This is a genomic window from Kosakonia sp. SMBL-WEM22 (assembly GCF_014490785.1).
Lineage (GTDB): Bacteria > Pseudomonadota > Gammaproteobacteria > Enterobacterales > Enterobacteriaceae > Kosakonia.
In genome coordinates this window covers 3,788,402-4,704,494 of the sequence record NZ_CP051488.1, presented here as the reverse complement: position 1 = coordinate 4,704,494, position 916,093 = coordinate 3,788,402, and the positions used below count along the sequence as shown (strand labels likewise).

The following is a 916,093-nucleotide window of genomic DNA, read 5'->3' as shown; positions in this document are numbered from 1 at the left end:
TACTGGATCACGGCGCAGTCAACCTCGCCGAGAAGTGGGATCTGATGTACGTCGGTATGTATCAGGATACCGACCGCGATAACAACCGCGGCAACACCTGGTACACCGTGGGCGTGCGTCCGATGTACAAATGGACGCCAATCATGAGCACCCTGATGGAAGTCGGCTACGACAATGTGAAGTCTCAGGAAACGGGCGATCGCAACAGCCAGTACAAAATCACCCTCGCACAACAGTGGCAGGCAGGCGACAGCATCTGGTCTCGTCCGGCTATTCGTGTCTTTGCCACCTACGCCAAGTGGGATGAAAAATGGGGCTATATCAAAACTGACCCTAATGGCAACGTCTCTTCATTTGCTGCAAGCAATGGCACCGTGACGCCGTATGGTACCTCCAGCCGTGGTGACAATGACGAGTGGTCCTTCGGTGCGCAGATGGAAATCTGGTGGTAATCGAGTCCTACCCGCTGTAATGCATGAAAAGAGGGGCGCAAGCCCCTCAATTTTAGGTGAAGCGCGCTATTGCCTGGCTACCGCTCACAACGAAATTAAGGTGATAACAATGAAAATGAAAAAGAGTCTTCTCGCATTGTGCCTCACAGCTGGCCTGCTGGCTGCGCCGATGACCAGCTTTGCGGCGATTAACATCGTGCCGCAGGATCTCTCTGCCGCGCCCGCCATTCCGGCCTCCGCGCTTCAACAACTACAGTGGACGCCGGTGAATGCCTCACAAACCGTGACTAACGATATCTCTGTTGCAGGGCAGCGCCTGAATGTCAGCGGCATCAGCGGCCCGGTGATGGCCTACAGCGTGCCGGCCAATATCGGCGAACTGAATATTACGCTCAGCAGCAAAGTCAAAGATGAAAGCGTCTTCGCGCCGAACGTGCTGGTGTTGGATCAGAATCTGTCGCCAGCAGCCTTTTTCCCCTCCAGCTTTTTTGCCTACCAGGAGCCGGGCGTGATGTCCGATAACCGCCTGGAAGGCACCATGAAACTGACGCCTGCGCTGGGTCAGCAAAAGCTCTACTTATTAGTCTTCACCACGGAAAAAGATCTGCGTCAGACCACACAAATGGTTGACCCCGCTAAAGCCTTCGCCAAAGGAAACGGTAACGCGGTGCCGGATATTCCGGATCCAATTGCCCGTCATGCCTCCAGCGGCACACTGGCGCTGAAAGCCAGCACCTCTTCCGCATCCAGCATCCTGGTCGGCCCGCTGTTTGGCTCCTCGGCGCCGAGTGCGGTGACGGTCGGCAACACCGCCGCGCCTGTCTATAACACGCAGCCAGCACCAGCACCGGTTGCTGCGCCTGCTCCTGCGCCAGCACCTGCCGCGAAAAGCGAGCCGATGCTCAACGATACCGAGAGCTACTTTAACCGGGCAATCAAAGAGGCGGCTGCGAAGGGCGATATCGATAAAGCCCTGAAATTATTGAATGAAGCAGAGCGTCTCGGGTCGAAAACTGCCCGTGCCACTTTTATCAGCAGTGTAAAAGGCAAGGGGTAAACTCTCCCCACGTTGTTGATACTTGCAGTAACTGGTGCGTCGCCAGACGCACCTTTTTTTCCTCCGCGCGGTCGCGTTGTTGCGCAACTGTTGCACAGATGAAAAGCGAATAAAGTTTCCCGCCACTCGCCAATCGGTTCTGCGATACACTACTGCCATGTTATGTACCGGAGAGTAAGGCATGTCACATCCTGCGCTTACGCAATTGCGTGCGCTTCGCTACCTGGACGCCATCCCCGCGCTGGAACCGCAACTGCTTGAGTGGCTGTTGCTGGAAGATTCGATGACCAAACGTTTTGAACAACAGGGCAAAAAGGTTACGGTTACGCTGATCCGCGAGGGGTTTGTCACGTCTGACGAGATTGCCGAAGAGCGCGATCACCTACCCGATGAAGCTCGTTACTGGCTGCGGGAAATCCTGCTCTGCGCCGACGGAGAGCCCTGGCTTGCCGGTCGCACCGTGGTGCCCGAGTCAACCCTGAGCGGGCCGGAACTGGCGCTGCAAAAGCTGGGCAACACGCCGCTGGGGCGATATCTTTTCACCTCTTCTACACTTACGCGTGACTTTATTGATATTGGACGCCACGAGCAGTTATGGGGGCGGCGCTCCCGCCTGCGTCTCGGCGGTAAACCGCTGATGTTGACCGAACTGTTTCTGCCCGCGTCACCGCTGTACTAAGAGGAATTGAAAATGGAGTGGAGTCTCACGCCAACTAAACTGTTGGCCTTTCATCGGCTAATGCGTACGGACAAACCGATTGGTGCGCTGTTACTGCTGTGGCCGACGCTGTGGGCGCTGTGGGTGGCAACGCCTGGCGTACCGCCGCTGTGGATTTTGTTAGTGTTTGTCGCCGGCGTCTGGCTGATGCGCGCGGCGGGCTGTGTGGTGAATGATTACGCCGATCGTAAGTTTGATGGGCACGTAAAGCGTACTGCAAATCGGCCTTTGCCGAGCGGCGCGGTGACGGAAAATGAGGCGCGCGGGCTGTTTATCATCCTCGTGCTGCTGGCCTTTGCGCTGGTGCTTACCCTCAATCTGATGACGATCCTGCTCTCGGTCGCGGCGCTGGGTCTGGCGTGGATCTACCCCTTTATGAAGCGCTATACGCATCTGCCGCAGGTGGTGCTGGGCGCGGCGTTTGGCTGGTCGATACCGATGGCATTTGCCGCTGTCAGTGAATCTGTGCCGCTGAGCTGCTGGATTATGTTCTTCGCCAATATTCTGTGGGCGGTAGCCTATGACACCGAATACGCGATGGTCGATCGCGACGATGATGTGAAGATTGGCATTAAGTCGACGGCGATCCTCTTTGGACGCCATGACAAGCTGATTATCGGCATTTTGCAGATAATGGTGATGGCGATGATGGCGGCAGTTGGCTGGCTGAACGGGCTGGGGTGGATCTATTACGCCACCGTACTGATCGCCGGGGCGCTGTTTGTTTATCAGCAGGTGCTGATTGCAGACCGCGAACGCGATGCCTGTTTTAAAGCCTTCCTGAACAATAACTACGTTGGCCTGGTGCTGTTTCTGGGGCTGGCGGTGAGTTATCTGCACGTATAGCGCGGGGGGCCGGGGGCGTGACTCATGCGCTAAGTTGCCGGATGGCGGCTGCGCCTTATCCGGCCTACAAAAACAGCAGCGCCGAAACAGCGTAGGCCGGATAAGCGCTTACGCGCCATCCGGCAGTGAGCATACAGTTCAGCATTCTCCTGTAGGCCGGATAAGCGCTTACGCGCCATCCGGCAGTGAGCATACAGTTCAGCATTATCCTGTAGGCCGGATAAGCGTTTACGCGCCATCCGGCAGTGAGCATACAGTTCAGCATTACCCTGTAGGCCGGATAAGCGTTTACGCGCCATCCGGCAGTGACCATACAGTTCAGCATTACCCTGTAGGCCGGATAAGCGTTCATGCGGCATCCGGCACTTCCATCACTCCGCTTGCGTCGCGCTCTCAATCGTTAAACGCACATCCGACGTCATCAGTTCTGCCAGCATCTGGTAGACGCCAAGCGTGCGTGACGGATCGGCGTCTCCGGTATCGCTGATATACCCCTCGTCGCGCAGCGTCAGCACCAGCGTGCTGAAGACCGCTTTATCGAAGAACTCCGGTGCATTAATACCGTGCAGCACCGACAGGCGCTGCGCCAGCGTACGGCTCTCTTTCTCCAGCGTACTGCGGTTCATCGCCGGATTGGCACTCAGCAGCCAGAAGGTGATGGCATAACGCTGCAGCGTCTCGCGCGCGCCTGCGGCCAGCAGCTGCAGGGTGCGTGAATGCGCCGGATTAATACTGAGAAGCTCCTCTTTCAGAGTAATCAGCCCCTGGCGCACCAGCTCCTGAATCAGCTTATCCAGTACCTCTGCCAGCTCTGCATTTTCCCAGCGCAGGAACAGCTCGGCTTTCAGCATCGGGTAGAGCAGTTCCACATGACGCAGAATTTCACCGCGTGAGATGGCGCGATGTTGAGTCACTATCGCTGCGATCAGCGACGGCAGCATCAGCATGTGCGCAATGTTGTTGCGGTAATAGGTCATCAGCACCGCCTGCTCGCGCGGCAGGATGATGATATCGCCGATGGTGTCCTTCTCGACCTCAAATTTGTTCATCTGCAGCGCGTGAGCGATAAGCTCAGCGGCGCTGGCTGATGGCGCGGTAGAGTCCGGGGAGTAGGGCACATTGCGCATCAGCTCAAGGTAGCAGTCGAGCTGCTCGGTCAGCTGCTCACGCGTCAGCGAGCGCTGGCGTGAAGCCAGCAGCGCCGTACAGCAGAGGTTCATGGCGTTTGCCGCACCGGCATTGTTGATGCGAACCATCAGATCGGCAGCGATGCTATTAACCGTCGGCGTCAGCCATGCCGGACGGATCGCTTCAATCGGATCGATCGACTCACGCCACTCCGGCACATGGTGGTTCAGGTAGTTCATCAGCGGGATTGGCTCGCCGAAGTTCACATAGCCCTGTCCGAGGTTACGCAGTTTGCTGAGGCCGCGCAGCATCTGCAGCAGGCTCTCTTTCTCTTTCGTCGCGCCGCGTAGCTCTTTGGCGTAGGTACCGACCTCCATCACATGCTCGTAGCCGATATAGATTGGTACCAGCGTGATGGGGCGCGTACCGCCGCGCAGCATCGCCTGAATGGTCATCGACAGGGTGCCTGTTTTCGGATCGAGCAGGCGCCCGGTGCGCGAGCGGCCGCCCTCAACGAAATATTCCACCGAATAACCGCGGCTGAAGAGCTCGCCTAAATATTCACGGAACACCGTCGAGTAGAGCTTATTGCCTTTAAAAGTACGGCGAATAAAGAAGGCGCCAAGACGGCGGAAAACCGGACCGGCGGGCCAGAAGTTGAGGTTGATCCCGGCTGCAATGTGCGGCGGCACCAGACCCTGGTGATACAGCACATAGGAGAGCAGCAGGTAGTCCATGTGGCTGCGGTGGCAGGGGACATAGACAATTTCGTGGCCTTCATGCGCCAGCTGACGAACGCGCTCGGCGTTGTGCACGTTGATCCCCTGATAGAGCCGGTTCCACGTAAAGCCGAGGATACGGTCAGTCAGGCGAATCATCTCGTAAGAGAAGTTAGCGGCAATCTCTTCCATCAGCGCGATAGCGTTTTGCTGCGCCTTATCATGGGAGATCTTTTTGCTGCGTGCTTCATCTTCCACCGCACGGGCAATCGCTTTCGACGACAGGAGCTTATTGAAGAGATCCTGACGCGCGGGCAGACGTGGGCCAACAGCGGCCAGACGCTGGCGTGCGAAGTGCATACGTGCCACGCGAGCCAGTTTTTGCGCGATGATCTTATCCGTACCGTGTTCGGTCGCCATGCGGCGCAGCGAAACGGGCGGGGAGAAGCGCACAAAGCTGTCGCGACCAAGCCACGAAACAGCGAAGAATTTCTGAATACCGTTGAGCATGCGCAACGGCGGATTGATTTCACCCTTTTCACGCCCTGGCGAGCGACCGAACATCACTGATACCGGCACCATCTGCACATCCAGATCGGGATGGCTACGGTGTAAATCCAGGTAGTCATGGAACAGTTTTATCGACTCTTCTTTCGGCGTGTAATAGGTAAATACGCGCGGGCCGCCGTGAATGAACACATAGCGTGGCAGCAGCGCGCCATCGATCTCCAGTGGTTCGAGGGGATCGGGTAATTCATGCGCCAGGCACTGCTCGCGCAAGGTCATTAAGTCTGCCTTTGAGTTATAAGGCAGCACATACATAATAGGTCGTGATGTGTCGAGCCCCAGTTCCTGTGCAGGTTCTGCGGGGATCGATTTACTTTTTACCAGCACGCTTAATGGTAAGTTCAGTAATTTGTAGTAAATTCGTGGCCAGCCGGACATAAAGGGTGTAAAGCCTCTGGTTATTAATAGTGCCATTGCGCCGCAAGAATATCAGAAAGCACGCATAATTTCTGTGGTACCGCTGCGTGTACCACTACTCATTGACGCTTAATAGTTAAAAAGGTTCTTTTCATGGCCAATAATACCACCGGTTTTATCCGGATCATTAAAGCCGCAGGATATTCGTGGAAAGGTGTACGCGCAGCCTGGATCAATGAAGCTGCTTTTCGCCAGGAGGGCGTAGCTGTTGTTGTGGCTATTATTATTGCTGCATTTTTGGATATAGATGTCATTACTCGCGTCCTGCTTATTGGCTCGGTCACGCTGGTGATGATTGTCGAAATCCTCAATAGCGCTATCGAAGCGGTTGTGGACCGTATCGGCCCTGAATTCCATGAGCTTTCCGGCCGGGCAAAGGATATGGGCTCGGCAGCGGTGCTGATGACAATTTTACTGGCGCTCTTTACCTGGATCTCGCTTCTTTGGTCACATTTTCGATAGCGTTTCCATAATTCGATAACGCTCTGGTTTTTTGCTTAAATGTGGTTTCAAAATCGCCGTTGACTGTATATACTCACAGCATAACTGTATATACACCCAGGGGGCGGGATGAAAGCATTAACGGCCAGGCAGCAAGAGGTGTTCGATCTGATTCGCGATCGCATCACCCAAACCGGTATGCCACCGACGCGTGCGGAAATCGCACAGCAATTGGGGTTCCGTTCCCCAAATGCAGCCGAAGAACACCTTAAAGCGCTGGCGCGCAAAGGGGTGATCGAAATCGTATCTGGCGCATCGCGCGGTCTTCGCCTGCTGCTGGAAGAGGAAAACGATGCCGGTCTACCGCTGATTGGTCGCGTCGCTGCGGGTGAGCCGCTGCTGGCGCAGCAGCATATCGAAAGCCACTATCAGGTCGATCCAAATCTCTTTAAACCCCATGCTGACTTCCTGCTGCGCGTTAGCGGGATGTCGATGAAAGATATCGGTATCATGGATGGCGACCTGCTGGCGGTACATAAAACGCAGGATGCGCGTAACGGTCAGGTTATCGTTGCCCGTATCGAAGATGAAGTGACGGTGAAACGCCTGAAAAAACATGGCAACACCGTTGAACTGCTGGCAGAAAACAGCGACTTCTCGCCGATCGTGGTCGATTTGCGCAAACAGAACTTCACCATTGAAGGGCTGGCGGTCGGCGTGATCCGTAACGGTGAATGGCTGTAAAGCCTCTTTTCTTTGCTGTGGCGCCACGTTGCGCGCCGCAGCGCCACGCTTCTCCTCTTTAATGTAATGATGTTCACGCTATGGCGCTGTTAACCGCATCCGACAAAGCTCTGTGGCGGCTTGCGCTGCCGATGATTTTATCCAATATTACCGTTCCACTGCTGGGCTTAGTCGATACGGCAGTAATCGGTCATCTGGATAGCCCCGTCTACCTCGGCGGCGTGGCGATTGGTGCAACGGCAACCAGCTTCCTCTTTATGCTGCTGCTGTTTCTGCGTATGAGCACCACCGGGCTGACCGCCCAGGCATTCGGTGCGAAAAATCCCTCAGCGCTGACGCGTGCGCTTGTGCAGCCTCTGCTGCTGGCGCTCGGCGCGGGTGCTGCCATCGCGTTGTTACGCTCGCCGCTAATCGACCTGGCGCTGCACATTACCGGCGGCAGCGAGGCGGTGCTGGCGCAGGCGCGCCGCTTTCTTGAGATCCGCTGGCTTAGTGCACCAGCCTCGCTGGGTAATATGGTGCTGCTTGGCTGGCTGCTCGGCGTCCAGTATGCCCGCGCCCCGGTGATATTATTGGTGGTGGGTAACCTCTTCAACATCCTCCTCGACCTCTGGCTGGTGATGGGGCTGCATATGAATGTGCAGGGCGCCGCACTCGCCACGGTTATCGCGGAGTACGTCACCTTCTTTATCGGCTTGCTGATGGTGTGGCAGGTCTTACGCCGGCAGGCTATCTCGCTCTCAATGCTAACATCCGCATGGCGCGGCGGCGTTCGCCGTTTGTTGGCTCTCAACCGCGATATCATGCTGCGCTCGCTGCTGCTGCAACTCTGTTTCGGCTCCATCACCGTGTTGGGCGCGCGCGTTGGCAGCGAAACGGTCGCTGCCAACGCGGTGCTGATGATGTTTCTCACCTTTACCGCCTATGCGCTGGATGGCTTTGCCTATGCCGTTGAGGCCCACTCCGGGCAGGCTTACGGCGCGCGCGATGGCAGCCAACTGCTGCATGTCTGGCGTGCGGCCTGTCGTCAGGCAGGGTTTGTGGCGCTCGCGTTTGCTCTTGTCTACGCGCTGGCGGGCAGCATGATTATTGCGCTGTTGACCTCCATTCCTGAACTGCAGGCGGTGGCCGGACACTATCTTATCTGGCAGGTGGTACTGCCACTGGTGGGAGTGTGGTGCTATTTGCTCGACGGCATGTTTGTGGGCGCAACGCGCGCGGCTGAAATGCGTAACAGTATGGCGGTTGCCGCTGCCGGTTTTGGCCTGACCCTGCTGACGGTGCCGTTGCTTGGCAATCACGGTTTATGGCTCTCTCTTACGGTGTTCCTCGCGCTACGCGGTATCACACTGGCGCTCATCTGGCGGCATCACTGGCGCAACGGCAGCTGGTTCGCTAATGCTGAGGGTGCATAACGATCTGCGGTTTCGCCAGGAGTGAATGGTTAAAGATTCCGAATAAAAAACCGAACGCCGAATCCTTATCTACAATGATTAATACGTTCAGCACGCAAGAACGTCATTTTAACCGAACGATAAGGAGTCAATTATGAACAAAGACGAAGTCGGCGGTAACTGGAAACAGTTTAAAGGTACTGTTAAAGAGAAATGGGGCAAGTTGACCGATGACGATATGACCGTTATCGAAGGTAAACGTGACCAGCTGGTAGGTAAGATCCAGGAGCGTTACGGTTACGCGAAAGACGAAGCGGAGAAGGAAGTTACGGATTGGGAAACGCGTAACGAATACCGCTGGTAGCCTACACTTCCCCCTCAAGTGTATTAACCCTCACAGGCTACCCTGCCCATAGGTACAAGGATGTACCTCCCTAACCACCCCTTATCTTCCACGTTTTATCTGCAATCCCTTCATATTTCACCTTTTATTCGCGTTGGCTGCACTCGCTCACATAAGTCACATACTTAAGTATGCTCCCTATGATTCACTCATTTGCCGCCTTGCTAAAACGCGAAATCTTTTGGGATTGCCTTCTACCTTGTAAAAGAGAAACAGAAACAGAAATTTTAACGTGGTTTTTTCTTCACCTGCAGGCTGTGATCGTGCTGGCAATGATCGTGATGACGGCAGGCTTCCACTTCCACGCAGGCTGCGCATAAGCCGTGCGCTTCAATTACGTTGTGGCGCAGGGCAAAGCCCATCTTCGCCGCCAGCGCGTGCATAATATCTTCTGCCCCTTCCGCCTGCTCCTCTTTAACCGCGCCACAGCGATCGCAAATAAACATGGCTGAGGTGTGCGTCGGCTGATCGAAGAGATGGCACAGCACGTAGCTGTTGGTGGACTCCACCTTATGCACAAAACCCTGCTCCAGCAGAAAATCGAGCGCGCGATAAACCGTGGGCGGCTTCGCCTGGGGTTCGCTTTCGCGCAGCAGGTCGAGTAGGTCATAGGCGCTGATGGCGCTCTTTTGCAGGCTCAGTAAACGCAAAACTTCCAGACGCTGTGGAGTCAGGCGCACGTTGCGCTGTGCGCACAGCTTTTCAGCCTGCACTAACATCTCTTGCGAAGTGGTCTTATCCATAGGCGTTCTCGGGTTGGTGAAAAGATGGAGGCTGACACTTTACCATGTCCTGCCTGAAACGCCGAGACCGCCAACTTTAAAGACACTTTCGGAACTTTCCTTCCCGAAACGATTTTCCTCTTCTATAAATAGTGTGTGCCATCACAATAAATATGAACCGGCCGCCATTGAGCGTTCGGAAGAGATAGTGCCTTTTTCTACTGTTATTCACAGCAATATAACTTCCTGTTTATGCGCAAACTAACAGGCTTAAATACTCATCTGGCTACGAGAACATACTGTGAAAATAAATGCGAAACTTTCGGTGGTCGCCGTTGCTGTCTCCTTTTTTATGGCAAATCAGGCGGGAGCAGCCAATACATGGGCAGAGGCGCGTAACGACGCGATGGGCGGAACGGGCGTTGCATCAGCAAATTATGGTAGTGGAGCGCTGATCAACCCGGCGTTGCTGGCGAAGGGGCAGCCGGAAGATGACGTCACCGTGATCCTGCCAAGCGTACAGGCGCAAATTTCAGATAAGGATAATCTGCGCGACGAAATTGACTATATCAATGACAAAGTCGATCAATATAACGATGTGATCGATAATCTGACGCCTGGAGGAATTATTGCTGACCTTCCTGGCACTATCGATCAATTCCAGAACGCGGCCAAAGATTTGGGTGACGAGCTGGTTAAACTGCGTGGAAAAACCGCGCAGGCGAAAGCGGCAGCTGGTATTGCGGTTAGCATCCCTAACGACGCGCTCTCTGCGGCTTTCGTCACCAAAGCTTATGCTCACGCGCGCGTAAGCTCCAATATCGATCAGCAGGACATTGATTACCTGCGCAGCATTCAGAACAGCGATGCCGTTGCGGTGCGTGAAGCTCTGGGCGCGGCGCTGTCACCAAACGGCAGCGATGAGATCACCCGTAACCTGAACTCCACCGCTTCCGGCCGTGGCGCAATTGTTACCGACTTTGGCGTGGCGCTGGCACACCAATTTGACGCGGGCGGCATTCCGCTCTCCGTTGGCGTAACGCCGAAGCTGCAAAAAGTGTGGGTCTACAACTACACGGCGTCGATTTATGACTACGACAGCAGTGACTGGAACAGCAGCCGCTACCGCCGCGATGACACCGGCTTCAACGTTGACGTTGGCCTGGCCGCCGACCTGAATGAAAACGTGACGCTCGGCTTAACCGGCCAGAACCTCATCTCGCGTAATATCGACACCCAGGATGCCATTATCCGCAACGGCAGAACGGGCGAAGTGCGTAACTACAAAGATACCTACCAGATTAGCCCGATCGTCACCGCTGGTGCCGCCTGGCATAACGATCTGGTCACCCTGAGCGCCGATGGTGATTTAACCGAGACCAAAGGCTTTAAGAGCGAGAAGAATTCGCAGTATGTCGGCGTGGGCGCTGAAGTACGTCCGCTTAACTGGCTGGCCGTGCGTGCCGGTTACCGCGCTGATGTGAAAGGCGACGACAAAGATGTCTTCACCGCCGGTGTTGGCTTCTCGCCATTCAACCGCGTTCACCTCGACTTGATGGGGCTGGTTGGCGAAGATGAAACCTGGGGTGCCGGTGCGCAGCTTAGCCTGACATTCTAAGAATTAACCGGAGGCGCTGCGCCTCCGGTTTTCTGCTGCTATTACTGTTTATTGTGGATGTTAAAGCTGGTCATTAGATTGCGGTAATCAGGAATATGGTTGGCGAAGAGCGTTCCCAACCCTTCAACATCATTGCGCCAGTCGCGATGTAATTCACAGGCGACGCCAAACCAGTTCATCAACTGCGCCCCAGCCTGCGACATGCGATTCCACGCCGAATACCGCGTAATTTCGTCGAATGTTCCTGACGCATCGGTCACTACAAATACCTCAAAACCCTCTTCCAGCGCTGACAAAGCAGGAAAAGCGACACACACCTCCGTCACTACGCCAGCAATAATCAGCTGCTTTTTGCCTGTAGCTTTGACCGCATTTACGAAATCTTCGTTATCCCAGGCATTGATATTGCCCGGACGCGCAATATAAGGCGCATCGGGAAACTGTGCCTTTAATTCAGGAATGAGAGGGCCATTTGGCCCGGTTTCGAAACTGGTGGTGAGGATCGTGGGAAGCTTAAAATATTTTGCGAGATCGCCTAACGCCAGCACATTATTTTTGAATTTGTCGGGGTCGATATCCCGCACCAGAGAGAGTAAGCCTGCTTGATGATCAACAAGCAGAACAGCGGCATTATCTTTATCGAGGCGAACATAAGGTGTGGTCATGTTTCAGCTCCTGTCACCCGCAGAGGTGAAATGAATAGTACGATTAATTGAAATAGAACTACCCGAACTAACAAAAAGAATAGGCCACGGTTAAATATTGACCAGCGGGACGGGTAATCGCGGCGGTATGGGGCGTCGTACACCATCGGATTTAAGCCATTCCTCTATGCTAGAATGACGGCCCGCAATTTCTGGAGCCGGTTTTTGTCCGCGCCTGATGCGGAAGCGATGACGATAAATTGATTTTAAATGCCCAAAAAATGCACGGTAATCCTGATATGACAAACACCACTCAAACCCGCGTAATGTCTGCCGATTCGGCTTCTCACTTGCCCGGGCGATTCTCGATTGCCCCGATGCTGGACTGGACAGACAGGCACTGCCGCTACTTTCTGCGTCTGCTGTCGCGCCACACGCTGCTCTATACCGAGATGGTGACGACCGGCGCGATTATTCATGGCAAAGGTGATTACCTGGCGTACAGCGAGGAGGAGCATCCGGTGGCGTTGCAGCTTGGCGGCAGCGATCCCGCGCAGCTGGCTCACTGTGCGAAGCTTGCCGAAGCGCGCGGCTATGACGAAATCAACCTTAACGTCGGCTGCCCCTCCGATCGCGTGCAGAATGGCCGTTTCGGCGCCTGCCTGATGGGCGAAGCGCAGCTAGTCGCGGACTGCATTAAAGCGATGCGCGATGTCGTCTCCATTCCGGTCACGGTCAAAACCCGTATCGGCATTGATGAGCAGGACAGCTACGAATTTCTCTGCGACTTTATTGGCACCGTAGCCGGTAAAGGGGAGTGTGAAAGCTTTACTATCCACGCCCGAAAAGCCTGGCTCTCCGGCCTTAGCCCAAAAGAGAACCGCGAAATTCCGCCGCTCGATTACCCGCGCGTCTACCAGCTGAAACGCGATTTCCCGCACCTGATGATGTCGATCAACGGCGGTATCAAATCGCTGGATGAAGCAAAAGCGCATCTCGAACATATGGATGGCGTGATGGTCGGGCGCGAAGCCTATCAGAACCCAGGTATCCTTGCGTCGGTGGACCGGGATATTTTTGGCGTTGATACGCCAGATACTGATCCGGTGGTGGTGGTGCGCGCGATGTACCCCTATATTGAGCGCGAACTGAGCCAGGGGGCTTATCTCGGCCATATCACTCGCCATATGCTGGGCCTCTTCCAGGGCGTGCCGGGCGCGCGTCAATGGCGTCGTTATCTGAGTGAAAACGCGCACAAAGCGGGCGCGGATATCGATGTGGTGGAACACGCCCTCAATCTGGTGGCGTCAAAACGCTAAGGCGTGCAGGTTTATTGCGCAATCAGGGACGTGGTTAGCAAAGGAGTGAGCGCTTCGTCACATCCTTGAAACATTTCCGCATACACCCCGGTGAAGCAAATAGGATTTAGCGCGTAAATCTGTCACTATCCCGGCGTAACGAATTCATCGCGCTGTACCCTACATACAGCCGAACTAAAAAAGAAAGGGCTTCCTGCGGGAAGCCCTAATTCTTTCTGCACCATTACTTATGGAATCAGCAGGCTTGATCCCTGAGTCGCCCGGCTCTCCAGCGCTTCATGGGCGCGCTGCGCATCGGCAAGCGCAAACTTCTGGCTCTCAGCAACCTCGACTTTAATCACGCCGCTGGCGATCAGCGAAAAGAGCTCATTGCTTGCCTCCTGCAACTCTTCGCGCGTGGTGATATAGCCGTTCAGCGAAGGGCGGGTGGCATAGAGCGATCCCTTCTGGTTGAGAATGCCCAGATTGACGCCGGTCACCGGCCCGGAGGAGTTGCCGAAGCTGACCATCAGGCCGCGACGGCGCAGGCAGTCGAGGGAGGTCTCCCAGGTATCTTTACCGACGGAGTCGTACACCACGCTCACTTTTTTACCGCCAGTCAGCTCTTTCACTCGCTCAACTACGCTCTCTTCACTGTAGTTGATCACCTGCCAGGCGCCCGCCTGCTGGGCGCGCTGCGCTTTTTGCGCCGAGCCGACGGTGCCAATCAGTTTTGCGCCGAGCGCTTTTGCCCACTGGCAGGCGATCAGGCCAACGCCGCCCGCCGCAGCGTGAAACAGGAACATCTCATTGGGCTTCACTTCATAGGTTTTGCGCAGCAGATAGAAAACGGTCAGCCCTTTGAGGAAGGAGGCAGCGGCTTGTTCAAAGGAGATGGCGTTGGGCAGGACGGCGACTTTATCGGCGGGGACATTATGCACGGAGCTGTATGCGCCCAGCCCGGACTGGGCGTAGACCACGCGGTCGCCAACCTGCACATCCGTGACGCCAGCGCCCACTTTGCTTACCACACCGGCGGCTTCGGTTCCCAGCCCACTTGGCAAGCCCGGCGGCGGATAGAGTCCGCTGCGAATGTAGGTGTCGATGTAGTTAATGCCGATGGCTTTATTCTCGACCTGCACCTCATTTTCTGCCGGTTCGACGGGCGTGAACTCTACCGCTTTTAAGACTTCAGGGCCGCCGTGCTGTTGAAACTCGATTCTTGTCGCCATGCTTCCTCCTGATCTGTGATAATCTCTCAACCCATTCATTACCCGGATAACTCCATTCACTATGGCAGGAAATAAACCCTTCAACAAACAGACTGAGCCCCGCGACCACAAGCTTGAGGGGATGAAAGTGCCTCCGCATTCGATCGAAGCGGAGCAGTCGGTGTTGGGCGGTTTAATGCTGGATAATGAGCGCTGGGATGACGTCGCTGAGCGCGTGGTCTCCGAGGATTTTTATACTCGCCAGCACCGCCATATCTTTACGGAAATGCACCGCCTGCAGGAGATGGGCAAACCCATCGACCTGATCACCCTCGCCGAATCACTGGAGCAGCAGGGCCAGCTCGATATCGTTGGCGGCTTCGCTTATCTCGCTGAGCTGTCAAAAAACACGCCAAGTGCGGCGAACATTAGCGCTTACGCCGATATCGTGCGTGAACGTGCGGTAGTGCGCGAGATGATCGCGGTAGCGAATGAGATCGCCAATGCCGGTTTCGATCCGCAGGGCCGCAGCAGTGAAGATCTGCTCGATCTGGCTGAGTCGCGCGTGTTTAAAATCGCCGAAAGCCGTGCCAATAAAGATGAAGGGCCGAAGAACATCGCCGATGTGCTCGAGGCGACGGTGGCGCGTATTGAACTGCTGTTCCAGCAGCCCCATGACGGTGTGACCGGCGTAAATACCGGTTATGACGATCTGAACAAAAAGACCGCCGGTTTGCAGCCGTCGGATCTGATTATCGTCGCGGCACGCCCCTCAATGGGTAAGACGACGTTTGCGATGAACCTCGTCGAAAATGCGGCGATGTTGCAGGATAAGCCGGTGCTGATCTTCAGTCTCGAGATGCCCTCCGAGCAGATTATGATGCGTTCCCTCGCGTCGCTGTCGCGCGTCGATCAGACCCGTATTCGTACCGGGCAGCTCGACGATGAGGATTGGGCGCGCATCTCCGGCACGATGGGCATTCTGCTGGAAAAACGGAATATCTATATCGATGACTCCTCCGGCCTGACGCCGACGGAAGTGCGCTCTCGTGCGCGGCGAATCGCCCGCGAGCATGGCGGTATCGGCCTGATTATGATCGACTATCTCCAGCTGATGCGCGTGCCGTCGCTGTCGGATAACCGTACGCTGGAAATTGCCGAGATCTCCCGCTCGCTGAAAGCGCTGGCGAAAGAGTTGCAGGTGCCGGTGGTAGCGCTGTCGCAGCTTAACCGCTCGCTGGAGCAGCGCGCCGATAAGCGCCCGGTCAACTCCGACCTGCGTGAATCGGGCTCTATCGAACAGGATGCCGACTTAATCATGTTTATCTATCGTGATGAGGTTTATCACGAAAACAGCGACTTAAAAGGCATCGCTGAAATCATTATTGGTAAGCAGCGTAACGGTCCTATCGGCACGGTACGTCTGACATTCAATGGGCAGTGGTCACGCTTCGATAACTATGCCGGGCCACAATACGACGACGAATAACGTTTCGTTACTCTTCGCGCCGCAGGTGCCTTCAAGGCACCTGCACACGAACGATCGACAAAATTGTTTTGAGGAAAAACATGCAAGCGGCAACCGTAGTAGTTAACCGCCGCGCTCTGCGACACAATCTGCAACGTCTGCGCGAACTGGCTCCCGCCAGCCGACTGGTTGCGGTCGTGAAAGCGAACGCTTATGGACACGGTCTTCTCGAGACCGCGCGAACGCTCCCCGATGCCGATGCTTTCGGCGTCTCCCGTCTTGAAGAGGCCCTGCAACTGCGCGCAGGGGGCATTACTCAACCGATTCTGTTACTCGAAGGCTTCTTTGCCGCCAGCGATTTAACGTTGGTGGCTGAGCATCAGCTGCATACGGTGATCCACAGCGTCGAACAGCTTGAAGCCCTTGAAGCCACCACCCTGAGCGCGCCGGTGGATGTCTGGATGAAGCTCGATACCGGCATGCATCGCCTGGGCGTACATCCCCACGAAGCGGAAGCTTTCTACGCCCGCCTGAGCCAGTGCAAAAATGTACGCCAGCCGGTGAACATCGTCAGCCACTTTGCCCGTGCGGATGAGCCAGACTGCGGCGCGACCGAGCGCCAGCTCGATCTCTTTACCACCTTTACCGAAGGCAAGCCGGGCATGCGCTCGATTGCCGCCTCGGGCGGCACGCTGCTGTGGCCGCAATCCCACTTCGACTGGGTGCGCCCGGGCATCATTCTCTACGGCGTTTCGCCGCTCGACCATAAGCCGTGGGGCAGCGACTTTGGCTTCCAGCCGGTAATGACGCTCACCTCGCAGCTGATTGCCGTACGCCAGCATGCGGCGGGTGAACCGGTCGGCTATGGGGGCACCTGGCAGAGTGCGCGCGACACCCGTTTAGGCGTAGTGGCGATGGGCTACGGCGACGGCTATCCACGCGCGGCACCCTCCGGTACACCGGTGTTAATCAACGGGCGCGAAGTGCCGATTGTGGGGCGCGTGGCGATGGATATGATTTGTGTCGATCTGGGGCCAGAAGCGCAGGATAAACCCGGCGATCGCGTGGTGCTGTGGGGCGAAGGCTTACCCGTTGAGCGCATCGCGCAGGCAACAAATGTGAGTGCTTACGAACTTATTACGCGCCTGACCTCAAGAGCGACCCTTATCTATATCGACTAAAAGGAACGCCCCGTGTCGCCGATGGAAATCACCGCCTGCCTGGCTTACGCCCTCTCCGTGTGGCTTGCCGCGCGCAACAATGTGCATACATGGTGGACGGGCATTATCGGCTGCGTGCTCTACGGCTGGGTCTTCTACTCCGTGCAGCTTTACGCGGATGTCACCCTGCAACTCTTCTTTATCGTCAGCAGCATTGCCGGGTGGATCAACTGGCTAAAGGGCAATCACGGTCATCAGCTGGCAGTGCGCAAAACGCCGCTGCAACATATTGCCCTGTTGCTGGTGGGTGCGCTGATTGTCGCGGGCGGCTATGCCTGGCTGCTGCACCGTTTTACCAACGCCTGGTCGCCGTGGCTGGACTCGGCGATTATGGTCTTCAGCATCCTTGCGCAGTTTATGCTGATAGGACGGCGGCTGGAGAGCTGGTACTTCTGGCTGCTGGTCAACACTATCGCCGTGCCGCTCTATGCTGCGCGCGACCTGTGGCTGACCGCCGGGCTTTACCTGATCTTCTGGTGTAATGCCTGGCATGGCCTTTACCAGTGGCGCAAGGCGCTGGTTAAGCAATGAAACCCTTCGCCAGCGGTCTGATTGTCGGCAAATTCGCGCCGCTGCACTGCGGCCATGAACGGTTAATCAACACCGCGCTGGCGCAGTGCGAACGCCTGTGGCTCATCAGCTACTCCGTCCCTGAACTGCCGGGCTGCGAGCCGGAAAAGCGCGAACGCTGGCTGCGGGCGCGGTTTCCGCAGTGTGAAATCCTGGTACTGACGCCCGCGCGCGCTGCCGCGCTGGGTTTAGGCCCACTGCCGCATAACGACGCCGAGGGCGATCTGCATCGTCACTATGTTGCGGATCTCTGTTTGCAGGTGCTGGGCTGCCAGCCTGACGCGGTCTTTACGGCGGAAGCGTACGGCGACGGTTTCGCCCGCGTGCTGAGCGAACGCTTTTCCCGCCCGGTGACGCATGTGCGGCTGACGCGCGGGCAGGGTGAGGATGCGCCCTCCGGGACGCTGATCCGCAGCGATGTCCACCGCTGGCGGCAGATGCTGGCCCCACCGGTCTATCACGACTTTGTTCAGCGCATCTGCCTGCTCGGCGGCGAATCGACCGGCAAAAGCACCCTCAGTGCTGCGCTGGCTGACGCGCTGGGAACGGCGTATGTGGCGGAGTATGGCCGCGAACGCTGGGAGGAGCAGGGCGGCGAGCTGGTGTATGAGGATATGCTGGCGATTGCACAAACCCAAGTGCAACGGGAAGAGAGCACGCCTACGGTGCGCTGGCTGGTATGCGATACCTCGCCGCTGACCACGCTCTTTTATACGCTGACAATGTTTGGCAAAGCACCAGCGGCGCTCTACGCGCTGGCAGAGCGGCACTATCACCTGGTGGTGTTATGTGAGGATGACTTCCCGTTTGTGCAGGATGGCACCCGCCAGGATGAAACCTTTCGCCAGCGCCAGCAAGCCTGGTATCGCGAACAGTTGACCAAACGCGGCGTGCCGTTTATTCGTGTCAGCGGGCCGGTGGCTGCGCGCGTCGCGCAAGTGCGGGCTGCTCTGGGCCGCTAGCCCTTATTTCCTCTTCGTTTTACTGCCCCCTCGACCTTCTCCGGCTTCCGGTTTATTGTGGTGCTTCGCCCACTGTAAACCTGGAGAATACACGCGTGTTTCAGAAAGTTGACGCCTATGCTGGCGACCCGATCCTCTCATTGATGGAGCGGTTCAAAGAGGACCCCCGCAGCGACAAAGTTAACCTCAGCATCGGGCTCTATTACGACGAAGAGAGCACTATCCCGCGTCTACAGGCGGTGGCGGAAGCTGAAGCGCGCCTCAATGCGCAGCCGCATGGCGCGTCGCTCTACCTGCCGATGGAGGGGCTTAACAGCTACCGTCAGGCTATCGCGCCACTGCTGTTTGGTGCCGGGCATACGGTGCTGGAGCAGCAGCGCGTCGCCACAATTCAGACCCTCGGCGGCTCCGGCGCGCTGAAAGTCGGCGCAGATTTTCTGAAACGGTACTTCCCTAACTCCGGCGTCTGGGTCAGCGATCCGACCTGGGAAAACCATATCGCGATTTTCGAAGGCGCGGGCTTCGAGGTTGCTACCTACCCGTGGTATGACAACGAAACCCACGGCGTACGTTTCGCTGCGTTCCTCGAAAAATTAAACACGCTGCCTGAGCAGAGCATTGTCCTGCTGCACCCCTGCTGCCATAACCCGACTGGTGCCGACTTAACGCCTGCACAGTGGGATGAGGTGGTTGAGGTGCTGAAAGCCCGCACGCTGATCCCGTTCCTTGATATCGCTTATCAGGGCTTCGGCGCAGGAATGGAAGAGGATGCCTATGCGATCCGCGCGATTGCTCACGCCGGGCTGCCAACACTCGTCAGCAACTCCTTCTCAAAAATCTTCTCTCTCTATGGCGAACGTGTCGGCGGGCTCTCAGTAGTGTGTGAAGATGCCGATGCCGCCGGGCGCGTGCTCGGGCAGTTAAAAGCGACCGTGCGCCGCAACTACTCCAGCCCGCCGAACTTTGGCGCACAGCTGGTGGCGACCGTGTTGAACGACGCCGGGCTAAAAGCGTCGTGGCTGGCGGAAGTGGAAGCGATGCGTACCCGCATTAAGGCGATGCGCCAGACGCTGGTTGATGCACTGAGCGCTGCGATGCCGACAGGCGATTTCACCTATCTGCTCAAGCAGCGCGGCATGTTCAGTTATACCGGGCTGAGCGCCGCGCAGGTAGATCGTCTGCGCGAAGAGTTTGGCATCTACCTCGTTTCCAGCGGTCGCATCTGCGTCGCCGGGCTGAACAACCGCAACGTTCACCGCGTGGCGCAGGCCTTCGCGGCAGTGATGTAAGTATTCACTTACTTCTCTTTTCACCCTCTGCGAAGCGGCAGAGGGTGACCCACCAAAGCTGGCGGATTTGCCAGAAAAGACTTTGTTTCACCCCGCGCTGCGGTTATGGTCACTCAGGTTTCAGACTATTCACCTCTTTTATAAAAAACAAAGCACTGATAAGCAGGGAAAATTATGCAAAAGTTCAGACACGTGCTCGGCGCGCTCTGCCTGTGGGCGGCCTTTAGCAGCGCGGCGGTTTACGCCTCTGCGCCGACGCCGGTTGCAACGGGCACTAACGTTGCAAAACTCTCTGAGCAGGCGGCGGTACACTGGGTTTCCGTGGCGCAAATTGAAAGCTCGCTGGTTGAACGCCCGCCGATGGCGGTAGGGTTTGATATCGACGATACCGTGCTCTTCTCCAGCCCCGGCTTCTGGCGCGGCAAGAAAACCTGGTCTCCGGATAGCGATGCCTATCTGCACAACCCGGAATTCTGGGAAAAGATGAATAACGGCTGGGATGAGTTCAGCATTCCCAAAGAGGTCGCGCGTCAGCTGATCGCTATGCACGTTAAACGCGGCGACACCATTTTCTTTATCACCGGCCGCAGCCAGACCAAAACCGAGACGGTGAGTAAAACTTTGCAGGATGATTTTCATATTCCCGCCGCTAATATGAACCCGGTGATTTTTGCCGGCGATCAGCCTGGCCAGAACAACAAAGTGCAGTGGCTGAAGGATAAAAAGATCCGTATCTACTACGGCGACTCAGATGGTGACATTACCGCCGCGCGTGAAAGCGAAGCGCGGCCAATCCGCGTGCTGCGCGCCGCGAACTCCACCTATCAACCGCTGCCGCAGGCCGGTGCGTTTGGTGAAGAGGTGATTGTCGACTCTGATTACTAATCGATCGCCCTTTTTTAGATAAAAAAAGGGCGTCGGGTTTCCCCTTTTGGCCACATGCTGCACACTTACAGAGGTTCATTTTTGATAAGGAGCAGTTTATGTGGCATCAACAGACGCTTACGCTTAGCCAGAAATCGCGCGGCTTCCACCTGGTCACCGATGAGGTTATCGGGCAGATTACGGCGCTTAAGAGCGTGAAAACCGGTTTGTTGCACCTGCTGCTTCAGCACACGTCCGCTTCTCTCACCCTGAATGAAAATTGCGATCCCACGGTGCGCCAGGATATGGAGCACCACTTTTTACGTGCTGTGCCGGACAATGCCCCCTATGAGCATGATTACGAAGGGCCAGATGATATGCCTGCGCATATCAAATCCTCGACGCTTGGCGTGTCGCTGATGCTGCCCGTGCAAAATGGGCGCGTGTTGCTGGGGACATGGCAGGGGATCTGGCTGGGAGAGCATCGCATCCACGGCGGTTCGCGGCGGATTATCGCGACACTACAAGGGGAATAAACGATGACAATTTCGGAGTTACTGCAATATTGCATGGCCAAGCCCGGCGCGGAGCAGAGCGTGCACAGCGACTGGAAAGCGACGCAGATTAAGGTCGCCGACGTGCTGTTTGCCATGGTGAAAGAGGTAGAAGATCGCCCGGCGGTCTCGCTGAAAACCAGCCCGGCGCTGGCGGAGCTGCTGCGCGATCAGCACAGCGATGTGCGCCCCAGCCGCCATTTGAATAAGGCGCACTGGAGCACGGTCTATCTGGACGGCACCCTGCCGGATTCGCAAATCTACTACCTGGTGGACGCCTCGTATCAGCAGGCGATGGAGCTGGTACCGGAGGGTGTCCGGCAACAGCTCTCCGTCTGACTAGTTGAGCAGCGGTTTCAGGAACCGTGCCGTGTGCGATGCTTCGCATTCGGCGACGGTTTCCGGCGTGCCGGAGACGAGGATCTCCCCGCCGCCGCTACCGCCTTCCGGGCCCAGATCGACAATCCAGTCTGCGGTTTTCACCACGTCGAGGTTGTGTTCAATCACCACGATGGTGTTGCCCTGATCGCGCAGCTGATGCAGCACCTCAAGCAGCTGCTGAATATCCGCAAAGTGCAGACCGGTGGTCGGCTCATCGAGAATATAGAGCGTCTGACCGGTGCCGCGTTTTGACAGTTCACGCGCCAGTTTCACGCGCTGGGCCTCACCGCCAGAAAGGGTGGTCGCCGACTGGCCGAGACGAATATAGGTCAGGCCGACATCCATCAGCGTTTGCAGCTTACGCGCCAGCGCCGGAACCGCATCAAAGAATTCACGTGCTTCTTCAATGGTCATATCCAGCACTTCGTGGATGGTCTTGCCCTTGTATTTAATCTCCAGCGTTTCGCGGTTATAGCGCTTGCCTTTGCACTGATCGCACGGCACGTAGATATCCGGCAGGAAGTGCATCTCGACTTTGATGACGCCATCACCCTGGCACGCTTCGCAGCGCCCGCCGCGGACGTTAAAGCTGAAGCGCCCCGGCGTATAGCCGCGTGAACGGGACTCCGGCACGCCGGCGAAGAGTTCACGCACTGGCGTAAAGACGCCGGTGTAGGTTGCCGGGTTGGAGCGCGGCGTACGGCCAATCGGGCTCTGGTCGATATCGATCACTTTGTCGAAGTGCTCGAGACCCTGAATGTCGCGGTACGGAGCCGGTTCGGCAATCGTCGCGCCGTTAAGCTGGCGCTGGGCGAGCGGGAAGAGCGTATCGTTAATCAGCGTCGACTTACCAGAGCCGGAAACGCCGGTGACGCAGGTGAAGAGTCCCACCGGCAGCGTCAGCGTTACATCCTTCAGGTTGTTGCCACGCGCGCCGCTCAGTTTCAGCACGCGCTGCGGATCGGCTTTCACGCGCTCTTTCGGCACTTCGATTTTGCGTTTGCCGCTCATGAACTGCCCGGTGAGGGACTCCGGCACCGCCATGATCGCCTCCAGCGGGCCTTCCGCGACCACCTGGCCGCCATGCACACCGGCGCCAGGGCCGATATCGATCACGTGATCCGCTGCGCGGATAGCGTCTTCGTCATGCTCAACCACAATTACCGTATTACCGAGGTTGCGCAGGTGCACAAGGGTGCCGAGCAGACGTTCGTTATCGCGCTGGTGCAGGCCGATAGAAGGCTCATCGAGGACGTACATTACGCCGACCAGGCCTGCGCCAATCTGGCTTGCCAGACGAATACGCTGCGCTTCACCGCCGGAGAGGGTCTCTGCCGAGCGGGAAAGCGTCAGGTAGTTCAGACCGACGTTAACGAGAAATTTCAGACGATCGCCAATCTCTTTGAGCACTTTTTCAGCGATTTTTGCACGTTGACCGGAAAGTTTGAGGTTGGTGAAGAAGTCCATCGCATGGCCGATGCTCATATCAGAGATGGTCGGCAACGGCGTATCTTCAACGTAAACGTGGCGCGCTTCGCGACGCAGACGCGTCCCTTCGCAGGTGGCGCACGGACGGTTGCTGATAAATTTCGCCAGCTCTTCGCGTACCGCGCTCGATTCGGTCTCTTTGTAGCGGCGTTCCATATTGTGCAGCACGCCTTCAAACGGATGACGGCGCACGGAGGTGTCGCCACGATCGTTCATATATTTGAACTCAATCGACTCTTTGCCGGAGCCTGCCAGAATCACTTTCTGCACGTTGGCGCTGAGGCTTTCCCACGGCGCTTCGACGTCGAATTTATAGTGCTCAGAGAGCGACTTCAGCATCTGGAAATAGTAGAAGTTACGGCGATCCCAGCCGCGGATCGCGCCGCCGGCCAGCGACAACTCCGGGTTCTGAATCACACGGTCAGGGTCAAAATATTGCTGGACGCCAAGACCGTCGCAGGTCGGGCAAGCGCCCGCCGGGTTGTTGAACGAGAAGAGACGCGGCTCCAGTTCGCGCATGCTGTAGCCGCAAATTGGGCAGGCGAAGTTCGCCGAGAAGAGCAGCTCTTCGGCGTCTGGCTCATCCATATCGGCCACAATCGCCGTACCGCCGGAGAGTTCCAGCGCGGTTTCAAAGGATTCTGCCAGGCGCTGCGTGAGATCGTCGCGCACTTTGAAGCGGTCAATCACTACTTCAATGGTGTGTTTCTTTTGCAGCTCAAGGCTCGGCGGATCGGAGAGATCGCACACTTCGCCGTCAATACGGGCGCGGATATAGCCCTGACCTGCCAGGTTTTCGAGAGTTTTGGTGTGCTCGCCTTTACGCTCTTTGATCACCGGAGCCAGCAGCATCAGGCGCTTGCCTTCCGGCTGCGAGAGCACGTTATCCACCATCTGGCTGACGGTTTGCGCTGCCAGCGGCACGCCGTGATCCGGGCAGCGCGGCTCGCCAACGCGTGCGTAGAGCAGGCGCAGGTAATCGTGAATTTCGGTTATGGTGCCGACGGTGGAACGCGGGTTATGCGATGTCGACTTCTGTTCAATAGAGATGGCAGGCGAGAGACCTTCAATGTGGTCAACGTCCGGTTTTTCCATCAACGACAGGAACTGGCGGGCATACGCAGAGAGCGATTCGACGTAGCGACGCTGCCCTTCTGCATAGAGCGTATCGAAAGCCAGCGAGGATTTACCCGAACCCGACAGCCCGGTGACAACAATCAGTTTGTCGCGAGGGATGACGAGGTTGATGTTTTTGAGATTATGGGTGCGCGCGCCCCGTACTTCTATCTTATCCAATCCATTCACCTTTTACCCGGTGGAACACGTAATGCCCGGTGTGTTTGAAGGACAACCGGCGATCACAAACGGCTAATTATGACACAAATTAACCTGAATGAATATACAGTATAGGAATGCAACTTCCGCGTAAGTGTGTAAAATACGCACTTCGCGGATGATGTCTGGAACCTGCTTCGCAGCTATCAAAATGCTACGTGGAAATGGTACACTCGCGCGTTTACACTACTACGAAACGTTTTCAGGAGACACGATCATGGCCAGCAGAGGCGTAAACAAGGTTATTCTCGTCGGTAATCTGGGCCAGGACCCGGAAGTACGCTATATGCCGAGTGGTGGCGCAGTTGCCAACATTACGCTGGCTACGTCCGAATCGTGGCGTGATAAAGCGACCGGCGAGATGAAAGAGCAGACCGAGTGGCACCGCGTTGTGCTGTTCGGCAAGCTGGCGGAAGTCGCCGGTGAGTATCTGCGTAAAGGCTCTCAGGTCTATATCGAAGGCCAGCTGCGCACCCGCAAATGGACCGATCAGTCCGGCCAGGAAAAGTACACGACCGAAGTGGTGGTGAATGTTGGCGGCACCATGCAGATGCTGGGCGGTCGCCAGGGCGGCGGCGCACCGGCAGGTGGTGGTCAGCAGCAGGGCGGTTGGGGTCAACCTCAGCAGCCGCAGGGCAACAACAACCAGTTCAGCGGCGGCGCGCAGTCTCGCCCGCAGCAGTCAGCCCCGGCACCGTCTAACAACGAACCGCCGATGGATTTCGACGACGATATCCCATTCTAGGATTTAGCTGTACTGTTTGTAATAATTATCTACCAAGCCTCTGTTAATACAGAGGCTTTTTGTTTTTCTCGTCCTAAAATTAAGTCTCAATACATCTTCGCCTATTGCATATCTAGCGCTTACGTTAAGTGTATGGAATATGGGCGCATGAAGGATAAATACAGGCTACAACTTTTGTCACCGGCAGTAGAGAGCGATACTGCATGGGGATAGATCGCGCTTCCCGCCTTCCGTTTTCTTGGTCACTCGTTTTTAATAACTCAAATCCGCAACAAAGCGGCATGTTTTTCAATTAAGCCACGCTCAGGTTAAAGGGTAATAACACCTGTCTGTACTTAACTGTGCGGTCCCGGTTGCGGGCTGTGGCATAGTCGACTTTAGGCGTAGTATTCCTTCAGCCATGATTAACAGCTCCTGACAGGAGGTTGTGGCGGCAGTCTGATGTGTGGCAAGCGCTTCAGCTAAAATGAGCAAACCCGCCCAGGTCTTGTGAAATCGAAGTTGACGGGGAAAACATCAGAGCCAAATAGCGCTACAAGCAGCTGGCGCGTCGACAGCCAGGACGAGCACGCGAAAATCTTTCGTCACATGGAGCTGCACGGTCTACCAGACAGCGTGATCGATATGACGGCAATACCGTCTGGCGCGGAGCCTCCGCCGCCCTGCGGTAGCCTGCGTGAAAGCATGCCGGTTACTGAGACTCCACGCAGAACTGTGCTTTCAGGGCCGAAACCTGGACCGCGAAACGGGCCAACACTACAACACCTTCCGCTACTACACGCAGATGTCCCCGCCAGGGCTGGAGGGGGTAATAACTACGCTTACAGGCCAAACCCTTCAATTTGGATCGATCAGCTGTGCCTAAAATGTTCCCTTTTTGCCAGAAATCCGAAGCAACTTCATGCTTCAATTAAAGATAAATGGGATCACGGCATGGCAAAAAGAGATATGCGTGAACTTCAAAGCATCGTAGATAGAATTAAATTGAATAACCCCGTTATTCTCATGATGGAATTCCTTTCCGTGATTCCTATACTATGGGAAATCCTGATATTCAGCGTTTAAATTCAGGTAGTGGTCAATATAAAGAATGGGCGGCGCAAACGCCAGATATAGCTACCAATGGAGCACAAAGAATATTCGTTAATAGCAAAACAGGGCGAGCTTACTACAATTATGATCATTATTATTCTTTTGTTGAGATTGAGCTAAAAGGGTGGGGATAATGCAAGTAGAACAGTCTATTACTTTAAATTTCTCGTCTATAAAGACTATTGACGACCTCTATGATGAATTAGCCTTTCATCTTGGTTTTCCTGATTTTTTTGCACATAATATGGATGCTGTCATTGATTGTATGTTTGGTATTAGATATCCGGATGAAGGGATGACGAAAATAAGTGTCAGTCAAAGTGGTTATTTATCTTTAAATATAAAAAACTTCTCTCGAGCTAATATAGAATTAAAAGATTCTATAATATATATTGTGGAGTTTGTTAACTATAAATATCAGTTCAAAGGGTTGGAACCCGCAATTTTATTGTGTTTTATTAAATGACTCTCTATTGATGCTAATAGATGGAAGCGGTCACGACGATCCTTCCGGTTCACGTTCGCCGGGTTCAGATAACAGAAAGTCAGACGATAAATGCAGCACAATTCTATAAGGTATAACCTGAATGTGTAAAAATATCCATTTACTAATATAATTGATGTGGCTTTATAAAAAAAGCTCTGTCTCCATCTGATGTGGTGTAAATATGACTGTAATGACAAGAAGATCAGCACTCAAAATATTCTCTATATACCAAGTGGCTTTATTGTCTAAGGTGGATATAGATAGCCTTTTATTTGCAGAGTATAATGATAAGGAATCTGGTGAACCTATTATGTATGAAAGTATATATAATGATGAAGTTCAGGATTTTCTTATTGATTCCCATGCTGATGTTATCTTTTTTGGTGTATCAAATGAATATCTACTTTCCTTCCTGAAAAAACGCTTTAATTGCGAGTTTGTAATTTTAGGTGATGAGCCCGAGCTTAATAAGTGTCCCTGCTGTGGTTATTTAACTCTACCACAACGAGGGCAATACGATGTATGTCCAGTTTGTTTATGGGAGGATGATGGGCGATCGGAGGAATGGATAGATTCATACAGCACAGCTAATCATTCCTCATTAAAAGATTACCGATTGTTAAAATTGGGTGAGATATCAAAAGAAGATGTTTTTTACAGGAGGGGTAGTTAGTACCTTGCAATAAAAGGAGGGAAAACAATTAATTCTTCCCGGTTTTTTATTATATATTCTCCATTTAATCCACTAAACCAACATGTGCCTCATTTACTACATAACCCCGGTATAGATTTTCGCGCAATTCCTGCATCTCGTTATTCATACGTCAAGTGGTGACAATAATATTGTTCAAGTAATAGAGAGTTCAATTCTAAAAATACGCTCTAACAATTTTATGATTTTTTTACGGCCTTAACCTCTAGAACAGTGATGTTAGTATAGAAGTAATAAAGCAAACAGTATTGGATACTTTTGGGAGAATTTAAGCGTGATCACTAAATCAAGCATTCTTATCAGTTATAAAAATAAAGAAGTGTTAAGAGAAAAAATAGCTAATCTATTAGGGGCGACTGATGTTGACTTTACTATCATGGAGTATGATTATTTTGATGTTAATGAATATAAAAAGCGTATTGAGGCAAGTAGCATAAGCCCCGATGAAAATTCAAAATATATTGAAATATTAAGCAATGTGTTTTTTATCTATGAAGTTGACTTTGGCACATCAGCCACTTCTGTTGAAAGTAATTATTTTCCTGCATACATTGATTTTATTTCCCAAGTGCTTTCTCTACAGTTACAGTGTGATGTTTTGACGAGTTTTAAACCATTAAGTGGTGATGAGTATTGTCCTGTAACTTATTTTTCAAATGGCAAAGAGATTGTCAATTTTATATCTGATTCATCTAATTTCTGGGCTGGGGTCTTATGGGTAAAACGTCAATTGCATAATTCATAAGTCATTTGAAGGTGTGAATTTTTTCTGGTGTAATCAAAATCACATTATCGAAAAGGATAAAGATCTTCATTTGCTATAAAAATTATGGTGGTATGTCTCTTGATGGTGGGCATGGAAGACATAAATACTTCAAATATGAGGTAGCATGCAGGTAGGAAAGAAGCTAAAGAACAGGAGGTCATTAGAGGTAGTAATGATATGAGCAATTAACATTAAAGCAGTAAAGCAAGAGTAGGATGTAGTTCTAATCTTGATTAACCTGTTTTTTATATCATTATCGGCGATGTTTGATTTTTTTGATAAGGAGGGGGGATGAACTATCCGTATAGTATTTATAGTGAGTCAGAGGGTTTATTATTTAAATGCAAAGAGCTTATAGAATGTCAGGATTTTACACATGCTGGGAGTTCATATCTCTTTGCTATGGTGGGATTATCTAATGAAAATATAGTGTTATCGCCTGGCGTTGAGGAGTACTCACTGAAGTTCTCAGGGTTTGATAGTCGGCTCGACTTTGACTTTACTATAAATAAAGTCATAAAAGGAGATGGCGTATTTTACTTAGATTTAGTTGTAATGAATAGCATGTATGAGTTCGGTGCGCTCTCTTTATTGAAAGTAATTAATAAAGACGACAAACGTATCTGGTTAGATATGGTAAGAAATAGCAAAAGGATATATATATCTGCATGTTACATCGCTAATGGCATAAGAAACAAAATTGAAAAGGATTGCATAGTAATAGAAGGTAAGTATATTCATGATTATTACTCATTTTATTGTGAATTCGGGTATTCTTTTTTTAATACGCTTGGTTATATGGGTAGTAATCTCGATGCGTTTGAGGACTGCCTTATTGGAGTAAAAAAACACACTGAGAATTTGAGGGTGATCTGGAAGGATAGTTCAATTTCCTTTAAGGCTATAGATAACACCATTCCTAATGAGATATATAAGCTATCTTCAGGGGATATAATTGAAATCATTAAAGAACATTGCGATTTGACGCTTCAATAAAAGTTAATGTACATTTTGGATTTTATATTTTTTTTATCAGTCTCTAGAGAGCATCTGGCATGAAATTAACAGGATGTTAATTTTTCAAAAAAATTCGTATACAAAGTTATTTTGTTAGATAAGATTATTAATAGGCAGTGTTATTAATGATGGGGAGGTCTACATATAACTATGTGATGGAGAAATAGAAGGCTTTGTTACTCATCTGGAGATATTACATAGATAATTTAAAAAACTCAGAAGAGGCGACATATTAGGGCGGCACAAAAATCGCACAGGGGCTTAAGATACAAGATATCCAGCGGATATAGGTGCGCTGAAGGGATTATTCGAAAATATTCTGATAGTGCAACTAAATGACCAAATCTCCCATCCAGATGGTGAGTACTTCTGTAATGCCTTGATTAATGATTTTTTTTGCTCAGATTCATCATTTTTGCTGTTAGGTGCCAATGGAACGTTTCTCATGTAATATATTGAAGAATATTTTCCGGCAAGATAAGTAAAAGATAAGACATGCTGTAGAAATAAAAGATGGGTTCGATATTTTGAATATATGTCTTACGGGGTGTTTTAGAAAGGCATTGCGTATCATCTTTGCTAATTAAAAAAGAGGTATATAAAATGGACAAGGAACTTTTGAGAGATGGTTTGCTTTTCATAAATGAAGATAATCCAGGCGAATCCGTAATAGTTAATTTCTACACTTTTGTTTGTCTTATCAAAGGGATAATTATCGCTTATGGTAAAATATCAGAAGCTGAGGCGAAGTCTATAATTAATAGCACGCCTATGCTTACCGCGCCACCCAAAAATTACCTTGCAGCTTGTTTACTGGGACATGAAGAGGAATATTATTGGGCTATGATTACTGCTCATGGTGAACGGTATTTTGAAAAGGGCTTTAGTTATGCTGTACCTGACGGTTACGATGAGTGGGAAAGCAAATATATAAAAGATCACAACCTCAAAACGCATAGTTTGGTATATAAGGATCCGGAGTGATGGAGTTGCTGGCAATCAAAAAAAGTTTGATTCTAAAGTTAATGATGAATCAACTTAATATCTCTGATTTTATGTGCCAGTTTGGTGATTGCTCTGGAAACGTAGACCTATGCAAAGAGTTAACCATTGCGCGAGAAGCCGAAGATGCAGAGCTGGTTGACCTTCTTCTTTACCTCAGCGCAGTAGTGAATTATTGTTACTACGATGTCGACATATTAAATCAGCTTGTGACTGATCCCTGGCATCAGAAACATGAAGAGGTCGTAAGATTGTTAGCGTATTATAAGCAGCCTTCCAGCGTGAACCATCTCTATGAAGCTGCGTTGCTCAATCTTGATTACAGGGATTATGACGAGGATTTCGTACTGGCGAATAAATGCATAAGGGCGCTAGAGAAAATACAAGATCAAAATGCTATTGAAAAAATGGAATTATTAGCTAACGCTGATAATAAGTTAATCCGCCAATATGCACAAAAACACTTAAATAGGGTCAGGCACCAGGAAGAAAAAGGTCATGGGAACGGTTCAACTTAAACGCGTTAAGGCGCGCTATCCGCAACATCTCGCGCTTCTAACGGCTTTATACATTCCTCCTGGTCAGCCGGTATGATAAGCACGCTCGCCACGTTATCTCTTCAGAAAAAGTTCAGGAAGTAGCTGAAAGTCATAGAAAGCTGGCTGTACTTTCTACTGTGGATGAGAGGCTAACAATTTTACATGAAGTCCCCCTTACCACTACTTTATTAGAACGCTTAGTACAAGGCCAATACGATCTCGGGGGGATGTGTATATTATGCCGGGATCTTCTATTCCAACTACCTGGGCAGAATATAGCAGCATTTGAGATATTATAAGGCTGGTAAAATGAAAAATACTCTTAAGATGGTAAAATCATCCTGGAAGATGGAAAGCGTTACTGAGCCATTTTTCAAGTATGATGATGATGGGTTAGAGGTTTACTTTATGGTGTTCATGGGTGAAGACGCTAGAAATAAAGACTTAAATGAATATGTGTCCAAAAATAACTTGGTTTCTCAGGATGATATTCCTGATGAAGATTATAATAATGCCGGGTATAGGATTGTGCATATTAATTTTCGTTCTGTTAGTGATTTCTATTTCTCTGATAACTCATCAGGTTTATCTTTTTATGAGGAAAGTTCCACTATAACTCCCGGTTTTTATGAGGCTATAGACGGAAGAAAGGATAAGGTCGGTTATGTAATTATAGGGCACGATCTATTCGTATCGATAAAAGGTGGACATTTCACTGAATATTTTACCTCTTTATAAAAAAACAACAATAAGATAGTAAATATCTACTGGCTCAAATCGGACAGAACGTGCGCCCAGAGATTTTGGTATAATCTTTTTACTATTGAAGGTCTGCCTGTATGTGACTACTGTAAACATAGCATTGAAATATGGCTAAGAATTTGGAGACAGGCGATTTTTATTTTTTATGAAAATTTACTGACCTTACTTATAGGTTTCAAATTGACGTTTTGATTCCTGTTCGTAAATGAGATAAAGCATTTAAAAGGTATAAGATGAGATGAATGAAGTGTATATGCCTGTCAGAATTGACATTGACATTGGCAATGACGATAACGGTGATGACTTTTTCTTGTTAAGGTCTTTTTTATTATGATAAAGTCATTCCTCACACCCGGTGTTGTGTCGCGATAAATAGAAGAGCGCCTCACTTTTTTATATAGAAGCAGATGCTCAGATCTTTGGGCTTAATACTGAAAAAATATATAATTGGCAATGATATATTTTCATTAGCCCTTATTGATGAAAGCATTATTTATCGGGATAAATCAAAAAACAATCAACATAAAAGTCGATAGAAGCGAAGCTACTGAAATAGAAAAGGGTCTGGAAGTTATTTTCGATATTCAAGCAATAGCCGAATAAGGCATAAATCGTGGCGGCTTTTTTATTGTGCAACTCTGGGTCAGTACGCTAAACGGCAAGTTCTTAATACCTTGAACCATCTGTTTCGTTGATAAAGCTGATTGAACAGCTCCCGTACCTCGTTGCAGTCACCATCAGCACAATGCATCCCCTTTGGACTGCTGAGAAGATTCCGGCAGCTTCTGCCTTACCCCATCTGACAACCACTCGACTTGCAGACAAGTTCAGGCGCGATGGCACAAGATCATGCTGCCAGGGCGAGTCTATGGTACGTGATGAATAAGAGTTACTATAAACAGATGCACTCCTGATGCCCTGGGAACAGTGAATTATCAAGGGTATAAAGTAACTAAAGAGATTATTAATGATGAATGACAAATATAATATTTATATTAACAACGAGCTTTCATTACAGGCCTCGTCTGTGATGGCCTCTTGCTTAGAAGGGGCGGGTGATAATTTTATTTTGATCAGATTAAGTGATATTTCTTCCTTCTGGGAAGATGGGTTTGATGCAAGAAAAGGAGATTCAATTTCGATAGGGTACTTTATTAATGACATATGTGTGTACGAGTTCGAAGGTGATTTGTTGAGTGAGCTTACACAAGATAATAATAGGCAAAATATTAACTTGGTTATTAGAGTAATTGAAATACCAGATTTACCTCTTATCATGGTCTTAAATAGTTGGGTCCGGGAACATGAAATCCTAAACTGGAAGAAGACCAGAGCAAAAGAAATAAAAGAGTTATGGCTTAATTCATGTCTTTACTGGCAGGGCGTTTTTCCTCCTTCGGGCAATGGCATCATTGAGGCGACTTTATCCATAAAGGATGTTTATTGTTATGAAGATTTTTTCTGTATGCTTGGTGAGTCATTTTTCGGATTTAGAGGCTATATGGGAAAAGGGTTTGATAGTTTTTATGATTGCCTCTCTGGATTGGTGATTAATAATGTCAGTGTAACGTTAAAAGATGTTGAGCAAACTGCGCATTTTTTGAAAAGTATTAGCCCAGCAGATACAGACTATTATGATGTTTTTATAAATATGCTAACTGAAAATGGATGCGTAATTCATTACTGAAATTTATTTAACTTGAGGCTTACAAAGGTGAATATATGCAGGCAGATGTACATTTTTGAATAATATTAACGCAACTGCGTATAATGATGGCCTGTGATAATTTCTATATTTCACTTTACGAGAATGGATACAAAAGCATGAAAAGAGTCGGTTGAAAAAATAAAACTGCAAGTGGGAATGCTAAAAGAGTATATGCAACAATAATCACAATCTATAAGTACCAACGCAAGGTAATGCCTTAAAAAGCGATAAATCGAGCATCTGGCCCGGGTTGTGAAGGGATAGAGCTTAAAAGCCATTAACAGTGATTATCAGCTATAAAGACCGTTACAATTTGCGGTTCCGGTTGATAAGGTATTTCAGCGCACGGAATGGTATTGCTGAAGGACGAAACACAGTGCAAGCGGAAATTGATTCTAAAACGTATAGGATTGTTCAATGAGAACGCAAATTTCTACACTCAAAGATTTTTTGGGTCCGGCAATAGAACAGGAGAAGGGGCGGAAAATCAGAAAGGATATCATGGATAATTTTAGGCTGCCGTATATAAAAAAAGATATGACTTCTCATGGTCCCTTATGGAGCCAATACTCCTGTCCGCAGGGAGTAATTACCGTTTGTGATTTAAATCTACAGGAAAACGTTTCTGGATATATATTTGCAGAGTGCAAAGGTAAAGAGGTTTGTATTTTTTGACGCTACCCTAATAGATTTTATTAAATACCTTGAGAATCGAGAGGATGGTTTGTTCCCAGCCGTTTACTTTGTTAACAATACATTAGCTTTTTGCCTTTGTGAGAATGGAGAAAGAGGTTCGATGAAACCCATCTATTTATATCTGGCTGGTAATATATAACCGGGTTGATTTGAAGGAGCCTTCTCACGTTTGATTGTCCTGTACTTGGTGAGTGAAACCTACTGTCAGAGCCCTATATGAAACCGCTTCCAGCCGCCAGGGCGTGTTAACGTCCACGGCAAGCAGGCGTAAAGCTTTTGGTATCATCCTGGCCCCTATCGTCTGCCAGACAGAGCGTCTGGCGGTAGTGTTGACATCGTTTGGGGTGGGTCCTCAGGCGACAGGGGGAGGCAGCACTCGGGCACCTTCCGGTACTATTTTTTTTGATGAACAGAGTAAAAGCATAAATGCTTATAACAACCTATGGATGTCAGTTTTGGGTTATTGTCTCTGACACCAAAAAATAAAGATGCAAGCATTATCTTAGTCCCGCCACATCCGGTCTCGAACTCTGCCTTTTAATGGCCGTTGCGTTCAAGGAGTATGCCTGCAGGGCGCAAATATAATGCAGGAACTTTGTTTATGCTCGACGTGAGAGATGTCTGAATAGCTGCCTTTAAGGCTACATCAGGTTTTGGAACATGTAGCTTCTGGCATAATATCGAGCCATCCACAATTAACTCCCTCTGAGGGTTGGATAGGAGCAGCGGGCTGAAACGGCGTAAGCGCGTCAGTTTCACATTAGCGATGTTACTTTGCCCGCGGTGTAACGCCTCGCTATGGTCCAGTCTGCAGAGGATGGGATAAACCAGCAACCAAAGCCTGTATACGACGGTGAAGTATATTTACACCGAAATAGCTATGAGTTTTTGACGCGCGTTGACAGTGAGCGCGCGGAAACCATTTGGTATCACATGGACTTATGCGGCCTGACGAATGCCAGGCCAACAGCAACGTCAACACCGTCTGGCACCCGTTATCTGATGCCAGAGGCGGTAGCCTGCGCGTAAGCACGCCGGTCACTTCGATATCCGGCAATACCTGCATTTCCTGAATTTGTACACAGACGGTGAATAGGGTCTGCAAAACGACATCTTCCGCGGCTTTACCCCGGCGGTTAGAGGCTATAGGCAGGTGAGTCCGATTTGGCTCCTGGTCGGATGTAACCGGTGTACCCTTATAGCGGCGGCCATCAAAGAGCTGGCTTTCAGGGTTCGATTCAGAGTGCGAAAGGTAGCTGTCTCAAGCTGCCTGAGGTACTCATTCATTCTGGCCTGATTTAAATCACTTACGCCGCGATGTGCTCGAATAATTGTTGGTTAAAGTCGCAAAGCCATACAAGCATTATTATATGCATCAGAGGAGTATATAAAAAATGGCATATCATATTAGTATAATTAAAGTTGAGGACAGAGGGGAAAGTGTAAGGTATAAATTCGGACCCACATCTTCCAACTATGATGCATACGATCATGGGCTGTTTGAGATAAATACAAAAACAGGTGAGATAACTCTTTTGAAAGGCGTGACTGGCGATGTGAAAAATAATTATTACATGAGAGCGAGTTTTAAAATATTAACTTGTTGGCGAAAAGCAAGCCTGCCAGAAAAGGAAGAGTGGGCGTCATAATCTTTAGCCGTATGCTAAATATATGTATAATTGCGCAGTTTTTTATTTTACCGGTTAATTGTTTAAGACTCTTGTTGTTATAGTTGAAGTAAGTTCGTCTATCAAAATAAAAAAAGGCTACCTTTATAACAGCTTTAACAGCGGCGCACAATGGAGCCAAGTGTGTTATAGGTGATGAGCGAGCGCATAGGCCAGTTCTATCTATTACAGGAAGAAATTATGATTTCAGTAAAAACATATATTAAGAATAAGAATGAATTTGTAGAGTTTAGCCATTATACTGAAGCGTTCAAGGATTCTTTCTATATTGAAGGAGCTATCGAATTAACAATTAATGGTGTGGTTATATTTGATAAAGAAATGTGGGACTATATAGATCAGCTATGGTCATATATTGCCGATGGCATTATATGCATCCAGGCTAATCAACCATTTGAAACCTATTTTCCAGATCAGCCGATCAAAGTTAGTTTTATGCCAATAAAAGAAAGTGTATCTGTGAGCGTAACCTGTGATGAAGAAATGAAAGTTAACGTTGCTAAAAAAGAGTTTGTGAACGAAATATCAAAAAATGTAATTTCTTTTTTTGATTACCTTAGGAAAAAAGATTCATCATTCAATAGAAGGTATGACGAGTTAGTATCTTTATTGGGTAAGGGTTAGAATATACATGTTTGTTTTACGACCCAAACAACTCTCTACTCACGCCCTTTACTACGCGTAGTTTCTTTTATCTTAAGATATAAATATTGATGAGCTATAGAGTAAATGTCAATTCGGGTATTTAATGACTCACGATGAAACTCATGAATGACTTATATAAAGTTGATGGGGAAACCGAAAGTAAAATTATATCGTTCGTTGAAAGTGGTACTGTCAAACATGACAGCCAGAATTTAAATGAGGCGTTGGCTTTGTATCTCGATGCCTGGTCTTTAATTCCGGAACCAAAGTTAGAACGGGAGATTTCAAATTGGGTAGCAGCCTGTTTGTATAGTGCCTATTTTGATTTGGAAAGTTACACTACAGCGAAAAGGTGGGGTGAGATCGCACTTAAAACATGTAGTTCAGCTATTGATACCTCCCCAATGATCGATCTTGGCATGGTTTGTTATGAGCTTGGTCAATACGATGAAGCTATAAAGTATTTTGATGAGGCATATAGTTTCGGAAAAAAGAGAGCATTTCAGGGAAGGCCTAAGAAATATTTAGATTACTATCTTAAAAAAAGAATAGAGCAATAATTACATTTTGCACGCCAGCCTGGCAGCATGAGCGAGACATAATCACTTACTGGATTTGAGAACAATGCTTAAGCTGGCGACCATGTTGACGTTGCCACTTCAAAGTCATGATCTGAAGCAGGAAACTACTCTATGCTTCACACTGGATGCTACTGAAAAGAGGCGCATGAGTGCTAAACCCGGTAAAGCGGATTGAATTGCTGGTTGGGCTGATCCACGGGCAAGTAGTGTCATACGTCTGTTCTTCGCATCAGAGACCTCATCATGGAAAATATTGATAAATTATTAAGCGGAAAAACATTGCTCAGAGAAGTTAGTCCCTTAATGCCCGAGTACAGAACATGGGTGGAAGTTTCATTGACAGATGAACTAAAGCCATCCTATCCACTCAGAGTTGATGCTTATGCTATGGTCGGGCACTCCCCTTATTTTAATCAATGTAATAAAGAACATGCTAAATTCAAAATCCGAATATCATCATTTTTATCTTCTGACAAAGAAAATGAGTATGACCCCTCATATAACTATGTTGGGAAATATGAAGAAGTTTCTTCTATCGATGAACTGAACACCAGGTTGAGCAACCTTAATATAAATCTGGAAGAATTTGTAGACTCGTCGCAAGATACAGCGTATCCATTGTAATCAATGCAAAACAGTGCCATTGGAATATGAATGAATATTGAAAAAGATAATCTTTTAGAATTATTTAAAGAAAAGGTCACCGACTCTATTTATCCATTAAAAATGGGAGGGCACATTGATGAGAAAGCATTTAATGAGCTTTTATTGGTAGCAGAGGAAGCTACAAAGTTATTAAAGGATGATGATTTGGTCCCTAAAAAACTTCTACTGGAAATATATTTATCTTCGCTAGCTATTGCTGGCGACAACGAATACTTTAAAAATGAATTTTTATCAGAGGTTTCGGCAAGGTTGTTAAAGTGCTTTAATTTAATCATAGATGAAAGATCCGTCGAAGACCAAAGGTGTGATGGACCAAGGATTATATAAAGCGAATGATAAATTTTATCTTAATAAATAAACAGATTGCTACTTCCGTATGATTCAAAAACCTGATCTTTTTTTAATAAAAACATTCTTAAAGGCGGAGTGCAGCTCAATCTGTCTGGGGATTAACCCGCCAGGATACGGGCGTACATTAAGCATAATAGATAGTTTTTCTAACTTTCTGTTCTAAAAGGAGCACTGTCGGAACGTGCTTTCATAGGTTTTGGCTATGATATGTTGAAATGAATCAGATTAATGACTTTGGACCAGAGTCATCACCGGGAGGGAAATGTGAGAAAAATATACGCTTCTATTAAACTTCTGGATAAGGAAAACGGCGGGAGGGCTAGCCCTATACCACCGGTACAGTTTCGCTGCTTATTGTTGTTTGCAGGAGTAAAAGAATTATCTGCATACCCATATGATTGTCGTATATTTTTTGAGGAAGGTGACAAAGGAGTTGATCCTGGTGAAGAGATAGATAATGTTCCTATAGCTTTTTTATCGCCAGAAAAAATATTTCCATACATCCAGGTTGGAACAAGTTTCACTATACGAGATGGGAAGATAATCGGTGATGGGGTTATCACTTCGATAGATAGTTGCATTTAAATCACCAAGGCTATTTTATAGTGAACAAGCGCATTACACGACATAAAATAGAGTTGCAGACTTTTATGGAGCGAGCCAGTGAATGTGGATGCAAATACAAAAATGTTGCTTAAGCTGATAGAGAAATTTATCAATGGTGATATTTCCGCCTGTGAACTTGAAAAAAGATATATGATCACATGGCGAAATCTCAGAGACAGTGATGGCTACAGTAAGCTTAGTGAAGCGCAACAACTTTTTTTCGATAGGATTTTTACGACTCTGGATGCCTACTGCGCTGAGTCTGAGTTAAGCGAGGCTAGCGATCTGGATGATGAGGGGGTGTTTACCGAGGTGGTTAGATTAAGTAACGCATTGAAACGAAATCTGTATTAGAGTTAATTAAGAAATAAACAGCTACAGGATACTAATTTCCCACCCTATATATAAGAGAGTCTTTTTTACATGGATGACCTAATCCAGGCATTATATATCAGAAATGGAGTGGTTTTTTGTGAGAAAATCATCTCTTTGAGCTTGCTGACTATAACTAATCCATCAGCAGGCCTTACTGTGTGCGGTATGATTTAAGAATGTATTATACGACTAATTGATTTGGCAATAACGCTTCTACAGCAGCGATAAACCTTGCAGGAGGGATGATGAAGATTGAATTTACTTATAAGGAAGTAATGGATTTTATAAGGCTTCATACCTTATTTTCAAAGAGTGTAGAAGAACGGGTCGAGGCTCTGGTTGAAAACGGTGTTATTGAGAACAATTTACCCTTAGAGGCATTAAAGCACTCCTACAATAAATATATCCATAGCAACATTATTTACTCCAGGTTAATAAAAAATTCGTTTTGGGAGGCGGTCGTAAAAGAAATATGCGATAGCGATATCATCATAATTGATCACTCTGATTTTGAGATAAGAGGCGTGTGCTGCGAGGCTTGCGGTTATATTGTTTTCGAAAGTTATGACGATGCTCTTTTTGAGATATGCCCAGTATGTTTTTGGCAAAATGATGGCACGAAGGGCGGGCAGTTCAGCGGTTGTAACCATTGTACGCTGGATGATTATAAGCGTACTGATGAATTTGAAGCGAGAATTATGAATGGGAAATTAAGGTATGTATCCCATTCAGGTAAAGGTGACGAAAAGAGATGAGTTTTGATATTCAATTGATCAGAAAAATCGGCTATTACGAGGATGCATGGGTTTATTAACACATCGTGCTGCACAATAAGGAGCATTCTCTAACACAGCAATGCACTCTATTAAACTCAGGGCGTTGTATAGTTACTCTATTTCTATAGCGGTATTTTACTAGCTTGCTACTCTCGACACCATACGGCACGACATTAAGAGAGCGTTATATAAATAGACAAAAATCAATTGCGATAAAGCGCGGCAGGGTAAAAAATATTAGGAGTTATTCTTAATTGCATGCAAAACTGTTTAAACACCCATTCTCACTATCTGGCAAAAAGTTACTAACAGCGATCGTCTTATGCTGCAACGAAACTTTTTAAAGCTAAATTTGTCGGGTGATAATTATTACATAAGAATATTAAGATAAGGCTTTGCTTGCCCATAATTCTTCAAGCGTAATAGAGTTTGTTAATCGCAGGCGATTATTATGCATGCTCGTCACTATAAACAGTAGGAAGATGTGCCAGATGGATGAACTAAACCTGGTAACCAAGCTTGGTAAAATTCCATTACTTCACCAGGGCTGCATTTGCGCTATGTAACGTGTCGCACAAGAGGATAGTATTAATGAGAGGATCTATAATTGATGAAAGCGAGGCATTCGCAGAGTTAAAGAAGAGACTCCGATCATGGAATGATAAAAGTCCTGATAAAGCACGGGAAGAAGTAGATGATTTATTTACTGTGTTAGTTAATTCAAAATGGGACAGGAATCGGATATACAAATTCGTTTTCATTTATACAAAAGAGAAATTATCAGATTCGGATTATGATGGAATACCAAAGGAGGGTTTTGATTATTTAGGTGATATAGAGTCTTCAATTATAGGTCATTGCTGCTGGGAGAGTTTTTTGAAGATACCGGATGAGCCTCAAAACCAGGATGACTCGGTTGCGTATGTAAGAGGTGGAAAGTGGAAGTCTTGATGATATAGAGCGCGATGCACTATCCCTACGCCGTTCATACCGATGAAAGGGTATTGTGAGTTGGCAGCCACGGTGAGCGTGTTCAACTTTACTGATACCATAGCAACACTATGCCTTTCCGGGCTGCATGACGTGCCAGGAAGGTAACTTCTTCCAGCGTTGACACCATCGCTGGTGCGGTAGCCTGCGCGAAAAGATGCTGATGGTTGAGACACTTCTCAGTAGATGTGCTTTCAGAGCAACTTTCTTGCAGGCTGAACACTCTTGCTCAACTTTCATAAGCAATTCAGCAATTTTTCAGACTACTAAATTCAGTAGGTGATATGACGGCATCAAACTTAAAACGGTCGCACATATGCGCATTGCACTGTAAGGAAGTCCTGACAGCAAAGATTCGTTGCTAATAAATCCTACTTCAAGCCTTTGTCATTGGATCCTCCTTTTTTATCGGTTGCAGATTAATAGAAATGCTTTGAACAACTCATAATTGTAGATAATGGTCATGAAATTTAAGGGCTATCATATACACTAGTCTAAGCTGACTATAATTCACGACCTTTTATGCATGGACCTCCTTCCATCGCAAACTCTTTTCTGCAGGAGACGCCGTAACCTCATTGTTCTACTCTCACAAATGTGTGGGTAGTAAGAATATGCCGCGTTACTGTACCGAACACCTGCTGGGTATATAGCTCTTCCTGAGCAAAACAATATCACCGAGCATCGGGTTACATGAATGGCTGTTATAGTCGAAATGATGGCACAATTTTAAAGGAAAACATAATGGTTGATATTGTTAATTATAATAGTCCTGCCAGCAACGAAGAAATTATAGCCTTTGAGAAAGAAAAGGGTGTTTTGTTTCCTGAAGATTATAAGTCGTTTCTGAAGGCGTATAATGGAGGTCAACCCATACCGAGCGCATTTAGCTTTTTCTCTAAGCAAGAAGATGGCTCTGCGATTGATTGGTTTCTTAGCCTGGGGAAAGACAGGTATAGCAACTTGAGAAAATATTATGAGAGGTATAAAGGTAGGCTGCCTGAAGACATGATACCTATTGCGCACGATGCTGGGGGTAACCTTATCCTGATTGGTGTTAACGAGAAGCAGGGAATCTATTTTTGGGATCACGAGTTTGAAGCTGAGGAGGGAGAAGTTCCTGACATGACGAATGTTTATACTATTAGTCATTCATTTACGGACTTCCTTAACAATCTTCATGAGATAGAGTTGTGAAGTTAGGAAAGCTAAAAAATATAGATTATATTTTTATGCGCTATTAGCTCATGTTCTCTTTGCGGTGCTCTATTTATGCGCGAGAGTACGGATATCAACTATAAAACTCTCAAATATAACCCTGGCGTCGTATATGCCAGTCTCTTAATTAAAGAGGAAGGTAATGAAAAACAGCTATATTTTTGAACCAATTGATTTTTTATTTTCCGGTTCTCTTTTTAAAGGTTTTTCTGTAGAGGCAGCCCAAGATGTTTTATTATTAGATACATTGCCGGAAGCTTATCGGTTTGCATTTGAGCAAGATTTGCCTTCTCCTTATACAGTTTGGAACGATATTATCGAAAACTTTCGAAGTCAGTTGAGGAGTGATGGCAAGTTCGATGATGCAGAGAAAGTTATCAATAAGTATCTGGGAGAACAACAAGCCCTATACGCTGGGCAATTGATTGAATACAGAAAGAAAAGAATTAGGAAAAATAACACTCAATACGATGATTTTTTATTTTCTGATGCGCGAGAAGATGCCTACTTTGTTCTTTCAACAGTAGCTATAAACCGGTTATTGGGCGATTGCTTACGTAACGGTCTACTGGAGAAGATCTTTGCATGTTATAAGCGTGGTGGTTGGCCATGCGGTGTTAAAGGCCAGCAACTCATCGTATTCAATCCCTCGGTGTTAACTGAATTATAGTCGGAGGAGGATTCCCAGAGAACAAAGGTTCAGGCTATGTTGATGTTGGTAGAGTGCATAACAAATGAAACCGGTGAATCTAAGAGGGTCCCCTATTAGTGATTACCGGTAAAGTGGCCTTCTGGACAGCAGAAGATTGGTGACTATAGTTAAAAAAACGGAATCACTATTCTTAAGCAATAAAAGGTATGGTGTTGAAATATTTTAAGTATTTACTAAAAAGCGTGTAGTTATGAAAAGAAGATGGTTAAGGTTTGTGTTGCTTGAAGATTGTTCTTTTGCTGATTTACTTATTAAACTATCCATTGCTTTTAATCAACAATTCCTAATGCGTGATGATAAAGGGCGTTATATCGCAGAAACTGATTTTGATAATTACAAAGTTATAGTTGTGGATAAAGTTGATAGATTGAGTGAAATATTATGCGATGATAATTATACGCTGGATGTTGTTATAGATTCTGACGGATATTTCAATGCATCTTTTGAGGGAATGATTAAAAATATTCTTAGTAAACACGCTATCAAATGGGAACGTTCAATTTGGGCTCCGTATCCCCTATCCACGCATTAATTTTATGGGGCATTCTGCCGAAACACCATTGAAATTAATTACATTTATACCTTGTCAAACAGGGGGAGCGCTTCCACGGTCCTATAGACAGCTTGATTGAAAAAAATAGAGGGGATTGATATTACCTAAGTTGCTGAGGAATGCATGATTAGAGATAAGCTTGTAGAATTAAAATTTGAGCTGGAGAGTGCTGGTTGGAAAATTAAGAATGAGTCAGAAGCTTTCTCAGTAGCAGATGACAAAATAGAATGGCAATTAGATAATGAATATACGTCAGGCAAAGAAACTTTAATATTTTTTCTATTTGATGATCTTGGAAGAAGAACAGACAAACTATCGGATCTCTTTTATGTTATGCGAGTTAAGGATAAAGTCAGGCTCTATATAGATGATAACAGAAAAGAGTGGGCTTCCAGATTGAAAGAATTTGTTTATACTATTAAATAAATGCAACCATTCCATAGCCTGGAATCTATCTCCGATATACTCTAAATTCTTATAAAAGTGTCCCACAGATATTCAGTGTAGAGATAGCAGAACCAGGCTTTTGAGGGATTAATATGTTTTGGAACGAACTTGAAGGTGCTTATCTTTTTAATAAAGTCTTTTCAAAGCCTATATCTATAGGCAAAGTAGATCTTTTCTCGGTTAAAATTGAGCGGGACGGGCCCTCGGTGCTCATCGAATTTGATTTACTTGAGGCACTGCCAGATAATCCATTACCTCGCTGGCAGTCCCATTATAATAGATGTAGGTGTGGTCTTATCTGCGCAGGGGTTAAGACAATGCAAATATCCGGTATAGCTACAAATATGGAAGTAGATGTAAGTATCCAGGATAATAGCAAGCTCATTATGAAAGGCCTTGGCTTCAGTTTAGACCTGGAGTGTATCTACATGCATTTATCTGGCCCTTCGGTCTATTTAACTGGTCAATAATACCAATTAAAGACTATAACTTTTTGCTTTTATGTATTTAAACCAAGAGCCTTTATTTTGCCGTCTGCACATAATATTTTTTTAACTGCTTTAATCATGGTGAGAGATAATGACGTTAAATGAAGAAGTTAAAAAGAAGATAAATGATCAATACGGAGCAGAGGCAATTGTTGAAGATTGGAGCTTCATTGTAGATGATTTATCTAAATCCTTTCAGTGGTCGGGATCTAAAATACAGTGGTCTATGGTATCTGGACATGAATACCGGAAATTAGACGGCAGATATGACGACTGGCTGATGCAAATCAATGCTTTTATTTCAGGCGGCGCTGCCAGTGACGCCATTAACACCAGTAGTCTTTTTTACTATATAAATGATTCTTCGTTAGATTTTGCTGTACTTATGGAGACATCTCAATTTTACGGCTTCCTGAATTATGTCATTAATACTATTCCTCAGCATCATTATTTTACTGACGAAAAGAAACGATGGTGCTTAGTAATAAGCTCGGAAGGTTATATTGATTTTGGTTATTCAAATAAGAACTTCTAAATTCTTTTCGTGATTTTTGTTTGCTCATTTTTGACGTTTTTAAAATTTAGTAACTTTCACAGAACCAGTATTATAACGTCAACTCGCCCTGCAACAACCTTTGACTCATCACAGAGTGTCCCACACGCGAAAAAATTTGAGCTGAGAAATAGAATGAATGATATCTGGACTAAACTCCAGCCTCTGCGTATAGCTAGCGGTTGGTGTATCGATGTTAACAATTTTTATGCATTCGAACCTAATGCAGAAAATATGAGATGGTTTTATGGCTCCATATTAATAAGTGGGCATAATCGAAAAGGTTTATGTTTCGACTCAAGATATGAGCCTGAGGGTGATCCTGATGGGGAGTTTGTCCTTGACTTCATACAGCTCCCTCAGGATGGTAAGGCAGAAATTTTTTTAGGCACCACTAAAACCCGTTCTAGATCTGAGTTTATAACTCTAATCGAAACCTTCATGTTTACAGAAAAAGCGCCTGCCTGAGCGTACTGTTTATAATCCTTGTGCTGTTTCGAATAATTATACAATTCCGAAAGGATATCAGTTATGAAGATTTATGAGAGTGGTGCTTTCTCAAGAGAAGAGGCAAATGCGTTAATTAAAGCGATTCTTTATATCAAGTTTACATGCCACGACCCTGACTCACTGCTCTATTCTGGAAGCCCTTTAATAAACTCTGCTCTTGATAAGCTTTTTGAAATGCATGGTCATAAGGCTGATTGGGATAAAGTTTTTGACACGCTGCCTGAGTTCAATAAGCAAACTGTGCTCGATAAAATAAAGCTTTCTGAGATGAGTGAGGAGCAAGCGTTAGATGAAGAAACCAGGCAACTGGTCATTAACTGTTGTCTTCATCCATATGAGCTTTGATAAAAAATCAATAAGGATTTAGATTTAATGTTGAGCGTAAAAGCGCGCTTTATGCAGAGTACGTTGAACGCTGAAATAACATAAACAGTTGTCTATCTACTTTTGATTCAACTTATCGCACACCGGGTATGACTATAGTGCAGGAACATACCCATTCAACTCTTTAACGCGACTGTGCGGTGTCAGAGCGTGTGGCAGAGGCGAGGACCGTACCAGTCAGAATGATAGTTAATGCTATGCTTTGAGGAGCCCTGGTGACACCTGACATGATAGGGAGCCCTTACTGAAGATTGGGCATCGATTAGTACCCGGCTCACCCTAAGCGGCATAGCTGCTACTGAAGTTACGCTCCTCCTAAAGTCGGATGTCATGCCGAGCCGTTTAAGCAACAGCGACGGTTGCATTATTTTGCGCCAATTCTCAGATGCAAGAACCCCGCTGCGTATGAGCCTGTCAGAGGCACAACATGTCACACGATTTATGCCTTCAGCTTGCTCCGGTTCGTAAGGTGAGAGAGGTAGCATACTCTTCGCTAACATAACTCGCTGGAGTAGGAGCAGGCTTACACCTACTGGATGACGGCATAGCGAATACCTACAGACTATTTCAAAAAGGTGATATATGCAGGATGTGCTTAAGTCTATTGATGAAGCAATTAAAAAATCTCATTTAGATCAATCTTCGCTCAATCAAATCAATAAGTTGTTTTTTTTAAGAAAATTAGCCATCTATCTAATGACGCGGGATATGTCATTGGAGATTGACAGTGTCATTCAGATAGAAAACGAAAGCACTGGCTATTCGGAGTACAGAATTCTAAATGACTGTGAAACGGATAACAGGGATTTGTGGGTCGAATACAAGAACGGAAGCGTCAGACTAAATTCTGGTGATTTATTGATAAAAATGAAGTGATGGTTACTGTATTTGATAAAGCGAGGGTCCAGGCCTTATGTGCATATATTCATCTCAAATTATTGAGAATAATATGATCTGTCATTTTCTAACTCAACAGAATTGAAATCATATGGATTATAATTTAGATGTCATTCTACCCCGTTCACTCAATCTGAAAGATATTGATATAGATGAAGACTTAATTGAGTGGGGATCAGAGCATTACTCTCGAAACCCTGCTGTTTATAAATGGCGTAATAACCTTAAATTAGAGAAATGTGCATGGCCTGTGATTTACACGCGAATGCTGGATGATTATATCAATGCCGCACAGTATGATGCTTTAACGCTTAAAGGCAATCCACTATCTGAGCTGGAATGGGTAGTGAATAGTGGGGGCGACATACATGGGAACCCAGTAATCGAATTTATAAATACCCTGTCCGCAAATGTAGAGGGCTGGTGTTTGATATTATCGTTCGACGATGAAAAAATAGACATCGTCAAGCGTGTCAATAAGCCTCTTCTTTGCTCAGATAAACTGGTAGACGCATTGCATTGGAATCATGCTTTCGGGCTTATACTTTTAAATAATTTTGACTTCGCTACGGGCGATATAACGGCATGATACTCTTGTGCCAACCGCGATAAATATACATGTCGTTGCGTGGGTTAAATCTATATCTAGCTATCATATTTAGGGCTTTTGGTAATGATGTCAGCTATGAATGATTTATTAATTAGTATAAATAGTGGGTGCGATGGGCTTATACGGGAAATTAAATTCAACTCATTTGATACTGCCAGTATTACTATATCTGCAATGAAATATCCGGAAAAAAGATGGGTCAATATAAGATTTATGCTGAGTGAAGTGAAAGAGTTTACCGTCAGGCAAAAGTTGCATTACTCCAACGTTGTAATCTCTAATGGAATAGCTTATGACAACTTTAGCGGTTTACATTATATCGATTTTTCTCCGTACTCAGAAATCATGGCGAATGTAGATGATTTTAGAGCTTCCGACCTCTATTTCGCCGCGGTGAATATTGATTTTAAGGTTTTATCATATTGTGAGTAAAAGCTGTTATATGGAGCACGTCAGAACTGCATCAGAAGGTGTGCTTACAACGTTACGTAAATGACACGCATAGGTCCCCGGTAGGCTCAATTCATCACTCATGCTGCATGGCGGCTATGCTTTACGCAGGATTTTCTTCTATATGAAAATGAGCGCAATACAAACAAAATATGGTGTTCTGTATGGAAGGAACGCTCTAATCTTAACCGATGCAAAACTTACTTTCTATCCCTGGGAGCTAAGATTAACTACATCCTTATCTTTGTCAGCCTGCAAGCCGGCAATCATGAACCGGGATAATGTAATAGTGGATTTTATATTTCGGGATATCGAGAGTTTAAGCATTTTTAAAACAGATGATTACCCTTATGAAAAATATACTTCATCATGTTTTGATATGGTTATAGGAGAATACAAAAATGAAAATGAGAGAATCGTTCTTAGCACGTACGATCAGGTTTTCGATATTGTTGGTAAATACCTTGTTACATATAGATAGTGCTAAGTTAGCGTATGGCGTTAGGTAAATATCTTTATACAGTTATCTTTCATTGTTGTTCAACTCCCTTCACGATAACAATCCTACAAGTAAGATCTTTTTCCGTTTAACTCATACTTAAGCTATTTAATGAGCCGGTACAGGCATGTTTTTTATAAATAATAAGATGGTGAGGATGTGAATAAATCAGAGAAAAAGATAAGAGAGAATATTGAAAAAGGATATCGGTATCCACATGATATTGAGTCGGTAGCATCTGCTATATACAATTTAGAGAAGAAGGGGGGAGTGACTGATAAAACATTAATAAATGATTTCATAGAGAGTATCAATGCTTCTCAATATAGTGACATCGTTAATACTACTTATGACTATTTTAAGCGGCTGGCGCAGGATGAATATTCATTGATAGGAGAGGAAAAGGAAAAAATTTTAAAATTGTATGAATCGATAAATATTTTGCTCTATTTAGGTGCCGAAGCCGGGGATAGTGTACCAGATGATTTGGAAACTATAATTATTGGTATGTTAGCGCGGCGAAAATTAGTCTTACCTCCTGTGACGGAAAGTTCAAGCCCCTGGTGGAAAGCATTACTCGTCAAAAGTCGTCAGAGTTGATTAATTGATGAGTACTGGTTAGCGTGAGGTTATATGTTCATCAATAAACCCGAAGATGTGCTGGTTATCATAAAAAAAGATCAACTTTTTTACTGGTTCGCCGCGTTTAAAGAAATGTGGATAATGGATAGGGTTAAATGGGTGGCGGACTTTATTCAAAACGGAATTGTGGCCATAACTGAGGGAATTCATGAGGAAAGAAATAATATCCCTATTCTAAATGAAAGGAATGGTGATGTATTTATTTCACTCCTGAAAAGAGACCACGCTCTCTACAATCGTGATGAGATAGCTAATGAGTTTTATGAAAGATTAACAGCAGACACAACATGGTGGAATATTGACGATCTTATGCCTGATTTGTTTATCGATTTTGATAGCAAAGCACTTTATTCGCAATATGTTGAAAGTATGCATTATGAAAAGTATGTACCGAAAGGGTGGAAGGGACAGAGAATTGATTTCTGTGATACTCGTTTTCTTGACATCCATGAATGTTATTGGATAAAGAATGGCCTCAATTACAGGGCAATGATCATGACGCGAACCTGATACTGCTATCATCTGGTTATAAGTCATAAGGTGGTCGATTATGGCACTTCTTCACCGCCCAACCACATAGCGAGAGTGTTAAATTAACTCTAATGAGTCTTCCTTTGATGGTCTGTAGGCATATATATTTTACGAGGGCGCGGATGGACGTAATATCAAAGATATGTCATGACCTCGGTTTACCCACCGGCGATGGTTATACTCAAGACTGGGCGTACGAGCTTCCTGATGAATACCGCACAAAAGAGTGGCTAGCGAAGTATATCGTAGCTTATTCAAATTTTAGTGACTCTTTAGAGGCAAGGCGTGAGTTGATGGCGCTGTCTCTTGACATCATAAACGATTTATTAGCATCTGGATTGAGTACGGCTGATGAACACGTGGTTAAGACGCTGGGCTTGCTTTTCGAAAATTATCCTGTTCACAGTGATCTTATTACTTATTGGGAATGCGGTGCCGATTCTCCAGAAGATTGCTTCGCGTTGACGCCGGAGATAAGACGGCTAAAAGAAAGTTGATCGATATTGCATTTTAACTTTTGCTACCAAGGCTCAGGACTGGTAGCGAACAGATTTTTATTTATAAAAGACAATAGAATGAAATCAAATAGCTTTTCTAATGAAAACCACGAAGTGATGGAGATGTTATCTGAGGCCATTTTAACCTCATGGTGCTATAAAAATCAGTCTCTCGAAATTCATTTAACATCTTACAATGATGATGAAATCGTCTTGACGGCTTCAACTGACACAGTTATTTCGGAAGCCATGAGCGAACAGGCTTTTTTGAATACATGCCACATTGAAATCATTAATTTAAAAGGCATGCTGGAGATTGAAAATGGATACTACGTGCCATGCAAAAAGTTTAATGACATGATGAAGCTGAGTAGGTTATCTTTCTTATATGGTAGAGACACCTCTTTTGTGTATTGTATATCATTTGTTGGTTATAAAAATCTTTTGACATTCCCTGTAAAAAGCCTTTCTGATATCGCATTTGATATTAAATAGATTATCTCGTTGCAGCTGTCGCTGTCTTAAAAAATCATCATCGCATGCTGGTTATAAGATTTATTTCGCATCCTCTTTTTGAATGCCGCCAACGTTGTGGTCCCGCTCAAGAGCATAAACTCCGCTTAGGGGAAAATACGCTTATCGTAATTCAAATAAATTGATATTGCGGGGGCGGTCAGAGACGTTTTTTCATCGCCTTATAGTTCAAAGCCAGTTTCCAGCCTTGAACGTATCAGTATTATATGGAAGATCCTAATGAGGGTGTTTTTAGAAAGTAATCAATATGATAATAAATTCGCTGCAGTATATGCGATGAGTGAAATATATTTGTATGCGCAAAAGCAGGAGGTAGAACTATGCTGGATCAGTTACAGGAGTGGAGAGTCAAAAATGTAAAAAACAAACGAAAAAGAAATTTTAGAATGCTTTGATCATATCTTGTGCGGTTGAAAAGCTTTCATAAATGCTTTTAATCCTTTGATAGAAGAAATGTTATGGTGCAATATTTTAAGCATGGATCTGTCTATTCCCTGCGGGCACTGCTTCATAATCGTGAAACGGTGTAAAAAGCCTCTATATTGAAATGATAGATACTGTTAAAAATAAACATATGCTAATTCATAGGCATTTTGATGAAGAAAACTCTATTTTCTACTTCTGAAGGTTTTTCGCAGAAACACGGCATCGTCAACGTCGAACCTGCTGTTTGTATGGCCTGGGTATTTGATGCGCATGAGAAAGAACTTTTTGTTAATGACTTCACAAGGTTTATTAACCAATTCCACTCAAAAAGATTGATCATCTTCGATGATGGTTACTATCCAATTTTTTCAAAACCACAAATAAAGGTTCTTCAGCGTGCGTTAGGAGGCGTTGGTTTACCCCAACTTAAGCGCTTTTTAGTCAATAAAAATGATTTTATCGCGCATGATGGGAGCCGGATCTATCTCGATGACATTATCATTAATGAATGCCTCGATAATCGTTTAATTACTCATATACTTGATAAAATATACAGCGGATTTTATATCGATTTTTTTGTATCCGGTGATGGCACCTATAACTCTTTAAGCGCTGAAACTATTTTACTGGAGATGGAACCGATTAAAGAGATTGATGGTTGCAGGTTTTTGTTTGGAGATTTGAGAAATGGAGCGCGCTTTGCCATTGCTGCCTGCTTAAATGGTTCCGATGCTCATTTCAGATGTGAAGATGTGTGTAACAGAAATGAGGACTTTATCGATTTCTTATCTGAGAGCATAGTACATTTCTACCCAGTAAATTTTAAGACAAAGATGGCGTGCTTGATTGCAAGAAAAAGCGAGTAATCTTTCAAAAGTAAGTTGAACCAACGGGTACGTAAAAATTCGTCCAGGCCAGAGCATCTTTTTATGCAAGCACATAATCAGGATGCAGTTAGCCTGGAAAGGCTTGTGCGAATCGATCTTAGTCATACTCACAGGCTCGTTCTGGCAAGTTTTGTGAGCCCATTGTGTCGTGTCGAGCCCACTCAAACGAATTGAGTGCTGTTATTCACTACCCGTAACCCAAGCCATGAGCCCTTTTAAATGACAAACCAGAAAAAAGAGAGAGTAATCAAGTTCCCACTTTCAGACTGGATTGCAGGTATCAATAAATTTCCAGATCACCTGCCAACTTGCGCATATTGTATCTGCTATCAATGTGACTGGAATGAAGCTAACTATGGGCCTTATGGTTTTACCTCCGCCTCATCAAAAAAGCTGTTAAATTTTTTATTTCATGAGCTACATTTCTACAATCAAAATAGTCTCTCTCTACAACCCGTTTTAACTCCAGGAAATAGTGGCCTGTATTTTTATGGAGAGAGTGTAGAGGCATTCAATCGTCGGATAGTTGAGTATAAAAAAGAAAAATTGAAAAGAAAGCTACAGTCCGGGCTACCGCAGCTACCTGGCTTGTCTATTGAAGCGTCAGAGATTATTAATCTCTATAACAACGATAAGGTCAGTACGGCTCTTTTAACCCACCTTGTTAAAAATAACTATTCCTTTTTCTTTAGTTGTTTCTTAACTCCGATGGCAGGTCAAACAGTTATTCTTTTTGAGAATGCTATATGGGAAAAGGCTAAGTCCTTTTGCCAGCAGAGTGGGATTCAGGTTTTCGAAGCAGATTCAGTTAATGAACTTACTTCATGGTAAAGCTTTACTCGCCGAAAAGCATTTCAACCTGGTGCATTCCGCTGATATGAATATAACGGACAGTTTCAGCCAACAGAACGGGGAGGGTTATGAAGGCAACTTTTGTGATAGATGAAAACAAATATCCTGTGGCGTGGCGTTTCAATTCAAAAGATTGCCAGCTATCAGTTGAGGATAAGAAAAAAATCATCATGCTGGGCGAAGATGATTCCGAACTTTTATGGGATGCTTTTTTTCCATTTGAAATATTAATGCAGATAGATAGCTCGCATTTTGAGATCCTTGAAAAAAAGGTGCTTGATTTTGATGATGTCGATGCAGGCAGATCTTTTTTTCAGGATAAATTAAGATCTTATGATGCGGTCATATTCTTTTGGGGACGAAGGTCATCAGCACTAATATCCTCACCTGCCATTATAGTAAAAGCGTGGGATGATTTTTTCTATCCAGGTGATGAATCAAGTTTGATATACATCCCAAATGATAAGAGAATAATTTTTTCATATGAAGAAACGTTTTTTTTGGCCAGAACGTATAGGTAGAATTTTGCAGCATCTACTTTCTATTTGACGCTGGTTTCCATACCCACACAACGACCAGTTTCGTCGTTAATTCAATGGGTTATGCTTTGGTGAGTCGGTGATTTTACATCATTTTAGCTTTAACATTTGAAGTGTAACGCGAGCTGGCAATGAGCCAGAAAGAAAGTTACGTTTAATATAGGTTAGCGAGAGAATATGTGGTTTGATCACGCCAATGGTAATGAAAAAATTAGATTCATGTTCAATAATGAGTTAAGCATAGAAAGAGTTGAGTTTGAAAATATTCTTTTCTATGACCTGTCAAAGGTGAGAATTCGATTTAATTCAAAAATAATACCTACCACGGTGCCTGAAAAATGGAAGGGAGTTAACTTTAACGCCATTTCTATAGGTCTTGTTTTTATCGGTTTAAAGCAGTTAACGCTGTCAGGTGAACGCATCGGTTTTGAGTGTTCTCCTGAACTCTGTCATTCTGGCAATATTACCTCATTGAGAATTGAAGATGAGAGAGGAGTTCAGTTCATGACGCTGTCTGCGGAAGCAATGGTTATTGATTCTATCGAGCCTTATTTAGATCAACGTTGGCGATAGTGCTGTGGCTCCTACGATGCATCCTCTTTATTCCATAACATATAGACAAGAGTTCAAAGGTACTTATGCCGCTGGATTTAGATATAAAATGCGCAGGTAAAACGCACCATTTCGAAATTAGCGAGGCTTTACATCAATCCATCTTCGTAAATACAACAAGATGGAGTTCTTATAGACATCTGCGAAAAATAAAGGATTATTATCGTGCTGATTGCTTGTTGAGAAAGGACGACGCTATTACTTTTATTAATGAATTACTGACTATTAGTGAATTACATAATCTTTCATTAGGCACACTCGAAGAGCTCAAAACTTCTGTTGCGTTAGACAAAATTGAGTGCATAAGAGTAAGTAGCGATTAATATTCAACAGCGAGAGTACAAGCAGGGCTGAGTTCTGCCTGCTAACTGAGGCAATTGATATGTTTTTTTATGATTTATATGCATTTTCTGGAGAAAGTTTAAATCAGGCACGTGATTGGCTTGAAAAGGAATTTGATATTATTTTCTACGAGCACGATAGCGCCTATCAAGGAGGCGTGTATTATATCGCTGGAGATAAAGGGAACGAGCACCTCGTGCTGAAAGAAAATATCGATCTCCTTGATGGTGAGCCTGATGAAATAGACTACCCGCATTACAAGTTCCTCCTCTATATAAACCGCACACCGAGGCCTGAATTTTTTAAGCACATACTATCAGCATGCGATAGCTTTAAGTTATTAAAATCCGAAGGTTTATAGATATACGCATCTATATTACTACTGAGCCGATCAAATGAGTCTGCTAATAACGGTTCAAAAGGCCGGGAGGCATATCTATGTTCCTAATTCCTGAGAAACTTCATTTCAGATTTTCAACGCCCGTCTTCAGGTAACCTATGCTTCAACATAAGAGTAGTGAGTGAATATACTCACTATCAATAATCTGTTTTCCGGCGTGTTTATAATGAGGATTGCGCTAAATGGACGATTCAATGGTTTCGCTGATCATTACAGCTGTAAATAACGGTAAGGTTAGAGGCTTCAGTGAAATTAAAGAGGTTGATGGGCGGTTGTTTTTCTATCAATATGCGATCAAAAAAGAGGCGGGTAGCTATTTATCTTATCAATTTTGCATACCTGAAGATAAGATAGAAATGGTTGAAGATTATGGTAGTGAAGAGATAGTTGCGCATAATAGCATTACTGATGCGTTGTTTTATTTTCAGAGTAAGGATGTGAAAATAGAGTGCTTTTCTTCTTTTAAGGGGGTGCTGCCTTTCTGATTTTTTATCCTTATTTTTCTTAAAATTTACAAGTCGATGGCTATGGTAATCAATTTTAAAACATTCCATATTAGCTCCCTTAAAACCTCACGGCCTGTTAAATCATGATTGATTTCAATGCCAATATTATTAGCTTCAACTCCCTTGCTAATATCCACCTGGGGCATTGCGTGGATGATTATCTTGAGGAGATGCTTAATCGTTTTGATGTCGAGACAAAGGAGTACCCCTCTGCAACGCAGTTGGGCGACATGCAAGGCTATTTCCTTGATGGCAATACGGTATCGATCTTCACCGATGCAAACGACATTATCGTCTCTGTCACCTGTAACCAGAACTATCGCGGTAAGTACAAGAACAGGCTCTATACCGGTATTACCATGGAGCAGCTTACGCTCCGCAGCAACAGCGTCCTGCTGATCAACGGTGCGCTAATTGTGGATGGTGATTACGGGCTCATTTTTCCTCTTCCTTCACCCTATGACGAAATTGCCGATCATCTCCATCACATCCCGGGCGATCTGCAACTTTTTGAGATTGTAGTCAGCGACTACTCTTCGTGGGCACCGCAAGTTTCACGAAAACGAGGTAAAAAAAGATGAGTAACACCCTGTTGCAGGCCACTCTGGACGCCTTCAAAACTACTCATCACCTGACGTTACCGGAGCGTTACGCACGCTTTCTCACGGTGCAGCGCGACGCTACCGAAATCACCACCCCCGAAGGTGATGTGATTTACCTTTTCGCCCATGGCGATCTGTTGGAGCGAAACAACACCTATGCCATCCAGCAGGTGGAGCCCGAGTATCTGCTGATTGGGCAGGATGGCGATCTGGGCTACTTTATCCACGGTAAATCGCGAAGTGAGACAATCTACAGACAGGATCTGGGCGCCCTTGGCGCGCTGCCGCTGGAGCCTGTCGCTAAGAGCATCGACCAGTTGCTCACCTGAGTGTTTTGCCTTTGATTTTCCTCACAAAGCGATTTCCAGCGCATCCCGCTCGCGTGACAGACACAAATTTAATTTAAAAGCGGTATAACTTTTGCGCACATTCGTCCGATATATCCGTCATGCGCCCCGCGCCAAGCCATATCGGAGAAGTTATGTCAGTCAAAAGAAGCACCGGGAAAAAGCTCAAAGCCAGGACGCTGATGTTGATATCCATCTTTGTCACAATAACCGCCGGTTTTCTTGTGACCATTGGCCTGCTGATATGGCAAGCGATGGCGCAGCAGGAGGCGGTGGCGAAGAAACATCTGCAGCAGATAGCTCAAACCGAAACCCTGCAGGTGAGCCAGCAGCTTGATTCCGCCCTGGTTGCAGCGCGCGATGTCGGTAATAGCGCCTGGTCACTGCGTGAAGCAGGCCTTGCGGATCGCAAAGGGCTGGATCAACTCCTGCGCGACTACCTGCATGCGCACAGCGATTTCCTCTCAATGTCGTTGGCGTTTGAACCGAACGCTTTCGACGGTAAAGATGGCGAGTTCGCCGGCAAACCGGAGCAGGATCCCGCCGGGCGCTACGCCCGCTATGTCGATCGTGACTCGGCAGGCAACCCGTCTCTGCACAACTTGCTCGATTACGAAACGCCGGGCAGCGGCAACTACTATGTGCTGCCGCGCCAGCGCCAGAAAGAGGTGATTATCGAGCCCTATATCTACCCCTACAACGGGGTCGATGTGATGCTTACCTCCATCGCCGCGCCGATTATGCGCAACGGCAAGTTCCAGGGTTCGGTCACGTCCGATTTCTCGCTGGAGACGCTGCAAAAACGAATTGGTGCCATCAAACCGTGGGACGGCGTCGGCTATGCCGTGCTGCTGTCAGCGGAGAATAATGTCGTCTCCAGCCCCGACAAAGCGGCGATCGGCAAGCCCTACAAGGGCACCATTACGGGCAGCGAGGTGGTGCGTTTTGACGATCCGCAGCTCGGCGAACCGGCATTTATTACCTGGCGCACCATTGCGGTTGGCAACAGCGGCACGCCGTGGAAGCTGGCAATTATCACGCCGGTCAGCGTGGTGATGGCGGAAGCCTGGCACTTCCTGATGAACGCGATTGTGATGATGGTGCTAAGCATTATTATCGTCAGCCTGGTGGTGGCGCTGGTCTTTACCCGCAAAGTCGCACGCCCGGTGGGCGGTGAGCCATCGGAGGCGGCAGAGATTGCACTTTCGGTTGCGCAGGGCGATCTCAGCAGCACCATTCCCGTGCAGAGGGGCGACAGCAGCAGCATCTTCTACGCGCTGCACGCCATGCAGGGGCAGCTGCACCGGATTGTCAGCACCATCACCGATGCCAGTAACTCAGTGCGTGCGGGCAGTAGCGAAATTGCCGCCGGTAACCTCGATCTCGCTTCGCGCACCGAAGAGCAGGCGGCGGCGATAGTGGAAACTGCGGCGAGCATGGAGCAGATTGCCGTCACGGTGAAAAATAACGCCGATAACGCCCACAAAGCGACGCGTCTTACCGAACAGGCGACTGACATCGCCGGGCAGGGCGAAGCGCTGGTTGATGAAGTGGTCGAGGTCATTAATAAAATCGACGAAAGCGCGCAGAAGATCGGCGATATCAACAGCATCATCGACGGCATCGCTTTCCAGACCAATATCCTTGCGCTGAACGCCGCCGTGGAAGCGGCACGCGCCGGTGAGCAGGGGCGTGGTTTTGCCGTGGTTGCAGGCGAAGTGCGCAGCCTGGCGCAGCGCAGCGCCAATGCGGCGAAAGAGATTTCAACGCTGATTGATGAGTCGACCGGGCGCGTCAGCAAAGGCGTGGCGCTGGTGAATCAAACCGGCGCGATGATGAAGCAGATCATCGAGGCGGTCTCCAACGTTCACCTGGTGATCAACGAAATCGTGCAGGCGCTCGATGAGCAGACCAAGGGCATCAACCAGGTCAGCGTGGCGGTAAACCAGATGGATAGCGCCACCCAGCAGAACGCCTCGCTGGTGCAGCAGATCTCCGCCGCGGCCATGTCGCTGGAGGAGCAGGCGAAATCCCTGGAAGAGACGCTGGCCTTCTTCGCCGCGCGTCAGGTGTAATACAAAGGCCCGCAATGAGCGGGCCTTTCTCTTCAATCCTTCACTTTGCCAGATCGTCGAGCAGCGCCCGGTGAAACGTCGCCGGGTCCTGCATCTGCGGCGCATGGCCTAAGCCATCAAACTCCACCAGCCGGGCATCGGGGATCAGCTCCGCCGCCTCTTTGCCCAATACCTTGTAGTTGCCGACCGCCTTTTTCACTTCCGGCGGCGCATCATCGCTGCCGGGCGCGGTCGTATCACCGGTCCCGATAAACAATGTGGTAGGCACGCGTAAATCCTTGAACTCATAGAAGACCGGCTGGGTGTAAATCATGTCGTAGATCAGCGCTGAGTTCCACGCCACGCGCGTTTTGCCCGGACCGTTATTTAACCCCGCCAGCATCTCAACCCATTTATTGTATTCCGGCTTCCATTCACCCATGTAATAGGTCTTCTGCTCGTAGGCTTTAATGCTCTGCGCGGTGGTTTTCAGCTCGCGCTGATACCACGCATCCACGCTGCGATAGGGCACCCCCTTCGCCTTCCAGTCCTCAAGACCAATCGGGTTAACCATCACCAGCTTCTGCGTCTCTTTCGGGTACATCAACGCATAGCGCGTCGCCAGCATGCCGCCGGTGGAGTGCCCAATAATCACCGCTTTTTTCACTCCCAGCTTCGCCAGCAACTGATGGGTGTTCTCCGCCAGCTGCTGGAAGCTGTACTGGTAATTGGCCGGTTTAGTGGAGGTGCAGAAGCCAATCTGATCGGGGGCAATCACCCGGTAACCGGCATCATGCAGCGCGGTAATGGTGCTCTCCCAGGTGGCGGCGCAAAAGTTTTTGCCGTGCAGCAGCACCACGGTTTCGCCGTTCGGTTTATCGGCGGAGATATCCATATACCCCATGCTTAAGGGCTGGCGCTGGGACTGAAACTCAAAGTGCATCAGCGGCCACGGGTAGGTGAACCCTTCAAGCTGGCCACCATACTCCGCGGACTGCGCCGCACCGGTGAAGAGCAACGCGAGCAGTAGCGCGCGGCGGGGAAAACGTCGCATACAACCTCCTGGCTCGTTTAAACGATATCGTCCACCACGCCGCCATCGACGCGCAGCGCTGCGCCGGAGGTCGCCGACGCCTGCGTTGAGCAAACATAAACCACCATATTCGCCACCTCTTCAACGGTGGCGGCGCGCTGGATAACCGATGAGGGGCGATTCGCCATCACAAACTCTTTCGCCAGCGTCTCCAGCGACTTACCGGTTCTCTCCATCTCTTCCTGCATCATGCCGGCGAAACCGTCGGACATCGTTGGCCCCGGTAATACGCTGTTGACCGTGACGCCGCTGCCGGCAACAAACTTCGCCAGCCCGCGCGCCAGCGACAACTGCGCCGTTTTGGTCACGCCATAGTGGATCATATCTGCCGGAATATTCAGGGCAGACTCGGAGGAGATAAACACCACGCGGCCCCAGCCTTTATCGACCATTGCGGGCAGCAGCGCGCGTGCCAGCCGCACGCCGGACATGACGTTGGTCTGCCAGTAATTCTCCCAGGTCTCGTCATCGGTGACGTAGAAATCCTGCGGGCCATAAATACCGGCATTATTGACCAGGATATCAACCCCGGAGGCCGCCTCAAGCAGGGAAGCCACGCCTTCCGCCGAGCCAAGATCGGCAACAGCGGTACGCACACGAGCGCCGCTCACGTGCTGGGTTAACGCCGCTTTGGCCTTGTTGACCGTCTCGTCGCTGCGCCCGTTGAGGATCACCTCTGCACCGCTCTGCGCCAGCCCGGTCGCAATTGCGAAACCAATCCCGCCCGTCGAGGCGGTAACCAGCGCTACTTTTCCGCTCAGATCAATCTTCATCATTCGCTCCTTATCACGTGGATTTGGCAAATAAATAAGCCTGGCACATGTGGCGCCGTGCGGGCGAAAAAGCATCAGCTGTGGGTATGGTGGTCCTGCGCCAGACACTGTAAATGGCCGTGGCGCACGCCGCGCTGGGCGATCACCTCATCGGCGAAATGCTCAATCTCGCCGCGTTTGCCTTTTAGTACGGCAATCTCAAGGCAGTCGTCATGGCTGATGTGCACGTGCAGGGTGGCCACTGAGAGATCGTGATGGTGGTGCTGAGTGGCGACAAGGCGGCTTGCCAGCTCGCGCTTCTCATGTTCATACACGTAGGTCAGCACAGCAAAGCCCTGCTTCTGCTGATCCGCCGGAGCCTCTTGCACCAGTGCGCCGCGCAGCAGATCGCGTGCGGCTTCTGAGCGGTTGTGGTAGCCGCGCCGCTGGCTTAGCGCGTCCAGGGCGGCGAGCAGATCGTCATCAAGCGTTAGGGTAACGCGTTGCATAGCGGGTTCCTCGGGCGAAGTGAAGGGAGGGCGGGTAACACCGCCTGTTGTAGCGCCCGGCCCGCAATGGAGCTAAAGCGCAGCGGCGCACTGACGGTGACGTTTTCGACGATCTGCCCGGCATCCATCACCAGCACCCGCTGGCAGAAGCGCTCCACCAGGCGCAGATCGTGGGTGATAAACAGGCACGCCGCGCCGGAGCGCTGTTGCAGGCGTTGCAGCAGGGCGATGATGCCGCTTTGCACCACGCGATCGAGGCTGGAGACCGCTTCATCCAGAATCAGTAACCCCGGCGCGACCGCCAGCGCCCGGGCGAGGCAGACACGCTGCAGCTGACCGCCGCTCAGCTGCATGGGGCGTTTCTCTAATAAATCTGGCCCCAGCTCGACCTCTGCAAGCAATTGCACGATGCGCTGGAGCTGCTGCGCTTTGTTGAGCCTGGCCAGATGGCGGAGTGGTTCGCACACGATGTCGCGCACCGTCATGCGCGGGTTGACCGCGCTAACCGGGTCCTGAAATACCATCTGCACATCGCGGCGAAAATCGCGGCGCGCGGCGCGATCAAGCGTCGAAAGTGGCGTTCCACGCCAGCAGACGTGGCCTTGCTCTGGCGCTTCCAGCCCGACCAGCAGGCGCGCCAGCGTGCTCTTGCCGCAGCCGCTGCGCCCGAGCAGGGCGACGGTTTCACCCTGCTGCAGCGTCAGGGAGATCTCTGTCAGCACCCTTTGGTGGCGGTAGGAGTGTGAGAGTTGGTTAACAGTGAGAAGGGTCATTGCGCAAGCTCCATACCGTAGAGCGCCAGGTGAGCGCTCACTAGCTGGCGGGTCAGCGGATGCTGCGGCGCGTGAAAAATCGCACTGACCGGGCCGCGCTCGATAATGCGCCCGTTATCCATCACTGCCACCCGATCGGCGAGGCGTGCCACTACGCCCATATCGTGCGTTACCAGCAGCATTCCCGGCTGGTGCTGCTGCATCAGGGAGTCGAGCAGGTCAAGGATACTGGCCTGGGCGATGGCGTCGAGATCGGTGGTCGGCTCATCGGCGATCAGAAAGGGCGCGTCGGCCAGCAGCGCCAGCGCAATCATCACCCGTTGCAGCATGCCGCCGCTCATCTCAAAAGGGTGAAGGGCGAGAATGCGGCGCGCATCGCGCAGGCCGACCGCCTCCAGTGCGGCGATGGCATGCGCTTCACTGAACGGTTTACCCAGCGCCAGGCAGCTCTCCCGCGCGTGGTCAGCCATGGTTCGCAGCGGGTTGAACGCGCTGCGTGGGTTTTGCATCACCGTCGCCACCGTCACGCCGCGCAGCGCCTGGGGGCAAACCGGCTGGCCGTCGATCAGCACCGCGCCCGCCGTCTGTCGAACGCCTGCGGGCAGCACGCCAAGCGCCGCCGCGCAGGTGAGGGATTTACCGCTGCCGCTGGCACCGACCAGCGCCAGCACCTCGCCGCGCCGTAGGGTAAGAGAGAGATCGTCAACCAGCGTTCGCGCGGCCGAAAGCATGAGGTGTTGCAGGCTCAATTGCGTAGCCATCAGTGGGCGTGCTCCGTGACTAAATGCGGATCGAGATGGTCGCGCAGCGCGTCGCCCACCAGGTTGAAGGCCATGACGCTGAGAAACAGCGCCAGCCCAGGCCACAGCATTTGCAGCGGCTGCGTCCAGATAAACTGCCGCGCGTCATTGATCATCACTCCCCACTCCGGCGTCGGCGCGCTGACGCCGAGGCCGAGAAAGGACATCCCGGCGACATGCAGCATCATATGGCCGATATCCAGCGTCGCCAGCACCAGCAGCGATGGCACAATCGCGCCCGCGAGGTGGTCACGAAACAGGTGCAGATAACCGGCTCCGCTAAGGCGCGCCGCCAGCACGTACTCGCGGCTGCGCAGCGACAACACCAGGCTGCGCACCATGCGTGCATACCAGGCCCAGTGGGAGAGGGCGATGGCGATAATCACATTGCTCAGGCCGGTGCCGAGCACGCCGACCATAAAAAACGACAGGATCGAGGTGGGAAAGGTCATAAAGAGATCGGCGATACGCATGATGAACTGGTCAACGCGCCCGCCAAGCAGCCCCGCGCAACCGCCGGCGCTCAGCCCGAGGATCAGCACCAGCAGCAGGCAGCAGAGCACCGACCCGAGCGACACGCGGGTGGCGCTCAGCAGCCGGGAGAAGATGTCGCGCCCGAGATGATCCGTGCCGAGCCAGTGCTGGCTATCGGGCGGCAGCAGCCGCGCAGGCAGGTCGATAGCCTGCGGATCGAAGGGCAGCCACCACTGGCAACTCAGAGCGATGATAAACAGCAGCGCCAGTATCAGCAGGGCGAGGCGCACCGGCCAGCGCGCGGTGTGGAGAAAGTGCATCAGCGTGCTCCTTCATGGTGACGGACGCGCGGATCGAGCGCGGCGCTCAGCAGATCCACCCCCAGGTTACAGAGGGCGAAAACTATCACCATCACCAGCGTAAAGCACTGGATCACCGGGTAGTCGCGGTTGAAGATCGCCGAGACGGCGTAGCGGCCAATGCCTGGCCAGGCGAAGATGCTCTCTATAATCATCGTGCCGCCAATCAGCTCGCCAATGTGCATCCCCAGCGCGGTGATCACCGGCAGCGAAGCGTTGCGTAAAATATGCCGCCGCTCGGTCTGCTTCTCGCTAAGCCCGCGCAGCCGCGCCCAGGTGACGTGGCGCTGCCCGGCGGCCTCCAGCAGGCTGGCGCGCAGCAGACGCGCATTGATGGCAAGCGACATCAGCGCGATAGAGACGGCGGGCAGAATCAGGTGCTGCCAGCCGCCGTAACCGAGCGCGGGCAGCCAGTGCAGATGCACGGAAAAGAGCATCACCAGCAGAAAGGCGAGCCAGAAGTTGGGCATTGAGACGCCAAGAAACGCCACCGCGCGGACAACAAAATCAGGCCACTTATCGCGGTGTCGCGCCGCCCAGATACCGAGTGGTAGCGAGGTCAGCAGGATCAGCACCAGCGCAGCGCCCGCCAGCTGCAATGTGGCGGGCAGAAAGCGCAGCACATCCTCCAGCACCGGGCGCTGGGTGGCGTAGGAGAGGCCAAAGTCGAGATGCAGCGCCCGCCACAACCAGTGGGCGTACTGATCAACTAACGGCTGATCCAGCCCCAGCGCCACGCGCGTGGCAGCAATCATCTGCGGCGTCGGCGGCAGGTTGGACAAGCGCAGGTAATCGAGCGCCGGGTCGCCCGTGCCGAGGCGCAGCAGCAGGAAAATGCCCCCCGAGGCGGCAAGGATCATCGGGATCAGCAGCAGCAGGCGCTTTATGATGTAGCGGCTCATTGCGCGCTGCCCGATTTGATCTGATCAAACGGGATCTCAGCGGCAACGGGCGCAAACGGGATCGCCCCCAGCTCCGGCTTCGCCACCACCATCGTCGACACATAGCTGATGGGCAGATAGACCGCCTCGGTATGCAAACGGGTAAGAATATCGCGGTAGAGTGCCTGCCGCGTCGCCTCATCGCGGGCGGTAAGCACCTCGCTAATCTCTTTGTCGATTAGCGCCTTGTCAGGCAAACCCTGCTGCGCCTGGTAATCGGCATGCGATGGCACACGCATCGAACTGATAAACGCGTGCGGGTCGTAGGGCGCGCCCCAACTGCGGTTGAAGATCATGCCGAAACGCCCGTCGCGCTGGCGGGCGTAGATGCTGCTCTCCTCTTCACCGACCAGCGCAATATCAACGCCGACCTGGTGCAGGTTGGCCTGAATAATCTCCGCCATCGATTTGCTCAGCGCGTCGGTGCCTGTGAAGGCCAGCTCAATATGCAGCGGCTGGCCCGCTTTTTCGCGAATGGTTTTCCCGGCGGGCAATAACCAGCCCGCTTTTTCCAGCAGTGCCCTGGCGCGGGCAGGATCGTACTGACGCGCTTTAAGGCCAATATTGGCGTAGGGCACGCCCGGAGCGAACAGTGTGTCGGCGACCTGCTGCGTACCGTACAGCGCGCCGTCGATAAGGTTTTTTTTATCCACTGCATAGTTCAGCGCTTCGCGCACCGCCAGCTCGTTGGTCGGCGCGCGGGCGGAGTTGAGCGCCAGCATCACCGTTTCCACCGGCGCGGAGAGCTGGGTGCGCCACTGCGGGTTCTGGCGGTAGCGGGCGAAGGTATCGAGCGTCAGCAACCCTTCGTTGCCGTAGAGCAGGTCAATCTCGCCGGTTTCAAACGCCACGGCGCGGCTGGTGGCATCGGGGATCACCTTAATCACCACTTTTGCCAGCGCCGGTTTTGCGCCCCAGTAGCGCTCGTTGCGCACCATTACGTCATATTGATTCAGGCGTGATTCCTGTAAAACCCACGGCCCGGTGCCGATGGGGGCGACAATGCCGTTCAGGGTTTCATGGTTTTTAAACTGCGACGGGGCGATAAAACGAAACGGGCGCGGCAGGGCAAGCTCTTGCAAGAAGGGGTAATAGGCACTTTTGAGCGTGATTTGTAACTGATTGGGGCTTAAGGCTTTCACTTCGCTTATCTGGTTTACCAACTCCAGCCAGGCGTGGCGCGAGCGGTTATCCAGCACCGCGCGAAAGTTTTCCGCTGCCGCTTCGGCGTTAAAGGGTTCTCCGTTGGAGAAGGTCACGCCGTCGCGCAGGGTAAAGACCCAGCTTTTGCCATCCGGCGAATGGCGCCAGCCTGTTGCCAGCCACGGGCGCACGGTACCGTCGGCCTGGTATTTCACCAGCGGTTCGTAAACCATACTTTGCGCGAACATCTGGTTCGGGGTGTAGAGGTGAGGGTTGAGCGGGCCGACATTCACCGGCCAGGCGGTGGTGAGGGTCTCCGTTGCCGCGAAAGGGGCAAACGATGCGCAGAGCAGCAGCAGAGCGCCAGCATAACGGTAGAAAAACACGTAAGCGTCCTGACGAAACGTCATTGGCGGGAAAGTATGACGATTTTAGTTATTCATCATACGAATGATATGTTTTGGATCAAACGGCGGGCGGTTGGGCGGGATTAATTTCGGCGGGCGGATTGCCGGATGGCGGCTGCGCCTTATCCGGCCTACGGGTGTGGGGCGGTTTGTGGGCATGATGGCTCATTGTGCTTTAAACAGCTGCAGCAGCATCTCTACCTGCTCATCAAGCGGGGCGAGGTCTTTTTTAACGATCAGATGCAGCGGCGTGGCACGGCGTGCGCCGTGCTTGAGCGGCAGCGCTTTCAACTGACCGCTTGCCAGCAGCGGCGCAATTCGCTCCTGCGGCAGCCAGCCGTAACCGACCTGATACTGCACCGCTTCGATGGCAGCATCGATGGTGGAAAAGGTCCATGCCTCCTGCGCCACCGGCGTCTGCCGGGCATCGCTTTCGGCGATGCGGATCTGCGGCCAGGCGGCGAGCATCGCTTCGCTCACCTGCTGCGCCGCGCTGAGAGGGTGATCGCGATGGGCCACGCAGACAAAATCGATATTCATCAACCACTCCCCCCGCCCGGTCATATCCTGGCGGCGGGTCAGTACCATCACATCCGCCTGCGCGTAGCTTGGCGCGTCGTCCGGCGCGGTTTCCAGCACTTCGGTCAGACGTACCTGGGTTTGCGGGTAACAGTGCTGGAACTGGCGCAGGATGGCGAACAGCCGCGCGCGGGGAAAGATGCTATCAACGACCAGATCCAGCCGGGTGCGCATACCGTTACGCAGCGTAGCGGCGCGAGTCTCCACCCACTCAAAGGCTTTCAGCAGCGGTTTTACCTGGCTGAGCAGCAGTTCGCCTGCAGGCGTCAGTACAGCTCGCCGTCCCTCCGGCACCAGCAGCGCGACGCCGAGCCGCTCCTGCAGGAGCGCCAGGTTATAGCTGACAGAAGACTGGCTGCGGTGCGTCTCTTCCGCTGCCCTGGCAAAGCTGCCCAGCTCGACCACTTTTTGCAGCAGCGACCATTGTTCCAGCGTGCTCTTATGCATAACTCATCTAATTTATGAATGAATTTGATGCAAATATAGCGTTATTCATTGGTTTTTTGCAGAGGTACGATCTCCTCAACAACAAGAGGAGATGAGATATGAGCAGCTTTGATAAACATGATTTGAGTGGCTTTGTCGGTAAACATCTGGTCTACACCTACGATAATGGCTGGAACTACGAGCTGTATGTCAAAAATGCCAACACTATTGATTACCGCATTCACAGCGGGATTGTGGCGAACCGTTGGGTGAAAGATCAGCGGGTCTATATCGTTCGCGTTGGCGAAAGCATCTATAAAATTTCCTGGACTGAGCCGACCGGTACCGATGTCAGCCTGATTGCCAACCTCGGCGATCGCCTGTTCCACGGCACCATCTTTTTCCCACGCTGGGTGATCAACAACCCGGAGAAAACCGTCTGCTTCCAGAACGATCATATTGCGCTAATGGAATCCCTGCGCGAAGCAGGCCCGGCTTACCCGACGGAAGTGATTGATGAGTTTGCCACCATTACGTTCGTGCGCGACTGTGGCGAGAATAATGAGCAGGTAATTGCCTGCCCGGCCAGTGAATTACCGGCTAATTTCCCGCGAAACTTATCAGAATAGTTTCATATTAATGACGTTATTAACGGTGTGGCTAATGAAATAATTGTTTGCAGAAAAATAAGACTATTTGTGATTCGTTGTCATTCCGTTTAAATAATTAAGATAACGCTCATTCATTGACTGAATGGGCGTTTTTTATTGCACTTTTTTGACAGTAATCACAGTGTTAAATACTCTATGTATTATATGTTTTTTGTTTTTACTGGTTTTTGTATTTTTATCTGTAAATTAATTTCTTAATCTTGTCCTAATCTTTTACTGCTACTCTCATCATTATCACTTTTTCGGTAAAAAGTACTGAAATCGTGCATTCATTCTATTTCCATTTAAGTTTTGTGCGCCATTTTATTCCCATTACATGTTTCACTGTGGCAGGTTTCTAATATGCCGTTGATGCCAGGAAAAAATGATGAGTGAATTTTTACCCTTTTCACGCCCATCGATGGGAGAGGATGAACTCGCCGCCATCCAGCAGGTGCTGGCGTCGGGATGGATCACCACCGGCCCGAAAAATCAGGCGCTTGAAGCGGCCTTTTGCACGCTGACCGGCAACCAGCACGCCATTGCTGTCAGCTCGGCAACGGCGGGGATGCACGTGACGTTAATGGCGCTGGGCATTGGCGCGGGCGACGAAGTGATTACCCCCTCCATGACCTGGGTCTCCACGCTGAATATGATCGTGCTACTGGGCGCGAAGCCGGTGATGATCGATGTTGATCGTGACACGCTGATGGTGACGCCTGAAGCGATCGAAGCGGCGATCACGCCGCGCACCAAAGCGATTGTGCCGGTGCACTACGCTGGCGCGCCGGTGGATATCGACGCCATTCACGCCCTTGGTGAAAAGTATGGCATTCCGGTGATTGAAGATGCCGCGCACGCTGCGGGCACTTACTACAAAGGCCACCACGTTGGCGCACGCGGTAGCGCGATCTTCTCCTTCCACGCCATCAAAAATATGACCTGCGCCGAAGGCGGGCTGGTGGTGACCGATGACGAAGCGCTGGCAAACCGCATTCGCAGCCTGAAGTTTCATGGCCTCGGCGTTGATGCCTACGATCGCCAGACCCACGGCCGTGCGCCGCAGGCGGAGGTGATCTCACCGGGCTTTAAATACAACCTGGCGGATATCAACGCCGCTATTGCGCTGGTGCAGCTCGATAAACTGCCGATCGCCAATGCCCGCCGCCAGGAGATTGCCCAACGCTATCTGACTGAACTGGCCCAGACGCCGTTTCAGCCGCTGGCGCTGCCTTCCTGGCCCCATCAGCACGCCTGGCATCTGTTTATTATCCGCGTCGACGAGCAGCGCTGCGGCCTCTCCCGCGATGCGCTGATGGAGCGGCTAAAAGCACAGGGTATCGGCACCGGCCTCCATTTCCGCGCGGCGCATACCCAGAAATACTACCGCGAGACATTCCCGACCACTCTTCCCGACACGGAGTGGAACAGCGCGCGTATCTGTTCCCTGCCGCTCTTTCCGGATATGACCCATGACGACACAACCCGCGTCATTGACGCACTTAAACAGATTGCAGGCTGCTGATATGTTCACCCTTCCGCTTATCGAAAAAGTCTCGGTGGTGATCCCGGTTTATAACGAACAGGAGAGCCTGCCGGAGCTGATTCGCCGCACCACCACCAGCTGCGCGCAAATCGGTATCGATTACGAAATCCTGCTGGTGGATGACGGAAGCAGCGATGACTCCGCGCAGATGCTGACCGACGCAGCAGAGCAGCCCGACAGCCATATCGTCGCGGTGCTGCTTAACCGCAACTACGGTCAGCACTCGGCGATCATGGCCGGTTTCAGCCATGTCTCCGGCGATCTGGTCATTACTCTGGATGCGGATCTGCAAAATCCACCGGAGGAGATCCCGCGCCTGGTGGCAAAAGCCAACGAAGGGTATGACGTGGTGGGTACCGTGCGGCAAAACCGGCAGGACAGCCTGTTTCGCAAGCTGGCGTCGCGCGGCGTTAACCATCTGATTCAGCGCGCTACCGGGAAAGCGATGGGCGACTACGGCTGCATGCTGCGCGCCTATCGCCGCCATATTGTTGACGCCATGCTGCGCTGCCACGAGCGCAGCACATTCATTCCGATCCTCGCCAACACCTTTGCCCGCCGGGCGGTCGAGATCCCGGTGCAGCACGCCGAGCGTGAGTTTGGCGACTCGAAGTACAGCTTTATGCGCTTGATTAACCTGATGTACGACCTGGTGACCTGCCTGACCACCACGCCGCTGCGCCTGCTCAGCGTGTTTGGCAGCATCATCGCGCTGTTTGGCTTCTCGCTGTCGCTGCTGCTGGTGATCCTGCGGCTGGCGTTTGGCGCGCAGTGGGCGGGGGAAGGGGTGTTTACCCTCTTCGCCATTCTCTTCACCTTTATCGGCGCACAGTTTATCGGCATGGGCCTGCTTGGGGAGTATATCGGGCGCATTTACAACGATGTGCGCGCCCGTCCCCGCTACTTTATTCAACGCGTTGTCCGCCAGGATCATGACGTTTCGCAAGAGGAAAAGAACCAATGAAAGCCGTTGTTTTTGCTTATCACGATATGGGATGCGTCGGTGTGCAGGCGCTACTGGATGCCGGGTTTGATATCGCCGCGATTTTCACCCATGCCGACAACGCCCAGGAAAACGCCTTTTTCGGCTCGGTGGCGCGCCTGGCCGCTGAACGTGCTATTCCGGTCTATGCCCCGGATGACGTTAACCATCCGCTGTGGGTCGATCGCATTGCCGAGTTGAAGCCAGACGTCATTTTCTCGTTCTACTACCGTAACCTGCTTGGCGAAGCGATTCTGAGCAGCGCGCGCATTGGCGCGTTTAACCTGCACGGTTCACTGCTGCCCGCCTATCGTGGACGCGCGCCGCTCAACTGGGTGCTGGTGAATGGCGAAACGCAAACCGGCGTCACGCTGCACCGCATGATCGCCCGTGCCGATGCCGGAGCGATTATCGCCCAGCAAGCGGTCGAGATTGCCGACGCCGATGATGCGCTGTCGCTGCACCGTAAACTGACTGAGAGCGCAAAGCATCTGCTGGAAGGGGTGTTACCGACGCTGAAAAGCGGTACCTTCAGCGAAACCGCGCAGGATGAGAGCAAGGCGAGCTACGTGGGCCGCCGCACGCCGGAAGATGGGCGGCTGGAGTGGGAAAAACCGGCGCAAACCCTGCACAACCTGGTGCGCGCGGTGAGCGATCCGTGGCCGGGCGCGTTCAGCTTTGTTGGCACGCACAAATTTATCGTCTGGAAATCCCGCGTACGCAATGATGTGGCGCCAGCACGTGCCGGAACCGTTATCTCCGTCGCGCCGCTGATTATCGCCTGCGGCGAGGGCGCGCTGGAGGTGATGACCGGTCAGACTGAAAAGGGTGTTTATATGCAGGGCGCACAGCTGGCGCAGTCACTGGGGCTGGTGGCCGGGGCGCTGTTGAGCAGCAAACCGGTCGTTGCGGTAAAACGCCGCACTCGCGTGCTGATCCTCGGGGTAAACGGCTTTATCGGCAACCATCTGACGGAGCGCCTGCTGCGCGACGATAACTACGAGGTTCACGGCCTCGATATTGGTTCTGACGCCATCGGCCGTTTTCTCGACTGCCCACGTTTTCACTTTGTCGAAGGCGATATCAGCATCCATTCCGAATGGATTGAGTACCACATTAAAAAATGCGATGTGGTGCTGCCGCTGGTGGCGATCGCCACGCCGATTGAGTACACCCGTAACCCGCTGCGCGTCTTCGAACTCGATTTTGAAGAGAACCTGAAGATCATCCGCGACTGCGTGAAGTACAACAAACGCATCATCTTCCCGTCGACCTCGGAAGTGTACGGCATGTGCACCGATAAAGTGTTTGATGAGGATAACTCGAACCTGGTGGTCGGGCCGGTAAGCAAGCAGCGCTGGATCTACTCGGTGTCGAAGCAGCTTCTTGACCGCGTGATTTGGGCGTATGGCGAGAAAGAGGGGCTGCGATTTACCCTCTTCCGTCCCTTTAACTGGATGGGGCCGCGTCTGGATAATCTCAATGCTGCGCGCATCGGCAGCTCCCGCGCCATCACCCAGCTGATCCTCAACCTGGTGGAAGGTTCGCCAATCAAGCTGGTGGAGGGCGGAAAACAGAAGCGCTGCTTTACCGATATCAGCGACGGCATCGAAGCGCTGTTCCGCATTATTGAAAACCGCGACGGGCGCTGTGACGGGGAGATTATCAATATCGGCAACCCGGATAACGAAGCCAGTATCAAGGAGCTTGCCGAGATGCTGCTGGAGAGCTTTGAGCAGCATCCGCTGCGCCACCGTTTCCCGCCTTTTGCTGGTTTCCGCGACGTTGAGAGCAGCAGCTATTACGGCAAAGGCTACCAGGATGTTGAGCACCGCAAACCGAGCATTCGCAACGCTAAACGCTGTCTGCAATGGGAGCCGACGGTGGCGATGCGCCAGACGGTTGATGAGACGCTCGACTTCTTCCTGCGCACGGTCGAACTGACGGATGAGCAATAAGCATGAAAAAAATCGGCTTACGTATTGATGTTGATACCTTCCGCGGCACACAGCAGGGCATGCCGCGCCTGCTGCAGCTGCTGGAGAAGCACCAGATCCAGGCGAGCGTCTTTTTTAGCGTCGGCCCGGACAATATGGGGCGGCATATCTGGCGTCTGCTGAAGCCGAAATTTTTCTGGAAGATGCTGCGCTCGCGCGCGGCATCGCTTTATGGCTGGGATATTCTGCTGGCCGGTACCGCATGGCCGGGGCGCATCATTGGTGATGCCAATGCCGGGGTCATTCGCCAGACGGCGCGCACCCATGAAGTCGGGCTGCACGCCTGGGATCACCACGCCTGGCAAAGCTGGAGCGGCATCTGGGATCAGGCGCGGCTGGAGCGGGAGATCGCCCGCGGCCTCTCGGCGCTGGAGCGGATTATTGGCCAGCCGGTCACCTGCTCGGCGGCGGCGGGCTGGCGGGCGGATCAACGTGTTGTGAAGGCGAAAGCAGTTTTCCCGTTCCGCTACAACAGCGACTGTCGTGGTAGCCAGCCTTTTCGCCCGCAACTGACAGAGACAACCTACGCCGCGCCACAAATCCCCGTCTCGTTACCCACCTGGGATGAGGTGGTTGGCTCCTCGGTAAGCGCTGAGGGTTTCAACCGCTTTATCCTCGATCGCATGCATCACGTCCAGGGCACGCCGGTCTACACCATTCACGCAGAAGTGGAAGGGATTATCGGTGCCGATACGTTTGATCAGCTGCTGGCGATGGCGGCGCGAGAAGAGATTACGTTTTGCCCGCTGGGGCAGTTGCTACCGGACGATGTCACGACATTGCCGCCCGGCAAAGTGGTACGCGGCGAAGTGGTTGGACGCGAAGGGTGGCTGGGATGCCAACAACTGTTGAGTGCACAACGATGAAACCTGTTCACTATGGTTTAGCGCTGCTGGCGCTGTTTGCCCTTTATTACCTTGCGCCGCTGGAGTACCGCCTGCTCTGGCAACCGGATGAGACCCGCTATGCGGAGATCAGCCGCGAGATGCTGCAGAGCGGCGACTGGATGGTGCCCCATTTTCTGGGGCTGCGCTATTTTGAAAAGCCGATCGCCGGATACTGGATCAACACCCTCGCGCAGTGGATGTTTGGTCACAATAACTTCGCGGTACGCTTTGGCGCGGTCTTCTCTACCACCATTTCTGCCCTGCTGGTTGGCGCGTTAGCATGGAGGATGTGGCGCGACAAAGCGACGGCGCTCCTCTCCGGTGTCATCTACCTGACCGTGCTGCTGGTGTACGGTGTTGGTACCTATGCGGTGCTGGATCCGATGATCGCCTTATGGATGACGCTGGCGATGTTCAGCTTCTGGCTGGCGGCGCAGGCCAGCAGCCGACGCGGGAAAGCGGGCGGCTATCTGCTGCTCGGTATCGCCTGCGGCATGGGGGTGATGACCAAAGGGTTCCTCGCGCTGGCACTGCCGGTTATCGGCGTACTGCCGTGGGTAATTGCGCAGCGGCGCTGGAAAGAGGTGCTGAACTGGGGCTGGCTGGCCGTGCTGGCCTGCGTACTGACGGTGCTGCCATGGGGGCTGACCATTGCGGCGCGCGAGCCTGATTTCTGGCGCTACTTCTTCTGGGTGGAGCATATTCAGCGCTTTGCCCAGGATGACGCCCAGCATAAAGCCCCGTTCTGGTATTACATCCCCTGTTTACTTGCCGGCTCGCTACCGTGGCTTGGGCTGCTGCCCGGTGCGCTGAAAACCGGCTGGCGCGCGCGCAGTGATGCTTTCTACCTGCTCGGTTGGGTGGTAATGCCGCTGATCTTCTTCAGCATCGCGCAGGGAAAACTGTTGACCTATATTCTGCCCTGCTTTGCGCCGCTGGCGATATTGATGGCGCGTTACGCCCGCACGGCCGCGAGCGGAAAAGTGCTGCGCATCAATGCCGGGATCAATATCGCTTTCGGGGTCACTGGCGTGATCGCCGCGCTGGTGGTGTCGCCGTGGGGATTATTGAAGCACCCCGTCTGGCTGCCCATCGAAGAGTATAAAGCCGCGCTCGCCGCCTTTATCTTTCTGATGTGGGCGCTGGTCGGGCTGTTTACTTTCAAGGCTTGCGCTGAACGTTGGCCCTTCGCCGCGCTTTCGCCGCTGGCGCTGGCATTGCTGGTGGGGTTTGCCATTCCGGATAAAGTGATGGATTCCAAACAGCCGCAGTTCCTGATCGCCTGCATTGATGACGCGCTGGCCGAGAGCCGCTATGTGCTGTCAGATAATCCCGGCGTCGCCTCCGGGCTTGCCTGGGAGCTGAGGCGCAGCGATATCATGCTGTTCGGGTCGCGCGGTGAGCTGGCTTATGGCTTAAGTTACCCCAATGGTAAAGAGCGTTTTGTCGCCGAGCGTGATTTCACCGACTGGCTGGCCGGGCATCGCCAGCAGGGGATCGTCTCTCTGGTGCTGCACCAGTCGCAGGCCGATGAGTTTATGCACCTGCCCATTCCGAAGCCGGATAACGTCTATCAGCAGGGGCGAATGGTGTTACTACAGTACTTTCCGCAATGAGTAGCTGGATCTGGCTCGGTGCTGCCAGCCTGTTGAGCTGCCTCGGTCAGTTGTGCCAGAAGCAGGCGACGCGCCCGGCGCGCGGTGCATCGCGCGGCAGGCACGTTGGCCTGTGGCTGGCGCTGGCGCTGCTGGCGCTGGGGGCGGGGATGGTGCTGTGGCTGCTGGTGTTACAGCGCATTCCGGTTGGCATTGCCTACCCGATGTTGAGCCTCAATTTTGTCTGGGTGACCCTCGCGGCGAGGGCAATCTGGCATGAGCAGATCACGCTGCGCCATGCCTGCGGTCTGGTGTTGATTATCATCGGTGTAGCGCTGCTCGGGAGTTCATTATGAAGGGGCTGCACTGGGCGCTTCTCAGTGTGCTGCTGGTGAGTGGAGCACAACTGTTACTGCGTGATGGCATGCTGTCGCTGCCACCGTTAACCGATCCGCGCGCCTTCTTGCTGGCGCTGCTGCATGGTCAGACCGGCACGCTGGCGCTGCTGTTGGGGTTGATGGGCTATGTGGCCTCGATGGGCTGTTGGTATCTGGCTCTGCACCGGATGGCGCTGAGCAAAGCTTATGCTCTGCTCAGCCTGAGTTACATTCTGGTGTGGGCTGCCGCTATCTGGCTGCCTGGCTGGCATGAACCCTTCACGCTGCGCGGTGCGTTTGGCGTGGCGCTGATTGTGGCGGGCGTGCTGGTTATCTTCCTGCCCGCCCGCAAGAGAGCTTAACCGGGTAACCGCGATTTCGGTCGGCCTGGGCCAAGCATGATCGCCAGCTTGCTGCCGCCGGTGGTGGTCTCCATCCAGATTTTGCAGACGCTGGTGAGCGGCACCGAGAGTAGCATCCCCACCGGGCCGAGCAGCCATCCCCAGATTAATAATGAGAGGAACACTACCAGCGTCGACATGCCTAGGCGGTGGCCCATCATGCGCGGCTCAAGGATATTGCCAATCAGCATGTGCACCACCAGGAACAGCGCGCCGACTAACAGGCATTCGTAAGTGCCATTGAACAGCAGGGCCTGGATCATCGGCGGAATAGCGGAGATCACCGACCCGATATTGGGCACGTAGTTCAGCAAGAAGGCGAGCACGCCCCACATCAGGGCAAACTGCACATCCAGCGCCACCAGCCCAACCCAGACAATCAGCCCGGTCCAGACGCTGAGCAGCGTTTTCAGCGCCAGGTAGTGCGAAACCCCTTTCAGCGCGCGGTGCAGCCCGGCGATATGGATCTGCGGATTATTCAGGGAGAAGCGCATTTTGTAGGGCACGTGGCGCACTTCGAACAGCATAAAGACCACCGTCATCACCAGCAGCACCACACTTGCCATCGCATTCGATAACTGTGTTGCCATGGTAGTGGCGAAGGACATCATGCGGTCCGAGTCCATGCGTTGCAGCATACGCTCCGGCGAGAGATGCAGATGCAGGAACGGCAGCGCGTCCTGCAGTTGCAAAAACTTGCGTGTCAGCTCGCGGTTATACTTCGGCAGCAGGGTCATAAAGTCGTTCATCGACGCGGCAAGCACGGCGAATAACGCTGTCAGAAAGACCAACATCACCACCACCACAATGGCAATGGCCGCCGGTCGCTTGATGCCGCGGCGGAGAAACCAGGTCACCAGCGGATTGAGAACGATGGCGAAAAAGAGCGCCAGCAGAAGTTGCACAATAATATCGGCTGCGGCGTGGATACCGGCGAGGATAATCACCAGTGACGCCAGTTTGAGAAGAATGTGGAGGCCCGCCCGGTCTGGCTGAGGTTGCATCATGAGTAATTCCTTTTTTTTCTTATTGCCAGTAAGTGTAGTGCGCCGCGCGACCTTCGCCTGACAGAGATAATCTTAAAGTCGTGCTGCTTTCTACCTTGTGTCGTGGTAATAGTGAAACACTGTTGTAAAAATCTGAGTAAATCCTGATGCCTGAACACCGCGCTGAAACGGCGCCGAGCGGATTGCGCCTCAATCTGCGGATTTTGTCCGTCGTGATTTTTAACTTCGCCAGCTATCTCACCATCGGTCTGCCGCTGGCGGTATTGCCTGGTTTTGTCCATGACGTGATGGGCTACAGCGCCTTCTGGGCGGGGCTGGTGATAAGTCTCCAGTACTTCGCCACGCTGCTCAGCCGCCCGCACGCCGGGCGCTATGCCGATCTGCTGGGGCCAAAAAAAGTGGTGATTTTTGGCCTCTGCGGCGCGTTTCTCAGCGGGCTCTGCTATCTGCTGGCGGCAATGGGACAGCAGTCGGGTGTGTTAAGCCTGGCGCTGCTCTGCCTTGGGCGGGTGATTTTAGGTATCGGCCAGAGTTTTGCCGGCACCGGCGCGACGCTGTGGGGCGTTGGCGTGGTCGGCTCGGTGCATATTGGGCGCGTGATCTCGTGGAACGGCATTGCCACCTACGGGGCGATGGCGCTTGGTGCGCCGCTCGGGGTGTTCTGTTATCACTACGGCGGCCTGCAGGGGCTGGCGGTGACGATTATGGCCGTCGCGCTGCTGGCGGTGCTGCTGGCGCTACCGCGTGCGGCGGTAAAAGCGAGTAAAGGCAAGCCGCTGCCGTTTCGTGCCGTGCTTGGGCGCGTCTGGCTCTACGGGCTGGCGCTGGCGCTCGGTTCGGCGGGCTTTGGCGTGATCGCCACCTTTATTACCCTCTATTACGATGCCCGCGGCTGGGACGGTGCGGCATTCGCCCTGACGCTCTTCAGCGTGGCGTTTGTTGGCGCGCGCCTGCTCTTTCCCAACGCTATCAACCGTCTTGGCGGCCTCAACGTGGCGCTGATCTGCTTTGCGGTGGAGACCTGTGGCCTGGTGCTGGTCGGCCTGGCGGTCGATCCGTGGATGGTGAAACTGGGCGTCTTTCTGACCGGGGCCGGCTTCTCGCTGGTCTTCCCGGCGCTGGGCGTGGTGGCAGTAAAAGCGGTGCCGCAGCACAATCAGGGCTCGGCGCTGGCGACCTATACGGTGTTTATGGATCTCTCGTTAGGCGTGACCGGCCCGCTGGCAGGGCTGCTGATGGCCTGGGCGGGCGTCTCTTCCATCTACCTTGCCGCCGCCGGGCTGGTGGCAGTTGCGCTGCTGTTGGCGTGGCGGTTAAAGCAGAGAGTACCGGATAGCGCGTAAACGGTTATCCGGGCTGGCATAAAAAAAGGGAACCCGCAGGTTCCCTTTCTCTTTTTGATTGTTGCGGCGTTATTTCACCACGATGGTGTTGATAATGTTCTCGGCAGCGGTCTGCGCCTGCTGCTGATTATCCGCCGGCAGCGTTACCTGAAGGGTCACCAGGTGGTTATCAATTTTCCCCAGCACCACGGAGGACCATGCGGTCTGGCCTTTGGCGGAGATCACGCTGTCGAGCTGTTGCAGGGTCTGCCCTTTCAGCTCAACAGAACGGTTGGTTACGACCTGCAACTGCGGATCGCGGCTGCGCTGCTGATCTTCCAGACGCTTCGCCAGCACGCTCAGATCTTCCTGCGTGTTGTCGCCAACAATCACAATTACCGCTTTCTGGCCGGTGGCGTCAGAGTAGACGTGCATGTTGTTGGATTGCGTACCCAGCTTGCCGCTCTGATCGGTCATATCCGCAGGCAGCGAGAAGCTCAGTTTACCGTCGAGCAGGGTCACCGGCTGGCCGGAGGCGTTGCTCTCTGCGGCAGCACCCTGCACGGGCTTTTTGCTATCGCTGTTATCACAGGCAGCCAGCCCCATCACCAGCAGGCCAATACCGACATATTTCACCAGATTGCGCATTGACTTCATCCTTTCAATAAACAGCCATAATGGCTCGTTGTTCCATATTATCACAACTGATAAGTCGTACCTTTAACCCGCCTGTAATGCGGAGATTTCAGATTTGTCTGCCAGCCTTTTCAGCAACATATTCAACAGCACACCGTACATCGGCAGGAAGAAGACGATGCTGATAAGCACCTTGAAGCTGTAGTCCACCAGCGCGATTTCGGTCCAGTGCTGCGCCATAAAGGGATCGGGGCTGCGCCAGAAGGCGATAAAGAAGAAGGCTACCGTATCGCTGGCGTTACCAAAAATGGTCGAGGCCGTCGGCGCAAGCCACCAGCGGCGGCTTTGGCGCAGGCGGTTAAAGACGTGCACATCGAGGATCTGCCCCAGCGCATAGGCCATAAAGCTGGCGGCGGCGATACGCGCCACAAACAGGTTAAAGTGGGCGAGCGCGCCGAAACCTTGCCAGCTGCCCATATAAAAGAGCGACGAGATAACGTAGGAGGCGAGCAGGGCGGGCACCATCACGGCAAAGATAATCTTACGTGCCAGAGGCGCGCCGAAGATGCGCACGGTGAGATCCGTTGCCAGGAAGATAAACGGAAAACTGAATGCGCCCCAGGTGGTGTGGAAGCCGAAAATGGCGACCGGGAGCTGCACCAGATAGTTGCTGGAGATAATCACCAGCAGGTGGAAAAGCGATAGCCAGACCAGCGCCTTCATGCGCTGTGCGTTGGAAAAGTGCGTCATATTGTGACCTTTTTGGTAAATGGGGTGAGGGAACCCAGTTCAATTTATGCTCTGCCAGGCAGAAGCCGCCGCATGATACTGCAATCATCGCGCGATGCAACGGCTAATTTTAACGCAATCGTTAACCTCCCTTGCGCCCGAAAAATGGCAGCGTAAACTAGGGCGGTTTTTTCACTTGTGAGATGAAGATGAGCGATCCGTTTTCTACCGCCGACCACACTCTTGACGCCCTTGGCCTGCGCTGCCCGGAGCCGGTAATGATGGTGCGCAAAACCGTGCGTAATATGCAGGTTGGCGAAACTGTACTGATTATCGCCGACGATCCGGCAACCACCCGCGATATTCCCGGCTTCTGCCGTTTTATGGAACATGAGCTGGTTGCCGACCAGACCGAAACGCTGCCCTACCGCTATTTAGTGCGTAAAAGCCACTAATCGTTGCGGCGTAACAGGCGCAGCGCGTTGGCAGTCACTAGCACCGTTGCGCCGGTATCCGCCAGCACCGCCAGCCATAATCCGGTGATCCCCAAAAGTGTGGTGACCAGCAAAACCCCCTTCAGCCCCAGCGCAATGGCGATGTTCTGACGAATATTACGGTGCGTGGCGCGCGCCAGGCGGATCATCTGCCCAAGGCCGGAGAGCCGGTTATGGGTTAACGCCGCGTCGGCACTCTCCAGCGCGACATCGGTGCCGCTGCCCATCGCAATACCAATTGTTGCCGCTTTCATCGCCGGAGCATCGTTGATGCCGTCGCCGACCATCGCCAGCGGAGCCTCTTCATTCAGGGCGCGTACGGCGCTGACTTTATCCTCCGGCAGCAGCCCGGCACGGAATTCCAGACCCAACTCACCGGCAATCGCTGCCGCTGCCCGCGGGTTATCGCCGGTGAGGATCACGCCCGTGATGCCAAGAGTATGCAGCTCGGCTACTGCGGCTTTCGCATCGTCGCGCAGGGTGTCCTGTAGCGCCAGCGTACCGATAACGGCATTATCGCGCAGAACCACTACCACCGTTTGCCCCTGCGCTTCCTGCTGCTCAATCTGCTTGCGTCCTGCGTCATTAAGCAGGCCCGCTGGCACCTTTTCCGGTGCGCAGATGTGAATGTTATGCGCGCCGATACGCGCTTCGATACCTTTCCCGGCCAGCGCACGTTGCCCGTCGGCCTGCGGAATAGCGATGCCACGACGCTGCGCCTCCTGCACAATCGCCAGCGCCAGCGGGTGTGTCGAGCCCTGCTCAACCCCGGCGCTGAGTGCCAGCAGCTCCTGCTCTTCTGTACCCGAAAATGCCTGAATGGCGACCAGCTGTGGTTTGCCGAGAGTCAGCGTGCCGGTCTTATCAAATGCCACTTGACGCAGGGTGCCGAGCTGCTCCAGCGCCGCGCCGCCTTTAATCAGCGCCCCGCGACGTGCTGCTGCTGCCAGACCCGAGGTGATGGCCGCAGGGGTGGAGATCACCAGCGCGCACGGGCAGCCGATCAGCAGCAGCGCCAGCCCTTTGTAGATCCACTCCAGCCACGGAGCGGAAAAGAGCAGGGGCGGAACCACCGCCACCAGTAGCGCCACGGCCATAATCGCTGGCGTATAAATGCGGCTGAAGCGATCGATAAAGCGCTCAATGGGGGCGCGGCGCTCTTCCGCCTCCTCAATCAGTTTCAGGATGCGGTCGATGGCGCTTTCGCCCGCTTTTGAAACGACTTCCAGAGTAATGAGCCGATCGACGCTGGTGGCACCTGCGGGCACGCTTTCGCCCGCACTGCGCTCGACGGGCAGCGATTCGCCGGTTAACGCACTCTCATCAAAACTGGCGAACGGCGAGATAAGGCGGCCATCTGCCGGTAAGCGCCCGCCCGCGGGAACTTCAATGGTATCGCCGGGTCGCAGCTGGCTGGCAGGGATAGTTTCACGCACGCCGCTGCGCACGCGAATGGCGCTATCGGGTTTAAGTGCCATCAGTGCGCTCACGCCCTTGCGCGCGCGGCTGGCGGCCCAGCCTTCAAGCCGCTCGCCAATTAGAAACAGCAGCAGCACCATCGCCGCTTCGGCGGTCGCGCCAATCACCAGTGCGCCAATCGCCGCCACGCTCATTAAGGTTTCAATGGCGAACCAGCTGCCGCTTCTTATCAGGCGCACGGCCTGGCGGGCAATGGGCCATAAGCCGACCAGCGTGGTGAGAACAAAAGCCGCCTGGCCGAAGGGGTGATTGAACTGCTCCAGCCCCCAGCTCAGAATCATCATCACGACGAGCAGGATCAGCGGCAGGTTGTCGCGCAGGGGAGAAGATGCAGGCGGGGGAGCGCTGTTTTCGCTGCGAAGCTGGTAGCCCGCCTGCATAACGGCTTTTTCTACGTGCTCGCGCACATCACTTTGCGCGATGACTATCAGCTTTTCGGTGGCAAAGGCGACCTGCACCTGGGTGATGCCTTCGAGCTGGCGTACCGCGTTTTCCACTTTACGGGCGCAGGCGGCGCAATCCATACCGCTCACTTGCCAGCTAAAGCGATCGCCTGCGGCGTTTATTTCCGGTGCGGAACGGCTTTCACAGCGTGTATCGCCGCAGCAGGGGGTATTGTTTTCAGCAACGGGGCGCAGTTTGAGTGCGGCAAAGTGCGGCGTTTTCTTTAGCTCGGGTGCAGCCATCGCATCCTCCGGGGAATGATAATTTTCTCATTAACCGGAGGATACACTCTGGAGTCGACTCCAGAGTCAAGCGCTTTAGATATAGAGCGAGCGGACGATCAGGAAGTGGCCGGCAAAATAGCAGGCAGAGGAGATGGCGTTATCCGCGCTAAAGCGTTTACGGTAGTGGCTGCCGAGCCAGACAATATTGCCGATAAGCAGCAGCGACGCACCGATAAACGCCGACAGCGCCTGGCTGGTCGGGCGGAAGAACCACAGCTCACCGGCCAGCCACACCATCACCAGCGTCATGGCGACAAAGGTGGAGACGGCCATGCGCAGCTCTTCAAGACGCGTCCAAATCACCGCCAGCAGTAGGGCACCAATCACCAGTAGTACCAGCGGCAGCGGCCAGAAGAAAGTCAGCGTCATCTGGCTGGCGAAATAGATAGTGTAAAGCAGATGGGCCAGGAAGAAGGCGCCGATAGCGTAAAGTAACTTTTGCCGCGGCAGCAGCGTCAGGGCATCACCCACCAGCGAGGCACACAGACCCGCCAGCACCAGATAGCTGATGGCATCAAACATGGGCGCTTGCCAGGCGAGCAGGAGTAACAACAGAAGGGTTACGGGTTTAAACACCCAGCGTTGCCACACCGGGCCACGATAGGAAGCGTCGACGTATAACCAGCCGGAAAAGCAGACAGCAATAAATGACCACAGCATAATTAAGTCCCTGTAACTGTTATTGTTGCGTAAAACTCTCCTCTCAAGTGTAGTGGCGTAAAAAGGGGGATGACAATGCGAACTTCCCCCAATGCCCTGCAATTCCGCCTAATCTGACAGAGTTATCTCTTTGCTTTCAGCTTCTTCTGCCACACCAGCAGTTCAAAGACGCCGAAAAGAAAAATGCGCAGCTGCTCGACTTTGGTCATCTGCGGCCCCTCTTTCGGCAGCGCGGTTTTCATCATCGTCGCCTGCAAAGCATGCATAAAGAAGGTAAAAACCAGCGCGACGTTGACGAAAATATTCAACGGGCGCGGAAAGGGGTGGATCAGATTGAAGATCAGAAAGGCCCAGATGCAGAGCATCATCAGGCGGCCCAGATTAATCAGCAACGGCATGCTTCTCTCCTTGTGCTTCGCGGTGATACAAACGGTAAGCCACCTGGCCCGCGACTTTTTCCCGGTGTAAATGCCAGTGCGCAGGCACCGACGGTAAGCCATTTTCCACTTCGCTCTCGATATAAATGAGCGCGTCATCTGCCAGCCAGCCGTTGTTCTCCAGCAAACGCACGGTCTCATCCAGCATCCCTTTGCGAAACGGCGGATCGATAAACACAATGGTGTGCGGCGTGCCCGCAGCAGCTAAAAAGCTCAGTGTGTTGCTGTTAACGACTTTGGCGTTGGTGGCTTTAAGCGTAGCGAGGTTTTGCTGGAGCTGCTGGGCGACGCTGCGCTCCATCTCGACAAGTGTCGCGCTGGCGGCGTAGCGGGAGAGCGCTTCCAGCCCGAGCGCGCCGCTGCCGGCGAAGCAGTCGAGACAGCGGGCGTCAACCATTGAAGGTGCCAGCCAGTTAAATAGCGTTTCGCGCACGCGATCGGTGGTTGGGCGCAGGCCTGGGCTGTCGGGAACCGGCAATTTACGGCCCCGCCACTGCCCGCCAATAATACGAATTTGTCCGCTGGCGGCACGGTTGGGTTTCTTCATGGTCTTCGCTTTGCTCATCATTTCGGCCTGCTATTCTAGCGGGCGGATGAATTGCGTTAAACCCTAATCCTCAGGCCGTGATGAGAGATAAGGAAAGTGTTAGACTATCCGACTAATTCACCAATGATTTCAGTCCTGGTCGAGCAGACAGGCTGCGCTATAGAATCAACAGCGAGGAGTGTAGTCGCCAATGGCAAATGAAAAGAAACGTGGCTTTTTTTCCTGGCTGGGCTTTGGGCAGAAAGAGCGGGCCGATGAGGCGCAAGCTGAAGAGCAGAAAACGGCTGAACAACCGCCAGAAGAGACGCCGGTTGCCGAGCCTGCCGCCGACAGCGAAAAGTTCGCTGAAGAGGTTGTCGAGGTTAGCGAGCAGCTGGCACATGAAGAGGCCCAGCTTCCGGTCGTTGAAGAGCGCGTTGCAGAAGAAGCGGTTGTCGAAGAGCAGGTTATCGACGAACCGGCTGTTGAAGAGCCCGTCGAAGAGATTATCGACGCTGCACCCGTTGCCGCCGTTGAGCATGAAGCGCTGCTGCTGCCGGAAGAGCTTGCCGAACAGCGTATAGAAGCTGAAGAGTGGCAGGCCGAAGCCGAGCCGCTGGTCACCGCGAACGTAGAAGCCGACGAGCCAGAAGTTGAAGAGATAGAAGACGAGACGCTGCCGAGCGAAGAAGAGCTGGATGCGCTGGCGGCTGAAGCGGCGGAAGAAGCGGTGATGGTTGTGCCGGTCGACGAGCCGGTTCAGGAGCAGGAGAAGCCGACGAAAGAGGGTTTCTTCGCGCGTTTAAAACGCAGCCTGCTGAAAACGAAAGAGAATCTCGGTTCCGGATTTATCAGTCTGTTCCGCGGTAAGAAAATCGATGATGATCTCTTCGAAGAGCTGGAAGAGCAGTTGCTGATTGCCGATGTCGGCGTTGAGACCACGCGAAAAATCATCACCAACCTGACGGAAGGGGCCAGCCGCAAGCAGCTGCGCGACGCTGAAGCGTTGTATGGCCTGCTGAAAGAGGAGATGAGTGAGATCCTCGCGAAGGTGGACGAGCCGCTGAATGTCGAAGGCAAAACGCCGTTTGTCATCCTGATGGTCGGCGTGAACGGCGTCGGTAAAACTACCACCATCGGCAAGCTGGCCCGTCAGTTTGAGCAGCAGGGCAAATCGGTGATGCTGGCGGCGGGCGATACCTTCCGTGCGGCGGCGGTTGAGCAGCTGCAGGTATGGGGTCAGCGCAATGATATTCCGGTGATTGCCCAGCATACCGGCGCGGATTCCGCTTCGGTTATCTTTGATGCTATTCAGGCAGCGAAGGCGCGTAATGTCGATGTGCTGATTGCGGATACCGCTGGCCGTCTGCAGAATAAATCGCACCTGATGGAAGAGCTGAAAAAGATTGTGCGCGTGATGAAGAAGCTGGATGAAAATGCGCCGCACGAAGTGATGCTCACGATTGATGCCAGCACCGGGCAAAATGCGGTAAGCCAGGCCAAACTGTTCCACGAAGCGGTCGGTTTAACCGGCATCACGCTGACCAAGCTTGATGGCACCGCGAAAGGTGGGGTGATCTTCTCGGTCGCGGATCAGTTTGGTATTCCCATCCGCTATATCGGTGTTGGCGAACGTATTGAAGATTTGCGTCCGTTTAATGCGGGCGATTTTATTGAGGCGCTTTTTGCCCGAGAGGATTAACAATGATTCGCTTTGAACATGTCAGCAAAGCCTATCTCGGTGGGAGACAAGCGCTGCAGGGGGTGACCTTTCACCTGCAGCAGGGCGAGATGGCGTTTCTGACCGGGCACTCCGGCGCGGGGAAAAGTACCCTGCTGAAGCTGATCTGTGGGATTGAACGGCCAAGTGCCGGGAAAATCTTCTTCAGCGGCCACGAAATTTCCCGGCTGAAAAACCGCGAAGTGCCGTTTTTGCGCCGCCAGATCGGCATGATTTTCCAGGATCACCATCTGCTGATGGATCGCACGGTGTTTGATAACGTCGCGATCCCGCTGATTATCGCCGGTGCCAGCGGAGATGATATCCGCCGTCGCGTGTCGGCGGCGCTGGATAAAGTCGGTCTGCTCGACAAAGCGAAAAGCTTCCCGATCCAGCTCTCCGGCGGTGAACAGCAGCGGGTGGGCATCGCCCGCGCGGTAGTGAATAAACCCGCCGTACTGCTGGCGGATGAACCGACCGGTAACCTGGATGAAGCCCTCTCTGAGGGGATTTTACGTCTGTTTGAAGAGTTTAACCGCGTTGGGGTGACGGTACTGATGGCGACGCACGACATGGGGCTGATTTCCCGGCGTTCGTACCGCATGCTGAGCCTGAGCGACGGCCATTTGCATGGAGGCCTGGCGGGTGAATAAGCGCGACGCAATCAATCATATTCGGCAATTCGGCAGCAAGCTCGACCGTTTTCGCAAATCCTCCTCATCGGCGGGCGAAGGCAGCCGCAGCGCGCCGCGGCGTAACAAGCCGGCATCCCGGCCGCCTTCGCGTAAAACCAATGTTTTCAACGAGCAGATGCGCTACGCCTGGCATGGCGCGTTGCAGGATCTGAAGAGTAAACCGCTGGCGACGTTCCTGACGGTGATGGTGATTGCCATCTCGCTGACGCTGCCGAGCGTCTGCTATATGGTCTACAAAAACGTCAGCCATGCGGCGTCGCAGTACTACCCTTCGCCGCAGATCACCGTTTACTTCGATAAATCGCTGGATGATAACGCCGCGCAGCAGGTGGTCGGGCAGCTTCAGTCCGAACCGGGCGTCGAGAAGGTGAACTATCTCTCCCGCGAGGATGCACTCGGCGAGTTTCGTAACTGGTCCGGCTTTGGCGGCGCGTTAGATATGCTGGAAGAGAACCCGCTGCCGGCAGTGGCGGTGGTGGTGCCGAAAATCGATTTCCAGAGCACCGAGGCGCTGAACACGCTGCGCGATCGCATTACGCGTGTGCAGGGTATTGATGAAGTGCGCATGGATGATAGCTGGTTTGCGCGTCTGTCGGCGCTGACCGGGCTGGTTGGGCGCGTTTCGGCGATGATTGGCGTGTTGATGATCGCTGCCGTCTTCCTGGTGATTGGCAACAGCGTGCGTCTCAGCATCTTTGCTCGTCGTGACACCATTAATGTGCAAAAGCTGATTGGCGCAACGGATGGATTTATTCTGCGCCCGTTCCTTTACGGCGGCGCGCTGCTTGGCTTCTCCGGCGCGTTTTTATCACTCATTTTGTCTGAAATTTTGGTGATGCGACTCTCGTCGGCGGTGACGGATGTGGCGAAGGTCTTCGGCACGCAGTTTGAGTTAAGTGGCTTATCTTTCGATGAATGTTTGCTGCTGTTACTGGTCTGCTCGATGATTGGCTGGATTGCCGCCTGGCTGGCGACGGTTCAACATTTACGTCACTTTACTCCGGACTAACGATTCTCTGGTATACTCCTCCCCTGCAATGACGAATGCCGTTGCAGGGAGAGCGTACCCAACTATCTTGCTGTTCCCCGCGTCGGCTGTTCATCCGGATGTCACAATTTGTGCGTAATTTATTCACACGCCTACAAGGAACTTGTGGATAAAATCACTGTCTGATAAAAAAGTGAATGCTATTCTCGTTGCTCAAAAATGCTGGCATGTTTGTTGCCTGATGGGGACAGACCGCCGCCAGTGGAAAGTGAATTGAGAGGATTTGAATGACCAAAGAAATGCAAACTTTAGCTTTAGCCCCTGTTGGCAACCTGGAATCTTACGTCCGGGCCGCTAACGCATGGCCGATGTTGACGGCCGATGAAGAGCGGGCGCTGGCTGAAAAGCTGCATTACCAGGGCGATCTGGAAGCAGCGAAAAAGCTGATCCTGTCTCACCTGCGCTTTGTTGTTCATATTGCTCGTAACTACTCGGGCTATGGTCTGCCGCAGGCAGATCTGATCCAGGAAGGAAATATCGGCCTGATGAAAGCGGTACGCCGCTTCAACCCTGAAGTCGGTGTGCGTCTGGTCTCTTTCGCCGTGCACTGGATCAAAGCTGAGATCCACGAGTATGTGCTGCGCAACTGGCGTATCGTGAAAGTCGCGACCACCAAAGCACAGCGTAAGCTGTTCTTTAACCTGCGTAAGGCCAAACAGCGTCTCGGCTGGTTTAACCAGGACGAAGTCGACATGGTCGCCCGCGAACTGGGCGTGACCAGTAAAGACGTGCGTGAAATGGAGTCGCGTATGGCGGCCCAGGACATGACGTTTGATATGTCTTCCGATGACGATGCGCAGGACGGCCAGCCGATGGCACCGGTGCTCTACTTACAGGACAAAACATCTAACTTTGCTGACGGCATTGAAGATGATAACTGGGAAGAGCAGGCAGCCAACAAGCTGACCGATGCGATGCAGGGCCTCGACGAACGTAGTCAGCAGATCATCCGCGCCCGTTGGCTGGACGAAGATAACAAGTCCACGCTGCAGGAGCTGGCCGACCGATACGGCGTCTCCGCCGAACGCGTACGCCAGCTTGAAAAGAACGCGATGAAAAAACTGCGCGCCGCTATCGAAGCGTAAGCGCCAGCCGCAAACAGACCGGGTCAGCGAAAGCTCACCCGGTTTTTTATTATCTGAATTTCCTCTTACTCCCGGTGCTGGTTAAAACGTCGACTTAACGAAGGCGCTATATACTTACTCTGTGGGTTGGCACAGAGAGGGGAAAAAGGTGAAGAATAGTGAATTACATCAGCGGCGTGTAGACGCGACGCCGCGCGGGGTTGGCGTGATGTGTGGCTTCTACGCCGAGAAAGCAGAAAACGCCACGCTGTGGGATGTGGAGGGCAATGAGGTGATTGATTTTGCCGCCGGGATCGCGGTGTTAAACACCGGCCATCGACATCCGAAAGTAATGGCGGCAGTCGAAAAACAGCTCCAGGCCTTTACGCACACCGCGTATCAAATCGTTCCTTACGAAAGTTATATCACGCTTGCCGAGCGTATCAACGCGCGCGTCCCCATTGCTGGCGCGGCAAAAACCGCCTTCTTCTCTACCGGTGCCGAAGCGGTTGAAAACGCCGTAAAAATCGCCCGCGCTTATACCAAACGCCCCGGCATTATCGCCTTTGGCGGCGGCTTTCACGGTCGTACCTTTATGACCATGGCGCTGACGGGAAAAGTCGCGCCTTACAAAATCGGCTTCGGGCCGTTTCCCGGTTCGGTTTATCACGCCCACTATCCAAATGAACTGCACGGCGTCAGCACTGAACAGGCGCTGCAAAGCCTGACGCATCTGTTCAAAGCCGATATCGCGCCCGATCAAGTCGCCGCGATCCTGTTAGAGCCGGTACAGGGCGAAGGGGGCTTTAATATCGCTCCGCCAGAGTTTATGCAGGCGCTGCGTACGCTGTGCGACAGCCACGGCATTCTGCTGATCATCGACGAGGTGCAGAGCGGTTTTGCCCGTACCGGCAAACTCTTCGCCAGCGAGCACTATGCCATCAAACCCGATCTCATCACTATGGCGAAAAGTCTGGCGGGCGGTTTACCGCTCTCGGCGGTTGCCGGGCGTGCCGAGGTGATGGATGCGCCCGCGCCGGGCGGCCTGGGGGGGACTTATGCCGGTAACCCACTGGCGGTGGCGGCTGCACATGCGGTGCTGGATGTGATTGAAGAGGAGAAGCTGTGCGAACGCGCGAACCAGCTGGGTAAAGATCTGGTAGAAGTGCTGACCCATGCGAAAGCGCACTGCCCGCATATTGCCGATATCCGTGCACAGGGCTCGATGGTGGCGGTCGAGTTTGGGGACCCGCAAACCGGCGCGCCGTCGCCGGAATTCACCAAACAGGTGCAAGATAAAGCTCTTCAGGCCGGGCTGCTGCTGCTCAGCTGCGGGGTCTATGGCAACGTTATCCGCTTCCTCTATCCGCTGACCATCCCTGACGAGCAGTTCCGCAAAGCGCTGGATATTATCCAGCGGTCGCTAAGGCAGTAATTATTCAGCCGCCTTATGGGCGGCTTTATCACGTTCTGGCATCGCTCTGCAGCATAACCTGCAAAATTGCTATTCCTTATTCCATAAAATGGGGTATGTTTTAGCAGAGTATGCTGCTTACAGGGCACTATTCTGCACAATAACAAATATCATATTCTTTGCTTAGGGTAATAAGCGAAGCAATATTCCAGATAACAACATCACAACAATTGCAAAAACCATAACAATGGGGAAACTCAGGATGAAAATGAAGGGCAAAGCGTTACTGGCAGGATGTATTGCGTTAGCAATGAGCAACGTGGCATTCGCCAAAGATATCAAAGTTGCCGTTGTCGGTGCGATGTCCGGTCCGGTTGCGCAGTATGGCGATCAGGAATTTACCGGTGCTGAGCAGGCCGTTGCCGATATCAACGCCAAAGGCGGCGTCAAAGGCGACAAACTGGTGGTGGTGAAATATGACGATGCCTGCGACCCGAAACAAGCGGTAGCGGTAGCTAACAAAGTGGTTAACGACGGCATCAAATATGTTATCGGCCACCTCTGCTCCTCTTCCACTCAGCCAGCGTCCGACATTTATGAAGACGAAGGCATCCTGATGATCACGCCTGCGGCCACTGCCCCTGAGCTGACCGCGCGCGGTTACAAACTGACGCTGCGTACCACCGGCCTCGACTCTGACCAGGGCCCGACCGCGGCGAAATACATTCTCGATAAGGTGAAGCCGAAGCGCATCGCCATCATTCATGATAAGCAGCAGTATGGCGAAGGCCTGGCGCGCGCCGTGCAGGATGGCCTGAAAAAAGGCAATGCCAACGTGGTCTTCTTTGACGGCATCACCGCCGGTGAAAAAGATTTCTCCACGCTGGTTGCACGTCTGAAGAAAGAGAATATCGACTTTGTTTACTACGGCGGTTACCACCCGGAAATGGGGCAGATCCTGCGCCAGGCACGTGCGGCTGGTCTGAAAACCCAGTTTATGGGGCCGGAAGGTGTGGCAAACGTCTCCCTCTCTAACATCGCCGGTGAGTCTGCCGAAGGGATGTTAGTCACCAAGCCGAAGAACTACGATCAGGTACCGGCGAACAAACCGATTGTGGATGCCATCAAAGGCAAGAAACAGGATCCGAGCGGCGCGTTTGTCTGGACCACCTACGCCGCGCTGCAGTCGCTGGCTGCGGGCCTGAACCAGTCTGACGATCCGGCGGAAATCGCCACCTACCTGAAAGGCCACTCTGTTGAAACCGTAATGGGGCCGCTGTCGTGGGATGAGAAGGGCGATCTGAAGGGCTTTGAGTTCGGCGTCTTTACCTGGCATGCGAACGGTACCGCGACCGACGCGAAGTGATGAGTAACCCATAGTCGCCTTGCGCGCCGCAGGTATTCGCCCCGGTCGCTTACGCCTGTAAGCTGCCGGGGATAAACGGCTGCCTGCGACGCGACATTCCGCTCAAGCATTACCCACACAGCCCGTTTTTTTAGCGCTTTTCCCAACCATCTTGCTGCGCGGTAAAGCCGAGCGCTTGGGCAAAGGCAGCCATCACGGCGCGATCTTCAACACCGGTATCGGCGATCCACCAACTGGTCATTGCCGGATTATCGCGGATCACCTCTTCCACCAGGTATTGCCCGACGCCGCGACGGCGAGTGACATCCCGCACACGCAGCGAATCCAGCGCGCCTTCGGTGCCGCGCAACGTCACACGCACGGCGGCCAGCAGGCGGTCATTAAACCGCGCGGCGTAAATACGGTGCGTGTCGTCAATATCAAGAGCGGCGGGGGAATATTCCGGCCAGATTTTCGCTAAATCGATCTGATCCTGCTCGCTGAAACTGGTCAGCCGGATAATGGTTAATTTCATCTACCGTTTGTCCAAAACATGAAACAGGGTGTGAGTGTAAACAATTTCACCCGTCGTGGTCTGAGACTTTTTTATTTTTAATACAACAGGTGAATAGTTTTAACGCAGCGACTGGCATAGCCAGAAACGTCAGAGATCGAAAAAGATACAGCATTTTAACCTGACGAAGGGCGTTTTCTTCCGCGTATAATCCCATTATTTTATGCTGGAAGCTGCGCTTTTAGATGTTTATCTCGCGCTGAATACAGAATATTATCTCTGTTTAATCGCCTGAAAAATAGAGTATTTAGTGTGGTTTACGCCAAAAAACCGCGCTAACTCATTAAAGGCACTGGTAAAAATAGCATTGTGCATTAAAAGTACAGAATGCTTTTTGACCGTATAAAAACAATATTTTCACACAACATCACAAACGGGGTAGCAGACATGAAAAGGCACGCGAAAAGATTTGTCGCGGGAATGGTTGAAAGCCGGTCATGGCAACGCGGTCTTGTTTAAAGGTACTACCGTCAGGTAACGAGTTTTTTCTGCGCTTCACGCACATCTAAAAAAAGAAAATATCGTCTTTGTCTACTACGGTGAATATTAACCGGATAGTAGAGAGATGCTGCGCTGGGCGCGCTGAAACGAGCCGCTGACCTGATTAACGCATTAAAAGCCAACGGGGCTAAAACCGAGACAGGGCCGCTGAACTGGGATGAAAAAGGCGATCTGAAGGGATTTGAGTTTTGTGTCTTCCAGAGACACGCCGATGGTTCGTCTTGTGTGGCAAAGCCACAGTCATCCCTCTCTTTGGACGAAAATCTTTAGAGATTTAAGAAGGTTAAGTTATGTCTGAGCAGTTTCTCTATTTCTTGCAGCAGATGTTCAACGGCGTCACGCTGGGCAGCACGTACGCCCTGATCGCCATTGGTTACACCATGGTGTACGGCATTATCGGCATGATTAACTTCGCCCATGGCGAGGTCTACATGATCGGCAGTTACGTCTCCTTTATGATTATCGCCGCACTCATGATGATGGGCATCGACTCAAGCTGGCTGCTGGTCGGAGCCGGTTTTGTCGGCGCGATTATCATCGCCAGCGCCTACGGCTGGAGTATCGAGCGTGTCGCCTACCGCCCGGTGCGCAGCTCCAAGCGTCTGATTGCGCTTATCTCCGCCATCGGCATGTCCATTTTTCTGCAAAACTACGTCAGCCTGACGGAAGGCTCGCGCGACGTGGCGTTGCCAAGCCTCTTCAACGGCCAGTGGACTATTGGCAGCAGCGAAAACTTTGCCGCCTCCATTACCACCATGCAGCTGGTTATCTGGATCGTCACCTTTGTCGCGATGCTCGCGCTAACCCTTTTTATCCGCTACTCCCGCATGGGGCGCGCCTGCCGCGCCTGCGCTGAAGATCTAAAAATGGCGAGCCTGCTCGGTATCAACACCGATCGTGTTATTGCGCTGACTTTTGTGATCGGCGCAGCGATGGCGGCAGTGGCTGGCGTGCTGCTCGGCCAGTTCTATGGCGTGATCAACCCTTACATTGGCTTTATGGCGGGTATGAAGGCCTTTACCGCCGCGGTGCTTGGCGGTATCGGCAGCATTCCAGGCGCGATGATTGGCGGGCTCATCCTCGGAGTAGCAGAAGCGCTCTCTTCGGCATATCTGAGCACGGAGTATAAAGATGTGGTCTCGTTCGCGCTGCTGATTGGCGTCCTGCTGGTGATGCCGACCGGCATCCTTGGTCGCCCGGAGGTAGAGAAAGTATGAAACCGATGCATTTTGCGATGGCGCTGCTCTCTGCCGCCATGTTCTTTATCCTCGCGGGTGTCTTTATGGGCGTTCAGCTGGAGCTGAATGGCACCAAACTGGTGGTCGATAATGCGGCGGATATCCGCTGGCAGTGGATCTTTATCGGCACTGCGGTGGTCTTTTTCTTCCAGTTACTGCGCCCTGTTTTCCAGAAGAGCCTGAAAGGCGTTTCGGGGCCGAAATTTGTTCTGCCCGCTATCGATGGATCTACCGTTAAGCAGAAGCTTTTCCTGCTGGCGCTGTTGGTGATTGCCGTAGTGTGGCCGTTTATGGTGTCGCGCGGCACCATTGATATTGCCACCATGACGATGATCTACATCATCCTCGGTCTTGGGCTGAACGTGGTTGTTGGCCTTTCTGGGCTGCTGGTGCTGGGTTATGGCGGTTTTTACGCCATCGGTGCTTACACCTTTGCATTGCTGAACCACTATTACGGGCTTGGCTTCTGGACCTGTCTGCCGCTGGCGGGGCTGGTCTCTGCCGCTGCCGGTTTCCTGCTGGGCTTCCCGGTGCTGCGCCTGCGCGGTGACTATCTGGCGATTGTGACGCTGGGCTTCGGTGAGATTGTGCGCATTCTGCTACTGAACAACACCGAAGTGACCGGCGGGCCAAACGGCATCAGCCAGATCCCGAAACCGACGCTGTTTGGCCTTGAGTTTAGCCGTACAGCGCGTGAAGGCGGTTGGGATACCTTCAGCAACTTCTTCAATGTGAAATACGATCCGAGCGACCGCGTAGTGTTCCTCTATCTGGTGGCGCTGCTGCTGGTGGTGATAACGCTCTTCGTCATTAACCGCCTGCTGCGTATGCCGCTGGGCCGCGCGTGGGAAGCACTGCGTGAGGATGAGATCGCCTGCCGCTCGCTGGGCCTTAACCCGACGCGCATCAAGCTGACGGCATTTACCATCAGCGCCGCGTTCGCCGGTTTTGCCGGGACGTTGTTTGCCGCGCGCCAGGGCTTTGTCAGCCCGGAATCCTTTACCTTCGCCGAGTCCGCCTTTGTGCTGGCGATAGTCGTTCTGGGCGGGATGGGCTCGCAGTTCGCGGTGATCCTCGCCGCTATCCTGCTGGTGGTCTCGCGTGAACTGATGCGTGATTTCAATGAGTACAGCATGTTAATGCTGGGTGGTTTGATGGTGCTGATGATGATCTGGCGTCCGCAAGGCTTGCTGCCGATGACGCGTCCGCAGCTGAAATTGAAAAACGGCCAGGCAAAAGGAGAGCAGGCATGAGTCAGCCACTGTTATCGGTAAATGGCCTGATGATGCGCTTCGGCGGTTTGCTAGCGGTTAACAACGTCTCGCTGGAGCTGCGCCCGCAGGAGATTGTCTCGCTGATTGGCCCGAACGGCGCGGGAAAAACGACGGTCTTCAACTGCCTGACGGGGTTCTATAAACCTACCGGCGGCACCATTATGCTGCGTGATCAGCATCTCGAAGGGCTGCCAGGCCAGCAAATCGCGCGTATGGGCGTTGTGCGCACTTTCCAGCATGTGCGTCTGTTCCGTGAAATGACGGTGATTGAGAACTTACTGGTGGCGCAGCATCAGCAGTTAAAAACCGGGCTCTTCTCTGGCCTGTTGAAGACGCCGGCGTTTCGCCGTACGCAGAGCGAAGCGCTCGATCGCGCCGCGACCTGGCTTGAGAGGATCGGTTTGTTAGCCCACGCCAACCGCCAGGCCAGCAATCTGGCTTATGGCGATCAGCGCCGTCTGGAGATTATTCGCTGCATGGTGACGCAGCCGGAGATCCTGATGCTGGATGAACCGGCGGCAGGGTTAAACCCGAAAGAGACCAAAGAGTTGGATGAGCTGATCGTCGAGCTGCGTAACCATCACAACACCACCATCCTGCTGATTGAGCATGATATGAAGCTGGTGATGGGGATTTCCGACCGTATCTATGTCGTTAACCAGGGGACACCGCTGGCCAACGGGACGCCGGAAGAGATTCGTAACAACCCGGACGTGATCCGCGCTTATCTGGGTGAGGCATAAGATGGAAAACGCAATGTTATCTTTCGACAAAGTTAGCGCCCACTACGGCAAAATCCAGGCGCTGCACGAGGTCAGTCTGCATATTAATCAGGGAGAGATCGTGACCCTGATTGGTGCCAACGGTGCAGGGAAAACCACCTTGCTCGGCACGCTGTGCGGCGATCCGCGCGCCACCAGTGGCCGCGTGGTGTTTGATGGTAAAGATATTACCGACTGGCAAACGGCGAAGATTATGCGTGAAGCAGTCGCGATCGTGCCGGAAGGCCGCCGCGTCTTCTCGCGGATGACCGTGGAAGAGAACCTGGCAATGGGTGGCTTCTTTGCCCACCGCGATCAATACCAGACGCGTATTAAATGGGTGTATGAACTCTTCCCACGCCTGCATGAACGCCGCATACAGCGCGCCGGCACTATGTCCGGTGGCGAGCAGCAGATGCTGGCGATAGGCCGTGCGCTGATGAGCCAGCCGCGCCTGCTGCTGCTGGATGAGCCGTCGCTCGGGCTTGCACCGATTATCATTCAACAGATCTTCGACACCATTGAGCAGTTGCGTAAAGAGGGGATGACCATCTTCCTCGTGGAGCAAAACGCTAACCAGGCGCTGAAGCTCGCCGATCGCGGCTATGTGCTGGAGAACGGGCATGTGGTGCTCGAAGATACCGGTGATGCGCTACTGGCGAATGAAGCGGTGAGAAGCGCTTACCTCGGCGGCTAACACGTTGAAGTAAAAAAATAAAAACCGGCCTCGCAAGGGCCGGTTTTTTTCTGAAAAATGCACTTTAGCCATACGCAGCGAGAGGGGCCGGAACAGGATGCGGGGGCGCTTGAGGCTTTTTGCCTCATGACTGTGCTTTAAGACGTTATGCAGAAATGATGTGAGGCAGAAAGATGAAAGCCCCGAGTCAATTTTTCAATTAACCCGAGGCTACACTAACGCATCAGCAACGTCAGCGTAGCCTTTTACCTGCTGAAAGGCAAGGAAGTGAGGCTGCGCAAATAAGGGCTTCCTGGTTCGCCGGGAAGCCCTTATTTATTAGTGAAAACAGTAACATCAGCGATCGGGTTTAAATCTGAAAAACATATTTCAGCCATGAAGTATGGCATGTGACCGGGATATGATGCGGGCGGCGCTTGAGGCTTTTTGCCTCATGGCTGTGTTGTATTAAGACGTTATGCAGAAATGTTGTGAGGCAGAAAGAGGAAAGCCCCGAGTCAATTTTTCAATTAACCCGAGGCTACACTAACGCCCAAGCAACGTCAGCGTAGCCTCTTACCTGCTGAAAGGCAAGGAGTTATAGGCTATGAAAATCCCGCAAACTTTTATCTGCTGCGTGTTTATTCTCTGCTTCACGCTGTTGATATTCACCTACCTGACCCGTAAATCCCTGTGCGAGCTTCGCTACCGGGATAAGGAGAGAGAGGTGGCGGCTTTGATGGCTTACGAATCCGGTAAGTAGCGACCTGGGGCAGGGAGCAATCCCTGCCTTTCAGGTGCGATGATGTTGTTGCAGCGTTGCCTTCGAGCGCCGCTTAAAGGGCTTCCTGGTTCGCCGGGAAGCCCTTTGTCTGGGTCGCCATTTTTCCTTCATCTTTCCATCACGTGTGCGACACATCCCTGACGCCTGGCTGTCATGTTTTTGTAATTAAAAAGTTATTTTTCTGTCATTCGAGCGTGTCATGTTACCTCGCGAGCACAAAACGCGTGATATCGCGCATCCCGTATAACAAGAGAGAGCACAATGACGACGTTACGACATACAGCTTTGGGTCTGGCGCTGGGATTTGTTTTTGCTGGCAATGCCATGGCCGTAACCACTATCCCGTTCTGGCACTCCATGGATGGCGAGTTAGGTAAAGAGGTCGACTCCCTGGCGCAACGTTTTAATGATACCCATCCCGACTACAAAATCGTTCCGGTCTATAAAGGCAACTACGAGCAAAACCTGAGTGCCGGCATTGCCGCCTTCCGCACCGGCAATGCGCCAGCGCTGCTGCAGGTTTACGAGGTTGGCACCGCAACGATGATGGCTTCTAAAGCGATCAAGCCGGTTTACGAGGTCTTTAAAGATGCGGACATCACCTTTGACGAAAGTCAGTTTGTGCCGACCGTTGCGGGTTACTACACCGATTCAAAAACCGGTCATCTGCTCTCTCAACCCTTTAATAGCTCCACACCGGTGCTTTATTACAATAAAGACGCTTTCAAAAAAGCGGGCCTGAACCCGGATCAGCCGCCGAAAACCTGGCAGGATCTGGCGGCTTACACTGCAAAGCTGAAAGCGGCGGGCATGAAGTGCGGTTACGCCAGCGGCTGGCAGGGTTGGATCCAGATCGAGAACTTTAGCGCCTGGCACGGTCTGCCGGTCGCCACTAAAAACAACGGCTTTGACGGTACCGATGCGGTGCTGGAGTTCAATAAGCCGGAGCAGGTGAAACATATCGCCATGCTGGAAGAGCTGAATAAGAAGGGCGAATTCAGCTACTTTGGGCGTAAAGATGAATCCACCGAGAAGTTCTACAACGGTGATTGTGCTATCACCACCGCCTCATCCGGCTCACTGGCAGATATTCGCCACTATGCGAAATTCAACTACGGTGTCGGCATGATGCCGTACGATGCCGATGTGAAAGGCGCGCCGCAAAACGCCATTATCGGCGGGGCCAGCCTGTGGGTAATGAAGGGCAAAGATGACGCGACCTACAAAGGCGTGGCGCAGTTCCTCGACTTCCTGACCAAACCAGAAATCGCTGCCGAGTGGCATCAGAAAACCGGTTATCTGCCTGTCACCAAAGCCGCATACGATCTGACACGTCAGCAGGGTTTCTACGATAAAAACCCGGGGGCGGATATCGCCACACGTCAGATGCTAAACAAGCCGCCGTTGGCCTTCACCAAAGGGCTGCGTCTGGGCAATATGCCGCAGATCCGCACCGTGCTTGATGAAGAGCTGGAGAGCGTGTGGACCGGTAAGAAGACGCCGCAACAGGCGCTGGACTCAGCGGTTGAGCGCGGTAACCAGTTGCTGCGCCGCTTCCAGCAGTCGACCAAGTCTTAATGTATTAAGGGCCGGATAAGCGCAGCGCTTGTCCGGCCTGTAACTCGGTCAATCTATCGCGTCGCCGCCCTCCGGCATTTTCAAAAAGAGTCTCACTATGTCCTCATCCCGTCCGGTGTTTCGTTCACGCTGGCTACCCTATCTGCTCGTCGCGCCGCAGCTGGCAATCACGGTGATTTTCTTTCTCTGGCCCGCAGGCGAAGCGCTGTGGTACTCCGTGCAGAGCGTTGATCCTTTTGGCCTCTCCAGCCAGTTTGTCGGGCTGGATAACTTTACCGCGCTGTTTCACGACAGCTACTACCTCGACGCCTTCTGGACAACAATCCGCTTTAGCGCGATGGTCACCTTCAGCGGCCTGCTGGTTTCGCTGTTCTTTGCCGCGCTGGTGGATAACGTGGTGCGCGGCAGCCGCATCTACCAGACCTTGATGCTGCTGCCCTATGCCGTTGCGCCTGCGGTTGCCGCCGTATTGTGGATCTTTCTCTTCAATCCCGGACGCGGGTTGATTACCCACTTCCTTGGGCAGTTTGGCTACGACTGGAACCATGCGCAGAACAGCGGTCAGGCGATGTTTCTGGTGGTGTTCGCCTCGGTCTGGAAGCAGATAAGCTACAACTTCCTCTTCTTCTTCGCCGCGTTACAGTCTATTCCCCGCTCGCTGGTGGAAGCTGCCGCCATTGATGGTGCAGGGCCCATTCGCCGTTTCTTCAAACTTTCACTGCCGCTGATCGCACCGGTAAGTTTCTTCCTGCTGGTGGTCAACCTGGTTTACGCCTTCTTCGATACGTTTCCGGTTATCGATGCGGCGACCGCCGGTGGCCCGGTGCAGGCAACCACCACGCTGATTTATAAAATTTATCGCGAAGGGTTTGCCGGGCTGGATCTCTCCACCTCTGCGGCGCAGTCGGTGATCCTGATGGTGCTGGTGATTGTGCTGACGGTGGTGCAGTTCCGCTATGTCGAAAGTAAGGTGCGCTACCAATGATTGAGAATCGCCCAGGGCTGACGCTGTTCAGCCATATCATGCTTATCATAGGCGTTGCGGTGGTGCTGTTTCCGCTCTACGTCGCCTTTGTCACCGCCACGCTTGATATCAACGCGGTGTACGACACGCCGATGACGCTGATCCCCGGCGGCCATCTGTGGGAGAATCTGCGCGCGATTTGGGTTAACGGCGTCGGCCCCCACAGCGCACCCTTCTGGCTGATGCTGACCAACAGCTTCATCATGGCGCTAGTGATAACCGTAGGGAAAATTTCAGTTTCCATCCTCTCGGCCTTCGCCATCGTCTGGTTCCGTTTCCCACTGCGAAACCTCTTCTTCTGGATGATCTTCAGTACCTTGATGTTGCCGGTAGAGGTGCGCATCTTCCCGACGGTGGAAGTGATCGCCAACCTTAAGATGCTCGACAGCTATACCGGCCTGACTTTACCGCTAATGGCCTCTGCCACCGCAACCTTTCTCTTCCGCCAGTTCTTTATGACCCTACCGGACGAGCTGATGGAAGCCGCGCGTATTGATGGCGCTTCGCCAATGCGCTTTTTTCGCGACATTGTCCTGCCGCTGTCGCGCACTAATCTTGCGGCGCTCTTCGTCATCACCTTTATCTACGGCTGGAATCAGTATTTATGGCCGTTGTTGATTATCAGCGATGTCAACCTGGGCACCGCCGTGGCGGGCGTTAAAGGGATGATGTCGAGCGGCGAGGGCACGACGCAGTGGAACCAGGTGATGGCCGCGATGCTGCTGACGCTGATCCCCCCGGTTGTTATCGTTTTAACCATGCAGCGCGCCTTTGTGCGCGGTCTGGTCGACAGTGAGAAATAAGATGTCATCTCTAAAATTACAGGCAGTGACAAAAAGTTGGGACGGCGGTAAAACGCAGGTGATTGAGCCGTTAACGCTGGATGTTGCCGACGGCGAATTCATCGTTATGGTGGGTCCATCCGGGTGCGGAAAGTCGACGCTGCTGCGTATGGTTGCCGGGCTGGAGCGCGTCTCCGGCGGTGATATCTGGATTGACCGCCAGCGCGTCACGGAGAAGGAGCCGAAAGATCGCGGCATCGCGATGGTATTCCAGAACTATGCCCTTTATCCGCACATGAGCGTGGAGGAGAACATGGCCTGGGGGCTGAAAATCCGCGGCATGGGCAAAACGCATATTGCCGGACGCGTGGCGGAAGCGGCACGCATTCTGGAGCTTGAGGGGCTGCTGAAGCGTCGCCCACGCGAGCTCTCCGGCGGTCAGCGCCAGCGCGTGGCGATGGGGCGCGCCATCGTGCGCGATCCAGCGGTGTTCCTGTTTGATGAACCACTCTCTAACCTGGATGCCAAACTGCGCGTACAGATGCGCCTTGAGTTGCAGCAGCTGCACCGCCGCCTCAACACCACCTCGCTCTATGTGACTCACGATCAGGTGGAAGCGATGACGCTGGCACAGCGGGTGATGGTGATGAACAAAGGCGTTGCCGAGCAGATCGGTACGCCGGTTGAGGTATATGAGAAACCGGCCAGCCGTTTTGTGGCAAGTTTTATTGGCAGCCCGGCGATGAATTTACTCGATGGGCAGATCAGCCAGTCGGGTACTCACTTTGAGCTGGCAAGCGGCATGGCGCTGCCGATTAACTGGCACTATCGCGGCTATGCCGGACGGAAAATGACGCTGGGTATCCGCCCTGAACATATTGCGCTAAGCTCACAAGCCGCAGGCGGCATACCGCTGGTGATGGATACGCTGGAGATGCTCGGCGCGGATAACCTGGCCCATGGTCGCTGGGGTGAGCAGAAGCTGGTGGCGCGTCTGTCGCACCAGGAGCGCCCCGCGCCCGGCAGTACGCTGTGGCTGCATCTGGCGGAACATCACCTGCACTTATTCGATGGTGAAACAGGACAACGCGTATGAATAACTGGCCCTATCCCCGCATCGTCGCCCATCGCGGCGGTGGAAAACTGGCTCCGGAAAATACCCTTGCGGCGATCGATGTCGGTGCCAGATATGGCCACACGATGATCGAATTTGACGCCAAGTTATCGAAAGATGGGCAGATCTTCCTGCTGCATGATGACAACCTGGAGCGCACCAGTAATGGTTGGGGCGTGGCGGGCGAGCTGGCGTGGAGCGATCTGCTGAAGGTCGATGCCGGGAGCTGGTACAGCGGTGAGTTTAAAGGCGAGCCGCTGCCGCTGCTGTCAGAGGTCGCGCAGCGCTGCCAGCAGCATGGCATGATGGCGAATATCGAAATCAAACCGACAACTGGCACCGGTCCGCTGACGGGCAAAGTCGTCGCGCTTGCCGCCCGCGAGTTGTGGTCAGAGATGACCCCGCCGCTGCTCTCGTCGTTTGAGATCGATGCGCTGGAAGCGGCGCAACAGGCCGCACCGGAACTGCCGCGCGGTCTGCTGCTTGATGCCTGGCGCGATGACTGGCAAGAGGTGACTGACCGTCTGGCCTGCACCTCGATTCATCTCAACCATAAACTGCTTGATGAGGCGCGCGTTCGCATGCTGCGCGACGCCGGTCTGCGCATTCTGGTTTATACGGTGAATCAGCCGGCGCGCGCGGCGGAATTGCTGGCGTGGGGCGTCGATTGCATCTGCACAGACAATATCGACGCTATCGGGCCCCACTTCGGTGCTTAAGGCGTGGGCGGCGTGCTGTGCAGCATGCCGCCGCTTTGCGTTTGGGTCTGCGGCAGCATATGCGGCTGCTGCAGGGTCGAACCGCTGGCGCTGTTTTGCGGATGTAACATCCCGCCGCCGCTACTGCTCTGCTGGTTTAGCATCCCGCCACCGCTACTGCTGCCCTGGCTTAACATCCCGCCGTTGCTGTTGGGGAGCACTTGCTGGTGGGCGGGGTCGGGCTCCCCCGGCTGAGCCTGCCTTATTCGCTGTGAATTATCGTTCATCTGCATTTGCAGGTTCTGCTGCTGCTGGCGGCTCTGTGTCTGCTGCTGCTGTTTCAGTAACCCTTGCTGCTGCTGTTGCTGGTTGAGCATTTGCGTCTGCATTCGCTGCTGGCTGGGCACGACATACCCCGGCTGATTCGGGTTATTGGTCGGGTTAAGCGGCTGTGCGAAAGCGGTAAAAGGCAGCAGAGCTGCCACAATCACAAGGCGTTTCATTCTCATCTCCTCCCGTTGAGGCCTGCCCTTAAGTTTAGTCGCATTCCTGCATGACCATGATTTTTTGCCCATTGTGAACCAGACTTAAGCGGGAACTGTAACCCCTCTTTGTGGAGAACGACGATGATCAAACAGCAGTTTGCGCGTTGGGCGGCGATTGCCGCGCTGACGGCGGGAGCATGTTTCAGTGTCGGCGCAGCGCCGCCGCCTGCTCAGGCGCCCGCGCCAGCCCCCGTTTCATATGGGGTAGAAGCCGATGTCTTTCATCCGGTAGTGGCCCATCAAGGGATGGTGGCCTCGGTGGATGAAGCCGCGACCCGCGTGGGTGTAGAGATCCTCAAAGAGGGGGGTAATGCGATCGATGCGGCGGTTGCGGTCGGCTATGCGCTGGCGGTGACCCATCCGCAGGCGGGCAACCTGGGCGGCGGCGGGTTTATGATGATCCGTACCAAAGAGGGTAAGGTCACGGCGATCGATTTCCGCGAAATGGCACCTGCAGCCGCCACGCGCGATATGTTTCTCGACGATCAGGGCAACCCGGACAGCAAAAAATCGCTGACCTCCCATCTCGCTTCCGGCACGCCTGGCACGGTCGCCGGCTTCTCGCTGGCGCTGGAGAAGTATGGCTCGCTGCCGCTGAAAAAGGTGGTGCAACCCGCCATTAAACTGGCGAAGCAGGGTTTCACGGTTAACGATGCGCTGGCGGACGATCTCAAAACTTACGGCAGTGAAGTGCTGCCGAACCACGACACCAGCAAGGCGATCTTCTGGAAAGAGGGGGAGCCGCTGAAGAAGGGCGACAAGCTGGTGCAGGCCAACCTCGCGAAGAGCCTTGAGCTAATCGCGGAAAAGGGGCCGGATGGTTTTTATAAAGGCACAACGGCAGAGCAGATCGCCCAGGAGATGAGCAAAAACGGCGGGCTGATCACCAAAGAGGATCTTGCCAGCTACAAAGCCGTTGAGCGTACGCCGGTGAGCGGCGACTATCGCGGTTATCAGGTCTACTCTATGCCGCCACCATCGTCTGGCGGGATCCATATCATTCAGATCCTCAACATCCTGGAGAGTTTCGACCTGGCGAAATATGGCTTCGGCAGCGCCGATGCGATGCAGGTGATGGCGGAAGCGGAAAAATATGCCTACGCCGACCGTTCTGAATACCTCGGCGATCCCGATTTTGTGAAAGTGCCATGGCAGGCGCTGACCAGCAAAGCGTACGCCAAATCCATCGCTGAGCAGATCGATGTGAATAAAGCGCGCCCCTCCAGCCAGATCCGCCCCGGAAAACTGGAACCTTACGAGAGCAACCAGACCACCCACTTCTCAGTGGTGGATAAAGAGGGTAACGCCGTTGCGGTGACCTACACGCTGAACACCGTGTTTGGCAGCGGCATTGTGGCCGGTAATACCGGCATTCTGATGAATAACGAGATGGATGACTTCTCAGCCAAACCGGGCGTGCCCAATGTCTATGGTCTGGTAGGTGGTGATGCGAATGCTATCGGGCCGGGCAAGCGTCCGCTCTCATCGATGTCGCCGACGATTGTGTTGAAAGATGGCAAAACCTGGCTGGTCACCGGTAGCCCTGGCGGCAGCCGGATTATTACTACCGTGCTGCAAATGGTTGTCAACACCATTGATTATGGAATGAACATTGCCGAAGCGACCAATGCGCCGCGCTTCCATCATCAGTGGTTGCCGGACGAACTGCGCGTGGAGAAGGGCTTTAGCCCTGACACCCTGAAACTGCTGGAGCAGAAGGGGCAGAAGGTGGCTGTGAAAGCCTCTATGGGCAGTACGCAGAGCATTATGGTTGGGCCGGATGGCACGCTGTATGGTGCGTCCGATCCGCGTTCGGTAGATGATTTAACCGCAGGATATTAAAGAAATTTCCCTCTCCCGCACGGGAGAGGGATAGTTTTACCGCTTCATACGCGCCATATAGTACGAATCGACATATTCGCCGTTACGCAGTGAATGGCGTTTCGCGGTGCCTTCCACTTCAAAACCATACTTACGGTAGACCGTTAGCGCGGGTGCGTTATCGGCATATACCGACAGCTCAATGCGGTCGATGCGCAGCCAGTTATCACACAGTTGCACCATCTCGTTGATTAACGCGCTGGCGATACCACGGTTTTGAAAATGAGGCGCAACCATAATGCCAAAGCTGGCGACGTGGCTGCGGCGCGGGTTTTGCTCAACCATCAAACCAAGATGGCCTGCCACCTGCTCATCAAGCGTGGCGATCAGATCCCGGCGGCCCGGCTGCGGCGTCAGGCGTTTATGCCAGTGGTCGGAAGAGGGATGAGGTAGCTGGAGTAGGTTTTGATACACCTCGGGCTGCGCGTAAATCTGTCGTAACGGTTCGACATCGTGCATTTCAGCGTGGCGTATCACTATCTCGCTCATCCTGCTTCTCCTGTTGGTTGGGTTAGCCTTCACATTCCGGTCTTTCAGGCGAAGCGTCAACTGCCATTTTTTGTCACAGGGGGTAGACAAGTGCGAATGATAATGATTATTATTGCCATGCATTCAGGGGAACCGTACGGCAATCCTGAAAGCACGACATTGCTCACATTGCTTCCAGTATTTCTTAGCCAGCCGGGTGCTGGCTTTTTTTTACCTGTTATTCAGCGGCTCGCTTCTTCTCTTTCTCAACGCTTAATTTCGCGATTGGCGCGGTGAGTTTCGCCTGGCCTGAGAAGGTACCGCCTTTCTTGATGGTCAGCGCGCTGTAGGTCAACGTGCCGTTGATGTTGCCATTCTCTTCGATATTCAACATTTCGCTGTTGCACTCGCCGTTCACCGTGCCGTCGATAAATAGCTCGCGGCAGACAAGATTACCTTCAACCACGCCATTACGCATGATACGGATAATGTTGTCTTTTGCTTCGATATTGCCGGTAAGCGTGCCGTAAATATGCACTTGCCCGCTTGAGGTAATATTGCCGACAAAGGTGGTACCGCTGGCGACAACTGTGTTCTGCTTCTCATCGCGCAGCGTCTCTTTTTCATTAACCAGTGAGGGCGTAATCGGTTGTAGTGGAGGCGTTTTTGGGGTTTTCTCTTTACCAAACATAGCGTTAACCTGATGTTGTACAAAATGTAAGAAGAAGCCGAGAAGCGTTAGCGATGCCGCAACTTGTGCCCAGAGCCGTGCATCAATGCACCAGCTCCCCAGCGCGAAGGCCCAAAAAGCAAGAGCGAGATTTAAATACCAGTAGTGCTTATCCATGCTGTATTGCGCGCAACTCCCTGCGTGGTGGGTGCTTCTGACTCATGAAAGGGGCAAACGGATATTGCCGCGTGTTTTATGCGCGAATTAGGGGAGGCGATCAAGAGCGCGAAAGAAAAATCGGAATTTATAAATGGCTAAAAAACATAACAATAATCGATAAATAAGACGTTCTTGTTTCAGCTCTCGCCGGGCCTGGTCTAAGGTAAAAAGAGATATTCTGCAAAGGACGACACGATGACTCTACATTGCGCATTTATTGGATTTGGTAAAAGCACTACCCGATATCACCTGCCTTATGTCCTCAATCGTAAAGCCAGCTGGCATGTGGCGCACATTTTCCGCCGCCATCCGAAGCCACAGGAGCAGCACCCCGATTATCAGCACATTCACTTCACCAGCGACCTGGACGAGGTGCTTAACGACCCGCAGGTCAAACTGGTGATTGTCTGCACCCATGCCGATAGCCATTTCGACTATGCGAAACGCGCGCTGGAAGCGGGGAAAAACGTGCTGGTCGAGAAACCTTTCACGCCAACTATGGCGGAAGCGGTCACGCTGTTTGAGCTGGCGAAAAGCAAAGGCCTGACGGTAACGCCCTATCAGAATCGCCGTTTCGACTCCTGCTTCCTCACCACCAAAAAGGTGATTGAGAGCGGCAAACTGGGCGAGATTGTTGAGATCGAAAGCCACTTTGACTATTACCGCCCGGAAGCGGAAAGCAAGCCGGGTCTGCCGCAGGATGGCTCGTTTTACGGCCTTGGCGTGCACACTATGGATCAGATTATCTCGCTGTTTGGCCGCCCGGATCACGCCGCCTATGACATTCGCAGCCTGCGCAACAAAGCCAACCCTGACGATACGTTTGAAGCGCAGCTCTTCTATGGCGATCTGAAAGCGATTGTGAAAACCAGTCACCTGGTGAAAATCGATTACCCGAAATTTATCGTCCATGGCCGTAAAGGCTCATTCGTTAAATATGGCGTCGATCAGCAGGAGACCAGCCTGAAAGCCAATATCATGCCGGGCGATGCGGGATTTGCCGCAGACGACAGTGTGGGCATTCTGGAGTACGTCAATGACGCGGGCGAAACGGTGCGTGAAGAGATTGCGCCTGAGCCAGGCGACTACGGACGCGTCTACGATGCGCTGTATGAAACGCTGACGAACGGCGCGGAAAATTACGTCAAGGAAACTGACGTTCTTACCAACCTTGAGCTGCTGGAACGCGCCTTTGAGCAGGCGTCGCCTGCAACGATAACCCTCGCCAAGTAAGGGAATATGGCTCCTCTGCGCTTGTTCACTTTTTTTGAACAGAGGAGTCAATTTTCCCCCTCTATGATTGGGCAATAATTGCGTCCACACTTACCCCATCGAAAACAGACGGGGTAAAAAAAGATGATCTTCTTACGCAAAGCAAATGACCGCGGCCACGCTAACCATGGCTGGCTGGACTCCTGGCACACCTTCTCGTTTGCTAACTATTACGATCCGAACTTTATGGGTTTTTCAGCGCTGCGCGTGATTAACGATGACGTTATTGATGCGGGGCAGGGCTTTGGTACCCACCCGCATAAAGATATGGAGATCCTGACATATGTGCTGGAAGGCGCGGTAGAGCACCAGGACAGCATGGGTAACAAAGAGCAGGTTCCGGCGGGCGAATTCCAGATCATGAGCGCCGGCACCGGAGTGCGTCACTCTGAGTACAACCCGAGCAAAACCGACCGTCTGCGCCTGTACCAAATCTGGATCATCCCGGAAACTAACGGTATCGAGCCGCGCTACGAGCAGCGCCGCTTCGACGCCACGCAGGGCAAACAGCTGGTGCTTTCACCGGATGCCCGCGACGGTTCGCTGAAAGTGCATCAGGATATGGAGCTTTACCGCTGGGCGCTGCTGAAAGATGAGCAATCTGTGCATCAGATTGCCGCCGAGCGCCGCGTCTGGATCCAGGTTGTGAAAGGTGAAGTCACCATTAATGGCACCAAAGCGACCACCAGCGATGGCCTCGCTATCTGGGATGAGCAGGCAATCTCGGTTCATGCGGACAGCGATAGCGAAATCCTGCTCTTCGATCTGCCACCGGTGTGATGTGGCGTAAATAAACGCGCAATCCTGGGGTTTTTGACCGCAAGATTGCGCATTGTCCGTGATAAACTGCGCACCCCCTCTCTTTTGCGTAAATTATCAGGGCGATGAAAAAGAAAAGACCCGTACTACAGGATGTGGCCGATCGCGTAGGCGTGACCAAAATGACGGTCAGCCGTTTTTTGCGTAACCCGGAACAGGTTTCCATCGCTTTACGTGGCAAAATCGCCGCCGCCCTTGATGAACTGGGTTATATCCCTAACCGCGCGCCCGATATTCTCTCTAACGCTACCAGCCGCGCCATTGGCGTACTGCTTCCCTCTTTAACGAACCAGGTTTTCGCTGAAGTGCTTCGCGGCATTGAAAGCGTTACCGACGCGCACGGCTATCAAACCATGCTGGCGCACTACGGCTACAAAGCGGAAATGGAGGAGGAGCGACTGGAGTCGATGCTCTCATGGAACATTGATGGCTTAGTCCTCACTGAACGCACCCACACGCCGCGCACGCTAAAAATGATCGAAGTGGCAGGCATTCCGGTCGTTGAGTTGATGGACAGCAAATCCCCCTGCCTCGATATTGCCGTCGGCTTTGATAACTTCGAGGCCGCCCGGCAAATCACCGCCGCCATTCTTGCGCGCGGCCATCGTCGCGTTGCCTATCTCGGTGCACGTCTGGATGAACGTACTATCATCAAACAGAAGGGGTACGAGCAGGCGATGCTGGATGCGGGGCTGACGCCGTACAGTGTGATGGTGGAACAATCCTCCTCTTATACCGCCGGCATTGAGTTGATGCGCCAGGCGCGCCGCGAGTATCCGCAGCTTGATGGGATTTTCTGTACTAACGATGACCTTGCCGTCGGTGCTGCCTTTGAGTGCCAGCGTCTGGGGCTGAAGATCCCACAAGATATGGCGATTGCCGGGTTCCACGGGCATGACATTGGTCAGGTGATGGAACCGCGTCTGGCAAGCGTGCTGACGCCGCGTGAACGCATGGGGCGCATCGGTGCGGAACGGCTGCTGGCGCGTATCCGTGGTGAAGAAGTTACGCCAAAGTTGTTAGATTTAGGTTTCACTTTGTCACCGGGTGGATCTATTTAGTCTGACAAATTTGACGTAGCTCACACTTATTTATCTCTGGCCACTGTGAATATTGCTTCTCTGGGATCGCGGCAGGACAATGTTACCGATAACAGTTACCCGTAACAATCACTCTTGCACCCGTGGGGGCTACCCTTTGAGCACAACAAACCTTGATCACCATGTTTTCGTTCTGATGGGCGTTTCAGGCAGCGGCAAATCTGCGGTTGCCAGCGAAGTCGCGTATCAGCTTAAAGCCGCATTTCTTGACGGCGACTTTCTTCATCCGCGAAGCAACATCAATAAGATGGCCTCCGGCGAGCCGCTGAACGACGACGACCGCAAACCGTGGTTGCAGGCGCTGAACGATGCCGCCTTTGCCATGCAGCGCACCAACAAAGTGTCGCTGATCGTCTGCTCGGCGCTGAAAAAGCACTACCGCGACCTGCTGCGCGCCGGTAATCCTAACCTCTCCTTTATCTACCTGAAGGGCGAATTCGATGTTATCGAAAGCCGCCTGAAAGCGCGTAAAGGCCACTTCTTCAAAACGCAGATGCTGGTCACCCAGTTCGAAACGCTGCAGGAGCCGGGCGAAGATGAGCGCGATGTGCTGGTGGTAAACATTGACCAACCCCTGGATGGCGTGGTCGCCAGCACCATTGAAGTGATTAACCAAGGCCGTGAGCAGTGAGTACATTAACGCTGGTATTAACCGCCGTCGGTTCTGTTTTACTGCTGCTGTTTTTAGTGATGAAAGCGCGAATGCACGCTTTCGTTGCGCTGATGGTGGTCTCGATTGGCTCCGGGCTCTTCTCCGGCATGCCGCTGACGAAAATTGCCCAGACCATGGAAAAGGGGATGGGCGGTACGCTCGGCTTTCTCGCCATTGTGGTGGCACTCGGTGCGATGTTCGGCAAAATCCTGCATGAGACCGGCGCGGTGGATCAAATTGCCGTTAAAATGCTTAACTCCTTCGGTCACAGCCGCGCGCACTATGCGATTGGTCTCGCCGGGCTGATTTGCGCTCTGCCGCTCTTCTTCGAAGTGGCGATTGTGCTGCTGATAAGCGTCGCTTTCTCAATGGCACGCCACACTGGCACCAACCTGGTCAAACTGGTGATTCCACTGTTCGCGGGTGTGGCAGCGGCAGCGGCATTTCTGCTGCCGGGGCCTGCGCCGATGCTGCTCGCCTCGCAGATGCATGCCGATTTTGGCTGGATGATCCTCATTGGCCTCTGCGCTGCGATCCCGGGCATGCTGGTCGCCGGGCCGCTGTGGGGCAACTTTATCAGCCGCCACGTTGAGTTGCATATTCCGGATGATGTCAGCGAGCCGCATCTCGGCGAAGGCAAAATGCCATCGTTTGGCTTCAGTCTTGCGCTGATCCTGCTGCCGCTGGTGCTGGTGGGGATGAAAACCATCGCCGCGCGCTTCGTGGCTGAAGGGAGCACGCTCTATCAGTGGATGGAGTTTATCGGCCACCCCTTTACCGCCATTCTGGTGGCTTGTCTGGTAGCGATTTATGGTCTGGCGGTGCGTCAGGGCATGGAAAAAGATCGGGTGATGGAGATTTGCGGCCAGGCGCTACAACCGGCGGGGATTATTCTGCTGGTAATTGGCGCAGGCGGCGTCTTCAAACAGGTGCTGGTCGATTCCGGCGTTGGCCCGGCGCTCGGTGAAGCGTTAACCGGCATGGGCTTACCTATCGCCCTGACCTGTTTCGTGCTGGCGGCGGCGGTGCGCATTATCCAGGGTTCCGCAACGGTCGCCTGTCTGACCGCGGTCGGTCTGGTAATGCCGGTCATTGAACAGCTGCACTTCAACGGCGCGCAGATGGCGGCACTCTCCATCTGTATCGCGGGCGGTTCGATTGTGGTGAGTCATGTGAATGATGCCGGTTTCTGGCTCTATGGCCGCTTTACCGGCGCGACAGAAGCGCAAACCCTGAAGACCTGGACCATGATGGAAACCATCCTCGGCACCACCGGTGCGATTATCGGGATGATCGCCTTTACGCTGCTGAGCTAAAGGCAAAAGAAAACCCGGTGGTTGCAGGCCACCGGGTTTTTATCTTAACGCTTAAGACGCGAGCGACAGTTCCGCTTTGTTATTACGCGTCAGCCACTGAGCCACACGCGCCTGCTCCTCTTCACTCAGCCACATACCAAGTTTCGTGCGACGCCAGATGGCATCGTCGAGGCGGCGCACCCACTCATGTTCGACCAGGTAACGCAGTTCGGCTTCATACAGCTCATGACCGAAGTGCTCGCCCATGCCATCAAGGCTGGTGATACCCGACAGAATCAGTTCACTGTTGCTGCCGTAAGTACGGGCATAGTGGCGCGCCAGCGATTCGCTGATGAAGGGGTATGTACGGCGCAGTTTTGCTGCGTAATCCTCACGATCGCCGTTGATATCGCCGCCGGGCAGAACACACTCTTTGGTCCACGCCGGGCCGATACCTTTATAGTACGGCGTCAGTTTTTCCAGCGCATGCTCCGCCAGCTTGCGATAGGTGGTGAGTTTCCCGCCGAATACTGACAGCAGCGGCGCCTTACCATTTTCATCATGAATATCGAGCGTGTAATCACGGGTGATCGCCTGCGGTGAATCAGATTCATCATCGCAGAGCGGGCGCACACCGGAGTAGGTCCAGGCGATATCGTCACGCGTCAGCTGTTTCTTGAAGTGATCGTTATAGACATTGAGCAGGTAGTTGATCTCATCATCGTCGATCTTCACGTTTTTCGGGTCGCCGTGGTACTCAACGTCAGTGGTACCGATAATGGAGAACTCATCCATCCACGGGATCACAAAGACAATACGTTTATCTTCGTTTTGCAGGATGTAGGCCTGCTTCTGCGCATGGGCGCGCGGCACCACGATGTGGCTACCCTTGATCAGACGAATGCCGTATGGCGAAGGCAGCTTCATGCCGTCATCGAAGAACTCTTTCACCCACGGGCCGGTAGCGTTAACCAGACCGCGTGCTTTCCAGCTAAATTTCTCGCCAGTATCGATATCCTCCGCTTCCACTACCCAGAGGCCGTTTTCACGACGCGCGCTGGTAGCACGGGTGCGGGTCATTACTTTCCCACCTTTACGCTCAACCATCTGCGCATTAGCCAGCACCATGCGCGCATCATCGACCCAGCAGTCGGAATATTCGAATCCGCGCACGATTTCCGGTTTCAGCACCGATTCTGAGCCAAATCGCAACCCTTTAGATGCCGGCAGGCTGGTGCGTTTACCCAGGTGATCGTACATAAACAGACCAATGCGAATCATCCACGCCGGGCGCAGATGAGGGCGGTGCGGCAAGCGGAAACGCATCGGAAAGGCGATATGCGGTGCCATTTTCAGCAGCACTTCACGTTCGGCGAGCGCTTCGCTCACCAGGCGGAATTCGTAGTGTTCAAGGTAGCGCAGGCCCCCGTGAATCAGTTTAGAGCTGTTGCTGGATGTCGCGCAGGCGAGATCCTGAGCCTCAAGCATGAGCACGGATAAACCACGCCCTGCGGCGTCAACCGCGATACCGGCACCGTTAATGCCCCCGCCTATCACAATCAGATCTTTGGTTTCCATGTTATCCTCACGCACTTTCGTAAAAGCTCAAAAATGTTCGATATCGCTCATAATAGCAAAAGAACGCGCTTTTGGTAACATCAAAAAAACAATTTAGAGTGATATGCATAACATAATGGCGCTTCACCGGGGTCACGACGTACACTTGTCGCAGCCTAGCCATAATTCGTGTCAATAAAGAGAACGCCATGGATCATTTTGAATGTATTAATGTCGAAGAGACTCATCAGAAATTGCAGCAGCAGCAGGCCGTGCTGGTCGATATCCGCGATCCGCAGAGTTTCGCGATGGGCCATACGCCGGGTGCGTTTCACCTTACCAACGATACGTTGGGCGCGTTTATGCGCGACAACGACTTCGACACGCCGGTGATGGTCATGTGCTATCACGGCAACAGCAGTAAAGGTGCCGCGCAATATCTGTTGCAGCAGGGCTTTGAAGAGGTCTACAGCGTCGACGGCGGTTTCGATGCGTGGCATCGCCACTTCCCGGCTGAAGTCGAGCACGGCACGCTTTAGGCGAAGCGCGACTCTCCGCTATACTGTCTCTCTTTGTATGGACTAAGCGACGCCCGTCATGTTGATGATTACCTCTTTTGCTAACCCCCGCGTCGCCCAGGCGTTTGTCGACTATATGCAGACTCAGGGCGTCATCCTGACCATCCAGCACCATGAGCAGACCGACATCTGGTTGGCGGACGAAAGCCAGGCCGAGCGCGTGCGCAGCGAGCTGGCGCGCTTTCTGGAAAACCCCGCCGATCCGCGCTATCTGGCGGCGAGCTGGCAATCCGGGCAGACCGACAGCGGTTTGCACTACCGTCGTTTCCCTCTTTCAGCCGCCCTGCGCGAGCGCGGTGGGCCGCTAACCATTGCCGTCTCCCTGCTCTGCATTATCGTCTTCCTGCTGATGAACGTGATGGGCGATGAAGTCGTCATGGTATGGCTCGCCTGGCCGTGGGATGAGAGCCTGCGCTTTGAAGCGTGGCGCTACTTCACCCATGCGATCATGCACTTTTCGCTGCTGCACATCCTCTTTAACCTCTTCTGGTGGTGGTATCTTGGCGGCGCGGTGGAGAAGCGGCTCGGCAGCGGAAAGCTGGTGGTGATTACGCTGATTAGCGCGCTGCTGAGCGGTTTTGTACAGCATCAGCTTACCGGCCCCTGGTTCGGCGGTTTATCCGGCGTAGTTTACGCGTTGATTGGCTATGTCTGGCTGCGCGGCATACGCGATCCGGAACCGAAGGTAGCGCTGCCGAACGGCCTGTTTATCTTTACGGTGTTACTGATGGTGGCGGAATGGTTCGGCTTAACCGGTTTCGCTATTGCCAGCGGCGCGCATACGGCAGGGATGGTGATTGGCCTGGCGATGGCGCTGGTGGACTCGCAGAATGTGCGAAAACGAACATAATTATCCAGGGACACATCATGAAACAGACACAGCGTCATGACGCGATTATCGAGCTGGTTAAACAGCAGGGATATGTCAGCACCGAAGAGTTGGTCGAGCAGTTCTCCGTCAGCCCGCAGACGATTCGTCGCGATCTGAACGATCTGGCCGATCAGAACAAAATCTTGCGTCACCACGGCGGCGCGGCACTGCCCTCCAGTTCGGAAAACACCTCGTGGCACGATCGAAAAACGACGCTGGCGGCGGAAAAAGAGCGTATTGCCCGCCGCGTTGCTGAGCAGATCCCCAACGGCGCGACGCTGTTTATCGATATCGGCACCACGCCGGAAGCGGTCGCCCATGCGCTGCTCGACCACAGCGAGTTGCGGGTTGTTACTAACAACCTTAATGTCGCCAATACGTTAATGAAGAAGTCTGATTTCCGCGTCATTCTGGCGGGGGGCGAACTGCGCAGCCGCGACGGTGGTATTGTCGGCGAAGCGACCCTCGACTTTATCTCCCAGTTCCGCCTCGATTTCGGCATTCTGGGGATTAGCGGTATTGATGCTGACGGCTCGCTGCTGGAGTTTGACTATCATGAAGTGCGCACCAAGCGCGCGATCATTGAGAACTCGCGCCATGTGATGCTGGTGGTGGATCACTCGAAATTTGGCCGTAACGCGATGGTTAATATGGGCAGCATCAGCCTTGTCGATGCGGTCTACACCGATGTGATGCCGCCCGCAGGCGTAATGCAGGTAATAAGCCACAATAACGTGCAGCTGGAACTCTGCTAGCCGTTATACCCCGTAGCCCATGATTTTCAGCAGCCGCTGGGCATGCTGCACCGCATCCTGACGGTGGGCGACGCCCAGCTTTTGATAGAGGTTGCGGATATGGGTTTTGATGGTCGTCGCGGCGACAGCCAGCTCGCCGGCGATCTGCTCGTTACTGTATCCGGAATAGATAAGCCCCAGCACCTGCCACTCGCGCTGCGTCAGCGGGCTGGTACGGATCAGCTCCGGCACCTCCGGGTGCGTCAGTAAACGCTCGACAAAGCTCTCATCAAAGTGGGCGAACTTATGCCGGTGATGCTGGTTAATTTCGCGCAGAATACGCTGGGCGCGATGCTGATCCAGCTCCGGCAGCGTGTTGAGCTGAATGAGCTGGCGCAGCTGCTGCGCCATCGGTTCACCCTCAATCACAAAGTGGCTGATAAACCCGGTGCGGTTGGCAAGCTGCAACGCTTCAAGCAGCACGCGCTGGGCATCGTTTTTGCGTCCTGCATGCCAGTAAAGCTGATTGAGCAACAGCAAATTACGGTTGATATCGCTCATCAGGCGCAGGCTGCGCGCGTTTTCGTTTAACTCCTCCAGCACTATCTCCGCCGGGCCAAAATCCCCCAGCAGGATCTGCGCGCGGGCAATGTTGCGCCACTGGCTTTGCAGAAAGTGGTTATTGGCAAAAGCCGGTTTCGGCGTCTGGCGCAGCCACTGCGCGGCGGCGTTTTTGTCGCCGGTCATTTGCCAGTAGATCATCCGCACTTTATCGGCGTTCGATACCCAGTCGCTATGATACTGACCGTTGCCGAGCAGGTTCTCCAGCCGGTGCAGGTGACTGCGGGCGTTATCCAGATCGCCACGTGCCAGCGAGACCTGCACAATCAGCGCCAGGCACTGCAACTGCTGCTGCGGTTGCATCGCAGAGAGCACTTCCATACCCTGACGGGCGGCAGCTTCCGCCTCGTCGAGCCGCGCCCATGCCCACAGAAGCTGGGCGCGGATGCGGAGTAAAAATTCATGCATCGGCAGCTGTTCAAGGTGCTGCTCGCGGATAAGCGTGAAAGCTTTCTCCTGCATCTCCCACGCGGCCTGCAAAAAGCCCTGGGCAAAGAGAATTTCGCTCTGCTGGATCAGGCTCCACAGCGCGTAGTGCCAGACATCGTGACGGCGCGCCATCTGCTCGGTTTGCTGCATCACCGCCAGCGAATTGGCCAGCTCGCCTTTGCAGTGCAGCACTTCGCCATGCACCGACGTGGCGACAATCCGGCTGTAGTAGTTAGCCAGCGGCAGTTCGTCGAGCGCCACCATCGCCAGCCGTTCCGCTTCCACCGGATCGCCATCGTTAATCGCCACCTGTGCGCGCAGGGCGTTGAAGTCGCCATGTAGCGAGGCATCCATCTGGGTGGTCATCTCCTGTTCGGCGCGCGCCAGCAGGGTGTTCACTTCGCTATAGCGATGCTGGCTTTGCATCAGCCACGCCTGCAGCAGCACCAGCCGCGGATTCTCCAGCAGGCTCTCCCACGGCAGCGCTTTTAGCGACTCCTCCAGCAGGCTCAGCTCGCTGTGGTTAAACAGGCCCCACGCGTGATTGAGCAGAATATCGCGCAGCATAGCGCCATCGCCCGCTGCCAGAGCATGATGGATCGCTTCGCTCGGGAAGCCTTGTGCCATCCAGCTCTCAGCCGCTGCGCGGTGAATATTGGGCAGCTCTGTGGCCAGCTCCCACTGGCAGCGCTGGCGCAGGAAACTGCCGAACAGCGGGTGGTAGCAAAACCACTCGCCGGAGTCATCCATGCGCTGCAAAAAGAGCCCCTGACGCTCGATCTCCTCCAGCCGCATCTGCCCGTTCTCTTCGCCGGTGACGCGCACAATCAACGCATCGTTCATTGAGCGCAGCAGGGCGCTTTTCAGTAGAAACTGGCGGGTGGCAGGGTCGACATTATCCAGCACCTCATCGACCAGATAATCGGAGAGATGGCTGGCGTTAATGCCCGCCAGGCGGCGCGCAGAGTGGTGCGGCGCGCTATGATTTTGCCGGGCGGAGAGGGCGATGAGTTGCAGCGCCGTGGCCCAGCCAGCCACATCATCACACAAGCGGCTGCTCTCCGCCGCTTCAATCGGCGCATTCAGTCGGCAGTCAAAAAACTGCTTTGCCTCCTGATGCGTAAAGGCCAGCTGTTGGCTGCCCACTTCAAGCAGCTGTTCGCGCACGCGCAGGTTAGCAATCCCGAGCTGCGGCAGGTTACGTGAGAGCACAATCAGGGTCAGGTTTTCCGGTTGATGGCGCAGGAAGAAGCGCATCGCATCGTGGATCACCGGGTTAGTAATCAGATGGTAATCATCAATTACCAGGTAGAGCGGGCGCTGCCATTCGGTGAGTTCGACAAACAGCTGCGAGAAGAGTGAAGGCAGGCTGGCATATTGGCGCTTTTGCGCCATCACTTCGCTGCTGGTGCAGTGTCCACCGGTGGCTTGTTGCACCGCGGCGATAAAGTAACTAGCGAAGCGCTCCTGCTGATTATCCCCCTCATCAAGCGAGAACCAGCCGACGTCGCTTTTCCCCGCTGCCCATTGTGAGACGAGGGTGGTTTTACCGTAGCCCGCCGGGCTGGTTACCAGCGCAAGCCGATAATTGTTGGCGCCGGAAAGTTTCGCCAGTAGACGTTCGCGCACCACCGTATGGTCGAGACGAACCGGGCGACTTAATTTGGACGGAATCAACATAGTTATCACTTCACTGTGAGGAGAACTGAGATGCGATTTTTTTTGTGCTTCGTAATTAATCTCAATACGTTCGAACAGATGCGGAAATATTGCAAGTTATGTCCGAATCTGACGATTGTGAATTTGCACTATGTCACAGTTCTATTTTTGTGCCGAATAAATTCAGCCCAGATGCGGCGGGTTACCGGCTAAAAACGGATAATCTTTCCGCAGAAAAATAGACCATATTAATGAGTCGCGTAACGTCGGCGTGCAATTAACAAAATGGTGGCGTTGCCGCGGGCAAAATATTATTTCGTGCCATTTTCACCGCGCGTAAAAACAATTTATTACCGAAACGGTATTTCATTATCCTCTTACCATGCGATAAAAACGCCAGGTGGCGGGGATCACATTTTTTCGCTCATCCCCGCTACTCCTCCCTCTCTAATCCCCGCCAGGATGAGGAAGTCATACCCGTAGATCTGCACACTAGCGCTAATGTCGATTATCTTCACACAGGACCCGGATTTTTATGACAAAGCCAACATTTGATAAAGCGCAATTTGAAGCGGCCCTGACGCGCCAGTGGCAGCGTTTTGGGGTTCACTCTGCAACGGAGATGACAACTCGCCAGTGGTGGCATGCCGTGAGTGGCGCGCTGGCGGAACTGTTGGCAGCGCAGCCTGCGCCCAAAGCGGCGAAAGAGCAGCGCCACGTTAACTACATCTCGATGGAGTTTTTGATTGGCCGCCTGACGGGCAACAACCTGCTCAACCTCGGCTGGTATGAGGCGGTAGGCGAGGTATTACAGGCGCACGATATCCAGCTGACCGATCTGCTGGAAGAGGAGATCGATCCGGCGCTCGGCAACGGTGGCCTGGGACGCCTGGCCGCCTGTTTCCTCGACTCGATGGCGACCGTCGGCCAGCCAGCCACCGGGTATGGCCTTAACTACCAGTACGGGCTTTTCCGCCAATCCTTTGTCGACGGCCAGCAGCATGAAGCACCGGATGACTGGCATCGCCGTAGTTACCCGTGGTTCCGCCATAACGAACAGCTGGATGTGCAGGTCAACATCGGCGGCAAAGTGAGTAAAGAGGGGCAGTGGCAACCCGCCTTTACCCTTGTGGGCGAAGCCTGGGATCTGCCTGTGATTGGCTACCGCAACGGTATTACCCAGCCGTTACGCCTGTGGCAGGCGACTCATGCGCATCCGTTTAACCTCACCAAATTCAACGATGGCGACTTTCTGCGCGCGGAGCAGGCGGGCATTGACGCTGAAAAGCTCACTAAAGTGCTCTACCCGAATGACAACCACCAGGCCGGTAAGAAACTGCGTCTGATGCAGCAATATTTCCAGTGCGCCTGCTCGGTAGCCGATATTCTACGCCGCCATCATCTGGCCGGGCGCAAGCTTGCCCAACTGCCGGAGTACGAAGTGATCCAGCTGAACGATACCCACCCGACCATCGCCATTCCTGAACTGCTGCGCGTGCTGCTTGATGAGCATCAGCTGAGCTGGGATGACGCCTGGGCGATCACCAGCCGTACCTTTGCGTACACCAACCATACGCTGATGCCGGAAGCGCTTGAGCGCTGGGATGAGTCGCTGGTGAAAACGCTGCTGCCGCGCCATATGCAGATCATCAAACGCATCAATGAGCGCTTTAAAGCGCAGGTTGAGCAGACCTGGCCGGGTAATAAAGCGGTGTGGGCAAAACTGGCGGTGGTGCATGACAAACAGGTGCGCATGGCCAACCTCTGCGTGGTTGGCGGCTTTGCCGTTAACGGCGTGGCCGCGCTGCACTCGGATCTGGTGGTGAAGGATCTCTTCCCGGAATATCACCAGTTGTGGCCGGGCAAATTCCACAACGTCACCAACGGCATCACGCCGCGCCGCTGGATCAAACAGTGCAACCCGCTGCTGGCCGCGCTGCTCGATAAGACGCTGAAAAAAGAGTGGGCCAACGATCTCGACCAGCTGATCAATCTTGAGAAGTACGCCGACGACGCGGCGTTTCGCCAGCACTATCGCGACATTAAGCGGCAAAACAAAGTGCGGCTGGCGGAGTTTGTCAAAGCGCGCACCGGCATTGTGATCAACCCCGAAGCGATATTCGATATTCAGATCAAGCGCTTGCATGAGTACAAACGCCAGCACCTTGGCCTGCTGCATATCATTGCGCTCTATAAGGAGATCCGCGAAAACCCGCAGGCGAACCGCGTACCGCGCGTCTTCCTGTTTGGCGCAAAAGCGGCGCCGGGTTACTACCTGGCGAAGAATATCATCTACGCTATCAACAAAGTGGCAGACGTAATTAACAACGATGCGTCGATTGGCGACCAGCTGAAAGTAGTGTTCCTGCCGGATTATTGCGTCTCGGCGGCGGAAAAACTGATCCCGGCGGCGGATGTCTCCGAGCAGATCTCAACCGCGGGCAAAGAGGCTTCCGGTACCGGCAACATGAAGCTGGCGCTCAACGGCGCATTAACGGTCGGCACACTGGATGGCGCTAACGTTGAAATCGCTGAGCAGGTGGGCGAAGAGAATATCTTTATCTTTGGCCACACCGTTGAGCAGGTGAAGGCGTTAAAAGCGAAAGGTTACGACCCGGTCAAGTGGCGTAAAAAAGATAAGCTGCTGGACGCGGTGCTGAAAGAGTTGGAGAGCGGAAAATATAGCGGCGGCGATAAGCACGCCTTTGACCAGATGCTGCACAGCATCGGCAAACAGGGCGGCGATCCCTACCTGGTAATGGCGGATTTCGCCGCCTATGTCGAGGCGCAAAAGCAGGTTGATGTGCTTTATCGTGACCAGGAGGCCTGGACGCGTGCGGCGATCCTCAATACCGCGCGCTGCGGCATGTTTAGCTCTGACCGCTCGATCCGCGATTACCAGACCCGCATCTGGCAGGCAAAACGTTAAGGAAGCGCAATGCAGAGTAAACGTCTGGAACAGGCCGCGCTGACGGCAGGAATCAGCCCAAATTACATCAATGCGCACGGTAAACCGCAATCCATCAGTGCGCAGACCAAACAGCGGTTACTGGATGCGATGCACCCTGTCCCGGCGGTGGAAAGTGCTGCGCCTGTGCCGGCGGTGCAGGTGTTTATTCACGGTAAGAAGAAGCGGCTGGTGGCCTCCGGTAAAGGACAATACCAGTGGCAGCTGACCACCGAAGCGGGCAAAACCTACCAGGGCGAGGTGAGCGGCGGCAACGATCTGCCGCTGCCGGGCGGCCTGGGGCTGGGTTACCACTCCCTGACACTGACGCAGAAAAAGCAGCAGTGGACGTGCCGGGTGATTATCGCGCCTGCCCGCTGTTATGAGCCGCAGGCGCTGCGTGACGGTAAAAAATTGTGGGGTGCCTGCGTGCAGCTCTACACGCTGCGTTCTGAAAACAACTGGGGGATCGGCGATTTCGGCGATCTGAAACAGATGCTCACAGGCGTCGGCGAGCGCGGCGGCGCATTTATCGGGCTGAACCCAATTCATGCGCTCTATCCCGCTTACCCGGAGAGCGCCAGCCCCTACAGTCCGTCATCTCGCCGCTGGCTGAACATTATCTATATCGACGTTAACGCGGTAGAGGATTTTGCGCAGAGCAAAGCGGCGCAGGCGTGGTGGAAAAAAGCCGCCACCCAGAAGGCGCTGCGCGCGGCCCGCGAGAGCGAGTGGGTCGACTATTCGGCAGTTACCGCACTCAAACTGACGGCTTTGCGCATGGCGTGGCAAGGCTTCAGCCAGCGCGGCGAGGGGGATGAGCAGTTTGCTGCCTTCCACGCATTCGTTGAGCAGGAGGGCGACAGCCTCTACTGGCAGGCGGCGTTCGATGCGCTGCATGCGTTCCAGGTGCAGGAAGATCCGCTGCGCTGGGGCTGGCCAGCCTGGCCACAGGGCTACCAATCAATCGACAGCCCGGAGGTGAAAGCCTTCTGCCAGCAGCATGCCGATGAGGTCAATTTCTACCTCTGGCTGCAGTGGCTGGCGTTTACCCAGTTCGCTGAGTGCTGGCAAACCAGCCAGGGTTACCAGATGCCGATTGGCCTCTATCGCGACCTGGCGGTTGGCGTAGCGGAAGGCGGCGCGGAGACCTGGTGCGACCGGGAACTTTACTGCCTGAAAGCCTCCGTTGGTGCACCGCCGGATATTCTCGGGCCGCTGGGGCAAAACTGGGGCTTGCCGCCGATGGATCCGCACGTTATGCAGGCGCGCGGTTATGCGCCGTTTGTCGATCTGCTGCGCGCAAATATGAAAAATTGCGGCGCGCTACGTATCGATCATGTGATGTCGATGCTGCGCTTGTGGTGGATCCCCTATGGCGAAACGGCGGATCAGGGGGCCTATGTTCACTATCCCGTTGACGATCTGCTGGCGATCCTCGCCCTTGAGAGCCATCGCCACCAGTGTATGGTGATTGGCGAAGATCTCGGTACTGTTCCGCAGGAGATCGTCGGCAAGCTGCGGCGCAGCGGCGTTTACTCCTACAAAGTGCTCTATTTCGAAAACGACGATAAGGTGTTCCACGCTCCCGAAGCCTGGCCGGCGCAGTCGATGGCGGTTGCCACTACCCACGACTTGCCGACCCTGCGCGGCTACTGGGAGAGTGGTGATTTAACCCTCGGCAAAACCCTGGGCCTCTACCCGGATGAAGAGCTGCTGAGTGGTTTATATGAGGACCGTGAGCAGGCCAAACAGGGGCTGCTCACGGCACTGCATCAGCATGGCTGTTTGCCGCAGCGTGCGGGGAAAAAGGCGTTACGCATGCCGATGTCGTCAATTCTCAATCGCGGTTTGCAGCGCTATATTGCGGACAGCAACAGCGCCCTGCTGGGGCTGCAACCGGAGGATTGGCTTGATATGTCCTCGCCGGTTAACGTGCCCGGCACCAGCGATCAGTATCAGAACTGGCGGCGTAAGCTTGCGGTTTCGCTGGAGGAGATGTTTGCCGATGAGACGGTAAACAGGCTGATTAAGGATCTCGATCGTCGCCGTAAGGCAGCCGGAAAACGGTAGTAAAAATGCCCGGCCGCGTGATGCGCCCGGGCATGTTGCCGGATGGCGGCTGCGCCTTATCCGGCCTACGCCGTTTCAGTAACTTAGCAGGCCGCATAAGCGAAGCGCCATCCGGCATTCGGTTTCAGCCACACCGAAGCTTATTAGTAGGCCGGATAAGCGAAGCGCCATCCGGCATATGGTTTCAGCCACACCGAAGCACATTCGTAGGCCGGATAAGCGAAGCGTCATCCGGCATTCGGTTTCAGCCACACCGAAGCACATTCGTAGGCCGGATAAGCGAAGTGCCATCCGGCATTCGGTTTCAGCCACACCGAAGCACATTCGTAGGCCGGATAAGCGAAGTGCCATCCGGCATTCGGTTTCAGCCACACCGAAGCACATTCGTAGGCCGGATAAGCGAAGTGCCATCCGGCATTCGGTTTCAGCCACACCGAAGCACATTCGTAGGCCGGATAAGCGAAGCGCCATCCGGCATATGGTTTCAGCCACACCGAAGCACATTCGTAGGCCGGATAAGCGAAGTGCCATCCGGCATTCGGTTTCAGCCACACCGAAGCACATTCGTAGGCCGGATAAGCGAAGCGCCATCCGGCATATGGTTTCAGCCACACCGAAGCATATTCGTAGGCCGGATAAGCGAAGCGTCATCCGGCATTCGGTTTCAGCCACACCGAAGCATATTCGTCGGCCGGATAAGCGAAGCGCCATCCGGCAATTCCTGCCTCAGACCACCATGCCTAACAGCAAGCAACCCACCAGACCACATATCGAAATAATGGTTTCCAGCGCTGACCATGAACGCATGGTTTCACCGATGGTCAGGTTGAAATACTCCTTAAACAGCCAGAAACCCGGATCGTTAACGTGTGAGAAGATGACGCTTCCTGAGCCAACGGCAATCACCATCAGCTCCGGGCTGACGCCGGTTGTGGCGATCAGTGGTGCTGCTATACCCCCTGCGGTAATCGCTGCAACAGTCGCGGAGCCGAGCGCAATACGCAGCACGGCGGCAATTGACCAGGCCATAAACAGCGGGGAGAGGTTGGTGGCGTGCATCATCGAGGCGATGTACTTATCCACGCCGCTGTCGACCAGCACCTGCTTGAACGCGCCGCCGCCGCCGATAATCAGCAGCATCATGGCGATAATTTTGATCGAGCTGGTCAGCGTATCGTTGATGTCGTCCATCGAACGGCCACGATTCAGACCAAAGGTAAAGACCGCAATCAGCACCGCAATCATTGTCGCCATCACCGGGTCGCCGAAGAACTCGGCGTAGGGCAGCAGGGCATGACCCTTCGGCAGCACCATCTCCGCGACGGCGCGCAGCGCCATCAGGATCACCGGCACCAGTGATGTCCAGACGCTGACGCCAAAGCCCGGCATCTCTTCTTCGCTAAAGGTCTTTGAGTTGTAGAGCCCTTCCGGGATCGGTTTATCGATATTTTTCAGGAAACGGGCATAGACCGGGCCGGCGAGAATCACTGTCGGAATGCCAAGCAGCGTACCGTAGAGCAAGGTTTTACCCATATCGGCATGGAAAATGGTGGCAATAGCGGTTGGGCCCGGGTGCGGCGGCAGGAAGCCGTGCGTCACGGAGAGCGCCGCAGCCATCGGCACACCAACGTAGAGCAGAGGGATGCGCGCGGAAGCGGCGACGGTAAAGACCAGCGGCAGCAGTAACACGAAACCCACTTCATAGAAGAGGGCGAAACCGACGGTAAAACCGGTTAATACGATCGCCCACTGGATATGCTTACGACCAAATTTTTCAATCAGCGTAGTGGCAATGCGTTGCGCGCCGCCGCAGTCCGCCAGCAGCTTACCCAGCATGGCACCGAAGCCCATGATTAGCGCAAGGCTGCCCAGCGTTCCGCCAACACCGGCTTTGATCGACTTAATCACCGCATCCAGCGGCATGCCCTGCATCATCCCTACGGCAAGCGCGACGAGGATCAGAGCGATAAATCCGTTCATTTTGAAACGGATCATGAGTAGCAGTAGGAGAGCAACACCGATAGCAACGATGACTAATGGCATGATTTACCTGGCCTTTAATTTGTTATGGGTAACGTCAGTGTTTTCGGGCAGCCGTTTTCAAAAGGTGAAATCGCGCTGCGGCACCGTTTCGGCTTACATCCATTGCTGAAAATTGTAGTCGGATGTTTTTTATCTTGTCGGTGCCAGCCGGGATGATACGGGTAACATCCCGATAAAGAGAATCACCCGGCGGATCAAAATGTAAGAAGTGAGAGCTTCGTCATACTAACAGCCGAGCAAAAGCAGAGGGTATTTGCCGGATGGCGGCTACGCCTTATCCGGCCTACGGGGCAGGTCCGGAGCAGCTTTGTAGTGTGGAGAGGTTTGACTGCCGGATGGCGGCTGCAGCTTATCCGGCCTACGGGGCAGGTGGAGCAGGCTTGTGGGATGGAGAGGTTTGACTGCCGGATGGCGGCTGCGCCTTATCCGGCCTACGGGGCAGGTCCGGAGCAGCTTTGTAGTGTGGAGAGGTTTGACTGCCGGATGGCGGCTGCGCTTTATCCGGCCTACGGGGCAGGTGGAGCAGGCTTGTGGGATGGAGAGGTTTGATTGCCGGATGGCGGCTGCGCCTTATCCGGCCTACGGAGGCGGGCGGAGCAGGTTAGCGGATTGAGGTGATGCAGAGAACGGGTGCGGGCTTATATCAAGGAGTAGGCCCGGTAAGCGAAGCGCCACCGGGCAATATACTCAAAGCGCAGAGAGGCTTAGTAGTAGGAGTGCTCGCCGCGCTGGTGCTCGGTGAGGTCGCGCACGCCGGCGAGTTCCGGGAACTCGTTCAGCAGCTGCTTCTCGATGCCTTCTTTCAGAGTTACGTCAACCATGGAGCACCCGTTACAGCCGCCGCCGAATTGCAGAATGGCGTAGCCTTCATCGGTGATCTCCATCAGCGTGACGCGACCGCCATGGCCTGCAAGCTGCGGGTTGATCTGCGATTGCAGTAAATACTCCACGCGCTCCATCAGCGGGGCGTCGTCGGAGACTTTACGCATTTTGGCGTTCGGGGCTTTCAGCGTCAGCTGGGAACCCAACTGGTCGGTGACAAAATCGATTTCCGCATCTTCCAGATACGGCGCGCTCAGCTCATCGACATAGGCAACCAGTTGTTCAAATTTCAGTGCGGTATCGGTGGCTTCGACCGCATCCGGCGGACAGTAAGAGACACCACACTCTGCGTTTGGCGTGCCTGGGTTGATCACAAATACGCGGATTTGTGTCCCTTCTTCCTGATTCGCCAGCAGTTTGACAAAGTGCGCTTGGGCAGCGTCGGAAATACGGATCATAGCAATGGCCTAATAGTTGACTATTTTACTCGGTTATAATACGCCCATCATCGAGGGTCTACAAGGTTCGACACAGGCACCAGACCTGAACAGTGGCTGCGCCGCTGCGTAAAAGCAGCTGGCTGATCTCTGCGACCGTGCTGCCGGTGGTGACGACATCATCCACAACAACGATATGGAGACCCGCTACCGGCAATTCAAGACGGAAGGCGTTTTTCACGTTCCTTTTACGTAGTCGTGCCGCCAGCTGATGCTGAACCGGCGTCGCCCGCCGTCGCCTGAGCGCCGCGCGCGGATAAGGGCAGCGCAGCCAGTGCGAAAGGCTTCTGCACAGCAGATCGCTCTGATTAAACCCTCTACGCCACTGACGTCGCCCGTGCAATGGCACGCTCACCAGCATATCCGGCGGCGGCAGGGCGTTGATGCGCCGCGTGCTGTGTACCGCCAGCAGCAGACGCGCCAGCGCCGGAGCCATCTCGGGGCGCGGATGGAATTTAAACTGATGCACCAGCAGACTAAGCGGCGGTGCATAGCGGCTGACGGCAATCAGCCGCTGCCAGGGCGGCGCGCGGCGTAAACAGCGCCCGCAGGGAAGCCGTTCACAGGCGGCGGGTAAACCGCACAAAGGGCAAACTTTTTCACGCCTTTGCAGGCTTCGCGTACAGCGCGAGCAGATCCCCCAGTGACTGAGCATTAATGGCATCAGGCATAGCCAGCATAATCCCGGCACTGTTAGCATGTTGCACCTCCTTGTGTGAAAGAAGAGAACGATAACTGATGAGTGACATCTGGTGGCAAACCAAAGGCGAAGGAGATGCGCATCTTGTGCTGCTGCACGGCTGGGGGCTGAATGCACAAGTATGGGATTGCATTACGGCGGAACTCAGCTCGCATTTTACGCTGCACCTGGTCGATCTTCCCGGCTATGGCCGCAGCCTCGGTTTTGGTGCGCAGACGCTGGCGCAGATGGCGCAGTGTGTTTTAGCGAAGGCGCCGGAAAAGGCGATATGGTTAGGCTGGAGCCTCGGCGGGCTGGTGGCAAGCCAGATCGCGCTGCAAGCACCGGAACGGGTAAGCGCGCTGGTGACCGTTGCCTCCTCACCCTGTTTCAGCGCGCGGGAAGCGTGGCCGGGGATTAAACCTGAAGTACTGGCCGGATTTCAGCATCAGCTTAGCGAGGATTTCCAACGCACGGTTGAGCGCTTTCTGGCGCTGCAAACTATGGGCAGCGATACCGCGCGACAGGATGCGCGCCTGCTGAGAAACGCCGTCTTATCGCTGGATATGCCGTCGACAGAGGTGCTGAACGGCGGGCTGGAGATTCTCAAGACGGTCGATCTGCGCGAGGGGTTACAGAACCTGTCGCTGCCGTTTTTGCGTCTGTATGGTCATCTTGATGGGCTGGTGCCGCGTAAGATTGTGCCGCTGCTCGATGAGATGTGGCCCGCAAGCGAGTCAATTATCTTCCCGAAAGCGGCGCATGCGCCATTTGTGTCGCACCCTGAAGCCTTTTGCGACGCGCTACTGGCGCTGAAAGCGACGTTATAGAAGGGGAAAAGCGCTTTGCCTGACGGGCAAAGCGCTACAGGTTTACACCTCTTTGAGCTGTCCGTTCTGGCGCACGACAGGGATCGGCAGCCAGGCGCGGATACAGAGCCCACCGCGCTCGCTGGTGCCCAGTTCCAGCAGCCCGTTATGGTTATCAACAATACGCTGCACAATCGCCAGACCTAAACCGGTGCCGCTGGTGCTGCGGGCGCTGTCACCACGCACAAACGGCTGGAAAAGATGCTCGCGCTGCTCCGGCTTGATGCCTGGACCATCATCTTCCACCTGGAACCAGGCACGGTTCAGCTCCGTGCCGCTGCTGACTTTGATCCAGCCATTGCCGTAGCGTGCCGCGTTGACCACCATATTGGCGACCGCGCGTTTAATCGAGAGCGGGTGCATACGCACGATGATCTCACCCTCTTGCAGACCGGTGTCGATTTCGCGTTCGTAGCCGCTCTCCGCCGCAACCACTTCCCCGAGCACCGCGTTGAGATCTGCTGCTTCCATCGGCATCTCCTGGCCGGTACGCAGGTAGTCAATAAACTGCTCGATAATCGCGTTGCACTCTTCGATATCTTTGTTAATGGATTCCGCAAGATAGCCATCCTCTTCACCCATCATCTCGGTCGCCAGACGAATACGCGTTAACGGCGTGCGCAGATCGTGGCTGACGCCTGCCATCAGCAGCGTGCGGTCATCCGCCAGCTGTTTGACGCCCGCCGCCATCTGGTTAAAGGCGCGGGTCACCGAGCGCACCTCCGATGCGCCATACTCCCGCAGCGGCGGCGGGATCTGCCCTTTCCCCACTTTAAGGGCGGCATGTTCGAGGTCAACAAGGGGTCGGTTCTGAATACGGATAAAGAGCCACGCGCCGCCGATTGCCAGCAGCATGATTGCCAGCGTATAGCGAAAGAGGGGGGAGAAATCGCCCTGATGAATTTCCGTGAGCGGTACGCGCACCCAAATATTGGGCGACAACCAGGTTTTCAGCCACACCACCGGCGAGCTTTTGTTCACCTCAACGCGGACTTCAGTCGGGCCGCCGAGCTGCTGCGCCATCTGCTGGCTCAGGAACTCGTAGTGCTGCGCCCAACGCAGGCCGGCATCTTCTGCCGCCTCGTTGGAGTAGAGAGAAATGCCTAATTCGCGATAGATCTCGCGGCGAAATGCCGGGGGCACCACCAGCTGCGTGCCATCCTCCAGTTGCAGTTTATCGGTCATCAGCATACGTACTTCGTAGGCGAGGACTTTATTGAACTGCTGAAGGCTTGGCAAAATGGCGAAATTCAGTACCACCAGGTACGTCGTCACCAGGCTGACGAACAGCAAAGTGACGATGAGCAGCAGCGTGCGGGCAAAGGAACTTCGCGGCGAGAAACGCACTCGCATCATTTAGCGCCGTCCGGTACAAATACGTAGCCCAGGCCCCAGACGGTCTGAATATAACGCGGATGCGCCGGATCCTCTTCCACCATGCGGCGCAGGCGGGAGATCTGTACGTCAATGGAGCGCTCCATTGCCGAGTATTCGCGACCGCGCGCCAGGTTCATCAGCTTATCGCGCGACAGCGGCTCGCGTGGGTGGCTGACCAGCGCTTTCAGCACCGCGAACTCACCGCTGGTTAACGGCATCGGCTCATCTTCGCGGAACATTTCGCGGGTGCCGAGATTCAGTTTGAACTTACCAAAGGCAATAACTGCCTCTTCCTGGGAGGGTGCGCCCGGCAGCTCATTGGCCTGGCGCCGCAGCACGGCGCGGATACGCGCCAGCAGCTCACGCGGGTTGAAGGGTTTGGGAATATAGTCGTCGGCACCAATCTCCAGCCCGACGATACGGTCAACCTCTTCGCCTTTTGCCGTCACCATGATAATTGGCATTGGGTTGCTCTGGCTGCGTAAGCGGCGGCAGATAGAGAGACCATCTTCGCCCGGCAGCATCAGGTCCAGCACCATCAGATGAAAGGATTCGCGGGTTAACAAACGATCCATTTGTTCCGCGTTAGCCACGCTACGAACCTGGAAGCCCTGCTCAGTAAGGTAACGCTCGAGCAATGCGCGCAGACGCATATCGTCATCCACGACCAGAATCTTATAATTCTCTTGCATTGTTTTTACTCCCAAAGGTTCCGACAATAATGTTTCCGTATTCTAAAAAAGTGCGCGTTAACGACCAGCGAAATCTGGTATACATTCTAGTCGAAATTGTTACAAAGCATATTTAACAGCAGCTTATATGCATAATGCATCACATAAAGCATGATTAATCCGCACGTTACCGCGTTCCGTTTGTAAAGTGCAGCGAAGACATTAATAAGGCCCATCAATGAAAACGCCCCTGATTACCCGTGAAGGTTACGACAAACTGAAGCAGGAACTCGATTTTCTCTGGCGTCAGGAGCGCCCGGAAGTGACAAAAAAGGTCACCTGGGCGGCAAGCCTTGGCGATCGCAGTGAAAACGCTGATTATCAATACAACAAAAAGCGCCTGCGCGAAATCGATCGTCGCGTGCGCTACCTGACTAAATGCCTCGAAAATTTAAAAATCGTCGACTATTCGCCGCAGCAGGAGGGAAAGGTCTTTTTTGGTGCCTGGGTAGAGATTGAAAACGACGATGGCGACACCCTGCGTTTTCGCATTGTCGGCTACGACGAAATTTTCGGCCGCAAAGATTACATCTCCATCGATTCACCGATGGCTCGTGCGCTGCTGAAAAAAGAGGTCGGCGATGTGGCGGTGGTGCAGACGCCGGGCGGCGAAGCGACCTGGTACGTCAACGAGATTGTCTACGTAAAATAAGTGCCCGGATGAGTCTGAGAGCGCCCGCTGACGGCTGGCATTTTGCTGTGTCAGTCCGTATAACTGTCCCCTGATTTTTTGTTCAGAAGATGATGAAAGACATGATGAATGATTCGCTCTGCCGCATTATTGCGGGTGAACTTAAGGCACGAAACGAGCAGGTGGAATCCGCCGTTCGCCTGCTTGATGAAGGCAACACGGTCCCGTTTATTGCGCGTTACCGAAAAGAGGTGACTGGCGGTCTGGACGACACACAGCTGCGTCAGCTGGAAACCCGCCTCGGCTACCTGCGCGAGCTGGAAGAGCGTCGCCAGGCGATCCTGAAATCGATTGGCGAGCAGGGCAAATTGAGCGATGAACTGGCGCAGGCGATCAACGGCACCCTGAGCAAAACTGAACTCGAAGATCTCTACCTTCCCTATAAACCGAAACGCCGTACGCGCGGCCAGATCGCCATTGAAGCGGGCCTCGAACCGCTGGCCGATTCGCTATGGAACGATCCGTCGCAGGATCCCGAAGCGCTGGCTGCCACCTTTGTGGACGCCGACAAAGGCGTTGCCGATAGCAAAGCGGCTCTCGACGGCGCGCGTTACATCCTGATGGAGCGCTTCGCGGAAGATGCCGCGCTGCTGGCGAAAGTGCGTAACTACTTGTGGAAAAACGCCCATCTCGTCTCAACGGTTGTGGCCGGGAAAGAGGAGGAGGGCGCCAAGTTCCGCGACTACTTCGCTCATCATGAACCCCTCTCCACTGTTCCGTCACACCGTGCGCTGGCAATGTTCCGTGGGCGTAACGAAGGCATTCTGCAACTTTCGCTGAACGCCGACCCGCAGTTCGATGAGCCACCAAAAGAGAGCCACGGTGAACAGATTATTATCGACCACCTCGGTCTGCGCCTGAATAACGCCCCGGCAGACAGCTGGCGTAAAGGCGTGGTGAGCTGGACCTGGCGCATCAAAGTGCTGATGCATCTGGAAACCGAGCTGATGGGCACGGTGCGCGAGCGTGCAGAAGATGAGGCGATCAACGTCTTCGCCCGCAACCTGCACGATCTGCTGATGGCGGCACCGGCCGGTCTGCGCGCTACCATGGGTCTCGATCCTGGTTTACGTACCGGCGTGAAAGTGGCGGTAGTCGATGCCACCGGCAAACTTGTCGCCACCGATACCATCTACCCACACACCGGGCAGGCGGCAAAAGCGGCGGTAGCCGTGGCGGCGCTGTGCGAGAAGCATAACGTTGAGCTGGTGGCGATTGGGAACGGTACCGCCTCGCGCGAAACCGAACGCTTCTTCCTCGATGTGCAGAAGCAGTTCCCGAAAGTGACGGCGCAAAAGGTGATTGTCAGCGAAGCGGGGGCGTCGGTCTATTCCGCCTCTGAGCTGGCGGCGCTGGAGTTCCCGGATCTTGACGTCTCCCTGCGCGGCGCGGTGTCCATTGCCCGTCGTTTACAGGACCCGCTGGCTGAGCTGGTGAAGATCGACCCGAAATCTATCGGCGTCGGCCAGTATCAGCATGACGTCAGCCAGAGCCAGCTGGCGCGAAAACTTGATGCGGTGGTGGAAGATTGCGTGAACGCCGTCGGCGTTGACCTCAATACCGCCTCAGTGCCGCTGCTGACGCGCGTGGCCGGGTTAACCCGCATGATGGCGCAGAACATTGTCGCCTGGCGCGATGAAAACGGTCAGTTCCAGAACCGCCAGCAGCTGTTAAAAGTGAGCCGCCTCGGGCCGAAAGCCTTTGAGCAGTGCGCGGGCTTTTTGCGTATCAACCACGGCGATAACCCGCTTGATGCCTCTACCGTTCACCCGGAAACCTACCCGGTGGTGGAGCGCATTCTGGCGGCGACGGAGCAGTCTCTGCGCGATCTGATGGGCAACAGCACCGAGCTGCGCAAGCTGAAGGCGTCAGAGTTTACTGATGAGCAGTTCGGCGTGCCGACGGTGACCGACATCATCAAAGAGCTGGAAAAACCGGGCCGCGATCCGCGTCCGGAGTTCAAAACCGCGACCTTTGCTGAAGGCGTTGAAACCCTCAACGATCTTCAGCCGGGCATGGTGCTGGAAGGTGCGGTGACAAACGTCACCAACTTCGGCGCGTTTGTAGACATCGGCGTCCATCAGGATGGTCTGGTGCATATCTCTTCGCTGGCGGATAAGTTCGTCGAAGATCCGCATACGGTAGTGAAAGCGGGCGACATCGTGAAGGTAAAAGTGCTGGAAGTGGATCTACCGCGCAAACGTATCGCCCTGACGATGCGTCTTAATGAGCAGCCGGGCGAAAGCGCGCCGCGACGCGGTGGTAACGGCAGTGAGCGTGATAACGGCAACCGCAACGCTGCCCGTCCGGCAAAAGCGGCGCGCGGCCGCGACACGCAACCTGCCGGCAACAGCGCAATGATGGATGCGCTGGCAGCAGCGATGGGTAAGAAACGCTAATGGAAAAGCCCTCTTCTCCTGAAGAGGGCTTTTTTCTCCCGCCCGTTATTTTCCCGTTGCGCTTAGGGTTTTATTTTTGGCTGAATAAAATAGCCAGTAAATTGAAGCTATTCCGTGCAAAATTAGTGGTTCAGCTAATATTGATGTCTTTTATTATATTTCGATGTGCTATTCAAGCATGCTAATAAATATAAACCACCTCTTATTATTCTGATGATGCGGTCGCTATTTGTTCCTGAAACTTCTTAAGTATCAAATATTGCGCTACATCAAAAATAGCGTAACTTTTTAATTATCCCCGCCGGAAGCGCACGCTTTGGATTGCTGATAGAAACCATTCTCATTATCATCGCACCCAATGATTCACTCCTCCTCTCTTTGATGGCCAACTCTGCCTCTCACAGACGCATGAGTGATATTGATTCGCAGAAAAGATAAGTAGGTTCTATGCAATTCTCTCCTGATAGCGCGTGGAAAATTCTCGGTTTCTCGCCAGAAATAAGCCCGGCATGGCGGCAAAAACTTTTATCCCTCGGCATGTTGCCCGGCTCCTCTTTTAATGTTGTTCGCGTTGCCCCGTTGGGCGATCCGGTGCATATCGAAACGCGCCGCGTTAATTTAGTGTTAAGAAAAAAAGATCTCGCCTTTCTCAAATTAGAAGTGGTTTCACGTTAATCGCAACGTTTTCGCGGGGTGCGAAATAAAATGAAAAAAATGACCATTGGCTTAATTGGCAACCCCAATTCAGGCAAGACAACGTTATTCAATCAGTTAACCGGTGCGCGCCAACGGGTCGGGAACTGGGCCGGGGTCACCGTTGAACGCAAAGAGGGGCTCTTTACCACTACCGACCACCAGGTCACGCTGGTTGATCTGCCCGGCACTTACTCGCTAACCACCATCTCCGCGCAGACCTCTCTCGATGAGCAGATTGCCTGCCACTACATTCTGAATGGCGATGCCGATCTGCTGATAAACGTGGTGGATGCCTCTAACCTTGAGCGCAACCTCTACCTGACGTTACAGCTGCTGGAGCTTGGCGTGCCGTGCATTATCGCCCTCAACATGCTCGATATCGCCGAAAAGCAGAAACTGCGCATTGATATCGATGCGCTGGCCAGCCGCCTTGGCTGCCCGGTGATCCCGCTGGTCTCCACGCGTGGACGCGGGATCGAGGCGCTGAAACTCGCCATCGATCGCCACCGTGCCAATGACAATGTCGAGCTGGTGCACTACGCGCTGCCGCTGGCACGCGAGGCGGATACGTTAGCCGGACTGATGGGCGACGCGCTTCCCTGGCAGCAGCGCCGCTGGATGGGGTTGCAGATGCTGGAAGGGGATATCTATAGCCGCGCCAATGCCGATATTTCCGACAGCCAGCTTAATGCCGCGCTTTCGCGTTTGCAGGCGGAGATGGACGATCCGGCGCTACATATCGCCGATGCGCGTTACCAGGCCATCGCCGCGATTTGCGATACCGTCAGCAATACGCTGACCGCCGAGCCAAGCCGTTTCACCGCCGCTGTTGACCGCATCATTCTCAACCGCTTTCTCGGCTTGCCGATCTTCCTGTTTGTCATGTACCTGATGTTCCTCTTCGCCATCAATATTGGCGGGGCGTTCTCACCCATTTTTGATGCCGGGTCCGTGGCGATCTTTATCCACGGCATTCAGTGGCTCGGCTATACGCTGCACTTCCCGGAGTGGCTGACAGTCTTTCTCGCGCAGGGGCTGGGCGGTGGCGTCAACACCGTGCTGCCGCTGGTGCCACAACTGGGGATGATGTACCTGTTTATGTCCTTTCTTGAGGACTCCGGTTATATGGCGCGTGCCGCGTTTGTGATGGACCGCCTGATGCAGTCGCTCGGTCTGCCAGGCAAATCCTTTGTGCCGCTGATTGTCGGTTTCGGCTGCAATGTGCCATCGGTGATGGGCGCACGTACGCTCGATGCGCCGCGCGAGCGGCTGATTACCATCATGATGGCGCCGTTTATGTCCTGTGGCGCGCGGCTGGCAATCTTTGCCGTCTTTGCCGCTGCCTTCTTCGGTCAGCAGGGGGCGGTGGCGGTCTTCTCGCTCTATCTGCTGGGCGTGGTGATGGCGATCCTCACCGGGCTGATGCTGAAGTACACGCTGCTGCGCGGTGAAGCGTCGCCGTTTGTGATGGAGCTGCCGGTCTACCATGTTCCGCATCTGAAAAGCCTGTTGCTGCAAACCTGGCAGCGGCTGAAGGGCTTTGTGATTCGTGCCGGGAAAGTGATTATCATCGTCAGCATTTTCCTCAGCGCGATGAACAGCTTCTCGCTAAATGGGCGCACGGTGCATAACATCGACGACTCGGCGCTGGCCTCCATCAGCCGCCTCTTTACCCCGCTGCTAGAGCCGATTGGCGTGCAGGGCGATCACTGGCAGGCGACGGTTGGGCTGGTCACTGGTGCGATGGCAAAAGAGGTGGTTGTCGGCACGCTCAATACGCTTTACACCGCGGAAAATATTGCGCAGGAGGTATTTGATCCGGCGACGTTCAGCCTGAGTGATGAGCTGATCGCCGCGCTGGAAGAGACCGGCAACTCCATCAAAGAGACTTTCAGCCTGAGCGTGCTCGCTAACCCGATTGAAGCCAGCAAGGGGGACGGCGAGATGGCGACCGGCACCATGGGAGTGATGAGCCAGAAATTCGGCAGTGCGGCTGCGGCCTACAGCTACCTGATTTTTGTCCTGCTCTATGTGCCGTGCATCACGGCAATGGGCGCGATTGCCCGCGAAGCGAGCCGCGGCTGGATGGGCTTCTCGGTGCTCTGGGGGCTGAATATCGCCTACTCGCTCTCCACGCTCTTTTATCAAACCGTCACCTTCCATCAGCATCCGCTCTACAGCCTGACCTGCATTCTGGCGGTGCTGGTGTTTAACGTGCTGGTAATTGGTGTGTTGCGCCGTGCGCGCAGCCGCGTGAACGTCAATCTGCTGGCGACGCGCAGAACGGTGGCCAGCTGCTGCGACAGCCCGGCAAGCGATTGTCATTAAGGAGCGAAGTGATGGCATCGCTTATTGAAGTACGCGATCTGCTGGCGTTGCAGGGGCGGATGGAGGCAAGCCAGCTCAGCCTCGCCCTGCACACGCCTAAAGCGCTGATCGACGCCATGCTGGCGCGGTTGGAGGCGATGGGGCGCGCAGTGCGTGTAAAAGAGGAGGCGAGTGGTTGCCTGAGCGGCAGTTGCAAAGCGTGTCCGGAAGGCAAAGCTGCCTGCTCACGCGAGTGGTGGGTGCTGCGCTAATCGATTAAAAATCATAAAAAAACCCGCCGTTCGGCGGGTTTTGTCTCTCTTGCGTAACCGGATTACAGTTTCGGCCCGGCGCTGACCAGCGCAGCGCCCGCGGGCGTATCGGTATATTTCTCGAAGTTCTCGATAAAGAGTTTTGCCAGCTGCGTGGCTTTCTCTTGCCACTGTTCCGGCGATGCGTAAGTTCCGCGTGGATCGAGAATACGGCTCTCAACGCCTGGCAGCGAGGTCGGGATCGCCAGGTCAAACATCGGCAGGGTGAAGGTTTCGGCATCGTCCAGCGAACCATTGAGAATGGCGTCAATAATTGCGCGCGTATCTTTGATGGAGATGCGTTTGCCGGTGCCGTTCCAGCCGGTATTGACCAGGTAAGCCTGCGCCCCGGATGCCTGCATGCGTTTTACCAGCACTTCGGCATACTGCGTCGGGTGCAGCGACAGGAACGCTGCGCCAAAGCAGGCGGAGAAGGTCGGCGTTGGCTCGGTGACACCGCGCTCGGTGCCGGCCAGTTTAGCAGTAAAGCCTGAGAGGAAGTGATACTGCGTCTGGCTGGCGGTCAGGCGCGATACCGGCGGCAGTACGCCGAATGCATCCGCCGTCAGGAAGATCACTTTGGTGGCGTGACCCGCTTTCGAGACCGGCTTAACAATATTCTGGATATGGTAAATCGGGTAGGAGACACGGGTGTTCTCGGTTTTCGACGCATCGTCAAAGTCGATGCTACCATCGGCGCGTACGCTGACGTTTTCCAGCAGCGCATCGCGGCGAATGGCATGGAAAATATCTGGCTCTGCCTCTTCAGAGAGACGAATGGTTTTCGCGTAGCAACCGCCCTCAAAGTTGAAGACACCATCATCGTCCCAGCCGTGCTCATCATCGCCAATCAGGCGGCGTTTCGGATCGGTTGAGAGGGTAGTTTTGCCGGTGCCGGAGAGGCCAAAAAAGACGGCAACATCGCCTTTTTCACCGACGTTCGCCGAGCAGTGCATTGAGGCAATGCCCTGCAGCGGCAGCAGGTAGTTCATGATCGAGAACATCCCTTTCTTCATCTCACCGCCGTACCACGTTCCGCCAATCAGCTGGATGCGTTCGGTCAGGTTGAAGGCAACAAAGTTCTCTGAGTTGAGGCCCTGCTCTTTCCACTGTGGGTTGGTGCACTTCGCGCCGTTCATCACGATAAAGTCCGGCGTGAACTCTGCCAGCTCTTCGTCGCTCGGGCGAATAAACATGTTTTTGACGAAGTGCGCCTGCCAGGCCACTTCCGTAATAAAGCGCACGGCGAGGCGGGTATCCGGGTTGGCGCCGCAGAAGGCGTCGACAATAAAGAGACGCTTACCAGAGAGCTGTTCGGTGACGAGGCCTTTCAGGTGCTGCCACACTTCCGGCGAGAGCGGCTTGTTATCGTTCTTGCCTTTGCCTTTATCAGACCACCAAACGGTGTCGCGGGTAGTGTCATCACGAACAATGTATTTATCCTTCGGCGAGCGACCGGTAAAAATGCCGGTATCGACGGCGACTGCGCCGTATGTGGTTAATACGCCGCGCTCATACCCTTCCAGGTCCGGACGAAGTTCCTCTTGATACAGCGTTTCGTAATCGGGGTTGTAAACGACATCCTGAACATCGTTAATTCCATAAGCCTTGAGATCTTGCGGGGTTAAACTCTTAACACGCATGTCACTGCTCCTTAGCCAAATGTACTGCCTGAAAGTGTAGGGGTGATTCTTTGTCGCAACCGGGACGAGGTTCATAGATTTACCTTGCTCAAAACCCAGCCTGACGGAAAACGCTGTGATTGAGGTCACTTAACGGCACGGATTATGCCAAAATTTATTACATTCATCGGGGAAATGTTCTTAAAACGGCGCGGGACGGCATTTTTAACCTTTGCTTTGTGACTGTAATCGCTTTCATGAAAGAGAATTACGTAACACTTACAGGCAGGCTTTTAACGGAAACGTGATTGGCGGGATAAAACGCCGCCCGGAAGGCGGCGATTGATAATTGATATCAATGAACCTGCGGGTCGGCAGGGGAGGCGTTATTGCGGATCTCCGCAATATCCATCGCATTGAAGAGGTAGTGGTTGCCGCAATAATCGCAGTGCATATCGATTTCGCCCTCTTCCGCAAGGATGCTGTCCACTTCTTCATCCGGTAGGGTTTTCAGCGCGCCAGCGCAACGCTCGCGCGAGCAGGTGCACTTGAACTCAACGTCCTGCGGATCGTAAAGGGTGACCTCTTCTTCATGATAGAGACGCCACAGCACTTCGTTTGCCGGCAGGGTAAAGAGCTCTTCCGCTTTGACGGTTTCCGTCAGTACGGCCAGGTGTTCAAAGTCTTCTGCCTGAGTATCCTGTGCGGGCAGCACCTGCAGCAGCATACCGCCTGCCGCCGGTTGGCCCTCGACATCGCCGGTGCGGATGAACAAGCGCGTCGGCAGTTGTTCGGAGCGCTGGAAGTAATCTTCCAGGCACTCGGCCAGGGTTTCGCCTTCGAGGCCAACCACGCCCTGATAGCGCTCGCCCTCTTCAGGCGTAATGGTAATCACCAGATAACCGTTACCCACCAGCGTTTTCAGGCTTGCATCATCCGCAATCTCGCCCTGTACGCGTGCGACGCCGCGCATCTGCTGACGGTTGTTGCCGTTGATCACCGCGAGGCTCATCGGGCCATCGCCCTGCACCTGCACGGTAATGTCACCGGCGAACTTCAGCGTCGCGGTCAGCAGGCTGGTGGCGACCAGCAACTCGCCGAGCAGGTTCTTCACCGGCAGGGGATAGTTGTGGTTTTCCAGCACCTCTTTCCAGGTGTTGGAGACGGTTACCAGCTCGCCGCGCACGGCATAGTTTTCAAAAAGGTAGCGGTGTAATTGGTCTTGATTGGCCATGTTATTCTCTCTTGCGGGTGCGCGTTACTCGCTGCCACCGGATTTAAATTTCATCAGATCGCGGCGCTCCTTCTTATCCGGGCGGCGATCGGGGTGCGGCATGGTCAGCGCATTGAGCTTGCGGGCCTGCGCCATTTTTTCGCGTTTCTCAATGCTCTCGGCCGTCTCTTCATACAGTTCAACGGCTTCACTTGCCGGACGGCGCTGATCGGTAATCCCTTTGACGATCACGGTTCGTTCATCATTGCCCTGACGTAAGGTCAGAGTGGCATTCAGCTCGACGATTTTACTCGGCTTGCTGCGCTGCCCGTTATAGTGCACCTTCCCGCCGTCGATCATTTCGCGGGCGAAGGCGCGGGTTTTATAAAAACGCGCTGCCCAGAGCCATTTATCCAGGCGGACCTCTTGCGCAGGCTGCTGTTTCATTACATCTCCTTTAAAAGCGAGGGGAGTAAGCGGCGGTAGTCGTTCATGGCCGGATGGCGCAAGTAGCGCTTATCCGCCAACCCGGAGTCTGGATTGGCGACGCCGAGACAGTAGCGAATACCAAATGTCGCGGCGGCATCGAGAATCGGCTCGCTGTCATCAATGAACAGCGTCCGCGCGGGATCAAGGCCGGTATGGCTGGCGACAGCTTGCCACAAGCGCTGATCCTCTTTCGGATAACCAAATGTATGGGTGGAAAGTAATAAATCAAGGTGCGCCGCCAGACCCGTATGTTCAAGCTTTACCGCCAGGTTATGCGGATGCGCGTTGGTCAGCAAAATGCGGCGCTTACCGCTTTTTTTCAACGCATCAAGAAACGGAACCGTATCTTCACGCAGTACGGCACGCGCCCCTTGCTGAGTGGTCATAGCGCAAATATCCAGCCCAAGCCGTTCGCTCCAGTAGTCCAGACAGTACCAGTTTAGCGTATGCTGCACGTCGTGATAGGCCTGGCTAATGGCACTTTGCGCCTCTTGTGGTGTTAAACCCACCTTCTCGCCATAGGTTTGCGGCACCAGCTGCTGCCAAAAAAAGTTATCAAAAGCGAGATCAAGAAGCGTACCGTCCATGTCCAGCAGAACGGTATCAACGTTCTGCCAGGCAATATCAATGTGCATGAAAAGGGCTCCAGCCAAAGGAAAATCTGCGCGAGAGGTTAACACAGCTCGCGCGGCAGATCGTTATCAGCCGAGGCTATCTTCGCCAGGGATCAGGCGGGGATTGAGGCAGCTCTCGTAGTACTGCTGAATCTCTTCGATACGCGTGCGGTTACGTTGATAGCGGCGCAGTGCCAGCACACCGTTGTAGATGCTGGATAAGAGCATTGCTGTCAGCAGCAGGGTCGTGGCGGCATAGCGCCATAAACCAGCGGCATCCGGCATGCGGTGTAGGCTGATATGTTTGGTGCCGTTGGCATCGGTCACCAGGCTGGTGATGATCCCTTCAGCGTGGAACGGAGTCTGCATCAGCATCTGTGCCAGACGCTGGAATTCGGCCCACTGCTCCTGCGCCGGATAATCGTAGAGCGCCATCGGTGGCCAGGGTTGATCGACCAGCTCATTACCCTCTTCACTGACAATCAGGAATCCGCCCGGCGCTGGGCTGTTTAGCGCCTGCGCCGCGCGCGTGGTTTCACGCATGATAAACGGCGCGGTGGAGGTGGTGACCAGGTTATCGAGGGACTCTGCGCTCACCGGGCGCAGCAGCACATTTACCCCGGTAAGCTTGCCTTCGCTGGCGCGCTTGGTCAGCGTTTCCCAATCCTTGCTGTTACCGAGGTTCACCAGCGCATTTTTCAGGCGCAGACACTCATCTTCAGCAGCACAAAGCTCCTGCGTTTTCAGCACGATATCAGCGAAATCATCCAGCAGGACCATGCCGGATTTTTGAATGGCGGAGCGTAACACCGGGCTGACGCGGGAATCCTCTTCCGTTGTTGGATGCAGCTGCTGGCTGACCGCCTGCGCCAGCGCAGTGGCTTTGGTCACAATATCCGATTCGGGCAACGGCAGGGGCGGCGCGTTGTTCCAGATAATCTGCGAACAGTCGAACGGCGTAAACGGTGATGTCTGACGTGATGCCCAGTTGTTTTGTGTATGGATATTACACATCCCGGTGCCGCTGATGCGCAGCGTATCGCCGATGCGCAGACCGGCTGCTTCGAGTTGATTGACGCTGCTGGCTTCAACGGTCTGTGCGCCTTTAATCCACGAAACGGTGAACTTAATCGGCATATCCAGCGGCACCCAGATCAGCAGCATCGCCAGCACCACCAGCGAGCCGAGCGAGATCACCGCACTGCGCACCCAGTGCTGAAGCGGAAAATTTTTCACCTCATCGTGCAGCGACAAAAAGCGCCCCTGGCGCACGACGTGACGATCGAGATAGATATCAATATCGGTTTGCTGGCCCAAATCGCGGGTAATAAAGGGCTGCCAGTGCTTTGGATAAATCAGGTCGATAATACCGAGCGAGATATTGTTCATCTGCTCCTGATTATTTTCACCGAACAGCCCCCAGCGCTTTGGCGTCCCGCGCAGGCAGTGAATTTCGCGTAGCGTGTTTTTCGCCGGTGGGGCATAAAGCCCCCACAGCCCGGCCGCCAGCAGCAGCACACCGCCGCCGGCCATCCACGGCACAAAGACTTCCGGCGAGGCCAGACAGAAGAAGAACATCAGGAAGGAGGCACAGATTAGCAGCGCTTCACGCATGCCGTCCGGACGATTAAGGGTATGTTCATAGGGGGTTTCGCGGCGAATATTGAGCAGTTCAATCTGCTCACTCTCTTCACCGCGGATCGCCGAATGGGTTGAGCTAATATGCTGCAGTTCACTGCCGCGCTCTTCATACATACATTCGCTGAGCGTGTGTCCATTAAGAGCAATCACCAGCGGCATGGAGTCGGTGCGAATCAGCTCAACATTATTCTCATCATTAATGTATTGCTCCCACGATGGCGGGAGGTGGACCTCAACGGAGTCCAGATAGTAGCGCCATTTATTTGGCGCGTCGGTGGTGATGCCATAGCGCGTGATGGGATGGGCGACGAACAGCACCGTATTGCTGTGCGCATTAAGTTTAATAGAGACCGGAGCAGCAGTGGCACCAGTTGGGCCCGGGGTATTTTGGGTACGGGAGAGCGTTTCCAGATAGCGTTCAACGGCGTCGCGCTCCTCTGGTGTCAATTTGCGTGCCGTCGCGCCGGAAAATGCCGGTAAATAAGGTAATCGGTATCGACGTTGCGACCTGTACCTGTAAATCCACCCGGCGAGGAATGCGCAGGCCAGCATAGCAGCTAAAAAAATCAAAATGGTGCTCATGCTTTCCCCATCATACTTTTTCAAACAGGTGTAGTCAGTTGCACCCTTCCCGTAAATATCTAATGTGGTTGGCCGCGATAAGCAAGAAATTAACTTGAGTATTTTTAAGCGCATACCATCGCCTGGAAGAATAGCAAAAGCGCCTTCATGGGAATATCAGCAAATTCTTAGTTTTATTTCAAGCTATTGACTTTTTAGTGAAAATGCGAATTGATTTCAGATAGGTTGCATGAATGTAAATAAGCGGCAAAGGAGATTGCCCAGGGCGTGCGTAGTGTCGCACAATATAGAAAGTTTCTCTGCAAAGACCGATAATAATGAGCGAATCATTGCAAAAACCCACCATTCTCAACATCGAAACCGTGGCTTCGTCACGCCTTTTTAACGTCGAAAGCGTGGATCTGGAATTTAGCAACGGTGTGCGTCGGGTCTATGAGCGCATGCGTCCCTCTAATCGTGAAGCGGTGATGATTGTGCCTATCATCGACGATCACCTGATTCTGATCCGTGAATATGCGGTGGGAACCGAATCCTACGAGCTGGGGTTCTCCAAAGGTCTTATCGACGAGGGTGAGAGTATATATGAAGCAGCCAACCGGGAGCTAAAGGAAGAGGTTGGATTTGGTGCGAATGAACTCACTTTTCTGAAAAAACTGAGCATGGCCCCCTCCTACTTCTCCAGCAAGATGAATATCCTCGTGGCGGAAAATCTCTATCCCGAATCCTTGCCGGGCGATGAGCCTGAGCCGCTGCCGCAGGTGCGCTGGCCTTTAAAGCATTTGATGGATCTGCTTGAGGATCCCGACTTCCACGAAGCCCGCAATGTCAGCGCGCTCTTCTTAGTGCGTGAGTGGCTCAAAGGGCAGGGGCGGCTTTAATCGGAATAGTAAATTAAAGAAAAGGGCGCGAAAGCGCCCTTTTTATATCGCTATTGAGCTGTTGCGTTAAAACAGCTCGTGCGTCTCACCATTGTCGATAAGCGTAGTGCCCGCTTCATGAACCGCCTGCTGCGTCGGCTGCGTTCCTTCGATAAAGTACTCCTGACGACTGCTACCACCGTTGGCTAACTGTCCGGTGCTGCGGTCAATATTGACCGTTACCACGCCCGGAGGCGGCGTGAGCGGATCTTCCGGGACGCCCTCCAGCACCGCTTTCATATAGGCATCCCATGCTGGCTGCGCACTCTTTGCGCCGCCTTCATAACCGGAGATCTGATCCTTAATCGCGCCAGACGCGCTGGTGCGGCCAAGGTTGCGGCGATGATCGTCAAAGCCAATCCACACCGATGTCACCACGCCCGGACCGTAACCTGAGAACCAGGCATCTTTCGAGCTGTTGGTGGTGCCGGTTTTGCCGCCGATATCATTGCGCTTCAGATCGCGACCCGCGCGCCAGCCGGTACCTTGCCAGCCTGGTTCACCAAAGACGTTACTGTTCAAAGCACTCTTAATCAGGAAGGAGAGCGGCGTACTAATAACATGTGGCGCATACTCCTCCGCACCGGTGCGTTCAACCAGCGCCTGGTTTGCCTGCTCCAACTGCGGCATCGGGACAGCAGGGTTTTGTTGCTCCTGCGAGGTCGCGACATTTTCCATGTCCTTATTTTCCAGCACGTTTGACTTCGGCGTTTCACCGTAAATCACCGGAATATCGCAACTGGCACAGGCGACTTTCGGACGCGCTTCAAACAGCTTATCGCCCTGAACATTCTCGATTTTGCTGATGAAGTAGGGATCAACCAGGAAGCCGCCGTTGGCCATGACTGCATAACCACGCGCCACCTGCAGCGGAGTGAAAGATGCTGAGCCGAGCGCTAAGGATTCGGTGTGAACAATGTTTTGCGCCGGGAAACCGAAGCGCTGGAGATACTCCGCCGCGTAATCAACGCCCATCGCACGCATCGCACGCACCATCACGACGTTCTTCGACTGCCCCAGACCCTGTCGCAGACGGATCGGCCCGGCGTACTCGTCCGGCGAGTTTTTCGGTCGCCAGTCGGAGCCTGCACCCGCATCCCAGCGTGAAATCGGCGCATCGTTAAGGATGCTCGCCAGCGTCAAGCCTTTATCCATCGCGGCGGTATAGAGGAACGGTTTGATGTTCGAGCCAACCTGGCGCAGCGCTTGCGTGGCCCGGTTGAACTTGCTCTGGTTGAAATCAAAACCGCCAACCAGCGCCATCACTGCGCCGTTATGCGGGTTGATCGACACCAGTGCGGAGTTGACGTCCGGCACTTGTCCCAGCCACCAGCTGTCGCCAACCTTGCGAACCCAAATCTGCTGGCCCACCTGCACTGCGTCGGTCACTTTGCGCGGCGTTGGGCCCTGCTGCGTATCCGAGCGGTAAGGGCGCGCCCAGCGCACACCTTCCATCTTCAACGAGACTGTCGAGCCGTCCGCCAGCATGGCTGTGGCTTCCTGCGGATCGGCGCTGGTGACAACGGCAGGAGCCAGCGGCCCGTAAGACGGCAGCGCTTTCAGAGAGTCAGTGATTTTTTTACTCTCCCACGCCGCTTCGCCCACTTTCCACAGCACGTTAGACGGCCCGCGATAGCCGTGACGCATGTCGTAATCCATCACGTTATTGCGCACCGCATCCTGCGCGGCCTGCTGCACTTTGCGCGTGACGGTGGTGTAAACGCGGTAACCATCTTCGTAGGCTTTATCACCGTAGCGGCTCACCATCTCCTGGCGCACCATCTCGGAAAGATAGGGGGCAGAGAAGGCAATCTCCGGCGCATGGTAATTGGCGTCAATAGCTTCGCTACGGGCTTCGTCAGCCTGCTGCTCGCTGATATACCCTTCGCTCTGCATACGCGCCAGCACCACATTGCGTCGCGCCGTGGCACGGTCGAGAGAGTAGAGCGGGTTAAAGGTAGATGGTGCCTTCGGCAGCCCGGCAATCACTGCGATCTCGCTTAAAGTGAGCTGGTCGACGCTTTTACCGAAGTAGACCTGCGCCGCCGCACCTACGCCATAAGCGCGGTAACCGAGGTAAATTTTATTGAGGTAGAGCTCAAGTATTTCGTCTTTACTCAGCAGCTGCTCAATGCGGATCGCCAGGAACACCTCTTTGATTTTACGCATCATTGTGCGTTCCGGGCTTAAGAAGAAGTTACGCGCCAACTGCTGCGTAATGGTACTTGCACCCTGCGAGGCATGGCCGGAAAAGAGCGCCACGCTGGCCGCACGGAAGATGCCGACCGGATCGACGCCGTGATGCTCATAAAAGCGGCTATCTTCCGTGGCGATAAAGGCTTTCACCATGACCGGCGGAATGTGATCCAGCGTCAACGGGATACGGCGCTTTTCACCGTACTGCGCGATCAGCTCGCCGTCGGCGCTATAGACCTGCATTGGAATCTGCAGCCGGACATCCTTCAGTGTGGCGACGTCAGGTAGCTGCGGCTCAATATATTTGTACAGACCGTAAATCGAGCCTGCTCCCAACAGAATGCAAAAGACTGCAAGGATGAATAAATACTTTACGAACTTCACTGGAGATTTCCCATTCAGAGTCACTTGGGCAGTTTATAAACAACCGCGCGGTAGTATAAAGGCAAGCCTTGAGCATTGATATAGCCTCCACCAGCGAGACGATAAGGAGATCGTAATTTATGACATTCAGGCACTGGCAAATTGGCTTGCATATTCAACAGGATGGCGTCTTTATCGTGGCGCTTTCCGCCGGGCGTTACGGGCGGGTGCTGCGCCGCTGGTGGCATCTTCCGCTCCCTGACGGCACGGTGATTCAGGGGCGGATTAAAGCGCCGGAACAACTGCTTGATGCGCTACGCCCCTGGCGTCGTGCCTTGCCGCAGCGCCACTGCGCACGTATCGCCTTTCCTGCCGGGCAGACACTGCAGCGAAAGTTGCCGCGCCCGGCGGTGACGCTGCGTGAACCCGCGCTGACCGGCTGGGTTTCACAGGCGATGGCGCGCGAACTGGAGATGGCGCAAAGCGATCTCTGCTTCGACTTTACCGAGGATGAGCCCGCCAGAAGCTACGGAGTGACTGCCGCTCAGAACCGGGATATCGCCGCGCTGCTGGAGATCGCGCAGCAGCTTTCACTCCACCTCTCCTCCATCACACCCGATGCCTGCGCCCTCCAGCCCCTGCTGCCTTTACTGGCGGCACCGGCGCGCTGTCTTGTCTGGTGCGATGAGCGACAGTGGCTTTGGGCGACAAAAGAGAGCTGGGGACGGCGGGCGCGCGAAGAGGCGGAAAATGTCACGCGGCTTGCCGCTCTCCTCGCACTACCTGCGGATGAAATCATCCAGTGTGGTGAAGGCGCGGGTGAGTTTGACTGCTGGGGCGCGGTGCCGTCGCGCCACCCGCCGCTACCGGGCGCGAGCCAGCGCTATGCCGTTGCGCTAGGTCTGGCGATCGCCAGGGGGTACTGATGCGTCCTTTGGTCAATTTTATGCCGTGGCGAGAGCTTCAGCGGCGGCGCTGTTTGCGCTTCTGGGTGGTAATAGCCGCGGCGAGCCTGGTAAGCCTGGCGGTGGGGGGCACATTGTGGCACGCGCAGCACGCGCAGGCCGGGCGTAGCGGTTCACTCTGGCTGGCGGCAGATCGGGCCCTGCTGGCAATGCTGCATGCGCAAGAAGAACCGCATCGTTTGCGGCTACAGCAGTGGCGGCTGGCGCAGGAGAAAGCGCGTCGGCGGCAGGTCACAACTGCCTGGCGGCAGACGTTGCTCACGCTTGCAGCCGCGCTGCCGGAAAACGCCTGGCTGACACAACTGCAATGGCGGCAGAATCAGCTTGAGATTAACGGGCTGGCGCGCGCCGTTAGCGCCCTCAAAGAGCTCGAGGCGCGACTGCAAAAGCTGGCGGGGTTTCACCTTCAGCCGATGGGGAGCACCTCGCGTGATGGGCAGGGGCTCTGGCAGTTTACCTATCAGCTGAGCCGGGAGCAGAGCGATGGCGATAAATCCTGAAGTCTGGCTTGCCCTTTCGCCTCGCATGCGGGCGGTCTGCTGGCTGGTCACAATGTGTATCGGCTTATTGCTTATCGGATGGTTCGCCATCCGACCGCTGAATCATGCGCAACGCCTTACGCTCCACCAGCTGAGTGTGCTCCAGCCGGAACGACAGGCGCAGTGGCGAAAGCTTCGCGCGCTGGCACCGCCGGAAGAACAGGTTGCACTCTCAGAAGCATACCGCTTTAGCCCACTCGACTTTCACGGCCAGGCGCGGCAGCTCTTGCGCTGGCAGCCGATGCAGGGCGGTGGGGAACTGGTGCTGGAAAGCCGCTGGCCGCAGGCTGTTGAGACCTTTTTACTGCTGGCGGAGCGCGGCATGCGGATCCCGGCATTTTCCCTCTCCGTCAGCGAAAATGGGCTGCGCTTTACACTACAACTGGAGCATGCCGATGATCCCTAAACGCCTGCTTTTAACCCTCGGGATCGTCAGTGTGCTGTGCGGGATGCGCGATCCTTTTCAGCCCGCGCCGGATCGCTGCCAGCTTATGCAGCTCCGCGCCTGGCAACTGCACGGCGTTATCGAAGGCGGGCAACGGCTGGCCATCATCCGCGATGCAGCCGGGCACTGGCATCGGGTACGCGTGGGGGACACGCTTTCCACGGGATGGCGCGTCACCGCCATCGAAGCGCACGAAACAGAGATAGCGACAGGGAAGATGTGCGCCCCCTCAACATGGCGCTGGAAACGAAAAGGAACTCAGGATGCGAAAATGGATAGTGAGCGTCATGCTCTTTAGTGTGCCGCTGGCCTGCGTCAGGGCAACGGCCCTGGTGACAATGAGCGTTGACGAGGTGCCGGTGGCGCAGGTGCTGCAGGCGCTGGCAACGCTGGAAAAGCAGAACATTGTTATCCCGCCGGAGGTGAGCGGTGTGGTCTCCCTTAATCTGACGGAGGTACCCTGGTTGCAGGCGATGCAGACCGTCACCGCCAGCGCAGGGTTGACCCTGAATCAGCAGGGGGCGATTTGGCTGGTGCATACCGCGTCGTGGCAACAGCAGAAGCAGGCAGAGCAGGAGGCGGCGCAGGCAAGGCGTAAAAAGAGCGCGCCAACGCTGACGCGCGGCTTTGTGCTGCGTCATGCGAGCGCCGCCGAGCTGGCAAAAGCCGCTGAGAAGTTAATTAGTGCCCAGGGAACCATCACCGTCGATGCGCGCCTTAACCGGTTACTGGTGCGCGATAATAAAGAGAGCCTCGCTGCGCTGGAGAAGTGGGTCGCGCAGATGGATATCCCGGTTGAGCAGGTCGAACTGGCTGCCTGGATCGTCACTATTAATGAAAAGAGCCTGCGCGAGCTCGGCGTAAAGTGGGGGCTCGGGCAGGAGCCTGCCGCAACGCGCGGGCAGGTGAGTAACCTGGCGGCAGATCATAGCGTTGCCAGCGCAACAACGCGCATCGGCTTTAATATCGGCAGTATTAATGCGCGGCTGCTTGAGCTGGAGCTCTCTGCGCTTGAGCAAAAGCAGCAGCTGGAGATTATTGCCAGCCCGCGCCTGCTGGCCTCACATCTGCAGCCCGCAAGCATTAAGCAGGGGAGTGAAATTCCATACCAGGTCGCTAACGGTGAGAGCAATACGGCAGTTGAGTTTAAAGAGGCGGTGCTGGGCATGGAGGTGACGCCAACGGTGCTGCCGGACGGGCGGGTTCGCCTGAAGTTGCGCATCAGCCAGAATATGCCCGGCCAGGTGCTGCAACAGGCCGGCGGCGAAGCGCTGGCGATTGATAAGCAGGAGATTGAAACCGTGGTAGAGGTGAAAAGCGGTGAAACGCTGGCACTGGGTGGCATCTTCTCGCAAAAGAAGCGTAACGGCAGAGCTCAGGTTCCGGGTCTTGGGGCTATTCCCGGCTTCGGTCGGCTGTTTCGCCAGGACGCAAAAGAGGGGGAGCGTCGCGAACTGGTGGTCTTTATTACCCCCAGGCTGGCAGCGGTACATTAAATCTGCCGTAACGCCCCTTTTTCGCCGTAACTTGGCCCAGGTGTTTGACGTGGGAGATGATTTAGCTTACAAGGAGTACCGATTTGAGTGTCAGCGGTCTCCGAATAATAAAGGGCGGTAAGAGGGATAACGTGTTTATTCAGTTGCCAAACAAGCCGGAGTACTGAGATAATTTTCGATCTGACTCTCGCACTATCGCATATGAGGTTTCAGTTCATGTCCTGCTACGCCGCACGTTTGCGAAGCGGGTTTATCATCAACGAATAGTCTTAGTAGTACCGAAAAAATGGCAGAGAAACGCAATATCTTTCTGGTTGGGCCTATGGGTGCCGGCAAAAGCACTATTGGGCGTCAGTTAGCTCAACAACTCAATATGGAATTTTACGATTCTGATCAAGAGATTGAGAAACGAACCGGAGCTGATGTGGGCTGGGTCTTCGATGTTGAAGGTGAAGAAGGTTTCCGCGATCGCGAGGAAAAGATTATCAATGAGCTAACGGAGAAGCAGGGCATCGTTCTGGCGACCGGCGGCGGCTCTGTGAAATCCCGCGAAACCCGTAATCGTCTCTCCGCCCGCGGTGTAGTGGTGTATCTGGAAACCACTATCGAGAAGCAGCTGGCTCGTACTCAACGTGATAAAAAACGTCCCCTGCTGCAGGTGGACGCGCCGCCGCGTGAAGTGTTGGAAGCGCTGGCCGACGAACGCAATCCGCTTTACGAAGAGATTGCCGATGTGACCATTCGTACTGACGATCAGAGCGCGAAAGTGGTGGCAAACCAGATTATTCATATGCTGGAAAGCAACTAAATCAGGCTTAATAGACGGCCTGCAGGTTTTAGCAACTAAGGTGGATGTCGCGTCATGGAGAGGATCACCGTTACTCTCGGGGAACGTAGTTACCCTATCACCATCGCGGCTGGTTTGTTTAACGACCCAGCTTCCTTCGCGCCCCTGAAGTCTGGTGATCAGGTTATGCTGGTCACCAACGAAACACTGGCACCGCTCTACCTTGATAAGGTGCGTGGCGTGCTGGAACAGGCCGGCGTAAATGTCGATAGCGTGATCCTGCCTGACGGCGAGCAGTACAAAAGCCTGGCGGTGATGGACACGGTGTTCACCGCACTGTTGCAAAAACCACATGGGCGCGATACCACACTGGTCGCGCTCGGCGGCGGCGTAATCGGCGATTTGACCGGTTTTGCTGCGGCCAGCTATCAGCGCGGCGTGCGCTTTATTCAGGTGCCGACCACGCTCCTTTCTCAGGTTGACTCCTCCGTTGGCGGTAAAACGGCGGTAAACCACCCCCTTGGCAAAAACATGATTGGCGCGTTTTATCAACCCGCGTCGGTTGTGGTCGATCTCGACTGCCTTGCAACCCTTCCTACCCGTGAACTCTCCTCCGGTCTTGCGGAAGTGATCAAATACGGCATTATTCTCGACGGCGCGTTCTTTAGCTGGCTGGAAGAGAATATGGACGCTCTGTTGCGCCTTGATGGCGCCGCGCTGGCTTACTGTATTCGCCGCTGCTGCGAACTGAAAGCGGAGGTCGTTGCCGCCGATGAGCGCGAACATGGCTTGCGTGCTTTACTCAATCTTGGTCATACCTTCGGTCATGCGATTGAGGCGGAGATGGGCTACGGTAACTGGCTACACGGCGAAGCCGTTGCTGCCGGGATGGTGATGGCGGCACACGCGTCAGAGCGCCTCGGGCAGTTTAGCGCAGCAGATACGCAGCGTATCAAAGCGCTGCTGAAACGCGCCGGTTTACCCGTTGAGGGGCCGCGTGAAATGACAGCGCAGGCATACCTGCCGCACATGATGCGCGATAAAAAAGTGTTAGCGGGAGAGATGCGTTTAGTGCTTCCGCTGGCCATAGGGAAGAGTGAAGTTCGCGGCGGAGTGTCGCACGACGTAGTACTTAGCGCTATTGCTGATTGCCAGCAGGCGTAACGATAAGAAAGGTCTGTTCACGCGCTGCGTGGCGTTTAACTTCGGGCGATATGCATCAGTGGCATACGCCTTTGTGTGGGGTGTTAAATGGATGAATTCAAACCAGAAGACGAGCTGAAACCCGATCCCAGCGATCGTCGTACTGGTCGTTCTCGTCAATCTTCCGAGCGTGTCGATGAGCCGCAAATCAACTTTGATGATGTTGATGTTGATGCCGACGATCGCCGTCCTGCGCGTACGCGCCGGGTGCGTGATGAGCGCGAAGAGGAGAGCTATCAAGAAGATGAAGCCGCTCTGGACGAGGAGCCGCAGGAGCGTCGCCCGCGTAAGCGTAAGAAAGCCGCTGCCGCTGCGAAGCCAGCCTCCCGCCAGTATCTGATGATGGGCGTCGGTATCCTTGTGTTACTGCTGCTGATTATCGGCATTGGCTCTGCGCTGAAATCCCCCGCGCCTGCTAACAACGAACAAAACACGTCGGGCGAGAAAAATATTGATCTCGGCGCGACGGATAACGCTGCCGGTAACAGCGGCAACGCTGCCGATCAGGCAAATGGCGCACAGCCTGCACCGGGCGCGTCGTCGTCTCAGGCACAGAACGCAGGCGCTCAACAGGATGTGACGCTGCCGCCGATCTCCTCGACGCCGTCGCAAGGCCAGCCGTCCGCTACGCCGGAAGGGCAAAACCGCGTTGAAGTGCAGGGCGATCTCAACAACGCACTGTCGCAGCCGCAGAGCCAGACGCAGCTTGATAGCGCGGCCAGCTCAACGCTGCCGACCGAACCGGCAACGGTTGCACCGATTCATAATGGTAATGGCAACAGCAACTCCACTACCGCGCGCAATCAGCAGCCTGCTTCCGGTGAAAACCGCACAACGGCGCCGCGTAACGAACGCAAGCAGATGGTGATTGAACCTAAACCGACCGCGAAGACGCCGGTAGCGAAAAGCGAGTCGAAAGCGGAGTCCCGCCCGGTTGCTCAACCGCCGAAACGCACGGAAAGCACCGCTTCTGCGCCAGTGAAAGCGCCTGCGTCAACGTCGACAGCATCATCGTCAACGTCCACGGCGGCATCCAAACCGGCGCAGCCGAAAACCACCGCACCGGCGGCAACCGCAAGCAGCGCGCCTGCTGCCAGCGGCACGGCCTCAACCGGCAATGTCGGTGCATTGAAATCGGCACCGGGCAACCACTACACCCTGCAGCTGAGCAGTTCATCGAACTACAACAACCTCAATGCATGGGCGAAGAAAGAGAACCTGAAAAACTTCGTGGTCTACCAGACAACGCGTAACGGCCAGCCGTGGTACGTGCTGGTGAGCGGCGTCTACGCCTCGAAGGATGATGCTAAACGCGCGGTCTCCGCGCTGCCAGCGGATGTGCAGGCGAAAAACCCGTGGGCGAAGCCGCTGCATCAGGTTCAGGCCGATCTTAAGTAATGTGTAAAGCGCAGGATGCTGTCGGAGCTTTCTCCACAGCCGGAGAGAGTGTAAGTAATCAGTCAGCATGAAAAAGAATCGCGCTTTTCTAAAATGGGCAGGGGGGAAATACCCCCTGCTCGACGATATCGGAAGGCACTTGCCCAAGGGAGAGTGCCTGATCGAGCCTTTCGTTGGCGCGGGCTCGGTGTTTCTCAACACCTCCTACTCCCGCTATATCCTTGCAGATATCAACAGTGACTTAATCAGCCTCTATAACATCGTTAAAGATCGGCCTGATGAGTATGTTCACCACGCGCGCGCGCTGTTTGTGCCCGCGGTGAACCAGTCCGAAGTCTATTACCAGCTGCGTCAGGAGTTTAATCAGTGCCAGGAGCCGTTCCGGCGCGCGCTGCTGTTTTTATATCTCAACCGGCATGGCTACAATGGACTGTGCCGTTACAACCTGCGCGGGGAGTTTAACGTGCCGTTTGGGCGCTATAAAAAGCCCTACTTCCCGGAAGCGGAGTTGTATCACTTTGCAGAAAAAGCGCAGAATGCCTTCTTTTACTGCGAATCTTATGCCGAAAGCATGGCGCGTGCGGATGCGAATTCAGTGGTTTATTGCGATCCGCCCTATGCGCCGCTCTCTGCAACAGCCAACTTTACGGCGTACCATACCAATAGCTTTACCCTTGAGCAGCAGGCTCATCTTGCCGCGATTGCGGAGAGTCTGGTGCAGAACCGAATCCCGGTATTGATTTCCAACCATGACACGCTGCTGACGCGTGAATGGTACAGTCAGGCGAAATTGCACGTGGTGAAAGTGCGACGCAGTATCAGCAGTAATGGCGGGACGCGTAAAAAAGTGGATGAGTTGCTGGCGCTCTATCGTCCGGCTCCCGCGCCTCGCTAACCCTGCGTTCACCGCGCCGCCGCCTGCCGAAACTTAATTTCTCAAGGAGATGCGGATGAAACAGTATTTAATTGCCCCTTCGATTCTGTCGGCTGACTTTGCCCGCCTGGGCGAAGACACCGCCAGCGTACTGGCCGCGGGCGGCGACGTTGTCCACTTTGACGTGATGGACAACCACTACGTACCGAACCTGACTATCGGCCCGATGGTGCTGAAAGCGCTGCGTAACTACGGCATCACCGCACCTATCGATGTGCACCTGATGGTGAAACCGGTCGACCGCCTGGTGCCGGACTTCGCCGAAGCCGGGGCAAGCATTATCACCTTTCATCCTGAAGCTTCTGAACATATCGACCGCACCCTGCAACTGATCAAAGAGCACGGCTGCAAAGCGGGGCTGGTGTTTAACCCGGCGACGCCGCTGAGCTATCTGGATCACGTTATGGACAAGCTGGATGTGATCCTGCTGATGTCCGTTAACCCCGGTTTTGGTGGTCAATCCTTCATTCCCCACACGCTCGACAAGCTGCGCGAAGTGCGCCGTCGCATCGACGCGTCCGGCCTTGATATCCGTCTCGAAGTGGACGGTGGGGTGAAAGCGAGCAATATCGGCGAGATCGCGGCAGCCGGCGCGGACATGTTCGTGGCGGGCTCGGCGATTTTTAATCAGCCGGATTACAAACAGGTTATTGATGAAATGCGTAGCGAACTGGCGAAGGTAAGTCATGGATAAATTGCAGTCGATTCGGGGTGTCGCGTTCGATCTCGATGGCACATTAGTGGATAGCGCGCCGGGGCTTACCGCTGCCGTAGACAGCGCGCTGTATGCCCTTGAGCTGCCGCAGGCTGGCGAAGCGCGCGTGATTACCTGGATTGGGAATGGCGCCGATGTATTGATGGAGCGCGCCTTCAACTGGGCTCGCCAGGAGCGAGCCATTCAGCGCGCCTCGCAGGGCAAGCCCGATATTGATACTGGCGACGTGCCGCAGGCCGAGCAGATCGCTATGCTGCGCAAGCTCTTCAACCGCTACTACGAAGAGACCGTGGAGGAGGGCAGCTTCCTGTTCCCGGACGTGGCGCAAACCCTCGCGGCGCTGCACGAAAAAGGGCTGCCGCTGGCGCTGGTGACCAACAAGCCGACGCCGTTTGTCGCGCCGCTACTGGACGCGCTGGAGATTGCCCACTACTTCACCTTTGTTGTCGGCGGCGATGATGTGGTGAATAAGAAGCCGCACCCGGAGCCGCTGTTGCTGGTGTGCGACAAGCTGGCAATTCAACCCCATGAGTTACTCTTCGTTGGCGACTCGCGCAACGATATCCGTGCCGCACAGGCGGCAGGCAGCGTCTCCGTTGGCCTGACTTATGGCTATAACTACGGTGAAGCGATTACCCTAAGCGAGCCGGACTACGTCTTCGACCGCTTTAACGATTTACTGCCCGCGCTCGGGCTCCCGCTCAGTGAACATCAGGAAATGAAAAATGACTAAGCCCATCGTTTTTAGTGGCGCACAGCCCTCAGGTGAATTGACCATTGGCAACTACATGGGTGCGCTGCGTCAGTGGGTGAACATGCAGGACGACTATCACTGCATCTACTGCATCGTTGACCTGCATGCCATTACCGCCCGTCAGGATCCGGAGAAGCTGCGCAAGGCGACGCTGGATACGCTGGCGCTCTACCTGGCCTGCGGCATTGACCCGCAGAAAAGCACGATCTTTGTGCAGTCCCACGTTCCTGAGCATGCCCAGCTGGGTTGGGCGCTGAACTGCTACACCTATTTCGGCGAGCTGAGCCGCATGACGCAGTTCAAAGATAAATCCGCACGCTATTCAGAAAACATCAACGCCGGTCTGTTTGACTACCCGGTGCTGATGGCGGCAGATATTCTCCTCTACCAGACCAATCAGGTGCCGGTCGGCGAAGATCAGAAGCAACACCTTGAGCTGAGCCGCGATATCGCCCAGCGCTTCAACGCCATCTATGGCGATGTGTTTAAAGTGCCTGAGCCGTTTATTCCGAAGTCCGGTGCGCGCGTGATGTCGCTGCTGGAGCCAACGAAGAAGATGTCCAAGTCGGATGATAACCGCAACAACGTCATTGGCCTGCTGGAAGATCCGAAGTCAGTGGTGAAGAAGATCAAACGCGCCGTGACCGACTCCGACGAGCCGCCGGTTGTGCGTTACGATGTGGCGAACAAAGCGGGCGTCTCTAACCTGCTTGATATCCTCTCCGCCGTGACTGGCCAGAGCATCGCCGAACTGGAGCAGCATTTCGAAGGCAAGATGTATGGCCATTTGAAAGGCGAAGTAGCTGATGCGGTTTCCGGCATGCTGACCGAGTTGCAGGAGCGCTACCATCGCTACCGCAATGACGAAGCCTTCCTGCAGCAGATCATGCGTGAAGGTGCGGAAAAAGCGAGCGCGCACGCTTCAGAAACGCTGAAGAAGGTGTACGAAGCGATTGGGTTTGTCGCGAAGCCGTAAGCAAAATAAGCTCGGTTTTGTAGGCCTGATAAGCGCAGCGCCATCAGGCATTGTGCCGGGCGCTGATTGCCGGATGGCGGCGTAATCGCCTTATCCGGCCTACGGGTTAGCGCGTTTTGTAGGCCTGATAAGCGCAGCGCATCAGGCATTGTGCCAGGTGTCGATTGCCGGATGGCAGTGTACGGTTAGCTGTTTTTTGTAGGCCTGATAAGCGCAGCGCCATCAGGCAACGTCTTTAAAACCACTTCAACTTCTCGCGTAATGCGACAACCCTGCCGACGATAATCAATGATGGGCTTTTCACCTGCTGCGCCAGCTCGCCAAGCTGCGACAGCGTGCCGCTGACGACCCGCTGCTGCACCGATGTACCATTTTCCACCAGCGCTACCGGCATATCCGCCTGCATACCGTGAGCGATCAATTGCTCCTGAATCGCCGCCGCCTGATTCAACCCCATATAGAACACCAGCGTCTGCTTCTCTGCTGCCAGGTTAGCCCAATCCAGCTCGCCGCCGGTCTTCAGATGGCCCGTGACCAGCCGCACGCTCTGGGCGTAATCCCGGTGGGTGAGCGGAATGCCCGAGTAAGCTGAACAGCCGGAAGCCGCGGTAATTCCAGGCACGACCGAGAAGGGAATACCCGCATGGCAGAGCGTTTCCAGCTCTTCGCCCCCGCGCCCAAAAATGAAGGGATCGCCGCCTTTTAACCGCACCACGCGCTTCCCGCTTTGCGCCTCGCGCAGCAGGATCTGATTGATCTCCTCCTGCGGCACGCAGTGATAGCCCGCGCGTTTACCCACAAACACGCGGTCGGCGTCGCGGCGTACCAGATTCATGATCTCATCGGACACCAGCCGGTCATAGACCACCACATCCGCCTGCTGGATTTGCTGTAGGCCTTTCAGCGTTAGCAGCCCGGCATCGCCAGGGCCAGCGCCCACCAGCACCACTTCACCGCGATTATCCAACGGCTCGCTCAGCATCTGCTCGGTGATGCTCTCTACGGCAGTCATATTCTGATTCGCCAGCGATTGTGCCAGCCGATCGTTAACGAAGAGCTTCTCCCAGAAACGGCGGCGTTCGCTCATGGTAGCGAAATGGCGTTTTACGCGGCCACGCAGTTGCCCGGCAAATTTCGCTACATGACCAAGATGCTGCGGTAGCAGCGACTCCAGCTTCTCGCGCAGCAAACGCGCCAGCACTGGCGATGTGCCGCCTGAAGAGATCGCCACCATCAGCGGCGAGCGGTCGATAATCGACGGCATGATAAAGCTCGCTTCCTTCGGTGCATCGACCACATTACAGAAGATGCGACGCGCTTCTGCCGCATCGCTGACCCGCTGGTTCACCGCGTCGCTATCGGTAGCGGCAATCGCCAGCCAGCACTCATCAAGCAGCGTTTCGCTAAACTCGCCTTCGACCAGCGTCAGCATGCCTTCGGCGGCCCAGGCGGTAAATTGAGGAATAAAGGTGAGGGCATTGACGGTGAGCTGCGCGCCCGCATCAAGCAACAGGCGCGCTTTGCGCTCCGCGACGTCGCCGCCGCCGACCAGCAGACAGGCGCGTCCCCGTAATTGACAGAAAATTGGCAGGTGATCCACGACATTACCCCGGTATTGTAGTTATAGGCTGAAGCGGGCGCCGCGCAGCGAGAGCCGCGGGCGCAGAGCATGAGCCGTAGCATAACAGCAAGCTGTCGCTACGGCCGTTGAGAGGGCAGGGGATTATGCTTTGATCTGCACCTCACCATCTTTCACTCGTGCTTCAAAATGGGCAACTGAACGGCTTTCATCTTCCATGCAGAGGCCATCGCGCAGACGGAAGCGCTGTTTTTTTAACGGGCTGGCAACCCACAGTTCGCCCTGATGTTCAGCAATAATGCCGCGAGAGAGCACGCTCGACTGGAAAAAGGGGTCGATATTACTGATGGCGTAAACCTGGTCGTCATGGCGCGGGCGGAAAATTGCTACCTGCTCGCCATTGACCAGCGCACAGACGCCGGTTGCCGGGACGATCTCATCAATATTGCAGACGCTGTTCCACTGGCTCATGCGTTCTCCTCCACTAACATCACCGGAATACGTTCATAGGGTGTCGCCGGGCGATGCTGCGCGCGCTCCGGTACCACCTGCACGTTCGGGTCGCGGCGATCGCTGTTGATAAAGTGCTTGAAGCGCGTTTGCGCTGCCGGATTGTTGACGGTTTCCGTCCATTCGCAGATTACCGCTTCGCGCAGACGGGTCATCTCCGCTTCCAGCTGTGCATCAAAGCCCAGCTTGTCGTCAATGATGACGCTGCGCAGATAGTTGATGCCACCTTCCATCCCCTCAAGCCAGGAGGCGGTACGGGTCAGTTTGTCGGCGGTGCGAATGTAGAACATCATAAAGCGGTCGAGGTAACGCAGCAGGGTTTCGCGGTCGAGATCCGCCGCCAGCAGATCCGCATGACGCGGTTTCATGCCACCGTTACCGCACACATAGAGGTTCCAGCCTTTTTCCGTGGCGATAATCCCCACGTCTTTCCCCTGCGCTTCCGCACATTCACGGGTACAGCCGGAGACGCCGAACTTCATTTTGTGTGGAGTACGGATACCTTTGTAACGGTTCTCCAACTCAACGCCGAAACCGACGCTGTCGCCAACGCCATAGCGGCACCAGGTCGAGCCGACGCAGGTTTTCGCCATCCGCAGCGCTTTGGCATACGCATGACCGGTTTCGAACCCGGCGTTGATTAACTGACGCCAGATCTCCGGCAGATCGTCTTTTTGCGCGCCGAACAGGCCGATACGCTGCGAGCCAGTGATTTTGGTATAGAGATTAAATTCCCGCGCGATGCGGCCCACTTCCATCAACCCTTCCGGCGTGATTTCGCCGCCCGCCGAGCGCGGGATAACGGAGTAGGTACCATCTTTCTGGATGTTGGCGAGGAAGTTGTCGTTGGTGTCCTGCAGCGGCGTATGCTGCGGTTTCAGGATGTACTCGTTCCAGCAGGAAGCGAGCAGCGAACCCACGGTCGGTTTACACACTTCGCAGCCGTAGCCGGTGCCATATTTCGCCAGCAGTTCGTCGAAGGTTTTAATCCCCTCCACCTGAATGAGGTGGAATAACTCCTGGCGGGAGTAGGCGAAGTGTTCACACAGGTTATTGGTGATTTCGATACCCTGTTTCGCCAATTCGGCGTTCAGCACCTGTGTAACCAGCGGAATACAGCCGCCGCAGCCGGTGCCGGCTTTAGTTTCCGCTTTCAGGGCGGCCACGGTATGGCAGCCTTTATTGATGGCGCTAATCAGGTCACCTTTGGTGACGTCGAAGCAGGAGCAGATTTGCGCGCTGTCCGGCAGCTTATCGACGCCGATTGAGGGTTTACCGCCGCTGGCGTGCGCCGGGAGGATCAGCGCGTCGGGGTTTTCCGGCAGTTCGATGGCGTTGAGCACCAGTTGCAGCAGATTACCGTAATCACTGGTGTCGCCCACCAGTACCGCACCGAGCAGCGTTTTGTTATCCGGGCTGACAATCAGGCGTTTATAAACTTCTTTGCTTTCGTCGAGATAGACGTAGCTGCGCGCGCCTGCTGTACGACCGTGGGCATCGCCGATACCGCCAACATCAACGCCAAGCAGTTTTAGCTTGGCGCTAAGATCCGCACCTTCAAACGCGTTTTGCGTGCCGAGAATATGGTCAGCCGTCACCTGCGCCATTTTGTAGCCTGGCGCAACCAGACCATAGACGCGGTTGTTCCAGCTGGCGCACTCGCCGATGGCGTAAATATTGGGATCGGAGGTCTGGCAGCAGTCGTTAATCATAATGCCGCCGCGCGGGGCGACTTCAAGCCCGCACTGGGTCGCCAGCTTGTCGCGTGGACGAATGCCGGTAGAGAAGACGATAAAATCTACTTCCAGCTCGCTGCCGTCGGCGAAGCGCATCGTTTTGCGCGCCTCAACGCCCTCTTGCACGATCTCGTTGGTGTTTTTGCTGGTGTGCACGCGCACGCCCATGCTTTCGATTTTACGTCTTAACTGCTCGCCGCCCATCTGATCGAGCTGTTCAGCCATCAGCATCGGGGCGAATTCAATAACGTGGGTTTCGACGCCTAAGTTTTTCAGCGCGCCTGCGGCTTCCAGACCCAGCAGGCCGCCGCCAACCACCGCGCCACGGCGGCTACGGCGCGCGCATGACTCAATGGCATTTAAATCTTCGATAGTGCGGTAAACAAAGCAGTCCTGCGTTTCGGACCCTTTGATTGGTGGGATCCAGGGGTAAGAGCCGGTGGCCATGATCAGCTTGTCGTAATAGACCGTACGGCCCGCGCTGGAGTGGATCACTTTCTCCTGGCGGTTAATGGTGATGGCGCGTTCGCCTACCAGCACTTTTACGCCATGTTTTTCGTAGAAGCCTTCGCGAACTAATGACAGCTCTTCAGCTGTATGGTGGGAAAAATAGGATGACAGGTGGACGCGGTCGTAGGCTTTACGCGGCTCTTCACAGAATACGGTAATGTCGAACTGGCTGGCGTCGGCTTTGTCGAGAAGGTCCTCGATAAAGCGGTGGCCGACCATGCCATTACCGATGATAGCGAGTTTGACTTTGCTCATTTTTGCCTCGATTTCTTTTTTACTACCTCCTACCTTAACGATTCAGCTTGCACGGTTATTGATGTATATCAATTACACCTTAGCCTACTCCTTAATGAGTATACTGCTGATTTTTCATGGTTTTTATAAGTATTGGATATCATTCATATTTATATGTTGAGGAATTTCTATACTGAAAGTGACGTTTTTTAGCACGAGGTTCGCTACGACATATCTGAGGGAGAATGAGGAGATAATGCGATGTCAGCAACACCACTATGGCTTGTGCAGAATGTGCACTTACCCGATCGCGAAGGAGTCTGGCAAATCGCCATTGAGAACGGGCGATTTGGTGAGATCACACCGATGGGCGACACCCAGAGCGAGACACTTGATGTCCTTGATGCTGGCGGCGGTCTGGCACTGCCGCCGTTCGTCGAACCGCATATTCACCTGGACACGACGCAAACGGCAGGCGATCCCCGCTGGAACGAGTCCGGTACGCTGTTCGAGGGGATTGAGTGCTGGGCCGAACGTAAAGCACAGCTCTGCCATCAGGACGTGAAAAAGCGCGCCTGGCAGACGCTGAAATGGCAAATGGCCAATGGCGTACAGCATGTGCGCACACACGTTGATGTTTCCGATCCGCTGTTAACGGCGCTGAAAGCGATGCTGGAGGTGAAAGAGGAGGTCGCACCGTGGATCGATCTACAGATTGTCGCTTTTCCACAGGAGGGGATTCTCTCGTATCCGAATGGCGCAGCGCTGCTGGAAAAAGCGCTTCAGCTGGGGGCCGATGTGGTCGGAGCCATTCCGCACTTTGAGTACACACGTGAATATGGCATCGAATCGCTGAATATCGCCTTCGATCTGGCGCGTGAGTATGAGCGCCCGCTGGATATCCACTGCGATGAAATTGATGATGAGCAGTCGCGCTTTGTTGAGACCGTCGCCGCGCTGGCGCTTGAAATGGAGATGGGCTCGCGTGTTACCGCCAGCCACACCACCGCTATGCACTCCTACAACGGTGCTTATACATCCCGTCTTTTCCGCCTGTTGCAACGTTCCGGCATCAATTTCGTGGCCAACCCGCTGGTCAATATTCACCTGCAGGGTCGGTTTGATGACTACCCAAAACGGCGGGGCATTACACGGGTGAAAGAGTTGATGGCGGCAGGGATAAATGTCTGCTTCGGTCACGATGATGTATTTGATCCCTGGTATCCACTCGGTACCGGCAACATGTTGCAGGTGCTGCATATGGGTCTGCATGTTTGTCAGCTGATGGGCTATCCGCAGATTGAACAGGGGCTGCAACTGATCACCCATAACAGCGCGAAAACGATGGGCCTGAGTGAGTACGGCATTGCGCCGGGCCTGCCTGCCAATATGATAATTCTGCCTGTTGAAAACGGCTTTGAGGCGGTGCGCTGCCAGTCCCCGGTACGCTGGTCGATTCGGCACGGACGCATTATTGCCAGTACGCAACCGGCGCAGAGTTGGGTACGGCTGGAGCAGGGATGTGAAGAGGTACATTTTCACCGGATGCCGCAAGCGTAGCGGCGTGCCAGGCCGTTAAGACGCACAAATTTGGCGGTCTGGCGTTACATCTGTTACCAAATACGTAAAATTAAGTAAAAGGCTGGCCTGCTGGCTGACTGCTCTTTAGAATCAATCCACTCGCTTTCGTTACTGCACTTCGTTAAGGAAACCTTATGGTTAAATCGACTCTGGCGGCTATGGCGGCTCTACTCGCCCTTTCTGCTCTCTCCCCTGCTGCGCTGGCCGCAAAAGGCGATCCTCATGTTCTGCTCACCACCTCCGCCGGTAATATCGAACTGGAGCTGAACAATCAGAAAGCCCCTGTGTCGGTAAAAAACTTCCTTGATTACGTGAATAACGGTTTTTATAACAACACCACTTTTCACCGCGTGATCCCTGGTTTTATGGTGCAGGGCGGCGGTTTTAACGAGCAGATGCAGCAGAAGCAGCCCAACCCGCCTATCAAAAATGAAGCGGACAACGGCCTGCGAAATACGCGCGGCACCATTGCCATGGCGCGCACGGCGGATAAAGACAGCGCTACCAGCCAGTTCTTTATCAACGTTGCGGATAATGCCTTCCTTGACCATGGTCAGCGCGACTTTGGCTATGCGGTCTTTGGCAAAGTGGTAAAAGGTATGGACGTTGCCGATAAGATCTCTCAGGTGCAGACGCACGATGTTGGCCCGTACCAGAATGTCCCGTCAAAACCGGTTGTTATCCTCTCTGCGAAAGTGCTGCCATAAGTTTTCCCCCGCACGGGCTTTGCAGCCCGTGTTTTACCGCTTCCCTGCGTAACCTGAATTTACTGCTTATAATTTTTTGGGCATGTACATCATTTGGGTATGTATATCGCTTAACTGGGAGGCGCTATGCCGAAAAAACTCACCGACAGGCAAAAATCCCGACTCTGGGAGCAGCAGCGCAATATCAATTTTCAGGCCAGCCGCCGGCTGGAGGGCGTTGATAGCGAGCTTGTTACGCTGAATGCGCAAGAGGCGACTTTACGTCTTGAAGAGCTGCGGAGGCAATATGAGCGATAAATTCGGCGACGGGCGCGACCCGTATCTTTTCCCCGGCCTGAAAGTGATGCGCAACCGCCTGGGGATTCGCAATGCTAAGGGTCTTGAGAAGGAGGCGTATCAGTTCACCGCGCTGCGCGCCGCAACCCTGGATCTGGGGCCGATTGCTCGCGGCCTGCCACATCTTTGCGCCATTCACCGCCATCTCTACCAGGATGTGTTCGACTGGGCCGGGCAGATCCGCGAAGTTGATATCTATGAGGGCGATACCCGTTTTTGCCACTTCGAGTATATCGAGAAAGAGGGCAATGCCCTGATGCAGCAGCTTGAAGATGAGGAGTGGCTCGTTGGGCTGGAGAGAGAGGAGTTTATCGCTCGCCTGGCGCACTACTACTGCGAAATCAACGTCCTGCACCCGTTCCGGCTGGGTAACGGCATTGCGCAGCGTATCTTCTTCGAGCAGTTGGCGCTGCACGCAGGTTTCTCTCTCGACTGGCGCGATATCGATCCCGACGACTGGCGCCACGCCAACCAGGCCGGTGCGATGGGCGATCTCGAACCGCTAACCGCCATCTTTAGTAAAGTCGTAAGTGAGGCGCGTGAAGGCGAGTAAACCTTTTTGTCGGATGGCGCTAACGCTTATCCGACCTACGAAACATTGTAGGCCGGATAAGCGTTAGCGCCATCCGGCGTATCCCATCCCGTAAACCCGTTTTTTATCTTTGCGAAGTGCCGTATAGTTTTGCGCAAATTGCATGAAATCTGGCACATCCATTGGTTGAATTCACATGATCCTGCTTATCGATAACTACGACTCCTTTACCTGGAACCTCTACCAATATTTTTGCGAACTGGGCGCGCAGGTTGAGGTGAGGCGTAATGACGAGTTGACGTTAGCGGACATTGAGACATTAGCGCCGCAGAAAATTGTTATCTCGCCGGGTCCCTGCACACCGGATGAGTCGGGCGTTTCGCTGGCGGTTATTGCGCACTATGCGGGCAAGCTGCCGATCCTCGGGGTTTGTCTCGGTCATCAGGCGATTGCACAGGTATTTGGCGCTACTATTGTACGCGCAGCGAAAGTGATGCACGGCAAAACCTCTCCCATTACACATGCTGGCAGCGGTGTGTTTAGCGGGTTAAATAATCCGTTAACCGTTACGCGTTACCACTCTTTGGTCATCGATCCAACTACCTTACCTGACTGCTTCGAAGTTACTGCCTGGAGTGAAAGCGACGAGATTATGGGCATTCGCCATAAGTCGTGGGATCTGGAAGGAGTGCAGTTTCATCCGGAAAGTATTCTGAGCGAGCAGGGACATCAATTGCTGCGAAACTTCCTTTCGCGCTGATTTGTGGTTGCCATTTAGTGATTTTTTATGCATATTTCGTGATTATATTTTCACTATGAATGTAACATAACACGGGATGGGCAACCTATGGCAACTCAGCAAGACGCGGTGACACGTGCAAACTTCGATGACGTTATTCTGCCAATTTACGCACCGGCCGAGTTTATCCCGGTAAAGGGAAAGGGCAGCCGCGTCTGGGATCAGCAGGGTAAAGAGTACGTTGATTTTGCCGGCGGCATTGCGGTAACTGCCTTAGGCCACTGCCACCCGGCGCTGGTGGAGACGCTGAAAGCGCAGGGCGAGACGCTTTGGCACCTGAGCAACGTCTTTACCAATGAGCCCGCGCTGCGTCTGGCGCGCAAGCTGGTGGATGCCACTTTTGCCGAGCGCGTCGTGTTTATGAACTCCGGTACGGAAGCCAACGAAACCGCCTTCAAGCTGGCGCGTTTTTATGCAACCACGCGCCACAGCCCGCACAAAACCAAAATCATCGCTTTCCACCACGCTTTTCACGGGCGCTCGCTCTTTACCGTGACCGTTGGCGGCCAGCCGAAATACTCCGACGGCTTTGGCCCGAAACCGGCCGACATTGTGCATGTTCCTTTTAACGATCTTCACGCGGTTAAAGCGGTGATGGACGATCACACCTGCGCCGTGGTGGTGGAGCCGATTCAGGGCGAGGGCGGCGTTACTGCCGCCACGCCTGAGTTTCTCAAAGGCCTGCGTGAATTGTGCGATGCGCACAACGCGCTGCTGGTGTTTGATGAGGTGCAGTGCGGGATGGGGCGCAGCGGTGAGTTGTTCGCCTATATGCACTACGGCGTGACGCCGGATATTCTGACCAGCGCCAAAGCCCTCGGCGGCGGTTTCCCGGTCAGCGCCATGTTGACGACGCATGAAATCGCCAGCGTCTTCCATGCCGGTTCCCACGGCTCCACTTACGGCGGCAATCCACTGGCCTGCGCAGTGGCCGGCACCGCGTTCGATATCATCAATACCCCTGAAGTGCTGAATGGCGTCAGTGCCAAGCGTCAGCACTTTGTTCAGCATATGCAAAAAATTAATGAGCAGTACGACCTGTTCAGCGATATTCGCGGTATGGGCCTGTTAATTGGTGCCGAGCTGAAACCGCAGTACAAAGGCCGTGCGCGCGACTTTCTGCATGCGGCTGCCGCAGCGGGCGTGATGGTGCTGAATGCCGGTCCGGATGTGATGCGTTTTGCGCCGTCGCTGATTATCGAGGAGCAGGACATCGATGAAGGGATGCAGCGCTTTGCGCAGGCCGTGGCGAGCGTGGTTAACGCGTAAGGCGTCGACGTAGCCAGATGCCATGATGCGGGCGCTGACGCCATGCCACCGACGAGATGGTGTGCATGGTGCTCAGATGCCCGAGGATGCGCTGCAGATGCTGCTCCAGCGTGCTCATTGGTCCATGGGTCAGCGTCTCCGGCCCTTCCATCACATTCACATCCCCGGATTCTCCCGGTCCGTCATACTCCAGCCGCTGCTGGCAGCGTTGCAGCGCAATTTCACATGACTCGAGATAGCGCTGCGCCAGATCCGGCGTCAGCATGGTGTGCTCGCGCGCCAGCGTCGTCATAGCGTTGATATGTTCAACAATAAACTGGCTGTGGGTAACCCACAGTTTCATATCGCTCAGGTAGCGGCTGTTAAAGCCGGGCTCCTGCATCGCCTGGTTGAGGGAGTTGAACAGGGCGTTATGCGCCTGGTTAACCTGCATACGCTGCCATGCCAGCGGCGTTGCTTCTGGATTGTTGCTGAGGATCAGGCGAATCGCATCCTGATAGGCCTCCAGCGCATCGTGCGCATTCTGGCGCAGCAGGCCGCTTTGCCACTGCGGCCACAGCCACACCATTCCGCCGAAAGCAATCAGGCAGCCAATCAACGTATCGACAAGCCGGGCGAGAATAAACTGATCGCCATTGAGCGTCAGGATTTGCAGGGTATAGACCGCCGTAATCGTAAAACCGACCGTCGCCCAGCCGTAGCTTTTGCGGATAATCAAATAGCTGCTCAGGGTGATCATCAGCATCGCCGCCAATGTAAAGCCGAGCGGCACATGAAAGTGCAGCGTCATACCCGCCACCACTAGCCCGGCCAGCGTGCCGGCGGCACGGTTGACGATGCGCACCCGCGTCGCGCCGTAGCCGTTCTGCGTTACCACCATCACCGTCATCATGATCCAGTAGGGTTTCGGCAGATTTAATGCGCTGCCCATCAGACTGGCGATGCTGAGCATCACGCTGATGCGCGCGGCATTGCGCAGGGCGGTTGATTTCAGCGACAGATAACTTTTCAGTGCCGGGATCAGCGGCAGACGCTCCTGCTTATCCTCCATCAAATCGCGAATATAGAGCGGGCGCTGGGTGCGCAGCACGCGGGCGATACGGCTAAAGTGCCAGGCGCAGAACTGCCCGACCGGATTATCCGGGTGCTGACGGGCAATTTTTTCCAGTGCGCCAACCTGCTTCTCCATGGTGAAGCGGGTCGGGTAGCGATGGTAGAGGATGTCATCCGCCAGCACGCGCAGGCGAGCTGCGACAGTTTGTGCATTCCAGCGAATCACCTGCTCGGCGTGGGTCTGTTCGACCAGTTTCTGCACCTTTTCCGGCTGATGCAGGCTGACAGAGATATGTTCCTGCAGATCCAACGCGACCTGGAAGACACGTAGCAGGCGCTTGTAGTCATTGTTCTGATTGGCTGCCAACATATGCAGCTGCTGGTAACACTGGCTAATCAGATCCACCGCTTTCTGCTGGCGGTCAAGCAGCGGCGGCAGCGCGGTTTCCGGATCGACATGCTGGGTTAACAGGCTATATTTCGCTTCGCAATACTCCGCCAGTTGCCGGTAGAGCAAACTGAGAGATTCACGCAGCGGCTGTTCGCGCCACAGCCAAAACCAGAACCAGTTAAAGAGCCCGTACCACAAGGTGCCGAGGGTGTAGATCAGCAGCGGCTCCCACACCGGCATGTTCCCGGCGAGGCTGAGGGTAAAAATGGCGGCAATGAGAGACGCGGGAAGCAAGCGGCCATGCAGCGCGCTGATTTCGCCCGTCACGCCCAGCAGCAGGGTTAACACCGTCATGATTACCGGTAGCGGAAGATTCTCTGCCAGCAGAAGCTGCACCGCCAGGCTACAGCCGGCAAACAGCGAGCCGCCGATAATCAGGCGTTTGAAGAAGCGTTTATGTGGGGTATCGAGACCCGCAATATTGCAGCAGGCGGGAACCAGCGAGAAGAGAAGCCCCTGTTGCAGATGACCAAGCAGCAGCCCAACCGCCACAGGCAGGCATAACACCAGCGTTTGTCGCAGTGCGTAGTTGATTTCGGGGTGGTAAATCAGCCTGCGCCACATGGGAAAACAAAAATGGCGCACCGCATGAGCGATGCGCCATTTTGCAGATTAACGCGTACCGTAGACGACGATAGTTTTACCGTGGGCGGAGATCAGGTTTTGATCTTCGAGCATTTTCAGAATGCGACCAACCGTTTCGCGGGAGCAACCGACGATCTGACCGATCTCCTGACGGGTAATTTTAATTTGCATACCGTCCGGGTGGGTCATGGCGTCCGGCTGTTTCGCCAGGTTCAGCAGAGTCTGAGCAATACGGCCGGTCACGTCGAGGAACGCCAGATTACCGACTTTCTCCGAGGTCACCTGCAGGCGACGCGCCATCTGCGAGGAGAGGCGCATCAGAATATCCGGGTTCACCTGGATAAGCTGACGGAATTTTTTGTAGGAGATCTCCGCCACTTCACAGGCGGTCTTGGCGCGAACCCAGGCGCTGCGCTCCTGACCCTCTTCAAACAGGCCCAGTTCACCAATAAAATCGCCCTGGTTGAGGTAAGAGAGGATCATCTCTTTACCCTCTTCATCCTTGATGAGCACTGCCACTGAGCCTTTAACGATGTAATACAGCGTTTCCGCTTTTTCACCCTGGTGAATCAGCGTGCTCTTCGACGGGTACTTATGAATATGGCAATGAGACAAGAACCATTCGAGAGTCGGGTCTGTTTGCGGTTTGCCAAGCACCATGCGCGATTATCCTCTGTTATAAGCTGGCTCCAGAAACGGCGTGAATCATTCAGCTTCTGGGGTTGCAATCAAAGCTTCCCAAGTCCCGGGAAGTGGACCGTCAGCGACATCTGCGGTCTCTAATGTATGATATCCCTTGCGTACATTCGTAACGTCAATGTTTCTCTGTAGCATGTAGACTGTTTTAGCATAGCTTTTGGCGCCTGTCTCCTGGTGTCTCGCTTCAGCATGACGCAGGTCGCCTTCCGTTGCGCGTTTTGTTATGTACGCGTAATCTGTGAAAAAATTTGCCATACCGGAGTGATGAAAATGCAGGCACGAGTGAAATGGGTGGAAGGGTTAACGTTCCTTGGTGAGTCCGCATCCGGCCACCAAATTTTGATGGATGGCAACTCCGGGGACAAAGCTCCCAGCCCGATGGAGATGGTCTTAATGGCCGCCGGGGGTTGCAGCGCGATTGACGTAGTGTCGATCCTGCAAAAAGGGCGTCATGACGTCACCGATTGCGAAGTGAAGCTGACCTCCGAGCGCCGGGAAGAAGCGCCGCGCTACTTTACCCATATCAACCTGCACTTCATCGTTACCGGCAAAGCGCTGAAAGACGCTGCGGTATCCCGCGCGGTCGACCTCTCGGCTGAGAAGTACTGCTCCGTGGCGCTGATGCTGGAAAAAGCGGTTAAGATTACCCACTCCTACGAAGTGGTAGAAGCCTGATAAGCTCGCCCGGCGGCGCTTTCCGCCGGGTTATTTAATCTTTTTACCTTCCATCAGCCGTTGCACCAGCGGCGTCATAATCAGCTCCATCGCCAGCCCCATTTTGCCACCCGGCACCACCAGCGTATCCATGTGCGAGATAAACGAGCCCTGCAACATCGCCAGCAGCCACGGATAGTCGATCCCCTCCAGATTGCGGAAATGAATCACCACAAAGCTCTCATCCAGAGAAGGGATGCCTTTGGCGGCGAAGGGGTTGGAGGTATCGACGGTAGGAACGCGCTGGAAGTTGAGATGAGTGCGGGAGAACTGCGGCGTGATGTAGTTGATGTAATCCTCCATTGAGCGCACTACCGAATCCATCACTGCTTCCCGGGAGTGACCGCGCTCGCTGGTGTCGCGGATCATCTTCTGGATCCACTCCAGGTTAACAATCGGCACCACGCCCACCAGCAGATCGACGTGACGCGCCACATCGTGCTGCGGCGTCACCACACCGCCGTGCAGCCCTTCGTAGAAGAGCACATCGGTCGGTTCCGGCAATGGCTGCCATGGGGTAAAGGTTCCTGGCACCTGATTCCACGGCACGGCTTCATCGTAAGTATGGAGATATTTCCGCGCCTGGCCCTGGCCGCTCTGGCCATACTCGCTGAAGGTCTGCTCCAGCAGGCCGAAGTCGTTCGCTTCCGGGCCAAAATAGCTGATGTGCCGCCCAAGATCGCGGGCTTTGCGGATCGCCATGTCCATTTCCGGACGGGTATAACGATGAAAGCTGTCGCCTTCCACCTCCGCCGCGTGCATGTTGAGTTGGGCGAAGATCTTACGAAAGGCGAGGCTGGTGGTGGTGGTTCCCGCGCCGCTGGAGCCAGTGACGGCGATGACCGGATGTTTGGCGGACATAGCAACTCCCTGAAGAAAAGCTGTTGTTCAGTATCAAAGCCGCCCGGCACCCGGTTAGTCGTGGAACTGCCCGCGCGGCATAATGTTCACCGTTTCGTGCAGCTCTGACCACACCAGTACGGCCTCGCCGCGCTGCAATTGCCGTTTTACGTCGGCGACCTTTTGCTCAAGTGAACGCTCATGTTCACCATAATCGGTGCCTTCGCGCAAGACAAAGCTCTCAATCAGATTGTCGAGCGTGTCGGCGTCGACTTCTTGCCACGGAATAATCATGATGCTCCCAGATAAGCGGATAACCAGTCCGGAATGCGCGTTTCAAGCCACATCTCCGGGCGACGCAGCGTGCCGCCGACAAAGCCGACGTGCCCGCCATGTTCCGTCAATTGATACTCAATATTAGCGGGTAATTGCGCAAGATCGGGAATGACGTGATGATCCATAAACGGATCGTCCTTGGCGTGAATGATAAGCGTCGGTTTACGAATCTGCGGCAGCAGCGGCATAGCACTACAGCGGCGATAGTAATCAAGCGCATCGTCGAAGCCGTGGATTTTTGAGGTAATCACATCATCAAAATCGCGGATGCGCCGCATTTTACGCAGCACCTCCATGGTGGTTGGCAGCGAACCGGGATAGGCGCGCAGTTTGCGCGCGGCATTGGCCTTTAGTAGGTTGAGCAGATAGCGCTGATAAACGCGTGAGAAGCCCTTATCCATATGATAGCTGCAGGCTTCCAGCACCAGCGGCGCGGAAACAATCACCGCCGCGTCGAGGGGGAGATCGTCATCCGCTTTCGCCAGCAGGCAGCCGAGCATATTTCCGCCCAGCGAATATCCCACCGCTGCGGTTGGCGCCTCGCCAAGCTCCTGACGCAGCCAGGTGAGAAACCAGGTGCCATCTTCGGTTTCGCCGGAGTGGTAGATGCGGTTCAGGCGATTCGGGATGCCGCTACAGCCGCGAAAATGCATCACCACGCCCAGCCAGCCGCGCTGTTTCGCCGCATTGATCAGGCCGTGCGCATAGGGGCTGTGCAGGCTGCCTTCAAGGCCATGAAACACCACCAGCCGCGGTTTATGCCGCGCCTGGTTCGGCTCTTCGCTCCACGCGAGATCGACAAAATCCCCGTCCGGCAGCTCGAGGCGCTGCCACCAGGGTTCAAACGCGACGCGACGGCGAATAAGACGCGGCAGCATGGTCTGAAGATGTGGATTGCTCGCGCCACGCATCGGGCGAAAGCCATGCATATCATCTTTCAAATGCGCAAGTTGTGAAGGTGTAATGTCTGTCATAGCACAAGAAAATAGATAAAAAGTGGGACAACTATAAACGCACGCGAGGCACCCGTTTATTCATTTAACGGGAAATCAGCGAGCTATGCTTCAATCCGCCAGCAAGTTACGTGAAAAAAGGTGGATATCGACATCTGCTTTACGTCGCCACAAACGCGCTTTTCGCGCCCCGGTCGCCACACTCTCCCCGGTCTCTTCAAACATACCGGAGGCTTCAAAACGGCGGATCAGACTTTTGCGCTGGATCGGCTGGCCGAGGATAATCTCTGTCGCTTCTTGCAACTGGCTTTGGGTAAACGTATCAGGCAAACAGTAAACGGGCAGTAACGAATACATCGTTTTCTGCCGTAAGCGGCGCAGCGCGGCGTGGATGATCTCGCCGTGATCGAAGGCCAACTGAAGATCATCGAGGCTGGCAACCGGCACCCATTTGGCATCGCTGACGCTTGCGATATGGGGCGCGCAGGCGACCCACGAAATAAGCGCGTACCAGGCGACGGTCAAACTCCAGCCGCGCGGATCGCGTTCTGGGCCGGAGAAGGTATCAAGCTGTTCAAGCCATGAGGGCGAGACGCCGGTTTTTTCCGTCAGCTTGCGCAGCGCCGTTGCACGGGTAGAGCTATCCTGCGCCATATCAATAAAGCCGCCGGGCAATCCCCAGCACCCTTGTTGCGGCTGGCTGGCGCGCTCCACCAACAGTACGCAGAGCGTCTGCTGATGCAGGCTAAACAGCACGCTATCGACCGTCACTAGCGGCGAGGGAAAACGGCTGGGATCGTAAGAATCCAGATATTCTGCTTCACTGATCATCACTGACTCATCTCGTTACACACGCAGCAAGTTTATCAGTCCGTCCAGGAGCGGCAAGCGAACTTTTATTTTATGTATTTTCATCGGCTTATATATTCAGTATAAAAATAATCCAGACGGGGGGCTTGCTTAATAGTGTCTTATGGACAATATTAATTGTGTCCAAGGGACATTAACTAATGCAGGTGAGGTGAATGATGGCGAGCAGAATCGAACTCTTTATCGATAATCAACATGTTGAAATCGACCACGGCGTATTCCCCGATGGTGCGGTCTGGCTGAAAGTGACGGGCGAACTGCCCGTTTCCGCCCAGCTGATGCGCATCCGCGTCGCCGCCATGCGTGATATGAACGATTTTATGCTGTTGGCACAACTCGTAGACGCGGTACGCCATGTCAGCGATATCGCAGTCAGTCATCTGCAGCTCGCCTGGCTGCCGTGGGCGCGCCAGGATCGCCATATGGTGGCGGGCGACAGCTTCGCACTGAAAGTCTTCGCCAACCAGCTCAACACCCTGAACTTCGATAAAGTCTTTATTCTCGATCCCCACAGCGATGCCGCCGCAGCCGCCATTAACAACTGCGTCGCCATTCCGCAGGAAACCTGCCTCTTGCAAAGCGAGACGCTGCGCCGCGCCATTGCGCACGGCGAACTGATGCTGGTGGCGCCGGACGCAGGCGCGCTGAAAAAGATCCATAACGTGGCGAAAGCTACCGGCGCGAAAAATTACGCCATTCTCACCAAAGAGCGCGATGTTGCCAGCGGTAATCTGACCGGCTTTGCGTTAGTGGCCGGTGAGGTGGCGGGGAAAGATCTGCTGATTGTCGACGATCTCTGCGATGCGGGCGGCACCTTTATCGGCTCGGCGCAGGTTCTGCGTGAAGCGGGGGCGCGCAGCGTTAGCTTGTATGTTACGCACGGTATCTTTTCGAAAGGCGTTGAGAACCTGCTCAATAACGGGATTGACGCTATCTACACCACCACTTCGTTTACTTCGCCGACGCTGGCTTCGCCGGGCGTTGAATTGATCGACATTGCCACGTTATTTCGCGCTTAAGGGGACCACACCATGAAACTGAATCCGATTCTCGCCATCGACGGCTATAAAGTATCGCACCGCGTGCAGTATCCGCAGGGCACAACAAAGGTTTACTCCAACTTCACACCGCGCAGCGATCGCTTTTTCCAGTCTCCCGTTGCCGACGGCAAACTGGTCTTCTTTGGCCTGCAGGGTTTTCTGAAGTGGTTTATGGTCGATCTTTTCAATGACGCCTTCTTTTCTCGCCCGGAAGAGGAGGTAGTGAATGAGTACAAAGAGGTGATGGATAGCTACCTCGGTAAGGATAGCGTGGCGGTCGATCATATCCGTGACTTGCACCGTTTAGGCTACCTGCCGCTGCACATCAAATCCCTGGATGAGGGGAGCAAAGTGCCGATGAAGGTGCCGGTACTGACCATCACCAATACCCGCGAGGAGTTCTTCTGGCTAGTAAACTACCTGGAAACGGTGCTCTCTGCCGAGTTGTGGAAAGCTTCGACTAACGCCACCATCGCACACCACTACCGCAAAATTTGTGAGCAGTGGGCGGCAAAAACCTGTAGCGATCTCACGCACCTTGACTTCCAGTGCCACGACTTCTCCTTCCGCGGCATGGCGGGCCTGCACGATACCGCGCAGGCGGGCGCGGGTCACCTGCTGAGTTTTAAAGGCACCGACAGCATCCCTTCGCTGCTCTATGCCCGCGATTTCTACACCGGGGGCGAGGAGTACTTTATCGGCGCAAGCATTCCGGCGACTGAGCACAGCGTGATGTGCATGGGCGAGCATGAGCACGAAATTGAGACCTTCCGCCGCCTGATTGCCGATATCTATCCGCAGGGCTTTGTCTCTATCGTTTCCGATACCTGGGATTACTGGCGCGTGATTACTGAATATACCCGCGAGCTGAAATCGTTGATTCTGGGGCGTGAAGGACGCGTTGTTTTCCGCCCGGACAGCGGTGACCCGGTTGAGATCCTCTGCGGCACCGGTGCAGATGATGACACGCGAGTCGATCGCACCCCAGAGGAGAAAGGTTCCGTTGAAGTATTGTGGGAGATTTTCGGCGGCACTGTTAACGAGAAGGGGTACAAGGTGCTGGATCCGCATGTCGGCCTGATTTATGGCGACTCGATTACGCTGGCGCGCGCCAATCAAATTCTTTCTCGCCTGGAAGCGAAAGGCTTCGCCAGCTCCAACGTCGTATTTGGCGTCGGCTCTTTTACCTACCAGTACAACACCCGTGACACCTTTGGCTTTGCGATGAAAGCGACCTGGGGCGCAGTAAATGGCGAAGGGCGGATGATCTTTAAAGAGCCGAAAACCGACAGCGGCCTGAAGCGTTCGGCACGTGGCCTGTTACGGGTTGAGCGCGATGGTCAGGGTGAACTGCAACTGCACGATGAGCAAAGCTGGGAGCAGGAGCAGGGCGGGGAGCTTAAAACTCGTTTCCTCGACGGTAAGCTTTACGACACCGAGCACTTTGAGACCATTCGCCAGCGCCTGGCGAACCAGCGTTAAGTGTTGACTGGCGGTACGGCTGTACCGCCATTAACTTTACCGCATCGCTGGAGGCTGTTACTCCGCCTGCAGCATCGCCTCAAGCTGCTCCTGCGCATCAAGCCACGCCATTTCACACTCCTCAAGGCCCGCTTTCGCTGTTGCCTGCTGTTGCAGACAGGTGGTCAGCTCTGCTTTACGGCTCTGATCGTACAGGCCGCTGTCGCTAAGCTTCTCTTCTGCGTCGGCCAGTTGCGTATTGAGCTTCTCCATCTCTTTTTCCAGACGGGCGATCTCTTTACGCAGCGGCTGCGTTTGTGTGCGCAGCTCCGCTTCACGACGCTTCTGATCTTTACGCGCCTGGGCGCTGTTGGCGTTCTCTTTTGCGGCGTCCGTCGGCTGGCTCTCCTGCTTCTGCACGTCGCTCAGCCACTGCTGGTAATCATCCAGATCGCCATCGAACGGCTCCACTTTGCCATCGTGGACAAGGTAAAGGTCGTCGGTCGTTGAGCGCAACAGGTGACGGTCGTGCGACACCACGACCAGCGCGCCTTCAAACTCAATCAGCGCATCGGTGAGTGCCTGGCGCATATCGAGATCGAGATGGTTGGTCGGTTCATCGAGCAGCAGCAGGTTCGGGCGCTGCCAGACAATTAACGCCAGCACCAGCCGCGCTTTTTCGCCGCCGGAGAAGCGCTCCGTCGCTTCGGTGACCTTATCCCCCTGGAAGCCGAAGCCGCCAAGATAATCACGCAGCTTCTGCTCCAGCTCCTGCGGCGCCAGCCGCGCCAGATGCTGCAATGGTGATTCGTCGGCGCGTAAAAATTCCAGCTGATGCTGGGCGAAGTAACCGAGTTTGATCCCCTTCGCCAGGCCGATTTCGCCGCTCTGTGCTGCCAGCTCGCCTGCCAGCAGTTTGATCAGCGTCGATTTACCGGCACCGTTACGCCCCAGCAGGCCAATGCGTGAGCCGGGCACCAGGTTGAGCTTGATGGCGTTCAGAATGGTGCGATCGCCATAGCCCGCGCTCACCTTCTCCATCTTCAGGATCGGGTTGGGCAGGCTTTCCGGCGCGCGGAAGCTGAAGTGGAAGGGGTTATCAACGTGCGCGGGGGCTATTAGCTCCATACGCTCCAGCATCTTGATGCGGCTTTGCGCCTGCTTCGCTTTACTCGCTTTCGCTTTGAAGCGATCGATAAAGCTTTGCAGATGGGCAACGCGCTGCTGCTGGCCTTCATAGGTGGCCTGTTGCTGCGCAAGACGCGTGGCGCGCTGGCGCTCAAACGAGCTGTAGTTGCCGGTGTATTCAAACATTGATTGCTGCTCAATGTGCAGGATCTTATCGACTACCGGATCGAGAAAATCGCGGTCATGCGAGATAAGGATCAGCGTGCCCGGATAGTTCTTCAGCCACTTCTCCAGCCAGATAACGGCATCGAGATCGAGGTGGTTTGTCGGTTCATCAAGCAGCAGTAAATCGGAGCGGCAAATCAGCGCCTGCGCGAGGTTTAAGCGCATGCGCCAGCCGCCGGAGAAGGCGCTGACCGGGCGGTCGAGCTGCTCGTTAGAGAAGCCTAAACCGTGCAGCAGGCTGGCGGCGCGGGAGCGCACCGTCCAGGCATCGATTGCATCAAGCTTGCCGTGAACCGTGGCGATAGCATTGCCGTCGTTGCGCTCGTTGGCGGCCTTAAGCGCCGCTTCCAGCTGGCGATATTCACGATCGCCGTCTATCACATAATCTATCGCTGCTTCGTCCAGCGCCGGTGTTTCCTGGTTGACCCACGCCAGCTGCCAGGTGCCGGGGAAAGTGGCGCTGCCGCCGTCGGCGCTTATCTCGTTTTTCAACAGCGCGAGCAGGGTCGATTTGCCGCAGCCGTTTTTACCCACCAGGCCCACTTTCTGGCCCGGGTTGATGGTGGCTGTGGCGTTGTCCAACAGGACACGCACGCCGCGACGAATTTGTAACGAGGAGAAAACAATCATAAGACGCCGTATGTTCAGACTATGTTAATTTGTCTTTATGGTAATGTAAGGCCACGGCGAAATGCCGCACCGGGGCCGCAATGTTAGCCCAAAATGAAGACGATAGACAAAAGCATTCTGGCCACGCCATCGGGCGCTGGTTTGCAGAGAAGAGAGAATTTAGACCCGGGAGGGGAGTGATGTCGCAGGCAGCAAAAGTGTTGCTGATCTATGCCCATCCGGAATCACAGGACTCGGTTGCGAACCGGGTTTTGCTTAAGCCGGCCACGCAACTGGAGAACGTAACGGTGCACGATCTTTACGCCCGTTACCCCGATTTTTTTATTGATATTCCCTATGAACAGGCGTTATTGCGCGAGCATGACGTTATTGTTTTTCAACATCCCCTTTATACCTACAGTTGTCCGGCGCTGCTGAAAGAGTGGCTCGACCGCGTGTTGAGCCGCGGCTTTGCCAGCGGAACAGGTGGGAACCAACTGGCGGGAAAGTACTGGCGTAGCGTGATCACCACTGGTGAGCCGGAGGCGGCTTATCGTCATGATGGTCTCAACCGCTACTCCCTCAATGATGTTTTACGCCCTTTTGAGTTGACCGCCGCGATGTGCCGTATGCACTGGCTCAGCCCAATTATCATCTACTGGGCACGTCGCCAGTCGGCGCAGGAGCTGGCACACCACGCCAAAGCTTACGGCGACTGGCTGGCTTCGCCGCTGCCGCCGGGAGGCCGTTAATGGAAGGTTCCGCACTCTTACTGGCCGGCGTGCTATTTCTCTTCGCGGCGGTAGTCGCTGTGCCGCTGGCCGCACGTTTAGGGATTGGCGCCGTGCTGGGTTACCTGCTGGCGGGTATTGCGATTGGCCCATGGGGACTGGGGTTTATCAGCGACGTTGATGAGATCCTCCACTTCTCAGAGCTGGGCGTGGTGTTCCTGATGTTTATCATTGGGCTCGAACTTAACCCGTCGAAATTGTGGGAGCTGCGTCGCTCGATTTTTGGTGTCGGTGCGGCGCAGGTGCTGTTAAGTGCGGCGATCCTCGCAGGCCTGCTGATGCTGACGAAATTCTCCTGGCAGGCGGCGTTAATTGGCGGTATTGGTCTTGCGATGTCCTCTACCGCGATGGCGCTGCAACTGATGCGCGATAAAGGGATGAACCGCAGCGAGTCCGGTCAGCTTGGTTTCTCGGTGCTGTTGTTCCAGGATCTGGCGGTGATCCCGGCGCTGGCGCTGGTGCCGCTGCTGGCGGGCAACGGCGACGATCATCTCGACTGGATGAAGGTGGGCATGAAGGTGCTCGCCTTTGCCGGGATGCTGATCGGCGGGCGTTACCTGCTGCGCCCTGTGTTTCGTTTTATCGCCGCTTCCGGCGTGCGCGAAGTCTTTACCGCCGCCACGCTGCTGCTAGTACTGGGGTCGGCGCTGTTTATGGATGCCCTCGGCCTGTCGATGGCGCTGGGTACGTTTATTGCTGGCATTCTGCTGGCGGAGAGCGAATACCGCCACGAGCTGGAGATTGCCATTGAGCCGTTTAAAGGGCTGCTGTTGGGGCTGTTCTTTATTTCGGTCGGCATGGCGCTGAACCTCGGCGTGCTCTATACCCATCTATTGTGGGTAGTGATGAGCGTTGCGGTGCTGGTGGCCGTAAAATCGCTGGTGCTGTACGGGCTGGCGCGCATTTACGGTCTGCGTAGCTCTGAGCGGATGCAGTTTGCTGGGGTATTGAGCCAGGGCGGTGAGTTCGCGTTTGTGCTCTTTTCCACCGCTTCCTCGCAGCGGCTGTTTAAAGACGATCAGATGGCGCTGCTGCTGGTAACCGTCACGCTGTCGATGATGACCACGCCGCTGCTGATGCGCGCCATTGATAAGCTGCTCTCCCGACGTTTCAACAAGCCGGAGGATGAAGATGAAGCGCCGTGGGTCGATGATGATAAGCCGCAGGTGATTGTCGTCGGTTTTGGGCGCTTCGGGCAGGTGATTGGCCGCCTGCTGATGGCGAACGAGATGCGCATTACCGTGCTGGAGCGTGATATCAGCGCGGTGAACCTGATGCGTAAATATGGCTACAAAGTCTATTACGGTGATGCGACGCAGCTGGAGTTATTGCGCTCGGCAGGGGCGGAGGCCGCACAATCGATTGTCATCACCTGTAACGATCCGGTCGATACCATGAAGCTGGTGGAGCTTTGCCAGCAGCACTTTCCCCATCTGGCGATTTTGGCGCGGGCGCGGGGACGTGTCGAAGCGCATGAGCTGTTGCAGGCGGGCGTGACGCAGTTCTCGCGCGAAACCTTCTCCAGTGCGCTGGAGTTAGGGCGTAAGGCTCTGATTTCACTGGGTATGCATCCGCATCAGGCGCAGCGGGCGCAGCTGCACTTCAGGCGGCTCGATATGCGCATGCTGCGCGAGCTGATGCCGGTGCATACCGATACGGTACAAATTTCCCGCGTACGTGAAGCGCGCCGCGAGCTGGAAGAGATTTTCCAGCGTGAGATGCAGCAAGAGCGGCGTCAGCTCGACGGCTGGGATGAGTTTGAATAAGGGGAGTCGAATGGCTGTACGTAAACGTTTTATTGCCGGTGCGACCTGTCCGTCGTGCCAGGCGAAAGACTCAATGGCGATGTGGCGCGAAAATAACGTCGATATTGTTGAGTGTGTTAAGTGCGGGCATCAGATGCGCGAAGCGGATAAAGAAGCACGCGATCATGTTCGCAAAGATGAGCAAGTTATCGGGATTTTTCATCCGGACTAGCGATATCAGGCAGGATTTTTTAAGCTTAAGGGTACACGGGTGCAGAATTCCGTTACAATCTGCGCCAGTAATTTTCCCACGCTCAGGAGATATCATGAAAGTAGCAAAAGACCTGGTGGTCAGCCTGGCCTATCAGGTACGTACAGAAGACGGTGTATTAGTTGATGAGTCTCCGGTGAGTGCACCGCTGGACTACCTGCACGGTCACGGCTCCCTGATCTCCGGTCTGGAAAACGCGCTGGACGGTCATGAAGTCGGCGACAAATTCGATGTGGCTGTTGGCGCGAACGACGCTTACGGTCAGTACGATGAAAATCTGGTGCAGCGCGTTCCGAAAGACGTCTTCATGGGCGTTGACGAACTGCAGGTTGGCATGCGCTTCCTGGCTGAAACTGACCAGGGCCCGGTGCCGGTTGAGATCACCGAAGTGGAAGATGACCACGTAGTGGTTGATGGTAACCACATGCTGGCGGGTCAGAACCTGAAGTTCAACGTCGAAGTTGTCGCGATTCGCGAAGCAACCGAAGAAGAGCTGGCGCACGGTCACGTTCATGGCCCGCATGGTCACGATCATGACCACGACCACGGTCACGACGGCTGCTGCGGTGGTCACGGCCACGATCACGACCATGGTCACGATCATGGCGGTAAAGGTGGTTGCGGTAACGGCGGTTGCGGCTGCCACTAATCATACCCGTCGTCTTTCGCGCCGAAGGTGCGTTGGCTAAGGTATTGAAAAGCCCGGTAAGCGTCAGCCGACCGGGCACAAAAAGCGGGGAAACCCGCTTTTTTTACATCTTAATAGTGGGGCGGGGGTGTCTCTTCCGACGGGGACGCCAGATGTGAAGGCTGACTGGCTTTTACTTTCTCCACCAGCAAACGCAGATGTTCGCGCAGCTTCGCCATCTCCAGCTCATGAGCTACCACCGTCTGGTTGAGCTCTTCAATGGTCATCTCCTGAAAAGCCAGTCGACTCTCCAGTTCAGCCAGTCGCGCTTCTATCGATAACTCTTGCATCTTTTCACCTCCGGGTAACATCCGGGTCGATTGGGGTAATCGGCCGGATTTTACTTAACTTTGCGCGAAGGTACAGCCTTCATGCAGAAACTTATTTAAACAAAAATAGTCACAGATCGGGTGAATTCGGGCAGAGTCCTTATGTTGATTTCCGCCGCAACACTTTATAGTACGCTTCTTACTTTATGTTTAACCCTGGGGCGAGATGCCCCGGTCCCTGGAGAAATGGATGAAATCACTGTTTAAAGTCACGCTGCTGGCGACCACCATGGCTGTAGCCCTTCATGCACCGCTCACCTTAGCTGCTGATGCCCCAACCAAAGAGAAAGCTGCTGCAACTGACAGCAAATCGGCATTCAAAAACGACGACCAGAAATCCGCTTACGCGCTGGGCGCGTCACTGGGCCGTTACATGGAAAATTCCCTGAAAGAGCAGGAAAAGCTGGGCATCAAACTGGATAAAGACCAGCTGATCGCCGGTGTGCAGGACGCCTTTGCTGATAAGAGCAAGCTGAGTGACCAGGAGATCGAACAGACTCTGCAGGCGTTTGAAACGCGTGTGAAAACTGCCGCTCAGGAGCGCATGGAAAAAGATGCGACTGAAAACGAAACCAAAGGCAAAGCCTTCCGTGATGCCTTTGCAAAAGAGAAAGGCGTGAAAACCTCCAGCACCGGCCTGCTCTACAAAGTAGAGAAAGCGGGTACCGGTGATGCGCCGAAAGATAGCGACACCGTGGTGGTAAACTACAAAGGCACGCTGATTGACGGTAAAGAGTTCGACAACTCTTACACCCGTGGCGAACCGCTCTCCTTCCGCCTCGATGGCGTGATCCCGGGCTGGACCGAAGGCCTGAAAAACATCAAGAAAGGCGGCAAAATCAAACTGGTGATCCCGCCGGCACTGGCTTACGGTAAAACGGGCGTACCGGGTATTCCGGCGAACTCTACCCTGGTATTCGACGTTGAGCTGCTTGATATCAAACCGGCTCCGAAAGCGGACGCTGCGGCCCCGGAAGCGGCTCCAGCCGCAGGCGATAAAGCGGATGACGCAAAAGACACCCCTGCTGCGAAGAAGTAAAAGTGTGAAACGCGCCGCCTCCGAGCGGCGTTTTTTTTGCATCGGGGATATAATTCTGGAAAGCATAACCTACGATGTATTAATTTATATCCCCCTGCAAATACTGAGCCTGCCCTGAAAACTTAACGACAGGCTCCTGAAAAGGAGTGTTTTTTTTCATGTCCAGGTCGCTATTAACCAACGAAACCAGTGAGCTTGACCTCCTGGATCAACGTCCTTTCGATCAAACCGACTTCGATATCCTCAAATCCTACGAAGCGGTGGTGGACGGGTTAGCGATGCTCATTGGTTCGCACTGCGAAATCGTGTTGCACTCCTTACAGGATCTCAAATGCTCTGCCATCCGCATCGCTAACGGCGAGCACACCGGGCGTAAAATTGGCTCGCCGATTACCGATCTCGCGCTGCGTATGCTGCATGATATGACCGGTGCCGACAGCAGCGTGTCGAAATGCTATTTCACCCGCGCAAAAAGCGGCGTGCTGATGAAGTCGGTGACGATAGCTATTCGCAACCGCGATCACCGTGTTATTGGCCTACTCTGCATCAACATGAATCTCGATGTACCTTTCTCGCAGATCATGAGCACTTTTGTGCCGCCGGAAACGCCGGATGTTGGCTCCTCGGTTAACTTCGCTTCGTCTGTTGAAGACCTGGTGATGCAAACCCTTGAGTTCACCATTGAAGAGGTGAACGCTGACCGTAACGTCTCTAACAACGCCAAAAATCGTCAGATCGTGCTTAACCTCTACGAGAAAGGCATCTTTGATATCAAAGACGCCATTAATCAGGTCGCTGACCGCCTGAATATCTCCAAGCACACGGTCTATCTCTACATTCGCCAGTTCAAAAGCGGCGATTTCTCAGGGCAAGGTCATTAATGCGTTTTGCGTTGATGGTCACTGGCCCGGCCTACGGCACGCAGCAGGCAAGCAGCGCTTATCAATTCGCACTTGCCCTACTGGAAGCGGGACATACGCTCGTAAGCGTCTTCTTCTACCGGGAAGGGGTGAGTAACGCGAACGCGTTGACTGCCCCCGCCAGCGACGAGTTTGATCTTGTGCGCGCCTGGCAGCGTTTGCATGCTGAGCAGCAGGTTGAGTTGCATATCTGCGTAGCGGCGGCGTTGCGCCGTGGCGTGGTCGATGAGAGTGAGGCTTCGCGGCTGACATTAGCGGGGGCTAATCTGCAGGCAGGATTTTCACTTACCGGTCTCGGCGCACTGGCTGAAGCGGCGCTGACCTGTGACAGAGTGGTACAGTTCTGATGAAGCGAATCGCCTTTGTTTTCTCCTCCTCGCCGCACGGCTCTTCATCCGGACGTGAGGGGCTGGACGCGGTGCTAGCTACCTCCGCGTTAACAGAAGAGATAGGCCTCTTTTTTATCGGCGATGGCGTGCTGCAACTGCTGCCTAACCAGCAGCCGGGCAAGATCCTGGCGCGCGACTACATTGCAACCTTCAAAGTGTTGCCGCTCTACGATGTTGAGGAGATCTGGCTGTGTGCCGCTTCCCTGCGTGAACGAGGCCTTGGCGAGGAGAGGGCGTTTGTCTTACCTGCTCAGAGCCTGGAGCCGGAGGCGCTGCGCGAGCAACTTGAGCAATACTCCGTCGTGCTCAATTTTTGAGGTCTTATGCTGCTAACTCTATCCCGCTCACCCTGGCAGTGCGATATGACGGCGCTGCTGCGCGTCCTGCGCCCCGGTGACGATCTGTTACTGCTCTCGGACGGGGTGCTTGCTGCTCTTAATGGTTCGCCGTTCGTTGAATTACTGCTCAATGCCCCCATAACGCTGCATGTGCTGAAAGAGGATGTTGACGCGCGCGGTCTCTCTGCTCAAATTTCGCGCAGCGCCGTCAGCGTTAGCTATACTGATTTCGTTAGCCTGGCGGTGAAAAACGCCGTTCAGCTGAACTGGTAATGCAGGGATCGCTGTATATTTCTTGACACCTTTTAAGCACAGCCATAAAATTCTGCGTCCTCATATTATATGAGGCCGTTTTATTACGTGTTTACGAAGCAAAAGCTAAAACCAGGAGCTATTTAATGGCAACAGTTAACCAGCTGGTACGCAAACCACGCGCCCGCAAAGTTGCGAAAAGCAACGTGCCGGCGCTGGAAGCATGCCCGCAAAAACGTGGCGTATGTACTCGTGTATATACCACCACCCCTAAAAAACCGAACTCCGCACTGCGTAAAGTTTGCCGTGTTCGTTTAACCAACGGTTTCGAAGTGACTTCCTACATCGGTGGTGAAGGTCACAACCTGCAGGAGCACTCCGTGATCCTGATCCGTGGCGGTCGTGTTAAAGACCTTCCGGGTGTTCGTTACCATACCGTTCGTGGCGCGCTTGACTGCTCTGGTGTTAAAGACCGTAAGCAATCTCGCTCCAAGTATGGCGTGAAACGTCCTAAGGCTTAATGGTTCTCCGTTAAGTAAGGCCAAACTGTTTTAACTTAATGTCACACTAAACTCTTAGAGTTTTGGACAATCCTGAATTAACAACGGAGTATTTCCATGCCACGTCGTCGTGTTATTGGTCAGCGTAAAATTCTGCCGGATCCTAAGTTCGGATCAGAACTGCTGGCTAAATTTGTAAATATCCTGATGGTAGACGGTAAAAAATCTACTGCAGAAGCAATCGTATACAGCGCGCTGGAGACCCTGGCTCAGCGCTCTGGTAAAAATGAACTGGAAGCTTTCGAAGTAGCTCTCGAAAACGTGCGCCCGACTGTCGAAGTTAAGTCTCGCCGCGTTGGTGGTTCTACTTATCAGGTTCCGGTTGAAGTTCGTCCGGTTCGTCGTAATGCCCTGGCAATGCGTTGGATCGTTGAAGCTGCTCGTAAACGCGGTGATAAATCCATGGCTCTGCGCCTGGCGAACGAACTTTCCGATGCTGCAGACAACAAAGGTACTGCAGTTAAGAAACGTGAAGACGTTCACCGTATGGCCGAAGCCAACAAGGCGTTCGCACACTACCGTTGGTAATCCCTTCGGAGTTCTAGTCAACTGGCGGGCGCTTCAAGTAAGTCGCCCGCCGTTTGGCAACTTAATTCTGAACGCCTAAAAGACACAAACGAGGAATCAAATGGCTCGTACAACACCCATCGCACGCTACCGCAACATTGGTATCAGTGCGCACATCGACGCCGGTAAAACCACCACTACCGAACGTATTCTGTTCTACACCGGTGTAAACCACAAAATCGGTGAAGTTCACGACGGCGCCGCAACCATGGACTGGATGGAGCAGGAGCAGGAGCGTGGTATCACCATCACCTCCGCAGCGACTACTGCATTCTGGTCTGGTATGGCGAAGCAGTATGAACCGCATCGCGTAAACATCATCGACACCCCGGGGCACGTTGACTTCACCATCGAAGTAGAACGTTCCATGCGTGTACTGGATGGTGCGGTAATGGTTTACTGTGCCGTTGGTGGTGTTCAGCCACAGTCTGAAACCGTATGGCGTCAGGCTAACAAATATAAAGTTCCGCGCATCGCGTTCGTTAACAAAATGGACCGCATGGGCGCTAACTTCCTGAAAGTTGTTGATCAGATCAAAACCCGTCTCGGCGCGAACCCAGTTCCGCTGCAGCTGGCAATTGGTGCTGAAGAAGGTTTCACCGGTGTTATCGACCTGGTGAAAATGAAAGCGATCAACTGGAACGATGCTGACCAGGGCGTTACCTTCGTTTACGAAGATATCCCGGCTGAGATGCAGGACCTGGCTGACGAATGGCACCAGAACCTGATCGAATCTGCGGCAGAAGCTTCAGAAGAGCTGATGGAAAAATACCTGGGTGGCGAAGAACTGACTGAAGAAGAGATCAAAACTGCTCTTCGTCAGCGCGTTCTGAACAACGAAATCATCCTGGTAACCTGTGGTTCTGCGTTCAAGAACAAAGGCGTTCAGGCGATGCTGGATGCGGTAATTGATTACCTGCCGTCCCCGACTGACGTTCCTGCGATCAACGGTATGCTGGACGATGGTAAAGATACGCCGGCTGAGCGTCATGCTAGCGACGAAGAGCCGTTTGCTGCGCTGGCGTTCAAAATCGCAACTGACCCGTTCGTGGGTAACCTGACCTTCTTCCGTGTTTACTCCGGTGTGGTTAACTCTGGTGATACCGTACTGAACTCCGTGAAATCTGCACGTGAGCGTTTCGGTCGTATCGTTCAGATGCACGCTAACAAACGTGAAGAGATCAAAGAAGTTCGCGCGGGCGATATCGCTGCAGCGATCGGTCTGAAAGACGTGATCACCGGTGACACCCTGTGTGACCCGGATCACCCGATCATTCTGGAGCGTATGGAATTCCCGGAGCCGGTAATCTCCATCGCTGTAGAACCGAAAACCAAAGCTGACCAGGAAAAAATGGGTCTGGCTCTGGGCCGTCTGGCTAAAGAAGACCCGTCTTTCCGCGTATGGACTGACGAAGAATCTAACCAGACCATTATCGCTGGTATGGGCGAACTGCACCTCGACATCATCGTTGACCGTATGAAGCGTGAGTTCAACGTTGAAGCTAACGTGGGTAAACCTCAGGTTGCTTACCGCGAAGCGATTCGCGCGAAAGTTACCGATATCGAAGGTAAACACGCTAAGCAGTCTGGTGGTCGCGGTCAGTACGGTCATGTTGTTATCGACATGTACCCGCTGGAGCCGGGCTCTAACCCGAAAGGTTACGAGTTCATCAACGACATCAAAGGTGGTGTAATTCCTGGCGAATACATCCCGGCCGTTGATAAAGGCATCCAGGAGCAGCTGAAGTCTGGTCCGCTAGCTGGTTACCCGGTAGTTGATCTGGGCGTACGTCTGCACTTCGGTTCTTACCACGACGTTGACTCCTCTGAACTGGCGTTTAAACTTGCTGCGTCTATTGCCTTTAAAGATGGCTTTAAGAAAGCGAAACCAGTTCTGCTTGAGCCGATCATGAAGGTTGAAGTAGAGACTCCGGAAGAGAACACCGGTGACGTTATCGGTGACTTGAGCCGTCGTCGCGGCATGCTGCGCGGTCAGGAATCTGAAGTTACTGGCGTTAAGATCCACGCTGAAGTTCCGCTGTCTGAAATGTTCGGATATGCAACTCAGCTGCGTTCTCTGACCAAAGGTCGTGCATCGTACACCATGGAATTCCTGAAGTATGATGATGCGCCGAACAACGTTGCTCAGGCCGTAATTGAAGCCCGTGGTAAATAAGCCGCAGGGTTAAAACCAAAGTCCCGTGCTCTCTCCATTGAGGGAGAGCACTATAGTAAGGAATAAAGCCGTGTCTAAAGAAAAATTTGAACGTACAAAACCGCACGTCAACGTCGGCACAATCGGCCACGTTGACCATGGTAAAACTACTCTGACCGCTGCAATCACCACCGTACTGGCTAAGACCTACGGCGGTGCTGCTCGCGCATTCGACCAGATCGATAACGCGCCGGAAGAAAAAGCTCGTGGTATCACCATCAACACCTCTCACGTTGAATATGACACCCCGACTCGCCACTACGCGCACGTAGACTGCCCGGGCCACGCCGACTATGTTAAAAACATGATCACCGGTGCTGCGCAGATGGACGGCGCGATCCTGGTTGTTGCTGCGACTGACGGCCCGATGCCGCAGACCCGTGAGCACATCCTGCTGGGTCGTCAGGTAGGCGTTCCGTTCATCATCGTGTTCCTGAACAAATGTGACATGGTTGATGACGAAGAGCTGCTGGAACTGGTTGAGATGGAAGTGCGTGAGCTGCTGTCTCAGTACGACTTCCCGGGCGACGACACTCCGATCGTTCGTGGTTCTGCACTGAAAGCGCTGGAAGGCGAAGCTCAGTGGGAAGAGAAAATCATCGAGCTGGCTGGCTACCTGGATTCCTACATCCCGGAACCAGAGCGCGCGATTGACAAGCCGTTCCTGCTGCCGATCGAAGACGTATTCTCCATCTCCGGTCGTGGTACCGTTGTTACCGGTCGTGTAGAGCGCGGTATCATCAAAGTTGGTGAAGAAGTTGAAATCGTTGGTATCAAAGACACCGCGAAATCTACCTGTACCGGCGTTGAAATGTTCCGCAAACTGCTGGACGAAGGCCGTGCTGGTGAGAACGTTGGTGTTCTGCTGCGTGGTATCAAACGTGAAGAAATCGAACGTGGTCAGGTACTGGCTAAGCCGGGTTCCATCAAGCCGCACACCAAATTCGAATCTGAAGTGTACATCCTGTCCAAAGACGAAGGCGGCCGTCACACTCCGTTCTTCAAAGGCTACCGTCCGCAGTTCTACTTCCGTACAACTGACGTGACTGGCACCATCGAACTGCCGGAAGGCGTTGAGATGGTAATGCCGGGCGACAACATCAAAATGGTTGTTACCCTGATTCACCCGATCGCGATGGACGATGGTCTGCGTTTCGCAATCCGTGAAGGCGGCCGTACCGTTGGCGCGGGCGTTGTAGCAAAAGTTCTGGGCTAATTCATTAGCTTTGAATTTAAAAGGGCACTTCGGTGCCCTTTTTGTTGCCTGCTCTTTGACCACTTCTCACTTACAGCTATTAACACTTCGCTGCTAAATCCCTTACGCTTCCTCTGTTGTAATCATAACCATTCTCATTTACACTTTGCGCATTAAGTGAACGGGAGTCATCCATGTACGTTTGTTTGTGTAACGGTGTAAGTGATAAAAAAATTCGCCAGGCTGTGCGCCAGTTTCACCCTCAATCATTTCAGCAGCTCCGCAAGTTTATTCCGGTAGGTAATCAGTGTGGTAAATGCATCCGCGCCGCTCGCGACATCATGCAGGATGAGTTGACCCAGATGCCGGAATACAAAGAGATTGCCTGAGGCTCTATCTTTTTTTTGACATCCCTGTAGCCCCATCTACGCTTCAATGAGTGGAAGCGGAGGGACTACATAATGAAAGGTGATGTTAAAATCATAAATTATCTCAATAAATTATTGGGAAATGAGCTTGTCGCAATCAACCAATACTTTCTCCATGCGAGGATGTTCAAAAACTGGGGGCTGACCCGCCTCAATGACGTCGAATACCATGAATCCATTGATGAAATGAAACACGCCGATTTGTATATCGAGCGTATTCTGTTTCTTGAAGGGATCCCGAACTTGCAGGATCTTGGCAAACTCGGCATTGGTGAAGACGTTGAAGAGATGCTGCAATCAGACCTGCGTCTGGAGCTGGAAGGCGCTAGAGATCTGCGTGAAGCGATCGCCTATGCTGACAGCATCCATGACTATGTCAGCCGCGATATGATGATCAAAATTCTTGCTGACGAAGAGCACCACATTGACTGGCTGGAAACCGAACTGGATCTGATCGCTAAACTGGGTATGCAGAATTACCTTCAGTCTCAGATCAAAGTCGAAGATTAAAACCGTATTAGCGTGGGGTAACCCACCACGAAACCCGCTGCTGCGAGGAAAGGTCCAAACGGCAGCGGGTTTTTTATTACCTGCAGTTTACCCTGCCGGCAAAGCGTGAAAGCCACAGCGCAGCAGGCAAACAGCGCGGCATAAAACACCAGAGCAGGAAGAGAAGCCCAGCCATGCCACGCGCCGAGCGCTGCAAGATATTTCACATCGCCATATCCTAATCCTTCATGGCCACGCAACAATCGATATCCCCAGTAAACCGCAGCAAAACTTGTATACCCGGCAATTGCGCCGAACACCGCATCGTTCAGGAAATCAGTGCGCGACAGGCAATGCCAGAGTAGGCCCGCCCAGAGAAGAGGGCAGGTATAGTAATCTGGTAGTAGTCTTGATCGCACATCACACCTGACGAGCTGAAGGTTTAGTGCAATATAAATAATAAGAAAAAACATGGCGTCCCTGCCTGCAGCGTTACCAACCCGCTGATAAGCGTGCGTTATAGAGATGAACAATGAAAGGGGAGGGTGAGAGAAGTGCGCGCTGCTTTCCAGAGATTCTATGAGTGATGTAAAGGACGACAAATCCTTTGCGAGCCAACATGCTCCGCTGTTTAATTTCTAATCTGCACTTGCGCTGGCGCCAGATTTACGTATAATGCGCGGGCTTGTCGTAATTGACGGCTGGTTCGATCTGAACCATAGCGACGATTTTTGCCGCTAACAATGCTCCCAATCGGGGGGCTACGTAAGAACGATTACACTCCCCCATCAATCGTAATGGGTGTGAGGAGTAATTATTTTCGTCTATAAATAATTGGAGCTCTGGTCTCATGCAGAACCAAAGAATCCGTATCCGCTTGAAAGCGTTTGATCATCGTCTGATCGATCAATCAACCGCCGAAATCGTCGAAACTGCGAAGCGCACTGGTGCGCAAGTTCGTGGTCCGATCCCGCTGCCGACCCGCAAAGAGCGCTTTACCGTACTGATCTCTCCGCACGTCAACAAAGATGCGCGCGATCAGTACGAAATCCGCACTCATAAGCGTCTGGTTGACATCGTTGAGCCAACCGAGAAAACCGTTGATGCTCTGATGCGTCTGGATCTGGCTGCCGGTGTAGACGTGCAGATCAGCCTGGGTTGATCAGGTCATCGAGCGATTGAGAGGTTGAAACAATGATTGGTTTAGTCGGTAAAAAAGTGGGCATGACCCGCATCTTCACTGAAGATGGCGTTTCTATCCCAGTAACCGTAATCGAAGTTGAAGCAAACCGCGTTACTCAGGTTAAAGATCTGGCTAACGACGGCTACCGCGCTATCCAGGTTACCACCGGTGCTAAAAAAGCTAACCGCGTAACCAAGCCGGAAGCGGGTCACTTCGCTAAAGCTGGCGTAGAAGCTGGCCGTGGTCTGTGGGAATTCCGTCTGGCTGACGGTGAAGAGTTCTCCGTAGGTCAGGATATTAGCGTTGAGCTGTTTGCTGAAGTTAAAAAAGTTGACGTAACTGGCACCTCTAAAGGTAAAGGTTTCGCAGGTACCGTTAAGCGCTGGAACTTCCGTACCCAGGACGCTACTCACGGTAACTCCCTGTCCCACCGCGTTCCGGGTTCTATCGGTCAGAACCAGACTCCGGGCAAAGTGTTCAAGGGCAAGAAAATGGCAGGTCAGCTGGGTAATGAGCGTGTAACCGTTCAGAGCCTGGACGTAGTACGTGTTGACGCTGAGCGCAACCTGCTGCTGGTTAAAGGTGCTGTCCCGGGTGCAACCGGTAGCGACCTGATCGTTAAACCAGCTGTGAAGGCGTGAGGAGATAGCAATGGAATTAGTATTGAAAGACGCGCAGAGCGCGCTGACTGTTTCCGAAACTACCTTCGGTCGTGACTTCAACGAAGCGCTGGTACACCAGGTTGTTGTTGCTTATGCAGCTGGTGCTCGTCAGGGTACTCGTGCTCAGAAGACCCGTGCTGAAGTAACTGGTTCCGGTAAAAAACCGTGGCGCCAGAAAGGCACCGGCCGTGCGCGTTCAGGTTCTGTTAAGAGCCCGATCTGGCGTTCTGGTGGCGTGACCTTCGCTGCACGTCCGCAGGACCACAGTCAAAAAGTTAACAAAAAGATGTACCGCGGCGCGCTGAAAAGCATTCTGTCCGAACTGGTACGTCAGGATCGTCTGATCGTTGTCGAGCAGTTCTCTCTGGAAGCGCCGAAAACTAAGCTGCTTGCTCAGAAACTGAAAGACATGGCTCTGGAAGATGTGCTGATCATCACCGGTGAGCTGGACGAGAACCTGTTCCTGGCCGCACGTAACCTGCACAAGGTTGACGTACGCGATGCGACTGGTATCGACCCGGTTAGCCTGATCGCCTTCGACAAAGTCGTAATGACTGCTGATGCTGTTAAGCAAGTTGAGGAGATGCTGGCATGATTCGTGAAGAACGTCTGCTGAAGGTGCTGCGCGCACCGCACGTTTCTGAAAAAGCGTCTACTGCGATGGAAAAAACCAACACCATCGTTCTCAAAGTTGCAAAAGACGCGACCAAAGCAGAGATCAAAGCTGCTGTGCAGAAACTGTTTGAAGTCGAAGTCGAAGTCGTTAACACCCTGGTAGTTAAAGGGAAAGTTAAACGTCACGGACAGCGTATCGGTCGTCGTAGCGACTGGAAAAAAGCTTACGTCACCCTTAAAGAAGGCCAGAATCTGGACTTCGTTGGCGGCGCTGAGTAAGTCGGAGGAGTAATACAATGGCAGTTGTTAAATGTAAACCGACATCTCCGGGTCGTCGCCACGTAGTTAAAGTGGTTAACCCTGAGCTGCACAAGGGCAAACCTTTTGCTCCGTTGCTGGAAAAAAACAGCAAATCCGGTGGTCGTAACAACAATGGCCGTATCACCACTCGTCATATCGGTGGTGGCCACAAGCAGGCTTACCGTATTGTTGACTTTAAACGCAACAAAGATGGTATCCCGGCAGTTGTTGAACGTCTTGAGTACGATCCGAACCGTTCCGCGAACATCGCGCTGGTTCTGTACAAAGACGGCGAGCGCCGTTACATCCTGGCCCCGAAAGGCCTGAAAGCTGGCGACCAGATTCAGTCTGGCGTTGATGCTGCAATCAAAGCAGGTAACACCCTGCCGATGCGCAATATCCCGGTTGGTTCTACCGTTCATAACGTAGAAATGAAACCAGGTAAAGGCGGTCAGCTGGCTCGTTCCGCTGGTACTTACGTTCAGATCGTTGCTCGCGATGGTGCTTATGTCACCCTGCGTCTGCGCTCTGGTGAAATGCGTAAAGTAGAAGCAGACTGCCGCGCAACTCTGGGCGAAGTTGGCAATGCTGAGCATATGCTGCGCGTTCTGGGTAAAGCAGGTGCTGCACGCTGGCGTGGTGTTCGTCCTACCGTTCGCGGTACTGCGATGAACCCGGTCGACCACCCACATGGTGGTGGTGAAGGTCGTAACTTTGGTAAGCACCCGGTAACTCCGTGGGGGGTTCAGACCAAAGGTAAGAAGACCCGCAGCAACAAGCGTACTGATAAATTCATCGTACGTCGCCGTAGCAAATAATTTTAGAGGATAAGCCATGCCACGTTCTCTCAAGAAAGGTCCTTTTATTGACCTGCACTTGCTGAAGAAGGTAGAGAAAGCGGTGGAAAGCGGAGACAAGAAGCCCCTGCGCACTTGGTCCCGTCGTTCAACGATCTTTCCTAACATGATCGGTTTGACCATCGCTGTCCATAATGGTCGTCAGCACGTTCCGGTATTTGTTTCCGACGAAATGGTCGGTCACAAACTGGGTGAATTCGCACCGACTCGTACTTATCGCGGCCATGCTGCTGATAAAAAAGCGAAGAAGAAATAAGGTAGGAGGAAGAGATGGAAACTTTAGCTCAACATCGCCATGCTCGTTCTTCTGCTCAGAAGGTTCGCCTTGTTGCTGACCTGATTCGCGGTAAGAAAGTGTCGCAGGCTCTGGATATTCTGACCTACACCAACAAGAAAGCGGCTGTACTGGTCAAGAAGGTTCTGGAATCTGCCATTGCTAACGCTGAACACAACGATGGCGCTGACATTGACGATCTGAAAGTTGCGAAAATTTTCGTAGACGAAGGCCCGAGCATGAAGCGCATTATGCCGCGTGCGAAAGGTCGTGCAGATCGCATCCTGAAGCGCACCAGCCACATCACTGTGGTTGTGTCCGATCGCTGAGACTCTGGAGACTAGCAATGGGTCAGAAAGTACATCCTAATGGTATTCGCCTGGGTATTGTAAAACCATGGAACTCTACCTGGTTTGCGAACACCAAAGAATTCGCTGACAACCTGGACAGCGATTTTAAAGTACGTCAGTACCTGACGAAGGAACTGGCTAAAGCGTCTGTATCTCGTATCGTTATCGAGCGTCCGGCTAAAAGCATCCGTGTGACTATTCACACTGCTCGCCCGGGTATCGTTATCGGTAAAAAAGGTGAAGACGTTGAGAAACTGCGCAAGGTCGTAGCGGATATCGCTGGCGTTCCTGCTCAGATCAATATCGCCGAAGTTCGTAAGCCTGAACTGGACGCAAAACTGGTTGCTGACAGCATCACTTCTCAGCTGGAACGTCGCGTTATGTTCCGTCGTGCTATGAAGCGTGCTGTACAGAACGCCATGCGTCTGGGCGCTAAAGGTATCAAAGTTGAAGTTAGTGGCCGTCTGGGTGGCGCTGAGATCGCACGTACCGAATGGTACCGTGAAGGTCGCGTTCCGCTGCACACACTGCGCGCTGACATTGACTACAACACCTCCGAAGCGCACACCACTTACGGTGTAATCGGCGTTAAAGTGTGGATCTTCAAAGGTGAGATCCTTGGTGGTATGGCTGCAGTTGAACAACCGGAAAAACCGGCTGCTCAACCTAAAAAGCAGCAGCGTAAAGGCCGTAAATAAGGAGCGTCGCTGATGTTACAACCAAAGCGTACAAAATTCCGTAAAGTGCACAAAGGCCGCAACCGTGGTCTCGCGCAGGGCACGGATGTGAGCTTCGGCACTTACGGTCTGAAAGCTGTTGGCCGTGGTCGTCTGACCGCTCGTCAAATCGAAGCAGCACGTCGTGCTATGACTCGTGCTGTTAAGCGTCAGGGTAAGATCTGGATCCGTGTATTCCCGGACAAGCCGATCACCGAGAAGCCGCTGGAAGTTCGTATGGGTAAAGGTAAAGGTAACGTGGAGTATTGGGTTGCCTTGATTCAGCCGGGTAAAGTCCTGTACGAAATGGACGGTGTTCCGGAAGAGCTGGCCCGTGAAGCCTTCGAGCTGGCAGCAGCAAAACTGCCGATTAAAACCACCTTTGTAACTAAGACGGTGATGTAATGAAAGCAAAAGAGCTGCGTGAAAAGAGCGTTGAAGAGCTGAACACCGAGCTGCTTAACCTGCTGCGCGAGCAGTTCAACCTGCGTATGCAGGCTGCGAGTGGCCAGCTGCAACAGACTCACCTGTTGAAGCAAGTGCGTCGTGATGTCGCACGCGTTAAGACTTTACTGACTGAGAAGGCGGGTGCGTAATGACCGATAAAATCCGTACTCTGCAAGGTCGTGTTGTTAGCGACAAAATGGAGAAATCCATTGTTGTAGCTATCGAACGTTTTGTGAAACACCCGATCTACGGTAAATTCATCAAACGTACGACCAAACTGCACGTACACGACGAGAACAACGAATGCGGTACCGGCGACGTGGTTGAAATCCGCGAATGCCGTCCGCTGTCCAAGACTAAGTCCTGGACGCTGGTTCGCGTTGTAGAGAAAGCGATTCTGTAATAGAGTACGCGTTCTCTAACGAATAAACGGCTCAGAAATGAGCCGTTTATTTTTTCTACCCATATCACAGAAGTGGTGTTATAATGCCGCGCCCTCGATATGGGGCTTTTTATCGACCCTGATTTTGGGGTCTTCAGTAGTAGTTGACATTAGCGGAGCACTAAAATGATCCAAGAACAGACTATGCTGAACGTCGCCGACAACTCCGGTGCACGTCGCGTAATGTGTATCAAGGTTCTGGGTGGCTCGCACCGTCGCTACGCAGGCGTAGGCGACATCATCAAGATCACCATCAAGGAAGCAATTCCGCGTGGTAAGGTCAAAAAAGGTGATGTGCTGAAGGCGGTAGTGGTGCGCACCAAGAAGGGTGTTCGTCGCCCGGACGGTTCTGTCATTCGCTTCGATGGTAATGCATGCGTTATTTTAAACAATAACAGCGAGCAACCTATCGGTACGCGTATTTTTGGGCCGGTAACTCGTGAACTTCGTTCTGAGAAGTTCATGAAAATTATCTCTCTGGCACCAGAAGTACTTTAAGGAGCGAGTCATGGCAGCGAAAATCCGTCGTGATGACGAAGTTATCGTGTTAACCGGTAAAGATAAAGGTAAACGCGGTAAAGTAAAAAATGTTCTGTCTTCCGGCAAGATCATTGTTGAAGGTATCAACCTGGTTAAGAAACATCAGAAGCCGGTTCCGGCCCTGAACCAACCAGGTGGCATCGTTGAAAAAGAAGCTGCAATTCAGGTTTCTAACGTTGCACTCTTCAATGCGGCAACCGGCAAGGCTGACCGTGTAGGCTTTAGATTCGAAGACGGCAAAAAAGTCCGTTTCTTTAAATCTAACAGCGAAACTATCAAGTAATTTGGAGTAGTACGATGGCGAAACTGCATGATTACTACAAAGACGAAGTAGTTAACAAACTCATGACTGAGTTTAGCTACAATTCTGTCATGCAAGTCCCTCGGGTCGAGAAGATCACCCTGAATATGGGTGTTGGTGAAGCGATCGCTGACAAGAAACTGCTGGATAACGCAGCAGCTGACCTGGCAGCAATCTCCGGTCAAAAACCGTTGATCACCAAAGCGCGCAAATCTGTTGCGGGCTTCAAAATCCGTCAGGGCTATCCGATCGGCTGTAAAGTGACTCTGCGTGGCGAACGCATGTGGGAGTTCTTTGAGCGCCTGATCACTATTGCTGTACCTCGTATCCGTGACTTCCGCGGCCTGTCCGCTAAGTCGTTCGACGGTCGTGGTAACTACAGCATGGGTGTCCGTGAGCAGATCATCTTCCCAGAAATCGACTACGACAAAGTCGATCGCGTGCGTGGTTTGGATATTACCATTACCACTACTGCGAAATCTGACGAAGAAGGCCGTGCTCTGCTGGCTGCCTTTGACTTCCCGTTCCGCAAGTAAGGTAGGGTTACTTCATGGCTAAGCAATCTATGAAAGCACGCGAAGTTAAACGCGTAGCTTTAGCTGAAAAATACTTCGCGAAACGCGCTGAACTGAAAGCGATCATTTCTGATGTGAACGCTTCCGACGAAGATCGTTGGAACGCTGTTCTCAAGCTGCAGAGTCTGCCGCGTGATTCCAGCCCGTCTCGTCAGCGTAACCGCTGCCGCCAAACTGGTCGTCCGCATGGTTTCCTGCGGAAGTTCGGGTTGAGCCGTATTAAGGTCCGTGAATCCGCAATGCGCGGTGAAATCCCGGGTCTGAAAAAGGCTAGCTGGTAATTGTCACCAATTGAATCACGGGAGTAAAGACAGATGAGCATGCAAGATCCGATCGCGGATATGCTGACCCGTATCCGTAACGGTCAGACCGCGAACAAAGCTGCGGTCACCATGCCTTCCTCCAGGCTGAAAGTGGCAATTGCCAACGTGCTGAAGGAAGAAGGTTTTATTGAAGATTTCAAAATTGAAGGCGACACCAAGCCGGAACTGGAAGTGACTCTGAAGTACTTCCAGGGCAAAGCTGTGGTAGAAAGCATTCAGCGTATCAGCCGCCCAGGTCTGCGCATCTATAAAAGAAAAGATGAGCTGCCGAAAGTTATGGGTGGTCTGGGTATCGCAGTTGTTTCTACCTCTAAAGGTGTTATGACTGATCGTGCAGCGCGCCAGGCTGGTCTTGGTGGCGAAATTATCTGCTACGTAGCCTAATCGGAGGAAAGAATGTCTCGTGTTGCTAAAGCACCGGTCGTCATTCCTGCCGGCGTTGATGTAAAAATCAACGGTCAGGTTATCACGATCAAAGGTAAAAACGGCGAGCTGACTCGTACCCTGAACGATGCTGTTGAAGTTAACCAGGCAGACAATGCCCTGACCTTCGGTCCGCGTGATGGTTACGTGGATGGTTGGGCTCAGGCTGGTACCGCGCGTGCCCTGCTGAACTCAATGGTTATCGGTGTTACCGAAGGCTTCACTAAGAAGCTGCAGCTGGTTGGTGTAGGTTATCGTGCAGCGGTTAAAGGCAATGTTGTAAACCTGTCTCTGGGTTTCTCACATCCTGTTGACCATCAGCTGCCGGCGGGTATCACTGCTGAATGTCCGACTCAAACTGAAATCGTGCTGAAAGGCGCTGATAAGCAGGTGATCGGCCAGGTTGCAGCTGATCTGCGCGCCTACCGTCGTCCTGAGCCTTATAAAGGCAAGGGTGTTCGTTACGCCGACGAAGTCGTGCGTACCAAAGAGGCTAAGAAGAAGTAAGGTAACACTATGGATAAGAAATCTGCTCGTATCCGTCGTGCGACCCGCGCACGCCGCAAGCTCAAAGAGCTTGGTGCGACCCGCCTGGTGGTACATCGTACCCCGCGTCATATTTACGCCCAGGTAATCGCATCGAATGGTTCTGAAGTTCTGGTAGCTGCTTCTACTGTAGAAAAAGCTATCTCTGAACAACTGAAGTACACCGGTAACAAAGACGCCGCTGCAGCTGTAGGTAAAGCTGTTGCTGAACGCGCTCTGGAAAAAGGCATCAAAGATGTGTCTTTTGACCGTTCCGGGTTCCAATATCATGGTCGCGTCCAGGCACTGGCAGATGCTGCTCGTGAAGCTGGCCTTCAGTTCTAAGGTAGAGGTGTAAGATGGCTCACATCGAAAAACAGGCTGGCGAACTGCAGGAAAAGCTGATCGCGGTTAACCGCGTATCTAAAACCGTTAAAGGTGGTCGTATTTTCTCCTTCACAGCTCTGACTGTTGTTGGCGATGGTAACGGTCGCGTTGGTTTTGGTTACGGTAAAGCGCGTGAAGTTCCGGCAGCGATCCAGAAAGCGATGGAAAAAGCCCGTCGCAATATGATTAACGTCGCGCTGAACCACGGCACCCTGCAGCACCCGGTTAAGGGTACTCACACGGGTTCTCGTGTCTTCATGCAGCCGGCTTCCGAAGGTACCGGTATTATCGCCGGTGGTGCAATGCGCGCCGTTCTGGAAGTCGCTGGGGTTCATAACGTTCTGGCTAAAGCATATGGTTCCACCAACCCGATCAACGTGGTTCGTGCAACTATTGATGGCTTGGAAAATATGAAGTCTCCAGAAATGGTCGCTGCCAAGCGTGGTAAATCCGTTGAAGAAATTCTGGGGTAATTGACCATGGCAAAGACTATTAAAATCACTCAAACCCGCAGTGCAATCGGTCGTCTGCCGAAACACAAGGCAACGCTGCTTGGCCTGGGTCTGCGTCGTATTGGCCACACTGTAGAACGCGAGGATACTCCTGCGGTTCGCGGTATGGTCAACGCGGTTTCCTTCATGGTTAAAGTTGAGGAGTAAGAGATGCGTTTAAATACTCTGTCTCCGGCCGAAGGCTCCAAAAAGGCGGGTAAACGCCTGGGTCGTGGTATCGGTTCTGGCCTCGGTAAAACCGGTGGTCGTGGTCACAAAGGTCAGAAGTCTCGTTCTGGCGGTGGCGTACGTCGCGGTTTCGAGGGTGGTCAGATGCCTCTGTACCGTCGTCTGCCGAAATTCGGTTTCACTTCACGTAAAGCAATGATTACGGCAGAGATTCGTCTGTCCGATCTGGCTAAAGTAGAAGGCGACGTAGTAGACCTGAACACGCTGAAAGCGGCTAACATTATCGGCATCCAGATTGAGTTCGCGAAAGTGATCCTGTCTGGTGAAGTTTCTCGTCCGGTAACTGTTCGTGGCCTGCGTGTGACTAAAGGCGCTCGTGCTGCTATCGAAGCTGCTGGCGGTAAAATTGAGGAATAAGTAGCAGATGGCTAAGCAACCGGGATTAGATTTTCAAAGTGCCAAGGGTGGAATTGGCGAACTGAAACGCAGACTGCTGTTTGTTATCGGTGCGTTGATTGTGTTCCGTATTGGCTCTTTTATTCCGATCCCTGGTATTGATGCCGCTGTACTTGCCAAACTGCTTGAGCAACAGCGTGGCACCATCATTGAAATGTTCAACATGTTCTCTGGTGGTGCTCTCAGCCGTGCTTCTATCTTTGCACTGGGTATCATGCCGTATATTTCGGCATCAATTATTATCCAGCTGCTGACGGTCGTTCATCCGGCCCTGGCAGAGCTTAAGAAAGAAGGGGAGTCTGGTCGTCGTAAGATTAGCCAGTACACCCGTTACGGTACTCTGGTGTTGGCAATATTTCAGTCAATCGGTATTGCTACCGGTTTACCGAATATGCCTGGTATGCAAGGCCTGGTAATGAATCCAGGCTTTGCATTCTACTTCACCGCTGTTGTAAGTCTGGTCACAGGGACTATGTTCCTGATGTGGCTCGGCGAACAGATTACTGAACGTGGTATCGGTAACGGTATCTCGATCATTATCTTCGCCGGCATCGTGGCGGGTTTACCGCCAGCCATTGCCCATACTATTGAGCAAGCGCGTCAAGGCGACCTGCACTTCCTCCTGTTGCTGTTGGTTGCAGTATTAGTATTCGCAGTGACGTTCTTTGTTGTCTTCGTTGAACGTGGTCAACGCCGCATTGTGGTGAACTACGCGAAACGTCAGCAAGGTCGTCGTGTCTATGCTGCTCAGAGCACACATTTACCGCTGAAAGTGAATATGGCGGGGGTAATCCCGGCAATCTTCGCTTCCAGTATTATTCTGTTCCCGGCGACCATCGCGTCATGGTTCGGGGGCGGTACTGGTTGGAACTGGCTGACAACAATTTCGCTGTATTTGCAGCCTGGGCAACCGCTTTATGTGTTACTCTATGCGTCTGCAATCATCTTCTTCTGTTTCTTTTACACGGCGTTGGTTTTCAACCCGCGTGAAACAGCGGATAACCTGAAGAAGTCCGGTGCATTTGTACCAGGAATTCGTCCGGGAGAACAAACGGCGAAGTATATCGATAAAGTAATGACCCGCCTGACTTTAGTTGGTGCGCTTTATATTACTTTTATCTGCCTGATCCCGGAGTTCATGCGTGATGCGATGAAAGTACCGTTCTACTTCGGTGGGACCTCACTGCTTATCGTTGTTGTCGTGATTATGGACTTTATGGCTCAAGTGCAAACTCTGATGATGTCTAGTCAGTACGAGTCTGCATTGAAGAAGGCGAACCTGAAAGGCTACGGTCGATAAAGGTCGCTCGAGAAGTTACGGAGAGTAAAAATGAAAGTTCGTGCTTCCGTCAAGAAATTATGCCGTAACTGCAAAATCGTTAAGCGTGATGGCGTCATCCGCGTGATTTGCAGTGCCGAGCCGAAGCATAAACAGCGCCAAGGCTGATTATTTCGCATATTTTTCTTGCAAAGTTGGGTTGAGCTGGCTAGATTAGCCAGCCAATCTTTTGTATGTCTGTACGTTTCCATTTGAGTATCCTGAAAACGGGCTTTTCAGCATGGGGCGTGCAAATTAAATTATAGGAGTGCATAGTGGCCCGTATAGCAGGCATTAACATTCCTGATCAAAAACATGCCGTGATCGCATTAACTTCGATCTATGGTGTCGGCAAAACCCGCTCTCAAGCCATTCTGGCTGCTGCGGGCATCGCTGAGAATGTTAAGATCAGTGAGCTGTCTGAAGAACAAATCGACACGCTGCGTGACGAAGTTGCCAAATTTGTCGTTGAAGGTGATCTGCGCCGTGAAGTTAGCATGAGCATCAAGCGCCTGATGGATCTTGGTTGCTACCGCGGTTTGCGTCATCGTCGTGGTCTCCCGGTTCGCGGTCAGCGTACCAAGACCAACGCACGTACCCGTAAGGGTCCGCGCAAACCGATCAAGAAATAATCGGGGTGATTGAATAATGGCAAAGGCACCAATTCGTGCACGTAAACGTGTAAGAAAACAAGTCTCTGACGGCGTGGCTCATATCCATGCTTCTTTCAACAACACCATCGTTACTATTACTGATCGTCAGGGTAACGCACTGGGTTGGGCAACAGCCGGTGGTTCCGGTTTCCGTGGTTCTCGCAAATCCACTCCGTTCGCAGCTCAGGTTGCAGCAGAGCGTTGCGCTGAAGCCGTAAAAGAATACGGTATCAAGAATCTGGAAGTTATGGTTAAGGGACCGGGTCCGGGTCGCGAATCTACTATTCGTGCTCTGAACGCCGCTGGTTTCCGCATCACTAATATTACTGATGTGACTCCGATCCCTCACAACGGTTGTCGTCCGCCGAAAAAACGTCGCGTATAACGCTCGTTTTCTAGGATTGTTGGAGAAAGAAAATGGCAAGATATTTGGGTCCTAAGCTCAAGCTGAGCCGTCGTGAGGGCACAGACCTGTTCCTTAAGTCTGGCGTTCGCGCGATCGATACCAAGTGTAAAATTGAACAAGCTCCTGGCCAGCACGGTGCGCGTAAACCGCGTCTGTCTGACTATGGTGTGCAGTTGCGTGAAAAGCAAAAAGTTCGCCGTATCTACGGTGTGCTGGAGCGTCAGTTCCGTAACTATTATAAAGAAGCAGCACGTCTGAAAGGCAACACCGGTGAAAACCTGTTAGCTCTGCTGGAAGGTCGTCTGGACAACGTTGTATACCGTATGGGCTTCGGCGCCACTCGTGCAGAAGCACGTCAGCTGGTTAGCCATAAAGCAATCATGGTAAACGGTCGTGTTGTTAACATCGCTTCTTATCAGGTTAGTCCGAATGACGTTGTTAGCATTCGTGAGAAAGCGAAAAAGCAGTCTCGCGTGAAAGCCGCTCTGGAGCTGGCTGAGCAGCGTGAAAAGCCAACCTGGCTGGAAGTTGATGCTGGCAAGATGGAAGGCACGTTCAAGCGTAAGCCGGAGCGTTCTGATCTGTCTGCGGACATTAACGAACACCTGATCGTCGAGCTTTACTCCAAGTAAAGCTTAGTACCAAAGAGAGGACACAATGCAGGGTTCTGTGACAGAGTTTCTAAAACCGCGCCTGGTAGATATCGAGCAAGTGAGTTCGACGCACGCCAAGGTGACCCTTGAGCCTTTAGAGCGTGGCTTTGGCCATACTCTGGGTAACGCACTGCGCCGTATTCTGCTCTCATCGATGCCGGGTTGCGCGGTGACTGAGGTTGAGATTGATGGTGTACTTCATGAGTACAGCACCAAAGAAGGCGTTCAGGAAGATATCCTTGAAATCCTGCTCAACCTGAAAGGGCTGGCGGTGAGAGTTCAGGGTAAAGATGAAGTTATTCTTACTCTGAGTAAATCTGGCATTGGCCCTGTGACCGCAGCCGACATTACCCACGACGGTGATGTCGAAATCGTCAAGCCGCAGCATGTGATCTGCCACCTGACCGATGAGAACGCATCTATCAATATGCGTATCAAAGTTCAGCGCGGTCGTGGTTACGTGCCGGCGTCTGCCCGAATTCATTCGGAAGAAGATGAGCGCCCGATCGGCCGTCTGCTGGTTGATGCGTGCTACAGCCCTGTAGAGCGAATTGCCTACAATGTTGAAGCGGCACGTGTGGAACAGCGTACCGACCTGGACAAGCTGGTCATCGAAATGGAAACCAATGGCACAATCGATCCTGAAGAGGCGATTCGTCGTGCGGCAACCATTCTGGCAGAACAACTTGAAGCTTTCGTTGACTTACGTGATGTACGTCAGCCGGAAGTTAAAGAAGAGAAACCAGAGTTCGATCCGATTCTGCTGCGCCCTGTTGACGATCTGGAATTGACTGTCCGCTCTGCTAACTGCCTTAAGGCAGAAGCTATCCACTATATCGGTGATCTGGTACAGCGTACCGAGGTTGAGTTGCTGAAAACGCCGAACCTGGGTAAAAAATCTCTTACTGAGATTAAAGACGTGCTGGCCTCCCGTGGTCTGTCTCTGGGCATGCGCCTGGAAAACTGGCCGCCGGCAAGCATTGCTGACGAGTAACCGGATCACAGGTTAAGGTTTTACTGAGAAGGATAAGGTCATGCGCCATCGTAAGAGTGGTCGTCAACTGAACCGCAACAGCAGCCATCGCCAGGCCATGTTCCGTAACATGGCAGGCTCTCTGGTTCGTCATGAGATCATCAAGACGACCCTGCCGAAAGCGAAAGAGCTGCGTCGCGTAGTTGAGCCGCTGATTACACTTGCTAAGACTGACAGCGTTGCTAATCGTCGTCTGGCATTCGCCCGCACTCGTGATAACGAGATCGTGGCAAAACTGTTTAACGAACTGGGCCCGCGTTTTGCGAGCCGTGCCGGTGGTTACACTCGTATTCTTAAGTGTGGCTTCCGTGCAGGCGACAACGCTCCGATGGCTTACATCGAGCTGGTTGATCGCGCTGAATCGAAAGCAGAAGCTGCTGCAGAGTAATCTGTAGTAACGTAAAAAAACCCGCCTCGGCGGGTTTTTTTATTTCTACTCTACCTCCACCCTTCTACACTGAGTCTGTTCTTAAGTTCAAACCCGGAGGCCATCATGTGGCTACTCGATCAGTGGGCGGAACGGCATATCATTGATGCCCAGCAAAAAGGCGAATTCGATAATCTTGCGGGTAGCGGTGAGCCACTAACACTGGATGACGATTCCCATGTTCCTCAGGATCTACGCGCCGGATATAGATTATTAAAGAACGCTGGTTATCTTCCGCCTGAACTCGAAATGCGCAAAGAGGCAGTCGAGCTTGTCGATCTGCTTGGCACTGTTGAAAAAGATGATCATCAACGCCACGAGCTTAACCGTCGTCTTGCGTTACTGGAGCTTAAATTGCGCCAGGCGGGCGTAAGTACTGATTTTCTGCGCGGAGAATATGCGGCTAAACTGCAGCACAAAGTTAACCCGGAGTAATCATGTATCGTATTGGTGAAATCGCGAAATTGGCTGACGTTACGCCAGATACCATTCGGTATTACGAAAAACAGCAGATGATGGATCATGGAGGGCGCACCGAGGGTGGGTTTCGTCTCTATACCGATCACGATCTTAAACGTCTTAAGTTTATCCGCCATGCCCGGCAGCTTGGTTTTACGCTTGAGTCGATCCGCGAACTGTTATCGATCCGGGTCGATCCTGAGCATCATACCTGTCAGGAATCGAAGAGTATCGTACAGGCACGGCTGAGCGAAGTGGAAGCGCGCATCGAAGAGATGCAGACTATGCGGCGCTCGCTGCAGAAATTGAACGACGCCTGTTGCGGCACTGCCCACAGCAGCGTCTATTGTTCTATTCTTGAAGCGCTTGAGCAGGGTCCTTCTACCAATAACCAGAGTTGATCTTCTTCATCGTGAGGTCTACACTTCGGCCGTTTTACTACACAATTGGAGAAACACATGAGTCGCTACCAACATACAAAAGGGCAGATAAACGATAACGCCATTGAGGCACTTCTGCATGACCCGCTTTTTCGTCAGCGTGTTGAAAAGAATAAAAAAGGAAAAGGAAGTTATCTGCGGAAAAACAAACATGCAAAAAGGGGATTTCAGGAGGCCAGTGGCAAACAAGCGAACCGCTTATTTACCACTGGCCTTCTTACTTTTAAACGCGACTGTTCTGTTCTTTCAGCAGGTCGCGAATTTCGCTGAGTAAGACTTCTTCTTTGCTCGGTGCCGGTGGCGCTTTTGGCTCTTCAGCCTGTTTGCGTTTTAGCTTATTGATCAGTTTGATTGCCAGGAAGATCGCAAAAGCGACAATGATGAAATCAAACACGTTCTGAATAAATACGCCGTAATGCATCACAACGGCAGGCACATCACCTTGTGCTTCACGTAGTGTCAGCGCGAATTGTTTAAAGTCGATACCGCCAATTAACAATCCCAACGGTGGCATGATGATGTCAGCTACCAGTGAAGAGACTATTTTGCCGAAAGCAGCACCGATAATCACACCGACCGCCAAATCGACAACATTCCCACGCATCGCGAATTCGCGAAACTCTTTTAACATACTCATAATCTTCTCCATGTGCTTTGCGTCACACTAAGTCTAACAACATACCTAACAATTTCCATTTAGGTAAATAAAATAACGAGTCTTGTTAGACCCTTACAATAAAGTGGAAATAAGAAGGGCGCCGTAAAAGCGCCCTGAAGAATTAAAGGAAGAAGGGGCTGGGCTGGAAGAGGCGTTCGACATCGGTGATGTATTTTTTATCGGTCAAAAACATAATCACATGGTCGCCTTGCTCAATACGCAAATTATCATTGGCGATCATGACATCGTCTCCGCGAACCACCGCGCCGATGATCGTCCCCGGCGGCAGTTTGATCTCATCGATTACACGTCCCACCACGCGCGATGTCGTTTCATCGCCGTGCGCAACCGCTTCGATTGCTTCGGCGACGCCGCGACGCAGGGAAGAAACCCCCACGATGTCAGCTTTTCGCACATGGCTCAGCAAGGCAGAAATGGTCGCCTGTTGCGGAGAGATGGCGATGTCGATAACGCTGCCCTGGACCAGGTCAACATAGGCGCGACGCTGGATCAGCACCATCACCTTTTTGGCACCCATCCGTTTGGCCAGCATCGCTGACATAATGTTGGCTTCATCATCGTTCGTGACGGCGATAAAGAGATCTACTTGATCGATGTGCTCTTCAGCAAGCAGTTCCTGATCAGATGCATCGCCGTAAAAAACGATCGTATTTTGCAGTTTCTCGGCAAGTTCAGCAGCGCGCTGCTGATCGCGTTCGATCAATTTAACGCTGTAATCTTTTTCAAGCTGATGCGCTAACCCGGCACCGATATTCCCGCCACCGACCAGCATGATGCGTTTATAAGGCTTCTCCAGCCGTTGCAGCTCGCTCATTACCGCACGAATATGCTGCGATGCGGCAATGAAGAAGACTTCATCGCCAGCCTCAACAATCGTCGAGCCCTGTGGGCGAATCGGCCGGTCATGACGGAAAATCGCCGCTACTCGCGTATCAATGTGCGGCATATGCTCGCGCATAGTGGAGAGCGCATTACCAACAAGCGGCCCGCCGTAGTAGGCTTTGACCACCGCCAGACTCACTTTGCCCTCAGCGAAGTTGACCACCTGCAGCGCGCCCGGGTATTCAATCAGGTGATAGATGCTGTCAATGACCAGCTGCTCTGGGGCAATCAGGTGATCGATAGGGACGGCTTCAGAATGAAATAACTTATCCGCATCCCGAACATAGTCGGGGGAGCGAATACGCGCGATGCGGTTTGGCGTGTTAAACAGAGAGAAAGCCACCTGACAGGCGACCATATTGGTCTCGTCGGAGCTTGTGACCGCGACCAGCATGTCTGCATCATCGGCGCCCGCTTCGCGCAGTACACGTGGGTGAGAACCGTGGCCCTGCACAACCCGTAAATCGAACTTATCCTGCAGGCTGTGCAGGCGATCGCCATTCGTATCGACAACGGTGATGTCGTTATTTTCACCGACCAGGTTTTCAGCCAGCGTGCCGCCGACCTGCCCGGCACCCAGAATAATTATCTTCATCTGCTGTGATCCGTTGTCTCTCTTACTGTTTGACTAGCTTAGCGTAATAGAAGCCGTCACCCTCTTCTGCCCCTGGGAGCTTCTGAAGCCCTGGCATTTCTGATGTACCGGTCTCGCTCAGTTGCGCATCCGGGGTACGTTTCAGGAACGCTGCGACCTGATAACTGTTCTCTTGCGGTAAAATCGAACAGGTTGCGTAAACCAACGTACCGCCACTTTTCAAATGTGGCCAGACAGCATCAAGGATTTCTGCCTGTAGCTGCGCCAGTTCGTTAATATCACGATCGCGACGCAGCCACTTAATATCAGGGTGGCGGCGGATAACGCCCGTAGCCGAACAGGGCGCATCAAGCAAAATACGATCAAACTGCTCATCGCCGCACCACTGCGCGGGGAATCGTCCATCACCCTGTTTCACCTCGGCTTTCATGCCGAGACGTTTCAGGTTGTCATAGACGCGTGACAAGCGTTGCTCGTCGATATCCACGGCCAATACGCTTGCTTGCGGTGCCGCTTCAAGAATATGGGTAGTTTTTCCACCCGGCGCGGCACAGAGATCGAGAATACGCTCGCCATTCTGCGGTGCGAGGAAGGTAATACAACCCTGCGCTGAAGCGTCCTGAACCGTTACCCAGCCTTCGCTAAAACCCGGCAGCGACGTTACCGGTGCGGCGTTTGCCAGACGCACTGCATCAGGGTAATCGGAATGAGTGAAACCCTGCTGACCGCTCTCTTCAAGCAGCGCCAACCAGCTATCACGGGTATGGTGCTGACGATTGACACGTAGCCACATTGGCGGGCGTTGATTACTGGCTTCAATAATCTCCGGCCACTGCTGCGGATAGGCTTGTTGTACACGCTTTAACAGCCACGCCGGGAAAAGGTAGCAATTTTCGCTGTTAGCGAACTCGGCGAGTAGCTCTTCCTGCTGGCGCTCGAACTGGCGCAGCACGCCGTTAATCAGCCCTTTCAACTGAGGACGTTTGATGACAACCGCACCTTCGACAGTTTCTGCCAGCGCCGCGTGGGCCGGAATACGCGTATGCAGCAGCTGGTATAAACCCACCATAATGAGATAGTGAACCGTCCGCTGTTTACCCGTCATCGGTCGTGACATTAACTTATTAATAAGCCAGTCCAGTTGCGGCATGACGCGCAGCACGCCGAAGCAGAGCTCCTGCAGCAGCGCCTTATCTTTATCAGTTACTTTCTGTTGTAGCGGCGGCAGGATATTGCTGAGCGATTGCCCTTGTTCAATAACCTGTTCAATTGCCTGCGCAGCCATGCTGCGTAAATTCATCTGTTTTTTCATAACCACAAAAATAAAAATGCCCGGCAGAACCGGGCTTAAATAGGAAATCAGGCCAGACGATTGCCTGGCACAAACCATTCCCGCCGCGAATTCAACAGATCCTGCGCGCTCATCGCTTTTTTACCCGCGGGCTGCAGTGACTCAAGATTCAGTATGCCGTCTGCGGTTGCAACCTGAATCCCAGATTTCGATGCGTCGACAATCGTGCCGGCTTCAACCTGCGTTGAAGAGGGAAGCACAGAGGCTTTCCATACTTTGACCGGCTGCTCATCAATCACAAACCAGCTCATCGGCCACGGATTGAAGGCACGAATGCAGCGCTCCAGCTGCTTTGCGCTCAAGGACCAGTCCATACGCGCCTCATCTTTGCTGAGCTTCTCAGCATAGGTGACCAGCGCTTCATCCTGCACTTGCGGCTGGGCTGTGCCTTGCGCCAGCTGCTGCAGCGTCTCGATAAGACCCTGCGGCCCAAGCGCTGCAAGCTTGTCGTAAAGCGTGGCGCTGGTATCTGCAGATGTTACCGGGCAGGCCAGTTTATACAGCATGTCGCCCGTATCGAGACCAACATCCATTTGCATGATGGTGACGCCTGTTTGCGCGTCGCCGGCCCATAACGCACGCTGAATCGGCGCAGCACCGCGCCAGCGCGGAAGCAAGGAGCCGTGAACATTGATGCAGCCAAGACGCGGCATATCGAGCACCGCTTTAGGCAAAATCAGCCCATAAGCGACGACCACCATCACATCAGCGCTCAATCCGGCGACCAGCTGTTGGTTTTCCTGCTGCCGTAAAGAGGCGGGTTGAAACACGGGCAAGCCTTTCTCTTCCGCCAGCACTTTTACCGGGCTTGGCATCAGTTTTTTACCCCGGCCAGCAGGGCGATCGGGTTGGGTAAAGACCCCTACGATCTCATGTTCAGAAGAGAGCAGCGCGTCAAGGTGACGCGCTGCAAAATCAGGAGTGCCGGCAAAAATAATACGTAGAGAGTCTGACACGTTTATCCTTTTCGGCCTGCGTTAAGCGCGGCCGTTCATACGATCCAGTTTTTCGACTTTCTGACGAATACGCTGGCGTTTCAGCGGAGATAGATAATCGATAAAGAGTTTACCGACCAGATGATCCATTTCATGCTGAATACAGATGGCCAGCAGACCATCAGCTTCGAGTTCAAACGAATTGCCATTACGATCCAGCGCGCGAATTTTCACTTTTTCTGCTCGCGGAACGAGGGCACGTTGTTCCGGAATAGAGAGGCAACCCTCTTCAATACCCGTTTCACCGCTCTTCTCCAGCAATTCTGGGTTGATTAACACCAACTGCTCATCGCGATTTTCTGAGACATCAATCACGATAATTCGCTGATGAATATCAACCTGCGTCGCCGCGAGACCAATGCCCTCTTCGGCGTACATCGTTTCGAACATATCATCAACGATACGTTGAATATCCGCATTCACTTCTTTTACCGGATCGGCAACTTTGCGAAGCCGCTCGTCCGGAATATGTAACACATGCAAAACTGCCATAAATATCCAGAGTTGTGTTCAGGAGTTGTAAAGAATATGCCCTCTATTCTAGACAAATCCCCTGGCGATTGACAGCATCAGTGACCGATCGCAAGGATTGCCGATACGGCTTATGGCAGAGGAGAGGGAATGACATCCACAGAAATTTGGTTACGTCTGATACAGGTTGGTGACCTCACTGGCGACAAGTGGCTGAGTATCGCACAGCAACTGGAGAGCAGCGGTGCGATGACGGCTACCGAACTGCAGGTTTTAGGCATGACGGTGGCACAGACGCGACGCTTTTTTTCCCTTTCGACACGCGAACTCGATCGCTGTCTGGCCTGGCTGGATAACCCTCAACACCACCTGATAGCGGCAAGCGATGACGCTTACCCTGAACCACTGCGCGCCATTGCTGATTACCCCGGCGCGCTGTTTGTTAAAGGCGATATTGCGGTATTGAAATCCCAGCAGTTAGCCGTAGTGGGTAGCCGTGCGCACTCATGGTATGGCGAGCGCTGGGGGCGTCTCTTTTGTGAATCACTCGCACGTGTGGGCTTAACGATTACCAGCGGAATGGCGCTGGGAATTGACAGCGTTGCCCATCGCGCCGCAACAAGCGTAGGGGGGAAAAGTATTGGTGTGCTGGGCAATGGGCTCTTTAGCCTCTATCCGCGCAGACATTCCGCTCTTGCTTCCCAGCTACTTGAACAGGGCGGCGCGCTGATATCTGAGTTCCCCTTATCGGCACCCCCGAAACCGGGCCATTTTCCCCGGCGTAACCGCATTATCAGCGGTCTTAGCCGGGCGGTATTTGTGATCGAGGCCGCATTACGCAGCGGTTCGTTGGTGACGGCCCGGCTGGCGCTTGAGCAAGGTAGGGACGTTTTTGCATTACCGGGTGCCGTTGGCAGCCCCGGTAGCGAGGGGCCACACTGGCTATTAAAACAGGGAGCGACACCCGTTACCGCCCCAGAAGAGATCCTTGAACATTTGCAATATGGGCTAAATTGGGTGGCGGAAACGCACGAAAATGCAATTTATCCTCCAGAAGGCGAAAAGGTGGCATTGCCATTTCCTGAGCTCTTGGCTAACGTAGGAGATGAGGTAACACCTGTTGACGTCGTCGCTGAACGTGCCGGCCAACCTGTGCCAGTGGCAGCTGCTCAATTGCTTGAACTGGAGTTAGCAGGATGGATCGCAGCTGTACCCGGCGGCTATGTCCGATTGAGGAGGGCAAGCCATGTTCGACGTACTAATGTACTTGTTTGAGACTTACATCCATAACGAAGCTGAACTGCGTGTGGATCAGGACAAACTGGAACGGGATCTTACCGACGCCGGATTTGATCGTGAGGATATCTACAACGCGCTGATGTGGCTGGAAAAGCTGGCTGATTATCAGGAAGGCCTGGCCGAACCGATGCAGCTTGCTTCTGATCCGCTCTCCTTACGTATTTATACGCCAGAAGAGAGTGAACGGCTGGATGCCAGTTGCCGGGGATTCCTGCTATTCCTGGAGCAGATTCAGGTGCTAAACCTCGAAACGCGAGAAATGGTGATTGAACGTGCGCTGGCACTGGATAACGCTGAGTTCGAGCTGGAAGATCTTAAATGGGTCATCCTGATGGTGCTCTTCAATATTCCGGGGTGTGAAAACGCCTACCAGCAAATGGAAGAATTACTCTTTGAAGTCAATGAAGGTATGCTGCATTAACTGTTTTTGCAGCTTCAAGAGTTATTATGACCAAATCAGCACTATTTACTGTGCGTAATAATGAGCCCTGCCCACAATGCGGGGCTGAACTTGTCATTCGTTCCGGGAAACACGGTCCTTTTCTCGGATGCTCTCACTATCCAGAATGCGATTATGTGCGCCCCCTGAAAAGCCAGGCAGACGGACATATCGTCAAAGTTCTGGATGGTCAATTGTGCCCGCTTTGCGGCGCCGAACTGGTGCTACGCCAGGGGCGCTTCGGTATGTTTATTGGGTGCAGTCAATATCCAGCCTGTGAACACACCGAACTAATCGATAAGCCTGATGAAACGGCTATTGGTTGTCCGCAGTGCCGAAGCGGGCATCTTGTTCAGCGTCGTTCGCGTTACGGCAAAACCTTCTACTCCTGCGATCGCTACCCTGATTGCCAGTTCGTTATTAATTCCAGACCGGTGGCGGGCGAGTGCCCGGTGTGCCATTACCCGCTGCTGACAGAGAAGAAAACCGCGCAGGGCGTTAAATGTTTCTGTGCCAATAAACAATGTGGAAAGCTGCTCCCAGCGGAATAACTCGTGAAGAATAACCTGCCAAAAGATCCCATCGCCACAATGGTGGCGATCCTGAAAAAAGAAGAAGTCATCGCTTATCCAACCGAAGCCGTTTTCGGCGTGGGTTGTGATCCAGATAGTGAAGTCGCGGTACATCGCCTGCTTAAACTGAAGCAGCGGCCCGTCGAAAAAGGGTTGATACTGATTGCCGCTAATTTTGCGCAACTGAAACCCTATATTGACGACAGCATGCTGTCTGACACCCAACGTCAGGCAATCTTTGCCTGCTGGCCAGGCCCGGTGACATTCGTGTTTCCCGCAAAACCGACCACGCCGCGCTGGCTAACCGGGCGTTTTGATTCTCTTGCCGTGCGCGTCACCGACCATCCGCTGGTGGTTGAGTTGTGCGAGGCTTATGGCAAACCTCTGGTATCGACGAGCGCCAACTTATCCGGTCTGCCGCCGTGTAGAACAGCTCAGGAGGTTGTTGCTCAATTCGGACCAGAGTTCCCGGTTGTCGATGTACCGACTGGTGGCCGGCAGAATCCTTCCGAAATCCGTGATGCACTCACCGGTGAACTCTTCCGACAGGGGTAAAAGCATGGAACCGTACGTCGTTTTTGGCAATCCTGTTGCACATAGCAAGTCACCACTTATACATAAGCAATTCGCCAGCCAGTTGCAAATTGATCACCCTTACGGGAAAACGCTGGCCCCGGTTGATGATTTTGTTAATACGCTAAATGCCTTTTTTGATAATGGAGGCAGGGGGGCCAATGTCACCGTGCCTTTTAAAGAAGAGGCTTTCGCTCGTGCAGATGAGCTGACGGAACGTGCTGCGCTGGCAGGGGCGGTTAACACCCTTAAACTCCTTGAGGATGGGCGCTTGCTCGGGGATAACACCGACGGCATCGGGCTCTTAAGCGATCTGCAACGGTTGGCATTTATCCGGCCAGGCTCGCGCATTCTGCTGGTGGGCGCGGGCGGCGCGGCGCGCGGGGTGATTTTACCCTTGCTATCACTCGATTGTGCTTTGACCATCACTAACCGTACCTGGTCTCGTGCACAGACGCTAGCTGAACTCTTTGCCCATACCGGAAGCGTACAGGCAGTGGAGATGGAGTCGCTTGTAGAGCGGGAATTTGATCTCATCATTAACGCGACTTCGAGCGGGATGGGGGGTGATATTCCGGCACTGCCGGCAGCTATTATTCGCCCGCAGACTTACTGCTACGACATGTTTTATCAGAAAGGCAGCACACCGTTCCTGGCCTGGTGCGAAAAGCTTGGTGCTGTAAATCACGCAGATGGGCTTGGAATGCTGGTAGGGCAAGCGGCGCATGCCGTATTTTTATGGCATGGCGTGTTACCAGAAGTTGAACCTGTTATCGCAATGCTTAAACAGGAGCTGGCGAAATGAACCAGGCAATCCAGTTTCCCGATCGTGAAGAGTGGCATGATTCTACACAGGCGATTGTTTTTCCCGCGCTGGTTAACGGCATGCAGATGATGTGTGCAATAAGCTGTGCGGTGCTGGCGCAGCGTTTTGGTGGCAACACGCCAGAAGATTATCTTGCGCTTTTTCGCCAGCATCGCTGGGATCTGGAAGAGGAGGCGGAGCAGTGCATCCGCCAACAAGAGGAAGACGATCAGGGCGTAATCTGGCTCTCCTGAGTAAGATACTCATCCTTCCATTTCACATAGTTATTTGCCGAGTATTTCAATCCTTCGATTTCGGCCTCCGTCAGGGGGCGAATCTGTTTTACCGGGCTGCCCAGATAAAGGTATCCACTCTCCAGACGCTTATTTTGTGGCACCAGGCTGCCTGCGCCAATCATGACCTCATCTTCAATCACAGCTCCATCCAACACAATCGATCCCATACCGACCAGCACGCGATGACCAATGGTGCAGCCATGTAGCATCACTTTATGACCGACCGTTACATCTTCCCCTATAAGCAATGGATTACCGTCAGGGTTGTAAGAAGACTTATGCGTAACATGCAGAACGCTGCCGTCCTGAATGTTAGTGCGTGCGCCAATCTCTACATAATTGACGTCACCACGAATTACAACCAGCGGCCAGATGCCAACATCCTCTGCCATTCTTACATCACCAACAACGACGCTGGTGGGATCAACCATGACGCGTTGACCAATAATTGGGAAAAGATCCTTATAAGGACGCAGTACAGTAGACATAACACCTCACTTCAATCGGGCCAGAGCTATCACTTTGATCGCGGGATCCGCCTTCTGCAACTATTTTGTGGTGCATAAACTGCGCAGATCGCATGAGAACTCAGCGAAAAGGGCGAAAAAACAGCAGTCGGAAAAAAAGATCGCAAAAAGACTTGTGCTAAAAAATGGGATCCCTATAATGCGCCTCCGTTGACACGACAACGTGAATCACTTCACCAGATAGTCGCTTCAACGGAAGAGAAAAAATCCTGAAATTGAGGGTTGACTCTGAAAGAGGAAAGCGTAATATACGCCACCTCGCGACAGAGCGCTGAAGCGCGTCGCAACTGCTCTTTAACAATTTATCAGACAATCTGTGTGGGCACTCAGGTGACATGGATTCTTAATGTCCTCGGACACTAAATGAATACCAAGTCTCACGGGTGAACACGTAATTCATTACGGTTTAATTCGATGAGCATCAAACTTTAAATTGAAGAGTTTGATCATGGCTCAGATTGAACGCTGGCGGCAGGCCTAACACATGCAAGTCGAACGGTAACAGGAAGCAGCTTGCTGCTTTGCTGACGAGTGGCGGACGGGTGAGTAATGTCTGGGAAACTGCCTGATGGAGGGGGATAACTACTGGAAACGGTAGCTAATACCGCATAACGTCGCAAGACCAAAGAGGGGGACCTTCGGGCCTCTTGCCATCAGATGTGCCCAGATGGGATTAGCTAGTAGGTGGGGTAACGGCTCACCTAGGCGACGATCCCTAGCTGGTCTGAGAGGATGACCAGCCACACTGGAACTGAGACACGGTCCAGACTCCTACGGGAGGCAGCAGTGGGGAATATTGCACAATGGGCGCAAGCCTGATGCAGCCATGCCGCGTGTATGAAGAAGGCCTTCGGGTTGTAAAGTACTTTCAGCGGGGAGGAAGGCGATGCGGTTAATAACCGCGTCGATTGACGTTACCCGCAGAAGAAGCACCGGCTAACTCCGTGCCAGCAGCCGCGGTAATACGGAGGGTGCAAGCGTTAATCGGAATTACTGGGCGTAAAGCGCACGCAGGCGGTCTGTCAAGTCGGATGTGAAATCCCCGGGCTCAACCTGGGAACTGCATCCGAAACTGGCAGGCTTGAGTCTCGTAGAGGGGGGTAGAATTCCAGGTGTAGCGGTGAAATGCGTAGAGATCTGGAGGAATACCGGTGGCGAAGGCGGCCCCCTGGACGAAGACTGACGCTCAGGTGCGAAAGCGTGGGGAGCAAACAGGATTAGATACCCTGGTAGTCCACGCCGTAAACGATGTCGACTTGGAGGTTGTGCCCTTGAGGCGTGGCTTCCGGAGCTAACGCGTTAAGTCGACCGCCTGGGGAGTACGGCCGCAAGGTTAAAACTCAAATGAATTGACGGGGGCCCGCACAAGCGGTGGAGCATGTGGTTTAATTCGATGCAACGCGAAGAACCTTACCTGGTCTTGACATCCACAGAACTTTCCAGAGATGGATTGGTGCCTTCGGGAACTGTGAGACAGGTGCTGCATGGCTGTCGTCAGCTCGTGTTGTGAAATGTTGGGTTAAGTCCCGCAACGAGCGCAACCCTTATCCTTTGTTGCCAGCGGTTAGGCCGGGAACTCAAAGGAGACTGCCAGTGATAAACTGGAGGAAGGTGGGGATGACGTCAAGTCATCATGGCCCTTACGACCAGGGCTACACACGTGCTACAATGGCGCATACAAAGAGAAGCGACCTCGCGAGAGCAAGCGGACCTCATAAAGTGCGTCGTAGTCCGGATTGGAGTCTGCAACTCGACTCCATGAAGTCGGAATCGCTAGTAATCGTGAATCAGAATGTCACGGTGAATACGTTCCCGGGCCTTGTACACACCGCCCGTCACACCATGGGAGTGGGTTGCAAAAGAAGTAGGTAGCTTAACCTTCGGGAGGGCGCTTACCACTTTGTGATTCATGACTGGGGTGAAGTCGTAACAAGGTAACCGTAGGGGAACCTGCGGTTGGATCACCTCCTTACCTTAAAGAACCTTTCCCTGTAGTGTCCACACAGATTGTCTGATGAAAAGTAAATAGCAAGGCGTCTTGCGAGTGAGACTTTGTGTCCCCTTCGTCTAGAGGCCCAGGACACCGCCCTTTCACGGCGGTAACAGGGGTTCGAATCCCCTAGGGGACGCCACTTGCTGGTCTGTGAGTGAAAGTCACCTGCCGATGTATCTCAAACCTGATTCCTGTGTGAACAGCGAGTCATGTCTGAGATATTTGCTCTTTAAAAATCTGGATCAAGCTGAAAATTGAAACACTGAACAATGCGAATTGTTCTGTGAGTCTCTCAAATTTTCGCAACTTAAGATGTTTTACGAAACATCTTCGGGTTGTGAGGTTAAGCGACTAAGCGTACACGGTGGATGCCCTGGCAGTCAGAGGCGATGAAGGACGTGCTAATCTGCGAAAAGCGCCGGTAAGGTGATATGAACCGTTACAGCCGGCGATGTCCGAATGGGGAAACCCAGTGCAATCCGTTGCACTATCGTTAACTGAATACATAGGTTAACGAGGCGAACCGGGGGAACTGAAACATCTAAGTACCCCGAGGAAAAGAAATCAACCGAGATTCCCCCAGTAGCGGCGAGCGAACGGGGAACAGCCCAGAGCCTGAATCAGCCTGAGTGTTAGTGGAAGCGTCTGGAAAGTCGCGCGATACAGGGTGACAGCCCCGTACACAAAAGCACTCTGGCTGTGAGCTCGATGAGTAGGGCGGGACACGTGGTATCCTGTCTGAATATGGGGGGACCATCCTCCAAGGCTAAATACTCCTGACTGACCGATAGTGAACCAGTACCGTGAGGGAAAGGCGAAAAGAACCCCGGCGAGGGGAGTGAAAAAGAACCTGAAACCGTGTACGTACAAGCAGTGGGAGCCTCTTTATGGGGTGACTGCGTACCTTTTGTATAATGGGTCAGCGACTTATATTCTGTAGCAAGGTTAACCGTATAGGGGAGCCGAAGGGAAACCGAGTCTTAACTGGGCGTTAAGTTGCAGGGTATAGACCCGAAACCCGGTGATCTAGCCATGGGCAGGTTGAAGGTTGGGTAACACTAACTGGAGGACCGAACCGACTAATGTTGAAAAATTAGCGGATGACCTGTGGCTGGGGGTGAAAGGCCAATCAAACCGGGAGATAGCTGGTTCTCCCCGAAAGCTATTTAGGTAGCGCCTCGTGAATTCATCTCCGGGGGTAGAGCACTGTTTCGGCTAGGGGGCCATCCCGGCTTACCAACCCGATGCAAACTACGAATACCGGAGAATGTTATCACGGGAGACACACGGCGGGTGCTAACGTCCGTCGTGAAGAGGGAAACAACCCAGACCGCCAGCTAAGGTCCCAAAGTCATGGTTAAGTGGGAAACGATGTGGGAAGGCCCAGACAGCCAGGATGTTGGCTTAGAAGCAGCCATCATTTAAAGAAAGCGTAATAGCTCACTGGTCGAGTCGGCCTGCGCGGAAGATGTAACGGGGCTAAACCATGCACCGAAGCTGCGGCAGCGACACTATGTGTTGTTGGGTAGGGGAGCGTTCTGTAAGCCTGCGAAGGTGTGCTGTGAGGCATGCTGGAGGTATCAGAAGTGCGAATGCTGACATAAGTAACGATAAAGCGGGTGAAAAGCCCGCTCGCCGGAAGACCAAGGGTTCCTGTCCAACGTTAATCGGGGCAGGGTGAGTCGACCCCTAAGGCGAGGCCGAAAGGCGTAGTCGATGGGAAACAGGTTAATATTCCTGTACTTGGTGTTACTGCGAAGGGGGGACGGAGAAGGCTATGTCGGCCGGGCGACGGTTGTCCCGGTTTAAGCGTGTAGGTGTGTGTTCCAGGTAAATCCGGTTCACTCTAACACTGAGGCGTGATGACGAGGCACTACGGTGCTGAAGTGACAAATGCCCTGCTTCCAGGAAAAGCCTCTAAGCATCAGGTAACACGAAATCGTACCCCAAACCGACACAGGTGGTCAGGTAGAGAATACCAAGGCGCTTGAGAGAACTCGGGTGAAGGAACTAGGCAAAATGGTGCCGTAACTTCGGGAGAAGGCACGCTGGTGCGTAGGTGAAGTGACTTGCTCACGGAGCTGAAACCAGTCGAAGATACCAGCTGGCTGCAACTGTTTATTAAAAACACAGCACTGTGCAAACACGAAAGTGGACGTATACGGTGTGACGCCTGCCCGGTGCCGGAAGGTTAATTGATGGGGTCAACCGCAAGGTGAAGCTCTTGATCGAAGCCCCGGTAAACGGCGGCCGTAACTATAACGGTCCTAAGGTAGCGAAATTCCTTGTCGGGTAAGTTCCGACCTGCACGAATGGCGTAATGATGGCCAGGCTGTCTCCACCCGAGACTCAGTGAAATTGAACTCGCTGTGAAGATGCAGTGTACCCGCGGCAAGACGGAAAGACCCCGTGAACCTTTACTATAGCTTGACACTGAACATTGAGCCTTGATGTGTAGGATAGGTGGGAGGCTTTGAAGCGTGGACGCCAGTCTGCGTGGAGCCAACCTTGAAATACCACCCTTTAATGTTTGATGTTCTAACGTGGACCCGTGATCCGGGTTGCGGACAGTGTCTGGTGGGTAGTTTGACTGGGGCGGTCTCCTCCTAAAGCGTAACGGAGGAGCACGAAGGTCAGCTAATCCTGGTCGGACATCAGGAGGTTAGTGCAATGGCATAAGCTGGCTTGACTGCGAGCGTGACGGCGCGAGCAGGTGCGAAAGCAGGTCATAGTGATCCGGTGGTTCTGAATGGAAGGGCCATCGCTCAACGGATAAAAGGTACTCCGGGGATAACAGGCTGATACCGCCCAAGAGTTCATATCGACGGCGGTGTTTGGCACCTCGATGTCGGCTCATCACATCCTGGGGCTGAAGTAGGTCCCAAGGGTATGGCTGTTCGCCATTTAAAGTGGTACGCGAGCTGGGTTTAGAACGTCGTGAGACAGTTCGGTCCCTATCTGCCGTGGGCGCTGGAGAATTGAGGGGGGCTGCTCCTAGTACGAGAGGACCGGAGTGGACGCATCACTGGTGTTCGGGTTGTCATGCCAATGGCACTGCCCGGTAGCTAAATGCGGAAGAGATAAGTGCTGAAAGCATCTAAGCACGAAACTTGCCCCGAGATGAGTTCTCCCTGAGACTTTAAGTCTCCTGAAGGAACGTTGAAGACGACGACGTTGATAGGCCGGGTGTGTAAGCGCAGCGATGCGTTGAGCTAACCGGTACTAATGAACCGTGAGGCTTAACCTTACAACGCCGAAGATGTTTTGGCGTGAGAGACAGATTTTCAGCTGATACCAGATTAGTTGTGCGGCGACATGCGGCATGACAACAGAATTTGCCTGGCGGCAACAGCGCGGTGGTCCCACCTGACCCCATGCCGAACTCAGAAGTGAAACGCCGTAGCGCCGATGGTAGTGTGGGGTCTCCCCATGCGAGAGTAGGGAACTGCCAGGCATCAAATTTAGTGTGCTGATATGGCTCAGTTGGTAGAGCGCACCCTTGGTAAGGGTGAGGTCCCCAGTTCGACTCTGGGTATCAGCACCAGTTATAACGGTTAAAGTTCGGCAATAAGAAAAGAATTTGCCTGGCGGCACTAGCGCGGTGGTCCCACCTGACCCCATGCCGAACTCAGAAGTGAAACGCCGTAGCGCCGATGGTAGTGTGGGGTCTCCCCATGCGAGAGTAGGGAACTGCCAGGCATCAAACAAAGCAGAAGGCCTCGTCGAAAGACGGGGCCTTTTGTCATTCTGGATCCAGCTAAACCCGACGATAAAAAAGGCCACCCACCGGGTAGCCTGAACAAAAAGTACAACAAAATCAGTGGATAACCTGCGATAAGAACGCGCGTGTACGCTCTGATTTCGGCTGTGCAAAGAATTCGTCAGGCGCTGCCTGCTCTACGATCTCGCCGCGATCCATAAAGATTACCCGGTCCGCGACGGTGCGGGCAAAGCCCATCTCATGGGTCACGCACAGCATCGTCATACCCGACTGCGCAAGCCCAATCATGGTATCAAGCACCTCTTTGACCATTTCCGGATCCAGCGCTGAAGTAGGCTCATCGAAAAGCATAATTTTTGGCTTCATACAGAGCGAGCGCGCAATCGCGACGCGCTGCTGCTGCCCACCCGAAATCTGCCCCGGAAATTTATGCGCATGCTCGGCAATGCGTACCCGCTCCAGATAGTGCATTGCCAGCGCTTCCGCCTCCTTCTTCGGCATCTTGCGCACCCAAATTGGTGCCAGCGTACAGTTCTGCAGAACGGTCAGATGGGGAAAAAGATTGAAGTGCTGGAAAACCATCCCCACTTCCTGACGAATCTTCTCGATATTGCGAATATCTTCATTCAGCTCAATACCGTCGACTACAATACGCCCTTGCTGATGCTCTTCCAGGTGGTTGATACAGCGAATAGTAGTCGACTTCCCTGACCCTGACGGCCCACAAAGTACGATCCTCTCCCCCTGCTTCACATGCAGATTAATATCTTTCAACACATGGAATTGCCCGTACCACTTATTCACATTCTCGAGCGTGATCATCGCGTCGCCAGATTGCATTGTTGTATTACTCATCATCATCCTCAGTGCGGTGTACGCCCGGTGTTAAAGCGCTTCTCCAAATGCTGGCTATAGCGCGACATACTAAAACAGAAAACCCAATAAACTAACGCAGCAAACACATACCCTTCCGTCGACATCCCAAGCCAGGCGGGATCGACCGTCGCCTGCTGCACGCTGCTAAAGAGATCAAACAGACCGATAATGATTACCAGGCTAGTATCTTTAAACAGCGCGATAATGGTGTTCACCAGCCCCGGGATCACCAGTTTTAACGCCTGCGGCAGGATCACCAGCCCCTGTGTTTTCCAGTAGCCCAGCGCCAGCGACTCAGCGGCTTCGTACTGCCCCTTTGGCAATGCCTGTAACCCGCCACGCACCACTTCCGCCACATAGGCAGACTGGAAGAGGATCACCCCAACCAGCGCGCGAATGAGCTTATCGATAGTGGTGCCTTCAGCCATAAACAGCGGCAGCATCACCGACGACATAAACAGCACTGTAATCAGTGGTACGCCACGCCAAAACTCGATAAACATAACCGACAGGATCCGCACCACCGGCATTGTCGAGCGGCGGCCTAGTGCGAGTAAGATCCCCAGCGGTAGGGCGCCGGCAATACCGACCGAGGCGATAATCAGCGTCAGCGTCAGGCCGCCCCACTGGCGTGTCTCAACGCGCTCCAGGCCAAGAAAGCCGCCAAACATCAGCCACCAGACAACCAGCGGATAGAGCACCGCCCAGCAGGCAATGTAGCGCCCGCGTCGCGGCAGCCCTTTCCAGAACATCGGCATAATAGAGAGCAGGCCAACAACCAGCGCCAGGTTGATACGCCAGCGCTGGTCGTGCGGGTAGAGCCCATACATAAACTGGCCGAAGCGTTGGTGGATAAAGACCCAGCAGGCGCCCGCTTTGGTGCAGTCTGCGCGCGTCGAACCAACCCAGTTCGCCTGGAACAGCACCCACTGCAGCAGCGGCGGGATAAGCTCCCACATCATCCACAGACAAAAGAGCGTCAGCAGCGAGTTTGACCAGCTTGAAAAGAGATTTTTACGCACCCACAGCAGCATGCCGTTATTTCCCGAGGGCAGCGGGCGCGTGGAGGGCGACACAATAGCTTTTGTCATCATTGATCCTCAGCGCTCAATCAGGGCAATACGGCGGTTATAGATATTCATCAGTAGCGAAATAGCGAGGCTGATAAGCAGATAGACCGACATCGTAATGGCGATGGTTTCAATCGCCTGACCGGTCTGGTTCAGCACCGTACCGGCAAACAGCGACACCATATCGGGGTAGCCAATCGCCGCCGCCAGCGATGAGTTCTTTGCAATATTGAGATACTGGCTGGTCAGCGGTGGAATGATCACCCGCAGCGCCTGGGGAATAATCACTTGCCGCAGCGTGACCGGATGGGGTAGCCCAAGTGAGCGCGCTGCTTCATGCTGCCCGTGCGGTACAGACTGGATACCGGCGCGAATAATCTCGGCGATAAAGGCGGAGGTATAAACCGAAAGCGCGATAGTCAGCGCTGCCAACTCCGGGATCAGCACCATGCCACCGCGGAAGTTAAAACCGCGCAGCTGCGGCACTTCCCAATGCAGCGCCGCCCCAAACAGCGCATGCGCCATCAGCGGCAATACAATAATCAGCCCCAGCGCAGCAGGCCAGGTTCGCCGCAACTGACCGGTTTTGACCTGGTGTGCTTTGTTAAAGCGAAACAGGCCAACGATAAGTGCCGCCGCTAATGCCAGCGCGCCGACAAAGGCAAGCATTCCTTCGCCCATTTGCGGAGAGGGGATATAGAGGCCACGGTTGCTGAGAAAGACCAGCTCCATGGCATTTACCGCCTGACGCGGGCCGGGCAGATTGCGCAGCACCGCAAAGTACCAGAAGAAGATCTGCAACAGCGGCGGGATATTGCGAAAGGTCTCGATATAGATCGTCGACAGCTTTCGCAGCAGCCAGTTTTCAGAGAGCCTGGCAAGCCCGAGGAAGAAGCCCAGCAGTGAGGCGAAAACAATACAGAGCGCCGAGACCAGCAGCGTATTGAGTAAACCGACCAGGAAGACCCGTCCGTAGGAATCACCCTGCTCATAATCAATCAGATGCTGAACAATGCCAAAGCCGGCCGCGCGGTCAAGGAAGGCGAAGCCGGAGGTAATTCCCCGGTTGTTGAGGTTAGTCACCGCGTTATGGAGCAAATAGAGGGCAACAACGACCACGGCGATAATCGCCAGGATTTGAAACAGCCAGGCGCGAACCGCAGGGTTTGAAAGGGAGAGCGCGCCTTTCACGGTTGGGCGGCGATGGGGCATAGAGAAAACCTCAGTAACCATAATTCTGGGCTGGGCGTCACCGCAGAGTGACGCCCGTTACGGCAGCGGCGAATTAACGCACCGGCGGAGCGTACTGAATCCCGCCGTTGTTCCAGAGGTTGTTCTGGCCACGTTTGATTTTCAGCGGGCTTTCAGAACCGACGTTACGTTCGAAGACTTCGGAGTAGTTACCGACCTTCTTAATAATGTTGTAAGCCCACTTATTATCGAGTTTAAGATCTTTGCCGAAATCACCCTCTTTCCCGAGCAGGTGCGCCATATCCGGCGTTGCAGGGTTAGCCACTTTCTCATCAACGTTCTTCGAGGTAATGCCCATCTCTTCCGCATTCAGCATGGCGAAGAGCGTCCAGCGCACGATAGCGAACCAGTCATCGTCACCGCGGCGTACCACGGGGCCGAGCGGCTCTTTCGATATCACTTCCGGCAAGACGATCCACTCTGCCGGGTTGCTCAACTTGATACGCAGCGCATAGAGTTGAGACTGATCGGAGGCCAGCGTATCGCAGCGGCCAGACTCCAGCGCCTTCGCCGACTCGTCAGAGCGATCAAACGTCACCGGGGTGTAACTCATTTTGTTGGATTTAAAGTAATCCGCCACGTTCAGCTCGGTATCAGTACCTGCCTGAATACAAACGGTTGCGCCATCAAGCTCTTTTGCGCTTTTCAGGCCCGCTTTGTTATGGGTCAGGAAGCCAATGCCGTCATAGTAGGTCACGCCGGTAAAGGAGAGCCCCATCCCGCCATCGCGTGAGGAGGTCCAGGTGGTGTTGCGCGAGAGCATGTCCACTTCACCGGATTGCAGCGCGGTAAAACGCTCCTTCGCCGTCAGCGGGGTATATTTCACTTTGCTGTCGTCGCCGAAAAGGGCAGCGGCAACGCCACGGCAGATATCTACGTCGATACCGGAAAATTTACCGTTTGCGTCCGCATAAGAGAAACCAGGTAAACCATCACTGATCCCGCACTGAACAAACCCTTTCTTTTTGACAGCATCAAGCGTAGTACCTGCATGCGCCTGACCGGCGACAGCAAACAGCACGCCGGCAGCAGCCAGGCTGGCGATCATCATCTTTTTCATAAGGCATCCTGTGTGGCGAAAATTATCGTTATATGGGGCGTCCGGGTAACGCCTGAACCTGTCTGTGGCGAAGGCCGCAGTGGATAAAGCAAAGGTGATGCCAGGTTGGTGTATGCAGGGTATTTAAGGAATACAAACAGGTTTCAGGATGAGTGTAGACAGGAAAGTGCGGAAGCAATGCCCCGGACTGGTGCAAAAATAGAACCCACTCCACAAAATGGAGCAAAACAGCGCCATTAATTTGCTATTTCAGCCAGACAAGTTTCGCAGGTGAATATAAGCATTAAATAGGATGAGGTTATTTTGTGAATGTAATCATGTAAGAGAAACAACTGCGTTGAAATGAGGAAATGAAATATAAAAAAACGATGCTTATAACGGGAGTTGATGCACGTTTTCGATAGAAAAAATGGCGAAGTGAGAATTTACTGCACCGTTATAAAGCAAAAGCGCGGAAAACCGCGCTTAAGAGGATTATTTGGTGAGAGCCACAATACCGAGCGTTAAGCCGGCAAGGGCTGCCGCGCCACCGGCAATCGCGCCTGCTGTTTCCCAGTTATCCTGCGTGGTGCCTTTCATGCAAGTGTTGGTATGTACCAGGCGGCCCTGATCGTCATAGACCGGTACGCAAGGGGAGTCATGCGCACAGCCCGCGAGGAAGGTTGCCAGCAGGGCGACGGAGATCATTTTTTTCATTGTCATTACCTCTATGTAACGGCGACTCCTGATATCAACAGTCGCAATATCTGGTCTGTATCTATTTCTTGATTTTATCATTCAGTAAAACGGATTCATCGGGGCAATAATGTCCAAATATGTCCTGTGTAAACTTAATGAAGTTAGAAACGCTATTTAAGCGAAATTGTGCAGAAATTATGGAGATGAGATAAATAAAAGTGAGATTAAGAAAACAGGAAGATAAAAACAGCGTTTAAAAACCGCAACCCGCTTTTAAAGGCATGAGAATAATCTAATTTGTCACTGACGTAAAATAAAAGCGCCCGCAGACGCCTTTATTTAATCCTCAAACTTCACGACACTTTTTCGACTGGCATGAAGTTATTCCCCTGAGCGGTAATGGTTTCTGCACTTACCGGCTTACCTAACAGATAACCCTGCAGCGTATTACAGCCCAATTCAGTGAGAAATGCCTGCTGCTGTTCCGTCTCAACGCCTTCAGCGACAACTTTGAGGTTCAGCGTTCTGGCTAACGCGACAATCGCGGAAACAATCGTGGCATCTTCACCTTCCTGGCCCAGCTCGCGGACAAACGCGCGATCGATCTTAAGCTCGCACGCCGGCAGACGCTTAAGGTAAAGCAGACTTGAGTAACCGGTCCCGAAGTCATCAATTGACGCTTTCACGCCCGCGTCGCTCAGTTCGGTTAATACCCGCACGCTCTCGTCGGGGTTACTCATCGCTGTTGTTTCAGTTACTTCCAGAATTAGCTGCTCAGGCGGAACATTATGTCTGCTCAGCGTGCCCAGAATAGTTTCTACCAGCGCGCTATGCTCAAACTGTAACGTCGAGAGGTTTACGGCTATCGTCCACTCCGTGTGGCCCTGCTGGCGCCATTCGCTGAGCTGGCGACAAGCCTCATCGATTATCCAGTCACCGAGCGGAACGATCAGACCGGTTTTCTCCGCCAGTGGCAAAAAGAGATCCGGGCTCAATACACCCTGATGGGGGTGGTGCCAGCGCAACAGCGCCTCAAATCCGACAACCGGCCCGGAAGGTGCCTGGAATTTAGGTTGGTAAACGAGGCGGAACTCCTTACGCTCCAGCGCCATCCACAAATCATTCAGCAGCTGCAGCTGGGTTTGCGCCAGCCGGTTCATTGAAGGCTGGAAGAAGTGATAGCCGTTACGGCCCATATGTTTTGTGTGATACATCGCTGCATCGGCGTTGAACATCAACTCGCGCTCATTTTTGCCATCGTCAGGGTAGAGCGCGATACCGATACTCAGTGTCACCATCACATCATAGGGATCAAGAGTAAAAGGGCGATCGACGGCGCGGATGAGCGAGCTGGCAATCGTCGCGGCATCGTCCGGTGCGGCAATCTCCGCCAGCAGCACAAACTCATCGCCACCAATGCGCGCCAGCGTATATTGCCCCTGAAGTTGCTGCGTGAGCCGCTCGGTCACCGCTACCAGCAACTTATCGCCGACATCGTGTCCCCACGCGTCGTTGACCGTCTTAAAGCCGTCGAGATCCATAAACATCAACGCAAACGCGCTCTCTTCACGGCGGGCTTTATTGATCGCCTGCTCAATGCGATCTTCCAGCAGGACGCGGTTTGGCAGGCGCGTTAAGGTGTCGTGCAGCGCCAGCCTCGCCAGCTCGCGGTTGGCCGCCGCAAGCGACGTGGCAAGCAGCGAGGTTCGCGCCTGTAAGCGGGCATCAAACATCGAAACCAGGAGGGTAATGCCGAGCACAGAAAAGGCCATCATACTCACCAGCACGGCGAGCCAGTTGTTATTGAAGCCGTGGTGCGCCATTGCAATGTGATGGTGCTGGAAGGGGATCTGTGCCGCCATCATCCCGGTGTAGTGCATACCGGTAATAGCAAGCCCCATTAAGATGGCCGCGCCAAAGCGCATAAGCGCAACCTGTGCCGCTTCGTGGCGCAGGCGGAAGGTGAGCCATAACGCGGCAAACGAGGCCGCGAGAGCAATGAGTATAGAGAGGGCAATCCAGCCTTTATGCCAGATAATTGGCGGCGAGACCTGTAGCGCCGCCATACCGGTGTAATGCATCGCGGCAATGCCAAGCCCCATCACGACAGAACCGGGAATAAGCCGTCGCAGGTGCAATTTTGGCGCGCTAACCAGCCACAGCGCAAAGAGCGAGGAGACGATAGCGATCGCCATTGATAAACCGGTAAGAACGGGCTCGTAGCGCATGTTCATCGACATATTCATCGCCAGCATGCCGATAAAGTGCATCGCCCAGATGCCGATGCCCATCGCCACGCCGCCGCCGCTCAGCCACACCCAGGAGGAGGCACCGCTGCTGGTGGAGACGCGTCCGGCCATATTCAGCGCGGTGTAAGAGGCCAAAATGGCTACAACAAACGAAACAACAACAAGGATATAGTCGTATTGGCTAACCAGCATGATGTCATCAACTCATTCACTAAGGGCGTTACGTATTGCTACGGTCATTGAGGCGAAAAGGGCTGAGACATTATCACTGTCTGGGGAGGGCTCAAAACGATTTAAATCTCTGCGCTAATCAAAGAAATCGCCGCACTTTTACCAAATATCGCAGCAAGCAATCACTTAGAGAGAATCGCAGTTAACCAGTTTGAGTGGATTGACGGAATTCATATTGCGGCATTTATTAATGTCAGTGGTCAGGTACTCAATCCACTGCATGATTAAGCCATCCAGCGCAAAGATCGAGAGAGCGAAAACCAGCAGCCACCCATATTTGCGAATCATTCCATCTCTCCCTTTCTTGCAACCATTTGCGGAAAATATACACGATTTTATGCTCAGGTAATGCCGATGAAAGCGCTATTTTAAGCGTCATTTCAGGCAATAAAAAAGGCGCTTACCCATGCCGGTCAGCGCCTTTTTATCAATGCCATTCACTGACGAATCAGTTCATGCCATATTTTTTCAGTTTTTTACGCAGTGTACCGCGGTTGATGCCCATCATCAGCGCCGCACGGGTCTGATTACCACGGGTGTATTGCATCACCATGTCCAACAGTGGCTGTTCTACTTCAGCCAGTACCAGCTCATAGAGGTCATTCACATCCTGACCGTTCAGTTGAGCAAAATAGTTCTTCAGTGCCTGTTTTACCGAGTCACGGAGCGGTTTTTGGGTTACCTGATCCTGAGAGTTAACGGTAGAAACGGTCAGTACGTCAGAATTTACGCGTTGTTCGAACATAGTTCTGTCAGCTCTTTATTTCTGTTTACGCAAAATTTTCGAAGTATGCCTCCAACGCCTCCAGCTGTTCGCTGGAATTCTCAATGGCGTTGAATGTGCGCCGAAACTGGTCATTTGGGGCGTGCTCCTGGAGATACCAGGAGACGTGTTTACGCGCGATTCGGTAACCTTTTGCCTGACCGTAAAAGTCATGCAGCTCCCGAACGTGAGCGCAAAGCAAGCGCTTAACCTCTGCCAGTGGCAGCGGAGCCAGCAGCTCCCCAGTGTCCAGATAGTGCTGGATTTCCCGAAAGATCCAGGGTCTTCCCTGAGCTGCGCGGCCTATCATCAGGGCATCCGCCCCCGTATAGTCGAGCACAGCTCTGGCTTTAAGCGGGTCAGTAATGTCGCCATTCGCGATAATCGGAATGGAAACTTTCTGCTTAACTGCCCGAATCGTGTCGTACTCAGCTTCTCCATTGAACAGACAGGCGCGGGTGCGTCCATGAATGGTCAGAGCCTGAATGCCACACTCTTCAGCCAGTTGGGCAATCTCTACGCAGTTACGGTGCTCAGGGGCCCAGCCTGTGCGAATCTTCAGGGTTACAGGAACATCCACTGCGCCAACCACCGCGGTGAGGATCGATTTCACCAAATCCGGGTGCTGCAACAGGGCGGAACCTGCAAGCTTGCGATTCACCTTTTTAGCCGGACAGCCCATATTGATATCAATAATTTGAGCGCCACTTTCCACATTAATACGTGCGGCTTGGGCCATCTCTTCGGGGTCGCTGCCCGCAATTTGCACGGTTCGAATACCGGGCTCATCAATGTGCACCATCCGCAGTCGTGATTTGTCGCTTTCCCAAACCTGCGGGTTAGACGACATCATCTCGGATACGGTTAAACCGGCCCCCATCTCATAACACAGCGTCCGGAATGGTCTGTCAGTAATGCCAGCCATGGGCGCTGCGATCAGGCGATTTCTAAGCTGGTGGTGTCCGATGCGCATGAGTTAAGAAATGACCATACTGTGACTGCAAGGCGGCGTATATTACGCATTTTTTGCACGAGATGAAAGGCCAAACTTTGAGCAATCGACTGTTGTAGATCAAGGAATAGCCAGTCGTGGAAGAGGAAACAGGCATTACATCATAATTTTCATTGGGTTATAGCAAAGCTAAAATTTTTAGCTTGCTGACAAATTCACGAGATTTATCGTTTTTAATGGGGCTATAAGCAGCATAACTGCTGATTTTTAAGCCAAAAAAAAGCGGATTTTGCGAACCCGCTCTCATTTTTATGCCGTTATTTTCGGGTTGCTATTCGATTACCAGCCGACCATAAAGCTGCTGTGTCGGACGGTTATTGGCATGCCCAATCGCAGATTTGAACTGGGCAAGCTGCTGGGCAGAGAGTGTCAGGGTGCGTTTCATCACCAGCCAGGTTACCCCTTCTGAGCAGGGCGGCGTAGTCAACGATCCGCTAAAGCGCCAGTAGGTCTTATCACGCGGCAGCAGCGCCGACATATCAATGCGCTGCGCCGTCAGCGCAGTAGAAGCTCCCCGCTCCGGGATATGCTGCCACAGCGCTGCCAGTTCTCGATTGGCTGCCCCTATTGCAAACAGCACCGCAACAACGGTGATATCGCCTTTCGCGGAGGTATGTACCAGATGCATCTCCAGCGGCGCATGTTTGCCATGTAGGGTGTGTTCACTGGGGGCGTGGAAGTGGAATTGCTGCAGGTGTGAGAGGGTGCCCATCAACTCAATAGTGTTGAGGTTATGGGTAAAGCTGGCTTGCAGCGTATGACCATTATTTATCAGGAGAGTAGGGCTTTCACGGTAGTGGCTTTTAAATGGCTTAAGGCGTGCAGTAACAATATTAGCAATATCAATTGGCGACTGGTTTTTACCGCTTTGGCAAGTCTGAAACTCCCGACTTAACTCACTCCAGTGCTCGGGTGACGTTGCGCCTTCATAACTCCAGTGAGCCGACCATGAGATGAGAGGAAACAGGCTTGCTATCGCAAGCGCTGTTTTTGCTATACGAAGTGACATATTATTCGTCCAATGAATGTTTAAAAATCAAAGCTTTGCCGTGTATGTTGCGACAGTGGCTAATTATAAACTTCGACGAAAATAAATCACTAAAGTATGTGTGGTTATTAAAAAACGTGGCCATTTGGCCACGTTTTAAGACTATTTTTTCTGACCGGTGATCCGGCACCACTCCTCTTTTTCAACCACCGGATCGAGGTTGAAAAGATCGGCGTAAGCCTCGCAGACGCTTTGCGCCTGGCTGGCAAGAATACCCGACAACCCGAGCAGACCGCCCGCAACAGGTAGAACACTAATTAGCGGTGCCAGCTCACGCAGCGGGCCGGCGAGGATATTCGCGACCACCACATCGGCTTTCATCTCCGCGGGCTGATCCTCCGGCAAATAGAGTTCAAGGCGGTCTGACACGCCATTGCGCTCGGCGTTATCGCGGCTCGCCTGGATCGCCTGCGGATCGATATCGATCCCAATCGCTTTCGCCGCGCCAAGCTTCAGGGCAGCGATCGCCAGAATACCGGAGCCGCAGCCAAAATCGATCACCGTTTTGCCCGCCAGATCGAGGCCGTCGAGCCACTGCAGGCAGAGTGACGTTGTCGGATGAGTGCCGGTGCCGAAAGCCAGGCCAGGATCGAGCATCACGTTGACGGCATTTTCATCCGGCACGTCGCGCCAGCTCGGGCAGATCCACAGCCGCTCGCCAAAGCGCATTGGGTGGAAGTTATCCATCCACTCGCGTTCCCAGTCTTTATCTTCCAGCTGCTCAATTTTGTGCGCGAAGCCTTCGCCCAGCAGCGGATGGAAAGCGAGTTGGGCCACTACCTCCGCCATCTCTGTTTCGGCGTCAAACAGGCCAATCACATCGGTATCGCCCCACAGGCGGGTCTCGCCCGGCAGTGGCTCAAACACGGGCGTATCGTGCGTGTCCTGAAAGGTAATGGAGACTGCGCCTGCTTCCATCAGAGCGTCGCTCAGATCTTCAGCATGCGCGCCGGTGGTGTTCAGTTTCAGTTGGATCCATGGCATGGCGTTACTCTTTATTGATTAGCAGAAAGGGAAGTAGCCTGCGGCACCGGGCGACCAAAACGGTTCCCGACCACGAAGGCCAGCAAACTCAGCAGCAGCGAGGGCACGATCGGATGAAAGCCCAGGTACTGAATATTCAGGGTGGCGAGCACGGCATACAGCACGCCGCCGACAATCATGGCGCTAAGCGCGCCTGCGGCACACGCGCGCTCCCAGTAAAGCCCCAGCACCAGCGGCCACAGGAACACGGCTTCAAGACCGCCGAAGGCCAGCAGGTTCAGCCAGATGATCATCTCCGGCGGACGCCATGCTGCCAGCATCATCAGCACGCCGAGGATCAGTGTGGTTGCCGTCGAAATACGCTTCAGGCGCGACTCATGACGAATTTTAGTCGGTTGGGCACTGAGCCACAGATCTTTAATGATGGTTGCTGAAGCCTGTAGCAGGTGGGCGTTGACGTTGGACATGATCGCCGCCATCGGCGCGGCGAGAAACAGCCCCGCCGCCCACGGTGGCAGCACTTCCACCATTAAGGTCGGGATCACCTGATCCGGCACCGAGAGATGCGGCAGCACCGCCCGGCCTAGCGCGCCCGCCAGGTGCATACCGAGCATTAATAGCGCAATCACAATGGTGCCGATAATAATGCCGCGATGCACCGATTTGCTGTCTTTATAAGAGATGCAGCGCACGGCGGTATGCGGCAGACCAATCACGCCGAAGCAGACCAGCACCCAGAAGGAGGTCATAAAGGCCGGAGTCAGGATGTCGCTTGCGCCGTGCGGGCTGACCAGTTTCGGGTCTATCTGCCGCAGGGTATCTACCGCATGATGCAGGCCGCCCGCCGCGTGGATCACGCCCGCCAGCAGAACAAGCGTGCCGATCAGCATCACCATTCCCTGCATGGTGTCGTTCAGTACGCTGGCACGAAAACCGCCAAAGGCAGTGTAAAGCGCAATGGTGATGCCGAAAATCAACAGGCCAGACTCATATTTGATGCCGGCTGCCGTCTCCAGCAGACGTGCGCCACCGATAAACTGCACGGCAATCGCCCCGACAAACGCCACCAGTAGACTGATGCTGGCGAGCCACACCACCGCCCGACTTTGATAGCGTGCCATCAGCATATCGTTAAGGGTGATAGCGTTATACCGGCGGGCAAGAATGGCAAATTTTTTGCCCAAAATACCGAGCGAGAGCCAGATGGTCGGGACCTGGATCATCGCCAGCAGTACCCAACCTAGACCAAATTTATAGGCAGCGCCCGGGCCGCCGATAAAGGAGCTGGCGCTGACATAGGTCGCCGTCAGGGTCATTGCCAGCACGAATCCGCCCATTGAGCGGCTACCGAGGAAATACTCGCTCAGAAAGGTGCCGCTGCTGCGCTGGCGCATGGCATAGAAGGAGAGGCCGAAAACGATGAACAGGTAGATCACCAGCACGGCGATAATTTCAGTTTGCATCCTTATCCTCCAGCGGGATATCACGGAAGATAAAACGCACCATCGCCCAGCAGAGCAGCACAAATACCAGCGGCGTTAACAGGCAGGCCATTTCAAACCAGTGGGGTAAACCGGTGATGCCCTGCGCCGAGTCCGGTAGGTAAGCACACACTAACCAGGCAGCAAGATAGAGAAGGGTCAGCCACAGCGCCCAGCGGGCCTCAGTGTGTGCCTGAACAAAACGGTTGTCCATTTTATTCCCTTGTGGATGAAGAAAGCGGGGATTGTACCTTAAGGAAAAGATGAGGGGAGAGAAAAAGAAAAAAGGCCGGAAGAACCGGCCTTTTGCGCGTCATCGCGATTATTTTTCCTGCAGACCGAGCTTCTTCTCCAGGTAGTGGATATTGGTTCCACCGTGCTGGAAGTTCTCGTCGGTCATAATGCGCATCTGCAGATCGACGTTGGTTTTAATCCCGTCGATAATCAGCTCCTGCAGCGCATTCTTCATGCGTGCAATTGCCACATCACGGCTCTCGCCGTAGCAGATGAGCTTGCCGATCATGGAGTCGTAATACGGCGGTACGGTATAACCGGCGTAGATATGCGATTCCCAACGCACGCCAAAACCACCTGGCGCATGGAAGCGCGTGATTTTGCCCGGGCTCGGCAGGAAGGTGTTGGGATCTTCGGCGTTAATACGGCATTCAACCGCATGGCCTTTGATCACCACCTCTTCCTGAGTGATGGAGAGCGGCTGACCGGCAGCGATACGCAGCTGCTCTTTAATCAGGTCAACGCCGGTGATCATTTCGGTTACCGGGTGCTCTACCTGAATACGGGTGTTCATCTCAATAAAGTAGAACTCGCCGTTCTCAAACAGGAACTCGAAGGTACCCGCGCCGCGATAGCCGATATCAACACAGGCTTTCGCACAACGCTCACCGATGTAGCGACGCAGTTCCGGCGTGATGCCCGGAGCCGGTGCCTCTTCAACCACTTTCTGGTGGCGACGCTGCATGGAGCAGTCACGCTCGGCCAGATAGATCGCGTTACCCTGACCATCCGCCAGCACCTGGATCTCGACGTGGCGAGGATTTTCCAGATACTTCTCCATGTAGACCATGTCGTTATTGAACGCCGCTTTCGCTTCCGCGCGGGTCATGGCAATGGACTGCGCCAGGTCGGCGTCTTTGCGCACAACGCGCATACCGCGACCGCCGCCGCCGCCGGAGGCTTTGATGATAACCGGGTAGCCGATGCGTTTTGCATGGGCGCGGTTAGCGTCAACGTCGTCGCCCAGCGGGCCGTCAGAGCCAGGTACGCAAGGTACGCCCGCTTTCTTCATCGCGTTGATTGCGGACACTTTGTCGCCCATCAGGCGGATGGTGTCAGCTTTCGGGCCGATAAAGATAAAGCCGGAGCGCTCAACCTGTTCAGCGAAGTTGGCGTTCTCAGAGAGGAAGCCATAACCCGGGTGAATCGCCACTGCGCCGGTGATTTCGGCCGCAGAAATGATCGCCGGGATATTCAAATAACTTTTAACGGACGGTGCCGGACCGATACAGACCGTTTCGTCCGCCAGTAATACGTGTTTTAAATCGCGATCCGCCGTGGAGTGCACAGCGACGGTCTTAATGCCCAGCTCTTTACAGGCACGAAGGATTCGCAGTGCGATCTCGCCGCGGTTGGCGATAACAATTTTATCCAGCATGTGCGCCTCGTTACTCGATGACGACCAGCGGCTCGTCAAATTCAACCGGTTGGCCACTCTCGACCAGAATGGCTTTCACCACGCCTGATTTATCGGCTTCGATCTGGTTCATCATTTTCATCGCTTCAACGATGCAGAGGGTGTCGCCCACGTTAACTTTCTGGCCAATTTCGATAAAGGCTTTCGCATCCGGGCTCGGGGTGCGATAGAAGGTTCCGACCATCGGGGAACGTACGATGTGACCACTGATTTCTGCTGCGGCTGCCGGTGCTTCTACTGTGGCTGTCGTCGCGACAGCGTTCGCCAGGGCAGGCTGTTGTTGCATCATCGGCGCGGCGTAAGCCTGCTGCATCATCGGGAAACTTGCGGCAGGCGCGCTGCGGCTGATGCGCACAGACTCTTCGCCTTCGGAAATTTCCAGTTCGGAGATGCCTGATTCTTCAACCAGCTCGATCAGTTTTTTAATCTTACGAATATCCATGAGTGGGTTCCGTACTCTTGTTTAGTGTGATTGTGACAGGCGTTTTACCGCCGTCTGTAAAGCGTATGAATAACCGTCCGCACCAAGCCCGCAGATAACGCCAACGGCAATATCCGAGAGATAAGAGTGGTGGCGGAACGGCTCCCGCGCATGTACATTGCTGAGGTGGATCTCGATAAACGGGATATTCACCGCCAGCAACGCATCACGGATAGCGACACTGGTGTGCGTAAACGCGGCCGGATTAATCAGGATGAAGTCAGTTACGTCTTTAGCCTGATGAATACGGTCGATGATTGCGTACTCCGCGTTTGACTGAAAATGCGTCAGTTCCACATTGAGCGACGCGCTTTCTGTTCTCAAAGAATTAACAATCTCTTCGAGCGTCAGCGTGCCGTACTTCTCCGGCTCCCGCGTACCGAGCATATTGAGGTTCGGTCCGTTCAACACCAGTATCTGGAACTTATCAGCCATTATGCTGCTATCTCCTGCGATTCTTCGGCAAAAAACAAAATATACCTTCGATTCTCGCTTGTCACCTTTTCGGAGCTTAAAAAAGTCCGATAAGCAAACCAAAGTCGCACATTATAACCATTTCGTTGCATTTGGCAGCTAAATACTGGTCTTATCTGAGAAGATTCTAATCCATGTTGCGGGAACGCGTCGCGAAAGGCGCTTTTTCTGCGGGGAACCGCGCAAAAATGGTGGCTAACGCCACCATTGGCGGAACTTCTTGTAACGTAAAGCTAACAATATCAGCGCGGCAGCCGCGTAGATAATGGGCTGTGGAGAGAGGATTTTCACCGACCAGAGGTAGTGAACAGGTGCGAGGATCGCCACCAGATAGACGAAGTTGTGCAATGTTTGCCAGCGTCTGCCCAGTTTACGCTGCGCCCACTGCGTCGAGGTAGCCGCCAGCGCCAGCAAGATCAGCCAACTGACTGCGCCAAGCGTTAAATAGGGGCGGGTGACCAGCTCCTGTCCCAGTAAAGCCAGGTTATTAATGCCCAGTTCCAGCAGCGTATAGCTGACCAAATGTAAGCTGGCCCACGCAAAACACCACAGCCCAAGCAGCCTGCGCGTGCGAATTAATAGCGGCTGCTTACCGTAGCGCGCCAGCGGAGCGACGAGCAGGCTGGCAAGCAGAAACTTCAACGCCATCCTGCCAGTGAAATGTTGGATATCTTTTGCCGGATCGGCGCTGAAGTAGCCCTGGTTCGCCGCCCAGAAGAGCCAGAGCAGCGGCAGGAAGCCGGCAAGATGTAGCGCCACTTTAAGCCATGTGATCTGTTTTGCCGTTAACCGCACTCAGAAGTTCTCCCGCAGATCGAGACCGCGATAGAGGGAAGCCACCTCTTCACCGTAGCCATTAAACAGCAGCGTCGGCTGGCGTTTCACATCCAGCGCGCCGCCCGAGCCGATAAACCGCTCCGTGGCCTGCGACCAGCGGGGGTGATCGACGTGCGGGTTCACATTGGCATAGAAGCCATACTCATTTGGCGCGGAGAGGTTCCATGTCGTTGGCGGGCGCTGGCTGGTAAGCTTGATACTGACAATAGACTTAATGCCTTTGAAGCCATATTTCCACGGCACGGTGAGACGGATCGGCGCACCATTCTGCGGCGGCAGCGCTTTGCCATACACACCAACGGTAAGCAGCGTAAGCGGATGCATCGCTTCATCTATACGCAACCCTTCTACATACGGGTAGGCCAGCCCGCCACCAATAAAGCGATCCTTCTGGCCCGGCATCTCATCGGGCGCATAACGTGTTTCAAAGGCGACATACTTCGCTTTGCTGGTGGGTTCCACCAGCGCCAGCAATTTATGCAGCGGAAAGCCTATCCACGGCACCACCATTGACCAGGCTTCCACGCAGCGCATGCGATAAATACGCTCCTCCAGCGGAAAGCGTGAGGTCAATGCCGCGTGATCGAGCGTCAGCGGTTTCGCCACTTCGCCATCAATGGTCAACGTCCAGGGATCGGTCTTCATGCTGCCGGCATTGGCGGCAGGATCGGCCTTATCCAGACCGAACTCATAAAAGTTGTTGTAGCCGGTCACTTTCTCTTCCGGCGTCAACGGTAATTTACTCTGCCATTCGGCAGGCTGGGTGAAGGTCAGTGGTTTGCCGGCAGGCGCTTTCGGACGATCATTGCCTTTAAACCAGTCAAGAAGGTCGGCGTGCGCAAGTGAAGGGAGGGTGGCGGCCGTGGCTCCAATACCCAGCATCTTTAATACCTGCCGACGCTGCATAAAAAAGATAGATTCCGCGGTGACATCTGCTTCTGTTAATTTTCTCTTCATAACATCCTCTGAAAGCGTCGCGGCTGGCGTAGGGGAAACTACGTTATCGCGAAGAAGAGTAAGTTAGCAATTAGTGAAAATTGCGTGTTAAAGCCATTCTTTAAGCTTATTGATGATTGGAAAAAAATTTCTGAAGACTATACTCGCTGGGTGAAACGGTGTGCCATTTTTGGGCTTCACCGCAGCGCGCGCGTGTCGCGGCGAAGCGAAAAAGTTAGTACTTACTATATTGACCCCATTCAGGCGATATCGTTCTGTTCTTTACCCGCGCGGAGTTAAATCAGGGATGCGATTAACGACGAAATTTAGTGCTTTTGTAACACTTCTGACCGGGCTTGCGATTTTTATGACCCTGGTCGGCTGTTCACTCAGCTTTTATAACGCGATACAGGATAAAGTTGCCAATCGTGTACAGGCCGTCGCCGCCGTTATCGATACCCGCCTGATCTTCACACCCTTTCCGCGCCTATCAACACAGCTCGATGAGATGATGGTGCCTGTAGACATCACCTCGATTGAGATTAAGCAGGGGCGCCATACCCTTTTAAGCCATACGCGCAAAGGGAGCTATCGCCCGGCGGGCAGTAACTACGCCACGCGCGAGATTGAGGTGCCGTCGATGAAGATCCCCGGCGTCACCTTTACGCTGGTCTATCAGGACCCGATGGCCAACTACTTCCGCTCCATGATGACCACCGCGCCGCTGACGGTGGCGATTGGTTTTATGATCGTCATCATCTTCCTCGCTGTGCGCTGGCTGCGACGGCAGCTCTCCGGGCAGGAGCTGCTGGAACTGCGGGCGACACGTATTCTTAACGGCGAGCGCGGTGCGCAGGTGCGCGGCAGTATCTATGAGTGGCCATCGCGTACCAGCAGTGCGCTGGACGTGCTATTAACCGACATCCAATTTGCCAGCGATCAGCGCAGCCGCATGGATACGCTGATCCGCTCTTACGCGGCGCAGGACACGCGCACCGGCCTCAATAACCGCCTCTTTTTTGATAATCAGCTGGCAACACTTTTAGAAGATCAGGAGAAGGTCGGCTCGCACGGCGTGGTGATGATGATCCGCCTGCCCGATTTTGATCTGCTACGCGACAGCGACGGTCTGGCCTCCGCCGCCGAAGAGTACCTCTTTACGCTTATCAACTTACTCTCCACCTTTATTATGCGTTACCCCGGCGCGCTGCTGGCGCGCTATCACCGCAGCGACTTCGCGGTTCTTCTTCCGCACCGCACATTAAAGGAAGCGGAGAGCATCGCAGGGCAGATCCTGAAAGCGGTGGATGGCTTGCCGCCGACCAGGATGTTGACCCGAGAAGATATTATGCATATCGGCATTTGTAGCTGGCGCGGCGGGCAGTCGACCCGCCAGGTGATGGAGCATGCGGAAGCGGCGGCGCGCAATGCGGTACTGCAGGGCACCAACAGCTGGTCGGTTTATGACGACTCGTTACCCGAACAGGGGCGCGGCAACGTACGCTGGCGCACACTGATTGAGCAGATGCTGAGCCGCGGCGGGCCGCGCGTCTACCAGAAGCCGGCGGTTAACCGCGACGGGCAAGTGCATCACCGGGAGCTGATGTGCCGCATTTTCGACGGCGAACAGGAGGTGATCGCCGAAGAGTATATGCAGATGGTGCTGCAATTTGGCCTGTCAGAGGAGTATGACCGGCTGCAGATCACGCGTTTAATGCCGTTCCTCGGCTACTGGCCGGAGGAGAACCTTGCCATTGAGGTGACCGTCGAGTCGCTGATCCGCCCGCGCTTCCAGCGCTGGCTGCGCGATACCTTGATGCAATGCGAAAAATCGCAACGCAAACGGATTATTTTTGAACTTGCAGAGGCGGATGTTTGTCAACACATCAGCCGATTGCAGTCGGTCGTGCGATTGATCAACGGATTAGGCGCGCGCGTGGCGGTGGTTCAGGCGGGTCTGACCCTGGTCAGCACCAGCTGGATTAAAGCCCTGGATGTCGAGTTGCTGAAGCTGCATCCGGGCCTGGTCAGGAACATTGAAAAGCGTACCGAAAACCAGCTACTGGTGCAGAGCCTTGTTGAAGCGTGTAAAGGCACACGAACCCGCGTCTTTGCGACCGGCGTTCGCACGCGTGGCGAATGGCAGATGCTGGTGGAGCGAGGCGTTGCGGGCGGACAGGGCGATTTCTTCGCGGCGTCCCAACCGCTCGACACCAATGTGAAAAAATATTCACAAAGATACTCGGTTTGAACTGCTGTTTGAGTCGTTTTCACGTAGAATAACGCGCGCTGCCGTGGTTGGGGGGCGAGCGAGCCTGCCCGCCAGATTGTTGCAGTAAAAATGCCGGTTTGACCTTTGCCAGCTTGCAGGCGCAACGCGCCGGAACGACGGCTTTTTACGCTTTTGGACAGAGTCATGTCGTTTTGCAACAAAGGAAACAAACTGCACTAATTTTCACCGTAGCTGAGACTTCTTGTGCCTTGTCGCTGCTGCGTGTGGTTGGTAAAGTAAGCGGATTTTTCTTTCCGCCCCAGCTTTCAGGATTATCCCTTAGTATGTTGAAAAAATTTCGTGGCATGTTTTCCAATGACCTGTCCATTGACCTGGGTACCGCGAATACCCTGATTTATGTAAAAGGACAAGGCATCGTACTGAATGAGCCTTCCGTAGTGGCCATTCGCCAGGATCGTGCCGGTTCACCGAAAAGCGTGGCCGCAGTCGGTCATGAAGCGAAGCAGATGCTTGGTCGTACGCCGGGCAACATCGCTGCAATCCGCCCGATGAAAGATGGCGTAATTGCTGACTTCTTCGTCACTGAAAAGATGCTGCAGCACTTTATCAAACAGGTACACAGCAACAGCTTTATGCGCCCAAGCCCGCGCGTACTGGTCTGTGTGCCGGTTGGCGCAACGCAGGTTGAACGCCGCGCGATCCGCGAATCTGCACAGGGCGCTGGCGCTCGTGAAGTTTTCCTGATTGAAGAGCCGATGGCCGCCGCGATTGGCGCGGGTCTGCCGGTTTCCGAAGCGACCGGTTCGATGGTCGTTGATATCGGTGGTGGTACCACCGAAGTCGCCGTTATCTCCTTAAACGGCGTGGTTTACTCCTCCTCTGTCCGCATCGGCGGCGACCGCTTCGACGAAGCGATCATTAATTATGTGCGCCGTAACTACGGCTCGCTGATTGGTGAAGCCACTGCAGAACGTATCAAGCATGAAATCGGCTCTGCCTATCCGGGCGACGAAGTGCGCGAAATCGAAGTGCGCGGTCGTAACCTGGCAGAAGGTGTACCGCGTGGTTTCACCCTGAACTCCAACGAAATCCTTGAAGCCCTGCAGGAGCCGCTGACCGGCATCGTCAGTGCGGTAATGGTCGCACTGGAGCAGTGCCCGCCGGAGCTGGCATCCGATATCTCGGAGCGCGGTATGGTTCTGACCGGCGGTGGCGCGCTGCTGCGTAACCTCGATCGTCTGCTGATGGAAGAGACGGGCATTCCTGTGGTAGTGGCAGAAGATCCCCTGACTTGCGTAGCGCGTGGCGGCGGCAAGGCGCTGGAAATGATCGATATGCACGGCGGCGACTTGTTCAGCGAAGAGTAATCCGCGTCAGATACGGAGCCTCGCGCTCCGTATCTGTCTGGCCTGAGAATACGCAAAGCCTATGAAGCCAATTTTTAGCCGTGGCCCGTCACTGCAGATTCGCCTGTTCCTGGCGGTTTTGGTGGCGCTTGGAGTCATCATCGCCGACAGCCGCCTCGGTACGTTCAGCCAGATCCGGACGTACATGGATACGGCCGTCAGCCCTTTCTATTTTATTTCTAACGGTCCCCGCGAATTATTAGACAGTGTGTCGCAAACGCTGGCCTCGCGCGATCAGCTCGAGCTTGAAAACCGGGCGCTGCGCCAGGAGCTGCTGCTGAAAAACAGCGAGCTGCTGATGTTAGGGCAGTACAAGCAGGAGAACGCGCGGCTGCGCGAACTGCTCGGCTCGCCGCTGCGTCAGGATGAGCAAAAAATGGTCACCCAGGTGATCTCAACGGTTAACGATCCCTACAGCGATCAGGTGGTTATCGATAAAGGCAGCGTCAATGGCGTTTACGAAGGCCAGCCGGTAATCAGCGATAAAGGCGTTGTCGGCCAGGTGATTGCGGTTGCGAAAATGACCAGCCGCGTGCTGCTGATTTGTGACGCGACCCACGCGCTGCCGATCCAGGTGCTGCGCAACGATATCCGCGTCATTGCTGCCGGTAACGGCTGTACTGACGATCTCCAGCTTGAGCATCTGCCAGCCAATACCGACATTCGTGTGGGTGATGTGCTGGTGACCTCTGGCCTCGGTGGGCGTTTCCCGGAAGGCTATCCGGTTGCGGTGGTCTCGTCGGTGAAACTCGATACCCAGCGTGCGTACACGGTGATTCAGGCGCGTCCAACCGCTGGTCTGCAACGTTTACGTTACCTGCTGCTGCTCTGGGGCTCCGATCGCAATGGCGCAAACCCGCGTACGCCGGAAGATGTTCACCGCGTGGCGAACGAGCGTCTGCTGCAGATGATGCCGCAGGTGTTGCCTTCTCCGGATACCATGGGGCCGCCTGCACCGATGCCCGCGCCGGCGACCGGTTTAACGCAGCCGATGCCGCAACAATCGTCGGGAGGGCAGTAGTGGCAAGTTACCGTAGCCAGGGGCGCTGGGTCATCTGGCTCTCGTTTTTCATTGCGCTATTGCTTCAAATCATGCCCTGGCCGGATGATATCATCGTCTACCGGCCAAACTGGGTGCTGCTGATTCTGCTCTACTGGATCCTCGCCCTGCCGCACCGCGTAAATGTCGGTACGGGTTTCGCGATGGGTGCCATACTGGATCTCATTAGCGGGTCCACCCTCGGCGTTCGGGCGCTCTCCCTGAGCATCGTCGCCTATCTGGTCGCACTGAAATTTCAGTTATTTCGTAATCTGGCGCTCTGGCAACAGGCGCTGGTGGTAATGTTGTTGTCGCTGGCAACAGAAGTGATTGTCTTCTGGGCCGAATTTTTGGTGATCAACGTCTCGTTCAAACCAGAAATTTTCTGGAGCAGCCTGGTTAATGGCGTGCTCTGGCCGTGGATCTTCCTGCTTATGCGTAAGATCCGTCAGCAGTTTGCGGTGCAATAAAGGTTGATATGACAGCTATCTGGCTTGCTTCTGGTTCTCCCCGCCGTCAGGAATTGCTGACGCAGCTTGGCATCTCTTTCGAGCGTATTGTTCCGGGTATTGAGGAGCAGCGGCAGGCCGGCGAGAGCGCTATGCAGTACGTGGCGCGACTGGCGCGGGAAAAAGCGCTGGCGGGCGTGGCGATGGTATCGCGCGATCTGCCGGTGCTGGGTGCCGACACCATTGTCATATTAAATGGTGAAGTGCTTGAAAAACCGCAAGACTCCTCGCATGCTGCCACAATGCTGCGTCAACTCTCCGGACAGACTCACCAGGTGATGACCGCCGTCGCTATTGCGGACCGTGAGCAGATGCTGGAGTGTCTGGTGGAAACCGAAGTGACCTTCAGAGCGTTATCAGAAAAGGATATTGCCGACTATGTAGCGAGCGGGGAACCGCTGGATAAAGCCGGTGCGTATGGTATTCAGGGGCTGGGCGGCTGCTTTGTCAGGAAAATTAACGGGAGCTATCACGCTGTCGTAGGCTTGCCGCTGGTAGAAACCTTTGAATTGCTGAGCAATTTCAACGCAGTGCGTGAAGGAAGAGATAATCATGACGGCTGAATTACTGGTCAACGTTACACCATCGGAAACGCGTGTTGCCTATATTGATGGCGGCATCCTGCAGGAAATTCACATCGAGCGCGAAGCACGGCGCGGGATAGTAGGCAATATCTACAAAGGTCGGGTCAGCCGGGTGCTACCGGGTATGCAGGCGGCTTTTGTAGATATTGGTCTGGAAAAGGCGGCGTTTCTACACGCCTCCGACATTATGCCGCACACCGAATGCGTTGCCGGTGAAGAGCAGAAAAACTTTACCGTGCGCGATATCTCTGAGCTCGTGCGCCAGGGCCAGGACCTGATGGTGCAGGTGGTGAAAGATCCTCTCGGCACCAAAGGCGCGCGTCTCACCACTGACATCACTTTACCCTCCCGTTACCTGGTCTTTATGCCGGGCGCTGCCCACGTTGGCGTCTCCCAGCGCATTGAGAGCGAAGCCGAGCGCGATCGCCTGAAACAGGTAGTGGCGAGCTACTGCGATGAGCAGGGCGGGTTTATCATTCGTACCGCCGCCGAAGGGGTTTGTGAAGAGGATCTCGCCTCTGATGCGGCCTACCTGAAGCGTGTCTGGACGAAGGTGATGGAGCGCAAAAAGCGCCAGCAGACGCGTTATAAACTCTATGGCGAGCTGGCCTTAGCCCAGCGCGTCCTGCGCGATTTCGCCGATGCCCATCTCGACCGAATCCGCGTCGATTCGCGTCTGACTTTTGAAGCGCTGCTGGAGTTTACCGCAGAGTACATCCCGGAGATGACCAGTAAGCTTGAGCACTACAGCGGCCGCCAGCCGATCTTCGACCTCTTTGATGTCGAGAACGAAATCCAGCGCGCGCTGGAGCGCAAAGTCGAGCTAAAATCGGGCGGCTACCTGATCATCGATCAAACCGAAGCGATGACCACCGTTGATATCAACACCGGCGCGTTTGTCGGCCATCGCAATCTCGACGACACCATTTTTAATACCAACATCGAAGCCACCCAGGCGATTGCCCGCCAGCTGCGGCTGCGCAATCTCGGCGGCATTATCATCATCGACTTTATCGATATGAATAATGAGGATCACCGCCGCCGCGTGCTGCACTCGCTGGAGCAGGCGCTGAGCAAAGACCGGGTGAAAACCAGCATCAACGGTTTCTCCCAGCTTGGCCTGGTGGAGATGACCCGCAAACGCACCCGCGAAAGCGTTGAACATGTGCTGTGCAACGAGTGTCCTACCTGTCACGGGCGCGGCACGGTAAAGACGGTCGAAACGGTGTGCTATGAAATCATGCGCGAAATCGTGCGTGTGCATCATGCCTATGACTCCGATCGCTTCCTGGTCTACGCCTCTCCGGCCGTAGCGGAAGCGCTGAAGAGCGAAGAGTCTCATGCGCTGGCGGAAGTAGAGATCTTCGTCGGTAAGCAGGTCAAAGTGCAAATCGAGCCGCTCTATAATCAGGAGCAGTTTGACGTAGTCATGATGTAGTTTGCAGCCATGCTGCGAAACAAGCGGGTCTGATTGGTGTGACAAGGAGAGAGGCGTGAGGCGACTGCCGGGGATATTACTGCTTACAGGCGCGACGCTGATCGTTATCGCGGCGCTGCTGGTAAGCGGGCTGCGCCTTGTGTTACCCCACCTTAATGAGTGGCGCGAGCCGATCCTGGCGCGCATCTCTGCACAAACTGGGCTTCCCATTAAGGCCAGCGAGTTTCAGGCGCGCTGGCAAACCTTCGGCCCGGAGCTGGAGGTACGCGATATTCACGCCACGCTGAAAGATGGTGGCAGCGTTGAGGTAAAGCGCGTTACCTTGGCGCTCGATGTCTGGCAGAGCCTGCTCCATCTGCGCTGGCAGTTTCGCGATCTCACCTTTTACCAACTCGCGGTTAACAGCAACACCCCGCTTGAGAGCAGCGAAGAGGGTAATACCCTCGGCAAAGATCGCATCAGCGATCTCTTTTTGCGCCAGTTCGATCACTTCGATCTGCGCGACAGCCGCATCAGTTTTTTAACCCCTTCCGGTCAACGCGCCGAACTGGCGATCCCGCAGCTTACCTGGCTTAACGGCGACGATCGTCACCGTGCCGAAGGGCAGGTGAGTCTCACCAGCCTCACCGGGCAGCATGGCGTGATGCAGGTGCGCATGGATCTGCGCGATGACAACGGCCTGCTGAATAATGGTCGCGTCTGGCTACAAGCCGATGATATTGACGTTAAACCGTGGCTCAGCCAATGGATGCAGGATAAGGTCGCGCTCACCTCAGCCCGCTTCAGCCTTGAAGGGTGGATGACGCTCAACAAAGGCGAAATTGAAAGCGGCGATGTGTGGCTGAAAAAAGGCGGTGCCAGTTGGCTGGGGAATAACACCCCCCATCGCCTGAGCGTCGACAACCTGACCACCCATATCAGCCGGCAGAAAGCGGGCTGGCAGTTTGACGTGCCGGTAACACGTATTGCAATTGATGATAAGCCCTGGTCGCAGGGGGCGCTCAGCTTCGCCTGGGTCCCGGCGCGGGAAGCGAAAGAGGCGAGCGATGAGCTACGCGTTCGCGCCACCAACCTCGAACTGAACAGCCTCGACGGGTTGATGCCGATAGCGCAGAAGATTTCCCCGGCGATGTATGACATCTGGAACACCTTGCAACCGGCGGGCAAACTCGAGCGCCTGGCGGTCGACATTCCGTTAAAAACGCCGGAAAAGAGCCGCTTCCAGGCGCGCTGGCAGGATCTGAGCTGGCATCAGTGGAAGCTGCTGCCCGGTATGGAGCACTTCGCCGGTACGCTTGAGGGGAGCGTTGAAAACGGGCGCTTAACCGCCGACATTTCCAGGGCCAGGATGCCGTATGAGACGGTCTTTCGCGCGCCGCTGGAGATCGAAAAGGGGCTGGCTACGCTCAACTGGCAGAAGAGTGACCAGGGCTTCCAGCTGGACGGGCGCAATATTGATGTGCAGGCCACTGGGCTGCACGCGCGCGGGGATTTCCGTTATCTGCAACCTGAAGGCCAGGAGCCGTGGCTCAGCATTCTGGCCGGGATCAACGTCTCCGACGCCGGGCAGGCGTGGCGTTACTTCCCGGAAAACCTGATGGGCAAAGCGCTGGTGGATTACCTCAGCGGCGCGATCAAAGCCGGGCAGACGGAAAACGCCACGCTGGTCTTCGCTGGTAACCCGAGTCTCTTCCCCTTTAAGCACAATGAAGGGCAGTTCGAAGTGCTGGTGCCGCTGCGCAATGCCACCTTTGCTTTCCAGCCGGACTGGCCAGCGCTGCAAAATCTCAATATTAGCCTCGACTTCCTCAATGACGGTTTATGGATGAAGAGCGATAAGGTAATGCTCGGCGGCGTGACCGCCAGTAATCTGGCTGCCGCCATCCCGGATTACATCAAAGAGAAGCTGATCATTGATGCCGATATCAACGGGCCGGGCAAAGCGGTCGGCCCCTATTTTAAAGAAACGCCTCTGCATGACTCGCTCGGCAGTGCCTTAGATGAGCTGCAAATTGACGGCGATGTGAGTGCTCGCTTACATCTTGATATCCCGCTCGACGGCAAGATGACGCTGGCTAAGGGCGAAGTCGCGCTAAAGAACAATTCGCTGTTTATTAAGCCCATCAGCAGCACGCTGAAAAACCTTAACGGCAAATTCAGCTTTGAGAATGGCAACCTGAAGAGCGAGCCGCTGACCGCCACCTGGTTTAATCAGCCGCTGAACGTCGATTTCACCACTACCGAGGGCGCTAAAGCCTATGAGGTAGCGGTGAATCTCAACGGTAACTGGCAGCCATCGCGTACCGGCGTGCTGCCGGAGCAGCTTAATAATGCGTTGCGCGGGAACGTGACGTGGAAAGGGGATGTTGGCGTGACGCTGCCTTACCGTGGCGAGGCGAGCTATAAGGTCAACCTGGCAGGCGATCTGGCTAATATCGCCAGCACCTTGCCGCCGCCGCTTGAAAAGCGGGCAGGCCATGCGCTGCCGGTGAAGGTAAAAGTGAACGGCAACCTGCACAGCTTTGAACTGGCCGGCAATGCGGGCGCAGATAATCACTTCAACAGCCGCTGGCTGCTCGGCAGCAAGCTGGCGCTCGATCGTGGCATCTGGACCTCAGAGAGTAAAACTACGCCGCCGCTGCCGGAGCAGAGCGGGCTGGAGCTAAACCTGCCGCCGTTGGACGGCGCGCAGTGGCTGGCGCTCGTTAATCAGGGGGCAGCGAGCCATGTCAGCAGCAGCGCTTCGCTACCGTCACGCATTACGCTGCGCACGCCCGCGCTGACGCTTGGCGGGCAGCAGTGGAATAACCTGAGCATCGTCTCGCAGCCGCAGTTTTCCGGCACCACTATTGAGGCGCAGGGCCGCGAGCTCAACGCCACGCTCAAGATCAGTGACAACGCGCCGTGGCAGGCCGATATTCGTTACCTCTACTACAACCCGGCGAGCGCCGCGAAGACGAAGGATATCTCTTCGCCAACCACGCTTTTTAGCGAACAGCAGCGCATCGATTTCAGCGGCTGGCCCGATCTGCAACTGCGCTGTAAAGAGTGCTGGCTGTGGGGGCAAAAGTATGGCCGTATCGAGGGCGATTTTGCGATTAAAGGCGATACGCTGACGCTGGCAAATGGTCTGGTCGACAGCGGCGTCGCGCGCCTCACCGCCGACGGCGAGTGGGTGAACCGCGCGGGCGGCGGGCGCACGTCCATTAAGGGGATCCTGCGCGGCGACAAGCTCGATTCGGCGATGGGCTTCTTCGGTGTGCCGACGCCGGTGCGCGACGCGCCGTTCAACGTCAATTACGACCTCCACTGGCGCAGCGCGCCGTGGCAGCCGCAGGAAGCGTCCCTTAACGGCATCCTGCGCACGCGCCTCGGTAAAGGCAAAATCGACGATATCAGCACCGGTCATGCCGGGCAGATCCTGCGCCTCTTCAGCGTCGATTCACTGCTGCGTAAGCTGCGCTTTGATTTCAGTGACACCTTCAGTAATGAAGGCTTCTGGTTTGACTCCATTCGCAGCACGGCGTGGATCAAAGATGGCGTCCTGCACACCGATGACACGCTGGTCGATGGCCTGGAAGCGGATATCGCGATGAAAGGCTCGGTGGATCTGGTGCGCCGCCAGCTTGATGTTGAAGCGGTGGTGGCACCGGAGATCTCCGCGACCGTTGGCGTGGCGGCGGCGTTTGCCGTGAACCCGATTGTCGGCGCGGCGGTGTTCGCGGCCAGTAAAGTGCTGGGTCCGCTGTGGAATAAAGTCTCCATTTTGCGTTATCGCATTACCGGTCCGGTAGACCAACCGCAGATCAACGAAGTGATGCGCCAGCCGCGCACCGACAAAAAGCAATGATTTGACGGCATCAGCGAATTGCCTCAAGCTCCTTATATCGCACTTTTTTATTGCCCGATGTGGCGGCAACGATGAGAAAACATGATGAGTCTTAATCTGGTGAGTGAACAACTGCTGGCAGCGAATGGCCTGAATCATCAGGATCTGTTTGCCATTCTCGGTCAACTGACCGCGCGTCGTCTTGACTACGGCGACCTCTATTTCCAGTCGAGCTATCACGAATCCTGGGTTTTAGAAGACCGCATCATTAAAGATGGTTCGTACAATATTGACCAGGGCGTGGGCGTACGCGCCATCAGCGGCGAGAAAACCGGTTTTGCTTATGCAGACCAGATCAGCCTGCTGGCGTTAGAGCAGAGCGCGCAGGCCGCGCGCACCATCGTCCGCGAAGAGGGCGACGGTAAAGTCAAAACCCTCGGTGCGGTCGAACATCACAGCCTCTACACCAGCATCGATCCGCTGCAGAGCATGAGCCGCGAAGAGAAGCTCGATATCCTGCGCCGCGTCGATAAAGCGGCGCGCGCTGCCGATAAGCGCGTGCAGGAAGTGACCGCCAGCCTGACCGGCGTCTATGAACTGATTCTGGTGGCGGCGACGGACGGCACGCTGGCGGCGGATGTGCGTCCGCTGGTACGTCTCTCTGTTAGCGTCCAGGTTGAAGATGAGGGTAAACGCGAGCGCGGTGCCAGCGGCGGCGGCGGTCGTTTCGGTTACGACTGGTTCCTGCAAGAGGTGGATGGCGAAGTGCGCGCTGACGCCTGGGCGCATGAAGCGGTACGTATGGCGCTGGTGAACCTCTCCGCCATTGCCGCGCCTGCCGGCACGCTGCCGGTAGTGCTGGGCGCGGGCTGGCCGGGTGTGCTGCTGCATGAGGCGGTAGGTCACGGCCTGGAAGGGGATTTCAACCGCCGCGGTACTTCCGTGTTCAGCGGCCAGATGGGCCAGTTGGTGGCCTCCGAGCTCTGCACCGTGGTTGATGACGGCACTATCGCCGATCGCCGTGGTTCAGTCGCCATCGACGATGAGGGGACGCCGGGCCAGTACAATACGCTGATCGAAAACGGCGTGCTGAAAGGCTATATGCAGGACAAGATGAACGCGCGTCTGATGGGCATGAAGCCGACCGGTAACGGGCGTCGTGAGTCGTATGCCCATCTGCCGATGCCGCGTATGACCAACACCTATATGCTGGCGGGCAAATCAACGCCGCAGGAGATTATTGAATCCGTGGAGTACGGCATCTATGCGCCGAACTTCGGCGGCGGCCAGGTGGATATCACCTCCGGTAAGTTCGTCTTCTCCACCTCCGAGGCGTACCTGATTGAAAAAGGCAAAGTGACCAGGCCGGTTAAAGGCGCGACCCTGATTGGCTCCGGCATCGAAGCGATGCAGCAAATCTCCATGGTCGGCAACGATCTGAAGCTTGATAACGGCGTTGGCGTCTGCGGCAAAGAGGGGCAGAGCCTGCCGGTTGGCGTGGGTCAACCGACGCTGAAGGTCGACAACCTGACCGTTGGCGGCACGGCCTAAGCTATACTGTTCACCCTCTTTCGCGCAGAGAGGGTGAATGCTTTCACACCCTGCGCCCCTGCATGCTCTGGTAGACCTTCGCCACCCCGATAAAGTAATCCGTCAAATAGTTGATACAGACCTGCACTTTCAGCGGCAGCTTATCTTTTTGCGTATAGAGCGCATAAACCGGGCGCGGGTCCGACTGGTAGCGCGGGAGCAGGATCTCAAGCTGGCCGCTGTTGATCTCATCGATCACCCACATTAACGGCACATAAGCGATCCCGGCACCGGCGGTTAACCAGCGGGTTAAGGTCATCGGATCGTTGGTGACAAACCGCCCCTGTGGGATCAGGCGGGTGGCGATCCCTTCCGGGGCCACCAGCTCAAACTCATTATCCGGACGTACGCTGTACTCCAGCCACGAGTGGTTCACCATATCAGCAGGTTTTTCCGGCGTGCCGTACTGGGCGAGATAGTTTTTGGCCGCGCAGACCACCATCGGCATCGTGCCAAGGCGGCGGGAGAAGAGGCTGGAGTCCTGCAACGCGCCAACGCGGATCACCACATCCAGACCGTCGGCGATAAGATCCGGCGCGGGGATGCCCGTCACCAGATTCACCGACAAACCCGGGTGCTCTTTCAGCATCTCGGCGGTCATTTTTGCCAGCACATTTTGCGCCATGGTTGAAGAGCTACCGATGCGCAGCGTGCCGATGGGGGTATTGTTAAAAGCGTAGAGCTGCTCGTGCACATCCTGCACCTCATGGAGCATCCTGCGACAGCCCTGATAGTAGATCTTTCCTGCTTCGGTCAGCCCGATACTGCGCGTGCTGCGGTTCAGCAGCTTAACCTGTAGCTCATCCTCCAGCTTCGCCACGGTCTGGCTGATGGATGAAACGCTCATTTGTAGCTGGCGGGCAGCGGCGGTAAAGGAGCCCAGTTCCACCACTTTGGCGAACACCGACATGCGTTTTAAACGTTCCATTATTCACTCTGACTTAAAAGTGATTTAGATCACATAATATAGATAACAGCATAACAGTTACGTTAATATACTATCTATCAATAATATTCACGTCACTCTCGCCTGGCTCTCCTTGCCCTTTCCTGCGGTGGCGTACGAACGATTTATCACCTGCAAGCGTAAAAAAAACCAAGGTCAACATGAGTCTGTTTCCCGTCATCGTGGTGTTCGGTTTGTCGTTCCCACCGATTTTTTTCGAGCTGATTTTGTCGCTGGCGATTTTCTGGCTGGTGCGTCGGATGCTGGTCCCGACCGGGATCTACGATTTTGTCTGGCATCCTGCGCTGTTTAACACCGCGCTCTATTGCTGCCTGTTTTACCTGCTGTCGCGTTTATTTGTTTGAGGTAGAAGTGAAAACACTAACAAGAAATATTACCCGTACCGCGATCACCGTAGCGCTGGTCATTCTGGCGTTCATCGCTATTTTCCGCGCCTGGGTTTACTACACTGAATCCCCCTGGACGCGTGATGCGCGCTTCACCGCCGATGTGGTGGCGATCGCTCCGGATGTCACCGGGCTGGTCACCAGCGTTGATGTCCACGATAACCAGTTGGTCAAACAGGGGCAGGTGCTCTTCACCATCGACCAGCCGCGCTACCAAAAAGCGCTTGAGCAGGATGAAGCCGATGTCGCTTATTACCAGGCTTTAGTCAATGAGAAGCGACGCGAAGCCGGCCGCCGCAACCAGTTAGGCATCCAGGCGATGTCGCGCGAAGAGATAGATCAGGCGAATAACACCCTGCAAACCGAACTGCATCAGTTAGCGAAAGCGCAGGCGACGCGCGATCTGGCGAAGCTCGATCTCGAACGCACCATCATTCGCGCTCCGGCCGATGGCTGGGTGACCAACCTTAATGTTTACGCCGGTGAGTTCATTACGCGCGGTTCCACCGCCGTGGCGCTGGTGAAGCAGAACAGCTTCTATGTGCTGGCCTATATGGAAGAGACCAAGCTTGAGGGCGTACGCGCCGGTTACCGCGCCGAGATCACACCGTTAGGCAGCAATCAGGTGCTGAAGGGCACTGTCGACAGCGTCGCCGCCGGGGTGACTAACTCCAGCAGCACCAATGACAGCAAAGGGATGGCGACCGTCGACTCCAACCTCGAATGGGTTCGTCTGGCGCAGCGCGTGCCGGTGCGCATCCGTCTGGATAAACAGCAGGGCAACCTGTGGCCGGCAGGCACCACCGCAACCGTCGTGGTCACCGGCAAAACCGATCGCGACGCCAGCCAGGATTCGCTGTTTCGTAAAATCGCCCACCGTCTGCGTGAGCTGGGGTAATCGCTATGGGGCTGTTCTCTATCGCCAGCCAGCATCTGCGCTTTGCCTGCAAACTGGCCGGCGCGGTGGTACTGGCGCTGTTTGTTGGCTTTCACTTCCAGCTTGAGACGCCGCGCTGGGCAGTGCTGACCGCGGCGATTGTTGCCGCCGGGCCCGCTTTTGCGGCGGGCGGCGAGCCATACTCCGGCGCGATCCGCTACCGTGGCATGTTACGTATCGCCGGAACCTTTATTGGCTGTATCGCCGGGCTGACCATCATTATTATGCTGATCCGCACACCGCTGCTGATGCTGTTGGTGAGCTGTATCTGGGCGGGTTTTTGTACATGGGTCTCCTCGCTGATACGCGTTGAGAACTCCTACGCCTGGGGGCTGGCGGGCTACACGGCGCTGATCATTGTTATTACCATTGAGCCTAACCCGCTGCTGGCACCGCAATATGCCGTCGAGCGCTGTAGTGAGATTGTGGTGGGGATTTTGTGCGCGATTGTCGCCGATCTGCTCTTCTCGCCGCGCTCGGTGAAGCAGGTGATTGACCGGGAGCTCGACAGCCTGCTGGTGGCGCACTATCAGCTGATGCAGCTCTGTATCAAGCATGGTGACAGTGAGGAGGTGGATGCCGCCTGGGCGGCGCTGGTTCGCCGCACCGCCGGGCTGGACGGGATGCGCAGCAACCTGAAGATAGAATCCTCCCGCTGGGGGCTGGCGAACCGCCGTCTGAAGGTAATTAACACCCTCTCGCTGACGCTGATTACGCAGGCATGCGAGACCTACCTGATTCAGAACACGCGCCCGGAGCTAATCACCGATACCTTTCGCGAGCTGTTCGACGAGCCGGTCGAAACGGTTCAGGACGTGCACCGGCAGTTAAAACGCATGCGCCGGGTGATTATCTGGACCGGCGAGCGCGACACGCCGGTGACGCTCTACAGCTGGGTCGGCGCGGCGACGCGTTATCTGCTGCTTAAGCGCGGCGTGATTGGCAATACCAAAATCAGCGCCGTTGAAGAGGAGGTGCTGCAGGGCGAAGCGGTAGTGAAAGCGGAATCCGCCGAGCGCCACCATGCGATGATTAACTTCTGGCGCACCACGCTCTCCTGCGCCCTCGGCACGCTCTTCTGGCTGTGGACCGGCTGGACCTCCGGCAGCGGAGCGATGGTGATGATCGCCGTTGTCACTTCACTGGCGATGCGGCTGCCCAATCCGATTATGGTGGCGAAAGATTTCGTCTACGGCATGCTGTGGGCATTACCGATAGGTGCGCTCTACTTCCTGGTGATACTCCCGGCCACGCAGCAAAGTATGCTGCTGCTCTGTATCAGCCTTGCGGTGCTGGCCTTCTTTATTGGTATTGAAGTGCAGAAGCGGCGGCTGGGATCGATGGCGACGCTGGCGGGCACCATTAATATTCTGGTGCTGGATAACCCGATGACCTTTAAGTTCAGCTTCTTCCTCGACAGCGCGCTGGGGCAGCTGGTGGGCGTAGTACTGGCGATAACGGTGATCCTGCTGGTGCGCGATAACTCGCAGGCGCGCACCGGGCGCGTGCTGCTTAACCAATTTGTTTCGGCAGCGGTCTCGGCGATGACCACCAACACCGCCCGACGTAAAGAGAACCATCTCCCGGCGCTCTATCAACAGCTCTTCTTATTACTGAATAAGTTCCCCGGCGACGTGGCGAAGTTCCGCCTCGCGTTAACGCTGATCATTGCCCACCAGCGCCTACGCGATGCGCCGATACCAATCAATGACGATCTATCGGCGTTCCACCGGCAGCTGCGCCGCACCGCCTCACAGGTGATCGCCGCGGGATCCGATACCAAACGGCATCGCTACTTTACCCAGTTGCTGGAGGAGCTGGCGGTGTATCAGCAGAAACTGCGCGAGTGGAATGCCTCGCCGCAGGTGACGGAGCCGGTCGAGCGGCTAACCGGCATGTTGCATAAGTATCAACACGCGCTAACCAGCAATTAATGACAAAGCCGACGCCCTAAGCGTCGGTTTTTTTATGACTATACTTCACTGGAGAATCAACACACCGCAGATCAGGAGAACTCATGAGCACGCAGGCATTGCAGGAGAGTGCGCTTTTTCAGACCGGTTATCTGGTCGATGGCGTCTGGAAAAACCTGGAGACCACCTTTGAGGTTCTGAACCCGGCCAGCGGCGAGACGATCGCGCGCGTGGCGAAAGCGGGAAAAAAAGAGACCGAAGAGGCGATTGCCGCCGCGGCGCGTGCCTTTCCCGCCTGGCGGGCAAAAACCGCCAAAGAGCGCTCAACCATTCTCTATCGCTGGTATGAACTGATTATCGAGAACAAAAGCTGGCTGGGGCGTTTGATGACCAGCGAGCAGGGGAAACCGTTGAAAGAGGCGGAGGGCGAAGTCGAATACGCCGCCAGCTTTATTCAATGGTTTGCCGAGCAGGCTAAACGCGCCAACGGCGAGATCATTCCGCCGGTTAAGCCGGGATCGCGCATTCTGGCGACCCGTGAACCTATCGGCGTGGTGGCGGCAATTACACCGTGGAACTTCCCGATGGCAATGCTGACCCGCAAGCTTGGCCCGGCGTTAGCCGCAGGCTGTACCGGCGTAATAAAACCCGCCAACAATACGCCGCTGAGCGCCTTTGCGCTGCTCACGCTGGCAAAAAAAGCGGGCGTCCCCGATGGCGTGCTAAACGCGGTCGCTGGCACAACTTCTGAGATCAGCGATGCGATTATGGCCAGCCCGGAGGTGCGCAAAATCTCCTTCACTGGCTCAACGGCGGTGGGCAAAACGCTGGTGCGCAACGCCGCCGAGACGATGAAAAAGGTCTCAATGGAGCTGGGCGGTAACGCGCCCTATATCGTCTTTGACGATGCCGATATTGATGCCGCGGTGCAGGGGGCGGTGGCGAACAAGTTCCGTAACGCAGGCCAGGTGTGCGTCAGCGTCAACCGCTTCTATATTCAGGAAGGCATCTATGACGAATTTACCCGCAAGCTGAGCGAGGCGGTTAAGGCGCTGAAAGTGGGTAATGGCATGGACGAAGGGGTGGTCGTCGGCCCGCTGATTGAGTCCTCCGCCGTCGATAAAGTGCGTGAGCATGTTGAAGATGCGGTGGCGAAAGGCGCGAAAGTGTTGACCGGCGGCGAACCGCACGCGCTGGGCGGTAACTTCTGGCAACCGACGGTGCTCGGCGACTGTAGCGATGGCATGAAACTGGCGCAGGAAGAGACTTTCGGCCCGCTTGCCGCCTGCTTCCGCTTTACCAGCGAAGAGGAGGTGATCAAGCGCGCCAATGCCACGCCGTTTGGGCTTGCAGCCTACTTTTACACGCAAAATCTGCAGCGGGTGTTCCGCGTTTCGCAGACGCTGGAGAGCGGCATGATTGGCGTGAACGAGTGCGCGGTGTCGACCGAAGTCGCCCCTTTTGGCGGCGTGAAAGAGTCGGGTTTAGGCCGCGAAGGCTCTGTGCTGGGGTTGGAGGAGTTTATGGAAGTGAAAACGTTACATTTAGGCGGCTTATAAAGAGTGGAACGGCAGATGATGGAGAGTATGAAGAGCTACACCTTCGATTTTAAAGAGATCGCCGATCAACGCGCCTTCTACCGCGATTTTTGTCGTCAGTTCGCCCTTGGAGAGGAGAAGGTGCACGATCTCGATTCGCTGTGGGAGGCAGTGGTTGAGGGGGAATTACCGCTGCCGCTAGAGATTGCTTTTATCCATCTGCCTGAGAAAAAGCGCCGCCGTTTTGGGGCGCTCATCTTATTGTTTGATGAAGCGGAAGAGGAGCTGGAGGGCGAGCTGCGTTTTAACGTACGCTAACACTACTCTTTTTCGGAATATATAAATATAACGCTGTGCTAGAGTTAATTCGCGACGGGCGTCAAAGCCTGTTGCGATAATTATAATTAGCAGACGCTTATTACTATATTTTCAATGTAGAGCAATATTTTCTTCTATTACTAAACCAAAGGATGGTTAGTATGAAAAAGATATATTCGCTTGAAGTCACGCTATCACTCTGTCTATCTCTCTTTTTCCCTTCCTGCGCCCTGCATGCGAAAGCCCGCATTGTTCAGCGCTCCGTTGCAAATGCCGATATCCCTTATCAGACCTATCGTGATTTCGCGACCAACAAAGGGGCGTTTTATCCGGGAGCGCGGGATGTGCCCATTTATAATAAATATGGTCAGACGGTGGGCCTGTTAAATCAGGCACCCATGCCTGATTTCAGTAGCGTAAATAAAACCAGCGGTATCGCTACACTTATTCACCCGCAATATGCAACCACGGTGCATCATAATCCTACCTCATATCTCCAGACGCTTAATTATGGTCATTATCTTTATCATCTGGCTGACAGAGAGAGTCTTCGACTAAGAGATTTTAGCGTTATTCGCTTAAATAAAGTGGTGACGGAGGTGGCCCCCGCGGCGATATCTCCTTTAAACATGCCGCTTAAATCGCTGCATGACGAGACGCGTTTTCGTCTCTTTTACCGCATGGGAGCCGGCAGACAAAAAGTAAGTGACGCCACGGGAAAGCGGAGCGATATCCAGGGGGCTTATCGTTTCCTCACCGGCGGAACCATCGGGCAGCCGCGAATTAATCTTTATCAACTGTTGGTGATCAACTCCGGCGATGTTTTTGATCCTAAAAATGGTCCGCTGGCGAGCCATGGCGCACTGGGTGATAGCGGCTCACCACTCTACGCCTGGGATAGCCTGAACAACCAGTGGATGGTAGTCGGCGCATTAAGCATGCTCTATCTGGGGCAACCAGAGCAAAGTGCTTACACCTTTGTTAACCCGCAATTCATTCAGCAGACCAGAGAGAAATATGTCAGTGCAACGATAGAAAACCGGCAAAACAATGCGCTTTTTATGTGGCGATACGATGCGGCATCAGGAGTGGGCACCTTAACCCAGGGGAGAAGCGCTTATGCCATGCAGGGAAAAGGGACAGAGAGTAGCAGTAGCGGTAACGACCTAATTTTCCGCGGTGCGGATGCGGTGATGTTGCTACAGGATAGCGTCGATCAGGGGGCGGGAAGCTTAACCTTTTACGCAAACGCCAGCGTTTCGCCGATGCAGGCGCAGACGTGGACGGGCGGTGGCGTCAATGTCGCTTCCGGCGCGACAGTAAAATGGCTGGTGAACGGCACCGAAGGGGATAACTTGCATAAGGTGGGTAAAGGTACGCTGAACATTAACGCCCAGGGCATCAATCCTGGCGGGTTGAATATTGGTGATGGAACTGTGGTGCTTGCCCAGCGCCCCGATGCACAAGGCAGGCTAAGAGCATGCAGAGCGCTGCGCATCGTTAGCGGCAGGCCGTTAGTCGTTCTTCGTGATAGTCAGCAGATCGATCCGGATATGATTACGTGGGGTTTTCGCGGCGGCAGGCTCGATGTTAACGGCAACCCACTCACCTTTCATCGGCTCAATGCCGAAGATTACGGTGCCGCACTGATTAACCGTGCAGCAAAGCGGGCCGATATCACTCTACGCTACCACCGCGCGATGGACGCTATTCCCATCTTTGAGTGGTCATACGCGCGAACAGGACAGGTCGGCGAGCTGTATGGGTATCGTAACTCCAATACCGGCACCAATGATTACTTCATTCTTAAAACACCTGAGTATGACTGGTTCCCGGGCGATCAGCGCAGCAATGAGCATTGGGAATTTATCGGTCACGATCATCAGCAGGCGATCCATACGCGTTATGAACGGCAGAAAGATGAGGACGCGATGTTTCACGGCCAGCTACGCGGCAATCTTAACGTCACGAACCGCATGGTAGCAGGCACGCGCGGCGCCTTGATTCTGGACGGAGCGGTTGATATAGCCGGAGATTTTACGCAGCAGTATGGCCGGCTGGTGTTCCAGGGACACCCTGTTATTCATGCTTATAACACGCCAGAAATTGTTGAAAAACTGCGTTCATTGAGAGATTACTCCCTACGCAGCGAGCCGGTCTCCTTCACACAGCCGGACTGGGAGCGCCGCATTTTTCACCTCAATCGTTTAGTGCTCGATTATGCCTCGTTTGATCTGGCGAGAAATGCATCACTGCTCGCCAATATTGAGGCCAGAGGAGCGACTATCACGCTGGGCAGCTCTACACCTTATCTCGATCTCAATGATGGCAATGGCCTGGTGAATGTGCCGAGTCGGGGGATCTCAACGGGCGCGCTCGATGAGGATCTTAGCCGCTTCTGGGGACACATTAATCTCTCAGCTAACTCGACACTTGCCATTCGCGAGAAATTTACCGGCACGGTTTACGGTCAGAATAGCCGGGTCACGATCTCGTCGCGGGATGCCACCTTTGATGGTTTCAGTCAGTTCAACCACACCGCGCTCACCCTTGAGGAGAGTGCGCGGCTAACTGCAACGGGCGGCTGGAGCAGTAATGCCACTGTAACCGTCGGCCCTTCAGCCTCGCTACTGCTGGCGGCAACCCCTGTCGCGCCGGGACGCGTTAGCCCTTCGCTCTATGTGCTGAAGAGCGGAGCAACGTATGAGCTTAATGATGAGAGCACCCTTAATGTGACCGCCTTCGCCTCGCTATGGGGGCGTATTCACGCCGTGGGTGAGGCGGTTATCCGCTTTGGTGAGAGTGATGTGCCGCGTCTTGTTGAAGCGCTTAACGCCGGGCAGAAGGGGAGCGTGGGCAAGCTTTTCGGTTTTCAGAGTAGCTGGCTGGGTTCGCTCTCTGCGCCGCGTGCGCGGTTAAGCCTGAATGCAACGCGCTGGCAGCTACGTCGTGATTCGGAAGTTGGAAGCGTCGCTGCCTCGCGCTCGCTGGTGGGGCTTTCGGCAGGCAAACATCGCTTTAATACTTTAAAAATTGCCGAGCTAGAGGCTAATGAAACGGGTTTTGCCCTGCGCACGGATCTGCAAAGCAGCGATAAAATCGAAATTAGCCAGCACGCAAGCGGCCGCAACAACGTTCTGTTTCTTGATGTAATTACACCCTCACGCCCTGTTAAGGGGCTGAATCTTCCGCTGATCACGGCACCGCAAGGCACGCCCGCGTCACTTTTTACGGCGGCAAAGGCGGTGAGGGGGTTTAGCAAACTTGAGCCGATTATCAAACAGCAAACGGATGCGCTGAACACGAAGTGGATCCTGACCGGTTTCAAACAGACCCCCGATCCCGCCGCAATGGCCACCGCCAGACGCTTTTTTGCCATGAACTATAAGCGCTTCATTACGGAAGTGAATAGCCTGAATAAACGACCCGCGCAGTTGCGGGAAAATGGCGGTCGCGAAGGAGCGTGGGCATATACGGAGCGTAATAACGGCGCGGGAAAAATAAACGCAGCCGGTCACGACGCAATTACCTGGTCGGGTATTGATAAAAAAAGCGCCTATCCCGCAGCCGATCTCTTTTCTGGTGTCTATATGAGCTACGCCACCCATCAGTTGAGTGGGGAGAGCGTGCAGGGGAGCAGTCGCGATTTCGGTGCAGGCTACTATGCCACTTTGCTAAGTAAGTCTGGTTTATATCTTGATGCCGCCGTGAAATATATTCACTCATACCATCACGATCGGCTGGCGTTTAGCGGACTCAACGCACGGGATTACAGCATGAACAGCTGGTTAGGCGGCGTTGAAACGGGCTATCACTACTCGCTCACTCCGCATGCTTATATTGAACCGCAGGCGCAAGTTGCGCTGGGCAAACTCTCCGACACCACTTTCCACTGGCGCGATCGCGGCCTCTCTCTTGCTCTGCATCGTAAGAGCGCAATCCCGTGGGTGGGGCGTACCGGGATCGTTGCAGGGGCGCACTTCTGCGATCGTGATTGGGCGATTACGCTGCGGGCGGGGCTGCATTATGAGACAGAGCTATGGGCTGATGGCGACATTATCCTTCACGATGATACAGGAGATACTCGGGTCAAAGCAGAACGTGACGGGCGTCTACGTTACCATGCCAGCATTGATGGGCAGGTGAGCGATAACCTTCACGTTGAGCTTGATGTTGCGCACGCAAAGTTTGGCAACATTGATGCCGGGCAGGCTATCAACGCGCAGCTGCACTACTCCTTCTAAGCAAGCAGATAAAAAAAAGCCCCTGCCAGGGGAGGCAGGGGCAAGTCGTCGGACAGACGACGAGGGTTTATTTGTACAGTTCAGCCGTCACGTGGGTGTGAGAACCGGTACGGGCTTCAATAATGCGGTAGCTGCTTGCGCCAGCCTGATCGGCTTTCGCGGAGAGTTCCTGACGGATATCCATCGGAACACCGGCGATCTGTGAAACAGAGACGGTACCTACGGGTTGCAGGTTGCTGGCCTGATCGCTGTTTACCAGAGTTGCGGCGCTCGCGCCGAATGAGATCAGGGAAGCAAGGCCAAGAGATGCGATGATCAGATTGCGTTTCATACTGTTTTCTCCTTAAGAGAGACTCAACGGCGAGAAGGGTTAAACATCTTTTCTTATGCCTGGTGCCGTTGAGCGATTAATTCATAGGGTTAGGGGTACAACTTATTTGTAGAGTTCAGCCGTCGCGTGCCAGCGGTCACCGCTGTGCGCTTCAATGATGCGGTAGGATGATGCACCCTGCTGTTCCGCTTTTTTGCTCAGCTGCGCGTTCATGTCCATTGGTGAAGAGGCGATGGCGCCGACGGAGACGGTACCCAGAGACTGACGATCTTGCGCCTGGTCTGCATTGATCATATCAGCGGCGAAGGCGCCAAATGAGAGTGCTGAAAGGATACCCATAGTTGCGATAGATGATTTGATATTCATGCTGCTTACCTCGTCGTAATCTTTTCTTTAAATTTTTAAGGGGTTCGTTTTGTGACCCCCATCACGAAATCAAGTATACACTAATAACGCGAATAATTAATACCAAGCTAATTATAACTGTGGCGAATGCGTATAACATTTGGCCTTTTTTATAACCAAGTAGCATAAAAATTTAGCTTATGGCGAAGAATTAGTTAACGAGGATTAATAAAATCAGCGGGATAGGTTGCTTTGATTTTTTGTGCGGTGCTATCAGCTGTAGTAGGGGAAGGAAACGAAAAATCGCACTATTTGTTAAATGAAATGAGGTGGAAAGTCGCCTGGAAGGGGAAAAATGCCGAACATTCCCCCTCAGCGGGGACCGAGGGGAATGCGCGGTTAAAGCTCTTGTTCGAAGAGAACGAGGATCGCTTCGTAGAGATCTTTAACGGTAAAGCCGCGGGCTGGCGTGGTGAAGATAGTATCGTCACCAGCGATGGTGCCGAGGATCCCTTCCGCTTTACCCAGCGAGTCGAGCAGGCGTGCGATCAACTGTGCAGCGCCAGGGCTGGTGTGGATGACTACCACCGCGTCGTTGTAGTCGATATCCAGTACCAGATTCTTCAGTGGGCTGGAGGTCGTTGGTACGCCCATCTCAATCGGCAGGCAGTAGACCATCTCCATTTTCGCGTTACGCGTACGTACCGCGCCGAACTTGGTCAGCATGCGTGAGACTTTGGACTGGTTGATATTGTCGAAGCCCTCTTCTTGTAAGGCCTGAACAATTTCACCCTGGGAACTGAATTTCTCTTCTTTTAAAAGCGCTTTAAACGCCTTCACTAATTCTTCTTGTTTAGCCGAGCTTCGCATAAGTCACCCGTAATATGGCCGTGAAAACAACATTATTATGCATATTAATGAATTTTTATGCAAACATTCTGCAGATAAATATGCTGAAAAGTTATGGGGAAGGGCGCGAAGTTTAGCAAATTCTTTCGTTAAGGACATCAGCATGTGGCTTACGTCGCAAATAAGAGTAAAAAGTAAATTAAATGTTATAAATATGATGTTATTTTGGTGAATTCTACAGCTATATTATAAACTCGTTAAGTTAGTTACTTAGCTTGCCGATCTGACGGTCATATTTAACCCTTTTATAAAATCGCTACAGTGGGCTGTGCCGCGTTATTTTGGCGCACTTGTTGTCATAATTAGCAGGGTGAATTAAGGTCGCCGCAGCGGAGTAACAATATATTTAGCTAACCATAATAAGGAGTTTAGGATGAAAGTCGCAGTCCTCGGCGCGGCCGGCGGTATCGGCCAGGCGCTTGCCCTACTACTGAAAACACAACTGCCTTCAGGTTCAGAACTCTCCCTCTACGACATCGCACCTGTCACTCCCGGTGTCGCTGTAGACCTCAGTCATATCCCGACCGATGTAAACATCAAAGGCTTCTCCGGTGAAGATGCGACGCCTGCGCTGGAAGGTGCTGACGTAGTGCTGATCTCAGCAGGGGTTGCGCGTAAACCCGGTATGGATCGCTCCGACCTGTTTAACGTCAACGCCGGTATCGTGAAAAACCTGGTGGCGCAGGTAGCGAAAACCGCGCCGAAAGCCTGTATCGGTATCATTACTAACCCGGTCAACACCACCGTCGCGATTGCGGCTGAAGTGCTGAAAAAAGCGGGTGTCTATGACAAGAACAAACTGTTTGGCGTGACCACGCTGGACATTATTCGCTCCAACACGTTCGTTGCTGAGCTGAAAGGTAAGAAACCTGCCGAGATCGAAGTACCGGTGATTGGCGGGCACTCTGGTGTGACCATCCTGCCGCTGCTGTCGCAGATCCCGGGCGTTACCTTCAGCGAGCAGGAAGTGGCCGACCTGACCAAGCGTATCCAGAACGCGGGCACCGAAGTGGTGGAAGCGAAGGCGGGTGGCGGTTCAGCAACCCTCTCCATGGGCCAGGCGGCTGCACGTTTTGGTCTGTCGCTGGTGCGCGCCTTGCAGGGCGAGAGCGGTATCGTTGAGTGCGCCTACGTTGAAGGCGATGGCGAATATGCACGTTTCTTCTCGCAGCCGCTGCTGCTGGGTAAAAACGGCGTAGAAGAGCGCAAGGCGATTGGCCAGCTCAGCGCGTTTGAACAGCAGTCGCTGGAAGGTATGCTGGATACGCTGAAAAAAGATATCGATCTCGGTGTCGATTTCGTTAACCGCTAATCGCGGCTGAGATGAGAAACCGGAGCCTGCGCTCCGGTTTTTTTATGGCCGTCAGTTGGTGGCCGGGTACTCCTGAATGGTGACGTGCAGCGTCAGCTTTTTATCGTCACGCATCACTTCAACCGGGATCTCTGAACCCGGGCGGATCTCCGCCACCTGGTCCATGGTCTCCAGCGCCGATACCGCCGGTTTGCCGTTCACGGAGGTGATCACGTCATTGACCTGAATACCTGCGCGCGCGGCCGGGCCGTCTGGCGACACTTCATTAACCACAATGCCCTGAATCGGATCGATACCGGTGCCCTGGGCGTGCAGTGGGGCAATCTCGCGTCCGCCGATACCGATATAGCCGCGGATCACTCGCCCGTCGCGGATAAGCTTATCCATAATTTTGGTCGCCAGCTGGAACGGAATGGCGAAACCAATCCCCTCCGGCGTCTCCCCATCGTTGCTCTTATCAAACGACAGGGTATTGATGCCCATTAACTCGCCGAGCGAGTTAACCAGCGCGCCGCCAGAGTTGCCGTGGTTAATAGAGGCATCGGTCTGCAGGAAATTTTGCCGCCCGCTGGGGTTGAGGCCGATACGCCCGGTGGCGCTGATGATCCCCTGTGTGATGGTCTGCCCGAGGTTGTAGGGGTTGCCTATCGCCAGCACCACATCGCCAATATGCGGCGTGCGCCTGGCATTAATTGGGATCACTGGCAGCCCGGAGTTAGCGTTCACTTTCAGCACCGCCAGATCCGTCAGGCTATCTGAGCCGACCAGCAGGGCTTCAAAGACGCGTCCATCCTGCAGGGCGACGATAATCTGATCCGCATCGTTGATCACATGCTTGTTAGTGATGATATAGCCGCGCTGATCCATGATAACGCCGGAGCCGAGGGTGCGGATTTCAAGGCGATCGTGCGTGGAGCTGTTCAGGCTACGGTTATAGACGTTGACCACTGCGGGCGCGGCGCGGCGCACGGCCGAATTATAGGACGCAGGTGTCTCATCGGCGCTGTCTAACGGATGCGTCGCGAGCGGGTTATTCTGACGTAGCGACGGCATGGCGGCGATGATCAGGCCACCGACGACAATACCGATTGCAATCGAACGTAAAAGCTTCACATACATGATGGGATAGTCGTTAAAAGAAGGACCGCAGCAGCATACCATGAGTTATCCGGACATCACACGCAGCGGTGATGCCCGGACGAGGAAAGGGTTAACGCAGCAGCAGATAGATACTGTCGTTACCCCGCACAATGTGCAGCGCCATCACCGACGGCCTGGTCTCCAGCACTTTGCGCATCTCGGCGATAGACTGCACGCGCGCACGGTTAACGCCGATGATCACATCATCTTTATGCAGGCCAGCCTGTGCCGCGGAGCTGCCTTTCTCAACTTCACCAACCCGGATGCCTTTGGTGCCATCCTTCAACTGCCCGTCGCTCAACTCTGCCCCCTGCAACGCTGGCGAAATCAGCTCTGCGCTGGCGGAAGCGGAGGTGCTCTTATCCAGCGTCACTTCAACGTCAAGTGGTTTACCGTCGCGCAGCAGCCCAAGCTTCACTTTCGCGCCCGGTTCTGTGGTGGCGATGCGCGAGCGCAACTCCGCGAAGCTGTTCAGGGCTTTACCGTTGAGGCTGACAATCACATCCCCGGATTTGATTCCCGCTTTCGCCGAGCCGGAGTTGGGCAGCACTTCGCTGACAAATGCCCCGCGCTGCACATTCAGGTTAAAGGCTTTGGCGATGTCCGCGCTCATCTCCATGCCTTTAATGCCGAGCAGGCCGCGCTTAATCTCACCAAACTGGATTAACTGATGGGAGAGTGTTTGCGCCATATTGCTGGGGATAGCAAAGCCGATACCAACACTGCCGCCGCCGGGCGCGAGAATGGCGGTATTAATGCCGATCAGCTCGCCGTTGAGATTGAGCAGCGCGCCGCCGGAGTTACCGCGGTTAATCGAGGCATCGGTCTGGATAAAGTTCTCCAGCCCTTCGAGGTTAAGGCCGCTACGACCGAGCGCCGAGACAATCCCGGACGTTGCGGTCTGCCCGAGGCCAAACGGGTTACCAACCGCGACGACAAAATCGCCGACGCGCAGCTTATCGGAGTCGGCAATGGCGATTTGCGTCAGGTTGCTGGGGTTTTGCAGCTGTAACAGCGCGATGTCGCTCTGGTCGTCGCCGCCGATTAGTTTGGCGTCGAATTCGCGACCATCGTTGAGCTGCACGCTAATTTTTTGCGCCTGGTTGATGACGTGATTATTGGTCAGGACGTAGCCCTTCGCGGCATCAATAATTACCCCGGAGCCCAGCCCCTCGAACGGCTGCGGCTGTTGCGGCTGCTCGGGCGCTCCTTCACCGAAGAATTTCTTTAACTCTTCCGGAACCTTCTGGCTCTGTACCGCAGTGCCTTCAACCTGCACGCTGACCACGGCGGGAAGCACTTTCTCAAGCACCGGCGCAAGACTAGGTAACGCCCCCTGGCCAGGTACCTGTGACGGCATGGCCGCCGTTGCCAACGGTGCCGAGAGAGATAAGCCGACACTTAACGCGATTGCACTCAACAACTGGGTTTGTTTCTTCATCGATGCTGGCTCTCAGTAACCTGAAGTGGAAGGATAGATGCCCAAAACAGAGTGATGTTATTGAAATTTCAACCGGGTAACAATGCGAAGAATGACTAAATAATAGCTGGAATGGGGAAGTTGCGATGGGCGCGGGGGACGCGCCCGTATAAATAAGGAGGGGGAAGGCCTTATTTGCGATTGGCGCGACCGCGCAGCAGACCCGATGCGCCTTCAGAGTAGTCACGCGGGATCTGTACCGGGGCCTGATCGTTGTTTGCTTCAGACTCTGACAGACGGTTGCGGAACGGATTCTCTTCCGCGGACATTTCCGGCAGCAGGCTGGAGGAGCTCTTCGCCATATGCTGGTAAAGCTGACGATAGTCATCCGCCATGTTGTCCAGAAGTTCAGCACTGCGGGCAAAGTGACTCACCAGCTCTTCGCGGTACTCTTCCAGTTCTGCTTTGTTTTTTTCCAGTTCATACTGCAAGGCCTGCTGTTGACGCAATTTCCGGTTTCCGAAACGCATGCCCACGGCACCAATAATAATGCCGACAACTAACCCAATTAGCGCGTATTCCCAGGTCATGACTTCTCCCATTGTTGTTCGATTCCGTAGGGGGTGGGCTGCAAGCTTCTTGCCTGCGCCGGAGAGTGCCACTATAACCGCTAAATGTGCAGAAGTGGAATCCTGACGCTGCATCGCGTAGTGTAGAGCGGCTTTTTTTTCGTCAACCCTGTGGGGGCGGATCGATTTTCAAGGAACAACAATAACACCATGCAAAGCCTTTCCCCGACATCGCGATATCTTACTGCCCTGAAAGAGGGTAGCCATCAGCCGGACGATGTGCAAAAAGAAGCTGTCACCCGACTGGATACGATTTATCAACAGTTGATTGCCGAACAGGAGCCCGCCGCGCAGCAGAGCGGAGGCCTGATGGCGAAGTTCAGTAAGCTGCTGGGCAAACGCGATACCGCACCGCGAGAGCCGGTACGCGGCCTCTATATGTGGGGAGGTGTCGGACGAGGCAAAACCTGGCTGATGGATCTCTTCTATCACAGCTTGCCGGGCGAGCGTAAACAGCGTCTGCACTTTCACCGCTTTATGTTGCGCGTGCATGAAGAGTTAACCACGCTGCAAGGGCAGAGCGATCCGCTGGAGATTGTTGCTGACCGCTTCAAGGCGCAAACCGACGTGCTCTGTTTTGATGAGTTCTTTGTTTCAGACATTACCGATGCGATGCTGCTTGGCGGGCTAATGAAAGCGCTGTTCGCGCGTGGCATCACGCTGGTGGCGACGTCGAACATTCCGCCGGACGAGCTCTATCGCAATGGCTTACAGCGCGCCCGTTTCCTGCCCGCCATTGAGGCGATAAAGCAGTTTTGCGATGTGATGAACGTCGACGCCGGCATCGATTACCGCTTGCGTACGCTCACCCAGGCCCATTTATGGCTGTCGCCGCTTGGTGAAGAGACCGCGCAGCAGATGGATAAGCTGTGGCTGGCGCTGGCGGGTGCGCCGCGCCGTCACGCGCCGGAGCTGGAGGTGAATCATCGGCCGCTGGCGACACTCGGCGTGGAGAGTCAAACCTTAGCCGTCTCCTTTGCCACATTATGTGTTGATGCGCGCAGCCAGCATGATTACATCGCGCTGTCGCGCCTTTTCCACACCGTGATGCTGTTTGAGGTGCCGGTGATGACGAAGCTGATGGAGAACGAAGCGCGCCGCTTTATTGCGCTGGTGGATGAATTTTATGAGCGCCACGTGAAGCTGGTGGTGAGCGCCGCCGCGCCGCTGCATGAGATTTACCAGGGCGAGCGGGTGAGGTTTGAGTTTCAGCGCTGTTTATCGCGCCTGCAGGAGATGCAGAGCGAGGAGTACCTGAAACGCGAGCATATGCCGTAATTGTTCATCCCTGGTGCAGAAATCCAACAGCAAAAGACGAAAAGGGGTCGATCTTTGACCCCGACTTCTCTATAATCCTGCGACCCCACGTTACGGGAAAGTTTTTTTTCCCAAAAACTTTCTATGCGCCGGCATAGGCTATTCGAAGGGGTAGGTTTGCCGGACTTTGTCGTGTGAACCTCAACTGACAAACGTTTGGGTGTTCACCAACGTGAAACTAATTATTTGGGTAAGCTTTTAATGAAAACTTTTACAGCTAAACCAGAAACCGTAAAACGCGACTGGTATGTTGTTGACGCGACCGGTAAAACTCTGGGTCGTCTGGCTACCGAACTGGCTCGTCGCCTGCGCGGTAAGCACAAAGCGGAATACACCCCGCACGTTGATACTGGTGATTACATCATCGTTCTGAACGCTGAGAAAGTTGCTGTAACCGGCAACAAGCGTGAAGATAAAGTGTATTACCACCACACTGGCCACATCGGTGGTATCAAACAAGCGACCTTTGAAGAGATGATTGCCCGCCGTCCTGAGCGTGTGATTGAAATCGCGGTTAAAGGCATGCTGCCAAAAGGCCCGCTGGGTCGTGCTATGTACCGTAAACTGAAAGTTTACGCTGGCAACGAGCACAACCACGCGGCACAGCAACCGCAAGTTCTTGACATCTAATCGGGATTATAGGCAATGGCTGAAAATCAATACTACGGCACTGGTCGCCGCAAAAGCTCCGCCGCTCGCGTGTTTATCAAACCGGGCAACGGTAAAATCGTAATCAACCAGCGTTCGCTGGAACAGTACTTCGGTCGTGAAACTGCCCGCATGGTAGTTCGTCAGCCGCTGGAACTGGTCGACATGGTTGAGAAATTGGACCTGTACATCACCGTTAAAGGTGGTGGTATCTCCGGTCAGGCTGGTGCGATCCGTCACGGTATCACCCGCGCTCTGATGGAGTACGACGAGTCCCTGCGCGCTGAACTGCGTAAAGCTGGCTTCGTTACTCGTGACGCTCGTCAGGTTGAACGTAAGAAAGTCGGTCTGCGTAAAGCACGTCGTCGTCCGCAGTTCTCCAAGCGTTAATTGTCTTCTGCTTCGGCAGAACGATTGGCGAAAAACCCGGTGCAAGCCGGGTTTTTTTATGGATAAAAAATGTGTTATCCACAGCAATCAATCGCTTATCTCCTCTTTTTCAGCATTTCCGGAATCCCCTCACCACAAACCCCGCAAAATCTGGTAAACTATCATCCAATTTTCTGCCCAAATGGCTGGGATTGTTCGTTTTTTGTTTGTTTTTTGAACAAGAGAGACAGTGCGCGCGGGTAGCTAACTCACATCTGACCGGTCGAGTATGTCCGGTAGCAGTATTTCTGAATATACCTGGAGGTTTTCATGGCTGTCGCTGCCAACAAACGTTCGGTAATGACGCTGTTTTCTGGTCCTGTGGACATCTATAGTCATCAGGTCCGCATCGTGCTGGCCGAGAAGGGTGTCAGCTTTGAAATTGAGCACGTGGAAAAGGATAATCCTCCTCAGGATCTGATTGACCTCAACCCGAGTCAAAGCGTACCGACACTTGTAGATCGTGAGCTCACCCTGTGGGAATCGCGCATCATTATGGAATATCTGGACGAGCGTTTTCCGCACCCGCCGTTAATGCCGGTTTATCCGGTGGCGCGCGGTGAAAGCCGTCTCTACATGCACCGCATCGAGAAAGACTGGTACTCGCTGATGAACGTCATCGAGAACAACAGCGGTGCGCAGGCCGATGCCGCCCGTAAACAGCTGCGTGAAGAGCTGCTGGCGATTGGCCCGCTGTTTACCCAGAAGCCTTACTTCCTGAATGACGAATTCAGCCTGGTTGACTGCTACCTCGCGCCGCTGCTGTGGCGTCTGCCGGTACTGGGCATCGAGCTGAGCGGCACAGGTGCGAAAGAGCTGAAAGGGTATATGACGCGTGTCTTCGAACGTGATTCTTTCCTTGCCTCTCTGACAGAAGCCGAGCGCGAAATGCGCCTTGGTCGGGGTTAATCATGGATTTGTCGCAACTGTCTCCACGCCGCCCGTATTTGCTGCGGGCCTTTTACGAATGGCTGCTGGATAACCAGCTGACGCCGCATCTGGTTGTTGATGTGACGTTGCCGGGCGTACGCGTGCCGATGGAGTATGCGCGTGACGGCCAGATCGTGTTAAACATCGCACCGCGTGCGGTGGGCAACCTGGAGCTGGGCAACGATGAAGTGCGCTTCAACGCGCGTTTCGGCGGTGTGCCACGCCAGGTGGAAGTGCCGATGGCTGCGGTACTGGCCGTTTATGCCCGTGAAAACGGTGCCGGCACCATGTTTGAGCCAGAAACCGCCTACGACGAAGAGCTCGTCAGTCTCAACGATGATGGTGAGATGCCCGAGCAGGAGAACGAGACGGTGATGTCGGTTATTGACGGTGATAAACCCGATCATGCAGTGGATCAGGATAGCGATCCGGATGACGATCCGCCGCCGCGCGGTGGGCGTCCATCGCTGCGTGTGGTGAAATAACCTGAAAAAAGCAGAACCCCGGTTCTGCTTTTTTATTGCCCTCAGGATATGAAAAAGGAGGCCGCAGCCTCCTTTTTAGCGTTACCACAAGTTTACACTTCGAGATAGTTCATGATGCCGTCTGCGGCTTTACGCCCTTCGGCAATCGCTGTCACCACCAGATCGGAACCGCGTACGATATCGCCACCAGCGAAGATTTTAGGGTTGCTGGTCTGGAATGCGTTATCGCTGCCTTCCGGGGCAATCACGCGGCCCTGTGAATCGAGCTCAACGCTGTGTTTCGCCAGCCACTCCATGCTGTGCGGGCGGAAACCAAACGCCATCACCACGGCATCGGCCGGAACAATGTGCTCAGAGCCAGCAACGATCTCCGCGCGGCGACGGCCTTTCTCATCCGGTGCGCCCATTTCGGTGCGCGCCATCTTCACGCCGCTCACTTTACCGTTGGCATTCACTTCAATCCCCAGCGGCTGCACGTTGAACTGGAACTCAACGCCCTCTTCACGGGCGTTTTTCACTTCGCGGCGTGAGCCTGGCATATTCTCTTCATCACGACGATAGGCACAGATTACGTGGGTTGCACCCTGACGCACCGAGGTACGCACGCAGTCCATCGCGGTATCGCCCCCGCCTAGCACCACGACGCGTTTGCCTTCCATGCTGATATAGGGTTCTGACGGCGTTTCGCCATAGCCCATGATCTGCCTGGTGTTGGCAATCAGGAACGGCAGCGCATCAAACACGCCCTGCGCATCTTCGTTCTCAAGGCCGCCACGCATCGACTGATAGGTGCCAACGCCAAGGAACACGGCGTCGTACTCTTTCAGCAGATCGTCAATCTGCACATCGCGGCCCACTTCGGTGTTGAGCTGAAACTCAATGCCCATGCCGGTGAAAATTTCACGGCGACGCGTCATCACCTCTTTCTCCAGCTTGAAGGCCGGAATACCAAAGGTCAGCAGGCCGCCAATCTCCGGGTGACGATCATAGACCACCGCTTTCACGCCGTTACGGGTCAGTACATCCGCGCACGCCAGACCAGCCGGACCCGCGCCGATAATCGCCACGCGTTTGTCGGTCTGCTTCACGCCGGTCAGGTCGGGACGCCAGCCCATCTCGAAGGCTTTATCATTGATATAGCGCTCGATATTGCCGATGGTCACCGCACCGAACTCGTCGTTCAGCGTACAGGAGCCTTCACACAGGCGATCCTGCGGGCAGACGCGCCCGCACACTTCCGGCAGGGTGTTGGTCTGATGCGACAGTTCTGCCGCCTCAAAAATACGCCCTTCATTCGCCAGCTTCAGCCAGTTCGGGATGTAGTTATGAACCGGGCACTTCCACTCGCAGTAGGGGTTACCGCAGGCGAGACAGCGGTCAGCCTGCGCTTTCGCTTGCCCTTCGGAGAAGGGCTCGTAGATCTCGACAAAGGCAATCTTACGCAGCTTCAGCGGTTTCTTTGCCGGATCAACGCGCTGTAAGTCGATAAATTGGTAAACGTTCTGACTCATCTCAATTCCTTACTGCGCCTGCACGCGCAACTCTGCCGCGCTACGACTACGGTGGCCCAACAGCGCTTTCACATCGCTGGACTTCGGCTTAACCAGGGCAAATTTGGCGGCAAATGTCGGCCAGTTGGCCAGCATCTCTTCGCCGCGCTGCGAACCGGTGTGCTGCACATGCTCGGTAATCAACCCACGCAGATGCTCTTCGTGGATCGCCAGATCATCAACGCTCAGCACTTCCACCAGCTCCGGGTTCACGCGCTTGCGGAACTCGCCATCTTCATCCAGCACGTAGGCGAAGCCGCCGGTCATGCCCGCGCCAAAGTTGACGCCGGTTTTGCCGAGTACGCAGACGATACCGCCCGTCATATATTCACAGCCATTGTCACCAATGCCTTCAACCACAGTGATCGCACCGGAGTTACGCACGGCGAAACGCTCGCCCGCGCGGCCTGCGGCGTAGAGACGACCGCCGGTTGCGCCATACAGGCAGGTGTTACCGATAATGCTCGCTTCGTGGCTACGGAACGCCGAACCGACCGGCGGACGCACCGCCAGCAGCCCGCCCGCCATGCCTTTACCAACATAGTCGTTGGCATCGCCGGTGAGGTAAAGCTCAACGCCGCCCGCGTTCCAGACGCCGAAGCTCTGGCCTGCGGTACCGCTGAAGTAGGCTTTAATCGGGTCCGATGCCAGGCCCTGATCGCCATGTGTCTGGGCGATATAACCAGAGAGCAGCGCGCCCACCGAGCGGTCGGTGTTGCGGATATCAAACCAGAAGGTTTTGCTCTGGCGCTCATCAACAAACGGTTTCGCCTGCTGCAACAGCTGAGCATTCAGCACGCCATTGTCAAACGGTGGGTTGCTCTCGGTGCAGTAGAGCGCTTTGCCGGCATGCGGTTCAGCGGTCTCCAGCAGTTTGGAGAGATCCAGCTTCTGCTGACGCGCGGTAAAGCCATCAAGCTCTTTCAGCAGGTCGGTGCGGCCAATCAGATCCACCAGGCGTTTCACGCCCAGCTGCGCCATCAGCTCGCGGGTTTCACGGGCGATAAATTCAAAGTAGTTGGTCACTTTGAACGGCAGGCCGTGATAGTGGTTCTTACGCAGCTTATCATCCTGAGTTGCCACACCGGTCGCACAGTTGTTGAGGTGACAAATACGCAGATATTTACAGCCCAGCGCCACCATCGGGCCGGTACCGAAGCCGAAGCTCTCTGCGCCCAGAATTGCCGCTTTGATAATGTCCTGGCCGGTTTTCAGGCCGCCATCGACCTGAAGACGGATTTTATGGCGCAGACCGTTCGCCACCAGCGCCTGCTGGGTTTCAACCAGGCCAAGTTCCCACGGGCAGCCCGCGTATTTCACGGAGGAGAGTGGGCTTGCGCCGGTGCCGCCGTCGTAACCGGCAATGGTGATCAGATCGGCATAGGCTTTTGCCACGCCGGTCGCGATGGTGCCGACACCCGGTTCGGAAACCAGTTTGACGGAGATCAGCGCCTTCGGGTTAACCTGTTTCAGGTCGAAAATCAGCTGCGCCAGATCCTCGATCGAGTAGATATCGTGATGCGGCGGCGGCGAAATCAGCGTCACGCCCGGAACGGAGTAACGCAGCTTGGCGATATAGGGGGTCACTTTATCCCCCGGCAACTGACCGCCTTCGCCCGGCTTCGCGCCCTGCGCCACTTTAATCTGGATAACATCGGCGTTCACCAGGTAGGCTGGCGTGACGCCAAAGCGACCCGAAGCGACCTGCTTGATGCGCGACACTTTGTTGGTGCCGTAGCGCGCCGGATCTTCGCCGCCTTCGCCGGAGTTGGAGAAGCCGCCGAGGCTGTTCATCGCTTCCGCCAGCGCTTCGTGTGCTTCCGGGCTGAGCGCGCCGATAGACATCGCCGCCGTATCAAAGCGTTTAAACAGCTCTGTCGCCGGTTCAACGTCGTTAAGGCTTACCGCTTCACTGCCCGGCGTAATGGCCAGCAGGTCGCGCAGCGTTGCCGCCGGACGCTCGTTCACCAGCTTCGCATACTGCTGATAGTCGCTGTAGTCGCCGCTCTCAACCGCTCGTTGCAGCGTGCGCACCACGTCCGGGTTGTAGGCGTGGTATTCGCCGCCGTGAACGTACTTCAGCAAGCCGCCTTGCTCCAGCGGTTTGCGCGCCAGCCAGGCACGTTTAGAGAGGTTCAACAGATCCTGCTGGAAGTCCGGGAAGCTGGCACCGCCGATACGGCTAACCACGCCCTGGAAGCAGAGCTCGGTGACATCATCATGCAGGCCGACCGCTTCAAACAGCTTTGAACAGCGGTAAGAGGCGATAGTCGAGATGCCCATTTTGGACATGATCTTATACAGCCCTTTGTTGATGCCGTTGCGGTAGTTGAGCATCACCGTGCGGTAATCTTTCTCAATCGCTTTGCTGTCGATAAGCTTCGCCAGCGTTTCATACGCCAGGTAGGGGTAGATCGCCGTCGCGCCGAAGCCCAGCAGCACCGCAAAGTGGTGCGGATCGCGGGCACTGGCGGTTTCAACAATGATGTTGGCGTCGCAGCGCAGGTTCTTATCCACCAGGCGCGCCTGAATCGCACCAACGGCCATTGGCGCCGGAACCGGCAGGCGGTTTTTGGCGATATTACGGTCGGAGAGCACCAGCAGCACGGTGCCCGCGCGCACCATCTCTTCCGCTTTGTCGCACAGGGCTTTGATGGTCTCTTCCAGCGTCGTCGCCGTGGCGTCGAAGGTGATATCGAGCGTATCCGCGCGATAGTGCTCCTCGGTCATGGTGGTGAGCTGTTTGAAGTCGGAGTAGAGCAGAATCGGCGATTTGAAGCTCAGACGGTGCGCCTGGCCTTCCGCTTCACAGAAGACATTCATTTCACGGCCGATGCTGGTCGCCAGCGACATCACATGCGCTTCGCGCAGCGGATCGATAGGCGGGTTAGTCACCTGCGCAAATTGCTGGCGGAAGTAGTCATAAATGATGCGCGGCTGGCTGGAGAGCACGGCGAACGGCGTATCATCGCCCATGGAGCCGACCGCTTCCTGGCCGTTCTCGCCCAGCACGCGGATCACCGAGTCCAGCTCTTCAAAGCTGTAGTTAAACTGTTTCTGGTAGCTGGTGAGCAGATCGTCATCCATTTCGCGGATGCCGACTTCGTCGTCGGAGAGATCTTCAAACGGCACCAGGCGGCGGACGTTTTTCTCCATCCACTCTTTATACGGGTGGCGGCTTTTCAGATCGTCATCGGTCTCGGCAGAGTGCAGAATGCGCCCGCCACGGGTATCGATAACCATCAGTTCGCCTGGCCCAACGCGGCCTTTTTCGACCACTTCATCCGGCTGGTAATCCCAGATGCCCACTTCAGAAGCGCAAGTGATGAGTTTATCTTTGGTGATGACGTAGCGCGCCGGACGCAGACCGTTACGGTCGAGGTTACAGGCGGCAAAACGCCCATCAGACATAACGATGCCCGCCGGACCATCCCACGGCTCCATATGCATGGAGTTAAAGTCGAAGAAGCTGCGCAGATCCGGATCCATCTCCGGGTTGTTCTGCCAGGCTGGCGGCACCAGTAAACGCATGGCACGCACGATATCCATCCCGCCCGCTAACAGCAGTTCCAGCATGTTATCCATTGAACTGGAGTCAGAGCCGGTTTCGTTCACGAACGGTGCGGCATCATGCAGATCGGGGATCAGCGGTGTCTGGAATTTGTAGGTACGCGCGCGCGCCCACTGGCGGTTACCGGTAATAGTATTGATTTCACCGTTGTGCGCCAGGTAGCGGAAAGGCTGCGCCAGCGGCCAGCGCGGCACGGTGTTGGTGGAGAAGCGCTGGTGGAAGAGGCAGATGGCCGATTCCAGACGCAGGTCCGCCAGGTCCAGGTAGAAGCGCGGCAGATCCGCCGGCATACAGAGACCTTTATAGATGTTGACGAGGTTAGAGAGGCTACAGACGTAGAACTCTTTATCCTCCTGTAAACGCTTTTCAATGCGGCGGCGGGCAATAAAGAGGCGGCGCTCCATATCGCGCGGACGCCAGCCGGCCGGGGCGTTTACGAAAACTTGCTCAATACGAGGCAGTGAGGAGAGGGCGATTTCACCGAGTACGCCTTCGTTGGTCGGCACATCGCGCCAGCCAACGAGCGAGAGAGTCTCACGCTGAAGTTCTTCTTCTACAACACGACGCGATGCAGCCGCTTTTTCCGGATCCTGATTGAGGAACAGCATGCCGACGGCGTAATTTTTAGCTAAACGCCAGCCGCGCTCTTCGGCGACGATGCGGAAGAAACGGTCAGGTTTTTGCAACAGCAGGCCGCAACCGTCGCCGGTTTTACCATCGGCAAGGATCGCGCCGCGGTGCTGCATGCGGGCCAGTGCGTGAATAGCGGTACGCACTACCTTGTGGCTAGGTTCGCCTTCTATGTGGGCGATCAGGCCGAAACCACAGTTATCTCTCTCAAGAGATTTATCGTACAACATATCAGTGAACCTCCCCAGGCTCTGCGAGAGCCCTCCCGATCGTTACGCACAGGCGCAGAAAGAGCATGGCGACGGGGCAATGGCCTCGTATGTCGCCCTCTTCATTTCCTTTTCGCATCGATTCACAAGTGTTGAGGACTTGCTTAAGAGGGAATCTCAATTACTGCATAAATATGATGAGCAGACTGCTCATCCAGAAAGCTTCCAGCGGATTTCCAACTTATCGGGAATCCGCACACAGGTCAAATGCCGAGCTTATTTATCGAAAAATGTGCTAACTGGCATTCATCATATTGATTTAAAAGGATGTTTAATCAGTTTTACATTCAGTTATAGCGGCATAACCAGCCTGGAGAGTGTGATCTGACTCACTATAGTAAAGCGCTGTTTCCCCTCTTCTGTTCTGACCTGACTTTTATTAGCAGATTATTATCCTGCCTATGTGGCCAGTGCCGCATAATCTCACTGTTTTTCAGGTGGGGACCTATTTCCGCAAATTTACCTTTCAGCATAAGGAAAAGTAATTGCCCGGTCGGTGAATGAAATAGCGGTTATGTTGACTGTTTATGCAATGGATAAAGCCTTCCCGGGCGATTGATCCAGGTCATCGCTGACGAAAGCTAATAGTGGCAGGCTACGCCCTTTGATTTGGGCGGCCTTTCAGATTATGCAGTTACAAAAATTAGTCAATATGTTTGGTGGGGATCTTGCCCGTCGCTATGGCGAAAAAGTTCATAAGCTGACGCTGCACGGCGGTTTTAGCTGCCCAAACCGCGATGGCACGCTGGGCCGCGGCGGCTGCACCTTCTGCAATGTTGCCTCCTTTGCCGATGAGACGCAGCAGTATCGCTCAATTGCAGTACAGCTTGCCGAACAGGCGCAGCGCGTTAACCGCGCCCGGCGCTATCTCGCCTATTTTCAGGCCTACACCAGCACCTGGGCGGAAGTGCAGGTGCTGCGCGAGATGTACCAGCAGGCGCTGAGCCAGGCCAATATGGTTGGGCTGTGCGTCGGAACACGTCCCGACTGCGTGCCGGAGGCAGTGCTGGATCTGCTGTGCGAATACCGCCAGCAGGGCTTTGAGGTGTGGCTGGAGCTGGGGTTACAAACCGCGCACGATAAAACTCTGCACCGCATCAATCGTGGCCACGATTTCGCCTGTTATCAAAACACCGCGCGGCTCGCCCGCGAGCGCGGCCTGAAGGTCTGTACCCATCTCATCGCTGGCCTGCCGGGCGAGCGGTTGCCGGATTGCATGGTGACGCTTGAGCGCGTGGTCGAGGCCGGCGTCGACGGCATCAAGCTGCACCCACTGCATATTGTCAAAGGCAGCACTATGGCAAAAGCCTGGGAAGCGGGGCGCCTTAACGCCATCGGGCTTGAGGAGTACACCACCATTGCTGGCGAGATGATTCGCCACACGCCGCCAGAGGTAATCTACCACCGCGTGTGTGCCAGCGCGCGGCGTCCCACTTTGCTTGCGCCGCTGTGGTGCGAAAACCGCTGGACCGGCATGGTTGAACTTAACACCTACCTTGCTGCCCACGGCGGCCAGGGCTCGGCGCTGGGGCGCGGCTGGACACTACCCGCCTGATCATGGGTCAACCACACATAATTACCGCATTTTTCGCACAAGCTTCAACGCCTTGCTCAGAATTGAGTATTATTGAGCGGACTTGTTTAAGGAAAACGCTATGAAGCAAATCCGTTTACTGGCGCAATATTACGTCGACCTGATGATGAAGCTGGGTCTGGTGCGCTTTTCCATGCTGTTAGCGCTGGCGCTGGTGGTGCTGGCCATCGTAGTGCAAATGGCCGTCACGATGGTGTTGCAGGGGCAGGTTGAGCGTATCGACGTCATCCGCTCTATCTTCTTTGGTCTGCTGATCACCCCCTGGGCGGTCTACTTCTTATCGGTCGTAGTCGAGCAACTGGAGGAGTCACGCCAGCGCTTATCGCGGCTGGTAGAGAAGCTGGAAGAGATGCGCGAGCGCGATCTTAAGCTCAACGTGAAGCTTAAAGACAATATCATGCAGCTTAATCAGGAGATCAGCGATCGCGAGAAGGCCGAAGCGGAGCGACAGGCCACCTTTGAGCGGCTGAAGATCGAGATGCAGGAGCGCGAGCAGACACAGATCCAGCTCGAACAGCAATCCTCCTTTCTGCGCTCTTTCCTTGATGCTTCGCCCGACCTGGTCTTCTATCGCAATGAAGATAAAGAGTTTTCCGGCTGCAACCGCGCCATGGAGCTGCTCACCGGCAAAAGCGAAAAGCAGTTGATTCACCTCAAGCCGCAGGATGTCTACTCGCCGGAGGCGGCGCAAAAAGTGATCGAAACCGACGAGAAAGTGTTTCGTCACAATGTCTCGCTCACCTATGAGCAGTGGCTTGATTACCCCGACGGGCGCAAAGCCTGCTTTGAAATTCGCAAAGTTCCCTATTATGACCGGGTCGGTAAACGCCACGGGTTGATGGGCTTCGGGCGCGATATTACCGAGCGTAAGCGCTATCAGGACGCGCTGGAACGCGCCAGCCGCGACAAAACCACCTTTATCTCCACCATCAGCCACGAACTGCGTACGCCGCTTAACGGCATCGTCGGTTTAAGCCGCATTCTGCTGGATACCGATCTGGCGCCTGAACAGGAGAAGTACCTCAAAACGATCCATGTCTCGGCGGTGACGCTGGGCAATATCTTCAACGATATTATCGACATGGATAAGATGGAGCGGCGCAAAGTGCAGCTTGATAACCAGCCGCTCGACTTCACCAGCTTCCTTGCGGATCTGGAGAACCTCTCCGGGCTGCAGGCGCATCAAAAAGGGCTGCGTTTCGAGCTGGAGCCGACGCTACCGCTGCCGCACCAGGTGATCACCGACGGCACCCGTTTGCGGCAGATCCTCTGGAACCTGATTAGCAACGCCGTCAAATTTACCCGCGAAGGGCAGGTGACGGTGCGCGTGCGCTATGACGAAGGTGAGATCCTGCACTTCGAAGTGCAGGACTCCGGGATTGGCATTCCGCGCGATGAGCAGGACAAAATCTTCGCCATGTATTACCAGGTGAAAGATAGCCACGGTGGCAAACCGGCCACCGGTACCGGCATCGGGCTTGCGGTCTCACGCCGTCTGGCGAAAAGTATGGGCGGCGATATTACCGTCAGCAGCCAGCCCGGCAGTGGTTCGCTCTTTACGCTGACAGTCCATGCGCCAGCGGTAGCTGAAGAGGTCGACGATGCTTTCGAAGAGGATGAGATGCCCTTACCGGCGCTGCATGTGCTGCTGGTGGAGGATATCGAACTCAACGTGATTGTCGCGCGTTCGGTGCTGGAGAAACTCGGCAACAGTGTCGATGTGGCGATGACCGGCAGCGCCGCGCTGGAAATGTTTGCGCCGGGCGAATATGACCTGGTGCTGCTTGATATTCAGCTGCCGGATATGACCGGGCTGGATATCTCGCGGGCGCTGACCAGCCGCTATTCGCGCGACGAGCTGCCGCCGCTGGTGGCGTTAACCGCAAACGTGCTGAAAGATAAGCAGGAGTATCTGGATGCGGGCATGGACGATGTCTTAAGCAAACCGCTGGCGGTGCCAGCATTAACGGCGATGATCAAGAAGTTCTGGGATGCCGGAGATGAGGAGGAGGAGCAGGTGACCACGATAGACAACGAGAAGGCACAAACTCTGCTGGATACCGCCATGCTTGAGCAGTACCTCGAGCTGGTTGGGCCGAAGTTGATTACCGATGGGCTGACGGTGTTTGAGAAGATGATGCCGGGCTACCTGAGCGTGCTGGAGTCGAACCTCACCGCGCGCGACCAGAAAGGGATTGTCGAAGAGGGTCACAAAATTAAGGGCGCTGCCGGATCCGTCGGCCTGCGCCATCTGCAGCAGTTAGGCCAGCAGATCCAGTCTCCGGATCTTCCCGCCTGGTGGGATAATGTCGGCGAATGGGTGGAAGAGATGAAGCAGGAGTGGCGCAATGATGTCGCCGTGCTCAAAGCCTGGGTGGCAGACGCTGCAAAAAAATGACCCCGGATTAACCGGGGTGCGCGAATACTGCGCCAACACCAGGGAAACCGTGGCTGCGCCGTAATTTTTGGTTTTAATTGCAAGGGCGCAGTCTATTAAAATTCGACCACACGCACATAAGATAGCAAATCTTAAATGATTTGTTACAGCAATCAGTGAAATGTGTGAAGCAAGGCTCCCTTATCAAAATTTTTAGTTATTGACCGCAATTCGCAGAAAGGATGTTTGGCATGAAAAGAGTCGGCGTTGTTCTTAGTGGATCTGGCGTGTATGACGGTTCCGAGATCCATGAAGCAGTAATTACCCTGCTGGCGCTTGCCCGTAGCGGCGCAGAAGCCGTCTGTTTTGCGCCAGATAAAGCGCAAAGTGATGTCATCAATCACCTCACCGGCGAAGGTATGGCGGAAAGCCGTAACGTGCTGGTGGAAGCCGCCCGCATTGCCCGCGGCAACATCGCGCCGCTTTCGCAGGCATCGGTAAACGATCTGGATGCGCTGATTGTCCCCGGCGGCTTTGGCGCGGCGAAAAACCTCAGCAGCTTTGCCAGCCTCGGCGGCGACTGTGAAGTGGATAGCGATCTGAAAACCCTCGCGCTGGCGATGCACCAGGCTGGAAAACCGCTCGGGTTTATGTGCATTGCACCGGCGGCGCTGCCAAAGATTTTCGACTTCCCGCTGCGTCTCACCATCGGAACCGATGTCGACACTGCCGAAGTTTTGGAAGAGATGGGCGCCGAGCACGTACCGTGTCCGGTGGACGATATCGTTGTCGATGAAGAGAACAGAGTGGTGACCACTCCGGCCTATATGCTGGCGGAAGATATTGCCCAGGCGGCGACAGGGATTGAGAAGCTGGTAGCGCGCGTGCTGGTACTGTGCGAATGAAGCGAGGTGGCGGCGGTACGCTGAAGGCCGCGCTTAAACGTCTGCTTCTGCGTGTTCTGTTAGTGCTGGTCGCCTTCTGGGGCGGCGGTATTCTGCTGTTCAGCTTTCTGCCGGTGCCCTTTTCCGCGGTGATGGTTGAGCGGCAATTAAGTGCATGGCTAACGGGGGACTTCAGCTATGTCGCCCACTCCGACTGGGTCAGCATGGATGAGATCTCGCCGTGGATAGCGCTGGCGGTGGTTGCCGCTGAAGATCAGCGTTTTCCCGATCACTGGGGGTTAGATGTGGAGGCCATCGAAAAAGCGCTTTCGCATAATGAAAAGCATGAGAACCGCATTCGCGGCGCTTCGACTCTGTCACAACAGACGGTGAAAAACCTCTTTTTGTGGGACGGCAAAAGCTGGCTGCGAAAAGGGCTGGAGGCAGGGCTAACCGTAGCGACGGAAGCGGTGTGGACGAAACGGCGCATACTGACGGTCTATCTGAATATTGCGGAGTTTGGTGACGGCATATTTGGCGTTGAAGAGGCGTCGCAGCGCTATTTTCATAAACCCGCGAGCCGGCTGACCATGTCGGAAGCTGCGCTGCTGGCGGCGGTGCTGCCTAACCCGATTCGTTATAAGGCCGCAGCGCCTTCAGGTTATGTGCGTAACCGTCAGGCGTGGATCATGCGCCAGATGCAGCAGCTCGGTGGCGAAGGATTTTTACAGAGTAACAACCTGCACTGATTACTCTTCGTCGAACCCGGCGATAAACAGCGCCACCACCGCGGCCAGCGCTTCCTCTTCCTGAGGGCCGCTGGCTTCGACTTCAATCTGTCGGCCTTTGGCGGAATCCAGCATCAACAAGGCAATCACGCTGCTGGCTTCCGCTTCGGTTCCCTCTTCATTACGCAGCAGCACTTCCGCATCAAAGCCCTGCACCAGTTCAAACAGTTTCATCGCCGGGCGCGCATGCATGCCCAGTTTATTGGTGATCTCAACGGTTTGTTTTACGGTCATGTTTTGCGTTTTTCCAGCGTACGGTGACGGGACTGCACGTTTTTACCGCGCGAGCGGAAGTAGTCCGCCAGCTGCTCGGCGATATAGACAGAGCGATGTTTACCCCCGGTACAACCGATGGCCACCGTCAGGTAGCTGCGGTTGTTGGTCTCCAGCATCGGCAACCACAACTCCAGGTAACTGCGCGTCTGGTAGATGAAGTTATGTACTTCGGTGTGCCTGTCGAGGAATGCGGCGACGGGCTTATCGAGGCCGGTCATCGGACGCAGTTTCGGGTCCCAGTGCGGGTTCGGCAGGAAGCGCACGTCAAAGACGTAATCGGCATCGATAGGAATGCCGTGCTTGAAGCCGAAGGATTCGAAAACCATGGTCAGTTCGCGCTCGCGTTTGCCTAAAAGGCGCGTGCGCAGCATCTCGGCCAATTCATGCACCGACATCTCTGAGGTATCAACAATCAGATCGGCACGGGATCGCAGCGGCTCAAGTAAATTGCTCTCTTCATCAATGGCGCTCTCCAGCGATAAGTTTTTACTTGAGAGCGGATGCAGGCGGCGCGTGTCGCTGTAGCGGCGAATCAGGGTGTTGCGATCCGCATCTAAAAAGAGCAGCTGCGGGGAAAACGCCTCCGGCAGGTTGCTCATCGCCTGCTCAAAGATCTCTGGTGACTCTGGCATGTTGCGCACGTCGATACTGACAGCGGCAGAGATCTGGCGTTCGGCGAGGGTTTGCGCCAGTTCCGGCAACAGCACAACCGGCAGGTTATCAACACAGTAGAAACCCATATCTTCCAGTGCGCGTAGCGCCACGGATTTCCCTGAACCCGAACGACCACTGACGATCATCAGGACCATGGGGCATTTCTCCTCAGAACGACTGACAAGTAGAGTCTTATCCGGTTACGCATCGCCGCGCTCGCCTTCTGTCTGGGTGATGATCGCATAGAGCTCTTCATCACTCTGCGCGCCGCGCAGACGTCGACAAATGGTTTTATCCGCCAGCCGCTTGGCCACCAGCGAAAGCGTGTGCAGGTGCGTTTTAGTTTGATCTGCCGGCACCAGCAGCGCAAAGAGCAGATCAACGGGTTGGTTATCGATAGCGTCGAAGGCAATCGGCGTTTCGAGTTGCACAAACACGCCGACGGCGCGGAGTGTATCTTCCTCGAGCTTACCGTGGGGAATGGCGATACCGTTTCCAATGCCGGTGCTGCCCATTTTTTCACGCGTAAGAACTGCCTCGAAGACCACCTGTGGCGGCAGACCTAGCTGTTTCGCCGCCAGCTCGCTGATAATTTCCAGCGCGCGTTTTTTGCTCTGGCAGTGTACGCCGCTACGGGTACATTCCTGGTTAAGCACTGTGCTCAGTTGAAGAGCCGAATCGTTATTCATCATAATTTCACCTAAGCGACGCCGGAGCCAGCACCCAACCGGGTTGCGGTCGGGTGCAACGCGCCAGACAGACGCCCGGACAATTAGTGTTGTTTCAGTTTATCTTTATGCTTCGTGAGCTGCCGCGCCAGTTTATCAATTAAACCGTCAATAGCAGCATACATATCTTGTCCTTCCGCACTGGCATGCAGTTCGCCTCCATTCACATGCAGCGTGGCATCTGAAATGTGCGTCACCTTTTCCACTTTCAACACAACATAAACCTGGTTAATCCTGTCGAAATAGTGCTCCAGCTTGGCAAATTTGCTGTTTACAAACTCGCGCAGGGCATCGGTAATCTCAACGTTTTGTCCGGTGATGTTTAGCTGCATAGTGTCTTCCTTATCGGTTGGGTCACACCAGCTGTTTACGCTGGTTAGACGGCGGAATGGATAAAGATTCTCGATACTTCGCAACGGTTCGCCGCGCGACCATGATCCCCTGATCGGAGAGCAGGGTCGTCAGCTTACTGTCGCTCAGTGGTTTTGCAGGGTTTTCCGCGGCGATTAACTTCTTAACCAGTGCGCGAATGGCCGTGGAGGAAGCTTCGCCGCCGCCTTCGGTATTAACATGGCTGGAGAAGAAATACTTCAGTTCAAAAATGCCGCGAGGACTGTGCAGGTACTTCTGGGTGGTAACACGAGAGATAGTGGACTCGTGCATCTCGACGGCCTGGGCGATATCTGCCAGCACCATCGGTTTCATAAATTCTTCGCCCTGCTCAAAGAAAGCCTGCTGCTGCTCGACGATGCAGCGGCTGACGCGCAGCAGCGTGTCGTTGCGGCTCTCCAGACTTTTGATCAACCACTTCGCTTCCTGCAAATTACTGCGAATGAACTGCGTGTCGGCGTCGTTGCGTCCGCCGCTGCCCATCGCTGCATACTGCTGGTTGATCTTAAGGCGTGGAATGCTGTCGGCGTTGAGTTCCACTACCCAGCGCCCATTGTGTTTGCGCACCAGTACATCGGGGATCACATACTCCGGCTCGCTGGTCTGGATCGACTGGCCAGGACGCGGATCGAGAGACTGGATCAGATTGACCGCCTCTTTAAGCACATCCTCTTTTAGGCGCGTGACGCGCATCAACGAGCGAAAGTCATGATTGGCCAGCAGATCGAGATGATCGCAGATGATAAGCCGGGCCTCTTCGCACCACGGCGTCGCTTTCGCGAACTGGGAGAGTTGAACCAGCAGGCAGTCGCGCAGGTCCCGCGCTGCAACGCCAACAGGATCGAAACGCTGAACGCGCTTTAGCACCGCTTCGACCTCATCCATGCCAATCTCGTCATTCCCCATGCTCTCGAGGATCTCCGCAAGCGTCACGGTGAGATAGCCAGTTTCGTCGACGGCATCAACGATCGACGTCGCAATGGCGCGATCCGTATCGGAGAAGGGGGTCAGCTCAACCTGCCACATCAGGTAATCCTGTAGCGACTGGGTAGTTTCGCCCTGGTAGATCGGCAGTTCATCATCAATGTAATCATTACTGCTGCCTGACGGGGTGCCAGCGGTGTAGATCTCATCCCAGCTGGCATCCAGCGGCAGTTCATCGGGCATCTCTTTCTGTTCGAGTGCATCCGCAGTGTCCAGGCCATCTTTTTCCTGAACCTGTTCGCTATCCACTTCTTCGTGAAGATCGGTTTGTTCCAACAGTGGGTTGCTCTCCAGCGCCTGCTGAAGTTCCTGCTGAAGTTCCAACGTGGACAACTGCAAAAGACGAATGGCCTGTTGCAGTTGTGGCGTCATGGCTAGCTGTTGGCTAAGCCGTAGTTGCAAACCTTGCTTCATATTCAGAACAGCACTCTCCGACAAAAAATGTCAATGAACCTTACCCTATCAGAGTCTGAAGTCTTCCCCAAGATATACGCGCTTAACGTGTTCGTCTTCAAGGATTTGCTGCGGCGTGCCGTGGGCGATGAGATGCCCCTGGCTGACAATATAGGCGCGCTCACAAACAGCCAGCGTTTCGCGCACGTTGTGATCGGTAATCAGCACCCCAAGCCCGCTGTCGCGCAGATGTTCAATAATGCGTTTGATGTCGATAACCGAGATCGGGTCAACGCCGGCAAAGGGTTCATCGAGCAGGATAAATTTCGGGTTGGCCGCCAGCGCGCGGGCAATCTCGACGCGACGGCGTTCACCGCCGGAGAGCGCCTGGCCCATGCTGTCGCGCAGGTGATCAATATGGAACTCTTCCATCAGCTCATTGGCGCGATCTTCACGCTGTTCCGCAGTGAGATCGTCACGAATCTGCAGCACCGCCATCAGGTTGTCGTAGACGCTGAGGCGTCGGAAGATGGAGGCTTCTTGCGGCAGATAGCCGATACCGCGGCGCGCGCGCGCATGCAGCGGCAGCAGGCTGATATCTTCATCATCAATAATGATGTTGCCTGCATCGCGCGCGACAATGCCAACCACCATATAGAAGGTGGTGGTTTTCCCTGCGCCGTTAGGGCCAAGCAAGCCGACGATTTCACCGGAGTTAACGGTCAGACTGACGTCTTCGACCACGCGACGGCCTTTGTAAGCCTTGGCGAGATTCTTTGCAGTTAATGTTGCCATAACGGATTAGTTACTCTTCTTTTGCGCCGGGGCCGGGGCGGATTTATTGCTCTTGTCCTGCAGCTGCGACGGTACCAGTACGGTTGTCACGCGCTTACCTTTGTCGCTGAATGCCTGCATCTTCTGCTCTTTCACCAGGTAGGTGATTTTGTCGCCAGCAACATTGCTGTCTAACTGCTCGAGATAGGCATTACCGGTCAGGATGACGAAATCTTTTTCCAGTTCGTAGTGCATCTGCGAGGCATGACCCTTCACCGGCTTGCCGTTATCTTGCATCTGGTAGAAGGTGGCTGGATTACCGTAACCGTCGATAATCTCTCTACCCTGCTGGCCGCCCGGACGGGTGACTACCACCTTATCGGCGTTAATCTTGATAGTCCCCTGCGTCACAACGACATTGCCGGTAAAGGTGACAACATTCCCCTGCATATCCAGCGACTGCTGATCGGAGTCGATGTGGATCGGCTGGTCAGTATCCCCAGTCACAGCGAGCGCCGGCAGCGCGGCAGCGAAGAGCGTACCCGCCAGGATAAGATTAAGGCTGCGTTTGTTTGTTTTGAATTTCATAGGAGCTTCTAACCTTTTCAATCAGCTCGGCGTTTTTGCTGCGTAAATTGCCGCGCATTTTCAGGCCGGTGGAATTAAATGTTGTCCCGTATAACGTAACCTGATCGTCTGAGAAAACATCCTGGGTGACCAGGTTGATCCGGGCGTTATCCGTGGTGATTCTGCGTAATTGTGCGTCCGCAGTCAGCGCGTTAACTTCGACATGTCCATAGAGGTAAAGCATTTTGTCGTCGGTGAGCTTTGCTTTATCCGACTTGATAGACCAGGTCGGTATTTTATTCTCATCGAAGGTGGTCAATACCGGTTTAGCGAACCAGCTAATACTATCGGCGGAGTAATACTCCACATTCTGTGCGATCAGACGATAGTTCAGCGCGCCTTCCGGGCTATAAACGACAGTATCCGTATGTTGGCTTTTATAAGTCGGATCTGAACTGTTTGCCGCGCTCTGTTCCGGCGCATCCTGAGTGGTGTAGTTAATACCAATCAGAACCAGTGCGACCAGCGCCAGCAGAATAATGACCCAACGTCTGGTTTTACTCATATTGATTGCCCTTTGGCTTCATCGAGCTTGCCCTGTGCCAGCAGCAGTAAGTCACACACTTCACGCACCGCGCCGCGACCACCGTTAATCCGCGTCACGTAATCGGCGCGCGCGCTGAGTAGCGGGTGCGCATCGGCAACGGCGACGCTCAGACCAATCTCCGCCATCACCGGCCAGTCGATCAAATCATCGCCAATATAGGCGACCTGATCGGCCGTCAAATCGAGGCGGGTGAGTAGCTCCCGGTAAGCGATCATTTTATCGGATTGCCCCTGGTAGAGATGGGTGATACCCAGCGTCTGGCAGCGATCTTCTACCAGTTTAGCGTTACGCCCGGTAATGATCGCCATCTCGATACCGGAGGTGAGGGCGCTGCGAATACCATAACCGTCGCGGACATTGAACGCTTTCAGCTCTTCGCCATTGTTGCCCATATAGATGAGCCCGTCGGACAGTACGCCATCCACATCGAGGATCAGCAGGCGAATTTTCGCGGCTTTTTCCATGACCTGCGTGCTTACCGGCCCATAACAGGTAGCAAGCGACGCGCCAGCATTACTCATTCTTCTGTCCTTCTTTACACTACGCCAGCGCGCAGTAAGTCATGCATATGTAACACACCCAGTAACTGCTCACCATCGGCAACCAGCACGGAGGTAATATGGCGGGATTGCATTAGGTTCAGCGCATCGACCGCCAGCGTATTGGGACGCACGCGCACGCCGCCAGGCGTCATCACATCGGCAATGCCGAGGCTGCGTACATCGGCACCCATATCAAACACACGACGCAGGTCGCCATCGGTAAAGATACCTTCGATCTTCATCAGATCGTCGCAGATCACCGTCATCCCTAAATTCTTACGCGTGATCTCCAGTAACGCATCGCGCAGGCTGGCCTCTTTGCTGACGTGCGGGATCTCATCCCCGGTGTGCATGATGTCATTCACACGCAGCAGCAGTTTACGGCCCAGCGCACCGCCCGGATGGGAGAGAGCAAAATCTTCGGCGGTAAAGCCGCGCGCTTTCAGCAGCGCTACCGCCAGCGCGTCGCCCATTACCAGCGCCGCGGTGGTACTTGAAGTTGGTGCCAGACCTAGCGGGCAGGCCTCTTTCGGCACTTTTACGCATAAATGGATATCCGCCGCGCGCGCCATGCTGCTCTCAGGGCGGCTGGTTATGCAAATCAGCGCCACCTTGAGGCGTTTGAGCACCGGGATCAACGCGAGGATCTCGTTGGACTCACCGGAGTTTGACAGGGCAATCACCACATCCTGCGGGCTAACCATACCCAGGTCGCCGTGCGCGGCTTCTCCGGGGTGGACGAAAAAGGCGGGCGTCCCGGTGCTGGCAAACGTCGCCGCCATTTTGCGGCCGATATGACCCGATTTACCCATGCCCATCACCACGACTTTGCCAGCACAATAAACGATACTTTCACACGCGCGGGTGAAATCTTCATTAATGTACTGATCCAGCTGTGCGAGGCCTTCACGTTCAATCGCCAGAACTTCTTTGCCGGCTTGTTGAAAGTCAAAACCCGGCTGCAAATCTATTTGCGACATAGTGCGTATCCGATTATCCCGTCAAAAGCGGCGACAGCCAGTAAAGCATCGCCAGCCATATGATAAATCCACCGAACAACAGCCCCCCAATACCACGCTCGATTTGCTTGCGACGCCAGCAAATAAGCGCGAAAAGGGCGCTGACCAGCACCATTACCCCGTAATCACGCGTGAACGCCATCGGGTTAAAGCTGCCTGGCGCAATCAGTGCCGGTAAGCCAAGCACGATCGCGATATTAAAAATGTTGGAGCCGATAAGGTTGCCGATGGCGATATCGTCTTCCCCTTTGCGCGCGCCCGCGATGGCGGTGGCAAGCTCAGGAAGGCCGGTACCGATGGCGATAACCGTCAGGCCGATAGTCAGTTCGCTAATGGCGAAGAAGTTCGCCACCACGGTGGCGTTATCCACCACCATGCGTGTCGCCATCGGCATGATAATCAGCGCCACGCCCAGCCAGAGGCAGGCGACCGACACACTTCCCTCTCGCGGCAGCTCGGCCAGCTGCTCGCGCGTCAGGCTATCATTACCCTGGCGTTCGGCCAGACGGGCGATTTTAACAATGAACACCAGCCATAGCACGGCTAATAACAGTAAAAAGATGCCGTCTACGGGCGTAAGCTGCCCATCATACAGCACGACGCCCGCCAGCAGGCTAGCTACTAAGGTTAACGGCAATTCACGGCGCAGAATATCGGAATGCACGGTAAAAGGGTGTAGCAGCGCAGCAACGCCGAGGATCAGCAGAATATTGGTGATGTTCGATCCGATCGCGGTGCCGATAGCAAGATCGAGCTGACCATGCAGCGAAGCGGCGACAGAGGTGATGATTTCCGGGAGCGAGGTGCCAATACTCACTACCGTCATGCCAATAATTAAGGGTGGAATACCGAGAGCACGGCAAAGAATGGAGGCGGCAAACACCAGACGATCGGCACTGTAGACCACAAGAAGTAAACCAATTATCAATAGCGCCGTCGCTAAGAGCATCTAACGTCCTTTCTTCAGGTATAATTTCGCCGGTTCGCAGGCTGCTATACCGGGTTAAAACCGGAACTTCCGCGTAGCGTAATGATTCCTAATTTTGACTTTATGCGGCTCAAAAGTAAAACAAATGCCAGCTTTCGCTAACCTGGCCGGGTAATATTCTGTAAAAATGCTGGGTTCGTGATGATATCAAGCGTAATGCTTGCGGCCCACAGGGTGATAAGGAAGAGGATATGAGCCAGACAGTGGCGAATTTGGTCGATGTTCGTGGCGTCAGCTTCTCCCGAGGCAACCGTCCGATCTTCGACAATATTTCACTGACCGTTCCGCGCGGGAAGATCACCGCCATTATGGGGCCGTCAGGGATCGGTAAAACCACCTTACTGCGCCTGATCGGCGGGCAGATCCCGCCCGATAGCGGCGAAATCTTATTCGATGGCGAAAACGTGCCGGCCATGTCGCGTTCACGCCTTTTCACCGTGCGCAAAAGAATGAGCATGCTCTTTCAGTCTGGCGCGCTCTTCACCGATATGAATGTGTTCGATAACGTCGCCTATCCGCTGCGCGAGCATACCACTTTGCCACCGGCGCTGTTGCACAGCACGGTGATGATGAAGCTCGAAGCGGTCGGGCTGCGCGGAGCGGCAAAATTAATGCCCTCCGAGCTCTCGGGCGGTATGGCCCGGCGTGCGGCGCTGGCGCGCGCGATTGCGCTGGAACCAGATCTGATCATGTTTGATGAGCCCTTCGTCGGCCAGGATCCCATTACTATGGGGGTGCTGGTAAAGCTTATCTCTGAGCTGAACAACGCGCTGGGCGTCACCTGTATCGTTGTTTCCCATGATGTGCCGGAGGTGTTGAGCATCGCGGATTACGCCTATATTGTGGCGGATCGGAAAATTGTCGCCCACGGCAGCGCGCAGGGGCTGCAGGAGAATAGCGATCCTCGCGTGCGTCAGTTCCTTGATGGCATTGCCGATGGGCCGGTTCCGTTCCGCTATCCTGCTGGTGATTACCAGCGCGATCTTTTAGAGACAGGGAGTTAATACACTCATGCTGTTAAATGCACTGGCAGCGCTTGGCCATCGTGGGATCAAAACGATCGCGACGTTTGGGCGTGCCGGGTTAATGCTCTTCAACGCCCTGGTTGGCAAGCCGGAGTTTCGCAAACACGCGCCGCTGCTGATTCGCCAGCTCTATAACGTTGGTGTGCTGTCGATGGTAATTATCCTCGTCTCCGGCGTCTTTATCGGCATGGTGCTGGGGCTGCAGGGTTACCTGGTGCTGACGACTTACAGCGCGGAGACGAGCCTCGGCATGCTGGTGGCGCTATCGCTACTGCGCGAGTTAGGCCCGGTTGTTGCTGCACTGCTGTTTGCCGGACGCGCAGGCTCGGCGCTCACCGCAGAGATTGGCTTGATGCGCGCCACCGAGCAGCTCTCCAGCCTTGAGATGATGGCGGTCGATCCTTTACGTCGGGTCATTTCGCCGCGTTTCTGGGCGGGCGTCATCTCTCTGCCGCTGTTGACGGTGATGTTTGTCGCGGTCGGCATCTGGGGCGGCTCGCTGGTGGGCGTTAACTGGAAAGGGATCGACAGCGGCTTCTTCTGGACCGCGATGCAGAACGCCGTCGACCTGCGAATGGATCTGGTTAACTGTCTGATTAAAAGCGTGGTCTTTGCCATCACCGTGACCTGGATTGCACTGTTTAACGGTTACGATGCGATCCCGACTTCGGCCGGGATTAGCCGCGCGACAACACGCACCGTTGTGCACTCCTCGCTGGCCGTTCTCGGTCTGGATTTTGTGCTCACCGCATTGATGTTTGGGAATTGAGTTCATGCAAACGAAAAAAAGTGAAATTTGGGTCGGCCTGTTTCTTCTGCTGGCATTACTGGCAGGGCTCTTTATCTGCCTGAAAGCGGCAGATGTCGCCTCGATGCGTACAGAACCGACGTACCGCGTTTATGCCACCTTTGACAACATTGGCGGCCTGAAAGCCAATTCGCCGGTCCGTATCGGCGGGGTAGTGATTGGACGCGTATCGGATATCTCTCTCGATCCGAAAACCTATCTGCCACGCGTGACGCTGGATATTGAAGAGCGTTATAACCAGATCCCGGATACCAGCTCGCTGGCGATCCGCACATCAGGCCTGCTGGGCGAACAATATCTGGCGTTAAACGTCGGGTTTGACGATCCCGAGATGGGAACATCTATGCTTAAGGAGGGCAGCACAATCCAGGACACCAAGTCCGCGATGGTGCTGGAAGATCTCATTGGCCAGTTCCTTTACAACAGTAAAGGCGGCGACAATAAGAATTCAGGCGATGCAGCGGGGCAAAATGAAGGGAATACCCAACCTGCACCGTCTGCGGATCAGACGCATTAACGAGGAGAAGTGACGCAATGTTTAAACGTCTCATGATGGTTGCTCTGCTGGTGGTTGCACCGTTGAGCTCGGCTTTGGCTGTTGATCAAAGCAACCCGTACACCGCAATGCAGGGGGCGGCGAAACAGACTTTCGATCGCCTCAAAAATGAACAACCGAAAATCCGCGCAAACCCCGATTACTTGCGCGATGTGGTCGACCAGGAGCTGCTGCCCTACGTTCAGGTGAAATATGCCGGGGCGCTGGTGCTGGGCCGTTACTATAAAGAAGCGACCCCTGCGCAGCGTGATGCCTACTTCAAGGCGTTCCGCGAGTACCTGAAACAGGCATACGGTCAGGCGCTGGCGCTCTATCACGGCCAGACTTATCAGATCGCCCCGGAACAGCCGCTGGGCGATGCCACTATTGTGCCGATCCGCGTAACGATCGTTGATCCGAATGGTCGTCCGCCGGTACGCCTCGATTTCCAGTGGCGTAAAAACAGTCAGACCGGTAACTGGCAGGCTTATGACATGATCGCTGAAGGCGTAAGCATGATCACCACAAAACAGAATGAGTGGAGCGATCTGCTGCGTACTAAAGGTATTGATGGCCTGACCGCTGAACTGCAATCTATCTCTCGTCAGAAAATTACCCTGGACGAGAAGAAACAATGACCCCGCAGTTAAGCTGGTCGCGCGACGGCGAACGCCTGGCGCTGCTGGGCGAGCTGGATCAGGACGTGTTAAATCCTTTATGGGACGCGCGTGCAGAGGCGATGAAAGGGGTAACCACCATCGATCTACAGGGCGTAACACGGGTTGACACCGCGGGCGTTGCGCTGCTGGTTCATCTGGTTGAGCTGGGTAAAAAGCAGGGCGCGGAGGTGACACTACTGGGTGTAAGTGAGAATGTGAGCACCCTCGCGGCGCTCTATAATTTGCCGCAAAGTGCCTTGCCACGCTAATTTTTTCAATACGTTACTATTTAAAGCCCCGTCCAGAGAGTGGATGGGGCTTTTTGCTTATTTAAGACCGTCGCACTTTCCTCTAAGATGTGTGACTGTTTTCACTTTTAGATGATATTTACGCCCATGGAAAATCATGAAATCCAGACCGTGCTGATGGAAGCACTCTCTCTCCAGGAAGCCCACGTCACTGGCGATGGCAGCCACTTTCAGGTTGTCGCTGTGGGTGAAGTTTTTGACGGCATGAGCCGGGTCAAGAAGCAGCAAACCATCTATGGTCCGCTGATGGAGTACATCGCGGATAACCGCATTCATGCCCTGTCGATCAAAGCGTATACGCCGCAGGAATGGGCGCGCGATCGCAAGCTTAACGGCTTTTGAGCGCAGGCGGTATGATCCGCCGCGCGTGTGAATTCTTAACAGAGATCAGATAAATGGATAAGTTTCGTGTACAGGGGCCCACGCGTCTCCAGGGCGAAGTGACAATTTCAGGCGCTAAAAACGCCGCACTGCCGATCCTTTTTGCCGCGCTGCTGGCGGAAGAGCCGGTCGAAATCCGCAACGTGCCGAAACTGAAAGATATCGACACGACCATCAAGCTGCTGAGCCAGCTTGGCACCAAAATTGAGCGTAATGGCTCGGTGTGGATCGATGCCAGCAAGGTGAATGTCTTCTGTGCGCCGTACGATCTGGTGAAAACCATGCGCGCCTCGATTTGGGCGCTGGGGCCGCTGGTAGCCCGTTTTGGCCAGGGTCAGGTTTCACTTCCGGGCGGCTGTGCGATTGGCGCGCGTCCGGTCGATCTGCATATCACCGGTCTGGAGCAGCTGGGCGCGGAGATTAAACTGGAAGAGGGCTACGTTAAAGCCTCTGTCGACGGTCGTCTGAAAGGCGCGCACATTGTGATGGACAAAGTGAGCGTTGGCGCGACGGTGACGATTATGTCCGCCGCGACGCTGGCTGAAGGCACTACCATTATCGAAAACGCCGCGCGCGAGCCGGAAATCGTCGATACCGCCAACTTCCTCAATACGCTCGGTGCCAAAATTACCGGCATGGGTACGGATCGCATCACCATCGAGGGGGTAGAGCGCCTTGGGGGCGGCGTTTATCGCGTGCTGCCGGATCGCATCGAAACCGGGACCTTCCTGGTGGCAGCCGCTATCTCCGGTGGCAAAATTGTTTGCCGCAACGCCCAGCCGGATACGCTGGACGCTGTGTTGGCTAAACTGCGTGACGCGGGGGCGGATATTGAGCTGGGAGAAGACTGGATTAGCCTCGATATGCACGGTAGACGTCCAAAGGCCGTTAACGTGCGAACCGCGCCGCATCCTGGGTTCCCGACAGATATGCAGGCGCAGTTCACGCTGCTGAATCTGGTGGCAGAAGGCACTGGCGTGATCACTGAAACCATCTTCGAAAACCGCTTTATGCACATCCCTGAGCTGATCCGTATGGGCGCTCATGCAGAGATTGAGAGCAACACCGCGATTTGCCACGGCGTAGAGACGCTCTCCGGTGCGCAGGTGATGGCGACCGACCTGCGTGCATCGGCGAGCCTCGTGCTGGCGGGCTGCATTGCGGAAGGGACGACCTATGTCGATCGCATCTACCACATCGATCGTGGCTATGAGCGCATCGAAGATAAGCTCAGCGCGTTGGGCGCGAAGATTGAGCGCGTGAAGGGCGAATAATCTTTACACTGTCAAAAAGGGGAGCGAAAGCTCCCTTTTTTTATCTGCAATTTTGTTACGCTTCACTGCGTTTTTTCCTGATGAGCTTCGTTTTATCAAGAAACGCGTGGGTGATGGGATCGTGGTAACGCGAGGGCCATATAACCCAGGGATCGGTATCCAGTGCCCGGGCAATGATCAATTCTCCCTTCGGCCAGGGGCGGGTAAGTGCATTGGCGAGGGTGGATGAACTTAAGCCATTTTTTCGAGATTCAGCCGCCAGCGACGTACCTTTCTTACGCAGCCCAGCAATAATATCGGCTTGATGCCAGTCGGTATATTTCGTTTCCATAACATCTCCCTGATGAGAATCGGTTTCAACCATCGTTCGCCAACAACGCAGATCACTATACGCATATGGGAATATTTGTTCTAAAAAGTTCAGGTCGAATGTTATGTTTTCAGATTATGCCAAGGCTTGCACCGCAAGGATTTCGCGCCTGAAAGTCGCTTTTATGGGAGCTTACTGGAACTTTCCCGCGATGACTCGCGGGAAACAGAGAGATCAGCGATCGCGCTGAACGGCGATGTGGGCAAGAGCAATAAGCGCGTCGCGCCACTCAGAATGCGGGAGAACCTGTAGTGCGGCGATAGCTTTATCCGCCTCTTCTTCGGCACGGCGGCGCGTCCACTCCAGCGAGCCGCACTGCGCCATTGCTTCCAGAACCGGTTCCAGAAGATGGCGCCCGCTTCCCTGTTCAATCGCTTCGCGGATCATCTGCGCCTGCTCAGGCGTACCGTTATGCATCGCATGCAGCAGCGGCAGCGTCGGTTTGCCTTCGTTAAGATCATCGCCGGTATTTTTACCCAACGTTTCACCATCTGCGCTGTAATCAAGCAGATCGTCAATCAGCTGGAAAGCAGTACCCAGGTAGCGGCCATAATCCTGTAGCCCCTTCTCCTGTGCCTCCGAACAGCCCGCCAGCAAACCGGAACACTGGGCAGCCGCTTCGAACAGGCGCGCGGTTTTGCTGTAAATCACGCGCATGTAGTTCTCTTCGGTGATGTTCGGGTCATTAACGTTCATCAATTGCAGCACTTCACCTTCTGCAATCACGTTTACCGCTTCCGACATCACCTCCAGCACTTTCAGCGAGCCGAGGCTGGTCATCATCTGGAAGGCACGGGTATAGATAAAATCTCCGACCAATACGCTGGCAGCATTACCAAAGGCGGCGTTCGCCGTTGCTTTGCCGCGGCGCATATCTGATTCATCCACAACGTCGTCGTGGAGGAGGGTTGCTGTGTGGATAAATTCGATTAATGCAGCGATGGTGACATGCGCGTTGCCTTCATAGCCAACTGCGCGCGCCGCCAGTACAGCGATCATCGGACGTATGCGTTTGCCGCCGCCGCTTACGATGTAATAACCCAACTGGTTGATTAATGTCACATCCGAGTTGAGTTGTTGCAGAATCGTCGCGTTCACACCCGCCATATCTTGCGCGGTTAACTCATTGATTTTTTCTAAATTCATCGCAAAAGCCGGGCTTTCAGTCCTGTTTACCACATATCAAAAGTGGGATAACAAAGGGTTACGGGTTTGAATAGTATTGTCGATTGTACTGAAAAAACGCGCCAGATAAACGTTACCATACACGTTGTGTTTTTTTTCTGCGAGGAGTGACGATCACACTTGTCAACGGCTCGCAATTTGCGTAATATTCGCGCCCTATTGTGAATATTTATAGCGCCCTCTGAATTAATCAGGATAGGTGCGCGGAAGCGGAGTTTTATATGTACGCGGTTTTCCAAAGTGGTGGTAAACAACACCGAGTAAGCGAAGGTCAGACCGTTCGCCTGGAAAAGCTGGACATCGCAACTGGCGAATCTGTTGAATTCGCTGAAGTTCTGATGATCGCAAACGGTGAAGAAGTCAAAATCGGCGTTCCTTTCGTTGATGGCGGCGTAATCAAAGCTGAAGTTGTTGCTCATGGTCGTGGCGAGAAAGTTAAAATCGTTAAGTTTCGTCGTCGTAAGCACTACCGTAAGCAGCAGGGCCATCGTCAGTGGTTCACTGATGTGAAAATTACTGGCATCAGCGCCTAAGACCTGAGGAGAGATTTAAATGGCACATAAAAAGGCTGGCGGCTCAACTCGTAACGGTCGCGATTCAGAAGCTAAACGTCTGGGCGTAAAACGCTTCGGCGGTGAAGCAGTTCTGGCAGGTAGCATCATCGTTCGTCAACGTGGTACCAAATTCCACGCTGGTACTAACGTAGGTTGCGGCCGTGACCACACTCTGTTCGCTTTGACTGACGGTAAAGTTAAGTTCGAAGTTAAAGGCCCGAAAAACCGTAAATTCATCAGCATCGTTGCTGAATAAGTTTTTCGCGTCCCGGTAACGGAAGAAAGCCCCGCAACACGTTGCGGGGCTTTTTACATTAGAAGCCCGGCAAAATTCGGGCAGGGAAGAAGTATGAAACAGCAGGCGGGCATCGGTATTCTCCTGGCGCTGACAACAGCGATGTGCTGGGGAGCGTTGCCGATTGCAATGAAGCAGGTGCTGGAAGTGATGGAGCCACCGACGGTGGTCTTTTATCGCTTTTTAATGGCGGGAATCGGGCTTGGTCTGATCCTTACCTGGAAAAGAAAACTGCCGCCGCTGCGTATTTTCCGCAAGCCACGCTGGCTGCTGCTGCTGGCGATTGCCACCGGCGGGCTGTTCGGCAACTTCATATTGTTTAGCTCTTCTCTGCAGTATGTCAGCCCAACCGCATCGCAGGTGATTGGCCAGCTCTCGCCCGTCGGTATGATGGTCGCCAGCGTCTTTATCCTCAAAGAGAAGATGCGTATCACGCAGGTGATTGGCGCGCTGATGCTGATAAGCGGTCTGGTGATGTTTTTTAACACCAGCCTGATTGAGATCTTTACCCGGCTGACCGATTACACCTGGGGCGTTATTTTCGGCGTCGGTGCGGCGACGGTATGGGTAAGCTACGGCGTGGCGCAAAAAGTTCTGCTGCGTCGCCTGGCCTCTCAGCAGATCCTCTTTTTGCTGTACACTTTATGTACGCTTGCGCTGTTGCCACTGGCGAAACCCTCTGTGGTGTTCCAGTTGAGTGACTGGCAACTGGCCTGTCTGGTTTTTTGCGGGCTCAACACGCTGGTTGGTTACGGCGCGCTAGCGGAAGCGATGGCGCGCTGGCAGGCGGCGCAGGTAAGCGCGTTAATTACCTTAACGCCGCTGTTTACACTGTTTTTCTCAGATTTATTATCAATGGCCTGGCCCGATGTTTTCGCCAGACCGATGTTAAACCTTGTCGGTTATCTCGGTGCGTTTGTCGTGGTTGCGGGCGCGATGTTTTCCGCTATTGGCCATCGTCTTATGGGACGCAGGCGTAGTCGTGAAGTGGTCGTCACTGTGCCCCGCTCAGGCGAATGAGTTACGGAGAGTAAAATGAAGTTTGTAGATGAAGCTACGATTCTGGTCGTAGCGGGTGATGGCGGTAACGGCTGCGTAAGCTTCCGCCGCGAAAAGTATATCCCGAAAGGCGGCCCTGACGGCGGCGACGGTGGCGACGGCGGTGATGTCTGGCTGGAAGCGGACGAAAACCTGAATACCCTGATCGACTACCGTTTTGAAAAATCTTTCCGCGCCGAACGTGGGCAGAACGGTCAGAGCCGTGATTGCACCGGAAAACGCGGAAAAGATATTACGGTGAAAGTACCGGTTGGTACGCGTGTTATTGATCAGGGCACCGGCGAAACCATGGGTGATATGACCAAACATGGTCAGCGCCTGATGGTCGCGAAAGGCGGCTGGCACGGCCTCGGTAACACCCGTTTCAAATCCTCGGTAAATCGTACTCCTCGTCAGAAGACGATGGGCACGCCGGGCGATAAGCGCGATCTGCAACTGGAGCTGATGCTGCTGGCAGATGTCGGGATGCTGGGGATGCCGAACGCCGGTAAATCGACCTTTATCCGCGCGGTCTCCGCCGCAAAACCAAAAGTGGCGGATTATCCGTTTACCACGCTGGTCCCGAGCCTGGGCGTTGTTCGTATGGACAATGAGAAGAGCTTCGTGGTTGCCGATATTCCCGGGCTGATTGAAGGTGCGGCTGATGGCGCTGGCCTCGGTATCCGCTTCCTGAAACACCTTGAGCGCTGCCGCGTGTTGCTGCACCTCATCGACCTTGATCCGATCGACGGTTCTGATCCGGCAGAAAATGCCCGTATCATCGTCGGCGAGCTGGAAAAATATAGCGAGAAGCTGGCTGCTAAGCCGCGCTGGCTGGTATTTAACAAGATCGACCTGATGGATAAAGCCGAAGCGGAAGCGAAAGCGAAAGCGATCGCCGAAGCGCTGGGCTGGGAGGATAAGTTCTACCTGATCTCCGCTGCCAGCCAGCAGGGTGTCAAAGACCTGTGCTGGGATGTGATGACCTTCATCATCGAAAACCCGATTGTGCAGGCGCAGGAAGAGCAGCAGCCGGAGAAAGTCGAGTTCATGTGGGATGATTATCATCGCCAGCAGCTCGAAGAAGCCGAAGCGGCTGAAGAAGATGACGAAGAGTGGGATGACGACTGGGACGAAGACGACGAAGAGGGCGTCGAGTTCATCTACAAACGTTAATCTCTGCTTCCTCCCCGCTCCGGCGGGGAGAAGAGCTAAAAAGTGCCGGGTCAGCATGATGCTTCCCGGCATTTTTTATTAGTTGTTCTGATAGATATCTTTGTAGAGACGGCTCTCAAAGCGCACCAGCGGAATACGGCGATTGCGCTGATCGGCGGGTTCAACTGCATATCCCGAAAGATACTGCACAAACGCCATTCGTTGACCGCTGGCGGTGGTGATAAACCCAGCCAGGTTATAGACCCCCTGCAGCGAGCCGGTTTTCGCCGATACCTTACCGTCGACGCCCGCTTCATGCAGCCCTGCGCGGTATTGCAGCGAGCCGTCATAGCCCGCCAGCGGCAACATCGAGATGAAATTAAGCTCGGTATCATGCTGGGCGATATATTGCAGCACCTGCATCATGGTCGCCGGTGCGAGCAGGTTGTGGCGCGACAAGCCGGAACCATCTGCAATAATGGTGTTCCCCAGATCAACCCCGGCCTGCTGACGCAGGATCTGCCTGACCGCATCCGAGCCCGCTCGCCAGGTACCCGGCACGCCAAAGCGTGCATGGCCAATCATACGGAAGACCGTATCCGCAATCATGTTATCCGACTTCTTCAGCATGATTTTCAGCAGATCGTGTAGCGGCGCGGACTGTTTACTGGCGATAACGGTACCCGGCTGATTGACCTGCGTCTGGCGTAGCAGCGTGCCGGTGTAGGTGATGCCCGCCTGGGTCAGCTCCTGTTTGAGGATAGCGCCTGCATAGCTGGCACCATCCTGCACGGCAAAGGCGAGCGGCAGCGGATCGGCGCGCTGGGGCAAACAGCCTGTTAACGTGAAGCGGTTGAGATCGCCCGGCACCACATCCAGTTCGCAATATTGCGCTTCCGACGAGCCGCGTGCCAGCGTGCGCACCTGGCTGAACATATTTACCGGGTAGTAAGAGGCGACACGAATATAGGCTAAATCACCCGCATTTTGCGCGCTATAGAGCGAAATTGAGAAGCAGTTGCGATCGATGATGGCAGCTGCAGGCGGCGCGCTAAAACACTGCGTCATATCGTTCCACGGCCAGCCCGGCGCTTTATCATGACTGGCGAAGATCGAGGTATCGATCAGCACATTGCCATCGATTTTCTGCACGCCTGATTTTTTCAGCGTTGCGACCATATTGCGAATATCCTGGCGTTTTAGCGTCGGATCGCCACCAAATCGTGCAACTAAGTCCCCTTTAAGCGTACCGCTATCGACAGAACCTTTGCTTTCCAGCGTGGTTGTAAAGCGAAACTCCGGCCCCAATTGTAGTAGTGCAGCCAGCGCGGTGATCACTTTTTGCGTGCTCGCCGGTAACGCCATCTGTTTGGCGTGGTAATCAATTTCGGGAGCGTCGGCGCCGACCTTTTGCACCATCAACGCCAGGTTGGCACCATCCGGAAGCTGGTTGATGTACTCGTCGACATTCGCGGCCTGAACATTCAGGGCTATACTGGTGGACAATCCGATGATAAAGCTGGGAAATCGCATAATCTCGCGCTAACAAGCTGGAAACAGGCCGACATACTACGGCGCATCGACCCGGAAAGTAAACGATGACCCACGGTGAACTTCCGGTTAAAATACGTATCAAATTGAAAAATTGCGCTGACCTGGGGCTTTGTCTCCGGGTCAGTTTTCTTTTGCTCCTGCCCGGCTGTTTACGCCTGAATGCGGGGAGGTAACGCTGACGGGGTGGGGGACTACTCCTAACAGGAATGTTTAAGAGGTATAACAAATGCAAGCTATTCCGATGACCCTACGTGGTGCAGAGAAACTGCGCGAAGAGCTGGAATTTTTGAAAACCGTTCGTCGCCCTGAAATCATCGCCGCTATTGCGGACGCCCGCGAACATGGCGATCTCAAAGAGAACGCTGAATACCACGCCGCGCGTGAGCAGCAGGGCTTTTGTGAAGGCCGCATTAAAGATATCGAGGCGAAACTGTCGAATGCGCAGGTTATCGATATCTCCAAAATGCCAAAAAATGGCCGCGTCATTTTCGGTTCCACGGTCACCGTGCTGAACCTGGATAACGACGAAGAGCAGACTTATCGCATCGTGGGCGATGACGAAGCCGACTTTAAGCAGAATCTTATCTCGGTGAACTCGCCTATCGCCCGTGGCCTGGTGGGAAAAGAGCAGGATGATGTGGTTGTCATTCGCACCCCTGGCGGCGAAGTGGAGTATGAAATCATCAAGGTGGAATATCTTTGATTGCAGCGTCGACGTTAATTGTTGACGGATTGTAAAGATAAGAAAAAGGCCGCATTGCGGCCTTTTATGAACTCCAGGAGCGTGGCATTTTGCTCATCTGCTGGCGGAAACCCCTCGTTTTACACTGATTTTGTGTTCAACTCAGGATATCCTTTAGCGCGGCAGCGAAATTTTACGCTCTGCGGTCGGGCGATAAAGCACCAGCGTTTTGCCGATGACCTGGACATTACAGGCACCGGTTTCGCGAACGATAGCTTCCACGATCAAGGTTTTAGTTTCTCTCTCTTCAGAGGCGATCTTCACCTTGATAAGTTCATGGTGCTCAAGCGCTTGTTCAATCTCGGCCAGTACCCCTTCGGTCAAACCATTGTTGCCAAGCATAACTACCGGCTTGAGCGGATGTGCCAGACCTTTCAGGTGCTGTTTTTGTTTAGTACTCAGATTCATCGTATATTTTGCTTACGTTGGGATTGAAAACGGGTCATTCTACCGCCATCTCCTCTGTATCGCCAAATTGCGCGTCGATATTTCTCGGTGTCGCCGATGAAACCGGATGGAAAGTTAAATGACAGGTAAAAAGCGTTCTGCCAGTTCAAGCCGCTGGCTTCAGGAACACTTTAGCGATAAATATGTTCAACAGGCGCAGAAAAAAGGGTTACGTTCCCGTGCCTGGTTTAAACTTGATGAAATACAGCAAAGTGACAAGATTTTTAAACCGGGAATGACGGTAGTTGACTTGGGTGCTGCACCCGGTGGATGGTCGCAATATGCGGTCACACAGATTGGTGGGAACGGGCGCATCATCGCGTGCGATCTTTTACCGATGGATCCAATCGTCGGCGTAGACTTCCTTCAGGGCGATTTTCGTGATGAATTAGTTCTGAAAGCGTTACTGGAACGTGTTGGTGACAGTAAAGTTCAGGTTGTCATGTCAGATATGGCGCCTAATATGAGCGGAACGCCAGCGGTTGATATTCCCCGCTCTATGTATCTGGTAGAGCTGGCGCTGGAGATGTGCCGCGATGTGTTAGCGCCAGGCGGTAATTTTTTAGTGAAAGTGTTCCAGGGCGAAGGTTTCGATGAGTACCTTACGGAAATTCGCTCCCTGTTTACGAAGGTTAAAGTGCGTAAACCGGACTCTTCGCGTGCTCGTTCGCGCGAAGTGTATATTGTAGCGACCGGGCGAAAATGATACCCCGTTGATTTCGGCCTTCGGTTTGAATGAAACGGGATATGTTGTATCCTGCCGCTGTTTTTAACACAGTTGTAATATGAGGTTAATCCCTTGAGTGACATGGCGAAAAACCTAATACTCTGGCTGGTCATTGCCGTCGTGCTGATGTCAGTATTCCAGAGCTTTGGGCCCAGCGAGTCAAATGGCCGTAAGGTGGATTACTCTACCTTCCTGCAAGAGGTCAACCAGGACCAGGTTCGCGAAGCGCGTATCAACGGACGTGAGATCAACGTTACCAAGAAAGATAGTAACCGTTACACGACTTACATCCCGGTCAACGATCCTAAACTGCTCGACAACCTGCTGACCAAAAACGTCAAGGTTGTGGGTGAACCACCTGAAGAGCCGAGCCTGCTTGGTAACATCTTCATCTCCTGGTTCCCGATGCTGTTGCTGATTGGGGTATGGATTTTCTTCATGCGCCAGATGCAGGGCGGCGGTGGCAAAGGTGCCATGTCGTTCGGTAAGAGCAAAGCGCGCATGCTGACTGAAGATCAGATCAAAACCACTTTTGCCGACGTCGCGGGCTGCGACGAAGCGAAAGAAGAAGTGGGTGAGCTGGTTGAATATCTGCGTGAGCCGAGCCGTTTCCAGAAACTGGGCGGTAAAATCCCGAAAGGCGTCCTGATGGTCGGCCCTCCGGGTACCGGTAAAACGCTGCTGGCGAAAGCGATCGCCGGCGAAGCGAAAGTGCCGTTCTTCACGATTTCTGGTTCTGACTTTGTTGAGATGTTTGTCGGCGTGGGCGCATCCCGCGTACGCGACATGTTTGAACAAGCCAAGAAAGCCGCACCGTGCATCATCTTTATTGATGAGATTGACGCCGTTGGCCGTCAGCGTGGCGCAGGTTTAGGCGGTGGTCATGATGAACGTGAGCAGACCCTGAACCAGATGCTGGTTGAGATGGATGGTTTCGAAGGCAATGAAGGCATTATCGTTATTGCTGCGACCAACCGTCCGGACGTACTGGACCCTGCGCTGCTGCGTCCAGGCCGTTTCGACCGTCAGGTTGTCGTTGGGCTGCCGGACGTTCGCGGTCGCGAGCAGATCCTGAAGGTCCATATGCGCCGTGTACCGCTGTCGCCGGATATTGACGCTGCGATCATTGCGCGCGGTACCCCGGGCTTCTCTGGTGCGGATCTGGCTAACCTGGTCAACGAAGCTGCGCTGTTTGCTGCGCGTGGTAATAAACGCGTTGTCTCAATGGTTGAGTTCGAAAAAGCGAAAGACAAAATCATGATGGGTGCGGAACGTCGCTCCATGGTGATGACGGAAGCGCAGAAAGAGTCTACCGCGTATCACGAAGCGGGCCACGCCATTATCGGTCGTCTGGTGCCGGAGCACGATCCGGTACATAAAGTGACGATTATCCCACGTGGTCGTGCGCTGGGCGTAACTTTCTTCCTGCCGGAAGGGGATGCGATTAGCGCCAGCCGTCAGAAGCTGGAGAGCCAAATCTCTACGCTGTACGGCGGTCGTCTGGCGGAAGAGATCATCTACGGTGCTGAACATGTCTCTACCGGTGCGTCGAACGACATCAAAGTCGCGACCAACCTGGCACGCAACATGGTGACGCAGTGGGGCTTCTCGGACAAACTGGGTCCGCTGCTCTACGCCGAAGAAGAGGGCGAAGTGTTCCTCGGACGTTCCGTCGCGAAAGCGAAACATATGTCTGATGAAACCGCACGTATTATCGACCAGGAAGTGAAGGCGCTGATTGAACGTAACTACAATCGTGCGCGTCAGATCCTGAATGAGAACATGGATATTCTCCATGCGATGAAAGATGCTCTGATGAAATATGAGACCATCGACGCACCGCAAATTGATGACCTGATGTCTCGTCGCGATGTACGTCCGCCAGCGGGCTGGGAAGATCCAGGCGCGAATAACTCTGACAATAACGGTACCCCGCGCGCGCCGCGTCCGGTTGATGAACCGCGTACGCCGAACCCGGGCAACACCATGTCAGAGCAGTTTGGCGACAAATAAGCTTTCTGCAGTTGATGAACTGTCTGTAACGAAACCCTGGGGCCTGCTCCGGGGTTTTTCTTTTCTGTTCAACCGTAATACCTCAGGGACTTCAGCCATGAAACTTCATGCCCAGGGCTCCACACTCGAGCTGTCTCATCCCCACGTGATGGGGATCCTCAACGTCACGCCGGACTCCTTTTCTGACGGCGGCACCCACAACACGCTGATTGAGGCGGTCAAACACGCCAACCTGATGATTAATGCAGGGGCGACCATTGTAGATATCGGTGGTGAATCTACTCGGCCCGGTGCTGCTGAAGTGAGTGTTGAAGAGGAGCTGGCGCGCGTTATTCCGGTTGTGGAAGCGATAGCGCAGCGCTTTGAGGTGTGGATCTCGGTTGATACCTCAAAACCCGAAGTAATCCGGGAAGCTGCGCGGGCGGGCGCGCACATCATCAACGATATTCGCTCGTTGACGGAGCCCGGCGCCCTTGAAGCGGCGGCACAAACCGGATTGCCTGTCTGCCTGATGCATATGCAGGGTCAACCGAAGACGATGCAGGAGGCGCCAAAATATGAGGACGTCTTTGCCGACGTTAACCGCTTTTTTTTGGAGAATATCGCGCGCTGCGAACGTGCGGGGATCGCAAAAGAAAAATTGTTGCTCGACCCTGGGTTCGGTTTCGGTAAGAATCTCTCCCACAATTATGCGCTGCTTGCCCGATTAGGTGAGTTTCACCACTTCGGCTTACCGCTGTTGGTAGGGATGTCGCGTAAGTCGATGATCGGCCAATTGTTAAATGTCGGGCCCGCAGAGCGGTTAAGCGGCAGTCTGGCATGTGCAGTGATTGCTGCGATGCAGGGTGCGCAAATTATTCGTGTCCATGACGTAAAAGAAACGGTAGAAGCTATGCGGGTGGTTGAAGCCACACTGTCAGCGAAGGAAAATAAACGCTATGAGTAATCGTAAATATTTTGGCACTGATGGCATTCGTGGCCGTGTTGGCGACGCACCTATCACTCCTGATTTCGTTCTGAAACTGGGCTGGGCCGCTGGCAAAGTGCTGGCGCGTCACGGCTCACGTAAAATTATCATCGGTAAAGATACCCGCATCTCGGGCTATATGCTGGAATCGGCACTGGAAGCAGGGCTGGCTGCCGCCGGTCTCTCAGCTTCCTTCACCGGCCCGATGCCGACACCGGCCGTCGCTTACCTGACCCGTACCTTCCGCGCGGAAGCGGGGATCGTCATTTCTGCTTCCCATAACCCGTTCTATGACAACGGCATCAAGTTCTTCTCCATTGACGGTACTAAGCTGCCGGACGCGGTTGAAGAGGCGATAGAAGCGGAGATGGAGAAAGAGCTGACCTGCGTTGACTCTGCCGAGCTGGGTAAAGCCAGCCGTATCGTCGATGCCGCAGGCCGTTACATTGAGTTCTGCAAAGCGACGTTTCCTAATGAGCTCAGCCTCAACAGCCTGAAGATTGTGGTGGATTGCGCCAATGGTGCGACATACCACATTGCCCCTAACGTCTTCCGCGAGTTGGGCGCAAAAGTCATTGCGATTGGCTGCGATCCGGATGGCGTGAACATTAATGAAAAATGCGGTGCGACAGATGTGAAAGCACTGCAAGAGCGTGTTCTGGCGGAAAAAGCGGATTTAGGTATTGCCTTTGACGGCGACGGCGATCGTGTGATTATGGTTGATCACGAAGGCAATAAAGTCGATGGCGACCAGATTATGTATATCATCGCGCGCGAAGGCCTGCGCCAGGGGCAGCTGCGCGGTGGCGCGGTCGGCACCCTGATGAGCAACATGGGGCTTGAGCTGGCGCTTAAGCAACTGGGTATTCCGTTTGCGCGTGCAAAAGTGGGCGACCGCTACGTGCTGGAAAAAATGCAGGAGAAAGGGTGGCGCATCGGCGCAGAGAACTCAGGCCATGTGATCCTGCTGGATAAAACCACCACTGGCGACGGAATTGTTGCCGGCTTGCAGGTCGTCGCAGCGATGGTGCGTAACCATATGACGCTGCACGATCTCTGCAGCGGTATGAAAATGTTCCCGCAAGTTCTGGTCAATGTGCGCTTTACCGCCGGTAATGGCGATCCGCTTGAAGATGAAAACGTTAAAACCGTGATGGCAGAGGTTGAAGCGACACTGGGCAATCGTGGTCGCGTACTACTGCGTAAGTCCGGCACTGAGCCATTAATCCGCGTGATGGTAGAAGGCGAAGATGAAGCGCAAGTTACCGCGCTGGCTAATCGCATCGCCGACGCCGTTAAAGCGGTTTAACGCTTCGGTAAGTGGCTAAAAAGGCAGCTTTTGCTGCCTTTTTCTTCGCCGTTTCGTACTCTTTTGCTGTTTTTTTCCGCACTTGATAAAAAGCGTCGAAATTGCCCTTGCGCAGGCAGGTCGCTTTAGTTAGTATTCACACCCGCTTCAGTGGGAAAGCATGAAACATCCCGCGTTATTGGTTTGAAGCATTGGCTGCGGCAACCCCGCAAGGAACAGGTTGATTATGTACGAAGCTCTTTTAGTAGTTTTCCTTATTGTGGCTCTGGCTCTTGTAGCTCTGATCATGCTGCAGCAAGGTAAAGGCGCTGACATGGGAGCCTCCTTTGGCGCTGGCGCGTCCGGTACGCTGTTCGGTTCAAGTGGTTCTGGTAACTTCATGACTCGTGCAACTGCTGTGCTGGCAACACTGTTCTTCATTATTAGCCTTGTGCTGGGCAACATTAACAGCAATAAAACCAATAAAGGAAGCGAGTGGGAAAACCTGAGCGCACCGGCCAAGAGTGAACAGACTCAGCCAGCAGCGCCGGCGAAGCCGACCAGCGATATCCCGCAGTAATGTGAGAAGTAAGTCGTGCCGAGGTGGTGGAATTGGTAGACACGCTACCTTGAGGTGGTAGTGCCCAATAGGGCTTACGGGTTCAAGTCCCGTCCTCGGTACCAACATTCCGAAAAAAAGACATCGAAAGGTGTCTTTTTTTTCGTCTGTCGTTCGTGTTCTGTCGATGGGCCGTTTCAACGCTCTCCTTCTTAATTAACCCACCTCGTGTCACGCCTGCCTGGGCGCTGCTAAACCGAACCTGTTTCTCTATAAGTCCTTTTGCATTAGCAGCAGACAAACCCGCATGTCAGTGGATTTTTTCTTATGGTGTGCAGAGGGCTCCTAATCCGTACGCTCTGTTCCCTCATTTTTTCGTTTTTTTCTTGCTAGTAGAGTCAACCCCAAATCAATCGCAAGGGATGAGTGAAAATGAAGGTTAAAATTGTGGCGTTGGCCGTGTCGCTATGTAGCGCTAATGGCGCCTTCGCAACAGAGAATATTACTGTTGATATGTATCGTCAGTTACTACCGAAGGATGTAGCAGGAAATATCGATTATGGTCTGCATCTTGCAGATAAGTTAACACTGCCTTATCACTGCAATATTAAGCAGGACAGTGAAGGACGTTACCAGATTGATTTGAGCAGTTGCGAGCACTATAACCTGGACTGGAAAAAAGAGCGTTCAGCGGAAGTGAAGCTCGATCTTCTGGGAGACAGCGCTGAGGCTACCATAGTTGAACATAAGCTATGGGCAATGGCATTTTCGCAGGCCTACATAAGCACAATGATTCAGATGCAGTATGGGCTTGCAAAGGAGAATGGGACATTTGATTTGCAGCGGCCCTTTGGCTCAGGAGAGAGCTTTGGCGACTATTTTGCGCAAAATATGGGGCCAAACTATTTTGTTTCGAAAGGCCTTCAGGAGAGCTCTCTGGGGCGAGATTTACCTGCTGCAACACAGGAAGGGGATGATGGCGTACTGCAAATTGAATATCCCGGCAGTGCGTGGAGTGAATTACAGGGGACCGGCGGCGGAGGTTTTCCGCGTATCTTTGGCATGATGCAGCCCAAAAAGATTCTCGACTCCTTTTCCGGGCCTGCACGTAATATTATCGGCTCGGCTATCACCAGTGGTTTTTATAATGGTTCGGTAATTGGCATTAACACGGGTTCGTTACCATGGGATAAAGACAAAGCTGACACGACAGTACGTATTCATGAATTTATCCAGGGGAGTAAAGACAAGAACACGCTGTCGATGATTATGAGTTATATGTACAACCGTGGTCCCTATTCAGTAAAAGAATTACTGCTTAAGAGCGAACAAAGTTTTCAGCACTGTATGAGCCTGACAGACAATCTTGAGAGCGACCCAGCCTGTTTTGTTCAGTTAAATGATTTTGGCACCCGTTATATCCGCCAGATCCCCTACGTTACGCAAATGCTCAACGAAGCCAGTCAAAAAGCAGAGACCCGATATGACACTGATTTGACGCGCAAGGATGTCAGTAACTATTTTGACCTGCTGACGCGTTATGGATTCTATAGCAGTGCAGAAATGGCAAAAGCGAAGCCTGCAGCAATGGCTCGTTTTGATGAGCTGGCTCAAGAGGGCTCAATTTCCTGGTCCCGGGATTTTGGTAAAGTGCTGGAAGCGTTGATGGTAGAGTTGCCTGTTACGCAGTTTGCTGAAAAAAGTCCCATTGATGAGTCATTAGTGTCGACACTGGTTAATCATTATGACAAGCGTCTGTTTCTCTCCGTAGCGGATAAAGTGGGAACTATCGTTTCTCATGACTGGCTGGAGCCAAACAGTAAAATCGCACTGATGCCCGGAAGCCATGTACAACAGGCATCGTTCGAGAACGCTGCTGGTATAGATTGCGCTGCGCTCATCCAGGAGCAGCTCGCCAATGCGGACGACGCGCCTGTTCATTTGATTATTCAGCAAGAGGGCGGGCAGTGTTTAATCAGCCACGAAGGGAACATTTCTGATCCTGAAAAGCCCGGTGTTGTGCAGAACGTACATGCTGACGATATCACCGCCACCACAGTCACGTTAAGCTGGCGAAAAGTGGCTGGCGATGTAATGAGTTATCAGGTGTATCGCGATGACACGCTAATTGAAAAGCCGCATTCAGCATCCTTTGTTGACAGTAACCTGAAGCCTGCGACCACTTACAGCTATCAGGTTGCGGCCCAGTTCAGCGACGGCTCGCTTTCACCGCGTAGCAAGACGCTCAACGTGAAGACCCTAGCGGAGGGGCAGGTGCCAGAAAACGTTGCGGCCTGGGCGGTTGGTATCGCTTATAAAGTTGGCGATGTAGTCTCGTACAAGGGCAACGTTTATACCTGTTTGCAGGGGCATGATGCTATCGAAGATTGGGCACCGGCGAATTCCCCGGCACTGTGGCAACTGGTTAATGCTCGCTAGCTATTAAAGAAGAGCTGCACCTTATTCAATTGGCTGGCCAATTTTTGGGGTGCAGTTCTGTTTTATCACCCAGACTGGTTATTTCTTATCGCTATGCTCAAGATTTTCCACCTGCGGCAGGCCATTACCTGCAGTGGTGGAGATGAGGCCTGTCTGAACATAATTGAACAGCTTGGCGCGGGTATCGGTAATGTCCAGATTGCGCATAGTCAGCTGACCAATACGATCGTCCGGGGAGAATACCGATTCACCTTTCTCCATGGTCAGACGCTCTGCCTGGTAGGTCAGATTGTCGGAAACCGTGTTGAGGATCGAGTAGTCATTGCCGCGACGCAACTCGAGCGTCACTTCACCCGTAATGGCACTTGCCACCCAGCGCTGCAGGGCATCACGCAGCATCAGTGCCTGCGGATCGAACCAGCGGCCTTGATAGAGCAGGCGTCCGAGCTGACGACCGTGAGCGTGATACTGCTCAATGGTGTCTTCGTTATGAATGCCGGTCAGCAGACGTTCATAAGCGATATGCAGCAGCGCCATCCCCGGGGCTTCATAGATACCGCGGCTTTTCGCTTCGATGATACGGTTCTCGATCTGATCGCTCATGCCCAGACCGTGACGACCACCAATACGGTTGGCTTCCATCATCAGCTCAACATCATCGCTAAAGGTTTTGCCATTCAGCGCGACAGGGTGACCCTGTTCAAAACGTACGGTAACTTCCTCTGCCGGGATCTTCACGCTCTCATCCCAGAACTTCACGCCCATGATCGGGTTAACGATTTTGACACTGGAGTTGAGGAATTCGAGATCCTTCGCTTCGTGCGTTGCACCCAGCATATTGGAGTCCGTGGAGTAGGCTTTTTCGGCCGACATTTTGTAGTCGAAGCCCGATGCGGTCATGAATTCGGACATTTCCTGACGGCCGCCCAGCTCGTCAATAAAGTCCGTATCGAGCCACGGTTTGTAGATTTTCAGTTCGGCATTGGTCAGCAGGCCGTAACGATAAAAACGTTCGATATCGTTGCCTTTATAAGTGCTGCCGTCACCCCAGATGTTGACGCCATCTTCTTTCATTGCCGCAACCAGCATGGTGCCGGTTACCGCACGACCGAGTGGGGTGGTATTAAAATAGGTTAAGCCGCCAGTGGTGTTATGAAACGCCCCGCACTGGATAGCCGCAATGCCTTCAGCGACCAGCTGTTTACGACAATCGATCAGGCGAGCATTTTCCGCACCATACTCTTTTGCGCGACGCGGGATCGCCTCATAGTCATCCTCGTCAGGCTGGCCCAGGTTGGCAGTATATGCATAAGGAACCGCGCCTTTCTGACGCATCCATAGCAGCGCTGCGCTGGTGTCCAGACCGCCTGAAAAAGCAATACCAATACGTTGACCTGCGGGAAGATGCTTGAGAATCGTTGTCATAAAAAAATCCCTGCTTGATAGACTGATGGTGAGAGACTTCACAGCCACGCCACGCTTTTCGTACCACTCATGATTACAACTTTAGTGAATGGTTATGCAAAATTAATGAGTTTTCATTTAATCATCTTTTAGCGCGAACCGGAAGAGAGAAGCGCAATTTTCATTGTATAACTGAAAGAAAAAGCGGCATCTGTGCATAAAAACTCTCTTAAGGATATGCAAGAGTGGCAGAGCACGTGATGCTATAGATGAGCGGTTGACACAACGCGATGTTTTTCAATATACTGCAAGCCGGTTTTACGTCCCGTCTTCGGTACCAAATCCCAGCATTATTTGCAAGTTGACGCTCAATCGAGTAAAATTTGCCACGTTTCAGGCGCGGGGTGGAGCAGCCTGGTAGCTCGTCGGGCTCATAACCCGAAGGTCGTCGGTTCAAATCCGGCCCCCGCAACCACTTTCCCTTAGTGTTCTTTTTCAAATATACTGTGAAGACTTAACGCCTTCTCTAGCGGGATTTGAAAAGAATACTTTCGGAAGGTTATCCAGGCCGCAGTTGCGGCTATAGGGTTCAGTTATTCAAAGCCCCGATTTATCGGGGTTTTTTGTTATCTGAGTACGAAATAACTGGGCTATATGCCCTTTTTTTATGTCTTGGGGGTGGACTTGTCCACATTAGAGCAAAAATTAACAGAGATGATTACGGCGCCGGTTGAAGCACTGGGCTACGAACTGGTCGGTATCGAATTTGTGCGTGGTCGCACATCTACGCTGCGCATCTATATTGATAGTGAAGATGGCATCAATGTTGATGATTGCGCTGATGTCAGCCACCAGGTCAGTGCGGTACTGGATGTCGAAGATCCTATTACCGTTGCGTATAACCTGGAAGTTTCCTCACCAGGTCTTGAGCGACCTTTGTTTACGGCTGAGCACTACGCGCGCTTTAAGGGCGACGAAGTTTCGCTGGTGCTGCGGATGGCGGTGCAGAACCGTCGTAAGTGGCAGGGCATCATTAAAGATGTCGATGGCGAAATGATCACCGTTACGGTCGAAGGTAAAGATGAAGTGTTCGCCTTGAGCAATATTCAAAAAGCGAACCTGGTCCCCCACTTTTAACAGTCTGGATTGAGGTGAAAGGCCCCCAATGAACAAAGAAATTTTGGCTGTTGTTGAAGCTGTTTCTAACGAAAAGTCGCTTCCGCGTGAAAAAATCTTTGAAGCGCTGGAAAGTGCTCTGGCTACAGCAACCAAGAAAAAATATGAGCAAGAGATTGATGTGCGTGTAAGCATCGATCGTAAAAGCGGTGATTTCGACACATTCCGTCGCTGGCTGATCGTTGAAGAAGTGACGCAGCCGACGCGTGAAATCACTCTCGAAGCGGCACGTTACGAAGATGAGAGCCTGAACCTCGACGATTACGTTGAAGATCAGATTGAATCCGTGACGTTTGACCGTATCACCACCCAAACCGCGAAGCAGGTTATCGTACAGAAAGTACGTGAAGCAGAGCGCGCAATGGTTGTCGATCAGTTCCGTGAACACGAAGGTGAAATCATCACTGGCGTGGTGAAGAAGGTGAACCGCGACAACATCACGCTGGATCTGGGCAACAATGCTGAAGCCGTGATCCTGCGCGAAGATATGCTGCCGCGTGAAAACTTCCGTCCGGGCGACCGCATTCGCGGCGTGTTGTACGCCGTGCGTCCTGAAGCCCGCGGTGCGCAGCTGTTCGTCACGCGTTCCAAACCGGAAATGCTGGTTGAACTGTTCCGCATTGAAGTACCAGAAATCGGCGAAGAAGTTATCGAGATCAAAGCCGCAGCCCGCGATCCGGGTTCTCGCGCCAAAATTGCGGTGAAAACCAACGACAAGCGTATTGACCCGGTTGGGGCATGCGTTGGTATGCGTGGTGCCCGCGTTCAGGCCGTTTCTACCGAACTCGGCGGCGAACGTATCGATATCGTACTGTGGGACGACAACCCGGCCCAGTTCGTTATCAACGCGATGGCACCGGCTGATGTTGCTTCTATCGTGGTGGATGAAGATAAGCACACCATGGATATTGCTGTTGAAGCAGGCAACCTGGCGCAGGCGATTGGCCGTAACGGTCAGAACGTGCGTCTCGCGTCTCAGCTGAGCGGCTGGGAACTCAACGTGATGACCGTTGAAGATCTGCAGTCTAAGCATCAGGCTGAGGCTCACGCAGCGATTGATACCTTTACACGTTACCTGGATATTGACGAAGATTTCGCCACTGTTCTGGTCGAAGAGGGTTTCTCAACGCTGGAAGAACTGGCCTATGTGCCAATCAAAGAGCTGCTGGAAATCGATGGCCTGGATGAGGACACCGTCGAAGCCCTGCGTGATCGTGCGAAAAGCGCACTGACTACTCTGGCGCTGGCACAGGAAGAAAGCCTGGGGAATAAAGAACCGGCTGAAGACCTGCTGAACCTGGACGGTCTGGATCGTGCACTGGCTTTCAAACTGGCTGCTCGTGGTGTTTGTACGCTGGAAGACCTCGCCGAGCAAGGTGTAGATGACCTGAGCGATATCGAAGGGTTAACTGCCGACAAAGCTGGTGAGCTCATCATGGCCGCGCGTAATATTTGCTGGTTTGGTGACGAAGCGTAATAAACTGTAGCAGGAAGGAACAGCATGACAGATGTAACCGTAAAAACGCTGGCCGCTGAGATTCAAACCTCTGTGGACCGCCTGGTACAGCAATTTGCTGATGCAGGGATCCGCAAGTCTGCTGATGATTCAGTGACCGCGCAGGAAAAACAGACGCTGTTAGCGCATCTGAACCGTGAACACGGTTCTGCGCCTGATAAGCTGACATTGCAGCGCAAAACGCGCAGCACATTAAATATTCAGGGCACCGGTGGGAAAAGTAAATCGGTGCAGATCGAAGTCCGTAAAAAGCGCACCTTTGTAAAACGCGATCCACAAGAGGCAGAACGTCTCGCTGCGGAAGAAGAGGCGATGCGTGAAGCGGAGGAGAAGGCCCGTCGTGAAGCAGAGGAAGCCGCTGAGCGAGAAGCCGAGGAAAAAGCCAAACGTGAAGCCGAAGCGCGTCTGAAACGTGAAGCTGAAGAAAAAGCTAAACGCGAAAATGCCGAAAGTGCAAAACGTGAAGCTGCGGAAAATAGCAAAGTGAGCAACCATCAAACTGACGAAGTGACCAGGGCAGCCCAGACGGAAAAAGCCCGTCGTGAATCCGAAGCGCAGGAACTCAAGCGTAAAGCGGAAGAAGAGGCTCGTCGTAAACTGGAAGAAAATGCACGTCGCGTAGCGGAAGAAGCCCGTCGAATGGCAGAACAGAACGAAGCAACCTGGGCGGCAACGCCAGGCGAAGAAGAAGAGACGACCGGCGATTATCACGTCACCACCTCCCAGCATGCACGTCAGGCGGAAGATGATAACGATCGTGAAGTCGAAGGTGGCCGTGGTCGTACGCGTACAGCTAAAGCGCCGCGTCCGAAGAAAGGCAACAAGCACGCTGAAAGCAAAGCCGATCGTGAAGAAGCGCGTGCCGCGGTTCGCGGTGGCAAAGGCGGCCGTCAGCGTAAAGGCTCTGCACTGCAGCAGGGCTTCCAGAAACCGGCACAGGCCGTTAACCGTGACGTTGTGATCGGTGAAACGCTGACCGTCGGCGAGCTGGCAAATAAAATGGCCGTTAAAGGCTCTCAGGTCATCAAAGCGATGATGAAACTGGGCGCAATGGCAACCATCAACCAGGTCATCGACCAGGAAACCGCACAGCTGGTTGCGGAAGAGATGGGCCACAAAGTTATCCTGCGTCGTGAAAACGAGCTGGAAGAAGCGGTAATGAGCGACCGTGACACAGGTGCAGCGGCTGAACCGCGCGCGCCGGTTGTGACCATCATGGGTCACGTTGACCACGGTAAAACCTCACTGCTGGACTACATTCGCTCAACGAAGGTGGCCTCCGGCGAAGCGGGTGGCATTACCCAGCACATTGGTGCTTACCACGTTGAAACCGACAACGGCATGATCACCTTCCTGGATACCCCAGGCCACGCCGCGTTTACCGCAATGCGTGCCCGTGGTGCTCAGGCAACGGATATCGTTGTGCTGGTTGTTGCCGCAGATGATGGCGTGATGCCGCAGACTATCGAAGCTATTCAGCACGCGAAAGCGGCGAAAGTGCCGGTGGTTGTTGCGGTAAACAAAATCGATAAGCCGGAAGCCGATCCGGATCGCGTGAAAAACGAACTCTCTCAGTACGGGATCATCCCGGAAGAGTGGGGCGGCGAAAGCCAGTTCGTTCACGTCTCCGCAAAAGCCGGTACCGGTATCGACGACCTGCTGGATGCAATCCTGCTGCAGGCCGAAGTTCTGGAACTGCACGCTGTCCGTAACGGCATGGCGAGCGGCGTTGTTATCGAATCCTTCCTCGATAAAGGTCGTGGTCCGGTAGCGTCCGTGCTGGTGCGTGAAGGTACGCTGCATAAAGGCGACATCGTACTGTGCGGCTTCGAGTATGGCCGTGTACGTGCGATGCGTGACGAGCTGGGTCGCGAAGTGACCGAAGCGGGTCCGTCCATTCCGGTGGAAATCCTTGGTCTCTCCGGCGTTCCGGCGGCGGGTGACGAAGCCACCGTGGTACGTGACGAGAAGAAAGCGCGTGAAGTTGCGCTTTATCGTCAGGGCAAATTCCGCGAAGTTAAACTGGCTCGCCAGCAGAAATCTAAGCTGGAGAACATGTTTGCCAACATGACCGAAGGCGAAGTGCACGAAGTGAACATCGTGCTGAAAGCTGACGTTCAGGGCTCCGTGGAAGCGATCTCCGACTCGCTGCTGAAACTCTCTACTGAAGAAGTGAAAGTGAAGATTGTTGGTTCCGGCGTAGGTGGTATCACCGAAACCGACGCCACGCTTGCAGCTGCGTCCAACGCTATCCTGGTTGGCTTCAACGTTCGTGCCGATGCCTCTGCGCGTCGCGTGATCGAAGCAGAAGGTCTGGATCTGCGTTACTACTCCGTCATCTATAACCTGATCGACGAAGTGAAAGCGGCGATGAGCGGTATGCTCTCACCTGAGCTGAAACAGCAGATCATCGGTCTGGCTGAAGTGCGCGATGTGTTCAAATCGCCGAAATTCGGCGCGGTTGCTGGCTGTATGGTTACCGAAGGCGTCGTCAAACGTCACAACCCGATCCGCGTCCTGCGCGACAACGTGGTTATCTATGAAGGCGAGCTGGAATCCCTGCGCCGCTTCAAAGATGACGTCAACGAAGTCCGTAACGGCATGGAGTGTGGTATCGGCGTGAAGAACTACAATGACGTACGTACCGGCGATATGATCGAAGTCTTCGAAATTATCGAAATCAAGCGCTCTATCGAATAATCGACGCATTAGCGCAACGTAGGCCGGGAGCGAAGCGCCACCCGGCAAGAGATATCTAAAGGGGCTTCGGCCCCTTTTTAGTCTGGAGAAGTAATATGGCGAAAGAATTTGGTCGCCCGCAGCGCGTCGCTCAGGAGTTGCAAAAAGAGATTGCGATTATCCTGCAGCGTGAAATCAAAGATCCGCGCCTGGGCATGATGACCACCGTATCCGGTGTCGAAGTCTCCCGCGATCTGGCGTATGCCAAAGTGTTCGTGACCTTCCTGAATGACAAAGATGAAGAGTCGGTAAAAGCGGGTATTAAAGCCCTGCACGACGCTTCTGGTTTTATCCGCACCCTGCTGGGGAAAGCGATGCGTCTGCGTATCGTGCCGGAGCTGACATTCTTCTACGACAACTCTCTGGTTGAAGGGATGCGCATGTCAAACCTGGTCACCAGCGTGGTGAAGCACGATGATGAGCGTCGTGTGAACCCGGACGACAGCAAGGAGGACTGATGAGTCGTCCTCGTCGTCGCGGCCGCGACGTGCATGGCGTACTGCTGCTGGATAAGCAGCAGGGCGCATCAAGCAATGATGTCCTGCAGAAAGTAAAGCGCCTCTATAATGCCAACCGCGCGGGTCACACCGGCGCGCTGGATCCGCTGGCAACCGGCATGCTGCCGATTTGCCTCGGTGAGGCGACAAAATTTTCCCAGTATCTGCTCGATTCCGATAAACGTTACCGCGTGATAGCCCGCCTGGGTCAGCGCACCGATACCTCGGATGCTGATGGCCAGGTAGTTGAAGAGCGCCCGGTGACCTTTACAGCCGCAGAGCTGGCGAGCGCACTGGAGAGTTTCCGCGGTAACACGCAGCAGATCCCTTCGATGTACTCGGCGCTGAAGTATCAGGGCAAGAAGCTTTACGAGTATGCGCGTCAGGGCATTGAAGTGCCGCGCGAAGCGCGTCCCATTACTGTGTATGAACTGCTGTTTATCCGCCATGAAGGGGATGAGCTGGAGCTGGAAATCCACTGCTCAAAAGGGACCTACATTCGCACCATCGTTGACGATCTGGGCGAGAAGCTGGGCTGCGGCGCGCACGTAATCTATTTGCGTCGCCTGGCGGTCAGCCGCTACCCGATAGAGCGGATGGTTACGCTTGAGCAGCTGCAAGAATTAGTCCAGCAGGCTGAGCTGCAGGAAATTCCTGCGGCAGAGCTGCTCGATCCGTTATTGATGCCGATGGATAGCCCGGCGTCTGATTTCCCGGTTGTAAACATTCCCTCCGTGGTTGCCGCCTATTTCAAAAACGGCCAACCGGTGCGCGCTTCAACTACGCCCGGTGAAGGGCTGGTTCGCGTGACGGAAGGTGAAGAGGGCAAGTTTATCGGCATGGGTGAAATTGATGATGAGGGGCGAGTTGCGCCGCGTCGTCTGGTTGTTGAGTATCCTGCTGACTGACGGGCTTACCTTGCGGGAATGCCCGACTACGAGTAGAATATTGCCGCTTAACGCCGGGCTATGTATTTAACATGCCCGGCGTTAAACCTGGGGGAGCTGAATTAGAGATCGGCACCCTGTCATTCTTATATCACTGGAGTTGAAAATGTCTCTAAGCGTTGAAGCTAAAGCAAAAATCGTTTCCGAGTTTGGTCGTGGTTCTAACGACAGCGGTTCTACCGAAGTTCAGGTTGCACTGCTGACTGCTCAGATTAACCACCTGCAGGGTCACTTTGCAGAGCACAAAAAAGATCACCACAGCCGTCGTGGTCTGCTGCGTATGGTTTCTCAGCGTCGTAAACTGCTCGACTACCTGAAACGTAAAGACGTTGCACGCTACACCGCGCTGATCGAGCGTCTGGGTCTGCGTCGCTAAGTCTGGCGAGTTTCAAGAAGGGGCCTTTACGGCCCCTTTTTTCAACCAGGCGGCAGCAATTGGCAGTAAACTGATGTATTGTTGCCAGGTATGATCTTCATTGCAGAGGTTCGCGCGGCTAATGAGAGGCTTTATCCGCAATGGGCGGGTTAAGGTTGTCATTAGTCGCGAGGATGCAAGAAGGTCCGGTTTAATTATCAGCACGCCTTAGGTGTGCTGATGTTCATTAAGAAAGGATAGAATTTTGCTGAATCCGATCATTCGTAAGTTCCAATATGGTCAACACACCGTCACGCTGGAAACCGGCATGATGGCCCGTCAGGCAACTGCTGCCGTGATGGTAAGCATGGACGACACCGCGGTATTCGTTACCGTTGTTGGCCAGAAAAAAGCAAAACCAGGTCAGGACTTTTTCCCGCTGACCGTTAACTATCAGGAGCGTACCTACGCTGCCGGTAAAATCCCGGGCGGCTTCTTCCGTCGTGAAGGCCGTCCGAGCGAAGGCGAAACCCTGATCGCGCGTCTGATTGACCGTCCGGTTCGTCCGCTGTTCCCGGAAGGTTTCGTCAACGAAGTGCAGGTTATCGCGACCGTGGTCTCTGTTAACCCGCAGGTTAACCCGGATATCGTGGCGATGATTGGTGCTTCTGCTGCACTCTCGCTCTCTGGTATTCCGTTCAACGGCCCAATCGGCGCCGCGCGCGTTGGTTACATCAACGACCAGTACGTTCTGAACCCGACTCAGGAAGAGCTGAAATCCAGCAAACTGGACCTGGTTGTTGCCGGTACCGAAGCAGCTGTGCTGATGGTTGAATCCGAAGCTGAACTGCTGAGCGAAGATCAGATGCTGGGCGCAGTCGTTTACGGCCACGAGCAGCAGCAGGTTGTTATCCAGAACATTAACGATCTGGTGAAAGAAGCGGGTAAACCGCGCTGGGACTGGCAGCCGGAAGCGGTCAACGAAGCGCTGAACGCGCGCGTTGCAGCGCTCGCAGAATCCCGTCTGAGCGATGCTTACCGCATCACCGACAAACAGGAGCGTTACGCTCAGGTTGATGTGATCAAATCTGAAACCATCGCGACGCTGGTTGCAGAAGATGAGAGCCTGGACGCTAACGAGCTGGGCGAAATCCTGCACGCTATCGAGAAAAACGTTGTTCGTAGCCGCGTACTGGCAGGCGAACCGCGCATCGACGGCCGCGAAAAAGATATGATCCGTGGTCTGGATGTGCGTACCGGCGTGCTGCCGCGTACTCACGGTTCCGCACTCTTCACCCGTGGCGAAACGCAGGCGCTGGTTACCGCAACCCTGGGCACTGCACGTGACGCGCAGAACATCGACGAACTGATGGGCGAGCGCACTGACAGCTTCCTGTTCCACTACAACTTCCCTCCGTACTCCGTAGGGGAGACCGGTATGGTCGGTTCACCGAAGCGTCGTGAAATTGGTCACGGTCGTCTGGCGAAACGCGGCGTGCTGGCTGTTATGCCGGAAGCTGATAAATTCCCGTACACCGTGCGTGTGGTTTCTGAAATCACTGAATCCAACGGTTCCTCTTCCATGGCTTCCGTGTGCGGCGCATCGCTGGCACTGATGGATGCAGGCGTACCGGTGAAAGCCGCTGTTGCCGGTATCGCAATGGGCCTGGTGAAAGAGGGCGACAACTTTGTGGTTCTGTCTGACATTCTGGGCGACGAAGATCACCTGGGCGACATGGACTTTAAAGTAGCCGGTTCCCGCGACGGTATCTCTGCACTGCAGATGGATATCAAAATCGAAGGCATCACCAAAGAGATCATGCAGGTTGCGCTGAACCAGGCGAAAGGTGCACGTCTGCATATCCTGGGCGTGATGGAGCAGGCGATTAACGCGCCGCGTGGCGATATCTCTGAATTCGCGCCGCGTATCCACACCATCAAGATCAACCCGGACAAGATCAAAGACGTTATCGGTAAAGGCGGCTCAGTTATCCGTGCGCTGACCGAAGAGACCGGCACGACCATCGAAATCGAAGATGACGGTACCGTGAAAATCGCAGCAACCGACGGCGACAAAGCGAAATTCGCGATTCGTCGTATCGAAGAGATTACCGCTGAGATCGAAGTGGGCCGCATCTATAACGGTAAAGTGACCCGTATTGTCGACTTTGGTGCGTTTGTTGCCATTGGTGGCGGTAAAGAGGGTCTGGTGCACATTTCTCAGATCGCCGACAAGCGCGTAGAGAAAGTGACCGACTATCTGCAGATGGGTCAGGAAGTACCGGTGAAAGTTCTGGAAGTTGACCGCCAGGGCCGTATTCGTCTAAGCATTAAAGAAGCAACTGAACAAACTCAGCCTGTTGAAGCGCCAGAAGCGCCGCAAGCAGAGCAGGGCGAGTAAGGTTTGCCTTTGCCCTCCGCGCAGGCGGAGGGCTTATTCTCAGGCAGGACGCCATGTTTGCAGCCGGGGGACAGGACGTTCATCCAATTGTTGTCTTCGGGAGTAGGAAATGAAGCCTTTTTTGCGCTGGTGTTTCGTTGCGACAGCTCTAACGCTGGCAGGATGCAGCAACTCTGCCTGGCGTAAGAGCGAAGTCCTCGCGGTGCCATTGCAACCGACTTTGCAGCAAGAAGTGATTCTGGCACGCATGGAACAAATTCTTGCCAGTCGGGCTTTATCCGATGACGAACGCGCACAGCTTTTATATGAGCGCGGAGTATTGTATGATAGCCTCGGTTTGAGAGCGTTGGCGCGGAATGATTTTTCACAAGCGCTGGCAATCCGACCCGATATGCCTGAAGTATTCAATTACTTAGGCATTTATTTAACGCAGGCAGGCAATTTTGATGCTGCCTATGAAGCGTTTGATTCTGTACTTGAGCTTGATCCAACTTACAACTACGCGCACTTAAACCGCGGCATCGCTCTGCACTATGGCGGTCGTGATAAGTTAGCGCAAGATGATCTGCTGGCGTTTTATCAAGACGATCCTAATGATCCTTTCCGTAGCCTGTGGCTTTACATCGTTGAGCGGAAGCTCGATGAGCACAAGGCGAAAGAAGCACTGAAACAGCGCTTCGAAAAATCGGACAAGGAGCAATGGGGATGGAATATTGTCGAGTTCTACCTCGGTGACATTAGCGAATCTGAGCTAATGGATCGCCTGAAGGCGGACGCAACGGATAACACCTCGCTCGCTGAGCATCTCAGTGAAACCAACTTCTATTTAGGTAAGTACTACCTAAGTCTGGGGGATAAGGACAGCGCTACGGCACTGTTCAAATTAGCGGTTGCTAACAACGTCCACAACTTCGTTGAGCACCGTTATGCATTGTTGGAATTATCGCTCTTGGGCCAGGAGCACGACGACCTGGCAGAATCGGACCAGCAATAGCTGACGACATAAACATCAGCCCGTAATCTTTTTTTGATTGCCATCACCTTAACTGGTGAGGGCGTTGTTGTTCGTCAATACACCTACTTTGAGCCGGTTCACACTTTTCAATGAAAATTGCTAAATATTTTCACGATGAGTTATGTAGACTGGCCGCCAATGACATAGAGGCACTTGTACTACATGGCTGAATTCGAAACCACTTTTGCAGATCTGGGCCTGAAGGCTCCTATCCTTGAAGCCCTTAACGATCTCGGTTACGAAAAACCATCTCCGATCCAGGCTGAGTGCATTCCGCACCTGCTGAGCGGTCGTGACGTGCTGGGCATGGCCCAGACTGGTAGCGGGAAAACCGCAGCGTTTTCTCTGCCGCTGCTTAATAACATCGATCCGGACCTGCGTGCGCCGCAGATCCTCGTGCTTGCTCCGACCCGCGAACTGGCGGTTCAGGTAGCTGAAGCGATGACCGATTTCTCTAAACACATGCACGGTGTGAACGTGGTTGCCCTGTACGGCGGCCAGCGTTATGACGTGCAATTACGCGCCCTGCGTCAGGGCCCGCAGATCGTTGTCGGTACGCCGGGACGCCTGCTGGATCACCTGAAACGCGGCACTCTGGACCTCTCCAAACTGAGCGGTCTGGTGCTGGATGAAGCAGATGAAATGCTGCGCATGGGCTTTATCGAAGACGTAGAAACTATCATGGCGCAGATCCCGGAAGGTCATCAGACCGCTCTGTTCTCCGCCACCATGCCGGAAGCGATTCGTCGCATTACCCGCCGCTTTATGAAAGAGCCGCAGGAAGTGCGCATCCAGTCCAGCGTGACAACCCGCCCGGACATCAGCCAGAGCTACTGGTCTGTCTACGGCATGCGTAAAAACGAAGCGCTGGTTCGCTTCCTTGAAGCTGAAGATTTTGATGCCGCGATCATCTTCGTGCGCACCAAAAACGCGACTCTGGAAGTGGCTGAAGCGCTGGAGCGCAACGGTTACAACAGCGCCGCGCTGAACGGTGACATGAACCAGGCCCTGCGTGAGCAGACTCTGGAGCGTCTGAAAGATGGTCGTCTGGACATCCTGATTGCAACCGACGTTGCGGCCCGTGGCCTGGACGTTGAACGCATCAGCCTGGTTGTTAACTACGACATCCCGATGGACTCTGAGTCTTATGTTCACCGTATCGGCCGTACCGGTCGTGCGGGTCGTGCTGGCCGCGCCCTGCTGTTCGTTGAGAACCGCGAGCGTCGTCTGCTGCGCAACATCGAGCGTACGATGAAGCTGACCATTCCTGAAGTAGAGCTGCCGAACGCAGAGCTGCTGGGCAAACGCCGTCTGGAAAAATTCGCCGCGAAAGTACAGCAGCAGCTGGAAAGCAGCGATCTCGATCAGTACCGCGCGCTGCTGGCGAAAATTCAGCCCTCTGCTGAAGAAGAGATGGATATCGAAACGCTGGCTGCCGCACTGCTGAAAATGGCCCAGGGCGAACGTCCGCTGATCCTGCCGCCGGATGCACCGATGCGTCCTAAGCGTGAGTTCCGCGAGCGTGATGATCGTTTCGAACGCCGTGGCGATCGCAACGACCGTGGCCCGCGCAGCGATCGTGGCGGTGAAGACCGTCCGCGTCGTGAGCGTCGCGATGTGGGTGATATGGAGCTGTACCGCATTGAAGTGGGCCGTGATGACGGTGTTGAAGTTCGTCATATCGTGGGCGCAATCGCCAACGAAGGCGACATCAGCAGCCGCTACATCGGTAACATCAAGCTGTTCGGTTCCCACTCCACCATCGAGCTGCCGAAAGGCATGCCGGGCGAGGTTCTGCAGCACTTTACCCGCACGCGTATTCTCAACAAACCGATGAATATGCAGCTGCTGGGCGATGCACAGCCGCGTGAGCGCAGCGAACGCCGTCCTGGCGGCGAGCGTCGTAGCTTTGGCGGCGGCGAGCGTCGTGAAGGCGGTCGCGGTCCGCGTCGTGATGGTGCAGCACCGGCTGGTGCAGGCCGTTTCAGCGGTGAGCGTCGTGAAAACCGTGGCCCGCGCCGCGAAGAAGGCACAACCCGTCGTCGTGACGCGTAAACCTTACGCTTAAAACGTAAAGTAATAGATACAGCCCCGATCAAAAAGATTGGGGCTTTTTTTATCCGTAATGTACTCCTGTACTGGTACAATGCATCGGCTTTACTTTCGGCATAGCGCCATTACAGGAGAACGTTTCAGATGTCGACACTGACAACCACCCAGGCTTCCCCTTCGCTGTTCGGCGGAGTGGTGATTATCGGCGGCACCATTATTGGCGCAGGCATGTTTTCCCTGCCGGTGGTCATGTCCGGCGCGTGGTTCTTCTGGTCGCTTCTGGCACTGCTCTTTACCTGGTTCTGCATGCTGCACTCGGGCCTGATGATCCTGGAAGCCAACCTCAACTACCACAGCGGCGCGAGCTTCGACACCATAACCAAAGATCTGCTGGGCAAAGGGTGGAACCTGATTAACGGCCTCTCTATCGCTTTTGTGCTCTACATTCTGACCTACGCCTACATCTCGGCGAGCGGCTCGATTCTGCACCACACTTTTGCTGAAATGTCGCTGGATGTTCCGCCGCGCCTGGCAGGGCTGGGATTTGCGCTGCTGGTGGCGTTTATCGTCTGGCTCTCAACCCACGCGGTGAGCCGCATGACGGCGATTGTGCTGGGCGCAAAAGTGATCACCTTCTTCCTCACCTTCGGTAGCCTGCTCGGGCACGTGCAGCCAGCAATCCTGTTTAACGTGGCGCAAAGCGACGCCTCTTACACGCCCTACCTGCTGATGACACTGCCGTTTTGCCTCGCCTCTTTCGGCTATCACGGCAACGTGCCGAGCCTGATGAAGTATTACGGCAAAGATCCACGCGTTATTACCCGCTGCCTGATCTATGGCACGCTGCTGGCGCTGGGGCTGTATGTGATTTGGTTACTGGTGACGATGGGGAATATTGCCCGCCCGGCGTTTATCGATATCGCGGCAAAAGGGGGCAATATCGATGTGCTGGTTCAGGCGTTGAGCGGGGTGCTTAACAGCCGCAGTCTCGATCTGCTGCTGGTCATATTCTCCAACTTTGCTGTCGCCAGCTCTTTCCTCGGCGTGACGCTGGGGCTGTTTGATTACCTGGCCGATCTCTTTAAGTTTGATGATGCGCCGCTGGGGCGCTTTAAGACCGCGCTGCTGACATTCCTGCCGCCGATTATTGGTGGTCTGCTGTGGCCGAACGGCTTTTTATACGCCATTGGTTATGCGGGGTTAGCTGCCACCATATGGGCAGCGATTGTGCCAGCGCTGCTGGCCAACGCTTCACGTAAACGCTTCGGTAGCCCGACGTTTCGCGTCTGGGGCGGTAAGCCGATGATTGTCTTGATCCTGCTTTTTGGCGCAGGTAACGCGGTGGTGCATCTGTTATCGAGCTTTGATTTGCTGCCGGTCTATCACTAATCAAACCCGGCCTGCACGATTATGCAGGCCGGATAAGCGCCAGCGCCAGCCGGCATCAAAGCCGGGCAATGTTCTAACCGAACATTTCCTCTTTCACCTGCATCGCCAGCTCAAATGAGTGCAGCCGCGCCTGATGATCGAAAATCTGCCCGTTAACCATAATCTCATCCGCCTCGGTTTCCCGCAGGATTGACTCAAGACCGTGGCGCACTTTCGCTTTATCACCCACCAGCGACATGCTCAACGCCTGCTGCACACCATACTTTTCAGACGGCGACCAGAAGTGATCCATATTCTCAATCGGCGGCGGTAGCTGGCTGGTCTCACCGCGGCGCAGCTTCACAAACGCCTGCTGCATCGAGGTAAAGAGAAACTCCGCATCGCGGTTGCTATCGGCGGCGACAATATTAATGCACACCATCGCATAGGGTTTCTCCAGCCGCGCGGAGGGCTTGAACTGGGTGCGATAGAGATGCAGCGCCTGGAAGAGCATATCCGGCGCAAAGTGTGAGGCGAAGGCAAACGGCAGGCCAAGCTGGGCGGCAAGCTGCGCACTGTAAAGGCTGGAGCCTAACAGCCACACCGGGATCTTCTCGGCGTAGCCCGGCACCGGACGCACGTGCGGATTGGGATCGTTGGCATCAAACCAGTCAACCAGCTCCTTCACATCGCGGGGGAAATTATCAATATCGCCGCTCATATGGCGGCGCAGCGCCATCATCGTGCGCTGATCGCTGCCCGGCGCGCGGCCAAGCCCGAGATCGATACGCCCCGGATAGAGCGTATTCAGCGTACCGAACTGCTCGGCAATCACCAGCGGAGCATGGTTCGGCAGCATCACGCCGCCAGAGCCAAGACGCAGGGTTTGCGTATTCGCCGCCAGGTAACCAATCAACACCGACGTCGCCGCGCTGGCGATCCCGGTCATATTGTGGTGCTCCGCCAGCCAGAAGCGATCGTAACCGCGCTTTTCCGCCAGCTTCGCCAGATCGAGGGAATGGGTAAACGCGTCACGCGCGCTTGAGTTTTGTGGAATCGGCGCTAAATCCAGCACCGAAAACGCAACGGTTTTCTCAGACATAAACACTCACTTTGCTACAGCATCGTCATCAGATTGAAGGTCTTCTTCCAGCCTGGCGCAAGGAGCCGCGTCAGGCCAGAAAAGCTGCAACTTTCATACTGCATGAATGGGCGACGATTGCTGTTAACAAAGTGAGCCTTTTACGCCTCGAGCATCAGCCCCGGCAGCCTGCGCCAGTAGCCATTGCAGTCGCTGTTCGACGCCAGCGGCAGCGGCGCGCCGCCGTTTTCATTCCCTTTGAAGGCTTCCAGCATGGCGAAGGTTTCGTTGCCCATCGGCGAGAGGCGCACAACATCGACCAGCCCCTGCATCGAGGTCAGCTCATTACCGAGGTTGTAGACATAACCGCTCATGGTCTGAATGCCGTTAAGCACGAAAACCTGCTGATCCTCCTGCGAGCGCATGCTGCGCCCGATCGGGTATTTAATGCAGCAGGTTTCGCACTCATCCTTTGGCCGGTTCTCTGAGCGCGCGGTAAAACAGCGGGCAGAGTAGGCGAGAGGCAGATGGCCGTAGCTCAGCACTTCAACCTCAAACTGGTGGCGAATCCCCAGCGTGTCGCACTGATCGAGCAGGTTCACCAGCCAGTCGCGGGAGAGCTCCACCGGCATACACCAGCGCACCATCCCCTGTTTAAGCAGCAAGCGCAGGGTAACGGCGTTATAGCAGTTGAGGGCATGCCCGGCGACAAAGGGTAGCTTGCGCTCGGCGCAGAGATTCACCACCCCAAGATCGCTCGCCTCCAGCAGAAACTCACCGTTATCGACATAGCGCTTCAGTTCATTGAGCTCCGATGAGGCCTGCACTAGCGCCAGCGTCGAAATCACTACCTGCTTGCCACTGTCGGCCAGCGCTTTTGCCATCGCCAGCCAGTCACCCACTTTGGTGGCGCGTCGTTTGCTGCACACCGCTTCGCCGAGGTAGACCACATCAGCGCGGCTGTTTGCCGCCTGCTGATAAAAGTCCTCAAGCGTCTCTTTCGACCAGTAGTAAAGCACCGGTCCTAATGAATATTTCATGGTTTACCTACTGCCATTTACGGTGATACGCGCCAAGGGTGGTCTGGGTGCCTTCTGACATGGCACCGAGCGCCTCCATCCATGCCGGTTGCGGCACAAAATCCTGCGGGGAGGCGATGCAGCGGTCAATCGCCTGTCGCCACACCTTCGCCACCTGGCTGACATACGCCGGGCTGCGCTGGCGTCCCTCAATCTTCACCGAGGCGATATTCGCCGCCAGCAGATCCGGCAGCAGCTCAAGGGTATTGAGGCTTGTGGGCTCTTCGAGGGCGTGGTAGCGCTCGCCATCGACCCGATAGCGCCCTTTGCACAGCGTCGGATAACCGGCGTTTTCCCCCTCCTGATAGCGATCGATCAGCACATCGTTGAGGCGCGATTCCAGCCCCTGCGGCGTCTGCTGCCAGCGCACAAAGCGCGCCGGAGAGCAGGCACCGACAGTATTAGGCGACTCACCGGTCAGGTAAGAGGAGAGGTAACAGCGTCCTTCAGCCATGATGCAGAGACTGCCGAAAGCGAAAACTTCCAGCGGCACCGGCGTTACGCGGGCAAGCTGTTTGACTTGATGAATGGAGAGCACGCGCGGCAGTACTACGCGGGCGACATCAAAGTGACGCTGATAAAAGCGGATCGCCTCTTCGTTGGTCGCCGAGGCCTGAACGGAGACGTGGCGCTCAATGTGGGGATAGCGCGCAGCGGCATACTCAAGCATCGCCAGGTCGGCCAGAATCAGCGCATCTGCGCCAATCTGCGCCGCCATATCCACCGCGCGCTCCCAGCGCGGGTAGCCATCCGGGTGCGCAAAGGTGTTGATGGCAATATGCAGCTTGCGGCGGTGCTGGTGGACGAAACTGACCGCTTCCTGCAGCTTCTTCTCGGTAAAGTTGAGTCCGGCAAAATGGCGGGCGTTCGTGTCATCTTTCAGGCCGATATACACCGCATCGGCACCATTTTCGATGGCCGCTTTCAGTGCCGGTAGGTTCCCGGCAGGGCAGAGCAACTCCATAGTCTTTCCTGCAATCAGGGGCGCAGTGGCCCGGACGTACCCCGAAGGGTCACTGAATTGTTAACGAGCTGGGATTCTAGTTAACCTGCCAGCGACAATTTTTGATTTGAGGCAGTTAAATGCGTATTGATGACGGCAATAATCGTTGCCCATTTATTCCGTAATTGTTGATGTGCGCCGCTATGCACACTGCTGATTGTGGCAAAATAGCCCGCATTATCACTTCAGGGAGTCATCGTCGTGTTGGAAAATTTGCGCTCACAGCTTGTTCATCTTGGCCCGTCACTGCTCGCTTTCCCGGTAAAGCTGACGCCGTTTGTGCTTAAACGTCAGGTACTTGAGCAGGTGCTGCGCTGGCAATTCCAACAGGCGCTGGCGGAGGGTGAGCTTGAGTTTCTCGAAGGGCGCTGGTTAAGTATTCAGGTACGTGATATTGGCCTGACGTGGTATACCTCTGTTGAGGATGGGCAGATGATCGTGCGTGAGTCTGCCGACGCGGATGTCAGCTTTAGCGCCGATGCCAGCGATTTACTGATGATTGCCGCGCGAAAACAGGATCCGGATACGCTTTTCTTCCAGCGTCGCCTGCTTATTGAAGGGGACACGGAACTGGGGCTGTATGTTAAAAACCTGATGGACGCCATTGAGCTGGAGCAGATGCCAAAACCCCTGCGGGTGATGCTGCTACAGCTGGCGGATTTTGTTGAGGCGGGCCTGAAAACGCCGCCTGCAACGACACAACCTTCTGTAGGTGAGCCATGCTGATTAGAGTTGAAATTCCCATTGATGCACCCGGTATCGACGCCCTGCTGCGCCGCACATTTAGCGGCGAGGCTGAAGCTTCTCTGGTGCACGATCTGCGCGAAGACGGGCTGATCACGCTGGGATGCGTTGCCACGGACGATGAAGGGCAGGTGATGGGCTATGTGGCATTTAGCCCGGTCGCTGTCGCAGGAGAGGAGTTACAGTGGGTCGCACTTGCGCCGCTGGCGGTGGACGAAGCCTACCGCGGCCAGGGCATCGCCCGTCAGCTCGTCTATGAAGGGCTGGATTCCCTCAATGAATTTGGCTACGCCGCTGCGGTAACGCTCGGCGATCCTGATTTCTATCAGCGTTTGGGCTTCGAGCGCGCCTCGCAGTACGATTTACGCTGCGCCTGGTCGCAGAGCGAAGCTGCATTCCTCGTCCATCGCCTTGCTGACGACGCCTTCAATGGCGTCAGCGGCCTGGTAGAATACAGCGACCACTTCAATCGCTTTTAACCCCTGACGTCAGCAGCGTTTCCTTCAGCGCCTCGAAGATGCCCTCTCCGGCAACGAGGCGCTCTTTCTGCGGCTTGGTTAACTGCTTAATTCGGTACTCGAGGCGTAGCGCCAGCGAACGCTCGCCAACCGGTGCCGAAAAGACCAGTTCCAGCGCACCCTTACCGCGCAGCGCTTTTGCCCCCTTTCCCGTTTGATGCTGCGTAAAACGCCGCGCAACATCGGTGGTAATACCGGTGTAGAGCAGGTTGTCGCGCGTGCGAATGAGATAGAGAAACCAGGGCGTCATAGGGATCTTCGCTGTGTTAAGGTGGGCGAAAAATAGCATGAGAAGGAGAAAAAATGGAGTCCCTTGCGGCGATTAACCGCTGGCTGGCAAAGCAGCATGTCGTGACCTGGTGCGTAGCAAAAGAGGGAGAACTCTGGTGCGCCAACGCTTTTTATATCTACGATCCGCAGGCCGTCGCCTTCTATGTGTTGAGCGAAGATAAAACGCGCCATGCACAGATGACAGGCGTAGAGGCGAAGGTTGCCGGTACGGTTAATGGGCAGCCGAAAAGCGTCGCCTTGATTCGCGGCGTGCAGTTTTCCGGTGAGATAAAACGGCTGGAAGAGGCGGAAAGCGCGGTGCTGCGCGAACGCTACAACCGACGCTTTCCGATAGCCCGCGCGCTGTCCGCCCCGATGTGGGAGATTCGCCTTCGCGAAATCAAATTCACCGACAACACGCTAGGGTTTGGTAAAAAATTTCACTGGTTACGCGACTCAGGCCCCGAGTAGACGCAGCGCTTCGCGGTTAAATGCCGGTAAGTCATCAGGCGTACGGCTGGTAACCAGCTGATCTTTATCGATCACCACTTCCTGGTCGAAGAACTCCGTCCCGGCGTTTTTCACATCAATCACAATCGGTTTCACCGCCGTCAGCTTGCGGCCGCGAATAACATCGGCGCTAATCAGCAGCTGTGGGCCGTGGCAGATGGCGAATACCGGTTTACCGGAGTCAACAAACTCGCGGGTAAAGGTGACAAAGCGATCGTCGCCGCGCAGGGAGTCAGGGGAGTGGCCGCCAGGTAACAGCAGGGCGTCAAATTCATCCGGGCTCACTTCATCAATGGCTTTATCGATCTTAACTTTTGCCTCGCCCTGTTTGCCGGTGACGGTTTTCCCGGCCTCTTTCTCAATCGTCACAACCTCATGTCCGGCCTTGCGATAGGCTTCTGCCGGAGAGGTGAATTCTGAATCTTCAAACTCGTCGGTGATCAAGACCGCTATTTTCTTGCTCATACTTCCTCCGTTGTTTTGGCTTCAGAAAGGGAGTTATCCATACTGTAACTCACCAGTAGTCGTAAGCCTGGTTCACGAGGCTGACATTGCAAGGCAGATTCGTCTGTAAAGGAGAAGGGATGGAGCGGGTATTAATCACCGGCGCGACCGGTTTAGTGGGCGGGCATCTGTTGCGGTTGCTGATGGCGGAACCGGGCGTCAGCGCCATTTATGCGCCAACGCGTCGGCCGCTACAAAGTGCCGAAGGTGTCATCAATCCGCACGACCCACAGCTCAGCGATGCGCTGGCACAGGTTACCGAACCGGTTGATACGGTCTTCTGCTGCCTCGGCACCACGCGGCGCGAAGCGGGCAGTAAAGAGGCTTTTGTGCTGGCCGATTACACGCTGGTAGTGGATACGGCGTTAACTGGCCAAAGGCTCGGCGCCAGACAGATGCTGGTGGTGAGTTCAATGGGCGCTAATGCGCATTCGCCCTTTTTCTATAACCGGGTGAAAGGGGAGATGGAAGCGGCGCTTATCGCCCAGCGGTGGGAATCGCTGACGCTGGCGCGCCCGTCGATGCTGCTCGGGGAGCGTAAAAAAAGGCGGGCTAATGAATCGCTGCTGGCACCGCTTTTTCGCCTGCTGCCGGGCAACTGGAAGTCGATTGCCGCGCAGGATGTCGCCCGCGCGCTGCTGGCCGCTGCCCGTTCTGGTGATAACCGCGGAGTAGAGATTATCGAATCAGCACAGCTGCGGGCGATGGCAGCTCACAGCCCGTTTGCAAAATAGCAATTCAGGCGTACTATTCCGGGGCTAAAAACCACACTATCCCCGGGGCATGTTATGGCTGGTCAGTCTTCACCTCAGGCGGCAGCACCAATCCAATGGTGGAAACCCGCGCTGTTTTTTCTTGTTGTTATTGTTGGTCTCTGGTTCGTGAAATGGCAGCCTTACTACGGCAAAGCCTTCACCGCCGCCGAGACGCACAGCATTGGTAAATCGATTCTTGCGCAGGCCGACGCCAGCCCGTTTAAAGCGGCGCTGGATTACGCCATGGTCTATTTCCTCGCCGTCTGGAAAGCCGCCGTACTTGGCGTGCTGCTCGGCTCGCTGATTCAGGTGCTGATCCCGCGCGACTGGCTACTGCGTACGCTCGGACAGCAGCGTTTTCGCGGCACGCTGCTTGGCACGCTCTTCTCTTTACCGGGCATGATGTGCTCCTGCTGCGCGGCACCCGTCGCGGCCGGTATGCGTCGTCAGCGCGTCTCGATGGGCGGTGCGCTCGCCTTCTGGATGGGTAACCCGCTGCTCAACCCGGCCACTCTGGTGTTTATGGGCTTTGTGCTCGGCTGGCACTTCGCCGCTATTCGTCTGCTGGCGGGGCTGGTGACGGTGCTTGGTGTCGCGATGATTGTGCAGACGGTGGTTAAAGAGAGCCCGCAGCAGGCGGAAACCGTTGATATCACGCTGCCGGAGCCGCAGGGCAGCTTTATGTCACGCTGGGGCAGAGCGCTCTGGCAGCTCTTCTGGAGTACCATCCCTGTCTATATCCTTGCGGTACTGGTGTTGGGCGCAGCACGCGTCTGGCTCTTCCCCCATGCCGATGGCGCGGTGGATAACACCGTGCTGTGGGTAGTGGCGATGGCGATTGTCGGTTGCCTGTTTGTCATTCCAACGGCGGCTGAGATCCCGATTGTGCAGACCATGATGCTGGCGGGGATGGGTATGGCGCCTGCGCTGGCGCTGCTAATTACGCTGCCGGCGGTAAGCCTGCCATCGCTGGTGATGCTGCGCAAATCCTTCCCGGCGAAAGCCCTGTGGCTGACTGCCGCGCTGGTGGCAGTGTGCGGAATGCTGACCGGATTTGTCGCGCTGGTTTAACGCGTGAAGTGAAAAAAAAGCCCGGTATCAACCGGGCTTTTTCGTTACTTGAGCAGGGTAAAGGCAGTGGTGACGTGCTTGACGCCGCTGACGCGGCTGGCAATATCCGCCGCGGCCTGGCCTTCACGCGCGGTCACCAGACCCATCAGGAACACTTCGCCGTTCTCGGTGGTGACTTTCACGTTAGAGGATTTCACCTGGTCGCTGCCGAGCAGCTGGGAGCGCACTTTAGTGGTGATCCAGGTATCGGACGAGGCCGTTCCCAGACCAATTGGCTGGCCCGGACGGATCTCATTGAAGACCTCTGCTGCGCCTTCAACACCGATGGCAATCTGTTTCGCCCGTGAAGAGAGTTCGGTAGTCGGTGCCTGGCCGGTCAACAGCACTTTCCCCTGATAAGCGGTGACGTTAACACGCGCCTCTTTCTTCAACTGCTGATCTTTCGACAGTGCGCTGTTAACGCGCAGCTCCAGGGTGCCGTCGTCCACCTGGGTGCCCACGGTGCGGGGATCCGTCGCCGCTTTGGTGCCGACGGCGGCAGAACCGACCACCACTGCGCCAACGCAACCCTGTAGCAGCAGTGCGGAAATAAGGACTGCGAGGGGCGTAAATGCCTTCATGTGTACTCCTTAATCATCCTGGTGAGGAAAAAGCGTGTTATCAATCAAATCGCACAAGCAATTCACCGTCAGCATGTGCATCTCCTGGATACGCGCGCTGCGGTGAGAAGGAATACGAATTTCCACATCCTGCGGGCCCAGCAGGCCGGCCAGCTCGCCGCCGTCATAACCGGTCAGCGCGATGATCGACATATCGCGCGTTACCGCCGCTTCCACGGCTTTCACGATATCGCGGCTGTTACCCCGGGTGGAGATCGCCAGCAAAATGTCGCCGTTGTGCCCGAGGGCGCGCACCTGCTTGGCATAGATCTCGTCATGCAGACGGTCATTCGCTATCGCGGTTAAGACCACATTATCGGTATTAAGTGCAATGGCAGGTAAACTGGGACGCTCTGTTTCAAAGCGGTTGATCATGCTGGCAGCAAAATGCTGTGCGTTGGCGGCGGAGGTGCCGTTGCCACAACAGAGGATTTTGTTGCCGTTGAGCAGGGAATGCACCATTGTCATGGCTGCGCGGGAAATCGCATCGGGCAGCGCTTCGGCAGCTGCAATTTGCGTTTGAATGCTTTCCGTAAAGCAGACTTTAATTCGTTCGAGCACGGTAATCCCTATGATTGAGCAATTATGCGTGGCCGCCAAAGGCGTTTTGTAGCCACTCAACGTCATTTCCGGTGAAGGCTACCACATCAAACCGGCAATCCACAGTATCAAAACTCCCATTGTGGCGGGCAAGCCACAAATGGGCGGTATGCAGCAGTTTGCGCTGCTTGGCGAGAGTTACGCTGCTTGCCGCGCCGCCAAAACGCGCCGAGGCGCGGTAGCGCACCTCGACAAAGACGGTGGTGCTACCGTGGCGCATAATCAGGTCGATTTCGCCGCCGCGCTCGCGCACGTTGGCGGCGATAAAACGCAATCCCTTGCTCTGCAGAAAACGGCGTGCCTCCATCTCCCAGGCGTCGCCGCTCTGTTTGCGGGTTAGTTTGCCGGGACGATCTGCCCCTGCTGGTATTTGAGCCATGACAACTTCCTGTTGATCACGCAATCCTGGGTGGCGGTGAGATCGCCAGTGTTGCCGTTGAGCTCAAAGCCCGGCACCTGACGCATTTGCGAGAAGTTATTCGCCAGTGACCAGGCATCCGCGCCCATCGCATAGAGACGCGCCAGCGAATAATCATTATTCACACTGCGCAGCGCTTGCTGCATCAGGGAAGGATTCGCGCCCGCCAGCATCGGGATCTCATTGTATTGCAGCCCTTCCATCTCAAGACGGAAGTCTGGGCCTGCACCGCCCTGCGCGCTGCGCGAGCTGGCATAGAGCATGACGCCGCTCTGGCTGCCGGTGCGCAGAGTGATCATCGGTTTGATCAGCGCAATTTCATCCTGCGTCGCCAGAATATAGACCGCATCAACTTTGCCGCCGCCGCTAATCTGCGCATCGCTCGGCGGAGCCGGAATAGTGAGGCCACCAATGGTCACGCCCTGCTGCTGCGGCAGGCTGGCGGAGACCGGGCTACCGGTCATTGAGATGCCGGAGCGGCCATTCAGCCCCATACGTAACTCAGCGGTGGAACCAAATTTCTGCGCCAGCACAACGCCGCCGCCAATCTTCTGCCACTCGTCAGCAAACGCGGTGCTGACACGATCGCCCAGCGCGCTGCGCGGGATCAGCAGCAGCGGTGCCTGGCGTCCCTGATCGTGAATATGGCGCGCCGCATCGCGAGCTTCATCTTCCGGCGACAGGGCGAAGTAGCAGATGTTCGGGCGGTTCTCAACTTGCTCCGGCTGGTTGAGCGCCAGCACATTGAGCGCGGTATGGCTGCGCATCAGCTCTTCAACGTGGTTTTTCAACAGCGGGCCAACAACAATGCTTGCGCCATCCTGCTGTACCTGATTGAGGATCTGATCCATCGGCTGCGCGCTGGTGTCGTAGATTTTCAGCTCCGCGCCCGCGTTAGATTGTGCGGTAACAGCAACGGGCTGAGAGGTTGTGGTTTGTGGTGCCGTCGCCGCAGATGTTTGCTGCGAGTTGCCAGCAGGCTGCTCATTATTGGCGGCTGGCTGCTGTGCATTTTCACCAGGCTGCGCTTCCTCGGCAGTGGCGCTTTGCGCCGCGCTGTCCGGTGCCTGTACCGGCTGGGCATTCGGTGCGGTCAGGTCGGCGACATTCGCCTGCGAAGGGCTTACCACGTCAGACGTTGCGGCCTGCGCGACCTGCTGCGGAACCGCCGGGCCGGAGACCGGGGAAGCGCCGTTTTTCGCCGCTTCAAAACCCTGCTGGATGGCGCGACCAAACACCGCAGCCTGGCCGTTTAACGGCAGCAGCAGGGCGATTTTACTGGTCGATGCCGGTTTGAAATTTTGCAGATTGGAGAGCTGAGTCGGCAGCATTTTCGCCGCCGGGTTCTGCGGGTAGCGGGTCTGCCAGTCGCTGATACCGGCTTTCAGCATTTTGGCATCGTTGCGGTTGTCGAACCACATACGTTGCAGATCGAGCCAGCCCTGCAGTGTCACTTCATCGGCGTTGATCACCAGCGTTCTCGCCTGATCCTGGCTCATGGAGGAGAGTGCTTGCCAGGTGGCATCGATATTTTTCTGCTGCTCTTCCGGGGTTGTCAGCAGCGGCTGGCGGGCGATAAGCGCACGTAGCAGCGTCAGGGAGGGTTTACCCTGCGCGGCGGCAATGGCGATCTGCCAGTAGCGCGCCTGCTGGTTCTTCTCAAGCTCAGCGGGATCGATTTTATTAAGCAGCGCCTGCGCACCGGCTACATCACGCTGCGCCAGCTTCATTTCTGCGGCGAGCAGCGCGTACTCTTTACGCTGCGTGTCGTTCAGATCCTGCGGCAGCTGACCAAACAGCTCGTTGGCGTGCTGGGTTTTGCCCTCTTTGAGCAGTGCACGAATGGCGAGTAATTGCCAGTTGGTCTTGCTATCATCTGTGCTTTGCTGCATCTGATGCAGGTAGTAGGCAGAATCAGCCTGCGCTGAGCCCTCCATATGCGAGGTGCTCTGGTCTGTTGACTGTGTGCCGCAGCCCGCGAACAGCAGGGCGGCCAGCACCACAGGCAGGCAGCGCGTGGCTTTCGAACGAAGAAATTTTGACGGTAGCATACTGTATCCAGTGATATTTTTTACGCAGTGCTCAATATTAAATCGGCAATACGGATGAAACAATGAAACAACACGAATCGGCGGAGAATTCTCAAGGTCAGCTTTATATTGTACCTACTCCCATCGGGAATTTGGCTGATATTACCCAACGCGCATTAACCGTGTTGCAAGACGTTGATTTGATTGCCGCTGAGGATACCCGCCACACCGGTTTACTGCTGCAACATTTCGCCATCAACGCGCGGATGTTTGCCCTTCACGACCATAACGAGCAGCAAAAAGCGCAAATGCTGGTGGCAAAGCTGCAAGAGGGGCAGAACATTGCGCTGGTTTCAGATGCGGGCACGCCGCTAATTAACGATCCCGGCTATCACCTGGTGCGCACCTGCCGCGAAGCCGGTATTCGCGTTGTGCCGCTGCCTGGCCCCTGCGCGGCGATTGCCGCCCTCAGTGCCGCAGGGTTGCCCTCCGATCGCTTCTGTTACGAAGGTTTTCTCCCGGCGAAATCAAAAGGCCGCCGCGACGCGCTCAAAGCGGTTGAGGCCGAGCCGCGCACGCTGATTTTCTACGAATCAACCCATCGCCTGCTGGAGAGCCTGGAGGATATGGTCGCGGTTTGGGGCCCCTCCCGTTACGTGGTGCTGGCGCGCGAGTTGACCAAAACCTGGGAGAGCATTCAGGGCGCGCCGGTTGGCGAGCTGCTGGCGTGGGTGAAAGAGGATGAGAACCGCCGCAAAGGCGAGATGGTGCTGATTGTCGAAGGCCATAAAGCGCAGGAGGACGCGCTGCCCGCCGACGCGCTGCGCACGCTGGCATTGCTGCAAGCCGAATTGCCGCTGAAAAAGGCCGCCGCGCTGGCCGCAGAGATCCACGGCGTGAAGAAAAACGCCCTCTATAAGTACGCGCTGGATAACCAGGGGTAATACCGATGAGCCGCTATGTGCCTCCCTTTACCATCACCGCCGCGATCCTCAACCTATCGTGATACGCAGTTAATCCATATGGCGCCGCCCGCCTTACGGGTTGCGCACCTTATGGATGAGCTACTGGAATGGCTCGCCACCACGGATTTGCATCCGTTAGTCGCCAGTGCGTTCGTCGCCTTTATGCTCTCTGCGGTCAACGCGGCGCTGATCGAGGGGCTTAATCCGTCATTCAGCTTGTCGGATAACGTGTCGGAAGAGATGTCGGAGAAAATTATCTCTTGCAGCGAGGCGGAGCGCGCGGTGCTAAACCTCCTCAACATTCGGCCGGATCTCTCTGCAATGGCGCTCGCCGACGAATTGGCGGTAAGTGCGCGCACGGTGGAGCGCTACCTGCAATCGCTACAGCAAAAGGGAAAGCTGCTGCGTGTCGGCGCGAAGAAAGGGGGCTACTGGCAGGTCAAGTCACTCTAAAGAGCATCATTCCATCACCACCACTTAATCATCCTGCATTTAAAACACGCACTATAAAAAAGCATGGCCGGAGCCATGCTGATGGTGAGGTTTACACATTTTCTTGCGGGGATCAGGTCACCGGGGCCGGATTAAATACCGCCAGCTGGTTGTGCAATCCCCATTGATCGGAAAAGGTTTTTTTGCGCCCGCTGGCGACATCGAGAATAAAGTGGAACAGCTTCCAGCCCACCTCTTCAATGCTCTCTTCGCCGGTGGCGATGGTGCCCGCGTTAATATCCATCAAGTCATACCAGCGGTTTGCCAGCTCGGTGCGGGTCGCCATTTTGATCACCGGTACCGCCATCAGCCCGTAGGGCGTGCCGCGACCGGTGGTAAAGACCTGCACGGTAATGCCGGAGGCCACCTGCTGGGTGCCGCAAACGAAATCGCTGGCCGGTGTGGCGGCGTAAATTAACCCGCGTTTGGTCGGGCGCTGGCCGGGGGAGAGCACCTCGGAGATGGCGCTCTTGCCTGATTTGGCAATCGAGCCCAGCGCTTTTTCCACCACGTTAGCCAGTCCGCCTTTTTTGTTGCCGGGCGATGGGTTGGCGCTGCGGTCGGTTTTACCCATATCGAGGTAATTATCGTACCAGGCCATCTCTTCCAGCAGGCGTTTGCCCACCTCTTCGTTGATGGCACGCGGGGTGAGCAGGTGGATCGCATCGCGCACTTCCGTCACTTCCGAGAACATTACTGTGCCGCCGCAGCGGATCAGCAGATCGGAAGCAAAACCCACTGCCGGGTTAGCGGTCACGCCGGAGAAGGCGTCACTGCCGCCGCACTGCATACCCACCACCAGTTCAGAAGCCGGGCAGGTTTCACGTTTGCGCTGGTTGAGTTTGATCAGATGCCGCTCAGCGACCTGCAGAATATCATCCACCATCGAGCGGAAGCCCACGTGGTGTTCATCCTGCAAACGCACAATGCTTGCGCCGTCCGCCGGGATCGCCTGTACATCTTCCGTCCCCTGCAGCAGCCGCTCCGGCTGCAGCTTCTCACAGCCGAGGCCAATCACCATCACTTCGCCGCCGAAGTTCGGGTTCAGGGAGATGTTGTGGATAGTGCGAATTGGGATCACCGCCGCCGGGGCGTTGATCGCTACACCGCAGCCGTAAAGGTGATTAAGGCCAACCACGCCGTCGACATTGGGGTATTTCGGCAGCAGATCGCGCTCGATCAACTTCACCACATAATCCACCACCCCAGCGACGCAGTGTACGCTGGTGGTTAAGCCGAGCAGATTTTTCGTTCCGACGCTGCCATCCGCGTTGCGGTAGCCTTCGAAGGTATATCCTTCCAGTGGCGGCAAGGGTTCGGGCACTTTGGTCGCCAGCGGCAGGGTGTTGAGCGGTGGTGCCGTCGGCAGCTCAACAAGGGATTCATCGATCCAGCTGCCGCGGGGGATAGGGCGCACGGCGTAGCCGATCACTTCGCCATAGCGCACGATCTCGCCGTGATGAGGAATATCGACCAGCGCAACTTTATGCCCTTGCGGAATATGCTCAATCAACTCCAGACCATCCGGGAAGCGAGTTCCGGCTTTTAAGCCGTTGTCATTAACAATAATCGCGACATTATCGCTGTCGTGAACCTTAATATAAAACGCGCCGGGCACTTGCTCTCTTATTTCAATGTCGGACATTATTGATTTATCTCCCGCTCACTGTACGCTGCATCACTCACAATAGAAAAAAAGTTCTTTTACTCTGGAATTAATATTAGCAAGAAAAATCTTGTTTACTGGGAATAAGAATGTCAGGAGTTGGGTTATTAAAATGTGACACATATCACTTATTAACGCCGGGCCGCTTGCTGCGCGGCAGCATAATACAAGAAGTGTGCATCAGCGCCCAGCTTTATGTGCATATGCTCAAAATAATATTTTCGTGTAGCTAAAAAATTGAGCAAAGTTACAATGTGTGTATTCCCGGCGCTGTTTATACTGAGTGCTAATTAAATCTCTGTATCTGTTATCTGAATTAAATCTACGTCGTTAAATACCATCAGATAAACCACCAAAATAAATATATTTAAAAGTTAGCGGTGTCCGAGGAAATTAAAATGGCCATTGAACAAACCGTCGAAGCAAAACGGGCGATTCCTACCCGTTATTTAATTCTGCTGATTATATTTATTGTCACCGCAGTCAACTACGCTGATCGTGCCACGCTCTCTATTGCCGGAACCGATGTCGCCAAAGAGCTACAACTCGATTCTGTCTCAATGGGCTATATCTTCTCCGCCTTTGGCTGGGCTTACCTGCTAATGCAGATCCCCGGCGGCTGGCTGCTCGACCGCTTCGGCTCCAAACGCGTCTACACCTACAGCCTCTTTTTCTGGTCGCTCTTCACTTTCTTACAGGGTTTTGTCGATGTCTTCCCGCTCGCCTGGGCCGGGGTGTCGATGTTTATCATGCGCTTTATGCTCGGTTTCTCTGAAGCCCCCTCCTTCCCGGCGAATGCGCGCATCGTTGCGGCATGGTTTCCGGCGAAGGAGCGCGGCACCGCCTCGGCACTCTTTAACTCGGCGCAATACTTCTCGCTGGCGCTCTTCTCGCCGCTGCTCGGCTGGCTGACCTACACCTGGGGCTGGGAGCATGTCTTTACCGTGATGGGCGCGATCGGTTTCGTGCTCACCTTTGCCTGGGTGAAGTTTGTGCATAACCCCACCGACCATCCGCGTATGACTCGCGAAGAGCTGGAGTACATTGCACAGAACGGCGCGGTGGTTGATATGGACCACAAAAAAGCGGGCGATGATAAAAAAGCCGGGCCGAAGCTGGATTACATCAAGCAACTGCTGAGCAACCGCATGATGCTGGGTATCTTCTTTGGTCAATACTTCCTCAACACCATTACCTGGTTCTTCCTCACCTGGTTTCCCATCTACCTGGTGCAGGAGAAGGGGATGTCGATCCTCAAAGTGGGCTTTGTGGCATCTATTCCGGCACTGTGCGGCTTTGTCGGCGGCGTGCTGGGTGGGCTCTTCTCCGATTACCTGATTAAACGTGGCTCATCCCTGACCGTGGCGCGTAAAGTGCCTATCGTAATGGGGATGCTGCTCGCCTCCAGCATCATCCTCTGTAACTACACCAACAACACTGCGCTGGTGGTTGCTCTGATGGCGCTGGCCTTCTTCGGCAAAGGTTTTGGCGCGCTCGGCTGGCCGGTGATTTCCGACGTTGCGCCGAAAGAGATTGTCGGTCTGTGCGGCGGCGTGTTTAACGTTTTTGGTAATGTGGCCTCTATCGCGACGCCGCTGGTTATCGGCTACATGGTGAAAGAGTTGCACTCCTTCAACGGCGCGCTGGTATTCGTCGGCTGTTCAGCCCTGATGATGATGGTCTGCTACCTGTTTGTCGTCGGCGACATCAAACGTATGGAACTGAAGAAATAAGCCCCAACACATTTAAGGTACAAAAGATGACTAACGATATCTTCCCGAACAAATTTAAGGCCGCGCTGGCCGCGCAGCAGGTTCAGATTGGTTGCTGGTCCGCGCTGGGTAGCCATATCAGTACGGAAGTGCTGGGGCTGGCGGGTTTCGACTGGCTGCTGCTTGATGGTGAACACGCGCCTAATGACGTACTCACTTTTGTTCCGCAACTGATGGCGCTCAAAGGTAGCGTCAGCGCGCCGGTCGTGCGTGTGCCCACCAACGATGCGGTGATCATCAAGCGCCTGCTCGATATCGGTTTCTATAACTTCCTGATTCCCTTCGTCGAGAGCGAAGAGGATGCGCTGCTTGCCGTTGCAGCGACCCGCTATCCGCCGGAAGGCATTCGCGGCGTCTCCGTATCGCACCGCGCCAATATGTTCGGCACCGTGCCGGACTACCTCCGCCAGTCCAACGCCAATATCTCGATTCTGGTGCAGATAGAGAGCCAGGCGGGCGTCGACAACCTCGATGCGATCCTCTCGACCGATGGTGTCGATGGCGTGTTTGTCGGGCCAAGCGATCTGGCGGCGACGCTCGGTTACCTCGGCAATGCCGCGCACCCGGAAGTGCAGCGCACCATTCAACATATTTTCGCCCGCGCTAAGGCACACAACAAACCGAGCGGCATTCTGGCACCGGTTGAGGCAGATGCGCGTCGCTACCTGGAGTGGGGCGCGACCGTGGTTGCCGTCGGCAGCGATCTGGGCGTATTCCGTGCGGCGACGCAGCGGCTCGCCGACGCCTTTAAAAAATAACCTCATCACCTGAAAGAGAGAGACGCAATTATGACGATGAAAGTCGGTTTCATTGGCCTCGGCATCATGGGTAAACCCATGAGTAAAAACCTCATCAAAGCTGGTTACTCGCTGGTGGTCGTCGACCGCAACAGTGACGCGGTGGGCGAGCTGGTCGCTGCTGGTGCAGAAACCGCGAGCAATGCCAAAGCCATCGCCGAGCAGTGTGATGTCATCATCACCATGCTGCCGAACTCGCCGCATGTGAAAGAGGTGGCGCTGGGGGAAGGTGGCATTATTGAAGGGGCGAGAGCGGGCACGGTGCTGATCGACATGAGCTCCATTGCGCCGCTGGCGAGCCGTGAAATCAGCGAGGCGCTGAAAGCGAAAGGCGTCGAGATGCTGGATGCGCCGGTCAGCGGCGGCGAACCGAAAGCGATCGACGGCACGCTCTCTGTGATGGTTGGTGGCGACAAAGCGGTGTTTGATAAGCACTACGACCTGATGAAAGCGATGGCGGGTTCAGTGGTGCACACCGGCGATATCGGTGCGGGGAACGTCACCAAGCTGGCAAACCAGGTGATTGTGGCGCTTAACATTGCCGCAATGTCGGAAGCCTTAACCCTGGCGACGAAAGCGGGTGTTAACCCGGATCTGGTCTTCCAGGCGATTCGTGGGGGCCTTGCGGGCAGCACCGTGCTGGAGGCGAAAGCGCCGATGGTGATGGATCGCAACTTTAAACCGGGTTTCCGCATCGATCTGCATATCAAAGATCTGGCGAATGCGCTGGATACCTCGCACGGCGTGGGTGCGCAGCTGCCGCTGACCGCCGCGGTGATGGAGATGATGCAGGCGCTACGCGCCGACGGCATGGGGACCTCCGATCACAGCGCGCTGGCGTGCTACTACGAGAAACTGGCGAAAGTCGAAGTCACTCGTTAACCAGAAAGGGCGCAGGCGCGCCCTTGCTCCACTTGATATCCACCTCGGCAGGCCGCCTCTGGCTTGCAGGGTGACGTGCGCGGCTTGACCAGGCTCACCACTATGAAAATCGTAATCGCCCCAGACTCTTATAAAGAGAGCCTCTCTGCGACGTTGGTCGCACAGGCAATAGAAAAAGGATTTCGGGAGATCTTTCCCGATGCGCACTATGTCTCTGTTCCGGTCGCAGATGGCGGTGAAGGTACTGTTGAGGCCATGATCGCCGCCACGCAGGGCGCGATGCATACCGCCCGCGTGACCGGCCCGTTGGGCGAGCCGGTTGCAGCCTGCTGGGGAAGCTCAGGCGATGGCGCGACTGCATTTATTGAAATGGCGGCGGCAAGCGGGCTGGCGCTGGTCGCGCCCGAATTACGTAATCCGTTAATTACCACCTCACGCGGCACCGGGGAGCTTATTTTGCAGGCGCTGGATAAGGGCGCGAGCAATATCATTATCGGCATCGGCGGCAGCGCGACCAATGATGGCGGGGCCGGTATGGTACAGGCGCTGGGCGCGCGTCTTATGGACGCCAACGGCAAAGAGATTGGTCACGGCGGCGGTAGCCTGATAAGCCTCAATCATATCGATCTCTCTGGTCTCGATCCGCGTTTGCAGGAGTGTACGATCCGCGTGGCCTGCGATGTGACCAACCCACTTACGGGCGAGAGCGGCGCATCGCGTATTTTTGGCCCACAAAAAGGGGCGACCGAAGCGATGATCGTCGAGCTGGATCGCAGTCTCGATCACTTCGCTGACGTGATCAAAAAAGATCTGCATATCGATGTGAAGCGCGTACCGGGATCGGGCGCGGCGGGCGGCATGGGCGCGGCGCTGATGGCGTTTCTTGGGGCAGAGCTGCGCAGTGGCATTGAGATTGTCACCCAGGCGCTCAATCTGGAGGAGCATATCCACGACTGCACGCTGGTGGTGACCGGCGAAGGGCGCATCGACAGCCAGAGCATTCACGGCAAAGTGCCGGTGGGCGTGGCGCAGGTGGCAAAAAAATATCATAAGCCGGTAATTGGGATTGCCGGCAGTTTGACCAGCGATGTCGGCGTCGTGCATCAGTATGGTATCGATGCGGTATTCAGCGTGTTGACCGCCATTGGCACGCTGGAGGAGGCGTTTTGCGGCGCGTTTGACAATATTTACCGCGCCTCGCGCAATATCGCGGCGACGCTGGCGGTGGGAATGTCGACGGAAGGGTGACACGCGGGTGCAAACCCTCTATACTGCGCGCCGAAGCTGACCAGACAGTCGCCGCTTCGTCGTCGTCCTCTTCGGGGGAGACGGGCGGAGGGGAGGAAAGTCCGGGCTCCATAGGGCAGGGTGCCAGGTAACGCCTGGGAGGCGCAAGCCTACGACCAGTGCAACAGAGAGCAAACCGCCGATGGCCCGCGCAAGCGGGATCAGGTAAGGGTGAAAGGGTGCGGTAAGAGCGCACCGCGCGTCTGGCAACAGTTCGCGGCACGGTAAACTCCACCCGGAGCAAGGCCAAATAGGGGTTCACAAGGTACGGCCCGTACTGAACCCGGGTAGGCTGCTTGAGCCAGTGAGCGATTGCTGGCCTAGATGAATGACTGTCCACGACAGAACCCGGCTTATCGGTCAGTTTCACCTCTTAAAAAACCCCGCCTCGGCGGGGTTTTTGCTTTTCCAGACCCGCAACGGCAACCGGTCCCGGTACTTGCGTAGGCCGGATAAGGCGTGAGCCGCCATCCGGCAATGGGTGCAGATGCCTGATGGCGCTGCGCTTATCAGGCCTACAACGATAACCGGTCCCGGTATTTGCGTAGGCCGGATAAGGCGCAAGCCGCCATCCGGCAAAGGGTGCAGATGCCTGATGGCGCTGCGCTTATCAGGCCTACAACGATAACCGGTCCCGGTATTTGCGTAGGCCGGATAAGGCGTGAGCCGCCATCCGGCAATGGGTGCAGATGCCTGATGGCGCTGCGCTTATCAGGCCTACAACGACAACCGGTCCCGGTATTTGCGTAGTCCGGATAAGGCGTAAGCCGCCATCCGGCAATGGGTGGAAATGCCTGATGGCGCTGCGCTTTTCCAGGCCCGCAACGACAACCGGCTCGGGCATTTGCGTAGGCCGGATAAGGCGCGAGCCGCCATCCGGCGATGGGTGGAAATGCCTGATGGCGCTGCGCTTATCAGGCCTACAAATTGTGCTTATCAGGCCTACGAACGGCTTCGTCGCTGGGCTATTTTCACGCTCTCTAAGCTAATTCTGTCTAATTCATAAACAATTAATCGATCATCTTCGCGGCGAAACGCGCTACCCTGTCTGGCACATGTCTATTTTTTCGCCACGGGAGGCGTTGCTGGTATGGAACAAAAATCGATTTTGATACTCCAGATGGGGAACGCCCCACAGACCATGCGCGATGCGCACGGCGATGTGCCGCTCTGGTTTTGCCAACTGCTGGGATGCGAGCTTGATGATGTTGACGTGATCCGCGTTTTCGAAGGCGAAACGCTGCCGGCACCGGATCCGCGCCGGGCGGCGATCATCACCGGATCCTGGGCGATGGTCACAGACAGATTGCCCTGGAGCGAGCAGACCGCAGCGTGGATCCGCGAGGCAATGGCGGTGGAGATGCCGCTGTTTGGCGTCTGCTACGGTCATCAACTGATGGCCTGGGCGCTGGGCGGCGATGTGCAGTACCACAAAGATGGGCGCGAAGCGGGAACCAAAACCGTTTACCTCAATGCCGCCGCGGCTCACGATCCGCTGCTTGCGCATCTGCAAGAGAGCTTTCCCGCACACCTGACGCACCGGCAAACGGTCACCCGTTTACCCATTGGCGCCACGGTGCTGGGTGCCTCGGTTCACGATCCGCATCAGATCGTGCGCTACGGGTCGAATGCGTTTTCGGTGCAGTTCCACCCAGAAATGCGGCCGGAGATCGCCTGCGATCTGTTACGGCTTAACCGTCCACATATTGAAAAAGAGGGGGGCGACACCGATAGCTTAATCGCAGGCGTCATACCCGCGCCGGGGGCGGCTGAGATTTTAAGGCGGTTTATGCAGGAGGCGTTAAGAGAGGAGGGGGCGCTTTCACTGCGCGCGGCCTCATAAAGGCAGGAACAGAACCCCGGCGTGTGCCGGGGCGGGCAATCAGGCGGCTTCTTCTTCCTCAGCAAGACGGACAACGGCTTCTTCGACGATCACTTCCAGTTCCGTCAGCATCTCTTCAAACCCAAACGCCTGGTTTGCGGCGGAACGGTTATCACTCTGCGTGACGTGATCGAACGGACTGTACATAGTGCGGATACTCATTTACTCACCTGATAAAAATGTTCATTACACTGGTAAATCAACTAACAGCGCGCGAAGCGGCGTGTCAGCGACCAGCGTGATAGTGGCTTCATCACGAATAAAAGCGCCATCACCGCAGGTGAGGGCCTCTTGCTCTTTGTGATGGGTGACGGCATGCACCGTCCCGTGAATGGACTGCAGATAGGCCCGCGGTCCGTGTAATTTAATTTTCAGCTCTTCGCCTTTTTCCAGCGAAATATGGTGCAACCACACCTGTTGGCGCAGCTGCAGGCTTCCTTTGTCGCCATCCGGCGAGGCCAGCAACTGGCAGGCATCATCAGCAAGGGTCAGCTTCTGCACCGGCGGGTTTTCCCGCTCCGGGCAGGCATCCAGCCATAGCTGCATGCGCGTAAGCGACTTATCTTTACTCAGATTGTGCTCACTGTAACTGATCCCCGGCTGGGTGGCGATGAGCAGCGCTTCACCCGCTTTTGCCTGCACATGGTGGCCTTCGCTGTCGCGGTACTCCGCTTCGCCTTCCAGAATCAGATTCAAAATATCCACTTTCGGGTAGGCACGCGGCTGGAAAGAAGCCCCTGGTGCGAGCACTTCCTGGTTCAACACGCGCAGGGACGCATAGCCCAGCAGTTTGGGATCAAAGTAGTGTCCGAAGGAGAAGGTGTAGCGGGCCTGGAGCCAGCCGAAGTCAGCTTGTCCGCACTGTTTTGCCGTTCGGGTAGTAATCATTATTCTTGACCTCTCTTTACTTAAAACAATGTTAAAGGGATGGACGCTGCATTGTTAGCCAGATATTCTGCCCGGTATGTTCAAATTTCCTGAATGAGAACACCAATGGCCAAAGAAAGGGCACTGACACTGGAAGCGCTGCGCGTGATGGACGCAATTGACCGCCGCGGAAGCTTTGCAGCCGCTGCGGATGAGCTGGGGCGCGTCCCCTCCGCGCTCAGCTACACCATGCAAAAACTTGAAGAAGAGCTGGATGTGGTGCTGTTTGACCGCTCTGGACACCGCACCAAATTCACCAACGTTGGGCGCATGCTGCTGGAGCGCGGTCGCGTTCTGCTGGAAGCCGCTGATAAGCTGACGACCGACGCCGAAGCGCTGGCGCGCGGCTGGGAAACGCATTTAACGCTGGTAACGGAAGCGCTGGTACCGACGGTGGAACTCTTTCCGCTGGTAGAGAGGCTGGCTGCGAAAGCCACTACTCAGCTATCAATTATCACCGAAGTACTGGCGGGTGCCTGGGAACGCCTGGAGCAGGGGCGGGCGGATATTGTCATTGCGCCGGATATGCACTTTCGATCCTCGTCGGAGATCAACTCGCGCAAGCTCTATAGCGTGATGAACGTCTATGTCGCGGCTCCGGATCATCCTATCCATCAGGAGCCGGAGCCGCTCTCTGAAGTGACGCGCGTGAAGTATCGCGGCGTGGCGGTGGCCGATACCGCCCGCGAACGCCCGGTGCTTACGGTCCAGCTGCTGGATAAACAGCCAAGGCTGACGGTCAGTACAATTGAAGATAAACGTCAGGCCCTACTCGCTGGGTTGGGTGTTGCCACCATGCCCTATCCGCTGGTTGAGCGCGATATTGCAGAGGGCCGCCTGCGCGTGGTCAGCCCGGAGTACACCAGTGAGGTGGATATTATTATGGCCTGGCGTCGCGACAGTATGGGTGAAGGCAAAGCCTGGTGTCTGCGCGAGATCCCCAAGCTTTTTGCCGGTAAATAGGGCTACGCGCCGCGCTCGGTCGCGTGCACCGTTTGCGGGAAGGGTTGCGGTTCCGGGCCGAACTCGTTCTCTTGCGACGTGCCGCGCTGGCTATAGAAGGCGAGCAGCACCAGCCAACCAAATAGTGGAATAATCATCAGCAGCAGCCAGCGCCAGCTGCGGTTGGTGTCATGCAGGCGGCGCACCTGTACCGCCAGCGTCGGCACCAGCGTCAGCAGGGCGTAAGCAAGGCTTAAGATGTGGTGCCAGCCCACAATTCGGTCAACCACATTCAGCACGCCAAACAGAATGATGTTAACGAGCGTGAACATCCAGAATTCGCGGCGATGGGCGCGCCCATCGAAAGTGGCGTAATTGCGAAGTACCCAGAAATACCAGTCCATTCTTACCTCGATCAACGGTCAATCCGTTGTTTTAACAACGATAAGAGTAAGAATAGACGGCAATTTTACAAAGGGATAAGCCAGGTGGGGAATTATTTGGGCGCGATGTGACGCGCCCGAAAGTTCAGGAAAAACGGCTGTCACGACCATGCGGTTCATCAAGATCCTGCCATGGACCAATGGAGATAATCCCCGTCGGGTTTAGCGTTTTATGGCTGCGATAGTAGTGATTGCGGATATGCGCAAAATCAACCGTTTCAGCGATGCCCGGCATCTGGTAGAGATCGCGCAGGAAACCGTGCAGATTGAGGTAATCACTAATACGACGCTTGTCGCATTTGAAGTGCGTCGCATAGACCGGATCGAAGCGCACCAGCGTTGTCCATAAACGGATATCCGCTTCGGTCAGACGATCGCCCGTCAAATAGCGGTGCCGCCCGAGGATCTGCTCCAGGCGCTCCAGCGCGCTAAAGACTCCGGTTACCGCTTCATCATAGGCCTGCTGGCTGGTGGCGAAACCGGCTTTATAGACACCATTATTCACATTGTCGTAGATCCAGCCATTCAGCTCGTCAATCTTTTCACGCAGCTCAGGTGGATAGTAATCCTCGGCTTTGGCACCCAGCCCGTCGAATGCGGTATTGAACATACGAATAATATCCGCCGACTCATTGCTGACGATAGTGTGATTCTTATTATCCCACACCACCGGCACCGTTACACGCCCCGTGTAGTGCGGATCGGCATGCAGATAAAGCTGATAGAGAAACTCATGCTGATAGAGCGCGTCGCCTGTCGCAGCAGGAAAATCATCGCCAAATGTCCAGCCATTTTCCAGCATCAGAGGATGAACGACAGAAACCGGTAAAAACGGCTCCAGGCCTTTCAGCTTACGCAGGATCAGCGTGCGGTGTGCCCAGGGGCAGGCGAGTGAAACATAGAGATGGTAGCGATCTTTTTCAGCGGCAAACCCGCTTTCGCCAGAGGGACCGGCCGTGCCATCGGCAGTCAGCCAGTTGCGAAACGCCGATTCCGAACGCTTAAAGCGTCCGCCGGTGGATTTGGTGTCATACCAGGTGTCGTGCCAGACGCCGTCAATCAGTTGTCCCATTGCTGCTTCTCCTTCTGATAGCAAAAGCGAGGAGTAAACTCCTCGCTTTGATGTATTCAGTCAGTATAGAGCGCTTACCACTTTTTATTCAGTACGCGGTCGATGCTAAACGCGCCCGGACCGGTGATGCCCAGCAGCAGGTAGCCGCCAGCGATGGTCAGGTTTTTCATAAACATAATGGAGTTTGCGCCTTCCGCAAAGTTGTTGTGGAAGATAAACGCCGTCAGCAGCGTAAAGCCAGCGGTGAACAGCGCGGTGGTGCGGGTCAGGAAGCCGAAGAGAATGGCCAGGCCGCCGCCAAACTCAAGCAGGATAGTCAGCGGCAGGAAGAAGCCCGGTACGCCCATCGATTCCATATATTGCTGTGTGCCAGCATAACCGGTGATTTTACCCCAGCCCGCGACGATAAACAGGATCGGCATCAGGATGCGTGCAACCAGGAAACCAACATCTTCTAATTTTTTCATCTTTCTCTCCAGGAACTGCATAGGCTGTATGCAGTAAAAATTGTGTAAGAAACGGCGTGAGCCGCGGGCTTGCAGTTGATGGAGAGGATAGTAATCGCGGAGGGAAAATATTGTTAGCTAGGAAAACTGTCGAAATCTTTCAAAAAAATTGCCTAAGCAGAAAATACAAACGGGCGATCCCAGGATCGCCCGTGCTAGCAAGCAAGTGACGCTTTAGCGCGGCGCATTGACGGTGGATTTCACCATCCGCCACAGGCTCCAGGCACCGAAACCGCGTCTGGCCCAGCGCACCAGCATATTAGGATGGCGAACGGTCCAGATCGCCATTGCGCTACTGCCTACCAGCGCCCATGAGCGCAGGCTTAACAGCGTGTTCCAGCCGCGATCGTAAGCGCCGGTGGCCTCAAGCCAGTCACGACGCCCGGCGGTAAGATCCAGACGTTGCTGCTGGATCATGCTGAGCAATTGCGCTTTACGCTTCAGACGTTCGGCTTTGCTGCTCACGATTTATCGTCCTCCAGCAAGGCGCGATCGTTCGACAACTCCTGACGCGTATGACGCAGCAGTGTCGAGGCCCGCGCTTTACGCAGTGTTGAGATGCCGCCTATCAGCGCCAGTACCAGTAACACTACGGTGGTTGCAATCATCACATTCAAGCGATATTGCGGATCGACGGCCCAAATAATTAGCACCATCAGACTCATCAGGCCAAATGCGGCAAAAAGCATGGTCAGCCCCACCATCAGGAGCAGCTGGAATAAGTTGGCTTTCTCTTCTTCAAGCTCAACCACCGCCAGCCGCAGGCGGGTCTCAACCATTTCAACCAGAATGGTCAGCATACGCTGACCAATCCCGAGCGCGCTTTTGCCAGGCCCTTGCGCGTATCGTGAATCCGCCATATCAGCGACGCGACATCAGAACGCCTAACACCACGCCGATTGCGGCGCCGATGCCAACGCTGGCCCACGGATTATCACGCACGTACTCATCGGTACGGGCAGCAGCTTCGCGGGTCTGACGAGCAATAACATCGCCGGTGTCGCCCAGACGATCGCGGCTGTTACGTAGCGCTTTTTCCGCTTTGGTACGCAGCTTGCTCAGCTCTTCTTTCGATTTTTCACCAGAATTACCCAGCACTTCTTCCAGGGTATCCGCCAGCGATTTCAACTCAGCGCGCAGATGGTCAGCATTATCTTTCGACATAATTCTCTCCAGGTGAGTGTGTGGTCATTTCCATTTAAATCAGTAGTCACGCGCTTCAAGAGATTTCAGCTCCTGCTGAGCCTCTTTCAGCTTGTGCTCTCGCTTGTGTATCTTGTCCGCATCGCCTTTCTCTTTCGCTTCGCTCAGGTCGCGACGGCGCTCGGCAATCTCTTCTTTCTGTTCAGCGATTTTCTTTTGATGCGCAGCGCGCAGTTTCTCATCAGAACAGCTGGCGCGAACTTCGCGCAGGGCTTTATTCAACCCGTCAATACGGCTCTGATTGTTATGCTTTTCGGCATAGCTGATTTCGCGTTGGATCTCATGCTCTTTGTCCTGACAGGGTGAAGCAGCATGGGAAAGCGCGCTAACGGAAAAAAGAGCCAGCGCCATAGCGATACGGTTTTTCATAATCGATAACCTTCCGTTGTTAGCTGGCGAAACAGGGTACGCCAGCATCCAGTTACGTAATGTGAACCCTGGTCCCGTTACTCAAGCATAGTTAAGTAACGGCTAAACACCAAAGTTAGTGAAAAGATTCAGAATCCTGGAGAGATTATCCGAATCGATGTGTGCTGTTGCGCAGGCGGTTAAGCCACGCAGAAGTTTGGGTGTCGGCATCATCCTGAGCGGCAATGACGTATCCCTGAGGAAGAGTGCGATCCAGCACGGCTTTGGCTGCTGCGCTCTGCTCGCTGGAGTCGAATTTTATCAGCAGGGTATCATCCTGCGGAGTGATGCTTTTAAAGTGGATACCATTGGCGTCGAGATGGTGCCAGATGGAAAAACCATCCGGCACAGTGATATTTTGCGTCAGTGGGCGGATCGCAAGCGTCGACTCGCGATTTTGCACCGCCGTCCAGGCGAGAAACAGCACGCAAAAAAGCGCCGCAGCAGTGAGGCTTGTTAATACCCAGCGCAGAAATGGCGCACGCAGTTCCATTGTCGTTCAACTCCGATTGCTATGTTTTTTCTTCCATAACACTACCAGCGAGCCGACCAGGCCAATCACCAGCAGCACCACCGGAAGCAGCATCAAACAGGACATCAGCGCATCTTCATACTTTTTAAACACCGGCGTGATGCCCAACAGGTAACCCAGCGTTGTCAGGATCAGCACCCACAGCAGGCCGCTCATCCAGTTGAAAAATTGAAAACGCGTATTGCTCAGACCAGAGAGCCCGGCAATAGTTGGCAACAATGTGCGAACAAAGGCGATAAAGCGCCCAACTAACAGCGCCGAGAGCCCATGTTTATGGAACAGATGGTGCGCGCGCTGGTGGTAGTGGGCCGGAAGATGCGAGAGCCACTTCTGCACCAGCCGCGTATTACCGAGCCATCGCCCCTGAATGTAGCTCAGCCAGCAGCCGGTGCTTGCGGCGACGGTAAGCAGCAGCAGGGTTTGTGGATAGCCCAACGCACCTTTGGCAATCAATACGCCAACCAGCACCAGCAGACTGTCGCCAGGCAGGAACGCCGCTGGCAGCAGACCATTCTCCAGAAATAAAATGACAAACAAAACGAAATAGAGCATGCCGATCATGCCAGGCTGCGACAGCGTCTCAAAATCCTGGCTCCAAAGGGCATGAAGTAACTGGCTTAAAAGTTCCATTCGGTGTTCCTGGTACATCGGTTTACGTCACGTCTGCTACGTACGAAACAGCACGGCGATACGTTCTCATACATTATGGTCGCTCGTGGCACATCCGGTGCAGGGGTCATCCTGGTGAGACGCTGTGAGCAAGCGCTGACTCACACAGAAGCGAAATGCATCTAATTGTAACAAAGGCTGAAGTAATGCGTCAGTCAGAAAAGCGCTCAGAGTTGATTTTGCCGGGGGAAGGCGGAAAGAGGCGAGGGTATTTACACACGCTGACACTCTATACTTTTCACTTACCCAAAATTCTTACAGGCGCAGTGTAAGTGTGCGCCTACAGAGGATTTTTTATTTCGTGCCGGTGGCCGCCGTATCGAGGTGTACCACCGGGTTTTCGGCGAAAAGATAGCGATCGGCGTTAAACTCGAAGTCGTCGCTGGTTTCGTTAAAAAGCATCTGTTTGGTGTTCTCAAGATGCTGCCACATCGCCACTTTTGCGCCGTGGGGATCTTTGCGGATCAGCGCTTTCAGGATCTGGTCGTGATCGTCACACCAGTTATCGACGGTGCGCAGGTCGATATGGTCATGCAGCTTTTTCCAGTAAGGGTTATGTACACGCTGCGTCCACATCTTTTCTACGATAGCTGCCAGGGCCGTATTCTGTGTCGCCAGCGCCACCTGCACGTGGAACTGCAAATCCCACTCGGAGTCGCGAAAGCACTTCTCTTTGCGCGCTTTGTCCTGAATCTCCATCAGCTTCATGATGTCCTGCTTCGTCACTTGAGTGGCGGCGAACTCCGCAATATTGCTCTCAATTAGCTGGCGCGCCTGCAGCAGCTCAAAAGGGCCATAGCTGGCGAACTCAAGATTCTCATCAGGCGCTTGTGTATGACGAGCCTGGCTGGAGATGACATGAATGCCGGAGCCTTTACGCACTTCGACATATCCCTCCACTTCGAGCATGATTATCGCTTCACGCACCACGGTCCGGCTGACGCTTTTCTCATCGGCGATAAAGCGCTCGGCGGGCAGCTTCTCCCCAACAAGATAAACACCTTGCTCAATCCGGCTTTTAAGCTCGGCGGCAAGTTGCTGATAGAGACGTCGTGGTTCGGAGATTTCCATACAGGCTCCAGAGGAGAGGGCAATATTGGGATTTGTTATACCACTTTTAGCGTCTTCTCACCATTGTCAATAACGAAAAAGCCGCCCTCAGGCGGCTTTAAATAGTTTTAAAAAAAGCGGGGCTAACTTTGTGCGGCGGGCGAGCCGACCGCCTGCTCTTTTGCTACCTCTTCGGCGGATTTGTTTTTCAGCACCGTCCAGATGAGCACCGCACCCATCAGATCAAACAGCGCCAACACTGCGAACAGCGGGCTAAAGCCGATGGTATCCGCCAGCGCACCGACCACCAGTGCGAACATGGTGCTTGCCATCCATGCCGCCATCCCGGTCAGGCCGTTGGCAGTTGCCACTTCGTTACGACCAAATACGTCGGAAGAGAGTGTAATCAGCGCGCCGGAGAGAGACTGGTGCGCAAAGCCGCCGATACAGAGCAGGCCAATTGCTACATACGGGCTGGTGAAGAGACCAATCATGCCTGGGCCAATCATCAGTAGCGCGCCCATGGTGACCACCATTTTACGCGACACAATCAGGTTCACGCCGAAGATGCGCTGGAACAGCGGCGGCAGATAACCGCCCACGATACAACCAAGATCCGCGAACAGCATCGGCATCCAGGCAAACATCGCAATCTCTTTCAGGTTAAAGCCATACACTTTGAACATGAACAGCGGGATCCAGGCGTTAAAGGTACCCCAGGCTGGCTCAGCCAGAAAACGCGGCAGCGCGATACCCCAGAACTGGCGGGTGCCAAGGATCTGGCGAACGGACATTTTCTTGCCGTTGTTAGTCTGGTGCTGTGCTTCCTGACCGCCAATGATGTATTCGCGCTCCTCTTCACTCAACTTTTTCTGATCGCGCGGGTGTTTATAGAAGATGAGCCAGGCCATCGCCCAGATAAAGCTCAGTACGCCGGAGATAATAAACGCCATCTCCCAGCTGTGCATAACGATTGCCCAGACTACCAGCGGCGGCGCAATCATTGCGCCAATCGATGAACCGACGTTGAAGTAGCCGACGGCGATGGAGCGCTCTTTTGCCGGGAACCACTCAGAGGCCGCTTTCAGGCCAGCCGGGATCATCGCTGCTTCAGCGGCGCCCACGGCACCGCGCGCCAGTGCTAGGCCGCCCCAGCTGCCTGCCAGTGCGGTTGCGCCGCAGAAGATAGCCCAGGTAATCGCGAAGAAGGCGTAACCAATTTTGGTGCCCAGAACGTCGAGGACGTAGCCTGCAACTGGCTGCATGACGGTATAGGCCGCAGAGTAGGCCGCGATGATATACGAATATTGCTGAGTCGAAATGTGCAACTCTTCCATCAACGTGGGAGCGGCTGCCGCTATGGTGTTACGTGTCAGGTAGCCAAGCACGGTGCCGACCGTCACCAGCGCTATCATATACCAACGTAATCCTTTGATTTTACGCATGTAAACCTCATCGTTATGTTATTACCGCTTGCGCGGACACCCTTCGCTCGCATCGGAGGGTGGAAACGGGAGGGCGTAACCGGAAGAGGTTCCGCTACGGCCCAAGCCTGCCATCAGTAAACGTTCTGTTTGTAAGTCGGCGTCCGTACCGTTAATTCCGATTAATGTCTTATCGGGAATGCATTCCGTCGGGTTATCAATTCGACGGCAGCAAGATAACTTGTCATACAACTTGAAAAGGTGAGTGACATCACAAAAGCGTTTTTCTTTGTGTGGTCTTTAACTTAGGCGCGGAGAGCCAGATTTGGCGCGGCCTGGCGAGGTGTTTAACGAATTAGCGTGTCAGTTTTTGTCTGCTTTTATTGATCCAACTCACGAAAATACCTTCGGTCTATAGAAATTGGTGTGATAACTTTGACAGCATTAAGGTAGACATCAGACGCACTCGTTGAGAGGAAGACGATAATGACCCCGTTTATGACCGAAGATTTCCTGCTAGATACCGAATTTGCCCGCCGTCTGTACCACGACTACGCCAAAGACCAGCCAATTTTCGACTATCACTGCCACCTGCCGCCGCAGCAGATCGCGGAAGATTACCGTTTCAAAAACTTGTATGACATCTGGTTGAAAGGTGACCACTACAAGTGGCGCGCGATGCGTACTAACGGCGTGCCGGAGCGTCTCTGTACCGGCGATGCCTCCGATCGCGAGAAGTTTGATGCCTGGGCAGCGACCGTACCGCATACCATAGGCAACCCGTTATACCACTGGACACATCTTGAGCTGCGCCGCCCGTTTGGTATCACAGGTAAACTGCTGTCTCCTGCAACGGCTGATGAGATCTGGGAACGCGGTAACCAACTGCTGGCGCAGGACGCCTTTTCCGCGCGCGGTATCATGCAGCAGATGAATGTCAAAATGGTCGGCACCACCGATGATCCGATTGATTCACTGGAGCACCATGCGGTGATCGCCAAAGAGAGCTCTTTTGGTACCAAAGTGCTGCCGAGCTGGCGTCCGGATAAAGCTTTCAATATCGAGCAGGCAACTTTTAACGACTACATGGCGAAACTCGGTGAAGTCTCCGATACCGAGATCCGCCGCTTTACCGATCTGCAAACCGCGCTGACAAAACGTCTCGATCACTTTGCCGCGCACGGCTGTAAAGTTTCTGACCACGCGCTGGACGTGGTGCTGTTTGCCGAAGCCTCTGAATCAGAGCTCGATGCCATTCTGGCGCGTCGCCTGGCGGGTGAAACGCTGAGCGAAAAAGAGGTGGCGCAGTTTAAAACCGCGGTGCTGGTGTGGCTCGGCGCGGAGTATGCCCGTCGCGAATGGGTGCAGCAGTACCACATTGGCGCGCTGCGCAACAATAACCAGCGTCAGTTCAAGCTGCTCGGGCCGGATGTCGGCTTCGACTCCATCAATGACCGTCCGCTGGCGGAGGAACTCTCTAAGCTGCTGAGCAAGCAGAATGAAGATAATCTGCTGCCGAAAACTATCCTTTACTGCCTGAACCCGCGCGATAACGAAGTGCTGGGCACCATGATCGGCAACTTCCAGGGGGAAGGCATGCCGGGCAAAATGCAGTTCGGTTCCGGCTGGTGGTTTAACGATCAGAAAGATGGCATGGAGCGTCAGATGACCCAGCTCGCACAGCTCGGCCTGCTCAGCCGCTTTGTCGGCATGCTGACTGACAGCCGCAGCTTCCTCTCTTATACCCGCCATGAATATTTCCGCCGCATCCTCTGCCAGATGATTGGCCGCTGGGTGGAAGCGGGCGAAGCCCCGGCGGACATTCAGCTGCTGGGCGAAATGGTGAAAAACATCTGCTTTAACAATGCGCGTGATTACTTCGCGATTGAACTGAACTAAGGCCGTTTGAGGTTGATATGCAATACATCAAGATCCATTCGCTGGATAACGTCGCAGTAGCGCTGGCCGATCTTGCTGAAGGCGCGGAAGTCGTTATCGACAACCAGACCGTACAGCTGCGCCAGGCCGTATCACGCGGGCATAAGTTTGCGCTGCATACCATTAAGCAGGGCGAAAACATTGTTAAATATGGCCTGCCGATTGGTCATGCGACGTCAGATATCGCGTCGGGCGAGTACATCCATTCCCACAATGCGCGAACAAACCTCAGCGATCTGGACGAGTATAGCTATCAACCTGATTTTCAGGCTGAGGGCAGCCAGGCGGGCGATCGTGACGTGCAGATCTACCGCCGGGCGAACGGGGAGGTAGGGATCCGTAATGAGTTGTGGATCCTGCCGACGGTCGGCTGTGTCAATGGCATCGCCCGTCAGATCCAGAATCGTTTTCTGAAAGAGACCCATGACGCCGAAGATATCGACGGCGTCTACCTCTTCAGCCACACCTACGGCTGCTCACAGCTCGGCGACGACCACATCAACACGCGCACCATGCTGCAAAACATGGTGCGCCATCCCAATGCAGGCGCGGTGCTGGTGATTGGCCTCGGGTGTGAAAACAACCAGGTTGACGCCTTCCGCCAGACATTGGGCGAATTTGATGCTGACCGCGTCCACTTTATGGTCTGCCAACACCAGGACGACGAAGTGGAAGCGGGGCTTGAACACCTGCATGCGCTCTATGAGGCAATGCGGCACGATAAACGTGAGGTAGGTAAACTGAGCGAGCTGAAGTTTGGCCTGGAGTGCGGCGGCTCTGACGGGCTTTCCGGTATTACCGCAAACCCGATGCTCGGCCGTTTCTCCGATTATGTCATTGGCAACGGTGGCACCACGGTGCTAACCGAAGTGCCGGAGATGTTCGGCGCTGAACGCATTCTGATGAGCCACTGCCGCGATGAAAGTACCTTTGAGAAGACCGTCACCATGGTTAACGACTTCAAACAGTACTTTATTGCCCATAATCAGCCGATTTATGAGAACCCGTCGCCGGGCAACAAAGCGGGGGGCATCACTACGCTGGAGGAGAAGTCGCTGGGCTGTACGCAGAAAGCGGGTGCCAGCCAGGTGGTTGATGTGCTGCGCTATGGCGAGCGCCTGCAAACCCCCGGCCTTAATCTGCTAAGCGCGCCGGGCAACGATGCCGTGGCAACCAGCGCGTTAGCCGGCGCCGGCTGCCATATGGTGCTCTTTAGCACGGGTCGTGGGACGCCCTACGGCGGTTTTGTGCCGACGGTGAAAATTGCCACTAACAGTGAGCTGGCAGCGAAAAAGAAACACTGGATCGATTTTGATGCCGGTCAATTGATCCACGGCAAAGCAATGCCGCAGCTATTGGAGGAGTTTGTCGATGTGATTGTGGCGATTGCCAACGGCAAGCAAACCTGTAATGAGAAAAATGATTTCCGTGAGTTAGCCATCTTCAAAAGTGGTGTAACTTTATAAATCGCACTGAGAAGTGCAGTAAGCAAAGCGGCGCTACCCTGACAGCGCCGCTTTTTTTTCGCTTGTCCGCCGGTTAGTTACGTAACGCGTTCTTCACCAGCCGCTCATCTTCCGCCTGGCACACCGCGGCGGTAAACAGCACATCGGTAGAGGAGTTGAGCGCGGTTTCACAGGAGTCCTGCAACACGCCGATGATAAAGCCGACCGCCACCACCTGCATGGCAACATCGTTGGAAATACCAAACATATTACATGCCAGCGGGATCAGCAGCAGCGAGCCGCCCGCCACGCCGGATGCGCCGCAGGCACAGAGCGACGCCACTACACTCAGTAGCAGCGCCGTCGGCAGATCGACAGCAATGCCCAGTGTGTGCACCGCCGCCAGCGCCAATACGGTAATGGTAATCGCTGCGCCCGCCATATTAATGGTCGCTCCCAGCGGGATGGAGACCGAGTAGGTATCGCGATCAAGATTGAGTTTTTCACACAGCGCCATATTGACCGGAATATTCGCCGCTGAGCTGCGGGTAAAAAATGCCGTTACGCCGCTTTCACGCAGGCAGGCAAAGACCAGCGGGTAGGGGTTGCGGCGGATCTTCCAGTAGACCAGCAGCGGGTTGATTACAAGCGCGACAAATACCATGCAGCCCACCAGCACCACCAACAGTTGCGCATAGCCCAGCAGCGCGCCGAAGCCGGAGGTGGCAAGCGTCGAGGAGACGAGACCGAAAATGCCAATCGGCGCAAAACGGATCACGATCCGCACCATAAAGGTGACGGCGCCAGACATATCCTGCACCATCTTTTTGGTCGTCTCACTGCTGTGACGCAGAGCAAAACCCAGCCCGACGGCCCACACCAGGATACCGATATAGTTTGCTTCCATAATTGCCGTTACTGGGTTGGCGATCATGCTGGTGAGTAAGCCCCGTAGGACTTCCACAATGCCGGAAGGCGGCGTGACGTCGCTGGCTCCGGGGGCTAACTGCAAAGTGGAGGGGAAGAGGTAACTGGCCAGCACGGCAGTGAGCGCTGCGGTGAAGGTACCCAATAAATAGAGCACCAATACCGGGCGCAGGCGTGTCTTCTGCCCCTGCTGGTGCCCGGCAATAGACGCCATCACCAGCATCAATACCAGTACCGGCGCAACGGCTTTTAAGGCGCTGACAAACAGCGTACCGAGAATACCGGTGGCGATAGCGGCAGGCGTTGAGATCCACGCCAGTAAAATCCCCAGAACGAGACCAAAAAGAATCTGTTTCACCAGACTGCCATCAACGAAACGTTGCAGCAGCCCTGACGAGCGGTGCGTTGTCATGCCATTTTCCTTTCATGTTGTGGAATTACATCCCGCTGCTCTTTTAAGCAGAGCTTTATCAGGATGTAACAATTGTTTGCTGAATGGAGTATATGAACTCTGCGGCAACAGGGAAGAGCGGCAAGCGTACTTTTACGTGCTGGGGCGGCTTTTTGAGTATTGATGTTAGCGTTTTGTGACAAAGACAACAGGCGCGATAAATCGCCGCTCGCCGGGGTGGCAGAGCGGCGATTTACAGCTTACGCGCGGTTTTTCTTGTCGTTCTGGTAGTTAACCCAACTATTAATCAGCAGCGTCAATACCAGGATGCCACCCACCACGCCAAGGGAGATAGCGATCGGGATATGGAAGAAATCGACAATCAGCATTTTGATACCGATAAACACCAGGATCACCGACAGACCATATTTGAGCATTGAGAAGCGCTCCGCCACGCCCGCCAGCAGGAAGTACATCGCGCGCAGGCCCAGAATGGCAAACAGGTTAGAAGTCAGGACGATAAAGGGATCGGTAGTAACGGCGAAGATCGCCGGAATGCTGTCGACGGCAAAAATCACATCGCTCAACTCCACCAGGATCAGCACCAGTAGCAGCGGCGTGGCATAGAGCAGACCGTTTTTGCGCACAAAGAAGTGCTCACTTTCGATGCTATCGGTCATGCGCAGATGGCTACGCAGCCAGCGCACCACCGGTTTATCTCCAATACCCTTATCATCCTCCTTCGCCAGCGCCATCTTTACGCCAGTAAAGAGCAGGAAGGCACCGAAAACGTAGAGCAGCCATGAGAACTGGGTAATCAGCCAGCTACCAGCGAAGATCATGATAGTACGCAGCACGATCGCCCCGAGTACGCCATAGATCAGTACCCGGCGCTGCAAGGCCGCAGGGACAGCAAAGTAGCTAAACAGCATCAGCCAGACGAAGACGTTGTCTACCGCCAGCGCTTTTTCAATCAAATAACCGGTTAAAAATGCCAGCGCCTGCGTATCCGCGACCGCGCGCCCTTCGGTTTGCGTCAGATACCACCAGAAGGCGGCATTAAACAGCAGCGACAGGCTAACCCACACTACTGACCAAACGGCCGCCTGCTTCATAGTCATCGTATGCGCGCCGCGACGCCCCTGAAGCAGAAGGTCGATCGCCAGCATAACCACCACGGCAACGGCAAAAACGCCCCATAACATCGGTGTGCCAACACTATTCATCACCAGATCCTCACGCAAACAAAAACGGCCAACGTCAGAAGACGTTAGCCGCTTGCCTGGTGCAGGGGGATCTCGCCTTCCGGCAAGGTCTCACTTACGTCAGTAATGACGCCCGGCGACCGGGTGCTTAACGCACCGTAATGACGATCCACCGGCGAAGAAGTTACTCCCCTTTGCTGGTAACAAATTATGTCAACACATTGAGCTGGTCAATGTGTCGCCAGCGCTTCTTACGAAGCTTTACGCAGGGAGCTGGGCGCTGACATCATCGGCTGGGAAGACGACGCCGGTCTGGCGGCGGATCTCCGTTAGCAGTTTTGCCGTAATACGGCTGATCGCAAGCCCCGGATGATTGACCTCATTCTCCTCCACCAGCCGCGCGAAGGTCTCGGCTTCATACAGCATAGTGTTGATATGCTGCGGCTGCGTCAGCTCCTGCGCTTTGCCGCCGCGCGGGATGAAACAGAGTTTCTGGCACTCGGAGATCTTCTCAATCACCAGCGAGCCAGCTTCACCCTGAATCTCACTCGCCAGCACCGAATCGCTCACTTTCGAGTGGTGCAGCGTGACGCTGAAATCGCCGTAATTCATCACCACCACGCCGTGCGCGTCGACGCCGCTGGAGAGCAGGCTCGCCGACGCCTGCACGCTATGCGGTTCGCCCCACAGCGCCACCGCCGAGGCGAGACAGTAAAAGCCGATATCCATAATCGACCCGTTAGAAAATGCGGGGTTGAAGGTGTTGGGGTTTTCGCCGTCGAGAAAACGCTGGTAGCGGGACGAGTATTGGCAGTAGTTGATGAATGCTTTACGCAGCTTGCCCGCTTTCGCCAGCGACTGTTTCAGCACCAGGAAGTTTGGCAGGCTAGCGGTTTTGAAGGCTTCAAACAGCACCACCTGATTTTCACGGGCGCAGGCGATGGCGGCTTCCACTTCGCGCAGGTTGGAGGCCAGCGGTTTTTCGCAGATCACATGCTTTTTATGGCTGAGAAACAGTTGTGTCTGCGCAAAGTGGAGGGCGTTGGGGCTGGCAATGTAGACGGCATCAATCGCATCGCTTTGCGCCATCTCCTCAAGCGAGGTAAAGAGGTGCTCGACAGGGTAGTCGGTGGCGAAGGTTTGCGCCTGTTCAAGGCTGCGGGAATAGACGGCGGTGAGTCTGTATTTGCCCGTTTCATGGGCGGCATCGACAAACTGGCGCGAGATCCAGTTCGTCCCTATGACAGCGAAACGTATCATAAAGGCGCTACTTCTCCGTTAAAGGGTTGCGCTGTCACTCTATCACGTCAACATGACAAAACCAGTGCGCTGGCACGCATGCTTAGCGCAAGGCGAGATGGGTCAACCAGAGCCTGGTATCGAACTCGAGCTGGTGGTACTGCGGCTCCATATGACAGCAGAGCTGGTAAAAAGCTTTGTTATGCTCCTTCTCGCGCAGGTGCGCCAGTTCATGCACCACAATCATGCGCAGAAAGGCTTCCGGCGCATCGCGAAATACGGTGGCGACGCGGATCTCCGCTTTCGCTTTCAGCTTGCCGCCCTGCACGCGGGAGATGGCGGTGTGCAGGCCAAGGGCATTATTGAGCACATGAATTTTGCTGTCATACATCACTTTGTTCACTGGCGCGGCGTTACGCAGGAACTGGTTCTTCATCTCTTGCGTGTAGTGGTAGAGCGCTTTATCGGTGGTGACACCGTGGCTGTCAGGGTAGCGTTTTGCCAGCACCTCGCCCAGACGGTTCTGCTCAATCAGCGTATGTACCTGCGCCAGCAGGGATTCAGGATAGCCCTGAAGATAGGTGAGGGTCTTCATGGTGAAATGTGTTTACATCCTTACGTAATTGAGCGATAAAACGCGCGAATTTTAGCATTGCGGAGGGTCGATGAGCCAGGTTGAGTTAAACGGACAGTCATTCACTTTAGACAGATTCCCTGTCGGCGTGGAAGAGGCGTCGCTACAGGCGTGGGATGCAGCGGATGAATATCTTCTGCAACAGGTGGATGCGGTCGATGGCCCGGTTCTGATCTTCAACGACAGCTTTGGCGCGCTGGCCTGTGCGCTGGCGGCTCACCATCCGGTGTCGATTAATGACTCCTTTATTGCCGAGCTGGCAACGCAGCACAACCTGCGCATTAACGATCTCGATGAAGAGGCGGTCACCTTTCAGGACTGCCTTAGCCCGCTGCCTGCCAATCCGGCGTTAGTGCTGATCAAAATACCAAAGCAGCTGGCCCTGCTTGAGCAACAGCTGCGCGCGCTGCGCGATGTGGTTACGCCGCAGACGCGGATTATCGCCGGTGCGAAAACCCGTGATATTCACAATTCGACGATGGCGCTGTTTGAGAAGATCCTCGGCCCGACCACCACGACGCTGGCATGGCGTAAAGCGCGCTTGATCAACTGCACCTTTAACGCCCTCGCGCTTGTCGAAGCGCCCCTGCTGGCAAGCTGGAAGCTGGATGGCACCCCCTGGACCATTCACAACCACGCGAATGTTTTTTCCCGCAGCGGGCTGGATATTGGCGCACGCTTTTTCCTGCAACATCTGCCGGAAAATGTTGAAGGCGAGATGGTCGATCTCGGCTGCGGCAATGGGGTGATTGGTTTGCAGCTGCTGGCTAATAACCCACAGGCGCAGGTGCTGTTTGTTGATGAGTCGGCCATGGCGGTCGCCTCTTCGCGCCTGAACGTGGAGAGCAACCTGCCAGAGGATGTGGAGCGCTGCGAGTTTATGATCAATAACGCCCTCTCCGGTATTGAGCCGGATCGTTTTGATGCTGTGCTCTGTAACCCGCCGTTCCATCAGCAGAGCGCCATCACCGATCACATTGCCTGGCAGATGTTTAACGATGCGCGCCGCAGCCTGAAATATGGCGGTGAATTACGCATTGTTGGTAATCGCCATCTCGACTATTTCCGCAAGCTCAAACGCGTGTTCGGTAACTGCGAAACCGTGGCGACCAATAATAAATTCGTGATCCTCAAAGCGGTTAAAGTGCGTAAAAAGCGCTAACCGCCCGCGCCATCAGGGGTTTTGCCGGATGGCGGCTCACGCCTTCTCCAGCCTACAACTTCTCAAAACCTGTAGGCCTGATAAGCGCAGCGCCATCAGGTGCTTTGCCGGATGGCGGCTTACGCCTTATCCGGCCTACAAATTCCTGAACCCCGTAGGCCTGATAAGCGCAGCGCCATCAGGCATTGCTGTCGGGCTAAATGGTTAATGCCAGTTGCGTACCCTGCGCTATCGCCCGGCGGGCATCCAACTCCATCGCCACGTCGCAGCCGCCAATCAAATGCACTGGCTTACCGGCTTCGCGCAGCGGTTCGGCCAGCTCGCGTCGCGGCTCCTGGCCTGCACAGATCACCACATTATCCACTGCCAGCACCTGCGGCTCGCCGCCGACCAGAATATGCAAACCCTCATCGTCAATCTTCTGGTAGCTCACCGCCGGGATCATCTTCACGCCGCGTGACAGCAGCGTGGCGCGGTGGATCCAGCCGGTAGTTTTCCCCAGCCCATCGCCCGGCTTGCTCGCTTTGCGTTGCAGCATCACAATCTGTCGCGGGCTTTTCGGCAACTGTGGCCCTTCCGGCCGCAGGCCGCCGACCTCATTGAGGCTGGTATCAATTCCCCACTCAACACAGAATTCAGCGATATTCTTGCTGGTCGACTCCCCCGGCTGGCTTAAATAGACCGCGGTATCAAAGCCGATCCCGCCGCAGCCGACGATCGCCACGCGTTCGCCGACCGGCGCTTTATCGCGCAACACCTCGAGATAGTTCAGCACTTTCGGGTGATCAATGCCGTCGATAAGCGGCATGCGCGGCTCAATGCCGCAGGCCAGGATCACCTCATCAAACAGCGTCAGCATACCGGGATCGACGCGTTGGTTCAGGCAGAGCGCAACGCCGGTTTTGTCGATCATGTGCCGGTAGTAACGCAGGGTCTCATAAAACTCCTCTTTACCGGGGATCTGTTTGGCGACGTTAAACTGCCCGCCGATCTCTGCTTGTGCATCAAACAGCGTCACGCTGTGACCGCGCGCGGCGGCATTCACCGCAAAAGCGAGCCCGGCGGGGCCTGCGCCGACCACCGCGAGGTTTTTTTTCTGCTCTGCCGGGTAGATTGGCATCAGCGTTTCATGGCAGGCGCGCGGGTTGACCAGGCAGGAGGTCACTTTGCCGTAAAAGATCTGATCCAGACACGCCTGGTTGCAGCCAATGCAGGTGTTGATCTCCTCTTCCCGGCCGCTCTGCGCTTTGCTTAGCAGCTCCGCATCAGCGAGGAAAGGGCGCGCCATTGACACCATATCCGCATCGTTACGGGCAAGGATCGCTTCGGCCACCTGTGGATCATTAATGCGGTTGGTGGTGATCAGCGGGACGTTGACTTTGCCTTTCAACTTGCGCGTCACCCAGCTAAACGCCCCGCGCGGCACCGGTGTGGCTATGGTGGGGATCCGCGCTTCATGCCAGCCGATCCCGGTATTGATCAGCGTAGCGCCTGCCGCTTCAACGGCCTGCGCCAGCGCGATGGTCTCATCCAGCGTGCCGCCACCCTCCACCAGATCGAGCATCGACAGGCGATAGATCAGGATGAAGTGCTCCCCGACGCGCTCACGGATCGCGCGCACTACTTCGAGTGGAAAACGCATCCGGCGAGCGTAATCACCGCCCCATTCATCTTCACGCTGGTTGGTGCGCGCCGCGAGAAACTGGTTAATCAGATAGCCTTCTGAGCCCATCACCTCAACGCCGTCGTAACCGGCCTGCTGGGCCAGATGCGCGCAGCGGGCGAAATCCTCAATCAGGCTAAGAATCTCATCATGGCTCAGTTCGTGAGGTTTGAAGCGGTTGATAGGAGCCTGAATGGCAGAGGGCGCGACCAGGTTGGGCTGAAAGCTGTAGCGACCAGTATGGAGGATCTGTAGCGCGATTTTCCCCCCCTCCTGATGTACCGCGTCGGTAATGTGGCGATGGTGCGGTAGCTGGCTGATATTGTTCAGCACCGCGGCACCTTCCATTGTTACGCCGGAGAGGGCAGGCGAAATGCCGCCTGTAACTATCAGCGCCACCCCGTGCCGGGCGCGTTCGGCGTAGAAGGCCGCCAGCCGCTCTGCGCCGTCCGGGCGCTCCTCCAGACCGGTGTGCATTGACCCCATCAGCACACGGTTTTTAAGCTGGGTAAAACCCAGATCCAGCGGGGCAAACAGTGACGGGTAGTGGCTCATGCTCTCTTCCAATGTAAAATTATTGTTATGTGGTCGGATGAGTTCTACTGTAGCCGTCGCGACAACAGAAGTGAAAAGCGGGAGCAAATGATTGTGATGGGATTCAAAAAAGCGCGGGCGGAGAAAATGCCGGATGGCGGCTGCGCCTTATCCGGCCTACGGGGAGCTGATTGTAGGCCCGATAAGCGAAGCGCCATCGGGCAGAAGCGCCGGATGGCGGCTAACGCCTTATCCGGCCTACGGGGAGCTGTTTGTAGACCCGATAAGCGAAGCGCCATCGGGCAGGGGTTACACCGGCTCCACTGAAACGCGTAGCGCGGACAGCGCTTCGCCTGCGGCGCGCAGCACCTGTTCGCACTGCTCAATGGTGAGCGTGAGCGGCGGCTCAATACGAATGGTTTTCGCATTGTTGAGCGTACCGGCCACCAGCACGTGCTGGCGGAACATCTGGCTGGCAAAGTTGTACCCCGTCTCGTTATTCACAAACTCCAGCGCCATTAGCATGCCGCGCCCGCGCACATCCTGTACCAGATCGGGATACTGACGCGCCAGCGCACGGAAGCCATCCAGCAGCATGTCGCCTTTCTGCTCCGCCTGCGCCGGCAGGTTCTCTTCCAGCAGCACATTGATGGTCGCCAGCGCCGCCGCACAGGCCAGCGGATTGCCGCCAAAGGTGGTGGTGTGCAGAAACGGGTTATCAAACAGTACCGAGAAGATCTCTTCGGTGGCGATGGTCGCGCCAATCGGCATCACGCCGCCGCCAAGCGCTTTGGCTAAACACATAATGTCCGGCTGCACGTTTTCATGCTCGCAGGCAAACATCCTGCCGGTGCGCCCCATACCGGTTTGCACTTCGTCAAAAATAAGTAGCGCGCCAAACTCATCGCACAACTTACGCACCGCGGGCAGATAGCCCGGCGGAGGCAAAATGACGCCGCCCTCACCCTGAATCGGCTCAAGGATCACTGCCGCAACCTCATCCCCGGTTTTCTCCCCTTCGCAGAGCGCAGTGCGCATGGCGTCGATATCGCCAAACGGTACATGGCGGAAGCCCGGCAGCAGCGGCATAAAGGGTTTACGGAAGGTTGACTTCGCCGTCGCCGAGAGCGAACCAAGCGATTTACCGTGGAACGCGCCGCTGGTGGCGATGAAGGAAAATTTCCCGCGCGGTGACTGATACGCTTTCGCCAGTTTCAGCGCCGCTTCCACGGACTCGGTGCCGCTGTTACTGAAGAAACTATATTTGAGTTTGCCGGGCGCAAGCGCCGCCAGCGTTTTTGCCAGCATCGCCCGTAGCGGGTCGAGAAGCTCCTGGCTGTGCAGAGGTTGTTTGGCGAGTTGGTTCTGTACGGCGGAAACGACAACTGGATTACGGTGCCCCACATTAAAAATACCAAATCCACCCAGGCAATCTAAAAACTCCACTCCCTGAGTGTCGACAAGCGTATTCAGACTGCCTGCTTGCCACTCTACGGCTCCGTAATCCCCGCCGGCTGTAACAGATTTTCGATACTCTAAAAACCCCGGGTTAACATGCTCTTTAAAGTAATCCACTACCTCTCGGTTTAAAGCTTTCATCTCCTCATGATCAAGCGTTCGCTTCTCAATGAGATTCAGGGCGTGAGCGCTGCACGCTAAGGCGGATGCGCTGGAAGGTAACCTGTTCAAAATAAGCTCCAGGAGTCGCGTATCACATGATACTGATTAAAGTATTGCAGGGATTACGCCACTTCGGCGGGGAGCAGTGAAATCGGGATAAACGCCAAGTGAAAGTCAAATTGTACAAGATTTAATCATGCCGCTTAGGCAAAAAATAGGTTACAGCAGTGTTAATAAACGATCGGAGAGAGGGGGAAAAAGCCCTTTGCGCCAAAAAAGTGCGTCGAATGCATGAAAATGGGGCATAAGCGGTAAGCGTGACTAACTGTTTTCAAAGTGAAACTATTAAAATCAATACTTTAACAATCCTATCAAAATCAGGGATTTCTGCCAATTTGCGATCTAAATCAAATTTAACAACTAAAGATAAATTCATTATCGCCGAAATAACATTCGCAATAATTTTTTCACGGCAATATAACCTGCACAGGACGCAATCATGTCTTCTCCTCTTTATGTCAGCCAGCGCAACTTCCCGCTGGACGATGACGCCACGCTGATGTCCACCACTGATACGCAGAGCTACATCACTCACGCTAACGATGCGTTTATTCACGCCAGCGGTTACCACCTTCATGAGTTAAATGGCCAACCCCACAACCTTGTACGCCACCCCGATATGCCGAAAGCGGCATTTGCCGATATGTGGTTCACCCTGAAACAGGGCGAGCCGTGGAGCGGTATTGTGAAAAACCGTCGTAAAAATGGCGATCACTACTGGGTGCGTGCAAATGCTATTCCGATGGTGCGTAACGGTGAAGTGACCGGCTATATGTCGATCCGTACCCGCGCGACGGAGCAGGAGATCGCGGCAGTTGAACCGCTCTATAGTGCATTAAATGAGGGGCGCAGCAAAAAGCGCCTGCATAAAGGGCTGGTGCTGGGTAAAGGTATGCTGGGGAAAATAGCCACGCTTCCGCTGCGCTGGCGGGCGCGCAGCGTCATGGCGCTGCTGTGGGTAGCGCAGCTAGCGGCGCTGTGGTTTACCGGCGCGCATCCTGTATCGATGCTGGTCAGTACAGTGGTAACGTTCCTGGGGGCGCTGGCGTTTGAGTGGCAGATTGTTCGCCCGGTCGAGAATGTGGCGCAGCAGGCGCTGAGTGTAGCGACGAGCGAGCGTAACAGCGTCGATTTCCTTAACCGTAGCGATGAAGTGGGGCTGATCCTGCGCTCTGTCGGACAGCTGGGGCTGATGTGCCGCTGGTTGATTAATGATGTTTCTGGTCAGGTGAGTAGCGTGCTTAACGGCAGCGAAACGCTGGCGAAGGGCAATGATGATTTAAATGAGCGCACGCGCCAGACGGTAGTAAACGTGCAGCAGACTGTGGCGACAATGGGCCAGATGGCCGCGTCGGTTCAGAGCAACTCGGAAACGGCGTCAGCAGCGGATAAGCTCTCCAGCTCCGCCAGTAACGCCGCTGCTCACGGCGGTAAAGCGATGGAAACGGTGGTGAAAACCATGGATGAAATTGCCGACAGCACACAGCGTATCGGCTCTATCACTGCGCTGATTAACGATATTGCTTTCCAGACCAATATCCTGGCGCTGAATGCTGCGGTCGAGGCCGCGCGCGCAGGGGAACAGGGTAAAGGCTTCGCGGTGGTTGCCGGTGAAGTGCGCCACCTGGCAAGCCGCAGCGCTAACGCCGCGAATGATATTCGTAAACTGATTGATGCCAGCGCCAGCAAAGTGCAGTCCGGCTCCGAACAGGTTCACGCAGCTGGGCGGACCATGGACGATATTGTGGCTCAGGTAAAAGATGTCACTGCCTTGATTGCCCAGATCAGCCAGTCTACTTCGGAGCAGGCTACTGGCCTGGCGGATTTGACGCGCGCCGTGGCGGAGCTGGATGCCATTACGCAGAAAAATGCCGGCCTTGTTGAGCAGAGCGCAGAAGTATCGTCAATGGTGAAACAGCGCGCGGGTCGGCTGCAGGACGCCGTTTCCGTTTTACACTAAAAGATATTTAATTAAAAAAACCGCCATCTTTGCTGGCGGTTTTTTTATTTCTACTCATCCATTTTTTTGTTGATGATTTTTTATTAATTGTTAATTTTTTATTAAGTGAAGTCTTTTCAGGCTCGGGTTGAATAAAATAGTTAGCATGAAATTTAATTTCTCATTAACTGTAGTTAACTCCCATTAATATATTACCGGAATAATAAGTTATAGAAACAAATAACGATCAATGACGCCGTATTGATAGTTGATGGCTATCCAGTAAGCAATTAATTTAATAAAAAAACGATCAAACTCATAAAGTTAGCATTTACGTTACCGATAACGTCTGGTGGCGACAGGCATTCCATTCGCGCCGGGGACTTAAGCGTGCCTTCTGAATTAGGGTTCAAGGCTTTTGTCAGCAAGACATTCAAATCCACGGAGAAGATATGTTTTTACATGATGTAAAAATCGGTACGAAATTATTTCTGGCATTCGGATTCTTTATTGTATTAATGGTGGTGAGCTCCTGTTTCTCGCTTTTTAGTCTTAATCGCGCCAATAACGGTATGCAGGAAATTGTACATGAGGATTATCCCACTACCGTAAAAGCAAACCAGCTAATTGATAATTTCCAGACGTTTGTCAGCACGCAACAATTAATGCTGTTAGATACTGACGGCAAATGGTCGGCTAACTCTCAGAAAGAGCTGGCGGCTATCAGCGCGCGTATTACAGCCTTACTGGCAGATTTATCGAAAAACCTGCGCGACGAGCAGTCGCAGCAGATCCTTGCTGACATCCGCACCGTGCGCCAGCAGTACCTCGACTCCCGTTTTCGCATCCTTGATGCCGTAAAGCGTAACGATCGCCCGGCCGCCATCCAGGAGATGATGACCAACACCATCAACGTCCAGAATGCCTATAAAGCGAAGGTGCAGTCGCTGATCGCGATCCAGGATCAGCAGATGCGCGACGCAGGTGATCAGGTGCAGAAAGACTTCGGCTCTAACCGCCTGCTACTGATTGTGCTTGCTGCGATCAGTATTGCTCTTGGCAGCCTGATTGGCGTGGCGATCGCGCGTATGATCACCCGTCCGCTTAGGGAAGCCGTCACTTTTGCTGAAGCGATTGCCGATGGCGACTTAACCCGTTCGATTAACTCTCACCACCGCGATGAAACCGGTACGCTGTTGCGCGCACTGATGGAGATGAAAAATCGTCTGGTAGAGATTGTGCATCAGGTGCAAAACGGTTCTGAAAATATCTCCAGCGCAGCGGCGCAGATTGTTGCCGGTAACCAGGACCTGGCGGCGCGAACGGAAGAGCAGGCGAGTTCCGTTGAGCAGACCGCGGCTTCCATGGAGCAGATCACCGCAACCGTGAAGAACACTGCCGACCACACCTCCGAAGCCTCAACGCTCTCGGCGGATGCCGCGACGGTGGTGAAAAGCAATGGCGAGATGATGATGCAGGTCACTGAGAAGATGCGCGTTATCAATGACACTTCTAACCGCATGTCCGACATCATCAACCTGATTGATGCCATTGCCTTCCAGACCAATATCCTTGCGTTGAACGCCGCGGTAGAAGCGGCGCGTGCCGGTGAGCATGGCCGTGGTTTTGCCGTGGTGGCGGGCGAAGTGCGTCAACTGGCACAAAAAAGCGCCTCATCGGCGAACGATATTCGCCATCTGATTGAGAGTTCGGCCAGCCAGACGCGTGAAGGGATGGCGCTGGTGGAGAGAGCCAGCTCACTGATTAACGGAATGGTGACCAACGTTGAAGAGATGGATGTGATCCTGCGTGAAATCGGCCAGGCGAGCCGCGAGCAGACCGACGGCATTTCGCAGATCAATAGCGCGATTGGCCTGATTGACTCCACCACTCAGCAGAACTCAAGCCTGGTGGAAGAGTCCGTTGCCGCGGCGGCGGCACTGAATGACCAGGCGCTTCATTTGCGCGAACTGGTCAAAGTGTTCCGCCTGCGTGAAGCGCCAATGCAGGCTTAATCCAGCTGAGATATCTCCAGCGCCGCGCGGTCGATAATGCCAATTATCTGTTTAAGCTGCGCGGCGCTAAGCGCTTGCTGATTCACGCGCAAGTCGAGCACGGCTTTAAAATTTGCCAGCGCCCGCTTCATCTGCGGATCTCTGCGCAACTGATAGCCGACGTTACGCCCTTTGATCCGCTCCAGAATCTGCGCCAGCTGCTGCTGGCTCTCATCCAGCCACTGCTGACCATGCCGCGTTATCGCAATCACTCTGCGCCCATTCTCCTCATCGCTGATAGTGATCAACTGCTGGTCGCGCAACAGTTCGAGAGTCGGGTAAATCACCCCGGGGCTGGGGGTGTAGTTTCCCTCGGTCAGCGTTTCAATAGCTTTGATAAGCTCATAGCCATGGCTTGCGCTGTCGCGCAGCAGATGCAGTACCACCAGGCGTAACTCCCCGTGACCAAAAAAGCGCTGGCGACGGCCGCCGTGGCGTTCGTTATCGTGGTTGTCGTGGGAATGGCGCATCTTACTCTCCGTTATTATTAGATATATCTAATATATATCTAAAATAGGGTGTTTTAACAGGCTTGATTGATTTTTGTTGTTTATATTATTGATATATAAATATTAATTTTATCGATTTAGCAGAGTGTGCGTTTAGCTATGGCTATATCTTAAAAAATCTTGCCTTTACCACAAACAACAATCATTATCATTTGCACAAAATTTAGATATATCTATTTCACATTCAGTAGGGCCGATTATGACCACAACTCCTTCACGCTATCCGCAGCGCGTACGCAATGAGCTGCGTTTTCGCCAGTTAACCGTTTTGCGCATTGAGCGGGCAAGCGAGGGCTTTCAACGCGTTGTACTTGGCGGCGAGCAGCTCGATGGCTTTAGTTCACGCGGTTTCGACGACCATACCAAAGTTTTCTTCCCGCAAGCGGGCACGCCTTTTGTTCCGCCAGTGGTAACGGATGAGGGCATAGACTGGGGCGATGGGCCGCGTCCACAGTCGCGCGACTATACGCCGCTCTATGACGCCAGCCGCCATGAACTGACTCTCGATTTTTATATTCACGATGGCGGTGTGGCGAGCACGTGGGCGCTTCACGCGCAGGCCGGCGATCAATTGACCATCGGCGGGCCGCGCGGTTCGCTGGTAGTACCGGAAGATTATGTCTGGCAGCTCTATGTGTGCGATGAGTCAGGTATGCCGGCACTGCGTCGCCGTCTGGAAGCGATAAGCCAGCTCGCGCGGTGCCCGCAGGTGAAGGCGCTGGTGACCATCGACAATGCCGCTTATCAGGACTACCTCGCACACCTGGAGGGTTTTGATATTGAGTATGTGATTGGGCATCAGCCGCAGAGAGTGGCAGAAAAGCTGGCAACGCTAACGGTGCCGGATGAGGACTATTTTATCTGGCTGACCGGGGAGGGGGAGGTGGTGAAAGCGCTGAAGGCGCAGTTTGAAACGGACACCATCGATCAGCAGTGCGTTCGCGCGCAGGCTTACTGGCATAAAAAGTAGCTGCGGCCCGGCAGAGCGCCGGGCGTATATCAGGCCACTTCGTCGTATTCGGCTTCGCTAACCTGCTGCTCAAGGGATTCCCGGATCTCCGCCAGTGCTTTCTCCTGCTGGCGGAAGTAGGTCTCCCGATCGCCAAGGGAAGAGACCAGTTGCCAGGTCTCCTCTTTCTCAAGGGTCATTAGCTCTTCAAGTAAAGTAGCGATGTGCTGCTTCACTTCCACAATACGCTGACGTAAACGCTGCACGTCATTCAGCCTGTCACTGGCCATTAGCGGCTCCAGCCCTTTCTGCAAACGACTGAGCATGGAGCGAATCGCGCTCAGATCGCCGCGCTGACGGGCCTGGTTGAGCTGCACCATCATGCTGTTAGCATCGTTTTTCATCTCGCTGTCAACCAGGTCGGGATGACAGAGTTTACTCGCCTGCCGCCAGAGGCGCTTCAGCTCATGACGCTCCTCTTCCGACATCTTCTGCTCGAAGCTGAACCGTTTTTCCGCATCGTGCTGCTGCTCCTGATAGCTTTCATACTCCTGACGCGCTTCATCGCGCGCCTGGCGCGTCGGCTCCTCTTCACGGGTCAGGCCGCGCTCCAGCTCCTGCGCTTCTGCCAGCAGGGAGGCGATCAGCTCGCTTTGCTGCTGAAGATGTTTACGCGCTTCTGCCGCCTGCATTGAGTGTGGCGGCATACTCTGCCAGCGCTGCGTGAGCGTCACCAGCACGTTCACCGCCTGGGAGAGATATTTCTGGCAGCGCAGATAATCCGCCTCACGGCGACGTGCTTCCGCTTCCTGGCGACGCACCGCGGCTTCAGCCAGCATTTTACGCAGGCGCAGGATCTGCGACATCAGCGGCCCAAGACGGGTTAAGTAGAGATCGTTAAATTCATCCAGCTGCTGAATGCGCGCATTACGCTTATCGATAAGCTCGCGGAGCTGCTCCTCCAGCGCTTTGAGTTCCAGTTTGCTGGCGGCGACCTGCGGATCTTGCCAGCTGACGACCGAGCGCTGGCTCTGGAGCCACGCTGTAATGGCGCGCATCGCATCGCTGTAGTTTTTCTCTTCGAGCGCGTGAACAATAAACGCTAACTCCGGGTCGGTCACTTCCGTTTTCAGCAAAGGAAGCTGGCTGAGGATGATGCTGTCATCCTCCAGTTCAATGGCGTATTTGATGATTTCAAGCCGTTTTATGGGTTTGTTCATGGCGTTTCGTCAAAGCGCTTAATGAGTCTGTTAAGGGGAGTAATTATTCATCAAATCTGGACCACGAAGGCGAAAGTCGCAATAGCCCGGCCTCATATTACATGGGCACATTTCAATGCGTTAGTCTTTCTATGAAAATTGCGCTTATGGCGGCGTAATTCGGCGAGATGTGGGCAAAAATGCCCTTAAAAGGTTAGGTAATGGCCCTGAAAAGCGACTACAAGCCTGTCTGACTGAGGCTGATCTATGTTGGGGGGAAGGAGACTTACGCCTCCCTCAGCACCTGAACTGTCTCTTTCTTGGTGTAGTAGATATTGTTATCAGGAATATCCTTATTAACAAAGGTCATTGCACCAATTTTTACGTTATCTCCGATACTGATATCATCAGAAATAATACAGCAATTGGCACCAACAACGACATCGTTGCCAATCTTAATTCTGTAGTCATCATCTTTCCTGCCCGGTGTTTTAATGCCGATGGTGGTGTTTTGCCGGATCAGAAAGTTTTTGCCGATATCGCAATATAGCGAAACCACAATTCCATTATAATGGGCGATAAAAAGCCCAGGTTGAATTTTGGCTCCAAGTCCAATTTCAGTGTTATATTTTTTCATTAATCTACGATTAAGGTAATGTGCGAGCTTTTTGCACCTTTTTCCTTTTTTATTATGTAGATAGGAGGCTATTCTCCACCAGAAAAGAAAACGACGCTTCGGCTGACGCCAGGCATGTCGGAAGGCTCTTCCCCATGAAAATTTTTTATCTTTCCCGCCAATGACTTCAACTCGCAAACACTCTTTCAGAAAATCCATATTTACCTGGTTGTTCATAACGAAATATTAAATAGATTCGTAGGTTTATTGAGACATTTTAGTTATTATTTTTTTATAAACTAATGGTTGTGAGTATTACAATCTTATATTTTAGAGCGCTCTTTTAATTCAATGATTGTCTTATCAATATTAATAAATAACTTAAAATAACGTATCGAGGAAGTGACTATTAATTTATCGGGAATTTTACCCAGACTATTCTGGATGTCAATGGTAATGTGACAAAGTGTTACGGAAGCCATATGTTGTTTAAGATCTGTTTATCTCGCAGGTTCCAGACGTTTTGCAGGTAAAAATGGCTCATCACGTATAAAACTTCTGCTCTAGCCGAGATTAACATGACATTGAATTTTTGACTGGCAGAAAAGTACGCAAAATGGAGGGTAGAGAGCGGCGCGTTACCCTGATAACCCTTTTACCACATCTTTCCTACTGCAGTGGTTTAGGGTGTACACCGGCGTGATCTTATTTTTATACATCGTGTCGCCTGGAATGCTGTGAAGCACCTGGCGGATGTGCACGGATGGTCACATTGTCGCCAATGGTGATTTTCCCACCCAGAATCGACGAGTTGCAGCCGATATCACCATTATTGCCAGTCTGTTTTATCGCTGTCGGTGCGCAGGCCAATAGTAATCTCCTCACGCTTTGAGTTCTGTATAAGATGTCATCGCAATCTTCCCGTGCAAAACGGTTATTCCAGGTGGTAACTATTTGAAAAAAATTAAAAAGAGCAATCTGGTGATAGTGTACAGAACTATACATTGGTGCGTTGTCGACTAACGCAAGGTCTTTTCCCGATAATCCAAAGCGTAATAAATAGATGCGGGTTGCGGAGCGCGGCAGGTTTAAGTAATGTCTTAGGTCCACTGCAACAATGAGTAATTTCTATGATTCGATATGAACGCGGCGATCTTCTTCATTCTCACTCGGTTGCGCTGGTCAATGCCGTTAATTGTCATGGCGTAATGGGAAAAGGCCTCGCCCTCCAGTTTAAGGAGGCTTTTCCTGAAAACTATAAGATCTACCGGGAAGCCTGCAAGAATGGAACGTTCAAAATTGGATCTATTCTCATCGTAGAGGAGAACAATAAGCTGATCGTCAACTTTCCCACCAAGGATCATTGGCGGCAGAAGTCGCAATATGATTTTATCGCGCGCGGCTTAGTGCAGCTTAAAGAAGAGATTATCAGCCGCGGTATTAACTCCATCTCAATACCGCCTCTTGGATGTGGCCTTGGCGGGTTAGACTGGAAGGTTGTTGAACCGATGATGACTAAAACGCTTGGCGAACTTGAATCTGTTGATATTGTGATTTTTGCACCACCGGCGTGAGACGTATTGAGTAAATACTCACTTTTTTAATTTCTCTCTAAAATTATTAATTTTGCAATATTCCATATCAGTTTATTTGCCCGGTGAGTGACATCACGCCGGGCGAAACCATCTATATAGCCCGAATCCCCACATTTACTTCCGCTTGGCTCTGTGCTCGCCTGAGCAACGACACTCTTGTGGGGCGCATAAAAGAGAATATATTTCTTGAAGATCTTTAGGCTTAACGTTGGTTTGGTCGTGACCCGTTATTCACATCACGCTTAATTATCACAGACATGATCGAGTTGCATATGATTTGAAATGAATGCCATTGCGATTTTTCGCATCAGCCATATCCCTTTCAAAGCTGAAGAGAAGTGTAATGGTGGTTGATTTTTGCACAGGGGGCTTCTCTCGTTAATATCTATGAACCGCTCAAACAGTTTTGTTATATGTTTTGTGCGATTAAGTTAAATCTGAAGATTGTGTTTTTTGTTAAGTCTCTATTCTTAAGGATTTTCTTGTGTTCAGCGTCGCCCAAGGTATGATTTTGCTATCCCGACGCTTACCGGGTGGGCTTTCTGCTTGAAATAAGCCTTTGTGCGGTAAGGTCTCTGATTGAATTTAGCATCGTCAGTAATAACACTACTTGTCGCTACATACAGAACGATCGCAAGCGGCACAGCTTTTATTCCTGTCAGGTGTTGAAACCAGACTTTTTGGTAAGTGCTGGTAATCCTTTTGCTGATGATTTACAGGGTTTAATATGGCGGAATACTCTTCTTCACTCGATGATGAATCCAAAGAATATATTCTCAAGTCGCTTGAGGAAATGCGGCGAAAATTGTTGGATTTGACCTCGCGAAACAGGTTACTGAATTTTCCAATTAATCAAAAACACTCTTCGCTGCGTATCATCAACGCACTGCCAGATCAGCTTTTTCAAACCCTCAAATCAGAACAGGTCATGCAGTTCGCTCCTGTTCCGGATCCAACCAAAGCGCAGTTACAGCAATTTGGCTATCTGGATAAAAATGTACCTTCAGCCGAAGAAAAGGTCACAAAACCGCTGCCTGATGCGAGAACGTGGGCGGGTAAGCTGGGGCTCAATACAGACTATGATTTACTCCGCGGTGCTCAAGATACTCTTTCCCTGGAGGATCATGAGCTGGTTGTTAAGGCGCGCAATCTCATTCTTCTCCATCTAAAGGAAAACGGCGGCTCTTTGGCTGGCATCAGAAATACGCAGGCTAAATCTGGCCTTCCTGCTGAACGTCTGGATTCGCTACTTATCCGCCTTGGCTACAAAGATATTGCTGAGTTTGAGCTCGATGCGAAAGCGGGCAAGCCGTTGCGTAAGCCAGTCGTGCAGGAGCCTGAGCCGAATATTGATATACAGACGCTTTATTACCCGGCCGATTTGGAAGCTGTACTGCGCTCTATCCACGGTAAGGCGCAGGTGGCGATTGAAGAGACCGGCGCGGGGATTCTCTATCTCTCCCTTGGCTTTCTTGAATGGTATGAAAGTGATGATTCAGATAAGCCCCGGCTTGCTCCGCTCTTTACCGTTCCTGTAACGCTTGAGAAAGGTAAACTCGATCCACAAGCGGGGCTTTACCGCTATCACCTGCGTTATACCGGGGAAGATATTATCCCTAACCTGTCGTTGCAGGAGAAATTGCAGGCTGATTTTGGTTTTGCATTGCCAGGGTTGGATGAGGAGACGTTACCGGAAACCTATTTTCAGCACATTCAGGCTATTACCGAAACGAATAAGCCGCGTTGGAAAGTGCGTCGCTATGGGGCGTTGAGCTTATTAAACTTCAGCAAAATGCTGATGTATCTCGATCTGGACCCAGAGCGCTGGCCGCAGGGTGATAAAAACTTACTGAATCACGAAGTGATCAAACGTCTTTTTACTTCCCAGACGGGGGATCATGCCAGCTCAGAAAGCTTATCCAGCGAATATCACATCGATACTTTTGATAACATTCATCAGCAATTTCCGCTTATTTTTGATGCCGATAGCTCGCAGCATAGCGCATTAATTGATGCGGTTAATGGCGAAAATATGGTTATCGAAGGGCCTCCAGGCACGGGCAAATCACAAACCATTACTAACCTGATTGCCGCAGCGATGCTTAATGGCAAGAAAGTGCTTTTCGTTGCGGAAAAACTTGCGGCGTTAGAGGTCGTTAAACACCGGCTCGATAAAGCAGGGCTGGGTGATTTTTGTCTTGAGCTGCACAGCCATAAATCACATAAGCGTAAGGTGTTAGAGGACATCCAGAAACGTTTGCATAATCCGACATTGCAGAAAATGCCGGCGCAAATCGATGCCGAGATCTCACGCTATGAAGAGTTGAAGAACCAGTTAAACAGCTATGCTCAGGAAATTAATGAGACCTGGAAGCTTACCGGGCTGACAATTCACCAAATTTTGACCGGCGCGACGCGGTATCGACGCGAGCTGGGCATCGATCCCACACTACTCCATATAGAAAACCTGTCGGGGCAAAAATTGGATCGCGTGGCGCAGCTTAGACTGCGTGACCAGATCAAAGAGTTTAAAGACGTTGTCGTGGAGTTTCGCCAGCAGGTCGGCCAGCAGGCGGAACTGTGGGAACACCCCTGGTATGGCGTTAATAATACTGATATCCAGCTTTTCGACAGTGAACGCGTTGTTTCGCTGCTTAAAGAGTGGAATGAGGCGCTAATAGCATGGCAGCAGACACTTGCAGGTTTTCTCACCACATATTCGATTACCGCTGCGCATCATGACGAATTGAGCTGGCAAACGCAGCTAGTGGCTCTGAGCGACCAACTCCCGGAACTTCCTGCAGAAGCCGATTTCCAGGCTTATACCCGGCTTGATAGCAACAAAATTGAGCGTCTGAAAAGCTGGCTGCATGATTTCAATGCCGTTCAGGCGGATTACCATCAGGTGGCTGGCGATTTAATGCCTGAAAAATTGCGTCTTCTCGAAGAGGGTAATCCAGTTCCCGACTTCCCGGATATCACCAAAATCTTTGGTCTGGATGGTGTAACAACGCTTGCGGATGTGGTTCTCCTGATTCGTGGTTTAACGCAGTTGCATACTGCTTTTGCTTCTGACAAAGAGCATCTCTCCCCATTACTGGAATCATTGCCTTCTGCTGTTGCTGATAGATTCTCAATGACACCTGCGGGTCTGCAGCAGATAGCCACCTTCATTCATGTCGCCTCCACATTGCCAATTGAGTTGGTGAGATACAGAGATGACAGATTTGATGATGAGGGAATTGAGCCACACATTAAAGATCTCAGCCAGCGGCTGGCCTCGCTGCATGCACTGCGCGACCAACTCAAGACGCGTTTTACGCTCAATAAAGTGGCAGACAGTGAACAGTTAAAAACGATCGAAAACATCCTGCACAACTCGGGCCTGTTTAGCTGGTTAAGCGGCTCATGGAGAGAGGCGAAAAACACGCTGATCGGCTTATCCAGCGAACCTAATGCAAAATGGAAAATGCTGTATGACGAACTGCCGATCCTCCGCCAGTATGTGCAGGAACGCGATGAGTTTGAGGCGTGCAATTTTGAGCAGATCTTTGGCGAGCTCTATCGAGGGCTGGAGACCGATCCGAGCCAGCTAAGACAGATTCGTGAGTGGTACGGCGAAGTACGCAGCGTCTGGGGAATTGGCTTCGGTGCTAATGTTGCCATTGGTGGCGCGCTATTGACGCTTGATAGCCAGATTCTCAAGGGGATACAACAACTCAAGCAGCAGGGTGTTGATGCGCAAATTACTCAACATCTTGATAAGTTAAAAAGTTACGAGCAGACTTTTGCCTCAGCACACTTCGCCCCTGAAGATGAACAAATCCTTGCCGGCGAGAAGAGTATCTTACTGCCACTTATAGAGAAACTGACCGATGCACTGACGCCCATTCAGCAATGGTTCAGCACTGAGCAGCTTGCGCTGAATACGGTAAATGAAAAGATCGCCGTGTTGCAGCAGATACATAACAGACAGGCTCGTTTAGGCGACGATCGGTTACCTTGCAATATTTTTGCAGCGGCGGCTCCCCTCACATTTGGCGCAGATAAAGATAATGCGCACTCTCTTAAGATCATGAGCAACACCCTTACTTTTGCAGAACAGATGGGTGAAAACGTCCATGATGCTGATTTGGTTGCAGCCATCCAACGGTTACCCGGCGCAGATGAGTACCGCGATCTGCAGCACTATCTTCGCGCTCTTCAGCAGAAATGGCAGTTGCAAACCGAGCATCAGAGGAACTTTGCGCAGGAGACGCAGCTTAATAGCGAGCAGTGGCATCAACGGTGTGAAAATCGCCTCTCTGCTTTAATCGCCTGTAACGAAGAGGCGATTGCTAAGCCACGCTGGCTTAATGGCTGGCTTAACTTTATTCGAATCTCTCTGGATATTGAAAATAGCGGGCTGCAGCGTATTCGTGACGCAATCATGAGCCATACGCTGACTATTGAGGATATCGATACTGGTCTGGAAGTGGCTATTTTCGATCAGCTCGCCCGTGAAATCGCCACTGAACGTCCGCATCTCCTTCGGGTATCAGGTAATAGCCGTAGCGCGATGCAAAAAACATTTCGTGACTATGACCGTGCGCTACAGCGCTTGCAGCGTGAGCGCATCGCGGCAGTGATTGCGAGCAATCCCGTTCCTCAGGGGGCATCTGGAGGACGGAAAGCCGACTATACCGAAATGGCGCTTATCCTGAATGAGACGGGTAAGAAGATGCGTCATATTCCGATTCGCCAACTGATTAACCGCGCCGGTCGTGCGCTGCTTCAATTAAAGCCCTGCTTTATGATGGGACCAATGTCGGCAGCTAATTATCTTCAGCCTGGCGATATCGAATTTGATCTTGTAGTAATGGACGAAGCCTCACAGGTTAAGCCGGAAGATGCGTTGGGCGTTATCGCGCGCGGTAAGCAAATCATCGTGGTGGGTGACCCGAAACAGCTGCCGCCAACGAGCTTCTTTGACCGCGCGGGTATCGATGATGACGATGATGACACGGCTGCTGTCAGCCAAACGGACAGCATCCTTGATGCCTCATTACCTCTGTTTAAGATGCGCCGTTTGAGATGGCACTACCGTTCTCAGCATGAAAGCCTGATCGCCTACTCCAATCGCCATTTTTATAACAGCGATTTAGTGGTGTTCCCTTCGCCGAATGCCCATGCTCCTGAGTATGGCGTTAAATTTAGCTTCGTTAAAAATGGCCGCTTCATTAACCAGCACAATATTGAAGAGGCGCGCGTTATTGCGAAGGCTGTGGCTTTACATGCGACCAATTCGCCTGACGAATCCTTAGGCATCGTGGCAATGAACTCAAAGCAGCGTGAACAGATTGAGCGGTCAATTGATGAAATATGCCGTGAAGATACGCAAGCTGAGGCCGCGATTGATCGCTTAAGAATGAAGAGCGATGCGCTGTTTGTTAAGAACCTTGAGAACGTTCAGGGTGATGAGCGCGATGTTATCTTTATCTCCTTCACTTATGGGCCGGGCGAGGCCGATGGCAAAGTGTACCAACGCTTTGGTCCGATCAACTCTGATGTTGGCTGGCGTCGCCTGAACGTACTGTTCACACGCTCAAAAAAACGGATGCATGTATTCAGCTCCATGCGCTCGGAGGATATCCAGGTAACAGAGACATCTAAGCGCGGAGTGCAGGCGCTACGCGGCTTTCTGCACTTTGCTGAAAAAGGCAATATGGACGGTCTTGCACACCACACGGGTAAAGCGCCGGACAGTGATTTCGAAGTCTCTGTGATTACAGCGCTGGAAAATGCCGGTTTCCGCTGTGAACCCCAGGTGGGTGTCGCCGGGTTCTTTATTGATATCGCGGTGCGCGATCCCGGTAAGCAGGGGCGCTATTTAATGGGAATTGAGTGTGATGGTGCGACGTATCACTCGGCTAAATCAGCTCGTGACAGGGATCGCCTGCGTCAGGATGTGCTGGAGGGGTTAGGGTGGAGGATCCGGCGTATCTGGTCCACAGATTGGTTCAGCAATCCTGATGAGATTCTGGAGCCTATCATTCGCGAGTTAAACCGGTTAAAAACTACGGTTGCGGAAGAGGAGTACTCTGAGGAGCAAGCTATCGCACAGCTCGTTTTTGCAGGGCAAACGGCAAGTAATAACATTGCAGATTTTAGCGATCATAATGAGCCACTCAGGTTACGCCTTGAACGATTCGCCCGCGAGGTCATAGACGTAGAGTGCCCCTATATTGCCGATGAGAGCAAGTTGCTGCGTCCTGCAATGATTGAAGCATTGGTCGAGCATCAACCGCTTTCCCGCTCTGAATTTGTGGAGCGCATTCCGAAGTATCTGCGTGAGGCCACAGAAAGCAAGATGAGTAAAACCTATCTGGATAGGGTATTGGCGATTATTGATGGGGATGAGTTCGCTTAAGCAGAATTTTTAATACTTATCAGTTAATTGATATCAGGGGTTACGTTTTACGTGACCCCTTAGCATTCAGTACCACCGGTTATATTTGAGATAGAAAAATGAAACGATGATAAACCATACAAATGTAAGCACTCCGGAGTAGTCAGGGATAAATCGAATAAACAAAAATGCACCTGCCAATATAAGAGCAATGGGCACTAAGTGAGAGTGCGCACCCCATAGAAACAAGAGAATTTTTTTCATCTTTTAAAAACCTCAGGCAACGCATCGCTAATTGCTATTCATTAATTCCGCCTCGAAATAACTATAGCGGCATTAATGTACTTTGATGAAAACGCGTTGACCATTCTGATATGTGATGACTGAAAGTTACCGCTGCCGATCATCAACTTCACAAGGGTTAAAAGCTGAGCAAGTTTACTGCTTTTCTCGGCATAAGCAAATCTCTTATCATTTATGACTTCGATCTTTATCTATTCCCTCGCGGCCAGCGTGCCGATAGTGATCGTACGGTATCAAACATCAATCATGATTGATTATGCGATCCGCGTCAGGCCTGGCACTTTAAATGGTTGCATGCTGTTTGCATATAACTTAAAAGGATTTTCTAAGCGTAAAGGTTATACTCTTTTTGACGCAACGCTATTTTTGTGAAGACGTAGGTCGATCTAATCCGCCATACTGTAATCTTTACCGATAAATAATTTATCAGCACTATCAATAGAGGCAAGGAAGTTAATGAAGAAAAGCAGCAGGATAACAATATATATTTTAGTAGTAATTATTTTTTTTCTAATAATCCCGGAAATAGTGATACGTGTATTGACCCCTGAGCAGCTTGCGCGACTGAGTGACTTTACGAGCCTGGGCGGGCTCTTTAGTCATCTCCTCTCGATACTGATTTTTCTTGGTTTGACATCTGTTTTGCTTGGGGTACTTACCATTTTCATGGCCAAAAAAATCTACCGTTATTTATCCCGCTCCCGCAGTTGAGCGATATTTATCAAAGGTGCCCGCTGCTTTCGAACCCTTTGTATGCATGCGGCGCATTACTCTGCATAGGGAAGAATATTTTCGAGTACCGATCGGAGCCTGTACTGGTAAGAGCCCATTAGCTCAATGCACCGGTATTACCGGTATTGGAAGCAGCATGCGAAGCGCTGCATCTGGTCTGTCGTCACTACTTTTGCCCCAGAGCCAGCACAAGTCTCTTCCTGTGAATCTGTAGATGGTTTACTTTCTTGTGGATAACTTGCTTGAGCCTAACTTATGTATAATCCCGGTTATCCAATACAGTGCAAAGGGATACAGAATGAAATCTGCAAAATCCTCGAAAAATAGCGTTTCGAAGAAAATATGGATACATGCAGTAGATATGTTTGATGCTTTTGTTAGAGGGATCTTATCTATCGCGGCTTTTACTTGCCTTTTTATCTTTGATGGGTGGTTACATAAGATAGGTGGCTTTTTAGGTTGTTTTGCGTTGATATGCCTGATTATCTATCTCTCAGATAAGCTTAAGGGAAGCGATGCATAAGGCTTTTTTATAATCGACCTAAAATCTGAGTGCTATTGTTTGCCAAAAATGGAGCCTTATGCCCCTCGATTGCAAAGAACTAAAAACGAAATCTGCAAAATCCTCCCTCCCTAAATTTTGCAAATTCATCGGATTGCAGTCTGCCAGTTGGGTTGAAGGAATATCGACCTGCATTTGTTCCTTTGCTGCTTTCGGTAGTCTGTTTGTTTTGGATGGCTGGTATAAGCTAGCTGGATTTATCGGGTTCTTTATCCTGGCCTATTTAATCGCGTGGTTAATGGACGTGCTGAAAGGCGAAGCGTAAAAGCAGCAATATATCGTCACGATACATTCACCAAAGGGGTTGCGTTTAGACGTAACCCCTTTTGCTTTGTAATGGAGTCCTCAAAACTTCGTGCGACACTTTTGCGACACTCGGTGTTTAGTGAACAAAAAAGCCACTCTATCGAGTGGCTTAATTATATGATTTAAAAGCCAAAATTTGGTGGACCCTGTTGGGTTTGAACCAACGACCAAGCGATTTGGACTGACCCCGCCCCGGTAGACGATCCTGCCCTATAGTGTGAGCACAGGAGGAGCGTATGGGCACACCGCGATTTACACCTCAATTTAAGGGAGAAGCCGTCCGTCAGATAACGGAACGCGGTTATTCCGTCGTCGAAGTTTCTGACCGGCTGGGCGTTTCAGCACACAGTCTCTATAAGCGGTTGTGGGCTATCAAACCCGATAACAGCGAGCAGCATGCCCGTGATTAACTGGAAGCAAAAAGCGGGATCCTGAAGCTCAGGGCCCACTGAAGCGCACTGAGGAAGAACGGGACATTCTGAAAAAGGCCGCGCGGTACTTTGCAAGGGAGCCCGACTGAAGTACCGCTTTATCAATCAACACCGCACTGTATGGGGTGCCATGACGATGTGTCGGGTGTTGTGCGTTGCTGGCTGGTCGATGAAGCCCACTCTCTCTCGCGAACTCGCGCTGGACGCTCTGATGATGGCCGTGTGCGTCGAAAACCGGACGGCGAGGTTATCGTACATAGCGATCAGGGCAGCCAGTACGGCAGTGACGACTGGCAGCGCTTCTGCCGGGCCAATAACCTGGCGCCGAGCATGAGCAGGCGTGGCAACTGCCGGGGTAATGCGGTGGCCGAATCGTTCTTCAGTTCGCTGAAAAAAGAGCGGATCAGAAAGCGCATATATAAAACCCGGGATCTGGCCCGGGCGGATATCTTCGATTACATTGAAGTGTTCTACAACCGGGCCCAGCGCCACAGTCATCTCGGCGGCGTCAGTCCGGAGGCCTTCGAACAGGCCTCATCGTGAGGACAGAGTTTGTCTACGGGCATGGGGTCGGTCCAGGTATCAATAGTAATACTGAAAAAATTACTATTGATACGCTATTACAATGGTTATCTAAATAATATGCAATTAAGTTAAGTCAGATATTGATAACTTTTTTCAATTTCTTTTTTGTTAAATTGTGCGATTTTTTTATTGATATAAACATCTATAAGTGCTCCAGAGCCAAAAAACAACATCCATAAACCGGATAAAAGTAATACAGTTGCAAAAGCGATGTTTGCCCATATAATTTTTGTTAAGCGGAGTGGTAGCGCCCCGTCTTTATTTTCATCGGAAAGTATTTGGCAGATATATTCTTTTGTTTCGCCTTTTATACTATTTACTTTATCGAGGAGGTCAGGGTGATTACAGGTTTCTAAAGTTATTTCCCATTCTTTATTGTTACCTGTATTTTTAGCTAGTCCTGACCTTATAATAAAGGTGTCATGTGTTTTAGCGTAATCTTCCTTCACTTGATATAAATTATCATTAGTGAAAATAGAGAATGAAAGCCAGACTATACCAATAGCAATTGCAATTAGTAAGGTGCCAAGCCCAAAGAATATTGTTTTTTCTAAGGGTGAGTATATTTTTGTATTCCTTTTATTGTTTGATACGCTTAATCTTATTAGGGCAGGATTAAGATCTAATTCTTCAACTAAAAATTCCTCACCTTTTTTTACACTATTAAGCCATGAGTACAGATGTTTAATTATACCCGCCAGTAAAGTAAAAATAAAACCGCCAATCGCCGTAGCAAGAAATGCGTTTAACTGTGTTATTAACATGACCTGTCCTTATTGATATCAACGTAATTGTTCCGTTGAACATACAATGAAGTTCTGTTTGCCGTCTATTAAACAACGGGCATGCTTTGCCTATGAACGCACAACTTACCGAAATTATGCGCCTAATCACCAATCTGATTCGCACCGGCACAGTGACCGAAGTGGATCGGAAAAACTGGCTATGCCGGGTGAGGGTAGGCAAGCTTGAAACCAACTGGATTAACTGGCTGACGCTGCGCGCCGGTAGCGCCCGCACATTGGTGGTGCCCGTCACCGGATGAGCAGGTGGTGGTGCTGAGCATGGGCGGCAATCTGAAAACCGCTTTTGCATTGCCTGCCATTTACTGCAACCAATACGCGCCGCCGTCGGATTCCGTGAACGGCTGCGTGACAGAATACCAAATCACGATTTACCCCTACATCAATGAAATCAACACTTCCGGCGGGACTGTACACGACGGTGCGGCGACCCATGTTATTGACACAATGAGACTGAATCCATGAGCGCAAAATTTTATACCCTGCTGACGGAGGTCGGCGCGGCGAAACTTGCGAGCGCTACCGCGTTGGGCGTCCCGCTGAAAATTACCCAAATGGCGGTGGGAGATGGTGGAGGTGTGCTGCCGACGCCTGACGCGCAGCAGACAAAGCTGATTGCCGAGAGACGCTAGGCCGATCTCAATATGCTGTATATCGACCCGCAGAACAGCAGTCAGATTATGGCTGAGCAAGTGATCCCGGAAACCGAGGGCGGTTGGTGGATTCGCGAAGTAGGGCTGTTCGACGTTACCGGGGCGCTAATTGCCGTCGGTAACTGTCCGGAAAGTTATAAGCCGCGGCTGGCAGAGGGAAGCGGCCGTACGCAGACGGTGCGTATGGTGCTGATTACCAGCAGTACCGAGAACGTGACGTTAAAAATTGACCCGGCCGTGGTGCTGGCAACGCGAAAATATGTTGATGATAAAACGCTGGAGCTGAAAGTGTATGTTGATGACCAGATGGCAAAGCATCTGGCTGCAACCGATCCGCATTCGCAATATGCACCGAAAGAAAGCCCGGCCTTCACCGGCACGCCAAAAGCGCCGACGCCCAATGCAGGTAATAACACCACGCAACTTGCTACGACTGCGTTTGTGCAGGCGGCGCTGGTTGCACTGATTGGCGGCGCGCCCGGTACGTTGGATACGCTTAAAGAGATTGCAGCCGCGCTCAATAATGATCCGAATTTTGGCACTACCGTGAGTAATGCGCTGGCGCAGAAAGCGCCGCTGGCAAGCCCGGCGCTCACCGGAACGCCGACGGCACCCACAGCTGCGCAGTCGGCTAATAATACGCAGATTGCGACTACGGCATTTGTCAGAGCAGCTATCGCCGGGTTGGTAAATTCATCCCCGGCGGCACTTGATACGCTGAATGAACTGGCCGCCGCGCTGGGCAATGATCCGAGCTTTGCCACGACAGTGACAAATGCCCTGGCAGGGAAGCAACCCTTAAATTCCACCCTTACGGAACTCTCCGGGAAAGATGTTTCCGGGCTTCTTCACTATCTGGGGTTGGGAGAAATTGCTCAGGCGGGTATTTGTTCCGGGATAATAAGTGGTAACGGATATTTATCTATTCCTCTGTTGATAAATGGAGGGATAAAAAATGTGATAGTCCTTTGGGGGAATGTTAATAATTTTTCATCAGGCACTATCGCCCTGCTAATAACTCTTCCCAATGGTTTGCTGGCAGTAATATGTACTCCTGATGTTACTAACGCAGCGGCTCCTTTAAATGCAGCGTTTATAGGGGTGTCAGCGCTTTCGGTATCATCATTTACCTGCAATGTAACGAATGTTTCTAACGGCGTTCAGGTCACTTCTTCGCGCAACGCTCATTGGATCGGAATAGGTTATTAAAATGGCAAAATATTATTCCATTGCGAAATGCGGATTTTATGACGATGCATTTAAAAGCAGTTATGACGCGACCGATTCATGGCCGAATGATGTTATCGAAATAACTACTGAGCAGGCCGTCTATTTTTATGAAGCGATAAATAACGGATGCCGAATTTATCAGGACGGGGTGCAGCTTTTACTCTCGAAGCCCTGTTCTGATAAGTATCATTGTTGGGATACAATAAATAACGAATGGACTCTTACTGAACAAGCAGCACAACAGCGGGCAGAGGATCTCGTTAAGATAACGGAGGCTGAGAAAGAGAACCTTATTAATACTGCAATGCAGACAATCAGCCTGTTGCAACTCAAACTACAGGCCGGGTGTAAATTGTCTTCTGATGAAACCACGAAGTTAAATGCCGTACTGGATTACATTGATAAAGTAAGCGCAGTGGACACCAGTACGGCACCCGATATTACATGGCCTGTGAAGCCTCTCTCTTTTTAATTCATTCAATACCGGCTCATCGCTTTCAGTAGCGGTGAGCATTATTCATTCAGTTTTTTCCGCAGCGAAATCCGTTTTCGTCTAGCAATTCCATCTCGCAGGTAATACCGTGGAAGTCTGGACCAGCTTCAGTCATCGTAACAGGCTTAATTGGCAAATAATAATGCCTCCAGGGAAAACCTCGTGAAGCTATCTCTGCCCAACGCAGCCATAATGCGTCACCTTGTGATCCTGATTCAAAAATTCCGCCAGCGTGACGTGAATTTTCTCTGTTTTAAAGATAGTATCGATGCCAGTATCTCAATGGAACGCTTTTTCTTTCCTGTCATGGGCGCGCTGGCAGAATGGAACACTTGCTGATTATGGAACGTAACCGCGGCAGGCTTGCTGCATATGTGAACAGTGGCGCATAGGTGGGCGCTTCTCAAAACTTACGCCAGAACAATGGACGAGGGCCGGTCCGTAGAAAAATGACAGAGAGATGCGTGAGCTTTTGACGTAAGGTTTCGACGTTATACAAAAAAATTTCCGGCTTCGTTGTAAATTGAATACCAGGCTTATACCTGACCGCTAAGTTTTGGCTAAGCACAACGATTAAACATATGTTCAGGCTGACTCAGAGGTTCACAAAGCAACTTTTTATAATTAAGTTGTTCCAACGTTGTGTCGGTATTAAATCAGAATGGATAAGACGAAATGGATATATATCTGAACCAGAACAGGTTTATGAATTACTATCTGGCTATGGCGCAGATAGATGCACAATCACTGTGGAACGTCGCCTCGCAAGTTGCCGGTGCTCCTTTTAAAGATGGTCTTACCCGCATCCGGTTTCTTGATGAAATCAAAGGTTTTATCAGTAACCAGCTTAACGGTATTAAGCAGGCAAAGGATGATGAGGTATGCAAAGAATGCATCAACAATTTGAAGACTGAACGCAATAATCTACAGATCCAGGACAGGATGCTACGCACTGGCGAAGCTTATCTGACTGCTGCAGTAAAACTTTATGAAGAGAATGGTAAAATTGTCGGCTATGTCATTGGCGTGGTAGGGATCGTCGTTGGTGCAATACAGGTTGTTGGCGGTGCAACTATGGCGGTTAGTTCCGCAGGCACTGGCAACGTCCTTGGGGTCATTGCTGGAGCAACGCTCATCTTTCATGGAGCCAGCAACATAGTGGAAAATGTTGATAAGCTAAGGGGGGTGGCAAACCCAAGAAATCCTGCTCAGGATGCATATATGGGCGCTGCGGAGTTTCTGGGATTTGAGCGTAAAACAGGCATGCTGGCATATCAGGGTGTGAACCTGGTAACGTCTGTATACGGTATATTCCGCCCCATACTCAAACCGGAAAGCTGACGTCTGTATGACTGGTTGCCCACAGACTTTTATCGCAAAATTTCAACTATGACCAGTCCGGCGCTGGCTCTTGAGGTGGGTAAATCCAGGCATAAACTTTATACGATGGGCAAAACGTATAATACCGATGAAAAAGAATTTGCCCGATAGCCGAAAGGAGGGTTATCCCTCCTTGCGTAAATATTTCACTGCTTTCCATGAAATAGACAGCGGTGCCATCCCCAGTATAAAAAGACATAAAACGATAATTATTGCGAAATAAATCAGGCCATTACCATAATCTCTTGAAATAGTGGCATAGGTGGTAAAAAGCAGTAAACCAATGACAATGATCCAAGACGCATAGAAACGTCTTTTTAGCTCAATTAAAAGTGAATGTAGAGTGCGATCCTTACGCTTTGGATCCTCAAGTACTGCACGCAATGCCTCGATGTTTTTATCAGTAAATCCGTATGACCGAAGTTTCGTTTCCTGCTGCGCGTCTATCACTCTCCACTCCTGAACTGTGAATATTCCTGCCTGAATTATATAAAACAATAACAGCTATCGAAGCTTAAAAACAGTTTCACCGATCACTGAAACCACGAGTCGCTCCATTGTGTCATTGGTCAGACAAAGCCCGCCGCGTGCGCCGCGCGCATAACAACCAGAACATAAGCAAGCCCCTCTAACCCGGAGAGATTGCCTTATGGCTCAGGATTACCACCACGGTGTGCGCGTTGTTGAAGTCAATGAAGGCACCCGCTCCATTACCACGGTGAGCACTGCCATCGTAGGTATTGTCTGTACCGGCGATGATGCCGATGCGTCCGTGTTCCCTCTTAATAAGCCGGTGCTGCTGACCGATGTGCTGACCGCCAGCGGAAAAGCGGGCGAGTCCGGTACGCTGGCCCGCTCGCTGGATGCCATTGCTGACCAGGCCAAACCCGTTACCGTCGTTGTGCGCGTGGCGCAGGGCGAAACCGACGCGGAAACCACCTCGAATATCATCGGCGGCGTGACCGCTGACGGTAAAAAAACAGGTATGAAAGCGCTGCTTTCGGCGCAGTCGCAGCTCGGCATTAAGCCACGCATTCTCGGCGTGCCGGGGCATGATACCCAGGCCGTTGCTACCGAGTTGCTGAGCGTGGCGCAAAGCTTACGCGCCTTCGCTTATCTGTCCGCTTATGGCTGCAAAACGGTAGAAGAAGCGATCGCGTATCGTGCCAATTTCAGCCAGCGCGAGGGGATGCTGATCTGGCCTGATTTCATCAGCTTTGACACCGTGATGAATGCAGATACCGCCGCTTACGCAACTGCCCGTGCGCTCGGTCTGCGCGCCAAAATCGACGAGCAAACCGGCTGGCACAAAACCCTGTCTAACGTGGGCGTGAATGGCGTCACCGGTATTTCTGCCGATGTGTTCTGGGATCTGCAGGACCCGGCAACAGACGCCGTGCTATTGAACCAGAACGACGTCACCACGCTTATCCGCAAAGATGGTTATCGCTTCTGGGGTTCCCGCTGCCTGAGTGATGATCCGTTGTTTGCGTTTGAAAACTACACCCGCACCGCGCAGGTACTGGCAGACACCATTGCCGAGGCGCATATGTGGGCGGTGGATAAACCGCTTAACCCGTCTCTGGCCCGCGACATTATCGAAGGCATCCGCGCCAAACTCCGCAAGATGGTGAACGAAGGCTATCTCATCGGCGGCGACCGGGCTGGCAATGGGCGCGCCGATAGTGGCGGCGATGAAAAGCTATGCGGGCATGGCATGGAAGATGCCATGAAAGGTGTGGCGAAGCAGGTTAACGGGCTGCGTGATGATAAGGGCAACCGCACCGCGAAATTTTATGAAATGCAGGACGCCATCAAAGCTGCCAGTGAAACGCTGCCGATGCAAAACGGTGCGGTGGATTTTGCCGCGCTGGTTGAAGGCGGCGCACGTATGAATGTGGCAAACCCTAATGATAGTTGGGAGGACCAGGAGCATGATCTGCTGGCCTTTGCATCGACAGCGGCAAAAGCCTCAACAGCATTCGAACTGCCAGCGGATGAGCTTTCAGAAAGCCTGGGGAAGATTGCGCAGCTTTATAAAATTCCGACCCGTAACATTGAGCAACTCGGCGAATGCTGTCAATCAAAGGGCTGAGTCAACTCTCACCTCTCTTTAGCAAACTGGGCGGTGTCTTTGGTTCACTTGCTCTAGGCCTTCTCTTATCGGGAGAGGGTTTCAAGAAACTGTTTAACGTGTTTACGGGCGGAGAGGCAGGCGAAGCCGTTAACTGGATTAAGCGTATCCGCCAGGCGTTGAGCGGTGGCGAGAATAGTGGAGAAGAGAGCGGTAATCTTGATGCTTTCCGTGACGGCGCGCTGGATAAAATTAAAGAGCAGGCGCAGAAAACCGGCGAGGTGCTGGTCTCTTACTTCTACAATCCACGCCAGGCGATTCGCCAGCTCGGTACGTCAATTAAAGGATTTGCAGGCGCTACTTTCGCGCCGCTGGTTTCCTCGGTCCGGGGTGCTGGCGGTGTGCTGAAATGGCGGGTCATGTCACCTTTCGCATTACTCCGCTTCGCCCTTATCGGCATTGGTAGCGTGTTAGGATTCCTGCTCAGCCCGATGGGGTTAATTATCGCCGCGCTTGCGGGTGTAGCGCTGGTTGTCTGGAAACAGAGTTCTTTGCCAGCGGAACGCCCCGGCGGATTGAGTTTTTACTGGCGTTGAAACGGGTGGATGAGTCGCTGACCGAGACATTTGGCAACCTGAGCGATCAGCTCACGAATCTACGACACCGCAACGGATGCCATCGGCAAGATTAAAAGTACGGTCGGAGGATTGCTACAGTGAATAACGGTGAATCCAGCTATAGTCGTGCCAGCACAACCCCGGCTTTAAGCATTGTTATCGAAGGTAAAAACGTAACGGAAACAGTGGATAAGCGCCTGATGGGCCTGACGATGACAGATAACCGTGGCTTCGAGGCAGACCAGCTTGATCTGGAACTCGATGATGCCGATGGGCAGATCGTTCTGCCGCGCCGGGGAGCCGTTATTACGCTGGCCCTGAGCTGGAAAGGGCAGTCGCTGTTTCCGAAGGAGCAGTTTACCGTTGATGAGATAGAGCACAGCGGCTCACCTGACAGGCTGACCATTCGCGCCCGTAGTGCGGATTTTCGTGAAACCCTGAATACCCGCCGGGAAAAGTCATGGCACCAGACAACGGTCGGTGAAGTGATGAAGGAAATTGCGGCCAGGCATAAGCTGCAAATGGCGCTGGGCAAAGATTTAATTGATAAGCCGCTGGATCATCTGGACCAGACCAACGAAAGCGACACCATTTTTTTAATAAAGCTGGCCCGGCAGTATGGAGTAATTGCCTCGGTAAAAAACGGCAGGTTGCTTTTTATCCGCCAGGGGCAGGGTAAAACGGCCAGCGGCAAGGTGCTGCCGGTTATTACTGTTACCCGTCGGGGATAACCACCGCTTTAGCCTGGCAGACCGGGGAGCTTACACGGGCGTGATTGCCAGCTGGTTGCAAACGCGAGAGCCGAAGAAAAAAACGGCAACGCAGCAGCAATTAGCATACTAACCTGCCTCTGGCAGGTTTTTTTATAAAATTACTGCTGCCATTTTGCCGCCAATTGTATTTTAGATAACAAAAAAGCCACCGCTGAGGGTGGCCTAACTGACTGAATCTAAAACTAAAATTTGGTGGCCCCTGTTGGGTTTGAACCAACGACCAAGCGATTATGAGTCGCCTGCTCTAACCACTGAGCTAAGGGGCCGTGGCGGTGAATTATAGAGTAACTTATCCTCGCAATCCAGCAGGAATCGCCCGGCTGATGTTTTTATAAACAGCGCATTTTCAATCTCTTATACTTAAGTTGATCGTTTCTAATCGGGAGTTAAGTATGATCCACGATATTCTGGCGCCGGGACTGCGCGTCGTGTTTTGTGGCATTAATCCGGGGAAGTCCTCAGCACACACGGGTTTTCATTTTGCGCATCCAGGGAATCGCTTCTGGAAAGTGATTCACCAGGCCGGTTTTACCGACCAACAGTTGCGCCCTGAAGATGAGCACCATCTGCTGGATACGCGCTGCGGCATCACCATGCTGGTTCAGCGTCCGACCGTGCAGGCGACTGAAGTGGGGCTACATGAACTGCGTAGCGGCGGCAGGGAGCTGGTGCATAAAATAGAGGAGTATCAGCCTGCCGCGCTGGCGGTACTTGGCAAACAGGCTTTTGAGCAGGCCTTTAGTGTACGCGGTGCAAAGTGGGGCAAGCAGGAGATGACCATCGGTGTGACGCAAATATGGGTGCTGCCAAATCCCAGCGGTCTGAACCGCGCTTCGCTGGAGAAACTGGTTGAAGCCTACCGCGAGCTGGATGAGGCGCTGGCATCGCGCGGATTGTAAATAACAGGCAAAAAAAAAGCTCCCGTTCGGGAGCTTTTTTGCCTGGCGTGACGATTAATCGTCGAGGAAGCTACGCAGCACTTCAGAGCGGCTCGGGTGGCGCAGTTTGCGCAGCGCCTTCGCTTCGATCTGACGGATACGTTCGCGGGTAACGTCGAACTGTTTACCCACCTCTTCCAGCGTATGGTCGGTATTCATGTCGATACCGAAACGCATACGCAGCACCTTCGCTTCACGGGCGGTAAGGCCAGCCAGCACATCGTGCGTGGCAGCGCGCAGGCTCTCGGTGGTCGCCGAGTCCAGCGGCAGCTCGAGGGTGGTATCCTCGATAAAATCACCCAGATGCGAATCTTCATCATCGCCAATCGGCGTTTCCATGGAGATTGGCTCTTTAGCAATTTTCAGTACTTTGCGGATCTTATCTTCCGGCATCAGCATACGCTCAGCCAGCTCTTCCGGTGTCGGCTCGCGGCCCATCTCCTGCAGCATCTGGCGAGAGATACGGTTGAGCTTGTTGATCGTCTCAATCATATGCACCGGAATACGGATCGTACGCGCCTGATCCGCGATAGAGCGGGTGATCGCCTGACGGATCCACCAGGTTGCGTAGGTGGAGAACTTATAACCACGGCGATACTCGAACTTATCAACCGCTTTCATCAGGCCGATGTTCCCTTCCTGAATCAGATCGAGGAACTGCAGACCGCGGTTGGTATATTTCTTGGCGATAGAGATAACCAGACGCAAGTTTGCTTCTACCATCTCTTTCTTCGCACGACGCGCTTTCGCTTCGCCGATAGACATACGACGGTTGATATCTTTAACCTGCTCAATCGTCAGGCCGGTCTCTTCTTCAATCTGCTGCAGCTTCATCAGGCCGCGTTGCACTTCTTCAGTCACATCTTTCAGCTTCTCAGACCACGGTTTGTTCATGGCCAGCGCGGCGTTGAACCAGGTTTCGCTGGTTTCATTGCCGGTGAAGAGGGTGATGAAGTTTTTCTTCGGCATTTTGCACTGTTCAACGCACAGCTTCATGATGATGCGTTCCTGGGTACGTACGCGATCCATCATCACGCGCATGCTGTTGACCAGGTAGTCGAACTGTTTTGGCACCAGACGGAACTGTTTGAAGACTTCAGACAGCTTGAGGATCTCTTCCTGTGCGGCAGCGTGGCTGCGTCCTTTTGCTTTGATCGTATCGCGAGTCAGCTCGTATTGCGTGCGCAGCTCAGCGAATTTCTCACGCGCCAGCTCAGGATCGATGCTGTTGTCATCGTCGCTGTCGTCATCGTCGTCTTCTTCTTCATCTTCATCATCGTCCATCTCTTCGCTGGAGAGCTCAGAGCCGACGTGGGTCGCCGTTGGCGCCATATCTTCTTCGGCGTTAGGATCGACGAAACCGGTGATCAGATCGGAGAGACGAGCCTGCTCTGCTTCAACACGGTCGTATTGCTCCAGCAGGTAGGTAATGGCTTCCGGATACTCGGCAACGGAGCACTGAACCTGGTTGATCCCGTCTTCAATACGTTTGGCGATGTCAATTTCGCCTTCACGGGTCAGCAGTTCAACGGTGCCCATTTCGCGCATGTACATGCGCACCGGGTCGGTAGTTCGTCCGATTTCAGACTCTACGCTGGACAGAACCTGTGCAGCGGCTTCTTCAGCATCTTCGTCTGTGTTGTTGGAGTTTTCAGCCAGCAACAGATCATCAGCATCCGGCGCTTCTTCCATCACCTGGATGCCCATGTCGTTGATCATTTGGATGATGTCTTCGATCTGATCGGAGTCGACGATATCTTCCGGCAGATGGTCATTGACCTCGGCATAGGTCAGATAGCCTTGCTCCTTACCACGGGTAACAAGAAGCTTCAGCTGTGACTGCGGGTTTTGCTCCATAAGACGGTATCCACACTTAAATTCATGAGGTTGGTGTCGGTTAGCGAAATAAACCGCCAACATTTTACGCGAGGGTGTATTTATATTTTTGCCGCTGGCCCTCGTCGCGGCTGTCGGGATCAACCCGAACGATTATCGGCACTTAAGCCGTTGAATTTATTTTTTAGCCAGCTCCTGGTTCAACTGCCAGAGCTCCCGGCGTTCTTCGCTGCTTAGACCGTGCGTGCGATCGCGAGCTATCAACTCTTCTTGTCGCCGTTCAAGCATCGAATCAAACATATGATTGAGCGCGTCGGTAAAGGTTTTTTCAGCGATGTCCTTATCTGCTATATCGTCCCACATTGACAGTTTTTCAAGGGTTGCGGCCTCATTCGTGCCGCGATAATGTTCCAATAACTGCCCAGTTGTCAGACCAGGTTGAGACAAACAAGTGTTGACCAGTTCTGCAAATAAGCCAAGTCCGGGCAGCCTGGATTGATCGAGACCAGCCAGCGAAGGCACTTTTGGTGCAAGCTCCGGATTCTGGATCAACAACCCTATCAGTATACGCATGGTGGTGCGTTTTAGCTGAGGGGCAGGGCGCGCCGCCACGCTCTCTACCTGTTTTGGCATTAGTCGATCGAGCTGTGCATCGTCGAAAATGCCAATCTTGTTGCCCAGCATCTGGCGTAACTGAATGCGCAGCGTCTCGCCCGGCACCTGGTTGATTAGCGGCAACGCCAGCGCGGCAAGCTGCGTTGTTCCATCCGGCGTGGTCAAATCCGCTTTTGGCAACAGGCTGTTAAACAGAAACGTGGAGAGAGGCTGAGCCTGCTCCATCCGCGCTTCGAACGCCTCTTTGCCCTCTTTACGCACCAGCGTATCCGGATCTTCGCCATCCGGCAGAAACATAAAACGCAGCTGCCGACCGTCGCTCATATAGGGCAGCGCGGTTTCCAGCGCCCGCCATGCGGCTTCGCGACCAGCGCGGTCGCCGTCGTAACAGCAGATGACATTCTTGGTCACCCGAAACAACAACTGGATATGATCCGCCGTCGTGGAGGTACCAAGCGAGGCAACGGCATAGTTAATGCCATATTGCGCCAGCGCCACCACGTCCATGTAACCTTCGACCACTAACAGCCGCTGCGGTTCATCCTTATCCTGCTGCGCTTCATAAAGGCCATACAGCTGTCGACCCTTGTGAAAAATGTCCGTTTCCGGGGAGTTCAGGTATTTGGGCGTATCGTTGCCCAGCACGCGTCCACCAAAACCAATCACCCGGCCGCGCTTGTCGCGAATTGGAAACATCACCCGCTCGCGGAAGCGATCGTAACTGCGTCCTTGATCGTTTGTGACCAGCATGCCTGCATCGATCAGCGATTTGCGGTTTTCGCTGTTGTTGCCGAAACGTTTTAATACGTTGTCCCAACCGGGCGGCGCGTAACCAATAGCGAATCGCGTAATGACTTCACTGCTCAAACCACGCCTGGAGAGATACTGACGCGCAGGCTCTGCGGCGGATTGGGTCAGCGACTGCTGATAAAAAGCATTCAGCCCGTCCATCAATTGATAGAGTGTCTGCCGTTGATGGCGCTCTATCAGGCTCGGTCCGCTTCCTGCTTCGAACGGCACTTCGAGGTTGTGCATCGCCGCCAACTCTTCGACGCTTTCGACGAACTCGAGCTTGTCGTAGTTCATTAAAAAGTCGAGGGCATTACCGTGCGCGCCACAACCAAAGCAGTGGTAAAACTGTTTTTCACCGTTAACGGTGAAAGAGGGGGTTTTCTCGTTATGGAATGGACAGCACGCGTGGTAATTCTTGCCCTGCTTTTTTAGCTTTACCCGCGCATCGATAAGATCGACGATGTCGGTACGCGCCAGCAGGTCATTAATAAAAACACGTGGGATTCGTCCAGCCATAGGCCCCGTTTTGATCTTATATAATCTTCGTTATGCTCTTCAGTAGTAACCTACTGAAAAGGCAAAAATTATATCAGGTTATAAACGAAAATAAGCCGCGCATTCCTTTCGGAAGCACGGCCTTACAACTACAACTCGGTCTAACACAGAGGGCGCTCGCCCTCAGTAATTAGTACAGACGAGTACGGCGTGCGTTTTCGCGAGCCAGTTTCTTCGCGTGACGTTTCACAGCGGATGCTTTAGCGCGTTTACGTTCGGTAGTCGGTTTTTCATAGAACTCACGACGACGAACTTCCGCCAGAACACCTGCTTTTTCGCAGGAACGCTTGAAGCGACGCAGAGCTACGTCGAACGGCTCGTTTTCACGTACTTTAATTACCGGCATGTGCCTCTCACCTTTGATTAAATCGGTTTGCCGCTGGCGTTCACGCCAGCTTATTTCAAAATGGTGCGGAATTTTACTGCAACTGGTGCTGCTTTGTAAAGCACCGCCGCCCTTTTTGAAAGGGGACTTTTGTAAGGGTGAGGAGTATACACGAACTCAGCTGCACAAGTGAGCAAAGTTTTACATCGCCCGGCATTCGCCCTACACTGCGCGCTATTGCAAAGAGGTAAACAGAGCCATGCGCGTACTGGGTATTGAAACATCCTGCGATGAAACCGGCATCGCTATCTATGATGACCAGAAGGGTCTTCTCGCTAACCAACTCTACAGTCAGGTAAAACTGCACGCCGATTACGGCGGCGTGGTGCCGGAGCTCGCCTCCCGCGACCACGTACGCAAAACCGTGCCGCTGATTCAGGCCGCAATAAAAGAGGCCGGATTAACCGCCAAAGAGATCGATGCGGTGGCGTATACCGCAGGTCCAGGTCTTGTCGGCGCGCTGCTGGTCGGTGCAACCATTGGTCGTTCGCTGGCTTTCGCCTGGGATGTTCCGGCGATTGCCGTACACCATATGGAAGGGCACCTGCTGGCACCGATGCTGGAAGAGAATCCACCAGAGTTTCCGTTTGTCGCGCTGCTGGTTTCCGGTGGTCATACGCAGCTTATCAGCGTGACCGGTATCGGTCATTACGAGCTGCTTGGCGAGTCGATTGATGACGCGGCTGGCGAAGCTTTCGACAAAACGGCCAAACTGCTGGGCCTTGATTACCCGGGCGGGCCGATGCTGTCGAAGATGGCTTCACAAGGAACCGAAGGGCGCTTTGTCTTCCCGCGTCCAATGACCGACCGGCCAGGGCTCGATTTCAGCTTCTCCGGCCTGAAGACGTTTGCCGCCAATACCATTCGTAACAGCGGCAATGACGACCAGACCCGGGCAGATATCGCGCGCGCCTTTGAGGATGCGGTGGTCGATACGCTGATGATCAAGTGCAAGCGCGCGCTGGATCAAACCGGGTTTTCCCGTCTGGTGATGGCGGGCGGCGTCAGTGCTAACCGAACGCTGCGTGCGAAACTGGGCCAAATGATGGAAAAACGTCGCGGTGAAGTGTTCTATGCGCGCCCTGAGTTCTGTACCGATAACGGAGCGATGATTGCCTATGCGGGTATGGTGCGCCTGAAAGCAGGTAATGATGTTGGGCTTGGCGTAACGGTGCGTCCGCGCTGGCCGCTGGCGGAACTTCCCGCCGCATAAATGATTATTGCCCGGTATTTTCACGCGCCGGGCAAATTTACACTTTATCCTGCCGCTTCTTCCTTTTCAGCTTCGTCCAGATTTTGCTCTCCTGATGCCGCCATAAACGCTGAATATTGTCATGATGACGCAGCAGGATCAGGCATGAGAGCATCGCCACCGGAAAGGTGAACTGCGGTTTAAACCACCAGACATAGAATGGCGCAATCAGCGCGCTGACAATCGCGCCCAGCGACGAGTAGCCGCTTAACAGCACCGTCAGCAGCCAGGTGCCTGCCATCACGCCCGTTAAATCCCAGCCGATGGGGGCAATCGCGCCAAATGCGGTGGCCACGCCTTTACCGCCCCTAAATTTAAAGAAAACCGGCCAGATATGGCCCAGGCAGGCGGCGATAGCAATAAGGCCCAGCCAGAAAGGCGTTACGCCGAGCGCATAAGCGCCCCAGACCGGCAGCATCCCTTTTAAGACATCAAATATCAGTACCGCTGCGGCTGCGCCCTTGCCGCCAACACGTAATACGTTGGTGGCTCCGGGGTTACCGGAGCCACTCTCTCGCGGGTCAGGGAAACCAGCAAGGCGGCAGACCAGGATGGCGCTGGAGATTGAGCCACAAAGGTACGCAAGGAAGATCATCCCAGGCGCGATTGCACTCATAACGCTGTTCCGTTTTGAAAATGTCGTTTTATTCTCTGCATCCATGGATAATACGCATAAATTTCGGAAAGTGGTATCCGGGTTTTGTGCAAAACCTAGCGGATAACCACTCATTCAGCGGTCTGGCGGCGATGGCTCAGGCACAATCAGCAGGCGGGGTAAGATGGATATTGTATTTATCGAACAGCTTTCAGTAATCACCACAATTGGTGTTTACGACTGGGAACAGACCATTGAGCAGCAATTAGTGTTCGATATCGAAATGGCCTGGGATAATCGTCAGGCGGCAAAAAGCGATGATGTGCAGGACTGCCTCAGTTATGCGGATATCGCCGATACCGTCGTCGGGCATGTTGAAGGCGCGCGTTTTGCGCTGGTAGAACGCGTCGCGGAAGAGGTGGCAGAGCTGTTGCTGGCCCGCTTTAACTCCCCCTGGGTGCGCATCAAACTGAGTAAACCAGGCGCGGTGGCCCGGGCAAAAAATGTGGGTGTAATTATCGAGCGTGGCCTAAATCCGAAAAAAAGTTTTTAAATTCATCACCGTTAAACCAAACGCTACTATTCAGGTCATAGATACGGCTTTTCGCGGCTTCTCCACTGGATGAGCCGTTTTTTATATCTTTTTAGGGGTTTATTTGATGAGCGATATGCACTCCCTTTTGGTGGCGGCCATTCTTGGTGTCGTTGAGGGGCTTACCGAGTTTCTTCCCGTCTCCAGTACGGGCCACATGATAATTGTCGGGCATCTGTTGGGCTTTGAAGGTGATACCGCAAAAACCTTTGAAGTTGTGATTCAGCTCGGCTCAATTCTCGCCGTGGTGGTAATGTTCTGGCGGCGTCTCTTTGGCCTTATCGGCATCCATTTCGGCAAGCCGCCGCGCCATGAAGGCACCGGCACTGGGCGTTTGTCGCTGATCCATATTCTGCTGGGGATGATCCCGGCGGTAGTGATTGGTCTGGTGTTCCACGATGCGATTAAAACGTTGTTCAATCCGAAAAACGTCGCCTATGCCCTGGTGGTTGGTGGTGTGCTGCTGATCGCCGCTGAACTGCTGAAGCCGAAAGTGCCGCGTGCTGAGGGCGTTGATGATATGACCTACCGCCAGGCATTTTTAATTGGCTGCTTCCAGTGTCTGGCGCTGTGGCCGGGCTTCTCCCGCTCCGGCGCGACTATCTCTGGCGGTATGCTGGTCGGAGTTAGCCGCTATGCAGCCTCTGAGTTCTCCTTCCTGCTCGCGGTGCCAATGATGATGGGCGCGACGGTGCTGGACCTCTATAAAAGCATCGGTTTTCTCACCACTGGCGATATCCCGATGTTCGCCGTCGGTTTTGTGACGGCGTTTATCGTTGCGCTGATCGCGATTAAAACCTTCCTGGAGTTGATTAAACACATCTCCTTTATTCCGTTCGCGATCTACCGCTTTATCGTCGCTGCAGCGGTCTACGTTGTCTTTTTCTAAGTGGTAATGCCCTCAGGCTTCGGGCTGAGGGCAGTGCTCTGCTTTCCACTGCGCAACCGCCGCAACCCGCCGGCGGGTTAGCTCTTCACGTACTGCCGCACCGGTAAAACCTGCTTCAATCACCGCTTTCGTCGGCACCGCGCGCGCCACTTCCCAGGCTGCACGCAGTAAGCGCCCCTGCGAATAATCAATCGCCTCAAAACCGGTACGCCCGCGTACATCCGCTTCGCTGGTCAGGGCAATCTGCTCCACCCGCTGCGGTTTGCGCCAGGCATCAATGGAGTCGAATAGCTTTACGATCGTTTTTGGCTGTAGAACAGGGAATGTGTGGATCAGATCGTGATACTCAGCCACCAGCTTTGCCAGGTCACGCAGCTCATTCGGCACGCGCAGACGCTGGCACAAACCCTCCACCAGCCGGACACCCGCCGGGCCATGACCATGATGGCGCGGCCAGAGTGCGGGTGGAGTCAGCCCCTTGCCGAGATCGTGGCACAGCGTGGCGAAACGCACATCCACCTCAGGGCTCAGCATCGCCGCCATTGAGACCGTCATCAGCGTGTGAATACCGGTATCAATCTCCGGGTGCCATTTCGCCGGGGCCGGCACGCCAAATAGCGCATCGATCTCCGGGAAGAGTACCTTCAGCGCGCCACAGTCGCGCAGCACCTGAAAGTAGATCTGCGGGTTACGGGTGCGCAGCGCGCTCTCCGTCTCTTTCCACACCCGCTCAGGCGTCAGGTGCGCCAGCTCGCCCGCCTCGGTCATGTCGCGCATCAGCGTCATAGTTTCATCAGCAATACGGAAGCTGAGGTGGGCATAACGGGCTGCGAAACGCGCCACGCGTAGCACGCGGAGCGGATCTTCATTAAAGGCGGGGGAGACGTGGCGCAGAATGCGCTGACGCAGATCCTGCTGACCGTTAAACGGGTCGATAATCGTGCCGTTTTCATCCTGCGCCAGGGCGTTGACGGTTAAATCACGGCGCAGCAGATCCTGCTCAAGGGTGACATCGGGGGCGGCATAGCAGGTAAAACCGGTATAGCCGGAGCCGGACTTCCGCTCGGTGCGCGCCAGGGCGTACTCTTCGCGGCTTTGCGGATGGAGGAACACAGGAAAATCGCGGCCTACCTGCTGGTAGCCCGCGTCGAGCATCTCTTGCGGCGTGGCGCCGACCACCACCCAATCTCTGTCTTTGACCGGCAGACCCAACAATGTATCGCGTACTGCACCACCGACCAGATAACTCTTCACCCGCCACTCTCCTCTACACATTTGTCGTCAGATAATACGTAAGTGTAGAGAAGATGGCGAATCTGCTTAGTTCATCCAGCGATCTTTGCGTTTACGCGTCGGGATCATGTGCGGCAGCAGCAGGCCGAGCAGCAGACCAGCGCCCAGCACGCCACCGCCATACATAAACCACTGCATAATGATGGTGCGCTGCTTGTCATCGAGCTGCAGGTTAGCGGCGTTGACCTTCTTCTGCGCCACAATCAGTTCGTTTTTCAGCTTCTGGTTCTCATCTTTGAGACCGTTAATCACCCCGTCGCTGCGCGCGACTTTCTGCTGCATATCTGCGGTACGCTGGTTCCAGGTGTTGTCGATATTGGTCAGTTTATCGGTCAACGTTTTCACCTGGTTTTCCAGTTCCGGCACGCGGGTGCGCAGGCTTGGCTGGGTGTTAAGCTGTTTAAGCGGGATCCAGGCAGTACGGCCGCTGCTGTCACGCACCTGGCCATACTCACTATTTTGTTGCAGCAGGGCGACCTCTTCACCGGCGTTTACCGTGCCAACAAGGCGGTAATTATCGCCGGGGCCGCTACGGACCCAGGTGCTCAATTCGTCCGAAACATACCGCTTCTCCTCAGCGTGGGTGCCGACAGAGACGCTAAGCGCGAAAAGGGTTATTCCAATCAGGCGTAAATTTGGCATCAGGCAATCATTATTTTCTTTGAATGTGAATGGTAAACAGTGGCGACAGTCTGACGATACCCGGCGGGCACCATCAATCGGAATCTTCCAGATCAAACTGCGCACTGATGCGAACATTTGCACCCGCCAGATTGCGCATTCATGGCAATTTGGCAAAAAATACTATCTACTGACAAACCGAGGGCGCGTTAGTTCGCCAAAATTTTCACTGATGTGACATAACCATAAGTGCAAGGCCATGGCTCAGGAAATTGAATTAAAGTTTATCGTGAAGAGCGACTGCGTGGAAACGCTTCGTCAGCATCTTCACACGCTGACCGACGAACATATCGCGTCCAGCCAGTTACTCAATATCTATTACGAAACACCTGACAACTGGCTGCGCAGCCACGATATGGGTCTGCGTATTCGCGGTGTGAACGGCCAGTATGAGATGACGATGAAAATCGCCGGTCGCGTCATTGGTGGTTTACATCAGCGCCCGGAATACAATATTCCCCTCGATAAGGCTGAACTTGATCTTTCGCGCTTTCCCGCCGAAGTGTGGCCCGAAGGCGGCCTGCCGGAGGATCTGCAATCGCGCGCGCAGCCGCTGTTCAGCACCGATTTTTACCGCGAAAAGTGGCTGGTCAACGTCGGCGAGAGCCGCATCGAGATTGGCCTCGATTTAGGCGAAGTGAAAGCGGGTGAGTTCGCCGAGCCGATTTGCGAGCTGGAGCTGGAACTACTGAGTGGCGATGCGGCGGATATTCTTAAGCTGGCGCGCCAGCTGGCGACGCTCTCCTGCCTGCGTCAGGGCAGCCTGAGCAAAGCCGCGCGCGGGTATCATCTCGCGCAGGGCAACGCGCCGCGCGAACTGCGCCCGACGCCCTTTTTGCAGGCCGCACCGAAAGCGTCCGTCGAGCAGGCGTTTGCCAGCGCGTTGGAGCTGGCCCTCTCCCAGTGGCAGTACCATGAAGAGCTGTGGGTGCGCGGTGATGACGCGGCGCGTCCTGAAGTGTTGCGCGCGATTGCGCTGCTGCGCCACACCTTCACACTGTTTGGCGGCATTGTGCCGCGTAAAGCGAGCGCTCACTTACGTGATCTGCTGACCCAGGCGGAAGCGACGCTGACCTCCGCCGTCTCCGCTGAAACGGCGGTGTGGGATGTGCCGTCGGCAATGGCGAAACTGCTGTTAACGGAGTGGCTGGTGACTCAGGGCTGGCGCGCATTCCTTGATGAAAAAGCGCAGGCGAAATTTGCCGACTCCTTCAAGCGCTTCGCCGATATCCACCTCTCGCGCACCGCCTCTGAACTGAAAAAGACCTTTGCTCACCATCTTGGCGACAGCTACCGCGATCAGCTGCCGCGTCTGGCGCGTGATATCGACAGCACGCTGTTGCTGGCAGGCTATTACGACCGGGCGCTGGCGAATGCGTGGCTGGAAAACTGGCAGGGGCTCTACCACGCGATTGAAACGCGGCAGAAAATCGAGATTGAGCATTTCCGGAATACCGCCATTAACGAGGAGCCATTCTGGCTACACAGCGGGAAACGCTAACGTAAGGACGTTTTGAATGCAGCACGCATCCCTCTTATCGCAACAGTGGCAAACGGTGCTTTCCCGCTTGCCGGAGGCGCTGACAGCCCGGCCGCTTAGCGCGCAGGCGCAGTCAGTGCTCACGTTCAGTGATTTCGTCCAGCAGAGCCTGGCCGCTTATCCCGAGTGGCTGGCAGAGCTTGAGAGTGCGCCGCCCACCGCAGAGGAGTGGCAGCACTATGCGACATGGCTGGATGCGCTGCTGCAAAACGTCACCGATGAAGCGTCGCTAATGCGCGCGCTGCGGCAGTTTCGCCGCCGCATCATGGTACGTATCGCCTGGGCGCAGGCGCTGCGACTCATCAGCGATGAAGCGGTGCTGCAACAGTTAAGCGTGCTGGCGGAAACCGTGATCGTCGCCGCGCGGGAGTGGCTCTACAGCGCCTGCTGCCGCGAATGGGGCACGCCGTGCAACGCGCAGGGCGTTCCGCAGCCGATGCTGGTGCTCGGCATGGGCAAGCTCGGCGGCGGCGAACTTAACTTCTCTTCCGATATTGATCTCATCTTCGCCTGGCCGGAAAACGGCGTGACGCAGGGCGGCAGACGCGAGCTGGATAACGCCCAGTTTTTCACCCGTTTGGGGCAGCGGCTGATCAAAGTGCTGGACCAGCCGACGCAGGATGGGTTTGTCTACCGGGTCGATATGCGCCTGCGCCCGTTCGGTGAGAGCGGCCCGCTGGTGCTGAGCTTCGCTGCGCTGGAGGATTACTACCAGGAACAGGGGCGCGACTGGGAGCGCTATGCGATGGTAAAAGCGCGGATCATGGGCGATGACGAGGGCGCGCACGCCAGCGAACTCCGCGCCATGCTGCGCCCGTTTGTCTTCCGCCGCTATATCGATTTCAGCGTGATCCAGTCCCTGCGCAATATGAAAGGGATGATTGCCCGCGAAGTGCGCCGCCGGGGTTTGAAGGACAACATCAAGCTCGGTGCGGGCGGCATTCGCGAAATCGAATTTATCGTGCAGGTGTTCCAGCTGATTCGTGGCGGGCGCGAGCCGGCGCTGCAATCCCGCTCGCTGTTGCCAACCTTAGCGGCCATCGACCAGCTGCATCTGCTGCCGGTGGGCGATGCGGATAAACTGCGCGCTGCCTATCTCTGGCTGCGACGGCTGGAAAACCTGCTGCAAAGCATTAATGATGAGCAGACGCAGACGCTGCCGGGCGATGAGCTAAACCGCGCGCGTCTTGCCTGGGGGATGGGCGCGGAAAGCTGGAATGCGCTCAGTAGCCAGCTGGAAGCGCATATGGCCGCCGTGCGGCGCATCTTTAATGAGCTGATTGGCGATGATGAAGCGGAGTCCGCCGACGAGGCACTCTCTGAGCAGTGGCGAGAACTCTGGCAGGACGCGTTACAGGAGGAGGACAGCACGCCGGGGATTGCGCATCTAAGCGATGAGGATCGCCGTCGCGTGGTGGCGCTGATCGCCGATTTTCGCCAGGAGCTTGATAAGCGCCCCATCGGCCAGCGCGGCCGCCAGGTGCTCGATCATCTGATGCCGCACCTGCTGAGCGATGTCTGCTCACGCGAGGATGCACCGGTGCCGCTATCGCGCCTGATGCCGCTACTTACCGGCATTGTTACCCGCACCACCTATCTTGAGCTGTTGAGCGAATTTCCCGGCGCGCTGAAACATCTCATCTCGCTGTGTGCCGCTTCACCGATGGTGGCGAGCCAGCTGGCGCGCTACCCGATCCTGCTCGACGAACTGCTTGATCCCGCCACGCTCTACCAACCGACGGCGATGAACGCCTACCGCGATGAGCTGCGCCAGTATCTGCTGCGCGTGCCGGAAGAGGATGAAGAGCAGCAGCTTGAGGCATTGCGTCAGTTTAAGCAGGCGCAATTGCTACGCGTTGCGGCGGCGGATATCGCCGGCACGCTGCCGGTGATGAAAGTGAGCGATCACTTAACCTGGCTGGCAGAAGCGATTATCGATGCCGTGGTCCAGCAAGCCTGGGGGCAGATGGTGAAGCGCTACGGTCAGCCTGCGCATCTGCACGATCGCGAAGGGCGCGGCTTTGCGGTGGTTGGCTACGGCAAACTGGGCGGCTGGGAGCTGGGCTACAGCTCCGATCTCGACCTGGTCTTTTTGCATGACTGCCCAATGGATGTGATGACTGACGGCGAGCGTGAGATCGATGGCCGTCAGTTCTACCTGCGGCTGGCGCAGCGCATTATGCACCTCTTCAGTACGCGTACCTCTTCCGGCATTCTTTATGAAGTGGATGCGCGCCTGCGCCCCTCCGGTGCGGCAGGAATGTTGGTCACCACTGCCGAGGCCTTCGCCGATTACCAGAAAAACGAAGCCTGGACCTGGGAACATCAGGCGCTGGCCCGTGCGCGCGTGGTGTACGGCGACCCGCAGCTGACCGTGCAGTTCGACGCGATTCGCCGCGATATTCTGCTGACGCCGCGCGAGGGCACGACGCTGCAAACCGAAGTGCGCGAGATGCGCGAGAAGATGCGCGCCCACCTTGGCAATAAACAGAAAGATCGCTTTGACCTGAAAACCGATGAGGGCGGCATTACCGACATCGAGTTTATCGCGCAATATCTGGTGTTGCGTTACGCCCACGATAAGCCGAAGCTGACGCGTTGGTCAGACAATGTGCGCATTCTGGAAGGGCTGGCGCAAAACGGCATTATGGAGGAGCAGGAGGCGCTGGTGCTGACCCATGCTTACACCACGCTGCGCGATGAGTTGCACCACCTGGCGTTACAGGAGCTACCGGGAAATGTGCCGCTCTCCTGCTTTGTTGCCGAACGAGAGCTGATCAAAACCAGCTGGGTGAAGTGGCTGGTGGAACCGTGCGCCCCGGCGTAAGTGTGCTATTATCGCGCGCAAATTTTGTATCTCTCAGGAGACAGGAATGAAAGTTACGCTGCCAGAGTTTAAACAAGCCGGTGTGATGGTGGTAGGCGATGTGATGCTGGATCGTTACTGGTACGGTCCAACCAGCCGCATCTCCCCGGAAGCGCCGGTGCCGGTGGTCAAAGTCGACACCATTGAAGAGCGTCCGGGCGGCGCGGCGAACGTGGCGATGAACATTGCCTCGCTGGGCGCATCTGCGCGCCTGGTCGGCCTGACCGGCATTGACGATGCGGCGCGCGCGCTGAGCAAAGCGCTGGCGGACGTTAACGTCAATTGCGACTTCGTTTCTGTTCCGACTCATCCAACTATCACCAAGCTGCGCGTGCTGTCACGCAACCAGCAGCTGATCCGCCTCGATTTTGAAGAGGGGTTTGATGGCGTCGATCCGCAGCCGATGCATGAGCGCATCAACCAGGCGCTGGGCTCGATTGGCGCGCTGGTGCTCTCCGATTACGCCAAAGGCGCGCTCAACAGCGTTCAGCAGATGATTGCGCTGGCGCGTAAAGCCGGTGTACCGGTGCTGATCGATCCGAAAGGGACCGATTTCGAGCGCTATCGCGGCGCAACCCTGCTGACGCCGAATCTCTCTGAGTTCGAAGCGGTAGCGGGCAAATGTAAGAGCGAAGAGGAGATCGTGGATCGCGGCATGAAAGTGATCGCCGATTACGACCTCTCTGCGCTGCTGGTGACCCGCTCCGAGCAGGGGATGACGCTGCTGCAGCCGGGCAAAGCGCCGCTGCATATGCCGACTCAGGCGCAGGAAGTCTATGATGTGACGGGCGCAGGCGATACGGTGATTGGCGTGCTGGCGGCTACGCTTGCGGCGGGTAACTCGCTGGAGGAGGCCTGCTTCTTTGCCAATGCTGCCGCCGGTGTAGTGGTCGGTAAACTCGGCACCTCAACCGTTTCGCCGATCGAGCTTGAGAACGCCGTGCGCGGTCGCGCGGAAACCGGCTTTGGCGTGATGAGCGAAGAGGAGCTGAAAGTGGCCGTTGCCGCCGCGCGTAAACGCGGTGAAAAAGTGGTGATGACCAACGGTGTCTTCGACATCCTCCACGCCGGGCATGTCTCTTACCTGGCGAATGCGCGCAAGCTTGGCGACCGCCTGATTGTTGCCGTCAACAGCGATGCTTCGACCAAACGCCTGAAAGGCGAGACGCGTCCGGTCAACCCGCTTGAGCAGCGCATGATTGTGCTGAGCGCGCTGGAAGCCGTGGACTGGGTGGTGTCGTTTGAAGAGGATACGCCGCAGCGTCTGATTGCCGGTGTGCTGCCGGATAAACTGGTAAAAGGCGGAGATTACAAGCCGGATCAAATCGCTGGCAGCGAAGAGGTGTGGGCGAACGGCGGTGAAGTGCTGGTGCTCAACTTCGAAGATGGCTGCTCGACGACGAATATCATCAAAAAGATCCAGAAAAACAGCCAGTAAACGGCGCTTAACTCTGGAAAGCAGAACGGGCCTTGCGGCCCGTTTTTTATTACGGCGTATCGTCCACGGGCGGGATCGCCGGTGCCGGTTTTATCTCCGTCACCTCAGAGGACACAACTGGTGCGGGAGCCGGTTGGGTGCTGGCAGAGGTCGAACCGCGGTTTTCCAGATCGTTCAGACGCTGCTCCAGCAGCGCCAGCTTTTCGCGGGTGCGCAGCAGAACCTGCGTCTGCACATCGAACTCTTCCCGGCTGACCAAATCAAGGCGGGTTAACTGCCCCTGCAAGGCCTGGCGAATCTTCTTCTCAACGTCTTCGCCAAGCTCACGGATCCCTTTCGGCATGGATTCGTGAACCTGTCGTGCAATCTGTTCAATTTTCTTCGGATCAATCATTTTCGGTTCCCTGCTCGGATGGGCTCAGCTAATTATTGTAGTGTGATAACCGCAGGTGATAAACCAGAATTGTTTGAAGCTTATGCATTGCCCGTCGTTATCATTGGCGTTATAGTTATCGCGCTTATTCTCAGGGCGGGGCGAAATTCCCCACCGGCGGTAAATCAGCGCACGCTGAAAGCCCGCGAGCGCTTCAGACTTCGGTTTGAAGGTCAGCAGATCCGGTGTAATTCCGGGGCCGACGGTTAAAGTCCGGATGGGAGAGAGTAACGATTCTGCCGGGCAAAGGTGCCCGCTCGCGTTATTTTTGGTCGTTTAATGACACTCCTAAGACTGCCCTGATTCTGGTAACCATAACTTTATTGAGGTCTTTTACCATGAATCAGACGCTACTTTCCTCTTTTGGCACCGCTTTCGATCGCGTTGAACAGGCGCTTGCCGCCCTGCGCGAAGGGCGTGGTGTGATGGTTCTTGATGATGAGAGCCGTGAGAACGAAGGCGACATGATTTTCGCCGCCGAAACCATGACCGTTGAGCAGATGGCGCTCACCATCCGTCACGGTAGCGGCATTGTTTGCCTTTGCCTGACCGACGAACGCCGTAAGCAGCTCGACCTGCCGATGATGGTGGAGAACAACACCAGCGCCTTCGGCACCGGTTTTACCGTCACCATCGAAGCGGCACACGGCGTGACCACCGGCGTTTCCGCCGCTGACCGCCTGACCACCGTGCGCGCGGCGATTGCTGACGATGCCAAACCGTCCGACCTGCACCGTCCTGGCCACGTCTTCCCGCTGCGCGCGCAGAAGGGCGGCGTACTGACCCGCGGCGGCCATACCGAAGCGACCATCGACTTAGTGTCGCTGGCGGGCTTTAAACCGGCCGGCGTGCTGTGCGAATTAACCAATGATGATGGCTCGATGGCGCGCGCACCGGAGTGCATCGCCTTTGCGAAGCAGCACAATATGGCCGTCGTAACGATTGAAGACCTGGTGGCTTATCGCCAGGATCTGGAGCGCAAAGCCAGCTAACGGCGAGCGTTCAGCAGAGAAAATCCGATGCCAGCGGCGTCGGATTTTTTTTTGCCTGCGCCAGGTCAAAGTTTGGTGTGCTTACAGGCGTTGCGCATTGCTATTAACCCTTCCTACTTATAAAGTGGTAGTCGCTGCGGCACGGACACGCCGCAGCTAACCTATTATTTTTACGAAGGTTTATTTGCGGAGGCGCCGTGTTTATTTCCTGGTATTGGTTACTGCTCGTCGTAGTGCTGGTGGTTGGGTATGTTCACACCTTAAGACGCCGTTATAGGGCCTGCCGCCACGAGCGCGATGCCGTTTACGAGGGCTATCAGCGCGCGCAGGCGGAGCTGAAAAGATTTCAGCGAGCAGGCCAGACCAAATAGCGCAGCCGTTAACCGCCGAAGCCCATCGCCTGCAGGGCGACCAGGCTTAAGCCCATCACCGACATGCCGCACAGCACGCCGTAGCTTGGGTTGTTGTTGGGATCGATCTCCTTTGCCAGCGGCATTAACTCATCCACCGACAGCGCGACCATAATCCCGGCGACCGCTGCCATAATCGCCGCCATCACCACCGGTGAGACCAGGCTGCCGAGAATCAGCCACGCCAGCACGCCGCCCAGAATCTCCGCTAAACCGGAAATACCGGCCCACATCACCGCGCTGCGTTTTGAGCCCGTTGCCGCATAGACCGGGCCTGCGACCGCCAGCCCTTCAGGGATATTGTGTAAGGCCACGGCAAAAGCGATGCCGAAGCCCAGCTCAAGATCGTTGCTGGCGGTGACATAGGTGGCGATCCCCTCCGGGAAGTTGTGCAGGCTTATACCGAGCGTCAGCAGAATAGCAGTACGACGGATACCGCGCGGCAATGCCTCCTGTGAGCCCTGCATTAAATCCTGCGCATGGGCATGGGGCAGCAGGCGATCGAGCGCGAAATAGCCGAGCAGGCCAACAACAAACATGCCGTAACCGAGCATCGGCGACATACTTTCGGTTGCCAGCGCGGCGGGGAGCATCTCCATTAACGAGATGAGCAGCATGATCCCGGCGGCAAAGCCGAGCGAAAACGCCAGTACACGATTGGAAGGTTTCTGGCCGATAACGCCCAGAATGGCGCCAATAAACGTGGCGGCGCCCGCCAGGATGGTCAGAATCAACGGGACTGACATACATTGCTCCTTTATGATAATCATTCTCATTAATGTAAGTTTTCGCCTGCGGAAAAGCGAGGCAGCCACGGCAATTTTACGCATTACTTACATTCAAAATTACTGACGATCTTCATCATGCTTATCTGAGTTCATCCCCCTGAGAAAAAGCGTAACCTGCTTTCATCATATTGGCATCTTCTGTAAGGATATCCTCATGTCTGCACCTCGTATGCCCGCGCTGTTTCTGGGGCACGGCAACCCAATGAATGCGCTGCAGGATAACGTTTATACCCGCGCCTGGAAGAAACTGGGCGATACGCTGCCGCGTCCGAAAGCGATTGTGGCGATCTCTGCGCACTGGTTTACGCGCGGTACTGGCGTAACGGCGATGGAGACACCGCAAACAATCCATGATTTCGGCGGTTTTCCGCAGGCGCTGCACGACGTGCATTACCCCGCGCCCGGTTCGCCCGCGCTGGCACAGCGGCTGGTGGAGCTACTCTCCCCGCTGCCGGTGACGCTCGATCATGAAGCCTGGGGATTCGATCATGGCTCCTGGGGCGTGCTGATCAAGATGTACCCCAATGCGGATATTCCCATGGTGCAGCTCAGTATCGACAGCACCAGACCGGCAGCGTGGCATATGGAGTTGGGGCGTAAGCTCGCTGCGCTGCGCGATGAAGGGGTGATGATTGTCGCCAGCGGCAACGTGGTGCATAACCTGCGTACGGCGCGCTGGCACGGTGACACCACGCCTTTTCCATGGGCAGTCGCTTTCAACGATTTTGTGAAGCAGAACCTGACGTGGCAGGGGCCGGTTGAGCAGCACCCGCTGGTCAACTATCTCGACCATGATAGCGGTTCGCTCGCCAATCCAACGCCGGAACACTTTCTGCCGCTGCTCTATGTGCTTGGCGCATGGGATGGCAACGAGCCGCTGTCGATTCCCGTTGAGGGGATGGAGATGGCTTCTATCAGCATGCTGTCGGTGCAGGTGGGGTAAAAACGATGGCGCGCAATGCGCCATTTTTTACGTCAGGATCGCGGAAACCGGAGAAAGATCGCAAAAAAACGCCATTGAACCGGGGTTTTTATGAAAATAAAAAGAGCTACGCTGCAAAAATGAAACGCTGTGCTGAATTTGATGTTTTTTTGTGAACCCCATCGTCGCGCAAATTCTCACCAGTCACTACTCTTCTGATTGACCTGTTCTCATACCCATAACCACTCTTGATTCCCAGCCACGCGCTCTCTGCTCGCGGCAGTTTTGACTGTGCCAAAAATTAAACCTCTGGAGATCCGGCAATATGAACTCTGCACAACGTTTTCTGACTCTTTCGATCGGTTCCGCTCTGCTCTTTATGTCGCATACCGCGCTCGCACAAACGTTTCGCGCTGCCGATGTTCACCCGGCGGATTATCCCAATGTCGTGGCGGTAAAACATATGGGTGAGAAATTAAGTAAAGCCACCGATGGCCGGCTGGAAATTAAAACCTTTCCCGGCGGCGTATTAGGCGATGAGAAGCAGGTGATTGAGCAGGCGCAAATCGGCGCGATCGACATCATTCGCGTCTCAATGACGCCTGTGGCGGCGATATTGCCGGAGATTAACGTTTTCACGCTGCCCTATATCTTTCGCGATGAAGATCATATGCACAAAGTGCTCGACGGCATGATTGGCCAGGAGATTGGCAACCGGCTCTCGGCCAGCAGCAAATCGCGGCTGATTTTCCTCGGCTGGATGGATGCCGGCACGCGCAACCTGATCACCAAAGCGCCTGTCACGAAAGCGGAAGATTTGAAGGGGATGAAAATCCGCGTGCAGGGTAGCCCGATTGCCCTCGATACCCTGAAAGCGATGGGGGCGAACTCGGTGGCGATGGGGGTGAGTGAAGTCTTCAGCGGCATGCAAACCGGGGTGATTGACGGCACGGAGAACAACCCGCCGACCTTTGTGGCGCACAACTATTTGCCGGTAGTGAAGAACTACACCTGGAGCAAACACTTCATCATTCCCGAGCTGTTTCTCTTCTCAAAAGCTAAGTGGGACAAGCTGAAAAAAGAGGATCAGGAGCTGATCCTGAAGCTGGCGAAAGAGGCGCAGGCAGAGCAGCGCGAGCTGTGGAAAGCCTATAACGAGAAGTCGTTACAGGCGATGAAGGCGGGCGGGGTGCAGTTCCACGACATCGACACCAAAGCTTTCTACGATGCCACGCAGTCGGTACGCGATAAGTACGGTAACGCGCACCAGGATCTGATTAAGCGGATTCAGGACGTGCAGTAAGCTGGCCGGGCAGCTTCGCCTGCCCGTTTGCGACTTCTACCGGGAAAACCGTTATGGCAGAACGCTATTCGTTGTTAATGGATATTCTCTATCGTCTCTCGATGTGGGTGGCGGGTATTGCGCTGTTAGTGATGGTGGCGATTATCCCCGTGGGGATTTTTGCCCGCTATGTGTTGAACAGTGCGCTCTCCTGGCCGGAGCCGGTGGCGATCATCTGCATGGTGACCTTTACCTTTATCGGCGCTGCCGTGAGCTACCGCGCCGGATCGCATATCGCCGTCACCATGATGACCGACAGGTTAAGCGAGCCGCTGCGTAAGATCTGTTTCCTGCTGGCGGATCTGATGCTGATGGCCATCAGCCTCTTCATTCTCTGGTATAGCGCGACGCTGTGTGCCGAATTGTGGGAGCAGCCGGTGGCGGAGTTCCCGCTCTTTACCGCCGGAGAGAGCTATTTACCGCTGCCGATTGGCTCTGCGATCACCCTTCTGTTTATTGTCGAGAAGATGCTTTTTGGCGCGCAGTACCACCGTCCGGTGGTGATGCTCGGCTCGTCGAGCTGACTCCGGTAAGGAACCTCTATGGATGCATTTATTCTGGTCTTTACGCTCGCCATTATGCTGGCGATTGGCGTGCCGGTCGCCTATGCGGTCGGCATCAGCGCGGTACTCGGCGCGTGGTATATCGATATTCCCCTGGAAGCGGTGATGATCCAGTTGACCAACGGCGTCAATAAATTCTCACTGCTGGCGATCCCGTTCTTTATTCTGGCCGGGGCGATTATGGCGGAGGGCGGCATTGCCCGCAGGCTGGTCAACTTTGCCTATATCTTTGTCGGCTTTATCCGCGGCGGCCTGTCGCTGGTCAATATCGTCGCTTCGACCTTTTTTGGTGCCATTTCGGGATCGTCGGTGGCAGATACCGCCTCGATTGGCTCGGTGATGATCCCGGAGATGGATAAAAAGGGTTACCCGCGCGATTTCGCTGCCGCCGTTACCGCCAGCGGATCGGTGCAGGCGATCCTGACGCCACCCAGCCACAACTCGGTGATCTACTCGCTGGCGACGGGCGGAACCGTCTCCATCGCCGCGCTGTTTATCGCCGGGATTTTGCCTGGCCTGCTGCTCAGTTTTACCCTGATGGTGATGTGCGTGGTCTTTGCCCATAAGCGCGGCTATCCGAAAGGGGAGCGCGTGCCGTTTCGCCAGGCGTTAAAGATCTTTGCCGATACGCTGTGGGGGCTGATGACGGTGGTGATCATCATGGGCGGCATTCTCTCCGGGATCTTCACCGCTACCGAATCGGCGGCGATCGCCTGTCTGTGGGCTTTTTTCGTCACCATGTTTATCTATCGTGACTACAAATGGTCCGAGCTGCCGAAGCTGATGTACCGCACGGTGAAAACCGTCACCATCGTGATGATCCTGATTGGCTTCGCCTCTGCTTTCGGCGCGGTGATGACTTATATGCAGCTGCCGGGCCGCATCACCGAGGCGTTTACCCAGCTCTCCGACAACAAGTATGTGATCCTGATGTGCATTAACATCATGCTGCTGCTGCTCGGCACGCTGATGGATATGGCGCCGCTGATCCTGATCCTGACGCCGGTGCTGCTGCCGGTGACCAATGCGCTGGGTATCGATCCGGTGCATTTCGGCATGATTATGCTGGTCAATCTGGGGATTGGGTTAATTACGCCGCCGGTGGGATCGGTGCTGTTTGTCGCCAGCGCGGTGAGTAAACAGAAGATCGAGCAGGTAGTGAAGGCGATGCTGCCTTTCTACGCCATCCTGTTCGTGGTGCTGCTCCTGGTGACCTATATTCCGGCCATTTCACTCTTCCTGCCGAAGCTGTTCGGCGTGATGTAGGCTGAGCCAGAGGGAATAAAAAACCCGGCGCTGATGGCCGGGTTTTTACTTATTCGACAAAGATATGCGGATAGAAGCGGGAGAGATCCTGGGTGATCAGCGCCCGATCTTCGCGGATGCCGATGCCGGCGGGCTGATCGTTTATGAGCCAGCTGCCAATCAGCGTATAGCTGTCGCCAAACTTCGGCAGCGGGTAGAACTCCTGCACGATCATCCCCTCTTCGCCATACGGGCCTTCCACCGACTCGACGGTTTTGCCGTTCTCAACGATCGAGACGTTGGCACCTTCGCGGGAGAAGATCGGTTTCACCACATACTTCTCCATCGGCGGATGATCTTGATCGGCAAACCAGGCGGGCAGCAGATTAGGGTGATCCGGGAACATCTGCCACAGCATCGGCAGTAGCGCCTTATTGGAGATGATGCTCTTCCAGGCCGGCTCCAGCCAGCGCACGCCGGCATCTTCCAGCTTGGTGGAGAACATTTCGCGCAGCATATATTCCCACGGATAGAGCTTGAAGAGGTTACCGATCACCTGATCCTGCAGATCGGAGAACTGACCCTTTTCGCCGAGGCCGATATCTTCGATATAGAGGAACTCAGAGGCCAGCTCCGCTTCCGCCGCGCAATCCTGAAGGTACTGCACCGTTCCACGATCTTCTACCGTGTCGCGGCAGCAGGTGAAGTGCAGCAGCTGGAAGCCGTGCTGCTCGCGCAGCTCGACGAAGCGAGCGATAAGCTTCTCCTGTAGGCTGTTGAACTGATCGCTGCCCTGGGGCAGATTGCCTGCGTTGAGCTGATCTTCGAGCCAGATCCACTGAAAGAAGGCAGCTTCATACAGCGAGGTCGGCGTGTCAGCGTTATTTTCCAGCAGCTTAGGCTCACCGACGCCATCCCAGGCGAGATCGAGACGTGAATAGAGCGAAGGCTGACGCGTGGCCCACGACTGGCGCACAAAGCCCCAGGTGTGTTTCGGAATGCGGAATTTAGTCATCAGCTCATCGCTGGCAACGACCTTCTCTACCACCTGCAGACACATCTGGTGCAGTTCAGCGGTAACATCCTCCAGCTTCTCAACCTGGGCAAGCGTTAGTTTGTAGTAGGCATCTTCACACCAGTAGGGCTCGCCATACATGGTGTGAAAATTAAAGCCATACTCCGTTGCCTTCTCGCGCCAGTCCGGGCGCTCGCTAATGCTGATTCTCTCCATCGACGTCAGCCACCCATTGAACGGCTGGAGCTGCCGGAGGCGCTGCTGCGCTGCATGGTGTTCTGTTTAGCGACAGATTCACCAAAGCCGCCGCGGGTTACGGTGGTGGTAGTTGCCGGTTTCGGCGCTAAGGCGGTTTTTGGCACCGTTGCGGTGCGGCCCGGCTGCGCTGCGCCGTAGCCCTTACCGGAGGCGTCGGTGTACTGCCCGTAAGCCGGGCTTGCCGGGTTACGCGAGCTGAAAAGTGGCTGTTGAGCAAAGCCCGCGCCGCCGCCCATTAAGCGGCCCATCATGTAACCGGCCATCAGCGGCATCCAGAAGCTGCCGCTGGACTGGTTCTGCGCCTGGTTTTCAGTGCCCGGCGCGCCTACGCCTGCCTGCGCGGGTGCCTGCTGGCACTGGCCTTCGCCAAACTCGGCCACGCAATCTTCGCGCGAGGCGTATTTCGGCGCGGTACGTTCGGCTTCTTTTAAGGCATTGTTATAGGCGGCTTTACACTCCGCGCTTTTACCTGGATTCGCCGAGGAGCAGTCGTCAGCGTTCTGGTACATAGAAACCGTTTCGTCACTTTGTTCACAGGCTGCCAGCATAAACACGGCGGAGACCGCCAGCGCGACAGGCGTTAAATGACGTGCGCTCCAGCTTTTGCGGAACGTCGCATGATTGATATTTTTTGTCCGTTTCATTGTTATCTTCCTGTGGACCCAAAGGCATGAATAAACAATCAGGATAGAGGATGGGGGGGCGAAGTTAAAGCGAGGCGGGAAGGCCTTTACGTTGCCTTACGTAAAAACGGGGGCTGTGCGCCCCCGTGATGTATTGCGGGTGTTTAGCGCGTCAGACCGGTGCGCGCGGCGGCAGGTTGTGCACCCGCGCCGAAGTTCTCAACCTTAGCCTGCTGCTCCGGGTTCTCCGGTGCCACGCTCTCTGGCGCGGTAGAGATGGATTTGCCCAGCGCGCCGTTGAGCGCGACCAGATCCTGCTCGTTCAGCGTACCGAGAGCTTGCTTAATATTAAGCTGATTAATCAGGTAGTTATAACGAGCGCTTGAGAGCTGCTGCTTGGCGTTGTAAAGCGTAGTGGTGGCATCCAGCACGTCAACAATTGTGCGTGTACCGACCGAGTAACCCGCTTCCATCGCATCGAGTGAGCTCTGCGCAGAGACCACCGCCTGTTTGTAGGCGTTGATGCTGCTGATCGAGGCGTTCACGTTATTAAAGGAGGAGCGAACGTTCTGCACCACGCTGCGGTGCGCGCTCTCCAGCTGCTCGCTGGCACCCACGAAGTTATACTGCGCCTGTTTAACCTGCGAGTTCACCTGACCACCCTGGTAGAGCGGCAGTGAGAAGCTCAGGCCGACTTTGTTTTGACCAACGTCGGAGTCGCTAAACTGCGAGTTATTACGTGTTCTGGAGCCGCTGTAGGAGGAGTTTGACACACCGGTAGAGGCGGTCAAATCCAGAGTCGGCAAATGACCATCCTGCGCCTGGCGAATCTGCTCGCGCGCCAGATCCTGGCTTAAACGCGCCTGCAACAGCGTCAGGTTACGTTTTTCTGCTTCTTTCAGCAGATTGTTAACCGGCTGCGGTTTATCAGTATTAAAGCTCTGAACGTTCAGCGAGGCCAGTTCCGGATAGTAATTGCCGGTTACCTGGCGCAGTGTCTCTACTGCGTTATCCAGTGCGTTACGTGCGGAAACTTCGTTCGCCAGCACGGTGTCATACTGTGAGCGGGCGTTTTGCACATCGGTGATGGCAACCAGGCCAACGTTAAAACGCTGGGTGGTTTGATCTAACTGGCGATAAATAGACTGTTTCTGCGCTTCGGTAAAAGAGAGCGTATCAATAGCGCTCAGTACGTTGAAGTAGGCGGTGGCTGTGTTCAGCATCAGCGTCTGCTGGTCGGTCTGCCAGGTGACATCCTGAATCCCGGCACTTTTTTCCTGTAAAGTCAGCGCGCGCCATTTCGACATATCAAAAATGGTCTGCGTTAATTGCAGTGAACCGCTGGTCACGCTGGAATCGACGCCCTGGCTATCGCGGAAACCGTTGGTATAGGTGTAATCTGCCCCCAAACCAAGCTGAGGCAGTAACGGGCTACGCGCTTCATTGATCTTTTCGAAGGCGGCATCGCGGTCGGCGGCGGATTTACGCAGATCCGGGTTGCTTAAACGCGCCTGCTGATAAACCTGTAACAGGTTTTCTGCCTGGCTCATCGCACTGAAACCGGACAGGCTCAGGCCGATAAAGAGGGGGAGCAATTTCTTCATTTGCATTCCTTGTTGTGAAGCAGTACTAGCGCTGATCTAAATTGGAAAAAATAATCGCAGATTCTACCAGAAGTACGCACCGCGAAAGCTTGGCGTAACGTGCCATCGGCATAAATTTGCATCAATCTAACACATAGCGCTTGAAACACGCGTAAAACAGGCTTGAAAATCCACCGATTTATCATCACTTCATATGAGATGCCGCCAATGAATAAGCCAGACTCATCCATCGTCACTTTCACAAAAAATGATGTAGAAATTATTGCACGGGAAACGCTCTACACCGGTTTTTTTTCGCTCGTTCGCTATCGTTTTCGCCATCGTCTTTTTAATGGTGGAATGAGTGGCGAAGTGCAGCGTGAAATTTTTGAACGCGGTCATGCCGCAGTCTTGCTACCCTATGACCCTGTGCGCGACGAAGTTGTGCTGATCGAACAGATCCGCATCGCGGCGTTTGATACCAGCGACACGCCGTGGCTGTTGGAAATGGTTGCCGGCATGATCGAAACGGGCGAATCGGATGAAGAGGTTGCCCGGCGTGAAGCGGATGAAGAGGCCGGTTTAGCGGTCGGACGCGTAAAAAGGATGCTGAGCTACCTGGCAAGCCCGGGGGGGACCAGCGAGCGCACTGCCGTATTGGTTGGTGAAGTGGATGCCACACAGGCCTCAGGTATTCATGGTCTGGTGGATGAAAACGAAGATATTCGTGTTCATGTGGTGAGCCGGGAACAGGCTTACCAGTGGGTAGAAGAGGGGACAATTGACAACGCAGCGTCTGTCATCGCCTTGCAATGGCTGCAGCTGCATTATGAGAGCTTACAAAACGAGTGGAAAAAATGAAGCGTTACACACCTGACTTCCCGGAAATGATGCGCCTGTGCGAAACCAATTTCGCCCAGCTGCGCCGCCTGCTACCGCGTAATGATGAGGCGGGCGAAGCGGTAAGTTATCAGGTGACCAATGCGCAGTACCGATTAACGATTGTTGAATCCACCCGCTACACTACGCTTGTGGAGATTGAACAGACCGCGCCTGCCGTCAGCTACTGGAGCCTGCCCTCAATGACAGTGCGCCTGTATCACGATGCGATGGTGGCCGAAGTGTGTTCGAGCCAGCAGATCTTTCGATTTAAAGCGCGGTATGATTACCCCAATAAAAAGTTGCATCAACGCGACGAAAAGCATCAAATTAACCAGTTTCTGGCCGACTGGCTGCGTTACTGTTTAGCACATGGAGCAATGGCGATTCCGGTTTGTTAGCGTCGTGAAACCTAAGGACACCATTTGGAAAGCCTGTTAAACCTCTCTCTGGGGAGTGAGTCCAGAGTCAGGGTATTACAAATAACCGATTCTCACCTGTTCGCCAAAAAGCATGAAACGCTGTTAGGAGTAAATACCTGGGAGAGCTATCAGGCGGTACTGAACGCGATCCGGGCTCAGCAGCGTGCGTGCGATCTGATCGTCGCCACCGGCGATTTGGCGCAGGATCATACCGCTGCGGCTTATCAGCACTTTGCTGAAGGCATCGCAAGCTTCGACGCACCCTGCGTCTGGCTGCCGGGCAATCACGATTTTCAACCTGCCATGTACAGCGCGTTGCAGGATGCGGGTATCTCATCCGCTAAACGTGTTTTTATCGGTGAGCAGTGGCAAATTCTGCTGCTCGACAGCCAGGTGTTCGGCGTGCCGCACGGTGAGCTAAGCGAATTTCAGCTCGACTGGCTGGAGAAAAAACTCGCCGATAGCCCGCAGCGTCATACGTTACTGCTTCTGCATCATCACCCGCTGCCGTCCGGCTGCAGCTGGCTCGATCAGCACAGCCTGCGCAACGCCGCGGAGCTGGATAACGTCCTGCAACGCTTTCCGCAGGTGCGTACGCTGCTATGCGGGCATATCCACCAGGAACTGGATCTCAACTGGAATGGCCGCCGCCTGCTGGCGACGCCGTCCACCTGCGTACAGTTTAAGCCGCACTGTGCCAGCTTCACGCTCGATACCATCGCGCCAGGCTGGCGCTGGCTGGATCTCTACCCTGACGGAACGCTGCACACCGAAGTGTGCCGTCTGGCGGGGAGCGAATTCAGGCCCGATACCGCCTCAGAAGGCTATTGATGTCAACGCTTCTTTATATACATGGTTTCAACAGTTCGCCCAGCTCCGGCAAAGCGACGCAGCTGGCGCAATGGGTCGCCCAGCAGCATCCGCATATTGAAATGGTGGTGCCGCAGCTGCCACCCTATCCGGCCGAAGCCGCAGAGATGCTGGAGTCGCTGGTGCTAGAGCGGGGCGGAAAAACGCTCGGTATTGTCGGCTCTTCACTCGGTGGTTATCTGGCGACATGGCTCTCGCAGTGCTTTATGTTGCCGGCGGTGGTGGTCAATCCGGCGGTGCGGCCGTTTGAATTGCTGGCGGATTATCTCGGCCCTAACGAGAACCCCTACACAGGGCAGCAATATGTGCTAGAGTCTCGCCATATTTACGAGCTCAAAGTGATGCAAGTTGACCCGCTTGAGGCGCCGGATCTGATCTGGCTGCTGCAACAAACCGGGGACGAAGTGCTCGATTACCGCCAGGCGGTGGCCTATTACGATGCCTGCCGCCAGACAGTTGAAGAGGGCGGAAATCACGCCTTCACGGGCTTTGAGAAACATTTCACACAGATTATCGATTTCCTTGGGCTTGAATAAGCCGCCGGAAACGATGCGATCACTATCTACGAATACACCATGACGCAATCCTATAACGCTGATGCCATAGAGGTACTCACCGGGCTTGAGCCGGTTCGCCGCCGTCCGGGGATGTATACCGATACCACGCGCCCTAACCATCTGGGGCAGGAAGTTATTGATAACAGCGTGGATGAAGCGCTGGCGGGCCACGCGAAGCGCGTGGAGGTCATTCTTCACGCCGACCAGTCGCTGGAAGTTATCGACGACGGGCGCGGTATGCCGGTGGATATCCACCCGGAAGAGGGCGTTCCTGCTGTCGAACTGATCCTCTGCCGCCTGCACGCGGGCGGTAAGTTCTCCAATAAAAACTACCAGTTCTCGGGCGGCCTGCATGGCGTTGGTATTTCGGTGGTTAACGCCCTGTCGCGGCGCGTGGAAGTGACCGTCAAACGCGACGGCCAGGTCTACAGCATCGCTTTCGAGAATGGCGATAAGGTGCAGGATCTGCAGGTCATCGGCACCTGCGGTAAGCGCAATACCGGCACCAGCGTTCACTTCTGGCCGGATGAATCCTTCTTCGACAGCCCGCGCTTCTCCGTCTCCCGCCTGATGCATCTGCTGAAAGCGAAAGCGGTACTCTGTCCGGGCGTTGAGATTGTCTTTAAAGACAATGTGAATAACGCCGAGCAGCGCTGGTGCTACCAGGATGGTCTGAACGACTACCTGAGCGAAGCGGTAAACGGCTTGCCGACGCTGCCGGAAAAACCCTTTATCGGCAACTTCTCTGCCGAAACGGAAGCGGTGGACTGGGCGCTGCTCTGGCTGCCGGAAGGCGGCGAGCTACTGACCGAGAGCTACGTTAACCTGATCCCGACTATGCAGGGCGGCACCCACGTTAACGGCTTGCGCCAGGGGCTGCTCGATGCGATGCGCGAATTTTGTGAATACCGCAATATCCTGCCGCGCGGGGTGAAGCTCTCGGCGGAAGATATCTGGGATCGCTGCGCCTATGTGCTGTCGGTCAAAATGCAGGATCCGCAGTTTGCCGGGCAGACCAAAGAGCGTCTCTCCTCTCGCCAGTGCGCGGCGTTTGTCTCCGGCGTGGTGAAAGATGCCTTCAGCCTGTGGCTGAACCAGAATATTCAGACCGCGGAAATGCTGGCAGAGATGGCGATCTCCAGCGCCCAGCGGCGCATGCGCGCCGCCAAAAAAGTGGTGCGTAAAAAGCTCACCAGCGGCCCGGCGCTGCCCGGCAAGCTGGCGGATTGCACCGCGCAGGATCTTTCGCGTACGGAACTCTTCCTGGTGGAAGGGGACTCTGCGGGCGGATCTGCAAAGCAGGCGCGCGATCGCGAATATCAGGCGATCATGCCGCTGAAGGGTAAGATCCTTAACACCTGGGAGGTCTCCTCCGATGAGGTGCTGGCCTCGCAGGAGGTGCATGATATCTCGGTAGCGATCGGTATCGACCCAGACAGCGAAGATCTTAGCCAGCTGCGCTACGGCAAGATCTGTATTCTGGCGGATGCGGACTCCGATGGCCTGCACATCGCCACGCTGCTCTGCGCGCTGTTTGTGAAACATTTCCGTACGCTTGTGAAAAACGGTCACGTCTATGTCGCGCTACCGCCGCTCTACCGTATCGATCTCGGCAAAGAGGTCTATTACGCGTTAACGGAAGAGGAAAAAACCGGCGTGCTGGAGCAGCTGAAACGCAAAAAGGGCAAACCGAACGTACAGCGCTTTAAAGGGCTGGGCGAGATGAACCCGATGCAGCTGCGTGAAACCACCCTCGATCCGAATACCCGCCGCCTGGTGCAGCTGGTCATCAGCGATGAAGATGATAAGCAGACCGACGCCATGATGGATATGTTGTTGGCCAAGAAGCGCTCGGAAGATCGACGCAACTGGCTGCAAGAGAAGGGCGATACGGCGGAGATCGAAGCCTAAACCCTGTGCCCGATGGCGCTCTGCTCGCCGGGCCTGCTCAACGCTTTCGGTTTTATGTATGCCGACCATCCGGCATATTGTGCCCAACCTGCCAGGGCGATCAGCTATAACTCTTCGGGTTTTATGTAGGCCGGATAAGGCGCAAGCCGCCATCCGGCATGTTGTGCATCTTATCTGAAACGGGTGGCAGTGTAGATCTCATCGTTCTCGCGTTTGCCCACACCGATCACCGTCACGGTGATGATCTCATCCTCGACTTTATAGACCAGCCGGTATCCAGCACCGCGTAGCTTAATTTTGTACTGATCTTTGCGTCCATGGAGCTGTGCTGCCGGGACACGCGGGTTTTCAAGGCGCTCCTGAAGCTTCTTTTTAAACTGTTCTCTTACGGTGCTTCCCAGCTTCTTCCACTCCTTTAATGCCGATACGTTGAACGCCAGCTTATAAGTCATCCAACTTGACCTCGATGGTGGGTTCATCAGCTCGCTCGTCCGCAATGCGCCCCAACTCTTCGTCTTCAAGCATCTCCATCAGGCGTGCATAGAGCGCGGGCGGGACGCAGTAGAACGCGGGTTCATTGCGATTAAGAATGGCAACCGGCGCGCCTTCACCGGCATTAAATGTCCCCATAGGGTCACGTTTCAGTTCGGTGATGCTGGCTGCGGTGGTCGTCAGGATCTGGAATGGCATAGTCGTTCTCCTTGCAAAGAGCGGCCATTATGGTGCATTAAAAAGCACTTTTAAAGGTGCTTCTTAAGGGCTTGTTCGTTGCGATGATTCTTCCTGTACTGCAACGGCGTTTCGCCGATGCCGCGCTTAAAGGCGCTGATAAAGTAGGTCACATCGGAAAAGCCGACATCAAGGGCGATCTCGCGGATGCTGAGCGGTGTGTGGAGCAGCGAGTCGCACGCTTTGCGCAGGCGCAGGGTATTTAAATATTGATGGATCGGCTCGCCGGTCTCGAAGTGGAAGCGGCGCGAGACATAGCTGCGTGACTTGCCGAGATCCTCGGCGAGCCGTTGCAGGCTAAACTTCTGCCGGTAATTTTCCTGTAACCAGAACATCACTGGCGTGGCGATCCCGCTCTGCTGTTCCGGTAATTTCTCATTATCTTCCGGCAACATACTTAACAGATTGAGCAGCAGGCAAGCGACCTGCTCGACGTTCAGGCTGCGGTTCTCCGCCAGCTTCGCATAACAGCTAAACAGATGATCGATATGGGGATGAATATCGGCCGCGTCCATCACTACCGCCGCGCCGCCGCGTAAGGAGAGGCGCTGTAAGCGCTGGTGATTATGCGGAAAATCGCGCAGATGTTTGAGCACTACATGGTGATCGACATGAATGATGGTGCGGCGATAACAATCCTGGGCCTGTTCATCCACCATCACCCGGTGCAGGGTAAAGGGCGGAAAGAAGAAGAGCCTGCCGGGGCGCATGGTGTAGTGGCGGTTATCAACAATCACCACGCCGAATCCCTCTTCGACATAGAGCACTTCCAGACACTGATGCCAGTGGTGGTAACGCACGGTATTGGCGTAAAGGCGGCTAAACGACACGATCGCGTCGTTGAGGGTAATCAGTTCCAGCCGCTCGGTCTGCAAGCCTGAAGTCATGGTGCAACCCATCTCAATTTTTACTTCCCTGTAGCCATTTATAAACCACGGTTTTAAATTTTCTCAATAACAGGTTCAGAGAAGTTACGGCGGTGTGACAGAGCTAACATTTCACCGCGCTGTTCATTAACTATTCTTCTGCCACACATCAGGGGAGGAGAGGTTATGCAGGCGGCGCACGAGAAAAAATCAAATCCATTGTCATCCCGCGACGAGGTGGTCAGCGCGCTGACTAGCATGCTCGACGCGCTGGATAAACAGTTTCCGGCCGGTGCGGCGCAATTCTCCCTCGGTGCCACCAGCGCCCACTACAGCGATGGGATTGCTGAAATGGAGGGGCTCTCCCGCGCGCTGTGGGGCCTGTTCCCGCTGATGGCGGGTGGCGAGGCGGAAACCTTCAGCGCGAAATATCTGGCGGCGATCAAGCGCGGCACCGATCCGCAGGATAGCGGCTACTGGGGCGACACCGTGGCCTACGATCAGCGGCTGGTGGAGATGGCGGCCTACGGTCTCGGGCTGGCGCTGCTGGGTGATAAATTGACGCTGAACTTCAGTGCCCAGGAAAGGGACAACCTCTACCGCTGGCTTAATCAGATCACCGACGCAGAGATGCCCGACAGCAACTGGAACTTCTTCGCCATCATGGTGCAACTGGGCTTCAAACGCGCCGGTTTACCGTGGGATGCGCAGGCAATTGAACGCCGCTTTACGATGATGGATGCCTACTATCTTGGTGATGGTTGGTACTCCGACGGCCCCGGCCGACCAAAAGATTACTACATCTCGATGGCGTTTCATTTTTACGGTTTGATCTACGCCGCGCTGAACGGTGAAGAGGATGAAACGCGCGCGGCAACCATTCGCGATCGCGCCAGCCTCTTTGCCGGGGACTTTATCTATATGTCGGCGGCAGAAGGGGAGTCGATACCGTTTGGCCGCAGCCTCACCTACCGTTTTGCGATGGTCGCCTTCTGGAGCGCCGTCGCCTTTGCTGATCTGCCGGTCTTCACGCCGGGCGTGGTGAAGGGCGTGATCCTGCGCCATCTGCGCTGGTGGCTCAAACAGCCCATCTTCGATCGCGACGGCATTCTGACTCTTGGTTTTGCCTACCCAAACCTGGCGATGTGCGAGGATTACAACTCGCCTGGCTCGCCCTACTGGGCGCTGAAGGTCTTCTTAATTATTGCACTGCCCGCCTCTCACCCCTTCTGGCACGCCGAAGAGCAGCCGCTACCGCGGCTCGACGCACAGCGTGTAATTGCCCCTGCCGGGCAGCTTATCGTGCATAGCGAAGAGTCAAAGCACGTCTGGATGCTGACCGCCGGACAGCTGGAGCTGAACAACTACGTCAATACCGAAGCGAAATACACCAAATTTGCCTACTCCAGCCGCTTTGGTTTCACCATCGAGCGCGGGCGCTATGGCATTAAGCATGCCGCCTGCGACTCAATGCTGCTGCTGAGCGAAGGGGATAACTACTTTCGCGGCCGCCGTGAGTGCGACGAGGTGGTGATAAGCGAACAGGCGATCTTCTCCCGCTGGTCGCCGTGGTATGACGTGCAGATCGCCACCTGGCTCATCCCCTGCGGCGAGTGGCATCTTCGCGTTCATCGCATCGATTCCGCCCGCGCGCTGACCAGCGTTGAAGGGGGCTTTGCGGTGCTGAAAGCCCCCCATCGCTCTGAGCAGCACGGTAGCCTTGTGGTCGCTGAAAATGGTGTCAGCGGCATTTTCAACCTGCTTGCTGATGTTCCGCGCGAGGCGGACAGCGTAATTACACCGCCTAACAGCAGCATCATGTTTTCGCCCTGCGCCTCCATTCCCGTGCTGCACACAGAGATTGCTCCAGGCCAGCAGTGGCTGGCGTGCGCCGTGCAGGCGGCAACCTGCGAACTGGCATTTAACCCGCTGTTACCGGAACTGCTTATCAATAATAACGCGCTGGTGATCCATCAACCGGGGCAGAAAAACCGTATCGAGATTGCACTTTGATTCCCGGCGCTGGCCGGGAAATAACGCTGAACCCTACATGCTTTCGTCGAGGATAGTATGGAAAAAATCACCATAAATAATAAAACTGAATATTACAAAATCAGCTCCTTTATCTTTCTCTACTTTTTTACCTGGTCGGCGAGCATTGGTTTGCTGGCGATCTGGCTGGGGCAAAAAGCCAATTTAAGCGGGACGGTGATCGGCACGGTCTTTGCCGTTAACGGTATCTTCTCCGTTATTCTGAAACCGATTTATGGCTATATCCTGGATAAAATTGGCATGAGCAAATACCTGCTCTATTTTGTCGTGCTGATGTCGGCCTTAATGGCACCATTCTTTATCTATGTTTATCAGCCGCTGTTAATGTCCAACACGCTGGTGGGTATTATTGTCGGTGCCATCTACTTAAGCTTCGCCTGGTATGCGGGCGTGGCGGCGTGCGAATCCTATACCGACCGTTACAGCCGCTTAAACGGCATGGAGTTTGGGCAGATCCGCATGTGGGGCTCGCTGGGCTGGGCGGTGGCGTCATCCTTCTCTGGCTTGCTGTTTAACCTCTCGCCGGCCTATAACTTCATCATGGGGTCCATAGCATCGCTGATCATGCTGGCGGTGCTGCTGAGCCTGAAAGTGAATGTCCACTCCGCTCACGCCGGCGAAGTGCTGACGAAAGAGAAGATCGCCCCTGCCGATGTCTATGCGCTGCTGCGTAATCGCAAATTCTGGGCCTTCTGTCTCTATGTCGCCGGTGTCGCGTGGATGATGTTTATCGCCGAGCAGCAGTTCTCACGCTACTTCGTCACCTTCTTTGATGATGTGCATGAAGGCAATGCGGTGTTTGGTTATCTGGGCACGGTGCAGTCGGGCATGGAATTTGTCATGTATATGGTCATCCCGCTATTTGTGAACTTTATTGGCGCCAAACGTGGGTTATTAATTGTCGGCCTGATTGTCGGCGCGCGGTTAATTATCTCCGGGCTGTGCGAATCGCATCTGCTTATTTCAATCCTCAAACCGCTCTACGGTCTCGAAATCTGTTTGCTGCTGGTGTCGGTATTTAAATATATCGCCGAGCATTTCGATAAACGCGTTAATGCCACCATGTATCTGCTGGGCTACCAGGCGATGCTCTATGTCGGCAATGTGGTGGTCTCGTCGCCCGCCGGGATTTTGTATGACCGCATCGGCTTTGAACACACCTACATCATCATGGGCGCGATTGCGCTGACCTTTACCTTTATCTCCCTCTTTACCCTGTCTGCCTGCCAGAGCAAATGGCGGCAAGCCCGCACGCTGGATGCGAAAACGGCAGGGTAATGGCTATCCGATTATCGAACAGAGAAGGAACCGAACCATGTTAAGTACAATCAACGAGGAAACGTTACGCCCATGCCCGGCTGCGCCCGATGCGCAAATCTTTAAAGATGAGCTGGACTCTGCGCGTAGCCACACCCTTGAGCTGATTCGCCGTCATTTAACCGAGTTCGGCGAGCAGTTCCCGGCAGAGACCTGCGTCGACGGCTTTTACCCGCTGACTGGCAACGTTGAGTGGACCACCAGCTTCTGGACTGGGCAGCTGTGGCTGGCGTGGGAGATGAGCGGCGACGAGGCGTTTCGCGCGCTGGCCGAGCGCCACGTGCGCTCCTTTGGCCTGCGCATCGCCGGGCGCGAAGATACCAACACGCACGACCTTGGCTTTTTATACACGCTCTCCTGCGTGGCGGCCTGGCGCTTAACCGGTAACCGCGATGCGCGCGGCTTTGCGCTGCTGGCGGCCGAAGCGCTGCTGGAGCGCTTTCATCAAAAAGCGCAGATCATCCAGGCGTGGGGCGATCTGGCCGATCCTGCCCAGGCCGGGCGGATGATCATCGACTGCAATATGAACCTGCCGCTGCTCTACTGGGCGACTGAGCAAACCGGCGACCGGCGTTTTGCCGACGCTGCCGAAGCCCACGTGCGTCAGGCGGCGAAATACCTTATCCGCGAGGATGCTTCAACCTTTCACACTTACTATATGGATGTGCAGACCGGCGCGCCGCGCTATGGCAATACCCAGCAGGGTTACGCTGATGATTCATGCTGGTCGCGCGGCCAGGCGTGGGGCATTTATGGCTTCCTGCTGAGCTATATCTACACTGGTGATAAAGAGATGGTGGCGCTGTCAAAACGGCTGGCGAACTACTTCCTCAACCGCCTGCCGGAAGATGCGGTCTGCCACTGGGATCTGGCGCTGGTGGGCACCGATGCGCTGCGCGACTCCTCATCGGCGGCGATTGCGGTTTGCGGCTTGCTGGAGCTAGTTAAACAGCTGCCGGTGACCGATCCGGATCGCGCCCATTATCAGCAGTGGGCGATGCGCATTATGTCATCGCTGAGTAAGCACTATCTGGCGGGCAAACAGGAGGCGACCAACGGCCTGCTCAAGCACTCGGTCTACCATCTGTCGAGCAATAAAGGGGTGGATGAGTGTGCAAGCTGGGGGGATTACTTCTATGTCGAGGCGCTGGCGCGTTTCTCGCTGAGCTGGAAGTCGTACTGGTAAACAAAGGGCCGGCAAGCGCCGGCCTGAGTATTCTCCCCCCGCCTGGCGGTGAGGGGAAGGCTGTTACAGACCCGATTCGAGAATACGGATATGGGTCTCGAGGACATCGCCTTTTACTGCTTCGCTCCACGCTTTCATATGGGGCGTTTGCAGGTGCGCTTCAAGATGCGCCACGCTCTCCCAACGCTCAACCATTGTGATGGAATCCGGCGCGGTCGTCTGGAAGCTAACGCCAGCGGCGTGGTCGATCAGCGGCTCATAGCCGTGGCAGCCTGCTTCTTGCAGCACAACCGGTACAATTTTCGCGAATTCATCAAGCACGGCCTGGCGATGGTGCTGCCCCGGGCGAGTGCGGATCTCTGCTACTACTGTCAACATGGTTTACTCCTTTTAAGTCCAGCTACAGTTAAGCAAAAATCTCCGCCAGATGCTTGCGATATTCTGCAATATAACGCGGGACGTCCGGCATTTTGATCACGTCGTTAGCGATAAATGTTGGCAGCGCATCCATACCAAGGAACTGGTTCGCTTTATGGAACGGCAGGTAAACGCCGTCAACGCCGACGCCGTGGAAGAACTGCTCTTTATCGGTAAAGGCGTCGATTGGCGCGTTCCAGGTGAGCGACAGCATGTAGGTTTTGCCCTGGATTAATCCGCCGGAGCCATACTTTTTCGCCGCATCGGAGCGGGTACGGCCATCGCTGGCATACAGCGAACCGTGACCTTCGGTAAAGACATCATCCATATACTTTTTCACCGTCCACGGCGCGCCCATCCACCAGCCAGGCATCTGCCAGATTACGGTGTCGGCCCACAGGAAGTTCTCTACTTCCGCTTTGACGTCGTAATCGCCGTCGGTACGCACGACGTTTACTTCGTGCCCGGCATCGCGCAGGAAGCTTGCCGCAACGTCGGTCAGGGTATCGTTCAGTTCGCCATTGGAGTGCGCGAATTTCTTCGCACCGTTGATAATCAGAATGTTGCTCATTTTTTGTTCCCGGATAAATACGTTTGTCGGCGATTCTATCCGCATCAACGGGGCGATTAAATTGGCAATAATGGCAAAGACTTTTGCGCAATAAGCAATAATCGGCTTACCAGCGCAGGGTGACGTGAACCCCCCCCGCAGGATGGTTGGCAAAGGTAGCCTGCATCTGATGCAGAGCGGCAATACGCTGCACAATCGATAACCCCAGCCCGCTGCCGGTTTCACTCTGCCCCGGCGGGCGGTAGAAGCGCTCGCCAATACGCGCCAGCGCCTCCTCGCTCACCCCCGGGCCATTATCCCGCACGCTCAGGCTATTGGCTTCAAGGGTGACATCCACCACGCTGCCCGGTGGGCTGTAGCGGATGGCGTTATCCAGCAGGTTGCGCACCAGCAGGCTAAGCAGCAGCGGCTGGCCCTGGCGGTGTACGCCGTGGGCATTCAGGTGCAGGCGGATGTCAATTCCCGCCTTCTGCGCGCTGTGGTAGGTCTCCATTACCGCCGATTGCAGCAGCGCATCCAGCGCCAGCGTCTCAACATCCTCCATATGCTCCAGCGAATCAAGGCGCGAGAGGGTTAACAGCTGATCGACCAACCGCGTTGCGCGATCGATGCCGAGATGTAACTGGCTCAGCGCTTTAGCGCGTGCCGTGGGATCGTCATCGGAGAGCTGTGCGACTTCCGTCTGCACTTTCAGCGCTGCCAGCGGGCTGCGCAGCTCATGTGCGGCGTCGGAGGTAAAACGCCGCTCACGCAGCATCATGGCATGCGTGCGGGCAAAAAGTTGGTTGAGGGCATCCAACAGCGGGCGCACTTCGCCGGGTACGCCGCGGGTCTCCAGCGCATCGGCGCGATCCGGGGCGCGTGAACGCAGCGCCAGCACCACCTTTTTCAGCGGCCGCAGCTCAAGGGTCAGCAGGGCGATTAACAGCAGCAGCATTAATGGCAGCGCCACCAGCCAGGGTGTTAGCTGTGAGGTGATGATCTCCAGCGCCATCTCCTGGCGATACTCCCACTCCTGGCCGACAACAATGCGGTACTCACCGCCGGGCGCGGTCAGCCAGAGAAAGCGCCACTTATCGTCATCATCGCGCAGTTGCCCATCATCAAAGCCATCGCGACGCCAGGAGTAGGGGATATCGCGCCCGTTATCGCCATCGTGCAGTAGCAGTTTGCCGTCGGTGGAGTAGATGGCGAAGGCCAGCACGTCATCATCAAGATGACCATGCTTGATCTTCTTTTTAGTCACCTGCGGTGCGGCGCTCTGCAACTGGTCGAGCTTCATCACGCTCAGGCGTTTGGCGAACAGCATCTGCTGGGTATCGAACAACTTGTCGAGTTTGTCGCGCGTCTGCTGCCAGGCGACGACGCTGGCACAGAGCCATGCCGCCAGCGAGAGGAGTAAAAAGAGCAGTGTCAGACGCAGCCGCAGGCTATGGGGAAACGTAAATTTCATGCCTCTCCTAAGGTGTAACCGATGCCGTGCACGGTGCGGATAAAGTCACTGCCGAGCTTGCGGCGCAGGTGATGCACATGCACCTCCACCGCGTTGCTGGAGACATCCCCGTCCCAGCTGTAGAGCTTCTCTTCGATCGCTTTGCGCGGCAGCACGCGCCCGATGTTGCGCAGCAGGAGCTCCAGCAGGGCGAACTCTTTCGGTTTCAGCACCAGCGTCTCGTTATTGAAGGTGGCGACGAGGCTTACCGGGTCGAGAGTGACCAGGCCGTGGCGCAGCAGACTTTGCGCCTGGCCGTGGGTGCGGCGGATCAGCGCCTCCAGCCGGGCGGCCACTTCCACCAGCGCAAAGGGTTTGCAGAGATAGTCATCAGCGCCGAGCCGCAGCCCTTCGACACGCTGCTCAATGGCGTCGCGCGCGGTGAGGATCAGCACCGGCTCGCCGCGCTTCTGCTCGCGCCAGTCGCGCAGGATGGTCAATCCATCAAGACCCGGCAGCGTTAAGTCGAGGATCACCGCGTCATAAGGGGCGGCAAACAGTGCCGCTTTGCCGAGCTTGCCGTCGGTAAACCAGTCAACCGTGAAGCCTTTTTTACCCAGGCCCGCCTTCAAACCGTCGCCAATCAGCGCATCATCTTCTATCAGCAGGATTCGCATACTCTCTCCGTCTATTCAGACCTGCAGGCAGTTAACCCGCTTGCAGCGGGCGTTGTACAGCGAAAAATAATCTTTTTACGCCTTAAGAAGTTGTTAAGAAGTGGCTGGCTTAATGGAGCCTTACCAACAAAAAGGGAGAGATAAGATGAAAAAATTTGCTGCTATTACTGCTGTTCTCGCACTTTGCGCCGCACCGGCATTTGCTGCTAATCAGGGCGGTTTTACCGGCCCGGGTGCGACACAACAACAAACCTCCACCCAGCAGGGCGGCGGCTTTACCGGGCCAAACGGCAGTAAAGCGACCGTTGAGAGCGCTAAATCCCTGCGCGACGATGCCTGGGTAACGCTGAGCGGGAACATCGTTGAGCGCATCTCAGATGATACTTACTCTTTTAAAGATGCCACCGGCACCATCAATGTCGATATTGACCAGAAACGCTGGAAAGGGCTGAGCGTCGGGCCGCAGGATAAGGTTGAAATCCAGGGTGAAGTGGACAAAGACTGGAACTCCGTTGAGATCGACGTAAAAGAGATTCGCAAAGTCGGTCAGTAAGCGCTGACCGTTCGTGAAAAAATCGCGCATCGCTATGACTCCTCGCCGCAGATAGGGTAGTATCTGCGGCAATATTGCCGCCGAAAAGGTGGACGCATACGTTGAGGAATCACGATTAATGAGCGATATGGCAGAGCGCCTTGCGCTGCATGAATTTACGGAAAACGCATACCTGAACTACTCCATGTACGTCATCATGGATCGTGCGTTGCCGTTTATCGGTGATGGCCTGAAACCCGTTCAGCGTCGCATCGTCTACGCAATGTCTGAACTGGGGCTGAGCGCCAGCGCGAAGTTCAAGAAATCCGCCCGTACCGTGGGCGACGTTCTGGGTAAATACCACCCGCATGGCGACAGCGCCTGCTATGAAGCGATGGTGCTGATGGCGCAGCCCTTCTCCTATCGCTACCCGCTGGTCGACGGCCAGGGGAACTGGGGGGCGCCGGACGATCCGAAATCCTTCGCCGCCATGCGTTATACCGAATCCCGCCTGTCAAAATATGCCGAGCTGCTGCTGAGCGAGCTGGGGCAGGGCACCGTTGAGTGGGTGCCGAACTTCGACGGTACGCTGCAGGAGCCGAAAATGCTGCCTGCTCGCGTGCCAAATATCTTGCTGAATGGCACCACCGGTATTGCCGTCGGTATGGCGACGGACATTCCGCCGCACAACCTGCGTGAAGTTGCCAATGCCGCGATTGCGCTGATTGACCAGCCGAAAACCACCCTTGATGAGCTGCTGGATATTGTCCAGGGGCCGGATTACCCGACCGAAGCGGAGATCATCACTTCGCGTGCGGAGATCCGCAAGATCTACCAGAACGGTCGCGGCTCCGTGCGGATGCGCGCAGTGTGGAAAAAAGAGGATGGTGCCGTGGTGATCACCGCGCTGCCGCACCAGGTCTCCGGCGCGCGCGTGCTGGAGCAGATAGCCAGCCAGATGCGCAATAAAAAATTGCCGATGGTCGACGACCTGCGCGATGAGTCGGATCACGAAAACCCGACTCGCCTGGTGGTCGTGCCGCGCTCCAACCGCGTCGATATGGATCAGGTGATGAACCACCTCTTCGCCACCACCGATCTGGAGAAGAGCTACCGCATCAACCTCAATATGATTGGCCTCGATGGTCGCCCGGCGGTGAAAAACCTGCTGGAGATCCTCTCCGAATGGCTGACCTTCCGCCGCGATACGGTGCGCCGCCGTCTTAATCATCGTCTGGAGAAAGTGCTCAAGCGCCTGCATATCCTTGAAGGTTTGCTGGTGGCGTTCCTCAATGTCGACGAAGTGATTGAGATTATCCGCGGCGAAGATGAGCCGAAGCCGGTGCTGATGTCCCGTTTCGGCATCAGTGAAACCCAGGCGGAAGCGATCCTTGAGTTAAAACTGCGCCACCTCGCCAAGCTGGAAGAGATGAAGATCCGCGGCGAGCAGAGCGAGCTGGAAAAAGAGCGCGATCAGCTGCAGGCCACTCTCGCCTCCGAGCGCAAAATGAACACCCTGCTGAAGAAAGAGCTGCAGGCCGATGCCGCCGCTTTTGGCGACGATCGCCGCTCACCGCTGCAGGAGCGCGAAGAGGCCAAAGCGATGAGCGAGCACGATATGCTGCCGTCAGAGCCGGTCACCATTGTGTTGTCGCAGATGGGCTGGGTACGCAGCGCCAAAGGGCATGACATTGACGCGCAGGGTCTGAGCTACAAAGCGGGCGACAGCTGGAAGGCGTCGGCGAAGGGCAAGAGCAACCAGCCGGTGGTGTTTATCGATACCACCGGGCGCAGCTATGCCGTCGATCCGATCTCGCTGCCGTCGGCGCGCGGGCAGGGCGAGCCGATCACCGGCAAGCTAACGCTGCCACCGGGCGCGACGGTTGAGCATATGATGATGTGCAATGAAGATCAGAAGCTGCTGATGGCCTCCGATGCCGGTTACGGTTTCGTTTGTACCTTCAATGATTTGATTGCCCGTAACCGTGCCGGTAAAGCATTAATCAATCTGCCGGAGAATGCGCGCGTGATGGCGCCGATTGCCATCGAGCACGACGACGATATGCTGCTGGCGATCACCGCCGCCGGGCGCATGCTGATGTTCCCGGTCAGCGATCTGCCACAGCTCTCAAAAGGCAAAGGCAACAAGATCATCGGTATTCCATCTGCCGATGCGGCGAAAGGGAGCGATTCGCTGGCGCATCTCTACCTGCTGCCGCCACAGAGCACGCTGACGCTCCACGTCGGCAAACGCAAAATCAAACTGCGTCCGGAAGAGCTACAAAAAGTGCATGGCGAGCGCGGACGTCGCGGTACGCTGATGCGCGGTTTGCAGAAGATCGACCGCGTAGAGATCGATTCGCCGACCCGTCCGGGCGCGGGCGATAGCGAAGAGTAATCTTCATCATCCTCTCCCCGCCGTGTGCGGGGAGATATTTCTCAGAAATTTCCCGTAAAGACGTTGTCTATTCGCAAATTGCGATTAACAATACGTTCTTTTTAAAGGCCGCATAACACAAGCCTGGACCGCACGGCGGTCAGCGAGGCGCAGCCAGCATCAGCGGATTTACGCTGGCGTGTATATAATGCTCAGGGTATGGGCTTCAGAGGTCGCTATGTTATTTATTTTTCGTGTCATCATCATCGTTATCTACTCCATTCTTGTCTCGATATTCGGCTCGATTTACTGCCTGTTCAGTCCAAGAAACCCAAAACATGTTGCCACCTTCGGCCATCTTTTTGGTCGGCTCGCGCCGGTCTGCGGGCTGAAAGTGGAAAAACGCCTGCCGCCGGGCGCGGATAAGTTCGGCAACGCCATCTATATTGCCAACCACCAGAATAACTACGATATGGTGACCGCCTCCAGCATCGTGCTGCCGCCGACGGTTACCGTGGGTAAAAAGAGCCTGCTGTGGATCCCCTTTTTCGGTCAACTCTACTGGCTGACCGGCAACCTGCTGATTGACCGTGAAAACCGCGCCAAAGCGCACGGTACCATCGCCCAGGTCGTGAAGCAGATTCAGAAACGCAACATCTCGATCTGGATGTTCCCGGAAGGCACCCGCAGCCGCGGCCGCGGCCTGCTGCCGTTTAAAACCGGTGCGTTCCATGCCGCGATTGCCGCCGGTGTGCCAATTATTCCGGTCTGTGTCTCCACCACTTCGAATAAAGTGAATCTTAACCGCCTGAAGAACGGGCTAGTGATTGTCGAAATGCTGCCGCCGGTGGATGTTTCCCAGTTCGGTAAAGATCAGGTTCGCCAGTTAGCGACCCACTGCCGTGAGCTGATGGCGGCCAAAATCGAAGAGCTCGATAAAGAAGTGGCAGAGCGCGAAGCCGCCGGTCGGGTGTAAACGTCAGTTGTGAGCAAACCCGGAGGCACCCCGCCTCCGGCGTATTAAGTCAGTGTTACTCGGAGCAAATATGTCACTCAGTCGGCGTCAGTTTCTTCAGGCTTCCGGCCTTGCGCTATGTACCAGCGCGGTGCCGCTGAGGGCGAATGCTGCCGGGCAGCAACCGCCGCTGCCCGTTCCGCCGCTGCTGGAATCGCGGCGCGGGCAGCCGCTTTTTATGACGCTCCAGCGCGCGCACTGGTCCTTTGCCAAAGGCACCCGCGCGCCGGTTTCCGGCATCAACGGTCGCTATCTCGGGCCGACCATCCGCGTGTGGAATGGCGATGACGTAAAGCTGATTTACAGCAACCGGCTAACGGAAAGCGTGGCAATGACCGTGAGCGGCCTGCAGGTGCCAGGCCCGCTGATGGGCGGCGCAGCGCGGATGATGAGCGCCAGCAATGACTGGGCGCCGGTGCTGCCGATTCGCCAGAGCGCCGCAACACTGTGGTACCACGCCAACACGCCGAACCGCACTGCTGAACAGGTCTATAGCGGGCTGGCGGGGATGTGGCTGGTAGAGGATGAGATCAGTAAAGCGCTGCCGATCCCCAATCACTATGGCGTGGATGACTTTCCGGTCATCATTCAGGATAAACGGCTGGATAACTTTGGTACGCCGGAGTACAGCGAGCCGGGCAGCGGCGGGTTTGTCGGCGATACCTTGATGGTCAACGGCGCGCAAAGCCCGTTTGTCGAAGTCTCCCGCGGCTGGGTTCGCCTGCGTCTGCTTAATGCCTCCAACTCCCGGCGCTATCTGCTACAGATGAGCGACGGCCGTGCTCTGCACGTTATCGCAGGCGATCAGGGCTTCCTGCCCGCCCCGGTCTCGGTCAAACAGCTCTCGCTGGCACCCGGTGAGCGGCGCGAAGTGCTGGTCGATATGACCAACGGCGATGAAGTGTCGATTACCTGCGGCGAAGCGGCGGGGATCATGGATCGGCTACGCGGCCTGTTTGAGCCGTCTAGCATTCTTATCTCCACGCTGGTGCTGACGTTGCGTCCTACCGGTCTGCTACCGCTGGTGACGGATACGCTGCCGATGCGCCTGCTGCCGGCGGATCTGATGGCCGGTTCGCCGTCGCGCAGCCGGGATATGACGCTCGGTAGCGATCCGGGCATCAATGGTCAGCTGTGGGACCCACAGCGCATCGATGTGACTGCCCAACAGGGCACCTGGGAGCGCTGGACGGTGCGTGCGGAGATGCCGCAGTCGTTCCATATTGAAGGCGCGATGTTTATGCTGCGCAGCGTCAACGGCGCGCTGCCGTTCCCGGAAGATCGCGGCTGGAAAGATACCGTCTGGATCGACGGCCAGGTGGAACTGCTGGTGTGGTTTGGTCAGCCTTCGTGGCCGCACTTCCCGTTCCAGTTCCAGAGCCAGACGCTGGAGATGGCCGATCGCGGCTCGGTCGGTCAGCTGCTGGTCAACCCCGCGCCGTAATTTCCTCCAACCCGGCGGCGCTCTGCCTGCCGGGTGCTGAAAAAACCTCCTTCTATTCCCACACAAAGAGGGCGTATAATCGCCGCCCTTTGACTCTCTTTTTACCTTTTCTGGAAGCACGATGAGCGCACTCTCCCTGATCCAGCCGGATCGCGATCTTTTCTCCTGGCCGCAGTACTGGGCGGCCTGCTTCGGCCCCGCGCCATTTCTGCCGATGTCGCGCGAAGAGATGGATACACTCGGCTGGGACAGCTGCGACATCATCCTCGTTACCGGCGACGCCTATGTCGATCACCCGAGCTTCGGTATGGCGATCTGTGGGCGCATGCTGGAAGCGCAGGGCTTTCGTGTCGGCATCATTGCTCAGCCGGACTGGAGCAGCAAAGCGGACTTTATGCGCCTCGGCAAACCGAACCTCTTTTTCGGCGTCACTGCCGGCAATATGGATTCGATGATCAACCGCTATACCGCCGATCGTAAGCTGCGCCATGACGATGCTTATACGCCGGATAACGTAGCCGGTAAGCGCCCGGATCGCGCGACGCTGGTTTATACCCAGCGCTGTAAAGAGGCGTGGAGAGAGGTGCCGGTGATCCTCGGCGGTATTGAGGCCAGCCTGCGTCGTACTGCCCATTATGATTACTGGTCTGATACCGTGCGCCGCTCGGTGCTGGTCGATTCGAAAGCGGATATGCTGATGTTCGGCAACGGCGAGCGCCCGCTGGTGGAAGTCGCGCACCGCCTTGCCGCCGGTGAGCCGATAGGCCAGATCCGTGATGTGCGCAATACGGCGATCATGGTGAAAGAGGCGCTGCCAGGCTGGAGCGGGGTGGATTCCACCCGCCTCGACACGCCGGGGAAGATCGATCCGATCCCGCACCCGTACGGCGAGGATCTCCCCTGCGCCGATAACAAACCCGTTGAGCCGCAGGCTGCGAAACGCGTGACCGTGCAGCCGCCGCGCCCGAAGCCGTGGGAAAAGAGTTACGTGCTGCTCCCCTCCTACGAGAAAGTGAAAGCGGACAAAGTGCTCTATGCCCATGCCTCGCGCATTCTGCACCACGAAACCAACCCCGGCTGCGCACGTGCACTGCTGCAAAAGCATGGCGATCGCTATATCTGGATCAATCCGCCCGCCATTCCGCTCTCCACCGAAGAGATGGACAGTGTCTTTGCGCTGCCTTACCAGCGCGTACCGCACCCGGCTTATGGCGAGAGCCGTATTCCGGCCTACGACATGATCCGCTTCTCGATTAACATCATGCGCGGCTGTTTCGGCGGCTGCTCCTTCTGCTCCATCACCGAGCATGAAGGGCGCATCATTCAGAGCCGCTCCGAGGATTCGATCATCAATGAGATTGAGGCGATTCGCGACACGGTGCCCGGTTTTACCGGGGTGATCTCTGATCTTGGCGGGCCGACGGCCAATATGTATATGCTGCGCTGCACCTCGTCGCGCGCCGAGCAGACCTGTCGACGCCTCTCCTGTGTCTATCCTGAGATCTGCCCGCACATGGACACCAACCATCAGCCGACCATCGATCTCTACCGTCGCGCCCGCGATCTGCGCGGCATCAAGAAGATCCTTATCGCCTCCGGCGTGCGGTACGATCTGGCCGTGGAAGATCCGCGTTATGTCAAAGAGCTGGCGACGCATCACGTTGGCGGCTATCTGAAGATTGCGCCGGAACATACCGAAGCGGGGCCGCTGTCGAAGATGATGAAGCCGGGCATGGGCAGCTATGACCGCTTTAAGCAGCTTTTCGACACCTACTCAAAGCAGGCGGGGAAAGAGCAGTATCTGATCCCCTACTTTATCTCTGCACACCCCGGCACGCGTGATGAGGATATGGTGAACCTGGCACTGTGGCTGAAGCGCCACCGTTTCCGTCTCGATCAGGTGCAGAACTTCTACCCCTCGCCGCTGGCGAACTCAACGACGATGTATTACACCGGCAAAAACCCGCTATCGAAGATCGATTACAAGAGTGAAGAGGTGGTGGTGCCGCGAGGGGATAAGCAGCGCCGCCTGCATAAAGCGCTGCTGCGCTACCACGATCCGGCCAACTGGCCGCTGCTGCGCCAGGCGCTGGAAGCGATGGGGAAAAAGCATCTGATCGGTTCACGCCGCGAGTGCCTGGTGCCTGCGCCAACGATAGAAGAGATGCGTGAAGCGCGCCGCCAGAGCCGCAGCGCGCGACCGGCATTAACCAAACATACGCCGATTGCGCAGCAGAGGAAAAAAGCGACGCGCTAAGGTGATTTGTAGGCCGGATCACCTTGTAGGCAGGATAAGCGTTAGCGCCATCCGGCAAGGCATGGCTATGGGATGTGCCGGATGGCGGCTTCGCCTTATCCGGCCTACATTTAATGCCTTTAACCGCCGAACTGATCCGGATCTGGCCCGAGGCGTTTGCCCTCGTCCAGTTTGGCGATTTCGCCCAGCTCATCTTTATCGAGGCGGAAATCCCAGACGTCAAAGTTCTCAACGATGCGCGCTGGGGTGACCGATTTCGGGATCACCACCAGGCCGCTGTCGAGATGCCAGCGAATAACGATCTGCGCCGGGGTTTTGCCATATTTATCCGCCAGATCGCGAATGATTTTCTGATCGAATACCCCTTCGCCGCCCTGTGCCAGCGGGCTCCAGGATTCCGTCTGGATCTTGTGCGTGGCATTCCAGGCATGCAGCTGGCGCTGTTGCAGCAGCGGATGGAGCTCGATCTGGTTAACCACCGGAATGACGCTGGTTTCATCAATGATCTTTTGCAGATGGTGGGTCTGGAAGTTACAGACGCCGATACTCTTAATCAGCCCCTGCTGTTGCAGCTCAATCATCCCTTTCCACGCCTCGACATAGTGATCGATTGCCGGCACTGGCCAGTGCATCAGATAGAGATCGACATAATCGAGCTGAAGCTTTTCCAGGCTCTCTTTCAAAGCCTCGGCGGGACGTTTCTGATCGTCATTCCACAATTTGGTGGTGACGAACAGCTCTTCACGCGGCACGCCCGCAGTGGCTAAGGCTTTACCAACACCCTCTTCGTTCTTGTAAGCCGCGGCGGTATCGATAGAGCGATAACCCACTTCCAGCGCCTTATGGATGGCGGTAACCACTTCCTCGTTGCTCGCTTTCCACACGCCAAGACCCAGTTGCGGCATCAGATTGCCGTCAGCGAGTTTAATCACCGTTGGATGTGTCATGCATTTCTCCTTTCGCTAGGCTTACCGGGACAGGCCCGGTAAGGTGGTTTGCATTAAGTGTGGTCGAAAAACCCAAAAACGAAAGCCGGGGTGGAGAAGCGCTTAGCACGCGGCTTCGTAGATGCGGCGGCTCACATCCAGCGTAATATCCTGATGCTCGCCCAGCGCCGTCATGCCGTGCTCTTCCAGTTTAGCCAACAGCGCCGGAATGGAGCTGCCATCAAGGCCGTAGCCGGAAAGACGCGTCGGCACGCCCATACGCTCGAAGAAGTCGCGCGTGGCGGTAATTGCCGCGTCAATGCGCTCATCGTCGCTGCCTTCGGTGATATTCCAGACGCGTGCGGCATACTGCAGCAGTTTTTCGCGTTTGGTGTCGCGCTTCTCATTCCACAGCGCAGGCAGTACCACCGCCAGGGTTTGGGCGTGATCCAGCCCGTGCATCGCCGTCAACTCATGGCCCAGCATATGGGTGGCCCAATCCTGCGGCACGCCCGCGCCAATCAGGCCATTCAGTGCCTGGGTTGCCGCCCACATAACGTTGGCGCGCACGTTGTAATTTTCCGGCTCCTGCAAAGCTTTCGGGCCATCTTCAATCAGCGTCAGCAAAATGCCCTCGGCGAAGCGATCCTGAATTTTGCCATCCACCGGATAAGTGACGTACTGCTCTACAGTATGGACAAAGGCGTCAACAACGCCATTCGCCACCTGACGCGGGGGCAGGGTGTAGGTGTAAACCGGATCGAGTACCGCGAAGAGCGGTTGTACGAACGGGGAGTGGAACGCCTGCTTATCACCGGTCGCTTTACGGGAGACTACCGCACCGGCGTTGGATTCAGAGCCGGTGGCTGGCAGCGTCAGCACGGAGCCCATCGGGATGGCGCTTTTGATCTCGCTACCGCGGGTTTGCAGAATGTGCCACGGATCGACGCCCTCGGCGTAGTGGGCAGCGGCAGCGATAAATTTGGTGCCATCCAGCACGGAACCGCCGCCGACCGCCAGCAGGAAGGTGATCCTCTCATCGCGTACCACCTGCACCGCTTTCATCAGCGTTTCGTAGGTCGGGTTCGGTTCGATACCGCTGAACTCACGTACGTCCACTCCGTCCAGCGCGCTATAAACCTGGTCAAGCACGCCGTTTTTCTTCACGCTGCCGCCGCCGTAGGTGATCAGCACGCGGGCGTTGTCGGGGATTTGCGCGCGCAGTTCGGCAATCGCGCCTTTACCAAAAAGAATGCGGGTTGGGGTATGCAGATTAAAGTTATTCATTGCTCGTTCCCTTCTGATGAAGTGAAAAATCTGGGGCGGCAGGCCGCCCGATGCAGATTATTGTGGGCGCGGGGCTGTGCAGGCTCAATGCACATTCCTGCCGATGTCTTGCCTGTTTCTCTATTCGGCTGGAGAAATGTCACAAAAGTTTGCACACTAGAGCCGTTAAAAGTGGCCGCCGGAGTGGCAAAGTATGAACCGAGAAGCGATCTGCCTGCATCTGACCGAAAAAGTTAAGATGCTGAAAAACAATGAAAATAGACTGAGCTCGCTGCTGCCGGATGTCCGTCTGCTCTATGGTACGCAGCCCGGCACCCGCACGCCGGTGATGTACCAGCCGGGGATCGTGTTCCTCTTTTCCGGGCATAAAATCGGCTATATCAACGAGCGCGTCTTTCGCTATGACACCAACGAATATCTGCTGTTAACGGTGCCGCTGCCCTTCGAATGCGAAACCTTTGCCACGCCGGAAGTGCCGCTGGCGGGCATTCGGCTCAATGTGGACATTTTGCAGTTGCAGGAGCTGCTGATGGATATCGGTGAAGATGAGCATTTTTGCCCGGAGAACGCCGCCAGCGGTATTAACTCTGCGGTGTTATCCGAGGAGATCCTCTGCGCGGCGGAACGACTGCTGGATGTGATGGAGCGCCCGCTGGACGCGCGTATTCTGGGCAAGCAGATTATCCGCGAGATGCTCTACCACGTGCTGACCGGGCCGCGCGGTGGCGCGCTGCTGGCGCTGGTAAGCCGCCAGACCCACTTCAGCCTGATTAGCCGCGTATTAAAACGCATTGAGAGCCAGTACACCGAAAACCTCAGCGTCGACCAGTTAGCGGCGGAAGCGAACATGAGCGTCTCGGCGTTTCACCATAACTTCAAATCGGTGACCAGCACCTCGCCGCTGCAATACCTGAAGACCTACCGCCTGCATAAAGCGCGGATGCTGATGGTGCACGATGGCATGAAAGCGAGCGCGGCGGCGATGCGTGTCGGCTATGAGAGCCCGTCGCAGTTTAGCCGCGAATTCAAACGTTACTTCGGCGTGACGCCGGGAGAGGATTTGGCGCGCATTCGCACCATGCAGGGGGCATAACGGACGCCCTCCTCAAAAGAGGAGGGCGGTGGTTCAGGCGTTGCTGAACTTCTTCTTAAGCACGACGGTGACGGCGCCAATCAGGCCCACCACCAGCAGGAAAACCGGCAGCACCATCAGAAAGGTCATCACCTGATCTTCGTGGCGTTTCACAAACGGGATCATGCTAATCGCGTAGCCAAGCGAGATCACCACGCCAACCCACAGCAGCGCGCTCAGCCAGTTAAAAAGCTGAAAACGGCGGTTCGACAGGCCAGAGATACCGGCCATCGTCGGTAGCAGGGTGCGGATAAAGGCCAGAAAGCGCCCGGCCAGCAGCGCCAGCAGGCCGTGGCGGTCAAACATGCAGGTGGCGCGCTCGTGATACTTCACCGGCAGCTGCGCCAGCCAGCTTTTCACAATACGCGTATTGCCCAGCCAGCGCCCCTGAACATAGCTCAGCCAGCAGCCGAGGCTGGCGGCGGAGGTGAGGATCAGCAGCGTTGAGACAAAGTCCATGCAGCCGCGGGCAATCAGCGCGCCGGCGAGCAGCAGTAAGCTGTCGCCCGGTAAAAATGAGGCAGGAAGCAGGCCGTTCTCTAAAAAGAGCGTGGCAAACATCACGAGATAGACAACGCCGACAACGTGCGGATCGGCAAGCGCAGCAAAGTCGTGATGCCAGAGCGCAGCGATAATATCTTGAATAACAGCCATGGGCTTTCCTGTGGAACCGCGTAGAGGAGGCTATTGTACTCCACTTCGCCAAAAAGACCTCGATCCGGGGCGCAACAAAGGGAGAATAATCTTACTTTTTGCCCCGTTAATCATGGTTTACACGATGCGTTGGAAGCCTGCCACTAAATCACCGATAAGATCATCAACGTTTTCTAAACCAATGTGCAATCGGATCAGCGTGCCGTCGAAGTCGACACGGCCTTCCGGGCGAATAGCAGCTATGTGCTCGGGCTGGTTGGCGAGGATCAGCGATTCAAACCCGCCCCATGAATAGGCCATGCTGAAGAGCGAGAAATTATCGAGATAGTTGGCCAACTCTGCATCGTTTAAACGCTTGTTGAGCACGAAGGAGAAGAGGCCGCTGCTGCCGCTGAAATCCCGCTTCCAGTACTCATGCCCTTTACTGCCCGGCAGCGCCGGATGGTTGACCTGCGCCACTTGCGGATGCGCCGCCAGCCACTCGGCGATCTTCAGGCTGCTTTCGTGGTGCTGGCGTAGACGCACTCCCAGCGTGCGCAAGCCGCGGCTGGTCATATAGGCGGTATCGGCGTCCAGCATCTGCCCCATCAGGTAGGCGTTTTCCCGCAGTTGCTCCCAGCAGCGAGCGTTCGCCACAGCAGTGCCGACCATCGCATCAGAGTGTCCAATCAGATATTTGGTGCCTGCCTGAATCGAGATATCGATATCAAACTCCAGCGCCTTAAACAGCACGCCCGCCGCCCAGGTGTTGTCGATCATAATGATGACATCGGGCGCGACGCTGCGTACCGCCTGCACGATAGCGGGAACGTCATGCACTTCCATGGTGATGGAGCCGGGTGATTCGAGGAACACCACTTTGGTGTTGGGTTGCACCAGTTGCACGATGCTTGAGCCAATCAGCGGATCAAACCAGCTGGTGGTGACGCCCAGTTTGGCGAGGATTTTGGTGCTGAAATCCTGTGTCGGTTCGTAGGCGGTATTGGTCATCAATACATGATCGCCCTGTTCGACAAAGGCCAGAATGGTGTTTGCCACCGCTGCTGCGCCGCAGGGAAAGAGCGCACAACCGGCCCCCCCCTCCAGCTCGCACATCGCCTCTTGCAGAGAGAAGTGGGTTAACGTCCCGCGGCGTCCATAAAAAAGCTCGCCGTTGGCGCGGTTGCGCGTGGCATGTTTTTTCGCTTCTACCGTGTCAAATACCAGAGAGGAGGCGCGCTGGATCACCGTGTTCACCGAACCCTGAGTATACTTTTTGCTCCGCCCGGCGTTTACCAGCGCGGTATCAAGATGTTTTGCCGTCATGTCTGCTCAACCTGTTTTTATACGTCTGGATGTCCAGACTACCATGATTGCGGAGTGATGCATTAACGGCGGTGAATTTTTCTATAAAACCAGCAGACGCGCCCGTTTACTGCGTCAACGCAAGGAAATAGCCGGTTATGTTGTGCACTATGTAAATACTAATGAGAACTACTATCAATTCGACGACTTTTTGCTATTATGGCGCAGTGTTTTTTGTGATTTGCGTCCCGGAGAAACAGAGTGGGTAATAATTTGATGCAGACGGATCTTTCCGTATGGGGTATGTATCAGCACGCTGACATCGTGGTGAAAATCGTGATGATCGGCCTGATTCTGGCGTCAGTCGTCACCTGGGCGCTTTTCTTCAGTAAAAGCGTTGAGATCCTGGCGCAAAAGCGCCGTCTTAAGCGTGAACAGCAGCAGCTGGCTGATGCCCGCTCACTGGATCAGGCTACTGAGATCGCCTCGACCTTCCACGCCCGCAGCCTGAGCGCGCTGCTGATTAACGAAGCGCAGAACGAACTGGAGCTCTCCGCAGGCAGCGAAGATAACGAAGGGATCAAGGAGCGTACCGGTTTCCGCCTCGAGCGCCGCGTGGCGGCAACGGGCCGTCATATGGGGCGCGGCAACGGTTTTCTCGCCACCATCGGCGCTATTTCGCCCTTTATCGGTCTGTTTGGTACCGTCTGGGGCATCATGAACAGCTTTATTGGTATCGCGCAGACGCAAACCACTAACCTTGCGGTTGTCGCGCCTGGCATCGCCGAAGCGCTGCTGGCAACGGCTATCGGCCTTGTTGCCGCTATCCCGGCGGTGGTGATCTACAACATCTTTGCGCGCATGATCGGCAACTATAAAGCGAACCTCGGCGATGTTGCCGCGCAGGTGCTGCTGTTGCAAAGCCGCGATTTGGACCTCGCCGCCAGCAACGCGCAGCCGGTTCGAACTACCCAGAAATTACGCGTAGGTTGATTAGCCATGGCAATGCGTCTTAATGAAAACCTCGACGATAATGGCGAAATGCACGAAATCAACGTCACGCCGTTTATCGACGTAATGCTGGTGCTGTTGATTATCTTTATGGTGGCCGCGCCGCTTGCTACCGTCGACGTTAAGGTTAATCTGCCTGCCTCCTCCAGCCAGCCGCAGCCGCGCCCGGAAAAACCGATCTATCTCTCCGTGAAGGCAGATAACAGCATGTTTATCGGCAACGATCCGGTAACGGAAGAGACGATGATCAACCAGCTGAACGCGGTAACCGAAGGGAAAAAGGACACAACAATCTTCTTCCGCGCCGATAAGACCGTGGATTACGAGACGATGATGAAAGTGATGGACAGCCTGCATCAGGCGGGCTATCTGAAGATTGGTCTGGTCGGGGAAGAGGTCGCGAAAGCGAAGTGACCTGCGACAAAGATTAAAAAAAGCTGGCCGAAGCCAGCTTTTTTTTATGCCTGTTTAGCTGAGGTGCTCGCCACCCGTCACGCCATGCACTTCTGCGGTGACATAGCTCGACTCCTGGCTTGCCAGATAAACATAAACCGGTGCCAGCTCTGCTGGCTGCCCGGCGCGTTTAAGCGGCGTCTGCTGGCCAAACTCCGGCAGTTTCTCCTGCGGCTGACCACCAGAAATTTGCAGTGCGGTCCAGATCGGCCCTGGCGCGACGCTATTCACACGGATCCCTTTCTCTGCCACCTGTTTCGCCAGCCCGCGGGTGTAGTTGAGAATAGCCGCTTTGGTCGAGGCGTAATCAAGCAGATGGGTGCTCGGCTGATAAGCCTGAATCGACGAGGTGGTAATAATGCTGCCCCCGCGCGGCATCAGCGGAATCGCCTCCTGGGTGAGCCAGAAGAGCGCGAAAACGTTGACCTTATAGGTATAGATAAACTGTTCGCTGCTGAGGTCTGCAATCTCCTCAATCGCGGTTTGCGTGCCCGCCACCAGCGTCAACACATCCAGCCCGCCAAGCTGCTCTTTCGCTTTGTGCGGCAAAGAACGGGCAAAGGCTTCATCGCTCAGGTCACCGGGGATCAGTACGGCTTTGCGTCCGGCCGCTTCAATCTGCTCTTTAACCTGCTGCGCATCTTCCTCTTCGGCAGGAAGGTAGTTAATAGCGACATCCGCACCTTCGCGGGCATAGGCAATCGCCGCCGCGCGACCAATACCGGAGTCGCCGCCGGTCACTAACGCTTTACGACCTTTCAGCCGCTCGCTGCCGACATAGCTCTTTTCACCACAATCGGGAACCGGTTCCATTTTCGCCTGCACACCAGGGAAGGGCTGCTTCTGCTTAGGATATTCACCGGTGTAATACTGAGTGGTCGGATCCTGGATTTTTGTCTGGTCAGTTGCCATTAAGTATCCTCCATATCGGTTGCTTAGACCTTAAGGATAGAAGTTCACGCTGACTTCGCAGACAAATTCAGGATTTTCTTGATCGTGGCGGGTTATTTCCCTTTGCTACTCGCTTTGGCAGGGGCCTCTTTCGCCGCCGCTGAAACAGTCGACACTGTCGAGGTGCGATACTCCCCCTCGCTCAATCTACGGCTCCAGCGAAGTGTTGCACTCTCGCGGCTTACCAGGTGCTGATAGTTCGCCTCCAGCCGACCCATGATCTTCTCGCGCAACTCTGGGTGCTGTTCGATGATGGCGGCAATCGTCGCGCCGTAAATCTCCTCTTTCACCTGCAAGGGGTAGATTTCACGGCGGTTTTGCCACTTCAACCGTACCAGTGCCGCTGGAATAGAGACTAAATCCTGGGCGATGCGTTGAATCGTCTCGTTTTTACTCTGCACCAGCGCGTCGATATTTTGCTTTAAGATAAATTCGTCGCTTTTGCTTTCGCTGTAATTGATATAGACGTTATTATTTTCAATTTCAGCCACGTTATTCATCCCCAAGTTTATAAAACATTGGCTCATCTATTTCGCGTGTAATCAGATTAAGCCAAATCTCATCACCTGCGTCGTTAATAGTTTGCGTCTTATCGGAAATTATTTTGCTCAGGCTCTGAGCATCTATCTCACCTTCGGCTTGTAAATCATTAAGTAATCGCGCAAAGGTCTCAATTTTCACGACTCGGAATAATCGCTCTTTAATATGACGATCATGCTCTTCAAGTAGCATATTTCGTGATTGCCCGCTGCGGCTGGCGTTGGCTAATATATTTTGTGCATGCTCAGAAAGCGGGCCAATATCCTGAGTAAAATCAGGCTCTTTTCCCTCTTGTGCTGCCCCGCTTTCAACGGCAGAAAGATGAAAGCGCGCCGGGACGAGGTTCTCGGGAAGCATTTCTATTATCCTTTACTATTTGACAGGGGAGACAATATTAAGGGGCGAGGTTCGTTGACAATATCATGGTGCAATTTTAAAATCAAAAGAAAGGAGCCTGCCGATGGACAGTATTTTGTATTCTGTTATTACTTTATTGCTGCTAACGGGCGGAGTTTTATTATTGATGCATGAGTACAATAAAAAGACGCCCCTTACTGAAATTAATGAACACACACCACAGTTAGCGCCGCTGTCGAAAGAAGAGGGCGAAGATCATTTTTCAGGGTTAATGAACGCGATTACCCCAGAGTGGTACTGGCGCGTTAATCATGAATATATCGATTTTTTGCAAGCAACGATTAAGCGTATGAAGATGGCGGAGATAAATAGCACGCCAGGATTATTTGAAGCCCAGCGGCGTTGCAGCGATCTCAATTCAGCGGTGTATAAGTATTACGACAACATTAAAAAACGCTGCGTCAATGGCGAAAAAGTTTCCGCCAGCGACCTGGATGTGCTCAACCTGCGCCAGTGTTTCCATGAATTCAGTACAAAAGCTTATCCTGCGCTGGTCGTGCTGGTGTGGCCGGAGAACCAGCGTCCGTGGGTTAACCCTGCTGACGTGTAGTTAACTCCGCCGGAGTGTTGCAAAAAGCTGACGGTGTCAGGCTATACTGAGCGCCGGTTTAGCTATCTGACGAGACACTACGGAACATGGAACGCTTTCTGGAAAACGCAATGTACGCTTCGCGCTGGTTGCTCGCCCCGGTCTATTTTGGCCTCTCTCTTGCTCTCCTGGCACTGGCCATTAAATTCTTCCAGGAGATTTTTCACGTTATCCCTAACATCTTCTCGCTGGCAGAAGCGGATCTGATCCTCACGCTGCTGTCGCTGGTGGATATGACGCTGGTCGGCGGTCTGCTGGTAATGGTGATGTTCTCCGGCTATGAAAACTTTGTTTCGCAGCTGGATATTGGTCCCCACAAGGAGAAACTGAGCTGGCTGGGGAAAATGGATGCTACCTCGTTAAAAAATAAAGTGGCGGCATCTATTGTCGCCATTTCGTCGATTCACCTGCTGCGCGTCTTTATGGATGCGAAGAATGTCCCGGATAATAAGCTGATGTGGTACGTAATTATCCACCTGACGTTTGTTCTCTCCGCCTTTGTGATGGGCTATCTGGATCGTCTTACCCGCGGCAAACATTGATTTTTGATGGGGCCTGGGCCGGATAAGCGCAGCGCCCTCCGGCAAGCTGCGCCTCCGGCACGTCACTTCTATTTATCCGATGATGCCTGCCACAGGTTCAGCTCCCCGTCGGCCACATGCTTATCAATTTGCGCCAGCTCATCGGCGCTAAAGCTCAGGTTACTTAACGCCTGCACATTCTCCTCCAGCTGCTCCGGGCGGCTGGCACCAATCAATACCGATGTTACGCGCGCATCTTTTAGAAGCCAGCTCAACGCCATCTGCGCCATTGACTGCCCACGGCGTTCGGCCATCTCATTAAGCAGACGCAGGCTGGCGAGATTGCTCTCGGTCAGCATCTTCTCCGTCAGGCCGCGCACCTTTTTGCCTTCGCGCTGCATGCGTGACCCCTCAGGAATACCGTTGAGATATTTGCCCGTCAGCAATCCCTGCGCCAGCGGCGTAAAGGCGATACAACCGATGCCGTTCTCCTCAAGCGTCTCTAAAAGACCGGTGTTATCGACCCAGCGATTGAGAATGTTGTAGGAGGGTTGATGGATCAGCAGCGGCACTTTCCATTCGCGCAGTAGCGCGGCCATTTGCTGTGTACGCTCTGTCGAATAAGAGGAGATCCCGACATAGAGCGCTTTACCGCTCTGCACTGCCTGAGCCAGTGCAGCAGCCGTCTCCTCCATCGGTGTTTTCTCATCTACGCGGTGCGAATAGAAGATATCAACATAGTCGACGCCCAGACGCTTAAGGCTCTGATCGAGGCTGGCAAGAAGATACTTGCGCGAGCCACCGGAGCCGTACGGCCCTGGCCACATATCGTATCCAGCCTTAGTTGAGATAATCAGCTCATCGCGATAGGGGGCAAAATCGTCGCGCAGTAGCCGACCAAAATTCTCCTCCGCGCTGCCTGCGGGCGGCCCATAGTTATTGGCTAAATCGAAGTGGGTTATCCCCAGATCGAACGCTTTACGTAGCAGCGCACGCTGCGCATCCAGCGTGTTGACGTGACCAAAGCTGTGCCACAAACCGAGCGACAGGGCGGGCAGTTGCAGACCGCTGTTGCCACAGTAACGATACTGCATCTCTTCATAACGCTGAGGGTTGGCGAAGCCGGACATGATCTCTCCTCTGATACCTGGCGGTAAATGGAATTTTGAAACGACGTTTCTATCTTACGTGCGATTGCTTCTCAGCAAAAGAGCCGTTCAGTTGACGTTAAAGTAAGGAAAAAATAAGGTTTCGCATGCGCTTTACACTGCTGCTTAATTCTCTTCAGGCAGCGCTTAAATCTACGAAAATTCCTGGAATGATGAGACAAAAAGGGCGACTTTTTTTCCTGCCAGCGCCGCAAGACAGCGGTGAAATATAAGAAGAAACGATGGCATTACGCGCAAGAAAAATGAGCCCCGCAGCAAAACGGTGGGCCAGCGCTACGGCAGGGTGCATGGCCGTTAGGTTTGAGCACAGGAAGCGGACTGGAAAATGCGATGGAGAAAAATATATATAGCAGTGATAAATTACTTTTTTATAATATTTTAATTTTTCTTTATGAGCGCAAAAAATAAATAAAATTTAGCGCTGTTGATTAAATTATTGCTGTTTCGAGGTCGCTTTAAATAATAGTGATTTATAGCTTAAAAATACCTTCGTTCTTTTTACGGTAATAGAGTGCAGGCTTAACTTAAATGGTGCTATTTTTAAATTTAATACTTATATATCAGCGTGTTAAGATTTTGTTGGTGGCGGGCTTTGCGCAACGTAATGTTAGCAGAATAACCATTTCCCTGGTCACTACATTCGCGAAAGCGATAAAAAAATCGCGTCTCTTTTTTTACATAAATATTTTAATCCGACCATACAACTTCCCCAAAGCGTGCCGATAAAGGTGATAACTCTCGTCTCGCAGGCGAGGGGGTTACCTTCACTGCAAGGATAATATTATGAATATGCTTCGTAACTTTACTATACGCGCCGTGTTGCTGGTGATCCTTGGGATCTTCGGCGTGCTGTGGTCTGGCGTCGGTCTGTATAGCGTCTCTTCTTTGTCAAAAGTTGCCGACGGTAATGAAATTGACCGCCAGCTGGTAACGCAAATGACACTTCTAAGCCAGGGCAATGATCAATACTTTCGCTTTGTGACGCGCCTCAGCCGCGTGATGGAAGCCAAAGCTGCTGGGGGAACGCCTGACATGGCGCCCGTGCAGCAAGCGCTGGATAATATGGCAAAACGCCTTGCCGACTTTAAAGCTGTTTCGCCAGGTCCAATAGATCCTAAAGTTTCAGAACAGGTGATCTCTGGCTGGCAGGCGCTGCTTGAGCAGGGTATCACTCCGCAGATGCAGCTGGCACAACAGGGCTCGCCAGAAGCCTATCGCGCCCAGGCTAATAACGTGACGCCCGGCCTGAGCCGTAATTTTGGTGTCGCGACGGAGAGTTTCAACAAAGCTGCTGCCGCAATGCTGGATGAAACTCGTGTGATGGTCGATCACCAGACCAGCACCACGCGCGCGGCGATTATCGTAGCGATGGTGCTGGGCTTGCTGATCCTGCTGTTTACGGATCGCTACCTGGTGACCATGCTGGTCAAACCGCTGAACCGAATCCGTGCGCACTTCAAACTAATAGCGCAAGGCGATCTCAGCCAGCCGCTGGAAGATATGGGGCGTAACTGCGTCGGTCAGGTGATTCCCCTCCTGCTAGCGATGCAGGATAGCCTGCGCGAAGCGGTAAGCAGCATCCGCCATGGCAGCGAAAACATCTGGCGCGGCGCAACCGAGATCTCAACCGGCAATAATGACCTTTCATCGCGTACCGAAGAGCAGGCCGCAGCGCTGGAGGAGACCGCAGCCAGTATGGAAGAGTTGACCGCCACGGTGAAACTGAACGCCGACAACGCCAGCCAGGCGAGCAAACTGGCAGAAGTGGCCTCGGACACCGCCAGTAAAGGCGGGGCGTTGGTGAAAGAGGTGATCACCACGATGGACGGTATCTCCGGCAGTTCGAAGAAGATTGCCGAAATCACTACTGTCATTAACAGCATCGCTTTCCAGACCAATATTCTCGCCCTTAACGCGGCGGTAGAAGCGGCGCGTGCCGGTGAGCAGGGGCGTGGTTTCGCGGTGGTTGCTGGCGAAGTACGTAACCTCGCCAGCCGCAGCGCGGGCGCGGCAAAAGAGATTGAAACCCTGATCGCTGACTCCGTTTCACGGGTTGAGAAGGGCGCTCAGTTGGTGAATGACACCGGTGCCACGATGGAGGACATTCTGCGTGGCGTGCGTGAAGTGACCACTATTATGAAAGAGATTGCTGCCGCTTCTGCCGAGCAGAGCAAAGGCATATCGCAGGTAGGCGTTGCTATTACGCAGATGGATAACGTTACCCAGCAGAATGCCTCGCTGGTCGAACAGGTGTCGGCTGCCGCCGCTGCGCTGGAGCGTCAGACCGAAGAGCTACAGCGCTCTGTGCAGAAGTTCCGTTTGACCAGCCGGGAGGAGCACAAATCTGCTGCGCATGTTTTGCCTGAGTTGAGCCGTGGCCCAGCCCGTAAATCCGCCGCATCGTCAGATGAGTGGGTGGCGTTCTAATCTTCGCCCTCTCCCTCGCGTCTCAGGGATGGGGCGCGTCGGTGATCATCTGGGTCACCAGCGAAAGGTTGCCGATACTGGCTTCGCTGGTGCGGTAAAACTTACTTTTATCGATCAGTAACAGCGACTGCTGCGATCGTCGCAGCAGTGCCGACTTAAATGCCGCGTTATGCCGCGTGGAATCCCACATCTCGCCGTGGTCATCTATCCCCTCGCAGGAAAAGATAAAGAGATCGATCTCCAGCGATTTCAGCAGGCTGGCGAGCGCCGGATTAACGTAGCAGCGCTCACCGCGCGCCAGCCGACCACCGGAGCAGATAAGCTCGCTGTGCTGTCGACGGGCCATCACTTCGCACACCGGCAAACTATTGGTAAACACCGTCAGCGGAATATCCGGCAGCTGTCGCGCCAGGTGAAAGCAGGTTGAGCTGGCATCGAGCGCCAGCGTCATCCCCGCTTCCACCCAGTTCAGCGCATGCCGCGCGATATCAGCTTTATCCGCATAGTGGCTTTTCAGACGGGCACGAAACGGTTCGCTGCCGTCCGCCAGCGTGCGTGCGCGGCCATGCCGCCGGATGATTTTACCTTGCATCTGCAGGGCGTTGAGATCGCGGCGAATGGTCTCCACGCTGACGGCAAGCTCGGTGGCGAGCGCGGCAGTGGTGATCGACTGCTGACTTTTCAGAAGCTGAACAATCGCCTGCTGGCGCGCCGTCTTGATCATTACTTTACGCGCTGCGTTTATCTTCGGTTTGCGTATCGAAGTCGCTGGCGTCGTGGCGCTCATGCAACTGCTCATTTGCCGGGCCGAAGGTGCGGTTCACCATGCGGCCGCGCTTCACGGCCGGGCGTTCAGCGATCGCCTTCGCCCAGCGCTGGACGTTTTTGTAGCTACCCGCATCAAGGAACTCCGCCGCATCGTAGACATTGCCCAGCACCACGTTGCCGTACCACGGCCAGATCGCCATATCGGCAATGGTGTACTCATTGCCTGCAACAAACTGATGTTCCGCCAGTTGCTTATCCAGCACGTCGAGTTGGCGCTTGGCTTCCATGGTGAAACGGTTGATGGCGTATTCAATCTTCACCGGCGCATAGCTATAGAAGTGACCGAAGCCGCCGCCGAGGAAAGGCGCAGAGCCCTGAAGCCAGAAGAGCCAGTTCAGCGCTTCGGTGCGGGCAGCGAGATCGCGCGGCAGGAAATGACCAAACTTCTCTGCCAGATAGAGCAGAATATTGCCCGATTCAAACACACGGGTCGGGGGAGTGGTGCTGCGATCGCACAGCGCCGGGATTTTCGAGTTCGGGTTCACTTCGACGAAACCGCTGGAGAATTGATCCCCTTCACCAATACGGATCAGCCACGCGTCATACTCCGCTTCAGTCACCCCTTTCGCCAGCAGCTCTTCAAGCATGATTGTCACTTTCTGGCCGTTCGGCGTACCGAGTGAGTAGAGCTGCAACGGATGTTTGCCCGTCGGCAACGCTTTTTCATGAGTGGCACCGGAAACCGGGCGGTTGATATTGGCAAACGCGCCGCCGCCGGATTGATCCCATGCCCACACTTTCGGGGGTTGATAGTTGTCTGACATAGCGTTTCCCTCTTTGTGATGTTTGATGTTGTTGGGCTACATGCTGTGCAGTGTAGCAGTCGCCTTTGGCGAGGATACACCACAATCCGGGTGGAAAAGAGTGGCCATTATTGTGGTTATCAGCCGTGAAACCTTTCGCTGGCTCTCTGTGGAAATTTTATTTAAATGCCCTGACTTAAAACGATTTCATTATTATTCTGCCTCTTTAAGTAAAATTTAAACTGTATTAAATAAGTCTTTTCTTATTTTTAAAACGTCTATAATGAAGTTACTGTTACCATTATTTCTTATTAATTTGTTTTCTCAGGCTGACGATAAACGTTATAGGGATTTTTTTTCGACTCATCCTGGAAGAGTCATCAGCTAATTATCTGTTAACTACACGCGGAGAAAATGATGCAGGAAATTCAGGCTATTCAGGCAAGCCCTCCGCTTGCCAACGCACACGAGCACGCAACGCACAAAGCGGCGATGACTACCTCCACGGAGAACCTTAAAGAATCTCATACCTATCAGGATGAGAGCATAAAAGTGACCCTTTCCAGCAGAACGGAGAGCGACAAAGAGAGTAAGGAAGTAAAGGCCGAAGAGCCGGTACGCCAAAAGAAAAGAGTGGAAAATCAGGATATTGATTATGCGCTAGAGATGTCCGGTATTCCACAGTTCGGCGGGCGGCTGGTGACGGTAGTGAAATATCCCGATGGGCGAACCGAAATGATTGACGCCTTTACCGGGAGAAAAGTGACCCAGGAGCAGTTAGCGCGTGCCCAGGAGCTTGAGGCACTCAATAAAACTGCCCAGCAGTCCAAAATAAAGCAGGCGCAGCAGATCACCCCCGGCGAGTCCACCCCGACGGATATGCAATAATGCTTCGCCAGTTTAATTAATATATTTTATATTCTCAGTGAGTTAATTAAGAAATAACTCAAAAAATATTTGCTCTATTTGGGTTAAGTTAAGGCAAGCAAGATTGATTATAAGCAGGCATTTGGCTGGGAATTGCTGCCGCCTGGATAACAGGCGGCAGTAGATCTTAGAAGAGAACCGAATAATTTATGCTAAATGTCCGACCTCGGCCTTTATAGGTATATAACTCTGGCGCGCCATAGGTTGGGCTATATATTTTCGGTGCCCGTTGGCCCCAGACGGTGGTGTACTCCTCATCCAGCAGGTTCTCCACGCTGAAGCTCACTTTACCCACCGGCAGGGCGTAGCTGCCGAGCATATCAACCGTGTTATAGCCATTGATGCGTTTCCCTTCAGCGTCAGAGAGATCGAAGGTCTGGGTGCTTTGCAGACGCAGCGTCCAGTCGCCCGGCGCCCAGTTGATCCACGCGCTCACTTTCGATGGGCTGGCGCTGTCGATGGTCAGCTTTTCCCACTTACCCTCAACCTGTGTCTCGGATTTGATGGCGTTAAAATTGGCCCCGGTGCTCCACTCGCTGTCGGTAAAGAAGTAATCCACCTGACCCTCAACGCCATAAATGCGGCGCTTACCCTCATCAACAACAATAGACATATCGCTTTTATTGATCTTGATAGTCTTATCCGAGAGAGAGTAGTAGCCCGCAATCTGCGTGCGCAGGTTATCACCGGTATAGCGCCAGCCCAGTTCGTAGGCGTTAACTTTTACGCCATCCAGCTTCACATCATTCACATTGACACTGTTACGCAAACGGTAGTGACCATCGACTAACTGGTAACTGCCCGCGCCGTAATATTTCGCCGGATCGGGGATCTCAAAACCCTGCGAGAAGTTGAACCACAACTGCTGGCGGTCGGTCAGATGGCCGAGGATACCGGCGTTAAACAGCAGGTTATTGTAATCCGTTTTGCCGCCCGGTACGGCATCCGCCGAAGTGGCTTTACCGTTGGCAATCGCCTGCTGCTGGGCATAACCGACAAAATCGTCGATGCGGTTTTCCATATATTGATAACGTACGCCGCCGCTCAGAGTGATGGCGTCAATGTCGTAGCTACTTTGCAGGAAGGGCGCAATGTTTGTGATGCTGTAGCCCGGGTAGCGCTCGACCTTAAACGTTTTATCCAGTTGCATTCCCCCGCTGGCAGCGGCGCTGTTGAGGTCGAAAAACTGCTGGTTGGCGTCGAAGTTTTCATGTTCAGCATCGATCCCCCAGGTCAGCGTCAGGTCATCAACCGGTTTGCTGTTGATGGTCAGCTTGCCGCCATAAAAATCGGTTTTCTGCTGCGACGCGCCAATGCTGGTGACCCGGTCGCCAGAAGGCGTAGGGAAGGGGTAAAATGACAGGCTCTCGTCGCGGTAGTAGATCTGCGCCACCACATCCTGGCCCCAGAAATCAGTGTTAGAGTATTGCAGATTAATCAGGTGGCGCTCGGTGCCCGGGATCCGGTCGGCATCAAGGTTGCCTTTGTTGTACGCCTTAGCGGAGCCGGTCACCGCCGAGAAGTTTTCGCCTAAGAAGAGGCCATGTTTCCCGTCAGACTCGCTCTTAAAGTACTGCGTGGTGAGTTGCAGCTGCTGGTGCTCATCGATATTGAGCGTGCCGGTGCCCATCACGTCCAGCCGATCAGAGTATTGCAGACCGGTCTGGGTGTTATCGATAATCACCTCATTGCCTTTGCCATCATACCAGCCGCCGTAGCGCTGATAAGCAACCGACAGCCGCCCGGAAGCCTTATCATTACCGCCACTCACCGACGCCGCGACGTTATCGTCATGATCGTTATGGCTGTTAAAGCCGCTTTTGGTGCCGGTCTGGAACTCCACTTCACTCTCCGGCTGCCCCTTTTTAGTCACGATATTGATCAGGCCGCCGGTGCTGCCGCCGCCATAGAGCGAAGTGGCACCGGAGATAATCTCAATGCGCGAGATATTAAAGGGATCGATCGAATCGAGCTGGCGGCTGTCGGTGCGCGATGAGTTGAGGCGCACACCGTCAACCATCACCATCATTGAGCGCCCGCGCATATTCATGCCGTAGTTGGTGCGCCCCTGGCTGCTGACATCCATGCCTGGAATAAGCTGCGCCAGCACCTCTTTTAACTCTTTACCACCCTGAACCTGCTGCTCAATTTCAGCCTGCTCAATGACCCAGGTGGTTTGTGCCATATCGGCGACGCTATGATTGGCGCGGCTTGCGGCCACTATCAGCGTCTCCTCTTTAGCATCTTGCGCCGCAGCCTGCGCGGATAACATCATCAACAAACAGGGGTTAATAGCCCAAAGGTAACGATTTTTCATTCTTATAACGTTCCTGATTATGCAGGTGAAAACGACCGGAGCCGGTCGGGGTAAGCACCGCTCTCGTGTTGAGAGTAATTATCAAGATGATATGAATTATCGTTACCAAGTAAACAGTTTATGTAAAAAAATTATGCCTAAGCTAGTGATTTAACTACTAATTTTAAGAGGTTGTTTCTTTGGTAAATAAATGACGGGAAGGAAGGAACCGGCGCGAACGGTAATGTCGCCCGGTATTATGTGTGCTCTAAGATTTAATTACAGGAGTAAACGCGGGTCATTAAAGCGTATTAACAAGTTTATCAGCGCCTGTTTTTATTATTTTTTTCTTTAAAATCCGCAATCGCCTGGTTGATGTTTTCCGTAGCGAAGGTGTCAACTTTTTCTCCGTCCAAAAAGACTTCGTAATGTCCGGAAACATATTTAAAGGTAAACATCTTATCCTGGTAACGAAGACGTTTTTCCTTTACTGATAAGCCCCTGATGCGCATAGCGACGCGGGCCATCGTGTCTATCTTTTTATTTTTCATGATTATTTTACTTACCGTTGCAGGTTGAGTCCGCGTTCAAATATTGAAACCACGTTGGGCGATAGTAATTTTTTACCCACTCAAAAGAAAGCAAAGGTTGCCAGAAAAGCACACCTGAGGCCAGTTAAAATATCTTCTGATGATTTAAGGTCTTTTTAGCCAATTAATCAACCTGCTGCCATATATGGCTGCATTAAGAAACAACCTATCCGCGTAAGAATAAATTCTCTTTTTTATCGTGATAATAGTTTTGATTCTCGTTTCAGTAATGGGCGTCATAAGTTTGAGTTTGATCTCAAAACAGTGTTTTAAAATGCGCAATCGCTTTTCGCTGGCCTATGCTGGTGTAAAAAAATAACAGCATTACAGCCCGTTAAGCCCACTCTTCTTTCTGACTTTGTACAGAGGCCGCTATTAGCCAGTAGCAGATCCCGATTCAACCGGCGCGCCGCGCTGGCACAGCGTCATATCTGGCAGAACTGCGGCCTGGCTGCATGTACTGCCCCTGTCCAAAAACGACCAAGGAGAGAAGAATGAAAACCCTGCACTGCTCCGCACTACTGCTGGTCTGCCTGAGCGCCAGCGCGCAGGCGGCCGAGTGGAACGCCGTGGTATCGCCCACACCGAAGTCTGGTGAATTTTCCACCATCGGCCAGGCGCTCGACGCCGCGCCGCAAAGCGGCACGGCGTGGCGCATTCTGATTAAAGAGGGGCGCTGGCATGAGCGGCTGATAATTGAAAAGCCCGTCACGCTGATCGGGGAATCGACGGCGGGCACGGTAATTGAGGCTAATACTCCCGCAGGTGCGCTGGACGAGCAGGGGCAGAAGCTCGGCACCGGGCGCACCAGCACGGTAGAGATCCGCGCCAGCGGCGTAACGCTGGAGAATCTGACTATCCGCAATACCTTTGATTTTCCCGCCAACGCCGCGCTGCCGGAAGGCGACGCGAAGAAGCTGAAAGATACCCAGGCGGTAGCGCTGATGGTGGCAGAAGGGGCAGACAGAGCGCGCTTTCGCCATGTGCGCCTTGAGGGTTACCAGGACACCTTTTACAGCAAGCAGGGCAGCCGCAGCTACTTCACCGACTGCACCATCAGCGGCCATGTCGATTTTATCTTCGGCCCCGGCATCGCGGTGTTCGATCGCTGTGAAATTATTGCCCGCAACCGTGATGACACCGCACCGCCATACGGTTACCTCACTGCGCCCGCCACCCAGGCCGGAGAGCGGTTTGGCCTGTTTATTATCAACAGTAAGTTGAGCAAAGAGCCGGGCGTGCCGGCGAAAAGCTTTGCACTCGGCCGCCCGTGGCATCCGACCACCCAGTTTAGCGATGGGCGCTATGCCGATCCTAACGCCATTGGCCTGGCGGCGATTATCAATAGCGAGATTGATGATCATATCTACGGTTGGGACAAGATGTCCGGCAAAGATAAAAACGGCGAAAAAATCTGGTTTTACCCGCAGGACAGCCGCTTTTATGAGTCTAATAACCGTGGGCCAGGCGCCGGGCAGGGCGGTGAGCGCTATCAGCTAAGCGAGGCGGACGCCGCGCAGTATAACGTGGCGGCGATCTTCGACGGCTGGGAGAGCACCCTTCTGCAATAAACGACGTTGCCCCCGCTTTGGGGGCATTTATTTATCATCGCCGAATAAATAATTTTATTTGCTAACGATAATTTTTCATTTTTATCGTGCTTTTATTTTTAATTAACATGATCCTTTTGGAGTATAAAAAGTAGCACGAAATAGGTTCGCGGGGATTTGTCTTATCAAATTTAAATAACATTTATAAAAAATAGTCGATATTTCCATAAACAGGTATATGCTATGCAACATATGCTTTTCCCCCTTTCGGCGACAAGAGTTGCTGAGATAAAAAGAGGATGAAATATGCAGCGCATTACCATACCCACGAATTATGTTCACACCCGCACCACCCCTTTCTGGACAAAAGAGACCGCGCCGGCCTCCATCTGGAAACGCCACCTTGATGCCGGTACGCGTCAGGGTGTCTACCCGCGTTTAAGCGTGCAGCGCGGCGCGATCCGCTACTATGGCTATGCCGATGAGACCAGCCCGCAGCCGGTGGAAACCCTGACCATCCACGCCGGTGAGTTCGGCGTATTCCCGCCTGAAAAATGGCACAACATTGAGGCGCTCAGTGACGATACGGTGTTCAGCGTCGATTTCTATGTTGATCCCCAAATTCTGATTGAAGGTTGAGGTAGCAATTATGGATACAGAAAATAGAGGTTATTCACTCTCGGTTTCCCATCGGGAAAGCGGTAAAACAGAGCAGCAAGTTTATTTAAAGCCGATGTCGCTCTATCTTCCTGATATTGCGAACCAGGCCGTTTCTGAACTGGTCTCAAAATTAAATCTTCCTGCCGATAATAGCGGGGAATATACCCTGACCGTCACCAATAATAATAATGGCGTCTCGGTCGATAAAGATTTTACCTCTCTCAGCGAGCTGACCGACCCCCTTATTGCCGCCGATGCGGTAAAAGATCTGATTAATATCGTCCGCGGTTACGAGTCGGATGAAGAGACCAATGTGTGCGGCTGGTAAACGGAGGCAACGATGACACAGCTGATTCCACTCCATTTTCGCCATACCCGCTCGACGCCCTTCTGGACGAAAGAGACAGTGCCGCAGGCGCTTCTGACGCACCACAACACCAAAAAAGGGGTCTATGGCCGCCTATCGGTGATGCAGGGCGCAGTGAAATATATCGGTTTTGCCAGTGAGCATGACACCACCCCGGAATGCGAAGTGGTGATCGAAGCAGGGCAGTTTGGCATCAGCCCGCCGGAGTACTGGCACCGGGTTGAACTGTTGACCGATGACACTTACTTCAACCTCGATTTTTTCGCCGATCCTGATGCCGCGCTTGATGGTAAAGGCATCGGTCAGGTGGTCAATACTCATCGCCGTTAACCGCTTAGTGCCCGGTTCCCCCGGGCGCTTAAAAGTGATCGATAAACCGCCTGACCGCCGGCGAGCGCTCGAACTTGCGCCACGCCAGCGCCACATCGGTTTTCAGGGTGTTTCCCGCCACCGAATGAAACGTCACCATCGGATGCCCAAAGCAGGCCATCGACTGCGGAATGATGGCGAAGCCAAACCCGGCCGCCACCATGCTCAGAGATGAGGAGAACTGCGAGGCCTGATGGGCGTTATCCATCTCCACACCCGCACGCAGGCAGGCGTTGTAGATCAGCTCATACAGCCCCGGCGATACCGCTTGCGGAAAGATAATCAGCGGCGTGTTCTGTAATTCGCTGAGCGCGATATCCGCCTTCGCCGAGAGCGGATGGGTGCGGTGCAGGGCAATCAGCATCGGCTCTTCGTCCACCAGTTTCAGGCTAAAGGTTTTGCTGCTTTCACACGGCAGGCGCACGAAGGCGACGTCAATCAACCCCTCATCCAGGCCGTGGATCAGCGTCGCCATATTGTCCTCTTTCTGATAGAGCGCCACCTTCGGGTAGTCACGCTGAAACTGGCGCAGCACCGAGAAGAAGTGGGTATGGAAAGCGTTGGAGCTGGTCACGCCAAGGTTGAGCTTGCCGTTAATCCCGCGAGCGATGCCCTTCGCTTTTTCCAGCGCTGCGTCGCTCATCGCAAGGATATGGCAGGCATCTTCATAGAAGGCCTCGCCCGCCTCGGTGAGCGTGACGCCGCGCGTCTGGCGATGGAACAGCGGGGTACCCACTTCTTGCTCAAGACGACGGATTTGTTGGCTTAATGGCGGTTGCGACATACCGAGCATTTCGGCTGCCCGCGTAAAGTGTTGCGTTTGGGCAACGGCGACAAAATAACGTAAATAACGAAGTTCCATATCTAAAACATCTTAAACCCTCATGTTTTCTATATTGGAATCCCCCGCTGAAACGAGTCAATATTTAATCAGCTTTTCTAATCGTCTCTACAGTGGGGGAAAAGATGATGATTAACGCAACTGATTGTTCTTGCGAGGGAAATTTACGAAATACAATTCGTGCTTTTTCTCAAAGCAAGCCAAACGGCGTGATATATCAAACATCGCTAATGAGTGCGCTACTTAGCGGAGTTTATGAAGGAAATACCACGATTAAGGATCTACTTAATCATGGTGATTTTGGTCTGGGTACATTTAATGAGCTTGATGGCGAATTAATTGCCTTTAACAGCGAAGTGTACCAATTACGTTCCGATGGCAGTGCCCGCGCCGCGAAGCCGGAGCAAAAAACCCCCTTTGCGGTGATGACCTGGTTTAAACCGCAGTACCGCCACGTGTTCGAGGAACCCATCAGCCGCCAGGCACTGCATGAGGTGATCGACCAGCAGATTCCGTCCGACAACCTCTTTTGCGCCCTGCGTATCGACGGCCATTTCCGCCATGCGCACACCCGCACCGTGCCACGCCAGACTCCGCCCTATCGCGCCATGACCGATGTGCTCGACGATCAGCCGGTGTTCCGCTTTAACGGCCGCGACGGCGTGCTGGTCGGTTTCCGCACCCCGCAACATATGCAGGGAATCAATGTGGCAGGTTACCACGAGCATTTTATTACCGACGATCGCCACGGTGGCGGTCATCTCCTCGACTACCAGCTGGATCACGGCACGCTGACCTTTGGTGAAATCCATCAACTGATGATCGATCTCCCGGCCGATGAAGCCTTCCTGAAAGCGGATCTGCACCCGGATAACCTGGACGCCGCCATCCGTTCGGTTGAGAACTAAGTGATGTAAAGGAGTAGTGTATGAGCAACGAACGCCATACCCAGATGTGGGCCCACGGTGCCGACATGGTGGTGGGGCAACTGGAAGCGCAGGGGGTCAAACATGTCTTCGGCATCCCTGGCGCGAAAATCGATAAAGTGTTTGATTCTCTTCTCGATTCCTCCATTGAACTTATTCCGGTGCGCCACGAAGCGAACGCCGCGTTTATGGCGGCAGCGGTCGGGCGTATCACCGGCAAAGCGGGCGTAGCGCTGGTGACCTCGGGTCCAGGCTGCTCCAACCTGATCACCGGTATGGCGACTGCCAACAGCGAAGGTGACCCGGTAGTGGCGCTGGGTGGGGCGGTGAAACGTGCCGATAAAGCCAAGTTGGTGCACCAGAGCATGGACACGGTAGCGATGTTCCAGCCAGTGACCAAATATTCCGTTGAGATCTCCTCTCCGGACGCCATCTCTGAAGTGGTCTCGAACGCCTTCCGCGCCGCCGAACAGGGCCGCCCGGGCAGTGCGTTTGTCAGCATTCCGCAGGATATCTCTGACCAGCCGGCCAGCGGCAATATTCTGCCCTCTAACGCCGTACCACAGTTGGGCTCTGCGCCCGACAAGATGATTGACGAGGTGGCGAAGCTGATTGCCGGGGCGAAAAACCCCATCTTTCTGCTCGGCCTGATGGCCAGCCGGGAAGAGAACATCCCGGCGCTGCATCATCTGCTGGAGAAAACTCATATTCCGGTGACCAGCACCTACCAGGCGGCGGGCGCAGTTAACCAGGAGCACTTTACCCGCTTTGCCGGGCGCGTAGGTCTGTTCAATAACCAGGCGGGTGACCGGCTGCTGCACCTGGCGGACCTGGTGATCTGTATCGGCTACAGCCCGGTAGAGTATGAGCCAGCAATGTGGAACACCGGCGATGCCAAGCTGGTGCATATTGATGTGCTGCCCGCCTATGAAGAGCGCAACTACTCGCCGAGCGTTGAGCTGATTGGCGATATCGCCAGCACGCTTGATAAGCTGGCACATAAGATTGCCGAACCGCTGGTGCTCTCACCGCGCGCGTCGGAAATCCTGATCGACCGTCGCAACCAGCGTGAACTGCTCAGCCGTAAAGGCGCGCAGCTCAATCAGTTTGCTATTCACCCGCTGCGCATTGTCCGCGCGATGCAGGATATCGTGAATAACGACGTCACCCTGACGGTGGATATGGGCAGTTTCCATATCTGGATCGCCCGCTACTTATATAGCTTCCGCGCGCGTCAGGTGATGATCTCCAACGGCCAGCAGACGATGGGCGTTGCCCTGCCATGGGCGATTGGCGCATGGCTGGTGAACCCGGGGCGTAAAGTGGTCTCCGTCTCCGGCGACGGCGGATTTTTACAATCCAGCATGGAGCTGGAAACCGCTGTGCGTCTCGGTGCCAACATCCTGCACATCATCTGGGTGGATAACGCCTACAACATGGTGGCGATTCAGGAAGAGAAGAAATATCAGCGCCTCTCCGGGGTCAACTTCGGCCCCGTCGACTTTAAAGCCTATGCCGAATCGTTCGGTGCGAAAGGGTTTGCCGTTGAAAGCACCGCCGCACTGGAGCCGACGCTGCGCGCTGCGATGGATACACAAGGCCCGGCGGTGGTCGCCATTCCGGTCGACTACAGCGATAACCCGCTGCTGATGGGCCAGCTGCATCTTAGCCAGATTCTGTAAAAACTAAGGAGTCATTATGAAAAAAGTCGCATTTGTTACCGGTGCCGGCCAGGGTATTGGTCGCGCAATCGCTCTGCGTCTGGCAAAAGATGGTTTTGCCATCGCCGTTGCCGACTATAACCGCGAGACAGCAAAAGCGGTGGCCGAGGAGATCAACGCCAGCAACGGCAGCGCAATTGCCGTCACCGTTGACGTTTCCAACCGCGAGCAGGTGTTTGCTGCCGTCGAAGAGACGCGCAAAAAACTGAACGGTTTTGATGTGATCGTCAATAACGCCGGAGTTGCGCCTTCAACGCCGATTGAGTCGATCACCGAAGAGGTGATTGATAAGGTCTATAACATCAACGTGAAAGGCGTGATTTGGGGCATGCAGGCAGCGATTCAGGCCTTCAAAGCGGAGAACCACGGCGGCAAAATCATCAATGCCTGTTCGCAGGCCGGTCATGTTGGTAACCCGGAGCTGGCGGTCTACAGCTCGAGCAAATTCGCAGTACGCGGCTTAACCCAGACTGCGGCACGCGATCTGGCCCCGCTGGGCATTACCGTTAACGGCTTCTGCCCGGGAATTGTGAAAACCCCGATGTGGGCCGAGATTGACCGCCAGGTCTCTGAGGCGGCGGGTAAACCGATCGGTTACGGCACCGAAGAGTTCGCGAAACGCATTACGCTTGGCCGCCTGTCAGAGCCAGAAGATGTCGCCGCATGCGTCTCTTACCTCGCTGGCCCCGATTCAAATTACATGACCGGACAATCTCTGCTGATTGATGGCGGTATGGTCTTTAACTAAATTTTACGGCTCGGACATGGCCTTGCCCCTGCCTTCGCGCAGGGGCTTTTTTTACCCGCGCCCCATATACAGCGCAAAGCACATCAGGCGCAATAAACTCAGCGCTGCCTCGCATTTTTTTACTTTTAAATCCCCTTTACACGTTATTTTGCGCGGGTTATGGCGAAGCTCACAATTTCTTCACCTTATCTTGTATGGTAGTAGACTTAAATTCGTTAGCAGAGATAACGTGGATGCTGTGAAGCATGCGTCATCAATTGGCTGCGCAAAACAGCGGCCTGCGTTCAACGCGATAATCCTTAAATGGGGTTTTTATGTCTCTGATAACTAAAAAGAGTAAGCAAAATGCGGGAGGGGATGATGAGTCGTAAACAGCGTAAAGTCACTATTCCTGTCAGCATTGGCTATGGCATGACGGATATCATGGGCGGCGGGGCCTTTACCGTCATCGGTGCCTGGCTGCTCTTCTACTACACCACCTTCGTCGGCCTCTCTCCGCTGGAAGCCGCCTCTATTGTGGCCATTGCCCGCATCGTTGATGCCATCGTCAGCCTGTTTATGGGCAGCTTTACCGACCACTTCTATAAAAATGCCTTAGGTAAAAAGTTTGGCCGCCGCCGCTTCTTTCTGTTGATCGGCGCACCGCTGATGCTGGTCTATATCCTGCTCTGGCTCAACGGCATGAACTTCTGGTTCTATCTCGCCGTCTATCTCGCTTTTGAGATCATCGCTGCGATGGTGCTGATCCCCTGGGAGACGCTGCCATCAGAGATGACAAAAGATTTTAACGACCGCACCAAGCTCTCGACCTGTCGCATGTTTCTTTCCGCTTCCGGCACCTTTCTCGCCACCTTTATTCCGGGCTTGCTGATTGGCTGGCTGGGTGAGAAGAACGCCGATGCGTATCTCATTAACGGCATTGTCTTCGCCGTGCTCTTTATGGTCTGTGTCTTTATCTCCTGGCGCGTCACCTGGGAGCGTGAACTGACCCCGGAAATGGTGGCCGAGATGGAGAAAGCCGCGCCGACGCGAAGCATGGCGCAGAAGCTCTCCGGCATTGGCGCGCTATTTAAAGATTATGCCTCCACGCTTAAGATCCGCGCCTTTCGTAAACATCTGGCTATCTACCTCTTCTCCTTTACCGCGAAAGATGTCTACAACACGGTGTTCGTTTTCTTCTGCGTTTACTGCCTGAATGTCTCCTCATCGCTGGCGGGTACGCTGCTGTCAATGAGCATTGTTGGCCTGCCGGTGACGCTGGCGGCCGGGGTGGCGATCATCAAATTTGGCCCCTCGCGCCTCTATGTGTTCGCCTATAGCTTGATGATGATCTGCCTGGCGGGCTTCTTCCTCGTCTACCAATTCCCGAGCGCGCATACCGTGCTGCTGCTGGTGAGCCTCGCCGGTCTCTATCAGGTGGGGCGCTGCGTGCTGGAGTTCACGCCGTGGAACGTCTTCCCGTTTATTCCGGATATTGACGAAATGGTGACGCGCCAGCGTCGCGAAGGGCTGTTTGCCGCAGTGATGACCTTTTCACGTAAAACCACGGTTGCCATTGCGACTTTTGCGGTGGGGCTGCTGCTGCAAAGCGGGGGATTCGTGAAAGGCAGCCAGGTGCAGCCGCAGGAAGCGATCAATACCATTGTGATGCTGCTGTTTGTTGGCACCGTTGGCTTACTGTTGGTGGCGCTGTGGCAGGCATTAACCTTTCATCTCAATAAGCGCACGCACCGCATCTTTGTCGAAGAGCTCGACCGTCTGAAAGCGGGCGGCCTGAAACAGAGTGTGACGCCGCAGGCGCGCCATATCGTTGAAGATCTCACCGGTCACGCGTATGACACGTTGTGGAACGATGTACCACAGCCTGCTTTGAAATCTGCCACACCTACCTCCTCTCTGAGCTAACGCTACTGCTCATAAAGGCCATGCTCTGCGGCATGGCCTTTTTATTTTTTTTACCCACCGAAAATTAATAATTTAATCTTAAAAGCACTAAGACAAGGATATTAATGTTTTGTCTTATATAACGTACGAGTAATAACTCATTAATATTATTAGAGAGTGATCACATCAGGCGCTTTTTTTAAATGAAACGGCTGTGGTGGGGATTTATATTAGGTTTGTCGGTGCTGATATTTCTATTGTTTACAGATTTTTCTTGATGGTAGCGTAATTAAAAATGTCGTTTTTTTATTTTTCGGATTATTATTTTCAGGGAGTCGCTATGACCGCAATTAAAAATGGATCGCTTTTTTGTCGAATGATGTTATGGGTAAACGAACGTTTTCCTGTAGCAAATACCCCCCTCTTTTTTATTCTTTGGTTTTTATCATATTCAGTCGCAATGCCTGCGGGAGAAAGTATTAGCCCAGTGAAGATGGCTGTCGGTTGCCTGCTGTCGCTCTCCTTTTTTCTGCTGTTGCGCGTGCTGGATGAGCATAAAGATTATGCGGATGACTGCCTTCACCACCCGCAGAGGGTACTGCAGCAGGGTATTATTAGCCTGTCTCATCTGAAGCTCCTCGGCGCGCTCTGCGTGCTGATCCAACTGGGCGGCATGTTTCTGATTGCCGGGGGACAGCAGCAGATATGGCTGAGCTGGACGCTACTGCTCTGCTGGACCTCGCTGATGACGAAAGAGTTTTTTGTGGCCGAATGGCTTAAGCAACACTTCTCCCTCTATGCGCTCTCCCATACGCTGGTTATGCCGTTTGTTATCTGGTGGCTGGCGACTCTGGCCTCGCCTGCGGCGGCGCTTAATCAGCCGCTTATTTTACTCATGCTGCTCGCTTTTTTATGCGGATTAAGTTTTGAAATTACGCGTAAATGTAAGGGGCCGGATGAGGAGCGGGAAGAGGTCACCACCTGGTCACAATTATATGGTCGCCCCCTTTCGATATTAATGGTTATCGCTCTGCTTATATTAATGGCCTGCGTGCAATATTTTCTTATTTTGTGCAAAACCGGCACGGTATCGCTCTGGTTTTATGGTGTGAGTGGGGGTGTTAATTTCTTTGCCGTAAGCCAGTTGCTCATTTTTCTGATTAATGCCAATCAAAAAAACAGAAAAAGAAATGAGGCGGTGGTGGGTGCGGCAATGCTAACAGGATATGTGCTGTGTATCGTTGAAATATATTTGTAGCACAAGGGAAGGGGATGATAATGGAATCGTTAATTACGGCGACAATTGTCGATATACGCCAGGCCGAGTTTACACTCTTATTTGAAAGCGAAGAGCGCTGTAATGCTTTTATCACTGACCCGCAGCGCAGGTTATCTCTTTACGATCGGGCTGTTCAGCTACCGGCGCTTAAACTCCTGCACAAAGAGCGCCAGCAGAGCGGGGAGTGGCTGGCAACATTAACCTGCCGCTCGGCGCAGGAGAATAAACAGTGCTACTGGCAGTTAAAGTTGTGCCAGCCGCGCGGCAAGATCGCCGAAAGCGTCACCACCTTACCCCGTCGCCACCTTTACGACTGGAGTGAGCCGGCGCGGCAAAAGCGACTTGCCTGGCTGCGTCAGCACACCGGTCATGACTTAAACCAGCTCTCTGCCACTCATCTGCAGGCGGAAAAGCTGCAAAGTCATCTTGAGGGGTTTATCGGCTCGGTTGAAGTTCCTGTCGGCATTGCCGGGCCGCTGCTTATCAACGGTTGGCGTGCGAAAGGGATCTTTTACGCGCCGCTGGCGACCAGCGAGGGGGCACTCGTCGCCTCGGTTTCACGCGGAGCCAGCGCCATCACCCACAGCGGCGGGGCGACGGCACGCGTCACCGGCCAGCGGATGATGCGATCGCCACGTTTTGAGTTTCTCTCGCTGCACGAAGCGCTGGCTTTCTGCGCCTGGGCTGAGGACTATTTTGTCGACATCAGCAACGTTGTGCGCCAGCACTCGCATTTTGCACGCCTGACCAGCCTGACGCCGCGCGTGATTGGCAATGCCGTGCATCTGACCTTTACCTATCACACGGCAGATGCCGCCGGGCAGAATATGACTACCACCTGTACCTGGCAGGCGTGCAAGTGGATCCTCTCCCATCTTCCGGTGGCGTTAACACCCCAGCGCTACATTCTTGAAAGTAACCTCTCCAGCGATAAAAAAAGCTCCTGGAGCAGTTTTGCGCAGGGCAGGGGGACCCAGGTCATCGCCGAAGCAACGCTGACCGCAGCCGCCTGCCGCAGCCATTTACGCATTGCGCCCGCGCAGCTGGTGGAAGCGTTTCAGGGATTTTGTGAAGGCTCCGTCGCCGCAGGTATGACGGGAGTGAATATCAATACCGCCAACATCATTGCGGCGATGTTTACTGCCCTCGGCCAGGATATCGCTTGTAGCCATGAATCCTCCCTCTCGCAGCTGCAAATGCGCCTGACGCCAGAGGGCAATCTCTACTGCAGCATGACGCTCCCGGCGCTGGTGATTGGCACGGTCGGCGGCGGGACCACGCTTCCCGATCAGTCTGAGTGCCTGCAGATGCTGGGCTGTCAGGGGGCCAACGGCAGCGAAAGGCTGGCGGAGATCATCGCCGCATTTTGTCTGGCGCTCGACATTTCAACCCTCAGCGCGCTGGCAAACGACGAGTTCGCGAAATCCCACGAGCGGCTCGGTCGAAAGCAGCGTAACGCGGCGCCAGGCAAGGCAGAAGGCGATCCACTGCACCGCTGCTTTCAGCACGCCCGTTACACCGCTGCATGGGGCGAACGACCGCCCCGGAGCGCGACCGCGATCCGCTGGCAGGGGAACCAGGACAGTATTTTAACGGCGTTCAGTTCACATACCGCGACGCTTCCCGTCGGCCTGTTCGCCTACAACCTGCAGCGCGAAGATGGCACGCAAGTGGCAGCGCTGCTGAAGCATAAACCGCAAAGCGAGGCGATAGCCCAACTGCTGCACTCGCTGGCGGCAGGCTGCGCACCTGAGATAGCCGAACTGCTTAAGCGCCTGCTCCCTGCCAGCGAGTTTCACCACGCGCGTGAAAGGGAGATGGCGCTTATTACGCAAAGCGATCCCGCCTTTACGCGGCATGTTCCCACGCTCTATGGCACCTATGAAGATGGTAAACAGAGCATCATCATTGAGGAGTTGCTCGGGCAAGAAGTGCTGCTTAACAGCCTGTCAAACGGCCTCCGTTGGCAGAGAGCGCAGATCGATGCTGCGCTGCATGGCATCGCCGATATCCATGCACTCTGGTATCGCCGGTATGACGCCCTGCAGACCACCTTTCGCTATATCGACTTTCCCTCTGTCGACACCATCGCCAGCATGGTGCCGCTCTGGCAGGCCATCGCCGCCTTCAGCCATCGCACCGCGCCACTGCTCTTCACCACGCCGCTGCTGCATCACTGGCTGGACTGCGCCGAGAACAGCGCGGCGCAGTGGCGTGAGCTGTCAACGCTACCGCGCACGCTTGTGCATAACGACTTTAGCCCGCGGAACATCGCGCTGCGGCGGGAGGATTTACGGCTCTGCTGTTGGGACTGGGAACTGGCGACGCTGCATGTTCCGCAGCGCGATCTGGCCGAGCTGCTAACGTGGACGCTCGATGAGCACACTCCGCTGCCAACGCTGTTACATCACGTGGAATTACACCGGTGCCAGCTGGCGAAGCGGCTGGCAACCACGATTGATGCGGGGGAGTGGTACCGCGGTTTCTACCTCGCCCTGCGCGACTTCGGTCTGCGCCGATTGTCGTTTTACCTGATGCTTCATCACGTCAAGCCACGCCCCTGGTTTCCCGCCATTTTGCGTACCTGGGGGCATCTGGTCGAGCTTAGTCAACAACGGATCTAAAAGGAGTTACCGTGAACTATCTCTACTCTGCCGCAGATGCGGTCACCCTTAATGAGCAGCAACTGGGCGGCAAGGCGGCCAACCTGTTGTGGCTTACCGCCCACGGTTATCCGGTACCGAACTGGTGGGTTATTCCCGCCGGAGCGATGGATGAGATGCTGCGCTGTGATGCAAAAGCCTCGCAGTTGATGGCCCAGCTCTCGCTACAGATGCCTGCGGATCAGCTTGAAACCATTGCCGGAAAAATCAGTGCTCGCCTCGCCAGGTTGCCGCTGCCGGAGTCCCTGATGAACGCGCTGGCTGCACTTGACGAAGAGATGTTCTGGGCGGTGCGCTCTTCCTGCAGCGATGAGGATGCCCGCCATGCCTCTTTCGCCGGGCAGATGGACAGCTTTCTGTTCCAACGTGGTCAGCAGCAGCTGGTGGATGCGGTAAAAGGGGTGATGATGTCGACATGGAGCGCACGCGCCATGGCCTATCGCCTGCGTAAAGGTCTGGCGTTAAACGCGATCCACTGTTCGATCATTGTTCAGGAGATGGTTGAAGGCGAGGTGTCGGGCGTACTGTTTACCGCGCATCCTGTCAGCGGCTCGCGCCAGACGATGCTCATCTCCGCCGGCTGGGGCTGCGGGGAGGGGATCGTCTCCGGGCAGTGCAATACCGACGAGTTTAGCGTCCCGCTGGAAGGGAGTTGCTTCACGCAGCTACTCAGCCAGAAAACTACCGCCATGGTCTTTGACCATAAGCGCGGCACCGGCACCCTGGAGGTGGAGCTTGATGCCAGCCAGGCGGCGGCACCTTCGCTGACGGCGGCACAAATCCTCGCCCTGCGTGATATGGGGGCCGCCATCGCCCGGGCGCTGCGCGCGCCGCAGGATATTGAGTGGACGCTGAAAGATAACCGTCTGCATCTGCTGCAAACCCGTCCGATTACTCATCTGCCGAAAGATAGCGGCTGCGTGAGCGAGACGCTGATTTGCGACAACGCCAACATTCAGGAGTCTTACTGCGGTGTGACGACGCCGCTTACCTTCTCTTTTGCCCGCGCCGCTTATGCCACGGTGTATGAGCAAACTCTGCAACTGGTGGGCTGCTCTGCCAAAGAGCGCGACCAGCGCCGGGCCATCACTGACAATATGCTCAGCCTGGTGCGCGGCCGGGTCTATTACAACATTCAGAACTGGTACCGCGCCCTGCTACTGCTGCCATCGTTCAGGATGAATAAAAGTGATATGGAAGCGATGATGGGCCTGGAGGAGCCGGTCGATACTATCAAGGATAAGCAGCTTTCCACGCGTGAAAAGATCGCCGCACTGCCGGCGATGCTGAAGATGGGCGCGCGGCTCGTCTGGGCGCAGTTCACCCTTGAACCGCGTATCCATCAATTTTTGCATAACTACACCCTCGTGCAGGCCCATGTCGATCGTGACAATCTTCACACCCTCTCACCGGCAGAGCTTATCGGTCGGCTTAAATATCTTGATCAACACCTGCTGACGCGCTGGACCGCGCCGATTGTGAATGACTTCTATGTTGCCCGCTATAACGGCAAGGTGCAGGCCCTACTACGCGAAGTCTGGCCCGAACAGCATCAGCAGATTGCCGCCGATCTGCTGGCAGATGAGGGACAGCTTATCAGCACGGAGCCGACCCGACATCTGCTGGCGCTAAGCCAGTATGCCCGTCAACGCCCGCAGCTGGCAGCGCTGATTCAGAGCGATACCCGCCCCCATCTGCTTATCCGTCTTAAAGCGCTGGATCGCCATTTTTACCAGCAGTGTCTCGACTATATCGAGCGTTACGGCGATCGCACAATTGGCGAGCTGAAGCTGGAAACCATTACGCTACGTCAGGATCCCCGCTTTCTGTTTGACGTACTGCGTAGCTATCTGAATACCGAAACCGTGCAGGCGAAGCCGACGGAGAAGCTGCGGGGCGACGCGGAAGAGAGGGTCTTTAGCCATTTGCTGCAAACGCGCGGGAAGCGCGTCCTGGCGCACTTCAAGCGCCATCTCAGCAGGCTGAAACGTGCGATTCACCACCGCGAAACGATGCGTTTCACCCGTACAAAAATGTTTGCCCTCTATCGTGATATTTATCTCCAGCTCGGGCATCAACTGGCCCTTGAAGGCGTGCTGATAAGCGACAGGGATATCTTCTGGCTGACACGGGAGGAGATCTACCAGGGCCTTGACGGAACGGCAGTGCAAACGGGCCTGACCGCACTCATCGCCCAGCGGCGCGCCGAATATGAGCGCTATCAGCAGGAGGAGGAGCCGGCTAATCGCTTATCCCTTACCCAAACGCTGTTTCAGCAGCAGACGCTACACGCCGCGCAGCCGCCCTCGGCGGCCAATCTTACGCACCTGCAAGGCACGGGCTGCTACCCCGGCACGGTCGAGGCACCGGTCAGCCTGATACTCTCGCCGGAGAAGGCGGGCAATCTCGCGGGCACCATTCTCTGCACCGTGCGTACCGATCCCGGCTGGGCACCGCTATTTCCCGGCCTCGGTGGATTGATTGTTGAGCGCGGCTCGACGCTATCGCACTCCGCCATCGTGGCACGCGAGATGGGCATCCCGGCTATCGTTGGCGTGCCTGGCGTGACCCACCAGCTTCAGCAGGGCGAAGTGATCCGCATGAACGGCGCGAACGGGAAGATTACGCGGGGCATAGAGCGTGGGAGAGGGGAATATGAGCCGACCGTTGATTGAACAGGAGTGGCAGGCGGGCGATACGCTGGAGCGGGAGTTTCTGGGGATTGCCCCACAGATCTATGCGCACGACCCTTTCTGGCCCGGCGAAGAGGCTACCGTAATGGCGCGCCAGTTCAGCGCAGCTAACCCCTTTATGCAGCAGGGGCGCGTCTGGACCGGCTATATTCGCGATTGCGCGCGGCTAGCGGGCTTCGCTGCCCTTAACGCCGCAGGGGAGACCGTGGTGAACTTTGGTTACTGGGAAACGATCGATAACCGCATTCCCAATCATCGTCTGTTTCGTGCCCTGATGCGCTGGGCAAGAGCGCAGGGTGCCTCACGCCTTATCGGTCCCATTAATTTCAGTACGTTAGGCAAATTTCGCCTGCGCCTGGATACACCGACCTGTGCGCCGTTTGCCGGTGAGCCCTATAACCCGCCCTGGTATCAACACCTGCTTGGGCAGATGGGGTTTCAGCCGCTGGCGCGCTACTTTTCGCTGTTTGAAGAGGCAAATGTGGTTCGTCAGCTGGCACTTCCCGAAAACGATATTGGGCGCTGGCGCGCGGCTGATTTTTCCCTCCAGCCGCTAACCCCTGCGCTGTGGCAGGCGCACCATGAAGCGCTTTATACGCTTATCACCCGGCACTTTGCTAAGAATGTCGGCTGGACTATCAGCAGTGAGGCGCTTTTCGACTGGCACTTTAATGTCGATACGTTGCAACCCTGTTTCGATGCGCCAGGCTCCTGTCTCGCCTTTGGCCCGCAAGGCGATGTTGCCGGCTTGTTGTTTAATCTGGCGGATAAGCGCCAGCAAACCGGGATCTTTAAAACCATCATGATCGTGCCGCGCTATCGTCGCTCTCTGCTCTACGCCATGCTGGTGCGCCGCTTTCTCTTCAGCTTCGATGCTCAGTGGCCGCGCCTCGGCGCGGCGCTGCTCAACTGGAAAGGGCCGACAACAGCCACCGCGCTACGCGCCAGTTGCAGCCCAAATAAGGTGTTTCACCACTATGGACTCTATTACAGGGATGTACGCCATGAACTTCTGTGAATATCTGCTCAAACAGCCCCCTTCGCTGCCTGCGCTCTGCGCCGGGGGAGAAACGATCACATATGCGCAGCTTGTGTCGCGCGCAGCGGTATATCAACGCAGGCTGGAGCGAAGCGGGCTGCAGGCCGGTGCGCGCGTACTGCTGCTGCTGGCCCCAAACATGGAGTTTTATCTGCTGCTCTATGCGATGCTGGGTGCCGGGCTAGTTCCGGTATTGGTGCAAAAAGATATGCCGCGCCAGCAGCTGCGCAGCTGCCTGAAACAGGCGCGTCTGAGCGCTATGATCGTGGCGCAGAGTGCGGGAAAGTACTGGTATCTGCTGCCCGAGCTGTGGCGGGTTCGTCGTTTTACGCTTGATACCCTGCGGCTCTTTACCGCTCCTTTAGCGCAGGCTGTGCCGGAGATAGACGGTGCTACCTTCTGTGTTAAGGCTCTTGATGACGAGGCGACTGCGCTGCTGACTTTTACCAGTGGCTCGACAGGCACGCCAAAAGGCGTTGTGCGCTCTCACCCTTCGCTGCTGGCGCAGTGTCAGGCGATGAGCCACTTCTTTGCACATCGCCAGCAGCGCGATGTGACCTCTTTTCCGATCCTGACGCTGTTCAGCCATTTTCACGCGGGCTGCTGCTATCTGCTGCCCACTTTTGATGCGCAAGGCCGCCTGCCTGTGCAGATGATTGCCGGGGCGATTAACGCTCAGGCAATCACGCGTCTGAGCGTCTCGCCCGCCTGGCTAAAAGAGCTGGTCGACTATGCCGACGTGCAGCAGTGCCGCTTCCCGGCGGTGAGGGAGGTGATTATTGGCGGCGCGCCGGTGACCCGGCTGCTGTTACTCGCTGTCCAACGCTATTTCCCACGGGCAACCTGCGCGGTTAACTATGGCGCGTCGGAAGCCGATCCCATCAGTAATGTTGACATTGATGAGCTGCTTGAGGCGTGGGATCGGCAGCCTGGCTATCTTGTCGGGCGACCGGGGCCTGAAACAGAGATCCTGATTGTGCGCGGGCGGGACCCTCAGCCCGCGGGGGAAGAGGGGGAGATTTGGGTCAGCGGGCCGCAGGTGCTTACCCGGTATCTCAACAATCCGCAGGCCGAGCAGCTCACTAAAATCAGGGATCTGGCGGGGCGCGTCTGGCATCGCACCGGAGACAGCGGCTTTCTGGATGCGCAGCAGCGTCTCTGGTTGACGGGCAGGATCGCCGACCGGCTGCGCACACCTTCCGGCTTAACGCTCTCGCCTTACCCCGTTGAAAAGCAGCTTAATGGCCTGCCGGGCATTGAGACCAGCGCGGTAGTAGAGGGGCCGCAGCGGGAGATTTGCGTAGTACTGCAACAGGCGGCGCAGTGCCACGCCGCCGCGCCATTGATGGCAACCCTCTTTCCCGGCGAGCCGGTCCGCTTCTGGCTCTGCGCGAAACTGCCCGTCGATGCACGGCATCGCAGCCGTATCGACCGCGCGCGGCTGCGTTGCCTGCTCGCGCGGCGAAAACTGAAAGCCTTTTTTCAGGAGGTGTGATAATGCGATATCCCTTTATCTGCCGTCTGTCGTTGCCGGATTGCCTGACGCTAATGGGCATGGTTATCGCTCTTGGCGGGCTCTGTGCTGCGTTATCTGGCGCTATCTGGCTTAGTATCAGCCTGCTTTACCTCGCGATGCTGGCCGATGCGCTGGATGGCAAACTGGCGCGGCATCTCGACTGCGAGCGGGCATTTGGCCGCTATCTTGACGGTTTTTGCGATCTGCTGCTCTACCTGGTGGCTCCCGCGCTGATTTTTTATCTCAGCGGCTATCGCGGTGGCGGCGCGTTTTTTCTTGCCCTGATGGTGATATGCGGCGCGCTTCGGCTCTCCCGCTTTAACGAAAGCGGAAATATCACTCACCATGCCACCCTGGCTTATCTCGGCATGCCGGTCTTCTGGAGCCTGTTTATTCTTAGCGGCTGGTCGCTGCTGGCACTCTTTTTGCCGCCTCTGCTCTGCGCCTTGCTGTTGAGTGTGGTATTGACGCTATTTAGTCTGGCGATGCTTCTCGATCGCCCCTTCCATAAGTTTTCCTCACTGATGATCCTTGTTCCCCTCTGCCTTAGCGGCGCGGCACTGTTTGGCGCGCTGCATCTGGGAGGTGTGCATGGATAACCTCTCCCTGTGGTCGCTCTGGCAACTGCTGCTGCCGGTGTTTATTGCCGGTTGCGTGCATATGGCGTTGGTGACCTACAACGCGCTCCCCTGGCTTGCGGTTCCGCTCAACGCGCGGCTGTTTGGGCGCAACAAGACCTGGCGAGGCGTCGTGGTGGTACCGCTTATTAGCATGCTGGTGGCGCCACTCTGCCTGGCAAACGTGGCGGGTGACGCCTGGCTGCTGGGGGCGGCGACGGGGCTTGGATATATGCTTGGCGAGCTGCCAAACTCGGCGCTGAAACGGGCGCTGGGGATTGCGCCAGGGACGCTACCAGCACGCGGTCGGTGGCTGTTTATCTTTTTCGATCAGGCGGACTCCGGCATCGGTGTGGCGCTGACATGCGGCTGGCTGCTGGCGCTGAATGTGTACCAGGTTGTCATTCTGTTGGTGCTCTTTATCCTCAGCGTACCGGCCATTAAGTTAACGCTTTTTTCGCTCGGGCTAAAAAAGAGCCGCTTTTAACTTTCACTGCTGCCCACAAGGAGCAACGACCGGGAGTTATCTCTCAGACAATTAGCGTGATGAGGTGATCCTCTGCGAGAGAGTAGTAACCCGTTAGCTGGTTCCCCTGAGTTCTTCCCGCCGTCAGGGTTTGCGTCAGTTCAAGGGTAATGCGTTGGGTTGCGGTATCAATCTGGCAAACCCGCGCGGCATCGAAATCAAAGAAGCGCTGCACTTCGGGATAAAGGGCTTTGAACAGGCTCTCTTTGACAGAGAAGGCGAGCAGTAGCCCAGTCTCATAAGGCAAAGGGCAGGCCGCGATTAGCGCCTGCTCTTGCGCCGAGGTGAACATATCGGCGGTTTCGCGCATCGTTTCGGGTGCCAGCATTTCAATATCAATCCCCGGCGCCAGGCCTGCACCGCTGCGCGCGATAATGGCTATCGCCCGGTCATCGGTATGGGAAAGGCTGCCGCACCAGCCCGCAGGCCAGACGGGCGCACGATCCGCCGCTGCGCCAACGCTGGCCTCACAGCCGTGGTGCGCAAGCAGCAGCTTTGCGCCGTAGCGCGCGGCCAGGTACTCTGCCCGACGCTTTACACCCGCCGTATGCAGACGCGGAGGAAACGGGATCGCGTAGTGAGCAAACAGGTCGTCCCGCCAGGCGTGGCGATCAAAACGGATCTGGCAGTAGGTGAGTTGTGGTACGGCCTTCATCGCGCCCATCTCAAGATATGAGATAAAAGGCGGCAGTGCGTAATGGGTAAGTGGAGTCAACATTTCGCTACTTATCAACAGGTAAAAAAAACCGCCATTACGGCGGTTTTCATCAACATAATGCTCAATCCGCTCAGTGGCTCTTAAGCCAGCGCTGAGTAATCGGGCCGATAGTTTTCAACGCCTTCGGGCTGAACATACCGTTATGCGTGCTCGGCACCGTGTGGACGATGATATTGCCATCAATATAGTTTGCCCAGAGCAGCGGGTCGAAATCCTCGGTACCCGCATCGCGCTGTGTCGCTTTGAAGAAGAGCATATCACCGCGATAGCGCCCCGGCGACATATCTGCCAGAAGCACCGGTGCATCGCGGAGTTCGGCGAAAATGCGCTCGAAAATCACCGGTTCCACGTGAGCGAGAGGGTGTTCAATCACCTGCAACTCACGACGTAGCTCCTCAACGGAGAGCAACGCGTTGTCTTGCGGAACGGCACCGACAAGCGCTTCGAATAGCACCTTCAGGCCCTCTTCGTCGCTAAGTACCGTCTCGCTATAACGCTCCCCGAGCGGATAGCCATCCACCAGCACCAGCGTGCTGACCACATGCCCCGCTTTCTGTAACAGCGTGGCGACCTCATGGGCCAGATGGCAGCCAAACGACCAGCCGAGCAGGGCGTAAGGCCCTTCTGGCTGGACTTTGTAGATCTCCGCCAGATAGATTTTCGCCAGTTCCTGAACCGAGGCCGTTGCCTCTCCTGTACTGATCCTGACCGCCTGAAGGCCGTAGATCGGTTGCCGCTCGCCAAGGTAGCTGATAAGCCCGGAGTATGACCAGCTCAGGCCGCCGCCAGGAGGCATACAGAACAGCGCTGGTTTATCGCCCAGCGGTTGCAGCGGCAGCATCACATCCAGCATGCTGCTGCTGCGGTTACCCTCCAGCCGCTGCGCCAGCATCGCAACCGTCGGCGACTCAAAGAGATCGCGGATGGTTAGCTTCACCTGCAGCTCGCGGTCAATCTGCGTAATCAACCGCGCCGCCAGCAGGGAGTGGCCGCCCATGGCGAAGAAGCTGCTGTCGATGCTGATGTTCTCAACCTTGAGCAGCGTACTGAATTTCTCTGCCAGCCATATCTCCCGCTCGCTTTGCGGTTGCCGCCCGGCCTGGGTGCTAAAATCAGGCCGCGGCAGCGCCTTGATCGCCAGTTTTCCGTTGGCATTGAGTGGTAGTGCGTCCAGCACCACCACCGCCGCTGGCACCATAAAGTCCGGTAGACGTTCACGGGCAAACTGCTGCAGTGCCTCAGGTAGCCTCTCCTGCGCATCGCTGACAACCACATACGCTACCAGCTGTTTATGGCCCGCCGCATCTTCAAGGGGAATGATGGCCACCTGCTGCACCACCTCATGCTGCTTCAGTACAATCTCGATTTCACCAGGCTCGATCCTGAAGCCGCGAATTTTCACCAGCTGATCGCCGCGACTAACAAAGCTGATGGCGCCGTCGCGGCGGCGTTTGACCCTATCGCCGGTGCGGTACATACGGCTTCCAGCAGACCCGTAAGGATCGGCGACGAAGTGCGCCGCGCTAAGCCCCGGATGGTTCACGTAGCCGCGCGCCAGCCCGCGTCCGGCGATATAAAGCTCGCCCGCAACCCCCTCCGGCAGCGGCTGCAAGTACTCATCCAGCACATAGAGGCGGGTGTTATCCATCGCATAGCCGATCGGCACATCCAGATAGGGTGCATCTGCCTGCGTAATCGGGTAATCCGTGGCATAGGTGGTGGCTTCCGTTGGACCATAGATGTTCATCAGTTCAAGGTCCGGCAAGTGTTCGCGCAATGACTGAACCGCGCTTGCGGATATCTTCTCCCCACCGGTATAGACTTTGCTGACCCCCGCCAGGCACTGCCACGCCTCTTCGGCAATCAGGCGGAACAGGCCGGAGGTTAAAAACACCGCGGTCACTTTACGATCGGTAATTGTCGAGGTGATCACCGGCAAATCCAGCTCGTCTCCCGGAACAATCACCGCATGATGACCGTTGAGCAGCGCCGCCCAAATCTCATAGGTTGAGGCATCAAAAGCATACGGCGAGTGCAGCAGAATGCGCTGATGATGCTCCCCCTGCCAGCGACGATCGCGCGCCAGGGCAACAACGTTATCCTGGGTAATGGCAATCCCTTTCGGTTGCCCGGTAGAGCCAGAGGTAAACATCACATAAGCGATATGGTCAGGATTAAGCGGTGGTGCGATGGTCGGCGCCTCTTCCTGCATATGTGCATTGTTGACCGTCAGTACCTCAATGCCTTCCGGAAGCGTCGTGGCACTGTGTCGCTCATCTACGACCGCAACGCGAACATCCAGCGTATGGGTAATATGCTGCCAGCGCTCAAAGGGATCGCTGGTGCGCAGCGGCACATAGAAGCCGCCCGCTTTCACCACGGCGAGGATGCCAATCACCAGCGAGAGTGAACGCTCCAGAAGTAACGCTACCCCTCGATCTGCTTCCACCCCACGCTGTTGCAGGCTATGGGCTAAAGCATTGGCGCGCGCATCCAGCTCCTGATAGGTAAGCTGCTCGTCACCACAGCTGATGGCGATATGATGCGGGGTTTTCGCCACCTGGCAGGCGAACTCCTGTGCCAGCGTTGCCGGCGGCAGATCCACAAAGGTGTTATTGCCAACATGGATAAGCGCATCGCGCTGCCCATCGTTCAGTAGCGGCAGGTTTTTCACCGGTAAGTCCGGTGCGTCGACTGCCGCCTGCAACAGCTGCACGAAGTAGCCAGCCAGCGCGGTAACGGTTGAGCGATCGTAGAGTTCTACCGGGAAGTCAATTTGCGCATCAAGGGCGTACACTTCGCCCGCTTCGCCGCAAATCTCATCAAAGTTGAACAGCAAATCAAACTTAGTGGTCACCAGACCTACCGGTTGATGAGTTGCCTGCACATCCACCAGCTGCGGCGGCGTATTGGCGTTGTTTTGCAGCACCATCATCACCTGGAAGAGGGGATGTCTGGCTGATGAGCGCCCCGGATTCAATGCTTTTACCACCCAGTCAAACGGCACATCCTGATTAGCATAGGCGGAGAGCATATAGTCGCGAACGTTGGCCAGCGCCGCGCGGAAGCTGGGGTTTGCCGACAGATCGACGCGCAGCACCAGCGTATTGACAAAAAAGCCCACCAGATAGCCGATCGCTTCATCTGAGCGCCCCGCAGCGGCGGTGCCGAGCGTAATATCATCTCCTGCGCCCATGCGGCTAAACAGGATCGCGGCGGTCGCCTGCAACAGCATAAAAGGCGTTACGCCCTCCTGCTGCGTCAGGGTCTTAATCCGCTGATAAAGCGCCTCGTCGATACGGAAATGAACCCGCTCGCCCACATAACTCGGTGAAGCCGGGTGCGGACGGTCAACAGGTAGCAGCATCTCTTCAGGCGCGTCCGCCAGCGCGCTGCGCCAGAAAGCGATCTGCTGCGCGCAGAGCGGCGTGTGCTCCTCGATTTCGCCGAGCAGGCCGCGCTGCCAGAGCGCATAATCGGCATACTGCACGGCAAGCTCCGTCCACGCTGGCACCTGCTGCTTGCAACGTGCGTTGTAAGCGCAGGCGATATCGTGGAACAGCGGTGCCAGCGAGCCGCCATCGCAGGCGATGTGGTGAATGACAATCAGCAACACCTGTTCATGCGTTTGTGGCAAACGGAACAGCGTACAACGCAGCGGGATCTCCCGCGCCAGATCGAAGGCATACGCTGACGCCTCAACAAGCGCGCTGGCGAGCGCGTCTTCAGTGATCGGCTTGACCGCAAGCGTCATCTCAACCGAATCGGCGGCGAGAATATGCTGGTAAGGCTGCTCCTGATGGAGTGGGTAGAGCGTGCGCAACACTTCATGACGCGCCACTACATCGCGCAGCGCCAGGCCCAACGCCTCTTCATTCAGCGGCCCGCTGAAGCGCAGGGCGAGCGGCATGTTATACGCCGCGTGGTTATCATCGAGGTTCTTCAAGAGCCACATGCGCTGCTGGGCAAAGGAGAGCGGCAGATACTCGTCGCGCGTCTGCGGGGGCAGCGCGACTTTCGGAGCAATATCCGCCTGCGCAAGCTGGCTGGCGAGCTGTGCCACGGTGGGGTAATCAAACAGCGTGCGGATGGGCACATTTTTACCCAGCTCGCTGCTGATACGGCTTATCAGTCGCATCGCTAACAGCGAATGGCCGCCGAGCATAAAGAAGTTGTCATCGATGCCCGGCGCTTCCAGCTGCAACACCTCGGCGAACAGGCCCGCTAACATCTCTTCCTGCGCATTACGTGGCTGGCGGCGGGTCGCGCTCTGCATCATGGTCGGCTTCGGCAAGGCGCGCTTATCCAGCTTGCCGTTGATGGTCAGCGGGAACTTCTCCATCTGCACAATGGCCGCTGGCACCATATATTCCGGCAGTTTATCCGCCGCATGATGGCGCAGCGCCGCCATGTCGACAGGGCTACTGCTGTCGCTAATGATATAGCCCACCAGTTGCGGGTTGCCGGGGTTATCATTTTGCAGGATCACCTCGGCCTGAGTCACCTGCGGATAGCTTGCCAGCGCGGCGGCAATCTCGCCCAGCTCAATGCGGAACCCGCGCAGTTTAACCTGCTGATCGGCGCGACCTAAGTAGTTCAGCTCGCCTTTACGGGTGCGGATCGCCACATCACCGGAGCGGTACATGCGCGTGCCAGGCTCGCCATAGGGGTCGGCAACAAAGCGTTCGCTGCTCAGTGCCACGCGATTCAGGTAGCCGCGCGCCAGGCCTGCGCCGCTGATATACATCTCACCCTCTACGCCCAGCGGAACAGGTTGCAGCGCATCGTCTAACAGGTGGATATGCAGATCGGGGATCGCCACGCCAATCAGGCTGCCGGAGGCGTTGCGCGCCCCCTCGGCCGTCAGCGGCTGATAGCTGACATGGACGGTGGTTTCGGTGATGCCGTACATGTTGATCAGCTCCGGCGCAGCGTCATCATGGCGCTGGTACCAGCGCTCAAGCTGACTAAGATCGAGCGCTTCGCCGCCAAACACCACTTTGCGCAGCGCTAAGGGGCAGCTTGCTGGCGCCACCGTGTTTTCCGCTTCAATCAGCTGATAGAAAGCGGATGGCGTCTGGTTAAGGATGGTGACCCGTTTGTCGCTCAACAGTTTTAAAAAGGCTTGCGGATCGCGGCTGACGATAAACGGTACTACCACCAGCTCGCCACCATAGAGCAGCGGGCCCCAGATCTCCCAGACGGAAAAATCGAACGAGCAGGAGTGAAACAGCGTCCAGATATCGGTGCGGGCAAAGTTGAACCACTCCTCCGTAGCGGCGAAGAGGCGCAGCACATTGCTGTGATGGATCATTACCCCTTTCGGTTTACCGGTCGAGCCGGAGGTGTAGATAATGTAAGCCAGGCTGTCGGAGCTGACGGGGCGCAGGCGCTCGGCGTCACTGAGGTCTTCACCGCTCAACAGCGCAAGCGTCTGCTGGCACTGCGGCGTATCGAGCAGCAGTTCGGGCAGTGTGCTGCTGAGGGTGCCTGCATACTCCACGAGGGTAATAATCAGCGCCGGTCTGGCATCGTCAACAATGTAGGCCAGGCGATCCGCCGGGTTATGCACATCCAGCGGCAGGTAGGCCGCGCCCGCTTTGACGATGGCGAGCAGCGCCACCAGCGTATCCATAGTGCGCGGTAGCGCCAGCGCGACGCTATCTTCCGTGCCGATGCCACGGCTTACCAGATAGCGTGCCAGCTGGTTGGCGCGCTGGTTCAGCTCGCCGTAGCTCATCGTCTCATCGCCGAGGCTCAGCGCCGTTGCCTGCGGTGTTTCACGCACGCGCTGTTCGAAAACGTCATGCAGCCTGGCGTCAGCCCACTGGTCAAAGGCGGTGCAAACCGGCACGGCGGACTGGCACTCCTCCGCCAGCAGCAGCGGAACGCTGCCGACACGCCGCTGCGGCTGTGCCATAACGGCATGCAGAACCAGCACGAAACGCTCTGCCAGCGCTTCGGCGGTGGCATCGTCAAACAGATCGGTGGCGTATTCGAGAATACCGTTAAGCGCTGTCGGCGTCTCTTCGATATTAAAGGTCAGATCGAACTTTGCCACCGGCAGCAGCGGTGTGGTAACCCGGGTACGCAGATTGTCAAAGTGCGCTTCGCTGTAGGCCATATTTTGCAGCACCAGCATCACCTGGAAGAGAGGGTGCCGCGCCAGCGAGCGCTCAGGGTTTAGCGCTTCGACCAGGTTATCAAAGGGGAGATCCTGGTGCTCGTAAGCTTGCAGCGCGTAGTCGCGAACCCTCTCCAGCAGGGCACTAAAGGTGAGGTTGTCGTCAACGGTGGCGCGCATCACCAGCGTGTTGATAAAGAAGCCAACTAGCGGTTCGAGCGCCTCATCGCTGCGCCCGGCGATGGCAGTGCCGACAGGGATATCGTTGCCTGCGCCCATCCGGTGCAGCAGTACGGCGAGCGCCGACTGCAGCACCATAAACAGGCTGGCGTTGTGCGCTTTTGCTACCTCAAGCAGGCGCGAGTGCAGCCCTTCATCGATGGTAAAGCGACACTGCTTGCCCCGATAGCTTGCGCGCGCCGGGCGCGGACGGTCGAGGGGCAGCTTCAGCTCGTCGGGCAGATCGGCGAGCGCGTCGCGCCACCAGGCGAGCTGGCGGCCCGCCTGGCTTTCGGCGGTATTGATCTCGCCCAGCCAGTCGTTCTGCCACAGCGCATAATCGCTATAGTTCACCGCAAGCGGTGCCAGGGATGGAGCATGGCCCTGCGCGCGGGCGTTATAGGCTGCGGCCAGATCCTGGAGGAGCGGAGAGAGCGAGCTGCCATCGCTGGCGATATGGTGCATTAAAAATAGCAGCAGATGGCGCTCTTCATTGACGCTAAAGAGCCACGCGCGGCAGGGATCTTCTGCGGTTAAATCGAAGGTGTATTGTGCGGCACTCAGCATCTGGTTCTCCAGATCCTCAGACAACACGTTTTCGGTTATGAGGGCACAGTACGACTCCTCGCCTTCTGTAATGTGCTGATAAACAGCGCCGTCTGGCTGGAGTAAAAAGCGCGTGCGCAGCGTTTCGTGACGCAGCTTCACATCGTTGAGTGCTGCCGTCAGCGCTGCGACGTTTACCTCGCCTTCCAGCTCAAGGGTCAGCGGCATATTGTAGGTGGCGGTTTGGCCCTCAATGCGATCGATCATCCATAGCCGACGCTGCGCGGACGAAAGCGGCAGAAGGGTCGGTTTTTCACGCGCCTGGAGCAGCAAACGCGAAGGCGCGGCGGCGTGTAAACGCTCGGCAAACTGCGCCACAGTTGGGGCTTCAAAGAGATCGCGAATGGCGGGATTGACACGCATTACACGGCGTACCTTACTGACCAGACGGGAAGCCAGCAGCGAGTGGCCGCCGAGGGCAAAGAAGTTATCGTCAATGCCGATCTCGTCTAAGCCGAGAACCTCAGCGAAGAGGACGCAGAGCCTGCTCTCCCGATCGTTACGCGCGCCACGGTGCAGCGCGGCGGTAAAGCGCGGCGCGGGCAGGACGCGCATATCCACTTTGCCGTTGGCGTTAAGGGGGAAGGTCTCCAGTGGGATAATCATCGCTGGCACCATAAAGTCCGGCAACTGCGCGCTCAGCGCGTCGCGCAACTGCGCCGCATCGAAGTCCACCTCTTTGCGTGCAAGAACGTAGGCGACAATCTGCTTATTACCCGGGTTTGGCTCGACGATGCAGGCCAGCGCCTGCGCCACGGCAGGCTGCTGTTGCAGCGCGGTTTCCACTTCCGCCAGCTCAATACGGAAGCCGCGAATTTTCACCTGCTGATCGCCGCGGCTGAGGTATTCGAGTACGCCATCTTTACGCCAGCGCACCCAGTCGCCGGAGCGGTACATGCGCTCGCCGGGCTGCGCAAACGGGTTGGCGACAAAGTGCGTTGCCGTTAACACAGGCTGCTTCTGATAGCCACGCGCCAGACCGAGACCAGCAATATACAACTCGCCGGGCACACCGACCGGCACCGGGTTGAGATAACCATCCAGCACGTAGACCTGCATGTTATCGATCGGCGCACCAATAGGTACCGTCATCTCCGTCGGGATGCCCGGCAGCAGGTGGGTGGTGGTAAAGGTGGTCGTTTCCGTCGGGCCGTAGCCGTTCATCATCTTCAGCGCAGGGCACTGCGTCATCACTTTTTTGAGTGCCGTCACTGGCAGCACATCGCCCCCGGCAATCAGCAGCCGCACCGCTTTCAGGGCGCTGGCATGCTCTTCAGCCATCAGGCGGAACAGCCCGGCGGTGAGCCACAGCGCGGTGACCTTCTCCTCCATGACGATTTGCGCCAGCGTATCAATATCCAGCTCACCGGCGGGGGCAACGATCAGCTGACCGCCGCAGAGTAGCGGCACCCACAGCTCCCAGGTAGAGGCATCGAAAGCTGACGGGGAGTGCAGCAAGACACGCTTGTGATCCTCTGGCGACCAGCGGCGGTCGAGGGCAAGCGCCGCCACGCTCTGCTGGTTGACGGCAATCCCCTTCGGTTTACCGGTCGAGCCGGAGGTATACATGATGTAAGCCAGGCTCTCCGCCGCGCCAACTAATGCCGGGTTGGTCTCTGTTCCGGCCTGCTGCGCGTCGTCCGCCGGGTGAATGATATGCGCGGCATCCGGTAACGGCAGGCCTGCGTCGGCAATCAGCAGCGTCGCGCCTGCGTCATCCAGCATCATCTGCTGGCGCTCAAGGGGATCGCGCGGGCGCAGCGGCAGGTAAGCGCCGCCCGCCTTGATTACCGCAAGCGTGGCAATCACTTCATCAATAGAGTGCTGCATCAACAGCCCGGCGCAGAAGGTTTTCCCGCCGTTCAGCGCTATCAGCCGGTGAGCCAGACGGTTCGCCGCCTGGTTTAGCTGGTCGTAGGTCACCGTTTTGTTGCCTTGCTTGACGGCAATGGCGTCAGGCGTGCGCAGCACCTGCTGTTCAAACAGTGCGGCTAGACGCACTTCAGGCAGGGCAACACGGGTGGAGTTCCAGCCGTTAAGCAGCGTTTCGCGCTGGACGGGCGTTAACAGCGCCAGTTCGCCGAGGCGGGTGGCTGGCGCGCTCACCAGTGTCTCAATGACGTGGACTAAGCGTTCCGCAACGCCCTGGATGGTGCCAGCGTCATAGAGATCGGTGGCGTATTCGATATGCCCACTTATCCGCCCATGCTGCTCATCAACATTGAAATTAAACAGCAGATCAAATTTCGCGCTGGTGGTGGGCAGCTCAAGCTGTTCAAGTTGCAGTCCTTGCAGGGTGACGGCCTGCGGCCACGGCGTATCGACCGCCAGCATCACCTGGAACAGCGGGTGTTTAGCCAGCGAGCGGTCCGGGGCCAGGGCTTCGACAAGGCGTTCGAAGGGGATATCCTGGTGTTCATTGGCTTCCAGCACGGCGCTGCGCGCCAGCTCAATGAGTGTGCGTAATTCCGGGTTGCCGGACGCCTGGATGCGCAGCACCGCAGTGTTGGCGAAGTAGCCAATCATCGGGATCTGCGCGCTATCGGTACGACCATAGATCGGCGTACCGATGGCAATATCGTCTCCCACGCCCATGCGATGCAGCAGCGCCACCAGGCTTGTGTGCAGCAGCATAAAGAGGCTGGCACCGGTTTGCGTGCTTAATGCTGTGAGTTTTGTAAAGATCCCATCCGGCAGCGTAAAGGCGACGCGATCCCCCGCATAGTTGGCGCGCGCCGGACGTGGCCGATCGCCTGCCAGCGTAACCTCTTCTGGCATCCCCTGCAGTTGGTTGCGCCAGTAGGCCATCTGCCGGGCGAAGAGGGCATTCTCATCCTGCTCGTCGCTGAGCAGCGCCCGTTGCCAGAGAGCATAATCTGCATACTGCACGGCAAGCGGCGCAAGCTCGGGGGCGTGACCCGCCAGGCGTGCTTGCCAGCAAAAGCTCAGATCCTGCAACAACGGGAAGAGGGAGCCGCCATCGCCCGCAGTATGGTGGATAACCAGCAGCAGAACATGCTGCTCGGATGCCAGCTGGTAGAGCCAGCCTTTGATCGGCAACTCGCGATCGAGGGCGAAAACATGCGCGCTGTGGTGCATCAGCTGTGCGGTCAGATCCGCTGGCGCAATGGTCTGATGTTGCAGAGTGAATGCTGCCTCTTCTGGTGCCAGCACCTGCTGGCAAGGAGTATCCTCCTGCTGCGTCAATCGCGTACGCAGGCTCTCATGGCGGGCGACAACATCCGCCAGCGCCTGCGCCAGCATTGCGGCATCCAGTTTGCCATTCAGCCTGACGGCGAGCGGCATATTGTAGGCGCTGCCCGGCGCGATCTGCTCCTGTAGCCAGAGGCGTTGCTGGGCAAATGACATCGGCAGCAGGGCAGGACGCGGTTGCGTTACCAGCGCAGGACGCACGGGCACGCTGTTTCCGGCGTCAATCAGCGCGCTCAGCTCCGCCACGGTTGGCGCGTCGAAGATCGCCTTCAGCGAGATCTCACTCCTGAACTCTTCGCGGATGCGGCTCAGCAGTTTCAGCGCCAGCAGCGAATGGCCGCCAAGGTTAAAGAAACTGTCATCAATCCCGGGCAGGTCGCACTCCAGGCACTCGGCAAAGAGCTGGCAGAGTTTTTCCTGCTGCGGCGTGGAGGGAAGCACGCGGGTGGGTGCGGTGAAGGCCGGAACGGGCAGGGCGCGGCGATCAATTTTGCCATTTGCCGTGAGAGGAAACTGCTCCAGCACCATGATTACGGACGGCACCATATAGTCGGGCAGCTTTTTGCCCAGGTCTGCGCGTAGCGTTTCTGGTGAACAGTTCGCCTCATCATGCGCAATCACGTAGGCCACCAGCCGTTTTTGCCCGGAGGCCTTTTCGTCGTGCGCGAGCACCAGAGCCTGCTTGATCGCCTTTGATCCCAGCAGCGCATTTTCGATATCGCCGAGCTCAATGCGGTAGCCGCGGATCTTCACCTGGTTATCCGCACGTCCGAGGAAGCCGATCTGCATATCACGCTCCCAGAAGGCGATATCTCCGGTGCGGTACATGCGTGAGCCCCTTGCCCCAAACGGGTTCGCGACAAAACGTTCGCTGGTGAGATCGGCGCGTTTCAGGTAGCCAAATGCCAGACCGTCACCGGCGATATAGAGCTCGCCAGGCTGACCCACCGGCACCGGCTGCAGTGCGCTATCGAGGATATAAACCTGAGTATTGTTGATTGGCAGACCGATGATAGAAGGGGCAACGCTCTCGGCATTCAGCTCGCGGGTTGTTGACCAGATAGTCGTTTCTGTAGGCCCGTAAACCTGGATCACTCGCGACGCCAGTGCCACCATCTGTTCGGCCAGATTGGCCGCCAGCGCGTCGCCGCCTACCAGTGCGGTGAGCCTTGCCAGCGCCTGCGGCTGGTAGCTGACTAAGCCCTGCCACAATGCTGGTGTGCCCTGCAGATGAGTGATGTTCCAGCGATTGATCTCGCTCGCCAGCAGGTGCGGATCGCGGGCGGCCTCGCGTGAGGCAATCACTACCGCCGCGCCGTTGAGCAGCGGCAGGAAAAGCTCAAGCGCGGCAATATCAAACCCAACCGTGGTGACGGCCATTAAACGATGCTCAGCTGAAAGCTGAACATGCTGCTGCATCGCCACCATAAAATTGGTCAATGCGTTATGGGGGATCAGCACCCCCTTCGGCGCGCCGGTCGAGCCGGAAGTGAAGAGCACATACGCCGCCTGCTGGCGCTGTGCGGAGGTTGTCACAGGATCCGTTTCCGGTTGCGAAATAATACCGGCAATAGTGTCGTTATCATCTATTTGATATTGCGGGAATTGCGCAACCAATCCTGATGTTTCGGAGGTGGTTAGCAGACAGGTCGGCGCGGCGGTGGCGAGAATATGTTTTATGCGTTCGCTGGGGTGATCGGGATCTAATGGCATGTAGATCGCACCGGCTTTCATAATCGCCAGCATGGCGATCACCAGATTATCCGTGCGCGGCAGCAGCAGCCCAACGATATCGCCCGAGCATACGCCCTGCTGGCGTAAATAGTGGCTCATTTGGTTAACCAGGCTATTTAACTGCGCGTAGCTCAGTACGCTCTCTTCATAAAAAATGGCCGGCGCATCGGGTGTAAGGTGAACCTGTTTTTCAAAGCACTCCGCCAGCGTAACCGAGGGCGTCGGGCAGGTGGTTTTATCATTCAGCAGGGCAATCTGCTGGTACTCATTGGCGTTCAGCAACGAAGGTGTACCGATGGCCATCTCAGGGTTGGCAATCAGTTTGCTGAACAGGGCCGTCATTCTTTCATAATGGGCAAGCAGCTCCTGCTCGGTGTAGAGCGCGCTGTTGGCATCAAAGCCAAGCACCATTGTGCGATCATCGCCATAGCCAAAGAAGAAGATGCTTAAATCTTCCACTGGGCCATTGGAGAGATTAATGGAGAGGGTTTCCGCCCCGCTAAGGGCCAGGTTTTCGCCGAAAAGTTCAACGTTAATGGCGGTGTTAAACAGCGGTCGCGTAACGTTCAGGTCGTGCAGCAGATCTTCATGGCGGTATTGCTGATGGCGTAAAGAGGAGACCATCTCTTTCATCGCCTGCGCCATCACGTCATTAAGCGTAAGCGCCGGTGATAATTTTAGACGCAACGGCATGATATTGGACATTAAGCCGGGAATGCTGCGCTGCGCTCGCCCGACGCGCGCCGCCATCGGAAAGCCAATCACTAAATCTTCATTACCGGTAGTGCGGTAAAGGTAAATGGCGCTCAGGGCGGTGAGCAGCTGCGGTAGGGTAAAACCAGAGTCGCTCGCTCTTTGCATAATGGCGTCATGGAACGGCTTTTCGAGCGAAATACGCTGGCGTAGAAGCTGATTACAGGGGGCGGCGCGTCCGGCGAGGCTGACCGGCTCAGGCAGGTCGCCAAAGCGCGACATCCAGTAGTGTCTGTCGCGGGTGAAACGGTTTGACTGGCGATACTCGATATCATCCGCCATCAGCGTTTTAAAACTGCCGAAGGGTGAGGGGGAAACCGGCTTGCCGGCGATTAAGCAGTTATAGATTTCAATCGCGCGGCTGAGGATCAGTGCGGCACCAAAACCGTCGATAAGAATGTGATGGCTGCACTGATAATAGAGATGTTTATTTTCGGCGACTTTAATCAGGAAAAAGGTAAACAGATGCGTTTCAGCAAGTGAGTATGCCCTGTTTGTCTGCGCCGTCATATATTCAATGGCGGTTGCCCACGGGTCGTCCATCATACTGAAATCATAAAAACCTGCCTCATAATCATTAACAGGTGTTAATGATTGCCTGACTTCGTTATTTTTATGAAAAAAACGGCCATGCATGGCATCAGTTTCAGCAATCATTATTTTTATAGCGTCTTTAAATAGTGATGTGTCAATCACGCCATCAATAATTAAATACTCACTAATATTATTATTTGCCTGATTCAGCGCGACTTCATTCGCTAACCACATGCCCATCTGAGCCGACGTTAAAGCGAAATAATCCATGTCTTCTTGTGCGGACATATAAGACCTCAATATTAAAGCGAAATGGGATAACGAGTGGGCAACAAGGATTTATAGGTTTTGTAAACTTTTCGGCTTGATATCCTTCCAGTTTTCCTCGATGTAATGAATGCACTCCTTGCGGCTGGCGGGCCCGCGCACAATATCCCAACCATCTGGGACCGCCATGAATTGCGGCCATAAGGAGTGCTGATTCTCTGCGTTCACTAATACTAAAAAAGTAATATCTTCATTTTCAAATGGATTGCTCATTTACTTTCCCCTGGAATAATAAAAGCGAAGATATTATTTATAGAATAAAAATCTTGAAGGCAATCTGTAATAAGAAGCTGTAAAAGGGATAACTGCTTGTTGTGATCTATCTCACGTTTTGCTGCCCGTTAATAATAGCGTAAATAAATAATGTTTTTATTTTCTGTTAAAGCCCAAATACTATATATAAAAGAAATGGTAATGTTTCTTTTTGAATAATATTAATATTTGAAATGCATTTGGCGAAAGTAGGTATAATAGCGAAAAATGTGAGATTAATAATCGAACCAAGGGCACGGGGATTTTCAATTCCTGAGTCAAAGTTAATATTTTGTAAACAGGCGTATTTGTATATTGTAAAGAGTGTGCAAAATGAAAATACTTCCCGTTATCTGGCCCATGGCAGTTTACCCCAATCTGCTGTTGTTGCCAGCGGCTGTCCTGCTGGGTATCGCTGTGACCGTGACCACGGCTTCGTTCAAGAAGTATCTTTAAATCAGGGCTGGACGGAGGCGTGCAAAACGTGTTTTGCGCGCCTGCCGTCAGCAGACAAGCCATGAAACGACTGTTACTGGCGCGTCAGTTGTTTTGAGAGTGCGCTAAGGCGATGTTGACCTGCTCCCTGACCAGAACCAGAAAATCATGGGGGGTGATGCCCCACAGCAACGGATCGAAATACACGCCATATCTTTTAATGAAGGCCATATTCATCGTATCCCCCAGAGCCAGAAAATCGTCAATGTCTTCGAGAAGCGCCATCTGCATCGCCTTTCCCGACTGCCGGTTATAGGCGTCAATTTTGGGCTGGAGTGCCTCACTGTCATCAATGAGGTCGTAATCATGCCCGAAATAATTACAGACCAGATTATCCAGCTCCAGGGGGGTATCACGCTGTTTCATCATTCACTCCAGGGGCATCGACGTCAGTATAAAATAAGGCTTACCATTGTACTCAGTGAGCTCCCGCCACACTTCAACACGGTAACAGTTTCTGACTTCTGAGCTTCCTCTTTTCATCACAATCCCGGTAGGCTGTGTGAATTGCATGGATATTTTTTTCCGCCATGGGGTGCCTTTGGGCTGAAATTTGACGAACATTTCTATCTCATTTTTATGGGCTCTCAGCACTTTTGTCGTGAGAATTTCAGCCTCGTCAAGGTTTCTGAATGCGCTCGTTGCAGGCAGCATCGGCCTTCGCTGAAGTCTGGCAGCAAGCTCTTCAGGTGTTTTACCGATATGTTGTTCGATAGTATGCCCGCCCGGGTGCTGACCGGTAACTGATTCATGTTCCGCCAGTTTTATTCTCCCTGATCTGACAGCAACAACACGTACTGCCCCCACTGCCACGGAGAAACCAACCGCAATGGCAAGGTCCACTGTCATGCCGACTTTTAAAGCCGTATCGCGATCGGCTCCCAGCGATTCTGCCAGCAGAACCGCTGAATTGTAGGTGTCTGTATTTATCTGTCTGCCGCTCCATATCTGGCGAAATGAAGCCTGGACGGTAGCAAGACTGTGCGTGCCGACAACAACACACCCTGCTTTGGTTAACATTGTGGGCTCCGGAACCACGCACATCACACCGGCACCGAACATTTCCACCACGCCGCCTGCCAGACCCAGTCCGCTTCATAAACAGTTGCTGAGCGTTTCGCCTTCGCTGATACTTTTTTCTAAAGTGTGGCTGCCAGCTGCACTGGCGACAGGGCAATTCTGAGGCCATTCGTTTCACTCATGCTCCTGCACTCTCTTATCAGACGTCTGAATTATAAAAAGCATAATCAGCTTATCCCCGGATAACTTGCTGTGTCACGTCAGGTCTGTTTTTATTACGTTCAGAACTGAATGAATAAAAGAGGAAGCAGAATATGGCTGAAGAGGCAAAGAGAGCCCTGACCTGGGACATGGCATTGCGGGAAGGCTTCGAACCTAAAGAATATGACTGGAAAAATATACCTGAGGGAACATGGCAGGCTCGGCTGGATTTCAAAATATGGTCCAATAAATCCACGACCGGCCATCTTGTCTGTTATATGACGTCTCTTGATAATTCGCTTCGTTACAGGCTGTCAGCGTTCCGTCAGGGGAACGGAACGACACGATATACCCCCAAAGACGGCGGGATCGATTTTTCAGAAAAAGGCCTTGAAGGGCATATCTTTCTGGTCACAACCGTGACGACATCAAAAGGGGGAAGCACCTGGGTCGCCGCCGAATATGATGATTAAATCCGACCCGAGCCGCATTATCGCTTAATTTTCAAAATCCTGTTTAGGGTTTATCGCTGACCCGCGCCGGTACGCTGGCTATTATGGGCTGGCTCACCTGCAAACCGGCCTTTGCTGATTTACCTCAGGTGGAACCCCCAAGCTCGGGCGGCGGAAGCGGCCTGGCCGGACAAATCAAAGGTTACATACAGGATGGTCTTGTCATCGGCGGGCTGGTCGTGGCCGCCGTTGCCTTTATCAACGACGCCATTGCTGCCCTACACACGTTTACCGAACTCCGTAACGAGCGGGCGACCTGGACCAAATTTGGCTCCATTATCGTGGTGGGTGTGGTGCTGCTGGTTACCGTTATCTGGCTGATCGGCAAGTCTGCCGACATTCTGCTGTAGGAGTCCACGACGAAGCAGACCATCCGTTTTCTCCTTGACCGTCTCAACAGTGAGCCCGTGGTGTTTCGCGGGGTTACCACCCATGAGATGGGGCTGGCAGCCCTTGCCGGCGCGGGGGGCTCCTGTCACTGCCGTTTATCCTGCTGGCCAACTGCAGACCTTGTTGCATCCCGACGGCAGCGAAGAGCGGTTTGCCTGGAATGCGCAGGGGCAGCTGGCCGTACACCATGACCCGCTCGGCAGTGAGACGCGCTGGCAGTACAACCTGCTGGGCCAGCTGGTCAGCATCACCGACCGCATCCAGCGTACGCGCCGTCATCACTATAACTGCCGAGGCTGGCTGACGAGACTGGAAAATGGCAACGGTGCTGATTACCAATTCAGCCACGATGCGGTTGGCCGGCTGATGATTGAACGGCGGCCGGACAGTATTGACCGTTTATATCGTTATGGGCTTGACGGGCAACTTACCGAATACCGGGAAGTCGCGTCGCCGGACGTGGCACCACAGCTGTCCCCGCGTCTGCATCAGTTCCGTTATGACGACGCCGGCCAGTTGGTCTGGCGCGCCAACGACAGCGCCGAGTGGCATTACCACTATGATACGGCCGTGCGCATGAAGCGCCTGACGCGCACGCCGACCGCTGCCGGCAGCGAACTGGGTATCGAGCCGGACAGCGTGCAGCTGCGCTACCACAAGGCTGGCAACCCACGCGCTTCGTGTGGGAGGGCTACCGATTGCTGCAGGAGCAGCGGGACAACGGTACGCGCCGCACCTGGAGCTATGATCCGGCAAGCCGGTGGACGCCGCTGGCGGCCCTCGAGCAGACTGTCGCCGGCGCCGAACGGCGTAAGGGCGCCCTTATTGACCAGCCGCTGCGTTATGCAGGCCAGTTCCAGGATAGCGAAAGCGGGCTGCATTATAATCTGTTCCGCTACTATGAGCCGGAGGTGGGGCGCTTTACCACGCAGGATCCGGTAGGACTACGCGGCGGGCTGAACCTGTATCAGTATGCGCCGAACCCATATGGATGGGTCGATCCGTTAGGTTTGACCAGCTCTGCTCTGGCCAAGAGTATGGAAAAAGCGGGTACGCCGCGTCCTGCCAATTCAGCTGCGCACCATATCGTTCCGGAAACTGCTAAGGCAGTAAGACCTGCCTGAGACATATTGAAACGGCACGACATTGATATCGATGGTGCAGAAAATGGCGTGTTCCTACCAAATCGGAACAATACGGACGGTTTGCCTGGGATCTTGCATAATGGTAAGCATCCGGATGAGTATTTGGACGCAGTGAATCAGCGTATCTTAGATGCACATGACTTTGGTAGTAAGCAAGGTGTCCTGGATGAACTGCAGCTAATGCGAGAAACGTTACTTTCAGCGGATAGAAATGCCAGCTGGTCAGTGTTGTTATGAAAAAAATATATTTACTAGGATCTGACGTGACTAACTTTTGCTCCTTTATTCAGGATTATCCTGAGGGGGAGGAAAGTATCATGGGGCGAGTTCGAAGTGCTAACTGGAAGCCGTTGAGTAATTACACACCTATCAGGTTAGAGCTACGTAGCAATGATACGGGTAAGCGGAACTACCAGTTTGACTTCAGTAGCGCTTTATCCCCCCTTTTTGTTCTAAGTGAGAATGCGTTAGACGTTTTGAGTAATATTCTACTTCCTCGGGGCGAAGTTTTACCGGTTTTAACTGCCAGTAAAAGAAAGACCTTTTTGGGGTACCATCCTACGAATGTCCTTTCGGGGTGTTTTGATCGGGAAAACGCATTGTTCCGTGAGGCTGAGGGCAGGTTTCTGATTAGAAAGCCGGTGCTTAAGGTGGATAACATCACGGATGAGTACCTATTTTCTATTGAAGAGGATATCAGCCGTGTCTTTGTGACGGATGCATTCAAACGCAGAGTGGAAGAGGCTGGATTGCTTGGCTTCGATTTCTCTGTCGAGATCCCCACAACCTGAGGTTGAGGGGCTGCATAAATTTTTATAATTCAATAAAGACTTCTTTGCTGCCTTTCTGACCATGTCGTAACACCCTGTGTGGATTCTATCCATGCAGAAGTGCTCGCTATGAAAATCAGCACGTTGCTGACGTTGTCCCCTCTGCTGATGCCGGCATCGATGCTTGCCGGCACGGTACTCTATACCGATTCTCACCATTCCCCGACCAACATCGATGCCTCGGTATCCGTGATTTATCTTGACGGTCCGGAGCAGCCGCAGAAGCAACTGTTCGGCGAGCTGTCGTCAAACCCGATGAGGCCGAGCGCTAACCTGCCCGCGAACGACGACCCGGTGACCGACAACCGCCTGCAGCACTGGCAGAACCTGTTTATGCACTACGACGGCGTGGGGCAACCTGACCCGCCGGCGCAGCGGGCTGTATGAGCAGCACTACACCTATGACGCCGAAAACCGCCTGCTGACCGCCCGCGGAACCGGGCCGCAGGGACACTTTGAGGCGTATTACCTGTATGACGCCCACGGCACAACGGAAACCCGCTTCCTGTGGCAGGGTTACCGCCTGTTGCAGGAACAGCACCAGGACGGGCAGTGTAGCACGTATATCTGTGACCCCAACGAGGCCTGGAGCCCGCTGGCGCGGTTGACCATCTGCGGGACGACACGGACGGGGAGATTTACTGGTTCAGCACCGACCTGAACGGCGCACCGCTGGAAGTCCCCGACGAAGAAGGCAGCATCCGCTGGAGCGGGCAGTACGGCAGCTTCGGTGAGGTCCGCTACCAGACGGACGGCTTCGCGCGGCTGGCACAGAACACAGCCCTGGCGCACCAGCCGCTGCGCTATGCGGGGCAGTACACCGACGGCGAAACTGGCCCGCACTACAATCTGTTCCGCCACTACGACCCGCAGACTCCAGGGCCCGATAGGGTTAAACGGTGGCTGGAGCCTGTACCAGTATGCGCCGAACCCGCCGGGGTGGATTGACCCGTGGGGTTTAGCCAATACTACTGTCGGCCGATGGATGGGCGAGTCAGAATATGACCAGATGATAAAAACAGGTACAGTTGTCCAAAGCTCAACAGGTACAACCCATGTAGCATCACCAGCGGATATTGAAGCTTTCGGAAAGCAGGCAAAACCAGTAACCATGTATGTAGAATTTGATGTCCCCGAGGAGTCGTTAATCAAAACTAATGAAGGTTGGGCGAAAATTATTGGGCCTGATTCTTTAGAAGGGTGTTTGGCAAGGCACAAAGGAAAACCAGTACCTGAAATGCCAAAGGCCGCTAATATATCTATTAAAGCACATAAAGCCGAGGCGGGAATAAAAGCATGCTCTCAGAAGTAATCGACTGGATGAAAAAAAACTCATCCTATAATATAAATGTCATTAATAATGAGCTAACCACAAGTGTGGTTATTGATTATGATAATGAAAAAGTTTTAGCAAGATTTATTTTTTGGGATGACAATAGTTGTATGCTTGAGGTAATGGATATTAATACGGGTAAATATATATTAAATGAAAGGCATAAAGTGGATGGTATAAAAGATTTTGCTGTCTTTTTTGAAAAATTTAAAAGATCATTAGAATGAAAACAAAGATTACAGTATAGGCCCCTTTAGAACATGCTAAAACCAGTGTTGGATCATGAAGGGACAATTTACTGGAATATTACTCATTAAGCAGCTTTTTTCCGATGGGCTGAATAGGAAGGTTTAATCGAAAAACGACGTCGAGCAGTACGCCGACGGTGAAACCGGGCTGCGTTACAGTTCCGCTACTACGACCCGCCGACCGGACGGTTCACTGTCCAGGATCCGATGAGGTTGAACGGTGATTGAAACCTGTACCTGTACGCGCCGAACCCGCTTATATGGAGTGATCCGTTGGGTCTATCAAATTGTGGGAAAGAGGATAAGCTTTACCGGGGAGTCAGTGCAAAACACCCGGAAATAGAAAATGCAAACAAAGATGGCCCTGATGGTGTTTTCCTAAGTGTATCAACAGGAGCACCACCGCCTGAAACAACCGGGTTTTGAGGGGGCGCAAGCTAATAATTGGGGGGATTTGAAATGCTTCAGTTAGGGAAACACACTGGAGTTACAGTTACTAAACTATGAGGAGGACAAACGATGAATAATAGAGAATATTTTACCTCTATGATTTCTGACAATGGTGGTGAATATATAAAAAATTAAGAGAGATATTAAATTCGCTGAGTGTAAAAGAATATAAAGGGAATCCACGCACCGTAAGAGCCGGCACCATCCAGATATGCGCCTTGAGATTAAACTATCCCAGCGGGCGAGCCGTAATTCACTGGAGCGCAGGAAAACGTGCAGATTCAGTTCCAGCGCCAGCCGGGTCAGTTGATGCCCCTTGTAATGCTGGATGTTCTCCAGTAACGCAGGAAGGCGCTGTAGTGGCAAGCGGGAAGGTGTTGTATGCGAACAGGTGTCACGACGCCTTTAAGGTCGAGGGCGGGATTATATTTGATAAAGCCTTGCTGCACCGCGTAGCGCATGATTTTCGTCAGATACTGACGCACGCGCCCGGCACCATCATGAACACCCTTGCTATCAATAGACTGCACAAGCTGCGCCAGATGCCGGGTTTCTATCTTCGCAACATCCATTGCGGCGATATCATCAGAAAAGATATAGCGATTCAGGCAGGAGAGAATTTTATCTGCATGAGTGTCCGACCAGAGTTTCAGGCTGCTGGTGTGCCATGCAGTAGCGATATGCCTAAAGGTGCGCTTATCTTCTACAGTGCGTTTTTCTGATTCTCGCGGGAGGGAAAGGGATGCGCCTGAAGAGAGCAGTTTGCGTGCAGCATCGCGTTTTTCACGGGCTTCTGCCAGTGAGGTCTGAGGCCAGGGGCCAAAGGCCAGACGGTTTTCTTTGCTCTCAAAACGATAGCGTAAATACTATAACTTAGCGCCGCTGGATGAAACCAGCAGGTACAGGCCAAGTGCATCAGAAATTTTATAGGATTTTTCGCGAGGTTTCGCTGAGCGGATGCGGGAATCAGTTAACATAAGGGCCACTCCGTTCGTCGAACTGAATGACCCGCAATCTGACCCCATTTTTTCCGGATACCGGGGGATAAATCAAAACGTATCCGAAAGAGTTTTTACCCTAACTTACTGAATCACAACAATATAGAGATTCATAAGGAAGCATAAAAAAGAAAAGTGGTGCCCGGACTCGGAATCGAACCAAGGACACGGGGATTTTCAATCCCCTGCTCTACCGACTGAGCTATCCGGGCAACGGGGCGCATTAAACCTGATTCACTGCGTCCCGTCAACGAAATTTCTTCATTTCGTCACAGAGTGCACAATCTATCACCATTTTCTGCGTATTGCACACGCACTCAGGCAAAAAAGGCGGTCCAGAGGGCGGAAATGGGCATCGCCAGCACCAGCGCCGGTAGCATATTGGCCACGGCAAACATCTTTATCCCGCAGATACGCAGCCCGGTCGCCAGCAGCAGGATCCCGCCGACGGCGGTAAAATCGCCCATCATCGCCGGTGTGGTTAGCGGCAGAATAAGCGTCGCGCAGGTGGCGAGCGTCAGTTGAATGACTAACATCGGAACCGAGATGATCGCCACGGCGAAACCGAGGGTGGTGGCAAAGATCAGCGCGGTAAAGAAATCGAGAAACGCTTTGGCAATCAGAATGCTGGGATCGCCGGTCATCCCTTCGCGCATCGCACCGAAAATCCCGGTACCGCTGGCGCAGAAGAGAATAATGATCGCCACCAGGCTCTGAATAAAGGACTCATGGGCGCTGGAGGCTGTCTCCACCGCGTTGCGCTTCTGTGCCAATTTGCGCAAGGCGTTAACGCCACCGCCGATGCCGCGTTCAACATAACAGAGCTCGCCAATAAGGGTGCCGAGCAGCGTCGCCAGCACCATCACCGGCAGGTTGACGCATTTGACCACCAGTAAAATGCCGATGCCAAGCGAGGCAAGACCAAAAATGGAGGGCATTGATGAGCGCACGCGCTCCGGTAAACGGTGGCCCATCAGCGCACCGAGCGTGCCGCCAATCAGCACGGCAGCCGCGTTAATAAAAGGACCTGTCAGCACGTCCACTCTCCCGAAGTGCCATAAAAATGAATAAGAGGGCGCATACCTTAGCATTTTTATGCGCAGCGAAGTGCCCCCCCAGGTTGCGCCTGCGGGTTAAAAATGACATGATTGCGCGAATTTTCATCCATCTGACGGGGCCGCCTGATGCTGTACATTTCAGCCGCTGACACTGCGTTTCACGCCCGTGCCCAGGCCACTCGCCCCCGCTTATCGTCACTCTTTCTCACCATGCGGTGAGGGTAGCGCACGCTCACCGCAGGACAACAGTAAGATCAGCGGTTTTCTGCTTTTACTGATGTCTGGCGTCCGGAGCTGATCCCAGCCAGACATTTTCGTTGGGCGAAGCCACCGCTTCGTCCGGGGCTTCTTACTCCCCTGAAACGGGTATTCGTGCTTATGAACTCACTGAAAATTGCCGTCAGCCGCGAGCTGCTCTCCACGCTCTCAACCCACCGCGAGGTGATCTCTCTTGAGAGTACCGATTTCACGGATGTGGCGGCAGTCGTCATGACGGTAGCGGAGAGCCGCAGCGGCATTCTCGCGCTGCTCAAACGCACTGGTTTTAATCTGCCGGTCTTTCTCTTCTCTGGCGAACCGGTTACCGCGCCCGAAGGCGTGACGGCGGTGATGAGCGGGCGCGATCAGGAGTGGCTGGAGCTGGAAGCCGCTGCCTGTGATTATGAAGCGACGCTGCTGCCGCCCTTCTTCGATACGCTGCGCCAATATGTTGAGATGAAGAACAGCACCTTCGCCTGTCCCGGCCATCAGCACGGCGCGTTCTTCAAAAAGCACCCGGCAGGCCGTCAGTTCTACGACTTTTTCGGTGAGAACGTCTTTCGCGCCGATATGTGCAACGCCGACGTCAAGCTCGGTGATTTGCTGATCCACGAAGGCTCCGCCAAGCACGCGCAGAAGTTTGCCGCCAAAGTGTTTAACGCCGACAAAACCTACTTTGTGCTGAACGGCACCTCAGCCGCCAATAAAGTAGTGACCAATGCGCTGCTGACGCGCGGCGATCTGGTGCTTTTCGATCGCAACAACCACAAATCCAACCACCACGGCGCGCTGATTCAGGCTGGAGCGACGCCGGTTTATCTGGAAGCGGCGCGCAACCCGTTTGGTTTTATCGGCGGCATTGACGATCACTGTTTTGATGAAGCTTACCTGCGCACTTTAATCAGCGATGTCGCGCCCGATAAGGCCAAACAGCCGCGGCCGTTCCGCCTGGCGGTGATCCAGCTTGGCACCTATGACGGCACGATCTACAACGCCCGCCAGGTGATTGACAAGATTGGCCACCTGTGCGACTACATCCTCTTTGATTCGGCGTGGGTCGGTTACGAGCAGTTTATCCCGATGATGGCCGACTGCTCGCCGCTGCTGCTCGATCTGAATGAAAACGATCCGGGGATCTTCGTCACCCAGTCGGTGCATAAACAGCAGGCGGGCTTCTCGCAAACTTCGCAGATCCACAAAAAAGATAATCACCTGCGCGGCCAGGCGCGCTTCTGCCCGCACAAGCGCCTGAATAACGCCTTTATGCTGCACGCATCCACCAGCCCCTTTTACCCGCTATTTGCCGCGCTCGATATCAACGCCAAAATTCACCAAGGCGAGAGCGGGCGCAGGCTGTGGGCAGAGTGCGTCGAGCTGGGCATTGAGGCGCGCAAAGCGATCATCGCTAACTGCAAAATGATCCAGCCCTTTGTGCCGCCGGTGATCGGTGGTCGCCCGTGGCAGGACCACCCCACTGAGCTTATTGCCCGCAAACGGCGCTTCTTCAGCTTTGAGCCGGGCGATAAGTGGCACGGTTTTGCCGGCTACGCCCAGGATCAATATTTTGTCGATCCCTGCAAGCTGCTGCTGACCACACCGGGCATTGATGCAGAGACGGGTGAATACACCGATTTCGGTATTCCAGCCACTATTTTGGCGCACTACCTGCGTGAAAACGGCATTGTGCCGGAGAAGTGCGATCTCAACTCGATCCTTTTCCTGCTGACGCCTGCCGAAAGCGCGGAGAAGATGGCGCAGCTGGTAGCGATGATCGCCCAGTTTGAGCAGCATATCGAAGATGACACACCACTGTCCGACGTGCTGCCGACCATCTTTAACAAATACCCGGTGCGCTACCGCGATTACACCCTGCGCGAGCTGTGCCAGGAGATGCACGATCTCTACGTCAGCTTTGACGTTAAAGATCTGCAAAAAGCAATGTTCCGCAAAGAGAGTTTCCCGGCGGTGGCGATGAATCCGCAGGACGCCAATAGCGAGTTTATTCGCGGCAACGTCGAGCTGGTGCGCATCAGCGAGGCGGAAGGGCGCATTGCGGCAGAGGGCGCGCTGCCCTATCCGCCGGGCGTGCTCTGCGTAGTGCCGGGTGAAGTGTGGGGCGGGGCAGTGCAGCGCTACTTTCTTGCGCTGGAGGAGGGGGTTAACCTGCTGCCCGGCTTTTCGCCGGAGTTACAGGGCGTCTACTCGGAAACCGATGCCGATGGTATCAAGCGCCTCTACGGTTATGTGTTGAAGTAATCATCGCGCCGCCTGGGAAGCGTCTCAGGCGGCCGCGCGGCGGTAAATGCGCCGCGGATGACCAATCTTGCCATACTGCATCTCCACCGCCAGAAAGCCTGCTTCGACACAGTGTTCAAGGTAGCGTCGGGTGGTGGTTTTGCTCAGTCCCGTTTCGTTGACCACCTCATCAACGGAGAAACAGCGCGCCTCGTCGTCGGCAAACAGCTTCTGCACCAGCGCCAGCGTACTCTCTTCAATGCCTTTACTGCCGTTATCCTGGCGGTAGTTTTTCGACTGCAGCTGATAGAGGGTGTCGACGTTCTGCTGGTCGACAATCTTCCACACCCGCTGCTGCTCGGTGAACTGCACAAAGCGCTCGAGCGACTGGCTTAAGCGCTTCCACGACACTGGTTTAAGAATGTAGTCGAAGGCGCCATTGCGGATCGCCTGGCTACAGGTGTCCATATCGCTGGCAGCGGTAATAAAGATCACCGAGCAGTTGGCGTTGATAATCTCAGGATCGCTAATTAGCGTGATCCCTTTACCATCTGGCAGGTAGTTATCCAGCAGCACCAGCTGCGGGCGGGTGCGGCTAAAAAGGGTTCTCGCCTCAGCGAGGGAGGAGGCCATGCCGACCAGCCGCAGGCGCGGATGTTTACTCACCAGCTCAGCGTTGAGCTGCGCCAGCGTCTCTTCATCTTCGACGATCAGCACGTCTATCGGTTCATGTTGCATAAATCTCATCCACGGTGGCGACGGGGCGCTGCGCGCTGCCCGTTTCAGGAATAAACAGAGAGAAGACCGTTCCGCGCGGGGCATTGGCCGATACCTCTATCGAGCCACCCGCCTGGGTGACGTAGCTGGCGATCAGATAGAGGCCAATACCGTGATCGCCACGGCGTTTGGTGGTCACCCCGCGTTCAAAAATACGATCGGCAATCGCCGGATCGATCCCGATGCCGCGATCCGCCACCTCAATGATCAGCTCCCGCTCGTTGAGCAGGAGCAGCACATCGACCGGATCGTGCGGCAGAGTAGCACGTTGAGTCGCTTCAATGGCGTTATCCAGCAGGTTACCGATAATGGAGATCAGCTCCGCTTCCGCCAGCGCACGGCAGGGGCGATCCATGCGGCTCAATGGGTCGAAGTTCAGCTCTACGCCCTTCTCCCGTGCGCGCGCCGCTTTGCCCAGCAGCAGGCCGCAAATGGTTGGCGAGGTAAAGCGCGAGGAGATAAAGTCCAGCAGCTCCTGGGCGTGTTCCGACTGCGCCTGAATATAGTTCACCGCCTCATCGTAACGCTCCATATGCAGCAGGCCGGAAAGGGTGGTCATGCGGTTAAGCTGCTCGTGGCGCATAATGCGCAGGTTGTCGGCATAGCGCTTCACCTGGCTTAACTGCGCGCTCAGGCTGTCGATCTCATTGCGATCGCGAAAGGTGATCACCCACCCTTGTAAGCTATCTTCGAGCATAATGCGCACCCGGCTGGCGATCACCGTCAGGTGGTTAAAGCGGCAAATCTCATCATGGGTGTCGCTCGCAAGCATGGTCGCGGAGGCAAAAAAGGGCACCGGCGCAATCACATCACTAATCGCATGCCCGCGCAGGGCGCGAGTCGGCTGGCTCAAGCCCAGCAGCTTACGCGCCGCCTGGTTGATCACCTCAATGCGCGATTCGCTATCAATGGCAATAACCCCTTCGTAGATCGACTCCATCATCGCCTTCTGCTGGCGCACCAGCAGGCCAATTTCGCGCGGCTCGAGGGAGAAGATCTGCTTTTTAATGCTGCGGGTAAAAAACCAGGAGAAGATAAACAGTGCGACGAGCAGCAGCACAGCGGCAATAAAGATATTAATCACTTTGCCGAGGGTAATCGCATCCAGATAGCTGGTCAGATACCCGACGGAAACTATCCCGACCACCCGACCAGTGTCATCAAAAATCGGCGCTTTACTGCGCAGCGAAATCCCCAGCCCGCCTTTGCGAATGGTGGTGGTGCTTTTACCCTGTAATACTTCCGCGTTATCGCCGCCGACCAGCGTTTTTCCCACCACATCAGTATGTACAGAGTGAAACAGATGCAGGCCTTTATTATCACCAATCACAATAAAGCTGGCATCGCTATGTGAAACCACTTTATGCATAAACTGGTTAATAGCGGGAATATTTTTATCAGCGACGGAGCGACGTAAATTCGGAATTATCGCGATCTCTTCCGCCTGTATTTTTGCGCGCGCACTCATCTCCTGGTAGAGCTGGCGGCCGACGTCCTTGTAATAATAAAAACCCAGCAGAACAAACAAACCAGAGAAGAAAAGCACCAGCGAGATAAACAGCTTGATTTGAAACGAGACCTTCATAACAGCACGCGCAGTAATAAGTAAAACCTCAATGTACCACTTTTCCCAGTTTGGGTGAGGAGTTTGCGGGAAAGTTGTGATCCCTTACACAGCGCGTATTGCTGTTGAAAAACAATCTGTTATAAGCAACTTTTACTGTTTGTTATGAATATGTATTTCCTTTTAAAAAAACCATAAAAACCACGACAATAAATAAGATCCGGCTCACGCAAAATAGAAGAAACCATAAAAACCATAGGTGCCTTAAAAACTCTGCTTTTATTATGCTTGCCCTCACATAACGTGCGTATTTAGCCCACTACGCTGTAAGCACAAAATAACGAAGGGGCTTAATTATGAGCACAACTGACGATTCATTCTCTGTACCCGTAAAGTCACGAACGCTTGATAAGGCATCACTGAAAGATAAGTGGTGGCACATTATGGATAGCTGGAAGGTAGGGATTATTCCGCTGCCGCTGTTCCTGCTGGCGGGCGCATTAATTGCCGTCGACTGTCTTGGCGGTAAACTGCCGAGCGATATCGTAGTGATGGTCGCGACGCTGGCCTTTTTTGGCTTTGCCTGCGGCGAGTTTGGCAAGCGGCTACCAATTGTCGGCAAGCTGGGCGCGGCGGCGATTTGCGCCACCTTTATCCCTTCGGCGATGGTCTATTACGGCCTGCTGCCAGATGTGGTGGTCGAATCCACCACCAAGTTCTATAAATCGACCAACATTCTCTATCTCTATATTTGCTGCATTATTGTCGGCAGCATTATGAGTATGAATCGCACCACGCTGATTCAGGGCTTTTTGCGTATCTTCTTCCCGATGCTGTGCGGTGAGATCGTCGGCATGCTGGTTGGCATGGGCGTGGGCATGGCGCTCGGCATGGAGCCGTTCCAGATCTTCTTCTTTATCATTCTGCCGATTATGGCGGGCGGTGTCGGCGAAGGCGCGATTCCGCTATCGATTGGTTACGCCACGCTGCTGCATATGGATCAGGGCGTTGCGCTGGGCCGCGTGCTGCCGATGGTGATGCTCGGCGGGCTGACGGCGATCATTATCTCCGGCTGCCTGAACCAGCTCGGTAAACGCTTCCCGCACCTGACCGGCGAAGGGCAACTGATGCCAAACCGCAATAACAGCGACGAACCCGCCTCTGCGACCCCGGCGTTCTCCGGTAAAACCGATGTCACTACCATTGCCGCAGGCGCGCTGCTGGCGGTGCTGCTCTATATGATCGGCATGCTCGGCCACAAACTGATTGGCCTGCCTGCACCGGTCGGCATGCTGTTTGTCGCAGTGCTGATTAAGCTCGCCCACGGTGTCTCGCCGCGCCTGCTGGAAGGTTCGCAGGTGGTCTACAAATTCTTCCAGACCTCCGTTACCTACCCAATTCTCTTTGCCGTTGGCGTAGCGATCACGCCGTGGGAAGAGCTGGTTCACGCCCTCACCCTCAACAACCTGCTGGTGATTGTCAGCACTGTCTCCGCGCTGGTCGCGACTGGCTTCTTCGTCGGCAAAAAGATCGGCATGCATCCGATTGATGTCGCCATTGTCTCCTGCTGCCAGAGCGGGCAGGGCGGTACCGGCGACGTCGCCATTCTTACCGCAGGTAACCGTATGAGCCTGATGCCGTTCGCCCAGATCGCTACCCGTATCGGTGGGGCAATCAACGTCTCCATCTCGCTGCTGGTGCTCGGCAACTTCCTCGTCTGATTCAGGAAATACAGGAACTGATATGAAACTCGCAAGCTTTGTTCACCAGGGTATCCGCAGCTACGGCATCGTCAGCGCGGAAGGGATCATCAACCTCGGCCAGCGCCTGGGCGACCGCTACACCGATCTAAAAGCGCTGCTCGCCGCCGATGGTCTGGCGCAGGCCGCGCGCTACGGTGAAGAACCAATCGATCTGCATTTTGAGGAGATCGACTTTCTGCCGGTGATTGATAACCCGGGCAAAATCCTCTGTGTCGGGATGAACTACGCCGAAAAACGCAAAGAGTTTGACCAACACAACCCGGCACCCACGCTGTTTGTCCGCTTCGCCGATTCACAAACCGGCCATAACGCGCCGGTGGTGAAGCCGCGCCACTCCAGCGAGTTCGATTACGAAGGCGAACTGGCGGTGATTATCGGTAAAGGCGGGGAGAATATCGCCCGTGAAACGGCTTTAAGCCATGTGGCGGGTTACAGCTGCTATATGGATGGCTCGGCGCGCGACTGGCAGCACAGCTGGTTTACCGCCGGGAAGAACTGGCGGCAGACCGGGGCATTTGGCCCGTGGATGACCACCGCCGATGAGATCCCCGACCCGCACACACTCGCTATTCGCACCTGGCTCAATGGCCGCATGGTGCAGGATGACACCACCGCCAGCATGATCCACAAAGTCGCTGAGCTTATCGAATACATCAGCACCTTCACCAGCCTGACGCCGGGTGATGTGATTATCACCGGTTCACCGGGCGGCGTCGGGAAAAAGCGCACCCCGCCGCTGTTTATGAAGGCGGGCGATTGCATCGAAGTGGAGATCGAGAAGATCGGACATCTCAGCAATGTGATTGTGGAAGCGCCGGAGCAGGCGCTGGCGGCGGCGCACTAAGGACGAAGACCATCTGATGCACACACGACCCCCCATCGACTTCCGCATTGCGGAAGTCAGCGGCAACACGCCCCGGCTTGAGCGCATCCGCTCGCTGTTAGCCGACAGCGGATTAGGCATGGATAGCGACATCACGACCTTCGTTGAAGCCTGGTCGGGAGAGCAACTGGTGGGGTGTGCAGGCCTTGCCGCGAACGTCATCAAATGCGTGGCAGTCGATGCGCAGCTTCGCGGCGAAAACATCAGTGCCCGGCTGCTGGCGGAAGTGGAGAACCTGGCGCTGGCGCGCGGCCACTTCCATCTCTTTCTCTGCACGCGCCCCTGCAACCGGGAGCGCTTTCAGCACAGCGGCTTCTGGCCCATCGTCCAGAGCGGCAATAACGCGGTGCTGATGGAGAACACGCCGTCGGGCATTGAGCGCTACTGCCGCTCGCTGCGGGCAAAGCGGCTGGCGGGTAAGCGCATTGGTGCCATTGTGATGAACGCCAACCCCTTTACCCTCGGCCACCGCCACCTGGTGGAGCAGGCGGCAAAAGCCTGCGATGCCCTGCATCTGTTTGTGGTGCGCGAAGATGCCTCATTTTTCCCTTTTGCCGCGCGGCTGAAGATGGTGAAGGCGGGCGTGGCGCATCTGGCCAATGTCACGGTGCATGAAGGCTCGCAGTACATCATCTCCCGCGCCACCTTTCCGGCCTACTTCCTGAAAGAGACCGGCAAAGTGCAGCAGGCGTGGAGCGAAATCGACCTGCTGATCTTTCGCAACTATATCGCCCCGGCGCTCGGCATTACCCACCGCTTTATTGGCAGCGAACCCTTTTGCGCTGTGACCCGCCAGTACAACAACACCATGCACCAGATGCTGGCAGGCGCGGTTGAGGTGGTGGAGATCCCACGCATTAAAGCCGCAGGCACGGCAATTTCGGCGTCCGAAGTGCGCCGTTTATTAAAAACACACCAGTTTTCCCGCATTCGGGAAATCGTACCAGATACCACTTTCGCGCATCTTGAAGCCCATTACGGCGTGGAAGTCGCTTAAAAATCAGGACTTATAACTATGAAAATTATACGGGAGGCGCTGGCGGGAACCCTCGAATCCAGCGACCTGATGGTGAAAATCGCCCCTACCGACGGTGAGCTGGAGGTGGTGGTGCGCAGTGAAGTAATTAAGCAGTTTGGCGATCAGATCCGCCGCGTGGTGAATGAGACGCTGCGCGCGATGGAGATCCACCAGGGGTTAATCATTATTGAAGATAAAGGCGCGCTGGATTGCGTGATCCGCGCCCGTCTGCAAAGCGCCGTGCTGCGCGCCGCGGAAGAGAAGGAGATCGCGTGGGGGACATTGCTGTGAAAAAACTTCGTCGTAGCATGCTGTTTCTGCCGGGCGCTAACGCCGCCATGCTCTCCACCGCCTTTATCTACCGCCCCGATTCAATCATGTTCGACCTGGAAGACGCGGTGGCCCTGCGCGAGAAAGATACCGCGCGCCTGCTGGTCTTTCATGCTCTGCAACATCCGATGTATCAGGATATTGAAACCGTGGTACGCATCAACCCGCTGAATACCCCGTTCGGCCTGCCGGATCTTGAAGCGGTCGTGTGCGCGGGCGTTGATGTGGTGCGGCTGCCGAAAACCGACAGCCCGGAGGATATCTACGAACTGGAGCGCCACCTCGAGCGCATTGAGCTTGCCTGCGGGCGTGAAGTGGGATCGACCCGCGTGATGGCGGCGATTGAGTCGGCGATAGGCGTGATTAACGCGGTGGCGATCGCTCGCAGCTCGCAGCGCTTGATCGGCATTGCGCTGGCGGCCTTTGACTATGTGATGGATATGCAGACCGAGCGCGGCGACGGCACCGAACTCTTCTATGCCCGCTGCGCGGTGCTGCACGCCGCCCGCGCTGCCGGTATCGATGCCTTCGACGTGGTGTGGTCAGACGTAAACGATGAAGCCGGGTTCCTGCGCGAAGTTGAACTGGTGCGCAAGATGGGCTTTAACGGCAAATCGCTGATTAACCCGCGCCAGATAGACCTGTTGCATAACGCCTATGCGCCAACGCAGCAGGAGGTCGATCATGCCAAAGTCGTGATTGAAGCGGCAGAGGAGGGGGAGCGTAACGGCCTTGGCGTCGTCTCCCTGAACGGCAAGATGATCGACGCCCCCATTATTAACCATGCGCAGATGGTGCTGGAACGCGCGGCGGCGTCCGGCGTGCGTCGTTAAGGAGAAAACCATGAACCAAACCGAGCTGCTTCACGTCAACTTTCCCCATCTGCGTGAATTAAAACCCTTTGATACCGCCCACAGCGCCACGCCGTGGCTGGCGGATGACGACGCCAGGCTTAACCGTAAACTCTGCGCCTCGCTGGAAGAGGCGATTACGCGCAGCGGCCTGCGCGATGGCATGACCATCTCCTTCCACCACGCTTTTCGCGAAGGCGACCGGGTGATCAACACCGTGGTGGCAACCCTTGCGCGCCTCGGCTTCAAAAACCTGACGCTCGCCTCCAGTTCGCTAATGACTTGTAACGATGAGCTGATTGAGCATATTAAGAGAGGCGTGATCCGCAAAATTTACACCTCCGGTATGCGCGGCAAGCTGGCGGATGCCATCTCCCATGGGCTGATGGCGGAGCCGGTACAGATTCACTCCCACGGCGGGCGGGTAAAACTGTTGCAGGATGGCGAGCTGAAGATCGACGTCGCCTTTCTCGGCGTGCCGTGCAGTGATGCCTTCGGTAACGCCAACGGTACGCAGGGGAAATCCTGCTGCGGCTCGCTCGGCTACGCGATGGTCGACGCCGAATTTGCCGATAAAGTGGTGCTGCTGACCGAAGAAGTGGTGCCCTTTCCCAATATGCCCGCCAGTTTGAGCCAGGATCGGGTGGATCTGATTGTGAAAGTGGAGAGCGTGGGCGATCCGGCAAAAATCAGCGTCGGTGCCGCGCGCGTCACCAGTAATCCACGAGAGCTGATGATCGCCCGCTATGCAGCGGATGTGATTGAGCACTCCGGCTATTTTCGCGACGGCTTCTCGATGCAGACCGGCTCCGGCGCAGCCTCAACTGCCGCGACCCGCTTTATGGCCGAGAAGATGGAGCGCCGCGGCGTCAAAGCCCGGTTCGCCCTCGGCGGCATCACCGGCAGCCTGGTCGAACTGCATGAGAAGGGGCTGATTGAGAAGCTGCTTGATACCCAGTGCTTTGATGGCGAAGCGGCGGCTTCGCTGCGTCGTAATCCCAACCATGTGGAGATCTCGACCAACGTTTACGCCAACCCCGGCGGTAAAGCCGCGAGCTGCGACCAGCTGGATGTGGTGATCCTCAGCGCGCTGGAGATCGATATCGACTTTAACGTCAACGTGATTACCGGTTCAGACGGTGTCATGCGCGGCGCATCCGGCGGCCACTGCGATGTGGCAGCGGCGGCAAATCTGACCATTGTGGTTGCCCCATTACTGCGCAGCCGCATTCCAACAGTGGTGAAGCGCGTGACTACCCGCCTGACGCCGGGGGAGAGCATTGACGTGCTGGTCACCGACCACGGCATTGCGGTCAACCCGGCGCGCCCGGAAGTCCGCGAACGTTTAGTGGCGGCAGGGCTGAAAGTTGTCGATATCGAAGCGCTCTATCAGCGGGCAATTTCCCTTACCGGCGAACCAAAACCGATCGCCTTTACCGACCGCATTGTCGGCGTGATCCGCTACCGCGACGGCAGCGTGATCGACGTTGTGCGCCAGGTGAAAGAGGAGGCGTTATGACCACCATGACCCCTGAACGTGTGGGTGTCAGCCTTGAGGCGCTACTGGCGGCGAAAGAGAAGCGCGCCGCGCGCCAGGCTGACTGGCTTCGCCACTATCAGCAACCGATTATCTCCCTGACGCTGGTTACGCCGGGCGCGGTGAAAGATACGATGCGCTATCGCAACACCATGGGCGTGGCGCTGCAGGCCTGCGACCAGATGCTGTGGCAGCGTGGCTGGCAGACGCTCGACCGCCAGGTGCTGTGGTTGCCGACCGGCGCGGAAGCGATGTGGTGTGTCGCTCATCCGGCGGCGGAAATAAAGGCGCAGTGCATTGAGCTGGAGCAGACCCACCCGCTCGGCAGGCTGTGGGATTTTGATATCTTCTGCCCGCAAAATGGCCAGGTGGGCCGCCATTCACTGGATCGCAGCACCCGCCGCTGTCTGGTGTGCGATGAACCGGCGCACAACTGCGCCCGCTCCCGCCGTCATCCGCTGGATGAAGTGGTGAGCCGCGTTGAGGGGCTGATCAATGGCTGGTTTACCCGCGACTAAACCTGCCGTGGCATTTGTGCCTGCGCTGGCGGCGCGGGCGCTGCGCCTCGAGCTGGATCTCACCCCGAAGCCGGGGCTGGTGGACAGGGCGAACAGCGGTGCGCACCGCGATATGGATTACGCCCTGTTTCTCGCCAGCATTGACGCCATTACGCCGTGGTTTGCTCGCTTCGAGCAGGCGGGTTTTGACCATGCCCATAAACCTGCGTCGGCGCAGTTACGGCTAATTCGACCGATGGGGATTGCCTGCGAGCAGGCGATGTTTGCCGCCACTGATGGGGTAAACACACATAAAGGCGGCATCTTCTCCCTCGGAATGCTGTCTTTTGCCGCCGGGCGGCTGCGGGGGCTGGGTTGGCAACTGAGCGCAGATGCGCTTTGTGATGAGGTGAGCGCGATCTGCCGCGGGCTGGTGGCGCGCGAGCTTGCCGGGCGGGCGCAGGCGATCACCGCGGGGGAAAAGCAGTTTCGCGACTATGGCCTGACCGGCGCGCGCGGCGAGGCGGAGCAGGGGTTTATCACCGTACGCCGGGCGGTGTTGCCCTTCTGGCAGCAGGAGCAGGGGGAGCGCCGTTTGCAGAATGCGCTGCTCAGGCTGATGGCGGTAAATTGCGACAGTAACCTCGTGTCGCGCGGCGGTATGGCCGGGCTGCGTTATGTGCAGGATTATGCGCAGCAGCTATTAACCACCGGCTGGGAGAGGGATGATTTACGCCAGATGGACCAGGCGTTGATTGCGCGGCATTTAAGCCCCGGTGGCAGCGCCGATCTGCTGGCGGTGGCGTATGTGCTGGCGATGATCCCGTAACCAACGCTGTTACCCGGACCGGATAAGGCATCGCCGCCATCCGGCGATGAGTGGCAATGCCTGACGGCGGTGTTATGTAGGCCGGATAAGGCATCGCCGCCATCCGGCGATGCGTGGTAATGCCTGATGGCGGTGTTATGTAGGCCGGATAAGGCAACGCCGCCATCCGGCAATCGGTGGCAATGCCTGATGGCGGTGTTTTGTAGGCCGGATAAGGCATCACCGCCATCCGGCGATGAGTGGTAATGCCCGATGGCGGTGTTATGTAGGCCGGATAAGGCATCGCCGCCATCCGGCGATGGGGGTAATGCCCGATGGCGGTGTTATGTAGGCCGGATAAGGCATCGCCGCCATCCGGCAATGGGTGCAAATGCCTGATGGCGCTGCGCTTATCAGGCCTACAAAAACTGCGCTTATCAGACCAACAAAAACTTCGCTTATCAGGCTACCAAACAATACCGATAAAAAACCCGGCGCTCAGGCCGGGTTTTCTGTTTACGCTTTCTGCGTCACGCCAGATGGCTCTCGCACATGTTTGTATTTAAACAGCATCACGAAGGCGACGGCCAGCACCAGCGAGTAACCGGCGAAGATGAGCCACACGGTTTTCCAGTCTGTAATGCCGGCGGTGGTGTACATCTCTACCACTTTGCCGCTCACCATACCACCGAGGATACAGCCGAAGCCGTTGGTCATCATCAGCAGCATACCCTGTGCGCTGGCGCGAATTTCCGGGCTCACCTCTTTCTCAACAAACACCGAGCCGGAGATATTGAAGAAGTCGAAGGCGCAACCGTACACGATCATCGACAGCACCAGCAGCACGGTACCGAATGGCGTCGGATCGCCGTAGGCGAACAGACCAAAGCGCAGTACCCAGGCGAGAATACTGATCATCATGACGTTCTTAATGCCGTAACGGCTCAGGAAGAACGGAATGGCGAGGATAAAGACGGTTTCCGAAATCTGTGAAATCGACATCATTACCGACGCATGGGTAACGATAAAGCTGTTAGCGAACAGTGGATTAGAGTCGAAGCTGTGCAGGAAGGTGTTGCCGAACATATTGGTGATCTGCAACTCTGCGCCCAGCAGCATAGAGAAGATAAAGAAGATCGCCATACGTTTGTTTTTATACAGCGCAAAGGCATTCAGGCCGAGCATCTCGACCCAGGTCTGCTTTTGCTTGCTGTTTGCCACCGGAATGTGCGGCAACGTCAGCGCAAGCACGCTCAGCAGCAGCGACAGCGCGGCGCCAATATAGAGCTGCATATGGCTTAACTCAAAGCCGGAGAAGCTTACCGCCCACATCGCGAGGATAAAGCCGATGGTGCCCCAGATACGAATTGGCGGGAAATCGGTGACGATATCGTGCCCGGCGGACTTAAGGCGGAAATAGGAGATAGAGTTCACCAGGCTCAGGGTCGGCATATAGGCCAGCGAGTTGAGCAGAATAATGGCAAACATCGCGCCTGGCGTGGTGACGCCTGCGGCAATAAACAGCGTGATGGCACCGACCAAATGGCAGAGGGCATAAACCCATTTCGCGCTGAGCCACTTATCGGCGACGATGCCTAAAAGCGTTGGCATAAACAGCGAGGCGATTCCAAGGGAGCTGTAGACCGCGCCGACTTCCGCGCCCTGAAATTTCAGGGTCACGATCATATAAGAGCCAAGTGTCGTCAGCCAACTGCCCCACAGGCAGAACTGCAGAAAGATGATGACTTTCAGCTGCAGCTTAAGATTCATGCTAATTTCCTCGCAAAGGAGACGGTTGTCGTTGTAATGGGCAGATATACTGCGAATTTCGGCGGCACTTTATCACTTTGCGGCGGCGTTGTTTGTTACGTGCGACAGAAAAATGCAATCTTCGTCTGATTGCATTCTTATTAAGTGATCTTGATCACGCTTTTGCGCAACCGATTGCGAGGGCCAGAAGACGGGCTTATGCCCTTTTACCCGCGAAGGTAAAAAGGCATAAACCGCAATGGCGTTAATTCCGGCGGTAGGTTTTCTGCGCGGAGTTTACTTTATAGAGATAGCGCCGCGATTCGGCAGAAGGGTGGCGCGTGGTGAGCGTTTCATACACATCACCCGGCGACATGGTGTTGATGATATTCGCCGCCTGCACTTTATCCGCCGAGAAGACGCGCAGTACGCTGCCCGCGCCGCCGTTATAGGCGGTGATCACCGCATAACGCCGTGAGGTCGGGTTGCTGATACCAGCAAGGTAAATATTGTTAAGCATCGCCAGGTAAGCGGTGCCGGTATCAATATTGCTCTGCGGATCGAAGAGATAGCTGCGGTCCGGCGTGCCGGATTTCCCCTGTGCGCGGAAGACATCTTTCCCGGCGCTGTGCTGCACTACCTGCATCAAACCGAGCGCGTCGGAGCGGCTTACCGCATAGGGGTTAAAGGAGGATTCCGTCTGCATAATGGCCAGAATCAACGACTCCTCAACGCCATACTTATGCGACGCTTTGCGCACCATACCCATATATTTATGCGCACGTTTATCGAGGTGGTTCGGCACCAGATTGATGGTGATGCTGGAGATGACGCGAATGCCGCTGGTGCGGGTTTGCAGCCGCGTTTGCAGCAGATAATCGGCATATTTTTCCGCGCGCCACTGCCAGCGAATCGCTTCGCCGTTGTTATCCAGCACCTGGCCATAGAGGAAGGGCTGCCTGGAAATGGTGATATCGTCAGTATCGGAGTAGAGATCGATAGAGCCGGGATCGTCGCCCATCAACAGCGTTTTGACGATCGCCGCGCGCAGATGCGCCGCCGGATCGGTCGCCGAAATGGTCTCGACGGTAATCGTCCCTTCATCAAAGTTGATGTGGCTTCGCGTCTGGTACTGATCGGTATACTTAACGTAATCCTTCGGGCCTGCGATCAGTACTTCGTTAAAGCCCCATAAATTCTCAATATTGTGGGCGAACTGGCCCATCAAAATGTCAAAACCGTTAGTGTCTTTGATCCAGGCTTCGTTGTAGTCTTCGCCGGATTTATTAGAGCTGGAACAAGAGATCAACAGTGGCGCGATCATCGCTAGCGCTAAAAATTTTTTCATCATTCCGGATGCAGTTGTGTTTGATTACAGCGCCTGAGACGCTCGCGAACCGGCAATGCCTTCCCTGGATTTATGGCACTGCCGGCAGGTTTAAACCACGACGCCTATTTTTTTTCTTGTGGCGTGTAGCCTTCAATGTGCACGTCTTTGCCTTCAAACAGGAAGTTGACCATCTCCTCCTCCAGCAATTTACGGTGCTCGGCGTTCATCATGTTAAGTTTCTTCTCATTGATCAGCATCGTCTGCTTCTGCTGCCACTGCTTCCAGGCCTCTTTCGAGATCTCGTTGTAAATGCGTTTACCCAGGTCGCCCGGATAGAGCTGGAAGTCTTGCCCTTCCGCTTCGCGTTGCAGGAAGGTACAAAAAATGGTTCTGCTCATAATCACTCCTCTTTCTGCGCGCTGCGCAAGGCTGCTTCGGCGCGTAATTGCTGTATCAGGCGTTCCACCGGAGCCGCCAGACCGACGGATGGCGGTTGCGCTAAGTTATACCAAAGACCTGCGCCTTCATCCATGCATGCGGCAAAGGAGGACACAGGAAGCCACATCGGCACAATATCGAGGTGGAAATGGCTAAAAGTATGGCGGAACGCGACAAGTTGGCTGAGAGTATCCGCGCTAATCTCTCTTTGCGCCAGCCAGTCGCGCAGCGCCGCTTCATCGCTAAACTGCGGGAAGCAGAAGAGGCCGCCCCACAGGCCGCTCGGCGGGCGCTGCTCAAGGTAGACCGCACCCTCATGCTCCATCAGCAGCAGATAACCGGTGCGCACAGGCAGAGTCTGCTTCGGCTTTTTACCCGGATAGCTGCTCCAGCTGTGCGTGGCGTAAGCGATACAGCCGCTTTGCAGCGGGCAGAGTTCACACTTCGGCTTTGAGCGGGTACAGACCATGGCGCCAAGATCCATCATCGCCTGGTTAAAGCGCTCGACGCCTTTTGCTGGCGTCACCTGCTCGCTTATCTCCCACAGGCGTTTCTCCACCTCTTTCTTACCTGGCCAGCCGGCTACCGCATAACAGCGGGCGAGCACGCGCTTCACGTTGCCATCGAGAATGGGAAAGTGCTTACCGAGTGATAAAGAGAGGATCGCGCCCGCCGTTGAGCGGCCAACGCCCGGCAGGGCGGCGACTTCGTCAAAGGTTTCAGGAAAACGGCCATGGTGCAGCGTGGCGACCTGCTGCGCGGCTTTATGCAGGTTGCGCGCGCGGGCGTAGTAACCGAGCCCGGTCCACAGATGCAGCACTTCATCCAGCGGCGCGTTGGCTAAATCGGTCACCGTCGGGAAGCGCGCCATAAAGCGCTCAAAATAGGGGATCACCGTTGCGACCTGGGTTTGTTGCAACATCACTTCTGACAGCCATACTTTGTAGGGCGTCTTTTCAATTTGCCAGGGCAGGGTTTTCCGCCCGAATTTGTCGTACCAGTCCAGAACCTGGGCTGAGAATTGAGACGCTTGCATGGTCACCAGAATCGCTTTATCAGGGGCGACGATTGCAGCACAGCGGCGTTGCACTGTAAACCGGAACTTTCCGGTGCTTGCATCATGCCATGATCTTTGGATAATGCCCGTTTCCTGAACACTCTCACGAGCAGAAAACTTATGAATAACGACGTCATTTCACCGGAATTTGATGAAAATGGCCGCCCGCTGCGCCGCATTCGTAGCTTTGTCCGTCGCCAGGGGCGTCTGACAAAGGGTCAGCAGCATGCGCTGGACAATTACTGGCCGGTGAAGGGCGTTGAGTTTACCGAACAGCCGCTCGACTTTACCGCGCTGTTTGGTCGTAGCGCGCCGGTAACGCTGGAGATCGGTTTCGGCATGGGCGCTTCGCTGGTCGAAATGGCGAAAACCCGCCCGGAGCAGGATTTCCTCGGCATTGAAGTACACTCGCCGGGCGTCGGTGCTTGCCTCTCTTCCGCTCACGAAGAGGGCGTCGAGAACCTGCGCGTGATGTGCCATGACGCGGTAGAAGTGCTGCACACCATGATCCCGGACAACGCCTTAAACATGGTGCAACTCTTTTTCCCGGACCCGTGGCATAAAGCGCGTCATAATAAGCGCCGTATTGTGCAGGTACCCTTTGCCGAGCTGGTGAAGAGCAAGCTCAAGCTGGGCGGCGTGTTCCATATGGCGACCGACTGGGAAGCCTATGCTGAACATATGCTGGAGGTGATGAACTCCATCGACGGCTATAAAAACCTGTCAGCCAGCAACGACTATGTGCCGCGCCCGGAATCGCGCCCGGTAACGAAATTTGAACAGCGTGGCCACCGTCTTGGTCACGGTGTATGGGACTTAATGTTCGAGAGGGTGAAATAATGGCAAAGAACCGCAGCCGTCGCTTGCGTAAAAAAATGCATATCGACGAATTTCAGGAAGTGGGTTTCTCCGTCGCGTGGCGTTTCCCGGAAGGCACAACGGAAGAGCAGATCGACAGCACCGTTGATAACTTCATCCAGCAGGTGATTGCGCCGAATAAACTGGCGTTCGATGGCAGCGGCTATCTGGCGTGGGAGGGGTTAATCTGCCTGCAAGAGATTGGCAAATGTACCGAAGAGCATCAGGCTCTTGTGCGCAAGTGGCTGGAGGAGCAGAAGCTCGAAGCGGTACGTACCAGCGAACTTTTCGACGTTTGGTGGGACTAAACAAACATAAGGGCCAGCATCTGCTGGCCCATTTTGTCTCTACAGGAGTTTATACAATGCGTAAAACGCTGCTGGCGGCAACGCTCACCCTTACAGCTTTCGCGGCGCAGGCAGATTATCAGTGCAGCGTCACGCCGCGCGATGATGTGATTATCAGCCCGCAAACCGTTCAGGTGAAGGGCGAGAACGGCAATCTGGTGATCACGCCAGAGGGTAATGTGATGTTTAACGGCAAACAGCCATCGCTTAGCGCCGCCCAGCGCGAGCAGGCGAAAGATTACCAGGCTGAGCTGCGCAGCGCCCTGCCGTGGATCGACAACGGTGCGCTGACTCGCGTAGAGAAGAACCGTATTGCGCTGGATAAGATCATCGTTAAAGAGGTGGGGGAGAGCAGCAGCATGCGTAACCGCCTCACCAAACTCGATGCGCAGCTTAAAGAGCAGATGAACCGCATCATTGAACATCGCAGCGACGGCCTGACCTTCCACTATAAGGCGATTGAACAGGTTCGCGCCGATGGTCAGCAGTTAGTCAACCAGGCTATGGGCGGCATTCTGCAGGACAGCATTAATGAAATGGGTGCGAAAGCAGTAATGAAAAGCGGCGGTAACCCATTGCAGAATGTGCTCGGTAACCTCGGTGGTTTACAAACCGCTATCCAGAACGAATGGAAAAATCAGGAAGCTGATTTCCAGCAGTTTGGCAAAGATGTCTGTCAGCGTGTGGTTTCCCTCGAAGAGAGCCGCAAAGCGTTAACCTCATCACTTAAGTAATGCGCTACCGTGGCCTTTTGTCATCGACCAAAGGCCCTTTCAACGCGATATATAATTATTCCCTCTCCCTTATTGCTGCCTATTAAGTAACAATCATTTATCGTTTATTTAATAAATCTTGCAGAGCCAGTTTAAATTTATCCATAAGCTTTTATTCACAAAGGCAAGAGTTAATTCTCCTTTTTGGCCTACCAAAATTTAGGGTTTACTTAAGTGATTTGTCGATTATTTGAGTTGTTCATGATTTGTGTACTTTCAGAATGTTCTTGTTGATGCTAATATCGCCGCCTCAAATCACGGATATGATTTCTTCATAAATACTCCTATGTCATCAATAAATATACAGCCGAAAGGCGACGCTTCATTTTATGAAGATTCCGCCCTTTCCTTTAAAAATAACGAGATCGACCTGATTTATCTGATTAGCCTGTTATGGCGAGGTAAAAAGCTCATTATCGGCACAGTTGTACTGTTCGCTGTTGTTGGCTTTTTTATCGCTGCATTATTGCCACAAAAATGGACTAGCCAGGCGGAGATCACTCCGGCAGAGCGTATCCAGTGGGCGGAGCTGCAGAGAGCGCTCATGACGCTACAGGTTCTTGACGTGAAAACGTCTATTTCACAAAGCGACGTCTATAACCTGTTTCTGAAGAAATTCACCTCTCAGTCTCTGAAAGAGGAGTTTCTCGCCAGCTCTCCGCTGGTGCTGGGCAAGCTGGAAGAGAATAACCTCGATCAATATGAGCTACGCCGCGCGCTGACGCTGCTGACCGAAAAGATCAAAGCAACCAACAACGCAAAACAGGCGAGTGCTGATAACACGCCGTATGCCTCCTGGACGCTCAGCTTTACCGCGCCTACGGCGGAGGACGCCCAGCAGGTACTGAAAGGCTACATCGATTTTATTAGCGCCAAAGTAATCAATGAGACACTGGCTACGCTGCGCAATGATGTTGAGCTGAAGAAGAGTTTTGAAAAGAACGTGCTGGAGATGGATCGCGCGCGTATTGCTACGAAGCATGATGCGAATTTGAAACGCCTGAATTACTCCCTCGAAGTGGCGAATGCCGCGGGCATCAAACGTCCGGTCTATAGCAACGGCCAGGCGGTAAAGGATGACCCGGACTTCTCCATCGCGCTCGGTGCGGATGGTATCTCGGAAAAACTGCGTATTGAGCAGTCGATGAAAGATTTCACCGAGCTGAATGCTGATTTCCGTAACCGTGAATACACGCTGGCGCAGTTGCAACAACTTGATATTAAAGATGTGGAGTTTTCCCCCTTCAAATATCAACTTTCGCCGTCGCTGCCGATGAAAAAAGATGGGCCGGGTAGAGCGATTATCATGGCGCTGGCCATCATTCTTGGTGGCGTTATCTCCTCTGGCGTCGTCTTATTGCGCCACGCGATGCACCAGCGGAAATTGCTGTAACCATCATTTTTAAAATAATCACAATACTAAAATAATTAAGGGGAAATAATATTTCCCCTTAATTTTATCTCTCAATCGGTGTTATTCGTTGAGAAACAACTCAAGCAATGAATTAAGAAATAGCTTACCGTGCCCGGTAATCTGCCAGTGCGTTGCATTTTCGCTCAGATAATTGAGTTCCAGCGCTTGCTCAATTTGCGGGCGAATTATCGCTTCATCCAGCCCGGTATAAGCGGGAAACTCTACCCGCGGTGCCGGTTCCAGCAGGCGAAAACGGTTCATAAAGAACTCAAACGGTTTATCCTGCTCTTCAACATCATGCTGCTTATCAAGGTAATTACCCTGCATATAGCCGCGTGGATGACGCGTTTTCGCCGTACGCAAAATGCGCCCATCCGCGAAGGTCACTTTGCCGTGCGCACCGCAGCCGATACCGAGATAGTCGCCGAAACGCCAGTAGTTCAGGTTGTGCTGACACTGATAACCCGGTTTGGCATAGGCCGAGGTTTCATACTGCTGGTAACCCGCCGCCGTCAGGATCTGGTGGCCCTGCTCGAAGATATCCCACAGTGCGTCATCATCCGGTAGCACCGGAGGGCGCGAGCTGAAGAGCGTATTGGGTTCGATAGTGAGCTGATACCACGACAGATGCGGCGGATTTAACGCGATGGCCTGGCGCAGATCGTCGAGCGCTTCCTCAACGGATTGATCCGGCAAGCCGTGCATTAAATCGAGGTTAAAGCTGCGCAGCCCCAGCCCGCTTGCCAGATTTGCCGCGCGTTTGGCTTCTTCGGGGCCGTGAATACGCCCGAGGCGCTGCAACTTGGTTTCGCTGAAACTCTGCACGCCTATTGAGATGCGGTTAACGCCAGCGCGCTGATAGTCGGCGAAGCGGTCAGCCTCAACGGTGCCGGGGTTCGCCTCCATGGTAATTTCCGCATCACTGGCCAGCGGCAGACGCGCGCGAACGCCATCGAGCAGAGTCTGCATCGCCGGGCCGGAGAGCAGGCTTGGCGTACCGCCGCCGATAAAGATGGTCTTTATTTCCCGTCCCTGGGCGTAAGCGGCATCACCATCCAGATCCGCAAGCAGATGCTGGACATAATCGTCGTGCGGCACTTCGCCCTTCAGCGCATGGGAGTTGAAGTCGCAGTAGGGGCACTTCTGCACGCACCAGGGAATGTGGATATAGAGACTCAGAGGCGGCAAATCAGCCATTACGCATTGCTTCCAGTAACAGGGTTAACGCCTGACCACGATGGGAGAGGGCGCGCTTCTCGTCGCGAGTCAGCTCCGCGGCGGTTTTGCCTTCGGAGGGGACGAAAAAGATGGGATCGTAACCAAAGCCGCCGCTGCCGGCAGGCGCACGGGCAATCGTGCCAGGCCAGCTCCCGTGGCACACCAGCGGGGTCGGATCGTCGGCGTGGCGCATGTAAACCAGCACACAGTGGAACTGCGCCTGGCGCTCACCGTCCGGCACGTTTTGTAGCGCATCGAGCAGTTTTTCGAGGTTCTGCTGGTCGCTGGCTTCAAGGCCCGCATAGCGCGCAGAGTAGATCCCCGGCGCGCCGCCCAGCGCATCCACCGCCAGCCCCGAATCATCGGCAATGGCGGGTAAACCGGTCACTTTTGCCGCATGGCGGGCTTTCAGAATGGCGTTTTCAATGAAGGTCAGCCCGGTCTCTTCAACGGATTCAACGTCCAGCTCGGTTTGGGCGACCACATCAAGGCCGAAATCATTGAGCAGCGAGGCAAGCTCGCGCACTTTACCGGCGTTACCGGTGGCGAGGACAACTTTTTGCATAGGGGATCCTAATTTATCAGCGCCGCGACTTCCGTCGGGATCTGTTGCGGATGAACGATTTTAATCTGTTTATGGCGGCCCAGTTCGCCCTTTTCGATCAGCACCTGGCTTTTCGCGACGCGGAACTGTTTAGCGAGAAATTTCACCAGGTGTGCATTGGCCTGGCCATCCACTGGCGGGGCGGTGATGGCGACTTTTACTTTGTCGCCATGCAAACCGATAATCGCATCGCGGCTGGCTTTCGGCTGAATATAAAGCCGTAAAACCAGCCCGTCCTGAGAAGATTCAACAGCACTCATCTTCCAAGCCACACCCCCGCCAGTCCTACATAACCGAGGGATTGCAGCAGTTCGGCAACCCCCATATTAAGCGCATAGAGCAGCAGCACGAGGATCATCGGCGAGAAGTCGATGCCGCCCATTGCCGGTAGCAGGTTGCGGATCGGGCGCAGCAGCGGCTCGGTCAGCTGAACCAGCGCGTACTCAGCCGGGCTGCGGCCCTGGCTGACCCAACTCATGACTGCCATGGCTATCAGAACATACAAAATCATCATGCCAGTGGTTTTGACCAGAATAAGCAGGGCAGATATCCAGATAACCGGCTGAAAGGTAACCACCATATACAGCACGATAAATTTGATAAAGCACAGCACAAAAGCGACCAGCAGCGAGGCGCTGTCGAGCGGTCCTATCGCCGGGATAATGCGGCGCAGCGGCCCGACAATTGGCTGGGTGGCTTTAACGACAAATTGCGAAAAAGGGTTATAAAAATCACAGCGTGCCCACTGCATCCAGACGCGCAACAGCAGAACCATGGTGTAGAGTTCAATCACTGTTGAGAGCAGGCGAGTCAACGTATACATGGCGTTCCTCAGTTTCTCTTACTTTTTTGTGTAATCGCGCGCACCAAAAATGGCGGTACCAATGCGCACCATCGTACTGCCCGCCGCGATGGCTGCGGACATATCATCCGTCATGCCCAACGACAGGGTATCCACCGTTGAATAACGTGTTTTAAGCGCCTCAAATGCTACAGCCATTTGCCGTGCCACGGCAAACTGCCGTTCGTACTCTGCTTCCGGTGCCGGGATCGCCATCAACCCGCGCAGGCAGATGCCCGGCAGTTCAACGAGTTGCGCGGCAAGTTCATTCAGCTCGCTCAGGGCGATGCCGGACTTGCTCTGCTCATCGCTGATGTTGATTTGGATAAGAACATTCAGCGGCGCGCGCGTGGCCGGGCGCTGCTCGCTAAGGCGGCTGGCGATGCGCAGACGGTCGACAGTGTGGCACCAGTCGAAGTGCTCCGCTACCAGACGGCTTTTGTTGGACTGCAACGGGCCGATAAAGTGCCACTCCAGCCCGCTGACACCCGCCTGCTGGAAGTGCTGGATCTTCTCCACCCCCTCCTGCACATAGTTTTCACCAAACGCACGCTGTCCGGCGTCGATCGCTTCTGCGACGGCGCTCGCAGGCTTGGTTTTACTCACTGCAAGTAACGTAACTTCTTCTGAAGCCCGGCCGCAGCGTGCCGCCGCGGCGGAGATTTTGTCCCGGACCTGTGCCAGGTTATGCGCGATATCGTTCATGATTCCAGGATGGCGTAATGGATATAGAAGAAATAGTGGCGCTTAGTGTAAAGCATAATGTCTCGGATCTACACCTGTGCAGTGGTTGTCCACCGCGCTGGCGACAGCACGGACAGCTTATCGCTGCGCCTTTTGAGCCGCCCGATATCAGCGCACTGCTCAGCGGGCAGCTTACCCCTCTTCAGCAGCAGCAGTGGCGCGAGTCGAGGCAGGTGGATTTTGCTCTGACCACCGCAAGCGGCAGGCGGCTGCGCGCAGGCGCATTTGCCCGCCACGGCGGCATCTCGTTAGCGCTGCGCCTGTTGCCACAGCGCTGCCCGCAGCTTAACGATATCTCTGCTCCGGCAGCGCTGGCCGAACTACTGGCGCGGGAGAACGGCCTGATCCTCGTCACCGGCGCGACGGGCAGCGGTAAATCGACAACCCTTGCAGCGATGGTGCAGCACCTCAATCACCAGGCCGGGGCACATATTGTGACGCTGGAAGATCCTATTGAGTTCCTGCACCAGAGCGGCAACAGCCTGATTCAGCAGCGCGAAATAGGACAACACTGCGCCTCGTTTGCCGACGGGCTGCGCGCGGCGCTGCGCCAGGATCCGGATGTGATCCTGCTTGGCGAGCTGCGCGATAGCGAGACGATTCGCCTGGCGCTGACCGCCGCTGAAACCGGGCATCTGGTGCTGGCAACCTTGCATACACGCGGTGCAGCGCAGGCCGTCGAGAGGCTGGTGGACAGCTTTCCTGCGCAGGAGAAGGAGCCAGTGCGCAGACAGCTGGCGGGCAGCTTACAGGCGGTGCTGGCGCAGAGGCTGGAGGCGGATAAGCAGGGCGGGCGCGTGGCGCTGTTTGAACTGCTGATAAATACTCCGGCGGTGGCGAACCTTATCCGCGAAGGCAAAACGCACCAGCTGCCCGGCGTGATGCAAACCGGGCAGCAGCAAGGAATGCAGACCTTTGCGCAGAGCCACCAGCAGCGGATGCGCGAAGGGCGTCTTTAGTGGAGATGCAGCGCGTACACCGCTGGCAGCGCGCCCGCAGTGGCGAGGATCTCCAGCCTGACGCTGCTTGCCGTGATGGGGCGGGTGAACCGATGTTGGCAGACGGAGTGGTGGTTGTCATGAACCTCTGCCAGCAGCCACTCATCGGCCCACAGGCGGTAGTGCGTAATGCAGTGCGGCGTGACGGCGAGCGGGTGTCCCATCTGTACGGACTCCATGGCGTTATCGAAATCGTTATCCTGCACCAGCGTCAGCTGTCTAATCTCCAGCGGGTTCTCCCAGCGCCAGACGATCTCCGGCGCGGTGTCATCCATGGCCGGGGACCAGGCATTGATCTGCTGCTCGGGGCGCAGGCGGCCATTAAGCACATTCTGCATGCTCCAGGCTGAGATGGGCGGATCGCAGCGCAGGGCGGGCATGATTTGTGAAGGGTGGCGGCGGGGCAGCCAGAAATCAAACTCATCGACGCCGTAATCGCCATCGGCGACCTGGCGGGTATGTTTGGCGACGCGCGCATTAAGGCTGTTAAACACCGTCATGATGCCCGGCAGGTGCGTATCGGTTAGCGCGATCTCAACCTCTTCATGCGCGGCGAAGGCGAGAAAAACATACTGGTTGCGTTCGCTCTGCCACTGGAAGGTGACGGTCTGCTCGCCTTCGCCCGCCACGCTCAGCACCTGCTCTTCGAAGTGGCAATCCGGGGTGAAGTTGCCGGCCCGCACACTGCCGAGCAGGGAGACCGTCAGCTCCGTAGGCCGCTTTGCCCGCAGCCGCAGGGTAATAGACGGCACGGTATGGCCTGCCGGGACAGGCAGCAGCAGCGCCATCCTCTCCGCCAGCGGATGCCAGTTGCCGTTAGGCGCGAGCGCCGTCAGATGGTACTCACTGCTGGCGCTGACGCTTGCACCGGCCGCCGGGTCATTAAGCCACTGGCGCGGGATATAGCAGCCGTTAAGCTGCAACTGCTGTTGCAACGCGCCGATATGCTCGCGCTGCGCCAGAGCCTGCGGCGTGAGACCGCGCGCATGGCACAGCGCGGCGGCGCGTCCAACAACCTCGCCCAGCAGGCCGCAGGTGCACATCACGCGGGCACTGCCGAAGGCGACGTGCGAAGCGGAGATGAGCCGCCCGGTCAACAGCAGGTTATCCAGCGAGCGGCTGTAGAGGCTGCGAAACGGGATGGTGTAGGTGCCTTTGCTGTGAAACTGACGGCAGCCGTCATGGGTGCTGTAGACGCCGTCCGCCGGGTGCAGATCGATCGACCAGCCGCCATAGCCCACGGCATCGTAGTGGTCGCGCTGCTCGATGATATCCTGCTGGCACAGCAGATGGTCGCCCACGAAGCGGCGGCTTTCGCGCTTGCCGGGGATGGCGCCGACCCACTCGATGGTCATATTTTCCGCTTCCGGGAAGTTGCCGGAGTTTTTGATGTGATCCCACACGCCCCAGACGATCTTCCACAGCTCCCACTTGATCTCTTCGCTCTCATGCACGGTATCAAGCCGCCCGCCCCACTCAAGCCACCAGAGATCGCAGCCGTTAAGGGTGGAAGTAAGGCGCTTATAGCGGGGGATGGCGGTAATATCTTTCAGCGCGAAGGAGGGGGGAACAAAGTTAACCGGCCCGGCAGTCTGTTTGGTATAGAAGTAGATTGAGTGCCCGAGCTTGTGGCCGAAGTTGTCGCCGGGTGCCATTTTCTCTCCCAGCTCCTCCGCTTCCTCTGCGCCTTCACGGTATTCAGCGCCCGCCAGATAGCCGAGCACACCATCGCCGGTGGCATCACAAAAGTGTGCGCCGCTGACGGTATAAAAGGTCTCATTGATGGGGTTAAAGGCTTTCACCTGAGTGATGGCCTGCGCCTCTTTTTCCACCTCAAACACGGCAGTATTAAGCAGCAGTGTCAGCCCCGGCTGGCTTCGGGCGAGATCGAGCAGCACCAGGTCAAACATCACCGGATTGCCCTCTTTGTTGCGCCAGAGATTCTCCTCCATAATCTCGCCCATAATGCCGCCTTCGCGCGCCCAGCGGTTATTGTTGCCCATATGCGATGTCGCGCCGTTCGCCCACAGGCGCACTTCGCTGGAGGCATTGCCGCCGAGCACCGGCCTGTCCTGGATCAGTACGACCTCTAAACCGTCGCGCGCTGCCGCCAGCGCGGCGCAAAGGCCAGCCAGCCCGCCGCCCGCGACGACCAGATCGGCGTGCAGCTGCCGGGTCGGAAAAGCTCTGGCATCGGTGTGAGGAAAGATTTTCATTATCTTGTTTCCTTTTTGACTGACGGTAGAATCGTTTTTTCCAGCTAACTGAAAAGCGAACCCTGCAATGTCTTCTCAACCGAACCAAAGTCTGATTGATGGCATTCGCTGCCTGCAGTACCTCGTCTCCAGCGATCGCGCCATTGGCTGTCGTGAGCTGTCGCGTCTGATGGGCATTAACACCACCCGTGTAAACCGCTTGTTGATGACCATGGCTTCCATCGGCTTGACCATGCAGGACGCGCAGCGTCGCTACCTTCCCGGGCCCGGCATCCATGCGCTGGCGGCACAGGCAATTCGCGGTTCGGCGCTCTTCTCCCATGCCCTGCCGCTGCTGGAACGCTACGCCCCGAAAGATATCGTCGTGGCGATGGGCGTGCTGTGGGAGGATCAGGTGATCTACATCTACCACTCTGAGCCCGGTAGCCAGGTGAGCCAGGCGCTGGCCGGTTTCCACATGCTGCCTGCCTGGCAGTCGGTTATCGGCATGTCGCTGCTGGCGGCGGAGAGCGACGAGGCGCTGCAACAGCGCTTTACGCCGGAGCAGTGGCAGCAGCTTGGCCCGCATGTCGCCCAGCAGCGTGCTCAGGGCTATGTGGTGTGGCATCACGACGACGGTGAAGTGTCGATGGCAAAACCGCTTGGTGCCCACTCCGCCGCGCTCGCGTTTGCCGGCCTGTGGCAGGTTGACGACGCGGTGGTGGCGACGCGCTTAGAGGCTCTGCATGAACTGGTTCAGCGTGTAACCGATAAATCCTGAAGGCCTTTATGTTTCTTTTATAGAAACATTGTTGGGAATGCAAAAAGCGGGGCTGGAAAGTGTGAGAAGGATCGGCAGAAAGCCGCGATGCGATCGCGGCTAAGAGGAAGAGAAGGGGATACGGGCAGGGTTAAGGATGCAGTTCGAAGTAGCTTTCGAGAATAATCACCGCCGAGGCTGAATCGACGCTGCCTTTATCAAGGGCGCGGAATCCTCCGCGTTCAAACAGCCCCGAGCGCGCTTCAACGGTGCTTAACCGTTCATCATGCAGGATCACTTTCGCGCCAAAACGGCCGTGAATTTTATTCGCAAAGTTACGGGCGCGGGCAGTCAGCAACTGCTCGGTGCCATCCATATTGAGCGGCAAACCAACCACTACCGCCTCCGGCTGCCACTCTTTGAGCAAATTTTCGATCCGCTTCCACTCCGGCGTGCCATCCTGCGCTTTCAGCGCCGTCAGCGCGCGCGCCGTCCCGGTAATGCGCTGCCCGATGGCAACGCCAATGCTTTTGGTGCCGAAATCAAACGCCAGCAGTGTGCCGCTCATCAGGCATGCCCCGCGACGCCAGGCATGGTCGAAATATCGATGCCGATAAGTTTTGCCGCTTCGCGCCAGCGATCGGCAATAGGCGTTTTGAACAGGATATTGAGATCCGCCGGCGCGGTAAGCCACGCGTTATCAAGGATCTCCTCCTCCAGTTGCCCCTTATCCCACGACGAGTAGCCCAGCGCGACCATCACCTCAGTGGGCTGTTCGCCGGTGCCGAGCGTCTCCAGCACGTCACGCGAGGTGGTAACCACGGTGTTGTCCGAGACGCGAATGCTGGAGGCAAAACCAGCAGGCGGCGTGTGCAGGATAAAGCCGCGATCTTCCGCCAGCGGGCCGCCGAGCAGCACCGGTTTATCAAGACGGATCGCCGGGTCGCGTTCAACGGCCTCGATTTTCAGTTTTTCGAGCACGCCTTCTACCGTCAGGTTTTCCAGCGGCTTATTGATGATAAGCCCCATCGCCCCTTCCTCGCTGTGCTCGCAGATATAGACAACGGAGCGCCGGAAGAGGGGATCCTGGAGAGCAGGCATGGCAATAAGAAAGTGATGCTGTAAATTCATTGTCAGAGGTTCTGTTCCTGGTTCAAAAAAGCGACAACGTAGTATGGGGGGAAAGCAGGATGCTGTCACGAGATAAAGCGGGAAGGGCGCGGGCTCTCGCTCGCACCCTCTTGGCACTTATTTAGCCAGACGTTTTTCGATAGCGTCCATCAGCATACCGGTGATGGAGACCGGGAATTCGGCTTCGATTTCACGGATGCAGGTCGGGCTGGTGACGTTAATTTCCGTCAGGCGATCGCCAATGATATCGAGACCGACGAAGATCAGCCCTTTGGCTTTCAGCACTGGGGCGACTTTACGCGCGATTTCCCAGTCGCTCTCGGTCAACGGACGCGGTTCACCGCGACCACCGGCCGCCAGGTTGCCACGGGTTTCTCCCCCCTGCGGCACACGTGCCAGGCAGTAAGGCACCGGTTCGCCATCGACAACCAGCACACGTTTGTCGCCCTCTTTAATGGCGGGCAGGTAGTTCTGCGCCATGCAGTAGCGCGTGCCCAGTTCGGTCAGGGTTTCTGCGATAACCGAAAGGTTCGGATCGCCCTCTTTGACGCGGAAAATAGAGGTGCCGCCCATGCCGTCCAGCGGCTTAAGAATAATGTCGGTGTGCTTCTGCCAGAAGGCTTTCAGCCGCGCTTTATCGCGAGTAACCAGCGTTTCCGGTGTCAGCTCCGGGAACCAGGCGGTGAAGAGCTTCTCGTTACAGTCGCGCAGGCTCTGCGGTTTATTAACAATCAGCGTGCCTTTCTCTTCCGCGCGCTCAAGGATATAGGTCGCGTAGATATACTCGGTGTCGAACGGCGGATCTTTACGCATCAGCACGGTGTCGAGATCGGCCAGCGCGATATCCTGCTCGCTGCCAAATTCATACCATTTGTCGTAGTTCTGCTCGACGGAGAGGGTACGTGTACGGGCGCGGGCTTCACCGTTAATCAGGTAGAGATCGTCCATCTCCATATAGTGCAGCTCGTAGCCGCGGCGCTGTGCTTCCAGCAGCATGGCGAAGCTGGAGTCTTTCTTGATGTTAATGTCCGCGATGGGATCCATCACGATGCCGAGCTTAATCATTCTGCTTCTCCTTTCAACCCAGGTCGCCGAAGCGAACCTGAAGCGCGGTGATGGCGGTAAGCGCCGTTGTCTCGGTGCGTAGCACGCGGGGACCTAACAAAATATCCGTAAACTGGTAGCGCGCGGTCATGGCGATCTCATCGGCGGATAATCCGCCTTCCGGGCCAATCAGCAGACGCACGCGCTCGACGGGCAGAGGCAAGGTATTAATGCTCTGGCTGGCACGCGGATGGAGGTTGAGCTTCAGACCGCTCTCCTCTTCAGCACACCAGGCTTCGAGATCCATGGCCGGGCGAATCTCCGGAACACGGTTGCGCCCGCACTGTTCACAGGCGGCAATGGCGATCTTTTGCCACTGCTGCAGCTTCTTGTTCAGGCGTTCGGCATCCAGTTTAACGCCGCAGCGCTCAGAAAAAAGTGGCGTAATGAGGCTTACGCCCAGTTCGATCGATTTCTGGATGGTGAACTCCATCTTTTCACCGCGCGACATCACCTGGCCGAGATGAATATGCAGCGGTGATTCACGATCGTCTACCTCGCCGCGCAGCACGTTGACGCGCACACTCTTTTTATCGGTGTGGGTGATTTCTGCGTCGAAAACCTGGTTAGAGCCATCGAAAAGCTGCACCGCCTGGCCCGGGCCCATACGCAGCACGCGGCCGACGTGGTTGGCGGCATCCTCGCTGAGGGCAATTTCACTGCCCGGCTGAATACATTCTGGGTGATGGATGCGGGGAATGCGCATGTTTTAGATCCGTTCTGATTACCGCCCCGTAGGCAGGGCGGATGTTAACAATGGCGCTAGTGTAGGTTAGCTCTTTCGCGCCATGCAAGCGCGCTGCACATACGGGTTATGGTTGCCCTGCACCGCCGCGATACGCTCGTCGCGCGTGCACTCCCACGCAGTAACCGGATAGAGTTTATCCCAGGCGGTGAAAAGCTGGGTTTGCTGGCGTGAGAGTGGTAGCTGGTACTGATCGCGCATATAGAAGTAGGTACGGGCAATCGAACCGCGTGCGCGCGCCGGCGGTTCAGCCAGTTTCGCTTTGAAATCGACCTTCATCTCGCACTGCCCATACTGCCCTTCACCGCCGTTCCACTGGCTGTACATAAAGTTGCCGCGATCGCCATTTACCTCGCCAACCGCGGGTTGCAGGTTATGCATATCGCTCTCAATTTTGCGATAGAGCGGATCTTTGGCGCACTGTTTGCGCCCGCCATCTTGCCAGCACTGACGCAGGTGGCCGAACTGCCAGGCGGGCATCACATGTTCCCACTCGATGCGGCTGGCACGGTTCTCATTTTTACGCACTTTGTAGCCGCAGGAGGCGAGGTCGACGACCCCTTTTTTGCCCTGCCAGATGATTTTACAGCCGCAGTAAAAATCACCCGGCGCATCAGCATTGATTTTCACACCGGCCGCTTTGGCCTGGGAAAAGTTGTTGATACCGTTGGCGGCCAGGGCAGGCACTGCCAGCAACGTGAAGAGAAAAGGTATAAAACGGAACATAGCGAACTCCCTGTCAAAACGAGTTCGCAACGTAGCGGAAGGGGCTTCCTGATGCAATCAGTTAGCGCATAAAACTTCTTAATGGATTCTGTTAGCCGCTTCAGCCATTAACGGCTCGCCGCAGCGCACGCAGCGGTAGATCGCCTCGCCGCGCACTACCCGATTATGGCGCCGCAGAGTCAGCTGATGCTGCTGGCATTTACAGCGGTAGGGGAAGGTGTTACGCCGTACCGATTCCAGCTCAAACTGATGGGTTCGCCGCGCGGGAACGCCGAGCACACTCTCCATCATCCACTTCCACTCTTTGCCGTGCGGCGCAACGCGCCCGAACTCTTTCCACACCAGCAGGTGCGCCAGCTCATGGGGAACCACTTCATCAATAAAGGCTTGCTGGTTCTCCAGTAGCAGCACCGGGTTGAGGCGAATCTCATAGTCGGCAAGCCAGGCCGTACCGGCGGCTGTACCGCGCTGCTGATAGACCAGCTTCGGCTCGGGGTAGTCACGCTCAAGCTTCTGGTTAGCGAGGGCGAGTTTATCCCGCAGGCTACGCATAACAGCTTGCTGGAGGGCGATGGGGAGGCGGGGTGTTTTCATAACTGCAGAGAATAGGATGGGCGGGACGCGAGTGCAATAAGCAAAAAAGGCTTCCTCCGCAGAGGAAGCCTGGAGGAGGTTAATCAGTCACGGGAACCAATTTCACGCAGCGGACGGCCGCGCATCAGGTTGCGCTCGATATGCTCCAGCGAAACGTGTTTGGTTTCCGGCACCAGCCAGAGGGTGAGGATAATGAACAGCACGTTCAGACCGCCGTAGACCCAGAAGGTATTGGCGTTGCCCAGCGTGTTCAGCATCGTCAGGAAGGTCGCGCCGACAATCATGTTGGCGATCCAGTTGGTGGCGGTGGAGAGGGTGATACCAAAATCGCGGCCTTTCAGCGGCTGGATTTCGGAGCAGAGTACCCAGATCAGCGGACCTGCGCTCATTGCGAAGCCGACGATAAACATCAGCAGCATGGCGACAGCGAAGTACTGCGCTGACGGCGAGTGGATGCCCATATGCAGCATCGTGCCGAGAATACCCATACCGGCGGCCATCACCATAAAGCCCAGCACCAGCGTCGGTTTACGGCCCCAACGATCCACCAGACCGATTGCAATGAAGGTCGCCAGCACGTTGGTCAGACCGACAATTACCGTTCCCCACATCTGTTCGGTGGTGTTGGTATACCCTGCCAGTTCAAAGATTTTTGGCGCGTAGTACATGATGACGTTCATCCCGGTGAACTGTTGCATAATCTGCAGCAGTACGCCAAGGAAGACCGCGCGGCGGAAGTTGCTGTTCTCTTTAAACAGCGCCCAGCCGGTCTGCTTCACTTTCAGGCTTTCGCGGATCTCATCCAGCTCGTTTTTCGCTTCAGCACTGGTGTCACGCAGGCGCAGCAGCACCCGTTCTGCATCGTGGAAGCGGCGTTTTGCGGCGAACCAGCGCGGGCTGTCTGGCAGGAAGAAGACGCCAATCAGCAGCAGCACTGCCGGAATGATAATCACGCCCAGCATCCAGCGCCATGCGCCGCTATAGCTGAACGCGGTGTCAGAAAGGTACGCGCCGAGGATACCGATGGTGATCATCAGCTGATACATCGAAATCATACTGCCGCGGATTTTTTCCGGTGCGATCTCAGAGAGGTAGAGCGGGGCGGTATAAGAGGCGATACCAACCGCTAGGCCGAGCAGCACGCGAGAGACGATCAGGAACTCGACGTTCGGCGCGGCGGCAGAGCAGAGAGAGCCGATAACAAACAGCACGGCACCGATCATCAGGCTCTTTTTACGCCCAAGACGCCAGGAGAGCCAGCCGCTGCCGACTGCGCCGACGGCGGCACCAAACATCATTGAGCTCACCACCCACTCCTGAGTATGTGAGCTGATTTGAAAATCTTCCGTGATGAAGGGCAGTGCGCCCGCAATCACGCCAATATCCAGGCCAAAAAGTAGTCCTGCCAGTGCAGCGAGGAAGCAGACAAAAAAGGTCATGGCCTTGTTGGAATGCTTCTGTTTCTTATTGTCAGGCATTATGCCCTCCATTCATGTCATTAATTTTATCGTGATAAACGTTAGGTCACTCATAAGCGAAAAGTCGTGATATGCATCACATGAGTGTAATCGGTTACATTTCGGGCAGGCCACGAATGTAAATAAAAGTGTTGAGGATTATAGGATTCTTGACAATGAATGGTTAATTGCAGGGCGTTATTTCAGACTAAACCGAAGCGTAATGTAACAGTTATGACGCGCGACCGTTTCAGCCTGTGAGGTGAGGGGAGAGTTTCGTTGATTACCTGGTGTAATCGCTTTCAAATGAAATAGTTACGGGCTGAGTGAGTATAGCTGCACAAATGCGATGTGGTGGTCATTCAGCATGTAACAATGAAAAAGGCCAGCGCGAGCTGGCCTTTATAGCGGTGCGAACCGTGGATTATTTCAGACCGGCAGCATCGCGCAGCAGCGCGGCTTTGTCGGTTTTTTCCCACGGGAAGGATTCGCGACCGAAGTGACCGTATGCAGCGGTCTCTTTATAGATCGGGTGCAGCAGATCCAGCATCTGGATCAGGCCGTACGGACGCAGGTCGAAGAACTCACGCACCAGCAGCGTTAACTGCTCGGTAGAGACTTTTTCGGTGCCGAAGGTTTCAACCATGATCGAGGTCGGCTCTGCCACGCCAATGGCGTAGGAGACCTGGATTTCACAGCGATCGGCAAGGCCAGCAGCAACGATGTTTTTCGCCACATAACGCGCTGCGTACGCTGCGGAACGGTCCACTTTCGACGGATCTTTACCGGAGAATGCGCCGCCGCCGTGACGGGCCATGCCGCCATAGGTGTCAACGATGATTTTACGGCCGGTCAGGCCACAGTCGCCCATCGGACCGCCGATAACAAAGCGGCCGGTCGGGTTGATAAAGAATTTGGTCGAAGCGTTCAGCCACTCGGTCGGCAGGATCGGCTTGATGATCTCTTCCATCACCGCTTCCTGCAGCGATGTCTGATCGATATCTTCGGAGTGCTGGGTAGAGAGCACCACGGCATCAATGCCAACGATTTTGCCATCGTCGTACTGGAAGGTAACCTGGCTTTTCGCATCCGGACGCAGCCACGGCAGGGTGCCGTTTTTGCGCACTTCAGCCTGGCGTTCAACCAGACGGTGAGCGTAGGTGATCGGCGCTGGCATCAGCACGTCGGTTTCGTTGGTCGCGTAGCCAAACATCAGACCCTGATCGCCCGCGCCCTGCTCCAGAGGATCGGCACGGTCAACGCCCTGGTTGATATCCGGAGACTGCTTACCGATTGCGCTCAGTACGGCGCAAGAGTTAGCGTCAAAGCCCATGTCAGAGTGAACATAGCCGATCTCACGCACGGTGTTACGGGTGATCTCTTCGATATCCACCCATGCGCTGGTAGTGATTTCGCCACCGACCAGCACCATGCCGGTTTTCACGTACGTTTCACAAGCGACGCGCGCTTTAGGGTCCTGCTCGAGGATTGCATCCAGCACAGCGTCAGAAATTTGGTCAGCGATTTTGTCAGGATGCCCTTCAGAGACGGACTCGGACGTAAAAAGGTGTTTTGCCATAGTAAATTTTCACCTGGTGTAATTCGGTTAAATCGAATTCTGTGTTCGGCTCTCTTCGCGGTGGCTACGCAAAGAGGACACAAGAAGTCTGTGTGTTAATCGGTCTGGACGGATTAACATCTGGACGGCTATTTTAGGTTACTTATTCATCTCATTGCCAGCGTTTTTTGATCTGCGTCGTCTCCTGACACACTCTGTCACGGAAAATTTTCCTGGCAATGGGGCAAGAAGGCCTTTTTTATTTTGCTTTTTCACCCGGTTATCGGTATAAAACGCCGCGCGCGGCTCATCAAAAAAGCGCACGGCATCGCTGCTGTGTCGCCACTTCCAGCCGGGTTAAGCAGTGTATTTAATGGCTTTGGCTTGTCGCGGGTCGTCATGGCTTGCGTGGAGGTGATACGAAATAATGAACCGTCGTTTTCTGAATATTCTGCCGCGTCGTTCTGGCGTGCATGCACTCCCCATCATTCGCATCTCTGATCTGCAAACCTGCCGATGTTATCCCCATTTCGGCGCTTCTCAGGACTCCAGGGCCGGTAAGGCATTGTGATAACTGAACAAGGGCTCTCCTGAGTACCAGGAGTTTTCTCGTGGTTTCGCCGGCCTGTCATACTCGGGTCCGGACAGATGTTTTACTATCATATGAACCAGAAACCGGTCGCGCAGTCGGTGCTTTGGCATGTTATGCCGAAAATCCTGGCTGTTTATGGGTTGTTATCGCTATGTGTCACTGCGATAGTAGTCAACTATTTCATCTCCGTGTCGCTTCGCCTCGCCAAAGAGCAGCGTGACGTTCACAGGGTATACACTTTAATTAAGTGAGGTTCGCAATGTCTGACGACATCTCTTCAGTTTCGCCTTCGTCAGCAGGCGAACAAGGTGCACTACGTTCCATGCAGGAGGTAGCGATGAGCTCCCAGGAAGCCAGCAAGATGCTACGGACTTACAATATTGCCTGGTGGGGCAATAACTACTATGACGTCAATGAGCTGGGCCACATCAGCGTGTGCCCCGATCCGGATGTCCCCGAGGCGCGTGTCGATCTGGCACAGCTGGTGAAAGTGCGTGAAGCGCAGGGGCAGCGTTTACCGGCGCTCTTCTGCTTCCCGCAGATCCTGCAACACCGTCTGCGTTCGATTAACGCCGCCTTTAAACGCGCGCGTGAATCTTATGGCTATAACGGCGACTACTTCCTGGTTTACCCGATCAAGGTTAACCAGCACCGTCGCGTCATTGAATCCCTGATCCACTCTGGCGAACCGCTGGGGCTGGAAGCGGGTTCAAAAGCGGAACTGATGGCGGTGCTCGCCCATGCAGGCATGACCCGTTCGGTGATCGTCTGTAACGGCTATAAAGACCGTGAATACATCCGCCTGGCGCTGATTGGCGAGAAGATGGGCCATAAGGTCTATCTGGTGATTGAGAAGATGAGCGAAATTGCCATCGTGCTGGAAGAAGCTGAACGCCTGAATGTCATCCCGCGCCTTGGTGTGCGGGCGCGTCTGGCATCGCAAGGCTCCGGCAAATGGCAATCCTCCGGCGGTGAGAAGTCGAAGTTTGGTCTGGCGGCGACGCAGGTGCTGCAACTTGTTGAGATCCTGCGTGAGCGCGGCCGTCTGGATAGCATTCAGCTGCTGCACTTCCACCTCGGTTCGCAGATGGCCAATATTCGCGATATCGCCACCGGCGTGCGTGAATCAGCCCGCTTCTACGTTGAGCTGCACAAGCTGGGCGTAAATATTCAGTGCTTTGACGTCGGCGGCGGACTGGGTGTGGATTACGAGGGCACCCGTTCGCAATCCGACTGCTCCGTTAACTACGGCCTGAATGAGTACGCTAACAACATTATCTGGGCGATTGGCGATGCCTGCGAAGAGCACGGTTTGCCGCACCCGACGGTGATCACCGAATCGGGACGCGCGGTCACTGCGCACCATACGGTGCTGGTCTCCAATATCATCGGCGTAGAGCGCAACGAATACACCCCGGCCACTCCGCCGGCGGAAGATGCGCCGCGCGCGCTGCAAAGCATGTGGGAAACCTGGCAGGAGATGCACGAGCCGGGCACGCGCCGTTCGCTGCGCGAGTGGCTGCATGACAGCCAGATGGATCTGCACGATATTCACGTCGGTTACTCTTCCGGTGCCTTTAGCCTGCAAGAGCGCGCGTGGGCTGAGCAGCTCTACCTCAATATGTGCCATGAAGTGCAGAAGCAGCTCGATCCGAGCAACCGTGCGCACCGTCCGATTATCGACGAACTGCAGGAGCGTATGGCGGACAAGATGTACGTCAACTTCTCGCTGTTCCAGTCGATGCCGGATGCGTGGGGTATCGATCAGCTCTTCCCGGTGCTGCCGCTGGAGGGATTGAACCATGCGCCGGAGCGCCGCGCGGTACTGCTGGATATTACCTGTGACTCTGACGGTGCTATCGATCACTATGTCGATGGTGACGGTATTGCCACAACGATGCCGATGCCGGAGTACGATCCGGATAACCCGCCGATGCTGGGCTTCTTTATGGTCGGTGCCTATCAGGAGATCCTCGGCAACATGCACAACCTGTTCGGTGATACCGAAGCGGTTGACGTGTTCGTCTTTCCTGATGGCAGCGTGGAAGTGGAGCTCTCTGACGAAGGCGATACCGTGGCCGATATGCTGGAGTACGTGCAGCTCGATCCGGGCAAGCTGTTAACCCAGTTCCGCGATCAGGTTAAAGAGACCGGGCTGGACGATGCGCTGCAGCAGCAGTTCCTCGAAGAGTTCGAAGCGGGTCTCTACGGCTACACATATCTGGAAGATGAGTAACCTCATCTCACGGCGTGAGCCGCAATGAAATCAATCCCCTCCCGGTCAGTCCCGGAGGGGATTTTTTTATCCGCGATGCGGGCATAATAAAAAGGAGGCAAGCGCCTCCTTTATTGATTACTTGATGCCGTCTGCGGCCATACGCTCGCGAATGTGCTGGGCACGGGCTTCCGACGCCGGGTGATCGTCAAACATTGAGCTTTGACGGCCCTGATCCATCTTCGCCAGCTTTTCGAAGCTGGTGGCTAAGCCAACCGGGTTGATACCGCGCTTGCGCAGCAGATCGTAAGAGTAGTCATCCGCTTCCGACTCCTGACGCTGGGAGAACTGTGAGTTGACCAGTTTTTCCCCAAGCGCGCCGAGCTGCGACTGGGAGAGGCTGCCGACGATGCCACCCGCCGAGGCAGCCGCTGCACGCACCGCGTTGGTGCCGAGCGCCACCTGCATCCCTTTCTTCACATGGCCGAGCGCAACGTGGCCCATTTCGTGACCAATCACCGCTTCGACCTCATTGTCGGTCATCATATCCATCAGCCCGCTGTAGACGCGGATGCAGCCGTTCGCCATGGCAAAGGCGTTGACATCTTTAGTCTCATACACTTTGTAATTCACCGGTTGGCCGTTGATGTTGTCACCAAGGGCGGCGGCAATTTTGCTCAGGCGCTGGCTGTATTTGCTGCTGGCAGGCGCGATGGTTGCTTTGCTGTCCATCTGCTTACAGGCGTCGTCGCTCAGGGCGATAACCTGCGCATCGCTCAGGGTGTAAGCCTGAAAGGCTTCCGCACCGGAGCTGAGAAAACCGTTTGAATCCATGTTCTGACAACCGGCAAGCAGGGTTGTCATTCCCAGAGCAAGGAGGGCTGGGCGAATTTTCATTTATTATCTTCCGCAATGATTGAGTCGTTTTTGCTCCGCCTTCCTTGTACACAAGAGGGCGGTAAGCGTCAGTATAAAGAAGAGAGTGTTGGACGGGCGAGGAGATTGCGCAACTTGCGAGCGGCTTCCAGAGATTTCTGAAGCGCAAAAGGATGCTCCATGTACATGATTACCCGCTTGGGTTACATTGTTGGCACTTTTTTCCGGCGTAGCCCAAAACGCGCTGTCGTCAAGTCGTTACGGGATTAGCCCTTAACAGTCCGATCTGGAGTCAAAATGTCCTCACGTAAAGAGCTTGCCAATGCTATTCGTGCGCTGAGCATGGACGCGGTACAGAAAGCCAAATCCGGTCACCCGGGAGCCCCAATGGGCATGGCAGACATCGCCGAAGTGTTATGGCGTGATTTCCTGAACCATAACCCGACGAATCCTGCATGGGCTGACCGCGACCGCTTTGTGCTGTCCAATGGTCACGGCTCGATGCTGATCTATAGCCTGCTGCACCTCACCGGCTACGATCTGCCGATTACCGAACTGCAAAACTTCCGCCAGCTGCACTCCAAAACGCCGGGCCACCCGGAAGTGGGTTACACCGCAGGCGTTGAAACCACCACCGGCCCGCTGGGGCAGGGGATTGCAAACGCAGTCGGTATGGCGATTGCCGAGAAGACGCTGGCGGCGCAGTTCAACCGTCCGGGTCACGACATTGTTGACCACTTCACCTACGCCTTTATGGGCGACGGCTGCATGATGGAAGGCATCTCTCACGAAGCCTGCTCGCTGGCCGGTACGCTGAAGCTGGGCAAACTGGTTGCGTTCTACGACGACAACGGCATCTCTATCGACGGCCACGTTGAAGGCTGGTTCACCGACGATACCGCAAAACGCTTTGAAGCCTACGGCTGGCACGTGGTGCGTGGCGTAAACGGCCATGATGCCGACGCCATCAAACGCGCCGTTGAAGAAGCACGCAGCGTTACCGATAAACCGTCGCTGCTGATGTGCAAAACCATTATCGGTTTCGGCTCGCCGAACAAAGCCGGTACCCATGACTCCCACGGCGCGCCGCTGGGCGACGCGGAAGTGGCGCTGACCCGCGAACAGCTGGGCTGGAAACACGCTCCGTTTGAGATCCCATCTGAGATTTACGCGCAGTGGGATGCGAAAGAAGTCGGTCAGGCGAAAGAGTCTGCGTGGAACGAGAAGTTCGCCGCTTACGCGAAAGCGTTCCCGGAGCTGGCTGCCGAATTCACTCGTCGTATGAAAGGCGAGATGCCGGAAGATTTCGCGGCGAAAGCCAACGAGTTCATTGCCAAACTGCAGGCAAACCCGGCGAAAATCGCCAGCCGTAAAGCTTCCCAAAACGCTATCGAAGCGTTTGGCCCGCTGCTGCCGGAGTTCCTCGGTGGTTCCGCTGACCTCGCGCCTTCCAACCTGACCCTGTGGTCCGGTTCGAAAGCGATCAATGAAGATGCCGCAGGCAACTACATTCACTACGGCGTGCGCGAATTCGGTATGACCGCGATTGCCAACGGTATCTCTCTGCACGGCGGTTTCGTGCCCTACACCTCCACTTTCCTGATGTTCGTCGAGTACGCGCGTAACGCGGTACGTATGGCGGCGCTGATGAAGCAGCGTCAGGTGCTGGTTTATACTCACGACTCCATCGGTCTGGGTGAAGATGGCCCGACGCACCAGCCGGTTGAGCAGGTTGCTTCTCTGCGCCTGACCCCGAACGTCAGCACCTGGCGTCCGTGTGACCAGGTGGAATCTGCGGTGGCGTGGAAATATGGCGTTGAGCGCCACGATGGCCCGACGGCGCTGATCCTCTCCCGCCAGAACCTGGCGCAGCAGGAGCGTACCGAGCAGCAACTGGCGGATATCGCTCGCGGCGGTTACGTGCTGAAAGATTGCGAAGGTCAGCCGCAGCTGATTTTCATCGCCACTGGTTCTGAAGTTGAACTGGCCGTGGCTGCGTGGGAACGTCTGACAGCCGAAGGTGTGAAAGCGCGCGTGGTCTCCATGCCGTCTACCGACACCTTCGACAAGCAGGATGCTGCTTACCGTGAAGCGGTGCTGCCGAAAGCGGTCAGCGCGCGTGTGGCGGTGGAAGCCGGTATCGCTGACTTCTGGTGCAAATACACCGGCCTGAATGGCGCGGTTGTTGGCATGACCACCTTCGGTGAGTCTGCACCAGCAGAGCTGCTGTTCGAAGAGTTTGGCTTCACCGTAGATAACGTGGTCGCCAAAGCCAAAGAGCTGCTGTAATCCCCTTTGCCCGGTGGCGTTTCGCTTACCGGGCCTGCACTATCTCGTGCCGGAGCAGGCGTTATTGCCCTCCGGCACGTTTTCGTTCCGCCCTCACGACACTCTCCTCTTTTTACTCAACGCTCTTAAAACACCATTGATCTATGTGTAAAAAATATACTGGATATCTATCCAGTAAGTTGTATACTATTTCCTCACCTTAACCGATGTGAGTTTGAGTAAGGAGTGAACATGGTGATCTCTGGTGAACATCTCAATTCGCAGGCTGCCGCGTCGACCATCAGCAGCCGCGAAATCGCGAAGCTGACGGGCGTAACCCATGCCGAAGTCAAACGGATGGTTAAAAGCCTGGAAACGGCGCAACGTCTTTCCCAGCCGGTTAGCGCTAATGCTTACGAGCGCGAGGGCGAAATGCGGCAGGAGTTTTTGCTCAATAAGCGCGACTCACTGTTGACGGTTTCACGTCTCTCTCCGGCTTTTACCGCCGAAATGCTCGATCGCTGGCAGGAGCGCGAAAAAAGTGTCGGCCTGCCGGACTTTACCAATCCTGCTGCTGCTGCGCGTGCGTGGGCAGAGCAGTATGAAAAGCGCCAGCGTGCAGAAGCGCAGCTTGCCATCACCGCGCCAAAAGCGGAGTTTTTCGACCAGTACGTGCGGGTTGAAGAGTCGCTCGGTTTCCGCCAGCTGTGCAAAATGCTGCGGGTGAAAGAGCCGCAGTTCCGCCGCTTTTTGCTGGAACGCAATATCATGCAGCGGGTTAACGGTGCACTGATGCCGCCGCAGTACCATATCGATGCGGGTTATTTCACCGTGCATGGCGGCGTGGGCGAGAACAGCCACAGCTGGTCGCAGGCGCGCTTCACCGCGAAGGGCGTCAAATGGGTGGCCGATCTGTGGGCGAAAGAGCTCTCTTCGCTGCCGGTAGAAATGCCGCGCGCGGATCGCACTGAGCCGCAGGTGCCGGAGCGCAGCTGGTTTTAAACCGCGTTTAGCGCACGCCGTCTCAGTGCAGGAGCGGGGGAGCGGAACGGGCGCAGTTTAGCCCGCCCGATTCAGTCTGTTTAATGTTCCGCAACGTGCTCTCCCGTCTGATAAACCAGCATGGACGCTTCTTTCTCCCTCTCGACCCCCTCTTTCTCTGACTTAACCTCCACTTTATCCCGTCAATTATTCCAGTGAAAATGTGATGCAAGTCAGATTACTGGCGAATCCGTCTGGACAATCATTCCTTTTATTCCAGCTTTCGCTTATCCTAGCTGAACCGTTTCAGTCGATTAAATGTTCGACAAATAAGCAAACAGACGCAGTTCAGGCAGGCGAGGATTCCCCTCTGGTGGCGACTGGATTACTCTGTCATCCACTTCAGGCGGGCTGGCCTTGCAGGAGAGTTATGAGCCTACGCATAGCGATTAATGGTTTCGGTCGTATCGGGCGCAACGTGCTTCGGGCGCTGTACGAATCGGGGCGTCGCGCCGAGATCACCGTGGTGGCAATCAATGAGCTGGCGGATGCCGCGGGGATCGCGCATCTGCTGAAGTACGACACCAGCCACGGGCGTTTTGCCTGGGACGTGCGCCAGGAGCGGGAACAGCTCTTTATTGGCGATGATGCGATTCGTCTGCTGCACGAAAGCGAGATTGCTGCGCTGCCCTGGCGTGAGCTGGGTGTTGATATCGTGCTTGATTGCACCGGCGTTTATGGCAGCCGTGAAGATGGCGAAGCCCACCTCGCGGCAGGCGCGAAAAAAGTGCTTTTCTCTCATCCCGGCAGCAGCGATCTCGACGCAACCATCGTCTTTGGCGTGAACCATCTGACGTTGCGTCCTGAAGATCACCTTGTCTCCAACGCCTCCTGCACCACGAACTGCATTATTCCAGTGATCAAGCTGCTCGACGAGGCTTACGACATCGAGTGGGGCACGGTAACGACAATCCACTCGGCGATGCACGATCAGCAGGTGATTGATGCCTACCATGCCGATCTGCGGCGTACGCGCGCAGCCAGCCAGTCAATCATCCCAGTCGACACCAAACTGGCGGCGGGTATTTCGCGCATTTTTCCCCAGTTTAATGACAGATTCGAAGCGATTGCGGTGCGCGTGCCGACGATTAACGTCACCGCCATTGATTTAAGCGTAACGGTGAAAAAGCCGGTAAAAGCGAGTGAAGTCAACCAGTTGCTGCAAAAAGCAGCGCAGGGAACATTTCATGGTATAGTTGACTATACGGAATTACCGTTGGTCTCAATTGATTTTAACCACGATCCGCACAGCGCCATTGTCGATGGCACGCAAACCCGGGTCAGTGGTTCGCACCTGATTAAAACCCTTGTATGGTGCGACAACGAATGGGGCTTTGCTAACCGCATGCTCGACACAACGTTAGCAATAGCTGCAGTGAGTTTCAGGTAAGGCACGCGAGTGTCTACAAAACTTAAGAATCATCGAGAGGATTCACCATGTCTGTAATTAAGATGACCGATCTGGATCTGGCTGGTAAACGCGTTCTCATCCGTGCGGATCTGAACGTACCGGTTAAAGAAGGGAAAGTGACCAGCGATGCACGTATCCGTGCTTCTCTGCCGACCATCGAACTGGCGCTGAAACAGGGCGCGAAAGTGATGGTAACGTCTCACCTGGGTCGCCCGACCGAAGGTGAATACAACGAAGAATTCTCTCTGCTTCCGGTAGTTAACTATCTGAAAGACAAACTCTCTAACCCGGTTCGCCTGGCAAAAGATTACCTTGATGGCGTAGAAATCGCTGCCGGTGAGCTGGTCGTGCTGGAAAACGTACGCTTCAACAAAGGCGAGAAAAAAGACGACGAAACGCTGGCGAAGAAATATGCCGCGCTGTGCGACGTCTTTGTGATGGACGCCTTTGGTACCGCGCACCGCGCGCAGGCTTCTACTCACGGTGTCGGTAAATTTGCTGATGTTGCGTGCGCAGGCCCGCTGCTGGCAGAAGAGCTGGACGCGCTGGGTAAAGCACTGAAAGAGCCGGCTCGCCCGATGGTAGCTATCGTTGGTGGTTCTAAAGTTTCTACCAAACTGACCGTGCTGGACTCTCTGTCCAAAATCGCTGACCAGCTGATCGTTGGTGGCGGTATCGCCAACACCTTCGTTGCAGCCCAGGGCCATAACGTAGGTAAATCCCTCTACGAAGCGGACCTGGTTGATGAAGCCAAACGTCTGCTGAGCACCTGTGATATTCCGGTTCCGACCGATGTACGCGTGGCAACCGAGTTCTCCGAAACCGCCAACGCGACGCTGAAATCCGTTAATGACATCAAAGATGATGAGCAAATTCTGGATTTGGGCGACGTTTCCGCAGAGAAGCTGGCTGAAATCCTGAAAAACGCCAAAACTATTCTGTGGAATGGTCCGGTTGGCGTATTTGAGTTCCCGAACTTCCGTAAGGGTACTGAAATCGTGGCGAACGCCATCGCTGACAGCGACGCGTTCTCCATTGCAGGCGGCGGCGACACGCTGGCTGCTATCGATCTGTTCGGTATCGCTGACAAGATCTCCTACATCTCCACTGGCGGCGGCGCATTCCTCGAATTCGTGGAAGGTAAAGTTCTGCCGGCAGTAGCCATGCTCGAAGAGCGCGCTAAGCAGTAAGATCAGCAGGGCGGGGAAACCCGCCTTAATTTCAGCGCGCTATAAGGCACGCATTTTTCCAGGCCAAAGATACAGGACTACGTAACATGTCTAAAATTTTTGATTTCGTAAAACCTGGCGTGATCACTGGTGATGACGTTCAGAAAGTGTTCCAGGTAGCTAAAGAAAACAACTTCGCTCTGCCGGCAGTTAACTGCGTGGGCACTGACTCCATCAACGCCGTTCTGGAAGCCGCTGCGAAAGTTCGTGCACCGGTTATCGTCCAGTTCTCCAATGGCGGCGCTGCGTTTATCGCGGGCAAAGGCGTGAAAACGGACGTTCCTCAGGGCGCGGCTATTCTGGGCGCTATCTCTGGCGCGCATCACGTTCACCAGATGGCAGAACACTACGGTGTGCCGGTTATTCTGCACACTGACCACTGCGCGAAAAAACTGCTGCCGTGGATCGACGGCCTGCTGGACGCGGGTGAGAAACACTTTGCTGCGACCGGCAAACCGCTCTTCTCTTCTCACATGATCGACCTGTCTGAAGAGTCTCTGGAAGAGAACATCGAGATCTGCTCCAAGTACCTGGAGCGCATGTCCAAAATGGGCATGACCCTTGAGATCGAACTGGGCTGCACCGGTGGTGAAGAAGATGGCGTCGACAACAGCCATATGGACGCATCTGCTCTCTACACCCAGCCGGAAGATGTGGACTACGCTTACACCAAGCTGAACGCCATCAGCCCGCGTTTCACCATCGCGGCTTCCTTCGGTAACGTGCACGGCGTTTACAAGCCGGGCAACGTTAAACTGACCCCGACTATCCTGCGCGACTCTCAGGAGTATGTTTCTAAGAAACATAACCTGCCGCACAACAGCCTGAACTTCGTGTTCCACGGCGGTTCCGGTTCATCTGCTCAGGAAATCAAAGACTCCGTAAGCTACGGCGTTATCAAAATGAACATCGATACCGACACCCAATGGGCAACCTGGGAAGGTATTCTGAAGTACTACAAAGATAACGAAGGCTACCTGCAGAGCCAGCTGGGCAACCCGAAAGGCGAAGACCAGCCGAACAAGAAATACTACGATCCGCGCGTATGGCTGCGTGCAGCGCAGACCAGCATGGTGACGCGTCTGGAGCAGGCATTTAAAGAGCTGAACGCTGTAGACGTTCTGTAATTTACGCCGCTCTTTTCCGAAAAGGCCCGCACTTAGCGGGCCTTTTTTATTGCGAATTCAATAAGCTGCTATCCGTCCGTGCATGTTAACTATTTGGCGAAAGCGGCTCTTTTTGTTTACCCTTTAGGGGGCTGTCCTTTTGGCAAGGGGCGTTTTTTCCGTTTTGGAACAATAGAAGGAAGCACAATATGGAAGATCTTCACGTTGTCGATAGCATCAACAACGCAGGCTCCTGGCTGGTAAATAACCAGGCGCTGTTGTTGAGCTATGCCGTTAATATCGTGGCGGCTATTGCCATCATCATCGTCGGTATGATTGTGGCGCGCGTTATTTCGAACGCCCTTAACCGGGTGATGCGTGCAAGACACATTGACGCCACCGTTGCGGACTTCCTCTCCGCGCTGGTGCGCTACGGTATTATCGCGTTCACCCTGATTGCCGCGCTGGGGCGCGTCGGCGTACAAACGGCATCGGTGATTGCGGTGCTCGGTGCCGCCGGCCTGGCCATTGGTCTGGCGCTGCAAGGGTCGCTCTCCAACCTCGCGGCAGGCGTGCTGCTGGTGACTTTCCGTCCGTTCCGCTCTGGCGAGTATGTCGATCTGGGCGGCGTTGCCGGCACTGTACTGCAGGTGCAGATTTTCTCAACGACTCTGCGCACGCCGGATGGCCGCATTATCGTTATCCCGAACGGTAAAATTATCGCGGGCAACATCATTAACTTCTCCCGCGAGCCGGTGCGCCGTAACGAGCTGATTATCGGCGTGGCCTATGATTCGGATATCGACCAGGTTAAAAGCCTCATCACCGAGATTATCCAGGCCGATGACCGTATCCTCAAAGACCGTGAGATGACGGTACGCCTCAACGAACTGGGCGCGTCGTCGATCAACTTTGTGGTGCGTATCTGGAGCAAAAGCAGCGATCTGCAAAACGTCTACTGGGACGTGCTTGAGACCATCAAGCGCCGTTTCGATGAAAACGGCATTAGCTTCCCGTTCCCGCAAATGGACGTCAATTTTAAACGGGTCAAAGATAACGCTGACGAGTAACTACCAGGCCGACACCGTCGGCCTTTTTTATACCTCTCGTTATTAGTCCGGTTAATGGCAGATTAAAATTATCAATTTCACCTAATAATCCCCGCGCGTTATAGTCAGCTTCCTGCAATAAACCGAATGGAAATTTGACGTGTTATCTTATTATTTACAAGGGCTTATGCTAGGCGCTGCGCTAATTTTGCCGCTGGGGCCACAAAACGCGTTCGTCATGAACCAGGGCATCCGTCGGCAGTATCACATCATGACGGCGCTGCTCTGCACCCTGAGCGATGTTGCGCTGATTTGCGCCGGCGTATTTGGCGGCAGTGCATTACTGCTGCAGTCGCCGTGGCTACTGGCGCTGGTGACGTGGGGCGGGGTGCTTTTTCTTCTGTGGTACGGCTTTGGCGCGCTGAAAACCGCCTTTGCACATAATATCGATCTGGAGAGTGCAGAGGTGCTTCGCCAGGGGCGTGGGCAGATCATCGCCACCATGCTGGCTGTTACCTGGCTTAATCCCCATGTCTATCTCGATACCTTTGTGGTGCTCGGTAGCCTTGGCGGGCAGCTGGCGGAGATGCCGAAACGCTGGTTTGCCCTCGGCACTGTCAGCGCCTCTTTTCTCTGGTTCTTCAGCCTTGCGCTGTTGGCCGCCTGGCTTGCGCCGCGTTTGCGCACCGCCACGGCGCAGCGGGTTATCAATACTCTGGTTGGCCTGGTGATGTGGTTTATCGCGCTGAAACTGGCGGTGGAAGGTGTTAACCATTTGCAAGGATTATTCAGTTAAGGTAAGTCCGATGGACAATCAGGCGTAAGCGGCTAAGCTTGCTGCCAGGCGTCCGTGCACGGGACGTAATTGAGTAACATGGAGGAGTACCTGTGAAACGTAAAGTGATAGCCCTGGCGGCGATGGTGGGTTTCAGCGCAATGGCGGTACAGGCCAGTGAGTTGCCGGATGGCCCGCACATTGTCACAACGGGTACGGCAAGCGTGGATGCGACACCCGATATCGCCACCCTGGCGATTGAAGTGAACGTTGCCGCGAAAGATGCGGCCTCAGCCAAGAAGCAGGCGGACGATCGCGTTGCGCAATACCTGAGCTTCCTTGAGCAAAACGGCATCGCCCGTAAAGATATTAACTCTGCGAACTTACGCACCCAGCCCGATTACGACTACCAGAATGGCAAAAGCATTCTGAAAGGCTATCGCGCTGTGCGCACCGTGGAAGTGACGCTGCGCGAACTGGACAAGCTGAACTCACTGCTTGATGGCGCGCTGAAAGCGGGTCTTAACGAAATTCGCTCCGTCTCGCTGGGCGTTGCGCAATCTGAATCGTTCAAAGATAAAGCCCGTAAAGCGGCGATTGATGACGCGACCCGTCAGGCGCAGCAGCTGGCTGCCGGCTTTAATGCCAAACTCGGCCCGGTTTATAGCGTTCGTTACCATGTTTCTAACTATCAGCCGAGCCCGATGGTACGCATGATGAAGGCCGATGCGCCAGCCGAGTCTGCGGCGCAGGAGACCTACGAGCAGCCGACCATCCAGTTTGACGATCAGGTTGATGTGGTCTTCCAGATTGAGCCTAATCAGGCGCAGCAACAGCAACAGCAACAGTCCACGCCAGCCGCGAAATAACGCAGGCTTCCCTCTCCTCGTTCGGGGAGAGGGCCTTACTTAATCCTGTCGCAGTACCCGATGACCGAACGCCAGCAGCGCGTCGGTGACGTTGCGCATCATTCGGCTTTCCGGCGCAAAGCGGTGCCAGTAGAGCATACGACGCTGCAGCAGGCCCGGCGTCAAATCGATAAGCTCACCGCTCGCCAGCTCTTTTTCGATCTGCAGATGGGGGATCATGCAGCAGGTGGTTCCCTGGCGCGCCAACTGCACAAAGGCCTCTGATGAGTTGACGATATGGCAGGGGACGCTGCCGGGCGGCAGATCGAAATATTGCTGCAAAAAGGCCTGATGCATATCGTCGAGATGATCAAAGGCTACCGCGGGCGCTTTCAGCAGCGCAGAGCGCGTTACGCCGTTGGGAAAGTAGCGTTCGGCAAACTCTTTCGAGCCGACAAACAGGTAGTCGAGCGCGCCCAGTTTATCCACCAGGCAGCTTGGCAGCGCCTGAGGCTGGATACTCACCGCGCCAACCACTTCACCGCGACGCAGACGCTCCTGGGTGCGGGTTTCATCTTCCACCTGCAAATTGAGGCGAATCGGGGAGTCGACCAGCACCGGCGCGAGGGCGGGCAGCAGCCAGGTTGCCAGACTGTCGGCGTTGACCGCCAGCGACAGCAGCAGCGGCGTGGAGCCCGTTTGTTCATCGCCCAGCCACTCCTCTTCTAAAAGCTCAACCTGACGCAACAGCGCCAGCAGTTTCTGCCCCTGCTCGGTAGGGCGCGGCGGTACGGTACGCACCAGCAGTGGCTGCCCGAACATGTTCTCCAGTTGCTTGATACGCTGTGACACGGCGGATTGGGTAATACAGAGCTTTTGCGCAGCACGCTCAAACCCACGCTCACGAATAACCGCATCAAGTGCCTGTAGTGTTCTGTAGTCCGGACGTTTCATTGCTCGGGCAATCTCCTGAAAAATAGTCTTTCGCACTATGACATAAATTTCCCGTCGTGGCAGACGAAAATGGTTGTCGCGTATTGTGACACAGGTCACAGGGACTTTTCGGCAGAGCCTATTTATAATGCGCCTGAAATTTCACACCACAGGCGAACGACCATGACGCAGGATGAACTCAAAAAGGCAGTGGGCTGGGCAGCACTTCACTATGTTGAACCGGGCACCATTGTCGGCGTAGGCACCGGCTCCACCGCAGCACACTTTATTGACGCGCTGGGTACCATGAAAGGGCAGATTGAGGGCGCGGTTTCCAGCTCGGATGCTTCCACCGAGAAGCTGAAAAGCTTAGGCATCACCGTTTTCGATCTTAACGCGGTCGATCGTCTGGGGATCTACGTCGACGGCGCGGATGAGATCAACGATCAGATGCAGATGATCAAAGGCGGCGGCGCGGCGCTGACCCGTGAGAAGATCATCGCCTCGGTGGCGGATAAGTTTATCTGTATCGCCGATGCCTCCAAGCAGGTGCCGATCCTCGGCAAATTCCCGCTGCCCGTTGAGGTGATCCCGATGGCGCGCAGCGCGGTCGCACGAACGCTGGTTAAGCTGGGCGGTCGCCCGGAGTATCGCCAAAATGTGGTGACGGATAACGGCAATGTCATCCTCGATGTCTATGGTCTGGAAATTCTCGATCCCATCGCGATGGAGAACACCATCAACAACATTCCCGGCGTAGTTACCGTGGGTTTATTCGCTAACCGTGGAGCTGACGTGGCGCTGATCGGCACGGAAAATGGCGTCAAAACCATCGTGAAATGATCTGACCGGGAGGCCGCTGTCTCCCGGGAAAAATCTGACATCGTTAAATTCGGTGATATCTGTCACGTTTTTCCCCTTCATCTCGCATCCCTGCCGCGAGCCTCCGCTTTTCCAGCATTTTTCTCTGCCATTTCCCGCTGGATGACATTTCTTCAGAGCGGTGACGCAAACGTTCATATTGCCGCGATAGTTTTTTTTGATATGTTGGCTAACGCGGTTTTCCTCCGCACAACATCACAGTCAGACATAAAACAGGGTCGGGTAAATGGCAAAGGTATCACTGGAGAAAGACAAAATTAAATTTCTGCTCGTCGAAGGGGTGCACCAGAAAGCGGTCGATAGCCTTCGTGCGGCAGGTTATAACAACATCGAATTTCACAAGGGCGCGCTGGACAGTGAACAGCTGAAAGAGTCCATCCGCGATGCCCACTTCATTGGCCTGCGATCCCGTACTCAACTGACTGAAGATGTCATCGCCGCGGCGGAAAAGCTGGTCGCCATCGGCTGTTTCTGCATCGGCACCAACCAGGTCAACCTGGACGCGGCAGCCAAACGCGGTATTCCGGTATTCAACGCCCCCTTCTCCAACACCCGTTCCGTGGCGGAGTTAGTGATCGGCGAACTGCTGCTGCTGATGCGCGGCATTCCGGAAGCGAACGCTAAAGCGCACCGCGGTATCTGGAACAAGCTGGCGGTCGGCTCCTATGAAGCGCGCGGCAAAAAGCTCGGTATTATCGGCTACGGCCACATTGGTACGCAGCTCGGTATTCTTGCTGAATCACTGGGGATGCACGTCTTCTTCTACGATATCGAGAACAAACTGCCGCTCGGCAACGCTACGCAGGTGCAGCATCTCTCCGACTTGCTGAACATGAGCGACGTAGTCAGCCTGCACGTGCCGGAAAACGCCTCCACGAAGAATATGATTGGCGAGGAGGAGCTGGCGCTGATGAAGCCGGGCGCGCTGCTGATCAACGCCGCACGCGGCACGGTTGTCGATATTCCCGCGCTGTGCGATGCCCTGAAACGTAAGCACCTGGCGGGCGCAGCGATTGACGTCTTCCCGACTGAACCTGCGACCAACAGCGATCCGTTCGACTCACCGCTCTGTGAGTTTGATAACGTTATCCTGACGCCGCACATCGGCGGTTCAACTCAGGAAGCGCAGGAGAATATCGGCCTGGAAGTTGCCGGTAAGCTGATTAAGTACTCTGATAACGGCTCCACGCTCTCGGCGGTAAACTTCCCGGAAGTCTCTCTGCCACTGCACGGCGGTCGTCGTCTGCTGCATATCCATGAAAACCGTCCTGGCGTGCTGACGGCACTTAACCAGATTTTCGCCAGCCAGAACATCAACATCGCGGCACAGTATCTGCAAACCACGCCGTATATGGGCTATGTTGTGGTCGACATCGAAGCGGAAGAGGAGATCGCGCAGACCGCGCTGCAGAGCATGAAAGCGATTCCGGGCACTATTCGTTCCCGACTGCTGTTCTAAGCGGTGTCATCTGTTCCTCTCCCGTCCGGGAGGGGAACAAGCTCTTACCACTCCCACACCGTTGATGGTGTGATCACCGCAGGCAGCGGAATATCCCACTCCTCCACCGGCAACTTCTCTACACGCTGGCAGTCATGAGCATAACCGACCGGCTGTACGCCATATGTGCGCCAGTGTTGCAGCGTTCTGTCATAGAACCCCCCGCCCATGCCGAGGCGCTGCCCCTGTTCATCGAAGGCAACTAACGGCGTGATGAGTACGTCGAGCTGGCTCAAGGGGAGCACATCCCGCACGTCCAGCTTCGGCTCCTGAATTTTCAGACGATTGGTCACCAGTTCGCTACGCGGATGGTAGTGCAAAAAGAGCAGATTGCCGGGGCTGAAGGGGTGTAGTACGGGAAGGTAAACGCGTTTGCCGCTTCGCCACAGCTGTTCAATCAGCGGCTGGGTATCAAGCTCGCCGTCAAAGGAGAGAAACAGGGCGATGCTGTGTGCCATCACAACAGGCGGCCAGGACATCATGCGCAGTGCGGCTTGTTCAGCGAAATGGCGCTGCTGGGCGCTGGTGATTTCTCGTCGGCGTTGACGAATCTGTTTGCGAATTGCTTGTCGTGACGGAAGTGAATCGGGCAGTTGCGTCATGGTCGTTGTTGGTAGAAGAGGGGAATCTCCGAGATGCCGCCGCAGGCTGTAACCCTTGAACCCTTGGTTCAAGGTGAATGTGTCGTCATGATTTTAAGGCTTCTCGGACGGACCGAGCATGCTCACCAACCATGGATCGCCACACTCTGTTGGTATGAAATATCGGCTCAGGGGACTGGCCCGCTTGCAAACATCTCAGAGAATTTTTTAACTTCACTGTCAATCTACCATAGTTGACCCTGAAGTATTATTCAAACTTCGGCCCCGGTCTTTCCGTTATGCGACCCTGATCAAGTAAAGCCTGTTCAATGGTCTGCTGTAACATCTTAATACGCTGCTCCATGCTGGAAGCGTAATCACGGGTTTTTGCCTTTTCCTGAGCCAGCTCGTAGCTGATATTCAGCGCGGCGATAAACACCAACTGCTCAGTATTTGTGACTCTAGTGCGAACCTTCAGATCTTGCAACCGCTGATTCAGATCTTCCGCAGCCTGATTCAGCGCATCTATCTGCTCAGGCGGGCAGTTCACGCGGAGTGAACGGCCAAAAATTTGGATATCGACGGGTTGTGCAGACATGCCACCTTCCTGCTGTTTGACTGCGCTCTGCCTTCGCATTCGAGCCCTGGGCTGCGAAGGGGCGACACTATAAGCGACCCTGGTCAGTACTTTCAACTATTTTACGTCTATACCTTAAGTAATCCGCGAACATGCAATGGCATGTAACGTGAACCATCACGGGTATATCACCAGGGTCCAAAGTGGTAGCATACCATGAATATTTCCCCCAACGACGACGAATGCGCATGTCTATACAGAACGAAATACCTGGTTACAAGGAAGTAGGCCAGTTACTCAACCAACAAGGCGTGGGATTGCATCCTGCTGAAATGCATGGGCTGATCGCGGGGATGCTCTGCGGCGGTAATAAAGACACCTCATGGCAGCCGCTGTTACATGATTTAACCAACGAAGGGCTGGCCTTCGGTCATGAACTTGCCCAGGCGCTGCGTGCAATGCATGCCGCCACCAGCGATTCGCTGGAAGATGACGGCTTTCTCTTTCAGCTCTACCTGCCCGAAGGCGACGACGTCAGCGTCTTTGACCGCGCCGATGCGCTGGCAGGCTGGGTGAATCACTTCCTGCTGGGGCTTGGCGTTTCACAACCGAAGCTTGACAAAGTGACCGGCGAAACCGGCGAAGCGATTGACGATCTGCGCAACATTGCGCAGCTGGGCTACGACGAAGACGAAGATCAGGAAGAGCTGGAGATGTCTCTGGAAGAGATCATCGAGTATGTCCGCGTCGCGGCGCTGCTCTGCCACGATACCTTCACGCGCCAGCAACCGACCGCACCGGAAGTGCGCAAGCCCACACTACACTAATTAGTTTTTTACATGGAGGAGGTGTCATGACACAGCTTGAGTTTCTCCGTCGTCGCCAGGCGTTACTGGCGCAGATGGTTCCGGGTAGCGCGGCATTGATCTTTGCCGCGCCGGAAGCGACCCGCAGCGCAGACAGTGAATACCCCTATCGCCAGAGTAGCGATTTCTGGTATTTCACCGGTTTTAACGAGCCGGAAGCGGTGCTGGTGCTGATCAAAAGCGATGACACCCACAACCACAGCGTGCTGTTCAACCGCGTGCGTGATAAAACCGCTGAAATCTGGTTTGGTCGCCGCCTCGGCCAGGAGGCCGCGCCACAGAAGCTCGGCGTCGATCGCGCGCTGGCATTCCCTGAGATTGACGAGCATCTCTATCAACTGCTCAATGGCCTTGATGCGGTCTATCACGCGCAGGGCGAATATGCTTACGCGGACACCATCCTCTTTGCCGCGCTCGACAAGCTGCGTAAAGGCTCGCGGCAGAACCTGAAAGCACCTGCTACGCTGACCGACTGGCGTCCCATCGTGCATGAGATGCGCCTGTTTAAATCCGCTGAAGAGATCGACGTGCTGCGCCGCGCGGGCGAAATCTCCGCGCTGGCCCACACCCGTGCGATGCAGGTGTGCCGCCCAGGCATGTTTGAGTATCAGCTGGAAGGTGAAATTCAGCATGAGTTTAACCGCCACGGCGCGCGCTTTCCCTCCTATAACACCATTGTCGGCGCGGGTGAAAACGGCTGCATCCTGCACTACACCGAGAATGAAAGCGAAATGCGCGCGGGTGATCTGGTGCTGATTGACGCGGGCTGCGAATACAAAGGCTATGCTGGCGATATCACCCGCACCTTCCCGGTTAGCGGCAAATTTACCCCGGCGCAGCGTGAGATTTACGACATTGTGCTCGCCTCACTGGAACGCGCGCTTGAACTGTTCCGCCCCGGCACCTCGATTCAGGAAGTGACCGGCGAAGTGGTGCGCATCATGGTGAGCGGGCTGGTGAAGCTCGGCATTCTGCAGGGCGATGTTGATGAGCTGATTGCGCAGAGCGCCCATCGCGCCTTCTTTATGCATGGCTTAAGTCACTGGCTGGGGCTGGATGTGCATGATGTCGGCGTTTACGGCCAGGATCGCTCCCGCGAACTGGCACCCGGCATGGTGCTTACCGTTGAGCCGGGGCTCTACATCGCGCCGGACGCCGATGTGCCGGAGCAGTACCGCGGTATCGGCATTCGCATCGAAGATGACATTGTCATCACCGACAGCGGCAACGAGAACCTGACTGCCAGCGTGGTCAAAAAAGCCGATGAGATCGAAGCGCTGATGGCGAAGGCGCGCGCATGAGCGTGATCATCGTTGGCGGCGGCATGGCTGGCGCAACCCTTGCGCTGGCGATTTCACATCTGACGCAGGGCAAACTTGCCGTTCATCTGGTGGAAGCGAACGCGCCCGGCGCGCAGGATCACCCCGGTTTTGACGCGCGTGCGATCGCGCTGGCGGCCGGCACCTGCCAGCAGCTGGCGCACATTGGTGTCTGGCAGTCGCTCGCTTCCTGCGCAACGCCTATTTCAACCGTACACGTCAGCGATCGCGGGCATGCTGGTTTCGTAACGCTGACGGCGGAAGAGTACCGGCTGGATGCGTTAGGCCAGGTGGTTGAGCTGCACGATGTCGGGCAGCGGCTCTTCAGGCGGCTGCAAAACGCGCCGGGTGTCACGCTGCACTGCCCGGATCGCGTCGACCACTTTACCCGTAGCCAGGAGCAGGTGACGGTGACGCTACAGAGCGGTAAGCAACTCACCGGCGAACTGCTGGTAGCAGCAGACGGCTCGCGCTCATCGATTGCCGGGCAGCTCAATATCGACTGGCAGCAGTCGTCTTACGATCAGGCGGCGGTGATTGCCAATGTCACCACCTCCGTTGCCCATCAGGGACGCGCGTTTGAGCGCTTTACTGAACATGGCCCGCTGGCGATGCTGCCGATGTCGCAGGGGCGCTGCTCACTGGTGTGGTGTCACCCGCGTGAAAAACAGCAGCAGGTGGCGAGCTGGTCAGACGAACAGTTTTGCGAGGAGTTGCAAAAAGCTTTCGGCTGGCGGCTTGGCCGCATCCTGCATGCCGGGAAGCGCAGCGTCTACCCGCTGGCGCTCTCCACCGCCAGTTCATCTGTCTCCCATCGTGGCGTGCTGGTCGGTAACGCCGCGCAGACGCTGCATCCCATTGCCGGGCAGGGCTTCAACCTTGGCATGCGCGATGTGATGACACTGGCGGAAACCCTCTCGCAGGCCTTTATCGAACAGAGTGATGTGGGAAGCTACCCGCTGTTGCTGCGTTATAACCAGCGTCGGCAGGCAGATAAAGCTGCCACCATCGGCGTGACGGATGGGCTGGTGCATCTCTTCGCCAACCGCTGGGCGCCGCTCGTTGTTGGGCGCAACCTCGGGTTGATGGCGATGGAACTATTTACCCCGGCGCGTGATGCGCTGGCGCAACGAACCCTCGGTTGGGTCGCCCGTTAAGGAGCTAAGAGTGCAGAGTGTTGATGTTGCGATTGTCGGCGGCGGCATGGTGGGGCTGGCATTAGCCTGCGGCCTGCAAGGGAGCGGGCTGCGCGTGGCGGTGCTGGAGCAGTCGGTTCCCGAGCCGCAGGCTGCGGATGCCCCTCCGGCGCTTCGCGTCTCGGCGATTAACGCCGCCAGTGAAAAATTGCTCACCTATCTCGGCGTCTGGTCGGGCATTGTTGCCGGGCCGGTCGGCTGCTATCACGGCATGGAAGTGTGGGAGAAAGACAGCTTCGGGCGCATCTCTTTTGATGATCTGAGTATGGGTTACAGCCATCTGGGTTACATCATTGAGAACACGCGCATTCACCAGGCGCTGTGGGATCAGGCGCAGCAGTGCAAAGATGTCACCCTGATTGCGCCAGCGGAGTTACAGCAGGTTGCGTGGGGTGAGAACGAAGCGTTCCTGACCCTGAAAGAGGGCACCATGCTGACGGCGCGTCTGGTCGTTGGTGCCGACGGCGCTAACTCGTGGCTGCGCAACCGTGCGGATATTCCGCTCACCTACTGGGATTATCACCATCACGCGCTGGTGGCGACGATCCGCACCGCCGAGCCGCACCAGGCTGTCGCGCGCCAGGTTTTCCATAATGATGGCATCCTCGCGTTTCTGCCGCTGAACGATCCGCATTTATGCTCGATCGTCTGGTCGTTGCCGCCGGAGCAGGCGAAGGCGATGCAGGAGAGCAGCGCGGAGGCGTTCAACCAGGCGCTGACCGTGGCCTTCGATAACCGCCTTGGTCTGTGCGAGCTTGAGAGCGAACGCCACACTTACCCGTTAACCGGGCGCTATGCGCGGCAGTTTGCCGGGCATCGGTTAGCGCTGGTGGGCGATGCGGCACATACCATCCATCCTTTAGCCGGCCAGGGCGTTAACCTCGGATTTATGGATGTGGCTGAGCTGATTGCTGAGCTGCGCCGTTTAAGCCGCGACGGTAAAGATATCGGTCAACACCTTTATCTGCGCCGTTACGAGCGCAGCCGTAAACACAGCGCCGCGATGATGCTGGCGAGTATGCAGGGCTTTCGCGAACTGTTTGCTGGTTCTAATCCGGCGAAAAAGCTGCTGCGCGATATCGGTTTGAAACTGGCGGATACGCTTCCCGGCGTTAAACCACAGTTATTGCGCCAGGCTTTAGGCCTTAACGATCTGCCGGAGTGGTTACGTTAACTGCATCACACTTTCCCTTCCCGGTCCCGGGAAGGGAAGCTCCTCTCTCATTTGAAATATTCTAATTTCACCCCGATTATCAGATTAGTTTTTCTCATGTCGTTAATTTTGGCTTGCGCGGTTTTTTGCTTCTTGCTGGCAGTAAATGCTAATTACCTGCCCGATAAGCACGCATAACTGGCCTCTTATCGGCGTATTGTGGGGATTTTTCGCTATATTCCACTGCGGTTATCTCAGGGCATTTTGGTCATAAGCTAATGTGATGACCGGTTTTTCCTTATGGTTAAGCGCACCTTTCGGTGATAAGTTCAGGCCAAAGAGAACGTTTGCGTCACCGCCTGTAACAGGGCATCGACACGCTTTTTTGCCGCCGGAAAGGCGCTGCGAAAAACGTGATAGCTCAGCGTATTCGATGAGGAAAAGATGGCTCAGCAGACCCCTTTATTTGAACAACATACCCAATGCGGCGCTCGCATGGTCGACTTCCACGGCTGGATGATGCCGCTGCATTATGGCTCACAGCTTGATGAGCACCACGCAGTGCGCAGCGATGCCGGCATGTTTGATGTTTCACACATGACCATCGTTGACCTGAAAGGCAGCCGGACCCGTGAATTTCTGCGTTATCTGCTGGCAAACGATGTCGCGAAGTTAACCAAACCCGGTAAAGCGCTCTACAGCGGTATGCTGAATGCCTCGGGCGGCGTGATTGATGATTTGATCGTCTACTACTTCACCGAAGAGTTCTTCCGCCTCGTTGTAAACTCCGCCACCCGCGAAAAAGACCTCTCCTGGATTTCCCAACACGCCGAACCTTATGCCATCGATATCACCGTGCGCGACGATCTCTCGCTTATCGCGGTGCAGGGTCCGCATGCGCAGGAGAGAGCCGCCAGCCTGTTTACCGACGCGCAGCGCGAAGCGGTCTCTGGCATGAAACCCTTCTTCGGCGTGGAAGCGGGCGATCTCTTTATCGCCACCACCGGTTACACCGGTGAAGCCGGGTACGAGATTGCCCTGCCGAATGAAAAAGCCGCCGACTTCTGGCAAGGCTTACTTAACGCCGGCGTAAAACCCTGCGGACTGGGCGCGCGTGACACGCTGCGCCTGGAAGCGGGCATGAACCTCTACGGGCAGGAGATGGATGAAGGCGTCTCGCCACTGGCGGCCAATATGGGCTGGACCATCGCCTGGGAGCCGCAGGATCGCGACTTTATCGGACGTGATGTGCTTGAGCAGCAGCGCGAAAAAGGCACCGAGCAGCTGGTCGGCCTGGTGATGACCGAGAAAGGTGTGCTGCGTAATGAACTGCCGGTGCACTTCACCGATGCGCAAGGCAACGTGCAGAAAGGGATGATCACCAGCGGCACCTTCTCGCCGACGCTTGGCTACAGCATCGCGCTGGCCCGCGTTCCGGCAGGGATCGGCGAGACCGCCGTGGTGCAGATCCGCAACCGCGAGATGCCGGTCAAAGTGATCAAACCTGTTTTTGTGCGCGCCGGTAAAGCGGTCGCGTAACGTTATTTTTCTGGAGAGAAAACAATGAGCAATGTACCAGGCGATCTGAAATACAGCAAAGAACACGAGTGGCTGCGTAAAGAAGCGGACGGCAGCTACACCGTCGGTATCACCGAGCATGCGCAAGAGCTGCTGGGCGATATGGTGTTTGTTGACCTGCCGGACGTTGGCACCACCGTTAGCGCTGGCGACGACTGCGCCGTGGCGGAGTCGGTAAAAGCAGCATCCGATATTTATGCGCCAATTGGCGGTGAAATCGTTGCGGTTAACGACAGCCTGAATGATTCGCCGGAGCTGGTGAACAGCGCGCCCTATGGCGAAGGCTGGATCTTCAAAATCAAGGCTAACGATGAGGCGGAAGTTGAAGCGCTGTTAGACGCAACCGGCTATAGCGCGCTGTTAGAAGACGAATAAGGGTGTGCCGGATGGCGCGACGCGTCTCCGGCCAGCATCGACGTCTATCAACAGGCCGGTGAAGCGTCGCGCTTCCCGGCAAGCCAGTCCTTCGTTTTATCTATTACCGCACGTTTCAGGAACCCTCGCTCATGACTCAGACTTTAAGCCAGCTTGAACATCACGCCGCGTTTATCGGCAGGCATATCGGCCCGGACACCACGCAACAGCAGGAGATGCTGAACAGCGTTGGCGCAGAATCGCTCGATGCCCTGATTGGGCAGATCGTACCGAAAGATATTCAGCTCAATGCACCGCCGCAGGTGGGGGAGTCCACCACTGAATATGCCGCGCTCGCCGAACTGAAAAACCTGGCCCGCCGTAACAAGCGCTTTAAGTCTTATATTGGCATGGGTTACACCGCCGTGGAGCTACCGCCGGTGATCCTGCGTAACATGCTGGAGAACCCAGGCTGGTACACCGCTTATACCCCCTATCAACCGGAAGTGTCGCAGGGGCGTCTTGAATCCCTGCTCAATTTCCAGCAGGTGACCCTTGATCTGACCGGGCTGGATATCGCCTCCGCCTCGCTGCTGGATGAAGCGACTGCCGCCGCCGAAGCGATGGCGATGGCAAAACGCGTCAGCAAACTGAAAGGCGCAAACCGCTTCTTCGTCGCCGCCGATGTTCATCCGCAAACGCTGGACGTGGTGCGCACCCGTGCGGAAACCTTCGGCTTTGAGGTGATTGTTGATGAGGCGGAGAAAGCGCTCGATCACCAGGATCTTTTTGGCGTGCTGCTTCAGCAGGTGGGTACCACCGGCGAAGTGCACAACTACAGCGCGCTGATTGCCGAGTTAAAATCACGCAAAATCGTGGTCAGTGTTGCCGCCGATCTGATGGCGCTGGTACACCTGACCGCGCCGGGCAAACAGGGTGCCGACATTGTTTTCGGCTCCGCGCAGCGCTTCGGCGTGCCGATGGGCTACGGCGGCCCGCATGCCGCCTTCTTCGCCGCGAAAGACGAATTCAAACGCTCCATGCCGGGGCGCATTATCGGCGTCTCTAAAGACGCGTCCGGTAACACGGCGCTGCGCATGGCGATGCAGACCCGCGAGCAGCATATTCGCCGCGAGAAAGCCAACTCCAATATTTGTACCTCGCAGGTGCTGCTGGCCAATATCGCCAGTCTCTATGCGGTGTTCCACGGCCCGCAGGGGTTGAAACGTATTGCCGGACGTATCCATCGCCTGACCGACATTCTTGCCGCGGGTCTGCAGCGCGGCGGCCTGAAACTGCGTCATGCGCACTACTTCGACACGCTCTGCGTTGAAGTGGCGGATAAAGCCGGAGTGCTGGCGCGTGCGGAAGCTCATGAGATCAACCTGCGTAGCGACATTCTCAACGCCGTCGGCATTACGCTGGATGAAACCACCACCCGCGACGATGTGCTGGCGCTGTTTAGCGTTCTGCTCGGCGACGCGCACGGTCTGGAGATCGACGCGCTGGATAAAGAGGTTGCTCTCGACAGCCGCTCTCTGCCTGCTGAGATGGTGCGCGACGATGCGATCCTCAGCCACCCGGTGTTCAATCGCTACCATAGCGAAACCGAGATGATGCGCTATATGCACTCGCTGGAGCGTAAAGATCTGGCGCTCAATCAGGCGATGATCCCGCTCGGATCCTGCACCATGAAGCTTAACGCCGCAGCAGAGATGATCCCGATCACCTGGCCGGAGTTTGCGGAACTGCACCCGTTCTGCCCGCCGGAGCAGGCGGAAGGTTATCACCAGATGATCGCGCAGCTCTCCGACTGGCTGGTGAAACTGACCGGTTACGATGCGCTCTGTATGCAGCCGAACTCCGGCGCGCAGGGGGAATATGCTGGTCTGCTGGCGATCCGCCACTATCACGAAAGCCGCAATGAGGGGCATCGCGATATCTGCCTTATCCCAAGCTCTGCCCACGGCACCAACCCGGCTTCAGCGCAAATGGCTGGCATGCAGGTAGTGGTCGTGGCCTGCGATAAGAATGGCAATATCGATCTGGCCGATCTGCGCGCGAAAGCGGAGCTGGCGGGCGACAACCTCTCCTGCATTATGGTCACCTACCCGTCGACGCACGGCGTCTATGAAGAGACCATCCGCGAAGTGTGCGAAGTGGTGCATCAGTTTGGTGGCCAGGTTTACCTTGATGGCGCGAACATGAACGCGCAGGTCGGCATCACCTCGCCGGGCTTTATCGGCGCGGATGTATCGCACCTCAATCTGCATAAAACTTTCTGTATACCGCACGGCGGCGGCGGCCCGGGTATGGGGCCGATTGGCGTCAAAACGCATCTGGCACCGTTTGTTCCGGGCCATAGCGTGGTGCAAATTGAAGGCATGCTGACGCGGCAGGGCGCGGTTTCCGCCGCACCGTTTGGCAGCGCGTCGATCCTGCCGATCAGCTGGATGTATATCCGCATGATGGGTGCCGAGGGGCTGAAGAAGGCGAGCCAGGTGGCGATCCTTAATGCCAACTATATTGCCAGCCGCCTGAAAGAGGCTTTCCCGGTGCTCTACACCGGTCGTGATGGACGCGTGGCGCATGAGTGCATCCTCGATATTCGCCCCCTGAAAGAGGCGACCGGCATCAGCGAGCTGGATATCGCCAAGCGCCTGATCGACTATGGATTCCACGCGCCGACCATGTCCTTCCCGGTTGCCGGCACGCTGATGGTTGAGCCGACGGAGTCTGAAAGCAAAGCCGAGCTGGATCGCTTTATCGACGCAATGCTGGCGATCCGTGCTGAGATCGAGCGTGTGAAACAGGGCGAGTGGACGCTGGAGGATAACCCGCTAGTCAATGCGCCGCACACGCAGCATGAACTGGTGAGCGAGTGGAACCACGCTTACAGCCGCGAGCTGGCGGTCTTCCCGGCGGGCGCGGTCAACAAATACTGGCCGACCGTGAAGCGCCTCGATGACGTCTATGGCGACCGCAATCTCTTTTGCTCCTGCGTACCGATGAGTGAATACCAATAATCGCTTGATTCTACTATCTTTTAAGGGCGCTTCGGCGCCCTTTTACTTTGGGAGAACATCATGGCTTTAGCTTTAGTAAGTGGCGCAAGCCGGGGGATCGGTCGCGCCACCGCGCTGTTACTGGCGCAAGAGGGCTACATCGTGGCAGTCAATTATCACCGTCAGCGCGACGCCGCCGAGAAGGTGGTAGCAGAGATTCAGGCCGAGGGCGGCAGAGCATTTGCCGTGCAGGCGGACATCAGTGATGAAAGTCAGGTTGAAGCGATGTTTGCGCGCATTGACCAGGAAGGTCTGCCGCTGACCGCACTGGTCAATAACGCCGGCATTCTGTTTCAGCAGAGCCGGGTAGAGGCACTGAGCGCGGCGCGCATCAATCAGGTACTGGCGACTAACGTGACAGGCTATTTCCTCTGCTGTCGCGAAGCGATAAAGCGCATGTCGACGCAGCATGGCGGGCAGGGCGGCGCGATTGTGAATGTCTCGTCAGCCGCGGCAAGGCTTGGCTCGCCGGGGGAGTATGTTGATTATGCGGCGTCAAAAGGGGCGGTGGATACGTTAACCACCGGCCTGTCGCTGGAGGTGGCGGCAAGCGGCATCCGCGTCAACGGTGTGCGTCCGGGATTTATCTATACGGAGATGCATGCCAGCGGCGGCGAGCCGGGACGCGTCGATCGCGTCAGCAGTGCCATTCCGATGCAGCGCGGCGGGCAGCCGGAAGAAGTCGCGCAGGCGATTGCCTGGCTGTTAAGTGATAAAGCCTCCTATGTGACAGGAAGCTTTATCGATCTGGCCGGAGGGAAATAGCGATTTTTATGCCTGATGGCGCTTCGCTTATCAGGCCTACGTATCAAAACCGTTGTAGGCCGGATAAGGCGCAGCCGCCATCCTGCAACGCCAGGCGTGGTGCAATCCGCTGTAGGCCGGATAAGGCGCAGCCGCCATCCTGCAACGCCAGGCGTGGTGCAATCCGCTGTAGGCCGGATAAGGCGCAGCCGCCATCCGGCAACGCCAGGTGTGGTGCAATCCGCTGTAGGCCGGATAAGGCGTAGCCGCCATCCGGCAACGCCAGGCGTGGTACAATCCGCTGTAGGCCGGATAAGGCGCAGCCGCCATCCGGCAAAGCTTCACTACATCACGGCAAAACGCCTTTCACATCACAAGTTCTCGCCGTTGCTGGCAATCACTTCCTTGTACCAGTTAAAGCTCTTCTTGCGTGAGCGCGACATATCGCCGGTGCCGTCGTCGTGCTTGTTCACGTAGATAAAGCCGTAGCGCTTGCTGTACTGGCCAGTGGTGAAGGAGACGCAGTCAATGCAGCCCCACGGGGTGTAACCCATCAGATCTACGCCATCATAGGTGACGGCTTCGACCATCTCTTTCACATGCGCGCGCAGATAGTCGATGCGGTAATCATCGTTAATGCTGCCATCCTCTTCAACTTTGTCGTACGCGCCAAAGCCGTTTTCAACGATAAACAGCGGCTTCTGGTAGCGCTCATAGAGCTCGCAAAGGGCGTAGCGCAGGCCAACCGGGTCAATCTGCCAACCCCAGTCGGAGGCTTTCACGTGCGGGTTCGGCACGCTGCCCTGGAAACCGGAGAGCGCATCGCCCGAGCCGCCTTCGGCTTTCACCGCGTTGGTCATGTAGTAGCTGAAGCCCAGATAGTCGCAGCACCCTTCTCGCAGGATCGCTTCATCCCCGGCTTCCATTTTGATGTTAAAGCCGCGACGCTCCCACTCATTAAGTACGTAGGAGGGGTAGTAGCCGCGCAGCTGAACATCGGTAAAGACATAACGCTCGCGCATTGATTCCTGCGCATACATTACATCTTCAGGCTTACAGGAGAAGGGATAGAGCGGCACCATCGCCAGCATGCAGCCAATCTGCATCGACGGGTTAATGCGGTGACCAATTTTTACCGCCATGGCGCTGGCAACGAACTGGTGATGCAACACCTGGTACATGGTCTCTTCCGGATTCTCATGCTCGGTGTAAACCACGCCGGAGCAGCAGTAGCCGAACAGCGGCGCCCGCCAGTTGCGCTGGTTGTTAATCTCATTAAAGGTCATCCAGTATTTGACCTTATTCTTGTAGCGCTCAAACACCACTTCGGCGAAACGCACAAAGAAATCAACCACTTTACGGTTGGTCCAGCCGCCGTACTCCTGCACCAGGTGCAGCGGCATCTCGAAGTGAGAGAGGGTAATGACCGGCTCGATGTTGTGCTTCAGTAGCTCATCGAACACATCGTCATAAAACTTCAGCCCCTCTTCATTGGGCTGTAGCTCATCGCCCTGCGGGAAGATGCGGGTCCAGGCGATTGAGGTGCGGAAACATTTGAAGCCCATCTCGGCAAAGAGTTTGATGTCCTCTTTGTAATGACCATGAAAATCAACGGCTTCATGGTTCGGGTAGTATTTACCCGCTTCCACTTGCGAGGTGATTTCGCGCGGGACGCCGTGTGCGCCGCCCGTCAGCACGTCGCAGATGCTTGGGCCTTTGCCGCCTTTATTCCAGCCGCCTTCTACCTGATGCGCGGCAACGGCGCCGCCCCACAAGAAATCTTTCGGTAAGGTCAATTTTTTCATCGTTGCTCTTCTCGTCATATTAGCTGCCAACGAGTCTAGCAAAGGCGAAATGAATGTCACGATATAACAAATTGCCACTGCGGTAATTTGTTACACCGAAAAAACACCCTGTTTTTTTATGCTATTTTCTTCGCCAGTTTACGTCCCAGTGATTCGAGAATATAAACCACCGGAATTTGCGTCGTAATATCGTAGCCGCCGGAAATACGCATTTGCGGCACATGCCAGGAGATATTGTAATCCGCGAGTTTCGCCAGACGTGAATGCTCATGGCTGGTGATCGAGAGGACTTTGCAGTGATGCAGGCTGAACTGGCTGGCAAAGCGCAGGATCTCCTCGGTTTCACCGGAGACCGAAAGAACAATCGCCAGCGCGTTTTTCGCCATATCGTTGGTCACCGGGAAATAGGGATCGTCGATATGGTTACTGAATTTGCCAATATTTGAGAAGAAGCGCGCGCCATATTTCGCCAGCGCCCCGGAGGTGCCTGCCCCGACGAAGATAATACGCTCGGAGGATAATATGATGTCGACGGTGCTATCGAGTAATTTATCGAATTCGTCGTTATTCACGCTTTTAAAAAAGCTGATCACTTCGCTGGCGCCAAAATTAGCCTGCGGCGGCTCGTTCTGTTCCAGATACAATTTAAAGCGCACGCGAAACTCCGAGTACCCCTCACAGTTAAGCTTGCGGCAAAAACGCAGCACCGTGGTAGTCGAGACGCCCGCCGCGTCGGCGAGTTCGCGGATCGTCATGTACATCACTTTGTCGCGGTTTTTGACCACAAAGTTGTAGACCATCATCTCCAGGGTGTTGAGGCTGGCGATGGCGGAGTGGGTAAACATCGTCACGGCGGTGTCCTTTGCTGCTGATAATGTAGCCAGCCCTTGTCGGGCCTGCCTGCAAATGTGCTTCATGCTGCCACAACTGCGGCTCGCACGCCCCGACTTTTAGCCGAACCGCAGGCCGTGCGGTTATTGATAGGCGAAATATTTTAGCGTACAGGTGTGCACTGGAATTATTCTCAGTTACTCTGATAGCGCAACGTTTTGAGTTCTCCTGGAGTTACCTATGGTGAAGAAACCATTAATCGCACAGGGATATACACTGGCAGAGGAGATTGCCAACAGCATCAGCCACGGAATCGGGCTGGTGTTCGGGATTGTCGGGCTGGTGCTGCTGCTCGGGCAGGCAGTCGACACCCACGCCAGCACGCTTGCCATCACCAGTTACGCCCTTTATGGCGGCAGTATGATCCTGCTGTTTCTGGCATCGACGCTCTATCACGCCATTCCGCATCCACGCGCCAAAATATGGCTGAAGAAGTTCGACCACTGCGCTATCTACCTGCTGATTGCGGGCACCTATACGCCGTTCCTGCTGGTTGGCCTGGATTCACCGCTGGCGCGCGGGCTAATGGTGGTTATCTGGAGCCTCGCGCTGCTGGGCATCCTGTTTAAGCTGACGATAGCGCACCGCTTTAAGGTGCTGTCGCTGGTGACCTACCTGGCGATGGGCTGGCTCTCGCTGGTGGTGATTTATCAGCTCGCCACGCGTCTCTCACCAGGTGGCGTTACGCTGCTTGCCGTAGGCGGCCTGGTCTACTCCCTTGGCGTCATTTTTTACGTCTGTAAACGCATACCTTACAACCACGCCATCTGGCACGGCTTTGTACTTGGCGGCAGTGTCTGCCACTTCCTTGCGATCTACCTTTACGTCGGCCAGATTTAGCCTCGCGTAGTGGCCGGGCAGGCAGATGCCTTGCCCGGCTCAGAACCGCTTACTCTTCGAGCGAGTAGGGCAGTGGCTCAATGCTCAGCGTGTTGGCATCTTCGCGCACGCGGAATACGCTGTCCGGCTCCATATCATTATTCATTACGACCTGGACAATCACGCGCCCGTCATCCAGCTGCGCGGCGGCCAGTACGGTGCCGGTACGACGCCAGTTGTCGCCCATTTTACGCTCGAGATCTTCTCCCGCTTCCGGAACGCGGCTGGCGGTTCCTGCCAGGTACCACAGCGCGCGCTTATTGGCTCCGCGGAATTTTGCCCGCGCCACCATCTCCTGTCCGGTGTAGCACCCTTTTTTAAAGCTGATGCCGCCGAGCGCCTGCAGGTTGGTCGCCTGCGGAATAAACTGCGCGACATTCGCTTCATCAACCACCGGCAGACCTGCTTCGATATTCAGCGCCAGCCACTGCTGGCTGTTATTGAACTGGGCTTCACCGCGCAGCTTCTCGGTGACCATGTCGGCCGTGGCGGCATCGGTCACTAACAGGAAACGCTCAGCGGGATGCGCAAACCACAGCAGCGTGGTTTCTCCCTCCTGCACGACCTGATTTTCGCTCTCCGGCAGGGTGGTGAAGAGATTCGCCAGCGCGGCCCGCGCCTGGAAACCGGCCACGCCAAGCAGAACGCGCTCGTCATCCGCAGCAATAGCCACTTTAGAGAAGACGGCATATTTTTTCAGTTCGCGCAGCTGGGTTTCACGCACGCTGCGGCGCAACAGCCACGCGAACCCCTCTTTATCGTGGAACAACCGCATATTGCTCCACATTTTGCCTTTAGAATCACAGTGCGCCGCCAGCAGATGCTGATTAGCCGCCAGTGTCGAGACATCTGCCGTCACCTGGCCCTGCAGATACTTCTCGCTATCGGCCCCGGTGATGGTCGCCAGCGCCCAGTCATCGAGCGTCATAAGCGTCAGCGGCAGACGTGAAGCGGCGGTCGGCTGGCGCGGAGGAAAAGGAGTAAAAGCCATATTAATGTCCTGATTAGCTTAACGCTGTGTTGGGTGTTAATGGTAAAAGAGCCGGTGTCCATTGCAAGCGATAAAGCATGCGATTTGTGCCATTGTGATGGCCCTGCGAGATATTACGCAGCGTAATGAAATCGTTGCAGAAGAGTAGCTTTATTCTGGAAGCCAGCGCGCGCAATGAAATATTCCGCAAAAGATATATTAAAAACACGTTACAATGTGCCCCATCATGCCGAACAGGGAGATACACATGGATATTACTAACAAAGCCCGTATTCACTGGGCGTGCCGTCGCGGAATGCGCGAGCTCGATATTTCCATCATGCCTTTTTTCGAACATGAGTACGATTCGCTAAGCGATGATGACAAACGTCTCTTTGTCCGCCTGCTGGAAAATGACGATCCCGATTTATTTAACTGGCTTATGAACCACGGCAAGCCACAGGATGCGGAGTTGCAAAGAATGGTGCAGTTAATCCAGACACGGAATCGGGATCGTGGTCCTGTGGCAATCTGAGTTACGCGTCTCCTGGCGCGCACAGTGGCTCTCCTTGCTCCTCCACGGGTTGGTGGCCGCGCTCATCTTGCTGATGCCCTGGCCGCTAAGCTACACGCCGGTATGGCTGCTGCTGCTTTCGCTGGTGGTGTTTGACTCCGTACGGAGCCAGCGGCGCATCAATGCCTGTCATGGCGAAATTAAGCTACTGATGGATTCGCGCCTGCGCTGGCAGGGCGAGGAGTGGGATATTGTCGGCACGCCCTGGCTGCTGCGTAGCGGAATGATGCTGCGTTTGCGTCGCGAGGAGGATGGCCGTCGCCAGCATCTCTGGCTGGCGGCAGACAGTATGGATGCGCAGGAGTGGCGCGATCTGCGCCGGATGATTTTACAAAAACCGGCGCAGGGTCTGCACTAAAGGCTTTAACGCAGGGCTCAGGCGAAGCGCTCTGCCATCTCTGTCAGGATCTGCTCGCACCAGGCTTCGAGGCGCGCGTCGCTCAGGTCATACTGGTTGGTCTCATCCAGCGCCAGGCCGACAAACAGCTGCCCGTCAGCGATAATCGGTTTGTTGCTGGTAAACTCGTAGCCTTCGGTCGGCCAGTAGCCGACAAAGTTGACGCCTTTCGGTGCCAGCTTATCATGCAGCATCCCCAGCGCGTCGAGGAACCATTCGCCGTAGCCAAGCTGGTCGCCCATGCCGTAGAGAGCCACAATTTTGCCGTCAAGATTGAGCGTGTCGAGCGTATCCCAGACCGCCTCCCAATCTTCCTGCAGTTCGCCAAAATCCCAGGTCGGAATGCCGAGGATCAGCGCATCATACTGCTCCATCAGGGCGGGAGCATCGTCTTTCAGGTTGTGTAGCGTAACCAGTTCCGGCCCGATAATGTCGCGAATTTTTTCCGCTGCCATTTCGGTGTAGCAGGTGCTGGAACCATAAAACAGACCAATATTCATAACGTAAACATCTCGGTTCTTGATGTGTCTTTGCACGCAGTGTACCAGAATCGGGTCTCAATCAGGCATAATGCAGCGATTGAGAGAAGGAGAGGGCGGATGGAAGAGGATCTCGCACGTATCGAACAATTTCTTGATGCGCTCTGGCTGGAGAACAACCTGGCGGAAAACACCCTCAGCGCCTATCGTCGCGATCTGAAGGGCGTTGTGGAGTGGCTTCATCATCGGGGCAGCAGCCTGGCGCGCGCTCAGAGCGACGAGCTGCAAGCGCTGCTCGCCGAACGCGTCGAAGGGGGCTATAAAGCCACCAGTTCGGCACGGCTGCTGAGCGCCGTGCGGCGCTTTTTCCACTATCTCTACCGTGAAAAGCTGCGCCAGGACGATCCAAGCGCCCAGTTGGCTTCCCCGAAGCTGCCGCAGCGCCTGCCAAAAGATTTGAGCGAAACGCAGGTCGGCAGGCTATTACAGGCTCCAGTGGTTGACCAACCGCTGGAGTTACGCGATAAAGCCATGCTTGAGGTGCTGTATGCAACCGGCCTTCGCGTGACGGAGTTGGTGGGGCTGACGATGAGCGATATCAGCCTGCGCCAGGGCGTGCTGCGGGTTATCGGTAAAGGCAACAAAGAGCGCCTGGTGCCGCTGGGCGAAGAGGCGATCTACTGGGTTGAGCACTATCTTGAATATGGGCGTCCGTGGCTGCTTAACGGGGCTTCGATCGATGTGCTATTCCCAAGCCAGCGCGGCCAGCAGATGACGCGCCAGACCTTCTGGCATCGCATCAAGCACTATGCGGTGCTTGCCGGGATCGACAGCGAAAAGCTCTCGCCCCACGTTCTGCGCCATGCTTTTGCCACGCATTTGCTCAACCACGGCGCGGATCTGCGAGTGGTGCAGATGCTGCTGGGGCATCAGGATCTCTCGACAACACAAATTTATACGCATGTCGCCACCGAGCGGCTGCGCAAGCTTCATCAACAGCACCACCCGCGGGCGTGAGTGCTGACAATCTAAGGATCTGTTATGAAAAAAGGTTTAATCATGTTCACCCTGCTGGCGGCGTTCACCGGCGCGGCCCATGCCGATGATGCGGCGATCAAGCAGTCGCTCGCGAAGCTGGGTGTACAGAGTTCCGACATCATGCCCGCTCCCGTTGCCGGAATGAAAGCCGTGATGACCAACAGCGGCGTGCTCTATGTCACCGAAGATGGCAAACATATCATCCAGGGGCCGATGTATGACGTTAGCGGCGCGCAGCCGGTCAACGTCACCAGCAAAATGCTGCTGCCGCATCTCAACGCGCTGGAAAAAGAGATGATTGTCTACAAAGCGCCGCAAGAGAAGCACGTCATCACCGTCTTCACCGATATCACCTGCGGCTACTGCCAGAAGCTGCACAGCGAAATGGCGGACTACAACGCGCTGGGCATTACCGTGCGCTACCTCGCCTTCCCGCGCCAGGGTGTGCCGAGCGAGGTAGAAAAAGAGATGAAGGCGATTTGGTGCGCGAAAGATCCGAAGAAAGCCTTTGATGATGCGATGGCGGGCAAAGGCGTGAAGCCTGCCAGTTGCGATATCAGCATCGCTAACCACTACGCGCTGGGCGTGCAGTTTGGCGTTAACGGCACGCCAGCCATTGTGCTGAACGATGGCTACGTGGTGCCGGGCTACCAGGCACCCGCCGAGATGAAAGCCTTCCTCGACCAGCACCAGAAAGCGACGGGCGGTAAGTAATTCCCGTGAAAGCTGAGATACAACTTCGCCGCCGTGAGGTGGATGACGCGACAGTGCTGGCGGATTCACTCCCGCCGCTGCTGCGTCGCTTATATGCCAGCCGCGGCGTGAAGAGCGACCGCGATCTGGAACGCAGCGTAAAAGGGATGCTTCCCTGGCAGGAGCTGACCGGCATCGATGATGCGGTTACGCACCTCTACAACGCTATGCGCGAAGGGCTGCGCATCATCGTGGTTGGAGATTTTGACGCCGATGGCGCAACCAGCACCGCGCTGAGCGTGCTGGCGCTGCGCTCGTTGGGCTGCGACAACGTCAGCTACCTGGTGCCGAACCGCTTTGATGACGGTTACGGCCTCAGCCCGGAAGTGGTCGATCAGGCCCATGCCCGCGGCGCGCAGCTGATCCTGACTGTCGATAACGGCATCTCCTCCCATGCGGGCGTAACGCGTGCCCATGAGTTGGGTATTCCGGTTGTGGTTACCGATCACCATCTGCCCGGCGACACGCTGCCCGAAGCCGAGGCGATTGTGAACCCCAACCTGCGCGGCTGCGACTTTCCATCAAAATCACTGGCAGGCGTTGGCGTCGCCTTCTATCTAATGCTGGCGTTGCGCGCCTTTCTACGCGACAACGGCTGGTTCGAGGCGCGCGGTATCGCGATGCCAAACCTTGCTGAGCTGCTCGATCTGGTGGCGCTGGGTACGGTGGCGGACGTTGTTCCGCTGGATGCCAATAACCGGATTTTGACCTGGCAGGGGCTGAGCCGTATTCGCGCTGGTCGCTGCCGGCCGGGTATCAAAGCGCTGCTGGAGATTGCCAACCGCGAGGCGCACAAGCTGGCGGCAAGCGATCTCGGCTTCGCGCTCGGCCCGCGCCTCAATGCCGCCGGGCGTCTGGATGATATGTCCGTCGGCGTGGCGCTGCTGCTCTGCGACAATCTCGGCGAAGCGCGCCAGTTGGCAAGCGATCTCGACGCGCTCAACCAGACGCGCAAAGAGATTGAGCAGGGGATGCAGGCGGAAGCGCTGACGCTGTGCGAGCAGCTTGAGCGCAGCAGTGAGACGCTGCCCGGCGGCCTGGCGATGTACCACCCCGAGTGGCATCAGGGCGTGGTCGGTATTCTGGCTTCGCGTATTAAAGAGCGCTTCCATCGCCCGGTTATCGCTTTTGCGCCCGCCGGTGAAGGCGTGCTGAAAGGCTCCGGGCGCTCGATTCAGGGGCTGCATATGCGCGATGCGCTGGAGCGGCTCGACACCCTCTACCCCGGCATGATGCTGAAGTTCGGCGGCCACGCGATGGCGGCAGGGCTGACGCTCGAAGAGGCCAATTTTGACGCCTTCCAGCAGCGCTTTGGCGAACTGGTCACCGAGTGGCTCGACCCGGCGCTGTTGCAGGGGGAAATTCTCTCCGACGGGCCGCTAACCGCTCAGGAGATGACGCTTGAAGTGGCAGAGATGTTGCGCGAAGCGGGGCCGTGGGGGCAGATGTTCCCGGAACCGATCTTTGACGGCGAGTTTCGCCTGTTGCAGCAGCGGCTGGTGGGTGAGCGTCATTTAAAAGTGATGGTGGAGCCGGTTGGCGGCGGTCCGCTGCTCGACGGGATCGCCTTCAACGTTGATACCGGCATCTGGCCGGACAATGGAGTACGGCAGGTGAAAATCGCTTATAAACTTGATGTTAACGAGTTTCGCGGCAACCGTAGCGTGCAACTGATCATCGAAAACCTCTGGCCACTTTAGCGCCACTATTCGCTACAAATAAGGGCATAGATCCGGTAGAATCTCGCCCTTATCACCGCTTTTTGACAAGTCCAATAAAAGAAAACAGACCATGTTTGAAATTAATCCGGTAAAAAATCGCATTCAGGACCTCACGGAGCGCTCCGACGTTCTTAGGGGGTATCTTTGACTATGACGCCAAGAAAGAGCGTCTGGAAGAAGTAAACGCCGAGCTGGAACAGCCGGATGTATGGAATGAGCCCGAGCGCGCACAGGCGCTGGGCAAAGAGCGCTCCTCGCTCGAAGCAATCGTTGAAACGCTGGATCAGATGCGCCAGGGGCTGGAAGATGTCTCGGGCCTGCTGGATCTGGCTGTTGAAGCCGACGATGAAGAGACCTTTAACGAGGCCGTTGCCGAACTGGACGGGCTGGAAGAGAAACTGGCGCAGCTCGAGTTCCGCCGTATGTTCTCCGGCGAGTATGACAGCGCCGACTGCTACCTCGATATTCAGGCTGGCTCCGGCGGTACCGAAGCGCAGGACTGGGCCAGCATGCTGACGCGCATGTATCTGCGCTGGGCAGAAGCGCGCGGCTTCAAAACCGAAATCATCGAAGAGTCAGAGGGTGAAGTGGCGGGGATCAAATCCGTTACCATCAAGATCATCGGTGATTACGCTTACGGCTGGCTGCGTACCGAAACCGGCGTGCACCGTCTGGTACGTAAAAGCCCGTTCGACTCCGGCGGCCGCCGCCATACTTCGTTCAGCTCCGCGTTTGTCTACCCGGAAGTGGATGATGATATCGATATCGAAATCAACCCGGCTGACCTGCGCATCGACGTTTACCGAGCCTCCGGCGCGGGCGGGCAGCACGTTAACCGTACGGAATCCGCGGTGCGTATTACCCACATTCCGACCGGTTTGGTCACGCAGTGCCAGAATGACCGCTCTCAGCATAAAAACAAAGACCAGGCCATGAAGCAGATGAAAGCGAAGCTTTATGAGCTGGAGATGCAGAAGAAAAATGCCGAGAAGCAGGCGATGGAAGACAACAAGTCTGACATCGGCTGGGGCAGCCAGATCCGCTCTTATGTCCTGGATGACTCCCGCATCAAAGATCTGCGCACCGGGGTTGAAACCCGCAACACGCAGGCGGTGCTGGACGGCAGCCTGGACCAATTTATTGAAGCAAGTTTGAAAGCAGGGCTATGAGGAACCAACATGTCTGAACAACAAGCACAGGGCGCTGACGCGGCAGTCGATCTTAATAATGAACTGAAAACCCGCCGTGAGAAGCTGGCGCTGTTGCGCGAGCAGGGCGTTCCGTTCCCGAACGACTTCCGTCGTGACCAGACCTCTGACAAGCTGCATGCCGAATTTGATGGCAAAGAGAATGAAGAGCTGGAAGCGCTCGGCATTGAAGTCGCCGTTGCGGGTCGTATGATGACGCGCCGCATTATGGGCAAAGCTTCGTTTGTCACGTTGCAGGATGTGGGCGGACGTATTCAGCTCTATGTTTCCCGCGACGATCTGGCGGAAGGCATCTACAACGAGCAGTTCAAGAAGTGGGATCTCGGCGACATCCTCGGCGCGCGCGGCAAGCTGTTCAAGACCAAGACCGGCGAGCTGTCGATTCACTGCACCGAGCTGCGTCTGCTGACCAAAGCCCTGCGCCCGTTGCCGGACAAGTTCCACGGCCTGCAGGATCAGGAAGCGCGCTATCGTCAGCGCTACCTCGATCTGATCGCTAACGAAGAGTCGCGCAACACCTTCAAAATTCGCTCCCGCATCATGGCCGGCATTCGCCAGTTCATGGTCAACCGCGACTTTATGGAAGTGGAAACGCCGATGATGCAGGTGATCCCGGGCGGTGCCTCTGCGCGTCCGTTTATCACCCATCACAACGCGCTCGATCTCGACATGTACCTGCGTATCGCCCCGGAGCTTTATCTCAAGCGTCTGGTGGTCGGCGGCTTCGATCGCGTGTTCGAGATCAACCGTAACTTCCGTAACGAAGGCATCTCCGTGCGTCATAACCCAGAGTTCACCATGATGGAGCTCTATATGGCGTATGCGGATTACAAGGATCTGATCGAGCTGACTGAATCCCTGTTCCGCACGCTGGCGCAGGATATCCTCGGCACCACCGAAGTGCCTTACGGCGAGCAGGTGTTCGACTTCGGCAAGCCGTTTGAGAAGCTGACCATGCGCGAAGCGATCAAGAAGTACCGTCCGGAAACCGAGATGAGCGATCTGGATAACTTCGACAGCGCGAAAGCGATTGCTGAAAGCATCGGTATCAAGGTTGAGAAGAGCTGGGGTCTGGGTCGTATCGTGACCGAAATCTTCGAAGAAGTGGCGGAGGCGCACCTGATTCAGCCGACCTTCATCACCGAATACCCGGCAGAGGTCTCTCCGCTGGCGCGCCGCAACGATGACAACCCGGAGATCACTGACCGCTTCGAGTTCTTTATCGGCGGCCGTGAAATCGGTAACGGCTTTAGCGAGCTGAACGATGCCGAAGATCAGGCGAAGCGTTTCGCCGACCAGGTGGCAGCGAAAGACGCGGGCGATGACGAAGCGATGTTCTATGATGAAGACTATGTCACCGCGCTGGAGCATGGTCTGCCGCCGACGGCGGGTCTGGGCATCGGTATCGACCGTATGGTGATGCTGTTTACCAATAGTCACACCATCCGCGACGTGATCCTCTTCCCGGCGATGCGTCCGGTTAAATAACCGCTAATCGCCAGAAGCCCCGACGTTCATGCGCCGGGGCTTTTTTATTGCCTTGCGAAAGGGTTGGCATCCCACGTATGGCTGCTATGATATGTCGCCTGTTAATCTATTCGAGGAGTGGTTTTGCGCGCAGGACGCCTGATGAGAAACCCATTTTGCATGGTCATATGCCTGGCATTTTCGCTGCTGCTGGCAGGCTGTGCGGGGAGTAATTCAACCGGAAGTTACGCTGGCGCGACCTACACGGTCAAGCGTGGCGATACCCTGTACCGCATTTCGCGCATGACCGGCACCAGCGTCAAAGAGCTGGCGAGCATGAACGGCATTTCGCCGCCCTACACCATCGAAGTGGGGCAGCGGCTGAAGGTTAAAGGGGCGTCGAAAGGCTCATCCTCCGGCAAGCTGGCGAAAGCGCGGCCTTCTTCGTCGGTGCCGCAAGCCTCCTGGCCGCCCGTAGGGCAGCGCTGCTGGCGCTGGCCGACCAGCGGGAAAGTGATCCTTACCTATTCCAACTCTGATGGCGGTAATAAAGGCATTGATATCGCCGGGTCACGCGGGCAGCCGATCTACGCCGCCGGGGCCGGGAAAGTGGTCTATGTCGGCAGCCAGCTGCGCGGCTATGGCAACCTGATCATGATTAAGCACAGCGAAGATTACATCACCGCTTATGCGCACAATGAGACGCTGCTGGTGAATAACGGCCAGAGCGTGAAGTCCGGGCAGAAGATTGCCACCATGGGCAGCAGCGATGCCGACTCCGTGCGCCTGCACTTCCAGCTGCGCTATCGCGCAACCGCCATCGATCCGTTGCGCTATTTACCGCCGCAGGGCAGCGTACCGAAGTGTTAATCTGCGCGCTAACAGGCGAGAAATTAACCTGTTAGCGCATCGGTGGGTTGTCAGACGCGATGTAAGGTCTATAATGCCTGAGCACGTCGAAAGCGGGCGTAGTTCAATGGTAGAACGAGAGCTTCCCAAGCTCTATACGAGGGTTCGATTCCCTTCGCCCGCTCCAGCTTTTCTCTCCCTGTTATTGATTCGCGGATTTATCACAAATCCAGATGCACACGCATTACGCCTGAGATATTCACCCGCTCTCGACTACAACCCGCCAGGTCTTTATCGCTCAGTCACATCTGACGTAATCCCTCTACGCTTTCAGCGGACAACACCATGACCGTTTTCAGGCTAATTTCAATACTGTCGACAATCGCCTCGCGTGGACCACTGCGCCACGCATCGCTGATATAAAAAGCCTCTAGCTTCGCAGTCATGCTCTCCGGGCTGTCAAAAGCGCGAATCAGACAGTAGCTATCAGGGTCGTGTAGTGAGTTGCCAAACCTTACGACATCAATGCCGTGACGCTGGTGAAGGGGAACGCTGACCTGCTGCATGATGGCGTGAAACGCCGCGCCGCTTCCCTGACGCAAGGTGTACTGCAATATTTCGACTGTCTTCACACTCTTATCTCCAGTGCTGCCTTGCAGGGGTAGCTATATAAAGCATAACTATTCTTTTGGTGGCATAACTATTCATTCCAGGTATCGATTTTAGCCTCAGCCCGATGTTAATGTATGCTTTTACATAGGGAGAGAGTGATGCTGGATATTACGCATTTTGGGCTTTTCGCCCTGTCTGTTTTTCTGTTATCGGTGACGCCGGGGCCGGATATGGCCTATGTCATTGGGCAAAGCGTGGCTAACGGGCGTCGTGCCGGAGTGATCTCCGCGGCGGGCGTGGCACTGGGCAGCTGTACGCATGCCGTGGCCAGTGCCGTCGGGTTAACGGCGCTTATCACTGCCTCACCGCTGATGTTTACGGTGATTAAATATCTGGGTGCAGCCTACCTGATCTATCTCGGTAGCAAAATGATCCTTAGTACCTTTACCAAACGGCACGTTGCGGGCGAAGAGAGTGCGCCGATCAAAGCGAAAGCGACCACCCGCACGCTGCTTTCACGTGGTTTTATCACCACCCTCACCAACCCGAAGGTGCTGCTCTTTTTCATCTCCTTCTTTCCGCAGTTTGTGGTTGCGGATGGCGATCACCATGCTGCCTCATTTCTTATTCTCGGGTTCGCTTATGCGCTGGTCGCATTCCTCACCGATATCACTTTTGCCCTGCTGGCAGGCAGCGCGGCTGGTGCGGTAGCGCAAAACAGAGCTCTGCAAAAGCTGCTTGACCGCGTTGTCGGCGCCACGTTTATTGCATTGGGGATCCGCCTGGCGCTCACGAAGCGCTAGCGAAGAAGAAAAAAAGCGCGCCGTAATCTCTTAGCGGCGCGCTTTTTCCATTGGCGCTACTTATCCCGCGGCGCCGTCACAATAGTGAACGGCCTGAAGTGGCGCGGTGTGATAAGGGAAAGAGGTAATCGCTTGTGCACGCCGCTGTCGACCTCAGCGAGGGACGTGATGCGGATGCTTAACGTATCATCGCAATAGTGCTCCCCTTCAGCATAAGTGGTCTGATAGCGCGTTGCCTCCGAGGTGCCAAAGGGGGCAACGGTTAAGTGATCCACGCTTACAACTTCCTGGCGTGCGTTAACCAGCTCAATACCGATATCAAGCTCACCTACCGGTTCCGTACCGCTATCGAGCGTAAAAGTTGCGCTGCACATCCCTTGATTAGCCCATACCGTATCAGAGTGCCAAATCTCAATGGCCAACGCAGGTTTAAGCATGACAAAAGGCAGTAAACACGGCCACAAATAACGACGAGAGATCATCTGTTTTGCCCACTGTTAATCGGCATAGCCGTAAGTATCGTCATCGCCGGTGTCGCTCTCTTTCACAAGGTTTTCACCGCGATAATTCGTATTCAAAAAGCCGCCGTTGGTACACTCCCGCTTCATGATGCGTTTTTTGCCTTGGTAAACTTTCAGGCCGGTGAACTCCCACCCTCTGCCCATACCGCTATAGACCACATAACTAAAGTTGCCGTTGATAAAGCGATAGTAGAGCGCACCGCCGCCGGCAAAAGCCATCTCACCGACGCGAACCTGAGTTTTATCACCTTCGATGCGCGGCAGCGTCATCTCAACCTGCTCAATAGAGCCGTAGTAGTAAGTCGGAACATTATTGTTAAGGCGAATAACAACGCCCTTATCATTTGTTAAATCACAGTTGAATACCAAATCCGGGTCGGGGATTTCCGCCTGCGCATGCGTTGCCACGGACATTGCTGCGAGCAATATCATTATCATAGAGATGTGTTTCATTATGGGTTCCTGAAAGTGCGAACCCGCCGACGCAGCGCCGGCGGGCGAGACTTATTGCGTGGCTAAAGTTTGCTGAAGCTCCGACAGCTGGCCCTGCAATTTCTGCAGCTCCATCTGTTTTTCCATCTCAGAAGCGGAAGGGCGGTTTTGCGCCTCCTTCATCTTCTTCTCAAGGGCGGCGATCTGTTTTTGCACATCGGCCCGGCCTGCATTTTTCTGCTTTAGCTGCGCAATCAGGTTATTCATCGAACGTTGCAGCGCCTGCTGTGATTTACGCTTGCTGGCGACGCTGGCATTGCTCTGCTTCTTCTCCTGCTCAATCGCCGCATATACCGCGTTGAACTCTTTGTTCAACTGCTGCTCATGTTGCAGGGTCTGCTGCTTCTGCTCAACGCGCTTATCCCAGGTGCCGGAGTAGTTACAGTTAAACTTGGTAATAATACTGACGTCGCCAGTGGTCGGGTCACAATCACGCGCATTCGTCGCGCAGCCTGCCAGTAACAGCGCGCTTAACATCATTAAAATCTTCTTATGCATAGCGTGATCCTCAGCTAACTTTCAGTGCGGTACGTTGGGTATAGAGGCTGTCGAGTTCACCCTGCAACGAGCCAATTTGATCGCGCATCTGCGCAATTTCAGCGTCGAGTTTCTTGGTATCACCGCCGGTTCTATGCATATCAGAGGAGATATCCTGCCACTGCTGCTGATGTTTCTTCATATCGGTCAGCGTGTTACGCAGATAAGCAATGTTGGCATCAACGCCTTTAACCTGCTGTTGCAGCGCATCTTTCTTCACTTTTCTTGCGGCAATATCCTTCTCAAGCTTCGCCAGTGTCAGCTTGTCGCTGGCGATAACGGATTTCGCCACGTTGGTCGCATTCTGAATACGGGTATTTTCCGCCTGGATATCGCGAATGGAGGCATTCAGCTGCTCCTCCTGCGAGGCATATTTTTTACGCTGGTTATCAAGATAGGCGTTAGCACCAACCCCGACGCCACAGCCAGCTACCGCGGCGGCAATCATGCACACCGCTTTATTGCTTGAGTTACTTGCCGCACACGCCAGCGCACCGAGCAGCGCGCCGCCAGCACAGGCCATCACACCCGATTTATTAAAAAACTCGACGTCCTGATTATTGGCTAAACGGGGATCGACACCGCCACTGCCGCCCAGACCGCCCGAGCTCTGACAACCCGCCAGCACCACAATCAACCCAGCGACTACCGCTGTACGTAAGCGTTTAAAAGCAACCATCACCACACTCTCCTGAATGTCCTTAATTATTTTTTTTACAAGCGTTCAGCCACGCATCGCGCGCCACTTTGCCATCTTTCCAGTAGCCCTGAAGGTTGCCCCAGTAGGTATTCAGGTAACCGTTTAGATTGGTTTTACCGCGCGCCGCCATCTGCTGCTGCACGACGGTCATCTGCGGATCGATCAGGCTCTTGTTATAGGTCGTACCCATATCCACCAGCGTATCGGCGTAATAGCTGGTGATAAACTCCAGCGCTTTTTTATGCTGATCGAGCTGCTCTTGACGTCGTGAACAGTTGGCGTCCAGCTGACTACCCGCGGCACACGTTTTGCTATAAAGCTGGTTAAGGCGATCGAAAAACTCGCCGTCATCTTTCATCTTGGTGCACAAAAACGCGCCCAGTTGTAAAGAGGTACGGATCGCCTGATCGCGCTGCTCATCTCGCAGCTGGCTATTCGCACGCAGTTCATTGCGCAGCGACTCCAGCTCCTTTTTCACCCCTTCATCCTGTACTTTGGCGGAGATGGCATTCAGGTTCTGTAATGAGTCCGCGCCTTCACCCGGTTTCTTCGCCGCTTTAGTCTCTGTACCCAGCGCCTGCCACTCTTTTTCAATCTCTTTAATGCGATCCCGTGAGGTGAGGGTGGTAGAGACCAGCACTAAGCGCATGCCGTTCGCTTTGCTGCTATTCTCGCCTTGCGCGCTGTAATAGGGCTCTTCGCCGCGCAGCGAACTGCGGATATCGGCCTGCGGCGTTAAGTAGCTGCCGCCGCGCACGATATAGCCGCCCGCTTTACCATGCAGGCGATCGAGTTTATTTAAGCGAAACGGTTCAAACATCATTTCGCCGGCGTTGCCAAGCATATCGTGCAGCCCCAGCGGGTTTGGTTTAAGCAGGCCAGTAAGCTGCAGTTTGTTATTCGCAGATTGCGCTCCCGCAAACCAGACATAGCCATTCAGGCCTTCCGGCATCGGGAAGTGGCGATCGCGAAACTCGGCCGAAGAGACAGATAGCCCGCCGCGCGCGGCAAACTCCCATTCGGTTTCCGTCGGCAGGCGTAAAAAGCCCGGCTGCTTATCATCCTGCGGCAGTGCGTCCGGCTTCTCTTTTCGCAGCCACAGGTTGTATTTATCGGCAATCGACATCGCCTCCATCCAGCCGATATTGACCTTCGGTAAGCGCCCCTTGATATCCGGTTTGGCGCAGTCGCCGGAGAGCGCACGATACTGCAAATCCGTCAGCTCATATTTGGCCATCAGGTAATAACGGCCTTTCTCCTTCTTCTCTTGCGGGAAGCTGCCAGCAATATGATCCGGACGCGACTGCTCGATATAGCCCCACTCATTGCCCTCTTCGCCAAGCGTAATGCTGTAATCGGCCAGCGGCTTATCCAGAGGAATAGCAACCTTACGAAATGCCATTGCGCCGTCGCAGGGCAGCGGCAGGATCACATCATCAGCAAGAGGTTTTGGGTTCCAGAACTTCTCATCCCACGTTGCGTTTGCCGCGCAGGAAAAGCCTAACCCGGCCGCAGCCAGCGTCAGTAGCAGATTAAATTTCACGTAAACTCTCCGCAGGTTCGATCTTTAACGCCCGCAGCGCGCCAATCGCGGCGACGCCCAGCGCCACGGCCAGCACGCTCAGGAAGGCGGCGGCAAAGTGGCCAGGATCAAGGTGACAAACAAAAGCGCTTTCCGGGAGATTAGCGCCCAGAAGGTGGTTAAACAGCGCGCTGCCCGCGCCATAAATCAACAGGCCAGCGATAAAGGCCACACCCGTCAGGCAGAGCGCCTGAATCATGATGAACAGCGTCACCGCCTGGCGGCGAAAACCGAGCAGGCGCAGCACCGCCATATCTTTGCGTTTACGATCTATATTGGCGATAAACGCGCCGATAAGCGACGCAATGCATCCGGAGGCCGATATCCAGGCGATCACCGCGAATATCACCCCCAATACGCGATCAATGGCGCGCACGGCTTCAATCTGTGCCGCCTGGGTTATCGCTTCGATATGCTGCGACTCAAGCCATTGTGCCAATGGCGCAACATCATCCAGTGTGGCGGCATAGAGCCGCGCACGCGCAAAGTTATGCCGCTCGCGCGCGTTTTCACCGTCGGTAACGCCGAGCAGCGGTACCTGGAAACCGTCGCGATAATCTTCCAGCGCTACCAGCAAAGGCAGGTCGACAAAGAGCGCCGGGCGGGCAAAGCGCGCCTCGTCGAGAATGGCACCGACGCTGACGGAGAGCGATGTGCGCTGGTTCTGCCCGTCGCGTTTTCGGCTGACAAATAGCCGGAACGTGTCGCCTGCTTTCACGTCGAGCTTACGGGCGGCGCTGTTGCTCAGCACCACCGTGTTCTCATGCGGTAGCACACCGCTCTCGCGCAGCAGCGGATCGCCTTTCGCGGATGGGATCACCTCCGCCCCTGCGGCAAAATGTTGCCCATCGCGTACCAGATCTGCCTGGGTATTTAGCGATCGTGTAAGCGGTATCGAGAAGCCGACCTCCGGCCGTGCAGCCAGCGCCTGCAGCCAGGCAAGATCGTAGTTGCCATTGCCAGTCATACGCACTTCCCGCGTACGTGGATCGTCGAGCAGATCGTGGCGCAGTTGGCTAACGATCCCATTCTTTAAGCCAAACAGGAGCAGTAGCGGGGCGATCACCGCGATCAGCGAGAAGACAATACAGAGCGCCACTTTTCGATCGTGAATCAGATCGCGCAGCGCCATATTCAGCAGTAGCCCCATTCCGGGGCGCGTTTCAGGCAGGCTGGAAGACACTTTGCCCCTCCTGCATCACGGCACGATAACAGCGTAGATTGCACTCGCTAACCCGCTGCCAGTCATGGCTGACGATCACGGCTGCCATCTCCATTGCCCGCACCATCTCAATCATCAGCGCAAACAGGCGGCTGGCGTTATCGGGATCGAGCGCAGCGGTTGGCTCATCCGCCAGCAGCAGGCGCGGCTGGTGAGCAATAGCGCGCACAAACGCCACGCGCTGACGCTCGCCAATCGACAGGCGGGAGGGCAACTGATGCAGCAGCGGCGCAATGCCGAGTCGATCAATAGCGGTCTCAAGCCACGGCGATTGCGCGGTTTGTCCTACCAGCCGGCGGGTAAGGGTGATGTTCTCCTGCACCGTCAGCCACGGCAGCAGGCCCCCATGTTGCAGCACAAAGCCGAGATCCCGCGCGCGGATACCCGACAGCGCGGTTTCATCATCAGCGAGCAGCGCTGGAGTCAAATCCTGCTCGCCGAGGCGATACTCCGAAAGCTGTTCCGGGCGCAGGATTGCCCCCATCATCTCCAGCAGGGTGCTCTTCCCGCAGCCGCTGGGGCCGGTAAGCGCAACCACTTCACCGGGGGAGAGCGTCAGCTCAGGCAGAGAGACACGGTAGCCTTGCTCACCGCCGCGGCGGATCGCCATTTCGCGTATGCGTAGCATTACGGCAGGTTTTCCAGCGGCACGGGGTAGACGTTATCACGTGGATCGCTGTCCGGAGCCAGCGAGATCCAGCGGTCAACATCCTGGTTATAGCGCTGGTAGTAGTTCAGTTTGGTGTTGAGACGGCGAATAAATCGCTCCTGCTCAAGACCATCCCAGCTCTTCCAGGTCTCTTCATCAAGGCTTAGCACTTCACTCAGGTAGGGCAGCCCTTCGATGTATTCACCCAGCAGCCCCATTTCACCCAGACGCGTGGCGTTTTTGCTTTTCGCCTGATTCGGATCGTTGCCCATCGTCGCAGCCAGCGAACGCAGGCTGGCGAACATATCATCCGGCGAGATCAGCCCTTCGTTGGCGGCATTGACGATCTTCTTCATCACATCGCTGAGATCGCTCAATTCGCTTTTGGTCAGCAGTACACGCACTTCCGTGGCGGGGATATTCTGGTTCACCAAATCGCGGTCACTGATCCAGGATTTAAATACCGGCGGTGCCTGAGTCCCCTGTTTTTCGCCGAGATAGGCAAGACGCATCGCTTTGCTCAGCTTATCCGCATCACTCAGCAGCGGGTCAGCTTTCTTCCCGGCATACTCTTCGCTGGCACCCAGCGCACTGCCCGCCGTCTCTTCGCCGCTCCAGGCGGTTTTAATCTGACCGGTGATGGCGTTCGCCAGACTGTCGACCATCGTGCCGAAGTTGTTTACATCACCGGAGTCGATCGGGTAGTAGAGCGGTTTATGCAGGAACGGGTTGAGGGTCAGATCCTGATACTGCGCCTCGGCGGCAGCATGGTTTTTCTTACCGCTCGGGGTCTTAAGATGCAGGGTATAGAGCGCCACACCACGATAGGCCGCTTCCTGGCGAACCTGCGCGGCATCAAGATGCGTGGAGGAGAGGTTATCCCCGCCTTCCAGCGCGCCGGCGTCGGTAATCAGGATCACGTAACGCGCACCAAACTGCGTCCAGTCAACCTTATCAAGCGCTGTCATCACGCCGCCGTAAGCATCCTCTTCCACTTTGCTGCTGGAGACGGTCGCTTGCTTCAGATCGTGCACTTTAGCGAGGAAATCCTTGCCATCTTTCACCGTGTTGGGGTCGACATACATCTTGCTGTCATACTCCAGACCCGGCACGGCTTTGACATTAGAGCGGAAGGCCACCAGACCAAATTTTACCTGATCCTGGAGATGCTCTTTTTCAATGCGCTGATAGATCTTATCGATCGCCTCTTTAGTGCGGTCAATATAGGGGCCCATCGAAATGGTGGAGTCGATAACAAACACTACCGACGCTGAAAAGCCCTTCATCATGTTCTTCTCGTCGGCCGCTTTTGCCGCTTTCTCCGGCGCTTTTTCGCTGACCGAGGCGACATTAAGCACCCGCACCTGGAAACCGCTGTCGGTAAAGACATCGTCAGAGCCTAACACTGGCAGCAGGTAGAAGTTCTTCTGCTGATCGACCATGTAATCCGGCTCTTTTGCCAGCACTTGCGGCACGGGTTTATTGCTCTTCAGATTGGCCAGTAACGGATCGAGAGCCGCAGCCGGTTTTGGGTTGTTCAGCAGCGATTCAACGTCGCTCTTATCGCGGAAAAAGAGCATCGGGTGACGCCCCGCCGGGTTGGTAAAGGCCAGCGTGAGCTGCATCTTCCAGTCGACGGTACAGGCGGCTTTAAGCCAGCCGGAAACATGACCGAAGCTATCCGGCCCGACCTGCAACCACTCATCCTGGCCCTGCTTGCTGCGCTGATAAACGTAGAAGCGACTAAACGCTGGCTGCTCTTTCCCTGCCTCGCCCGCTTTCGGTGCCAGCTGGCAGCCCGGATAGGTGAGAACGCGCTGATAGAGGCTCTGTTTCCCCTCCTGCAGCAGTGGTTTTTGATCGGCGGCATGCGCACCCATGGTGGCGGCTGTTAAGCACAGGAATCCGCCCAGCCAGACTCTCGTTTTCATCCATTAATCCTATTTTTTCAGCTCGGCAAGACGGGCTTTCGCCCCGCTGTTTTGTGAGTCCTGGTTGACCACAATCTCATACCAGTAGATGGCGGTTTGCGCATCCGGGCTAAAGCAGCCGCCGCTCTGTGCGGTTTTCGGGTCATACTCTTCGGCATAACGCATTGCCATCTGGGTATCGCCAGACTGCGCTTTATAGGCGTACAAGCGTTGCGCGACATCACACTGCTTCGCCGCTTTTGCTTTCGCGATCACTTCCAGCAGCTGCGCGCTGCTTGGCTGGCTACGCAGGCAGCCTTTGACAAATGCCAGTTCATTACCTTTAGTCATCAGATCGTCACCGCACGGACCGCTGACTTTCGCCGCGGCCGCAGGGGCTGCCGCAGGCGGCGGTGCCTCTTCGGCGGGAGCCTTGGGGCTGCGCATAAACCACCATGCCGCAGCGGCGGCTGCGATCAGCAGCAGAAGCACCACCAGCGCAATAATCAGCCCTTTACCACGCTTCGCTTTCGGTGGTTCCTCGACCGCCTGCGGCGCAGGCGGCTCAGACACCGCCGGGGCGGGTTCCGCCACCGGTTCCGGCGTTGGCTCTACAGCAGGCTGCGCTGGCGGAATATCATTCAGAGTGCGGGTATTGACCGGCAGCGGGTTCTCGCCGCCCGCCTGAGAGCTGAGCAACCCTTCGCTGATCATCAGGATCCCCATATCGCGCGAGGCATCATCTTTAATGGCGATACGATAAGCCGCCTGGCGGTTAGCCAGCAGTGGATCAACCAGCGATGGGCCAACCTGCACGGCGGGTACGCCCTCATCAAGCGTAAGCGTCGGCAGCGCCAGAAAGACTTCCGCGCTACTCCAGCCGCCATCATTATCGAGATAGAGCGAATCCTGGTTGCGCAGCACCGAGATCATCACGCCATCCATGCCCCCTTTCCACGCTTTCAGCAACAGTTGCGCATAGCCCGGCACTACGGGCTGAAGGGCTTTAAGTTCCGGTTTGATCACCTGCTATTACTCCTGTGAAGTCTGAATCTGACGGATAATGGCGCCCAGTTTTTCGTTCTGCGCCACGCTGATTTCCCGTCCGGCCGAGTGGCCCGCGTTCTCGGTAATCAGCGACTCCAGCCCCACCAGCCAGTCGATAATGAACATGGCGCTGTAGTTCAGTTGTTGCGGCGTTAAGCGCGCCAAACGTTCATCGTCTTTCCACACCAGGCTGTCGCACTGGGAGGGACGGGTAAAAATGTGCTGATCCGCCACATTCAACCGTGTCGGACGTTTCGCGGCGGGCACCTCGAGATAACCGAGCCAGGTAACAAAATCGCCCATCACATGCAGGATGCGCGACACCTGACGATCGACCATCTGCTCCAGCAGCACGCCGGCCTGCTCGGTATTGCTCATCGCCGCAACGAGCTTCTCTTCGATGCGCAGACGGAGCAGGGCGGTGATCAGTTCATCGGCCAGCGCGTCGATAATCGGGCGCGGTAAATTGATATAGTTGAGCATTGCCGGGCTCTCCGACAAGCTGCGCAGATGGTTGATCCAGTGCTGCACACTCTGTTGCGCGAAGGCGATTTCGTGGCTATATGTCGTTGCCGCAGGAGCTTCTGCCCCAAAGGCGGCGTCGACACCGATATCGAAAATATCCAGCTCTTCAGGTGCCTCTTCCTCTACCGGCAATGTGGTTTGCTGCAGATAGAGTGCCTGCAGATCGCGACGCGTCGGCACCAGGCGCAGCAACAGCTCACCGTGCATACCGCTGCGTTTTTTCAGCACTTCCAGAATGTCGCGGGCAATCTGCGACTTTTTCGCCGCATCCTCTTCGCCATCTGGCTGATACCAGTTGCCTAAACCGCCCTCGATCAGCTCATCGCGGATCTCCTGCAACTGCTCGGCGATGCGTTCGAGCTTCACTTCCGGACGCGCAACGGTTGAGAGGTAATCAGCCATGCGGCGCATGCCGCCGTCGTTTAGCTTGAGCATCGCGTCCCAGGCCTCATCCGGCGAAGCGATATAGCGATTGACCGCCTCATCTTCGAGGAAGGTTTTGCGCATCAGCTGTAATTGCGGAAGGTTCTCTTCGCTGAACGCCGCCTCGTTGCCGTCGCTAATACGAATAAACGGTGTCTGTTGGCGCGGCTTACGTACGAGGAAGGTGTTGTTAAACGCCTGTCCGCGCTGCCACTCCTGCATCCATTTGTACTGACCGAAGCGCTCGGTCATCGCCATTTTGATCATCCCGCCCAGACCCCAGGACTGTCGCAGGATGGCCTCCTCTTGCGACAACCCCTGGCTGATGCGCAAATCGAACATAGTGAGCGCCCAAATCAGGCCCGGCAGACGGCGGCCGCGCGCCTCCGCATCCGCGCCCTGGGTGTAGCGGATCCACTCATCAAGTACGCCGCCCACCTCTTTCACGTCCGACTGTTTGGTCGAAGCCGTACAGACCACCAGGACGTTCATCTCCTGGTTTTCGGTATAGCGTTCGAAGAGATAAGCGACTTTGCCACGTAAGATCAGCTGCGCCAGCGGGTTGCTCTCCTCGCTGTTTACCGCGCGGCGAATGTCGTCCATCGACTCAACGCCGAGGCGTCCGCGATAGCCTGGGAAGTCGAGCAGATCGACGCTTTCAAACAGTGGCTCGCGGGTGGAGGCGACCAGCGGGATATGTAGCTCAACGGTTAACGCCGTCAATTCTGCCAGCGAGAGGGTGACGGGCGCTGCGGCCTGGCCTTCCACCACCGGACAAACCTCAATGCGGATATCGGTCTCTTTGTTCAGCCGCTCCAGCATGTCGACGTTCATAATGCTGTCGCGCTGCACCAACAGGCCATTCTCTTCGCTGACCAGCGTGCTTAATGGCGCCCACACTTCCTGTGCGCCACCCAGCCGATGCAGGGTTTGCGCAAAACGAATATAGGCTTCGGTCAGCTCGCCAACCTCTCCCCATAATATGGAGAAGAGCTGGCCGCGATCCTCCGGCGTCAGCCACGGTGCCAGCGCAATTGCCTGCGGCCAGTAGTGCAGCGCTAAGCGGCTCTGACTTTTTTCCGCATGACGGCTCAGATAATCCCATAGCGAGACGACATCATCTTCACTGATGCCCGCCACGCGGGTTGGCCGACGACGTTTGGCCAGCGAGTTCAACAGATCGCTGATGCGCCCTTCGTCATACTGCCAGTCGAATTTTTCCTGATTAAAATCATGGATAAAGGCATTGGCGAGAATTTTGCCCATCTCAATTTCGCTGAACAGCTGCAGCGTCACTGGCCAGCGCTCGTCGCCGCTAACCTCGCGGCGGCTAAAGCGCGTCACAAGGCCGGTCGCCTCTTTCCCGCCGCCCGGTGGGTTGATGTGGGTCAGAAAGTCGAGCTGCTTACCGCCGAGGCGGGTCTCAAGCTTGCCGTTTTCACCTGCCGCCAGCGCGGAAATCAGGTAGGATTTGCCCGCCTGCGACAGGCCAAAGAAGCCAATGGTCATGGGTTTTGCCGCTGCCAGCGCCAGACGGCGCGCCTTGTTACGGCTGCGGCGCAGGTTAATCGTCAGACGGTCGGCTTCGGTATTAAGACGCGGTGCATTCTGGCGCACCGCGTTAATCCACTCAATTGCTTCACCGGCACCGCGTTCAACGCCCTGCCAGCCCTGGATAATTTCCTTCGAATTGATGCTGTTCATTAGCTCTTAATGCTCCCGCTATCCAGCCAGTACTGGCTTTCGCCCATGCCATTGCCAACCATCGTATTTAACTGGAAGGTGACGTCTTTGCGGCTGTAGTTTCGTCTGGCGTTTTCCATCTCCAGCGACTCAATACGGAAACGCTCGGGGCTGACCGCCTCTTCGCCGTTTCGCGCGCGGCCCTGTTCCGCCATCAGCTCAATACGCATCACCGCATCGCCGGCCAGTTCGCTGGCAAGGTTCGGGTTGTTGATTTTCAGGGTATAGAGGGACGAGGCCGGCCAGCGCTCGTTATCCAGCTGGCGGAAACCGATACGCACTTCGCCGCGCGCTTCAAATGCCTGGCCCTGCGGAAGCTGGAAGTCTGCGGCATCCAGATCGACATCGCTGTAAAAGACGTTGCTGTCTTTGATGACGTTGTTGCCATCCAGCATGCCGAGATAACGGATCGTCGAGTAGGCGGTAAAGTTTGCCGCGCGGAAGTAGAAGTTATTAAGACGCGATTTCTCCGCCAGCAGGCAGAGCATCGCGCCGACCACCGCGGTGGATTTCGGATCGTCAATGCACCCTTTCTTGTTGAAGGGATACCAGCCGCCGGTTTCATAGCCGTGCAGCGGCAGAACCCGCGTCGGCGGTACCGGCTGAAGCTGACGAATCAGCGCCTGAATGCCCGGCAGGCGTGAAGGGCGGCCCGTTAACAGCAGCACATCACAATTGTAGTGCCAGAGCACTTCACACAGGGCACGCAGGCTATGGCAGATGTTCATCCGGCCGCTGCGCGGATCGATAAACTCATTGTGCAGACGGGCGAGATCGATCTCTAACGGCACGTCGAGCAGTGAGAAGGGCGCTTCGCTCGCCAACTGGCCGGTGCGCACTACGTCGTTAACGTAAGCCTGCACTTTGTCGGTAGGCGTATTACCGGTCAGCAGTTCGCGGAAGGTGTAGTTGAGGATTTCGCGGCCATTTTCCGGCTTGTACTCTTCATAGCGATGGAGGATCGCCAGCGCTAACGGCGAGAAAATTTGCAGCGTTAGCTGCTGGCGCAGCACCTGCTTGCCCGCTTCGATCGCTTCGCTGCCGAACAACTGTGACATCATCGACTCCGCTGCGATGTCGCTGTGGCCGACTTTCATCATCGCCGCTTTTACGGCTGGCTGTAGGTAGAGACGGATCACATCCAGCAGAATGTCGTCGCCTGCCACTTTGAAACCTTCACGGAAAAGCTGTTTCGGTGTAATGCGCACGTTAATGCCTTTACCGTCATCCAGCGTATAGCGGGTGATCACCAGATCGGTGGTGCCGCCGCCGATGTCGATAGAGGCGATCTTCAGGCTGCGCTGTTCTCCCTCTGCCAGCTGATTATCGGGGCGACGGGTAGCGGCGAAAAACTCATCGGTGCGGCCGCCGAAATTGGTCTGCGTTTCGTTATAGAGATAGACCAGCTGTCCGCAGGTCGCTTCATCCCATTTCACGTGAACGCCTGGGTGCGGTTGCTTCGCATTGCCGCTCTCTTCGCCGTCGTAATCCATCTCTTCCCACTCCAGCGACTTCCACACCAGGCGGATGGCATCATGCATGCACGCTTCAAAGATGGCGCGTTCTGGTTTCGGCATCGCCGGCGGCACGGTCAGGATCACGTTACGTAAACGACGCGGATGGCTGGCGTGACTCATCTTCAGGCGCTGCGCCGGGCTGTTGATCTGCATTAATGCCTGGCTCAGGACTTCTGAGAGCATCATGGTCATCAATGAACTGCGGCTGTATACCGGCGAGAAGACAGGCATCCGCTCATCTTCATTCAGGCGAATCAACAGCTTGCCATGATCGTTGAGCATATAAAGCAGCGGGGCGGCGGTCGCCAGCGGTTCACGATCCGATTTCACAAACGCCTGGCTGAATCGCCAGCCCGGAGAGTAGGGCTGATCGTCCCACAGATAGCGTTTCGGGCTGGAGAGACCGGTAGAGCCTTCGGTGCCTAAACGCTGCGCCGCCATGCGGAATGCCTCACCGCCGACGCGGCCGATGGTCGGCCAGGTAAAGGCGTCGCTGCGCCCGCTTTTTGATGAGAGGTCCTGCTTGCCGAACTCCGCCTGCGCGAACTCCAGTCGGCTCTCAAACGGCTCGTTATAGACAAACTGCGGCTGGCTCAGGTCGCGCAATTGCAGCTGATAAAGCTGGGAGAGGCCTTTGTTATCCGCCGCATGCTCCTCAATCAGCACACCGCAGCTGCGTGAGTTGCCAATATCCAGCACCAGGTCGACGGGGATCGCGGTATCACGAATTTTCACATCATTGAGCTGTACTTCTGGAATGGCGATGGTCTTTTTCAGCACGTCGAGCAAGTTAAGGAAGTGCGCCTGATGCTCTTTCAGCGCCAGTTTCTCTTCGGTGTCTTCATAGTGCTGACGCAGTACAGCGTCTGCCTGCCTGGTATAGATATCTTTTAGCCACTCCTCAACCCATGGAAGCGTCAGGAAGTCGCCCATCTGGTGCGGTAAGCAGGCCAGCGCAAAACCGGCCCCGGAACGGACATCGTCTTCGCCGGGTGCCAGATATTGCGTATGTTCGCGGTCGGGAAAGATTTTGGTATCGAAAATCAGCGTGGCGCGCCAGGTGTTACCTTTCTCATCCGGCTCCGGCAGTTGATGAAACTGCACGCGCGACCAGTTAGTCGGCCCGTGAGAAAAGCCGCCCGGCGGGTTAAAGCGAAAGAAGGGCAGCGGCAGCCAGATCCCCTTATACAGGTTCAGCGAATCTTCAATCGCCAGCGCATACTCCGGCTCGGCGTTGCGCGGTGTTTCGCCGTCTGGCGTCGGGATCTGAAACTTGTCGTCACGCTCGTTGTAAATAAGGCGCAGCACCGCACCTTCACCCTGCTGGCGCAGAAACTCGCCGTAGGCTTTACGCGCGGGCAGAGAGAAAGCGAAGTCGAGGAACTGAATCCCGCTGTCACGGATAAGTTTGACCTGTTTTTTAAAATCAGTGAGCTCAGCCAGCATTTAGTTACTTGCCTCCTGCTTCATCGAAAGGGGGAAAAGGGTATTGGCGCCGTAGCTGCCTTTGCAGTCGGCAACGCTTTTAGCGCCGGGCGCACAGACGATCTCCGGCATCTGGTAAACCGAGCCATCGGTGCACTGCGCTTCACCCTGGTTATTGATGGCCAGCTTGCCGGCCTGGATGGCGGCATTGACCGCACCGCGGCAGGAGACCCCATCGCCGCGCACCATCTGCACTTCACCTTTGCCATCTTTAATCTGGTAGTTGAGGCTTAACGGCTTGCCGGTACGCTGATCCTGAATGCCTGCGCCTGCGCGCCACTGACCGTTAAGGAAATCGGTGCGGCCCTGCGCCAGTGCTTCTGGCGGCAGGCTTAATGGGGTTTTCACTTCGACTGGCGCGGTGGTACCACCCGGCGTAGTGCCTGGCTCCGCCAGCGCCGGATCCTGCACCTGCGCTTCTGGCGTCACCGGCTCAACGGCAGGCTGGGCAGGATCGCTGCCTGCTTCAGGATCGCTGCCTGCTCCTGGCGCGACCGGCACGGCCGGATCGTTAAGGGCGGCGGCGTTTTCCGGGGTAGAGGTGGCGCTCTCTTCATCACTCAACGGGGCGATGCCCGTCGTGCTGCCATTTACCACTGGCGCAGTAACGCTCTCCGTGGTGCCGACGACATGTTCAGATGAGGTGGCGGGCAGGGTTGTGCCACTCTCTGTAACCGGAAGATGTACGTCGGGAAGCGATGGTTTCTCGACGCTAAAGCCAGGTATTGTTACGCCGGGTACACAGCCGCGCAGCAGCCATAGCAGCAGAAGACCTAATAGCAGCAGCGGTAACAGCCAGCATAACCACGCGGGTAGGATCCACCATCCGCGCCGCTTAGGTGGCGTCACAACCGGTTCGTTGACCGGCGGCGCGCTGTGCAGCGGCGCAGCGGGAGCAACAGGCTTCGGAGGACGTAAGCAGTCCAACGGATCGATCCGTGCCTGATGGCGGGCGTTGACGAATCCCCAGAAACTGATCACCGGCTTGCCGTTGACCAGCCAGACATGCTCGGGATCGGGAAATTGCAGGGTTTTTTCCAGCAGCTTACCGAACAGCTGCTGTTCCGGTTGATTGCTCTGGGCAAAATCGTGGCTAAGTTGGCGCAGAGTGGCCTGGGTGGTTTCCAGCTGCGCTAAAGCGCTTTGGCGTTCGCTCTCGGTGGCCGCTGACCAGGGAATAACGTCGCCGGAAAAAGGGGCATACCAGTCAACACGGTCGCCGTGTTCACTAATTTGCGGAATGGCGAGCACATCGGCAGCCGCGCTCTGTTTGCGCAGGCGGAGCGTTTCGCGCAGCTGCAGCGCAGAAATATGGACAGCCTGCCCGTTTTCGCCCATCGACTGATATTTATTGAGCTTGTCACTGCACAGAAACATCTCTTTCACGTTGGCAGGTCCTGTGTTTTCTAAAAAGTAAAAATGAGCATAATTAACCCTGAATACGCTGTTTCAGGCAGGATTAAATTGCTCATCTCAGCATGGGAAAATGCGAAAACGGTAAAGCGTTATCGGCGTTAAGCGCATTTTATTTAACACTAAGGAAAACTAATTCCGTCCTTCTGCCGTGCGGTAAAAATACCCGCGTAGCTAATAATTTCCCTGTGTGAATATTATTCGCAGCCCTCAGGAATATATTCTTGCATCGCCTTTTTCATGATCTGCTTAAATTCCTGGGTGTTATTAACGGCAAAAACTTTGCCGCCAGTGCTGCTGGCAATACAGTTTCCTGCGCCGGTGCTCATAATATCGACGACATTAACCTGCAGGCGCGGTTTACGCTTTTTCAGCTCACGGGCAACCTGGCAGGGATCGCCACCGCAGGTTTCATCTCCGTCGGAAATCAGCAAAATAATTGCATCGCGATTAACGCCATCTACCTTTTTACCCGCCAGCATTAAGGCTTCGGCAAGGGGCGTTTTACCCACAGGCTGGATACCCTCAATCCGCTTTTTCAGCGCCGTGCGTTGGGCAAACGGGAAGCTTGGCGACAGGGAGACCTGACGGCAGTTTTCCGCCGCCACCAGGCTGATATTCATGTCGCGCGGGATGCTGTCAATAATGCCTTTGGCCGCATTACGCGCCAGTGAGATACGGCGCGGTTCGCGTTCAATATTCTCGACATATTTTCCCTGGTTCCAGCTGATCAGCTCATCCCGAGTGGCATCCATGGTGATGGCCATCGAACCGGAGGCATCCATAATCACCACCATTTCAGGGGCTTGCTGCTGGGTTCGCTGTGCCGGGCAGACCGCTTTGCCTGGTTTTACCGGCGCTTGCGGTGCGGGCGGGGTTTCCGTTTTTATCGGCTCGGCGGACGTTGTGGGCGGTGCTTGCGTGACGGGCGCAGCGGGTTCGCGCAGCGGCGAACAGCGTGATAACAGCAATAAAATCAGGGCAATAAGCAGTGCTAAAAGTAGAAGCCACGGCCACCATCGACGCCCTGCGACAGCAGGTGCCACGGCGGCGGCAGCCGTGGCGGCAGCGGCAGCGCGCGGGGCACCCTCGGCAGGCGGGACGATCACCGGTTGGCCGTCAATTACCCACACCTGCTCAGGCGCAGGCGTCTGGCTGGCCGCCAGCAGTACGCGCATCATCGCTTCTGGCTCGCCCCCGCTTATCGCCAGCTTCTGATGCAGCGCGCGGACGTTGTCAAGACGCTGTTCCAGCACGGCGCGGGCGCGGCTCTGCTCGGTTTCACTCAGATCGAGTAAGCGGCGCGGCTGACCATTAATGTCGCTATACCACTCCACGGCACCGTCATCGGCGATAACCGGGCGGGCATATAAATTTTGGATAGAGGGGGGGAAATAGGTTTCGAGTAGCGTACGAAAAGGTGAAAATGACGCGGCATAATCGGTTAATTCAACTGAAGGTTTAACGATCCTTGTAATTCTTATCATTTATATCATTACGCTGTCAGTTATTTGAACGTGTCTATCCCATTTCACTGAAAGGTTAATGAGTATAATCTTAAATACAACCTACCAGAAATAAGGAGTAAACAATTGCGCAGGAAGAAACGTATGATATTTTGCCAATATTAGGCTTTTCTTATCCGGGTAAACCCATAAGCTGCCTTTGTTATGGGCTCAAATTATTTTTTGTACTTCCCGTAGCCAGTCTGGCAAATAGCGACGATACCAGCCCTGAAAATGCGGGAAATCCGCTTTCTGACGGTCGTGAAGTAATGTAATCACTTCACTGACAATCCACGCTTTTGCCAGGGCAATCTCTCGCGCGAGGTTATTTTCTGACCGCCGATTAAAACGGCAGTAGCGCATCGCGAGATATTGATACTCTTCAGGCGAGCCCATGCCCTTTATCAGCGGGGCTAAATCAATGACCGGATGACCAGTGCTGAACCGCTCCCAGTCAAACAGCACAAACTCGCCGTTCTCACGTTGCCCCCAGTTGCCGGCGTTGCTGTCGCCGGAAATCAGCCCCGCTTCGGCAAACAAACTGTCGCTGTCGCGCTGGCAGCGGCGCAGCACGTCAGCGGCTTCTCGCGGCAAGGCGAGCAGTTGCAGGCTCAGCTCCAGCTGCGCCTCGGGCCAACGGTGGGTGTGATAGTGCCACTTTTTATCCGGCGCAAAGCGGTGTAAGCGCGCCAGCATCGACAGGATGGCGTCACTTGCGACATTGTGCTGGCTAACAGGGTAGGGAATCGCTTCAAGGGTGAGGGCGCGCGCGCTGGGATCGGCTGCCAGCAAAGCGGGGGTAAGGATTTCCACGCCGTGTAGTTCAGGCGCAACCTGGTGGTAGAAGGCATATTCAACCTTGCTGACCGGCGCTTTCTCAATCACGGTTATTCCGGCGGCGTCCACCCGCTTCACCACTCGCGCGGCACCCATCTGTGCCAGATTCTCTGTTGTCATCGATGCTCCACGGTAAAGGCATTGCGATAACAAGCAGAGTAAAGGTTACGACCACGGCTGTCACGGTACGGGGTTTTCGCCCGCCGTCACCGCTTCCACGCGCGCGTTTTTACCCACCACTTTGCCCTGCCGATCCTCAATCCAGTAGGCGATCTTGACTTCGCCGGGCGCGGTGGGGGTTACCGAAACCTCTTTCACCATCTGGCCGGAATCTGCCTCAAGCGTCAGCGGCAGCTCACCGCTCTCCAGGTTGCTGTCGTTTTGCGTGATGCGCCACTTCAGCGTGCACTTTTCGCAGGCCGACCAGCTATCATTAATTGCCCACAGCCGCACGTTATTCGCTTTATTGGTCTGCCAGTTTGCCGTGACCGGCTCGATAGAGGGCAGCAGCGGTTGATAGGCGGTTTGCAACGCGTAATAGCCCGCTTTCGGCTGACGCAGGTAGTCAACGACGCCCCAGTTGATCGACGGCCAGGTCTCGACAAACATAAAGTGGAACAGGGCGGTAACCGGTTGATAACGCTGGCGGCGATAGCTCTCTGCCGCCATTGCCACCAGCTGCGCCTGGTAACGCTGGGTATTGTCGATGGTTTGCTGAATATTCTCGCCGCGCGGCACGTTGGCAAAGCCAAAGGTCTGGAACGGCTGGAAGTTGTGGTACTTCCAGCGATCCCAGCCGGGATCTTTCGCATCGGTGCTCTTGGGCCACATCTCGCTGGCGGGAATAATGGTTTTCAGCGTTGAGAGGCGCGGTAGCGCCTGCGCGCCAAACTCGGTGATGATGCCGGTTTTCGCCGGAGCGAGCACATCGCGCATGGTGCCGAAATACCACCCCTGCCAGTAGTGCTCCTCCACGGCGGAGAAGCGGTGCACAATACGTGAGGTGTCCTCGGCCAGCGCATCCGCCACTTTTTGCGTCAGCTCGCGGTTAAGATCTCTATTCCAGTCTTTAAAGCGCTTCTCCATCCACGGCGAGTTCCACGGCGGCTCGTTGTGTCCACCCCAGGCCACAATCGCTGGTGAGTTGCCGAACTGCGCCACCATCTCCCGCGTCTGGCGGGCGGCGTTATCTGCAAACTCACTGCTGTTGTTATAGCCCCACTGCAATGGCACATCCTGCCAGATCATCAGCCCCATCTCATCGGCGACGTCATACAGCGCGCGTCCGGCGACATGGCCATGCACGCGTATCGCATTGGCGTTCATCCCCGTGACCAGCTCGAAGTCCTGACGATACTTTTTGCGCGTCATGGTGCCGAGCCACGGTGAGCCGATATAGTTACTGCCCTTCACAAACAGGCGTTTATCGTTAATGCGCCAGCCTTTGTTGTCCGCTGCCTCCTCCATTTTGCGCAGGCCGGTGCGGGTAACGGCGGTATCCATCACCCCCTGTTGATCCATCAGCGAGGCGCGCACGCGATAGAGATTAGGTTTACCGTGACCGACCGGCCACCAGAGCCTGGCGGCCTCCATCGGCAGCGTCACCGTCAGCACCTTGCTCTCGCCTGTCTCCAGCGTGACGGGAAATTCCTGGCGGTAGTCACGACCATAAAAATTATCCGGCGTCGCCGCCAGGCGCAGCGTCACCGGCCCGGCCTGTTTTGCCCGGTAGCGGATCTCGGCGCGCAGCATCGGCTTCGCCAGTCCCTCCTGCCACTGCGGGCGCAGGATAATCTCATCAATTGCCACGCCGCGGCTAAGGTGGAGCCGGACCGGTGCCCAGATGCCGCCGGAGTTGGCATCCTGCCCCTGCGCCGACCAGGCACCGCCAGGGCGAGTGTCATGCTGATTCAGCACCCCTTTGACCATTGTTTTATGCAGCGGCCAGATGGTTTTCGGATCTTCAAACGGGCTATCGACGCGCACAGCCAGCTGGTTATGGCGGCGAAGCGCGTGGCTGATATCGACCGGGAAGCGCTGATAGTAGCCCTCATGGTGTGCCAGCCGCTTGCCGTTCAGCGTCACGTCGGCAAGGTAGTCGACGCCGTCAAACACCAGTGTTGCCAGCGTATCGGCAGACTGCTCAGGCAGGGTAAAGCTGTGCCGGTACCAGAGCGCGCCCTGGTGATCCAGCCCGTCGCTGTACCAGTTGGCGGGCACACGCAGGGTGCGCCAGTCGGCGCTGGAGGCGCTGACGCCATCGAAAGCGGGATCGTTGGCATCATGCACGCGCCACTCTCCGGCAAGGGACCAGGTGACGGGCAGCGCGATGGCAAAAGCCTGGGTTGAGAGTAAGAGCATCAGCATTAGCGTGTTACGCAGCATGGTTTGCCTCCCGGCGTTGCAGCCACACCTCAACGCGCACGAACTCCTCGCGAAGCGCCGTGTGCAAGTTATCCAGTGCCTGTTGATCGAGGCCGATCGCCTGGCTCTCAAGCTGCTGCAGCAGCTGGCTCAGACGGGTAAAATCGAGGGCAATCGCCTCGCCGCGCAACTTATGCGCCGCGCGCCGCAGGCCGTCGCGATCGTTGGTGTGAATGGCTGCGGCAATCTCGCCCTGCATCGTGCCGACGCTTTCGGCAAACAGGCCCAGCAGCTCGTTGACCAGTTCAGCATCGTCGGCACACTGGGCCAGCAGGGCGCTCTGCGTGGGCAACCCTTCATCGTCCTGTTGCGTGATGCGGGTCAGCTCATCGTGCAGCGCCTGCTGGCTTACCGGCTTGGCGATATAGCCATCAAACCCCATTGCCAGGCAGCGCTCTTTATCGCCCTGCATGGCGTGCGCGGTCATGGCGATCACCGGCTGGTGGCGGAGCGTGTGCATCACTTCCTCTTCGCGCAGCAGGCGGATCGCCGTTTCGCCATCCATGCCGGGCATTTGCAGATCCATCAGGATCAGATCCCAGCCGCCTTCGTGCCAGCGATCGAGCGCCGCACGCCCGTCATCAACTACCTCGGCATGATGGCCGAGCCGCTCCAGCAGACGCAGCGCCAGTTTCTGGTTCACCAGATTATCTTCCGCCAGCAGAATACGCAGCGCGCTTGCTGCCACTGGCGGCGCGACAGGCTGTTCGACGGCAACAGGCTCGGGCAGGCGGCCCGGTGCCAGCACGCTGGCGATCGCCTGATTCAGCTCGCTTTGCGCCACCGGTTTATGCAGGTAGTGGGCGATGCCGATGCGTTTAAGCATCCGAGCATCGAAGTGGCGATTCATCGAACTGAGCATAATGATGCGGCTCTGGCTCGCCTGCGGCAGCACCGAAAGTTCCAGCGCCAGCGAGATGCCATCCATCTCCGGCATCTGCGCATCAAGCAGGATCAGCGGAAAGGGTTCGCTCTCTGCCGTCAGGCGCAGTGCCTGGTGGGCGTTATCGACGCAGTGCGGCACCAGCCCCATCTGCGTCAGCATCGTCTCCAGCAGGCGCAGGTTGGTGCTGTTATCATCCACCACCAGCACCCGCTCGCCGCTAAAATGCGTCATCTGCATTGCCGCCAGCGCGGCAGGCTGGCTTACCAGCGTTAAGCTGAACGCGAACTCGCTGCCCACGCCCGGTTCGCTACTCACAGCCAGTTCGCCGCCCATCATCTTCACCAGCCGCGCGGAGATGGTCAGCCCCAGCCCGGTGCCGCCATAGCGGCGGGTAGTGGAGCTGTCTGCCTGGCTGAAGGCTTCGAAGATCGCCTGCTGCTTTTCGGCGGGAATGCCGATGCCGCTGTCGCGCACCGCAAAACGCCAGCTCCCGGACTCTTCGCCCGGCGAGATGGCGAGCACCACCTCTCCCTGATGGGTAAATTTCAGCGCGTTGCCGAGCAGATTGGTGAGGATCTGCCGCAGCCGGGGGCCATCAATGGAGACGACCTCCGGTACGGCGGGATCGATATCGACCAGCAGCTCAATCCCTTTTTCGCTGGCGGCGGGCATATGCGGGCGGATCAGCGTCTGGATAAAGGGGCGGATCTCCAGCGGCTCCTCATCGAGGATAATTTTGCCCGCCTCGATTTTCGAAAAGTCGAGAATGTCATTGATGATATGCAGCAGCGACTGCGCCGAACTCATCACCAGCGAGAGGTACTCCCGCTGCTCGCTGGTGAGCTGCGTGTCGAGGCAGAGTTGTGTCATGCCGAGAATACCGTTCATCGGCGTGCGAATTTCATGGCTCATATTCGCCAGAAAGGCGCTCTTCGCCTCGTTGGCGTCGCGTGCCACTTTCGCCGCCTCAATCGCCAGCAGCTCCGCCTCTTTACGGCGGGTGATATCCTGCAACGTGCCGATCACCCGCTCCGCGTCGCCCTGCATGGTCAGTGTCACCACCTGGCCGGAGAGCAGCATCCAGCGCCACTCCTCGCTCTGATGGCGAACGCGGATTTCACACTCAAACACCGGAACGTGATGGCGGGTTGAGCCCTGCATCGCCTGGCGCAGGCGGGCGCGATCCTCTTCATGCACCAGATGGAGCAGAAAGCGTGCCGGATGGCGCCACTGGCTGCGCGGATGACCGATCATCGTCAGCAGCGTGTCGTTGACCTGCAAATTGTCTGCCGAGATCTGCCAGTCCCAGATACCGATATGAATAGAGTCAGCGGTGAGCAGGAAATCATCATGCAGCTGCTGGCGCGAGCGCTGGGCTTCATCCAGCTGCGTGATGTCGCTATGCAGGCTGACGATGCTGCCATCCGCCAGCCGCTGGTGGTGGACAAACAGGCGGCGCTGCCCGGCCTGGCGCACTTCGCGATGGTTATGCTGGCGGCAGTTGCGAATGATCGCCTCGCGCAGGATTTGGCGGCGGCTCGGGTCGGTGTTATAGGCCGCGTCGATAAACTTCTCTGCCAGGCTTTGCAGCGTCGCGCCCGGCTTTAGCCCGCCGGCCAGCGCCGGATAAAATGCCTCTACCTGCGCATTCCACGCCAGTAGCCGCTCGTGGCGATCGTAGATCAGCACCGCCGCGGGCAGGGCGTTGAGGTCGAAATGGCAGGCTGTGCTCATGATGCCTCCCCGGCCCGGTAGTGCAGTTCGGCCTGGCGGCGCAGGTACTCCAGCCCCGGCGCAATCGCCATCGCCCACGCGGTCAGCGTCTCTTCGTCACACTGCGGGTCGCGCTGGCGCACGGTGATTAACATCGCTTCACGCCAGAGGGCAAAAAAGCGCGGCGGCAGGCGCAGGCCGTCGGTGCTCTGCTCGCGCGCCAGCCGCTCGAGAAAATCGGGCACAAACAGCGCGCCGTCGACCGCCAGCATGGCAAAGAAGCTCTTGTAGACCAACTGCTGCCCCTCTTCACTCCCGAAACGGGCGAAGTGTTGCTCCGTCTCTGGCGACATCTGCATAAAGGTGGTGTAGAAGGCGTTAAAGAAGGCGTGCTTCTCATCATCGGGGAAGACGCGGCTCAGACTCGCTTCAAAGAGATCGCGGTAGAATTTCATGGCGCGGCCCTCGGGGTGCGTTCGCCCGGCAGGCAGAGGCCGGGTTTGTTAAATTCATCTGTCGTGCGGCGCACGAAATAGCTCTCATCATCGATTAAGCCGTCGCGAAAGAGCGGCCCGCCGTTGGCTTTGTAGAGCAGCGCCTCCAGCACCATCGCGTTGGTGGAGAGCGTTACCATTTTGTTGATATCGCCTGTTGCTTCAACGCGCCCCTCAAACCAGCCGCGTTCGGGATCGTTCAGGTGTTCCGTCACTGCCATCAAGGCGTTGGTGTAGGCGGTGTCCCACAACACCCAGAGCGTAAACACCGCTTTGGTCGTCACCTGCGCCAGCCGCGGGTAATATTTCCCGTCATCGCCGAGGGTGTTCCATGCATAGCCATTGCCCCAGACGCTATCCTCCACGTGCCACGGTGCCTGCGCGAGAGTGAAGTCGGCACGGGCGGTGAGGGTCTTCTCCTTTTCCCAGCGCGTTTTCTGCGTCAGCCAGACGCCCTGCGCCCGATCGCGCAGCAGGGTTTGCACCTCGTCACTCAATCCCGGTGGCTGCCAGCCAAACTCCAGCCCCGGCAGCATCGCTGGCACCGTCGAGAGGATCGATGGCTGCCAGGTGGTGCGCGGATCGCGGGCATCCACCGGCAGGCTGCGCTGGTAGATGATGACGTTTTTCGACGGCGGCGTGAGCGCTTTCCCGGCCGGAAAACCCCACAGGCGAAAGGCGCTGGCGGCATATTCGCTCTCGCCGAGGCGCAGCTCTTCGCGCACCACCGGCTGGCCGTTTTGCAGCGAGGCTGACCACAGCTCGCCTTCACCATCCATGACCGGGCAGAAGTTCCAGCGCAGGATCACTTTGTCGAGATATTCGCGGTACTGCGGTGCGCGCTCGGCGGTAAGGCGCAGCGCCAGCATCAGGCGCGCCATGTCTTTCGCCGACCAGCCGCTCTTCACCGGCTTGCCGCTAAAGTCGACGAGGGTCGCCGTCTGGCTGGAGTAGAGCCTGCCAGGCGTTCGGCTATCGGTGAGCATCAGCCGGTTGAGGGTGCCGAGCAGGCGGGTGAGGCGCGCGTCAAACTCCTTATCATCAACCAGATCGAGATCTTTAGCCGCCAGCAGGGCGATTAGCGTGTCGCCCATCTGCCACAGCGTGACGCGCGGCTGCTTGTCGCTGCCGTTGACCAGCCCGGTTTGCGGCTGGGTGTTGTTGACGAAGTAGCGCCAGGCGATGGCGGCCCACTCGCGCTCCTGCGGCGTCAGGCTGCTGACGCGCGCGGTGGTGTTCCACGCCCCTTTTGTCAGCCAGCGCCAGCCTGCGCCGCCCTCGCTAAAGAGCGCAAAGGCGGCGGCGAGTAGCAGCAGAGGGATCGCCAGCCAGCGAACTACGGTTTTAGACATTGCGCAGTCACCGGCGGCAGCTTCACAGGCTCATCCGCATTACAGGAGGCGCACTGGCACGCCTGGCAGGCAGGTTTCGTGCGCTGGGTGGTGCCGGTCTGCTGACACCAGTTTTTCACCGACGGCGTGCTCTCAAGGAATGGTCGGTTACGGCGGGCGTTGTTCTCCTCAAACAGATCGACCAGCTTCTTCTCCCACAGCGATGGGGCGAAGTTGCGGTTTTTCGGGTTATCGGTGTTGAACTGCAGCAGCTTGCCCTCTTTTTTGAACAGCAGCGCCTCGAGCATGATGCCGTTGTTGTTGGCGGTGAACTCTTTGATCGGGCCGTCGCCATTCTCATACAGCCCTTCGTAGTAACCCTTACCCTCTTCGTTGGCGTTCTCGATGGCGCTCATCAGGCGATCGGTGTAGGGCGAATCCCACAGCACCCACATGCCGAGCGCCGCTTTCAGAGAGACGGCGGCAGCGCTGGGCATAAACTGCCCTTTATCGGTGATGGTGTTCCAGTCATAGCCGTCGGTGTAGACCGTGTCGTAGACGAAGTAGGGGGCTTTATCGAGCTGGTGCTCGGAGCGTGCGGTGAGCACGCCGGTAATGGTGTAGCGGTTCTCCTGCGCCTGGTAGACGCGGTCGGCGAAGTTTTTCATCCACGGATGGGAGTAGTTGCGCGGGCTGTTATTGCGATCGTTCGGGTTATCGAAGCCGAACTCAAGGCCATAGAGCAGATAGGATTCGGTCACTACATAGTTGTGCTGCGAGGTGGCACGTGGATCGCGCGTGTCGTACGGTACCAGCACGCAGTAAATTTCCGCCAGCTCATAAGGCTGGGGGCGGCTCGCCTGGCAGGTGTTAAAGCCCCAGAGCTGGAAACCGGCAGCGCCATACTCTTCATACCCGAGTCGCCCCTCCTGCACATACTTCGGCTGGCCGTTTTCCAGATAGGCACCGTAGAGCGTGCCGCACGGGTCAACAGCATGGCTAAAATCCCAGCCCAGCACGATGTTATCGATACTGTTGCCATACTCCGGGTAGCGCTCTTTGATCACCTTCAGCCAGATCAGCATGCGACCGATGTCCAGCGCCGAGAAGCCAATCTCGCCCGGTTTGTTGGTGTAGTTCACCTTCTGCGCGGTGAGGGTGTTATAGGCTTTGTTGGGCAGTTCATTGCGAAACAGATCCAGCTTGTTGATGGTGGCGAGGATCTTGAGCATCCGCCGGTCAAACTCCGCTTTGTCGATAATCCCCAGTTCGCGTGCCGCCGTTAGCGCAGCAAGGTAGGAGGCACTATCCCACATGGTGGTGGAGGGGTATTTATTTACCGCGTTGACCAGCCCGGTGGTCGGCTGGTAGTTAGCGACAAAGTATTGCCAGGCGTTTCTCGCCATTGTCATCTCTTGCGCCGTCAGCTTGCCGCTGCGCGGCGCGTAGTCCGATGCCGGAAGATCGCCAGCGCGCGCCTGGCTTAGTGTTATCCACAGCGCCATAAACCCTGCCAGGAGGGGAAAAAAGAGAAGTGCTTTCAGCTTCATGGCGTAGCTCCTGCTGACGAAGGGGAACGGGGCGCGGGATTAAAGCAGGCCAGGCACAGCATCTGGCCGTGGGCGATATAGGCCAGGCTCTCCAGCACAATGGCATTGGTGTCGGCATCAATCACACTGTTCACGCTGTTATTGAGGTTAAACCCGCGCTGCCACCCTTTACCCGGCACTTGCAGCGCCTGCGCTTGCTGGCGCAGGGCCTCGCTCCAGCTATTGCGAAACAGGGCATACCAGGCGAAGGCCGAGCGGGTAGAGGTGATCGCCGTCAGCTCCGGCGGCGCATCGCGTAGCGCCTCGTTGTCGACAGGCTGGCGGTTGGGCAGGTCATTGATAAAGTCCGGTGCGGGTTCGGCATAGTCGGTACTGATGGGCGGTTTGCGCACCCGCAGGCTGTGGCGGCGCTGCTGGATCTGCATAATGCGAAAGGCGATTTCCGCGCTCTGTGCATCAAAGCCCAGCTCAAGGCCGGTCAACAGATAGGGGAGGCTAATCAGCGAAGGCTGGCGTCCCCACGGCGTGCGCAGCCCCTCATCGGGCACCATAATGCCGTCGATATCGATCATCTGCTGCCCTTCCGGCGGATTGGTCACCGCCAGCCCGGCGGCGCTGTCGATCAGCCGCAGCGTATGGCTGGCATAAAGTCGATAGCCAAAGCTGTTGCGCGGCTCATCGCTTGCCAGCGCCCAGTGATGCAGCGGCGCGGCGGCCTGCGTTGCGCCGCTGGTGACGATAAGCGCGCCCACCTGCCAGCGGTTAAAGAGATCGCGCACGGCTTCTGCGTGCTGCGGCGAGCGCCAGAGCAGGGTTTGCAGCGCTACCAGCAGACGGCCCATGCCGATAGCGGAGGTTTCCGGCTTGCCGAGAATTTTCAGCGTATCAGCATGATAGTAGGCCGCCGGCACGCCCTGCGGCGTAAGCGGCAGCCCGCCAAGGGTTGCCAGCGCATTACTGATGCGCGCGTCGCTCTCTGCTTCGCTAAGGATGTGCAGCTGCTGTGCGGCGATCACCGCCAGCAGATAGCTGCCTGCGCTCCATAAGCTGAACCACGCCTGCCCATCCTGGGCATTTGGCAGCCCGTTGGGTTGCGTATTGTTGACGTAATATTGCCAGGCCACGCGCGCCCAGATCGCCTCCTCAAAGGTGAGCGCCCGTGAAGTGGGCAGCGGCGGGAAATCTTTGCTAAGCGCCATGCCGCCGCTGCTCTCAACGCGCGTCGGCATCTGTTTTTCCACCCACACTACGATGGCGAAGCCGAGCAGAAAACCGAGCAGGATAGTGATGTAACTGCGTGCGGAAAGCAGCGCGTCGCGCGTTCTCATGTTCGCGCCTCCTCTTCGTCCGGCGTCCAGATGGCGGCGAGGATCAGCGGCAACATTGCGGCAATATTGACGGCACCCCAGAAGATATTGATGACGTAACCGGAAGGATCATCCACCTGGCCGCGCGCCACCTGAATGCCGCCCCAAATCAGCCCGGTGAGGGTCAGCAGGACGATGGCGATTTGCGGTTTCACCAGGTAGAGAAAGCGCCCGGTCTGGCGCTCCTTCGGTGTAACGTGAAACTTGATCTGCTCCCCGCGCAGCACCGTATTCAGCGCCCGCAAATTCATCGAGAAGAAGGAGAGATAGGATGCGCGCCCATCCCAGGCGGAAATACCCCATGTGCCAAACATAAAGGCCAGCTCCGAGAGGATAAAAAAGGGCAGGAAGTGGAGATAAAAGGGCGTCGACCAGGCCGACACCGGCGGAATGCCGGTAAAGAGGTAGATGATCGGCGAAATCAGGAAAATGGCGTTCCAGACGCAGGCCATATAGGACCAGAAAGTAGTGGCGTACATCAGGGTTTGCGGCAACGAGAGCTTAAAGCGGCGGCGGCTGAAGATATTGTCGTGAAACAGAATATCCAGCGATCCGGCGGCATACTTAAAGCGCTGGATCATCCACGTCAGCATATCCTGCGGCGATAACATTTTTGATTCGATACGCGGGTGCATCACCGAGCGCCAGTTTCGCGCCGCATCGCCATGCAGCAGAATCGAGGTGTAGATATCTTCCGAGACGTGGAATTTGTAGGGCGTCAGTTCGGTATCGAAGGCGACATGGGGGCGCATCGCCTCCTGGAGCGTTTCGCGGGTGGCGGGATCGCGGATATCGCGCGTATGGCGGTCGATCTCCTCCTCCACCGTCCAGACATAGCTACGCAGCGCCGCCTGCATCACCGCTTCACGCCGGTGCACCGACGCCGCACCGCAGCAGAAGGCGGCGTTGGCCCAGTTACGGCGGCGCAGGATCACATCGTAAAACATGCGCGGATCGTTAAAAAAGGGATCGCGGCCCATCGTCACCGGGCCGACAATTTTTTGCGCCAGCCAGCCGAAGGCGTAGCCCACTTTGCCGGTTTTACGCGCCAGCCAGCGGGAGAGGTTCTCCCCGGCAGGCAGATCGTAAAACCATTGCGGCGTCTGCACCCATGCGACATCCGGGTTGCGGAAGTAGCCGAGGGTGTGGGCGAGCAGGGTTGGAAAAACGCGGGTGTCGGCATCGCAAATGACGATAAAATCGCCATCGGTCTGCTCAAGACCGTTGCGCAGGTTACCCGCTTTGTAGCCGATGTTGGTCTGCCGGGTAATATAATTCACTCCCTCTTCGTCGCAGACGGCTTTCATCTCCGGGCGACGCCCGTCATCAAGAACATGCACGCGGTAATCAAGGCGAGAGGGGTACTCCATCTTCATCGCATCGCGGATCGAGAGCCTGACAAGCTCGACATCTTCGGAGTAGGTGGCGATAAAGAGATCCACTTTCACCGGGCGCGGTTCGACCGCTTCGTCAGCGCTCAGGCAGTCGTTAATCTCCTGTGGCGGTGGCGCTTGCGGCGGGTCCTCCTCTTTCCACAGGTTGATGGTAAACAATACCGTACCGATCCACGCCAGCGTTTCCGCTAATACCAGCGGAATGGCGTACCACAAGGCATCCATATTCAGCGACGCCGTCCAGCGCCAGTAGATATAATTCGCACCCAGAATCAGCGCCGCAACCGCTAATATCTGCCAGGTAATCATCGCCCAGCGCGGCGTTTTCAGCGGCTCGGGCGGTGTGCGATCTTCGAATCGGGAAAAATAGAAGCCCATAGCGGTTGTTATCTTTATTCCGTGATAATAAGAAATCAGATAATACCCAGGCGGACCTGTTTCGCGGCCTGGCGTAATAACTTCCCGGTAAAACAAAAAGTAATGTAAGTGTAGATCGCTGATTAAAAGTTTCCAGCAAAGCGCAGCGCGGAATAATTCGTTGCAGTTAATTTAATATCATTTTGAATGATTTTTTCCGCTGCGCTTTTCGCTTCGTTAACATTGCCGGATGCGCATGTTTAAGCTATCTAAATAATTTCCCTGTTGTTTTATTGCCACACTTAACAGGTCAATGTATGAGCCAGATGGCACCTGCGCTAACGCAAAAAGATAATTTAGAATCAAAGGCATGGCGCTATTCTGTTGCCGGTAGCCGCGATTTGCGTATCGATTTAATGCGCGGTATTGCGCTGGTGATGATGGTGGTGGCGCATACGGAAGTGATGTCGATATTTAATATATTTTCATGGGAGCGTTTTGGCTTAACTACCGGTGCCGAAGGCTTTGTTATTCTTTCCGGGTTTATGCTGGGAATGCTTAATCGGGCGCGGCTGCAAAAAGCGGCGTTATTAACGATTTGCTGGGGATTATATCTGCGGGCGTGGAAAATATATCGCGTTAATATCATCATCATATTGTCGATACTGTTACTTGGTTTTTTACCTTTTTTAAATGTGTTTGAAGTGACCCACTTTACCGACCGATTTTCTGGAACATCGTGGTCGCTTTATCCGGTGACGCCGCAAATAAAAGAGACATGGTTTAACATCGTGCTCTATTTGCAAATCGGGCCGCACCAGACGCAAATCCTGGGCCTCTATATTTTCCTGCTGCTCTTAAGCCCGCTCTTTTTGGCGCTGCTTAAGCAGGGCAGAGTGTGGTGGTTATTGAGCTTCTCCCTGCTGGTGTATGGCTGCTGGCAGCGCTGGCCGGTTCGGGTGACGGTCTCCGAGTTTGAGTTCGCCTTTCCGCTGCTCGCCTGGCAATTTATTTTCGTCCTCGGCATGAGCTGCGGCTGGTACAAAGCCGAGCTGCTGTCGCTGGCGCGCACGCCGCCGGGCAAAGTGGTGATTGTGACGCTGGTGATCGTTGCGTTGATCCTGGGGTTCGTTGCCCAGAACCACACTAACCCCTTTATGCCGCCGCAGCTGTTGATGCACGTGATCCCACCGGCGGATTTCAACGCCTTTTACCACACCTGGGCGGCGAAAAACGGTCTTGGCCCGGTGCGGGTGCTGAATGATATCAGCCTGATGGTGACAGTCTATCTGCTGTTGAGCTGGTGCTGGCGACCTATCTATAAGCTTACCGGCTGGTTTCTCATCCCGCTCGGTCAGCACTCGCTCTATGTCTTTATTCTGCACGTCTATGTGGTGCTGGCGGTGAGCCAGTTCGTCACTTTCGATCTCTGGCGGCAGGCGTGGATAGTCAACACGCTGGTTCACGCGGCGGCGCTCGGCGTGCTGTGGCTGCTGGCGAAATATAATGTCGGTGCGCGCTGGATACCTAACTGAGGAAAGGCAGAATGCGGGAGAGATATTTACTGGCTTGCGCACTGTTTGCCGTCTTACCGGCAGCGGATGCGGCGCAGAAGGGTGAGGCGCAGAAGAGCGAAGCGGAGAGCGAGTCGCTGCGTGACAGTAATGGCGAACCGGTTCAGGTCGGCGTCTTTACCAGCCGCTGGGGACGACTTTTTTCCGGTAACAACAAGCCTTTTTCCGGCGCACTCAGTTTTGGTACCGGCCTGAAAGAGCTGTGGGTAACGATCCCGAACAGTTCCAGTAGTGCCGAGCAGAAAAGAAAAGTGAATCAGACGGTTAACCTGAGCCTGCAATACTCCCCCTACAGCTTCTGGTTCGCCAATATCACCACCCGCGTGCCGGTGACCGATACCAGCCGTTACACCACCGATTTTCGCTACACCTTTGGCTATGACGACTGGCATGCCAACACTGTCAGCCTTGTCTACAGCAACTATGGCGATAACCACTTCTGGACGTCGGGCAGCAAGCGCAGAACCTATTTCGAACAGGGGGCGGTGACGCTGGCCTACAAATTCTCACTGCCGAAACCTGTTGAAAATAAGCTGTTGATCAATAAAGGCGATTCGATTATTTGCCAGGTCGGCTACAGCTGGGTGCCGCGCTATTACGATGTGAAGAGTAACGATATTCAGCAGAACAAAAACGTGATGCTTGGCGGCTGTGGTTACACCTTTAAGCAGCACTTCTTTGTGCGCGCTACCGCTTTCTGGTTCCCGGATCGCAGCCAGCAGCAGCCGTGGAATGGCGATTACAGCTACAGCTTTGGTTATGCGGGCTACACGCCGGGTTCTTTCTCGTTGCAGTACGCCAACTTTGCCGGCACGCGCTACCCCGGCCATAAGAGCGGGAATGGCAAATTCCGCGAAGGAACCGTCAGCCTGATCTGGTTTTTACCTTTATAAGGAGCCGCCGTGACCCAACAGCATGTGCTTGTGGTCGAGGATTCGCCCATCTATCGCCGCCTGCTCTCACGCATGCTGGCGCAGTGGGGCTATGTGGTCAGCGAAGCGGAAAATGGTGTCAGTGCGCTGGAGATCCTTGCGACTTCTCCCGTTAGCATGGTGATAAGCGATTGGGAGATGCCGGAGATGGATGGCTTAACCCTGTGCCGCGAAATTCGCGAACGTCAGTTTGGTCACTATATCTACTTGATTTTGCTCACTGCGCGGGAAAATCCCGGCGATCTGGCGCAGGGATTTGACGCAGGTGCCGATGACTTTCTCAGTAAGCCGGTGGAGCAGAGCGAGCTGCGCGCGCGGCTGCATGCTGGCTCGCGCATTTTGGCGCTGGAGGCGACGCTGGCGGCACGCAACGCACGGCTTAGCCAGGCACTCCAGCAAATAGAGCAGGATCTGCAGGCGGCGGCACGCATTCAGCACTCGATTCTGCCCGCCCATCAGTTGCGCTATCACGACTACTTTTCCGACTGGCTCTTTCTGCCTTCCGCGTGGGTCTCCGGCGATGTGTTTAACCTCTTTCAGCTAGACGACCACCTGGGGTTTTACTGTGTCGATGTCTCGGGCCACGGCGTTGGCGCGGCGATGATGTCCCTTGCGGTAGCGCGGCAGTTTTTACAGGGGCGCGTAGTGGAGCGTTTCCTCTTTTCTGCTGATGGCAGCGTCGCCTCGCCCGCAGAAGTGGTGAGCATGCTTAATAGCCGCTTTTGCAGCGAAGAGGAGGAGATTATGAGCTATTTCACGATCATCTACGGCGTTATTCACATCCCGAGCGGCAAAGGGCGGCTCTGCCAGGCGGGTCATCCGACGCCGTTTATCGTCTCAACCGGGGGCGAGGTCACGCCGATTGGCAGCGGCGGCGCACCGGTTGGGCTGATGCCCGATCTCAGTTGGGATGATGTCGAGTTTGAGCTGCATCCCGGTGAGCGCCTCTGCCTCTTTAGTGACGGCATTACCGAGTGCGAAAACCAGGCGGGCGAGCAGTTTGGCTCGCCACGCTTGCAGCAGTGGCTGCAACAGCACGTTAACCAGACGATTGACACACTTTTGCCGCACTTCGGTCAGCACTTAACTGGCTGGCGCAACGGCGAGCAGATGGCAGATGATGTTTCCCTGTTAATTATTGAGCGAAATGGAGAGAAGTGATGAATATCGATAGCGAACGTCAGCCGCGGGTGACGATCCTTACGCCCGCGATTCGCCGCCTGGATGCCTCTGTTTCCGCGGCTTTTAAAGAGGCGATTGCCCGTGAACTGGGCGATGAGCCGCGCGCGCTGATTGTCGATTTCAGCAAGGTGGACTTTATTGACAGTAGCGGCCTCGGCACGCTGGTTTCATTAATGAAGATGATGAACGGCAAAGGTGAAATGGTGCTCTGCGCCCTTAACCCCGGCATCAAAAATATGTTTACCCTGACGCGCATGGACCGCATTTTTCGCATCAGCGCGGACAGAGCCGCCGCCCTGCAGCTGCTCGGGTTGTAAATTATGGCTCGCGAGATAACCTTTCCCGCCTCGCTCACCGCGCTCTCGCCGCTTGCTGAGTGGCTGAACGCGCAGATGGCCGCGCTGCCAGTAGATGAGGAGTGGCGCTTCGCCCTCGATCTGGCGGTGTGCGAAGTGGCGACCAATATTATTCGCCATAGCCTGCATGAGCAGGCCGCCGCCACTTTTAGCATCGCGTTTGCCGCCAGTGCGCAGGAGGTGCAACTGACGTTTCGCGATAACGGCGAGCCGTTTCCCGCTGAACGCTTACTGGCTGCACAGCAGGAAAATGGTCTTGAGATGGAGCCGGATCTGGAGAGCGGGCGCGGGCTGAAGCTGATCCTGCTCAGTGTGGACAGCTTTAATGTGCAGCGGCAGGCCGGGGTTAATATCGCCACGCTGTGCAAAAAATGGGGAGTTGAAGCGGCAAGCGGCTAACTCTTATGCTCGGGGCTCGGGTAAAGCGCAAACGGGAGCCATCACATGCGCATTGATGAGACAAGCCAAAACGTGCCAACGCTGCATATCCTCTGCGGCAAAATCGCCTCCGGTAAATCGACCCTTGCGGCAACGCTTGCGCAAACGCCGGGCAGCGTGGTGCTCAGCGAAGATAGCTGGCTGGCTCTGTTGTTTAAAGAGTCGATGCACAGTGTGGAGGATTATGTGCACTACTCCGCGGTGCTTAAGCGAGCAATCAAGCCGCACGTCATTGCCCTGTTACAGGCCGGGGTAGATGTGATCCTCGATTTTCCCGCCAATACCGTCGCCAGCCGTCAGTGGATGATGTCGATTATTCAGGAGTCCGGGGCGCAGCATGTGTTGCACTATCTCGTGGTAAGCGATGAGACCTGTAAAGCGCGCCTGCGCCAGCGCAATGCGGCGGGCGAGCACGAGTTCGCCGCCACCGACGCGCAGTTTGAGCTGATTACCCGCTACTTTGCGCCGCCCGCCGATGAAGAGGGCTTTAAGGTGCGCCACTATGAGGAAGAGCACCGGTAAACACCGGTGCTTTTGGTCAGTTAGTGCCGTTTTTCCAGCGCTTCCCATAAGCCGTGCAGATAGGTGACGCCGAGCGCGCGGTCGTAAAGACCATAGCCTGGACGCCCGGTTTCGCCCCAGATAAAGCGGCCGTGATCCGGGCGGATATAGCCATCGAAGCCGTTGTCATGCAGGGCTTTCATCACCTCATACATATCGAGCGAGCCGTAGCGCGAAAGGTGCGCCGATTCATAGAAATCCTTATCCTGAATCAGCTTGATATTGCGCACGTGGGCGAAGTGGATACGCCTGCGGCGGGTAAACTCGGCGAGAATTTCGTAGACGTTATTATCGGGGTCCTCGGCAATGGAGCCGGTGCATAAGGTGATGCCGTTGGCCTCAGAGTTGACGGCGGTGCAGATCCAGTCGAGATCGTCGCGGTTTTTCACGATGCGCGGCAGGCCGAAGATCGAGTAGGGCGGATCGTCCGGATGAATCGCCATTTTGATGCCGACCTCTTCGCACACCGGGATCACGCGCTCAAGGAAATAGACGAGGTTCTGGCGCAGTTTGTTCTCGTCGACATCTTTATATTTGGCAAACAGCTCCTGCACTTTCGCCAGCCGCTCTGGCTCCCAGCCCGGCAGCGCGAAACCGTTTGAATTCTCCAGCACCTCTTTCACCACTTCATTCAGCGTCTTATCGATGCCTTTCTTCTCAAACGCCATGGTGACTGAACCGTCTGGCAGGACGTAGTTCATCTCGGTTTTCATCCAGTCGAACACCGGCATAAAGTTATAGCAGATGACTTTAATGCCGATCTCCGCTAGATGGCGGATAGTTTGCTGGTAGTTGGCGATAAAGCGATCGCGGCTTGGCAGGCCGATTTTGATGTCATCATGGATGTTGACGCTCTCAATCACCTCCATTTTCAACCCGGCCTGCTGAACCTGATCGGCCAGCGCGCGCACTTTATCCTGCGGCCACACTTCACCGACCGGCACGTCATACAGCGCGCCTACCACGCCTTCAACGCCTGGAACCTGGCGAATATGCGCCAGCGGAATTTTATCTTCGACTGGCCCAAACCAGCGCATCGTCATTTGCATGTTCGTTACCACCTTTATCAATCCATAGCCTTAACTGCCATACTAGTATTGATAATAACGTGCGCCTCAGCATTTTTTTGCGATCCTCTTCACACAACGCATTTTCGCGTTACGCTGCTTATCTAACGTTTACGTAATGCTGACAAAAGTTTCTAAATAAAGCCTTGCGCCTTAAGCCATAACCGTGCGTTAATGACTCGTCGGTTTGATAATCATTATCTCCAGCCAGTAGTTCACTAAAGTCTCTCTCATCTCTAAGTACCTCGTTAGTTACTTCTTTTTGGGTCTCTTTATACGCTGATAAATAATGCTTCAGACCATTGCCGCCTTAAATGGCCTATAAAACAAAAGGGTAACAAACATGTCTACTAAAATGACGGGTATCGTAAAATGGTTCAACGCTGAGAAAGGCTTTGGCTTCATCACTCCTAAAGATGGCAGCAAAGATGTATTCGTACACTTCTCTGCAATCCAGAGCGATAACTACCGCACTCTTGATGAAAATCAAGAAGTTGAATTCACCATTGAAAATGGTGCGAAAGGCCCGGCCGCTGCTAACGTAGTGCCGCGCTAAGGACGATTTTATTACGAACCATATCCATTTCCGCTGCCCGTGCTGTCACGGGTCGCAATACAGAGTTTCCAGTTTTGACGTGACTGAGAAAAATCCGGCCGGTGCCAAATGTATTTTTTGCAAATCAGCAATGATCACATTTGATAATATCGCCGCGATTATGCAGTCAAATAACGTTACGATGGAATTCCGTAAATAATAAAAAGGCCAGTTTACTGGCCTTTTTTTATGCCTCTTTTTACTCCCCGACTAACATAATCATTTTTACCGAGCGGTTACTGGTTAATTGCCAGGTTATCTGCCGGTAGTGCAGCTCTCCGCGCTGTGCATGCATAAACACCCGCTCGCCGCCTTCGCGCACCACCACCTGCTGGCGCGACCAGAAGGTGCGAAACAGCTCGCTCTCACTGCGTAAACGCTCAACAAAACTATTCAGGGCCTGGTCGTGCGGATAGTGCATCGCATCGGCGCGCAGCTCCGCCACAATGCGGCTGGCGCGCGACTCCCAGTCGGCTACCAGCGTGCGTGCCAGCGGATGGCGGAACATAAAACTCATCATATTTGGCTGCGGATCGCTATCCAGCCAGCCGCTGAACAGCGCTTCGGCCGCCGTGTTCCACGCCAGCATTGTCCAGGTCAAATCGAGCAGATAGCAGGGGCACGTCATCTGCTGCACCGAGGCCAGCACCTCTTTCTCCACCGTCACTACATGCTCTTCCTGCGGATCGTTCTGCCGCGCCAGATGGAAAAGGTAGTTCCGCTCGGTGGGCTTCATTCTTAATACGTTGGCGATATTCGACAGGGTTTGCGGCGAGACAACAATATCGCGCCCCTGCTCAATCCAGGTATACCAGGTGGTGCTGATGCCGCTCAGTTGCGCAACTTCTTCTCGCCGTAACCCTCGCGTACGTCGTCGCCCCTGCGCTGGCAGGCCAATATCCGCAGGCAGCGTCTTTTCCCGCTGGGATCGTAAAAAATCGCCCAGCGCTTTTGGCCCGGCGAAGAGAGTGTTTTCCATGGGTGGTACCTGTTAATACCAGTATAAGTAGCCATATTGTACCCCTATAAAAAGGGTCGTACAGTCGTTGATGAGCAGGTTTGTCGTCACTCATCATGAAAAGGAAAAGAGCATGGCCGTCAATCATCATCAATTAACGCAGCAGCAGTTTGGCGATCGGGCGCAGGCCTATTTAAGCAGCCAGGTACATTCCCACGGGGAGGATTTAGTGCGTCTCGCGCAGTGGCTGGGTGAAAAACCGGCAGCCTCCGTGCTCGATTTAGGTTGCGGCGCAGGGCATGCCAACTTTGTTGCCGCAGGCGTGGTACGCGAAGTTACCGCATATGATTTATCGGAGAAGATGCTGGCAGTTGTGCGCCATGCCGCCAGCGATCGCCAGTTAAGCAACCTGCGCACTGTTCATGGTGCTGCGGAAGCGCTGCCCTTTGCCGACGGCGAATTTGATGTGGTGATAAGCCGCTACTCGGCGCACCACTGGCACGATGTTCCGCAGGCGTTACGTGAAGTGCAGCGCGTGCTGAAACCCGGCGGGAAGTTCATTCTGATGGATATCACCTCGCCGGGCCGCCCGGTGCTGGATATCTGGCTGCAAACCATCGAAGTGTTGCGCGATCCTTCGCACGTGCGCAACTACTCGCCCGGCGAGTGGTTGCAGATGACGCAGCAGAGTGGCCTGCTGGTGGAGAAGCTGGTCACCGGCCGCCTGGCGCTGGAGTACAGCTCCTGGGTTGAGCGTATGCAAACCCCGGAGGTGCTGCGCGCAGCGATCCGCTACCTGCAACAGACCACTTCTGATGAGGTGAAAAGCCATTTCGCCCTCGACGAGCAGGGCAGTTTCACCTCTGACACTCTGATGTTCCAGGCGCACTCCTGAACCGCATGCGCCCGGTTTTCCGGGCGTTACCTTACGCCAATCACTTCACGGATACGCTGTGCGATATAGCCCGCATGGGTCTCCAGTGCAAAGTGCCCGGTATCAAGCAGCTCCACCACCGCATTGGGGTTGTCACGTTTATAGGCTTCGGCTCCCGGCGGAATAAAGAAGGGATCGTGTTTGCCCCAGATGATCAACGCTGGCGGCTGCACCGCGCGGAAGAAAGCCTGAAAATCGGGGTAGCGGGTCAGGTTATTGGCATAGTCGAGAAACAGATCCAGCTGGATCTCGCGGTTTCCCGGGCGCTGCATTAACAGTGCGTCGAGCTGATACCCCTCTGGCGCGACGCTCGCAGGGTCGCTTACACCGTGCAGATATTGCCACTTTGTCCCCTCCAGGTTGAGGATGGCGTCATTCACTACCTGACGATTAGCTGCCGACGGCTCATCCCAGTAAGCCCGCACCGGCGCCCACGCATCGCCCAGCCCTTCAAGATAGGCATTACCGTTTTGCGAGATAAAACCACTGATGCGCTGCGGGTAGTGTACCGCCAGCCGTAAGCCTGTCGGCGCGCCGTAATCGAAGACATAGATGGCAAAGCGTTGCAGATCGAGGACATCGACAAAATCGATCAGCGTCTTCGCAAGCCCGTCAAAGGTGTAGAGATAATCACGATCGGCAGGCACTTCGGTAAAACCAAAGCCGGGGAGATCCGGGGCGATAAGATGAAACTTATCCGCCAGCAGAGGGATCAACTCACGAAACTGGTGGGACGAACTCGGGAAGCCATGCAGCAGCAGTAAGGTAGGGTTCACCGGATCACCGGCTTCGCGATAAAAAACCTTCACGCCGTCAGCTTCGACAAATTGATAGCGAACCGGGAAATGGGTATTGCCAGCCATAATTACTCCTTCTCTGAAACCGTTAAAAGCCTATTTAAAAGGTTACGTGAAAATGGAGTATGGCGCAGGTTTGTAACTGTGTAAAATTAATTTTATCGGTTACAATGCGCAGCAAGTGAACATCAGGAGCCAGAAAAAATGACCACTTCAACCGCCACCGCGCCCGACGGGCCGTGGTTTATTGCCGATGAGCGGGCGCTGGATTTTATCAATACGCTGGCGATGGCCGAACACTCGCCCCGTGACTTTTTGCAGTCCGATGAGGATGTGCTTCAGTGGCTAAATCATGCGGGTTTTGCCGCAGCGGCCGTAGGTAAACCCGGCGAGCTGCTGGCGGCTGCCCGCGCGCTGCGCACCACGATCCGGGAATTAGTGACGGCAAAAAAAGGGGGAGGGGCACTCACACTGGAGACGCTCAACGGCTGGCTGGCGCAGGCGCAGAGTTATTTGCAGATAAGCAATGATGGTGGCAAAACGCTGCACGTTAAGCGGCAATACCTGCTCACGACGCCAGAGCAAGTGCTGGCACCCATTGCGGAAAACGCGGCACACTTGCTTGCTGAAGGCGAGTTCGCCTACGTTCGCCAGTGCGAGCACCCGGAGTGCACGCTCTGGTTTTACGATAAAACCAAAGCGCACCGCCGCCGCTGGTGCAGCATGGCGCTGTGCGGCAATCGGGCGAAAGTGGCCCGCTTTCGCGCAAAAAGCTGACCCTTAATGTGCCCGGCGTGCCGGGCATTCTGCATCAACGCGGGATAATCTTTTCCTGCTTCAGGCGGTCGAACAGCGCGAAGAAGGAGTCCGGCGTTGAGCGGTAACCGGTAAAGCCCGCTTTGCGACTTTTGCTCATATCCGTGAAGGCTTCCATTGGGCGACCGAGGTCGGCATCCGTATGCCACCAGGAGGCCAGCTTGTTGATATCCGCTTCGCGAAGCTGATACTTCTGCGCAATCTCCGTCCAGGCGGCCTGCGCCTCCTGCATGCGGTTTTCCAGCGGCATCATGCTTGCCGGGTAGGGCGCTGCTTCAATGCCGAAATAGGCCGCCAGCTTCGGCCACAGCCAGTTCCAGCGGAAGACATCGCCATTTACCGCGTTGAAATCTTCATTCGCCGCCTGCTCGCTCTGCGCCGCCCAACTCAACTGTTCGGCCAGCAGACCGGCATCGGTAACATCCGCCAGCCCGTTCCACTGCTCGGGCGAGCCGGGGAAGATAAAGGGCCAGCCCTTTTCACGGCACAACGTGGCGTAGACCGCCAGCGTCTGGCCCATATTCATCGCATTGCCGAGGGCATAGCCAATGATGGTGTGCGGGCGATGGACGCTCCAGCGGTAACCATACTTCTTCGCGCCGGCGAACACTTCATCTTCCTGCGCATAGTAGAAGTTCTCTACCGGCTGGCGACCCTGCTCTTCGCGGAACGGCGTGACCGGCACCGCGCCTTTGCCGTACGCTTCGAAGGGGCCAAGGTAGTGCTTGAGGCCGGTAACCAGCGCAACGTGGCTGCCGTTAAGCCGCTCGCCGAGCGCCTCAATGACATTTTTTACGATGGCACCGTTGACGCGGATGTTGGCCTGCTCATTCTCCTGGCGTGACCAGACGCTGAAGAAGAGCGCATCGGCCTGCGCCTCTTTTAGCGCCTCGTTAACCGCCGCCGCATCGGTAAGGTCGGCGGTCAGGCTTTCACAACCCTCCGGGATTGCGCCACGCCCGCGCGACAGGCCGCTAACCTGCCACCCTTCGCCTTTAAGCTGTTCTGCCAGCGCGCGACCAATCACGCCACTAATGCCGACTATCAATGCTCGTTTTTGCATAGAGGACTCCTTATCTTTATCAGCTTTAAAGCCTAATAGAGAATTTAATTCTTATCTCTGCTATTAATTCACATCATTCATAACCTCAATTCAGTAATGCCATGAGCGATCAACGCCTGAAAGATATCGTCCCCTTTGTCGCCAGCGTCGAAGAGGGGAGTTTTGCCGCCGCCGCAGAGCGCCTGCATCTGACCGGCTCGGCGATCAGCAAAAGCATCACTCGGCTGGAAGTGCGCCTCGGCTCGCGTTTGCTGGAGCGCACCGCCCGCCGCCTGACGCTGACCGATGCCGGGCAGGCCTATTTCCAGACCTGCACTCGCATTCTCGAAGAGCTGGCTGAAGCCGAATCAGTGCTGGCGGCGCACCGCTCTATCCCCTCGGGCCGCCTGCGGCTGGCAGTGCCGACCACCTACGGTCGGCTCGGCGTGATGCCCACGCTGATTCCGTTTTGCCAGCAGCACCCGGAGATTGATCTCAGCATTACCTTCTCCGACCGCTTTGTGGATCTCTTTGATGAGGGGATCGATGTCGCGGTGCGCATTGGTCTGGGCGGCGACTTACCGGTGTCGATTGGCCACCGGCAGCTTGGGCGGGAAAAGATGGTCTTCTGCGCGTCGCCTGACTATCTGCGCCGGGAGGGCTTGCCGCAAAACGAGGCGCAGTTGCTTCAGCACCGGGCGATCCTCTATGAGCGCGTCGATGGCAGCAGTAAACCCTGGTTATTGCTCACGGAAGATGGTCACCCGGAGTGGCGCAGCGTGCCATACCGCATGACGCTCGGCGATGTCGATGCGCAGCGGCAGGCGCTCTGCGCCGGCTTGGGCGTCGGGCAGATGCCCACCTGGCTGGTGCATCAGCAGTTAGCGCGCGGCGAGCTGGTTATCGTGCTGCCGCACCAGCAGCCGGATGGCTTGCCGCTAAGCCTGGTCTGGCCGCGGCGTAAACAGCTGCTGCCAAAAGTCGATGCCCTGCTCGCTGCGCTCGAACAATTAGTTATCGCACCGCCGCTTGCCCTTGACCCATGACAAGGCGGAGGGGTGCGCTCTCTTTTTATAATCAGCGCCGTTTCCCTTCTCACTGGTGTGGATCTATGGCTTACCAACTCAACCTCAACTGGCCGGAATTTCTTGAGAAGTACTGGCAGAAGCAACCTGTGGTGCTGAAAGGCGCATTTACCGATTTTGTCGACCCGATTTCGCCCGATGAACTGGCAGGCCTGGCGATGGAGCCGGAGATCGACAGCCGCATTGTCAGCCACGTTAACGGGCAGTGGCAGGCGTGGAATGGCCCTTTTGAGGCGTTCGATCACTTAGGCGAGCGCGACTGGTCCCTGCTGGCGCAGGCGGTGAACCACTGGCACGCGCCCTCCGCCGAGCTGGTGGAGCCGTTTCGCGTGCTGCCCGCCTGGCGTTTTGATGATCTGATGATCTCCTACTCCGTGCCGGGCGGCGGCGTCGGCCCGCATATCGACCAGTATGACGTCTTTATTATTCAGGGGATGGGCAGCCGCCGCTGGCGCGTGGGCGATAAGCTGCCGATGCGCCAGTTCTGCCCCCATCCGGCGCTGCTGCATGTCGATCCTTTCCAGCCGATCATTGATGAAGATCTTGCGCCGGGCGATATTCTCTATATCCCACCAGGTTTCCCGCACGATGGCTTTACCCATGAGACTGCTTTCAACTACTCGATTGGTTTTCGTGGGCCGAATGGCCGCGATCTGATCAGCAGCTTTGCAGATTACGTGCTGGAAAACGATCTTGGTGGCGAGCACTACAGCGATCCGGATCTCACCTGCCGCGAACATACTGGCAGGGTAGAGGAGTACGAGCTGGATCGCGTGCGCAACATGATGATCGGCATGATCAACGATCCCGAGCACTTCACCCGCTGGTTTGGCAGCTTTATTACCACGCCGCGCCACGAACTGGATGTGGCACCGGAGCCGGATGATTACCCGGTCGAGGAAGTTGTAGAGGCACTGAAAGAGGGACAAAGATTAACGCGACTCAGCGGGCTGCGCGCTCTGCGCGTCGGCGACCGTTTCTTTATCAATAGCGAATGTCTGGAGACCGCCGAGCCGCACGCCGCCGATGCGCTCTGTCGTTACGCCACCATCGGCGTGCAGGAGTTGGGTAGCGCGCTGGATAACCCGGCCTTTGCCGAGGAGCTGACCTGGCTGGTTAACCAGGGTTACTGGTATTTCGAGGATTAACGCCGCGCCACGCGGCGTGATCTTTTGTCGGCCGGATAAGCACATTTCACGCAGTTACGCGTAGGCCGGATAAGCGCAGCGCCATCCGGCATTTTGCCCGTGTGCAGATGCCGGATGGCGGCTTACAGCCTTATCCGGCCTACGGTTTATCTGGCGACAATAAATCGCCGCTCATCGTCGATAAACGTCTTCTCATCTGCAGGGGCGAGGATCGCGCCAAAATTCATCTCTGCGCGTAGCATCCAGCTCTGCGGAATGTTCCATGTTGCGCGAACATCGGCATCAATCAACAGGTGATAATGCTGCAAATTAGCGCCAATCTGCTTCTCTGCCAGCGCCAGCCACACCGCGTACTGCGCAATGCCGCTGCTCTGCTCTGACCAGACCGGGAAGTGCTCGGCATAGGCAATGTACTGGCGCTGCAGATGACTAACCACCTCTTGATCCTCAAAAAAGAGCACCGTGCCGGCCGCCGCGCTAAAGCCATCAAGCTTATCGGCGGTAGCATGGAAACTCTCCGCCGGGATCACGTTGCGCATCTGCCCACGCACCAGCTCCCAGAAACGCTCGTGCTCATCATCAAGCAGGATCAGCGCGCGTGAGGTTTGCGAGTGAAACGCCGAAGGCGCCTGGCGAATTGCCTCTTTGATCGTTGCAATCGCCTCTTCGTGCGACACCGGGAGATCTTTACCCAGTGCGTAGATCGAGCGGCGCGATTTCGCCAGCGCGAGGAACATCTCTACGGGCGGGGTGAGGGTCTGTGTATTGAATACCGTTTCCAGCAATGCTTGCGGCGCAACGGCGGGCGGCGTCGACTCAGTACGGGCGATAGTGGACTTCAATATTTGCTGAAACGGATCCATAAAGAGCGCTCCTGTAGTGAGCAGTAATGGTAAAAGTAGCAAAGTTATCTGAACACACGCCGATAAGATCCCATTCAGCAAATAAATGAAAGAAAGCGTGGTATTTTACGCCACCTTTAGCGCGCCCCGTCAGTTATAAAAGTTAACGGAGCATTTTGCCGTCAGTTATTATTAACCGACACGGTGAACGGAGCCTGTTCGCTGGTAAAAAAGCCACTCTTGACGCTTTTTTTTACGCAAATCTGTGGCAGATCGTCTTCTCTTTCATACTGTAATTGTGCAGTGTAGAGCGTACGGCAAGTATTTAAGTAGTCAATGATTCAACCCTTCGTTACCTTCTCCAGCTGTTATTGAGCGCATAGTAGGTCATGCGGAACCAATGAAATGAATAATGATAAAAAAGAGCACGATCACAGGGATGAAGAGATTAGGCATCTGTTTGAATTATTAAATAATAATTCAGACTGGGTCTGGGAAGTGGATGCACAAGGGCGTTACACCTGGTCATCAGACGTAGTAACGGATCTACTGGGGATTGCCCCAGAAGAGGTGATTGGCAAAACACCTTTTGATTTTATGCCGCCTGGCGAAGCCGAGCGCGTTGCCGGTGCGTTTGGTGCCATCGTGGCAGAAAAACGCGCCTTTTCCGGGCTGGTCAATCGCAACCAGCGCGCCGATGGCGGTATTGTGGTGCTGGAGACCAGCGGCGTTCCGCTTTTTGATGAGCTGGGCGAGCTACGCGGTTATCGCGGCATCGACAGGAATATCTCCAATCTCGGCGAACGCGTACTGCAACTGGAGACCATTTACGACACCACCGCCGTGGCGCTCTGTATGATCGACAGCCGCGGGCATCTGGTGATGTTTAACAAAGCGATGGCGAAACTGCTTGGCGAGAGCGCGCCAAAAGATACACATTGCCACTTTCAGCAGCTAATGCCGGAGTTCTGGCCCTTTTTTGTTGCCGATTTTGCCTTAGCAAAAGCGGGCGGCGTGCCGCCGTCGCGCGAGCTGAGCTGGCATGAGCGCAGTTACGATATTCAGGCAGTGCCGGTGCGCGACGCGATGGACATTGTGGTCGGGTTGTCGGTCACCTGGGTTGATATCACCGAGCGTCGCCTGGCGGAGCAGAAGCTGGCGAACGCCAATAAAGTGTTGCAGCAGTATGCCCAGCACGATCATCTGACCGGGCTGTTTAACCGCCGCTATATGGATGAGCGCTTATTGCAGGAGATTACCCGTGCGCTGCAGGAGGGGTTTCCGCTCTCGGTCTGCCTGGCGGATATCGACTACTTTAAGTATTTCAACGATTCACAGGGGCATCAGGCGGGGGATGACTGTTTGCGGCTGGTTGCCAGCACGCTCTCCTCAGCGCGTCTGCGCAGCAACAACAATGTCAGCCGCTACGGTGGGGAGGAATTTTTGATTATCCTGCCCGGCACCAGCCAGGCGCAGGCGATGCGCGTCGCCGAAGGGGTACGTCACGATATTAACGCCCTCAAGTGTCCGCACGCCGCCAGCCCGACCGGCTTTTTGACCATTAGCATCGGCGTCGCGACCCTGCAAAGCGCTCTTCTGCCGCTGGATGAAAAACCGCTACATATGATTGCCAGCGGGTTAATTCACCGGGCGGATACCGCGCTCTACGCCGCGAAGAGGCAGGGCCGCAACCAGGTGGTCTCGGCCAGAGATATACCCACCTCTTTGGGCGCCTGACAGCGCTCCACTGCCGCCGCTCAGGCCAGCGCCTGTTGCCAGTCGGCAATCAGATCTGCTTCATCCTCAATCCCCACTGATAAACGGATTAGCTGTGGGGTGATACCGTTTGCCAGTCGCTGCTCAAGCGGAATGGAGGCGTGAGTCATGCTGAAGGGCTGGCTTACCAGGCTCTCCACGCCGCCGAGGCTCTCTGCCAGCGTAAACAGTTTCAGCTTCTGGATGATCTGCGTTGCACGCGCATCATCCCCTTTCACTACCACCGAAATCATGCCGCCCGGCAGCGCCATCTGTTTGCGCGCCAGATGATAGTGCGGGTGCGACTCCAGCCACGGAAACCACACTTTTTCAACCTGAGGATGCTGCTCCAGCCAGTGGGCCAGTGCCAGCGCATTACTGCTGTGGCGCTCAACGCGCAGGGACAGGGTGCGGATACCGCGCAGGGTCAGGAAGCTGCTGAAGGGATCGAGCACGCCGCCCACCGCGTTTTGCAAATAGCCCAGCTTCTCCGCAATCTGCGGGTTATCGCCCACCACCGCGAGGCCTGCCACCACATCGGAGTGGCCATTGAGGTATTTGGTGGCAGAGTGCACCACAATGTCGAACCCCAGCGCCAGCGGGCGATGGATCACCGGCGAAGCGAAGGTGTTATCTGCCACACTCAACACATTATGGCGTCTGGCGATGGCCGCAACCTGCTGCAGATCGACCAGCTTCAGCAGCGGGTTGGTCGGCGTCTCGACCCAAATCATCCGCGTTTGTGGGCGGATTGCCGCTTCCAGCCCGGCCAGATCGTCCGGTTTCACCCAACTCACCTCTAGCCCGGCGCTGTGCCGACGCACGTTTTCGATCAGGCGATAGGTGCCACCGTAAACATCATCAATTGCCACGATATGGCTACCGCTATCCAGCAGTTCCAGCACCGTCGAGATTGCCGCCAGCCCGGAGGCGAAAGCGTAGCCGCGGGTTCCGCCTTCCATTTCGGCAATCGCCGTCTCCAGCGTGTGGCGGGTGGGGTTGCCGCTGCGCGAATACTCGTAGCCGGTATGCTGCCCCGGCGCAGGTTGCGCGAAAGTCGAGGTGGCGTAAATCGGCGGCATCACTGCGCCGTGTTGGTCGTGAAAAACGCCGCTATGGACGCTCTGCGTTGCCAGTAATTTCATCGCTCACTCCTTTTATTTACGGCCATCACGCCAGACCCTGCTCGCGTAGCCACTCATCATTGAACATTTTCGACAGGTATTTGTTGCCGGTATCGCAAGCGAATGTGACCACCCGCTTCGGCGAGGTTTGCGCCTGGCAGTAGCGCAGCGCCGCGCTCAGCAGCGTGCCGGAGGAGGAGCCAGCCAGGATGCCCTCCTGTTGCAGCAGCAGGCGCGCGGTAGCAAAAGCCTCTTTATCGCTAATGCGAAACGCCTGACGCACGCCGTCGAGCTGCGCCAGAGGTGGGATAAAGTCTTCGCCGATCCCCTCAACCCGCCACGCGCCGGGTTCGCCGTAGCGCCCCGTCTCCACCTGATCGGCGAGAATGGAGCCTGCCGGGTCGGCCAGCACAAATTCAGTATCGGGAGAGTGTTCGGCAAACCATGCCTGCAGCCCGCCGAGCGTACCGCCGGAGCCGACACCCACCACAATGGCATCGATTTTTCCCGCCAGCTGCGCGAAGAGTTCCGGCGCGGTGGAGGTGGCATGCGCCAGTGGATTAGCGGGGTTAGTAAACTGGTCGATATAGAACGCGCCCGGTATCTCGTCGGCGAGACGGCGCGCATACTCCTGGTAATAGTCCGGATGACCTTTGTTCACATCGGAGCGGGTAAGCACCACTTTCGCTCCCAGCGCGCGCAGATGGAAAATCTTCTCGCGGCTCATCTTGTCGGGTACTACCAGCAGCAGCGAGTAGCCTTTTTGCGCGGCAATGAGCGCCAGCCCAAGGCCGGTGTTACCCGCTGTGGCTTCAATGATGGTTCCGCCTGGTGCCAGCACGCCTTGCCGCTCGGCTTCATTGATCATCGACAGCGCGACGCGGTCTTTTATCGAGCCGCCGGGGTTCTGGTTTTCCAGTTTTAAAAAGAGCGCGCACGGCCCGGTCGGTAATTTATGCAGTTGCAGCAGCGGCGTATTACCAATTAATTCAGTTACTGAATGAAAAAGTGACATAACCCATTTGCTCGCTAATTGGGGAAGTGAGCGGATGATAGGTCTCTCTTTTTGCGTGTTTAAAGAATCTTTGTTTGGTATTTAGAACGAATGGAAATATAAATCACTGTTTAGCCGTCAGGGCGGCAAGCCGTACGGTCGTCTGGATGGTTATATCGCTAAAAGAGTGCGATTTTAGCGATTTTTTGCTCTTTTTCTTTACCTTTTCGCCGTCGTTATGCGTTTTTCGGCAATCTTATGCTGAATAAATTCTTAGTTTGCGACGCCGCGTTATAACGCTTTTAGCGCTTTCTGCTATATCTAATGTCTATTTGGTTATTTGTATTATCACTCTGGCTGATTATTATCATATGGACATCCATACTGCTAAACCGCCAAACGGAATATAACAACGCATGATCGTCCTCAGGAATATCTCTAAGATCTTCGACCAGGGAAAGGCATCGATTACCGCCGTCGACAACGTCAATCTGACGGTTGAGCAGGGGCAAATTTATGGAATCATCGGCTACAGCGGTGCGGGCAAAAGTACGCTGATCCGCTTACTGAATGGGCTGGAAAAACCGACTAACGGCAGCGTGGTGATTAACGGCCAGGACATCGCCGCCGCACGCGGCGAAACGCTGCGCCAGGCGCGCCTGAAGATCAGCATGGTCTTTCAGCACTTTAATCTTTTATGGTCGCGCACGGTGAGCGAGAACATCGCCTTTTCCATGCAGATCGCCGGTGCGCCGAAGAAGGCCATCAACGCGCGCGTTGCTGAATTAATTGAGCTGGTGGGGCTGAAAGGGCGCGAAAATGCCTATCCGTCGCAACTGAGCGGCGGGCAGAAACAGCGTGTCGGCATTGCCCGCGCGCTGGCCAACAATCCCGATGTGTTGCTCTGCGATGAAGCCACCTCAGCGCTCGACCCGCAAACCACCGATCAGATCCTCGACCTGCTGCTCGATATCAATCGCCGCTTTAAGCTGACGATTGTACTGATCACCCATGAAATGCATGTAGTGCGCAAGATTTGCGACCGCGTCGCGGTGATGGAAGAGGGGCGGGTAGTGGAAGAGGGCGATGTACTGCAGGTCTTTACCCATCCGCAGCAGCCGATCACCAAACAGTTTGTGCGCCAGGTGAGCCAGTATAAAGAAGAGGAAGCTTTCAACCCGGATCTGAACAGCGATCTTGATGGCACGGTGATCAAGCTGACCTTTACCGGCCACAGCACTCATCAGCCGATTGTCGGCGAACTGACGCTGCGCTACGGCCTGCCGTTTAACATTCTGCACGGCAAGATGTCGCAGACGGCGCACGGCGTATTTGGGCAATTATGGGTGCACGTGGTGGCTACCCCGGAACAACTGAACAATATTCTTACCGATCTCGGCAAGAGCAACATTGAGAGCGAGGTCGTGACCCATGGCTGAATCACTTTTTCCGCACCTGAAATGGGAGCAACTCTGGGCGGCGACGCAGGAGACGCTCTATATGACAGCGCTCTCGGGCGCGGCAACCTTCGTGCTGGGCATTCTGCTGGGGCTGGCACTGTTTCTCACCGCGCGCGGCGGCCTGTTCCAGAACCGCGCGCTCTATAGCGTCATTTCGATTCTGGTGAACGTCTTCCGCTCGATTCCCTTCATCATTTTGATTGTGCTGTTGATCCCCTTTACCAAGGCGATTGTCGGCTCGATCCTCGGTGCTAACGCAGCGCTGCCAGCGCTGATTGTCGGCGCGGCACCGTTCTATGCGCGGCTGGTGGAGATTGCGCTGCGTGAAGTGGATAAGGGTGTGATTGAGGCGACGCGCTCAATGGGCGCGCGTCTTAGCACTTTGGTCTTTCGGGTGCTGCTTCCCGAATCATCGCCTGCGCTGGTCTCCGGTATTACCGTGACGCTGATTGCGCTGGTGAGCTACAGCGCCATGGCCGGGGTGATCGGCGCAGGTGGCCTGGGCAATCTTGCTTATCTGGAAGGATTCCAGCGGAACCATAACGACGTCACGCTGGTGGCGACGGTGACCATTCTTATCATCGTCTTCATCATCCAGTTCTGCGGCGACGTGATTACTTCTCTGTTAGATAAACGATAACTATTGGAAACCAACAACATGAAAAAGAGACTGACACTGATTGCCGCAGCCACCCTCAGCGTGCTGAGTTTCTCCTCCTGGGCCGATACGCTGACCGTCGGAGCGTCTAACGTACCGCACGCAGAGATCCTTGAGCAGGCGAAGCCGATTCTGGCGAAGCAGGGCATCGATCTGGAGATCAAACCGTTCCAGGATTACATCCTGCCGAACACCGCGCTGGCGGGCCGTGAAATCGATGCCAACTACTTCCAGCACATCCCGTATCTGAACAGCGTGCTGAAAGATCACGCCGGCGACAAAACCTATGATTTCGTCAGCGCCGGTGCGATCCATATCGAGCCGATTGGTATCTACTCCAAAAAATATAAGTCGCTGAAAGATCTGCCGCAAGGCGGCAAAATCATCATGCGTGACGCGGTCTCTGAAGAGGGGCGTATCCTCTCTATCTTTGAGAAAGAGGGCGTCATCAAACTGAAGCCGGGCATCGATAAAGTGACCGCGCGCATCGACGATATCGTTGAGAACCCGAAAAAACTGAAGTTCCTGCCGAACGTTGAAGCTGCGCTGCTGCCGCAGATGTACAACAACGATGAAGGCGACGCGGTGGTGATCAACGCCAACTACGCAATTGATGCCGGTCTCGACCCGGTGCACGATCCGATTGCCGTCGAGAGCGGTGAGAACAACCCGTATGCCAACATCATTACCGTGCATCGCGGCGACGAGAAGAAGAAAGATATCGTGGCGCTGGTGAACGTGCTGCACTCAAAAGAGATTCAGGAGTGGATCCGCACCAAATATAAAGGCGCGGTTATTCCGGTAAACAACTAATCTCCCCTGATGCGCGGTCGTCCTGGCCGCGCATCTCTCTCTTCGACTGCTCTGCACGATTCGTTGTGATTAATCTCACCAATTTTAAACATCCCCGATAAACCTTTTTAACAATGCTCTACTATTGCCCGGTTCAGCCACCGTGGGGGTAGAGATGAAAGATGTGGTGATTGTCGGCGCGGTGCGCACGCCAATCGGCTGTTTTCAGGGGGCGCTGTCGCGTCACTCTGCCGTTGAGCTGGGCAGCGCGGTGGTGCAGGCGTTACTGGCGCGCAGCGGCGTGCAGCCGCAGGATATCGATGAAGTGATTCTGGGCCAGGTGCTAACTGCCGGAGCCGGGCAGAACCCGGCACGTCAGTCGGCGATCAAAGGCGGGCTGCCGAATACGGTTTCCGCTATCACCATCAACGACGTATGCGGCTCCGGGCTGAAAGCGCTGCATCTCGCCTCGCAGGCGATCCAGTGCGGCGAAGCCGACGTGGTGATTGCCGGTGGCCAGGAGAACATGAGCCGCGCGCCGCATGTGTTAACCGACAGCCGCACCGGGGCGCAGCTTGGCAACAGCCAGCTTATCGACAGCCTGGTGCATGACGGGTTATGGGATGCATTCAATGATTACCATATGGGCGTTACGGCAGAGAACCTGGCGCGGGAGTATGGCATCAGCCGCGAGCGCCAGGATGAGTGGGCGCTCAGTTCGCAACATAAAGCGCGGATGGCTATCGACTCCGGCCGTTTTCGCGACGAGATTGTGCCTGTGCAAACCCAGAGCGCCGACGGCAAGCACGTGCTGGTCGATACCGATGAGCAGCCGCGCACCGATGCCACTGCCGAAGCGCTGGCGCAGCTTAGCCCGGCTTTTGCAACCAGCGGCTCGGTGACTGCCGGTAACGCATCGCCTATTAACGATGGCGCGGCGGCGGTGCTGATGATGAGCGCGGAACGCGCAGAGGCGCTCAACTTACCGGTACTGGCGCGCATTCGTGCCTTTGCAAGCGTGGGCGTTGATCCGGCGCTGATGGGCATCGCGCCGGTTTACGCCATGCGCCGTTGCCTTGAACGCGCTGGCTGGCAGCTGGATGATGTCGATCTGATTGAAGCCAACGAGGCTTATGCCGCGCAGGCGCTGTCGGTGGGCAAAATTCTTGAGTGGGATGAGAAGCGCGTCAACGTCAACGGCGGGGCGATTGCGCTCGGCCATCCGATTGGAGCTTCCGGCTGCCGCATCCTGGTCTCGCTGGTGCATGAGATGCAAAAGCGCAAGGCGCGTAAAGGGCTGGCAACGCTCTGTATCGGTGGGGGGCAGGGCGTCGCGCTGGCCATCGAACGTGACTAATCTTGCCCGCTTGATAATAACGCCCTCGCCCTGAGGGCGTTATTATTTGTGATCTCCCTCGCAGCTTACGTTTTAATAAAAATAAAACTCCCTCTTTTCTTCCATAAGAATTAACGCAACCGCTGAAAATATTATCATTCCCTGCGTGACCATTTTGTTTTCAATTGATAAGCCTGCTTATTAATTTTATTTGCATTAACTCCTGCCCCCCTCTTTTTCTATTTAATACTCTCTCTACAAAACGAAATAATAAGCATGGGTTGTGATCTTAAACGCTTTTTTTAACCCTAAAGGGCAACTTTTATTGATGCTCGTCACGCGCTTTTACTTCGCTATTTTCTGTAGATATATTTACGATCCAGATCACTAAAATAAAGTTACTATAAAAATAAAATGCAATTCCATAAAAATGGAACATAATTTTAATTATTGAGGTGACTCATGTTTAAGAGAACTCTGGCCCTTGCTACCCTCCTTGGCGCGTCTTTCGCTTCGTACGCTGTTACCGTCGATCTGCGTCATGAATACATTGACAGTGGCTCCAACGCCGATCGCGTAGCGGTGTCGCATCGTTTTGATAATGGTCTGGGTTTTGGCGTTGAAGCGAAATGGAAATCGGGTGGCGATGACGCTGATAAACCCTTAACCGAGATTGTCGGTAACGGTCACGAAGAGTCGATCAACTGGCGCTGGGCCGCAACCAAAAATATTGCTTTAACGCCAGGTTTTAATATTGAGAGTAAAGATACCTTCTCCATCTATAAACCCTATATTCATGCGCAATACAGCTTTGATAACGGCGTCTATATTGCCGGTCGCTACCGCTATGAATATACCCGTAACCCGGATTCCAACGTTGTCGATAACAAAGTCAATAAGTTTGATGCGTGGGTGGGCTGGGCGATGGGGGATTTCCGCACCGAGCTGAACTACGTATATGCCAAGAGCACGGAGGATGTGGTGCGTGAGAATAATAAAAACTACTCCAACGAATATAACGCTAAGCTGGCGTACAAACTCGACAAAAACTGGTCACCGTATGTCGAAGTCGGCAATGTGGGCGTGAAAAATACCGACGAGCGTCAGACACGTTTCCGTCTGGGTGTTGCTTACTCTTTCTGAGCCTCCGTATATCCTTAAATACCCGGTGCATGTCGCCGGGTTTTTTTATGCCCGTCCTTCTTCGCGCCGCTCGTGACTTACGCTTATCCGGCCTACGGGATCAATATCCGAGTGTGGAATCATGTAGGCCGGATAAGGCATCGCCGCCATCCGGCGTGATTACCGCACAGTTTATTGCCGGATGGCGCTTACGCTTATCCGGCCTACGGGATCAATACCCGAGTGTGGAATCATGTAGACCGGATAAGGCATCGCCGCCATCCGGCATGATTGCCGCACAGTTTATTGCCGGATGGCGCTTACGCTTATCCGGCCTACGGGATCAATACCCGAGTGTGGAACCATGTAGGCCGGATAAGGCATCGCCGCCATCCGGCATGATTGCCGCACAGTTTATTGCCGGATGGCGCTTACGCTTATCCGGCCGGCGGGATCAATGCCGGGGTGTGGAATCATGTAGGCCGGATAAGGCATCGCCGCCATCCGGCATGATTACCGCACAGTTTATTGCCGGATGGCGCTTACGCTTATCCGGCCTGCGGGATCAATACCCGAGTGTGGAATCATGTAGGCCGAATAAGGCATCGCCGCCATCCGGCGTGATTGCCGCACAGTTTATTGCCGGATGGCGCTTACGCTTATCCGGCCTACGGGTTCGATGCCGGGGTGTGGAACCATGTAGGCCGGATAAGGCATCGCCGCCATCCGGCATGATTACCGCACAGTTTATTGCCGGATGGCGCTTACGCTTATCCGGCCTACGGGTTCGATGCCGGGGTGTGGAATCATGTAGGCCGGATAATGCATCGCCGCCATCCGGCGTGATTACCGCACAGTTTATTGCCGGATGGCGCTTACGCTTATCCGGCCTACGGAATCGATGCCGAAGAAAAGCGGGCAAAAAAAGGCCCTCCAGAGGAGGGCAAGGCCAGTTACAGAAACACTCACTCAAATTCAGGGTTGCAGCAGGGTGCGCTGCTCGGGCAGTTTGGCGATATAGAGCGCCGGTTTGCCCTCTTTATCGGAGCTGAACAGCACCGCGCTGTCATCCGGGGTAAAAGATGGATGGGGATGCGTGACCTGGCGGCTGTTGGCAAAGGTCGCCCACGAGGTGTCATGGCGCGCGACGCGGTAATATCCTTTTTTCGCCACATCGAAAACATAGAGATAAGGGTCGTTATCAATGGTGTAGCCGCCGGTATCTTTCACATCCACCGGCGTGCCGGAGCCATCGCCGACCAACAGCGTACCGTCAAAGTTACTCATTAAATGCGAGCAGGCTGGCATTGGCATAATCTCTTCATTCACACCGCTCTCCGGGTTGTAGCGCGAGATGGTACGCCCCTGTTCGCCTTTCAGATAGGAGACATAGACCAGCGCCGAGCCGTTTGGCACCCAGAACTCATGGGTACAGCTCTCGCCTTCAGCATGATCCTTCACTTTGCGCACGTAGCTGCCATCTTCATTTACCAGCCACATCCGCGCATCGACCAGATCGTGCGGGCCTTCATGGCAAAACGCCACGGTGTTGTCATCAAACGGGCGATAGATCGGATGACCGAGCCAGATCTTCTCTTCATGAATCACCTTGCTTTCGCCAGTCTGTAAATCAACGCGCAGCAGGCGGCAGTGTGGCCCCTTATGGAAGAAGTCATGGAACAGCTGCCAGTCGTTGAGCGGCGTCCAGTCGCTGGCGGCAATCTCAATCCCCACCAGCTTGGTGCAGTCGCTGTTGGCAACCCAGGTACCGTAACCTACCCACTCTTCGGGGACGCGGTAGATCTCGCGTTCAGCCAGCGTGTGCAGGTTAACTTCGCGCAGGGTACGATCGTTTTTCACGTAGTAGAGCGCGCTGTCATCCGGCGAGAGAAAGCCGCCAAAGGTGTTATCGCCCGCGCCTTCGGTTAACTGCACCGCTTCGGCATTCTCAATATCGAGCAGATAGTAGTTCCAGTTACCGTCAAACTCACCGGCAAACAGCAGATGGCTACCGTCGTTAAAGAAGCACTTTTGATAGAAGTAGTTGCGGTGACACGTCACCTCCGGAGGGGTTAAGCGGGTCACTTGTGCGCCGGTATCCGGATCGCGGCTCACTGCATAGTTGAGTTTTACCCGCATGCCTTTCGCCATTTTTCTCTCCTGTAGAGGGGCCGGCCGCCATGTTGCGTCCCCGCATGACCCCGAATCTGCTTAAGTTTAAAAATAGGATTTCAATTTATCAAAACATCGTTTCAATATTTGTGATTGCGTGCGCAATTTATAAGAAAATTATTACGAAAGAGCCTAAAAGCAGTTGTGATATCACGGGCGTCAATAATGAGCTTTGATTTTAAACGAGAAATTTTGCTGTAAAGGTCAAATTTTAAAGATGCATTTAACTCCTTGATAAATATCAATTAAGCGAAGCGACGCGGAATCCTTGAGTCCCTCGTTACGCTTGTCAACGCTCAACAATCGTGATCCCACTTCCAGAACGGAAAATAACTAACATAAAAATTGAAACGTTGTTTTATATAAGATTGAAAACATGTTTTAGCCGGGATAAGATGCAGCAAAAGTTGAAACGGAACACTGTTTCTCTGTTTCGTCTCAGGCCATTTTGCTGAACATTGATGTCGGAGGTATGTGTGGAAGTCAGACAAAGCATCCACAGCGCGCACGCTAAAACCCTGGATACCCAGGGGCTGCGCAACGAGTTTTTAATCGAAAAGGTGTTCGTCGATGATGAATACACCATGGTTTACAGCCACATCGACCGCATCATCGTTGGCGGGATCAAGCCGGTGGCGAAGAGTGTGTCGGTTGGCGGCGAAGTGGGTAAACAGCTGGGCGTCACCTACTTCCTCGAGCGTCGTGAACTTGGTGTTATTAATATCGGCGGCGCAGGCACCATTACCGTCGATGGCGAAATGTATGAAATCGGCCACCGCGATGCGCTCTATGTCGGCAAAGGTGCGAAAGAGGTGGTCTTCGCCAGCGTTGATGCGGCGAAACCAGCGAAGTTTTACTACAACTGCGCCCCGGCTCATACCACCTACCCAACCAAAAAAGTGACGCCTGCGGAGGTTTCCCCCGTCACCCTCGGCGATCCGTTAACCAGCAACCGCCGCACCATTAATAAGTACTTTGTGCCGGACGTGCTGGAGACCTGCCAGTTAAGCATGGGGCTGACCGAGCTGGCGCCGGGCAACTTGTGGAACACCATGCCGTGCCACACCCATGAACGCCGCATGGAAGTCTATTTCTACTTCAATATGGAAGAGGACGCCTGCGTATTCCATATGATGGGCCAGCCGCAGGAGACGCGTCATATCGTGATGCAGAACGAACAAGCGGTGATTTCACCAAGCTGGTCAATCCATTCAGGTGTTGGTACGCGCGCGTACACCTTCATCTGGGGGATGGTGGGCGAAAACCAGGTCTTTGATGACATGGACCACGTCGCCGTAAAAGATCTGCGCTAATTGCGGGCAGCAAACACTCTGCCTGTCCGTGACAGGCGCTGATAGATTAAGGAACTCACATGATTCTGGATGCATTTTCTCTTCAAGGTAAAGTTGCGGTAGTGAGCGGTTGCGATACCGGTCTGGGGCAGGGCATGGCGCTGGGCCTCGCGGAAGCGGGCTGCGACATCGTCGGCATCAACATTGTTGAACCGACCGAAACCATCGAGCGCGTCACCGCGCTGGGCCGCCGTTTTCTGAGCCTGACCGCCGATCTGCGTAAGATCGACGGCATCCCGGCACTGCTGGAGCGCGCTGTAGCCGAGTTCGGCAAAATCGATATCCTGGTGAATAACGCCGGTCTGATCCGCCGTGAAGATGCGATCAATTTCAGCGAGCAGGACTGGGATGACGTGATGAACCTGAATATCAAAAGCGTCTTCTTTATGTCGCAGGCGGCGGCGAAACACTTTATCGCCCAGGGTAACGGCGGCAAAATCATCAATATCGCCTCGATGCTCTCCTTCCAGGGTGGTATCCGGGTGCCTTCTTACACCGCTTCGAAAAGCGGCGTGATGGGCGTGACCCGCCTGCTGGCGAACGAGTGGGCGAAGCACAACATCAACGTTAACGCGATTGCGCCGGGTTACATGGCGACCAACAACACCCAGCAGCTGCGCGCGGACGAACAGCGTAGCGCCGAGATCCTCGATCGCATCCCGGCTGGCCGCTGGGGTCTGCCGAGCGATCTGATGGGGCCGGTGGTGTTCCTCTCCTCCAAAGCCTCTGATTATATTAACGGTTACACTATTGCCGTTGATGGTGGCTGGCTGGCGCGTTAATCCCTGCCTGTAAAAAAACCTGCTGCGGCAGGTTTTTTTATATCTGCATAATATTTGTCCATACGCAACAAATTGAAATATCCATATCATTTACTCTCAATTATTTCACTTCTAATAAAATATCTTTAAAAATAAGCGAATTAAAAATAGTTTAGCGCTTAAACACTATTTTCAAAATTGTAAACTCCATCACAAAACAATAGCTGACAGCGATTTTATCCATATCTTCGCATTTTCCTCACTGACGCTTTTCCCGCCGCTGCCTTACTTTCATATAACGTCTTACTCTGTGCAGGCAGGAAATAATAATGGCTTTTCTCAGTAATGATTCTGTCGCTTTACCCCGCGCGCTGCGTGATACCCGGCGCATGAATATGTTTGTCTCTGTTTCCGCCGCAGTCGCCGGGCTGCTGTTTGGTCTCGATATCGGCGTTATTGCCGGTGCGCTGCCGTTTATTACCGATCACTTCACCCTAAGCAATCGGCTGCAGGAGTGGGTAGTGAGCAGCATGATGCTCGGCGCGGCGATTGGCGCGCTGTTTAATGGCTGGCTCTCATTTCGCCTCGGCCGTAAATATAGCCTGATGGTCGGCGCGGTTCTGTTTGTTGCCGGTTCGCTCGGCTCGGCGTTTGCGACCAATGTCGAAGTGCTGCTCATCTCCCGCGTACTGCTTGGCGTCGCGGTCGGTATTGCTTCCTACACTGCGCCGCTCTATCTCTCCGAGATGGCGAGCGAAAACGTGCGCGGCAAGATGATTAGCATGTACCAGCTGATGGTGACGCTGGGAATTGTGCTGGCGTTTCTCTCCGATACCGCATTCAGCTACAGCGGCAACTGGCGGGCGATGCTCGGCGTGCTGGCGCTGCCAGCGGTGCTGTTGATAATTCTGGTGATCTTTTTACCCAACAGTCCGCGCTGGCTGGCGCAAAAAGGGCGTCATATTGAAGCGGAAGAGGTGTTGCGCATGCTGCGCGATACGTCGGAAAAAGCGCGTGAAGAGCTGAATGAAATTCGTGAAAGCCTGAAGTTAAAGCAGGGCGGTTTTCAACTCTTTAAAAGCAACCGCAACGTGCGCCGCGCGGTGTTCCTTGGCATGCTGCTTCAGGCGATGCAGCAGTTTACCGGCATGAACATCATCATGTATTACGCGCCGCGCATCTTTAAGATGGCCGGTTTTACTACCACCGAGCAGCAGATGATCGCCACGCTGGTGGTTGGCCTGACCTTTATGTTCGCCACCTTTATCGCCGTCTTTACGGTGGATAAAGCCGGGCGCAAACCGGCGTTGAAAATCGGCTTTAGCGTAATGGCGATCGGTACGTTGATCCTCGGCTACTGCCTGATGCAGTTTGATAATGGCACAGCCTCCAGCGGCCTGTCGTGGGTGTCGGTCGGCATGACGATGCTCTGTATCGCCGGGTATGCGATGAGTGCTGCGCCGGTGGTATGGATTTTGTGCTCCGAGATCCAGCCGCTTAAATGCCGCGATTTCGGTATCACCTGTTCTACTACCACTAACTGGGTGTCGAACATGATTATCGGCGCGACCTTCCTGACGCTGCTGGATGCGATTGGCGCGGCAGGCACCTTCTGGCTCTATACCGCCCTGAACCTGGCGTTTGTGGGTGTCACCTTCTGGCTGGTGCCGGAGACGAAAAACGTGACGCTGGAGCATATCGAGCGTCGTTTGATGTCCGGGGAGAAGTTGCGCAATATCGGCGTGTGAGGAAGTGCCGGATGGCGCGCAAGCGCTTATCCGGCCTACAAAACCTAATGAAACTGCATTCCCAGGCCCGGTAAGCGTAGCGCCACCGGGCATTTTTTTCCGGATTAGCGCATGGCGCGTTTGAGGATACGCTCGGCCTGGCGCTGGAAGTCCGTCGCGGTCTCTTCAACGGTTTTCTGACCATAATCGATGTACTGAATCGCGGTACCGAACTGCGCCACAATCTGCGGATCGTCAAAATATGGCGATACCGAGAGCTTCGCCGGCAGCGACTGCGCCAGACGCAGGCCCGCAACCGCCGGGTCGTCCTCTTTAATAACCCCGCTGGCGGCCAGCGTCTCAACCGCCACTTTGCTCAGCGGCACACCGCGCTCAAGGCCCAGCGTCTGCACACCCTCTTTGCTGTTCAGCAGGAAGTTAATCACCTGTGCCGCCTCTTTCGGATGTTTGGTCGATTTACCAATCGACAGCATCTGCGCCGGTTTGAAGAACAGCCCTGCATCGGTGGCGCCCGGCAGCATCGGGTAGTCGCCCAGCACCAGTTTTGCCGGTGGCTTCAGGTTGTCGGAGTATTTGGTGATGGTGGAGTTCCACATATAGGTGCCGCCCCATTCGCCCTCGATCCACGGCTTCATCTCATACATGTTGCTCTTACCAAACGAGGCGTAGTATTTCGAATCCGGCATCACGTGGCTGTCGACCAGCTTTTTATACATCTGGAAGAACTCAACCCACTGCTCTTTGCTGTAGCTGAATTTTTTCGTCTTTTCATCAACGGCCGGAATGTTGTACTTCTGCACCATATAAGAGTTGAGCAGCGCCAGCGTATCCTGGTGCTCCAGCACGACCGGGTAGTACTGTTTGCCGAGCTTGCTCTCAAAGGTTTTGCCCGCCGCCATTAACTCATCCCAGGTTTTCGGGAAGCTGACGCCCGCTTTTTTCCACTGCTCGTCATTAAAGTAGAAGACGCGTGCGGTCACTGAGATAGGAATACCGTTCAACTTGCCGTTAATGGTGGTGGATTGCAGCTCTTTAGCGTCGAACTGGCTGAGATCGATAATATCTTTCACCTGGTTCAGGTCGTAAAAACCCTCGCCATTTTTCGAGAAGATCGGCAGCCAGTTCCAGTTGGTCTGCATGACGTCTGGCTCGGTGCCGCCGGCGATCTGCGTGGTCAGGCGGGAGAGGTGCCCATCCCAGCCGGTATATTCGGACTTCACGGTAATGTCCGGATGCTGTTTATGAAACTCTTCCAGCGCTTTTAAGGTGACCTGATGACGACCGTTGCCGCCCCACCAGGACATACGCAAATCAACATTGTCAGCGGCGGTGGCGGGTACAGCGCACATGCCCAGGGTTGCGGAGATAGCTGCGCCGATTAGCACTTTTTTCATTTTTATACTCCAGTTTATGTAGGTCACGCTGAGGCCGCCTGAGGCGGCCCGCATGTTTTAGCTATAAAGAGATGTTCTGTTCCGTTTTCGCGTCAAAGATATGGCACTTATTCATGTCGAACTTAAAGTACACCTTCCGGTGAAGTCCCTTAGCAATCAACGGCCTGGCTTCATCAGAGGGAATGCGGGCGGTCAGCTCATAGTCGGCGACTTTCAGGTAGACGAAGAACTCGTGCCCCATATTCTCGACGCGCACCAGATCGCCCGCGCCGCAGTCGTCGCTGAAAGGCTCATCGGAGACGGAGACAAACTCCGGACGCACACCAAAGAAGACCTCTTTGTCGGCATAAGCAGCGACTCGCTCCTGCTGATGGGCATTAAGCGCCAGCGTCTCCTGGCCGACGGTAATGTGCAGGGAACCCTCTTTCTGCACAATTTTCGCCGGTTTGATGTTCATCTCCGGCGCGCCGATAAAGCCCGCAACGAACATGTTTTTCGGGAAGTGATAGAGGTTATCCGGCGTATCGACCTGCATGATATGGCCGAGCTTCATCACGCAGATGCGGTCGCCCATGGTCATCGCTTCGGTCTGATCGTGGGTCACATAAACAGTGGTCGCCGGTTTACCGGAGCTTTTTAACTGCTTATGCAGATCCGAAATGCGGATGCGCATTGAGGCGCGCAGCTTGGCATCGAGGTTGGAGAGCGGCTCGTCAAACAGGAAGACATCCGGTTTTTTCACAATCGCACGGCCAACGGCCACGCGCTGTGCCTGGCCGCCGGAGAGCTGGCGTGGCAGGCGATCCATCAGCTCTTCGAGCTCGAGGATTTTCGCCGCTTCGTCCACCTGGCGTGCGATCTCATCCTTCGGCATTTTGCTCAGCTTCAGGCCAAAGGCGAGGTTTTCGCGTACGGTCATATGCGGGTAGAGCGCGTAGTTCTGGAACACCATGGCGATGCCGCGCGACTTCGGCGCGAGGTTGTTGACAATCTTCTCGCCGATGCGCACTTCGCCGCCGCTGATGGTCTCCAGCCCTGCCAGCATGCGCAGAGTGGTCGATTTGGCGCAGCCGGAGGGGCCAACGATCACCATAAACTCACCGTCGGCGATTTTCAGGTCGATACCATGTACCGCTTTGAAGCCGTTGGAGTAGACCTTTTCCAGTTTGTTGAAAATTACTTCAGCCATGATACTTCCCTCTTAACCTTTGATTCCGCTGCTGGTGACGCCCTGTACGAAGTAGCGCTGTGCCAGGAAGAAGACAATGATGGACGGCAGGATGGAGATACTCGCCATTGCCAGAATTTCGTTCCACGGTGCGCCTTCGGTCACGTCGATAGACATCTTCAGCGCCAGCGCGATGGGGTATTTATCCACGCTGTAGACGTAGATCAGCGGCCCGATAAAGTCGTTCATCGACCACATAAACTGGAACAGCGCCACGGAGATAATCGCCGGTTTCAGGATCGGCACCACCACGTACCAGAGCACCTGCCACGAGTTACAGCCATCTATCTGCGCCGCTTCTTCCATATCGCGCGGTACGCCGCGTAAGAACTGAATCAACATAAAGACGAAGAAGCCCTGCGTGGCGAAGGCCAACGGCAGGTAGAGCGGCATATAGCTGTTGAGCATGCCCATTTCACGGAACATCAGGTATTGCGGGATCAGCAGCACGGTGCTTGGCAGCAGCATGGTGGCGATCAGCGTGCCGAACCAGAAGTTCTTCCATGGGATCTCAAAGCGCGCAAAACCGTATGCCACCACCGTCGACGAGATGATCGTCAGGATCACTTTCGGGATCACATACTTAAAGGTGTTGAGCATGTAATGGCCGAAAGTGTATTCGGTACCGGTTTTCCAGCCGTTGATAAAACCGTCCCAGGTTGCGTGGTTCGGCCACAGCCCGAGGGTGGTGAAGATCTCATGGTTCGGTTTGAACGACGCCGAGAACATCCACGCCAGCGGGTAGAGCATCAGCAGGCCGACCAGCAGCAGGATCGTATAGCGGATCCAGGCGCTGATTTTCTCGCGGCGCAGGGTGCGCGCCACTTCACGCTCAGCCTCTTTCATACCCGGCGTAAGGTGTTGAACATCAGCCATTTTTGCCTCCCTTATCGGCAGAGTAGAAGACCCAATACTTTGAGGACTTAAAGGCGACAGAGGCAAAGACCGCCACCACCAGGAAGAGCACCCAGGCCAGCGCTGCGCCGTAACCCATATCGAAATATTTGAACGCGGTGTCGTAGATGTAGAGCGAGAAGAGATAGGTGTAGTAGGTCGGGCCGCCGCCGGTAATGACATACGGGCCGGTAAACTCCTGGAACGCCTGCGTGGTCTGCATAATGAAGTTGAAGAAGATCACCGGCGTAATCAGCGGCACGGTCACTTTCATAAACATCTGCCATTTGCTGGCACCGTCGATCATCGCTGCCTCATACTGCGACTGCGGAACGTTTTGTAGCGCCGCCAGGAAGATCACCATCGCCGAGCCGAACTGCCAGACGCGCAGCAGCGTGACCGACATCAGCGCCAGCGACGGTTCGCCGAGCCAGTTGATAGGATCAAGGCCAAAGACGCCGATAAAGCTGTTTAACAAGCCATCAATGGCGAAGAGCGCGCGCCACAACACCGCGATAGCAACCGAGCTGCCAAGGATCGACGGGATGTAGTAAGCGGTGCGGAAAAAGCCGATGCCGCGCAGTTTGAAATTGAGCACAAAGGCGATGCCCAGCGCAAAGGCCAGCTTCAGCGGAATGGTTAAGAAGACATACGCAAACGTCACGCCCATTGATTTCCAGAAGAGAGTATCTTCGGTAAACATGTAGCGGTAGTTTTCGATGCCATTAAATACCGGCGGGCTCATCAGATCATACTCAGTAAAACTGAGAAAGAAGGATGAGATGAATGGGAAAGCGGTAAAGACAATCAACCCTATTATGTAAGGTGATATCCAGGCCAATCCCAGTAGTCTGTTTTCATTCATAGATACCTACCTGGCGAGCAATGTGTAATTCGGATTCGGAGAGCCGCCGCCCTTTCATATGATAAAGGGTGCGTTAGATCACAATATTTAATGAAATCAAAACGTTTTAAATCTGTAACTGCCGGAAATTACGGATGTTATTCCGGGTTTTAAAATCCTCTGAACTTCCGTTCTTGAATTGTAAAACATCGTTTTAAAATATTTTATTGGGTTTAAAGAAGCCGTCATTCGTTAAATTGCTGAAATGTGATCGGAGTCGAAACGATGTTTCAATAAAGTGATTTGGCAGTCATTTTGACGTAAAAAACGCGGGCTTTTCAGTAAACAAAAAGAGGTTATTTAGGCGTCCGAAAGGTCAGGGAAAAATATCGCGTGGGGAAATCATTCAATATTTCAACCATTATCTGGCGAAGGATTATGTTGTCGCGCAGAAATAAAAACGCCTCCGCGGCGGGAGGCGTTTTTCTCAGCTCAAAGCGTCAGGATTGCAGAAAATCTTCGCGAATTGGCGTGAAAGTATCGAGCAGGGTGCCCGGCTTCAGACAGACGCAGCCGTGCATAATGTGCGGTTGCTTGTAAAGTGTATCGCCTGCGGTGACGATATGTTTCTCATCACCGATGGTAAATTCGAACTCCCCGGATAAAACATAGGTGAGCTGCTCATGAGGGTGGTTATGCATCGGGCCGACAGCGCCCTGTTCGAACATAACTTCAACCGCCATCATTTTGCCGCCATGGGCGAGAATACGGCGCGTAACGCCGTTGCCCAGGTCGTCAAGTTGCGTGTCTTTATGAAAGATAAACATCGGGCTGTCCTGTAGTCGGTAAGAGATAGTGAAACAATGTTTTAAATAATTTATCTCACGGTGGCGGAAAAATAAACGCCAGGCCGGAGAAGTTGAAAGTCGATCACAACTTTGCATGATTGCGCGAGAACGAGACGGAGAAAGGCGATGAAAACAATTGGATTGCTGGGCGGCATGAGCTGGGAATCGACCATTCCCTACTATCGGCTGATTAACGAGGGCGTTAAAGCGCGCCTGGGCGGCTTGCACTCCGCGAGCCTGCTGTTGCATAGCCTCGATTTTCACGAGATTGAAACTTGCCAGGCCACCGCGCAGTGGCACAGAGCCGGAGAGATCCTCGGCCAGGCGGCAGCGGGGCTTGAGCAGGCGGGCGCGCAGGCGATTGTGCTCTGTACTAACACCATGCACAAAGTGGCGGGGCAAATTGAGGAGCGCTGCCAGATCCCTTTCCTGCATATTGCCGACGCCACCGGCCACGCCATTGAAAATGCCGGGCTGCGCAATGTCGCACTGCTGGGCACGCGCTACACCATGGAGCAGGATTTCTATCGCGGGCGGCTGGAGAAGCAGTTCGCCATCAGAACCACGGTGCCTGGCCCGGAAGATCGCCAGCGCATCAATGAGATCATCTTTGATGAGCTCTGCCTTGGCACCTTTAGCGATGAATCGCGCTACTACTTTATGAATGTGATCAAACAGTTGGCGAGCGAAGGGGCTGAAGGGGTGATTTTCGGCTGTACCGAAATTGGCCTGCTGCTGCCTGAAACCCACAGCCCGATTAAGGTGTTCGACACGGCCGCGCTGCATGCTGCTGCCGCGGTCGATTTTATGCTCTCTTAATCCTCGCCGAGCATGGCGGCCAGCGGCGCGGTAATACGCGGCATGGCCGCCTGCAGATGTTCGGCAAAGGTATCGACCAGTGCGGAAGCGGGGCGGTGCAGCGGGCGCACAAGGCTGATGGTAAAGGGTACATCGAGGCTGAAACGCCGCACCGCCACGCCGCTGGCGGCATAATCGAGGGCGGTTAGCGGATTTACTACGGAAATGCCGACCCCGGCGCGCACCATCGCGCAGACCGATGCCGCGCTGTGGGTCTCCAGCACCATGCGGCGTTTTACCTGGTGCTCATTGAACAGCGCATCAAGAAGCTGACGATAGCTGTCGGTGCGCGACAAACTAATGTAGTTCTCCCCCTGAAAATCCGCCGGTGTCAGCACGCTTTTCTGCGCCAGGGGATGATCCTCTGGCATCACGCACACTTCATTACAGGTCAGCAGCGGCGTGCGCTCGGTGCCCGCAGGCGTCGAGAGCGTTTCGGTCAGGCCCAAATCGTGGCGCTGCGCCGAGAGCCACTCCTCAAGCAGCGGCGACTCCTGCGGCACGATATTAAGGCTGACATCCGGGTAGCGGGCGAGAAACGGTTGCAGCAGCAGCGGTAAGAAGGATTGTGAAAAGACCGGCAGACAAGCGACTGACAACTCCCCCTGGCGAAACTCGCGCAGGCTTTCTGCCGCGCTGACAATCCTGTCCAGCCCGTACCAGGATCGCTGCACCTCTTCAAACAGCCGCAGCCCCTGCACCGTGGCGTGTAGCCGCCCGCGTGAGCGCTCAAACAGCGTCAGACCCAGCACCTTTTCAAAGCGCGCCAGCTCCCGGCTGACGGTCGGCTGCGAGGTGTGCAGCATGGCCGCAGCTTCGGTCAGGTTACCGGTGGTCATCACGGCATGAAAAATTTCGATATGGCGCAGGTTAACAGCGGGCATTATCAGATCCAGTTGCAGAACGTTATCCATATCATTTTTGCATAGCCTTGCGATAAAACGATATTTTTTATTCGCTCTAACCTGTGGCGTAATCCTGAAAAAGATTGCTGACGGAGTTGTTATGCCACGCTCGCTACACCAGACAGAAACCGACCTTAACGCCGCTAACCTGCTGCAACTGCCAGCGGAATTTGGCTGCCCGGTATGGGTTTACGATGCGCAAATCATTCGCGCGCAGATCGCCAAACTGCGTGACTTCGACGTCATCCGGTTTGCCCAGAAGGCCTGCTCCAATATCCATATTCTGCGCCTGATGCGTGAGCAGGGCGTGAAGGTGGATTCGGTGTCGCTGGGCGAAATCGAGCGTGCGCTGGCGGCGGGTTACGATCCGAAAACGCACCCGGACGATATTGTTTTTACTGCCGATGTGCTGGATGAGGCGACTATCGCCCGCGTCAGCGAACTGGGCATCGCGGTCAACGCCGGTTCGGTAGATATGCTCGAGCAGCTCGGTGCCGTTTCGCCAGGCCACCGCGTCTGGCTGCGCGTTAATCCCGGTTTTGGTCACGGCCACAGCCAGAAAACTAACACCGGCGGCGAGAACAGCAAACATGGCATCTGGTATAGCGACATGGGCGCGGCGCTGGAGGTGATGCAGCGTTACGGCCTGCAACTGGCGGGCATCCACATGCATATCGGCTCCGGCGTCGATTATGGTCACCTTGAGCAGGTGTGCGGCGCGATGGTGCAGCAGGTGATCGACTTCGGTCAGGATCTGCCGGCCATCTCCGCCGGTGGCGGTTTGTCGATCCCCTATCATGAAGGCGAAGAGCCGGTTGATACCGCGCACTACTACGGCCTGTGGAACGCTGCGCGGGAGAGAATCGCGCAGCATCTCGGCCATGCGGTGAAACTGGAGATCGAACCGGGGCGTTTCCTGGTGGCGGAGTCGGGCGTGCTGATCTCCCAGGTGCGCAGCGTGAAAAGCATGGGCAGCCGCCACTTTGTGCTGATCGACGCCGGGTTTAATGATCTGATGCGCCCGGCGATGTACGGCAGCTATCACCACATTACGGCGCTGGCCGCCGACGGGCGCGATCTGCGCGACGCGGCGCGCATCGACACCGTGGTTGCCGGTCCGCTGTGCGAATCGGGCGATGTCTTTACCCAGCAAGAGGGCGGCAAAGTGGAAACGCGCTCGCTGTCGGAAGTGAAAGCGGGGGACTACTTAGTCCTGCACGATACCGGCGCGTACGGCGCGTCGATGTCCTCAAACTACAACAGCCGCCCGCTGCTGCCGGAAGTGCTGTTTGATAACGGCATGGCGCGCCTGATTCGCCGTCGCCAGACCATTGAAGAGCTGATCGGCCTCGAGCAGTTCTGAACCTCAACCACGATCCCGCTGACACATAGCGGGATCGCCCCTCCTTTTTTCATAAATCCCTGCAATCCGTAAGGTGGTATGCCAAATGCGCTCTATGCCGCATTTTGGAATACCAGATAGGGTGTTGCGAGGCGCATCACAGAACTTTTCGCCGGGCGTGGCTATTTTTGGTATGCCAAATGGGACGACAGCGGTATCCCTGCATCGATAAAAAAGCTCCTTAACTGAGGTGTTAACTCATGGCCCTACAAGAAAAGCTCATCGATTCGCTGGGGAGTTTCGCGACGAAATTCAACAGCTATCGCTACATCATGGCCATCAAGGCCTCGTTTATTACCCTGATGCCGGTGATCATTGTCGGCGCCTTCTCTGTGCTAATCTCCAACATGGTGCTGGACCCGAAAAATGGGCTCGCCAGCTTCCAGTCGCTCTCCTTTCTGGCGGCGCTAAAGCCAATTACCAGCGCCATTAACTACGCCACGCTTAACTTCCTCAATATAGGCGCAGTGTTCTTAATCGGTATTGAACTGGGGCGCATTAACGGTATTCGCACGCTCTTTCCCGGCCTGCTGGCGGTAATCTGCTTTATCTGCGTGACGCCAACCACCGTTGAAATGCTGGTCGATGGTCAGATGCACGTGGTGAAAGATGTGCTGCTGCGCCAGTTCTCCGATACCCGCAGCCTGTTCCTCGGCATGTTTATCGCCATTTTGTCGGTGGAGATCTACTGCTGGCTCGAGACGCGCGAAGGGCTGAAGATCAAGATGCCGGACACCGTGCCGCCCAACGTCTCCGCCTCCTTCTCCGCGCTGATCCCGGCGATCATCACTACTACCGCGATCGCCACCTTCGGCTTTATTTTCCACCAGCTTACCGGCATGTATCTCTACGACGCCGTCTACCAGGTGGTGCAGCAGCCGCTGGAGCGGGTAGTGCAGAGCCTGCCGGGGATCTTGCTGTTGATGTTTGTTGCCCAGCTCTTCTGGGTGATCGGTATTCACGGCAACCAGATGATCAAACCGATCCGCGAACCGCTGCTGCTGGGGGCGATCACCGTCAATATGAGCGCCTTTGAGCAGGGCAAAGAGGTGCCGAACATCATCACCATGCCGTTCTGGGATGTCTATATGAGCATCGGCGGCTCGGGGCTGACCATTGGCCTGCTGGTGGCGGTGATGATCGCTACCAAACGCAAAGAGATGAAGGAGATCGCCAAGCTGTCGATAGGCCCTGGGATCTTCAACATCAACGAGCCGGTGATTTTCGGTATGCCGATCATGCTCAACCCGATCCTCGCGATCCCGTTTATTATCACGCCGCTGGTGACTGGCTCGATTGGTTACTTCGCCACTGCCAGCGGCTTTGCCGGTAAAGCGGTGGTGATGGTGCCGTGGACCACGCCGCCGCTGATCAATGCCTGGCTCTCCACCGCCGGATCGATGGGGGCGGTGATCACGCAGCTGATCTGCATCCTGACCGCCATCATTATCTACCTGCCGTTTGTGAAGATTGCCTCACGCCGCGCCGAGCAGGCGCAGCTGCAGGCGGAAGCCACCTCTTCAACGCCGAAAGTGTGAGGACGTTATGAGCACGAAAACTGTCACCATCCCGCCTGACTTTATCCTCGGTGCCGCCGCGTCGGCCTGGCAAACGGAAGGGTGGAAAGACAAACGCGAGGGCCAGGATTCGTGGCCCGATCTCTGGTACAAAAACGATCGTCACGTCTGGCATCAGGGCTACGGCCCGGCGGTGGCGACTAACTTCTACCAGCGCTTTCGCGAAGATGTGCAACTGATGAAGCAGGCGGGCTTAAGCCACTACCGCACCTCCATCAACTGGTCGCGTTTTCTTACCGATTATGAAAATGGCGTGGTGGATGAGCGCTACGCCGCTTACTACGACGAGCTGTTTGCTGAGATGGCGCGTCACGGCATTGAGCCGATGATCTGCTTTGAGCACTATGAACTGCCCGGTTATCTGCTGGAAACCTACGGCGGCTGGGCGTCGAAAAAAGTGGTCGAACTCTACCTGCTCTATGTCGAAAAGGTGTTGGCGCGCTACCACCAGAAGGTGACGCGCTGGTTCACTTTTAACGAGCCGATTGTGGTGCAGACCCGCGTCTACCTTGACGCGCTGCGCTGGCCTTACGAGCAGAACACCTCCACCTGGATGCAGTGGAACCACCATAAGAACCTCGCCACCGCGAAAGTGGTGAAGCTGTTTCGCGAGAAGGGGTACAAGGGCAGCGTCGGCTGCATTCTCAACCCGGAAGTGACCTACCCGCGTTCGCGCGCGCCGCACGATCTGCTGGCGGCCGAGCGCTACGATCTTTTCTACAACCGGGTGTTTCTCGACCCGATGGTTAAAGGCCACTACCCGGCGGAGCTGCTGGCGCTGCTGGAGAAACATGGGGTGAAGTGGACGTACAGCGACGAGGAGCTGGCGATTATTCGCGATAACACCGTCGATGAGCTGGGGATCAACCTCTACTATCCGCACCGCGTCAAAGCGCCATCTCGCGCGTGGCACCCGAAAACCCCTTTCCACCCGGCTTACTATTACGAGCCGTTTGAGCTGCCGGGGCGCAAGATGAACACCTCCCGCGGCTGGGAGATCCTGCCCGAGATTGTGTTTGATATGGCGATGCGCCTTAAAAACGACTACGGCAATATTCCGTGGTTCGTGGCGGAGAGCGGCATGGGCATTGAGAATGAAGGGCAGTTTCGCAACGCGCAGGGCACCATTGAGGATGATTACCGCATCGACTTTATCGCCGCGCACCTCTACCAGGCACTGCGCGCGAGGGAGGCGGGGGCAAATTGCCAGGGCTACATGCTGTGGGCCTTTACCGATAATGTTTCGCCGATGAATGCGTTCAAAAACCGCTATGGGCTGGTGGAGATCGACCTGCAACATAACCGCGACCGCAGGCCGAAAAAGTCTCTTGGCTGGTTTCGTAAGCTCAGGGATGAGCGTCAGTTGACCCTGACCCTTGATGATGAAGTAAGATAGCGCAACGACTGATAAGTGCAGGTGATATCGTGGAGAAGGCCGTCGTCCCGCCGGAGAAAAAACAGTACCAGGAGATTGGCGACGATCTGCGTGAGCAGATCATCGAGGGTCACTATCCCGTTGGCTCGCGCTTGCCGCCGGAGCGCAATATCGCCGAGAAGTATGGCGTCAGCCGTACCATCGTGCGCGAAGCCTTGTTGATGCTGGAGCTGCAGGGGACGGTGGATATCCGCCAGGGCTCCGGCGTCTATGTGATGCGTATTCCTCAGGCGCATGAAAACGAAGAGGAGCGCTTTTTAAGCAGCGACGTTGGCCCGTTTGAGATCCTCCAGGCGCGCCAGCTGCTGGAGAGCAATATCGCCGCCTTTGCCGCCAAAATGGCGACGCGGGCGGATATCGACAATCTTCGGCGCATCCTCGAGCAGGAGCAGCGCGCCATCGCCCTCAACGACACCTCGCAGGACAACAGCAAAATGTTCCACCTGGTGCTGGCGGGGGCGTCGCAAAACCAGATGCTGCTGGCAACGGTCGAGAGCATCTGGCACCACATGGACAGCAGCCCGCTGTGGCAGCAGTTCAACGTGCATATCGCCAGCCGCGCCTACCGCCTGAAGTGGCTCGGCGACCGGCAAACCCTGCTGGCCGCGCTGCGCCGCCGCGACGTGATGGGGGCCTGGCAGGCGATGTGGCAGCATCTCGAAAACGTCAAAAAGAGTCTGCTTGAGCTGTCGGACGAAGACGCGCCGGATTTTGACGGCTATCTCTTTGAGTCAGTACCTATTTTTCAGGGGAAGTTGATGTGACTATTCTGCCGCTTTATGAGGCACCGCAGCACGCGGAGCAGGTGACCGACTGGCTGTGGCAGGCGTTTGGTGACTCGCTGTCGCGGGCATTTTTCGCAAGCATCATTGCGCATAGCCAGACACCGGGGCAGCTGCCGCTGACGTACGTGCTGGTGGAGGGCGATGAACTGCTGGGCACCGTCGGGCTGTGGCGCTGCGATTTGATCAGCCGCCAGGATCTTTACCCATGGCTTGCTGCGCTCTATGTAAAAGAGAGTGCGCGCGGCCAGGGGCTGGCCGGGCAGTTACAGCGCCATGTTATGGATCAGGCGAAAGGGATGGGCTTTGATCAGCTGCACCTCTACGCTGCCTTCCGCGACTATTATGAGCGTTTCGGCTGGGCGTATATCGGGGATGGCCTCGATTACCCGAATACCAGCGTGCATCTGTATCGCATCGCGCTTTGAGTGTTTAGCCGCTGAAACGGCGTAGGCCGGATAAGCGTAGCGCCATCCGGCAATCATTTCGGCATGTGGCTTCGGTGGAAGGGTTCCGTTCACCATACGTGGTGGAGTTTCATTAACCTCTTATGCGGTGAACGGGATAAGGGAAGCGGCCGCGCTCCCCTTATCAATCCCCGCGGCCCCGCAAGGAAATCGGTGCTGCGCACTGCGCTCACCTCCCGCGTGCCTGACTACGGCCGGCTCGACTCGACATCCTGTCTCGGTTCGCCTCTGTCCGCCATCCATGGCGTCCAGACCTTGTCATTCCCGCTTCGGCTCGCCGATTTCAGCGGGGACATAACCCCTCGCTGTGAAATCTGAGCTAAAAACAGCGTCGATGTTGCTGTAGGCGCGTTTTGGTAGGCCGGATAAGGCGCAGCCGCCATCCGGCAATCGGTGCCGCGATAATAATGCCGGATGGCGCGTACCGCTTATCCGGCCTACGTGTTTCCGGCGGTTTAAGCGGCAATGTGCGCCTTATGAACTCTCCGGCGGCGCAATCACCGAATGGCGGCGCACCAGCGTTGGGTTAAAGAGATGGGTGATCTCCGGCAGCGGACGGTTTTCCGCCAGCGCCAGCGCCAGCTCGGCGGCCTGGGTCGCCATCGTCACAATCGGATAACGCACCGTGGTCAGTCGTGGGCGCACATAACGCGACACCAGCACATCATCAAAGCCAATCAGCGAAATCTCGCGCGGCACATCAATCCCATTGTCGTTCAGCACGCCCATGGCACCTGCGGCCATCGAGTCGTTGTAACAGGCTACGGCAGTAAAGTTACGCCCGCGCCCGAGCAGCTCGGTCATCGCCTGCTCGCCGCCGCTCTCGTCCGGCTCGGCGAAGGTCACCAGCCGGTCATTGCACGGCAGGCCATTCTCTTTCAGCGCATCGTAATAGCCCTGCAAACGGTCGTCGGCGTCGGAGATCTCATGGTTGGAGCAGAGATAGCCAATGCGCGTATGGCCCTGCTGGATCAGATGGCGCGTCGCCAGCCAGGCGCCGTAGCGGTCGTCGAGCGCCACACAGCGCTGCTCGAAGCCGGGCAGAATGCGGTTAATCAGCACCATGCCGGGGATCTGCTTCATCAGCGACGCCAGCTCTTCGTCCGGCACCACCTTGGCGTGCACCACCAGCGCAGCGCAGCGATGGCGAATCAGCTGTTCAATCGCTTTACGCTCTTTCTCTTCCACGTGGTAGCCGTTGCCAATCAGCAGAAAATTGCCGGTGGCGGAGGCGACCTGCTCAACGGCTTTCACCATCGCGCCGAAAAAGGGATCGGATACATCGCTCACCACCAGCCCCACCGACTCGGTAGATTGCTGCGCCAGCGCGCGGGCGTTGGCGTTCGGGTGGTAATTGAGGGAGTCCATCGCGCTCTGAACCGCCTGGCGCGAGTTTTCACTGGCTTTCGGCGAGCTGTTGATCACGCGCGACACCGTCGCGACCGAGACCCCGGCCAGCCGCGCAACGTCTTTAATCGTCGCCATTCTCTACCTTCCTGGGTAAGCGTTTACACTGCCGTTAGTGTTACGGAAAAGGGACGTCTGTTCAAGGCGGCGCGTCTACCACGCTTTGCAAACGTGAGCCAGCGCGGCGCACCTCATGAAAACGTTACATGCGCGGCGTTGCAAATGCATACATAGAGAACCTTTACTTACACTTTGCGAAAGCCTGTTTCGATTGAGCGCTGGTTGTCGGCGGGGCGACCGTGCGACTCTGTTCATCCCAGAGGTATTGATAGGTGAGCGCAACGCTACGTTGCACACTCGACTTACACCAACCTGCGCAGATGCGCAGGTTTTTTTTATCCTGCCGTGTAACAGTAATCGCTAATCGACACACCTCGTTTCACTTCGGCTCATTCTCTTGCTTTTTCCCGCTGGCAGCACACCCAGGCGCAGGTGACAATCAACGTCCCAGAGGTATTGATTGGTGATTTATTCAGTACGCTTTTCGTACTTATTGATTGCACCAACCTGCGCGGACGCGCAGGTTTTTTTTTGCCTGCGTTTTATCCCTCCGCACTTCTCATGTAATCTGCCAGACTCTGAATCACATGCCTCAATGACTGGCAAAAGGAGTTGAAATGCTACTGGGCTTTTTCCGCGGCCTGTTTCGCGTCTTGTTCCGTGTACAGCTGACCGGCGATACCGCGCCTTTAAACGGCGACCGGGTATTAATCACCCCCAATCATGTCTCATTCATTGATGGCGTCTTACTGGCGCTGTTCCTTCCCGGGCGTCCGGTCTTTGCGGTCTACACCTCGATTAGCGAGCAGTGGTATATGCGCTGGGTCAGCAAAATCATCGATTTTGTGCCTCTCGACCCGACCAAGCCCATGTCGGTTAAGCATCTGGTTCGCCTGATTGGCGAAGGCCGCCCGGTGGTGATCTTCCCTGAAGGGCGCATCTCCGTTTCCGGCTCGCTGATGAAGATTTATGAAGGGGCCGGTTTTGTCGCCGCGAAATCGGGCGCAACGGTGATCCCGCTGCGCATTGACGGCGCGGAGCTGACCTTCTTCAGCCGTCTTAAAGGGCTGGTTAAACAGCGCCTCTTCCCGCGCATTACTCTGCATATTCTGCCGCCGACACAGCTGCCGATGCCGGACGCGCCGCGCGCACGTGACCGCCGCAAAATCGCGGGCGAAATGCTGCACCAGATTATGATGGAAGCGCGCATGGCAGTGCGACCGCGCGAAACGCTGTTCGAAGCGTTGCTTAGCGCCCAGTACCGCTACGGTGCCAGCAAGCCCTGCGTGGAAGATATCAACTTCACGCCGGACAGCTACCGTAAGCTGCTGACCAAAACTCTCTTTGTGGCGCGTATCCTCGATAAATACAGCGCGCAGGGCGAGAAAATCGGCCTGATGCTGCCCAACGCTGGTATCAGCGCGGCGGTGATCTTTGGTGCCATCGCCCGCGGGCGCATTCCGGCGATGATGAACTACACCGCCGGGGTGAAAGGGATGAGCAGCGCGATTACCGCCGCGCAAATCAAAACCATCTTCACCTCCCGCACTTTTATGGATAAGGGCAAGCTGTGGCATCTGCCGGAGCAGCTTACCCAGGTGCGCTGGGTCTATCTCGAAGATCTGAAAGGCGAGGTCACCTTTGAAGATAAGCTGTGGATTTTCCGCCATCTGCTAATGCCGCACCGCGCGCAGGTGGAGCAGAAACCGGAAGACCCGGCGCTGGTTCTCTTTACCTCCGGCTCCGAGGGCAACCCGAAAGGGGTGGTGCACAGCCACAAGAGCCTGCTGGCGAACGTCGAGCAGATCCGCACCATTGCCGACTTCACCGCCAACGACCGCTTTATGTCGGCGCTGCCGCTTTTCCACTCCTTCGGCCTGACGGTCGGCCTGCTGACGCCGCTCTTTACCGGCGCGCAGGTCTTTCTCTACCCCAGCCCGCTGCATTACCGCATTGTGCCGGAGCTGGTCTATGATCGTAACTGCACGGTACTGTTCGGCACCTCGACCTTCCTCGGTCACTACGCCCGCTTCGCCAATCCGTATGATTTCTACCGCCTGCGCTATGTGGTCGCCGGGGCAGAAAAATTGCAGGAGAGCACTCGCCAGATCTGGCAGGACAAGTTTGGCCTGCGCATCCTGGAAGGCTACGGCGTGACCGAATGCGCGCCGGTGGTCTCCATCAACGTACCGATGGCGGCGAAACCGGGTACCGTCGGGCGTATCCTGCCGGGCATGGACGCGCGCTTAATGGCGGTGCCGGGCATTGAAGAGGGCGGTCGCCTGCAGTTGAAAGGACCAAACATCATGACCGGCTATCTGCGGGTGGAAAACCCCGGCGTGCTGGAAGCGCCAACGGCGGAAAACATTAACGGCGAGATGGAGCCGGGCTGGTATGACACCGGCGATATCGTGCGCTTCGACGAGCAGGGCTTTGTGCAGATCCAGGGCCGCGCAAAACGCTTCGCCAAGATCGCAGGCGAGATGATCTCACTGGAGATGGTGGAGCAGCTGGCGCAGGCCGTTTCGCCGGAGAAAATGCACGCCACCGTGGTGAAAAGCGATGCCAGCAAAGGCGAGGCGCTGGTGATGTTCACCACCGACAGCGAACTGACGCGCGACAAACTGCAACAGCAGGCGCGCGCACAGGGCGTACCGGAGCTGGCCGTCCCGCGTGATATCCGTTTCCTGAAACAGCTGCCGGTGCTGGGCAGCGGCAAGCCCGATTTCGTGACCCTGAAAGGAGTGGTGGATGAGGCAGAAACCGAACACGCATGAGTCAGTGAGCGCTAACTCTCCGCTCTTGTCGCGAGGAATGATGGCGGTGATTGCCGCCCAGTTTCTCTCGGCATTTGGCGACAACGCACTGCTCTTTGCCACGCTGGCACTGTTGAAAGCGGAGTTTTACCCAGACTGGAGCCAGCCCGTTCTGCAAATGGTGTTTGTGGGCGCTTACATTCTTTTTGCACCCTTTGTCGGTCAGGTGGCTGACAGCTTTGCCAAAGGGCGCGTGATGATGGTTGCCAACGCCCTCAAACTGCTGGGCGCGGCGAGCATCTGCGTGGGGGTTAACCCCTTTGTCGGTTATCTGCTGGTGGGCATTGGCGCAGCGGCTTACTCCCCGGCGAAGTATGGCATTCTCGGCGAGATCACCACTGGCGATAAGCTAGTGAAGGCGAATGGCCTGATGGAGTCCTCAACCATTGCCGCGATCCTGATCGGCTCGGTGGCGGGCGGCGTACTGGCCGACAGGCATGTGCTGGCGGCGGTTGGCGTTTGTGCGCTGGTCTACGCCGGGGCGGTGGTGGCCAATCTGCTGATCCCGAAACTGCCTGCGGCGCGCCCCGGGCGCTCCTGGCGCTTTGGACCGATGACCGCCAGCTTCTTCAGCGCCTGTAAGAGCCTGTGGCAGAACGGGGAAACCCGCTTCTCGCTGGTGGGCACCAGCCTTTTTTGGGGCGCGGGCGTGACGCTGCGTTTCCTGCTGGTGCTGTGGGTGCCGGTGGCGCTCGGCCTGACGGATAACGCCACGCCAACCTACCTCAACGCGATGGTTGCCGTTGGCATTGTGGTCGGTGCCGGGCTGGCGGCGAAGCTGGTGACGCTGGAGAAGGTCTCACGCTGTATGCCGGCTGGCGTGTTGATTGGTATCGCGGTGGTGATCTTCTCGCTACAGCACGCTCTGCTGCCTGCTTATGGTGTGCTGATGCTGATCGGTGTGCTCGGTGGCTTCTTTGTGGTGCCGCTCAACGCGCTATTACAGGCGATTGGCAAGGAGTCAGTCGGTGCGGGCAACGCCATTGCAGTGCAGAACCTCGGTGAAAACACCGCCATGCTGCTGATGCTGGGGCTCTACTCACTGGCCATCAAAGTGGGCGTGCCGGTGGTGGGCACTGGGATCGGGTTTGGGGTGCTGTTTGCGCTGGCGATTGCGGCGCTGTGGATCTGGCAGCGCCGCCGGTAAATTTTACGGAGCGGGGTAGGTGTAGACCTGATGCACCGCCTCGATCTCCGCAATCACCTCATCGCTCAAATCAAGATGCATGCTCTCAACGTTCGTTTTCAGCTGCTCCATCGTCGTCGCGCCCAGCAGGGTGCTGGCGACAAAGGGCTGACGACGAACGAAGGCCAGCGCCATCTGCGCCGGATCGAGATTATGTCGCTTCGCAATATCGACATACGCCGCTACCGCTTTTTGCGACTGCTCGCTGCTGTAACGGGTAAAGCGGCTGAACAGCGTGTTGCGTGCGCCTGCCGGTTTCGCCCCGTTCAGGTATTTACCCGTCAGCGTACCAAACGCCAGGCAGGAGTAGGCCAGCAGCTCAACCCCCTCATACTGGCTCACTTCCGCCAGACCCACTTCAAAGCTACGGTTCAGCAAGCTGTAGGGGTTCTGGATCGTCACAATGCGCGGCAGCTCATGCTTTTCTGCCAGTTGCAGATAGCGCATCACACCAAACGCCGTTTCGTTAGAGACGCCGATATAGCGGATTTTACCGGCGCGCTGGCACTCGGTAAGGGCTTCCAGCGTCTCCAGTAAGGTAATGACCGGCGCGCTTTCCACCCAGCTGTAGCCCAGCTTGCCAAAGCAGTTGGTCTGGCGCTGCGGCCAGTGAACCTGGTAGAGATCGAGATAATCGGTTTGCAGGCGCTTTAGGCTCTCATCAAGCGCGGCGCGGATATTCTTGCGATCGAGTGCCTGGTTTGGGCGAATGCCGCTATCGCTGTTGCGGCTCGGGCCGCTCACTTTCGAGGCGATAACCAGTTTTTCGCGGTTGTTGCGCTTCGCCAGCCAGTTGCCGACGTAGGTCTCCGTCAGACCCTGGGTTTCCGGGCGCGGCGGGACAGGGTACATCTCTGCGACATCAATCAGGTTAATGCCCTGGCTGACCGCGTAATCAAGCTGTGCATGGGCGTCGGCTTCGCTGTTTTGTTCACCAAACGTCATTGTGCCCAGCCCGAGGGTGCTTATTTCAAGCGAACTGTGGGGGATACGGTGATAGTGCATAGCCGGCTTCCTTAAACAAACATGCCACGTCAGCTGAGCTGACAAAGGAATATAACCATGGCAGAGGGGAAGCAAAAGGGAAAGGAAAAAATGGATTAAAGGCCAGCAGGTTACTGACCTTTATAGGGAATTTTTAGCGCTCAATAATCTGGGATACGTCATCGCGGTTAATCTGCATTTTGTTACCCTGCTGGTCGTGATAGCTCACCAGCCCGGTGTCATCATCAATCTGCGGCTTACCGTCCGTCAGAATCATTCTGCCATCTTTGGTCGACATCACGTAGTCACTGCTGCAACCGCTGACCGCGCATGCCAGCCCGACCGCAGAAATTATTACTGCCCACTTCTTCATTGTTCGTATCCTCTCGGCTTTTCCTCACAGAAGTGTAGTAATAACGCGCCCTTATGCGATGAAAAAGCGGGATTATCTGAAAATTATTGCTAAGAGGGCGCAAACTTCAATTGCCACATTATAAAACGGTGCGTTTCGTTGAGCGTAGCCGCGCTTTGTTGCGCAGCGAAACGTATGGCTTAACCGCTCAAAACTGGCTAAGTCGATAATGCGAAATGGCGCGCAAGCAGCGCGCGGGTAAAGTTCTTTTTCAGATAAAAACCGCGCGGCAGCGTCAGAATCGGCTCACCGTGCTCGCCAATGGCTTCGGTTAAGGCTTTGCTGTTTGCCGCTTTTGGGCGCAGCTGTAGCACTTCGCCATGACGGGCGGTGATGCGCGTCACCTGGCCGAGCACGATCAGATCCATTAACTCCTCCCAGTCCTGGCGCAACTGCAGCTCCTCATCGGCGTCCGGGCTCCAGAGCAGCGGCGATCCTACCCGACGCTCAGCAAGGGGAATGGTGCGCGATCCCTCGACAGGTACCCACAAAACGCGCTTGAGCTTATGGCGGACATGACTGGTCTCCCACACCACTCCTGTGTTGCCGGTCAGCGGTGCCACGCAGACAAAGGTGGTTTCCAGCGGACCGCCCTGCGGATCTATCGGGATGGTTTTCAACTCTACGCCCAGCGCCGCAAAATCCTGCTCAGGCTTACTGCCTGCGCTCGCGCCCAGCCAGCGCTCCAGCAGCACACCGATCCACCCTTTGTCGCGTTTCAGATCGCGCGGCGTCGGCATGCGGGCAAGTTCAGCCAGTTCGCCTAACGTATAGCCTGCCAGCCGCTGCGCCTGCGCCAGCAGCTGCGCTTCGGTTTCCGGCGGAGCGGTGAGAGGAGTGATTACACACATGCTAAAACCTTTTGGTTAAAAAATAGACATCAGTTTTCCACCGCACGCAGGAAGTTTATCGTGTTCCGGGAAAAAAGAGCAATGCAATGATTTATAAGCTAATTTACAAGTGCTTTTCCTGTGTTGCGCAACAGGCCGCGAGGTTTTCCAAATCTGGTCACTGACAATGAACAGGATCTTACACCCTGTTATCCACAGAAAAGTGGGATAAGTGGGAATAACCACGACTACTGTTTCCATTTACAGCCTTGACGCGGGCGTAAAATCGAATTTTTGCACAAAATGTGCCTAACTTAGTGGCATAATCTGTGGATAAATTCGGCTCTGTTCGATCTTTCATCAACGCCAGGATCTTAAATGTGATGAGTATCACAAAAGAACAGTGTGGCGGTCTGTTTTATGCAATAAACCAATGAAATTAAGAGAGTAATTTTTTACGCATTTTAAGTCACTATTCAGACTACTCCGGGTTTTCCCTGGGTAATTCCACACTTCTTCACAACTCTATCCACAGAAAAGGTGAATAAAACCCCTCGGGGTTCGCTACGGCTGTTTATAAGTGTGATGATAACTGTGAGTTATTCAATTGTTATTCGTTTATCTGCCTGTCATAGAGTGGTTTACCGTTTTCCGGGAGTGTGAAACAATCGCTTTATTCAGGTTTATTTTGAGGTAGTCCGGTGATTGATGACGATGGCTACCGCCCAAATGTGGGAATCGTAATCTGTAATCGACAGGGTCAGGTCATGTGGGCCAAACGCTTCGGACAGCACTCATGGCAGTTTCCCCAGGGGGGAATCAATCCTGGAGAATCTCCGGAGCAGGCCATGTACCGGGAGCTGTTCGAGGAAGTGGGCTTAAGTCGTAAAGATGTTCGTATCCTTGCTTCTACCCGTAACTGGTTGCGTTACAAGTTACCGAAACGTTTGGTGCGTTGGGACACAAAGCCGGTTTGCATCGGCCAGAAACAGAAATGGTTTCTTTTGCAGTTGATGAGCAACGACAGCGATATCAATATGCAAACCAGCAGTACACCCGAGTTTGATGGCTGGCGTTGGGTGAGCTACTGGTATCCTGTTCGCCAGGTTGTGTCGTTTAAACGCGACGTCTACCGGCGGGTGATGAAAGAGTTTGCAGCCGCTGTGCTGGCGCTTCAGGAGACTCCTGTGAAGCCGCAAAGCGCGCCTGCCTGGCGACGGAAACGAGGTTAAGCCACCCACATTATGCTCACCCGACTGCGAGAGATTGTTGAGAAAGTTGCCAGCGCGCCACGTCTTAACGAAGCGCTGGAGATACTGGTTACCGACGTTTGTCTGGCGATGGAAACCGAAGTGTGTTCGGTCTATCTCGCAGATCACGACAGGCGCTGTTTCTATCTTATGGCGACGCGCGGTTTGAAAAAGCCGCGCGGCCGCACTGTTACGCTCGCATTCGATCAAGGTATCGTCGGCCTGGTAGGCAGGCTGGCGGAGCCTATCAACCTTGCTGACGCGCAAAAGCACCCCAGCTTTAAATTTATCCCCTCGGTGAAAGAGGAGCGGTTTCGCGCTTTCCTCGGCGTGCCGATTATTCAGCGCCGTCAGCTGCTTGGCGTGCTGGTGGTGCAGCAGCGAGAAATTCGCCAGTACGACGAGAGCGAAGAGTCCTTCCTTGTCACTCTCGCCACCCAGATGGCGGGCATTCTCTCCCAGTCGCAGCTAAACGCCCTGTTTGGTCAGTATCGCCAGACCCGCATTCGCGCGCTACCTGCGTCGTCCGGCGTGGCGATTGCCGAAGGGTGGATGGATCAAACGCTGCCATTGATGGAGCAGGTTTACCCAGCCTCAACGCTGGATACTTCCCTTGAGCGCGAAAGGTTAACCACCGCGCTGGAAGAGGCGGCAAATGAGTTTCGTCGCTACAGCAAACGTTTCTCCGCAGGGGCGCAAAAAGAGACGGCGGCGATTTTTGATCTCTATTCGCACCTGCTCTCCGATGCGCGTCTGCGCCGCGAGCTGTTTGAAGAGGTCGACCGCGGTGTGGTCGCCGAATGGGCAGTAAAAACCGTTATTGAGAGCTTTGCCGCGCAATTTGCCGCACTCAGTGATGGCTACCTGAAAGAGCGCGCGGGCGATCTGCGCGCCCTCGGTCAGCGTCTGCTGTTCCATCTCGATGACAATATTCAGGGGCCGAATAGCTGGCCTGAACGCTTTGTGCTGGTAGCAGACGAACTTTCTGCAACGACGCTTGCCGAGTTGCCGCATGACCGACTGGCTGGCGTGGTGGTGCGCGATGGTGCCTCCAACTCCCATGCCGCCATTATGGTGCGCGCGCTGGGCATTCCTACGGTTATGGGAGCCGATATTCAGCCTTCAGCGCTGCATCGGCGGACGCTGATTGTCGATGGTTATCGCGGCGAGCTGCTGGTCGATCCTGAGCCGGTACTGCTGCAGGAGTATCAGCGTCTCATTACGGAAGAGAATGAGTTAAGCCGTCTTGCCGAAGATGATGTTAATCTCGAAGCCCGCTTAAACAGCGGCGAGCGGGTTAAAGTGATGCTCAACGCTGGCCTAAGCCCCGCTCATGAAGAGAAGCTGGGTAAACGGATCGACGGTATCGGGCTTTACCGCACCGAAATTCCCTTTATGTTGCAAAGCGGCTTCCCCTCCGAAGAGGAGCAGGTGGCGCAGTATCAGGGCATGTTGCAGATGTTCAACGACAAGCCGGTAACGCTGCGTACGCTGGATGTTGGGGCCGATAAGCAGTTGCCCTATATGCCGATAAGCGAAGAGAACCCCTGTCTTGGCTGGCGTGGCATTCGCATTACTCTCGATCAGCCGGAGATCTTCCTGATTCAGGTGCGCGCAATGTTGCGGGCAAATGCCGCGACCGGCAACCTCAGTATCCTGCTGCCGATGATCACCAGCATCGATGAGGTGGATGAAGCGCGCAGGCTGATAGAGCGGGCCGGGCGAGAAGTGGAAGAGATGATTGGTTATGCCATCCCGAAACCGCGCATCGGCGTGATGCTGGAAGTGCCGTCGATGGTGTTTATGCTGTCGCACCTCGTTAACCGCGTCGATTTTATCTCTGTCGGTACCAATGATTTAACCCAGTACATTCTGGCCGTCGATCGTAACAATACGCGTGTAGCGAATATGTACGACAGCCTGCACCCGGCGGTGTTGCGCGCGCTGGCGATGATCGCAGGCGAAGCTGAACGGCTGGGTATCGATCTCTGTTTGTGTGGCGAAATGGCCGGCGATCCAATGTGCGTCGCGCTGCTGATTGGTATGGGATACCGGCACCTGTCAATGAATGGTCGCTCCGTGGCGCGTATCAAATACCTGCTGCGGCGTATTGATTGCGAGGAGGCGCAGACACTTGCGCAGCGTGCGCTGGAGTCGCAGCTGGCAACGGAAGTGCGCCACCAGATTGCCGCCTTTATGGAGCGGCGCGGGCTCGGCGGGCTGATTCGCGGCGGGATTTAAGCGGCGATTTATTTAACCTCCTCTGCCATCCTTTTTGCTCCGCAGGCGATATGCCTGATGGCGGCTTCGCCTTATCAGGCCTACCAGGGCAGACCTGTGTTGTCGAACGGATAAGCATTGTTTTGTAGGCCGGATAAGCGCCAGCGCCATCCGGCAGAAGTTACGCACCGTGCTTTGCCATTCGTAGGCCGGATAAGCGCCAGCGCCATCCGGCAGAGGCTTCGCAGCGGGCTTTGCCGTTCCCAGGCCGGATAAGCGCCAGCGCCATCCGGCAGAGGTTCCGCAGCGGGCTTTGCCATTCGTAGGCCGGATAAGCGCCAGCGCCATCCGGCAGAGGCTTCGCAGCGGGCTTTGCCATTCGTAGGCCGGATAAGCGCCAGCGCCATCCGGCAGAGGCTCCGCAGCGGGCTTTGCCATTCCCAGGCCGGATAAGCGTCAGCGCCATCCGGCAAGCGTTCTGCTCAGAGCCTCAACCTGTGCCGTTTCGTTTATACATAACTTTTACAACATAGCGGCAACCTGCCTGGTGTCCCTTATGCTATGATTCGCAGCTTTGGAGCGGCCGTCAGGCGCGACCGCGTCGGTGTACCGCTGTCCACTTTCGGCGGAATAACAACAAGTTGTGGTGACAGATGAACAGTGGCTATCTGCATTTTCCGGATTTTGATCCGGTGATTTTCTCCATCGGACCCGTATCCCTGCACTGGTACGGTTTGATGTATCTGGTCGGTTTTATTTTCGCTATGTGGCTGGCAACTCGCCGGGCTAACCGCCCTAACAGCGGCTGGACCAAGAATGAAGTGGAAAACTTGCTCTACGCAGGCTTCCTCGGGGTGTTCCTCGGTGGTCGTCTCGGCTACGTGCTGTTCTACAATTTCCCGCTCTTCCTCGACGATCCGCTCTATCTCTTCCGCGTATGGGACGGCGGTATGTCCTTCCACGGCGGCTTGATTGGGGTGATCGTGGTGATGATCATCTTCGCTAAACGCACCAAACGCAGCTTCTTCCAGGTCGCCGATTTTATCGCACCGCTGATCCCGTTTGGCCTCGGCGCAGGGCGTCTGGGTAACTTTATTAACGGTGAGCTCTGGGGCCGTGTCGATCCCTCTTTCAAATACACCATGCTGTTCCCGGGATCGCGCGCGGAAGATATGGCGCTGCTTCCTTCACACCCGGAGTGGCAGTCGATTTTTGATACTTACGGCGTACTGCCGCGCCACATGTCCCAGCTTTACGAGCTGGCACTGGAAGGCGTGGTGCTGTTTATCATTCTCAACCTCTTTATCCGTAAACCTCGCCCGACCGGCGCGGTCTCCGGCCTGTTCCTGATTGGCTACGGCGCGTTCCGTATCATCGTTGAGTTCTTCCGCCAGCCCGACGCGCAGTTTACCGGCGAGTGGGTGCAGTACATCAGCATGGGGCAGATCCTCTCCATCCCGATGATTATTGCAGGCGCCATCATGATGATCTGGGCGTACCGCCATCGTTCGCCGCAACACGTTTCCTGAGGAACCATGAAACAGTATTTAGAGTTGATGCAAAAGGTGCTTAACGAAGGCACCCCGAAAAATGACCGCACCGGGACAGGCACGCTGTCTATTTTTGGCCATCAGATGCGTTTTAATCTGCAGGAAGGCTTCCCGCTGGTGACCACCAAGCGCTGCCATTTGCGTTCAATTATTCATGAGCTGCTGTGGTTCCTGCAGGGCGACACCAACATTGCTTACCTGCGCGAGAACAAGGTCTCTATCTGGGACGAATGGGCCGACGAAAACGGCGACCTTGGCCCGGTCTATGGCAAACAGTGGCGCGCCTGGCCGACGCCGGACGGCCGCCATATCGATCAGATCTCCACGGTTATCGAGCAACTGAAAAACGATCCGGACTCGCGCCGCATTATCGTTTCGGCGTGGAACGTCGGCGAACTGGATAAAATGGCGCTGGCCCCGTGCCACGCTTTTTTCCAGTTCTATGTGGCAGATGGCAAGCTCTCTTGCCAGCTTTACCAGCGCTCGTGCGACGTATTCCTCGGCCTGCCGTTCAATATTGCCAGCTACGCGTTGCTGGTGCATATGATGGCGCAGCAGTGCGATCTTGAGCCGGGTGACTTTGTCTGGACCGGTGGCGACACGCACCTTTACAGCAACCACCTTGAGCAGACGCATCTGCAACTGAGCCGCGAGCCGCGTGCGTTGCCGAAGCTGGTGATCAAACGTAAACCCGCTTCGCTGTTTGATTACCGTTTCGAAGACTTTGAGATCGAAGGCTACGATCCGCACCCTGCGATCAAAGCGCCGGTCGCTATCTGACCTCGCTCAGCCTGACACAACCGGCGCGTTAACGTGCCGGTTTTTTTTGCCTGCAAATCGCTTTTTCGGCACAGCTTCCAGCCTTGATGTAACGGACTGCAATCGCCCCTTTTCCTTGCGTAACGCCTCGTAAACCTGCCTTTTCTCCCTCGACGAATAACGTCCCCGGCGACAGACTGCCGCCATGAAAAAAGAAGATGGTTTTACGTTGATTGAAACTCTCGTTGCCGTGGCGCTGATTGTCATCCTCAGTGCCGCGGGGATCTCCGGCTGGCAGAGCTGGCAAGCGCAGCAGCGGCTGTGGCAAACCGCGCTGCAGACGCGCCATTTTCTTGAGCGATTACGGGAAGAGGCCAACTGGAATAACCAGTCGCAGGTTGTTTACAGTGTGCGGGAAGGGGAGCAATGGTGCTTGCTTAACGCACCGGCGGCGCGTTGCTCAGCGCAGCAGGCGTTAACGATGCGCCCAGCCTGGCCGGACGTCGCGCTGGCTGATATCACGCCGTCGCTCGGCTTTTATGGTTTACGTAATACCGCCTGGCCGGGGCATATCCGCCTGCGCAGTAGCGCCGGAGAATGGCGTGTGGTGGTCTCCGCATGGGGAAGGATCAGAATGTGTCGGCCTGGGGGAGGAAGTATATGTTAAACAATCAACGCGGCTTTTCCTTGCTGGAGACACTGCTGGCGATGGCCATCGGTAGCGTGCTGCTGCTCGCTTCCGCCCGTTTTCTGCCCGCTCTACAAATTGCGCTTATGCAGCACACTCAACTGCAAACTATTGAAGACGATCTCTGGCAGCGGCTACGGGCCGTCGCAAAACACCTGCAGCGCGCAGGTTACTGCAACGGTAGCTGTAATGGTCAGCCGCTTTTTATCAGCGCTAAAAGGGAGTGTTTTATTGCGCAGTGGGATGCCAACAGCAATGGTCGCTGGGAAGGGGCACCCAGTAATGAGGCGGAACAAACGGCTTTTCGTCTGCAAAACGGCGCGCTGGAAACGCTGCGCGGCGCGACCTCCTGCGTCGGACGTGGGTGGGAGAAAGTTACCGATCCGGCGCAGATGCGCGTGGATCGTTTTAGCGTGACTCAACGCCAGATGGCAGGCTTTGCGCCGCAGCTTACCGTTCTGCTTGCTGCCAGCCTGCCTGGGATGCCTGAAAAAGCGGTGAGCGGAGAGCTAACCGTTACCGGATATAACCTGTGAATCGGCAGCGCGGTGTATCTTCTCTGGCGCTAGTGCTGCTGTTACTGCTGTTGGGCAGCCTGATGCTCAATGGCCTCAACCGGCAACTAACCAGCCATGTCTGGCGGGTTAACCGTGAAAGGCAAGGAATACGTAGTGCAGCTGAAATCTCATCGGCGATGGAGTTAGCGCGCCACAGGCAATGGCCGTCAGAGCCTGCTTTGCAGTGCCTGCAACCTGCCGCAGAGGGCGTGCGAAGCTGCCTGCGTATTTTTGCCGACGGCTCCGCTTTGCTTATCGCCGCCAGTGCAGAAACCGCGTTATGGCGGCTGGGACGGATAGAGGGTGAGGAGGTTCGCTTCTCGCCCCACGGCTGGAGCGATTTTTGCCCGCTTAAGGAGAGCGAATTATGTCAATTTCCCTGAACCGGGAACGGGGCTTTAGCCTGACGGAAGTCCTGCTGGCGATGTTATTGATGGTGATGGTGGTCACAGCCCTTGGCGGGTATCATCGCGCCCTGTCCAGCGGGTTTTCAGCCACCAGCCAGTGGCGACAGCTCTGGCGTTATGCGTGGCAGCAGGCTCAACCTTACGCGACGCCGCTCCCTTCGGGCTGGCAAGTTTCACGGGGGCAGACAACAACAGAAGGATGTGTCAGCATCAACGTCACCGTTATCTCGCCGCAGGGCAGGCAGGGGAAAATGACGCAACTTTTTTGCCCAAATAGTCAGTAGTCAGGAGCACGTATGTTAAGGGTTTATCACTCCAATCGTCTGGATGTGCTTGAAGCACTGATGGAGTTTATCGTTGAGCATGACAGGCTCGACGATCCCTTTGCGCCGGAAGTGATCATGGTGCAAAGCACCGGCATGGCGCAGTGGCTGCAGATGACCCTGGCGCAAAAATTTGGCATCGCCGCCAATATCACCTTTCCATTGCCCGCGAGCTTTATCTGGGAGATGTTCGTTACCGTCCTTGAAGACATTCCCAAAGAGAGCGCCTTCAATAAACAGAGCATGAGCTGGAAGCTGATGTCGCTGCTGCCTGCGCTGCTGGAGCAGGAAGATTTTGCCATGCTGCATCACTATCTCCACGATGATGATGACAAGCGCAAGCTGTTCCAGCTCTGCTCACGCGTGGCGGATCTTTACGATCAGTATCTGGTTTACCGCCCGGAGTGGCTGACACGCTGGGAAGCGGGAGAAAGGGTCGACGGGCTGGATGATGCGCAGCGCTGGCAGGCACCGCTCTGGCGCGCGCTGGTTGAGCATACCCGCGAGTTAGGCCAGCCCCACTGGCACCGCGCTAACCTGTATCAGCGCTTTATTTCGCGGCTTGAATCAGCGAAAGAGCCGCCTGCCGGGCTGCCTGCCCGTGTCTTTATCTGCGGCATCTCCGCTCTGCCGCCCGTCTACCTGCAAGCCTTGCAGGCGCTGGGCAAACATATTGATGTCCACCTGCTGTTTACTAACCCCTGTCGCTACTACTGGGGCGATATCAAAGACCCGGCGTTTCTCGCACGGCTTGTCACACGCCGTCGCCGCCATCACCGGGATGACCGCCAGTTTCCTCTTTTCCGCGATACACAAAGTGCGGAAGGTCTGTTCAATGGCGAAGGCGAGCAGGATGTGGGTAACCCGCTGCTAGCCTCCTGGGGCAAGCTCGGGCGTGACAATATTTTTCTGCTGGCGGGTATGGAGCGCTATGAAGAGCTGGATGCCTTTGTCGACATCACGCCAGGCTCGATGCTGCAAAATCTGAAGTACGACATTCTTGAGCTGCAAAACAGCGCGGTAGCCGGCATTACGGCAGAGGAGTTCGCGCGCAGCGATAAAAAGCGTCCGCTCGATCCAGAGGATCGCAGCGTTACGGTGCATATCTGCCACAGCCCGCAGCGGGAAGTGGAGGTGCTGCACGATCGGCTGCTGGCGATGCTGGAAGAGGATCCCGAGCTGACACCGCGCGATATCGTGGTGATGGTGGCGGATATCGACAGCTATAGCCCCTATATCCAGGCGGTGTTTGGCAGCGCCAGCGGCGAACGCTACATTCCCTACGCGGTATCCGACCGCCGCGCGCGCCAGGCCCACCCCGCGCTGCAAGCCTTTATCAGCCTCTTATCTCTGCCGGACAGCCGCTTCGTCTCGGAAGATGTGCTCGCCCTGCTGGATGTGCCGGTACTGGCGGCCCGCTTCAACATTACCGAAGAGGGGCTGCGCTACCTGCGCCTGTGGGTAAACGAGTCCGGCATTCGTTGGGGGATGGATGATGACAACGTGCGCGAACTCGAACTGCCGCCAACCGGGCAGCACACCTGGCAGTTTGGCCTGACGCGCATGCTGCTGGGCTATGCCATGGAGAGCCGCCAGGGCGAGTGGCAGTCAATTCTGCCTTATGACGAGTCGAGCGGCTTGATTGCGGAGCTTGTTGGTCACCTGGCCTCGCTGCTGATGCAGCTCAATATCTGGCGTCGGGGTCTTGCCGAAGAGCGCCCGCTTGAGGAGTGGTTACCGATCTGCCGGGAGATGCTTAATGACTTCTTCCTGCCCGATCAGGAGACCGAAGCCGCGCTGGCGCTGATTGAGCAGCAGTGGCAGGCAATCATCGCTCAGGGCGTTGGCGCGAGCTATGGCGAAGCGGTCCCGCTCTCTCTGCTGCGTGATGAGCTGGCTCAGCGACTCGATCAGGAGCGCATCAGCCAGCGCTTCCTCGCCGGCCCGGTCAACATCTGCACGCTGATGCCGATGCGTTCAATCCCGTTCAAGGTGGTCTGTCTGCTGGGGATGAACGACGGCATCTATCCGCGCACGCTTCCTCCGCTCGGCTTTGACCTGATGAGCCAGAAACCGCAGCGCGGCGATCGCAGCCGCCGCGATGATGACCGCTACCTCTTTCTGGAAGCACTCGTCTCCGCGCAGCAGCAGCTCTATATCAGCTATATAGGCCGTTCGATCCAGGATAACAAAGAGCGTTTTCCTTCGGTGCTGGTGCAGGAGCTGGTGGACTATATCGGCCAGAGCCACCATCTGCCGGGTGACGAGGCGCTTAACTGTGACGAAAGCGAGCGGCGGGTGAAGGCACATATCACCCATCTGCACACCCGCATGCCGTTCGACCCGGCTAACTATACGGTAGATGAGTGGCAGAGCTATGCCCGCGACTGGCTGCCCGCCGCCAGCCTGCAGGGCGAAGAGCATCTGCCCTTTATTCAGACGCTGGAGACGCCTTCGCTTGAGACGCTGGCCTTTGACCAGCTTCAGCGCTTCTGGGCACACCCGGTGCGCGCCTTTTTCCAGATGCGTTTGCGGGTGAATTTCCGCCCTGAAGAGAGCGATATTCCTGACGCCGAGCCCTTTATTCTTGATGGCCTCGATCGCTACCAGCTTAACGACGAGCTACTGAATGCGCTGGTTGAAGAGCAGGATGCCGAAAAACTGTTCCGCCGCTATCGGGCTGCGGGTGTGCTGCCGTACGGAGCATTTGGTGAAATCGTCTGGGAGACGCAGTGCAAGGAGATGCAGGCACTGGCCAGCCGCGTTATTGAGCATCGCCAACCGGCAGACAGCCTCGAAATCGACCTGCACTGCGCGGGTGTTCACCTGACCGGATGGTTGGCCCACGTGCAGCCAGACGGGTTGCTGCGCTGGCGTCCATCGCAGCTGAAGGTCTCACAGGGGCTGCAACTTTGGCTGGAGCATCTTGTCTACTGTGCCAGTGGCGGAACGGGAGAGAGTCGCCTCTTTGTGCGTAAAGATGGCCAATGGCGCTTCCCGCCGCTGCCGCCTGAAGAGGCGCTGCGCTACCTGGCATTAATGATTGAAGGCTTTCGTGAAGGGATGACGAAACCCTTGCTGCTATTGCCGGAAAGCGGCGGCGCGTGGATAAAAGCCTGTTATGACGCAGCAAATGATGCCATGGTAAAGGACGACGAGACGTTGCAAAAAGCGCAGAGCAAATTTTTGCAGGCGTATGAAGGCAACATGGTGGTCAGCGGTGAAGGTGCCGATGTCTGGTATCAGCGTCTGTGGCGAACCCTTGAGCCGGAGTACTTCACGGAAATTACCGCACAGGCGCAACGTTTCCTGTTACCGCTTTATCGACACAATCAGCCCGCCTGACGGTATAAAAATTGCGCAGAGGGGAGTCATCCCTTATTATGCGCGACGGTCACGGACTGATATAACCCGCGTGCTGGCGCTGTCAGCACACATTTACCTGCTACTCCGGCGGTTATCGGGGAGCAGGAAAAGTTAATGATGAGGTTCGTGAATGCCCCGCAGCACCTGGTTATCTATCTTCGTTCTGTTTTTTGCCCTCTGGGCGCCACTTAGTCAGGCTGACACGGGCTGGCAGCCCGTTAAAGAGACTATTCGTAAGAGCGACAAAGATACGCGGCAGTATCAGGCGATCCGCCTTGATAACGGCATGGTCGTGCTGCTGGTTTCGGATGCGCAGGCGGTAAAATCCCTCTCCGCGCTGGTTGTGCCGGTCGGCTCGCTCGAAGATCCCGACAGTCACCCAGGTCTTGCTCACTATCTTGAGCATATGACGCTAATGGGGTCGAAAAAGTATCCGCAACCGGACAGCCTCGCTGAATACCTCAAAATGCACGGCGGCAGCCATAACGCCAGCACCGCGCCTTATCGTACCGCTTATTACCTGGAAGTGGAGAACGACGCGCTGGATGGGGCCGTGGATCGCTTAGCTGATGCCATCGCCGAGCCGCTGCTGGCAAAGAAGTACGCCGAGCGGGAGCGTAACGCGGTCAATGCGGAGCTGACCATGGCGCGTACCCGTGACGGCATGCGCATGGCGCAGGTGAGTGCGGAGACCATTAATCCCGCTCACCCTGGCGCACGCTTCTCCGGTGGTAATCTTGAAACCCTCAGTGATAAACCGGGCAGCCCGGTGCATGACGCGCTGCTGGCGTTTCGCGATAAGTTCTACTCGGCCAACCTGATGAAAGCGGTGATTTACAGCAATCGCCCGCTTAACGAGCTGGCGACGCTTGCCGTTCAGACATACGGCCGGGTTCCCAACAAAAATATCACCCGGCCTGAGATCACCGTGCCGGTGGTAACGGATGCGCAAAAAGGCATCATCATTCACTACGTGCCGGAAGTGCCGAATAAGGTGCTGCGCGTTGAGTTTCGTATCGATAACAACACGGCGGCTTTTCGCAGCAAAACCGACGAGCTGATTACCTATCTTATCGGCAACCGCAGCCCGGGCACGCTCTCAGACTGGCTGCAAAGCCAGGGGCTGGTTGAGGGGATTCGTGGTGATTCCGATCCGGTAGTCAACGGTAATAGCGGCGTGCTGGCCATCTCCGCTACCCTGACAGATAAAGGGCTGGCACATCGCGATCGGGTTGTCGCCGCCATTTTCAGTTACCTGCAACTGCTGCGTGAAAAGGGGATCGATAAACGCTACTTTGACGAGCTGGCGCACATTCTCGATCTTGATTTCCGCTACCCGTCGATCACTCGCGATATGGATTATGTCGAGTGGCTCGCCGACACGATGATCCGCGTGCCGGTTGCTCACACCCTCGATTCCGTCAACATCGCCGACCAGTTTGATGCTAAAGCGGTACAGGCGCGTCTGGATGAGATGACGCCGCAAAACGCGCGTATCTGGTATATCAGCCCCGATGAGCCGCACAACAAAAAAGCCTACTTTGTTGATGCGCCTTACCAGGTGGAGAAAATTACCCCCGATCGCTTTGCCGCATGGCAAAAAGATGAGGCGGGGATCGATCTGCAATTTCCGGAGCTTAACCCCTATATTCCGGATGACTTCACGCTGATCGCCCCGGCAAAAAAATATACCCATCCAGAACTGATCGTCGATGAACCGGCGCTGCGTGTGGTTTACATGCCGAGCAGGTACTTCGCCAATGAACCTCGGGCCGATGTCAGCGTGGTGCTGCGTAATCCGCAGGCGATGGACAGTGCGAAAAACCAGGTGATGTTTGCCTTAAATGATTACCTGGCGGGGCTGGCGCTCGATCAGCTGAGCAACCAGGCTGCGGTCGGCGGTATCGGCTTCTCCACCAATGCCAATAACGGTTTAATGCTTAATGCCAACGGCTATACCCAGCGCCTGCCGCAGCTTTTCAGCGCCTTGCTGGAGGGGTATTTCAGCTATACGCCAACCGAGGAGCAGCTGACGCAGGCGAAATCCTGGTACAGCCGGATGATGGCCTCGGCGGAGAAGGGCAAAGCGTTTGATCAGGCGATTATGCCAGTGCAGATGATATCGCAGGTGCCCTATTTCCCGCGCGAAGCGCGCCGTGCGCTGCTGCCTTCCATCACCGTGCAGGACATTCTCGATTATCGCGATGCGCTGAAGCACAATGCGCGCCCGGAGTTCCTGGTGGTGGGCAACCTGAGCGAACAGCAGGCGAAAGATCTGGCCCACAACGTGCAAAAACAGCTTGGCACCAGCGGTAACGAGTGGTGTCGCAATAAAGACGTGCTGGTGGATAAAAAGCAGAACGCCATGTTTGAGAAAGCGGGCAACAGCACCGATTCCGCGCTGGCCGCTGTCTTTGTGCCGACCGGTTTTGATGAGTACAGCAGCTCGGCGTACAGTGCGATGCTCGGGCAGATAGTGCAGCCGTGGTTCTACAACCAGCTGCGTACTGAAGAGCAGCTCGGTTATGCCGTCTTTGCTTTCCCCATGAATGTTGGCCGCCAGTGGGGAATGGGTTTCCTGTTGCAGAGCAATGAAAAGCAGCCCGCCTGGCTCTGGGAGCGCTATAAAGCCTTCTTTCCGACCGCTGAAGCGCGCCTGCGCGCGATGAAGCCGGAGGAGTTCGCGCAGATCCAGCAGGGTGTCATCGCGCAAATGCTTCAAGCGCCGCAGACATTAGGCGAGGAGGCTTCCAAATTGAGCAAAGATTTCGATCGCGGCAATATGCGCTTCGATTCACGTGATAAAGTAGTGGCCCAAATAAAAGCGCTGACACCGCAAAAACTTGCGGACTTCTTCCATCAGGCGGTGGTTGAGCCGCAAGGTATGGCGATACTGTCACAGATCTCCGGAAGCCAGAGCGGAAAAGCCGACTACGCCCGCCCTGAGGGCTGGAAGGTGTGGAAGGACGCCAGCGCTTTGCAGCAATCCTTACCCTTGATGAGCGAGAAAAATGAGTGAAACGACCGCTGAGACCCTTAATCCCCTGCGCCTGCCGCTTACTGGCGAGCGTCTGATTGAAGCCTCGGCGGGCACCGGTAAAACCTTCACTATCGCCGCGCTCTATCTGCGGCTGTTACTCGGGCTTGGCGGCAATGCCGCCTTTCCCCGCCCGCTCAACGTCGAAGAGCTGCTGGTGGTCACCTTCACCGAAGCGGCGACGGAAGAGCTGCGCGGGCGCATTCGCAACAACATCCATGAGCTACGTATCGCCTGCCTGCGTGAAAGCAGCGACAATCCACTCTATGCCAGCCTGCTGGCAGAGATTGAGGATCAACAGCAGGCCGCCCACTGGCTGATGCTGGCGGAGCGGCAGATGGATGAAGCCGCTGTCTTTACCATTCACGGTTTCTGCCAGCGCATGCTCAGCCTCAATGCCTTTGAATCGGGCATGCTGTTTGAACTGAAACTGCTGGAAGATGAAACCCTGCTGCGCTATCAGGCCTGCGCCGACTTCTGGCGTCGCCACTGCTACCCGCTGCCGCGTGACATTGCGCAGGCGATCCACGATTTATGGAAGGGGCCGCAGGATCTTCTCCGGTCCATCGACCGCTATTTGCAGGGTGAAGCCCCGCAGATCAAATCGCCGCCGCCGGAGGATGAGACCCTCGCTTCGCGCCATGCGCAGATTGTCTCGCAGATTAATGCAGTGAAGCGTCACTGGCTCGACTGCGTCAGTGAACTCGAGCAGCTGCTGGAAAATTCTGGCATTGACCGGCGCAAGTTCAACCGCGGCAACCAGGGAAAATGGATTGAGAAGATCTCCGCCTGGGCGCAGGAGGAGACCAGCACCTATCTGCTGCCGGACGCGCTGGAGAAGTTCTCACAGGCGTTTCTCGCCCAGCGCACCAAAGCGGGTGGCGTGGTGCCGGAGCATCCGCTGTTTGTTGCCATCGAAACACTGCTGGCACAGCCCCTGACTCTGAGCGATCTGGTGCTGACCCGCGCGATGCGCGAAATCCGCGACGCGGTAGCAAAAGAGAAGCGTCGCCGCGGTGAGCTCGGATTTGACGATATGCTCAGTCGGCTCGATCACGCGCTGCAAAGCCCCAATGGTGAAGCGCTGGCTGCGGCTATTCGCACCCGTTTTCCGGTGGCGATGATCGATGAGTTTCAGGACACCGACCCTCAGCAGTACCGCATCTTTAGCCGTATCTGGCTGAATCAGCCCGAGTGTGGCCTGCTGCTGATTGGCGATCCCAAACAGGCGATCTACGCTTTTCGCGGCGCAGATATCTTCACCTATATGAAAGCGCGCGACGAAGTGAGCGCCCGCTATACCCTCGATACCAACTGGCGCTCGTCGCCGGGGATGATCGCCAGCGTCAACCGGCTCTTTAGCCAGATGGACGACGCGTTTATGTTCCGCCAAATTCCTTTCCTGCCGGTGAAAGCCGCTGCGCGAAACAGCGGGCTGCGCTTTGCGCTGAAGGGGGAAACTCAGCCGTCGATGAAGCTGTGGCTGATGGAGGGCGAAGGCGTCGGCGTCGGTGATTACCAGAGCTTTATGGCCCAACTCTGCGCGATGCAGATCCGTGACTGGCTCAGCGCCGGGCAGAAAGGGGACGCGCTGCTCTATGAAGGGGATAAAGCGCGGCCGGTGAAAGCGTCGGATATTACCGTGCTGGTGCGCAGCCGCCATGAGGCGTCGCTTATCCGCGATGCGCTGACGTTGCTCGGCATTCCTTCTGTCTACCTCTCCAACCGCGACAGCGTGTTTGAAACACCGGAAGCGCAGGAGCTGCTGTGGCTGCTGCATGCGGTGCTAACACCAGAGCGTGAAAATACGCTGCGCAGCGCGCTGGCAACCTCGATGCTCGGGCTGACGGCGCGGGATATCGACGCGCTCAATCTGGATGAAGATGCCTGGGATCGGGTGGTTGAGGAGTTCTCCCGCTACCGCGAGCTGTGGCAAAAACGCGGCGTGATGGCGATGCTGCGCACGCTGATGAGTGCGCGTAACGTGGCGGAAAACCTGCTCGCCACGCCCGGCGGAGAGCGGCGTTTAACGGATATTTTGCATATCAGCGAGCTGTTACAGGAGGCGGGCACGCAGCTCGAAAGTGAGCATGCACTTACTCGCTGGCTGACGCAGCATATCGCCGAGCCGAACACCAGCGCTGCCAGCGAGCAGATGCGTCTGGAGAGCGATAAGCACCTGGTGCAGATTGTCACCATCCACAAATCGAAAGGCCTTGAGTACCCGCTGGTCTGGCTGCCGTTTATCGCCAACTTCCGCGTGCAGGACCAGGGGTTTTACCACGATCGCGCCTCGTTTAACGCGGTGCTTGATCTCAGCCATGCTGAAGAGAGCATTGAGCTGGCTGAAGCCGAGCGGCTGGCGGAGGATTTACGCCTGCTCTATGTGGCACTGACCCGTTCAGTGTGGCACTGCAGCCTCGGCATTGCGCCGCTGTTTCGCCGCCGTGGCGAGAAGAGCGGGCCCACTGATTTCCACCTCAGCGCATTGGGTCGGCTGATTCAGAAAGGTGAAGCGCTGGATGCCGCCGGGCTGCGTCAGGCGCTGGCTGAGATCTGCAATGAAGAGATTGTGCTGGCGACGCCGCCCACGCCGGATACAGATCGCTGGGAACTCCCACAGCCGCAGCCGCCTGCGCTCAGCGTACGCGAAGTGATGCGCCGGGTCGCCGATGACTGGCGGGTGACCAGTTACTCCGGCCTGCAACAGCGCGGGCATGGCCTTGCCCAGGATCTGCTCCCGCGTCTGGATATCGACGCCGCAGGCGAGCGCGAGGTGCAAACCCAGCCGATGCTGACGCCGCACGAGTTTCCGCGCGGCGCGGCACCGGGCACTTTCTTGCACAGCCTGTTTGAAGATCTCGACTTTACCCATCCTGTCTCGCCGGAGTGGGTGGCGGAAAAGCTGCTGGTGGCAGGGTATGAGGAGCACTGGCAGCCGGTGCTGAGCAGCTGGCTGGAGACGGTGCTGCACGCGCCGCTCACCGCAGCCGGCGTCTCTCTTAGCCAACTGACGGCCAACGATAAACAGGTCGAGATGGAGTTTTACCTGCCCATCAGCGCCACGCTGAGCGCCGAGGCGCTCGACGGGCTGATTCGCCGCTACGATCCGCTGTCGGCTGGCTGTGCGCCGCTCGATTTCCGCGACGTGCGGGGGATGCTGAAGGGCTTTATCGACCTGGTGTTTCGCCATCAGGGGCGCTACTACCTGCTCGATTACAAATCCAACTGGCTGGGCGACAACGCGCAGGCCTATACGCAAGAGGCGATGGCGGTAGCCATGCAGTCCCATCGCTACGATCTGCAGTACCAGCTCTATACCCTGGCGCTGCACCGCTATTTACGCCACCGCATCGGCGATTACGACTATGAGCGCCATTTCGGCGGTGTGATCTACCTCTTTTTACGCGGCGTGGAGGCGCAGCAACCGGAGCAGGGGATTTTCACCACCCGCCCGGATGCCGCCCTGATCGCCCGCATGGATACCCTGTTTGCAGGTGAAGTACCGGAGATGACGCCATGAATGTGCAGGCTTTACTGCAAGAAGCGATGGAGCAGAAGCTGCTGCGTCCGCTGGACGTGCAGTTTGCCCTGACGGTGGCTGGCACTGAAGAGCCCGCTTTGCTGCTGGCCGCGGCGCTGCTTAGCCGCGATGCGGGAGAGGGGCATGTCTGTTTGCCGCTCTCACGCCTGACCCCCGATGTGTTCGGCAATGATTCGCCCCTCGTGCGCCAGCTGTTTGAGATGGCCGGCCCGCCCGACGACTGGCAGGCGCTGCTGCTTGCCTCACCGGCGGTGGGCGACGGCAGCGGCGCAACGCCGATTATTCTGCACGATGCGCGCCTCTACCTGAACCGTATGTGGTGGAACGAGCGGCGCGTTGCGGAGTTCTTTGCAGCCCAGGATGCCGTTGATGAGGCGGATGAAGCCCGGCTTTCAGAGGCGTTGGCCTCACTCTTTCCGGAAAACTATGAAGCGGATGTGAACTGGCAAAAAGTGGCCGCCGCCGTGGCGCTCACCCGACGAATTTCAGTGATCTCCGGCGGGCCGGGAACCGGTAAAACCACCACCGTGGCGAAGCTGCTGGCGGCGCTGGTACAAACGCTCGATGGCAGCCGCTGCCGTATCTGCCTGGCTGCGCCCACCGGTAAAGCCGCCGCGCGGTTAACCGAATCCCTCGGCAACGCGCTGCGCCAGTTGCCGCTTGATGAAGCGCAAAAAGCGCTGCTGCCGGATGAGGCCAGTACGCTGCACAGGCTGCTCGGCGCACAGCCGGGAAGCCAGCGTATGCGCCATCACGCGCTCAACCCGCTGCATCTGGACGTGCTGGTAGTGGATGAAGCGTCGATGATTGACCTGCCGATGATGTCGCGGCTGATTGACGCTCTGCCGCCGAGAGCGCGGGTGATCTTCCTCGGCGATCGCGATCAGTTGGCCTCCGTGGAAGCCGGCGCTGTGCTGGGAGATATCTGCGCCTGGGTGAATGCAGGTTACAGCGCGACGCGTGCGGCGCAGCTCTCGCGGCTAACCGGCGCGGAAGTGCCGGCAGGTGAAGGCGAGGCGGCCACCGCGCTGCGCGATAGCCTCTGCCTGCTGCAAAAAAGTTACCGCTTTGGCAGCCACTCTGGCATCGGTCAGTTGGCCGCTGCGGTTAACCGCGGTGATAAGCGCGCCACGCAGGCGGTCTTCAGCCAGGGCTTTGAGGATATTGAGCGTAAACCGCTCAACAGCGCCGAGGCCTATCAGGAGATGATTGACGACGCGCTGGCGGGCTATAGGCACTATCTTTCGCTGGTGCAGGGCCACGCCGAACCGGAAGCGATTATCGCCGCCTTCGGCGAATACCAGCTGCTCTGCGCGCTGCGCGAAGGGCCGTTTGGCGTCAGTGGGCTGAATGAGCGGCTTGAGCTGGCGCTGGTGCGTCAGCGTAAAATTACCCGCCAGCCCTTCTCGCGCTGGTACCACGGCAGGCCGGTGATGATTTCGCGCAACGACTCCGCGCTGGGGCTGTTTAATGGTGATATCGGCATTGCGCTGGATCAGGGGCAGGGGATGCGCGTCTGGTTCCCGCTGCCGGGCGGGAAGATCAAGTCGGTGCAGCCGAGCCGTTTGCCGGAGCATGAAACCGCCTGGGCGATGACGGTACATAAATCGCAGGGCTCGGAGTTCGATCACGCCGCGCTGATCCTGCCTGCGCAAAACGTGCCGGTGGTGACACGCGAGCTGGTCTACACCGCGATTACTCGCGCACGTAAACGGCTCTCGCTCTATGCCGATGAGCGCGTGCTCGGCCAGGCGATTGCCACCCGCACCGAGCGGCGCAGCGGCCTTGAAGCACTCTTCAGCGCCCTGAAATAGAACGCCCCGCACTGGGCGGGGCGTGAATCAGGTCAGATCGGCCATCAGCACTTTTGAGCGCCGCTGGTAGTTGTACATCTGCTTTTTGGTTTCAGGCAGCGAGTCAATATCCACCGGCGTAAAGCCGCGCTCCTGGAACCAGTGAATGCTGCGGGTGGTGAGCACAAAGAGCTTGCTGAGCCCCATCTGCCGCGCCTGCAGCGCAATGCGCTCCAGCAGCGCTTCGCCGCGTGACGAGCTGCGATAATCAGGATGCACGGCCACGCAGGCCATCTCGCCAATCTTCTCTTCCGGGAAGGGGTAGAGCGCCGCGCAGGCGATGGTGAGATTGTCGCGCTCAATGATCGTGAACTTATCGATCTCCATCTCCAGCTGCTCGCGGGAGCGGCGCACAAGGATGCCCTGCTGTTCGAGCGGGCGAATCAGTTCCAGAATGCCGCCGATGTCGTTAATGGTGGCGCGGCGGATCTGCTCGGCGCTCTCCATCACAATCTGCGTACCAATACCGTCGCGGGAGAAGAGCTCCTGCAACAGCGAGCCATCTTCCTGATAGCTGATTAAGTGGCTGCGACGTACGCCGCTGCGGCACGCTTTTACCGCGCCGCGCAGGAAGCGCACGGTGCCGGAGTGGTAGTCGCCGCGCTGCTCCAGCTCTTCGACACGCGCCTGCGCGTCGTTAGGAAACAGCTCGGAGACAATTTCGCCTTCATCATTCATGACACCCTGAGACGAGCAAAAGCCAATCATCTTCTCCGCTTTTAGCTTGATCGCCAGCTGGGTGGCAATCTCCTCAGAGGTGAGGTTGAAGCTCTCACCGGTCACGGAGACCGCAACCGGCCCCATCAGCACAATCGCGCCGCTATCCAGCTGGCGGTGGATCGCCTCTTCATCAATACGGCGAATACGCCCGCTGTGGCAGTAGTCGACACCGTCATCAACGCCCAGCGGCTGGGAAATAATAAAGTTACCGCTGACCACGTTAATGTGCGCACCCTGTAGCGGCGTATTGTTGAGGCTCATCGACAGCCGCGCGGTGATATCCAGCTGCAAAAGCCCTGCGGCCTGTTTCACCAGTTCAAGGGTTTTGGCGTCGGTAACGCGGGTGTGTTTGTGGTAGATCGGTTCGTGGTGGTGTTCAGCAAGGTTGGCGTCGATTTGCGGGCGCGCGCCATAGACCACCACCAGCCTGATCCCGAGGCTATGCAGCAGGCCGATGTCGTTGACAATGCTGGAGAAGTTTTCATGCTCAATGGCTTCACCCCCGAGCATAATGACGAATGTCTTTCCCCGATGGGCGTTGATATAGGGAACGGAATGGCGAAATCCCTGCACCAGTTCGGTTCTGCGCTCTTTGACCACGGCCTGTCCTCACTGCATGATTATTCGTAAAAAATGTATTTTTATTCTTTTATTGTCTTCGCTGCAAGCACAAATTTTCTTAAGTCAGGATTCCCCCGTCTCTGTGAAGCATAACGCCAGACATATGTTTACCCTTTAAAAGATGACAGTTTATGCATCATTCGCTAAAGTTTTCCGTCAATTCTGACGTTAAGCATTATTTAAACAAATTGCTCGGGAGAAGCATGTCGGGAAGTCATTCAGCGCTGAGCCGCCGCAAATTATTACAGGGTGCGGGGGCGATGTGGTTATTAAGCGTGAGCCAGGTTGGCCTGGCCGCCGTCAGTCAGGTGGTCGCCGTGCGTGTCTGGCCTGCGTCGAGCTATACCCGTGTGACGGTGGAATCGAACCGCGTGGTGAAGTACAAACAGTTCGCCTTGAGCAACCCCGACCGCCTGGTAGTGGATCTGCAGGGCGTCCATCTCAACTCCGTGCTGAAGGGCATGGGAACGCAGATCCGCAGCGACGATCCCTTTATCAAATCAGCCCGCGTGGGTCAGTTCGATCCGCAGACGGTGCGCATGGTGTTTGAACTTAAGCAGAATGTGAAACCGCAACTCTTTGCGCTGGCGCCGGTCGCAGGCTTCAAAGAGCGTCTGGTGATGGATCTCTATCCGGCGAATGCGCAAGATGTGCAGGATCCGCTGCTGGCGCTGCTTGAAGAGTACAACCAGGGCGATCTTGATAAGCAGGTGCCGCCCGCGCAGAGCGGCCCGCAGCCGGGCAAAGCCGGGCGCGACAGGCCGATTGTGATCATGCTCGATCCCGGCCATGGCGGGGAAGATCCGGGTGCGACAGGGAAATATAAAACCCGTGAGAAGGATGTGGTGCTGCAAATCGCCCGCCGTCTGCATGCGCTGATCGAGAAAGAGGGCAATATGAAGTCCTTTATGACCCGCAACGAGGATGTCTTTATTCCGCTGAAGGTGCGTGTGGCGAAAGCACAGAAGCAGCGCGCCGACCTCTTTGTCTCGATTCACGCCGATGCCTTTAGCAGCCGCCAGCCGCATGGTTCGTCTGTCTTCGCGCTCTCAACCAAAGGGGCGACCAGTACAGCGGCGAAATATCTGGCGGATACGCAGAACGCGGCGGACTTGATTGGTGGCGTGAGCAAAAGCGGTGACCGCTATCTCGATCACACTATGTTCGATATGGTGCAGTCGCTGACCATTAACGACAGCCTGAAATTTGGCAAAGCGGTGCTTAATAAGCTGGGGCGCGTCAATAACCTGCACAAGAACAGCGTGGAGCAGGCGGGCTTTGCGGTGCTGAAAGCGCCGGATATCCCGTCGATTCTGGTTGAGACGGCGTTTATCAGTAATGTGGAAGAGGAGCGTAAGCTCAAGACCGCAAAATTCCAGCAGGAAGTCGCAGAGTCGATTCTGGCAGGGATTAAAGCCTACTTCGCGGATGGCGCGACGCTGGCGAGAAGGGGATAACAGAATGGCGCCGAAGGGCGCCATTTTTTTCTCTTGTTTGCTGCGCGCTTTTACAAACGCCAGAAACAAAAAAACACCCGTTAAGGTGTTTATTGTGTTGGTTGCGGGGGCCGGATTTGAACCGACGACCTTCGGGTTATGAGCCCGACGAGCTACCAGGCTGCTCCACCCCGCGTCCGTCTGTTTACACTTCCATCATGTAAACTTTTTCTTTCTTCCACATTTTAATTGGTTGCGGGAGCCGGATTTGAACCGACGACCTTCGGGTTATGAGCCCGACGAGCTACCAGGCTGCTCCATCCCGCGTCCGTGGAAGCGCACTATACGCCGCAGACGATTTGATGCAACCTTTTTTTTGCCACATTTGTCGATTTAAGGACTTTATGTTTAAAAACAACACAATGTGATTAAGATTTAAACAAAACTGGCGTTGGAATGGTCGTGTGCATTTCATTAGCCACAGCGGTTTGTTATCTTCATCCGGCTTGGGGTTAACCAAAAGATGAGAAACAATGAAAGCACGTTGGGCTAAGTTCGTACTCACAGGCGCGATGGTGGCACTCCTCGCGTCCTGCTCTTCTAAACCGACCGATCGCGGTCAGCAGTATAAAGATGGAAAATTCTCTCAGCCTTTTTCCCTCGTTAATCAGCCTGACGCCGTGGGCGCACCGATTAATGCCGGAGACTTCTCCGAGCAGGTGAGCCAGATCAGAAGCTCTGCGCCGCGCCTGTATGGCAACCAGAGCAGCGTTTATAACGCCATTGAAGCCTGGCTGCGCGCCGGGGGCGATACGCGCTCGCTGCGCCAGTACGGCATTGACGCCTGGCAGATGGAAGGGACAGATAATTATGGCAACGTGCAGTTTACCGGCTACTACACGCCGGTGGTGCAGGCGCGCCACACCCGCCAGGGCGAGTTCCAGTATCCTATCTACCGCATGCCGCCAAAACGCGGCCGCCTGCCTTCGCGCGCGGAGATCTACGCCGGGGCGCTCAGCGAGAACTATGTGCTGGCCTACAGCAACTCGCTGATGGACAACTTCATTATGGATGTGCAGGGCAGCGGCTATATCGATTTCGGCGACGGCAGCCCGCTCAACTTCTTTAGCTACGCCGGTAAAAATGGCCATGCCTATCGCAGCATCGGTAAAGTGTTAATCGATCGCGGGGAAGTGAAGCGCGAAGATATGTCGATGCAGGCGATCCGCGAATGGGGCGAGAAGCACAGCGAAGCCGAAGTGCGCGCGCTGCTGGAGGAGAACGCCTCCTTTGTCTTCTTTAAACCGCAATCCTGGGCACCGGTCAAAGGGGCCAGCTCCGTGCCGCTGATTGGCCGCGCGTCGGTTGCTTCTGATAAAACCGTGATCCCGCCGGGCACCACGCTGCTGGCGGAAGTGCCGCAGCTGGACAGCAAAGGCAAATTCAACGGCCAGTATGAGCTGCGCCTGATGGTGGCGCTGGATGTGGGCGGGGCAATTAAAGGCCAGCACTTCGACATCTACCAGGGGATCGGCGCAGAAGCCGGGCATCGCGCCGGCTGGTATAACCACTATGGCCGTGTCTGGATATTAAAGAACGCGCCGGGCGCGGGTCTGACGGGCAACGTCTTTAGCGGCTAAGGGAATGTGGTAAACTCTTTACCCCTTCCGGTCCCGGAGGGGGTTCTCTGTTTCAGCTTGAGGTTTCATATGTCAGCAGTAATCAGCGACGCCTGGCGCCAGCGCTTTGGCGGGACGGCGCGTTTGTATGGTGAAAAAGCGCTGCAGTGGTTCGCCGATGCACATATCTGCGTGGTCGGCATTGGCGGCGTCGGTTCGTGGGTCGCGGAAGCGCTGGCGCGCACCGGCATTGGTGCCATCACGCTGATTGATATGGATGATGTCTGCGTCACCAACACCAACCGACAGATCCACGCCCTGCGCGACACTGTCGGCGAGGCGAAAGCGGAAGTGATGGCCGCGCGCATTCGCGACATCAACCCGGAGTGCCGCGTCACGGTGATCGACGATTTTGTCACCGCCGATAACGTAGCGCAGCTAATGAGCACCTCGTTCAGCTATGTGATTGATGCCATTGATAGCGTGCGGCCAAAAGCGGCGCTAATTGCCTATTGCCGACGCAATAAGATCCCGCTGGTGACCACCGGCGGCGCGGGCGGGCAGATCGATCCTACGCAGATCCAGGTGAGCGATCTGGCGAAAACTATTCAGGATCCGCTGGCGGCGAAGCTGCGTGAGCGGCTGAAGAGCGATTTCGGCGTGGTGAAAAACAGTAAAGGCAAACTCGGTATCGACTGCGTCTTTTCCACCGAAGCGCTGGTCTACCCGCAGGCGGATGGTTCGGTGTGTGCGATGAAAAGCAGCGCGGAAGGGCCAAAACGGATGGACTGCGCCGCCGGGTTTGGCGCAGCTACGATGGTGACCGCCACCTTTGGCTTTGTCGCGGTCTCCCATGCGTTAAAAAAACTGATGGCGAAAGCGCAGCGTCAGGCCAGCGCCTGACGAGCCTGCTCCTGTACGGCGGCGGCCAGCGCCGCCAGCCCCTGGCTGCGTGAGGCGCTCAGCTGATTACGCAGCCCCAACTCATCAAACAGCGCCAGCGGATCGCTCTCGATTAGCCTCTGCGGGCGTTTGCCCTCTACAGTCGTTAGCAAAACGGCTAATAAACCGCGCACGATGCGCCCTTCGCTGTCGCCAAAGAAGTGCAGTGTGCCGTCGGGCAGCTGTGTCGAGCCGAGCCAGACGCGGTTTTCGCAGCCGGGGATCTCCTGCGCCTGCGCTTTTATCTCATCTGTTGCGGCAGGCAACTGCTTGCCGAGCATAATCAGCTGGCGGTACTTCTCTTCCCACGCGTTGAGGGCGCCAAAGGTCTGGCGCAGTGTCTCTTCAGTGACCACGGTGCCGAACGGATGTCCGGCGAATGCAGGGCTTGTCATCAATCCACCAATAGTTCCAGAGCACGGTCGACGGCGCTGACCAGCGCATCGACATCCTGTTGAGTATTATAGGGCGCAAATGAGGCGCGTAGTGTGCCGTTGACGCCAAGCGCGGCGAGCAGCGGCTGGGCGCAGTGCTGGCCCGCGCGCAGAGCGATGCCGTAACCCGCCAGCAGCGTCACCATATCGCTGTGATGCACGCCGTCAAACGTGAAGGCCAGCAGGCTGGAGTCCTGGCAGCGGAATGAGCGGAAACCGGGACGCTGTGCCAGCTGCTCTTCCGCCAGTGTTGCCAGCCCGCGGCTGTAGCGTTCCGCCTGCGCAATATCAATTCCATTCAGCCACTCCAGCGCGGCGCTTAAGCCAATCACACCCGCCACGTTAGGGGTGCCCGCTTCGAGCTTGTAGGGCACCGGCTGGGTGGTGAACCCTTCAAAGGTCACTTCACTGATCATCTTGCCGCCGCCGAGCCACGGCGTCATTGCCTCCAGCAGCTCCGCTTTGCCATACAGCGCGCCAATGCCATTTGGACCATAGAGTTTATGACCGGAGAAGGCATAAAAATCGATATCCAGCTGTTGCACGTCGGCCGGGAAATGGACCACGCCCTGCGCGCCATCGATCATCACCACCATGCCGGCCTGATGGGCAAGCGTAATGGCGCGGGCGAGATCCGGGCAGCCGCCGGTGACGTTGGACATCTGCCCCAGCGCCAGAATCCGGCTGCGGGGGGTGATAAGGGCAGGAAGCTGGTTAAGATCCGGCAGGCGATCCTCCGCCAGCGGCAGCTTCACCACTTTTGCGCCGGTCTGTTCCGCGACCATCAGCCACGGCACCAGGTTGGCATGGTGCTCCGCCTCGCTGACAATGATCTCATCGCCAGGTTGTAAGCGCGGTCGGGCATAGCACTGGGCAACCATGTTGATCGCCTCGGTGGTGCCGCGCGTCCAGACAATATTTTTGCCGGAAGGGGCGTTGAGCAGCGTGGCGACCTGGTCGCGTGCTGCTTCATAGCGGGCGGTGAGCTGCTGCGCTTCGGCAAACTGGCTGCGGTGGACATTGCCAGCGCTCAGGCTATAGAACTGCTGCGTAGCGTCGATGACCGTCTGCGGTTTCAGCGCGGTGGCGGCGCTGTCGAGGTAGACACCCGCGTCGGCCAGCGCCGGGAACTGGGCGCGAAACTGCGAAGGATTAAATGCGTTCATACTTATCCTCATCTGTAGGCCGACGATGGTCGCGCACTTTTTTTCCACGGGCAAGGGGATTGATAACCATCGGAATTATCTGTTTGTACTGGCGGAACTGCATAAGCAGGTTATGCTGATAAGTGTAAGTAACGTGTTTGAGACTCTTCCAGTAAGAGTATTTCACAGCATTAATTGCCAGAATCAATCAAGGAGAAGAAGATGAAGAAGACTGCCGCAATTATTTCTGCTTGTACTTTAGCTTTCGCCCTGAGCGCCTGTTCCAGCCCGAACTACGCGTTGCACACCAACGATGGCCGTACAATCATTTCCGAAGGCAAGCCGAAAACTGACGACCAGACAGGTATGATTTCCTACAAAGACGCGAACGGTAATGAGCAGCAGATCAACCGTTCTGACGTGAAAGAGATGGTTGCTCTGGAGAAATAATTCCGGGCGCCAGGCAAAAAAAAGCACCGCAATTTGCGGTGCTACATTAATCACTATGGACAGACAGGGTAAATGTACAGGAAGTGAAAAAGGGGTAGCTTTGCTACCGGGGTCTGAAATGCAGACCAAATTGCAAACACAACAACACAACATCACAACCGTAAGCCAAAAGCCCTTCAGAATCTCAATTCCAAAACACTTTTCGTTCCGGCTTCAGGAAGTGGCGCCACTATAGGTATTTGCTGGTGCAACCTCAACGGACAATTTATAATGGCTCAGATAAAAAAAACTAATAGGTTAACTGCTGTTTCCTGTTTGTTAAATTCAGTTTACATCTAAGCCTGATAAACCATGTCGAAGCGATTACCACCTCTTAATGCATTACGTGTTTTTGATGCCGCAGCCCGCCATTTAAGTTTTACCCGCGCGGCCGATGAGCTATTTGTGACGCAGGCCGCAGTAAGCCACCAAATCAAGTCTCTCGAGGATTTTCTCGGCCTGAAACTCTTTCGCCGCCGCAACCGCTCGCTGCTGTTAACGGAGGAGGGGCAGAGTTATTTCCAGGATATCAAAGAGATATTTTCCCAGCTCAATGAAGCCACTCGCAAATTGCAGGCGCGCAGCGCAAAGGGCGCGCTCACCGTCAGCTTGCTGCCCAGTTTCGCTATTCAGTGGCTGGTGCCGAGACTCTCCAGCTTTAACTCAGCTTATCCGGGAATCGACGTGCGCATCCAGGCGGTCGACCGCGAAGAGGACAAGCTCGCCGACGATGTCGATGTGGCGATCTTCTACGGCCGCGGCAACTGGCCGGGGCTGCGCGTGGAGAAACTCTATGCCGAATATCTGCTCCCGGTCTGCTCCCCGCTGCTGCTGACCGGCGAGAAAGCGTTGAAGACGCCGGACGATCTGGCGCGCCACACCCTTTTACATGATGCCTCGCGCCGCGACTGGCAAACCTATACCCGCCAGTTGGGCGTTAACCTCAATGTCCAGCAAGGGCCGATCTTCAGCCACAGTTCAATGGTGCTGCAGGCGGCAATCCACGGGCAGGGCGTGGCGCTGGCGAATAATGTGATGGCGCAGTCGGAAATAGAAGCGGGTCGTCTGGTCTGCCCATTTAACGATGTGCTGGTGAGCAAAAATGCTTTTTATCTGGTTTGTCATGACAGCCAGGCAGAACTGGGTAAAATAGCGGCCTTTCGTCAGTGGATCCTGGCCAAAGCGGCAAGCGAGCAGGAAAAATTCCGTTTCCGCTACGAACAATAATTCGCGCGCGCAGGGCGCGTATGACTCTTGGGGAAGTAACATGACCAGCCGTTTTATGCTGATTTTCGCCGCAGTAAGCGGTTTTATCTTTGTCGCGTTGGGCGCATTCGGCGCGCACGTGTTAAGCAAGTCACTCGGCGTCACCGAGATGAGCTGGATCCAGACCGGCCTTGAGTATCAGGCGTTCCACACCTTAGCGGTGTTAGGTCTTGCGGTGGCGATGCAGCGCCGCATCAGCATCTGGTTTTACTGGAGCAGCGTGTTCCTGGCGCTCGGCACCGTGCTGTTCAGCGGTAGCCTCTACTGCCTCGCGCTCTCCCATTTACGCCTGTGGGCGTTTGTTACCCCGGTCGGCGGCGTCTGCTTCTTAATCGGCTGGGCATTAATGTTAATTGGCGCAATTCGTCTGAAACGTAGGGGCGTTGTTCATGAATAAAGTGGTATTGCTGTGCCGCCCGGGTTTTGAGAAAGAGTGCGCAGCCGAAATTACCGATAAAGCCGGACGCCAGAATGTGTTCGGTTTCGCCCGTGTGAAAGAGAACGCGGGCTACGTCATTTTTGAGTGCTATCAGCAAGAGGACGCCGACAAACTGGCGCGCGAGCTGCCGTTTAGCTCGCTGATTTTTGCCCGCCAGATGTTTGTCGTCGGCGAGCTGCTGCGCGACCTGCCGCCGGACGATCGCATTACGCCGATCGTTGGCATGCTGCAGGGCGTAGTGGAGAAGGGCGGCGATCTGCGCGTTGAAGTGGCTGACACCAACGAAAGCAAAGAGCTGATGAAGTTCTGCCGCAAGTTCACCGTGCCGCTGCGCGGTGCGCTACGTGAAGCGGGCATTCTTGCGCGCAGCGACTCGGCGAGCCGCCCGGTGGTGCATATCTTCTTTATTGCGCCAGGCTGCTGCTACACCGGCTACTCCTACTCTTATAACAACTCACCCTTCTATATGGGCATTCCGCGCCTGAAGTTCCCGGCCGATGCACCGAGCCGTTCGACGCTGAAGCTGGAAGAGGCATTTCACGTCTTTATTCCTGCCGATGAGTGGGATGAACGCCTGGCGAACGGCATGTACGCCGTCGATCTTGGGGCCTGCCCCGGCGGCTGGACCTACCAACTGGTGAAGCGCAACATGTGGGTCTCTTCTGTGGATAACGGCCCGATGGCGCAGAGCCTGATGGATACCGGCCAGGTGACCTGGCTGCGCGAAGATGGTTTCCGCTATCGCCCGACGCGCAGCAACATCTCGTGGATGGTGTGCGATATGGTGGAAAAACCGGCCAAAGTGGCAGCGCTGATGGCGCAGTGGCTGACGGAAGGGTGGTGTCGTGAAACCATCTTCAACCTCAAGCTGCCGATGAAAAAGCGCTATGAAGAGGTCTCCAACAACCTCGCCTATATTCAGCAGCAGCTGGATGAGCACGGCATCGCCGCGCAGATCCAGGCGCGTCAGCTCTATCACGATCGTGAAGAGGTGACGGTGCATATCCGCAGAATGTGGGCAGCTGTCGGCGGACGCAGGGACGAGCGTTAATTGTTGTAAACGGGACGGTGCGCAAATCCTCGCGTACTACATCTACGCGTCAGTTTGTGCGCACTGTCCCTTCCTCAATCTCCTGCTGGCCTATTTTTTATTTCCCGCCTTTGCTAACTCTTTGACTAACGGCAGCATAATCCGCATCACATCGCGGCTGCGGTGTTCGATTCGTCCCGGCAGCGCCTTATCGATATAGAACTGGTTATCCAGCCGCGCGCGGTGATAGCTCACGCCCTCCGGGAATGCCTTCGATTTAGCCCGCTGCTGGGCGCAATCTTTATTACCCAGTGACCAGTTAGCGGCTTCCACCGACAGCACCGGGATCATTGCGTTATCAAACACCTGCGCATCATGGCAGCAGGGGCTGCGCTTCTCCGCGCTCGCCGGGGCGCTTAACGCCTGAATGCCATGCGAGCGGGCAATCGCCAGTGCGCGGTCGCGCGTCAGTTTGCGCACCGAGGCCGGGGTGTTTTTCCCGCTAGTAAAATAGAGTTTGTCGCCAACGATCAGGTTATTGAGGTTAATCACCAGCAGGGTGTTTTTACGCTCTTTCTCGCTCATGCGATCGAGGAAGCTCTCTGCGCCAAGCTGGCCCTCCTCTTCGCCGCTGGTGGCGACAAAGCGCACGGTGTATTCCGTTGGCGTCGCTTTCAGCGCCTGCGCCAGTTCAAGCATTACGCCAAGCGCGGCGGCATTATCATCAATGCCCTGAAGCGTTAAGCCACCCAGGTTGTTATCAACATCGGCATCGCTTTGTGGCGCGTAGGTATCAAGATGCGCCATTACGATAATCTGCTGCGACACGCGCCCTTCATGGGCGGCAATCACCGAACTGCCGATCACATTCTGCCAGCTCTGCTGATTGTCTTTTGTGCTGTAGCGGTAGCGGGTTTTGAACTTACGAATATCGCTCTGATAACCCATCTGCGAAAACTGCTGCTGGAGATAGTCCGCGCTGAGCATTTCCGCCGGTGTGCCGGTCATGCGGCCGGGAAAGAGGCTGGCGATATGTCGCGCCTGTTCATTTGCCATGTCACCGGGGTGGGAGGAGCGGGCGGCAGCCGGAAGAATAAAGCATACGCCGAGCGCCAGGGCAGCGGTACGGAGGCGCAATGCGGAAAACATAGGGAGTCCTTTATGCAGCAAAATTTTAAACGGGCTTAGTATGAAACTGTGACGGAGTTTGCACAATTTCATTTGTGGTTAACCATCCGAAAATTCTCACCTTAAGCACTTTTTGGTATGAGCTTTCCTGGCTCTTTATTCTTTTGCGGAACTACTCATTCCAATTCGTAATTTCATTCGTTCTAACGCGCCCCCTATAGTCCCCCTATTGCTGGCTGTGAGTGAGTTACAACGTTGTGGATTACCTGCCTCTGTTTGCTGCTGTAAAAGACCGCCCTGTTTTAGTGATTGGCGGCGGTGAAATTGCCGCGCGCAAAATCACCTTTTTGCGCCGTGCGGGCGCGCACGTACAGATAGTGGCCCGAAAACTTGATCCACAGTTGCAACAACTTGCCGATGAGCAGGCTGTTCACTGGATCGCCACGGAGTTTGATGAGTCGCAGCTGGATGCCATATTTTTGGTGATTGCGGCAACCAACGATGCTGCCCTTAACCGCCGGGTATTTGATGCCGCCAACGCGCGTCATCGGCTGGTTAACGTGGTGGACGATCAGCCGCTCTGTTCCTTTATTTTCCCCTCTATTGTTGACCGCTCGCCGCTGATCGTCGCCATCTCCTCCGGCGGTAATGCGCCGGTGCTGGCGCGTCTGCTGCGGGAAAAAATAGAGGCGCTGCTGCCGGGAAACCTTGGGCGGATGGCGGCCGTGGCCGGGCGCTGGCGTACGCGCATTAAAGCGTATCGCCGCACCACCGACGATCGTCGTCGCTTCTGGGAGAGCGCCTTTCGCGGACGTTTCGCCAGCCTGATGGCAGCAGGTGATGAGCCTGCAGCAGAGCGGGCGCTGGAAGCGGAGTTACAACAGCCGGGGTCGGCCAGTGGCGAGATTATCCTCGTCGGTGCCGGGCCGGGCGATGCGGGCTTGCTGACCCTGCGCGGTTTACAGGTGATCCAGCAGGCCGATGTGGTCTTTTACGACCATCTGGTGAGCGATGCGGTGCTGGAGTTAACCCGTCGCGATGCGGAGAAGATCTGCGTCGGCAAACGGGCAGGCGTCCATGCCGTGCCGCAGCACGAAACCAACCGCATGCTGGTGGAAGCCGCGCAGGAGGGGAAAACCGTCGTGCGCCTGAAAGGTGGCGATCCCTTTATCTTTGGTCGCGGTGGCGAAGAGCTACAGGCGGCAGCCGAAGCGGGGATCCCGTTCCAGGTGGTGCCGGGCGTGACGGCGGCATCGGGCGCGACGGCGTATGCCGGTATTCCGCTGACGCACCGGGATTTCGCCCAGAGCGTCACCTTCGTCACCGGCCACTACAAAGCCGACAGCGCGCCGTTCGACTGGTCGCAGCTGGCGCAAAGCCGCCAGACGCTGGCGATCTATATGGGCACCATGAAAGCGGCCGAGATCAGCGCCCAGCTGATTGCCCATGGGCGCGAGCGTACCACGCCGGTGGCGGTGATCTCCCGCGGCACGCGCGCCGATCAGCAGATGACTACCGGCACATTAGAACAACTTGAGGAACTGGCTACAGGCGCACCGATGCCTGCGCTGTTAGTGGTGGGTGAAGTGGTTGCGCTTCATCGCGAACTGGCCTGGTTCCAGCAAACGACAGCTACGGCGGCGTTTGACGCTTCCGTGATTAATCTGGCTTAAGGAAGGGATATGGACGAAAAACGACTCACTCACCTGCGACAACTGGAGGCGGAAAGCATCCATATCATTCGCGAAGTGGCCGCCGAGTTTGCCAATCCGGTGATGATGTACTCCATCGGCAAAGACTCCAGCGTGATGCTGCACCTGGCGCGTAAAGCCTTCTACCCGGGCACGCTGCCGTTTCCACTGCTGCATGTCGATACCGGCTGGAAATTCCGCGAAATGTATGAGTTCCGCGACCGTACAGCCAAAGCTTACGGCTGCGAGCTGCTGGTGCATAAAAACCCGGAAGGGGTAGCGATGGGTATCAACCCCTTCGTACACGGCAGTGCGAAACACACCGACATTATGAAAACCGAAGGGCTGAAGCAGGCGCTGAACAAGTATGGTTTTGATGCCGCATTTGGCGGCGCGCGCCGTGACGAAGAGAAGTCGCGCGCCAAAGAGCGTATCTACTCCTTCCGCGACCGTTTTCACCGCTGGGACCCGAAAAACCAGCGTCCGGAGCTGTGGCATAACTACAACGGCCAGATCAACAAGGGCGAAAGCATCCGCGTTTTTCCGCTCTCCAACTGGACCGAGCTGGATATCTGGCAGTACATCTTCCTGGAAAATATTGAGATCGTGCCGCTCTATCTGGCCGCCGAGCGACCGGTACTGGAGCGCGACGGCATGCTGATGATGATCGACGATGACCGCATCGATCTGCAGCCGGGCGAAGTGATTGAAAAACGCATGGTGCGTTTCCGTACCCTCGGCTGCTGGCCGCTGACCGGCGCAGTGGAGTCCCACGCGCAGACGCTGCCGGAGATCATCGAAGAGATGCTGATCTCAACCACCAGCGAACGTCAAGGGCGCGTGATTGACCGCGACCAGGCCGGCTCGATGGAGCTGAAGAAACGCCAGGGTTATTTCTAAGGAGCCGCCATGAATACCACTATTGCACAACAAATTGCGGATGAAGGCGGCGTTGAAGCGTACCTGCATGCCCAGCAACACAAAAGCCTGCTGCGTTTTCTTACCTGCGGCAGCGTCGATGACGGCAAGAGCACGCTGATCGGCCGCCTGCTGCATGACACTCGCCAGATCTACGAAGATCAGCTCTCAACGCTGCACAATGACAGCAAACGCCACGGCACTCAGGGCGAGAAACTTGACCTTGCGCTGCTGGTGGATGGCCTACAGGCCGAGCGTGAGCAGGGCATTACCATTGACGTGGCGTATCGTTACTTCTCCACCGAGAAGCGCAAATTTATTATTGCCGATACGCCGGGGCATGAGCAGTACACCCGCAATATGGCGACCGGTGCCTCCACCTGCGATCTGGCGATCCTGCTGATCGATGCGCGCAAAGGCGTGCTGGATCAGACCCGTCGTCACAGCTTTATCTCCACCTTACTGGGCATCAAACATCTGGTGGTGGCGGTAAACAAGATGGATCTGGTGGCGTTCAGCGAAGCCACTTTCGATTCTATTCGCCAGGATTACCTCACTTTTGCCGAACAGCTGCCGGGCGATCTCGATATCCGCTTTGTGCCGCTCTCGGCGCTGGAAGGCGATAACGTTGCCAGCCAGAGCGACAAGATGGCGTGGTACAGCGGCCCGACGCTGCTGGAGATGCTCGAAACCGTTGAAATCAAACGCGTGGTAGAGAGCCAGCCGATGCGCTTCCCGGTGCAGTATGTTAACCGTCCGAACCTCGATTTCCGCGGCTTCTCCGGCACGCTGGCCTCTGGCGTGGTCAAGGTTGGGCAGCGCATCAAAGTCCTGCCGTCGGGCGTGGAGTCGACCATCGCGCGTATCGTCACCTTTGATGGCGATCTACAGGAAGCGGGCGCTGGCGAAGCGATTACCCTCGTGTTGAAAGATGAGATTGATATCAGCCGCGGCGATCTGATCCTTGATGCGCAGGAAACACTGCCAGCCGTGCAGCGCGCCTCGCTTGATGTAGTGTGGATGGCGGAGCTGCCGTTGCAGGCGGGCCAAAGTTTTGAGGTCAAAGTGGCGGGCAAGAAAACCCGCGCGCGCATTGATGCTGTTCAGTACCAGGTGGATATCAACAACCTGACCCAGCGCGAGGTGGAGAGCCTGCCGCTGAACGGTATCGGGCTGGTTGACGTTACTTTTGATGAGCCGCTGACCCTCGACCCTTACCAGCAGAACCCGGTGACCGGTGGGATGATCTTTATCGATCGCCTGAGCAACGTCACCGTTGGCGCAGGCATGGTGCGCGAAGTACACACCGATGCGCAGGTTGTGCCATCGGAGTTCAGCGCCTTTGAACTGGAGCTGAACCAGCTGGTTCGCAAACACTTCCCGCACTGGGGCGCGCGCGATCTGCTGGGAGGCAAATAATGGCGCAGCATGACGAAAACGTCGTCTGGCATGCCCATCCGGTGACGCCGCAGCAGCGCGAACAGCTCCACGGCCACCGTGGGGTGGTGCTCTGGTTTACCGGGCTTTCCGGCTCCGGTAAATCGACCGTCGCGGGGGCGCTGGAAGAAGCGTTACACCGCGCGGGCGTCAGCACCTATCTGCTTGATGGCGATAACGTGCGTCACGGCCTGTGCAGTGATTTAGGCTTCAGCGACGCGGATCGCAAAGAGAACATCCGCCGGGTCGGCGAAGTGGCGAAGCTAATGGTCGAATCGGGGCTGGTGGTATTGACCGCCTTTATCTCGCCCCATCGCGCTGAGCGGCAGATGGTGCGCGAACGCCTCGGCGAGGGGCGTTTTATTGAGGTGTTTGTCGATACGCCGCTGGCGATTTGCGAAGCGCGCGACCCGAAAGGGTTATACAAGAAAGCCCGCGCCGGAGAGCTGCGTAATTTCACCGGTATTGATTCAGTGTACGAGGCACCAGACGCGCCGGAAGTGCACCTTGATGGCGAACAATTGGTAACAAATTTGGTCAGTCAATTATTAGACCTGCTGCGGCAGGGAGATATTATCAGATCCTGAGACGGTACTGGCGATACATCCACTCTTCAGGCTTTAGCGAGTTTGCTTTTCGCGCCCTCTGAACAGGTGTGTATCGCGTTTACCGGTCGTGCAGGCAACAGGATCAGATATGCGTAACAGTCACAACATTACCCTTCCGCGGTCATCGTCTCTCCCCCCGACCGCCGACGAACCCACATGGTCTCTTCCGGGGGCCATCGTGGGCTTTGTCGCATGGCTGCTGGCGCTGGCAATCCCTTTTCTTTTATACGGCTCCAATACGCTCTTTTTTCTTCTCTATACCTGGCCCTTTTTTCTCGCCCTGATGCCGGTTTCGGTGGTGGTGGGAATTGCCCTGCATTCGCTGCTGGATGGACAGTTGCGCTACAGCTGCGTGGCGACGTTACTCAGCGTGGCGGCGATGTTCGGTCTCCTTTTCTTCTGGCTGGTGGGCTAAGGCGCGTCATACTTCAAGGTGTAACGCCTGTTAAGGCAATGTGTCCGGGTTCGGAATGTTCAATATTTATGATAAAGTCTGGCGCTTGCGCGGTATCACCCGGCCCCGAAGTGGAGTCTGACGAAAAGTTATGGGATGATGATGCCGTTTTTCAGGGGGCAGGATGGGTAAATTAACGCTGCTTTTGCTGGCTTTGCTGGTCTGGCTGCAATACTCGCTGTGGTTCGGCAAAAATGGTCTGCACGACTACGGCCGCGTCAGCGAAGATGTGGCGGCTCAGCAGGCGACAAACGCAAAACTAAAAGCGCGCAACGATCAGCTATTCGCCGAAATTGACGATCTCAATGGCGGTCAGGAAGCGATCGAGGAGCGTGCTCGCAATGAGCTGACCATGACGAAACCGGGCGAAACTTTCTATCGTCTGGTGCCGGACGCATCAAAGCGCGCGGCAGGCTCAGCGCAGAACACACAAAACACGCAAACTAGACCATAAACAGTCCCGGGTTAACGAATGGCAACACTCATTCCGGACGTCTGTGCCGTGGTGCCGGCCGCCGGATTCGGCCGCCGCATGCAAACGGAATGTCCAAAGCAGTATCTCTCCATCGGCGATAAAACCATCCTTGAGCACGCGGTCGCCGCGCTGCTCGCCCACCCGTGCGTCAGCCGGGTAATTATCGCCGTCAGCGTGGGCGATGAACGCTTCGCGCAGCTTCCTCTGGCGAACCATCCGCAGATTACGGTGGTCAACGGCGGCGCGGAACGTGCCGACTCGGTGCTGGCAGGCCTGAAAGCCGCTGCCGGTGCGCAGTGGGTGCTAGTGCATGACGCCGCGCGCCCCTGCCTGCAGCAGGACGATCTCAACCGACTGCTCGCCCTGCGTGAGACCAGCCGGGTAGGGGGGATCCTCGCTGCACCCGTGCGCGATACCATGAAGCGCGCCGAGCCGGGCCAAACCGCTATCGCTCACACCGTTGAGCGCAATGATTTATGGCATGCCCTGACGCCGCAGTTTTTCCCGCTGGCGTTACTCCACGACTGCTTAACCCGCGCGTTAGATGAAGGTGCCACCATCACCGATGAAGCTTCGGCGCTGGAGTATTGTGGCTACCATCCCGAGCTGGTCGCCGGACGTGCGGATAATATCAAAGTGACCCGACCCGAAGATTTACGACTCGCAGAATTTTATCTGACCCATGCAGACCTTCAGGAGAAAGCATAATGCGCATTGGACACGGTTTTGACGTACACGCCTTTGGCGGCGCAGGCCCGATTATTATTGGCGGCGTGCGCATTCCCTATGAGCAGGGGCTGCTGGCGCACTCCGACGGCGATGTCGCCCTGCATGCGTTGACCGATGCGCTGCTCGGCGCGGCAGCGCTGGGGGATATTGGTAAACTCTTCCCGGATACCGACGCGGCTTTTAAAGGCGCGGACAGCCGCGAGCTGCTGCGCGAAGCGTGGCGACGCATCCAGGCCAAAGGCTATACCCTTGGCAACGTGGATGTGACCATCATCGCGCAGGCTCCGAAAATGTTGCCGCATATTCCGCAGATGCGCGTCTTTATCGCCGAAGATCTCGGCTGTCATATGGATGATGTTAACGTGAAAGCCACCACTACCGAGAAGCTCGGTTTTACCGGGCGTGGCGAAGGCATCGCCTGTGAAGCGGTGGCGCTGTTAGTGAAGGCGGCGAAATGACGGAATTTGATAACCTCACCTTTCTGCACGGCAAGCCTGGCGGCAATGGCATCCTGAAGGCCAGCCCGGAAGATTTCGTCGTGGTGGAGGATCTTGGCTTCGAGCCAGACGGCGAAGGTGAGCATATTCTGGTACGAATTCTGAAAAATGGCTGCAATACACGTTTTGTTGCTGACGCTCTAGCGAAATTCCTTAAAATTCATGTGCGTGAAGTAAGTTTCGCCGGTCAGAAAGATAAGCATGCCGTGACGGAACAGTGGCTTTGCGCCCGCGTACCGGGTAATGGTATGCCGGATCTGAGCCAGTTTACCCTCGAAGGTTGCAAAGTGCTGGAGTATGCCCGCCATAAACGCAAACTGCGTCTCGGCGCGTTGAAGGGCAACGCGTTTACGCTGGTGCTGCGGGAAATAACCCATCGCGCAGAGGTGGACGCACGTTTACAGGCTATCGCCGAACAGGGCGTACCCAACTATTTTGGCGCACAGCGTTTTGGCATCGGCGGCAGCAATCTGCAGGGCGCGCTGCGCTGGGCGCAAAGCGATGCGCCGGTTCGCGATCGTAACAAACGCAGTTTTTGGTTGTCCGCAGCGCGCAGCGCGTTGTTTAATCAGGTGGTCAGCGAGCGGCTGAAGAAACCGGACTTCAATCAAGTTGTTGTTGGCGATGCGCTACAATTAGCGGGTCGCGGAAGCTGGTTTGTGGCGACCGATGAAGAGCGCCAGGAGCTACAGGCGCGTGTCGATGCAAAAGCACTGATGATCACCGCGCCGTTGCCGGGTCGCGGCGAGTGGGGAACAGAAGAGGCGGCACTGGAGTTTGAGCAGCAGGCGATCGCTGATGCGCCAGAGTTACAGACGCTGCTGGTAAGAGAAAAAGTGGACGCTGCGCGCCGTGCGATGTTGCTCTATCCACAGGCGCTCAGCTGGAACTGGTGGGATGATGCCACCGTCGAGGTACGTTTCTGGCTACCGGCGGGAAGCTTTGCCACCAGTGTGGTCAGGGAACTTATCAACACATCGGGTGATTATGCGAATATTGCTGAGTAACGATGATGGGATCCACGCGCCGGGTATCCAGACGCTGGCCCGTGCTCTTAGGGAGTTTGCCGAGGTTCAGGTTGTGGCTCCCGATCGTAATCGCAGCGGTGCGTCTAATTCGCTGACGCTCGAATCTTCGCTTCGTACTTTTACATTTGATAACGGCGATATCGCCGTGCAGATGGGCACGCCAACGGACTGCGTTTTTCTCGGCGTTAACGCACTGATGCGCCCGCGCCCGGATGTGGTGGTTTCTGGCATCAATGCCGGGCCGAATCTCGGCGATGATGTGATTTATTCCGGCACCGTTGCCGCTGCGATGGAGGGCCGACACCTCGGCTTTCCGGCGTTAGCTGTCTCTCTCAATGGCCATACCCATTACGAAACCGCCGCGGCGGTCACCTGCGCTCTCCTGCGTGGTCTGAACCGTGAGCCGCTGCGCACCGGGCGTATTTTGAATATCAACGTGCCCGATCTGCCGCTGAGTGAGATCAAAGGCATTCGCGTGACGCGCTGCGGCAGCCGCCATCCCGCAGACCAGGTGATCCCGCAGCAGGATCCGCGCGGCAACACGCTTTATTGGATTGGCCCGCCGGGAGAGAAGTGCGATGCCGGCCCGGATACTGACTTTGCCGCCGTTGATGAGGGATATGTTTCTGTTACGCCGCTGCATGTAGATTTGACCGCCTACAGTGCGCAGGAGGTGGTATCAGGTTGGCTGGAGCGCGCCGGGGTGAATACGCAATGGTAAGCAAACGCATCCAGGACCTACTCAATCAGTTACGTGCTCAGGGCATCAAAGATGAACAGGTGCTTGAAGCGCTATCGCGGGTGCCGCGCGAGAAATTTATCGACGAGGCGTTTGAACACAAAGCGTGGGAAAACGTCGCGCTGCCCATTGGTCAGGGGCAAACCATCTCCCAACCCTATATGGTTGCGCGCATGACCGAGCTGCTCGAGCTGACGCCCGATTCGCGCGTGCTGGAGATTGGCACCGGTTCCGGTTACCAGACGGCGATCCTCGCCCATCTGGTGCACCATGTCTGCTCCGTTGAGCGGATTAAAGGGCTGCAGTGGCAGGCGCGCCGCCGCCTCAAGCAGCTCGATCTGCACAATGTCTCCACGCGTCACGGTGATGGCTGGCAAGGATGGCAAGCACGCGCGCCATTTGACGCTATTATTGTGACAGCCGCTCCGCCTGAAATTCCCGCCGCGCTGATGTCGCAGCTGGATGACGGCGGCATTCTCGTTTTGCCCGTGGGCGACGAACTCCAGCAGTTAAAGCGGGTTCGTCGGCGGGGAAGCGAATTTATGATTGATACCGTTGAAGCCGTGCGCTTTGTTCCGCTTGTACGTGGTGAGCTGGCCTGAGTTACAGATTTATCCTGGGTATTTCGGGCCATAACAGCGTATTGTGGGCAAATTTGCCGTCGACCTTTGCGGTTATCTTTAAGTCATTGGTAATTTACATAATATTGGGGGAAAAATGAGCGCGGGAAGCCCGAAATTCACCGTACGCCGTGTCGCGGCATTGTCACTGGTTTCGCTTTGGCTGGCAGGGTGTTCAAATTCCAACAATACTCCTGCACCGGTCAGTTCGGTAGGCGGAAGCGCCAACGGCAGCGACAACTCCGGCATGCTCATTACGCCGCCGCCTGCCATGAGCACGAATGCACAGCAGCCGCAAATGCAGCAAGTCCAGCCGGTACAGCCTGTTCAACCCGTACAGCCGGTGCAGCCAATGCAGTCGCAACCTGTTCAGGTTCAGCCGGTGCAGACGGTTGATGGTCACATTGTCTATAACCGCAAGTACGGCAATATCCCGAAAGGGAGCTATACCGGTGGCAGCACCTATACCGTCAAACGCGGCGATACCCTCTTCTACATCGCCTGGATCACCGGCAACGATTTCCGTGACCTTGCGCAGCGCAACAATGTGGCCGCGCCGTATGGTTTGCACGTTGGGCAGACATTGCAGGTGGGGAATGCATCTGGTACACCTATCACGGGTGGAAATGCAATAACGCAGGCTGATGCATCGGAACAAGGAATAGTCTCAAAAACTGCGCAAAATTCAACCGCGGTGGTTGCTTCGAAACCGACAATTACGTATTCTGAGACCTCAGGTGAACAAAGTGCTAATAAAATGTTGCCGAACAACAAGCCTGCGACACCTGTCACAGCGCCTGTTACGGCACCTTCCGTTAGTACAACAACCGAACCGACTGTCAGCAGTACAACAACCAGCTCGCCGATTTCAACATGGCGCTGGCCGACTGAAGGCAACGTTATCGATAACTTCTCTGCCACCGAGGGTGGTAACAAAGGGGTCGATATCGCAGGCAGTAAAGGACAGGCTATCATCGCGACCGCAGATGGACGCGTAGTATATGCCGGTAACGCACTGCGCGGTTACGGTAATCTTATCATCATAAAACACAACGATGATTACCTGAGTGCCTACGCCCATAACGACACAATGCTGGTCCGGGAACAACAAGAAGTGAAGGCGGGGCAAAAAATAGCGACTATGGGTAGCACCGGAACCAGCTCTACACGCTTGCATTTTGAAATTCGTTACAAGGGGAAATCCGTAAACCCGCTGCGTTATTTGCCGCAGCGATAAATCGGTGCAAAGCAGGTGAGGTCATTCTCACTTATTCCGTTGCAGTGAGCGCAGATGCCGCTGCAGCGGAGGTAAATGAGAATGCGTCAGGTGTTTTGCCCAGGGATCACGGGTAGGAGCCACTTTATGAGTCAGAATACGCTGAAAGTTCATGATTTAAATGAAGATGCGGAATTTGATGAGAACGGAACAGAGGCTTTTGACGAAAAAGTCTTGGTAGAAGAGGAACCCAGTGATAATGACCTGGCTGAAGAAGAGCTGTTATCGCAGGGTGCAACACAGCGTGTTTTAGACGCGACTCAGCTTTATCTGGGGGAAATTGGGTACTCCCCGCTTTTGACGGCCGAAGAAGAAGTTTATTTTGCACGCCGTGCATTACGAGGTGATGTTGCCTCCCGCCGTCGCATGATCGAAAGTAACTTGCGTCTGGTGGTGAAGATTGCCCGTCGATACAGCAATCGTGGTCTGGCTCTGCTGGATCTGATTGAAGAGGGCAACCTGGGGCTGATCCGCGCCGTTGAAAAATTTGACCCAGAACGTGGGTTCCGTTTCTCAACTTACGCGACCTGGTGGATTCGTCAGACCATCGAGCGGGCTATCATGAACCAAACCCGCACTATTCGTCTGCCGATTCACATCGTCAAAGAGCTGAACGTCTATCTGCGTACCGCGCGTGAGTTGTCCCATAAACTGGACCACGAACCGAGCGCAGAAGAGATTGCTGAACAGTTAGATAAACCTGTTGATGATGTCAGCCGTATGCTGCGTCTCAACGAGCGCATTACCTCAGTTGACACGCCGCTGGGCGGTGATTCTGAAAAAGCGCTGCTGGATATCCTGGCCGATGAAAAAGACAACGGTCCGGAAGACACCACGCAGGACGATGATATGAAACAGAGCATCGTCAAATGGCTGTTCGAACTGAACGCCAAACAGCGTGAAGTGCTGGCACGTCGTTTCGGTCTGCTGGGTTATGAGGCTGCAACACTTGAAGATGTAGGCCGTGAAATTGGCCTCACTCGTGAACGTGTTCGCCAGATTCAGGTTGAAGGTCTGCGTCGTTTGCGCGAAATCCTGCAAACGCAAGGGCTGAATATCGAAGCGCTGTTCCGCGAATAAGCACCCTTTCTCGTCAAAAAGGCCGGTCGTTAAGACTGGCCTTTTTTCTTTTCTCCTACCCGGCAAGGGCCGTTTCGTGCAGGTGCCGCCACAACAGCTTCCCGTTATCTTTATCAAGCACCACCGTTGACCAGCGCTGATGCGCCGCCTGATCGGGTAACTGTTGCGTCTCGCGGTAGCGCAGCGCCGCACCGCTTTCCCACTCTGCCAGTAATTCGATATCATCCACACGGATGCTCAGTCCCGCCCGCGCCGCGCACTGCGCCTGGAAAAAGTTGACCAGTGCAGGTTTATCAAGCGTCGCGCCACCTGGGGTAATCATGCTGAACCGGTCGCTAAATCGCGCCATCAGCGCCGCGCAATCCCCTTCACCGCGGCCCAGCCATGCCTCAATGGCGATATGGGCATCAATAATCTCCGTCGTATAACGCTTCATGGTTGCTCCTGTTTTAGCTGTTGCAGGGGGTGTGGGTTATCAAGGCGCAGCGCGCCCAAAAGCGGGAAAAGCGTAATTATGGCAGCGAGGGTAAATGTCCCGCGATAAGCGGAAAGGGGCGGCATAACCTGTTGCAGCAGGCCGAGAACAAATGCCAGCAGCGTGGCACCGATAAAAAAGCTTAACTGGCGGTTAAGATTCCACAGCGCGCTGGCATCCGGCATCGCCTGATTATCGATGGTGAGAAAAGCGCAGCTCTGCGCGGTGCTGCTGCACAGGCTTCCGCCCGCGCCCATCAGCGCGAAACTCGCAATAAGTACTGCCAGCGGCGTCGACGGGGTAACAAGTAGTAGCATCACAATGCCTGCCGCCTGTAGCAGAGCGCCAATTATGACCAGTGGTCGCGGGCCGAGGCGATTGAAATAACGCCCGGTCACGGAGATCGCCAGCGCGGAGGCGAGGGACCACGGCACCATTAACGCGCCCGTCACCGCAGGTGTGAGCGCCATCATGCGCTGCAGGTAGAACATCCCCACCACGCTGACGCCAATAAACATCCCCGGCACGCAGAGGTAGATAAGCATGGCGAAGCGCAGCAGTGAGTTCTTCAGCAAAGAGAGATCGAGCAGCCGGCGCGACACGGCGGGCTTGGCCTCCTCTTTCAGCCAGCACCCGGCCAGCAGCAGCGTCAGCAGCGCCAGCGGCAGCGTGACGAAGAAGATCCAGCGCCAGCCGAGCAGTTCCACCAGTAGCCCACCGACAGCGGGTGAACAGGCGGGGGCGAGCAGAGCTACCAGCATCACCGCAGAGGAGATTTTCGCCCGCTCATGAGGTTTGAACTGTTGCCAGGCGAGCGCTTGCCCAACCGGGATCAGCAACCCGCCGCCCAGGCCCTGCACCACGCGCCAGGTAATCAGGCTGTCCAGTGAGTCGGCAAACCCCGCCGCCAGTCCCGCAGCGCTGAAGAGCAACAGCGACAGCATAAAGAGCCGCCGTGCCCCAATAAAGCGGGTCAGTAGCGCGCTGAAGAGGATCGCCACCGTCAACCCTGCGATATAGCCATTGCTGACCCATGCCAGCGCAGAGACCGATGCATGCAGGCTCTCCGCCATCGCCGGAAAGGCGACGCTGGCGATAAACATATTGATCAAATCAAGAAAAAAGCCCAGCAGATAGACCACCGCGACTTTGTTGCGATACCTCATTTTTCCTCCTTCTGTGCGGAGCGCTACTGTAGCCGCTGGCCCGAGGGGGATAAACGCCGCAGGTGGCGATATACTGTCAAACCTGTTTTGACAATCACGAGAGAAGCGATGCTCAATCTGCAACGCGTCGCCATGTTTATCGCCGTCGTCGACACCGGCAGTTTTACCGCCGCGGCGGCAACGCTCGGGCAGACAAAAGCGGTGCTCAGTTTCAATATCCGCCAGCTGGAGGATTCGCTGGGCGTGGCGCTGCTGCTGCGCTCCACCCGCCGCTTAACGCTCACCGAGGCGGGGAGCCTCTTTTACCAGCGCGGCGTGGCGCTGTTACGGGATGCTGAAAACTTGCAGGATGAGGTACAGGCAAACCATATCGGGCTCAGCGGCGAGCTGCGCATCACCACCACGCCTGAGTATGGCGCGCAGGTGGTGATCCCTGCGCTGGCGGCTTTCAGCGAGTGTCACCCGGCATTGCGTATTCGCCACGTCTCCTCGTCCCATCACGCGGATCTGATTAGCGAGCGTTTCGACGTCGCTATTCGCCTTGGCACGCTGGCCGACTCCCGCTATCACGCAGCACTGATTTCACGCTTTGATATTCTTCCGGTTGCCGCGCCGCAGTGGCTCAGCCAGCATCCGATAACGACGCTGCACGCCCTGGCACACGCGCCGTGGATTATTCATGAGCGGCTCGCTTCCCCGCTGCGCTGGCAGGTCACTGACGCGGCGGGCAGCGGAGAAACGCTGGAGATAAAGCAGCCAGCACGCATTTTCGCTGACAGTGCGCAAGCCTTGATGTCATTTGCCCTTGCCGGCTGTGGCGTGGCGCTGCTGCCAGCGTGGCTGGTGCAAAACGCGCTGGCTGAAGGGCGGCTGGTACATCTGTTGCCTGAGTGGAGGTTTGCGCCGCAAGGGGTTTATGCGGTGTATGCCGATACGCAGCATCTCTCTGCCAAAGTGCGCGCGCTGGTCGATTTTTTACGCCATTGGGTAGCGCAGGAAGGTGTTGCCGGATGAGATCATCGCCATCCGGCAGCGTTTGTTAGACGAGGTTTTTTAAGCGGTAGATCCACTCCAGCGCCTGGCGCGGTGTCAGGCTGTCCGGATCGAGATTCTCCAGCGCCTCTACCGCCGGGCTGGTCTCTTCCGCTGGCGCAAGCAGCGACATCTGCGTGCCGTCAATCTGTGTGCCCGCTGCACTCGGTGAGAGGCTCTCCAGCTCACGCAGCTTGCCGCGCGCGCGCTTGATCACCTCTTTCGGCACGCCCGCCAGCGCCGCGACCGCAAGGCCGTAACTCTTGCTCGCCGCGCCATCCTGCACGCTGTGCATAAAGGCGATGGTATCGCCATGCTCAATCGCGTCGAGGTGCACATTCGCCACGCCCTCCATCTTCTCCGGTAGCTGCGTCAGCTCAAAGTAGTGGGTGGCAAACAGCGTCAGCGCTTTGATCTTATTCGCCAGATTCTCCGCACAGGCCCACGCCAGCGACAGTCCGTCGTAGGTTGAGGTGCCGCGACCAATCTCATCCATCAGTACCAGACTGTTCTCGGTGGCGTTATGCAGAATGTTGGCGGTTTCGGTCATCTCAACCATAAAGGTTGAACGCCCGCTGGCGAGATCGTCCGCCGCGCCAACGCGGGTGAAGATGCGGTCGATAGGGCCAATCTCGACCTTCTGCGCCGGGACATAACTGCCGATATAGGCCAGCAGAGCAATCAGCGCGGTCTGGCGCATATAGGTACTTTTACCGCCCATATTTGGGCCGGTGATAATCAGCATCCGGCGCTGTGGCGACAGGTTGAGCGGGTTGGCAATAAACGGCTCTTTCAGCACCTGCTCCACCACCGGGTGACGCCCTTCGCTAATGCGGATGCCCGGCTTATCGCTAAAGGTTGGGCAGCAGTAGTTCAGGGTGTCGGCACGCTCGGCGAGGTTTACCAGCACATCCAGCTCCGCCAGCGCGGAGGCGCTCTGCTGCAGGTCGCCGAGGTGTGGCATCAACAGATCGAACAGCTCTTCATAGAGCTGCTTTTCCAGCGCCAGCGCTTTGCCCTTCGAGGTGAGAACTTTGTCTTCATACTCTTTCAGTTCAGGAATGATGTAGCGCTCGGCGTTTTTCAGCGTCTGGCGGCGCACATAGTGGATCGGCGCGAGATGGCTCTGCCCGCGGCTGATCTGGATAAAGTAGCCATGCACCGCGTTATAACCCACTTTCAGAGTGTCGAGTCCCAGGCGCTCACGTTCACGGATCTCCAGCCGGTCGAGATAATCTGTCGCGCCATCGGCGAGGCTGCGCCACTCATCCAGTTCAGCATGATAGCCGGGGGCAATGACGCCGCCGTCACGCACCAGCACCGGTGGGGCTTCAATAATGGCGCGCTCAAGCAGTTCGCGCAGTTCGCTGAACTCGCCCATTTTCTCTCGCAGCGCCTGCACCGGCGCGCAGTCGACGTCAGCCAGCTGTGCGCGTAGCTCCGGCAGTTGCTGGAAGGCGTAGCGCATACGCGCCAGGTCGCGCGGGCGGGCGGTACGCAGCGCCAGACGCGCCAGAATACGCTCCAGATCGCCCACCTGGCGCAATACCGGTTGCAGCTCGGCGGCGCGATCTTGCAGCGCGCTGATGGTTTGCTGACGCTCGGTAAGCACTTTCGTGTCGCGTACCGGCATGTGCAGCCAGCGTTTCAGCATACGGCTGCCCATCGGCGTGACAGTGCGGTCGAGCACCGAGGCCAGGGTGCTTTCAATCCCGCCTCCGAGGTTCTGGGTGATCTCCAGGTTACGGCGCGTAGCAGCATCCATAATAATGGTGTCCTGCTGACGCTCCATAGTAATAGAGCGGATATGGGGCAGCGCGGTACGTTGCGTATCTTTGACGTACTGCAACAGGCAGCCGGCGGCGCACAGGCCGCGCGCGGCATTCTCAACGCCGAAGCCAATCAAATCACGGGTGCCAAACTGCATGTTGAGCTGCTGGCGGGCGGTATCGATTTCGAACTCCCACAGCGGGCGGCGACGCAACCCGCGTCGGCCTTCAATCAGCGCGGTTTCCGCGAAATCTTCCGCATAGAGCAGCTCGGCAGGGTTGGTGCGCTGCAGTTCAGCAGCCATGGTTTCGCGGTCGGCCGGTTCACTGAGACGAAAACGCCCGGAGCTGATATCCAGCGTGGCGTAGCCAAAGCCTTTGCTATCCTGCCAGATGGCGGCCAGCAGGTTATCCTGGCGCTCCTGTAGTAGCGCTTCATCACTAATGGTGCCTGGCGTGACGATGCGTACAACCTTGCGCTCAACCGGCCCCTTGCTGGTGGCCGGATCGCCAATCTGCTCGCAAATCGCTACTGATTCACCAAGGCTCACCAGCTTTGCCAGGTAGTTCTCCACCGCATGATGCGGCACGCCCGCCATTGGGATCGGCTCTCCGGCAGAAGCACCTCGTTTGGTCAGGGAGATATCCATTAGCTGCGACGCGCGTTTTGCATCGTCATAAAAGAGCTCATAGAAGTCGCCCATGCGATAAAAGAGCAGAATGTCCGGATGCTGCGCTTTGAGCTTCAGGTACTGCTGCATCATGGGCGTATGGGCGTCGAAATTCTCTAGTGTACTCATCGGCTTGTGATGTCCATTTTCTTAAATTTTAATGAGTTAGTGATGTTTTTTGTTCTCATTGAGTTTCACTTTGTCTCATTGGATCTCATGAAATCCTACATTTAAATGTAGGTTAAAGTGTACCTTGCCAACCTATAGCCTGGTAAAATATGGCTACTTACAGCACAACCTACATTTCGTTTCATAAATGCGTAGGGAGCATGATAACGAAGTCTTTATGGCAGGAAAACAAGAGGCAAAGCCACTGTCGTTTAAAGCGATAGAAATGATGACGCCAGGCGACAAAGATAAAGCTGATATTGGCGAAAATCGTGGTTTACGTGTCTCCTCTGGTGCGACGGGTGTTAAATCTTTTTTCTACCGTTACACGAGCCCTGTGACTGGAAAACTTGCTCAGGTCAAAATTGGCAACTTCCCGCACACTTCTCTCGCCGCTGCACGCCTTAAACTCAACGAATTAAAGCTCCTCCGTCAGGAAGGTCGGTGATCAGAGCTCAGGCAGGAAAAACAACTTCGTGCAATCGAGGCTGAACAGGCCAAAGTGCCTGAGCTAACTATTCAGGGTTTGGTCGAACTCTACCTGACTGAGCGCATTGAGGACCGCAAAACTAAGGATGGCAAAATTATTCCGGGAGCCCGGAAGAAGAAAGGCCAGGATGAAGTGCCCAGGACACTGTATGCCGATGCGGTAGATAAGCTGGGCGATCATAATGCCGCTGAAATCACACACAATGACGTGATTACGCTTACCAATGGCATTGTTGCCACAGGAGCAAAAGTGCAAGCCGGTAACGTTCTACGGGAGTTGTTTTTGGCCTACGAGTTCGCTATTGGTCTGGGGCGTTTTGATGCCAGCTTTGCAAATTCCGCTCTGTTGGCAAAGTCCAGCCTCCGTCAGACTCGAATCAAGCTTACTAATAATCGTGGTACGCGTGTGCTGAGTGAAGCTGTGCTTAAAAAGTTTCTCCAGTGGCTGCCAGGCTCTGCTTTTTCCCAACAATCAAAAACGTGCTTCGTCTTACCTTGTGGACAGGTTGCCGTACCGGAGAGGTCTGTGACATGGCGTGGAAGGATGTTGATCTGGAGAAGGGGGCGATATACCTGAGAGAGACGAAAACAGGCGTGGAACGTTACGTTCAGCTATCTACACAGGCTATAGATTTTCTAAAAGTGCTCCGCCTCAACTCGAACACTTATCTTTTTCCGTCTACACCAACAAGACGACCAATCCAGAAAAAGTATCTAACGGAGTGACCTACCCCCTCTATGGAACTGCGCCGGAAGAAAATCAGCGCCTTAATTCCTCCGCGAAAGGGGGCAGGATACTGGCCGGTGGAGTATGCAGACCGGAACCGTGCGGTTGCAAATCAGCGACTGAGTGGGCAACAAAGCCCTTATAGGAATAATCCTAACTACGCATTTTGTTTGCGCCGGAATAATGAAATAAAGCTCTCTTTCATATGATAAGTACAAGTGAGAGAGCAATAAAAACAAGATGGAATAAATCATCATGTCTTACACTATTTTCATCAAACGCTTATGGCAGAGCGAAAAATCAACAATAAGTGAATCCTCGATATCCGGCACTGAAATCTCCGGTTATTTTCTGGAACGCCCCGGGCCGGATACGACGGAAGCAAATTTACGAAAAAGAATCCCTGACGGCGCCTATAGCTTGAAATGGTATGCCAGCAGCAGAATGCGGAAATTCAGTCCATTACCTAATTTGTTCAATGCGAGTGTACCCTCAAGTCGCGCTATACTGATCCATCCAGGCAACGTTCCCGCCGACACGGACGGTTGTTTATTGCCCGGGAAGTCAAAGGGAGATGGCCGAATAGGGCAAAGTCTGGGGTTATATGAAGAGATTAAGCAATTGATGGTTGATAAAGGGATAGAAAATTTTAATGTATTAATCACCTCATGCTACGTGGATTGCAAAAAATGGAAAAATACGCCAGCTTGATGTTCCTTATTTTTATTTCTGTATTCTCTCTTCGCGCAATGGCGACGGTGGAAATAAAGAACGGTGTACTCCAGGCTTACTGGCAACCGAACTGGAATGCTGATGCAACGGTCAACACGCCAGAGTTAGAGTTTCGCTATTTTGCCTTGGGTAATAAAAAGAAAGATAACAAAGTAATTGATATTACTGCTAAAGGCAGTGAAGCGCAGAAAATCGCATTTATAAAAAAGACCTTTAAGAATATCCCGGATAACTTCTTTACCTTTAAAGAGTGGTACGTTAACCAACCCGGTACGATTAAAGTACCTGCGGTGGTTAACTATATGGAGTGCAACGCAGATAACTATAAAGCCGATCTGCAGTCATTTCAGCCGGATAATGCTGCGCAAAACGCTGACGATATGATGACCCAGGATTTTGGCGGCTGTGGATCAGATACGCCTTATCTCGTGTTGTATCAATTGAAAGAGGGTGAAAAAACGTTATCCCTGAAAAGCGAGGCCAGTGAAACAGCGTCAGATTTGGCCTCAGTCAACAGTAATGAAACGCTGGCTAAAATCAGAACCGTCGATAAAGCGTGGATCTATGTTGCAATTTACGATGAAGCGGAAAAAGGGCATCTGAGCAACAGACGTGGTTTTGTTAAACTGAGCGCTCTGACACCGCTGAACTGATAACGTGTATTAGCTCAAACTTTTTCTGAAAATGGACATCATCTATGTAGTAGCAAAGTGGTAATGTCCGTTCGGGGCTAAGTTAAGATGTCCGTCACGTAGATTTACCCTCAAGGGATTGTGATGACGGCTCATGTAGCGGAGTTTTTTACTTTGGATGAAGTTAATCGACTCAAAATCATTCAGGATGTCGTCGACCGGCGTCTGACAACGCAGATCGCCGCGCCTGGGTATCTCCTGTCAGCTATATCAAGCTAGTGCATGTGGAAATTTCGGCGGCTTGATAGTGACGCTTAATTGAGGTTAATCAACATCTGTTATTCATGCTCTACATGCAATGTAGGTAGAATTATAGGTTATGATAAATATTCAAAAATTTATTATTTTAAAATAACTCGTCAAAGCCGCAGCTTTCACTATCTCATCGACTGGCTTTTTTCTATGGCGTTCATAGGTAGATTCTCTTTTTCCGTTAGGTTAACAGTACACCAACCTCTACGGAGGCTCACTCATTCGCCAGTCAGTCAGAAATCATGAATCGGTCATCAGAGACGCGAGCTCAACAGAGGCACGGGCATCATCCCTTTTTTTAATAAGTTGCTGATAGCGCTTGTGAAAATGGCAATAAACCAGGAGTAGTCTTAATTTGAGCGTGGCACTACTCCTTCATTTGCATAACTTTACATTAGGAGCAAAATGACGGCACTTACATTATGGATGGAAGTCAACTCATGGCATATATCGCAAGCACGCCGTCAGCCTATGTCGGTAAGTCTGTAGGTAATGGGCAGTGTGTAGCGTACACGCAAAAAGCGGCGAATATGCCGCGTACCGTTGCATGGAAACGAGGGGCGTTAGTAAAGGGTAATACCTCTATCGCACCCGGTACGGCGATTGCTACCTTTGATGCAAATGGTCGTTATGGTAACCATACGGATGGCAGCTCTCACGCCGCAATTTATTTGGGCCTGGATGCCTCCGGAATCCAGGTTCTGGATCAGTGGATGACATATAAAAAACTGCCTGGTGGTGAACGAGTCGCGACACCGCATTATGTCAGCAAACGCACCATCCGTTTTCATAAGGCACCCCGCGCGGAAAATAACGGAGATAACTATTATGTTGTGGAGTAAGACGCTGTTATTGAGCGCAGGGCTGTTTTTATCCGTGAGTGGCGTTCATGCAACGTCAACAACCTGTCCGTCCTATCCGACAACGCAGGATAAAACCCATGCCTTAAGCGATGCCAGCCTGTTCGTCGGGCCACCGAAAGCGTTAGTAGAGCTGATGCCGGACAGTGACCAGGAGACAGTGTGGACATTACCTGATTATCAGGATGAAGCTAAAGAGCATAAAACATCGCTCTATTTCATATGCCACTACAAGAATACAAAGCAGACCGTTGAGGTGATCGTTCCGGCCACCGCCAAAAAATGCTCTGTAGCATATAATAAGCACAGCAAGGTTGTTGCGGTCTGCGAATAGATTTTTTAGAGAAGCGGTGTATCTGGCAAATAACACCGCTTCTTATATCAGTGATGCGGTCGCGTGTATATTGTTTGCGTTTTTTATTATCCTCATTTAAATAACAGCGATACGATTGGTATAAATCTGAATATAAGGATAAGGGAGTAATGAGTGATGCTCACCCTTTATTTACTTGTAATTTTCGCTATCTTTTCAAAGAAGCTCGAGAAATCATCAGCTACACTGTAGAGGTTAACGGATTCATTATTTTCTGCTATTTTGAAGACTTGCATAGTGTTACCTGCATGCAGTTGCGTTCTATCGAAATAGTAAATACCTTTCACACGATGATTGTTGATTGAAGTAATTACTACCCGGGGAGTCACCTGCGATGAACTTATTTTCTATAAAACTGAGTTTGTCCACTCAGGAAGGGGGGTATATGCTTTTTTAACACCTTGATGTTGGAAATTGTCACACTGCGACCGCATAACACTGGCATAACATCATCTTAGCCGTGGGGATAACTTCCCGGTGTGAATGCCCTGTATCTGTATGCAACGGGGTCTGTAAATAACTTCATTTATAAGATGTATATTCCAGAGTTAATTCATTGTCATCAAAGTCTACCAAAATTTGAAAGGATAAATCCTGGGGGATTACTCTTATCTCATCCGATTTTAGTGTGTCGAAACTATAATCTTCGAGGTGAATTAAATTAGTTATGTAAGCTCCGAAATATTTCCACTCTTCATCAATCAATAAATAGAAAAATAACCTGCCAAGCTGCGCTTTGATAAAAGATATAATTTGTTGGTAGTTGTCGAGTTGTATGCTCTGGTCTAAATCAACCTTGCTTTTTTTAAGGGCGTCAATGATACCGTCTGTTTCCTCAAGCGTTAAAAAATCTCCTTTATTTACTACAGAACCGGTAAATGCATGTATTTTTTTAAAATAGCTCTCTCTATGAACATTACCTTGTGCTTTTCGATAAAGTAAAGCGCGTTTATATTCTAAGACACTCATCTACACTCCTGAACCATAAAATGTTGTTTGCATTTGCACCAGGCATGAGCAGAGTAATATTTATCATCAGATTTCTGCAACCCTTTATCGTAACGTGACTCTCTACCAGCGGGGTAGGTCTGTGGGGACGAGTAGGCTCGTTTCATTCTGAGCAAGTAACCTTTTCTTCTAAAGAACTCTCCCGTTTATACCGACCAGACCCTACTGTTAATGGGGGCCGCTATGGGGGAACGACTCAGCTGCAAGCATACAACCCCCTCTATCCATGTTTCATTTGGTTACATTAATCAATACTTAATAGTAACTTTGAAAAACTTATAGAAACTGAATGATGTATGGTCTCTTTTTGACCGTGATGTGTATTTGCCGTTCCCTCCCCAAGGAACGGCTTTTTTTTGCCTGCGCGTGATCTTCTCTTCTTGCCCGTTGTGTTTGCCCGACATATCCACGGTATAGCTCTGAATGAACGTCAATATGATGTTTTCTCTCCTGTCGAGATAAAATCTCTCTCCCTTTAGGGGATAACTTACATGATTTCCTTTGTGAGCGTAGTTCAGATACTGAAAGCTAGTTAGTTAAGAACTTGATAACGTTAGACATGATGAGTAACCGTATATGATTGCGCGCTAAGAATTGAGTAGTCTACGTAAGAAGTCTCTTCTTAAACCCGAGCTGGAGGGTTTTAGATATAGACCGGGTTTGCTGGAATTAATCCTCTCCTCTGTTATCAATGGTGTTTCTGCTCAGGTAAAAGTACACATGCCAGAGTGATTTTTCCGCACAAGGTTTCGACTCTGGCCCGGTAATCATCGTCATTGCCTCAGCAGTATTTATTGTAGAGTCACTGCGCAGCAAATTAGTGGGGATGTAGATAGTTTCGCCTGTTAATAAAATTTTGGATTAGTTTCGTTTAAGCTTCAGCAGTCGTCAAAAAGCTTAAAAAAACAGACGTTACGCATAATAACTTTCGATATTTGGACTTGCTCCTGATAGTATTAAAATACACAGCACTTAATTAACGATAAAAAATCATAATGGGGATTCAAAATGAATATTAAAGGTACGTTTTTTTCAGTTTATTTCATGTTGGCTATTGCAACTACCATATATGGTAGTATCTGGGGCGATTTTAATTATAAAGGTTTTGCATACAATGTCGGCCGTGGGCTGGTCTGGCCTTTCATCTGGTTTCCAACTTTAGGGGCCATTGTCGGCAGTTTACTACTGTTCGGTTTTATAGCTTATGCCTCATTAAAAAAATAAGAAAAAGGCTGCATCTGCAGCCTTTCTTTATTGGCAACTTTCAATTGATTTTTTCATCGCAGAAATCAAGTTGTTCGTTCCCTCGCTGTATACTCTGGATTCCCACTTGTCCGGGTCACCATAGGTATCTTTCATTTTATCGTATGCACATGAGCAAACTTTATGCGCGTAGTCACTTCTGTTCCCGCCTGTGCAACCATCCATAAACTCTGATTTATTTTTATCGCCACATGAAGTGATAAATAGTAAAGATGAAATCAACAATAGCAACCGCATAATAAATCCTTTCTTTTTTATTTATAAACAATCGACGCCGACTGATACATCCATAACAGCTTTATCGTCAAAATATGAAAAAACTTTAGGCTAATCATCATATTTACCGATCTTTTACCGCGCCCTTCCAAAAGAGTGCAACATTTATGCAGGGTCACTTAACCGTCATAAGGGATAAATATTTCGACCTTGCCTCCCTTGATAAATGTCTCAGGAGGGCGCTCCTCATTTTCCACAAGCTAACCAGTGGCGGGCAACTTCATAACTCTAACCCTCTAACGTGATATGGGCGTGCAGTATGGATGTGGATTCTCTGTCGAAAGTATGCAGCCATACGCATTCTAATTTCATTTTTGCACATTAGATAATGCTTAATAGTTACCATAAAAAACTTATAGAAAATGAATGGTATATGGTCTCTTTTGACCATGATGTGTCTTTGCCGTTCTCTCCCCCAGGAACGGCTTTTGCTCTTCTCATGAAAGGCGCATTCCGTTTTGGCATTAAGCCAGATAACAGAGATTGGCAGTTTTTTGTGACCAGAAGTGATATCATCTGCTCACTTATTACAACAGCGTTACGGCACAAAAGAGATCTTTTGCTGGCTAATGAAAAGCGAATATAAGAGACGTTATGGAGCTTAATACAAGAGAGTTGGTTCTGTCTGTCATTAATAATAGCCCCCTACGAGAGGGGTAGATCACCGATGAAGATTTTTTACGGTTTTGTTTATCTGAAAATGACAGCATTACGGGAAAAATCTCAGCAGATAGTGAAACATTATAATCTATGCTGAAAGTATGATGTTGTTATCATTTATATAAAAAATCAGGAGTGTAAAATGAATCCTTGCGATAAAGAAATAAAAACAAAAGCCGATTTTCTGGCTTTTCTTACGTTATACAATCAGGATCTTCACTCTTGTCCCGAAGAGTGGGCTAATCGCGATCTGGCCTCTTTTTTGGATGCGCTAAAGGATTGGATTGAAGAGATGGAGCAGTATTATATCAATACAAAACAGGAGGTTCCGTCAGATGTAAATTGGAAAGTCCTCTATGATATGCTCATGGCAGCCAGAATATATGAATAGGTAGTGATTTTGTATATATTTGCTGGGATATCAATGGCGGAGGAAGCATGAGTGATAATTTTGGATATATGGAGTATGATTTTTCAATGCTCAACAAAATTAAGATATTAGGATCAAACGAAGCAAAGGAAAATTTTCTTCGGCATTATCACTCCTTGAAACAGTATAGATTAAAATGTGTCCTCGATGTTGCCGGTCTGGATAAAGCACTTATCCATGAAAACTATCTTTTGATGAATAATGAGCCTCGCCGCCGAGGTAAATTTATATTTTTCACCGGTAATGCCGTAATAACCAGAAAAAAAGATTTATTGGACTGGCTTGCTAGTCCCATCGAGCGGCACGATCTTATTATTCCTTTATTGATTATCCCTGCCGTTGAAAACGTTCGCCCTGAATACATACTGGCAACCCAGGAAGACCCTCTCTTTGAATTACTGGTGCCGGAATGAATACTTCCATGTTTTATAATTATAGATTGCAACGATGAGAGAGCACTATATGAGGTTTATAGATAATCGTATATTAAAGGAGTGGAAGAAGCTTGGCGCAATTGTTAGCCATGATGCTTTATCAATGGTGTTTTATGAAGTTCTTGAATCTCTTCCCTGGATGGCGGGTCATCTTGATTTCAAGCAGCTTAATATTATAAGTACTTCACTACGCTCATTCTCTGATGACAATGGTGACTTAGAGAGTGAAAAAGTAAGAATATGGATAAATACTGCTGGCACCGTTGAAGATGAGTACATGGCTTTTTGGTATTCACAAAAGCAACCTTGCGTGGTGTGTAGCACTGATTTTGCTTTAGAAAATATCGATGCGGCATACTGGGGGGCTCCCGGTTGGAACTACATGTTTTTGTGCTCAGTAAATAATGGCGTCGTTGTGCCAAATTATAAAAAAATTCTTTGTTATGACTCAGCAAATGAACTCATATTAATAACTACGCAATAAATATCATGGCGCTCATGACATTGTGGGCAATAATTTATAGCATGAGCCATGAGTTCAGTTAATTATTGATCACGCAAAAGGATCTGTATGAGCTATATCGACGGCTTTGACCACGAAATAATCGGCACCCTTGGCTACCTGCCGATCTACCACCCGCTGGAAACCATCAAGGGCGACGGCAGCTGGGGAGCGTATGACTTCAGCGCCACGCCGCAAAACCTGGTGCTGGGCGGCGGGAGTGGCGAGCATCCGGGGGTTGTGGTGCATAACTTGCCGACCCTTGCCGCGCGATTCTTATTGGATAGCCTGACCGAGGCGCAAGCGGAAACATTAAGCCGCGATGAGAGCGAATATCTGGATGGGCTCTATTACGCAGGCGAAACGCTGGAGTTTTGCGGCTGGCGTATCCGTCACTATGCTGAACTACAGACGATGGCGCAAAGTCCGGCGCTGAGGAGTCCCGTCAGCGAAGAGGGGGAGGTAGAGGAGTGGCTTGAGCGCTCACTTGGCGAACTGGTGTGGTTTTCGCTGCCGGATCTGAACCCGGCGCATCAACGGCTGGCGGCCATATTCCAGCGTTTCGATATCTTCCCTTCAATGCGCAACATTGCGGTCGATCCGCCCGGTTATCCGGCCTGCGGCGGCAGGCTTATCATTAACGGCGCGCTGAGCTGGGGATATCAACGCTGGCGTTCACGCTAGCCACCGCAGGGGGACGATCATTTCGTACAACAGTGGTGCAGGGCGGCAATATCTGCAGGCGTTGTGCGACAGCAGCCGCCAATCAGCCTTGCCCCGGAGGCCAGCCACGTGGGCAGATGCCCGGCCAGCGTGTCGCAGGCTGCACCGTGTGCATGCCAGCTTTTGCTTACCGCGTCGTAGGTCTCACCTGAGTTGGGATAGACCACCAGCGGCAGCGCGCTCAGGCTGTGCAGATGTTCCAGCGCATCGTTGGTCTTATCCAGCGCAATGCAGTTAATGCCGAGCGCCACAATCTGCGGCGTCGCTTCCACCACCTTCACCACCTCTGCAAGTGGCGTTCCGTCGCTTAAATGGTGCGCGTCGCGCAACGTAAACGAGAACCATGCGTGCGCCTCAGGCCAGGTCTGCAACAGTGCAGCCAGCGCTTTTATCTCCGCAAACGAGGGGAGCGTTTCGCAGGCCAGCAAATCGGCGCCCGCCGCTAATAGCGCCTCAATGCGCGGGCGATGAAAATCCGTAAACTCCTCAGCGGTGCGAATATAGTCGCCGCGATACTCCGACCCATCTGCCAGATACGCGCCATAGGGCCCAACGGATCCCGCTACCAGCAGCGGCCCGGCCTGCGGGTTTTCCGCCAGCGCGGCATCACGCGCCGCCTGCGCCAGCTCAACGCTTTTGCTAATCAACGCGCGCGAGTGCGCCTCATCCAGGCCGCGTGCGGCAAAGCCGAGCGGTGTTGCCTGGTAGCTGGCAGTTATCGCTATCTGCGCACCGGCACGGAAATAGTCGAGATGCACATCGCGGATCAGCTCCGGCGCTTCCATTAGCACTTTGGCGGACCAGAGGTTATCGGCAAGGTTACAGCCGCGCGCTTCAAGCTCCGTTGCCATCGCGCCATCGAGCACAATAAAGGGCTGCTTCTCCAGCAGCGCGTTCAGGGGGTTAGGGCGCGACATGTTCACTCTCCTTCGCTTTTTCATGATGGGTCAGCCAGTAAGCACCATAGCACAGGGCTACAAAGGGCAACCCGCAGTAGAGCGCAATGCGCTGGTCGGGATCGAACGCCAGGCCGACGCACGCCAGCAGGCAGAGCAGGAAACCGGCGATCGGCACCAGTGGGTACCATGGCGCATGGTAGTGCAGATCCGCAAGCGACTTGCCGGACTGCAAATGGCGGCGGCGAAAGACAAAGTGCGCCGCACAGATACTGAGCCACACGGCCACCACGGCGAAACCGGAGATCGCCGACAGCGCGACAAACACCGTATCGGGAGCGATGACGCTGGAGAGCAGCGCCAGTACACCGCCCAGCATAGAGACGGAGAGCGCCGTCAGCGGCACGCCGTTTTTGGTGACGCGCATAAAGCAGCGCGGCAGCGTCTTCTCGTTTGAGAGCGACCAGAGCATGCGCCCGGAGGCATACAGCCCCGAGTTAGCCGCCGAGAGGATCGCCGTCAGGATAACAAAGTTAAAAATATCGGCGGCATAAGGGATGCCGATCTTCTCGAACACCACCACGAAGGGGCTCTTCTCGACGCCTGCCTGCTGCATCGGGATCAGCGCCGCCAGCACAAAGACGGTGCCGATAAAAAAGAGAATCAAACGCACGATAGTGGCGCGAATGGCGACCGGAATCACCTGCTGCGGGTTCTGCGTTTCGCCTGCGGCGATGCCAATCAGCTCGGTACCGGAAAAGGCAAAGTTCACCGCCACCATGGTCATCAAAATCGGCAGGCCACCGTGGGGGAACCACCCTTCAGCGGTGATATTGGCAAGACCGGGCGCGGCGGAGCCATCCTGCATCGGGATAAAGCCAAAGATCGCCGCGCCGCCAAGCAGAATAAAAGCAATGATGGTGATCACTTTTACCAGCGAGAACCAGAACTCCCCTTCGGCGAAAAAGCGCGTCGAGACGACGTTAAGGGCGAAAACCGCCACGCAGAAGATGACGCACCATGTCCAGACCGGAACATGCGGGAACCAGTACTGCATGCAGAATCCGGCGGCGGTAAAGCTCGAGCCCAGCGCCACTGTCCACGTCAGCCAGTAGAGCCAGGCCACGGTATAGCCGGTTGCCGGGCCAAGGTAGCGCGCGGCATAGACATGAAACGCGCCGGTAACCGGCATCGCTACAGAAAGTTCACCGAGGCACTGCATCACCAGCCAGACCACCAGCGCGCCAATCAGATAGGCTAACAGCGTGCCGGCGGCACCGGTCGTTGAGATGATATAACCCGTATTAAAAAACAACCCGGTGCCAATGACGCCGCCCAGCGACAGCATAATTAAGTGGCGGGTCTTCATGGTGCGCTTAAGCTGCCCCTGCGCCTGATCCTGCTGATTTTGCATACAACCCTCTAAACGTATGGACGTCTAAACATCTGCGTTCAGGGTTTATAACGTGATTGTTAACAAAAAGCCAGTCTCACAGTGGGCAGGGGCAGTTAACTGCGCACTCTCTGGCCGGGGTTAGCTAAAGAACATCACCACGCTCCAGAAGAGCAGAGAGGTGATCATGTGAACCTTCATCACTCGTAGCCAGTTGATGCGCAGGCCAGTGGCATCTGTAAAACGGAACCACTTCAGATGGGGCTGAAAGGTTGCCAGCGTTTTAGCGAGTAACAACCAAATAATTATCGACAGACTGTTTATGCACAGCAGCGTCAGATAATGCACTTCTAATTGCCCCACATTAATGGAGTAAAGCAATTGGGTATTTATTTGCTGATAAAGCCAAAATCGTGCCAAAGCGATCCAGGAGAAGAGCTGTGGAATTGGCAGCGTAGCTGAGATGGCATAAATAAACGCATACCACCAGGAGGCCAGCATAGTGAAAAGATAAAAAAGAAACTCATACAGCAGGAATAATTTCAGCGCACGTGCGGCAGAGCCCGGCCATAATTTCGGCGCACCGCGCGTAAGAAAAGCTTTTACGGCAAAAAAGAGCAGCGCGAAAAGCGAAAAAGCGGCAAGCAGTAAAATCATAACTACACTTACAGCCGCCGGTCCTGCAGCGGCGGCATGGGGACTATGCGCCGCTATCCTGCGGTTTGCCTCATCGCGCTCAAACTCGCTGATATGGCTGTTTCCGTTGTAATCGTTATGCACGATTAATCCTTAGGTGATTATAAATACGCGTGGCGTACATGCTAACTACTTAACAGGGGGAATTAAACTGCCACAGCAAACATCCCATGAAAATGGGTAGTCTGAGTATTAACTTATAAAGTAATGATAGGCCCATAATACACGAGGGTAATGATTTTATTAGTTGGCGAATAGTATCGGGCATTAAGCAAGCCATTAGTAAATGAAGGCAAATATTTAAAACGCTATCTGCTTCACTCGTAACCAATTTTGTGCGGAATAGTTCTGCCTATTGCACCGATTAGTGAAGCTTTAGGGCAAATTGACGATAACGTCTTAGCGTCTCCTTCAATTACGTAGGGGCGTAATTCTCTTTTTTTTATGAGTTCTGATCGCGACGGATCTGCTTTTAGCCCTCCTTTAACAACACCAGTAAGCGCTTTTCATGCGCAAATTTTTATTTTAAGGAAAACAGTATTATGGCTTTCGTAAGATCACTATGTCGCGGTTTGTTGGGTTCCCGTCTGACCGGTGGCTCGCAACCTGCCAACGGCATTTTCGACTGCCGGGATTTACCAACTTCTCTCCCGGCTGCGGGTCTTGGCGCGCGCTCATCCGGTATCTTATTGACCTTCGTGCCGCCCGAAGCAGATTTTCACCGTGTCAGCCAGGCGTGGCAGCGTTTCACCTCTGCCGATCTGACGGTGATTACCCTCTCTTCAAACGGTGCGCTGAGCGCCAGCGGTCGCCAGACAACCTACTGCGCGGGCGACGGGCAAGAGGGGAGTTTCCTGCTGCTGCCGGATAGCCTTATCGCCGAGCACGAGACGCACATTGTCGATCTCCATCTGCATGACACCCAGAGTGCCGCGCAGCGTATTAGCGCCATTCAGCGCGAATTAAACACCATTAAACCGCGCATGGCGCTCTCCGCTGAGCGTACCTTCGCGATGATCTACTGCGACGGGCTCTCCGCCTCGGAAGGCTTCTTCATGCAGGCCTGGTATAACAGCGGCCTCTTCCCGTGCCTGGCGATTGGCGGATCGGCAGGCGGTCGCGCGACCTTTGACGGCACGTGGATCGGCGTCGGTGACCGCGTATTACAAGGCAAAGCGGTGGTTGTTTTCTGCCGCATGGCGGAGGGCAAATCCTTCTCGCCCTTCAAGAGCCAGAACTTTACCCCGCTGGATCAGAGTTGGTTAATTGCCGACGCCGATCCCATCTCTCGCACGGTAACCTCAGTCTTTGACCGCCAGGGGCAACAGAAGGCGTTTACCCAGGCGCTGGCCGAGCACCTGAACTGTAAAGAGTCGCAGCTAAGCGAGCGCCTGAAAGGGCTGACCTTTGGTGTGAAAGTGGGTGACGAGTATTTCATCCGCTCGGTGGCGAAAATTGAGCACGGCATGGTGCACTTCTTCTGCGATCTGGAGTTTGGCGATCGGCTGTTCCTGATGCAGGAGACCGACTTTAAACAGGCGACGCTGCGCGACTGGCAAACCTTTATCACTGGCAAAGGCAAACCTGCCGCCATCATGATGAATGACTGTATTTTGCGGCGTATGGGCAACAGCGATCAGCTGCACGATGCCCACTTCTTTAAAGGTATTCCGGCGGCGGGCTTCTCCAGCTTTGGCGAAATCCTCGGCGTGCCGATTAACCAGACCCTCTCCGCGCTGGTCTTCTTTAACCATGACGTGAAAGCGATGACGCAGTTCCCGGTTGAATATGCCGGTTATGCCGCGCACTACGCCCAGCGCGCGCTGCGCCGTTGGGAAGCGCTGAACAGCATTCAGACCCGCGTGCTGGACCGTGTTGTGAACTATCAGCAGGAGCTGGCGCCGATTGTGCAGGCTCTGCCAGCGCTGGAGGCCGCAACCCAGAGCCAGAGCGAAGCGCTGGTAATGGCAGAAAGCAGTATTCGCGGCATCAGTGATATCGCCACCGAAAGCCAGCGGGCGCAGGGGCGTCTTGGCGAAGGGCTGGATTCGCTGGAGCAGATCTCCAACGGCATCGGCGTGATCACCCACGGCATCAGCAACATCGCTTTCCAGACCAACATTCTTGCACTCAACGCGGCGGTAGAAGCGGCGCGCGCGGGGGATGCGGGGCGCGGTTTTGCGGTGGTAGCAGGGGAGGTTCGCCGTCTGGCGCACTCCTCAAAAGAGCAGGCGGAAGCGACGGCGAGTAATATCAGCGATGCGGTCAACACTATCTCGCATATCCGCGAAGTCGCCAGCAAAACGGTGGAGACCGCAACCGATATGGCGGAGCGTAGCATTCTTGCCGCTAACGCCATCGCCGAGATGAGCCAGCAAACACGCCAGGAGCGGGAAAACATCGCCAAACAACTGAGCAACCTGCGCACCCTGACCGCCGGGATGGATGCGATGCAGGAAGCGGTTGCGCAATTGAAAGTGCTGCAAACCCTCTCGACGGGCCGTTAAGGCACGATGGTGCAGACCTCCGGCGGCGCAGGCTGCCTGGGGTCAGCTCAAATCATGCAGCGTTTTGCCGAGCGGGCGGGTGATGCGAAGCTGTTCGAAGCGCACATCCAGCCCCGCTCTTTCCGGGGAGCAGCACATCACACCAACAAAGCGATGACCGCTGTCCTGCCACGGAAAGAGCCGCAGCAGCGGCCACGTTTTACCATCGGCGGAGTATTGCAGGCGTAACGCCTGCTTCTCAAGCGTCGCGCGCATCCAGAACTCACGCGCATCGCCCGGGAAAACGCCGGTCGACCAGTCAGACTGCCCCTGCGTCACCACACAGCCAATGGCGGGCGCGCCATCGTTATACTCAATGCCGCTTTTTACCCACTGCGTTTCGGACGCTTCAATAAAGATCCCCGCCTGGTCATAGAGCTGTTCAAACGCGGCGGCGATCTTCACTTCAAGGGTAAACTCCCCCTCCAGCATAAAACCAAAAGCATGGCCGGAGTGCCGCTCAAAGCCGTACCAGGTCTTGACCCAAAAATCGGTATTTGCCCCGGTGCGCATCAGCAGTTGCTCATCGCTCTGTGTAACGTGGGCCGGTTTATTTATCCATAGCCCCTTTTCTGACGTGAAGCTCTCAATCGGTGTCACAGGCAACCTCATCAATGTTTACAGGAAAACCGCGGCCACTCTGCCACGCTTTTGCAGTGATTGCCGGGCGGTGCTTAACGTTTCGCTTTGCGCGCCAGTTTTTTATTGCGCACCGTTAATAGCGGCGTCACCGATATGCCGTGCAGCAACACGCTCAGGGTCACAATAGTGATAGCAATATGGGCGACGATATTGCCATCCTCCCCTTGCAAACCGTGGACATAGGCATAGGCAATATAGTTAAGGCTGCCGATACCGCGAATGCCGAGCCAGCCGAGGCTCGCGCGGTGAAACCATGTGGTGCCGGAGCGCAGCGTCACAATAAACACTGATAGCGGGCGGATCACCAGAAACAGCACAAAGGCCAGCCCAAGCGCGTGTGCATCCCAGTGATGCGAGAGGGTAACACCAAGGACAATTACCAGCAGTGCCGCCAGCAGTCGCTCAACGGTATCGCCAAAAGAGAGAGCGTCGCCAATCACCAGGCCTACGGATTTAATTGGGTTCTGCTCCTCCAGCGCATGGCGCAGGTGCGGGTTAACCTGCATCTCCGCTGGCACATCCTCCTCCTCTTCGGGATCGCCGTGGCGCTTCTGCACGCTCACTTCGGCGCTGCGCAGGCCAATCCCGGCAGCAAAGGCCGCGAGGAAACCGGAGGCATCGACGGACTGGGCCAGCGCGAAACTCAGGCAGATCAGCGCCAGCGCGATAAAGTCGCTGGGCGCAACTTCGCCCTGTTTATGGCGTGAACGGGTTGCTATCAGGCCAATCAGTCGGCCCAGACCGTAGCCGATGAGCAAGCCGCCGACCAGCGCCCAGAGCAGATCGATGCTCAGCCAGTGCAGCAGCTCTTCGCCCGACGGCACGCCATCGGCTTTGTACCAAATCAGCGCCAGCATTAAGAAGGGGAGCGCGGTGCCGTCATTAAGCCCCGCCTCGCTGGAGAGCGCAATGCGCAGCTGGTCATCATCGCGCGCGTCGTTGATCGCCACCAGGCTTGCCAGCACCGGATCGGTGGGCGCCAGGATCGCGCCAAGCGCCAGCGAGAGCGGCCAGGCCAGATCGAGCAGATAGTGGGCGGCGACCGTAATCCCGCCAATGGTCAGTAGCATAGCGGGCAGCGCCAGCTTAATGCCCATCTTCCAGTAGGGAGAGGTGAGCGGCAGGCGGATTTTCAGGCCAGTAATAAACAGCGAGGCTGCCATCGCGATTTCACTCACGCGGCGAATAAGCTCTGCATTCGCTTCAATATCGATATTAAGAACGCCCATCTCCCACGGGCCGCAGATAATGCCAACCACCAGATATAAACCAAACACCGGGATCGGCACGCGGCTTATCCAGCCGTAGGATAACGACATCAACAGTAACAGGCCGCCGGTCGCGGCCATCCACATCAAATAACTCATACTCCTCCACATCAGGCCGCAACCTGAACATTGCACCCCAAAAGGTATAGTTGTTGAAAAAGGTCTGCACCAGGCCAGACGGCGCGAATAGTGCAAGGGCTGAGCATTAGCTACGCTTAGAAAAAGCGGGCGTAACGGGGGTTCAAATGAGCAAGAAGATCATGCAGGAGTATCTTGTGCTGGGCGGCAAACACCACGGCGAGGTGTGGCGTGGCGTCTATCCGGCGATGGGGCTTAATCTCTCGAAGCATGATGAGCGCTTCGGGCAGTTCTATGACCGAAGCGGGCAGAAGAAGGTGGAGCTATCGCGTAAAGAACAGTACTTCATTACCGAGTGGCTATCGCCCGAAGGGCACACCTATCTGCTGGCAACCGCCGAAGATCTGACGGAGTTTAATATTGAAGAGGAGATAGGCCGGAGCGCGCCACCGCTCCGGCCTCTGGATAGCGCTATTGAAGACTGGGCTTAGCCGTGTTCATGCGCCGTCTGCGTTTTTAACCGTTTCGAGGCGCGCTGCTTGCGCAACTTATCAATCAGCTTGTGCGCTTCTGCGCGCGTGGCGACCGCGGGCGACGACCCGCTTAGCGGTTTACGCGCCGTTTCGCGCAGCGTCAGCACGGTCAGGGCGCCAATCACCCCGGCGCCCATCATGTAGTAAGCGGGCATCATCACATTGTGGGTGGTATCAACCAGCCAGGCGGTGATCAGCGGCGTCGTACCGCCAAAAAGCGAGACCGAGAGGTTAAAGCCAATCGCCAGCGCGCTGTAGCGGATATCGGTGATAAACAGCGCTGGCAGGGTTGCCGGCATGGTGCCACTAAAGCAGGTGTGCAGCACCCCCAGAATTACCAGCCCACCGAAGACCGCCCACATGTTGCCAGAGCCAATCAGCATAAAGCTCGGGATCGCCAGCAGCACCAGCCCCAGCGCGCCGAAAGCGATCACCGGGCGGCGGCCCAGACGGTCAGTCCAGTGGCCCCAGGCGAGCGTCAGCGGCATCATCACGAACATGATCACCATCACCAGCAGCAGTCCGGTCAGCTCGCTCATCCCCAGCACGCTGGTCAGGTAGCTCGGCATATACGACGTGAGCATGTAGTTTGAGACGTTAAAGACCAGCACCAGGCCAATACACTGCAGCATCTGTTTGCGGTATTTGTGCAGCATCTGCAACAGCGAAAGTGTTGGTTTGCTGTGCTCCAGCGCATCCTGCTTATCCATATGCTCTTTAAAGGCCGGCGTCTCTTCCAGCTTCAAGCGGATATAGAGGCCAAACAGGCCGAGCGGCGCGGCGAGGAAGAAGGGGATACGCCAGCCCCAGCTATGCATCGCCTCACTCGGCAGCACGGCAATCATAATGGTCACCAGGCTGGCACCCAACAAATAGCCGCCAAGCGTGCCGAACTCGAGGAAGCTGCCCATAAAACCACGGCGCTTATCGGTGGAGTACTCGGCGATAAAGGTGGCTGCGCCGCCATATTCACCGCCGGTGGAGAAGCCCTGAACCAGGCGCGCCACCAGCAGCAGGATCGGTGCGGCAATGCCAATGCTGTCGTAGTCGGGAATCAGGCCGATACAGAAAGTCCCAATCGACATCATGATCATCGTTAGGGCGAGGATCTTCTGGCGGCCAAAGCGGTCGCCGAGCGGACCGAAGACCATGCCGCCAATCGGGCGAACCAGAAAGGCCGCGGCGAAGGTGCCAAAAGAGGCGATCAGCTGTGCGGTGCTGCTGGCACCGGGAAAGAAGACCTGGCCGATAATTACTGCCAGATAGCTGTAAACGCCGAAGTCGAACCACTCCATCGTGTTGCCCAGCGCGGCGGCGCTGACGGCGCGTTTCAGCAGCTTATTATCGATGACCGTGATGTCTTCGACGGTCAGTTCACTGGCCGTTGCGGCCGAATTCGTGTGGTGCGGTAAAGTCGTTCCGTTGCTCATAAACTCCCCATGAGTGCTGGTGGTGCGACCTTATAGCTTTCGCAGCCGTAGTGCTCAAATGGAGGGAAATGAAAGCTATAAGATGCAAGAAAAAGCAGATTGCCGACGTTTTCGGCAGGGGCACACCATAATTAAAATTTATGGATGAGGCAAATTTTTGGCGCAATTCGCTACTTTTATACTGGAAAGCTGAATATTAACGTGCCGTGAGTAAAAGTAGCGGAACAAGCTAATCCCTTAGCTTGCATTCACTTCGGAGACCGCAGTTTGTTGATGCCCATCGCCATCACCTGTGAAGGGTGGAACAGCGACAAACTCTCCACCTGCGACAGCAGCAGCACCTTGCGGAAATCGAGCGCTGACATTGGCTCCGAGGCGAGATCGATATCATGTTCGTCGTACCATGCGCTGTAGTTATGCTCGACGCGCAGATCCAGCGTCTCATGGTTGCGGTAACCGCTCAGCATCGGGATGAGCACAATGTTGTTGGCATCGCCGACATCGAAGGTGGCGGTATGGATCATGCCGATATAGATGCGCTGCGATTTCAGGGTGATCCAGGCCAGATCGCCGCGCTCCATGCATTGGTAGATCAGCCCTTCAATGCCGTTGGCGCGCGAAAGATGTTTATACAACTCGCGGCGACCGGGAATATCGAGGCGCGCACTGCTGGACCAGTTCGAATGCCACAGGCAAAACAGCACTGCAAAGGCGAGCATAATCACCACCGGTGCCTGGATGCCGAGGAAGGTCCAGTTCATAAACGTCATATGCAGATGGTGCTCTTCCGCGCCAAACGTGCCGGGAAAAGTATTCATCACCGCCGAAGTGGCGAGCAGGCAGAGCCAGATGACTGCGGTAGCGATGATCCCCTGTAGGACGAAGACGCAGCCATAGAGCGCCACCAGAAAGTAGACGTCCCAGCCGAAGCTGCGTTTAAATTTGAAGCGTGTCGAGAGGTCGTGTGAGGTGTACCAGTAGCCGCAAACCATCAGAACCATGAATATTGCTGTACCCATCCTAAGCCCTCTTCAATGCATCAACGTGCTCTCTGAAATCTTCCTGTACCCTTTTGCAGTGGATATTCACCGAGGCGTTGCCGTCAGCATCGACCACAATGCGCTCACCATCTTCAATCGAATCCTGTATTTCACTGTGACTCATCACCTGTAACAGCTTGTCAGGGCTGGCAAATAAAGAACGAAGTAATTTTCTCATTAATAAACCTCCGCAGAGAGTATAGAAACCATTTCATGAATGTGTGAAATTTCCGAGAAAATTCTGTGCGAGAGAGATCTAAAAATGAATTTATCTTTATAGACATATCGAAACATCCTGAATGACTATTACCCGCTCAATAATAGTTGTTAAGGAGGCCATTATTTGGGTTATCCCCCGCGTTTATAAATAATCTTATCTTTCTGTATTTGCTAACTTTCTTATATTTCACGCATTCAGGGTAAGACGCGCAAATTAAATTAAAGGGAATATTTATTCAGCGCGTTTATATATTAATAAATGGATTGATTATTATGAATAAATCACTACTCGCTTTGCTGATTACAGCAACGTGCGCGCACGCCTCTGCGCAACAATTAACGGTTGAAGAGCGATTGAGCCAGCTGGAAATGGCGTTGCAGCATAATATGGCGGAGCTGGCGCAGGCAAAAGCGGAGCTGGAACAGGCCAGAGCAGGCGGCAATGCAGGCGCAGAATCCGCCGCACAGCCGCAGGCTACTGCGGCAGAAAAATCGCCCTATACGCTGAAAGAGATCAGCGATTTCGTCAAAGAGGATATCGGTTTTGCCTGGCATGGTTACCTGCGTTCCGGTTGGGGAGCGGCTGGCAACGGCTCACCAAAAGAGTACGCCATCGGCTCGTTGGGACGTTTTGGCAATGAGTACTCATCATGGTTCGATCTTACCTTCTCGCAGCGCGTTTATGAGGAGGGGGGCAAATCTGCGCATGCTATTGTGCAGTTAGATGGCAACGTTGGCGCGCAGTATGGCACAGCGTGGTTCGACAAAAACTCAGAAAACCTCCTGCAGTTCTCCGATATCTACCTCACTACGCGCGGTTTCCTGCCCTTTGCGCCGGAAGCGGATCTCTGGGTCGGGAAGCACACGCTGCCAAAGTATGAAATTCAGATGCTGGACTGGAAAAGCCACCAGACAGACAGCGGCGCGGGTATCGGCGTAGAGAACCTGGCGCTCAGCGCGGGCAAGCTCCATGTGGCGCTGGTGCGCCAGGATGTTGATGCCCATGCGGTGAACTATCCTGTCAGCCAAAATACCCTTCAGGTTAACACCCACACGCTGGACATTCGCTATAACGCGCTGCCGCTGTGGGATCGCGCCACGCTGGAGCTGTTTGGCCGTTACTCGCTGGCGAACAAATCCGCCACCTATCGTGCTGGCGAAAAAGCAGGGCACTATTACAGCATTAAAGATGCGTGGTTAGCGGGCGCGATCCTGCGACAGAGCTTCAGCGCGGGTGGGTTCGAGGAGTTCACGCTACAGGCGGCGGATAACGCGCTGGCCAGCGGCTTTGCGCTCATCTCCAATTCGGGAGCAACCTACGGCTATCACGACAACTATTATGGCGAACACACCTACGGGCACGCGGTGCGCGCCATCTCGCAGGGGGAGTTCTACCCCTCATCGCAAATCGTACTGGCGCACGCGCTGGTCTTCGCTGCCGGGCAGGATATTTACAGCTATGACACCGGCGCGCACACGGATTTTCGCAGCTACCGGGCAGTGATGCGCCCGGCGTGGATCTGGGACAAGCACAACCAGACGGGCGTCGAGCTGGCGTGGTTTAAACAAACCAACCGCCAACAGGGCGAGGATTACCGCGAAAAGGGGGTTAAAACCACGCTCTATCACGCGCTGAAAGTGGACACCAGCCTGCTGACCTCGCGACCTGAGCTGCGTTTTTACGCCAGCTGGATCCGCGCGCAGGAGAACGGCATCAGCCATTTCCGCTTTGGCGATGAGCGCCGGGAGCAGTTCTCTGTCGGTGCGCAGGCTGAGGTGTGGTGGTAGTACAAAAAATCGGCGCATCATTGCGCCGCAAAAGCGGTTACAGATCGAGAAAACTGCCCAGTTGGTAGCCACGTTCAGCGATGCCATATTTCAGCGTCGGTGAGGTCAGCACCTCCAGTTCAGTTAAGCGAGGGAAACAGTAGCTGCTCTGGCGAAGCGTGTTATCGATAAATGCCGGGTGGCACATGATTTCCAGCGAGGTGCCACCCTGTTCGCTTAAGGCGTCAAGGATCTGCAAAAAACGCGCTTCAGAGAGCGCGTCGTCATAAAATTCATCACTAAAATGTTGGCTGCTACGCAGCCGTGCGGGCAGGTTGAGGCTGACCGGCTGCGTACGCCTGTCGAGACGCAGTCCCACGCCGCGCTGTGCTGCAAAGTCTGCGACGATCGGCAAAATCGCCTCAATCATATGCACATGGTGGTGGCTGTCGATATGCGTCGGCTCGTGACCAAAGAGGTCAGTAAAGCGCTGATACTGGCTCGCCAGCTCGCGTGCAATCTCCTCCAGCGGGAGTGAACCTTCCTTTGACCGCTGCCAGATCGCTTTGCCCAGTTTGCCGTCGGGCGCCAGTGAGGGCATCGGCGTAAGCGGCGCGCCGTGTGTCAGAACAAAATGCATGCCAACCGCCAGCAGAGGTTCCTGCTGGTAAAGGGCGGCGGCATGTTCCACCGCCTCGCCGTTCACCATCGCGGTGGTGGAGGTGACAACGCCGTGACGGAATGCCTCAAGAATACCGTAGTTTTGCCCGCGGCTGAGGCCAGAATCGTCGGCGTTAACGATTAATATTCGCGCCATTTTCTGCCCCTTTTAGCGTGGTTGGCACTTTAGACGCGCAAGGGTAGCGGCGAATTTCGGTAACCACTTCTCATGGGCAAGCAACATCTCACGCGCCAGCACCTCAGCGTCACCGTCGGAGTGAACCAGCGGGCTGAGGTTGAGCGCCAGCAGTACATCATTAAACTCGCCACTCAGCGCCGCCTTACTGGCCGCTATTTCAAACCCCTTGATGGTATGGATTAGCCCGAGCACCTTGTCATCAAAATGGGTGACGCGCGGGTGGGGCACTGCTCCTTCGCGTCCGATAAGGCAGGTCATCTCTACTGCCCACTCTGGTGGGATGTTATCGATATGCCCGCGATGGGGAATATTCACATAGTGCTCGGTCTGCTTATCGTTATAGATAGCGTTAATCACCTCGCACGCTGCATCGGAGTACCATGCGCCGCCGCGCTGCTCCAGCGCCTGAGGTTTTACGTCAAGCGTGGGATCCTTATAGAGCTCAAACAGCTCTTTTTCGACGCGCTGCACCACCTGCGCCCGCGCACCGCCTTTGTAATATTCGCCAAGCTCAATCGCCAGCATCTCTTTCTGCTTAAAGTAGTAAAGCAGGTAGGAGCAGGGCAGCAGGTTGAGGGCGCGAATCAATCCTTCGCTAAACGGCAGATCGAAGATGTTTTTCACCGACGATGCCTGCAGCTTTCCGCTGGCGACGCCGTCGAGCAGTTCCGCGAAGCGCGAAATGCCATTCACCTGCACATCACTAAGAAACACCATGTGATTGAGGCCAAAAAGATCGAGTGCAACCTCGTCATGCGCCTGCAGCTGCAGCACATCGCGGACAAACATCTTCATGCCGACAGGAATATTGCAGACGCCGATAAATTTCCTGAAAGCGGTATGGCGATAAACCGCTTCAGTCACCATGCCGGCCGGGTTGGTGAAATTAATTACCCAGGCGTTTGGGCAGATATCCTCTACGTCGCGCAGAATATCGAAAATCACCGGGATGGTGCGCAATCCTTTGAACAGGCCGCCTGCGCCGTTGGTCTCCTGACCCAGGTAGCCGTGACTTAACGGGATACGCTCATCCAGTTCGCGCGCTTTCAGCTGGCCGACACGCAGCTGAGTTGTGACAAAGTCCGCACCCTGCAGTGCTTCGCGACGATCGAGCGTTTGATACACCTTCAGGGGAATGCCCGCTCTTGCCACCATCCGCTGGCAAAGCCGGAAAATAATCTCCTGCTTCTCTCTTCCCTCCTCTACGTCAACGAGCCACCACTCCGTAATCGGCAGTTCGTGGTAGCGCTTGATAAAACCCTCGAGGAGTTCCGGGGTATAGCTGCTTCCCCCGCCGATAGTGACGACTTTCAGTTTCGGATTCATGCTCTCTCCTGTGGTGGATGCCGGTCGCGCCTGCTACTGCGTGATTTCCGTTAACCGCTTGCGATAACTATTGGGTGTAAATGACGTCATTTTCTTGAAGGTTTTAATAAACAGGCTTGGGCTGCTGTAGCCCGACTCCCAGGCGATGTCGGCTACCGAGTAGTTGGTCATCTCCAGCTGCTTTTTTGCAAAATCGATGCGGATCTCATTGATGATCTGCATCGGCGTTTTGTCGTAAAAGCGCCGGGTCGCGCGGGTGAGATACTCCTGCGATTTGCAGGACAGTCGCACCATGTTCTCCAGCGCGTTGTCGCTAAACTGGCGCTTATCGTGCATCGCTTCAACGGTGGCTCTCAGCCACTGCGGAATATCCTCCACCACCTGCTCTTCGCGGTAGTGGCGCAGTCGGTTAAGCACGTAAAAGGTCACGGTTTCGATAAACTCGTCGAGCCCGTTCTCACGAAAATTCAGCGAGGCAATCACTGTTTCAACATAGGTTAAAAATGCGTTGTGCGTGCGGTAAGGTTGCGAGGCAACAAAGCAGAAGGGCAGCAGCGATTGATAGTACTGTTCGAAAAATTTACGGCTGATCCCAACATTAAGGATGCGGGCTGCGCCGTACTCATAAACGCTCTGGTGATGGGAACCTAGCGGGATAAAGACAAAGTCGCCGCGTTCCAGTAGTACACGCTTGCCATTGATCACCTGGTAATAGCGTCCCGTCAGGACAAGGGTAAATTCATAATAATCATGCTGATGCAGTCCGCTGGCGCTTTCCGTCTTGTTGTAGATGAAGACATGAAAAGGCTTTCCCTTAAATAACTGCTGTTCCTGGACGGTTTTAATCTCCTGTGTGCCGATCGTTGGCTGCATCGTTCACTCCTTAGGACTTGCGCCTGCATGTCAAAATTTCAGTGCGTTAGCAATATCTTCCTCGCTCTCCTCCTGCTCGATGGCGTGCTGCGCCTTGTTGGCAATCACCACAAACGGCAGATAGACCAGCGTGGCGATAGCTAAGTTAAACAGCGCGAGGAGCAGAGCAGCGAGACTGCCGTTGGTATTAAAAAACGCCCCCAGCCCGGTGGGCATGGTCCATGGCGCGATATTAGTAATCGGGGGGATAAGACCGGCGTATAGGGCCAGCAGCGTGATAGCCGTAAGGATCGGTTGAACCAGAATCAGCGGGATAAACATCACCGGGTTCATGATCATCGGCAGGCCAAAAAGAATCGGTTCGTTGATCTGAAACAGACCGGACGGCAGCGCCAGCTTCGCCACCTGGCGGTAATCTGCCCGCCGGGAGGCAAGGAAAATGGCGATAATAAGGCCCAGGGTTGCGCCGCTCCCGCCTAGGAAAATATAGGAATCGAGCATCGGCTTCGCCCAGATATGGAAACTTTTGCCAGCCGCCAGCGCCGCGTCAACGGAGCCGTATTGCTGATAAACCGCGATATTCTCCAGCGCCCATGGCGTCATGATGCCGCTATCCAGCGCGGTGAGCGCCAGCGAACCGTGTATGCCGAAAAACCAGAGCAGTGGCACGAAAATCACATACACCCAGCCGACCACATGATCCATCGACGCCAGTGGTGCAGAGATGCCGTCAAGAATGAACTGATGAAAATGGGTGCCGTGGCGCGCCAGCAGCAAGGCGATAAGCCCCATGAACGATAAGATGATAAATCCCGGGATCAGCGCGGAGAAGGAGCGGGCTACCGCGGCCGGCACGCTCGCGGGTAGGGTAATGACCCAGTTGCGATGCACGATAAACGCAAACATCTCCGCCACCACCAGGCCTATGATCATCCCTGAAATGATATTCGCGCCGCCCAGCCAGTTTGCGCCAACGGCGTAAACATCGCCGACGCTATAGGGCGTCACGGTCATAAAAGCGGCAATGGATAGCAGACCCGCAGCCAGCGCATCGACCTTGCGCTCGTCCGCCAGCGACATGCCGATAAAAAAGGGTGCCATCAGCGACATCATCCCCAGCGTTCCGTTATAGACATGGCCGCCGATGCCTTTTAGCGCATTCAGCGTTTCAATGGTCGAGGCATCAAGCAGCACACCTAATGAGTAAAAAAACGATCCGCTGCCAAAACTGAGAAAAACATTATTGATTAAGACGAACATCGCCCCGACGAGGGTTAACGGCATTACACGAATAAAGCCGTTTTTGATGGCATTGATATGCGGCTGCTGGCCGATTTTGATGGCGAACGGCAAAAGTATCTTCTCAAGCGTAGCGATGGCGTGACTCATTAACATCCCCTCAGGCAGTGCGACAGGTAGTGGGCAGGCTCTCGAAGGAGCCTGAAACGCAGGACTACTGTGCGCCGGCTTTTTTGATTGCGGCGACGGCCGCTTTCAGCACGCCGAGGCCATCGACCTTGCCATACAGCGAAGGATCAATCACTTCGACGGGAGTAGAGGGGAGTAAACGTTGGATCTCCGGGCGCTTCCAGGCTATTTGCGGGCCGAGTAATACGACATCTGCTTGTGGTCCCTTTTCAGCGGCAAGTGTTTCCGAAAATGCTTCAATAATGACCGGGACTTCATACTTTTCAGCCTGCGCCCGCATCTTAGTGACCAGTAATGAGGTGGACATGCCCGCAGAGCAAAACAGATAGATATGCTTCTTTTCCATTACCGCACCCCTGATTATTCCCGTTTTTTCTGCCCAGGCGTCAATAATCTCTCCATAACGGCCCGGTATTTGCGTTAAGTACTTTTTTCTTGCGATAAAACAAGTATACGGGAGCGCGTAGGCGGTAGGTATTCCACCGTCCGCCACAATTATCTCTGATTGACCTGTTGTTATGCTCTTCCTCACATTTTCAATATTTTTATGCCAGACCGGAGCGCGCCTGCGCCCCGTCCGGCGAAAAAGTAAACTTATGCGTTCGCAAAAATGCTTCTGCCAATCTCGCGCGCTTTTTGCAGGCAGGCTTGAGGTGAGCCGAGATCGGGCTGCATCAACGTGGCGTTGGTTAACACCGGCGCGCCGCAGTAGTCAAAAATACCGTGGGGGATTTGTGTGTTCCACGATTGCGCATAGCCATGTTTTTCAAACGTTTTGCTGTCTGCACCTCCTGTCGCTACCAGATGCACCGGCAGATGCCCTAACTTCTTTATCACTTTCCCGGTACCGCTATCTTTGTAGGCCCAGCCGTTGGCAAATACGCGATCGATCCAGCCCTTTAATTGCCCAGGCATCGTCCACCAATAGATAGGAAATACCAGAATTAACGCGTCGGCTTTCTCGATTCGTGCCTGTTCAGCCAGCACGTCGGCGGGCAGTGGGGCAGTTTGCATAAAGGCGTTGTAATCTGCGGCGGTGAAGGATGGGTTAAATCCTTCCCGCGCCAGATCGGCGATCTCAACGCTATGCTGCTGGTTCTCTTCACGAATGCCTTCTGCCACAGCGTGCGCCAGGCCATGGGTTAATGAGGTGTCGAGCGGGTGAGAGACTACGATCAATGCATGCATTTTTTTCTCCTCGGTTGCCATTACGGATTAATCACCGTAGGCTTATATACTATCAGTAACCTACTACTAGTAAGTTACTAATGGTATATAAGCTTGTCAAGGAGGTAATAATGGGCGATACGCGTGTACGCCTGCGACTCTCGCGGGAAGAGCGCTACGCACAGCTGGTGGAAGTGGCGTGGCAGATTATTCATGAGGCGGGAACCGAAGCGCTGACGCTGGGCTATTTAGCCGAACGCGCGGGTGTTACCAAGCCGGTGGTGTACGACCACTTCACCAGCCGTTCAGGGCTGCTGGCGGCGCTCTATCGCGAGTACGATCAGCGCCAGAACCGTAAACTGGAGATGCTGCTGGCGCAGACCGCGCCCGAACTCCAGCCGCGCGCAGAAGTGGTTGCGACGGCCTATATCGAATGCGTGCTGTTCCAGGGGCGCGAGATGCCAAGCCTGCTGGCAGCGCTGGCAGGAACGCCGGAGCTGGAGAAAATCCGCCGCGAATACGCCGTGGATTTCACCGGCACGTGCCGCACGCTGTTTGCGCCGTTTTGCCACGCACCGCTGCGTGATGCCGCGCTATGGGCGATGCTCGGCGCCGCCGAAGGGCTCTCCTGGGCGGCGGTGCAGGACGCGATTAGTGAAGAGCAGGCGAAAGAGGAGCTGGAGCGAGTGATTATCACTATGGTGCATGGGACGATGAGCGATGAGAGGGTATAAAACGCGCAATCAGGGTGCCATCATAAGATATTAAGTTGTATTATTAATGCATCTTAATTATTGGTGATACCGATGTCTGGACCACGTATCCTGCGGGAAAAATTGACCATCCGGAAGATGATTGCTCTCTATCAGCGCGCCTGCCCGGATGCGGTGAGTAGCGCGGCGCACTACGCAGATCTCTATGCCTACGCGGAGAAGCGGCTCGATAAGTGTGTCTTCGGCGAGGCAAAACCGGCCTGCAAGCAGTGCCCGGTGCACTGTTATCAGCCAGCCAAACGTGAAGAGATGAAGCAGGTGATGCGCTGGGCAGGGCCACGCATGTTGTGGCGGCATCCGATATTGACGGTGCGTCATTTGATTGACGATAAGCGCCCGGTACCGGAGTTGCCGGAAAAGTATCGACGCAAGTAGGGCGGATAAGCGTGTAACGCGCCATCCGGCAATGAGCCTGATATGTGGCCTCGGTGGAAGGGTTCCGTTCACCTGAACCGTAGGCCGGATAAGCGTCAAGCGCCATCCGGCATTATCACCGCGTCATCATTGCCGGATGGCGGCTGCGCCTTATCCTGCCTACCAAAACGAGCCTACAGCCACACCGATATTGCTTTTACTTCAGGTATCACAGCGATGGTGTTGTGTCCCCGCTGAAATCGGCGAACCGAAGCGGGAATGACAAGGTCTGGACGCCATGGATGGCGGACAGAGGCGAACCGAGACAGGGACGAGTCCCGGAACGGGGCGAGTAAGTCGAGTCGAGCCGGCCGCAGTCAGGCACGCGGGAGGTGAGCGCAGTGCGCAGCACCGATTTCCTCGCGGGGCCGCGGGGATTGATAAGGGGAGCGCGGCCGCTTCCCTTATCCCGTTCACCGCACCGATGAGAAAAATGTTCCCCCGCGCCCCTGGTGAACGGAACCCTTCCACCAATCCAACATGCCAGGCCCATCGCCTGATGGCGGCTACGCCTTATCAGGCCTACAACCCCCGATATGTCTGAAACGGCGTAGGCCGGATAAGCGTAAGCGCCATCCGGCATGGTGTGCCACAACTTATCCACCCGACAAATCATCCTTATCGATCCCCAGCCGTTTCATCCTTGAGAGCAGCGTCGTGCGCTTCAGCCCCAGCCTCTGCGCGGCACCTTTCGGCCCGGCGACCACGCCGTTGGTCTCCTTCAACACGCGCACAATCAGCTGATACTCATCTTCCCCTTCGCGCGGTGACTCGGCGGGTGGAGTCACGGTCACGGGCGGCATGGCGATCTCCGCCATCGAAATCTGTAACACATTGCCGCGCGTCAGCAGCACCGCGCGCTCAATCATGTTCTCCAGCTCGCGCACATTACCCGGCCACTCCATCGCGCTCAGCACCCGCAGCGTCTCCGCCGGAATGCTGTCGATATTACGCCCCATCTTGCGGGCGATTTTGAAGGTGAAGGCTTTCACCAGCAGCGGAATATCTTCCGGGCGTTCGCGCAGCGACGGCAGCTGGATAGGAAACACATTCAGGCGGTAGTAAAGATCGCTGCGAAACTCGCGATCGGCGACCATCTTCTTCAGATCGCGATTGGTGGCGGCGATCAAGCGTACATCGGTACGGATCAACTTATTGCTGCCGAGCCGTTCAAACTCCTGCTCCTGCAACACGCGCAGCAGCTTCGGTTGCAGCTCCAGCGGCATATCGCCTACTTCATCAAGAAACAGCGAGCTCTTATCCGCCAGTTCAAAGCGGCCGATGCGCTGGGCGCTGGCACCGGTAAACGCACCGCGCTCATGGCCAAAAAGATCGCTCTCCATAAGCCCGGCCGGCATCGCCGCGCAGTTCATCTTCACCATCCGGCGGCTGTTGCGCTCGCTCAGATTGTGGATAGCGCGGGCAATCAGCTCCTTGCCGGTGCCGGTTTCGCCGAGGATCAGCACCGTGCTGTTACTGCGCGCCACCATCTCCACCTGTTTCAGCACCCGCGACATCGCCTCGCTGCGGCCAATGATCTCGCCAAACTCGCTATCGACCTTATTAAGCTGCTCGGTCAGGGCGAGGTTCTCATCCACCAGCCGCTCCTTCAAACGATGGATCTCCTGGTAGGCCAGCGCGTTATCCACCGCAATGGCGATACGCTCGGCAATCTGGCGCAGCAGTTTGAGGTTCGCCTGGGTAAAGACCTCTTTCTGGCACTGCGCCAGCTTCAGCACGCCGAGCAGGTTTTTGCCCGACATCAGCGGCAGCAGGCAGAGCGTCTGGATCTGGTTGCCCCAGGTCTCAAACAGCATCCGCTCATAGGGCGCAAGCTTGTCGCGTTCATGCAGGTTGAGCAGCAGCATCTCTTTACTCATAAACACGCGCTCCGTCAGCGTGCCCGCCTCGTCCGCCTCCTGGGTTTCATGCGTCGGGTTGGCCTCATCCAGATAGTGCGTGGAGTAGATGGTCAGCTTGCCTTTGCGGCTGCCGCGGAGCACCAGGCTGATGGCGTCAATGCCGAAGTAGTAGTGGATCTCTTTGGCGACTTCGCTCACCAGTTCATCCATATGCAGCCGTGAGAGCACGGCATTGGTGATGGCGACCAGAATGCGGTAGTCGTTGCGCTCCTGGCTGAGCAGGGCATAGTCCGGCGTGCGGCGATCGCGGGTCTGCAACTGTTCAGCCACCACCGCGACGAGCTGCGTCAGCGTATTGAGGCGATCCAGTTCGCGCTCGCTCCACGGCTGGTCGTCATAACGGAAGAACTCGCAGCCGCCGAAAATCTGCCCCTCCGCCGCTAGCGGCAGCAGCGCGTAGTGGGCGAAGGGCGGGTAGAGCCCGCTGGCGGTAAGCACAGGCCAGGTCTCATTAAACAGCGCCGCCGTGCAGTGCAGCGCCTGCGGGTGGGAGAGAATATGCCGTACCGGACCGCTTGCCAGCAGCGCCTGATCCCCATACTCTGCGCCCTTTTCCGGTGCCTGAACGCTGTAGCGGCTCGCCCGGTGGCTATCCGCATGCCACAGCACAATCGCCGCGCCCTGCGCCAGCCCGGCCTGGCGCGCCAGCTGTGCCAGCGTTTCGCTGAGCGCCGCCACGTTCGGCTGCTGTAATAAAATCCGCGTGATATCGAAAAGCCCTTGCTGTCCGAGATCGCTCATCGGTGTATACGACATTTTGCTCATCCAGAAGCACACCAACAGGTGTGAAAAATAACAACTAGCAGATCCGCGGTAACGGCTCCGCATGGGGGAGATCTAACAGGCGTTTCACGCCGTAAAGCCCGGCTAACCGCACGCCCTGTTGTTCGACGACTTCGCCAATCATTGCGGCATCTTTACCTAAAGGGTGGGCGCGTAAGCGGTTAAGCGCCAGCTCGGCGCTGTCGCGATCGACTGCGATCACCAGTTTGCCTTCATTAGCGAAGTTAAGCGCATCCAGCCCCAGCAGTTCACACACGCCGCGCACCGCCGGGTTAATCGGTAATTTGCTCTCTTGTAATTCAATGCCATACCCGCAGGCGGCGGCAAACTCATGCACCACCGCATTGACGCCGCCGCGCGTCGCGTCGCGCAGGGCTTTGACGCCAGGCAAATCGCGCAGCGTCCCGATTAACGGCGTCAACACCGCGCAGTCGCTGCTTAACTCCCCGTCCAGCCCCAGCCCTTCACGCAGGTTGAGGATGGTCGCCCCGTGGTCGCCGAGCGTACCGCTTGCCAGCAGCACATCGCCCGGCTGTAGCGAGGCTGCCGCCCAGTGAATAGTGGCGGGGATCGCGCCAATACCGGCGGTATTAATAAAGAGCTTATCCGCCGCGCCGCGCTGCACCACCTTTGTGTCGCCGGTGACGATGGCGATCCCGGCGCTGCGGGCCGTTGCTGCCATGCTCTCCACCACCTGTTTTAGCGTTGCCATCGGCAGCCCCTCTTCGAGGATAAAGCCGCAGGAGAGGTAGCGCGGGATCGCGCCGCTGACCGCCACATCATTGGCGGTGCCGCAGATGGCGAGTTTGCCGATATCGCCGCCGGGGAAAATCAGCGGATCAATCACATAGCTGTCGGTCGAGAAGGCAAGCCTGTCACCGCCCGCCGCCAGCGCGGTAAGATCGAGGCGCGCTTGATCCTCCTGCTCCGACAGCCAGGGGTTGGCGAAGGCCTGCATAAAGAGTTCGCCGATCAGCTGCTGCATCGCCTGACCGCCGCTGCCGTGCGCCATCTGAACCTCATTCATACTTCACACTCCTGAGCGCGGTAGTGATACCAGGCGGCGCAGGCCCCTTCGGAGGAGACCATCAGCGCGCCAAAGGCGCTTTGTGGATTACAGGTGTTGCCAAACAGCGGGCAGTGGTGCGGTTTGCAGCGCCCGGTCAGCACGTCGCCACAGCGGGCGCGCGGGTCGTCATACACCTGCTGCATGGCTGGCTGGAAATGGGCTTCGGCGTCAAAACGCTGATAGGGAGCGGTCAGATGCACGCCCGATTCGCCAATCATCCCCAGCCCGCGCCACTCGCTGTCACCGCGCACGGTGAACACCTCGGCAATCGCCGCTTGTGCCCGCCGGTTGCCCTCGTCCGGCACCACGCGGCGATACTGATTCTCCACCTGGCTTCGTGCCGCAACTTTCTGCTCAACCAGCATCAGCACGCCCTGTAACAGGTCGAGCGGCTCAAAACCGGCGACCACCAGCGGGCGCTGAAACTCATCGGCGATAAAGGTATAGGCGTCGGTGCCAATCACCATGCTGACGTGGCCGGGCGCAAGGAAGGCATCGATGCCGTTATCGGGCTGCTCAAGCAGGCTGCGCAGGGTTGGGATCAGCGTGATGTGCTGGCAGAAGAACCAGAAGTTGTTGATATCGCGCGCCTTCGCCTGCTGTAGCGTGATGGCGGTGGCGGGCATGGTGGTTTCGAAACCGAGTCCGAAAAAGACGACTTTGCGCTGCGGGTTTTTCTCCGCCAGCGCCAGCGCATCAAGCGGCGAGTAGACAATCCGCACATCCGCGCCGCGCGCCTTCGCCTGTAACAGGGAGCCGTTTTTGCCCGGCACGCGAATGGCGTCGCCGAAGGTGCAGAAGATCACCTCCGGGTGGCTGGCGATCTCCACGCAGGTATCAATGCGCCCCATCGGTAAGACGCAGACCGGGCAGCCGGGTCCGTGGATAAACTCAATATTCTCCGGCAGCAGCTGGTCGAGGCCGAATTTGAAAATGGCGTGGGTGTGGCCGCCGCACACCTCCATAATGCGCAGCGGGCGCGCGGCGGTGTAAGCAAGCCCTGTGGCGCGTTCACGCAGGCGGGCGATAAGCTGCATCACCTGCTCCGGCGCGCGGTACTCATCGACAAAGCGCATTATCCCTCCTCGCCGTAGAGCAGCGCGCCGACATCCGGCTCAACGTCAAACATGTTTTGCAGCGCCGCCAGCGTTTCGCGCGCTTCGGCTTCGTTGATGATGCTCATGGCAAAGCCGACGTGCACCAGCACCCACTGGCCGATACGCGAGTGGCCCTGCTCATCTTCACTGCCAACCAGCGTCAAATCGACATTACGCTGGATGCCGCTGACATCAACTTTCGCCTGCAGGCCGTCAATGGCGCAGATTTGCCCCGGTACGCCTATGCACATCGTTGCGCCTCCAGCCACTCAAGCCATGCATCCATGCCGTCGCCTTTGGTGGCGGCAACCAGCAGGATCTCAATCTCGGGGTTCACCTCCCGCGCGTAAGCGATGCACTGCTCAACATCGAAGCTGAGGTAGGGGAGAAGATCGACTTTGTTGAGCAGCATCAGCGAGGCGGCGGCAAACATATGCGGATATTTGAGCGGCTTATCCTCCCCTTCAGTTACGGAGAGCACCGCCACTTTATGCCGCTCGCCGAGATCAAAACTCGCCGGGCAGACCAGATTGCCGACATTCTCAATAAACAGGATGCCCTGTTCGGCCAGCTGCAGACGCGGCGCGGCATCGGCAATCATCTGCGCATCGAGATGGCAGCCTTTACCGGTATTAACCTGAATCGCCGGAGTGCCGGTGGCGCGGATGCGTGCAGCGTCGTTAACGGTTTGCTGATCGCCCTCAATCACCGCACAGGGGAGGCGGTTTTTCAGGCGCAGTAAGGTTTCCGTGAGCAGGGTGGTTTTGCCGGAGCCGGGGCTGGAGACGAGATTAATCACCAGCTGTTGGCGGGCCGCGAAGCGCGCGCGGTTGCGGGCGGCGATGCGGTTGTTTTTATCCAGTACGTCGATCTCCACTTCCAGCATCCGCCGCTGGCTGATGCCCGGCGCGTGGGTGCCCGCTTCGCCGTGGCCATAATGCAGGTCGCCTTCGTCAAGCTGAGTCGGGCTGAACGCATCGGTTTTGACCCCGGTAATGGTCAGCGCCGGGCGCGTCGCCGGAGCGAAGGGGGCGCTGCGAAAGGCGGAGTGGGGGTTATGTTCATCGCCTTCTATATAGCGGTTTCCATCCTGACAACCACATGTCGTACACATTGCTTACTCCTCAATTTCCAGTCGCTGAATTTGCATACCGTCGTCGGCGACGATCTGCAACTGGTCGCTGTGGCATTGTGGACAGCGGCGTACACGCTGACTGAGTAACGTCACATACTGCTGGCAAGACTCGCACCAGCACTCGGCCTGTTGTTGTTCGATATGCAGTCTACAACCTTCCGCCAGGCTGCCGCGGCAGACCAGATCAAAACAAAACGTTAAAGCGTCCGTTTCGACGCAAGAAAATGCGCCCACCTTCAGCCAGACGCCGGTGACCTTGTGCGCGCCATTCGCCACTGCCTGCTGTTCAATGACCTCCAGCGCGCGCTGGCACAACGTGATTTCATGCATAACGCCTCCTTATCATTTCCCCTGCTAATGCAATAACAGTGCCACTCCCGGTTTAGTCACGGTGACGATGACGACAATGACGAGATGACACGTCGAAATTCTGCCTCTTCTTTTTAAATAATTATAAAAATCAATAATTTAAAAATTGGCATGGATGATGCTTAAACGCTGTTGTTTCTATTAAGCGGGTAAGCTGAGATGACGATTTGGGAAATTAGCGAAAAGGCGGATTACATCGCCGGGCGGCATCACCGTCTGCAAGAGGCGTGGCGCAGTTACTGCAATACGCTGGTTCAGGGCATTACGCTCGCCAAAGCGCGTTTGCACCACACCATTGGCTGCGCGCCGGAGCAGCAGCTCTGCTTCGTGCTGTTCGATCACTTCATGGTTTACATCACCCTGAGCGGTGGCTTTAACGGCCACACCATTGAGTACGCGATTGCTAATAAAGCCAGTGAAGAGAAGCGCGTAATCGCCGAGGCGCGTCTCACCAGCGATGGCAAAATTGATGGTCTGTTTGAAGTTTGCGATCGCGAAAAAGTGCTTGAGCACTACCTCGGCAAACTCGCCGCCGTCTACGACACCCTCTATGCCGCAATGGAAGCCGATACGCCGGTCAACCTCACCACGATTGCCCGTGACGGGCATTCGCCGGTGCTGGCCTGAGCTGGAGTGTCGACGGGTGTCGACATGACACCCATCGACATATTTCGTCAAAAATGACTGCCCGTAAGCGGGCGACTCACCTGAGGATCGACTGGTGAACCGTTTTGTAATTGCCGACCCGGCGCTCTGTATTGGCTGCCACACCTGCGAGGCGGCCTGCGCCGAGACGCACCGCGCGGTGGGGCTGCAGGCGATGCCGCGCCTGCGCGTTATGCGCAGCCAACATGAATCCGCGCCGCAGCAGTGCCACCACTGTGAAGATGCGCCCTGCGCCGGGGTCTGCCCGGTGAACGCCATCAACCGCGAGGATGGCGCGGTGCAGCTCAATGAGAGCCTTTGCGTCAGCTGTAAGCTCTGCGCCATTGCCTGTCCGTTCGGCGCGATTGAGTTTTCCGGCAGCCGTCCGCTGGATATCCCGGCCAACGTCAACACGCCGAAAGCGCCCGCCGCGCCGCCGATGCCTGCGAAAGTGAGTTCGCTGCTCGACTGGGTGCCGGGCGTGCGCGCCATCGCCGTGAAGTGCGACCTCTGCTACTTCGACGCCGACGGACCGGCCTGTGTACGCATGTGCCCGACCAAAGCACTGCACCTGGTCAGCCCGCACGACATCACTCGCGCCAGCCGCCGCAAACGCGAGCAGACCCTGAATAGCGATTACGGCGATCTGGCGCGATTTGTGCTGAATAACGGGAGTGCAAAATGACGCTTTTCTCTTTGCTGAGCACCGCGGTCGTCACACTGAGCGGCGCTGCGCTGCTGGCGGGCCTGCTGAGTGCGTTCAAAACCGTGAGTGGTTTCTTCGCGGGCCTGGGCGGTGCGGCTGGCTGCCTGCTGGTAACGGCGGCCGGGGCGGGCGCACTGCTTGATGGGCAGACCGTGAGCGGTATCGTGCCGCTGATCAACCTTCATCTGTTGCTCACGCCGCTCGGCGCCGTCTGGCTGCTGACGCTTGGCGTCTGCGGCTTCTTTATCAGCCTCTATAACCTGGCGTGGCACCGTCATCAGGCGGTAAAAACCAATGGTCTGCTGGTTAACCTCCTGCTGGCGGCGGCGATCTGCGCGGTGAGCGCGGCCAACCTCGGCGCACTGGTGGTGATGGCGGAGATCATGGCGCTCTGCGCGGTGTTCCTTACCGGGTGCAGCACCTCCGGCAAACTCTGGTTCGCTCTTGGACGCCTCGGCACGCTGCTGCTGGCGCTGCTCTGCTGGCTACTATGGCAGCGCTACCAGAGCCTCGATTTCAGCGTGCTGAGCCTGCACCCCCTGAGCGGCGGCCTCTGGCTTCTCGGCATAATCGGTTTTGGCCTGCTGGCGGGGATCATCCCGCTGCACGCCTGGGTGCCGCAGGCGCATGCCAACGCTCCGGCTCCGGCGGCGGCGCTCTTCTCCGCCGTGGTGATGAAAGTCGGGCTGTTCGGCATCCTCACGCTCTCTCTATTTGGCGGACAACCGCCGCTCTGGTGGGGCGTGCTGCTGCTGGTGTTTGGTCTGCTGACCGCCTTTGTTGGCGGGCTGTATGCGCTGATGGAGCACAACATCCAGCGGCTGCTGGCTTACCACACGCTGGAGAATATCGGCATCATCCTGCTCGGCCTTGGCGCGGGCATCACCGGGCTTGCGCTGCGCCAGCCTGTGCTGGTGGCGCTCGGGCTGGTCGGCGGTCTCTATCACCTTTTCAATCACAGCCTGTTTAAAAGCACGCTGTTTCTCGGCGCGGGCGCGCTCTGGTTTGCTACCGGTTATCGCGATATCGAAAAACTGGGCGGCCTCGGTAAACGCATGCCGCTTATCTCGCTGGCGATGCTGGTTGGCCTGATGGCGATGGCCGCGCTGCCGCCGCTCAACGGTTTCGCCGGTGAGTGGGTGATCTACCAGGCCTTCTTCCGCTTAAGCGCCAGCGGCAATTTTCTTCTGCAAGTAATGGGGCCGCTGCTGGCGGTTGGGCTGGCAATTACCGGCGCGCTGGCGGTGATGTGCATGGCGAAAGTCTATGGCGTCACCTTCCTTGGCGCGCCGCGCAGCGCGCAGGCGGAAAACCCGCGCCCGCTGCCGTGGCTGATGAGTGTAAGCGTGGCGGCGCTGGCGATCTGCTGTGTGATTGGTGGGGTTGCCGCACCGTGGCTGCTGCCGCGCCTGTTCAGTGCCGTACCGCTGCCGCTTGAAACGTCGAACACCGTGGTGTCGCAACCGATGATTGCTCTGCTGCTGATTGCCGCGACGCTGCTGCCGCTGATGCTGCTCCTGCTGCTGAAGGGCGACCGTCTGCCGTCCCGCAGCAGAGGGGCGGCGTGGGTGTGTGGTTACGACCATGAAGCGTCGATGGTGATCACCGCCCACGGTTTTGCGATGCCGGTTAAAGGGGCCTTCGCGCCGGTACTCGCGCTGCGCAAATGGCTGGAGCCAACGCTGTCGCTGCCCGTCTGGCGGGGCGACGCCGCGCCGCTGCTGTTTCGTCGCCTGGCGCTGATTGAGCTGGCGGTGCTGGTGGTTGTGGTGATTTCCCGAGGAGCCTGAAGATGAGTTTTCTGTTTGCTGTTGTACAGGCGCTGGTGATGTTCGCCCTTGCGCCGCTGCTTTCCGGCATCAGTCGCGTAGCGCGTGCGCGCTTGCATAACCGGCGCGGGCCGGGGGTGCTGCAGGAGTATCGCGATCTGTTCAAACTGCTCGGGCGGCAGAGCATCGCCCCGGCGGCCTCCGGCTGGGTCTTTCGCCTGACGCCACTGGTGATGGTCGGCGTGATGCTGACGGTGGCCACCGCGCTGCCGGTGGTGACGGTGGCCTCACCCTTGCCGCTGCTTGGGGATCTCATCACGCTTATCTATCTCTTCGCCATTGCCCGCTTCTTTTTCGCCATCGCCGGGCTGGATACCGGTAGCCCTTTTACCGGGCTGGGTGCCAGCCGCGAAGCGATGCTCGGCGTGCTGGTGGAGCCGATCCTGCTGTTGGGGTTGTGGGTGGCGGCGCTGGTCGCCGGGTCGACCCATATCACTCACATTACCGACACCGTTTATCACTGGCCGCTGCACGCCAGCCTGCCGCTGCTTCTTGCGCTCTGTGCCTGCGCCTTCGCCACCTTTATTGAAATGGGCAAACTGCCGTTCGATCTGGCGGAAGCGGAGCAGGAGTTGCAGGAGGGGCCGCTCTCTGAGTATAGCGGCAGCGGTTTCGCCATCCTCAAGTGGGGCATCAGCCTGAAACAGCTGGTGGTGCTGCAACTGTTTGTCGGCGTCTTTTTACCCTGGGGGCAGATGACCGCCTTCAGCGTCGGCGGGCTGCTGCTGGCGCTGGTTGTCGCGCTGCTGAAACTGCTGCTCGGCGTGCTGGTCATCGCTCTGTTTGAAAACAGCATGGCGCGCCTGCGTTTTGTTGCCGCCTCGCGCGTCACCTGGGCCGGTTTCGGCGTCGCCTTCCTGGCCTTTGTCTCCTTGCTGGCGACCTATTAAGAGAGTTCATCTATGTCTGAAGAAAAGATCGGCCAACACTACCTTGCCGCGCTGCATGAGAAATTCCCCGGCGTGGTGCTGGAGAGCGCATGGCAGACGAAGGATCAGCTGACCCTGACCATCAAACTCAACTATCTGCCGGAAGTGGTCGAGTTCCTCTACTACCAGCAGGGCGGCTGGCTATCGGTGCTGTTTGGCAACGATGAGCGCAAGCTCAATGGCCACTTCGCCGTTTACTACGTGCTGTCGATGGAGCAGGGCGTGAAGTGCTGGATCACCGTGCGTGTCGAAGTGGATGCTTTGAAACCGGAGTACCCTTCCGTGACGCCGCGCGTACCGGCGGCGGTGTGGGGCGAGCGCGAAGTACGCGATATGTACGGCCTGATCCCGGTAGGCCTGCCGGATGAGCGCCGTCTGGTGTTGCCCGACGACTGGCCGGATGAGCTCTATCCGCTGCGCAAAGACAGCATGGATTACCGCCAGCGCCCCGCGCCAACCACCGACGCGGAAACCTACGAGTTCATCAACGAACTGGGTGATAAGAAGAACAATGTAGTGCCGATTGGCCCGCTGCATGTCACCTCTGATGAACCGGGACATTTCCGCCTGTTTGTCGATGGCGAGAACATTATCGATGCCGATTACCGCATGTTCTATGTCCACCGCGGCATGGAAAAACTGGCGGAAACCCGCATGGGCTACAACGAGGTGACCTTCCTGTCGGATCGTGTTTGCGGCATCTGCGGCTTTGCCCACAGCACCGCCTACACCACCTCGGTGGAGAACGCGATGGGCATTGTGGTACCGGAGCGGGCGCAGATGATCCGCGCCATTTTGCTTGAGGTCGAGCGCCTGCACTCCAACCTGCTCAACCTCGGCCTTGCCTGCCACTTTGTCGGCTTTGACTCCGGCTTTATGCAGTTCTTCCGCGTGCGTGAAACCTCAATGAAGATGGCGGAAATTCTCACCGGGGCGCGTAAAACCTACGGCCTGAACCTGATTGGCGGCATCCGTCGCGACATGCTGAAAGATGAGATGATCCAGACCCGCCAGCTGGCGCAGCAAATGCGTCGCGATGTGCAGGAGCTGGTCGATATGCTGTTAAGCACGCCGAACATTGAGCAGCGCACGGTCGGCATTGGCCGCCTTGATCCGCAAATCGCCCGCGACTTCAGCAACGTCGGCCCGATGGTGCGCGCCAGCGGCCACGCTCGCGACACCCGCGCCGATCACCCATTTGTTGGCTACGGCCTGCTGCCGATGACCGTTCACACCGAACAGGGCTGCGATGTGATTTCGCGCCTGAAAGTGCGCATCAACGAAGTCTTTACCGCCCTGAACATGATTGATTTCGGGCTCGATAACCTGCCCGGCGGCCCGCTGATGGTAGAGGGCTTTACCTATATTCCGCACCGCTTTGCGCTTGGTTTTTCCGAAGCGCCGCGCGGGGATGATATCCACTGGAGCATGACCGGCGACAACCAGAAGCTCTACCGCTGGCGCTGCCGCGCGGCGACTTACGCTAACTGGCCAACCCTGCGCTACATGCTGCGCGGCAATACCGTCTCTGACGCGCCGCTAATTATCGGCAGCCTCGATCCCTGTTACTCCTGCACCGACCGCATGACGGTGGTGGATGTGCGCAAGAAAAAGAGCCAGGTGGTGCCTTACAAAGAGCTGGAGCGCTACAGCATTGAGCGTAAGCACTCGCCGCTGAAATAGAAGGAGCGTTGCAAGCCATGTTTACCTTTATCAAAAAAGTGATCAAAACCGGCGCGCCGACAAGCGACTATCCGCTGACGCCGATGCCGGTTGATAAAAATTTTCGCGGTAAGCCACAGCACAACCCGCAGCAGTGCATCGGCTGCGCGGCGTGCGTTAATGCCTGCCCCTCCAATGCGTTAACGGTAGAGACCGATCTCGCCACCGGCGAGCAGGCCTGGCAGTTTAATCTTGGGCGCTGCATCTTCTGTGCCCGCTGCGAAGAGGTCTGCCCGACGGCGGCGATTACGTTGTCGCAAGAGTATGAACTGGCGGTGTGGAACAAGGCCGACTTTCTGCAACAGTCGCGCTTTGAGCTGTGCCAGTGCCGCGAATGCGCGCGCCCCTTTGCCGTTCAGAAGGAGATCGATTACGCCATTGCGTTGCTGGCGCATAACGGCGACACCCGTGCCGAAGCGCACCGCGCCAGCTTTGAAACCTGCCCGGCCTGTAAACGCCAGCAGTGCCTGGTACCAACCGACCGGATTGAATTGACCCGCCATATGAGAGAGGCCAGCTGATGAGCCAGCTTATTGGACCGCGCGACGCAGAGGGCATTCCGCTGCCGATGACGGTGGAGGAGTCCATCGCCAGCATGAAAGCGTCGCTGCTGAAGAAGATCAAACGCTCGGCCTACGTCTACCGCGTCGATTGCGGCGGCTGCAATGGCTGCGAAATTGAGATTTTCGCTACGCTTTCGCCGCTGTTCGACGCAGAACGCTTCGGCATTAAAGTGGTGCCCTCGCCGCGTCACGCTGACATTTTGCTCTTTACCGGCGCGGTCACCCGTGCGATGCGCTCCCCGGCGTTACGCGCCTGGCAATCGGCGCCGGATCCGAAGATCTGCATCTCCTACGGTGCCTGCGGTAATAGCGGGGGGATCTTTCACGATCTCTACTGCGTCTGGGGCGGAACCGACAAGATCGTGCCGGTCGATGTCTATATTCCCGGCTGCCCGCCGACGCCCGCCGCCACGCTTTATGGCTTCGCGATGGCGCTCGGGTTGCTGGAGCAGAAAATTCACGCCCGTCTTCCCGGCGAGCTGGACGATCAGCCGGCGGAGATCCTCCACCCGCAGATGGTGCAGCCGCTGCGGGTCAAAGTGGATCGCACCGCGCGGCGGCTGGCGGGTTACCGCTATGGCCGCCAGATTGCCGATGATTACCTGCGCCTGCGCACCCTCGGCGAGCATGAAGTGATGAACTGGCTGGCGCAGGAGAACGATCCGCGCCTGACGGAGATTGTCAGCCACCTTAACCAGGTGGTGCAGGAGGCGAAAATCTGATGGGCGAAACGGTGGTCTTTAGCCAGCTGCGGCGCAAGTTTATCGACGAAAACGAGACGACGCCGCCGCAGGCGCAGCAGGTGGTCTATTACAGTCTGGCTATCGGCCACCATCTTGGGGTGATCGACTGTCTGGAGGCGGCGCTCACCTGCTCATGGGACGACTATCTGGCGTGGATCGCCACCCTTGAAGCGGGCAGCGAAGCGCGGCGGAAAATGGAAGGGGTGCCGCGCTACGGCGAAATCGTCATCGACAGTACGCATGTAATGTTGCTGGCAAACGCCTTTGACCGCGCGCTGGCGCAGCAAAGTGAAATGCAGCAGGCGTGGAGCCGCGAGTTGCTGTCGATGCTGCATGATATTTATCAGGAGAGCGCCATCTATCTGATGGTCAGGAGGTTACGTGACTGACGTTCTACTCTGTGTCGGCAACAGCATGATGGGCGACGACGGCGCAGGCCCGCTGCTGGCGGAGATGTGCGCTGCGAAACCTGCGGGAGAGTGGCGGGTGATTGATGGCGGCAGCGCGCCGGAGAATGATGTCGCCGCGATCCGTGATTTACGCCCGGCGCGGCTGCTGCTGGTCGATGCCACCGATATGGGGCTTAACCCCGGCGAGATCCGCGTGGTCAACCCGGACGACATCGCCGAGATGTTTATGATGACCACCCACAATATGCCGCTCAACTACCTGATCGATCAGCTGAAAGAGGATGTCGGCGAGGTGATTTTCCTCGGCATTCAGCCCGATATCGTCGGCTTTTACTATCCAATGACGCCGCCAGTGAAGGCGGCGGTAGAGACGATCTATCAGCGGCTTGAGGGCTGGCAAGGGCAGGGCGGTTTCGCCACCCTTTAACGGCGACGTTTTTCCGCGTACATCACTTTGCCGCTCTCCTCCAGCATGTCGCGCAGGGTGGTGTACTTCTCATGCTGCTCAATCACGCCGTGAGAGTAGTTGATGTGGTAGTTTTTGCCGCCGTTCGCCTCCAGCGCGTCCATTCGCGTTTGCAGATCGAAGAGGAAGGCATCGACATCATGCTCGGCGCTGTTGCTAAGCAGCACGGCAAACTCGCCGCCGCCCATGCGCGCAGCGATATCCTGCTCCTGCAGGCATTTTGTCAGCGTGCTGGCGAAGGTTTTCACCACCGCATCCCCCTCTTTGCTGCCCAGCACTTCGTTGATCGACTTTAGGTTGTCGATGCTGAAATAGAGCAGGCTGAAGGGGGTGTTGTGCTCTTTCGACAAGGTGAAGCGCTTCTCGCCTGAGCGGTAAAAGCCGCGGCTGTTGGGCATGCCGGTCAGGGCATCGGTCATCGCCATACTGAGGATTAAAAACTCATCTTCGACGATGGCGGCGAAATCGAGCAGGGTGTTGATCTCCGCGCTGGAAAAGGGGCGCGGGTAGGTATCAATAATGCAGATGGTACCGGCAATGGCGCCATCCGGCAGGCGCACCGGGCAACCGGCGTAGAAACGCACCCACGGCTCGCCGGTGACAAAGGGGTTATCGGCAAAGCGCGGATCCATCTGGGTATCTTTCACGATAAAGACCCCCTCTTCGAGAATGGCGTGGGCGCAGAAAGAGAGGTTGCGTGGCGTTTCATGGGTATCGATGCCGCCGCGAGAGAGCAGCCACTGCCGATCGCGATCGAGCAGGCTTATCACCGCAATCGGCACATCAAAGGTGGTTTTTGCCATGCGGGTTAAGCGGTCGAAGCGTTCGTCATCTTTTTTATCGAGCAGATCCATCATGTATAAAGAGTGCAGACGCTCTTTTTCGTTGACTGGCATAGCTGGAAAAATCATATGACATCCTCGATAGGGCCCGTTTGCTCAAGTGTAGACATTTCTTGTAACGATTGCGTTATATATCCGTGGCTTGAGGAGGGCCTTTACCCTTCGCACAAAAGGTGCATTGCCGCCTTCAGACGCGCCGCCTACAATCGTCTGACTTAACACACAGGAGCAATGCTATGTCTGAACTTTCGCTTACTTATCGTCTGGGCGACAACGACGTGGGTCGTCTGGGTTACGGTGCAATGCAGCTCGCAGGCCCTGGCGTGTTTGGCCCGCCGGCCGACGAAGCGCGCGCACTGCAAGTGCTGCGCGATGCGGTGGCCGCCGGGGTTACGCATATTGATACCAGTGATTTTTACGGCCCGCATGTCACCAATAAATTGATTAAGCAGGCGCTGCATCCCTACCCGGATAACCTGACGATTGTCACCAAAGTGGGCGCACGCCGCGATGATAAAGCCAACTGGCTGCCCGCTTTTAGTGATGAAGAGCTGACCCGCGCGGTGGAAGATAACCTGCGGAATCTCGGACTCGATGTGCTGGATGTGGTCAACCTGCGCGCGATGTTTAGCGCTCACGGCCCGGCAGAGGGGGCGCTGGAAGCGCCGCTGGAGACCTTAATCAAGCTCAAAGAGCGCGGGCTGATTCGCCATATCGGCCTGAGCAATGTGACGGCGAAACAGGTGGCGGACGCGCAGAAGATGACGCCTATCGCCTGCGTGCAGAACCTTTATAACGTGGCGAACCGCCAGGATGATGCGCTGATTGATAGCCTGAATGAGCAGGGCATTGCCTTTGTGCCGTTCTTCCCGCTTGGTGGTTTTTCACCGCTGCAATCGAGCGAGCTGAATGCGGTGGCGGCGGAGCTGGATGCAACGCCAATGCAGGTGGCGCTGGCGTGGTTGTTGCAACGTTCACCCAATATTTTGCTGATCCCCGGCACCTCCTCTCCGCAGCACTTGCAGGAGAACCTCGCCAGCGCGAAGCTGGTACTGCCGCGCGAGGCGCTGGAGACCTTAAACAGCATCGGCGCGTAATAAACGATTCGGTACTTGTAGGCCTGATAAGCGTAGCGCCATCAGGCAATAATCTTGCGGCATTGCCGGATGGCGGCTCCCGCCTTATCCGGCCTACAAAAGATATCTGGCTGACATATGGCTGGGTTTGCGTAGGCCTGATAAGCGTAGCGTCATCAGGCGTTAATCTTGCGGCATTGCCGGATGGCGGCTCCCGCCTTATCCGGCCTACAAAAGATATCTGGCTGACATATGGCTGGGTTTGCGTAGGCCTTATAAGCGTAGCGTCATCAGGCGTTAATCTTGCGGCATTGCCGGATGGCGGCTGTCGCCTTATCCGGCCTACAAAAGATATCTGGCTGACATATGGCTGGGTTTACGTAGGCCTGATAAGCGTAGCGTCATCAGGCGTTAATCTTGCTGCACTGCCGGATGGCGGCTGTCGCCTTATCCGGCCTACAAAAGATATCTGGCTGACATATGGCTGGGTTTGCGTAGGCCTGATAAGCGCAGCGCCATCAGGCATTAATCTTGCGGCACTGCCGGATGGCGGCTCCCGCCTTATCCGGCCTACAAAAGATATCTGGCTGACATATGGCTGGGTTTGCGTAGGCCTGATAAGCGCAGCGTCATCAGGCGTTAATCTTGCGGCATTGCCGGATGGCTGCTGTCGCCTTATCCGGCCTACAAAAGATATCTGGCTGACATATGGCTGGGTTTGCGTAGGCCTGATAAGCGCAGCGCCATCAGGCATTAATCTTGCGGCACTGCCGGATGGCGGCTCCCGCCTTATCCGGCCTACAAAAGATATCTGGCTGACATATGGCTGGGTTTGCGTAGGCCTGATAAGCGTAGCGTCATCAGGCATTAATCTGCTGCACTGCCGGATGGCGGCTCCCGCCTTATCCGGCCTACAAAAGATATCTGGCTGACATATGGCTGGGTTTGCGTAGGCCTGATAAGCGCAGCGCCATCAGGCATTAATCTGCTGCACTGCCGGATGGCGGCTCCCGCCTTATCCGGCCTACAAAAGATATTCGGCAGACAAAAGAACCAGGGATTACCCAACCTTGACGACCGACTCGCGGCATACCAGCTCGCCCTGATGGGCGCGCGGCGGTGTCTCATCCGGCAACAAGAGGATCGCCACCGCGTGGCGGATCATCTCATCCATCGGCACATGCAGGGTGGTGAGCGCCGGGTTGTAATATTTACCAATCACCGAATCATCGAACCCGGCGAGGGAAACATCCTGCGGCAGGCGCAGCCCGGCCTCCTGACACGCTTTTGCCACGCCAATCGCCATATCGTCATTTCCGGCCAGCACACAGCTGAAGGGCACATTGCGCGCCAGCAACTCGCGTCCGGCCTCATAACCGCTGTCGGTGCTCCAGCTTCCGCGCACCAGCAACTGCGGGTCAGGCTCGATTCCGGCGTTGCGCAGCGCCTGGTGATACCCCGCCAGACGGCTGTCGCCGGTGGGCGAACCTTCCGAACCGGCGACAAAGGCAATACGTCTATGCCCCTGCGCCAGCAGATACGCCATCATCCTTTCACTGCTCTGCTGGTGGTCAACAAACACGCACTGGCTGCGGTGGCGGGTCAGCTCGCGGTTAATCACCACAATCGGCGTCTGGCTGGTATCGATAATCTCATCCAGCTCGTCGACCGTCAGGTATTTTGGATAGATGAGGATCGCTTCACAGCGCAGCGACAGCAGCAGGTCGATAGCGTCACGCTCCTCTTGCGCACTATGTTTTCCATCCGCCAGCACCAGCTGCCGACCGTGCATTTCGCTGTCGGTCGCCGCATGGTAAATCATGCTGGAGAAGAACGGGCCGTTATAGAGCCCGTTAGTGATCACCAGACCGACGGAGTTGGTTTTATTATTGGCAAGGTTGCGCGCCAGTTGGTTTGGCTTGTAACCCGTTTCGTCAATCGCCTGCATAATGCGGGCTTTGACCTCTTCGCGGACAAAGACTTTGCCGTTCAGCGCGCGCGATACCGTCGCTTTGGAGACGCCTGCCAGCCGTGCGACATCCAGTATCGTTACCATTCTTCATCCTCGCTCGTATTATCTCTCTTCTCAGGCCAGCGACATCAGCGGCGCTCCCGCCGTGACGGCACCTTGTGACTGGTGGTGAGTAAGCGTGAACTCATCGCTGTTGACCACCAGCACCGGCGTTGTTAAATCATACCCGGCCTGCTCAATTTTCGCCTTATCGAATGCCAGCAGAGGCGTACCTGCGGTCACCCGGTCGCCCTCTTTCACCAGCGGCGTAAAGTATTGCCCCTGTAAATTAACGGTATTCAGGCCAACATGGATCAGTAATTCTGCGCCATTGTCACAGATCAGGCCGATAGCGTGATGGGAGTCAATTAATGTCGCGACCTGCGCATCGCACGGCGCAACCACTTTTCCCTCGGCGGGGACAATCGCGATGCCATCGCCCAGCACTTTGCCGGCAAAAGCTTCATCTTTCACGCTCTCCAGCGCAATCACTTCGCCTTTAATCGGGCTGAGCATTTGCAGTGTGCCGACAGTGACCGTCGCCGGTTTCTGCTCTGCGGGCGTCTCTTCAACCGGATCGTCAAAACCGACAAACTGCACCATCACCACGGTGAGCACGATCGCCGTCCCGGCACCGGCCAGTTCGCCAATAAAGGACATCGGCGCATCGGGGCTGATGGCGTTAACCAGCGTAAAGAGGCCCGGCAGTGCGGCATAAGCATAATAGAGGCTGCCAAACAGGCTGGCGACCACCGCACCGATGGCTCCGCCAATACAGCCGCAGATGAAGGGCTTTTTAAAGCGCAGCGTAACGCCGTAAATCGCCGGTTCGGTAATCCCAAAAATGGCGGTCACGCCCGCCGAGAGCGAGGTGGCTTTCAGTTGTTTGTTACGGCTCTTGATAAACACGCCGAAGACCGCCGCCATCTGACCAATCACTGCGATGGTCTGGTAGGCCTGGAAAGAGTCATACCCCTGAGTGTCGAAGTTGGCCATAATCACTGGCGTAATACCCCAGTGAACGCCAAAAATCACAATTACCTGCCAGACGCCGCCAATAATCGCTGCGGCCAGCGCTGGCGCGGCATGGAACAGGGCGTTGTAGCCATTTGCCACACCAATCGCCGCCCAGCTCGTCAGTGGCCCAATCACAATCAGCGTCAGTGGCACAATCACCACAAAACAGATAAGTGGCGTAAAGAGGGGGCTAATCACCTCCGGCAGCCATTTCTCCACGCGGCGCTCAAACCACGACAGCGCCCACACGAGGAACAGCGGCGGCAGCACCGATGAGGTATAGACTGTTTCCGCCAGCGGGAAGAAGAGGAACTTCACTTCGTTACCGGCGGCAATTTTGCCCGCCAGCGCCGTCCACTCGGGGTTGATCAGCGCACAGCAGCAGAGCACGGCAATAAACGGGTTGCACTTAAAGTGGCGCGCGGCGGTGATAGCAATAAACACCGGCAGGAAGGCAAACGGCGTCCAGGACATAAAGTTGAGCACCGCAAAGGTGCCGCTGGACTTGATATCCGCATCCGCAAGGCCGAGCAGGATCAACAAGCCCTGCAAAATCCCGGCGGCGGCAAGAATATAGACGATCGGGGCAAACACTGCCGACATGGTGGCGATCACCGCATCGAGCCAGCGCGTTTTGGCTGGCGGCGCGTCATCCCCGCGCTCTTTCACCATGCCGCTCAGGGCGTTAAAAACATCGGCGACGTGGGTACCAATCACCACCTGGAACTGACCGCCGCTCTCAACGACCGCAATGACGCCGGGCAAACTCTGCACGTTGCTTTTTGCCGTGGCGGGCGTTTCATTGAGGACAAGCCGCAGTCGTGTGGCGCAGCGGGAGAAGTTGCTGATGTTCTCTTCACCGCCGACCTCCCGCAGGATATCGCTCGCTAACTTATTGTAATCCCTGATAACGGCCATTTTTATTTACCTTTTATTATCGGAAACTGAGTAGGTGTAACTGGGTGAAACCGGTTTCATGCTAGCCTGGTGACGCTCTGTCGCAACCGGTTTCATGGAAAAGTGCGAACTGAATCACTCCTAAAAAAGAGGGGGGGGGCAGCGACATTTCGTTGCCGGGCGAAGCATCGCGTTGGGCGCTGCATAACACTGGCGAGACGGAACAGTAGAGGGAGTGACCTATGATCGCAGTGTTATTTGAAGCGGATATTGCGCCTGGCGAGCAGCCGCGCTATATGCAACTTGCCGCAGAACTGAAGCCGCAACTGGCGGAGATTGACGGCTTTATCACCATTGAGCGCTTTCAGAGCCTGAGCACGGAGGGGAAGATTTTGTCCCTCTCCTGGTGGCGCGATGAGGCGGCGGTGATCGCCTGGAAGCAAAACGTCCTGCATCAGGCCGCGCAGGCAGAAGGGCAGCGCACCATCTTTTCGTTCTACCGCATTCGCGTCGCACAGGTATTTCGCGACTACACCTCGACCGACAGGAGAGCCTGATATGTACGATCTTCACGTGGTGCTGGATAACGCGCCCGGTGCGCTGGCGGCGCTTGGCGAAACGCTGGGTCGCAATGGCGTCGGTCTGGAGGGCGGCGGGGTGTTTACCGTCAACGCGCAGTGCCATGCTCACTTTCTGGTTGAAGAGGGGGAGCGCGCAGAGCAGGTGCTGAAAGCCGCGGGCTTTACGCTGCAGAGCGTGAGAAAGCCGCTTATCCGCAAGCTGAAGCAGGAGAGGCCGGGCGAGCTGGGTGAGATTGCGCGCGCGCTGGCAAACGCGGGGATCAATATCGAGGTGCAGTACAGCGATCACGATAATCGCTTGATCCTGCTCACCGATAATGATCCACTGGCGCACGAGGTGACACAACATTGGGACGTTTCTAAAGCATGAGTTTACCTGCCGACAATTCACCGCCTGCGCTGGAGAGCGCTCTTGCTGCCATCGCCAGCGCCATGGCGGAACCGTCACGCGCGCGGATGCTCTGCGCGCTGATGGATGGACGGGCGTGGACCGCAACGGAGCTGTGCGCGGTGGTTGATATCGCCGCGTCGACGGCCAGCGCGCACTTAACCAAACTGCTAAATAGCGGGCTGCTGGTCTGCGTCTCGCAGGGGCGGCATCGCTACTACCGGTTGGCGGGCAGCGATGTCGCCGGGCTACTGGAAAATATGATGGGGGTGTCGATGCGCGGCGCAAAATCGCCCGTCACCCGCACGCCGCTGGCGCTACGCCGGGCGCGCACCTGCTACGACCACCTTGCCGGTGAGATCGCCGTTGGCATTTTCAGCGTGATGCAGCGAGATGGGTGGATAACCGACGCGGGTGATACGGTAACCGAAACCGGCAGGCGCGAGCTTGCAAAACTCGGCGTAGCGCTCGACCCGCATACCCGCCGTAAACCCTGTAGCGCCTGCCTGGACTGGAGCGAACGCCGCTTTCATCTCGGCGGCGATGCCGGTGCTGCGCTGCTTATCGCTTTCGAACAGCGCGGCTGGTTACAGCGCACGCCGGGCTATCGCGAAGTGACGATTACCGAAGAGGGAAAGAGCGCTCTATTCAGGGTGTTTGGTGTGCAAGGATGAGAGGAAAAGTGTCGATGCGCTTGTGAAATAACCAACGGTATCTGGTAGGCCGGATAGGGCGTTAGCCGCCATCCGGCATTAGCGCCCATAGCTGCCTGATGGCGCTGCGCTTATCAGGCCTACGCAAACCCGAATCGTATGTAGGCTGGATAAGACGTAATCCTCTCTTTGGTGTGCAAAGCGATATACAGTAAGGTTATGTCTCGTTTTAAAGCAAGGAGAGCGTAATGCGTATCAGTGGCGTGACAACATTGCTCGTAATCATCTTTCTCAGCGCCCCCGCGAGAGCGGAGCCTACACAGCAAGCCTCTGAACTGGTGAAAAAGTACACGCTGGCACAGGAGGCGGATAAACCTGCCGTGTTAGAGGATTTCGACAAGCTCGCGCGCAAAAATCCTGAAAATGTGAATGTTATTCGCAGTTATACCAGCCTGCTTGCTTCAAGAGACGACTATCAGAAATCGCTCACTTACCTTGAGCCTGTTAACAGAGCTAACGCTAATCCATCATTATTGCTGCAAGAGTGCCTGCTCAAAGAGCGTCTGGGTAAAAAAGAGGATGCGTGCTATCAACGTATAATCAGCGAATCGGAAAGTAATCATATTGAAAATATGGATTATCTGATGGCGCTGTTTTTTACCAACGACGATAAATTTCCGGCGGTTAAGCAGCGTTTATTAACAAAAAATCCGGCGCTAAGTGATGATTTCAATATCTTCTTGCGGGATAAACGCAGTGTACTGATGGCGATTTATCCGTAAGAGAATAAATATGAGCCCAGCCACTGGGCTCAAAATCAGTTATCGCTAAATATTTCTGTATTACCGTTATTATCCCGAACGGCAAAGCCTACAGAGAATATGCGTGAAGAGGGGATTATCGCTTTCTCTCTTTTTTCGTCTGAGTCGAGGTAGACGGTGAAGTTATAGGAGTGCCCTTTTTCAAACTTATAGCCATAAGTCGGCATGCAAGTGTCAGAGCTGGCCGCTGTATCGTTGATATCATACTTTTCAAGCGCATTTTGCGGATCCCCGACTTCTGCGATTTTAACAATCGCCACTTTTTCATCGCCTTCAGGTTGAACAAGAACACAAACATTATCAGCATTAGCAACAGCCTTAGCCCGTAGCTGCGGAGGCTGTGGGTTCTGATGGCAGGCTGCAAGTGACAATACTGACAGGCCAACTAGCACCATTTTTTTCATCAGCAATTACCTTTGGTTTAAAAAGTGTGAAAGGTCATATTCCCACTGTTAAGAAGCCTTTAAGCTTTCTTGTCTTATTTCTCATCACCCTCCAGGGGCGCCGAAATATAATCATCGTTTGAAGGGCTAAAGCCAGAGTCAAAATCTCAAAGTATCGGAATAAAATAATTAATTTCGGCTTCTGTGCTGTCTGAATCAAGTTCGAACATCCGCGGTTGTGGCCATCCGCGCCCGAAGTTGTCGCGTGTGTAGTGTGTAGGCCGGATAAGGCGTTAGCCGCCATCCGGCAATGCAGCCGATTGCTGCCTGATGGCGCTGCGCTTATCAGGCCTACGCAACCTGAATCGTTTGTAAAACAAACCGCATCAACCTCTCACGAATGCTCGGTTATCGCCTGCGCGGCGCAGATCAGCGCCAGATGGCTCAACCCCTGCGGCAGGTTGCCGCTCCATTTTCCGGTGCGCACGTCGAACATCTCGTTGAAGGTTTCGACGTTGCCTTTATCGCAAATGCACTCAAGGATCTCCTCCATCGCGGTTTTGGCACAGTCGATCTCGCCCATTGCTGCCCAGGCCTCCGCCAGCCAGAACGAACAGGCAACGAAGGTGTTCTCCTCCTCCTGAACGCCACTGTAGCGGTAGGTCATGGCGCAGCCGTCGCCCAACTCTTCGCGGATCACACGGTAGGTGGATAACATGCGCTGGCGGTTAACGCCGTTGCCGTAGCGGTGCACCAGCGCCAGCGAGGCGTCGAGGCGATCCTCACTTTCCGGATAAAAAAGATAGGCCTGCTTGCGCTCTGACCAGCAGTGCTCCTCCACCCAGTCGCGGATGCGGTCGCGCTCTCGCTCCCAGCGGCCCACCCAGGTCGGCTCAATATGCTTCTCGCGCGCCATCTCCACCGCGCGGTCAAGCGCCAGCCAGCAGGCCATCTTTGAATGGGTATAGTGCTGGTGCTCAGGCAGTTCCCAGATGCCGCAATCCTTTTGCCGCCAGTGATCGGCGCAGCAGTTCGCCAGCTCGCCCAGTAACCGCGAGGTACGCAAATCCAGCACATGCCCGGCGTTAACAAACAGCTGCGCCGTCGCCAGCATGTCGCCATACATACTCAGTTGTAGTTGATCGCGGGCGTTATTACCGACGCGCACCGGGCGCGAATCTTTGTAACCGCGCAGCGGCGGGTAAGTCTCGGCGGGCACCGCTTCGCCCTCCAGCGTATAGCAAGCGTGGAGCCGCACACCGTGGCGAATAATGGTTTTCGATAACCAGGAGAAGGCGGCTTTGCACTCCTCCAGCGCGCCGAGAAAGGCGAAGGCTTTGATGATCAGGCAGGCATCGCGCACCCAGGCATAGCGGTAGTCATAATTTTTCTCTTTACCAACCCCCTCCGGGATCGACGTGGTTGCTGCCGCGGCAAGGGCACCGGTCGGCGAGTACCAAAGAAACTTCAGCGCCAGCGCCGAGCGCCCGACATGATTCTCATACTCTCCGCAATAGCTGAGGCTTTTCGACCAGTCGACCCACGCGGTGTGGCTGGTCTCGATCCGCTCATCAATCGCTGCGAGATCCGGCACCGCCAACGGCTCCTTCTCCGTCACCAGCAGTGCCACCAGCGTGCGGCTCTCAGGCGAGGTCGTAAAGGTGCCGTGGATCTGCTCATCATCAACATCGGTAATCGACACATCCTCGCTGGTACGCAGCATCGCCATCAGATCGGCGATATGGTAGACGTTGCCGTGAGCGGTTTCGTTAAGCCACGGCGAACAACTCTCCGCGCGTGTACCGAAGCGCAGTGAGAGCTTCATTTTCACCTCTCCCTCAAGGCCTTCGATGCGCCGCGCCAGCTCGCTCCACGGCAGGCGGCCCGCCAGCGTGCTGTTAATCGATTCGGTAATCAACACCTTGCCGCCGTCGGTGGTGAAGGTGGTTTCCAGCACGTTACTGTCATCGCGATAGCGTCGCGTCACGCTGTAAGGCGCATCCGGCTCAAGCTGAAAAAAACCGCCGATACCCGGGTCGAGCAGGCGGTCAAATAGCGGCGCAGAGTCAAGATTAGGCGCGCACCACCAGTCAATCGAGCCATCCGGCGCAATCAGCGCCACGGATCGGCCCTCGCCGATAGCCGCATAATCGCCCGCCTCAACAAAGCCATTTTCCCTCACGGGAGAGGTGTATTGCGCGTTCTTCACGTTCAGTGGTGTCCTGTAGAGAGAAGGGGGGAAGAATCAGACGTGGCCGCCGGGCGGCGGCCATAAGATGCAGGGTTGCGACAATCTTTACAGCGTACCGGTACCCCCGTCGGAGCACCACACCTGGCCGGAGCTGTAGCTGCTTTCCGGCGATGCCATCGTGACATACAGTGGCGCGATCTCAACCGGCTGACCCGGGCGTTTGAGCGGTGCGCTGGCACCAAACTGCTGCACTTTTTCCTGCGGCTGGCCACCACTTGATTGTAGCGGAGTCCAGTATGGACCTGGTGCCACGGCATTAACGCGAATGCCTTTCTCACCCAGCTGCTGCGCCAGGGATTTGGTAAAGGCAACAATCGACGCTTTAGTCTGCGCGTAATCAAGCAGGATCGGGCTTGGCTGATAAGCCTGCACCGAAGAGGTATTGATGATGCTCGCCCCTTCCGGCAGGTGCTTCACCGCCGCTTTGGTGATCCAGAACATCGCGTAGACGTTGGTCTTAAAGGTGGCGTCGAAATCTTCCGTCGACAGGGTCAGGATCGATTCGTTGAACTGCTGGCGACCAGCGTTGTTCACCAGAATATCCAGCCCACCAAGGCCCTTCACGGCCTCTTCCACCAGCTGCTGGCAGAAGGCTTCGGAGCGGATATCGCCCGGAATGGCAATCGCTTTACGCCCTTCTGCTTCAATCAGTTTGATCACTTCTGCCGCGTCGGACTCCTCTTCCGGCAGATAGTTAATCGCCACGTCAGCCCCTTCGCGGGCATAGGCGATAGCGACAGCGCGCCCGATACCCGAGTCGCCTCCGGTGATCAGCGCTTTACGTCCGGTCAAACGGCCCGAACCGCGATAGCTGGTTTCGCCATGATCCGGTACCGGGATCATCTTGCTGGCAAGGCCAGGCGGCGTTTGCGGTTGCTCGGCAAAAGGAGGGGTCGGGTAGTGCGGCGCTAAAGGTCGTTTAGTGTTTTGCTCTGCCATGCTTGCTCCTTAAACGTTATATAGACACGTGTTTAAGCCTGGCATAGATGTGAGCGTTGTCACGTTACGGGCAGAAAAACCAGGAATATGTGAAGTAAAGCGGCAGCGAAAACGAGCCTCTTCGCTGCCGCCAGGATCAGTCGAGATCCGCGCCGTTGCTGGCGATCACCTTCTTATACCACCAGAAGGATTTCTTGCGGCTCCGTGCCAGCGTGCCGTTGCCCTGGTCGTCGCGGTCGACATAGACAAAGCCGTAGCGTTTGCTCATCTCGCCGGTGGAGGCTGCCACCAGATCGATGCAGCCCCAGCTGGTGTAACCCATCACCGGAATACCATCTTCAATCGCGTCGCCCATTGCGCGGATATGCTCGCGCAGGTAGCTGATGCGGTAATCGTCATGGATCTCGCCGTTGGCATCGACCTCATCTTTCGCCCCCAGCCCGTTCTCCACCAAAAAGAGCGGCTTCTGATAGCGGTCATACATCATGTTCATGGTGATGCGCAGGCCAAGCGGATCGATGCCCCAGCCCCATTCGCTCACCTCAACATGCGGGTTGCGCAGAGATTTGACGATATTCGCTGCGCTGGTGTTGGCGGCGTTCATCTCTGCCGAGGCGCAGCGCGAGGCGTAGTAGCTAAAGGAGACAAAATCGACGGTGTTTTTCAGAATGTCGTCATCGCCATCTTCTTTAACAATCTGCACCCCTTTCTCACGGAATACGCGGGCGGAGTAGGCCGGGTAGCTGCCGCGCGCCTGCACATCGATAAAGAAGAGGTTTTCGCGATCCTTCTCCAGCGCCGTCCAGACATCGGCCGGTTTGCAGGAGTAGGGGTAGAAGTTACCGCCCGCCAGCATACAGCCCACCTGGTTTTGCGGGTTCACCTCATGGGCGATTTTGGTCGCCAGCGCGCTGGCAATCAGCTCATGGTGCGCGGCCTGGTACTTCACCTGATCCTGATTCTCACCCGCTTCAAACACCAGCCCGGCCCCGGAGAAGGGGCTGTGCAGCATAATGTTGATTTCGTTAAAGGTGAGCCAGTACTTCACCAGCCCGTCGAAGGCTTCAAAACAGGTGCGCGCATAGCGGGTGAAAAACTCCACCATTTTGCGGTTGCGCCAGGAGCCATACTCCGTCACCAGGTGCATTGGCACATCGAAGTGGCACAGCGTCACCAGCGGTTCGATATTGTACTTTTTGCACTCGGCAAACACTGCGCGATAGAAGGCGATCCCCTCTTCATTGGGTGTTAATTCGTCACCTTTCGGGTAGAGACGGCTCCAGGCAATCGAGGTGCGGAACACCGTAAAGCCCATCTCCGCCATCAGGGCGATATCCTCTTTGTAGCGATGGTAAAAATCGATCGCCTCATGGCTGGGGTAGTACTCATCGTCGCGCAGGGTAAAACGCTTCTCCTGCCCGAGTTTTACCGCCAGACGGTTGGCGCCGTGCGGGATCATATCGACGGTGGTCAGCCCTTTGCCGCCCTCCAGATATCCCCCTTCCGACTGGTTGGCGGCCAGTGCGCCGCCCCATAAAAATCCTTGCGGAAAAACAGCCATGCGTTACCTCGCTCTATTAATCAGGCTTGTGCTTCTTTAACATTTACCGGCTGTGCCGTCGGTGCGTTTTTCTCCGCTTCGACCGGGATATCCTCAAAGCCGAGCAGCAGCGTCAGCACGAACGACAGCACTACCGCCAGCGCCATCACGCCGAACACCCAGACAATGGTCATCGGGTTTGCCGGATCGAAGAACTGCACGCTGGTAAATAATCCCGGTGCCGCCATCGAGTGGCTGGCAAGCCCGGCGATACCGGCCACCGCGCCGCAGATAAAGCCGCTAATGAGGCTGGCGATCAGCGGGCGTTTCAGGCGAACCGCCACGCCGTAGAGCGCCGGTTCGGAGATCCCGGCGAGGATCGCCGAGGCCGCCGCCGCCATCGCCGTTTGGCGCAGCTCCGGGTTTTTCGTTTTCCATGCCACCGCCAGCGACGAGCCGCCAAGGGAGAGGTTCGCGCCGATTTCCGACGGCATTACCATTCCCTCTTTACCCGTTTCGGCAATGGTCTGAATGATAGTGGGCGTAAAGACGCGGTGCATACCGGTCATTACCAGCAGCGGCCACAGCGCGCCCATAATGGCAACGGAGAGCCAGCCGAGATAGCCGTGAATGGTGTAGACCAGCGCGGAGATGGCACTACCGATCCAGATCCCGAGCGGGCCAATCAGCACAATCGCCAGCGGCGCGGCAATCAGCACAATCAGCATCGGCTTGAGGAAGTTTTTCGTCACCGCCGGGGTGATGCGATCGACCCAGCGTTCAATGTAGGAGAGGCACCAGGTCATCACCAGCGCCGGGATCACCGTGTAGGTATATTTCACCGCGGTCACCGGGATCAGCGCGAACTCAACGTGCTCGCCCTGCGCCGCTTTCGCCATCAGTTCAATAAAGCTCGGGTGCACCAGCACACCGGCAATGGCGATCGCCAGCGACATATTGGTTTTAAATTTTACCGCCGCCGAGGCAGCGACCATCAGCGGCAGGAAGAAGAAGGCCCCGTCGCCAATCACCGTCAGGATCGTCAGGGTGGAGGAGCCTTTGGGCAGCGCACCGGACATCTCCAGCACCATCGCCAGCAGTTTGACCATCGACCCGCCGATAATCGCCGGGATGAGCGGTGACATGGTGCCAATTAGCGCATCGAGAATGCCCGCGCCGATGCGGCGCAGGGTGAGTTTTTGTTTGGTCTGCGTCTCGGCGGGCTGCATATCCTGCGGCAGCAGGCTCACCACTTCACGAAACGCCTGCGAAACCGTGTTACCGATAATCACCTGGCACTGGTTGTCGTTGCGTACCACGCCCATCACGCCGCTGATGCTTTTCAGCGTGGTGCTATCGATGCGCGTTTCATCTTTCACCACGAAGCGCAGGCGCGTCATGCAGTGCGTTACGGCGGCAATGTTATCGACACCGCCCAGCGCATCTACCACCGAGTGGGCAAGCGCCGCATAGTTCTTAGCCATTGTTTTTTATCCTGTTTAATCAATAGGGTAATGACTTATCGCACGCCCAGGCGGCGATGAAACATGAAATAGGTAACCGGTTCCACAAAATCATGATGAGTTTATGCGGGGGAAACAAGACCTAAAAATAAGCACTTTTTCAAAGCGTGATGGAGATCACCGGATAACCGCAAGTGCGCGCTTTTTGCCGGATGGTTAACTGTTTCAATACGCCTCATGGCTGAAGTACACTTCGCCACAGGACATTTGCAGGAGCAGGACAGATGGCGACAATGCAGGAGGTGGCGAAGCGGGCAGGGGTGTCGAAAGCTACGGTTTCGCGCGTATTGACGGGCAAAGGCTATGTCAGCGAGGAGACAAAAAACCGCGTCTTTCAGGCCATTAGCGAAAGCGGCTACCGGCCAAACTTGCTGGCGCGCAGCCTTGCCAGCACCACCACCCAGACGCTGGGCTTAGTGGTCACTAACACTCTTTACCACGGCGTCTACTTCAGCGAACTGCTCTCCCATGCGGCGCGCATGACTGAAGACAAAGGGCGTCAACTGCTGCTGGCAGATGGCAAACACAGCGCCGAAGAGGAGCGTCAAGCGATCCAGTACCTGCTCGATCTGCGCTGCGACGCCGTCATCATCTACCCCCGTTTTCTCAGCGTCGACGAGCTGGATGCGATTATCGACAGCCACCCTCAGCCCATTGTGGTGCTCAACCGCCGCCTGCGCAAAAACCTCAGCCACTGTGTCTTTTGCGATCAGCACGCCGCCAGCCAGCAGGCGGTCTCGGCGTTAATTGCGCGCGGCCATCGCGATATTGCGCTGATCACCGGCTCGCTCGATTCACCCACCGGCATTGAGCGCCTGTCAGGCTATAAAGATGCGCTGCAACAGCAGGGCATTACGGTGCGTAACGAACTGATTGTTGAAGGGAAATGGACCCCGCAGAGCGGCGCGCTCGGCGTGCGCGAACTGCTGGATCGCAAGGTCTCTTTCAGCGCGCTGGTGGCAAGCAACGACGATATGGCGGTAGGCGCTATCAAGCAGCTACATGACAGCGGCATCGCCATTCCCGGTCAGGTTTCGGTAGTGGGCTTTGATGATATCGCCATGGCCCCCTTCACCGTGCCGGCGCTCTCCAGCGTCAAAATCCCGGTCACCGGCATGATCAAAGAGACCATCAACCGCCTGATCTTCATGCTCGATGGCGGCGACTTTACCCTACAATCCACCTTTCCCGGCGAGTTGATCCTGCGCGACTCCATCACCAGCGGCCCCTGCGCCTGAAGTGTCAGCTGTCATCGACACTTCTGTCGATGACAGCGCTGCACTTTTACGAACATCATAAAATTCAGCCACTTAAAAAGTGGCACGCTTTATGAATACTTCAGCGGGACAAGGCTCTTAGCTGGAGAAAATGATGAACCGTTTTATTATGGCCGACGCCGCAAAATGCATCGGCTGCCGCACTTGCGAGGTGGCCTGCGTGGTCTCCCATCAGGCGGATCGCGACTGCGCGGCACTCACCCCGGAAACCTTCCTGCCACGTATTCACGTGGTGAAAGGCGTCAATGTGTCGACGGCGACGATGTGCCGTCAGTGCGAAGACGCGCCCTGTGCCAATGTCTGCCCGAACGGCGCCATCCGCCGCGATGAAGGTTTTGTGCATGTGATGCAGGAGCGCTGCATCGGGTGCAAAACCTGCGTGGTGGCCTGCCCCTATGGCGCGATGGAGGTGGTGGTGCGGCCGGTTATTCGCCACAGCGGCGCGGGCCTCAATGTGCGGGCGGAGAAAGCCGAAGCCAACAAGTGCGATCTTTGCCACCACAGCGAGAGCGGCCCGGCCTGCATCCAGGCCTGCCCGACCAAGGCGCTGGTCTGTATCGATCGTAATGTGCTGGAGCAGATGAGCGCGGATAAACGGCGCCGCGCCGCGCTTGACAGCTCGTTCGCCATTGCTTTCTAACCCCTTTACTTTCACTTTTAACAGGTCTGTTACTGATGAAGAAGATCACAAGTGTTTGCCCATACTGCGGCGCGGGCTGCAAACTGAAACTGGTTGTTGATGACGGAAAAATCATCCGCGCGGAAGCCGCCGATGGCCATACCAACCAGAATGAACTCTGCCTGAAAGGCTACTACGGCTGGGATTTCCTCAACGACACCAAACTGCTCACCCCGCGCCTGACGCAACCGATGATCCGCTATCAGAAAGGGGGCAAGCTCACCCCAGTCAGCTGGGATGAGGCGATCCGCTACACCGCTAAGCGCCTGGGCGAAATCAAAGCCCAGTTCGGCCCGCGCGCCATTATGACCACCGGTTCATCGCGCGGGACGGGGAACGAAACCAACTATGTGATGCAGAAGTTCGCCCGCGGCGTGCTTAACACCAATAACGTCGACTGCTGCGCCCGCGTCTGCCATGGCCCCTCTGTTGCCGGGTTGCAGGAGAGCCTCGGCAACGGTGCGATGAGCAACTCCATCAGTGACATTGAAAACTCCCGCTGCCTGCTGATTTTTGGCTACAACTGTGCCGATTCGCACCCGATCGTGGCGCGAAGAGTGATTAAAGCCCGGCAAAATGGCGCGAAAATTATCGTCTGCGACCCGCGTCGTATTGAGACCGCGCGCATCGCCGACCAGCATCTGCAGCTGAAAAACGGCTGCAATATGGCGCTGGTTAACGCCTTCGGCTATGTGTTGCTCGAAGAGGAGCTGTATGACAAAGATTATGTCGCCAGCTTTACCACCGGGCTGGATGCCTACCGCGAAACGGTGAAAGAGTACGCGCCGGAAGTGGTGGAACACCTTACCGGCGTGCCGGCGAAACAGGTACGTCAGGCGATGCGCACCTTTGCCGCCGCGCCCTCCGCCACCATTATGTGGGGCATGGGGGTGACGCAGTTTGGCCAGGCAGTCGATGTGGTGAAAGGGCTATCGAGCCTTGCGCTGCTTACCGGCAACCTCGGCCGCGAGCATGTCGGTGTCGGCCCGGTGCGCGGGCAGAATAACGTGCAGGGTGCCTGCGATATGGGCGTCATCCCGAACCAGTTCCCCGGTTATCAGGATGTGGTTGATCCGCAGGTGCGGGCGAAATTCGCCGCTGCCTGGGGGATCGATCCGGCGCTGATGGATGACCAGGTGGGCGTACGCATTACCGAAGTGCCACACCTGGCGCTGGAGGGCAAAGTGAAAGCCTACTACATCATGGGCGAGGATCCGCTGCAGACCGAAGCGGACTTAGGCCTGGTGCGCAAAGGCTTTGAGGCCCTCGACTTTATCGTGGTGCAGGACATCTTTATGACCAAAACCGCCGAGCAGGCGGACGTGCTGCTGCCCGCCACCTCGTGGGGTGAACATGGTGGCGTCTTTACCTGCGCCGACCGCGGTTTCCAGCGCTTCGAAAAAGCGATTGATCCGACCTACAACGTCAAACGTGACTGGGAAATTATCAGCCTGATCGCCACCGAAATGGGCTACCCGATGCACTACGACACCAATCAGCAGATTTGGGACGAGCTGCGCGAACTCTGCCCGCTCTTTTACGGCGTCACCTACGAGAAGATGGGCGATATGGGCCATGTTCAGTGGCCCTGCCCGACGCTCGATCACCCCGGCACGCCTTACCTCTACCATGACAATAAGTTCGATACGCCGGATGGCAAAGGCCACCTCTTTGCTGCGCCGTGGCGCGCACCTGCCGAGCGCCCGGACAGCGAATTCCCGCTGGTGCTCTGTACGGTGCGCGAAGTAGGGCACTACTCCTGTCGCTCAATGACCGGTAACTGCGCGGCGCTGCAAACCCTCGCCGATGAGCCGGGTTTTGTGCAGATCAATCCGCAGGATGCCGGGGCGCTTGGCATCCGCGATCGCCAACTGGTGTGGGTGGAGTCGCGTCGCGGGAAGGTGATTACCCGCGCGGATGTCAGCGAGCGCATCAACCAGGGCAGCGTCTATATGACCTACCAGTGGTGGATCGGTGCCTGTAACGAACTGACGCAGGATAATCTCGACCCGATATCGAAAACGCCGGAGACCAAATATTGCTCGGTACGGGTGAGTGGGATCAACGATCAGTCCTGGGCCGAAGCGTACACTCAGCGCACCTATCAACAGATGAAGACGCGCCTGCGCGATGCGGCGCTGCAATGATGATATGAGCCAAAGCCCTGGGGTTTGCTTACGCGTTTACGGAAAAGTGCAGGGGGTGGGCTTCCGCCCCTTTGTCTGGCAGCTGGCGCAGCAGCTGGCGCTGAACGGCGATGTCTGTAATGACGGGCAGGGCGTAGAGATACGCCTCGCTGGCGATGCGCAGGCCTTTCTCCACCTTCTGCACCTGCGCTGTCCGCCGCTGGCGCGCATCGATCGCATTGAGCAGCACCCCTTTCACTGGCCTGTGTTACCGCAGGCCTTCACCATCCGCGACAGTGCGGGCGGGGCAATGGATACGCAGATTGTTCCCGATGCCGCGACCTGTCCTGATTGTCTGGCGGAGATGTTCAACCCCGCCGAGCGCCGCTACCGTTACCCTTTTATCAACTGCACCCACTGCGGGCCGCGTTTTACCATCATTCATGCCATGCCCTATGACCGCCCATTGACGGTGATGGCAGCGTTTCCCTTCTGCGCAGAGTGCGAGGCGGAGTACCGCAATCCGCTGGACAGGCGTTTTCACGCCCAGCCGGTGGCCTGCGCGGAGTGCGGGCCGCAGCTGAGCTGGCATGATGCGAGCTACCGGGCGACGGGGGAAGAGGCGTTGCAGATGGCGGTGGCGCTGATCAAAAGCGGCGGCGTGGTGGCGGTAAAAGGCATCGGCGGGTTCCATCTGGTCTGCGATGCGGGCAACGAGGCCGCCGTGCTCTACCTGCGCGCGCGAAAACAGCGTCCGACCAAGCCGCTGGCGGTGATGTTGCCGACCAGCGACGGGCTCTCCCCCGAGGCACAGCGCCTGCTGTCCACCCCTGCGGCACCGATTGTGCTGGTAGAGAGCGTAAGCGTCAGCGGCCTGTGCGACGCCATTGCGCCAGGCCTTGATGAGATTGGCGTAATGCTGCCCTCCAACCCGGTGCAGCATCTGTTAGCGCAGGCGTTACAGCGCCCGCTGGTGATGACCTCCGGCAACCTCAGCGGTAAACCGCCTGCGCTCACCAACGCTGCCGCGCAGGCTGAGCTGGCCTCAATGGTCGACGGTTTTCTGCTGCACAACCGCGAGATTGTGCAGCGCATGGATGACTCCGTGGTACGGGCGAGCGGCGAGATGCTGCGGCGTGCCAGAGGCTATGTGCCGGATGCGCTACCGCTTCCGCCGGGCTTTCGTGATATTCCACCGCTGCTCTGCCTGGGCGCGCAGATGAAAAACACCTTCTGCCTGCTGCGCGGCGAGAGCGCCGTGCCGGGGCAACACTTCGGCGATTTAACCGATGAGGGCGTCGAGACGCAGTGGCAAAACACCCTGCGCCTGATGCAGCAGATCTACGATTTCACCCCACAGCAGGTGGTGATTGACGCCCATCCAGGCTACCGCACCCGTAGCTGGGCGGAGCGCTCCGGTCTGCCGCTTCACACCGTGCTGCATCATCATGCCCACGCTGCCGCCTGTCTTGGCGAGCATGGCTGGCCGCTCGACGGCGGGGACGTGATTGCCATCACCCTTGATGGTATCGGTATGGGCGAGGGTGGTGCGCTGTGGGGCGGGGAGTGTTTGCGTGTCAACTATCGCGACTGTGAGCATCTCGGCGGCCTGCCGGTGGTGGCGCTGCCAGGGGGCGATCTCGCCGCGCGTCAGCCGTGGCGCAACTTGCTGGCACAGATGCTGGCCTTTGTTGAAGCGTGGCAGGCGTACCCGGAAACGGCGCTTGTCCAACAGCAGAACTGGTCGGTGCTGGAGCGAGCAATTAGGCGCGGCATCAACGCACCGCTGGCCTCATCCTGTGGGCGTCTTTTCGACGCCGCGGCCTGCGCGCTCGGCTGCGCGCCGGAGCAGCTAAGCTATGAAGGGGAGGCCGCCTGCCAGCTGGAAGCGCTGGCGGCGAAAGCGGAAAATGTTAAGCATCCGGTGAAGATGCCGCTGTGCGGGAAGCGGCTCGATCTGGCGACCTTCTGGCAGACGTGGCTGGGCTGGCCCGCGGCTCCGCCCGCGCGGGCGTGGGCGTTTCACGATGCGCTGGCATGCGGCTTTGCCGCGCTTGCGCGCTTGCAGGCCCGCAAACGCAACATTACCACGCTGGTATTCAGCGGCGGCGTGCTGCATAACCGCCTGCTGAAAGCCCGCTTACAGCACTACCTGGCCGATTTCACGCTGCTTTTTCCCCACCAGCTTCCGGCCGGGGATGGCGGCATCGCCTTCGGCCAGGGGCTGGTGGCGGCCGCGCGGGCTATTGCGCCAGTGCCTTCAGCAGCGCAAAGGCCTCTTTCATGCGATCTTCACTGACCACAAATGCGCGCAACTTATCATCAATGTCGACCCCTTTTGCCACCATGCCTGCGGCATCGGTAGCGATGCGCCAGCGCAGGTCGGCGCGCGAGGTTTCACCCGCCAGTTGCAGCGGCATCAGCGGCGTTTTCACCTTCACCAGCATCGGCGGCAGCGTCAGGTGTGACGGGCTGCCGGTGAGGTTTTTCGCCAGCGTCATGGCGCTAAGCTGGATCGGTTGCAGGAAGGGCAGCACCTGACCATTCATCTCGGCGCAGTCGCCCAGCGCGAAGATATGCGGATGGCTGGTTTGCAGCGTTGCGTCGACAACAATGCCGCGCCGGGTCTCAAGCCCGGCGGCCTGCGCCAGCGCAATGTGCGGCAGCAGACCGGTGGCGGCAACCACTACATCGGCATCAACAACGCGCTCATCATCCAGCCACGCACGCACGCCGCTCTCCTGAGCCTCAATCCGCGTCAGCTTTGATGCGAGCAGCAGGCGCACGCCGCTTGCCGTCAGGCAGTGTTGCAGGCGAGCACTCACCTCCGGCGGCATCAGCGCCGGGAGGATGCTGGCGGCGTTATCCAGCAGGGTGACGGTTTTCCCGGCGCGCTGAAAATCCATCGCCAGTTCACAGCCAATCAGCCCGGCACCGACAACCAACACCCGCTTCGCCGCATGTAACTGCTCTTCGCAGGCGTGGTACTCCTGCAAGCTGTTGAGCGTCAGCATCATTTCACGCCCCGGCAGCGGCGGCACAAAAGCTTTCGCCCCGGTCGCCAGCACTAACTTATCGTACTGCCAGCTTCGGTCGGCGCTTTTCACCACCTGGGCATGGGGATCGATGTCGGTGACAAAGGTGTAGGGGAAAAGGCGCACGTTGAACTGCTCGGCGAAGTCGCCCGCCGTCTGGCGGATCAGATCCTCGGCGCGCTGTGCCTGGCTTATTACATGGCTCAGCTCCGGCTTGCTGTACTCCTCCATGCCGTCGGCGGCAATCAGCGTCAGCGGCACGTGGCTATCCAGCTTACGGATATTTTTCACCAGCGTGCGGGCGGCGAAGCCCGAGCCGATAATCACAATTCCGGCGCTCATTTTACCTCCACGGCCAGTTCGTCAAACACCTCTTTGCCCAGCGAACACTCCGGGCAGAGGAAGGTGTCCGGCACCGCAGACCACGGCGTACCCGGCGCGACCTCCTGCATCGGCTCGCCTGTTTGCGGGTCGTAAATCCACTGGCAGACGCTGCACTGCATACGCGGGCCGAGATCGGCGGCTGCGGCTTCGCCGCCGCAGGCCACTTGCGCGGCGGGCTGGCTGACCGGCTCCGGCAGCGGGGCAAGCGCCCACTGGCGGGCGATATCGCGACCATGCTGGCGGCAGATCTCCAGCGCGTCGACATCGGGGCGCCACTTCGCTTTCAGGCTCAGCGACATCTCAAACCCGGCATCCTGCAAGCGCGTTGAGAGACGATCGACCGCGCCGCCGCTCCAGCCGTGGGAGCCAAAGGCGCTGGCGCGCTTATTGCGAAAACGCAGGCCGGTGATCTCCTCCACCAGCCCGGCGATCTTCGGCATCATCACGTTGTTCATGGTTGAGGTGCCGACCAGTACCCCTTTTGAGCGAAAAACATTGGTGAGCACATCGTTTTTATCGCTGCGCGCGACGTTAAAGATTTTCACCGCCACGCGCGGGTCGACTTCGTTAATCCCCTGGGCGATGGCGTCGGCCATCATGCGGGTGTTGTTCGACATGGTGTCGTAGAAGAGGGTGATGCGATCTTCCTGATAATCCGCCGCCCATTTCAGGTACAACTCAACGATCTGCGTCGGGTTATCGCGCCACACCACACCGTGGGAGGTGGCAATCATCTCTACCGGCAGGTTAAAGCCGAGGATCTCGGTAATTTTCGGTGTTACCAGTCGGCTAAAGGGAGTGAGGATATTGGCGTAATAGCGCTGGCACTGCTCAAACAGCTCGGCTTGATCGACCTCATCATTGAACAGATGTTCATCGCAGTAGTGCTGGCCAAAGGCATCATTGCTGAACAGCACCGCGTCGCCGGTCAGGTAGGTCATCATGCTGTCCGGCCAGTGCAGCATCGGCGTTTCGACGAAGATCAGCTGTTTGCCGTTGCCGATATCCAGCGTATCGCCGGTTTTCACCACATGGAAATTCCATTCAGGGTGGTGATGGTGGCCGTTAATCGAGTCGATAGCATTATGGGTACAGTAGATCGGTGTATCGGGGATATGCGCCATCAGCTCCGTCAGCGCGCCCGCGTGATCCTCTTCGGCGTGGTTGATCACGATGTAGTCGATCATCGCCAGATCGATCTCACCGCGCAGCTTCTGCACGAACTCGCGGCTGAATTTGTGATCGACGGTGTCGATCAGCACGTTTTTGCCCTCGCAAATCAGGTAGCTGTTATAGCTACTGCCCTTCAGGGTTTTGTATTCGGTGCCGTGAAAATCGCGCACTTCCCAGTCGCGTTGCCCAACCCAGTGAATGTTGTTTTTTACGTGAATCGCCATGATCGTCATCCTGTGCAGTTTCTCAATGTGATACAGGGCTATATCAAGAGGCGTGCCAGTTTTTTATCGTTTTGATATTGATATATTTTTTTAAATCCATCGAAAATTAGAATGTCATTATGACTATGATAAAAGCAGTCAATATGACAACATGCATTGTCAAAATGACAGTGAGGTCAAAATGAGTTTCTCCCTGAATGTGCTGGCGGGCATCGCCATTGAGCTGCAGAGCGGGATCGGGCACGCGGATCGTTTTCAGCGGCTGATCACCACCCTACGGCAGGTGCTGGCGTGCGACGCTTCGGCGCTGCTGCGCTACGAGGCGCGGCAGTTTACTCCGCTGGCGATCGATGGCCTGGCGCAGGATGTGCTCGGGCGGCGCTTTGCCCTTGAGGGGCACCCGAGGCTGGAGGCGATTGCCCGCGCCGGGGATGTGGTGCGCTTTCCTGCCGATAGCGATCTGCCCGATCCCTACGATGGCCTGATCCCCGGCCAGGAGAAACTCAAAGTGCATGCCTGCGTCGGCCTGCCGCTGTTTGCCGGGCAAAACCTGATTGGCGCGCTGACGCTTGATGGCATGTCGCCGGATCAGTTTGACGCCTTCAGCGATGAGGAGCTGCGGCTGGTCGCCGCGCTGGCGGCAGGCGCGCTCAATAATGCATTACTGATTGAGGAGCTGGAGCGGCAGAACATGCTGCCCGGTGCGCCCGCGGCGTTCGAGCAGGTCACGCGCAGCGAGATGATCGGCCTGTCGCAAGAGATGGTGCAGCTGAAAAAAGAGATCGCCATTGTAGCGCCTTCGGATCTCAATGTGCTGATTGGCGGCGAAACGGGCACCGGTAAGGAGCTGGTGGCGAAGGCGATCCACGAAGCCTCGCCGCGCGCCGACAAGCCGCTGGTCTACCTCAACTGCGCCGCGCTGCCGGAGAGCGTCGCCGAGAGCGAACTCTTCGGCCATGTGAAAGGGGCCTTTACCGGAGCCATCAGCAACCGCAGCGGCAAGTTTGAAATGGCCGACAACGGCACGCTGTTTCTTGATGAGATTGGCGAGCTTTCGCTGTCGCTACAGGCAAAGCTGCTGCGCGTGTTGCAGTATGGCGATATTCAGCGCGTCGGCGATGACCTTAGCCATCGTGTCGATGTGCGGGTGCTGGCCGCCACCAACCGCAATCTGCGCGAAGAGGTGGTTGCCGGGCGATTTCGTGCCGACCTCTATCACCGCCTGAGCGTCTTTCCCTTACTGGTGCCGCCGCTGCGGGAGCGGGGCGGGGATGTGGTACTGCTGGCGGGCTATTTTTGCGAGCAGTGTCGCCTGCGCTTCGGTCTCGGACGTGTAGCGTTAAGCCAGGCTGCGCGCGGGCATTTGCAGCGCTACGGCTGGCCAGGAAACGTGCGCGAGCTGGAGCACGCCATCCACCGCGCAGTGGTGCTGGCGCGCGGCGCGCGGCATGCCGGGGAGATCGTGCTGGAAGCGCATCACTTTGCTCTGAGCGATGAGCCTGCGCCGCAGGCAAAGCCGGTCACCTTGCCTTTAAGCGGGCAAAACTTGCGCGAGGCGACGGAGGCGTTTCAGCGCAGACTCATCTCCCGGGCACTTGAGGAGAGTGGCGGTAAGTGGGCTGCCTGCGCCAGAGCGCTGGAGATGGACGTCGCCAACCTGCACCGGCTGGCGAAGCGTCTTGGGCTGAAGGACTAAAGGATACCGGCCTGGTAGAAGTCCTGCAGGTTGATGGCACCGACCAGCTCACCTGCATCATCCACTACCGGCGCGGCGGCGATTTTGCGCTGCATCAGGCGCTCTTTGGCATCCACCGCGCGGCTGCTGGCTTCAAGGGTAATGCCGCCCGGCGTCATTGCCTCGCTGACCGCCGCGGTTAAGGCACCGCCCGCCACCAGCCAGCGGCGCAGGTCGCCATCGGTAAACACGCCGTGCACGCGGCGCTTGTCGTCGCAGACCGCCACCAGGCCCAGCCCTGTGCGGCTCAGTTCCAGCATCGCATCCATCACGCTGGTGGTCAGCATCACCTGAGGCACCTGGTCTGCTTTGCGCATCAGATGATGCACTTTGTTCAACAGCCGTGCGCCCAGTGCGCCCGCCGGATGCGAGCGGGCAAAATCCTCTTCGTCAAAGCCGCGTGCCTGCATCACTGCAATCGCCAGCGCATCGCCCATCATCAGTGTATTGACGGTGCTGGAGGTGGGAGCGAGATGCATCGGGCAGGCTTCGCGCTCAACGGCGATATCCAGCACCGCGTGGGCAGCAAGCGCCAGCGGCGAACGCGATTTACCGGTCATCGCCAGCAGCGTGACGGCTTTCTCGTCGAGACGCGGCAGGATCAGATCCAGCTCTTTTGCCGAGCCGGAGTAGGAGATAAACAGCATCACGTCGCGGCTCTCGATCATGCCGAGATCGCCGTGCAGCGCCTCTGCCGGGTGAACAAAAAAGGCCGGTGTGCCGGTGCTGGCAAAGGTGGCGGCAATCTTCTTGCCGATATGCCCGGATTTACCGATCCCGGAGACAATCACTTTGCCTTTGCAGTTCAGCACCGTTTCAGCGGCGCGAACGAAATCGTCGCCGAGACGCTCCGGCAGGCGGCTTGCTTCCTGTAGCTCCAGCAGCAGCGCCTGGCGTGCGGCGTTAATAAAAGAGTCACGCATTTTCTTCTCCGGCAATAATCACATCGATTCCTTTCTCTTCCAGCGCGGCGCGAACATCCGGCGGGATCCCGGCGTCGGTAATCAGCTTATCGACGCTTTCAAGGCTGCAAACAATATTAGGGCTTTTACGGCCAAACTTGGAGGAGTCCGCCATCAGGATCACCTCGCGGGCAGCGTTGCACATCGCTTTACTGACGGTGAAGACCTCATTAAAGGTGGTTACCCCGGCGTTGAGATCGATGCCGTCGGTGCCCATAAACAGCTTGTCGAAGCTGAACTGCTCAAAGGCGTTCTCCGCCAGCTGGCCATGGAAAGAGGCCGATTTTTTACGGAATGTCCCGCCGGGCATCAGGATGGTCTGCTCGTTATCCAGCTCAGAGAGGGCGTTAACGATATGCAGGCTGTTGGTCATCACGGTGATGTTATTGAAGTGGCTGAGCAGCGGCACCATTTGCAGCACTGTGCTGCCCGCATCGAGGATGATCGAGTCGCCGTCGTGGATGTAGCCGACGGCCGCTTCGGCAATCAGCCCTTTCTGCACGGTGTTGATCAACGTTTTGTGATCGATGGGCGGATCGGCCTCATCTTTATTCAGCACCACTCCGCCGTAGGTGCGGATCACCGCGCCAGACTGCTCCAGCACGACCAGATCTTTGCGGATGGTTGTCCCTGTGGTGTCGAAGTGGTGTGCCAGCTCTTCAACAGAACACTTTCCCTGCTTCTGCAGATGCTCAAGAATTGCCGCCTGACGCTGACGTGGTTTCATAGGCGAAGTTATCCTGCGTTACGTTGCGAAATGATAATTTCGCAAGCTATTAGCGTTCACAACGAAATTATCCATGTTTCATTTTAAGCGCCAATGATAGAGCATTCTGACAGCCGGGATCATGGGGAAAGATCACATCGGGCTCTAATTCCTCTCTTTTTACGCCGATTAAGCGTTCGATTTTGGTCGGTCGGGCGAAAACCGTGAGGCCGCGCATGAGCAATGTGTCGCTGACGCGATCGTGTTGATCGAAGGCCACCGCCAGAACCACGCGCGGTTTGAAGCGCCCGCCCGAGCGACCAACGCCGACGCGCCCGCGCTGGCAGAGTGTGTCGAACGCTTTGTTGAACTGGCGGATTTGCCAGCCGCCGAGCGCCAGCTGGCTGAGCCAGGCGATGACGGCGAGTGTGATAAGGGATGAAACCATCGGTGTCTCCTTTGAATGCGATACCGCATAACGGCATCAGGCAGTTGTGCGGTCGGTTTGCCGGATGGCGGCTGGCGCCTTATCCGGCCTACAAAACCGCAGCGCCATCAGGCATTGGTGCGCACGGTTTGCCGGATGGCGGCTAACGCCTTATCGGGCCGACGAAAACCCACGCCAACAGAAACTGCTGAACCCTGTAGGCCTGATAAGCGCAGCGCCATCAGGCGTTGGTGCCGAATCAGAACATCACCTGACCGCCGGTGACGTTGATTGACTGACCGGTACAGTAGGAGGCTTTTGGGCTGGCGTAGAACATCAACACGTTCAGCACATCCTGATAATCGCAGCCGCGCTTCAGCGGCACTTTATCGACGTAATGCTGCTCCACTTCCTCTGCCGGAATGCCAAGCTTGCTGGCGTATTGCGGGATCAATGACTGGAACATGGGCGATTTCAGCAGGTTGCCGAGCATCAGCGAGTGCACGGTAATGCCATACTCTGCCAGATCGAGCGCCAGAGATTGCGTCAGCCCCACGCCGCCGAACTTTGCCGCGCTGTAGCCGGAGTTGTGCTTGCTGCCCACTTTGCCCGACTTGGAGTTGATCTGGATAATGCGCCCCTGGATGCCATCACGAATCATTAATTTGGCGAACTCGCGGGCGCAGAGGAAATAACCCACCAGGTTGACCTGCAGCGAGCGGTCAAAATCTCCCAGTGCAAAGTCGCTGATAAACGCCGCTTTGGCGATCCCGGCGCTGTAGACCAGCAGATCGGCGCGGCCAAAAATCTCATCGACGCCGCGCGCCAGCGCCAGCACGCTCTGCTCGCTGGTGGCGTCGGCACCAAAGCCATAGGCCATCCCTTCGCCATACTCGCTGTTGATCTCATTCGCGACCGTGGCCGCTTTATCACTCTGAATATCGACAACCGCCACGCGGTACCCTTCTGCGGCAAGCCCACGGCTGAGGAACGCCCCGAGGGTCTGCCCTCCACCAATGACAACGGCAACCTGTTTCATACTCTTCTCCTTAGACCTTAAGCGACAAATTTCAAAATGCACCCCGGCGCTACCGCGTCCGGTACCGGGCCGGCGACGTGCACCGTGCCCGGAAACTCTGCCTGCGTCTGTCCATCAAAACGCAGGGTGATATGGCCCAACTCGCGCAAGTTCTGCTCGGCGACCTCGCCGACGGCGGTGACGGGGTAGTGCTTTTCACCGAGGGTAAACTGCGCGCCAGGCAGCAGCGCGCCGCAGAGCGGGCCGTGGTTATGGATAAAACAGAACTCGGCGACATCGGCAGGCGCACCCTCCCGGAAGGTGATCAGCATGTTGTCGCTGAGCGCCTCCGGTGCGCTTTCGCCAATTTCGGTTATGGTGGTTTGATAGATAACGGTCATACATCACCCCTTATTGATAGATAAAACCGGAGACAAACCAGGCGATCAGCACCGTTGGCGCACCGGTTAAAAAGCGGCTCACCAGTACGGAAGGGACGCCAACGCGTACCGTCTCCTGGCGAGCTTCCGCCAGCGACAGGCCAACGGGAATAAAGTCGCAGGCGGCCTGCGCGTTGATCGCGAACAGAGCCGGCAGCGCAAGGTGCGGAGGGATATGCCCCTGGCCGATCTGCACGCCAATCAGCACGCCAATGACCTGAGCGATAACCGCGCCGGGGCCAAGGAAAGGCGAGAGCAGCGGGAAAGAGCAAATCAGCGCCAGCGTCACCAGCCCGAGCGGATGGCTGGCCAGCGGCGCGAGGCCGTGGGCGATCCAGTCGCCCAGCCCGGACGCCATGATGATGCCGATCAGCGCCGAGACGAAGGCCATAAACGGCAGGATGGTTTTCAGCACTGTATCAATGGTGTCGCGTCCGGCCTGGAACAGCACCGCCACCGCCGAGCCCATGCCCATGCCGACTTTCGCCAGCAGGCCGTCGCTCTGTTCGGTGATCTTTTTCGTGGTGTCATAATCTCGCGGCTGTGGCGCTCTGGCTGCCGGAGCGTCACCTTGCAGCTGGATGTTCTCCTCCTTCACGCCGGAGACATAGATATCCTCAAGGATGTATTGCGCCAGCGGCCCCGATTTGCCCGTCGCATGAATATTGACAGTCGGAATACGGCGTTTGGGGTAGATGCCACAGCGCAGGGTGCCACCGCAGTCAATCACCGCTACACCGATCTCCTCTTCGGGCGGTTCGCCCTCTTTAAAGCCGTCCACCGCCTGCCAGCCGGTCAGCTGCGCCAGTTTGTCGACGATTGCCGGGCGCGTGCCGGCGGTGATATAGACGATCTTCTTCACGCTGCTGGCATCGATCTCCAGCGGGCCGCCCCAGCCGCCGGTGCCTTTTTCAATAATGATTCGACTCATGATTTTGCTCCCGCGAGGTGAACCTCTTGCGCAAGCTGGATACCCATTTTTCGCTCAAAAATACGGGTGGTGAGATCGGTCACCCAGCCACGGAAGAAGTTGGTGACCAGGCCGACCAGCAGGTAGCTTACCGCCAGCGGACCGAGGGGTAAGCCGAGCGTAGTAAGGCCGCTGGCAATACCGAGGTAGACAAACAGCTCGCCGGGGTTGATATGCGGGAAGAGGCCGTTCATCGAGTGGCAGCTATAGGAGGCGGCAGCGTAGTAGCTCGGCTTGTATCTCTCCGGCATAAAGCGCCCGAGGCTGAGTGTCATCGGGTTACAGAACACAAATGTGCCGATGCAGGGCAGCAGTAAGTAACGGGCGAGCGGGTTGCCCGCGCAGCGCTGGGCAAGTTTTTCGATGCGGTGTTGGCCAATAAAATTAATCAGCGCGTTCATGATCACCAGCAGGCTTATCAGCAGCGGCAGAATACCGGTCACCATGCCGGTAAAGACCTCACCGCCTTTCTGAAACAGCCCGATGAACCATTCGGCACCATGCGTGATGGTTTCCATTGTTCTCTCCTGTAGGGGGTTTTGTTATGTCACCGGGCGCTATCATAATCATGATGAAAGGTCTTAATGTGTTATTTAGATCTCAATATGAAAGAAAAAATGATCATTTTGAAAGTTTTTGCGAGGTGCTTCGGTTTTAAATGAGTGAAAAGGGGAGGAGATGCAGGGGAAATGCGATCCTCTACGCAGGTGATGCCGCGCTTCCTTGTCGGCGGGGAAATGCTTTACCATACTTGCCCCCTGGCTGAATTCGTTTAAGTGGATATCCCATGTTGAAGCGTTGTTACGCGGCGTTATTGCCCGCGTTTGTTGTGCTCTGTGCCTGTAGCAGTAAACCCCCGCTCGCTGAAGCTCCCCAGACCGTTTCGCCCGCGCCATCCGGTGGCTTTCTGCTTAAGCCGCAGCATGAGGTGGTGATGAGCGGCGGTGACTTTGCCAATAACCCGGCGGCAGAGCGCTTTATTGATGCGATGGTGAGCAAGCATGGATTCGATCGTCAGCAGCTGCATGAGATCCTCTCGCAGGCCAAACGTCTTGATTACGTATTGCGCCTGATGGACAAACAGGCGCCGACGACCGCGGGCCCAACCGGGCCAAACGGTGCCTGGCTGCGCTACCGCAAGCAGTTCATCACGCCGGATAACGTGCAGAATGGTGTCGCTTTCTGGAACCAGTATCAGGACGCCCTCGACCGCGCGTGGCGCGTCTACGGCGTACCGCCGGAAATTATCGTTGGCATTATCGGCGTGGAGACGCGCTGGGGCCGCGTGATGGGCAAAACCCGCATCCTCGACGGGCTGGCGACGCTGGCCTTTGACTACCCGCGCCGCGCAGACTATTTCGCCAGCGAGCTGGAGACCTTCCTGCTGATGGCGCGAGACGAGAGCGACGATCCGCTGGAGCTGAAAGGCTCTTTCGCCGGTGCGATGGGCTACGGTCAGTTTATGCCGTCCTCCTATAAGCAGTACGCGGTGGACTTCAATGGCGACGGCCATATCAACCTGTGGGACCCGGTGGATGCGATTGGCAGCGTGGCTAACTACTTCAAACAGCACGGCTGGGTGAAGGGCGATCAGGTTGCGGTTCCGGCTAACGGCCAGGCACCGGGTCTGGCGAATGGCTTCAAAACCAATTACAGCATTGGGCAACTGGCGGCAGCGGGTCTGACACCGCAGCAGCCGCTGGGCGATCATCAGCAGGCGAGCCTGCTGCGCCTTGATGTTGGCACCGGGTATGAGTACTGGTACGGTTTACCAAACTTCTACACCATCACCCGCTACAACCACAGTACCCACTACGCGATGGCGGTCTGGCAGCTCGGCCAGGCGGTTGCGCTGGCGCGTATTCAGTAACTTGCTTTCCCCTCCTGCGGGAGGGGATTGAAACATTTCGACGCACTCCCGTTACGCTCCGCGATTTACATCATTATCACTACAGCTTATTGTTACGTTATAACATATGAGGTGTGTGAATGATTCCCGTAACCCTTTTCTCCCTTTCCGCTGCGAGCCGCCTGCTGCTGGCGGCAGGGTTGTTGCTGCTGCTTTGGTTACTGACTGACTGGGCGGTTGCGCTGCCATGATTGAACTGGACCATCTGGTGGCCGGCTATGAGCGGCTGGCAATCACCCCGGCGCTGTACGGCACGCTGGCGCGCGGCAGCATGACAGCGATTGTCGGTGCCAACGGCTGCGGCAAATCGACACTACTGAAAACCCTGGCGGGATTTTTGCCGCCGGTCAGCGGCGTGCTGCGCTGGCAGGGTAAGAGGCCAACCATCGGCTGGCTGGCGCAGCGTCACGCGCTGGAGTCGCACTTTCCCCTGACGGTGCAGGAGGTGGTGAGCATGGGCTGCTGGCCGCGCGTCTCGCTGTTTGGTGGCCTGAACCGCGATGCGCGCAAACGCGTGGCGCAGGGGCTGGAGCGTGTCGGGCTTGTGGAGATGGCGGGCGAAACGATTGATACCCTCTCTGGCGGCCAGTTTCAGCGCATGTTGTTTGCCCGCATTTGGGTGCAGAACGCGCCGCTGGTCATGCTCGACGAACCCTTTACCGGTATTGATGAAGCGACGTCGCAGCTGCTAATGGAGCAGATGGTCGATATGCACCGCGCCGGGCAGACTTTGCTGGCGGTGCTGCACGATAGCGCGCGCGTGACGCGCTACTTTCCGCAGACGCTGCGGCTGGATGAGAAACGGGCGCAGTGGGGGGCAACGTTGAGCCTTGAGGAGAGCTGCGCATGATCTGGCATCTCTTTTTCCAGCCCTTTATCGAATATGGCTTTATGCGCCGCGCGCTGGTGGTTTGCCTCGCGCTCTCTGTCAGCACGACAGCGCTCGGGATCTTTTTGCTGCTGCGGCGCATGAGTCTGATGGGCGATGCGTTATCTCACGCTATCCTGCCCGGCGTCGCGGTGGGCTACCTGCTGAGCGGTATGTCGCTGCTGGCGATGAGTATCGGCGGGTTTATCGCCGGGATTGCCGTCGCGCTGGTAGCAGGGTGGGTCAGCCGCCGGACGCCGCTAAAAGAGGATGCCAGCTTTGCCGGTTTCTACCTCGGCTCGCTGGCGCTCGGCGTGACGCTGGTGTCGCTGCGCGGGTCGAATGTCGATCTGCTGCACCTGCTGTTCGGCTCAATTCTTGCGGTGGATAGCGACGCGGCGCTGTTTGTCGCAGGCGTTTCCAGTCTGACGCTGATTACGCTTGCGGTCTGTTACCGAGGGCTGGTGAGCGAAGCGTTTGATAGCGCCTTTTTACAGGTCAACGCGCCGCGCTTGCCGGGCATGCTGCACGGGCTGTTTCTGGCGCTACTGGTGCTCAACCTGGTGGCCGGTTTTCAGGTACTCGGCACGCTGATGGCGGTGGGTGTAATGATGCTGCCCGCCGTGGCGGCGCGCTGCTGGGCAAGAACATTACCGCGGCTGTTACTGCTGGCCGCTGTGATTGGCGCGCTCTGCGCCTGGCTCGGCTTAAGCCTCTCCTGGCTTGCGGGTTTGCCTGCCGGCCCGGCGATAGTGCTGACCGCCAGCCTCATCTTCTTTTTATCCATCTTATTCGGCACGCGCAGCGGGCTGGCAAACAGCCTGCGCGCGCTTTTTACATAAAGGGGAAAATAATGAAACGTACAGGGGTCATTCTGGTGCTGGCGCTCGGGTTGATGGCGCAGGGCGCAGTGGCAAAGACCATCAACGTGGTGACCAGCTTTTCGATATTGGGCGATATCACCCGCCAGGTGGGGGGAGATCATGTAAAGGTGACCTCGCTGGTGGGGCCGGATGGCGATCCGCATACCTTTGAACCTTCGGCGAAAGATAGCGCACTGCTTAATAACGCCGATGTAGTGGTGGTCAACGGGCTTGGCCTGGAAGGATGGCTGGGCAGGTTAGTGAAAGCCTCCGGTTTTAAAGGCCAGCTGGTGGTCGCCTCTGACGGTGTGCAAACCCATACGCTGGAGGAGGATGGCGCGACAGTCACCGATCCCCACGCGTGGAACAGCGCCGCGAATGGCGCGCTCTATGCGCAAAATATTCTCAAGGCTCTGGTGAAAGCCGACCCGGCGGATGAAGCGGCGCTTAACGCCTCCGGACAGCGCTATATTGCGCAGTTAAAGGAGATGGATAGCTGGGCGAAAGCCCGTTTCAGCGCTATTCCGCAGGCGAAACGCAAAGTGCTTACCAGCCATGACGCCTTTGGTTATTTTGCCCGGGCATACGGCGTTGAGTTTATGGCACCGCAGGGGCTCTCATCGGAAAGCGAGGCCAATGCATCGCAGGTGGCAGCGCTTATCAAACAGATTAAAGCCGATGGCGTGAAGGTGTGGTTTATGGAGAACCAGCTCGATCCGCGGCTGGTAAAACAGATTGCTAACGCCACCGGCGCGCAGCCGGGCGGCGAGCTCTACCCGGAAGCGCTGAGCGCGAAAGGGAGCGTGGCGGATACTTATCAGAAAGCCTTTCGCCACAACGTGGAAACCATCGCCAATAGCATGAAGTAATCCAGGCGCGAAGAGCTGTAAATACCCGGTGACGCGTCGGCTCACCGGGTTTCCCCTCACTACTTCTCCGCTCTATCACACTGCTTTTTTCGGAAGTCGCCTCGTAAAATTGCCATCCTGTCCCCATATTTGACGGGAAAGTGCTATCTTTCACGCCACGGTTTAATGGAGGCATGGGAGCCATCATGACGGACAGTGAATTAATGCAGCTCAGCGAGCGTATCGGGCTAGCGCTGAAGGCGCGCGGCGCGACGCTGACCACCGCTGAATCCTGCACCGGCGGTTGGGTTGCGAAAGTGATTACCGATATCGCAGGCAGCTCCGCCTGGTTTGAACGCGGGTTTGTGACCTACAGTAATGAAGCGAAAGCGCAAATGATCGGCGTGAAAAGCGAGACGCTGGACGCGCACGGTGCCGTCAGCGAGCCGGTGGTGGTTGAGATGGCAATTGGTGCCCTGAAAGCCGCGCGCGCCGACTATGCGATTTCGATTAGCGGCATCGCCGGGCCGGATGGCGGCAGCGAAAGCAAACCCGTCGGCACTGTCTGGTTTGGGCTTGCCTGCGTCAACGGAGAAGGGATCACGCGGCGCGAATGCTTCCAGGGAGATCGTGAATCGGTGCGGCGTCAGGCGACGGCCTATGCGCTTACGACCCTCTGGCAACATTTTCTACAAAAGGCTTGATACTGTATGACTATACAGTATAATTGCCGCAACAAAACAGTTATTCACCACGGGGCGTAACGCGCTTCACTCTGCATGACAGGAGTAATAATGGCTATCGACGAAAACAAACAAAAGGCGCTTGCAGCTGCACTGGGTCAGATCGAAAAGCAATTCGGTAAAGGCTCCATCATGCGTCTGGGTGAAGACCGCTCCATGGATGTAGAGACTATCTCTACCGGTTCACTCTCTCTCGACATCGCGCTGGGCGCGGGCGGCCTGCCAATGGGCCGTATCGTCGAAATTTACGGGCCTGAGTCGTCCGGTAAAACTACCCTGACTCTGCAGGTTATCGCTGCCGCGCAGCGCGAAGGTAAAACCTGTGCGTTTATCGATGCGGAACACGCGCTGGATCCGGTATATGCCCGCAAACTGGGTGTTGATATTGATAACCTGCTCTGCTCCCAGCCGGATACCGGCGAGCAGGCGCTGGAAATCTGTGACGCGCTGGCGCGCTCCGGTGCGGTTGACGTGCTGGTTGTCGACTCCGTAGCGGCGCTGACGCCGAAAGCGGAAATCGAAGGGGAAATCGGTGACTCTCACATGGGCCTCGCGGCACGTATGATGAGCCAGGCGATGCGTAAGCTGGCCGGTAACCTGAAGCAGTCCAACACGCTGCTTATCTTCATCAACCAGATCCGTATGAAGATCGGTGTGATGTTCGGTAACCCGGAAACCACCACCGGTGGTAACGCGCTGAAGTTCTACGCTTCCGTTCGTCTCGACATTCGCCGTATCGGCGCGGTGAAAGAGGGCGATGTGGTTGTCGGTAGCGAAACCCGCGTGAAGGTTGTGAAAAACAAAATCGCGGCACCGTTTAAACAGGCTGAATTCCAGATCCTCTACGGCGAAGGCATTAACTTCTACGGCGAGCTGGTTGACCTGGGCGTGAAAGAGAAGCTGATTGAGAAAGCGGGTGCCTGGTACAGCTACAATGGCGACAAGATTGGTCAGGGTAAAGCGAACGCGACCTCCTGGCTGAAAGAGAACCCGGCTGCTGCGAAAGAGATCGAGAAAAAGCTGCGCGAAATTCTGCTCAGCAACCAGACCTCCACGCCGGAGTTCACCGTTGACGACAAAGACGCGGGCGTTGAAGAAACTAACGAAGATTTCTGATAACGTTATCCGTAATCAAGGGCTGCTGATGCAGCCCTTTTTGTTTTTATGGTGACAGGATTTTACGATGTCCGATAACTCCTCTTCTGATAACACCTCACGCCGCAATGCCATGGCGCGCTTACGCGATCGCGCCATGCGTATTCTGGCGATGCGCGACCACAGCGAGCTTGAGTTTCGTCGCAAGCTCGCAGCACCCATCATGACAAAGAAGGGCCCGGAGGCGGTAGACGCAACGCCGGAAGAGATTGATCAAGTGGTGGCGTGGTGCATCGAGCATAGCTTTCTCGACGATAGCCGTTTTGTCCGGCAGTTTATCGCCAGCCGCGCGCGCAAGGGGTATGGCCCGGTGCGGATTCGCCAGGAACTGAACCAGAAAGGCATCGCACGGGAGACCAGCGAAAACGCCATGCGCGAATGCGAGATTGACTGGGTCAGCAGCGCCCGCGATCAGGCGCAGCGCAAATATGGCGAGCCGTTGCCCACTGAATTTGCTGCAAAAGTGAAAGTGCAACGCTTTCTGCTCTATCGCGGCTTTATGCAAGAAGATATTCAGGAAATATGGCGAAATTTTGCCGACTGAGCGCATACGGGATTTTACTTCCCACTAAAGAAAACTTATCTTATTCCCACTTTTTCCAGTAGTGGATGCGTCTGCCATGCGATGGTGATGATCCGCTGCCACATTTCGTTAGCTTGATTTCAGGATAATTATGAGCAAGAGCACCGCTGAGATCCGTCAGGCGTTTCTCGATTTTTTCCATAGTAAGGGACACCAGGTAGTTGCCAGCAGCTCCCTGGTACCGAATAACGACCCCACTCTGCTGTTTACTAACGCCGGGATGAACCAGTTCAAGGACGTTTTCCTTGGGCTCGACAAACGTAATTATTCCCGCGCAACCACGTCGCAGCGCTGCGTGCGTGCAGGTGGTAAACACAATGACCTGGAAAACGTCGGTTACACCGCACGTCATCACACCTTCTTTGAAATGCTGGGCAACTTCAGCTTCGGCGACTACTTCAAACATGATGCTATTCAATACGCGTGGGAACTGCTGACCGGTGAAAACTGGTTCAACCTGCCGAAAGAGCGTCTGTGGGTAACGGTGTACGAAACCGACGATGAAGCGTACGAAATTTGGGAAAAAGAGGTCGGTATCCCGCGCGAACGTATTATTCGCATCGGCGATAACAAAGGCGCAGCCTATGCGTCTGACAACTTCTGGCAGATGGGCGATACCGGTCCGTGCGGCCCCTGCACCGAGATCTTCTACGATCACGGCGACCACATCTGGGGCGGCCCGCCGGGCAGCCCGGAAGAGGATGGCGATCGCTATATTGAGATCTGGAACATCGTCTTTATGCAGTTCAACCGTCAGGCCGATGGCACCATGGAGCCGCTACCGAAGCCATCCGTGGATACCGGTATGGGCCTGGAGCGTATTGCAGCCGTGCTGCAGCATGTCAACTCCAACTATGAAATCGATCTCTTCGCCAAGCTGATCCAGCAGGTGGCGAAAGTGACTGGCGCAACGGATCTGAGCAATAAATCTCTGCGTGTTATCGCTGACCACATCCGTTCTTGCGCCTTCCTGATTGCGGACGGTGTGATCCCGTCGAATGAGAACCGTGGCTATGTGCTGCGCCGCATCATTCGCCGCGCAATTCGTCACGGCAACATGCTCGGCGCGAAGGATACCTTCTTCTATAAACTGGTTGGCCCACTGATTGAAGTGATGGGTTCCGCCGGGGAAGAGCTGCAGCGCCAGCAGGCGCAGGTTGAGCAGGTTCTGAAAACCGAAGAAGAGCAGTTTGCACGTACGCTGGAGCGCGGTCTGGCGCTGCTGGATGAAGAGCTTTCCAAACTGCAGGGCGACACGCTGGATGGCGAAACCGCCTTCCGTCTGTACGACACCTACGGTTTCCCGGTCGATCTGACTGCGGACGTCTGCCGTGAGCGCAATCTGAAAGTTGATGAAGCGGGCTTTGAAGCGGCGATGGAAGAGCAGCGCCGCCGTGCGCGCGAGTCCAGCGGCTTTGGCGCAGACTACAACGCGATGATCCGCGTTGATAGCGCAACGGAATTTAAAGGTTACGACCAGCTTGAGCTGAACGGCAAAGTGACTGCGCTGTTTGTCGATGGCAAACCGGTTGAGTCTATTGCTGCCGGTCAGGACGCGGTTGTCGTGCTTGATGAGACGCCGTTCTATGCCGAGTCGGGCGGCCAGGTTGGCGATAAAGGCGAGCTGAAAGGCAACGGCTTTACGTTCGCCGTACAGGATACACAGAAGTATGGCCAGGCGATTGGTCATGTTGGCAAGCTCAGCAGCGGTTCGCTGAAAGTGGGCGACGGCGTGAAAGCGGAAGTTGACGAAGCGCGCCGCGCACGTATTCGCCTTAACCACTCAGCCACCCACCTGATGCACGCCGCGCTGCGTAGCGTACTGGGTACGCATGTTGCGCAGAAAGGGTCACTGGTGAATGACAAAGCGCTGCGTTTTGACTTCTCCCATTTCGAAGCCATGAAGCCTGCGGAAATTCGCGCGGTGGAAGATATGGTGAATGCGCAAATTCGTCGTAACCTGCCGATCGAAACCAACATCATGGATCTCGAAGCGGCAAAAGCGAACGGCGCGATGGCGCTGTTTGGTGAGAAGTATGAAGATCGCGTCCGCGTGCTGCAGATGGGGGATTTCTCCACCGAGCTTTGCGGCGGTACACATGCTTCGCGCACCGGTGATATTGGTCTGTTCCGCATCGTGTCTGAATCCGGCACCGCGGCGGGCGTGCGTCGTATCGAAGCCGTTACCGGCGAAGCGGCGATTGCCAGCCTGCATGCGCAGAACGATCAATTGCAGGATATTGCTCAGTTGCTGAAAGGCGACAGCCAGAATCTCGGCGACAAAGTGCGTTCAGTGATTGAACGTACGCGTCAGCTGGAAAAAGAGTTGCAGCAGCTTAAAGCACAGGCGGCGGCGCAAGAGAGTGCAAACCTCTCCGGTAACGCGATGGAGATCAACGGCGTTAAGCTGCTGGTGAGCGAGCTGGAAGGTGTCGAGCCGAAGATGCTGCGTACCATGGTGGACGACCTGAAGAACCAACTCGGCGCTTCGGTTATCGTTCTTGCCACTGTTGTTGAAGGTAAAGTTTCTCTCATCGCGGGCGTTTCTAAGGATGTGACTGACCGCGTCAAAGCAGGGGAACTGGTAGGAATGGTCGCCCAACAGGTTGGGGGCAAAGGCGGTGGACGTCCGGACATGGCGCAAGCCGGGGGCACCGATGCGGCCGCGCTGCCTGCTGCTCTTGCCAGTGTTAAAGATTGGGTAAGCGCTAAACTGTCATAATTACAAAGCGAACGCACAAGCCATAACCTTGAGGTTATGGCTTTGTTGCCACTACGCTATTGATAACGAGAAAGTCAGGTTGAAGTTGTGTATATCGGCTAAACTTACATCTACAGAATGTAATGCCATGGCTACTTGCATGTTATAAGTTTGTCATCGCTTATGTTTTGGCGTTGTATGACGGATAATGCCGGGATACAGAGAGACCCGACTCTTTTAATCTTTCAAGGAGCAAAGAATGCTGATTCTGACTCGTCGAGTTGGTGAAACCCTCATGATTGGGGATGAGGTCACTGTGACTGTATTAGGGGTTAAGGGTAACCAGGTGCGCATTGGCGTAAACGCCCCCAAAGAAGTATCGGTCCATCGTGAAGAGATCTACCAGCGTATCCAGGCTGAAAAATCCCAGCAGTCCAATTTCTGATGCCATTATGCGTCTCGCGGTTGTTCGGCGAGACGCAACCCTCCTGTCGATTCTCCCGCTTCTCTGTCTCATTTTTATTGCAGATTCCCTGCATCTGATACTTTCTCGCGCCATTTTTGTTTGCCATACACCTGTAATGTCATGCCTGTTGGGCAGCGAATTTTTGCTGATAAAACATCCTTTTTGCCCTTTTTACCGCCTAATTGTCTGCGAAGTGTGCAAACGATTCAGGGCTGGGAAAAATTGTTTGACTTATAAAGCCCAGAAAGTAATATGTGCGCCACGCAGCGACGATGAGCTCTTAACGAACTCTTCGAAGCACTCGTAAGAGGCGTGTGGTGAGGTGGCCGAGAGGCTGAAGGCGCTCCCCTGCTAAGGGAGTATGCGGTCAAAAGCTGCATCCGGGGTTCGAATCCCCGCCTCACCGCCATTTTGCATCCGTAGCTCAGCTGGATAGAGTACTCGGCTACGAACCGAGCGGTCGGAGGTTCGAATCCTCCCGGATGCACCATCTTGCTCAGTGTGGCGAGGTAATGCGACACTGAATCAGCGTTGTAAAGCAAGTTTTCCCGATGCATCCGTAGCTCAGCTGGATAGAGTACTCGGCTACGAACCGAGCGGTCGGAGGTTCGAATCCTCCCGGATGCACCATCTTGCTCAGTGTGAATGTGATAAACAAGGCACTGAATCTGCGTTGTAAATAAAGTTTTCCTGATGCATCCGTAGCTCAGCTGGATAGAGTACTCGGCTACGAACCGAGCGGTCGGAGGTTCGAATCCTCCCGGATGCACCATCTTCTGCGAGATAATAGTGAAACTGTTTTCTCGGGGATAGCGGGCCTAACCGCGAGCACCAGGCAGGATAGCGTTGCTTCAGCAACGACCCGAAGGGCGAGGCAAAGCCGAGTCATCCTCCCGGATGCACCATCTCAATAAAAAAGCAGTTTTGCTTTTCATCGTACAGCAGTAATCCCGATGCATCCGTAGCTCAGCTGGATAGAGTACTCGGCTACGAACCGAGCGGTCGGAGGTTCGAATCCTCCCGGATGCACCATCTTCTGCGAGATAACAGTGAGTCTGTTTTCTCGGGGGTAGCGGGCCTAACCGCGAGCACCAGGCAGGACAGCGTTGCTTCAGCAACGACCCGAAGGGCGAGGCAAAGCCGAGTCATCCTCCCGGATGCACCATATTTTCCAGTAATATACTTATCCCTTAACAACGCATATTCTGAAGACTCTTCAGACCTTCCTTACTTTCTTTCGAAAAACATCATCCCCACAACTCCCACACTTTCGACGAAATTCTGCCCAAAATCATATTCCCTGAAGCTAATCTCGCGCTGGATGCGACAAAAAGCCTTGTTTACGTTAAAGTAAATATTAGTTATCCGGTTTGTGAGAACATGATGTACGCACGTTACGCTGGTTTGATTTTTGATATGGATGGCACCATCCTGGATACTGAACCAACCCACCGCAAAGCCTGGTACGACGTGCTGGCGCGTTACGGCATGCATTTTGACGAACAGGCAATGATAGCGCTGAACGGTTCGCCAACCTGGCGTCTCGCCGAGGTCATTATCGAGGCAAACCAGGCCGATCTTGATCCCCACTTACTCGCAAAAGAGAAAGCCGCAGCCGTAAAAGCGATGCTGCTCGATTGCGTGCGCCCATTACCGCTTATTGAGGTGGTGAAAGCGTGGCACGGGCGTCGCCCGATGTCGATTGGCACCGGGAGTGAAAGCGCTGTCGCCGAAGCGCTGCTGGCGCATCTCGGCCTGCGACACTATTTTGATGCGGTGATTGCCGCCGATCACGTTCAGCACCATAAACCCGCACCGGATACCTTTTTACTCTGCGCCGAACGTATGGGCGTGCAGCCGTCGCAATGCGTGGTATTTGAAGATGCCGATTTCGGTCTGCAGGCGGCGCGTGCAGCCGGTATGGACGCCGTGGATGTCCGCGTATTGTGAGCGATGCGCTGTCGCTCCTTTCACTGTTTGCCAGCAGTTTTCTCCGTGCCACGATCTTACCGGGCAACTCGGAGGTGGTGCTGGTCGCCATGCTGTTGGCGAAGGTCAGCCAGCCCTGGTGGCTTGTGGTAATAGCAACAATGGGTAATAGCCTTGGAGGGCTGACTAACGTTATTCTTGGGCGCTTCTTCCCGCAGCGTAAAACATCGCGCTGGCAGGAGAGGGCGACCGGCTGGCTCAAGCGATACGGCGCCGCGGCGCTATTATTGAGCTGGATGCCTGTTATAGGCGATCTGCTGTGCATACTTGCGGGATGGCTACGCCTTTCGTGGGGGCCAGTGCTCTTTTTTTTATGCCTTGGCAAAGCGTTACGCTATGTGGCTATCGCCCTTGTGACGCTTCAGGGTATGACGTGGTGGCACTAATTGGATTGCGTGAGTGACCTTTCATCGTCAACCATTACAATTATGCTTAATAAAACGATTATTACAGGCGGGAGGTCAACTTGATCCCGGACGTATCACAGGCGTTGTCCTGGCTGGAAAAACATCCTCAGGCGCTCAAAGGGATCCAACGTGGTCTCGAGCGCGAAACCCTGCGCGTTAACGCGGATGGGTCTTTGGCGACAACCGGTCATGCGGCAGCGCTTGGCTCTGCATTAACTCATAAATGGATTACAACGGATTTTGCCGAGGCGCTGCTGGAGTTTATCACCCCGGTTGAGGGTGATATTGACCGCATGCTCACTATCATGCGCGACATCCATCGCTATACCGCCCGCCAGATTGGCGATGAGCGTCTCTGGCCGCTAAGCATGCCCTGCTACATCAAAGAGGGGCAGGAGATTGAGCTGGCGCAGTATGGCAGCTCAAATATCGGCCGTCTGAAAACCCTCTACCGCGAAGGGCTAAAAAACCGCTATGGCGCACTGATGCAAACCATCTCGGGCGTGCATTATAACTTCTCGCTGCCGATGGCGTTCTGGCAGGCGAAAAGCGGCAGCACCGATAAAGAAGCGGTCTCAGAGGGCTATTTCCGCCTGATCCGCAACTATTATCGCTTCGGCTGGGTTATCCCCTATCTTTTCGGTGCCTCGCCGGCAATCTGCTCCTCCTTCCTGCAGGGTAAAGAGACGTCGCTGCCCTTCGAGAAGATGGACAACGGCATGCTCTATCTGCCTTATGCCACGTCGCTGCGTTTAAGCGATTTGGGCTATACCAATAAGTCGCAGAACAGCCTCAATATTACCTTCAACAATCTTCACGATTACGTGGTCGCACTGAAGCGTGCGATCAAAACGCCGTCGGAAGAGTACGCGAAGATCGGGCTGCAGAAAGAGGGCAAGTATCAGCAAATCAACACCAATATTCTGCAGATCGAAAATGAGCTCTACGCGCCGATTCGACCAAAACGCGTGACCCGCAGCGGGGAAACGCCGTCAGATGCGCTGCTGCGTGGCGGTATCGAGTATATCGAAGTGCGCTCGCTGGATATTAACCCCTTCACCGCGATTGGCGTTGATGAGCAGCAGGTGCGTTTCCTCGACCTCTTTATGGTCTGGTGCGTGCTGGCCGATGCGCCGGAGATGAGCAGCGATGAGCTGCTCTGTACACGCACGAACTGGAACCGCGTGATCCTCGAAGGGCGTAAGCCAGGTCTGACGCTCGGTATGGGCTGTGAAACCGCGCAATACCCGCTCGCCGATGTCGGACGCGATCTGTTTAACGATCTGAAACGGGTAGCGCAAACGCTGGATGGCGTGTACGGTGGCAATGAGTATGAAGCAGTATGCGATCGGCTGGTCGCCAGCTTTGACGATCCTGAGCTGACCTTCTCGGCGCGAATTCTGCGCTCGATGATCAATGAAGGTATGGGCGGAACGGGTAAGGCGTTGAGCGAGCAGTATCGTTCGCAGCTGCGTGAAGAGCCGCTGGAAATTCTGCATGAAGAGGATTTTATTGCCGAATGCCACGCCTCACTGGCGCGTCAGGCGGAGATTGAAGCCGCAGATAGCGAGTCGTTTGAAGCGCTACTTGCGCGTCACGCATAGCAGAAAAGAAAAAGGCCACATCGCTGTGGCCGAAATTTCATCTCTTGAAGAACAGGGATGATGATAACAAATGCGCGTCTTTCATATATTCAGACTCGCACGCGAACAAAGAGTTCAGTTTATTTTAAAAAAAATCACTGTCGGAGGTGACTAAATGCCGTTACTGGATAGCTTCACTGTCGATCATACCCGTATGGAAGCGCCTGCAGTCCGTGTTGCTAAAACAATGAACACGCCGCACGGCGACGCCATCACCGTATTCGACCTGCGTTTTTGCATTCCAAATCAAGAAGTTATGCCGGAAAAAGGGATCCACACCCTGGAGCACCTCTTCGCTGGCTTTATGCGTAACCACCTTAACGGTGATGGCGTCGAAATTATCGATATCTCGCCAATGGGTTGCCGCACCGGCTTCTACATGAGCCTGATCGGTACGCCGGACGAACAGCGTGTAGCCGATGCCTGGAAAGCGGCAATGGCTGACGTGCTGAAAGTGAAAGAGCAGAACCAGATCCCTGAGCTGAACGTTTACCAGTGCGGTACATACCAGATGCACTCGCTGGAAGAGGCGCAGGAGATCGCGCGTCATATTCTCGATCGCGATGTGCGCGTCAACAGCAATGATGATCTGGCCCTGCCGAAAGAGAAACTGCAGGAACTGCATATCTAGTTTGCATTGCCGCTTTCTGGCTAACAGGAAGCGGCACTATTAATTTACCGCCAAATTTATAAGAAAGTTTTTATTCGTTATATTTATTTTATTTTCTGAATTATTACTCGCACTTAATATATAAATAATATCCTCGTCGCTGCCGCGCCTTCATATTGTTATTTCAATCTTGCCGTGATAGTTTGCATCGCACGTCGCTATTAGGCGAACGTGTTACTTCTGTATTTATTTTCTGCATCTATTTCAGTGAAAGAATGCCTGAATGACGAGGATATTATGCGGCGCTCACCCATCTCTTACGTATGTCTCTCTTTTTGTCTCTCGCTTACATTAACCGGCTGCGTTAAATCAAAAGCTCCCGCGCTGGTGCAGGATGCGCCGCAGAAGCAGGAGACGCAGCAGTGCTACGAACTGCTCACCGCCCTGCAGGGGCTCGACAATACGGCCTTTGAAACCTACAAGCAGCAGTTCACCACCCTTAACCAAAGCTATGAAGTCTACAAAAAAAATCAGCCGATTATTGATAAAAACTCGGCAGAAATAATGAAGACGGAAATTGATAACAAAATTGAAGTTGTTTGCTCGCGCGTACGCAGCGCGGTATTCGTTAATATGTCCCGGCGCGCAAATGCACTGAAACAGTTATGAGAAAACTATTATATTCATCAGCTGTGTTTCTATCAGCTATTTCACCCTCTGCGGTTCGTGCCGACCCGGCTGCACTATTAGAACAGTTAAATAAAGAGAAGATTATTTCCGTTGGGCCTCAATCTCCGTTTATGACCGATCGCCTTTCGGCGCAGCCGAACGCGACGCCTGCGCCATCTGTCGTAATGCAGAGTGAGGCGAAAGAGAGCGAGGCAAAGCGTGAAGAAATCAAACGCCTGCAGAGTAAACTTGCATCAGCGCAACGTCAGATCGCCGCGCTGAAGAAAAAGCAGCGCACCACGATGGATGTACTGCCCGGTAAGCAAGATGCCGCTGCGAAAGAGCAGGTGTCGTTAACGCAGCAGTTACAGGCACACATTCAGCAACTGGCGGAAACAAAGCAGAAGATCGCCCATGCGAGCGACGCGCTAAAAAGTCTGCGTGGTGAGAAAGGCCTGCTGGAGCAGCAGCTCAAAAGCAGCCAGCAACAGTTGACGCAGACGAGCCAGAAGCACGCCGATGATACACAAGCCTTACAGGCGTTTCGCACAGCGAATAGCGAGCTGCAACAACAGCTTAAAACTCGCCAGCATCAGCTGGAGCAGTTTGAAAAGCAGCAAGCCGCCGCTGCACCGCAAAACGCCGGGCAGGTGAAGCAACTCACCCAGGCGAAAGAGGAGATAAGCGGCAAACTTGATGTCGCTACAAAGCAGATCAGCGCCCAGGCCGCACGTATCGCCACGCTGGAGTCACAGCTCAAACAGCGCACAGAAGAGAAAGCGCAGGCTGAACTGAAGAGTGCTGCGCCGTTAGCGCCGCAAAAAACGCAGGGCCACTATCTGCTGGCAGAGAACAAATCCTCCGCCGCGAAGATGAACTACGCCTGGGGCGCCTGGTTTGCGGCGAAAGCGCAGCAGGAGAGCGTTACGCTGACCCACTCCGGGCAAAAATATCTGCCAGAGGCATTTTTACAGGGCTTTCAGGATAAGTTCGCTGGCAGCCTGCAAATGAAAAACGACGATATCGAAAAGGTGCTGCAAAGCCTGAATAAAAAGATGGGCGATGCGCAGAAAAACGAGCTGGCGCAGAACAAGAAACAGGCACAAAAGCTGCTGGCCGAGGCGGCAAAGCTGAAAGGCGCTGAGCGCACCGCCAACGGCATCGTCTATCTGGTGGAGAAAAAAGGGCAGGGCGTTGCACTGCTTTCCAGCGATGTGATTCGCTTCCGGGTTGATGAGAAGCTCAGTTCCGGCAAGGTGCTGTCGCGCGGCGCGGTACACAGCGGGCGGGTTAGCGAGCTGCCGCCGCTGATGCGCACAGGCATTGAAAAAGTGGTGGTGGGGGGGCGGATCCGCATCTATACCCCCGCTGAGCTGGCTTACGGCGAGCAGGGGATCCCGGGTATGGTGCCACCGGGCGTGGCATCCATCATGACGCTTGAGATCCTTGGTATTGTGAAATAAAAAAACGCCTCCCTGCGGAGGCGTTTTTACTGGGCGTTAATGCGCGCCGCCGCTACTGCCTGCGCCAAAGGGAGGTTTGGCGAACCAAACTAGCCCAAGCAGTATCAGGAAGACTCCCGCCGAAACCCAGAAAATCTCGTTCGCCGAAATAATCAGCCCCTGATTAGTAATCTGCTGAGCAATCCAGCCTGACGACTGCTGTTGCGACATCCCCATTCCCTGCAGCTGGTTATACATCTCCTGCGCGTTCGGGTTATAGGGGTTAACGGACTCCGTCAGCTGCGCATGGTGCATCGATTCACGGTTGGTCCACAGCGTCGTGGTGATGGAGGTACCAATGGAGCCTGCCAGCGTTCGCATAAAGTTCGACAAACTGGAGGCCGCCGCCAGGCGCTCCGGCGGCAACCCGGAGAGGGTAATCGTCGTCAGTGGCATAAAGAAGCAGGCCACGGCGAAGCCCTGAATAAACTGTGGCCACGCTGACGCACCAAAATCCATTCCCGGCTCAAATGTATAGGCGCGCCAGTAGAAGCACACCGCATACATAATAAAGCTAAAGGTCACCAGCCGACGCATGTCCAGCTTGTGCGCAAAGCGCCCAATAATCGGCGACAGCAGCACCGGGATCACCCCGACCGGCGCAGAGGCCAGCCCGGCCCAGGTTGCGGTATAGCCATACACCTCCTGCAACAGCTGCGGCAGCAAAACAATTGCGCCGAAGTAGAGCATATAGGCAAGGCTGATACACAGGCAGCCGATGGTGAAGTTCCGCGACTTAAACAGCGAGAGATCGACAATCGGGTTATCGTCAGTAAGCTCCCACACCACCAGAAAGCTCAGGGAGATCACCGCGACAATCGTCAGCACAATAATCTCGGTCGAGTTGAACCAGTCCAGCTCTTTCCCCTGGTCGAGCATCACCTGCAGGCTGCCGATACCCACCACCAGTAATGCGAGGCCAACGCCATCAATACGCCGCTGCTCGGTACGCGTCTCGCGTCCGCGCAGGCTTTGCAGCGTCAGCAGCACCACCAGCGCGCCAATCGGCACGTTGATAAAGAAGATCCAGCCCCAGTGGTAGTTATCGCTGATATAGCCGCCGAGGATCGGCCCGCAAATCGGCGCGACAATTACCGTCATTGACCAGAGCGCCAGCGCGATGGAGCGTTTCGCCGGCGGGTAGTTACTTAGCAACAGGCTCTGCGAAAGCGGGATCAGCGGCCCGGCAACAATCCCCTGGATGACGCGGAAGAAGATCAGCATCCCGAGGCTGTTAGAGACGCCGCACGCCCAGGAGGCGATGGCAAACGCCACCGTCGACCAGAGAAAGAGCCGCACTTCGCCGAAGCGTTTTGCCAGCCAGCCGGTAATCGGGATTGAGATGGCGTTCGCCACCCCGAAGGAGGTGATCACCCAGGTTCCCTGGCTCAGCGAAGAGCCAAGGTTGCCGGCGATCGTCGGGATAGCCACGTTGGCGATGGTGGAATCCAGCACCTGCATGAAGGTCGCGAGTGAAAGTGCAATGGTCATAATGACCAGCTGCGCGCCTTCCAGCGGTTTCTGTTGCATGGCACTCATATAAGATTACCCGGCGTTGGCTTTCACGATGTTATTGATAAGCGTGTTGACTGGCTCAAGATTGATCTCCCGCGCGTTACTCTCATAAGCAGGCGTAGTGCGCGTCTGCTTCGCCAGCACGGCGCCATCGCGGGCAGAGGTATCAACCTTCACCGTCGTTGACAGGCCAATACGCAGCGGATGATCTGAGAGCTGTTGGGCATCAAGCTCGACACGCACCGGCAGTCGCTGAACCACTTTGATCCAGTTCCCGGTCGCGTTCTGCGCGGGTAGCAGGGAGAAGGCGCTGCCGGTACCCATATCGAGACCCACCACTTTGCCTTTGTACTCAACCTCATCACCATAAAAATCGCTGATGATGGTCGCGGTCTGGCCGATACGCATATGCGCAAGCTGCGTCTCTTTAAAGTTCGCATCCACCCAGAGATTGGTTGCCGGGACCACAGCCATCAACGGAGTCGACGTAGTGATCTGCGCGCCAGGCTGCACCGCGCGGCGGGAGACATACCCGGTAAGCGGGCTGACAATTTTGGTACGCTGCAGGGCCAGCCAGCTATTACGCACTTCCGTTGCCGCCTGCTTCACCGCGGGCTGATCTTCCAGCGGCGTGTCCAGCACGATCGCCTGGTTGGCATTATATTGCTGAACGGCAACATCCAGCGCGGCCTGCGCGCTGGCAACTGCATCACGGGCATGCTGCAACTCTTCACGGCCAATCAGATTTGCGCTGCCGAGCGGTACGCGGCGGTTAAGATCGCTCTGCGCCTGCGCAAGGGCGGTCTTTTTCAGCTCAACGCTCGCCTGCAGTTGTTTGCTGTTGATAATGGACTGCCGGGTCTGGCGCACGCTGCTTGCCAGCTGGGTCTGCGCTTTTTCAAATGCCTGGCGGGCATCGGTCTCATCAAGCGTGACCAGCACATCGCCTTTCTGCACAAAATCGGTGTTGTCGGCCCAGACTTTCGTCACGCTGCCGGAAACCTGCGACATGATCTGCACCTGGTTGCCTGCCACGTAAGCATCGTCAGTCTCTTCAAAATGACGCAGGACTAAAAACCAATAAATTCCGTATGCCACGGCAATAACAACAAAGAGCAAGGTCAGTAACAGCAGCAGTCCTTTACGTTTGCCGCGCTTTTTGACCGGTTGCTGCGGGGTAGAACTCTCCGCATTTGCGCTCATGATTCTCTCCACGATCTTATTTTTAGTTATGTCGGCGTGTACCGACGACCTTCGTCAGAAAGGCCAGCTTAGCTGGCCCTTCACATTGCTCATCCTGGAAACTAAAGCTGCTTTTCGCGTTAGCGTAGCGCCTCAAGGACCACGTCCTCCTCATCCATCTGGTCGAGACGTGACAGAAGCTTACGGGTGATCTGTTCGAGCTGATCTTTCTCCGCGTTGGTCAGGGTTGACCAGAGTTGATGCAGGCAGTTGTGCTGCGGCGGCAGAACCTGGCGCAGAAACTCATGTCCTTTATCGGTCAGTTGCAGATGCAGACAGCGGCGATCATTATCGCTTTCACGGCGCTCAATCCAGCCGCGTTTCTCCAGTTCATCGGCGATGCGGGTGGCGTTGGTGCGTGACGAGCCCAGCGCGCTGCTCAGCTCCGACGGCTGAATGCTGTGATTTTCCTGCGACTCCAGGGTAATCAGGGCCATAAACAGTGTCTCGTTAATGCCCTGCGCTTTCAGCATCTTATTGCGGTTTTCCAGCAGCTTGCCCTGCATATGCATACAGAGGCGGGTCAATAAAATCTCCTGAAACGGAAAATCTTCATAGCGGCTGGCGCGAAACTTAAGCATTTGCTCAATGGGCGTAAACGAACTATCCATTTGGGTATAACCTCATTAATTGCAGTCGATATAGTAACGACGGTGACAAATAAAGTAAATGTATTATTTGTGCTAATAAATTTGCTCTATCTATACATGGGGCAGAAATTTCCAGGCGACACCGGGCCACAGTGCGCTCAGTAGCGTGGAGAAGACAAGGCGGTGACGATGCCAGGTATAGCGACCGGCGAAGCGGGCGTGGGAAACGAGGGAAAATGCCACGACGCAGTGGCGAAGAACAGGAAGCAGGCGGTGTGTGATACCTTCCGTATGCGATGCCGCCTTTTCAGGCCCGGCGGTGTAATTCAATGAACGATCCATATCCATAAAGTTTGTTATATATCACCCACGTTAATATAACCGAGATAAACAAGTCCTATAACCTTAGCAGAGTGACGGACGTGTTAACACCCCGGTTTGGCACCGAATTGCCTAAACGTGAGCGGTTGCTTAGCTCTGCGCCTCCGTATGGCGATATCCTCGCCACCACACCAGCACATTGAGCAGGGCGAGGACACCACCCGCGGCGCAGACGCCAGCCCAACCCGCATGCTGCCATGCCGTGGCCGAGATGAGCGATCCTGCGGCACCGCCAATAAAGTAGCTGGTCATATAACCGGCGGTCAGACGGTTACGCGCTTCGGGGTTAACGCGATAGATAATGGTCTGGTTAGTAATATGCACCGCCTGCACCGCGAGATCGAGCACGATGATGCCAATAACCAGCGCCACCACCGAAGTGTGACCCCACCAGGTAGCAAGCCACGAAAGGAGTAGAAGCAGCAGACCGCCAGTGGTGGTGAGATTGCCTTTCCCGCGATCCGCCAGCCCGCCCGCCTGACGCGCGCCTAATGCACCGGCGGCTCCCACCAGGCCAAACAGGCCAATCATCGCATCAGAGAAGTGAAACGGCGGCGCGGCGAGCAGAAAGGCCATTGAGGTCCACAATACGCTGAAGTTGGCAAAGCTCAGGCAGCCAAGCAGCGCGCGGGTGCGCAGCAATTTATTGCTGGCAAACAGGGTGAAGACGGAGCCGAGTAGCTGTGGATAGTTAAGGTGTGTTTCAGACTTCAGTTTCGGCAGGCCGCGCCAGAGTGCCAGCGCCATCAGCACCATTAAAACGCTGGCGACCCAGTAAACGGTGCGCCAGCCGCCGAGGCTTGCCAGCAGCCCTGCAACGGTGCGCGCAAGTAGAATGCCCAATAACAAGCCGCTCATAATGGTGCCGACCACGCGGCCACGGCTCTCGGGTGTCGCAAGCGTAGCAGCCAGTGGAACCAGCAGCTGCGCCACCACCGAGAAGAGGCCGGTGAGTGCGGTACCCAGAATCATCAGGCCGAGCGATGGGCTACTGGCGGTAATCAGCATCCCGCCCGCCGAGAGTAACGTCATCACCACAATTAATGCGCGCCGCTCAAACATATCGCCAAGCGGCACCAATAGCAGCAGCCCGGCAGCGTAGCCAAGCTGCGCGGCGGTGACGATAAATCCGGCCTGGCTTGCGGTGATGGAAAAGGCGTTTGCGATGGTATCCAGCAGCGGCTGCGGGTAGTAATTGCTGGCAACGGCGAGACCGGTTGCTACCGACATCAGCGCAATCAGCGCCGGGCTAAGGCCCTGGTGAGTTTTTGTCATAGGTATAACTATCAATGAGGTTTTTTGTCAGAAATCCATCATAGACAATTGCCCGGCGGCGCGTGTTGTTATCTGTGCACCCTGGCGGGATAAACGAACGCGCCACCGGGCGATAACCCGATGGCGCGTGAGAAGGTCAAAGAGTCAGCGCGTTACTTCTGCGCGGCGAGCGCCTCTTTCACCCAGCCATCAAACTGCTGCTGATGGGCTTTGATCCAGCCATCAACGTGGCCCTGAACGTCAGCTTCCGAGGCTTTACCGGCGTGCATCATCGCATTCTGGGCGTTGATATCCGCCAGCGGCAGTTTCATCACCGCGAAGAGCTTCGCCGCCGCCGGGTTTTTCTCTGCCCAGGCCTTATTAGCAACAATGTGCATGGTGTTCACCGGGAAGCCGTAGTTCATGCCGTTCGGCAGTTTGGTATCGATATTTTTCTGCTCACCCGGCAGGGAGGAGAAGGGCACCTGCAACCAGACCACATCTTTGCCCGGCTTCAGCACATCGCTTACCCAGTACGGCGTCCAGGTGTAGTAGAGGATCGGTTTCCCCTCTTTAAAGCGGGTGATGGTGTCCGCCATCATCGCCGAGTAGTTACCGTGATTAACCGTGACCGTGTTCTCCAGGCCATAGGTTTTGTGCTGGTGGTTAATCACCGTTTCACATCCCCAGCCCGGCGAGCAGCCCATCATATCGGCTTTACCGTCACCGTTGCCGTCGAACAATTTGGCGATTTTCGGATCTTTTAACTGCTCGATATTGGTGATGTGGTACTTATCGGCGGTTTTTTTATCGATGAGGTAGCCCTGCGCCGCGCCGGTCACATAGGTGCCTTCACGGTAGAACTTCTTATCGCCCCCGGCGGCGGCATACATATCGTCATGCAGTGGCTGCCAGTTGACGGCGGTAAAGGTGACATCGCCTGCGGCCATTGAGGTGTAGCCAACGTTGTAATCCACTTCATCCGGTTTTTCGACCGTATAGCCGAGCTTCTCAAGGCCGCGGCTAACCAGCAGCGTCTGGAACGCCTCTTCGGCAATGGTGCTCTGAAACGGTTTAACGGTAATGCCTTTGCCCGGCAGATCGGCGGCAAAAGCGCTGGTGGAGAGAAGGGTGGCTAACGCTGTGGCAAAAAGTACGCTATGTCGCATCGTTGTTCCTTATTTTTCAGGTGTGATGTTGTTGCCCGGCCGGGTGCGCCGGGCAGCAAAATTATTTGGCGAAGGGGCGGGTCAGCAGACCGAGCGGGCCGGTCTGATACCAGCGGTGGTTACCGCGGCTGCGCGAGTCACGGCCCACGGCCTGGGTCAGACGGTCGAGAATAATCGCGAGGATCACAATCCCGACGCCGCCAACGCTGGCAAGGCCCATATCAAGGCGGCCAATCCCGCGCAGCACCATCTGCCCCAGCCCGCCGACGGCGATCATTGAGGCAATCACTACCATCGACAGCGCCAGCATCAGGGTCTGGTTGATGCCCGCCATAATGGTTGGCATCGCTAGCGGTAGCTGAACTTTGAACAGCATCTGGCGCGGGCTGGCACCAAAGGATCGCGAGGCCTCAATCAGATCGGCCGGCACCTGGTTAATACCGAGGATGGTCAGGCGCACCACCGGCGGCAGGGCGAAGATAATCGTCACTACCACGCCCGGCACGTTGCCGATGCCGAACAGCATCACAATCGGCACCAGGTAGACAAACGCCGGAGTGGTCTGCATCGCATCCAGCAGCGGGCGAATGATCTTCGCCGCCCGCGGGCTGCGCGCCAGCCAGATCCCCATCGGCAAGCCGATCACCACGCAGAACAGCAGTGCGGTAAGCACCAGCGCCAGCGTAATCATCGCCTGCGACCAGGCACCAATTGCGCCGATGGCGATTAGCGACACCAGCGTTGCTACGCCCATCCCGGCGCTGCTCATCTGCCAGGCGATCAGCGAGAAGAGAATAATGGCCACCGGCGACGGCATACCGAGCAGCAGCTGCTGAAAGCCGCTGAGAATGTAATCCACCGGCACGCGAATGCCCTGGAAGAGCGGGCGGAAGTGGAGCACCACCCAGTCAATTGCCTGCGTTACCCAGCTATCGAGCGGGATCAGGGTTTTATGGAACGGATCCATAATATTGAAGTGTTCCGGCGCGGGTGCCGGGGCGCTGTTGAGCCAGTCAGCGCTGCCGCTATCGGCAGGTGCTGCAGCACCGCCGCCCCACGCATCTGCTGACTGTGCGGCGCTGTCCGTTGCCGGTGCGCTCTGCCACGGATTGTTTTGATCAGCCATTGTTTGCCCCCTCGCGATCTAAAGCCTGCAGCAGCATTCGTTTCGAAATGATGCCCACGTACTGTTGCTCTTCACCCACCACTGGCACAGCGCAGGGCGCGTGTCCAACATGGGAGAGCAGTTCGCTGAGCGGCGTGTCTGCCTCCACCGCAAGCGGGGAGTCAATCAGCGCCGCCTCGATCCCCTGAGCTGCGGCCAGCGCCGCTTTCAGGGAGTCGATGGAGACAATGCCGACAAACTTGTTGCCGCGCTCAATGACATAGCCATATTCGCGGTCTTCGTCCTGCAACACTTTCAGCGCCGAGCGCGGGCCGAAACCGGGCGTTTTACGGATCAGGCCCACGGGCGTGCGGCGCGCAATATCTTTCGCGCTAAAGACCTGGCTAATATCGACGCCGCGGAAGAAGGTGCGCACATAATCATTGGCCGGGTTATTTAAAATCTCATCCGGCGTGCCAACCTGCACCACCTCTCCGTTTTGCATAATCGCAATCCGGTCGCCAATGCGCATCGCTTCATCAAGATCGTGGGAAATAAAGACGATGGTGCGCTGATGTTTCGCCTGCAGCTTTACCAGCTCATCCTGCATCTCGGTACGAATTAAGGGATCAAGCGCGGAGAAGGCCTCATCCATTAATAAAATATCGGGATTGATGGCTAATGCGCGGGCTAATCCGACGCGCTGGCGCATACCGCCGGAGAGTTCATCCGGGTAGGCGTGGGCATAATTTTCCAGCCCCACCTGGCGCAGTGCATCGAGCGCTTTTTCCTGCCGCTCCTGCGCGGGCGTGCCGGCTAACTCCATACCGAATGCGGTATTATCCAGCACCGTCATATGCGGCATCAGCGCGAATGACTGGAAAACCATCGCAATCTTTTTTCTGCGCACCTCGCGAAGCTCGGCATCCGATATTTTGGCGATATCGACGCCGTCTATCAGCACCTGCCCGCGGGTGGGTTCAATCAGGCGATTGAGAAGGCGTACCATAGTGGATTTACCCGAGCCGGATAACCCCATGATGACGAATATCTCGCCTTCTTCAATGGCCAGACTGGCGTCTTTCACGCCAAGCGACAGACCCGTTTTTTCCAGTATTTCTTCTTTCGAAAGTCCTTTTTCTATATATTTGAAAGCTCTCTGTGGATGCTCGCCAAATACTTTATAGAGATTCTTAACTTCTAATTTAATTGCCATGCAATAATATATTTCCTGTTATTTATTATTTCGATACGCTACCCAATGAATATATTTGACTGGTCATACCCTACCATACTCTCCATCTGAGACAACCCTTCTGTGCCGCGCTTTACAGAATTTCCATGCAGTCAAAGAGCATTATTTCCCATGATATAAGGGCTGGCGCGGGTAATCATTTTTTCGTATTACTGAGAAAAATGAGCCAGAATGGGCATGATTTTGCGGAATATGAACAAACCATGACAGCGCAGAACGCCATAGTTATTTTGCTAAGAATTAGCTTAGATGAGACGGAATAAATAGTAGTGAATTAAAAATCGGGGGGATATTCTCCTCCCGCAGCGCGAGAGGAGAGAATATTTAAAAGTTCCAGTCTTCGTCTTCCGTTTCGACGGCTTTACCCATCACATATGAGGAGCCGGAGCCGGAGAAAAAGTCGTGGTTTTCGTCGGCGTTGGGCGACAGCGCCGACAATATCGCCGGGTTGACGTCCGCCATCTCCGGCGGGAAGAGCGCTTCATAGCCAAGGTTCATCAGCGCCTTGTTCGCGTTGTAGCAGAGAAACGCTTTCACCTCTTCGCCCCAGCCGCTGTCTGCGTAGAGATCGTCGGTGTAGGCGAGCTCGTTATCGTAGAGCTCCATCAGCAGATCGAGGGCGAAAGCTTTCAGCGACTCGCGTTCCGACTCGCTCACTTTCTCCAACCCTTTCTGATACTTATAACCGATGTAGTAACCGTGCACCGCTTCATCGCGAATGATGAGCCGAATCAGGTCCGCGGTGTTGGTGAGCTTACCGCGGCTGGACCAGTACATCGGCAGCCAGAAACCGGAGTAGAAGAGAAACGACTCCAGAAAGACGCTGGCGATCTTCTTCTTCAGTGGATCGTCAGCGCGGTAATGAGCCAGCACAATCTGCGCTTTGCGCTGCAGGGCGCTGTTCTCTTCGCTCCAGGCGTAAGCGGCATCGACGTCCCGCGTCTGGCAGAGCGTCGAAAAGATGGAGCTGTAGGAGCGGGCGTGCACCGCCTCCATAAAGCTGATGTTGGAGAGCACCGCCTCTTCATGGGGCGTGGCGGCATCCGGCATCAGCGCCGGTGCGCCGACGGTGTTCTGAATAGTGTCCAGCAGCGTTAGCCCGGTAAATACGCGGATCGTCAACTGCTGCTCGGCCGGGCTCAAGCTCTGCCAGGCCGGAATATCATTCGACAGCGGGACTTTTTCCGGCAGCCAGAAGTTGCTGGTCAGCCGGTTCCACACTTCGAGGTCTTTATCATCCTGGATTTTGTTCCAGTTCACCGCGCTGACGCGGGAGAGTGGGTTCATCATTTTTTCCTTACAGCGCACAGGAGACACAGCCCTGGATTTCGGTGCCTTCCAGCGCAAGCTGGCGCAGGCGGATGTAGTAGAGCGTCTTGATGCCCTTTTTCCAGGCGTAGATCTGCGCCCGGTTGATGTCGCGTGTGGTGGCGGTATCTTTGAAAAAGAGCGTCAGTGACAGGCCCTGATCGACATGGCGCGTCGCTTCGGCGTAGGTATCGATGATCTTCTCCGGCCCAATCTCATAGGCATCTTCGTACAGGGCCAGGTTCTCATTGGTCATAAACGGGGCAGGGTAGTAAACGCGCCCGGTTTTCCCCTCTTTGCGGATCTCAATCTTCGACACAATCGGATGAATACTGGATGTCGCATGGTTGATATAGGAGATCGATCCGGTCGGCGGCACTGCCTGCAAATTCTGGTTGTAGAGGCCGTAACGCATCACCTCTTCGCGCAGCTGCTGCCACATCTCGCGCGTCGGGAGGGTGACATTGGCGCGGGCAAACAGCGCGCGTACTTTATCGGTTTTCGGCTGCCAGTCGCCTTCAAGGTAGCGATCGAAATACTCGCCGCTGGCGTAGCGAGAGGCGGGAAAGCCGGCAAAAGTCTGGCCGCGCTCGCGGGCAATCATCATCGAGGTATGCAGCGCATGCCAGGTGATGGTGTAGAAGTAGAAGTTGGTGAAATCGAGCCCCTCCGGGCTGCCGTAGGCAATGCCTTCGCGCGCCAGATAGCCGTGCAGGTTCATCTGCCCAAGCCCGATAGCATGGGAGGCGGCGTTGCCCGCTTCCACCGACGGCACCGAGCGGATATGGCTCATATCAGAGACAGCGGTTAAACCGCGGATCGCCGTCTCAACGGTGCGACCGAAATCGGGTGAATCCATGGTGTGGGCGATATTCAGCGAGCCGAGATTACAGGAGATATCGTGCCCGGTATCGGCGTAATCGAGGTTGTCATCAAAGGTCGAAGCGCTGTTAACCTGCAAAATTTCCGAGCAGAGGTTGCTCATATTGATGCGCCCGGCAATCGGGTTGGCGCGGTTAACCGTATCTTCAAACATGATGTAAGGGTAACCAGACTCAAACTGGATCTCCGCCAGCGTCTGGAAGAAGTCACGCGCGTTGATCCAGCTTTTGCGCACCCGCTCGTCGGCCACCAGCTGGTCGTAATTTTCGCTGATTGCCATATCGCCAAAGGGCTTGCCGTAGAGACGCTCCACATCGTAGGGCGAGAAAAGCGCCATCTGCGCGTTCTCTTTCGCCAGCTGGAAAGTGATATCCGGGATCACCACCCCCAGCGACAGAGTTTTAATGCGGATCTTCTCATCGGCGTTTTCGCGCTTGGTATCAAGAAAACGCAAAATATCGGGATGATGCGCATGCAGATAGACCGCGCCCGCGCCCTGGCGCGCGCCCAACTGATTGGCATAGGAGAAGGCATCTTCCAGCATCTTCATCACCGGGATCACGCCGGAAGACTGGTTTTCGATGCGCTTGATTGGCGCGCCTGCTTCACGCAGATTCGAGAGCAAAAAGGCCACGCCGCCGCCGCGTTTGGAGAGTTGCAGGGCGGAGTTCACCGCGCGGCCAATTGATTCCATATTGTCTTCAATGCGCAGCAGGAAGCAGGAGACCAACTCGCCGCGCTGCTTTTTGCCGCAGTTGAGGAAGGTCGGCGTCGCGGGCTGGAAGCGGGCAGAGAGTATCTCCTCCACCAGCCCCTGCGCCAGCGCAGTATCGCCCTGGGCCAACGTTAAGGCCACCATGCAGGCGCGATCTTCAAAATCTTCCAGATAGCGTTTGCCATCAAAGGTTTTCAGCGTGTAGCTGGTGTAGAACTTCCACGCGCCGAGGAAAGTTTGGAAGCGGAAACCACGCGCTTTTGCGTGCGCCAGCAGATCGATGACAAACGCCCGCTCATAGCGCGCCAGCACACTCTCATCGTAATAATTTTCCGCAACCAGCCACGCAAGGCGTTCATCCTGGCTCGCAAAGTGAACGCTGTTGGGACGAACATGGTGGGCCATAAACGCGTCCACCGCCTGGTGGTCTTTTTCAAACTGAATGCGGCCATCGCGATCGTAAAGATTGAGCATGGCATTCAGGGCGTGGAAATCGGGCGTGCTCTGCATCACGCGTTCTGCGGTTGTCGTTGCCAAAATTCGCTTACTCCTGTTCGCACGTTGATGATGTCCTGCGCGGTCCCCATCAGTTCAAATCGATAGAGGTAGGGCACCGCGCATTTTTGCGCGATCACATCGCCCGCACGGCAAAACGCATCGCCAAAGCTGCGATTACCGGCGGCGATTACGCCGCGAATCAACGCCCGATTGTGCGGATCGTTTAAAAAGCGGATCACCTGGCGCGGCACAGCGCCCGCCGTACCGCCGCCGCCATAGCTGGGAACCACCAAAATATAGGGTTCGTCTACCTGAATGCGCTCACGCTCGTTGAGCGGAATGCGCACCGCCGGCAGCCCAAGACGCGCAATAAAGCGATGGGTGTTTTCCGAGCTGCTGGAGAAGTAGACGAGCGTGCTCATGCGGCTGCGCTGAGACGATTAATCATATCCGGGCGAAAACCGGACCATTTTGTCTCGCCTGCGACCACTACCGGCAGCTGGCGAAAACCCATCGCGCGCAGCTGGTCTGCGGCATCCGGCACGTGATCAATGTTCACCATCTCAAACTCAAAACCGCGGCTCTCCATCGCCCGCTTGGTGGCGTGGCACTGAACACAATCATCTCGAGTGTAAATAGTAATGCGCATGATTCGTATTTCCGTTAAAAGTAGTAAGGCGACGCAATAGGTCGCGTCAGTTAGTGTATGGAGTACAAGAAGAGATACTAGATGTAGTTATAAATTTTATCAACCATACAATATATGGGAAAAAGACACAGGCCGTGCCCAGGAGAGTGGCTGAATGGGTAAGGGCGAAATGTCGCCGCGTATTGTAAAGCGGGGCAGAAAAAGGACAAAGAAAAACCCCTGCCATCCGGCGGGATGGGCAGAGGTTTCAGATTATTTGTATAAATTAACGACGGAAGCTGAGCAGCGCGCCGACAAAAATCCCGACTGCGGCAGCAGCACCGACGCTGCACCACGGACGATCTTTTACAAAGCTATCGGCGCAGCCGACGGCGTCACGTGCAGCTTGTTGCACACGGTTGCGACCATGCATGCGCGCGCGAGTCTCTTTCAGCAGCGCCTGCGCTTTACGGCGCGCAGATTCGCCTTCCTCTTTCGCGTCGCTGCCCCAGGATTTAAGCAACTCTTCCAGGCTATCCGCTAACTGGTTGACATCGTTATTGATATCTTCAACACCTTCATCTACTTCACGGCGTGTGGGTCTGTTTAACATAGTAGCCTCCCTTTTTTTGGTGTGTTTTTAAGCGTAGACCATAAATTTACAGGCCAAACGGCAAACGCCCCTTTACACACAGTTTGTGGAATTTTCTGAGTCACTGACCATGCTCAGTACTGTAAGGTTGCGAAGCAGTTGAGAGATGATGAGGAAAATCTATGTATTTACGACCCGATGAAGTGGCGCGCGTGCTGGAGAATGTCGGCTTTACGATGGATGTGGCGACCAACAAAGCGTACGGTTATCGCCGTGGCGAAAATTATGTCTATGTGAACCGTGAAGCGCGTATGGGCCGCACGGCGCTGGTGATCCATCCTACCCTGAAAGAGCGCAGTTCATCGCTGGCCGATCCCGCATCGGAGATCAAGTTGTGCGATCACTACCAAAATTTCCCGCTCTACCTTGGCGGCCATGAACAGGAACATTACGGCATTCCGCACGGTTTCAGTTCGCGTATGGCGCTTGAGCGCTTCCTGACCGGCCTGTTCGGCGAACAGCACTAACCCAGAGCAGCCATCAGGCTTTCGCCTGGTGGTAATGGCTTACCCGGAAGAGACGGCGGCAGTAGTCGAGGAAGTAGCCGTAGACCGCCCCCATCAACATCGATATCACGATATTCGAACTGACCGCAGCCATAATCTGCTGCCAGTCCGCACCTACCGACCATAAAATCGTCACGTATACCGGCGACTGAAATGTGACATACGCCAGCACATCCGCCAGATTTTTCATCCAGCCTGCCGGGCTGATGCGCCGCGCATAGCGCATGAAGAGATCGCGATAAAAGCCATAGGGCCAGGCAATAATGATATTAACCGGGATCGCCACCAGACGAGAGGAAAGGGACTGCTCAAAGCTCATTCCGGAGAGGAATATTTCAATCACCATGTTCACTACTGAACAGTAGACTACCATCGCGAAAGTGTCCGCAGCGGCGTGGCGCAGGCGAGACTGCGAAGAGAACATGATGGAGCTCCTTGAAAAATGATGGCGCAAGAAAGTAGTTCAGCGTTTTAAAACAGAGTTATTTACGCGCATAGCGTATCTGTCTGATTTGAAACTCTCAACTAGCGATTAATTTTTATTTTTAATCGCCACCTGGATAAAGTGCTCTCTACCTGCTGCATTTTTCGTCATTACCCTATTATTGTTGGGGTGGTGTACGAAATTGTTTATTCTCAATCACTTAGTGATTTTTTTATGCAGCACAGCTCACTCATTACAGCGCGCTGTGCTTTTGCTTACGGGGAACAGGGCTAAGGCAGCATGTTTTATGCTAATAATGGGTTTTTTGTAGCATAATATGCGGTGTTGAAGGGGTGGTGTTTTAGGCATCAAAAGAGGAAGGTTATGCAGTTATGCGGCAGGCAACCCCGCCGCAATCACTCAGCAGACGCCAAAGTCGCCCTCTTCTTTATAGAGCGCAACGTCTTCTGCTTTAAGTGTCAACTTTTCCGCCTGTTCATCATGAGTCGGCACCGCAACAATTTGATCCTCATGCACTTCAAGAACTTTCAATTTTGGGCCGCCAATCCGCGGTTGAACGATATCGCCTACAGCAAACATACGTCTCTCCTTTGTAACGAGGTTGTAAGAGTAAACATAGACTGAAGGGCGAGCGTGGTACAGCGTAAAAGAGGGTAAACCTCTTGGTGGCTGATTGGCACTGGAGCGTGTAGCGGCTACGCTTAAACAGATTGTTTAAATTATCAATCACCTGGAATTTGCTTTGCACAGGAGGCTAAATGGGCTTTTGGCGTATTGTCATTACGATTCTTCTTCCGCCGCTGGGCGTGCTGCTCGGTAAAGGCTTGGGCCTGGCGTTTCTTCTTAACATTCTGCTCACGCTGCTGGGTTACATTCCGGGCCTGATCCACGCCTTCTGGGTGCAATCCCGCGACTAGTACTAATCCTGCCGGGGCGGTTTTCCGCCCCATTCCGATCGAGTGCACATTTTTTCTCCAAATCTTTAAAGAGAACCTTGCTTATGTCGATAACTATCACGTCAGCAATCACTCTAAGGAAGCGAAATGAGCATTCAGGAAGTCGGTGCCGCTGCGGCATCGCAGTCGCAATACGAGGCACGTCCGTCAAAAACTCCCGTCTCTGTCGGGAAAGAGGTTGTTAACGAAAGTTCGATTTCCGTCTCAATCTCTGAGGAAGCGCTGGCGCGCGGTGCGCAGAGCCAGCCAACACCGACCAAAGAGCAGAGCGATCAAACCGCCCGCGAAATGGCCTCCCTCCGTAATAGCAATATGGCCTCGCAGGCACGGGGCCCGAGCCTCGCCAGCGCCTTCTATGGCGATCCGGCAACTGCCAATGATGCCGTAAGCTTTATCGACTTTTTCCAGCACTCCACTATTAATGCCGATGATATGGCCACTGCGCTGCACCAGGCATTGACCTCTCCGCAAGGTAGCGGTGATGAGACGACTCTTGGGATGGATGTCGCGATGACCCAGGCGAAACTCAATTATGTGGTGGACAAGTTCGTCTCTGCGGATTACCAGCAGCAGGCGCGCGATTTCGTCGCTGGGTTTGTTGCCAAAAAAGGTGAGCAGGCGGATCAGACCGTCCGCGCAGTGCTGAACCAGTCGGCAGCGCTGGCGCAAAGCCTTGGCGATACCAGGCAGGCGAACCGCGATCGGCAGGCGATTGAGCAGCTTGATGCCGGAACGCATGCATCGCAAACCGACCGCAAGGCGATGCTGGCGATCACCGCCGACGGTCGCGACAGTAACAGCTGGTTCGCGCAGATGAATCAGCGGGTGGAAAACAGCGGTTCGCTGCCGTTTATCACCGCGCTTGAGAAGAGCCATCTTGGCGCGTTACAGCAGCAGTGGTCGCAGTTCACCACTCTGCTGAAAGCGGCGGAGCAACCTGCGGTTGATGAAAGCGCCCGCGTCTAATACCCGACGGTAAATGTGCGGCCTGTCTGCACGCCGTAAACACTGCGCCGATAGGCCAGCGCAGCGCGTGCGGCAGGCACACTTTCAAACCCCGGGAAGAACGCACCATATTTTTCAACGGATTCGCTAAGCACCGTCGGGCTGACGACATTAATGCGTAAGCCACGCGGTAACTCACACGCTGCGGCACGCACAAAACCCTCCAGCGCCGCATTGACGGCGGTAGCGTTCGCGCCCTGCGCAATGGGTTCGCTGCTGATAATGCCGCTGGTCAAGGTGATCGAGCCGCCATCATTAAGATAGTACTGACCAATCAGCGCCAGCCGCACCTGGCCCAGCAGCTTATCGTTAAGGCCAAAAGCAAAATCCTCTGCGCGCATCGCCGTCAGCGGGCCGAAAAAGAGCGAGCCGGTGGTGGCAATAATCGCGTCGACGCGCCCGGTCTGCGCAAACAGCGCCTCGACACTCTCATCACGCGTTAAATCGACCTGTAACTCGCCGTGCGTTAATCCAACGCTTATCACCTCGTTATCTTTACCCAGCTCTGCCACCACGGCGCGACCAAGGGTACCGGTAGCGCCCGTCACAATAATCTTCATTTGACCTCTCCTTCTGTGTGCGGAGTGGTCATTTTTTACCTAATCATTGATAAGATAAATGCTCTGAATGTTTATTCATTCCTAACTAATGGTTTGTACTATGGATAAGCTGCGCAGTATGGCGGTGTTTGTCGCCGTGGTAGAGGCAGGGTCATTTACCCAGGCCGCCGTCAGGCTGGAGATCTCTGCGGTGATGGTGGGTAAATACATTGCCCAACTTGAAAACAGCCTGGCGACGCGCCTGCTGGCGCGTAATACCCGACGCCAGAGCCTGACGGATGCCGGTCGTGTCTTCTATGATGAGGCGCGGCGGGTGCTGGAGCAGGTGCATATTGCCGAAACCTCAATAGAGCGGCTGCGTGCGGCACCTGCCGGTACGCTGCGCGTCAGTGCCTCAACCACCTTTGGCGGCTGCGTCATCGCACCCATCACCGCCACCTTTCTCACAGCGTGGCCGCAGGTACGGGTCGATCTGGATTTGAGCAATCGCAGTGTTGATCTGCTGGAGGAGGGGTTCGATCTGGCGATCCGCATCGGCGCGGTGAACAGTGAGGATGTGGTGGTGAGGCCGCTCTGTCTCTACCGGATGGTGATTTGCGCCGCGCCTGCTTATCTGGCGCGCTATGGCGAACCGGCCTCACCCGAGGCGTTACGCGATCACCGCTGTTTGTCGAACGGCGTATGGAACCGGCACAATGAGTGGAAATTGCCGGGCGAAGCGGGGGAGATGAGCTGGCAGCGCGATCCGGTGCTGCGCTGCAACGACGGGCAGGGACTACGAATGGCGGCGATTGCCGGGGCAGGGCTGCTGTTACAGCCTGAAATCCTGGTGCGCGAGGAGCTGGCAAACGGCACACTGGTGCGCATTATGCAGCCCTTCACGCCCAGGCCGCGGCCGGTGAACCTGGTCTATCGCCAGGAGAGCCGACCGCTACCGAAATTAACGCACTATATCGAGCACCTCCACCACGAGATTACCCAGTGGGTGGCAGCGTAACCCGCGCGACAGCTTCATCGCGCGGGTGGCTGTCAGAAGGTTTCCCAGTTGCTGTCGCTGCTGCCTGTGCTGGTGGTGGCCACAGGGCGCAGCGGCGCAGCGCTCGGTTTACCCGCTTTGGCGTTCAGTAGCGCGCTGTGCCCGTTGACGCGAAACACGGCAACAGCCTGACGTAACTGCTCGGCCTGCTCTTCAAGGGCGGCTGACGCAGCCGCAGACTCCTGCACCAGCGAGGCGTTCTGCTGCGTCACGCTATCCATCTGTGACACGGCCAGGCTCACCTGCTCAATGCCTTTGCTCTGCTCATCGGATGCTGAGGCGATCTCGCCCATAATATCCGTCACGCGGGTGACGGCATTGACGATCTCTTTCATCGTATCGCCCGCTTCCGCCACCAGCGTGGTGCCGGAGTTGACGCGGTTCACGGAGTTTTCAATCAGCGTTTTGATCTCTTTTGCCGCCTGCGCGCTGCGGCTTGCCAGCGTGCGCACTTCGCCTGCCACCACGGCGAAGCCACGGCCCTGTTCGCCGGCGCGCGCCGCTTCCACGGCGGCATTCAGCGCCAGAATATTGGTCTGGAAAGCAATGCTGTCAATCACACTGGTAATATGGGCGATCTGCTGGGAACTGTCGGAGATCTCGCTCATTGTGCGCACCACATTGTTGACTACCTGGCCGCCGCGCGCAGCGGTGTCAGATGCGGTTTTCGCCAGCTGAGATGCCTGGCGGGCGTTATCGGTATTCTGTTTTACCGTGGCGGTTAACTGCTCCATGCTGGCGGCAGTCTCCTCCAGCGATGCGGCCTGCTGCTCGGTGCGTGAAGAGAGATCGTTATTGCCTGTCGAGATCTCACTGGCACCGGTATAGATCGAATCTGAACTGTTGCGCACCGCGCTGACGGTTTTCACCAGTGAGGATTGCATCTCATGCAGGCCGGTCGCCAGCTGGCTCATCTCGTTACGCCCCTGTGCGGCAATGGTTTGTGTAAGGTCGCCGCCAGCAATAGCGCGAATATGGTTCATCACGCTGTGCAGCGGGCGTAGCAGCAGGTGCTGCAGGCCGAGCCAGATCATCACCATCACCGCAATCACCACCAGCAAAATCACCCCGAGCGTCCACTGCATGCTGGTAAAGCTGTGCTGGTTCTGCTGCGCAGCTGCCTGCAGGAAGGTGTTGTTTTCGGTGCGCCATTTGGCGTAGCTGGCATCCATATCATCCTGCGCCTGCTGCGCATCCAGATTGCCATAGGCTTCATAATTGTTGGCGCGCAGGAAGGCGATCGACTGTTGCAACACATCGTGCATTTTGGTGATGTTTTGCGCGACGTCGTCCGCCAGCGCGCTCTCCTGTCCGGCGACGCGCGGTGTACTTTTATAGTTATTGAAATAGGTTTCAGATTTTTGCAGGGAATCGGTTGCGGTGTTGAGCAGCTTTTCGATACTGGCGAGGGAAGCCGGATCGCGCTGGTTTTTCAGAAAGCGAATCGCCACGCGGGTGACGGTCACGCGGGTTTTGATCAGCGTATTCACGCTATCGCCAAGGTTTTCTTGCTGCGCATTCAGAACGCCGGTGTTCTGGAAGTTTACCCGGTCGTTATTGACCGCCGAGTAAAAAAGACCCCCGGTGACCAGTTGAAGAAGGCAAAATACCGAAAGGGCGATAATAATGCCGGTGATAACACGTATGTTTTTGAGCATGGCCATAGTCCGTAAGAGAGTCGGGATTGCTCAAGAATTATCGACCTGGCCAGGCTTAACTTTACGATCGCTTATCAAACACTTCACTCAGGCCGAGTGAAGTGTATTCTGCGTCACAGATTGCTCTTCTCTTTGCGCCGTTTCACCGCCAAATCTATGCGCGGTGCCAGCAGTTTTGCTACCGCGGCAAAGACTGGCACCACCACCGAATTGCCGAACTGGCGGTACGCCTGGGTGTCGGAAACGGGGATGCGAAACGGCTTTTCGCCCACTTTCTCAAAGCCCATCAGCCGGGCGCATTCGCGCGGTGTCAGGCGACGCGGACGGCGAGCCTGGTTCTCAGCATGGGTAAAGTCCGCTTCGCCCAGCGCTCTATCCCAGCCGCGATCGACAAGGATCTCGGAACCATCTTTGTGATAGCGCGCCGACAGCGTGCGCGCGACGCTGCCCGCATTCGTTGGATCGACCAGCCCGAAACCAAAACCATTGCCTTTGGCGGCGTGCTTTTTCGCATAGCGGTAGAGGTAATCCCACAGCTTGGGCGAGAGCACATATTTACTGTCGACGGTCGGCTCCAGCAGTTCACCAAAGGTCGGGCGCTGCTGCGGATAGAGGCGGTCGATATCGCGTAGCGTAAAGCCGTCGGCGAGATCGAGGTCGCGGCGAAAACCGACCAGCACAATGCGCTCGCGGTGCTGCGGCAGAAAGTGTTTGCCGTCGATAATCTTCGGGTCGTTCTTACCGGAGGCGTCCGCGTCGGCGACGTCGTAGCCCAGCTCATCCAGGGTATTCATGATCACGCTGAAGGTTTTGCCTTTATCGTGGCTCTTGAGGTTTTTCACGTTCTCCAGCACGAAAATCGCCGGGCGACGGGCTTTAATAATGCGCGCGACGTCGAAAAAGAGCGTCCCCTGCGCTTCACACTCAAAGCCGTGCGCCCGCCCAAGAGCGTTCTTCTTACTCACGCCCGCAAGGCTAAAGGGCTGGCAGGGGAAACCGGCTAACAGGACGTCATGTTCAGGGATATGCTGCGCGATATGGGCGTAAGCCTGCGCTTCAGAGATGGCGGGGTTGCCGCTCAGCGTCACTTCACGGATATCCTGGTTAAAAGTGTGTGCGGCGCTGTCGTTATACCAGTTGGCTTTATAGGTGCGCACCGCGTTTTTGTTCCACTCGCTGGTAAAGACGCACTGCCCGCCAATGGCTTCAAACCCGCTGCGGATGCCGCCGATACCGGCAAAGAGATCGATAAAGCGAAAGCGGTAATTGGGGTGGTGCGCGGGCGGGGAGGGCAGCAGCTCGCGCAGCAGCTTCTCTTCAGTGGCGGTAAGGGTTTTCGCCGCGCCTTTGCCATTAACCCAGCGGTTAAGCGCTTCGCGGCTCCACTCCGATTTGCCCGCTTGCTTTAACTGCTCCGCCACATACTTTTGACCATAGATGTCGAGTACCTGGTTGAGCAGCGCACGATCCCGCGCCTGTTGCTGCAAAGCCTCTGCCTGCGCCAGCTCTTCCTGCGCGAGTGAATCAAATTCCGCCATGGCGTCTCCTTGGGTGTAGGCCGGGAAATATATCACTCATTTGACCCGGAGGAGAAATGCCGTACATCAGGATCGGTTCCACGGCATCTTCGCCAGCAGCAGCGCCATGCCGCACCAGCCGCTTAATCCGGCGAACAGCAGGCCAGCGCCGACAAACCCCGACAGCAAAAAGAAGGCTGGATTGAGCAGGTAGCCGAGCGCCACGCCAAGCAGCACCAGGCTGCCGGCAACGATCTGCACCTGCTGCATCAGCGGGCGCGGCTGAGCCTTATCCTGCACCGTTGGCAAGCCTGCACGTTTCCAGTTCGCCAGCCCGCCTTCAAGCAGCAGCACCTGCGCTGGTGCGGCGGCCTGGATTAACGCCTCAACGTTTTTCTCGGTACGCATCCCGGACTGGCAGTGGAAAATCACCGTTTGCGCGGGAGCGTCACTGCTCAGGCGTTTACCGGCCAGAAGATCCTCCAGCGGCAGGGAGAGGGCATCGGGCAGATGTTCGCGGCGAAACTCATCCGGCTGGCGAATATCAATAAGCGGCACGCCCTGCTGCTGCTCTATCCGCGCGTCACGCGGGGTGATGGTGCTGTAGTGCATATTCAGACCTCCGGGCAGTAGATGCCCTTGAGTGTGTTGACGATATGGTTCACGGCGGGATCTTTGATGAAGTAGGTGATGCGCTGCGCCTGACGCACGCTCTCGATCAGCCCCTCATCTTTCATGCGCGTCAGGTGCTGCGAGGTGGCCGACGGGCTAAGGCCGGTCAGCGCTGAGAGTTCGCCTGCATGGGTGCCGGGCACATCGCAGAGCATGCACAAAATCAGCAACCGGCGCGGGTGGCTCATCGCTTTCAGCAGCGCAGCGGCCTGCTCTGCCTGGTTCTGTAATTGGGTAATATTTGAGAGTGACATGGTATTTTAGGTTTTTCTAAATTTAGGAAAATCTAAAATACAAACAGGGAAGAAGCAAGTGAAAAGCCAGGCCATCGTGCCTGGCTTTGAGATTTTACGGACGCACCAGCGTCGGGCGTTTAGCGTTAAATTGCCAGTTATCAATCAGAAACTGCATGCCGATGGCGTCATTACGGTTTTTATCCGGCAGTGCCTGGTAGCGCTTATGCGCTGCCTCCACCCGTGCCATATCCAGCGTCACGCCGAGGCCAGGCCCTTCAGGCAGCTCCAGATAGCCGTTGCGGATCTGCGGCGCCTGCTCGGTTAACTGTTGCCCATCCTGCCAGATCCAGTGGGTATCAAAAGCGGTGATACGATCGCCCGGCGCCGCCGCACCGAGATGTGCCACCATCGCCAGTGAGATATCAAAATGGTTGTTGGAGTGGCATCCGGTGGTTAAGCCCCATTCACTGCATAACTGGGCGACGGTGTGCGCATTGCGCATTGTCCAGAAGTGCGGGTCTGCCAGCGGAATGTCGATGGCGTTGAGGCGTAATGCATGCCCCAGTTGCCGCCAGTCATTGGCGATCATATTGGTGGCGACCGGCACGCCGGTGGCGCGTTTAAACTCTGCCAGCGTTTCGCGCCCGGAGTAACCCTGCTCCGCGGCGCAGGGATCTTCCAGATAGGGCACGCGTCCCGCCAGTTGCTTGCCGAGGCGGATCGCTTCTTCCAGCGACCAGCTGGCATTCGGATCGACCGTCACGCGCGCGCCGGGAAAGTGCGCCAGCAGCCGCTCGACGGTTTCCACTTCATACTCGCCCGCATGCACACCGCCCTTCAGTTTGAAATCGCGAAAACCGTACTGCTCGGTAGCCGCCTCCGCAAGACGTACTACGCCCTCGTGATCCATCGCGGGCTGGTGGCGTAACCAGAACCAGGGCGCACCGCTATCATCGCCGGGCTGGTAATCCATCGTGGTTTTGCCCCTGTCGGCGATATAGAAGAGGTAGCCAAGCACCGGAATGCGGTCGCGCTGCTTCCCGGCAGCGAGCAGATCGGCCACCGGCAGGTTGAGGAATTTCCCCTGGAGATCGAGCAGGGCCGCTTCGATAGCCGCCACCGCGTTATAGAACTTCTCCGGGTTCATCTGTGGGATATGGATGCTGTCCGCCAGCTGGCTGTGCTGATGCCGGGCGTCGCTGCGCCAGAGCTGGCTGATGGTGTGGTTAAGGCGCAAGATTTCGCTGCCGACGACCTGCGCTTCGAAACGCGCCAGCAGATCCAGCACCGAGCTGTGGCAGGGACATTCACCCACGCCGGTCTGACCGTTCGAGTCGGTGAGCCGCACCAGAATGCGGGTGAAGTAGCAGTTATGCGCGCCGCCAATATTGAGCAGCATACTGTCGTAGCCGGCCACCGGAATGACCTGCATATGGGTAATTTTGGGACTATCGGACATCTTACTTCTCCATACTTATCATTGCGCCAGGCGTCGTTTTGTTGCGGCGCAGCAGTAGACACAACCCGGTAATGACCGAGACGCTGGTTAAGGCGTAGAGCCCGCCGGTGGTTGAGCCGGTGGTCAACTCCAGATAACCAAACACCGTCGGCGCGAAGAAGCCGCCAAGATTGCCGATGGAGTTAATCAGCGCGATCCCCGGCGCGACGATGCTTGCCGGCAGCTCGCCCTGCGGCATCGGCCAGAAGAGGGTGGCGCTCACTTTTGAACCGATACAGGCAACAATCATTGCCACGAAGCCAAACCAGGGATTACCGAGCGTCGCCATAAAGGTGCCGCAGGCTGCAACCAGCATCGCCAGCCCGAGGCCCTGGCTGAGCTTGTCGCGGTAGCGGTCGCTGTAGCGCCCGACAACGTTGAGGGCGACGATGGCGCAGAGCCAGGGAATGGCGGTGAGTAAACCAATGCCGAAGCTGCTGAAGCCCTGAATGCGCTGGATAATTTGCGGTAGCCAGAAGACCAGTGTGTAGCCGGTCATGGTCATGGTGAAAAAGATCAGGCAGTAGGTTAACAAACGGCGGTCGGTGAGCAGTGCCATTTTGCTCTGCCCGGCGGTGCTGTTTTCCCGCTCCCGATCCTCCTGCGCCAGTTGCCAGGCCAGCGCCTCTTTCTCTTGCGCGCTTAACCAGCGTGCTTCCTGCGGGCGAGAAACCAGTACGCCGAGGGCTATCAGCCCTACCAATACCGAGCCGCCGCCTTCAAGAAACATTACCCACTTCCAGCCGGCGATGCCCATAAAATCATGCATCAGCAGAATGGCGCCGGTAATTGGCCCGGAGAAGAGAAACGCGCCTGCTGAGGCGCTTAAAATAAACGCCGTTGCTCGCCCGCGATGGGAGTTTGGCACCCACTGACGGAAATAGAACAGCACGCCTGGAAAGAAGCCCGCTTCAGCAACGCCGAGCAGGAAGCGCAGCACATAAAACTGCGTCGGGGAGGTAACAAAGCCGGTGAAGACCACCACCATACCCCAGGTCACCATAATGCGTGTCAGCCAGATGCGCGCGCCATAGCGCTTCATCATCATATTGCTGGGCACTTCAAACAGCGCATAACCAATAAAGAATAACCCTGCCCCGAGGCCAAACGCCGCCGCGCTAATACCAGCATCAGTATGTAATTCAGCTTTAATAAAACCGATATTTGAACGATCTATTTGGTTTATTATCAACATCACCGCCAGCATTGGAATAATACGGCGGAAGAACTTTCCTACCGCAGAGGAAATAAGCTGTTGATGATCTATCGCTCTGTGCAGATGTCCTGTCTCACTCATGGGGATACTCCCGTTATAGTCGTCACTAAATAGTAGGGAGCAGGGGCGGGTAAAAATATGTGCATCAGCACAAGTGTTATTGTGTGTTTATGCAGACGCTCAGAAATATCATGTATTTATCACAGAAATAAACAGAGTTTAGACTGAAGAATATGCGCCTCTATTCACAAAACCAGCAGTGCAATTAAATTATTGCTCTCACGCATTTGTATTTTCAGCAGATTGGTCTAATGCAGCACGGCATATTTATGCCGTGCTGCATAATAAATGCGTGATTAAGGATGACGCCAGCGCAGCGTGGCGGGCAGAATGCGCTGTGGCGTGGCTGGTTCGTTACCCTCCACCAGTTGCGTGATGATCTCGAAACAGTCCTGCGCCAGGCGTGGGATATTCTGCTCGACGGTATCGATGGGCAGCGAGAGCGAATCATAGAGATAGTGATCGTCAAAGCTGGCGATGTGGATATCGCTCTCCAGTAGGTGATGCTGGCTCATATAACGCAGCACCCCTTCCAGCAGCCCGCAGGCGGCGGTAAACAGCGCTTTCGGCGGGCGGCCGAGGCGCGCGCAGAGGGCGGCAAACATCTCATACCCGCTGCTGGGGTGATAGTTACCGTGAATGATCCACTCCGGGCGCGGCGTGACGCCAGCGCGCTCAAGCCCCTGCATAAAGCCTGCAAGACGATCTTTGGTCGGCGATAAGCGTGGCTGGCCGCCAAGAAAATAGATCTCGTCCGGGTTGGCGCGGGCCAGGCGCTCGACCAGCTCGGCGGTGGGGGTCAGGGAGTCGGTGATCACCAGCGGCAACTGGGTGTCGCTGATATGGCGGTCAAAGAGCACCACCGGCAGCTGTTCGCTCAGTTTGACGTAGTCAGCGTCATTCAACATGCTGGAGGCGACAATCAGGCCATCGACCTGGCGCGACACCAGGTTATTTACCACCACGGTCTCCTGGCTGGCGTTTTCATCGGTACAGGAGATAAGCAGCTGAAGACCCGCTTCGCGACAGAGGTTTTCCAGCTCGTGAGAGAAGACGGCGAAACCATAGTTGATGATCTCCGGCACCACCAGCCCCAGCGTATGGCTGCGGTTTTCGCGCAGCAAGCGCGCGTAAATACTGGGCTGATAGTGGTGCTGCTGGGCAATCGCCTGCACGCGCTCGCGCGTCTCCTGGGCGACGCGCAGCTCTTTGCCGCGGCCGTTAAGCACCAGGCTGGCGGTGGCTTTTGACACCCCCGCCAGCGCGGCAATATCACTGATGGTAACGCGTTTAGGTTTTCTCACGGTTTTGCATCGCTCAAAGAAACAAGCGCTTATTCTACCATGCAAGCACGTAACGACCAGTAGCGCGCCCGCACTTCTGCCTCACCCGTAAGCGTTAAGCGCGCAGGCTGCTGCGGGAAGTAGCGGCTGCTCATCACCCCTTCGCCATCATTGATAAAGATCTCGACGCTTGAGCGGTCGCAGAGGATTTGCAACCTGTGCGCCGCGCCTTGCCAGTAGCGGTAGAGCCACTCGCCGCTCTCAAAACTTCTGCGCGCGAGGCGCAATTCACTCTGCCGCCACTCAAGGATCAGCGTGTCGGCGAAATTCAGCGTGAGATCGCCTGCGCTCTCGACAATCAGCTCCAGCGACGCGGCATCCAGCGCGGGCAGTGCGTCTGCCTGGCCGTTGAAGGTCTGCTCTTCGCCGCGCAGCGCCTGTAACTCGACGACCGGTTGCTGATAAAGCTTGCCGTTGCGCGAAGTCAATTCGCGCAGGCAGGTCATCTGGTGGATCCAGCCGTCGGCGACGGTGGGTTGGCGCATCTCTTCCCCGTCCGGCACGCCCATCCAGCCGACCAGTAAACGGCGGCCATCTTCGCTTTGCGTGGTTTGCGGCGCGTAGAACTCAAACCCGGCGTCCAGCTCGTGAAACTCGCCGTGGCGGAACTGCGCGTTGTCGTAATCCAGCTCGCCGCTGAGGTAAGCGCTCGGGTGGGTGTTGAGCCAGCGCTTCTCATCGCGCGTAATCCCTTGTGGGCAGCAGATCAGATAGGTGCTGTCGCCGAGGGCGAAGAGATCCGGGCACTCCCACATATAGCCCGCATCGGCCAGGCCGTTCAGGCCGCTGCCAGCGATCTCGCCGAGGTTCTGCCAGTTCCACAGATTTTCCGAGCGCAGCAGCAGCACTTTGCCCTGCAAGGTGAGATCCTGTGCGCCGAGCACCATGTACCAATAGTCGCCGTGTCGCCACACTTTCGGGTCGCGCACATGGCCGGTGTAACCGTTTGGCAGCGGGATCGCCGGGCCGAGCTTATCGAAGCCGCCGTCCCGGTTCTGCACCGCCAGACACTGCCAGGCGGTGCGCGTGCCGTCGTCAAACTTGACGTTGCCGGTGTAGCAGAGCGTCAGCACGCCGTCGTTATCCACCGCGCTACCGGAGTAGCAGCCGCTGCGGTCATACTCTTCATCCGGCATCAGCGCGATCGGCTCATGTTGCCAGTGGAGTAAATCCGCTGAACTCCAGTGCCCCCAGCACTTGTGGTTGTGCTGGCAGCCCAGCGCGTTCCATTGATAAAAAAGATGGTAACGGCCGCCCAACTGGATAAATCCATTGGGATCGTTGAGCAGCCCGGTGACCGGCGCCAGATGCCAGCTCGGGTAGAAGGGGTCGCTCAGCGCTTTCGGCTGGCCTTTCATTACCGCCTGTAAAATGGCGGGCAGCAGAGAGTCAGATGCCATTATTCCGCGTCCGTTTTGTATTTCAGCAAGAAGGAGAGAATGAAGGCGACGCTAAATGCGATAGCCATACCGATAATATAGTTAACCAGCGAGCTGGCCTGCACAATCGCCAGACCCGGCAGCCCGGTCAACCCCACCGCCGTCATATAGACATGCATCGATACCACCCACGCGCCGCCAACCGCACCGCCAATTAACCCGGCAATAAACGGCTTCATAAAGCGCAGGTTGATACCAAAGATCGCCGCTTCGGTAATGCCGAGCATCGCCGAGAAGGCCGAGGGCAGGGTAATGGCTTTGATTTTGGCATCTTTGGTTTTAAACCATACCGCCAGGCAGGCACCGCCCTGCGCAAAGTTGGCCATCGCCCAGATTGGCAGCAGGAAGTTGACGCCAATCGACGGGTTACCGAGCAGCCCGGCCTCAATGGCGTGGAAGCTGTGATGCACGCCGGTAATCACAATCACCGAGTAGAGCCCACCAAACAGCAGCCCCGCCAGCCAGCCCGCGTGAGCAATCAGAGTACTGAGCACAAAGGAGATACCGTCGCCCAGCGCGCGACCCGCCGGGCCGATAATCAGCATGGCGATAAAACCGGAGATAATCACCGTCAGGAAGGGGGTAAGGATCAGATCCAGCGCGTCCGGGATCACCCGGCGCAGCTGTTTTTCCAGCATGCTCATAAACCACACCGCCAGCAGCACCGGGAAGACCGTTCCCTGGTAGCCGATCATCGCCACTTCGATGCCGAAGAAGTTCATGGTGTGGAAGCCCGCCGCCACGCCCCAGGCGTTGGTCAGCGCCGGGTGGGTAAGGATGCCGCCGAGCGTTGCGCCGAGATAGGGGTTGCCGCCAAACTCGCGCGCGGCGGTAAAGCCAATCAGGATCGGCAGGATGATAAACGCCGCCGAGCTGAACATGTCGAGCATGATATAGAGCGCGTTATCCGGGTTGACCCAGCCGTAGGTTTTCACCATCCCCAGCAGGCCCATCAGCAGGCCCGACGCAACAATTGCCGGAATGATCGGCACAAAGATGTTCGACAGCAAACGGGCGATGCGCTGGAACGGGTTCAGCTTGCGCGCGGCGATATCCGCGGCTTCCGATTTGCTCGACTCGCTGATCCCCGCCTCGGCAATAAACGCGGCGTAGACTTTGTTCACCACCCCGGTGCCGAAGATGACTTGTAACTGCCCGGCGTTACGAAAACAGCCTTTCACACCGTCAATTTTGCCAATCGCGGCGGTGTCCGCTTTCGCGTCGTCCACCAGTACCAGCCGCAGGCGCGTCGCACAGTGCGCGGCGCTGGCGATATTCTCTTTGCCGCCGAGCAAGGGCAGCAGCGAGCGGGAAATTTGTGCAAAATCCATAACAACCTCTGTCTTGTTTTTAGGCTTTCAGGCTACGCAAACGGCCCCCGCAGGGGCCGCGCTATCAGAACCAGGTTTCCATCTGTACGCCGAAGTTCCACTCGCCGCCGGCCTTGAAGCCAGCGCTGCCGAAGGCGTCATCCCCGGCGTAGTTATCCAGCCGGTGATCCCAGTCCATCCAGGTGGCAAACAGGCGGATTTCCGGGCGTTTCAGGAATTCGCCGACATCGCTCGCTTTCAGCGTCGGCGCAACGGTCAGTTTGTAGAAGCTACCGCTCACGTTATTGCGGCTGTTGTACCCTTCCGGGCGCAGATCCATGTACTGATAGGTCCCTTCATACTGCATTTCAAAGTTTTCCGTCAGCCCCTGAATCAGGCGCACGTTGGCGGTCGCCCACTGGTAGCTGTCGCCTTTGACGTAACGATCTTTACTGCTCTGCGCCAGCACCGCCGGGGCGATATGCCAGCCGCCGCCGAGCGGCGTAATGCCGTAGCTCGCCAGGCGCCAGGTATCAGCCTGTGACAGCAGCGCGCCGTCGGAGCCGATGGCTTTCACTTCCGCACCGAGGCCGTGACCGTAGAGCAGCGCGGTTTTTGCTGACCCTTCACGCAGGCCGTAGAAGCTGTCGTTATGCAGGCCGAGCAGGGCGTGAACGCCGTTATCCGCCGCGTCGCTCTTCACTTTGTTGCCTTCCAGATCGAGGCGGTCGTCATTATCCTTCGCGCGCATGCCGCTGACCATCAGCTGCAGTGGGCCGTAGTAGTTGTTCAGGGAGAGGATGTAGTTCTGCGCGCTGTTTTCACTGTTTTCGATATCGCCAAAGGTGCGGCCATAGAGGGAGAGGTTGCTGCGTGCCTCGTCGCTCCACTTCATGTCGTACACCCCGGCACCGGTCCCGGCGAGGAACACCACATCGGAGTCGATCCAGTGGATATCGAAGTTATCGCGGTCGAAGCGTTTCCCGGCCCAGACGGTGGAGTCTTTGAACGCGCCGGTAAAGCTCGGCAGATGGCCGATCTCCGTAAAGGCCTGGCGCAGGTTGAGATCGCTACTGGAGGCGGTCCAGTCGTTATAGGTGCGCTGGCCGTCGGCGAGCATCACTTTGAATCGGGTGGTCGCGCCGTTGGCGAGGGTCTGTTTATGTTCGAGGTTCATCTCGACATAGGTATCCGGTTCGTTACCCAGACGACCGACGTGGCCGCCGGTCTCACCGGCTGGCGTCACGGTTGGGCCGCCCTGAGTTTTGCTCGCCGAGTCGCTCATCAGCAGGCCGGAGCGGGCATAGCCGTGGAACTCAAAGCCGCCTTCATCGCTGGCTTTCTGCTCCAGTTTGGCGGTGCGCTGCTCAACTTGCGTGGTAGTGGTGTCGGTTTTTTGTTGTGCGGCCGCCAACTGCTGGGCCTGTTTTTCCGCAGCCTGCGCGCGGCTTTCGGCGGCATTAGCGCGCTGTTCAGCGGCCTGTAAGCGCTGCTCGAGTGCGGCAAGACGTGCTTCAATGCTGCTCATGCTCGGGTCGGCGGCCTGTGCCGCTCCCGCGCTGAGAATAAGACCAAGGGCTATGGCGAGCGTGCTTTTTTTCATCATTTTGCATCCCTAAGGAAGAGCCATCATCACAGAGTTATTTTTGCTAAACCGGTTTAGGTGTCGAATCATAATCGCGCATAATTTCAGGACGCAATGAAATTAGCTAAACCGGTTTAGTGAATGTGAGACGGCTCGCAAAACGAGACGTAAGCCCGCAGGCGTCAGGCGAGTTGCTCCTCAAGCTGGTGGCGCCAGGGCAGGGCAGTCATCGCCCCTTTAGCGGTGGTTGCCAGCGCGCCGCAAATCTGCGCGCTCGCCAGCCGCGCGGCCAGCTGCGGTTCGCTATCGGGCAGGCCGTGCTGCGCCAGCCCCCACAGCAGGCCGGCGACAAAGGCGTCGCCCGCGCCGGTGGTATCGACGCTTATCACCGGCAGCGTCGGGTAGTGGTAGCACTTGCCGTTCAGGCAGGCTTTCACCCCGGCTTTGCCCTGGGTGACCAGCAGCAGGGTGATGCCATAACGCGAAGCCAGTTCGGGCAGGCTCACCTCCTCAGCAGGTGCGTCGGCGATAAAGGCCAGCTCCTCTTCCGAGAGTTTCACCACATCTGCCAGCACCAGCGCGCGCTCGATGCAGTGGCGAAGCTGCGCGCTGTCGGCCCATAAATCGTGGCGAATATTGGGGTCGAAGCTGACAAACCCGCCCGCGCCGCGCACCCGCTCCATGGCGCTGAAGGTGGTGGAGCGCGACGGCTCTGCCGCCAGCGCAATGGAGCAGCAGTGCAGCCATTCACCGCGGGCAAACGGCGGCAGATCCGCTTCAGCGAGGAACAGGTCGGCGCTCGGGCGCACCATAAAGGTAAATGAGCGCTCACCCTCTTCATCCAGCGCCACTACTACGGTGGAGGTGCGGTGCTGCGCATCGGCGCGCATCCAGGCGGTGTCGACCTGCTCTTTCGCCAGCGTCTGGCGCATAAAGTGACCGAAGGGATCGTCGCCGACGCGACCAATAAAACCGCTATTGCCCTGCAGGCGCGCAATGCCGACCGCCACATTGGCCGGTGCGCCGCCGGGGCACTGCATCAGGCAGGCGTCGCCTTGCGGTAACAGATCCACCACGGCGTCACCCAGACACCAGACTCGAGCTGACATACTTTTCTCCCGATAATGAGTATCGCTAAACATTAACTAAACCGGTTTAGCTGTTCAACTATGATGGACGTTTTATTACGTGATCAAGTCAAGAAAGGGGAGAAAAGGAATTTGACGGGATTCCGGCTGATATCGTTTATGATTAACCTCAGCCCGTTTGCAGGTTTCTGCGGCTTTGATAAATGCTGTTTACGAGGAGAAGTTATATGGAATTTCATTGGATATATCTGATCTTTCTCTTCTCTTTTCTGTTTATGGTATTTGTACTGAAAGATATTTACGCCTCCTTTGGCTCCTATATTCGCCAGATGATTGTTGAGGCCAAAGTCTGGAAAACGGGTATTGCGGTGAATGCTGATATCATCGCCCGCAGCCGGACAGGATTATTTGATGCCAATATTCCCGTTTATCGATTGACGTTCAAATTTACAACCCTTGAAGGTGTTGAAGTTGAGTCCACTTTACGGCGTTCGCTTGATGCCGAAGGCGTTATGCGTTACGCCCCGGGCAACGGCGCGACACTGAAATACGATCCGAAAAATCCAAAGCGCATTGCGATGGATGATAAGGACAGGCCACTGATTTTAGGTGATTAAAAAACAGTAACGCCTCTGGCGATAGAAGTTGAGAAAAGAGCATGTCGTTTGACTGGATCTATCTGGCCTATCTTTTTTTCTTCTGTATGGCTATCGGTATGCTTCGCTTAGCCTGGTCAATGGTCATGCCCGGCATTCGCCAGTACCGGATGGAGTCTGCGGTGCGCAAAACGGGCATTGGCGTGAATGCGGATATCATTCATCGCCGCAAAACCGATCTTATTGATGGCGAAATGCCGGTTTATCAGCTGACCTTCGCATTCACTACCCAGCAAGGTGTTGAAGTCCGGGCGACTCTGGAGAGGCCGCTAGATATGGATGGCTTTGCGCGTTACGCGCCTGGAAACAGCGTGGCGCTGAAATATGATCCGCAAAATCCGCAGCGCATCGCCCTCTATCCGAACGATCGCCCCCTTATCCTCGGCGAGTAATTTGTTAAAAAGCGTAAACAACTTTTGGCTCTGTGGCCCGCCATTTTTCATCCTGAGCAAAACGCCGTTCTGAATAAAATGTCGCTAACTGTCGGTAAAATAACGGCGTTATCGGCTTAAATCGCGTCAATGTCACAAAACCCGCAAAAAAGACCCCATTGCGTTGCATCAGGGGGTTAAGGCGCTATATGTTAAATTTGTGTTTACAAAATGATAAATAGGGGTTGTTCATGGAGATGAAAAAAAGCGTACTGGCGGGCGTAGTAGCGGCTCTCTTTTCCTCTGCCGCTCTCGCAGCTGTCCCTGCAGGCTACCCGGCGGATTATCAGAAAATCGTCGATGCCGGCACCAAAGAGGGCAAAGTGGTGGTCTACTCAACGACCGACACCAAAGCCGCTGGCCCGCTGATCAAAGGGTTTGAAGCGCAATATCCCGGTATCAAAGTTGAATATAACGATATGAACAGCACCGAGCTGTATAACCGTTATCTTAGCGAGCAGGCTTCCGGCGGCGGCAGCGGCGATGTGGTCTGGAGTTCGTCGATGGATACCGCGCTGAAGCTGGCAACGGAGTACGCCGATGAGTATGCCTCCCCTGAACAGAGCAAACTGCCGAAATGGGCGGTCTGGAAAAACAAAGCCTATGGCACCACCTACGAGCCGGTGGTCTTTATCTACAACAAACGCCTGATCCCGCAGGGTGATGTCCCGGATTCCCACACTGCGCTGGCGAAGCTGATTGCCAGCCAGACCGATAAGTTCAAGAGCAAAGTGACCACCTACGATATCGAAAAATCGGGGCTCGGTTTTATGCTCGCCGTTGAAGACAGCAAACACGATAAAGAGTATTTCACCCACCTTGCGGATATCGCCAAAGGCGGCCTGACGGTGCAATCCTCCACCGGCACCATGATGGAGCGCGTCTCCTCCGGTGAAAACCTGGTCGGCTACAACATCCTCGGCTCCTATGCCGAAGCGCGCGCGAAAGCGGATAAATCGTTAGGCGTCTCCTACCCGAAAGATTACGTGCTGGTGCTGTCACGCGTCTCCTTTATCAGCGCCGAAGCGGAGCACAGCAACGCGGCGAAGTTGTGGTTTGACTATGTGCTTTCCGAGAAAGGGCAGAGCATTCTGGCAAGCCAGGCAGATATCCCCTCCCTGCGTAACGATATTGAAGGCAGCAACGATATCGACGGCATGACCAAACTGCTCGGCGACGCGCTGAAACCGATCCCGGTTGATGAGTCGCTGCTTGAGTACCTGGAGCCGAAAAAGCGTCTCGAATTTATTAAACAGTGGCGCACCGCCGCCGGGAAATAGAGGCGTTGCCGGTTGTGTGTGGCGCTGTCCGCACACAACCCTCTCTCACATCTTCTGACCACAGGGATTTTCTATGAATATCGTGCGCAGAAAATGGCAAGGGCTACCGCGCGGCGTAACGGTCCTGATTACCGCCCTGGTGATCTACGTTCCGTTATTATTTATCGTCGTACAGAGTTTTCTTTCAGCGCCTTTCTTCTCCCGCAGTAAGGAGCTGAGCCTCGAATCCTTCGCCTTTATCTTCACCGACCCCGATTTTTACCTCGCCTTAAAGTCCGGCTTTATTCTCGCCTTCGGGCTGGTGTTTATTGCCATTCCGCTCGGTGGCATTCTCGCCTTCTTGATGGTGCGTACCGACCTGCCGGGGCGGCGCTTTATTGAGCCGCTGATCCTGGTGCCCATTTTCGTCTCGCCAATGGTGCTTGGCTTTGGCTATGTCGTCTCTGCCGGGCCGGTGGGCTTTTTGTCACAGTGGGCGCAGCAGCTGCTGGGGTTTGTGCCGTGGAACATCTACTCGATGTTCAGCATTGTGGTTATCGCCGGGCTGACGCACGTCCCGCATGCTTATCTCTATATCTCGTCGGCGCTGCGCAGCGTCGGCTCTGATGTCGAGGAGGCCGCGCGCACGGTGGGCGCGTCGCCTTTACAGGTGATGACCTCCGTCAGCCTGCCGATGGTGCGCCCGTCGATTCTTTACGCCTGCGTACTGCTCTTTTTCCTCGGGCTGGAGGTGTTCGGCCTGATGCTGGTACTCGGCGATCCCGAAGGCAACATGGTGCTGGCGACCTATCTCTATAAATTGACCAACAAGCTCGGCACGCCTTCTTATCACCTGATGGCCGCCGTGGCGGTGGTGCTGATCTGCATCACCATTCCGCTGGTGATGCTGCAACGCCGCTTAATGCGCACCGCGAACCGCTTTGTCACCATGAAAGGCAAAGCGTCGCAGGCGCGCGCGCTGCCGCTGGGCAAATGGCGCTGGGTAGCCGGTGCGGTGGTGGTGGCGTGGCTGACGGTCACTATCGGCGTGCCGCTGCTCGGCGTGGTGCTGCGCGCCTTTATCTCCCATTGGGGAGTTGGCGTTCCGCTGTGGGATAACGTCTCGCTGGAGACCTTCCGTAATATCTGGCAGCAGCCGAACTTGCTGCGCGCGATCGTTAACTCGATGGCGATTGGCGTTTTCGGCGGCGCGCTGGCGGTGATCTGCTATCTGTTTGTCGGCATCGCCATGCACCGTAAGCAGGATAATGTCACCCGGTTCCTCGACTACAGCGTGCTGGTTCCGCGCGCGGTGCCGGGGCTGCTCGCCGGTCTGGCCTTTTTATGGGTCTTCCTCTTCTTACCAATGTGGCTCGATCAATCCCTGAAAAACGGCTGGCTGTCCGGGCTGCCGGTCTCGGAGTGGCTGCGCGATAACCTGATTGTCTGGCTGCGCTCGCTGCGCAACACCATCTTCAGCGTCTGGCTGGCCTACACCGTAGTGTGGATGGCTTATGGCCTGCGCCTTATCTCTTCAACGCTGCTACAAGTCGGGCCGGAGCTGGAAGAGGCGGCGCGCAGCACTGGCGCAACACCGGGGCAGGTGACTCGCCATGTGACGGTGCCGCTGTCGCGCTATGGCCTGATCGGCTCCTGGCTGCTGATGTTTTTGATCTTTGAGCGCGAATACTCCACCGGGGTGTATCTGCTCTCGCCCGGCACGGAAACCATCGGCTCGATGCTGGTGTCGCTGTGGGCGGCGGGCGCTATTGATATTGTCGCGGCCCTCTCGTTTATCAATATTTTGCTGGTGGTCATCGGTCTTGGTGTGGCCCTGCGTTTTGGAGTGAAATTACATGATTGAGCTAACGGTAGAGAACTTACACCTGACCTACGGCGACAACCCGGTGTTAAAGGGCGTGTCGATGGATCTCAAACGTGGCGAAGTGGTCTCCCTGCTTGGCCCTTCCGGCAGCGGAAAAACCACGCTGCTGCGCGCCGTCGCCGGGCTGGAGAAGCCCACTCAGGGGCGCATCACCATTGGCAAAAATGTGGTTTACGACGGCACACCGCGCAGCGAAGTGCCGGCGGAGGAGCGTAACCTCGGGCTGGTGTTCCAGTCCTACGCCCTGTGGCCGCACAAAACCGTGTTTGAGAATGTCGCCTACCCGCTAAAACTGCGCAAAATCTCCACTCAAGAGATTAGCCAGCGGGTGCAGAGCGTGCTCGATCAGCTTGGCCTCGGCGCGCTCGGCCAGCGCCACCCGCACCAGCTTTCGGGCGGCCAGCAGCAGCGTGTCGCCATTGGCCGCGCGCTGGTCTATAACCCGCCGGTGATCCTGCTTGATGAACCGCTCTCCAACCTCGACGCCAAGCTGCGCGAAGAGGCACGCGTCTTCCTTCGCGAGTTGATCGTCAAGCTCGGGCTGTCGGCGCTGATGGTGACCCACGATCAGAATGAGGCGATGGCGATTTCCGATCGCATTCTGCTGCTCAACAATGGGGTGATTGAGCAGCAGGGCACGCCGCAGGAGATGTACAGCAAGCCTTCCACACTCTTTACCGCCGAGTTTATGGGCAGCAACAACCGCCTGCATGGCAAGGTGACGGAACTCTCCAATGGGCGGGCCCGCATTGAAGGCGCGCAGTGGGCGCTGTGGGGCGTGGCCGGTCCGGGCGTGAGCGTCGGGCAGGAAGCGACGGCGGTGATCCGCGTGGAGAGCCTGCGGCTAACCGAGACGCCGCAGGACAACTCGCTGGATCTGCCGATGCTCACCAGCATGTATCTTGGCGACCGCTGGGAGTACCTCTTCCGCACGCCGGTCGATGATTATGTGGTGCGCGTCTATGGCACGCAGCCGCGGGGAGCGCAAAACTACCGCGTAGTGCTGCCTGCCGATCAGCTGTGGATCTTCCCGAAAAAGTGACGGCTACGGCAGGGAAACCCAGCGGTAACCGAGCACAATGGTGAGCAGCACAATGGTACTCACCGCGGCGATATGCATTAGCAGATCCGCCGCGCTAATGTGCGTCGGGTGGCAGAGCGAGAGCAGGGAGAGCGCCATACAGGCGACCCCTGCACCCGCGGCGCCAAGGCTGCGGGTGGGAAAGAGCGTGCGGGTGCGGCGCAGGTAACCGACCACTATTGCCCCCATTGGCACGCTCACCGCCAGCATAAAGAGGTAGCAGTTTGGCCCTTCGATCCCGCCGCTTGCCGGAGCGCGATGCAGGTGCAGATTCAAAAACGTTGTTGCCAGCCAGAGGCTGACCAGCGGCACAAACCAGCCCCAGCCGAGCGGGCGCTGCCCGGCAATACTGAGCAGAAAGGCGTTGCGGATCGCCAGTGTGCCGGTGGCAAAGGTGAGCAGCAGTTGCAGCATCGCCCACGCAGCGCCTGCGTGCGACCAGTCGGTCGGCGTTCGGTTTAGCAGCAGGCTGACTATCACCCCGCACGGCAGCGCCAGCGCCAGCCAGCTTGCCACCCGCCAGCCGCTGGGCCATGGCCGTTTTACCGGCTCTGCCGAACGGCCAAGTTTCTCAATTAACCACTCATGATCGGCCATGAAGGGCTCCTAACCGACGAAGATTATTCAGGGCGCGATGCAGCAGCGATTTGACGGCGGAGACCGTCAGATTGTGCCGCGTCGCGGTTTCAGCAAGACTCATTTCGCGCAGGTGAAAATGCTCAATTACCTCCCGTTGGCGCGCCGGGAGGTGGGCGAGCAGCGCCGCCAGCTCCTCCTCGTGCAGAGTGGGTGAGCTGGCAACCAGCTCCGGTAGCAGTTCATCCGCGACTTCACGCTGTTGATGACGGCCGCGTTTTCGCAGCGCATCCACTGTGCGGGCATGGGCAATCGCCATCAGCCACGGTAAAAAGGGCGCAGCGGGATCGTAGGTGTGGCGAACCCGGTGCAGGGTCAGCAGCACATCCTGAATCACATCCTCGACCAGCTCGTCATCGGCTACCTGCTTACGCGCAAGCGTGCGGATAACCGGCACCAGCGCTTTGAGCAGGCGGGTATAGGCCTGGCTGTCACCTTCCTGCGCCAGAAGCATCAGGTGCGGCCACTCTTCCCGCGCTGCCTCCTCTTTTTCCATCATCCGCCTTAGGTTTTTTTGCCACTCGCTGCGTTCAGGGCATTGACCACAATCGCGGGGGTTAAGACCTGCGGCAGAATAGTCGGCGCGCCGCCATCCGCCGGGTAGACAACATAGAGTGGCAGGCTACCCTGGCCGAGCTCGTTGAGCGCATCATCAATATCGGCGTTAAATTTCGTCGAGTCCGCCACCATATAGAGCGTGCCACTCTTCGCCAGCGCCGTTTTAACCGCCTGAGTTGAGAGCGAGGTCTTCTCATTCACCTGGCAAGTAATGCACCAGGAGGCGGTGAAGTTAACGAAGATCGCTTTTCCGTGCCCGCGATTCTCCGCCACTTTTTGCGGCGACCAGCTGGTCTCCTCAACCTGCGAAGAGGCGAGCATCGCGCCGTTGTTCACTACCGTTGGTAGAGGCGCGATAGCGGCGACTATCAGCAGTGCGGTAGCAGCGAACAACCCTTTATGACCACGTCCGGCGAAGCGGCGCTGCTGCGCCATGCCATAGAGCCAGGCGGCGAAGCTCATCACCACCGAGGCGGCAATGATTGCTGCCAGCGCCGTGTTGCCTGCCTGCTGCGCCAGCACCCACACCAGCCAGCCAAATGCGCCAAACATCGGAAAGGCCAGCCCGCGTTTCAGGGTATTCATCCACGCGCCGGGGCGCGGCAGCCATTTACCGAGGGCGGGGAAGAGCGAAATCAGGCTAAACGGTGCGGCAAAGCCGAGCGCAAGGGCGAAGAAGATTGCCAGCGCGACGGCGGGGGGCTGCACCAGCGCATAGCCAATTGCCCCTGCCATAAACGGCGCAGCGCAGGGCGTGGCGACAATAATAGAGAGTGCGCCGGTCAGCGCCGCACGGATAAACGCCCCGCGTTCAACGCGGATCTCCCCGGCCCGCTGCACGGAGAGGCCCACTTCAAACACGCCGAGCAGGTTGAGCGCTGCCGCCAGCACAATCAGCGCCAGCGCGGCGATAACCAGTGGCGATTGCAACTGAAAACCCCAGCCCACGGCGCTGCCGCCGGCGCGCAGCGCAAGCAGGATCCCGGCGAGGATCAGCATGGTCGCCACCGTACCGAGCAAAAATCCCAGCCCTTCGCGGCGGGTTTGCCTGAGATCCCCGGTATGGCGCAGCAGGCCGAGCGCTTTCAGTGAGATAATCGGAAATACGCAGGGCATAAAGTTGAGAATAATGCCGCCTACAAAGGCGGCGAGCATGGCGGTTAACATAGTGATTCTCTGCCGGAAAAAGGGTTAGTTACGAATGATCTTTCGCATACTGTTTCACCGCGTCCATCGTTTTCTGGATATGCGTTTCCGGGTTTCTGTCAGTGTAGCTCAACAGGATCTTGCCATCCGGCGCGATAACGTAAGAGGTGCGATCGGAAAGGGTTTTGCCCTTCATTTCCATCAGCGTGTCGTATTGCGCGGCCACTTTCGCGCCCGGATCGGCGGCAACGGTAAATTTGTCGCGGCACTCCTCTTTAGAGAAGGCATCCACCTGATCGGTATTACCGGCGGTAACGCCAATCACCGTCGCGCCAAGCTTTTTAAAATCATCTGTCGCTTCGGCAAAGGCGTGGGCTTCAATGGTGCACCCTTTACTGAATGCTGCCGGGAAGAAGTAGAGCACCACCGGCCCTTTTTGCAGCGCCTGTTTCAGTGAAAAGGTGAGCGGTTTTCCCGCCAGCGCACCCTGAAGCTGGAAATCGGGTGCCTGCGAACCGGTAGGTAACGCCGCCTGGGCGCTGGCAATATTCAGCAAAGCTGCGGCAGAGAGGCTCAAAAAGAGTTTTTTCATCGGGGTCATCGTGCGCTCCAGGTTAACGTTAAGTGTGCGTTCATCTACAGTTCGCTGGTACAGAGGAAAAGGTTTCGCGGGCAGTGAAAAAAAAGTGAAAAATCTCATTGAATGCCGCAGCGGGCGGGCGGAATCATAAGATTTATCTAATATGCTATATTCACTACTGCACTCTCCATCGTATCGAATCCCCTGATGTCAGCTGTTTATCATGGTGAATAACCAATGGTTTATTACTCCGCTATTGAGAAGGGTAGCCTGCTGCGCCGTTATAACCGGCTACTTTCGAAATACAGTACGCACCGACATGAGTTATCGCTGGCGCAAATCGCCGACACCTTAGCCTGCACGGCGCGCTATGCCCGCTCTCTGCTGCAGGAGATGCAGGAGGAGGGGTGGCTTATCTGGCGCTCTCGTCCGGGGCGCGGCGCACTCGGCATGCTGCAGTGCCAGATGAGCGTGGCGGCGCTGGAGAATATGATCGGCATTAACGCGCCTGCGACAGAGGCGAAAAGCGTGCCGGCAAAAGGGGGAAGCTGTTACTCCAATGACGGCTTTCACTACCACATCTCTTTCTACCGCCCGCTACAGGCTCCTGTTCCCTCTATTCATACCGATCGTGCCGGCCGGCATATTTTACAAATGGTTCATGCGGGTCTGACCCGCCATCTGCCGGAGCAGGCTGAACCGGTTCCCTGTCTCGCCCATACTATTCGGGTCAGCGAAGATGGGTTGAGCTGGCACTTTATGCTGCGTCGCGGGCTGGTGTGGCACAACGGCGAGCCGCTTGCGCCTGTGCAGCTTCAGACCATTTTGCAACGTTATGCGGGCGGGCCGGGTTTACCCCACGTGACGGATGTCATCGTGCAGGATTATGTGCTGATCATGCACCTTAACCAGCCCGATGCGATGCTGCTTTACCGGCTGGCAAGCCCGGTCTATGCCCTGTCACACCCGGAAAACGGCGTCGTTGGTCTTGGTCCTTTTCAGCTTGGCAGCCACTCAGATGCGCAGATGATCCTCACCCGCGCGCCAGGCTGGCACGGTGAAATGCCGCAAGCGAGCGAAATTGTCTACAATACGCCGCTCGCCGCGACACCCTCTCCGGCACTGGTGCGCCTCGATACGCCCCGCTCACAGCTGGCCCCTGAACCGATGATAGTCCGTGAAAGTAGCGATGCGTTTTACTATGTCACCTTTAATCAACGGCGTGGTCGATTGAACCTGGCCCAGCAGGCGCTGATTCGCCAGATTGCTTACTCGCTCGCCCGTGCGCTGATGGAGCGTGAAGAGACGCTGGCACCGCTACCGGCGTGGTTACAGCCGCCACAAGAGGAGCCAGCTCAGGCGCTGCTGCCCGCGACCATTAATATCACCTACTTTCGATCCACTGAGATGAAAAAACTGCTGGATGAGCTGGTAAAAAGCCTGCGCTACCGCGGCTGTACGGTAAACACTAACCCGATTAGTGTCTCACACTGGCTTTTGCCCAATCAGCGCTGGGAAGAGGAGGATCTCTGTCTCGGCTTTTTGCGCTTCGATCAGCATGAAGCCTTCAGCCTGGAGGAGCGCTATCGGCACAGCGAGATGTGGACCTGGTTTTGGGGGCATGGTCAGTGGCTGCGCGGGGTGCAGTTGCTGGATCGCATTAATGCCGGACCAGCGGAGCGCCACAGTGCGCGCGTCCGGCGGCTGATGCACTTTCTCCAGACCCGCTACCTGGTTGCCCCCCTGTTTGCCCAGCGCTACCGCCTCTCTACGCCCGTCTGCATCAAAAATATTGCGTGTTATGCGCAGGCCTGGCCCGATTACAGCCGGATCTGGACCGATGAACGTGAGGAGGAGGGAGGAACGACGCTGAATAAAGAGGTGGAGGGCGAATGACTTAAAAAATAGATATCCTGTAACCGATGCGCAGTAAGCCTAATAACCTGCTTAACCAGGCGAGGCCTGCTACTTAGCAACGCGGTAGCGCTTACGTCTATTTACATAGCTATTGGCTTGATAGTGCTTCTTTGCCTGGCAGACTCTTATCCATTCATTCCGCCGTGCCAGATATTCACCGTTTTGATCTTTAATTAATTGAAAAACAGCCAAAAAAAAGCCACCCGAAGGTGGCTATCGAAAAGAGTGGTTATTCATCACATATGACGGCTCACTACTGAGAATAGATGTCAGTAATAGAGACCGATCACCGACCTTCCCGGCATAAGGCAACTGGAAAAATGGGCCTTTTCGAGAGGGAATTTTCACAGAGCCATCATTTCGTATTACCGGTAAAACGTCATGATGCAGTGCGTGAAGCCATTTTCGTCATTTCATCCAATCAGGTAAACAGCCTTTTTTTGTTTTGTTTCATCAAATTTATAGAAAAAGGTTTTCGGCACTTTTCACGGGTAAAAGTGTGGCAATTAATCTTCTGCAACCGCGTGGCATTACACTATTTTTAACCGGAAAAATGGGATCAAAAGCCAGGCTTTTATGTTTTCCTGCGCGAAAGGGATCTTTGCAGCCAACTTTTCAAGAAGCATTTGCAAACCTCTTGCGTGGCAAAAGAGCACAAAATCTTAAGTGGCGTAAAAAAGGCGTTGCAATTTCTGTCATACAAACCAGAGAAAGCGTGTAGAAGAGCATGCTGGCTTACGTGAACCGGGAATGAAAAAAGGCGATGTTCATTCCCGGAGTAAGCAGAGAGGCGAGCGCCAGTAAAGCGTTGCGTGGGTAAAGTGCAGGGCGCTATACGGAGATGCGATAGACATTGCCGGAACCATCATTACTGTGATTGCCGCTCTGCCCGTAGAGTTGCGTCGTTGACGTCGCCCGGCTGACGATCTGCTTAACGTCGTTGATCTTTTTCATATGTATCTCCAGCAGCTGATAATTCTTCTGGTTCAGCTCGCTCGATTTTTTTACCACATAGGTAATGCCTCTCCACAGCGCCGCCAGCTGCGGTTTGTGAACATAAGGGGAGGTGACCTTCTGCTGATTCTCCTCCTGCTTGCGCTGCTCATCATAAAAATTGATGGCGGCAAGCAGACGGCTTTTATTATCGGAGATAATTTGCAGCGAAATCGGGTTAATCTGCGCCCGGCTTAGCTGGCCGTTCTCTTCGACCAGCGTACTTTCAAGCTCCTCCAGCAGGCCGGTGAGTTTTTTCAATATTACGGATAAATTTTCCATCTTTACTATTCGTCAGGGTTATGAGAACTGAAAGATGTCGCGGACCAGCGCGCTGGCAATCTTGTCGCTATCCAGCGTTAACTCGCCTGCTTCCATCTTCGCTTTAACTTCAGCAACGCGTGCGGTGTCGATATCACGGCTACTGTCAGTTTTGAATTGCTGCATTAGCTGGCTCAGCTTGACCTGGGTACCATTTGCCCGGGCGTCAGAAGCCGCCGCTGTGCCCATATCGTCATACTTTGCTCGCGGCTCACCCTGCTGCTGCGCGGTGGTTGCCTGGATTGCGCGTGCTTGACTCGTGCGTTCAATATTCATAAGTGTCCTGGTGATATCTTTTATGTGTGGCCCGTAATAAAGATATCGGCCCAGGCAAAATAAAACTGAAATCAGTTATCCATCTTGATGCTTACTCTCCCTTCCGCCACCGCGGTTGCCGCCACCACGCGACCACTGCGCGTCTGTAGCCGTACCCGTTCGTTTCGCGCCGCATTATTCAGCGCCTTACCTTTGGCATGAATCAAAAAACCGTCGCCGGGGGCGACAATCTCCACCTCCTGATTGGCTACCACCAGCCAGCGCTGGCGCAGCTGATTTTCCGTCAGCGGCTGACCGGGGCGCAGAGTGCGCGTCGGCGTCCGGCCAACGATCTGGTTGGCATCGAGCAGCAGCCCGGCGGGCAGCTTATCCAGCTCGCCGCTGAGCGGCTGAATATCACCCGGACTGATGGTTTGCCCCGGTTTAAGCAGGCGCGCCGCAATCCAGTAGCGCCCGCTGGCGCTGACATTTATCTGAATAAAGTGCTGTTTTCTGCCGCACCTGGCGATCACGCTGCGGTTCCCCGTTATACGTACGGGGTGACCGGAAAGGCGTAAGTCGGGTTTTTCACAGAGCAGGGCAAGTTTAGTGGTGGGAGTAAGCAGGCGAATGCGCAAACGCGGCGCACTCTCCTCTGCCCCGTGATGGCCGGCGGCCAGCAGTTTGGCAATTCTCGATTCAAGCAGCGCAGTATGCGCGCTGGCTGGCTGGGCGGTAAGCGAGAGTGCGCCGCAGAGTAGCAGCAGGCAAAGCGGCCTTAATAGCGTGTACAGCATTTAGAACAACCTTATAAATAAATTGAGAAAGGTAGATATCGCCATTTCTTTAATTGTAATTGAGGACGTTAATTTGTTTATCTCGTAAATGCGTGCAGTTCTGTTTGTATATTGCCGATTTGCTGTTTCAGAGTATGTATAAAAGACCGGTTTAGAAATCTGTACGCGTAATGAAGTATTTAAATGCGCTTATTTCTGTCAGATGTTTAAGGTATAGATTTATTAGGTTGTCTCTTAGACTATGCTCCGTAATCAATTAGTGAAGCAGGCGAGTCATTTCATGTTTGATAAACTTGATAATGAATTGCGTTTCCAGCAGCAGGCATTAAGTCTAATGTCGCGGCGGCAGGATATTTTAGCCTCCAATATCGCGAATGCCGACACGCCGGGCTACCAGGCACGAGACATTGATTTTTCAAAAGAGTTGAAAAATGCGATGGCGCAGGAGACGCGAAATAATCACCCATTAACATTAGCTCTAACATCTGGGAAACATATTCCTGGCGTTGCGCCGAAAGTCAACGATCAACCATTACTTTACCGCATTCCGGATCAGCCAAGCGCGGATGGTAATACCGTCGATATGGACCGCGAGCGCGTTAATTTTGCAGACAACAATGTTAAGTATCAGTCGAGTTTAACCATTCTCGGCGCTCAAATTAAAGGTTTAATGAGCGTCATTAACCAGGGTTAATAATTTTCATGTCGCTGTTTAGTATTTTCGATATTTCCGGGTCGGCAATGACCGCCCAGTCAAAACGACTTAACGTCAGCGCCAGTAATATGGCAAATGCCGACAGTATTGCCGGGCCGGATGGCAAACCCTATCGCGCCCGTCAGGTTATTTTCAATGTCGATAACACCCCCGGGCAAGAGATTGGCGGCGTGAAGGTCAGCGGCGTGACGGAATCTGAGGCGCCCGATCGTCTGGTGTATGAACCGGCTAATCCGCTGGCGGATGAGCAAGGCTATGTACATATGCCAAACGTCGATGTGGTGGGTGAAATGGTCAACACCATTTCGGCATCCCGCAGCTACCAGGCCAACGTCGAAGTGATGAACTCGGCGAAAAGCCTGATGCTGAAAACCCTGACGCTGGGTCAGTAAGGAGAAGACGATGGCAGTTTCACCGCTTATGACGCAAAGCGCCGCGACGACGAGAAGTACGTCATCCACGGCCTCCACCAGCTCAAATACCACGACCACCAGCACGACCTCAGGCACCGGCTCCAGCGCAGATGAGTTGCTGGACAGCTTTATGACGCTGCTGGTCGCGCAGATGCAGAACCAGGATCCGACCGATCCGATGGATAACAACGATCTGACCGCTCAGCTGGCGCAGTTCAACACGGCGGCGGGCGTTGAGCAGCTCAACACCACCATGAACAGCATGGGTACGCTGGTCGCCAGTATGCAGCAGATGAACTCCGCTGATTGGGTAGGGCGCGACATCATGATTGAGGGCGATCCAAAGGTCTCCACAGCGACCGAGGGCAACCAGAAAGTGGGGCTTTCGCTGGATAGCGACGCGGATGAAGTCACCGTCACCCTCACCGATGCGGCCGGTAACGCCTACAACGCGAAGCTGAAGAGTGTCGAAGCAGGCGTGCATGAGTACACGCTGGATGACTTTGACGATTTCCAGCCGAGCGACCCGCGTACCCAGGCGGACACCAGCTTTACGGTGTCGTTTACCGCCACCAATGCCGATGGCAGCGCGCCAGCCATTACCGCGCTGAAACCGGCAAAAGTGCAGAGCGTCTCCTTCACCAGTTCAGGTGCCGTGCTGCAACTGGGCGTCAATGGTACCGCGTCGCTCAGCGAAGTTTATCTCATTGAATAATTTATCATTCAGCGTTGCGCATTACGCGCACAGGACATTTAGCAAATGAGTTTCTCTCAAGGTCTTAGTGGATTAAACGCCTCATCGCAGGCGTTGGATGTCGTCGGTAACAATATCGCCAACTCCCAGACGGTCGGCTTTAAATCCGGTTCCGTGGCGTTCGCCGATGTCTTCGCCGGCTCGCAGGTCGGGATGGGCGTTCAGGTCTCCGGCGTCAACCAGAACTTCAGCGATGGCGTGCTCGGCGCGGGCAGCAGCGCGCTGGATATGGGTATCCAGGGCAACGGTTTCTTCCGCATGGTGACAGAAGCGGGGCGTGTTTTTTACAGCCGCAATGGTCAGTTCCAGACCGATGAAAGCGGTTATGTGGTCAACAACCAGGGCATGCGCCTGACCGGTTATATGGCCACCGGCACGCCGCCGGCGATCCAGCAGGGCGCACCGGTAGGCGCGATCCAGATCCCGACCGGGCAGATGCCGGCGCGGGCTTCTGACGCGGGGTCTATCTCCGGCAACCTCGACTCCGGTAACGATGTGGTCTCTGTGACCCCGTTCGATCCGACGAATGGCGACTCTTACACCTACTCCACGCAGGTCAACGCCTACGACAGCCTCGGTAACGAGCACGCCATTAACGTCTACTACGTGAAAACTGCGGATAACCAGTGGACCGCGTACTCGGTGGACTCCACGTCACCTGGCACCACCAGCTCCGTCAATCTGACCTTTGATACCTCCGGCAAGCTGACCACCAACCCGGCTGAACTGACTGTCGATGGCGCGGCTTACCAGGGCGGCGCGGCGCTCAACTTCAACCTCGATCTCTCTGGCCTCAGCCAGCAGGCATCTGAAAATACCATGGACAGCCCGAGCACCACCGGTTATCCGCCGGGATTGATGAACGGCTACACCGTCGGTGATAACGGCCAGATCATCGCCTCCTACAGCAACGGCGAAAGCCAGCTGCTGGGCCAGGTGGTACTGAGCAACTTCACCAACCCGGGCGGTCTGGAGTCGGCAGGTAACAACTGCTGGACCGAGACGCTGGAATCCGGGCAGCCGGTAACCGGTATTGCCGACACCGGCAACCTCGGCTCGCTGCGCGGCAACATGCTGGAAGCCTCCAACGTGGATCTGAGTAAAGAGATGGTGAACATGATTGTTTATCAGCGTAACTACCAGTCCAACTCGCAGACCATCAAAACCCAGTCTGAGCTGTTACAGACACTGGTTAACCTGGGTTAATAGCGGATGGATCGAGCGATATATACCGCAATGGGCGCGGCTAACGCGGCGCTCAACCGCCAGGCGGTGACCTCAAACAATCTGGCGAACGCATCGACCAACGGGTTCCGGGCGCAGATCGCCGCCTATCGCGCGATCCCGGTGCGCGGCCCGTCGGTGGAGACCCGCACGATGGTGACGGAGTCGACGCCGTGGAGCGACAGCACCATGGGCGCGATGCAGGCCACCGGGCGCAACCTTGACGTGGCGATGCCGCAGAACGGCTGGCTGGCAGTGCAGTTGCCCGACGGCAGTGAAGGCTACACCAAAGATGGCAACATCGAAGTGGATGCCGACGGCCAGCTGCGGGTCCACGGTATGCCGCTGATTGGCGATGGCGGCCCGCTTGCCGTTCCACCACAGGCAGAACTGACACTTGCCGCGGACGGCACCATTACCGCGCTGGGTGCGGGTGATGAGCCCTCCGCGCTGGCGCAGATTGGTCGCCTGAAGATGGTCAATGCCACCACTGGCATGCTGAAACATGGTGACGATGGCCTGTTCCACGTCGCCGATCCGGCCGCTGCCGCCGTGCTGCCCGCCGATGCCGATCTGCGTCTGATGCCCGGCATGCTGGAGGGGAGCAACGTCAGCCCGGTGAAATCGATGGTGGAGATGATCGCCACCTCACGCGGCTTCGACATGAATATGAAAGTCATCACCAGCGTCGATGACAATGAACAGAAAGCCAATCAGTTACTGAGCGCCAGTTAGGCCGCGGTAAGGAGAACAACAGCATGATCCGCTCTTTATGGATTGCGAAAACCGGCCTCGAAGCCCAGCAAACCAATATGGATGTAATTTCCAACAACCTGGCAAACGTCAGCACCAACGGCTTTAAACGCCAGCGGGCGGTGTTTGAAGATCTGATCTATCAGACCCTGCGCCAGCCAGGTGCGCAGTCGTCTGAGCAGACCACGATTCCGTCTGGTTTACAGCTTGGCACCGGCGTACGTCCGGTGGCGACCGAGCGTATTCACAGCCAGGGTAGCCTGACGCAGACCAACAACAGCAAGGATGTCGCCATTGAAGGCGGCGGCTTCTTCCAGGTGCTGCTGCCGGACGGCACCACCGCCTATACCCGCGATGGATCTTTCCAGTTTGACCAGAACGGTCAACTGGTGACCGCCAGCGGTTATCAGGTGCAGCCAGCAATCACTATCCCGCAGGATGCGCAGAGCCTGACCATCGGCAACGACGGTACGGTAAGCGTCACGGTGCCAGGCCAGACCGCGCCGCAGCAGGTGGGACAGCTGACGCTGAGTTCGTTTATCAACGACTCCGGCCTTGAAAGTATTGGTGAAAACCTCTATCGCGAAACGCAATCATCGGGTGCGCCGAATGAATCTACGCCGGGTCTCAACGGCGCGGGCACCCTCAAGCAGGGCTATGTCGAAACCTCCAACGTTAATGTGGCGGAAGAGCTGGTCAATATGATTCAGACCCAGCGCGCCTATGAGATTAACAGTAAGGCGGTCTCGGCCTCTGACCAGATGCTGCAACGATTGTCACAACTTTGAACCCTGGCCGCGGGCGCGCTCGCGGCTGCATTACCTGTAGTGAATATGATGACTAATCTCCCTTGCTCTGAAACTACGCTGGGCCGTATGGCCTCAACGCTCCTGTTAATGAGTCTGTTAACCGGCTGCGCTTACATTCCACAAAAACCGCTGGTAGGGGGGGAAACCTCTGCCGCGCCCGCACCGGTTGCTGCCGCATCGGTTAACGGCGCAATTTTTCAGTCAGGGCAGGCGATGAATTATGGTTATCAACCAATGTTTGAGGACCGCCGTCCGCGCAATGTCGGCGACACGCTGACCATTACGCTGCAGGAGAACGTCAGCGCCAGCAAAAGCTCCTCTGCCACCGCCTCGCGCGATGGCTCGACGGATGTGGGCATGAGCACCGTACCGGGCTTCCTCTCCGGGCTGGTGGGCGGCGGTAAAGCCGATGCTTCGCTGAGCGGCACCAACGACTTCGCCGGTAAAGGCGGGGCGGCAGCGAAAAATACCTTTAGCGGCACCATCACCGTGACAGTGAAACAGGTGCTGGAAAACGGCAACCTGGCCGTGGTGGGGGAAAAACAGATTGCCATTAATCAGGGAACGGAGTTCATCCGCTTCTCCGGCATCGTGAACCCGCGCACCATCAGCGCCAGCAACACCGTTGTATCGACCCAGGTGGCAGATGCGCGTATTGAATATGTCGGTAACGGCTATATCAACGAAGCGCAGCAGATGGGCTGGTTACAACGCCTGTTCCTTAACCTTTCTCCTTTTTGATTGATGATGAAAATATCTTCCTTTATGCGTTATCTGGCGCTCTTCTGCTGTCTGTCGGCGCTTGTCGCCAGTCAGGCCAGCGCCGAGCGGATCCGGGATCTCGCCTCGATTCAGGGCGTTCGCGGCAACTCCCTGATGGGCTACGGCCTGGTGGTGGGCCTGGATGGTACCGGCGATCAGACCATGCAGACGCCGTTTACCACCCAAAGCCTTAACAACATGCTTTCGCAGCTCGGTATTACCGTGCCTGCGGGGGTCAATATGCAGCTGAAAAACGTCGCTGCGGTAATGGTGACTGCAGAGCTGCCGCCCTTTGCCCGCGCCGGAGAGAAGATCGATGTCGTGGTCTCTTCAATGGGCAACGCCAAAAGTTTGCGCGGCGGTACGCTGCTGATGACGCCGCTGAAGGGCGCGGACAGCCAGATTTACGCGCTGGCGCAGGGGAACCTGCTGGTTTCCGGCGCAGGCGCGCAGGCGGGCGGCAACCGTGTGCAGGTTAACCAGCTGAATGGCGCACGCATCAGCGGCGGCGCAACGGTTGAGCGTGAGGTGCCCTCTAATTTTGCCGGGCAGAGCACGCTGAAACTGGTGCTGCACCAGGATGACTTCACCGTGGCCCAGCAGATCAGCGATGCCATTAACCGGCGTTATGGCGGCGCGGCCGTGGCGGAAGATGCCCGTACCGTGAGCCTGCGTGCACCGCTCGACAGCGCGGCGCGCGTGCGCTTTCTCTCCGCAGTGCAGGATCTGCCGCTGCGGGTAGACGCCGGTGATGCGCGCATCATTATTAACTCGCGCACCGGTTCGGTGGTGATGAATGGCCATGTCTCTCTCGACGCTTGCGCCGTTGCGCAGGGAGATCTGACCGTCGAAGTGGCGCAGAATCAGCAGGTCAATCAGCCTAATGCACCGCTGGCCGGCGGCCAGACGGTGGTGACGCAAAATACGCAGCTCTCGGTGCGTGAACAGAGCGGCTCTCTGCAGCGTGTACAGACCAGTACCGATCTCAACAATGTTGTCCGCGCCCTGAATGGTCTTGGCGCAACGCCGAATGATTTGATGGCGATTCTGCAATCGATGAAAACCGCAGGCTGCCTGCATGCTCGTCTGGAGATCAACTGATGATTGGCTCTTCTGTACCGCAGGCGGCGTTTGACGCCCACAGCCTGGATGCGTTAAAGCTGGCGGCGCGCAATGATTCACCGCAGGCGCTGACTGCCGTTGCTAAACAGATGGAGGGCCTGTTCGTGCAGATGATGCTGAAAAGCATGCGCCAGGCCAGCTTTAAAGATGGGCTGTTCAATACCCAGCAGTCGGAGATGTTCACCTCACTCTATGACCAGCAGATTTCGCAAAACATCGCTGACAAAGGCAGGATGGGGTTTGCCGATCTGATGGTTAAGCAGCTGACCGGCAAAAGCGATGCGGTGGCGGAAACGGTCACTTCCACGCGTGAAGTTCCCCTCAATATCAGTCCGGCACGCTTTATTAGCGTGCCGCTGCGTCTGCAACCGGCAGAGCAGGGGGCGGCGCAGGCCAGTGATGGACGGACAGCGCTGCCCGAAGTACCCGCCATTCCCGGCGGCGGTTTTATCTCCCGCATGATGGCACCGGCCATGGCGGTGGCGCGTTTAAGCGGTATTCCCCATCAATTGATTATTGCCCAGGCGGCGCTGGAGTCCGGCTGGGGTAAACGGGAAATACTCACCGAGGAGGGTAAACCGAGCCATAACTTATTTGGCGTAAAAGCGACAGCGGGGTGGCAGGGCGAAACGACGGAAATAACCACCACCGAATATGAAAATGGCGTGGCGCAAAAAATAAAGGACAAATTTAAAGTTTATTCCTCTTATGCCGAAGCGCTGGAAGATTATACCTCGTTAATTAGTCGTAATCCTCGTTATAAAAATGTTGTGAATTCGGAAACTCCGGAAATAGCGGCAAAAGCGTTGCAGTCTGCGGGTTATGCAACGGATCCGGCCTATGCGAAAAAATTGATCAATATCATTCAGCAGGTGCGAAATAGGGTGAGTGAAGCGACAGAGGCATATTCTTCGGATTTTTCCACATTATTTTAGGCTGCAGGCTTTAGCGAAATTTTGCAGGGCCGATAGATATAGAGAGCACTACTTTTATCGGGGGCTTCTTATCTCCTCCTCCTCCTCTGGTAAGGATCGATACCAATGAATTTAATCAATCTGGCCCAGTCCGGGCTTAACGCCGCGCAGAATGCGTTAAATGTGGTAGGTAATAACTTGTCCAATGCCACAACAACAGGCTATAGCCGCCAGAATATTATTCTCGGCGAGGCGGGCGGGAAATCCACAAGCTATGGCTTCTTTGGCTATGGCGTAAAAGTCGGTGATGTGCAGCGCGCTTACGACGGGTTTATGACGAATCAGGTCCGTGGCGCGTCCACGGAATTTTATACCCTTAATAGCCGTTATCAGCAGGTCAGCCAAATTGATGACATGCTCGGCGACAGCACCAACAATATCTCTGTCACCATGGATAGCTTATTTGAAGCCATGGAGTCCGTGAGTAAAGACCCGGTCGATCCGGCCGCACGTCAAAGCGTGCTTGCCGAGTTCAACGCGCTGGCGAACCAGTATCGCAGCAACAGCAAAACCTTAAACGGCCTTGAGCAGAGTACCAACACGCAGATTAGCCAGAGTGTTGACGATATCAACTCCTATACCAGCCAGCTGGCGACTCTCAATGAACAGATTGAGAAGGTACACGGCCAGACTGGCGGTATGCCTGCCGACCTGCTTGATCAGCGCGATCAGCTGCTCAGCCAGCTCAGCGAGAAGATCGGCATCAAAGTTAGCGAAAACAGCGATACCGGTGCGGTCAGCGTCTCGATGCAAAACGGCATGGCGTTGGTGAGCGGTGGCAAATCCTACGAATTACAGGCCAGCGCGTCGGCAAGCGATCCCAATACTACCGTGGTGGCGTATGTTGACGCCTCTGGCAATGCCTTACCGCTGGATGAAGAGAAGACCACTGGCGAGCTGGGTGGGCTGTTTAAATTCCGCAACGAAGATCTGGTCTCCGCGCGCGATCAGCTCAACCAGCTGGCGCTGCAGATGGCGAACAAATTCAACGAAGTGAACGCCCAGGGGTACGATCTTGACGGCAATGCCGGCGGCGATCTCTTCGACATTGCCGATCCGCTGGCGGTGGGCAACATCAATAACACCGGTACCGGTTCGCTGGACGTTAACTTCACCGATATTCCATCGGTGAAATCGGAAGATTACGAACTGGTCTATAACGGCCCGGGCAGCACCGACTGGACCATTACTACCAGCGATGGCCGCAGTATCACGCCGACGATTGGCAGCAACGGCGAACTGGAGTTTGAAGGTATCTCCGTCACACCGGGCGGCGCACCGCAGCCGGGCGACAGCTTCACCCTCAACCCGACCGACGGCGCGGCAGATAACCTGACCGTAGCGATCACCGACGGCGATCAGATCGCCGCGGCGAAATCTGCCGATCCGGACGATCAGAGCGATAACGAAAACATCCTCGATCTGATTGCTATCAAAGATGAAGAGGTAGTCGATGGGAAGACGCTCTCCGGCGCTTACGCCAGCCTGGTCAGCTCCGTTGGCTCTTCCGTCAGCGCGCTGAAAGCAGATATGTCGACCGCCGCCAATGTCTATGACCAGTGGGCGCTGCAGCAGCAGTCCGTTTCAGGGGTCGATATCACGGAAGAGTACGTCAACCTGCAGATGTTCTCTCAGTACTATCAGGCGAACGCGCAGGTGCTGCAGACCGCGAATACGCTGTTCGACACCATTTTAAATATCCGCTAATCGCACCCGGGTAACCGGGTTGCTTAATCTACGATCGGGAAAAGACGATGCGCCTTAGCACAAGTTATATTTTTCAAAACCGCATAGACAGCCTGGGTGACGCGATGACGGGTTATAACGACCTTGCGACCCGCCTCTCTGCCGGCCAGACGCTGCTGAAGCCCTCTGACGATCCGACCGGCGCGTCGCAATCTGTCACTTTACAAACGGCACTGTCGCGCATGAGCCAGTACGACACCGCGCGCACCTACGCGCAGGATGCATTAGGCCAGGAAGATAACACGCTCGACTCCATCTCTAATCTGCTGACAGAAAACCTGACGCAAAAAGTGATTGCCGGCGGGAACGGCGCTTACTCTGACGAGGATCGCGCTGCGCTGGCGGAAGAGTTACAGGGCATCCGCGATAACCTGCTGGATCTGGCGAACACCAAAAACAGCGACGGTCGTTATATCTTTGCCGGATATAAAACCGGTAACGCGCCGTTCCAGGCCGATGGCACCTATGTCGGCGGCGATACCGCCATGACGCAGGTTGTCTCCGACAGCACTGAAATGCAGGTCGGTCATACCGGTAATGATGTGTTCCTGAGCGGCACACCGGACGACCTGTTTAAAGCCCTCGATAGCGCAATTGCACAGCTCAAACAGCCGGTCACCAGCGATGCGGACAGGGATGCGCTTCAAGCTGTTCTGGATGATGCCAATCTCAGCATCAAGGCAAATATCGATAACCTGGGCAAGGTACGCGCTACCGTGGGCACCAATATGCAGCAGATTGAATCGCTTGGATTCAGCGCTGAAGCACAAAGTATCAATGTGCAGAGCCGCCTGCAGGAAACATTAGGTTCGGACTGGGACTCAATGATTACCTTATTATCACAATCAAAGATGTCGGAATTTGCGCTTAACTCATCCATGACGGTATTTCAGTCAATGCAGCAGCTCTCTATTTTCAAAGTGATGGGCTGATATTTCGCTTCGGATGTTTAAATCCCGTACGCAATTATGGGAATGTTATTAGATGTATATATGAATAAGCTCTCCCAACGCGGAGAGTTTATTGTGTTCCCTATTATTCAGGTTCAGCTATGTTTAAAGACTTAAAAATATCCACAGGAATTAATATCCTGGTTGGTTTGTTAATTGTTTGTATTATTGCTGTGGCAAGTTATGCATTGTCCAGTGCAAAATCCTCATCAGATAACTTCGATGATGCGGTAATGACCAACAATAATATCGATGCGTTGAATGGCGCGATTCTCGGCCTTTCTAATGCGATGGCGCAGGTCAACGCCGGTATGCTGGCCACCATGATTAACCAGCCGGTTAATCAGGCCGATATCGACAGCGCGAAAAAGTTGTTTTCCGATGCGGAAAAACAGATGAACAAATTTATGACCATTCCTTTCAAGACCGAAGAGGAAGAGGTTATTGCGGCAAGAATCCACAAGCGCTTTGAAAGCGTTCTGGCCTTCTCGCTGAAGAAAATGAACTACATCAATAACCCCACCGCTTATACCAACGATGTAGTTGATGAGGCAAAGCAGCGTGTCGCCTTAAAAGAACTGGCGGATGAGTACCTCGCGTTTGCTGAAGAGCTGGTGACGGGTTTTGGTGAGACCGCCCATGCCGATACGCAGCGTATGACGATGTTTGCTATGTTCGCTCTCATTCTGGCCGTCATCGCTGCCTTAGTCTCCCGTATCTGGTTAAAACGTACCATTTTCAATCGCCTGGATCAGGCAGTTACCGCTTTTCAGTCTATCGCTTCCGGTAATCTGAGCACCCGCATTGAGGCCGGTGCGCAGAATGAGATCGGCAAAATGCTAACGGAAGTGGAGGGGATGCGTCAGTCGCTGACCGACACCGTGTATGGCATTCGTAACGGCGTGAAGCATATCTATAGCAACGCGCAGGAGATTGCGACCAGCAACAACGATCTCTCTTCACGTACTGAGCAGCAAGCGTCTGCGCTGCAGGAAACAGCCGCCAGCATGGAAGAGCTGAAAATAACCGTACGTCAAAACGCCGATAATGCCCATAGTGCGCAACAACTGGCGGAAAGTGCCAGCGTCAGCGCACAGAAAGGCGGCGAAGTGATGAGCAATCTTGACAAGATCATGGTGGAAATCACGGCGAACTCTCGTCAAATTGCCGATATCAACAGCGTGATTGACAGCATTGCTAACCAGACCAACATTCTGGCGCTGAACGCCGCAGTCGAAGCGGCGTGTGCGGGCGAGCAGGGCCGCGGTTTTGCGGTTGTCGCCGGTGAAGTGCGTAATCTGGCGAAACGCAGCGCCGATGCGGCGAAAGAGATCCGCCAGCTGATTAACACCTGCGTTGCCAATATGAATACCGGCTCGCAGGAAGTGGAACTGGCTGGTGCCTCAATGCAGGAGATTGTTAAATCCGTGGTGCAGGTGACCGATATTATGGCGGAAATCACCTCGGCCTCTGATGAGCAGAGCACCGGAATTAATCAGATTGCTCAGGCGGTGAATGAGATGGATCTGGTTACCCAGCAGAACGCCCAGATGGTAGAAAACGCCGCGAAAACGGCTACCAGCGTTGAGCAGCATGCCAGCAGCCTCGATCAGATCGTGGCGCAGTTTGTGGTTAATGAACATCACGTTTCCGCCCGTGCCCGTGAACAGCACGTTATGGAAACAGTGCGTCCTGTTATTTCCGCTACGCGAAAAGAGTTCGTTCCTGTTAAAAAATCCGAAGGGGATTGGGAAACGTTTTAATTTCAATAAGCCCATGCGGAAAATAAAGTCGCAATATGTTTAACTTTACGGTTTCTTATCAGGCTATTTGATTTGGCGATAATCAATAATAATTTAATTCTATTATTATCATCCCGGAAATTGTAATAGTGAATGGCTTATACAGTCCCGAAGGGACAATTCAAAAAGAGCAATTGTGGGCTAAATATGGTTATTTAGTTCGCTATGAAGCACTGAAAATGCAATCAAGATTATCAGCCAGCGTGGAAATTGACGATCTTATTCAGGCCGGTGCCATTGCTCTTCTTGATGCAATCGAACAGTTCGATCCAAAAAAAGGGGTCAAAATTAGCGTCTATATTGCCCAGCGTTTGCGCTGGGCATTTATGGATGAATTGCGGGAGCATGATTGGGTTCCGCGACGCGTGCGTCGCAAAACCCGCGAAGTCTCTTCCGCCATTATGCGCGTTGAACAGCGCTCCGGCGGCGCGGCTTCGGAATCCGATATTGCCGCTGAGCTTGGCATGACGCTGCAGGAGTATCAGCAGGTTCTCGCCGATACCAACACCAGCATGCTCTGTTCCTTAGATGAGCTGCAGGAATTACTGGCCGATGGCGTCGAGTTGGCGGAGCTTGAGCAGGATCACCTTGATCCCCTTAACGATGCCATGCTGAACGATTTAACCCGGCAGATCGGCAATGAGATCCGCGAGCTGCCAGAGCGCGAACAGATGTTGCTCAATCTCTATTATCAACAAGAACTGAATATGAAGGAGGTGGGATCGCTGTTGGGAATTACCGAAACTCGCGTCAGCCAATTACATAGTCAGACGATTAAACGTTTACGAGCGCGGCTGGAAAATCGCGGCTGGGAATCATAAGGTTATAAATCATATCCCATGCTGAAAATAAATAATGTCGATACATGACGCTGCCTGGTTATTTTCCAAATTTATCTAATTTTATTGTTACTCATTGGTTACGAATTACAGGACGGTAACTGCGTTATTGGTTACAAAATACAAGGGGCAGTTGAAGTGAACGTAACGAATTTTGATGAGCCTATGCAGTGTATCCGGGATATGAATCTCTCCTACCTGCTTTTGGCGCAGCGTTTAATTCTGGAAGACAGGCTTGCCGCTAAGTTTCGGCTTGGATTGAGCGAAGCCACAATCGATATTATTAAAGGGTTGACCTTTCCTCAGTTAATCAAGCTCGCATCGACCGGACAACTTATTTGCCAGCTGCGAATTGATAATGAAACGGTTATTGAGTGTTTAACCAGGGATTCCCGTATTGATGCTTTGCAGAGTATCCATACCGGAATCATCCTATCCACTGATTTGCTTAATTCTCTTTCCGGGGAAGAGCCGTCGACAACCTGAAAGCGGAGTTTATGATGTGTGAAAAAAGCATAATGTCGGAAATCAGGGATGCGCAGATTGCCATGGAATTGATCTCCTTTGGCGCAAGGATGCAGGTTCTGGAAAGCGAAACAAGCTTAAGTCGCAGGCGTTTATTAAAGCTTTATAAAGAGCTTAAAGGCTGTTCGCCGCCGAAGGGCATGTTGCCGTTTTCCACAGACTGGTATATGGCGTGGGAGCAGAATATCCATTCGTCCATGTTTTATAACATCTACTGTTATTTGCAAAAGACGGAATCGGGCCGCCCTGTCGAAATTATGCTTAAAGGCTACCGTCTCTATTTAGAAAATAGCCTGAACGGTGCCGCGCAAAAGCCCGTGTTAGGTTTAACCCGCGCCTGGACGCTGCTGCGTTTTATTGACTGCGGCATGATCAAACATATCGAGTGTTGCACCTGCGGCGGGCGTTTTATTACCGCGCCAGAGAGTACTCAGGGCGTCTTTACCTGCAGTTTATGTTTTCCGCCCTCGCGGGCAATTAAACGCGCAGGCCCCGAGCGAACGCTCACGACCCCCCGGGCTTAACCGGGCCGGGCATGCGCTACGCGCACTATTCAGCGTGGCAGGTTGTTTTTTTCAATGAGTAAGGAGTTGCAGTGTTAGTCATTATTGGCTATGTCGTCGTTTTCGCTACCGTATTTGGCGGGTTTGTGCTGAGCGGCGGTAACCTCGCGTCACTATTTCAGCCGACCGAGTTATTAATTATCGGTGGTGCCGGGGTAGGGGCTTTTATTGTCGGTAATAATGGCAAAGCGATCCGCGCTACCCTTAAAGCCCTTCCCACGCTGTTTAAAGGCTCGCATTTCACTAAATCGCTTTATCTGGATCTGCTTGGCATGCTCTATCTGCTGCTGGCAAAAAGCCGGCAGAGCGGGCTGGTCGCGCTGGAAAATGATATTGAAGATCCGCAAAACAGCCCAATCTTCTCCGCCTATCCGCGCCTGCTGGCAGACGCCGATATTATGAACTTTATCGTCGATTACCTGCGTCTGATGGTCAGCGGCAATATGAACGCCTTCGAAATCGAGGCGTTGATGGATGAGGAGATTGAAACCTGCGAGCATGAGCATGAAGTGCCAGCGCACAGCCTGAACGCCGTCGGCGACGGCCTGCCAGCGTTTGGTATTGTCGCAGCGGTGATGGGCGTGGTGAACGCACTGGCGGCGGCGGATCGCCCGGCGGCAGAGCTCGGCGCGCTGATCGCACACGCCATGGTCGGCACCTTCCTCGGGATTTTGCTTGCCTACGGCATGGTACTGCCGCTGGCGACCCTACTGCGCCAGCGTAGTGCTGAACATCTGAAGATGATGGAGTGCATCAAAACCACGCTGCTCTCCAGCATCAACGGGTATGCACCGCAAATCGCCGTCGAATTCGGCCGCAAAACGCTCTTCTCAACCGAGCGCCCAAGTTTTGCCGAGCTGGAAGATCACGTGCGCGAAGTCCGCTCCTCCTCTTCCTCCTCCGCTGCATCCTCTTCTGCGAGTGACGCAGCATGAGAAAGAAGCCCGTAGAGACCATTGTCGTTCGTAAAACCATCAAAAAAGGGCATGGTTCGCACGGCGGCTCGTGGAAGATTGCCTATGCGGACTTTATGACCGCGATGATGGCCTTCTTCCTCGTGATGTGGCTGCTCTCCTCCTCCAGCCCCGAACAGCGTCAGCAGATCGCCGACTACTTCAAGGTGCCGCTGAAGAACACGCTGGCTCATGGCCAGAAGGCGAGCCTGAGCGACAGCATCATCCCCGGCGGCGGTGATGATGCGATAAAGCAGGATGGTGAGGTATTTAAGCAAACGCTGCAAAAACTCGATCAAAAAAAGAGTGAAGCCAACCTTAAACGGGCGCAGGCGAAGCTGGAGAACCTGATTGAGGTTGATCCAAGGCTTAATAATTTCACCTCGAACCTGCGGCTCTCCCTGACCGACGACGGCCTGCTATTGCAAATTACCGATAGCGCCGACCGGCCGATGTTTAAGATCGGACGCCCGACGCCGGAAAACTACATGGTCAATATTTTGCAGGCGCTGGTGCCGGTGCTTAACGATATGCCCAACCGCATTATTTTGACCGGTCATACCGATTCACTCCCTTACGCGAATGGCGAGCAGGGCTACAGCAACTGGGAGCTCTCTTCCGATCGCGCCAACGCTTCGCGCCGCATTCTCTCTGGCGCGGGGCTTGCCAGTAAAAAATTCATCCGGGTCGTTGGTACGGCGGACACCATGATGCAGGCCGGCTCCAGTGCCGCCGATCCCATTAACCGCCGTATCAGTATCCTGGTATTAAGCCAGCAGAAAGAGAAACAGATCATGCAAGAAGATGTGCTTTTACGCGACACGCTGGTCACGCCTGAACGGCAGGCGGTCAGCGGCAAAGGCACGGCAGAGCCCGCCGTCAAGCGTGCTCCTGAGGAGATCAAATAATGGATATAAGTGATTTTTATCAGGCCTTTTTCGACGAGGCGGATGAGCTGATGGCGGATATGGAGAAGTATCTGCTTGAGCTGGATCTCGACGCTCCTGACAGGGAAGTGCTCAACGCTATTTTCCGTGCCGCCCACTCCATCAAGGGTGGGGCGGGTACTTTCGGTTTTACCGTTTTACAACAGACCATGCATATTCTCGAAAATCTGCTGGACGATGTACGCAGCGGTAAATTGCAGATCAACGACCCGATCCGCGATCTGTTTCTGGAGAGCAAAGATATTATGCAGGACCAACTGGACGCCTATAAAGCTTCCGCTGAGCCCGATCAGGAAGCGTTTCGCTACATTTGTGAAGCGCTACGCCAGATTGCCCTCGACAGCGCCGAACCGACTACCCTGCCTGCTGAAGTCGTCACGCCTGTAGTTGTCGAACCCATTGTGCAGCCCGTTGCCGCGCCGAAACCGGAGGGCGAGCGCTTAAGTATCATCCTCAGTAATATTAAAGAGGAGGATCAGCAGCCGCTGATTGAGGAGCTGGGTAACTTAGGCCAGGTCAGCGCGCTGCAGACGGATAAAACAGGCCTGCAACTGACGCTGGCGACGACCGCCACGCCGGACGATATCCTGGCGGTGCTCTGCTTTATCCTTGAACCCGAGCAGATTGCAATCTCGCCCGCGTCTGTGGAAGAGCCATCGGTTCCCGCCACTGATACCACCGCGCCTGCGCAAAACCGTACGGCTCCGGCCACCCGCGCCGCGCGCCCGGAAACCCCACGTGCGAAACCACAGCAGGCGGAGGCGAGCAGCATTCGCGTGGCGGTAGAGAAGGTGGATCAGATAATCAACCAGGTCGGCGAACTGATCATCACCCAGGCAATGCTCTCGCAACTCTCTGGCATGCTCGACTCCTCCAGCCACGATATCCTGATTACCACTATCGCTCAGCTGGAGCGCAACGCCCGCGATCTGCAGGAGTCGGTGATGTCGATTCGCATGATGCCGATGGATTATGTCTTCAGCCGCTTCCCGCGTCTGGTACACGATCTCGCCGGCAAGCTCAATAAAGAAGTCGAGCTGACGCTGGTTGGCGGATCCGCCGAGCTGGATAAGCGCTTGATCGAACAGATCGTCGATCCCTTAACGCACCTGGTGCGCAACAGTCTCGATCACGGCATTGAGCCGGTAGAGGTGCGTCGCGCTAACGGTAAAGCGGAGAAGGGCAACCTGGTGCTTTCGGCTGAACATCACGGCGGCAATATCATTATCGAAGTGACCGATGATGGTGCCGGGCTGAATCGTGAGAAGATCCTTGCCCGTGCGCAGCAGCAGGGAATGCCCATCAGCGACAACATGAGCGATGAAGATGTCTGGATGCTGATTTTTGCGCCGGGTTTCTCTACCGCCGAAAAGGTGACCGATGTCTCCGGGCGCGGCGTCGGCATGGACGTGGTGCGGCGTAACATTCAGGAGATGGGTGGCCATGTAACCATCCACTCCGAGCAGGGGCGCGGCTCCAAGATCCGCATTATTCTGCCGCTGACGCTGGCGATCCTTGATGGCATGTCGGTGCGCGTCGGCTCTGAGATCTATGTCTTGCCGCTCGGCAGCATGATGGAATCCCTGATGCTCTCCGAAAATACGCTGCACCGCATGACCGGCGGCGAACGCATGCTGCAGGTGCGCGAAGAGTATTTGCCACTGGTTGAGCTCGGCAAACTGTTCGGTATTCACGATGACGATTACGACTTCAACGACGGGATCGCGGTGATCGTGCAGAGCGCAGGTAGCCGTTATGCGTTGCTGGTCGATCAGCTGATTGGTCAACACCAGGTGGTGGTGAAAAACCTCGAACAGAACTATCGCAAAATCCCCGGCATTTCGGCGGCGACAATCCTTGGCGACGGCAGCGTGGCGCTCATACTGGATGTGGCTGTGTTAACGACATTGGCGAAAAACGCTAAACCTCACTGACAGCAAGCCTGAAGGGCGTTTTTGAAAAGGTTATAAGATGAACGTATCTGATTCAGACAAACAGTTATCGGGCGACAATGCCGGGAATGAGTTCCTGGTGTTTACCCTCGGCAATGAAGAGTACGGGATTGAGATCCTGAAGGTGCAGGAGATCCGCGGTTACGATCGCGTCACACGGATCGCCAACACCCCTGATTTTATTGCCGGCGTCACCAACCTGCGCGGCGTGATCGTGCCGATCGTCGATCTGCGGGTGAAGTTTATCCTCGGCTCTGCGGAGTTTGATCAAAATACCGTAGTGATTGTACTGAGCCTCAATAGCGGTCGTGTAGTGGGGATTGTGGTGGATGGCGTCTCTGATGTGCTGGCGCTCAACGCGGCGCAGATTAAGCCCGCGCCGGAGTATACCGTAACGCTGTCGACGCAGTATCTGCTCGGTCTCGGCTCGCTGGATGAGCGCATGCTGATACTGGTGGATATTGAGAAGCTGCTGAACAGCGAAGAGATGGAGCTGATTGAGCGCGTAACCGAGAACGCATTTTAACGCTCCTCGCTCAGGCATTGGTGCAAGCCCCTCCCGGCAACGGAAGGGGCTTTTTTGTTGCTGTTCCCGTAGGCCGGATAAGGCGCAGCCGCCATCCGGCAATGGGTGCCGCGGTGATAGTGCCGGATGGCGCGTACAGCTTATCCGGCCTACGGGGTCGGAGCAGTTTTGTAGGCCGGATAAGGCGCAGCCACCATCCGGCAAGGGGTGCCGCGGTGATAGTGCCGGATGGCGCGTACCGCTTATCCGGCCTACGGGGTCGGAGCGGTTTTGTAGGCCGGATAAGGCGCAGCCGCCATCCGGCAATGGGTGCCGCGGTGATAGTGCCGGATGGCGCGTACCGCTTATCCGGCCTACGGGTCGGAGCGGTTTTGTAGGCCGGATAAGGCGCAGCCGCCATCCGGCAAGGGGTGTCGCGGTGATAGTGCCGGATGGCGCGTACCGCTTATCCGGCCTACGGGGTCGGAGCGGTTTTGTAGGCCGGATAAGGCGCAGCCGCCATCCGGCAAGGGGTGCCGCGGTGATAGTGCCGGATGGCGCGTACCGCTTATCCGGCCTACGGGGTCGGAGCGGTTTTGTAGGCCGGATAAGGCGCAGCCGCCATCCGGCAATGGGTGCCGCGGTGATAGTGCCGGATGGCGCGTACCGCTTATCCGGCCTACGGGGTCGGAGCGGTTTTGTAGGCCGGATAAGGCGCAGCCGCCATCCGGCAATGGGTGTCGCGGTGATAGTGCCGGATGGCGCGTACAGCTTATCCGGCCTACGGGGTCGGAGCAGTTTTGTAGGCCGGATAAGGCGCAGCCACCATCCGGCAAGGGGTGCCGCGGTGATAGTGCCGGATGGCGCGTACAGCTTATCCGGCCTACGGGGTCGGAGCGGTTTTGTAGGCCGGATAAGGCGCAGCCACCATCCGGCAAGGGGTGCCGCGGTGATAGTGCCGGATGGCGCGTACAGCTTATCCGGCCTACGGGGTCGGAGCGGTTTTGTAGGCCGGATAAGGCGCAGCCGCCATCCGGCAATGGGTGCCGCGGAGATATCGCCGGATGGCGCGTACCGCTTATCCGGCCTACGGGGTCGGAGCGGTTTTGTAGGCCGGATAAGGCGCAGCCACCATCCGGCAAGGGGTGCCGCGGTGATAGTGCCGGATGGCGCGTACCGCTTATCCGGCCTACGGGGTCGGAGCGGTTTTGTAGGCCGGATAAGGCGCAGCCGCCATCCGGCAATGGGTGCCGCGGTGATAGTGCCGGATGGCGCGTACCGCTTATCCGGCCTACGGGGTCGGAGCGGTTTTGTAGGCCGGATAAGGCGCAGCCGCCATCCGGCAATGGGTGTCGCGGTGATAGTGCCGGATGGCGCGTACCGCTTATCCGGCCTACGGGGTCGGAGCGGTTTTGTAGGCCGGATAAGGCGCAGCCGCCATCCGGCAATGGGTGTCGCGGAGATATCGCCGAATGGCGCGTACCGCTTATCGGGCCTACGGGGTCGGAGCGGTTTTGTAGGCCGGATAAGGCGCAGCCTCCATCCGGCAATGGATGCCGACCAACGCTATCTAACAACATGCAGGCAAAAAAAAACCGCCCGGTGAGGGGCGGTTGAAGGATAAGGCAGGAACACCTGCCTTAAGCGGCAGAGATTAGCCCAGCAGGGAGAGCACGTTCTGCGGAACCTGGTTAGCCTGTGCCAGCACGGTGGTGCCTGCAGACTGCAGAATGTTCGCGCGGCTCATTTCAGATACTTCAGACGCGAAGTCAGCATCCAGAATACGAGAGCGGGATTCAGACAGGTTGTTAACGGTGTTGTTCAGGTTGCTGATAACAGATGCGAAACGGTTCTGTACCGCACCCAGACCGGAACGCATTTCATCAACCTGCGCCAGCGCGTCGTCAATTTTGGTCAGCGGATCGTCAGTTGCCGCAGCGGTAGAAAGTCTTTCACCTTTGGTCACTGCGCCGGTTGCGTCAGCGGTTGCTTCATATACGCTGCCGTTAGCATCTTGCAGGTAGAAGTTACCTTCACCATCCGTTACCAGATCTTCAGTCAGAGAACCCATGTTAGCCGTCTGAGTTACGCTAACAGAAGAGCCTGATTTATCGGAGCTCATGGTTACACCGGTAGTGGTTGCAACAGTAGTTGTGTCGAATTCGATACCGGTACCTGCAGCGTTTGCTTTCGCTTCGTAGTAGTTACCATCATCACCAACAACATAGGTTTTACCGTCAGAGCCGGTTACCACTTCTTCTGCAGCAACAGTACCGCCCGCAGAGTCGGTAACGTTGCTCAGATCATCAGCAACGGCAATTTTGACATTAATATCAGTGGTTGTGCTCAGTTTAGAAGCATCAACACCGCTTGCAACGGTGAAGCCGTCCATACCCAGAGTAGAGGCATCCATCTGGTTCAGTTCGATATCGATAGTCTGGCCATCGTTAGAACCAACCTGGATAGAGAGCTTCTGATCTTTGCTCAGTACTTTCACGCCGTTGAACTCGGTCTGTTCAGAGATACGGTTGATCTCGTCCAGACGCGCGTCGATTTCGTCCTGGATGGACTGACGGTCAGAATCAGAGTTGGTGCCGTTCTGTGCCTGTACGGACAGACGACGGATGTTCTGCAGGTTGTCGTTGATTTCGTTCAGCGCGCCTTCAGTAGTCTGCGCGATGGAGATACCATCGTTGGCGTTACGGGAAGCCTGAGTCAGACCGTTGATGTTCGCGGTGAAACGGTTAGAGATCGCCTGACCTGCTGCATCGTCTTTCGCGCTATTAATACGCAGACCAGAAGAGAGACGTTCAATGGCGGTACCCAGAGAGTCCTGAGATTTGTTCAGGTTGTTCTGAGCAACAAGGCTAAGGGCGTTGGTATTAATAACCTGGGACATGGGAGTTCCTTATACACTATTTACTATACGGAGTATGGTTATGCGTTATTTCGTTCGCATACTAAATAAATCGGCCCTTTAAAAAATGACTAAAATATTTCACCGCAAAAACTTTTCCCTCTGACCGCTCTTTTTTGATTAAACACGCTGTTTTTGCGTAATTCTGTTTCTTATTTGTGCGAATCCATGGTTCATTTTATGAATTGCTGGCAGGAGTGGCGTTATATCGAACATTTGGTTTCTGGTGATTTATCAGTAAAAACCTTGGTGATGCTTTATATATAAGGAAGAAAAAGCGTGGAAGTTACAATTTGCCAAACTGGAGCCATTTTTGCTGCTATTTAAAGGCAATGGCATAACACTTACTGAAAACCATTTTAATTAATCTAAAGCGAAAAGATTTGGATATATTTTTGCCATTAAGGTAATGGTAAAAAATTCATCTTTTATTTTTCTGCGCCGATAGCTTAATAGAGAACCACCGCAAAACGTGATTTCCGACAGGAGAAAAAATGGGTATTTCATCACTAGGCGTCGGTACCGGCGGGATTGATACAGCCTCTATGCTGGAGCAGATTCAGGCGGCCGAGCAGACCCGGCTGACGCCTTATACCAATCTTAAGAGTAAATATGAGTCGCAGATTTCTGACTGGGGCAAAATCTCCAGCCTGATGTCGACGCTGCAAAAAAGCATCACCACCATGGGCGGTGATGCCTTTAATAAGTTTAACGTCAGCAGTAACGAGGCGTTTACCGCCACGGCAAACAGCAGCGCACAGGCCGATAGCCACTCGGTAACCATCTCCCAGTTAGCCGCCGCGCACAAGCTGAAAACCCAGGCGCAAACCAGTGCTGATACCACTCTTGGTAGCGATACCAACGGTGGGACGCGCACCATCACCATCACCCAGAACGACGGCAAAACCATGGAAGTCGAGCTGGAAGATGATGAAACCTCGCTGAACCAGATTGCAAAAGCGATCAATAAAGAGAAGGGCAGCGTCACCGCCTCGGTACAGCGTACCGATGATGGCTACCAGCTGGTATTGAGCTCGAAAACCACCGGTACTGATGGCGAGATGACGGTTAAAGTGGAGGGTGATGCCGCGCTGGCGGGGGTGCTTGATACCTCTAACGGCGGTCAGCATATTGACGATCAGGGTCAGGTGATTAATGACGCGGGCCAGAGCGACAATATGATTTCGGTCTCCGATGCGAAAGATGCCAAATTGCGCGTCGACGGCTCGGATTACACCCGCTCCAGCAACAACATCACCGACATTATTGATGGCGTCACGCTGAACCTGAAAACCGTATCGGAAAATGGCGAAGCGGAGCAGTTAACGCTGACCAACGATACCTCGGCGATCAAGACCAGCCTGCAAGATTTTGTTAAGCAGTACAACGCGTTGCTGACGCAAACCACCTCCTCCAGCAAATATGTCGCGGCGGATACCTCCGAGTTAAGCGACGACGAAGTGGCGACCGAAAACTCAGATAACGGTTCGCTAATGGGGGATTCCACGCTGCGCGGGTTAGTAAGCGAGCTGCGCTCAACCGTTAACGGCGTGTATGGCGATGCGGGCGCGACTTACGGTTCGCTGGCGGATTTAGGCATCACTATCGATGCCGCAACAGGCCAGATGACGCTGGATGAGGACACGCTGGACGAAGCGATTGCCGATAACCCGGAAGAGATCGCCACCATGTTTACCGGCCGTGGCGATAACGAAGGGCTGGCGACCTCGCTTGGCACAATCATGACCGATTACCTCGGCGATTCGAAGAGTGACAACGACGGCATTATCGAAGGTGCGACCGAAAGCCTGGAAGAGCAGACTGAAATTGTGCAGGCGCAGATCGACAAGACTCAGAAGCTGATTGATGCGCAGGTGGAGGTTTACCGCGTGCAGTTCCAGAATCTGGACTCCCTGATGTCGAACCTCAATAGCATGAGCTCGCAGCTGACCTCACTGCTCTCCACTCTCTAATTATTAACTTTTAGCAGGTCGTAACAGGCCTGCTTTCAGGAGCGTTATATGTATGCATCACAAGGCGCTAACGCCTACGCCCGGGTTTCGCTGCAGAGCAAACTGGCTGGCGCAACGCCGCACCAGTTAATTACCATGCTGTTCGATGGCGCGCACAGCGCTATCTTGCAGGCGGTGATTCATTTCGAAAACGGCAATGTCGCCCAGCGCGGCAAAATGATCTCTAAAGCGATCAATATTATCGATAACGGGCTGCGTGCCGCGCTCGATCATGAAACCGGCAAAGGTATCGCCGCAGATCTGGAGCAGATGTATGAATATATGTCGCGTACCCTGCTTGAAGCGAATCTGCATAACGACCCAACGCCGTTAAAACATATTGATGGCTTATTAGTGAAGCTGGCTGAAACGTGGAAAGAGATTGAACCGGTACAGAAAAGGGTGCGCTATGGCTGAAATGATCCCTCTTTACTACCGTGAGCTGTATGAGATGAACCTGGCGATTCTGCAAATGGCGAGAGAAGCGCGCTGGGATGATTTTATTGAGGTCGCATCGCGTTATGTCATTAAGAAGCAGGATATTTTTAATAACAGTTCGGATGCGCTTTCGGCCAGTGAAAAAGAGGCGTTAAAAGCTCTGTTACAACAGTTGCTCGATAATGAAGCTGAAATCACCCGTAATTTACGGGCGCGTTTAGATACGTTAAAGCAGAATTTATCCTCTATACATCGTGGTGCCCGGTGCAGCCAACTTTATACCCTCCATCAAGCCCCTTCATTACATTAAGTTTATAAAAAAGGCTGTAGGTTCATTCTCACCTGGAGCCTTTTTATTTACCTTAACGATAATTCACGGTTAATTGATTACGCAGCACATTAAGCGGCGACTGAAGTTGCCCGGCACGGTTAATAGAATAGATAAAACGAAACTCACCTTTTGCGGCGAGCGGTATTTTAACGCTTAGCGTACCGGCAAGCGCAGGCAGAAGCAGGCACTTATCAATGCGACAGAGCTTAACCTGTAACCCCGAAGGGGGAGGGGTAAGCAGCGTGATGCGCCAGGCAATGCGCGTGATATTTGCGGAGGAGGGGATTGCGTCGGGCGCGTGCAGCGGGCGGCTGCGTAGCACCTGTTTACCGATGCTGACGCTGCCGCCGGCGCTGGTAGCACTCCAGGCACCTTGCTGCGATGCCGCCGCTGGCAACGCCAGCAGCAGACTCATTAACAGGGCGAACTTCATGCGCTAGTGCCAATCACGGCGGTCATCTGCACCGTTTTGTTGTGGCTGATCTCCATCGTCGACAGAACCCCCAATTGCGGAAAAGCGCGGCGCAGGAAGCGCGACACCATGGTGCGCAGCGCCGGATTGACTAACACCACCGGCGAGACGCCAATCGCCTGCTGCTCGGTAATCGCGCGATCGGCCTGACGCATCAGGTTTTCCGCAATCCCCGGTTCGATGGCGCTGCCGCTTTGCAGCGACTGAATCAGCAACTTCTCAAGCGAACTGTCGAGGCCAATCACTTTGATGTCGTTATCATTACGGAACCACTGGGCGGTAATTGCGCGGCCTAAACGCACGCGTACCTGCGCAGTCAGCTCATCCGGATCGCTCTGTATCGGCGCATACTCTGCCAGTGTGTCAATAATCGTGCGCATATCCCGGATTGAGACGCGCTCAGAGAGCAGGTTTTGCAACACTTTGTGGAACAGCGTCACGGAGATGACCCCCGGGATAAGATCCTCTACCAGCTTCGGCATCTCTTTGGTGATGCGATCGAGCAGCTGCTGCGTCTCCTGGCGGCTGAACAGCTCCTCGGTGTGTAACGTGACAAGATGATTCAGGTGGGTGGCGATCACCGAACTGGGATCAACCACCGTAAAGCCCTGGATCTGCGCCTGTTCACGCATCACCTCATCGATCCAGCAGGCGGGCAGACCAAACGCTGGATCGACACACGGCGTACCGGGCAGCGTCCCTTCGGCGTAGCCGGGGTTGATCGCCATCCAGCGATCGGACTCAATATCGCCGCTGCCAATCTCCACGCCTTTCAGCAGAATACGGTAATGACCAGGCGCCAAATCAAGGTTGTCGCGAATATGGATCGGCGGCGGCAGAAAGCCCATCTCCTGGGCGAACTTCTTACGGATACCGCGCACGCGCACCAGCAGTTGGCCATCCTGTGTGCTATCAACCAGCGGGATCAGGCGGTAGCCCACTTCAAGGCCGAGCACATCTTCCATCTCGACATCTTCCCATGATGCTTCCGCCGAGGCGTGATCGTTAGCAGCCTGCGCGCTGACGCTATCTTTATCATCCCGCGCGATACCGCGCCCGGCACCCGCCGGTTTTTTCATTTGGCGGCCACGCATCCACCAGGCGAGCCCCAGCAGAATGGCGGTGAACATCAGAAAGACAAAATTCGGCATACCGGGGATCAGCCCCAGCAGGCCGATAACGCCAGCCGAGAGCACCATCACCCGCGGGTTGCTGAAGAGCTGGCCGACCATCTGCTCGCCGATATCTTCATCGTTGGAGACGCGGGTGACGATCACACCGGCGGCGGTAGAGATAATCAGCGCCGGGATCTGCGCCACCAGGCCGTCGCCGATGGTCAGCAGGGTGTAAGTTTCCCCCGCCTCTGCAACGCTGAGGCCGTGCTGCAACACGCCGATGGTCAGGCCGCCGATGACGTTAATCGCCATAATCAGCAGGCCGGCGATAGCATCCCCGCGCACGAACTTACTCGCACCGTCCATTGAGCCGTAAAAGTCAGACTCCTGGGTCACTTCGCTGCGGCGACGTTTGGCCTCGGCTTCGCCGATAAGCCCGGCGTTAAGGTCCGCGTCGATCGCCATCTGTTTACCGGGCATGCCGTCGAGTACAAAGCGCGCGCCCACTTCAGCGATACGCCCCGCACCTTTGGTGATGACCATAAAGTTAATGATGATAAGGATGGCGAAGACCACGATACCAATCGCGAAGTTGCCGCCCACCAGGAAGTGGCCGAATGCCTCAACCACCCGGCCCGCCGCGGCAGCACCGGTGTGGCCTTCCATCAAAATAATACGCGTTGAGGCGATGTTGAGTGCCAGCCGCAGCAGGGTTGAGAAGAGCAGCACGGTCGGGAAGGCGGAAAACTCGAGGGTTTTCTGCGTAAACATTGCCACCAGCAAGATCATCAACGACAGGACGATATTGAAGGTGAAGAGCGTATCGAGCAAAAAGGCCGGCAGCGGCAGCACCATCATGGCGAGAATCAGCATGATTAGCACCGGTCCGGCCATAATTTGCCACTCGGTTTCTTTTAACGCCGGTAGGCGTAGTTTGCTGGCGAGATTAGCCATCAGTCTTTACTCTCAGTTGCAAAATCCATCGACGCAGGAACCGGAAGGTTCCCGGGTTTCTTCGGCGGAATGCCGCCGCTACTGCGCCAGCGTCGCAGGCCGTAAACCCAGGCCAGAACTTCTGCGACAGCGCTATAAAGCTCACCCGGAATTTGCTCGCCAATATCGCAGTGGCGATAGAGCGCACGAGCAAGCGGGGGGGCTTCGAGCATCGGCACGCGGTGTTGCGCGCCCAGCTCGCGTATTTTTAAGGCGATATCGCCGGCACCTTTCGCCACCACCGTCGGCGCGCTCATGCCGCCCTCCTTGTAGGAGAGCGCCACCGAGTAGTGCGTCGGGTTGTTAACGATGACATCCGCTTTTGGGATATCGGCCATCATCCGGCTGCGCGCCGCCGCACGCTGCATCTGCTTGATGCGGCTCTTGATATGCGGATCGCCCTCTTGTTGTTTAAACTCATCGCGGATCTCCTGGCGACTCATACGCAGCTTCTTCAGGTGACTCGTGATTTGGTAGAAGACGTCATAGCCCACGACCGGTAGCAGGAAGAAGATCACCATTAGCAGGCAGTCAAACACCATGCTCATGGCATGGGCGACCGCCATCGGCAGTGCTTCGTTAACCAGCTGAATGAAATGCGCTTTGTTGTTGTAGAGGTAGAGCGCAAAGGCACACGCCACCAGCGCCACCTTCAGGCAGCCTTTAAGCATTTCCGACATCACCTGCGCAGAGAAGAGCCGTTTTAGCCCTTGCAGCAGCGACAGCCGCTTGAGATCAACCTTCAACGATTTGCCGCTTAAGTTGACCCCGCCCAGCAGCATCGGCCCGGCAATACCGGTGACGAAGAGGCCCAGCAAGATGGGCAGCAGCGCACTGCCCATCATCTCCAGTAAAAAGCGCGCCTGATGAAACATCGAATGCGGATCCATCACCGGCAACCGATTGAGCACCAGCCCACTTTGCAGCAGCTGCATCATGTTATGTGCAAACTGATTGCCGCCAGAGAGCAGCAGCGCCCAGCCGGCCAGCAGCATCAGTAATGAACTCAGCTCTTTCGAGCGCGGGATCTGCCCCTCTTCACGTGCCTTCTGTTTTCGGTGGGGCGTGGGCTCTTCGGTTTTCTCTACGTCGCTCTCTTCTGACATGATCTGCTCAGTACACGGGCCGCACCCGCTGCCTTAAAAGCCCAGCGAATCAAGCAGGTCATCGACCTGGTCTTGCGTCGCCATTACACCAGCTTTGTTGCTGTCGACCTGCGGGCCATTGACCAGCGTCACCGCATCCTCTTTCTCGCGCTTCTCCTGCGGCACATCAGGCACGTACTCCAGCAACACCTGGATTAACTCTGTCTCGACCGTTTCAATCAGCGACATCATGCGGCGAATCACCTGGCCGGTTAGATCCTGGAAGTCCTGCGCCATCATGATTTCCATCAGATGCTCATCGGTTTTGCGTGCCGCCTGCGGTGCTTGCGTCAGGTAGCCCCGGGTCGCGGTGACTAATTCCCGGGCATCGGCGAGTTCCACGGGTGCGGCAAACCAGGCATCCCAACGAGCCGCCAGCTGTTCACCGTTATTAACGATCGACTCCTGCTGTGGGCGCGCCTCTTCCACACAGGTGAGCACGCGCTCGGCGGCCTGCGCGGTTTTGCCTACCACATAGTTCAACCGTTCACGGGTATCCGGAATGGCATCGGCTGCTTCGATAATGGTGCGATCGAGTCCTAAGTCGACCAGGCTATCGCGTAGCAGGCGCGCCAGCTGTCCGACCCGGGAAAAGATGCCTTTGAAATCCTCTTCAGGTTGCGTATTTTCCGCCGTCATGAGTTACCAGCCGATCTTTTCAAAAATTTTGTTCAGCTTCTCTTCAAGCGTTGCTGCGGTGAACGGTTTCACCACGTAACCGCTGGCACCGGCCTGCGCGGCGGCGATGATGTTCTCTTTCTTTGCTTCAGCGGTTACCATCAGCACTGGCATGGTTTTCAAATTCGCATCGTTACGAATCTCGGTCAGCAGCTGTAGGCCATCCATGTTGGGCATGTTCCAGTCGCTGATCACAAAGTCGAAAGCGTCAGCGCGCAGTTTATTCAGCGCATCCAGGCCATCTTCCGCCTCTTCAACGCGGTTAAAGCCCAAGTCTTTCAAAAGGTTGCGCACAATGCGTCGCATGGTGGCGAAGTCATCGACAACTAAAAAACGTAAGTTCTTGTCGGCCATCTCTATTTCCTAAACTCATTAAGTGGAACGGGTAGTGGGGTGGTGTTTAAATTCTGCGCGCCTGATCGGCCGAGTGGTTCAGAATGTGCTGGCTAATCTGGTTCAGATCGACCGTTTCACAGGCGGCGCCAAGGGCGATCGCTTCGCGCGGCATACCAAAGACCACACAGCTTCGTTCGCTCTGTGCGATGGTCCAGGCCCCGGCTTCACGCATCGCCAGCAGGCCGGCGGCACCGTCGCTGCCCATGCCGGTTAAAATGGCCCCGACAGCGTTTTTCCCCGCGCAGCGCGCGACGGAGTGAAAGAGCGCATCGACCGACGGGCGATGGCGGTTGATGGGCGTGTCATCACTCAATTTGATGTGATAGTTCGCTCCGCTGCGCGTCAGCTCCATATGGAAACCGCCTGGCGCAATATAAACATGGCCGGGCAGGACACGGTCGCCCTCTTCAGCCTCCTGCACCGACATCTGACATAGCTGGTCGAGCCGCCTGGCGAAGGAGCGGGTAAAACCGCCCGGCATATGCTGAGCAATCACGATGCCAGGGCTGGTGGCGGGCATCGGCACCAGCAGTTGGCGCAGCGCCTCGGTGCCACCGGTCGATGAGCCAATGGCGATAATCTTTTCGCTGCCAATCAGCGGGCCGTGCGCAATGCGTCCGGGCAGCGGTTTACCGTCGCGGCGGGCCACTCGCGCTTTCGCCGCCATACGGATTTTGTCGACAATCATCTCGCTGTAGTGCGCCATGCCGTCCTGCAGACCGGTCTCCGGCTTGGTAATAAAATCAACCGCGCCCAGCTCCAGCGCGCTGAGGGTAATATCCGAGCCCCGGCTGGTCAGCGATGAGAGCATCACCACTGGCATCGGGCGCAGACGCATCAGGCGCTCAAGAAAATCGAGACCATCCATGCGCGGCATTTCGACATCCAGCGTTAATACATCCGGATTGTGCTTCTTGATCAGATCGCGGGCGATAATGGGATCGAGGGCGGTCGCTACCATTTCCATATCCGGTTGTTCATTGACGATGCGCGTCATGATTTTGCGAATCAGCGACGAGTCATCAATGCAGAGCACCTTAATCTTTTTCATCCTTCTCACTCCGCGAGGCGATAGACGGACTGTCCGAGCAAACGAAATGGACTGTTCATATTTTGAAAATGTTCAGAGTGACCCACAAACAGCAGCCCGCCTGGCTTAAGCATTTTCGCGAAGCGCTGAAGCAGCTTCTCCTGGGTGTTCTGATCGAAATAAATCATCACGTTGCGGCAAAAAATCGCATCGAAAGGGGCGGGAAGATCCCACTGGCTTTCGATAAGGTTGAGCTGGCGAAACTGCACGCAGTTGCGCATTTCGCTTTTGATTTTCACCATATTTGCCTGCTCACCTGTGCCGCGTAAAAACCAGCTTTTTTTCTGCTGTTCGCTCAGATTGTTGATATCCGCCAGCCGATAAACGCCCTGTACCGCTCTCGCCAGCACATCGGTGTCGATATCGGTCGCCAATACGCGCGGCCCGCTGATACTGCGGCCTAACGCTGCTTCCAGCGTCATGGCGATCGACCAGGGCTCTTCGCCGGTCGAGGCCGCCGCACACCAGACGCTGTAGATCCCCGTGCGCGACTGGGCATGTTTCGCCAGCGTCGGAAAGTGGTAAGCCTCACGAAAAAAGGAGGTCAAATTGGTGGTCAGGGCGTTAATAAACTCCTGCCACTCGCAGCTGGTGGGGTTATCTACCAGCAGCGCAATGTAGTCGTCGAACCTGCGCATGTTCAGCTCGCGCAGGCGACGGGAGAGGCGGTTAAACACCATGTCTTTTTTTTGCGGCGTCAGCACAATGCCCGCGCGCTGGTAAATCAACGCGCTGATTTTTTCTAATTCATAGCCGCTCAGCGTTCCCGGAGTGGGCGAGGCGCTTTCGGCAGATGAAAATCTATTTTTCTGGCTCGTTGTCATAAGTGTTGGTTTAAACCCACAGGTTTTTTGAACGCACATTGCTGGTGACGCTAAAATGAATCACCGGCGATATGCCGGCTATTTTATTAACAGTCATAAAACAGCCGGACTTATTCGGCCGTGGAAAATAGCAGCACTATTTTCGCGTTAATCGAGAATAAGATATTGCTTAGGTGTTATACCGGCATGCTCATTATTTCCTGATAGGCGCTAACGAGTTTATTTCTCACCTGTACACCCAGGTTTAACGCCACCGACGATTTTTGAATCGAGACCATCACATCATTCAGGCCGATCCCCTCAACACCAGAGAGATAAGCCTGTGACTGTTGCTTAGCAGAGGTCTGCATTTCGCTAATATTGTTAATGCTGTTAAGTAAAATATTAGAAAATTGTGAACTATTTTCTGTTTTGCGCGCTGAGTTAAAAGGATTTAACGCGCTGATATCTGAGACTTGTCTGGCCTGCGACTGAATCTGATCCAATACGCCGCCCAATGTATTCATCGACATAAAAATGACCTTAAGAGTTATTGGCCGCAAGCTTACCATGTGGTCTGAAAAACAACATAATGTGAATAGCTGACACAAATTTCACCTTATTACCACTTAGAAAAATGGGCTTTCTGTAGATAATACGCATCCGGGAATTTTCCTGAGAAATACATTTGCGTTTATTAATTGCATACCAGATGAGCCGAGCCGTAATTATTTTTATTTTTAATTCCGGCATTCACTTTTACAGGACATTGGCATGACTGCCACAATCACCGGTAGTAAAAAGAAAGGCATTGTCGATGTAAAGGCAGTGCTCGAAAATATTCGGGCTAACCCCCGCATCCTCTTTTTTGTCGCGGCTGCGGCCGCTATTTCTATTGTTATTGCGCTGATGTTCTGGGCAAAAGAACCAGACTACCGCGTGCTCTATAGCAATATTAGCGAAGAGGATGGCGGTGCGGTTGTTACCCAACTGAAACAGATGCAGGTGCCGTACCGTTTTGCCGAGCATGACGGCTCCATCGAGATCCCGTCTGAGCAGATCTACGAAGTGCGTCTCAAACTGGCGCAGCAAGGGTTGCCGAAGGGCGGCTCGGTCGGTTTTGAACTGCTGGACCAGGAGAAGTTTGGTATCAGCCAGTTCAACGAGCAGGTCAATTTCCAGCGCGCGCTGGAGGGCGAGCTGTCACGCACCATCGAAACTCTGGGGCCAGTACGCTCGGCGCGCGTCCACCTGGCGATGCCGAAGCCGTCGCTCTTTTTGCAGGATCGCAAAGAGCCTTCCGCTTCGGTGACGCTGAATCTGATTAACGGCAGAACCCTCGATTCCGGGCAGGTGAGTGCCATTACTTTCATGATCTCCAGCGCTGTGCCGGGACTGAGCGCCGATCGGGTAACAATTGTCGATCAGAGCGGCCACATGATGTCGCAAAACGGCGCGCAGGCTACCCAGACCACGCAGCTGCAATATGTGCGCAAGATGGAGTCCGATTATCAGCGCCGCATTCAGGCAATCCTCGCACCGATTGTCGGCACGCAGAACGTCAGAACCCAGGTGACCGCGCAGGTGGACTTCACCCAGCATGAGCAGACGGCGGAGCAGTATCAGCCGAACAGCCGCCCGGAAAATATGGCGATTCGCAGCCGTCAGAGCAGTAACAACGAGCAGGGCGGTAAAAATGCAGTCGGCGGCGTGCCGGGCGCGTTAAGCAACCAGCCACCGGCCCCGGTCTCCACGCCGATTGAAGATCCTGCGGCGCAGCAGGCTAACCGGCAGGGCGGCGCAAATGGCAATAACGCGGCGGCCGCAGCGGCTCCCGCACAAGCCCTGACACCGTACAACAAGCAGAGCGATGAGACCACCAACTACGAGGTGGATAAAACCCTGACCCACATTAAGCGCAACACCGGCGTGCTTGAGCGCCTCTCCGTTGCCGTGGTGGTGAACTATATGCCGGGCAAAGATGGCAAACCGGTCGCACTCAACAAGGCGCAGCTGGATCAGATCAATGCGCTGGTGAAAGAGGTGATGGGCTTCTCAGACAAACGCGGCGACACGCTGAATGTCGTCAATACCCTCTTTACCGACCAGCAAGAGGAAGCACCTGTTCCGCTGTGGAAACAGCCTGAATTTATCAAGCTGATGCTCTCCGGCGCGCGCTATCTGTTTGTGGCGCTGATCGCCTGGATCCTCTGGCGCAAGGCGGTGCAACCCTTCTGGATCCGCCATCAGGAGATGCTGATCCAGCGTCTGGAGATGGAGAAAGAGGTGCGCCAGGCGGAGCTGGATGAGCAGGTGCGTAAACGCCAGAGCGCGGAGACCGCCAAAGCGCAGCAGCGCGTCGAAACCGAACAACAGGCGCAGCACCTGCGTGAAATGGCTGACCAGGAGCCGCAGGTCATCGCGCTGGTGATACGCCAATGGCTAAATAAGGAGCAGAAGTCGTCATGAACGCCGCCGAGAAAAGCGCCATCGTCATGCTGACCCTCGGTGACGAGCGTGCAGCCGAAGTCTTTAAGCACCTGAATACCCATGAAGTAACCATGATCAGTAGCGCCATGGTCTCGATGGGCACCTATACCCACGATCAGCTGGCGGTGGTGATGAAGGAGTTCCGCCGCGACTCCGGCGAATTTGCGGTGCTGGATGTCAACACGAATGAATATCTGCGCAGCGTGCTGGTAAAAGCCCTGGGCGAAGAGCGTGCCAATAGCCTGCTTGAAGATCTGCTGGAGGCCAACGATGAGCGTAACGGTATCGAAACGCTTAACTTTATGGAGCCGCAGATGGTCTTCGATCTCATCCGTGATGAGCATCCGCAGATTATCGCCACCATTCTTGTGCATCTGAAACGCAGCCAGGCAGCCGATCTGCTGGCGAAATTCGATGAGCGCGAACGCAATGACATTCTGCTGCGTATCGCCACCTTCGGCGGCGTGCAGCCGGTGGCGCTGCAGGAGCTAACGGAAGTGCTCAACAACCTGCTGCATGGTCAGAATATCAAGCGCAACAAGATGGGCGGTGTGCGTCCGGCGGCGGAGATCCTCAACCTGATGAAATCTCACCAGGAAGATGCAGCGATCGAAGCGGTACGCGAATACGACCAGGAGCTGGCGCAGAAAATTATCGACGAGATGTTCCTCTTCGAGAACCTGGTCGATATGGAAGATCGCAGCATCCAGCGCATCCTGCAGGATATCGACAACGAGTCGCTGATCGTCGCGCTGAAAGGCGTGGACGACGCGTTGCGCGACAAGTTCTTCCGCAATATGTCCAAACGTCAGGCCGACATTATGCGTGACGATTTGAACTCCCGTGGCCCTGTGCGTATGTCGCAGGTCGAAAACGAACAGAAAGCGATCCTGCTGGTGGTGCGTCGCCTGGCGGAGACCGGCGAGATTGTGATTGGTGGAGGCGACGATGCCTACGTCTAAGACTCAGTGGCACGCCTGGCGGCCTGAAAATCTGCTCGACGACGCGTTAAGTAGCGAACCCGATCTGCGCAATGCCGTGCCTGCCAGCGATCCGGCGAGTGAAGCGGCGCTGCAAATTGAACTCTCCCGCCTGCGCAAACAGGCCGAGCAGAAAGGGTTTACCCAGGGCCAGACGCGTGGCGTGGAAGAGGGGACAAAGCTCGGCTACGCAAAGGGCTTTGAAGAGGGGCGCGAAGCGGGCATTGCGAAAGGAGTGGCCGAATACCGCCAGTTACAGCAGAGCCAGGCGCAGGAGTTTGCGCAGCTGATTGATAACGTCAAAATTACCCTTGATAGCCTCGACAGCGTGATGCCGGCGCGGCTGGTGCAGGTGGCGCTGATGGCGGCGCGCAGCCTGCTGGGTGAAAGCGTGGTCTCTACCACCACCAATGCCTGGCTGCTGACCCGCATTCAGCAACTGTTGCAGGAGGACACCAAACAGCTGGGCCAGATAAAGTTGTGGATCAGCCCGGAGGAGTCTGCCGCGGTACAGGAGCAACTTGGCGAGGTGCTACACGCCCGCGGTTGGGAGCTCTGCACCGATGCACAAATGCTGCCGGGTGGCTGCCGCCTGACCACCGACGGCGGCGAACTTGACGCCACCACCGAAACCCGCTGGAACGAACTCTGCACCCTGAGCAGGGAGGAGTTCTCCTTATGACCGCGCGGTTAAAGACATGGCTTGATGGCGTCGATCTGCGCGAGAAGCGTATGGCGACGCTGCCGCTGTTTCGCCGCTACGGCCGCCTGACCCGCGCCACCGGCCTGGTGATGGAAGCCGTCGGCCTGAAGCCGCCCATCGGCACGCTCTGTATTGTCGAGTGTGAAAGTGAAGAGGGGATCCAGCGGGTCGAGAGCGAAGTGGTCGGCTTTAACGGCGAGATCCTCTACCTGATGCCCCTTGAAAACGTTGAAGGTGTGCTGCCGGGCGCGCGGGTTTACGCGCTGGGCAACAACACCAAAGGCAAGCTGTTGCCGCTGGGGCCAGAGCTGCTGGGGCGCGTACTGGATGCCAGCGCCCGCCCGCTCGACGGCCTGCCGCCACCGAACACCAGCGATCGCGGGCCGCTCTTTACGCCACCCTTTAACCCGTTGCAGCGCGATCCGATTAAAAACGTGCTCGATGTCGGCGTGCGCGCCATTAATGGCCTGCTCACCGTCGGACGCGGGCAGCGTATGGGCCTGTTTGCCGGCTCCGGCGTCGGTAAAAGCGTGCTGCTGGGGATGATGGCGCGCTTTACTAAAGCGGATGTGATTGTCGTCGGCCTGATTGGCGAGCGTGGCCGCGAAGTGAAAGATTTTATCGAGAACATTCTTGGCAAAGAGGGGCTTAAACGCTCGGTGGTGATCGCCGCCCCGGCCGATGTGTCGCCGATTTTGCGCATGCAGGGCGCGGTCTACGCCACACGTCTGGCGGAGGATTTCCGCGATCGCGGCCTCAACGTGCTGCTAATTATGGACTCCCTGACCCGCTACGCGATGGCGCAGCGTGAAATCGCGCTGGCGATTGGCGAACCGCCCGCTACCAAAGGCTATCCGCCCTCGGTGTTTGCCAAACTGCCCGCGCTGGTGGAGCGCGCCGGGAACGGCATTAAAGGCGGCGGTTCGATCACCGCCTTTTACACCGTGTTGACGGAAGGGGACGATCAGCAGGATCCGATAGCCGACTCGGCGCGCGCGATCCTCGACGGTCACGTGGTGCTCTCGCGGCGTCTGGCGGAGTCTGGCCACTATCCGGCGATCGATATCGAAGCGTCGATCAGCCGTGCGATGACCGAACTTATCGATCCGGTGCACTACAAAAAGGTGCAGCGCTTTAAGCAGATGCTCTCTTCGTATCAGCGCAACCGCGATCTGGTGAGCGTGGGGGCTTATGCCGCCGGCAGCGATCCGCTGCTTGATCGGGCGATTGCTCTCTATCCAAAAATGGAGGCCTATCTGCATCAGGGCATTCATGAGGCCTGTGAGTATGGCGACTCCTTCAGCGGACTGTCGGCGCTCTTTCCACCGGACAATAACGCGTAATGTGAAGGTGAAATGATGGCGAGCCAAAACCCGATGGATCTCCTGCGCGAGTTGGCAGAGAAGAAACTGAACGACACTACCACCCGTCTCGGTTCGGCGCGCCAGACCCACCTTAATGAAACCGCACGACTCGACCAGCTCAAAACCTATGCGCAAGAGTATCGCGAGCAGATGCAGTCGACGATTGTCGATCAAGGCGTATCCATTATGGCGCTACAGGCGCACCAGCACTTTTTGACCTCACTGGATGGTGTCGTGGCGCAACAAGTCAGGAGAGTATCTGCCAGTCAGCACACGGTGGATAACGTGCAGGAAGCATGGAGAAAAGATAAGCAGCGGCTGAATGCTTTCGAAGCACTGAAAAACCGTGCCGACGCACAGCGACTATTAAAAGAGAACCGACTGGAACAGAAGATGATGGATGAGTTCGCCCGTCGCGCCAGTCAAAGGAATAAATAAGATGATTATCCAACATTCGCTCCCGGCCTCGCCCGTTGACGCTGGACGTCAGACGGCTTCCGCGTCTCCGGCGCAGGAAGAGGGGCACTTCGCTGGCGAACTGAAAAAACTGCTCTCATCAGGGGAGACGCAAGATACCCGGCAGAGTGGCGCGCCGCAGGAGAAGGTGAAAAAGCCTGCTGATAAAAAAGCGCAGCTTGTCGACGCCACGCCTGCGATAGCAACGTTACCTGCCGACCCGCTTACCCAGGCGGCGACAAACCTGGCGATGCCGCTTGATGTCTCCGCCGCCACAGCGGATGCACTGCTGGCGCAGGGCGTGCAGACAGCGCAGGCCGATCTGGCGGCACTGTCGCAGGTGAGTGCCGACCCGACACTGGCTGCCGCCGTACCGGCAAGCCCGCTGCTCGCTGCGGCGCTGCCGGTTGAGCCGCAGGCTGACGATCCGCTAGCCCAGGTAAATTTCACCGCCGTGCTGGATGAGCAAAAGCCGACCCAGGATCTGCCTGCCGGTGTTAAGCCACAGCCGACACGGCCCGAGGCACAACCCGCAATGCCGTTAGCGGAGAGTGCCGTTGAGGGTAAAGCGCCATCGTTAACCTCTGCTGACAGCAGCGCCCTGGCGACTTCACCTGCGGCGGCCCCCCTCAGCGAGAGCCTGACGCAGGCGCTGCATAACTTAAAAAGTGCCGAGCCGGTTGCCACGCCGCATAGCGTCGCCCAGGCTACGCCAGTGACAGCGACCGCTCCTGCTACCGCAATCGCCACCTCCACCGTTGCTACCGCCACGCTCCAGGCGGAAGTAGGGACCCCGGCCTGGCAGCAATCTTTAGGGCAGCAGATTGCCGTCTTTAGCCGTAACGGCATGCATCACGCCGAGCTGCGTCTGCACCCCGAAGAGCTGGGCGCGCTACAGGTGAGCCTGCGGGTGAGTAACGACCAGGCGCAGGTGCATTTTGTCTCCGAGAGCCACCACGTTCGCGCGGCGCTGGAGTCGGCAATGCCGACCCTGCGCACCATGCTTGAGGAGTCTGGTATTTCGCTTGGGCAGAGCAGCGTCGGCGCGGAGACCTCCTCTTCGGCAGGAGATGCCCACTCCGGTCACGCCTCTGGACAAGGAAAGTCTGAGAGTGAGCGGGGCGATTTAAGTGTTTCCTCCGATGAAGAGCGCCCGGTGGACACTCGTGTCAGGCATTATTCGCACGGAATCAACACCTTCGCTTAATAGGCGGGCGTGAACTGGCAAGGTGCTGACACTAATTTCAGTTTTTCAATGAATTGTCCTGGATGGGTGCTGTATTAAAATAACGGCATTCCATCAGGTCATTCGCCAGTCGCGTGATTGTTGATTTAATTTTTACTACAGAGTTATCCATCAAATGCCGAAGAAAAAACATGCTGCGCAAGGCGGAAAAAAAAGCCCGCTGTTAATTTTACTCATTCTATTCGTTATTCTGGGTGTCTGCGCAATTGGCGCTTATGCCTATGTCGAAATCAGTAAATTAAAAAATCAGGTCACACATATTAATGGCGGTAAATCATCCGCCACACCGGTAGTAGAGGCTGCGCCGGTTTATATGGATCTCGATACCTTTACCGTTAGCCTGAAACCTGATGCGCATGACAGTGACCGTATTCTTTATATCGGTCTGACGTTGAAGGTAGTTAATGCTGAAACAAAAACGGTGCTGGAAAAACATTTGCCGGAAATTCGTAGCCATTTACTGGTGCTTTTTTCTCAACAAACTGCGGCTGAATTAACTAACGATCAGGCGAAAGCGCTGCTTGCGGCAAAAACCAAAGATGCGGTTAACGCATCACTTCCAGGCCTGCATAAACCGATGGTAACAAACGTTCTGTTTAATGCATTTATCTTACGGTAATCATAATGTCGGACAGTATTTTATCCCAGGATGAGATCGACAATCTTCTGAATGGCGGTCCCAGCAGTAGTGAAAATAGTGCGCCGGCCGCCCCCGCATCGCCAGAAGATAATATTAAGCCTTACGATCCAAATACGCAGCGTCGTGTTGTCCGTGAACGTTTATATTCGCTAGAGATTATCAACGAACGCTTTGCGCGCCAGTTTCGCATCGGCTTATTTAATATTTTGCGTCGTAGCCCGGATGTCACCGCAGGGAATATTAAGATTCAGCCGTACCATGAGTTTGCGCGTAACCTGCCGGTCATGACCAGTCTGAACCTGATGAACATGAATCCGTTACGCGGTACGGCGCTCTTCGTCTTCTCGCCGAATCTGGTCTTTACGGCGGTGGATAACCTGTTTGGCGGTGATGGACGTTTCCCCACTAAGGCGGACGGACGCGAATTTACCCCAACCGAGCAGCGTATTATTCAGCGCATGTTAGCGATGGCGTGCGAGGCCTATGACTATGCATGGACCTCAATTTTTAAAATTAAAACTGAGTTTGTGCGTTCTGAGTTACAGGTGAAATTTACTAATATCACCTCCTCGCCAAACGATATTGTAGTGACTACCCCTTTTCAGGTGGATATTGGCTCGCATAGCGGTGAGTTACAAATTTGTATTCCGTTTAGCATTATTGAGCCAATTCGCGAACTGTTGACCAATCCACCGCTGGAAAACTCCCAGCATGAAAATAATCAATGGCGTAGTTCCTTAGCGACGCAGATGCGCGATACCGAACTGGAGTTGGTGGTGAAATTTGCGGAGATCTCCACCCGTCTCTCAAGGATTATGAAGCTAAAACCGGATGACATTATTCCGCTGGATAAGCCCGAGCAGCTTGGTGGATTTGTTAATGATGTGCCGGTGATGACCGGGAAATATGGTAGTGCGAATAATCAATATGCCATCCAGATTGATGCATTACAGAATTCAACATTGTTAGGTTTAAAGAAGGAGTAATTGTCGTATGAGCGATATGGAACATGATTCAGGCTCAAATAAGTCTTCGCTCGGCGACCTCTGGGGCGACGCGATGAGCGAACAGTTGTCCAGCGATAATAGTGCCGAGGTGCATTCTGAGGCGGATGATGTAATGGTGAGTTTATCTGAAGATTTAAATCTGGTGCTTGATATCCCGGTGAAGATGACCGTGGAATTAGGCCGCACCAAAATGACGATCAAAGAGTTATTGCGATTAAGCCCAGGCTCCATTGTTTCACTGGATGGCCTGGCGGGCGAGCCGCTTGATATTTTGATCAATGGTTATTTAATCGCGCAGGGCGAGGTGGTAGTGGTCTCCGATAAGTTCGGCATTCGTATTACCGACATTATTACCCCGTCTGAGCGCATGCATCGTTTGAGCAGATAATGAATACGCAGTCGCTTAATGCTGTTCAGCCCGTCTCCGCAGCGCCGGCAATGGCGCCTGTAGGCACCGGCAATATTATCGGCGCGCTGGCGCTGGTGATCCTGTTAATGGCGGCCATCGCCTGGATCGCCCGCCGCACGGGCGTCGCTACGCGAATGGTGAAGGGACATAACATTCTTAGTGTTAAACACACCCAGTCAATCGGTGCGCGCGAGCGCCTGGTGGTGGTCGAAGTGGAGGACAAATGGCTGCTGCTGGGCGTGACGCAGGACAATATCACTAACCTGATGACGATGGAGAAGCGGGCTGACGTTGAAGAGAACAAAGCCGCGTCGTTCTTTCCGACTTTCCAGAGCGCGTTAGTGAACTGCATTGCCCGGCGCAAAAGTGAGAGCAAATAAGATGAAACGTAACGCTCGCCTGCTGATGCCTCTGTGCGGCGTTGGCCTGGCGCTCGCCGGATGGCTATTCCCGGCCCAGATGGCGCTGGCGGCCAACAATGACATTCTGCTCTCCCACTCGGCAAACGGCGAGAGCTGGTCGCTGCCGGTCCAGACCCTGGTACTGCTGACATCGCTCACCTTTTTGCCCGCCATCCTGCTGATGATGACCGGCTTTACCCGCATCGTGATTGTGCTGGGGCTGCTGCGCAGCGCGCTCGGCACGGCAAGCACGCCGCCCAACCAGGTGCTGCTGGGGCTGGCGCTCTTTTTGACCTTCTTCGTGATGTCGCCGGTGCTGAACCGGGTCTATGACGAAGCCTGGGTGCCGCTCTCTCAGGACAAGATCTCTATGGAGGTTGCCATTGAGAAGGGCTCCCAGCCGCTGCGTGCCTTCATGCTGAAGCAGACGCGTGAAGGGGATCTGGCGCTCTTCTCCCGTATCGCCAACGCGGGCGACTTCGCTAATGCCGACGCGGTGCCGATGAGCATCCTGGTGCCTGCGTTTGTTACCAGCGAGCTGAAAACCGGCTTCCAGATTGGCTTCACGCTGTTTATTCCGTTTCTCATTATTGACCTGGTGGTCGCCAGCATTCTGATGGCGCTGGGGATGATGATGGTACCGCCAGCGACGATTTCGCTGCCCTTCAAGCTGATGTTGTTTGTACTGGTGGATGGCTGGCAGCTGATTATCGGTTCCCTCGCGCAGAGCTTCTTTTAGCAAGAGAGTAAAAATGACACCTGAAAGTGTAATGTCGCTGGGGTTCCAGGCCACCAAAGTGGGGCTGATGATCGCCACCCCGCTGCTGCTAGCCGCCCTGGCCGCTGGCCTGCTGGTCAGCATTCTGCAGGCTTCGACGCAGATCAACGAAATGACCCTGTCGTTTATTCCCAAGATCCTGACGCTGGTGGTGGTACTTATCGCCTGCGGCCCGTGGATGTTAACCACGCTGGTTGACTACATGCGCGGGCTTTTTACCACCTTGCCGTACCTTATTCGCTAACTATGTTTACGCTCTCGCTGGTTCACCTCTATGACAACGTAAACCAGTACTTCTGGCCCTGCCTGCGCATGCTGGCGCTGTTCGGCGCCGCGCCGATTTTCAGCGAGAAGCCGCTCAGCGCCCGCTTCAAAGTAGCGCTGGGGCTGTTAACCGCTTTTCTTATTGCGCCGCAGCTGCCCGCCAGCAACATTGCCATCGCCTCGCTGGATGGCTTCTGGGCCTGCTGCCAGCAGCTGATTATCGGCATCGCCATTGGCCTTTCCGTGCAGCTGATTTTTGTCGCCGTGCGCCACGCGGGCGAGATTATCGGTATGCAGATGGGGCTCTCCTTTGCCATGGTTTACGATCCTGCCGGCGGCCCGAGTATGCCGGTGGTCGCGCGCCTGTTAAACCTCTTTGTCACGCTGCTATTTCTCACTTTTGATGGCCATCTCTATATGCTGGAAGTGCTGGCCAGCAGTTTCACCGCGTTTCCGATCAACGCCGCACCGTTGGGTGCAAACGGCTTTATGGCGATGGTCAGCGCCGGGGAGATGATCTTCCGTTACGGCATGATGCTCGGCTTGCCGGTTATCACTCTGCTGCTGTGCCTCAACCTGACCATGGGACTGCTCAACCGCCTGTCGCCGCAGCTCTCCATTTTCGTCATTGGTTTTCCGATTTCGTTGACCGTCGGCATGGTTGCCATGTCGCTGGTGATGTTCACGCTGGCTCCCTTCTTCGAAAATATGATGGGCGGCATTTTTGATCGCCTGTTCGTGATCCTTACGGGGTTCAGATAGCTATGAAGGGAGTTTTTTTTCCACGCTTTTTTCACGTTTCGTCACCGGAGGTGACGTTTGCCAGGGAAGGGGTTATGAGCCTGAAATCCTCCGTCAGTACCGCTAATGTTTTGATTTACAGTGAAGATCACTTTTCCGCGATGGGATTGATCACGCTGATAAAGCTCTATCGCCCCAACTTACGCGTCAGCTATATCAACAGCCTTGAGGAGGCGAGCCGGGCGGCGGGGAGTAAGCTGCGCATTCTGGTGGCGGTGGCAACCCAGGCCACCAACCTGATGTCGTTGATGCAGACCACCCACTATTTGCGCGAGCTAAAAGAGGAGTTGCCCTGCCTGCTGCTGTGTGAGGATTTCGATCCCGTGCTGCCCGCGCTGTTGCCGGATATGCTGCGGCTGAGCCTTAACGCGCCGATCCGCACGGTATTTGAGTCGATTACCGGCCTGATGTCGAAAAAGCGCGCGAAGCAGCAGGATCTCACAGTGTTGCCGCTGCTGACGCACCGCCAGCGCGAAGTGTTATGCCTGCTGGCATCCGGCTCCAGCGCACAGGAGGTCTCCTCCACGCTCGGCATCAGCCTGAAAACTGCCTATGTTCACCGGCGCGATATCTTAACGCGTCTCAATATTGGGCCGAGCTACTATCGCGGCGTCTTTACTGGTCGCCTGACGTAAATTCCCGGGTGTAGAAACAGGAAAGCCCCGGGAGTCGCACGTTGGCTGACTCGTCGGGGCTTTCATTGATAACCCGCCGCTGCGGCGCCTGTTGCCAGGCGCGCGGCTTATTGCAGGGTTGTCATGGTGCCGGCAGCGAAATCGAGCTGCGGGCTTTTTTTCATCGCCCGTGAAGGCGGTACACAGAGACTACAGGTAAAACCGTTAAACATATGCTCTGGCGTGCTGACAAAATTGCCACCGCAGCAGTCGCACTGGGTCTGTTTCAGCATGCCACCCTCCATAAAACGCAGCAGCGTCCATGCGCGGGTCAGCCCCAGCACCGGCTCCTCATCCGCCTGTGCCAGACCGTGTTCCAGATAGATACGGTAGGCTTTAATCATCAGCTCTACAGAGCGACCTTTTTCCGCTCTCTGCAAATAGCAGTAAATATTGTAGAAGATTGACGAGTGAATATTCTGCTCCCACGACATATACCAGTCAGCGGAGAATGGTAGCATCCCTTTCGGCGGCGAATCGCCTTTCAACTCTTTATAAAGTTTTAACAGACGACGGCGGCTTAAATTGGTTTCACTCTCGAGAACCTGCATCCTCGCACCAAACTGAATTAACTCCATCGCGATTTGCGCGTCTTTAATTTCAGACATGATGCTTTTTTCTTCCAGCATTATCTCGCTCATTACGCTGCCTCGTCGCCGTTATTATCAACCGTGTTAAGCAGATTGCTCGACAGAATAATCCCGGTATGCAGACGTTGCAGCGCATCGATCCGGGAATCTTTTGTCAGGCAGTTAATCACTACATCATCATCGATACGCAGGCGGCTGATCAGCTGCCCGGTAGAGGCGAGTTTAATCAGTTGCGGCAGCGATAAGTGGCTTAGCGTCTCCAGCGTGGCATCGTTCAGGCCAAGGCGGAAACCGGCGGCAATCTTATCTTCACGGATCAAACGCTGAGCCAGTAATAAATAGGAGAGGTTCAGATCCTGAATAGACTGCATCTGTTCTTCAAAATTGTATTCGTTCATAAGTTGCTCCCGTAACACCACACCGGATGCGGTATTACTATTATTTGAAAATAAATATGCGAGCAACCACTGTATTTCGATAAAAATAAGCTAACTGATAAAAGAAAATTGATGCTGTTACAGTGCAGGCGATGGTTTTTATTCCTGCATTAGTTTGTCTTTAAGTTGTTCCTTAAGACGGGAATAAGATTACACATTTGACTTAATTCAAACAATCGCCTAAATGCGGAAAAAAGCGGATCATTGCCGTTCCGCTTTTATTGTTTCTGGTTGATCGCTTTATTTTCAATATGTTGCATTAATATTGCCTGTGTATTTACTTTAATTACATAATCGAAGCCGTTGAAATGAAAAAGATTCTCCTTTTCAGAAAGTTGTTATCTTATTGAATTATCTGATCTACAGAAAATATATTATGTACCTGCGCCTGTGTATTTGATGGGGCAATAAGTCATGTGGTAACGCATTAAATAAACACCTTATGTGGGGTTTTTACCGGAGCAGACAATGTTTTTCCCGGTAAAGCGAGGATACTCTCTCACCCGGCGGTAATTTGTTAACCAGGAGCGTCAGGAATGCGTGCAGCGATCGCGTTAGCCATGTTGTTGTACGGATCTTTGCCCGCCTGGGCGGATAATTCCCCTGCGCCGGAAAACCAGCAGATTGCGGGCCTGATCCGCACGCCGCTAATGCTGCCGGTGACGCTTGAGAATGGTCAGCCTGCGCTGCTGGAGGCGTTTGTTACCCGTCCGGCGAACAATGCCCCTGCGCCAGTTGCGCTGATTACCAACGGCACGGCGGACACTGCCAGCTTTGACCGCTTTGTGATGAACCCCAATCGCTATGCCTCGACGGCAATTGCTTTCGCCCGCCACGGCTATGCGGCGGTGGTTGTGCTGCGCCAGGGGTATGGGCAGTCGAGCGGGGCGGCGGAGTATGCGGGCGGCTCGTGCGCGCAGCCGCATCATCAACTGGCGGGTGAGCGTGACCGCGACACTTTGCTGGCGGCGCTGAAGGCGATTCGTCAGCAGCCGTGGGCGTCGCCAAAGCAGGCGGTGCTGGTGGGGATGTCCTCCGGCGGTTTCGCCATGCTGGCGACCAGCGCGGCCAACCCGCCCGGCGTGCAGGCAATAATTAACTTTGACGGCGGGCGCGGTGCGCTGGATGGCAAATCTTTCTGCGACCAGCCCGGTTTGCTGAAGGCGCTTACTGATTACGGTAAGAGAACCACGATTCCGTCGCTGTGGCTCTATGCCGCCAACGACCGCGCCTTTCCCCCGGCGGCGGCGAAAGTGATGTTCAGCGCTTACCAGAAAGACGGTGCGCCTGCGACGTTCGTCGCGATGCCGGCATTTGGAGAGAATGGCCATACCTTTATGGACTCGGCTCCCGAGACGTTCTGGTGGAAGCCGGTCGCAAACTTCTTACAGCAGCAGGCGCTGCCTTATCAACCCATTGCAGAACTGCCGCAGACGCAACTTCCTGTGCCGTCGGTACTGAATGACGAAGGGCGCAAGGCGTTTCAGGAATATGCTGCATCGCAACGTTATGAAAAGGCGTTCGCCATCGACGCGCAGGGAGACTGGGGTGTTTCTTACTGGGCGAGGACGCGCGATGAGGCGGCGGAGAGCGCGCTCGGCTACTGCGCAAAGCAGCAGGAAGCTGGCAAGGCGGGATGCCACCTCTACACTATTAATAATGAGGTTGTACCTGAACAGACCGTGCAACGTTAGTGAAAATCAGGAGGAACGATGAGACCACCGATGACCGATGACGAAATCACGTTACTGAAAGCGGACCTCGATAAGCTGGGAGAGAGCCAGCTGGTGGGGATTGAGGCCTATGAGGCGCTGCATCTGTTGGAGATCCGCAGGATGACGGCGAAGCTGGAGCATATTAAGCGGCTGCTGGGGAGCGAAGAGAACGAAGTGTAACGCCAGGCGGGTTCCCTGAAGTTTTGCGAGAAGGGTTCCAGTTTCGAATCAACGCGCTACTATAGAGCGGTTTTCCCTTGCCGATTGTAGGGTTTTCTTTTTATTGTTTGGGCGCGCCTGCCTCAGCAGGCGTCGGGATTGACCTCCTGAAAACCTCATCGGCAACGGAGCTGTTCTGTTGTGCGTTCGGTTACCTCTCAATGGTGGGCCGGACGGGGGCGTCGCGAGACGCGCCGGTATCCGATGGGCCGGTAAGGTCAACACCGTTCAGCCCGCCTCCCATGAGTTTGACCTCTCTGGTGGCGGAGATCATGACTGCCATTGGAGAATATCTTATGACGAAAATCCTCACCAAAACCCAGCGCCACTGTATTGTTGGCTACCGCCCGAACCGCGGTGACACCAGCACACCCGCCCTGCAATTGAAAGGCAAATGGCTGCGCGAAGCAGGCTTTGAAACCGGCGTGCATGTCACGGTGCAGATATCGAAAGGCTGCATCGTACTGCTCCCTGATAACGACACCGTGCATGAACTGCGTGTGCAGCTGGAACAGGCCAGGGCGGTGATTGATTGCGTAAGGGAAGGGGTGAGGGGTGTTTAGGGTTGGGGGGTATTTTGTTTAATGGTTTTGAAGGCCTGATTGACGGTAGCCTGGTAACCCGAACCTAATCAAAAGGGGCGGTAAGCGCCCCTGAGTAGATTCTGATTTATGTGCTAATAGATGGTATGGGCTTAATTGCGCAGGCTTTCATCATATACATCGATTTTGCTGTAATTAGGATCTTTGCGGTAATAAACGATCGGCACTTCTTTAGCGACTTGATCTTTAATGAGATCCAGCGTGTTGATATTTAAGGACTGTTTCTCTTTTGTGTAGACTTTATTATCGACTGTAAAACTGTAAGTTATTGTAATGTCTACTTTTCCCATATCGTCAGGCCTTCCGGGAACGTAGCTATCAATTTTGGCTTTGATATAAACAGGATCTTTTTTAATCTTCAGATAGAGATAGTAACCTTCAAGTAAATAGATAATAAAATACCCGATGAGAAGTGTAGGCCCGATTATTGCGATTATCCATGAGTACTTCGACATTATCCCAATCAGCTTTTGTTAGAATTGATCGCGCAATTATATATGAGCGGATGAATATCTGCTACAAAATAAGTTATAAATAACTGAAAAGTATGCGGCACTAATCAATTGTCAAAGTGCTGCTATCAAATAGATTGGTGAGGAGGGACACTCGCTCCTGAGTGATGATCGAATAATCAGAATTTCCTTCTGTAGCCGCCAGCTCACTATCTGCGAAAAACTGTTATCTAATTATTCGCCAGTAATTAGTTGCGCAGGCTCTTATCATACACGTCAATCTTGCTGTAGTTAGGATTCTTACGGTAATAGACTATGGGGACTTCTTTGCCTACATAGTATTTGTCTAAATCGAGTGTTTTAATATTTAATGCCTGCTGCTCTTTGATATACGTCTTTTCATCAGCAATAAAACTGTAGGTCATAACAATATCTACCTCACCCATTTCATCAGGAGTTTTTGGCACATAGCTAACGATTTTTGCTTTTGTATAAACCGGATCTTTTTTTATGATTATATATAATAAATATCCTTTTAACATAAGGAAAATGACAAAGCCGATCATTCCATAAAAAACAGACCAGGCTATCCATCCTGAATAGTGCGACATAAATCCTCCTCAGTGCTAAGTAATTTGTAAATTAATTCATTCGCAGTTTAGTTCTCTTTTTAATTACGCAGGCTTTCGTCATATACATCGATTTTGCTGTAATTAGGATCTTTGCGGTAATAAACAATCGGAACCTCTTTGCCTATGTGGTATTTATTGAGATCGAGAGTGTTAATATTTAGTGTCTGCTGCTTTTTAGTATAGCTTACATTATCAGCTAAGAAGCTATAGGTCATAACAATGTCGACGCGACCTTTTTCATTTGGTGCTTTAGGGAAATAGGAAACTATTTTAGCTTTGGTGTAAACCGGATCTTTTTTGATCGTCCGGTGCAGAATATAGCCCTTTACAATAAATAAAATAATGAAGCTACATATAACGGCAGGCCCTATCATCGCGATAATTCCTGAATAGCTGGACATTGAAGACTCCTTTTGAAAATATTTTGTAAATGCTGATTTATATGCTCATAGTAGATGTAAAATTAGTTACGTAAGCTCTCATCATATATATCAATTTTGCAGAAGTTAGGATCCTTACGGTAATAGACGATCGGTACTTCTTTACCGATATGGTCTTTATTAAGATCTCGCGTATCAATCGTTAAGTTTTCTTTTCCTTTTGTGTAGACTATATTGTCAGCCATAAAGGTATAAGTTATTGCAATATCTACCTTTCCCATGTTGTTAGGGCTGCCGGGGATGTAGTTGACAATTTTAGCCTTAACGTAGACCGGATCTTTTTTTATCTTCAGATAGAGACAATACCCTTTCAGGAAGTAAACAATCACGCTCCCGATGAGGAGTGCAGGGCAAATTGCTGCTATTATCCATGAATACTTTGACATCGTCCCAAACTTCTCTTGGCGAAATTAATTGCGTAATTTTAGATGAGATAAAAAATATATTCTACAAATATATTTGAAATGGCAGGAAAGGATGATGGAAAATGAATTTTGAATGTGCCAGTATCAATGAAGTTACATGGAGCGGCAAGCGTTGCGGAGCGACGCTCATATGTTCAGGCGATTCTTCTGACGCCTCCGCCTGATCATAAGCGAAAATGTGTTGTGTAGTTATCCGCGAATAACTATTTATGCAGGCTCTCATCATACACGTCAATTTTACTGTAGTTAGGATTCTTACGGTAATAGACAATTGGGATTTCTTTGCTCACGTAGTATTTTTCAAGATCAAGAGTATTTATATTTAAAGTCTGCTGTTCTTTGCTGTAAGTTTCATCGTTAGCAATAAAACTGTAGGTCATAACAATATCTACTTTGCCCAGTTCATTTGGCGCTTTAGGCACATAGCTGACAATTTTTGCTTTAGTATATACCGGATCTTTTTTTATGATTCTATACAAAAAGTAGCCCTGTAATATATAGAAAACCATAAACCCCATGATGCTATAAAAAAAGAACCATGCTATCCATCCTGAATATTGTGCCATAATTTCTCTCTGCATTAGGTTTTCGAATTAATTCACATGCAATCTTAGCGTTTTTTTATTACACAGGCTTTCTTAGTAAACATCAATTATGCCATAAATAGGCGAACTAAGGTAATAAACAATGGGAATATATTTACCTTCTTGATGTTCATTCAGAACGAGTCTGTAAAGATTTAATGTATGCTGCTTTTTATTATGTTTATACAGAAATGAAACTATGGGTGCTAACATCATTCGCTCTATCTTTCTCATATCGTGTTTTAGTGACTTAAGCCACTACTTCTTTTTTTGTCTAAACCGCATTTACCTATTGCTTGAGCCTTTTCACTATAAATCATTTCAGCTAAAAATGTATTACACGCAGCGATTGTTTTTGCTGGGAATTATAGCACTGAAGGATTTTATTTTGACTCGATTATTATTAATTAAAGGAGATAAATATCTACACTTAAGCATACAGTATTTTCATAGCTCTCTCTGGGAGTATATATCCAGTTCTATAGAGAGCCTGTCTGTTTCACGACGAATATATTTTCGACGCCACTTTGCAAGGAGACGAGCAGGAACGAGACGCTCAGCGAGCGTAGGTTTTTTGGCAAGATACTTCATGACAAGGGTTTTTATCTCTTCTTCAGACCAGCCGTCCATCACTGGCGTAGGATTATAGAGTAGATTTGCTGACAGAGCAGGAGCAACTTGCTCGTCAAGGATCAGGAAGATCTCATCTCTGCACATCCCTGACTCTTTCAACAGCAGAACCATCCATTTGTAATCGTAATCCTGAAGTTCGCGCGCTGTGAAAAGTACCGATAACGCCAGCCAGACAGTGGCACGGTTTGATTGCGCTTTTTCTAATAGCAACATTTCAGTAGCCCTCGTTACCGGTAAACATAAGGATAAGAATCTTCCTGGATTGTAAAGGTAAGTAAAAAATGCCTGCCAAATGTCCAATCACGTTAGGTAAGATGATTATGGGAGATTAAAAAAGGAAAAGGCAAGTGGTTGATATTACTGCAGACATGCTTTGGAATATAGCCAGGCATTACAAACATAAAGAAACCTTGTTAAATTCACAACATTACAATGTCCATGCCATAGCACCACATTTAAATCAATGGTTTACCGTCTATGCGATTAATACTGAATTAAGAGCCGCTCATTTTCTTGCACAGGCTTGTGTAGAAACTGCAAACTTTTCTAGTTTTACTGAGGTTCCAAGAGATGGAGGCAGAGAATATGATGCAGGAACGCGGATTGGTCGTAATTTGGGTAATACAGAAGTAGGTGATGGTCCTAAATTCATTGGGCGCGGGTTATTGCATCTTACAGGTAGGGATAACTATACGAATTTCGGCAGCCAATTTGATAAAGATTACGTAACCGATCCGACTATGGTTGCCAGGAACCCATATGTTGCTGTTAAGGCTGCTTGTTATTACTGGAACCTCAGGCATGTTAATACGGCAGCAGACAGAGATGATGTAAATAAAGTCACACTTCTTGTTAATGGTGGTTATAACGGCCTTGAAGAAAGAAAAAAGGCATTAATAAGAGCAAAGAGAGAGCTTGGAATATTATGAAAATATCAGCCTGCATTATAGCAACATTACTTTTCACGATAAGTTTTTCGTCTTTTGCTGCTGCGAAAAAATCTGATCTAACCTGTAAAACACAAGCAATTACTGAATCGAAGAAACTTTTAGCTTTTTACAGAGACAACGATGACAGGGCAGAAGTTGATAAGGATGTAACTGCACTGGCGAAAATGCAAAACCCGGAAAATAAATCTCAGTATTACGATGTACTCCAGACGTGGGGTTATATCTACAAAGGTAAGTACCGCATGCGATTCATCTTCCTCAATGACTGTACCCTCATGGGCGAAGAAATCTTAGAGTATGCTAATCCGTAGTATCCTCTGTGTATCTTGATTTAACTGGAGCGGTTTTGCCGCTCCTCACCGAAGCGTAATGGAGAAGTTTTCTGCCAAACAGGCTACATACATATCTGTTTTACGCTTTAATGGCCACTGTGCAGCCCTGATTATTGTAATGCGACTTTGCCATCGCTTGTCTGGATATAAATTTTTTCGCCTATGTTTATATATTGCTTGCCATTCAGGTTACCCCTGACAATTATTGCTATATTGTTATATACGCACTTATCATGGTTGCCATTATTATCATTAAAACAAGTATAGTCATCAATAGAACCATCTCTGGTTCCTTTAGGTAATTCTTCATAACCATTAAAGTTCATGATGACAACAGTAAAGTTATACAGTTTATTAATAATGTGATATTTTTCCTGTAATAATTCTTTATTCTTCAACCACCATTTTAATTTACCCTCTGTTGACATTGGTAAGTTTTCTACAAAAACAGCAACCTTATCGACTCTGACGATTTTTGTTGGTTTTACAGCAATCCATATAAAGGATGTAGCTATTAAAATAACTATAATTACTGCACTCTTTTTATAACTCAACACGGGCTTTTCCTGTCAGTATCATAATCGTTTCAGGTTGATGGATGATATCTTAAGCTAAAACGGTTTATGTAAATGGTTCGAATACGGTTTTTCTTAACTTTTCTGACTCACTCTCAAGCTCTGCACGGATGCTGCTACATTTGCCGATGAGTAGCTTTTATTCCTGAGTACACCCATTTACGATTCCCGCTTATTTTTTACTTAAAATTTTGTACGCGCAATACCTTTTGCATACCTTAGGACGACTTTCGTTGAGTTGAATGCTACCGGGACGTGGGAGACTCTTTACCCAGGTCTCCAAAAATCTCAGTTACATGATGAGCAAATTCTTTATGGAACGTAGCAAGGCAGGTTGCCAGCACACACTTTGAAGATGGAACGCAATAATCTGCAGCCCCAGGACAGAATGCTACGGACTGGCGAAGCTTGTCTGACTGCTGCCGTAAAGCTTTATGAGGTGCCTAAAAGGTTCGGATTAATTAGTTGGCATCAGACTTCGCGGGACAAATTGAGGGCACAAAAAAGCCCGCAGGGCTTGCGCCGTGCGGGCTCTTAGGACTTCATCGGATGACTCTGGTAATCACCGATGGAGGATTTTGGGCTGGCGGAGTCTGAATATTTCATGTAATCAATTGAATTGATTTGTTTTTATCGAGTTCAACTTTCCTTGGTATACCTAAGCGTATACCAATCGCTTCGCTTAAGGCTTCTCTCAGAAACATTTTTCCAGCTCAGCGGAAAGCTTCTTTAATTCACCCTGAATGTGTTTACGCTGTTTTAACAGCAACCGTGCAAGAATTACTCGCTCGATAATTGTAGGCTTTTTGCTCATATACTTAGTGACGACTTGTTTGATTTCTTCCTCTGACCAACCGTTCATTACCTGCATTGGGTTATAGAGCAGGTTAGCTTGTACCGCAGGAACAATTCCCCCATCTAAAATCACTAAGATCTCTTCCTAGTTCAGGCCGGGGTCTTTCAGTACATGAACCATCAATTTGTAAACATAGCCCTGAAGTTCGCGCCCTGTTAAAAGTCCCTATAACGCTTGCAAGCCATTGATTCGGCTTGATTGATCATTTCCTGAAAACTGCATTCTAGTTAATCCCGATTTTGGGCGGTAAGAATTATCCTGGATTGAAAACGAAAGTAAAAAATGGCTGCCAAATGTTCAAGCTCGTTAGTTAAAATGGTTATGGGAGATAAAATAAGGAATAGGCAAATGGTTGATATTACAGCAGGCATGCTTTGGAATATAGCCAGGCATTACAGACATAAAGAAACCTTGCTGAATTCACAGTATTACAATGTCCATGCCATAGTACCGCATTTAAATCAATGGTTTACCGTCTATGCGATTAATACCGAATTAAGAGCCGCTCATTTTCTTGCCCAGGCTTGTGTTGAAACTGCGAACTTTTCTAGCTTTACTGAGGTTCCAAGAGATGGTGGCAGAGAATATGATGCAGGAACCCGGATTGGACGTAATTTGGGTAATACAGAAGTAGGTGATGGCCCTAAATTCATCGGTCGAGGATTATTACATCTGACAGGTAGAGATAATTATACTAACTTCGGAAGCGAGTTTGATAAGGATTACATAACCGATCCCACGATGGTCGCAAGGAACCCATATGTTGCAGTTAAAGCTGCTTGTTATTACTGGGATCTTAGACATGTTAATACGGCAGCAGATAGAGATGACGTAAATAAAGTCACCCTCCTTGTTAATGGTGGTTATAACGGCCTTGAAGAAAGAAAAAAGGCATTGATAAGAGCAAAGAGAGAGCTTGGAATAATATGAAGATATCAACCGGCATTATTATGCTGATACTTTTTTCGATGAGTCATTCATCGTTAGCTGCCACGAAAAAATCTGAATTAACTTGTAAAGCTCAAGCAATAACTGAATCAAAAAAATTGTTGGCGTTTTATAGGGACAATGATGATAGGGCCGAGGTTGATAAAGATGTAACTGCATTAGCAAAAATGCAAAATCCTGAAAATAAATCTCAGTACTACGATGTATTGCAGACTTGGGGTTATATATATAAAGGTAAGTATCGTATGAGATTTATCTTCCTCAATGATTGTACTCTCATGGGGGAAGAGATTTTGGAGTATGCTAATCCTTAGTAGTATTTTGAGGCTCATTATTTACTCGGGGCGGTAATTTTTGCCGCTCCTAATTTTAAATATATATCAGACTTTCGTATCATTCCGCTCCAGCCATACTATAGACAATAGTATTGATACCCTCGCATCAGCAAGTAATAACCTCTTCAATCAGATTTACGGCTCTGCTCGATAAGATCGACATTTGTCATCACAGAAAGTTGTTGTCCAATAGGGGGGGAAAAAGTTTTTTTCGGTTTAACTGTTCACACTGTTCACCTCAACAATTTTCCATTTAATATCATAAAGATAGGAGGTGATGAGTTGGTGAGCAGTGAACACTCGACTCTTCACCCCTGCGCGGACTTACATATTTAGGCAAAGGGATGCCGCATACGGATGTGGAGTGAGGGGGGGTAAAAAGTTTTTTTTGGTTTTATTGTTCACACTGTTCACCTTTCTCTTTTACCCTTTACTTTCAGTGGGTTGAGTGGTGAACAGAAGGTGAAGGGTGAACAGTGCACTGTTCACCACCTGGGATGTCAGATAAAAAAAGACCGGCGGCTGCCGGTCTGGTGAGGTTATGTCGCTGCGGGCTCGTCGCACTTCGGCAGCCAGTCGCTGTTACTGTCTTCCCGGAGGGTGAGATTGGTCTGCGTCCCGTGTTTTGTGTGCCGTTTTTCGTAGTTTATGCCGTACTCTTTCAGCATCATCGGCAGCCCTGTTCCGAACATTTTCAGGCTCAGCACATGCTTAAACCCGTTCGCCTCCATATACACCAGGTAGGCATGATAGAGATAGCTGCGGGGCTGGCGCGGCACGATATTGGCATTGCCCATGAACATCCCGTTAGTCTGCGGCAGCGCCTCCAGATAACCGCAGAAATCAAAGGCCGGGTCGGCGTCGCGCTTGATGCTCAGCGCCTCGTCTGAGTTCTGCTGCGACTGGAGCAGCGCGCGGGCGCTCATCGGGTCGCTGAACCGCTGCATGAGCTGGCGCACAATGACGGCCAGTTCGCGGGCGATTTTATCCTTCAGGTGCGGGTCGCGCTCTGCCGGGGCTATCTGCTCCGGGAAGTGAATAATCACCCGGCGACGGGACACGCCGCCGCTGCGGTCGGTGAAGCGCATCGGGTTGTTGTTCACCGCCAGAATCACCGCCGGAATATGCGTGGAATACGCATCGCGGTATTTCGGGTCAACCGACACGGCATCGCCCCCGGTTATGGCCTTGAGTCCCGCCCCGTCCCCGCTCCACTTCTCCTGGTCAGGCAGGCGGATGAGCGAGAAGCCAATCAGGGCTGCACGCTCGCGTGGCGATTCCAGCGTCTCAATGGTTGCCGACGTGGCGTTGTCCTCGCCGGCGAGCATGGTCGCAATCTCGGCCAGAATACTCTTGCCGCTTCCGCCTGGCCCGGTCACTTCGAGGAAGAGCTGCCAGTCATAGCGGTTCGCCAGCACCATAAACAGGGCGGCCAGTATCACGTCGCGTTTATCGGCGCTGCCACCGGCAGCCCGGTCGAGCCACTGCCAGAAATGCGGGGCATGGGATGCCAGCGTTTCGCCCGCCACCGGCGGGGTGAAATCCACGTCGCACAGGGTGCGCAGCCAGTGCGATTTGCTGTGCGGGCTGAACGTGCCGGTTTTCGTGTCCAGCACGCCGTTACGGAAACCAATCAGGCGACGTGCCGGTGCCTCCTGCTGCGGGATAATCAGTTTCAGCGTCTCCACCACCGAGGTAATTTTCCCCGACGAGAACGGGGCGCGCAGGCGCCCGAACAGCCCGGCCACGTCGCGGGCAAAATCTGAGGGTGGTATCACCTTCCAGATACCGTTTTCATACCGGGACAGGAGCTGGCCGTTCGCATCCACCGCCAGCGCCTCGCCGTAATGCTCTTGCACCCGCAGGGCTTTATCGCTGGAGCTCATGGCGGTAAATTCCGCCTCGCTCATGGTGTCGAACGGGCTCTGCACCGGCGGGCGGATGGCGTCGTAAATTTCGCGGCGTGTGGCATCCTCCCCGTTCAGGGCAAAGGCATCATTCCAGTCCCCGAACACCGGCGGCAGGGCAACGACCCCGTTGCAGGCATCTGCGGCCGCTGCGGCTTTTGTCTGGCCGTCACCGCTCAGGTCACGGTCAGCCGCGAGGATAATCTGGCAGGCCGGGTGCTGACGGCGGGCAAGGCTCGCCAGAGAAAGGAGGTTCACGGACGAGAGCGCCACCATCACTGTTTCGCCGGTCAGCTGATGCACGGTCAGCGCCGTCGCATACCCCTCCGCTATCCACAGGCGTTTTCCCGCCTGTTTCTGGCCTTCGATGATATGGCATGCACCTTTCACCGCCCCGCCTTTGAGGGTGCGTTTGTCCCCGTCAGCGTTAATGAGCTGGACGTTAACCAGCGCCCCGGTGTCGTCATGCAGCGGGACAACCACATCCCCGGCGCGGTAGCTCACGCCCCCGGTTTTATGGAGGGTGGTCAGGGTCAGGCATTCGCGGTCAGCCAGCCCCTTGCGGGTCAGGTAGGCGTTACCGGTGGCCGGGCGGGCAGATGCCATGAGCTCCGCCGCCCGTGCGGCCGCATTTTTGCGCGCGGCATCCGTTCCGGTATCTGCGGGCGTGGTGGCTGCCGGGGCAACCGGCGGCAGGGTGCCGGTCACGGCATTCACCTTCCCGGCGGCCTCGGATGCAGACACACCGAACACCATTTCAACCAGTTTCAGCCCGTCACCCGCGCCGCACTGGTTACAGAACCACGTTCCGCGCCCCTCTTTATCGTCAAAGCGGAAGCGGTCAGAGCCGCCACAGACGGGGCAGGCCTGATGCCGGTTTCTGATGACCGGGACGCCCAGCGCCGGGAGAATGCGCGGCCAGTGGCCGCACGCCATGTTAACGGTGTCCGTTACGTTCATTTTCATTGGTGTTTTCCTCAGTGCAGGACAGGCACGCTGATATGGCGGGCGCAGAGTTCATCCATCACGGCCAGACCGAGAAAGGACAGCGACGGGGCGGCTTTCAGGGGACCGGCATCCATTAAATCTTCCAGCAGGGCACAGGCAATCAGGCGGCCTTTCTCCTCGCCGTGCTGGCGCAGGTAGAAACCCTCCAGCTCGGCGGCAATGGCCGACTCCAGCGCATCGAGGGTGAGGTGCGGGTAGCGGTGCTGACGATGGCACACGGTCAGCCAGGCACAGGCCACGGCGCGGCGGTAAAGCGCGGCGCGCAGAGCGGGTGTTAACGGGGTTTTCATGCGCCGACCTCCTCTGTGAGCCAGCGCTGCATGCAGCGCTCCACCACACCGTCGAGCTGGGTGGTCATGAGGTAAATCACAGAAGAGAGCTGTGCCTGGTGCGCCGTTTCCCGGCTGACAGTCACGCTGTCATTCAGCAGCGTCATGGCATTCACGAACTGGCCGACGTTGCGCAGGTGCTCCAGGCACGCAAGCTCATCACGGGTGAGCGTCAGGGTCAGGTCTTTCACGCGCACACCTCCGCCACCGGCAGACGCCCGGCAAAGGCGAGAATGTAATCCCGGACAAGGGAACGGCGTGCAGCGTGTTCGTCACCGGCAACGGTGCGGAGCATACAGATACGGGGTGTGCGGTCTGCGCGGCGAACGGCTGCGAAGAGATAGACAAACTGCGGGTGTGACAGGGTGAGGGTCGTGGCCATGGTGGCAGCCTCCTTTGTTAGCTTATAAAAGCTACCACCGGAGTTCCTACGCTCATGGGTGGTAGCCCGGACGGGGGTAGGAATACCGGCAACAAAGGAAACCGGCCAGCCCGAGGGCTGCCCCGCCCGAGCCACCATTGTAAAAATGCGGCAACGGCAAAAAAACCGGTTCGCAAATAATGGATGCACGAGGGCACGGACACAAAAAAAGACGCATGGCGCGTCTGGTGTCGCCTTTGTTTCGCTCGGGTTCCTACGCCCGGCTGCCGATTTTGCGGCAGCGGGAAAACTATACCTGGAAATAGCCAGAAGAAGCAAGCCAGGAAAAGGCAGTTTTTGCAGGGCGGACATCATCATGCGTCACAGCCCCGGTTACGGTCGGCGATGCGGGCAGCCATCCAGGCCGTAATTTCGCTGTGCAGCCAGGCGACATTTTTGCCGCCTAAGGAGACCTGCTGCGGAAAGGCATTCCGGCTGATGAGGTCGTAAACGGTGGAGCGCGACAGACCGCAGAGGTGCATCACTTCGGGCAGGCGCAGAAAGCGCTCCTGAGCGGGCTCAGCCACCGGAATTAACGGGGCGGCAGGGGTGGAAATCGGGTAAGAAAAAGCGGTGTGCATCGGGCTACCTCATAAAGTCCGTGTGGTGCCGGTCATGTCTTTCCGGCGTCAGGTAGCGCTCTATTTTGTGAATATTTTCAGCGGGAGCAACAGGTTATTTTGCTGTCATTCTTCGTTTAACAATCCGGTAACATGCAAATGGCAAACAGTGGCAAACGCTGACAATCTTTGGCATTTCCTGATAACAGTCTGGCACATTGCTAATTATTTATGGTTATAGATAAGCTTTCTTTTATCGCAATAAAGTATAGATGCCGTAAGTGCCTCCAAAAACAGCTGGTGAACAGTGGTGAACAGTGGGTGAACAGTCAGATCTTCAACTGTTCACCCCTTAACTTACTGTATTAATTAATATTTATATTCTTGGTGAACAGTGTGAAGAGTTAAATACAGAAAAACAAACAGGGAGAGGGGTTTTCCTGCGACCTCTTTCTGGCGAGCCGGTTTTTTCAGCGGCTTTCTGTACCATCCCGGCCACAACAGCAACAGCTCGTGATGTTGTGCAGGCCACGGCAGAATGCCCTCACACTGAAAACAGAGAGCCCGCCATGAAAACTGAAATTATCACCGCCCTGATGAAAACCGTTGCCGGCACCCGGCCTGCCCCCGACCGCGCCCTTATCGAGAATGTCGTGGCGGTCGCCAGTGAAAAGGCTGCGCAGAAAAATGCCGCCGCCGTGAATGAGGCGCTCACCCGCTTTACAGAGGCGAAAGCCGCCCACACCGGCAGCATGATGACGCTGAACGACATCAACGCAGCCATCACCCGCAGCGAAAAGGAACGGCAGACTGCGCTTGAGGAAAGCGCGGAGGCTGACAAAAGCTGGCGTACCCGCCTGCGCAGCCTGGGCGGAGCCATGACACCGGAGCTGAAAGCCGAACACGGCCGCCGCATGGCCGGGCGCGAGCTGGCAGAGGAGTTCACCGGCCTGATTGCCGAGCTGGAGACAGACAAGTCCCGCGCCATGCTTGAGGCGTGTGCGACCGGCAGACAGTATGTCGATGAGCATGCGACCGCACTTACCGTCTGCGCACAGGCAGCCTGGTCAGAAGCGATGAACACCATCAGCCCGGCGCTGGTACGCGCTTACTGTCTGCGCCTGCGTGAGCTGGAGCTGAAAGGTGAGCCGCGTCCGGGGCGTGTGCTGGGTGAGGAGCTGCAACAGCATGTTGCCCTCCAGGCACAGTTCTATACCTTCGACATGAACAGTGAGCCGGTTATCTCTCAGCTCGGCCTGCACCGCCCGCCGCTGACCGGCGTGGACATGACGCTCTATAAAAGCCCTGCCAGACGTATGCAGCTTGCCGCGGAGCTGGCCGCCCGGAAAAAGGAGGCGGAGAGCTGAGCCATGTTTCACTGCCCGTACTGCAGACAGCCCGCGCATACCCGTACCAGCCGGTATGTGTCGGAGAACCTCAAGCAGCGCTATCACCAGTGCACCAGTCTTGAATGCTCGGCCACGTTCCGCACCTCCGAGATGCTCGACGGGGTGATACGGCAGCCCGCCATGCCGGAAAACGCTGTGGCGCTTTTAACCGCAGGAGAGAGACCATGACCAACACCCTGACGCAGGCCGCAGAGGCCTGCCTGCACCACCGTGCCGTGTGGCTGAGCCGCCGGGAAACGCCCTGCACCCCGGAAGAAACCCGGCAGGCCGCACGGCAGTACATTCGCGCCCATGAGACCGTCCAGGCACTCAGCATCCGCCACCGGCTCGATGGCTTCATGCATCAGCACGGCGCAGAGCTGGCCGCCATTCTTGCTCCGGAGCTGGTACATATCCGCAGCCTCCCGGCGCACCTGCAACACCGGGCGCTCGACCGGGCAACGCATCATCTGCGCGATGCGCTCGCATCGTGGCTGGCCGCCGGTAACGGGATTAACCCTGACGGCTGCGCGGTGCTGAATGCCGTCGGAATCAGACCCGATAAAGCGTCGCACACCGACAGCCAGCAGCCATAACCCCCCGAAAAATGCGCCCGGTCATCCCCTGCCGGGCGCACCCTCCCGCCCCTGAAAAATAGCCGAAAAATCCATAAATAATTAAAAAAATACCCTGCATGCATATGCTGCATTTAACTGCATTTATTTCTGCACCCGCCCCATGCCCGCCCGCACCAGTGCCGGCGCGGTCTGAGCCCGGTCATGCACCTGCATTTAAACCGACCCGTGAAGCGGGCAGGCGAGGAGGGGAAAGCACTGCGCGCAAACTTGCGATTAAACACTCTTTTATGGCACTTATTTTCTTGTATTATGATTAAGTCATCATTATCTATCTTGCCGATAATTACATGAGGTCAATGTACTAAATGAATAAATCACCTACTGAGATAATTAATATGCTAAGCGATAAGTTCAATAGTAACTTTCGCGAATGGCAAGGCATAGAAGATAAAAAATTAGATAAAGTTGTTATCTCAATTTTTACACTTAATGCAATTGCCGAAATTTTGAATGGGAAGAAAAATTCAGTTCATCACGATGTTTGTATAAAGATTTTCAATGAAATTATTGCTGATACATCATCTTCTTTATATCTATCTGCATGTGCTATTGATAAGCCCGCGAACATTGTCTTAAGAAGAGTTCTAGAGTTGGGGGTTGCTTCTATTTATCTTTGGGATATGCCTCATGTTGTATATTCTTGGAAAAATCATGATCAAGATTTAAGTTTTAGTGAAATGTTAAAACATATTACTAATCAGGGCTATATAGATTACTTCACAGAGAATGAGGGCATAGCAGGGGGTGTGAGTATCATTGATGCAAAAAAAGCTCAAAGAATTTATGGTCAGCTTAGTGATGTCGTCCATGGGAAAATAACTTCATTTGAAACCGACCTGCCTAATAAGTTTACTTTTGAAAGTGAAGATTGGGAGCGGTTTATAAAACTAGCTGAGATTGTTTTAAGTATGATAATTAACTCTAATATAGTCCGGCACAAGATAAAGTCAGAGATTTTATCTTTATTTCCAAAATCTAGCGAGGTGATTTTATAATGTCTACATTAGACACTGAGTTACTACATGCAGCACGTACCGAAGATCTTGAGTTGAAACAGGTTCAACAACTGGCTGTTCTTGGGGATTTTGAAAAATATGTAGTTTCAAAACTCAAGATAGCGGGTTCGCATCTCATTCAAGGTGCAAGGGGAATTGGAAAATCAATGCTTTTGCGAGCAGCAGAAGCTGAACTAGATAATGATTTTCCGACAAAAAAAATTGTCGGGGTATATGTTAATTTCAAAACCAGTACCTTATTGGAGGGCGTCAAAGCTGACAATAAAAATGCATTTCAAATATGGGTAAGTGCAAAACTATTACAAGCATTATACGAAAAGTTGATATTTCTGGATATTATTTGTGATAATAATACGAGCGATCCTTTTCAAAGAATATTTGGCATCGAAACGATAACTGGTATGAAGGATGCTTTACAATCTAAAATTCATTTGCTTCAAAGACTATCGAGAGAACCCTCTTCCGATAAGCTATTGAATGAAATAGGGGAAGATTTTTTAGATAAAGTAAATGATATTAGTTATGTCAACGATATCATTAAAGAGATAATTCAAGAGTATCAACTTGGCAGAATTGTGTTTTTATTTGATGAGGCTGCTCATACATTTATACCCGAACAGCAAGAAATCTTTTTCGAAATATTCAAATTACTGCATGGTGGGAAAATTGCGGTCAAGGCCGCTGTTTATCCTTCAATTACATCTTATGGCAAGAATTTCGAAGTTGGTCAAGATGCCTTAATGATAAATTTGGGGGGGTATGAAACTGGAAACATCGGAAGGGAACGGACTCGACGTTTATATCGTGATCTTCTGGACAAAAGAGTTTCCCAAGGAACAACCAAAAAGAAAATATTGTCAAAGGGCGACTTACTAGATCAGTGTATTCATCTTTCATCTGGAAATCCTAGAGCCTTTCTACACCTGTTCAATAAAGTTTTTGAAAAGGGTTATACAGAAAGAGATTTATTAATTTGCACCCAAGATTATGTAAACCAAGAACTATTACCTTATCATCTTGGTCTATCAAAAAGATTACCTAAGTATTCTCATCATGTACGCATTGGACTTGATATACTTAGAGAATGTATTATCCCTGAGCTTAGGTTGAAAAACAACAGGGAAAAAAAGACTCAAACGCAATCTGCTTTTTTTGTACTACCACCTGTAATTTCTCCTAATCTTAGATTATCTCTGGATTTGCTTTGTTATTCAGGAGTTCTTTCGAAGCAAGGTTCAGTAAAAATGTATAATCGAAAATCTGGTCAGCGCTATATGGTCAATTTATCGTTGATGTTTACCGAGAAAGCATTCGTTTCCAATAAGTTCGGTGAGATAATAACATTGCTCTCCCTTTCGGATTATCGAGAGTTTGGCGCAGCAGATTCTGAATTAGAGCGTTTTTTAGAAAAGTTAAAAGAGTCAGCTGATGAGTGTCAGATTTGCTCTGCTGAATTACCAGGGGATGCGAAGTTTTGTCCTAATTGTGGTACACCCGTGCCAGCAACATCAATTGTTGGACAGCTTCTCGATGACCCAGTTAGTAACTTATCTATTAGTAATGCTATATGTGATCGGATTAAACAAAATTACCCCAAAGTTGGCGATATTGTCCATTGCTCAAGGGAAGATCTGAAAAAGATACCGTATATAAAAAATGTTAGGTCAAAGATAATTAAAAATGCAGCAGATGAGTATATCTCAGGTTAAAGAGTAGCCCCATGTAAATGGGGCGTTTCATCTAAATTTTATTCTTAACTTTCAACCCCCACCAATGCATTATCTCTATCCTTTGTGTTAAATAAGTAGATCTATTGTAAGCTCTTCTTACTTCGTTTTTGTCTATATGAGCTAATGCAGCCTCTATAATATCTGGATTGAAACCAGCTTCATTTAAAGCGGTGCTAGCTATAGAACGCATTCCATGAGCTACGAGTTTTCCTCCGTAACCAATTCTCTTCAATGCAGCATTAGCTGTTTGGCTATTCATTGGCTGCTTTGGGTCATTTCTGCTTGGAAATATATATTCCCGGTGGCCGCTAATGGGCTTCATTATTTCAAGGATCTCTATAGCTTGTAATGATAATGGAACAGTGTGCTCACGTTTAGCCTTCATTCGACTGGCAGGGATTGTCCAGATTTTTTTACTTAAATCGATCTCTTTCCATCGTGCACCCGAAGCCTCTGAAGGGCGAACAAGCGTCAAAAGTTGCCATTCAATCAAGCAACGAGTAGAAACGCCTAGATTGGACATATTCAATGAACGCATCAATTTTGGCAGTTCTTCTGGTCGTAATGACAGCATGTTTTGTTTTATTGGTTTCACAAAAGCTTTACCAACACCTGATGCCGGATTGATGTCTATAAGACCTGTGTTAACAGCATAAATCATTATTTCATTTATACGTTGTACTAAACGACGTACCGTTTCGAGTGCACCGCGTGCTTTAATCGGTTCTAGCGCTTCGACTAACATTCTTGCTTTGATTTGTTGAACAGGGATTTCACCTATGGCAGGGAATACGTCTTTTTCTAGTGAGCGCCAAATATCTTTTGCGTAATTAGGTGTAACGCTTTTGATTTTGAGCTGGAACCAGTTATAAGCTACCGTCTTAAAAACACTGTCTAAAGCTATTTTCTGAAGTTCCTCAGCCATGTCTGCTTGAACTTGAGGATCAATTCCATTGGCTAATAGAGCAAGATAATCCGCTCTCAATCCTCGAGCATCAGCGAGAGAAAGAGCTGGATAAGCACCTAATCCTAGAATGGTTCGCTTTTTTGTTGCAGGACGTTGATAGCGAAAACGCCACAGCTTTTTACCGCTAGTTTTCACCACTAGGAAAAGGCCATTGCCATCATGTAAAGTCAGATCTTTTTCAATCGCTTTAGCGCGTGATACTTCGGTGTTAGTAAGGGGGCGTGTTGTCCTTGCCATGTCGGCCGCTCCTGCATGAATTGGTATACGGTTTGAGGTATATATCCTACCGTATACCTAAACGTATACCAATAATCGCCGGATTTAGCCGGATGAGCTCGGACAATTACAGACACAAAAAAGCCCACAGGGCTTGTGCCGTGTGGGCTTTCTGTACTTCACCGGACGTATCCGGATCATAATGTGGTGGAGCTGGCGGGAGTTGAACCCGCGTCCGAAATTCCTACATCCTCGGTACTACATGCTTAGTCCGTCTTTACATTCGCCGGCCAGCTGCGGAAGGACACGCTACTGACAGACTAGCCTGATTAGTTTTAACGCTTCAACCCCAGGCAGGGCGTCCGCGCGATCTCTTTTGGGTTTGACCTCTCTTGATCCCCGTCCTAAGAGCGGAGGCTAGGGAGAGAGGGCTCTAAGCAGGTTATTAAGCTGCTAAAGCGTAGTTTTCGTCGTTTGCGACTATTTTTTTGCGGCTTTTTACGAGGCCAACCGCCCCTCGGCATGCACCTTGGGTTTCGCGAATCCCGTCGAATCCAGAATCAGCCCCAAAAGTGTGGAAAGGAGTATAGCAAACTTTCACGGCGACATGCCAGTCCATATCCATAACGTTTTTTCTTTTCAACGCTTGTCTTTTTTTTGACCGTCTGGCCATACAGAACATATTGATAGAAATGCAATTATTTCGCGGGTAAACAAAGCGGAGAATTAATATATCGCTGATATTATGCAGTTACTTGAATATATTATACATTGTAAATTTCTTTACGTTTCTTGCTTTATTAATTCAATTTCTATTAATCCCAGCATGCCCGGAATAAAGCGCGGATAATTTTCAGATATATAACTTAAGATATATTCTGTATCGAAAGAAAATGTTATCGAATTGTGATTTAAAACGTTGCCTAAATAGATAACGTTGTTTATATCTTTCTTATTGTAAAAATTTATTAAATGATGATGGAATAGCATAATAAATGAAAAACAATGAGTTAGCTTTGTTCTGCCACAGCCGTCACTTACTCTCTTCCTGTCAAGTTTATTGAAATGGTAAACCGTAATCCTGCGCAAAAACAGATGCTCGCAGGCGCTCTGATATTGCTTTCGCTTCCGAGGTGAAAATATGGCCCCGCAAAATAGTCTTCCTGGTTCTGTCGACGTAATAAACCAAAAAACTGGCGATGTTGTTGCGCAATATGCGAAAGGCAGCGACAGAGTAGTGAATTTAACTGACACAAGTATTGTGCGCGTTAATGCATCGCAGGAGTCAGTAAATTTCTTTGAGCGTGAAGGAAATGACCTGATCGTCCATATGAAAGATGGTTCAACGGTGCGTTACAACAGCTTCTTCACCGTGGATAGCGAGGGCCTTCACAGCGAGCTAATTTTTGAGGATGAGCTTGGCACGCACCAGGCTGCTTTTCCGTATGCCGCGGCCGCGGGTCCCGTCACCGCTGAAACAATCGTTCCTGCATTCAGTGAAGTGTCGCTGGGATCGCTGGTGGGTACCGGCGGCCTGACAGCCCTTGGGGTGCTTGGCGGCCTGGCTGCCGTTGGGGGCATTGTGGGAGTGGCGGCAGCAGCGAATAACAGCGGTGGCGGCAGCAATAGCGGAAGCGGCGATAACGGCAGCGGTGGTGGTGATAATGGTAGCGGCGGCGGCAATAACGGCGGCGGTAATAATGGTGGTGGCGGCAATAATGGCGGCGGCGGTAATAATGGCGGCGGTGGCAATAATGGCGGTGGAGACAATGGCGGAGGCGAAACTCCTGTCACTCCCACTCTCAGGGTCAACACAATTGCCTCGGATAATATCATTAACCTCGCCGAATCTAGTGAACCGCAACTGCTGAGCGGTGTTACGGAAGCGATAAACGCGGGCAGTACCATCACCATCAGTGGTAACGGACAGACCTGGACCACAACAGTAAAAGATGATGGTAGCTGGAATGTCTGGCTCACGCCTGAGGATCTCAGCACCTTTGCACAAGGCTTTCATGTTCTGAGATTTGCCCTCTTTACATCATCGGGTGCGGTCGCCACGGCAGATTCAGAAATAATGATCAGTACCACGCCCCCGGTGCTTGAGCTTACCCAGTTCACGCCGGGCGACATTCTCGACCAGGATCAGCATGTGGCGGATAAAATCGTCCGCGGCTATGTTGGTGCAGAGGATGCCGGCAGCACGATTTACGTTACGCTTAATGGCCGCACCTACTCGGCAATTGCCAATGCTGATGGGCAGTGGCAGCTCGTTATCCCTGCCGCAGACATGGCGCTACTGGAAGACAGGCAGAGTTACACCCTTCTCTATCGCGCGGTGGATATTGCCGGTAACGTCACCGAAGAGACGCGTTCTTTCAACACCAACTTCAACACACCGGATATCACTATCAATCCGGTCGCCACCGACAACATCATCAACAGCGCCGAGATCCTGATCACGCAGGTGCTCTCTGGCCAGACCTACAACATCCCGCCGGGCCAGGTAGTAACCATTACGCTTAACGGCAAAACCTATTACGCCGAAGTGATGGGTGACGGCAGCTGGAAAACCTCGATACCTGCGGGCGATCTCGGTCTATTGCCGCAGGGGGACAGTGCATTAACCGTCTCCGTCAACGATGCGGATGGCAATGCGATCGTCAGAACGGTGCCGATTAACGTCGACACCACGCTTACCGGCGTAGCCATCGCCATCCTCTCTACCGATGACTATCTCAATGCCAGCGAAGCGGAAAATCCGCTTGAAGTCCGCGGCGTCACTACCGTTTTTGGTGAAGGCGTAACTATTTACGTCACCGTCAACGGTATCAATTACCCGGTAACCAGCATTGATGCCTCCGGACGCTGGAGCGTCACCATTCCGTCTGAAGATCTGCTGCGCCTTGCTGATGGGGCGAATATCATCACCGCCACGGTGGAGCTTGACGATCAGAGCGCGCAAGATTCGCGCACGCTGAATGTGCAAGTTCACCGTTTACCTGACCCGGTAATGGATGCGCCGTTTGGCGACGGTTATCTCAATGCGGCAGAAAAAGCGGTCGATCAGGTACTGAGCGGCAACACCGGCCTGACCAGTATCGGGCAGCGCGTCACCGTGCAGGTAGCGGGCAAAACGTACCTGGCAACGGTGGATAACGATGGCACCTGGAAAGTGACCATTCCGGCCGGCGATCTGCAAGCAATCCCTGATGGCCTGGTCACTGTAACGGTTAACGCCAGCGATGCCGCTGGAAATACCACACCGCTCACCGAAACGGCAACCGTCGATACGCAACTTCCGGCGCTGAGTGTTCTGCCGCTGACCAACGACGGCAAACTCAACGGTGACGAGCTCGCGCAGGATCAGATCCTGCGCGGTGTAAGCGGTGTCAGCGAGCAGGGGCAGACCGTCGTTATCACCCTGAATGGCAAAACCTACACCACGGTAGTTGGCAGCGATGGCAACTGGCAGCTCGCTCTGCCTGCTGCGGATCTAAGCGCGCTGCAGACCGGCAGCTATCCGATGACCGTTACCCTGACTGACGCCGCCGGTAACCGTACCACCGTTACGCAGCCGATTGATGTCAAAACCAGCGGCGTCGCGATCGGCGTGCAGGCGCTGAAAGATGGTAACGTCCTTGATGCGGCTGAAATCAAAGTTGACCAGATCCTGCACGGTACATCCAATGCCGAGGCAGGAAGTATTGTTACTGTGATCCTGAACGGCGTGCGTTACGAAGGGGTTACGGATATTCAGGGCAACTGGCAGGTGACGCTTCCCGCCGTTGAGCTGCAAAAACTGGGTGATGGCGGGCAGAGCCTGACCGTCAGCGTGACGGATGGTTTCGGGCAGAGCACCACCATTGAGTCGCCCTTCAGTGTTGATACCACCAGCGATGCGGTGGCGATCAATATTATCGCCAGCGATGACTACCTGAATGCGAGTGAAGCGGCTGATGGCTTAACCATCCAGGGCAACAGCGCAGGCCTGCCTGCGGGAACCATTGTGACCGTCACGCTGAATGGAGTGAACTATGCAGCGACGATTCAGGCCGATGGTAGCTGGCAAACGGTGGTCGATCCGGCAGCATTGCAGGCGCTTGCAGACGGCACCCAGACCGTAACGGCAACGGTCTCCACCAGCGGCGGCACGCTGCTTGATAGCCACGATTTCACGGTAGCTATCAACACGCTGCCGAACGTCACGGTCGATCCGGCGTTTGTCGATAACGTGGTAAATATCACGGAAGCGGGTCAGAGCCAGACGCTGACCGGAAACACCAATATTGTTGGTGCCGGTCAAACAGTCGTCGCAACTCTTAATGGCCAGCGCTACAGCGGGGTGGTGAATATCGACGGCAGCTGGTCATTGACCTTGCCGCAGGGGGCAATGGAGCTATTAGCCGAAGGTCCTGGCAGCCTGACGATAGTCGCTACCGACGTGGCAGGTAACAGTGCTAACAGCACCGTCAATTTCACCGTTGATAAAACTCCGCCGAGCTTAAGCGTGACGCCGATTAACGGCACCGATGTGCTCAACGGTAGCGATATCGCCACCGGCATCACACTAAGCGGCACCACCTCAAGTGATGCGGCCTCGGTGGTTATCACCCTTAACGGCAAGAACTACCCGGCAACCATCACCAACGGCAACTGGAGTGTGAATCTTGATAACGCTGCGCTCGGCAATCTCGCGAACGGCGCAAGTTCGTGGACCGTTACCGCCACTGACAGTGCAGGCAACATAACCACCACGATCCGCACGGTTAACGTCGATACCACCGCACCTAACGTGGTGATGGATCCGGTCGCCCGTGACAACATTATCGATTTGGCGGAGCAGAACGCCGGCTTTAGTCTGAGCGGGCGCACCGTACCGGCCGAGCCGGGGGCCACCGTCTCCGTCACGCTGAACGGACAAACCCTGACAGGCATAGTTGGCGGCGATGGTCTCTGGACCATCCCGGTTGCTCCTTCGGTCATCAGCAGCCTGACGAACGGTAACTACACCATTTCAGTGACAGTAACGGACAGCGCGGGCAACACCTCGCCGCCGGTCTCCAGCACCTTCAAAGTCGATACTACCGCCAGTGCAATTGCCGTTAACCCGGTGGATGGCGATAACCGCGTCAGCGCCGCCGACATTGCCGATGGCCTCACCATCAGCGGCACGTCGGTGCGTATCCCCGAAGGAAACACCATTACCGTGACCCTGAACGGTGTGCAGTACACTGCAACCGTGACGGCGGGCGGCTCCTGGCAGGTAACGGTGCCGAATGCGGATGCCGCCGCCATTGCCGATGGTACTGCGACGCTGACGGTCACCGGCGTTGATGAGAACAACGCCGTTATCTCTAACGAGCTGCCATTTACTATCATCACCCATGTGCTGCCGCAGCCGGTGGTGAATGCGCCGTTTGGCGATGGCGTGGTCAATGCCCAGGAGGCCGCCGCGGGCGGCAATCTGGCGGGTAATACCGGCATTGTTGGCGCAGGCCAGAGCGTGACAATAACCATTGATGACGGCGCGCCGCTCACCGCCCAGGTAGATGCAAACGGCAACTGGACGATCCCACTGACGCCTGCGCAACTGGGTTCGCTCTCGCAGGGCAGCCATACCGTAACGGTAACCGCAACCGATGCGGCGGGTAACACCGTCAGCAGCACTGCGCCAATGACCGTTGATACAGTTTTGCCGACCTTTGTTATCAATAACGTCACAGCCGATAATATCATTAACAGCGCAGAAGCCGCTGGCGCGGTCACCATCAGCGGCACAGGCGACTACGATGCGCAGTCGGCGCAAACCGTCATCGTGCTGGTCAACGGGCAGAACTATGACGCGATTATCCAGCCGGACGGCACCTGGAGCGTGGTTATTCCTGCCGGTGCGCTGGCAGGCGTGCCTGATGGCCCGGTAGCGATGCGCGTCACTGTCACTGATGCCGCTGGCAACAGCAGCACACAAACCAGCAGCTTTACGCTGGACGCTTCCCCCACGAATGCGCCGCAGGTGCAGATCGATAAAGTCGCCGGGGATGATTTTATTAATCGCGCAGAGGCGAACGGGCAGAGCGGGGTGACTCTCTCCGGCTCTTCACAGAATGTCGAAGCAGGCCAGACGCTGACGATAACCCTAAACGGTAAAATTTATCCGGCGACGGTTAACGCCGATGGTCGCTGGTCGGTAACGGTACCTCCGGAGGATCTGGCTCAGGTGCCGGATGGTCGTCAGGTTATTTCGGTCACGGTGAACGATGTGGCGGGCAACAGCACGATCTCCAGCCATAATGTCACCTTCGCCGCGCAGCCAGCCTCGCAGCCAACCATCACCATAAATCCGGTGGCGCAGGATGATGTGATTAACGCTCTCGAACGTGGTCAGCCACTGAACATCAGCGGGTCGTCAACCTCGCTGGCCACAGGAACGGTCATCACCGTTGTGTTTAACGATAAAACCTATACCGGCAGCGTGAACAGCAGTGGTAACTGGACCATTACCGTGCCGCAGGCAGATATGCAGGCGCTGCAGGAGACGGCAAATGGCACGCCGTATGTCGTCTCGGCGTCGGCGGTCGACGCCGCGCTGAACCCGGCAAGCGCCAGCAGTAACGTGACGGTTGATCTCACCGCGCCGACGCTGGCAGTCGATGTCGCGAATTCGTTCCTTAGCGACGGCAATATCAACATCGCCGAAGCGGCCGTCGATCAGGAGGTGAGGGGCACCGGTACCCCAGGCGAAACCGTGACGCTCACCCTCAACGGCACTACGCTCTCAGCGCTGGTGAATGAGCAGGGCGCGTGGAGCATGGTGATCCCGGCGGGAAGCTTGCAGGCATTGCCGCAAGGCCCGTCGCAAATCACCTTCGTCACCACCGATGCCGCGGGCAATAGCAACCCGCAGCCGGTCGACATCAACGTCAAAACCACCAATGGCCCGACGATGACGCTCGATCCTATGTTCGGCAATAATATTGTCAGCATCAGTGAAGCCGCCAGCGACACTACGCTTAGCGGCAGTGCCAGCGGGCTTGCCAACGGCACACCGATTGTGGTGACCATTGATGGCAAAAATTATGACGGCGAGGTCAACGATGGCAGCTGGTCGGTGGTGATCCCGCGCGATTCGCTGGAGACCAGCGGGCAGTACAGCGTGACGGTCAGCGGGGTGGACGAGTTTGGTAACCCGGCGTCGGTCAATGGCAACCTCGATGTGGTTCTTACCCGGCCAACGGCCACGATTACCGAACCGTTGTTTGGCGATGACAATATTCTTGGTCAGGCGGAAGCTAACGCCGGTGTGCAGCTGACCGGCTCTACCGGTCAGGCCGGGCCCGGCCAGACCGTAACCATCATTCTTGATAACGATCAGGAGTTCACCGGAGCCGTTGATATCAACGGCAACTGGATTGTCTCGCTGACCCCGGCGCAGCTGATTGCCCTCACCGACGGGACGCACGATGTGCAGGTTTCGATAACCGATCGCGCGGGTAACACCACACTTTCTGAGCCGACAAGTGTGGAAATCCGTACCGATCCGCTGCCAGCGCCGCAGCTGTCGCAGCCCTTTACCGACGGTATTCTTAGTGCCACCGAGGCCGCGGGTACACAAACACTGAGCGGGCAGCTTAACCTCGATCCGTCGCGCGTTGCCTCGGTTACTGTCAGCATTAACAATGGCGCGCCGGTTGCGGCGACTATTAATGCGGATGGCACCTGGTCGCTGGAGGTTGATAGCGCCACGTTACAGGCGCTGCCGGATGGCGTGCTGCCTGTCACCGTTACGGTCACTGATACAGCGGATAACCAGGTGACCGGGCAGGGCAGTTTTGAAGCCATTATTAATGCGTTGCCGCAGGCGAGCTACGTGACGCCGTTTGGTGATTTCATCATTAACCGCGATGAGACCCTGAGCGATCAACTGATCACCGGTAACACGGGGGTTATCGGCACCGGGCAAAGCGTATCGGTGGTACTGGGCACGCAAACCTACACCGGCACGGTCAATGAGAACGGTGACTGGTCGGTGACGATTCCGCAAGATGATTTAGCCGCACTGAGCAATAACGACTCGCTGCCATTTAGCGTCACGGTGCGCGATCGCGCGGGCAACACCGCAACCACCGATGCACAGCAAACCCCGGATGTAACGGTACACAACACGCTGCCTGCACCGACGGTGACCAATCCGTTTGGCGATCGTATTGTCAATATTAGCGAAGCGGCAAGCGAGGTGACGCTGACAGGTCTGACCGGTGCCACCGGGCCGAACCAGTATGTGACGGTGAAGATTGATATTGATGGCGTGGCTTACACTGCCAGTGTCGATGCCAACGGCAACTGGTCTGTGGTGCTCCCGGCCGGTACGCTGCAATCCCTCGCGCCGGGCGCGCATGAGATCGCGATCTACGCCGAAGATCAGTATGGCAACAGTAACACCAGCACCGTTGATTATCAGGTGGCGCTGACGCCGCCGTCGGTCACCATCACTGCGCCGGTCTTCGCCGATGGCTATGTCAGCGCGGCTGAAGCGGCGGCGGGTACCACGCTGAGCGGCACCTTCTCAACTTCTTACCCTGCTAACGCGCAGGTCAAAGTGACCATCGGCGATCAAACCTTTGACGCCACGGTGAACGGCAATCAGTGGACGCTGGCGATGGATGCAGCCGACTGGAGCAGCATCACCGCACGCGGCCAGCAAAGCGTTACCGTCAGCGTGACGGATGGCGCGCAAAACGTGGGTACAGCCAGCATTACTACCACGCTGCTGCTCGACCCGCCGACAGTTAGCGTCACCGCGCCGTTTGCCGGCGATAACCTGCTCGACTTTGCTGAAAGCCAGACCAGTCAGGCGATTGGTGGCACCTCAACCGGCTTAGCTACCGGCGATACGGTGCGCGTCACCTTTACCGGTGGAAAAGTCTTCGAGACGCGCGTTCTGGCGGACGGCAGCTGGGAGCTGGTGTTAACGCCAGCCGAGCTTGCGCAGCTGCAGCCCGGTGCCATTACCGTTGAGGGGATCGATAAAGCGGGTAACATCGGCACTGCAGATAACGCTGGCACGCTCAGTATCAATCTCACACCGCCAACTTACTCGGTGAATATGGATCTGGTCGCTGGCGATAATTACGTCAACGCCAGCGAGTTCAGCAGCGGAACGCTGCGACTCTCCGGTCAGGCTTTTAACCTCAATGGCACGACCCTGACCATCCTGAATGGGCAAACGACGCTTGGCACGGCGTTCGTCAACGCCGACGGCAGCTGGACGCTGGATGTGCCGCGCGCCGCGCTGCCGGACGGTAGCTACACCCTGACGGTGCGCAGCGATGCGCAGGCCAGCGCTACGGCTTCGCAGACGGTGATCGTTGATACCGTCGCGCCCAAACTGACGATGGCGCAATTCACCAGCGATGATGTTATCAACAGCAGTGAAAAAGCGGTGGCGCAGACCATCAGCGGCACCTCTGACGCCGATGGCAGCCTGGTCACCGTCACGCTGAATGGTAAAACCTATACCGCACTGGTGGCTAACGGCACGTGGTCGGTTGATGTGCCGCTATCAGATATGGCGGCGCTGGACGATGGCAGCTATACCATTACCGCGACCCTGAGCGATGCGGCGGGCAACGCGACGAACGCCACCCAAAACTTCACCGTTGATGCCTCTTCACCGCTGCTTGAGGTGGATGCGCTCGGCGTCCCGGCGGTGCTGAACAGCGTTAACGCCGTCTCCGGCGTGGTGTTGCAGGGGCAGGGCGAGCCGGGTAACAGCGTAACCATTCAGCTTGGGCCATTGAGCTGGACCGGCACGGTCGATCAGCAGGGTAACTGGAGCCACACCTTTCCGCAGCTCGATCTCACTACCCTGACCGACGGGCCGCAGGTGGTCACCATCTCCTCCACGGATGCGGCGGGCAACACCTCGAGCAATAACCTCTCCCTCAATGTTGCGCTGAACAAAGGCCTCGGCGTGGCCATCGACCAGGTGTTTAACGACGGCATCCTCAACGTCGCCGAATCGCTGGTCACACAGCTGCTCACCGGTAAGGTGAGCGGCGATTACCGCGGCGCGAAAGTGTCGCTGACGGTGATTGGTACAGACTTTACCATTAACGATCTGGCGGTAGCGCCGGATGGCTCCTATAGCTTCTCACTGCCACCTTCTCTCTGGCAGGGGCTGGTCGCCGACACCCTGCAACTGCAGGTGAGTGTGGTCGATGCCAATGGTAATACCCGCTATGAAACGGTGGATGTCGGGCTGGCGCTAACCGATCTGCCAGTCGTTAACGATGTGGTGATCGCGGGCGATAACGTGATTAACCTCGTTGAAAGCACCGTTGCGCAGACCCTTTCCGGAACGGTGAGCAATGTCGCCAATGTCACCAGCGTAGTGGTGAACTTTGGCGGCCGGGCAATTACCGCCACCCTTGATGCGCTGGGCAACTGGAGCGCCGCGCTTCCCGCTGAACTGCTGAGCGTGCTGCCGGACGGTACGGCGTCAGCTAACGTGACGGTGACCGATAAGTTCGGCAACGTTATCAAGAGCGATGCCAGCTTTAACGTCGTCAGCCATAACCTGCCCGCTATCTCTCTCGATCCGCTGTTTGGCGACGGTGTGCTGAGCATTCCTGAACTTGCCAGCGGCCTGCTGAGCGGTACGGCGACCAACCTTGCCGGGCGCGCACTGACCATCAAGATTGGCGATGCCACCGCTTTCACTACCAATGTCGATAACAGCGGACGCTGGTCGGTGAACCTGCCGGATGCGGTGAAAGCCGCACTACAAGGGCTGGGCAGCGGTACGCAAACTGTCACCATTACCGCCACCGATCAGTATGGTAACCAGGCGTCGCAGAGTGCGGGGCTGAAGGTCAACCTGGTGGCGCCGGTACTCAACAGTGTGACGCTGTTTGGCGACGGTTTACTAAACGTGGCAGATTCACTGGTTAATCAAACCATCAGCGGGGTGGCGAGCGGTGCGCCGATCGGCAGCACCGTTCAGGTGGCGATTGGCGCCAAAGTCTTTAATGGCGTGGTGGATGCTAACGGCAACTTCTCCATCGGCCTGACGCCGACGGATCTGGCCGGGCTGGCGGACGGCACCTTTACGCCTTCTATCACGCTGCTCACGCCGGACGGTAACAGTTCCACCACGGCAGGGAGCCAGGTGATTATCGGCGTGAAAAATGTGCCGACGGTGGCGATCACCTCCCTGTTTGGCAACGATGGTTTCCTCAACCAGAGCGAAGCGCTGGCGGCGCAGACTATCTCCGGCACCGTTACCGGGCTGACCTCCGGGCAGGTGACGGTCAATGTTGGCGGCACGGCTTATCAGGTGCCGGTCACCGATGGGCGCTGGTCGCTGGCACTCTCGGCCGGTGCGCTGGCTTCCATCGCCGATGGCACCCTGAGCGTG

At 55.2% G+C, this 916,093-nt stretch carries 872 protein-coding genes, 14 tRNA genes, 4 rRNA genes, 3 other RNA genes, 17 pseudogenes and 1 riboswitch (2 of these 911 cut by a window edge); of the genes and pseudogenes, 558 read left to right on the top strand and 352 right to left on the bottom strand.

Going from position 1 to position 916,093, the window contains the following annotated elements:
- From HF650_RS22725 to ubiA, 4 genes are all read left to right on the top strand, one after another.
- Window positions 1-452: the 3' end of a maltoporin gene (locus HF650_RS22725; protein ID WP_187800468.1), read on the top strand. The gene continues 868 nt to the left of window position 1, outside the view; 452 of the gene's 1,320 nt are visible here — the last part of the coding sequence; its start codon lies beyond the left edge, outside the window; it ends in the stop codon at window positions 450-452.
- Between the two features lie 109 nt (window positions 453-561).
- Entirely contained in the window at window positions 562-1,509 is a 948-nt protein-coding gene (gene malM / locus HF650_RS22720; protein ID WP_187800467.1) for a maltose operon protein MalM, read from the top strand.
- A 181-nt stretch (window positions 1,510-1,690) separates the two neighbouring features.
- Window positions 1,691-2,188, top strand: a complete 498-nt coding sequence (gene ubiC, locus HF650_RS22715) for a chorismate lyase (protein WP_187800466.1) — start codon at window positions 1,691-1,693, stop codon at window positions 2,186-2,188.
- 12 nt (window positions 2,189-2,200) lie between these two features.
- Window positions 2,201-3,073 carry a 4-hydroxybenzoate octaprenyltransferase gene (gene ubiA / locus HF650_RS22710; RefSeq protein ID WP_187800465.1) on the top strand — a complete coding sequence of 291 codons (873 nt, stop codon included), beginning with the start codon at window positions 2,201-2,203 and terminating at the stop codon, window positions 3,071-3,073.
- A 371-nt stretch (window positions 3,074-3,444) separates the two neighbouring features.
- Here the strand turns inward: ubiA and plsB are convergent, their stop codons facing one another.
- Window positions 3,445-5,865, bottom strand: a complete 2,421-nt coding sequence (gene plsB, locus HF650_RS22705; RefSeq protein WP_187800464.1) for a glycerol-3-phosphate 1-O-acyltransferase PlsB — start codon at window positions 5,863-5,865, stop codon at window positions 3,445-3,447.
- Window positions 5,866-5,997: 132 nt separating this feature from the next.
- Here plsB and HF650_RS22700 point away from each other — a divergent pair, with 132 nt between their 5' ends.
- From HF650_RS22700 to HF650_RS22685, 4 genes are all read left to right on the top strand, one after another.
- On the top strand, window positions 5,998-6,366 hold the full coding sequence (locus tag HF650_RS22700) for a diacylglycerol kinase (RefSeq protein WP_187800463.1): 369 nt from the start codon (window positions 5,998-6,000) through the stop codon (window positions 6,364-6,366).
- Between the two features lie 108 nt (window positions 6,367-6,474).
- Window positions 6,475-7,089 (top strand): transcriptional repressor LexA, encoded by a 615-nt coding sequence (gene lexA / locus HF650_RS22695; protein WP_187800462.1) that lies wholly within the window; start codon window positions 6,475-6,477, stop codon window positions 7,087-7,089.
- 80 nt (window positions 7,090-7,169) lie between these two features.
- Window positions 7,170-8,504: an MATE family efflux transporter DinF gene (dinF, locus tag HF650_RS22690; RefSeq protein WP_187800461.1), complete on the top strand. Its 1,335-nt coding sequence runs from the start codon at window positions 7,170-7,172 to the stop codon at window positions 8,502-8,504.
- Between the two features lie 133 nt (window positions 8,505-8,637).
- Window positions 8,638-8,847 (top strand): CsbD family protein, encoded by a 210-nt coding sequence (locus HF650_RS22685; RefSeq protein ID WP_023478538.1) that lies wholly within the window; start codon window positions 8,638-8,640, stop codon window positions 8,845-8,847.
- Window positions 8,848-9,113: 266 nt separating this feature from the next.
- Here HF650_RS22685 and zur read toward each other — a convergent pair whose 3' ends face one another.
- Complete coding sequence (zur, locus tag HF650_RS22680; protein ID WP_187800460.1) at window positions 9,114-9,629, bottom strand: zinc uptake transcriptional repressor Zur; 516 nt, start codon at window positions 9,627-9,629, stop codon at window positions 9,114-9,116.
- Between the two features lie 280 nt (window positions 9,630-9,909).
- On the opposite strand from zur, the gene traF reads away from it, so the two are divergent.
- A complete protein-coding gene (gene traF, locus HF650_RS22675) occupies window positions 9,910-11,226 on the top strand; it encodes a conjugal transfer protein TraF (protein ID WP_187800459.1) in 1,317 nt (438 codons plus the stop codon).
- Between the two features lie 41 nt (window positions 11,227-11,267).
- Here the strand turns inward: traF and ycaC are convergent, their stop codons facing one another.
- On the bottom strand, window positions 11,268-11,891 hold the full coding sequence (gene ycaC / locus HF650_RS22670; protein ID WP_187800458.1) for an isochorismate family cysteine hydrolase YcaC: 624 nt from the start codon (window positions 11,889-11,891) through the stop codon (window positions 11,268-11,270).
- A 260-nt stretch (window positions 11,892-12,151) separates the two neighbouring features.
- Between ycaC and dusA the strand changes: the two genes are divergently transcribed.
- Window positions 12,152-13,189, top strand: coding sequence for a tRNA dihydrouridine(20/20a) synthase DusA (gene dusA, locus HF650_RS22665; RefSeq protein ID WP_187800457.1), 1,038 nt, complete (start codon window positions 12,152-12,154; stop codon window positions 13,187-13,189).
- 227 nt (window positions 13,190-13,416) lie between these two features.
- Here dusA and HF650_RS22660 read toward each other — a convergent pair whose 3' ends face one another.
- Complete coding sequence (locus HF650_RS22660) at window positions 13,417-14,400, bottom strand: quinone oxidoreductase (RefSeq protein ID WP_187800456.1); 984 nt, start codon at window positions 14,398-14,400, stop codon at window positions 13,417-13,419.
- Between the two features lie 61 nt (window positions 14,401-14,461).
- Between HF650_RS22660 and dnaB the strand changes: the two genes are divergently transcribed.
- The 8 genes from dnaB to HF650_RS22620 all read left to right on the top strand — a co-directional run bounded on the left by dnaB (window position 14,462) and on the right by HF650_RS22620 (window position 21,645).
- Window positions 14,462-15,868, top strand: coding sequence for a replicative DNA helicase (dnaB, locus tag HF650_RS22655; RefSeq protein WP_023478500.1), 1,407 nt, complete (start codon window positions 14,462-14,464; stop codon window positions 15,866-15,868).
- 80 nt (window positions 15,869-15,948) lie between these two features.
- Window positions 15,949-17,028: an alanine racemase gene (gene alr, locus HF650_RS22650; RefSeq protein ID WP_187800455.1), complete on the top strand. Its 1,080-nt coding sequence runs from the start codon at window positions 15,949-15,951 to the stop codon at window positions 17,026-17,028.
- A 12-nt stretch (window positions 17,029-17,040) separates the two neighbouring features.
- On the top strand, window positions 17,041-17,598 hold the full coding sequence (gene pnuC / locus HF650_RS22645) for a nicotinamide riboside transporter PnuC (RefSeq protein ID WP_187800454.1): 558 nt from the start codon (window positions 17,041-17,043) through the stop codon (window positions 17,596-17,598).
- Entirely contained in the window at window positions 17,595-18,599 is a 1,005-nt protein-coding gene (locus HF650_RS22640) for an AAA family ATPase (RefSeq protein ID WP_187800453.1), read from the top strand. The genes pnuC and HF650_RS22640 overlap by 4 nt, the downstream gene beginning before the upstream one ends.
- 95 nt (window positions 18,600-18,694) lie before the next feature.
- Window positions 18,695-19,888: an aromatic amino acid transaminase gene (gene tyrB, locus HF650_RS22635; RefSeq protein ID WP_187800452.1), complete on the top strand. Its 1,194-nt coding sequence runs from the start codon at window positions 18,695-18,697 to the stop codon at window positions 19,886-19,888.
- Window positions 19,889-20,062: 174 nt separating this feature from the next.
- A complete protein-coding gene (gene aphA, locus HF650_RS22630; protein WP_187800451.1) occupies window positions 20,063-20,773 on the top strand; it encodes an acid phosphatase AphA in 711 nt (236 codons plus the stop codon).
- A 98-nt stretch (window positions 20,774-20,871) separates the two neighbouring features.
- A complete protein-coding gene (locus tag HF650_RS22625) occupies window positions 20,872-21,288 on the top strand; it encodes a secondary thiamine-phosphate synthase enzyme YjbQ (protein ID WP_187800450.1) in 417 nt (138 codons plus the stop codon).
- Between the two features lie 3 nt (window positions 21,289-21,291).
- Window positions 21,292-21,645 carry an MmcQ/YjbR family DNA-binding protein gene (locus tag HF650_RS22620; protein ID WP_187800449.1) on the top strand — a complete coding sequence of 118 codons (354 nt, stop codon included), beginning with the start codon at window positions 21,292-21,294 and terminating at the stop codon, window positions 21,643-21,645.
- On the opposite strand, the gene uvrA is transcribed toward HF650_RS22620, so the two are convergent.
- Window positions 21,646-24,471, bottom strand: coding sequence for an excinuclease ABC subunit UvrA (uvrA, locus tag HF650_RS22615; RefSeq protein WP_187800448.1), 2,826 nt, complete (start codon window positions 24,469-24,471; stop codon window positions 21,646-21,648). It lies immediately after the preceding gene.
- 256 nt (window positions 24,472-24,727) lie between these two features.
- Here uvrA and ssb1 point away from each other — a divergent pair, with 256 nt between their 5' ends.
- The 44 genes from ssb1 (at window position 24,728) to HF650_RS22395 (ending at window position 57,827) form a co-directional block, all read left to right on the top strand.
- Window positions 24,728-25,255: a single-stranded DNA-binding protein SSB1 gene (gene ssb1, locus HF650_RS22610; protein WP_187800447.1), complete on the top strand. Its 528-nt coding sequence runs from the start codon at window positions 24,728-24,730 to the stop codon at window positions 25,253-25,255.
- 1,037 nt (window positions 25,256-26,292) lie between these two features.
- Window positions 26,293-26,481: a ribonuclease domain-containing protein gene (locus HF650_RS22605; protein ID WP_187800446.1), complete on the top strand. Its 189-nt coding sequence runs from the start codon at window positions 26,293-26,295 to the stop codon at window positions 26,479-26,481.
- The gene (locus HF650_RS22600) at window positions 26,481-26,813 is read left to right on the top strand and encodes a barstar family protein (protein WP_187800445.1); all 333 of its coding nucleotides are present in this window, start codon (window positions 26,481-26,483) and stop codon (window positions 26,811-26,813) included. The genes HF650_RS22605 and HF650_RS22600 overlap by 1 nt, the downstream gene beginning before the upstream one ends.
- A gap of 202 nt (window positions 26,814-27,015) precedes the next feature.
- A complete protein-coding gene (locus HF650_RS22595; protein WP_187800444.1) occupies window positions 27,016-27,507 on the top strand; it encodes a CPCC family cysteine-rich protein in 492 nt (163 codons plus the stop codon).
- A gap of 313 nt (window positions 27,508-27,820) precedes the next feature.
- The gene (locus HF650_RS22590; protein ID WP_187800443.1) at window positions 27,821-28,291 is read left to right on the top strand and encodes a hypothetical protein; all 471 of its coding nucleotides are present in this window, start codon (window positions 27,821-27,823) and stop codon (window positions 28,289-28,291) included.
- Window positions 28,292-28,603: 312 nt separating this feature from the next.
- On the top strand, window positions 28,604-29,308 hold the full coding sequence (locus HF650_RS22585) for a barstar family protein (protein ID WP_187800442.1): 705 nt from the start codon (window positions 28,604-28,606) through the stop codon (window positions 29,306-29,308).
- Window positions 29,309-29,932: 624 nt separating this feature from the next.
- Window positions 29,933-30,313 carry a hypothetical protein gene (locus HF650_RS22580; RefSeq protein WP_187800441.1) on the top strand — a complete coding sequence of 127 codons (381 nt, stop codon included), beginning with the start codon at window positions 29,933-29,935 and terminating at the stop codon, window positions 30,311-30,313.
- Window positions 30,313-30,849, top strand: a complete 537-nt coding sequence (locus HF650_RS22575) for a hypothetical protein (protein WP_223284347.1) — start codon at window positions 30,313-30,315, stop codon at window positions 30,847-30,849. Before HF650_RS22580 ends, HF650_RS22575 begins: the two co-directional genes overlap by 1 nt.
- A gap of 330 nt (window positions 30,850-31,179) precedes the next feature.
- Complete coding sequence (locus HF650_RS22570) at window positions 31,180-31,608, top strand: hypothetical protein (RefSeq protein ID WP_187800440.1); 429 nt, start codon at window positions 31,180-31,182, stop codon at window positions 31,606-31,608.
- 991 nt (window positions 31,609-32,599) lie between these two features.
- Window positions 32,600-33,319 (top strand): barstar family protein, encoded by a 720-nt coding sequence (locus HF650_RS22565; RefSeq protein ID WP_187800439.1) that lies wholly within the window; start codon window positions 32,600-32,602, stop codon window positions 33,317-33,319.
- A gap of 438 nt (window positions 33,320-33,757) precedes the next feature.
- Window positions 33,758-34,015 (top strand): hypothetical protein, encoded by a 258-nt coding sequence (locus HF650_RS22560; protein WP_187800438.1) that lies wholly within the window; start codon window positions 33,758-33,760, stop codon window positions 34,013-34,015.
- A 1,415-nt stretch (window positions 34,016-35,430) separates the two neighbouring features.
- Window positions 35,431-35,685 carry a hypothetical protein gene (locus HF650_RS22555; protein ID WP_187800437.1) on the top strand — a complete coding sequence of 85 codons (255 nt, stop codon included), beginning with the start codon at window positions 35,431-35,433 and terminating at the stop codon, window positions 35,683-35,685.
- Between the two features lie 219 nt (window positions 35,686-35,904).
- Complete coding sequence (locus HF650_RS22550; RefSeq protein WP_187800436.1) at window positions 35,905-36,348, top strand: hypothetical protein; 444 nt, start codon at window positions 35,905-35,907, stop codon at window positions 36,346-36,348.
- Window positions 36,349-36,482: 134 nt separating this feature from the next.
- The gene (locus HF650_RS22545; protein ID WP_187800435.1) at window positions 36,483-36,929 is read left to right on the top strand and encodes a tetratricopeptide repeat protein; all 447 of its coding nucleotides are present in this window, start codon (window positions 36,483-36,485) and stop codon (window positions 36,927-36,929) included.
- A 264-nt stretch (window positions 36,930-37,193) separates the two neighbouring features.
- Entirely contained in the window at window positions 37,194-37,574 is a 381-nt protein-coding gene (locus tag HF650_RS22540; protein WP_223284232.1) for a hypothetical protein, read from the top strand.
- Between the two features lie 30 nt (window positions 37,575-37,604).
- Window positions 37,605-37,943 (top strand): hypothetical protein, encoded by a 339-nt coding sequence (locus HF650_RS22535; RefSeq protein ID WP_187800434.1) that lies wholly within the window; start codon window positions 37,605-37,607, stop codon window positions 37,941-37,943.
- Between the two features lie 288 nt (window positions 37,944-38,231).
- Window positions 38,232-38,552 carry a hypothetical protein gene (locus HF650_RS22530; RefSeq protein ID WP_187800433.1) on the top strand — a complete coding sequence of 107 codons (321 nt, stop codon included), beginning with the start codon at window positions 38,232-38,234 and terminating at the stop codon, window positions 38,550-38,552.
- Between the two features lie 78 nt (window positions 38,553-38,630).
- A complete protein-coding gene (locus tag HF650_RS22525) occupies window positions 38,631-38,927 on the top strand; it encodes a colicin immunity domain-containing protein (protein WP_187800432.1) in 297 nt (98 codons plus the stop codon).
- A 263-nt stretch (window positions 38,928-39,190) separates the two neighbouring features.
- Window positions 39,191-39,703, top strand: a complete 513-nt coding sequence (locus HF650_RS22520) for a CPCC family cysteine-rich protein (protein WP_223284231.1) — start codon at window positions 39,191-39,193, stop codon at window positions 39,701-39,703.
- 612 nt (window positions 39,704-40,315) lie between these two features.
- Window positions 40,316-40,675, top strand: coding sequence for a hypothetical protein (locus HF650_RS22515; protein ID WP_187800431.1), 360 nt, complete (start codon window positions 40,316-40,318; stop codon window positions 40,673-40,675).
- A gap of 783 nt (window positions 40,676-41,458) precedes the next feature.
- Window positions 41,459-41,911: an SMI1/KNR4 family protein gene (locus HF650_RS22510; protein ID WP_187800430.1), complete on the top strand. Its 453-nt coding sequence runs from the start codon at window positions 41,459-41,461 to the stop codon at window positions 41,909-41,911.
- Between the two features lie 163 nt (window positions 41,912-42,074).
- On the top strand, window positions 42,075-42,602 hold the full coding sequence (locus tag HF650_RS22505) for a hypothetical protein (protein ID WP_187800429.1): 528 nt from the start codon (window positions 42,075-42,077) through the stop codon (window positions 42,600-42,602).
- Window positions 42,603-42,834: 232 nt separating this feature from the next.
- Entirely contained in the window at window positions 42,835-43,176 is a 342-nt protein-coding gene (locus HF650_RS22500; protein WP_187800428.1) for a hypothetical protein, read from the top strand.
- A 144-nt stretch (window positions 43,177-43,320) separates the two neighbouring features.
- Window positions 43,321-43,623: a hypothetical protein gene (locus HF650_RS22495; protein ID WP_187800427.1), complete on the top strand. Its 303-nt coding sequence runs from the start codon at window positions 43,321-43,323 to the stop codon at window positions 43,621-43,623.
- Window positions 43,624-43,736: 113 nt separating this feature from the next.
- Entirely contained in the window at window positions 43,737-44,114 is a 378-nt protein-coding gene (locus HF650_RS22490) for an Imm50 family immunity protein (protein WP_187800426.1), read from the top strand.
- A 109-nt stretch (window positions 44,115-44,223) separates the two neighbouring features.
- Window positions 44,224-44,667: a type IV secretion protein Rhs gene (locus tag HF650_RS22485; protein ID WP_187800425.1), complete on the top strand. Its 444-nt coding sequence runs from the start codon at window positions 44,224-44,226 to the stop codon at window positions 44,665-44,667.
- Window positions 44,668-44,820: 153 nt separating this feature from the next.
- Window positions 44,821-45,153 (top strand): hypothetical protein, encoded by a 333-nt coding sequence (locus HF650_RS22480; protein ID WP_187800424.1) that lies wholly within the window; start codon window positions 44,821-44,823, stop codon window positions 45,151-45,153.
- Window positions 45,154-45,216: 63 nt separating this feature from the next.
- Window positions 45,217-45,540 carry a hypothetical protein gene (locus HF650_RS22475; protein WP_187800423.1) on the top strand — a complete coding sequence of 108 codons (324 nt, stop codon included), beginning with the start codon at window positions 45,217-45,219 and terminating at the stop codon, window positions 45,538-45,540.
- Window positions 45,541-46,567: 1,027 nt separating this feature from the next.
- A complete protein-coding gene (locus HF650_RS22470) occupies window positions 46,568-47,065 on the top strand; it encodes a hypothetical protein (RefSeq protein WP_187800422.1) in 498 nt (165 codons plus the stop codon).
- A 96-nt stretch (window positions 47,066-47,161) separates the two neighbouring features.
- Entirely contained in the window at window positions 47,162-47,518 is a 357-nt protein-coding gene (locus tag HF650_RS22465; protein WP_187800421.1) for a hypothetical protein, read from the top strand.
- A gap of 142 nt (window positions 47,519-47,660) precedes the next feature.
- Window positions 47,661-48,017: a hypothetical protein gene (locus HF650_RS22460; protein ID WP_187800420.1), complete on the top strand. Its 357-nt coding sequence runs from the start codon at window positions 47,661-47,663 to the stop codon at window positions 48,015-48,017.
- Between the two features lie 177 nt (window positions 48,018-48,194).
- Entirely contained in the window at window positions 48,195-48,635 is a 441-nt protein-coding gene (locus tag HF650_RS22455) for a hypothetical protein (protein WP_187800419.1), read from the top strand.
- A 33-nt stretch (window positions 48,636-48,668) separates the two neighbouring features.
- Complete coding sequence (locus tag HF650_RS22450; RefSeq protein WP_187800418.1) at window positions 48,669-49,187, top strand: hypothetical protein; 519 nt, start codon at window positions 48,669-48,671, stop codon at window positions 49,185-49,187.
- A gap of 143 nt (window positions 49,188-49,330) precedes the next feature.
- Entirely contained in the window at window positions 49,331-49,705 is a 375-nt protein-coding gene (locus HF650_RS22445; protein ID WP_187800417.1) for a hypothetical protein, read from the top strand.
- Between the two features lie 78 nt (window positions 49,706-49,783).
- Window positions 49,784-50,200 carry a hypothetical protein gene (locus HF650_RS22440; RefSeq protein WP_187800416.1) on the top strand — a complete coding sequence of 139 codons (417 nt, stop codon included), beginning with the start codon at window positions 49,784-49,786 and terminating at the stop codon, window positions 50,198-50,200.
- Between the two features lie 635 nt (window positions 50,201-50,835).
- Entirely contained in the window at window positions 50,836-51,531 is a 696-nt protein-coding gene (locus HF650_RS22435; protein ID WP_187800415.1) for a hypothetical protein, read from the top strand.
- Between the two features lie 240 nt (window positions 51,532-51,771).
- On the top strand, window positions 51,772-52,383 hold the full coding sequence (locus HF650_RS22430) for a hypothetical protein (protein ID WP_187800414.1): 612 nt from the start codon (window positions 51,772-51,774) through the stop codon (window positions 52,381-52,383).
- Between the two features lie 89 nt (window positions 52,384-52,472).
- Window positions 52,473-52,925, top strand: coding sequence for a hypothetical protein (locus HF650_RS22425; RefSeq protein ID WP_187800413.1), 453 nt, complete (start codon window positions 52,473-52,475; stop codon window positions 52,923-52,925).
- 195 nt (window positions 52,926-53,120) lie between these two features.
- On the top strand, window positions 53,121-53,516 hold the full coding sequence (locus tag HF650_RS22420) for an Imm50 family immunity protein (RefSeq protein ID WP_187800412.1): 396 nt from the start codon (window positions 53,121-53,123) through the stop codon (window positions 53,514-53,516).
- 421 nt (window positions 53,517-53,937) lie between these two features.
- Complete coding sequence (locus HF650_RS22415; RefSeq protein ID WP_187800411.1) at window positions 53,938-54,258, top strand: hypothetical protein; 321 nt, start codon at window positions 53,938-53,940, stop codon at window positions 54,256-54,258.
- Window positions 54,259-54,479: 221 nt separating this feature from the next.
- Window positions 54,480-54,782, top strand: coding sequence for a hypothetical protein (locus tag HF650_RS22410; protein WP_187800410.1), 303 nt, complete (start codon window positions 54,480-54,482; stop codon window positions 54,780-54,782).
- 170 nt (window positions 54,783-54,952) lie between these two features.
- The gene (locus HF650_RS22405) at window positions 54,953-55,384 is read left to right on the top strand and encodes a hypothetical protein (protein WP_223284230.1); all 432 of its coding nucleotides are present in this window, start codon (window positions 54,953-54,955) and stop codon (window positions 55,382-55,384) included.
- Window positions 55,381-55,734, top strand: a complete 354-nt coding sequence (locus HF650_RS22400) for an SMI1/KNR4 family protein (protein WP_187800408.1) — start codon at window positions 55,381-55,383, stop codon at window positions 55,732-55,734. Before HF650_RS22405 ends, HF650_RS22400 begins: the two co-directional genes overlap by 4 nt.
- 152 nt (window positions 55,735-55,886) lie before the next feature.
- The gene (locus HF650_RS22395) at window positions 55,887-57,827 is read left to right on the top strand and encodes a methyl-accepting chemotaxis protein (RefSeq protein ID WP_187800407.1); all 1,941 of its coding nucleotides are present in this window, start codon (window positions 55,887-55,889) and stop codon (window positions 57,825-57,827) included.
- 40 nt (window positions 57,828-57,867) lie between these two features.
- Here the strand turns inward: HF650_RS22395 and HF650_RS22390 are convergent, their stop codons facing one another.
- The 9 genes from HF650_RS22390 to HF650_RS22350 all read right to left on the bottom strand — a co-directional run bounded on the left by HF650_RS22390 (window position 57,868) and on the right by HF650_RS22350 (window position 66,083).
- Window positions 57,868-58,860 carry an alpha/beta hydrolase gene (locus HF650_RS22390; RefSeq protein WP_187800406.1) on the bottom strand — a complete coding sequence of 331 codons (993 nt, stop codon included), beginning with the start codon at window positions 58,858-58,860 and terminating at the stop codon, window positions 57,868-57,870.
- A 17-nt stretch (window positions 58,861-58,877) separates the two neighbouring features.
- A complete protein-coding gene (locus tag HF650_RS22385; protein WP_187802791.1) occupies window positions 58,878-59,672 on the bottom strand; it encodes an SDR family NAD(P)-dependent oxidoreductase in 795 nt (264 codons plus the stop codon).
- 74 nt (window positions 59,673-59,746) lie between these two features.
- Window positions 59,747-60,160 (bottom strand): nickel-responsive transcriptional regulator NikR, encoded by a 414-nt coding sequence (gene nikR, locus HF650_RS22380; RefSeq protein WP_187800405.1) that lies wholly within the window; start codon window positions 60,158-60,160, stop codon window positions 59,747-59,749.
- Window positions 60,142-60,933, bottom strand: coding sequence for a nickel import ATP-binding protein NikE (gene nikE / locus HF650_RS22375; protein WP_187800404.1), 792 nt, complete (start codon window positions 60,931-60,933; stop codon window positions 60,142-60,144). The genes nikR and nikE overlap by 19 nt, the downstream gene beginning before the upstream one ends.
- Window positions 60,930-61,694: a nickel import ATP-binding protein NikD gene (nikD, locus tag HF650_RS22370; RefSeq protein WP_187800403.1), complete on the bottom strand. Its 765-nt coding sequence runs from the start codon at window positions 61,692-61,694 to the stop codon at window positions 60,930-60,932. Before nikD ends, nikE begins: the two co-directional genes overlap by 4 nt.
- Window positions 61,694-62,527, bottom strand: a complete 834-nt coding sequence (nikC, locus tag HF650_RS22365) for a nickel ABC transporter permease subunit NikC (protein WP_187800402.1) — start codon at window positions 62,525-62,527, stop codon at window positions 61,694-61,696. Before nikC ends, nikD begins: the two co-directional genes overlap by 1 nt.
- The gene (nikB, locus tag HF650_RS22360; RefSeq protein ID WP_187800401.1) at window positions 62,527-63,468 is read right to left on the bottom strand and encodes a nickel ABC transporter permease subunit NikB; all 942 of its coding nucleotides are present in this window, start codon (window positions 63,466-63,468) and stop codon (window positions 62,527-62,529) included. The genes nikC and nikB overlap by 1 nt, the downstream gene beginning before the upstream one ends.
- On the bottom strand, window positions 63,465-65,036 hold the full coding sequence (gene nikA, locus HF650_RS22355; RefSeq protein WP_223284229.1) for a nickel ABC transporter substrate-binding protein: 1,572 nt from the start codon (window positions 65,034-65,036) through the stop codon (window positions 63,465-63,467). The genes nikB and nikA overlap by 4 nt, the downstream gene beginning before the upstream one ends.
- Before the next feature lie 186 nt (window positions 65,037-65,222).
- On the bottom strand, window positions 65,223-66,083 hold the full coding sequence (locus HF650_RS22350; RefSeq protein ID WP_187800399.1) for a LysR family transcriptional regulator: 861 nt from the start codon (window positions 66,081-66,083) through the stop codon (window positions 65,223-65,225).
- 98 nt (window positions 66,084-66,181) lie between these two features.
- On the opposite strand from HF650_RS22350, the gene HF650_RS22345 reads away from it, so the two are divergent.
- The 8 genes from HF650_RS22345 to arnF all read left to right on the top strand — a co-directional run bounded on the left by HF650_RS22345 (window position 66,182) and on the right by arnF (window position 74,458).
- Complete coding sequence (locus tag HF650_RS22345) at window positions 66,182-66,691, top strand: phenolic acid decarboxylase (RefSeq protein ID WP_023482074.1); 510 nt, start codon at window positions 66,182-66,184, stop codon at window positions 66,689-66,691.
- Between the two features lie 409 nt (window positions 66,692-67,100).
- A complete protein-coding gene (gene arnB / locus HF650_RS22340; protein ID WP_187802790.1) occupies window positions 67,101-68,237 on the top strand; it encodes a UDP-4-amino-4-deoxy-L-arabinose aminotransferase in 1,137 nt (378 codons plus the stop codon).
- Window position 68,238: 1 nt separating this feature from the next.
- Window positions 68,239-69,222, top strand: coding sequence for an undecaprenyl-phosphate 4-deoxy-4-formamido-L-arabinose transferase (arnC, locus tag HF650_RS22335; protein WP_187800398.1), 984 nt, complete (start codon window positions 68,239-68,241; stop codon window positions 69,220-69,222).
- Entirely contained in the window at window positions 69,219-71,198 is a 1,980-nt protein-coding gene (gene arnA, locus HF650_RS22330) for a bifunctional UDP-4-amino-4-deoxy-L-arabinose formyltransferase/UDP-glucuronic acid oxidase ArnA (protein ID WP_187800397.1), read from the top strand. The genes arnC and arnA overlap by 4 nt, the downstream gene beginning before the upstream one ends.
- A gap of 2 nt (window positions 71,199-71,200) precedes the next feature.
- On the top strand, window positions 71,201-72,103 hold the full coding sequence (arnD, locus tag HF650_RS22325) for a 4-deoxy-4-formamido-L-arabinose-phosphoundecaprenol deformylase (RefSeq protein WP_187800396.1): 903 nt from the start codon (window positions 71,201-71,203) through the stop codon (window positions 72,101-72,103).
- On the top strand, window positions 72,100-73,740 hold the full coding sequence (arnT, locus tag HF650_RS22320; protein ID WP_187802789.1) for a lipid IV(A) 4-amino-4-deoxy-L-arabinosyltransferase: 1,641 nt from the start codon (window positions 72,100-72,102) through the stop codon (window positions 73,738-73,740). The genes arnD and arnT overlap by 4 nt, the downstream gene beginning before the upstream one ends.
- A complete protein-coding gene (arnE, locus tag HF650_RS22315; RefSeq protein ID WP_187800395.1) occupies window positions 73,737-74,075 on the top strand; it encodes a 4-amino-4-deoxy-L-arabinose-phosphoundecaprenol flippase subunit ArnE in 339 nt (112 codons plus the stop codon). Before arnT ends, arnE begins: the two co-directional genes overlap by 4 nt.
- A complete protein-coding gene (gene arnF / locus HF650_RS22310; RefSeq protein ID WP_187800394.1) occupies window positions 74,072-74,458 on the top strand; it encodes a 4-amino-4-deoxy-L-arabinose-phosphoundecaprenol flippase subunit ArnF in 387 nt (128 codons plus the stop codon). Before arnE ends, arnF begins: the two co-directional genes overlap by 4 nt.
- On the opposite strand, the gene HF650_RS22305 is transcribed toward arnF, so the two are convergent.
- Window positions 74,455-75,504, bottom strand: coding sequence for an AI-2E family transporter (locus HF650_RS22305; protein WP_187800393.1), 1,050 nt, complete (start codon window positions 75,502-75,504; stop codon window positions 74,455-74,457). The genes arnF and HF650_RS22305 overlap by 4 nt on opposite strands.
- A gap of 111 nt (window positions 75,505-75,615) precedes the next feature.
- Between HF650_RS22305 and HF650_RS22300 the strand changes: the two are divergent.
- Window positions 75,616-76,847: pseudogene (locus HF650_RS22300) on the top strand (MFS transporter).
- Window positions 76,848-76,916: 69 nt separating this feature from the next.
- Here HF650_RS22300 and HF650_RS22295 read toward each other — a convergent pair.
- Entirely contained in the window at window positions 76,917-77,474 is a 558-nt protein-coding gene (locus HF650_RS22295) for a DcrB family lipoprotein (protein WP_187800391.1), read from the bottom strand.
- A gap of 72 nt (window positions 77,475-77,546) precedes the next feature.
- Window positions 77,547-78,212, bottom strand: a complete 666-nt coding sequence (locus tag HF650_RS22290) for a 7-cyano-7-deazaguanine/7-aminomethyl-7-deazaguanine transporter (protein WP_187800390.1) — start codon at window positions 78,210-78,212, stop codon at window positions 77,547-77,549.
- Window positions 78,213-78,400: 188 nt separating this feature from the next.
- Here HF650_RS22290 and tusA point away from each other — a divergent pair, with 188 nt between their 5' ends.
- Window positions 78,401-78,646, top strand: coding sequence for a sulfurtransferase TusA (tusA, locus tag HF650_RS22285; protein WP_023481988.1), 246 nt, complete (start codon window positions 78,401-78,403; stop codon window positions 78,644-78,646).
- On the opposite strand, the gene zntA is transcribed toward tusA, so the two are convergent.
- The 4 genes from zntA to rsmD all read right to left on the bottom strand — a co-directional run bounded on the left by zntA (window position 78,643) and on the right by rsmD (window position 82,536).
- Complete coding sequence (zntA, locus tag HF650_RS22280) at window positions 78,643-80,850, bottom strand: Zn(II)/Cd(II)/Pb(II) translocating P-type ATPase ZntA (RefSeq protein ID WP_187800389.1); 2,208 nt, start codon at window positions 80,848-80,850, stop codon at window positions 78,643-78,645. The genes tusA and zntA overlap by 4 nt on opposite strands.
- Before the next feature lie 75 nt (window positions 80,851-80,925).
- On the bottom strand, window positions 80,926-81,552 hold the full coding sequence (locus tag HF650_RS22275) for a lysoplasmalogenase (RefSeq protein ID WP_023482129.1): 627 nt from the start codon (window positions 81,550-81,552) through the stop codon (window positions 80,926-80,928).
- Window positions 81,553-81,674: 122 nt separating this feature from the next.
- Entirely contained in the window at window positions 81,675-81,944 is a 270-nt protein-coding gene (locus tag HF650_RS22270; protein WP_223284346.1) for a DUF1145 family protein, read from the bottom strand.
- On the bottom strand, window positions 81,934-82,536 hold the full coding sequence (rsmD, locus tag HF650_RS22265; protein ID WP_187800388.1) for a 16S rRNA (guanine(966)-N(2))-methyltransferase: 603 nt from the start codon (window positions 82,534-82,536) through the stop codon (window positions 81,934-81,936). The genes HF650_RS22270 and rsmD overlap by 11 nt, the downstream gene beginning before the upstream one ends.
- Window positions 82,537-82,726: 190 nt before the next feature.
- On the opposite strand from rsmD, the gene ftsY reads away from it, so the two are divergent.
- The 6 genes from ftsY to HF650_RS22235 all read left to right on the top strand — a co-directional run bounded on the left by ftsY (window position 82,727) and on the right by HF650_RS22235 (window position 89,822).
- The gene (gene ftsY / locus HF650_RS22260) at window positions 82,727-84,217 is read left to right on the top strand and encodes a signal recognition particle-docking protein FtsY (RefSeq protein WP_187800387.1); all 1,491 of its coding nucleotides are present in this window, start codon (window positions 82,727-82,729) and stop codon (window positions 84,215-84,217) included.
- A gap of 2 nt (window positions 84,218-84,219) precedes the next feature.
- Window positions 84,220-84,888 carry a cell division ATP-binding protein FtsE gene (gene ftsE, locus HF650_RS22255; protein WP_187800386.1) on the top strand — a complete coding sequence of 223 codons (669 nt, stop codon included), beginning with the start codon at window positions 84,220-84,222 and terminating at the stop codon, window positions 84,886-84,888.
- Entirely contained in the window at window positions 84,881-85,939 is a 1,059-nt protein-coding gene (gene ftsX / locus HF650_RS22250; RefSeq protein WP_187800385.1) for a permease-like cell division protein FtsX, read from the top strand. The genes ftsE and ftsX overlap by 8 nt, the downstream gene beginning before the upstream one ends.
- A gap of 266 nt (window positions 85,940-86,205) precedes the next feature.
- Window positions 86,206-87,063, top strand: a complete 858-nt coding sequence (gene rpoH / locus HF650_RS22245) for an RNA polymerase sigma factor RpoH (RefSeq protein ID WP_187800384.1) — start codon at window positions 86,206-86,208, stop codon at window positions 87,061-87,063.
- 148 nt (window positions 87,064-87,211) lie between these two features.
- The gene (locus HF650_RS22240) at window positions 87,212-88,477 is read left to right on the top strand and encodes a 4-aminobutyrate--2-oxoglutarate transaminase (protein WP_187800383.1); all 1,266 of its coding nucleotides are present in this window, start codon (window positions 87,212-87,214) and stop codon (window positions 88,475-88,477) included.
- Between the two features lie 241 nt (window positions 88,478-88,718).
- Window positions 88,719-89,822, top strand: a complete 1,104-nt coding sequence (locus tag HF650_RS22235) for a branched-chain amino acid ABC transporter substrate-binding protein (RefSeq protein ID WP_187800382.1) — start codon at window positions 88,719-88,721, stop codon at window positions 89,820-89,822.
- A gap of 130 nt (window positions 89,823-89,952) precedes the next feature.
- On the opposite strand, the gene panM is transcribed toward HF650_RS22235, so the two are convergent.
- Window positions 89,953-90,336, bottom strand: a complete 384-nt coding sequence (gene panM / locus HF650_RS22230) for an aspartate 1-decarboxylase autocleavage activator PanM (RefSeq protein WP_187800381.1) — start codon at window positions 90,334-90,336, stop codon at window positions 89,953-89,955.
- Window positions 90,337-90,853: 517 nt separating this feature from the next.
- On the opposite strand from panM, the pseudogene HF650_RS25435 reads away from it, so the two are divergent.
- The 11 genes and pseudogenes from HF650_RS25435 to ugpQ form a co-directional block, all read left to right on the top strand.
- Window positions 90,854-91,146: pseudogene (locus tag HF650_RS25435) on the top strand (hypothetical protein); the annotation flags it as partial.
- Between the two features lie 20 nt (window positions 91,147-91,166).
- Entirely contained in the window at window positions 91,167-92,093 is a 927-nt protein-coding gene (gene livH, locus HF650_RS22225; RefSeq protein ID WP_023482039.1) for a high-affinity branched-chain amino acid ABC transporter permease LivH, read from the top strand.
- Window positions 92,090-93,367: a high-affinity branched-chain amino acid ABC transporter permease LivM gene (locus HF650_RS22220; protein ID WP_187800380.1), complete on the top strand. Its 1,278-nt coding sequence runs from the start codon at window positions 92,090-92,092 to the stop codon at window positions 93,365-93,367. Before livH ends, HF650_RS22220 begins: the two co-directional genes overlap by 4 nt.
- A complete protein-coding gene (gene livG / locus HF650_RS22215) occupies window positions 93,364-94,131 on the top strand; it encodes a high-affinity branched-chain amino acid ABC transporter ATP-binding protein LivG (RefSeq protein ID WP_023482112.1) in 768 nt (255 codons plus the stop codon). The genes HF650_RS22220 and livG overlap by 4 nt, the downstream gene beginning before the upstream one ends.
- Before the next feature lies 1 nt (window position 94,132).
- Window positions 94,133-94,846 carry a high-affinity branched-chain amino acid ABC transporter ATP-binding protein LivF gene (gene livF / locus HF650_RS22210; RefSeq protein ID WP_023482055.1) on the top strand — a complete coding sequence of 238 codons (714 nt, stop codon included), beginning with the start codon at window positions 94,133-94,135 and terminating at the stop codon, window positions 94,844-94,846.
- 586 nt (window positions 94,847-95,432) lie between these two features.
- A complete protein-coding gene (locus tag HF650_RS22205; RefSeq protein WP_023482078.1) occupies window positions 95,433-95,588 on the top strand; it encodes a type I toxin-antitoxin system Hok family toxin in 156 nt (51 codons plus the stop codon).
- 282 nt (window positions 95,589-95,870) lie between these two features.
- Window positions 95,871-97,187, top strand: coding sequence for a sn-glycerol-3-phosphate ABC transporter substrate-binding protein UgpB (ugpB, locus tag HF650_RS22200; RefSeq protein ID WP_187800379.1), 1,317 nt, complete (start codon window positions 95,871-95,873; stop codon window positions 97,185-97,187).
- A gap of 97 nt (window positions 97,188-97,284) precedes the next feature.
- Entirely contained in the window at window positions 97,285-98,172 is an 888-nt protein-coding gene (gene ugpA, locus HF650_RS22195; protein ID WP_187800378.1) for a sn-glycerol-3-phosphate ABC transporter permease UgpA, read from the top strand.
- Entirely contained in the window at window positions 98,169-99,014 is an 846-nt protein-coding gene (gene ugpE / locus HF650_RS22190; protein WP_187800377.1) for a sn-glycerol-3-phosphate ABC transporter permease UgpE, read from the top strand. Before ugpA ends, ugpE begins: the two co-directional genes overlap by 4 nt.
- A gap of 1 nt (window position 99,015) precedes the next feature.
- The gene (locus tag HF650_RS22185; RefSeq protein WP_187800376.1) at window positions 99,016-100,089 is read left to right on the top strand and encodes a sn-glycerol-3-phosphate import ATP-binding protein UgpC; all 1,074 of its coding nucleotides are present in this window, start codon (window positions 99,016-99,018) and stop codon (window positions 100,087-100,089) included.
- Window positions 100,086-100,826, top strand: coding sequence for a glycerophosphodiester phosphodiesterase (gene ugpQ, locus HF650_RS22180; RefSeq protein ID WP_187800375.1), 741 nt, complete (start codon window positions 100,086-100,088; stop codon window positions 100,824-100,826). The genes HF650_RS22185 and ugpQ overlap by 4 nt, the downstream gene beginning before the upstream one ends.
- Here the strand turns inward: ugpQ and HF650_RS22175 are convergent.
- Window positions 100,823-101,308, bottom strand: a complete 486-nt coding sequence (locus tag HF650_RS22175) for a DUF2756 family protein (protein ID WP_187800374.1) — start codon at window positions 101,306-101,308, stop codon at window positions 100,823-100,825. The genes ugpQ and HF650_RS22175 overlap by 4 nt on opposite strands.
- Window positions 101,309-101,431: 123 nt before the next feature.
- Between HF650_RS22175 and ggt the strand changes: the two genes are divergently transcribed.
- Entirely contained in the window at window positions 101,432-103,192 is a 1,761-nt protein-coding gene (gene ggt / locus HF650_RS22170) for a gamma-glutamyltransferase (protein ID WP_187800373.1), read from the top strand.
- 36 nt (window positions 103,193-103,228) lie between these two features.
- Here ggt and yhhY read toward each other — a convergent pair whose 3' ends face one another.
- Both yhhY and HF650_RS22160 read right to left on the bottom strand, forming a co-directional pair.
- Window positions 103,229-103,720 (bottom strand): N-acetyltransferase, encoded by a 492-nt coding sequence (gene yhhY, locus HF650_RS22165; protein ID WP_187800372.1) that lies wholly within the window; start codon window positions 103,718-103,720, stop codon window positions 103,229-103,231.
- Window positions 103,721-103,937: 217 nt separating this feature from the next.
- Window positions 103,938-104,546: a polymer-forming cytoskeletal protein gene (locus HF650_RS22160; RefSeq protein WP_187800371.1), complete on the bottom strand. Its 609-nt coding sequence runs from the start codon at window positions 104,544-104,546 to the stop codon at window positions 103,938-103,940.
- Between the two features lie 237 nt (window positions 104,547-104,783).
- Here HF650_RS22160 and HF650_RS22155 point away from each other — a divergent pair, with 237 nt between their 5' ends.
- The 5 genes from HF650_RS22155 to gntU all read left to right on the top strand — a co-directional run bounded on the left by HF650_RS22155 (window position 104,784) and on the right by gntU (window position 109,747).
- A complete protein-coding gene (locus HF650_RS22155; protein ID WP_187800370.1) occupies window positions 104,784-105,821 on the top strand; it encodes an oxidoreductase in 1,038 nt (345 codons plus the stop codon).
- 123 nt (window positions 105,822-105,944) lie between these two features.
- Complete coding sequence (locus HF650_RS22150) at window positions 105,945-106,640, top strand: pirin family protein (RefSeq protein WP_023482050.1); 696 nt, start codon at window positions 105,945-105,947, stop codon at window positions 106,638-106,640.
- A 104-nt stretch (window positions 106,641-106,744) separates the two neighbouring features.
- Window positions 106,745-107,740 (top strand): gluconate operon transcriptional repressor GntR, encoded by a 996-nt coding sequence (gene gntR, locus HF650_RS22145; protein ID WP_187800369.1) that lies wholly within the window; start codon window positions 106,745-106,747, stop codon window positions 107,738-107,740.
- A 136-nt stretch (window positions 107,741-107,876) separates the two neighbouring features.
- The gene (gntK, locus tag HF650_RS22140) at window positions 107,877-108,410 is read left to right on the top strand and encodes a gluconokinase (RefSeq protein WP_187800368.1); all 534 of its coding nucleotides are present in this window, start codon (window positions 107,877-107,879) and stop codon (window positions 108,408-108,410) included.
- Window positions 108,407-109,747 (top strand): gluconate transporter, encoded by a 1,341-nt coding sequence (gene gntU, locus HF650_RS22135; RefSeq protein ID WP_187800367.1) that lies wholly within the window; start codon window positions 108,407-108,409, stop codon window positions 109,745-109,747. The genes gntK and gntU overlap by 4 nt, the downstream gene beginning before the upstream one ends.
- A gap of 51 nt (window positions 109,748-109,798) precedes the next feature.
- Here the strand turns inward: gntU and glpD are convergent, their stop codons facing one another.
- Window positions 109,799-111,304, bottom strand: a complete 1,506-nt coding sequence (gene glpD, locus HF650_RS22130; RefSeq protein ID WP_187800366.1) for a glycerol-3-phosphate dehydrogenase — start codon at window positions 111,302-111,304, stop codon at window positions 109,799-109,801.
- 188 nt (window positions 111,305-111,492) lie between these two features.
- Between glpD and glpE the strand changes: the two genes are divergently transcribed.
- The 3 genes from glpE to HF650_RS22115 are packed head-to-tail and all read left to right on the top strand — an operon-like array spanning window position 111,493 to window position 113,487.
- On the top strand, window positions 111,493-111,822 hold the full coding sequence (gene glpE, locus HF650_RS22125; RefSeq protein ID WP_187800365.1) for a thiosulfate sulfurtransferase GlpE: 330 nt from the start codon (window positions 111,493-111,495) through the stop codon (window positions 111,820-111,822).
- A gap of 58 nt (window positions 111,823-111,880) precedes the next feature.
- Window positions 111,881-112,711 (top strand): rhomboid family intramembrane serine protease GlpG, encoded by an 831-nt coding sequence (glpG, locus tag HF650_RS22120; protein ID WP_187800364.1) that lies wholly within the window; start codon window positions 111,881-111,883, stop codon window positions 112,709-112,711.
- Window positions 112,712-112,728: 17 nt separating this feature from the next.
- Window positions 112,729-113,487 carry a DeoR/GlpR family transcriptional regulator gene (locus HF650_RS22115; protein WP_023482097.1) on the top strand — a complete coding sequence of 253 codons (759 nt, stop codon included), beginning with the start codon at window positions 112,729-112,731 and terminating at the stop codon, window positions 113,485-113,487.
- Between the two features lie 3 nt (window positions 113,488-113,490).
- On the opposite strand, the gene malT is transcribed toward HF650_RS22115, so the two are convergent.
- A complete protein-coding gene (malT, locus tag HF650_RS22110; RefSeq protein WP_187800363.1) occupies window positions 113,491-116,196 on the bottom strand; it encodes an HTH-type transcriptional regulator MalT in 2,706 nt (901 codons plus the stop codon).
- Window positions 116,197-116,710: 514 nt separating this feature from the next.
- Between malT and malP the strand changes: the two genes are divergently transcribed.
- On the top strand, window positions 116,711-119,104 hold the full coding sequence (malP, locus tag HF650_RS22105) for a maltodextrin phosphorylase (RefSeq protein WP_187800362.1): 2,394 nt from the start codon (window positions 116,711-116,713) through the stop codon (window positions 119,102-119,104).
- A 9-nt stretch (window positions 119,105-119,113) separates the two neighbouring features.
- The gene (gene malQ, locus HF650_RS22100; protein ID WP_187800361.1) at window positions 119,114-121,195 is read left to right on the top strand and encodes a 4-alpha-glucanotransferase; all 2,082 of its coding nucleotides are present in this window, start codon (window positions 119,114-119,116) and stop codon (window positions 121,193-121,195) included.
- 227 nt (window positions 121,196-121,422) lie between these two features.
- On the opposite strand, the gene HF650_RS22095 is transcribed toward malQ, so the two are convergent.
- From HF650_RS22095 to gntX, 4 genes are all read right to left on the bottom strand, one after another.
- Window positions 121,423-121,809, bottom strand: coding sequence for a hypothetical protein (locus HF650_RS22095; protein ID WP_187800360.1), 387 nt, complete (start codon window positions 121,807-121,809; stop codon window positions 121,423-121,425).
- Window positions 121,810-121,921: 112 nt separating this feature from the next.
- Window positions 121,922-123,238 (bottom strand): gluconate transporter, encoded by a 1,317-nt coding sequence (gene gntT, locus HF650_RS22090; protein WP_187800359.1) that lies wholly within the window; start codon window positions 123,236-123,238, stop codon window positions 121,922-121,924.
- A 704-nt stretch (window positions 123,239-123,942) separates the two neighbouring features.
- Window positions 123,943-124,518, bottom strand: a complete 576-nt coding sequence (gene nfuA / locus HF650_RS22085) for a Fe-S biogenesis protein NfuA (RefSeq protein ID WP_023481993.1) — start codon at window positions 124,516-124,518, stop codon at window positions 123,943-123,945.
- A gap of 58 nt (window positions 124,519-124,576) precedes the next feature.
- Window positions 124,577-125,257: a DNA utilization protein GntX gene (gntX, locus tag HF650_RS22080; RefSeq protein WP_187800358.1), complete on the bottom strand. Its 681-nt coding sequence runs from the start codon at window positions 125,255-125,257 to the stop codon at window positions 124,577-124,579.
- A gap of 38 nt (window positions 125,258-125,295) precedes the next feature.
- On the opposite strand from gntX, the gene bioH reads away from it, so the two are divergent.
- Window positions 125,296-126,066, top strand: coding sequence for a pimeloyl-ACP methyl ester esterase BioH (gene bioH, locus HF650_RS22075; protein WP_187800357.1), 771 nt, complete (start codon window positions 125,296-125,298; stop codon window positions 126,064-126,066).
- 42 nt (window positions 126,067-126,108) lie between these two features.
- On the opposite strand, the gene envZ is transcribed toward bioH, so the two are convergent.
- Window positions 126,109-127,461 (bottom strand): two-component system sensor histidine kinase EnvZ, encoded by a 1,353-nt coding sequence (gene envZ, locus HF650_RS22070; protein WP_187800356.1) that lies wholly within the window; start codon window positions 127,459-127,461, stop codon window positions 126,109-126,111.
- On the bottom strand, window positions 127,458-128,174 hold the full coding sequence (ompR, locus tag HF650_RS22065; protein WP_187800355.1) for a two-component system response regulator OmpR: 717 nt from the start codon (window positions 128,172-128,174) through the stop codon (window positions 127,458-127,460). The genes envZ and ompR overlap by 4 nt, the downstream gene beginning before the upstream one ends.
- A gap of 217 nt (window positions 128,175-128,391) precedes the next feature.
- On the opposite strand from ompR, the gene greB reads away from it, so the two are divergent.
- From greB to feoC, 5 genes are all read left to right on the top strand, one after another.
- Window positions 128,392-128,865, top strand: coding sequence for a transcription elongation factor GreB (gene greB, locus HF650_RS22060; RefSeq protein ID WP_023482054.1), 474 nt, complete (start codon window positions 128,392-128,394; stop codon window positions 128,863-128,865).
- Between the two features lie 101 nt (window positions 128,866-128,966).
- Entirely contained in the window at window positions 128,967-131,303 is a 2,337-nt protein-coding gene (locus HF650_RS22055) for a Tex family protein (protein ID WP_187802788.1), read from the top strand.
- Window positions 131,304-131,750: 447 nt separating this feature from the next.
- Window positions 131,751-131,978: a ferrous iron transporter A gene (feoA, locus tag HF650_RS22050; RefSeq protein WP_023482091.1), complete on the top strand. Its 228-nt coding sequence runs from the start codon at window positions 131,751-131,753 to the stop codon at window positions 131,976-131,978.
- A gap of 30 nt (window positions 131,979-132,008) precedes the next feature.
- Window positions 132,009-134,327: a Fe(2+) transporter permease subunit FeoB gene (feoB, locus tag HF650_RS22045; protein WP_187800354.1), complete on the top strand. Its 2,319-nt coding sequence runs from the start codon at window positions 132,009-132,011 to the stop codon at window positions 134,325-134,327.
- Between the two features lie 11 nt (window positions 134,328-134,338).
- Window positions 134,339-134,578: a [Fe-S]-dependent transcriptional repressor FeoC gene (feoC, locus tag HF650_RS22040; protein ID WP_187800353.1), complete on the top strand. Its 240-nt coding sequence runs from the start codon at window positions 134,339-134,341 to the stop codon at window positions 134,576-134,578.
- A 62-nt stretch (window positions 134,579-134,640) separates the two neighbouring features.
- Here the strand turns inward: feoC and pckA are convergent, their stop codons facing one another.
- From pckA to HF650_RS22015, 5 genes are all read right to left on the bottom strand, one after another.
- Window positions 134,641-136,260 carry a phosphoenolpyruvate carboxykinase (ATP) gene (gene pckA / locus HF650_RS22035; RefSeq protein WP_187800352.1) on the bottom strand — a complete coding sequence of 540 codons (1,620 nt, stop codon included), beginning with the start codon at window positions 136,258-136,260 and terminating at the stop codon, window positions 134,641-134,643.
- Between the two features lie 334 nt (window positions 136,261-136,594).
- The gene (gene hslO, locus HF650_RS22030; protein WP_054802627.1) at window positions 136,595-137,473 is read right to left on the bottom strand and encodes an Hsp33 family molecular chaperone HslO; all 879 of its coding nucleotides are present in this window, start codon (window positions 137,471-137,473) and stop codon (window positions 136,595-136,597) included.
- A 24-nt stretch (window positions 137,474-137,497) separates the two neighbouring features.
- Window positions 137,498-137,899 carry a ribosome-associated heat shock protein Hsp15 gene (gene hslR, locus HF650_RS22025; protein ID WP_187800351.1) on the bottom strand — a complete coding sequence of 134 codons (402 nt, stop codon included), beginning with the start codon at window positions 137,897-137,899 and terminating at the stop codon, window positions 137,498-137,500.
- On the bottom strand, window positions 137,899-138,576 hold the full coding sequence (gene yrfG, locus HF650_RS22020; protein WP_187800350.1) for a GMP/IMP nucleotidase: 678 nt from the start codon (window positions 138,574-138,576) through the stop codon (window positions 137,899-137,901). Before yrfG ends, hslR begins: the two co-directional genes overlap by 1 nt.
- A gap of 66 nt (window positions 138,577-138,642) precedes the next feature.
- A complete protein-coding gene (locus HF650_RS22015; RefSeq protein WP_187800349.1) occupies window positions 138,643-140,778 on the bottom strand; it encodes an intracellular growth attenuator family protein in 2,136 nt (711 codons plus the stop codon).
- Between the two features lie 317 nt (window positions 140,779-141,095).
- Between HF650_RS22015 and nudE the strand changes: the two genes are divergently transcribed.
- Complete coding sequence (nudE, locus tag HF650_RS22010; protein ID WP_187800348.1) at window positions 141,096-141,656, top strand: ADP compounds hydrolase NudE; 561 nt, start codon at window positions 141,096-141,098, stop codon at window positions 141,654-141,656.
- Window positions 141,657-141,722: 66 nt separating this feature from the next.
- Here the strand turns inward: nudE and mrcA are convergent, their stop codons facing one another.
- Window positions 141,723-144,275, bottom strand: coding sequence for a peptidoglycan glycosyltransferase/peptidoglycan DD-transpeptidase MrcA (gene mrcA / locus HF650_RS22005; RefSeq protein WP_187800347.1), 2,553 nt, complete (start codon window positions 144,273-144,275; stop codon window positions 141,723-141,725).
- A gap of 119 nt (window positions 144,276-144,394) precedes the next feature.
- Between mrcA and HF650_RS22000 the strand changes: the two genes are divergently transcribed.
- The 12 genes from HF650_RS22000 to trpS all read left to right on the top strand — a co-directional run bounded on the left by HF650_RS22000 (window position 144,395) and on the right by trpS (window position 154,466).
- Window positions 144,395-145,180: a DNA utilization protein HofM gene (locus HF650_RS22000; protein WP_187800346.1), complete on the top strand. Its 786-nt coding sequence runs from the start codon at window positions 144,395-144,397 to the stop codon at window positions 145,178-145,180.
- Window positions 145,180-145,719, top strand: a complete 540-nt coding sequence (locus HF650_RS21995) for a PilN domain-containing protein (RefSeq protein WP_187800345.1) — start codon at window positions 145,180-145,182, stop codon at window positions 145,717-145,719. The genes HF650_RS22000 and HF650_RS21995 overlap by 1 nt, the downstream gene beginning before the upstream one ends.
- On the top strand, window positions 145,703-146,164 hold the full coding sequence (locus HF650_RS21990) for a hypothetical protein (RefSeq protein ID WP_223284228.1): 462 nt from the start codon (window positions 145,703-145,705) through the stop codon (window positions 146,162-146,164). Before HF650_RS21995 ends, HF650_RS21990 begins: the two co-directional genes overlap by 17 nt.
- Window positions 146,154-146,501: a HofP DNA utilization family protein gene (locus HF650_RS21985; protein WP_187800344.1), complete on the top strand. Its 348-nt coding sequence runs from the start codon at window positions 146,154-146,156 to the stop codon at window positions 146,499-146,501. The genes HF650_RS21990 and HF650_RS21985 overlap by 11 nt, the downstream gene beginning before the upstream one ends.
- Window positions 146,467-147,699 (top strand): DNA uptake porin HofQ, encoded by a 1,233-nt coding sequence (gene hofQ, locus HF650_RS21980; protein ID WP_187800343.1) that lies wholly within the window; start codon window positions 146,467-146,469, stop codon window positions 147,697-147,699. The genes HF650_RS21985 and hofQ overlap by 35 nt, the downstream gene beginning before the upstream one ends.
- A 286-nt stretch (window positions 147,700-147,985) precedes the next feature.
- Window positions 147,986-148,507, top strand: coding sequence for a shikimate kinase AroK (gene aroK / locus HF650_RS21975; protein WP_002920267.1), 522 nt, complete (start codon window positions 147,986-147,988; stop codon window positions 148,505-148,507).
- Window positions 148,508-148,561: 54 nt separating this feature from the next.
- Window positions 148,562-149,650 (top strand): 3-dehydroquinate synthase, encoded by a 1,089-nt coding sequence (aroB, locus tag HF650_RS21970; protein WP_187800342.1) that lies wholly within the window; start codon window positions 148,562-148,564, stop codon window positions 149,648-149,650.
- An 87-nt stretch (window positions 149,651-149,737) separates the two neighbouring features.
- The gene (damX, locus tag HF650_RS21965; RefSeq protein ID WP_187800341.1) at window positions 149,738-151,087 is read left to right on the top strand and encodes a cell division protein DamX; all 1,350 of its coding nucleotides are present in this window, start codon (window positions 149,738-149,740) and stop codon (window positions 151,085-151,087) included.
- 67 nt (window positions 151,088-151,154) lie between these two features.
- Window positions 151,155-151,982 carry an adenine-specific DNA-methyltransferase gene (dam, locus tag HF650_RS21960; protein ID WP_187800340.1) on the top strand — a complete coding sequence of 276 codons (828 nt, stop codon included), beginning with the start codon at window positions 151,155-151,157 and terminating at the stop codon, window positions 151,980-151,982.
- Window positions 151,983-152,037: 55 nt separating this feature from the next.
- Window positions 152,038-152,715, top strand: coding sequence for a ribulose-phosphate 3-epimerase (gene rpe, locus HF650_RS21955; protein ID WP_023482084.1), 678 nt, complete (start codon window positions 152,038-152,040; stop codon window positions 152,713-152,715).
- On the top strand, window positions 152,708-153,469 hold the full coding sequence (gene gph, locus HF650_RS21950; protein WP_076769397.1) for a phosphoglycolate phosphatase: 762 nt from the start codon (window positions 152,708-152,710) through the stop codon (window positions 153,467-153,469). The genes rpe and gph overlap by 8 nt, the downstream gene beginning before the upstream one ends.
- Complete coding sequence (gene trpS / locus HF650_RS21945; RefSeq protein ID WP_187800339.1) at window positions 153,462-154,466, top strand: tryptophan--tRNA ligase; 1,005 nt, start codon at window positions 153,462-153,464, stop codon at window positions 154,464-154,466. The genes gph and trpS overlap by 8 nt, the downstream gene beginning before the upstream one ends.
- Before the next feature lie 235 nt (window positions 154,467-154,701).
- Here the strand turns inward: trpS and cysG (HF650_RS21940) are convergent, their stop codons facing one another.
- From cysG (HF650_RS21940) to nirB, 3 genes are all read right to left on the bottom strand, one after another.
- Window positions 154,702-156,066, bottom strand: coding sequence for a siroheme synthase CysG (gene cysG / locus HF650_RS21940; protein ID WP_187800338.1), 1,365 nt, complete (start codon window positions 156,064-156,066; stop codon window positions 154,702-154,704).
- A 123-nt stretch (window positions 156,067-156,189) separates the two neighbouring features.
- Window positions 156,190-156,516 carry a nitrite reductase small subunit NirD gene (nirD, locus tag HF650_RS21935; RefSeq protein WP_054804348.1) on the bottom strand — a complete coding sequence of 109 codons (327 nt, stop codon included), beginning with the start codon at window positions 156,514-156,516 and terminating at the stop codon, window positions 156,190-156,192.
- Window positions 156,513-159,056, bottom strand: a complete 2,544-nt coding sequence (gene nirB, locus HF650_RS21930) for a nitrite reductase large subunit NirB (RefSeq protein ID WP_187800337.1) — start codon at window positions 159,054-159,056, stop codon at window positions 156,513-156,515. Before nirB ends, nirD begins: the two co-directional genes overlap by 4 nt.
- A gap of 240 nt (window positions 159,057-159,296) precedes the next feature.
- Between nirB and HF650_RS21925 the strand changes: the two genes are divergently transcribed.
- The 6 genes from HF650_RS21925 to HF650_RS21900 all read left to right on the top strand — a co-directional run bounded on the left by HF650_RS21925 (window position 159,297) and on the right by HF650_RS21900 (window position 164,259).
- Entirely contained in the window at window positions 159,297-160,595 is a 1,299-nt protein-coding gene (locus tag HF650_RS21925; protein ID WP_187800336.1) for a cytosine deaminase, read from the top strand.
- 155 nt (window positions 160,596-160,750) lie between these two features.
- Window positions 160,751-161,323, top strand: coding sequence for a peptidylprolyl isomerase A (gene ppiA / locus HF650_RS21920; RefSeq protein ID WP_187800335.1), 573 nt, complete (start codon window positions 160,751-160,753; stop codon window positions 161,321-161,323).
- Between the two features lie 126 nt (window positions 161,324-161,449).
- Window positions 161,450-161,620, top strand: a complete 171-nt coding sequence (locus tag HF650_RS21915) for a YhfG family protein (protein ID WP_187800334.1) — start codon at window positions 161,450-161,452, stop codon at window positions 161,618-161,620.
- Complete coding sequence (locus HF650_RS21910; protein ID WP_187800333.1) at window positions 161,610-162,212, top strand: putative adenosine monophosphate-protein transferase Fic; 603 nt, start codon at window positions 161,610-161,612, stop codon at window positions 162,210-162,212. The genes HF650_RS21915 and HF650_RS21910 overlap by 11 nt, the downstream gene beginning before the upstream one ends.
- 175 nt (window positions 162,213-162,387) lie before the next feature.
- Entirely contained in the window at window positions 162,388-162,951 is a 564-nt protein-coding gene (gene pabA / locus HF650_RS21905) for an aminodeoxychorismate synthase component 2 (protein ID WP_187800332.1), read from the top strand.
- A gap of 87 nt (window positions 162,952-163,038) precedes the next feature.
- Entirely contained in the window at window positions 163,039-164,259 is a 1,221-nt protein-coding gene (locus HF650_RS21900; protein ID WP_187800331.1) for an aspartate aminotransferase family protein, read from the top strand.
- Here the strand turns inward: HF650_RS21900 and HF650_RS21895 are convergent.
- Together HF650_RS21895 and crp are read right to left on the bottom strand one after the other, a co-directional pair.
- Window positions 164,249-166,327: a YccS/YhfK family putative transporter gene (locus HF650_RS21895; RefSeq protein ID WP_187800330.1), complete on the bottom strand. Its 2,079-nt coding sequence runs from the start codon at window positions 166,325-166,327 to the stop codon at window positions 164,249-164,251. The genes HF650_RS21900 and HF650_RS21895 overlap by 11 nt on opposite strands.
- A gap of 48 nt (window positions 166,328-166,375) precedes the next feature.
- The gene (crp, locus tag HF650_RS21890) at window positions 166,376-167,008 is read right to left on the bottom strand and encodes a cAMP-activated global transcriptional regulator CRP (protein WP_000242758.1); all 633 of its coding nucleotides are present in this window, start codon (window positions 167,006-167,008) and stop codon (window positions 166,376-166,378) included.
- 309 nt (window positions 167,009-167,317) lie between these two features.
- Here crp and HF650_RS21885 point away from each other — a divergent pair, with 309 nt between their 5' ends.
- Complete coding sequence (locus HF650_RS21885) at window positions 167,318-167,722, top strand: OsmC family protein (RefSeq protein ID WP_187800329.1); 405 nt, start codon at window positions 167,318-167,320, stop codon at window positions 167,720-167,722.
- A 30-nt stretch (window positions 167,723-167,752) separates the two neighbouring features.
- Here the strand turns inward: HF650_RS21885 and HF650_RS21880 are convergent, their stop codons facing one another.
- The 4 genes from HF650_RS21880 to HF650_RS21865 all read right to left on the bottom strand — a co-directional run bounded on the left by HF650_RS21880 (window position 167,753) and on the right by HF650_RS21865 (window position 170,721).
- Window positions 167,753-168,622 carry a phosphoribulokinase gene (locus tag HF650_RS21880; RefSeq protein WP_023482098.1) on the bottom strand — a complete coding sequence of 290 codons (870 nt, stop codon included), beginning with the start codon at window positions 168,620-168,622 and terminating at the stop codon, window positions 167,753-167,755.
- Between the two features lie 54 nt (window positions 168,623-168,676).
- Window positions 168,677-168,895, bottom strand: coding sequence for a YheU family protein (locus HF650_RS21875; protein WP_187800328.1), 219 nt, complete (start codon window positions 168,893-168,895; stop codon window positions 168,677-168,679).
- Window positions 168,892-169,911 (bottom strand): hydrolase, encoded by a 1,020-nt coding sequence (locus HF650_RS21870; protein ID WP_187800327.1) that lies wholly within the window; start codon window positions 169,909-169,911, stop codon window positions 168,892-168,894. The genes HF650_RS21875 and HF650_RS21870 overlap by 4 nt, the downstream gene beginning before the upstream one ends.
- Before the next feature lie 90 nt (window positions 169,912-170,001).
- Entirely contained in the window at window positions 170,002-170,721 is a 720-nt protein-coding gene (locus tag HF650_RS21865; protein ID WP_187800326.1) for an NUDIX domain-containing protein, read from the bottom strand.
- Between the two features lie 197 nt (window positions 170,722-170,918).
- On the opposite strand from HF650_RS21865, the gene prs reads away from it, so the two are divergent.
- On the top strand, window positions 170,919-171,779 hold the full coding sequence (prs, locus tag HF650_RS21860; RefSeq protein ID WP_187802786.1) for a ribose-phosphate diphosphokinase: 861 nt from the start codon (window positions 170,919-170,921) through the stop codon (window positions 171,777-171,779).
- 12 nt (window positions 171,780-171,791) lie between these two features.
- Window positions 171,792-173,282: a nicotinate phosphoribosyltransferase gene (locus tag HF650_RS21855; RefSeq protein ID WP_187800325.1), complete on the top strand. Its 1,491-nt coding sequence runs from the start codon at window positions 171,792-171,794 to the stop codon at window positions 173,280-173,282.
- Between the two features lie 57 nt (window positions 173,283-173,339).
- On the opposite strand, the gene HF650_RS21850 is transcribed toward HF650_RS21855, so the two are convergent.
- A complete protein-coding gene (locus tag HF650_RS21850) occupies window positions 173,340-175,244 on the bottom strand; it encodes an ABC transporter ATP-binding protein (RefSeq protein ID WP_187800324.1) in 1,905 nt (634 codons plus the stop codon).
- A 179-nt stretch (window positions 175,245-175,423) separates the two neighbouring features.
- On the opposite strand from HF650_RS21850, the gene kefG reads away from it, so the two are divergent.
- From kefG to slyD, 4 genes are all read left to right on the top strand, one after another.
- Complete coding sequence (gene kefG, locus HF650_RS21845; protein WP_187800323.1) at window positions 175,424-175,975, top strand: glutathione-regulated potassium-efflux system ancillary protein KefG; 552 nt, start codon at window positions 175,424-175,426, stop codon at window positions 175,973-175,975.
- Complete coding sequence (gene kefB, locus HF650_RS21840; RefSeq protein ID WP_187800322.1) at window positions 175,975-177,780, top strand: glutathione-regulated potassium-efflux system protein KefB; 1,806 nt, start codon at window positions 175,975-175,977, stop codon at window positions 177,778-177,780. The genes kefG and kefB overlap by 1 nt, the downstream gene beginning before the upstream one ends.
- Window positions 177,781-177,790: 10 nt before the next feature.
- The gene (locus HF650_RS21835) at window positions 177,791-177,991 is read left to right on the top strand and encodes a YheV family putative zinc ribbon protein (RefSeq protein WP_023482007.1); all 201 of its coding nucleotides are present in this window, start codon (window positions 177,791-177,793) and stop codon (window positions 177,989-177,991) included.
- Between the two features lie 94 nt (window positions 177,992-178,085).
- Complete coding sequence (slyD, locus tag HF650_RS21830) at window positions 178,086-178,679, top strand: peptidylprolyl isomerase (RefSeq protein WP_023482004.1); 594 nt, start codon at window positions 178,086-178,088, stop codon at window positions 178,677-178,679.
- 110 nt (window positions 178,680-178,789) lie between these two features.
- Here slyD and HF650_RS21825 read toward each other — a convergent pair whose 3' ends face one another.
- Complete coding sequence (locus HF650_RS21825; protein ID WP_023482131.1) at window positions 178,790-179,008, bottom strand: protein SlyX; 219 nt, start codon at window positions 179,006-179,008, stop codon at window positions 178,790-178,792.
- A gap of 229 nt (window positions 179,009-179,237) precedes the next feature.
- Between HF650_RS21825 and fkpA the strand changes: the two genes are divergently transcribed.
- The 11 genes from fkpA (at window position 179,238) to bfr (ending at window position 187,460) form a co-directional block, all read left to right on the top strand.
- Complete coding sequence (fkpA, locus tag HF650_RS21820; protein WP_187800321.1) at window positions 179,238-180,086, top strand: FKBP-type peptidyl-prolyl cis-trans isomerase; 849 nt, start codon at window positions 179,238-179,240, stop codon at window positions 180,084-180,086.
- A gap of 158 nt (window positions 180,087-180,244) precedes the next feature.
- Window positions 180,245-180,967 (top strand): transcriptional regulator, encoded by a 723-nt coding sequence (locus HF650_RS21815; RefSeq protein ID WP_023482043.1) that lies wholly within the window; start codon window positions 180,245-180,247, stop codon window positions 180,965-180,967.
- Window positions 180,967-181,353 carry a sulfurtransferase complex subunit TusD gene (gene tusD / locus HF650_RS21810; protein ID WP_187800320.1) on the top strand — a complete coding sequence of 129 codons (387 nt, stop codon included), beginning with the start codon at window positions 180,967-180,969 and terminating at the stop codon, window positions 181,351-181,353. The genes HF650_RS21815 and tusD overlap by 1 nt, the downstream gene beginning before the upstream one ends.
- A complete protein-coding gene (tusC, locus tag HF650_RS21805; RefSeq protein ID WP_187800319.1) occupies window positions 181,353-181,712 on the top strand; it encodes a sulfurtransferase complex subunit TusC in 360 nt (119 codons plus the stop codon). Before tusD ends, tusC begins: the two co-directional genes overlap by 1 nt.
- A 6-nt stretch (window positions 181,713-181,718) precedes the next feature.
- Window positions 181,719-182,006: a sulfurtransferase complex subunit TusB gene (tusB, locus tag HF650_RS21800; RefSeq protein ID WP_187800318.1), complete on the top strand. Its 288-nt coding sequence runs from the start codon at window positions 181,719-181,721 to the stop codon at window positions 182,004-182,006.
- 125 nt (window positions 182,007-182,131) lie between these two features.
- On the top strand, window positions 182,132-182,506 hold the full coding sequence (gene rpsL / locus HF650_RS21795; protein WP_003023654.1) for a 30S ribosomal protein S12: 375 nt from the start codon (window positions 182,132-182,134) through the stop codon (window positions 182,504-182,506).
- Between the two features lie 96 nt (window positions 182,507-182,602).
- Entirely contained in the window at window positions 182,603-183,073 is a 471-nt protein-coding gene (rpsG, locus tag HF650_RS21790) for a 30S ribosomal protein S7 (protein ID WP_007369802.1), read from the top strand.
- A gap of 100 nt (window positions 183,074-183,173) precedes the next feature.
- Window positions 183,174-185,288 carry an elongation factor G gene (fusA, locus tag HF650_RS21785; protein WP_187800317.1) on the top strand — a complete coding sequence of 705 codons (2,115 nt, stop codon included), beginning with the start codon at window positions 183,174-183,176 and terminating at the stop codon, window positions 185,286-185,288.
- 70 nt (window positions 185,289-185,358) lie between these two features.
- Window positions 185,359-186,543, top strand: a complete 1,185-nt coding sequence (gene tuf / locus HF650_RS21780; RefSeq protein WP_187800316.1) for an elongation factor Tu — start codon at window positions 185,359-185,361, stop codon at window positions 186,541-186,543.
- 173 nt (window positions 186,544-186,716) lie between these two features.
- Window positions 186,717-186,911, top strand: coding sequence for a bacterioferritin-associated ferredoxin (bfd, locus tag HF650_RS21775; protein WP_187800315.1), 195 nt, complete (start codon window positions 186,717-186,719; stop codon window positions 186,909-186,911).
- 72 nt (window positions 186,912-186,983) lie between these two features.
- Window positions 186,984-187,460, top strand: coding sequence for a bacterioferritin (bfr, locus tag HF650_RS21770; RefSeq protein WP_187800314.1), 477 nt, complete (start codon window positions 186,984-186,986; stop codon window positions 187,458-187,460).
- Here the strand turns inward: bfr and HF650_RS21765 are convergent.
- The gene (locus HF650_RS21765; RefSeq protein ID WP_187800313.1) at window positions 187,457-187,912 is read right to left on the bottom strand and encodes an A24 family peptidase; all 456 of its coding nucleotides are present in this window, start codon (window positions 187,910-187,912) and stop codon (window positions 187,457-187,459) included. The genes bfr and HF650_RS21765 overlap by 4 nt on opposite strands.
- A gap of 377 nt (window positions 187,913-188,289) precedes the next feature.
- On the opposite strand from HF650_RS21765, the gene rpsJ reads away from it, so the two are divergent.
- The 31 genes from rpsJ to HF650_RS21610 all read left to right on the top strand — a co-directional run bounded on the left by rpsJ (window position 188,290) and on the right by HF650_RS21610 (window position 203,154).
- Window positions 188,290-188,601, top strand: coding sequence for a 30S ribosomal protein S10 (gene rpsJ, locus HF650_RS21760; protein WP_001181005.1), 312 nt, complete (start codon window positions 188,290-188,292; stop codon window positions 188,599-188,601).
- Window positions 188,602-188,633: 32 nt separating this feature from the next.
- Entirely contained in the window at window positions 188,634-189,263 is a 630-nt protein-coding gene (gene rplC / locus HF650_RS21755) for a 50S ribosomal protein L3 (protein WP_023479430.1), read from the top strand.
- Window positions 189,264-189,273: 10 nt separating this feature from the next.
- On the top strand, window positions 189,274-189,879 hold the full coding sequence (gene rplD, locus HF650_RS21750; RefSeq protein WP_023479434.1) for a 50S ribosomal protein L4: 606 nt from the start codon (window positions 189,274-189,276) through the stop codon (window positions 189,877-189,879).
- The gene (gene rplW / locus HF650_RS21745; protein WP_000617546.1) at window positions 189,876-190,178 is read left to right on the top strand and encodes a 50S ribosomal protein L23; all 303 of its coding nucleotides are present in this window, start codon (window positions 189,876-189,878) and stop codon (window positions 190,176-190,178) included. The genes rplD and rplW overlap by 4 nt, the downstream gene beginning before the upstream one ends.
- Window positions 190,179-190,195: 17 nt before the next feature.
- Window positions 190,196-191,017 (top strand): 50S ribosomal protein L2, encoded by an 822-nt coding sequence (rplB, locus tag HF650_RS21740; RefSeq protein WP_000301859.1) that lies wholly within the window; start codon window positions 190,196-190,198, stop codon window positions 191,015-191,017.
- A 16-nt stretch (window positions 191,018-191,033) separates the two neighbouring features.
- On the top strand, window positions 191,034-191,312 hold the full coding sequence (gene rpsS, locus HF650_RS21735; protein WP_001138115.1) for a 30S ribosomal protein S19: 279 nt from the start codon (window positions 191,034-191,036) through the stop codon (window positions 191,310-191,312).
- 14 nt (window positions 191,313-191,326) lie between these two features.
- The gene (gene rplV, locus HF650_RS21730) at window positions 191,327-191,659 is read left to right on the top strand and encodes a 50S ribosomal protein L22 (RefSeq protein WP_002919773.1); all 333 of its coding nucleotides are present in this window, start codon (window positions 191,327-191,329) and stop codon (window positions 191,657-191,659) included.
- A gap of 17 nt (window positions 191,660-191,676) precedes the next feature.
- Complete coding sequence (gene rpsC, locus HF650_RS21725; protein ID WP_000529945.1) at window positions 191,677-192,378, top strand: 30S ribosomal protein S3; 702 nt, start codon at window positions 191,677-191,679, stop codon at window positions 192,376-192,378.
- 12 nt (window positions 192,379-192,390) lie between these two features.
- Window positions 192,391-192,801: a 50S ribosomal protein L16 gene (gene rplP / locus HF650_RS21720; protein ID WP_007369814.1), complete on the top strand. Its 411-nt coding sequence runs from the start codon at window positions 192,391-192,393 to the stop codon at window positions 192,799-192,801.
- Entirely contained in the window at window positions 192,801-192,992 is a 192-nt protein-coding gene (gene rpmC, locus HF650_RS21715; RefSeq protein ID WP_004388609.1) for a 50S ribosomal protein L29, read from the top strand. The genes rplP and rpmC overlap by 1 nt, the downstream gene beginning before the upstream one ends.
- On the top strand, window positions 192,992-193,246 hold the full coding sequence (rpsQ, locus tag HF650_RS21710) for a 30S ribosomal protein S17 (protein WP_017460070.1): 255 nt from the start codon (window positions 192,992-192,994) through the stop codon (window positions 193,244-193,246). Before rpmC ends, rpsQ begins: the two co-directional genes overlap by 1 nt.
- Window positions 193,247-193,411: 165 nt before the next feature.
- The gene (gene rplN / locus HF650_RS21705) at window positions 193,412-193,783 is read left to right on the top strand and encodes a 50S ribosomal protein L14 (protein WP_023479426.1); all 372 of its coding nucleotides are present in this window, start codon (window positions 193,412-193,414) and stop codon (window positions 193,781-193,783) included.
- A 10-nt stretch (window positions 193,784-193,793) separates the two neighbouring features.
- The gene (rplX, locus tag HF650_RS21700) at window positions 193,794-194,108 is read left to right on the top strand and encodes a 50S ribosomal protein L24 (protein ID WP_016538464.1); all 315 of its coding nucleotides are present in this window, start codon (window positions 193,794-193,796) and stop codon (window positions 194,106-194,108) included.
- A gap of 14 nt (window positions 194,109-194,122) precedes the next feature.
- Window positions 194,123-194,662 carry a 50S ribosomal protein L5 gene (gene rplE / locus HF650_RS21695; RefSeq protein WP_023479410.1) on the top strand — a complete coding sequence of 180 codons (540 nt, stop codon included), beginning with the start codon at window positions 194,123-194,125 and terminating at the stop codon, window positions 194,660-194,662.
- Between the two features lie 14 nt (window positions 194,663-194,676).
- A complete protein-coding gene (gene rpsN, locus HF650_RS21690) occupies window positions 194,677-194,982 on the top strand; it encodes a 30S ribosomal protein S14 (protein WP_007369817.1) in 306 nt (101 codons plus the stop codon).
- A gap of 33 nt (window positions 194,983-195,015) precedes the next feature.
- Entirely contained in the window at window positions 195,016-195,408 is a 393-nt protein-coding gene (gene rpsH, locus HF650_RS21685) for a 30S ribosomal protein S8 (protein WP_023479407.1), read from the top strand.
- A gap of 12 nt (window positions 195,409-195,420) precedes the next feature.
- Window positions 195,421-195,954 (top strand): 50S ribosomal protein L6, encoded by a 534-nt coding sequence (gene rplF / locus HF650_RS21680; protein WP_187800312.1) that lies wholly within the window; start codon window positions 195,421-195,423, stop codon window positions 195,952-195,954.
- 9 nt (window positions 195,955-195,963) lie between these two features.
- Window positions 195,964-196,317, top strand: coding sequence for a 50S ribosomal protein L18 (rplR, locus tag HF650_RS21675; RefSeq protein WP_017460073.1), 354 nt, complete (start codon window positions 195,964-195,966; stop codon window positions 196,315-196,317).
- A 14-nt stretch (window positions 196,318-196,331) separates the two neighbouring features.
- Entirely contained in the window at window positions 196,332-196,832 is a 501-nt protein-coding gene (rpsE, locus tag HF650_RS21670) for a 30S ribosomal protein S5 (protein ID WP_007369821.1), read from the top strand.
- Window positions 196,833-196,838: 6 nt separating this feature from the next.
- Window positions 196,839-197,018: a 50S ribosomal protein L30 gene (gene rpmD / locus HF650_RS21665; RefSeq protein ID WP_001140434.1), complete on the top strand. Its 180-nt coding sequence runs from the start codon at window positions 196,839-196,841 to the stop codon at window positions 197,016-197,018.
- Window positions 197,019-197,021: 3 nt separating this feature from the next.
- Window positions 197,022-197,456, top strand: coding sequence for a 50S ribosomal protein L15 (gene rplO, locus HF650_RS21660; protein ID WP_187800311.1), 435 nt, complete (start codon window positions 197,022-197,024; stop codon window positions 197,454-197,456).
- 7 nt (window positions 197,457-197,463) lie between these two features.
- Window positions 197,464-198,795 (top strand): preprotein translocase subunit SecY, encoded by a 1,332-nt coding sequence (gene secY / locus HF650_RS21655; protein WP_007369823.1) that lies wholly within the window; start codon window positions 197,464-197,466, stop codon window positions 198,793-198,795.
- A gap of 30 nt (window positions 198,796-198,825) precedes the next feature.
- Window positions 198,826-198,942 carry a 50S ribosomal protein L36 gene (gene rpmJ / locus HF650_RS21650; protein WP_000868187.1) on the top strand — a complete coding sequence of 39 codons (117 nt, stop codon included), beginning with the start codon at window positions 198,826-198,828 and terminating at the stop codon, window positions 198,940-198,942.
- Window positions 198,943-199,088: 146 nt separating this feature from the next.
- On the top strand, window positions 199,089-199,445 hold the full coding sequence (gene rpsM, locus HF650_RS21645) for a 30S ribosomal protein S13 (RefSeq protein WP_023479435.1): 357 nt from the start codon (window positions 199,089-199,091) through the stop codon (window positions 199,443-199,445).
- Window positions 199,446-199,461: 16 nt separating this feature from the next.
- Window positions 199,462-199,851 carry a 30S ribosomal protein S11 gene (gene rpsK / locus HF650_RS21640; protein ID WP_002919257.1) on the top strand — a complete coding sequence of 130 codons (390 nt, stop codon included), beginning with the start codon at window positions 199,462-199,464 and terminating at the stop codon, window positions 199,849-199,851.
- Between the two features lie 32 nt (window positions 199,852-199,883).
- A complete protein-coding gene (gene rpsD, locus HF650_RS21635) occupies window positions 199,884-200,504 on the top strand; it encodes a 30S ribosomal protein S4 (protein ID WP_000135224.1) in 621 nt (206 codons plus the stop codon).
- A 25-nt stretch (window positions 200,505-200,529) separates the two neighbouring features.
- Window positions 200,530-201,519: a DNA-directed RNA polymerase subunit alpha gene (rpoA, locus tag HF650_RS21630; RefSeq protein ID WP_023479415.1), complete on the top strand. Its 990-nt coding sequence runs from the start codon at window positions 200,530-200,532 to the stop codon at window positions 201,517-201,519.
- 40 nt (window positions 201,520-201,559) lie between these two features.
- Window positions 201,560-201,946, top strand: a complete 387-nt coding sequence (gene rplQ / locus HF650_RS21625; protein WP_023479432.1) for a 50S ribosomal protein L17 — start codon at window positions 201,560-201,562, stop codon at window positions 201,944-201,946.
- Between the two features lie 105 nt (window positions 201,947-202,051).
- Window positions 202,052-202,420 carry a DUF1992 domain-containing protein gene (locus tag HF650_RS21620; RefSeq protein WP_187800310.1) on the top strand — a complete coding sequence of 123 codons (369 nt, stop codon included), beginning with the start codon at window positions 202,052-202,054 and terminating at the stop codon, window positions 202,418-202,420.
- Window positions 202,421-202,422: 2 nt separating this feature from the next.
- On the top strand, window positions 202,423-202,845 hold the full coding sequence (gene zntR, locus HF650_RS21615) for a Zn(2+)-responsive transcriptional regulator (protein ID WP_187800309.1): 423 nt from the start codon (window positions 202,423-202,425) through the stop codon (window positions 202,843-202,845).
- 57 nt (window positions 202,846-202,902) lie between these two features.
- The gene (locus tag HF650_RS21610; RefSeq protein ID WP_187800308.1) at window positions 202,903-203,154 is read left to right on the top strand and encodes a ribosome alternative rescue factor ArfA; all 252 of its coding nucleotides are present in this window, start codon (window positions 202,903-202,905) and stop codon (window positions 203,152-203,154) included.
- Here the strand turns inward: HF650_RS21610 and mscL are convergent.
- The 5 genes from mscL to def form a co-directional block, all read right to left on the bottom strand.
- The gene (gene mscL, locus HF650_RS21605) at window positions 203,108-203,521 is read right to left on the bottom strand and encodes a large-conductance mechanosensitive channel protein MscL (protein ID WP_094422322.1); all 414 of its coding nucleotides are present in this window, start codon (window positions 203,519-203,521) and stop codon (window positions 203,108-203,110) included. The two genes, HF650_RS21610 and mscL, sit on opposite strands and share 47 nt — an antisense overlap.
- A 142-nt stretch (window positions 203,522-203,663) precedes the next feature.
- Window positions 203,664-205,040: a Trk system potassium transporter TrkA gene (gene trkA, locus HF650_RS21600; protein ID WP_187800307.1), complete on the bottom strand. Its 1,377-nt coding sequence runs from the start codon at window positions 205,038-205,040 to the stop codon at window positions 203,664-203,666.
- Window positions 205,041-205,062: 22 nt separating this feature from the next.
- A complete protein-coding gene (gene rsmB / locus HF650_RS21595) occupies window positions 205,063-206,352 on the bottom strand; it encodes a 16S rRNA (cytosine(967)-C(5))-methyltransferase RsmB (RefSeq protein WP_187800306.1) in 1,290 nt (429 codons plus the stop codon).
- Window positions 206,353-206,399: 47 nt separating this feature from the next.
- Window positions 206,400-207,347 carry a methionyl-tRNA formyltransferase gene (gene fmt / locus HF650_RS21590; protein WP_187800305.1) on the bottom strand — a complete coding sequence of 316 codons (948 nt, stop codon included), beginning with the start codon at window positions 207,345-207,347 and terminating at the stop codon, window positions 206,400-206,402.
- A 21-nt stretch (window positions 207,348-207,368) separates the two neighbouring features.
- Window positions 207,369-207,878, bottom strand: coding sequence for a peptide deformylase (gene def / locus HF650_RS21585; protein WP_023479413.1), 510 nt, complete (start codon window positions 207,876-207,878; stop codon window positions 207,369-207,371).
- A 129-nt stretch (window positions 207,879-208,007) separates the two neighbouring features.
- Here def and dprA point away from each other — a divergent pair, with 129 nt between their 5' ends.
- From dprA to HF650_RS21555, 6 genes are read left to right on the top strand one after another with little or no spacing between them, the layout of a single operon-like run.
- The gene (dprA, locus tag HF650_RS21580) at window positions 208,008-209,132 is read left to right on the top strand and encodes a DNA-protecting protein DprA (protein WP_187800304.1); all 1,125 of its coding nucleotides are present in this window, start codon (window positions 208,008-208,010) and stop codon (window positions 209,130-209,132) included.
- A complete protein-coding gene (gene smg, locus HF650_RS21575) occupies window positions 209,104-209,577 on the top strand; it encodes a DUF494 family protein Smg (protein WP_187800303.1) in 474 nt (157 codons plus the stop codon). The genes dprA and smg overlap by 29 nt, the downstream gene beginning before the upstream one ends.
- A gap of 26 nt (window positions 209,578-209,603) precedes the next feature.
- Complete coding sequence (locus tag HF650_RS21570) at window positions 209,604-210,146, top strand: topoisomerase DNA-binding C4 zinc finger domain-containing protein (protein WP_187800302.1); 543 nt, start codon at window positions 209,604-209,606, stop codon at window positions 210,144-210,146.
- A 3-nt stretch (window positions 210,147-210,149) separates the two neighbouring features.
- Window positions 210,150-210,722, top strand: a complete 573-nt coding sequence (tsaC, locus tag HF650_RS21565; protein WP_187800301.1) for an L-threonylcarbamoyladenylate synthase type 1 TsaC — start codon at window positions 210,150-210,152, stop codon at window positions 210,720-210,722.
- A gap of 4 nt (window positions 210,723-210,726) precedes the next feature.
- Complete coding sequence (gene aroE, locus HF650_RS21560; RefSeq protein WP_187800300.1) at window positions 210,727-211,545, top strand: shikimate dehydrogenase; 819 nt, start codon at window positions 210,727-210,729, stop codon at window positions 211,543-211,545.
- A complete protein-coding gene (locus tag HF650_RS21555; RefSeq protein WP_187800299.1) occupies window positions 211,542-211,799 on the top strand; it encodes a DUF1488 domain-containing protein in 258 nt (85 codons plus the stop codon). Before aroE ends, HF650_RS21555 begins: the two co-directional genes overlap by 4 nt.
- Here HF650_RS21555 and HF650_RS21550 read toward each other — a convergent pair.
- Window positions 211,775-212,329 (bottom strand): gamma carbonic anhydrase family protein, encoded by a 555-nt coding sequence (locus HF650_RS21550; protein WP_187800298.1) that lies wholly within the window; start codon window positions 212,327-212,329, stop codon window positions 211,775-211,777. The two genes, HF650_RS21555 and HF650_RS21550, sit on opposite strands and share 25 nt — an antisense overlap.
- Before the next feature lie 469 nt (window positions 212,330-212,798).
- On the opposite strand from HF650_RS21550, the gene HF650_RS21545 reads away from it, so the two are divergent.
- The 6 genes from HF650_RS21545 to rrf (HF650_RS21520) all read left to right on the top strand — a co-directional run bounded on the left by HF650_RS21545 (window position 212,799) and on the right by rrf (HF650_RS21520) (window position 218,060).
- Window positions 212,799-214,340: ribosomal RNA gene (locus HF650_RS21545) — 16S ribosomal RNA — on the top strand.
- 84 nt (window positions 214,341-214,424) lie between these two features.
- Window positions 214,425-214,500: transfer RNA gene (locus tag HF650_RS21540), tRNA-Glu, on the top strand.
- A 202-nt stretch (window positions 214,501-214,702) separates the two neighbouring features.
- Window positions 214,703-217,608: ribosomal RNA gene (locus HF650_RS21535) — 23S ribosomal RNA — on the top strand.
- A 91-nt stretch (window positions 217,609-217,699) separates the two neighbouring features.
- A 5S ribosomal RNA gene (gene rrf, locus HF650_RS21530) occupies window positions 217,700-217,815 on the top strand.
- 14 nt (window positions 217,816-217,829) lie between these two features.
- Window positions 217,830-217,905, top strand: a tRNA-Thr gene (locus HF650_RS21525).
- Between the two features lie 39 nt (window positions 217,906-217,944).
- Window positions 217,945-218,060 (top strand): 5S ribosomal RNA (gene rrf / locus HF650_RS21520).
- The 16S, 23S and 5S rRNA genes sit together here with 2 tRNA genes alongside, the layout of an rRNA operon.
- 118 nt (window positions 218,061-218,178) lie before the next feature.
- Here rrf (HF650_RS21520) and HF650_RS21515 read toward each other — a convergent pair.
- From HF650_RS21515 to msrP, 18 genes are all read right to left on the bottom strand, one after another.
- Complete coding sequence (locus HF650_RS21515) at window positions 218,179-218,937, bottom strand: amino acid ABC transporter ATP-binding protein (protein ID WP_054803019.1); 759 nt, start codon at window positions 218,935-218,937, stop codon at window positions 218,179-218,181.
- Between the two features lie 8 nt (window positions 218,938-218,945).
- The gene (locus HF650_RS21510) at window positions 218,946-220,049 is read right to left on the bottom strand and encodes an amino acid ABC transporter permease (protein WP_187802785.1); all 1,104 of its coding nucleotides are present in this window, start codon (window positions 220,047-220,049) and stop codon (window positions 218,946-218,948) included.
- A 9-nt stretch (window positions 220,050-220,058) separates the two neighbouring features.
- Complete coding sequence (locus tag HF650_RS21505) at window positions 220,059-221,240, bottom strand: amino acid ABC transporter permease (protein ID WP_187800297.1); 1,182 nt, start codon at window positions 221,238-221,240, stop codon at window positions 220,059-220,061.
- Window positions 221,241-221,313: 73 nt separating this feature from the next.
- The gene (locus HF650_RS21500) at window positions 221,314-222,339 is read right to left on the bottom strand and encodes an amino acid ABC transporter substrate-binding protein (RefSeq protein ID WP_187800296.1); all 1,026 of its coding nucleotides are present in this window, start codon (window positions 222,337-222,339) and stop codon (window positions 221,314-221,316) included.
- A 474-nt stretch (window positions 222,340-222,813) separates the two neighbouring features.
- Window positions 222,814-223,035 (bottom strand): lipoprotein, encoded by a 222-nt coding sequence (locus HF650_RS21495; protein ID WP_187800295.1) that lies wholly within the window; start codon window positions 223,033-223,035, stop codon window positions 222,814-222,816.
- Window positions 223,036-223,370: 335 nt separating this feature from the next.
- Entirely contained in the window at window positions 223,371-225,458 is a 2,088-nt protein-coding gene (locus HF650_RS21490) for an EAL domain-containing protein (RefSeq protein ID WP_187800294.1), read from the bottom strand.
- Window positions 225,459-225,623: 165 nt separating this feature from the next.
- Complete coding sequence (locus tag HF650_RS21485) at window positions 225,624-225,785, bottom strand: DUF2556 family protein (protein ID WP_187800293.1); 162 nt, start codon at window positions 225,783-225,785, stop codon at window positions 225,624-225,626.
- 160 nt (window positions 225,786-225,945) lie between these two features.
- Complete coding sequence (fis, locus tag HF650_RS21480) at window positions 225,946-226,242, bottom strand: DNA-binding transcriptional regulator Fis (RefSeq protein ID WP_000462905.1); 297 nt, start codon at window positions 226,240-226,242, stop codon at window positions 225,946-225,948.
- A 25-nt stretch (window positions 226,243-226,267) separates the two neighbouring features.
- Window positions 226,268-227,233 carry a tRNA dihydrouridine synthase DusB gene (dusB, locus tag HF650_RS21475; protein ID WP_187800292.1) on the bottom strand — a complete coding sequence of 322 codons (966 nt, stop codon included), beginning with the start codon at window positions 227,231-227,233 and terminating at the stop codon, window positions 226,268-226,270.
- 310 nt (window positions 227,234-227,543) lie between these two features.
- On the bottom strand, window positions 227,544-228,281 hold the full coding sequence (locus HF650_RS21470; protein ID WP_187800291.1) for a carbonic anhydrase family protein: 738 nt from the start codon (window positions 228,279-228,281) through the stop codon (window positions 227,544-227,546).
- Between the two features lie 141 nt (window positions 228,282-228,422).
- Window positions 228,423-229,304 (bottom strand): 50S ribosomal protein L11 methyltransferase, encoded by an 882-nt coding sequence (prmA, locus tag HF650_RS21465; RefSeq protein ID WP_187800290.1) that lies wholly within the window; start codon window positions 229,302-229,304, stop codon window positions 228,423-228,425.
- Between the two features lie 11 nt (window positions 229,305-229,315).
- Entirely contained in the window at window positions 229,316-230,767 is a 1,452-nt protein-coding gene (gene panF, locus HF650_RS21460; RefSeq protein WP_187800289.1) for a sodium/pantothenate symporter, read from the bottom strand.
- A complete protein-coding gene (locus HF650_RS21455) occupies window positions 230,757-230,999 on the bottom strand; it encodes a YhdT family protein (RefSeq protein WP_187800288.1) in 243 nt (80 codons plus the stop codon). The genes panF and HF650_RS21455 overlap by 11 nt, the downstream gene beginning before the upstream one ends.
- 108 nt (window positions 231,000-231,107) lie before the next feature.
- Complete coding sequence (gene accC / locus HF650_RS21450; RefSeq protein ID WP_124967160.1) at window positions 231,108-232,457, bottom strand: acetyl-CoA carboxylase biotin carboxylase subunit; 1,350 nt, start codon at window positions 232,455-232,457, stop codon at window positions 231,108-231,110.
- 10 nt (window positions 232,458-232,467) lie between these two features.
- A complete protein-coding gene (gene accB, locus HF650_RS21445) occupies window positions 232,468-232,938 on the bottom strand; it encodes an acetyl-CoA carboxylase biotin carboxyl carrier protein (RefSeq protein WP_187800287.1) in 471 nt (156 codons plus the stop codon).
- A gap of 21 nt (window positions 232,939-232,959) precedes the next feature.
- Window positions 232,960-233,412: a type II 3-dehydroquinate dehydratase gene (gene aroQ / locus HF650_RS21440; RefSeq protein ID WP_187800286.1), complete on the bottom strand. Its 453-nt coding sequence runs from the start codon at window positions 233,410-233,412 to the stop codon at window positions 232,960-232,962.
- A gap of 234 nt (window positions 233,413-233,646) precedes the next feature.
- Window positions 233,647-234,246, bottom strand: coding sequence for a protein-methionine-sulfoxide reductase heme-binding subunit MsrQ (msrQ, locus tag HF650_RS21435; RefSeq protein WP_187800285.1), 600 nt, complete (start codon window positions 234,244-234,246; stop codon window positions 233,647-233,649).
- Complete coding sequence (msrP, locus tag HF650_RS21430; RefSeq protein ID WP_187800284.1) at window positions 234,247-235,245, bottom strand: protein-methionine-sulfoxide reductase catalytic subunit MsrP; 999 nt, start codon at window positions 235,243-235,245, stop codon at window positions 234,247-234,249.
- Window positions 235,246-235,531: 286 nt separating this feature from the next.
- Here msrP and csrD point away from each other — a divergent pair, with 286 nt between their 5' ends.
- From csrD to tldD, 8 genes are all read left to right on the top strand, one after another.
- The gene (csrD, locus tag HF650_RS21425) at window positions 235,532-237,475 is read left to right on the top strand and encodes an RNase E specificity factor CsrD (RefSeq protein ID WP_187800283.1); all 1,944 of its coding nucleotides are present in this window, start codon (window positions 235,532-235,534) and stop codon (window positions 237,473-237,475) included.
- 305 nt (window positions 237,476-237,780) lie between these two features.
- A complete protein-coding gene (mreB, locus tag HF650_RS21420) occupies window positions 237,781-238,824 on the top strand; it encodes a rod shape-determining protein MreB (RefSeq protein ID WP_006818047.1) in 1,044 nt (347 codons plus the stop codon).
- Window positions 238,825-238,885: 61 nt separating this feature from the next.
- Window positions 238,886-239,884, top strand: coding sequence for a rod shape-determining protein MreC (mreC, locus tag HF650_RS21415; protein WP_023480946.1), 999 nt, complete (start codon window positions 238,886-238,888; stop codon window positions 239,882-239,884).
- Complete coding sequence (gene mreD, locus HF650_RS21410; protein WP_187800282.1) at window positions 239,884-240,372, top strand: rod shape-determining protein MreD; 489 nt, start codon at window positions 239,884-239,886, stop codon at window positions 240,370-240,372. The genes mreC and mreD overlap by 1 nt, the downstream gene beginning before the upstream one ends.
- 8 nt (window positions 240,373-240,380) lie before the next feature.
- Entirely contained in the window at window positions 240,381-240,974 is a 594-nt protein-coding gene (locus HF650_RS21405; RefSeq protein WP_187800281.1) for a nucleoside triphosphate pyrophosphatase, read from the top strand.
- Window positions 240,964-242,433: a ribonuclease G gene (gene rng, locus HF650_RS21400; protein ID WP_094422286.1), complete on the top strand. Its 1,470-nt coding sequence runs from the start codon at window positions 240,964-240,966 to the stop codon at window positions 242,431-242,433. The genes HF650_RS21405 and rng overlap by 11 nt, the downstream gene beginning before the upstream one ends.
- Before the next feature lie 55 nt (window positions 242,434-242,488).
- A complete protein-coding gene (gene yhdP, locus HF650_RS21395; RefSeq protein WP_187800280.1) occupies window positions 242,489-246,283 on the top strand; it encodes an AsmA2 domain-containing protein YhdP in 3,795 nt (1,264 codons plus the stop codon).
- Between the two features lie 84 nt (window positions 246,284-246,367).
- Complete coding sequence (gene tldD / locus HF650_RS21390) at window positions 246,368-247,813, top strand: metalloprotease TldD (protein ID WP_187802784.1); 1,446 nt, start codon at window positions 246,368-246,370, stop codon at window positions 247,811-247,813.
- A 43-nt stretch (window positions 247,814-247,856) separates the two neighbouring features.
- Here tldD and aaeR read toward each other — a convergent pair whose 3' ends face one another.
- Window positions 247,857-248,780: an HTH-type transcriptional activator AaeR gene (gene aaeR, locus HF650_RS21385; protein WP_187800279.1), complete on the bottom strand. Its 924-nt coding sequence runs from the start codon at window positions 248,778-248,780 to the stop codon at window positions 247,857-247,859.
- A gap of 179 nt (window positions 248,781-248,959) precedes the next feature.
- On the opposite strand from aaeR, the gene aaeX reads away from it, so the two are divergent.
- From aaeX to HF650_RS21355, 6 genes are all read left to right on the top strand, one after another.
- Window positions 248,960-249,163 (top strand): p-hydroxybenzoic acid efflux pump operon protein AaeX, encoded by a 204-nt coding sequence (gene aaeX / locus HF650_RS21380; RefSeq protein WP_187800278.1) that lies wholly within the window; start codon window positions 248,960-248,962, stop codon window positions 249,161-249,163.
- A gap of 7 nt (window positions 249,164-249,170) precedes the next feature.
- The gene (gene aaeA / locus HF650_RS21375) at window positions 249,171-250,103 is read left to right on the top strand and encodes a p-hydroxybenzoic acid efflux pump subunit AaeA (RefSeq protein ID WP_187800277.1); all 933 of its coding nucleotides are present in this window, start codon (window positions 249,171-249,173) and stop codon (window positions 250,101-250,103) included.
- A gap of 5 nt (window positions 250,104-250,108) precedes the next feature.
- Complete coding sequence (gene aaeB / locus HF650_RS21370; RefSeq protein WP_187800276.1) at window positions 250,109-252,076, top strand: p-hydroxybenzoic acid efflux pump subunit AaeB; 1,968 nt, start codon at window positions 250,109-250,111, stop codon at window positions 252,074-252,076.
- Between the two features lie 83 nt (window positions 252,077-252,159).
- Window positions 252,160-253,614, top strand: coding sequence for an NAD-dependent succinate-semialdehyde dehydrogenase (locus HF650_RS21365; protein ID WP_187800275.1), 1,455 nt, complete (start codon window positions 252,160-252,162; stop codon window positions 253,612-253,614).
- 27 nt (window positions 253,615-253,641) lie between these two features.
- On the top strand, window positions 253,642-253,911 hold the full coding sequence (locus HF650_RS21360) for a hypothetical protein (RefSeq protein ID WP_187802783.1): 270 nt from the start codon (window positions 253,642-253,644) through the stop codon (window positions 253,909-253,911).
- Between the two features lie 161 nt (window positions 253,912-254,072).
- Window positions 254,073-258,155, top strand: coding sequence for a S6 family peptidase (locus tag HF650_RS21355; protein ID WP_187800274.1), 4,083 nt, complete (start codon window positions 254,073-254,075; stop codon window positions 258,153-258,155).
- Between the two features lie 67 nt (window positions 258,156-258,222).
- Here the strand turns inward: HF650_RS21355 and yhcN (HF650_RS21350) are convergent, their stop codons facing one another.
- From yhcN (HF650_RS21350) to argR, 3 genes are all read right to left on the bottom strand, one after another.
- Window positions 258,223-258,486 carry a peroxide/acid stress response protein YhcN gene (gene yhcN, locus HF650_RS21350; protein ID WP_187800273.1) on the bottom strand — a complete coding sequence of 88 codons (264 nt, stop codon included), beginning with the start codon at window positions 258,484-258,486 and terminating at the stop codon, window positions 258,223-258,225.
- A 102-nt stretch (window positions 258,487-258,588) separates the two neighbouring features.
- Window positions 258,589-258,852: a peroxide/acid stress response protein YhcN gene (gene yhcN, locus HF650_RS21345; protein WP_187800272.1), complete on the bottom strand. Its 264-nt coding sequence runs from the start codon at window positions 258,850-258,852 to the stop codon at window positions 258,589-258,591.
- A gap of 378 nt (window positions 258,853-259,230) precedes the next feature.
- Window positions 259,231-259,701 carry a transcriptional regulator ArgR gene (argR, locus tag HF650_RS21340; protein ID WP_023480960.1) on the bottom strand — a complete coding sequence of 157 codons (471 nt, stop codon included), beginning with the start codon at window positions 259,699-259,701 and terminating at the stop codon, window positions 259,231-259,233.
- A gap of 412 nt (window positions 259,702-260,113) precedes the next feature.
- On the opposite strand from argR, the gene mdh reads away from it, so the two are divergent.
- A complete protein-coding gene (gene mdh / locus HF650_RS21335) occupies window positions 260,114-261,052 on the top strand; it encodes a malate dehydrogenase (RefSeq protein ID WP_187800271.1) in 939 nt (312 codons plus the stop codon).
- Window positions 261,053-261,103: 51 nt separating this feature from the next.
- Here mdh and degS read toward each other — a convergent pair whose 3' ends face one another.
- From degS to zapG, 3 genes are all read right to left on the bottom strand, one after another.
- Window positions 261,104-262,171 carry an outer membrane-stress sensor serine endopeptidase DegS gene (degS, locus tag HF650_RS21330; protein ID WP_187800270.1) on the bottom strand — a complete coding sequence of 356 codons (1,068 nt, stop codon included), beginning with the start codon at window positions 262,169-262,171 and terminating at the stop codon, window positions 261,104-261,106.
- 91 nt (window positions 262,172-262,262) lie between these two features.
- Window positions 262,263-263,633, bottom strand: a complete 1,371-nt coding sequence (degQ, locus tag HF650_RS21325; protein WP_187800269.1) for a serine endoprotease DegQ — start codon at window positions 263,631-263,633, stop codon at window positions 262,263-262,265.
- 170 nt (window positions 263,634-263,803) lie between these two features.
- A complete protein-coding gene (gene zapG / locus HF650_RS21320) occupies window positions 263,804-264,202 on the bottom strand; it encodes a Z-ring associated protein ZapG (RefSeq protein ID WP_023480758.1) in 399 nt (132 codons plus the stop codon).
- A 189-nt stretch (window positions 264,203-264,391) separates the two neighbouring features.
- Here zapG and zapE point away from each other — a divergent pair, with 189 nt between their 5' ends.
- From zapE to sspB, 5 genes are all read left to right on the top strand, one after another.
- The gene (gene zapE / locus HF650_RS21315; RefSeq protein WP_187800268.1) at window positions 264,392-265,519 is read left to right on the top strand and encodes a cell division protein ZapE; all 1,128 of its coding nucleotides are present in this window, start codon (window positions 264,392-264,394) and stop codon (window positions 265,517-265,519) included.
- A gap of 240 nt (window positions 265,520-265,759) precedes the next feature.
- On the top strand, window positions 265,760-266,188 hold the full coding sequence (gene rplM / locus HF650_RS21310; RefSeq protein WP_023480976.1) for a 50S ribosomal protein L13: 429 nt from the start codon (window positions 265,760-265,762) through the stop codon (window positions 266,186-266,188).
- A 15-nt stretch (window positions 266,189-266,203) separates the two neighbouring features.
- Window positions 266,204-266,596 carry a 30S ribosomal protein S9 gene (gene rpsI / locus HF650_RS21305; RefSeq protein WP_023480836.1) on the top strand — a complete coding sequence of 131 codons (393 nt, stop codon included), beginning with the start codon at window positions 266,204-266,206 and terminating at the stop codon, window positions 266,594-266,596.
- A gap of 309 nt (window positions 266,597-266,905) precedes the next feature.
- The gene (gene sspA, locus HF650_RS21300) at window positions 266,906-267,544 is read left to right on the top strand and encodes a stringent starvation protein SspA (RefSeq protein ID WP_023480809.1); all 639 of its coding nucleotides are present in this window, start codon (window positions 266,906-266,908) and stop codon (window positions 267,542-267,544) included.
- 2 nt (window positions 267,545-267,546) lie between these two features.
- On the top strand, window positions 267,547-268,050 hold the full coding sequence (gene sspB, locus HF650_RS21295; RefSeq protein WP_187800267.1) for a ClpXP protease specificity-enhancing factor: 504 nt from the start codon (window positions 267,547-267,549) through the stop codon (window positions 268,048-268,050).
- Between the two features lie 92 nt (window positions 268,051-268,142).
- On the opposite strand, the gene HF650_RS21290 is transcribed toward sspB, so the two are convergent.
- On the bottom strand, window positions 268,143-269,561 hold the full coding sequence (locus HF650_RS21290) for a glutamate synthase small subunit (protein WP_187800266.1): 1,419 nt from the start codon (window positions 269,559-269,561) through the stop codon (window positions 268,143-268,145).
- A 9-nt stretch (window positions 269,562-269,570) separates the two neighbouring features.
- On the bottom strand, window positions 269,571-274,031 hold the full coding sequence (gene gltB, locus HF650_RS21285) for a glutamate synthase large subunit (protein WP_187800265.1): 4,461 nt from the start codon (window positions 274,029-274,031) through the stop codon (window positions 269,571-269,573).
- Window positions 274,032-274,698: 667 nt separating this feature from the next.
- Between gltB and HF650_RS21280 the strand changes: the two genes are divergently transcribed.
- The 4 genes from HF650_RS21280 (at window position 274,699) to mtgA (ending at window position 279,674) form a co-directional block, all read left to right on the top strand.
- Entirely contained in the window at window positions 274,699-275,625 is a 927-nt protein-coding gene (locus HF650_RS21280) for a TIGR01212 family radical SAM protein (protein ID WP_187800264.1), read from the top strand.
- A gap of 100 nt (window positions 275,626-275,725) precedes the next feature.
- The gene (gene arcB, locus HF650_RS21275; protein ID WP_187800263.1) at window positions 275,726-278,062 is read left to right on the top strand and encodes an aerobic respiration two-component sensor histidine kinase ArcB; all 2,337 of its coding nucleotides are present in this window, start codon (window positions 275,726-275,728) and stop codon (window positions 278,060-278,062) included.
- Between the two features lie 230 nt (window positions 278,063-278,292).
- Window positions 278,293-278,946 (top strand): isoprenoid biosynthesis glyoxalase ElbB, encoded by a 654-nt coding sequence (elbB, locus tag HF650_RS21270; RefSeq protein WP_187800262.1) that lies wholly within the window; start codon window positions 278,293-278,295, stop codon window positions 278,944-278,946.
- Window positions 278,943-279,674 (top strand): monofunctional biosynthetic peptidoglycan transglycosylase, encoded by a 732-nt coding sequence (gene mtgA, locus HF650_RS21265; RefSeq protein ID WP_187800261.1) that lies wholly within the window; start codon window positions 278,943-278,945, stop codon window positions 279,672-279,674. The genes elbB and mtgA overlap by 4 nt, the downstream gene beginning before the upstream one ends.
- Here the strand turns inward: mtgA and npr are convergent, their stop codons facing one another.
- From npr to HF650_RS21210, 11 genes are all read right to left on the bottom strand, one after another.
- Complete coding sequence (gene npr, locus HF650_RS21260; RefSeq protein ID WP_023481048.1) at window positions 279,675-279,947, bottom strand: PTS phosphocarrier protein NPr; 273 nt, start codon at window positions 279,945-279,947, stop codon at window positions 279,675-279,677. It abuts the gene before it with no gap.
- The gene (gene rapZ, locus HF650_RS21255) at window positions 279,944-280,798 is read right to left on the bottom strand and encodes an RNase adapter RapZ (RefSeq protein WP_187800260.1); all 855 of its coding nucleotides are present in this window, start codon (window positions 280,796-280,798) and stop codon (window positions 279,944-279,946) included. The genes npr and rapZ overlap by 4 nt, the downstream gene beginning before the upstream one ends.
- Window positions 280,799-280,843: 45 nt before the next feature.
- On the bottom strand, window positions 280,844-281,335 hold the full coding sequence (gene ptsN / locus HF650_RS21250) for a PTS IIA-like nitrogen regulatory protein PtsN (protein WP_187800259.1): 492 nt from the start codon (window positions 281,333-281,335) through the stop codon (window positions 280,844-280,846).
- A gap of 80 nt (window positions 281,336-281,415) precedes the next feature.
- A complete protein-coding gene (hpf, locus tag HF650_RS21245) occupies window positions 281,416-281,703 on the bottom strand; it encodes a ribosome hibernation promoting factor (protein ID WP_023480744.1) in 288 nt (95 codons plus the stop codon).
- Window positions 281,704-281,725: 22 nt separating this feature from the next.
- Window positions 281,726-283,159: an RNA polymerase factor sigma-54 gene (gene rpoN, locus HF650_RS21240; protein WP_187800258.1), complete on the bottom strand. Its 1,434-nt coding sequence runs from the start codon at window positions 283,157-283,159 to the stop codon at window positions 281,726-281,728.
- 48 nt (window positions 283,160-283,207) lie between these two features.
- Window positions 283,208-283,933, bottom strand: a complete 726-nt coding sequence (lptB, locus tag HF650_RS21235; protein WP_023480831.1) for an LPS export ABC transporter ATP-binding protein — start codon at window positions 283,931-283,933, stop codon at window positions 283,208-283,210.
- A gap of 6 nt (window positions 283,934-283,939) precedes the next feature.
- Window positions 283,940-284,500 (bottom strand): lipopolysaccharide ABC transporter substrate-binding protein LptA, encoded by a 561-nt coding sequence (lptA, locus tag HF650_RS21230; protein WP_187800257.1) that lies wholly within the window; start codon window positions 284,498-284,500, stop codon window positions 283,940-283,942.
- Window positions 284,469-285,044, bottom strand: a complete 576-nt coding sequence (lptC, locus tag HF650_RS21225; protein ID WP_187800256.1) for an LPS export ABC transporter periplasmic protein LptC — start codon at window positions 285,042-285,044, stop codon at window positions 284,469-284,471. The genes lptA and lptC overlap by 32 nt, the downstream gene beginning before the upstream one ends.
- Entirely contained in the window at window positions 285,041-285,607 is a 567-nt protein-coding gene (gene kdsC, locus HF650_RS21220) for a 3-deoxy-manno-octulosonate-8-phosphatase KdsC (RefSeq protein ID WP_187800255.1), read from the bottom strand. Before kdsC ends, lptC begins: the two co-directional genes overlap by 4 nt.
- 14 nt (window positions 285,608-285,621) lie before the next feature.
- Complete coding sequence (gene kdsD / locus HF650_RS21215) at window positions 285,622-286,608, bottom strand: arabinose-5-phosphate isomerase KdsD (RefSeq protein ID WP_187800254.1); 987 nt, start codon at window positions 286,606-286,608, stop codon at window positions 285,622-285,624.
- Window positions 286,609-286,621: 13 nt separating this feature from the next.
- Window positions 286,622-287,596: a calcium/sodium antiporter gene (locus HF650_RS21210; RefSeq protein WP_187800253.1), complete on the bottom strand. Its 975-nt coding sequence runs from the start codon at window positions 287,594-287,596 to the stop codon at window positions 286,622-286,624.
- 230 nt (window positions 287,597-287,826) lie between these two features.
- Here HF650_RS21210 and mlaF point away from each other — a divergent pair, with 230 nt between their 5' ends.
- The 7 genes from mlaF to murA all read left to right on the top strand — a co-directional run bounded on the left by mlaF (window position 287,827) and on the right by murA (window position 292,625).
- A complete protein-coding gene (gene mlaF / locus HF650_RS21205) occupies window positions 287,827-288,639 on the top strand; it encodes a phospholipid ABC transporter ATP-binding protein MlaF (protein WP_187800252.1) in 813 nt (270 codons plus the stop codon).
- A gap of 7 nt (window positions 288,640-288,646) precedes the next feature.
- A complete protein-coding gene (gene mlaE / locus HF650_RS21200; protein ID WP_023480856.1) occupies window positions 288,647-289,429 on the top strand; it encodes a lipid asymmetry maintenance ABC transporter permease subunit MlaE in 783 nt (260 codons plus the stop codon).
- Between the two features lie 4 nt (window positions 289,430-289,433).
- Entirely contained in the window at window positions 289,434-289,985 is a 552-nt protein-coding gene (gene mlaD, locus HF650_RS21195; protein ID WP_187800251.1) for an outer membrane lipid asymmetry maintenance protein MlaD, read from the top strand.
- Window positions 289,986-290,002: 17 nt separating this feature from the next.
- Window positions 290,003-290,641 carry a phospholipid-binding protein MlaC gene (gene mlaC / locus HF650_RS21190; RefSeq protein WP_187800250.1) on the top strand — a complete coding sequence of 213 codons (639 nt, stop codon included), beginning with the start codon at window positions 290,003-290,005 and terminating at the stop codon, window positions 290,639-290,641.
- The gene (gene mlaB, locus HF650_RS21185) at window positions 290,638-290,931 is read left to right on the top strand and encodes a lipid asymmetry maintenance protein MlaB (protein WP_187800249.1); all 294 of its coding nucleotides are present in this window, start codon (window positions 290,638-290,640) and stop codon (window positions 290,929-290,931) included. Before mlaC ends, mlaB begins: the two co-directional genes overlap by 4 nt.
- 126 nt (window positions 290,932-291,057) lie before the next feature.
- On the top strand, window positions 291,058-291,312 hold the full coding sequence (gene ibaG, locus HF650_RS21180; protein ID WP_023480818.1) for a BolA family iron metabolism protein IbaG: 255 nt from the start codon (window positions 291,058-291,060) through the stop codon (window positions 291,310-291,312).
- A 53-nt stretch (window positions 291,313-291,365) separates the two neighbouring features.
- A complete protein-coding gene (gene murA, locus HF650_RS21175) occupies window positions 291,366-292,625 on the top strand; it encodes a UDP-N-acetylglucosamine 1-carboxyvinyltransferase (RefSeq protein ID WP_187800248.1) in 1,260 nt (419 codons plus the stop codon).
- A gap of 55 nt (window positions 292,626-292,680) precedes the next feature.
- Here murA and sfsB read toward each other — a convergent pair whose 3' ends face one another.
- Both sfsB and ispB read right to left on the bottom strand, forming a co-directional pair.
- Window positions 292,681-292,956, bottom strand: coding sequence for a DNA-binding transcriptional regulator SfsB (gene sfsB, locus HF650_RS21170; protein WP_187800247.1), 276 nt, complete (start codon window positions 292,954-292,956; stop codon window positions 292,681-292,683).
- Between the two features lie 213 nt (window positions 292,957-293,169).
- The gene (gene ispB, locus HF650_RS21165) at window positions 293,170-294,141 is read right to left on the bottom strand and encodes an octaprenyl diphosphate synthase (protein WP_187800246.1); all 972 of its coding nucleotides are present in this window, start codon (window positions 294,139-294,141) and stop codon (window positions 293,170-293,172) included.
- Between the two features lie 260 nt (window positions 294,142-294,401).
- On the opposite strand from ispB, the gene rplU reads away from it, so the two are divergent.
- The 4 genes from rplU (at window position 294,402) to cgtA (ending at window position 297,243) form a co-directional block, all read left to right on the top strand.
- Window positions 294,402-294,713: a 50S ribosomal protein L21 gene (rplU, locus tag HF650_RS21160; RefSeq protein ID WP_003025032.1), complete on the top strand. Its 312-nt coding sequence runs from the start codon at window positions 294,402-294,404 to the stop codon at window positions 294,711-294,713.
- Between the two features lie 19 nt (window positions 294,714-294,732).
- Complete coding sequence (gene rpmA, locus HF650_RS21155) at window positions 294,733-294,990, top strand: 50S ribosomal protein L27 (RefSeq protein WP_002434222.1); 258 nt, start codon at window positions 294,733-294,735, stop codon at window positions 294,988-294,990.
- A gap of 93 nt (window positions 294,991-295,083) precedes the next feature.
- Window positions 295,084-296,049: a DMT family transporter gene (locus HF650_RS21150; protein WP_187800245.1), complete on the top strand. Its 966-nt coding sequence runs from the start codon at window positions 295,084-295,086 to the stop codon at window positions 296,047-296,049.
- A gap of 15 nt (window positions 296,050-296,064) precedes the next feature.
- The gene (cgtA, locus tag HF650_RS21145; RefSeq protein ID WP_187800244.1) at window positions 296,065-297,243 is read left to right on the top strand and encodes an Obg family GTPase CgtA; all 1,179 of its coding nucleotides are present in this window, start codon (window positions 296,065-296,067) and stop codon (window positions 297,241-297,243) included.
- A 78-nt stretch (window positions 297,244-297,321) separates the two neighbouring features.
- On the opposite strand, the gene dacB is transcribed toward cgtA, so the two are convergent.
- Complete coding sequence (dacB, locus tag HF650_RS21140; protein WP_187800243.1) at window positions 297,322-298,755, bottom strand: serine-type D-Ala-D-Ala carboxypeptidase; 1,434 nt, start codon at window positions 298,753-298,755, stop codon at window positions 297,322-297,324.
- 247 nt (window positions 298,756-299,002) lie between these two features.
- On the opposite strand from dacB, the gene greA reads away from it, so the two are divergent.
- Window positions 299,003-299,479, top strand: coding sequence for a transcription elongation factor GreA (gene greA, locus HF650_RS21135; protein WP_023480955.1), 477 nt, complete (start codon window positions 299,003-299,005; stop codon window positions 299,477-299,479).
- A 153-nt stretch (window positions 299,480-299,632) separates the two neighbouring features.
- On the opposite strand, the gene yhbY is transcribed toward greA, so the two are convergent.
- Window positions 299,633-299,926: a ribosome assembly RNA-binding protein YhbY gene (yhbY, locus tag HF650_RS21130; protein ID WP_023480872.1), complete on the bottom strand. Its 294-nt coding sequence runs from the start codon at window positions 299,924-299,926 to the stop codon at window positions 299,633-299,635.
- 118 nt (window positions 299,927-300,044) lie between these two features.
- Between yhbY and rlmE the strand changes: the two genes are divergently transcribed.
- The 7 genes from rlmE to HF650_RS21095 all read left to right on the top strand — a co-directional run bounded on the left by rlmE (window position 300,045) and on the right by HF650_RS21095 (window position 307,958).
- On the top strand, window positions 300,045-300,671 hold the full coding sequence (gene rlmE, locus HF650_RS21125) for a 23S rRNA (uridine(2552)-2'-O)-methyltransferase RlmE (protein WP_076769254.1): 627 nt from the start codon (window positions 300,045-300,047) through the stop codon (window positions 300,669-300,671).
- 102 nt (window positions 300,672-300,773) lie between these two features.
- Window positions 300,774-302,705, top strand: coding sequence for an ATP-dependent zinc metalloprotease FtsH (gene ftsH / locus HF650_RS21120; protein WP_187800242.1), 1,932 nt, complete (start codon window positions 300,774-300,776; stop codon window positions 302,703-302,705).
- 97 nt (window positions 302,706-302,802) lie between these two features.
- Window positions 302,803-303,651 carry a dihydropteroate synthase gene (gene folP / locus HF650_RS21115; protein ID WP_187800241.1) on the top strand — a complete coding sequence of 283 codons (849 nt, stop codon included), beginning with the start codon at window positions 302,803-302,805 and terminating at the stop codon, window positions 303,649-303,651.
- Window positions 303,644-304,981 carry a phosphoglucosamine mutase gene (gene glmM / locus HF650_RS21110; protein ID WP_187800240.1) on the top strand — a complete coding sequence of 446 codons (1,338 nt, stop codon included), beginning with the start codon at window positions 303,644-303,646 and terminating at the stop codon, window positions 304,979-304,981. The genes folP and glmM overlap by 8 nt, the downstream gene beginning before the upstream one ends.
- A 226-nt stretch (window positions 304,982-305,207) precedes the next feature.
- Window positions 305,208-305,540, top strand: a complete 333-nt coding sequence (gene secG / locus HF650_RS21105; protein ID WP_054802976.1) for a preprotein translocase subunit SecG — start codon at window positions 305,208-305,210, stop codon at window positions 305,538-305,540.
- Window positions 305,541-305,557: 17 nt separating this feature from the next.
- A tRNA-Leu gene (locus HF650_RS21100) sits at window positions 305,558-305,644 on the top strand.
- Window positions 305,645-305,951: 307 nt separating this feature from the next.
- Window positions 305,952-307,958, top strand: a complete 2,007-nt coding sequence (locus HF650_RS21095) for a carbohydrate-binding protein (RefSeq protein WP_187800239.1) — start codon at window positions 305,952-305,954, stop codon at window positions 307,956-307,958.
- Between the two features lie 78 nt (window positions 307,959-308,036).
- On the opposite strand, the gene argG is transcribed toward HF650_RS21095, so the two are convergent.
- Window positions 308,037-309,383, bottom strand: a complete 1,347-nt coding sequence (argG, locus tag HF650_RS21090) for an argininosuccinate synthase (RefSeq protein WP_187800238.1) — start codon at window positions 309,381-309,383, stop codon at window positions 308,037-308,039.
- 377 nt (window positions 309,384-309,760) lie between these two features.
- Between argG and HF650_RS21085 the strand changes: the two genes are divergently transcribed.
- The 11 genes from HF650_RS21085 to mtr all read left to right on the top strand — a co-directional run bounded on the left by HF650_RS21085 (window position 309,761) and on the right by mtr (window position 323,449).
- A tRNA-Met gene (locus tag HF650_RS21085) sits at window positions 309,761-309,837 on the top strand.
- A gap of 209 nt (window positions 309,838-310,046) precedes the next feature.
- On the top strand, window positions 310,047-310,499 hold the full coding sequence (rimP, locus tag HF650_RS21080; RefSeq protein ID WP_017457352.1) for a ribosome maturation factor RimP: 453 nt from the start codon (window positions 310,047-310,049) through the stop codon (window positions 310,497-310,499).
- A 28-nt stretch (window positions 310,500-310,527) separates the two neighbouring features.
- A complete protein-coding gene (nusA, locus tag HF650_RS21075) occupies window positions 310,528-312,015 on the top strand; it encodes a transcription termination factor NusA (RefSeq protein ID WP_187800237.1) in 1,488 nt (495 codons plus the stop codon).
- Window positions 312,016-312,039: 24 nt separating this feature from the next.
- Entirely contained in the window at window positions 312,040-314,754 is a 2,715-nt protein-coding gene (gene infB, locus HF650_RS21070) for a translation initiation factor IF-2 (protein WP_187800236.1), read from the top strand.
- A 95-nt stretch (window positions 314,755-314,849) separates the two neighbouring features.
- Window positions 314,850-315,251 (top strand): 30S ribosome-binding factor RbfA, encoded by a 402-nt coding sequence (rbfA, locus tag HF650_RS21065; protein WP_187800235.1) that lies wholly within the window; start codon window positions 314,850-314,852, stop codon window positions 315,249-315,251.
- Entirely contained in the window at window positions 315,251-316,198 is a 948-nt protein-coding gene (gene truB, locus HF650_RS21060) for a tRNA pseudouridine(55) synthase TruB (RefSeq protein ID WP_187800234.1), read from the top strand. Before rbfA ends, truB begins: the two co-directional genes overlap by 1 nt.
- Before the next feature lie 145 nt (window positions 316,199-316,343).
- A complete protein-coding gene (gene rpsO, locus HF650_RS21055; protein ID WP_017457357.1) occupies window positions 316,344-316,613 on the top strand; it encodes a 30S ribosomal protein S15 in 270 nt (89 codons plus the stop codon).
- Between the two features lie 244 nt (window positions 316,614-316,857).
- Complete coding sequence (gene pnp / locus HF650_RS21050) at window positions 316,858-318,993, top strand: polyribonucleotide nucleotidyltransferase (protein ID WP_187800233.1); 2,136 nt, start codon at window positions 316,858-316,860, stop codon at window positions 318,991-318,993.
- A 109-nt stretch (window positions 318,994-319,102) separates the two neighbouring features.
- Window positions 319,103-319,987: a lipoprotein NlpI gene (nlpI, locus tag HF650_RS21045; RefSeq protein WP_124967191.1), complete on the top strand. Its 885-nt coding sequence runs from the start codon at window positions 319,103-319,105 to the stop codon at window positions 319,985-319,987.
- Window positions 319,988-320,170: 183 nt separating this feature from the next.
- Window positions 320,171-322,063 carry a DEAD/DEAH family ATP-dependent RNA helicase gene (locus tag HF650_RS21035; RefSeq protein WP_187800232.1) on the top strand — a complete coding sequence of 631 codons (1,893 nt, stop codon included), beginning with the start codon at window positions 320,171-320,173 and terminating at the stop codon, window positions 322,061-322,063.
- 141 nt (window positions 322,064-322,204) lie between these two features.
- Window positions 322,205-323,449: a tryptophan permease gene (mtr, locus tag HF650_RS21030; RefSeq protein WP_187800231.1), complete on the top strand. Its 1,245-nt coding sequence runs from the start codon at window positions 322,205-322,207 to the stop codon at window positions 323,447-323,449.
- A 73-nt stretch (window positions 323,450-323,522) separates the two neighbouring features.
- Here mtr and HF650_RS21025 read toward each other — a convergent pair whose 3' ends face one another.
- From HF650_RS21025 to HF650_RS21015, 3 genes are all read right to left on the bottom strand, one after another.
- Window positions 323,523-324,530 (bottom strand): luciferase-like monooxygenase, encoded by a 1,008-nt coding sequence (locus HF650_RS21025; RefSeq protein ID WP_187800230.1) that lies wholly within the window; start codon window positions 324,528-324,530, stop codon window positions 323,523-323,525.
- Window positions 324,531-324,670: 140 nt separating this feature from the next.
- Window positions 324,671-325,549, bottom strand: a complete 879-nt coding sequence (locus HF650_RS21020) for a U32 family peptidase (protein ID WP_187800229.1) — start codon at window positions 325,547-325,549, stop codon at window positions 324,671-324,673.
- A 7-nt stretch (window positions 325,550-325,556) separates the two neighbouring features.
- Window positions 325,557-326,552 carry a peptidase U32 family protein gene (locus tag HF650_RS21015; protein ID WP_187800228.1) on the bottom strand — a complete coding sequence of 332 codons (996 nt, stop codon included), beginning with the start codon at window positions 326,550-326,552 and terminating at the stop codon, window positions 325,557-325,559.
- Between the two features lie 240 nt (window positions 326,553-326,792).
- On the opposite strand from HF650_RS21015, the gene HF650_RS21010 reads away from it, so the two are divergent.
- Entirely contained in the window at window positions 326,793-327,317 is a 525-nt protein-coding gene (locus HF650_RS21010) for an SCP2 domain-containing protein (RefSeq protein ID WP_187800227.1), read from the top strand.
- Entirely contained in the window at window positions 327,311-327,814 is a 504-nt protein-coding gene (locus HF650_RS21005) for an N-acetyltransferase (protein WP_187800226.1), read from the top strand. Before HF650_RS21010 ends, HF650_RS21005 begins: the two co-directional genes overlap by 7 nt.
- Here HF650_RS21005 and HF650_RS21000 read toward each other — a convergent pair.
- On the bottom strand, window positions 327,801-328,103 hold the full coding sequence (locus tag HF650_RS21000) for a GIY-YIG nuclease family protein (protein WP_187800225.1): 303 nt from the start codon (window positions 328,101-328,103) through the stop codon (window positions 327,801-327,803). The two genes, HF650_RS21005 and HF650_RS21000, sit on opposite strands and share 14 nt — an antisense overlap.
- Before the next feature lie 53 nt (window positions 328,104-328,156).
- On the opposite strand from HF650_RS21000, the gene HF650_RS20995 reads away from it, so the two are divergent.
- Entirely contained in the window at window positions 328,157-328,594 is a 438-nt protein-coding gene (locus tag HF650_RS20995) for a YhbP family protein (RefSeq protein ID WP_187800224.1), read from the top strand.
- On the opposite strand, the gene HF650_RS20990 is transcribed toward HF650_RS20995, so the two are convergent.
- On the bottom strand, window positions 328,580-329,098 hold the full coding sequence (locus HF650_RS20990; RefSeq protein ID WP_187800223.1) for a type 1 glutamine amidotransferase domain-containing protein: 519 nt from the start codon (window positions 329,096-329,098) through the stop codon (window positions 328,580-328,582). The two genes, HF650_RS20995 and HF650_RS20990, sit on opposite strands and share 15 nt — an antisense overlap.
- Window positions 329,099-329,217: 119 nt before the next feature.
- On the opposite strand from HF650_RS20990, the gene HF650_RS20985 reads away from it, so the two are divergent.
- Together HF650_RS20985 and HF650_RS20980 are read left to right on the top strand one after the other, a co-directional pair.
- Window positions 329,218-329,871 carry an NAD(P)H-binding protein gene (locus tag HF650_RS20985; RefSeq protein ID WP_187800222.1) on the top strand — a complete coding sequence of 218 codons (654 nt, stop codon included), beginning with the start codon at window positions 329,218-329,220 and terminating at the stop codon, window positions 329,869-329,871.
- A gap of 54 nt (window positions 329,872-329,925) precedes the next feature.
- Window positions 329,926-330,963 (top strand): permease, encoded by a 1,038-nt coding sequence (locus tag HF650_RS20980; protein ID WP_187800221.1) that lies wholly within the window; start codon window positions 329,926-329,928, stop codon window positions 330,961-330,963.
- A 44-nt stretch (window positions 330,964-331,007) separates the two neighbouring features.
- Here HF650_RS20980 and dolP read toward each other — a convergent pair whose 3' ends face one another.
- From dolP to HF650_RS20960, 4 genes are read right to left on the bottom strand one after another with little or no spacing between them, the layout of a single operon-like run.
- The gene (gene dolP / locus HF650_RS20975) at window positions 331,008-331,583 is read right to left on the bottom strand and encodes a division/outer membrane stress-associated lipid-binding lipoprotein (protein ID WP_187800220.1); all 576 of its coding nucleotides are present in this window, start codon (window positions 331,581-331,583) and stop codon (window positions 331,008-331,010) included.
- A gap of 9 nt (window positions 331,584-331,592) precedes the next feature.
- A complete protein-coding gene (gene diaA, locus HF650_RS20970; protein WP_023481027.1) occupies window positions 331,593-332,183 on the bottom strand; it encodes a DnaA initiator-associating protein DiaA in 591 nt (196 codons plus the stop codon).
- A gap of 22 nt (window positions 332,184-332,205) precedes the next feature.
- Window positions 332,206-332,601, bottom strand: coding sequence for a YraN family protein (locus HF650_RS20965; RefSeq protein ID WP_023480805.1), 396 nt, complete (start codon window positions 332,599-332,601; stop codon window positions 332,206-332,208).
- A complete protein-coding gene (locus tag HF650_RS20960; RefSeq protein ID WP_187800219.1) occupies window positions 332,559-334,691 on the bottom strand; it encodes a penicillin-binding protein activator in 2,133 nt (710 codons plus the stop codon). Before HF650_RS20960 ends, HF650_RS20965 begins: the two co-directional genes overlap by 43 nt.
- Before the next feature lie 62 nt (window positions 334,692-334,753).
- On the opposite strand from HF650_RS20960, the gene rsmI reads away from it, so the two are divergent.
- Entirely contained in the window at window positions 334,754-335,614 is an 861-nt protein-coding gene (gene rsmI / locus HF650_RS20955; protein ID WP_187800218.1) for a 16S rRNA (cytidine(1402)-2'-O)-methyltransferase, read from the top strand.
- A 111-nt stretch (window positions 335,615-335,725) separates the two neighbouring features.
- The gene (locus tag HF650_RS20950; protein ID WP_187800217.1) at window positions 335,726-336,088 is read left to right on the top strand and encodes an HTH domain-containing protein; all 363 of its coding nucleotides are present in this window, start codon (window positions 335,726-335,728) and stop codon (window positions 336,086-336,088) included.
- A 112-nt stretch (window positions 336,089-336,200) separates the two neighbouring features.
- On the opposite strand, the gene garD is transcribed toward HF650_RS20950, so the two are convergent.
- A complete protein-coding gene (gene garD, locus HF650_RS20945) occupies window positions 336,201-337,772 on the bottom strand; it encodes a galactarate dehydratase (RefSeq protein ID WP_187800216.1) in 1,572 nt (523 codons plus the stop codon).
- A gap of 419 nt (window positions 337,773-338,191) precedes the next feature.
- Between garD and HF650_RS20940 the strand changes: the two genes are divergently transcribed.
- The 6 genes from HF650_RS20940 (at window position 338,192) to HF650_RS20915 (ending at window position 344,374) form a co-directional block, all read left to right on the top strand.
- Window positions 338,192-339,526 carry an MFS transporter gene (locus HF650_RS20940; protein ID WP_187800215.1) on the top strand — a complete coding sequence of 445 codons (1,335 nt, stop codon included), beginning with the start codon at window positions 338,192-338,194 and terminating at the stop codon, window positions 339,524-339,526.
- Window positions 339,527-339,552: 26 nt separating this feature from the next.
- Window positions 339,553-340,323 carry a 2-dehydro-3-deoxyglucarate aldolase gene (gene garL / locus HF650_RS20935; RefSeq protein ID WP_187800214.1) on the top strand — a complete coding sequence of 257 codons (771 nt, stop codon included), beginning with the start codon at window positions 339,553-339,555 and terminating at the stop codon, window positions 340,321-340,323.
- A gap of 30 nt (window positions 340,324-340,353) precedes the next feature.
- Window positions 340,354-341,244 carry a 2-hydroxy-3-oxopropionate reductase gene (gene garR, locus HF650_RS20930; protein WP_023480910.1) on the top strand — a complete coding sequence of 297 codons (891 nt, stop codon included), beginning with the start codon at window positions 340,354-340,356 and terminating at the stop codon, window positions 341,242-341,244.
- A 102-nt stretch (window positions 341,245-341,346) separates the two neighbouring features.
- Window positions 341,347-342,492: a glycerate 2-kinase gene (garK, locus tag HF650_RS20925; RefSeq protein WP_187800213.1), complete on the top strand. Its 1,146-nt coding sequence runs from the start codon at window positions 341,347-341,349 to the stop codon at window positions 342,490-342,492.
- A gap of 32 nt (window positions 342,493-342,524) precedes the next feature.
- An RNA gene (gene rnpB / locus HF650_RS20920) (RNase P RNA component class A) lies at window positions 342,525-342,903 on the top strand.
- Window positions 342,904-343,621: 718 nt separating this feature from the next.
- Window positions 343,622-344,374 carry a glutamine amidotransferase gene (locus HF650_RS20915; protein WP_187800212.1) on the top strand — a complete coding sequence of 251 codons (753 nt, stop codon included), beginning with the start codon at window positions 343,622-343,624 and terminating at the stop codon, window positions 344,372-344,374.
- A gap of 39 nt (window positions 344,375-344,413) precedes the next feature.
- Here the strand turns inward: HF650_RS20915 and HF650_RS20910 are convergent, their stop codons facing one another.
- Window positions 344,414-344,560, bottom strand: coding sequence for a hypothetical protein (locus HF650_RS20910; protein WP_275944611.1), 147 nt, complete (start codon window positions 344,558-344,560; stop codon window positions 344,414-344,416).
- A gap of 39 nt (window positions 344,561-344,599) precedes the next feature.
- The gene (locus HF650_RS20905) at window positions 344,600-345,301 is read right to left on the bottom strand and encodes a pirin family protein (RefSeq protein ID WP_187800211.1); all 702 of its coding nucleotides are present in this window, start codon (window positions 345,299-345,301) and stop codon (window positions 344,600-344,602) included.
- Between the two features lie 105 nt (window positions 345,302-345,406).
- Between HF650_RS20905 and HF650_RS20900 the strand changes: the two genes are divergently transcribed.
- The gene (locus HF650_RS20900) at window positions 345,407-346,303 is read left to right on the top strand and encodes a LysR family transcriptional regulator (protein ID WP_187800210.1); all 897 of its coding nucleotides are present in this window, start codon (window positions 345,407-345,409) and stop codon (window positions 346,301-346,303) included.
- A gap of 2 nt (window positions 346,304-346,305) precedes the next feature.
- Here HF650_RS20900 and HF650_RS20895 read toward each other — a convergent pair whose 3' ends face one another.
- The 11 genes from HF650_RS20895 to HF650_RS20845 form a co-directional block, all read right to left on the bottom strand.
- Window positions 346,306-346,686, bottom strand: a complete 381-nt coding sequence (locus HF650_RS20895) for a DUF805 domain-containing protein (RefSeq protein WP_187802782.1) — start codon at window positions 346,684-346,686, stop codon at window positions 346,306-346,308.
- 124 nt (window positions 346,687-346,810) lie between these two features.
- On the bottom strand, window positions 346,811-347,797 hold the full coding sequence (locus HF650_RS20890; RefSeq protein WP_187800209.1) for a glutathione S-transferase family protein: 987 nt from the start codon (window positions 347,795-347,797) through the stop codon (window positions 346,811-346,813).
- 74 nt (window positions 347,798-347,871) lie between these two features.
- Complete coding sequence (locus HF650_RS20885; protein ID WP_023480714.1) at window positions 347,872-348,264, bottom strand: DoxX family protein; 393 nt, start codon at window positions 348,262-348,264, stop codon at window positions 347,872-347,874.
- Window positions 348,265-348,477: 213 nt separating this feature from the next.
- Complete coding sequence (locus tag HF650_RS20880) at window positions 348,478-348,768, bottom strand: YqjK-like family protein (protein ID WP_187800208.1); 291 nt, start codon at window positions 348,766-348,768, stop codon at window positions 348,478-348,480.
- Window positions 348,765-349,163, bottom strand: a complete 399-nt coding sequence (locus HF650_RS20875) for a phage holin family protein (protein WP_034813644.1) — start codon at window positions 349,161-349,163, stop codon at window positions 348,765-348,767. The genes HF650_RS20880 and HF650_RS20875 overlap by 4 nt, the downstream gene beginning before the upstream one ends.
- Before the next feature lies 1 nt (window position 349,164).
- Entirely contained in the window at window positions 349,165-349,467 is a 303-nt protein-coding gene (locus HF650_RS20870) for a YqjD family protein (RefSeq protein ID WP_023480772.1), read from the bottom strand.
- 39 nt (window positions 349,468-349,506) lie between these two features.
- On the bottom strand, window positions 349,507-349,875 hold the full coding sequence (locus HF650_RS20865) for a DUF1090 domain-containing protein (protein WP_187800207.1): 369 nt from the start codon (window positions 349,873-349,875) through the stop codon (window positions 349,507-349,509).
- Between the two features lie 145 nt (window positions 349,876-350,020).
- Entirely contained in the window at window positions 350,021-350,407 is a 387-nt protein-coding gene (gene mzrA / locus HF650_RS20860) for an EnvZ/OmpR regulon moderator MzrA (RefSeq protein ID WP_187800206.1), read from the bottom strand.
- A 6-nt stretch (window positions 350,408-350,413) separates the two neighbouring features.
- Window positions 350,414-351,076, bottom strand: a complete 663-nt coding sequence (gene yqjA / locus HF650_RS20855; protein WP_023481014.1) for a DedA family general envelope maintenance protein YqjA — start codon at window positions 351,074-351,076, stop codon at window positions 350,414-350,416.
- A 333-nt stretch (window positions 351,077-351,409) separates the two neighbouring features.
- The gene (exuR, locus tag HF650_RS20850; protein WP_187800205.1) at window positions 351,410-352,186 is read right to left on the bottom strand and encodes a transcriptional regulator ExuR; all 777 of its coding nucleotides are present in this window, start codon (window positions 352,184-352,186) and stop codon (window positions 351,410-351,412) included.
- Between the two features lie 122 nt (window positions 352,187-352,308).
- The gene (locus tag HF650_RS20845) at window positions 352,309-353,610 is read right to left on the bottom strand and encodes an MFS transporter (RefSeq protein WP_187800204.1); all 1,302 of its coding nucleotides are present in this window, start codon (window positions 353,608-353,610) and stop codon (window positions 352,309-352,311) included.
- 465 nt (window positions 353,611-354,075) lie between these two features.
- Here HF650_RS20845 and uxaC point away from each other — a divergent pair, with 465 nt between their 5' ends.
- Both uxaC and HF650_RS20835 read left to right on the top strand, forming a co-directional pair.
- A complete protein-coding gene (gene uxaC, locus HF650_RS20840; RefSeq protein ID WP_187800203.1) occupies window positions 354,076-355,488 on the top strand; it encodes a glucuronate isomerase in 1,413 nt (470 codons plus the stop codon).
- 17 nt (window positions 355,489-355,505) lie between these two features.
- The gene (locus HF650_RS20835) at window positions 355,506-356,993 is read left to right on the top strand and encodes an altronate dehydratase family protein (protein WP_187800202.1); all 1,488 of its coding nucleotides are present in this window, start codon (window positions 355,506-355,508) and stop codon (window positions 356,991-356,993) included.
- 73 nt (window positions 356,994-357,066) lie between these two features.
- Here the strand turns inward: HF650_RS20835 and sstT are convergent, their stop codons facing one another.
- The 4 genes from sstT to HF650_RS20815 form a co-directional block, all read right to left on the bottom strand.
- Window positions 357,067-358,311, bottom strand: coding sequence for a serine/threonine transporter SstT (gene sstT, locus HF650_RS20830; RefSeq protein ID WP_187800201.1), 1,245 nt, complete (start codon window positions 358,309-358,311; stop codon window positions 357,067-357,069).
- Between the two features lie 239 nt (window positions 358,312-358,550).
- Window positions 358,551-359,516, bottom strand: a complete 966-nt coding sequence (locus tag HF650_RS20825) for a TerC family protein (protein ID WP_187800200.1) — start codon at window positions 359,514-359,516, stop codon at window positions 358,551-358,553.
- 240 nt (window positions 359,517-359,756) lie between these two features.
- Complete coding sequence (locus HF650_RS20820; RefSeq protein WP_187800199.1) at window positions 359,757-360,755, bottom strand: Gfo/Idh/MocA family oxidoreductase; 999 nt, start codon at window positions 360,753-360,755, stop codon at window positions 359,757-359,759.
- Window positions 360,756-360,837: 82 nt separating this feature from the next.
- Window positions 360,838-361,329, bottom strand: a complete 492-nt coding sequence (locus HF650_RS20815) for a M48 family metallopeptidase (RefSeq protein ID WP_023480715.1) — start codon at window positions 361,327-361,329, stop codon at window positions 360,838-360,840.
- A 70-nt stretch (window positions 361,330-361,399) separates the two neighbouring features.
- Here HF650_RS20815 and rlmG point away from each other — a divergent pair, with 70 nt between their 5' ends.
- On the top strand, window positions 361,400-362,530 hold the full coding sequence (rlmG, locus tag HF650_RS20810; protein ID WP_187800198.1) for a 23S rRNA (guanine(1835)-N(2))-methyltransferase RlmG: 1,131 nt from the start codon (window positions 361,400-361,402) through the stop codon (window positions 362,528-362,530).
- Window positions 362,531-362,726: 196 nt separating this feature from the next.
- On the opposite strand, the gene HF650_RS20805 is transcribed toward rlmG, so the two are convergent.
- Together HF650_RS20805 and ygjG are read right to left on the bottom strand one after the other, a co-directional pair.
- A complete protein-coding gene (locus tag HF650_RS20805) occupies window positions 362,727-364,748 on the bottom strand; it encodes an NADPH-dependent 2,4-dienoyl-CoA reductase (RefSeq protein WP_187800197.1) in 2,022 nt (673 codons plus the stop codon).
- Window positions 364,749-365,036: 288 nt separating this feature from the next.
- On the bottom strand, window positions 365,037-366,416 hold the full coding sequence (gene ygjG, locus HF650_RS20800; protein ID WP_187800196.1) for a putrescine aminotransferase: 1,380 nt from the start codon (window positions 366,414-366,416) through the stop codon (window positions 365,037-365,039).
- A gap of 430 nt (window positions 366,417-366,846) precedes the next feature.
- Between ygjG and HF650_RS20795 the strand changes: the two genes are divergently transcribed.
- Both HF650_RS20795 and HF650_RS20790 read left to right on the top strand, forming a co-directional pair.
- Entirely contained in the window at window positions 366,847-368,367 is a 1,521-nt protein-coding gene (locus HF650_RS20795; protein ID WP_187800195.1) for a PAS domain-containing methyl-accepting chemotaxis protein, read from the top strand.
- A gap of 431 nt (window positions 368,368-368,798) precedes the next feature.
- A complete protein-coding gene (locus tag HF650_RS20790) occupies window positions 368,799-370,361 on the top strand; it encodes a methyl-accepting chemotaxis protein (RefSeq protein WP_187800194.1) in 1,563 nt (520 codons plus the stop codon).
- Here HF650_RS20790 and HF650_RS20785 read toward each other — a convergent pair.
- Window positions 370,358-370,870: a PadR family transcriptional regulator gene (locus HF650_RS20785; RefSeq protein WP_187800193.1), complete on the bottom strand. Its 513-nt coding sequence runs from the start codon at window positions 370,868-370,870 to the stop codon at window positions 370,358-370,360. The two genes, HF650_RS20790 and HF650_RS20785, sit on opposite strands and share 4 nt — an antisense overlap.
- 238 nt (window positions 370,871-371,108) lie before the next feature.
- Between HF650_RS20785 and HF650_RS20780 the strand changes: the two genes are divergently transcribed.
- Window positions 371,109-371,879, top strand: coding sequence for a siderophore-interacting protein (locus tag HF650_RS20780; RefSeq protein ID WP_187800192.1), 771 nt, complete (start codon window positions 371,109-371,111; stop codon window positions 371,877-371,879).
- Between the two features lie 29 nt (window positions 371,880-371,908).
- Here HF650_RS20780 and HF650_RS20775 read toward each other — a convergent pair whose 3' ends face one another.
- Window positions 371,909-373,078 (bottom strand): DNA repair protein, encoded by a 1,170-nt coding sequence (locus HF650_RS20775; RefSeq protein WP_187800191.1) that lies wholly within the window; start codon window positions 373,076-373,078, stop codon window positions 371,909-371,911.
- A 265-nt stretch (window positions 373,079-373,343) separates the two neighbouring features.
- A complete protein-coding gene (locus HF650_RS20770; protein WP_223284227.1) occupies window positions 373,344-373,892 on the bottom strand; it encodes a DapH/DapD/GlmU-related protein in 549 nt (182 codons plus the stop codon).
- Between the two features lie 911 nt (window positions 373,893-374,803).
- Between HF650_RS20770 and HF650_RS20765 the strand changes: the two genes are divergently transcribed.
- The 6 genes from HF650_RS20765 (at window position 374,804) to HF650_RS25420 (ending at window position 384,533) form a co-directional block, all read left to right on the top strand.
- The gene (locus HF650_RS20765) at window positions 374,804-375,247 is read left to right on the top strand and encodes a macro domain-containing protein (RefSeq protein ID WP_187800189.1); all 444 of its coding nucleotides are present in this window, start codon (window positions 374,804-374,806) and stop codon (window positions 375,245-375,247) included.
- Between the two features lie 748 nt (window positions 375,248-375,995).
- Window positions 375,996-381,677 (top strand): DUF4011 domain-containing anti-phage protein Hhe, encoded by a 5,682-nt coding sequence (hhe, locus tag HF650_RS20760; protein WP_187800188.1) that lies wholly within the window; start codon window positions 375,996-375,998, stop codon window positions 381,675-381,677.
- Window positions 381,678-382,989: 1,312 nt separating this feature from the next.
- Window positions 382,990-383,214, top strand: coding sequence for a hypothetical protein (locus tag HF650_RS20755; protein WP_187800187.1), 225 nt, complete (start codon window positions 382,990-382,992; stop codon window positions 383,212-383,214).
- A 58-nt stretch (window positions 383,215-383,272) separates the two neighbouring features.
- Complete coding sequence (locus tag HF650_RS20750; protein WP_187800186.1) at window positions 383,273-383,518, top strand: hypothetical protein; 246 nt, start codon at window positions 383,273-383,275, stop codon at window positions 383,516-383,518.
- Between the two features lie 277 nt (window positions 383,519-383,795).
- Window positions 383,796-383,969, top strand: coding sequence for a transposase (locus HF650_RS25425; protein ID WP_223284226.1), 174 nt, complete (start codon window positions 383,796-383,798; stop codon window positions 383,967-383,969).
- Window positions 383,970-384,059: 90 nt separating this feature from the next.
- Window positions 384,060-384,533 (top strand): IS3 family transposase, encoded by a 474-nt coding sequence (locus HF650_RS25420; RefSeq protein ID WP_223284225.1) that lies wholly within the window; start codon window positions 384,060-384,062, stop codon window positions 384,531-384,533.
- A gap of 110 nt (window positions 384,534-384,643) precedes the next feature.
- Here HF650_RS25420 and HF650_RS20740 read toward each other — a convergent pair whose 3' ends face one another.
- Window positions 384,644-385,339 (bottom strand): hypothetical protein, encoded by a 696-nt coding sequence (locus HF650_RS20740; RefSeq protein ID WP_187800185.1) that lies wholly within the window; start codon window positions 385,337-385,339, stop codon window positions 384,644-384,646.
- A 92-nt stretch (window positions 385,340-385,431) separates the two neighbouring features.
- On the opposite strand from HF650_RS20740, the pseudogene HF650_RS20735 reads away from it, so the two are divergent.
- The 6 genes and pseudogenes from HF650_RS20735 to HF650_RS20710 all read left to right on the top strand — a co-directional run.
- Window positions 385,432-385,738, top strand: a pseudogene (locus HF650_RS20735) (phage baseplate assembly protein V); the annotation flags it as partial.
- Window positions 385,739-385,843: pseudogene (locus HF650_RS25475) on the top strand (phage tail protein I); the annotation flags it as partial. It lies immediately after the preceding pseudogene.
- Window positions 385,840-386,610: pseudogene (locus HF650_RS25415) on the top strand (phage tail protein); the annotation flags it as partial. The pseudogenes HF650_RS25475 and HF650_RS25415, both read left to right, overlap by 4 nt.
- Window positions 386,611-387,241: 631 nt before the next feature.
- On the top strand, window positions 387,242-387,733 hold the full coding sequence (locus tag HF650_RS20720) for a tail fiber assembly protein (protein WP_187800184.1): 492 nt from the start codon (window positions 387,242-387,244) through the stop codon (window positions 387,731-387,733).
- Between the two features lie 183 nt (window positions 387,734-387,916).
- On the top strand, window positions 387,917-388,093 hold the full coding sequence (locus HF650_RS25585; protein ID WP_187800183.1) for a recombinase family protein: 177 nt from the start codon (window positions 387,917-387,919) through the stop codon (window positions 388,091-388,093).
- Between the two features lie 366 nt (window positions 388,094-388,459).
- Entirely contained in the window at window positions 388,460-389,095 is a 636-nt protein-coding gene (locus HF650_RS20710; RefSeq protein WP_187800182.1) for a DUF4225 domain-containing protein, read from the top strand.
- A 162-nt stretch (window positions 389,096-389,257) separates the two neighbouring features.
- On the opposite strand, the gene HF650_RS20705 is transcribed toward HF650_RS20710, so the two are convergent.
- Complete coding sequence (locus tag HF650_RS20705; RefSeq protein ID WP_187800181.1) at window positions 389,258-389,584, bottom strand: hypothetical protein; 327 nt, start codon at window positions 389,582-389,584, stop codon at window positions 389,258-389,260.
- Between the two features lie 199 nt (window positions 389,585-389,783).
- Here HF650_RS20705 and HF650_RS20700 point away from each other — a divergent pair.
- The 4 pseudogenes from HF650_RS20700 to HF650_RS20685 all read left to right on the top strand — a co-directional run.
- A pseudogene (locus HF650_RS20700) lies at window positions 389,784-390,794 on the top strand (phage tail sheath protein); the annotation flags it as partial.
- A pseudogene (locus HF650_RS25405) lies at window positions 390,781-391,750 on the top strand (phage tail tape measure protein); the annotation flags it as partial. The pseudogenes HF650_RS20700 and HF650_RS25405, both read left to right, overlap by 14 nt.
- Window positions 391,747-391,927, top strand: a pseudogene (locus tag HF650_RS25400) (phage tail protein); the annotation flags it as partial. The pseudogenes HF650_RS25405 and HF650_RS25400, both read left to right, overlap by 4 nt.
- Window positions 391,924-392,638, top strand: a pseudogene (locus HF650_RS20685) (contractile injection system protein, VgrG/Pvc8 family); the annotation flags it as partial. The pseudogenes HF650_RS25400 and HF650_RS20685, both read left to right, overlap by 4 nt.
- Before the next feature lie 150 nt (window positions 392,639-392,788).
- Here the strand turns inward: HF650_RS20685 and HF650_RS20680 are convergent.
- Window positions 392,789-392,864, bottom strand: a tRNA-Ile gene (locus HF650_RS20680).
- Between the two features lie 126 nt (window positions 392,865-392,990).
- Between HF650_RS20680 and mug the strand changes: the two genes are divergently transcribed.
- Window positions 392,991-393,497: a G/U mismatch-specific DNA glycosylase gene (gene mug, locus HF650_RS20675; RefSeq protein ID WP_124967227.1), complete on the top strand. Its 507-nt coding sequence runs from the start codon at window positions 392,991-392,993 to the stop codon at window positions 393,495-393,497.
- Window positions 393,498-393,551: 54 nt separating this feature from the next.
- On the opposite strand, the gene rpoD is transcribed toward mug, so the two are convergent.
- The 3 genes from rpoD to rpsU all read right to left on the bottom strand — a co-directional run bounded on the left by rpoD (window position 393,552) and on the right by rpsU (window position 397,680).
- Window positions 393,552-395,393: an RNA polymerase sigma factor RpoD gene (gene rpoD / locus HF650_RS20670; RefSeq protein ID WP_187800179.1), complete on the bottom strand. Its 1,842-nt coding sequence runs from the start codon at window positions 395,391-395,393 to the stop codon at window positions 393,552-393,554.
- A 156-nt stretch (window positions 395,394-395,549) separates the two neighbouring features.
- Entirely contained in the window at window positions 395,550-397,295 is a 1,746-nt protein-coding gene (gene dnaG / locus HF650_RS20665; RefSeq protein WP_187800178.1) for a DNA primase, read from the bottom strand.
- Window positions 397,296-397,464: 169 nt separating this feature from the next.
- Window positions 397,465-397,680 carry a 30S ribosomal protein S21 gene (rpsU, locus tag HF650_RS20660; protein WP_001144069.1) on the bottom strand — a complete coding sequence of 72 codons (216 nt, stop codon included), beginning with the start codon at window positions 397,678-397,680 and terminating at the stop codon, window positions 397,465-397,467.
- Window positions 397,681-397,918: 238 nt separating this feature from the next.
- Here rpsU and tsaD point away from each other — a divergent pair, with 238 nt between their 5' ends.
- The gene (tsaD, locus tag HF650_RS20655) at window positions 397,919-398,932 is read left to right on the top strand and encodes a tRNA (adenosine(37)-N6)-threonylcarbamoyltransferase complex transferase subunit TsaD (protein WP_187800177.1); all 1,014 of its coding nucleotides are present in this window, start codon (window positions 397,919-397,921) and stop codon (window positions 398,930-398,932) included.
- 37 nt (window positions 398,933-398,969) lie between these two features.
- Here tsaD and plsY read toward each other — a convergent pair whose 3' ends face one another.
- Window positions 398,970-399,587 carry a glycerol-3-phosphate 1-O-acyltransferase PlsY gene (gene plsY / locus HF650_RS20650; protein ID WP_187800176.1) on the bottom strand — a complete coding sequence of 206 codons (618 nt, stop codon included), beginning with the start codon at window positions 399,585-399,587 and terminating at the stop codon, window positions 398,970-398,972.
- 163 nt (window positions 399,588-399,750) lie between these two features.
- Here plsY and folB point away from each other — a divergent pair, with 163 nt between their 5' ends.
- Window positions 399,751-400,119 (top strand): bifunctional dihydroneopterin aldolase/7,8-dihydroneopterin epimerase, encoded by a 369-nt coding sequence (folB, locus tag HF650_RS20645; protein ID WP_187800175.1) that lies wholly within the window; start codon window positions 399,751-399,753, stop codon window positions 400,117-400,119.
- 106 nt (window positions 400,120-400,225) lie between these two features.
- Complete coding sequence (gene bacA / locus HF650_RS20640; RefSeq protein ID WP_187800174.1) at window positions 400,226-401,047, top strand: undecaprenyl-diphosphate phosphatase; 822 nt, start codon at window positions 400,226-400,228, stop codon at window positions 401,045-401,047.
- Window positions 401,048-401,059: 12 nt separating this feature from the next.
- Here the strand turns inward: bacA and HF650_RS20635 are convergent, their stop codons facing one another.
- Both HF650_RS20635 and HF650_RS20630 read right to left on the bottom strand, forming a co-directional pair.
- Window positions 401,060-402,301 (bottom strand): multifunctional CCA addition/repair protein, encoded by a 1,242-nt coding sequence (locus HF650_RS20635; RefSeq protein WP_187800173.1) that lies wholly within the window; start codon window positions 402,299-402,301, stop codon window positions 401,060-401,062.
- Between the two features lie 66 nt (window positions 402,302-402,367).
- The gene (locus tag HF650_RS20630; RefSeq protein WP_187800172.1) at window positions 402,368-402,982 is read right to left on the bottom strand and encodes a TIGR04211 family SH3 domain-containing protein; all 615 of its coding nucleotides are present in this window, start codon (window positions 402,980-402,982) and stop codon (window positions 402,368-402,370) included.
- Between the two features lie 238 nt (window positions 402,983-403,220).
- On the opposite strand from HF650_RS20630, the gene HF650_RS20625 reads away from it, so the two are divergent.
- From HF650_RS20625 to hldE, 3 genes are read left to right on the top strand one after another with little or no spacing between them, the layout of a single operon-like run.
- Window positions 403,221-404,522, top strand: a complete 1,302-nt coding sequence (locus HF650_RS20625; RefSeq protein WP_187800171.1) for an inorganic triphosphatase — start codon at window positions 403,221-403,223, stop codon at window positions 404,520-404,522.
- A gap of 16 nt (window positions 404,523-404,538) precedes the next feature.
- Window positions 404,539-407,388 carry a bifunctional [glutamate--ammonia ligase]-adenylyl-L-tyrosine phosphorylase/[glutamate--ammonia-ligase] adenylyltransferase gene (gene glnE / locus HF650_RS20620; RefSeq protein WP_187800170.1) on the top strand — a complete coding sequence of 950 codons (2,850 nt, stop codon included), beginning with the start codon at window positions 404,539-404,541 and terminating at the stop codon, window positions 407,386-407,388.
- Window positions 407,389-407,434: 46 nt separating this feature from the next.
- Complete coding sequence (gene hldE / locus HF650_RS20615) at window positions 407,435-408,865, top strand: bifunctional D-glycero-beta-D-manno-heptose-7-phosphate kinase/D-glycero-beta-D-manno-heptose 1-phosphate adenylyltransferase HldE (protein ID WP_187800169.1); 1,431 nt, start codon at window positions 407,435-407,437, stop codon at window positions 408,863-408,865.
- A 49-nt stretch (window positions 408,866-408,914) separates the two neighbouring features.
- Here the strand turns inward: hldE and HF650_RS20610 are convergent, their stop codons facing one another.
- Window positions 408,915-409,259 (bottom strand): accessory factor UbiK family protein, encoded by a 345-nt coding sequence (locus HF650_RS20610; RefSeq protein WP_187800168.1) that lies wholly within the window; start codon window positions 409,257-409,259, stop codon window positions 408,915-408,917.
- A 122-nt stretch (window positions 409,260-409,381) separates the two neighbouring features.
- Window positions 409,382-409,531: riboswitch (FMN riboswitch) on the top strand.
- Window positions 409,532-409,636: 105 nt separating this feature from the next.
- Here HF650_RS20610 and ribB point away from each other — a divergent pair.
- On the top strand, window positions 409,637-410,290 hold the full coding sequence (gene ribB / locus HF650_RS20605; protein ID WP_023480747.1) for a 3,4-dihydroxy-2-butanone-4-phosphate synthase: 654 nt from the start codon (window positions 409,637-409,639) through the stop codon (window positions 410,288-410,290).
- Window positions 410,291-410,669: 379 nt separating this feature from the next.
- On the opposite strand, the gene zupT is transcribed toward ribB, so the two are convergent.
- The gene (zupT, locus tag HF650_RS20600) at window positions 410,670-411,446 is read right to left on the bottom strand and encodes a zinc transporter ZupT (protein ID WP_187800167.1); all 777 of its coding nucleotides are present in this window, start codon (window positions 411,444-411,446) and stop codon (window positions 410,670-410,672) included.
- A 196-nt stretch (window positions 411,447-411,642) separates the two neighbouring features.
- Here zupT and ygiD point away from each other — a divergent pair, with 196 nt between their 5' ends.
- The 5 genes from ygiD to HF650_RS20575 all read left to right on the top strand — a co-directional run bounded on the left by ygiD (window position 411,643) and on the right by HF650_RS20575 (window position 415,581).
- Window positions 411,643-412,431 carry a 4,5-DOPA dioxygenase extradiol gene (gene ygiD, locus HF650_RS20595; protein ID WP_187800166.1) on the top strand — a complete coding sequence of 263 codons (789 nt, stop codon included), beginning with the start codon at window positions 411,643-411,645 and terminating at the stop codon, window positions 412,429-412,431.
- Window positions 412,432-412,436: 5 nt separating this feature from the next.
- Window positions 412,437-412,586, top strand: coding sequence for a hypothetical protein (locus tag HF650_RS20590; RefSeq protein WP_187800165.1), 150 nt, complete (start codon window positions 412,437-412,439; stop codon window positions 412,584-412,586).
- 149 nt (window positions 412,587-412,735) lie between these two features.
- Complete coding sequence (locus tag HF650_RS20585; RefSeq protein ID WP_139965643.1) at window positions 412,736-413,713, top strand: TRAP transporter substrate-binding protein; 978 nt, start codon at window positions 412,736-412,738, stop codon at window positions 413,711-413,713.
- Between the two features lie 53 nt (window positions 413,714-413,766).
- Window positions 413,767-414,276 (top strand): TRAP transporter small permease, encoded by a 510-nt coding sequence (locus HF650_RS20580; RefSeq protein WP_187800164.1) that lies wholly within the window; start codon window positions 413,767-413,769, stop codon window positions 414,274-414,276.
- An 18-nt stretch (window positions 414,277-414,294) separates the two neighbouring features.
- Window positions 414,295-415,581, top strand: a complete 1,287-nt coding sequence (locus HF650_RS20575; RefSeq protein WP_023481023.1) for a TRAP transporter large permease — start codon at window positions 414,295-414,297, stop codon at window positions 415,579-415,581.
- Window positions 415,582-415,630: 49 nt separating this feature from the next.
- Here the strand turns inward: HF650_RS20575 and HF650_RS20570 are convergent, their stop codons facing one another.
- From HF650_RS20570 to tolC, 3 genes are all read right to left on the bottom strand, one after another.
- The gene (locus tag HF650_RS20570) at window positions 415,631-416,791 is read right to left on the bottom strand and encodes a glutathionylspermidine synthase family protein (protein ID WP_187800163.1); all 1,161 of its coding nucleotides are present in this window, start codon (window positions 416,789-416,791) and stop codon (window positions 415,631-415,633) included.
- Between the two features lie 5 nt (window positions 416,792-416,796).
- Window positions 416,797-417,477, bottom strand: coding sequence for a DUF1190 family protein (locus tag HF650_RS20565; RefSeq protein WP_187800162.1), 681 nt, complete (start codon window positions 417,475-417,477; stop codon window positions 416,797-416,799).
- A gap of 143 nt (window positions 417,478-417,620) precedes the next feature.
- Window positions 417,621-419,060, bottom strand: a complete 1,440-nt coding sequence (gene tolC, locus HF650_RS20560) for an outer membrane channel protein TolC (protein ID WP_187800161.1) — start codon at window positions 419,058-419,060, stop codon at window positions 417,621-417,623.
- Window positions 419,061-419,267: 207 nt separating this feature from the next.
- Here tolC and nudF point away from each other — a divergent pair, with 207 nt between their 5' ends.
- The 5 genes from nudF to parE are packed head-to-tail and all read left to right on the top strand — an operon-like array spanning window position 419,268 to window position 423,678.
- Window positions 419,268-419,900, top strand: a complete 633-nt coding sequence (nudF, locus tag HF650_RS20555; protein WP_187800160.1) for an ADP-ribose diphosphatase — start codon at window positions 419,268-419,270, stop codon at window positions 419,898-419,900.
- The gene (locus tag HF650_RS20550) at window positions 419,897-420,319 is read left to right on the top strand and encodes a DUF1249 family protein (protein ID WP_023480711.1); all 423 of its coding nucleotides are present in this window, start codon (window positions 419,897-419,899) and stop codon (window positions 420,317-420,319) included. Before nudF ends, HF650_RS20550 begins: the two co-directional genes overlap by 4 nt.
- 24 nt (window positions 420,320-420,343) lie before the next feature.
- Window positions 420,344-421,171, top strand: a complete 828-nt coding sequence (gene cpdA, locus HF650_RS20545) for a 3',5'-cyclic-AMP phosphodiesterase (RefSeq protein ID WP_187800159.1) — start codon at window positions 420,344-420,346, stop codon at window positions 421,169-421,171.
- Window positions 421,171-421,746 carry an esterase YqiA gene (gene yqiA / locus HF650_RS20540; RefSeq protein WP_187800158.1) on the top strand — a complete coding sequence of 192 codons (576 nt, stop codon included), beginning with the start codon at window positions 421,171-421,173 and terminating at the stop codon, window positions 421,744-421,746. The genes cpdA and yqiA overlap by 1 nt, the downstream gene beginning before the upstream one ends.
- 39 nt (window positions 421,747-421,785) lie before the next feature.
- On the top strand, window positions 421,786-423,678 hold the full coding sequence (gene parE, locus HF650_RS20535) for a DNA topoisomerase IV subunit B (protein ID WP_187800157.1): 1,893 nt from the start codon (window positions 421,786-421,788) through the stop codon (window positions 423,676-423,678).
- A gap of 170 nt (window positions 423,679-423,848) precedes the next feature.
- Here the strand turns inward: parE and HF650_RS20530 are convergent, their stop codons facing one another.
- The 3 genes from HF650_RS20530 to HF650_RS20520 are packed head-to-tail and all read right to left on the bottom strand — an operon-like array spanning window position 423,849 to window position 425,294.
- Window positions 423,849-424,130, bottom strand: a complete 282-nt coding sequence (locus tag HF650_RS20530) for a type II toxin-antitoxin system RelE/ParE family toxin (RefSeq protein WP_042717987.1) — start codon at window positions 424,128-424,130, stop codon at window positions 423,849-423,851.
- Entirely contained in the window at window positions 424,120-424,368 is a 249-nt protein-coding gene (locus tag HF650_RS20525) for a type II toxin-antitoxin system Phd/YefM family antitoxin (protein WP_042717989.1), read from the bottom strand. Before HF650_RS20525 ends, HF650_RS20530 begins: the two co-directional genes overlap by 11 nt.
- A gap of 50 nt (window positions 424,369-424,418) precedes the next feature.
- Window positions 424,419-425,294: an AraC family transcriptional regulator gene (locus tag HF650_RS20520; RefSeq protein WP_187800156.1), complete on the bottom strand. Its 876-nt coding sequence runs from the start codon at window positions 425,292-425,294 to the stop codon at window positions 424,419-424,421.
- Between the two features lie 165 nt (window positions 425,295-425,459).
- On the opposite strand from HF650_RS20520, the gene HF650_RS20515 reads away from it, so the two are divergent.
- Genes HF650_RS20515 through HF650_RS20505 form a run of 3 tightly spaced genes read left to right on the top strand, consistent with a single transcriptional unit; the run spans window position 425,460 to window position 429,828 of the window.
- Window positions 425,460-427,286, top strand: coding sequence for a DUF2264 domain-containing protein (locus HF650_RS20515; RefSeq protein WP_187800155.1), 1,827 nt, complete (start codon window positions 425,460-425,462; stop codon window positions 427,284-427,286).
- 57 nt (window positions 427,287-427,343) lie between these two features.
- Window positions 427,344-428,603 carry an oligosaccharide MFS transporter gene (locus HF650_RS20510; protein WP_187800154.1) on the top strand — a complete coding sequence of 420 codons (1,260 nt, stop codon included), beginning with the start codon at window positions 427,344-427,346 and terminating at the stop codon, window positions 428,601-428,603.
- Window positions 428,604-428,640: 37 nt separating this feature from the next.
- Window positions 428,641-429,828, top strand: a complete 1,188-nt coding sequence (locus HF650_RS20505) for a glycoside hydrolase family 88 protein (protein WP_187800153.1) — start codon at window positions 428,641-428,643, stop codon at window positions 429,826-429,828.
- A 63-nt stretch (window positions 429,829-429,891) separates the two neighbouring features.
- Here HF650_RS20505 and HF650_RS20500 read toward each other — a convergent pair whose 3' ends face one another.
- The 4 genes from HF650_RS20500 to qseB all read right to left on the bottom strand — a co-directional run bounded on the left by HF650_RS20500 (window position 429,892) and on the right by qseB (window position 432,925).
- The gene (locus HF650_RS20500; protein WP_023480887.1) at window positions 429,892-430,206 is read right to left on the bottom strand and encodes a putative quinol monooxygenase; all 315 of its coding nucleotides are present in this window, start codon (window positions 430,204-430,206) and stop codon (window positions 429,892-429,894) included.
- Between the two features lie 28 nt (window positions 430,207-430,234).
- A complete protein-coding gene (locus HF650_RS20495; RefSeq protein WP_187800152.1) occupies window positions 430,235-430,816 on the bottom strand; it encodes an NAD(P)H-dependent oxidoreductase in 582 nt (193 codons plus the stop codon).
- Between the two features lie 106 nt (window positions 430,817-430,922).
- Window positions 430,923-432,269, bottom strand: coding sequence for a quorum sensing histidine kinase QseC (gene qseC / locus HF650_RS20490; RefSeq protein WP_187800151.1), 1,347 nt, complete (start codon window positions 432,267-432,269; stop codon window positions 430,923-430,925).
- Complete coding sequence (gene qseB, locus HF650_RS20485; RefSeq protein ID WP_187800150.1) at window positions 432,266-432,925, bottom strand: quorum sensing response regulator transcription factor QseB; 660 nt, start codon at window positions 432,923-432,925, stop codon at window positions 432,266-432,268. Before qseB ends, qseC begins: the two co-directional genes overlap by 4 nt.
- Window positions 432,926-433,070: 145 nt before the next feature.
- On the opposite strand from qseB, the gene HF650_RS20480 reads away from it, so the two are divergent.
- From HF650_RS20480 to HF650_RS20460, 5 genes are all read left to right on the top strand, one after another.
- Window positions 433,071-433,478, top strand: a complete 408-nt coding sequence (locus tag HF650_RS20480) for a YgiW/YdeI family stress tolerance OB fold protein (protein ID WP_187800149.1) — start codon at window positions 433,071-433,073, stop codon at window positions 433,476-433,478.
- 118 nt (window positions 433,479-433,596) lie between these two features.
- Window positions 433,597-435,855 (top strand): DNA topoisomerase IV subunit A, encoded by a 2,259-nt coding sequence (gene parC / locus HF650_RS20475; protein WP_187800148.1) that lies wholly within the window; start codon window positions 433,597-433,599, stop codon window positions 435,853-435,855.
- Window positions 435,856-436,072: 217 nt separating this feature from the next.
- A complete protein-coding gene (locus tag HF650_RS20470) occupies window positions 436,073-436,810 on the top strand; it encodes a 1-acylglycerol-3-phosphate O-acyltransferase (protein WP_187800147.1) in 738 nt (245 codons plus the stop codon).
- Window positions 436,811-436,880: 70 nt separating this feature from the next.
- Window positions 436,881-438,293 (top strand): cell division protein FtsP, encoded by a 1,413-nt coding sequence (gene ftsP, locus HF650_RS20465; protein ID WP_187800146.1) that lies wholly within the window; start codon window positions 436,881-436,883, stop codon window positions 438,291-438,293.
- A 121-nt stretch (window positions 438,294-438,414) separates the two neighbouring features.
- Window positions 438,415-440,550, top strand: a complete 2,136-nt coding sequence (locus HF650_RS20460) for a YgiQ family radical SAM protein (protein ID WP_187800145.1) — start codon at window positions 438,415-438,417, stop codon at window positions 440,548-440,550.
- 119 nt (window positions 440,551-440,669) lie between these two features.
- Here the strand turns inward: HF650_RS20460 and dkgA are convergent, their stop codons facing one another.
- Both dkgA and yqhD read right to left on the bottom strand, forming a co-directional pair.
- Window positions 440,670-441,497 carry a 2,5-didehydrogluconate reductase DkgA gene (gene dkgA / locus HF650_RS20455; RefSeq protein WP_187800144.1) on the bottom strand — a complete coding sequence of 276 codons (828 nt, stop codon included), beginning with the start codon at window positions 441,495-441,497 and terminating at the stop codon, window positions 440,670-440,672.
- Window positions 441,498-441,599: 102 nt separating this feature from the next.
- Window positions 441,600-442,763 carry an alcohol dehydrogenase gene (gene yqhD, locus HF650_RS20450; protein ID WP_187800143.1) on the bottom strand — a complete coding sequence of 388 codons (1,164 nt, stop codon included), beginning with the start codon at window positions 442,761-442,763 and terminating at the stop codon, window positions 441,600-441,602.
- A 193-nt stretch (window positions 442,764-442,956) separates the two neighbouring features.
- On the opposite strand from yqhD, the gene HF650_RS20445 reads away from it, so the two are divergent.
- Window positions 442,957-443,856 (top strand): AraC family transcriptional regulator, encoded by a 900-nt coding sequence (locus HF650_RS20445; protein ID WP_187800142.1) that lies wholly within the window; start codon window positions 442,957-442,959, stop codon window positions 443,854-443,856.
- A 33-nt stretch (window positions 443,857-443,889) separates the two neighbouring features.
- Here the strand turns inward: HF650_RS20445 and HF650_RS20440 are convergent, their stop codons facing one another.
- Entirely contained in the window at window positions 443,890-444,549 is a 660-nt protein-coding gene (locus HF650_RS20440) for a DedA family protein (RefSeq protein WP_128482097.1), read from the bottom strand.
- 117 nt (window positions 444,550-444,666) lie between these two features.
- Window positions 444,667-445,854: a cystathionine beta-lyase gene (gene metC / locus HF650_RS20435; RefSeq protein ID WP_187800141.1), complete on the bottom strand. Its 1,188-nt coding sequence runs from the start codon at window positions 445,852-445,854 to the stop codon at window positions 444,667-444,669.
- A gap of 240 nt (window positions 445,855-446,094) precedes the next feature.
- Here metC and exbB point away from each other — a divergent pair, with 240 nt between their 5' ends.
- Together exbB and exbD are read left to right on the top strand one after the other, a co-directional pair.
- On the top strand, window positions 446,095-446,826 hold the full coding sequence (gene exbB / locus HF650_RS20430) for a tol-pal system-associated acyl-CoA thioesterase (protein WP_187800140.1): 732 nt from the start codon (window positions 446,095-446,097) through the stop codon (window positions 446,824-446,826).
- A 6-nt stretch (window positions 446,827-446,832) separates the two neighbouring features.
- Window positions 446,833-447,258 (top strand): TonB system transport protein ExbD, encoded by a 426-nt coding sequence (gene exbD, locus HF650_RS20425; protein ID WP_042718016.1) that lies wholly within the window; start codon window positions 446,833-446,835, stop codon window positions 447,256-447,258.
- 54 nt (window positions 447,259-447,312) lie between these two features.
- Here exbD and HF650_RS20420 read toward each other — a convergent pair whose 3' ends face one another.
- From HF650_RS20420 to HF650_RS20410, 3 genes are all read right to left on the bottom strand, one after another.
- Entirely contained in the window at window positions 447,313-448,209 is an 897-nt protein-coding gene (locus HF650_RS20420) for an SDR family oxidoreductase (protein WP_187800139.1), read from the bottom strand.
- Window positions 448,210-448,301: 92 nt separating this feature from the next.
- Window positions 448,302-448,739, bottom strand: coding sequence for a cytoplasmic protein (locus HF650_RS20415; protein WP_223284224.1), 438 nt, complete (start codon window positions 448,737-448,739; stop codon window positions 448,302-448,304).
- Window position 448,740: 1 nt separating this feature from the next.
- Window positions 448,741-449,145, bottom strand: coding sequence for a hypothetical protein (locus HF650_RS20410; RefSeq protein WP_187800137.1), 405 nt, complete (start codon window positions 449,143-449,145; stop codon window positions 448,741-448,743).
- A 103-nt stretch (window positions 449,146-449,248) separates the two neighbouring features.
- On the opposite strand from HF650_RS20410, the gene HF650_RS20405 reads away from it, so the two are divergent.
- The gene (locus tag HF650_RS20405) at window positions 449,249-449,755 is read left to right on the top strand and encodes an RNA helicase (protein WP_187800136.1); all 507 of its coding nucleotides are present in this window, start codon (window positions 449,249-449,251) and stop codon (window positions 449,753-449,755) included.
- 86 nt (window positions 449,756-449,841) lie between these two features.
- Window positions 449,842-450,336, top strand: a complete 495-nt coding sequence (locus HF650_RS20400) for a TIGR00645 family protein (protein ID WP_187800135.1) — start codon at window positions 449,842-449,844, stop codon at window positions 450,334-450,336.
- Between the two features lie 68 nt (window positions 450,337-450,404).
- Here HF650_RS20400 and HF650_RS20395 read toward each other — a convergent pair whose 3' ends face one another.
- Window positions 450,405-451,445: an aldo/keto reductase gene (locus tag HF650_RS20395; RefSeq protein WP_187800134.1), complete on the bottom strand. Its 1,041-nt coding sequence runs from the start codon at window positions 451,443-451,445 to the stop codon at window positions 450,405-450,407.
- 822 nt (window positions 451,446-452,267) lie between these two features.
- Here HF650_RS20395 and HF650_RS20390 point away from each other — a divergent pair.
- Window positions 452,268-453,911 carry a methyl-accepting chemotaxis protein gene (locus HF650_RS20390; RefSeq protein ID WP_187800133.1) on the top strand — a complete coding sequence of 548 codons (1,644 nt, stop codon included), beginning with the start codon at window positions 452,268-452,270 and terminating at the stop codon, window positions 453,909-453,911.
- Window positions 453,912-453,933: 22 nt separating this feature from the next.
- Here the strand turns inward: HF650_RS20390 and fucR are convergent, their stop codons facing one another.
- Window positions 453,934-454,632, bottom strand: a complete 699-nt coding sequence (gene fucR, locus HF650_RS20385; RefSeq protein WP_187802781.1) for an L-fucose operon activator — start codon at window positions 454,630-454,632, stop codon at window positions 453,934-453,936.
- A 7-nt stretch (window positions 454,633-454,639) separates the two neighbouring features.
- Window positions 454,640-455,503, bottom strand: a complete 864-nt coding sequence (gene yghU / locus HF650_RS20380; RefSeq protein WP_187800132.1) for a glutathione-dependent disulfide-bond oxidoreductase — start codon at window positions 455,501-455,503, stop codon at window positions 454,640-454,642.
- Between the two features lie 393 nt (window positions 455,504-455,896).
- Between yghU and HF650_RS20375 the strand changes: the two genes are divergently transcribed.
- Complete coding sequence (locus HF650_RS20375) at window positions 455,897-456,370, top strand: hypothetical protein (protein ID WP_223284223.1); 474 nt, start codon at window positions 455,897-455,899, stop codon at window positions 456,368-456,370.
- A gap of 166 nt (window positions 456,371-456,536) precedes the next feature.
- Here the strand turns inward: HF650_RS20375 and HF650_RS20370 are convergent, their stop codons facing one another.
- A complete protein-coding gene (locus HF650_RS20370; protein WP_187800131.1) occupies window positions 456,537-458,726 on the bottom strand; it encodes a TonB-dependent siderophore receptor in 2,190 nt (729 codons plus the stop codon).
- A 302-nt stretch (window positions 458,727-459,028) separates the two neighbouring features.
- Window positions 459,029-459,256 (bottom strand): hypothetical protein, encoded by a 228-nt coding sequence (locus HF650_RS20365; RefSeq protein ID WP_042718032.1) that lies wholly within the window; start codon window positions 459,254-459,256, stop codon window positions 459,029-459,031.
- A gap of 533 nt (window positions 459,257-459,789) precedes the next feature.
- On the opposite strand from HF650_RS20365, the gene HF650_RS20360 reads away from it, so the two are divergent.
- The 4 genes from HF650_RS20360 to HF650_RS20345 all read left to right on the top strand — a co-directional run bounded on the left by HF650_RS20360 (window position 459,790) and on the right by HF650_RS20345 (window position 462,202).
- Window positions 459,790-460,866, top strand: coding sequence for a pectinesterase family protein (locus HF650_RS20360; protein ID WP_187800130.1), 1,077 nt, complete (start codon window positions 459,790-459,792; stop codon window positions 460,864-460,866).
- 285 nt (window positions 460,867-461,151) lie between these two features.
- Window positions 461,152-461,484: a DUF1971 domain-containing protein gene (locus HF650_RS20355; protein ID WP_187800129.1), complete on the top strand. Its 333-nt coding sequence runs from the start codon at window positions 461,152-461,154 to the stop codon at window positions 461,482-461,484.
- A 10-nt stretch (window positions 461,485-461,494) separates the two neighbouring features.
- Window positions 461,495-461,833 (top strand): DUF1869 domain-containing protein, encoded by a 339-nt coding sequence (locus HF650_RS20350; protein ID WP_187800128.1) that lies wholly within the window; start codon window positions 461,495-461,497, stop codon window positions 461,831-461,833.
- Between the two features lie 12 nt (window positions 461,834-461,845).
- The gene (locus HF650_RS20345) at window positions 461,846-462,202 is read left to right on the top strand and encodes a DUF1971 domain-containing protein (protein WP_187800127.1); all 357 of its coding nucleotides are present in this window, start codon (window positions 461,846-461,848) and stop codon (window positions 462,200-462,202) included.
- 28 nt (window positions 462,203-462,230) lie between these two features.
- On the opposite strand, the gene HF650_RS20340 is transcribed toward HF650_RS20345, so the two are convergent.
- Window positions 462,231-463,103 carry a LysR family transcriptional regulator gene (locus HF650_RS20340; protein WP_187800126.1) on the bottom strand — a complete coding sequence of 291 codons (873 nt, stop codon included), beginning with the start codon at window positions 463,101-463,103 and terminating at the stop codon, window positions 462,231-462,233.
- A 107-nt stretch (window positions 463,104-463,210) separates the two neighbouring features.
- On the opposite strand from HF650_RS20340, the gene budA reads away from it, so the two are divergent.
- From budA to HF650_RS20285, 11 genes are all read left to right on the top strand, one after another.
- Entirely contained in the window at window positions 463,211-463,990 is a 780-nt protein-coding gene (gene budA, locus HF650_RS20335; RefSeq protein ID WP_187802779.1) for an acetolactate decarboxylase, read from the top strand.
- Window positions 463,991-464,010: 20 nt separating this feature from the next.
- Window positions 464,011-465,690, top strand: coding sequence for an acetolactate synthase AlsS (gene alsS / locus HF650_RS20330; protein WP_187800125.1), 1,680 nt, complete (start codon window positions 464,011-464,013; stop codon window positions 465,688-465,690).
- 16 nt (window positions 465,691-465,706) lie between these two features.
- Window positions 465,707-466,477 (top strand): (S)-acetoin forming diacetyl reductase, encoded by a 771-nt coding sequence (locus tag HF650_RS20325; RefSeq protein ID WP_187800124.1) that lies wholly within the window; start codon window positions 465,707-465,709, stop codon window positions 466,475-466,477.
- Window positions 466,478-466,837: 360 nt separating this feature from the next.
- Entirely contained in the window at window positions 466,838-468,382 is a 1,545-nt protein-coding gene (locus HF650_RS20320; RefSeq protein ID WP_187802778.1) for an MFS transporter, read from the top strand.
- A gap of 274 nt (window positions 468,383-468,656) precedes the next feature.
- On the top strand, window positions 468,657-469,619 hold the full coding sequence (locus HF650_RS20315) for a UbiA family prenyltransferase (RefSeq protein ID WP_187800123.1): 963 nt from the start codon (window positions 468,657-468,659) through the stop codon (window positions 469,617-469,619).
- A gap of 20 nt (window positions 469,620-469,639) precedes the next feature.
- Window positions 469,640-472,264 (top strand): phosphotransferase, encoded by a 2,625-nt coding sequence (locus tag HF650_RS20310; protein ID WP_187800122.1) that lies wholly within the window; start codon window positions 469,640-469,642, stop codon window positions 472,262-472,264.
- Between the two features lie 11 nt (window positions 472,265-472,275).
- On the top strand, window positions 472,276-474,978 hold the full coding sequence (locus HF650_RS20305; RefSeq protein WP_187800121.1) for a phosphoenolpyruvate synthase: 2,703 nt from the start codon (window positions 472,276-472,278) through the stop codon (window positions 474,976-474,978).
- The gene (locus HF650_RS20300) at window positions 474,959-476,014 is read left to right on the top strand and encodes a hypothetical protein (RefSeq protein ID WP_187800120.1); all 1,056 of its coding nucleotides are present in this window, start codon (window positions 474,959-474,961) and stop codon (window positions 476,012-476,014) included. Before HF650_RS20305 ends, HF650_RS20300 begins: the two co-directional genes overlap by 20 nt.
- The gene (locus HF650_RS20295; RefSeq protein ID WP_187800119.1) at window positions 475,974-477,530 is read left to right on the top strand and encodes an AMP-binding protein; all 1,557 of its coding nucleotides are present in this window, start codon (window positions 475,974-475,976) and stop codon (window positions 477,528-477,530) included. The genes HF650_RS20300 and HF650_RS20295 overlap by 41 nt, the downstream gene beginning before the upstream one ends.
- A 2-nt stretch (window positions 477,531-477,532) precedes the next feature.
- Entirely contained in the window at window positions 477,533-478,150 is a 618-nt protein-coding gene (locus tag HF650_RS20290) for a CDP-alcohol phosphatidyltransferase family protein (protein WP_187800118.1), read from the top strand.
- A complete protein-coding gene (locus HF650_RS20285) occupies window positions 478,143-478,655 on the top strand; it encodes a CDP-archaeol synthase (protein ID WP_187800117.1) in 513 nt (170 codons plus the stop codon). The genes HF650_RS20290 and HF650_RS20285 overlap by 8 nt, the downstream gene beginning before the upstream one ends.
- A 43-nt stretch (window positions 478,656-478,698) precedes the next feature.
- On the opposite strand, the gene HF650_RS20280 is transcribed toward HF650_RS20285, so the two are convergent.
- The 3 genes from HF650_RS20280 to HF650_RS20270 form a co-directional block, all read right to left on the bottom strand.
- On the bottom strand, window positions 478,699-479,412 hold the full coding sequence (locus tag HF650_RS20280; RefSeq protein WP_187800116.1) for a 4'-phosphopantetheinyl transferase superfamily protein: 714 nt from the start codon (window positions 479,410-479,412) through the stop codon (window positions 478,699-478,701).
- 70 nt (window positions 479,413-479,482) lie between these two features.
- Window positions 479,483-492,829: a non-ribosomal peptide synthetase gene (locus tag HF650_RS20275; RefSeq protein ID WP_249118877.1), complete on the bottom strand. Its 13,347-nt coding sequence runs from the start codon at window positions 492,827-492,829 to the stop codon at window positions 479,483-479,485.
- 105 nt (window positions 492,830-492,934) lie between these two features.
- Window positions 492,935-493,135, bottom strand: a complete 201-nt coding sequence (locus tag HF650_RS20270; protein ID WP_187800114.1) for an MbtH family protein — start codon at window positions 493,133-493,135, stop codon at window positions 492,935-492,937.
- A gap of 378 nt (window positions 493,136-493,513) precedes the next feature.
- On the opposite strand from HF650_RS20270, the pseudogene HF650_RS20265 reads away from it, so the two are divergent.
- Window positions 493,514-493,630, top strand: a pseudogene (locus HF650_RS20265) (DUF4400 domain-containing protein); the annotation flags it as partial.
- Window positions 493,631-493,714: 84 nt separating this feature from the next.
- Here HF650_RS20265 and HF650_RS20260 read toward each other — a convergent pair.
- On the bottom strand, window positions 493,715-494,038 hold the full coding sequence (locus tag HF650_RS20260; RefSeq protein WP_223284222.1) for a contact-dependent growth inhibition system immunity protein: 324 nt from the start codon (window positions 494,036-494,038) through the stop codon (window positions 493,715-493,717).
- A pseudogene (locus HF650_RS20255) lies at window positions 494,039-494,871 on the bottom strand (RNase A-like domain-containing protein).
- A gap of 132 nt (window positions 494,872-495,003) precedes the next feature.
- On the opposite strand from HF650_RS20255, the gene HF650_RS20250 reads away from it, so the two are divergent.
- From HF650_RS20250 to HF650_RS20210, 10 genes and pseudogenes are all read left to right on the top strand, one after another.
- A complete protein-coding gene (locus HF650_RS20250) occupies window positions 495,004-495,363 on the top strand; it encodes a hypothetical protein (RefSeq protein ID WP_187800113.1) in 360 nt (119 codons plus the stop codon).
- An 83-nt stretch (window positions 495,364-495,446) separates the two neighbouring features.
- On the top strand, window positions 495,447-495,752 hold the full coding sequence (locus HF650_RS20245) for a TIGR03745 family integrating conjugative element membrane protein (protein ID WP_187800112.1): 306 nt from the start codon (window positions 495,447-495,449) through the stop codon (window positions 495,750-495,752).
- 21 nt (window positions 495,753-495,773) lie between these two features.
- Window positions 495,774-495,901 (top strand): annotated as a pseudogene (locus HF650_RS20240) (DUF3487 family protein); the annotation flags it as partial.
- Window positions 495,895-496,808: pseudogene (locus tag HF650_RS20235) on the top strand (RHS repeat-associated core domain-containing protein); the annotation flags it as partial. The pseudogenes HF650_RS20240 and HF650_RS20235, both read left to right, overlap by 7 nt.
- Before the next feature lie 156 nt (window positions 496,809-496,964).
- Window positions 496,965-497,174: an AHH domain-containing protein gene (locus tag HF650_RS20230; RefSeq protein WP_249118876.1), complete on the top strand. Its 210-nt coding sequence runs from the start codon at window positions 496,965-496,967 to the stop codon at window positions 497,172-497,174.
- A complete protein-coding gene (locus tag HF650_RS20225; RefSeq protein WP_187800111.1) occupies window positions 497,171-497,728 on the top strand; it encodes a hypothetical protein in 558 nt (185 codons plus the stop codon). The genes HF650_RS20230 and HF650_RS20225 overlap by 4 nt, the downstream gene beginning before the upstream one ends.
- A 108-nt stretch (window positions 497,729-497,836) precedes the next feature.
- Window positions 497,837-498,154: a DUF1525 domain-containing protein gene (locus tag HF650_RS25395; protein WP_223284220.1), complete on the top strand. Its 318-nt coding sequence runs from the start codon at window positions 497,837-497,839 to the stop codon at window positions 498,152-498,154.
- A gap of 198 nt (window positions 498,155-498,352) precedes the next feature.
- Window positions 498,353-498,715, top strand: a complete 363-nt coding sequence (locus HF650_RS25580) for an RHS domain-containing protein (RefSeq protein WP_346014260.1) — start codon at window positions 498,353-498,355, stop codon at window positions 498,713-498,715.
- Between the two features lie 37 nt (window positions 498,716-498,752).
- Complete coding sequence (locus HF650_RS25385) at window positions 498,753-499,079, top strand: hypothetical protein (protein WP_223284219.1); 327 nt, start codon at window positions 498,753-498,755, stop codon at window positions 499,077-499,079.
- The gene (locus HF650_RS20210; protein WP_223284218.1) at window positions 499,064-499,327 is read left to right on the top strand and encodes a hypothetical protein; all 264 of its coding nucleotides are present in this window, start codon (window positions 499,064-499,066) and stop codon (window positions 499,325-499,327) included. Before HF650_RS25385 ends, HF650_RS20210 begins: the two co-directional genes overlap by 16 nt.
- 664 nt (window positions 499,328-499,991) lie before the next feature.
- On the opposite strand, the pseudogene HF650_RS25380 reads toward HF650_RS20210, so the two are convergent.
- The 3 genes and pseudogenes from HF650_RS25380 to HF650_RS20195 form a co-directional block, all read right to left on the bottom strand.
- Window positions 499,992-500,775: pseudogene (locus HF650_RS25380) on the bottom strand (integrase arm-type DNA-binding domain-containing protein); the annotation flags it as partial.
- A 157-nt stretch (window positions 500,776-500,932) separates the two neighbouring features.
- Window positions 500,933-501,008 (bottom strand) — tRNA-Phe (locus HF650_RS20200).
- A 105-nt stretch (window positions 501,009-501,113) separates the two neighbouring features.
- Window positions 501,114-501,833: a DUF554 domain-containing protein gene (locus HF650_RS20195; RefSeq protein ID WP_187800109.1), complete on the bottom strand. Its 720-nt coding sequence runs from the start codon at window positions 501,831-501,833 to the stop codon at window positions 501,114-501,116.
- A gap of 399 nt (window positions 501,834-502,232) precedes the next feature.
- On the opposite strand from HF650_RS20195, the gene HF650_RS20190 reads away from it, so the two are divergent.
- Window positions 502,233-504,368, top strand: a complete 2,136-nt coding sequence (locus HF650_RS20190) for an ornithine decarboxylase (protein WP_187800108.1) — start codon at window positions 502,233-502,235, stop codon at window positions 504,366-504,368.
- A gap of 24 nt (window positions 504,369-504,392) precedes the next feature.
- Here HF650_RS20190 and HF650_RS20185 read toward each other — a convergent pair whose 3' ends face one another.
- Entirely contained in the window at window positions 504,393-505,085 is a 693-nt protein-coding gene (locus HF650_RS20185; RefSeq protein WP_187800107.1) for a response regulator, read from the bottom strand.
- Window positions 505,075-506,709 carry a sensor histidine kinase gene (locus tag HF650_RS20180; RefSeq protein ID WP_187800106.1) on the bottom strand — a complete coding sequence of 545 codons (1,635 nt, stop codon included), beginning with the start codon at window positions 506,707-506,709 and terminating at the stop codon, window positions 505,075-505,077. The genes HF650_RS20185 and HF650_RS20180 overlap by 11 nt, the downstream gene beginning before the upstream one ends.
- 335 nt (window positions 506,710-507,044) lie before the next feature.
- Here HF650_RS20180 and HF650_RS20175 point away from each other — a divergent pair, with 335 nt between their 5' ends.
- Genes HF650_RS20175 through citG form a run of 8 tightly spaced genes read left to right on the top strand, consistent with a single transcriptional unit; the run spans window position 507,045 to window position 514,396 of the window.
- Entirely contained in the window at window positions 507,045-508,409 is a 1,365-nt protein-coding gene (locus HF650_RS20175) for a 2-hydroxycarboxylate transporter family protein (RefSeq protein WP_187800105.1), read from the top strand.
- A 22-nt stretch (window positions 508,410-508,431) separates the two neighbouring features.
- Window positions 508,432-509,295 (top strand): fumarylacetoacetate hydrolase family protein, encoded by an 864-nt coding sequence (locus HF650_RS20170; protein WP_187800104.1) that lies wholly within the window; start codon window positions 508,432-508,434, stop codon window positions 509,293-509,295.
- Window positions 509,296-509,311: 16 nt separating this feature from the next.
- Window positions 509,312-510,331: a [citrate (pro-3S)-lyase] ligase gene (gene citC / locus HF650_RS20165; RefSeq protein ID WP_187800103.1), complete on the top strand. Its 1,020-nt coding sequence runs from the start codon at window positions 509,312-509,314 to the stop codon at window positions 510,329-510,331.
- Between the two features lie 18 nt (window positions 510,332-510,349).
- Window positions 510,350-510,643 (top strand): citrate lyase acyl carrier protein, encoded by a 294-nt coding sequence (gene citD, locus HF650_RS20160; RefSeq protein WP_187800102.1) that lies wholly within the window; start codon window positions 510,350-510,352, stop codon window positions 510,641-510,643.
- A complete protein-coding gene (gene citE, locus HF650_RS20155) occupies window positions 510,640-511,515 on the top strand; it encodes a citrate (pro-3S)-lyase subunit beta (RefSeq protein ID WP_187802775.1) in 876 nt (291 codons plus the stop codon). The genes citD and citE overlap by 4 nt, the downstream gene beginning before the upstream one ends.
- Window positions 511,516-511,525: 10 nt before the next feature.
- Window positions 511,526-513,052, top strand: coding sequence for a citrate lyase subunit alpha (gene citF / locus HF650_RS20150; RefSeq protein WP_187800101.1), 1,527 nt, complete (start codon window positions 511,526-511,528; stop codon window positions 513,050-513,052).
- On the top strand, window positions 513,049-513,588 hold the full coding sequence (citX, locus tag HF650_RS20145) for a citrate lyase holo-[acyl-carrier protein] synthase (protein WP_187800100.1): 540 nt from the start codon (window positions 513,049-513,051) through the stop codon (window positions 513,586-513,588). The genes citF and citX overlap by 4 nt, the downstream gene beginning before the upstream one ends.
- A complete protein-coding gene (gene citG, locus HF650_RS20140; RefSeq protein WP_187800099.1) occupies window positions 513,566-514,396 on the top strand; it encodes a triphosphoribosyl-dephospho-CoA synthase CitG in 831 nt (276 codons plus the stop codon). The genes citX and citG overlap by 23 nt, the downstream gene beginning before the upstream one ends.
- 495 nt (window positions 514,397-514,891) lie before the next feature.
- On the opposite strand, the gene HF650_RS20135 is transcribed toward citG, so the two are convergent.
- From HF650_RS20135 to mutY, 4 genes are all read right to left on the bottom strand, one after another.
- Window positions 514,892-516,145: a nucleoside permease gene (locus HF650_RS20135; protein ID WP_187800098.1), complete on the bottom strand. Its 1,254-nt coding sequence runs from the start codon at window positions 516,143-516,145 to the stop codon at window positions 514,892-514,894.
- Window positions 516,146-516,389: 244 nt separating this feature from the next.
- Window positions 516,390-517,472, bottom strand: a complete 1,083-nt coding sequence (gene mltC, locus HF650_RS20130) for a membrane-bound lytic murein transglycosylase MltC (protein ID WP_187802774.1) — start codon at window positions 517,470-517,472, stop codon at window positions 516,390-516,392.
- Between the two features lie 104 nt (window positions 517,473-517,576).
- Entirely contained in the window at window positions 517,577-517,852 is a 276-nt protein-coding gene (locus HF650_RS20125) for an oxidative damage protection protein (protein ID WP_187800097.1), read from the bottom strand.
- A 2-nt stretch (window positions 517,853-517,854) separates the two neighbouring features.
- Window positions 517,855-518,928, bottom strand: coding sequence for an A/G-specific adenine glycosylase (gene mutY, locus HF650_RS20120; protein ID WP_187800096.1), 1,074 nt, complete (start codon window positions 518,926-518,928; stop codon window positions 517,855-517,857).
- A gap of 141 nt (window positions 518,929-519,069) precedes the next feature.
- Here mutY and trmB point away from each other — a divergent pair, with 141 nt between their 5' ends.
- The 4 genes from trmB (at window position 519,070) to wzz(fepE) (ending at window position 522,320) form a co-directional block, all read left to right on the top strand.
- Window positions 519,070-519,789 carry a tRNA (guanosine(46)-N7)-methyltransferase TrmB gene (trmB, locus tag HF650_RS20115; RefSeq protein WP_187800095.1) on the top strand — a complete coding sequence of 240 codons (720 nt, stop codon included), beginning with the start codon at window positions 519,070-519,072 and terminating at the stop codon, window positions 519,787-519,789.
- Window positions 519,789-520,115, top strand: coding sequence for a YggL family protein (locus tag HF650_RS20110; protein WP_187800094.1), 327 nt, complete (start codon window positions 519,789-519,791; stop codon window positions 520,113-520,115). The genes trmB and HF650_RS20110 overlap by 1 nt, the downstream gene beginning before the upstream one ends.
- 56 nt (window positions 520,116-520,171) lie before the next feature.
- Complete coding sequence (locus HF650_RS20105) at window positions 520,172-520,888, top strand: DUF2884 domain-containing protein (protein WP_187800093.1); 717 nt, start codon at window positions 520,172-520,174, stop codon at window positions 520,886-520,888.
- A gap of 325 nt (window positions 520,889-521,213) precedes the next feature.
- The gene (gene wzz(fepE) / locus HF650_RS20100) at window positions 521,214-522,320 is read left to right on the top strand and encodes an LPS O-antigen length regulator Wzz(fepE) (RefSeq protein WP_187800092.1); all 1,107 of its coding nucleotides are present in this window, start codon (window positions 521,214-521,216) and stop codon (window positions 522,318-522,320) included.
- A gap of 81 nt (window positions 522,321-522,401) precedes the next feature.
- Here wzz(fepE) and hemW read toward each other — a convergent pair whose 3' ends face one another.
- The 5 genes from hemW to HF650_RS20075 are packed head-to-tail and all read right to left on the bottom strand — an operon-like array spanning window position 522,402 to window position 525,709.
- Window positions 522,402-523,538: a radical SAM family heme chaperone HemW gene (gene hemW, locus HF650_RS20095; protein WP_187800091.1), complete on the bottom strand. Its 1,137-nt coding sequence runs from the start codon at window positions 523,536-523,538 to the stop codon at window positions 522,402-522,404.
- Entirely contained in the window at window positions 523,531-524,124 is a 594-nt protein-coding gene (locus HF650_RS20090) for an XTP/dITP diphosphatase (protein WP_187800090.1), read from the bottom strand. Before HF650_RS20090 ends, hemW begins: the two co-directional genes overlap by 8 nt.
- Before the next feature lie 8 nt (window positions 524,125-524,132).
- Window positions 524,133-524,423 (bottom strand): DUF167 family protein YggU, encoded by a 291-nt coding sequence (yggU, locus tag HF650_RS20085; protein WP_187800089.1) that lies wholly within the window; start codon window positions 524,421-524,423, stop codon window positions 524,133-524,135.
- Window positions 524,420-524,986 carry a YggT family protein gene (locus HF650_RS20080; protein WP_187800088.1) on the bottom strand — a complete coding sequence of 189 codons (567 nt, stop codon included), beginning with the start codon at window positions 524,984-524,986 and terminating at the stop codon, window positions 524,420-524,422. The genes yggU and HF650_RS20080 overlap by 4 nt, the downstream gene beginning before the upstream one ends.
- A gap of 18 nt (window positions 524,987-525,004) precedes the next feature.
- Window positions 525,005-525,709 (bottom strand): YggS family pyridoxal phosphate-dependent enzyme, encoded by a 705-nt coding sequence (locus HF650_RS20075; RefSeq protein ID WP_187800087.1) that lies wholly within the window; start codon window positions 525,707-525,709, stop codon window positions 525,005-525,007.
- A 17-nt stretch (window positions 525,710-525,726) separates the two neighbouring features.
- Between HF650_RS20075 and HF650_RS20070 the strand changes: the two genes are divergently transcribed.
- On the top strand, window positions 525,727-526,707 hold the full coding sequence (locus tag HF650_RS20070) for a PilT/PilU family type 4a pilus ATPase (protein ID WP_187800086.1): 981 nt from the start codon (window positions 525,727-525,729) through the stop codon (window positions 526,705-526,707).
- Here HF650_RS20070 and HF650_RS20065 read toward each other — a convergent pair.
- Window positions 526,704-528,962: an FAD-dependent oxidoreductase gene (locus HF650_RS20065; protein WP_187800085.1), complete on the bottom strand. Its 2,259-nt coding sequence runs from the start codon at window positions 528,960-528,962 to the stop codon at window positions 526,704-526,706. The genes HF650_RS20070 and HF650_RS20065 overlap by 4 nt on opposite strands.
- A 67-nt stretch (window positions 528,963-529,029) precedes the next feature.
- Here HF650_RS20065 and HF650_RS20060 point away from each other — a divergent pair, with 67 nt between their 5' ends.
- Window positions 529,030-529,722 (top strand): IclR family transcriptional regulator, encoded by a 693-nt coding sequence (locus tag HF650_RS20060; RefSeq protein WP_187800084.1) that lies wholly within the window; start codon window positions 529,030-529,032, stop codon window positions 529,720-529,722.
- Window positions 529,723-529,852: 130 nt separating this feature from the next.
- Here HF650_RS20060 and ruvX read toward each other — a convergent pair whose 3' ends face one another.
- From ruvX to metK, 8 genes are all read right to left on the bottom strand, one after another.
- Complete coding sequence (ruvX, locus tag HF650_RS20055) at window positions 529,853-530,269, bottom strand: Holliday junction resolvase RuvX (protein ID WP_023480823.1); 417 nt, start codon at window positions 530,267-530,269, stop codon at window positions 529,853-529,855.
- Window positions 530,269-530,832, bottom strand: coding sequence for a YqgE/AlgH family protein (locus HF650_RS20050; RefSeq protein WP_187800083.1), 564 nt, complete (start codon window positions 530,830-530,832; stop codon window positions 530,269-530,271). The genes ruvX and HF650_RS20050 overlap by 1 nt, the downstream gene beginning before the upstream one ends.
- Window positions 530,833-530,949: 117 nt before the next feature.
- Entirely contained in the window at window positions 530,950-531,897 is a 948-nt protein-coding gene (gshB, locus tag HF650_RS20045) for a glutathione synthase (RefSeq protein ID WP_187800082.1), read from the bottom strand.
- 13 nt (window positions 531,898-531,910) lie between these two features.
- Complete coding sequence (gene rsmE / locus HF650_RS20040) at window positions 531,911-532,642, bottom strand: 16S rRNA (uracil(1498)-N(3))-methyltransferase (protein ID WP_187800081.1); 732 nt, start codon at window positions 532,640-532,642, stop codon at window positions 531,911-531,913.
- Between the two features lie 66 nt (window positions 532,643-532,708).
- Window positions 532,709-533,407, bottom strand: coding sequence for a deoxyribonuclease I (endA, locus tag HF650_RS20035; protein WP_187800080.1), 699 nt, complete (start codon window positions 533,405-533,407; stop codon window positions 532,709-532,711).
- 78 nt (window positions 533,408-533,485) lie between these two features.
- Window positions 533,486-534,001, bottom strand: a complete 516-nt coding sequence (locus tag HF650_RS20030) for a SprT family zinc-dependent metalloprotease (RefSeq protein WP_187800079.1) — start codon at window positions 533,999-534,001, stop codon at window positions 533,486-533,488.
- Between the two features lie 83 nt (window positions 534,002-534,084).
- Complete coding sequence (locus HF650_RS20025; RefSeq protein WP_187800078.1) at window positions 534,085-535,479, bottom strand: sugar porter family MFS transporter; 1,395 nt, start codon at window positions 535,477-535,479, stop codon at window positions 534,085-534,087.
- 403 nt (window positions 535,480-535,882) lie between these two features.
- Window positions 535,883-537,037: a methionine adenosyltransferase gene (gene metK / locus HF650_RS20020; protein WP_187800077.1), complete on the bottom strand. Its 1,155-nt coding sequence runs from the start codon at window positions 537,035-537,037 to the stop codon at window positions 535,883-535,885.
- A gap of 830 nt (window positions 537,038-537,867) precedes the next feature.
- Here metK and speA point away from each other — a divergent pair.
- The gene (gene speA, locus HF650_RS20005; protein WP_187800074.1) at window positions 537,868-539,844 is read left to right on the top strand and encodes a biosynthetic arginine decarboxylase; all 1,977 of its coding nucleotides are present in this window, start codon (window positions 537,868-537,870) and stop codon (window positions 539,842-539,844) included.
- A gap of 117 nt (window positions 539,845-539,961) precedes the next feature.
- Here the strand turns inward: speA and HF650_RS20000 are convergent, their stop codons facing one another.
- On the bottom strand, window positions 539,962-540,720 hold the full coding sequence (locus HF650_RS20000) for a M48 family metallopeptidase (RefSeq protein ID WP_187800073.1): 759 nt from the start codon (window positions 540,718-540,720) through the stop codon (window positions 539,962-539,964).
- 276 nt (window positions 540,721-540,996) lie between these two features.
- On the opposite strand from HF650_RS20000, the gene tkt reads away from it, so the two are divergent.
- The 8 genes from tkt to HF650_RS19960 all read left to right on the top strand — a co-directional run bounded on the left by tkt (window position 540,997) and on the right by HF650_RS19960 (window position 550,447).
- The gene (gene tkt, locus HF650_RS19995) at window positions 540,997-542,988 is read left to right on the top strand and encodes a transketolase (protein ID WP_187800072.1); all 1,992 of its coding nucleotides are present in this window, start codon (window positions 540,997-540,999) and stop codon (window positions 542,986-542,988) included.
- A 231-nt stretch (window positions 542,989-543,219) separates the two neighbouring features.
- A complete protein-coding gene (locus HF650_RS19990; protein ID WP_187800071.1) occupies window positions 543,220-543,969 on the top strand; it encodes a phage antirepressor KilAC domain-containing protein in 750 nt (249 codons plus the stop codon).
- A gap of 409 nt (window positions 543,970-544,378) precedes the next feature.
- Window positions 544,379-545,398 (top strand): erythrose-4-phosphate dehydrogenase, encoded by a 1,020-nt coding sequence (gene epd / locus HF650_RS19985; protein WP_187800070.1) that lies wholly within the window; start codon window positions 544,379-544,381, stop codon window positions 545,396-545,398.
- 47 nt (window positions 545,399-545,445) lie between these two features.
- A complete protein-coding gene (gene pgk / locus HF650_RS19980) occupies window positions 545,446-546,609 on the top strand; it encodes a phosphoglycerate kinase (protein WP_187800069.1) in 1,164 nt (387 codons plus the stop codon).
- Window positions 546,610-546,695: 86 nt separating this feature from the next.
- Window positions 546,696-547,775: a class II fructose-bisphosphate aldolase gene (fbaA, locus tag HF650_RS19975; protein ID WP_023480871.1), complete on the top strand. Its 1,080-nt coding sequence runs from the start codon at window positions 546,696-546,698 to the stop codon at window positions 547,773-547,775.
- A 188-nt stretch (window positions 547,776-547,963) separates the two neighbouring features.
- The gene (locus HF650_RS19970; protein ID WP_187800068.1) at window positions 547,964-548,824 is read left to right on the top strand and encodes a small-conductance mechanosensitive channel MscS; all 861 of its coding nucleotides are present in this window, start codon (window positions 547,964-547,966) and stop codon (window positions 548,822-548,824) included.
- Between the two features lie 139 nt (window positions 548,825-548,963).
- Window positions 548,964-549,599, top strand: coding sequence for an arginine exporter ArgO (argO, locus tag HF650_RS19965; RefSeq protein ID WP_187800067.1), 636 nt, complete (start codon window positions 548,964-548,966; stop codon window positions 549,597-549,599).
- Window positions 549,600-549,691: 92 nt separating this feature from the next.
- Window positions 549,692-550,447 (top strand): oxidative stress defense protein, encoded by a 756-nt coding sequence (locus HF650_RS19960; protein WP_187800066.1) that lies wholly within the window; start codon window positions 549,692-549,694, stop codon window positions 550,445-550,447.
- Between the two features lie 39 nt (window positions 550,448-550,486).
- Here the strand turns inward: HF650_RS19960 and argP are convergent, their stop codons facing one another.
- A complete protein-coding gene (gene argP / locus HF650_RS19955) occupies window positions 550,487-551,380 on the bottom strand; it encodes a DNA-binding transcriptional regulator ArgP (protein WP_023480875.1) in 894 nt (297 codons plus the stop codon).
- A gap of 162 nt (window positions 551,381-551,542) precedes the next feature.
- On the opposite strand from argP, the gene rpiA reads away from it, so the two are divergent.
- Together rpiA and serA are read left to right on the top strand one after the other, a co-directional pair.
- Entirely contained in the window at window positions 551,543-552,202 is a 660-nt protein-coding gene (rpiA, locus tag HF650_RS19950) for a ribose-5-phosphate isomerase RpiA (RefSeq protein WP_187800065.1), read from the top strand.
- 265 nt (window positions 552,203-552,467) lie between these two features.
- On the top strand, window positions 552,468-553,700 hold the full coding sequence (gene serA, locus HF650_RS19945; RefSeq protein WP_187800064.1) for a phosphoglycerate dehydrogenase: 1,233 nt from the start codon (window positions 552,468-552,470) through the stop codon (window positions 553,698-553,700).
- A 44-nt stretch (window positions 553,701-553,744) separates the two neighbouring features.
- On the opposite strand, the gene HF650_RS19940 is transcribed toward serA, so the two are convergent.
- From HF650_RS19940 to zapA, 3 genes are all read right to left on the bottom strand, one after another.
- Window positions 553,745-554,341 (bottom strand): 5-formyltetrahydrofolate cyclo-ligase, encoded by a 597-nt coding sequence (locus tag HF650_RS19940; protein ID WP_187800063.1) that lies wholly within the window; start codon window positions 554,339-554,341, stop codon window positions 553,745-553,747.
- Window positions 554,342-554,362: 21 nt separating this feature from the next.
- Window positions 554,363-554,546, bottom strand: a non-coding RNA gene (gene ssrS / locus HF650_RS19935) — 6S RNA.
- 42 nt (window positions 554,547-554,588) lie between these two features.
- Complete coding sequence (gene zapA / locus HF650_RS19930; RefSeq protein WP_124967318.1) at window positions 554,589-554,918, bottom strand: cell division protein ZapA; 330 nt, start codon at window positions 554,916-554,918, stop codon at window positions 554,589-554,591.
- Between the two features lie 227 nt (window positions 554,919-555,145).
- Here zapA and HF650_RS19925 point away from each other — a divergent pair, with 227 nt between their 5' ends.
- The 8 genes from HF650_RS19925 (at window position 555,146) to HF650_RS19890 (ending at window position 565,193) form a co-directional block, all read left to right on the top strand.
- Window positions 555,146-555,724: a YecA family protein gene (locus HF650_RS19925; protein WP_023480800.1), complete on the top strand. Its 579-nt coding sequence runs from the start codon at window positions 555,146-555,148 to the stop codon at window positions 555,722-555,724.
- A 26-nt stretch (window positions 555,725-555,750) separates the two neighbouring features.
- Window positions 555,751-557,064: a Xaa-Pro aminopeptidase gene (pepP, locus tag HF650_RS19920; protein ID WP_187800062.1), complete on the top strand. Its 1,314-nt coding sequence runs from the start codon at window positions 555,751-555,753 to the stop codon at window positions 557,062-557,064.
- Window positions 557,061-558,239 (top strand): 2-octaprenyl-6-methoxyphenyl hydroxylase, encoded by a 1,179-nt coding sequence (ubiH, locus tag HF650_RS19915; RefSeq protein ID WP_187800061.1) that lies wholly within the window; start codon window positions 557,061-557,063, stop codon window positions 558,237-558,239. The genes pepP and ubiH overlap by 4 nt, the downstream gene beginning before the upstream one ends.
- A gap of 10 nt (window positions 558,240-558,249) precedes the next feature.
- On the top strand, window positions 558,250-559,452 hold the full coding sequence (gene ubiI / locus HF650_RS19910; RefSeq protein ID WP_187800060.1) for an FAD-dependent 2-octaprenylphenol hydroxylase: 1,203 nt from the start codon (window positions 558,250-558,252) through the stop codon (window positions 559,450-559,452).
- 423 nt (window positions 559,453-559,875) lie between these two features.
- On the top strand, window positions 559,876-560,970 hold the full coding sequence (gcvT, locus tag HF650_RS19905; protein ID WP_187800059.1) for a glycine cleavage system aminomethyltransferase GcvT: 1,095 nt from the start codon (window positions 559,876-559,878) through the stop codon (window positions 560,968-560,970).
- Between the two features lie 24 nt (window positions 560,971-560,994).
- Window positions 560,995-561,384, top strand: coding sequence for a glycine cleavage system protein GcvH (gcvH, locus tag HF650_RS19900; RefSeq protein ID WP_023481002.1), 390 nt, complete (start codon window positions 560,995-560,997; stop codon window positions 561,382-561,384).
- A 131-nt stretch (window positions 561,385-561,515) separates the two neighbouring features.
- Window positions 561,516-564,389 carry an aminomethyl-transferring glycine dehydrogenase gene (gene gcvP / locus HF650_RS19895; protein WP_187800058.1) on the top strand — a complete coding sequence of 958 codons (2,874 nt, stop codon included), beginning with the start codon at window positions 561,516-561,518 and terminating at the stop codon, window positions 564,387-564,389.
- 60 nt (window positions 564,390-564,449) lie between these two features.
- On the top strand, window positions 564,450-565,193 hold the full coding sequence (locus HF650_RS19890) for an SDR family oxidoreductase (RefSeq protein ID WP_187800057.1): 744 nt from the start codon (window positions 564,450-564,452) through the stop codon (window positions 565,191-565,193).
- A 36-nt stretch (window positions 565,194-565,229) separates the two neighbouring features.
- Here HF650_RS19890 and HF650_RS19885 read toward each other — a convergent pair whose 3' ends face one another.
- From HF650_RS19885 to HF650_RS19875, 3 genes are all read right to left on the bottom strand, one after another.
- The gene (locus HF650_RS19885) at window positions 565,230-565,502 is read right to left on the bottom strand and encodes a hypothetical protein (protein ID WP_187800056.1); all 273 of its coding nucleotides are present in this window, start codon (window positions 565,500-565,502) and stop codon (window positions 565,230-565,232) included.
- A 41-nt stretch (window positions 565,503-565,543) separates the two neighbouring features.
- Window positions 565,544-566,977: a 6-phospho-beta-glucosidase gene (locus HF650_RS19880; RefSeq protein WP_187800055.1), complete on the bottom strand. Its 1,434-nt coding sequence runs from the start codon at window positions 566,975-566,977 to the stop codon at window positions 565,544-565,546.
- A gap of 116 nt (window positions 566,978-567,093) precedes the next feature.
- A complete protein-coding gene (locus HF650_RS19875) occupies window positions 567,094-567,822 on the bottom strand; it encodes a MurR/RpiR family transcriptional regulator (protein WP_023481032.1) in 729 nt (242 codons plus the stop codon).
- A gap of 226 nt (window positions 567,823-568,048) precedes the next feature.
- On the opposite strand from HF650_RS19875, the gene HF650_RS19870 reads away from it, so the two are divergent.
- A complete protein-coding gene (locus tag HF650_RS19870) occupies window positions 568,049-568,708 on the top strand; it encodes a hemolysin III family protein (protein WP_187800054.1) in 660 nt (219 codons plus the stop codon).
- A 49-nt stretch (window positions 568,709-568,757) separates the two neighbouring features.
- On the opposite strand, the gene ygfZ is transcribed toward HF650_RS19870, so the two are convergent.
- Window positions 568,758-569,738 (bottom strand): tRNA-modifying protein YgfZ, encoded by a 981-nt coding sequence (ygfZ, locus tag HF650_RS19865; protein ID WP_187800053.1) that lies wholly within the window; start codon window positions 569,736-569,738, stop codon window positions 568,758-568,760.
- 247 nt (window positions 569,739-569,985) lie between these two features.
- Here ygfZ and sdhE point away from each other — a divergent pair, with 247 nt between their 5' ends.
- Window positions 569,986-570,252, top strand: coding sequence for an FAD assembly factor SdhE (gene sdhE / locus HF650_RS19860; protein ID WP_023480982.1), 267 nt, complete (start codon window positions 569,986-569,988; stop codon window positions 570,250-570,252).
- The gene (locus HF650_RS19855; protein ID WP_187800052.1) at window positions 570,233-570,649 is read left to right on the top strand and encodes a protein YgfX; all 417 of its coding nucleotides are present in this window, start codon (window positions 570,233-570,235) and stop codon (window positions 570,647-570,649) included. Before sdhE ends, HF650_RS19855 begins: the two co-directional genes overlap by 20 nt.
- 17 nt (window positions 570,650-570,666) lie before the next feature.
- Here the strand turns inward: HF650_RS19855 and fldB are convergent, their stop codons facing one another.
- Window positions 570,667-571,188: a flavodoxin FldB gene (gene fldB / locus HF650_RS19850; RefSeq protein WP_187800051.1), complete on the bottom strand. Its 522-nt coding sequence runs from the start codon at window positions 571,186-571,188 to the stop codon at window positions 570,667-570,669.
- Window positions 571,189-571,287: 99 nt separating this feature from the next.
- Between fldB and xerD the strand changes: the two genes are divergently transcribed.
- The 7 genes from xerD to HF650_RS19815 all read left to right on the top strand — a co-directional run bounded on the left by xerD (window position 571,288) and on the right by HF650_RS19815 (window position 578,390).
- Window positions 571,288-572,184 (top strand): site-specific tyrosine recombinase XerD, encoded by an 897-nt coding sequence (xerD, locus tag HF650_RS19845; RefSeq protein WP_187800050.1) that lies wholly within the window; start codon window positions 571,288-571,290, stop codon window positions 572,182-572,184.
- A gap of 24 nt (window positions 572,185-572,208) precedes the next feature.
- Window positions 572,209-572,919 carry a bifunctional protein-disulfide isomerase/oxidoreductase DsbC gene (gene dsbC / locus HF650_RS19840; RefSeq protein ID WP_042718296.1) on the top strand — a complete coding sequence of 237 codons (711 nt, stop codon included), beginning with the start codon at window positions 572,209-572,211 and terminating at the stop codon, window positions 572,917-572,919.
- 5 nt (window positions 572,920-572,924) lie between these two features.
- Complete coding sequence (gene recJ / locus HF650_RS19835; RefSeq protein WP_187800049.1) at window positions 572,925-574,658, top strand: single-stranded-DNA-specific exonuclease RecJ; 1,734 nt, start codon at window positions 572,925-572,927, stop codon at window positions 574,656-574,658.
- Between the two features lie 91 nt (window positions 574,659-574,749).
- Window positions 574,750-575,848 (top strand): peptide chain release factor 2 gene (gene prfB / locus HF650_RS19830; protein WP_187800048.1). Its coding sequence is split into 2 segments (ribosomal slippage): window positions 574,750-574,824 and window positions 574,826-575,848, totalling 1,098 coding nucleotides; the frame shifts between segments, so codons are not numbered across the junction.
- 9 nt (window positions 575,849-575,857) lie between these two features.
- A complete protein-coding gene (lysS, locus tag HF650_RS19825; protein WP_187800047.1) occupies window positions 575,858-577,375 on the top strand; it encodes a lysine--tRNA ligase in 1,518 nt (505 codons plus the stop codon).
- Window positions 577,376-577,492: 117 nt separating this feature from the next.
- The gene (gene actS / locus HF650_RS19820; protein WP_187800046.1) at window positions 577,493-578,224 is read left to right on the top strand and encodes an amidase activator ActS; all 732 of its coding nucleotides are present in this window, start codon (window positions 577,493-577,495) and stop codon (window positions 578,222-578,224) included.
- Window positions 578,225-578,316: 92 nt separating this feature from the next.
- Window positions 578,317-578,390 (top strand) — tRNA-Gly (locus HF650_RS19815).
- A 115-nt stretch (window positions 578,391-578,505) separates the two neighbouring features.
- Here the strand turns inward: HF650_RS19815 and HF650_RS19810 are convergent.
- Window positions 578,506-578,835: an NIPSNAP family protein gene (locus HF650_RS19810; RefSeq protein ID WP_187800045.1), complete on the bottom strand. Its 330-nt coding sequence runs from the start codon at window positions 578,833-578,835 to the stop codon at window positions 578,506-578,508.
- A 138-nt stretch (window positions 578,836-578,973) separates the two neighbouring features.
- On the opposite strand from HF650_RS19810, the gene HF650_RS19805 reads away from it, so the two are divergent.
- Entirely contained in the window at window positions 578,974-579,618 is a 645-nt protein-coding gene (locus HF650_RS19805; RefSeq protein ID WP_187800044.1) for a LysE family translocator, read from the top strand.
- Window positions 579,619-579,674: 56 nt separating this feature from the next.
- On the opposite strand, the gene HF650_RS19800 is transcribed toward HF650_RS19805, so the two are convergent.
- The 21 genes from HF650_RS19800 to HF650_RS19700 all read right to left on the bottom strand — a co-directional run bounded on the left by HF650_RS19800 (window position 579,675) and on the right by HF650_RS19700 (window position 609,263).
- Complete coding sequence (locus HF650_RS19800; protein ID WP_249118854.1) at window positions 579,675-579,992, bottom strand: IrmA family protein; 318 nt, start codon at window positions 579,990-579,992, stop codon at window positions 579,675-579,677.
- A gap of 123 nt (window positions 579,993-580,115) precedes the next feature.
- Window positions 580,116-580,592: a hypothetical protein gene (locus tag HF650_RS19795; protein WP_187800042.1), complete on the bottom strand. Its 477-nt coding sequence runs from the start codon at window positions 580,590-580,592 to the stop codon at window positions 580,116-580,118.
- 51 nt (window positions 580,593-580,643) lie between these two features.
- Window positions 580,644-581,129, bottom strand: a complete 486-nt coding sequence (locus HF650_RS19790; RefSeq protein ID WP_187800041.1) for a hypothetical protein — start codon at window positions 581,127-581,129, stop codon at window positions 580,644-580,646.
- A gap of 10 nt (window positions 581,130-581,139) precedes the next feature.
- Window positions 581,140-581,847 (bottom strand): hypothetical protein, encoded by a 708-nt coding sequence (locus tag HF650_RS19785; protein WP_187802773.1) that lies wholly within the window; start codon window positions 581,845-581,847, stop codon window positions 581,140-581,142.
- A 22-nt stretch (window positions 581,848-581,869) separates the two neighbouring features.
- Complete coding sequence (locus HF650_RS19780; RefSeq protein WP_187800040.1) at window positions 581,870-583,411, bottom strand: SUMF1/EgtB/PvdO family nonheme iron enzyme; 1,542 nt, start codon at window positions 583,409-583,411, stop codon at window positions 581,870-581,872.
- Window positions 583,401-584,633 (bottom strand): FtsX-like permease family protein, encoded by a 1,233-nt coding sequence (locus HF650_RS19775; protein ID WP_223284217.1) that lies wholly within the window; start codon window positions 584,631-584,633, stop codon window positions 583,401-583,403. The genes HF650_RS19780 and HF650_RS19775 overlap by 11 nt, the downstream gene beginning before the upstream one ends.
- Entirely contained in the window at window positions 584,614-585,300 is a 687-nt protein-coding gene (locus HF650_RS19770; RefSeq protein WP_223284216.1) for an ATP-binding cassette domain-containing protein, read from the bottom strand. The genes HF650_RS19775 and HF650_RS19770 overlap by 20 nt, the downstream gene beginning before the upstream one ends.
- Window positions 585,300-587,201, bottom strand: coding sequence for a vWA domain-containing protein (locus HF650_RS19765; protein WP_346014259.1), 1,902 nt, complete (start codon window positions 587,199-587,201; stop codon window positions 585,300-585,302). The genes HF650_RS19770 and HF650_RS19765 overlap by 1 nt, the downstream gene beginning before the upstream one ends.
- 60 nt (window positions 587,202-587,261) lie before the next feature.
- Window positions 587,262-588,257, bottom strand: a complete 996-nt coding sequence (locus HF650_RS19760; protein ID WP_187800038.1) for a hypothetical protein — start codon at window positions 588,255-588,257, stop codon at window positions 587,262-587,264.
- 6 nt (window positions 588,258-588,263) lie between these two features.
- Window positions 588,264-590,930, bottom strand: coding sequence for a virulence factor SrfC family protein (locus tag HF650_RS19755; RefSeq protein WP_187800037.1), 2,667 nt, complete (start codon window positions 590,928-590,930; stop codon window positions 588,264-588,266).
- A complete protein-coding gene (locus HF650_RS19750) occupies window positions 590,930-593,932 on the bottom strand; it encodes a virulence factor SrfB (RefSeq protein ID WP_187800036.1) in 3,003 nt (1,000 codons plus the stop codon). The genes HF650_RS19755 and HF650_RS19750 overlap by 1 nt, the downstream gene beginning before the upstream one ends.
- Complete coding sequence (locus HF650_RS19745; RefSeq protein WP_187802770.1) at window positions 593,933-595,348, bottom strand: SrfA family protein; 1,416 nt, start codon at window positions 595,346-595,348, stop codon at window positions 593,933-593,935.
- 233 nt (window positions 595,349-595,581) lie between these two features.
- Window positions 595,582-596,871 (bottom strand): VWA domain-containing protein, encoded by a 1,290-nt coding sequence (locus HF650_RS19740; RefSeq protein ID WP_187800035.1) that lies wholly within the window; start codon window positions 596,869-596,871, stop codon window positions 595,582-595,584.
- A 189-nt stretch (window positions 596,872-597,060) separates the two neighbouring features.
- Window positions 597,061-597,846: a phosphotransferase gene (locus HF650_RS19735; protein WP_187800034.1), complete on the bottom strand. Its 786-nt coding sequence runs from the start codon at window positions 597,844-597,846 to the stop codon at window positions 597,061-597,063.
- A gap of 60 nt (window positions 597,847-597,906) precedes the next feature.
- Window positions 597,907-600,111, bottom strand: coding sequence for a sugar-binding domain-containing protein (locus tag HF650_RS19730; protein ID WP_187800033.1), 2,205 nt, complete (start codon window positions 600,109-600,111; stop codon window positions 597,907-597,909).
- Window positions 600,101-602,770 carry a response regulator gene (locus HF650_RS19725; protein WP_187800032.1) on the bottom strand — a complete coding sequence of 890 codons (2,670 nt, stop codon included), beginning with the start codon at window positions 602,768-602,770 and terminating at the stop codon, window positions 600,101-600,103. Before HF650_RS19725 ends, HF650_RS19730 begins: the two co-directional genes overlap by 11 nt.
- Entirely contained in the window at window positions 602,767-603,204 is a 438-nt protein-coding gene (locus tag HF650_RS19720) for a globin (RefSeq protein ID WP_187800031.1), read from the bottom strand. Before HF650_RS19720 ends, HF650_RS19725 begins: the two co-directional genes overlap by 4 nt.
- Complete coding sequence (locus tag HF650_RS19715; protein ID WP_187800030.1) at window positions 603,201-604,595, bottom strand: DUF3131 domain-containing protein; 1,395 nt, start codon at window positions 604,593-604,595, stop codon at window positions 603,201-603,203. Before HF650_RS19715 ends, HF650_RS19720 begins: the two co-directional genes overlap by 4 nt.
- On the bottom strand, window positions 604,580-606,124 hold the full coding sequence (locus tag HF650_RS19710; RefSeq protein WP_187800029.1) for a DUF3131 domain-containing protein: 1,545 nt from the start codon (window positions 606,122-606,124) through the stop codon (window positions 604,580-604,582). The genes HF650_RS19715 and HF650_RS19710 overlap by 16 nt, the downstream gene beginning before the upstream one ends.
- Window positions 606,121-607,452: a DUF3131 domain-containing protein gene (locus HF650_RS19705; protein ID WP_187800028.1), complete on the bottom strand. Its 1,332-nt coding sequence runs from the start codon at window positions 607,450-607,452 to the stop codon at window positions 606,121-606,123. The genes HF650_RS19710 and HF650_RS19705 overlap by 4 nt, the downstream gene beginning before the upstream one ends.
- A complete protein-coding gene (locus HF650_RS19700) occupies window positions 607,449-609,263 on the bottom strand; it encodes a cellulose synthase catalytic subunit (RefSeq protein ID WP_187800027.1) in 1,815 nt (604 codons plus the stop codon). Before HF650_RS19700 ends, HF650_RS19705 begins: the two co-directional genes overlap by 4 nt.
- 296 nt (window positions 609,264-609,559) lie before the next feature.
- Here HF650_RS19700 and opgC point away from each other — a divergent pair, with 296 nt between their 5' ends.
- The 6 genes from opgC to HF650_RS19670 are packed head-to-tail and all read left to right on the top strand — an operon-like array spanning window position 609,560 to window position 614,246.
- Window positions 609,560-610,777 (top strand): OpgC domain-containing protein, encoded by a 1,218-nt coding sequence (opgC, locus tag HF650_RS19695; RefSeq protein WP_187800026.1) that lies wholly within the window; start codon window positions 609,560-609,562, stop codon window positions 610,775-610,777.
- An 11-nt stretch (window positions 610,778-610,788) separates the two neighbouring features.
- Window positions 610,789-611,709, top strand: a complete 921-nt coding sequence (locus tag HF650_RS19690; RefSeq protein ID WP_187800025.1) for a hypothetical protein — start codon at window positions 610,789-610,791, stop codon at window positions 611,707-611,709.
- Window positions 611,710-611,718: 9 nt separating this feature from the next.
- The gene (locus HF650_RS19685; RefSeq protein WP_187800024.1) at window positions 611,719-612,909 is read left to right on the top strand and encodes a SpoIIE family protein phosphatase; all 1,191 of its coding nucleotides are present in this window, start codon (window positions 611,719-611,721) and stop codon (window positions 612,907-612,909) included.
- Window positions 612,909-613,247: an STAS domain-containing protein gene (locus HF650_RS19680; protein ID WP_187800023.1), complete on the top strand. Its 339-nt coding sequence runs from the start codon at window positions 612,909-612,911 to the stop codon at window positions 613,245-613,247. The genes HF650_RS19685 and HF650_RS19680 overlap by 1 nt, the downstream gene beginning before the upstream one ends.
- Window positions 613,248-613,250: 3 nt before the next feature.
- Complete coding sequence (locus HF650_RS19675) at window positions 613,251-613,685, top strand: ATP-binding protein (RefSeq protein WP_187800022.1); 435 nt, start codon at window positions 613,251-613,253, stop codon at window positions 613,683-613,685.
- 45 nt (window positions 613,686-613,730) lie between these two features.
- Window positions 613,731-614,246, top strand: coding sequence for an ATP-binding protein (locus HF650_RS19670; protein ID WP_187800021.1), 516 nt, complete (start codon window positions 613,731-613,733; stop codon window positions 614,244-614,246).
- Window positions 614,247-614,266: 20 nt separating this feature from the next.
- Here HF650_RS19670 and uxuA read toward each other — a convergent pair whose 3' ends face one another.
- Window positions 614,267-615,334 (bottom strand): mannonate dehydratase, encoded by a 1,068-nt coding sequence (uxuA, locus tag HF650_RS19665; protein ID WP_187800020.1) that lies wholly within the window; start codon window positions 615,332-615,334, stop codon window positions 614,267-614,269.
- Window positions 615,335-615,695: 361 nt separating this feature from the next.
- Here uxuA and cspA point away from each other — a divergent pair, with 361 nt between their 5' ends.
- Together cspA and HF650_RS25575 are read left to right on the top strand one after the other, a co-directional pair.
- Window positions 615,696-615,908, top strand: coding sequence for an RNA chaperone/antiterminator CspA (cspA, locus tag HF650_RS19660; RefSeq protein WP_187800019.1), 213 nt, complete (start codon window positions 615,696-615,698; stop codon window positions 615,906-615,908).
- A gap of 10 nt (window positions 615,909-615,918) precedes the next feature.
- Window positions 615,919-616,107: a cold-shock protein gene (locus tag HF650_RS25575; protein WP_346014258.1), complete on the top strand. Its 189-nt coding sequence runs from the start codon at window positions 615,919-615,921 to the stop codon at window positions 616,105-616,107.
- A gap of 39 nt (window positions 616,108-616,146) precedes the next feature.
- On the opposite strand, the gene HF650_RS19655 is transcribed toward HF650_RS25575, so the two are convergent.
- Window positions 616,147-616,926: a helix-turn-helix transcriptional regulator gene (locus HF650_RS19655; RefSeq protein WP_187800018.1), complete on the bottom strand. Its 780-nt coding sequence runs from the start codon at window positions 616,924-616,926 to the stop codon at window positions 616,147-616,149.
- A 112-nt stretch (window positions 616,927-617,038) separates the two neighbouring features.
- Between HF650_RS19655 and HF650_RS19650 the strand changes: the two genes are divergently transcribed.
- Window positions 617,039-617,800 (top strand): class I SAM-dependent methyltransferase, encoded by a 762-nt coding sequence (locus tag HF650_RS19650; RefSeq protein WP_187800017.1) that lies wholly within the window; start codon window positions 617,039-617,041, stop codon window positions 617,798-617,800.
- A 26-nt stretch (window positions 617,801-617,826) separates the two neighbouring features.
- On the opposite strand, the gene HF650_RS19645 is transcribed toward HF650_RS19650, so the two are convergent.
- A complete protein-coding gene (locus HF650_RS19645; protein WP_187800016.1) occupies window positions 617,827-618,702 on the bottom strand; it encodes an alpha/beta hydrolase in 876 nt (291 codons plus the stop codon).
- Window positions 618,703-618,840: 138 nt separating this feature from the next.
- Between HF650_RS19645 and HF650_RS19640 the strand changes: the two genes are divergently transcribed.
- On the top strand, window positions 618,841-619,413 hold the full coding sequence (locus tag HF650_RS19640) for an ABATE domain-containing protein (protein WP_187800015.1): 573 nt from the start codon (window positions 618,841-618,843) through the stop codon (window positions 619,411-619,413).
- A gap of 34 nt (window positions 619,414-619,447) precedes the next feature.
- Here HF650_RS19640 and HF650_RS19635 read toward each other — a convergent pair whose 3' ends face one another.
- Window positions 619,448-620,515: an SDR family oxidoreductase gene (locus HF650_RS19635; RefSeq protein WP_187800014.1), complete on the bottom strand. Its 1,068-nt coding sequence runs from the start codon at window positions 620,513-620,515 to the stop codon at window positions 619,448-619,450.
- Window positions 620,516-620,616: 101 nt separating this feature from the next.
- Here HF650_RS19635 and HF650_RS19630 point away from each other — a divergent pair, with 101 nt between their 5' ends.
- Both HF650_RS19630 and HF650_RS19625 read left to right on the top strand, forming a co-directional pair.
- On the top strand, window positions 620,617-621,540 hold the full coding sequence (locus HF650_RS19630) for a LysR family transcriptional regulator (protein WP_187800013.1): 924 nt from the start codon (window positions 620,617-620,619) through the stop codon (window positions 621,538-621,540).
- Window positions 621,541-621,605: 65 nt separating this feature from the next.
- The gene (locus HF650_RS19625; protein ID WP_187800012.1) at window positions 621,606-622,727 is read left to right on the top strand and encodes a cupin domain-containing protein; all 1,122 of its coding nucleotides are present in this window, start codon (window positions 621,606-621,608) and stop codon (window positions 622,725-622,727) included.
- Between the two features lie 146 nt (window positions 622,728-622,873).
- Here the strand turns inward: HF650_RS19625 and HF650_RS19620 are convergent, their stop codons facing one another.
- Window positions 622,874-623,590, bottom strand: coding sequence for a nitroreductase family protein (locus HF650_RS19620; RefSeq protein WP_187800011.1), 717 nt, complete (start codon window positions 623,588-623,590; stop codon window positions 622,874-622,876).
- A 384-nt stretch (window positions 623,591-623,974) separates the two neighbouring features.
- Between HF650_RS19620 and HF650_RS19615 the strand changes: the two genes are divergently transcribed.
- The gene (locus HF650_RS19615) at window positions 623,975-625,306 is read left to right on the top strand and encodes a sensor domain-containing diguanylate cyclase (RefSeq protein ID WP_187800010.1); all 1,332 of its coding nucleotides are present in this window, start codon (window positions 623,975-623,977) and stop codon (window positions 625,304-625,306) included.
- A gap of 20 nt (window positions 625,307-625,326) precedes the next feature.
- Here the strand turns inward: HF650_RS19615 and HF650_RS19610 are convergent, their stop codons facing one another.
- On the bottom strand, window positions 625,327-626,469 hold the full coding sequence (locus HF650_RS19610; RefSeq protein ID WP_187800009.1) for a PLP-dependent aspartate aminotransferase family protein: 1,143 nt from the start codon (window positions 626,467-626,469) through the stop codon (window positions 625,327-625,329).
- Between the two features lie 31 nt (window positions 626,470-626,500).
- A pseudogene (locus tag HF650_RS19605) lies at window positions 626,501-627,463 on the bottom strand (cysteine synthase family protein); the annotation flags it as partial.
- A 395-nt stretch (window positions 627,464-627,858) separates the two neighbouring features.
- On the opposite strand from HF650_RS19605, the gene HF650_RS19600 reads away from it, so the two are divergent.
- The 5 genes from HF650_RS19600 (at window position 627,859) to HF650_RS19580 (ending at window position 632,831) form a co-directional block, all read left to right on the top strand.
- Window positions 627,859-628,881, top strand: coding sequence for an ATP-binding cassette domain-containing protein (locus tag HF650_RS19600; protein ID WP_187800008.1), 1,023 nt, complete (start codon window positions 627,859-627,861; stop codon window positions 628,879-628,881).
- Complete coding sequence (locus tag HF650_RS19595; RefSeq protein WP_023480933.1) at window positions 628,874-629,542, top strand: methionine ABC transporter permease; 669 nt, start codon at window positions 628,874-628,876, stop codon at window positions 629,540-629,542. The genes HF650_RS19600 and HF650_RS19595 overlap by 8 nt, the downstream gene beginning before the upstream one ends.
- 18 nt (window positions 629,543-629,560) lie before the next feature.
- Window positions 629,561-630,373, top strand: a complete 813-nt coding sequence (locus HF650_RS19590) for a MetQ/NlpA family ABC transporter substrate-binding protein (RefSeq protein WP_187800007.1) — start codon at window positions 629,561-629,563, stop codon at window positions 630,371-630,373.
- Window positions 630,374-630,527: 154 nt separating this feature from the next.
- On the top strand, window positions 630,528-631,709 hold the full coding sequence (locus HF650_RS19585) for an acetyl-CoA C-acetyltransferase (RefSeq protein ID WP_187800006.1): 1,182 nt from the start codon (window positions 630,528-630,530) through the stop codon (window positions 631,707-631,709).
- A gap of 441 nt (window positions 631,710-632,150) precedes the next feature.
- Window positions 632,151-632,831 (top strand): oligogalacturonate-specific porin KdgM family protein, encoded by a 681-nt coding sequence (locus tag HF650_RS19580; protein ID WP_187800005.1) that lies wholly within the window; start codon window positions 632,151-632,153, stop codon window positions 632,829-632,831.
- Window positions 632,832-633,785: 954 nt separating this feature from the next.
- Here HF650_RS19580 and HF650_RS19575 read toward each other — a convergent pair.
- Window positions 633,786-634,961 carry an oligogalacturonate lyase family protein gene (locus HF650_RS19575; RefSeq protein WP_187800004.1) on the bottom strand — a complete coding sequence of 392 codons (1,176 nt, stop codon included), beginning with the start codon at window positions 634,959-634,961 and terminating at the stop codon, window positions 633,786-633,788.
- A 497-nt stretch (window positions 634,962-635,458) separates the two neighbouring features.
- Between HF650_RS19575 and kduI the strand changes: the two genes are divergently transcribed.
- From kduI to HF650_RS19560, 3 genes are all read left to right on the top strand, one after another.
- Window positions 635,459-636,295 carry a 5-dehydro-4-deoxy-D-glucuronate isomerase gene (gene kduI, locus HF650_RS19570; RefSeq protein ID WP_187800003.1) on the top strand — a complete coding sequence of 279 codons (837 nt, stop codon included), beginning with the start codon at window positions 635,459-635,461 and terminating at the stop codon, window positions 636,293-636,295.
- Between the two features lie 59 nt (window positions 636,296-636,354).
- Window positions 636,355-637,116: a 2-dehydro-3-deoxy-D-gluconate 5-dehydrogenase KduD gene (gene kduD, locus HF650_RS19565; RefSeq protein WP_023480692.1), complete on the top strand. Its 762-nt coding sequence runs from the start codon at window positions 636,355-636,357 to the stop codon at window positions 637,114-637,116.
- Between the two features lie 308 nt (window positions 637,117-637,424).
- Window positions 637,425-638,843, top strand: coding sequence for a sugar porter family MFS transporter (locus HF650_RS19560; RefSeq protein ID WP_187800002.1), 1,419 nt, complete (start codon window positions 637,425-637,427; stop codon window positions 638,841-638,843).
- 104 nt (window positions 638,844-638,947) lie between these two features.
- Here HF650_RS19560 and HF650_RS19555 read toward each other — a convergent pair whose 3' ends face one another.
- The 5 genes from HF650_RS19555 to HF650_RS19535 form a co-directional block, all read right to left on the bottom strand.
- Window positions 638,948-640,237, bottom strand: coding sequence for an ABC transporter substrate-binding protein (locus tag HF650_RS19555; protein WP_187800001.1), 1,290 nt, complete (start codon window positions 640,235-640,237; stop codon window positions 638,948-638,950).
- A gap of 61 nt (window positions 640,238-640,298) precedes the next feature.
- Window positions 640,299-641,426 carry an ABC transporter ATP-binding protein gene (locus HF650_RS19550; protein WP_042711606.1) on the bottom strand — a complete coding sequence of 376 codons (1,128 nt, stop codon included), beginning with the start codon at window positions 641,424-641,426 and terminating at the stop codon, window positions 640,299-640,301.
- Window positions 641,427-641,438: 12 nt separating this feature from the next.
- On the bottom strand, window positions 641,439-642,341 hold the full coding sequence (locus HF650_RS19545) for a carbohydrate ABC transporter permease (protein ID WP_023480718.1): 903 nt from the start codon (window positions 642,339-642,341) through the stop codon (window positions 641,439-641,441).
- Window positions 642,334-643,224 (bottom strand): sugar ABC transporter permease, encoded by an 891-nt coding sequence (locus HF650_RS19540; protein ID WP_094421947.1) that lies wholly within the window; start codon window positions 643,222-643,224, stop codon window positions 642,334-642,336. The genes HF650_RS19545 and HF650_RS19540 overlap by 8 nt, the downstream gene beginning before the upstream one ends.
- Before the next feature lie 479 nt (window positions 643,225-643,703).
- Window positions 643,704-644,030 (bottom strand): cupin domain-containing protein, encoded by a 327-nt coding sequence (locus HF650_RS19535; protein ID WP_023480914.1) that lies wholly within the window; start codon window positions 644,028-644,030, stop codon window positions 643,704-643,706.
- Window positions 644,031-644,177: 147 nt separating this feature from the next.
- Here HF650_RS19535 and HF650_RS19530 point away from each other — a divergent pair, with 147 nt between their 5' ends.
- A complete protein-coding gene (locus HF650_RS19530; RefSeq protein ID WP_187800000.1) occupies window positions 644,178-644,870 on the top strand; it encodes an aspartate/glutamate racemase in 693 nt (230 codons plus the stop codon).
- Here the strand turns inward: HF650_RS19530 and HF650_RS19525 are convergent.
- Window positions 644,867-645,793 (bottom strand): LysR family transcriptional regulator, encoded by a 927-nt coding sequence (locus HF650_RS19525; RefSeq protein WP_187802769.1) that lies wholly within the window; start codon window positions 645,791-645,793, stop codon window positions 644,867-644,869. The genes HF650_RS19530 and HF650_RS19525 overlap by 4 nt on opposite strands.
- A 121-nt stretch (window positions 645,794-645,914) precedes the next feature.
- Between HF650_RS19525 and lysA the strand changes: the two genes are divergently transcribed.
- From lysA to HF650_RS19500, 5 genes are all read left to right on the top strand, one after another.
- On the top strand, window positions 645,915-647,177 hold the full coding sequence (gene lysA / locus HF650_RS19520; protein WP_187799999.1) for a diaminopimelate decarboxylase: 1,263 nt from the start codon (window positions 645,915-645,917) through the stop codon (window positions 647,175-647,177).
- 239 nt (window positions 647,178-647,416) lie between these two features.
- Complete coding sequence (locus tag HF650_RS19515; protein ID WP_076769149.1) at window positions 647,417-648,754, top strand: PTS transporter subunit EIIC; 1,338 nt, start codon at window positions 647,417-647,419, stop codon at window positions 648,752-648,754.
- Window positions 648,755-648,761: 7 nt separating this feature from the next.
- A complete protein-coding gene (locus tag HF650_RS19510; RefSeq protein WP_187799998.1) occupies window positions 648,762-650,189 on the top strand; it encodes a glycoside hydrolase family 1 protein in 1,428 nt (475 codons plus the stop codon).
- Between the two features lie 29 nt (window positions 650,190-650,218).
- Window positions 650,219-650,992 carry a GntR family transcriptional regulator gene (locus HF650_RS19505; RefSeq protein WP_023481037.1) on the top strand — a complete coding sequence of 258 codons (774 nt, stop codon included), beginning with the start codon at window positions 650,219-650,221 and terminating at the stop codon, window positions 650,990-650,992.
- The gene (locus HF650_RS19500) at window positions 650,989-651,438 is read left to right on the top strand and encodes a GNAT family N-acetyltransferase (protein WP_187799997.1); all 450 of its coding nucleotides are present in this window, start codon (window positions 650,989-650,991) and stop codon (window positions 651,436-651,438) included. The genes HF650_RS19505 and HF650_RS19500 overlap by 4 nt, the downstream gene beginning before the upstream one ends.
- Window positions 651,439-651,951: 513 nt before the next feature.
- On the opposite strand, the gene galR is transcribed toward HF650_RS19500, so the two are convergent.
- The gene (galR, locus tag HF650_RS19495) at window positions 651,952-652,962 is read right to left on the bottom strand and encodes an HTH-type transcriptional regulator GalR (RefSeq protein ID WP_128482178.1); all 1,011 of its coding nucleotides are present in this window, start codon (window positions 652,960-652,962) and stop codon (window positions 651,952-651,954) included.
- Between the two features lie 599 nt (window positions 652,963-653,561).
- Between galR and aas the strand changes: the two genes are divergently transcribed.
- Window positions 653,562-655,721: a bifunctional acyl-ACP--phospholipid O-acyltransferase/long-chain-fatty-acid--ACP ligase gene (aas, locus tag HF650_RS19490; RefSeq protein WP_187799996.1), complete on the top strand. Its 2,160-nt coding sequence runs from the start codon at window positions 653,562-653,564 to the stop codon at window positions 655,719-655,721.
- Window positions 655,696-656,907, top strand: a complete 1,212-nt coding sequence (lplT, locus tag HF650_RS19485; RefSeq protein ID WP_187799995.1) for a lysophospholipid transporter LplT — start codon at window positions 655,696-655,698, stop codon at window positions 656,905-656,907. Before aas ends, lplT begins: the two co-directional genes overlap by 26 nt.
- A gap of 3 nt (window positions 656,908-656,910) precedes the next feature.
- Here lplT and HF650_RS19480 read toward each other — a convergent pair whose 3' ends face one another.
- The 3 genes from HF650_RS19480 to mutH all read right to left on the bottom strand — a co-directional run bounded on the left by HF650_RS19480 (window position 656,911) and on the right by mutH (window position 659,193).
- Window positions 656,911-657,951, bottom strand: a complete 1,041-nt coding sequence (locus HF650_RS19480; protein WP_187799994.1) for an NADP(H)-dependent aldo-keto reductase — start codon at window positions 657,949-657,951, stop codon at window positions 656,911-656,913.
- A gap of 133 nt (window positions 657,952-658,084) precedes the next feature.
- Window positions 658,085-658,303 carry a YgdI/YgdR family lipoprotein gene (locus HF650_RS19475; RefSeq protein WP_023481134.1) on the bottom strand — a complete coding sequence of 73 codons (219 nt, stop codon included), beginning with the start codon at window positions 658,301-658,303 and terminating at the stop codon, window positions 658,085-658,087.
- A gap of 197 nt (window positions 658,304-658,500) precedes the next feature.
- A complete protein-coding gene (mutH, locus tag HF650_RS19470; RefSeq protein WP_187799993.1) occupies window positions 658,501-659,193 on the bottom strand; it encodes a DNA mismatch repair endonuclease MutH in 693 nt (230 codons plus the stop codon).
- A gap of 680 nt (window positions 659,194-659,873) precedes the next feature.
- Here mutH and rppH point away from each other — a divergent pair.
- Together rppH and ptsP are read left to right on the top strand one after the other, a co-directional pair.
- Complete coding sequence (gene rppH, locus HF650_RS19465) at window positions 659,874-660,404, top strand: RNA pyrophosphohydrolase (RefSeq protein WP_034813806.1); 531 nt, start codon at window positions 659,874-659,876, stop codon at window positions 660,402-660,404.
- A 12-nt stretch (window positions 660,405-660,416) separates the two neighbouring features.
- Window positions 660,417-662,663, top strand: coding sequence for a phosphoenolpyruvate--protein phosphotransferase (gene ptsP / locus HF650_RS19460; protein ID WP_187799992.1), 2,247 nt, complete (start codon window positions 660,417-660,419; stop codon window positions 662,661-662,663).
- Window positions 662,664-662,823: 160 nt separating this feature from the next.
- Here the strand turns inward: ptsP and HF650_RS19455 are convergent, their stop codons facing one another.
- Window positions 662,824-663,021 (bottom strand): hypothetical protein, encoded by a 198-nt coding sequence (locus HF650_RS19455; protein WP_187799991.1) that lies wholly within the window; start codon window positions 663,019-663,021, stop codon window positions 662,824-662,826.
- 274 nt (window positions 663,022-663,295) lie between these two features.
- Between HF650_RS19455 and lgt the strand changes: the two genes are divergently transcribed.
- The 10 genes from lgt to recD all read left to right on the top strand — a co-directional run bounded on the left by lgt (window position 663,296) and on the right by recD (window position 678,687).
- Window positions 663,296-664,171: a prolipoprotein diacylglyceryl transferase gene (lgt, locus tag HF650_RS19450; RefSeq protein ID WP_187799990.1), complete on the top strand. Its 876-nt coding sequence runs from the start codon at window positions 663,296-663,298 to the stop codon at window positions 664,169-664,171.
- A 6-nt stretch (window positions 664,172-664,177) separates the two neighbouring features.
- Window positions 664,178-664,972, top strand: coding sequence for a thymidylate synthase (thyA, locus tag HF650_RS19445; protein WP_187799989.1), 795 nt, complete (start codon window positions 664,178-664,180; stop codon window positions 664,970-664,972).
- Window positions 664,973-665,156: 184 nt separating this feature from the next.
- The gene (locus tag HF650_RS19440; protein ID WP_187799988.1) at window positions 665,157-665,618 is read left to right on the top strand and encodes a prepilin peptidase-dependent protein; all 462 of its coding nucleotides are present in this window, start codon (window positions 665,157-665,159) and stop codon (window positions 665,616-665,618) included.
- A complete protein-coding gene (locus HF650_RS19435; protein ID WP_187799987.1) occupies window positions 665,612-666,175 on the top strand; it encodes a prepilin peptidase-dependent protein in 564 nt (187 codons plus the stop codon). Before HF650_RS19440 ends, HF650_RS19435 begins: the two co-directional genes overlap by 7 nt.
- Window positions 666,172-666,579, top strand: coding sequence for a DUF2509 family protein (locus tag HF650_RS19430; RefSeq protein WP_187799986.1), 408 nt, complete (start codon window positions 666,172-666,174; stop codon window positions 666,577-666,579). Before HF650_RS19435 ends, HF650_RS19430 begins: the two co-directional genes overlap by 4 nt.
- On the top strand, window positions 666,564-666,887 hold the full coding sequence (locus HF650_RS19425) for a prepilin-type N-terminal cleavage/methylation domain-containing protein (protein ID WP_187799985.1): 324 nt from the start codon (window positions 666,564-666,566) through the stop codon (window positions 666,885-666,887). The genes HF650_RS19430 and HF650_RS19425 overlap by 16 nt, the downstream gene beginning before the upstream one ends.
- A gap of 12 nt (window positions 666,888-666,899) precedes the next feature.
- Window positions 666,900-670,271 carry an exodeoxyribonuclease V subunit gamma gene (recC, locus tag HF650_RS19420; protein ID WP_187799984.1) on the top strand — a complete coding sequence of 1,124 codons (3,372 nt, stop codon included), beginning with the start codon at window positions 666,900-666,902 and terminating at the stop codon, window positions 670,269-670,271.
- Between the two features lie 151 nt (window positions 670,272-670,422).
- Window positions 670,423-673,311, top strand: coding sequence for a pitrilysin (gene ptrA, locus HF650_RS19415; protein ID WP_187799983.1), 2,889 nt, complete (start codon window positions 670,423-670,425; stop codon window positions 673,309-673,311).
- Entirely contained in the window at window positions 673,304-676,852 is a 3,549-nt protein-coding gene (gene recB / locus HF650_RS19410) for an exodeoxyribonuclease V subunit beta (RefSeq protein WP_187799982.1), read from the top strand. Before ptrA ends, recB begins: the two co-directional genes overlap by 8 nt.
- Window positions 676,849-678,687 carry an exodeoxyribonuclease V subunit alpha gene (gene recD / locus HF650_RS19405; RefSeq protein WP_187799981.1) on the top strand — a complete coding sequence of 613 codons (1,839 nt, stop codon included), beginning with the start codon at window positions 676,849-676,851 and terminating at the stop codon, window positions 678,685-678,687. Before recB ends, recD begins: the two co-directional genes overlap by 4 nt.
- Before the next feature lie 27 nt (window positions 678,688-678,714).
- On the opposite strand, the gene argA is transcribed toward recD, so the two are convergent.
- Window positions 678,715-680,046 (bottom strand): amino-acid N-acetyltransferase, encoded by a 1,332-nt coding sequence (gene argA / locus HF650_RS19400; protein ID WP_023481070.1) that lies wholly within the window; start codon window positions 680,044-680,046, stop codon window positions 678,715-678,717.
- A gap of 224 nt (window positions 680,047-680,270) precedes the next feature.
- Here argA and amiC point away from each other — a divergent pair, with 224 nt between their 5' ends.
- Window positions 680,271-681,524, top strand: coding sequence for an N-acetylmuramoyl-L-alanine amidase AmiC (gene amiC / locus HF650_RS19395; protein ID WP_187799980.1), 1,254 nt, complete (start codon window positions 680,271-680,273; stop codon window positions 681,522-681,524).
- Between the two features lie 98 nt (window positions 681,525-681,622).
- Here the strand turns inward: amiC and HF650_RS19390 are convergent.
- A tRNA-Met gene (locus tag HF650_RS19390) sits at window positions 681,623-681,699 on the bottom strand.
- A gap of 54 nt (window positions 681,700-681,753) precedes the next feature.
- Window positions 681,754-681,830, bottom strand: a tRNA-Met gene (locus HF650_RS19385).
- A gap of 206 nt (window positions 681,831-682,036) precedes the next feature.
- Between HF650_RS19385 and mltA the strand changes: the two genes are divergently transcribed.
- Both mltA and tcdA read left to right on the top strand, forming a co-directional pair.
- Complete coding sequence (gene mltA / locus HF650_RS19380; protein ID WP_187799979.1) at window positions 682,037-683,143, top strand: murein transglycosylase A; 1,107 nt, start codon at window positions 682,037-682,039, stop codon at window positions 683,141-683,143.
- Between the two features lie 69 nt (window positions 683,144-683,212).
- Window positions 683,213-684,025, top strand: a complete 813-nt coding sequence (gene tcdA, locus HF650_RS19375; protein WP_187799978.1) for a tRNA cyclic N6-threonylcarbamoyladenosine(37) synthase TcdA — start codon at window positions 683,213-683,215, stop codon at window positions 684,023-684,025.
- Here the strand turns inward: tcdA and csdE are convergent.
- Window positions 684,010-684,459 (bottom strand): cysteine desulfurase sulfur acceptor subunit CsdE, encoded by a 450-nt coding sequence (gene csdE, locus HF650_RS19370; protein ID WP_187799977.1) that lies wholly within the window; start codon window positions 684,457-684,459, stop codon window positions 684,010-684,012. The genes tcdA and csdE overlap by 16 nt on opposite strands.
- Complete coding sequence (gene csdA / locus HF650_RS19365) at window positions 684,459-685,664, bottom strand: cysteine desulfurase CsdA (RefSeq protein WP_187799976.1); 1,206 nt, start codon at window positions 685,662-685,664, stop codon at window positions 684,459-684,461. The genes csdE and csdA overlap by 1 nt, the downstream gene beginning before the upstream one ends.
- Window positions 685,665-685,865: 201 nt before the next feature.
- Here csdA and HF650_RS19360 point away from each other — a divergent pair, with 201 nt between their 5' ends.
- The 4 genes from HF650_RS19360 to rlmM all read left to right on the top strand — a co-directional run bounded on the left by HF650_RS19360 (window position 685,866) and on the right by rlmM (window position 688,888).
- A complete protein-coding gene (locus tag HF650_RS19360) occupies window positions 685,866-686,093 on the top strand; it encodes a YgdI/YgdR family lipoprotein (protein WP_023481080.1) in 228 nt (75 codons plus the stop codon).
- Between the two features lie 351 nt (window positions 686,094-686,444).
- The gene (gene gcvA, locus HF650_RS19355) at window positions 686,445-687,359 is read left to right on the top strand and encodes a glycine cleavage system transcriptional regulator GcvA (RefSeq protein WP_023481079.1); all 915 of its coding nucleotides are present in this window, start codon (window positions 686,445-686,447) and stop codon (window positions 687,357-687,359) included.
- 40 nt (window positions 687,360-687,399) lie between these two features.
- Complete coding sequence (locus HF650_RS19350) at window positions 687,400-687,795, top strand: DUF423 domain-containing protein (protein WP_187799975.1); 396 nt, start codon at window positions 687,400-687,402, stop codon at window positions 687,793-687,795.
- Window positions 687,788-688,888 carry a 23S rRNA (cytidine(2498)-2'-O)-methyltransferase RlmM gene (rlmM, locus tag HF650_RS19345; RefSeq protein ID WP_187799974.1) on the top strand — a complete coding sequence of 367 codons (1,101 nt, stop codon included), beginning with the start codon at window positions 687,788-687,790 and terminating at the stop codon, window positions 688,886-688,888. Before HF650_RS19350 ends, rlmM begins: the two co-directional genes overlap by 8 nt.
- Before the next feature lie 90 nt (window positions 688,889-688,978).
- Here rlmM and HF650_RS19340 read toward each other — a convergent pair whose 3' ends face one another.
- The gene (locus HF650_RS19340) at window positions 688,979-690,016 is read right to left on the bottom strand and encodes an aminopeptidase (RefSeq protein ID WP_187799973.1); all 1,038 of its coding nucleotides are present in this window, start codon (window positions 690,014-690,016) and stop codon (window positions 688,979-688,981) included.
- A gap of 245 nt (window positions 690,017-690,261) precedes the next feature.
- Here HF650_RS19340 and cysG (HF650_RS19335) point away from each other — a divergent pair, with 245 nt between their 5' ends.
- The 13 genes from cysG (HF650_RS19335) (at window position 690,262) to rpoS (ending at window position 701,547) form a co-directional block, all read left to right on the top strand.
- Entirely contained in the window at window positions 690,262-691,668 is a 1,407-nt protein-coding gene (cysG, locus tag HF650_RS19335; protein ID WP_187802768.1) for a siroheme synthase CysG, read from the top strand.
- 9 nt (window positions 691,669-691,677) lie between these two features.
- Window positions 691,678-692,586 carry a sulfate adenylyltransferase subunit CysD gene (cysD, locus tag HF650_RS19330; protein ID WP_023481127.1) on the top strand — a complete coding sequence of 303 codons (909 nt, stop codon included), beginning with the start codon at window positions 691,678-691,680 and terminating at the stop codon, window positions 692,584-692,586.
- 9 nt (window positions 692,587-692,595) lie between these two features.
- The gene (gene cysN / locus HF650_RS19325; RefSeq protein WP_187799972.1) at window positions 692,596-694,023 is read left to right on the top strand and encodes a sulfate adenylyltransferase subunit CysN; all 1,428 of its coding nucleotides are present in this window, start codon (window positions 692,596-692,598) and stop codon (window positions 694,021-694,023) included.
- Window positions 694,023-694,628 carry an adenylyl-sulfate kinase gene (cysC, locus tag HF650_RS19320; protein ID WP_187799971.1) on the top strand — a complete coding sequence of 202 codons (606 nt, stop codon included), beginning with the start codon at window positions 694,023-694,025 and terminating at the stop codon, window positions 694,626-694,628. Before cysN ends, cysC begins: the two co-directional genes overlap by 1 nt.
- Before the next feature lie 109 nt (window positions 694,629-694,737).
- A complete protein-coding gene (locus HF650_RS19315) occupies window positions 694,738-695,064 on the top strand; it encodes a DUF3561 family protein (protein ID WP_187799970.1) in 327 nt (108 codons plus the stop codon).
- A gap of 163 nt (window positions 695,065-695,227) precedes the next feature.
- Window positions 695,228-695,557 carry a cell division protein FtsB gene (gene ftsB / locus HF650_RS19310; protein WP_187799969.1) on the top strand — a complete coding sequence of 110 codons (330 nt, stop codon included), beginning with the start codon at window positions 695,228-695,230 and terminating at the stop codon, window positions 695,555-695,557.
- Between the two features lie 18 nt (window positions 695,558-695,575).
- Complete coding sequence (gene ispD / locus HF650_RS19305; RefSeq protein ID WP_187799968.1) at window positions 695,576-696,286, top strand: 2-C-methyl-D-erythritol 4-phosphate cytidylyltransferase; 711 nt, start codon at window positions 695,576-695,578, stop codon at window positions 696,284-696,286.
- A complete protein-coding gene (ispF, locus tag HF650_RS19300) occupies window positions 696,286-696,765 on the top strand; it encodes a 2-C-methyl-D-erythritol 2,4-cyclodiphosphate synthase (RefSeq protein WP_094421901.1) in 480 nt (159 codons plus the stop codon). The genes ispD and ispF overlap by 1 nt, the downstream gene beginning before the upstream one ends.
- Window positions 696,762-697,811: a tRNA pseudouridine(13) synthase TruD gene (truD, locus tag HF650_RS19295; RefSeq protein ID WP_187799967.1), complete on the top strand. Its 1,050-nt coding sequence runs from the start codon at window positions 696,762-696,764 to the stop codon at window positions 697,809-697,811. Before ispF ends, truD begins: the two co-directional genes overlap by 4 nt.
- Window positions 697,792-698,553 (top strand): 5'/3'-nucleotidase SurE, encoded by a 762-nt coding sequence (gene surE, locus HF650_RS19290; protein ID WP_187799966.1) that lies wholly within the window; start codon window positions 697,792-697,794, stop codon window positions 698,551-698,553. Before truD ends, surE begins: the two co-directional genes overlap by 20 nt.
- Window positions 698,547-699,173, top strand: a complete 627-nt coding sequence (locus HF650_RS19285) for a protein-L-isoaspartate(D-aspartate) O-methyltransferase (RefSeq protein ID WP_187799965.1) — start codon at window positions 698,547-698,549, stop codon at window positions 699,171-699,173. The genes surE and HF650_RS19285 overlap by 7 nt, the downstream gene beginning before the upstream one ends.
- Before the next feature lie 166 nt (window positions 699,174-699,339).
- Entirely contained in the window at window positions 699,340-700,428 is a 1,089-nt protein-coding gene (nlpD, locus tag HF650_RS19280; protein ID WP_223284343.1) for a murein hydrolase activator NlpD, read from the top strand.
- Window positions 700,429-700,554: 126 nt separating this feature from the next.
- Window positions 700,555-701,547 carry an RNA polymerase sigma factor RpoS gene (gene rpoS, locus HF650_RS19275; RefSeq protein ID WP_023481104.1) on the top strand — a complete coding sequence of 331 codons (993 nt, stop codon included), beginning with the start codon at window positions 700,555-700,557 and terminating at the stop codon, window positions 701,545-701,547.
- A 55-nt stretch (window positions 701,548-701,602) separates the two neighbouring features.
- On the opposite strand, the gene HF650_RS19270 is transcribed toward rpoS, so the two are convergent.
- Window positions 701,603-701,983 carry a DUF4440 domain-containing protein gene (locus HF650_RS19270; protein ID WP_187799963.1) on the bottom strand — a complete coding sequence of 127 codons (381 nt, stop codon included), beginning with the start codon at window positions 701,981-701,983 and terminating at the stop codon, window positions 701,603-701,605.
- A complete protein-coding gene (locus tag HF650_RS19265; RefSeq protein ID WP_187799962.1) occupies window positions 701,980-703,188 on the bottom strand; it encodes an MFS transporter in 1,209 nt (402 codons plus the stop codon). Before HF650_RS19265 ends, HF650_RS19270 begins: the two co-directional genes overlap by 4 nt.
- 108 nt (window positions 703,189-703,296) lie before the next feature.
- On the opposite strand from HF650_RS19265, the gene HF650_RS19260 reads away from it, so the two are divergent.
- Entirely contained in the window at window positions 703,297-704,202 is a 906-nt protein-coding gene (locus HF650_RS19260; RefSeq protein ID WP_187799961.1) for a LysR family transcriptional regulator, read from the top strand.
- A 25-nt stretch (window positions 704,203-704,227) separates the two neighbouring features.
- Here the strand turns inward: HF650_RS19260 and mutS are convergent, their stop codons facing one another.
- The gene (gene mutS / locus HF650_RS19255) at window positions 704,228-706,789 is read right to left on the bottom strand and encodes a DNA mismatch repair protein MutS (RefSeq protein WP_187799960.1); all 2,562 of its coding nucleotides are present in this window, start codon (window positions 706,787-706,789) and stop codon (window positions 704,228-704,230) included.
- Between the two features lie 217 nt (window positions 706,790-707,006).
- Between mutS and HF650_RS25375 the strand changes: the two are divergent.
- The 6 genes and pseudogenes from HF650_RS25375 to HF650_RS19220 form a co-directional block, all read left to right on the top strand.
- Window positions 707,007-708,040 (top strand): annotated as a pseudogene (locus tag HF650_RS25375) (tyrosine-type recombinase/integrase); the annotation flags it as partial.
- Between the two features lie 21 nt (window positions 708,041-708,061).
- Window positions 708,062-708,172 (top strand): annotated as a pseudogene (locus HF650_RS19240) (IS5/IS1182 family transposase); the annotation flags it as partial.
- A 127-nt stretch (window positions 708,173-708,299) separates the two neighbouring features.
- Window positions 708,300-708,755 (top strand): DUF5675 family protein, encoded by a 456-nt coding sequence (locus tag HF650_RS19235; RefSeq protein ID WP_223284215.1) that lies wholly within the window; start codon window positions 708,300-708,302, stop codon window positions 708,753-708,755.
- Entirely contained in the window at window positions 708,734-709,429 is a 696-nt protein-coding gene (locus HF650_RS19230; protein ID WP_187799958.1) for a hypothetical protein, read from the top strand. Before HF650_RS19235 ends, HF650_RS19230 begins: the two co-directional genes overlap by 22 nt.
- Before the next feature lie 731 nt (window positions 709,430-710,160).
- Entirely contained in the window at window positions 710,161-710,562 is a 402-nt protein-coding gene (locus tag HF650_RS19225; protein WP_187799957.1) for a BPSL0067 family protein, read from the top strand.
- The gene (locus HF650_RS19220) at window positions 710,549-710,914 is read left to right on the top strand and encodes an STY0301 family protein (protein ID WP_187799956.1); all 366 of its coding nucleotides are present in this window, start codon (window positions 710,549-710,551) and stop codon (window positions 710,912-710,914) included. Before HF650_RS19225 ends, HF650_RS19220 begins: the two co-directional genes overlap by 14 nt.
- A gap of 561 nt (window positions 710,915-711,475) precedes the next feature.
- Here HF650_RS19220 and HF650_RS19215 read toward each other — a convergent pair.
- Window positions 711,476-711,922, bottom strand: a complete 447-nt coding sequence (locus HF650_RS19215) for a hypothetical protein (protein ID WP_187799955.1) — start codon at window positions 711,920-711,922, stop codon at window positions 711,476-711,478.
- A 1,047-nt stretch (window positions 711,923-712,969) separates the two neighbouring features.
- Between HF650_RS19215 and HF650_RS19210 the strand changes: the two genes are divergently transcribed.
- The 6 genes from HF650_RS19210 to HF650_RS19185 all read left to right on the top strand — a co-directional run bounded on the left by HF650_RS19210 (window position 712,970) and on the right by HF650_RS19185 (window position 716,210).
- A complete protein-coding gene (locus HF650_RS19210; RefSeq protein ID WP_187799954.1) occupies window positions 712,970-713,185 on the top strand; it encodes a hypothetical protein in 216 nt (71 codons plus the stop codon).
- Between the two features lie 688 nt (window positions 713,186-713,873).
- Complete coding sequence (locus HF650_RS19205) at window positions 713,874-714,086, top strand: hypothetical protein (protein WP_187799953.1); 213 nt, start codon at window positions 713,874-713,876, stop codon at window positions 714,084-714,086.
- 216 nt (window positions 714,087-714,302) lie between these two features.
- Window positions 714,303-714,551: a hypothetical protein gene (locus tag HF650_RS19200; RefSeq protein ID WP_187799952.1), complete on the top strand. Its 249-nt coding sequence runs from the start codon at window positions 714,303-714,305 to the stop codon at window positions 714,549-714,551.
- A 47-nt stretch (window positions 714,552-714,598) separates the two neighbouring features.
- Window positions 714,599-715,003 carry a hypothetical protein gene (locus HF650_RS19195; protein ID WP_187799951.1) on the top strand — a complete coding sequence of 135 codons (405 nt, stop codon included), beginning with the start codon at window positions 714,599-714,601 and terminating at the stop codon, window positions 715,001-715,003.
- Between the two features lie 49 nt (window positions 715,004-715,052).
- A complete protein-coding gene (locus HF650_RS19190; protein ID WP_187799950.1) occupies window positions 715,053-715,508 on the top strand; it encodes a hypothetical protein in 456 nt (151 codons plus the stop codon).
- Window positions 715,509-715,595: 87 nt separating this feature from the next.
- Window positions 715,596-716,210: a hypothetical protein gene (locus HF650_RS19185; RefSeq protein WP_187799949.1), complete on the top strand. Its 615-nt coding sequence runs from the start codon at window positions 715,596-715,598 to the stop codon at window positions 716,208-716,210.
- A gap of 17 nt (window positions 716,211-716,227) precedes the next feature.
- On the opposite strand, the gene mmuM is transcribed toward HF650_RS19185, so the two are convergent.
- The 3 genes from mmuM to HF650_RS19170 all read right to left on the bottom strand — a co-directional run bounded on the left by mmuM (window position 716,228) and on the right by HF650_RS19170 (window position 719,318).
- Window positions 716,228-717,166 carry a homocysteine S-methyltransferase gene (mmuM, locus tag HF650_RS19180; protein ID WP_187799948.1) on the bottom strand — a complete coding sequence of 313 codons (939 nt, stop codon included), beginning with the start codon at window positions 717,164-717,166 and terminating at the stop codon, window positions 716,228-716,230.
- Window positions 717,153-718,559: an S-methylmethionine permease gene (mmuP, locus tag HF650_RS19175; RefSeq protein WP_187799947.1), complete on the bottom strand. Its 1,407-nt coding sequence runs from the start codon at window positions 718,557-718,559 to the stop codon at window positions 717,153-717,155. The genes mmuM and mmuP overlap by 14 nt, the downstream gene beginning before the upstream one ends.
- A 120-nt stretch (window positions 718,560-718,679) precedes the next feature.
- Window positions 718,680-719,318 carry a hypothetical protein gene (locus HF650_RS19170; RefSeq protein WP_187799946.1) on the bottom strand — a complete coding sequence of 213 codons (639 nt, stop codon included), beginning with the start codon at window positions 719,316-719,318 and terminating at the stop codon, window positions 718,680-718,682.
- A gap of 458 nt (window positions 719,319-719,776) precedes the next feature.
- Here HF650_RS19170 and HF650_RS19165 point away from each other — a divergent pair, with 458 nt between their 5' ends.
- Window positions 719,777-721,741, top strand: coding sequence for a methyl-accepting chemotaxis protein (locus HF650_RS19165; RefSeq protein WP_187799945.1), 1,965 nt, complete (start codon window positions 719,777-719,779; stop codon window positions 721,739-721,741).
- Window positions 721,742-721,783: 42 nt separating this feature from the next.
- Here the strand turns inward: HF650_RS19165 and HF650_RS19160 are convergent, their stop codons facing one another.
- Window positions 721,784-722,392: a DUF1349 domain-containing protein gene (locus HF650_RS19160; protein WP_223284214.1), complete on the bottom strand. Its 609-nt coding sequence runs from the start codon at window positions 722,390-722,392 to the stop codon at window positions 721,784-721,786.
- A gap of 62 nt (window positions 722,393-722,454) precedes the next feature.
- On the bottom strand, window positions 722,455-723,789 hold the full coding sequence (locus HF650_RS19155) for a cation:proton antiporter (RefSeq protein WP_187799943.1): 1,335 nt from the start codon (window positions 723,787-723,789) through the stop codon (window positions 722,455-722,457).
- Window positions 723,790-723,935: 146 nt separating this feature from the next.
- On the opposite strand from HF650_RS19155, the gene HF650_RS19150 reads away from it, so the two are divergent.
- Window positions 723,936-724,259 carry a hypothetical protein gene (locus HF650_RS19150; RefSeq protein WP_187799942.1) on the top strand — a complete coding sequence of 108 codons (324 nt, stop codon included), beginning with the start codon at window positions 723,936-723,938 and terminating at the stop codon, window positions 724,257-724,259.
- Here HF650_RS19150 and proP read toward each other — a convergent pair.
- From proP to HF650_RS19135, 3 genes are all read right to left on the bottom strand, one after another.
- The gene (gene proP / locus HF650_RS19145) at window positions 724,256-725,731 is read right to left on the bottom strand and encodes a glycine betaine/L-proline transporter ProP (RefSeq protein WP_187799941.1); all 1,476 of its coding nucleotides are present in this window, start codon (window positions 725,729-725,731) and stop codon (window positions 724,256-724,258) included. The genes HF650_RS19150 and proP overlap by 4 nt on opposite strands.
- Before the next feature lie 248 nt (window positions 725,732-725,979).
- Window positions 725,980-726,750, bottom strand: coding sequence for a hypothetical protein (locus HF650_RS19140; RefSeq protein WP_187799940.1), 771 nt, complete (start codon window positions 726,748-726,750; stop codon window positions 725,980-725,982).
- Between the two features lies 1 nt (window position 726,751).
- Window positions 726,752-726,949 carry a hypothetical protein gene (locus HF650_RS19135; RefSeq protein WP_023481113.1) on the bottom strand — a complete coding sequence of 66 codons (198 nt, stop codon included), beginning with the start codon at window positions 726,947-726,949 and terminating at the stop codon, window positions 726,752-726,754.
- Between the two features lie 314 nt (window positions 726,950-727,263).
- Between HF650_RS19135 and HF650_RS19130 the strand changes: the two genes are divergently transcribed.
- Window positions 727,264-728,778, top strand: a complete 1,515-nt coding sequence (locus HF650_RS19130; RefSeq protein ID WP_275944592.1) for a carbohydrate porin — start codon at window positions 727,264-727,266, stop codon at window positions 728,776-728,778.
- 37 nt (window positions 728,779-728,815) lie between these two features.
- Here HF650_RS19130 and chbG read toward each other — a convergent pair whose 3' ends face one another.
- From chbG to HF650_RS19100, 6 genes are all read right to left on the bottom strand, one after another.
- Window positions 728,816-729,574 (bottom strand): chitin disaccharide deacetylase, encoded by a 759-nt coding sequence (gene chbG / locus HF650_RS19125; protein ID WP_187799939.1) that lies wholly within the window; start codon window positions 729,572-729,574, stop codon window positions 728,816-728,818.
- A gap of 12 nt (window positions 729,575-729,586) precedes the next feature.
- On the bottom strand, window positions 729,587-730,942 hold the full coding sequence (locus HF650_RS19120; RefSeq protein ID WP_187799938.1) for a 6-phospho-beta-glucosidase: 1,356 nt from the start codon (window positions 730,940-730,942) through the stop codon (window positions 729,587-729,589).
- A gap of 33 nt (window positions 730,943-730,975) precedes the next feature.
- Complete coding sequence (gene chbR, locus HF650_RS19115; protein ID WP_187799937.1) at window positions 730,976-731,815, bottom strand: transcriptional regulator ChbR; 840 nt, start codon at window positions 731,813-731,815, stop codon at window positions 730,976-730,978.
- A gap of 30 nt (window positions 731,816-731,845) precedes the next feature.
- Window positions 731,846-733,204, bottom strand: a complete 1,359-nt coding sequence (chbC, locus tag HF650_RS19110) for a PTS N,N'-diacetylchitobiose transporter subunit IIC (protein ID WP_187799936.1) — start codon at window positions 733,202-733,204, stop codon at window positions 731,846-731,848.
- Window positions 733,205-733,268: 64 nt separating this feature from the next.
- Window positions 733,269-733,589 (bottom strand): PTS sugar transporter subunit IIB, encoded by a 321-nt coding sequence (locus HF650_RS19105; RefSeq protein WP_187799935.1) that lies wholly within the window; start codon window positions 733,587-733,589, stop codon window positions 733,269-733,271.
- 248 nt (window positions 733,590-733,837) lie between these two features.
- A complete protein-coding gene (locus HF650_RS19100; protein WP_187799934.1) occupies window positions 733,838-734,431 on the bottom strand; it encodes an NAD(P)H-dependent oxidoreductase in 594 nt (197 codons plus the stop codon).
- A gap of 110 nt (window positions 734,432-734,541) precedes the next feature.
- On the opposite strand from HF650_RS19100, the gene HF650_RS19095 reads away from it, so the two are divergent.
- Window positions 734,542-735,144: a TetR/AcrR family transcriptional regulator gene (locus HF650_RS19095; protein ID WP_187799933.1), complete on the top strand. Its 603-nt coding sequence runs from the start codon at window positions 734,542-734,544 to the stop codon at window positions 735,142-735,144.
- A 72-nt stretch (window positions 735,145-735,216) separates the two neighbouring features.
- Window positions 735,217-735,558, top strand: coding sequence for a nitrous oxide-stimulated promoter family protein (locus HF650_RS19090; RefSeq protein ID WP_023481143.1), 342 nt, complete (start codon window positions 735,217-735,219; stop codon window positions 735,556-735,558).
- A gap of 635 nt (window positions 735,559-736,193) precedes the next feature.
- Here the strand turns inward: HF650_RS19090 and flhA (HF650_RS19085) are convergent.
- From flhA (HF650_RS19085) to hypA, 6 genes are read right to left on the bottom strand one after another with little or no spacing between them, the layout of a single operon-like run.
- Window positions 736,194-738,275: a formate hydrogenlyase transcriptional activator FlhA gene (gene flhA / locus HF650_RS19085; RefSeq protein WP_187799932.1), complete on the bottom strand. Its 2,082-nt coding sequence runs from the start codon at window positions 738,273-738,275 to the stop codon at window positions 736,194-736,196.
- A gap of 43 nt (window positions 738,276-738,318) precedes the next feature.
- On the bottom strand, window positions 738,319-739,329 hold the full coding sequence (gene hypE, locus HF650_RS19080) for a hydrogenase expression/formation protein HypE (RefSeq protein ID WP_187799931.1): 1,011 nt from the start codon (window positions 739,327-739,329) through the stop codon (window positions 738,319-738,321).
- The gene (gene hypD, locus HF650_RS19075) at window positions 739,326-740,447 is read right to left on the bottom strand and encodes a hydrogenase formation protein HypD (protein ID WP_187799930.1); all 1,122 of its coding nucleotides are present in this window, start codon (window positions 740,445-740,447) and stop codon (window positions 739,326-739,328) included. The genes hypE and hypD overlap by 4 nt, the downstream gene beginning before the upstream one ends.
- Window positions 740,447-740,719, bottom strand: a complete 273-nt coding sequence (locus HF650_RS19070) for a HypC/HybG/HupF family hydrogenase formation chaperone (protein WP_187799929.1) — start codon at window positions 740,717-740,719, stop codon at window positions 740,447-740,449. Before HF650_RS19070 ends, hypD begins: the two co-directional genes overlap by 1 nt.
- Complete coding sequence (gene hypB / locus HF650_RS19065; RefSeq protein ID WP_187799928.1) at window positions 740,710-741,582, bottom strand: hydrogenase nickel incorporation protein HypB; 873 nt, start codon at window positions 741,580-741,582, stop codon at window positions 740,710-740,712. The genes HF650_RS19070 and hypB overlap by 10 nt, the downstream gene beginning before the upstream one ends.
- A gap of 3 nt (window positions 741,583-741,585) precedes the next feature.
- The gene (hypA, locus tag HF650_RS19060; protein WP_187799927.1) at window positions 741,586-741,933 is read right to left on the bottom strand and encodes a hydrogenase maturation nickel metallochaperone HypA; all 348 of its coding nucleotides are present in this window, start codon (window positions 741,931-741,933) and stop codon (window positions 741,586-741,588) included.
- Between the two features lie 198 nt (window positions 741,934-742,131).
- Here hypA and hycA point away from each other — a divergent pair, with 198 nt between their 5' ends.
- From hycA to hycI, 9 genes are all read left to right on the top strand, one after another.
- Window positions 742,132-742,599: a formate hydrogenlyase regulator HycA gene (hycA, locus tag HF650_RS19055; protein WP_187799926.1), complete on the top strand. Its 468-nt coding sequence runs from the start codon at window positions 742,132-742,134 to the stop codon at window positions 742,597-742,599.
- Between the two features lie 94 nt (window positions 742,600-742,693).
- Complete coding sequence (locus HF650_RS19050) at window positions 742,694-743,302, top strand: 4Fe-4S dicluster domain-containing protein (protein WP_187799925.1); 609 nt, start codon at window positions 742,694-742,696, stop codon at window positions 743,300-743,302.
- The gene (gene hycC / locus HF650_RS19045; protein ID WP_187799924.1) at window positions 743,299-745,113 is read left to right on the top strand and encodes a formate hydrogenlyase subunit 3; all 1,815 of its coding nucleotides are present in this window, start codon (window positions 743,299-743,301) and stop codon (window positions 745,111-745,113) included. The genes HF650_RS19050 and hycC overlap by 4 nt, the downstream gene beginning before the upstream one ends.
- Before the next feature lie 2 nt (window positions 745,114-745,115).
- Complete coding sequence (locus HF650_RS19040; protein ID WP_187799923.1) at window positions 745,116-746,042, top strand: respiratory chain complex I subunit 1 family protein; 927 nt, start codon at window positions 745,116-745,118, stop codon at window positions 746,040-746,042.
- A gap of 12 nt (window positions 746,043-746,054) precedes the next feature.
- Entirely contained in the window at window positions 746,055-747,764 is a 1,710-nt protein-coding gene (gene hycE / locus HF650_RS19035) for a formate hydrogenlyase subunit HycE (protein WP_187799922.1), read from the top strand.
- Window positions 747,765-747,781: 17 nt separating this feature from the next.
- Window positions 747,782-748,324, top strand: a complete 543-nt coding sequence (locus HF650_RS19030) for a formate hydrogenlyase complex iron-sulfur subunit (protein ID WP_187799921.1) — start codon at window positions 747,782-747,784, stop codon at window positions 748,322-748,324.
- The gene (locus HF650_RS19025) at window positions 748,324-749,088 is read left to right on the top strand and encodes an NADH-quinone oxidoreductase subunit B family protein (RefSeq protein WP_054804324.1); all 765 of its coding nucleotides are present in this window, start codon (window positions 748,324-748,326) and stop codon (window positions 749,086-749,088) included. Before HF650_RS19030 ends, HF650_RS19025 begins: the two co-directional genes overlap by 1 nt.
- Window positions 749,088-749,498: a formate hydrogenlyase maturation HycH family protein gene (locus HF650_RS19020; protein WP_187799920.1), complete on the top strand. Its 411-nt coding sequence runs from the start codon at window positions 749,088-749,090 to the stop codon at window positions 749,496-749,498. Before HF650_RS19025 ends, HF650_RS19020 begins: the two co-directional genes overlap by 1 nt.
- The gene (gene hycI / locus HF650_RS19015; RefSeq protein WP_076769120.1) at window positions 749,491-749,946 is read left to right on the top strand and encodes a hydrogenase maturation peptidase HycI; all 456 of its coding nucleotides are present in this window, start codon (window positions 749,491-749,493) and stop codon (window positions 749,944-749,946) included. Before HF650_RS19020 ends, hycI begins: the two co-directional genes overlap by 8 nt.
- Here hycI and HF650_RS19010 read toward each other — a convergent pair.
- Complete coding sequence (locus HF650_RS19010) at window positions 749,943-750,896, bottom strand: sensor domain-containing diguanylate cyclase (protein ID WP_187799919.1); 954 nt, start codon at window positions 750,894-750,896, stop codon at window positions 749,943-749,945. The two genes, hycI and HF650_RS19010, sit on opposite strands and share 4 nt — an antisense overlap.
- A 167-nt stretch (window positions 750,897-751,063) precedes the next feature.
- Here HF650_RS19010 and HF650_RS19005 point away from each other — a divergent pair, with 167 nt between their 5' ends.
- Window positions 751,064-751,924, top strand: a complete 861-nt coding sequence (locus tag HF650_RS19005) for an aldo/keto reductase family oxidoreductase (protein WP_187799918.1) — start codon at window positions 751,064-751,066, stop codon at window positions 751,922-751,924.
- A gap of 1,039 nt (window positions 751,925-752,963) precedes the next feature.
- On the opposite strand, the gene HF650_RS19000 is transcribed toward HF650_RS19005, so the two are convergent.
- Complete coding sequence (locus tag HF650_RS19000) at window positions 752,964-753,959, bottom strand: LacI family DNA-binding transcriptional regulator (protein WP_187799917.1); 996 nt, start codon at window positions 753,957-753,959, stop codon at window positions 752,964-752,966.
- 30 nt (window positions 753,960-753,989) lie between these two features.
- Window positions 753,990-755,849, bottom strand: coding sequence for a beta-glucoside-specific PTS transporter subunit IIABC (locus HF650_RS18995; protein WP_187799916.1), 1,860 nt, complete (start codon window positions 755,847-755,849; stop codon window positions 753,990-753,992).
- A 221-nt stretch (window positions 755,850-756,070) separates the two neighbouring features.
- Between HF650_RS18995 and HF650_RS18990 the strand changes: the two genes are divergently transcribed.
- The 4 genes from HF650_RS18990 (at window position 756,071) to HF650_RS18975 (ending at window position 758,232) form a co-directional block, all read left to right on the top strand.
- A complete protein-coding gene (locus HF650_RS18990) occupies window positions 756,071-756,385 on the top strand; it encodes an antibiotic biosynthesis monooxygenase (RefSeq protein WP_023480622.1) in 315 nt (104 codons plus the stop codon).
- A gap of 1 nt (window position 756,386) precedes the next feature.
- Complete coding sequence (locus HF650_RS18985) at window positions 756,387-756,779, top strand: amino acid-binding protein (RefSeq protein ID WP_187799915.1); 393 nt, start codon at window positions 756,387-756,389, stop codon at window positions 756,777-756,779.
- A complete protein-coding gene (locus tag HF650_RS18980) occupies window positions 756,776-757,471 on the top strand; it encodes a winged helix-turn-helix domain-containing protein (RefSeq protein ID WP_187799914.1) in 696 nt (231 codons plus the stop codon). Before HF650_RS18985 ends, HF650_RS18980 begins: the two co-directional genes overlap by 4 nt.
- A 227-nt stretch (window positions 757,472-757,698) precedes the next feature.
- Window positions 757,699-758,232, top strand: coding sequence for a hypothetical protein (locus HF650_RS18975; RefSeq protein WP_187799913.1), 534 nt, complete (start codon window positions 757,699-757,701; stop codon window positions 758,230-758,232).
- Between the two features lie 35 nt (window positions 758,233-758,267).
- Here HF650_RS18975 and HF650_RS18970 read toward each other — a convergent pair whose 3' ends face one another.
- From HF650_RS18970 to ascF, 5 genes are all read right to left on the bottom strand, one after another.
- On the bottom strand, window positions 758,268-758,675 hold the full coding sequence (locus HF650_RS18970; protein ID WP_187799912.1) for a putative T6SS immunity periplasmic lipoprotein: 408 nt from the start codon (window positions 758,673-758,675) through the stop codon (window positions 758,268-758,270).
- Between the two features lie 373 nt (window positions 758,676-759,048).
- A complete protein-coding gene (locus HF650_RS18965; protein WP_187799911.1) occupies window positions 759,049-760,863 on the bottom strand; it encodes a glycoside hydrolase family 15 protein in 1,815 nt (604 codons plus the stop codon).
- Window positions 760,864-760,950: 87 nt separating this feature from the next.
- Entirely contained in the window at window positions 760,951-761,844 is an 894-nt protein-coding gene (locus HF650_RS18960) for an SDR family oxidoreductase (protein WP_023480577.1), read from the bottom strand.
- A gap of 136 nt (window positions 761,845-761,980) precedes the next feature.
- Entirely contained in the window at window positions 761,981-763,405 is a 1,425-nt protein-coding gene (locus tag HF650_RS18955; protein ID WP_187799910.1) for a 6-phospho-beta-glucosidase, read from the bottom strand.
- Between the two features lie 20 nt (window positions 763,406-763,425).
- Window positions 763,426-764,868 carry a PTS cellobiose/arbutin/salicin transporter subunit IIBC gene (gene ascF / locus HF650_RS18950; RefSeq protein WP_187799909.1) on the bottom strand — a complete coding sequence of 481 codons (1,443 nt, stop codon included), beginning with the start codon at window positions 764,866-764,868 and terminating at the stop codon, window positions 763,426-763,428.
- A gap of 263 nt (window positions 764,869-765,131) precedes the next feature.
- Here ascF and HF650_RS18945 point away from each other — a divergent pair, with 263 nt between their 5' ends.
- The 4 genes from HF650_RS18945 to hypF all read left to right on the top strand — a co-directional run bounded on the left by HF650_RS18945 (window position 765,132) and on the right by hypF (window position 771,288).
- The gene (locus tag HF650_RS18945) at window positions 765,132-766,145 is read left to right on the top strand and encodes a LacI family DNA-binding transcriptional regulator (protein ID WP_187799908.1); all 1,014 of its coding nucleotides are present in this window, start codon (window positions 765,132-765,134) and stop codon (window positions 766,143-766,145) included.
- Between the two features lie 133 nt (window positions 766,146-766,278).
- Complete coding sequence (gene hydN, locus HF650_RS18940; RefSeq protein WP_187802765.1) at window positions 766,279-766,824, top strand: electron transport protein HydN; 546 nt, start codon at window positions 766,279-766,281, stop codon at window positions 766,822-766,824.
- 35 nt (window positions 766,825-766,859) lie between these two features.
- Window positions 766,860-769,010, top strand: coding sequence for a formate dehydrogenase subunit alpha (fdhF, locus tag HF650_RS18935; protein WP_187799907.1), 2,151 nt, complete (start codon window positions 766,860-766,862; stop codon window positions 769,008-769,010).
- A 4-nt stretch (window positions 769,011-769,014) separates the two neighbouring features.
- Window positions 769,015-771,288, top strand: a complete 2,274-nt coding sequence (hypF, locus tag HF650_RS18930; protein WP_187799906.1) for a carbamoyltransferase HypF — start codon at window positions 769,015-769,017, stop codon at window positions 771,286-771,288.
- Here the strand turns inward: hypF and norW are convergent.
- The gene (gene norW / locus HF650_RS18925) at window positions 771,233-772,366 is read right to left on the bottom strand and encodes an NADH:flavorubredoxin reductase NorW (RefSeq protein WP_187799905.1); all 1,134 of its coding nucleotides are present in this window, start codon (window positions 772,364-772,366) and stop codon (window positions 771,233-771,235) included. The genes hypF and norW overlap by 56 nt on opposite strands.
- Window positions 772,363-773,805: an anaerobic nitric oxide reductase flavorubredoxin gene (gene norV / locus HF650_RS18920; protein WP_187799904.1), complete on the bottom strand. Its 1,443-nt coding sequence runs from the start codon at window positions 773,803-773,805 to the stop codon at window positions 772,363-772,365. Before norV ends, norW begins: the two co-directional genes overlap by 4 nt.
- 181 nt (window positions 773,806-773,986) lie before the next feature.
- Between norV and norR the strand changes: the two genes are divergently transcribed.
- Window positions 773,987-775,501 carry a nitric oxide reductase transcriptional regulator NorR gene (gene norR, locus HF650_RS18915; protein ID WP_187799903.1) on the top strand — a complete coding sequence of 505 codons (1,515 nt, stop codon included), beginning with the start codon at window positions 773,987-773,989 and terminating at the stop codon, window positions 775,499-775,501.
- On the opposite strand, the gene gutQ is transcribed toward norR, so the two are convergent.
- From gutQ to HF650_RS18880, 7 genes are all read right to left on the bottom strand, one after another.
- The gene (gutQ, locus tag HF650_RS18910) at window positions 775,498-776,463 is read right to left on the bottom strand and encodes an arabinose-5-phosphate isomerase GutQ (protein WP_187799902.1); all 966 of its coding nucleotides are present in this window, start codon (window positions 776,461-776,463) and stop codon (window positions 775,498-775,500) included. The two genes, norR and gutQ, sit on opposite strands and share 4 nt — an antisense overlap.
- On the bottom strand, window positions 776,456-777,229 hold the full coding sequence (locus tag HF650_RS18905; RefSeq protein ID WP_187799901.1) for a DNA-binding transcriptional repressor: 774 nt from the start codon (window positions 777,227-777,229) through the stop codon (window positions 776,456-776,458). Before HF650_RS18905 ends, gutQ begins: the two co-directional genes overlap by 8 nt.
- Window positions 777,230-777,296: 67 nt before the next feature.
- Window positions 777,297-777,656 (bottom strand): transcriptional regulator GutM, encoded by a 360-nt coding sequence (gene gutM, locus HF650_RS18900; RefSeq protein WP_187799900.1) that lies wholly within the window; start codon window positions 777,654-777,656, stop codon window positions 777,297-777,299.
- A gap of 238 nt (window positions 777,657-777,894) precedes the next feature.
- On the bottom strand, window positions 777,895-778,674 hold the full coding sequence (gene srlD, locus HF650_RS18895) for a sorbitol-6-phosphate dehydrogenase (protein ID WP_054804638.1): 780 nt from the start codon (window positions 778,672-778,674) through the stop codon (window positions 777,895-777,897).
- Window positions 778,675-778,691: 17 nt separating this feature from the next.
- Entirely contained in the window at window positions 778,692-779,054 is a 363-nt protein-coding gene (gene srlB / locus HF650_RS18890) for a PTS glucitol/sorbitol transporter subunit IIA (RefSeq protein WP_187799899.1), read from the bottom strand.
- 10 nt (window positions 779,055-779,064) lie between these two features.
- Window positions 779,065-780,024, bottom strand: a complete 960-nt coding sequence (locus HF650_RS18885) for a PTS glucitol/sorbitol transporter subunit IIB (RefSeq protein WP_187799898.1) — start codon at window positions 780,022-780,024, stop codon at window positions 779,065-779,067.
- Window positions 780,021-780,581: a PTS glucitol/sorbitol transporter subunit IIC gene (locus HF650_RS18880; RefSeq protein WP_042714687.1), complete on the bottom strand. Its 561-nt coding sequence runs from the start codon at window positions 780,579-780,581 to the stop codon at window positions 780,021-780,023. Before HF650_RS18880 ends, HF650_RS18885 begins: the two co-directional genes overlap by 4 nt.
- A gap of 269 nt (window positions 780,582-780,850) precedes the next feature.
- On the opposite strand from HF650_RS18880, the gene mltB reads away from it, so the two are divergent.
- From mltB to HF650_RS18780, 20 genes are all read left to right on the top strand, one after another.
- On the top strand, window positions 780,851-781,933 hold the full coding sequence (mltB, locus tag HF650_RS18875; protein WP_187799897.1) for a lytic murein transglycosylase B: 1,083 nt from the start codon (window positions 780,851-780,853) through the stop codon (window positions 781,931-781,933).
- A 226-nt stretch (window positions 781,934-782,159) separates the two neighbouring features.
- The gene (locus HF650_RS18870) at window positions 782,160-782,822 is read left to right on the top strand and encodes an ATP-binding cassette domain-containing protein (protein WP_187799896.1); all 663 of its coding nucleotides are present in this window, start codon (window positions 782,160-782,162) and stop codon (window positions 782,820-782,822) included.
- The gene (locus HF650_RS18865; RefSeq protein ID WP_187799895.1) at window positions 782,819-783,682 is read left to right on the top strand and encodes a metal ABC transporter permease; all 864 of its coding nucleotides are present in this window, start codon (window positions 782,819-782,821) and stop codon (window positions 783,680-783,682) included. Before HF650_RS18870 ends, HF650_RS18865 begins: the two co-directional genes overlap by 4 nt.
- A gap of 11 nt (window positions 783,683-783,693) precedes the next feature.
- Window positions 783,694-784,572, top strand: coding sequence for a metal ABC transporter substrate-binding protein (locus HF650_RS18860; protein WP_187799894.1), 879 nt, complete (start codon window positions 783,694-783,696; stop codon window positions 784,570-784,572).
- Between the two features lie 185 nt (window positions 784,573-784,757).
- The gene (pncC, locus tag HF650_RS18855; protein ID WP_023480601.1) at window positions 784,758-785,255 is read left to right on the top strand and encodes a nicotinamide-nucleotide amidase; all 498 of its coding nucleotides are present in this window, start codon (window positions 784,758-784,760) and stop codon (window positions 785,253-785,255) included.
- 90 nt (window positions 785,256-785,345) lie between these two features.
- Window positions 785,346-786,410: a recombinase RecA gene (recA, locus tag HF650_RS18850; protein ID WP_187799893.1), complete on the top strand. Its 1,065-nt coding sequence runs from the start codon at window positions 785,346-785,348 to the stop codon at window positions 786,408-786,410.
- Between the two features lie 67 nt (window positions 786,411-786,477).
- A complete protein-coding gene (recX, locus tag HF650_RS18845; RefSeq protein ID WP_187799892.1) occupies window positions 786,478-786,993 on the top strand; it encodes a recombination regulator RecX in 516 nt (171 codons plus the stop codon).
- A gap of 130 nt (window positions 786,994-787,123) precedes the next feature.
- Window positions 787,124-789,754: an alanine--tRNA ligase gene (gene alaS, locus HF650_RS18840; protein WP_187799891.1), complete on the top strand. Its 2,631-nt coding sequence runs from the start codon at window positions 787,124-787,126 to the stop codon at window positions 789,752-789,754.
- A gap of 238 nt (window positions 789,755-789,992) precedes the next feature.
- A complete protein-coding gene (gene csrA / locus HF650_RS18835; protein WP_023480680.1) occupies window positions 789,993-790,178 on the top strand; it encodes a carbon storage regulator CsrA in 186 nt (61 codons plus the stop codon).
- A 337-nt stretch (window positions 790,179-790,515) separates the two neighbouring features.
- Window positions 790,516-790,608: transfer RNA gene (locus tag HF650_RS18830), tRNA-Ser, on the top strand.
- A gap of 4 nt (window positions 790,609-790,612) precedes the next feature.
- Window positions 790,613-790,689, top strand: a tRNA-Arg gene (locus HF650_RS18825).
- 63 nt (window positions 790,690-790,752) lie between these two features.
- Window positions 790,753-790,829, top strand: a tRNA-Arg gene (locus HF650_RS18820).
- A gap of 65 nt (window positions 790,830-790,894) precedes the next feature.
- Window positions 790,895-790,971: transfer RNA gene (locus HF650_RS18815), tRNA-Arg, on the top strand.
- 183 nt (window positions 790,972-791,154) lie between these two features.
- A tRNA-Arg gene (locus HF650_RS18810) sits at window positions 791,155-791,231 on the top strand.
- Between the two features lie 351 nt (window positions 791,232-791,582).
- Window positions 791,583-792,149, top strand: a complete 567-nt coding sequence (gene yqaB / locus HF650_RS18805; RefSeq protein WP_187802764.1) for a fructose-1-phosphate/6-phosphogluconate phosphatase — start codon at window positions 791,583-791,585, stop codon at window positions 792,147-792,149.
- Window positions 792,146-792,574: a YqaA family protein gene (locus HF650_RS18800; protein WP_187799890.1), complete on the top strand. Its 429-nt coding sequence runs from the start codon at window positions 792,146-792,148 to the stop codon at window positions 792,572-792,574. Before yqaB ends, HF650_RS18800 begins: the two co-directional genes overlap by 4 nt.
- Window positions 792,575-792,654: 80 nt before the next feature.
- A complete protein-coding gene (gene gshA, locus HF650_RS18795; RefSeq protein WP_187799889.1) occupies window positions 792,655-794,199 on the top strand; it encodes a glutamate--cysteine ligase in 1,545 nt (514 codons plus the stop codon).
- Between the two features lie 154 nt (window positions 794,200-794,353).
- Complete coding sequence (gene luxS, locus HF650_RS18790) at window positions 794,354-794,869, top strand: S-ribosylhomocysteine lyase (protein WP_023480587.1); 516 nt, start codon at window positions 794,354-794,356, stop codon at window positions 794,867-794,869.
- Between the two features lie 276 nt (window positions 794,870-795,145).
- Window positions 795,146-795,517 (top strand): hypothetical protein, encoded by a 372-nt coding sequence (locus HF650_RS18785; RefSeq protein ID WP_223284213.1) that lies wholly within the window; start codon window positions 795,146-795,148, stop codon window positions 795,515-795,517.
- Window positions 795,518-795,648: 131 nt separating this feature from the next.
- Window positions 795,649-796,980, top strand: coding sequence for an FKBP-type peptidyl-prolyl cis-trans isomerase N-terminal domain-containing protein (locus tag HF650_RS18780; protein WP_223284212.1), 1,332 nt, complete (start codon window positions 795,649-795,651; stop codon window positions 796,978-796,980).
- Window positions 796,981-797,016: 36 nt separating this feature from the next.
- On the opposite strand, the gene emrB is transcribed toward HF650_RS18780, so the two are convergent.
- The 13 genes from emrB to HF650_RS18715 form a co-directional block, all read right to left on the bottom strand.
- Window positions 797,017-798,549, bottom strand: coding sequence for a multidrug efflux MFS transporter permease subunit EmrB (gene emrB / locus HF650_RS18775; RefSeq protein WP_187802762.1), 1,533 nt, complete (start codon window positions 798,547-798,549; stop codon window positions 797,017-797,019).
- A 15-nt stretch (window positions 798,550-798,564) separates the two neighbouring features.
- Complete coding sequence (gene emrA, locus HF650_RS18770; protein ID WP_187799887.1) at window positions 798,565-799,737, bottom strand: multidrug efflux MFS transporter periplasmic adaptor subunit EmrA; 1,173 nt, start codon at window positions 799,735-799,737, stop codon at window positions 798,565-798,567.
- 119 nt (window positions 799,738-799,856) lie between these two features.
- Complete coding sequence (mprA, locus tag HF650_RS18765) at window positions 799,857-800,387, bottom strand: transcriptional repressor MprA (RefSeq protein ID WP_023480518.1); 531 nt, start codon at window positions 800,385-800,387, stop codon at window positions 799,857-799,859.
- A gap of 90 nt (window positions 800,388-800,477) precedes the next feature.
- The gene (locus HF650_RS18760; RefSeq protein WP_187799886.1) at window positions 800,478-800,708 is read right to left on the bottom strand and encodes a hypothetical protein; all 231 of its coding nucleotides are present in this window, start codon (window positions 800,706-800,708) and stop codon (window positions 800,478-800,480) included.
- Window positions 800,709-800,837: 129 nt separating this feature from the next.
- Window positions 800,838-802,022, bottom strand: coding sequence for an MFS transporter (locus HF650_RS18755; protein WP_187799885.1), 1,185 nt, complete (start codon window positions 802,020-802,022; stop codon window positions 800,838-800,840).
- 152 nt (window positions 802,023-802,174) lie between these two features.
- Window positions 802,175-803,170: a glycine betaine/L-proline ABC transporter substrate-binding protein ProX gene (gene proX, locus HF650_RS18750; RefSeq protein ID WP_187799884.1), complete on the bottom strand. Its 996-nt coding sequence runs from the start codon at window positions 803,168-803,170 to the stop codon at window positions 802,175-802,177.
- Window positions 803,171-803,231: 61 nt separating this feature from the next.
- A complete protein-coding gene (gene proW / locus HF650_RS18745) occupies window positions 803,232-804,296 on the bottom strand; it encodes a glycine betaine/L-proline ABC transporter permease ProW (RefSeq protein ID WP_187799883.1) in 1,065 nt (354 codons plus the stop codon).
- On the bottom strand, window positions 804,289-805,491 hold the full coding sequence (gene proV, locus HF650_RS18740; RefSeq protein WP_187799882.1) for a glycine betaine/L-proline ABC transporter ATP-binding protein ProV: 1,203 nt from the start codon (window positions 805,489-805,491) through the stop codon (window positions 804,289-804,291). The genes proW and proV overlap by 8 nt, the downstream gene beginning before the upstream one ends.
- A 363-nt stretch (window positions 805,492-805,854) precedes the next feature.
- Complete coding sequence (nrdF, locus tag HF650_RS18735; protein WP_187802761.1) at window positions 805,855-806,817, bottom strand: class 1b ribonucleoside-diphosphate reductase subunit beta; 963 nt, start codon at window positions 806,815-806,817, stop codon at window positions 805,855-805,857.
- A gap of 10 nt (window positions 806,818-806,827) precedes the next feature.
- Entirely contained in the window at window positions 806,828-808,972 is a 2,145-nt protein-coding gene (nrdE, locus tag HF650_RS18730) for a class 1b ribonucleoside-diphosphate reductase subunit alpha (protein ID WP_187799881.1), read from the bottom strand.
- A complete protein-coding gene (gene nrdI / locus HF650_RS18725) occupies window positions 808,945-809,355 on the bottom strand; it encodes a class Ib ribonucleoside-diphosphate reductase assembly flavoprotein NrdI (RefSeq protein WP_187799880.1) in 411 nt (136 codons plus the stop codon). Before nrdI ends, nrdE begins: the two co-directional genes overlap by 28 nt.
- Complete coding sequence (gene nrdH / locus HF650_RS18720) at window positions 809,352-809,582, bottom strand: glutaredoxin-like protein NrdH (RefSeq protein ID WP_042712550.1); 231 nt, start codon at window positions 809,580-809,582, stop codon at window positions 809,352-809,354. Before nrdH ends, nrdI begins: the two co-directional genes overlap by 4 nt.
- 265 nt (window positions 809,583-809,847) lie before the next feature.
- Window positions 809,848-810,174, bottom strand: a complete 327-nt coding sequence (locus HF650_RS18715) for a DUF883 domain-containing protein (RefSeq protein ID WP_124967463.1) — start codon at window positions 810,172-810,174, stop codon at window positions 809,848-809,850.
- A gap of 161 nt (window positions 810,175-810,335) precedes the next feature.
- Between HF650_RS18715 and HF650_RS18710 the strand changes: the two genes are divergently transcribed.
- On the top strand, window positions 810,336-810,680 hold the full coding sequence (locus HF650_RS18710; RefSeq protein ID WP_187799879.1) for a DUF2002 family protein: 345 nt from the start codon (window positions 810,336-810,338) through the stop codon (window positions 810,678-810,680).
- A 13-nt stretch (window positions 810,681-810,693) separates the two neighbouring features.
- Here HF650_RS18710 and alaE read toward each other — a convergent pair whose 3' ends face one another.
- Together alaE and HF650_RS18700 are read right to left on the bottom strand one after the other, a co-directional pair.
- Complete coding sequence (alaE, locus tag HF650_RS18705; protein WP_054803941.1) at window positions 810,694-811,143, bottom strand: L-alanine exporter AlaE; 450 nt, start codon at window positions 811,141-811,143, stop codon at window positions 810,694-810,696.
- A 420-nt stretch (window positions 811,144-811,563) separates the two neighbouring features.
- Window positions 811,564-811,743, bottom strand: a complete 180-nt coding sequence (locus HF650_RS18700; RefSeq protein ID WP_187799878.1) for a hypothetical protein — start codon at window positions 811,741-811,743, stop codon at window positions 811,564-811,566.
- Between the two features lie 179 nt (window positions 811,744-811,922).
- On the opposite strand from HF650_RS18700, the gene HF650_RS18695 reads away from it, so the two are divergent.
- The gene (locus HF650_RS18695; protein ID WP_023480545.1) at window positions 811,923-812,081 is read left to right on the top strand and encodes a YqaE/Pmp3 family membrane protein; all 159 of its coding nucleotides are present in this window, start codon (window positions 811,923-811,925) and stop codon (window positions 812,079-812,081) included.
- Window positions 812,082-812,207: 126 nt separating this feature from the next.
- Window positions 812,208-813,086 (top strand): hypothetical protein, encoded by an 879-nt coding sequence (locus HF650_RS18690; protein ID WP_187799877.1) that lies wholly within the window; start codon window positions 812,208-812,210, stop codon window positions 813,084-813,086.
- On the opposite strand, the gene HF650_RS18685 is transcribed toward HF650_RS18690, so the two are convergent.
- A complete protein-coding gene (locus HF650_RS18685; RefSeq protein WP_187799876.1) occupies window positions 813,083-813,685 on the bottom strand; it encodes a short chain dehydrogenase in 603 nt (200 codons plus the stop codon). The two genes, HF650_RS18690 and HF650_RS18685, sit on opposite strands and share 4 nt — an antisense overlap.
- 100 nt (window positions 813,686-813,785) lie before the next feature.
- On the opposite strand from HF650_RS18685, the gene HF650_RS18680 reads away from it, so the two are divergent.
- Window positions 813,786-814,682: a LysR family transcriptional regulator gene (locus tag HF650_RS18680; RefSeq protein ID WP_187799875.1), complete on the top strand. Its 897-nt coding sequence runs from the start codon at window positions 813,786-813,788 to the stop codon at window positions 814,680-814,682.
- A gap of 32 nt (window positions 814,683-814,714) precedes the next feature.
- On the opposite strand, the gene HF650_RS18675 is transcribed toward HF650_RS18680, so the two are convergent.
- The 11 genes from HF650_RS18675 to HF650_RS18625 form a co-directional block, all read right to left on the bottom strand.
- On the bottom strand, window positions 814,715-816,379 hold the full coding sequence (locus HF650_RS18675) for a methyl-accepting chemotaxis protein (RefSeq protein ID WP_187799874.1): 1,665 nt from the start codon (window positions 816,377-816,379) through the stop codon (window positions 814,715-814,717).
- A gap of 113 nt (window positions 816,380-816,492) precedes the next feature.
- A complete protein-coding gene (locus HF650_RS18670; protein ID WP_223284211.1) occupies window positions 816,493-817,917 on the bottom strand; it encodes a DNA cytosine methyltransferase in 1,425 nt (474 codons plus the stop codon).
- A gap of 66 nt (window positions 817,918-817,983) precedes the next feature.
- Window positions 817,984-818,508 carry a rhodanese family protein gene (locus HF650_RS18665; RefSeq protein ID WP_187799873.1) on the bottom strand — a complete coding sequence of 175 codons (525 nt, stop codon included), beginning with the start codon at window positions 818,506-818,508 and terminating at the stop codon, window positions 817,984-817,986.
- Between the two features lie 2 nt (window positions 818,509-818,510).
- A complete protein-coding gene (locus tag HF650_RS18660) occupies window positions 818,511-818,822 on the bottom strand; it encodes a metalloregulator ArsR/SmtB family transcription factor (RefSeq protein WP_187799872.1) in 312 nt (103 codons plus the stop codon).
- 94 nt (window positions 818,823-818,916) lie between these two features.
- Window positions 818,917-820,263, bottom strand: coding sequence for an enolase C-terminal domain-like protein (locus HF650_RS18655; protein ID WP_187799871.1), 1,347 nt, complete (start codon window positions 820,261-820,263; stop codon window positions 818,917-818,919).
- Window position 820,264: 1 nt separating this feature from the next.
- Window positions 820,265-821,599: an MFS transporter gene (locus HF650_RS18650; RefSeq protein WP_187799870.1), complete on the bottom strand. Its 1,335-nt coding sequence runs from the start codon at window positions 821,597-821,599 to the stop codon at window positions 820,265-820,267.
- Window positions 821,600-821,874: 275 nt separating this feature from the next.
- Window positions 821,875-822,882, bottom strand: a complete 1,008-nt coding sequence (locus tag HF650_RS18645; protein WP_187799869.1) for a LacI family DNA-binding transcriptional regulator — start codon at window positions 822,880-822,882, stop codon at window positions 821,875-821,877.
- A gap of 29 nt (window positions 822,883-822,911) precedes the next feature.
- Window positions 822,912-824,321 (bottom strand): sucrose-6-phosphate hydrolase, encoded by a 1,410-nt coding sequence (locus HF650_RS18640; RefSeq protein WP_187799868.1) that lies wholly within the window; start codon window positions 824,319-824,321, stop codon window positions 822,912-822,914.
- Window positions 824,321-825,691 (bottom strand): sucrose-specific PTS transporter subunit IIBC, encoded by a 1,371-nt coding sequence (locus HF650_RS18635; RefSeq protein WP_187799867.1) that lies wholly within the window; start codon window positions 825,689-825,691, stop codon window positions 824,321-824,323. The genes HF650_RS18640 and HF650_RS18635 overlap by 1 nt, the downstream gene beginning before the upstream one ends.
- A 64-nt stretch (window positions 825,692-825,755) precedes the next feature.
- Window positions 825,756-827,273 (bottom strand): carbohydrate porin, encoded by a 1,518-nt coding sequence (locus tag HF650_RS18630; RefSeq protein WP_187802759.1) that lies wholly within the window; start codon window positions 827,271-827,273, stop codon window positions 825,756-825,758.
- Window positions 827,274-827,437: 164 nt separating this feature from the next.
- Window positions 827,438-828,364, bottom strand: coding sequence for an aminoimidazole riboside kinase (locus HF650_RS18625; RefSeq protein ID WP_187799866.1), 927 nt, complete (start codon window positions 828,362-828,364; stop codon window positions 827,438-827,440).
- Between the two features lie 206 nt (window positions 828,365-828,570).
- Here HF650_RS18625 and HF650_RS18620 point away from each other — a divergent pair, with 206 nt between their 5' ends.
- From HF650_RS18620 to HF650_RS18600, 5 genes are all read left to right on the top strand, one after another.
- Window positions 828,571-828,960 carry a DUF3592 domain-containing protein gene (locus HF650_RS18620; protein ID WP_187799865.1) on the top strand — a complete coding sequence of 130 codons (390 nt, stop codon included), beginning with the start codon at window positions 828,571-828,573 and terminating at the stop codon, window positions 828,958-828,960.
- Between the two features lie 41 nt (window positions 828,961-829,001).
- Window positions 829,002-829,391: a DUF3592 domain-containing protein gene (locus HF650_RS18615; protein ID WP_187799864.1), complete on the top strand. Its 390-nt coding sequence runs from the start codon at window positions 829,002-829,004 to the stop codon at window positions 829,389-829,391.
- A 230-nt stretch (window positions 829,392-829,621) separates the two neighbouring features.
- Complete coding sequence (locus tag HF650_RS18610) at window positions 829,622-830,710, top strand: ABC transporter substrate-binding protein (RefSeq protein WP_023480653.1); 1,089 nt, start codon at window positions 829,622-829,624, stop codon at window positions 830,708-830,710.
- Between the two features lie 73 nt (window positions 830,711-830,783).
- Entirely contained in the window at window positions 830,784-832,553 is a 1,770-nt protein-coding gene (locus HF650_RS18605) for an iron ABC transporter permease (protein ID WP_054803948.1), read from the top strand.
- Window positions 832,546-833,616: an ABC transporter ATP-binding protein gene (locus tag HF650_RS18600; RefSeq protein WP_187799863.1), complete on the top strand. Its 1,071-nt coding sequence runs from the start codon at window positions 832,546-832,548 to the stop codon at window positions 833,614-833,616. The genes HF650_RS18605 and HF650_RS18600 overlap by 8 nt, the downstream gene beginning before the upstream one ends.
- A 3-nt stretch (window positions 833,617-833,619) precedes the next feature.
- Here the strand turns inward: HF650_RS18600 and HF650_RS18595 are convergent, their stop codons facing one another.
- Genes HF650_RS18595 through HF650_RS18580 form a run of 4 tightly spaced genes read right to left on the bottom strand, consistent with a single transcriptional unit; the run spans window position 833,620 to window position 836,596 of the window.
- Window positions 833,620-834,252 carry an NrsF family protein gene (locus tag HF650_RS18595; protein ID WP_187799862.1) on the bottom strand — a complete coding sequence of 211 codons (633 nt, stop codon included), beginning with the start codon at window positions 834,250-834,252 and terminating at the stop codon, window positions 833,620-833,622.
- Window positions 834,239-834,787 carry a sigma-70 family RNA polymerase sigma factor gene (locus HF650_RS18590; RefSeq protein ID WP_187802758.1) on the bottom strand — a complete coding sequence of 183 codons (549 nt, stop codon included), beginning with the start codon at window positions 834,785-834,787 and terminating at the stop codon, window positions 834,239-834,241. Before HF650_RS18590 ends, HF650_RS18595 begins: the two co-directional genes overlap by 14 nt.
- Before the next feature lie 8 nt (window positions 834,788-834,795).
- Window positions 834,796-836,016 (bottom strand): cytochrome c biogenesis protein CcdA, encoded by a 1,221-nt coding sequence (locus HF650_RS18585; protein WP_187799861.1) that lies wholly within the window; start codon window positions 836,014-836,016, stop codon window positions 834,796-834,798.
- 28 nt (window positions 836,017-836,044) lie between these two features.
- Entirely contained in the window at window positions 836,045-836,596 is a 552-nt protein-coding gene (locus HF650_RS18580) for a peroxiredoxin (protein ID WP_187799860.1), read from the bottom strand.
- Window positions 836,597-836,812: 216 nt separating this feature from the next.
- Here HF650_RS18580 and HF650_RS18575 point away from each other — a divergent pair, with 216 nt between their 5' ends.
- Both HF650_RS18575 and HF650_RS18570 read left to right on the top strand, forming a co-directional pair.
- Entirely contained in the window at window positions 836,813-838,471 is a 1,659-nt protein-coding gene (locus HF650_RS18575) for an SgrR family transcriptional regulator (RefSeq protein ID WP_187799859.1), read from the top strand.
- A gap of 520 nt (window positions 838,472-838,991) precedes the next feature.
- Window positions 838,992-839,213 carry a hypothetical protein gene (locus tag HF650_RS18570; RefSeq protein WP_187799858.1) on the top strand — a complete coding sequence of 74 codons (222 nt, stop codon included), beginning with the start codon at window positions 838,992-838,994 and terminating at the stop codon, window positions 839,211-839,213.
- A 110-nt stretch (window positions 839,214-839,323) separates the two neighbouring features.
- Here HF650_RS18570 and flgN read toward each other — a convergent pair whose 3' ends face one another.
- The 3 genes from flgN to flgA form a co-directional block, all read right to left on the bottom strand.
- Window positions 839,324-839,767, bottom strand: coding sequence for a flagellar export chaperone FlgN (gene flgN, locus HF650_RS18565; RefSeq protein WP_187799857.1), 444 nt, complete (start codon window positions 839,765-839,767; stop codon window positions 839,324-839,326).
- Between the two features lie 18 nt (window positions 839,768-839,785).
- Window positions 839,786-840,082, bottom strand: a complete 297-nt coding sequence (gene flgM / locus HF650_RS18560) for a flagellar biosynthesis anti-sigma factor FlgM (RefSeq protein WP_187799856.1) — start codon at window positions 840,080-840,082, stop codon at window positions 839,786-839,788.
- Between the two features lie 71 nt (window positions 840,083-840,153).
- Window positions 840,154-840,858, bottom strand: a complete 705-nt coding sequence (gene flgA, locus HF650_RS18555; protein WP_187799855.1) for a flagellar basal body P-ring formation chaperone FlgA — start codon at window positions 840,856-840,858, stop codon at window positions 840,154-840,156.
- Window positions 840,859-841,138: 280 nt separating this feature from the next.
- Between flgA and flgB the strand changes: the two genes are divergently transcribed.
- The 19 genes from flgB (at window position 841,139) to cheW (ending at window position 859,187) form a co-directional block, all read left to right on the top strand.
- Complete coding sequence (gene flgB / locus HF650_RS18550) at window positions 841,139-841,552, top strand: flagellar basal body rod protein FlgB (RefSeq protein ID WP_187799854.1); 414 nt, start codon at window positions 841,139-841,141, stop codon at window positions 841,550-841,552.
- Between the two features lie 8 nt (window positions 841,553-841,560).
- A complete protein-coding gene (flgC, locus tag HF650_RS18545; RefSeq protein WP_187799853.1) occupies window positions 841,561-841,965 on the top strand; it encodes a flagellar basal body rod protein FlgC in 405 nt (134 codons plus the stop codon).
- A gap of 10 nt (window positions 841,966-841,975) precedes the next feature.
- Window positions 841,976-842,701: a flagellar hook capping FlgD N-terminal domain-containing protein gene (locus HF650_RS18540; protein ID WP_187799852.1), complete on the top strand. Its 726-nt coding sequence runs from the start codon at window positions 841,976-841,978 to the stop codon at window positions 842,699-842,701.
- 45 nt (window positions 842,702-842,746) lie between these two features.
- Window positions 842,747-843,946: a flagellar hook protein FlgE gene (gene flgE, locus HF650_RS18535; RefSeq protein ID WP_187799851.1), complete on the top strand. Its 1,200-nt coding sequence runs from the start codon at window positions 842,747-842,749 to the stop codon at window positions 843,944-843,946.
- Between the two features lie 6 nt (window positions 843,947-843,952).
- On the top strand, window positions 843,953-844,699 hold the full coding sequence (locus HF650_RS18530; RefSeq protein WP_187799850.1) for a flagellar basal body rod protein FlgF: 747 nt from the start codon (window positions 843,953-843,955) through the stop codon (window positions 844,697-844,699).
- A gap of 23 nt (window positions 844,700-844,722) precedes the next feature.
- Window positions 844,723-845,505, top strand: coding sequence for a flagellar basal-body rod protein FlgG (gene flgG / locus HF650_RS18525; RefSeq protein ID WP_187799849.1), 783 nt, complete (start codon window positions 844,723-844,725; stop codon window positions 845,503-845,505).
- An 87-nt stretch (window positions 845,506-845,592) separates the two neighbouring features.
- On the top strand, window positions 845,593-846,267 hold the full coding sequence (locus HF650_RS18520; protein WP_223284342.1) for a flagellar basal body L-ring protein FlgH: 675 nt from the start codon (window positions 845,593-845,595) through the stop codon (window positions 846,265-846,267).
- Window positions 846,268-846,291: 24 nt separating this feature from the next.
- A complete protein-coding gene (locus HF650_RS18515; protein ID WP_223284341.1) occupies window positions 846,292-847,389 on the top strand; it encodes a flagellar basal body P-ring protein FlgI in 1,098 nt (365 codons plus the stop codon).
- Window positions 847,389-848,345 (top strand): flagellar assembly peptidoglycan hydrolase FlgJ, encoded by a 957-nt coding sequence (gene flgJ / locus HF650_RS18510; protein ID WP_187799847.1) that lies wholly within the window; start codon window positions 847,389-847,391, stop codon window positions 848,343-848,345. Before HF650_RS18515 ends, flgJ begins: the two co-directional genes overlap by 1 nt.
- Window positions 848,346-848,450: 105 nt before the next feature.
- Window positions 848,451-850,091, top strand: a complete 1,641-nt coding sequence (gene flgK, locus HF650_RS18505) for a flagellar hook-associated protein FlgK (protein ID WP_187799846.1) — start codon at window positions 848,451-848,453, stop codon at window positions 850,089-850,091.
- Window positions 850,092-850,138: 47 nt separating this feature from the next.
- Window positions 850,139-851,062 (top strand): flagellar hook-associated protein FlgL, encoded by a 924-nt coding sequence (gene flgL, locus HF650_RS18500; RefSeq protein ID WP_187799845.1) that lies wholly within the window; start codon window positions 850,139-850,141, stop codon window positions 851,060-851,062.
- A 119-nt stretch (window positions 851,063-851,181) separates the two neighbouring features.
- Window positions 851,182-852,843 (top strand): methyl-accepting chemotaxis protein, encoded by a 1,662-nt coding sequence (locus HF650_RS18495; RefSeq protein WP_187799844.1) that lies wholly within the window; start codon window positions 851,182-851,184, stop codon window positions 852,841-852,843.
- Window positions 852,844-852,971: 128 nt separating this feature from the next.
- Window positions 852,972-853,703 carry an RNA polymerase sigma factor FliA gene (locus HF650_RS18490; protein WP_187799843.1) on the top strand — a complete coding sequence of 244 codons (732 nt, stop codon included), beginning with the start codon at window positions 852,972-852,974 and terminating at the stop codon, window positions 853,701-853,703.
- A gap of 156 nt (window positions 853,704-853,859) precedes the next feature.
- Entirely contained in the window at window positions 853,860-854,207 is a 348-nt protein-coding gene (gene flhD / locus HF650_RS18485; protein ID WP_083699332.1) for a flagellar transcriptional regulator FlhD, read from the top strand.
- A gap of 14 nt (window positions 854,208-854,221) precedes the next feature.
- Window positions 854,222-854,770, top strand: a complete 549-nt coding sequence (gene flhC / locus HF650_RS18480) for a flagellar transcriptional regulator FlhC (RefSeq protein ID WP_187802756.1) — start codon at window positions 854,222-854,224, stop codon at window positions 854,768-854,770.
- 71 nt (window positions 854,771-854,841) lie between these two features.
- Window positions 854,842-855,744, top strand: a complete 903-nt coding sequence (gene motA / locus HF650_RS18475; RefSeq protein ID WP_187799842.1) for a flagellar motor stator protein MotA — start codon at window positions 854,842-854,844, stop codon at window positions 855,742-855,744.
- Window positions 855,741-856,670 carry a flagellar motor protein MotB gene (gene motB, locus HF650_RS18470; protein ID WP_187799841.1) on the top strand — a complete coding sequence of 310 codons (930 nt, stop codon included), beginning with the start codon at window positions 855,741-855,743 and terminating at the stop codon, window positions 856,668-856,670. Before motA ends, motB begins: the two co-directional genes overlap by 4 nt.
- Window positions 856,670-858,643: a chemotaxis protein CheA gene (cheA, locus tag HF650_RS18465; protein ID WP_187799840.1), complete on the top strand. Its 1,974-nt coding sequence runs from the start codon at window positions 856,670-856,672 to the stop codon at window positions 858,641-858,643. The genes motB and cheA overlap by 1 nt, the downstream gene beginning before the upstream one ends.
- Window positions 858,644-858,680: 37 nt before the next feature.
- A complete protein-coding gene (gene cheW, locus HF650_RS18460) occupies window positions 858,681-859,187 on the top strand; it encodes a chemotaxis protein CheW (protein WP_187799839.1) in 507 nt (168 codons plus the stop codon).
- A 1,633-nt stretch (window positions 859,188-860,820) separates the two neighbouring features.
- Here cheW and HF650_RS18455 read toward each other — a convergent pair.
- Window positions 860,821-862,065: a FliC/FljB family flagellin gene (locus tag HF650_RS18455; protein WP_187799838.1), complete on the bottom strand. Its 1,245-nt coding sequence runs from the start codon at window positions 862,063-862,065 to the stop codon at window positions 860,821-860,823.
- A 512-nt stretch (window positions 862,066-862,577) separates the two neighbouring features.
- Here HF650_RS18455 and fliD point away from each other — a divergent pair.
- The 3 genes from fliD to fliT are packed head-to-tail and all read left to right on the top strand — an operon-like array spanning window position 862,578 to window position 864,843.
- A complete protein-coding gene (gene fliD / locus HF650_RS18450; protein ID WP_187799837.1) occupies window positions 862,578-864,056 on the top strand; it encodes a flagellar filament capping protein FliD in 1,479 nt (492 codons plus the stop codon).
- Between the two features lie 48 nt (window positions 864,057-864,104).
- Entirely contained in the window at window positions 864,105-864,512 is a 408-nt protein-coding gene (gene fliS, locus HF650_RS18445) for a flagellar export chaperone FliS (RefSeq protein WP_187799836.1), read from the top strand.
- Window positions 864,505-864,843, top strand: a complete 339-nt coding sequence (fliT, locus tag HF650_RS18440) for a flagellar protein FliT (RefSeq protein WP_187799835.1) — start codon at window positions 864,505-864,507, stop codon at window positions 864,841-864,843. Before fliS ends, fliT begins: the two co-directional genes overlap by 8 nt.
- 52 nt (window positions 864,844-864,895) lie before the next feature.
- Here the strand turns inward: fliT and HF650_RS18435 are convergent, their stop codons facing one another.
- From HF650_RS18435 to fliE, 8 genes are all read right to left on the bottom strand, one after another.
- On the bottom strand, window positions 864,896-865,297 hold the full coding sequence (locus HF650_RS18435) for a flagellar protein FlhE (protein ID WP_187799834.1): 402 nt from the start codon (window positions 865,295-865,297) through the stop codon (window positions 864,896-864,898).
- Window positions 865,294-867,405 (bottom strand): flagellar biosynthesis protein FlhA, encoded by a 2,112-nt coding sequence (gene flhA / locus HF650_RS18430; RefSeq protein ID WP_187799833.1) that lies wholly within the window; start codon window positions 867,403-867,405, stop codon window positions 865,294-865,296. The genes HF650_RS18435 and flhA (HF650_RS18430) overlap by 4 nt, the downstream gene beginning before the upstream one ends.
- The gene (gene flhB, locus HF650_RS18425; protein WP_187799832.1) at window positions 867,405-868,550 is read right to left on the bottom strand and encodes a flagellar biosynthesis protein FlhB; all 1,146 of its coding nucleotides are present in this window, start codon (window positions 868,548-868,550) and stop codon (window positions 867,405-867,407) included. Before flhB ends, flhA (HF650_RS18430) begins: the two co-directional genes overlap by 1 nt.
- A gap of 33 nt (window positions 868,551-868,583) precedes the next feature.
- Window positions 868,584-869,228: a protein phosphatase CheZ gene (gene cheZ, locus HF650_RS18420; RefSeq protein ID WP_187799831.1), complete on the bottom strand. Its 645-nt coding sequence runs from the start codon at window positions 869,226-869,228 to the stop codon at window positions 868,584-868,586.
- Between the two features lie 3 nt (window positions 869,229-869,231).
- Window positions 869,232-869,621, bottom strand: coding sequence for a chemotaxis response regulator CheY (gene cheY / locus HF650_RS18415; protein WP_187799830.1), 390 nt, complete (start codon window positions 869,619-869,621; stop codon window positions 869,232-869,234).
- A 46-nt stretch (window positions 869,622-869,667) separates the two neighbouring features.
- Window positions 869,668-870,714 carry a chemotaxis response regulator protein-glutamate methylesterase gene (locus tag HF650_RS18410; protein ID WP_187799829.1) on the bottom strand — a complete coding sequence of 349 codons (1,047 nt, stop codon included), beginning with the start codon at window positions 870,712-870,714 and terminating at the stop codon, window positions 869,668-869,670.
- Between the two features lie 5 nt (window positions 870,715-870,719).
- Window positions 870,720-871,577 carry a CheR family methyltransferase gene (locus HF650_RS18405; protein ID WP_187799828.1) on the bottom strand — a complete coding sequence of 286 codons (858 nt, stop codon included), beginning with the start codon at window positions 871,575-871,577 and terminating at the stop codon, window positions 870,720-870,722.
- Window positions 871,578-871,753: 176 nt separating this feature from the next.
- A complete protein-coding gene (fliE, locus tag HF650_RS18400) occupies window positions 871,754-872,089 on the bottom strand; it encodes a flagellar hook-basal body complex protein FliE (RefSeq protein WP_187799827.1) in 336 nt (111 codons plus the stop codon).
- Between the two features lie 241 nt (window positions 872,090-872,330).
- Between fliE and fliF the strand changes: the two genes are divergently transcribed.
- The 14 genes from fliF (at window position 872,331) to HF650_RS18330 (ending at window position 883,730) form a co-directional block, all read left to right on the top strand.
- Window positions 872,331-874,025 (top strand): flagellar basal-body MS-ring/collar protein FliF, encoded by a 1,695-nt coding sequence (fliF, locus tag HF650_RS18395; protein WP_187799826.1) that lies wholly within the window; start codon window positions 872,331-872,333, stop codon window positions 874,023-874,025.
- Window positions 874,022-875,008, top strand: coding sequence for a flagellar motor switch protein FliG (gene fliG / locus HF650_RS18390; RefSeq protein WP_187799825.1), 987 nt, complete (start codon window positions 874,022-874,024; stop codon window positions 875,006-875,008). Before fliF ends, fliG begins: the two co-directional genes overlap by 4 nt.
- Window positions 874,995-875,708 carry a flagellar assembly protein FliH gene (locus tag HF650_RS18385; RefSeq protein WP_187799824.1) on the top strand — a complete coding sequence of 238 codons (714 nt, stop codon included), beginning with the start codon at window positions 874,995-874,997 and terminating at the stop codon, window positions 875,706-875,708. The genes fliG and HF650_RS18385 overlap by 14 nt, the downstream gene beginning before the upstream one ends.
- The gene (gene fliI, locus HF650_RS18380; protein ID WP_187799823.1) at window positions 875,705-877,072 is read left to right on the top strand and encodes a flagellar protein export ATPase FliI; all 1,368 of its coding nucleotides are present in this window, start codon (window positions 875,705-875,707) and stop codon (window positions 877,070-877,072) included. The genes HF650_RS18385 and fliI overlap by 4 nt, the downstream gene beginning before the upstream one ends.
- A gap of 12 nt (window positions 877,073-877,084) precedes the next feature.
- Window positions 877,085-877,531, top strand: a complete 447-nt coding sequence (gene fliJ / locus HF650_RS18375; protein WP_223284210.1) for a flagellar export protein FliJ — start codon at window positions 877,085-877,087, stop codon at window positions 877,529-877,531.
- Window position 877,532: 1 nt separating this feature from the next.
- Window positions 877,533-878,756 carry a flagellar hook-length control protein FliK gene (locus HF650_RS18370; protein ID WP_187799822.1) on the top strand — a complete coding sequence of 408 codons (1,224 nt, stop codon included), beginning with the start codon at window positions 877,533-877,535 and terminating at the stop codon, window positions 878,754-878,756.
- 154 nt (window positions 878,757-878,910) lie between these two features.
- Window positions 878,911-879,414, top strand: coding sequence for a flagellar basal body-associated FliL family protein (locus HF650_RS18365; RefSeq protein WP_187799821.1), 504 nt, complete (start codon window positions 878,911-878,913; stop codon window positions 879,412-879,414).
- A gap of 5 nt (window positions 879,415-879,419) precedes the next feature.
- Complete coding sequence (fliM, locus tag HF650_RS18360; protein ID WP_187799820.1) at window positions 879,420-880,421, top strand: flagellar motor switch protein FliM; 1,002 nt, start codon at window positions 879,420-879,422, stop codon at window positions 880,419-880,421.
- A 7-nt stretch (window positions 880,422-880,428) separates the two neighbouring features.
- Window positions 880,429-880,830 carry a flagellar motor switch protein FliN gene (fliN, locus tag HF650_RS18355; protein ID WP_187799819.1) on the top strand — a complete coding sequence of 134 codons (402 nt, stop codon included), beginning with the start codon at window positions 880,429-880,431 and terminating at the stop codon, window positions 880,828-880,830.
- Window positions 880,830-881,231, top strand: coding sequence for a flagellar biosynthetic protein FliO (gene fliO, locus HF650_RS18350; RefSeq protein ID WP_187799818.1), 402 nt, complete (start codon window positions 880,830-880,832; stop codon window positions 881,229-881,231). The genes fliN and fliO overlap by 1 nt, the downstream gene beginning before the upstream one ends.
- Window positions 881,232-881,310: 79 nt before the next feature.
- Entirely contained in the window at window positions 881,311-881,991 is a 681-nt protein-coding gene (gene fliP / locus HF650_RS18345; protein ID WP_223284340.1) for a flagellar type III secretion system pore protein FliP, read from the top strand.
- 13 nt (window positions 881,992-882,004) lie between these two features.
- Window positions 882,005-882,274 (top strand): flagellar biosynthesis protein FliQ, encoded by a 270-nt coding sequence (gene fliQ / locus HF650_RS18340; RefSeq protein ID WP_187799817.1) that lies wholly within the window; start codon window positions 882,005-882,007, stop codon window positions 882,272-882,274.
- Between the two features lie 2 nt (window positions 882,275-882,276).
- Window positions 882,277-883,056: a flagellar biosynthetic protein FliR gene (gene fliR / locus HF650_RS18335; protein ID WP_042712436.1), complete on the top strand. Its 780-nt coding sequence runs from the start codon at window positions 882,277-882,279 to the stop codon at window positions 883,054-883,056.
- A gap of 74 nt (window positions 883,057-883,130) precedes the next feature.
- The gene (locus HF650_RS18330; RefSeq protein WP_187799816.1) at window positions 883,131-883,730 is read left to right on the top strand and encodes a LuxR C-terminal-related transcriptional regulator; all 600 of its coding nucleotides are present in this window, start codon (window positions 883,131-883,133) and stop codon (window positions 883,728-883,730) included.
- A 107-nt stretch (window positions 883,731-883,837) separates the two neighbouring features.
- On the opposite strand, the gene flhC (HF650_RS18325) is transcribed toward HF650_RS18330, so the two are convergent.
- Together flhC (HF650_RS18325) and flhD (HF650_RS18320) are read right to left on the bottom strand one after the other, a co-directional pair.
- On the bottom strand, window positions 883,838-884,395 hold the full coding sequence (gene flhC, locus HF650_RS18325; RefSeq protein ID WP_187802753.1) for a flagellar transcriptional regulator FlhC: 558 nt from the start codon (window positions 884,393-884,395) through the stop codon (window positions 883,838-883,840).
- A 14-nt stretch (window positions 884,396-884,409) separates the two neighbouring features.
- Entirely contained in the window at window positions 884,410-884,757 is a 348-nt protein-coding gene (gene flhD, locus HF650_RS18320) for a flagellar transcriptional regulator FlhD (RefSeq protein ID WP_187799815.1), read from the bottom strand.
- A gap of 599 nt (window positions 884,758-885,356) precedes the next feature.
- Here flhD (HF650_RS18320) and HF650_RS18315 point away from each other — a divergent pair.
- The 3 genes from HF650_RS18315 to HF650_RS18305 all read left to right on the top strand — a co-directional run bounded on the left by HF650_RS18315 (window position 885,357) and on the right by HF650_RS18305 (window position 887,293).
- Entirely contained in the window at window positions 885,357-886,490 is a 1,134-nt protein-coding gene (locus tag HF650_RS18315; protein ID WP_223284339.1) for a CocE/NonD family hydrolase, read from the top strand.
- 18 nt (window positions 886,491-886,508) lie between these two features.
- Window positions 886,509-886,691, top strand: a complete 183-nt coding sequence (locus HF650_RS18310; protein WP_042712430.1) for a hypothetical protein — start codon at window positions 886,509-886,511, stop codon at window positions 886,689-886,691.
- Between the two features lie 335 nt (window positions 886,692-887,026).
- The gene (locus tag HF650_RS18305; RefSeq protein WP_223284209.1) at window positions 887,027-887,293 is read left to right on the top strand and encodes a SymE family type I addiction module toxin; all 267 of its coding nucleotides are present in this window, start codon (window positions 887,027-887,029) and stop codon (window positions 887,291-887,293) included.
- A gap of 131 nt (window positions 887,294-887,424) precedes the next feature.
- Here HF650_RS18305 and HF650_RS18300 read toward each other — a convergent pair whose 3' ends face one another.
- The 6 genes from HF650_RS18300 to HF650_RS18275 all read right to left on the bottom strand — a co-directional run bounded on the left by HF650_RS18300 (window position 887,425) and on the right by HF650_RS18275 (window position 890,711).
- Window positions 887,425-887,787 (bottom strand): hypothetical protein, encoded by a 363-nt coding sequence (locus HF650_RS18300; protein WP_223284208.1) that lies wholly within the window; start codon window positions 887,785-887,787, stop codon window positions 887,425-887,427.
- A gap of 245 nt (window positions 887,788-888,032) precedes the next feature.
- Window positions 888,033-888,395: a hypothetical protein gene (locus HF650_RS18295; RefSeq protein ID WP_187799812.1), complete on the bottom strand. Its 363-nt coding sequence runs from the start codon at window positions 888,393-888,395 to the stop codon at window positions 888,033-888,035.
- Window positions 888,396-888,454: 59 nt separating this feature from the next.
- Window positions 888,455-888,817: a hypothetical protein gene (locus tag HF650_RS18290; protein ID WP_223284207.1), complete on the bottom strand. Its 363-nt coding sequence runs from the start codon at window positions 888,815-888,817 to the stop codon at window positions 888,455-888,457.
- 62 nt (window positions 888,818-888,879) lie between these two features.
- The gene (locus HF650_RS18285; protein WP_223284206.1) at window positions 888,880-889,242 is read right to left on the bottom strand and encodes a hypothetical protein; all 363 of its coding nucleotides are present in this window, start codon (window positions 889,240-889,242) and stop codon (window positions 888,880-888,882) included.
- 242 nt (window positions 889,243-889,484) lie between these two features.
- Window positions 889,485-889,847: a hypothetical protein gene (locus HF650_RS18280; RefSeq protein ID WP_223284205.1), complete on the bottom strand. Its 363-nt coding sequence runs from the start codon at window positions 889,845-889,847 to the stop codon at window positions 889,485-889,487.
- A 465-nt stretch (window positions 889,848-890,312) separates the two neighbouring features.
- Window positions 890,313-890,711: a hypothetical protein gene (locus tag HF650_RS18275; RefSeq protein WP_187799811.1), complete on the bottom strand. Its 399-nt coding sequence runs from the start codon at window positions 890,709-890,711 to the stop codon at window positions 890,313-890,315.
- A gap of 134 nt (window positions 890,712-890,845) precedes the next feature.
- Here HF650_RS18275 and HF650_RS18270 point away from each other — a divergent pair, with 134 nt between their 5' ends.
- Both HF650_RS18270 and HF650_RS18265 read left to right on the top strand, forming a co-directional pair.
- On the top strand, window positions 890,846-891,427 hold the full coding sequence (locus HF650_RS18270; protein WP_223284204.1) for a glycoside hydrolase family 19 protein: 582 nt from the start codon (window positions 890,846-890,848) through the stop codon (window positions 891,425-891,427).
- A complete protein-coding gene (locus HF650_RS18265; RefSeq protein WP_187799810.1) occupies window positions 891,424-891,759 on the top strand; it encodes a hypothetical protein in 336 nt (111 codons plus the stop codon). Before HF650_RS18270 ends, HF650_RS18265 begins: the two co-directional genes overlap by 4 nt.
- 131 nt (window positions 891,760-891,890) lie before the next feature.
- Here HF650_RS18265 and HF650_RS18260 read toward each other — a convergent pair whose 3' ends face one another.
- Together HF650_RS18260 and HF650_RS25370 are read right to left on the bottom strand one after the other, a co-directional pair.
- The gene (locus HF650_RS18260; RefSeq protein ID WP_187799809.1) at window positions 891,891-892,337 is read right to left on the bottom strand and encodes a DUF943 family protein; all 447 of its coding nucleotides are present in this window, start codon (window positions 892,335-892,337) and stop codon (window positions 891,891-891,893) included.
- Window positions 892,338-893,049: 712 nt separating this feature from the next.
- Complete coding sequence (locus tag HF650_RS25370; RefSeq protein ID WP_223284203.1) at window positions 893,050-893,283, bottom strand: hypothetical protein; 234 nt, start codon at window positions 893,281-893,283, stop codon at window positions 893,050-893,052.
- Window positions 893,284-893,559: 276 nt separating this feature from the next.
- Here HF650_RS25370 and HF650_RS18250 point away from each other — a divergent pair, with 276 nt between their 5' ends.
- Both HF650_RS18250 and HF650_RS18245 read left to right on the top strand, forming a co-directional pair.
- Window positions 893,560-894,141, top strand: coding sequence for a glycoside hydrolase family 19 protein (locus tag HF650_RS18250; protein ID WP_187799808.1), 582 nt, complete (start codon window positions 893,560-893,562; stop codon window positions 894,139-894,141).
- The gene (locus HF650_RS18245) at window positions 894,138-894,473 is read left to right on the top strand and encodes a hypothetical protein (RefSeq protein WP_187799807.1); all 336 of its coding nucleotides are present in this window, start codon (window positions 894,138-894,140) and stop codon (window positions 894,471-894,473) included. The genes HF650_RS18250 and HF650_RS18245 overlap by 4 nt, the downstream gene beginning before the upstream one ends.
- 560 nt (window positions 894,474-895,033) lie before the next feature.
- On the opposite strand, the gene HF650_RS18240 is transcribed toward HF650_RS18245, so the two are convergent.
- The 5 genes from HF650_RS18240 to HF650_RS18220 are packed head-to-tail and all read right to left on the bottom strand — an operon-like array spanning window position 895,034 to window position 898,740.
- Complete coding sequence (locus HF650_RS18240; RefSeq protein ID WP_187799806.1) at window positions 895,034-897,367, bottom strand: primase-helicase zinc-binding domain-containing protein; 2,334 nt, start codon at window positions 897,365-897,367, stop codon at window positions 895,034-895,036.
- A gap of 11 nt (window positions 897,368-897,378) precedes the next feature.
- Complete coding sequence (locus HF650_RS18235) at window positions 897,379-897,699, bottom strand: DUF5375 domain-containing protein (protein ID WP_045513627.1); 321 nt, start codon at window positions 897,697-897,699, stop codon at window positions 897,379-897,381.
- The gene (locus HF650_RS18230) at window positions 897,696-897,929 is read right to left on the bottom strand and encodes a hypothetical protein (protein ID WP_187799805.1); all 234 of its coding nucleotides are present in this window, start codon (window positions 897,927-897,929) and stop codon (window positions 897,696-897,698) included. Before HF650_RS18230 ends, HF650_RS18235 begins: the two co-directional genes overlap by 4 nt.
- Window positions 897,926-898,477: a host cell division inhibitor Icd-like protein gene (locus tag HF650_RS18225; RefSeq protein ID WP_187799804.1), complete on the bottom strand. Its 552-nt coding sequence runs from the start codon at window positions 898,475-898,477 to the stop codon at window positions 897,926-897,928. Before HF650_RS18225 ends, HF650_RS18230 begins: the two co-directional genes overlap by 4 nt.
- Entirely contained in the window at window positions 898,474-898,740 is a 267-nt protein-coding gene (locus tag HF650_RS18220; protein ID WP_187799803.1) for an AlpA family transcriptional regulator, read from the bottom strand. The genes HF650_RS18225 and HF650_RS18220 overlap by 4 nt, the downstream gene beginning before the upstream one ends.
- A gap of 548 nt (window positions 898,741-899,288) precedes the next feature.
- On the opposite strand from HF650_RS18220, the gene HF650_RS18215 reads away from it, so the two are divergent.
- The 5 genes from HF650_RS18215 (at window position 899,289) to HF650_RS18195 (ending at window position 903,470) form a co-directional block, all read left to right on the top strand.
- Window positions 899,289-900,086: a capsid protein gene (locus HF650_RS18215; protein WP_187799802.1), complete on the top strand. Its 798-nt coding sequence runs from the start codon at window positions 899,289-899,291 to the stop codon at window positions 900,084-900,086.
- Window positions 900,087-900,089: 3 nt separating this feature from the next.
- Window positions 900,090-900,296, top strand: a complete 207-nt coding sequence (locus HF650_RS18210; protein ID WP_187799801.1) for an ogr/Delta-like zinc finger family protein — start codon at window positions 900,090-900,092, stop codon at window positions 900,294-900,296.
- Window positions 900,293-900,703 (top strand): phage polarity suppression protein, encoded by a 411-nt coding sequence (locus HF650_RS18205; protein ID WP_187799800.1) that lies wholly within the window; start codon window positions 900,293-900,295, stop codon window positions 900,701-900,703. The genes HF650_RS18210 and HF650_RS18205 overlap by 4 nt, the downstream gene beginning before the upstream one ends.
- Window positions 900,704-901,050: 347 nt before the next feature.
- Entirely contained in the window at window positions 901,051-901,740 is a 690-nt protein-coding gene (locus tag HF650_RS18200) for a hypothetical protein (RefSeq protein WP_187799799.1), read from the top strand.
- Complete coding sequence (locus HF650_RS18195; RefSeq protein ID WP_187799798.1) at window positions 901,740-903,470, top strand: zinc ribbon domain-containing protein; 1,731 nt, start codon at window positions 901,740-901,742, stop codon at window positions 903,468-903,470. The genes HF650_RS18200 and HF650_RS18195 overlap by 1 nt, the downstream gene beginning before the upstream one ends.
- A 31-nt stretch (window positions 903,471-903,501) precedes the next feature.
- Here the strand turns inward: HF650_RS18195 and HF650_RS18190 are convergent, their stop codons facing one another.
- Entirely contained in the window at window positions 903,502-904,695 is a 1,194-nt protein-coding gene (locus tag HF650_RS18190) for an integrase domain-containing protein (protein WP_187799797.1), read from the bottom strand.
- A gap of 184 nt (window positions 904,696-904,879) precedes the next feature.
- Window positions 904,880-905,242, bottom strand: a transfer-messenger RNA (tmRNA) gene (gene ssrA, locus HF650_RS18185).
- A 573-nt stretch (window positions 905,243-905,815) separates the two neighbouring features.
- Here ssrA and HF650_RS18180 point away from each other — a divergent pair.
- On the top strand, window positions 905,816-916,093 hold the 5' portion of the coding sequence (locus tag HF650_RS18180; protein WP_191264928.1) for an Ig-like domain-containing protein. Its footprint extends 1,986 nt past the window's final position; only the first 10,278 of its 12,264 coding nucleotides appear in the window; its start codon is at window positions 905,816-905,818; its stop codon lies beyond the right edge, outside the window.

What these genes read in the sequence shown, in the direction of transcription:
- malM (WP_187800467.1), top strand. Translation starts at nt 562, where the DNA reads ATGAAAATGAAAAAGAGTCTTCTCGCATTGTGCCTCACAGCTGGCCTG.
- ubiC (WP_187800466.1), top strand. Translation starts at nt 1,691, where the DNA reads ATGTCACATCCTGCGCTTACGCAATTGCGTGCGCTTCGCTACCTGGAC.
- ubiA (WP_187800465.1), top strand. Translation starts at nt 2,201, where the DNA reads ATGGAGTGGAGTCTCACGCCAACTAAACTGTTGGCCTTTCATCGGCTA.
- plsB (WP_187800464.1), bottom strand. Translation starts at nt 5,865, where the DNA reads ATGTCCGGCTGGCCACGAATTTACTACAAATTACTGAACTTACCATTA.
- HF650_RS22700 (WP_187800463.1), top strand. Translation starts at nt 5,998, where the DNA reads ATGGCCAATAATACCACCGGTTTTATCCGGATCATTAAAGCCGCAGGA.
- lexA (WP_187800462.1), top strand. Translation starts at nt 6,475, where the DNA reads ATGAAAGCATTAACGGCCAGGCAGCAAGAGGTGTTCGATCTGATTCGC.
- dinF (WP_187800461.1), top strand. Translation starts at nt 7,170, where the DNA reads ATGGCGCTGTTAACCGCATCCGACAAAGCTCTGTGGCGGCTTGCGCTG.
- HF650_RS22685 (WP_023478538.1), top strand. Translation starts at nt 8,638, where the DNA reads ATGAACAAAGACGAAGTCGGCGGTAACTGGAAACAGTTTAAAGGTACT.
- zur (WP_187800460.1), bottom strand. Translation starts at nt 9,629, where the DNA reads ATGGATAAGACCACTTCGCAAGAGATGTTAGTGCAGGCTGAAAAGCTG.
- ycaC (WP_187800458.1), bottom strand. Translation starts at nt 11,891, where the DNA reads ATGACCACACCTTATGTTCGCCTCGATAAAGATAATGCCGCTGTTCTG.
- dusA (WP_187800457.1), top strand. Translation starts at nt 12,152, where the DNA reads ATGCACGGTAATCCTGATATGACAAACACCACTCAAACCCGCGTAATG.
- HF650_RS22660 (WP_187800456.1), bottom strand. Translation starts at nt 14,400, where the DNA reads ATGGCGACAAGAATCGAGTTTCAACAGCACGGCGGCCCTGAAGTCTTA.
- dnaB (WP_023478500.1), top strand. Translation starts at nt 14,462, where the DNA reads ATGGCAGGAAATAAACCCTTCAACAAACAGACTGAGCCCCGCGACCAC.
- alr (WP_187800455.1), top strand. Translation starts at nt 15,949, where the DNA reads ATGCAAGCGGCAACCGTAGTAGTTAACCGCCGCGCTCTGCGACACAAT.
- HF650_RS22640 (WP_187800453.1), top strand. Translation starts at nt 17,595, where the DNA reads ATGAAACCCTTCGCCAGCGGTCTGATTGTCGGCAAATTCGCGCCGCTG.
- aphA (WP_187800451.1), top strand. Translation starts at nt 20,063, where the DNA reads ATGCAAAAGTTCAGACACGTGCTCGGCGCGCTCTGCCTGTGGGCGGCC.
- HF650_RS22625 (WP_187800450.1), top strand. Translation starts at nt 20,872, where the DNA reads ATGTGGCATCAACAGACGCTTACGCTTAGCCAGAAATCGCGCGGCTTC.
- HF650_RS22620 (WP_187800449.1), top strand. Translation starts at nt 21,292, where the DNA reads ATGACAATTTCGGAGTTACTGCAATATTGCATGGCCAAGCCCGGCGCG.
- ssb1 (WP_187800447.1), top strand. Translation starts at nt 24,728, where the DNA reads ATGGCCAGCAGAGGCGTAAACAAGGTTATTCTCGTCGGTAATCTGGGC.
- HF650_RS22605 (WP_187800446.1), top strand. Translation starts at nt 26,293, where the DNA reads ATGGGAAATCCTGATATTCAGCGTTTAAATTCAGGTAGTGGTCAATAT.
- HF650_RS22600 (WP_187800445.1), top strand. Translation starts at nt 26,481, where the DNA reads ATGCAAGTAGAACAGTCTATTACTTTAAATTTCTCGTCTATAAAGACT.
- HF650_RS22595 (WP_187800444.1), top strand. Translation starts at nt 27,016, where the DNA reads ATGACTGTAATGACAAGAAGATCAGCACTCAAAATATTCTCTATATAC.
- HF650_RS22585 (WP_187800442.1), top strand. Translation starts at nt 28,604, where the DNA reads ATGAACTATCCGTATAGTATTTATAGTGAGTCAGAGGGTTTATTATTT.
- HF650_RS22580 (WP_187800441.1), top strand. Translation starts at nt 29,933, where the DNA reads ATGGACAAGGAACTTTTGAGAGATGGTTTGCTTTTCATAAATGAAGAT.
- HF650_RS22575 (WP_223284347.1), top strand. Translation starts at nt 30,313, where the DNA reads ATGGAGTTGCTGGCAATCAAAAAAAGTTTGATTCTAAAGTTAATGATG.
- HF650_RS22570 (WP_187800440.1), top strand. Translation starts at nt 31,180, where the DNA reads ATGAAAAATACTCTTAAGATGGTAAAATCATCCTGGAAGATGGAAAGC.
- HF650_RS22565 (WP_187800439.1), top strand. Translation starts at nt 32,600, where the DNA reads ATGATGAATGACAAATATAATATTTATATTAACAACGAGCTTTCATTA.
- HF650_RS22560 (WP_187800438.1), top strand. Translation starts at nt 33,758, where the DNA reads ATGAGAACGCAAATTTCTACACTCAAAGATTTTTTGGGTCCGGCAATA.
- HF650_RS22555 (WP_187800437.1), top strand. Translation starts at nt 35,431, where the DNA reads ATGGCATATCATATTAGTATAATTAAAGTTGAGGACAGAGGGGAAAGT.
- HF650_RS22550 (WP_187800436.1), top strand. Translation starts at nt 35,905, where the DNA reads ATGATTTCAGTAAAAACATATATTAAGAATAAGAATGAATTTGTAGAG.
- HF650_RS22545 (WP_187800435.1), top strand. Translation starts at nt 36,483, where the DNA reads ATGAAACTCATGAATGACTTATATAAAGTTGATGGGGAAACCGAAAGT.
- HF650_RS22540 (WP_223284232.1), top strand. Translation starts at nt 37,194, where the DNA reads ATGGAAAATATTGATAAATTATTAAGCGGAAAAACATTGCTCAGAGAA.
- HF650_RS22535 (WP_187800434.1), top strand. Translation starts at nt 37,605, where the DNA reads ATGAATATTGAAAAAGATAATCTTTTAGAATTATTTAAAGAAAAGGTC.
- HF650_RS22520 (WP_223284231.1), top strand. Translation starts at nt 39,191, where the DNA reads ATGATGAAGATTGAATTTACTTATAAGGAAGTAATGGATTTTATAAGG.
- HF650_RS22515 (WP_187800431.1), top strand. Translation starts at nt 40,316, where the DNA reads ATGAGAGGATCTATAATTGATGAAAGCGAGGCATTCGCAGAGTTAAAG.
- HF650_RS22510 (WP_187800430.1), top strand. Translation starts at nt 41,459, where the DNA reads ATGGTTGATATTGTTAATTATAATAGTCCTGCCAGCAACGAAGAAATT.
- HF650_RS22505 (WP_187800429.1), top strand. Translation starts at nt 42,075, where the DNA reads ATGAAAAACAGCTATATTTTTGAACCAATTGATTTTTTATTTTCCGGT.
- HF650_RS22500 (WP_187800428.1), top strand. Translation starts at nt 42,835, where the DNA reads ATGAAAAGAAGATGGTTAAGGTTTGTGTTGCTTGAAGATTGTTCTTTT.
- HF650_RS22495 (WP_187800427.1), top strand. Translation starts at nt 43,321, where the DNA reads ATGATTAGAGATAAGCTTGTAGAATTAAAATTTGAGCTGGAGAGTGCT.
- HF650_RS22490 (WP_187800426.1), top strand. Translation starts at nt 43,737, where the DNA reads ATGTTTTGGAACGAACTTGAAGGTGCTTATCTTTTTAATAAAGTCTTT.
- HF650_RS22485 (WP_187800425.1), top strand. Translation starts at nt 44,224, where the DNA reads ATGACGTTAAATGAAGAAGTTAAAAAGAAGATAAATGATCAATACGGA.
- HF650_RS22480 (WP_187800424.1), top strand. Translation starts at nt 44,821, where the DNA reads ATGAATGATATCTGGACTAAACTCCAGCCTCTGCGTATAGCTAGCGGT.
- HF650_RS22475 (WP_187800423.1), top strand. Translation starts at nt 45,217, where the DNA reads ATGAAGATTTATGAGAGTGGTGCTTTCTCAAGAGAAGAGGCAAATGCG.
- HF650_RS22470 (WP_187800422.1), top strand. Translation starts at nt 46,568, where the DNA reads ATGGATTATAATTTAGATGTCATTCTACCCCGTTCACTCAATCTGAAA.
- HF650_RS22465 (WP_187800421.1), top strand. Translation starts at nt 47,162, where the DNA reads ATGAATGATTTATTAATTAGTATAAATAGTGGGTGCGATGGGCTTATA.
- HF650_RS22460 (WP_187800420.1), top strand. Translation starts at nt 47,661, where the DNA reads ATGAAAATGAGCGCAATACAAACAAAATATGGTGTTCTGTATGGAAGG.
- HF650_RS22450 (WP_187800418.1), top strand. Translation starts at nt 48,669, where the DNA reads ATGTTCATCAATAAACCCGAAGATGTGCTGGTTATCATAAAAAAAGAT.
- HF650_RS22445 (WP_187800417.1), top strand. Translation starts at nt 49,331, where the DNA reads ATGGACGTAATATCAAAGATATGTCATGACCTCGGTTTACCCACCGGC.
- HF650_RS22440 (WP_187800416.1), top strand. Translation starts at nt 49,784, where the DNA reads ATGAAATCAAATAGCTTTTCTAATGAAAACCACGAAGTGATGGAGATG.
- HF650_RS22435 (WP_187800415.1), top strand. Translation starts at nt 50,836, where the DNA reads ATGAAGAAAACTCTATTTTCTACTTCTGAAGGTTTTTCGCAGAAACAC.
- HF650_RS22430 (WP_187800414.1), top strand. Translation starts at nt 51,772, where the DNA reads ATGACAAACCAGAAAAAAGAGAGAGTAATCAAGTTCCCACTTTCAGAC.
- HF650_RS22425 (WP_187800413.1), top strand. Translation starts at nt 52,473, where the DNA reads ATGAAGGCAACTTTTGTGATAGATGAAAACAAATATCCTGTGGCGTGG.
- HF650_RS22420 (WP_187800412.1), top strand. Translation starts at nt 53,121, where the DNA reads ATGTGGTTTGATCACGCCAATGGTAATGAAAAAATTAGATTCATGTTC.
- HF650_RS22415 (WP_187800411.1), top strand. Translation starts at nt 53,938, where the DNA reads ATGTTTTTTTATGATTTATATGCATTTTCTGGAGAAAGTTTAAATCAG.
- HF650_RS22410 (WP_187800410.1), top strand. Translation starts at nt 54,480, where the DNA reads ATGGACGATTCAATGGTTTCGCTGATCATTACAGCTGTAAATAACGGT.
- HF650_RS22400 (WP_187800408.1), top strand. Translation starts at nt 55,381, where the DNA reads ATGAGTAACACCCTGTTGCAGGCCACTCTGGACGCCTTCAAAACTACT.
- HF650_RS22395 (WP_187800407.1), top strand. Translation starts at nt 55,887, where the DNA reads ATGTCAGTCAAAAGAAGCACCGGGAAAAAGCTCAAAGCCAGGACGCTG.
- HF650_RS22390 (WP_187800406.1), bottom strand. Translation starts at nt 58,860, where the DNA reads ATGCGACGTTTTCCCCGCCGCGCGCTACTGCTCGCGTTGCTCTTCACC.
- HF650_RS22385 (WP_187802791.1), bottom strand. Translation starts at nt 59,672, where the DNA reads ATGAAGATTGATCTGAGCGGAAAAGTAGCGCTGGTTACCGCCTCGACG.
- nikR (WP_187800405.1), bottom strand. Translation starts at nt 60,160, where the DNA reads ATGCAACGCGTTACCCTAACGCTTGATGACGATCTGCTCGCCGCCCTG.
- nikE (WP_187800404.1), bottom strand. Translation starts at nt 60,933, where the DNA reads ATGACCCTTCTCACTGTTAACCAACTCTCACACTCCTACCGCCACCAA.
- nikD (WP_187800403.1), bottom strand. Translation starts at nt 61,694, where the DNA reads ATGGCTACGCAATTGAGCCTGCAACACCTCATGCTTTCGGCCGCGCGA.
- nikC (WP_187800402.1), bottom strand. Translation starts at nt 62,527, where the DNA reads ATGCACTTTCTCCACACCGCGCGCTGGCCGGTGCGCCTCGCCCTGCTG.
- nikB (WP_187800401.1), bottom strand. Translation starts at nt 63,468, where the DNA reads ATGAGCCGCTACATCATAAAGCGCCTGCTGCTGCTGATCCCGATGATC.
- HF650_RS22350 (WP_187800399.1), bottom strand. Translation starts at nt 66,083, where the DNA reads ATGCATAAGAGCACGCTGGAACAATGGTCGCTGCTGCAAAAAGTGGTC.
- HF650_RS22345 (WP_023482074.1), top strand. Translation starts at nt 66,182, where the DNA reads ATGAGCAGCTTTGATAAACATGATTTGAGTGGCTTTGTCGGTAAACAT.
- arnB (WP_187802790.1), top strand. Translation starts at nt 67,101, where the DNA reads ATGAGTGAATTTTTACCCTTTTCACGCCCATCGATGGGAGAGGATGAA.
- arnC (WP_187800398.1), top strand. Translation starts at nt 68,239, where the DNA reads ATGTTCACCCTTCCGCTTATCGAAAAAGTCTCGGTGGTGATCCCGGTT.
- arnA (WP_187800397.1), top strand. Translation starts at nt 69,219, where the DNA reads ATGAAAGCCGTTGTTTTTGCTTATCACGATATGGGATGCGTCGGTGTG.
- arnD (WP_187800396.1), top strand. Translation starts at nt 71,201, where the DNA reads ATGAAAAAAATCGGCTTACGTATTGATGTTGATACCTTCCGCGGCACA.
- arnT (WP_187802789.1), top strand. Translation starts at nt 72,100, where the DNA reads ATGAAACCTGTTCACTATGGTTTAGCGCTGCTGGCGCTGTTTGCCCTT.
- arnE (WP_187800395.1), top strand. Translation starts at nt 73,737, where the DNA reads ATGAGTAGCTGGATCTGGCTCGGTGCTGCCAGCCTGTTGAGCTGCCTC.
- arnF (WP_187800394.1), top strand. Translation starts at nt 74,072, where the DNA reads ATGAAGGGGCTGCACTGGGCGCTTCTCAGTGTGCTGCTGGTGAGTGGA.
- HF650_RS22305 (WP_187800393.1), bottom strand. Translation starts at nt 75,504, where the DNA reads ATGATGCAACCTCAGCCAGACCGGGCGGGCCTCCACATTCTTCTCAAA.
- HF650_RS22295 (WP_187800391.1), bottom strand. Translation starts at nt 77,474, where the DNA reads ATGCGCAATCTGGTGAAATATGTCGGTATTGGCCTGCTGGTGATGGGG.
- HF650_RS22290 (WP_187800390.1), bottom strand. Translation starts at nt 78,212, where the DNA reads ATGACGCACTTTTCCAACGCACAGCGCATGAAGGCGCTGGTCTGGCTA.
- tusA (WP_023481988.1), top strand. Translation starts at nt 78,401, where the DNA reads ATGAGCGATCCGTTTTCTACCGCCGACCACACTCTTGACGCCCTTGGC.
- zntA (WP_187800389.1), bottom strand. Translation starts at nt 80,850, where the DNA reads ATGGCTGCACCCGAGCTAAAGAAAACGCCGCACTTTGCCGCACTCAAA.
- HF650_RS22275 (WP_023482129.1), bottom strand. Translation starts at nt 81,552, where the DNA reads ATGCTGTGGTCATTTATTGCTGTCTGCTTTTCCGGCTGGTTATACGTC.
- rsmD (WP_187800388.1), bottom strand. Translation starts at nt 82,536, where the DNA reads ATGAAGAAACCCAACCGTGCCGCCAGCGGACAAATTCGTATTATTGGC.
- ftsY (WP_187800387.1), top strand. Translation starts at nt 82,727, where the DNA reads ATGGCAAATGAAAAGAAACGTGGCTTTTTTTCCTGGCTGGGCTTTGGG.
- ftsE (WP_187800386.1), top strand. Translation starts at nt 84,220, where the DNA reads ATGATTCGCTTTGAACATGTCAGCAAAGCCTATCTCGGTGGGAGACAA.
- rpoH (WP_187800384.1), top strand. Translation starts at nt 86,206, where the DNA reads ATGACCAAAGAAATGCAAACTTTAGCTTTAGCCCCTGTTGGCAACCTG.
- HF650_RS22235 (WP_187800382.1), top strand. Translation starts at nt 88,719, where the DNA reads ATGAAAATGAAGGGCAAAGCGTTACTGGCAGGATGTATTGCGTTAGCA.
- panM (WP_187800381.1), bottom strand. Translation starts at nt 90,336, where the DNA reads ATGAAATTAACCATTATCCGGCTGACCAGTTTCAGCGAGCAGGATCAG.
- livH (WP_023482039.1), top strand. Translation starts at nt 91,167, where the DNA reads ATGTCTGAGCAGTTTCTCTATTTCTTGCAGCAGATGTTCAACGGCGTC.
- HF650_RS22220 (WP_187800380.1), top strand. Translation starts at nt 92,090, where the DNA reads ATGAAACCGATGCATTTTGCGATGGCGCTGCTCTCTGCCGCCATGTTC.
- livG (WP_023482112.1), top strand. Translation starts at nt 93,364, where the DNA reads ATGAGTCAGCCACTGTTATCGGTAAATGGCCTGATGATGCGCTTCGGC.
- livF (WP_023482055.1), top strand. Translation starts at nt 94,133, where the DNA reads ATGGAAAACGCAATGTTATCTTTCGACAAAGTTAGCGCCCACTACGGC.
- HF650_RS22205 (WP_023482078.1), top strand. Translation starts at nt 95,433, where the DNA reads ATGAAAATCCCGCAAACTTTTATCTGCTGCGTGTTTATTCTCTGCTTC.
- ugpB (WP_187800379.1), top strand. Translation starts at nt 95,871, where the DNA reads ATGACGACGTTACGACATACAGCTTTGGGTCTGGCGCTGGGATTTGTT.
- ugpA (WP_187800378.1), top strand. Translation starts at nt 97,285, where the DNA reads ATGTCCTCATCCCGTCCGGTGTTTCGTTCACGCTGGCTACCCTATCTG.
- ugpE (WP_187800377.1), top strand. Translation starts at nt 98,169, where the DNA reads ATGATTGAGAATCGCCCAGGGCTGACGCTGTTCAGCCATATCATGCTT.
- HF650_RS22185 (WP_187800376.1), top strand. Translation starts at nt 99,016, where the DNA reads ATGTCATCTCTAAAATTACAGGCAGTGACAAAAAGTTGGGACGGCGGT.
- ugpQ (WP_187800375.1), top strand. Translation starts at nt 100,086, where the DNA reads ATGAATAACTGGCCCTATCCCCGCATCGTCGCCCATCGCGGCGGTGGA.
- HF650_RS22175 (WP_187800374.1), bottom strand. Translation starts at nt 101,308, where the DNA reads ATGAAACGCCTTGTGATTGTGGCAGCTCTGCTGCCTTTTACCGCTTTC.
- ggt (WP_187800373.1), top strand. Translation starts at nt 101,432, where the DNA reads ATGATCAAACAGCAGTTTGCGCGTTGGGCGGCGATTGCCGCGCTGACG.
- yhhY (WP_187800372.1), bottom strand. Translation starts at nt 103,720, where the DNA reads ATGAGCGAGATAGTGATACGCCACGCTGAAATGCACGATGTCGAACCG.
- HF650_RS22160 (WP_187800371.1), bottom strand. Translation starts at nt 104,546, where the DNA reads ATGGATAAGCACTACTGGTATTTAAATCTCGCTCTTGCTTTTTGGGCC.
- HF650_RS22155 (WP_187800370.1), top strand. Translation starts at nt 104,784, where the DNA reads ATGACTCTACATTGCGCATTTATTGGATTTGGTAAAAGCACTACCCGA.
- HF650_RS22150 (WP_023482050.1), top strand. Translation starts at nt 105,945, where the DNA reads ATGATCTTCTTACGCAAAGCAAATGACCGCGGCCACGCTAACCATGGC.
- gntR (WP_187800369.1), top strand. Translation starts at nt 106,745, where the DNA reads ATGAAAAAGAAAAGACCCGTACTACAGGATGTGGCCGATCGCGTAGGC.
- glpD (WP_187800366.1), bottom strand. Translation starts at nt 111,304, where the DNA reads ATGGAAACCAAAGATCTGATTGTGATAGGCGGGGGCATTAACGGTGCC.
- glpE (WP_187800365.1), top strand. Translation starts at nt 111,493, where the DNA reads ATGGATCATTTTGAATGTATTAATGTCGAAGAGACTCATCAGAAATTG.
- glpG (WP_187800364.1), top strand. Translation starts at nt 111,881, where the DNA reads ATGTTGATGATTACCTCTTTTGCTAACCCCCGCGTCGCCCAGGCGTTT.
- HF650_RS22115 (WP_023482097.1), top strand. Translation starts at nt 112,729, where the DNA reads ATGAAACAGACACAGCGTCATGACGCGATTATCGAGCTGGTTAAACAG.
- malT (WP_187800363.1), bottom strand. Translation starts at nt 116,196, where the DNA reads ATGTTGATTCCGTCCAAATTAAGTCGCCCGGTTCGTCTCGACCATACG.
- malP (WP_187800362.1), top strand. Translation starts at nt 116,711, where the DNA reads ATGACAAAGCCAACATTTGATAAAGCGCAATTTGAAGCGGCCCTGACG.
- malQ (WP_187800361.1), top strand. Translation starts at nt 119,114, where the DNA reads ATGCAGAGTAAACGTCTGGAACAGGCCGCGCTGACGGCAGGAATCAGC.
- gntT (WP_187800359.1), bottom strand. Translation starts at nt 123,238, where the DNA reads ATGCCATTAGTCATCGTTGCTATCGGTGTTGCTCTCCTACTGCTACTC.
- nfuA (WP_023481993.1), bottom strand. Translation starts at nt 124,518, where the DNA reads ATGATCCGTATTTCCGACGCTGCCCAAGCGCACTTTGTCAAACTGCTG.
- gntX (WP_187800358.1), bottom strand. Translation starts at nt 125,257, where the DNA reads ATGCTAACAGTGCCGGGATTATGCTGGCTATGCCTGATGCCATTAATG.
- bioH (WP_187800357.1), top strand. Translation starts at nt 125,296, where the DNA reads ATGAGTGACATCTGGTGGCAAACCAAAGGCGAAGGAGATGCGCATCTT.
- envZ (WP_187800356.1), bottom strand. Translation starts at nt 127,461, where the DNA reads ATGATGCGAGTGCGTTTCTCGCCGCGAAGTTCCTTTGCCCGCACGCTG.
- ompR (WP_187800355.1), bottom strand. Translation starts at nt 128,174, where the DNA reads ATGCAAGAGAATTATAAGATTCTGGTCGTGGATGACGATATGCGTCTG.
- greB (WP_023482054.1), top strand. Translation starts at nt 128,392, where the DNA reads ATGAAAACGCCCCTGATTACCCGTGAAGGTTACGACAAACTGAAGCAG.
- HF650_RS22055 (WP_187802788.1), top strand. Translation starts at nt 128,967, where the DNA reads ATGATGAATGATTCGCTCTGCCGCATTATTGCGGGTGAACTTAAGGCA.
- feoA (WP_023482091.1), top strand. Translation starts at nt 131,751, where the DNA reads ATGCAATTCTCTCCTGATAGCGCGTGGAAAATTCTCGGTTTCTCGCCA.
- feoB (WP_187800354.1), top strand. Translation starts at nt 132,009, where the DNA reads ATGAAAAAAATGACCATTGGCTTAATTGGCAACCCCAATTCAGGCAAG.
- feoC (WP_187800353.1), top strand. Translation starts at nt 134,339, where the DNA reads ATGGCATCGCTTATTGAAGTACGCGATCTGCTGGCGTTGCAGGGGCGG.
- pckA (WP_187800352.1), bottom strand. Translation starts at nt 136,260, where the DNA reads ATGCGTGTTAAGAGTTTAACCCCGCAAGATCTCAAGGCTTATGGAATT.
- hslO (WP_054802627.1), bottom strand. Translation starts at nt 137,473, where the DNA reads ATGGCCAATCAAGACCAATTACACCGCTACCTTTTTGAAAACTATGCC.
- hslR (WP_187800351.1), bottom strand. Translation starts at nt 137,899, where the DNA reads ATGAAACAGCAGCCTGCGCAAGAGGTCCGCCTGGATAAATGGCTCTGG.
- yrfG (WP_187800350.1), bottom strand. Translation starts at nt 138,576, where the DNA reads ATGCACATTGATATTGCCTGGCAGAACGTTGATACCGTTCTGCTGGAC.
- HF650_RS22015 (WP_187800349.1), bottom strand. Translation starts at nt 140,778, where the DNA reads ATGAGCACCATTTTGATTTTTTTAGCTGCTATGCTGGCCTGCGCATTC.
- nudE (WP_187800348.1), top strand. Translation starts at nt 141,096, where the DNA reads ATGAGCGAATCATTGCAAAAACCCACCATTCTCAACATCGAAACCGTG.
- HF650_RS22000 (WP_187800346.1), top strand. Translation starts at nt 144,395, where the DNA reads ATGACATTCAGGCACTGGCAAATTGGCTTGCATATTCAACAGGATGGC.
- HF650_RS21995 (WP_187800345.1), top strand. Translation starts at nt 145,180, where the DNA reads ATGCGTCCTTTGGTCAATTTTATGCCGTGGCGAGAGCTTCAGCGGCGG.
- HF650_RS21990 (WP_223284228.1), top strand. Translation starts at nt 145,703, where the DNA reads ATGGCGATAAATCCTGAAGTCTGGCTTGCCCTTTCGCCTCGCATGCGG.
- HF650_RS21985 (WP_187800344.1), top strand. Translation starts at nt 146,154, where the DNA reads ATGATCCCTAAACGCCTGCTTTTAACCCTCGGGATCGTCAGTGTGCTG.
- hofQ (WP_187800343.1), top strand. Translation starts at nt 146,467, where the DNA reads ATGCGAAAATGGATAGTGAGCGTCATGCTCTTTAGTGTGCCGCTGGCC.
- aroK (WP_002920267.1), top strand. Translation starts at nt 147,986, where the DNA reads ATGGCAGAGAAACGCAATATCTTTCTGGTTGGGCCTATGGGTGCCGGC.
- aroB (WP_187800342.1), top strand. Translation starts at nt 148,562, where the DNA reads ATGGAGAGGATCACCGTTACTCTCGGGGAACGTAGTTACCCTATCACC.
- damX (WP_187800341.1), top strand. Translation starts at nt 149,738, where the DNA reads ATGGATGAATTCAAACCAGAAGACGAGCTGAAACCCGATCCCAGCGAT.
- dam (WP_187800340.1), top strand. Translation starts at nt 151,155, where the DNA reads ATGAAAAAGAATCGCGCTTTTCTAAAATGGGCAGGGGGGAAATACCCC.
- rpe (WP_023482084.1), top strand. Translation starts at nt 152,038, where the DNA reads ATGAAACAGTATTTAATTGCCCCTTCGATTCTGTCGGCTGACTTTGCC.
- gph (WP_076769397.1), top strand. Translation starts at nt 152,708, where the DNA reads ATGGATAAATTGCAGTCGATTCGGGGTGTCGCGTTCGATCTCGATGGC.
- trpS (WP_187800339.1), top strand. Translation starts at nt 153,462, where the DNA reads ATGACTAAGCCCATCGTTTTTAGTGGCGCACAGCCCTCAGGTGAATTG.
- nirD (WP_054804348.1), bottom strand. Translation starts at nt 156,516, where the DNA reads ATGAGCCAGTGGAACAGCGTCTGCAATATTGATGAGATCGTCCCGGCA.
- nirB (WP_187800337.1), bottom strand. Translation starts at nt 159,056, where the DNA reads ATGAGCAAAGTCAAACTCGCTATCATCGGTAATGGCATGGTCGGCCAC.
- HF650_RS21925 (WP_187800336.1), top strand. Translation starts at nt 159,297, where the DNA reads ATGTCAGCAACACCACTATGGCTTGTGCAGAATGTGCACTTACCCGAT.
- ppiA (WP_187800335.1), top strand. Translation starts at nt 160,751, where the DNA reads ATGGTTAAATCGACTCTGGCGGCTATGGCGGCTCTACTCGCCCTTTCT.
- HF650_RS21915 (WP_187800334.1), top strand. Translation starts at nt 161,450, where the DNA reads ATGCCGAAAAAACTCACCGACAGGCAAAAATCCCGACTCTGGGAGCAG.
- HF650_RS21910 (WP_187800333.1), top strand. Translation starts at nt 161,610, where the DNA reads ATGAGCGATAAATTCGGCGACGGGCGCGACCCGTATCTTTTCCCCGGC.
- pabA (WP_187800332.1), top strand. Translation starts at nt 162,388, where the DNA reads ATGATCCTGCTTATCGATAACTACGACTCCTTTACCTGGAACCTCTAC.
- HF650_RS21900 (WP_187800331.1), top strand. Translation starts at nt 163,039, where the DNA reads ATGGCAACTCAGCAAGACGCGGTGACACGTGCAAACTTCGATGACGTT.
- HF650_RS21895 (WP_187800330.1), bottom strand. Translation starts at nt 166,327, where the DNA reads ATGTGGCGCAGGCTGATTTACCACCCCGAAATCAACTACGCACTGCGA.
- crp (WP_000242758.1), bottom strand. Translation starts at nt 167,008, where the DNA reads ATGGTGCTTGGCAAACCGCAAACAGACCCGACTCTCGAATGGTTCTTG.
- HF650_RS21885 (WP_187800329.1), top strand. Translation starts at nt 167,318, where the DNA reads ATGCAGGCACGAGTGAAATGGGTGGAAGGGTTAACGTTCCTTGGTGAG.
- HF650_RS21880 (WP_023482098.1), bottom strand. Translation starts at nt 168,622, where the DNA reads ATGTCCGCCAAACATCCGGTCATCGCCGTCACTGGCTCCAGCGGCGCG.
- HF650_RS21875 (WP_187800328.1), bottom strand. Translation starts at nt 168,895, where the DNA reads ATGATTATTCCGTGGCAAGAAGTCGACGCCGACACGCTCGACAATCTG.
- HF650_RS21870 (WP_187800327.1), bottom strand. Translation starts at nt 169,911, where the DNA reads ATGACAGACATTACACCTTCACAACTTGCGCATTTGAAAGATGATATG.
- HF650_RS21865 (WP_187800326.1), bottom strand. Translation starts at nt 170,721, where the DNA reads ATGATCAGTGAAGCAGAATATCTGGATTCTTACGATCCCAGCCGTTTT.
- prs (WP_187802786.1), top strand. Translation starts at nt 170,919, where the DNA reads ATGGCGAGCAGAATCGAACTCTTTATCGATAATCAACATGTTGAAATC.
- HF650_RS21855 (WP_187800325.1), top strand. Translation starts at nt 171,792, where the DNA reads ATGAAACTGAATCCGATTCTCGCCATCGACGGCTATAAAGTATCGCAC.
- HF650_RS21850 (WP_187800324.1), bottom strand. Translation starts at nt 175,244, where the DNA reads ATGATTGTTTTCTCCTCGTTACAAATTCGTCGCGGCGTGCGTGTCCTG.
- kefG (WP_187800323.1), top strand. Translation starts at nt 175,424, where the DNA reads ATGTCGCAGGCAGCAAAAGTGTTGCTGATCTATGCCCATCCGGAATCA.
- kefB (WP_187800322.1), top strand. Translation starts at nt 175,975, where the DNA reads ATGGAAGGTTCCGCACTCTTACTGGCCGGCGTGCTATTTCTCTTCGCG.
- HF650_RS21835 (WP_023482007.1), top strand. Translation starts at nt 177,791, where the DNA reads ATGGCTGTACGTAAACGTTTTATTGCCGGTGCGACCTGTCCGTCGTGC.
- slyD (WP_023482004.1), top strand. Translation starts at nt 178,086, where the DNA reads ATGAAAGTAGCAAAAGACCTGGTGGTCAGCCTGGCCTATCAGGTACGT.
- HF650_RS21825 (WP_023482131.1), bottom strand. Translation starts at nt 179,008, where the DNA reads ATGCAAGAGTTATCGATAGAAGCGCGACTGGCTGAACTGGAGAGTCGA.
- fkpA (WP_187800321.1), top strand. Translation starts at nt 179,238, where the DNA reads ATGAAATCACTGTTTAAAGTCACGCTGCTGGCGACCACCATGGCTGTA.
- HF650_RS21815 (WP_023482043.1), top strand. Translation starts at nt 180,245, where the DNA reads ATGTCCAGGTCGCTATTAACCAACGAAACCAGTGAGCTTGACCTCCTG.
- tusD (WP_187800320.1), top strand. Translation starts at nt 180,967, where the DNA reads ATGCGTTTTGCGTTGATGGTCACTGGCCCGGCCTACGGCACGCAGCAG.
- tusC (WP_187800319.1), top strand. Translation starts at nt 181,353, where the DNA reads ATGAAGCGAATCGCCTTTGTTTTCTCCTCCTCGCCGCACGGCTCTTCA.
- tusB (WP_187800318.1), top strand. Translation starts at nt 181,719, where the DNA reads ATGCTGCTAACTCTATCCCGCTCACCCTGGCAGTGCGATATGACGGCG.
- rpsL (WP_003023654.1), top strand. Translation starts at nt 182,132, where the DNA reads ATGGCAACAGTTAACCAGCTGGTACGCAAACCACGCGCCCGCAAAGTT.
- rpsG (WP_007369802.1), top strand. Translation starts at nt 182,603, where the DNA reads ATGCCACGTCGTCGTGTTATTGGTCAGCGTAAAATTCTGCCGGATCCT.
- fusA (WP_187800317.1), top strand. Translation starts at nt 183,174, where the DNA reads ATGGCTCGTACAACACCCATCGCACGCTACCGCAACATTGGTATCAGT.
- bfd (WP_187800315.1), top strand. Translation starts at nt 186,717, where the DNA reads ATGTACGTTTGTTTGTGTAACGGTGTAAGTGATAAAAAAATTCGCCAG.
- bfr (WP_187800314.1), top strand. Translation starts at nt 186,984, where the DNA reads ATGAAAGGTGATGTTAAAATCATAAATTATCTCAATAAATTATTGGGA.
- HF650_RS21765 (WP_187800313.1), bottom strand. Translation starts at nt 187,912, where the DNA reads ATGTTTTTTCTTATTATTTATATTGCACTAAACCTTCAGCTCGTCAGG.
- rpsJ (WP_001181005.1), top strand. Translation starts at nt 188,290, where the DNA reads ATGCAGAACCAAAGAATCCGTATCCGCTTGAAAGCGTTTGATCATCGT.
- rplC (WP_023479430.1), top strand. Translation starts at nt 188,634, where the DNA reads ATGATTGGTTTAGTCGGTAAAAAAGTGGGCATGACCCGCATCTTCACT.
- rplD (WP_023479434.1), top strand. Translation starts at nt 189,274, where the DNA reads ATGGAATTAGTATTGAAAGACGCGCAGAGCGCGCTGACTGTTTCCGAA.
- rplW (WP_000617546.1), top strand. Translation starts at nt 189,876, where the DNA reads ATGATTCGTGAAGAACGTCTGCTGAAGGTGCTGCGCGCACCGCACGTT.
- rplB (WP_000301859.1), top strand. Translation starts at nt 190,196, where the DNA reads ATGGCAGTTGTTAAATGTAAACCGACATCTCCGGGTCGTCGCCACGTA.
- rpsS (WP_001138115.1), top strand. Translation starts at nt 191,034, where the DNA reads ATGCCACGTTCTCTCAAGAAAGGTCCTTTTATTGACCTGCACTTGCTG.
- rplV (WP_002919773.1), top strand. Translation starts at nt 191,327, where the DNA reads ATGGAAACTTTAGCTCAACATCGCCATGCTCGTTCTTCTGCTCAGAAG.
- rpsC (WP_000529945.1), top strand. Translation starts at nt 191,677, where the DNA reads ATGGGTCAGAAAGTACATCCTAATGGTATTCGCCTGGGTATTGTAAAA.
- rplP (WP_007369814.1), top strand. Translation starts at nt 192,391, where the DNA reads ATGTTACAACCAAAGCGTACAAAATTCCGTAAAGTGCACAAAGGCCGC.
- rpmC (WP_004388609.1), top strand. Translation starts at nt 192,801, where the DNA reads ATGAAAGCAAAAGAGCTGCGTGAAAAGAGCGTTGAAGAGCTGAACACC.
- rpsQ (WP_017460070.1), top strand. Translation starts at nt 192,992, where the DNA reads ATGACCGATAAAATCCGTACTCTGCAAGGTCGTGTTGTTAGCGACAAA.
- rplN (WP_023479426.1), top strand. Translation starts at nt 193,412, where the DNA reads ATGATCCAAGAACAGACTATGCTGAACGTCGCCGACAACTCCGGTGCA.
- rplX (WP_016538464.1), top strand. Translation starts at nt 193,794, where the DNA reads ATGGCAGCGAAAATCCGTCGTGATGACGAAGTTATCGTGTTAACCGGT.
- rplE (WP_023479410.1), top strand. Translation starts at nt 194,123, where the DNA reads ATGGCGAAACTGCATGATTACTACAAAGACGAAGTAGTTAACAAACTC.
- rpsN (WP_007369817.1), top strand. Translation starts at nt 194,677, where the DNA reads ATGGCTAAGCAATCTATGAAAGCACGCGAAGTTAAACGCGTAGCTTTA.
- rpsH (WP_023479407.1), top strand. Translation starts at nt 195,016, where the DNA reads ATGAGCATGCAAGATCCGATCGCGGATATGCTGACCCGTATCCGTAAC.
- rplF (WP_187800312.1), top strand. Translation starts at nt 195,421, where the DNA reads ATGTCTCGTGTTGCTAAAGCACCGGTCGTCATTCCTGCCGGCGTTGAT.
- rplR (WP_017460073.1), top strand. Translation starts at nt 195,964, where the DNA reads ATGGATAAGAAATCTGCTCGTATCCGTCGTGCGACCCGCGCACGCCGC.
- rpsE (WP_007369821.1), top strand. Translation starts at nt 196,332, where the DNA reads ATGGCTCACATCGAAAAACAGGCTGGCGAACTGCAGGAAAAGCTGATC.
- rpmD (WP_001140434.1), top strand. Translation starts at nt 196,839, where the DNA reads ATGGCAAAGACTATTAAAATCACTCAAACCCGCAGTGCAATCGGTCGT.
- rplO (WP_187800311.1), top strand. Translation starts at nt 197,022, where the DNA reads ATGCGTTTAAATACTCTGTCTCCGGCCGAAGGCTCCAAAAAGGCGGGT.
- secY (WP_007369823.1), top strand. Translation starts at nt 197,464, where the DNA reads ATGGCTAAGCAACCGGGATTAGATTTTCAAAGTGCCAAGGGTGGAATT.
- rpmJ (WP_000868187.1), top strand. Translation starts at nt 198,826, where the DNA reads ATGAAAGTTCGTGCTTCCGTCAAGAAATTATGCCGTAACTGCAAAATC.
- rpsK (WP_002919257.1), top strand. Translation starts at nt 199,462, where the DNA reads ATGGCAAAGGCACCAATTCGTGCACGTAAACGTGTAAGAAAACAAGTC.
- rpsD (WP_000135224.1), top strand. Translation starts at nt 199,884, where the DNA reads ATGGCAAGATATTTGGGTCCTAAGCTCAAGCTGAGCCGTCGTGAGGGC.
- rpoA (WP_023479415.1), top strand. Translation starts at nt 200,530, where the DNA reads ATGCAGGGTTCTGTGACAGAGTTTCTAAAACCGCGCCTGGTAGATATC.
- rplQ (WP_023479432.1), top strand. Translation starts at nt 201,560, where the DNA reads ATGCGCCATCGTAAGAGTGGTCGTCAACTGAACCGCAACAGCAGCCAT.
- HF650_RS21620 (WP_187800310.1), top strand. Translation starts at nt 202,052, where the DNA reads ATGTGGCTACTCGATCAGTGGGCGGAACGGCATATCATTGATGCCCAG.
- zntR (WP_187800309.1), top strand. Translation starts at nt 202,423, where the DNA reads ATGTATCGTATTGGTGAAATCGCGAAATTGGCTGACGTTACGCCAGAT.
- HF650_RS21610 (WP_187800308.1), top strand. Translation starts at nt 202,903, where the DNA reads ATGAGTCGCTACCAACATACAAAAGGGCAGATAAACGATAACGCCATT.
- mscL (WP_094422322.1), bottom strand. Translation starts at nt 203,521, where the DNA reads ATGAGTATGTTAAAAGAGTTTCGCGAATTCGCGATGCGTGGGAATGTT.
- trkA (WP_187800307.1), bottom strand. Translation starts at nt 205,040, where the DNA reads ATGAAGATAATTATTCTGGGTGCCGGGCAGGTCGGCGGCACGCTGGCT.
- rsmB (WP_187800306.1), bottom strand. Translation starts at nt 206,352, where the DNA reads ATGAAAAAACAGATGAATTTACGCAGCATGGCTGCGCAGGCAATTGAA.
- def (WP_023479413.1), bottom strand. Translation starts at nt 207,878, where the DNA reads ATGGCAGTTTTGCATGTGTTACATATTCCGGACGAGCGGCTTCGCAAA.
- dprA (WP_187800304.1), top strand. Translation starts at nt 208,008, where the DNA reads ATGACATCCACAGAAATTTGGTTACGTCTGATACAGGTTGGTGACCTC.
- smg (WP_187800303.1), top strand. Translation starts at nt 209,104, where the DNA reads ATGTTCGACGTACTAATGTACTTGTTTGAGACTTACATCCATAACGAA.
- HF650_RS21570 (WP_187800302.1), top strand. Translation starts at nt 209,604, where the DNA reads ATGACCAAATCAGCACTATTTACTGTGCGTAATAATGAGCCCTGCCCA.
- aroE (WP_187800300.1), top strand. Translation starts at nt 210,727, where the DNA reads ATGGAACCGTACGTCGTTTTTGGCAATCCTGTTGCACATAGCAAGTCA.
- HF650_RS21555 (WP_187800299.1), top strand. Translation starts at nt 211,542, where the DNA reads ATGAACCAGGCAATCCAGTTTCCCGATCGTGAAGAGTGGCATGATTCT.
- HF650_RS21550 (WP_187800298.1), bottom strand. Translation starts at nt 212,329, where the DNA reads ATGTCTACTGTACTGCGTCCTTATAAGGATCTTTTCCCAATTATTGGT.
- HF650_RS21515 (WP_054803019.1), bottom strand. Translation starts at nt 218,937, where the DNA reads ATGAGTAATACAACAATGCAATCTGGCGACGCGATGATCACGCTCGAG.
- HF650_RS21510 (WP_187802785.1), bottom strand. Translation starts at nt 220,049, where the DNA reads ATGACAAAAGCTATTGTGTCGCCCTCCACGCGCCCGCTGCCCTCGGGA.
- HF650_RS21505 (WP_187800297.1), bottom strand. Translation starts at nt 221,240, where the DNA reads ATGCCCCATCGCCGCCCAACCGTGAAAGGCGCGCTCTCCCTTTCAAAC.
- HF650_RS21500 (WP_187800296.1), bottom strand. Translation starts at nt 222,339, where the DNA reads ATGAAAAAGATGATGATCGCCAGCCTGGCTGCTGCCGGCGTGCTGTTT.
- HF650_RS21495 (WP_187800295.1), bottom strand. Translation starts at nt 223,035, where the DNA reads ATGAAAAAAATGATCTCCGTCGCCCTGCTGGCAACCTTCCTCGCGGGC.
- HF650_RS21490 (WP_187800294.1), bottom strand. Translation starts at nt 225,458, where the DNA reads ATGCTGGTTAGCCAATACGACTATATCCTTGTTGTTGTTTCGTTTGTT.
- HF650_RS21485 (WP_187800293.1), bottom strand. Translation starts at nt 225,785, where the DNA reads ATGATTCGCAAATATGGGTGGCTGCTGGTTTTCGCTCTCTCGATCTTT.
- fis (WP_000462905.1), bottom strand. Translation starts at nt 226,242, where the DNA reads ATGTTCGAACAACGCGTAAATTCTGACGTACTGACCGTTTCTACCGTT.
- dusB (WP_187800292.1), bottom strand. Translation starts at nt 227,233, where the DNA reads ATGCGCATCGGACACCACCAGCTTAGAAATCGCCTGATCGCAGCGCCC.
- HF650_RS21470 (WP_187800291.1), bottom strand. Translation starts at nt 228,281, where the DNA reads ATGTCACTTCGTATAGCAAAAACAGCGCTTGCGATAGCAAGCCTGTTT.
- prmA (WP_187800290.1), bottom strand. Translation starts at nt 229,304, where the DNA reads ATGCCATGGATCCAACTGAAACTGAACACCACCGGCGCGCATGCTGAA.
- panF (WP_187800289.1), bottom strand. Translation starts at nt 230,767, where the DNA reads ATGCAAACTGAAATTATCGCCGTGCTGGTGATCTACCTGTTCATCGTT.
- HF650_RS21455 (WP_187800288.1), bottom strand. Translation starts at nt 230,999, where the DNA reads ATGGACAACCGTTTTGTTCAGGCACACACTGAGGCCCGCTGGGCGCTG.
- accC (WP_124967160.1), bottom strand. Translation starts at nt 232,457, where the DNA reads ATGCTGGATAAAATTGTTATCGCCAACCGCGGCGAGATCGCACTGCGA.
- accB (WP_187800287.1), bottom strand. Translation starts at nt 232,938, where the DNA reads ATGGATATTCGTAAGATTAAAAAACTGATCGAGCTGGTTGAAGAATCA.
- aroQ (WP_187800286.1), bottom strand. Translation starts at nt 233,412, where the DNA reads ATGGCTGATAAGTTCCAGATACTGGTGTTGAACGGACCGAACCTCAAT.
- msrP (WP_187800284.1), bottom strand. Translation starts at nt 235,245, where the DNA reads ATGAAGAGAAAATTAACAGAAGCAGATGTCACCGCGGAATCTATCTTT.
- csrD (WP_187800283.1), top strand. Translation starts at nt 235,532, where the DNA reads ATGCGATTAACGACGAAATTTAGTGCTTTTGTAACACTTCTGACCGGG.
- mreB (WP_006818047.1), top strand. Translation starts at nt 237,781, where the DNA reads ATGTTGAAAAAATTTCGTGGCATGTTTTCCAATGACCTGTCCATTGAC.
- mreC (WP_023480946.1), top strand. Translation starts at nt 238,886, where the DNA reads ATGAAGCCAATTTTTAGCCGTGGCCCGTCACTGCAGATTCGCCTGTTC.
- HF650_RS21405 (WP_187800281.1), top strand. Translation starts at nt 240,381, where the DNA reads ATGACAGCTATCTGGCTTGCTTCTGGTTCTCCCCGCCGTCAGGAATTG.
- rng (WP_094422286.1), top strand. Translation starts at nt 240,964, where the DNA reads ATGACGGCTGAATTACTGGTCAACGTTACACCATCGGAAACGCGTGTT.
- tldD (WP_187802784.1), top strand. Translation starts at nt 246,368, where the DNA reads ATGAGTCTTAATCTGGTGAGTGAACAACTGCTGGCAGCGAATGGCCTG.
- aaeR (WP_187800279.1), bottom strand. Translation starts at nt 248,780, where the DNA reads ATGGAACGTTTAAAACGCATGTCGGTGTTCGCCAAAGTGGTGGAACTG.
- aaeX (WP_187800278.1), top strand. Translation starts at nt 248,960, where the DNA reads ATGAGTCTGTTTCCCGTCATCGTGGTGTTCGGTTTGTCGTTCCCACCG.
- aaeB (WP_187800276.1), top strand. Translation starts at nt 250,109, where the DNA reads ATGGGGCTGTTCTCTATCGCCAGCCAGCATCTGCGCTTTGCCTGCAAA.
- HF650_RS21365 (WP_187800275.1), top strand. Translation starts at nt 252,160, where the DNA reads ATGAGCACGCAGGCATTGCAGGAGAGTGCGCTTTTTCAGACCGGTTAT.
- HF650_RS21360 (WP_187802783.1), top strand. Translation starts at nt 253,642, where the DNA reads ATGAAGAGCTACACCTTCGATTTTAAAGAGATCGCCGATCAACGCGCC.
- HF650_RS21355 (WP_187800274.1), top strand. Translation starts at nt 254,073, where the DNA reads ATGAAAAAGATATATTCGCTTGAAGTCACGCTATCACTCTGTCTATCT.
- yhcN (WP_187800273.1), bottom strand. Translation starts at nt 258,486, where the DNA reads ATGAAACGCAATCTGATCATCGCATCTCTTGGCCTTGCTTCCCTGATC.
- yhcN (WP_187800272.1), bottom strand. Translation starts at nt 258,852, where the DNA reads ATGAATATCAAATCATCTATCGCAACTATGGGTATCCTTTCAGCACTC.
- argR (WP_023480960.1), bottom strand. Translation starts at nt 259,701, where the DNA reads ATGCGAAGCTCGGCTAAACAAGAAGAATTAGTGAAGGCGTTTAAAGCG.
- mdh (WP_187800271.1), top strand. Translation starts at nt 260,114, where the DNA reads ATGAAAGTCGCAGTCCTCGGCGCGGCCGGCGGTATCGGCCAGGCGCTT.
- degS (WP_187800270.1), bottom strand. Translation starts at nt 262,171, where the DNA reads ATGTATGTGAAGCTTTTACGTTCGATTGCAATCGGTATTGTCGTCGGT.
- degQ (WP_187800269.1), bottom strand. Translation starts at nt 263,633, where the DNA reads ATGAAGAAACAAACCCAGTTGTTGAGTGCAATCGCGTTAAGTGTCGGC.
- zapG (WP_023480758.1), bottom strand. Translation starts at nt 264,202, where the DNA reads ATGACCTGGGAATACGCGCTAATTGGGTTAGTTGTCGGCATTATTATT.
- zapE (WP_187800268.1), top strand. Translation starts at nt 264,392, where the DNA reads ATGCAAAGCCTTTCCCCGACATCGCGATATCTTACTGCCCTGAAAGAG.
- rplM (WP_023480976.1), top strand. Translation starts at nt 265,760, where the DNA reads ATGAAAACTTTTACAGCTAAACCAGAAACCGTAAAACGCGACTGGTAT.
- rpsI (WP_023480836.1), top strand. Translation starts at nt 266,204, where the DNA reads ATGGCTGAAAATCAATACTACGGCACTGGTCGCCGCAAAAGCTCCGCC.
- sspA (WP_023480809.1), top strand. Translation starts at nt 266,906, where the DNA reads ATGGCTGTCGCTGCCAACAAACGTTCGGTAATGACGCTGTTTTCTGGT.
- sspB (WP_187800267.1), top strand. Translation starts at nt 267,547, where the DNA reads ATGGATTTGTCGCAACTGTCTCCACGCCGCCCGTATTTGCTGCGGGCC.
- HF650_RS21290 (WP_187800266.1), bottom strand. Translation starts at nt 269,561, where the DNA reads ATGAGTCAGAACGTTTACCAATTTATCGACTTACAGCGCGTTGATCCG.
- gltB (WP_187800265.1), bottom strand. Translation starts at nt 274,031, where the DNA reads ATGTTGTACGATAAATCTCTTGAGAGAGATAACTGTGGTTTCGGCCTG.
- HF650_RS21280 (WP_187800264.1), top strand. Translation starts at nt 274,699, where the DNA reads ATGCAGTTACAAAAATTAGTCAATATGTTTGGTGGGGATCTTGCCCGT.
- arcB (WP_187800263.1), top strand. Translation starts at nt 275,726, where the DNA reads ATGAAGCAAATCCGTTTACTGGCGCAATATTACGTCGACCTGATGATG.
- elbB (WP_187800262.1), top strand. Translation starts at nt 278,293, where the DNA reads ATGAAAAGAGTCGGCGTTGTTCTTAGTGGATCTGGCGTGTATGACGGT.
- mtgA (WP_187800261.1), top strand. Translation starts at nt 278,943, where the DNA reads ATGAAGCGAGGTGGCGGCGGTACGCTGAAGGCCGCGCTTAAACGTCTG.
- npr (WP_023481048.1), bottom strand. Translation starts at nt 279,947, where the DNA reads ATGACCGTAAAACAAACCGTTGAGATCACCAATAAACTGGGCATGCAT.
- rapZ (WP_187800260.1), bottom strand. Translation starts at nt 280,798, where the DNA reads ATGGTCCTGATGATCGTCAGTGGTCGTTCGGGTTCAGGGAAATCCGTG.
- ptsN (WP_187800259.1), bottom strand. Translation starts at nt 281,335, where the DNA reads ATGATGAATAACGATTCGGCTCTTCAACTGAGCACAGTGCTTAACCAG.
- hpf (WP_023480744.1), bottom strand. Translation starts at nt 281,703, where the DNA reads ATGCAGCTAAACATCACCGGACAAAACGTTGAGATTACCGATGCCCTG.
- rpoN (WP_187800258.1), bottom strand. Translation starts at nt 283,159, where the DNA reads ATGAAGCAAGGTTTGCAACTACGGCTTAGCCAACAGCTAGCCATGACG.
- lptB (WP_023480831.1), bottom strand. Translation starts at nt 283,933, where the DNA reads ATGGCAACATTAACTGCAAAGAATCTCGCCAAGGCTTACAAAGGCCGT.
- lptA (WP_187800257.1), bottom strand. Translation starts at nt 284,500, where the DNA reads ATGAAATTCAAAACAAACAAACGCAGCCTTAATCTTATCCTGGCGGGT.
- lptC (WP_187800256.1), bottom strand. Translation starts at nt 285,044, where the DNA reads ATGAGTAAAACCAGACGTTGGGTCATTATTCTGCTGGCGCTGGTCGCA.
- kdsC (WP_187800255.1), bottom strand. Translation starts at nt 285,607, where the DNA reads ATGAGTAATGCTGGCGCGTCGCTTGCTACCTGTTATGGGCCGGTAAGC.
- kdsD (WP_187800254.1), bottom strand. Translation starts at nt 286,608, where the DNA reads ATGTCGCAAATAGATTTGCAGCCGGGTTTTGACTTTCAACAAGCCGGC.
- HF650_RS21210 (WP_187800253.1), bottom strand. Translation starts at nt 287,596, where the DNA reads ATGCTCTTAGCGACGGCGCTATTGATAATTGGTTTACTTCTTGTGGTC.
- mlaF (WP_187800252.1), top strand. Translation starts at nt 287,827, where the DNA reads ATGAGCCAGACAGTGGCGAATTTGGTCGATGTTCGTGGCGTCAGCTTC.
- mlaE (WP_023480856.1), top strand. Translation starts at nt 288,647, where the DNA reads ATGCTGTTAAATGCACTGGCAGCGCTTGGCCATCGTGGGATCAAAACG.
- mlaD (WP_187800251.1), top strand. Translation starts at nt 289,434, where the DNA reads ATGCAAACGAAAAAAAGTGAAATTTGGGTCGGCCTGTTTCTTCTGCTG.
- mlaC (WP_187800250.1), top strand. Translation starts at nt 290,003, where the DNA reads ATGTTTAAACGTCTCATGATGGTTGCTCTGCTGGTGGTTGCACCGTTG.
- mlaB (WP_187800249.1), top strand. Translation starts at nt 290,638, where the DNA reads ATGACCCCGCAGTTAAGCTGGTCGCGCGACGGCGAACGCCTGGCGCTG.
- ibaG (WP_023480818.1), top strand. Translation starts at nt 291,058, where the DNA reads ATGGAAAATCATGAAATCCAGACCGTGCTGATGGAAGCACTCTCTCTC.
- murA (WP_187800248.1), top strand. Translation starts at nt 291,366, where the DNA reads ATGGATAAGTTTCGTGTACAGGGGCCCACGCGTCTCCAGGGCGAAGTG.
- sfsB (WP_187800247.1), bottom strand. Translation starts at nt 292,956, where the DNA reads ATGGAAACGAAATATACCGACTGGCATCAAGCCGATATTATTGCTGGG.
- ispB (WP_187800246.1), bottom strand. Translation starts at nt 294,141, where the DNA reads ATGAATTTAGAAAAAATCAATGAGTTAACCGCGCAAGATATGGCGGGT.
- rplU (WP_003025032.1), top strand. Translation starts at nt 294,402, where the DNA reads ATGTACGCGGTTTTCCAAAGTGGTGGTAAACAACACCGAGTAAGCGAA.
- rpmA (WP_002434222.1), top strand. Translation starts at nt 294,733, where the DNA reads ATGGCACATAAAAAGGCTGGCGGCTCAACTCGTAACGGTCGCGATTCA.
- HF650_RS21150 (WP_187800245.1), top strand. Translation starts at nt 295,084, where the DNA reads ATGAAACAGCAGGCGGGCATCGGTATTCTCCTGGCGCTGACAACAGCG.
- cgtA (WP_187800244.1), top strand. Translation starts at nt 296,065, where the DNA reads ATGAAGTTTGTAGATGAAGCTACGATTCTGGTCGTAGCGGGTGATGGC.
- dacB (WP_187800243.1), bottom strand. Translation starts at nt 298,755, where the DNA reads ATGCGATTTCCCAGCTTTATCATCGGATTGTCCACCAGTATAGCCCTG.
- greA (WP_023480955.1), top strand. Translation starts at nt 299,003, where the DNA reads ATGCAAGCTATTCCGATGACCCTACGTGGTGCAGAGAAACTGCGCGAA.
- yhbY (WP_023480872.1), bottom strand. Translation starts at nt 299,926, where the DNA reads ATGAATCTGAGTACTAAACAAAAACAGCACCTGAAAGGTCTGGCACAT.
- rlmE (WP_076769254.1), top strand. Translation starts at nt 300,045, where the DNA reads ATGACAGGTAAAAAGCGTTCTGCCAGTTCAAGCCGCTGGCTTCAGGAA.
- ftsH (WP_187800242.1), top strand. Translation starts at nt 300,774, where the DNA reads ATGGCGAAAAACCTAATACTCTGGCTGGTCATTGCCGTCGTGCTGATG.
- folP (WP_187800241.1), top strand. Translation starts at nt 302,803, where the DNA reads ATGAAACTTCATGCCCAGGGCTCCACACTCGAGCTGTCTCATCCCCAC.
- glmM (WP_187800240.1), top strand. Translation starts at nt 303,644, where the DNA reads ATGAGTAATCGTAAATATTTTGGCACTGATGGCATTCGTGGCCGTGTT.
- secG (WP_054802976.1), top strand. Translation starts at nt 305,208, where the DNA reads ATGTACGAAGCTCTTTTAGTAGTTTTCCTTATTGTGGCTCTGGCTCTT.
- HF650_RS21095 (WP_187800239.1), top strand. Translation starts at nt 305,952, where the DNA reads ATGAAGGTTAAAATTGTGGCGTTGGCCGTGTCGCTATGTAGCGCTAAT.
- argG (WP_187800238.1), bottom strand. Translation starts at nt 309,383, where the DNA reads ATGACAACGATTCTCAAGCATCTTCCCGCAGGTCAACGTATTGGTATT.
- nusA (WP_187800237.1), top strand. Translation starts at nt 310,528, where the DNA reads ATGAACAAAGAAATTTTGGCTGTTGTTGAAGCTGTTTCTAACGAAAAG.
- infB (WP_187800236.1), top strand. Translation starts at nt 312,040, where the DNA reads ATGACAGATGTAACCGTAAAAACGCTGGCCGCTGAGATTCAAACCTCT.
- rbfA (WP_187800235.1), top strand. Translation starts at nt 314,850, where the DNA reads ATGGCGAAAGAATTTGGTCGCCCGCAGCGCGTCGCTCAGGAGTTGCAA.
- truB (WP_187800234.1), top strand. Translation starts at nt 315,251, where the DNA reads ATGAGTCGTCCTCGTCGTCGCGGCCGCGACGTGCATGGCGTACTGCTG.
- rpsO (WP_017457357.1), top strand. Translation starts at nt 316,344, where the DNA reads ATGTCTCTAAGCGTTGAAGCTAAAGCAAAAATCGTTTCCGAGTTTGGT.
- nlpI (WP_124967191.1), top strand. Translation starts at nt 319,103, where the DNA reads ATGAAGCCTTTTTTGCGCTGGTGTTTCGTTGCGACAGCTCTAACGCTG.
- HF650_RS21035 (WP_187800232.1), top strand. Translation starts at nt 320,171, where the DNA reads ATGGCTGAATTCGAAACCACTTTTGCAGATCTGGGCCTGAAGGCTCCT.
- mtr (WP_187800231.1), top strand. Translation starts at nt 322,205, where the DNA reads ATGTCGACACTGACAACCACCCAGGCTTCCCCTTCGCTGTTCGGCGGA.
- HF650_RS21025 (WP_187800230.1), bottom strand. Translation starts at nt 324,530, where the DNA reads ATGTCTGAGAAAACCGTTGCGTTTTCGGTGCTGGATTTAGCGCCGATT.
- HF650_RS21020 (WP_187800229.1), bottom strand. Translation starts at nt 325,549, where the DNA reads ATGAAATATTCATTAGGACCGGTGCTTTACTACTGGTCGAAAGAGACG.
- HF650_RS21015 (WP_187800228.1), bottom strand. Translation starts at nt 326,552, where the DNA reads ATGGAGTTGCTCTGCCCTGCCGGGAACCTACCGGCACTGAAAGCGGCC.
- HF650_RS21005 (WP_187800226.1), top strand. Translation starts at nt 327,311, where the DNA reads ATGCTGATTAGAGTTGAAATTCCCATTGATGCACCCGGTATCGACGCC.
- HF650_RS21000 (WP_187800225.1), bottom strand. Translation starts at nt 328,103, where the DNA reads ATGACGCCCTGGTTTCTCTATCTCATTCGCACGCGCGACAACCTGCTC.
- HF650_RS20995 (WP_187800224.1), top strand. Translation starts at nt 328,157, where the DNA reads ATGGAGTCCCTTGCGGCGATTAACCGCTGGCTGGCAAAGCAGCATGTC.
- HF650_RS20990 (WP_187800223.1), bottom strand. Translation starts at nt 329,098, where the DNA reads ATGAGCAAGAAAATAGCGGTCTTGATCACCGACGAGTTTGAAGATTCA.
- HF650_RS20985 (WP_187800222.1), top strand. Translation starts at nt 329,218, where the DNA reads ATGGAGCGGGTATTAATCACCGGCGCGACCGGTTTAGTGGGCGGGCAT.
- HF650_RS20980 (WP_187800221.1), top strand. Translation starts at nt 329,926, where the DNA reads ATGGCTGGTCAGTCTTCACCTCAGGCGGCAGCACCAATCCAATGGTGG.
- dolP (WP_187800220.1), bottom strand. Translation starts at nt 331,583, where the DNA reads ATGAAGGCATTTACGCCCCTCGCAGTCCTTATTTCCGCACTGCTGCTA.
- HF650_RS20965 (WP_023480805.1), bottom strand. Translation starts at nt 332,601, where the DNA reads ATGGCTCAAATACCAGCAGGGGCAGATCGTCCCGGCAAACTAACCCGC.
- HF650_RS20960 (WP_187800219.1), bottom strand. Translation starts at nt 334,691, where the DNA reads ATGCTACCGTCAAAATTTCTTCGTTCGAAAGCCACGCGCTGCCTGCCT.
- rsmI (WP_187800218.1), top strand. Translation starts at nt 334,754, where the DNA reads ATGAAACAACACGAATCGGCGGAGAATTCTCAAGGTCAGCTTTATATT.
- HF650_RS20950 (WP_187800217.1), top strand. Translation starts at nt 335,726, where the DNA reads ATGGATGAGCTACTGGAATGGCTCGCCACCACGGATTTGCATCCGTTA.
- garD (WP_187800216.1), bottom strand. Translation starts at nt 337,772, where the DNA reads ATGTCCGACATTGAAATAAGAGAGCAAGTGCCCGGCGCGTTTTATATT.
- HF650_RS20940 (WP_187800215.1), top strand. Translation starts at nt 338,192, where the DNA reads ATGGCCATTGAACAAACCGTCGAAGCAAAACGGGCGATTCCTACCCGT.
- garL (WP_187800214.1), top strand. Translation starts at nt 339,553, where the DNA reads ATGACTAACGATATCTTCCCGAACAAATTTAAGGCCGCGCTGGCCGCG.
- garR (WP_023480910.1), top strand. Translation starts at nt 340,354, where the DNA reads ATGACGATGAAAGTCGGTTTCATTGGCCTCGGCATCATGGGTAAACCC.
- garK (WP_187800213.1), top strand. Translation starts at nt 341,347, where the DNA reads ATGAAAATCGTAATCGCCCCAGACTCTTATAAAGAGAGCCTCTCTGCG.
- HF650_RS20915 (WP_187800212.1), top strand. Translation starts at nt 343,622, where the DNA reads ATGGAACAAAAATCGATTTTGATACTCCAGATGGGGAACGCCCCACAG.
- HF650_RS20910 (WP_275944611.1), bottom strand. Translation starts at nt 344,560, where the DNA reads ATGTACAGTCCGTTCGATCACGTCACGCAGAGTGATAACCGTTCCGCC.
- HF650_RS20905 (WP_187800211.1), bottom strand. Translation starts at nt 345,301, where the DNA reads ATGATTACTACCCGAACGGCAAAACAGTGCGGACAAGCTGACTTCGGC.
- HF650_RS20900 (WP_187800210.1), top strand. Translation starts at nt 345,407, where the DNA reads ATGGCCAAAGAAAGGGCACTGACACTGGAAGCGCTGCGCGTGATGGAC.
- HF650_RS20895 (WP_187802782.1), bottom strand. Translation starts at nt 346,686, where the DNA reads ATGGACTGGTATTTCTGGGTACTTCGCAATTACGCCACTTTCGATGGG.
- HF650_RS20890 (WP_187800209.1), bottom strand. Translation starts at nt 347,797, where the DNA reads ATGGGACAACTGATTGACGGCGTCTGGCACGACACCTGGTATGACACC.
- HF650_RS20885 (WP_023480714.1), bottom strand. Translation starts at nt 348,264, where the DNA reads ATGAAAAAATTAGAAGATGTTGGTTTCCTGGTTGCACGCATCCTGATG.
- HF650_RS20875 (WP_034813644.1), bottom strand. Translation starts at nt 349,163, where the DNA reads ATGGCGGATTCACGATACGCGCAAGGGCCTGGCAAAAGCGCGCTCGGG.
- HF650_RS20870 (WP_023480772.1), bottom strand. Translation starts at nt 349,467, where the DNA reads ATGTCGAAAGATAATGCTGACCATCTGCGCGCTGAGTTGAAATCGCTG.
- HF650_RS20865 (WP_187800207.1), bottom strand. Translation starts at nt 349,875, where the DNA reads ATGAAAAACCGTATCGCTATGGCGCTGGCTCTTTTTTCCGTTAGCGCG.
- mzrA (WP_187800206.1), bottom strand. Translation starts at nt 350,407, where the DNA reads ATGGAACTGCGTGCGCCATTTCTGCGCTGGGTATTAACAAGCCTCACT.
- yqjA (WP_023481014.1), bottom strand. Translation starts at nt 351,076, where the DNA reads ATGGAACTTTTAAGCCAGTTACTTCATGCCCTTTGGAGCCAGGATTTT.
- exuR (WP_187800205.1), bottom strand. Translation starts at nt 352,186, where the DNA reads ATGGAAATCTCCGAACCACGACGTCTCTATCAGCAACTTGCCGCCGAG.
- HF650_RS20845 (WP_187800204.1), bottom strand. Translation starts at nt 353,610, where the DNA reads ATGCGTAAAATCAAAGGATTACGTTGGTATATGATAGCGCTGGTGACG.
- uxaC (WP_187800203.1), top strand. Translation starts at nt 354,076, where the DNA reads ATGACCCCGTTTATGACCGAAGATTTCCTGCTAGATACCGAATTTGCC.
- HF650_RS20835 (WP_187800202.1), top strand. Translation starts at nt 355,506, where the DNA reads ATGCAATACATCAAGATCCATTCGCTGGATAACGTCGCAGTAGCGCTG.
- sstT (WP_187800201.1), bottom strand. Translation starts at nt 358,311, where the DNA reads ATGACAACGCACCGCTCGTCAGGGCTGCTGCAACGTTTCGTTGATGGC.
- HF650_RS20825 (WP_187800200.1), bottom strand. Translation starts at nt 359,516, where the DNA reads ATGAATAGTGTTGGCACACCGATGTTATGGGGCGTTTTTGCCGTTGCC.
- HF650_RS20820 (WP_187800199.1), bottom strand. Translation starts at nt 360,755, where the DNA reads ATGATACGTTTCGCTGTCATAGGGACGAACTGGATCTCGCGCCAGTTT.
- HF650_RS20815 (WP_023480715.1), bottom strand. Translation starts at nt 361,329, where the DNA reads ATGAAGACCCTCACCTATCTTCAGGGCTATCCTGAATCCCTGCTGGCG.
- rlmG (WP_187800198.1), top strand. Translation starts at nt 361,400, where the DNA reads ATGAGCCAGGTTGAGTTAAACGGACAGTCATTCACTTTAGACAGATTC.
- HF650_RS20805 (WP_187800197.1), bottom strand. Translation starts at nt 364,748, where the DNA reads ATGAGCCACTACCCGTCACTGTTTGCCCCGCTGGATCTGGGTTTTACC.
- HF650_RS20795 (WP_187800195.1), top strand. Translation starts at nt 366,847, where the DNA reads ATGTCTTCTCCTCTTTATGTCAGCCAGCGCAACTTCCCGCTGGACGAT.
- HF650_RS20790 (WP_187800194.1), top strand. Translation starts at nt 368,799, where the DNA reads ATGTTTTTACATGATGTAAAAATCGGTACGAAATTATTTCTGGCATTC.
- HF650_RS20785 (WP_187800193.1), bottom strand. Translation starts at nt 370,870, where the DNA reads ATGCGCCATTCCCACGACAACCACGATAACGAACGCCACGGCGGCCGT.
- HF650_RS20780 (WP_187800192.1), top strand. Translation starts at nt 371,109, where the DNA reads ATGACCACAACTCCTTCACGCTATCCGCAGCGCGTACGCAATGAGCTG.
- HF650_RS20775 (WP_187800191.1), bottom strand. Translation starts at nt 373,078, where the DNA reads ATGAACAAACCCATAAAACGGCTTGAAATCATCAAATACGCCATTGAA.
- HF650_RS20770 (WP_223284227.1), bottom strand. Translation starts at nt 373,892, where the DNA reads ATGGATTTTCTGAAAGAGTGTTTGCGAGTTGAAGTCATTGGCGGGAAA.
- HF650_RS20765 (WP_187800189.1), top strand. Translation starts at nt 374,804, where the DNA reads ATGATTCGATATGAACGCGGCGATCTTCTTCATTCTCACTCGGTTGCG.
- hhe (WP_187800188.1), top strand. Translation starts at nt 375,996, where the DNA reads ATGGCGGAATACTCTTCTTCACTCGATGATGAATCCAAAGAATATATT.
- HF650_RS20755 (WP_187800187.1), top strand. Translation starts at nt 382,990, where the DNA reads ATGAAATCTGCAAAATCCTCGAAAAATAGCGTTTCGAAGAAAATATGG.
- HF650_RS20750 (WP_187800186.1), top strand. Translation starts at nt 383,273, where the DNA reads ATGCCCCTCGATTGCAAAGAACTAAAAACGAAATCTGCAAAATCCTCC.
- HF650_RS25425 (WP_223284226.1), top strand. Translation starts at nt 383,796, where the DNA reads ATGGGCACACCGCGATTTACACCTCAATTTAAGGGAGAAGCCGTCCGT.
- HF650_RS20740 (WP_187800185.1), bottom strand. Translation starts at nt 385,339, where the DNA reads ATGTTAATAACACAGTTAAACGCATTTCTTGCTACGGCGATTGGCGGT.
- HF650_RS20720 (WP_187800184.1), top strand. Translation starts at nt 387,242, where the DNA reads ATGGCAAAATATTATTCCATTGCGAAATGCGGATTTTATGACGATGCA.
- HF650_RS20710 (WP_187800182.1), top strand. Translation starts at nt 388,460, where the DNA reads ATGAATTACTATCTGGCTATGGCGCAGATAGATGCACAATCACTGTGG.
- mug (WP_124967227.1), top strand. Translation starts at nt 392,991, where the DNA reads ATGATCCACGATATTCTGGCGCCGGGACTGCGCGTCGTGTTTTGTGGC.
- rpoD (WP_187800179.1), bottom strand. Translation starts at nt 395,393, where the DNA reads ATGGAGCAAAACCCGCAGTCACAGCTGAAGCTTCTTGTTACCCGTGGT.
- dnaG (WP_187800178.1), bottom strand. Translation starts at nt 397,295, where the DNA reads ATGGCTGGACGAATCCCACGTGTTTTTATTAATGACCTGCTGGCGCGT.
- rpsU (WP_001144069.1), bottom strand. Translation starts at nt 397,680, where the DNA reads ATGCCGGTAATTAAAGTACGTGAAAACGAGCCGTTCGACGTAGCTCTG.
- tsaD (WP_187800177.1), top strand. Translation starts at nt 397,919, where the DNA reads ATGCGCGTACTGGGTATTGAAACATCCTGCGATGAAACCGGCATCGCT.
- plsY (WP_187800176.1), bottom strand. Translation starts at nt 399,587, where the DNA reads ATGAGTGCAATCGCGCCTGGGATGATCTTCCTTGCGTACCTTTGTGGC.
- folB (WP_187800175.1), top strand. Translation starts at nt 399,751, where the DNA reads ATGGATATTGTATTTATCGAACAGCTTTCAGTAATCACCACAATTGGT.
- bacA (WP_187800174.1), top strand. Translation starts at nt 400,226, where the DNA reads ATGAGCGATATGCACTCCCTTTTGGTGGCGGCCATTCTTGGTGTCGTT.
- HF650_RS20630 (WP_187800172.1), bottom strand. Translation starts at nt 402,982, where the DNA reads ATGCCAAATTTACGCCTGATTGGAATAACCCTTTTCGCGCTTAGCGTC.
- HF650_RS20625 (WP_187800171.1), top strand. Translation starts at nt 403,221, where the DNA reads ATGGCTCAGGAAATTGAATTAAAGTTTATCGTGAAGAGCGACTGCGTG.
- glnE (WP_187800170.1), top strand. Translation starts at nt 404,539, where the DNA reads ATGCAGCACGCATCCCTCTTATCGCAACAGTGGCAAACGGTGCTTTCC.
- hldE (WP_187800169.1), top strand. Translation starts at nt 407,435, where the DNA reads ATGAAAGTTACGCTGCCAGAGTTTAAACAAGCCGGTGTGATGGTGGTA.
- HF650_RS20610 (WP_187800168.1), bottom strand. Translation starts at nt 409,259, where the DNA reads ATGATTGATCCGAAGAAAATTGAACAGATTGCACGACAGGTTCACGAA.
- ribB (WP_023480747.1), top strand. Translation starts at nt 409,637, where the DNA reads ATGAATCAGACGCTACTTTCCTCTTTTGGCACCGCTTTCGATCGCGTT.
- zupT (WP_187800167.1), bottom strand. Translation starts at nt 411,446, where the DNA reads ATGTCAGTCCCGTTGATTCTGACCATCCTGGCGGGCGCCGCCACGTTT.
- ygiD (WP_187800166.1), top strand. Translation starts at nt 411,643, where the DNA reads ATGTCTGCACCTCGTATGCCCGCGCTGTTTCTGGGGCACGGCAACCCA.
- HF650_RS20590 (WP_187800165.1), top strand. Translation starts at nt 412,437, where the DNA reads ATGGCGCGCAATGCGCCATTTTTTACGTCAGGATCGCGGAAACCGGAG.
- HF650_RS20585 (WP_139965643.1), top strand. Translation starts at nt 412,736, where the DNA reads ATGAACTCTGCACAACGTTTTCTGACTCTTTCGATCGGTTCCGCTCTG.
- HF650_RS20580 (WP_187800164.1), top strand. Translation starts at nt 413,767, where the DNA reads ATGGCAGAACGCTATTCGTTGTTAATGGATATTCTCTATCGTCTCTCG.
- HF650_RS20575 (WP_023481023.1), top strand. Translation starts at nt 414,295, where the DNA reads ATGGATGCATTTATTCTGGTCTTTACGCTCGCCATTATGCTGGCGATT.
- HF650_RS20570 (WP_187800163.1), bottom strand. Translation starts at nt 416,791, where the DNA reads ATGGAGAGAATCAGCATTAGCGAGCGCCCGGACTGGCGCGAGAAGGCA.
- HF650_RS20565 (WP_187800162.1), bottom strand. Translation starts at nt 417,477, where the DNA reads ATGAAACGGACAAAAAATATCAATCATGCGACGTTCCGCAAAAGCTGG.
- tolC (WP_187800161.1), bottom strand. Translation starts at nt 419,060, where the DNA reads ATGAAGAAATTGCTCCCCCTCTTTATCGGCCTGAGCCTGTCCGGTTTC.
- nudF (WP_187800160.1), top strand. Translation starts at nt 419,268, where the DNA reads ATGAATAAGCCAGACTCATCCATCGTCACTTTCACAAAAAATGATGTA.
- HF650_RS20550 (WP_023480711.1), top strand. Translation starts at nt 419,897, where the DNA reads ATGAAGCGTTACACACCTGACTTCCCGGAAATGATGCGCCTGTGCGAA.
- yqiA (WP_187800158.1), top strand. Translation starts at nt 421,171, where the DNA reads ATGTCAACGCTTCTTTATATACATGGTTTCAACAGTTCGCCCAGCTCC.
- parE (WP_187800157.1), top strand. Translation starts at nt 421,786, where the DNA reads ATGACGCAATCCTATAACGCTGATGCCATAGAGGTACTCACCGGGCTT.
- HF650_RS20530 (WP_042717987.1), bottom strand. Translation starts at nt 424,130, where the DNA reads ATGACTTATAAGCTGGCGTTCAACGTATCGGCATTAAAGGAGTGGAAG.
- HF650_RS20525 (WP_042717989.1), bottom strand. Translation starts at nt 424,368, where the DNA reads ATGCCATTCCAGATCCTGACGACCACCGCAGCCAGCATCACCGAACTG.
- HF650_RS20520 (WP_187800156.1), bottom strand. Translation starts at nt 425,294, where the DNA reads ATGACTTCAGGCTTGCAGACCGAGCGGCTGGAACTGATTACCCTCAAC.
- HF650_RS20515 (WP_187800155.1), top strand. Translation starts at nt 425,460, where the DNA reads ATGCAGGCGGCGCACGAGAAAAAATCAAATCCATTGTCATCCCGCGAC.
- HF650_RS20510 (WP_187800154.1), top strand. Translation starts at nt 427,344, where the DNA reads ATGGAAAAAATCACCATAAATAATAAAACTGAATATTACAAAATCAGC.
- HF650_RS20505 (WP_187800153.1), top strand. Translation starts at nt 428,641, where the DNA reads ATGTTAAGTACAATCAACGAGGAAACGTTACGCCCATGCCCGGCTGCG.
- HF650_RS20500 (WP_023480887.1), bottom strand. Translation starts at nt 430,206, where the DNA reads ATGTTGACAGTAGTAGCAGAGATCCGCACTCGCCCGGGGCAGCACCAT.
- HF650_RS20495 (WP_187800152.1), bottom strand. Translation starts at nt 430,816, where the DNA reads ATGAGCAACATTCTGATTATCAACGGTGCGAAGAAATTCGCGCACTCC.
- qseC (WP_187800151.1), bottom strand. Translation starts at nt 432,269, where the DNA reads ATGAAATTTACGTTTCCCCATAGCCTGCGGCTGCGTCTGACACTGCTC.
- qseB (WP_187800150.1), bottom strand. Translation starts at nt 432,925, where the DNA reads ATGCGAATCCTGCTGATAGAAGATGATGCGCTGATTGGCGACGGTTTG.
- HF650_RS20480 (WP_187800149.1), top strand. Translation starts at nt 433,071, where the DNA reads ATGAAAAAATTTGCTGCTATTACTGCTGTTCTCGCACTTTGCGCCGCA.
- parC (WP_187800148.1), top strand. Translation starts at nt 433,597, where the DNA reads ATGAGCGATATGGCAGAGCGCCTTGCGCTGCATGAATTTACGGAAAAC.
- HF650_RS20470 (WP_187800147.1), top strand. Translation starts at nt 436,073, where the DNA reads ATGTTATTTATTTTTCGTGTCATCATCATCGTTATCTACTCCATTCTT.
- ftsP (WP_187800146.1), top strand. Translation starts at nt 436,881, where the DNA reads ATGTCACTCAGTCGGCGTCAGTTTCTTCAGGCTTCCGGCCTTGCGCTA.
- HF650_RS20460 (WP_187800145.1), top strand. Translation starts at nt 438,415, where the DNA reads ATGAGCGCACTCTCCCTGATCCAGCCGGATCGCGATCTTTTCTCCTGG.
- dkgA (WP_187800144.1), bottom strand. Translation starts at nt 441,497, where the DNA reads ATGACACATCCAACGGTGATTAAACTCGCTGACGGCAATCTGATGCCG.
- yqhD (WP_187800143.1), bottom strand. Translation starts at nt 442,763, where the DNA reads ATGAATAACTTTAATCTGCATACCCCAACCCGCATTCTTTTTGGTAAA.
- HF650_RS20445 (WP_187800142.1), top strand. Translation starts at nt 442,957, where the DNA reads ATGAACCGAGAAGCGATCTGCCTGCATCTGACCGAAAAAGTTAAGATG.
- HF650_RS20440 (WP_128482097.1), bottom strand. Translation starts at nt 444,549, where the DNA reads ATGGCTGTTATTCAAGATATTATCGCTGCGCTCTGGCATCACGACTTT.
- metC (WP_187800141.1), bottom strand. Translation starts at nt 445,854, where the DNA reads ATGACGGCAAAACATCTTGATACCGCGCTGGTAAACGCCGGGCGGAGC.
- exbD (WP_042718016.1), top strand. Translation starts at nt 446,833, where the DNA reads ATGGCAATGCGTCTTAATGAAAACCTCGACGATAATGGCGAAATGCAC.
- HF650_RS20420 (WP_187800139.1), bottom strand. Translation starts at nt 448,209, where the DNA reads ATGGCAACTGACCAGACAAAAATCCAGGATCCGACCACTCAGTATTAC.
- HF650_RS20410 (WP_187800137.1), bottom strand. Translation starts at nt 449,145, where the DNA reads ATGCTTCCCGAGAACCTCGTCCCGGCGCGCTTTCATCTTTCTGCCGTT.
- HF650_RS20405 (WP_187800136.1), top strand. Translation starts at nt 449,249, where the DNA reads ATGGACAGTATTTTGTATTCTGTTATTACTTTATTGCTGCTAACGGGC.
- HF650_RS20400 (WP_187800135.1), top strand. Translation starts at nt 449,842, where the DNA reads ATGGAACGCTTTCTGGAAAACGCAATGTACGCTTCGCGCTGGTTGCTC.
- HF650_RS20395 (WP_187800134.1), bottom strand. Translation starts at nt 451,445, where the DNA reads ATGTCCGGCTTCGCCAACCCTCAGCGTTATGAAGAGATGCAGTATCGT.
- HF650_RS20390 (WP_187800133.1), top strand. Translation starts at nt 452,268, where the DNA reads ATGAATATGCTTCGTAACTTTACTATACGCGCCGTGTTGCTGGTGATC.
- yghU (WP_187800132.1), bottom strand. Translation starts at nt 455,503, where the DNA reads ATGTCAGACAACTATCAACCCCCGAAAGTGTGGGCATGGGATCAATCC.
- HF650_RS20375 (WP_223284223.1), top strand. Translation starts at nt 455,897, where the DNA reads ATGATGCAGGAAATTCAGGCTATTCAGGCAAGCCCTCCGCTTGCCAAC.
- HF650_RS20370 (WP_187800131.1), bottom strand. Translation starts at nt 458,726, where the DNA reads ATGAAAAATCGTTACCTTTGGGCTATTAACCCCTGTTTGTTGATGATG.
- HF650_RS20365 (WP_042718032.1), bottom strand. Translation starts at nt 459,256, where the DNA reads ATGAAAAATAAAAAGATAGACACGATGGCCCGCGTCGCTATGCGCATC.
- HF650_RS20360 (WP_187800130.1), top strand. Translation starts at nt 459,790, where the DNA reads ATGAAAACCCTGCACTGCTCCGCACTACTGCTGGTCTGCCTGAGCGCC.
- HF650_RS20355 (WP_187800129.1), top strand. Translation starts at nt 461,152, where the DNA reads ATGCAGCGCATTACCATACCCACGAATTATGTTCACACCCGCACCACC.
- HF650_RS20350 (WP_187800128.1), top strand. Translation starts at nt 461,495, where the DNA reads ATGGATACAGAAAATAGAGGTTATTCACTCTCGGTTTCCCATCGGGAA.
- HF650_RS20345 (WP_187800127.1), top strand. Translation starts at nt 461,846, where the DNA reads ATGACACAGCTGATTCCACTCCATTTTCGCCATACCCGCTCGACGCCC.
- HF650_RS20340 (WP_187800126.1), bottom strand. Translation starts at nt 463,103, where the DNA reads ATGGAACTTCGTTATTTACGTTATTTTGTCGCCGTTGCCCAAACGCAA.
- budA (WP_187802779.1), top strand. Translation starts at nt 463,211, where the DNA reads ATGATTAACGCAACTGATTGTTCTTGCGAGGGAAATTTACGAAATACA.
- alsS (WP_187800125.1), top strand. Translation starts at nt 464,011, where the DNA reads ATGAGCAACGAACGCCATACCCAGATGTGGGCCCACGGTGCCGACATG.
- HF650_RS20325 (WP_187800124.1), top strand. Translation starts at nt 465,707, where the DNA reads ATGAAAAAAGTCGCATTTGTTACCGGTGCCGGCCAGGGTATTGGTCGC.
- HF650_RS20320 (WP_187802778.1), top strand. Translation starts at nt 466,838, where the DNA reads ATGAGTCGTAAACAGCGTAAAGTCACTATTCCTGTCAGCATTGGCTAT.
- HF650_RS20315 (WP_187800123.1), top strand. Translation starts at nt 468,657, where the DNA reads ATGTCGTTTTTTTATTTTTCGGATTATTATTTTCAGGGAGTCGCTATG.
- HF650_RS20310 (WP_187800122.1), top strand. Translation starts at nt 469,640, where the DNA reads ATGGAATCGTTAATTACGGCGACAATTGTCGATATACGCCAGGCCGAG.
- HF650_RS20300 (WP_187800120.1), top strand. Translation starts at nt 474,959, where the DNA reads ATGAGCCGACCGTTGATTGAACAGGAGTGGCAGGCGGGCGATACGCTG.
- HF650_RS20295 (WP_187800119.1), top strand. Translation starts at nt 475,974, where the DNA reads ATGGACTCTATTACAGGGATGTACGCCATGAACTTCTGTGAATATCTG.
- HF650_RS20290 (WP_187800118.1), top strand. Translation starts at nt 477,533, where the DNA reads ATGCGATATCCCTTTATCTGCCGTCTGTCGTTGCCGGATTGCCTGACG.
- HF650_RS20285 (WP_187800117.1), top strand. Translation starts at nt 478,143, where the DNA reads ATGGATAACCTCTCCCTGTGGTCGCTCTGGCAACTGCTGCTGCCGGTG.
- HF650_RS20280 (WP_187800116.1), bottom strand. Translation starts at nt 479,412, where the DNA reads ATGTTGACTCCACTTACCCATTACGCACTGCCGCCTTTTATCTCATAT.
- HF650_RS20275 (WP_249118877.1), bottom strand. Translation starts at nt 492,829, where the DNA reads ATGTGGTTAGCGAATGAAGTCGCGCTGAATCAGGCAAATAATAATATT.
- HF650_RS20270 (WP_187800114.1), bottom strand. Translation starts at nt 493,135, where the DNA reads ATGAGCAATCCATTTGAAAATGAAGATATTACTTTTTTAGTATTAGTG.
- HF650_RS20260 (WP_223284222.1), bottom strand. Translation starts at nt 494,038, where the DNA reads ATGATGAAACAGCGTGATACCCCCCTGGAGCTGGATAATCTGGTCTGT.
- HF650_RS20250 (WP_187800113.1), top strand. Translation starts at nt 495,004, where the DNA reads ATGGCTGAAGAGGCAAAGAGAGCCCTGACCTGGGACATGGCATTGCGG.
- HF650_RS20245 (WP_187800112.1), top strand. Translation starts at nt 495,447, where the DNA reads ATGGGCTGGCTCACCTGCAAACCGGCCTTTGCTGATTTACCTCAGGTG.
- HF650_RS20225 (WP_187800111.1), top strand. Translation starts at nt 497,171, where the DNA reads ATGAAAAAAATATATTTACTAGGATCTGACGTGACTAACTTTTGCTCC.
- HF650_RS25395 (WP_223284220.1), top strand. Translation starts at nt 497,837, where the DNA reads ATGAAAATCAGCACGTTGCTGACGTTGTCCCCTCTGCTGATGCCGGCA.
- HF650_RS25385 (WP_223284219.1), top strand. Translation starts at nt 498,753, where the DNA reads ATGGGCGAGTCAGAATATGACCAGATGATAAAAACAGGTACAGTTGTC.
- HF650_RS20210 (WP_223284218.1), top strand. Translation starts at nt 499,064, where the DNA reads ATGCTCTCAGAAGTAATCGACTGGATGAAAAAAAACTCATCCTATAAT.
- HF650_RS20190 (WP_187800108.1), top strand. Translation starts at nt 502,233, where the DNA reads ATGAACTCACTGAAAATTGCCGTCAGCCGCGAGCTGCTCTCCACGCTC.
- HF650_RS20185 (WP_187800107.1), bottom strand. Translation starts at nt 505,085, where the DNA reads ATGCAACATGAACCGATAGACGTGCTGATCGTCGAAGATGAAGAGACG.
- HF650_RS20180 (WP_187800106.1), bottom strand. Translation starts at nt 506,709, where the DNA reads ATGAAGGTCTCGTTTCAAATCAAGCTGTTTATCTCGCTGGTGCTTTTC.
- HF650_RS20175 (WP_187800105.1), top strand. Translation starts at nt 507,045, where the DNA reads ATGAGCACAACTGACGATTCATTCTCTGTACCCGTAAAGTCACGAACG.
- HF650_RS20170 (WP_187800104.1), top strand. Translation starts at nt 508,432, where the DNA reads ATGAAACTCGCAAGCTTTGTTCACCAGGGTATCCGCAGCTACGGCATC.
- citC (WP_187800103.1), top strand. Translation starts at nt 509,312, where the DNA reads ATGCACACACGACCCCCCATCGACTTCCGCATTGCGGAAGTCAGCGGC.
- citD (WP_187800102.1), top strand. Translation starts at nt 510,350, where the DNA reads ATGAAAATTATACGGGAGGCGCTGGCGGGAACCCTCGAATCCAGCGAC.
- citF (WP_187800101.1), top strand. Translation starts at nt 511,526, where the DNA reads ATGAACCAAACCGAGCTGCTTCACGTCAACTTTCCCCATCTGCGTGAA.
- citX (WP_187800100.1), top strand. Translation starts at nt 513,049, where the DNA reads ATGACCACCATGACCCCTGAACGTGTGGGTGTCAGCCTTGAGGCGCTA.
- citG (WP_187800099.1), top strand. Translation starts at nt 513,566, where the DNA reads ATGGCTGGTTTACCCGCGACTAAACCTGCCGTGGCATTTGTGCCTGCG.
- HF650_RS20135 (WP_187800098.1), bottom strand. Translation starts at nt 516,145, where the DNA reads ATGAATCTTAAGCTGCAGCTGAAAGTCATCATCTTTCTGCAGTTCTGC.
- mltC (WP_187802774.1), bottom strand. Translation starts at nt 517,472, where the DNA reads ATGAAAAAATTTTTAGCGCTAGCGATGATCGCGCCACTGTTGATCTCT.
- HF650_RS20125 (WP_187800097.1), bottom strand. Translation starts at nt 517,852, where the DNA reads ATGAGCAGAACCATTTTTTGTACCTTCCTGCAACGCGAAGCGGAAGGG.
- mutY (WP_187800096.1), bottom strand. Translation starts at nt 518,928, where the DNA reads ATGCAAGCGTCTCAATTCTCAGCCCAGGTTCTGGACTGGTACGACAAA.
- trmB (WP_187800095.1), top strand. Translation starts at nt 519,070, where the DNA reads ATGAATAACGACGTCATTTCACCGGAATTTGATGAAAATGGCCGCCCG.
- HF650_RS20110 (WP_187800094.1), top strand. Translation starts at nt 519,789, where the DNA reads ATGGCAAAGAACCGCAGCCGTCGCTTGCGTAAAAAAATGCATATCGAC.
- HF650_RS20105 (WP_187800093.1), top strand. Translation starts at nt 520,172, where the DNA reads ATGCGTAAAACGCTGCTGGCGGCAACGCTCACCCTTACAGCTTTCGCG.
- hemW (WP_187800091.1), bottom strand. Translation starts at nt 523,538, where the DNA reads ATGGCTGATTTGCCGCCTCTGAGTCTCTATATCCACATTCCCTGGTGC.
- HF650_RS20090 (WP_187800090.1), bottom strand. Translation starts at nt 524,124, where the DNA reads ATGCAAAAAGTTGTCCTCGCCACCGGTAACGCCGGTAAAGTGCGCGAG.
- yggU (WP_187800089.1), bottom strand. Translation starts at nt 524,423, where the DNA reads ATGAGTGCTGTTGAATCTTCTCAGGACGGGCTGGTTTTACGGCTTTAT.
- HF650_RS20080 (WP_187800088.1), bottom strand. Translation starts at nt 524,986, where the DNA reads ATGTATACGTTGACTCGCCTGCTCTCAACAGTGATTGAACTCTACACC.
- HF650_RS20075 (WP_187800087.1), bottom strand. Translation starts at nt 525,709, where the DNA reads ATGAACGATATCGCGCATAACCTGGCACAGGTCCGGGACAAAATCTCC.
- HF650_RS20070 (WP_187800086.1), top strand. Translation starts at nt 525,727, where the DNA reads ATGGATATAGAAGAAATAGTGGCGCTTAGTGTAAAGCATAATGTCTCG.
- HF650_RS20065 (WP_187800085.1), bottom strand. Translation starts at nt 528,962, where the DNA reads ATGAAAATCTTTCCTCACACCGATGCCAGAGCTTTTCCGACCCGGCAG.
- HF650_RS20060 (WP_187800084.1), top strand. Translation starts at nt 529,030, where the DNA reads ATGTCTTCTCAACCGAACCAAAGTCTGATTGATGGCATTCGCTGCCTG.
- ruvX (WP_023480823.1), bottom strand. Translation starts at nt 530,269, where the DNA reads ATGAGCGGCACACTGCTGGCGTTTGATTTCGGCACCAAAAGCATTGGC.
- HF650_RS20050 (WP_187800083.1), bottom strand. Translation starts at nt 530,832, where the DNA reads ATGAATTTACAGCATCACTTTCTTATTGCCATGCCTGCTCTCCAGGAT.
- gshB (WP_187800082.1), bottom strand. Translation starts at nt 531,897, where the DNA reads ATGATTAAGCTCGGCATCGTGATGGATCCCATCGCGGACATTAACATC.
- rsmE (WP_187800081.1), bottom strand. Translation starts at nt 532,642, where the DNA reads ATGCGCATTCCCCGCATCCATCACCCAGAATGTATTCAGCCGGGCAGT.
- endA (WP_187800080.1), bottom strand. Translation starts at nt 533,407, where the DNA reads ATGTTCCGTTTTATACCTTTTCTCTTCACGTTGCTGGCAGTGCCTGCC.
- HF650_RS20030 (WP_187800079.1), bottom strand. Translation starts at nt 534,001, where the DNA reads ATGAAAACACCCCGCCTCCCCATCGCCCTCCAGCAAGCTGTTATGCGT.
- HF650_RS20025 (WP_187800078.1), bottom strand. Translation starts at nt 535,479, where the DNA reads ATGCCTGACAATAAGAAACAGAAGCATTCCAACAAGGCCATGACCTTT.
- metK (WP_187800077.1), bottom strand. Translation starts at nt 537,037, where the DNA reads ATGGCAAAACACCTTTTTACGTCCGAGTCCGTCTCTGAAGGGCATCCT.
- speA (WP_187800074.1), top strand. Translation starts at nt 537,868, where the DNA reads ATGTCTGACGACATCTCTTCAGTTTCGCCTTCGTCAGCAGGCGAACAA.
- HF650_RS20000 (WP_187800073.1), bottom strand. Translation starts at nt 540,720, where the DNA reads ATGAAAATTCGCCCAGCCCTCCTTGCTCTGGGAATGACAACCCTGCTT.
- tkt (WP_187800072.1), top strand. Translation starts at nt 540,997, where the DNA reads ATGTCCTCACGTAAAGAGCTTGCCAATGCTATTCGTGCGCTGAGCATG.
- HF650_RS19990 (WP_187800071.1), top strand. Translation starts at nt 543,220, where the DNA reads ATGGTGATCTCTGGTGAACATCTCAATTCGCAGGCTGCCGCGTCGACC.
- epd (WP_187800070.1), top strand. Translation starts at nt 544,379, where the DNA reads ATGAGCCTACGCATAGCGATTAATGGTTTCGGTCGTATCGGGCGCAAC.
- pgk (WP_187800069.1), top strand. Translation starts at nt 545,446, where the DNA reads ATGTCTGTAATTAAGATGACCGATCTGGATCTGGCTGGTAAACGCGTT.
- fbaA (WP_023480871.1), top strand. Translation starts at nt 546,696, where the DNA reads ATGTCTAAAATTTTTGATTTCGTAAAACCTGGCGTGATCACTGGTGAT.
- HF650_RS19970 (WP_187800068.1), top strand. Translation starts at nt 547,964, where the DNA reads ATGGAAGATCTTCACGTTGTCGATAGCATCAACAACGCAGGCTCCTGG.
- argP (WP_023480875.1), bottom strand. Translation starts at nt 551,380, where the DNA reads ATGAAACGTCCGGACTACAGAACACTACAGGCACTTGATGCGGTTATT.
- rpiA (WP_187800065.1), top strand. Translation starts at nt 551,543, where the DNA reads ATGACGCAGGATGAACTCAAAAAGGCAGTGGGCTGGGCAGCACTTCAC.
- serA (WP_187800064.1), top strand. Translation starts at nt 552,468, where the DNA reads ATGGCAAAGGTATCACTGGAGAAAGACAAAATTAAATTTCTGCTCGTC.
- HF650_RS19940 (WP_187800063.1), bottom strand. Translation starts at nt 554,341, where the DNA reads ATGACGCAACTGCCCGATTCACTTCCGTCACGACAAGCAATTCGCAAA.
- zapA (WP_124967318.1), bottom strand. Translation starts at nt 554,918, where the DNA reads ATGTCTGCACAACCCGTCGATATCCAAATTTTTGGCCGTTCACTCCGC.
- HF650_RS19925 (WP_023480800.1), top strand. Translation starts at nt 555,146, where the DNA reads ATGTCTATACAGAACGAAATACCTGGTTACAAGGAAGTAGGCCAGTTA.
- pepP (WP_187800062.1), top strand. Translation starts at nt 555,751, where the DNA reads ATGACACAGCTTGAGTTTCTCCGTCGTCGCCAGGCGTTACTGGCGCAG.
- ubiH (WP_187800061.1), top strand. Translation starts at nt 557,061, where the DNA reads ATGAGCGTGATCATCGTTGGCGGCGGCATGGCTGGCGCAACCCTTGCG.
- gcvT (WP_187800059.1), top strand. Translation starts at nt 559,876, where the DNA reads ATGGCTCAGCAGACCCCTTTATTTGAACAACATACCCAATGCGGCGCT.
- gcvH (WP_023481002.1), top strand. Translation starts at nt 560,995, where the DNA reads ATGAGCAATGTACCAGGCGATCTGAAATACAGCAAAGAACACGAGTGG.
- gcvP (WP_187800058.1), top strand. Translation starts at nt 561,516, where the DNA reads ATGACTCAGACTTTAAGCCAGCTTGAACATCACGCCGCGTTTATCGGC.
- HF650_RS19890 (WP_187800057.1), top strand. Translation starts at nt 564,450, where the DNA reads ATGGCTTTAGCTTTAGTAAGTGGCGCAAGCCGGGGGATCGGTCGCGCC.
- HF650_RS19885 (WP_187800056.1), bottom strand. Translation starts at nt 565,502, where the DNA reads ATGGCGGCTGCGCCTTATCCGGCCTACAGCGGATTGTACCACGCCTGG.
- HF650_RS19880 (WP_187800055.1), bottom strand. Translation starts at nt 566,977, where the DNA reads ATGAAAAAATTGACCTTACCGAAAGATTTCTTGTGGGGCGGCGCCGTT.
- HF650_RS19875 (WP_023481032.1), bottom strand. Translation starts at nt 567,822, where the DNA reads ATGTTTACCCACTCCGCCATCGCCAGCCTCAACACCCTGGAGATGATG.
- HF650_RS19870 (WP_187800054.1), top strand. Translation starts at nt 568,049, where the DNA reads ATGGTGAAGAAACCATTAATCGCACAGGGATATACACTGGCAGAGGAG.
- ygfZ (WP_187800053.1), bottom strand. Translation starts at nt 569,738, where the DNA reads ATGGCTTTTACTCCTTTTCCTCCGCGCCAGCCGACCGCCGCTTCACGT.
- sdhE (WP_023480982.1), top strand. Translation starts at nt 569,986, where the DNA reads ATGGATATTACTAACAAAGCCCGTATTCACTGGGCGTGCCGTCGCGGA.
- fldB (WP_187800051.1), bottom strand. Translation starts at nt 571,188, where the DNA reads ATGAATATTGGTCTGTTTTATGGTTCCAGCACCTGCTACACCGAAATG.
- xerD (WP_187800050.1), top strand. Translation starts at nt 571,288, where the DNA reads ATGGAAGAGGATCTCGCACGTATCGAACAATTTCTTGATGCGCTCTGG.
- dsbC (WP_042718296.1), top strand. Translation starts at nt 572,209, where the DNA reads ATGAAAAAAGGTTTAATCATGTTCACCCTGCTGGCGGCGTTCACCGGC.
- lysS (WP_187800047.1), top strand. Translation starts at nt 575,858, where the DNA reads ATGTCTGAACAACAAGCACAGGGCGCTGACGCGGCAGTCGATCTTAAT.
- HF650_RS19805 (WP_187800044.1), top strand. Translation starts at nt 578,974, where the DNA reads ATGCTGGATATTACGCATTTTGGGCTTTTCGCCCTGTCTGTTTTTCTG.
- HF650_RS19800 (WP_249118854.1), bottom strand. Translation starts at nt 579,992, where the DNA reads ATGTGCAGCGCAACTTTTACGCTCGATAGCGGTACGGAACCGGTAGGT.
- HF650_RS19795 (WP_187800042.1), bottom strand. Translation starts at nt 580,592, where the DNA reads ATGAAACACATCTCTATGATAATGATATTGCTCGCAGCAATGTCCGTG.
- HF650_RS19790 (WP_187800041.1), bottom strand. Translation starts at nt 581,129, where the DNA reads ATGCATAAGAAGATTTTAATGATGTTAAGCGCGCTGTTACTGGCAGGC.
- HF650_RS19785 (WP_187802773.1), bottom strand. Translation starts at nt 581,847, where the DNA reads ATGGTTGCTTTTAAACGCTTACGTACAGCGGTAGTCGCTGGGTTGATT.
- HF650_RS19770 (WP_223284216.1), bottom strand. Translation starts at nt 585,300, where the DNA reads ATGCTACGCATACGCGAAATGGCGATCCGCCGCGGCGGTGAGCAAGGC.
- HF650_RS19765 (WP_346014259.1), bottom strand. Translation starts at nt 587,201, where the DNA reads ATGGGTGCGCATGCCGCCGATCAAAAACCACTGCTGCAGGAGGGGAAA.
- HF650_RS19755 (WP_187800037.1), bottom strand. Translation starts at nt 590,930, where the DNA reads ATGAACAGCATCAATTCGAAGGAAATTATCCAGGGCTGGCAGGGCGTT.
- HF650_RS19750 (WP_187800036.1), bottom strand. Translation starts at nt 593,932, where the DNA reads ATGCTGGCTGAGCTCACTGATTTTAAAAAACAGGTCAAACTTATCCGT.
- HF650_RS19745 (WP_187802770.1), bottom strand. Translation starts at nt 595,348, where the DNA reads ATGTTTCTGTGCAGTGACAAGCTCAATAAATATCAGTCGATGGGCGAA.
- HF650_RS19740 (WP_187800035.1), bottom strand. Translation starts at nt 596,871, where the DNA reads ATGATAAGAATTACAAGGATCGTTAAACCTTCAGTTGAATTAACCGAT.
- HF650_RS19735 (WP_187800034.1), bottom strand. Translation starts at nt 597,846, where the DNA reads ATGACAACAGAGAATCTGGCACAGATGGGTGCCGCGCGAGTGGTGAAG.
- HF650_RS19730 (WP_187800033.1), bottom strand. Translation starts at nt 600,111, where the DNA reads ATGCTGCGTAACACGCTAATGCTGATGCTCTTACTCTCAACCCAGGCT.
- HF650_RS19725 (WP_187800032.1), bottom strand. Translation starts at nt 602,770, where the DNA reads ATGAGCACAGCCTGCCATTTCGACCTCAACGCCCTGCCCGCGGCGGTG.
- HF650_RS19720 (WP_187800031.1), bottom strand. Translation starts at nt 603,204, where the DNA reads ATGAAATTCTACCGCGATCTCTTTGAAGCGAGTCTGAGCCGCGTCTTC.
- HF650_RS19715 (WP_187800030.1), bottom strand. Translation starts at nt 604,595, where the DNA reads ATGTCTAAAACCGTAGTTCGCTGGCTGGCGATCCCTCTGCTGCTACTC.
- HF650_RS19710 (WP_187800029.1), bottom strand. Translation starts at nt 606,124, where the DNA reads ATGAAGCTGAAAGCACTTCTCTTTTTTCCCCTCCTGGCAGGGTTTATG.
- HF650_RS19705 (WP_187800028.1), bottom strand. Translation starts at nt 607,452, where the DNA reads ATGAGAACGCGCGACGCGCTGCTTTCCGCACGCAGTTACATCACTATC.
- HF650_RS19700 (WP_187800027.1), bottom strand. Translation starts at nt 609,263, where the DNA reads ATGGGCTTCTATTTTTCCCGATTCGAAGATCGCACACCGCCCGAGCCG.
- opgC (WP_187800026.1), top strand. Translation starts at nt 609,560, where the DNA reads ATGAGCCAGATGGCACCTGCGCTAACGCAAAAAGATAATTTAGAATCA.
- HF650_RS19690 (WP_187800025.1), top strand. Translation starts at nt 610,789, where the DNA reads ATGCGGGAGAGATATTTACTGGCTTGCGCACTGTTTGCCGTCTTACCG.
- HF650_RS19680 (WP_187800023.1), top strand. Translation starts at nt 612,909, where the DNA reads ATGAATATCGATAGCGAACGTCAGCCGCGGGTGACGATCCTTACGCCC.
- HF650_RS19675 (WP_187800022.1), top strand. Translation starts at nt 613,251, where the DNA reads ATGGCTCGCGAGATAACCTTTCCCGCCTCGCTCACCGCGCTCTCGCCG.
- HF650_RS19670 (WP_187800021.1), top strand. Translation starts at nt 613,731, where the DNA reads ATGCGCATTGATGAGACAAGCCAAAACGTGCCAACGCTGCATATCCTC.
- uxuA (WP_187800020.1), bottom strand. Translation starts at nt 615,334, where the DNA reads ATGCAAATGACGATGCGCTGGTTTGGGCCAGTCGAAGATAAAATTCCG.
- cspA (WP_187800019.1), top strand. Translation starts at nt 615,696, where the DNA reads ATGTCTACTAAAATGACGGGTATCGTAAAATGGTTCAACGCTGAGAAA.
- HF650_RS19655 (WP_187800018.1), bottom strand. Translation starts at nt 616,926, where the DNA reads ATGGAAAACACTCTCTTCGCCGGGCCAAAAGCGCTGGGCGATTTTTTA.
- HF650_RS19650 (WP_187800017.1), top strand. Translation starts at nt 617,039, where the DNA reads ATGGCCGTCAATCATCATCAATTAACGCAGCAGCAGTTTGGCGATCGG.
- HF650_RS19645 (WP_187800016.1), bottom strand. Translation starts at nt 618,702, where the DNA reads ATGGCTGGCAATACCCATTTCCCGGTTCGCTATCAATTTGTCGAAGCT.
- HF650_RS19640 (WP_187800015.1), top strand. Translation starts at nt 618,841, where the DNA reads ATGACCACTTCAACCGCCACCGCGCCCGACGGGCCGTGGTTTATTGCC.
- HF650_RS19635 (WP_187800014.1), bottom strand. Translation starts at nt 620,515, where the DNA reads ATGCAAAAACGAGCATTGATAGTCGGCATTAGTGGCGTGATTGGTCGC.
- HF650_RS19630 (WP_187800013.1), top strand. Translation starts at nt 620,617, where the DNA reads ATGAGCGATCAACGCCTGAAAGATATCGTCCCCTTTGTCGCCAGCGTC.
- HF650_RS19625 (WP_187800012.1), top strand. Translation starts at nt 621,606, where the DNA reads ATGGCTTACCAACTCAACCTCAACTGGCCGGAATTTCTTGAGAAGTAC.
- HF650_RS19620 (WP_187800011.1), bottom strand. Translation starts at nt 623,590, where the DNA reads ATGGATCCGTTTCAGCAAATATTGAAGTCCACTATCGCCCGTACTGAG.
- HF650_RS19615 (WP_187800010.1), top strand. Translation starts at nt 623,975, where the DNA reads ATGAATAATGATAAAAAAGAGCACGATCACAGGGATGAAGAGATTAGG.
- HF650_RS19610 (WP_187800009.1), bottom strand. Translation starts at nt 626,469, where the DNA reads ATGAAATTACTGGCAACGCAGAGCGTCCATAGCGGCGTTTTTCACGAC.
- HF650_RS19600 (WP_187800008.1), top strand. Translation starts at nt 627,859, where the DNA reads ATGATCGTCCTCAGGAATATCTCTAAGATCTTCGACCAGGGAAAGGCA.
- HF650_RS19595 (WP_023480933.1), top strand. Translation starts at nt 628,874, where the DNA reads ATGGCTGAATCACTTTTTCCGCACCTGAAATGGGAGCAACTCTGGGCG.
- HF650_RS19590 (WP_187800007.1), top strand. Translation starts at nt 629,561, where the DNA reads ATGAAAAAGAGACTGACACTGATTGCCGCAGCCACCCTCAGCGTGCTG.
- HF650_RS19585 (WP_187800006.1), top strand. Translation starts at nt 630,528, where the DNA reads ATGAAAGATGTGGTGATTGTCGGCGCGGTGCGCACGCCAATCGGCTGT.
- HF650_RS19580 (WP_187800005.1), top strand. Translation starts at nt 632,151, where the DNA reads ATGTTTAAGAGAACTCTGGCCCTTGCTACCCTCCTTGGCGCGTCTTTC.
- HF650_RS19575 (WP_187800004.1), bottom strand. Translation starts at nt 634,961, where the DNA reads ATGGCGAAAGGCATGCGGGTAAAACTCAACTATGCAGTGAGCCGCGAT.
- kduD (WP_023480692.1), top strand. Translation starts at nt 636,355, where the DNA reads ATGATTCTGGATGCATTTTCTCTTCAAGGTAAAGTTGCGGTAGTGAGC.
- HF650_RS19560 (WP_187800002.1), top strand. Translation starts at nt 637,425, where the DNA reads ATGGCTTTTCTCAGTAATGATTCTGTCGCTTTACCCCGCGCGCTGCGT.
- HF650_RS19555 (WP_187800001.1), bottom strand. Translation starts at nt 640,237, where the DNA reads ATGAAAAAAGTGCTAATCGGCGCAGCTATCTCCGCAACCCTGGGCATG.
- HF650_RS19550 (WP_042711606.1), bottom strand. Translation starts at nt 641,426, where the DNA reads ATGGCTGAAGTAATTTTCAACAAACTGGAAAAGGTCTACTCCAACGGC.
- HF650_RS19545 (WP_023480718.1), bottom strand. Translation starts at nt 642,341, where the DNA reads ATGGCTGATGTTCAACACCTTACGCCGGGTATGAAAGAGGCTGAGCGT.
- HF650_RS19540 (WP_094421947.1), bottom strand. Translation starts at nt 643,224, where the DNA reads ATGAATGAAAACAGACTACTGGGATTGGCCTGGATATCACCTTACATA.
- HF650_RS19535 (WP_023480914.1), bottom strand. Translation starts at nt 644,030, where the DNA reads ATGTTTATCTTTCATAAAGACACGCAACTTGACGACCTGGGCAACGGC.
- HF650_RS19530 (WP_187800000.1), top strand. Translation starts at nt 644,178, where the DNA reads ATGAAAACAATTGGATTGCTGGGCGGCATGAGCTGGGAATCGACCATT.
- HF650_RS19525 (WP_187802769.1), bottom strand. Translation starts at nt 645,793, where the DNA reads ATGCCCGCTGTTAACCTGCGCCATATCGAAATTTTTCATGCCGTGATG.
- lysA (WP_187799999.1), top strand. Translation starts at nt 645,915, where the DNA reads ATGCCACGCTCGCTACACCAGACAGAAACCGACCTTAACGCCGCTAAC.
- HF650_RS19515 (WP_076769149.1), top strand. Translation starts at nt 647,417, where the DNA reads ATGGCCCTACAAGAAAAGCTCATCGATTCGCTGGGGAGTTTCGCGACG.
- HF650_RS19510 (WP_187799998.1), top strand. Translation starts at nt 648,762, where the DNA reads ATGAGCACGAAAACTGTCACCATCCCGCCTGACTTTATCCTCGGTGCC.
- galR (WP_128482178.1), bottom strand. Translation starts at nt 652,962, where the DNA reads ATGGCGACGATTAAAGACGTTGCGCGGCTGGCCGGGGTCTCGGTCGCG.
- aas (WP_187799996.1), top strand. Translation starts at nt 653,562, where the DNA reads ATGCTACTGGGCTTTTTCCGCGGCCTGTTTCGCGTCTTGTTCCGTGTA.
- lplT (WP_187799995.1), top strand. Translation starts at nt 655,696, where the DNA reads ATGAGGCAGAAACCGAACACGCATGAGTCAGTGAGCGCTAACTCTCCG.
- HF650_RS19480 (WP_187799994.1), bottom strand. Translation starts at nt 657,951, where the DNA reads ATGCACTATCACCGTATCCCCCACAGTTCGCTTGAAATAAGCACCCTC.
- HF650_RS19475 (WP_023481134.1), bottom strand. Translation starts at nt 658,303, where the DNA reads ATGAAGAAGTGGGCAGTAATAATTTCTGCGGTCGGGCTGGCATGCGCG.
- mutH (WP_187799993.1), bottom strand. Translation starts at nt 659,193, where the DNA reads ATGTGTGTAATCACTCCTCTCACCGCTCCGCCGGAAACCGAAGCGCAG.
- ptsP (WP_187799992.1), top strand. Translation starts at nt 660,417, where the DNA reads ATGCTCACCCGACTGCGAGAGATTGTTGAGAAAGTTGCCAGCGCGCCA.
- HF650_RS19455 (WP_187799991.1), bottom strand. Translation starts at nt 663,021, where the DNA reads ATGGCAAAGCCCGCTGCGAAGCCTCTGCCGGATGGCGCTGGCGCTTAT.
- lgt (WP_187799990.1), top strand. Translation starts at nt 663,296, where the DNA reads ATGAACAGTGGCTATCTGCATTTTCCGGATTTTGATCCGGTGATTTTC.
- thyA (WP_187799989.1), top strand. Translation starts at nt 664,178, where the DNA reads ATGAAACAGTATTTAGAGTTGATGCAAAAGGTGCTTAACGAAGGCACC.
- HF650_RS19440 (WP_187799988.1), top strand. Translation starts at nt 665,157, where the DNA reads ATGAAAAAAGAAGATGGTTTTACGTTGATTGAAACTCTCGTTGCCGTG.
- HF650_RS19435 (WP_187799987.1), top strand. Translation starts at nt 665,612, where the DNA reads ATGTTAAACAATCAACGCGGCTTTTCCTTGCTGGAGACACTGCTGGCG.
- HF650_RS19425 (WP_187799985.1), top strand. Translation starts at nt 666,564, where the DNA reads ATGTCAATTTCCCTGAACCGGGAACGGGGCTTTAGCCTGACGGAAGTC.
- recC (WP_187799984.1), top strand. Translation starts at nt 666,900, where the DNA reads ATGTTAAGGGTTTATCACTCCAATCGTCTGGATGTGCTTGAAGCACTG.
- ptrA (WP_187799983.1), top strand. Translation starts at nt 670,423, where the DNA reads ATGCCCCGCAGCACCTGGTTATCTATCTTCGTTCTGTTTTTTGCCCTC.
- recB (WP_187799982.1), top strand. Translation starts at nt 673,304, where the DNA reads ATGAGTGAAACGACCGCTGAGACCCTTAATCCCCTGCGCCTGCCGCTT.
- recD (WP_187799981.1), top strand. Translation starts at nt 676,849, where the DNA reads ATGAATGTGCAGGCTTTACTGCAAGAAGCGATGGAGCAGAAGCTGCTG.
- amiC (WP_187799980.1), top strand. Translation starts at nt 680,271, where the DNA reads ATGTCGGGAAGTCATTCAGCGCTGAGCCGCCGCAAATTATTACAGGGT.
- mltA (WP_187799979.1), top strand. Translation starts at nt 682,037, where the DNA reads ATGAAAGCACGTTGGGCTAAGTTCGTACTCACAGGCGCGATGGTGGCA.
- tcdA (WP_187799978.1), top strand. Translation starts at nt 683,213, where the DNA reads ATGTCAGCAGTAATCAGCGACGCCTGGCGCCAGCGCTTTGGCGGGACG.
- csdE (WP_187799977.1), bottom strand. Translation starts at nt 684,459, where the DNA reads ATGACAAGCCCTGCATTCGCCGGACATCCGTTCGGCACCGTGGTCACT.
- csdA (WP_187799976.1), bottom strand. Translation starts at nt 685,664, where the DNA reads ATGAACGCATTTAATCCTTCGCAGTTTCGCGCCCAGTTCCCGGCGCTG.
- HF650_RS19360 (WP_023481080.1), top strand. Translation starts at nt 685,866, where the DNA reads ATGAAGAAGACTGCCGCAATTATTTCTGCTTGTACTTTAGCTTTCGCC.
- gcvA (WP_023481079.1), top strand. Translation starts at nt 686,445, where the DNA reads ATGTCGAAGCGATTACCACCTCTTAATGCATTACGTGTTTTTGATGCC.
- HF650_RS19350 (WP_187799975.1), top strand. Translation starts at nt 687,400, where the DNA reads ATGACCAGCCGTTTTATGCTGATTTTCGCCGCAGTAAGCGGTTTTATC.
- rlmM (WP_187799974.1), top strand. Translation starts at nt 687,788, where the DNA reads ATGAATAAAGTGGTATTGCTGTGCCGCCCGGGTTTTGAGAAAGAGTGC.
- HF650_RS19340 (WP_187799973.1), bottom strand. Translation starts at nt 690,016, where the DNA reads ATGTTTTCCGCATTGCGCCTCCGTACCGCTGCCCTGGCGCTCGGCGTA.
- cysD (WP_023481127.1), top strand. Translation starts at nt 691,678, where the DNA reads ATGGACGAAAAACGACTCACTCACCTGCGACAACTGGAGGCGGAAAGC.
- cysN (WP_187799972.1), top strand. Translation starts at nt 692,596, where the DNA reads ATGAATACCACTATTGCACAACAAATTGCGGATGAAGGCGGCGTTGAA.
- cysC (WP_187799971.1), top strand. Translation starts at nt 694,023, where the DNA reads ATGGCGCAGCATGACGAAAACGTCGTCTGGCATGCCCATCCGGTGACG.
- HF650_RS19315 (WP_187799970.1), top strand. Translation starts at nt 694,738, where the DNA reads ATGCGTAACAGTCACAACATTACCCTTCCGCGGTCATCGTCTCTCCCC.
- ftsB (WP_187799969.1), top strand. Translation starts at nt 695,228, where the DNA reads ATGGGTAAATTAACGCTGCTTTTGCTGGCTTTGCTGGTCTGGCTGCAA.
- ispD (WP_187799968.1), top strand. Translation starts at nt 695,576, where the DNA reads ATGGCAACACTCATTCCGGACGTCTGTGCCGTGGTGCCGGCCGCCGGA.
- ispF (WP_094421901.1), top strand. Translation starts at nt 696,286, where the DNA reads ATGCGCATTGGACACGGTTTTGACGTACACGCCTTTGGCGGCGCAGGC.
- truD (WP_187799967.1), top strand. Translation starts at nt 696,762, where the DNA reads ATGACGGAATTTGATAACCTCACCTTTCTGCACGGCAAGCCTGGCGGC.
- surE (WP_187799966.1), top strand. Translation starts at nt 697,792, where the DNA reads ATGCGAATATTGCTGAGTAACGATGATGGGATCCACGCGCCGGGTATC.
- HF650_RS19285 (WP_187799965.1), top strand. Translation starts at nt 698,547, where the DNA reads ATGGTAAGCAAACGCATCCAGGACCTACTCAATCAGTTACGTGCTCAG.
- rpoS (WP_023481104.1), top strand. Translation starts at nt 700,555, where the DNA reads ATGAGTCAGAATACGCTGAAAGTTCATGATTTAAATGAAGATGCGGAA.
- HF650_RS19270 (WP_187799963.1), bottom strand. Translation starts at nt 701,983, where the DNA reads ATGAAGCGTTATACGACGGAGATTATTGATGCCCATATCGCCATTGAG.
- HF650_RS19265 (WP_187799962.1), bottom strand. Translation starts at nt 703,188, where the DNA reads ATGAGGTATCGCAACAAAGTCGCGGTGGTCTATCTGCTGGGCTTTTTT.
- HF650_RS19260 (WP_187799961.1), top strand. Translation starts at nt 703,297, where the DNA reads ATGCTCAATCTGCAACGCGTCGCCATGTTTATCGCCGTCGTCGACACC.
- mutS (WP_187799960.1), bottom strand. Translation starts at nt 706,789, where the DNA reads ATGAGTACACTAGAGAATTTCGACGCCCATACGCCCATGATGCAGCAG.
- HF650_RS19235 (WP_223284215.1), top strand. Translation starts at nt 708,300, where the DNA reads ATGTCTTACACTATTTTCATCAAACGCTTATGGCAGAGCGAAAAATCA.
- HF650_RS19230 (WP_187799958.1), top strand. Translation starts at nt 708,734, where the DNA reads ATGGAAAAATACGCCAGCTTGATGTTCCTTATTTTTATTTCTGTATTC.
- HF650_RS19225 (WP_187799957.1), top strand. Translation starts at nt 710,161, where the DNA reads ATGGCATATATCGCAAGCACGCCGTCAGCCTATGTCGGTAAGTCTGTA.
- HF650_RS19220 (WP_187799956.1), top strand. Translation starts at nt 710,549, where the DNA reads ATGTTGTGGAGTAAGACGCTGTTATTGAGCGCAGGGCTGTTTTTATCC.
- HF650_RS19215 (WP_187799955.1), bottom strand. Translation starts at nt 711,922, where the DNA reads ATGAGTGTCTTAGAATATAAACGCGCTTTACTTTATCGAAAAGCACAA.
- HF650_RS19210 (WP_187799954.1), top strand. Translation starts at nt 712,970, where the DNA reads ATGAATATTAAAGGTACGTTTTTTTCAGTTTATTTCATGTTGGCTATT.
- HF650_RS19205 (WP_187799953.1), top strand. Translation starts at nt 713,874, where the DNA reads ATGGTCTCTTTTGACCATGATGTGTCTTTGCCGTTCTCTCCCCCAGGA.
- HF650_RS19200 (WP_187799952.1), top strand. Translation starts at nt 714,303, where the DNA reads ATGAATCCTTGCGATAAAGAAATAAAAACAAAAGCCGATTTTCTGGCT.
- HF650_RS19195 (WP_187799951.1), top strand. Translation starts at nt 714,599, where the DNA reads ATGAGTGATAATTTTGGATATATGGAGTATGATTTTTCAATGCTCAAC.
- HF650_RS19190 (WP_187799950.1), top strand. Translation starts at nt 715,053, where the DNA reads ATGAGGTTTATAGATAATCGTATATTAAAGGAGTGGAAGAAGCTTGGC.
- HF650_RS19185 (WP_187799949.1), top strand. Translation starts at nt 715,596, where the DNA reads ATGAGCTATATCGACGGCTTTGACCACGAAATAATCGGCACCCTTGGC.
- mmuM (WP_187799948.1), bottom strand. Translation starts at nt 717,166, where the DNA reads ATGTCGCGCCCTAACCCCCTGAACGCGCTGCTGGAGAAGCAGCCCTTT.
- mmuP (WP_187799947.1), bottom strand. Translation starts at nt 718,559, where the DNA reads ATGCAAAATCAGCAGGATCAGGCGCAGGGGCAGCTTAAGCGCACCATG.
- HF650_RS19165 (WP_187799945.1), top strand. Translation starts at nt 719,777, where the DNA reads ATGGCTTTCGTAAGATCACTATGTCGCGGTTTGTTGGGTTCCCGTCTG.
- HF650_RS19160 (WP_223284214.1), bottom strand. Translation starts at nt 722,392, where the DNA reads ATGAGGTTGCCTGTGACACCGATTGAGAGCTTCACGTCAGAAAAGGGG.
- HF650_RS19155 (WP_187799943.1), bottom strand. Translation starts at nt 723,789, where the DNA reads ATGAGTTATTTGATGTGGATGGCCGCGACCGGCGGCCTGTTACTGTTG.
- HF650_RS19150 (WP_187799942.1), top strand. Translation starts at nt 723,936, where the DNA reads ATGAGCAAGAAGATCATGCAGGAGTATCTTGTGCTGGGCGGCAAACAC.
- proP (WP_187799941.1), bottom strand. Translation starts at nt 725,731, where the DNA reads ATGAGCAACGGAACGACTTTACCGCACCACACGAATTCGGCCGCAACG.
- HF650_RS19140 (WP_187799940.1), bottom strand. Translation starts at nt 726,750, where the DNA reads ATGGGTACAGCAATATTCATGGTTCTGATGGTTTGCGGCTACTGGTAC.
- HF650_RS19135 (WP_023481113.1), bottom strand. Translation starts at nt 726,949, where the DNA reads ATGAGAAAATTACTTCGTTCTTTATTTGCCAGCCCTGACAAGCTGTTA.
- HF650_RS19130 (WP_275944592.1), top strand. Translation starts at nt 727,264, where the DNA reads ATGAATAAATCACTACTCGCTTTGCTGATTACAGCAACGTGCGCGCAC.
- chbG (WP_187799939.1), bottom strand. Translation starts at nt 729,574, where the DNA reads ATGGCGCGAATATTAATCGTTAACGCCGACGATTCTGGCCTCAGCCGC.
- HF650_RS19120 (WP_187799938.1), bottom strand. Translation starts at nt 730,942, where the DNA reads ATGAATCCGAAACTGAAAGTCGTCACTATCGGCGGGGGAAGCAGCTAT.
- chbR (WP_187799937.1), bottom strand. Translation starts at nt 731,815, where the DNA reads ATGCAGCCAACGATCGGCACACAGGAGATTAAAACCGTCCAGGAACAG.
- chbC (WP_187799936.1), bottom strand. Translation starts at nt 733,204, where the DNA reads ATGAGTCACGCCATCGCTACGCTTGAGAAGATACTTTTGCCGTTCGCC.
- HF650_RS19105 (WP_187799935.1), bottom strand. Translation starts at nt 733,589, where the DNA reads ATGGAAAAGAAGCATATCTATCTGTTTTGCTCTGCGGGCATGTCCACC.
- HF650_RS19100 (WP_187799934.1), bottom strand. Translation starts at nt 734,431, where the DNA reads ATGCATGCATTGATCGTAGTCTCTCACCCGCTCGACACCTCATTAACC.
- HF650_RS19095 (WP_187799933.1), top strand. Translation starts at nt 734,542, where the DNA reads ATGGGCGATACGCGTGTACGCCTGCGACTCTCGCGGGAAGAGCGCTAC.
- HF650_RS19090 (WP_023481143.1), top strand. Translation starts at nt 735,217, where the DNA reads ATGTCTGGACCACGTATCCTGCGGGAAAAATTGACCATCCGGAAGATG.
- flhA (WP_187799932.1), bottom strand. Translation starts at nt 738,275, where the DNA reads ATGTCGTATACACCGATGAGCGATCTCGGACAGCAAGGGCTTTTCGAT.
- hypE (WP_187799931.1), bottom strand. Translation starts at nt 739,329, where the DNA reads ATGAATGAGGTTCAGATGGCGCACGGCAGCGGCGGTCAGGCGATGCAG.
- hypD (WP_187799930.1), bottom strand. Translation starts at nt 740,447, where the DNA reads ATGCGCTTTGTCGATGAGTACCGCGCGCCGGAGCAGGTGATGCAGCTT.
- HF650_RS19070 (WP_187799929.1), bottom strand. Translation starts at nt 740,719, where the DNA reads ATGTGCATAGGCGTACCGGGGCAAATCTGCGCCATTGACGGCCTGCAG.
- hypB (WP_187799928.1), bottom strand. Translation starts at nt 741,582, where the DNA reads ATGTGTACGACATGTGGTTGTCAGGATGGAAACCGCTATATAGAAGGC.
- hypA (WP_187799927.1), bottom strand. Translation starts at nt 741,933, where the DNA reads ATGCATGAAATCACGTTGTGCCAGCGCGCGCTGGAGGTCATTGAACAG.
- hycA (WP_187799926.1), top strand. Translation starts at nt 742,132, where the DNA reads ATGACGATTTGGGAAATTAGCGAAAAGGCGGATTACATCGCCGGGCGG.
- hycC (WP_187799924.1), top strand. Translation starts at nt 743,299, where the DNA reads ATGACGCTTTTCTCTTTGCTGAGCACCGCGGTCGTCACACTGAGCGGC.
- HF650_RS19040 (WP_187799923.1), top strand. Translation starts at nt 745,116, where the DNA reads ATGAGTTTTCTGTTTGCTGTTGTACAGGCGCTGGTGATGTTCGCCCTT.
- hycE (WP_187799922.1), top strand. Translation starts at nt 746,055, where the DNA reads ATGTCTGAAGAAAAGATCGGCCAACACTACCTTGCCGCGCTGCATGAG.
- HF650_RS19030 (WP_187799921.1), top strand. Translation starts at nt 747,782, where the DNA reads ATGTTTACCTTTATCAAAAAAGTGATCAAAACCGGCGCGCCGACAAGC.
- HF650_RS19025 (WP_054804324.1), top strand. Translation starts at nt 748,324, where the DNA reads ATGAGCCAGCTTATTGGACCGCGCGACGCAGAGGGCATTCCGCTGCCG.
- HF650_RS19020 (WP_187799920.1), top strand. Translation starts at nt 749,088, where the DNA reads ATGGGCGAAACGGTGGTCTTTAGCCAGCTGCGGCGCAAGTTTATCGAC.
- HF650_RS19010 (WP_187799919.1), bottom strand. Translation starts at nt 750,896, where the DNA reads ATGATTTTTCCAGCTATGCCAGTCAACGAAAAAGAGCGTCTGCACTCT.
- HF650_RS19005 (WP_187799918.1), top strand. Translation starts at nt 751,064, where the DNA reads ATGTCTGAACTTTCGCTTACTTATCGTCTGGGCGACAACGACGTGGGT.
- HF650_RS19000 (WP_187799917.1), bottom strand. Translation starts at nt 753,959, where the DNA reads ATGGTAACGATACTGGATGTCGCACGGCTGGCAGGCGTCTCCAAAGCG.
- HF650_RS18995 (WP_187799916.1), bottom strand. Translation starts at nt 755,849, where the DNA reads ATGGCCGTTATCAGGGATTACAATAAGTTAGCGAGCGATATCCTGCGG.
- HF650_RS18990 (WP_023480622.1), top strand. Translation starts at nt 756,071, where the DNA reads ATGATCGCAGTGTTATTTGAAGCGGATATTGCGCCTGGCGAGCAGCCG.
- HF650_RS18985 (WP_187799915.1), top strand. Translation starts at nt 756,387, where the DNA reads ATGTACGATCTTCACGTGGTGCTGGATAACGCGCCCGGTGCGCTGGCG.
- HF650_RS18980 (WP_187799914.1), top strand. Translation starts at nt 756,776, where the DNA reads ATGAGTTTACCTGCCGACAATTCACCGCCTGCGCTGGAGAGCGCTCTT.
- HF650_RS18975 (WP_187799913.1), top strand. Translation starts at nt 757,699, where the DNA reads ATGCGTATCAGTGGCGTGACAACATTGCTCGTAATCATCTTTCTCAGC.
- HF650_RS18970 (WP_187799912.1), bottom strand. Translation starts at nt 758,675, where the DNA reads ATGAAAAAAATGGTGCTAGTTGGCCTGTCAGTATTGTCACTTGCAGCC.
- HF650_RS18960 (WP_023480577.1), bottom strand. Translation starts at nt 761,844, where the DNA reads ATGGCAGAGCAAAACACTAAACGACCTTTAGCGCCGCACTACCCGACC.
- HF650_RS18955 (WP_187799910.1), bottom strand. Translation starts at nt 763,405, where the DNA reads ATGGCTGTTTTTCCGCAAGGATTTTTATGGGGCGGCGCACTGGCCGCC.
- ascF (WP_187799909.1), bottom strand. Translation starts at nt 764,868, where the DNA reads ATGGCTAAGAACTATGCGGCGCTTGCCCACTCGGTGGTAGATGCGCTG.
- HF650_RS18945 (WP_187799908.1), top strand. Translation starts at nt 765,132, where the DNA reads ATGGCGACAATGCAGGAGGTGGCGAAGCGGGCAGGGGTGTCGAAAGCT.
- hydN (WP_187802765.1), top strand. Translation starts at nt 766,279, where the DNA reads ATGAACCGTTTTATTATGGCCGACGCCGCAAAATGCATCGGCTGCCGC.
- fdhF (WP_187799907.1), top strand. Translation starts at nt 766,860, where the DNA reads ATGAAGAAGATCACAAGTGTTTGCCCATACTGCGGCGCGGGCTGCAAA.
- hypF (WP_187799906.1), top strand. Translation starts at nt 769,015, where the DNA reads ATGAGCCAAAGCCCTGGGGTTTGCTTACGCGTTTACGGAAAAGTGCAG.
- norW (WP_187799905.1), bottom strand. Translation starts at nt 772,366, where the DNA reads ATGAGCGCCGGAATTGTGATTATCGGCTCGGGCTTCGCCGCCCGCACG.
- norV (WP_187799904.1), bottom strand. Translation starts at nt 773,805, where the DNA reads ATGGCGATTCACGTAAAAAACAACATTCACTGGGTTGGGCAACGCGAC.
- norR (WP_187799903.1), top strand. Translation starts at nt 773,987, where the DNA reads ATGAGTTTCTCCCTGAATGTGCTGGCGGGCATCGCCATTGAGCTGCAG.
- gutQ (WP_187799902.1), bottom strand. Translation starts at nt 776,463, where the DNA reads ATGCGTGACTCTTTTATTAACGCCGCACGCCAGGCGCTGCTGCTGGAG.
- HF650_RS18905 (WP_187799901.1), bottom strand. Translation starts at nt 777,229, where the DNA reads ATGAAACCACGTCAGCGTCAGGCGGCAATTCTTGAGCATCTGCAGAAG.
- gutM (WP_187799900.1), bottom strand. Translation starts at nt 777,656, where the DNA reads ATGGTTTCATCCCTTATCACACTCGCCGTCATCGCCTGGCTCAGCCAG.
- srlD (WP_054804638.1), bottom strand. Translation starts at nt 778,674, where the DNA reads ATGAAACAGGTTGCCGTTGTCATTGGTGGAGGGCAGACCCTCGGGGCG.
- srlB (WP_187799899.1), bottom strand. Translation starts at nt 779,054, where the DNA reads ATGACCGTTATCTATCAAACCACCATAACCGAAATTGGCGAAAGCGCA.
- HF650_RS18885 (WP_187799898.1), bottom strand. Translation starts at nt 780,024, where the DNA reads ATGAGTCGAATCATTATTGAAAAAGGCACCGGCGGCTGGGGCGGCCCG.
- HF650_RS18880 (WP_042714687.1), bottom strand. Translation starts at nt 780,581, where the DNA reads ATGGAAACCATCACGCATGGTGCCGAATGGTTCATCGGGCTGTTTCAG.
- mltB (WP_187799897.1), top strand. Translation starts at nt 780,851, where the DNA reads ATGTTGAAGCGTTGTTACGCGGCGTTATTGCCCGCGTTTGTTGTGCTC.
- HF650_RS18870 (WP_187799896.1), top strand. Translation starts at nt 782,160, where the DNA reads ATGATTGAACTGGACCATCTGGTGGCCGGCTATGAGCGGCTGGCAATC.
- HF650_RS18865 (WP_187799895.1), top strand. Translation starts at nt 782,819, where the DNA reads ATGATCTGGCATCTCTTTTTCCAGCCCTTTATCGAATATGGCTTTATG.
- HF650_RS18860 (WP_187799894.1), top strand. Translation starts at nt 783,694, where the DNA reads ATGAAACGTACAGGGGTCATTCTGGTGCTGGCGCTCGGGTTGATGGCG.
- pncC (WP_023480601.1), top strand. Translation starts at nt 784,758, where the DNA reads ATGACGGACAGTGAATTAATGCAGCTCAGCGAGCGTATCGGGCTAGCG.
- recA (WP_187799893.1), top strand. Translation starts at nt 785,346, where the DNA reads ATGGCTATCGACGAAAACAAACAAAAGGCGCTTGCAGCTGCACTGGGT.
- recX (WP_187799892.1), top strand. Translation starts at nt 786,478, where the DNA reads ATGTCCGATAACTCCTCTTCTGATAACACCTCACGCCGCAATGCCATG.
- alaS (WP_187799891.1), top strand. Translation starts at nt 787,124, where the DNA reads ATGAGCAAGAGCACCGCTGAGATCCGTCAGGCGTTTCTCGATTTTTTC.
- csrA (WP_023480680.1), top strand. Translation starts at nt 789,993, where the DNA reads ATGCTGATTCTGACTCGTCGAGTTGGTGAAACCCTCATGATTGGGGAT.
- yqaB (WP_187802764.1), top strand. Translation starts at nt 791,583, where the DNA reads ATGTACGCACGTTACGCTGGTTTGATTTTTGATATGGATGGCACCATC.
- luxS (WP_023480587.1), top strand. Translation starts at nt 794,354, where the DNA reads ATGCCGTTACTGGATAGCTTCACTGTCGATCATACCCGTATGGAAGCG.
- HF650_RS18785 (WP_223284213.1), top strand. Translation starts at nt 795,146, where the DNA reads ATGCGGCGCTCACCCATCTCTTACGTATGTCTCTCTTTTTGTCTCTCG.
- HF650_RS18780 (WP_223284212.1), top strand. Translation starts at nt 795,649, where the DNA reads ATGACCGATCGCCTTTCGGCGCAGCCGAACGCGACGCCTGCGCCATCT.
- emrB (WP_187802762.1), bottom strand. Translation starts at nt 798,549, where the DNA reads ATGCAACAGAAACCGCTGGAAGGCGCGCAGCTGGTCATTATGACCATT.
- emrA (WP_187799887.1), bottom strand. Translation starts at nt 799,737, where the DNA reads ATGAGCGCAAATGCGGAGAGTTCTACCCCGCAGCAACCGGTCAAAAAG.
- mprA (WP_023480518.1), bottom strand. Translation starts at nt 800,387, where the DNA reads ATGGATAGTTCGTTTACGCCCATTGAGCAAATGCTTAAGTTTCGCGCC.
- HF650_RS18760 (WP_187799886.1), bottom strand. Translation starts at nt 800,708, where the DNA reads ATGGATCGTTCATTGAATTACACCGCCGGGCCTGAAAAGGCGGCATCG.
- HF650_RS18755 (WP_187799885.1), bottom strand. Translation starts at nt 802,022, where the DNA reads ATGACAAAAACTCACCAGGGCCTTAGCCCGGCGCTGATTGCGCTGATG.
- proX (WP_187799884.1), bottom strand. Translation starts at nt 803,170, where the DNA reads ATGCGACATAGCGTACTTTTTGCCACAGCGTTAGCCACCCTTCTCTCC.
- proW (WP_187799883.1), bottom strand. Translation starts at nt 804,296, where the DNA reads ATGGCTGATCAAAACAATCCGTGGCAGAGCGCACCGGCAACGGACAGC.
- proV (WP_187799882.1), bottom strand. Translation starts at nt 805,491, where the DNA reads ATGGCAATTAAATTAGAAGTTAAGAATCTCTATAAAGTATTTGGCGAG.
- nrdF (WP_187802761.1), bottom strand. Translation starts at nt 806,817, where the DNA reads ATGAACCCACTCTCCCGCGTCAGCGCGGTGAACTGGAACAAAATCCAG.
- nrdI (WP_187799880.1), bottom strand. Translation starts at nt 809,355, where the DNA reads ATGAGCACGCTCGTCTACTTCTCCAGCAGCTCGGAAAACACCCATCGC.
- nrdH (WP_042712550.1), bottom strand. Translation starts at nt 809,582, where the DNA reads ATGCGCATTACTATTTACACTCGAGATGATTGTGTTCAGTGCCACGCC.
- HF650_RS18715 (WP_124967463.1), bottom strand. Translation starts at nt 810,174, where the DNA reads ATGTTAAACAGACCCACACGCCGTGAAGTAGATGAAGGTGTTGAAGAT.
- HF650_RS18710 (WP_187799879.1), top strand. Translation starts at nt 810,336, where the DNA reads ATGTATTTACGACCCGATGAAGTGGCGCGCGTGCTGGAGAATGTCGGC.
- alaE (WP_054803941.1), bottom strand. Translation starts at nt 811,143, where the DNA reads ATGTTCTCTTCGCAGTCTCGCCTGCGCCACGCCGCTGCGGACACTTTC.
- HF650_RS18700 (WP_187799878.1), bottom strand. Translation starts at nt 811,743, where the DNA reads ATGTTTGCTGTAGGCGATATCGTTCAACCGCGGATTGGCGGCCCAAAA.
- HF650_RS18695 (WP_023480545.1), top strand. Translation starts at nt 811,923, where the DNA reads ATGGGCTTTTGGCGTATTGTCATTACGATTCTTCTTCCGCCGCTGGGC.
- HF650_RS18690 (WP_187799877.1), top strand. Translation starts at nt 812,208, where the DNA reads ATGAGCATTCAGGAAGTCGGTGCCGCTGCGGCATCGCAGTCGCAATAC.
- HF650_RS18685 (WP_187799876.1), bottom strand. Translation starts at nt 813,685, where the DNA reads ATGAAGATTATTGTGACGGGCGCTACCGGTACCCTTGGTCGCGCCGTG.
- HF650_RS18680 (WP_187799875.1), top strand. Translation starts at nt 813,786, where the DNA reads ATGGATAAGCTGCGCAGTATGGCGGTGTTTGTCGCCGTGGTAGAGGCA.
- HF650_RS18675 (WP_187799874.1), bottom strand. Translation starts at nt 816,379, where the DNA reads ATGCTCAAAAACATACGTGTTATCACCGGCATTATTATCGCCCTTTCG.
- HF650_RS18670 (WP_223284211.1), bottom strand. Translation starts at nt 817,917, where the DNA reads ATGGCGGAATTTGATTCACTCGCGCAGGAAGAGCTGGCGCAGGCAGAG.
- HF650_RS18665 (WP_187799873.1), bottom strand. Translation starts at nt 818,508, where the DNA reads ATGCACTACAGCACCATCACCCCGCGTGACGCGCGGATAGAGCAGCAG.
- HF650_RS18660 (WP_187799872.1), bottom strand. Translation starts at nt 818,822, where the DNA reads ATGTCACTCTCAAATATTACCCAATTACAGAACCAGGCAGAGCAGGCC.
- HF650_RS18655 (WP_187799871.1), bottom strand. Translation starts at nt 820,263, where the DNA reads ATGTCCGATAGTCCCAAAATTACCCATATGCAGGTCATTCCGGTGGCC.
- HF650_RS18650 (WP_187799870.1), bottom strand. Translation starts at nt 821,599, where the DNA reads ATGAGTGAGACAGGACATCTGCACAGAGCGATAGATCATCAACAGCTT.
- HF650_RS18640 (WP_187799868.1), bottom strand. Translation starts at nt 824,321, where the DNA reads ATGGCATCTGACTCTCTGCTGCCCGCCATTTTACAGGCGGTAATGAAA.
- HF650_RS18635 (WP_187799867.1), bottom strand. Translation starts at nt 825,691, where the DNA reads ATGGATTTTGCACAAATTTCCCGCTCGCTGCTGCCCTTGCTCGGCGGC.
- HF650_RS18630 (WP_187802759.1), bottom strand. Translation starts at nt 827,273, where the DNA reads ATGAAAAAAAGCACGCTCGCCATAGCCCTTGGTCTTATTCTCAGCGCG.
- HF650_RS18625 (WP_187799866.1), bottom strand. Translation starts at nt 828,364, where the DNA reads ATGTCAGCTCGAGTCTGGTGTCTGGGTGACGCCGTGGTGGATCTGTTA.
- HF650_RS18620 (WP_187799865.1), top strand. Translation starts at nt 828,571, where the DNA reads ATGGAATTTCATTGGATATATCTGATCTTTCTCTTCTCTTTTCTGTTT.
- HF650_RS18615 (WP_187799864.1), top strand. Translation starts at nt 829,002, where the DNA reads ATGTCGTTTGACTGGATCTATCTGGCCTATCTTTTTTTCTTCTGTATG.
- HF650_RS18610 (WP_023480653.1), top strand. Translation starts at nt 829,622, where the DNA reads ATGGAGATGAAAAAAAGCGTACTGGCGGGCGTAGTAGCGGCTCTCTTT.
- HF650_RS18605 (WP_054803948.1), top strand. Translation starts at nt 830,784, where the DNA reads ATGAATATCGTGCGCAGAAAATGGCAAGGGCTACCGCGCGGCGTAACG.
- HF650_RS18600 (WP_187799863.1), top strand. Translation starts at nt 832,546, where the DNA reads ATGATTGAGCTAACGGTAGAGAACTTACACCTGACCTACGGCGACAAC.
- HF650_RS18595 (WP_187799862.1), bottom strand. Translation starts at nt 834,252, where the DNA reads ATGGCCGATCATGAGTGGTTAATTGAGAAACTTGGCCGTTCGGCAGAG.
- HF650_RS18590 (WP_187802758.1), bottom strand. Translation starts at nt 834,787, where the DNA reads ATGGAAAAAGAGGAGGCAGCGCGGGAAGAGTGGCCGCACCTGATGCTT.
- HF650_RS18585 (WP_187799861.1), bottom strand. Translation starts at nt 836,016, where the DNA reads ATGTTAACCGCCATGCTCGCCGCCTTTGTAGGCGGCATTATTCTCAAC.
- HF650_RS18580 (WP_187799860.1), bottom strand. Translation starts at nt 836,596, where the DNA reads ATGACCCCGATGAAAAAACTCTTTTTGAGCCTCTCTGCCGCAGCTTTG.
- HF650_RS18575 (WP_187799859.1), top strand. Translation starts at nt 836,813, where the DNA reads ATGGTTTATTACTCCGCTATTGAGAAGGGTAGCCTGCTGCGCCGTTAT.
- flgN (WP_187799857.1), bottom strand. Translation starts at nt 839,767, where the DNA reads ATGGAAAATTTATCCGTAATATTGAAAAAACTCACCGGCCTGCTGGAG.
- flgM (WP_187799856.1), bottom strand. Translation starts at nt 840,082, where the DNA reads ATGAATATTGAACGCACGAGTCAAGCACGCGCAATCCAGGCAACCACC.
- flgA (WP_187799855.1), bottom strand. Translation starts at nt 840,858, where the DNA reads ATGCTGTACACGCTATTAAGGCCGCTTTGCCTGCTGCTACTCTGCGGC.
- flgB (WP_187799854.1), top strand. Translation starts at nt 841,139, where the DNA reads ATGTTTGATAAACTTGATAATGAATTGCGTTTCCAGCAGCAGGCATTA.
- flgC (WP_187799853.1), top strand. Translation starts at nt 841,561, where the DNA reads ATGTCGCTGTTTAGTATTTTCGATATTTCCGGGTCGGCAATGACCGCC.
- HF650_RS18540 (WP_187799852.1), top strand. Translation starts at nt 841,976, where the DNA reads ATGGCAGTTTCACCGCTTATGACGCAAAGCGCCGCGACGACGAGAAGT.
- flgE (WP_187799851.1), top strand. Translation starts at nt 842,747, where the DNA reads ATGAGTTTCTCTCAAGGTCTTAGTGGATTAAACGCCTCATCGCAGGCG.
- HF650_RS18530 (WP_187799850.1), top strand. Translation starts at nt 843,953, where the DNA reads ATGGATCGAGCGATATATACCGCAATGGGCGCGGCTAACGCGGCGCTC.
- flgG (WP_187799849.1), top strand. Translation starts at nt 844,723, where the DNA reads ATGATCCGCTCTTTATGGATTGCGAAAACCGGCCTCGAAGCCCAGCAA.
- HF650_RS18520 (WP_223284342.1), top strand. Translation starts at nt 845,593, where the DNA reads ATGGCCTCAACGCTCCTGTTAATGAGTCTGTTAACCGGCTGCGCTTAC.
- HF650_RS18515 (WP_223284341.1), top strand. Translation starts at nt 846,292, where the DNA reads ATGCGTTATCTGGCGCTCTTCTGCTGTCTGTCGGCGCTTGTCGCCAGT.
- flgJ (WP_187799847.1), top strand. Translation starts at nt 847,389, where the DNA reads ATGATTGGCTCTTCTGTACCGCAGGCGGCGTTTGACGCCCACAGCCTG.
- flgK (WP_187799846.1), top strand. Translation starts at nt 848,451, where the DNA reads ATGAATTTAATCAATCTGGCCCAGTCCGGGCTTAACGCCGCGCAGAAT.
- flgL (WP_187799845.1), top strand. Translation starts at nt 850,139, where the DNA reads ATGCGCCTTAGCACAAGTTATATTTTTCAAAACCGCATAGACAGCCTG.
- HF650_RS18495 (WP_187799844.1), top strand. Translation starts at nt 851,182, where the DNA reads ATGTTTAAAGACTTAAAAATATCCACAGGAATTAATATCCTGGTTGGT.
- flhC (WP_187802756.1), top strand. Translation starts at nt 854,222, where the DNA reads ATGTGTGAAAAAAGCATAATGTCGGAAATCAGGGATGCGCAGATTGCC.
- motB (WP_187799841.1), top strand. Translation starts at nt 855,741, where the DNA reads ATGAGAAAGAAGCCCGTAGAGACCATTGTCGTTCGTAAAACCATCAAA.
- cheA (WP_187799840.1), top strand. Translation starts at nt 856,670, where the DNA reads ATGGATATAAGTGATTTTTATCAGGCCTTTTTCGACGAGGCGGATGAG.
- cheW (WP_187799839.1), top strand. Translation starts at nt 858,681, where the DNA reads ATGAACGTATCTGATTCAGACAAACAGTTATCGGGCGACAATGCCGGG.
- HF650_RS18455 (WP_187799838.1), bottom strand. Translation starts at nt 862,065, where the DNA reads ATGTCCCAGGTTATTAATACCAACGCCCTTAGCCTTGTTGCTCAGAAC.
- fliD (WP_187799837.1), top strand. Translation starts at nt 862,578, where the DNA reads ATGGGTATTTCATCACTAGGCGTCGGTACCGGCGGGATTGATACAGCC.
- fliS (WP_187799836.1), top strand. Translation starts at nt 864,105, where the DNA reads ATGTATGCATCACAAGGCGCTAACGCCTACGCCCGGGTTTCGCTGCAG.
- fliT (WP_187799835.1), top strand. Translation starts at nt 864,505, where the DNA reads ATGGCTGAAATGATCCCTCTTTACTACCGTGAGCTGTATGAGATGAAC.
- HF650_RS18435 (WP_187799834.1), bottom strand. Translation starts at nt 865,297, where the DNA reads ATGAAGTTCGCCCTGTTAATGAGTCTGCTGCTGGCGTTGCCAGCGGCG.
- flhA (WP_187799833.1), bottom strand. Translation starts at nt 867,405, where the DNA reads ATGGCTAATCTCGCCAGCAAACTACGCCTACCGGCGTTAAAAGAAACC.
- flhB (WP_187799832.1), bottom strand. Translation starts at nt 868,550, where the DNA reads ATGTCAGAAGAGAGCGACGTAGAGAAAACCGAAGAGCCCACGCCCCAC.
- cheZ (WP_187799831.1), bottom strand. Translation starts at nt 869,228, where the DNA reads ATGACGGCGGAAAATACGCAACCTGAAGAGGATTTCAAAGGCATCTTT.
- cheY (WP_187799830.1), bottom strand. Translation starts at nt 869,621, where the DNA reads ATGGCCGACAAGAACTTACGTTTTTTAGTTGTCGATGACTTCGCCACC.
- HF650_RS18410 (WP_187799829.1), bottom strand. Translation starts at nt 870,714, where the DNA reads ATGAAAAAGATTAAGGTGCTCTGCATTGATGACTCGTCGCTGATTCGC.
- HF650_RS18405 (WP_187799828.1), bottom strand. Translation starts at nt 871,577, where the DNA reads ATGACAACGAGCCAGAAAAATAGATTTTCATCTGCCGAAAGCGCCTCG.
- fliE (WP_187799827.1), bottom strand. Translation starts at nt 872,089, where the DNA reads ATGTCGATGAATACATTGGGCGGCGTATTGGATCAGATTCAGTCGCAG.
- fliF (WP_187799826.1), top strand. Translation starts at nt 872,331, where the DNA reads ATGACTGCCACAATCACCGGTAGTAAAAAGAAAGGCATTGTCGATGTA.
- fliG (WP_187799825.1), top strand. Translation starts at nt 874,022, where the DNA reads ATGAACGCCGCCGAGAAAAGCGCCATCGTCATGCTGACCCTCGGTGAC.
- HF650_RS18385 (WP_187799824.1), top strand. Translation starts at nt 874,995, where the DNA reads ATGCCTACGTCTAAGACTCAGTGGCACGCCTGGCGGCCTGAAAATCTG.
- fliI (WP_187799823.1), top strand. Translation starts at nt 875,705, where the DNA reads ATGACCGCGCGGTTAAAGACATGGCTTGATGGCGTCGATCTGCGCGAG.
- fliJ (WP_223284210.1), top strand. Translation starts at nt 877,085, where the DNA reads ATGATGGCGAGCCAAAACCCGATGGATCTCCTGCGCGAGTTGGCAGAG.
- HF650_RS18370 (WP_187799822.1), top strand. Translation starts at nt 877,533, where the DNA reads ATGATTATCCAACATTCGCTCCCGGCCTCGCCCGTTGACGCTGGACGT.
- HF650_RS18365 (WP_187799821.1), top strand. Translation starts at nt 878,911, where the DNA reads ATGCCGAAGAAAAAACATGCTGCGCAAGGCGGAAAAAAAAGCCCGCTG.
- fliM (WP_187799820.1), top strand. Translation starts at nt 879,420, where the DNA reads ATGTCGGACAGTATTTTATCCCAGGATGAGATCGACAATCTTCTGAAT.
- fliN (WP_187799819.1), top strand. Translation starts at nt 880,429, where the DNA reads ATGAGCGATATGGAACATGATTCAGGCTCAAATAAGTCTTCGCTCGGC.
- fliO (WP_187799818.1), top strand. Translation starts at nt 880,830, where the DNA reads ATGAATACGCAGTCGCTTAATGCTGTTCAGCCCGTCTCCGCAGCGCCG.
- fliP (WP_223284340.1), top strand. Translation starts at nt 881,311, where the DNA reads ATGGCGCTGGCGGCCAACAATGACATTCTGCTCTCCCACTCGGCAAAC.
- fliQ (WP_187799817.1), top strand. Translation starts at nt 882,005, where the DNA reads ATGACACCTGAAAGTGTAATGTCGCTGGGGTTCCAGGCCACCAAAGTG.
- fliR (WP_042712436.1), top strand. Translation starts at nt 882,277, where the DNA reads ATGTTTACGCTCTCGCTGGTTCACCTCTATGACAACGTAAACCAGTAC.
- HF650_RS18330 (WP_187799816.1), top strand. Translation starts at nt 883,131, where the DNA reads ATGAGCCTGAAATCCTCCGTCAGTACCGCTAATGTTTTGATTTACAGT.
- flhD (WP_187799815.1), bottom strand. Translation starts at nt 884,757, where the DNA reads ATGAACGAATACAATTTTGAAGAACAGATGCAGTCTATTCAGGATCTG.
- HF650_RS18315 (WP_223284339.1), top strand. Translation starts at nt 885,357, where the DNA reads ATGTTGTTGTACGGATCTTTGCCCGCCTGGGCGGATAATTCCCCTGCG.
- HF650_RS18310 (WP_042712430.1), top strand. Translation starts at nt 886,509, where the DNA reads ATGAGACCACCGATGACCGATGACGAAATCACGTTACTGAAAGCGGAC.
- HF650_RS18305 (WP_223284209.1), top strand. Translation starts at nt 887,027, where the DNA reads ATGACGAAAATCCTCACCAAAACCCAGCGCCACTGTATTGTTGGCTAC.
- HF650_RS18300 (WP_223284208.1), bottom strand. Translation starts at nt 887,787, where the DNA reads ATGTCGAAGTACTCATGGATAATCGCAATAATCGGGCCTACACTTCTC.
- HF650_RS18295 (WP_187799812.1), bottom strand. Translation starts at nt 888,395, where the DNA reads ATGTCGCACTATTCAGGATGGATAGCCTGGTCTGTTTTTTATGGAATG.
- HF650_RS18290 (WP_223284207.1), bottom strand. Translation starts at nt 888,817, where the DNA reads ATGTCCAGCTATTCAGGAATTATCGCGATGATAGGGCCTGCCGTTATA.
- HF650_RS18285 (WP_223284206.1), bottom strand. Translation starts at nt 889,242, where the DNA reads ATGTCAAAGTATTCATGGATAATAGCAGCAATTTGCCCTGCACTCCTC.
- HF650_RS18280 (WP_223284205.1), bottom strand. Translation starts at nt 889,847, where the DNA reads ATGGCACAATATTCAGGATGGATAGCATGGTTCTTTTTTTATAGCATC.
- HF650_RS18275 (WP_187799811.1), bottom strand. Translation starts at nt 890,711, where the DNA reads ATGTTGCTATTAGAAAAAGCGCAATCAAACCGTGCCACTGTCTGGCTG.
- HF650_RS18265 (WP_187799810.1), top strand. Translation starts at nt 891,424, where the DNA reads ATGAAAATATCAGCCTGCATTATAGCAACATTACTTTTCACGATAAGT.
- HF650_RS18250 (WP_187799808.1), top strand. Translation starts at nt 893,560, where the DNA reads ATGGTTGATATTACAGCAGGCATGCTTTGGAATATAGCCAGGCATTAC.
- HF650_RS18245 (WP_187799807.1), top strand. Translation starts at nt 894,138, where the DNA reads ATGAAGATATCAACCGGCATTATTATGCTGATACTTTTTTCGATGAGT.
- HF650_RS18240 (WP_187799806.1), bottom strand. Translation starts at nt 897,367, where the DNA reads ATGAAAATGAACGTAACGGACACCGTTAACATGGCGTGCGGCCACTGG.
- HF650_RS18235 (WP_045513627.1), bottom strand. Translation starts at nt 897,699, where the DNA reads ATGAAAACCCCGTTAACACCCGCTCTGCGCGCCGCGCTTTACCGCCGC.
- HF650_RS18225 (WP_187799804.1), bottom strand. Translation starts at nt 898,477, where the DNA reads ATGATGATGTCCGCCCTGCAAAAACTGCCTTTTCCTGGCTTGCTTCTT.
- HF650_RS18220 (WP_187799803.1), bottom strand. Translation starts at nt 898,740, where the DNA reads ATGCACACCGCTTTTTCTTACCCGATTTCCACCCCTGCCGCCCCGTTA.
- HF650_RS18215 (WP_187799802.1), top strand. Translation starts at nt 899,289, where the DNA reads ATGAAAACTGAAATTATCACCGCCCTGATGAAAACCGTTGCCGGCACC.
- HF650_RS18210 (WP_187799801.1), top strand. Translation starts at nt 900,090, where the DNA reads ATGTTTCACTGCCCGTACTGCAGACAGCCCGCGCATACCCGTACCAGC.
- HF650_RS18205 (WP_187799800.1), top strand. Translation starts at nt 900,293, where the DNA reads ATGACCAACACCCTGACGCAGGCCGCAGAGGCCTGCCTGCACCACCGT.
- HF650_RS18200 (WP_187799799.1), top strand. Translation starts at nt 901,051, where the DNA reads ATGAATAAATCACCTACTGAGATAATTAATATGCTAAGCGATAAGTTC.
- HF650_RS18195 (WP_187799798.1), top strand. Translation starts at nt 901,740, where the DNA reads ATGTCTACATTAGACACTGAGTTACTACATGCAGCACGTACCGAAGAT.
- HF650_RS18190 (WP_187799797.1), bottom strand. Translation starts at nt 904,695, where the DNA reads ATGGCAAGGACAACACGCCCCCTTACTAACACCGAAGTATCACGCGCT.